General features: G+C 56.1%; 845 protein-coding genes, 16 tRNA genes, 10 rRNA genes, 2 other RNA genes, 4 pseudogenes and 2 riboswitches (1 of these 879 cut by a window edge). Of the genes and pseudogenes, 503 read left to right on the top strand and 374 right to left on the bottom strand.

The features are described 5' to 3' along the window. Together glpK and BFV63_RS21635 are read right to left on the bottom strand one after the other, a co-directional pair. On the bottom strand, nt 1-424 hold the beginning of the coding sequence (glpK, locus tag BFV63_RS21640) for a glycerol kinase GlpK (protein ID WP_003862028.1). The gene continues 1085 nt to the left of window position 1, outside the view; 424 of the gene's 1509 nt are visible here — the first part of the coding sequence; it begins with the start codon at nt 422-424; the stop codon falls past the left edge of the window. Between the two features lie 21 nt (nt 425-445). Next, nucleotides 446-1291: an MIP/aquaporin family protein gene (locus tag BFV63_RS21635; RefSeq protein WP_003862030.1), complete on the bottom strand. Its 846-nt coding sequence runs from the start codon at nt 1289-1291 to the stop codon at nt 446-448. A 399-nt stretch (nt 1292-1690) separates the two neighbouring features. Between BFV63_RS21635 and zapB the strand changes: the two genes are divergently transcribed. After that, nucleotides 1691-1930, top strand: a complete 240-nt coding sequence (gene zapB, locus BFV63_RS21630) for a septal ring assembly protein ZapB (RefSeq protein WP_003862031.1) — start codon at nt 1691-1693, stop codon at nt 1928-1930. 80 nt (nt 1931-2010) lie between these two features. Here zapB and rraA read toward each other — a convergent pair whose 3' ends face one another. From rraA to priA, 7 genes are all read right to left on the bottom strand, one after another. Next, the gene (gene rraA / locus BFV63_RS21625) at nt 2011-2496 is read right to left on the bottom strand and encodes a ribonuclease E activity regulator RraA (protein ID WP_003862032.1); all 486 of its coding nucleotides are present in this window, start codon (nt 2494-2496) and stop codon (nt 2011-2013) included. Between the two features lie 92 nt (nt 2497-2588). Continuing rightward, the gene (gene menA / locus BFV63_RS21620) at nt 2589-3509 is read right to left on the bottom strand and encodes a 1,4-dihydroxy-2-naphthoate polyprenyltransferase (RefSeq protein ID WP_022652060.1); all 921 of its coding nucleotides are present in this window, start codon (nt 3507-3509) and stop codon (nt 2589-2591) included. Nucleotides 3510-3577: 68 nt separating this feature from the next. Next, nucleotides 3578-4909, bottom strand: coding sequence for an ATP-dependent protease ATPase subunit HslU (gene hslU / locus BFV63_RS21615; protein WP_003862035.1), 1332 nt, complete (start codon nt 4907-4909; stop codon nt 3578-3580). A 9-nt stretch (nt 4910-4918) separates the two neighbouring features. Then, complete coding sequence (hslV, locus tag BFV63_RS21610; RefSeq protein WP_003862036.1) at nt 4919-5449, bottom strand: ATP-dependent protease subunit HslV; 531 nt, start codon at nt 5447-5449, stop codon at nt 4919-4921. Nucleotides 5450-5543: 94 nt separating this feature from the next. Beyond that, a complete protein-coding gene (ftsN, locus tag BFV63_RS21605; protein WP_003862037.1) occupies nt 5544-6512 on the bottom strand; it encodes a cell division protein FtsN in 969 nt (322 codons plus the stop codon). A gap of 92 nt (nt 6513-6604) precedes the next feature. Continuing rightward, a complete protein-coding gene (gene cytR / locus BFV63_RS21600; protein WP_003862038.1) occupies nt 6605-7630 on the bottom strand; it encodes a DNA-binding transcriptional regulator CytR in 1026 nt (341 codons plus the stop codon). A gap of 119 nt (nt 7631-7749) precedes the next feature. Then, nucleotides 7750-9945: a primosomal protein N' gene (priA, locus tag BFV63_RS21595; protein WP_023323887.1), complete on the bottom strand. Its 2196-nt coding sequence runs from the start codon at nt 9943-9945 to the stop codon at nt 7750-7752. Nucleotides 9946-10145: 200 nt separating this feature from the next. Between priA and rpmE the strand changes: the two genes are divergently transcribed. Together rpmE and BFV63_RS21585 are read left to right on the top strand one after the other, a co-directional pair. Further along, the gene (gene rpmE, locus BFV63_RS21590; RefSeq protein ID WP_003862040.1) at nt 10146-10358 is read left to right on the top strand and encodes a 50S ribosomal protein L31; all 213 of its coding nucleotides are present in this window, start codon (nt 10146-10148) and stop codon (nt 10356-10358) included. Between the two features lie 321 nt (nt 10359-10679). Beyond that, nucleotides 10680-11360 carry an oligogalacturonate-specific porin KdgM family protein gene (locus BFV63_RS21585; protein WP_022652056.1) on the top strand — a complete coding sequence of 227 codons (681 nt, stop codon included), beginning with the start codon at nt 10680-10682 and terminating at the stop codon, nt 11358-11360. Nucleotides 11361-11402: 42 nt separating this feature from the next. Here the strand turns inward: BFV63_RS21585 and metJ are convergent, their stop codons facing one another. Next, nucleotides 11403-11720, bottom strand: a complete 318-nt coding sequence (metJ, locus tag BFV63_RS21580; protein WP_003862042.1) for a met regulon transcriptional regulator MetJ — start codon at nt 11718-11720, stop codon at nt 11403-11405. 275 nt (nt 11721-11995) lie between these two features. Here metJ and metB point away from each other — a divergent pair, with 275 nt between their 5' ends. The 4 genes from metB (at nt 11996) to katG (ending at nt 19033) form a co-directional block, all read left to right on the top strand. Beyond that, nucleotides 11996-13156, top strand: coding sequence for a cystathionine gamma-synthase (metB, locus tag BFV63_RS21575; RefSeq protein WP_003862043.1), 1161 nt, complete (start codon nt 11996-11998; stop codon nt 13154-13156). Between the two features lie 2 nt (nt 13157-13158). Next, nucleotides 13159-15591 (top strand): bifunctional aspartate kinase/homoserine dehydrogenase II, encoded by a 2433-nt coding sequence (locus BFV63_RS21570; protein ID WP_003862044.1) that lies wholly within the window; start codon nt 13159-13161, stop codon nt 15589-15591. 226 nt (nt 15592-15817) lie between these two features. Then, a complete protein-coding gene (gene metF, locus BFV63_RS21565; protein ID WP_003862045.1) occupies nt 15818-16708 on the top strand; it encodes a methylenetetrahydrofolate reductase in 891 nt (296 codons plus the stop codon). A 144-nt stretch (nt 16709-16852) separates the two neighbouring features. Beyond that, nucleotides 16853-19033, top strand: coding sequence for a catalase/peroxidase HPI (katG, locus tag BFV63_RS21560; RefSeq protein ID WP_003862046.1), 2181 nt, complete (start codon nt 16853-16855; stop codon nt 19031-19033). A 92-nt stretch (nt 19034-19125) separates the two neighbouring features. Here katG and gldA read toward each other — a convergent pair whose 3' ends face one another. From gldA to ptsP (BFV63_RS21545), 3 genes are read right to left on the bottom strand one after another with little or no spacing between them, the layout of a single operon-like run. Continuing rightward, nucleotides 19126-20229, bottom strand: a complete 1104-nt coding sequence (gldA, locus tag BFV63_RS21555; RefSeq protein ID WP_023315034.1) for a bifunctional L-1,2-propanediol dehydrogenase/glycerol dehydrogenase — start codon at nt 20227-20229, stop codon at nt 19126-19128. Between the two features lie 12 nt (nt 20230-20241). Further along, on the bottom strand, nt 20242-20904 hold the full coding sequence (gene fsa, locus BFV63_RS21550) for a fructose-6-phosphate aldolase (RefSeq protein ID WP_048241638.1): 663 nt from the start codon (nt 20902-20904) through the stop codon (nt 20242-20244). Between the two features lie 14 nt (nt 20905-20918). Further along, nucleotides 20919-23420 carry a phosphoenolpyruvate--protein phosphotransferase gene (gene ptsP / locus BFV63_RS21545; protein ID WP_048241639.1) on the bottom strand — a complete coding sequence of 834 codons (2502 nt, stop codon included), beginning with the start codon at nt 23418-23420 and terminating at the stop codon, nt 20919-20921. Nucleotides 23421-23725: 305 nt separating this feature from the next. On the opposite strand from ptsP (BFV63_RS21545), the gene BFV63_RS21540 reads away from it, so the two are divergent. The 5 genes from BFV63_RS21540 to BFV63_RS21520 are packed head-to-tail and all read left to right on the top strand — an operon-like array spanning nt 23726 to nt 28689. Beyond that, nucleotides 23726-24805 (top strand): PTS fructose transporter subunit EIIC, encoded by a 1080-nt coding sequence (locus BFV63_RS21540; RefSeq protein WP_045343481.1) that lies wholly within the window; start codon nt 23726-23728, stop codon nt 24803-24805. Nucleotides 24806-24819: 14 nt separating this feature from the next. Next, nucleotides 24820-25140 carry a PTS fructose-like transporter subunit IIB gene (locus BFV63_RS21535; protein WP_023326311.1) on the top strand — a complete coding sequence of 107 codons (321 nt, stop codon included), beginning with the start codon at nt 24820-24822 and terminating at the stop codon, nt 25138-25140. Between the two features lie 51 nt (nt 25141-25191). Beyond that, the gene (locus BFV63_RS21530) at nt 25192-27489 is read left to right on the top strand and encodes a formate C-acetyltransferase (protein ID WP_048241641.1); all 2298 of its coding nucleotides are present in this window, start codon (nt 25192-25194) and stop codon (nt 27487-27489) included. Continuing rightward, nucleotides 27455-28330, top strand: coding sequence for a [formate-C-acetyltransferase]-activating enzyme (locus BFV63_RS21525; RefSeq protein WP_048241643.1), 876 nt, complete (start codon nt 27455-27457; stop codon nt 28328-28330). Before BFV63_RS21530 ends, BFV63_RS21525 begins: the two co-directional genes overlap by 35 nt. 2 nt (nt 28331-28332) lie before the next feature. Then, nucleotides 28333-28689, top strand: coding sequence for a PTS fructose-like transporter subunit IIB (locus BFV63_RS21520; RefSeq protein ID WP_048241645.1), 357 nt, complete (start codon nt 28333-28335; stop codon nt 28687-28689). On the opposite strand, the gene BFV63_RS21515 is transcribed toward BFV63_RS21520, so the two are convergent. The 3 genes from BFV63_RS21515 to argE all read right to left on the bottom strand — a co-directional run bounded on the left by BFV63_RS21515 (nt 28676) and on the right by argE (nt 33701). Then, nucleotides 28676-29524 (bottom strand): helix-turn-helix transcriptional regulator, encoded by an 849-nt coding sequence (locus BFV63_RS21515; protein WP_023326307.1) that lies wholly within the window; start codon nt 29522-29524, stop codon nt 28676-28678. The two genes, BFV63_RS21520 and BFV63_RS21515, sit on opposite strands and share 14 nt — an antisense overlap. A 102-nt stretch (nt 29525-29626) precedes the next feature. Then, nucleotides 29627-32278, bottom strand: coding sequence for a phosphoenolpyruvate carboxylase (gene ppc, locus BFV63_RS21510; RefSeq protein WP_017383108.1), 2652 nt, complete (start codon nt 32276-32278; stop codon nt 29627-29629). Between the two features lie 271 nt (nt 32279-32549). Continuing rightward, nucleotides 32550-33701 carry an acetylornithine deacetylase gene (gene argE / locus BFV63_RS21505; protein WP_003862050.1) on the bottom strand — a complete coding sequence of 384 codons (1152 nt, stop codon included), beginning with the start codon at nt 33699-33701 and terminating at the stop codon, nt 32550-32552. Between the two features lie 88 nt (nt 33702-33789). On the opposite strand from argE, the gene argC reads away from it, so the two are divergent. The 4 genes from argC (at nt 33790) to oxyR (ending at nt 38279) form a co-directional block, all read left to right on the top strand. Then, nucleotides 33790-34794 carry an N-acetyl-gamma-glutamyl-phosphate reductase gene (gene argC / locus BFV63_RS21500; RefSeq protein WP_048241647.1) on the top strand — a complete coding sequence of 335 codons (1005 nt, stop codon included), beginning with the start codon at nt 33790-33792 and terminating at the stop codon, nt 34792-34794. A gap of 6 nt (nt 34795-34800) precedes the next feature. Beyond that, nucleotides 34801-35577, top strand: coding sequence for an acetylglutamate kinase (gene argB / locus BFV63_RS21495; protein ID WP_086527949.1), 777 nt, complete (start codon nt 34801-34803; stop codon nt 35575-35577). Between the two features lie 105 nt (nt 35578-35682). Continuing rightward, a complete protein-coding gene (argH, locus tag BFV63_RS21490; RefSeq protein ID WP_048241649.1) occupies nt 35683-37056 on the top strand; it encodes an argininosuccinate lyase in 1374 nt (457 codons plus the stop codon). A gap of 305 nt (nt 37057-37361) precedes the next feature. Further along, nucleotides 37362-38279, top strand: coding sequence for a DNA-binding transcriptional regulator OxyR (oxyR, locus tag BFV63_RS21485; protein ID WP_003862055.1), 918 nt, complete (start codon nt 37362-37364; stop codon nt 38277-38279). Here the strand turns inward: oxyR and sthA are convergent. Continuing rightward, entirely contained in the window at nt 38262-39662 is a 1401-nt protein-coding gene (sthA, locus tag BFV63_RS21480; protein ID WP_047653779.1) for a Si-specific NAD(P)(+) transhydrogenase, read from the bottom strand. The two genes, oxyR and sthA, sit on opposite strands and share 18 nt — an antisense overlap. A 191-nt stretch (nt 39663-39853) precedes the next feature. Between sthA and fabR the strand changes: the two genes are divergently transcribed. Together fabR and BFV63_RS21470 are read left to right on the top strand one after the other, a co-directional pair. Next, a complete protein-coding gene (gene fabR, locus BFV63_RS21475) occupies nt 39854-40492 on the top strand; it encodes an HTH-type transcriptional repressor FabR (RefSeq protein WP_003862059.1) in 639 nt (212 codons plus the stop codon). 9 nt (nt 40493-40501) lie between these two features. Further along, nucleotides 40502-40861: a YijD family membrane protein gene (locus BFV63_RS21470; RefSeq protein ID WP_003862061.1), complete on the top strand. Its 360-nt coding sequence runs from the start codon at nt 40502-40504 to the stop codon at nt 40859-40861. Between the two features lie 90 nt (nt 40862-40951). Here BFV63_RS21470 and trmA read toward each other — a convergent pair whose 3' ends face one another. After that, a complete protein-coding gene (gene trmA / locus BFV63_RS21465) occupies nt 40952-42052 on the bottom strand; it encodes a tRNA (uridine(54)-C5)-methyltransferase TrmA (RefSeq protein ID WP_003862063.1) in 1101 nt (366 codons plus the stop codon). A gap of 104 nt (nt 42053-42156) precedes the next feature. Then, nucleotides 42157-42332, top strand: a riboswitch (cobalamin riboswitch). Between the two features lie 66 nt (nt 42333-42398). Here trmA and btuB point away from each other — a divergent pair. The 9 genes from btuB (at nt 42399) to BFV63_RS21420 (ending at nt 50835) form a co-directional block, all read left to right on the top strand. Beyond that, nucleotides 42399-44249, top strand: a complete 1851-nt coding sequence (gene btuB / locus BFV63_RS21460) for a TonB-dependent vitamin B12 receptor BtuB (protein ID WP_048241652.1) — start codon at nt 42399-42401, stop codon at nt 44247-44249. Then, complete coding sequence (murI, locus tag BFV63_RS21455; protein ID WP_003862067.1) at nt 44194-45045, top strand: glutamate racemase; 852 nt, start codon at nt 44194-44196, stop codon at nt 45043-45045. The genes btuB and murI overlap by 56 nt, the downstream gene beginning before the upstream one ends. 387 nt (nt 45046-45432) lie before the next feature. Beyond that, a 16S ribosomal RNA gene (locus tag BFV63_RS21450) occupies nt 45433-46974 on the top strand. A 70-nt stretch (nt 46975-47044) separates the two neighbouring features. Continuing rightward, nucleotides 47045-47121, top strand: a tRNA-Ile gene (locus BFV63_RS21445). A 105-nt stretch (nt 47122-47226) separates the two neighbouring features. Next, nucleotides 47227-47302, top strand: a tRNA-Ala gene (locus BFV63_RS21440). A gap of 180 nt (nt 47303-47482) precedes the next feature. Further along, nucleotides 47483-50387, top strand: a 23S ribosomal RNA gene (locus BFV63_RS21435). A gap of 72 nt (nt 50388-50459) precedes the next feature. Then, a 5S ribosomal RNA gene (rrf, locus tag BFV63_RS21430) occupies nt 50460-50575 on the top strand. The 16S, 23S and 5S rRNA genes sit together here with 4 tRNA genes alongside, the layout of an rRNA operon. A 55-nt stretch (nt 50576-50630) precedes the next feature. Further along, nucleotides 50631-50707: transfer RNA gene (locus BFV63_RS21425), tRNA-Asp, on the top strand. 52 nt (nt 50708-50759) lie between these two features. Then, nucleotides 50760-50835, top strand: a tRNA-Trp gene (locus tag BFV63_RS21420). Nucleotides 50836-50933: 98 nt separating this feature from the next. Here the strand turns inward: BFV63_RS21420 and hdfR are convergent. Next, entirely contained in the window at nt 50934-51755 is an 822-nt protein-coding gene (hdfR, locus tag BFV63_RS21415) for an HTH-type transcriptional regulator HdfR (protein ID WP_003860190.1), read from the bottom strand. A 118-nt stretch (nt 51756-51873) separates the two neighbouring features. On the opposite strand from hdfR, the gene BFV63_RS21410 reads away from it, so the two are divergent. Then, the gene (locus tag BFV63_RS21410) at nt 51874-52212 is read left to right on the top strand and encodes a MaoP family protein (RefSeq protein ID WP_006808641.1); all 339 of its coding nucleotides are present in this window, start codon (nt 51874-51876) and stop codon (nt 52210-52212) included. Between the two features lie 29 nt (nt 52213-52241). Here the strand turns inward: BFV63_RS21410 and BFV63_RS21405 are convergent, their stop codons facing one another. After that, nucleotides 52242-53762 carry a YifB family Mg chelatase-like AAA ATPase gene (locus tag BFV63_RS21405; protein ID WP_045337103.1) on the bottom strand — a complete coding sequence of 507 codons (1521 nt, stop codon included), beginning with the start codon at nt 53760-53762 and terminating at the stop codon, nt 52242-52244. 341 nt (nt 53763-54103) lie between these two features. Here BFV63_RS21405 and ilvL point away from each other — a divergent pair, with 341 nt between their 5' ends. The 7 genes from ilvL (at nt 54104) to ilvA (ending at nt 60654) form a co-directional block, all read left to right on the top strand. Next, nucleotides 54104-54202, top strand: coding sequence for an ilv operon leader peptide (gene ilvL, locus BFV63_RS22895; protein WP_001311244.1), 99 nt, complete (start codon nt 54104-54106; stop codon nt 54200-54202). Nucleotides 54203-54288: 86 nt separating this feature from the next. Beyond that, entirely contained in the window at nt 54289-54339 is a 51-nt protein-coding gene (gene ilvX / locus BFV63_RS23295; RefSeq protein WP_192930497.1) for a peptide IlvX, read from the top strand. 2 nt (nt 54340-54341) lie between these two features. Then, on the top strand, nt 54342-55988 hold the full coding sequence (ilvG, locus tag BFV63_RS21400) for an acetolactate synthase 2 catalytic subunit (RefSeq protein WP_069597592.1): 1647 nt from the start codon (nt 54342-54344) through the stop codon (nt 55986-55988). Continuing rightward, nucleotides 55985-56248: an acetolactate synthase 2 small subunit gene (gene ilvM / locus BFV63_RS21395; protein WP_003860184.1), complete on the top strand. Its 264-nt coding sequence runs from the start codon at nt 55985-55987 to the stop codon at nt 56246-56248. Before ilvG ends, ilvM begins: the two co-directional genes overlap by 4 nt. 18 nt (nt 56249-56266) lie before the next feature. Continuing rightward, a complete protein-coding gene (locus BFV63_RS21390) occupies nt 56267-57196 on the top strand; it encodes a branched-chain amino acid transaminase (protein ID WP_022652051.1) in 930 nt (309 codons plus the stop codon). A 60-nt stretch (nt 57197-57256) separates the two neighbouring features. Next, complete coding sequence (gene ilvD, locus BFV63_RS21385) at nt 57257-59107, top strand: dihydroxy-acid dehydratase (RefSeq protein WP_008501574.1); 1851 nt, start codon at nt 57257-57259, stop codon at nt 59105-59107. Between the two features lie 2 nt (nt 59108-59109). Continuing rightward, on the top strand, nt 59110-60654 hold the full coding sequence (gene ilvA, locus BFV63_RS21380; RefSeq protein WP_085930308.1) for a threonine ammonia-lyase, biosynthetic: 1545 nt from the start codon (nt 59110-59112) through the stop codon (nt 60652-60654). Here the strand turns inward: ilvA and ilvY are convergent. Next, nucleotides 60651-61541, bottom strand: a complete 891-nt coding sequence (ilvY, locus tag BFV63_RS21375) for an HTH-type transcriptional activator IlvY (protein ID WP_017693777.1) — start codon at nt 61539-61541, stop codon at nt 60651-60653. The genes ilvA and ilvY overlap by 4 nt on opposite strands. 281 nt (nt 61542-61822) lie before the next feature. Here ilvY and ilvC point away from each other — a divergent pair, with 281 nt between their 5' ends. Beyond that, nucleotides 61823-63298, top strand: a complete 1476-nt coding sequence (gene ilvC / locus BFV63_RS21370; RefSeq protein ID WP_006808634.1) for a ketol-acid reductoisomerase — start codon at nt 61823-61825, stop codon at nt 63296-63298. Nucleotides 63299-63336: 38 nt separating this feature from the next. Here ilvC and trmL read toward each other — a convergent pair whose 3' ends face one another. The 5 genes from trmL to lldP form a co-directional block, all read right to left on the bottom strand. After that, the gene (gene trmL / locus BFV63_RS21365) at nt 63337-63810 is read right to left on the bottom strand and encodes a tRNA (uridine(34)/cytosine(34)/5-carboxymethylaminomethyluridine(34)-2'-O)-methyltransferase TrmL (RefSeq protein ID WP_048241654.1); all 474 of its coding nucleotides are present in this window, start codon (nt 63808-63810) and stop codon (nt 63337-63339) included. A 45-nt stretch (nt 63811-63855) separates the two neighbouring features. Then, a complete protein-coding gene (locus BFV63_RS21360) occupies nt 63856-65196 on the bottom strand; it encodes an MFS transporter (RefSeq protein ID WP_022652049.1) in 1341 nt (446 codons plus the stop codon). A gap of 180 nt (nt 65197-65376) precedes the next feature. After that, nucleotides 65377-66564: a quinone-dependent L-lactate dehydrogenase gene (gene lldD, locus BFV63_RS21355; protein WP_006808631.1), complete on the bottom strand. Its 1188-nt coding sequence runs from the start codon at nt 66562-66564 to the stop codon at nt 65377-65379. Next, a complete protein-coding gene (gene lldR, locus BFV63_RS21350; RefSeq protein WP_006808630.1) occupies nt 66561-67334 on the bottom strand; it encodes a transcriptional regulator LldR in 774 nt (257 codons plus the stop codon). Before lldR ends, lldD begins: the two co-directional genes overlap by 4 nt. Then, nucleotides 67331-68986 carry an L-lactate permease gene (gene lldP / locus BFV63_RS21345; protein WP_003860175.1) on the bottom strand — a complete coding sequence of 552 codons (1656 nt, stop codon included), beginning with the start codon at nt 68984-68986 and terminating at the stop codon, nt 67331-67333. Before lldP ends, lldR begins: the two co-directional genes overlap by 4 nt. Nucleotides 68987-70085: 1099 nt before the next feature. Here lldP and BFV63_RS21340 point away from each other — a divergent pair. From BFV63_RS21340 to BFV63_RS21325, 4 genes are read left to right on the top strand one after another with little or no spacing between them, the layout of a single operon-like run. After that, the gene (locus BFV63_RS21340; protein ID WP_003860173.1) at nt 70086-70667 is read left to right on the top strand and encodes a fimbrial protein; all 582 of its coding nucleotides are present in this window, start codon (nt 70086-70088) and stop codon (nt 70665-70667) included. A gap of 30 nt (nt 70668-70697) precedes the next feature. Then, entirely contained in the window at nt 70698-71372 is a 675-nt protein-coding gene (locus BFV63_RS21335; RefSeq protein WP_071957449.1) for a fimbrial biogenesis chaperone, read from the top strand. A gap of 4 nt (nt 71373-71376) precedes the next feature. Further along, a complete protein-coding gene (locus BFV63_RS21330; protein WP_053071063.1) occupies nt 71377-73857 on the top strand; it encodes a fimbria/pilus outer membrane usher protein in 2481 nt (826 codons plus the stop codon). A 9-nt stretch (nt 73858-73866) separates the two neighbouring features. Then, on the top strand, nt 73867-74961 hold the full coding sequence (locus BFV63_RS21325; protein WP_048241657.1) for a fimbrial protein: 1095 nt from the start codon (nt 73867-73869) through the stop codon (nt 74959-74961). A gap of 32 nt (nt 74962-74993) precedes the next feature. On the opposite strand, the gene BFV63_RS21320 is transcribed toward BFV63_RS21325, so the two are convergent. The 4 genes from BFV63_RS21320 to BFV63_RS21305 all read right to left on the bottom strand — a co-directional run bounded on the left by BFV63_RS21320 (nt 74994) and on the right by BFV63_RS21305 (nt 79159). Then, nucleotides 74994-75356, bottom strand: a complete 363-nt coding sequence (locus BFV63_RS21320; RefSeq protein WP_022652042.1) for a YibL family ribosome-associated protein — start codon at nt 75354-75356, stop codon at nt 74994-74996. Between the two features lie 58 nt (nt 75357-75414). Continuing rightward, on the bottom strand, nt 75415-76005 hold the full coding sequence (gene mtlR, locus BFV63_RS21315) for a mannitol operon repressor MtlR (protein WP_023315021.1): 591 nt from the start codon (nt 76003-76005) through the stop codon (nt 75415-75417). Further along, a complete protein-coding gene (gene mtlD / locus BFV63_RS21310) occupies nt 76002-77150 on the bottom strand; it encodes a mannitol-1-phosphate 5-dehydrogenase (protein ID WP_017382581.1) in 1149 nt (382 codons plus the stop codon). Before mtlD ends, mtlR begins: the two co-directional genes overlap by 4 nt. Nucleotides 77151-77251: 101 nt before the next feature. Further along, complete coding sequence (locus BFV63_RS21305; RefSeq protein ID WP_023315019.1) at nt 77252-79159, bottom strand: PTS mannitol transporter subunit IICBA; 1908 nt, start codon at nt 79157-79159, stop codon at nt 77252-77254. A 436-nt stretch (nt 79160-79595) separates the two neighbouring features. Between BFV63_RS21305 and BFV63_RS21300 the strand changes: the two genes are divergently transcribed. The 3 genes from BFV63_RS21300 (at nt 79596) to selB (ending at nt 83528) form a co-directional block, all read left to right on the top strand. Next, nucleotides 79596-80204 carry a glutathione S-transferase gene (locus tag BFV63_RS21300; protein WP_015572763.1) on the top strand — a complete coding sequence of 203 codons (609 nt, stop codon included), beginning with the start codon at nt 79596-79598 and terminating at the stop codon, nt 80202-80204. A gap of 103 nt (nt 80205-80307) precedes the next feature. After that, the gene (gene selA, locus BFV63_RS21295; protein ID WP_048241659.1) at nt 80308-81693 is read left to right on the top strand and encodes an L-seryl-tRNA(Sec) selenium transferase; all 1386 of its coding nucleotides are present in this window, start codon (nt 80308-80310) and stop codon (nt 81691-81693) included. Continuing rightward, nucleotides 81690-83528 carry a selenocysteine-specific translation elongation factor gene (selB, locus tag BFV63_RS21290; protein ID WP_023323871.1) on the top strand — a complete coding sequence of 613 codons (1839 nt, stop codon included), beginning with the start codon at nt 81690-81692 and terminating at the stop codon, nt 83526-83528. The genes selA and selB overlap by 4 nt, the downstream gene beginning before the upstream one ends. A gap of 3 nt (nt 83529-83531) precedes the next feature. Here the strand turns inward: selB and BFV63_RS21285 are convergent, their stop codons facing one another. After that, complete coding sequence (locus BFV63_RS21285; RefSeq protein WP_003860164.1) at nt 83532-84416, bottom strand: ROK family protein; 885 nt, start codon at nt 84414-84416, stop codon at nt 83532-83534. A 166-nt stretch (nt 84417-84582) separates the two neighbouring features. On the opposite strand from BFV63_RS21285, the gene aldB reads away from it, so the two are divergent. Continuing rightward, nucleotides 84583-86121: an aldehyde dehydrogenase AldB gene (gene aldB / locus BFV63_RS21280; RefSeq protein ID WP_006808612.1), complete on the top strand. Its 1539-nt coding sequence runs from the start codon at nt 84583-84585 to the stop codon at nt 86119-86121. A 137-nt stretch (nt 86122-86258) separates the two neighbouring features. Here aldB and BFV63_RS21275 read toward each other — a convergent pair whose 3' ends face one another. Further along, a complete protein-coding gene (locus tag BFV63_RS21275; protein ID WP_039269132.1) occupies nt 86259-88208 on the bottom strand; it encodes a glycoside hydrolase family 127 protein in 1950 nt (649 codons plus the stop codon). Between the two features lie 10 nt (nt 88209-88218). Next, on the bottom strand, nt 88219-89619 hold the full coding sequence (locus BFV63_RS21270) for an MFS transporter (protein ID WP_045331993.1): 1401 nt from the start codon (nt 89617-89619) through the stop codon (nt 88219-88221). A 226-nt stretch (nt 89620-89845) separates the two neighbouring features. Here BFV63_RS21270 and BFV63_RS21265 point away from each other — a divergent pair, with 226 nt between their 5' ends. Beyond that, nucleotides 89846-90664, top strand: coding sequence for an AraC family transcriptional regulator (locus BFV63_RS21265; RefSeq protein WP_032649828.1), 819 nt, complete (start codon nt 89846-89848; stop codon nt 90662-90664). Here BFV63_RS21265 and araD read toward each other — a convergent pair whose 3' ends face one another. The 8 genes from araD to yiaK all read right to left on the bottom strand — a co-directional run bounded on the left by araD (nt 90665) and on the right by yiaK (nt 98259). Continuing rightward, nucleotides 90665-91360: an L-ribulose-5-phosphate 4-epimerase gene (araD, locus tag BFV63_RS21260; protein ID WP_017382588.1), complete on the bottom strand. Its 696-nt coding sequence runs from the start codon at nt 91358-91360 to the stop codon at nt 90665-90667. Continuing rightward, on the bottom strand, nt 91354-92214 hold the full coding sequence (locus BFV63_RS21255) for an L-ribulose-5-phosphate 3-epimerase (protein ID WP_048241661.1): 861 nt from the start codon (nt 92212-92214) through the stop codon (nt 91354-91356). Before BFV63_RS21255 ends, araD begins: the two co-directional genes overlap by 7 nt. Nucleotides 92215-92216: 2 nt before the next feature. Further along, nucleotides 92217-92870: a 3-keto-L-gulonate-6-phosphate decarboxylase UlaD gene (gene ulaD / locus BFV63_RS21250; RefSeq protein ID WP_022652033.1), complete on the bottom strand. Its 654-nt coding sequence runs from the start codon at nt 92868-92870 to the stop codon at nt 92217-92219. Continuing rightward, complete coding sequence (locus tag BFV63_RS21245) at nt 92867-94372, bottom strand: FGGY-family carbohydrate kinase (RefSeq protein WP_045895504.1); 1506 nt, start codon at nt 94370-94372, stop codon at nt 92867-92869. Before BFV63_RS21245 ends, ulaD begins: the two co-directional genes overlap by 4 nt. A gap of 92 nt (nt 94373-94464) precedes the next feature. Further along, nucleotides 94465-95784 carry an MFS transporter gene (locus BFV63_RS21240; RefSeq protein WP_022652031.1) on the bottom strand — a complete coding sequence of 440 codons (1320 nt, stop codon included), beginning with the start codon at nt 95782-95784 and terminating at the stop codon, nt 94465-94467. Between the two features lie 45 nt (nt 95785-95829). Then, nucleotides 95830-96756: a DUF4862 family protein gene (locus BFV63_RS21235; protein ID WP_045350932.1), complete on the bottom strand. Its 927-nt coding sequence runs from the start codon at nt 96754-96756 to the stop codon at nt 95830-95832. A 26-nt stretch (nt 96757-96782) separates the two neighbouring features. Beyond that, entirely contained in the window at nt 96783-97250 is a 468-nt protein-coding gene (locus BFV63_RS21230; RefSeq protein ID WP_015572753.1) for a YhcH/YjgK/YiaL family protein, read from the bottom strand. Between the two features lie 10 nt (nt 97251-97260). After that, nucleotides 97261-98259, bottom strand: a complete 999-nt coding sequence (yiaK, locus tag BFV63_RS21225; RefSeq protein WP_045895508.1) for a 3-dehydro-L-gulonate 2-dehydrogenase — start codon at nt 98257-98259, stop codon at nt 97261-97263. Between the two features lie 224 nt (nt 98260-98483). Here yiaK and yiaJ point away from each other — a divergent pair, with 224 nt between their 5' ends. After that, a complete protein-coding gene (gene yiaJ, locus BFV63_RS21220) occupies nt 98484-99302 on the top strand; it encodes an IclR family transcriptional regulator YiaJ (protein WP_015572751.1) in 819 nt (272 codons plus the stop codon). A gap of 3 nt (nt 99303-99305) precedes the next feature. After that, nucleotides 99306-99761: a 4Fe-4S dicluster domain-containing protein gene (locus BFV63_RS21215; RefSeq protein WP_022652027.1), complete on the top strand. Its 456-nt coding sequence runs from the start codon at nt 99306-99308 to the stop codon at nt 99759-99761. Between the two features lie 7 nt (nt 99762-99768). Here BFV63_RS21215 and avtA read toward each other — a convergent pair whose 3' ends face one another. After that, the gene (gene avtA / locus BFV63_RS21210; RefSeq protein ID WP_015572749.1) at nt 99769-101022 is read right to left on the bottom strand and encodes a valine--pyruvate transaminase; all 1254 of its coding nucleotides are present in this window, start codon (nt 101020-101022) and stop codon (nt 99769-99771) included. A gap of 191 nt (nt 101023-101213) precedes the next feature. After that, entirely contained in the window at nt 101214-103244 is a 2031-nt protein-coding gene (locus tag BFV63_RS21205; RefSeq protein ID WP_048241664.1) for an alpha-amylase, read from the bottom strand. Nucleotides 103245-103558: 314 nt separating this feature from the next. Here BFV63_RS21205 and BFV63_RS21200 point away from each other — a divergent pair, with 314 nt between their 5' ends. Beyond that, complete coding sequence (locus tag BFV63_RS21200; RefSeq protein WP_022652025.1) at nt 103559-104383, top strand: protein bax; 825 nt, start codon at nt 103559-103561, stop codon at nt 104381-104383. A gap of 35 nt (nt 104384-104418) precedes the next feature. On the opposite strand, the gene xylR is transcribed toward BFV63_RS21200, so the two are convergent. From xylR to xylF, 4 genes are all read right to left on the bottom strand, one after another. After that, a complete protein-coding gene (gene xylR / locus BFV63_RS21195; RefSeq protein WP_003860152.1) occupies nt 104419-105597 on the bottom strand; it encodes a D-xylose utilization transcriptional activator XylR in 1179 nt (392 codons plus the stop codon). 33 nt (nt 105598-105630) lie between these two features. Beyond that, complete coding sequence (gene xylH / locus BFV63_RS21190) at nt 105631-106812, bottom strand: xylose ABC transporter permease XylH (RefSeq protein WP_003860151.1); 1182 nt, start codon at nt 106810-106812, stop codon at nt 105631-105633. Then, the gene (locus BFV63_RS21185) at nt 106790-108331 is read right to left on the bottom strand and encodes a xylose ABC transporter ATP-binding protein (RefSeq protein ID WP_048241668.1); all 1542 of its coding nucleotides are present in this window, start codon (nt 108329-108331) and stop codon (nt 106790-106792) included. The genes xylH and BFV63_RS21185 overlap by 23 nt, the downstream gene beginning before the upstream one ends. A 72-nt stretch (nt 108332-108403) precedes the next feature. Next, nucleotides 108404-109396: a D-xylose ABC transporter substrate-binding protein gene (gene xylF, locus BFV63_RS21180; RefSeq protein ID WP_006808602.1), complete on the bottom strand. Its 993-nt coding sequence runs from the start codon at nt 109394-109396 to the stop codon at nt 108404-108406. 371 nt (nt 109397-109767) lie between these two features. Here xylF and xylA point away from each other — a divergent pair, with 371 nt between their 5' ends. Together xylA and xylB are read left to right on the top strand one after the other, a co-directional pair. After that, nucleotides 109768-111090 carry a xylose isomerase gene (gene xylA / locus BFV63_RS21175; protein ID WP_026080557.1) on the top strand — a complete coding sequence of 441 codons (1323 nt, stop codon included), beginning with the start codon at nt 109768-109770 and terminating at the stop codon, nt 111088-111090. A 59-nt stretch (nt 111091-111149) separates the two neighbouring features. Further along, complete coding sequence (gene xylB, locus BFV63_RS21170; RefSeq protein WP_048241670.1) at nt 111150-112604, top strand: xylulokinase; 1455 nt, start codon at nt 111150-111152, stop codon at nt 112602-112604. A gap of 52 nt (nt 112605-112656) precedes the next feature. Here the strand turns inward: xylB and BFV63_RS21165 are convergent, their stop codons facing one another. After that, a complete protein-coding gene (locus tag BFV63_RS21165; protein ID WP_045346826.1) occupies nt 112657-113652 on the bottom strand; it encodes an acyltransferase in 996 nt (331 codons plus the stop codon). 184 nt (nt 113653-113836) lie between these two features. Here BFV63_RS21165 and BFV63_RS21160 point away from each other — a divergent pair, with 184 nt between their 5' ends. From BFV63_RS21160 to glyS, 3 genes are all read left to right on the top strand, one after another. Continuing rightward, nucleotides 113837-114142, top strand: a complete 306-nt coding sequence (locus BFV63_RS21160; protein ID WP_017693801.1) for a YsaB family lipoprotein — start codon at nt 113837-113839, stop codon at nt 114140-114142. A gap of 160 nt (nt 114143-114302) precedes the next feature. Beyond that, nucleotides 114303-115214 carry a glycine--tRNA ligase subunit alpha gene (gene glyQ, locus BFV63_RS21155; RefSeq protein ID WP_003860141.1) on the top strand — a complete coding sequence of 304 codons (912 nt, stop codon included), beginning with the start codon at nt 114303-114305 and terminating at the stop codon, nt 115212-115214. 9 nt (nt 115215-115223) lie between these two features. Further along, nucleotides 115224-117293: a glycine--tRNA ligase subunit beta gene (gene glyS / locus BFV63_RS21150; RefSeq protein ID WP_022652021.1), complete on the top strand. Its 2070-nt coding sequence runs from the start codon at nt 115224-115226 to the stop codon at nt 117291-117293. A gap of 202 nt (nt 117294-117495) precedes the next feature. Here the strand turns inward: glyS and fadA are convergent, their stop codons facing one another. Then, the gene (gene fadA / locus BFV63_RS21145; protein ID WP_048241672.1) at nt 117496-118659 is read right to left on the bottom strand and encodes an acetyl-CoA C-acyltransferase FadA; all 1164 of its coding nucleotides are present in this window, start codon (nt 118657-118659) and stop codon (nt 117496-117498) included. Between the two features lie 9 nt (nt 118660-118668). Next, nucleotides 118669-120858: a fatty acid oxidation complex subunit alpha FadB gene (gene fadB / locus BFV63_RS21140; protein ID WP_023315008.1), complete on the bottom strand. Its 2190-nt coding sequence runs from the start codon at nt 120856-120858 to the stop codon at nt 118669-118671. Nucleotides 120859-121048: 190 nt separating this feature from the next. Here fadB and pepQ point away from each other — a divergent pair, with 190 nt between their 5' ends. The 11 genes from pepQ (at nt 121049) to birA (ending at nt 132662) form a co-directional block, all read left to right on the top strand. Then, nucleotides 121049-122380: a Xaa-Pro dipeptidase gene (gene pepQ / locus BFV63_RS21135; RefSeq protein WP_048241674.1), complete on the top strand. Its 1332-nt coding sequence runs from the start codon at nt 121049-121051 to the stop codon at nt 122378-122380. After that, entirely contained in the window at nt 122380-122994 is a 615-nt protein-coding gene (locus BFV63_RS21130) for an IMPACT family protein (RefSeq protein WP_048241676.1), read from the top strand. Before pepQ ends, BFV63_RS21130 begins: the two co-directional genes overlap by 1 nt. A gap of 41 nt (nt 122995-123035) precedes the next feature. Then, nucleotides 123036-124487 carry a Trk system potassium transporter TrkH gene (gene trkH / locus BFV63_RS21125; protein WP_022649737.1) on the top strand — a complete coding sequence of 484 codons (1452 nt, stop codon included), beginning with the start codon at nt 123036-123038 and terminating at the stop codon, nt 124485-124487. Between the two features lie 10 nt (nt 124488-124497). Further along, complete coding sequence (gene hemG / locus BFV63_RS21120; RefSeq protein WP_048241678.1) at nt 124498-125040, top strand: menaquinone-dependent protoporphyrinogen IX dehydrogenase; 543 nt, start codon at nt 124498-124500, stop codon at nt 125038-125040. A gap of 358 nt (nt 125041-125398) precedes the next feature. Next, nucleotides 125399-126940, top strand: a 16S ribosomal RNA gene (locus tag BFV63_RS21115). A gap of 70 nt (nt 126941-127010) precedes the next feature. Then, a tRNA-Ile gene (locus tag BFV63_RS21110) sits at nt 127011-127087 on the top strand. A gap of 105 nt (nt 127088-127192) precedes the next feature. Continuing rightward, nucleotides 127193-127268: transfer RNA gene (locus BFV63_RS21105), tRNA-Ala, on the top strand. A 180-nt stretch (nt 127269-127448) separates the two neighbouring features. Beyond that, nucleotides 127449-130352 (top strand): 23S ribosomal RNA (locus BFV63_RS21100). 72 nt (nt 130353-130424) lie between these two features. Continuing rightward, a 5S ribosomal RNA gene (rrf, locus tag BFV63_RS21095) occupies nt 130425-130540 on the top strand. A 134-nt stretch (nt 130541-130674) separates the two neighbouring features. Continuing rightward, entirely contained in the window at nt 130675-131703 is a 1029-nt protein-coding gene (gene murB / locus BFV63_RS21090; RefSeq protein WP_048241679.1) for a UDP-N-acetylmuramate dehydrogenase, read from the top strand. Further along, nucleotides 131700-132662: a bifunctional biotin--[acetyl-CoA-carboxylase] ligase/biotin operon repressor BirA gene (gene birA / locus BFV63_RS21085; protein ID WP_003861169.1), complete on the top strand. Its 963-nt coding sequence runs from the start codon at nt 131700-131702 to the stop codon at nt 132660-132662. Before murB ends, birA begins: the two co-directional genes overlap by 4 nt. A 35-nt stretch (nt 132663-132697) precedes the next feature. On the opposite strand, the gene bcsG is transcribed toward birA, so the two are convergent. Genes bcsG through bcsE form a run of 3 tightly spaced genes read right to left on the bottom strand, consistent with a single transcriptional unit; the run spans nt 132698 to nt 136123 of the window. Beyond that, on the bottom strand, nt 132698-134377 hold the full coding sequence (bcsG, locus tag BFV63_RS21080) for a cellulose biosynthesis protein BcsG (protein ID WP_023315007.1): 1680 nt from the start codon (nt 134375-134377) through the stop codon (nt 132698-132700). Next, nucleotides 134370-134564 carry a cellulose biosynthesis protein BcsF gene (gene bcsF, locus BFV63_RS21075; protein WP_003861172.1) on the bottom strand — a complete coding sequence of 65 codons (195 nt, stop codon included), beginning with the start codon at nt 134562-134564 and terminating at the stop codon, nt 134370-134372. Before bcsF ends, bcsG begins: the two co-directional genes overlap by 8 nt. After that, the gene (bcsE, locus tag BFV63_RS21070; RefSeq protein ID WP_048241681.1) at nt 134561-136123 is read right to left on the bottom strand and encodes a cellulose biosynthesis c-di-GMP-binding protein BcsE; all 1563 of its coding nucleotides are present in this window, start codon (nt 136121-136123) and stop codon (nt 134561-134563) included. Before bcsE ends, bcsF begins: the two co-directional genes overlap by 4 nt. A 174-nt stretch (nt 136124-136297) precedes the next feature. On the opposite strand from bcsE, the gene bcsR reads away from it, so the two are divergent. The 9 genes from bcsR to BFV63_RS21025 all read left to right on the top strand — a co-directional run bounded on the left by bcsR (nt 136298) and on the right by BFV63_RS21025 (nt 152159). Beyond that, a complete protein-coding gene (gene bcsR, locus BFV63_RS21065) occupies nt 136298-136486 on the top strand; it encodes a cellulose biosynthesis protein BcsR (RefSeq protein WP_003861175.1) in 189 nt (62 codons plus the stop codon). An 11-nt stretch (nt 136487-136497) separates the two neighbouring features. Beyond that, nucleotides 136498-137250: a cellulose biosynthesis protein BcsQ gene (gene bcsQ / locus BFV63_RS21060; protein WP_003861177.1), complete on the top strand. Its 753-nt coding sequence runs from the start codon at nt 136498-136500 to the stop codon at nt 137248-137250. Continuing rightward, nucleotides 137247-139862, top strand: coding sequence for a UDP-forming cellulose synthase catalytic subunit (bcsA, locus tag BFV63_RS21055; protein WP_048241683.1), 2616 nt, complete (start codon nt 137247-137249; stop codon nt 139860-139862). The genes bcsQ and bcsA overlap by 4 nt, the downstream gene beginning before the upstream one ends. Before the next feature lie 10 nt (nt 139863-139872). Continuing rightward, nucleotides 139873-142296 (top strand): cellulose biosynthesis cyclic di-GMP-binding regulatory protein BcsB, encoded by a 2424-nt coding sequence (bcsB, locus tag BFV63_RS21050; RefSeq protein ID WP_057979983.1) that lies wholly within the window; start codon nt 139873-139875, stop codon nt 142294-142296. Between the two features lie 6 nt (nt 142297-142302). Continuing rightward, a complete protein-coding gene (gene bcsZ, locus BFV63_RS21045; protein WP_048241688.1) occupies nt 142303-143409 on the top strand; it encodes a cellulose synthase complex periplasmic endoglucanase BcsZ in 1107 nt (368 codons plus the stop codon). Continuing rightward, nucleotides 143391-146873: a cellulose synthase complex outer membrane protein BcsC gene (bcsC, locus tag BFV63_RS21040; RefSeq protein WP_048241690.1), complete on the top strand. Its 3483-nt coding sequence runs from the start codon at nt 143391-143393 to the stop codon at nt 146871-146873. The genes bcsZ and bcsC overlap by 19 nt, the downstream gene beginning before the upstream one ends. A gap of 120 nt (nt 146874-146993) precedes the next feature. Continuing rightward, the gene (hmsP, locus tag BFV63_RS21035; RefSeq protein WP_003861186.1) at nt 146994-149000 is read left to right on the top strand and encodes a biofilm formation regulator HmsP; all 2007 of its coding nucleotides are present in this window, start codon (nt 146994-146996) and stop codon (nt 148998-149000) included. 159 nt (nt 149001-149159) lie between these two features. Then, nucleotides 149160-150446 carry a C4-dicarboxylate transporter DctC gene (gene dctA, locus BFV63_RS21030; protein WP_015571524.1) on the top strand — a complete coding sequence of 429 codons (1287 nt, stop codon included), beginning with the start codon at nt 149160-149162 and terminating at the stop codon, nt 150444-150446. 222 nt (nt 150447-150668) lie between these two features. Then, the gene (locus BFV63_RS21025; RefSeq protein WP_003861190.1) at nt 150669-152159 is read left to right on the top strand and encodes a M16 family metallopeptidase; all 1491 of its coding nucleotides are present in this window, start codon (nt 150669-150671) and stop codon (nt 152157-152159) included. A 61-nt stretch (nt 152160-152220) separates the two neighbouring features. On the opposite strand, the gene kdgK is transcribed toward BFV63_RS21025, so the two are convergent. After that, on the bottom strand, nt 152221-153150 hold the full coding sequence (kdgK, locus tag BFV63_RS21020; protein ID WP_003861191.1) for a 2-dehydro-3-deoxygluconokinase: 930 nt from the start codon (nt 153148-153150) through the stop codon (nt 152221-152223). A gap of 230 nt (nt 153151-153380) precedes the next feature. Between kdgK and pdeH the strand changes: the two genes are divergently transcribed. Together pdeH and BFV63_RS21010 are read left to right on the top strand one after the other, a co-directional pair. Beyond that, nucleotides 153381-154154 (top strand): cyclic-guanylate-specific phosphodiesterase, encoded by a 774-nt coding sequence (pdeH, locus tag BFV63_RS21015; protein WP_023323857.1) that lies wholly within the window; start codon nt 153381-153383, stop codon nt 154152-154154. A gap of 65 nt (nt 154155-154219) precedes the next feature. After that, entirely contained in the window at nt 154220-156262 is a 2043-nt protein-coding gene (locus BFV63_RS21010; protein WP_045344335.1) for an AsmA family protein, read from the top strand. 250 nt (nt 156263-156512) lie between these two features. Here the strand turns inward: BFV63_RS21010 and BFV63_RS21005 are convergent, their stop codons facing one another. The 3 genes from BFV63_RS21005 to BFV63_RS20995 form a co-directional block, all read right to left on the bottom strand. Continuing rightward, the gene (locus tag BFV63_RS21005) at nt 156513-157835 is read right to left on the bottom strand and encodes an MFS transporter (RefSeq protein ID WP_045336183.1); all 1323 of its coding nucleotides are present in this window, start codon (nt 157833-157835) and stop codon (nt 156513-156515) included. 260 nt (nt 157836-158095) lie between these two features. Next, complete coding sequence (gene yhjD / locus BFV63_RS21000; protein WP_003861199.1) at nt 158096-159121, bottom strand: inner membrane protein YhjD; 1026 nt, start codon at nt 159119-159121, stop codon at nt 158096-158098. 50 nt (nt 159122-159171) lie between these two features. Then, nucleotides 159172-160071 (bottom strand): LysR family transcriptional regulator, encoded by a 900-nt coding sequence (locus tag BFV63_RS20995; RefSeq protein ID WP_048241692.1) that lies wholly within the window; start codon nt 160069-160071, stop codon nt 159172-159174. 119 nt (nt 160072-160190) lie between these two features. Between BFV63_RS20995 and BFV63_RS20990 the strand changes: the two genes are divergently transcribed. Together BFV63_RS20990 and BFV63_RS20985 are read left to right on the top strand one after the other, a co-directional pair. Continuing rightward, nucleotides 160191-160949, top strand: a complete 759-nt coding sequence (locus tag BFV63_RS20990) for an SDR family NAD(P)-dependent oxidoreductase (RefSeq protein WP_048241693.1) — start codon at nt 160191-160193, stop codon at nt 160947-160949. 174 nt (nt 160950-161123) lie between these two features. Further along, entirely contained in the window at nt 161124-161726 is a 603-nt protein-coding gene (locus tag BFV63_RS20985; RefSeq protein WP_003861204.1) for a helix-turn-helix transcriptional regulator, read from the top strand. On the opposite strand, the gene BFV63_RS20980 is transcribed toward BFV63_RS20985, so the two are convergent. Together BFV63_RS20980 and BFV63_RS20975 are read right to left on the bottom strand one after the other, a co-directional pair. Next, a complete protein-coding gene (locus BFV63_RS20980) occupies nt 161705-162043 on the bottom strand; it encodes a lysozyme (protein WP_003861206.1) in 339 nt (112 codons plus the stop codon). The two genes, BFV63_RS20985 and BFV63_RS20980, sit on opposite strands and share 22 nt — an antisense overlap. Before the next feature lie 77 nt (nt 162044-162120). Further along, entirely contained in the window at nt 162121-162654 is a 534-nt protein-coding gene (locus tag BFV63_RS20975; protein WP_048241695.1) for a GNAT family N-acetyltransferase, read from the bottom strand. A 146-nt stretch (nt 162655-162800) separates the two neighbouring features. Between BFV63_RS20975 and BFV63_RS20970 the strand changes: the two genes are divergently transcribed. Continuing rightward, nucleotides 162801-164387 (top strand): STY4199 family HEPN domain-containing protein, encoded by a 1587-nt coding sequence (locus BFV63_RS20970; protein WP_045336178.1) that lies wholly within the window; start codon nt 162801-162803, stop codon nt 164385-164387. 47 nt (nt 164388-164434) lie between these two features. Here the strand turns inward: BFV63_RS20970 and BFV63_RS20965 are convergent, their stop codons facing one another. The 4 genes from BFV63_RS20965 to BFV63_RS20950 all read right to left on the bottom strand — a co-directional run bounded on the left by BFV63_RS20965 (nt 164435) and on the right by BFV63_RS20950 (nt 169050). Further along, nucleotides 164435-166084: an alpha,alpha-trehalase gene (locus tag BFV63_RS20965; protein ID WP_057059317.1), complete on the bottom strand. Its 1650-nt coding sequence runs from the start codon at nt 166082-166084 to the stop codon at nt 164435-164437. Nucleotides 166085-166325: 241 nt separating this feature from the next. Beyond that, nucleotides 166326-166613, bottom strand: a complete 288-nt coding sequence (locus BFV63_RS20960; RefSeq protein WP_003861213.1) for a hypothetical protein — start codon at nt 166611-166613, stop codon at nt 166326-166328. Between the two features lie 171 nt (nt 166614-166784). Continuing rightward, nucleotides 166785-168137, bottom strand: coding sequence for a glutathione-disulfide reductase (gene gorA / locus BFV63_RS20955; RefSeq protein ID WP_003861215.1), 1353 nt, complete (start codon nt 168135-168137; stop codon nt 166785-166787). A 70-nt stretch (nt 168138-168207) separates the two neighbouring features. After that, on the bottom strand, nt 168208-169050 hold the full coding sequence (locus BFV63_RS20950) for a 23S rRNA (adenine(2030)-N(6))-methyltransferase RlmJ (RefSeq protein ID WP_006808562.1): 843 nt from the start codon (nt 169048-169050) through the stop codon (nt 168208-168210). A gap of 206 nt (nt 169051-169256) precedes the next feature. On the opposite strand from BFV63_RS20950, the gene prlC reads away from it, so the two are divergent. Together prlC and rsmJ are read left to right on the top strand one after the other, a co-directional pair. Then, nucleotides 169257-171299, top strand: a complete 2043-nt coding sequence (gene prlC / locus BFV63_RS20945; RefSeq protein ID WP_032608085.1) for an oligopeptidase A — start codon at nt 169257-169259, stop codon at nt 171297-171299. A gap of 7 nt (nt 171300-171306) precedes the next feature. Next, nucleotides 171307-172059: a 16S rRNA (guanine(1516)-N(2))-methyltransferase RsmJ gene (rsmJ, locus tag BFV63_RS20940; RefSeq protein ID WP_003861219.1), complete on the top strand. Its 753-nt coding sequence runs from the start codon at nt 171307-171309 to the stop codon at nt 172057-172059. Between the two features lie 97 nt (nt 172060-172156). Here rsmJ and uspA read toward each other — a convergent pair whose 3' ends face one another. Then, nucleotides 172157-172594: a universal stress protein UspA gene (gene uspA / locus BFV63_RS20935; RefSeq protein WP_003861223.1), complete on the bottom strand. Its 438-nt coding sequence runs from the start codon at nt 172592-172594 to the stop codon at nt 172157-172159. A gap of 283 nt (nt 172595-172877) precedes the next feature. Here uspA and uspB point away from each other — a divergent pair, with 283 nt between their 5' ends. Then, entirely contained in the window at nt 172878-173213 is a 336-nt protein-coding gene (gene uspB / locus BFV63_RS20930; protein ID WP_003861224.1) for a universal stress protein UspB, read from the top strand. 54 nt (nt 173214-173267) lie between these two features. Here uspB and pitA read toward each other — a convergent pair whose 3' ends face one another. Beyond that, on the bottom strand, nt 173268-174767 hold the full coding sequence (pitA, locus tag BFV63_RS20925; RefSeq protein WP_003861225.1) for an inorganic phosphate transporter PitA: 1500 nt from the start codon (nt 174765-174767) through the stop codon (nt 173268-173270). Nucleotides 174768-174995: 228 nt separating this feature from the next. Here pitA and BFV63_RS20920 point away from each other — a divergent pair, with 228 nt between their 5' ends. Next, nucleotides 174996-176195, top strand: coding sequence for a BaiN/RdsA family NAD(P)/FAD-dependent oxidoreductase (locus tag BFV63_RS20920; protein ID WP_003861226.1), 1200 nt, complete (start codon nt 174996-174998; stop codon nt 176193-176195). Nucleotides 176196-176281: 86 nt separating this feature from the next. Further along, nucleotides 176282-177307 (top strand): TerC/Alx family metal homeostasis membrane protein, encoded by a 1026-nt coding sequence (locus BFV63_RS20915; protein WP_015571505.1) that lies wholly within the window; start codon nt 176282-176284, stop codon nt 177305-177307. Nucleotides 177308-177367: 60 nt separating this feature from the next. Here BFV63_RS20915 and BFV63_RS20910 read toward each other — a convergent pair whose 3' ends face one another. From BFV63_RS20910 to BFV63_RS20900, 3 genes are all read right to left on the bottom strand, one after another. Beyond that, complete coding sequence (locus tag BFV63_RS20910; protein WP_003861228.1) at nt 177368-178030, bottom strand: HAD family hydrolase; 663 nt, start codon at nt 178028-178030, stop codon at nt 177368-177370. A gap of 106 nt (nt 178031-178136) precedes the next feature. After that, nucleotides 178137-178931 carry an SDR family NAD(P)-dependent oxidoreductase gene (locus BFV63_RS20905; protein ID WP_022651983.1) on the bottom strand — a complete coding sequence of 265 codons (795 nt, stop codon included), beginning with the start codon at nt 178929-178931 and terminating at the stop codon, nt 178137-178139. Between the two features lie 32 nt (nt 178932-178963). Beyond that, complete coding sequence (locus BFV63_RS20900; protein WP_023314988.1) at nt 178964-179845, bottom strand: LysR family transcriptional regulator; 882 nt, start codon at nt 179843-179845, stop codon at nt 178964-178966. 99 nt (nt 179846-179944) lie between these two features. On the opposite strand from BFV63_RS20900, the gene BFV63_RS20895 reads away from it, so the two are divergent. After that, entirely contained in the window at nt 179945-180451 is a 507-nt protein-coding gene (locus tag BFV63_RS20895; RefSeq protein ID WP_045345669.1) for a phenolic acid decarboxylase, read from the top strand. Between the two features lie 60 nt (nt 180452-180511). On the opposite strand, the gene acpT is transcribed toward BFV63_RS20895, so the two are convergent. The 20 genes from acpT to BFV63_RS20795 form a co-directional block, all read right to left on the bottom strand. Next, on the bottom strand, nt 180512-181105 hold the full coding sequence (gene acpT, locus BFV63_RS20890) for a 4'-phosphopantetheinyl transferase AcpT (RefSeq protein ID WP_003861235.1): 594 nt from the start codon (nt 181103-181105) through the stop codon (nt 180512-180514). A gap of 2 nt (nt 181106-181107) precedes the next feature. Then, nucleotides 181108-182337: a beta-ketoacyl-ACP synthase gene (locus BFV63_RS20885; RefSeq protein WP_045329977.1), complete on the bottom strand. Its 1230-nt coding sequence runs from the start codon at nt 182335-182337 to the stop codon at nt 181108-181110. Then, complete coding sequence (locus BFV63_RS20880) at nt 182334-183065, bottom strand: 3-ketoacyl-ACP reductase FabG2 (protein ID WP_032608074.1); 732 nt, start codon at nt 183063-183065, stop codon at nt 182334-182336. The genes BFV63_RS20885 and BFV63_RS20880 overlap by 4 nt, the downstream gene beginning before the upstream one ends. Beyond that, a complete protein-coding gene (locus BFV63_RS20875) occupies nt 183059-183532 on the bottom strand; it encodes a hotdog family protein (RefSeq protein WP_003861241.1) in 474 nt (157 codons plus the stop codon). Before BFV63_RS20875 ends, BFV63_RS20880 begins: the two co-directional genes overlap by 7 nt. After that, on the bottom strand, nt 183532-184698 hold the full coding sequence (locus BFV63_RS20870; protein WP_023314984.1) for a beta-ketoacyl-[acyl-carrier-protein] synthase family protein: 1167 nt from the start codon (nt 184696-184698) through the stop codon (nt 183532-183534). Before BFV63_RS20870 ends, BFV63_RS20875 begins: the two co-directional genes overlap by 1 nt. 1 nt (nt 184699) lies before the next feature. Continuing rightward, nucleotides 184700-185278: a DUF3261 domain-containing protein gene (locus tag BFV63_RS20865; protein ID WP_003861246.1), complete on the bottom strand. Its 579-nt coding sequence runs from the start codon at nt 185276-185278 to the stop codon at nt 184700-184702. After that, nucleotides 185275-187596 (bottom strand): MMPL family transporter, encoded by a 2322-nt coding sequence (locus tag BFV63_RS20860; RefSeq protein ID WP_023323846.1) that lies wholly within the window; start codon nt 187594-187596, stop codon nt 185275-185277. Before BFV63_RS20860 ends, BFV63_RS20865 begins: the two co-directional genes overlap by 4 nt. Continuing rightward, a complete protein-coding gene (locus BFV63_RS20855; protein WP_023314981.1) occupies nt 187565-188170 on the bottom strand; it encodes an outer membrane lipoprotein carrier protein LolA in 606 nt (201 codons plus the stop codon). The genes BFV63_RS20860 and BFV63_RS20855 overlap by 32 nt, the downstream gene beginning before the upstream one ends. Beyond that, nucleotides 188167-188589: an acyl-CoA thioesterase gene (locus tag BFV63_RS20850; protein ID WP_003861252.1), complete on the bottom strand. Its 423-nt coding sequence runs from the start codon at nt 188587-188589 to the stop codon at nt 188167-188169. Before BFV63_RS20850 ends, BFV63_RS20855 begins: the two co-directional genes overlap by 4 nt. A gap of 3 nt (nt 188590-188592) precedes the next feature. Then, on the bottom strand, nt 188593-190284 hold the full coding sequence (locus BFV63_RS20845) for a glycosyltransferase family 2 protein (RefSeq protein WP_003861255.1): 1692 nt from the start codon (nt 190282-190284) through the stop codon (nt 188593-188595). Then, nucleotides 190275-190625: an ApeI family dehydratase gene (locus BFV63_RS20840; RefSeq protein ID WP_003861256.1), complete on the bottom strand. Its 351-nt coding sequence runs from the start codon at nt 190623-190625 to the stop codon at nt 190275-190277. Before BFV63_RS20840 ends, BFV63_RS20845 begins: the two co-directional genes overlap by 10 nt. Continuing rightward, nucleotides 190612-191958, bottom strand: coding sequence for an AMP-binding protein (locus BFV63_RS20835; protein ID WP_003861258.1), 1347 nt, complete (start codon nt 191956-191958; stop codon nt 190612-190614). The genes BFV63_RS20840 and BFV63_RS20835 overlap by 14 nt, the downstream gene beginning before the upstream one ends. After that, a complete protein-coding gene (locus tag BFV63_RS20830; RefSeq protein WP_003861260.1) occupies nt 191951-192550 on the bottom strand; it encodes a COG4648 family protein in 600 nt (199 codons plus the stop codon). The genes BFV63_RS20835 and BFV63_RS20830 overlap by 8 nt, the downstream gene beginning before the upstream one ends. Continuing rightward, nucleotides 192522-192773, bottom strand: a complete 252-nt coding sequence (locus BFV63_RS20825) for an acyl carrier protein (protein WP_003861262.1) — start codon at nt 192771-192773, stop codon at nt 192522-192524. The genes BFV63_RS20830 and BFV63_RS20825 overlap by 29 nt, the downstream gene beginning before the upstream one ends. An 11-nt stretch (nt 192774-192784) precedes the next feature. Continuing rightward, entirely contained in the window at nt 192785-193042 is a 258-nt protein-coding gene (locus BFV63_RS20820; RefSeq protein WP_003861263.1) for a phosphopantetheine-binding protein, read from the bottom strand. Continuing rightward, on the bottom strand, nt 193023-193838 hold the full coding sequence (locus tag BFV63_RS20815) for a lysophospholipid acyltransferase family protein (protein WP_032660659.1): 816 nt from the start codon (nt 193836-193838) through the stop codon (nt 193023-193025). Before BFV63_RS20815 ends, BFV63_RS20820 begins: the two co-directional genes overlap by 20 nt. Beyond that, a complete protein-coding gene (locus BFV63_RS20810; RefSeq protein WP_017384119.1) occupies nt 193835-194557 on the bottom strand; it encodes a beta-ketoacyl synthase chain length factor in 723 nt (240 codons plus the stop codon). The genes BFV63_RS20815 and BFV63_RS20810 overlap by 4 nt, the downstream gene beginning before the upstream one ends. A gap of 125 nt (nt 194558-194682) precedes the next feature. Next, nucleotides 194683-195732 carry an AI-2E family transporter gene (locus BFV63_RS20805; RefSeq protein ID WP_003861270.1) on the bottom strand — a complete coding sequence of 350 codons (1050 nt, stop codon included), beginning with the start codon at nt 195730-195732 and terminating at the stop codon, nt 194683-194685. 135 nt (nt 195733-195867) lie between these two features. Next, a complete protein-coding gene (locus tag BFV63_RS20800; protein ID WP_003861272.1) occupies nt 195868-196425 on the bottom strand; it encodes a DcrB family lipoprotein in 558 nt (185 codons plus the stop codon). Between the two features lie 72 nt (nt 196426-196497). Continuing rightward, entirely contained in the window at nt 196498-197163 is a 666-nt protein-coding gene (locus BFV63_RS20795) for a 7-cyano-7-deazaguanine/7-aminomethyl-7-deazaguanine transporter (RefSeq protein ID WP_003861274.1), read from the bottom strand. A gap of 169 nt (nt 197164-197332) precedes the next feature. Here BFV63_RS20795 and tusA point away from each other — a divergent pair, with 169 nt between their 5' ends. The 4 genes from tusA (at nt 197333) to BFV63_RS20775 (ending at nt 200600) form a co-directional block, all read left to right on the top strand. After that, entirely contained in the window at nt 197333-197575 is a 243-nt protein-coding gene (gene tusA, locus BFV63_RS20790) for a sulfurtransferase TusA (protein ID WP_000130627.1), read from the top strand. A 234-nt stretch (nt 197576-197809) separates the two neighbouring features. Further along, complete coding sequence (locus BFV63_RS20785) at nt 197810-198781, top strand: TRAP transporter substrate-binding protein (RefSeq protein ID WP_032103649.1); 972 nt, start codon at nt 197810-197812, stop codon at nt 198779-198781. A gap of 12 nt (nt 198782-198793) precedes the next feature. Next, nucleotides 198794-199303 (top strand): TRAP transporter small permease, encoded by a 510-nt coding sequence (locus BFV63_RS20780; RefSeq protein ID WP_003861278.1) that lies wholly within the window; start codon nt 198794-198796, stop codon nt 199301-199303. A gap of 10 nt (nt 199304-199313) precedes the next feature. Then, complete coding sequence (locus tag BFV63_RS20775; RefSeq protein WP_022649674.1) at nt 199314-200600, top strand: TRAP transporter large permease; 1287 nt, start codon at nt 199314-199316, stop codon at nt 200598-200600. A gap of 89 nt (nt 200601-200689) precedes the next feature. Here BFV63_RS20775 and zntA read toward each other — a convergent pair whose 3' ends face one another. Both zntA and BFV63_RS20765 read right to left on the bottom strand, forming a co-directional pair. Then, nucleotides 200690-202861: a Zn(II)/Cd(II)/Pb(II) translocating P-type ATPase ZntA gene (zntA, locus tag BFV63_RS20770; protein ID WP_048241706.1), complete on the bottom strand. Its 2172-nt coding sequence runs from the start codon at nt 202859-202861 to the stop codon at nt 200690-200692. Between the two features lie 76 nt (nt 202862-202937). After that, nucleotides 202938-203564, bottom strand: coding sequence for a lysoplasmalogenase (locus BFV63_RS20765; protein ID WP_048241708.1), 627 nt, complete (start codon nt 203562-203564; stop codon nt 202938-202940). A gap of 129 nt (nt 203565-203693) precedes the next feature. On the opposite strand from BFV63_RS20765, the gene BFV63_RS20760 reads away from it, so the two are divergent. Continuing rightward, entirely contained in the window at nt 203694-204050 is a 357-nt protein-coding gene (locus BFV63_RS20760) for a DUF2500 domain-containing protein (RefSeq protein ID WP_003861518.1), read from the top strand. Between the two features lie 60 nt (nt 204051-204110). Here the strand turns inward: BFV63_RS20760 and BFV63_RS20755 are convergent, their stop codons facing one another. Beyond that, nucleotides 204111-204392, bottom strand: a complete 282-nt coding sequence (locus BFV63_RS20755; RefSeq protein WP_003861520.1) for a DUF1145 family protein — start codon at nt 204390-204392, stop codon at nt 204111-204113. Continuing rightward, a complete protein-coding gene (rsmD, locus tag BFV63_RS20750) occupies nt 204376-204978 on the bottom strand; it encodes a 16S rRNA (guanine(966)-N(2))-methyltransferase (protein ID WP_023314975.1) in 603 nt (200 codons plus the stop codon). Before rsmD ends, BFV63_RS20755 begins: the two co-directional genes overlap by 17 nt. Nucleotides 204979-205105: 127 nt before the next feature. Here rsmD and ftsY point away from each other — a divergent pair, with 127 nt between their 5' ends. The 6 genes from ftsY (at nt 205106) to livJ (ending at nt 212090) form a co-directional block, all read left to right on the top strand. Beyond that, entirely contained in the window at nt 205106-206566 is a 1461-nt protein-coding gene (ftsY, locus tag BFV63_RS20745) for a signal recognition particle-docking protein FtsY (protein WP_023323837.1), read from the top strand. A 2-nt stretch (nt 206567-206568) separates the two neighbouring features. After that, a complete protein-coding gene (gene ftsE / locus BFV63_RS20740; RefSeq protein ID WP_003861525.1) occupies nt 206569-207240 on the top strand; it encodes a cell division ATP-binding protein FtsE in 672 nt (223 codons plus the stop codon). Continuing rightward, nucleotides 207227-208282: a permease-like cell division protein FtsX gene (ftsX, locus tag BFV63_RS20735; protein ID WP_003861527.1), complete on the top strand. Its 1056-nt coding sequence runs from the start codon at nt 207227-207229 to the stop codon at nt 208280-208282. Before ftsE ends, ftsX begins: the two co-directional genes overlap by 14 nt. Nucleotides 208283-208532: 250 nt before the next feature. Next, nucleotides 208533-209390, top strand: coding sequence for an RNA polymerase sigma factor RpoH (rpoH, locus tag BFV63_RS20730; RefSeq protein WP_000159624.1), 858 nt, complete (start codon nt 208533-208535; stop codon nt 209388-209390). Between the two features lie 136 nt (nt 209391-209526). Then, a complete protein-coding gene (locus BFV63_RS20725; protein WP_023323836.1) occupies nt 209527-210792 on the top strand; it encodes a 4-aminobutyrate--2-oxoglutarate transaminase in 1266 nt (421 codons plus the stop codon). 197 nt (nt 210793-210989) lie between these two features. Beyond that, a complete protein-coding gene (gene livJ / locus BFV63_RS20720; protein ID WP_003861530.1) occupies nt 210990-212090 on the top strand; it encodes a branched chain amino acid ABC transporter substrate-binding protein LivJ in 1101 nt (366 codons plus the stop codon). Nucleotides 212091-212207: 117 nt separating this feature from the next. Here livJ and panM read toward each other — a convergent pair whose 3' ends face one another. After that, nucleotides 212208-212591, bottom strand: coding sequence for an aspartate 1-decarboxylase autocleavage activator PanM (gene panM, locus BFV63_RS20715; protein ID WP_023314973.1), 384 nt, complete (start codon nt 212589-212591; stop codon nt 212208-212210). Nucleotides 212592-213015: 424 nt separating this feature from the next. Between panM and livK the strand changes: the two genes are divergently transcribed. From livK to ugpQ, 10 genes are all read left to right on the top strand, one after another. Continuing rightward, nucleotides 213016-214125, top strand: a complete 1110-nt coding sequence (gene livK, locus BFV63_RS20700; RefSeq protein ID WP_048209896.1) for a high-affinity branched-chain amino acid ABC transporter substrate-binding protein LivK — start codon at nt 213016-213018, stop codon at nt 214123-214125. 46 nt (nt 214126-214171) lie between these two features. Then, complete coding sequence (gene livH / locus BFV63_RS20695; protein ID WP_023323835.1) at nt 214172-215098, top strand: high-affinity branched-chain amino acid ABC transporter permease LivH; 927 nt, start codon at nt 214172-214174, stop codon at nt 215096-215098. Then, nucleotides 215095-216372, top strand: a complete 1278-nt coding sequence (locus tag BFV63_RS20690) for a high-affinity branched-chain amino acid ABC transporter permease LivM (RefSeq protein ID WP_003861542.1) — start codon at nt 215095-215097, stop codon at nt 216370-216372. Before livH ends, BFV63_RS20690 begins: the two co-directional genes overlap by 4 nt. Continuing rightward, complete coding sequence (gene livG / locus BFV63_RS20685; RefSeq protein WP_003861544.1) at nt 216369-217133, top strand: high-affinity branched-chain amino acid ABC transporter ATP-binding protein LivG; 765 nt, start codon at nt 216369-216371, stop codon at nt 217131-217133. Before BFV63_RS20690 ends, livG begins: the two co-directional genes overlap by 4 nt. Nucleotide 217134: 1 nt before the next feature. Beyond that, on the top strand, nt 217135-217848 hold the full coding sequence (livF, locus tag BFV63_RS20680; RefSeq protein WP_022651964.1) for a high-affinity branched-chain amino acid ABC transporter ATP-binding protein LivF: 714 nt from the start codon (nt 217135-217137) through the stop codon (nt 217846-217848). Between the two features lie 250 nt (nt 217849-218098). Then, nucleotides 218099-219415: a sn-glycerol-3-phosphate ABC transporter substrate-binding protein UgpB gene (gene ugpB / locus BFV63_RS20675; RefSeq protein WP_022651963.1), complete on the top strand. Its 1317-nt coding sequence runs from the start codon at nt 218099-218101 to the stop codon at nt 219413-219415. Between the two features lie 72 nt (nt 219416-219487). Then, complete coding sequence (gene ugpA, locus BFV63_RS20670; protein WP_003861551.1) at nt 219488-220375, top strand: sn-glycerol-3-phosphate ABC transporter permease UgpA; 888 nt, start codon at nt 219488-219490, stop codon at nt 220373-220375. Beyond that, complete coding sequence (gene ugpE / locus BFV63_RS20665) at nt 220372-221217, top strand: sn-glycerol-3-phosphate ABC transporter permease UgpE (RefSeq protein WP_023314971.1); 846 nt, start codon at nt 220372-220374, stop codon at nt 221215-221217. The genes ugpA and ugpE overlap by 4 nt, the downstream gene beginning before the upstream one ends. Nucleotide 221218: 1 nt before the next feature. Beyond that, the gene (locus BFV63_RS20660) at nt 221219-222289 is read left to right on the top strand and encodes a sn-glycerol-3-phosphate import ATP-binding protein UgpC (RefSeq protein WP_003861554.1); all 1071 of its coding nucleotides are present in this window, start codon (nt 221219-221221) and stop codon (nt 222287-222289) included. Beyond that, nucleotides 222286-223026, top strand: a complete 741-nt coding sequence (ugpQ, locus tag BFV63_RS20655) for a glycerophosphodiester phosphodiesterase (protein WP_022651961.1) — start codon at nt 222286-222288, stop codon at nt 223024-223026. Before BFV63_RS20660 ends, ugpQ begins: the two co-directional genes overlap by 4 nt. Here the strand turns inward: ugpQ and BFV63_RS20650 are convergent. Beyond that, nucleotides 223016-223387 (bottom strand): DUF2756 family protein, encoded by a 372-nt coding sequence (locus BFV63_RS20650; protein ID WP_022651960.1) that lies wholly within the window; start codon nt 223385-223387, stop codon nt 223016-223018. The two genes, ugpQ and BFV63_RS20650, sit on opposite strands and share 11 nt — an antisense overlap. A 122-nt stretch (nt 223388-223509) precedes the next feature. Between BFV63_RS20650 and ggt the strand changes: the two genes are divergently transcribed. After that, nucleotides 223510-225255: a gamma-glutamyltransferase gene (gene ggt, locus BFV63_RS20645; protein WP_057979969.1), complete on the top strand. Its 1746-nt coding sequence runs from the start codon at nt 223510-223512 to the stop codon at nt 225253-225255. 87 nt (nt 225256-225342) lie between these two features. Here the strand turns inward: ggt and yhhY are convergent, their stop codons facing one another. Continuing rightward, entirely contained in the window at nt 225343-225831 is a 489-nt protein-coding gene (yhhY, locus tag BFV63_RS20640; RefSeq protein WP_003861561.1) for an N-acetyltransferase, read from the bottom strand. 258 nt (nt 225832-226089) lie between these two features. Here yhhY and BFV63_RS20635 point away from each other — a divergent pair, with 258 nt between their 5' ends. From BFV63_RS20635 to gntU, 5 genes are all read left to right on the top strand, one after another. Next, nucleotides 226090-227127: an oxidoreductase gene (locus BFV63_RS20635; RefSeq protein WP_003861563.1), complete on the top strand. Its 1038-nt coding sequence runs from the start codon at nt 226090-226092 to the stop codon at nt 227125-227127. A 123-nt stretch (nt 227128-227250) separates the two neighbouring features. Further along, on the top strand, nt 227251-227946 hold the full coding sequence (locus tag BFV63_RS20630; protein ID WP_003861565.1) for a pirin family protein: 696 nt from the start codon (nt 227251-227253) through the stop codon (nt 227944-227946). A gap of 91 nt (nt 227947-228037) precedes the next feature. Next, nucleotides 228038-229033, top strand: coding sequence for a gluconate operon transcriptional repressor GntR (gntR, locus tag BFV63_RS20625; protein ID WP_003861567.1), 996 nt, complete (start codon nt 228038-228040; stop codon nt 229031-229033). A 126-nt stretch (nt 229034-229159) separates the two neighbouring features. Further along, complete coding sequence (gene gntK / locus BFV63_RS20620; RefSeq protein ID WP_003861569.1) at nt 229160-229687, top strand: gluconokinase; 528 nt, start codon at nt 229160-229162, stop codon at nt 229685-229687. A 3-nt stretch (nt 229688-229690) separates the two neighbouring features. Continuing rightward, a complete protein-coding gene (gene gntU, locus BFV63_RS20615) occupies nt 229691-231031 on the top strand; it encodes a gluconate transporter (RefSeq protein WP_003861572.1) in 1341 nt (446 codons plus the stop codon). A 79-nt stretch (nt 231032-231110) separates the two neighbouring features. On the opposite strand, the gene yhgN is transcribed toward gntU, so the two are convergent. Then, nucleotides 231111-231704 (bottom strand): NAAT family transporter YhgN, encoded by a 594-nt coding sequence (gene yhgN, locus BFV63_RS20610; protein ID WP_003861574.1) that lies wholly within the window; start codon nt 231702-231704, stop codon nt 231111-231113. Nucleotides 231705-231882: 178 nt separating this feature from the next. On the opposite strand from yhgN, the gene asd reads away from it, so the two are divergent. From asd to glgP, 6 genes are all read left to right on the top strand, one after another. After that, nucleotides 231883-232986, top strand: a complete 1104-nt coding sequence (gene asd / locus BFV63_RS20600) for an aspartate-semialdehyde dehydrogenase (protein ID WP_069597591.1) — start codon at nt 231883-231885, stop codon at nt 232984-232986. 239 nt (nt 232987-233225) lie between these two features. Further along, nucleotides 233226-235412, top strand: a complete 2187-nt coding sequence (gene glgB / locus BFV63_RS20595) for a 1,4-alpha-glucan branching enzyme (RefSeq protein WP_023314968.1) — start codon at nt 233226-233228, stop codon at nt 235410-235412. After that, nucleotides 235409-237382, top strand: a complete 1974-nt coding sequence (glgX, locus tag BFV63_RS20590; protein WP_003861580.1) for a glycogen debranching protein GlgX — start codon at nt 235409-235411, stop codon at nt 237380-237382. Before glgB ends, glgX begins: the two co-directional genes overlap by 4 nt. Before the next feature lie 17 nt (nt 237383-237399). Next, nucleotides 237400-238695: a glucose-1-phosphate adenylyltransferase gene (gene glgC, locus BFV63_RS20585; protein WP_003861582.1), complete on the top strand. Its 1296-nt coding sequence runs from the start codon at nt 237400-237402 to the stop codon at nt 238693-238695. Further along, nucleotides 238695-240128 carry a glycogen synthase GlgA gene (gene glgA / locus BFV63_RS20580; protein ID WP_003861584.1) on the top strand — a complete coding sequence of 478 codons (1434 nt, stop codon included), beginning with the start codon at nt 238695-238697 and terminating at the stop codon, nt 240126-240128. The genes glgC and glgA overlap by 1 nt, the downstream gene beginning before the upstream one ends. An 18-nt stretch (nt 240129-240146) precedes the next feature. Continuing rightward, nucleotides 240147-242594: a glycogen phosphorylase gene (glgP, locus tag BFV63_RS20575; protein ID WP_023314966.1), complete on the top strand. Its 2448-nt coding sequence runs from the start codon at nt 240147-240149 to the stop codon at nt 242592-242594. Nucleotides 242595-242681: 87 nt separating this feature from the next. On the opposite strand, the gene glpD is transcribed toward glgP, so the two are convergent. Continuing rightward, nucleotides 242682-244190, bottom strand: a complete 1509-nt coding sequence (gene glpD, locus BFV63_RS20570) for a glycerol-3-phosphate dehydrogenase (RefSeq protein WP_023314965.1) — start codon at nt 244188-244190, stop codon at nt 242682-242684. A 265-nt stretch (nt 244191-244455) separates the two neighbouring features. On the opposite strand from glpD, the gene glpE reads away from it, so the two are divergent. The 3 genes from glpE to BFV63_RS20550 are packed head-to-tail and all read left to right on the top strand — an operon-like array spanning nt 244456 to nt 246441. Next, entirely contained in the window at nt 244456-244788 is a 333-nt protein-coding gene (gene glpE / locus BFV63_RS20560) for a thiosulfate sulfurtransferase GlpE (RefSeq protein ID WP_003861590.1), read from the top strand. A gap of 47 nt (nt 244789-244835) precedes the next feature. Beyond that, the gene (gene glpG, locus BFV63_RS20555; RefSeq protein ID WP_069597590.1) at nt 244836-245666 is read left to right on the top strand and encodes a rhomboid family intramembrane serine protease GlpG; all 831 of its coding nucleotides are present in this window, start codon (nt 244836-244838) and stop codon (nt 245664-245666) included. 16 nt (nt 245667-245682) lie between these two features. After that, entirely contained in the window at nt 245683-246441 is a 759-nt protein-coding gene (locus tag BFV63_RS20550) for a DeoR/GlpR family transcriptional regulator (protein WP_003861593.1), read from the top strand. A gap of 62 nt (nt 246442-246503) precedes the next feature. Here the strand turns inward: BFV63_RS20550 and malT are convergent, their stop codons facing one another. Next, nucleotides 246504-249209, bottom strand: coding sequence for an HTH-type transcriptional regulator MalT (gene malT, locus BFV63_RS20545; protein WP_003861595.1), 2706 nt, complete (start codon nt 249207-249209; stop codon nt 246504-246506). Between the two features lie 572 nt (nt 249210-249781). Between malT and malP the strand changes: the two genes are divergently transcribed. Both malP and malQ read left to right on the top strand, forming a co-directional pair. Further along, nucleotides 249782-252175 carry a maltodextrin phosphorylase gene (gene malP, locus BFV63_RS20540; protein ID WP_048241715.1) on the top strand — a complete coding sequence of 798 codons (2394 nt, stop codon included), beginning with the start codon at nt 249782-249784 and terminating at the stop codon, nt 252173-252175. 9 nt (nt 252176-252184) lie between these two features. After that, nucleotides 252185-254266, top strand: a complete 2082-nt coding sequence (malQ, locus tag BFV63_RS20535) for a 4-alpha-glucanotransferase (RefSeq protein WP_045345653.1) — start codon at nt 252185-252187, stop codon at nt 254264-254266. A gap of 85 nt (nt 254267-254351) precedes the next feature. Here malQ and gntT read toward each other — a convergent pair whose 3' ends face one another. From gntT to gntX, 3 genes are all read right to left on the bottom strand, one after another. Continuing rightward, nucleotides 254352-255668: a gluconate transporter gene (gene gntT, locus BFV63_RS20530; protein WP_045349852.1), complete on the bottom strand. Its 1317-nt coding sequence runs from the start codon at nt 255666-255668 to the stop codon at nt 254352-254354. A 305-nt stretch (nt 255669-255973) separates the two neighbouring features. Further along, on the bottom strand, nt 255974-256549 hold the full coding sequence (gene nfuA, locus BFV63_RS20525) for a Fe-S biogenesis protein NfuA (protein ID WP_003861601.1): 576 nt from the start codon (nt 256547-256549) through the stop codon (nt 255974-255976). 61 nt (nt 256550-256610) lie between these two features. Beyond that, the gene (gntX, locus tag BFV63_RS20520) at nt 256611-257291 is read right to left on the bottom strand and encodes a DNA utilization protein GntX (protein ID WP_048241717.1); all 681 of its coding nucleotides are present in this window, start codon (nt 257289-257291) and stop codon (nt 256611-256613) included. Nucleotides 257292-257327: 36 nt separating this feature from the next. Between gntX and bioH the strand changes: the two genes are divergently transcribed. Continuing rightward, entirely contained in the window at nt 257328-258110 is a 783-nt protein-coding gene (gene bioH / locus BFV63_RS20515; protein ID WP_003861604.1) for a pimeloyl-ACP methyl ester esterase BioH, read from the top strand. On the opposite strand, the gene feoC is transcribed toward bioH, so the two are convergent. The 5 genes from feoC to greB form a co-directional block, all read right to left on the bottom strand. Next, a complete protein-coding gene (gene feoC / locus BFV63_RS20510; protein ID WP_017384148.1) occupies nt 258085-258321 on the bottom strand; it encodes a [Fe-S]-dependent transcriptional repressor FeoC in 237 nt (78 codons plus the stop codon). The genes bioH and feoC overlap by 26 nt on opposite strands. A 10-nt stretch (nt 258322-258331) precedes the next feature. After that, nucleotides 258332-260650, bottom strand: a complete 2319-nt coding sequence (gene feoB, locus BFV63_RS20505; RefSeq protein ID WP_069597589.1) for a Fe(2+) transporter permease subunit FeoB — start codon at nt 260648-260650, stop codon at nt 258332-258334. Between the two features lie 30 nt (nt 260651-260680). Continuing rightward, nucleotides 260681-260908: a ferrous iron transporter A gene (feoA, locus tag BFV63_RS20500; protein WP_003861611.1), complete on the bottom strand. Its 228-nt coding sequence runs from the start codon at nt 260906-260908 to the stop codon at nt 260681-260683. A 319-nt stretch (nt 260909-261227) separates the two neighbouring features. Then, nucleotides 261228-263558: a Tex family protein gene (locus BFV63_RS20495; RefSeq protein WP_022651955.1), complete on the bottom strand. Its 2331-nt coding sequence runs from the start codon at nt 263556-263558 to the stop codon at nt 261228-261230. Between the two features lie 87 nt (nt 263559-263645). Further along, the gene (greB, locus tag BFV63_RS20490; protein WP_003861614.1) at nt 263646-264119 is read right to left on the bottom strand and encodes a transcription elongation factor GreB; all 474 of its coding nucleotides are present in this window, start codon (nt 264117-264119) and stop codon (nt 263646-263648) included. A 228-nt stretch (nt 264120-264347) separates the two neighbouring features. Here greB and ompR point away from each other — a divergent pair, with 228 nt between their 5' ends. Then, entirely contained in the window at nt 264348-265067 is a 720-nt protein-coding gene (gene ompR, locus BFV63_RS20485) for an osmolarity response regulator transcription factor OmpR (RefSeq protein ID WP_001157751.1), read from the top strand. Continuing rightward, on the top strand, nt 265064-266410 hold the full coding sequence (envZ, locus tag BFV63_RS20480) for a two-component system sensor histidine kinase EnvZ (RefSeq protein WP_003861615.1): 1347 nt from the start codon (nt 265064-265066) through the stop codon (nt 266408-266410). Before ompR ends, envZ begins: the two co-directional genes overlap by 4 nt. 97 nt (nt 266411-266507) lie before the next feature. Here envZ and pckA read toward each other — a convergent pair whose 3' ends face one another. Further along, the gene (gene pckA / locus BFV63_RS20475) at nt 266508-268127 is read right to left on the bottom strand and encodes a phosphoenolpyruvate carboxykinase (ATP) (RefSeq protein ID WP_003861616.1); all 1620 of its coding nucleotides are present in this window, start codon (nt 268125-268127) and stop codon (nt 266508-266510) included. A gap of 376 nt (nt 268128-268503) precedes the next feature. Between pckA and BFV63_RS20470 the strand changes: the two genes are divergently transcribed. Further along, the gene (locus BFV63_RS20470; protein WP_048241719.1) at nt 268504-270261 is read left to right on the top strand and encodes a DUF4153 domain-containing protein; all 1758 of its coding nucleotides are present in this window, start codon (nt 268504-268506) and stop codon (nt 270259-270261) included. 122 nt (nt 270262-270383) lie between these two features. On the opposite strand, the gene hslO is transcribed toward BFV63_RS20470, so the two are convergent. The 4 genes from hslO to BFV63_RS20450 all read right to left on the bottom strand — a co-directional run bounded on the left by hslO (nt 270384) and on the right by BFV63_RS20450 (nt 274571). After that, the gene (gene hslO / locus BFV63_RS20465; RefSeq protein ID WP_023304550.1) at nt 270384-271262 is read right to left on the bottom strand and encodes an Hsp33 family molecular chaperone HslO; all 879 of its coding nucleotides are present in this window, start codon (nt 271260-271262) and stop codon (nt 270384-270386) included. A gap of 24 nt (nt 271263-271286) precedes the next feature. After that, nucleotides 271287-271688, bottom strand: a complete 402-nt coding sequence (hslR, locus tag BFV63_RS20460; protein WP_003861618.1) for a ribosome-associated heat shock protein Hsp15 — start codon at nt 271686-271688, stop codon at nt 271287-271289. Further along, nucleotides 271685-272368, bottom strand: a complete 684-nt coding sequence (gene yrfG / locus BFV63_RS20455) for a GMP/IMP nucleotidase (protein WP_069597588.1) — start codon at nt 272366-272368, stop codon at nt 271685-271687. Before yrfG ends, hslR begins: the two co-directional genes overlap by 4 nt. Before the next feature lie 64 nt (nt 272369-272432). Continuing rightward, complete coding sequence (locus tag BFV63_RS20450; protein ID WP_048241721.1) at nt 272433-274571, bottom strand: intracellular growth attenuator family protein; 2139 nt, start codon at nt 274569-274571, stop codon at nt 272433-272435. A 327-nt stretch (nt 274572-274898) separates the two neighbouring features. On the opposite strand from BFV63_RS20450, the gene nudE reads away from it, so the two are divergent. Continuing rightward, on the top strand, nt 274899-275459 hold the full coding sequence (gene nudE, locus BFV63_RS20440; protein WP_048209889.1) for an ADP compounds hydrolase NudE: 561 nt from the start codon (nt 274899-274901) through the stop codon (nt 275457-275459). Nucleotides 275460-275553: 94 nt separating this feature from the next. Here nudE and mrcA read toward each other — a convergent pair whose 3' ends face one another. Further along, complete coding sequence (gene mrcA, locus BFV63_RS20435) at nt 275554-278106, bottom strand: peptidoglycan glycosyltransferase/peptidoglycan DD-transpeptidase MrcA (protein WP_023314953.1); 2553 nt, start codon at nt 278104-278106, stop codon at nt 275554-275556. 120 nt (nt 278107-278226) lie between these two features. On the opposite strand from mrcA, the gene BFV63_RS20430 reads away from it, so the two are divergent. The 12 genes from BFV63_RS20430 (at nt 278227) to trpS (ending at nt 288175) form a co-directional block, all read left to right on the top strand. Beyond that, a complete protein-coding gene (locus BFV63_RS20430; RefSeq protein ID WP_048241724.1) occupies nt 278227-279000 on the top strand; it encodes a type IV pilus biogenesis protein PilM in 774 nt (257 codons plus the stop codon). Beyond that, the gene (locus tag BFV63_RS20425; RefSeq protein ID WP_023314951.1) at nt 279000-279491 is read left to right on the top strand and encodes a PilN domain-containing protein; all 492 of its coding nucleotides are present in this window, start codon (nt 279000-279002) and stop codon (nt 279489-279491) included. The genes BFV63_RS20430 and BFV63_RS20425 overlap by 1 nt, the downstream gene beginning before the upstream one ends. Nucleotides 279492-279494: 3 nt before the next feature. Next, nucleotides 279495-279947, top strand: a complete 453-nt coding sequence (locus BFV63_RS23640) for a HofO family protein (RefSeq protein WP_023314950.1) — start codon at nt 279495-279497, stop codon at nt 279945-279947. After that, on the top strand, nt 279937-280341 hold the full coding sequence (locus tag BFV63_RS20415; RefSeq protein WP_003861627.1) for a HofP DNA utilization family protein: 405 nt from the start codon (nt 279937-279939) through the stop codon (nt 280339-280341). Before BFV63_RS23640 ends, BFV63_RS20415 begins: the two co-directional genes overlap by 11 nt. Then, entirely contained in the window at nt 280253-281491 is a 1239-nt protein-coding gene (hofQ, locus tag BFV63_RS20410) for a DNA uptake porin HofQ (RefSeq protein ID WP_003861628.1), read from the top strand. The genes BFV63_RS20415 and hofQ overlap by 89 nt, the downstream gene beginning before the upstream one ends. Nucleotides 281492-281777: 286 nt before the next feature. After that, on the top strand, nt 281778-282299 hold the full coding sequence (gene aroK / locus BFV63_RS20400; RefSeq protein WP_003861630.1) for a shikimate kinase AroK: 522 nt from the start codon (nt 281778-281780) through the stop codon (nt 282297-282299). A 57-nt stretch (nt 282300-282356) separates the two neighbouring features. After that, a complete protein-coding gene (gene aroB, locus BFV63_RS20395; RefSeq protein ID WP_003861631.1) occupies nt 282357-283445 on the top strand; it encodes a 3-dehydroquinate synthase in 1089 nt (362 codons plus the stop codon). Between the two features lie 92 nt (nt 283446-283537). Next, nucleotides 283538-284827, top strand: coding sequence for a cell division protein DamX (gene damX, locus BFV63_RS20390; protein WP_048241726.1), 1290 nt, complete (start codon nt 283538-283540; stop codon nt 284825-284827). 67 nt (nt 284828-284894) lie between these two features. Continuing rightward, nucleotides 284895-285707 carry an adenine-specific DNA-methyltransferase gene (gene dam / locus BFV63_RS20385; protein ID WP_023323825.1) on the top strand — a complete coding sequence of 271 codons (813 nt, stop codon included), beginning with the start codon at nt 284895-284897 and terminating at the stop codon, nt 285705-285707. A 39-nt stretch (nt 285708-285746) separates the two neighbouring features. Beyond that, the gene (gene rpe / locus BFV63_RS20380) at nt 285747-286424 is read left to right on the top strand and encodes a ribulose-phosphate 3-epimerase (protein WP_003861634.1); all 678 of its coding nucleotides are present in this window, start codon (nt 285747-285749) and stop codon (nt 286422-286424) included. Next, nucleotides 286417-287178, top strand: a complete 762-nt coding sequence (gene gph / locus BFV63_RS20375) for a phosphoglycolate phosphatase (protein ID WP_045330082.1) — start codon at nt 286417-286419, stop codon at nt 287176-287178. The genes rpe and gph overlap by 8 nt, the downstream gene beginning before the upstream one ends. Then, nucleotides 287171-288175 (top strand): tryptophan--tRNA ligase, encoded by a 1005-nt coding sequence (gene trpS, locus BFV63_RS20370; RefSeq protein WP_023298773.1) that lies wholly within the window; start codon nt 287171-287173, stop codon nt 288173-288175. Before gph ends, trpS begins: the two co-directional genes overlap by 8 nt. A gap of 72 nt (nt 288176-288247) precedes the next feature. Here trpS and BFV63_RS20365 read toward each other — a convergent pair whose 3' ends face one another. The 5 genes from BFV63_RS20365 to tsgA form a co-directional block, all read right to left on the bottom strand. Beyond that, nucleotides 288248-288418: a YhfL family protein gene (locus tag BFV63_RS20365; protein ID WP_008503029.1), complete on the bottom strand. Its 171-nt coding sequence runs from the start codon at nt 288416-288418 to the stop codon at nt 288248-288250. Nucleotides 288419-288562: 144 nt separating this feature from the next. Then, the gene (gene cysG, locus BFV63_RS20360; protein WP_045345635.1) at nt 288563-289936 is read right to left on the bottom strand and encodes a siroheme synthase CysG; all 1374 of its coding nucleotides are present in this window, start codon (nt 289934-289936) and stop codon (nt 288563-288565) included. Between the two features lie 134 nt (nt 289937-290070). Beyond that, nucleotides 290071-290397, bottom strand: coding sequence for a nitrite reductase small subunit NirD (gene nirD / locus BFV63_RS20355; protein WP_003861642.1), 327 nt, complete (start codon nt 290395-290397; stop codon nt 290071-290073). Then, complete coding sequence (nirB, locus tag BFV63_RS20350) at nt 290394-292937, bottom strand: nitrite reductase large subunit NirB (protein WP_003861645.1); 2544 nt, start codon at nt 292935-292937, stop codon at nt 290394-290396. Before nirB ends, nirD begins: the two co-directional genes overlap by 4 nt. A 260-nt stretch (nt 292938-293197) precedes the next feature. Next, nucleotides 293198-294382 (bottom strand): MFS transporter TsgA, encoded by a 1185-nt coding sequence (gene tsgA, locus BFV63_RS20345; RefSeq protein ID WP_003861648.1) that lies wholly within the window; start codon nt 294380-294382, stop codon nt 293198-293200. Nucleotides 294383-294660: 278 nt separating this feature from the next. Here tsgA and ppiA point away from each other — a divergent pair, with 278 nt between their 5' ends. The 4 genes from ppiA (at nt 294661) to argD (ending at nt 297825) form a co-directional block, all read left to right on the top strand. Continuing rightward, a complete protein-coding gene (gene ppiA, locus BFV63_RS20340; RefSeq protein WP_003861649.1) occupies nt 294661-295233 on the top strand; it encodes a peptidylprolyl isomerase A in 573 nt (190 codons plus the stop codon). Nucleotides 295234-295338: 105 nt separating this feature from the next. After that, on the top strand, nt 295339-295923 hold the full coding sequence (locus tag BFV63_RS20335; protein WP_003861652.1) for a putative adenosine monophosphate-protein transferase Fic: 585 nt from the start codon (nt 295339-295341) through the stop codon (nt 295921-295923). Nucleotides 295924-295953: 30 nt separating this feature from the next. Then, complete coding sequence (gene pabA, locus BFV63_RS20330; RefSeq protein ID WP_003861654.1) at nt 295954-296517, top strand: aminodeoxychorismate synthase component 2; 564 nt, start codon at nt 295954-295956, stop codon at nt 296515-296517. Between the two features lie 87 nt (nt 296518-296604). Then, nucleotides 296605-297825, top strand: a complete 1221-nt coding sequence (gene argD, locus BFV63_RS20325; RefSeq protein WP_172751445.1) for a bifunctional acetylornithine/succinyldiaminopimelate transaminase — start codon at nt 296605-296607, stop codon at nt 297823-297825. Here the strand turns inward: argD and BFV63_RS20320 are convergent. Both BFV63_RS20320 and crp read right to left on the bottom strand, forming a co-directional pair. Beyond that, nucleotides 297822-299909 carry a YccS/YhfK family putative transporter gene (locus BFV63_RS20320; RefSeq protein WP_048241730.1) on the bottom strand — a complete coding sequence of 696 codons (2088 nt, stop codon included), beginning with the start codon at nt 299907-299909 and terminating at the stop codon, nt 297822-297824. The genes argD and BFV63_RS20320 overlap by 4 nt on opposite strands. Before the next feature lie 57 nt (nt 299910-299966). Further along, nucleotides 299967-300599, bottom strand: coding sequence for a cAMP-activated global transcriptional regulator CRP (crp, locus tag BFV63_RS20315; protein WP_000242758.1), 633 nt, complete (start codon nt 300597-300599; stop codon nt 299967-299969). A gap of 310 nt (nt 300600-300909) precedes the next feature. Here crp and BFV63_RS20310 point away from each other — a divergent pair, with 310 nt between their 5' ends. Then, nucleotides 300910-301314: an OsmC family protein gene (locus BFV63_RS20310; protein ID WP_023323819.1), complete on the top strand. Its 405-nt coding sequence runs from the start codon at nt 300910-300912 to the stop codon at nt 301312-301314. Nucleotides 301315-301380: 66 nt separating this feature from the next. Here the strand turns inward: BFV63_RS20310 and BFV63_RS20305 are convergent, their stop codons facing one another. Genes BFV63_RS20305 through BFV63_RS20295 form a run of 3 tightly spaced genes read right to left on the bottom strand, consistent with a single transcriptional unit; the run spans nt 301381 to nt 303518 of the window. Then, nucleotides 301381-302250 (bottom strand): phosphoribulokinase, encoded by an 870-nt coding sequence (locus tag BFV63_RS20305; protein WP_003861663.1) that lies wholly within the window; start codon nt 302248-302250, stop codon nt 301381-301383. Nucleotides 302251-302280: 30 nt separating this feature from the next. Beyond that, nucleotides 302281-302499 carry a YheU family protein gene (locus BFV63_RS20300; RefSeq protein ID WP_014171926.1) on the bottom strand — a complete coding sequence of 73 codons (219 nt, stop codon included), beginning with the start codon at nt 302497-302499 and terminating at the stop codon, nt 302281-302283. Then, nucleotides 302496-303518 (bottom strand): hydrolase, encoded by a 1023-nt coding sequence (locus tag BFV63_RS20295; protein ID WP_045330091.1) that lies wholly within the window; start codon nt 303516-303518, stop codon nt 302496-302498. The genes BFV63_RS20300 and BFV63_RS20295 overlap by 4 nt, the downstream gene beginning before the upstream one ends. Nucleotides 303519-303746: 228 nt before the next feature. Here BFV63_RS20295 and mdcA point away from each other — a divergent pair, with 228 nt between their 5' ends. The 8 genes from mdcA to mdcH all read left to right on the top strand — a co-directional run bounded on the left by mdcA (nt 303747) and on the right by mdcH (nt 310793). Further along, nucleotides 303747-305402, top strand: a complete 1656-nt coding sequence (mdcA, locus tag BFV63_RS20285; RefSeq protein ID WP_003861669.1) for a malonate decarboxylase subunit alpha — start codon at nt 303747-303749, stop codon at nt 305400-305402. After that, the gene (locus BFV63_RS20280; protein WP_045330100.1) at nt 305402-306259 is read left to right on the top strand and encodes a triphosphoribosyl-dephospho-CoA synthase; all 858 of its coding nucleotides are present in this window, start codon (nt 305402-305404) and stop codon (nt 306257-306259) included. The genes mdcA and BFV63_RS20280 overlap by 1 nt, the downstream gene beginning before the upstream one ends. Before the next feature lie 9 nt (nt 306260-306268). After that, the gene (mdcC, locus tag BFV63_RS20275) at nt 306269-306568 is read left to right on the top strand and encodes a malonate decarboxylase acyl carrier protein (protein WP_000411786.1); all 300 of its coding nucleotides are present in this window, start codon (nt 306269-306271) and stop codon (nt 306566-306568) included. Then, nucleotides 306561-307394: a biotin-independent malonate decarboxylase subunit beta gene (locus BFV63_RS20270; protein WP_003861672.1), complete on the top strand. Its 834-nt coding sequence runs from the start codon at nt 306561-306563 to the stop codon at nt 307392-307394. The genes mdcC and BFV63_RS20270 overlap by 8 nt, the downstream gene beginning before the upstream one ends. Then, complete coding sequence (gene mdcE, locus BFV63_RS20265) at nt 307394-308194, top strand: biotin-independent malonate decarboxylase subunit gamma (RefSeq protein ID WP_003861675.1); 801 nt, start codon at nt 307394-307396, stop codon at nt 308192-308194. The genes BFV63_RS20270 and mdcE overlap by 1 nt, the downstream gene beginning before the upstream one ends. A gap of 123 nt (nt 308195-308317) precedes the next feature. Then, complete coding sequence (locus BFV63_RS20260; protein WP_023314938.1) at nt 308318-309277, top strand: AEC family transporter; 960 nt, start codon at nt 308318-308320, stop codon at nt 309275-309277. Between the two features lie 2 nt (nt 309278-309279). Further along, a complete protein-coding gene (locus BFV63_RS20255) occupies nt 309280-309897 on the top strand; it encodes a malonate decarboxylase holo-ACP synthase (protein WP_003861679.1) in 618 nt (205 codons plus the stop codon). Beyond that, the gene (gene mdcH, locus BFV63_RS20250; RefSeq protein ID WP_045330106.1) at nt 309897-310793 is read left to right on the top strand and encodes a malonate decarboxylase subunit epsilon; all 897 of its coding nucleotides are present in this window, start codon (nt 309897-309899) and stop codon (nt 310791-310793) included. The genes BFV63_RS20255 and mdcH overlap by 1 nt, the downstream gene beginning before the upstream one ends. A gap of 39 nt (nt 310794-310832) precedes the next feature. On the opposite strand, the gene BFV63_RS20245 is transcribed toward mdcH, so the two are convergent. Further along, the gene (locus tag BFV63_RS20245; protein WP_023323815.1) at nt 310833-311765 is read right to left on the bottom strand and encodes a LysR substrate-binding domain-containing protein; all 933 of its coding nucleotides are present in this window, start codon (nt 311763-311765) and stop codon (nt 310833-310835) included. A gap of 15 nt (nt 311766-311780) precedes the next feature. Further along, nucleotides 311781-313685, bottom strand: coding sequence for an ABC transporter ATP-binding protein (locus BFV63_RS20240; RefSeq protein WP_048241731.1), 1905 nt, complete (start codon nt 313683-313685; stop codon nt 311781-311783). Between the two features lie 129 nt (nt 313686-313814). On the opposite strand from BFV63_RS20240, the gene kefG reads away from it, so the two are divergent. The 4 genes from kefG (at nt 313815) to slyD (ending at nt 317073) form a co-directional block, all read left to right on the top strand. Then, nucleotides 313815-314369 (top strand): glutathione-regulated potassium-efflux system ancillary protein KefG, encoded by a 555-nt coding sequence (kefG, locus tag BFV63_RS20235; protein ID WP_059288194.1) that lies wholly within the window; start codon nt 313815-313817, stop codon nt 314367-314369. After that, nucleotides 314369-316174, top strand: coding sequence for a glutathione-regulated potassium-efflux system protein KefB (gene kefB, locus BFV63_RS20230; RefSeq protein WP_003861688.1), 1806 nt, complete (start codon nt 314369-314371; stop codon nt 316172-316174). The genes kefG and kefB overlap by 1 nt, the downstream gene beginning before the upstream one ends. 13 nt (nt 316175-316187) lie before the next feature. Next, nucleotides 316188-316388 (top strand): YheV family putative zinc ribbon protein, encoded by a 201-nt coding sequence (locus tag BFV63_RS20225; protein WP_003861689.1) that lies wholly within the window; start codon nt 316188-316190, stop codon nt 316386-316388. Between the two features lie 94 nt (nt 316389-316482). Continuing rightward, nucleotides 316483-317073 (top strand): peptidylprolyl isomerase, encoded by a 591-nt coding sequence (gene slyD, locus BFV63_RS20220; RefSeq protein ID WP_003861691.1) that lies wholly within the window; start codon nt 316483-316485, stop codon nt 317071-317073. A 51-nt stretch (nt 317074-317124) separates the two neighbouring features. On the opposite strand, the gene BFV63_RS20215 is transcribed toward slyD, so the two are convergent. Then, the gene (locus tag BFV63_RS20215) at nt 317125-317343 is read right to left on the bottom strand and encodes a protein SlyX (protein WP_003861693.1); all 219 of its coding nucleotides are present in this window, start codon (nt 317341-317343) and stop codon (nt 317125-317127) included. A 238-nt stretch (nt 317344-317581) separates the two neighbouring features. Between BFV63_RS20215 and fkpA the strand changes: the two genes are divergently transcribed. From fkpA to bfr, 11 genes are all read left to right on the top strand, one after another. After that, nucleotides 317582-318400 (top strand): FKBP-type peptidyl-prolyl cis-trans isomerase, encoded by an 819-nt coding sequence (gene fkpA, locus BFV63_RS20210; RefSeq protein ID WP_048241732.1) that lies wholly within the window; start codon nt 317582-317584, stop codon nt 318398-318400. Nucleotides 318401-318567: 167 nt separating this feature from the next. After that, complete coding sequence (locus tag BFV63_RS20205) at nt 318568-319290, top strand: helix-turn-helix transcriptional regulator (protein ID WP_003861697.1); 723 nt, start codon at nt 318568-318570, stop codon at nt 319288-319290. Further along, nucleotides 319290-319676 carry a sulfurtransferase complex subunit TusD gene (tusD, locus tag BFV63_RS20200; protein ID WP_003861699.1) on the top strand — a complete coding sequence of 129 codons (387 nt, stop codon included), beginning with the start codon at nt 319290-319292 and terminating at the stop codon, nt 319674-319676. The genes BFV63_RS20205 and tusD overlap by 1 nt, the downstream gene beginning before the upstream one ends. After that, nucleotides 319676-320035: a sulfurtransferase complex subunit TusC gene (tusC, locus tag BFV63_RS20195; protein ID WP_003861700.1), complete on the top strand. Its 360-nt coding sequence runs from the start codon at nt 319676-319678 to the stop codon at nt 320033-320035. Before tusD ends, tusC begins: the two co-directional genes overlap by 1 nt. 7 nt (nt 320036-320042) lie before the next feature. Continuing rightward, entirely contained in the window at nt 320043-320330 is a 288-nt protein-coding gene (gene tusB / locus BFV63_RS20190; RefSeq protein WP_047055082.1) for a sulfurtransferase complex subunit TusB, read from the top strand. A gap of 124 nt (nt 320331-320454) precedes the next feature. Next, a complete protein-coding gene (rpsL, locus tag BFV63_RS20185) occupies nt 320455-320829 on the top strand; it encodes a 30S ribosomal protein S12 (RefSeq protein WP_000246815.1) in 375 nt (124 codons plus the stop codon). Nucleotides 320830-320925: 96 nt separating this feature from the next. Next, complete coding sequence (gene rpsG, locus BFV63_RS20180) at nt 320926-321396, top strand: 30S ribosomal protein S7 (protein ID WP_003861706.1); 471 nt, start codon at nt 320926-320928, stop codon at nt 321394-321396. 96 nt (nt 321397-321492) lie between these two features. Continuing rightward, nucleotides 321493-323607 (top strand): elongation factor G, encoded by a 2115-nt coding sequence (fusA, locus tag BFV63_RS20175; RefSeq protein WP_022651946.1) that lies wholly within the window; start codon nt 321493-321495, stop codon nt 323605-323607. 69 nt (nt 323608-323676) lie between these two features. After that, nucleotides 323677-324861, top strand: coding sequence for an elongation factor Tu (gene tuf / locus BFV63_RS20170; protein WP_022651945.1), 1185 nt, complete (start codon nt 323677-323679; stop codon nt 324859-324861). Between the two features lie 178 nt (nt 324862-325039). After that, nucleotides 325040-325234: a bacterioferritin-associated ferredoxin gene (gene bfd, locus BFV63_RS20165; RefSeq protein ID WP_003863268.1), complete on the top strand. Its 195-nt coding sequence runs from the start codon at nt 325040-325042 to the stop codon at nt 325232-325234. A gap of 72 nt (nt 325235-325306) precedes the next feature. Continuing rightward, complete coding sequence (bfr, locus tag BFV63_RS20160) at nt 325307-325783, top strand: bacterioferritin (protein ID WP_003863270.1); 477 nt, start codon at nt 325307-325309, stop codon at nt 325781-325783. On the opposite strand, the gene BFV63_RS20155 is transcribed toward bfr, so the two are convergent. Beyond that, nucleotides 325767-326240: a prepilin peptidase gene (locus tag BFV63_RS20155; RefSeq protein ID WP_023323812.1), complete on the bottom strand. Its 474-nt coding sequence runs from the start codon at nt 326238-326240 to the stop codon at nt 325767-325769. The genes bfr and BFV63_RS20155 overlap by 17 nt on opposite strands. A gap of 380 nt (nt 326241-326620) precedes the next feature. Between BFV63_RS20155 and rpsJ the strand changes: the two genes are divergently transcribed. The 31 genes from rpsJ (at nt 326621) to BFV63_RS20000 (ending at nt 341450) form a co-directional block, all read left to right on the top strand. Beyond that, the gene (gene rpsJ, locus BFV63_RS20150) at nt 326621-326932 is read left to right on the top strand and encodes a 30S ribosomal protein S10 (RefSeq protein WP_001181005.1); all 312 of its coding nucleotides are present in this window, start codon (nt 326621-326623) and stop codon (nt 326930-326932) included. A gap of 32 nt (nt 326933-326964) precedes the next feature. Next, nucleotides 326965-327594 (top strand): 50S ribosomal protein L3, encoded by a 630-nt coding sequence (gene rplC / locus BFV63_RS20145; RefSeq protein ID WP_003863274.1) that lies wholly within the window; start codon nt 326965-326967, stop codon nt 327592-327594. Between the two features lie 10 nt (nt 327595-327604). Next, nucleotides 327605-328210, top strand: coding sequence for a 50S ribosomal protein L4 (gene rplD / locus BFV63_RS20140; RefSeq protein ID WP_000424395.1), 606 nt, complete (start codon nt 327605-327607; stop codon nt 328208-328210). Next, nucleotides 328207-328509, top strand: coding sequence for a 50S ribosomal protein L23 (rplW, locus tag BFV63_RS20135; protein WP_000617546.1), 303 nt, complete (start codon nt 328207-328209; stop codon nt 328507-328509). Before rplD ends, rplW begins: the two co-directional genes overlap by 4 nt. 17 nt (nt 328510-328526) lie before the next feature. Continuing rightward, nucleotides 328527-329348: a 50S ribosomal protein L2 gene (gene rplB / locus BFV63_RS20130; RefSeq protein ID WP_000301859.1), complete on the top strand. Its 822-nt coding sequence runs from the start codon at nt 328527-328529 to the stop codon at nt 329346-329348. Nucleotides 329349-329364: 16 nt separating this feature from the next. Continuing rightward, on the top strand, nt 329365-329643 hold the full coding sequence (gene rpsS, locus BFV63_RS20125; protein ID WP_001138117.1) for a 30S ribosomal protein S19: 279 nt from the start codon (nt 329365-329367) through the stop codon (nt 329641-329643). A gap of 14 nt (nt 329644-329657) precedes the next feature. Further along, nucleotides 329658-329990, top strand: a complete 333-nt coding sequence (rplV, locus tag BFV63_RS20120; RefSeq protein ID WP_002919773.1) for a 50S ribosomal protein L22 — start codon at nt 329658-329660, stop codon at nt 329988-329990. Between the two features lie 17 nt (nt 329991-330007). Continuing rightward, nucleotides 330008-330709, top strand: a complete 702-nt coding sequence (gene rpsC, locus BFV63_RS20115) for a 30S ribosomal protein S3 (protein ID WP_000529945.1) — start codon at nt 330008-330010, stop codon at nt 330707-330709. Nucleotides 330710-330721: 12 nt separating this feature from the next. Further along, nucleotides 330722-331132, top strand: coding sequence for a 50S ribosomal protein L16 (gene rplP, locus BFV63_RS20110; protein WP_002919759.1), 411 nt, complete (start codon nt 330722-330724; stop codon nt 331130-331132). Then, nucleotides 331132-331323 (top strand): 50S ribosomal protein L29, encoded by a 192-nt coding sequence (gene rpmC / locus BFV63_RS20105; RefSeq protein ID WP_003863282.1) that lies wholly within the window; start codon nt 331132-331134, stop codon nt 331321-331323. Before rplP ends, rpmC begins: the two co-directional genes overlap by 1 nt. After that, nucleotides 331323-331577, top strand: coding sequence for a 30S ribosomal protein S17 (gene rpsQ, locus BFV63_RS20100; protein WP_002438707.1), 255 nt, complete (start codon nt 331323-331325; stop codon nt 331575-331577). The genes rpmC and rpsQ overlap by 1 nt, the downstream gene beginning before the upstream one ends. Before the next feature lie 166 nt (nt 331578-331743). After that, entirely contained in the window at nt 331744-332115 is a 372-nt protein-coding gene (rplN, locus tag BFV63_RS20095) for a 50S ribosomal protein L14 (RefSeq protein ID WP_002919748.1), read from the top strand. A 10-nt stretch (nt 332116-332125) separates the two neighbouring features. Further along, on the top strand, nt 332126-332440 hold the full coding sequence (gene rplX / locus BFV63_RS20090; protein ID WP_003863287.1) for a 50S ribosomal protein L24: 315 nt from the start codon (nt 332126-332128) through the stop codon (nt 332438-332440). A gap of 14 nt (nt 332441-332454) precedes the next feature. Beyond that, entirely contained in the window at nt 332455-332994 is a 540-nt protein-coding gene (gene rplE, locus BFV63_RS20085) for a 50S ribosomal protein L5 (protein ID WP_003863290.1), read from the top strand. 14 nt (nt 332995-333008) lie between these two features. Then, nucleotides 333009-333314 carry a 30S ribosomal protein S14 gene (gene rpsN / locus BFV63_RS20080; RefSeq protein WP_003863291.1) on the top strand — a complete coding sequence of 102 codons (306 nt, stop codon included), beginning with the start codon at nt 333009-333011 and terminating at the stop codon, nt 333312-333314. Between the two features lie 30 nt (nt 333315-333344). Further along, nucleotides 333345-333737: a 30S ribosomal protein S8 gene (gene rpsH / locus BFV63_RS20075; RefSeq protein ID WP_006178918.1), complete on the top strand. Its 393-nt coding sequence runs from the start codon at nt 333345-333347 to the stop codon at nt 333735-333737. A 12-nt stretch (nt 333738-333749) separates the two neighbouring features. Then, nucleotides 333750-334283, top strand: coding sequence for a 50S ribosomal protein L6 (gene rplF / locus BFV63_RS20070; RefSeq protein WP_003863296.1), 534 nt, complete (start codon nt 333750-333752; stop codon nt 334281-334283). A gap of 9 nt (nt 334284-334292) precedes the next feature. Then, the gene (gene rplR / locus BFV63_RS20065; RefSeq protein ID WP_003863297.1) at nt 334293-334646 is read left to right on the top strand and encodes a 50S ribosomal protein L18; all 354 of its coding nucleotides are present in this window, start codon (nt 334293-334295) and stop codon (nt 334644-334646) included. Nucleotides 334647-334660: 14 nt separating this feature from the next. Continuing rightward, nucleotides 334661-335161 carry a 30S ribosomal protein S5 gene (gene rpsE, locus BFV63_RS20060; RefSeq protein ID WP_003863299.1) on the top strand — a complete coding sequence of 167 codons (501 nt, stop codon included), beginning with the start codon at nt 334661-334663 and terminating at the stop codon, nt 335159-335161. 6 nt (nt 335162-335167) lie between these two features. After that, on the top strand, nt 335168-335347 hold the full coding sequence (gene rpmD, locus BFV63_RS20055; RefSeq protein ID WP_003863301.1) for a 50S ribosomal protein L30: 180 nt from the start codon (nt 335168-335170) through the stop codon (nt 335345-335347). Nucleotides 335348-335350: 3 nt separating this feature from the next. Next, nucleotides 335351-335785, top strand: coding sequence for a 50S ribosomal protein L15 (gene rplO / locus BFV63_RS20050; RefSeq protein ID WP_003863304.1), 435 nt, complete (start codon nt 335351-335353; stop codon nt 335783-335785). A 7-nt stretch (nt 335786-335792) separates the two neighbouring features. Beyond that, the gene (secY, locus tag BFV63_RS20045) at nt 335793-337124 is read left to right on the top strand and encodes a preprotein translocase subunit SecY (protein WP_003863305.1); all 1332 of its coding nucleotides are present in this window, start codon (nt 335793-335795) and stop codon (nt 337122-337124) included. A gap of 31 nt (nt 337125-337155) precedes the next feature. Further along, nucleotides 337156-337272, top strand: coding sequence for a 50S ribosomal protein L36 (gene rpmJ / locus BFV63_RS20040; protein WP_000868187.1), 117 nt, complete (start codon nt 337156-337158; stop codon nt 337270-337272). A 146-nt stretch (nt 337273-337418) separates the two neighbouring features. Further along, nucleotides 337419-337775: a 30S ribosomal protein S13 gene (gene rpsM / locus BFV63_RS20035; protein WP_003863308.1), complete on the top strand. Its 357-nt coding sequence runs from the start codon at nt 337419-337421 to the stop codon at nt 337773-337775. A 16-nt stretch (nt 337776-337791) separates the two neighbouring features. Beyond that, complete coding sequence (gene rpsK / locus BFV63_RS20030; RefSeq protein WP_003863312.1) at nt 337792-338181, top strand: 30S ribosomal protein S11; 390 nt, start codon at nt 337792-337794, stop codon at nt 338179-338181. Between the two features lie 32 nt (nt 338182-338213). Then, the gene (gene rpsD / locus BFV63_RS20025) at nt 338214-338834 is read left to right on the top strand and encodes a 30S ribosomal protein S4 (RefSeq protein WP_003863314.1); all 621 of its coding nucleotides are present in this window, start codon (nt 338214-338216) and stop codon (nt 338832-338834) included. Between the two features lie 25 nt (nt 338835-338859). After that, nucleotides 338860-339849 carry a DNA-directed RNA polymerase subunit alpha gene (locus BFV63_RS20020; protein WP_002919219.1) on the top strand — a complete coding sequence of 330 codons (990 nt, stop codon included), beginning with the start codon at nt 338860-338862 and terminating at the stop codon, nt 339847-339849. A gap of 40 nt (nt 339850-339889) precedes the next feature. Then, the gene (rplQ, locus tag BFV63_RS20015; RefSeq protein WP_001216368.1) at nt 339890-340273 is read left to right on the top strand and encodes a 50S ribosomal protein L17; all 384 of its coding nucleotides are present in this window, start codon (nt 339890-339892) and stop codon (nt 340271-340273) included. A gap of 107 nt (nt 340274-340380) precedes the next feature. Then, the gene (locus BFV63_RS20010; protein ID WP_023314932.1) at nt 340381-340749 is read left to right on the top strand and encodes a DnaJ family domain-containing protein; all 369 of its coding nucleotides are present in this window, start codon (nt 340381-340383) and stop codon (nt 340747-340749) included. A gap of 2 nt (nt 340750-340751) precedes the next feature. Next, nucleotides 340752-341177 (top strand): Zn(2+)-responsive transcriptional regulator, encoded by a 426-nt coding sequence (zntR, locus tag BFV63_RS20005; protein ID WP_003863328.1) that lies wholly within the window; start codon nt 340752-340754, stop codon nt 341175-341177. 57 nt (nt 341178-341234) lie between these two features. Beyond that, the gene (locus tag BFV63_RS20000; RefSeq protein WP_003863329.1) at nt 341235-341450 is read left to right on the top strand and encodes an alternative ribosome-rescue factor A; all 216 of its coding nucleotides are present in this window, start codon (nt 341235-341237) and stop codon (nt 341448-341450) included. Here BFV63_RS20000 and mscL read toward each other — a convergent pair whose 3' ends face one another. The 5 genes from mscL to def all read right to left on the bottom strand — a co-directional run bounded on the left by mscL (nt 341451) and on the right by def (nt 346229). Beyond that, nucleotides 341451-341864, bottom strand: coding sequence for a large-conductance mechanosensitive channel protein MscL (gene mscL, locus BFV63_RS19995; protein WP_003863335.1), 414 nt, complete (start codon nt 341862-341864; stop codon nt 341451-341453). A 145-nt stretch (nt 341865-342009) separates the two neighbouring features. Continuing rightward, entirely contained in the window at nt 342010-343386 is a 1377-nt protein-coding gene (gene trkA, locus BFV63_RS19990; RefSeq protein WP_003863337.1) for a Trk system potassium transporter TrkA, read from the bottom strand. A 22-nt stretch (nt 343387-343408) separates the two neighbouring features. After that, a complete protein-coding gene (gene rsmB / locus BFV63_RS19985) occupies nt 343409-344695 on the bottom strand; it encodes a 16S rRNA (cytosine(967)-C(5))-methyltransferase RsmB (protein WP_069597608.1) in 1287 nt (428 codons plus the stop codon). Between the two features lie 52 nt (nt 344696-344747). Continuing rightward, entirely contained in the window at nt 344748-345695 is a 948-nt protein-coding gene (gene fmt / locus BFV63_RS19980) for a methionyl-tRNA formyltransferase (RefSeq protein WP_023314929.1), read from the bottom strand. Nucleotides 345696-345719: 24 nt separating this feature from the next. Next, nucleotides 345720-346229 (bottom strand): peptide deformylase, encoded by a 510-nt coding sequence (def, locus tag BFV63_RS19975; protein ID WP_006812188.1) that lies wholly within the window; start codon nt 346227-346229, stop codon nt 345720-345722. A gap of 127 nt (nt 346230-346356) precedes the next feature. Between def and dprA the strand changes: the two genes are divergently transcribed. The 6 genes from dprA to BFV63_RS19945 are packed head-to-tail and all read left to right on the top strand — an operon-like array spanning nt 346357 to nt 350140. After that, the gene (dprA, locus tag BFV63_RS19970) at nt 346357-347481 is read left to right on the top strand and encodes a DNA-protecting protein DprA (RefSeq protein ID WP_003863350.1); all 1125 of its coding nucleotides are present in this window, start codon (nt 346357-346359) and stop codon (nt 347479-347481) included. Beyond that, nucleotides 347453-347926 (top strand): DUF494 family protein Smg, encoded by a 474-nt coding sequence (gene smg, locus BFV63_RS19965; protein ID WP_000460665.1) that lies wholly within the window; start codon nt 347453-347455, stop codon nt 347924-347926. The genes dprA and smg overlap by 29 nt, the downstream gene beginning before the upstream one ends. Nucleotides 347927-347952: 26 nt before the next feature. Then, nucleotides 347953-348507: a DNA topoisomerase family protein gene (locus tag BFV63_RS19960; protein ID WP_022651940.1), complete on the top strand. Its 555-nt coding sequence runs from the start codon at nt 347953-347955 to the stop codon at nt 348505-348507. After that, a complete protein-coding gene (gene tsaC / locus BFV63_RS19955) occupies nt 348500-349072 on the top strand; it encodes an L-threonylcarbamoyladenylate synthase type 1 TsaC (RefSeq protein ID WP_003863353.1) in 573 nt (190 codons plus the stop codon). Before BFV63_RS19960 ends, tsaC begins: the two co-directional genes overlap by 8 nt. A gap of 4 nt (nt 349073-349076) precedes the next feature. Further along, the gene (aroE, locus tag BFV63_RS19950; RefSeq protein ID WP_023314927.1) at nt 349077-349895 is read left to right on the top strand and encodes a shikimate dehydrogenase; all 819 of its coding nucleotides are present in this window, start codon (nt 349077-349079) and stop codon (nt 349893-349895) included. After that, nucleotides 349892-350140 (top strand): DUF1488 family protein, encoded by a 249-nt coding sequence (locus BFV63_RS19945; RefSeq protein WP_003863356.1) that lies wholly within the window; start codon nt 349892-349894, stop codon nt 350138-350140. The genes aroE and BFV63_RS19945 overlap by 4 nt, the downstream gene beginning before the upstream one ends. Here the strand turns inward: BFV63_RS19945 and BFV63_RS19940 are convergent. Beyond that, a complete protein-coding gene (locus tag BFV63_RS19940) occupies nt 350116-350670 on the bottom strand; it encodes a gamma carbonic anhydrase family protein (protein WP_003863357.1) in 555 nt (184 codons plus the stop codon). The genes BFV63_RS19945 and BFV63_RS19940 overlap by 25 nt on opposite strands. Before the next feature lie 477 nt (nt 350671-351147). Between BFV63_RS19940 and BFV63_RS19930 the strand changes: the two genes are divergently transcribed. From BFV63_RS19930 to rrf (BFV63_RS19905), 6 genes are all read left to right on the top strand, one after another. Next, nucleotides 351148-352689: ribosomal RNA gene (locus tag BFV63_RS19930) — 16S ribosomal RNA — on the top strand. An 84-nt stretch (nt 352690-352773) separates the two neighbouring features. Continuing rightward, nucleotides 352774-352849 (top strand) — tRNA-Glu (locus BFV63_RS19925). A 182-nt stretch (nt 352850-353031) separates the two neighbouring features. Beyond that, nucleotides 353032-355935: ribosomal RNA gene (locus tag BFV63_RS19920) — 23S ribosomal RNA — on the top strand. Between the two features lie 69 nt (nt 355936-356004). Beyond that, nucleotides 356005-356120: ribosomal RNA gene (gene rrf, locus BFV63_RS19915) — 5S ribosomal RNA — on the top strand. 14 nt (nt 356121-356134) lie between these two features. Beyond that, nucleotides 356135-356210: transfer RNA gene (locus BFV63_RS19910), tRNA-Thr, on the top strand. A 43-nt stretch (nt 356211-356253) separates the two neighbouring features. After that, nucleotides 356254-356369: ribosomal RNA gene (gene rrf, locus BFV63_RS19905) — 5S ribosomal RNA — on the top strand. Between the two features lie 340 nt (nt 356370-356709). On the opposite strand, the gene BFV63_RS19900 is transcribed toward rrf (BFV63_RS19905), so the two are convergent. From BFV63_RS19900 to BFV63_RS19890, 3 genes are all read right to left on the bottom strand, one after another. Then, on the bottom strand, nt 356710-356931 hold the full coding sequence (locus BFV63_RS19900) for a lipoprotein (RefSeq protein ID WP_003860364.1): 222 nt from the start codon (nt 356929-356931) through the stop codon (nt 356710-356712). A gap of 248 nt (nt 356932-357179) precedes the next feature. Further along, on the bottom strand, nt 357180-360293 hold the full coding sequence (locus BFV63_RS19895) for an efflux RND transporter permease subunit (RefSeq protein ID WP_023314926.1): 3114 nt from the start codon (nt 360291-360293) through the stop codon (nt 357180-357182). A gap of 11 nt (nt 360294-360304) precedes the next feature. After that, complete coding sequence (locus BFV63_RS19890; protein ID WP_032660585.1) at nt 360305-361444, bottom strand: efflux RND transporter periplasmic adaptor subunit; 1140 nt, start codon at nt 361442-361444, stop codon at nt 360305-360307. A gap of 398 nt (nt 361445-361842) precedes the next feature. Between BFV63_RS19890 and envR the strand changes: the two genes are divergently transcribed. Continuing rightward, nucleotides 361843-362490, top strand: a complete 648-nt coding sequence (gene envR / locus BFV63_RS19885) for an acrEF/envCD operon transcriptional regulator (protein WP_023314924.1) — start codon at nt 361843-361845, stop codon at nt 362488-362490. Here the strand turns inward: envR and BFV63_RS19880 are convergent. From BFV63_RS19880 to acuI, 14 genes are all read right to left on the bottom strand, one after another. After that, nucleotides 362485-364569 (bottom strand): putative bifunctional diguanylate cyclase/phosphodiesterase, encoded by a 2085-nt coding sequence (locus BFV63_RS19880; protein ID WP_069597587.1) that lies wholly within the window; start codon nt 364567-364569, stop codon nt 362485-362487. The two genes, envR and BFV63_RS19880, sit on opposite strands and share 6 nt — an antisense overlap. 140 nt (nt 364570-364709) lie before the next feature. Continuing rightward, nucleotides 364710-364874: a DUF2556 family protein gene (locus BFV63_RS19875; protein ID WP_003860373.1), complete on the bottom strand. Its 165-nt coding sequence runs from the start codon at nt 364872-364874 to the stop codon at nt 364710-364712. 178 nt (nt 364875-365052) lie between these two features. Further along, nucleotides 365053-365349, bottom strand: a complete 297-nt coding sequence (gene fis / locus BFV63_RS19870; protein ID WP_000462905.1) for a DNA-binding transcriptional regulator Fis — start codon at nt 365347-365349, stop codon at nt 365053-365055. 23 nt (nt 365350-365372) lie between these two features. Next, complete coding sequence (gene dusB / locus BFV63_RS19865; protein WP_022651936.1) at nt 365373-366338, bottom strand: tRNA dihydrouridine synthase DusB; 966 nt, start codon at nt 366336-366338, stop codon at nt 365373-365375. Between the two features lie 329 nt (nt 366339-366667). Continuing rightward, a complete protein-coding gene (locus BFV63_RS19860) occupies nt 366668-367408 on the bottom strand; it encodes a carbonic anhydrase (RefSeq protein ID WP_003860379.1) in 741 nt (246 codons plus the stop codon). 137 nt (nt 367409-367545) lie between these two features. Next, complete coding sequence (prmA, locus tag BFV63_RS19855) at nt 367546-368427, bottom strand: 50S ribosomal protein L11 methyltransferase (RefSeq protein WP_003860381.1); 882 nt, start codon at nt 368425-368427, stop codon at nt 367546-367548. Between the two features lie 11 nt (nt 368428-368438). Continuing rightward, entirely contained in the window at nt 368439-369890 is a 1452-nt protein-coding gene (panF, locus tag BFV63_RS19850) for a sodium/pantothenate symporter (RefSeq protein ID WP_023323805.1), read from the bottom strand. Then, nucleotides 369880-370122, bottom strand: a complete 243-nt coding sequence (locus tag BFV63_RS19845) for a YhdT family protein (protein ID WP_003860385.1) — start codon at nt 370120-370122, stop codon at nt 369880-369882. The genes panF and BFV63_RS19845 overlap by 11 nt, the downstream gene beginning before the upstream one ends. Nucleotides 370123-370230: 108 nt before the next feature. Further along, nucleotides 370231-371580 (bottom strand): acetyl-CoA carboxylase biotin carboxylase subunit, encoded by a 1350-nt coding sequence (accC, locus tag BFV63_RS19840; protein ID WP_003860388.1) that lies wholly within the window; start codon nt 371578-371580, stop codon nt 370231-370233. A 10-nt stretch (nt 371581-371590) separates the two neighbouring features. After that, complete coding sequence (gene accB / locus BFV63_RS19835) at nt 371591-372055, bottom strand: acetyl-CoA carboxylase biotin carboxyl carrier protein (RefSeq protein ID WP_003860389.1); 465 nt, start codon at nt 372053-372055, stop codon at nt 371591-371593. 21 nt (nt 372056-372076) lie between these two features. Continuing rightward, the gene (aroQ, locus tag BFV63_RS19830) at nt 372077-372529 is read right to left on the bottom strand and encodes a type II 3-dehydroquinate dehydratase (protein ID WP_003860391.1); all 453 of its coding nucleotides are present in this window, start codon (nt 372527-372529) and stop codon (nt 372077-372079) included. A gap of 234 nt (nt 372530-372763) precedes the next feature. Next, nucleotides 372764-373363, bottom strand: a complete 600-nt coding sequence (msrQ, locus tag BFV63_RS19825) for a protein-methionine-sulfoxide reductase heme-binding subunit MsrQ (protein ID WP_003860393.1) — start codon at nt 373361-373363, stop codon at nt 372764-372766. After that, nucleotides 373364-374365 carry a protein-methionine-sulfoxide reductase catalytic subunit MsrP gene (gene msrP, locus BFV63_RS19820; protein ID WP_032626457.1) on the bottom strand — a complete coding sequence of 334 codons (1002 nt, stop codon included), beginning with the start codon at nt 374363-374365 and terminating at the stop codon, nt 373364-373366. It abuts the gene before it with no gap. Nucleotides 374366-374442: 77 nt separating this feature from the next. Continuing rightward, nucleotides 374443-375417 (bottom strand): acrylyl-CoA reductase (NADPH), encoded by a 975-nt coding sequence (gene acuI / locus BFV63_RS19815; RefSeq protein WP_048241735.1) that lies wholly within the window; start codon nt 375415-375417, stop codon nt 374443-374445. Between the two features lie 183 nt (nt 375418-375600). Between acuI and csrD the strand changes: the two genes are divergently transcribed. From csrD to tldD, 8 genes are all read left to right on the top strand, one after another. Continuing rightward, nucleotides 375601-377541 carry an RNase E specificity factor CsrD gene (gene csrD / locus BFV63_RS19810; protein ID WP_048241737.1) on the top strand — a complete coding sequence of 647 codons (1941 nt, stop codon included), beginning with the start codon at nt 375601-375603 and terminating at the stop codon, nt 377539-377541. Between the two features lie 282 nt (nt 377542-377823). Then, entirely contained in the window at nt 377824-378867 is a 1044-nt protein-coding gene (gene mreB / locus BFV63_RS19805) for a rod shape-determining protein MreB (RefSeq protein ID WP_000913396.1), read from the top strand. A 62-nt stretch (nt 378868-378929) separates the two neighbouring features. Then, nucleotides 378930-379946, top strand: a complete 1017-nt coding sequence (gene mreC / locus BFV63_RS19800; RefSeq protein ID WP_003860400.1) for a rod shape-determining protein MreC — start codon at nt 378930-378932, stop codon at nt 379944-379946. After that, nucleotides 379946-380434, top strand: coding sequence for a rod shape-determining protein MreD (mreD, locus tag BFV63_RS19795; protein WP_003860402.1), 489 nt, complete (start codon nt 379946-379948; stop codon nt 380432-380434). The genes mreC and mreD overlap by 1 nt, the downstream gene beginning before the upstream one ends. Before the next feature lie 9 nt (nt 380435-380443). Then, nucleotides 380444-381037 carry a Maf family protein gene (locus tag BFV63_RS19790; RefSeq protein ID WP_003860403.1) on the top strand — a complete coding sequence of 198 codons (594 nt, stop codon included), beginning with the start codon at nt 380444-380446 and terminating at the stop codon, nt 381035-381037. Further along, nucleotides 381027-382496 carry a ribonuclease G gene (gene rng / locus BFV63_RS19785; protein WP_003860405.1) on the top strand — a complete coding sequence of 490 codons (1470 nt, stop codon included), beginning with the start codon at nt 381027-381029 and terminating at the stop codon, nt 382494-382496. The genes BFV63_RS19790 and rng overlap by 11 nt, the downstream gene beginning before the upstream one ends. Before the next feature lie 42 nt (nt 382497-382538). Further along, entirely contained in the window at nt 382539-386345 is a 3807-nt protein-coding gene (gene yhdP / locus BFV63_RS19780; RefSeq protein WP_048241740.1) for an AsmA2 domain-containing protein YhdP, read from the top strand. 83 nt (nt 386346-386428) lie between these two features. After that, nucleotides 386429-387874, top strand: coding sequence for a metalloprotease TldD (tldD, locus tag BFV63_RS19775; RefSeq protein WP_003860414.1), 1446 nt, complete (start codon nt 386429-386431; stop codon nt 387872-387874). 49 nt (nt 387875-387923) lie between these two features. On the opposite strand, the gene aaeR is transcribed toward tldD, so the two are convergent. Further along, nucleotides 387924-388850, bottom strand: coding sequence for an HTH-type transcriptional activator AaeR (aaeR, locus tag BFV63_RS19770; protein ID WP_003860415.1), 927 nt, complete (start codon nt 388848-388850; stop codon nt 387924-387926). A 179-nt stretch (nt 388851-389029) separates the two neighbouring features. Between aaeR and aaeX the strand changes: the two genes are divergently transcribed. The 5 genes from aaeX to BFV63_RS19745 all read left to right on the top strand — a co-directional run bounded on the left by aaeX (nt 389030) and on the right by BFV63_RS19745 (nt 394005). Further along, complete coding sequence (gene aaeX / locus BFV63_RS19765) at nt 389030-389233, top strand: p-hydroxybenzoic acid efflux pump operon protein AaeX (protein ID WP_003860416.1); 204 nt, start codon at nt 389030-389032, stop codon at nt 389231-389233. A 7-nt stretch (nt 389234-389240) separates the two neighbouring features. Further along, the gene (gene aaeA / locus BFV63_RS19760; RefSeq protein WP_048209694.1) at nt 389241-390173 is read left to right on the top strand and encodes a p-hydroxybenzoic acid efflux pump subunit AaeA; all 933 of its coding nucleotides are present in this window, start codon (nt 389241-389243) and stop codon (nt 390171-390173) included. 5 nt (nt 390174-390178) lie between these two features. Beyond that, nucleotides 390179-392146: a p-hydroxybenzoic acid efflux pump subunit AaeB gene (aaeB, locus tag BFV63_RS19755; RefSeq protein WP_003860418.1), complete on the top strand. Its 1968-nt coding sequence runs from the start codon at nt 390179-390181 to the stop codon at nt 392144-392146. Between the two features lie 86 nt (nt 392147-392232). Further along, nucleotides 392233-393687 (top strand): NAD-dependent succinate-semialdehyde dehydrogenase, encoded by a 1455-nt coding sequence (locus BFV63_RS19750; protein ID WP_003860422.1) that lies wholly within the window; start codon nt 392233-392235, stop codon nt 393685-393687. A gap of 45 nt (nt 393688-393732) precedes the next feature. Then, complete coding sequence (locus BFV63_RS19745; protein ID WP_003860424.1) at nt 393733-394005, top strand: barstar family protein; 273 nt, start codon at nt 393733-393735, stop codon at nt 394003-394005. Between the two features lie 59 nt (nt 394006-394064). Here the strand turns inward: BFV63_RS19745 and yhcN are convergent, their stop codons facing one another. Together yhcN and argR are read right to left on the bottom strand one after the other, a co-directional pair. Then, nucleotides 394065-394328 carry a peroxide/acid stress response protein YhcN gene (yhcN, locus tag BFV63_RS19740; protein WP_003860426.1) on the bottom strand — a complete coding sequence of 88 codons (264 nt, stop codon included), beginning with the start codon at nt 394326-394328 and terminating at the stop codon, nt 394065-394067. A gap of 378 nt (nt 394329-394706) precedes the next feature. Next, the gene (gene argR, locus BFV63_RS19735) at nt 394707-395177 is read right to left on the bottom strand and encodes a transcriptional regulator ArgR (RefSeq protein WP_003860428.1); all 471 of its coding nucleotides are present in this window, start codon (nt 395175-395177) and stop codon (nt 394707-394709) included. Nucleotides 395178-395574: 397 nt separating this feature from the next. Here argR and mdh point away from each other — a divergent pair, with 397 nt between their 5' ends. Further along, on the top strand, nt 395575-396513 hold the full coding sequence (mdh, locus tag BFV63_RS19730; RefSeq protein WP_003860429.1) for a malate dehydrogenase: 939 nt from the start codon (nt 395575-395577) through the stop codon (nt 396511-396513). Between the two features lie 51 nt (nt 396514-396564). Here the strand turns inward: mdh and degS are convergent, their stop codons facing one another. The 3 genes from degS to zapG form a co-directional block, all read right to left on the bottom strand. Continuing rightward, nucleotides 396565-397632 carry an outer membrane-stress sensor serine endopeptidase DegS gene (gene degS / locus BFV63_RS19725; RefSeq protein WP_003860430.1) on the bottom strand — a complete coding sequence of 356 codons (1068 nt, stop codon included), beginning with the start codon at nt 397630-397632 and terminating at the stop codon, nt 396565-396567. Between the two features lie 92 nt (nt 397633-397724). Next, complete coding sequence (gene degQ / locus BFV63_RS19720; protein ID WP_003860431.1) at nt 397725-399092, bottom strand: serine endoprotease DegQ; 1368 nt, start codon at nt 399090-399092, stop codon at nt 397725-397727. A gap of 170 nt (nt 399093-399262) precedes the next feature. Continuing rightward, entirely contained in the window at nt 399263-399661 is a 399-nt protein-coding gene (gene zapG / locus BFV63_RS19715) for a Z-ring associated protein ZapG (protein ID WP_003860432.1), read from the bottom strand. A 189-nt stretch (nt 399662-399850) separates the two neighbouring features. On the opposite strand from zapG, the gene zapE reads away from it, so the two are divergent. The 11 genes from zapE (at nt 399851) to BFV63_RS19655 (ending at nt 410191) form a co-directional block, all read left to right on the top strand. Beyond that, nucleotides 399851-400975 (top strand): cell division protein ZapE, encoded by a 1125-nt coding sequence (gene zapE, locus BFV63_RS19710; RefSeq protein ID WP_003860433.1) that lies wholly within the window; start codon nt 399851-399853, stop codon nt 400973-400975. A gap of 349 nt (nt 400976-401324) precedes the next feature. Further along, nucleotides 401325-401753, top strand: coding sequence for a 50S ribosomal protein L13 (gene rplM, locus BFV63_RS19705; protein ID WP_003860434.1), 429 nt, complete (start codon nt 401325-401327; stop codon nt 401751-401753). A 15-nt stretch (nt 401754-401768) separates the two neighbouring features. Further along, nucleotides 401769-402161, top strand: coding sequence for a 30S ribosomal protein S9 (gene rpsI, locus BFV63_RS19700; protein ID WP_003860436.1), 393 nt, complete (start codon nt 401769-401771; stop codon nt 402159-402161). Nucleotides 402162-402468: 307 nt separating this feature from the next. Beyond that, nucleotides 402469-403107 (top strand): stringent starvation protein SspA, encoded by a 639-nt coding sequence (gene sspA / locus BFV63_RS19690; protein WP_003860438.1) that lies wholly within the window; start codon nt 402469-402471, stop codon nt 403105-403107. Nucleotides 403108-403112: 5 nt separating this feature from the next. Continuing rightward, entirely contained in the window at nt 403113-403610 is a 498-nt protein-coding gene (gene sspB, locus BFV63_RS19685; RefSeq protein ID WP_048241925.1) for a ClpXP protease specificity-enhancing factor, read from the top strand. Between the two features lie 371 nt (nt 403611-403981). Then, nucleotides 403982-404659: a DUF1120 domain-containing protein gene (locus tag BFV63_RS19680; protein ID WP_023323800.1), complete on the top strand. Its 678-nt coding sequence runs from the start codon at nt 403982-403984 to the stop codon at nt 404657-404659. 128 nt (nt 404660-404787) lie between these two features. Next, entirely contained in the window at nt 404788-405492 is a 705-nt protein-coding gene (locus tag BFV63_RS19675) for a fimbria/pilus chaperone family protein (protein ID WP_023323799.1), read from the top strand. 14 nt (nt 405493-405506) lie between these two features. After that, complete coding sequence (locus tag BFV63_RS19670) at nt 405507-407924, top strand: fimbrial biogenesis outer membrane usher protein (protein ID WP_048241746.1); 2418 nt, start codon at nt 405507-405509, stop codon at nt 407922-407924. After that, nucleotides 407921-408487, top strand: a complete 567-nt coding sequence (locus BFV63_RS19665; protein ID WP_023323797.1) for a DUF1120 domain-containing protein — start codon at nt 407921-407923, stop codon at nt 408485-408487. Before BFV63_RS19670 ends, BFV63_RS19665 begins: the two co-directional genes overlap by 4 nt. A gap of 168 nt (nt 408488-408655) precedes the next feature. Next, nucleotides 408656-409321: a DUF1120 domain-containing protein gene (locus tag BFV63_RS19660; protein WP_023323796.1), complete on the top strand. Its 666-nt coding sequence runs from the start codon at nt 408656-408658 to the stop codon at nt 409319-409321. Nucleotides 409322-409519: 198 nt separating this feature from the next. Beyond that, complete coding sequence (locus BFV63_RS19655) at nt 409520-410191, top strand: DUF1120 domain-containing protein (RefSeq protein WP_032627961.1); 672 nt, start codon at nt 409520-409522, stop codon at nt 410189-410191. Between the two features lie 56 nt (nt 410192-410247). Here BFV63_RS19655 and gltD read toward each other — a convergent pair whose 3' ends face one another. Beyond that, complete coding sequence (gltD, locus tag BFV63_RS19650; RefSeq protein ID WP_048241747.1) at nt 410248-411666, bottom strand: glutamate synthase subunit GltD; 1419 nt, start codon at nt 411664-411666, stop codon at nt 410248-410250. 9 nt (nt 411667-411675) lie between these two features. Further along, a complete protein-coding gene (gene gltB, locus BFV63_RS19645) occupies nt 411676-416136 on the bottom strand; it encodes a glutamate synthase large subunit (protein ID WP_003860454.1) in 4461 nt (1486 codons plus the stop codon). Between the two features lie 687 nt (nt 416137-416823). Between gltB and mnmL the strand changes: the two genes are divergently transcribed. Then, nucleotides 416824-417765: a tRNA modification radical SAM protein MnmL/YtqA gene (gene mnmL, locus BFV63_RS19640; RefSeq protein ID WP_096904993.1), complete on the top strand. Its 942-nt coding sequence runs from the start codon at nt 416824-416826 to the stop codon at nt 417763-417765. Here mnmL and BFV63_RS19635 read toward each other — a convergent pair. After that, nucleotides 417745-419247: a helicase HerA-like C-terminal domain-containing protein gene (locus BFV63_RS19635; RefSeq protein ID WP_022651918.1), complete on the bottom strand. Its 1503-nt coding sequence runs from the start codon at nt 419245-419247 to the stop codon at nt 417745-417747. The two genes, mnmL and BFV63_RS19635, sit on opposite strands and share 21 nt — an antisense overlap. Nucleotides 419248-419384: 137 nt before the next feature. Between BFV63_RS19635 and BFV63_RS19630 the strand changes: the two genes are divergently transcribed. Continuing rightward, nucleotides 419385-421031 (top strand): dihydroxyacetone kinase subunit DhaK, encoded by a 1647-nt coding sequence (locus BFV63_RS19630; RefSeq protein WP_022651917.1) that lies wholly within the window; start codon nt 419385-419387, stop codon nt 421029-421031. A gap of 147 nt (nt 421032-421178) precedes the next feature. Here BFV63_RS19630 and ahr read toward each other — a convergent pair whose 3' ends face one another. The 5 genes from ahr to pepA form a co-directional block, all read right to left on the bottom strand. After that, nucleotides 421179-422198 (bottom strand): NADPH-dependent aldehyde reductase Ahr, encoded by a 1020-nt coding sequence (gene ahr, locus BFV63_RS19625; RefSeq protein ID WP_003861889.1) that lies wholly within the window; start codon nt 422196-422198, stop codon nt 421179-421181. A gap of 83 nt (nt 422199-422281) precedes the next feature. Continuing rightward, a complete protein-coding gene (locus BFV63_RS19620; protein ID WP_003861887.1) occupies nt 422282-422785 on the bottom strand; it encodes a GNAT family N-acetyltransferase in 504 nt (167 codons plus the stop codon). A 123-nt stretch (nt 422786-422908) separates the two neighbouring features. After that, nucleotides 422909-425764 carry a valine--tRNA ligase gene (locus tag BFV63_RS19615; protein ID WP_017382726.1) on the bottom strand — a complete coding sequence of 952 codons (2856 nt, stop codon included), beginning with the start codon at nt 425762-425764 and terminating at the stop codon, nt 422909-422911. Then, the gene (gene holC, locus BFV63_RS19610) at nt 425764-426207 is read right to left on the bottom strand and encodes a DNA polymerase III subunit chi (protein ID WP_003861884.1); all 444 of its coding nucleotides are present in this window, start codon (nt 426205-426207) and stop codon (nt 425764-425766) included. Before holC ends, BFV63_RS19615 begins: the two co-directional genes overlap by 1 nt. A 68-nt stretch (nt 426208-426275) precedes the next feature. Then, a complete protein-coding gene (pepA, locus tag BFV63_RS19605; protein WP_003861882.1) occupies nt 426276-427787 on the bottom strand; it encodes a leucyl aminopeptidase in 1512 nt (503 codons plus the stop codon). A 265-nt stretch (nt 427788-428052) separates the two neighbouring features. Here pepA and lptF point away from each other — a divergent pair, with 265 nt between their 5' ends. The 5 genes from lptF to mtgA all read left to right on the top strand — a co-directional run bounded on the left by lptF (nt 428053) and on the right by mtgA (nt 434314). Then, nucleotides 428053-429153, top strand: coding sequence for an LPS export ABC transporter permease LptF (gene lptF, locus BFV63_RS19600; protein ID WP_003861881.1), 1101 nt, complete (start codon nt 428053-428055; stop codon nt 429151-429153). Further along, nucleotides 429153-430235, top strand: a complete 1083-nt coding sequence (gene lptG, locus BFV63_RS19595; RefSeq protein WP_001147540.1) for an LPS export ABC transporter permease LptG — start codon at nt 429153-429155, stop codon at nt 430233-430235. Before lptF ends, lptG begins: the two co-directional genes overlap by 1 nt. 137 nt (nt 430236-430372) lie before the next feature. Beyond that, entirely contained in the window at nt 430373-432706 is a 2334-nt protein-coding gene (gene arcB / locus BFV63_RS19590) for an aerobic respiration two-component sensor histidine kinase ArcB (protein ID WP_000809803.1), read from the top strand. 232 nt (nt 432707-432938) lie between these two features. Next, on the top strand, nt 432939-433592 hold the full coding sequence (elbB, locus tag BFV63_RS19585) for an isoprenoid biosynthesis glyoxalase ElbB (RefSeq protein ID WP_003861876.1): 654 nt from the start codon (nt 432939-432941) through the stop codon (nt 433590-433592). Continuing rightward, nucleotides 433589-434314, top strand: a complete 726-nt coding sequence (gene mtgA / locus BFV63_RS19580; RefSeq protein WP_003861874.1) for a monofunctional biosynthetic peptidoglycan transglycosylase — start codon at nt 433589-433591, stop codon at nt 434312-434314. Before elbB ends, mtgA begins: the two co-directional genes overlap by 4 nt. A 39-nt stretch (nt 434315-434353) precedes the next feature. Here the strand turns inward: mtgA and npr are convergent, their stop codons facing one another. From npr to BFV63_RS19525, 11 genes are all read right to left on the bottom strand, one after another. Beyond that, nucleotides 434354-434626 carry a PTS phosphocarrier protein NPr gene (npr, locus tag BFV63_RS19575; protein WP_003861872.1) on the bottom strand — a complete coding sequence of 91 codons (273 nt, stop codon included), beginning with the start codon at nt 434624-434626 and terminating at the stop codon, nt 434354-434356. Further along, nucleotides 434623-435477, bottom strand: a complete 855-nt coding sequence (rapZ, locus tag BFV63_RS19570; protein ID WP_003861870.1) for an RNase adapter RapZ — start codon at nt 435475-435477, stop codon at nt 434623-434625. Before rapZ ends, npr begins: the two co-directional genes overlap by 4 nt. A gap of 45 nt (nt 435478-435522) precedes the next feature. Then, nucleotides 435523-436014 carry a PTS IIA-like nitrogen regulatory protein PtsN gene (gene ptsN, locus BFV63_RS19565; RefSeq protein WP_003861869.1) on the bottom strand — a complete coding sequence of 164 codons (492 nt, stop codon included), beginning with the start codon at nt 436012-436014 and terminating at the stop codon, nt 435523-435525. A gap of 82 nt (nt 436015-436096) precedes the next feature. Further along, nucleotides 436097-436384 carry a ribosome hibernation promoting factor gene (gene hpf, locus BFV63_RS19560; RefSeq protein WP_003861866.1) on the bottom strand — a complete coding sequence of 96 codons (288 nt, stop codon included), beginning with the start codon at nt 436382-436384 and terminating at the stop codon, nt 436097-436099. Nucleotides 436385-436406: 22 nt separating this feature from the next. Further along, nucleotides 436407-437840, bottom strand: a complete 1434-nt coding sequence (rpoN, locus tag BFV63_RS19555; protein ID WP_003861864.1) for an RNA polymerase factor sigma-54 — start codon at nt 437838-437840, stop codon at nt 436407-436409. A gap of 47 nt (nt 437841-437887) precedes the next feature. Beyond that, a complete protein-coding gene (gene lptB, locus BFV63_RS19550) occupies nt 437888-438613 on the bottom strand; it encodes an LPS export ABC transporter ATP-binding protein (protein WP_003861862.1) in 726 nt (241 codons plus the stop codon). Nucleotides 438614-438619: 6 nt separating this feature from the next. Beyond that, nucleotides 438620-439174: a lipopolysaccharide ABC transporter substrate-binding protein LptA gene (gene lptA, locus BFV63_RS19545; RefSeq protein ID WP_003861860.1), complete on the bottom strand. Its 555-nt coding sequence runs from the start codon at nt 439172-439174 to the stop codon at nt 438620-438622. Further along, a complete protein-coding gene (gene lptC / locus BFV63_RS19540; RefSeq protein ID WP_003861858.1) occupies nt 439143-439718 on the bottom strand; it encodes an LPS export ABC transporter periplasmic protein LptC in 576 nt (191 codons plus the stop codon). Before lptC ends, lptA begins: the two co-directional genes overlap by 32 nt. After that, on the bottom strand, nt 439715-440281 hold the full coding sequence (gene kdsC / locus BFV63_RS19535; RefSeq protein WP_003861856.1) for a 3-deoxy-manno-octulosonate-8-phosphatase KdsC: 567 nt from the start codon (nt 440279-440281) through the stop codon (nt 439715-439717). Before kdsC ends, lptC begins: the two co-directional genes overlap by 4 nt. A 14-nt stretch (nt 440282-440295) precedes the next feature. Further along, nucleotides 440296-441282 (bottom strand): arabinose-5-phosphate isomerase KdsD, encoded by a 987-nt coding sequence (gene kdsD, locus BFV63_RS19530; protein WP_003861853.1) that lies wholly within the window; start codon nt 441280-441282, stop codon nt 440296-440298. Between the two features lie 13 nt (nt 441283-441295). Further along, nucleotides 441296-442273 (bottom strand): calcium/sodium antiporter, encoded by a 978-nt coding sequence (locus BFV63_RS19525; RefSeq protein ID WP_022651914.1) that lies wholly within the window; start codon nt 442271-442273, stop codon nt 441296-441298. A gap of 227 nt (nt 442274-442500) precedes the next feature. Between BFV63_RS19525 and mlaF the strand changes: the two genes are divergently transcribed. The 7 genes from mlaF (at nt 442501) to murA (ending at nt 447294) form a co-directional block, all read left to right on the top strand. After that, nucleotides 442501-443313 carry a phospholipid ABC transporter ATP-binding protein MlaF gene (mlaF, locus tag BFV63_RS19520; protein WP_003861850.1) on the top strand — a complete coding sequence of 271 codons (813 nt, stop codon included), beginning with the start codon at nt 442501-442503 and terminating at the stop codon, nt 443311-443313. Nucleotides 443314-443320: 7 nt separating this feature from the next. Further along, nucleotides 443321-444103 (top strand): lipid asymmetry maintenance ABC transporter permease subunit MlaE, encoded by a 783-nt coding sequence (mlaE, locus tag BFV63_RS19515; protein ID WP_003861848.1) that lies wholly within the window; start codon nt 443321-443323, stop codon nt 444101-444103. Nucleotides 444104-444107: 4 nt separating this feature from the next. Next, nucleotides 444108-444656: an outer membrane lipid asymmetry maintenance protein MlaD gene (gene mlaD, locus BFV63_RS19510; protein ID WP_048241926.1), complete on the top strand. Its 549-nt coding sequence runs from the start codon at nt 444108-444110 to the stop codon at nt 444654-444656. Nucleotides 444657-444674: 18 nt separating this feature from the next. Then, a complete protein-coding gene (gene mlaC / locus BFV63_RS19505) occupies nt 444675-445310 on the top strand; it encodes a phospholipid-binding protein MlaC (protein ID WP_003861845.1) in 636 nt (211 codons plus the stop codon). Beyond that, nucleotides 445310-445603 carry a lipid asymmetry maintenance protein MlaB gene (gene mlaB, locus BFV63_RS19500; RefSeq protein WP_003861843.1) on the top strand — a complete coding sequence of 98 codons (294 nt, stop codon included), beginning with the start codon at nt 445310-445312 and terminating at the stop codon, nt 445601-445603. The genes mlaC and mlaB overlap by 1 nt, the downstream gene beginning before the upstream one ends. A 126-nt stretch (nt 445604-445729) precedes the next feature. Continuing rightward, on the top strand, nt 445730-445984 hold the full coding sequence (gene ibaG, locus BFV63_RS19495; RefSeq protein ID WP_003861840.1) for a BolA family iron metabolism protein IbaG: 255 nt from the start codon (nt 445730-445732) through the stop codon (nt 445982-445984). A gap of 50 nt (nt 445985-446034) precedes the next feature. Beyond that, a complete protein-coding gene (murA, locus tag BFV63_RS19490; protein WP_006812128.1) occupies nt 446035-447294 on the top strand; it encodes a UDP-N-acetylglucosamine 1-carboxyvinyltransferase in 1260 nt (419 codons plus the stop codon). 63 nt (nt 447295-447357) lie between these two features. Here murA and sfsB read toward each other — a convergent pair whose 3' ends face one another. Together sfsB and ispB are read right to left on the bottom strand one after the other, a co-directional pair. Then, complete coding sequence (gene sfsB / locus BFV63_RS19485; RefSeq protein WP_017382732.1) at nt 447358-447645, bottom strand: DNA-binding transcriptional regulator SfsB; 288 nt, start codon at nt 447643-447645, stop codon at nt 447358-447360. A 228-nt stretch (nt 447646-447873) separates the two neighbouring features. Beyond that, nucleotides 447874-448845, bottom strand: coding sequence for an octaprenyl diphosphate synthase (gene ispB / locus BFV63_RS19480; RefSeq protein WP_023314908.1), 972 nt, complete (start codon nt 448843-448845; stop codon nt 447874-447876). A gap of 257 nt (nt 448846-449102) precedes the next feature. Here ispB and rplU point away from each other — a divergent pair, with 257 nt between their 5' ends. From rplU to cgtA, 4 genes are all read left to right on the top strand, one after another. Continuing rightward, complete coding sequence (gene rplU, locus BFV63_RS19475) at nt 449103-449414, top strand: 50S ribosomal protein L21 (protein ID WP_003025032.1); 312 nt, start codon at nt 449103-449105, stop codon at nt 449412-449414. Nucleotides 449415-449433: 19 nt separating this feature from the next. Continuing rightward, the gene (gene rpmA, locus BFV63_RS19470) at nt 449434-449691 is read left to right on the top strand and encodes a 50S ribosomal protein L27 (protein ID WP_003861831.1); all 258 of its coding nucleotides are present in this window, start codon (nt 449434-449436) and stop codon (nt 449689-449691) included. 95 nt (nt 449692-449786) lie between these two features. Beyond that, nucleotides 449787-450752, top strand: coding sequence for a DMT family transporter (locus BFV63_RS19465; protein WP_003861826.1), 966 nt, complete (start codon nt 449787-449789; stop codon nt 450750-450752). A gap of 15 nt (nt 450753-450767) precedes the next feature. Then, nucleotides 450768-451943 carry an Obg family GTPase CgtA gene (gene cgtA / locus BFV63_RS19460; RefSeq protein ID WP_003861823.1) on the top strand — a complete coding sequence of 392 codons (1176 nt, stop codon included), beginning with the start codon at nt 450768-450770 and terminating at the stop codon, nt 451941-451943. A gap of 33 nt (nt 451944-451976) precedes the next feature. Here the strand turns inward: cgtA and pmrB are convergent, their stop codons facing one another. From pmrB to dacB, 3 genes are read right to left on the bottom strand one after another with little or no spacing between them, the layout of a single operon-like run. Next, nucleotides 451977-453020 (bottom strand): two-component system sensor histidine kinase PmrB, encoded by a 1044-nt coding sequence (gene pmrB, locus BFV63_RS19455; protein WP_003861821.1) that lies wholly within the window; start codon nt 453018-453020, stop codon nt 451977-451979. Continuing rightward, complete coding sequence (gene pmrA / locus BFV63_RS19450) at nt 453017-453679, bottom strand: two-component system response regulator PmrA (protein ID WP_003861819.1); 663 nt, start codon at nt 453677-453679, stop codon at nt 453017-453019. The genes pmrB and pmrA overlap by 4 nt, the downstream gene beginning before the upstream one ends. A gap of 2 nt (nt 453680-453681) precedes the next feature. Further along, nucleotides 453682-455115 carry a serine-type D-Ala-D-Ala carboxypeptidase gene (gene dacB / locus BFV63_RS19445; protein WP_003861817.1) on the bottom strand — a complete coding sequence of 478 codons (1434 nt, stop codon included), beginning with the start codon at nt 455113-455115 and terminating at the stop codon, nt 453682-453684. A 228-nt stretch (nt 455116-455343) separates the two neighbouring features. On the opposite strand from dacB, the gene greA reads away from it, so the two are divergent. Beyond that, nucleotides 455344-455820: a transcription elongation factor GreA gene (gene greA, locus BFV63_RS19440; protein WP_006812122.1), complete on the top strand. Its 477-nt coding sequence runs from the start codon at nt 455344-455346 to the stop codon at nt 455818-455820. A 151-nt stretch (nt 455821-455971) separates the two neighbouring features. On the opposite strand, the gene yhbY is transcribed toward greA, so the two are convergent. Beyond that, the gene (yhbY, locus tag BFV63_RS19435) at nt 455972-456265 is read right to left on the bottom strand and encodes a ribosome assembly RNA-binding protein YhbY (protein WP_003861814.1); all 294 of its coding nucleotides are present in this window, start codon (nt 456263-456265) and stop codon (nt 455972-455974) included. Between the two features lie 127 nt (nt 456266-456392). Between yhbY and rlmE the strand changes: the two genes are divergently transcribed. The 6 genes from rlmE (at nt 456393) to BFV63_RS19405 (ending at nt 461984) form a co-directional block, all read left to right on the top strand. Then, nucleotides 456393-457019 carry a 23S rRNA (uridine(2552)-2'-O)-methyltransferase RlmE gene (gene rlmE / locus BFV63_RS19430; protein ID WP_003861812.1) on the top strand — a complete coding sequence of 209 codons (627 nt, stop codon included), beginning with the start codon at nt 456393-456395 and terminating at the stop codon, nt 457017-457019. Between the two features lie 102 nt (nt 457020-457121). Then, nucleotides 457122-459056, top strand: a complete 1935-nt coding sequence (gene ftsH / locus BFV63_RS19425) for an ATP-dependent zinc metalloprotease FtsH (protein ID WP_003861810.1) — start codon at nt 457122-457124, stop codon at nt 459054-459056. Nucleotides 459057-459154: 98 nt separating this feature from the next. Further along, nucleotides 459155-460003, top strand: coding sequence for a dihydropteroate synthase (gene folP / locus BFV63_RS19420; RefSeq protein WP_003861807.1), 849 nt, complete (start codon nt 459155-459157; stop codon nt 460001-460003). Then, complete coding sequence (glmM, locus tag BFV63_RS19415; RefSeq protein WP_003861804.1) at nt 459996-461333, top strand: phosphoglucosamine mutase; 1338 nt, start codon at nt 459996-459998, stop codon at nt 461331-461333. Before folP ends, glmM begins: the two co-directional genes overlap by 8 nt. Nucleotides 461334-461555: 222 nt before the next feature. Continuing rightward, the gene (gene secG, locus BFV63_RS19410) at nt 461556-461888 is read left to right on the top strand and encodes a preprotein translocase subunit SecG (RefSeq protein WP_003861803.1); all 333 of its coding nucleotides are present in this window, start codon (nt 461556-461558) and stop codon (nt 461886-461888) included. A gap of 9 nt (nt 461889-461897) precedes the next feature. Next, nucleotides 461898-461984, top strand: a tRNA-Leu gene (locus BFV63_RS19405). Between the two features lie 188 nt (nt 461985-462172). Here BFV63_RS19405 and argG read toward each other — a convergent pair. Then, nucleotides 462173-463519 carry an argininosuccinate synthase gene (gene argG / locus BFV63_RS19400; RefSeq protein ID WP_003861801.1) on the bottom strand — a complete coding sequence of 449 codons (1347 nt, stop codon included), beginning with the start codon at nt 463517-463519 and terminating at the stop codon, nt 462173-462175. 286 nt (nt 463520-463805) lie between these two features. On the opposite strand from argG, the gene BFV63_RS19395 reads away from it, so the two are divergent. From BFV63_RS19395 to mtr, 12 genes are all read left to right on the top strand, one after another. Continuing rightward, a tRNA-Met gene (locus tag BFV63_RS19395) sits at nt 463806-463882 on the top strand. A 207-nt stretch (nt 463883-464089) separates the two neighbouring features. Further along, nucleotides 464090-464542 (top strand): ribosome maturation factor RimP, encoded by a 453-nt coding sequence (gene rimP / locus BFV63_RS19390; RefSeq protein ID WP_014833432.1) that lies wholly within the window; start codon nt 464090-464092, stop codon nt 464540-464542. 28 nt (nt 464543-464570) lie between these two features. Continuing rightward, the gene (gene nusA, locus BFV63_RS19385) at nt 464571-466073 is read left to right on the top strand and encodes a transcription termination factor NusA (protein ID WP_003861798.1); all 1503 of its coding nucleotides are present in this window, start codon (nt 464571-464573) and stop codon (nt 466071-466073) included. Between the two features lie 24 nt (nt 466074-466097). After that, nucleotides 466098-468785 carry a translation initiation factor IF-2 gene (gene infB, locus BFV63_RS19380; protein WP_003861796.1) on the top strand — a complete coding sequence of 896 codons (2688 nt, stop codon included), beginning with the start codon at nt 466098-466100 and terminating at the stop codon, nt 468783-468785. 106 nt (nt 468786-468891) lie between these two features. Continuing rightward, nucleotides 468892-469296: a 30S ribosome-binding factor RbfA gene (gene rbfA, locus BFV63_RS19375; protein ID WP_003861793.1), complete on the top strand. Its 405-nt coding sequence runs from the start codon at nt 468892-468894 to the stop codon at nt 469294-469296. After that, complete coding sequence (gene truB / locus BFV63_RS19370; protein ID WP_003861791.1) at nt 469296-470246, top strand: tRNA pseudouridine(55) synthase TruB; 951 nt, start codon at nt 469296-469298, stop codon at nt 470244-470246. The genes rbfA and truB overlap by 1 nt, the downstream gene beginning before the upstream one ends. A 154-nt stretch (nt 470247-470400) precedes the next feature. After that, complete coding sequence (gene rpsO / locus BFV63_RS19365; protein WP_003861789.1) at nt 470401-470670, top strand: 30S ribosomal protein S15; 270 nt, start codon at nt 470401-470403, stop codon at nt 470668-470670. A gap of 242 nt (nt 470671-470912) precedes the next feature. Then, nucleotides 470913-473051, top strand: coding sequence for a polyribonucleotide nucleotidyltransferase (gene pnp / locus BFV63_RS19360; protein ID WP_003861786.1), 2139 nt, complete (start codon nt 470913-470915; stop codon nt 473049-473051). Nucleotides 473052-473161: 110 nt separating this feature from the next. Then, entirely contained in the window at nt 473162-474046 is an 885-nt protein-coding gene (gene nlpI / locus BFV63_RS19355; RefSeq protein ID WP_003861782.1) for a lipoprotein NlpI, read from the top strand. A 107-nt stretch (nt 474047-474153) separates the two neighbouring features. Then, a complete protein-coding gene (gene yrbN / locus BFV63_RS23155) occupies nt 474154-474234 on the top strand; it encodes a protein YrbN (protein ID WP_097397692.1) in 81 nt (26 codons plus the stop codon). Beyond that, a complete protein-coding gene (locus BFV63_RS19350) occupies nt 474227-476122 on the top strand; it encodes a DEAD/DEAH family ATP-dependent RNA helicase (protein ID WP_003861780.1) in 1896 nt (631 codons plus the stop codon). Before yrbN ends, BFV63_RS19350 begins: the two co-directional genes overlap by 8 nt. A 142-nt stretch (nt 476123-476264) precedes the next feature. Then, complete coding sequence (gene mtr / locus BFV63_RS19345; protein WP_003861779.1) at nt 476265-477509, top strand: tryptophan permease; 1245 nt, start codon at nt 476265-476267, stop codon at nt 477507-477509. Between the two features lie 89 nt (nt 477510-477598). On the opposite strand, the gene BFV63_RS19340 is transcribed toward mtr, so the two are convergent. The 3 genes from BFV63_RS19340 to ubiU all read right to left on the bottom strand — a co-directional run bounded on the left by BFV63_RS19340 (nt 477599) and on the right by ubiU (nt 480566). Next, nucleotides 477599-478606, bottom strand: coding sequence for a luciferase-like monooxygenase (locus BFV63_RS19340; protein WP_003861777.1), 1008 nt, complete (start codon nt 478604-478606; stop codon nt 477599-477601). Nucleotides 478607-478684: 78 nt separating this feature from the next. Next, nucleotides 478685-479563, bottom strand: a complete 879-nt coding sequence (locus BFV63_RS19335; protein ID WP_048241749.1) for a U32 family peptidase — start codon at nt 479561-479563, stop codon at nt 478685-478687. A 7-nt stretch (nt 479564-479570) separates the two neighbouring features. Beyond that, nucleotides 479571-480566, bottom strand: a complete 996-nt coding sequence (gene ubiU / locus BFV63_RS19330; protein WP_003861773.1) for a ubiquinone anaerobic biosynthesis protein UbiU — start codon at nt 480564-480566, stop codon at nt 479571-479573. A gap of 221 nt (nt 480567-480787) precedes the next feature. Between ubiU and ubiT the strand changes: the two genes are divergently transcribed. Both ubiT and BFV63_RS19320 read left to right on the top strand, forming a co-directional pair. Next, complete coding sequence (ubiT, locus tag BFV63_RS19325) at nt 480788-481312, top strand: ubiquinone anaerobic biosynthesis accessory factor UbiT (protein WP_003861771.1); 525 nt, start codon at nt 480788-480790, stop codon at nt 481310-481312. Continuing rightward, nucleotides 481306-481809, top strand: coding sequence for a GNAT family N-acetyltransferase (locus BFV63_RS19320; RefSeq protein ID WP_023323783.1), 504 nt, complete (start codon nt 481306-481308; stop codon nt 481807-481809). Before ubiT ends, BFV63_RS19320 begins: the two co-directional genes overlap by 7 nt. Here BFV63_RS19320 and BFV63_RS19315 read toward each other — a convergent pair. Next, on the bottom strand, nt 481796-482125 hold the full coding sequence (locus BFV63_RS19315) for a GIY-YIG nuclease family protein (protein WP_003861768.1): 330 nt from the start codon (nt 482123-482125) through the stop codon (nt 481796-481798). The two genes, BFV63_RS19320 and BFV63_RS19315, sit on opposite strands and share 14 nt — an antisense overlap. Before the next feature lie 14 nt (nt 482126-482139). Between BFV63_RS19315 and BFV63_RS19310 the strand changes: the two genes are divergently transcribed. After that, nucleotides 482140-482574, top strand: a complete 435-nt coding sequence (locus BFV63_RS19310; RefSeq protein ID WP_023314902.1) for a YhbP family protein — start codon at nt 482140-482142, stop codon at nt 482572-482574. Here BFV63_RS19310 and BFV63_RS19305 read toward each other — a convergent pair. After that, entirely contained in the window at nt 482554-483072 is a 519-nt protein-coding gene (locus BFV63_RS19305; RefSeq protein ID WP_015571965.1) for a type 1 glutamine amidotransferase domain-containing protein, read from the bottom strand. The genes BFV63_RS19310 and BFV63_RS19305 overlap by 21 nt on opposite strands. Before the next feature lie 128 nt (nt 483073-483200). Between BFV63_RS19305 and BFV63_RS19300 the strand changes: the two genes are divergently transcribed. Together BFV63_RS19300 and BFV63_RS19295 are read left to right on the top strand one after the other, a co-directional pair. Next, entirely contained in the window at nt 483201-483845 is a 645-nt protein-coding gene (locus BFV63_RS19300) for an NAD(P)H-binding protein (RefSeq protein WP_023304489.1), read from the top strand. Between the two features lie 40 nt (nt 483846-483885). Next, nucleotides 483886-484923 (top strand): permease, encoded by a 1038-nt coding sequence (locus tag BFV63_RS19295; protein ID WP_003861758.1) that lies wholly within the window; start codon nt 483886-483888, stop codon nt 484921-484923. A 50-nt stretch (nt 484924-484973) separates the two neighbouring features. Here the strand turns inward: BFV63_RS19295 and dolP are convergent, their stop codons facing one another. Genes dolP through BFV63_RS19275 form a run of 4 tightly spaced genes read right to left on the bottom strand, consistent with a single transcriptional unit; the run spans nt 484974 to nt 488662 of the window. Further along, nucleotides 484974-485549 carry a division/outer membrane stress-associated lipid-binding lipoprotein gene (dolP, locus tag BFV63_RS19290; protein ID WP_003861756.1) on the bottom strand — a complete coding sequence of 192 codons (576 nt, stop codon included), beginning with the start codon at nt 485547-485549 and terminating at the stop codon, nt 484974-484976. Nucleotides 485550-485558: 9 nt separating this feature from the next. Continuing rightward, nucleotides 485559-486149 carry a DnaA initiator-associating protein DiaA gene (diaA, locus tag BFV63_RS19285; protein WP_003861754.1) on the bottom strand — a complete coding sequence of 197 codons (591 nt, stop codon included), beginning with the start codon at nt 486147-486149 and terminating at the stop codon, nt 485559-485561. A 21-nt stretch (nt 486150-486170) separates the two neighbouring features. Next, the gene (locus BFV63_RS19280; RefSeq protein ID WP_003861751.1) at nt 486171-486566 is read right to left on the bottom strand and encodes a YraN family protein; all 396 of its coding nucleotides are present in this window, start codon (nt 486564-486566) and stop codon (nt 486171-486173) included. Continuing rightward, nucleotides 486524-488662: a penicillin-binding protein activator gene (locus BFV63_RS19275; protein WP_048241751.1), complete on the bottom strand. Its 2139-nt coding sequence runs from the start codon at nt 488660-488662 to the stop codon at nt 486524-486526. Before BFV63_RS19275 ends, BFV63_RS19280 begins: the two co-directional genes overlap by 43 nt. Nucleotides 488663-488723: 61 nt before the next feature. Between BFV63_RS19275 and rsmI the strand changes: the two genes are divergently transcribed. After that, entirely contained in the window at nt 488724-489587 is an 864-nt protein-coding gene (gene rsmI, locus BFV63_RS19270) for a 16S rRNA (cytidine(1402)-2'-O)-methyltransferase (RefSeq protein WP_032607975.1), read from the top strand. 67 nt (nt 489588-489654) lie between these two features. Here the strand turns inward: rsmI and BFV63_RS19265 are convergent, their stop codons facing one another. The 11 genes and pseudogenes from BFV63_RS19265 to kbaZ form a co-directional block, all read right to left on the bottom strand. Then, nucleotides 489655-491544 carry an alpha-galactosidase gene (locus tag BFV63_RS19265; RefSeq protein ID WP_023323780.1) on the bottom strand — a complete coding sequence of 630 codons (1890 nt, stop codon included), beginning with the start codon at nt 491542-491544 and terminating at the stop codon, nt 489655-489657. A 16-nt stretch (nt 491545-491560) separates the two neighbouring features. Beyond that, nucleotides 491561-492733 carry a MalY/PatB family protein gene (locus BFV63_RS19260; protein ID WP_023314897.1) on the bottom strand — a complete coding sequence of 391 codons (1173 nt, stop codon included), beginning with the start codon at nt 492731-492733 and terminating at the stop codon, nt 491561-491563. Nucleotides 492734-492745: 12 nt separating this feature from the next. Continuing rightward, nucleotides 492746-494317, bottom strand: a complete 1572-nt coding sequence (malX, locus tag BFV63_RS19255; protein ID WP_048241754.1) for a maltose/glucose-specific PTS transporter subunit IIBC — start codon at nt 494315-494317, stop codon at nt 492746-492748. Between the two features lie 117 nt (nt 494318-494434). Then, nucleotides 494435-495307 carry a tagatose-bisphosphate aldolase subunit KbaY gene (gene kbaY, locus BFV63_RS19250; protein ID WP_003861740.1) on the bottom strand — a complete coding sequence of 291 codons (873 nt, stop codon included), beginning with the start codon at nt 495305-495307 and terminating at the stop codon, nt 494435-494437. A gap of 12 nt (nt 495308-495319) precedes the next feature. Next, complete coding sequence (locus BFV63_RS19245; protein ID WP_003861737.1) at nt 495320-496462, bottom strand: SIS domain-containing protein; 1143 nt, start codon at nt 496460-496462, stop codon at nt 495320-495322. Nucleotides 496463-496708: 246 nt separating this feature from the next. Further along, nucleotides 496709-497842: pseudogene (gene nagA / locus BFV63_RS19240) on the bottom strand (N-acetylglucosamine-6-phosphate deacetylase). Further along, on the bottom strand, nt 497839-498273 hold the full coding sequence (agaF, locus tag BFV63_RS19235; RefSeq protein WP_003861734.1) for a PTS galactosamine/N-acetylgalactosamine transporter subunit IIA: 435 nt from the start codon (nt 498271-498273) through the stop codon (nt 497839-497841). The pseudogene nagA and the gene agaF overlap by 4 nt, the downstream one beginning before the upstream one ends. Nucleotides 498274-498290: 17 nt before the next feature. After that, nucleotides 498291-499169: a PTS N-acetylgalactosamine transporter subunit IID gene (gene agaE, locus BFV63_RS19230; RefSeq protein WP_048241756.1), complete on the bottom strand. Its 879-nt coding sequence runs from the start codon at nt 499167-499169 to the stop codon at nt 498291-498293. Then, on the bottom strand, nt 499159-499938 hold the full coding sequence (gene agaW, locus BFV63_RS19225) for a PTS N-acetylgalactosamine transporter subunit IIC (RefSeq protein WP_003861730.1): 780 nt from the start codon (nt 499936-499938) through the stop codon (nt 499159-499161). Before agaW ends, agaE begins: the two co-directional genes overlap by 11 nt. Nucleotides 499939-499948: 10 nt before the next feature. After that, complete coding sequence (agaV, locus tag BFV63_RS19220; protein WP_003861728.1) at nt 499949-500422, bottom strand: PTS N-acetylgalactosamine transporter subunit IIB; 474 nt, start codon at nt 500420-500422, stop codon at nt 499949-499951. 19 nt (nt 500423-500441) lie between these two features. Further along, on the bottom strand, nt 500442-501749 hold the full coding sequence (gene kbaZ / locus BFV63_RS19215; RefSeq protein WP_045350330.1) for a tagatose-bisphosphate aldolase subunit KbaZ: 1308 nt from the start codon (nt 501747-501749) through the stop codon (nt 500442-500444). Nucleotides 501750-501988: 239 nt separating this feature from the next. On the opposite strand from kbaZ, the gene BFV63_RS19210 reads away from it, so the two are divergent. Then, the gene (locus tag BFV63_RS19210) at nt 501989-502792 is read left to right on the top strand and encodes a DeoR family transcriptional regulator (RefSeq protein ID WP_032607968.1); all 804 of its coding nucleotides are present in this window, start codon (nt 501989-501991) and stop codon (nt 502790-502792) included. Between the two features lie 540 nt (nt 502793-503332). Here the strand turns inward: BFV63_RS19210 and garD are convergent. Next, complete coding sequence (gene garD / locus BFV63_RS19205) at nt 503333-504904, bottom strand: galactarate dehydratase (protein WP_003862678.1); 1572 nt, start codon at nt 504902-504904, stop codon at nt 503333-503335. A gap of 367 nt (nt 504905-505271) precedes the next feature. Here garD and garL point away from each other — a divergent pair, with 367 nt between their 5' ends. From garL to BFV63_RS19150, 11 genes are all read left to right on the top strand, one after another. Further along, on the top strand, nt 505272-506042 hold the full coding sequence (gene garL / locus BFV63_RS19200; protein ID WP_003862676.1) for a 2-dehydro-3-deoxyglucarate aldolase: 771 nt from the start codon (nt 505272-505274) through the stop codon (nt 506040-506042). 21 nt (nt 506043-506063) lie between these two features. Next, nucleotides 506064-506954 (top strand): 2-hydroxy-3-oxopropionate reductase, encoded by an 891-nt coding sequence (gene garR / locus BFV63_RS19195; protein WP_017382435.1) that lies wholly within the window; start codon nt 506064-506066, stop codon nt 506952-506954. A 56-nt stretch (nt 506955-507010) separates the two neighbouring features. Next, entirely contained in the window at nt 507011-508156 is a 1146-nt protein-coding gene (garK, locus tag BFV63_RS19190; RefSeq protein WP_032660434.1) for a glycerate 2-kinase, read from the top strand. A gap of 32 nt (nt 508157-508188) precedes the next feature. After that, nucleotides 508189-508565: RNase P RNA component class A (gene rnpB, locus BFV63_RS19185), an RNA gene on the top strand. Nucleotides 508566-509237: 672 nt separating this feature from the next. Further along, nucleotides 509238-510158, top strand: coding sequence for a transcriptional regulator TdcA (gene tdcA, locus BFV63_RS19180; RefSeq protein WP_003862670.1), 921 nt, complete (start codon nt 509238-509240; stop codon nt 510156-510158). 96 nt (nt 510159-510254) lie between these two features. Continuing rightward, nucleotides 510255-511244 carry a bifunctional threonine ammonia-lyase/L-serine ammonia-lyase TdcB gene (tdcB, locus tag BFV63_RS19175; RefSeq protein ID WP_022651901.1) on the top strand — a complete coding sequence of 330 codons (990 nt, stop codon included), beginning with the start codon at nt 510255-510257 and terminating at the stop codon, nt 511242-511244. 10 nt (nt 511245-511254) lie between these two features. Next, entirely contained in the window at nt 511255-512586 is a 1332-nt protein-coding gene (gene tdcC, locus BFV63_RS19170) for a threonine/serine transporter TdcC (protein WP_003862666.1), read from the top strand. Between the two features lie 30 nt (nt 512587-512616). Continuing rightward, the gene (gene tdcD / locus BFV63_RS19165) at nt 512617-513825 is read left to right on the top strand and encodes a propionate kinase (RefSeq protein WP_048241758.1); all 1209 of its coding nucleotides are present in this window, start codon (nt 512617-512619) and stop codon (nt 513823-513825) included. Nucleotides 513826-513840: 15 nt separating this feature from the next. Further along, a complete protein-coding gene (gene pflB / locus BFV63_RS19160; RefSeq protein ID WP_048241762.1) occupies nt 513841-516135 on the top strand; it encodes a formate C-acetyltransferase in 2295 nt (764 codons plus the stop codon). Between the two features lie 274 nt (nt 516136-516409). Continuing rightward, a complete protein-coding gene (locus BFV63_RS19155) occupies nt 516410-517741 on the top strand; it encodes an SLC5/6 family protein (RefSeq protein ID WP_022649483.1) in 1332 nt (443 codons plus the stop codon). A 20-nt stretch (nt 517742-517761) separates the two neighbouring features. Further along, the gene (locus BFV63_RS19150; protein WP_022651889.1) at nt 517762-519066 is read left to right on the top strand and encodes an L-cysteine desulfidase family protein; all 1305 of its coding nucleotides are present in this window, start codon (nt 517762-517764) and stop codon (nt 519064-519066) included. Between the two features lie 79 nt (nt 519067-519145). Here BFV63_RS19150 and BFV63_RS19145 read toward each other — a convergent pair whose 3' ends face one another. Continuing rightward, entirely contained in the window at nt 519146-519847 is a 702-nt protein-coding gene (locus BFV63_RS19145) for a pirin family protein (RefSeq protein ID WP_003862658.1), read from the bottom strand. A 104-nt stretch (nt 519848-519951) separates the two neighbouring features. Between BFV63_RS19145 and yhaJ the strand changes: the two genes are divergently transcribed. Further along, on the top strand, nt 519952-520854 hold the full coding sequence (gene yhaJ / locus BFV63_RS19140) for a DNA-binding transcriptional regulator YhaJ (protein ID WP_003862655.1): 903 nt from the start codon (nt 519952-519954) through the stop codon (nt 520852-520854). A 38-nt stretch (nt 520855-520892) separates the two neighbouring features. On the opposite strand, the gene BFV63_RS19135 is transcribed toward yhaJ, so the two are convergent. The 11 genes from BFV63_RS19135 to BFV63_RS19085 all read right to left on the bottom strand — a co-directional run bounded on the left by BFV63_RS19135 (nt 520893) and on the right by BFV63_RS19085 (nt 528274). Then, on the bottom strand, nt 520893-521258 hold the full coding sequence (locus BFV63_RS19135; RefSeq protein ID WP_000384149.1) for a DUF805 domain-containing protein: 366 nt from the start codon (nt 521256-521258) through the stop codon (nt 520893-520895). 106 nt (nt 521259-521364) lie between these two features. Next, nucleotides 521365-522351: a glutathione S-transferase family protein gene (locus BFV63_RS19130; RefSeq protein ID WP_048241763.1), complete on the bottom strand. Its 987-nt coding sequence runs from the start codon at nt 522349-522351 to the stop codon at nt 521365-521367. A gap of 72 nt (nt 522352-522423) precedes the next feature. Further along, nucleotides 522424-522816 carry a DoxX family protein gene (locus tag BFV63_RS19125; RefSeq protein WP_003862651.1) on the bottom strand — a complete coding sequence of 131 codons (393 nt, stop codon included), beginning with the start codon at nt 522814-522816 and terminating at the stop codon, nt 522424-522426. A gap of 253 nt (nt 522817-523069) precedes the next feature. Further along, nucleotides 523070-523366 carry a YqjK-like family protein gene (locus tag BFV63_RS19120; protein WP_003862649.1) on the bottom strand — a complete coding sequence of 99 codons (297 nt, stop codon included), beginning with the start codon at nt 523364-523366 and terminating at the stop codon, nt 523070-523072. Further along, nucleotides 523363-523761 (bottom strand): phage holin family protein, encoded by a 399-nt coding sequence (locus tag BFV63_RS19115; RefSeq protein WP_003862647.1) that lies wholly within the window; start codon nt 523759-523761, stop codon nt 523363-523365. Before BFV63_RS19115 ends, BFV63_RS19120 begins: the two co-directional genes overlap by 4 nt. A gap of 2 nt (nt 523762-523763) precedes the next feature. Then, entirely contained in the window at nt 523764-524069 is a 306-nt protein-coding gene (locus BFV63_RS19110) for an ElaB/YgaM/YqjD family protein (RefSeq protein ID WP_003862645.1), read from the bottom strand. A 29-nt stretch (nt 524070-524098) separates the two neighbouring features. Continuing rightward, nucleotides 524099-524467, bottom strand: a complete 369-nt coding sequence (locus BFV63_RS19105; RefSeq protein ID WP_003862642.1) for a DUF1090 domain-containing protein — start codon at nt 524465-524467, stop codon at nt 524099-524101. 143 nt (nt 524468-524610) lie between these two features. Further along, nucleotides 524611-524994: an EnvZ/OmpR regulon moderator MzrA gene (gene mzrA, locus BFV63_RS19100; protein WP_003862640.1), complete on the bottom strand. Its 384-nt coding sequence runs from the start codon at nt 524992-524994 to the stop codon at nt 524611-524613. A 2-nt stretch (nt 524995-524996) separates the two neighbouring features. Next, complete coding sequence (yqjA, locus tag BFV63_RS19095; protein ID WP_003862638.1) at nt 524997-525659, bottom strand: DedA family general envelope maintenance protein YqjA; 663 nt, start codon at nt 525657-525659, stop codon at nt 524997-524999. Nucleotides 525660-526001: 342 nt separating this feature from the next. Then, complete coding sequence (gene exuR, locus BFV63_RS19090) at nt 526002-526778, bottom strand: transcriptional regulator ExuR (protein ID WP_003862635.1); 777 nt, start codon at nt 526776-526778, stop codon at nt 526002-526004. A gap of 197 nt (nt 526779-526975) precedes the next feature. Then, a complete protein-coding gene (locus BFV63_RS19085; protein ID WP_003862634.1) occupies nt 526976-528274 on the bottom strand; it encodes an MFS transporter in 1299 nt (432 codons plus the stop codon). A 475-nt stretch (nt 528275-528749) separates the two neighbouring features. Here BFV63_RS19085 and uxaC point away from each other — a divergent pair, with 475 nt between their 5' ends. Together uxaC and BFV63_RS19075 are read left to right on the top strand one after the other, a co-directional pair. Next, complete coding sequence (gene uxaC, locus BFV63_RS19080; protein ID WP_003862632.1) at nt 528750-530162, top strand: glucuronate isomerase; 1413 nt, start codon at nt 528750-528752, stop codon at nt 530160-530162. Nucleotides 530163-530179: 17 nt separating this feature from the next. Continuing rightward, nucleotides 530180-531667: a UxaA family hydrolase gene (locus tag BFV63_RS19075; protein WP_015571940.1), complete on the top strand. Its 1488-nt coding sequence runs from the start codon at nt 530180-530182 to the stop codon at nt 531665-531667. A gap of 139 nt (nt 531668-531806) precedes the next feature. On the opposite strand, the gene sstT is transcribed toward BFV63_RS19075, so the two are convergent. The 4 genes from sstT to BFV63_RS19055 all read right to left on the bottom strand — a co-directional run bounded on the left by sstT (nt 531807) and on the right by BFV63_RS19055 (nt 536112). Continuing rightward, entirely contained in the window at nt 531807-533048 is a 1242-nt protein-coding gene (gene sstT / locus BFV63_RS19070) for a serine/threonine transporter SstT (protein WP_045345572.1), read from the bottom strand. A 274-nt stretch (nt 533049-533322) separates the two neighbouring features. Then, the gene (locus tag BFV63_RS19065) at nt 533323-534288 is read right to left on the bottom strand and encodes a TerC family protein (RefSeq protein WP_003862625.1); all 966 of its coding nucleotides are present in this window, start codon (nt 534286-534288) and stop codon (nt 533323-533325) included. A gap of 251 nt (nt 534289-534539) precedes the next feature. Further along, nucleotides 534540-535538 (bottom strand): Gfo/Idh/MocA family protein, encoded by a 999-nt coding sequence (locus BFV63_RS19060; RefSeq protein WP_003862623.1) that lies wholly within the window; start codon nt 535536-535538, stop codon nt 534540-534542. 70 nt (nt 535539-535608) lie between these two features. Continuing rightward, on the bottom strand, nt 535609-536112 hold the full coding sequence (locus tag BFV63_RS19055) for a YgjP-like metallopeptidase domain-containing protein (RefSeq protein WP_003862622.1): 504 nt from the start codon (nt 536110-536112) through the stop codon (nt 535609-535611). Between the two features lie 83 nt (nt 536113-536195). Here BFV63_RS19055 and rlmG point away from each other — a divergent pair, with 83 nt between their 5' ends. Further along, a complete protein-coding gene (gene rlmG / locus BFV63_RS19050; protein WP_003862620.1) occupies nt 536196-537332 on the top strand; it encodes a 23S rRNA (guanine(1835)-N(2))-methyltransferase RlmG in 1137 nt (378 codons plus the stop codon). On the opposite strand, the gene BFV63_RS19045 is transcribed toward rlmG, so the two are convergent. From BFV63_RS19045 to lsrR, 3 genes are all read right to left on the bottom strand, one after another. Next, nucleotides 537329-539350, bottom strand: coding sequence for an NADPH-dependent 2,4-dienoyl-CoA reductase (locus BFV63_RS19045; protein ID WP_069597586.1), 2022 nt, complete (start codon nt 539348-539350; stop codon nt 537329-537331). The two genes, rlmG and BFV63_RS19045, sit on opposite strands and share 4 nt — an antisense overlap. Before the next feature lie 166 nt (nt 539351-539516). Further along, the gene (gene lsrK / locus BFV63_RS19040) at nt 539517-541112 is read right to left on the bottom strand and encodes an autoinducer-2 kinase (protein ID WP_048241768.1); all 1596 of its coding nucleotides are present in this window, start codon (nt 541110-541112) and stop codon (nt 539517-539519) included. Nucleotides 541113-541144: 32 nt separating this feature from the next. After that, nucleotides 541145-542116, bottom strand: coding sequence for a transcriptional regulator LsrR (gene lsrR / locus BFV63_RS19035; RefSeq protein ID WP_023295481.1), 972 nt, complete (start codon nt 542114-542116; stop codon nt 541145-541147). Nucleotides 542117-542331: 215 nt separating this feature from the next. On the opposite strand from lsrR, the gene lsrA reads away from it, so the two are divergent. The 6 genes from lsrA to lsrG are packed head-to-tail and all read left to right on the top strand — an operon-like array spanning nt 542332 to nt 548017. Continuing rightward, on the top strand, nt 542332-543819 hold the full coding sequence (gene lsrA, locus BFV63_RS19030) for an autoinducer 2 ABC transporter ATP-binding protein LsrA (protein WP_045335766.1): 1488 nt from the start codon (nt 542332-542334) through the stop codon (nt 543817-543819). After that, the gene (gene lsrC / locus BFV63_RS19025; RefSeq protein ID WP_048241770.1) at nt 543816-544847 is read left to right on the top strand and encodes an autoinducer 2 ABC transporter permease LsrC; all 1032 of its coding nucleotides are present in this window, start codon (nt 543816-543818) and stop codon (nt 544845-544847) included. Before lsrA ends, lsrC begins: the two co-directional genes overlap by 4 nt. Beyond that, a complete protein-coding gene (lsrD, locus tag BFV63_RS19020; RefSeq protein ID WP_048241776.1) occupies nt 544848-545825 on the top strand; it encodes an autoinducer 2 ABC transporter permease LsrD in 978 nt (325 codons plus the stop codon). A gap of 1 nt (nt 545826) precedes the next feature. Then, entirely contained in the window at nt 545827-546828 is a 1002-nt protein-coding gene (lsrB, locus tag BFV63_RS19015) for an autoinducer 2 ABC transporter substrate-binding protein LsrB (protein WP_003862610.1), read from the top strand. A gap of 11 nt (nt 546829-546839) precedes the next feature. Continuing rightward, nucleotides 546840-547727, top strand: a complete 888-nt coding sequence (gene lsrF / locus BFV63_RS19010) for a 3-hydroxy-5-phosphonooxypentane-2,4-dione thiolase (RefSeq protein WP_032660401.1) — start codon at nt 546840-546842, stop codon at nt 547725-547727. Further along, nucleotides 547724-548017, top strand: coding sequence for a (4S)-4-hydroxy-5-phosphonooxypentane-2,3-dione isomerase (lsrG, locus tag BFV63_RS19005; protein WP_048241778.1), 294 nt, complete (start codon nt 547724-547726; stop codon nt 548015-548017). Before lsrF ends, lsrG begins: the two co-directional genes overlap by 4 nt. Before the next feature lie 94 nt (nt 548018-548111). On the opposite strand, the gene BFV63_RS19000 is transcribed toward lsrG, so the two are convergent. Further along, nucleotides 548112-548801, bottom strand: a complete 690-nt coding sequence (locus tag BFV63_RS19000) for a B3/B4 domain-containing protein (RefSeq protein ID WP_023314880.1) — start codon at nt 548799-548801, stop codon at nt 548112-548114. Between the two features lie 42 nt (nt 548802-548843). Here BFV63_RS19000 and BFV63_RS18995 point away from each other — a divergent pair, with 42 nt between their 5' ends. Beyond that, a complete protein-coding gene (locus tag BFV63_RS18995; RefSeq protein ID WP_023314879.1) occupies nt 548844-549446 on the top strand; it encodes a helix-turn-helix domain-containing protein in 603 nt (200 codons plus the stop codon). Nucleotides 549447-549531: 85 nt separating this feature from the next. Here BFV63_RS18995 and ygjG read toward each other — a convergent pair whose 3' ends face one another. After that, nucleotides 549532-550911, bottom strand: a complete 1380-nt coding sequence (gene ygjG, locus BFV63_RS18990) for a putrescine aminotransferase (RefSeq protein WP_022651884.1) — start codon at nt 550909-550911, stop codon at nt 549532-549534. A gap of 422 nt (nt 550912-551333) precedes the next feature. On the opposite strand from ygjG, the gene BFV63_RS18985 reads away from it, so the two are divergent. Both BFV63_RS18985 and BFV63_RS18980 read left to right on the top strand, forming a co-directional pair. After that, nucleotides 551334-552854 carry a methyl-accepting chemotaxis protein gene (locus BFV63_RS18985; RefSeq protein ID WP_048241780.1) on the top strand — a complete coding sequence of 507 codons (1521 nt, stop codon included), beginning with the start codon at nt 551334-551336 and terminating at the stop codon, nt 552852-552854. A 239-nt stretch (nt 552855-553093) separates the two neighbouring features. Next, a complete protein-coding gene (locus tag BFV63_RS18980; protein WP_022651882.1) occupies nt 553094-554653 on the top strand; it encodes a methyl-accepting chemotaxis protein in 1560 nt (519 codons plus the stop codon). On the opposite strand, the gene BFV63_RS18975 is transcribed toward BFV63_RS18980, so the two are convergent. Further along, the gene (locus tag BFV63_RS18975) at nt 554650-555144 is read right to left on the bottom strand and encodes a PadR family transcriptional regulator (protein ID WP_045332914.1); all 495 of its coding nucleotides are present in this window, start codon (nt 555142-555144) and stop codon (nt 554650-554652) included. The genes BFV63_RS18980 and BFV63_RS18975 overlap by 4 nt on opposite strands. Before the next feature lie 145 nt (nt 555145-555289). On the opposite strand from BFV63_RS18975, the gene BFV63_RS18970 reads away from it, so the two are divergent. Beyond that, nucleotides 555290-556054: a siderophore-interacting protein gene (locus BFV63_RS18970; RefSeq protein WP_048241782.1), complete on the top strand. Its 765-nt coding sequence runs from the start codon at nt 555290-555292 to the stop codon at nt 556052-556054. Here the strand turns inward: BFV63_RS18970 and BFV63_RS18965 are convergent, their stop codons facing one another. Beyond that, nucleotides 556055-557224 carry a coiled-coil domain-containing protein gene (locus tag BFV63_RS18965; protein ID WP_048241784.1) on the bottom strand — a complete coding sequence of 390 codons (1170 nt, stop codon included), beginning with the start codon at nt 557222-557224 and terminating at the stop codon, nt 556055-556057. A gap of 218 nt (nt 557225-557442) precedes the next feature. Continuing rightward, nucleotides 557443-557518, bottom strand: a tRNA-Ile gene (locus BFV63_RS18960). A gap of 124 nt (nt 557519-557642) precedes the next feature. Between BFV63_RS18960 and mug the strand changes: the two genes are divergently transcribed. After that, a complete protein-coding gene (gene mug, locus BFV63_RS18955) occupies nt 557643-558149 on the top strand; it encodes a G/U mismatch-specific DNA glycosylase (RefSeq protein ID WP_032607936.1) in 507 nt (168 codons plus the stop codon). 101 nt (nt 558150-558250) lie between these two features. Here mug and rpoD read toward each other — a convergent pair whose 3' ends face one another. The 3 genes from rpoD to rpsU all read right to left on the bottom strand — a co-directional run bounded on the left by rpoD (nt 558251) and on the right by rpsU (nt 562324). Next, nucleotides 558251-560095, bottom strand: coding sequence for an RNA polymerase sigma factor RpoD (gene rpoD / locus BFV63_RS18950; protein WP_006812010.1), 1845 nt, complete (start codon nt 560093-560095; stop codon nt 558251-558253). Nucleotides 560096-560247: 152 nt separating this feature from the next. Continuing rightward, a complete protein-coding gene (gene dnaG / locus BFV63_RS18945) occupies nt 560248-561993 on the bottom strand; it encodes a DNA primase (RefSeq protein WP_003862574.1) in 1746 nt (581 codons plus the stop codon). A gap of 115 nt (nt 561994-562108) precedes the next feature. After that, nucleotides 562109-562324, bottom strand: a complete 216-nt coding sequence (gene rpsU / locus BFV63_RS18940) for a 30S ribosomal protein S21 (protein ID WP_001144069.1) — start codon at nt 562322-562324, stop codon at nt 562109-562111. Nucleotides 562325-562560: 236 nt separating this feature from the next. On the opposite strand from rpsU, the gene tsaD reads away from it, so the two are divergent. Continuing rightward, the gene (gene tsaD / locus BFV63_RS18935) at nt 562561-563574 is read left to right on the top strand and encodes a tRNA (adenosine(37)-N6)-threonylcarbamoyltransferase complex transferase subunit TsaD (RefSeq protein WP_048241786.1); all 1014 of its coding nucleotides are present in this window, start codon (nt 562561-562563) and stop codon (nt 563572-563574) included. Nucleotides 563575-563605: 31 nt separating this feature from the next. On the opposite strand, the gene BFV63_RS18930 is transcribed toward tsaD, so the two are convergent. Further along, on the bottom strand, nt 563606-564286 hold the full coding sequence (locus BFV63_RS18930) for a LuxR C-terminal-related transcriptional regulator (protein WP_057058774.1): 681 nt from the start codon (nt 564284-564286) through the stop codon (nt 563606-563608). A 558-nt stretch (nt 564287-564844) separates the two neighbouring features. On the opposite strand from BFV63_RS18930, the gene BFV63_RS18925 reads away from it, so the two are divergent. After that, a complete protein-coding gene (locus BFV63_RS18925; protein ID WP_223866345.1) occupies nt 564845-566620 on the top strand; it encodes a S8 family peptidase in 1776 nt (591 codons plus the stop codon). A gap of 32 nt (nt 566621-566652) precedes the next feature. Here the strand turns inward: BFV63_RS18925 and ureG are convergent, their stop codons facing one another. From ureG to plsY, 10 genes are all read right to left on the bottom strand, one after another. After that, entirely contained in the window at nt 566653-567270 is a 618-nt protein-coding gene (gene ureG / locus BFV63_RS18920; protein WP_003862566.1) for an urease accessory protein UreG, read from the bottom strand. Nucleotides 567271-567279: 9 nt separating this feature from the next. Next, entirely contained in the window at nt 567280-567954 is a 675-nt protein-coding gene (locus tag BFV63_RS18915) for an urease accessory protein UreF (RefSeq protein WP_048241789.1), read from the bottom strand. Further along, a complete protein-coding gene (locus BFV63_RS18910) occupies nt 567954-568493 on the bottom strand; it encodes a HupE/UreJ family protein (RefSeq protein WP_045335748.1) in 540 nt (179 codons plus the stop codon). Before BFV63_RS18910 ends, BFV63_RS18915 begins: the two co-directional genes overlap by 1 nt. A gap of 9 nt (nt 568494-568502) precedes the next feature. Then, on the bottom strand, nt 568503-568967 hold the full coding sequence (ureE, locus tag BFV63_RS18905) for an urease accessory protein UreE (protein ID WP_048244923.1): 465 nt from the start codon (nt 568965-568967) through the stop codon (nt 568503-568505). Nucleotides 568968-568976: 9 nt separating this feature from the next. Further along, the gene (ureC, locus tag BFV63_RS18900) at nt 568977-570680 is read right to left on the bottom strand and encodes an urease subunit alpha (RefSeq protein WP_047053966.1); all 1704 of its coding nucleotides are present in this window, start codon (nt 570678-570680) and stop codon (nt 568977-568979) included. Then, a complete protein-coding gene (locus BFV63_RS18895) occupies nt 570673-570987 on the bottom strand; it encodes an urease subunit beta (RefSeq protein ID WP_003862557.1) in 315 nt (104 codons plus the stop codon). The genes ureC and BFV63_RS18895 overlap by 8 nt, the downstream gene beginning before the upstream one ends. A gap of 10 nt (nt 570988-570997) precedes the next feature. Further along, a complete protein-coding gene (locus BFV63_RS18890) occupies nt 570998-571300 on the bottom strand; it encodes an urease subunit gamma (protein ID WP_003862556.1) in 303 nt (100 codons plus the stop codon). A 10-nt stretch (nt 571301-571310) separates the two neighbouring features. Beyond that, a complete protein-coding gene (locus BFV63_RS18885; RefSeq protein ID WP_003862554.1) occupies nt 571311-572138 on the bottom strand; it encodes an urease accessory protein UreD in 828 nt (275 codons plus the stop codon). A gap of 156 nt (nt 572139-572294) precedes the next feature. Next, nucleotides 572295-573761: an MFS transporter gene (locus BFV63_RS18880; RefSeq protein ID WP_048241793.1), complete on the bottom strand. Its 1467-nt coding sequence runs from the start codon at nt 573759-573761 to the stop codon at nt 572295-572297. A 92-nt stretch (nt 573762-573853) separates the two neighbouring features. Further along, complete coding sequence (gene plsY / locus BFV63_RS18875; RefSeq protein ID WP_003862548.1) at nt 573854-574468, bottom strand: glycerol-3-phosphate 1-O-acyltransferase PlsY; 615 nt, start codon at nt 574466-574468, stop codon at nt 573854-573856. A 107-nt stretch (nt 574469-574575) separates the two neighbouring features. On the opposite strand from plsY, the gene folB reads away from it, so the two are divergent. Beyond that, nucleotides 574576-574944, top strand: coding sequence for a bifunctional dihydroneopterin aldolase/7,8-dihydroneopterin epimerase (gene folB, locus BFV63_RS18870; RefSeq protein WP_003862547.1), 369 nt, complete (start codon nt 574576-574578; stop codon nt 574942-574944). Between the two features lie 105 nt (nt 574945-575049). Continuing rightward, nucleotides 575050-575871, top strand: coding sequence for an undecaprenyl-diphosphate phosphatase (gene bacA / locus BFV63_RS18865; RefSeq protein ID WP_003862545.1), 822 nt, complete (start codon nt 575050-575052; stop codon nt 575869-575871). A gap of 13 nt (nt 575872-575884) precedes the next feature. Here bacA and BFV63_RS18860 read toward each other — a convergent pair whose 3' ends face one another. Next, nucleotides 575885-577126 (bottom strand): multifunctional CCA addition/repair protein, encoded by a 1242-nt coding sequence (locus tag BFV63_RS18860; protein WP_003862543.1) that lies wholly within the window; start codon nt 577124-577126, stop codon nt 575885-575887. 60 nt (nt 577127-577186) lie between these two features. Next, on the bottom strand, nt 577187-577807 hold the full coding sequence (locus tag BFV63_RS18855) for a TIGR04211 family SH3 domain-containing protein (protein ID WP_001303390.1): 621 nt from the start codon (nt 577805-577807) through the stop codon (nt 577187-577189). Nucleotides 577808-578044: 237 nt separating this feature from the next. On the opposite strand from BFV63_RS18855, the gene BFV63_RS18850 reads away from it, so the two are divergent. From BFV63_RS18850 to hldE, 3 genes are read left to right on the top strand one after another with little or no spacing between them, the layout of a single operon-like run. Continuing rightward, complete coding sequence (locus tag BFV63_RS18850) at nt 578045-579346, top strand: CYTH domain-containing protein (RefSeq protein ID WP_045345585.1); 1302 nt, start codon at nt 578045-578047, stop codon at nt 579344-579346. Nucleotides 579347-579367: 21 nt separating this feature from the next. Continuing rightward, entirely contained in the window at nt 579368-582223 is a 2856-nt protein-coding gene (gene glnE / locus BFV63_RS18845; protein ID WP_045345587.1) for a bifunctional [glutamate--ammonia ligase]-adenylyl-L-tyrosine phosphorylase/[glutamate--ammonia-ligase] adenylyltransferase, read from the top strand. 40 nt (nt 582224-582263) lie between these two features. Then, nucleotides 582264-583694 (top strand): bifunctional D-glycero-beta-D-manno-heptose-7-phosphate kinase/D-glycero-beta-D-manno-heptose 1-phosphate adenylyltransferase HldE, encoded by a 1431-nt coding sequence (gene hldE / locus BFV63_RS18840; RefSeq protein WP_003862540.1) that lies wholly within the window; start codon nt 582264-582266, stop codon nt 583692-583694. 77 nt (nt 583695-583771) lie between these two features. Here the strand turns inward: hldE and ubiK are convergent, their stop codons facing one another. Continuing rightward, nucleotides 583772-584068, bottom strand: a complete 297-nt coding sequence (gene ubiK, locus BFV63_RS18835; protein ID WP_003862539.1) for a ubiquinone biosynthesis accessory factor UbiK — start codon at nt 584066-584068, stop codon at nt 583772-583774. A gap of 120 nt (nt 584069-584188) precedes the next feature. After that, nucleotides 584189-584339: riboswitch (FMN riboswitch) on the top strand. 105 nt (nt 584340-584444) lie between these two features. Here ubiK and ribB point away from each other — a divergent pair. Further along, a complete protein-coding gene (gene ribB, locus BFV63_RS18830; protein WP_003862538.1) occupies nt 584445-585098 on the top strand; it encodes a 3,4-dihydroxy-2-butanone-4-phosphate synthase in 654 nt (217 codons plus the stop codon). A gap of 44 nt (nt 585099-585142) precedes the next feature. On the opposite strand, the gene BFV63_RS18825 is transcribed toward ribB, so the two are convergent. From BFV63_RS18825 to zupT, 5 genes are all read right to left on the bottom strand, one after another. Next, nucleotides 585143-586204 carry a fimbrial protein gene (locus BFV63_RS18825; RefSeq protein WP_045345589.1) on the bottom strand — a complete coding sequence of 354 codons (1062 nt, stop codon included), beginning with the start codon at nt 586202-586204 and terminating at the stop codon, nt 585143-585145. Further along, the gene (locus tag BFV63_RS18820; protein WP_022651871.1) at nt 586188-586949 is read right to left on the bottom strand and encodes a fimbrial biogenesis chaperone; all 762 of its coding nucleotides are present in this window, start codon (nt 586947-586949) and stop codon (nt 586188-586190) included. The genes BFV63_RS18825 and BFV63_RS18820 overlap by 17 nt, the downstream gene beginning before the upstream one ends. Before the next feature lie 9 nt (nt 586950-586958). Continuing rightward, nucleotides 586959-589403 carry a fimbria/pilus outer membrane usher protein gene (locus BFV63_RS18815; RefSeq protein ID WP_057058766.1) on the bottom strand — a complete coding sequence of 815 codons (2445 nt, stop codon included), beginning with the start codon at nt 589401-589403 and terminating at the stop codon, nt 586959-586961. 76 nt (nt 589404-589479) lie between these two features. Next, nucleotides 589480-590040 (bottom strand): fimbrial protein, encoded by a 561-nt coding sequence (locus BFV63_RS18810; RefSeq protein ID WP_003862529.1) that lies wholly within the window; start codon nt 590038-590040, stop codon nt 589480-589482. A gap of 267 nt (nt 590041-590307) precedes the next feature. Next, entirely contained in the window at nt 590308-591081 is a 774-nt protein-coding gene (zupT, locus tag BFV63_RS18805) for a zinc transporter ZupT (protein WP_003862527.1), read from the bottom strand. A 130-nt stretch (nt 591082-591211) separates the two neighbouring features. On the opposite strand from zupT, the gene ygiD reads away from it, so the two are divergent. Then, the gene (gene ygiD, locus BFV63_RS18800; protein WP_003862526.1) at nt 591212-592000 is read left to right on the top strand and encodes a 4,5-DOPA-extradiol-dioxygenase; all 789 of its coding nucleotides are present in this window, start codon (nt 591212-591214) and stop codon (nt 591998-592000) included. Between the two features lie 82 nt (nt 592001-592082). On the opposite strand, the gene BFV63_RS18795 is transcribed toward ygiD, so the two are convergent. The 3 genes from BFV63_RS18795 to tolC form a co-directional block, all read right to left on the bottom strand. Continuing rightward, nucleotides 592083-593243: a glutathionylspermidine synthase family protein gene (locus BFV63_RS18795; protein WP_023314866.1), complete on the bottom strand. Its 1161-nt coding sequence runs from the start codon at nt 593241-593243 to the stop codon at nt 592083-592085. Between the two features lie 2 nt (nt 593244-593245). Beyond that, the gene (locus BFV63_RS18790; protein ID WP_003862522.1) at nt 593246-593911 is read right to left on the bottom strand and encodes a DUF1190 family protein; all 666 of its coding nucleotides are present in this window, start codon (nt 593909-593911) and stop codon (nt 593246-593248) included. Between the two features lie 190 nt (nt 593912-594101). Next, nucleotides 594102-595580 (bottom strand): outer membrane channel protein TolC, encoded by a 1479-nt coding sequence (tolC, locus tag BFV63_RS18785; RefSeq protein WP_045343334.1) that lies wholly within the window; start codon nt 595578-595580, stop codon nt 594102-594104. Between the two features lie 203 nt (nt 595581-595783). On the opposite strand from tolC, the gene nudF reads away from it, so the two are divergent. The 5 genes from nudF to parE are packed head-to-tail and all read left to right on the top strand — an operon-like array spanning nt 595784 to nt 600192. Beyond that, nucleotides 595784-596416 (top strand): ADP-ribose diphosphatase, encoded by a 633-nt coding sequence (gene nudF, locus BFV63_RS18780; protein ID WP_003862517.1) that lies wholly within the window; start codon nt 595784-595786, stop codon nt 596414-596416. Next, nucleotides 596413-596835, top strand: a complete 423-nt coding sequence (locus BFV63_RS18775; protein WP_003862516.1) for a DUF1249 family protein — start codon at nt 596413-596415, stop codon at nt 596833-596835. Before nudF ends, BFV63_RS18775 begins: the two co-directional genes overlap by 4 nt. Before the next feature lie 27 nt (nt 596836-596862). Further along, nucleotides 596863-597690: a 3',5'-cyclic-AMP phosphodiesterase gene (gene cpdA, locus BFV63_RS18770; protein WP_048241800.1), complete on the top strand. Its 828-nt coding sequence runs from the start codon at nt 596863-596865 to the stop codon at nt 597688-597690. Next, entirely contained in the window at nt 597690-598271 is a 582-nt protein-coding gene (gene yqiA / locus BFV63_RS18765) for an esterase YqiA (RefSeq protein ID WP_048241802.1), read from the top strand. Before cpdA ends, yqiA begins: the two co-directional genes overlap by 1 nt. Before the next feature lie 28 nt (nt 598272-598299). Beyond that, on the top strand, nt 598300-600192 hold the full coding sequence (gene parE / locus BFV63_RS18760; protein WP_003862513.1) for a DNA topoisomerase IV subunit B: 1893 nt from the start codon (nt 598300-598302) through the stop codon (nt 600190-600192). A gap of 101 nt (nt 600193-600293) precedes the next feature. On the opposite strand, the gene BFV63_RS18755 is transcribed toward parE, so the two are convergent. After that, the gene (locus tag BFV63_RS18755; protein WP_003862512.1) at nt 600294-601130 is read right to left on the bottom strand and encodes an AraC family transcriptional regulator; all 837 of its coding nucleotides are present in this window, start codon (nt 601128-601130) and stop codon (nt 600294-600296) included. A gap of 166 nt (nt 601131-601296) precedes the next feature. On the opposite strand from BFV63_RS18755, the gene BFV63_RS18750 reads away from it, so the two are divergent. Genes BFV63_RS18750 through BFV63_RS18740 form a run of 3 tightly spaced genes read left to right on the top strand, consistent with a single transcriptional unit; the run spans nt 601297 to nt 605624 of the window. Beyond that, entirely contained in the window at nt 601297-603111 is a 1815-nt protein-coding gene (locus tag BFV63_RS18750) for a DUF2264 domain-containing protein (RefSeq protein ID WP_048209615.1), read from the top strand. Between the two features lie 31 nt (nt 603112-603142). Then, nucleotides 603143-604408, top strand: coding sequence for an oligosaccharide MFS transporter (locus BFV63_RS18745; protein WP_045345594.1), 1266 nt, complete (start codon nt 603143-603145; stop codon nt 604406-604408). Nucleotides 604409-604436: 28 nt separating this feature from the next. Further along, the gene (locus BFV63_RS18740) at nt 604437-605624 is read left to right on the top strand and encodes a glycoside hydrolase family 88 protein (RefSeq protein WP_032660336.1); all 1188 of its coding nucleotides are present in this window, start codon (nt 604437-604439) and stop codon (nt 605622-605624) included. A gap of 12 nt (nt 605625-605636) precedes the next feature. Here the strand turns inward: BFV63_RS18740 and BFV63_RS18735 are convergent, their stop codons facing one another. The 6 genes from BFV63_RS18735 to qseB all read right to left on the bottom strand — a co-directional run bounded on the left by BFV63_RS18735 (nt 605637) and on the right by qseB (nt 609832). Beyond that, a complete protein-coding gene (locus BFV63_RS18735) occupies nt 605637-606164 on the bottom strand; it encodes a hypothetical protein (protein ID WP_032607912.1) in 528 nt (175 codons plus the stop codon). Between the two features lie 39 nt (nt 606165-606203). Further along, nucleotides 606204-606644, bottom strand: a complete 441-nt coding sequence (gene lysM / locus BFV63_RS18730) for a peptidoglycan-binding protein LysM (RefSeq protein WP_003862507.1) — start codon at nt 606642-606644, stop codon at nt 606204-606206. 152 nt (nt 606645-606796) lie between these two features. Next, a complete protein-coding gene (locus BFV63_RS18725; RefSeq protein ID WP_003862506.1) occupies nt 606797-607111 on the bottom strand; it encodes a putative quinol monooxygenase in 315 nt (104 codons plus the stop codon). A gap of 30 nt (nt 607112-607141) precedes the next feature. Then, the gene (locus BFV63_RS18720) at nt 607142-607723 is read right to left on the bottom strand and encodes an NAD(P)H-dependent oxidoreductase (RefSeq protein WP_003862505.1); all 582 of its coding nucleotides are present in this window, start codon (nt 607721-607723) and stop codon (nt 607142-607144) included. Between the two features lie 103 nt (nt 607724-607826). Then, nucleotides 607827-609176, bottom strand: a complete 1350-nt coding sequence (qseC, locus tag BFV63_RS18715) for a quorum sensing histidine kinase QseC (protein WP_048241804.1) — start codon at nt 609174-609176, stop codon at nt 607827-607829. After that, complete coding sequence (qseB, locus tag BFV63_RS18710) at nt 609173-609832, bottom strand: quorum sensing response regulator transcription factor QseB (RefSeq protein ID WP_048241808.1); 660 nt, start codon at nt 609830-609832, stop codon at nt 609173-609175. The genes qseC and qseB overlap by 4 nt, the downstream gene beginning before the upstream one ends. 139 nt (nt 609833-609971) lie before the next feature. On the opposite strand from qseB, the gene BFV63_RS18705 reads away from it, so the two are divergent. The 5 genes from BFV63_RS18705 to BFV63_RS18685 all read left to right on the top strand — a co-directional run bounded on the left by BFV63_RS18705 (nt 609972) and on the right by BFV63_RS18685 (nt 617429). Further along, nucleotides 609972-610373 (top strand): YgiW/YdeI family stress tolerance OB fold protein, encoded by a 402-nt coding sequence (locus BFV63_RS18705; RefSeq protein ID WP_003862501.1) that lies wholly within the window; start codon nt 609972-609974, stop codon nt 610371-610373. Between the two features lie 118 nt (nt 610374-610491). Continuing rightward, nucleotides 610492-612750, top strand: coding sequence for a DNA topoisomerase IV subunit A (gene parC, locus BFV63_RS18700; RefSeq protein WP_047654211.1), 2259 nt, complete (start codon nt 610492-610494; stop codon nt 612748-612750). Between the two features lie 162 nt (nt 612751-612912). Next, nucleotides 612913-613650, top strand: coding sequence for a 1-acylglycerol-3-phosphate O-acyltransferase (gene plsC / locus BFV63_RS18695; protein WP_003862497.1), 738 nt, complete (start codon nt 612913-612915; stop codon nt 613648-613650). 61 nt (nt 613651-613711) lie between these two features. Continuing rightward, nucleotides 613712-615124 (top strand): cell division protein FtsP, encoded by a 1413-nt coding sequence (gene ftsP / locus BFV63_RS18690; RefSeq protein ID WP_003862496.1) that lies wholly within the window; start codon nt 613712-613714, stop codon nt 615122-615124. 130 nt (nt 615125-615254) lie between these two features. Beyond that, nucleotides 615255-617429: a YgiQ family radical SAM protein gene (locus tag BFV63_RS18685; protein ID WP_057058738.1), complete on the top strand. Its 2175-nt coding sequence runs from the start codon at nt 615255-615257 to the stop codon at nt 617427-617429. A gap of 86 nt (nt 617430-617515) precedes the next feature. Here the strand turns inward: BFV63_RS18685 and dkgA are convergent, their stop codons facing one another. Together dkgA and yqhD are read right to left on the bottom strand one after the other, a co-directional pair. Beyond that, entirely contained in the window at nt 617516-618343 is an 828-nt protein-coding gene (gene dkgA, locus BFV63_RS18680; protein WP_003862493.1) for a 2,5-didehydrogluconate reductase DkgA, read from the bottom strand. Nucleotides 618344-618448: 105 nt separating this feature from the next. Next, complete coding sequence (yqhD, locus tag BFV63_RS18675; RefSeq protein ID WP_048242088.1) at nt 618449-619612, bottom strand: alcohol dehydrogenase; 1164 nt, start codon at nt 619610-619612, stop codon at nt 618449-618451. Nucleotides 619613-619807: 195 nt separating this feature from the next. On the opposite strand from yqhD, the gene BFV63_RS18670 reads away from it, so the two are divergent. Further along, on the top strand, nt 619808-620707 hold the full coding sequence (locus BFV63_RS18670) for an AraC family transcriptional regulator (RefSeq protein ID WP_032660319.1): 900 nt from the start codon (nt 619808-619810) through the stop codon (nt 620705-620707). A gap of 43 nt (nt 620708-620750) precedes the next feature. Here the strand turns inward: BFV63_RS18670 and yghB are convergent, their stop codons facing one another. Together yghB and metC are read right to left on the bottom strand one after the other, a co-directional pair. Then, entirely contained in the window at nt 620751-621410 is a 660-nt protein-coding gene (yghB, locus tag BFV63_RS18665) for a DedA family general envelope maintenance protein YghB (RefSeq protein ID WP_023323743.1), read from the bottom strand. 142 nt (nt 621411-621552) lie between these two features. Beyond that, nucleotides 621553-622740, bottom strand: coding sequence for a cystathionine beta-lyase (gene metC, locus BFV63_RS18660; protein ID WP_003862484.1), 1188 nt, complete (start codon nt 622738-622740; stop codon nt 621553-621555). A gap of 251 nt (nt 622741-622991) precedes the next feature. Between metC and exbB the strand changes: the two genes are divergently transcribed. Together exbB and exbD are read left to right on the top strand one after the other, a co-directional pair. Next, nucleotides 622992-623723 carry a tol-pal system-associated acyl-CoA thioesterase gene (gene exbB / locus BFV63_RS18655; protein WP_003862482.1) on the top strand — a complete coding sequence of 244 codons (732 nt, stop codon included), beginning with the start codon at nt 622992-622994 and terminating at the stop codon, nt 623721-623723. A 4-nt stretch (nt 623724-623727) separates the two neighbouring features. Continuing rightward, on the top strand, nt 623728-624153 hold the full coding sequence (exbD, locus tag BFV63_RS18650; protein ID WP_001251472.1) for a TonB system transport protein ExbD: 426 nt from the start codon (nt 623728-623730) through the stop codon (nt 624151-624153). A gap of 80 nt (nt 624154-624233) precedes the next feature. Here the strand turns inward: exbD and BFV63_RS18645 are convergent, their stop codons facing one another. Beyond that, entirely contained in the window at nt 624234-624659 is a 426-nt protein-coding gene (locus BFV63_RS18645; RefSeq protein WP_003862479.1) for a hypothetical protein, read from the bottom strand. A gap of 1 nt (nt 624660) precedes the next feature. After that, nucleotides 624661-625065, bottom strand: a complete 405-nt coding sequence (locus BFV63_RS18640) for a hypothetical protein (RefSeq protein WP_003862477.1) — start codon at nt 625063-625065, stop codon at nt 624661-624663. A 102-nt stretch (nt 625066-625167) separates the two neighbouring features. Between BFV63_RS18640 and BFV63_RS18635 the strand changes: the two genes are divergently transcribed. Next, a complete protein-coding gene (locus BFV63_RS18635; RefSeq protein ID WP_003862475.1) occupies nt 625168-625671 on the top strand; it encodes an ESA_00282 family adhesion-associated protein in 504 nt (167 codons plus the stop codon). Between the two features lie 43 nt (nt 625672-625714). After that, complete coding sequence (locus BFV63_RS18630; RefSeq protein ID WP_003862473.1) at nt 625715-626203, top strand: TIGR00645 family protein; 489 nt, start codon at nt 625715-625717, stop codon at nt 626201-626203. 58 nt (nt 626204-626261) lie between these two features. On the opposite strand, the gene BFV63_RS18625 is transcribed toward BFV63_RS18630, so the two are convergent. Continuing rightward, a complete protein-coding gene (locus BFV63_RS18625; protein WP_032610129.1) occupies nt 626262-627302 on the bottom strand; it encodes an aldo/keto reductase in 1041 nt (346 codons plus the stop codon). Nucleotides 627303-627454: 152 nt separating this feature from the next. On the opposite strand from BFV63_RS18625, the gene BFV63_RS18620 reads away from it, so the two are divergent. Continuing rightward, a complete protein-coding gene (locus BFV63_RS18620) occupies nt 627455-629014 on the top strand; it encodes a methyl-accepting chemotaxis protein (RefSeq protein ID WP_069597585.1) in 1560 nt (519 codons plus the stop codon). 2 nt (nt 629015-629016) lie between these two features. Here BFV63_RS18620 and fucR read toward each other — a convergent pair whose 3' ends face one another. Together fucR and yghU are read right to left on the bottom strand one after the other, a co-directional pair. Beyond that, nucleotides 629017-629766, bottom strand: coding sequence for an L-fucose operon activator (fucR, locus tag BFV63_RS18615; RefSeq protein ID WP_023314843.1), 750 nt, complete (start codon nt 629764-629766; stop codon nt 629017-629019). Nucleotides 629767-629842: 76 nt separating this feature from the next. After that, nucleotides 629843-630709, bottom strand: coding sequence for a glutathione-dependent disulfide-bond oxidoreductase (yghU, locus tag BFV63_RS18610; protein ID WP_003862465.1), 867 nt, complete (start codon nt 630707-630709; stop codon nt 629843-629845). Nucleotides 630710-630892: 183 nt separating this feature from the next. On the opposite strand from yghU, the gene gss reads away from it, so the two are divergent. Beyond that, nucleotides 630893-632755, top strand: a complete 1863-nt coding sequence (gene gss / locus BFV63_RS18605; RefSeq protein ID WP_048242085.1) for a bifunctional glutathionylspermidine amidase/synthase — start codon at nt 630893-630895, stop codon at nt 632753-632755. A 52-nt stretch (nt 632756-632807) separates the two neighbouring features. Here the strand turns inward: gss and pgaD are convergent, their stop codons facing one another. Genes pgaD through pgaA form a run of 4 tightly spaced genes read right to left on the bottom strand, consistent with a single transcriptional unit; the run spans nt 632808 to nt 638947 of the window. Beyond that, complete coding sequence (pgaD, locus tag BFV63_RS18600) at nt 632808-633242, bottom strand: poly-beta-1,6-N-acetyl-D-glucosamine biosynthesis protein PgaD (RefSeq protein WP_003862463.1); 435 nt, start codon at nt 633240-633242, stop codon at nt 632808-632810. Continuing rightward, nucleotides 633239-634570, bottom strand: coding sequence for a poly-beta-1,6-N-acetyl-D-glucosamine synthase (gene pgaC, locus BFV63_RS18595; RefSeq protein ID WP_023314840.1), 1332 nt, complete (start codon nt 634568-634570; stop codon nt 633239-633241). Before pgaC ends, pgaD begins: the two co-directional genes overlap by 4 nt. Next, the gene (pgaB, locus tag BFV63_RS18590; RefSeq protein ID WP_048242083.1) at nt 634563-636500 is read right to left on the bottom strand and encodes a poly-beta-1,6-N-acetyl-D-glucosamine N-deacetylase PgaB; all 1938 of its coding nucleotides are present in this window, start codon (nt 636498-636500) and stop codon (nt 634563-634565) included. Before pgaB ends, pgaC begins: the two co-directional genes overlap by 8 nt. A gap of 8 nt (nt 636501-636508) precedes the next feature. Next, complete coding sequence (gene pgaA / locus BFV63_RS18585; protein WP_048242081.1) at nt 636509-638947, bottom strand: poly-beta-1,6 N-acetyl-D-glucosamine export porin PgaA; 2439 nt, start codon at nt 638945-638947, stop codon at nt 636509-636511. Between the two features lie 668 nt (nt 638948-639615). Between pgaA and BFV63_RS18580 the strand changes: the two genes are divergently transcribed. Beyond that, the gene (locus tag BFV63_RS18580) at nt 639616-640143 is read left to right on the top strand and encodes a helix-turn-helix transcriptional regulator (RefSeq protein ID WP_003862459.1); all 528 of its coding nucleotides are present in this window, start codon (nt 639616-639618) and stop codon (nt 640141-640143) included. A gap of 61 nt (nt 640144-640204) precedes the next feature. Here the strand turns inward: BFV63_RS18580 and BFV63_RS18575 are convergent, their stop codons facing one another. Both BFV63_RS18575 and BFV63_RS18570 read right to left on the bottom strand, forming a co-directional pair. Further along, nucleotides 640205-643282, bottom strand: coding sequence for an autotransporter outer membrane beta-barrel domain-containing protein (locus BFV63_RS18575; protein WP_069597584.1), 3078 nt, complete (start codon nt 643280-643282; stop codon nt 640205-640207). A 116-nt stretch (nt 643283-643398) separates the two neighbouring features. Further along, entirely contained in the window at nt 643399-643713 is a 315-nt protein-coding gene (locus tag BFV63_RS18570) for a lipoprotein (RefSeq protein WP_003862457.1), read from the bottom strand. A 175-nt stretch (nt 643714-643888) separates the two neighbouring features. Here BFV63_RS18570 and BFV63_RS18565 point away from each other — a divergent pair, with 175 nt between their 5' ends. Next, entirely contained in the window at nt 643889-644521 is a 633-nt protein-coding gene (locus BFV63_RS18565; protein ID WP_048242078.1) for a response regulator transcription factor, read from the top strand. Beyond that, nucleotides 644518-646302: a hybrid sensor histidine kinase/response regulator gene (locus BFV63_RS18560; RefSeq protein ID WP_003862454.1), complete on the top strand. Its 1785-nt coding sequence runs from the start codon at nt 644518-644520 to the stop codon at nt 646300-646302. Before BFV63_RS18565 ends, BFV63_RS18560 begins: the two co-directional genes overlap by 4 nt. A gap of 77 nt (nt 646303-646379) precedes the next feature. Here the strand turns inward: BFV63_RS18560 and BFV63_RS18555 are convergent. Together BFV63_RS18555 and BFV63_RS18550 are read right to left on the bottom strand one after the other, a co-directional pair. Further along, nucleotides 646380-646455: transfer RNA gene (locus tag BFV63_RS18555), tRNA-Phe, on the bottom strand. A 95-nt stretch (nt 646456-646550) separates the two neighbouring features. After that, on the bottom strand, nt 646551-647264 hold the full coding sequence (locus BFV63_RS18550; RefSeq protein ID WP_003862452.1) for a DUF554 domain-containing protein: 714 nt from the start codon (nt 647262-647264) through the stop codon (nt 646551-646553). A 181-nt stretch (nt 647265-647445) separates the two neighbouring features. Here BFV63_RS18550 and BFV63_RS18545 point away from each other — a divergent pair, with 181 nt between their 5' ends. Next, complete coding sequence (locus BFV63_RS18545) at nt 647446-649581, top strand: ornithine decarboxylase (RefSeq protein WP_003862450.1); 2136 nt, start codon at nt 647446-647448, stop codon at nt 649579-649581. A gap of 93 nt (nt 649582-649674) precedes the next feature. Here BFV63_RS18545 and BFV63_RS18540 read toward each other — a convergent pair. Together BFV63_RS18540 and BFV63_RS18535 are read right to left on the bottom strand one after the other, a co-directional pair. Beyond that, nucleotides 649675-650367: pseudogene (locus BFV63_RS18540) on the bottom strand (response regulator). Beyond that, a complete protein-coding gene (locus BFV63_RS18535; protein WP_003862446.1) occupies nt 650357-651994 on the bottom strand; it encodes an ATP-binding protein in 1638 nt (545 codons plus the stop codon). Before BFV63_RS18535 ends, BFV63_RS18540 begins: the two are co-directional and overlap by 11 nt. A gap of 345 nt (nt 651995-652339) precedes the next feature. Between BFV63_RS18535 and BFV63_RS18530 the strand changes: the two genes are divergently transcribed. The 8 genes from BFV63_RS18530 to citG are packed head-to-tail and all read left to right on the top strand — an operon-like array spanning nt 652340 to nt 659651. Further along, on the top strand, nt 652340-653701 hold the full coding sequence (locus BFV63_RS18530) for a 2-hydroxycarboxylate transporter family protein (protein ID WP_022651841.1): 1362 nt from the start codon (nt 652340-652342) through the stop codon (nt 653699-653701). A 17-nt stretch (nt 653702-653718) separates the two neighbouring features. After that, complete coding sequence (locus tag BFV63_RS18525; protein ID WP_021242089.1) at nt 653719-654582, top strand: fumarylacetoacetate hydrolase family protein; 864 nt, start codon at nt 653719-653721, stop codon at nt 654580-654582. A 13-nt stretch (nt 654583-654595) separates the two neighbouring features. Next, on the top strand, nt 654596-655618 hold the full coding sequence (gene citC / locus BFV63_RS18520; RefSeq protein ID WP_048242073.1) for a [citrate (pro-3S)-lyase] ligase: 1023 nt from the start codon (nt 654596-654598) through the stop codon (nt 655616-655618). 16 nt (nt 655619-655634) lie between these two features. Then, nucleotides 655635-655928 carry a citrate lyase acyl carrier protein gene (gene citD, locus BFV63_RS18515; RefSeq protein ID WP_017382935.1) on the top strand — a complete coding sequence of 98 codons (294 nt, stop codon included), beginning with the start codon at nt 655635-655637 and terminating at the stop codon, nt 655926-655928. Beyond that, nucleotides 655925-656800 (top strand): citrate (pro-3S)-lyase subunit beta, encoded by an 876-nt coding sequence (gene citE, locus BFV63_RS18510; RefSeq protein WP_048242071.1) that lies wholly within the window; start codon nt 655925-655927, stop codon nt 656798-656800. Before citD ends, citE begins: the two co-directional genes overlap by 4 nt. A gap of 10 nt (nt 656801-656810) precedes the next feature. Further along, nucleotides 656811-658334: a citrate lyase subunit alpha gene (gene citF, locus BFV63_RS18505; protein ID WP_047654200.1), complete on the top strand. Its 1524-nt coding sequence runs from the start codon at nt 656811-656813 to the stop codon at nt 658332-658334. Further along, a complete protein-coding gene (citX, locus tag BFV63_RS18500) occupies nt 658331-658870 on the top strand; it encodes a citrate lyase holo-[acyl-carrier protein] synthase (RefSeq protein ID WP_047654199.1) in 540 nt (179 codons plus the stop codon). Before citF ends, citX begins: the two co-directional genes overlap by 4 nt. Further along, complete coding sequence (gene citG, locus BFV63_RS18495; RefSeq protein ID WP_048209591.1) at nt 658848-659651, top strand: triphosphoribosyl-dephospho-CoA synthase CitG; 804 nt, start codon at nt 658848-658850, stop codon at nt 659649-659651. The genes citX and citG overlap by 23 nt, the downstream gene beginning before the upstream one ends. Before the next feature lie 79 nt (nt 659652-659730). Here citG and BFV63_RS18490 read toward each other — a convergent pair whose 3' ends face one another. The 4 genes from BFV63_RS18490 to mutY form a co-directional block, all read right to left on the bottom strand. Further along, nucleotides 659731-660987, bottom strand: a complete 1257-nt coding sequence (locus tag BFV63_RS18490) for a nucleoside permease (protein WP_003862429.1) — start codon at nt 660985-660987, stop codon at nt 659731-659733. A gap of 292 nt (nt 660988-661279) precedes the next feature. Continuing rightward, nucleotides 661280-662356, bottom strand: coding sequence for a membrane-bound lytic murein transglycosylase MltC (mltC, locus tag BFV63_RS18485; protein ID WP_003862427.1), 1077 nt, complete (start codon nt 662354-662356; stop codon nt 661280-661282). 124 nt (nt 662357-662480) lie between these two features. Continuing rightward, nucleotides 662481-662753: an oxidative damage protection protein gene (locus BFV63_RS18480; RefSeq protein WP_003862425.1), complete on the bottom strand. Its 273-nt coding sequence runs from the start codon at nt 662751-662753 to the stop codon at nt 662481-662483. A 26-nt stretch (nt 662754-662779) separates the two neighbouring features. Further along, the gene (gene mutY / locus BFV63_RS18475; RefSeq protein ID WP_168707753.1) at nt 662780-663832 is read right to left on the bottom strand and encodes an A/G-specific adenine glycosylase; all 1053 of its coding nucleotides are present in this window, start codon (nt 663830-663832) and stop codon (nt 662780-662782) included. A 144-nt stretch (nt 663833-663976) separates the two neighbouring features. On the opposite strand from mutY, the gene trmB reads away from it, so the two are divergent. The 3 genes from trmB to BFV63_RS18460 are packed head-to-tail and all read left to right on the top strand — an operon-like array spanning nt 663977 to nt 665796. Further along, nucleotides 663977-664696 carry a tRNA (guanosine(46)-N7)-methyltransferase TrmB gene (gene trmB / locus BFV63_RS18470; protein WP_015571843.1) on the top strand — a complete coding sequence of 240 codons (720 nt, stop codon included), beginning with the start codon at nt 663977-663979 and terminating at the stop codon, nt 664694-664696. After that, nucleotides 664696-665022 carry a YggL family protein gene (locus BFV63_RS18465; RefSeq protein ID WP_003862421.1) on the top strand — a complete coding sequence of 109 codons (327 nt, stop codon included), beginning with the start codon at nt 664696-664698 and terminating at the stop codon, nt 665020-665022. Before trmB ends, BFV63_RS18465 begins: the two co-directional genes overlap by 1 nt. Nucleotides 665023-665079: 57 nt before the next feature. Further along, nucleotides 665080-665796 carry a YggN family protein gene (locus tag BFV63_RS18460; protein ID WP_003862419.1) on the top strand — a complete coding sequence of 239 codons (717 nt, stop codon included), beginning with the start codon at nt 665080-665082 and terminating at the stop codon, nt 665794-665796. A 112-nt stretch (nt 665797-665908) separates the two neighbouring features. Here BFV63_RS18460 and BFV63_RS18455 read toward each other — a convergent pair whose 3' ends face one another. The 6 genes from BFV63_RS18455 to BFV63_RS18430 are packed head-to-tail and all read right to left on the bottom strand — an operon-like array spanning nt 665909 to nt 669648. Continuing rightward, the gene (locus BFV63_RS18455) at nt 665909-666271 is read right to left on the bottom strand and encodes an endonuclease domain-containing protein (RefSeq protein WP_048210608.1); all 363 of its coding nucleotides are present in this window, start codon (nt 666269-666271) and stop codon (nt 665909-665911) included. A gap of 56 nt (nt 666272-666327) precedes the next feature. Continuing rightward, complete coding sequence (gene hemW / locus BFV63_RS18450; RefSeq protein ID WP_048242068.1) at nt 666328-667476, bottom strand: radical SAM family heme chaperone HemW; 1149 nt, start codon at nt 667474-667476, stop codon at nt 666328-666330. Beyond that, entirely contained in the window at nt 667469-668062 is a 594-nt protein-coding gene (locus BFV63_RS18445; RefSeq protein WP_003860021.1) for an XTP/dITP diphosphatase, read from the bottom strand. The genes hemW and BFV63_RS18445 overlap by 8 nt, the downstream gene beginning before the upstream one ends. A gap of 3 nt (nt 668063-668065) precedes the next feature. Next, entirely contained in the window at nt 668066-668362 is a 297-nt protein-coding gene (gene yggU, locus BFV63_RS18440; protein WP_003860023.1) for a DUF167 family protein YggU, read from the bottom strand. Then, a complete protein-coding gene (locus tag BFV63_RS18435) occupies nt 668359-668925 on the bottom strand; it encodes a YggT family protein (protein WP_003860024.1) in 567 nt (188 codons plus the stop codon). The genes yggU and BFV63_RS18435 overlap by 4 nt, the downstream gene beginning before the upstream one ends. Nucleotides 668926-668946: 21 nt before the next feature. Next, nucleotides 668947-669648, bottom strand: a complete 702-nt coding sequence (locus BFV63_RS18430; RefSeq protein WP_003860026.1) for a YggS family pyridoxal phosphate-dependent enzyme — start codon at nt 669646-669648, stop codon at nt 668947-668949. Between the two features lie 17 nt (nt 669649-669665). Here BFV63_RS18430 and BFV63_RS18425 point away from each other — a divergent pair, with 17 nt between their 5' ends. After that, complete coding sequence (locus BFV63_RS18425; RefSeq protein WP_003860028.1) at nt 669666-670646, top strand: type IV pilus twitching motility protein PilT; 981 nt, start codon at nt 669666-669668, stop codon at nt 670644-670646. Nucleotides 670647-670656: 10 nt separating this feature from the next. Here BFV63_RS18425 and ruvX read toward each other — a convergent pair whose 3' ends face one another. From ruvX to metK, 8 genes are all read right to left on the bottom strand, one after another. After that, nucleotides 670657-671073 carry a Holliday junction resolvase RuvX gene (gene ruvX, locus BFV63_RS18420; protein ID WP_003860030.1) on the bottom strand — a complete coding sequence of 139 codons (417 nt, stop codon included), beginning with the start codon at nt 671071-671073 and terminating at the stop codon, nt 670657-670659. Further along, a complete protein-coding gene (locus BFV63_RS18415) occupies nt 671073-671633 on the bottom strand; it encodes a YqgE/AlgH family protein (protein ID WP_022649353.1) in 561 nt (186 codons plus the stop codon). The genes ruvX and BFV63_RS18415 overlap by 1 nt, the downstream gene beginning before the upstream one ends. 74 nt (nt 671634-671707) lie before the next feature. Then, entirely contained in the window at nt 671708-672655 is a 948-nt protein-coding gene (gene gshB / locus BFV63_RS18410) for a glutathione synthase (protein ID WP_003860032.1), read from the bottom strand. Nucleotides 672656-672682: 27 nt separating this feature from the next. Continuing rightward, nucleotides 672683-673414: a 16S rRNA (uracil(1498)-N(3))-methyltransferase gene (gene rsmE / locus BFV63_RS18405; RefSeq protein ID WP_048242066.1), complete on the bottom strand. Its 732-nt coding sequence runs from the start codon at nt 673412-673414 to the stop codon at nt 672683-672685. Between the two features lie 51 nt (nt 673415-673465). Next, entirely contained in the window at nt 673466-674173 is a 708-nt protein-coding gene (gene endA / locus BFV63_RS18400) for a deoxyribonuclease I (RefSeq protein WP_003860034.1), read from the bottom strand. Between the two features lie 94 nt (nt 674174-674267). Next, nucleotides 674268-674765, bottom strand: a complete 498-nt coding sequence (locus BFV63_RS18395) for a SprT family zinc-dependent metalloprotease (RefSeq protein ID WP_003860035.1) — start codon at nt 674763-674765, stop codon at nt 674268-674270. Nucleotides 674766-674823: 58 nt separating this feature from the next. Next, entirely contained in the window at nt 674824-676221 is a 1398-nt protein-coding gene (gene galP, locus BFV63_RS18390; RefSeq protein WP_048242064.1) for a galactose/proton symporter, read from the bottom strand. Between the two features lie 417 nt (nt 676222-676638). Then, entirely contained in the window at nt 676639-677793 is a 1155-nt protein-coding gene (gene metK, locus BFV63_RS18385; RefSeq protein WP_003860037.1) for a methionine adenosyltransferase, read from the bottom strand. Between the two features lie 425 nt (nt 677794-678218). Between metK and BFV63_RS23615 the strand changes: the two genes are divergently transcribed. From BFV63_RS23615 to speB, 4 genes are all read left to right on the top strand, one after another. Continuing rightward, nucleotides 678219-678359 carry a small protein YqgG gene (locus BFV63_RS23615; protein WP_418235904.1) on the top strand — a complete coding sequence of 47 codons (141 nt, stop codon included), beginning with the start codon at nt 678219-678221 and terminating at the stop codon, nt 678357-678359. 94 nt (nt 678360-678453) lie between these two features. Next, nucleotides 678454-678585, top strand: a complete 132-nt coding sequence (gene yqgB, locus BFV63_RS22835) for an acid stress response protein YqgB (RefSeq protein ID WP_057979949.1) — start codon at nt 678454-678456, stop codon at nt 678583-678585. Between the two features lie 8 nt (nt 678586-678593). After that, a complete protein-coding gene (gene speA / locus BFV63_RS18375) occupies nt 678594-680570 on the top strand; it encodes a biosynthetic arginine decarboxylase (protein WP_003860039.1) in 1977 nt (658 codons plus the stop codon). Between the two features lie 209 nt (nt 680571-680779). Beyond that, the gene (gene speB / locus BFV63_RS18370; protein WP_003860040.1) at nt 680780-681700 is read left to right on the top strand and encodes an agmatinase; all 921 of its coding nucleotides are present in this window, start codon (nt 680780-680782) and stop codon (nt 681698-681700) included. Between the two features lie 3 nt (nt 681701-681703). On the opposite strand, the gene BFV63_RS18365 is transcribed toward speB, so the two are convergent. Beyond that, nucleotides 681704-682915 (bottom strand): MFS transporter, encoded by a 1212-nt coding sequence (locus BFV63_RS18365; RefSeq protein ID WP_048209713.1) that lies wholly within the window; start codon nt 682913-682915, stop codon nt 681704-681706. 415 nt (nt 682916-683330) lie between these two features. Here BFV63_RS18365 and BFV63_RS18360 point away from each other — a divergent pair, with 415 nt between their 5' ends. The 14 genes from BFV63_RS18360 (at nt 683331) to BFV63_RS18295 (ending at nt 696025) form a co-directional block, all read left to right on the top strand. Continuing rightward, nucleotides 683331-683654: a Rieske (2Fe-2S) protein gene (locus BFV63_RS18360; RefSeq protein ID WP_003860044.1), complete on the top strand. Its 324-nt coding sequence runs from the start codon at nt 683331-683333 to the stop codon at nt 683652-683654. Beyond that, entirely contained in the window at nt 683651-683959 is a 309-nt protein-coding gene (locus BFV63_RS18355; RefSeq protein WP_022651826.1) for a recombinase-like helix-turn-helix domain-containing protein, read from the top strand. The genes BFV63_RS18360 and BFV63_RS18355 overlap by 4 nt, the downstream gene beginning before the upstream one ends. A gap of 10 nt (nt 683960-683969) precedes the next feature. Further along, nucleotides 683970-684992: a Rieske 2Fe-2S domain-containing protein gene (locus BFV63_RS18350; RefSeq protein ID WP_003860047.1), complete on the top strand. Its 1023-nt coding sequence runs from the start codon at nt 683970-683972 to the stop codon at nt 684990-684992. Beyond that, nucleotides 684992-685741, top strand: coding sequence for an SDR family oxidoreductase (locus BFV63_RS18345; RefSeq protein WP_003860050.1), 750 nt, complete (start codon nt 684992-684994; stop codon nt 685739-685741). The genes BFV63_RS18350 and BFV63_RS18345 overlap by 1 nt, the downstream gene beginning before the upstream one ends. Before the next feature lie 12 nt (nt 685742-685753). Continuing rightward, nucleotides 685754-686542 (top strand): IclR family transcriptional regulator, encoded by a 789-nt coding sequence (locus tag BFV63_RS18340; protein ID WP_003860053.1) that lies wholly within the window; start codon nt 685754-685756, stop codon nt 686540-686542. A gap of 78 nt (nt 686543-686620) precedes the next feature. After that, nucleotides 686621-687547 (top strand): VOC family protein, encoded by a 927-nt coding sequence (locus tag BFV63_RS18335; RefSeq protein WP_003860055.1) that lies wholly within the window; start codon nt 686621-686623, stop codon nt 687545-687547. Beyond that, nucleotides 687544-688731 (top strand): NAD(P)/FAD-dependent oxidoreductase, encoded by a 1188-nt coding sequence (locus tag BFV63_RS18330; RefSeq protein WP_048242058.1) that lies wholly within the window; start codon nt 687544-687546, stop codon nt 688729-688731. Before BFV63_RS18335 ends, BFV63_RS18330 begins: the two co-directional genes overlap by 4 nt. Nucleotides 688732-688756: 25 nt before the next feature. Continuing rightward, nucleotides 688757-690013, top strand: a complete 1257-nt coding sequence (locus BFV63_RS18325) for an MFS transporter (protein ID WP_069597583.1) — start codon at nt 688757-688759, stop codon at nt 690011-690013. A gap of 10 nt (nt 690014-690023) precedes the next feature. Next, entirely contained in the window at nt 690024-690554 is a 531-nt protein-coding gene (locus BFV63_RS18320) for a cupin domain-containing protein (RefSeq protein WP_017382915.1), read from the top strand. A gap of 9 nt (nt 690555-690563) precedes the next feature. Then, nucleotides 690564-691334: an alpha/beta fold hydrolase gene (locus BFV63_RS18315; protein ID WP_032610096.1), complete on the top strand. Its 771-nt coding sequence runs from the start codon at nt 690564-690566 to the stop codon at nt 691332-691334. Then, on the top strand, nt 691318-692112 hold the full coding sequence (locus BFV63_RS18310) for an SDR family oxidoreductase (RefSeq protein ID WP_022651822.1): 795 nt from the start codon (nt 691318-691320) through the stop codon (nt 692110-692112). Before BFV63_RS18315 ends, BFV63_RS18310 begins: the two co-directional genes overlap by 17 nt. Before the next feature lie 9 nt (nt 692113-692121). Next, nucleotides 692122-692892 carry an aspartate dehydrogenase gene (locus tag BFV63_RS18305; protein ID WP_032660273.1) on the top strand — a complete coding sequence of 257 codons (771 nt, stop codon included), beginning with the start codon at nt 692122-692124 and terminating at the stop codon, nt 692890-692892. A gap of 9 nt (nt 692893-692901) precedes the next feature. Continuing rightward, nucleotides 692902-694371 (top strand): aldehyde dehydrogenase, encoded by a 1470-nt coding sequence (locus tag BFV63_RS18300; RefSeq protein WP_069597582.1) that lies wholly within the window; start codon nt 692902-692904, stop codon nt 694369-694371. Between the two features lie 13 nt (nt 694372-694384). Beyond that, entirely contained in the window at nt 694385-696025 is a 1641-nt protein-coding gene (locus tag BFV63_RS18295) for a thiamine pyrophosphate-binding protein (RefSeq protein WP_022651819.1), read from the top strand. 45 nt (nt 696026-696070) lie between these two features. Here the strand turns inward: BFV63_RS18295 and loiP are convergent, their stop codons facing one another. Next, nucleotides 696071-696829 (bottom strand): metalloprotease LoiP, encoded by a 759-nt coding sequence (gene loiP, locus BFV63_RS18290; RefSeq protein ID WP_003860073.1) that lies wholly within the window; start codon nt 696827-696829, stop codon nt 696071-696073. Between the two features lie 272 nt (nt 696830-697101). Here loiP and tkt point away from each other — a divergent pair, with 272 nt between their 5' ends. From tkt to BFV63_RS18225, 13 genes are all read left to right on the top strand, one after another. Beyond that, nucleotides 697102-699093, top strand: a complete 1992-nt coding sequence (gene tkt / locus BFV63_RS18285; RefSeq protein WP_003860074.1) for a transketolase — start codon at nt 697102-697104, stop codon at nt 699091-699093. A gap of 314 nt (nt 699094-699407) precedes the next feature. After that, nucleotides 699408-699851 (top strand): PTS mannitol transporter subunit IIA, encoded by a 444-nt coding sequence (cmtB, locus tag BFV63_RS18280; RefSeq protein WP_045337278.1) that lies wholly within the window; start codon nt 699408-699410, stop codon nt 699849-699851. A gap of 27 nt (nt 699852-699878) precedes the next feature. Continuing rightward, nucleotides 699879-701258 carry a PTS mannitol transporter subunit IIBC gene (locus tag BFV63_RS18275; RefSeq protein ID WP_047654185.1) on the top strand — a complete coding sequence of 460 codons (1380 nt, stop codon included), beginning with the start codon at nt 699879-699881 and terminating at the stop codon, nt 701256-701258. 23 nt (nt 701259-701281) lie between these two features. Then, nucleotides 701282-702559 (top strand): zinc-binding dehydrogenase, encoded by a 1278-nt coding sequence (locus BFV63_RS18270; protein WP_048242053.1) that lies wholly within the window; start codon nt 701282-701284, stop codon nt 702557-702559. After that, complete coding sequence (gene glpX / locus BFV63_RS18265; protein WP_048242052.1) at nt 702556-703527, top strand: class II fructose-bisphosphatase; 972 nt, start codon at nt 702556-702558, stop codon at nt 703525-703527. The genes BFV63_RS18270 and glpX overlap by 4 nt, the downstream gene beginning before the upstream one ends. Before the next feature lie 15 nt (nt 703528-703542). Beyond that, entirely contained in the window at nt 703543-704052 is a 510-nt protein-coding gene (locus BFV63_RS18260) for an MltR family transcriptional regulator (RefSeq protein WP_045337282.1), read from the top strand. Continuing rightward, nucleotides 704049-704759: a nucleoside/nucleotide kinase family protein gene (locus tag BFV63_RS18255; protein WP_048242049.1), complete on the top strand. Its 711-nt coding sequence runs from the start codon at nt 704049-704051 to the stop codon at nt 704757-704759. Before BFV63_RS18260 ends, BFV63_RS18255 begins: the two co-directional genes overlap by 4 nt. 293 nt (nt 704760-705052) lie before the next feature. Continuing rightward, nucleotides 705053-706072: an erythrose-4-phosphate dehydrogenase gene (gene epd / locus BFV63_RS18250; protein ID WP_003860076.1), complete on the top strand. Its 1020-nt coding sequence runs from the start codon at nt 705053-705055 to the stop codon at nt 706070-706072. A gap of 49 nt (nt 706073-706121) precedes the next feature. Then, nucleotides 706122-707285: a phosphoglycerate kinase gene (gene pgk / locus BFV63_RS18245; protein ID WP_003860077.1), complete on the top strand. Its 1164-nt coding sequence runs from the start codon at nt 706122-706124 to the stop codon at nt 707283-707285. A gap of 92 nt (nt 707286-707377) precedes the next feature. Continuing rightward, nucleotides 707378-708457, top strand: coding sequence for a class II fructose-bisphosphate aldolase (gene fbaA / locus BFV63_RS18240; RefSeq protein ID WP_048242047.1), 1080 nt, complete (start codon nt 707378-707380; stop codon nt 708455-708457). A 187-nt stretch (nt 708458-708644) separates the two neighbouring features. Next, nucleotides 708645-709499 (top strand): small-conductance mechanosensitive channel MscS, encoded by an 855-nt coding sequence (gene mscS, locus BFV63_RS18235; protein ID WP_003860082.1) that lies wholly within the window; start codon nt 708645-708647, stop codon nt 709497-709499. Between the two features lie 145 nt (nt 709500-709644). Then, nucleotides 709645-710280 (top strand): arginine exporter ArgO, encoded by a 636-nt coding sequence (gene argO, locus BFV63_RS18230; protein WP_039269094.1) that lies wholly within the window; start codon nt 709645-709647, stop codon nt 710278-710280. Nucleotides 710281-710372: 92 nt separating this feature from the next. Then, entirely contained in the window at nt 710373-711113 is a 741-nt protein-coding gene (locus BFV63_RS18225) for an oxidative stress defense protein (protein ID WP_003860087.1), read from the top strand. Between the two features lie 48 nt (nt 711114-711161). Here the strand turns inward: BFV63_RS18225 and argP are convergent, their stop codons facing one another. Then, a complete protein-coding gene (gene argP, locus BFV63_RS18220; RefSeq protein ID WP_003860089.1) occupies nt 711162-712055 on the bottom strand; it encodes a DNA-binding transcriptional regulator ArgP in 894 nt (297 codons plus the stop codon). 127 nt (nt 712056-712182) lie between these two features. Between argP and rpiA the strand changes: the two genes are divergently transcribed. Together rpiA and serA are read left to right on the top strand one after the other, a co-directional pair. Then, the gene (gene rpiA / locus BFV63_RS18215; protein WP_003860091.1) at nt 712183-712842 is read left to right on the top strand and encodes a ribose-5-phosphate isomerase RpiA; all 660 of its coding nucleotides are present in this window, start codon (nt 712183-712185) and stop codon (nt 712840-712842) included. A 266-nt stretch (nt 712843-713108) separates the two neighbouring features. Then, nucleotides 713109-714341 carry a phosphoglycerate dehydrogenase gene (gene serA, locus BFV63_RS18210; RefSeq protein WP_003860093.1) on the top strand — a complete coding sequence of 411 codons (1233 nt, stop codon included), beginning with the start codon at nt 713109-713111 and terminating at the stop codon, nt 714339-714341. A gap of 102 nt (nt 714342-714443) precedes the next feature. Here serA and BFV63_RS18205 read toward each other — a convergent pair whose 3' ends face one another. The 3 genes from BFV63_RS18205 to zapA all read right to left on the bottom strand — a co-directional run bounded on the left by BFV63_RS18205 (nt 714444) and on the right by zapA (nt 715619). Further along, the gene (locus BFV63_RS18205; RefSeq protein ID WP_048242045.1) at nt 714444-715040 is read right to left on the bottom strand and encodes a 5-formyltetrahydrofolate cyclo-ligase; all 597 of its coding nucleotides are present in this window, start codon (nt 715038-715040) and stop codon (nt 714444-714446) included. Nucleotides 715041-715064: 24 nt separating this feature from the next. Then, nucleotides 715065-715248, bottom strand: a non-coding RNA gene (ssrS, locus tag BFV63_RS18200) — 6S RNA. A gap of 41 nt (nt 715249-715289) precedes the next feature. After that, nucleotides 715290-715619 carry a cell division protein ZapA gene (gene zapA, locus BFV63_RS18195; protein ID WP_003860096.1) on the bottom strand — a complete coding sequence of 110 codons (330 nt, stop codon included), beginning with the start codon at nt 715617-715619 and terminating at the stop codon, nt 715290-715292. 167 nt (nt 715620-715786) lie between these two features. On the opposite strand from zapA, the gene BFV63_RS18190 reads away from it, so the two are divergent. From BFV63_RS18190 to BFV63_RS18155, 8 genes are all read left to right on the top strand, one after another. Next, complete coding sequence (locus tag BFV63_RS18190) at nt 715787-716365, top strand: YecA/YgfB family protein (RefSeq protein ID WP_003860099.1); 579 nt, start codon at nt 715787-715789, stop codon at nt 716363-716365. Nucleotides 716366-716396: 31 nt separating this feature from the next. Next, complete coding sequence (pepP, locus tag BFV63_RS18185) at nt 716397-717710, top strand: Xaa-Pro aminopeptidase (protein ID WP_086527952.1); 1314 nt, start codon at nt 716397-716399, stop codon at nt 717708-717710. Then, nucleotides 717707-718885 carry a 2-octaprenyl-6-methoxyphenyl hydroxylase gene (gene ubiH / locus BFV63_RS18180; protein ID WP_048242043.1) on the top strand — a complete coding sequence of 393 codons (1179 nt, stop codon included), beginning with the start codon at nt 717707-717709 and terminating at the stop codon, nt 718883-718885. The genes pepP and ubiH overlap by 4 nt, the downstream gene beginning before the upstream one ends. A 12-nt stretch (nt 718886-718897) precedes the next feature. Next, a complete protein-coding gene (ubiI, locus tag BFV63_RS18175; protein WP_022651816.1) occupies nt 718898-720100 on the top strand; it encodes an FAD-dependent 2-octaprenylphenol hydroxylase in 1203 nt (400 codons plus the stop codon). A 397-nt stretch (nt 720101-720497) separates the two neighbouring features. Continuing rightward, nucleotides 720498-721592, top strand: coding sequence for a glycine cleavage system aminomethyltransferase GcvT (gene gcvT / locus BFV63_RS18170; protein ID WP_003860107.1), 1095 nt, complete (start codon nt 720498-720500; stop codon nt 721590-721592). A gap of 23 nt (nt 721593-721615) precedes the next feature. Further along, nucleotides 721616-722005, top strand: coding sequence for a glycine cleavage system protein GcvH (gcvH, locus tag BFV63_RS18165; RefSeq protein WP_006811885.1), 390 nt, complete (start codon nt 721616-721618; stop codon nt 722003-722005). 124 nt (nt 722006-722129) lie between these two features. Continuing rightward, entirely contained in the window at nt 722130-725003 is a 2874-nt protein-coding gene (gene gcvP / locus BFV63_RS18160; protein WP_048242041.1) for an aminomethyl-transferring glycine dehydrogenase, read from the top strand. 70 nt (nt 725004-725073) lie between these two features. Further along, on the top strand, nt 725074-725817 hold the full coding sequence (locus BFV63_RS18155; protein WP_022651814.1) for an SDR family oxidoreductase: 744 nt from the start codon (nt 725074-725076) through the stop codon (nt 725815-725817). A 2-nt stretch (nt 725818-725819) separates the two neighbouring features. Here BFV63_RS18155 and BFV63_RS18150 read toward each other — a convergent pair whose 3' ends face one another. The 6 genes from BFV63_RS18150 to BFV63_RS18125 all read right to left on the bottom strand — a co-directional run bounded on the left by BFV63_RS18150 (nt 725820) and on the right by BFV63_RS18125 (nt 731737). Then, entirely contained in the window at nt 725820-726320 is a 501-nt protein-coding gene (locus tag BFV63_RS18150; protein ID WP_032634255.1) for a protein disulfide oxidoreductase, read from the bottom strand. After that, nucleotides 726310-726912 (bottom strand): DsbA family protein, encoded by a 603-nt coding sequence (locus BFV63_RS18145; protein ID WP_045350799.1) that lies wholly within the window; start codon nt 726910-726912, stop codon nt 726310-726312. The genes BFV63_RS18150 and BFV63_RS18145 overlap by 11 nt, the downstream gene beginning before the upstream one ends. Nucleotide 726913: 1 nt before the next feature. Then, nucleotides 726914-728923 carry a protein-disulfide reductase DsbD family protein gene (locus BFV63_RS18140; RefSeq protein ID WP_048242039.1) on the bottom strand — a complete coding sequence of 670 codons (2010 nt, stop codon included), beginning with the start codon at nt 728921-728923 and terminating at the stop codon, nt 726914-726916. A gap of 48 nt (nt 728924-728971) precedes the next feature. Beyond that, the gene (locus BFV63_RS18135; RefSeq protein WP_022649310.1) at nt 728972-729331 is read right to left on the bottom strand and encodes a hypothetical protein; all 360 of its coding nucleotides are present in this window, start codon (nt 729329-729331) and stop codon (nt 728972-728974) included. Between the two features lie 124 nt (nt 729332-729455). Next, nucleotides 729456-730889 (bottom strand): 6-phospho-beta-glucosidase BglA, encoded by a 1434-nt coding sequence (gene bglA, locus BFV63_RS18130; protein WP_003863430.1) that lies wholly within the window; start codon nt 730887-730889, stop codon nt 729456-729458. Between the two features lie 116 nt (nt 730890-731005). Continuing rightward, entirely contained in the window at nt 731006-731737 is a 732-nt protein-coding gene (locus BFV63_RS18125) for a MurR/RpiR family transcriptional regulator (protein ID WP_003863431.1), read from the bottom strand. A 266-nt stretch (nt 731738-732003) separates the two neighbouring features. Here BFV63_RS18125 and trhA point away from each other — a divergent pair, with 266 nt between their 5' ends. Next, on the top strand, nt 732004-732663 hold the full coding sequence (trhA, locus tag BFV63_RS18115; protein WP_003863433.1) for a PAQR family membrane homeostasis protein TrhA: 660 nt from the start codon (nt 732004-732006) through the stop codon (nt 732661-732663). 85 nt (nt 732664-732748) lie between these two features. On the opposite strand, the gene ygfZ is transcribed toward trhA, so the two are convergent. Continuing rightward, nucleotides 732749-733729: a tRNA-modifying protein YgfZ gene (gene ygfZ / locus BFV63_RS18110; RefSeq protein ID WP_003863435.1), complete on the bottom strand. Its 981-nt coding sequence runs from the start codon at nt 733727-733729 to the stop codon at nt 732749-732751. Between the two features lie 294 nt (nt 733730-734023). Here ygfZ and sdhE point away from each other — a divergent pair, with 294 nt between their 5' ends. Then, entirely contained in the window at nt 734024-734290 is a 267-nt protein-coding gene (gene sdhE, locus BFV63_RS18105; protein WP_003863437.1) for an FAD assembly factor SdhE, read from the top strand. Further along, the gene (locus BFV63_RS18100) at nt 734271-734681 is read left to right on the top strand and encodes a protein YgfX (RefSeq protein WP_022649305.1); all 411 of its coding nucleotides are present in this window, start codon (nt 734271-734273) and stop codon (nt 734679-734681) included. Before sdhE ends, BFV63_RS18100 begins: the two co-directional genes overlap by 20 nt. A 1-nt stretch (nt 734682) precedes the next feature. Here BFV63_RS18100 and fldB read toward each other — a convergent pair whose 3' ends face one another. Then, the gene (gene fldB / locus BFV63_RS18095; RefSeq protein WP_003863440.1) at nt 734683-735204 is read right to left on the bottom strand and encodes a flavodoxin FldB; all 522 of its coding nucleotides are present in this window, start codon (nt 735202-735204) and stop codon (nt 734683-734685) included. Between the two features lie 101 nt (nt 735205-735305). Here fldB and xerD point away from each other — a divergent pair, with 101 nt between their 5' ends. The 5 genes from xerD (at nt 735306) to lysS (ending at nt 741399) form a co-directional block, all read left to right on the top strand. Continuing rightward, complete coding sequence (gene xerD, locus BFV63_RS18090) at nt 735306-736202, top strand: site-specific tyrosine recombinase XerD (RefSeq protein WP_003863442.1); 897 nt, start codon at nt 735306-735308, stop codon at nt 736200-736202. Nucleotides 736203-736230: 28 nt separating this feature from the next. Further along, a complete protein-coding gene (dsbC, locus tag BFV63_RS18085; protein WP_048242037.1) occupies nt 736231-736944 on the top strand; it encodes a bifunctional protein-disulfide isomerase/oxidoreductase DsbC in 714 nt (237 codons plus the stop codon). A 5-nt stretch (nt 736945-736949) separates the two neighbouring features. After that, nucleotides 736950-738683 (top strand): single-stranded-DNA-specific exonuclease RecJ, encoded by a 1734-nt coding sequence (gene recJ, locus BFV63_RS18080; protein WP_048242034.1) that lies wholly within the window; start codon nt 736950-736952, stop codon nt 738681-738683. A gap of 90 nt (nt 738684-738773) precedes the next feature. Beyond that, a protein-coding gene (gene prfB, locus BFV63_RS18075) for a peptide chain release factor 2 (RefSeq protein ID WP_096147815.1) occupies nt 738774-739872 on the top strand; the annotation gives its coding sequence in 2 pieces (ribosomal slippage) (nt 738774-738848 and nt 738850-739872; 1098 coding nt in all). Nucleotides 739873-739881: 9 nt separating this feature from the next. Further along, complete coding sequence (gene lysS / locus BFV63_RS18070; RefSeq protein WP_003863452.1) at nt 739882-741399, top strand: lysine--tRNA ligase; 1518 nt, start codon at nt 739882-739884, stop codon at nt 741397-741399. Between the two features lie 48 nt (nt 741400-741447). On the opposite strand, the gene idi is transcribed toward lysS, so the two are convergent. After that, complete coding sequence (idi, locus tag BFV63_RS18065; protein WP_045342392.1) at nt 741448-741990, bottom strand: isopentenyl-diphosphate Delta-isomerase; 543 nt, start codon at nt 741988-741990, stop codon at nt 741448-741450. A gap of 163 nt (nt 741991-742153) precedes the next feature. On the opposite strand from idi, the gene actS reads away from it, so the two are divergent. The 3 genes from actS (at nt 742154) to BFV63_RS18050 (ending at nt 743883) form a co-directional block, all read left to right on the top strand. Next, entirely contained in the window at nt 742154-742894 is a 741-nt protein-coding gene (gene actS, locus BFV63_RS18060) for an amidase activator ActS (protein ID WP_022651807.1), read from the top strand. Between the two features lie 80 nt (nt 742895-742974). Next, nucleotides 742975-743048 (top strand) — tRNA-Gly (locus tag BFV63_RS18055). Between the two features lie 520 nt (nt 743049-743568). Continuing rightward, entirely contained in the window at nt 743569-743883 is a 315-nt protein-coding gene (locus tag BFV63_RS18050) for a hypothetical protein (protein ID WP_003862882.1), read from the top strand. Here the strand turns inward: BFV63_RS18050 and BFV63_RS18045 are convergent. Continuing rightward, the gene (locus BFV63_RS18045) at nt 743880-744689 is read right to left on the bottom strand and encodes a DUF4225 domain-containing protein (protein ID WP_048242032.1); all 810 of its coding nucleotides are present in this window, start codon (nt 744687-744689) and stop codon (nt 743880-743882) included. The two genes, BFV63_RS18050 and BFV63_RS18045, sit on opposite strands and share 4 nt — an antisense overlap. A gap of 412 nt (nt 744690-745101) precedes the next feature. On the opposite strand from BFV63_RS18045, the gene BFV63_RS23260 reads away from it, so the two are divergent. From BFV63_RS23260 to BFV63_RS18020, 5 genes are all read left to right on the top strand, one after another. Then, nucleotides 745102-745245 (top strand): hypothetical protein, encoded by a 144-nt coding sequence (locus BFV63_RS23260; RefSeq protein ID WP_015571788.1) that lies wholly within the window; start codon nt 745102-745104, stop codon nt 745243-745245. A gap of 259 nt (nt 745246-745504) precedes the next feature. Then, nucleotides 745505-746173: an isochorismatase family protein gene (locus BFV63_RS18035; RefSeq protein ID WP_017382881.1), complete on the top strand. Its 669-nt coding sequence runs from the start codon at nt 745505-745507 to the stop codon at nt 746171-746173. A 223-nt stretch (nt 746174-746396) separates the two neighbouring features. Then, on the top strand, nt 746397-747572 hold the full coding sequence (locus BFV63_RS18030) for an OmpP1/FadL family transporter (protein ID WP_048242031.1): 1176 nt from the start codon (nt 746397-746399) through the stop codon (nt 747570-747572). Between the two features lie 63 nt (nt 747573-747635). Further along, nucleotides 747636-748265, top strand: coding sequence for a winged helix-turn-helix transcriptional regulator (locus tag BFV63_RS18025; RefSeq protein ID WP_003862875.1), 630 nt, complete (start codon nt 747636-747638; stop codon nt 748263-748265). 100 nt (nt 748266-748365) lie between these two features. Beyond that, on the top strand, nt 748366-748977 hold the full coding sequence (locus tag BFV63_RS18020) for an outer membrane beta-barrel protein (protein WP_022651803.1): 612 nt from the start codon (nt 748366-748368) through the stop codon (nt 748975-748977). A gap of 59 nt (nt 748978-749036) precedes the next feature. On the opposite strand, the gene BFV63_RS18015 is transcribed toward BFV63_RS18020, so the two are convergent. Further along, nucleotides 749037-749435: a KPN_03583 family lipoprotein gene (locus BFV63_RS18015; RefSeq protein ID WP_023314790.1), complete on the bottom strand. Its 399-nt coding sequence runs from the start codon at nt 749433-749435 to the stop codon at nt 749037-749039. A gap of 171 nt (nt 749436-749606) precedes the next feature. On the opposite strand from BFV63_RS18015, the pseudogene BFV63_RS18010 reads away from it, so the two are divergent. After that, nucleotides 749607-751589 (top strand): annotated as a pseudogene (locus BFV63_RS18010) (alkyl/aryl-sulfatase). A 33-nt stretch (nt 751590-751622) separates the two neighbouring features. Here BFV63_RS18010 and BFV63_RS18005 read toward each other — a convergent pair. Together BFV63_RS18005 and BFV63_RS18000 are read right to left on the bottom strand one after the other, a co-directional pair. Next, nucleotides 751623-752507: an SDR family oxidoreductase gene (locus BFV63_RS18005; RefSeq protein WP_048242029.1), complete on the bottom strand. Its 885-nt coding sequence runs from the start codon at nt 752505-752507 to the stop codon at nt 751623-751625. A 61-nt stretch (nt 752508-752568) separates the two neighbouring features. After that, the gene (locus BFV63_RS18000) at nt 752569-752958 is read right to left on the bottom strand and encodes a YdeI family stress tolerance OB fold protein (RefSeq protein ID WP_003862868.1); all 390 of its coding nucleotides are present in this window, start codon (nt 752956-752958) and stop codon (nt 752569-752571) included. Nucleotides 752959-753097: 139 nt separating this feature from the next. Here BFV63_RS18000 and BFV63_RS17995 point away from each other — a divergent pair, with 139 nt between their 5' ends. From BFV63_RS17995 to BFV63_RS17980, 4 genes are read left to right on the top strand one after another with little or no spacing between them, the layout of a single operon-like run. Further along, nucleotides 753098-753601 carry a hypothetical protein gene (locus BFV63_RS17995; RefSeq protein ID WP_048242027.1) on the top strand — a complete coding sequence of 168 codons (504 nt, stop codon included), beginning with the start codon at nt 753098-753100 and terminating at the stop codon, nt 753599-753601. 9 nt (nt 753602-753610) lie between these two features. Beyond that, entirely contained in the window at nt 753611-754057 is a 447-nt protein-coding gene (locus BFV63_RS17990) for a DUF421 domain-containing protein (RefSeq protein ID WP_003862865.1), read from the top strand. A 10-nt stretch (nt 754058-754067) separates the two neighbouring features. Then, on the top strand, nt 754068-754586 hold the full coding sequence (locus tag BFV63_RS17985) for a 2-oxo-tetronate isomerase (RefSeq protein ID WP_003862863.1): 519 nt from the start codon (nt 754068-754070) through the stop codon (nt 754584-754586). Between the two features lie 16 nt (nt 754587-754602). After that, the gene (locus BFV63_RS17980; RefSeq protein WP_023323702.1) at nt 754603-755589 is read left to right on the top strand and encodes an SDR family oxidoreductase; all 987 of its coding nucleotides are present in this window, start codon (nt 754603-754605) and stop codon (nt 755587-755589) included. On the opposite strand, the gene BFV63_RS17975 is transcribed toward BFV63_RS17980, so the two are convergent. The 7 genes from BFV63_RS17975 to BFV63_RS17945 form a co-directional block, all read right to left on the bottom strand. Continuing rightward, nucleotides 755590-757215: an alpha-amylase family protein gene (locus BFV63_RS17975; protein ID WP_048242026.1), complete on the bottom strand. Its 1626-nt coding sequence runs from the start codon at nt 757213-757215 to the stop codon at nt 755590-755592. It abuts the gene before it with no gap. Nucleotides 757216-757223: 8 nt separating this feature from the next. Further along, a complete protein-coding gene (cydB, locus tag BFV63_RS17970; RefSeq protein ID WP_015571779.1) occupies nt 757224-758234 on the bottom strand; it encodes a cytochrome d ubiquinol oxidase subunit II in 1011 nt (336 codons plus the stop codon). Further along, the gene (locus BFV63_RS17965; protein ID WP_048242024.1) at nt 758234-759637 is read right to left on the bottom strand and encodes a cytochrome ubiquinol oxidase subunit I; all 1404 of its coding nucleotides are present in this window, start codon (nt 759635-759637) and stop codon (nt 758234-758236) included. Before BFV63_RS17965 ends, cydB begins: the two co-directional genes overlap by 1 nt. A 70-nt stretch (nt 759638-759707) precedes the next feature. Beyond that, the gene (locus BFV63_RS17960) at nt 759708-760580 is read right to left on the bottom strand and encodes a manganese catalase family protein (protein WP_032610071.1); all 873 of its coding nucleotides are present in this window, start codon (nt 760578-760580) and stop codon (nt 759708-759710) included. 17 nt (nt 760581-760597) lie between these two features. After that, a complete protein-coding gene (locus BFV63_RS17955; RefSeq protein WP_048242022.1) occupies nt 760598-761104 on the bottom strand; it encodes a ferritin-like domain-containing protein in 507 nt (168 codons plus the stop codon). 62 nt (nt 761105-761166) lie between these two features. Next, nucleotides 761167-761664 (bottom strand): YciE/YciF ferroxidase family protein, encoded by a 498-nt coding sequence (locus tag BFV63_RS17950; protein ID WP_003862851.1) that lies wholly within the window; start codon nt 761662-761664, stop codon nt 761167-761169. Between the two features lie 90 nt (nt 761665-761754). Beyond that, nucleotides 761755-761943: a con-10 family general stress protein gene (locus BFV63_RS17945; RefSeq protein ID WP_022651794.1), complete on the bottom strand. Its 189-nt coding sequence runs from the start codon at nt 761941-761943 to the stop codon at nt 761755-761757. Between the two features lie 453 nt (nt 761944-762396). Here BFV63_RS17945 and yjdI point away from each other — a divergent pair, with 453 nt between their 5' ends. Together yjdI and BFV63_RS17935 are read left to right on the top strand one after the other, a co-directional pair. After that, nucleotides 762397-762627, top strand: a complete 231-nt coding sequence (yjdI, locus tag BFV63_RS17940) for a 4Fe-4S mono-cluster protein YjdI (RefSeq protein ID WP_003862849.1) — start codon at nt 762397-762399, stop codon at nt 762625-762627. 10 nt (nt 762628-762637) lie between these two features. After that, a complete protein-coding gene (locus BFV63_RS17935; RefSeq protein WP_003862848.1) occupies nt 762638-762910 on the top strand; it encodes a GNAT family N-acetyltransferase in 273 nt (90 codons plus the stop codon). A gap of 33 nt (nt 762911-762943) precedes the next feature. Here the strand turns inward: BFV63_RS17935 and BFV63_RS17930 are convergent, their stop codons facing one another. Together BFV63_RS17930 and BFV63_RS17925 are read right to left on the bottom strand one after the other, a co-directional pair. After that, the gene (locus BFV63_RS17930) at nt 762944-764173 is read right to left on the bottom strand and encodes an amino acid permease (protein ID WP_003862847.1); all 1230 of its coding nucleotides are present in this window, start codon (nt 764171-764173) and stop codon (nt 762944-762946) included. Nucleotides 764174-764288: 115 nt separating this feature from the next. Further along, nucleotides 764289-764753: a multidrug/biocide efflux PACE transporter gene (locus BFV63_RS17925; protein ID WP_022651793.1), complete on the bottom strand. Its 465-nt coding sequence runs from the start codon at nt 764751-764753 to the stop codon at nt 764289-764291. 101 nt (nt 764754-764854) lie between these two features. On the opposite strand from BFV63_RS17925, the gene BFV63_RS17920 reads away from it, so the two are divergent. From BFV63_RS17920 to BFV63_RS17910, 3 genes are all read left to right on the top strand, one after another. Beyond that, nucleotides 764855-765721 (top strand): LysR family transcriptional regulator, encoded by an 867-nt coding sequence (locus tag BFV63_RS17920; protein WP_003862845.1) that lies wholly within the window; start codon nt 764855-764857, stop codon nt 765719-765721. Between the two features lie 92 nt (nt 765722-765813). Then, the gene (locus BFV63_RS17915; RefSeq protein ID WP_003862843.1) at nt 765814-766992 is read left to right on the top strand and encodes an acetyl-CoA C-acetyltransferase; all 1179 of its coding nucleotides are present in this window, start codon (nt 765814-765816) and stop codon (nt 766990-766992) included. Nucleotides 766993-767310: 318 nt separating this feature from the next. Then, nucleotides 767311-767994, top strand: a complete 684-nt coding sequence (locus BFV63_RS17910) for an oligogalacturonate-specific porin KdgM family protein (protein WP_003862842.1) — start codon at nt 767311-767313, stop codon at nt 767992-767994. Between the two features lie 187 nt (nt 767995-768181). Here BFV63_RS17910 and BFV63_RS17905 read toward each other — a convergent pair whose 3' ends face one another. Further along, nucleotides 768182-769357: an oligogalacturonate lyase family protein gene (locus BFV63_RS17905; RefSeq protein ID WP_003862840.1), complete on the bottom strand. Its 1176-nt coding sequence runs from the start codon at nt 769355-769357 to the stop codon at nt 768182-768184. 300 nt (nt 769358-769657) lie between these two features. Here BFV63_RS17905 and kduI point away from each other — a divergent pair, with 300 nt between their 5' ends. The 3 genes from kduI to araE all read left to right on the top strand — a co-directional run bounded on the left by kduI (nt 769658) and on the right by araE (nt 773047). Beyond that, on the top strand, nt 769658-770494 hold the full coding sequence (gene kduI, locus BFV63_RS17900; protein ID WP_069597581.1) for a 5-dehydro-4-deoxy-D-glucuronate isomerase: 837 nt from the start codon (nt 769658-769660) through the stop codon (nt 770492-770494). A 63-nt stretch (nt 770495-770557) separates the two neighbouring features. Next, on the top strand, nt 770558-771319 hold the full coding sequence (kduD, locus tag BFV63_RS17895; RefSeq protein WP_003862835.1) for a 2-dehydro-3-deoxy-D-gluconate 5-dehydrogenase KduD: 762 nt from the start codon (nt 770558-770560) through the stop codon (nt 771317-771319). Nucleotides 771320-771631: 312 nt separating this feature from the next. Further along, entirely contained in the window at nt 771632-773047 is a 1416-nt protein-coding gene (gene araE, locus BFV63_RS17890) for an arabinose-proton symporter AraE (protein WP_003862834.1), read from the top strand. Between the two features lie 82 nt (nt 773048-773129). Here araE and BFV63_RS17885 read toward each other — a convergent pair whose 3' ends face one another. The 4 genes from BFV63_RS17885 to BFV63_RS17870 are packed head-to-tail and all read right to left on the bottom strand — an operon-like array spanning nt 773130 to nt 777355. Beyond that, entirely contained in the window at nt 773130-774416 is a 1287-nt protein-coding gene (locus tag BFV63_RS17885; protein ID WP_048242019.1) for an ABC transporter substrate-binding protein, read from the bottom strand. A 13-nt stretch (nt 774417-774429) separates the two neighbouring features. Next, the gene (locus BFV63_RS17880) at nt 774430-775557 is read right to left on the bottom strand and encodes an ABC transporter ATP-binding protein (RefSeq protein WP_003862829.1); all 1128 of its coding nucleotides are present in this window, start codon (nt 775555-775557) and stop codon (nt 774430-774432) included. A 12-nt stretch (nt 775558-775569) separates the two neighbouring features. Next, a complete protein-coding gene (locus tag BFV63_RS17875; RefSeq protein WP_003862827.1) occupies nt 775570-776472 on the bottom strand; it encodes a carbohydrate ABC transporter permease in 903 nt (300 codons plus the stop codon). Beyond that, nucleotides 776465-777355 (bottom strand): carbohydrate ABC transporter permease, encoded by an 891-nt coding sequence (locus tag BFV63_RS17870; protein ID WP_003862825.1) that lies wholly within the window; start codon nt 777353-777355, stop codon nt 776465-776467. The genes BFV63_RS17875 and BFV63_RS17870 overlap by 8 nt, the downstream gene beginning before the upstream one ends. Nucleotides 777356-777899: 544 nt before the next feature. Here BFV63_RS17870 and wzz(fepE) point away from each other — a divergent pair. Next, the gene (wzz(fepE), locus tag BFV63_RS17865; protein ID WP_023314779.1) at nt 777900-779036 is read left to right on the top strand and encodes an LPS O-antigen length regulator Wzz(fepE); all 1137 of its coding nucleotides are present in this window, start codon (nt 777900-777902) and stop codon (nt 779034-779036) included. A 33-nt stretch (nt 779037-779069) separates the two neighbouring features. Here wzz(fepE) and BFV63_RS17860 read toward each other — a convergent pair whose 3' ends face one another. Further along, a complete protein-coding gene (locus BFV63_RS17860; protein WP_003862821.1) occupies nt 779070-779393 on the bottom strand; it encodes a cupin domain-containing protein in 324 nt (107 codons plus the stop codon). 135 nt (nt 779394-779528) lie between these two features. On the opposite strand from BFV63_RS17860, the gene BFV63_RS17855 reads away from it, so the two are divergent. After that, a complete protein-coding gene (locus tag BFV63_RS17855) occupies nt 779529-780221 on the top strand; it encodes an aspartate/glutamate racemase (protein WP_023314778.1) in 693 nt (230 codons plus the stop codon). On the opposite strand, the gene BFV63_RS17850 is transcribed toward BFV63_RS17855, so the two are convergent. Further along, nucleotides 780216-781142 carry a LysR family transcriptional regulator gene (locus BFV63_RS17850; protein ID WP_023314777.1) on the bottom strand — a complete coding sequence of 309 codons (927 nt, stop codon included), beginning with the start codon at nt 781140-781142 and terminating at the stop codon, nt 780216-780218. The two genes, BFV63_RS17855 and BFV63_RS17850, sit on opposite strands and share 6 nt — an antisense overlap. A 120-nt stretch (nt 781143-781262) precedes the next feature. Between BFV63_RS17850 and lysA the strand changes: the two genes are divergently transcribed. After that, entirely contained in the window at nt 781263-782525 is a 1263-nt protein-coding gene (lysA, locus tag BFV63_RS17845) for a diaminopimelate decarboxylase (protein WP_003862815.1), read from the top strand. Here the strand turns inward: lysA and BFV63_RS17840 are convergent. Then, on the bottom strand, nt 782495-783532 hold the full coding sequence (locus BFV63_RS17840; RefSeq protein WP_003862814.1) for a LacI family DNA-binding transcriptional regulator: 1038 nt from the start codon (nt 783530-783532) through the stop codon (nt 782495-782497). The two genes, lysA and BFV63_RS17840, sit on opposite strands and share 31 nt — an antisense overlap. Before the next feature lie 299 nt (nt 783533-783831). Here BFV63_RS17840 and BFV63_RS17835 point away from each other — a divergent pair, with 299 nt between their 5' ends. The 4 genes from BFV63_RS17835 (at nt 783832) to BFV63_RS17820 (ending at nt 787917) form a co-directional block, all read left to right on the top strand. Continuing rightward, complete coding sequence (locus tag BFV63_RS17835) at nt 783832-785157, top strand: PTS sugar transporter subunit IIC (RefSeq protein WP_048210598.1); 1326 nt, start codon at nt 783832-783834, stop codon at nt 785155-785157. Nucleotides 785158-785164: 7 nt separating this feature from the next. Continuing rightward, on the top strand, nt 785165-786592 hold the full coding sequence (locus BFV63_RS17830; RefSeq protein ID WP_003862810.1) for a glycoside hydrolase family 1 protein: 1428 nt from the start codon (nt 785165-785167) through the stop codon (nt 786590-786592). A gap of 78 nt (nt 786593-786670) precedes the next feature. Continuing rightward, complete coding sequence (locus tag BFV63_RS17825; protein ID WP_003862809.1) at nt 786671-787444, top strand: GntR family transcriptional regulator; 774 nt, start codon at nt 786671-786673, stop codon at nt 787442-787444. Beyond that, on the top strand, nt 787441-787917 hold the full coding sequence (locus BFV63_RS17820; RefSeq protein WP_003862808.1) for a GNAT family N-acetyltransferase: 477 nt from the start codon (nt 787441-787443) through the stop codon (nt 787915-787917). The genes BFV63_RS17825 and BFV63_RS17820 overlap by 4 nt, the downstream gene beginning before the upstream one ends. On the opposite strand, the gene galR is transcribed toward BFV63_RS17820, so the two are convergent. Beyond that, nucleotides 787872-788894, bottom strand: coding sequence for an HTH-type transcriptional regulator GalR (galR, locus tag BFV63_RS17815; RefSeq protein ID WP_003862806.1), 1023 nt, complete (start codon nt 788892-788894; stop codon nt 787872-787874). The two genes, BFV63_RS17820 and galR, sit on opposite strands and share 46 nt — an antisense overlap. Nucleotides 788895-789512: 618 nt before the next feature. Between galR and aas the strand changes: the two genes are divergently transcribed. Continuing rightward, nucleotides 789513-791672, top strand: coding sequence for a bifunctional acyl-ACP--phospholipid O-acyltransferase/long-chain-fatty-acid--ACP ligase (gene aas, locus BFV63_RS17810; RefSeq protein ID WP_048242017.1), 2160 nt, complete (start codon nt 789513-789515; stop codon nt 791670-791672). Beyond that, nucleotides 791665-792858 carry a lysophospholipid transporter LplT gene (gene lplT / locus BFV63_RS17805; protein ID WP_003862801.1) on the top strand — a complete coding sequence of 398 codons (1194 nt, stop codon included), beginning with the start codon at nt 791665-791667 and terminating at the stop codon, nt 792856-792858. The genes aas and lplT overlap by 8 nt, the downstream gene beginning before the upstream one ends. A gap of 93 nt (nt 792859-792951) precedes the next feature. Here lplT and BFV63_RS17800 read toward each other — a convergent pair whose 3' ends face one another. The 3 genes from BFV63_RS17800 to mutH all read right to left on the bottom strand — a co-directional run bounded on the left by BFV63_RS17800 (nt 792952) and on the right by mutH (nt 795164). Beyond that, entirely contained in the window at nt 792952-793992 is a 1041-nt protein-coding gene (locus BFV63_RS17800) for an NADP(H)-dependent aldo-keto reductase (protein ID WP_003862795.1), read from the bottom strand. Between the two features lie 132 nt (nt 793993-794124). Then, nucleotides 794125-794343: a YgdI/YgdR family lipoprotein gene (locus BFV63_RS17795; protein ID WP_003862794.1), complete on the bottom strand. Its 219-nt coding sequence runs from the start codon at nt 794341-794343 to the stop codon at nt 794125-794127. 128 nt (nt 794344-794471) lie between these two features. Next, nucleotides 794472-795164, bottom strand: a complete 693-nt coding sequence (mutH, locus tag BFV63_RS17790) for a DNA mismatch repair endonuclease MutH (protein ID WP_003862792.1) — start codon at nt 795162-795164, stop codon at nt 794472-794474. Between the two features lie 683 nt (nt 795165-795847). Here mutH and rppH point away from each other — a divergent pair. From rppH to recD, 12 genes and pseudogenes are all read left to right on the top strand, one after another. Then, complete coding sequence (rppH, locus tag BFV63_RS17785) at nt 795848-796378, top strand: RNA pyrophosphohydrolase (protein WP_003862791.1); 531 nt, start codon at nt 795848-795850, stop codon at nt 796376-796378. A gap of 12 nt (nt 796379-796390) precedes the next feature. Then, nucleotides 796391-798637 carry a phosphoenolpyruvate--protein phosphotransferase gene (gene ptsP / locus BFV63_RS17780; protein ID WP_003862789.1) on the top strand — a complete coding sequence of 749 codons (2247 nt, stop codon included), beginning with the start codon at nt 796391-796393 and terminating at the stop codon, nt 798635-798637. Between the two features lie 227 nt (nt 798638-798864). Beyond that, on the top strand, nt 798865-799740 hold the full coding sequence (lgt, locus tag BFV63_RS17775) for a prolipoprotein diacylglyceryl transferase (RefSeq protein WP_003862787.1): 876 nt from the start codon (nt 798865-798867) through the stop codon (nt 799738-799740). A 6-nt stretch (nt 799741-799746) separates the two neighbouring features. Next, nucleotides 799747-800541: a thymidylate synthase gene (thyA, locus tag BFV63_RS17770; protein WP_003862785.1), complete on the top strand. Its 795-nt coding sequence runs from the start codon at nt 799747-799749 to the stop codon at nt 800539-800541. A gap of 184 nt (nt 800542-800725) precedes the next feature. Further along, nucleotides 800726-801190, top strand: a complete 465-nt coding sequence (locus BFV63_RS17765) for a prepilin peptidase-dependent protein (protein ID WP_003862783.1) — start codon at nt 800726-800728, stop codon at nt 801188-801190. Then, nucleotides 801181-801741: a prepilin peptidase-dependent protein gene (locus BFV63_RS17760; protein WP_003862779.1), complete on the top strand. Its 561-nt coding sequence runs from the start codon at nt 801181-801183 to the stop codon at nt 801739-801741. The genes BFV63_RS17765 and BFV63_RS17760 overlap by 10 nt, the downstream gene beginning before the upstream one ends. Beyond that, nucleotides 801738-802136 (top strand): DUF2509 family protein, encoded by a 399-nt coding sequence (locus BFV63_RS17755; protein ID WP_003862778.1) that lies wholly within the window; start codon nt 801738-801740, stop codon nt 802134-802136. Before BFV63_RS17760 ends, BFV63_RS17755 begins: the two co-directional genes overlap by 4 nt. Continuing rightward, nucleotides 802121-802444: a prepilin-type N-terminal cleavage/methylation domain-containing protein gene (locus BFV63_RS17750; protein ID WP_003862776.1), complete on the top strand. Its 324-nt coding sequence runs from the start codon at nt 802121-802123 to the stop codon at nt 802442-802444. The genes BFV63_RS17755 and BFV63_RS17750 overlap by 16 nt, the downstream gene beginning before the upstream one ends. 12 nt (nt 802445-802456) lie before the next feature. After that, entirely contained in the window at nt 802457-805831 is a 3375-nt protein-coding gene (recC, locus tag BFV63_RS17745; protein ID WP_048242015.1) for an exodeoxyribonuclease V subunit gamma, read from the top strand. 139 nt (nt 805832-805970) lie between these two features. Next, nucleotides 805971-808853 (top strand): pitrilysin, encoded by a 2883-nt coding sequence (gene ptrA, locus BFV63_RS17740; protein WP_032610060.1) that lies wholly within the window; start codon nt 805971-805973, stop codon nt 808851-808853. Then, nucleotides 808850-812393: pseudogene (gene recB / locus BFV63_RS17735) on the top strand (exodeoxyribonuclease V subunit beta). Before ptrA ends, recB begins: the two are co-directional and overlap by 4 nt. Beyond that, nucleotides 812390-814210, top strand: a complete 1821-nt coding sequence (gene recD / locus BFV63_RS17730; protein ID WP_032610058.1) for an exodeoxyribonuclease V subunit alpha — start codon at nt 812390-812392, stop codon at nt 814208-814210. The pseudogene recB and the gene recD overlap by 4 nt, the downstream one beginning before the upstream one ends. A gap of 33 nt (nt 814211-814243) precedes the next feature. Here the strand turns inward: recD and argA are convergent, their stop codons facing one another. Further along, nucleotides 814244-815575 carry an amino-acid N-acetyltransferase gene (gene argA / locus BFV63_RS17725; protein ID WP_003862767.1) on the bottom strand — a complete coding sequence of 444 codons (1332 nt, stop codon included), beginning with the start codon at nt 815573-815575 and terminating at the stop codon, nt 814244-814246. 227 nt (nt 815576-815802) lie between these two features. Here argA and amiC point away from each other — a divergent pair, with 227 nt between their 5' ends. Then, nucleotides 815803-817056 (top strand): N-acetylmuramoyl-L-alanine amidase AmiC, encoded by a 1254-nt coding sequence (amiC, locus tag BFV63_RS17720; protein ID WP_003862766.1) that lies wholly within the window; start codon nt 815803-815805, stop codon nt 817054-817056. An 89-nt stretch (nt 817057-817145) separates the two neighbouring features. On the opposite strand, the gene BFV63_RS17715 is transcribed toward amiC, so the two are convergent. The 3 genes from BFV63_RS17715 to BFV63_RS17705 all read right to left on the bottom strand — a co-directional run bounded on the left by BFV63_RS17715 (nt 817146) and on the right by BFV63_RS17705 (nt 817591). Beyond that, nucleotides 817146-817222: transfer RNA gene (locus BFV63_RS17715), tRNA-Met, on the bottom strand. Nucleotides 817223-817266: 44 nt separating this feature from the next. Beyond that, nucleotides 817267-817343, bottom strand: a tRNA-Met gene (locus tag BFV63_RS17710). Nucleotides 817344-817514: 171 nt separating this feature from the next. Continuing rightward, nucleotides 817515-817591: transfer RNA gene (locus BFV63_RS17705), tRNA-Met, on the bottom strand. 208 nt (nt 817592-817799) lie between these two features. Between BFV63_RS17705 and mltA the strand changes: the two genes are divergently transcribed. Next, nucleotides 817800-818897 carry a murein transglycosylase A gene (mltA, locus tag BFV63_RS17700; protein ID WP_003862765.1) on the top strand — a complete coding sequence of 366 codons (1098 nt, stop codon included), beginning with the start codon at nt 817800-817802 and terminating at the stop codon, nt 818895-818897. A 75-nt stretch (nt 818898-818972) separates the two neighbouring features. Continuing rightward, complete coding sequence (gene tcdA, locus BFV63_RS17695; protein WP_006811804.1) at nt 818973-819779, top strand: tRNA cyclic N6-threonylcarbamoyladenosine(37) synthase TcdA; 807 nt, start codon at nt 818973-818975, stop codon at nt 819777-819779. Here tcdA and csdE read toward each other — a convergent pair. Next, nucleotides 819770-820216: a cysteine desulfurase sulfur acceptor subunit CsdE gene (csdE, locus tag BFV63_RS17690; RefSeq protein ID WP_048242014.1), complete on the bottom strand. Its 447-nt coding sequence runs from the start codon at nt 820214-820216 to the stop codon at nt 819770-819772. The genes tcdA and csdE overlap by 10 nt on opposite strands. Next, nucleotides 820216-821421, bottom strand: a complete 1206-nt coding sequence (gene csdA, locus BFV63_RS17685) for a cysteine desulfurase CsdA (protein ID WP_022651789.1) — start codon at nt 821419-821421, stop codon at nt 820216-820218. The genes csdE and csdA overlap by 1 nt, the downstream gene beginning before the upstream one ends. Before the next feature lie 191 nt (nt 821422-821612). On the opposite strand from csdA, the gene BFV63_RS17680 reads away from it, so the two are divergent. The 4 genes from BFV63_RS17680 (at nt 821613) to rlmM (ending at nt 824636) form a co-directional block, all read left to right on the top strand. Next, the gene (locus BFV63_RS17680) at nt 821613-821840 is read left to right on the top strand and encodes a YgdI/YgdR family lipoprotein (RefSeq protein WP_003862759.1); all 228 of its coding nucleotides are present in this window, start codon (nt 821613-821615) and stop codon (nt 821838-821840) included. Between the two features lie 350 nt (nt 821841-822190). After that, nucleotides 822191-823108 (top strand): glycine cleavage system transcriptional regulator GcvA, encoded by a 918-nt coding sequence (gene gcvA, locus BFV63_RS17675; RefSeq protein ID WP_003862758.1) that lies wholly within the window; start codon nt 822191-822193, stop codon nt 823106-823108. A 39-nt stretch (nt 823109-823147) separates the two neighbouring features. Further along, complete coding sequence (locus BFV63_RS17670; RefSeq protein WP_003862756.1) at nt 823148-823543, top strand: DUF423 domain-containing protein; 396 nt, start codon at nt 823148-823150, stop codon at nt 823541-823543. Continuing rightward, nucleotides 823536-824636 carry a 23S rRNA (cytidine(2498)-2'-O)-methyltransferase RlmM gene (gene rlmM, locus BFV63_RS17665; RefSeq protein WP_003862754.1) on the top strand — a complete coding sequence of 367 codons (1101 nt, stop codon included), beginning with the start codon at nt 823536-823538 and terminating at the stop codon, nt 824634-824636. The genes BFV63_RS17670 and rlmM overlap by 8 nt, the downstream gene beginning before the upstream one ends. A gap of 57 nt (nt 824637-824693) precedes the next feature. Here the strand turns inward: rlmM and xni are convergent, their stop codons facing one another. The 5 genes from xni to queF all read right to left on the bottom strand — a co-directional run bounded on the left by xni (nt 824694) and on the right by queF (nt 831109). Continuing rightward, a complete protein-coding gene (xni, locus tag BFV63_RS17660; protein ID WP_003862753.1) occupies nt 824694-825449 on the bottom strand; it encodes a flap endonuclease Xni in 756 nt (251 codons plus the stop codon). 112 nt (nt 825450-825561) lie between these two features. Continuing rightward, the gene (locus BFV63_RS17655) at nt 825562-826929 is read right to left on the bottom strand and encodes an L-serine ammonia-lyase (RefSeq protein ID WP_003862751.1); all 1368 of its coding nucleotides are present in this window, start codon (nt 826927-826929) and stop codon (nt 825562-825564) included. 62 nt (nt 826930-826991) lie between these two features. After that, nucleotides 826992-828281, bottom strand: a complete 1290-nt coding sequence (locus BFV63_RS17650; protein WP_003862749.1) for an HAAAP family serine/threonine permease — start codon at nt 828279-828281, stop codon at nt 826992-826994. 504 nt (nt 828282-828785) lie between these two features. Beyond that, the gene (gene ppnN, locus BFV63_RS17645) at nt 828786-830150 is read right to left on the bottom strand and encodes a nucleotide 5'-monophosphate nucleosidase PpnN (RefSeq protein WP_003862748.1); all 1365 of its coding nucleotides are present in this window, start codon (nt 830148-830150) and stop codon (nt 828786-828788) included. A gap of 116 nt (nt 830151-830266) precedes the next feature. After that, entirely contained in the window at nt 830267-831109 is an 843-nt protein-coding gene (gene queF, locus BFV63_RS17640; protein WP_048242012.1) for an NADPH-dependent 7-cyano-7-deazaguanine reductase QueF, read from the bottom strand. A 69-nt stretch (nt 831110-831178) separates the two neighbouring features. Here queF and syd point away from each other — a divergent pair, with 69 nt between their 5' ends. The 8 genes from syd (at nt 831179) to BFV63_RS17595 (ending at nt 839512) form a co-directional block, all read left to right on the top strand. After that, nucleotides 831179-831724, top strand: coding sequence for a SecY-interacting protein (syd, locus tag BFV63_RS17635; protein ID WP_003862744.1), 546 nt, complete (start codon nt 831179-831181; stop codon nt 831722-831724). 631 nt (nt 831725-832355) lie between these two features. Then, complete coding sequence (locus BFV63_RS17625) at nt 832356-832685, top strand: YqcC family protein (RefSeq protein WP_003862740.1); 330 nt, start codon at nt 832356-832358, stop codon at nt 832683-832685. Then, nucleotides 832682-833467: a tRNA pseudouridine(65) synthase TruC gene (truC, locus tag BFV63_RS17620; RefSeq protein WP_045337384.1), complete on the top strand. Its 786-nt coding sequence runs from the start codon at nt 832682-832684 to the stop codon at nt 833465-833467. Before BFV63_RS17625 ends, truC begins: the two co-directional genes overlap by 4 nt. Nucleotides 833468-833482: 15 nt before the next feature. Continuing rightward, on the top strand, nt 833483-833932 hold the full coding sequence (locus BFV63_RS17615) for a flavodoxin (RefSeq protein WP_023295346.1): 450 nt from the start codon (nt 833483-833485) through the stop codon (nt 833930-833932). A gap of 308 nt (nt 833933-834240) precedes the next feature. Then, nucleotides 834241-835596, top strand: coding sequence for a galactarate/glucarate/glycerate transporter GudP (gene gudP, locus BFV63_RS17610; protein WP_003862734.1), 1356 nt, complete (start codon nt 834241-834243; stop codon nt 835594-835596). After that, nucleotides 835596-836936: an enolase C-terminal domain-like protein gene (locus BFV63_RS17605; RefSeq protein ID WP_003862733.1), complete on the top strand. Its 1341-nt coding sequence runs from the start codon at nt 835596-835598 to the stop codon at nt 836934-836936. The genes gudP and BFV63_RS17605 overlap by 1 nt, the downstream gene beginning before the upstream one ends. Before the next feature lie 15 nt (nt 836937-836951). Continuing rightward, nucleotides 836952-838289 carry a glucarate dehydratase gene (gene gudD, locus BFV63_RS17600; RefSeq protein WP_003862731.1) on the top strand — a complete coding sequence of 446 codons (1338 nt, stop codon included), beginning with the start codon at nt 836952-836954 and terminating at the stop codon, nt 838287-838289. Nucleotides 838290-838366: 77 nt separating this feature from the next. Continuing rightward, nucleotides 838367-839512: a glycerate kinase gene (locus BFV63_RS17595; protein ID WP_032610054.1), complete on the top strand. Its 1146-nt coding sequence runs from the start codon at nt 838367-838369 to the stop codon at nt 839510-839512. A 50-nt stretch (nt 839513-839562) separates the two neighbouring features. Here the strand turns inward: BFV63_RS17595 and barA are convergent, their stop codons facing one another. Beyond that, nucleotides 839563-842322, bottom strand: a complete 2760-nt coding sequence (gene barA / locus BFV63_RS17590; protein ID WP_003862726.1) for a two-component sensor histidine kinase BarA — start codon at nt 842320-842322, stop codon at nt 839563-839565. Nucleotides 842323-842379: 57 nt separating this feature from the next. Between barA and rlmD the strand changes: the two genes are divergently transcribed. The 5 genes from rlmD (at nt 842380) to eno (ending at nt 850062) form a co-directional block, all read left to right on the top strand. Further along, a complete protein-coding gene (gene rlmD, locus BFV63_RS17585; protein WP_048209536.1) occupies nt 842380-843678 on the top strand; it encodes a 23S rRNA (uracil(1939)-C(5))-methyltransferase RlmD in 1299 nt (432 codons plus the stop codon). Nucleotides 843679-843729: 51 nt separating this feature from the next. Continuing rightward, nucleotides 843730-845961: a GTP diphosphokinase gene (gene relA, locus BFV63_RS17580; RefSeq protein WP_048242010.1), complete on the top strand. Its 2232-nt coding sequence runs from the start codon at nt 843730-843732 to the stop codon at nt 845959-845961. Nucleotides 845962-846028: 67 nt separating this feature from the next. After that, a complete protein-coding gene (gene mazG, locus BFV63_RS17575) occupies nt 846029-846820 on the top strand; it encodes a nucleoside triphosphate pyrophosphohydrolase (protein WP_003862720.1) in 792 nt (263 codons plus the stop codon). Nucleotides 846821-847043: 223 nt separating this feature from the next. Then, on the top strand, nt 847044-848681 hold the full coding sequence (pyrG, locus tag BFV63_RS17570; RefSeq protein WP_003862718.1) for a glutamine hydrolyzing CTP synthase: 1638 nt from the start codon (nt 847044-847046) through the stop codon (nt 848679-848681). 82 nt (nt 848682-848763) lie between these two features. Next, nucleotides 848764-850062 carry a phosphopyruvate hydratase gene (gene eno / locus BFV63_RS17565; RefSeq protein WP_006811784.1) on the top strand — a complete coding sequence of 433 codons (1299 nt, stop codon included), beginning with the start codon at nt 848764-848766 and terminating at the stop codon, nt 850060-850062. A gap of 52 nt (nt 850063-850114) precedes the next feature. On the opposite strand, the gene BFV63_RS17560 is transcribed toward eno, so the two are convergent. Continuing rightward, complete coding sequence (locus tag BFV63_RS17560) at nt 850115-850939, bottom strand: MurR/RpiR family transcriptional regulator (RefSeq protein ID WP_069597580.1); 825 nt, start codon at nt 850937-850939, stop codon at nt 850115-850117. A 165-nt stretch (nt 850940-851104) separates the two neighbouring features. On the opposite strand from BFV63_RS17560, the gene BFV63_RS17555 reads away from it, so the two are divergent. The 3 genes from BFV63_RS17555 to queE are packed head-to-tail and all read left to right on the top strand — an operon-like array spanning nt 851105 to nt 854097. Next, nucleotides 851105-852664 carry a PTS transporter subunit EIIC gene (locus BFV63_RS17555; protein ID WP_045343911.1) on the top strand — a complete coding sequence of 520 codons (1560 nt, stop codon included), beginning with the start codon at nt 851105-851107 and terminating at the stop codon, nt 852662-852664. Further along, a complete protein-coding gene (locus BFV63_RS17550) occupies nt 852664-853371 on the top strand; it encodes an N-acetylmannosamine-6-phosphate 2-epimerase (RefSeq protein ID WP_045337387.1) in 708 nt (235 codons plus the stop codon). The genes BFV63_RS17555 and BFV63_RS17550 overlap by 1 nt, the downstream gene beginning before the upstream one ends. 54 nt (nt 853372-853425) lie before the next feature. Beyond that, nucleotides 853426-854097 carry a 7-carboxy-7-deazaguanine synthase QueE gene (gene queE, locus BFV63_RS17545; RefSeq protein WP_006811780.1) on the top strand — a complete coding sequence of 224 codons (672 nt, stop codon included), beginning with the start codon at nt 853426-853428 and terminating at the stop codon, nt 854095-854097. A gap of 17 nt (nt 854098-854114) precedes the next feature. On the opposite strand, the gene BFV63_RS17540 is transcribed toward queE, so the two are convergent. Together BFV63_RS17540 and BFV63_RS17535 are read right to left on the bottom strand one after the other, a co-directional pair. Beyond that, nucleotides 854115-855512, bottom strand: a complete 1398-nt coding sequence (locus BFV63_RS17540) for an MFS transporter (RefSeq protein ID WP_023323679.1) — start codon at nt 855510-855512, stop codon at nt 854115-854117. A 27-nt stretch (nt 855513-855539) separates the two neighbouring features. Continuing rightward, nucleotides 855540-856709, bottom strand: a complete 1170-nt coding sequence (locus BFV63_RS17535; RefSeq protein WP_069597579.1) for a M20 aminoacylase family protein — start codon at nt 856707-856709, stop codon at nt 855540-855542. A 171-nt stretch (nt 856710-856880) separates the two neighbouring features. Between BFV63_RS17535 and BFV63_RS17530 the strand changes: the two genes are divergently transcribed. Beyond that, nucleotides 856881-859235 carry a helix-turn-helix domain-containing protein gene (locus BFV63_RS17530; protein WP_048242008.1) on the top strand — a complete coding sequence of 785 codons (2355 nt, stop codon included), beginning with the start codon at nt 856881-856883 and terminating at the stop codon, nt 859233-859235. On the opposite strand, the gene queD is transcribed toward BFV63_RS17530, so the two are convergent. Further along, nucleotides 859220-859585: a 6-carboxytetrahydropterin synthase QueD gene (gene queD, locus BFV63_RS17525; protein WP_006811776.1), complete on the bottom strand. Its 366-nt coding sequence runs from the start codon at nt 859583-859585 to the stop codon at nt 859220-859222. The genes BFV63_RS17530 and queD overlap by 16 nt on opposite strands. A gap of 303 nt (nt 859586-859888) precedes the next feature. Between queD and cysJ the strand changes: the two genes are divergently transcribed. From cysJ to cysH, 3 genes are read left to right on the top strand one after another with little or no spacing between them, the layout of a single operon-like run. Continuing rightward, nucleotides 859889-861694 carry an NADPH-dependent assimilatory sulfite reductase flavoprotein subunit gene (gene cysJ / locus BFV63_RS17520; RefSeq protein ID WP_023314744.1) on the top strand — a complete coding sequence of 602 codons (1806 nt, stop codon included), beginning with the start codon at nt 859889-859891 and terminating at the stop codon, nt 861692-861694. Further along, nucleotides 861694-863406: an assimilatory sulfite reductase (NADPH) hemoprotein subunit gene (gene cysI, locus BFV63_RS17515; protein ID WP_003862696.1), complete on the top strand. Its 1713-nt coding sequence runs from the start codon at nt 861694-861696 to the stop codon at nt 863404-863406. Before cysJ ends, cysI begins: the two co-directional genes overlap by 1 nt. Before the next feature lie 15 nt (nt 863407-863421). After that, a complete protein-coding gene (gene cysH / locus BFV63_RS17510; protein WP_003862694.1) occupies nt 863422-864156 on the top strand; it encodes a phosphoadenosine phosphosulfate reductase in 735 nt (244 codons plus the stop codon). Between the two features lie 544 nt (nt 864157-864700). Here the strand turns inward: cysH and BFV63_RS17505 are convergent. Further along, on the bottom strand, nt 864701-865744 hold the full coding sequence (locus BFV63_RS17505; protein ID WP_023314743.1) for an aminopeptidase: 1044 nt from the start codon (nt 865742-865744) through the stop codon (nt 864701-864703). A 237-nt stretch (nt 865745-865981) separates the two neighbouring features. Between BFV63_RS17505 and cysG (BFV63_RS17500) the strand changes: the two genes are divergently transcribed. From cysG (BFV63_RS17500) to BFV63_RS17450, 11 genes are all read left to right on the top strand, one after another. After that, a complete protein-coding gene (cysG, locus tag BFV63_RS17500; RefSeq protein WP_022651777.1) occupies nt 865982-867340 on the top strand; it encodes a siroheme synthase CysG in 1359 nt (452 codons plus the stop codon). Between the two features lie 9 nt (nt 867341-867349). Further along, the gene (gene cysD, locus BFV63_RS17495; RefSeq protein ID WP_006811770.1) at nt 867350-868258 is read left to right on the top strand and encodes a sulfate adenylyltransferase subunit CysD; all 909 of its coding nucleotides are present in this window, start codon (nt 867350-867352) and stop codon (nt 868256-868258) included. Nucleotides 868259-868267: 9 nt separating this feature from the next. Next, nucleotides 868268-869692 (top strand): sulfate adenylyltransferase subunit CysN, encoded by a 1425-nt coding sequence (cysN, locus tag BFV63_RS17490; protein WP_045346842.1) that lies wholly within the window; start codon nt 868268-868270, stop codon nt 869690-869692. Continuing rightward, a complete protein-coding gene (gene cysC, locus BFV63_RS17485) occupies nt 869692-870297 on the top strand; it encodes an adenylyl-sulfate kinase (RefSeq protein ID WP_023314740.1) in 606 nt (201 codons plus the stop codon). The genes cysN and cysC overlap by 1 nt, the downstream gene beginning before the upstream one ends. 58 nt (nt 870298-870355) lie before the next feature. Continuing rightward, nucleotides 870356-870682, top strand: a complete 327-nt coding sequence (locus BFV63_RS17480; protein ID WP_006811767.1) for a DUF3561 family protein — start codon at nt 870356-870358, stop codon at nt 870680-870682. Nucleotides 870683-870761: 79 nt separating this feature from the next. Further along, a complete protein-coding gene (ftsB, locus tag BFV63_RS17475; RefSeq protein WP_003862095.1) occupies nt 870762-871073 on the top strand; it encodes a cell division protein FtsB in 312 nt (103 codons plus the stop codon). A gap of 19 nt (nt 871074-871092) precedes the next feature. Beyond that, a complete protein-coding gene (ispD, locus tag BFV63_RS17470; RefSeq protein ID WP_032610044.1) occupies nt 871093-871803 on the top strand; it encodes a 2-C-methyl-D-erythritol 4-phosphate cytidylyltransferase in 711 nt (236 codons plus the stop codon). Then, nucleotides 871803-872282: a 2-C-methyl-D-erythritol 2,4-cyclodiphosphate synthase gene (gene ispF / locus BFV63_RS17465; RefSeq protein ID WP_003862097.1), complete on the top strand. Its 480-nt coding sequence runs from the start codon at nt 871803-871805 to the stop codon at nt 872280-872282. The genes ispD and ispF overlap by 1 nt, the downstream gene beginning before the upstream one ends. Further along, nucleotides 872279-873328: a tRNA pseudouridine(13) synthase TruD gene (truD, locus tag BFV63_RS17460; protein WP_023323677.1), complete on the top strand. Its 1050-nt coding sequence runs from the start codon at nt 872279-872281 to the stop codon at nt 873326-873328. The genes ispF and truD overlap by 4 nt, the downstream gene beginning before the upstream one ends. Continuing rightward, on the top strand, nt 873309-874070 hold the full coding sequence (gene surE / locus BFV63_RS17455) for a 5'/3'-nucleotidase SurE (protein WP_017382816.1): 762 nt from the start codon (nt 873309-873311) through the stop codon (nt 874068-874070). Before truD ends, surE begins: the two co-directional genes overlap by 20 nt. Continuing rightward, nucleotides 874064-874690, top strand: a complete 627-nt coding sequence (locus BFV63_RS17450) for a protein-L-isoaspartate(D-aspartate) O-methyltransferase (RefSeq protein ID WP_015571709.1) — start codon at nt 874064-874066, stop codon at nt 874688-874690. Before surE ends, BFV63_RS17450 begins: the two co-directional genes overlap by 7 nt. 94 nt (nt 874691-874784) lie before the next feature. Here BFV63_RS17450 and BFV63_RS23460 read toward each other — a convergent pair whose 3' ends face one another. After that, on the bottom strand, nt 874785-874934 hold the full coding sequence (locus BFV63_RS23460; RefSeq protein ID WP_225535843.1) for a peptidase: 150 nt from the start codon (nt 874932-874934) through the stop codon (nt 874785-874787). On the opposite strand from BFV63_RS23460, the gene nlpD reads away from it, so the two are divergent. Together nlpD and rpoS are read left to right on the top strand one after the other, a co-directional pair. Then, nucleotides 874867-875931, top strand: coding sequence for a murein hydrolase activator NlpD (gene nlpD, locus BFV63_RS17445; protein ID WP_225535841.1), 1065 nt, complete (start codon nt 874867-874869; stop codon nt 875929-875931). The two genes, BFV63_RS23460 and nlpD, sit on opposite strands and share 68 nt — an antisense overlap. A gap of 59 nt (nt 875932-875990) precedes the next feature. Continuing rightward, nucleotides 875991-876983 (top strand): RNA polymerase sigma factor RpoS, encoded by a 993-nt coding sequence (gene rpoS, locus BFV63_RS17440; RefSeq protein ID WP_013098493.1) that lies wholly within the window; start codon nt 875991-875993, stop codon nt 876981-876983. 50 nt (nt 876984-877033) lie between these two features. Here the strand turns inward: rpoS and BFV63_RS17435 are convergent, their stop codons facing one another. Then, on the bottom strand, nt 877034-877411 hold the full coding sequence (locus tag BFV63_RS17435; protein WP_022651771.1) for a DUF4440 domain-containing protein: 378 nt from the start codon (nt 877409-877411) through the stop codon (nt 877034-877036). Further along, on the bottom strand, nt 877408-878610 hold the full coding sequence (locus BFV63_RS17430) for an MFS transporter (RefSeq protein WP_039269081.1): 1203 nt from the start codon (nt 878608-878610) through the stop codon (nt 877408-877410). The genes BFV63_RS17435 and BFV63_RS17430 overlap by 4 nt, the downstream gene beginning before the upstream one ends. 109 nt (nt 878611-878719) lie before the next feature. On the opposite strand from BFV63_RS17430, the gene BFV63_RS17425 reads away from it, so the two are divergent. Next, a complete protein-coding gene (locus BFV63_RS17425; RefSeq protein ID WP_048242005.1) occupies nt 878720-879607 on the top strand; it encodes a LysR family transcriptional regulator in 888 nt (295 codons plus the stop codon). On the opposite strand, the gene BFV63_RS17420 is transcribed toward BFV63_RS17425, so the two are convergent. After that, nucleotides 879604-880011, bottom strand: coding sequence for a MarR family winged helix-turn-helix transcriptional regulator (locus BFV63_RS17420; RefSeq protein ID WP_022651767.1), 408 nt, complete (start codon nt 880009-880011; stop codon nt 879604-879606). The genes BFV63_RS17425 and BFV63_RS17420 overlap by 4 nt on opposite strands. A 173-nt stretch (nt 880012-880184) precedes the next feature. Between BFV63_RS17420 and BFV63_RS17415 the strand changes: the two genes are divergently transcribed. From BFV63_RS17415 to BFV63_RS17405, 3 genes are read left to right on the top strand one after another with little or no spacing between them, the layout of a single operon-like run. Beyond that, nucleotides 880185-880787, top strand: coding sequence for a non-oxidative hydroxyarylic acid decarboxylases subunit B (locus BFV63_RS17415; RefSeq protein ID WP_003862111.1), 603 nt, complete (start codon nt 880185-880187; stop codon nt 880785-880787). Beyond that, complete coding sequence (locus BFV63_RS17410) at nt 880777-882204, top strand: non-oxidative hydroxyarylic acid decarboxylases subunit C (protein WP_023314736.1); 1428 nt, start codon at nt 880777-880779, stop codon at nt 882202-882204. The genes BFV63_RS17415 and BFV63_RS17410 overlap by 11 nt, the downstream gene beginning before the upstream one ends. A 10-nt stretch (nt 882205-882214) precedes the next feature. After that, on the top strand, nt 882215-882436 hold the full coding sequence (locus BFV63_RS17405; RefSeq protein ID WP_003862116.1) for a non-oxidative hydroxyarylic acid decarboxylases subunit D: 222 nt from the start codon (nt 882215-882217) through the stop codon (nt 882434-882436). Nucleotides 882437-882526: 90 nt separating this feature from the next. Here BFV63_RS17405 and mutS read toward each other — a convergent pair whose 3' ends face one another. After that, nucleotides 882527-885088 (bottom strand): DNA mismatch repair protein MutS, encoded by a 2562-nt coding sequence (mutS, locus tag BFV63_RS17400; RefSeq protein ID WP_023314735.1) that lies wholly within the window; start codon nt 885086-885088, stop codon nt 882527-882529. A 504-nt stretch (nt 885089-885592) separates the two neighbouring features. Here mutS and BFV63_RS17395 point away from each other — a divergent pair. Continuing rightward, nucleotides 885593-886417 carry a winged helix-turn-helix domain-containing protein gene (locus BFV63_RS17395; RefSeq protein ID WP_032610277.1) on the top strand — a complete coding sequence of 275 codons (825 nt, stop codon included), beginning with the start codon at nt 885593-885595 and terminating at the stop codon, nt 886415-886417. Beyond that, nucleotides 886417-886899, top strand: coding sequence for a YqeJ family protein (locus BFV63_RS17390; RefSeq protein ID WP_023314733.1), 483 nt, complete (start codon nt 886417-886419; stop codon nt 886897-886899). Before BFV63_RS17395 ends, BFV63_RS17390 begins: the two co-directional genes overlap by 1 nt. Here the strand turns inward: BFV63_RS17390 and BFV63_RS17385 are convergent. Further along, the gene (locus BFV63_RS17385; RefSeq protein WP_023314732.1) at nt 886884-887147 is read right to left on the bottom strand and encodes a SymE family type I addiction module toxin; all 264 of its coding nucleotides are present in this window, start codon (nt 887145-887147) and stop codon (nt 886884-886886) included. The genes BFV63_RS17390 and BFV63_RS17385 overlap by 16 nt on opposite strands. A 174-nt stretch (nt 887148-887321) precedes the next feature. Here BFV63_RS17385 and BFV63_RS17380 point away from each other — a divergent pair, with 174 nt between their 5' ends. Then, complete coding sequence (locus tag BFV63_RS17380; protein ID WP_032610039.1) at nt 887322-887666, top strand: nitrous oxide-stimulated promoter family protein; 345 nt, start codon at nt 887322-887324, stop codon at nt 887664-887666. A gap of 5 nt (nt 887667-887671) precedes the next feature. Here the strand turns inward: BFV63_RS17380 and BFV63_RS17375 are convergent, their stop codons facing one another. From BFV63_RS17375 to hypA, 10 genes are all read right to left on the bottom strand, one after another. Further along, complete coding sequence (locus BFV63_RS17375) at nt 887672-888892, bottom strand: MDR family MFS transporter (protein WP_045350951.1); 1221 nt, start codon at nt 888890-888892, stop codon at nt 887672-887674. Between the two features lie 15 nt (nt 888893-888907). Then, complete coding sequence (eitC, locus tag BFV63_RS17370; RefSeq protein WP_032610036.1) at nt 888908-889669, bottom strand: siderophore ABC transporter ATP-binding protein EitC; 762 nt, start codon at nt 889667-889669, stop codon at nt 888908-888910. After that, nucleotides 889669-890706: a FecCD family ABC transporter permease gene (locus BFV63_RS17365; RefSeq protein WP_022651750.1), complete on the bottom strand. Its 1038-nt coding sequence runs from the start codon at nt 890704-890706 to the stop codon at nt 889669-889671. Before BFV63_RS17365 ends, eitC begins: the two co-directional genes overlap by 1 nt. After that, on the bottom strand, nt 890706-891704 hold the full coding sequence (eitA, locus tag BFV63_RS17360; protein ID WP_045350949.1) for a siderophore ABC transporter substrate-binding protein EitA: 999 nt from the start codon (nt 891702-891704) through the stop codon (nt 890706-890708). Before eitA ends, BFV63_RS17365 begins: the two co-directional genes overlap by 1 nt. Nucleotides 891705-891853: 149 nt before the next feature. Next, a complete protein-coding gene (flhA, locus tag BFV63_RS17355; RefSeq protein WP_023323668.1) occupies nt 891854-893926 on the bottom strand; it encodes a formate hydrogenlyase transcriptional activator FlhA in 2073 nt (690 codons plus the stop codon). A gap of 62 nt (nt 893927-893988) precedes the next feature. Further along, entirely contained in the window at nt 893989-894999 is a 1011-nt protein-coding gene (gene hypE, locus BFV63_RS17350) for a hydrogenase expression/formation protein HypE (RefSeq protein WP_048242001.1), read from the bottom strand. Next, nucleotides 894996-896117: a hydrogenase formation protein HypD gene (hypD, locus tag BFV63_RS17345; protein ID WP_045331298.1), complete on the bottom strand. Its 1122-nt coding sequence runs from the start codon at nt 896115-896117 to the stop codon at nt 894996-894998. Before hypD ends, hypE begins: the two co-directional genes overlap by 4 nt. Nucleotides 896118-896120: 3 nt before the next feature. After that, nucleotides 896121-896393: a HypC/HybG/HupF family hydrogenase formation chaperone gene (locus tag BFV63_RS17340; RefSeq protein WP_048241998.1), complete on the bottom strand. Its 273-nt coding sequence runs from the start codon at nt 896391-896393 to the stop codon at nt 896121-896123. Beyond that, nucleotides 896384-897247 carry a hydrogenase nickel incorporation protein HypB gene (hypB, locus tag BFV63_RS17335; RefSeq protein WP_023323665.1) on the bottom strand — a complete coding sequence of 288 codons (864 nt, stop codon included), beginning with the start codon at nt 897245-897247 and terminating at the stop codon, nt 896384-896386. The genes BFV63_RS17340 and hypB overlap by 10 nt, the downstream gene beginning before the upstream one ends. 3 nt (nt 897248-897250) lie before the next feature. Beyond that, on the bottom strand, nt 897251-897601 hold the full coding sequence (gene hypA / locus BFV63_RS17330) for a hydrogenase maturation nickel metallochaperone HypA (RefSeq protein ID WP_022651745.1): 351 nt from the start codon (nt 897599-897601) through the stop codon (nt 897251-897253). A gap of 210 nt (nt 897602-897811) precedes the next feature. On the opposite strand from hypA, the gene hycA reads away from it, so the two are divergent. The 9 genes from hycA (at nt 897812) to hycI (ending at nt 905593) form a co-directional block, all read left to right on the top strand. After that, nucleotides 897812-898276 carry a formate hydrogenlyase regulator HycA gene (gene hycA / locus BFV63_RS17325; RefSeq protein ID WP_022651744.1) on the top strand — a complete coding sequence of 155 codons (465 nt, stop codon included), beginning with the start codon at nt 897812-897814 and terminating at the stop codon, nt 898274-898276. Between the two features lie 73 nt (nt 898277-898349). Then, a complete protein-coding gene (locus BFV63_RS17320) occupies nt 898350-898958 on the top strand; it encodes a 4Fe-4S dicluster domain-containing protein (RefSeq protein ID WP_017692772.1) in 609 nt (202 codons plus the stop codon). Continuing rightward, complete coding sequence (gene hycC / locus BFV63_RS17315; RefSeq protein WP_045350947.1) at nt 898955-900769, top strand: formate hydrogenlyase subunit 3; 1815 nt, start codon at nt 898955-898957, stop codon at nt 900767-900769. Before BFV63_RS17320 ends, hycC begins: the two co-directional genes overlap by 4 nt. A gap of 1 nt (nt 900770) precedes the next feature. Further along, complete coding sequence (locus BFV63_RS17310) at nt 900771-901694, top strand: respiratory chain complex I subunit 1 family protein (RefSeq protein WP_045346945.1); 924 nt, start codon at nt 900771-900773, stop codon at nt 901692-901694. Between the two features lie 15 nt (nt 901695-901709). Continuing rightward, on the top strand, nt 901710-903419 hold the full coding sequence (gene hycE / locus BFV63_RS17305; protein WP_022651741.1) for a formate hydrogenlyase subunit HycE: 1710 nt from the start codon (nt 901710-901712) through the stop codon (nt 903417-903419). Between the two features lie 9 nt (nt 903420-903428). Next, on the top strand, nt 903429-903971 hold the full coding sequence (locus tag BFV63_RS17300) for a formate hydrogenlyase complex iron-sulfur subunit (RefSeq protein WP_003862138.1): 543 nt from the start codon (nt 903429-903431) through the stop codon (nt 903969-903971). Further along, a complete protein-coding gene (locus tag BFV63_RS17295) occupies nt 903971-904738 on the top strand; it encodes an NADH-quinone oxidoreductase subunit B family protein (protein ID WP_003862141.1) in 768 nt (255 codons plus the stop codon). Before BFV63_RS17300 ends, BFV63_RS17295 begins: the two co-directional genes overlap by 1 nt. Further along, nucleotides 904735-905145 carry a formate hydrogenlyase maturation HycH family protein gene (locus BFV63_RS17290; RefSeq protein WP_003862143.1) on the top strand — a complete coding sequence of 137 codons (411 nt, stop codon included), beginning with the start codon at nt 904735-904737 and terminating at the stop codon, nt 905143-905145. Before BFV63_RS17295 ends, BFV63_RS17290 begins: the two co-directional genes overlap by 4 nt. Further along, nucleotides 905138-905593 carry a hydrogenase maturation peptidase HycI gene (gene hycI / locus BFV63_RS17285; protein WP_003862145.1) on the top strand — a complete coding sequence of 152 codons (456 nt, stop codon included), beginning with the start codon at nt 905138-905140 and terminating at the stop codon, nt 905591-905593. The genes BFV63_RS17290 and hycI overlap by 8 nt, the downstream gene beginning before the upstream one ends. Nucleotides 905594-905681: 88 nt before the next feature. Here hycI and BFV63_RS17280 read toward each other — a convergent pair whose 3' ends face one another. Together BFV63_RS17280 and ascF are read right to left on the bottom strand one after the other, a co-directional pair. Further along, nucleotides 905682-907106 carry a 6-phospho-beta-glucosidase gene (locus BFV63_RS17280; RefSeq protein WP_023314720.1) on the bottom strand — a complete coding sequence of 475 codons (1425 nt, stop codon included), beginning with the start codon at nt 907104-907106 and terminating at the stop codon, nt 905682-905684. 18 nt (nt 907107-907124) lie between these two features. Then, nucleotides 907125-908576: a PTS cellobiose/arbutin/salicin transporter subunit IIBC gene (ascF, locus tag BFV63_RS17275; RefSeq protein WP_057059259.1), complete on the bottom strand. Its 1452-nt coding sequence runs from the start codon at nt 908574-908576 to the stop codon at nt 907125-907127. A 214-nt stretch (nt 908577-908790) separates the two neighbouring features. Between ascF and BFV63_RS17270 the strand changes: the two genes are divergently transcribed. The 4 genes from BFV63_RS17270 (at nt 908791) to BFV63_RS17255 (ending at nt 913728) form a co-directional block, all read left to right on the top strand. Then, complete coding sequence (locus BFV63_RS17270; RefSeq protein ID WP_048241991.1) at nt 908791-909804, top strand: LacI family DNA-binding transcriptional regulator; 1014 nt, start codon at nt 908791-908793, stop codon at nt 909802-909804. A 132-nt stretch (nt 909805-909936) separates the two neighbouring features. Beyond that, entirely contained in the window at nt 909937-910482 is a 546-nt protein-coding gene (gene hydN / locus BFV63_RS17265; RefSeq protein WP_017382793.1) for an electron transport protein HydN, read from the top strand. A gap of 5 nt (nt 910483-910487) precedes the next feature. After that, nucleotides 910488-912704, top strand: a complete 2217-nt coding sequence (gene hypF / locus BFV63_RS17260; protein ID WP_057059260.1) for a carbamoyltransferase HypF — start codon at nt 910488-910490, stop codon at nt 912702-912704. 1 nt (nt 912705) lies between these two features. Continuing rightward, nucleotides 912706-913728 carry a HoxN/HupN/NixA family nickel/cobalt transporter gene (locus BFV63_RS17255; RefSeq protein ID WP_023314717.1) on the top strand — a complete coding sequence of 341 codons (1023 nt, stop codon included), beginning with the start codon at nt 912706-912708 and terminating at the stop codon, nt 913726-913728. Nucleotides 913729-913854: 126 nt separating this feature from the next. On the opposite strand, the gene norW is transcribed toward BFV63_RS17255, so the two are convergent. Continuing rightward, complete coding sequence (gene norW / locus BFV63_RS17250; protein ID WP_069597578.1) at nt 913855-914988, bottom strand: NADH:flavorubredoxin reductase NorW; 1134 nt, start codon at nt 914986-914988, stop codon at nt 913855-913857. Next, nucleotides 914985-916433, bottom strand: coding sequence for an anaerobic nitric oxide reductase flavorubredoxin (norV, locus tag BFV63_RS17245; RefSeq protein ID WP_022651734.1), 1449 nt, complete (start codon nt 916431-916433; stop codon nt 914985-914987). The genes norW and norV overlap by 4 nt, the downstream gene beginning before the upstream one ends. A gap of 187 nt (nt 916434-916620) precedes the next feature. Between norV and norR the strand changes: the two genes are divergently transcribed. Then, complete coding sequence (gene norR, locus BFV63_RS17240) at nt 916621-918135, top strand: nitric oxide reductase transcriptional regulator NorR (RefSeq protein ID WP_032610014.1); 1515 nt, start codon at nt 916621-916623, stop codon at nt 918133-918135. Here norR and gutQ read toward each other — a convergent pair. Both gutQ and srlR read right to left on the bottom strand, forming a co-directional pair. Further along, nucleotides 918132-919097, bottom strand: coding sequence for an arabinose-5-phosphate isomerase GutQ (gutQ, locus tag BFV63_RS17235; protein ID WP_015571677.1), 966 nt, complete (start codon nt 919095-919097; stop codon nt 918132-918134). The two genes, norR and gutQ, sit on opposite strands and share 4 nt — an antisense overlap. Beyond that, complete coding sequence (srlR, locus tag BFV63_RS17230) at nt 919090-919863, bottom strand: glucitol operon DNA-binding transcriptional repressor SrlR (RefSeq protein WP_022651731.1); 774 nt, start codon at nt 919861-919863, stop codon at nt 919090-919092. The genes gutQ and srlR overlap by 8 nt, the downstream gene beginning before the upstream one ends. Between the last annotated feature and the right edge of the window lie 48 nt (nt 919864-919911).

Raw genomic sequence — 919911 nt, 5'->3', positions numbered from 1 at the left:
CTTTGGTGCCGGAGAAATAGGGGTCAACCACCAGGCCGGTGGCGCTGCGCACGTACTCTTCCATCCCGTCGCGCTTCAGCTGTTCGCAGATCTCTGACGTACGGCGGCACTGCCAGACGATGGCGTTGTAGATGGGCTTACCGGTTTCGCGCTCCCAGACCACAGTCGTTTCACGCTGGTTGGTGATACCGATAGCGGCAATCTGGTCAGAACTGATGTCGGCTTTCGCCAGCACTTCCACCAGCGTGGAGCTTTGTGACGCCCAGATCTCCATCGGGTCGTGTTCAACCCAGCCTGGACGCGGATAAATTTGCTCAAATTCGCGTTGAGACACGCTGACAATGTTCGCGTCATGATCCATTACGACAGCGCGGGAGCTGGTAGTGCCCTGGTCGAGCGCAACGATATATTTTTTTTCGGTCATGGTATGTGTCCCGTAGTCAGATTACAGCGAAGCTTTTTGTTGTGTGGTGGAAGTTGTCTCTTTTTCCTCTTCCACACAGGTGTCGCACGGTAAGTGGCGACCAATTAATTTGCGATAGCCGAATGCGCCCAGTGCCGCCCCTACAATTGGCCCGAACAGCGGAACCAGGAAGTAAGGAATGTCTTTGCCGCCCGTGAAGGCGACATCGCCCCATCCCGCAAAGAAGGCGAAGGTTTTTGGACCCAGGTCACGCGCCGGATTCATCGCAAAACCGGTCAGCGGACCCATGGATGCGCCAATCACCGCAATCAGAAGGCCAATCAGAAGTGGTGCCAGCGGGCCGCGCGGAATGCCGTTTCCGTCGTCGCCCAGCGCCATAATGACGCCCATCAGAATAGCGGTAATCACCATTTCAACTGCGAACGCCTGCACAAAATTGATATGCGGATTCGGATACGTTGAGAAAATGCCTGCCAGATCCAGACTTTCGACACTGCCACGCACCATATGATGCGTCTGTTCGAAGTCGATGAAAAGATTGTAATAAAGCCCGTAAACTAACGCCGCTGCGCAAAAGGCGCCGGCAAATTGCGAAATGATGAAAGGAACAACTTTGCGTCCGTCAAAGCACGCGAATAGCCACAACGCGATGGTCACCGCCGGGTTAAGATGTGCGCCGGAAACCCCTGCGGTCAGGTAGATGGCCATCGCCACGCCCAGACCCCAGATAATACTGATTTCCCACTGACCAAAACTGGCACCCGCCACTTTCAGTGCAGCGACACAGCCTACTCCGAAGAATATCAACAACCCGGTACCCAGGAACTCGGCAATGCACTGGCCTTTTAAGGTTGATGTCTGACTCATAATCGGAATCCTGCAAAAGAGTAATGTTTATTGTTTGCGTGACCGCCCGTGACAGTCACGATGCCCTGTAGACATAGTGTTAATTTATCGTTAACGAGCACAAACGAGAAATATCGAAATCGAAATGTGTGGTCTGTGTCAATAAAATGAGCGTTTTCGCGCCATAAAGCGCGTTTTTGCATCAGGTAATGATTGTGGGTTGAATCATTTCTTTAACTTATGGGTTAACAACTTAGGGGTATATGCGGCGAACGCACCAGGACGAGGCCGAAAAGTGTTGCAAACCACGATCTGCGTGGCATGCCGCTGGACAGGGGCGACGGCGCTCCATACAATCGGAACATATGTTGTGCGCGTTTACGTTAAAGCGTCGCCTTGCAATTCAGGAGAGGTAGGATCATGTCTTTAGAAGTGTTTGAGAAACTGGAATCGAAAGTACAGCAGGCGATTGACACCATCACGCTGCTGCAAATGGAAATTGAAGAACTGAAAGAGAAGAACAACTCCCTGTCTCAGGAAGTTCAGAACGCTCAGCACAGCCGCGAAGAACTGGAGCGCGAAAACAACCAGCTGCGCGAACAGCAGAACGGCTGGCAGGAACGCTTGCAGGCGCTGCTGGGACGTATGGAAGAAGTCTGATTTCCTTGGGAATGAATTGAACAGGCCGGGTAAGGCGTAGCCGCCACCCGGCTTTTTTATGCATCTCGCTTACCGATTAACTACTCAATATCCAGCGCATCCTCAGAAAGGATAATGCCGGTATTGTCAGCATAAAGGTGGTCACCCGAGAAGAAGGTCACGCCGCCGAAGTTAACGCGCACGTCGCTTTCGCCGATGCCTTCACCCGCTGCGCCAACCGGAATGGCGGCAATGGCCTGAATACCGATATCCAGATCTTCCAGATCGTCCACCTGGCGCACGGAGCCGTAGACCACAATCCCTTCCCACTCGTTTTGCACCGCAAGGCGAGCGAGGTCCGCATCGATCAGTGCACGGCGCACTGAACCGCCACCATCCACCAGCAGAACGCGGCCACGACCGTTCTCTTCGAGCAGATCGTACAGCAACCCGTTGTCCTCGAAACATTTCACCGTGATGATTTGTCCGCCAAACGACGACCGTCCACCAAAGTTGGAGAACAGGGGTTCAACGACGTTGACATCTTCCTGGTAGATGTCACAAAGCTCGGAGGTATCGTATTTCATAGGTTTAACGCTCTGTTGCTGCGAATGTGTTCAGTATATCGTGCGAAATGCGTTGTTGGCAAAATCATCAATTGTTAATTGATATTTGTCAGCTAACTCAGCGTCTGGCTTAAGACAATCCCGATGACGAACAGCAGGTTAGTCAGTAACGCGCCTTTTACCGTACGTTCCAGCATCGGTGGCATGGCGGCCGGGCTGCGTTCACGCATGACATAGCGGGCCTGCTTAATCAGCAGCGGTGCGGCGAGCACAAACAGCCAGCCCCACAGGCTGTGCAGAGAGATCAGATTGAACAGTGCCAGGCAGACCAGCGCGCCGATGAGCAGGAAGGCGTGATAGCGGCGTGCATTTACAGGACCCAGACGCACGGCCAGCGTGTTTTTACCGTTCTCGCGGTCGCTGTCGATGTCGCGCAGGTTATTGATATTCAGCACCGCCGTCGCCAGCAGACCGCAGGCGGTCGCCGGCAGGAACAGGGCAGGTATCACCGTATGCGCCTGCAAGTACCAGCTTCCCATCACGCTCAGCCAGCCGAAGAACACCAGCACGGAGATGTCGCCCAGACCAATATACCCGTAAGGACGCGTCCCGACGGTATAGGTAATGGCTGCAATAATGGCAAGCAAGCCCAGCACCAGGAAGCCAATGAAATCACTGGTGGTTTTCGACGCGACCGTCACCAGCGCCAGCCCGGACAGGCAAATCAATACCACGGTGATAATCAGCGCCCGTTTCATCTGTGCCTGGGTAATCACCCCTTTTTGCATCCCGCGCAGCGGCCCGATACGGTCAGGCTTGTCGCTGCCCTTTACCGCATCGCCGTAATCATTGGCGAGATTAGAGAGGATTTGCAGCAGCCCGGCGGTGACAAGCGCCAGGCCTGCTACCAGCGGATCGAAATGACCCTGCCACCAGGCAAGCGTGGTACCGACAATAATGGCGGCAAAAGCCAGAGGAAGCGTTTTAGGGCGCAGACTTTCGAGCCACGCCTGTGTACGGCTGATATCAGTCATAGTTATTTAGCCAATAAAAATGGGGGCCATAGCCCCCATCAACAGTGATGAAAATGCATTGAACGCGATTATAGAATAAAACGGCTCAGATCTTCATCTGCCACTAACGCATCCAGGTGTTTGCCCACATAGTCTGCGTCAATGGTAATGCTTTGACCGTTAAGGTCGCTCGCATCATAAGAGATGTCTTCCATCAGGCGTTCCAGCACGGTGTGCAGACGACGCGCACCGATGTTCTCGGTGGTTTCGTTGACCTGCCACGCGGCCTGGGCGATGCGCTTGATACCGTCATCGGTAAATTCAATGTTCACGCCTTCGGTCGCCATCAGCGCTTTGTACTGTACGGTCACAGAAGCGTTTGGCTCAGTCAGGATACGTTCGAAATCTTCGGTGGTCAGCGCCTGCAACTCAACGCGGATTGGCAGACGACCCTGGAGTTCCGGGATCAGGTCAGACGGGCTGGCAATCTGGAACGCACCGGAGGCGATAAACAGAATGTGGTCAGTTTTAACCATGCCGTGCTTGGTGGAGACGGTGCATCCTTCCACCAGCGGCAGCAGGTCGCGCTGAACGCCTTCGCGGGAGACATCCGGGCCGGACGCGTTGCCGCGCTTACAGATTTTGTCGATTTCGTCGATAAACACGATACCGTGCTGCTCAACCGCGTCGATAGCGTCCTGTTTCAGCTCCTCCGGGTTAACCAGCTTCGCGGCTTCTTCTTCAATCAGCAGCTTCATCGCGTCTTTGATTTTCAGCTTACGCGCTTTCTGCTTCTGCCCGCCCAGGTTCTGGAACATGGACTGCAACTGGCTGGTCATCTCTTCCATGCCCGGAGGCGCCATAATTTCCACGCCCATTGGCGCGGCAGCGAGATCGATCTCAATCTCTTTATCGTCCAGCTCGCCTTCGCGCAGTTTTTTGCGGAATGCCTGACGCGCAGCAGAAGGTTCAGACTGCTGTTCAGCCTGTCCCCAGTTGTTTTTTGCCGGTGGGATCAGCACGTCGAGAATACGCTCTTCGGCCATCTCTTCGGCGCGATAGCGGTTTTTCTCAATCGCCTGGACGCGCACCATCTTAATCGCCGAATCGGTCAGATCGCGGATGATGGAGTCCACTTCTTTACCCACATAGCCCACTTCGGTGAACTTAGTGGCTTCAACTTTGATGAACGGCGCGTTAGCCAGTTTGGCCAGACGACGGGCGATTTCGGTTTTACCCACACCGGTCGGGCCGATCATCAGAATATTTTTTGGCGTCACTTCGTGGCGAAGCTCTTCGTCGAGCTGCATGCGACGCCAGCGGTTACGCAGTGCGATAGCCACGGAGCGCTTGGCATTGTCCTGGCCGATAATGTGTTTGTTCAGTTCGCTGACAATTTCGCGTGGGGTCATTTCAGACATGGGCGATCCTTACGCTTTAGACGGTAATTCTTCGATGGTGTGATTGTGGTTGGTATAGATGCAGATATCACCTGCAATATCCAACGCTTTCACCGCGATATCGCGCGCGTTCATGTCGGTATTTTCCAACAGCGCACGGGCTGCGGCCTGGGCGTACGGGCCGCCAGAGCCGATGGCAATCAGGTCGTTTTCAGGCTGAACTACGTCGCCGTTACCGGTGATGATCAGCGAGGCGTTTTCGTCAGCCACGGCCAGCAGCGCTTCGAGCTTGCGTAGCATGCGGTCGGTACGCCAGTCTTTTGCCAGCTCAACGGCGGCTTTCACCAGATGACCCTGATGCATTTCCAGTTTGCGTTCAAACAGTTCAAACAGCGTGAAGGCATCAGCCGTGCCGCCTGCGAAACCGGCGATCACTTTGTCGTTATAAAGACGACGTACTTTCTTCACGTTGCCTTTCATGACGGTATTACCCAGCGTGGCCTGGCCATCACCGGCAATTACCACCTGGCCGTTACGGCGTACACTTACTATTGTTGTCACGAGCAGACCCCCTGGTTACAGATTCGGGAAACAGAAGCCCTGAGCCTGTGCTCAGGGCTGAATTAAATGATAGATGGGGGGGATTTTGGGGGTTTCAACCCCCGGAGGCGAGTCGAATGCAGTTTGTGTGGCCAGCCACTTTCAAACGGGAAATGGTGCCGTCTGCGTTTTCTTTGCCTTTGACCGGTCCAATCACTACGCGATTCCAGCCGTTATTGGTGGTAATGCGTGAGTCAAATCCTTCAAATGCCAGCTGAGCACGCACCGTTTCTGCCTGTTCGGCGCCTTTAAACGAACCGCACTGAACCATCCAGCGGCGTTCATCTTTTTTCTCAGCCGTCTGCTTCGGCACCTCGGTCTCTTTGGTGACCGGCGCAGCCTGCTGCGTTTTTGGCTGTTGCGCAGTGGTATGCGCAGGCGTCTGCAACAGATCCTGATACGGCTGTGCCGTTTGCTTCTGCGGCTGCGCCTTCGGTTGCTGCTGGACAGGCTGAGTTTGTACGGTACGCGTCTGCTGCTGCGGTTGTGAACGCGGCTGCTGTACCGGCTGCGTCTGCGTCCACTGCTGCTGTTGCGTTTGCTGCTGAGCCTGACGCTGGCGCTGCAATGTTTGCTGACGCTGCGCCGGGGTTTGTTCGTTCCACGGCACTTCGTTCAACTGCGTAGGCTGCTGGCGCATGTCCGCCTGCATCTGAGCGAGCAATTGACGCTGTTCGTCCGTCAGCTGATCGGCATTCTTCACTTCACCCCCGGCAGAAGGCTCGGTAGGCGCACGTACGCCAGGCTGGCGGCTTTCCAGCTCTTTAATGTAGCGCCAGCGCTCTTCAGGCTTAGGAGGAAGGCCGTTGCCGACGACCTTGTTACCCTGAAGGGCTTCAGACTCTTCTTTTTTATGATGCGTAATGAAGTAGAGGCCGCCAATAAAGGCCACCAGCACGGCCGCAGCAATGGCGACCATGGCTGGGGAGACAGCAGACAGGCTACGTTGCTTGCTTTTTGAACTACTCTTTTTGCGTCGCGAAGGTGCCGGCTGGCCGCGACGTACATAATCTCGTTGTGCCACTATCGTTTCGCTGTATTTATTCGTTCGTCAGCCCGCCATGTTACTTAAGCGACGGGGCTTTGACCAGATAAGGGTGTCGAAAGGTATTTACTTTAAGTTAATGCCTGGGTAGAGCCGCGCACAATTAGCTCACAATCCAGTAGCCGTGACCCACTGCTAACTGTTTGACCGTGCAGCTGATCCAGCAAAAGCAGCATCGCTTCCCGGCCAATGTCATACCGCGGCTGTGCAACGGTCGAAAGCGGCGGATCGCAAAACTCCGAAAGCGAAATATTATCAAAACCGATTATCGACAGGTCCTGCGGCACACGCAGGCCGTGACGTTTGGCGTAGGATAACGCCCCTAGCGCCATCACGTCGCTGTGGCAGAAGACCGCGGTAGGCGGTTCTGGCAAGGCCAGCAATTTTTCCAGCGCCTGCCCGCCCGCTTCAAAGGTGAAATCACCGCGCGCAATGTAGTGCGGATCGACGATAGCCCCGGTACGGCGCAGCGCCTGAACGTAGCCCTGCAAGCGGTAATGACACAGCGGCATCTCTTCTGGTCCGGCGATACAACCGATGCGCTTATGCCCCAGTTCCTGAAGATAGTTCACGGCGTTGAACGCGGCGGTGAGGTTATCGATATGAACGGTTGGCAGCTCCAGCTCCGGCGCGAATTCGTTCGCCATGACCATCGGCGGTAAATTGCGCTGTTCTTCAATGCTGGCATCAAACGGCAGGCGTGAGCCAAGCAGCAGCATGCCATCAATCTGCTTGGTGATGATCAGGTCGATGAACGTTTTTTCCTGCTGGTTCTGGTGGGCACAATCGCCAATCAGCACCAGATAGCCCTGGGCGGCGGCCGTGACTTCAATGCCGCGGATGATTTCGCTGAAGAAGGGATCGCAGATGTCCGGCACGATCACCAGGATGGTGCGGGATTCGTTGCGTTTTACGTTACGCCCCATGGCTTGCGGAAAATAACCGACCTCAAGCGCCGCCTTTTCAACCCGGTTTCGGGTCGCCTGGGAGACTTTGTCAGGGTTCATCAATGCGCGGGACACGGTTGCTGTTGAGACTTGTGCTTTCTCGGCAACGTCTTTCATGGTCGCCGAGGCAACCTCTTTCCTGGACTTCAACGTCTTCTCCTCGCCTGAACACCGAACTGCGGACCGCACCATTTTTACAGATAGTTAATGGAATCGGTTACAGAATTTTCATAAAAAGTGTGAGGCGCATTAAATTTTTCGATCCGTCTTCAGCCTTCAATCGGATCGACGTCCAGAACCCACTTCACTTTTCGCGCTTCCGGCAGGGTATTGATCAGCGCCAGCGTGCCGCTGACGATCTGCTGTAAACGGATACGCGAGGGGTGCTGAAGTAAGAGTTGCCAGCGGAAACGGCCGCCGCGTTTCGGGGCGAGCGCGGGTACCGGGCCTAAAATCCACAGCTGATTATCCACCAGCGGGCTGGCTTGCAGGAGGTTTCTCAGCTGTTGCAGGAACAGCGGCGCCTGCTGGTTATTATGGTCTTCCGCACGGATGATAACGTGGCTGGTCCACGGGGGAAGCTGCATCGTCTGACGTTCGGCCAGCGCCTGGTCCGCGAAGGCGTCATAGCCTTTGTGCAGCAGGGTTTGCAGCAGCGGATGTTCAGGGTGGTGCGTTTGCAGCACCACCTCGCCCTGCTTACCCGCTCGACCAGCGCGACCGGCAACCTGGGTATAAAGCTGGGCGAAACGCTCGGCGGAGCGAAAATCCGCGGAGAACAGCGCGCCGTCGACGTCCAGCAGGGCGACCAGCGTCACGTCCGGGAAGTGGTGCCCTTTCGCCAGCATCTGAGTACCAATCAGGATACGCGCGCCGCCACGATGTACTTCCGCCAGTTGCTGCTCAAGCGCCCCTTTACGGCTGGTGGTATCCCTGTCGATACGGGAGATGGGCACATCCGGGAAGAAGGGCGCGAGCGCCTGTTCAAGCTGTTCCGTTCCCAGACCGACCGGCACGATGTGCGTTGAGCCGCAGGACGGGCACTGACGGGGGACCGGACGCTGGCTGTCGCAGTGGTGGCAGCGCAAATGGCGCTGAGCCTGGTGGAAGGTGTAGTAGTGATCGCAGCGCGGGCACTCCGCGATCCAGCCGCAGTCGTGGCACAGCAGCGCAGGCGCAAAGCCGCGGCGGTTCAGGAACAGGATCACCTGGTTGCCCGCCTGCAAATGCTGACGCATGCGGCTAATCAGCGCAGGCGCTAACCCGGCCTGCACCTGCTGACCTTTCAGATCCAGCACATGCTGAATGGCCGGGCGGGCATTTCCCGCGCGGCGCGTCAGGCGCAGCATGTGGTATTTACGCTGGCGAACGTTGTGCAGCGTTTCAAGCGCGGGGGTGGCAGACCCGAGAATAATGGGGATTTGCTCGCTGTGGGCGCGGTACACGGCTAAGTCGCGGGCGTGATAGCGCCAGCCTTCCTGCTGTTTATAGGAGCTGTCATGCTCTTCATCGATCACGATAACGCCGAGATTTTTAAACGGCGTAAACAGCGATGAACGGGTGCCGATCACAATCGCCGCTTCGCCGTTTTTCGCTTTCAGCCAGGCGCTGAGGCGCTCGCTGTCGTTCAGGCCGGAGTGCAGAACCTCAACGGGCGCATTAAAACGTTCACGGAAACGCGCGATGGTTTGCGGCGTCAGGCCGATTTCCGGCACCATCACCAGCGCCTGTTTGCCCTGCGCGAGCACGTTTTCCAGCACGCTCAGATACACTTCGGTTTTACCGGAGCCGGTGACGCCCGCCAGCAGCCAGGCGGAAAAACGATCGGCAGCGCTGTGAATCGCGCCTACGGCGGTGGCCTGCTCGGTATTCAGACGCAGACGATCGCCCGAGACGGAAAAGCCGTCGCGCCAGTCGTGAAGGGCAGGTGCTTCACTGGCCAGCTCGCTCAGCCCTTTCTTCCTTAATGCCTGCAACGCGGTTTCGCTTACCTCAAGCTCGTCGACCTGATGGCGCCAGATTTTTCCCTGGCGCAGCGCGGCCAACGCCTGCTGCTGTTTTTGCGAGCGCTTCAGGCTGTTAATGTCCACCGCCTGGCCCTGCTCGGTGGCAAACCAGTACCACATTGGCGCGTGGCTGGCGCTCTTACCCTGGCGCAGCATAATGGGCAGGGCATGGAACAGGACGTCGCCAATCGGATGATGATAATAATCTGCCGCCCACAGCAGCAGTCGCCAGGTGCTGGTGGAGTAAACCGGCTCGCTGTCCAGCACCTCAACAACCGATTTCAGCTCGTTAAGCGGCAGTTCGCTTTTGTCGCTGACGGACACCACGATCCCCACGCGCTGCTGTTTGCCAAACGGCACGGTCACGCGACAGCCCGCTTTGGCGCTCATGCTGTCGGGCAGCAGGTAGTCAAAGGTGCGGGGAAGCGGAACGGGCAGGGCAACGTGAGCGACGGGCATCGAATCTTCCTGACTTGAAAAGTGGCGCGTTAGTATACACATTAGTGAAAGCGGCGTGCGGATCAGTTTGCATACGTTGGTCAAATTCTGTATGATTCGCCGCCTTTGGTGTATTTTACGCCAAAGAACTTACATTCAACATCGCGTGGTGTCTGGCGTTAGGGCTGGAAGAGCGACGCGGCCTTAACTGAGGTTCTCCCATGAAAAAAGATATTCACCCGAAATACGAAATGATTACTGCAAACTGCTCTTGCGGTAACTCTATCCAGATCCGCTCTACCGTGGGTCACGATCTGAACCTGGACGTGTGCGGCAAATGCCACCCGTTCTACACTGGTAAGCAGCGTGATGTTGCAACCGGTGGCCGTGTTGACCGCTTCAACAAGCGTTTCAGCATCCCGGGCGCTAAATAAGCATCCAGAAGAAACCGCCTCCGGGCGGTTTTTTTGTGCCTGTAATATCGCTCCTGAATTAATTCTGTATTTATATTTCCTCTTCAAATATATATTTTAATTTTTCCGAAAAATAATCACCGTGTCTTAATATATTCCTATTTATACGGATAGTGAGCTTTATCTCTGTATTCTTGGCCTGTTTGCCATTTTATTGCCGGATATGGCAATAAATAAAAGGTTTCCCTCTGGGTGTAAAATTACACTGCGCTCGACATAAATTCTTATTTGCCATTTCAACAGCGATGGCTTTCAGGGTGTATTTACTTTGAGGGAAAAAGGATGAAACTGAAGCAACTTTTATTCGTGCTTCCATTACTATCGTGCGCGGCGCAGGCGGGATATGTTGATTACCGACACGAGTATTACGACGATGGACGTAACTATGACCGTGTGTACATGTCACACCGTTTCGGGACGGGCTTTGGTGTGGCCGTAGAGGCCGTCTCACGCTCAGACGAAAAGCAATCTAATGATGCGCTCAATAATATGGAGAGTAACAGCAACGAATATACTGCCAGCTACCAGTTTACCTGGCAGGGATTTATCTGGCAGCCGGGTGTCGCGGTTGAAATGGGTGACGACATGGCTATTTATAAACCCTATTTACGCGTACAGTATAATATTAATGAAAGCTGGTGGACGGCGTTCCGTTATCGTACCGAATATACCCGCCGTAATGCAGACGGTAAAGATGACAGACTGGTATATCGCCCGGAAATGTGGCTGGGATATAATATTGATAACTGGATGTTTGAGCTGAACGGAATTTATAAATTCGCCGACAACGAAGATCTGTATAACAACAAAAAAGAGGATTACGAATATAACTTCCGCGTGGCGTATAACATCGATTCGTGGGTGCCATTCGTGGAGGTGGGTAATGTCTCTTCCGGCTATAACACTGCTACCACTGACGACCGACAAACGCGTCTGCGTGTCGGCTTAGGTTACAACTTCTGAGAAACCATCCCGCTGAGCACCCTCAGCGGGACCGCATCGCTGTTAGTATTCCCAGGTCTCCGGGTCGATACCCAGTTCACGCATGATCACCTTCGCCTCTTCCGGGATTTCGTCACTGCGTTCTTTACGCAGATCGTCATCGTTCGGCAACGGTTGGCCGGTAAACGCATGCAGGAACGCTTCGCACAGCAGTTCGCTGTTAGTGGCGTGACGCAGGTTGTTCACCTGACGACGCGTACGTTCATCGGTGAGGATCTTCAACACCTTCAGAGGAATGGACACCGTGATTTTCTTGACTTGCTCACTCTTCTTACCGTGCTCAGCGTATGGGCTGATATATTCGCCGCTCCATTCAGCCATGAGATACCTTTAATCCTCTCAGTCATTAATCTAAAGGTGCAAAACCCGTAACCATCAGTTTTGAACCGTAATCTTGCGTAGTTTACCGTAGAGACGATACCGAGGCACGGATATTGCCGCTGTAGCGTGTCCTAAAGCATATAATTTTAACGGCTATTTGCGCATTGCTCAATCTATACGCAAAGAAGTTTAGATGTCCAGATGTATTGACGTCCATACTTTCAATGTTTACTCTGGTGCCTGACTTTTCACCTCATTCGCCAGGAAGCCTCACCATGACGCGTAAACAGGCCACCATCGCAGTGCGTAGCGGATTGAATGATGACGAGCAGTACGGCTGCGTTGTCCCGCCAATTCATCTCTCCAGCACCTATAATTTCACCGGATTTAATGAACCTCGCGCGCATGACTACTCGCGTCGCGGCAATCCTACGCGCGACGTCACCCAGCGCGCGCTGGCGGAACTGGAAGGCGGCGCAGGGGCGGTATTAACCAATACCGGCATGTCTGCCATTCACCTGGTAACCACAGTGTTCCTGAAACCTGGCGATCTGCTGGTGGCGCCACACGACTGTTACGGCGGCAGCTATCGTCTGTTTGATAGCCTGGCGAAACGTGGCTGCTACCGTGTGCTGTTTGTCGATCAAAACGACGAACAGGCGCTGAAACAGGCGCTTGCCGAGCAGCCGAAGCTGGTTCTGGTGGAAAGTCCAAGCAATCCATTGTTGCGCGTAGTCGATATTGCGAAAATTTGTCAGCTCGCAAGGGATGCGGGAGCGATAAGTGTAGTGGATAATACGTTCCTCAGTCCGGCCCTTCAGAACCCACTGGCACTGGGTGCCGATCTGGTGTTGCATTCATGCACGAAATATCTGAACGGCCATTCTGACGTGGTGGCGGGCGTGGTGATTGCCAAAGATCCCGACGTTGTCACCGAACTGGCATGGTGGGCCAATAACATTGGCGTCACCGCGGGCGCGTTCGACAGCTATTTGCTGCTGCGCGGTATTCGCACGCTATCACCGCGTATGGACGTGGCGCAGCGTAATGCCCAGGCGATCGTGGATTTCCTGAAAAACCAGCCGCTGGTGAAAAAGCTTTATCACCCGTCGCTGCCGGAAAACCAGGGGCACGAGATTGCCGCGCGCCAACAGAAAGGATTTGGCGCGATGTTAAGTTTTGAACTGGACGGTGACGAGCAAACGCTGCGTCGCTTCCTGAGCGGGTTGTCATTGTTTACGCTGGCGGAATCCTTAGGGGGAGTAGAAAGCTTGATCTCCCACGCCGCAACTATGACGCACGCAGGTATGGCACCCGAAGCACGTGCCGCCGCCGGGATTTCCGAGACGCTGCTGCGTATCTCGACCGGTATTGAAGATTCTGAAGATTTAATTGCCGATCTGGAAAATGGCTTCCGGGTCGCAGCCAAGGGGTAATCATGAGTGTGATAGCGCAGGCAGGGGCGAAGGGTCGTCAGCTGCACAAGTTTGGTGGTAGTAGTCTTGCTGATGTGAAATGTTACCTGCGTGTCGCAGGGATCATGACCGAGTATTCACAGCCGGGGGACATGATGGTTGTCTCTGCGGCAGGCAGCACCACCAACCAGTTGATTAGCTGGCTGAAACTGAGCCAGACCGATCGCCTCTCTGCGCATCAGGTGCAACAGTCCTTACGTCGTTACCAGAGCGAACTGATTGCCGGTTTGCTGCCTGCGGACGTGGCGGACGGGCTGATTAGCGCTTTTACGCACGACCTTGAGCGTCTGGCCGCTCTGCTGGACAGCGGCATTACCGATGCGGTGTATGCCGAAGTGGTTGGCCACGGTGAAGTGTGGTCTGCGCGCCTGATGGCCGCCGTGCTGCAACACCTGGGTGTGGAAGCCGCCTGGCTCGACGCGCGTGATTTCCTGCGTGCCGAACGTGCCGCGCAGCCGCAGGTGGACGAAGGGTTGTCCTACCCGCTGCTGCAACAGCTGCTGGTGCAACATCCCGGTAAACGTATTGTCGTCACCGGCTTTATCAGCCGCAGCAATGCCGGCGAAACCGTTCTGCTGGGCCGTAACGGCTCTGACTACTCGGCAACACAGATTGGTGCCCTGGCGGGCGTGTCCCGCGTCACCATCTGGAGCGACGTGGCCGGTGTGTACAGCGCGGACCCGCGCAAAGTGAAAGATGCCTGCCTGCTGCCGCTGCTGCGTCTCGACGAAGCGAGCGAGCTGGCGCGTCTGGCGGCCCCGGTGCTGCACGCGCGCACGCTACAGCCGGTTTCCGGCAGCGACATCGACCTGCAACTACGCTGTAGCTACACGCCGGATCAGGGTTCCACCCGCATCGAGCGCGTGCTGGCATCCGGTACGGGCGCGCGCATTGTCACCAGCCACGATGACATCTGCCTGATTGAGTTCCAGGTGCCTGCGGGCCAGGATTTCAAACTGGCGCACAAAGATATCGACACCATCCTGAAACGTGCTCAGGTGCGTCCGCTGGCCGTTGGCGTGCATAACGATCGCCAGCTGTTGCAGTTCTGCTATACCGCCGAAGTGGTGGACAGCGCCCTGAAAATTCTGGATGAAGCGGGCCTGCCGGGCGAGCTTCGCCTGCGTCAGGGGCTGGCGCTGGTGGCGATGGTAGGCGCGGGCGTCACCCGTAACCCGCTGCACTGCCACCGCTTCTGGCAGCAGCTGAAAGGCCAGCCGGTGGAGTTCACCTGGCAATCAGAAGAGGGCATCAGCCTGGTTGCCGTTCTGCGTAAAGGGCCAACCGAAAGCCTGATTCAGGGCCTGCATACCTCCCTGTTCCGTGCGGAAAAACGCATCGGCCTGGTGCTGTTTGGTAAAGGCAACATCGGTTCCCGCTGGCTGGAGCTGTTCGCCCGCGAACAGGTCACGCTCTCGGCGCGTACCGGGTTCGAATTCATTCTCGCAGGCGTGGTGGACAGCCGCCGCAGCCTGCTGAACTACGAAGGGCTGGATGCCAGCCGCGCGCTGGCCTTCTTTAATGATGAAGCCGTCGAGCAAGATGAAGAGTCGCTGTTCCTGTGGATGCGTGCGCACCCGTATGACGATCTGGTAGTGCTGGATGTGACCGCCAGCGAGCAGCTGGCCGATCAGTATCTGGATTTCGCCAGCCACGGGTTCCACGTCATCAGCGCCAACAAGCTGGCGGGCGCGAGCAGCACTGATAAATATCGCCAGATCCACGACGCGTTCGAAAAAACGGGTCGTCACTGGCTGTATAACGCCACCGTTGGCGCAGGTCTGCCGGTTAACCATACCGTGCGCGATCTGATTGAAAGCGGCGACAGCATTCTGGCGCTGAGCGGGATCTTCTCCGGCACGCTCTCCTGGCTGTTCCTGCAATTTGACGGCACCGTGCCGTTCACCGACCTGGTGGATCAGGCGTGGCAGCAGGGTTTAACCGAGCCGGATCCGCGCGTTGACCTTGCCGGTAAAGACGTGATGCGCAAGCTGGTGATCCTGGCGCGTGAAGCCGGCTACGACATTGAGCCGGGTCAGGTACGCGTTGAGTCGCTGGTGCCTGCGGGCTGCGAGGAAGGGTCCGTCGATCACTTCTTCGAGAACGGCGACGAGCTGAACGAGCAGATGGTGCAACGTCTGGAAGCAGCTAACGAGATGGGGCTGGTGCTGCGTTACGTGGCGCGCTTCGAGGCGAACGGTAAAGCGCGCGTGGGCGTGGAGGCGGTGCGTCCTGAACATCCGCTGGCGGCGCTCCTGCCATGCGACAACGTCTTCGCCATCGAAAGCCGCTGGTACCGCGATAACCCGCTGGTGATCCGTGGCCCGGGCGCGGGACGCGATGTCACCGCCGGAGCCATTCAGTCCGACATTAATCGTCTGGCTAAGCTGCTGTAACGTCTGCATTTCCCTCTCCCTGTGGGAGAGGGACAGGGTGAGGGTATCAGACCGCACTCACCCCCATCATGAATGCCCTTCATCTTCCCTGAACAAACCTCACCGTTAATGTTGATTATTTCTGTTGACGTCATCCCGCTTTTCCGTCATTTTTACATCTGGACGTCTAAACGTATAGAAGTTCACAACACAACAGACAATGACACGCGATTGATAGGGGTAGGGTATGAGCTTTTTTCACGCCAACCAGCGGGAAGCACTGAACCAGAGCCTGGCCGAAGTAAACGGCCAGATTAACGTCTCTTTTGAATTTTTCCCGCCGCGCACCAGTGAAATGGAGCAAACCCTGTGGAGCTCTATCGATCGCCTGAGCAGCCTCAAGCCGAAGTTCGTCTCCGTGACCTACGGCGCCAACTCCGGTGAGCGTGACCGCACGCACAGCATCATTAAGGGCATTAAAGACCGAACCGGTCTGGAAGCGGCGCCGCACCTGACCTGTATCGACGCCACCCGTGATGAACTGCGCGCCATTGCCCAGGACTACTGGAATAACGGCATTCGCCACATTGTGGCCCTGCGCGGCGACCTCCCGCCAGGCAGCGGTAAGCCAGAGATGTTTGCCGCCGATCTGGTCGGCCTGCTGAAAGACGTTGCCGACTTTGATATCTCCGTGGCCGCCTACCCTGAAGTTCACCCGGAAGCCAAAAGTGCCCAGGCGGATCTGCTCAACCTGAAGCGTAAAGTGGAGGCTGGTGCTAACCGTGCGATTACTCAGTTCTTCTTTGACGTTGAAAGCTACCTGCGCTTTCGTGACCGCTGCGTCTCGGCAGGTATTGATGTCGAAATCATCCCTGGTATTCTGCCGGTCTCGAACTTCAAACAGGCGAAGAAATTCGCGGATATGACCAACGTGCGCATTCCGCTGTGGATGTCCAAAATGTATGAAGGGCTGGACGACGACCCGGAAACCCGCAAGCTGGTGGGGGCCAATATCGCGATGGACATGGTGAAGATTTTAAGCCGCGAAGGGGTGAAAGATTTCCATTTCTATACCCTGAATCGCGCGGAAATGAGCTATGCCATTTGCCATACGCTCGGTGTTCGCCCGGCGCTGTAAAGTAAAAAGCCCTCATAAAACGAGGGCTTTTTAATCGAACAGAGAGTTAAAAGGTATTAGCTATCGAATCTGTGGATTAATTCAACTATCTCTTATCGCTAGTGGTGTATATCGTAACGGTAACACTGTAAAGGGAGCATAGCGATGAGCATGTCAGACGAGACCAATAACGCGGCATCCGCCGGCAAATGTCCGTTCCACCAGGGCGGCGTCGATCACAGCGCGGGTGCAGGTACCGGCAGCAAAGATTGGTGGCCTAAACAACTCCGCATCGATCTTCTAAACCAACATTCCAACCGTTCGAACCCGCTGGGTGAAGACTTCGACTACCGCAAAGAATTCAGCAAGCTCGACTATTCCGCCCTTAAGGGCGATCTCAAAGCCCTTTTAACTGACTCACAACCGTGGTGGCCTGCCGACTGGGGAAGCTATGCGGGCCTGTTTATTCGTATGGCCTGGCACGGTGCGGGTACCTATCGCTCCGTTGACGGTCGCGGCGGCGCGGGGCGCGGCCAGCAACGTTTTGCGCCGCTGAACTCCTGGCCTGATAACGTCAGCCTGGATAAGGCTCGCCGTCTGCTGTGGCCAGTTAAGCAAAAATACGGACAAAAAATCTCCTGGGCCGACCTGTTTATCCTCGCGGGTAACGTGGCGCTGGAGAACTCCGGCTTCCGCACTTTTGGTTTCGGTGCCGGGCGTGAAGACGTCTGGGAACCGGATCTGGATGTGAACTGGGGCGATGAAAAAGCCTGGCTGACCCACCGTGACCCGGAAGCGCTGGCGAAGCGCCCGCTTGCGGCCACTGAAATGGGCCTGATTTACGTTAACCCGGAAGGGCCAAACGCCAGCGGTGAACCGCTGTCTGCGGCGGCGGCGATCCGCGCTACCTTTGGCAATATGGGCATGAACGACGAAGAGACCGTCGCGCTGATTGCAGGCGGCCATACGCTCGGTAAAACGCACGGCGCAGGCGAAGCCACGCATGTGGGCACTGACCCGGAAGCGTCGCCGATTGAAGCGCAGGGTCTGGGCTGGGCCAGCACGCACGGCACCGGTATTGGCGCTGACGCCATCACCTCCGGGCTGGAAGTTATCTGGTCTCAAACCCCGACCCAGTGGAGCAACTACTTCTTCGAGAACCTGTTCAAATACGAATGGGTGCAGACGCGTAGCCCGGCGGGCGCCATTCAGTTTGAAGCCGTGGATGCGCCAGAAATTATGCCTGACCCGTTTGACCCGTCGAAAAAACGCAAGCCAACCATGCTGGTCACCGACCTGACGCTGCGTTTTGATCCGGAATTCGAGAAAATTTCCCGTCGCTTCCTGAACGATCCGCAGGCCTTCAACGAAGCCTTTGCGCGCGCGTGGTTCAAGCTGACCCATCGCGATATGGGGCCAAAAGCGCGGTACATTGGCCCGGAAGTGCCGAAAGAAGATTTGATTTGGCAGGATCCGCTGCCTCAGCCGGTGTTCCATCCGACGCAGGAAGATATTGAAAGCCTGAAAGCGGAAATCGCGGCCTCTGGTCTCTCCGTGAGCGAGCTGGTTTCCGTGGCCTGGGCGTCGGCATCGACCTTCCGCGGCGGCGACAAGCGTGGCGGCGCTAACGGCGCGCGTCTGGCGCTGGCGCCTCAGCGCGACTGGGATGTGAACGCCGCGGCGGTACGGGCGTTACCGGCTCTGGAAGCTATTCAGCGCACCACTAATAAAGCCTCACTGGCCGATATCATCGTGCTGGCAGGTGTTGTGGGCGTTGAGCAGGCGGCGAAAGCGGCAGGCGTTTACGTCAACGTACCGTTTACCCCAGGCCGCGTAGATGCGCGTCAGGACCAGACGGACATCGAGATGTTTAACCTGCTCGAACCGGTTGCCGACGGTTTCCGCAACTACCGTGCGCAGGTGGATGTGTCCACCACCGAGTCGCTGCTGATCGACAAAGCCCAGCAGCTGACCCTGACCGCGCCGGAACTGACGGTGCTAATCGGCGGTCTGCGCGTACTGGGTGCAAACTTCGATGGCAGCAAGAATGGCGTGTTTACCAACCGCGAGGGCGTGCTGAGCAACGACTTCTTCGTTAATCTGCTGGATATGAACACCCAGTGGAAAGCGACCGATGACTCAAACGAGCTGTTTGCCGGTAGCGATCGCGCCAGCGGGGAAGTGAAATACACCGCCACCCGCGCCGATCTGGTCTTCGGTTCAAACGCCGTCCTGCGTGCGCTGGCCGAAGTTTACGCCAGCAGTGATGCACACGAGAAGTTCGTCCGTGATTTTGTTGCCGCGTGGGCGCGAGTGATGGATTTGGACCGGTTTGACGTGAAGTAACCCATGTGCCGGGTGGCGGCTACGCCTTACCCGGCCTACAAATTAAAGTGCCATGTAGGCCGGGTAAGCGCAGCGCCACCCGGCTTTTTTCGTTACTCCCACTCCTGCAAGAATCGCTGTCCATACTGGTCGGCCACCAGCAGCGCCGCATAGACCTGATCCGGCGTGACGCCGCCAGGCATGTTGTGAATGGTTTCACCTTCGGCGCAGGACGCTTCCGCGATCAGCCGCATTTTGGCCGGAATATCCTCTTTGATGTTCAGCTGCGCCAGGGTGATCGGCAGCCCAACGCTGTGGCAAAGCGCGGCGACGGTCTCAATTTCTTCAACCGGCGCGTTCTCCAGTACCAGCTGTGTCAGTGTGCCGAACGCGACCTTTTCACCATGGTAAAAATGATGCGCATCCGGCACCGCCGTCATGCCGTTGTGAATGGCGTGCGCCGCCGCCAGCCCGCCGCTTTCAAAGCCCACCCCGCTGAGATAGGTGTTGGCTTCGATAATGCGTTCCAGCGCCGGTGTGACGACATGCTGCTCTGCCGCCAGCATCGCTTTCTCGCCCTCTTCAACCAGCGTGTTGTAGCACAGCTCTGCCAGCGCTAACGCTGCCTGCGTGCACTTGCCACCCGCCATGGTCGTGGCGCCGCTGCGCGAACAGGCGCGCGCTTCAAACCAGGTTGCCAGTGCATCGCCAATCCCGGCGGCCAGCAGGCGCGCAGGTGCGCCTGCCACCACTTTGGTATCGACAATCACCATGTTCGGGTTGTGCGGCAGCATCAGGTAGCGATCGAACTCACCGCTGTCGGTATAAATCACGGAGAGGGCGCTGCACGGCGCATCGGTGGAGGCAATGGTCGGGGCAATAGCCACCGGCACGTCCATAAAGTGCGCCAGCGCTTTGGCGGTATCCAGCGTTTTTCCGCCGCCGATACCCAGCACCGCCAGGCAGTCGGCGCTGTCGGCCAGCTTTTTCAGGCGATCGATTTCATTTTGCGAACATTCGCCACCAAACGGTGCGATTTCGGCATGGAGTCCGGCTTTTTTAAAACTCTGACGCAGGGTTTCTTCAGCAAAACCCAGCACAAATTTATCGCCCACCACCAGCCAGCGATTCGCCAGCGGCTTCAGGTAGTCGCCGAGGCGAGTAAGAACATCTGCACCCTGGATGTATTTCCCCGGCGATTGAATAATACGGTCCATAACAGTTCTCCCTTAGAGGTTGAGGTTACCAAACGCGTTTTTCCAGTCCTGCTCGAACTTCTCTATGGCTGACTCTACCGCTGGTGTGTCGAGCATTTGTTGCGCTACGTCTAAGGGAAGCGTGATTGCCTCACATCCTGCCAACAGGCAATCCAGCGCCTGGCGCGGCGTTTTAAAGCTGGCAGCCAGCACCATGCTTTCCGGCGCATGCAGTTCCAGCAGGGACTGCAGCTCCTGTACCATGCCAATACCGTCGCCGCCCTGTGCGTCGACGCGGTTGACGTACGGCGCAACGTATTTCGCGCCTGCCAGCGCGGCCAGTAAACCCTGAGCGGCGCTGTAAACGGCGGTGCCCAGCGTGGTAATACCCTCTCTTTTCAGCTCTTTAATGGCGATAAGCCCCTGCGCGGTGACCGGAATTTTCACCACAATACCCGGGATGGCGTTACTCAGGCGTTTGGCCTCCGCCACCATGCCTTCGGCGTCGCGGCTCATGGTTTGAGCAAACAGCGTGCCCTCCGGCCCGATGGCTTGTTGCAGCCGCGGCAGCACGTCCCAGATGGATTCACGGCTGGTGGCAATGATGCTCGGGTTGGTGGTAACGCCCGCAATGGGAAAAATGCGCGCCAGGCGTTCAACTTCCGCCACGTTGGCGGTATCCAGGTACAGTTCCATCACTCTTCCTCGTTTTACAGTTCTAATTCGTGTTGTAGCAGGGAAGCAATCGCCTCCCCTGAGCTGGCGTTAACCAGCGCATTGCGGAAATCCTCATGCATGATGCGGCGTGCCAGTCGGGAGAAAATACGCATATGCTGATCGCCCGCGGCGTGTTTATTCAGCGTTAGCATGATGATGAATTGTGCTTCTTCATCTCCCCACATGACGGGGGCTTTCAGGCGTGCAACGCTGATGGTGGATTGCTCAATGTGCTCCGATTTGCTGTGCGGGATAGCAAAGCTAAAGCCGAGCCCGGTGGAGAAGACCGCTTCGCGTGCCCACAGATCGGCCTCCAGCTTGCGTGGATAGCGGCAACGTCCTGCGAGCAGCAGGTTATCGGTCATTCCCTTCATGACCTCTTCTTTGCTGTTCCAGTCATTGTCCAGTGAAATGCAGCGAGGTGTAACCAGAGGTGTGTCCTGCTGATTCATGCGGAACTGCGCCAGCAGGTGCTCCACTTCAAGTGAGGTGCGACACGCCATGGCCTGATTCAGCAACTGGCGGCAGGCGCGGCTATCAAGCTGAGCCAGACGCGCTTTGGTTGCCGGGATAGCGGGCGACCCCATGCTCAGCTCGTCCAAACCCAGACCCACCAGCAATGGCAACACCGAGCCTTTTGCACCCAGTTCGCCGCACAGGCCAATCCATTTCCCCTGGCGATGGACGGCTTGTACCGCGTAATCCAGCGCCCTCAGGAAGGCCGGGTTCAGGCTGTTGTAATGGCGTGTGACTTTGGCGTTATCGCGATCAACAGCCAGCAGATACTGCGTCAGGTCATTGCTACCGATGCTAAAGAAATCAATCTCTTCGCAGCACTTGTCGATGATAAACATCACCGAAGGGACTTCCAGCATGATGCCAAGCGGGATTTTCTCATCAAACGGAATATGCTCAGCGCGGAGCTGTTGTTTCGCTTCGGCAAGTTTCTCTTTCACCCACAGGATCTCTTCCATGGAAGAGATCATCGGGATCATGATCTTCAGGCTGCCGTGAGCAGAGGCGCGCAGGATCGCCCGAAGCTGGGTGGTGAAAAGCACTGCATACTCTTCGTAAATACGTACGGCGCGGTAACCGAGGAACGGGTTATTTTCGGCCGGGATCTTCAGGTACTCTACCGGCTTATCGCCGCCGATATCCATGGTCCGCACGATGATGCTGCGCCCGTTTGCACTTTCCAGTGCCTGACAGAAAATGTTGTAGAGCTCGTTTTCACCGGGCGCGCTGCTGCGGTCCATATAAAGCATTTCGGTGCGAAACAGGCCAACGCCCTCGGCGCCGTTCTCAAAGGCTGCCTGCGCTTCCACCGCATGGGCGATGTTCGCGGCAATCTCAACCCGCAGGCCGTCGGCGGTTCTGGCTTCCCGGTCCAGCCAGATGCCCTGCTGCTCGCGTAGTGCCTGTTGTACCCGTGCTTCCTGTCGGTAGTAGCGCGCCACCGCATCGCTGGCATCGACCACGACGGCACCAGCATTGCCATCGATAAATACGGATTGATTGCGCCACTGCAGCAGGCTTTCATTGTCGACGCCCACCAGCGTCGGAATATTAAAGGAACGTGCAAGAATAACCGTATGCGAGGTTGTTCCACCGCTTTTTAACAGCAGCCCTTTTAGCAAGGTTTTATCCAGTTCCAGGAACTGGCCGGGCGTGAGGTCGTCAGCAAGGCAGACGCTCGGCTGCGTCAGTTGCCCCGGAGACGGGAAACGCGCTTCACCGTAGATATGCTGTAAAAGCTGATAGCAGACGTCGCGTACGTCCAGCACACGTTCCTGCAAATACGTGCTGCTGGAACGAGAGAACGTATCGCAGAAATGGTTCGCCGTGGCGATGATGGCCTGAGCGCAGCTTAAGCCCCGGTTGACCCCTGACAGGAGGTGCTGGCGCAGCGAGGTATCCGTAGCCAGCGAACGATGGGCTTCAAGAATGGCGCTGGCGGTGCTGTCGCTGTCCAGCGCGCGCAGCTCAATGTTTTTCACCAGCAGGGTGAGACCATTATCCAGTGCTAACTGCTCATCTCCTTCGTCTTTCGCTTCGGGTAAATCTGACAGTGCGTTAAGATCCAGCGAGGCCAGCAAGGTCAACACGCCCTGGGCGCTACCGCTGCAAACGGGCAGGGCGCGGAAAAGCGTTGGATTAAGGCGCGCGAGGGATTCTGGCAGCGGATCGCGCTCAATATTAATGGCTTCTGCGAGCGGCGCATCACAGTGTGGGAACTCTTCCCGGAGCCATTGTTCCAGTTGCTGATAGGCGTTCTGCTCATCTTCACCTTGGATCACCAGACGACAGGCATCGCCTGCCAGCGTATCGGTGCCAATGACTGCCAGTGCGCTCTTGGCATTCCCTTTACGGTCTGTGCGCAGGTTGTGCCATTCGATTTGCGAGATAAACGTATTGCACAGCGTTTCCACCTGACTTGCCGGACGCGCGTGAACACCGTTGGGTAATTCACAGGTAAATTCCACTACGAGAGCCATACACACTCCTGAAATCAATCCTCATTCATTGGGCAACAGCATACGAGTGTGTTGATGACGCGCGCCATGTGACAAATCTGCCAAAAGCTGGACAAATGTAATGTCACGTGGAAAGTGAGATTTGACTCACAGGTTGTGGTCCTTTGTCTTATGCGTAACGTCTATCAGAAATGTCGAGGCGGATCGCATTTTTATTTCGATATTACAAAAATCCAGTAAATGGCCTTTTTGTCTCCTGTCCGCCGTCTTCCTGATTGCCTATTGTTTGCCACAACATCTTTATGGTTTTAGGCCAGGAGCGACATATGAAAGAGTTGGTGCATATTCTCAAGAACACGCGGCAGCATCTGATGACTGGGGTGTCGCACATGATCCCGTTTGTGGTCTCGGGCGGCATTCTGCTGGCGGTTTCGGTCATGTTGTATGGCAAAGGCGCGGTGCCCGATGCCGCAACCGATCCCAACCTGAAAAAACTCTTTGATATCGGCGTGGCGGGGTTAACGCTGATGGTGCCATTCCTCGCCGCCTATATCGGCTATTCCATTGCAGAACGCGCCGCGCTGGCTCCCTGTGCAATTGCCGCCTGGGTGGGCAACAGCTTCGGTGCCGGGTTCTTTGGCGCGATTATCGCCGGGATTTTCGGTGGGATTGTCGTTTGGTACCTGAAAAAACTGCCGGTCCCGAAAGTGCTGCGCTCCGTTATGCCAATTTTCATCATCCCGATTATCGGCACGTTTATCACAGCAGGCATCATGATGTGGGGGCTGGGCGAGCCTGTAGGCGCACTGACCACCGGCCTTACCCAGTGGCTGCAAGGAATGCAGCAGGGCAGCATTGTGGTACTCGCCATTATTATCGGTCTCATGCTGGCGTTCGATATGGGCGGCCCGGTCAACAAAGTGGCGTATGCCTTCATGCTGATTTGCGTTGCGCAGGGCGTCTATACCGTCGTTGCAATTGCCGCCGTGGCTATTTGCATACCACCGCTAGGATTAGGCCTGGCGACGCTGATTAATCGCAAGAATTTTACCGGTGAAGAGCGTGAAGCGGGTAAGGCTGCATTAGTGATGGGCTGCGTGGGGGTCACCGAAGGGGCCATTCCGTTCGCTGCTGCTGATCCTCTGCGCGTTATTCCCTCCATCATGCTGGGATCCGCATGTGGCGCAGTGACGGCCGCCGTGATGGGCGCACAATGCTATGCCGGTTGGGGCGGGCTCATCGTTCTCCCTGTGGTGGAGGGCAAGCTGGGCTACATCGTGGCGGTTGCCGTGGGGGCTGTGGTGACGGCCATTAGCGTTAACGTGCTGAAGAGTTTTGCCCGCAAGAATGCAAAACAGGTCGAGGAAAAAGAGGACGACCTGGATCTGGATTTCGAAATTAACTGAGTGAGGAAGAGAACATGGCCCGAATTATCGCAGTAACAGCATGTCCGTCAGGCGTTGCCCATACCTACATGGCGGCCGAAGCGCTGGAAAGTGCCGCCAAAGCTAAAGGTTGGGAAGTGAAGGTTGAAACGCAAGGGTCGATTGGCCTGGAGAACGAACTGACGGCAGAAGACGTTGCCGCCGCAGATATGGTGATCCTGACCAAAGATATCGGCATTAAATTCGAAGAGCGCTTTGCCGGGAAAACCATTGTACGCGTCAATATCAGCGACGCGGTAAAACGCGCCGACGCCATCATGAACAAAATTGATGCCCACCTGGCGCAAACCGCCTGACGCTCTCCCGCCCTTCGGGGCGGGCTCGTTTTCCGTTACAGGAGTTCCCTCATGACAAATCGTACCCAGCGTTTGAAAGACGCACTTTTTGCCAGTCCACGTGAAATCTCGCTTGAGCGTGCTTTGCTCTATACCGCCAGCCATCAGCAGACGGAGGGCGAGCCGGTTATCCTCAGGCGAGCAAAAGCCACGGCGTACATTCTTGACCATGTGAACATCGCGATTCGTGATGAGGAACTGATTGCCGGAAACCGGACCGTTAAACCGCGCGCGGGCATTATGTCCCCTGAGATGGATCCGTACTGGCTGCTTAAGGAGCTGGACCAGTTTTCCACACGTCCGCAGGACCGCTTCGAGATCGGCGAAGCGGATAAGCAGATCTACCGCGACGTGCTGTATCCCTACTGGGAAAAACGGTCGATGAAAGATTTCATCAACAGCCAGATGACGGATGAGGTGAAAGCCGCTGTAGGGACGCAAATTTTCAGCGTCAACCAGACGGACAAAGGGCAGGGGCATATCATTATTGATTATCCGCGCCTGCTGAATAACGGGCTGGGTGCGCTGGTGGCGCAAATGCGAGAATATTGTGCCCGCGATGCGCAGAACACGTTCTATGCCGCCGCGCTGATTCTGCTTGAAGCCTCCCAGCGTCATATTCTGCGCTATGCTGCGCTGGCTGAAACGCTTGCAACCGTCTGTGATGACGCTTCACGGCGTGAAGAGCTACGAAAGATTGCCGAAATCTCGCGTCACAACGCGCAGCATAAGCCGCAAACGTTCTGGCAGGCGTGTCAGCTGTTCTGGTATATGAACGTCATTTTGCAATACGAATCTAACGCCAGCTCGCTTTCTATCGGGCGCTTCGACCAGTATATGCTGCCCTTTTATCAGGCTTCGCTTTCGCAGGGGGACGATCCCGCATTTCTGAAAGAGCTACTGGAATCGCTGTGGGTGAAATGCAATGACGTGGTGCTTTTACGTTCGACGAGTAGCGCACGTTATTTTGCTGGTTTCCCGACGGGTTATACCGCGTTGTTGGGCGGTTTAACGGAGAGCGGTCGTAGCGCAGTGAATGTGCTTTCCTTCCTGTGCCTGGATGCTTACCAAAGCGTTCAGCTTCCTCAACCGAACCTTGGCGTACGGGTTAATGAACTTATCGACCGACCTTTCCTGCTTAAAACGGCAGAGACGATCCGCCTGGGCACTGGTATTCCGCAGATTTTCAATGATGAAGTGGTGGTACCCGCTTTCCTGAATCGGGGTGTGTCGCTGGAGGATGCGCGCGACTACGCGGTGGTAGGCTGTGTAGAACTGTCAATTCCGGGTAAAACCTACGGTCTACACGATATCGCGATGTTTAACCTGCTGAAAGTAATGGAAATCGCGATGCTGGAGAACGAAGGCAATTCAACGCTGAGTTATGAAGGCTTGCTGGACCATATTCGCGCCAAAATTAACCACTACATTGCGCTGATGGTTGAGGGGAGCAACATTTGCGATATCGGCCATCGAGACTGGGCACCGGTGCCGTTGCTCTCTTCATTTATCAGCGATTGTCTTGAATCAGGGAAAGATATTACCGACGGCGGGGCGCGGTATAACTTTTCTGGCGTTCAGGGGATCGGGATAGCCAATCTGAGTGATTCACTGCACGCCCTGAAAGGGCTGGTCTTTGAACAGCAGCGCTTAAGTTTTGATGAGCTCTTAGCCGTGTTAAAAGCGAACTTTGCCACCCCCGAGGGAGAAAAGGTGCGTGCAAGGTTGATCAATCGCTTCGAAAAATACGGCAATGATATCGATGATGTCGACAATATCAGCGCTGAACTGTTGCGCCATTACTGTAAAGAGGTCGAAAAATACCGGAACCCGCGCGGCGGACAGTTCACGCCAGGCTCTTATACCGTATCGGCACACGTGCCGCTGGGGGCAGTGGTGGGAGCTACACCGGATGGCCGCTTTGCCGGAGAGCAACTGGCTGACGGTGGGCTCTCGCCGATGCTTGGGCAAGATATGCAGGGCCCAACGGCGGTACTTAAATCGGTAAGCAAGCTGGATAACTATCTGTTATCTAACGGTACGCTGTTAAACGTTAAATTTACCCCTGCGACGCTGGAAGGCGATGCCGGGCTGCAAAAGCTGGCGGATTTCCTTCGCGCTTTCACCCAGCTTAAGTTGCAGCATATCCAGTTCAACGTGGTGAACGCGGAAACATTGCGTGAAGCGCAACAGCGTCCACAGGATTTTGCCGGGCTGGTGGTGCGCGTTGCCGGCTACAGCGCCTTCTTTGTTGAGTTATCGAAGGAGATCCAGGATGACATTATCCGCCGCACAGCGCATCAGCTGTGACGTGGTTGAAACGCGCGCCGAGGTGGCGCGTATTTTCAATATCCAGCGCTACTCATTGAATGACGGTCGCGGCATCCGTACGGTGGTCTTTTTTAAAGGTTGTCCTCACCGTTGTCCGTGGTGTGCGAATCCGGAGTCGATTTCACCGAAAATCGAGACGGTACGTAGAGAAAGTAAATGTCTTCACTGCGCCCCCTGTTTGCGGGACGTCGATGAGTGCCCCTCCGGCGCATTTGAGCCTATCGGGCGGGATGTTACGCTGGAGGAGCTGATAAACGAGGTCATGAAAGACGATGTCTTCTTTCGTTCCTCGGGAGGCGGGGTGACGCTCTCGGGTGGCGAAGTGTTGCTGCAGGCGCCTTTCGCGACACAATTTCTACAGCGATTACGCCGTTTCGGCGTGCATACGGCCATTGAAACGGCAGGCGATGCCCCTTTGTCCCGACTCATGCCGCTGGCTCGCCAGTGTGATGAAGTGTTGTTTGATTTAAAGATCATGGACGCGGATCTGGCCCAATCGATTGTGGCAATGAATCTTCCCAGAGTGCTGGATAATTTCCGCCAGCTGGTGGCTAACGGGATAAACGTGATTCCTCGTGTGCCGCTTATTCCTGGTTATACGCTTAACGAAACGAACATGGCACGCGTGCTGGCTTTCCTGCTACCTTCAGGAATACGGCAACTGCATTTATTGCCCTTCCATCAGTATGGGGAGCCAAAATACCGTCTGCTGGGACAGGAGTGGGGGATGCGGCAAGCGATCCCTCCGACAGAAGATGAGGTGTCAGCGATGCGTCAACTGGCAGAGCGCGAAGGTTTCAATGTTACCGTGGGAGGCTGAACATGACAGTGATAACGGGACGTCATCTGGTGGCGGTGACCGCGTGCGTCAGTGGCGTTGCACACACCTATATGGCTGCCGAACGGCTGGAAAAGCTCTGCCAGCAGGAGAAGTGGAGCGTTAACATTGAGACGCAGGGAGCGCTGGGCGTTGAGAGCGAGCTTACGGAAGACGACATACGGCGTGCCGATGTCATATTGCTCATTACCGATATCGAACTGGCGGGCAGCGAACGTTTCGAGCATGCGCGCTACGTGAAGTGCGGTATTAGCGCCTTTTTACGCGACCCACAAAAGGTGATGGGGGCGGTGCGTAAAATGTTAGCCGCTCCGCAGCATACTCAGGTCATTCTGGACTAATCGCCTTCCCGGTGAGCTGGCTGTGATACTGGCGACGGTATTCTGACGGCGAACGTTCGGTGTTCTTACGAAACAACCGGCAGAAATAGTTGCTGTCGACAAATCCGCAGGCATGCGCCACCTCTTTCACTTTCAAATCATATCCTTTCAGCAACTGGCGCGCGTGTTCCAGTCGGGTGTGCGTCAGGTACTCATTGAAACCCACTGCGCCCGTTTTCTGGAACAGATGCGACAGGTAGTTTGGGGAGATATAAAACGCCTGCGCGACGGATTCCCGGGTAAGGGGAGTGGCGTAGTGTTCGTCAATATAGACCCGAATTGCTTCAAACAAAGCCTGGCTGCGGGAGGCGGTTTGGATCTGACTACCCAGCAGGTCGACGCAGTGGCTAAGCAGGCTGGCAATAATCAGCCGCGCGGTTTGTTGCTCATGCGGTTGCATCTGCATTTCATGAAGCGTCTGTAAGAGTAGCGATCCAATACGGGGACCGCGGCGGGCAACGTGCTGCTTTGTCAGGTTTCGCACGTCTATACCATTCCAGTGCAAAAGGCTAAACCCAAGCTGCTGTTTGCCAAACAGGATGCTCAGCGTTGTTGCGGGTGCTTGCCATTGTGGATTATTCCAGCCGCCAGCCGGGACGTATAAAACATCACCCTGCTGTAAAACGCAGCCAGCCTGGTCTTTCATCGAACCTTCGATCGCGATCTCCAGACGTGGAAAATCGACCTGCAAGGCAAGTTCGGGGGCGGAGGTAGCGGAGTTTGCAAAATGCACCTGACGCAGCGGCGTTGTGCCGTTGATCAGGTTAGTCAGGATCTGGGTAATGTCGTGGTGCATGGTGTGGATACCAGGGTATTGCCCGGCGGCGCTGGTGCTTGCCGGGCCTACGAAAAGCCTATTTTAGGCCGGGTAAGCGTAAACGCCACCCGGCAAAACCGATTAACCGGTGTTACGCATACCTGCCGCAACGCCCGCAATCGTCACCATCAGCGCCTGTTCAACGCGTGGATCCGGCTCTTTACCTTCCTCTTCCGCCAGACGCGAACGGTGCAGCAGTTCAGCCTGTAAAACGTTCAGCGGGTCGGTGTAGATGTTACGCAGCTGGATAGACTCGGCGATCCACGGCAGGTCTTCCATCAGGTGGGAGTCGTTAGCGATGTCCAGCACCACTTTGATGTCGCCTTCCAGCAGTTCGCGCAGCTCTTTGCCCAGCGCCCACAGCTCCGGCTTCACCAGGCGCTGATCGTAGTATTCCGCCAGCCACAGGTCGGCCTTCGAGAAGACCATCTCCAGCATTCCCAGACGGGTAGAGAAGAATGGCCAGTCGCGGCACATGGTTTCCAGTTCGCTCTGCTTACCGTCTTCCACCACTTTTTGCAGCGCCGCACCGGCACCCAGCCAGGCTGGCAGCATTAAGCGGTTTTGCGTCCAGGCGAAGATCCATGGAATGGCGCGCAGGGATTCAACGCCACCGGTCGGGCGACGCTTTGCAGGACGCGAGCCCAGCGGCAGTTTACCCAGCTCCTGTTCAGGCGTGGCCGAGCGGAAGTAAGGGACAAAATCTTTGTTTTCACGCACGTAGCCGCGGTACAGATCGCAGGAGATGTCAGACAGTTCGTCCATAATCCGGCACCAGGATTCTTTTGGCTCCGGCGGCGGCAGCAGGTTGGCTTCGAGGATCGCGCTGGTATAAAGCGACAGGCTGCTGATGGTCACTTCCGGCAGGCCGTACTTGAAGCGGATCATCTCGCCCTGCTCGGTCACGCGCAGGCCGCCTTTCAGGCTTCCTGGTGGTTGAGAGAGCAGCGCCGCGTGTGCAGGCGCACCGCCACGACCAATTGAGCCACCGCGTCCGTGGAACAGGGTCAGCTCGATACCGGCTTTCTCACAGGTTTTGATCAGTGCATCCTGCGCCTGATACTGCGCCCAGGAGGCTGCCATCACCCCCGCATCTTTCGCGGAGTCGGAATAGCCGATCATCACCATCTGTTTGCCCTGAATAAAGCCGCGATACCAGTCGATGTTCAGCAGCTGGGTCATCACGTCGTTAGCGTTGTTCAGGTCGTCGAGAGTCTCAAACAGCGGTGCTACCGGCAGAGCATAGTCAATGCCCGCTTCTTTCAGTAGAAGGTGAACGCCCAGCACGTCGGACGGGGTCTTCGCCATGGAGATCACGTAGGCGGCCACCGATCCTTTCGGCGCATCTACAATCGCTTTACAGGTGTTGAGCACTTCGCGGGTGTCATTGCTTGGCTCCCAGTTGCGCGGCAGCAGCGGGCGCTTGGAGTTCAGCTCGCGGATCAGGAACGCCTGTTTGTCGGCTTCTGACCAGCTTTCATAGTCGCCGATGCCGAGGTAGCGGGTCAGCTCGCCCAGCGCTTCGGTATGACGGGTACTTTCCTGACGAACGTCGATACGCACCAGCGGCACGCCGAAACACTTCACGCGGCGCAGGGTGTCGAGCAGTTCGCCGTTGGCAATGATGCCCATCCCACAAGCCTGGAGCGATTTATAGCAGGCGTATAGAGGCTCCCAGAGCTGTTCGTTCTGGCTCAGCAGACCTTCCGGCTTCGGCAGGCGCTGGCCTTTCAGGCGCGCTTCCAGCCAGGCCTGAGTGGCCATCAGCTGACCGCGCAGCTTTTTCATCAGGAAGCGGTACGGCTCGCTGGCGCCTTCTTCACCGGCCAGCGCGCGCAGTTCCGGCGTCGCTTCCACCATCGACAGCTCGGAGATCAGTACCTGGATATCTTTCAGGAACAGGTCGGTCGCTTTCCAGCGGCTCAGCAGCAGGACGTGACGGGTGATTTCCGCCGTCACGTTCGGGTTGCCGTCGCGGTCGCCGCCCATCCAGGAGGTGAAGCGAACCGGCACAAAGTCGACCGGCAGGCGATAGCCCAGATTTTCTTCCAGCTGTTCGTTCAGCTCGCGCAGGTAGTTGGGTACCCCTTCCCACAGGCTGTTTTCCACCACCGCAAAGCCCCACTTGGCTTCGTCGACCGGGCTTGGGCGATGCTTACGAATTTCATCGGTGTGCCAGGACTGGGCAATCAGCTGGCGCAGGCGGCGCATAAGCTGGTTACGTTCGTAGTCGGCGATGTCTTTGTTATCCAACTGCTTCAGACAGTTGTTCACTTCCACCATTTTGTGGATCAGAGTACGACGGGTGATTTCGGTTGGGTGTGCGGTCAGCACCAGCTCCAGCGAAAGGGATTCCACCGCTTTTTTGATGGTCGCTTCGTTGAGGTCGGGCTGGTCTTTGAGTTTACGAAGGGTGCGGGCAATGACTTCCGGGTTGCTGGCCGCTTCGCCTTTTGGCGAAATGCTGTGGTATTGCTCAGCGGTGTTGGCCAGGTTCAGGAACTGGCTGAAGGCGCGGGCAACGGGCAGCAGCTCATCGTTGGAGAGGTTCTGCAAGGTGGTAAGCAGCTCCTGACGATTGGCCTCATTACCGGCGCGGGAAGATTTGGACAGCTTGCGGATGGTTTCAACGCGGTCGAGGATGTTCTCCCCCAGTGCGTCTTTGATGGTATCTCCAAGCACTTTGCCGAGCATACTGACATTACTACGCAACGCGGAATATTGTTCGTTCATAAAAACCCAGTCACCCCATCATTTTTGTTTATGCCCAGGCGAAAATCTTCTGGACATTATTTTGTCATCTCCCTTTATAAAGCCACGTAAAACCCCCGTCGTCAATTGCTGCGAAAACGGTTCAGCAGACGAATAAATGCGGACAATTTACGAAATTTAATTCGCATTGCGTCAGATAAGAGATGCTTATGGAAATGTGACGGTGATCATGCGATTTGTTGCCCTCACCCTAACCCTCTCCCACAGGGAGAGGGGACTTTTCGGTGCGGTTTTAATGCCAGCAGAAGTGATGCACAACCTGGGTAATGAGTTCGCGGGTGGGCTTGATGAAGCGGGTTTCGAGATATTCGTCCGGCTGGTGTGCCTGGTTGATGGAGCCAGGGCCCAGAACCAGCGTCGGGCACAGCGTCTGAATAAACGGCGCTTCGGTGCAGTAGTTCACCACGTCGGTTTTCTCGCCAAGCAGTTTTTCCACCACCTGAACCAGCTGGTGGTCAGGCGGGCATTCGTAGCCTGGAATCGGCGGATGCAGTTCGGAGACCGTCAGACGGCCCGGCCAGCGCTCGCTGACCGGTGCCAGCGCTTCGTTCAGTAAGCCATCCAGATCGCTCAGCGTCATACCCGGCAGAGGACGGATATCCATATGCAGTTCGCAGCAGGCGCAGATACGGTTGGACGCATCACCGCCGTGCAGGCTGCCGAGGTTAAGCGTTGGGTAAGGCACGGTGAACGCCTCGTAGTGATAGCGCTCTTTCAGATCGTCGCGCAGGGTCATGATGCGGCCAATCGCGTCATGCATCAGCTCAATGGCGTTCACGCCGCGCGCCGGATCGCTGGAGTGGCCGGACTGGCCCAGTACGCGCACCGCGGTAGAAATATGGCCTTTGTGCGCCCGAATCGGTTGCAGAGAGGTCGGTTCGCCGATGATCGCGCAGTCAGGACGAATCGATGTGTTTTCAGAGAAATAACGTGCGCCCGCCATGCTGGTCTCTTCATCGGCGGTCGCCAGAATGTAGAGCGGTTTTTTCAGCTTCGTCACGTCCACGTCACGCAGCGCGTCGAGGATAAAGGCGAAGAAGCCTTTCATGTCGGCGGTGCCCAGACCATAAAGCTTGTTGTCATGCTCGGTCAGCGTGAACGGATCGCGCGTCCAGCGGCCATCATCAAACGGCACGGTGTCAGTGTGCCCAGCCAGCAGCAGGCCGCCCGCGCCATGTCCGGTACTGGCGAGCAGGTTAAATTTGTGACGTGTTCCGGGGACGGGCTGAACCTCAACGTTAAACCCAAGATCGCTAAACCAACCCGCCAGCAGATTGATTAAAGACTCATTGCTCTGATCCAGGGCTTCTTCCGTCGCGCTGATGGAGGGTGTGGCGATCAGGGCGCGGTAAATCTCGATAAATGGCGGTAAGTTCATTTTCATTGTTGACACACCTTAGGTCGTGATAGTATCAATATTCATGCAATAAATGTGAATAAAAATACATTAACGTTGAGCATAAAGGAACCCGATGTTGAATACGCTGATTGTAGGCGCTAGCGGTTATGCGGGCGCAGAGCTTGTAAGCTACGTAAATCGCCACCCTCATATGACCATAACCGCTTTGACCGTGTCAGCGCAAAGCAATGATGCCGGAAAGTTAATTTCCGATTTGCATCCACAACTTAAGGGCGTGGTTGATTTGCCTTTGCAGCCCATGTCTGACATCAGCGAGTTTACCGACGGCGTTGACGTGGTGTTTTTAGCCACCGCACACGAGGTCAGTCACGACCTGGCGCCGCAGTTCCTGGCAGCCGGATGCGTGGTGTTCGATCTCTCCGGCGCGTTCCGCGTTAACGACGGCGCGTTCTACGAAAAATATTACGGTTTCACCCACCAGCATCCGGATCTGCTTGAAAAAGCGGTGTACGGCCTGGCGGAGTGGAGCGCAGATAAACTGAAAGAAGCGAACCTGATTGCCGTTCCGGGATGCTACCCGACGGCGGCGCAGCTTTCCCTGAAGCCGCTGATCGACGCCGGGTTGCTGGATCTGAACCAGTGGCCGGTGATCAACGCCACCAGTGGCGTGAGCGGCGCCGGGCGCAAAGCGGCAATCTCCAACAGCTTCTGCGAAGTGAGCCTTCAGCCGTATGGCGTGTTTAACCACCGTCATCATCCTGAAATCACGACGCATCTGGGCGCGGACGTCATTTTCACCCCGCATCTGGGCAGCTTCCCGCGCGGGATCCTCGAAACCATTACCTGCCGCCTGAAGCCGGGTGTGACCAAAGAACAGGTGAACGAGGTCTTCACGCAGGCGTATGCGGACAAACCGCTGGTGCGCCCGTACGACAAAGGCGTGCCGGCGCTGAAAAATGTGGTCGGCCTGCCGTTCTGCGATATCGGCTTTGCCGTGCAGGGTGAGCATCTCATCGTGGTGGCAGCAGAAGATAACCTACTCAAAGGCGCTGCCGCACAGGCAATGCAGTGTGCAAATATTCGTTTCGGCTTCCCTGAAACGCAGGCTCTTATTTAAGGTGTGATGATGAACCCATTAATTATCAAACTCGGTGGTGTACTGCTGGACAGCGAAGAAGCGCTGGAGCGCCTGTTTAACGCACTGGTGAACTATCGTGAATCACACCAACGTCCGCTGGTGATTGTGCACGGCGGCGGCTGTGTGGTGGATGAGCTGATGAAAGGGCTCAACCTGCCGGTGAAAAAGAAAAATGGCCTGCGCGTGACGCCTGCCGACCAGATTGACATCATTACCGGCGCGCTGGCGGGCACGGCGAACAAAACGCTGCTGGCGTGGGCGAAGAAACACCATATCGCCTCCGTTGGCCTCTGTCTGGGCGATGGCGATAGCGTGAAAGTGACCCAGCTCGACGAAGAGCTTGGCCATGTTGGACTGGCGCAGCCGGGTTCGCCTAAGCTGATTAACACCCTGCTGGAAGGCGGTTTCCTGCCGGTGGTAAGCTCAATCGGCGTGACCGAAGAGGGCGAGCTGATGAACGTTAACGCTGACCAGGCGGCAACCGCGCTGGCGGCCACGCTGGGCGCAGACCTGATCTTGCTCTCCGACGTGAGCGGCATACTGGACGGCAAAGGCCAGCGTATTGCGGAAATGACCGCCGCAAAAGCCGAGCAGCTGATCGATCAAGGCATTATCACCGACGGCATGATTGTTAAAGTGAATGCGGCGCTGGATGCGGCCCGCACGTTGGGTCGCCCGGTGGATATCGCCTCCTGGCGGCACGCGGAGCAACTCCCGGCGCTGTTTAACGGTACGCCGATTGGTACGCGTATTCTGGCTTAAGTTTCTGTGCCGGATGGCGCTTTGCTTATCCGGCCTACGTGAATTTTGTAGGCCCGGTAAGCGCAGCGCCACCGGGCAAAAATATCATCATTAAGGAAATTCGTTATGGCACTTTGGGGTGGGCGTTTTACACAGGCAGCGGATCAGCGGTTCAAACAGTTCAACGACTCTTTGCGCTTCGACTACCGCCTGGCCGAACAGGATATTGACGGCTCTGTGGCCTGGTCCAAAGCGCTGGTGACCGTTGGCGTGCTGACCGCAGACGAACAGCAGCAGCTGGAAGAGGCGCTGAACAATCTGCTGGAAGAGGTGCGTCTGGATCCGCAGCAAATCCTCCAGAGCGATGCTGAAGATATTCACAGCTGGGTGGAAGGCAAACTGATCGACAAAGTCGGCCAGTTGGGTAAAAAGCTCCATACCGGGCGTAGCCGTAATGACCAGGTGGCGACCGACCTGAAGCTGTGGTGCAAAGAGACCGTCGGCGAACTGCTGGCGGCGAATCGTCAGTTGCAGGGCGCGCTGGTGGACACCGCGCAGAACAATCAGGACGCGGTGATGCCGGGTTATACCCACCTGCAACGCGCGCAGCCGGTGACGTTCGCGCACTGGTGTCTGGCCTATGTTGAGATGCTGGCGCGTGATGAGAGCCGTTTACAGGATACCTTAAAGCGTCTGGACGTGAGCCCGCTGGGCAGCGGCGCGCTTGCCGGCACGGCTTATGAAATTGACCGTGAGCAGCTGGCAGGCTGGCTGGGCTTTGCCTCCGCCACCCGCAATAGTCTGGACAGCGTCTCTGACCGTGACCACGTGCTGGAACTGCTCTCAAATGCGTCTATCGGGATGGTGCACCTGTCGCGCTTTGCCGAAGACCTGATCTTCTTTAACTCTGGCGAAGCCGGGTTTGTGGAGCTGTCCGACCGTGTGACGTCCGGCTCCTCCCTGATGCCGCAGAAGAAAAACCCGGACGCGCTGGAGCTGATCCGCGGGAAATGTGGCCGCGTGCAGGGTGCGCTGACCGGTATGATGATGACCCTGAAAGGGCTGCCGCTGGCGTACAACAAAGACATGCAGGAAGACAAAGAGGGGCTGTTCGACGCGCTCGACACCTGGCTGGACTGTCTGCATATGGGCGCGCTGGTGCTGGACGGCATTCAGGTGAAACGTCCGCGCTGCCAGGAAGCGGCGCAGCAGGGGTATGCTAACTCTACCGAGCTGGCGGACTACCTGGTGGCGAAAGGCGTACCGTTCCGCGAGGCGCACCATATTGTGGGTGAAGCGGTAGTGGAAGCGATTCGTCAGGGTAAAGCCCTTGAAGAGCTGGCGCTTGCCGACCTGCAAAAATTCAGCGCGGTTATCGGGGATGACGTCTACCCGATTCTGGCCCTGCAATCCTGCCTGGATAAGCGTGCAGCGAAAGGCGGCGTGTCACCGAAGCAGGTAGCGCAGGCGATTGCGGATGCGAAAAACCGGTTGGTTTAAACCGTGCGGGCTGGTGCCCTCACCCCGGCCCTCTCCCACTGGGAGAGGGAGAAAAACGGAGCCTGGCTTAGTGCTGGGCTTTCTTTTACGCAAAAAAAAGCGGACCACGGGGTCCGCAAAAGTTCACGTTGGCTTTAGTTTTTCGAGTTTTGAGAGAAACTCGCTGACGGTGCGGGGACGTCAAGGGTCAAACACGTGCCGCCTCGTCTATGTGATGTATTATTCAACAGAATGCTTGATAGGGATAATCGTTCGTTGCTATGCTATCTATCGCCATGAACTATCGTGGCGACGGAGGATGAATAATGAATATTCGTGATCTTGAATACCTGGTAGCGTTAGCTGAGCATCGCCATTTTCGCCGCGCGGCAGACTCCTGCCATGTCAGCCAGCCAACGCTGAGCGGTCAGATCCGCAAGCTGGAAGATGAGCTGGGCGTGATGCTGCTGGAGCGCACCAGTCGTAAGGTACTGTTCACCCAGGCAGGTCTGCTGCTGGTGGATCAGGCGCGCACCGTGTTGCGCGAGGTCAAAGTGCTCAAGGAAATGGCAAGCCAGCAGGGGGAAGCGATGTCCGGCCCGCTGCATATTGGCCTGATCCCAACCGTTGGCCCGTACCTGTTGCCGCAAATCATTCCGATGCTGCACCAGACGTTCCCGAAACTCGAAATGTACCTGCATGAAGCGCAAACCCATCAGCTGCTGGCGCAGTTAGACAGCGGTAAGCTCGACTGTGCGATTCTGGCGCTCGTTAAAGAGAGTGAAGCGTTTATTGAAGTACCGCTGTTCGATGAGCCGATGATGCTGGCGATCTATGAAGATCACCCGTGGGCGAACCGCGATCGCGTACCGATGGCCGATCTGGCCGGTGAAAAACTGCTGATGCTGGAAGACGGCCACTGTCTGCGCGATCAGGCGATGGGCTTCTGCTTCGAAGCGGGTGCCGATGAAGATACCCATTTCCGCGCAACCAGCCTGGAAACGCTGCGTAATATGGTGGCGGCGGGAAGCGGTATTACGCTGTTGCCGGCGCTGGCGGTGCCGCACGAGCGTAAACGTGATGGCGTGGTCTATCTGCCGTGTATTAAGCCGGAGCCGCGTCGCACCATTGGTCTGGTTTATCGTCCGGGGTCACCGCTGCGCAGCCGCTATGAGCAGCTGGCAGAGGCCATCCGCGGTGCGATGGATGGCCATTTTGACAGCGCGTTAAAACAGGCGGTTTAAGCCGTTCAGCGCAGCGACCCGATAAGCTTCCGCCATGGTCGGGTAGTTAAAGGTGGTGTTAACGAAGTACTCAATGGTGTTGCCACCACCTTTTTGCTCCATGATCGCCTGGCCGATATGAATGATTTCCGCCGCGCGTTCACCGAAGCAGTGAATACCGAGGATCTCTTTCGTCTCGCGATGGAAAAGGATCTTCAGTGTACCTACGCTCATTCCCACGATTTGCGCCCGCGCCAGATGTTTAAACTGGGCACGACCCACCTCGTAAGGCACCTTCATGGCCGTCAGCTGCTGCTCGGTTTTGCCGACAGAGCTGATTTCCGGAATGGTGTAGATGCCCGTCGGGATATCTTCAATCAGATGCGCCGTCGCTTCACCTTTCACCAGCGCCTGTGCGGCGATGCGGCCCTGATCGTAAGCGGCGGAGGCCAGGCTTGGGTAACCAATCACGTCGCCCACCGCGTAAACGTGCGGCAGCGCAGTCTGGTACATGCTGTTGACCTTGAGCTGGCCGCGGCTGTCGGTTTCAAGCCCGATATTCTCCAGCTGCAATGAATCCGTGTTGCCGGTACGGCCGTTGGCATACAGCAGGCAGTCGGCTTTCAGCTTCTTACCGGATTTCAGGTGCATGATCACACCGTCATCGCAGCCTTCGATTTTCTCGTACTCTTCGTTGTGGCGAATCACCACGCCACTGTTCCAGAAGTGGTAGGAGAGGGAATCTGACATCTCCTGATCGAGGAACGCCAGCAGCCGGTCGCGGGTGTTGATCAAATCAACTTTGACCTCCATTCCGCGGAAGATCGACGCATATTCACAGCCAATCACCCCCGCACCATAAATGATCACATGGCGTGGCTCGTGCTGCAGGCTGAGGATGGAGTCGCTGTCGTAAATGCGCGGGTGCGAGAAATCCACGTCTGCCGGATGGTAAGGACGGGAGCCGCAGGCGATCACAAATTTTTCAGCGGTGAGCGTCTCAACCGAACCGTCGTGGCACTCCAGCGCCAGGGTGTGTTCATCCACAAAATGCGCGTTCCCTTGCAGAATTTCACAGTGGTTGCGCTCATAGAAACCCTGACGCATGCGCGTCTGCTGGTTAATGACCGTGTCTGCGTGATTCAGGATATCGGCAAAGGAGGAGCGAAGAAGTCGGGAGTGGTCGCTGTAAAGAGGGTTCTGGTTAAATTCGATAATGCGGCTAACGGCGTGGCGGAGGGCTTTCGAAGGGATGGTGCCCCAGTGGGTGCAACCGCCGCCGACATTATGGTAGCGCTCAATAACCGCTACTCTGGCTCCCTGTTTTACCAGACCCATAGCAGCACCTTCGCCGCCGGGGCCGGAACCAATAACTATTGCGTCGTAATCGTAGGAATGTGGCATGGCTTACCTGTTCTTATACATAAAAGCAACAGAATCATAACATCATTGCCAGGGTAACCCAATTATCGTTGTGCTTTTTTCGGGCAGTGGAGCACAAACCGCGCGTAAACAATCATTCACAAAGTCAGGTAAACAGATTAATTTTATTCTCTGGTATAGTGCCAACGGGCCTTTGGAAGGATTCAACTATCGTGATGGGCGTAAGAGCACAACAAAAAGAGAAAACCCGGCGTTCGCTGGTGGAAGCCGCATTCAGTCAACTGAGTGCTGAGCGGAGTTTTGCCAGTTTGAGCCTGCGTGAAGTGGCGCGCGAGGCCGGGATTGCGCCAACGTCCTTCTATCGTCATTTCCGTGATGTGGATGAACTGGGCCTGACCATGGTCGACGAGAGCGGTTTGATGCTGCGCCAGCTTATGCGTCAGGCGCGTCAGCGTATCGCCAAGGGCGGCAGCGTGATCCGCACTTCCGTGTCGACATTTATGGAATTTATCGGCAATAACCCTAACGCGTTTCGCCTGCTGTTGCGTGAGCGTTCCGGAACGTCAGCCGCGTTTCGTGCCGCCGTCGCGCGTGAAATTCAGCATTTCATCGCGGAACTTGCCGACTATCTTGAACTCGAAAACCATATGCCGCGTGCGTTTACTGAAGCACAGGCTGAGGCGATGGTGACGATTGTGTTCAGCGCGGGTGCTGAAGCGCTGGATGTCAGCATTGAACAACGTAAGCAACTCGAAGAGCGACTGGTATTGCAGCTGCGGATGATTTCTAAAGGCGCGTACTACTGGTATCGCCGTGAACAAGAGAAGTTGGCACATCAAAACGATGAGTGAAGGTGAGTAATGAAACAGTCAGGTCAGGATAAAGGAACGCTGTTGCTGGCATTGATCGCTGGCTTATCCATTAATGGTACGTTTGCGGCGGTTTTCAGCTCAATTGTACCGTTCTCGATTTTCCCGATTATCGCGCTGGTGCTGACGGTGTACTGCCTGCATCAACGTTATCTGAACCGCACGATGCCAGTTGGGTTACCGGGACTGGCCGCAGCCTGTTTTATTCTGGGTGTATTGCTTTATAGCACGGTGGTGCGCGCGGAGTATCCGGATATTGGCTCTAACTTCCTGCCTGCGGTACTGTCTGTGGCGCTGGTGTTCTGGATTGGCTCTCGCATGCGTAGCCGCAAGAGCGAGTTGCCGGAGTAGAGAAGGGTTTTGTAGTCGTTGTAGGGCAGGTAAGCGAAGCGCCACCTGCCAAAAAATGCCGGATGGCGCTACGCTTATCCGGCCTAAAGATTATCGTGCAGTAAGCAGTACGCCGCACTCCATATGGTGCGTATACGGGAACTGATCGAACAGCGCCAGACGTTCAACCTTGTGCGTCTGGCTCAATGTTTCCAGATTCTTGCACAGCGTCTCCGGGTTACAGGAGATGTACAAAATACGCGGGTACGCCTGCACCATCTTCTCGGTTTCGCTGTCCAGGCCACTGCGCGGCGGATCGACAAAAATTGTCTCACACTGGTAGCTCTTCAAATCAATCCCTTGCAGGCGGTTAAACTCGCGTACGCCGTTCATCGCCTGGGTAAACTCTTCTGCCGCCATACGAATAATTTGTACGTTATCAATATGGTTAGCGGCGATGTTGTACTGCGCGGCTGCCACCGACGGTTTGGCGATTTCCGTCGCCAGCACGCGTTCGAAGTTACGCGCCAGCGCCAGCGAGAAGTTGCCGTTACCGCAGTAGAGTTCCAGCAGATCGCCCTTAGACCCTTCCGTCGCCTTCAACGCCCACTCCAGCATCTGCACGTTCATGGCGGCATTCGGCTGGGTGAAGCTGTTCTCCACCTGACGGTAAACCATCTCTTTTCCTGCCACCGGCAGACGCTCGTCGATGTAATCCTGGTCCAGCATGATTTTGGTTTTGGTCGCGCGGCCAATCAGGTGCACGTTGATATTCTGCGCGCGCAGCGCATCGCGCAGGGCTTCTGCCTGCTCGCGCCACTCGTCAGTCAGTGCTTTGTGATAGAGCAGAGAAACAATGGCCTGATTGCTTTGGGTGGTCAGGTAGTCAATCTGGAACAGCTTGTTGCGCAGTACCGGATTGTTGCGCACACCGTCGATCATCAGCGTCATCAGCTGGTTGATAAGCTCACTCGCCGCCGGAAAACTGTCTACGCGAATACGGGATTTCGTCTGCTGATCGAAAATGATGTGGTACAGGTCATCGCCATCGTGCCAGATGCGGAACTCAGCGCGCATACGGTAGTGGCTGACCGGAGAACGAAACACCTCGGGAACGGGCGCGTTGAAAGGCGTCATCATACTTTGCAGGCGGACAACTTTTTCTGCCAGCTGTGCGTCGTACTGTTCTGTCGGGAGGTGTTCGGGGGTCATGATGCGTCCTGAGTGATAAAGAATTACGCGGGGATTGTAGGGATTGTGCAGTGGATGTCCAGATTTAATGGCTAATAGCTATCTGGACATCTATACGTGTCTAATTGTAGCATTCTGTTTCCGGTCTCCTGAGAGTGAAAAGGGAATCCAGTGCAAATCTGGAGCTGACGCGCAGCGGTAAAGACTGGCGGGATGAGAGTTGCAGACACTGTGAAAATGGGAAGTCTTCATCCGTATAACGCCACCCAGCCCGAAGACCTGCCGGGATCACGTCGCATTTGGTTTCATCATCGCGTGCTATCGGTGAGGCCTGCGGCATCCTTCTTATATTGTGGATGCTTTAACAATGATTAAAAAAGTATCGCTGTTGACGGTGTTTTCCGTCACGGCATTTTCGGGCTGGGCGCAGGAAAGCGCCGACTCGTTGGTGGTGACAGCAAACCGTTTCGAACAACCAGCAAAAACCGTTCTGGCTCCGACCTCCGTCGTGACGCGTGAGGATATTGAACGCTGGCAGGCAACGAGTGTTGTGGAAATCATGTCACGCCTGCCGGGTGTGGACATCGCACAAAGCGGCGGGATGGGGTCGACCTCTTCAACGTTTATTCGCGGTACGGAATCCCGCCATGTTCTGGTACTGATTGATGGTATCCCTCTGAATAATGCCGGGATCAGCAACGTTCCCGATTTAAGCCAAATTCCGACGTCGCTGATTCAGCGTATTGAGTACATTCGCGGCCCACGTTCGGCGCTGTATGGCTCCGACGCGATTGGCGGTGTGATTAACATCATTAGCGGGCGCGACAAGCCGGGTGCGGAAATTTCTGCGGGTGTCGGTTCAAAGGGGTATCAAAACTATAACGGTGCCTTCCAGCAGGTGTTCGATAAAACCAAAATCACCATGGCCGGTGATTATACCTATACCCGTGGTTTTGATATTGCCGCAAAAGATGCCCCGCGCCAGCCAGACCGCGATGGTTTTATGAGTAAATCGCTGTTTGGCTCGGTGGAGCAGCAGTTTACCGACAGCGTCAGCGGATTCGTCCGTGGCTTTGGCTACGATAACCGCTCCGCGTATGACGGTTACGATCACTATGGCGCGACCGGCATTGATGGGCGGCCGGACACGCGTCAGGTTTACAGCCAGAACTGGGACACCGGGTTGCGCTATAACCAGGGTATTTTCCAGTCACAGCTGGTGGCAGGGTATGGCCGTAGCAAAGATCAGAACTATGATCCGAAAAAAGGCCGCTACGCTGACTCCGCAACCATGGATGACGTGAAGCAGTACACCACCCAGTGGCTTAATACGGTTGAAGTGGGGCACGGCAATATCGGCGCGGGTCTGGACTGGCAGAAGCAGAAAACCCAGGCGGGTACGGGCTATCTGGAAAAAGGTTACGAACAACGTAATACCGGCGTGTTCCTTTCGGCGATGCAGCAGTTCAACAGCGTGACGCTGGAAGCGGCGGCGCGTAATGACGATAACTCTAACTTTGGCAATCATGCCACCTGGCAGACCAGCGCCGCATGGGAGTTCATCGACGGGTATCGCATCATCGGTTCTTACGGCACAGCGTATAAAGCGCCGACCATGAGCCAGATCCACAGTAAGGATTACGGCAATCCGGACCTGAAGCCAGAAGAGAGTAAGCAGTGGGAAGGTGGTTTTGAAGGCCTGACGGGGCCGGTAAACTGGCGCGTGACGGGTTATCGTAATGATATTGATAACCTGATTAACAGCGACCCGCGGACCTACCGTTATTACAACGTGGATGAGGCTCGCATCAAAGGGATTGAGGTGACGGCGCAGTTCGATACCGGACCGGTAGGGCACCAAATTTCCTATGACTACGTTGACCCGCGCAATGCGAAAACCAACGAAGTCCTGGCACGTCGCTCAAAGCAGCAGGTTAAGTATCAGCTTGACTGGCAGGTGTGGGATCTCGACTGGAATCTGGCGTACCGTTATCTGGGCACTCGCTATGACGTTGCCGTTGATCCGAATACCTATGCAACAGAACGCGTGAAAATGGGCGGCGTCAGCCTGTGGGACGTCGCGGTTTCATATCCCGTCACCTCTCATCTCACAGTTCGTGGTAAAATAGCCAACCTGTTCGATAAAGATTACGAGACAGTTTATGGCTACCAAACTGCAGGACGGGAATACACCTTGTCTGGCAGCTACACCTTCTGATCCGCGTCCCACCGTGCTGGTGTTTGATTCCGGCGTCGGTGGGCTTTCGGTCTATGATGAGATTCGGCAGCTCCTGCCGGATCTCCATTACATCTACGCCTTCGATAACGTCGCGTTCCCGTATGGGGAAAAGAGTGAAGACTTTATTGTTGAGCGTGTGGTTGAAATCGTCACCGCGGTACAAAAGCGTTATCCTCTGGCGCTGGCGGTCATTGCCTGTAATACGGCAAGCACGGTCTCTCTTCCTGCCCTGCGCGAAAAATTCCCGTTCCCGGTTGTGGGCGTTGTTCCGGCAATCAAACCTGCGGCGCGTCTGACGGCGAACGGCATTGTGGGGTTGCTGGCTACGCGTGGTACGGTAAAACGTCCTTATACGCGTGAGCTTATTGAGCGCTTTGCCAATGAATGCCAGATCGCCATGCTCGGCTCCGCGGAGCTGGTGGAAATGGCGGAAGCGAAACTGCACGGCGAGACGGTATCGCTTGAAGAGCTGCGTCGTATTCTGCGTCCATGGCTGCGGATGCAGGAACCACCGGATACGGTTGTTCTCGGCTGTACCCATTTCCCGCTATTACAGGAAGAGCTGTTAAAGGTTCTGCCTGAAGGGACCCGGCTGGTGGATTCCGGTGCTGCGATTGCGCGTCGGACGGCCTGGCTGCTGGAACACGAGGCGCCGGATGCGAAATCCGCTGATGCGAACATCGCTTTTTGTATGGCGATAACAAAAGAAACTGAACAACTTTTGCCCGTTTTACGTCGTTATGGCTTTGAAACGCTCGAAAAACTGGCGCTGTAGCACGGTTTTGAGCAAAAAAGAGACGGTTGAACGTTTTTTTTTCAAAGAGGGGTTGTCAACGTCTGAGAACTCCCTATAATGCGCCTCCACTGACACGGAACAACGGCTTGCAAGCCGCCGGGGCAGCGGGGTTCAGAGATGAACGCCAACAGAAAAAAGTGAAAATAATTGCTTGACTCTGAATGAGGAAAACGTAATATACGGGACCTCGCAACGATGTGCTGAAAGCCGCGTTGCAACTGCTCTTTAACAATTTATCAGACAATCTGTGTGGGCACTCAAAGTGACATGGATTCTTAACGTCCTCGGACGATAAATGAATACCAAGTCTCAACGAGTGAACACGTAATTCATTACGAAGTTTAATTCATTGAGCATCAAGCTTTTAAATTGAAGAGTTTGATCATGGCTCAGATTGAACGCTGGCGGCAGGCCTAACACATGCAAGTCGAACGGTAACAGGAAGCAGCTTGCTGCTTTGCTGACGAGTGGCGGACGGGTGAGTAATGTCTGGGAAACTGCCTGATGGAGGGGGATAACTACTGGAAACGGTAGCTAATACCGCATAACGTCGCAAGACCAAAGAGGGGGACCTTCGGGCCTCTTGCCATCGGATGTGCCCAGATGGGATTAGCTAGTAGGTGGGGTAACGGCTCACCTAGGCAACGATCCCTAGCTGGTCTGAGAGGATGACCAGCCACACTGGAACTGAGACACGGTCCAGACTCCTACGGGAGGCAGCAGTGGGGAATATTGCACAATGGGCGCAAGCCTGATGCAGCCATGCCGCGTGTATGAAGAAGGCCTTCGGGTTGTAAAGTACTTTCAGCGGGGAGGAAGGCGATAAGGTTAATAACCTTGTCGATTGACGTTACCCGCAGAAGAAGCACCGGCTAACTCCGTGCCAGCAGCCGCGGTAATACGGAGGGTGCAAGCGTTAATCGGAATTACTGGGCGTAAAGCGCACGCAGGCGGTCTGTCAAGTCGGATGTGAAATCCCCGGGCTCAACCTGGGAACTGCATTCGAAACTGGCAGGCTAGAGTCTTGTAGAGGGGGGTAGAATTCCAGGTGTAGCGGTGAAATGCGTAGAGATCTGGAGGAATACCGGTGGCGAAGGCGGCCCCCTGGACAAAGACTGACGCTCAGGTGCGAAAGCGTGGGGAGCAAACAGGATTAGATACCCTGGTAGTCCACGCCGTAAACGATGTCGACTTGGAGGTTGTGCCCTTGAGGCGTGGCTTCCGGAGCTAACGCGTTAAGTCGACCGCCTGGGGAGTACGGCCGCAAGGTTAAAACTCAAATGAATTGACGGGGGCCCGCACAAGCGGTGGAGCATGTGGTTTAATTCGATGCAACGCGAAGAACCTTACCTACTCTTGACATCCAGAGAACTTAGCAGAGATGCTTTGGTGCCTTCGGGAACTCTGAGACAGGTGCTGCATGGCTGTCGTCAGCTCGTGTTGTGAAATGTTGGGTTAAGTCCCGCAACGAGCGCAACCCTTATCCTTTGTTGCCAGCGGTTAGGCCGGGAACTCAAAGGAGACTGCCAGTGATAAACTGGAGGAAGGTGGGGATGACGTCAAGTCATCATGGCCCTTACGAGTAGGGCTACACACGTGCTACAATGGCGCATACAAAGAGAAGCGACCTCGCGAGAGCAAGCGGACCTCATAAAGTGCGTCGTAGTCCGGATTGGAGTCTGCAACTCGACTCCATGAAGTCGGAATCGCTAGTAATCGTGGATCAGAATGCCACGGTGAATACGTTCCCGGGCCTTGTACACACCGCCCGTCACACCATGGGAGTGGGTTGCAAAAGAAGTAGGTAGCTTAACCTTCGGGAGGGCGCTTACCACTTTGTGATTCATGACTGGGGTGAAGTCGTAACAAGGTAACCGTAGGGGAACCTGCGGTTGGATCACCTCCTTACCTTAAAGAACCTGCCTTTGCAGTGCTCACACAGATTGTCTGATGAAAAACAGCAGTAAAAAACCTCTACAGGCTTGTAGCTCAGGTGGTTAGAGCGCACCCCTGATAAGGGTGAGGTCGGTGGTTCAAGTCCACTCAGGCCTACCAAATTTTTGCTGATGCTGCGTTGCGGCGACACTCACATACCTGAGTATGCTTCGTGTCACCACGCCTTGCCTCAACAAAAATTACCGGTACAGAGGTGACTACGATGGGGCTATAGCTCAGCTGGGAGAGCGCCTGCCTTGCACGCAGGAGGTCTGCGGTTCGATCCCGCATAGCTCCACCATCTTTTACTGCGAACACAAGAAAACTTCAGAGTGAACCTGAAAAGGTGCACTGCGAAGTTTTGCTCTTTAAAAATCTGGATCAAGCTGAAAATTGAAACGACACACAGCTCATGTGTGTTCGAGTCTCTCAAATTTTCGCAAGTCGATGATGAATCGAAAGAAACATCTTCGGGTTGTGAGGTTAAGCGACTAAGCGTACACGGTGGATGCCCTGGCAGTCAGAGGCGATGAAGGACGTGCTAATCTGCGAAAAGCGCCGGCGAGGTGATATGAACCCTTGACCCGGCGATGTCCGAATGGGGAAACCCAGTGTGTTCCGACACACTATCGTTAACTGAATACATAGGTTAACGAGGCGAACCGGGGGAACTGAAACATCTAAGTACCCCGAGGAAAAGAAATCAACCGAGATTCCCCCAGTAGCGGCGAGCGAACGGGGAGCAGCCCGGAGTCTGAATCAGCTTGTGTGTTAGTGGAACGGTCTGGAAAGTCCGACGGTACAGGGTGATAGTCCCGTACACAAAAACACACTTGCTGTGAACTCGAAGAGTAGGGCGGGACACGTGGTATCCTGTCTGAATATGGGGGGACCATCCTCCAAGGCTAAATACTCCTGACTGACCGATAGTGAACCAGTACCGTGAGGGAAAGGCGAAAAGAACCCCGGCGAGGGGAGTGAAAAAGAACCTGAAACCGTGTACGTACAAGCAGTGGGAGCACCTTCGGGTGTGACTGCGTACCTTTTGTATAATGGGTCAGCGACTTATATTCTGTAGCAAGGTTAACCGTATAGGGGAGCCGAAGGGAAACCGAGTCTTAACTGGGCGTTAAGTTGCAGGGTATAGACCCGAAACCCGGTGATCTAGCCATGGGCAGGTTGAAGGTTGGGTAACACTAACTGGAGGACCGAACCGACTAATGTTGAAAAATTAGCGGATGACCTGTGGCTGGGGGTGAAAGGCCAATCAAACCGGGAGATAGCTGGTTCTCCCCGAAAGCTATTTAGGTAGCGCCTCGTGAACTCATCTTCGGGGGTAGAGCACTGTTTCGGCTAGGGGGCCATCCCGGCTTACCAACCCGATGCAAACTACGAATACCGAAGAATGTTATCACGGGAGACACACGGCGGGTGCTAACGTCCGTCGTGAAGAGGGAAACAACCCAGACCGCCAGCTAAGGTCCCAAAGTCATGGTTAAGTGGGAAACGATGTGGGAAGGCACAGACAGCCAGGATGTTGGCTTAGAAGCAGCCATCATTTAAAGAAAGCGTAATAGCTCACTGGTCGAGTCGGCCTGCGCGGAAGATGTAACGGGGCTAAACCATGCACCGAAGCTGCGGCAGCGACGCTTATGCGTTGTTGGGTAGGGGAGCGTTCTGTAAGCCGTTGAAGGTGTGCTGTGAGGCATGCTGGAGGTATCAGAAGTGCGAATGCTGACATAAGTAACGATAAAGCGGGTGAAAAGCCCGCTCGCCGGAAGACCAAGGGTTCCTGTCCAACGTTAATCGGGGCAGGGTGAGTCGACCCCTAAGGCGAGGCCGAAAGGCGTAGTCGATGGGAAACAGGTTAATATTCCTGTACTTGGTGTTACTGCGAAGGGGGGACGGAGAAGGCTATGTCAGCCGGGCGACGGTTGTCCCGGTTTAAGCATGTAGGCGGAGGTTCCAGGTAAATCCGGTACCTTGTTAACGCTGAGGTGTGATGACGAGGCACTACGGTGCTGAAGTGATAAATGCCCTGCTTCCAGGAAAAGCCTCTAAGCATCAGGTAACACGAAATCGTACCCCAAACCGACACAGGTGGTCAGGTAGAGAATACCAAGGCGCTTGAGAGAACTCGGGTGAAGGAACTAGGCAAAATGGTGCCGTAACTTCGGGAGAAGGCACGCTGATATGTAGGTGAAGTCCCTGCGGACGGAGCTGAAATCAGTCGAAGATACCAGCTGGCTGCAACTGTTTATTAAAAACACAGCACTGTGCAAACACGAAAGTGGACGTATACGGTGTGACGCCTGCCCGGTGCCGGAAGGTTAATTGATGGGGTTAGCGGCAACGCGAAGCTCTTGATCGAAGCCCCGGTAAACGGCGGCCGTAACTATAACGGTCCTAAGGTAGCGAAATTCCTTGTCGGGTAAGTTCCGACCTGCACGAATGGCGTAATGATGGCCAGGCTGTCTCCACCCGAGACTCAGTGAAATTGAACTCGCTGTGAAGATGCAGTGTACCCGCGGCAAGACGGAAAGACCCCGTGAACCTTTACTATAGCTTGACACTGAACACTGGTCCTTGATGTGTAGGATAGGTGGGAGGCTTTGAAGCGTGGACGCCAGTCTGCGTGGAGCCGTCCTTGAAATACCACCCTTTAATGGCTGGTGTTCTAACGTAGACCCGTGATCCGGGTTGCGGACAGTGTCTGGTGGGTAGTTTGACTGGGGCGGTCTCCTCCCAAAGAGTAACGGAGGAGCACGAAGGTTGGCTAATCCTGGTCGGACATCAGGAGGTTAGTGCAATGGCATAAGCCAGCTTGACTGCGAGCGTGACGGCGCGAGCAGGTGCGAAAGCAGGTCATAGTGATCCGGTGGTTCTGAATGGAAGGGCCATCGCTCAACGGATAAAAGGTACTCCGGGGATAACAGGCTGATACCGCCCAAGAGTTCATATCGACGGCGGTGTTTGGCACCTCGATGTCGGCTCATCACATCCTGGGGCTGAAGTAGGTCCCAAGGGTATGGCTGTTCGCCATTTAAAGTGGTACGCGAGCTGGGTTTAGAACGTCGTGAGACAGTTCGGTCCCTATCTGCCGTGGGCGCTGGAGAATTGAGGGGGGCTGCTCCTAGTACGAGAGGACCGGAGTGGACGCATCACTGGTGTTCGGGTTGTCATGCCAATGGCACTGCCCGGTAGCTAAATGCGGAAGAGATAAGTGCTGAAAGCATCTAAGCACGAAACTTGCCCCGAGATGAGTTCTCCCTGAGACTTTAAGTCTCCTGAAGGAACGTTGAAGACGACGACGTTGATAGGTCGGGTGTGTAAGCGCAGCGATGCGTTGAGCTAACCGATACTAATGAACCGTGAGGCTTAACCTTACAACGCCGAAGATGTTTTGGCGAACGAGAGACAGACACGATTTTCAGCCTGATACAGATTAACAGAATTTGCCTGGCGGCTTTAGCGCGGTGGTCCCACCTGACCCCATGCCGAACTCAGAAGTGAAACGCCGTAGCGCCGATGGTAGTGTGGGGTCTCCCCATGTGAGAGTAGGGAACTGCCAGGCATCAAATTAAGTAGTAAGCCGGTGCATTAATCCGGTGGTTACAGAAGTATTCGGTGGAGCGGTAGTTCAGTCGGTTAGAATACCTGCCTGTCACGCAGGGGGTCGCGGGTTCGAGTCCCGTCCGTTCCGCCACTTATTAAGACATTAAGCCTGCCCTTTCGGCAGGCTTAATGGCAAAAACTTTAGGGGCGTAGCTCAGTTGGTAGAGCACCGGTCTCCAAAACCGGGTGTCGCGAGTTCGAGTCTCTCCGCCCCTGCCATATAGAATCCTTTGCTTCGGCAAAGGATTTTTTTGCCTGCAAAACAGCTCAACACCTTCCTGAAGAATAAGCAGCCTGCGTTTCCGCAGGCTTTTGCGTTAATCCAGTATGCTGGTTTTTAACAGATCTTTTATCTGCGACTGCTTATCGCTGTTTTGCAGCCAAATGGCATACAGCGGCCTGGAGAGAGTTGTCGAATCGGTGACAACATGGAGTGCGGGTTTATTATCCGCCCAGCGAACAGGTAACCATGTACAGCCTTTCAATGCGGGAAGATGCTGGCATGCGATCTCCGCAGAGCTTGTCGTGAGTTGCGGGATATCATCGCTGGCAATTAACCCCGTCTCGTGCTGCTGAAAATCAGGCCCCCATTCCAGGCGTAAATAATTCAGGTCGGCCTTCATCATTGCAGGCTCGGATGCATAGAGCGCCAGGCTAAACTGTCCAACAATCTGGCTGCTAAATTCGTCCATCTTGGGCGCTTCTGTGGTGATCAGGAGATCAAGCTGCCGCTCGTGGAGTTGCTTAACCAGCGACTGGCGTTGCGCAATCCTCGCCTCAAATTGCAGATGGTTGTGTGAGCGATATAGCCGCATAAGCCACTGGCTGAGCATGCATTCCCATAGTGAAGCGCTGGCACCGATCGAGAATTCATTATGCCGGGAGGTGTGCGCAACCTCCTTCCGCGCTGCCTGCCAGGTATTCATCAGGGTTTCTGCATAAGGCAATAGCTTTTCACCGGCCGGGGTTAAACGAATATTGTTGCGATGGCGGGTAAAAAGGTTCACACCCAATTGATTTTCCAGCTGTCGAATACGAAAACTGACTGCTGACTGCGTCAGGTAGAGGGCTTCAGCTGCTCGCCCAAAGTGTCGCGTTCTGCTCACTTCGAGGAAAGTTTTTAGCAATTCCGTATCCACATCTTTCTCCGCAAAATTATTTGTCGTTATGATTTAAATGTTTTGTTTTACACTCTGTCAAGCGTAACTAATACTCCGCGCCATAAATAGCTCGGCCAAAGAATTAGGAGCGTGTAGGATGGCGGAAAGCTTTACGACGACTAATCGTTTTTTCGACAATAAACATTATCCGCGCGGGTTCTCTCGTCACGGCGATTTCACTATCAAAGAAGCTCAACTTCTTGAGCGCCATGGTTATGCCTTTAACGAGCTGGATCTGGGTAAACGTGAACCGGCAACCGAAGATGAAAAACAGTTTGTCTCTGTTTGCCGTGGTGAGCGTGAGCCGCAATCTGATGCAGAACGTGTATGGATCAAGTATATGGCTCGCATTAAGCGTCCTAAGCGTTTCCATACGCTGTCTGGCGGCAAGCCGCAGATGGAAGGTGCAGAAGACTACACCGAGTCTGACGATTAAGAAGAGAAGGGGCTACGGCCCCTTTTTTTTTACGCCAGCATTTTTTGCAGATGCAACAGCAGCCGATCGATCGCACGGTAACTTAATGCCTCCTGCAAATGCCGCCTCTCTATTCCGGGGCAGCCCTCCACGTCGGCGACCGTGCGCGCAACTTTCAACAAACGCTGCCACGCGCGAATGGATAGCCCAAACCGCGTCAGTGTCTCTTCCAGCCAGCCCGCATCTTCAGCGTTGAGAGAACAAAACTGTCGGATCCCGCTGTTATCCAGCCGGGCATTCAGCCTGTTCTGACGAACATACTGCCGCGCCTGCGCCGCAATAACCCGTTCACGCACAGTTGCTGAGCTTTCGCCCTTAATACCGGTTTGCCTCAGCAGACCGGGCGGTGGCAGGGGGATCTCGAGAGATAAATCAAAACGGTCGAGGAAGGGGCCGGACAGCTTACTTAGATAGCGCAGCGTCTGCTCCGGCGTACAGCGGTTATGATTGCCCTGATAATGACCCGTAGGGCTAGGGTTCATCGCGGCGACCAGCTGAAACTGCGCAGGGTAGCTTATTTTGGCCCGTGTACGAGACAAATGGATTTCGCCGGATTCAATCGGCTCCCGCAATGCATCCAGCACGCGGCGTTCAAACTCTGGCAATTCATCCAGAAACAGAATGCCGTTGTGCGCCAGTGAGATTTCACCCGGCCCGGGGATCGAACCCCCGCCCACCATCGCGGTAAGAGACGCACTGTGGTGTGGAGAGCGGAAGGGACGGCGGCGCCACTGTTTATGCAGCGACGTAGAACTGACCAGGCTAAATATCGCGGCGCTTTCCAGCGCTTCGTGATTATTGAGGGGTGGCAACAGGCCGCTCAATCTGCTCGCCAGCATCGTTTTCCCCGTGCCTGGCGGACCTATCAGTAACAGGTTATGCCCACCCGCGGCCGTTATCTCTAACGCTCGTTTACCCTGTTCCTGACCCATAATATCGCTGAGATCCTCGGGCGAATCTGGCGCCACCTCGTCATTCTCCTGCGGCTCGGCAAGCTCGTGTCGGCCTTCCAGCCAGGCGCAAACCTCCTGCAAATGTCCCGCGACAAGACATCCCTTTTCGGCGATAAGGCTTACTTCAGAGGCATTTTCATTGGCCACAATGATTTGTCTTCCCGCGCGTATGGCTTCAAGCGCACCCGAGATTGCTCCGGGAACGCCTCTTAACGCGCCTGTAAGCGCTAATTCACCCACGAACTCGCACGAGCTTAGCCCTGGCGTATTGAGCTGTTCAGAAGCCGCGAGAAGCGCTATAGCAATAGGTAAATCATATCGCCCTCCCTCCTTTGGCAAATCGGCGGGCGCAAGGTTGATGGTGATCTTCTTCGCCGGAAAAGCATAACCGCTATTAATAATTGCGCTGCGCACGCGATCCCTCGCCTCTTTAACGGTCGTTTCTGGTAAGCCGACCAGCGTCAGTCCGGGCAGTCCATTACTTAAATGAACCTCTACAGAAATAAGCGGTGCCTTCACGCCGATGGCCGCGCGTGTATAAACAACTGACAGTGACATAAGCCCTCCTTGGCGGTGACTATGCCAGCATCATTTTTTCCTGTTTAGCGCTAATTCACTGAATTACGGTGCTCGTTCCAGCCTTTTAGCGCCTAAATGTAATCATTACATGTCGGTGGAATCGGCCTCGCAGAAAAGGAATCATGCGCGCCTTGCCTGATGAAACAGGACAAAAAAAATGAAAAATCTTCATTTCTATTTTTTCCCTATATAAAACAACGATTTTGAAAGAAATAGTTCGCCTGCTACAGAAATAGGTCATAAAAAAATCTTGTGTCAGATGAAATATCTGTGGTAACTCTTTAGGTATTCCTTCGAACTAGATGCAAAAAGAACTGAAAATGACAGCCCTTCTACGAGTGATTAGCCTGGTCGTGATTAGCGTGGTGGTGATTATTATCCCACCGTGCGGGGCTGCACTTGGACGAGGAAAGGCTTAGAAATCAAGCCTTAACGAACTAAGACCCCCGCACCGAAAGGTCCGGGGGTTTTTTTATGACTAAAAAACGTAAATGAGGAGCAGAGAATGACAAGTAGCACAAAATTCTGTTTCTCCCGATTTATGACGGGGAACTAACTATGAATGGGGCACAGTGGGTAGTACATGCGTTGCGCGCGCAGGGAGTCGAGACAGTATTCGGTTATCCGGGTGGCGCAATTATGCCGATTTACGATGCACTGTATGACGGCGGCGTGGAGCACCTGTTGTGCCGACACGAGCAGGGCGCAGCGATGGCCGCCATCGGTTATGCCCGTGCCACCGGTAAAACCGGTGTCTGTATGGCGACCTCAGGTCCGGGCGCAACGAACCTGATCACCGGTCTTGCTGATGCACTGCTGGATTCTGTTCCCATTGTTGCCATCACCGGACAGGTTGCCTCTCCGTTCATCGGCACCGATGCCTTCCAGGAAGTGGATGTGCTCGGTTTATCGCTGGCCTGCACCAAACACAGCTTCCTCGTTCAGTCTCTTGAAGAGCTGCCGCGGGTGATGGCCGAAGCGTTCGAGGTTGCCAGCTCTGGCCGTCCTGGCCCGGTTCTGGTTGATATCCCGAAAGATATCCAGGTTGCACTCGGCGATCTGGAACCGCATTTCTCTACCGTGAAAAGCGATGATGCATTCCCGCATGCAGAGGTGGAAGAGGCGCGTCAGATGATGGTGCAGGCCAAACAACCGATGCTGTACGTTGGTGGTGGCGTAGGTATGGCGCAGGCGGTTCCTGCCCTGCGCGAATTTATCGCGGCAACGCAAATGCCTGCCACCTGCACGCTGAAAGGGTTGGGGGCGGTAGATGCTGATTACCCCTACTATCTGGGCATGCTGGGGATGCATGGTACCAAAGCGGCAAACCTGGCGGTGCAGGAGTGTGACCTGCTCATCGCCGTCGGCGCCCGTTTTGACGACCGCGTCACCGGCAAACTGAACACCTTCGCGCCAAACGCCAAAGTGATCCATATGGACATCGACCCGGCGGAGATGAACAAACTGCGTCAGGCGCATGTCGCGTTGCAGGGCGATCTTAACGCGCTGTTACCGGCCCTGGAGCAGCCGCTGGATATTAACCCATGGCGTCAGCACACCGCCGATATGCGCGCTGAACACGCCTGGCGTTACGACCACCCCGGCGAGGCCATCTACGCGCCGCTGCTATTGAAGCAGTTGTCCGACCGTAAGCCCGCCGACAGCGTGGTGACGACCGATGTCGGCCAGCATCAGATGTGGTCTGCCCAGCACATGACCTACACCCGTCCGGAAAACTTCATCACGTCCAGCGGGTTAGGGACGATGGGCTTCGGTCTGCCAGCCGCCGTTGGTGCACAGGTTGCCCGCCCGAACGATACCGTTATCTGTATCTCCGGTGACGGCTCCTTCATGATGAACGTTCAGGAGCTCGGCACCGTGAAGCGCAAGCAGTTACCGCTGAAGATCGTGTTGCTCGATAACCAGCGTTTAGGGATGGTTCGCCAGTGGCAACAGCTGTTCTTCCAGGAACGTTACAGTGAAACCACCCTGACCGATAACCCCGATTTCCTCACCCTGGCCAGCGCCTTCGGCATTCCTGGCCAGCACATCACCCGTAAAGACCAGGTTGAAGCGGCACTCGACACCATGCTGTCAAGCGAAGGGCCATACCTGCTTCATGTCTCAATCGATGAGCTTGAGAACGTCTGGCCGTTGGTACCGCCCGGTGCCAGTAACTCACAAATGCTGGAGAAATTATCATGATGCAACATCAGGTCGCCGTGCAGGCTCGCTTCAACCCGGAAACGTTAGAACGCGTTTTGCGCGTGGTTCGCCACCGTGGCTTTCAGATTTGCTCTATGAATATGGAAACGGCTACCGACGCACAGAACATCAGTATCGAATTAACCGTTGCCAGCCCGCGGCCGGTCGACTTACTGTTTAGTCAGTTATCAAAACTGGTAGACGTTGCCCATGTTGCCATCTGCCAGAGCACAACCACATCACAACAAATCCGCGCTTAAGCGTGACAGGACGAAAAAATGACGACAAAAAAAGCTGATTACATTTGGTTCAATGGTGAGATGGTTCGCTGGGAAGACGCGAAAGTTCACGTGATGTCCCACGCGCTGCACTACGGCACCTCCGTGTTTGAAGGGATCCGTTGCTACGACTCTCACAAAGGACCAGTGGTGTTCCGCCACCGTGAACACATGCAGCGTCTGCATGACTCAGCCAAAATTTATCGTTTCCCGGTCTCCCAAAGCGTTGATGAGTTGATGGAAGCCTGCCGCGAGGTGATTCGCCAGAACAAACTGACCAGCGCCTATATTCGTCCGCTGGTCTTCGTGGGTGATGTCGGCATGGGCGTCAACCCGCCCGCTGACTATAACACCGATGTGATTATTGCTGCGTTCCCGTGGGGCGCCTACCTGGGCGCGGAAGCACTGGATCAGGGGATCGACGCAATGGTTTCTTCCTGGAACCGCGTGGCGCCAAACACTATCCCGACTGCGGCTAAAGCGGGCGGTAACTACCTGTCCTCACTGCTGGTCGGCAGCGAAGCGCGCCGTCACGGTTACCAGGAAGGTATCGCGCTGGATGTGAATGGCTACATCTCCGAAGGTGCGGGCGAAAACCTGTTTGAAGTAAAAGACGGCATTCTGTTCACCCCGCCGTTTACCTCGTCCGCGCTGCCAGGCATCACCCGTGACGCCATCATCAAGCTGGCAAAAGATCTGGGTATCGAAGTGCGCGAGCAGGTGCTGTCCCGCGAATCCCTGTACCTGGCTGACGAAGTGTTTATGTCCGGTACCGCGGCTGAAATTACGCCGGTGCGTAGCGTCGATGGCATTCAGGTGGGCGAAGGCCGCTGTGGCCCGGTGACCAAACGCATTCAGCAAGCGTTCTTTGGCCTCTTCACCGGCGAGACAGAAGATAAATACGGCTGGTTGGATCAGGTTAATCACTAAATATAAATGTGGGACGGCACGCACCGTCCCATTAAATAGTCAGACGGGAGTAAATAAAGCATGCCTAAGTATCGTTCAGCCACCACCACCCACGGCCGTAATATGGCGGGTGCCCGCGCACTGTGGCGCGCCACCGGAATGACCGACGCCGATTTCGGCAAGCCAATTATCGCCGTGGTGAACTCCTTCACCCAGTTTGTGCCGGGCCACGTGCACCTGCGCGATCTCGGTAAGCTGGTTGCCGAGCAAATCGAAGCCTCCGGCGGCGTGGCGAAAGAGTTCAACACCATTGCGGTGGATGACGGTATCGCAATGGGCCACGGGGGGATGCTCTATTCGCTGCCGTCGCGCGAGCTGATCGCCGACTCGGTGGAGTATATGGTTAACGCCCACTGCGCCGATGCGATGGTCTGTATCTCCAACTGCGACAAAATCACCCCGGGGATGCTGATGGCCTCCCTGCGTCTGAACATTCCGGTGATCTTCGTTTCCGGCGGCCCGATGGAAGCGGGGAAAACCAAGCTTTCCGACAAAATCATCAAGCTCGACCTGGTCGATGCGATGATCCAGGGCGCGGACCCGAAAGTCTCTGACGAGCAGAGCGACCAGGTGGAACGCTCCGCGTGCCCGACCTGCGGCTCCTGTTCCGGGATGTTCACCGCCAACTCCATGAACTGCCTGACCGAAGCGCTGGGCCTGTCTCAGCCGGGCAACGGCTCGCTGCTGGCGACCCACGCCGACCGTAAGCAGCTGTTCCTTAACGCGGGCAAGCGCATCGTTGAGCTGACCAAACGCTACTACGAGCAGGACGACGCCAGCGCGCTGCCGCGTAACATCGCCAGTAAAGCGGCGTTCGAAAACGCCATGACGCTGGATATCGCCATGGGCGGTTCCACCAACACCGTTCTGCACCTGCTGGCCGCCGCGCAGGAAGCTGAAATCGACTTCACCATGAGCGACATCGACAAGCTCTCCCGCAAAGTGCCGCAGCTGTGTAAAGTCGCGCCGAGTACCCAGAAGTACCACATGGAAGATGTCCACCGTGCGGGTGGCGTGATTGGTATTCTCGGCGAGCTGGATCGCGCCGGGCTGCTGAACCGCGACGTGAAAAACGTGCTCGGCCTGACGCTGCCGGAGTCGCTGGAGCAGTACGACGTGATGCTGACCAAAGACGACGCGGTGAAAAACATGTATCGCGCCGGTCCGGCGGGCATCCGTACCACCCAGGCGTTCTCGCAGGATTGCCGCTGGGACACGCTGGATGACGATCGCGCCGAAGGCTGCATTCGCTCGCTGGAACATGCCTACAGCAAAGACGGCGGTTTGGCCGTGCTGTACGGTAACTTCGCAGAAAATGGCTGCATTGTGAAAACCGCAGGCGTGGACGACAGCATCCTGAAATTTACCGGCCCGGCAAAAGTGTATGAAAGCCAGGACGAAGCGGTAGACGCTATCCTCGGCGGCAAAGTGGTGGAAGGCGACGTGGTGGTCATTCGCTACGAAGGGCCGAAAGGCGGTCCGGGCATGCAGGAGATGCTCTACCCGACCACCTTCCTGAAATCGATGGGCCTCGGCAAAGCCTGCGCGCTGATCACCGATGGTCGTTTCTCTGGCGGCACGTCAGGCCTCTCCATTGGCCACGTCTCGCCAGAAGCGGCAAGCGGCGGCAATATCGCGATCATCGAAGATGGCGACCTGATCGAAATCGACATTCCGAACCGCGGCATTCAGCTGAAGCTGAGTGACCAGGAGATTGCGGCCCGTCGTGAGGCGCAGGAAGCCCGCGGCGACAAAGCCTGGACGCCGAAAGATCGTCAGCGTGAAGTCTCCTTCGCCCTGCGCGCTTACGCGAGTCTTGCCACCAGTGCAGATAAAGGCGCGGTGCGCGATAAATCTAAACTGGGGGGCTAATGATGGCCGAGTCACAACCCTTATCCGCCGCCCCGGAGGGGGCGGAATACCTGAGAGCGGTACTACGCGCGCCGGTCTATGAAGCGGTGCAGGTCACGCCCCTGCAAAAAATGGACAAACTCTCTTCGCGTCTCGACAACGTCATTCTGGTGAAGCGTGAAGACAGGCAGCCGGTGCACAGCTTCAAGCTGCGCGGCGCCTACGCGATGATGGCCGGGCTGACGGACGAGCAGAAAGCGCGCGGGGTGATTACCGCCTCGGCGGGCAATCACGCGCAGGGCGTGGCGTTCTCCTCGGCGCGTCTGGGGCTGAAGGCGCTGATCGTGATGCCGGTCGCCACCGCAGATATCAAGGTCGACGCGGTGCGCGGGTTCGGCGGAGAAGTGCTGCTTCACGGTGCTAACTTTGACGAAGCCAAAGCCAAAGCGATTGAGCTGGCGCAGCAGCAGGGCTTCACCTGGGTGCCGCCGTTCGATCACCCGATGGTGATTGCCGGGCAGGGTACGCTGGCGCTGGAACTGTTGCAGCAGGACGCCCATCTCGACCGCGTTTTCGTCCCGGTGGGCGGCGGTGGCTTAGCCGCAGGTGTGGCGGTGCTGATCAAACAGCTGATGCCGCAGATCAAAGTGATTGCGGTTGAAGCGGAAGACTCTGCCTGCCTGAAGGCGGCGCTGGACGCCGGACATCCTGTGGATCTGCCGCGCGTCGGGCTGTTCGCCGAGGGCGTGGCGGTGAAGCGCATTGGCGACGAAACGTTCCGTCTGTGCCAGGAGTATCTCGACGATATCGTCACGGTTGATAGCGACGCTATCTGCGCGGCGATGAAAGATCTCTTCGAGGATGTGCGTGCGGTGGCGGAACCGTCCGGCGCGCTGGCGCTGGCGGGGATGAAGAAATACATCGCCCAGCACAACATTCGCGGCGAACGTCTGGCGCACGTGCTTTCCGGCGCTAATGTGAACTTCCACGGCCTGCGCTACGTGTCCGAACGCTGTGAGCTGGGCGAGCAGCGTGAAGCCCTGCTGGCGGTGACCATTCCGGAAGAGAAGGGCAGCTTCCTGAAGTTCTGCCAGCTGCTGGGCGGCCGTTCGGTAACGGAGTTCAACTACCGCTTTGCCGACGCCAAAGATGCCTGCATTTTTGTCGGCGTGCGTCTGAGCCGTGGCGTGGAGGAGCGCAAAGAGATCCTCAGCCTGCTGCACGACGGCGGCTACAGCGTGGTCGATCTCTCTGACGATGAGATGGCGAAGCTGCACGTGCGTTACATGGTCGGCGGCCGTCCTTCCAAGCCGCTCCAGGAACGCCTGTTCAGCTTCGAGTTCCCGGAATCACCGGGCGCGTTGCTCAAGTTCCTGCACACGCTCGGCACGCACTGGAACATCTCTCTGTTCCACTACCGCAGCCACGGCACCGACTATGGCCGCGTGCTGGCGGCGTTCGAACTGGGCGAGCACGAGCCGGATTTCGAAACGCGCCTGAACGAGCTGGGCTATGAATGTCATGACGAAACCCATAACCCGGCTTTCAGGTTCTTTCTGGCTGGCTAGTGGTTCGGCAATATCGTCCAGAACGCATCAATAAGCGGCTCATGCAGCCGCTTTTTTTGTGCGCACACGCCCAGCTCAAACGGCGTCTTCTCGTCGCTGCGCTCCAGAATCATCACGCGGTTGCGCACCGGTTCCGGGCTGTTTTCCAGCACCACTTCCGGCAGCAGCGCCACGCCGCAGCCAAGCGCCACCATCGACACCATCGCCTCATGGCCGCCGACCGTGGCGTAAATCGACGGGTTACTGATCTTCTGGCGGCGGAACCACAGCTCAATGCGGCGGCGCACCGGCCCCTGATCGGCCATGATAAACGGCACCGTGGACCAGTCCGGTTTCTCCACCGAAACCTGGTTGCGCACCGGGCAGGGCAGCGCCGGGGCAATCAGCACTACCGCCAGATTCTCCAGCATCGAGAACGCCACCGCCCCCGGCAGCGTTTCAGGTTTTCCGGCAATCGCCAGATCCGCTTCGCCCGTTACCACTTTTTCCATCGCGTCGGCGGCATCGCCGGTGGTGAGCTTAATTTCAACCGACGGATGTTCCGCGCGGAAGCGGTCAAGAATGGGGGGAAGATGGCTGTAGGCAGCGGTCACGGAACAGAAAATATGCAGCTCGCCGGAAAGCGACGGCCCCTGCTGGTCGATGGTGTGCCGCAGCTGCTGATACTGCAACAAGGTTTGCTGGGCAAAGATGCGCAGCTCTTCGCCGGCTTCCGTGAGGGTGACGGTGCGGTTATCGCGCACGAACAGCGGCTGGCCGAGGTCTTCCTCAAGGCGCTGGATCTGGCGCGACAGCGTGGAGGGGCTGACGTGCATCGCCCGGGCGCTGCGGCCAAAGTGACGGCTTTCCGCCAGGTGCAGGAACATTTTCAGATCGCGTAAATCCACCGATTCCACTCCCTCTTTTTACATTGCATAAATTGCAATGTGACGTTGTGAATATATCAATTTCCGCAATAAATTTCCTGTTGTAATGTGGGTACATTGTCGCTGAAAGGCGAACCGAACAATAAATTACTCGTCGTCTTTCACGTTGTAGGTGCGTTGTCTGCGTCAACTCACCCCAGTCACTTACTAGAGTAAGCTCCTGGGGGTTCGCAGACTTGACGCCTTCCTAAAACGTGAAATCCATAGAGTAATAAACAACACAACATCACGAGGTATCACCCATGGCTAACTACTTTAATACACTGAACTTGCGCCAGCAGCTGGCGCAGCTGGGCAAATGCCGCTTCATGGCGCGCGATGAATTTGCTGATGGCGCGAGCTACCTTCAGGGTAAAAAAGTGGTCATTGTCGGCTGTGGCGCACAGGGTCTGAACCAGGGCCTGAACATGCGTGACTCCGGGCTGGATATCTCTTACGCCCTGCGTAAAGAAGCGATTGCCGAAAAGCGTGCTTCCTGGCGTAAAGCGACCGAAAACGGCTTCAAAGTGGGTACCTACGAAGAGCTGATCCCGCAGGCGGATCTGGTGGTGAACCTGACGCCGGACAAGCAGCACTCTGACGTTGTGCGTTCCGTACAGCCGCTGATGAAAGACGGCGCCGCGCTGGGTTACTCCCACGGCTTCAACATCGTTGAAGTGGGCGAGCAGATCCGTAAAGACATCACCGTGGTGATGGTGGCGCCGAAGTGCCCGGGCACCGAAGTGCGTGAAGAGTACAAACGTGGCTTCGGCGTACCGACGCTGATCGCCGTTCACCCGGAAAACGATCCGAAAGGCGAAGGCATGGCGATTGCCAAAGCCTGGGCAGCGGCCACCGGCGGCCATCGTGCGGGCGTACTGGAATCTTCCTTCGTTGCGGAAGTGAAATCTGACCTGATGGGCGAGCAGACTATCCTGTGCGGCATGCTCCAGGCTGGCTCTCTGCTGTGCTTCGACAAGCTGGTGGAGGAAGGCACCGATCCGGCATACGCGGAAAAACTGATTCAGTTCGGCTGGGAAACCATCACCGAAGCGCTGAAGCAGGGCGGCATTACGCTGATGATGGACCGTCTGTCCAACCCGGCAAAACTGCGCGCGTTCGCACTCTCTGAACAGCTGAAAACCATCATGGCGCCGCTGTTCCAGAAACATATGGACGACATCATCTCCGGCGAGTTCTCCTCCGGCATGATGGCAGACTGGGCGAACGACGATAAGAAACTGCTGACCTGGCGTGAAGAGACCGGTAAAACCGCGTTCGAAACCGCACCACAGTACGACGGCAAGATCACCGAGCAGGAGTACTTCGATAAAGGCGTCCTGATGATTGCGATGGTGAAAGCAGGCGTTGAGCTGGCGTTCGAAACTATGGTGGATTCCGGCATCATTGAAGAGTCTGCGTACTACGAATCGCTGCACGAGCTGCCGCTGATCGCAAACACCATCGCCCGTAAGCGTCTGTATGAGATGAACGTGGTGATCTCCGATACCGCCGAGTACGGTAACTACCTGTTCTCTTACGCCTGCGTACCGCTGCTGAAAGAGTTCATGACCACCCTGCAAGCGGGCGATCTGGGCCAGGCGATTGCGGAAGGTGCGGTTGATAACGCGCAGCTGCGTGACGTTAACGAAGCGATCCGCAGCCACGAAATCGAGAAAGTGGGCCAGAAACTGCGTGGCTACATGACCGATATGAAACGTATCGCGGTAGCAGGCTAAACACGATGAATCGGGTGGCGCAAGCCACCCGAACTGTTTTAGCTACGCAGTATCGCGCCGGGATAACCCAGCTGGCGCCACGCCTCATACACCACCACCGACACCGCATTCGACAGGTTCATGCTGCGGCTGTCCGGCATCATCGGAATACGAATTTTCTGCTCGGCTGGCAGGGCATCCAGAATGGTGGCCGGCAGGCCGCGGGTTTCCGGACCAAACATCAGATAATCCCCGTCCTGATAGCTTACGGCGCTGTGCGCTGGCGTGCCTTTGGTGGTCAGGGCGAACATGCGCTGTGTTTTTTCGGATCCCAGAAACGCGGCGTAATCGTGATGACGAACGACGGCGGTAAACTCATGGTAGTCCAGCCCCGCGCGGCGCAGACGTTTGTCGTCCCACGTAAAGCCCATCGGCTCAATGATGTGCAGACGAAAACCGGTGTTGGCGCACAGGCGGATAATATTGCCGGTGTTCGGCGGAATTTCTGGTTCGAATAAGACGATGTTAAGCATGCTGCCCCCTTAATTGCGGGGGCAGAATAGCAGAAAAGAGAGGGACTAGGCGACGCCCGGCTCCTGCGCGCGGCTATACAGCATTTTGTAGACGGTTGCCGCCGCGGCCACGAGAGCAGGCACGCTGAGGATCATTAAAATACTGTCTGCCTGCCACTGCATGGAAAGAAGCTGGGCGCTGGTCATGGTGCCCGCCACGCCGCCGAAGCGGCCGATCCCCTGCATCCAGGCGATACCCGTCGCGCGGCACTCGGTAGGGTAAAAGGTGGCGGCCAGGGTCTGCATGCCCGACTGCGCGCCGTTCATCGCGATCCCCATCAGGAAAATTAACCCGCCAAACAGGGCGATATGGTTATGCTCAATGCCGAGTAAAAGAATCAGGCCCATCGTCAGCACGAAACCACACGCGACCACCTTGTGCGCTTCCCAGCGATCCATCATCCAGCCCGCGAGCAAAATGCCAGCGGTGCCGCCGAAGGTGAACAGCGAGGTGAGCCAGGCGGATTCCGCCAGCGCATACCCCATCCCCTGCATCAGCGTCGGCATCCAGCTCAGCAGGACGTAATAAATCACCAGTCCCATAAAGTAGGTGACCCACAGCATCAGGGTGCCGGGCAGCCAGGGCATGGAAAACAGCTGCGACACGCTGCCTTTTTTCGACGCGACTTTCTCCTCTGTCAGGAAAAAGCCCGTGACGCTATCCAGCGTGCTGCGGGCGAACCGGCTGGCGATGCGGCGAACCTGGGCGATGTCTTTCCCGCGCTGCACCAGAAACTTCACCGACTCCGGCAACAGCAGCGCCAGCAGCACCGTTAAAATCAGCGGCGCAATCGCGCCGGTCAGCAGCACGCTTCGCCAGCCATGGTGAGGGATAAGCCAGGACGAGATCGCCCCGCCGCCCGCCGCACCCAGCGGAAAGCCGCAGTACATGGTGTTAATTGCCATGGCGCGGCAGCGCTGGGGGGCAAACTCTGAGATCAGCGTGATGGCGTTAGGCATCGCGGCGCCCAGCCCGAGACCGGTCAGAAATCGCCATAGCGTCAGGGTATTCAGACTTTGCGCCCAGGCCGTGCCCAGGCTCGCCAGGCCGAAGAAGAGACACGAAAAGACCAGCACGCGCTTGCGTCCCATCCGGTCCGATACCGGACCTGCAATCAGGGCTCCCAGCGACAGCCCCAGCAGCGCCGCACTCAGCACCGGCCCCAGATCCTGTTTATGTATTCCCCACTCCGTCGACAGCGTAGGCGCAATGTAACCCATCGCTGCGGTATCAAACCCATCGATCGCCAGCACCAGAAAGCCCAGCACAATAAGAAGCCAGTGAAACCCTGAAAAAGGACTTTCATCGATCACCTGCTGAATATCCACCCGACCTGAATACGTCATACGTTCCCCTCCGATGTGATGTTGTTTTTGTGTTCTTGTATTTGCTTGTCTATACAATTGCGGAGGGGCGGGGTGTGTCAAATTTTCTTATCAAGAATGTTACGCAGGTGTTATTTTCGACAAAAAAAGCGCCCGAGGGGAAAGTCGGGCGCGGAAGAAGGGGAGGCTAACCGGGGAAGATCAGGCCGCGTTTCCTTGGGAAAGAGGGGCCAGCGCCGCAGGCAGCTTACTGAGCTCCTGCACCAGAGAGTCTTTGCTGATTTCGCTAATCGACTTCGCCCCGGTCAGGGTCATCGCTACTTTCATCTCTTTCTCGATCAGGTTCAGCAGATTCGCCACGCCCGCCTGGCCGCTGGTGGCCAGCGCGTACAGGTAAGCACGGCCCAGCAGCACGCTGTCGGCGCCGAGCGCAATCATGCGCACCACGTCCAGCCCGTTACGGATGCCGCTATCGGCCAGGATCGCAATATCGCCTTTCACCGCATCGGCAATGGCCGGCAGGGCGCGGGCGGAGGAGAGCACCCCATCAAGCTGGCGGCCACCATGGTTAGAGACCACGATCCCATCGGCGCCAAAACGCACCGCGTCGCGGGCATCTTCCGGGTCGAGGATCCCTTTGATCACCATCGGGCCGTCCCAGAATTCGCGGATCCACTCCAGGTCTTTCCAGGAGATCGACGGATCGAAATTGTTCGCCAGCCAGCCAATGTAGTCCTCCAGCCCGGTCGGTTTACCCAGGTAGGCCGAAATATTGCCCAGATCGTGCGGACGGCCGTTCAACCCGACATCCCACGCCCACTGCGGGTGCGTCACCGCCTGCCAGTAACGGCGCAGGGCCGCGTTAGGGCCGCTCATGCCGGAGTGGGCGTCGCGGTAGCGCGCGCCGGGGGTCGGCATGTCGACGGTAAAGACCAGGGTTGAGCAGCCCGCCGCTTTGGCGCGCTCCAGCGCGTTGCGCATAAAACCGCGATCGCGCAGGACGTACAGCTGGAACCACATCGGGCGCTTGATGGTCGGGGCGACTTCTTCAATCGGGCAGACGGACACGGTGGAAAGGGTAAACGGAATGCCTTTGGCATCTGCGGCGGCGGCGGCCTGCACTTCACCGCGACGGGCATACATGCCACATAAACCGACGGGCGCAAGCGCTACCGGCATGGAGAGCGTCTCGTTAAACAGCTTCGTCTCAAGGCTCAGGTCAGACATATTTTTCAGCACGCGCTGGCGCAGGGCCACTTCCGACAGGTCCTCCACGTTGCGGCGCAGGGTATATTCGGCGTACGCCCCGCCGTCAATGTAGTGGAACAGGAATGGCGGCAAAATGCGCTGTGCCGCGGCGCGATAGTCACTGGCTGCGGAAATAATCATGCTTTGTTCTCCCTGGAAATATCACTCTCGCCAGGCAGACGGGTAATACGCGCCTGTCGGGCCTGATCTTCATCGAATCGTTTAATGGTGGTATGCACGAAGCCGAGATGCGCCATCATCGCCTTGCGCGCGGCCTCGGCATCACCGGCCAGAATGGCGTTGAGCACCGCCTCGTGCTGTTCGGTCAGCTGGGCAAATACCGGCGGGACCAGATACATGCGCTGGCGACTCTGCTTCACGGAGGATTGCAGCAGGTCGAAGAACCCGCGCATGGTTTGCAGCAGCACCACGTTGTGCGAGGCCTCGGCAATCGCCAGATGGAACCGCACGTCCGCCTGGGAGGCGATGTCCGGGTCGCTGCTTTGCGTGGCTTCAAAACAGGCTTTGAGCTTCTCTTTGTCGGCGTCGGTTGCCCGCATCGCCGCGTGCCACGCGGTGCTGGTTTCGATGGCGTGACGCGCTTCGAGGATGTCGAAGCTGTAGTCCGGGTCGTTTTCCATCAGCGTCTTCAGCGGCTGCACGATGTTTTGTTCGGACCAGTCGTCATGCTGCCAGCGCACGAAGGTGCCGCCGCCGCGACGGCTCAGCAGCACCCCTTCACTAACCAGCGTCGCCAGCGCCTCGCGCAGTGAGTTGCGCGACACGCCAAGCTGAGCGGCAAGCTGACGCTCGGCGGGCAATCTCATGCCCGCTTCCAGCTGTTGTTCTTCTATCAGCGCCCGTACGCGAGTGGCAATCTCGTCGGACAGGCGTCTGGGCATCACTATCATGGAATCATCCAGGTTAAGACATAGGCCTGCAATGTGGTGATCACGCCCACCATGCAGGTAAATATCAGGCTGTGTTTAACGGTAAAGCGGAACAGATCCGACTCTTTGCCTACCAGCCCCACCGCAGCACAGGCAATGGCGATGGACTGCGGTGAGATCATCTTCCCGGTCACGCCGCCGGTGGTGTTCGCGGCGACCAGCAGCACGTCCGAGACGCCAATCTGCTGCGCGGCCGTGGCCTGTAGGGCAGCAAACAGGGCGTTAGATGACGTATCTGAACCGGTCAGGAACACCCCCAGCCAGCCGAGGAACGGCGAGAAGAAGGTAAACGCGTGGCCGGTATGCGCCAGCGCTAACGCCAGCGTCGACGACAGGCCGGAGTAATTCGAAATAAACGCGAACGCCAGCACCATGCCGATGGAGTAAATCGGCAGCATCAGCTCTTTAATCGTCGCCGCAAAGGTCTGTACCGCGGCGGCAGGCTTCATGCGCAGCCACACAACGGAAAGGATAGCGGCAAACAGGATGGCCGTACCGGTGGCTGAGAACCAGTCGAACTTAAACACTGCCGCATACGGCGTGGCGTCGTGCACCACCGGCGGCATACGGGCGACCATTTTGTCGAGGAACGGCACGGAGATATTAATCACCATGTCGTACAGCGCGCCGCCCGGGGCGAACAGGGCTTTAAACGGCGGAATGCTCCACAGCGTCACGGTGGCGGTCAGGAACAGGAACGGTGACCACGCGCGCACAATCTGTCCGGCGGTATAGCCGGTGCGCGCCAGCGTCTGATCCACGTGCGATGCGCCCATGTCAGCAAAGCGGAAGATACGTACCGGCTGCCAGCGTTTCAGGAACAGCGTCAGGCAGACCAGCGACACCAGGGAAGAGATGATGTCCGGCAGTTCCGGGCCGAGGAAGTTGGAGCTGAGATACTGGGCAATGGCGAACGAACCGCCCGCTACCATCACCGCAGGCCAGGTCTCCTTCACGCCGCGCCAGCCGTCCATAATCGCCATGATCCAGAACAGTACGATAATGGTCAGGAACGGCAGCTGGCGGCCCACCATCTGGCCGATCTCGAAGCTGTCCAGCCCGGTCACCTGGCCCGCCACCAGAATCGGAATGCCCATCGCGCCAAACGCCACCGGGGCGGTGTTCACAATCAGGCACAGGCCAGCGGCATACAGCGGATTAAAGCCCAGCCCGACCAGCAGAGCGGCGGTGATCGCCACCGGCGCGCCGAATCCTGCCGCCCCTTCAAGGAACGCCCCGAAGGAGAAACCGACAATCAGCATCTGTAAACGCTGGTCCGGTGTAATAGAGAGAATCGACGAGCGAATAATGTCGAACTGCCCGGTTTTCACCGAGATTTTGTAGACAAAGACAGCGGCGATGATGATCCACGCAATCGGCCACAGGCCGTAGAAGAAACCATACACCACGGAGGCCAGCGCGCGATCGACCGGCATTTTATAGAAGAACAGCGCCACCAGCAGGGCGATGGCAACGGTGTACGTTGCGGCAAGGTAGCCCTTCAGCTTGAGCTTTATCAGCGCAAAGAAGAAGAACAGGATCGGTAGCGATGCGATCAGGCTCGACAGCCAGATATTCCCGGCCGGATCGTAGTTTTGTTGCCAGAGGCTCATGCAGGTCTCCTGAGGACCACACGGGTGTTCGTCGGGTGAGTCTCTGCTCATCTCAGCGTCACACTTAGTGTAAAAGTGGTCCTTCCAATATTGTGATGTAGGGTTAATGGCAATAAATGGTTAACCAAGTGTTGCTATTGAGCAATGCTTTTGTGAAGTGGAGCATCGAAACTGTGAACGATGGATAGCTTTACGCATGATTGGTAGGACCAAAACCGCAAGTTCAACTCACCGCGTGCGTTGGGAGCGGTAGTCAGGTGGAGGGCATTACATTCGCCTTTTGAGCAGATACGGCGCGTAAAAGAGGTTGAATAAAATGGGTATGTGATAATATTGCGTGAATCAAATGAGGTTTGTTTGTTTTATTTATGTTTTTGAAAATCTGTATATGTGTGATCAGAGTGATATATTTCTTATAAATAAAAAAATTTTTTGGTTAAAAATGCGAAATCGAAGCTGTAGCAAAAAATTTTAATTAAGGTAAATTTCACATATAGATTTTAACAGTGTATTACAAACGATCAATTGCTGATCGATAAGGAAATATCCTGTTTAACCGTGATTTTTCAGGATAAAGTGAAATAATTTTTTGCTGAAGTGACATTTTTTGGCTAATAATATTCTGAAATAAATTGATCAAACAATGATCAGTTAACTCTCTTGTAATTTAGTTGCGGTATTAAAAGCAGATTAATAATTATTAGGGCAATGGAAAGGGGTTAAATTTGTTAGCTGAGTGTTAATTTCAGAATGTTTACAAGCGCGGCGTATTACTTTTCAATACGTAGACGTTAAAAGGCATTTGATTTACTATTTATTCAGAAGCAACGTAACAGAAGATTTTAAATTTATTACTAACCACAACGTATTCAGTGTTATTTTCGGCCAGAAGTCATTCCTCAGTTGAAGGATATCTGTGTATGGCCTTCTGAAAATATACGGATTATCACCATGGGATGGACCCTGCTTTATTCTATAAGGTCGCGTCACCCATTCTGCTAAAACCCTTTCGGTGGCGTTTTTAAATCCTTATAGCGGTTATTGTACCTGGTACAACAAGTCTATATCTGTTTAATTTACAGAGGGGAAAGTGTTCCAAATGAAAATCAAAAATGTGGCGCTGGCGATTGCCGCGGCGGGGCTGCTGTTATCTTCTCAATCGGTACTGGCAAGCAGTGATTCTGGCGTTAATGCTTCTCTGGATACCGGTGCGGGTTCGCAAAGTACGGGCGGGGTGATCAATTTTACCGGGAAGATTACCCTTATTTCCTGTGATATTACTCCGGCCTCTAAAAACAAAACGGTAGACCTTGGGGCGTGGGCAAAAAGCTACTTTGACGATCACAACGAAACGACGCCGCGCGAGTTCAAAATCAACGTGGAAAACTGCCCGGAGACGGTTGAATCGGTTGCGGTACTGTTTGACGGAACCAAAGATACGGTGAATGACACACTGCTTCAGGTTACGCCAGGTGAAGGTATGGCGACGGGTGTCGGCGTGAAGCTTTATAACAGCGATCGCAGCACCGCGATTAAACCGGGTACGGTATCTGAAACAACCGCACCGGATGATGAAGGCAATGCTGAATTAACTTTCTATGCCGCACTTGACAAAGATGGCACGGAAATCAACGCCGGCGATGTTAACGCCGTATCCAACTTCCTGATGGTTTATAACTGATTTCACTGTCAGCCACCTCCAGAGATAATAATGATGAAACGTTTATCGTATATTATGCTCACTGCATTAATGGTTAGTTCTGCGTCAGTTTCCGCTGGCGTTGTAATGGGGGGAACACGGATCGTATACCCACAACACAGCAAGGAGGTGGCATTTTCTGTTTCTAATATGGAAAGTGCGGTTCCCTATCTTATTCAGTCGTGGGTTGAAGGGGATGGGCAGGGTAAAAATAACGCTGCGCCATTTATTGTCACGCCACCTCTGTTCAGACTTGATCCGGAGCAGACCAACACGCTGCGTATTCAATATACCGGCGCTCCGCTGCCCACAGATCGTGAATCTGTATTCTGGCTCGATATTAAAGCGATTGCGCCAAAGCCAAAAGAGAGCAGCAACGAATTACAAGTTAACGTTAAATCGAAATTTAAAATTTTCTACCGCCCGGACAATCTGAAAGGGGACGCTGCAACTGCCTGGCAGAAAATAACGTTTTCGCGGACGGGAAAAGGGCTTAAGGCCGCTAACCCGACGCCATACTACGTCTCTTTTTATCGGCTGACCGTTGGCGGGCATAAAATTGAGCAGCCGGGCATGATCGGTCCAGGGGAAACCCGTGAATGGTCTGTGTCCGCCTCCGGGGGCGTAAGCTGGTCGGCCATTAATGATTTTGGTGCCATCACCGCCACCCACACCCAGCCTCTTTAAGATCATGCCTTTTCGCCTGTTTCGTTACGCGCCGCTTTCAGTGTTGCTGCTTAGCTTCAGCCGTGCGGGGATGGCCGAGGATTACTTTGATCCCGCCGCGCTGGAGCTTTCCTCTACCGAACAGAAAACGGCGGATCTGCACTATTTCTCTGAAAAGGGCGGGCAAATGCCAGGCACCTGGCTCGTGACGCTGGAGATTAACGGACGCGAGGAGCGGCATCAGGAGATCACCTTCGTCAATGAGAAAGGCAGCCTGCAACCCGTTTTTAGCGTATCGCTGCTGGAAGCGCTTGGCGTAAATGTAGGGGCCATTCCTGCATTCTCCCGGTTGCAGGAGGGAGAAACGTTCACGCACCTCGAGGATTTTATTCCGGCAGCGCGAACCTCCTATGATTTCAACCAACAGCGTCTCTTTCTCAGCCTGCCGCAGGCGGCGATGAAACACCGCAGCCGTGGCTACGTGCCGCAGTCGCAGTGGGACGATGGTATCCCGGCGGCATTTACTGATTACAGTCTGTCGGGCGGTCAGGCCCGTCATCAGAGCGGGGTCACGACATCCAGCTATCTGAGCCTGCGTAACGGCATCAATCTGGGGGCGTGGCGGTTGCGCAACACTTCGGCCTGGAGCCACAGCGACGCGGGCGGCAACCATTTTCAGTCGCAAAGTAGCTGGCTGAGCCGGGATATTCGCCGTCTTAACAGCCAGCTACGGATCGGCGATGCCTGGACCGCAGGCGACGTCTTCGATAGCGTGGCGTTTCGCGGGGTTCAGCTCTCGTCCAGCGAGAGCATGTTACCCGACAGCCAGCGCGGCTTCGCACCAACCATCCGCGGCGTTGCACACAGCTTCGCTAAAGTCTCCGTTTCGCAAAATGGCTATGTGATCTATGAAACCTGGGTGGCCGCCGGGCCATTTATCATTAACGATCTGTTCCCCGGCGCACAAAGCGGCGATCTACAGGTTACGGTCACGGAAAGTGACGGCTCAACGCGCGTCTTTACCCAACCCTATTCTGCGGTGCCGTTTATGCGACGCCAGGGCAGCCTGATATACAGTCTCAATGCAGGACGGTTTCATTCCGGCTCCAGCGATGCGCGTTCGCCTGAGTTTGTTGAAGGCGCTTTTTTCTACGGTCTGCTCTCCAGGATGACGGTGTATGGCGGCTTTCGTACGGCGAGCAACTACCAGGCCGGTGCAATTGGCATAGGCAGAGGGTTTGGCGCATTTGGCTCGCTGGGCATTGACGATACGCTGGCAAAAAGCCATTTACCCGACGGCAAAAACGCGATAGGGCAGGCGTGGCGCATTCAGTATCAGAAAGATTTCAGCGCTACCGGCACCGCCTTCAACCTGGCGAGTTATCGCTATGCCTCGCGCAATTACTATGAATTTAGTGAACTGAATCAGTCTGACAGCCAACAGCTGCAACTCAATAATCGCCGTAGCCGCTCGCAGGTCACCTTTTCACAGACGCTGGGTCAGTTCGGCAGCCTCAGCGTCTCGGCATGGATGCAGGATTACTGGCATACGTCCGGGCAGGATAAAACCATCCACATTGGCTGGTACACCAGCTGGCGGGGCATTTCCTGGGGCGCGGGATATGACTACACCGACTCAGCGCGTGAGCAGCATCCCGATCGCACCGTGTCGTTTAACGTCAATGTTCCGCTTGGCCACTGGTTACCGGACAGCTCGGTCAGTTACTTCATCAACCACAACAATCGTGGAATGACCACGCAGCAGATGTCTCTCAACGGCAGCGCGCTGGCGAATCGCAACCTTAATTACAGCGTTCAGCAGAGTAAGGCCAGCGAGGGACAAGCCGACAGTACCAGCCTGGCGCTGCAATACAACGGTGGCTACGGCAACGTCAGCCTCGGTTATGACCACAGCCGAAGCGGTAGCAACGCGAGCCTCGGACTCGCCGGAGGCGTTATCGCCACGCAGTATGGCGTCACGCTTAGCGAGCCGCTGGGCGATACCGTCGCCCTGCTGCGCGTGCCCGGTGCGGCGAACGTTGAGCCGGAGGGTTACAACGGGATCCATACCGACAGCCGCGGCTATGCGGTCATGCCAACGCTCTCGGCGTATCGCAAAAATACCGTCAGCCTTGATACGGCGACGCTGGGTGAGAACGTCGACGTTGAGCAGAGCGGTCTGACGCTCATTCCCACCAGCGGCGCGGTGGTGCTGGCCAATTACAAAACCCACATTGGTTATCGCGTTCTGTTTTCCCTGCGCTACCACGGTGAACCGTTGCCGTTTGGCGCGCAGGCTGAAGTGGTGGAGCAGAACCGCCATTCTGCAAACCGAAGCATGGTCGCTGACGGCGGTCAGGCCTACCTGAGCGGAGTACCCGAGCGCGGCACCCTGCGCATCACCTGGTATGAAAACGGGGAGCAGCAGCAATGCCAGACACCTTTCAGACTGGGGAAAGCTCATATGGCCCCCGGTATCGCCACGCTGCCCGTAGAGTGCCATTAGAGGAATATCATGCGTCGTTTTATTCACTGGTTTTTCTATCTGAGCCTTCTTTCGCTTTTTGGCATGCTGAGTTTTCATGCCCATGCCCAGACTTCAACCTGCCGCACCACGCGCGATCAGTGGGTCGTTCAGGTGCCTTATGCCATTGGGTATGCGCCCGGCACGTCTGACTGGACGCCGATATCTGCGCCGATACAGTCTACCGGGGCGGATTTCTACAGCTGTGATGGCGGGAATGAAGCCTGGCGTAGTATCGGCTTTGTCGACATGGATAACCCCGTCGGCACCGTGGTGGGGGAAGACGGCGCGTCACGTCACGTCTATAAAACTCAGATCGACGGCATCGGCTACGCGCTGGGGTTCCGGGAACAGCAGTACTGCGGCGCCGATGCGGTACGCTATATTGACGGCACCAGCCCGGTAGACGGCAACGAGTCCCGGCGTATCTGCGATGCCTCACAGAATCCTGCCTTTGCCAGCGCCCCAACGTATAAATTGCAGTTCTGGGTGGTGTTTTACAAAATCCCGACGACCAGCCCCATGCCTGACGATAACGCCAACTCCCAGGAGCAAAATGTCGGATCGCTGATATTGCAGGCGGGAGAAAATCAAGCCAGCGCCACCAACGTGGCGACACCAGTACAGATTCATCTCGCCAGCTTCACCGTCAGGCGTACCAGCTGTTCAGTGGGCTCTCGCAGCATTCTTGTTCCCATGGGGAGCGTGAGCCAGCGTGAATTTCACGGCATCGGCTCCCGCGCCGGGGGCGGACGCTTCAGCATTCCGGTGACTTGCGAAAATAACACGGCGGTTAAGATGGGTTTCTTTGGCGATACCACGCCGGGCAACGATCGGGCGCTGGCGTTGACGAAGCAGGAGGATAGCGCCAGCGGTGTCGGGATCGAACTGCTTTACGGTGACAATACCGGTTCGGTTCAGGGGCAGGTGGTACCGTGGAACACCCCGCAGGTATCAGCGCTTGGGCAAGTAGGGGATAACCAGACGCAAACCTTCTGGTTTGATGCGCATTACATTCAGACGGAAGCGAACGTGACGGCGGGAAAAGCGGATGCGATGGCCACGTTTAACCTGATTTACAACTGAGTTTCCCCTGCCGCAGCGGCAGGGGAGGACGATCAGAACGCGGTCTTACAAAAACCCGTCATCTCTTTCAGGCCCATTTCGCGACCAAGCTCAGTCATCGGGTGCACCACCACCAGGCCACGGACGCTTTTCTTCAGCTTGCCCATGTCGGCCTGCTCTTTTTTGGTGATCGCGCGGCGATGCGGCATGTTCATCAGCTTCTGCGCTTCTTTACTCAGCTTCTGGCCTTTCACTTCGCGCAGGCGTTCAATTTCCGCCTCCAGCTTCACGGACTCTTTTTCCAGCTCGGCATATTTCTCGGCGGAATCAACAAGGGAGAGGCCGGCCATCTGATGGCGGATCATATCCAGACGGTCGCTCAGGCGTTTAATTTCGTTCTTTTCGACTTCTTTCATGACAAATAACTCTGAAAACGGGGAATTTACAGGGAAGGATACACCAATGTGTGCGGGCTTACTTCTGAAACGCTTTTTTTAAGCTGATTTTAGAAATCAGCTCAGTCAGGGAAAGCACCATGGTGGAGCGGACAACCTGTTGATAACGCAGCTTTTGCATCGCGTACAGCTCTGGGTCGCTGTTATCAAACTGAGGTGCGGGAGGGAGCGCGGATACGCAGTGCAGTTCGCCGAAGGGCCCCAGTATCTCATCATCGGTAAAGGTGTACTCATTGCCGTCATGATTGAGCTCTTCGCGCAGCGCCATTAACAGCTCGGCGTCTTCATACTCCTGACGGTTCAGCACGCCGAGACCGTAAATCAGCTTCAGCCGTACCGACAAATCGCCCAGCGGTCCGTCTCCGTCCAGTAACGGTTCTACAGCATACTTTACCGCGTAGTCGTCTTTGCGAAACACCTGAAGCACCAGAATGTTTACCGCCTCGGTTAACAGCTCGACGGCGGTAATCAGGAAACTTCGTACGGTTTTGCCAGCATTCAGACGCTCAAGCACACGATTTTCAAAGGCCTGGGTTTGTTCCATTATTGCCTGCATATCTGACAATCTGTTATTCGGGCGCAGGCTCACCTGCGCCGGACTCTGCATCATTTGGTTGCGTTGTATGCGCTGACCGCCTCCGCAACTACGTCACTGTTGGCATCCAGACCGGAGATCTGCGCCAGCGCAGCCTGCGCGCCTTTGTCATCAATCAGCTGAGCCAGCTCAATTGCCTGCGGGTCCTGCTCGCTGCGGTAGTGCATTGCGGCAGCGATTCCCTTCACCAGGTTAGCGTGCGGCAGGCCGTATTCCAGCGTGCCCAGCAGCGGTTTAATCAGGCGATCGCCCGCGCTCAGTTTACGCAGCGGCTGACGACCCACGCGCTCAACGTCATCTTTCAGATACGGGTTTTCAAAACGACCGAGGATTTTCTGGATGTATGCTGCGTGTTTATCAGCATCAAAACCGTAGCGTTTGATCAGCACCGCGCCGCTCTCTTCCATTGCCCCTTTGACCACCGCACGGATGTTCTCATCGAGGATCGCGTCACGAATGGTCTGATGACCGGCCAATTTTCCGAGGTACGCGGTTATAGCATGCCCGGTGTTCAGCGTGAAGAGTTTACGTTCGACAAATGCCATCAGGTTATCGGTTAATTCCATTCCCGGAATGGTCGGCAGCGCGCCCTTAAACTGGGTTTTATCAACGATCCACTCGCTGAAGGTTTCCACGGTCACTTCCAGCGGGTCGTTGGTGGCGGATGCTGACGGCGGAACGATGCGATCCACGGCGGAATCAACAAAACCTACGTGCGCTTCAACCCAGGCTTTATCTTCGTCGGCGACGGCCGCAAGAACGTGGCCTTTCAGCTGCGTGGTGCCGCGCACCATGTTTTCACAGGCGATGATGTTCAGCGGCGTTTCAACGCCCTGTGCTTTACGCTTCGCCAGGCCTTTCGCGACCGCCGGGGCGATACGCTCAAGCACTACCGGACCCACGGCTGTGGTGACCAGATCAACGCTGGCAATAAGATCGATAACATCGTCGCCAATGCTGCTTACCGCGTTGACGCCAGAGACCGTTTCAACCTGTTCGTTTTCACCCACCACGTGAACCTGATAGCTATGACGGGCATTCAGGGCATCCAGAACCACCTGATTCACATCGGCGAATGTCAGGGTAATGCCCGCGTCTGCCAGCAGTTTACCGATAAAGCCACGACCAATATTACCTGCGCCAAAATGTAATGCTTTCATAGTGTTAACCTTCATCAATGTTTTTACCCGAGAGGGCTGGGGTGAGGAACGTTTTCCCCTCACCCTAGCCCTCTCCCCGGGGGGGAGAGGGAGGAGTACCGTTATTTGTTAAGCAGGGCCAGAACTTCTTCAACGCTGGTGGTGTTGGCCAGACGCTCAATAACCGTTTCGTCATCCAGCGCGTTGGTCAGGCTGGTAATCACCTGGATATGCTCGTTGTTGCGAGCGGCGATACCAATCACCAGACGGGCGATGTCGTCCTCTTCTTCACCGAAGCGCACGCCATCAGGATACTGACAGAACACCACGCCGGTTTTCAGCACGCGGTCTTTGGCTTCCACCGTACCGTGTGGAACCGCGATGGATTCACCCAGGTAGGTTGGGGTCAGCTTTTCACGCTCCAGCATCGCCTCAACGTATTCCGGCTGAACGTAGCCACCTTTCACCAGCTGCTCACCGGCGAAGCGAATGGCCTCTTCTTTATTGGTCGCCGTGCGGCCAAGGAAGATGTTTTCTGCGCCCAGTTTGAACAGATGCGCGTTGCTCTCGTCGAAGCTGTCTTGCAGGCTGGTACGTACTTTCACTTCGTTATCTTCATGGCGCTGCGCCGCCACCAGACGTTCGGTCAGGCTCGTGTACAGGCCGCTGTCGAGGAAGTTGGTCAGGGAAATGTGCTGCGCCTGCGGTACCTGACGCATAGCGCGTTCGGTCAGATCGCGGTGCGTGATCACCAGGTCAACGTCCGGCGGCAGGCTGTTAATCGCGCTGTTGGTGACGGAGATGTTGGTCAGACCCGCATCCTGCACTTTCTTACGCAGCACGCCCGCACCCATTGCGCTGGAGCCCATACCGGCATCACAGGCCACGATGATTTTACGAACGTGGCTCAGGTCGTTAGAGACATCGCCTGCCGCCAGCGGCGTTGCGCCTTTGGATTCGGCTTTCATGTCATGCATACGACGGGTTGCCGCTTCGATATCGTCGTCTTCTTTCACCTTGCTGGTTTTCAGCAGGATAGCGGAGGCCACGAAGGAGACCGCCATGGCCGCACAGATCGCCGCGATGTTCGCGAAGTAGGCGCCTTTTGGGGTCATCGCCAGCACCGCCAGGATAGAGCCCGGAGAAGCAGGAGAGACCAGACCGCCGCCCAGTACACTCAGGGTGAACACGCCGGTCATACCGCCGAGGATAACGGCCAGGATCAGGCGTGGGTTCATCAGCACGTACGGGAAGTAAATTTCGTGAATACCGCCCAGGAAGTGGATGATTGCCGCGCCGCCAGCAGACTGCTTCGCGCTGCCGCGACCGAAGAACATATATGCCAGCAGAACGCCCATACCCGGACCCGGGTTGGCTTCAATCAGGAAGAAGATGGACTTGCCGAGATCGTGAGACTGCTGAATACCCAGCGGCGAGAAGATACCGTGGTTGATGGCGTTGTTCAGGAACAGGATTTTCGCCGGTTCAACGAAGATTGACGCCAGCGGCAGCATGTCATGCGCCACCATGAAGTTAACGCCCGCCGCCAGCAGCTTGGAGAGCACTTCAACCGCAGGGCCAATGCCGAGGAACGCCAGAATCGCGAGGATCATCCCGATGATGCCCGCAGAGAAGTTGTTCACCAGCATTTCGAAGCCGGATTTGATCTTGCCATCAACCCAGACGTCAAATTTCTTGATTGCCCAGCCGCCCAGAGGACCGGCAATCATCGCACCGAGGAACATCGGCATATCCGCACCGACGATCACCCCCATGGTTGTGATGGCACCCACGACGCCACCACGGTCACCGCCCACCAGACGACCACCGGTATAACCGATGAGCAGCGGCAGCAGGTACGTAATCATTGGGCCAACAAGTTTCGCCAGCGTTTCGTTAGGCAACCACCCTGTCGGAATAAATAATGCGGTGATAATACCCCACGCGATAAACGCGCCGATATTTGGCATCACCATGTTGCTGAGGAAACGACCAAAGCTTTGCACTTTGATCTTGAAATCGGATGACATAAAACACCCCTTCTTATGTTTACGCTTAGGCTTGTGGCCCGAGGTTTATCGTTAATGTGCGGCGGCAGAGGTAGCCGGGCCCTGTTCTGATGCTGTGAAATCTGGCACTGAATCGTTCAACTGTCCAGACAGCGAAATTTTGTGTGATCTGAATCACATGAATGTAGGGGGTGAGGACATTAATGAAGTGATCGCGATCACATAATGAGTGTGTAAAAAAAATACATCGTTCAGAATTACGCCAAAATGGGCGGGTTTTTGTGATTAATATCACAATGTTAAGTTGGCTGTTTGTTTTCAGATTGTGATTTGATTCACAAAATATTTTTATGCAGATTTCTCCCGTATCCCCTCACGACAGGAATGCGATACGCACACCTGCCTTTTACCACGGCTTGATCCATACTGACCTCTTTGTGGGCATTAAGGATAGGCAATGAAACTCATCGGCAGTTATACAAGTCCTTTCGTGCGTAAGATTTCGATTCTCCTGCTGGAGAAAGGGATTGAATTTGAATTCGTAAATGAACAACCCTACAACGCAGAGAACGGCGTTGCGCAGTACAACCCGCTGGGGAAAGTCCCGGCGCTGGTAACGGACGAGGGCGACTACTGGTTTGATTCCCCGATCATTGCGGAGTACATCGAGCTGCTTGGCGTTGCGCCAGCCATGCTGCCGGCGGATCCAAAAGCAGCGCTGGCGATGAAGCAAATTGAAGCCCTGGCGGATGGCATTATGGATGCGGCATTAACGTCCGTACGCGAGCAGGCAAGGCCCGCCGCCCAGCAGTCAGAAAATGAGCTGCTGCGCCAGCGCGAAAAAATCAGCCGCAGCCTGGATATGTGCGAACAGCTGATCCGCGACGGGAAAATTCAGAGCGATAGCCTGAATCTGGCGACGATCGCCATCGCCTGCGCCATCGGCTACCTCAATTTCCGCCGCGTCTCGCCGGGCTGGTGCGTAGATCGTCCGCTGCTGGTCAAACTGGCGGAGACGCTCTTCCAGCGCGAAAGTTTCGCCCGGACTGAACCGCCAAAGGCTTGATGCGGGTTATAACACTTCCTGGCGGGAGGCGGTACAATCCCCCCACATGTTAACTCCCTCTCCCGTCGGGAGGGGGGAAGATATTTACTCGCCAGGCGCATTCATGACTACTCATCATTCCCTCTACAGCCAGATCCCCGCTACCGATCGTCTGCTTCGTGACCCGCGCATCACTGCGGTGCTGGAGCAGTTTGGCCATACTGCAACGGTCGACATGCTACGCCAGCTTCAGGACGATGCGCGTCGCCATATTCAGGCTGAGAACGTGCTACCCGGCTGGTGCGAGGCATGGGCGCAGGAAGTTGAAAGGAGGTTGAGCAAGCACGCGCAAAGCGCGTTGCGCCCGGTTATTAACCTGACAGGCACGGTTCTGCACACCAATCTGGGCCGGGCACAGCAGGCAGAAGAGGCAATAGAGGCCGTCACCCGGGCCATGCGCTCGCCGGTGACGCTGGAGTACGATCTGGACGGCGCCGGGCGCGGACATCGCGATCGCGCGCTGGCGGATCTTCTCTGCCAGATCACCGGCGCGGAAGATGCCTGCATTGTGAATAACAACGCGGCGGCGGTGCTATTAATGCTGGCGGCCACCGCGAGCGGAAAAGAGGTTGTCGTCTCTCGCGGCGAGCTGGTGGAGATCGGCGGTGCGTTTCGTATTCCGGATGTCATGCGCCAGGCGGGCTGCACGCTGCATGAAGTGGGCACAACCAACCGTACCCATGCAAAAGATTATCGCGCGGCGGTGAATGAAAACACCGCCCTGCTGATGAAAGTGCATACCAGCAATTACCACATTGAGGGTTTCACCAAAACGGTGGAAGAGGCTGAACTGGCCGCCATCGGGCGCGAGCTAAACGTGCCGGTGATTGCCGATCTTGGCAGTGGGTCGCTGGTGGATATGCGCCAGTATGGTCTGCCAAAAGAGCCAATGGTGCAGGAAATGGTTGCCGCGGGCGTAAGCCTGGTCAGTTTCTCTGGCGATAAACTGCTGGGCGGGCCGCAGGCGGGTATTATCGTCGGCAGGCGCGAGCTGATTGCGCAGCTACAGCAGCATCCGCTGAAGCGCGCCCTGCGTGCCGATAAAATGACGCTGGCCGCGCTGGAAGCCACGCTGCGGCTCTATCTCCACCCGGAGAAACTGGCTGACCGCCTGCCCACGTTGCGTTTGCTGAGCCGTGATGCGGCCTCTGTTCGCGCGCAGGCGGAAGCGCTACTGCCGCAGGTTGCTCCTCATTACCCTGAGTTTGAAGTTCGTATCGAGCCTTGCCTGTCGCAAATTGGCAGCGGCTCGCTGCCGGTGGACAGGTTACCGAGCGAAGCGCTGACGTTCACCCCGCGCGACGGACGCGGAAGCCAGCTTGAGGCGCTGTCGGCGCGCTGGCGCGCATTACCGACGCCGGTGATTGGCCGGATCGGTGACGGGCGCATGTGGCTGGATTTACGCTGTCTGGAAGATGAAGTGCGGTTTCTGGAGATGATGTTGAAATGATTATTGCCACCGCCGGTCACGTTGACCACGGCAAAACCACGTTATTGCAGGCCATTACGGGCGTGAATGCCGATCGCCTGCCGGAAGAGAAAAAGCGCGGCATGACCATTGACCTGGGTTACGCCTACTGGCCGCAGCCCGACGGTCGCGTGCTGGGCTTTATCGACGTGCCCGGCCACGAGAAGTTTCTTTCCAATATGCTCGCGGGCGTGGGCGGGATCGATCACGCCCTGCTGGTGGTCGCGTGCGATGACGGGGTGATGGCGCAAACGCGCGAGCATCTGGCGATCCTCCAGCTGACGGGAAACCCGCAGTTGACCGTCGCCCTCACCAAAGCGGACCGTGTGGAGGAGGCGCGTATCGACGAGGTGCGTCAAGAGGTGCTGGCGGCGCTGAGTGAATACGGTTTTAAGGATGTCGCACTGTTTGTCACCGTAGCGACAGAAGGCCGCGGTATCGATGCTCTTCGCAACCATTTGCAGCAGATCCCGTCTCGTGAACAGGCCAGCCATCACCGCTTCCGTCTGGCGATCGACAGGGCGTTTACCGTGAAAGGGGCTGGGCTGGTGGTGACCGGTACCGCGCTGAGCGGGGAAGTGAACGTGGGCGATACCCTGTGGCTGACGGGCGTGAACAAACCGATGCGCGTGCGCGGGCTTCATGCGCAAAACCAGCCGGTGGAACAGGCCCACGCCGGGCAGCGTATCGCGCTGAATATTGCCGGTGATGCCGAAAAAGACCAGCTTAACCGCGGCGACTGGCTGCTGGCCGACGCGCCGCCGGAGCCCTCTGAACGGATTATCGTTTCTCTCCAGACCCATACGCCGCTGACCCAGTGGCAGCCGCTGCATATCCACCACGCGGCCAGCCACATCACCGGACGCGTGTCGCTGCTGGAAAACGATCTCGCCGAACTGGTGTTCGACTCCCCGCTCTGGCTGGCGAATAACGACCGCCTGGTTCTGCGCGATATTTCGGCGCGGGAAACGCTGGCGGGCGCGCGCGTGGTCATGCTGGATCCGCCCCGTCGCGGCAAACGTAAGCCCGAGTATTTACAGTGGCTGGCCGCGCTGGCCCAGACCCGCGATGATAAGTCTGCGTTAGATATCCACCTTGAGCGTGGCGCGGTGGATCTGGCGGCGTTCGCCTGGGCGCGCCAGCTCAGCGGCGAAGGATTGCGTCTTCTGACGCAGGAGCCAGGTTTTATTCAGGCCGGGAACAGCCTGCTGAACGCGCCGGTGGCGGCGCGCTGGCAGCGCAAAGTGCTGAGCACGCTGGCGACCTACCATGAACAGCATCAGGATGAGCCCGGCCCGGGCCGTGAACGTCTGCGGCGCATGGCGTTGCCCATGGAAGACGACGCGCTGGTGCTGTTGCTGATTGAAAACATGCGTGAAAGCGGCGTTATTGCAAGTCATCACGGCTGGCTACACCTGCCGGAACACAAGGCCGGTTTTACCGCTGAGCAGGACGCGGTCTGGCAAAAAGTGGCGGCGCTGTTTGGCGATGAACCGTGGTGGGTGCGCGATCTGGCGCGTGAAACCAATACCGATGAGCAGCTGATGCGTCAGGTACTGCGCCATGCGGCACAGCAGGGGATGATTGTGGCGATCGTGAAAGATCGTTATTACCGCAACGATCGGATCGTAGCGTTTGCGAACCTGATCCGGGAGCTGGATCAGGCGCGCGGATCAACCTGCGCCGCAGACTTCCGCGATCGGCTGAATGTGGGACGCAAACTGGCGATTCAGATCCTGGAGTATTTCAACCGCATCGGGTTTACGCGTCGTCGTGGCAATGACCATGTGCTACGCGACGCGCAGTTATTTCCGTAAGCGTTAAGCGCTGCGCGCCTGCTTCTGCTTAGCCAGCCAGACCGCGCCCAGCCTTCCCGCCTGGTTACCCAGCTCGCAGGGAAGGATGGGCACCCGGAGCGCCTCCCACTCCTCGAATCGCTGTAGGTATTTATCCAGCAGGAGATAGATTTTCTCCTGCTCGCTAATGCCGCCGCCAATCAGCACCGCCTGCGGATCAAACATGGAGATCACGCTGTAGATGCCGCGCGAGAGGAAATGCGCCCACTCTTCTATGGCCTCACGCAGATGCACGTCGCTGTCCATGCGTTTAAACAGCTCCTCACCGTCAGGCATCTCATCTTCCGACACGGCCAGCGCGCGGCGGCAGGCTTTCATCAGGCCGCTGGCTGACGCCACTTCGTGCATCGGCTCGCCGTTGTTGCCAACGGGCAGCACGCCAAACTCACCCGCCCGGTAGTGCGACCCACGGTAGAGATCGCCCTCCATGACGATACCGCCGCCGATGCCGGTGCCGATGGTGATGCAGACAAAATGCTCATAGTCCTTGCCGGCGCCCTGCCAGCGTTCGCCCAGCGCCGCGCAGTTGGCGTCATTTTCGGTTGTTACGGGGAGATCGGTCAGCTGTGCGAAAAGCTCGCACAGGTTTTCACCGTCAAGGTAATCCAGCGCCCCGGCCTTGGCCGCTTCGCCGGTATGGTGATTGATGTGGCCCGGAAAACTCACGCCGATGCCGACGATCTCATGCTCCTGGCGGTACTTATCCACCACCGCTTTCCACTTCTGTTTGAAGGTGCTTTCATCGTCAGGCGTATCATATTCATCGGATGTCAGTTCTTCGCCGTTTTCGTTAATCACGCCGTGTTTGATGTGGGTTCCGCCCACGTCAAAGCCGATAAATAGCTGCATTGCATCGTTCCTCATGAGCCCCTGAGCTATTAAGTATGGCTCTGGCGGCAGAAACGAAACGTAAAGTACGGTAATCCGTGATACGGCTCGTAAACCCGTTACCGACTGGCGAGAAAACCACCAGCCGGAACTACCCTTGTTGTACACCTACTGCAAGGAGACGGTCATGACAAACAATCCTCCCTCATCGCGTATCCAGCCAGGCGAGTATGGTTTTCCCCTTAAGCTGAAGCCCCGCTATGACAACTTTATCGGCGGCGACTGGGTGGCGCCCGTCGACGGTGAATACTATTCCAACCTGACGCCCGTTACCGGCCAGCCGCTGTGTGAAATTGCCAGTTCGGGCAAGCGGGATATAGATTTAGCGCTGGATGCGGCGCATAAGGCGAAAGATAAGTGGGGACAAACGTCCGTTCAGGACAGAGCGGCCATTTTGTTCAAAATCGCCGATCGGATGGAGCAGAATCTGGAGCTGCTGGCGACCGCAGAAACGTGGGACAACGGCAAGCCGATCCGGGAAACCATGGCGGCGGACGTGCCGCTGGCGATTGACCATTTCCGCTATTTTGCGTCCTGCATTCGTGCCCAGGAGGGGGGAATAAGTGAAGTTGACAAAGATACCGTGGCGTATCACTTCCACGAGCCGCTCGGCGTGGTGGGGCAAATTATTCCGTGGAACTTCCCGCTGCTGATGGCGAGCTGGAAAATGGCGCCCGCGCTGGCGGCGGGTAACTGCGTTGTGCTGAAACCCGCTCGCTTAACGCCGCTTTCGGTACTGCTGCTGATGGAGGTGATTGGCGACCTGTTGCCGCCGGGGGTCATTAACGTGGTCAACGGGGCCGGGGGAGAGATCGGCGAATATCTGGCTACCTCAAAACGTATCGCCAAAGTGGCGTTCACCGGCTCAACGGAAGTGGGCCAGCAGATCATGCAGTACGCGACCCAGAACATCATTCCGGTCACGCTCGAGCTGGGCGGCAAATCGCCGAACATCTTCTTTGCCGACGTGATGGACGAAGAGGACGCCTTCTTCGACAAAGCGCTGGAAGGGTTTGCGCTGTTCGCGTTTAACCAGGGCGAAGTCTGCACCTGTCCGAGCCGCGCGCTGGTGCAGGAATCCATTTATGAGCGCTTTATGGAGCGGGCGATCCGGCGCGTGGAGTCGATTCGCAGCGGTAATCCGCTGGATAACGTTACCCAGATGGGGGCGCAGGTATCGCATGGCCAGCTGGAAACCATCCTCAACTATATTGATATCGGTAAAAAAGAGGGGGCCGATGTGTTGACCGGCGGTCGTCGTAAGGTGCTGGGCGGCGATTTGCAGGAGGGCTACTACCTTGAGCCGACTATCCTGTTCGGTAAGAACAACATGCGCGTTTTTCAGGAGGAAATTTTTGGACCGGTGCTGGCCGTCACCACGTTTAAAACCATGGACGAGGCGCTGGAGCTCGCCAACGACACGCAGTATGGCCTGGGGGCGGGCGTCTGGAGCCGTAACGGTAATCTGGCCTATAAAATGGGCCGGGGCATTCAGGCCGGACGCGTATGGACAAACTGCTATCACGCCTATCCGGCTCATGCGGCGTTTGGCGGCTACAAGCAGTCGGGCATCGGGCGTGAAACCCATAAGATGATGCTGGAGCACTACCAGCAAACAAAATGTCTGTTGGTCAGCTACTCTGATAAACCGCTGGGGTTGTTTTAATCTCCGGGCTCAGGCCGTCCCGGGTGGGGTGGCCTGAGCCGGGTTAAAGCCGGGTGGCGGCTTCGCCTTACCCGGCCTACTTTTTACTCCCTCTCCCGTGGGAGAGGGCTGGGGTGAGGGCAACAGGCCGCAGTTATTCAGCTTTCATCCACCCATATCCGCATTTCCCCTTCCCCCCGGTTTGCCCAGCTGAACCACGGAATAAAGGTCAGCGTCCGGGGCTGACGTTCTACCGGTGAGTGGTCGTACTGCCACAGGGCATCAGTGTCCTTCGCCTGACACCCGATCCCTTCTGCCTGTATCAGCATCTTGTGCGCGAAAATGCCTTTGCCTTCAAATACCCGAAACGCGCTGTCCTGGGGCAAAGAAAGGTTATGCAGATTTGCGCCGTTATCGGCTTCTTCCAGGCAGTAAATCAGCGGCCCACGCTGCAATGCGACTTTCCCCGCCTGCTGGCGCACCTGCGGGTTGCCGTACACGCGGCGGACCGGCATCGGTAACGTCAGCGTCAGCGTGTCGCCTTCCTGCCAGCTGCGGTTGAGGTATAAGTATCCACGGGAGACCTCGCCTGTAATGGCCTGACCATTGAGCGAAACAGCCGGTTCCGCACACCAGTCCGGCAGCCTCAGGGCCAGCGTGTGAGTCACCGGAACTGGTGAGGTAATCTCGATTTTCACCTGCTCATGCCACGGATAGTTCCCGTTAATCCGCAGCTGGAGGATGTTATCCCCAACCGGAATGGCGACGTCGTTCCCCACGTACAGGTTGATCAACAGCGCGTCCGGGCGAACGGTATAAATGTAGTGCCCCAGCGAGGTCAGCACGCGCGCAATATTCGGCGGGCAACAGGCGCAGCCGAACCAGCGCTGGCGCACCGGTTTGACGTGGTCATAGATATGGTTAAAGGCCAGGGTTTTCGGGTGCACTTCCAGCGGATTCACATAAAAGAAATGCTTACCGTCCAGCGCCATGCCGCCCAGCACCGTGTTGTACAGCGCGCGCTCCATCACGTCGGCGTAGTGGCCGTCCGCCTCCATCTCCAGCATCCGGCGGGCAAACATCATCAGGCCGATGGAGGCGCAGCTTTCGGCGTAGACCGTATCGTTGGGCAGATCGTAATCGCTGCTGAACGCCTCGCCGCTGCTTTGGGAGCCAATCCCGCCGGTGATGTACAGCTGGCGCTGTGCCATGTTGTTCCACAGCCGCAGGCAATCCTGACGTTTCCCCTCGTCGTTGCTCAGGCGCGCCAGATGCGCCATGCCCGCCATCAGATAGACAAAACGCACGGCGTGGCCGATGGCCGTTTGTTGTGCGGCAAGGGGCAGATGCGCCTGGCTGTAGGCTTTGTCCTTGACCATCCACGCCGGGCCATAGGTGTTCCAGTATGACGTTCTGCCGCGCTTCTCGTATTCGATATCGTAGAAGTGAGGCTGCGCGCCGCGTTCCTCAATAAAGTATTTCACCAGATTGAGATAGCGTGGCTCCTGCGTGACGTCGTACAGCCGCATCAGCGCCAGCTCGATTTCCGGGTGGCCCGGATAGCCGTGCAGCTGGTTTTCGCCCGGGCCAAACACGCTGTCGATATGATCCGCCAGCCTGCACACCACGTCCAGCAGGCGGTGCTTTCCGGTTCCCTGGAAATACGCCACACCCGCTTCAATCATATGCCCGGCGCAGTACAGTTCGTGGCATTCGGCCAGATTGGTCCAGCGCTCGGCCGGTGCTTTCACCGTGAAATAGGTATTGAGATAGCCATCTTCACACTGCGCCGCTGCGACCAGCTCGATCACCTCGTCGGCGGTTTTTTCCAGTTCAGCATCCGGCTTCTGGCACAGCGACCACGCCACGGCTTCGAGCCATTTCGCCACGTCGCTGTCCTGAAAGACCATCCCGTAGAACTCCCCCTGTTCCAGACCGGCCGCGATGCGGAAGTTGGCGATGGCGTGGCTGGGTTCGGCCTCTGCCACGCGATCGTTAAGCGCATCCCACTGGTAGGGGATCACCACATCGCGGACCAGCCGTTGGTACTGACCAAGAAACGGGTCGTTGATTTTCAGCTGATGCAGGTCGGCTTCCATTATGGTCATATCGTTCTCCTCAGGACTGTACATGACGCTGGCGCAAATCGGTGGCAATGCGCGACATCACGGGATTGTTAAGCCTGCACCAGCGGATAGCGACCGCCAGCAGCAGGTGGAAAAGGGCAGGGAGCAGCGTCTCCATGGCGGTGATGCCCTGCAATGAGGCGGGCGTCTGGTTACCCGCGCCTGGCTGATAGGCCACGGCAATAAACACCAGGCTGATGATCCCGGCGCTGGATGCCCACGCGAGCTTGATGAAAAACAGATTGAAGGCGAAGTTCATCCCCGAGGAGCGCACGCCGGTTTTCCATTCGCCGTAATCATCGGCAAAGGCCATCAGTGAGAAGTGCAGCGGCAGGGTGAAGCCCAGGATCACGCCGTTACTTAAAATCACGATCAGCCAGAGCGTCTGGTGCGCCGGGCCACCCGGCAGGAACCACATTCCCACCGCAAGCGCAGCAAGTACCAGGTTGGTGTAGTAGTAGAGTTTGACGGTATCAATCCGCCGCGACAGCGGGCTGACGATCACCGCGCCCAGAATGGCAGCAAAGGTCACCATGGTGAAAAACAGCGAGGTGTACGCCGTGCTGCCCTGAAGCACGTAGGTGATGAAATACATGTATCCGCCGCCGCGAATGTTGAAGACGTTGATCAGCAGAAACGACATCACCAGCATCAGCAGCAGCTGATCGTTTTTCCGCAGGCCAGCCAGGTGCTCGCGCAGGGTGAATTTACCCATCAGCGCAAGCGGGACGCGCTCGCGCACCCAGAAGAAGCAGCACAGGAACATCACCACAGCGATGGCGCACAGCACGCCAACGCCCAACTGATAACCCCGGGCGGTATTGCCCTGTCCCAGCTCTGACACCAGCCACGGCAGGCCAACGGAGACCAGAAAGCCCGCCACGCCGCACAGTACGAAGCGCCAGGACTGGCAGGATATAACCTCGTTGTGGCGGGTGGTCATGGTGTTGATCAGCGCGCAATACGGCACGTTGATGGCGGTATAGCCCACTGAAAGCAACAGATAGGTGCCGAACGCCCAGGCGATTTTCACGCCCATGCTGGCGTCCGGGACGGTGAAGGTCAGCACGCCGACGATCCCGATAGGAAGCGCGACCCACAGCTGCCACGGACGAAAACGCCCCCAGCGGCTCTGCGTGCGGTCGGCAATCACGCCCATCACCGGATCGGAAATCGCGTCAAATACCCGAAGGGCAATAAACAGCGTGCCCACCAGCGCGGGCGTCAGGCCAAATACATCGGTATAGAAAAAGGTCAGGAAGTTCATGATCAGGCAGGTAATTACCGTGCCGCCCGCGTCGCCCAGGCCGTAGCCAATTTTCTCGCGGACTGACAGCCGTTCATCGGCTGCCTGTTTTGCAACTTCTGCGTCTGTAATCGGTGTGGAAGTCATGGGGTAACTCCTCGATAAACGATTTTTTTATCGTATTTGTGCAAGGTACCCCATTTATTCTGCATTCAACGGGCAGACCAACAAGGGAAGGGAAAAGTATAAAAAGGTGACAATTCCGACCTGATGATAAAACTGTGAGTTTGATCGAGCCGTTCTGCTGATATTTATTAATAATCAAGGGATAAAGACAATATTAGCCACCATAAAAGCGGAAAAATGAATATCCATGCTTGAATTATCCATAGCACTTCCGATCAGGGTTCAAAATGGCGGGTTATTTATCTCCCGGGGCGTGGGCCGTCATCCCGCACGAAAATTATCTTCATGGGAGATAATTTTTGTCGAAAAAGGGACATTAACGATCCAGGAGGAAAATACGCTGTTTGAGGTAAACGCTGGCGAGAGTTTATTACTTTGGCCGAAGCGGCGGCATGTCGGCGTGGAAGATTTTCCGGGCGATCTCAAATTTTACTGGCTGCATTTTGAGGTGGATGAACGCTTGCCGGTGTTGCCAGGCGCGACGCCGCTGTCGATTGAGCAACACTGTAGCGTGCGGGATCCGCAATATGTTATTGCGTTATTCCGTCAGTTTTTAAGCGAGCAGGAAAAATTACAACGTAGCCAGGCGCTGGAGATAATCTTGCTGTTAATTTTGCAGCAGATATCGCTCTCGCCGGGATATGAAGATAAAGCGGATGATGCGGGCGCAGCAATGGCGTGGAAGGCCAAGCAGCTTATCCGCACGCACTTTCATTTGCCCCTGTCCACTTCACAGCTGGCGAAAGAGCTGCACTGCAACGCCGATTATCTGGGACGAGTATTTCGCCGGACGTTTCATTTAACCCTGACGGAGGCAATTCACCGCCAGCGCGTCAGGGCCGCTGAAAAACTGCTGCTGAACGATGCGGCCTCATTAACTGAAGTGGCCGCCCGGTGCGGTTTTAATGACGTGGGTTATTTCCGGCAAATATTCTCGAAACATACCGGGTTAACGCCCGCCGTCTGGAAACGGCGGTATTGTAAAGAGCATATTAATTCTGGATGATCACTGGCCGTAATAGGCATTTGCGCCATGCTTGCGCAGGTAATGCTTATCCAGCAATTCCTGCTGCATAACCGGAAGCTGTGGTGCAAGCTGGCGTGAGAAAAGCCCCATATAGGCGCACTCTTCCAGCACCACGGCATTGTGTACCGCATCGGCAGCGTCTTTGCCCCAGGCAAACGGGCCGTGAGAATGAACCAGCACCGCCGGGACCTGCATCGGGCTTATGTCGCGCTCCTCGAAGGTTTTGATAATGACTTCCCCCGTCTGGTATTCATATTCACCCGCGATTTCAGCCGGGGTCATCAGCCGCGTGCAGGGGATCGCACCGTAGAAATAGTCCGCGTGCGTTGTGCCCCACGCGGGTAAATCCTGCCCCGCCTGCGACCAGATGGTGGCGTGGCGGGAATGGGTATGCACAATGCCGCCAATTTCCGGGTAACGACGATACAGCGCGAGATGGGTCGGGGTGTCGGAGGAGGGTTTTTTACTCCCCTCGACCACTTTACCCGTGGCGATATTTACCACCACCATATCTTCTGCGGTCATCACGTCGTACTCCACGCCGGATGGTTTGATCACCATCATGCCGCTGTCACGGTCAACAGCGCTGACGTTGCCCCAGGTGAACGTCACCAGCTGGTGGGCGGGCAGGGCGAGATTTGCCGCCAGCACCTCGGCTTTGAGTTGTTCTAACATGTCATGCCTCCTTCCTGCATTCGGGCTTCAATCCAGCGGCGCGCCTGGATGATCTCCAGCACCGGCTCTTTGGCTTTCTCGGTCCACATTTCAATCAGAAATGCGCCGCGATAGTTAAGTTGATTCAGCGTGTTAAACACGCCAACGAAATCGACGCAGCCCTCGCCAAACGGCACGTCGCGGAACTGGCCGGGGCTTTTTTCGGTTACGGGCCGGGTATCTTTCAGGTGGATAGCGGCGATGCGGTCAATGCCCAGCGTCAGCTCGGCGGTGACGTCGTTGCCCCACGCGCTCAGGTTGCCGATGTCCGGGTAAACGCTGAACCACGGCGAGGCGAGCATGTCGTCCCACTTTTTCCACTTGCTGATGGAGTTCATAAACGCGGTGTCCATGATCTCTACCGCCAGCATTACCTGTGCGGCGGCAGCCTGCTCCACGGCCCACGCCAGCCCTTCGGCAAAGCGCTGTTGCGTGCCCTCGTCATGCTCCTCGTAGTACACGTCATAACCCGCAAGCTGGATGGTGCGAATACCCAAATCACGGGCCAGCCGGATGGCTTTGGTCATGATCTCGCGGGCACGTTCGCGCACGATTTCTTCGCGGCTGCCAAACGGGAAGCGACGGTGGGCAGACAAGCACATCGACGGGATCGCCACGCCGGTCTCCAGCATCGCTTCCACCAGAGAGGCGCGCTGCGTGGTACTCCATTCAAGGCGCGATAAACGCTCGTCGGTCTCATCCACCGACATCTCCACAAAATCGAAGCCGCAGCTTTTTGCCAGAACCAGGCGCTCCGGCCAGGAGAGATCTTTTGGCAGCGCTTTTTCGTAAATGCCTAACGGATGCTGACGCATGGTTACTCTCCCCAGATGTCGCGGATTTGCGAATGGAATGCCTGTGCCACCTGCGGCGGATTATCGGCGCCTGCCAGCGCGCGCCCGGCAATGAAGGCTTTGACGTTGATCTGCTTAAACAGCGGCAGGTCAGCGGGGGTGATACCGCCAGTGATGGAAAGCTGTAGCCCGATATCGGACAGCGCCTTCATTTTGCTGAGATCCGCCTCGCCCCACTGCTGGCCGCTGGCCTGTGCGTCGCGCCCGCGGTGGTATATCGCCTGCTTCACCCCGATGCGGTGCCACGCGCGCGCGTCGTCCAGCGTCCAGTTGCCAAACAGCTCCATCTGGATCTCGCCGCCGCCGCGCAGTGCGACCTCGTGGCCACGTTCAACGGTGGCCAGCGGGGCGGCACAGATGATGGTCATCCAGTTTGCGCCTGCGCCAAACGCCTGTTCAGCCAGCGTTTCTCCGGCATCGGCGACTTTCCAGTCCGCCACGATAATTTTATCCGGACACTGCGCACGCAGGGCGCGAACGGCGTTTAGCCCTTCGGTCAGGCACAAAATGGTGCCAGCTTCGACGATGTCGACGTGCTCGGAAAGCGTCGCGACATCGCGCTGCGCGGCCTGAAGCGAGGTGTGGTCGAGCGCCAGCTGCAATAATGGTCGGCTCATAGGTCGTACTCCTTAACACGGGCGTGATAGCCCTGTAATGCTGAAATCAGTAGCTGGTAACGGTGATATTTGCGCTGGTAGGCGGCATGGGCACGCATGTCAGGTTCAATCATCCGGATGTCATGCCTGAGGGCGCGCTGAGCGGCGTAAAAATCAGGATAGAGACCTGTACCGACGAGCGCGGCCAGCGCCGCACCGGAACAGCCGGTCTCTTCCACCTGCGGGAGTTCAATCGCCAGGCCGCTGACGTCCGCGAGCATCTGCATCCACACGTCCGAATGGGTGGGGCCGCCCGTCACGCGCAGGGCCTGCACATGGGGAAAGCGTTCGAGCATACGATTGAGGTGGGTCATGTGGCTGAATACCACCCCTTCATAAACCGCCTGGAGGAGGTGCGCGCGGGTATGCAGCGCCTGCAAGCCATAGAAGCCGCTGGTCATCTCCAGCCCGGCGTTGCTGCCGTAGAGGAAAGGCAGGAAGAACACATCGCTTTCAGCTTTTGGCAGGCTGGCCACGGCGTGGTTAATCTCATCAAATGACATATCGCCCCATTGGGCCGTCAGCCATTCCAGGTTGCCGGACGACGTGGGGCTGGCTTCATGAACGATGAACTGCTGCGGATGGACGTAGCGGCCATAGACGTAGGGGAACGGCTCGTTGTCGCGGATGCCGTGGGCAATCCCACTGGTCACGGCCCAGGTCCCCATTACGGCATTCAGCGTATGTTCGTCATGCAGCCCGGCGCAGATCGCGGTGGAAACCACATCAAACAGTCCACCAACGACGGGAGTACCCGCCGTGAGACCGGTCAGTGCGGCTGCCTGAGCGGTGATTTCCCCGCAAATTTCTGCTGAACCGATAATGGACGGCAGGGCACCGTCAATGTCGCTGATGCCGAGCCAGCGCGTGAGCTGCGGATCGTACTGCCCGGTATTCATGTTGTAGAGATTGGATTCCGAGATGTTGCTCTCTTCGCAGCCTTTGACCCCGGTCAGACACCAGCGCAGGTAATCGTGCGCCATCATCACGCTGCCAATTTGCTGATACCGCTGCGGCTCGTTCTCTTTAACCCAGCGCAGGAGCGAGGCCGGATGCCCCGTCCACAGCGTCTGGCGAGTATGCGGATAGAGCTTTTCGGGTATACCGTCCTGCTGCCAGCGTTGCACGATCTCCAGCGCACGGCGATCGGAGGAGAGTATGGCGTTACCCAAGGGGCGATTCTGTTTATCGAGCAAAAACAGCCCCTTCCCCTGGGCTGAAATGCCAACGCCTTTGATCTGACCGCCGTCAGCGCCTGAATTTTTGAGCAGCAGGGCGACCGTTATGTGGCAGTGCTGCCAGAGCTGGTGCATATCCCGCTCGGCGTAGCCGGCACGTGGGCTGAGCGTGGCCACTGAGCGGCGTTCAATACAGACTTCTTTGCCCTGACTGTTGTATAAACCGGCTTTCAGATAAGTACCGCCACAATCGATACCCAGCCAGAAGGGCTCTTTTTCACTCATCTTCTTCTCGCTTAATTGCCGGGTGCTTCGCTTACCCGGCCTACGGTTCGGTTTTCTCCCTCTCCCCGTGGGAGAGGGCTAGGGTGAGGGCATCAGGCCGCACGTTTATGTGGAGTCACCGTGGGATTAGGCTCTGCTCCGGCATCGCATTTCGCCGGTAACAGCAGGGCCAGCAGCGATGCCAGCGCCAGCGAAACCGCCAGGCAGTAAACGCCTGCGTCTTTGCTGTACAGGGTGATCAGTACGCCTACCGCATAAGGACCGCAGAACCCGCCGAGGTTGCCCAGGGCATTGATCACGCCGCGAGCGCCACCCGCCATCTCAGCGCTGAACAGACGCGCCGGGATAGTCCAGAACACGCCCGCTGCGGATTGCAGGAAGAAGCCACAGCCCACCAGCGCGGCATAGGCCAGCCAGGTGTGCTCTTTCAGCGCCACGGAGAGGAACATGCAGAGCGCAAAGCCAATCAATGGCAGGGAGACAAACAGCTTGCGCTTGCCGGTGCGGTCAGAGAGTGAAGAGAACAGGAACATACCGGCAATGGCGCCGATGTAAGGCAGAATAGCGAGCATTCCCACCTGGCCGATGCTGGTGTGCGTCAGTTCTTTCAGAATGGTGGGCAGCCAGAGGGTGTAACCGTATATGCCAGTCTGGTAGAAGAAGTTGAGGGCGATCAGCTGCCACATGGTTTTGTCAGACAGCACCGCGCTGAGCGAGGCGTTTTTCACCTCTTTACCCGCAATGGCCTGCTGCTCTGCCGCCAGCGTTTGTACCAGGTAGTTTTTCTCGGCCTCAGAGATCCAGCGCGCTTCCTGAGGCCGGTCGTAGACGGTGAACGCCCACAGCACCAGCACAACAACGGACATCAGACCTTCAATAATGAACAGCCAGCGCCAGTCGAGAGCGGTAATAATCCAGCCCGACAGCGGGGCGGTGATGATCCCGGCGATGGGCACGAACATGATCACAATCGCGTTGGCGCGGCCGCGCTCGGCATCCGGGAACCAGTTACTGATCATCGTGAGCACAACGGGCAGCATCCCGCCTTCCGCCACACCGAGTAAGAAGCGCAGCACCAGCAGCTGATACTGGTTGGTCACAAGCCCGGTCAGAACCGAGATCACCGCCCAGGCAACCAGCGACCAGCCGATAAACTTCTTACCGCTGCCGTGCACGGCAATTTTTCCGCCGGGAACTTGCAGGAACAAATAGCCGATAAAAAAGATCCCCCCCGCCAGGCCCGCCATCGTGGCGGAAATGCCCAGCTCTTCATCCATACCGCCGGGCATCGCAAAAGCTATATTTACGCGGTCCATATAGGAAATAATGCAGGCGATAAGAATAGGGGGAATGATCCTTAGCCAGCGTTGACGCGGAATGTCCGCGTGTAGAGCATTAGAAGAAATATTCATAGTTAATATCTCAGTGAAGGTAACCGGAAAATGTATTCTTTATTTTTATTGTGATGCTTTATTCATAGCGCTAATGCCGTCGCGCAAAATAGCGATGCGATGGCTGACGTCAGCATTAGCATTTATTTCCAGTAATTTAATACCGGAGAATTTCAATGTTGCGGCGCTCGCCGCAGTAAACAGCGCTTTTACATGTTCAATGGACATGAGACTGTCGGCGCAGAACGAAGAAAACGGCGCGTGCAGATCCTGCCATTCTCCATACTCACCGTGAGGGGTCGTGCCCGAAAACATCAGCGCCCCCAGTTTCCCGGCAGCGAGTGCCGCCTGAACATGTTCCAGCGGAAGGGCGGTGTTGCGACCTTCAATAGCCGAACGTGCCCAGTTGATACAGACGCTGATATCGGTCTCTTTCACTACCTCCAGCACCTGCTCTAAGGGCAAGAACCCTTTACGCGGCGCCGGGCCATTCATCGCATCACAGTGTTCCAGCACCAGATCGCAGCCCCAGTCCCAGCTCGCGATTTCCCGTACCGAGCGGGAGAATGCTTCTGTCGCTTGCTCGACAGATTCATTACCCGCCTGCGGTGCGGCCTGCATTTCCAGAGCGACCACTTTCCCGGGAAAGCGGGTGTGAACGGCATCAATCTTTTGATGCAGATGGCGGTAATATTCAATGCACGCTTTACGCTGTTCTTCGTCCGCGGACGCCAGGCCAAACGCGCCGTTGCTGCCGCGGCGGCGCATGGTTTCCATAACGGCTGTGACAACGATCTGCCAGTTGCCCGGCGTATGACGAAACAGCCATTCATCACCAAACGGATGGAGATTTTCAAGGCAAGGTTGTTCCAGCCCGCGAATATTTGGCGTGTCGGAAAGTTCCCGCCAGAAGGTGTATTCTTCCTGCTCCCCTTTCTGGTGAAACGAGGGTGCGCAGGGGTACGCACCAATAATAAAACCGGTGTTGGTCATTTCGCATTCCTGTATTTATCAGAAAATTAATCTAATTCGCTGATGGCCACTTTCACCACAATTTTACGAATTGCGGATCCCTTGTTTTTAATACAGGCAGGACGGTGAACATCCTGCGGGAAAAATATGGCGTAGCTGCCAGGTATCATTTCGATAAACGACTCGTGTTCACTGTCGTGATAAAAAATAATATCCCGTTGCTCCAGCAATGATTCGCTGATTTTGTTATTCCCGGTATCAATAGCAATACCGATTTTTTCTTCACCCCAGGCCAGAAACTGGATATCCAGATAGCGGCGATGGACTTCAGGGCGGTTCTCGTGCTGCTCCTTTGTGGTGAGGTCGAGAACCTGGGCAAAAATGTTGCGGCCTTCAATTTCGATCACGCCCGGTGCCAGGGTGGTGAAATCCGTGGTACGCAGAAAATTAAGCGCCTTTTCTATCGCCAGTGGCAGGCGACATGGATTTGGCTGTGCAATATGTCCGAATATCATGACCCACTCCTTACAGAGACTGGATTTTCGCCCACACGCTGTCGTCGATGGTGATGCCGTCCCGGCGGTTTTCTTCCAGCAGGCGAGTAAATTCATGTCCAGGCAGACGGACGGCGACATTTTCATCAGCGCGTTCTGCGGTGGTGATGAAGTCCATGATGCGCTGTAGTTTGGCATCGCGGGTTGGACCGTCGATCAGGCGATCCACTTCGATGGCGATAAAGATCTGCGATACGCCGTATTCGTCGCTGTTGTCCTGGGTCACTTCCGCAACGGACGCGCCGTCAGAGAGCAGGGTGGCGATCATGTCGAGCACAATCGATAAGCCAGAACCTTTCCAGTAGCCCATGGGCAGAATGCGACGGTTTTTCTCAATCACGCCCGGCTCTCTGGTCAGATTGCCTTCATCGTCAAAGCCGCCGTCGACCGGTAATTCGCGTCCGGCCAGGCGATTCACCTCCAGCATGCCGTAGGAGAACATCGACATCGACATATCGACCATGGTGATTGGATTCGACGGGATAGCGACGATCAGCGGGTTTGTGCCGATGCAGCATTCTTTTGATCCCCACGCGGGCATCACGGCAATAGAGTTAGTCCAGCAGATGCCGATATAGCCTTTCTCCGCCGCCTGCCAGCCGTAGCTGCCGCCGCGCATCCAGTGGTTCGCGTTACGCAGCGCCACCAGGCCGATCCCGTGATCGGACGCCAGCTCGGTAGCACGGTCCATCATCTTCTTCGCCGTCAGGTTGCCGATGGAACGCTGCGCATCCCACTGTTCGATGGCGCCTAATGTCGTTACGCGTTTCGGCTGGGCGTCAGGGATGATGTCGCCTGCGTCAAGCTGCTGAATAAATCGCGGGAAGCGGTTGACGCCGTGTGAATAAACGCCGGACTCCGTGGTGCGGGCGAACATCTCGGCGCAGGCGTCAGCGGTATCCGCTTTTACACCGCGATCGAGCAGAACCCGATTGAACGCCGCTTTCAACTCTTGGAAGGTCACTTTCATCCCTGTTCTCCTGTTTTTTTAGGGGCAAGTGCGAGTGCTTTTTTATCACTAAATTTCACTATGCGAAATCTGATTTCAAATATAACGATCAAATTTTGTCAGATCAACGACATTCACGTTTTTCAAAATCGATTAAAATCAAATGGTTGTGTTTTTTCTGTTGAGATCGTGAACTAAACCACACTTTGCGCTACCATCAGGGCGCAATAAACAGGAGCTATTTGATGAGCATAAAAGAGAGCGAAATGACGCAAGAAAAAGAGAGGCCAGCAGGTAGCCAGAGCTTGTTTCGCGGCCTGATGCTGATTGAAATCCTCAGTAACTATCCGAACGGGTGTCCGCTTGCGCATTTATCAGAACTGGCGGGGCTGAATAAAAGTACCGTGCACCGGTTATTGCAGGGGTTGCAGTCGTGCGGGTACGTGACGCCAGCGCCGGCGGCAGGGAGCTATCGTCTGACCACCAAATTTATCGCCGTCGGGCAAAAGGCGCTTTCATCTCTCAATATTATTCACGTGGCGGCGCCGCACCTCGAGGCGCTGAACATTGCCACCGGCGAAACGGTCAACTTCTCCAGCCGTGAAGATGATCACGCGATCCTGATTTATAAGCTTGAGCCGACAACCGGTATGCTGCGCACGCGCGCATATATCGGCCAGCATATGCCGCTCTATTGTTCTGCAATGGGCAAAATCTATATGGCGTTTGGTCATCAGGATTACGTGGCGAGCTACTGGGAAAGCCACCAGGAACAGATCCAACCTTTGACCCGCAACACCATCACCGAACTGAGCGCGATGTATGATGAGCTGGCGGAAATTCGCGATCACAGTATGGCGATGGATAAAGAAGAGAACGAGCTGGGTGTGTCATGTATCGCCGTGCCGGTCTTTGATATTCACGGGCGCGTACCCTATGCCATCTCCATTTCGCTGTCGACGTCGCGCATGAAGCAGGTGGGTGAGAAAAACTTGCTAAAACCGCTGCGTGACACGGCGGAAGCTATCTCGAAAGAACTGGGGTTTAACGTGCGCGAGGCGTAACTGATGAACCAATTTATCCTGGCGGATCCTGAAAAATGTATCGGGTGTCGTACCTGTGAGGTAGCGTGCATGATGTCGCATCAAAGCAGCGCCACGCCAGTAGCGTTTACGTCACGGATCCGCGTGGTTAAGGGGGAAACCTTCACCACGGCAGTGGGCTGCCACCAGTGTGAAGATGCGCCCTGCGCGAATGTCTGCCCGACGGGGGCCATCCACCGCGCTGCGGGAGCCTGGCTCGTTAAGCAATCGCGCTGTATCGGCTGCAAAAGCTGTATGGTGGCGTGCCCGTTCGGGGCAATGCAGGTTCGGGTCGTGGAAGATCGCGTTCAGGCGCTGAAATGTGATTTGTGCGCGCATCGCGAGGGCGGTCCCGCCTGCGTCGAAGCCTGTCCCACCCACGCGCTGCGCTGCATAGACCCCGCCAGCTTACGCGCGGAACGGCTGCGTAATATGGCCTGAGGTTTTATTAACCGGCCTCGCGCCAGGCGTTCTCAATCTCTTCGGCGAGAATTTTCACACCCGCTTCGATTTTTTCCGGGTCCGGGACGTAGTTCATACGCATGCACTGGTGCGTGTGCGGCCACGGCTTATCCAGCCCCGGGAAGAAGTAATCCCCTGGCACCATCAGTACGCCACGTTTTTTCAGACGCTGATAAAGCAGCTCTGTCGTAATGGGCAGATCCTTAAACCACAGCCACAGGAAAATTGCCCCTTCCGGTTTATGGATCAGGCAGCGTTCTTCCGGTAAGTAGCGGCGAAGGATGGCTATAGTTTCCTGAACGCGCTGAGAGTAAAACGGCTTAATCACCTCATTCGACAGGCGCAGCAGGTCGTTACGCCTGATCATCTCGCACATCATCGCCGGGCCGATGCCGCCAGGCGAAAGGCTGATAATGCCGTTCATGTTGGTAATGGCGGTGATGATTTTCTCGTTAGCAATGATAATGCCGCAACGGCTGCCCGGCAGGCCCAGCTTGGAGAGGCTCATGCAGAGGATGATATTCGGGTTCCATAGCGGACGCGCTTCGCTGAAGATGATCCCCGGGAACGGTACGCCATAGGCGTTATCGATCACCAGCGGGATGCCGTGCTGATTCGCCAGCGCATCCAGCTTCATCAGCTCGTCGTCGGTGATCACGTTCCCCGTCGGGTTGGTGGGACGAGATACGCAGATCATGCCCGTCTCTTCACCGATATGCAGATGTTCAAAATCGACGTGATATTTGAACTGGCCCTCTGGCAGCAACTCGATATTCGGACGTGCGGAAACAAACAGGTCTTCTTCGAGGCCGGCATCGGCATAGCCAATATACTCCGGTGCCAGCGGGAACAGCACTTTTTTCGTGGTGCCGTCGGCGCGGCGTCCGGCGAACAGATTGAATAAGTAGAAAAACGCGCTCTGACTGCCGTTTGTCAGTGCAATATTCTGTGGTTCGATATCCCAACCCAGCGCTTCCCGCAGCATTGCCGCCAGAAGCGTCAGTAGTTCTGTTTTACCCTGAGGGCCGTCGTAATTACATAGCGCATCGGTTGCTTTACCGTTTTCCAGCATCTCTGCCAGCAGCGTCTGGAAGTAGGTGTTCATCTCCGGAATTTGAGCCGGGTTTCCGCCGCCAAGCATGATAGCGCCTGGGGTGCGCAGCCCGTCGTTGAGGTCCTCCATCAGGCGGGTAATGCCTGAATGGCGGGTAAATTTGTCGCCGAAAAGTGAAAACGTCATAGCAGGTGATCTGTCGGGCTTAATATGAAAGGCAGTAACCATAACGCCAGCACCGTGTTGGTGCAAATCGGCGGATGTGGTCGGATTTGTTGTTTTATGTGGCGGGTTTGTATTTGTGTGGTGAATTGTTCTGGTGAATGCCCCTCACCCCAGGCCTCTCCCCTTTGGGGAGAGGGTTAGGGTGAGGGGGTCTATTGATTACCCGCCCACACCACCATCACCTTATCGCCCTTGTGCTCGCGCACAAAGCCGTAGCCTTCTTTCATCGACAGCGTTGTTTGCTTGCCTTCACCCACCGCCGGATGACGGGCGCGGAACTGCCCCAGAAGCTGCCAGTGGGCGACAGTTAACGCCTGTTTACCCGTGACGTCCTGCCAGTTCATATCCGAACGGGTTCCCTGTAGCGGATCGGAGCCCGTCGGGCCGAATGGACGCTCTGATTCATCGCCGTAATAGATCTGTACGCTTCCCGGCGCCAGCAACAGTAACTCAGCGGCGCGCTGGCCCCCTTCACGGAACAGACGCGTATCATGGGAGGAGAGATAGCTCAGCACATTAAAACTTTGCAGCTTTTCTGCCATTTGCTGCCAGGTCAAATCCATATCAGCCAGGCAGTCCACCGCTTTTGCCGCCTGCTCCTGATAGTCAAAATTGATCATCGCATCGAAGCCGTGGCGGTAATAATCGCTCTGCATCACGCCGTGGCCCCAGGATTCACCGGTCATCCAGAACGGCGCATCGTCGAGTTTTTTGTCCGGGTTGGCGGCTTTCCACGCGGCCAGCGCCTGGCTGGCCTGGTTTTTCAGTTGCTGCCAGGCTTCAGGCTCAACGTGCTTAGCGGTATCGACCCGGAAACCGTCGATGCCGTAGTCACGTACCCACTGGCTAAGCCAGTGGGTCAGGTAATCTCGCGGCGTGAAATTCGTCATCACTTTCGCGTTGGTATCGGGCTTGTGTTGATAAAAGTTCGGCAAACCTGACGGGATCTTAGATTCCGTTTTCAGATCAGGCAGGAAGGCCAGCGACATGGTCAGATCGTCAAAGCCCGGGTTGTCGTAATCACCGATATCGGTACGGATCCATTTTTTACCCCACCATTTTTCCCATGCGGCTTTGTCACTGAAGTTGATGTAATCGTTGAAGCTGTGCCAGCTTTGCCCCGCTCCTGGCTTCCAGTCAGTCCAGCGCTCGCCGAGGGTTTTTTTCAGCTCATCGCCCTGCAAATAGAGCGCGCCAAACTGATACTCCTGCATATCTGCAAGCGTCGCATAACCCGCGTGGTTCATGACAATGTCAAACAGGACGCGGATACCGCGCCTGTGCGCGTCGTCGACAAGCTGGCGTAAATCATCTTCGTTGCCCATGTTGGCGTCGAGCTTCGTCCAGTCCTGAGTGTAATAGCCGTGATAGGCGTAGTGGGGGAAATCCCCTTTGGTGCCGCCGCCAACCCAGCCGTGGATCTGCTCCAGCGGCGAGCTTATCCAGAGCGCATTCACGCCCAGCTGCTGAAGGTAATCCAGTTTGCTGGTAAGCCCTTTCAGATCGCCGCCGTGGAAAGTACCAATCTCCTGCATACCGTCTTTATGACGGCCATAGCTGTTGTCGTTGGTGGGGTCGCCATTCACGAAGCGATCGGTCAGCACGAAATAGACGGTGGCGTTTTGCCAGCTGAACGGCGCGGGTTTGTCCGTCTCGGCGCGCTCAAGCAGCAGCAGGCCATTGCTGTTGGCGGCTGGCTGAAGAGTCACTTTGCCATTTTGAACGGTCGCGGTCTGTTTAGTGTAAAAATCACGCACCACCGTGCCTTCCGGGAAGGTGTTAACGACGTCGATCGTCAGCGGTTTGCCGTCCCACTTCGGGCACTGGCGGGTGACGTTTGCGACAGGCTGTGGCGCCGCACTTTGCACCGTCAACATCAGCGTCGGCGTTCCCGAGCGCGTATCAATACGCATCTGATAAACGCCGTCACGGAATAACCGCCACTGCGGTGGGGTGCCTTCGCACGGTTTGAGCGACAGCATCTCGTTGAGCTTAATGGCACCTGTCGGCTGCCAGCACGCGTTGTCAAGACTCAACGTCAGCGGGCGGGTACCCTTCGCAAGCGTTGCCTGGCTGGTAAAGACGCCGGTACCTTCAGCGCTAAACGCGTTAAATCCCGGCGATGACCAGTCGGCATGCGCGAATGCGGGTAACATCAGAACAGCTAATGCAGTGCGTTTCATTCCATTTTCCTGTCGCGGCATTTTTGACCAGTGTGCCATTCGGCTCAGGGGAAAAACTCCTCCTCTACGGCTTTTTGCAAGGAGGACGCGAAGGGATGAGTGATCCCGCGCAAAATTAGGCAGTTATCTGCGATATCGCGCACATTTTTCCAGCGTTGATGCTTTAATGAGCATGTTCCGGATGACATAGTTTCGGAATTGGACTATTTATAGACGTGCTCTTGAAGACTATTTTTGGTACGATTTGAGATTCCGCTCTCAAATTTTTGAAGAAAATAAGGTGTTGGAATGTTTATATCCGACCAGGAGACCTAATGATATCGACTCCCATTCGACGATATGGGGCCGCGATACTCATGTTACTCACCATGGCATTTTCAGGTGAGGTGCTTGCAAAGACGCACACGGATACAACGAGTAAGAAAGCCCACGTAATAAAGACGACAAGCAGTAAGGTTAGCAGTAAACAAGAGTATTCTCGCAATAGTGCAAAGAGTAGTTCACTTCCTGATTTGCGAAAATACCCTTCCGGGACACCAAGGAAAAAAGCGTTTCTCCGGACGGTAATGCCTTACATTAAAAGCCAAAATGCCGCGATTACTGCGGATCGTAACTGGCTGATCTCCAAACAGTACGACAGCCGCTGGTCGCCGTCTGAGCGCACTCGCCTGAAAGATATCGCCAAACGCTATAAAGTGAAGTGGAGCGGGAACACGCGTCGCGTGCCTTGGAACTCACTGTTAGAACGTGTGGACATCATTCCAGGCAGTATGGTCGCGACAATGGCCGCCGCCGAAAGCGGTTGGGGCACCTCGAAGCTGGCGCGCAACAACAACAATCTGTTTGGCATGAAATGCGTAAAAGGTCGTTGTACTAACGCGCCCGGCAAGGTGAAGGGCTATTCACAGTTTGAATCGGTGAAAGATTCCGTGAATGCCTACGTGGTGAACCTGAACACCCACCCGGCCTATTCCTCGTTCCGTAAGTCACGCGCTCAGCTGCGTAAGGCGGATCAGGAAGTGACGGCCACGGCGATGATCCATAAGCTGAAAGGTTATTCCACTCAGGGACAGCGTTATAACAATTACCTGTTCTCCATGTACCAGGATAACCAGCGTCTGATTGCCGCACATATGTAATGAAAAACGCCTTCCACTGGAAGGCGTTCTTTTTTCTAGAGCAGGACTTCACTGTACCGTTCCCGGTACTCCTTCGGCGTGGTGTCATACTCTTTCCTGAACACCGAATAGAAATACTGAAGCGACGGATAGCCACACATCTGTGAAATCTCGTTGATCGACAGCGAGGTGGAGATCAGCAGACTGCGCGCTTTCTCCAGCTTTTCCGCATGGATCACGGCGTGGATCGTCTCACCCACTTCCTCTTTAAACCGCTTCTCCAGATTCGAACGTGATATGCCGACCGAATCGAGCACCTGATCGACCTTAATCCCTTTGCAGGCATGATTGCGAATGTAGTGCATCGCCTGAATCACGGCCGGATCGTTTAATGAGCGGTAGTCAGTTGAGCGACGTTCGACCACGCGAACGGGAGGAACCAGCAGACGCTGGAGCGGCAGGGATTCGTTGTCTAACAGTCTGTGCAGCAGCTTTGCGGCCTGATAGCCCATCTGACGGGTACCCTGAGCCACGGATGAGAGCGCCACGCGCGACAGATAGCGCGTAAGCTCTTCGTTATCAATACCAATCACGCACAGCTTTTCAGGCACCGGAATATGCAAATGTTCGCACACCTGTAATACGTGGCGGGCGCGGGCGTCCGTCACGGCGATAATCCCTGTCTGGGGCGGCAGCGTTTGCAGCCAGTCAGCCAGACGATTTTGTGCGTGCTGCCAGTTTTCTGGCGCGGTTTCCAGCCCCTGATAAACGACGCCGCGATACTTCTCCTGGGCAACCAGCTGGCAGAAGGCATACTCACGCTCCATCGCCCAGCGCTTTCCGCTCGTGGCGGGCAATCCGTAAAACGCAAAACGATGGACGCCTTTCTCCTTTAAATGGAGGAAGGCGGTCTCGACCAGAGCATGGTTATCCGTGGCGATGTAGTGAACGGGAGGATAATGTTCCGGTGTATGATAAGAGCCGCCAACGCCCACGATAGGCACGTCAACGCCACTCAGCAACTGTTCAATCACGGGGTCGTCAAAGTCAGCGATGACCCCGTCGCCCAGCCAGTCTTTGATGTTCTCCAGACGGGTACGGAAATCTTCTTCGATGAAAATATCCCATTCGGATTGCGACGCCTGCAAATATTCGCCAACCCCTTCAACCACCTGCCGGTCATAGGCTTTGTTGGCATTGAATAACAACGTAATGCGGTGACGCTTTTCAAACATGGCTTATTTCCCAAATTAGTCACGATACTGTTATCAGGCGCGCCGCTTGGTGGCAGAGTCCATCCAGACTGCCAGCAAAAGAATGGCACCCTTGACGATATACTGCCAAAACGTCGGCACGTCCATCATACTCATCCCGTTATCCAGCGAAGCCATAATAAATGCGCCCATCACCGCCCCCGCCACGCTGCCAATGCCCCCGGCGAGGCTGGTCCCGCCAATCACGCAGGCGGCGATGGCGTCCAGCTCGGCAATATTACCGGCAGAGGGGGAGCCCGCCCCCAAACGTGAGCTGAGGATCAGCCCCGCGATGGCCACCATCAGGCCGTTGATGGCAAAGACGGCGAGTTTGGTGCGTTCTACGTTAATGCCGGACAAACGCGCGGCTTCGAGATTGCCACCGATGGCATAAATACGGCGACCGAATGCGGTACGCGTGGCCATAAACATCCCACCTAACAGCAACAGCGCCAGCAGCAGAACGGGCGTTGGGACGCCGCGATAATCGTTTAACAGCCAGATGGCGCCCAGTACAATCACCGCAGTAAGCGCCTGACGGCCGACAACCGAGGTTGAAGCAGGCGAGGCCAGCCCCAGCGCCTGGCGACGCATGCGTCCTCGCCATTGCCACGCGACAAACGCCATCAGCCCAACCACGCCGATCGTAAAACCGACGCCATCAGAGAGGTAGCTTTGGCCAATCTGGGACATCGAGGCGCTGGTCGGGGAGACGGTAGTGCCGTTGGTGATCCCAATCAGAATGCCGCGGAAGGCCAGCATCCCCGCTAAGGTGACGATAAACGACGGGACCTTACGGTAGGCCACCCACCAGCCATTCCACGCCCCCAGCAGCAGACCCAGTACCAGCGTGACCGCAATCGTCAGCGGCAGCGGCCAGCCGAGCCAGACGTCAAAAATTGCCGCCACGCCGCCGAGCAGACCCATCATCGACCCTACTGACAGGTCAATTTCCGCTGAGATAATCACAAAGACCATCCCCACCGCCAGGATCCCGGTGATGGCGGTCTGACGCAGCAGGTTAGAAACGTTACGTGCGCTCAAATAGGAGCCATCGGTCATCCAGGTAAAGAACAACATGATCACGATAATGGCGGCAATCATTACAAAAACTTGCAGATTCAGCGATTTAAGTCCTGCGAACGCACCGGGCGTCGGAACAGCGACTTTGATATCAGACGGGTTGCTTTTCGACATGGCGTTCGCTCCTTAAGGCAGCTTCCATCACCTGCTCTTGCGTCAGGTTCTGGTTGTTCAGGTTGGCTTTGAGTTTCCCTTCATGCATGACCAGCACGCGGTCGCTCAGCCCCAGCACTTCAGGCAATTCGGACGAGATAACAATGACGGCAATCCCTTGCTGCACAAGCTGGTTGATCAGCTTGTAGATTTCATACTTCGCGCCGATATCGATCCCGCGCGTGGGTTCGTCCAGAATTAAAATGCGCGGATTAAGCAACAGGCAGCGCGCCAGAATCGCTTTCTGCTGGTTGCCGCCGCTCAGGCGACCTATCGCCAGTTCCGGCGAGGAGGTTTTCACCTTGAGCCTGGCAAGTGACTGAAGAATACACTGCTGTTCTGCGGCATCATCCAGGCTGCTCAGCGCGCCGGAAAACTGGCTGAGCGCCGCCAGCGTGATATTTTTTCCCACCGCCATGACCGGCACGATGCCGTCTTTTTTGCGGTCTTCGGGCACCATAGCAATGCCTTTGGCAATGGCCTGCTGGCAGTTGTCGATTTTTACCGGCTGACCGTCGATATAAATTTTGCCTTCCCAGCGCCCCGGCCAGACGCCAAACAGACACTGCACGGCCTCGGTTCTTCCGGCACCCACTAAACCCGCAATACCGAGAATTTCGCCGCGGTGCAGCGAGAAGGAGAGGTTATCCACGCGCTTGATGTGGCGGTTAACGGGATGCCACGCCGTCAGGTTTTCCACGCGCAGGAGTTCTTCGCCTATGGTGTGTGGTTCGTTGGGATACAGTGCGGTGAGTTCGCGACCCACCATCATGGTGATGATGTCATCTTCGCTCATGCCTTCTGCTTCACGCGTGCCAATGTGCTGCCCGTCGCGGATGACGCAGATGGTGTCGGAAATAGCTTTCACCTCATTGAGCTTGTGCGAAATATAGATGCAGGCGATACCGTGGTTTTGCAGGTCGCGGATGATATTGAGCAGAACGGCGGTTTCCTGTTCGGTGAGCGAGGCGGTTGGCTCGTCGAGGATCAGCAGGCGTACCTGCTTGTTCAGCGCCTTGGCGATCTCCACCAGTTGCTGCTGGCCCAAACCTAAGTCGCCCACGCGCGTATCCGGTGAGATAGCCAGGCTCACCTGGGCCAGCAGTTTTTCGCAGCGCAGCGTCATGGTGTCGTAATCCAGTACGCCGTGGCGTGAGAGTTCGGCGCCGAGAAAAATATTTTCCAGCACGGTAAGGTGCTTCACCAGCGCCAGCTCCTGGTGAATAATAGCGATGCCTTTACGTTCGGTATCGCGAATGTGCGTGGCCTGGAGCACCTCGCCGGCAAAGACGATTTCGCCCTCGTAGCTGCCGTGCGGATAGATCCCGCACAACACTTTCATCAGCGTGGATTTTCCCGAGCCATTTTCGCCGCACAGCGACATCACTTCGCCGGCATTCAGCCGCAGGCTTACGTTATCGACTGCTTTCACCGCCCCGAAGGCTTTGGTGATGCTTTTCATTTCAAGTAAATAAGACATAACTGCTCCGCATGGCCCGACAGATGTACAGGGCAGGTCGATGCGCCCCTGCCGGGCAGGGGCTGCGCTGGATTACAGTTCACTCTTCTTATGGAAACCGTCTTTCACCACGGTGGCGTCAATATTCTCTTTGTTGACTTCGATAGGGGTAAGCAGGCGAGCAGGTACGTCTTTCAGGCCGTTATTTAACGTCGCGTCTGCTTTAGGTTGCTGGCCATTGCCCAGCTCAACGGCAATTTCGGCGGCCGTATTGGCAAGCTCGGTAATGGGCTTATACACCGTCATGGTCTGGGTACCCGCGATGATGCGTTTTACACCCGCAAGGTCGGCGTCCTGTCCGGAAATAGCGACTTTCCCGGCCAGACCCTGCGCGCTCAGCGCCTGAATGGCGCCACCCGCAGTGGCATCGTTAGAGGCCACCACCGCATCGATTTTGTTGTTATTTGCAGTCAACGCGTTTTCCATAATTTTCAGCGCGTTTTCCGGTAACCAGCCGTCAGCCCACTGGTCGCCGACGACTTTAATTTTGCCCTCGTCGATATACGGCTTCAGCACTTTCATTTGTCCCTGGCGGAACAGTTTGGCGTTGTTATCCACGGGCGAGCCGCCCATCAGGAAATAATTCCCCTGAGGCACTTTTGCGACCAGGCTTTTAGCCTGTAATTCGCCCACCTTTTCATTGTCGAACGAAATATAATAATCAATGTCGGCATTATTAATCATGCGGTCATAAGCCAGGACTTTTATGCCTTCCTGTTTCGCTTCTTTCACCACGTTGCTTAATACCTGGCCGTTATACGGGATAATGACCAGCACATCGACGCCACGGTTGATCATATTCTCGATTTGCGACATTTGCGTCTCTTCGTTGCCGTTAGCGGACTGAACGAACACCTCCGCGCCGAGAGATTCCGCTTTTTTAACAAAGATATCGCGATCTTTTTGCCAGCGCTCCAGGCGTAAGTCATCAATCGCCATGCCGATTTTGACCTCTTTGGCGTGGCCGGCAAAGCTTGCAAGCAGGAGAGTAGTGCAGAGCGTTAGGGTCAGGTTCTTTATCTTCATAATTATTAGGCCTTTTTGTAGGGGTATGTGTAGCTGAGATAAAAGAAACATTCACTGCTGAGACGCAGCAAATTTTTAACGTGGAAAGGCCTGCTGGCAATTACAGATTTTTATCTTCTCATTACGATATTTGGTTTATTTCTGAATTTATGACCGCGATCGGATTTTAAAAAGCGTAACCTATTAATTACATTTGATTCTGGAATGTGCGCCGAAAAATAGTTTGTCTGCACATTATTTTGCGAGCCAGCGCACAATTGCGCATTCTCTCAATAGCAGTGTGAAATAACGTAATTGAGCAACCTCCAATGTCTATTCACTATTACTCCAGAAGCAAGACCACGCCGCATACCCTGATTATGGAGCTCAATATGCAAGCTTATTTCGACCAACTCGATCGCGTTCGTTTCGAAGGCACGAAAACGACCAATCCTTTAGCATTTCGTCACTACAACCCGGATGAGCTGGTGCTGGGTAAGCGCATGGAAGATCACTTGCGCTTTGCCGCCTGCTACTGGCACACCTTCTGCTGGAACGGTGCCGATATGTTCGGCGTGGGCTCTTTTGACCGTCCATGGCAACAGCCGGGCGAGGCCATTGAGCTGGCGAAGCGTAAAGCCGACGTCGCGTTCGAGTTCTTCCATAAGCTGAACGTGCCGTACTACTGTTTCCACGATGTGGACGTGTCGCCGGAAGGGGCATCGCTGAAAGAGTATCTGAACAACTTCGCGCAGATGGTCGACGTACTGGCTGAAAAACAGCAGCAAAGTGGCGTCAAGCTGCTCTGGGGTACGGCTAACTGCTTTACCAACCCTCGCTATGGCGCGGGCGCGGCAACCAACCCGGATCCGGAAGTCTTCAGCTGGGCGGCAACCCAGGTCGTGACTGCGATGAACGCCACGCATCAGCTGGGCGGTGAGAACTATGTACTCTGGGGCGGTCGTGAAGGATATGAAACGCTGCTGAATACCGACCTGCGTCAGGAGCGTGAGCAGATTGGTCGCTTTATGCAGATGGTGGTGGACCACAAACACAAAATCGGTTTCCGCGGCACGCTGCTGATTGAGCCAAAACCACAGGAGCCAACCAAGCATCAGTATGATTATGATGTCGCCACCGTTTATGGCTTCCTGAAGCAGTTTGGTCTGGAAAAAGAGATCAAAGTGAATATTGAGGCTAACCACGCTACCCTGGCGGGCCACTCGTTCCATCACGAAATTGCCTCTGCGATTGCGCTGGGCATCTTCGGCTCTGTCGATGCTAACCGTGGCGATCCACAGCTGGGCTGGGATACCGACCAGTTCCCGAACAGCGTGGAAGAGAATGCGCTGGTGATGTACGAGATCATCAAAGCGGGCGGTTTCACCACCGGCGGCCTGAACTTCGACGCCAAAGTGCGTCGCCAGAGCACCGACAAATACGATCTGTTCTACGGGCATATTGGCGCGATGGACACCATGGCGCTGGCGCTGAAAGTGGCAGCCCGTATGATTGAAGACGGTGAGCTGGATAAGCGCGTGGCGAAGCGCTACAGCGGCTGGAACAGTGAGCTGGGCCAGCAAATTTTGAAAGGTCAGTTATCGCTTGCGGAGATCGCGAAGTACGCTGAACAGCATCAGCTTGCGCCGCAGCATCAGAGCGGCCATCAGGAGCTGCTGGAAAACCTGGTCAATCACTACCTGTTCGATAAATAACAGCATTCATGCCCGGTAAGCGCTGCGCCACCGGGCATTTCTGTCAAAGGAGTCACCACATGTATATCGGGATCGATCTTGGCACGTCGGGGGTGAAAGCCATCCTGTTAAGCGAGCAGGGCGATGTGTTAGCCACGCAGACTGAAAAGTTGCAGGTTTCACGCCCGCATCCGCTTTGGTCGGAACAAGATCCGGAGCAGTGGTGGCAGGCGACGGACCGCGCGATGACAGCCTTAGGCGAGCAGCACAGCCTGCGCGACGTTAAAGCGCTGGGCATCGCCGGACAAATGCATGGCGCAACGTTGCTGGATAGCCAGCATCGCGTTCTGCGCCCGGCTATTCTCTGGAACGATGGCCGCTGTGCGGAAGAGTGCGCGATCCTTGAGGAACGTGTGCCTGCGTCCCGCGAGATTACGGGCAACCTGATGATGCCCGGTTTTACCGCGCCAAAACTCCTGTGGGTGCAGCGCCATGAGCCTGATATTTTTCGCCAGGTGGCGAAGGTTCTGTTGCCGAAAGACTACCTGCGTTTTCGCATGACGGGGGATTTTGCCAGCGACATGTCTGACGCCGCGGGCACGATGTGGCTCGACGTGGCGAAACGGGACTGGAGCGAGGCGATGCTGGATGCCTGCCAGCTGACGCGCGATCATATGCCTGCGCTGTTTGAAGGCAGCGAAATCACGGGCGCTTTGCAGCCTTCTGTTGCTGAACGCTGGAATATACCAGCCGTACCTGTCGTCGCCGGCGGCGGCGATAATGCGGCGGGGGCGGTCGGCGTGGGGATGGTCGAGGCAGGACAGGCCATGCTCTCGCTCGGCACTTCCGGCGTCTATTTTGCCGTCAGTGACGGGTATCGTAGCAATCCTGGAAGCGCCGTACACAGCTTCTGCCACGCGTTGCCGGGTAAATGGCATTTAATGTCGGTGATGCTGAGCGCGGCTTCCTGCCTCGACTGGGCGGCAAAACTAACCGGAATGGCGGACGTCCCGGCGCTTATCGCAGCGGCACAGCAGGCGGATGATAATGCCGGTGCGGTCTGGTTTTTACCGTACCTTTCCGGCGAGCGGACGCCTCATAACAACCCGGAAGCGAAAGGGGTGTTCTTCGGTCTTACCCATCAGCATGGCCCGGCAGAGCTGGCGCGCGCGGTGCTTGAAGGCGTTGGCTATGCTCTGGCGGACGGAATGGATGTCGTGCATGACTGTGGACTTACGCCATCCAGCATTACGTTAATTGGCGGCGGTGCGCGAAGCAGCTACTGGCGGCAAATGCTTTCCGATATCAGCGGGTTGCAGCTGGACTATCGTACGGGAGGCGATGTCGGCCCGGCGCTCGGTGCGGCACGGCTGGCGCAAATTGCGCTGAACCCGGATAAACCACTGCACCAGCTTTTGCCCCAGCTGCCGCTTGAACAGCAGCATCGTCCTGATGCGAAAAATCATGCTCGCTATGCTGAAAGACGAGACGTGTTCCGCAAAATTTATCGGCAGCTTTTGCCGCTAATGTCATAAACAGGAGCCGGGTGGCGCTAACGCTTACCCGGCCTGCCAGCCTTCAACCGGGTTAGCTCACAAACCGGCGCGTATCGATTCTTTGCAGCAACATTGACAGCAGCAGGCTGACAACCAGCGTAACGGTAAATATCCAGACAATATCCAGCACCGGCCAGCTTTTAAGCTCAACGCCTCGGGTGCGCAGGGCGTGGATCACCAGCGCGTGAAAACCGTAAATGCCCAGCGAGTGGCGAGAGATAAACCCCAGCACAGGAAGCGGGCGGGCATTCAGGGTGTTTTTAACCAGCGTCAGCAGAGAGATTGCGCAGATAAAGACCATCGGGCCGCAGTACAGATACCAGGTATCGGCAAAGTTGCCGCGCCATTGCAGCTCATGCAGCGTCCCGCGAGAGATAATAAACACACCGACGAGAAACGCGGCCGCGCATAGCCAGTTTATTCCTCGCTTTTGCGTCTCCATCATGCCAATGCCGCGCCCCAGCATGCCGTACAGCACGTAATAAAACGTATCCCCGGTGATATAGAGGTTAACGGGCAGCCATTCAAAGCCATCAATTTTCTGTGAGACGGTATTCGGGTTGGCCACGATCCCGATGACCACCATCAGCGCCAGCAGCATTTTACCGTTGACGTTTTTTACCTGAATTAACGGTGAAACAAGATAAATAACGATTATCGCGAAGAAAAACCATAGATGATAGAACACTGGTTTTTGCAACAAGTTGAGCAGGGAACGTTCAGCGTTAATTGAAGTGAACAGGACGATATAGAGCAGCGAAATCGCGCTGTAAAACAGCAGACAGGAGACAATACGGATGAAATGTCTCGGCTGTGCGCTACGCTCGCCAAAAAAGAGAAAACCGGAAATCATAAAGAACAGCGGGACGCTCACGCGGGAGGCCGAGTTCAGAACATTGGCGACATCCCAGTTAACAGGGCTGATACTGTGCGCGTTCGTGACATACCAGGTCGTTGTGTGGATCATCACCACCATCAGACAGGCTATTCCCCGCAGGTTATCAATCCAGTTAATTTTTGACTGCATCAGTTCCTCTGTATTCCTGATAAAGAAAGTGTGACTGCGATTGCGTAAAACTTTTCCCTTGGAAAATTCTGAGTTTAGCCAGGCTAACTTGTAGGGAGCTGGCGAGATTCGCAGAATGACGGACTTTAATCTATAAACGTGTTGCTACTAAAAATAACAGCCACTGACCAGGGCGGTAATAAAAATGATGATGAAGCGTGGGGTGTCACTCTTTCTGCTGCTCTTATTAACAGGATGCAGTGCTTCTGAGGAGATACCTGTCCAAAAAGCGCAGCAGGGGAAAATGAGCCCGGAGCGTTCCCTGAATATGGAACAGCTGTGCAGGGATCAGGCGGCTCATCGCTATAATTCTGAAGCACAGAAAATTCATATAAACGGCTTCGAGCGCTTTCAGGGCAGCTATGAACTGAAAGGCTATACGGCGCGTAAAGAGGGCTTTGTCTGCTCTTTTGATGCAGACGGCCAGTTTTTACATCTCTCAATGCGCTAAATTGCTCGGATAAGCAGCAACCAGAGCCTTCGCAGGTTCTGGCTGTAGGGCTTATTCCCCAATTTTCCCTAAACAACCCCGTTTCGTACTGTATATCTTGCAGCCAGCGGGTATACTGATCCCTTCCATTTAAAACCACACGTATCCAGCACGAAATACTATGCAAAAGTTTGATACCAAGACCTTCCAGGGCCTGATCCTGACCTTACAGGATTACTGGGCTCGTCAGGGCTGCACCATTGTTCAACCTTTGGACATGGAAGTTGGCGCAGGCACCTCACACCCGATGACCAGCCTGCGCGCGTTAGGGCCAGAGCCAATGGCGACCGCCTATGTGCAGCCATCCCGTCGTCCGACCGATGGCCGTTATGGCGAAAACCCGAACCGTTTGCAGCACTACTATCAGTTCCAGGTGGTGATTAAGCCATCACCCGACAACATTCAGGAACTGTACCTCGGGTCACTGAAAGAGCTGGGTATGGATCCAACCATTCACGACATTCGTTTCGTGGAAGATAACTGGGAAAACCCAACGCTGGGTGCCTGGGGTCTGGGTTGGGAAGTGTGGCTGAACGGCATGGAAGTGACCCAGTTCACTTACTTCCAGCAGGTTGGTGGTCTGGAATGTAAACCGATTACCGGCGAAATCACCTATGGTCTGGAACGTCTGGCCATGTACATTCAGGGCGTAGACAGCGTTTACGACCTGGTCTGGAGCGACGGCCCGCTGGGTAAAACCACCTACGGCGACGTGTTCCATCAGAACGAAGTGGAGCAATCCACCTATAACTTCGAATACGCGGACGTGGACTTCCTGTTCACCTGCTTCGAGCAGTACGAGAAAGAAGCCCAGCAGCTGCTGGCGCTGGAGACTCCGCTGCCGCTGCCTGCCTACGAGCGTATTCTGAAGGCTGCCCACAGCTTCAACCTGCTGGATGCCCGCAAAGCGATCTCCGTGACTGAACGTCAGCGCTACATTCTGCGTATTCGTACCCTGACCAAAGCCGTTGCAGAAGCTTACTACGCGTCCCGTGAAGCCCTTGGCTTCCCGATGTGCAACCGAAACAAATAAGAGGCGGCCATGTCTGAGAAAACTTTCCTGGTGGAAATCGGCACTGAAGAGCTGCCACCAAAAGCCCTGCGCAGCCTGGCTGAATCTTTTGCTGCGAACGTCACTGCTGAGCTGGATAACGCTGGCCTGGCGCACGGTAAAATTGAGTGGTTTGCTGCGCCGCGTCGTCTGGCGCTGAAAGTGGCAAACCTGGCGGCGTCCCAGCCGGATCGCGAAGTTGAAAAACGTGGCCCGGCCATTGCTCAGGCGTTCGACGCGGAAGGCAAGCCGAGCAAAGCGGCAGAAGGCTGGGCGCGCGGCTGCGGCATCACCGTTGATCAGGCCGAGCGTCTGACCACCGACAAAGGTGAATGGCTGCTGTATCGTGCCCATGTGAAAGGCGAAAGCGCCGAAGCGCTGCTGCCTGACATGATCGCGACCTCGCTGGCAAAATTGCCAATCCCTAAGCTGATGCGCTGGGGCGCGTCCGACGTTCACTTTGTGCGTCCGGTTCACACCGTGACCCTGCTGCTGGGCGATACCGTTATCCCGGCGACCATTCTGGGCGTGGCGTCCGATCGCGTGATCCGCGGCCATCGCTTTATGGGCGAGCCGGAGTTCACCATCGACAATGCCGACCAGTATCCGCAGATCCTGCTGGAACGCGGTAAAGTGATTGCCGACTACGAACAGCGTAAAGCCAAAATTAAAGCGGACGCAGAAGAAGCGGCGCGCAAGATTGGCGGAAACGCTGACCTGAGCGACAGCCTGCTGGAAGAGGTGACCTCGCTGGTCGAATGGCCGGTTGTACTGACCGCGAAATTCGAAGAGAAATTCCTGGCCGTTCCGGCAGAAGCGCTGGTTTACACCATGAAGGGTGACCAGAAGTACTTCCCGGTTTACGCCAACGACGGCAAGCTGCTGCCAAACTTCATCTTCGTGGCGAACATCGAATCGAAAGATCCGAGCCAGATTATCTCCGGTAACGAGAAAGTGGTGCGTCCGCGTCTGGCGGATGCCGAGTTCTTCTTCAACACAGACCGTAAAAAACGTCTGGAAGATAACCTGCCGCGTCTGCAAACTGTACTGTTCCAGCAGCAACTGGGTACGCTGCGCGACAAAACCGACCGTATCGCGGAGCTGTCCGGCTGGATTGCCCGTGAAATTGGCGCCGACGTTAACCACGCTACCCGTGCGGGCCTGCTCTCCAAGTGCGACCTGATGACCAACATGGTGTTCGAATTTACCGACACCCAGGGCGTGATGGGTATGCACTACGCGCGTCACGATGGCGAAGCGGAAGACGTGGCGGTAGCCCTGAACGAGCAGTATCAGCCGCGCTTTGCCGGTGACGATCTGCCGTCCAATCCGGTTGCCTGCGCCGTGGCGATTGCCGATAAGATGGACACCCTGGCGGGTATCTTCGGTATCGGCCAGCATCCAAAAGGCGACAAAGACCCGTTCGCGCTGCGTCGTGCTGCGCTGGGCGTGCTGCGAATCATCGTTGAGAAGAACCTGAACCTCGATCTGCAAACGCTAACCGAAGAAGCGGTACGTCTGTACGGCGATAAGCTGACCAACGCGAAGGTTGTGGATGATGTTATCGACTTTATGCTCGGTCGTTTCCGCGCGTGGTATCAGGACGAAGGTTACTCCGTTGATACCATTCAGGCGGTGCTGGCGCGTCGTCCGACCCGTCCGGCAGATTTCGATGCGCGTATGAAAGCGGTATCCCACTTCCGTACGCTGGAAGCGGCGTCTGCGCTGGCCGCGGCTAACAAGCGCGTATCCAACATCCTCGCGAAATCCGACGAGACGCTGAACGATCGCGTAAACGCTGCAACCCTGAAAGAGCCGGAAGAGATTTCTCTGGCGATGCAGGTTGTGGTGCTGCGCGACAAGCTGGAGCCGTATTTCGCGGAAGGTCGCTACCAGGAAGCGCTGGTGGAGCTGGCGGAGCTGCGTGACGTCATCGACGCCTTCTTCGAGAAGGTGATGGTGAACGTGGAAGATAAAGAGCTGCGGATTAACCGTCTCTCGATGCTTGAGAAACTGCGTGAGCTGTTCCTGCGCGTGGCGGATATTTCGCTGCTGCAATAACGTAAAAAACCCGCCCCTGACAGGCGGGAAGAACGGCAACTAAACTGTCTCTCTTCGCCAATGGCGCCATAACTGCGTTGGCTGCGCTCGTTCACCCGAATCACTTACTAATGTAAGCTCATCGGGATTCGCTCGCTTGCCGCCTTGTTCTGACGTCATTGGCTTTGAGATACTTTTCCTTATTTACACTCTCTCAATTAATTTACACCCTCTCAAACACTGTCGCGATCCCCTGACCCAACCCGATACACATCGTTGCCAGACCAAACTGGGCATCTTTGCGTTCCATCAGGTTAATCAGCGTGGTACTGATACGCGCCCCGGAACAGCCCAGCGGGTGTCCGAGGGCGATCGCGCCGCCGTTGAGGTTAATCTTCTCGTCGATCTGATCCATCAGCCCCAGATCCTTAATGCACGGCAGGATCTGCGCGGCGAACGCTTCGTTCATCTCAAAGAGGTCGATATCACTTGCGCTCAGCCCCGCTTTTTTCAGCGCCAGTTTTGACGCCGGAACCGGACCGTAGCCCATGATGGATGGATCGCAGCCCACGACCGCCATCGAACGCACGCGGGCGCGTGGCGTCAGGCCTAATTCGCGGGCGCGGCTTTCGCTCATCACCAGCATCGCGGCGGCACCGTCGGACAGGGCAGACGAGGTGCCCGCCGTTACCGTACCGGTGACCGGATCAAACGCCGGACGCAGGGTGGAAAGCGCTTCAACGGTGGTTTCCGGGCGGATGACTTCGTCATAGCTGAACTGCTTCAGTACGCCGTCTGCGTCGTGACCGCCGGTCGGGATGATCTCATTCTTAAAGGCACCAGACTGCGTGGCGGCCCAGGCGCGGGCATGCGAGCGAGCGGCAAAGGCATCCTGCATCTCACGGCTGATGCCGTGCAGACGGGAGAGCATCTCGGCGGTCAGGCCCATCATACCGGCGGCTTTCGCCACGTTGCGGCTCATACCTGGATGGAAATCGACCCCGTGGCTCATCGGCACGTGGCCCATGTGCTCCACGCCGCCCACCAGACAGGCCTGCGCATCGCCGGTCATGATCATCCGCGCCGCGTCGTGCAGCGCCTGCATCGACGAACCGCAAAGACGGTTGACGGTGACCGCCGGAACCGAATGCGGGATCTCCGCCAGCAGAGACGCGTTACGGGCAATGTTGAAGCCCTGCTCCAGCGTCTGCTGGACGCAGCCCCAGTAGATATCGTCCAGCGCAGCAGGGTACAGCGCCGGGTTACGCGCCAGCAGGCTACGCATCAGGTGCGCGGAGAGGTCTTCCGCGCGCACGTTACGGAACGCACCGCCTTTTGAACGGCCCATCGGGGTGCGAATCGCATCAACAATGACAACCTTTTCCATTGTGACTCCTTAAGCCGTTTTCAGCGCGCCAACCGGACGGGCTGGCTCAACTGCTGGGTAGTAGGGTTCGTTATGACGCGCTTTGTTACGCAGACCTTCCGGCACCTCATAAAGCGGGCCGAGGTGCTGGTACTGCTGAGCCATATCGAGATAGCGAGCGCTGCCGAGCGTATCCAGCCAGCGGAACGCGCCGCCGTGGAACGGAGGGAAGCCGAGGCCGTACACCAGCGCCATATCCGCTTCTGCCGGGCTGGCGATAATGCCTTCTTCGAGGCAGCGCACCACTTCGTTGATCATCGGGATCATCATCCGGGCGATGATCTCGTCGTCAGTGAAGTCGCGTTTCGGCTGACTGACGTCGGCCAGCAGGCCATCCACCGCCGCATCTTCTTCTTTTTTCGGTTTGCCTTTGCTGTCTTCTTTATAGCGCCAGAAGCCCAGACCGTTTTTCTGACCAAAGCGGTTGGCGTCGAACAGGGCGTCAATGGCGTCGCGATAGTCTTTCTGCATGCGCTGCGGGAAGCCCGCCGCCATCACCGCCTGAGCGTGATGGGCAGTATCGATGCCGACAACGTCCAGCAGATACGCCGGGCCCATCGGCCAGCCGAACTGTTTTTCCATCACTTTATCGATTTTGCGGAAGTCTGCGCCGTCGCGCAGCAGCTGGCTGAAGCCGGCGAAGTAAGGGAACAACACGCGGTTAACGAAGAAGCCCGGGCAGTCGTTAACGACGATCGGCGTTTTGCCCATCTTGCTCGCCCACGCCACCACTTTGGCGATGGTTTCGTCGGAGGTTTTCTCCCCACGGATCACTTCGACCAGCGGCATGCGGTGCACCGGGTTAAAGAAGTGCATCCCGCAGAAGTTTTCCGGACGCTTCAGCACGCTCGCCAGTTCGCTGATAGGAATGGTGGAGGTGTTAGAGGCCAGCACGGTTTCCGGACGCACCTTGTCTTCGGTTTCGGCCAGCACCGCTTTTTTCACTTTCGGGTTCTCGACGACCGCTTCAACCACCACGTCCACACGGTCGAAACCGCTGTATTCCAGCACTGGCTGGATGGTGGAGATCACGCCTGCAAGCTTCAGACCATCAATTTTGCCGCGCTCAAGCTGTTTATTCAGCAGCTTGGCCGCTTCGGTCATGCCCAGCGTCAGGGATTTCTCGTTGATGTCCTTCATCACCACCGGCACGCCTTTCCAGGCAGACTGGTAGGCGATGCCGCCCCCCATAATGCCCGCGCCGAGTACCGCCGCGTGTTTTGGCGTTTCAACGTTTTTGGTGAGTTGTTTGGCTTTGCCCTTCACAAACTGATCGTTAAGGAAGATACCAACCAGCGCGCGGGCTTCGTTGGTGTGCGCCAGCGGGACAAAGCTCTGGTTTTCCAGCTTCAGGGCGTCATCACGGCCCAGACGGGCTGCCGCTTCAATGGTTTTCACCGCCGTGATCGGCGCCGGGTAGTGTTTACCCGCCGTCTGCATCACCATGCCTTTGGCGATAGTGAAGCTCATGGTGGCTTCAATCTTGCTGAGCTTTAACGGCTCCAGCTTCGGCTGACGTTTGGCTTTCCAGTCGAGGTCGCCGTTAATGGCCTGACGCAGAATGGCGAGTGCGCCTTCAACAAGCTTCTCAGGTTTTACAACGCCGTCGACCAGGCCAATTTTCTGCGCCTGTTCTGCGCCGACGTCTTTACCCGCGGCAATGATCTCCAGCGCGCTGTCGGCGCCCAGCATGCGCGGCATACGGACGGAGCCGCCAAAGCCCGGCATGATGCCCAGCTTGGTTTCCGGCAGGCCGATACGCAGGTCCGGGGTCGCCAGACGGTAATCAGTGGCTAACACGCATTCGCAGCCGCCGCCCAGCGCGTAACCGTTGACGGCAGAAAGGGTCGGGACAGGCAGATCTTCCAGACGATTAAAGACGCTGTTCGCGAAGTGCAGCCACTGGCTCAGCTGTTCTTCTGGCACCAGGAACAGCGACAGGAATTCGGTGATATCCGCGCCAACGATAAAGGCCGCTTTGTTGGAGCGCAGCAGCAGCCCTTTTAAATCTGATTGCTTTTCAAGTACATCCAGCGCCTGGCCAAGACTGGCCACCGTCGCGGTATCAAGCTTATTCACTGAGCCGGGGGCATCGAACACCAGTTCGGCAATGCCATCTTCCAGCCAGTCTACGTACAGGGTGTCGCCTTTGTAGAGCATGTCGGTCTCCTGAATCCAGCAATTGGATCTGGTCATACCAGATGAAACGGAGTGTGGAATTTATGTTAATAAAATGCAAATTAGTCATTAAGAAATTGCTGCGCTGATCACGGTCGGTGGAAATCACGCAGCCGGAGTGAGGTGTGCTAAGATGCGATGACTTGAGGTCAAAAAAACGAAAGGAAGAATGATGGACTCACTGGCTTCGCTTTATAAAAATCATATCGTTACCCTACAGGAACGTACCCGCGATGTACTGGCCCGCTTCAAGCTGGATGCCCTGCTGATCCACTCCGGCGAGCTGATGAATACTTTTCTTGATGACCATGCTTATCCCTTCAAGGTTAACCCGCAGTTTAAAGCCTGGGTGCCTGTCACGCAGGTTCCAAATTGCTGGCTGCTGGTGGATGGCGTGAACAAGCCGAAACTGTGGTTCTACCTGCCGGTCGATTACTGGCACAACGTGGAGCCGCTGCCGACCTCATTCTGGACCGAAGAAATTGACGTGATTGCGCTGCCAAAAGCAGACGGCATAGGCAGCCAGCTGCCAGCGGCGCGCGGCAACATCGGCTACATTGGTCCGGTTCCTGAGCGCGCGCTGGGTCTGGATATTCCGGCAGATAAACTCAACCCGAAAGGCGTGCTGGATTATCTGCACTACTATCGCGCCTACAAGACCGACTACGAACTTTACTGCATGCGTGAAGCGCAAAAAACGGCGGTGAATGGCCACCGTGCGGCGTACGAAGCGTTCCAGTCCGGTATGAGCGAGTTCGATATCAATCAGGCTTACCTGACGGCGACCGGCCACCGCGATACCGACGTGCCGTACAGCAACATCGTGGCGCTGAATGAACATGCCTCGGTTCTGCACTACACCAAACTGGATCATCAGGTTCCGGCTGAGATGCGTAGCTTCCTGCTGGACGCGGGGGCTGAGTACAATGGTTATGCGGCAGACCTGACCCGTACCTGGGCGGCGAATGCGGATACCGATTTTGCGCAATTGATTAAAGACGTGAACGACGAACAGCTGGCGCTGATTGGCACCATGAAGGCCGGAACCAGCTACGTGGATTATCACATCCAGTTCCATCAGCGCATTGCTAAACTGCTGCGTAAGCATCAGATTATCAAAGACATGAGCGAAGAGGCGATGGTTGAGAACGATTTGACCGGGCCATTTATGCCGCATGGTATCGGCCACCCGCTGGGTTTGCAGGTTCATGACGTCGCGGGCTTTATGCAGGATGATACCGGCACGCACCTGGCGGCACCGTCTAAATATCCTTATCTGCGCTGCACCCGCGTTCTGGCGCCGCGTATGGTATTGACCATCGAGCCGGGCATCTACTTTATTGAATCCCTGCTGGCGCCGTGGCGCGTAGGGCAATTCAGCAAGCACTTCAACTGGGAGAAAATTGAAGCGCTGAAGCCTTATGGCGGCATTCGTATCGAGGATAACGTGGTTATTCACGAGAACAGCATTGAGAACATGACGCGAGATTTGAAGCTGGCCTGATGGAAAGCTGGCTGATACCGGCCGAGCCGGTCACCTTTGTTGAGGAAATCAAAAAAAGCCGCTTTATCACGCTGTTGGCGCATACCGACGGCGTGGAGGCGGCGAAGGCGTTCGTCGAGTCCGTCCGCGCGCAGCACCCGGATGCCCGCCATCACTGTGTGGCGTGGGTCGCAGGGCCGCCAGACGACTCACAGCAGCTCGGATTTACTGACGACGGTGAACCGGCGGGTACGGCCGGAAAACCGATGCTCTCCCAGTTGATGGGCAGCGGCGTGGGTGAAATCACCGCCGTCGTGGTCCGCTACTACGGGGGCATTTTGTTAGGCACCGGAGGGCTGGTTAAAGCCTACGGAGGTGGTGTCCAGCAGGCGCTTAATCTTCTGATAACAACCCGCAAAACGCCACTTACGGAATATACTTTGTTATGCGATTACGCCCAGCTATCGGGTATCGAAGCACTGCTTAAACAGTTTAACGGTGTCATCGCACAGAGTGATTATCAGGCAATGGTGCAATTACGCGTGGCGCTTCCTCAGGCGGAACTGGCTGCTTTTTCAGCAAAACTCGCTGATTTTAGTCGCGGTTCATTGCAATTACTGCCGATTGAAGAATAATCCCCACCTCACAATTTTGAATACCTAAGGAAGCGGCAGAGATGCATTTTCGTGCCATTACCCGAATCGTTGGATTGCTGGTCATACTTTTCTCCGGGACAATGATCATTCCCGGACTGGTGGCGCTCATCTACCGGGACGGCGCGGGGCGTGCATTTACGCAAACCTTTTTTGTCGCGCTGACGATTGGCTCCCTGCTGTGGTGGCCAAACCGCCGTGAGAAAGGTGAACTGAAATCCCGGGAGGGGTTTCTGATTGTGGTCCTGTTCTGGACGGTACTGGGAAGCGTGGGTGCGCTGCCGTTTATCTTCTCCGAACAACCGAATCTCACCGTCACGGATGCGTTTTTTGAATCGTTCTCCGGATTAACGACCACCGGGGCCACCACGCTTGTGGGGCTGGATTCGCTCCCGCATGCGATTCTCTTTTACCGGCAGATGCTTCAGTGGTTCGGCGGTATGGGGATCATTGTCCTGGCGGTGGCTATCCTGCCGATTCTGGGCGTCGGGGGGATGCAGCTTTACCGGGCGGAGATGCCCGGCCCGCTGAAAGATAACAAAATGCGCCCGCGTATTGCGGAGACGGCGAAAACCCTGTGGCTTATCTATGTCCTGCTGACGGTGGCCTGCGCGCTGGCGCTGTGGTTTGCCGGGATGCCTGCGTTTGATGCCATCGGGCACAGCTTTGCGACTATTGCTATCGGCGGGTTCTCCACCCACGATGCCAGCGTCGGCTACTTCGACAGCCCGACAATCAATACCATCATTGCCATCTTTTTGCTGATCTCAGGCTGTAACTACGGTCTACACTTCTCGTTGCTTAGCGGACGGAGCCTGAAGGTGTACTGGCGCGACCCGGAATTCCGGATGTTTATTGGCGTCCAGCTGACTCTGGTGATCATCTGTACCCTGGTACTGTGGTTCCACGATGTCTATAACTCGGCGGTCACGACCCTGAACCAGGCCTTCTTCCAGGTGGTATCGATGGCAACAACCGCCGGTTTCACCACGGACAGTATTGCGCGTTGGCCGCTGTTCCTGCCGGTGCTGCTGTTGTGCTCTGCGTTTATCGGCGGCTGTGCCGGGTCAACGGGCGGCGGTCTGAAGGTGATCCGTATTCTGCTGCTGTTCAAGCAGGGGAACCGTGAGCTGAAACGTCTGGTCCACCCGAATGCGGTTTACAGTATTAAGCTGGGGAACCGCGCGCTGCCGGAACGCATCCTCGAAGCGGTGTGGGGATTCTTCTCCGCTTATGCACTGGTCTTTATTGTCAGTATGCTGGCGATTATCGCCACGGGCGTGGATGATTTCTCTGCCTTCGCCTCTGTGGTGGCAACGTTAAACAACCTGGGGCCGGGGCTGGGCGTCGTGGCGGATAACTTCGCCAGTATGAACCCGGTGGCGAAGTGGATCTTAATCGCCAATATGCTGTTTGGGCGTCTTGAGGTCTTTACGCTGCTGGTGCTGTTTACCCCAACATTCTGGCGTGAGTAAGGAGACATTGGTGAAAACGTTAATTCTTTTCTCAACGCGTGACGGACAAACGCGTGAGATTGCTTCATATCTGGCTTCTGAACTCAAAGAGCTGGGCATTTATTCTGATGTGGTGAACCTGAATCGCACAGAGCAGATTGCCTGGCAGGATTACGACCGCGTGGTCATTGGCGCTTCAATTCGTTACGGCCATTTCCATCCGGCGCTGGATCGCTTTGTGAAAAAGCATACGGCGGAACTCGCTCAGCTGCCTGGCGCGTTTTACTCGGTCAACCTGGTTGCCCGTAAAGCAGAGAAGCGTACGCCGCAGACTAACAGCTATACGCGTAAGTTTTTGCTGAGTTCGCCATGGCAGCCCAATATCTGTTCTGTCTTTGCTGGCGCGCTGCGTTACCCGCGTTACCGCTGGTACGACCGCTTTATGATCCGCCTGATCATGAAAATGACGGGCGGGGAAACGGATACGCGTAAAGAAGTGGTTTATACCGACTGGGCTCAGGTCGCCAGTTTTGCCCGTGAAATTGCGCATTTGACGGACGATGCGCGGGTTTAATAAGCGTTGAGTTTGAAAAATGAGCGAACGAAAAGTTTTTTGTATTTAGTGCTTGTCACTTCAGAAGAACTCCCTATAATGCGCCTCCACTGACACGGAACAACGGCACGCAAGCCGCCGGGTCAGCAGAGAAAAGCAAAACAAACGCTTGACTCTGAAGCGGGAAAGCGTAATATGCACACCCCGCGCCGCAGCGAAAACGAAGCGGCACTGCTCTTTAACAATTTATCAGACAATCTGTGTGGGCACTCAAAGTGACATGGATTCTTAACGTCCTCGGACGAAAAATGAATACCAAGTCTCAACGAGTGAACACGTAATTCATTACGAAGTTTAATTCATTGAGCATCAAACTTTTAAATTGAAGAGTTTGATCATGGCTCAGATTGAACGCTGGCGGCAGGCCTAACACATGCAAGTCGAACGGTAACAGGAAGCAGCTTGCTGCTTCGCTGACGAGTGGCGGACGGGTGAGTAATGTCTGGGAAACTGCCTGATGGAGGGGGATAACTACTGGAAACGGTAGCTAATACCGCATAACGTCGCAAGACCAAAGAGGGGGACCTTCGGGCCTCTTGCCATCGGATGTGCCCAGATGGGATTAGCTAGTAGGTGGGGTAACGGCTCACCTAGGCGACGATCCCTAGCTGGTCTGAGAGGATGACCAGCCACACTGGAACTGAGACACGGTCCAGACTCCTACGGGAGGCAGCAGTGGGGAATATTGCACAATGGGCGCAAGCCTGATGCAGCCATGCCGCGTGTATGAAGAAGGCCTTCGGGTTGTAAAGTACTTTCAGCGGGGAGGAAGGCGATAAGGTTAATAACCTTGTCGATTGACGTTACCCGCAGAAGAAGCACCGGCTAACTCCGTGCCAGCAGCCGCGGTAATACGGAGGGTGCAAGCGTTAATCGGAATTACTGGGCGTAAAGCGCACGCAGGCGGTCTGTCAAGTCGGATGTGAAATCCCCGGGCTCAACCTGGGAACTGCATTCGAAACTGGCAGGCTAGAGTCTTGTAGAGGGGGGTAGAATTCCAGGTGTAGCGGTGAAATGCGTAGAGATCTGGAGGAATACCGGTGGCGAAGGCGGCCCCCTGGACAAAGACTGACGCTCAGGTGCGAAAGCGTGGGGAGCAAACAGGATTAGATACCCTGGTAGTCCACGCCGTAAACGATGTCGACTTGGAGGTTGTGCCCTTGAGGCGTGGCTTCCGGAGCTAACGCGTTAAGTCGACCGCCTGGGGAGTACGGCCGCAAGGTTAAAACTCAAATGAATTGACGGGGGCCCGCACAAGCGGTGGAGCATGTGGTTTAATTCGATGCAACGCGAAGAACCTTACCTACTCTTGACATCCAGAGAACTTAGCAGAGATGCTTTGGTGCCTTCGGGAACTCTGAGACAGGTGCTGCATGGCTGTCGTCAGCTCGTGTTGTGAAATGTTGGGTTAAGTCCCGCAACGAGCGCAACCCTTATCCTTTGTTGCCAGCGGTTAGGCCGGGAACTCAAAGGAGACTGCCAGTGATAAACTGGAGGAAGGTGGGGATGACGTCAAGTCATCATGGCCCTTACGAGTAGGGCTACACACGTGCTACAATGGCGCATACAAAGAGAAGCGACCTCGCGAGAGCAAGCGGACCTCATAAAGTGCGTCGTAGTCCGGATTGGAGTCTGCAACTCGACTCCATGAAGTCGGAATCGCTAGTAATCGTGGATCAGAATGCCACGGTGAATACGTTCCCGGGCCTTGTACACACCGCCCGTCACACCATGGGAGTGGGTTGCAAAAGAAGTAGGTAGCTTAACCTTCGGGAGGGCGCTTACCACTTTGTGATTCATGACTGGGGTGAAGTCGTAACAAGGTAACCGTAGGGGAACCTGCGGTTGGATCACCTCCTTACCTTAAAGAACCTGCCTTTGTAGTGTCCACACAGATTGTCTGATGAAAAACAGCAGTAAAAAACCTCTACAGGCTTGTAGCTCAGGTGGTTAGAGCGCACCCCTGATAAGGGTGAGGTCGGTGGTTCAAGTCCACTCAGGCCTACCAAATTTTTGCTGATGCTGCGTTGCGGCGACACTCACATACCTGAGTATGCTTCGTGTCACCACGCCTTGCCTCAACAAAAATTACCGGTACAGAGGTGACTACGATGGGGCTATAGCTCAGCTGGGAGAGCGCCTGCCTTGCACGCAGGAGGTCTGCGGTTCGATCCCGCATAGCTCCACCATCTTTTACTGCGAACACAAGAAAACTTCAGAGTGAACCTGAAAAGGTGCACTGCGAAGTTTTGCTCTTTAAAAATCTGGATCAAGCTGAAAATTGAAACGACACACAGCTCATGTGTGTTCGAGTCTCTCAAATTTTCGCAAGTCGATGATGAATCGAAAGAAACATCTTCGGGTTGTGAGGTTAAGCGACTAAGCGTACACGGTGGATGCCCTGGCAGTCAGAGGCGATGAAGGACGTGCTAATCTGCGAAAAGCGCCGGCGAGGTGATATGAACCCTTGACCCGGCGATGTCCGAATGGGGAAACCCAGTGTGTTTCGACACACTATCGTTAACTGAATACATAGGTTAACGAGGCGAACCGGGGGAACTGAAACATCTAAGTACCCCGAGGAAAAGAAATCAACCGAGATTCCCCCAGTAGCGGCGAGCGAACGGGGAGCAGCCCGGAGTCTGAATCAGCTTGTGTGTTAGTGGAACGGTCTGGAAAGTCCGACGGTACAGGGTGATAGTCCCGTACACGAAAATGCACAGGTTGTGAACTCGAAGAGTAGGGCGGGACACGTGGTATCCTGTCTGAATATGGGGGGACCATCCTCCAAGGCTAAATACTCCTGACTGACCGATAGTGAACCAGTACCGTGAGGGAAAGGCGAAAAGAACCCCGGCGAGGGGAGTGAAAAAGAACCTGAAACCGTGTACGTACAAGCAGTGGGAGCACCTTCGGGTGTGACTGCGTACCTTTTGTATAATGGGTCAGCGACTTATATTCTGTAGCAAGGTTAACCGTATAGGGGAGCCGAAGGGAAACCGAGTCTTAACTGGGCGTTAAGTTGCAGGGTATAGACCCGAAACCCGGTGATCTAGCCATGGGCAGGTTGAAGGTTGGGTAACACTAACTGGAGGACCGAACCGACTAATGTTGAAAAATTAGCGGATGACCTGTGGCTGGGGGTGAAAGGCCAATCAAACCGGGAGATAGCTGGTTCTCCCCGAAAGCTATTTAGGTAGCGCCTCGTGAACTCATCTTCGGGGGTAGAGCACTGTTTCGGCTAGGGGGCCATCCCGGCTTACCAACCCGATGCAAACTACGAATACCGAAGAATGTTATCACGGGAGACACACGGCGGGTGCTAACGTCCGTCGTGAAGAGGGAAACAACCCAGACCGCCAGCTAAGGTCCCAAAGTCATGGTTAAGTGGGAAACGATGTGGGAAGGCACAGACAGCCAGGATGTTGGCTTAGAAGCAGCCATCATTTAAAGAAAGCGTAATAGCTCACTGGTCGAGTCGGCCTGCGCGGAAGATGTAACGGGGCTAAACCATGCACCGAAGCTGCGGCAGCGACGCTTATGCGTTGTTGGGTAGGGGAGCGTTCTGTAAGCCGTTGAAGGTGTGCTGTGAGGCATGCTGGAGGTATCAGAAGTGCGAATGCTGACATAAGTAACGATAAAGCGGGTGAAAAGCCCGCTCGCCGGAAGACCAAGGGTTCCTGTCCAACGTTAATCGGGGCAGGGTGAGTCGACCCCTAAGGCGAGGCCGAAAGGCGTAGTCGATGGGAAACAGGTTAATATTCCTGTACTTGGTGTTACTGCGAAGGGGGGACGGAGAAGGCTATGTCAGCCGGGCGACGGTTGTCCCGGTTTAAGCATGTAGGCGGAGGTTCCAGGTAAATCCGGTACCTTTTAACGCTGAGGTGTGATGACGAGGCACTACGGTGCTGAAGTGATAAATGCCCTGCTTCCAGGAAAAGCCTCTAAGCATCAGGTAACACGAAATCGTACCCCAAACCGACACAGGTGGTCAGGTAGAGAATACCAAGGCGCTTGAGAGAACTCGGGTGAAGGAACTAGGCAAAATGGTGCCGTAACTTCGGGAGAAGGCACGCTGATAGGTAGGTGAAGCCCCTGCGGGCGGAGCTGAAATCAGTCGAAGATACCAGCTGGCTGCAACTGTTTATTAAAAACACAGCACTGTGCAAACACGAAAGTGGACGTATACGGTGTGACGCCTGCCCGGTGCCGGAAGGTTAATTGATGGGGTTAGCGGCAACGCGAAGCTCTTGATCGAAGCCCCGGTAAACGGCGGCCGTAACTATAACGGTCCTAAGGTAGCGAAATTCCTTGTCGGGTAAGTTCCGACCTGCACGAATGGCGTAATGATGGCCAGGCTGTCTCCACCCGAGACTCAGTGAAATTGAACTCGCTGTGAAGATGCAGTGTACCCGCGGCAAGACGGAAAGACCCCGTGAACCTTTACTATAGCTTGACACTGAACACTGGTCCTTGATGTGTAGGATAGGTGGGAGGCTTTGAAGCGTGGACGCCAGTCTGCGTGGAGCCGCCCTTGAAATACCACCCTTTAATGGCTGGTGTTCTAACGTAGACCCGTGATCCGGGTTGCGGACAGTGTCTGGTGGGTAGTTTGACTGGGGCGGTCTCCTCCCAAAGAGTAACGGAGGAGCACGAAGGTTGGCTAATCCTGGTCGGACATCAGGAGGTTAGTGCAATGGCATAAGCCAGCTTGACTGCGAGCGTGACGGCGCGAGCAGGTGCGAAAGCAGGTCATAGTGATCCGGTGGTTCTGAATGGAAGGGCCATCGCTCAACGGATAAAAGGTACTCCGGGGATAACAGGCTGATACCGCCCAAGAGTTCATATCGACGGCGGTGTTTGGCACCTCGATGTCGGCTCATCACATCCTGGGGCTGAAGTAGGTCCCAAGGGTATGGCTGTTCGCCATTTAAAGTGGTACGCGAGCTGGGTTTAGAACGTCGTGAGACAGTTCGGTCCCTATCTGCCGTGGGCGCTGGAGAATTGAGGGGGGCTGCTCCTAGTACGAGAGGACCGGAGTGGACGCATCACTGGTGTTCGGGTTGTCATGCCAATGGCACTGCCCGGTAGCTAAATGCGGAAGAGATAAGTGCTGAAAGCATCTAAGCACGAAACTTGCCCCGAGATGAGTTCTCCCTGAGACCTTGAGTCTCCTGAAGGAACGTTAAAGACGATGACGTTGATAGGTCGGGTGTGTAAGCGCAGCGATGCGTTGAGCTAACCGATACTAATGAACCGTGAGGCTTAACCTTACAACGCCGAAGGTGTTTTGGCGAACGAGAGACAGACACGATTTTCAGCCTGATACAGATTAACAGAATTTGCCTGGCGGCTTTAGCGCGGTGGTCCCACCTGACCCCATGCCGAACTCAGAAGTGAAACGCCGTAGCGCCGATGGTAGTGTGGGGTCTCCCCATGTGAGAGTAGGGAACTGCCAGGCATCAAACAAGTGAAGAGGCCATCCGCAAGGATGGCCTTTTTGCGTTTCTACACCTGCTTCCTTTCCATAAACAAATCACCTATCCCCCCATATATACGGTAAACTATCCCGGTTTTTGCATCAGGATAGCGTCTATGAATCACTCCCTTAAGCCCTGGAATACCTTTGGTATTCAACGGAATGCTAATCAAATTGTACGTGCCGAAAGTGCTCAGCAGTTGCTGAATGCATGGCAAAACGCAACAGGAAACGGTGAACCCGTACTTATTCTGGGCGAAGGAAGTAATGTCCTGTTTCTCGATGATTTTGCGGGGACGGTAATCGTCAATCGCATCATGGGGATTGAGTGTAAAGAGAGCGCTGACAGCTGGCATTTACACGTGGGTGCTGGCGAGAACTGGCACCATCTGGTGCAATATACCCTTGAAAAAGGGATGCCCGGACTGGAAAACCTGGCCCTGATCCCGGGCTGTGCAGGATCATCTCCTATTCAAAACATCGGTGCCTACGGCATCGAACTGAAACACGTCTGCGAATATGTCGATTGCATCGAACTCGCGACCGGAACGGCGAAGCGCCTGACCGCAGAGCAGTGCCGCTTTGGTTATCGCGACAGCATTTTCAAGCACGATTATCAGGATCGTTTCGTCATTGTGGCCGTTGGTCTGCGCCTGGTGAAAGCCTGGAAACCCGTTCTGACTTACGGCGATCTGACCCGTCTTGACCCGGCTACCGTCACACCGCGTGAGGTATTTGATTCCGTATGCCACATGCGCATGACCAAGCTCCCGGACCCGAAAGTCAACGGAAATGCGGGCAGTTTCTTCAAAAACCCGGTGATCAGCAGCGAAAATGCAAAAGCATTTCTCGCTGGCTGGCCAACGGCCCCGCATTATCCTCAGGCGGATGGCAGCGTGAAGCTGGCCGCAGGCTGGCTTATCGATCAGTGTGAATTAAAAGGTACTACTCTTGGTGGCGCTGCTGTTCATCGTCAGCAGGCGCTGGTACTGATCAACCAGTCCAACGCGACAAGTGAGGATGTCGTCAACCTGGCGCACCATGTTCGTCAGCGCGTGGGCGAAAAATTCAACGTCTGGCTGGAGCCTGAAGTTCGCTTTATTGGCCGAACGGGCGAAGTGAATGCCGTGGAGACCATTGCGTGAAGGACAATACTATTCCGTTAACTCTCATCGGTATCCTTGCTGATGGCGAGTTTCATTCTGGCGAGCAGCTGGGCGAACAGCTGGGCATGAGCCGCGCTGCCATCAATAAACATATTCAAACGCTCCGCGACTGGGGCGTGGATGTGTTTACGGTGCCGGGAAAAGGCTACAGCCTGCCGGAACCGATCCAGTTACTGAATGAAGAGATCATCCGCAGCCAGATTGGGCACGGTAACGTCGCGGTATTGCCGGTCATTGATTCGACGAACCAGTATCTGCTGGATCGCCTGAGCGAGCTGAAATCCGGTGATGCCTGCGTTGCCGAGTACCAACAGGCAGGACGTGGCCGCCGGGGGCGTAAGTGGTTCTCACCATTTGGCGCCAACCTCTACCTTTCCATGTACTGGAGGCTTGAACAGGGGCCAGCTGCGGCCATCGGGCTGAGCCTGGTCATCGGCATTGTGATGGCAGAGGTGCTGCACGATCTGGGTGCCGATCAGGTGCGGGTAAAATGGCCCAACGATCTGTATCTCAACGATCGGAAGCTGGCGGGGATCCTGGTCGAACTGACGGGAAAAACAGGCGATGCCGCACAGATCGTTATTGGAGCGGGGCTGAACATGGTGATGCGAAACGTGCAGAACGATGTCGTGAACCAGGCCTGGACCAACCTACAGGAAGCGGGGATCACCATCGATCGCAATACGCTTGCCGTCCGCATGATCAATGAGTTGCGTAGTTCGCTGACGCTCTTTGAACAGGAGGGGTTAGCGCCATTCCTGTCCCGCTGGGAAAAGCTGGATAACTTTATTAACCGACCGGTGAAGCTGCTGATTGGGGATAAAGAGATTTACGGCACATCACGCGGCATTGATGCGCAGGGTGCGTTGCTTCTTGAACAGGATGGTGTGATTAAGCCCTGGGTGGGCGGTGAAATTTCGTTACGAAGTGCAGAGTAACCCTCTCCCCACAGGGGAGAGGGTGTAGCAGCTCATCACTGCGGATACGGCACCCAATCCCCGGCATTCAGTCGGACATAAGGCTTATTCTGATACTGGATCACCACCGCATTGGCGTTTTCCGATACCTCCGCCGTCTGCGGCAGCCCGCTGGTGAGCTGATCCCAGTTCACGCTATCTTCCACAAACAGCTTACCGTCTACTGCGCGAGCGACCAGTTCCGAGATAGCCAGATAGCTGCTTGGCTGGGTGATCTCAACTGGCGCTCCCTGATGCGGCGCCTTCATGCCAAAGAACTTAATCCCGGCCGGAACGTTAGTGATGGACGGGCTTGGGATATCGCGCAGACCAGACACCTGCATCCTGTCGCCTTTCAGCGCTCCCCCATGTTCCGGTACTACCACCACCATCACTTTGCGGCCTGATTTTTCCAGCTCGTTGAAGAACGCGTTCAGCTCGTCAAAGAACTTCTGCGCACGGGCCTTATAATCGGCCGTTTTACTCACGCCGGGATAATGGTTCCCGTCGTGCAGCGGCAGCGTGTTATAGAACGTCGCACTACGTGTCCCTTCCTCTTTGCCGACGGTATCTAACCAGCGCTGAAGCACGGCGGTATCGTCATACACCGGCGAGCCATCAAAGCCCAGCAACGTAACCGGCAGCCCTTTCTGGTCCATCAGCGGGGCCTGCATGCCACCCTGTTCACGTACTTCTTTCAGGAAGTTACCGAACTGACCGTTATGACCCATCATCAGGTGCTGGGTAAAGCCCAGTTTTGCCAGGTTATCAAACAGATAACACTGGTTAGCTGCCGGCTGGTAGAGGTTCTTATGCGAAGGCTGTCCGCAGCTGGCGCGCAGCAGGCGGATAGCCGCCGGGCCGCTGTACGACGTGGCCGAGTTGAAGTCCTTGAACTGAATATCGAAATGCGACCACAGCGGGTGCGACATCAAACCAGCCGCGTCAACGTCAGCCCAGGACAGAGAACAGATGTTAATGACCAGCAGCTCAAACGGCTGAGCATCGGCAGGCAGCGCGTCCGGGAATTTCGTCTGACGCTTATCTTCCGCAGCGTAAAAACTGGAGAGCCACGCGTTCAGGTTCGTGGATGTCGGCGGTGCAGTCTGCGCTGGAATATCCCCAACCACAGGCGTATCCCCTGCTGTCGCGACGGTCGCGGCGGCGGAACCGCCCGTGGTGGTCACGGTTGTCGTCGGCTGACCGGCTGGCCACAGCGAGAAGCTCGGGCCCGTCAGCGTCAGGACGTTAAGCCAGATCATAATCGCGACGACAAACACCGTCACCCGGATCCACTGAGACAGGAACAGCCAGGCGACCAGCAGGACAAATACCGCGCCAATCATCTGCCAGTTAATAAAGCGCTCAACCAGATCGAGCATATAGTCCGCACTGAAACCTGCGACCTGGGAGCCCTGGCTCATGATGCTTTCAGGGCCGGGCAGCCAGGTATCATGCCAGAACAGGGCGAAACCGATGGGGATAGCGACCCAGTGACGTATACGGTGCAGCCTGAGGTTCGGGATTGGCATCAGCAGGAATGCCATAAACACCAGGTTAAGCAGAGGGTGGAAATTAAGATAGCCTGCCCACAGCAGACCAAACTTCACCAGAAAGTAGAAATTCCAGCCGGACAGGCCGCGCCAGTATTGCCAGAGTGGCGATGGCGCCGAAGAGGTATAGGTAGAATTAGTCATGTTTTCGGTTTGCCTTGACGTTCGGAGCGCGACTCAGTGTTCCGGCGGGTTTAATATAGCGAGGTTTGACGAACAGTAATCTGACCGTATCGCGAATACGGCGCAGGGAATGGCGTGCATAGTAGCCAAGCGGCAAAAAAATCAGCGCGCACAGAACAACCAGTTGGATGATATCGCTGATATTCATAATGGCGCGCTCTCCTTGTTCTCATCCAGTAAGCGTAGCGGCTCAGGTACCCGACGCCAGACATGCCCGTCATGTTTCGCGTTCAGAACCGGTTTGGCACCGCTTGTCACAGGCAACGGTTTCGCCCACTTTTCAGGAGCCAGGGCACGCATCTGGACAAGCTCAGCGCTGATCAAATTATCTTCAAACCAGACCATGCGGTTCGAGAAGATATCCCCGGTAGGAAGCGGGAAGATATGGTTAAGCGCCGTATCCAGATCGTTCACCCGGCAGAAGGAGAGGAACAGCACCAGGCGGTTATCGCCAATGGTCATGATATCCCCGATACGGTTAGGGCGGCACAGAGTAAGCGCCTGCTCAACGCGAATACCCGGCACGGGGCGCAGGGCAACCATCACCCCTTTTCCGTCTGCCGGTAACAGCGTATTGCTCATCATGTTGCCCACCGCATCGCAGAAGGTGTCCCATTTCTGGTAGCCGCGCAGTTTCATCGGCTGCGTCATTGAAAGCAGGGTGCTGATATCTTCCGGAACATGTCGATTAAACTGCTGGCCCTGGATGCTTTCGATCAGCGTCAGACAGCGCGACAGGGGAGCATTCCACGGGATGACCATATTCGCGCCGCAGCCCAGTAATAAGCGCTCATCGGTGGCGCGCAGGCTGGTATTATTTTCACGCACCACAATTTTTAACGCGCTGCCGCGCTGGCGACGTAATGTGTGAATGTGCCTTGCCAGCGTTTCGATTTGGTTATTCTGGATCAACGAGAAAATAATGGTCGCCGCCTGCGTGGTGCGCGCCTCATCAAATAAGGCTTCATTGGTATCGAACAGTGACCAGTGCTCAGACAGTGCAGGCGCACCTTCCAGTACCGCAATATGGCTCAGAACGCGTTTTTCATCACTGCGTGGCTGAACTACCGTCTCTTCCTGTTGAGCAAGATGCCACTCATCCCCGACATGTTTGAGGGTAAGTTGTTGTCGGGAGCTCACCCCTTTTTCATTGCACCAGAAAGCCACGTCGTAAAGATGGCTGTCGGTCTGGACACGAATACTGGCCAGGCCATAGAGAGAACGGTATTCACTCATTAAAAGTGAAAAAAGCTTGTCATTATTACTGCCTGGGTTAACAACCAATAAGGTGCAATTTTGATTTTTTGCCCATCTGTTGATTCTTTCCAGCCATTTCAGCAGTTTTTCAGAGGGGATATTTTGCAGGCCGTTATTAGAGCATTTTAGAATCAGTAAATAGTGTTCAGGAACAATAGAACACTGAATATCGCGGGGTAAAAAGTATAGACTGTCAGCCTCCGCAGGCATGGAAAATAATCGTACTGTCTGGGGTCCACGGTCACTGTCGAGCCTGATGATTGACTTTGGCTCATCGCCCATCGTAATTATGGCCACGCGGGAATCCTTCCCCTGCGCCGCTATCGTCTGGTTTACCAGACTGATGGCATCTTCATTACGATCCGTATTAACCCACCAGACTCCTCCGACTGGCATGTGGCGCAATTCGTCCCATAATGACTGGATGCCAATAGAAAATATGGAGTCCACGGTGTCCCTCTTTTCGTCGAATTTCTATGTCTCTCAGTTTACTAGCGAAAGCGTAGAAATAAACCTAACATTGAAATTAAAGAACATCAGATTTAGCATGTAAATGAAATTTAGTGGGCAGGACGCCTCGCTGCATCTGAATCTTATGATTTTACTCAAAGGGATGAAAAAAGAATGCAAAATAACGAACCCGCAACCCCAGTCGACTCAAGTCTGGGTTACACATTCCAGAACGATTTTTTGGCACTCACGCAGGCTTTTTCTTTGCCTGAAATAGATTACACCGATATTTCCCAGCGGGAACAGTTGGCGGCGGCTATTAAACGTTGGCCGTTATTAGCTGAGTTTGCCCAACAACAATAAGGAAGCCATTGATGGCTGTACTAGGATTACAGGGCGTCCGTGGTGGGGTGGGTACAACTTCCGTTACCGCGGCGCTGGCGTGGTCATTGCAGGTATTAGGTGAATCGGTACTGGTCATTGATGCCTGTTCCGATAATTTGCTGCGCATGTCATTCAATGTCGACTTTACGCATGCAAACGGCTGGGGACGTGCGCTTCTGGACGATAAAGACTGGCGGGATGCGGGTTTGCGTTATACCTCCCAGCTCGATTTGCTTCCCTTTGGTCAATTGACCGAAACCGAGCGCGGGAATGAAGCCGCGTACCAGCGCCTGTTCTCTCGCTTCATCACCGCATTGCAGAGCCTGAAAGAGAGCGGGCACTACCAGTGGATCCTGCTGGACCTGCCGCACGGTGCCGCGTCGTTGACCCGCCAGCTGCTGGCGCAGTGCGACCATGTGCTCTCCATCGCGAACGTAGATGCGAATTGTCATATCCGTCTGCATCAGCAGCCGATGCCTGCCAATGCCCATATTCTGATCAACGATCTGCGCATTGGCAGCCAGATCCAGGACGATCTCTACCAGGTCTGGCTCCAGAGTCAGCGCCGCCTGTTGCCGATGGTGATCCATCGTGACGAAGCGATGGCGGAGTGCCTCGCGTCCAAACAACCCCTCGGGGAGTACCGTAGCGATTCACTGGCGGCGGAAGAGATCCTGACGCTGGCCAACTGGTGTCTGCTGCACTTTGCTAAACGGCCGGAGCCTGCCGGGAGTTCAGTATGAGCCGCCTGACTAACTGGCTGCTCATTCCGCCGGTCAGTTCGCGCTTAAGTGAACGCTACCGCCATTACCGTTATCACGGCGCCTCGTCGCTGAGCGCAGCGCTGGGCTGTTTGTGGATGATTCTGGCGTGGATGTTCATCCCCCTCGAGCATCCCCGCTGGCAACGCATTCGCGCGCGCCACGGTGAACTCTATCCGCATATCAACCCTGACAAGCCGCGTCCGCTGGATCCCGCGCGCTACGCTATTCAGTCCATCTGGCTACTGGCGACCTCAACGGGCGCGGAGAAAAAAACGTCCCGCTGGCGCAGCTTCGATCGTGTGCAGAACCTGCGTGAACACTACCACCAGTGGCTTGACCGGCTACCCGACCGGGTGGGCGACAAAACGGGTCATTTAGATAACCAAAAAGAGCTCGGGCACCTACACCCGGGCTTGCGGCGTTTTATTCTCGGCGTGGTTGTGGTGTTTTCGCTGATTCTTGCGCTGGTCTGTATTACCCAGCCTTTCAACCCGCTGGCGCAGTTCACCTTCCTGATCCTGCTGTGGGGCGTGGCGCTGCTGGTGCGGCGCATACCAGGGCGTTTTTCTGCCCTGATGCTGATTGTGCTATCGCTGACCGTTTCCTGCCGCTACATCTGGTGGCGATATACCTCAACGCTGAACTGGGACGATCCGGTCAGCCTGGTGTGCGGCTTAGTCCTGCTGTTTGCTGAGACTTACGCCTGGATCGTGCTGGTGGTGGGTTACTTCCAGGTTATCTGGCCGCTGAATCGACAGCCGGTGCCGCTGCCAAAAGACACGACCCAGTGGCCTACGGTGGACCTCTTCGTGCCGACCTACAACGAAGACCTGTCGGTGGTAAAAAACACCATTTACGCCGCGCTGGGTATCGACTGGCCGAAGGATAAAATCAAAATCTGGATCCTCGATGACGGTGGCCGCGCCGAGTTCCGCCAGTTCGCGGACGAAGTGGGGGTAGAGTACATCGCCCGTACCACGCATGAACACGCGAAAGCCGGTAACATCAACAATGCGCTGAAATATGCCAAAGGGGAGTTCGTCTCTATTTTCGACTGCGACCACGTGCCAACGCGCTCGTTCCTGCAAATGACCATGGGCTGGTTCCTGAAGGAGAAAGAGCTTGCGATGATGCAGACGCCGCACCACTTCTTCTCACCGGACCCGTTTGAACGTAACCTCGGTCGTTTTCGTAAAACCCCGAACGAGGGCACGCTGTTCTATGGCCTGGTGCAGGACGGGAACGACATGTGGGACGCCACGTTCTTCTGCGGCTCCTGTGCGGTGATCCGCCGGAAACCGCTGGATGAAATTGGCGGGATCGCCGTCGAGACGGTCACGGAAGATGCGCACACCTCGCTGCGTCTGCACCGTCTTGGCTATACCTCGGCCTACATGCGTATTCCTCAGGCGGCGGGGTTGGCCACGGAATCCCTGTCGGCGCACATCGGCCAGCGTATTCGCTGGGCCCGCGGCATGGTGCAAATTTTCAGGCTCGATAACCCGCTGATGGGTAAAGGGCTGAAGCTGGCGCAACGGCTGTGCTACGTCAACGCCATGTTCCACTTCCTGTCGGGTATTCCACGGCTTATCTTTCTCACAGCGCCGCTGGCGTTCCTGCTCCTTCACGCTTACATCATCTATGCGCCTGCGCTGATGATTGCCCTGTTCGTTCTGCCGCACATGATCCACGCCAGCCTGACGAACTCGAAGATTCAGGGGAAATATCGGCACTCCTTCTGGAGTGAAATTTACGAAACGGTGCTGGCCTGGTACATCGCGCCGCCAACCATGGTGGCGCTGATTAACCCGCATAAAGGGAAATTCAACGTCACCGCGAAGGGCGGGCTGGTGGAAGAGGAGTATGTCGACTGGGTGATCTCCCGGCCCTATATCTTCCTGGTGCTGCTGAATATTGTGGGCGTGATTGTTGGGATCTGGCGCTACTTCTACGGCCCGGAAAACGAAATTCTGACGGTCTTCGTGAGTATGGCGTGGGTGTTTTATAACCTGATTATCCTCGGTGGCGCGGTGGCGGTATCGGTGGAGAGCAAGCAGGTTCGCCGCGCGCATCGCGTCGAAATCAGCATGCCAGCGGCCATTGCCCGCGACGATGGACATCTCTTCTCCTGTACCGTACATGACTTTTCGGATGGCGGTCTGGGTATCAAGATCAACGGTCAGGCGAAGGTGCTGGAGGGGCAGAAGGTCAACCTACTGCTTAAGCGCGGCCAGCAGGAGTATGTCTTCCCGACGCAGGTGGTGCGTGTGAGAGGAAATGAAGTGGGTCTGCAACTGATGCCGCTGACCAAAAAACAACACATTGATTTTGTGCAGTGTACGTTTGCCCGCGCGGATACGTGGGCTCTCTGGCAGGACAGCTTCCCTGAGGATAAGCCTCTGGAAAGCCTGCTGGATATTCTTAAGCTGGGGTTCCGTGGCTATCGTCACCTTGCAGAATTTGCCCCGTCGTCGGTGAAATTAATTTTCCGGTCACTTACTTCACTGGTTTCCTGGGTCGTGTCGTTCATTCCGCGTCGACCTGAGCGAGATGAAGCGAAGCAGGCGGACCCGGTTATGGCTCAACAATGATGATAACGCGATGAAAACAAAACTTTCCTGGTTATGTGCAGTGGCAATGGGGATGAGTGCGCTCCCTGCAACAGTGGCTAACGCGGCGCCTGATAACGCAGCGACCACGCCCGCGCCAACGGTGCCTGTCGTCGCGCAAGCGACCGATCCGGTTGTGACGGCCGCGCCGGGGCAGACGGAGAACGTTGTCCCGAATCAGCCGACGACGGGGAATACGCTGCCCGGCGACAACCCGGTGGTTGGGCAGGTCATGCCTGGCGTGCCGGGAGCCAGTGCGCCGGTGGTTGCCGAAAATACGCCGTCGCGTGACGTTAAGCTGACGTTTGCCCAGATCGCGCCTCCTCCGGGCAGCATGGTTCTGCGCGGCATCAACCCAAATGGCGGTATCGAATTCGGTATGCGCAGCGATGAAGTTGTGTCAAAAGCGATGCTCAACCTGGAATACACCCCATCGCCGTCGTTGCTGCCGGTGCAGTCCCAGCTTAAGGTCTATCTGAATGACGAGCTGATGGACGTCCTGCCCGTCACCAAAGAGCAACTGGGTAAGAAAACCCTGGCTCAGGTGCCGATTAATCCGCTGTTTATCACCGACTTTAACCGCGTGCGTCTGGAGTTTGTCGGCCACTACCGCGATGTCTGTGAAAACCCGGCCAGCAGCACCCTGTGGCTGGATGTCGGGCGTAACTCTTCGCTTCAGATGACCTATCAGCCGCTGGCGTTGAAAAACGATCTCTCCGCCTTCCCGGTGCCGTTCTTCGACCCGCGTGATAACCGTCCGCTGAATCTGCCGATGGTCTTTGCCGGCTCGCCGGATGTGACCGAACAGCTGGCGGCCTCTATCGTGGCATCCTGGTTTGGTTCCCGCTCCGGCTGGCGTGGTCAAAGTTTCCCGGTCATGTACGACAAAATGCCAGACAAAAACGCGATTGTGTTTGCCACCAACGCCAAACGCCCGGCATTCCTGCGTGACCATCCGGAGGTGAAAGCACCCACCATCGAGATGATCAGCCATCCGGACAATCCGTACGTGAAGCTGCTGGTGATCTTCGGCCGTGATGACAAAGATCTGGTGCAGGCGGCGAAGGGCATTGCGCAGGGAAATATCCTGTTCCGCGGTAACAGCGTTGTGGTGGATGAGGTGAAACCGCTGCTGGCGCGTAAGCCTTATGATGCGCCGAACTGGGTACGTACCGACCGGGCAATCACCTTTGGCGAGCTGAAAACCTATGAAGAGCAATTGCAGTCAACCGGGCTTGAACCTTCTCCTGTCAGCCTGTCGCTGAACCTGCCGCCGGATCTCTATCTGCTGCGCACCAACGGCATTGATATCAACCTGAACTACCGTTACACCGCGCCGGCAACCAAAGACAGCTCGCGCATGGATATCAGCCTCAACAACCAGTTCCTGCAATCGTTCAGCCTGACCAGCAGCCAGGAGACAAACCGGTTGATGCTTCGTCTGCCTGTATTGCAGGGGCTGCTGGATGGCAAAACCGATGTGTCGATCCCGGCGCTGAAGCTCGGTGCGGTGAACCAGCTGCGGTTTAACTTCCAGTATATGAACCCCATGCCGGGTGGATCGGTGGAAAACTGTATTACCTTCCAGCCGGTGCAAAACCACGTGGTGATTGGCGATGATTCCACGATCGACTTCTCGAAGTATTACCACTTTATCGCGATGCCGGATCTGCGTGCCTTTGCTAACGCCAGCTTCCCGTTCAGCCGCATGGCTGATCTCTCTGAATCGATTGTCGTGATGCCAAAAGCGGCCAACGAAGGTCAGGTTGCCACGCTGCTGGACACCATGGGCACCGTTGGGGCGCAAACCGGCTTGCCGGCTATCAACGTGACGGTGACGGATGACGGTAGTCAGATCCAGAACAAAGATGCCGATATCATGGTCATCGGCAACATTCCGGACAAGCTGAAAGACGAGAAGCGCGTCGATCTGCTGGTGCAGGCGGCTCAGTCATGGGTCAACACGCCGCTGCGTCAGACCGAGTTCCCGAGCATCATGCCGGACAGCGGCGATCGTCAGGCCAATATCAGGACGACCGTAAGTTCAACGGGTCCGATGGCCGCGATTGTCGGCTTCCAGTCGCCGTATAACGACCAGCGCAGCGTTATCGCCCTGCTGGCGGACAGCCCACGCGGCTATGAGCTGCTCAACACGGCCATGAACGACAGCGGTAAACGGGCAGCAATGTTCGGTTCCGTCTCGGTGATCCGTGAGTCGGGGGTAAACAGCCTGCGCGTGGGGGATGTCTACTACGTCGGTCATCTGCCGTGGTTCGAACGCCTGTGGTACGCCCTGTCTAACCACCCGGTGCTGCTGGCCGTGCTGGCTGCGCTCAGCGTCGTATTGCTGGCGTGGGTACTGTGGCGTCTGCTGCGAATCATCAGCCGTCGTCGTCTTAACCCGGACCATGAGTAAGCGGTGATGAAAATCTTTCGCGGGTGTGTAGTCGCAGCGTTGATGCTGGCGGCGACGAATCTTCACGCTGCCTGTCGCTGGCCTGCCTGGGAGACGTTCAAGCAGGATTATATGAGCGAAAGTGGGCGGGTCATTGATCCCAGTGACGCGCGCAAAATCACCACCTCCGAAGGGCAAAGCTACGGGCTGTTCTTTGCCCTCGCGGCAAACGATCGCAAGGCGTTCGATCTGCTGCTGGCATGGACGCGCGATAACCTTGCCGAGGGAGATTTAGCCCAACATCTCCCGGCCTGGCTGTGGGGAAAAAAGGACGACGAAACCTGGGCGGTTATCGACCCTAACTCCGCGTCTGATGCCGATATCTGGATTGCCTGGTCGCTGCTGGAAGCCGGGCGGCTGTGGAAAAATCCCGATTACACGCGCACGGGTAAGGCGCTGTTGACGCGCATTGCCAGTGAGGAAGTGGTGAAGGTGCCGGGGCTGGGTTCTATGCTGCTGCCGGGTAAAGTCGGTTTTGCCGAAGAGAGTGTCTGGCGCTTTAACCCCAGCTACCTGCCGCCGCAGCTTGCGAGCTATTTCACCCGTTTTGGCGCGCCGTGGACGACGCTCCGTGAAACTAACCTGCGTCTGCTGCTGGAGACCGCGCCTAAAGGATTTTCCCCGAACTGGGTGAAATACCAAAAAAAGGGCGGCTGGCAGCTGTCGCAGGATGCATCCCTGATCGGCAGCTACGATGCGATTCGCGTCTATCTGTGGGTAGGGATGATGAACGATAACGATCCGCAGAAAGCCCGGCTACTGGCGCGTTTCAAGCCCATGGCGACCACCACAATCAAACAAGGCTTGCCGCCGGAGAAAGTGGATGTAGCAACCGGGAAACGCACCGGAGATGGGCCGGTAGGGTTTTCTGCCTCTCTCCTTCCGTTTTTACAAAACCGGGACGCGCAGGCGGTGCAACGCCAGCACGTCGCCGATCGTTTTCCCGATAACAATGCTTATTACAGCTACGTTCTGACCCTCTTTGGACAAGGGTGGGATCAGCATCGTTTTCGTTTCACCGTGCAAGGTGAATTACTACCGGATTGGGGCCAGGAATGCGCACGTTCACACTGAATCTACTCACCTTATCGCTTGGCCTGGCGCTAATGCCCCTGGCCCAGGCCGCCAACTCCCCGCAGCAGAGACAGCTGCTGGAACAGGTCCGTCTGGGGGAATCCACCCAGCGTGAGGATTTAGTGCGCCAGTCGCTCTATCGCCTTGAGCTGATCGATCCCAACAACCCGGATGTGATTGCCGCGCGCTTCCGCTACCTGTTACGACAGGGCGATACGGCGGGCGCGCAAAAAGAGCTGGATCGCCTGAAAGGAATGGCAGCCGATTCCAGTGCCTACCAGTCCTCCCGTACTACCATGCTGCTCTCCACGCCGGATGGTCGCCAGGCCCTCCAGCAGGCTCGCCTGCTTGCCACCACCGGGCACACGCAGGAAGCCATTGCCGCGTATGACAAACTGTTTGACGGTAAGCCGCCCAGCGGCGACATCGCGACGGAGTACTGGAACGTGGTGGCGAAAGAGCCAGCCCGCCGCAACCTGGCCATTAATCAGCTTAAGAAAATAAACGCCAGCAGTCCGGGCAACGTCCCGCTACAGTCCTCGCTGGCACAGCTTCTGTTCCAGAGCGGACGGCGTGATGAAGGGTTCGCGGTGTTGCAGGAGATGGCCAAATCGAATAATGGCCGCAGTCAGGCGTCGGACATGTGGTACCAGCAGATCAAAGATCAGCCGGTCAGCAGCGCCAGCGTCACCGCGCTGCAACAATACCTGAGCGTATTCAGCGATGGCGATAACGTGACGGCGGCGCGCACCCAGCTTGAAGCACAGCAAAAACAGCTCGCCGATCCGGCGTTCCGCGCCAAAGCCGAAGGGTTAGCCGCAGTGGATGCCGGGCAGGGCAGTAAAGCGGTAACGGAGTTGCAAAAAGCAGTCAGCGCCAACCACGCTGACAGTGAAGCCGTAGGCGCTCTGGGGCAGGCCTATTCTCAGAAAGGCGATCGCGCGCGTGCGGTTGCGCAGTTTGAAAAGGCGATCGCCCTCGATCCGCAGAGCGATAACCGGGGCAAATGGGACAGCCTGCTGAAGGTCAACCGATACTGGCTGCTGATCCAGCAGGGGGATAACGCCCTGAAAGCCAACAATACGGCCCAGGCCGAACGCTATTACCAGCAGGCGCGCAATATCGACAATACTGACAGCTACGCGGTTCTGGGGCTCGGTGATGCGGCGGCGGCGCGCAAAGATAACGACGCGGCCGAGCGCTATTACCGCCAGGCGTTGCGGATGGACAGCGGCAACAGCAACGCGGTGCGCGGTCTCGCCAATATTTATCGCGCGCAGTCTCCGGAGAAGGCGACGCAGTTTATTCAGTCGCTCTCTGCCAGTCAGCGCCGCAGCATTGATGATATTGAACGTAGCCTGACGAACGAGCAGCTGTCAGCCCAGGCTGAACAGCTGGAAAGCGAGGGGAAATATGCGCAGGCCGCAGAAATTCAGCGCCGACGCCTTGCGCTTTCCCCGGGCGACGTGTGGATCACCTACCGACTGTCACGCGATCTGTATAGCGCGGGTCAGCGCAGCCAGGCGGATAACCTGATGCGTCAGCTGGCAAGTCAGAAACCGGGCGATCCGGATCAGGTTTACGCCAGCGGGCTGTACCTGTCCGGTAACGATCAGGACCGGGCGGCGCTGGCGCATCTGAACACGCTGCCGCGCGACAAGTGGAACGGCAACATTCAGGCGCTGGCGGACCGCCTGCAAAGTAACCAGGTGCTGGAAACCGCCAACCGCCTGCGCGACAGTGGAAAAGAGCAGGAGGCGGAAACGTTGCTTCGCCAGCAGCCTCCGTCCACCCGTATCGACCTGACGCTGGCGGACTGGGCTGAACAGCGGGGCGATCATGAGGCCGCGAAAACCGCCTACAACACCATTCTGCAACGCGAACCGCAGAACGAAGACGCGATCCTCGGCCTGACCGAGGTCTCTCTTGCCCAGGGCAACAAGGACTCGGCGCGCGCGGCGCTGGCGAAACTGCCCGCGGCACAGAACGGCGAACCGCTCTCCATCAATATGCAGCGCCGGCTTGCCATGGCGCAGGCCGGACTGGGTGATCCTGCCGCGGCCGAAAAGACCTTCAACGCCATTCTTCCGCAGGCCAAATCGCAGCAGCCTTCGATGGAAAGTGCGCTGGTGATGCGCGATGCCGCCCGTTTCCAGGCACAAAATGGTCAGCCTCAGCAGGCGCTGGACACCTGGAAAGATGCGATGGTCTCATCGGGCATCACAACGACCCGTCCGACCGATAACGACAGCTTTACGCGACTCACGCGTAATGATGAGAAAGATGACTGGCTGAAGCGCGGCGTGCGCAGCGATGCAGGCGATCTTTATCGTCAGCAGGATCTGAACGTCACGCTGCAACACGACTACTGGGGCTCCAGCGGCACGGGAGGCTATTCCGACCTGAAAGCGCACACCACCATGCTCCAGGTTGATGCGCCGCTGTCGGATGGACGTATGTTCTTCCGTAGCGATCTGGTCAATATGAACGCCGGTTCCTTTGACACCGATAACGGAACTTACGATCCGACATGGGGTACCTGTGCCGAAACGCCATGTCACGGCAGCACGAACCAGTCGGCCAACGGCGCCAGCGTGGCCGTCGGCTGGCAGAACAAAACCTGGGCGTGGGATATCGGTACAACGCCGATGGGCTTCGACGTGGTCGATGTGGTGGGCAGCCTGAGCTACAGCAACGATTTAGGGCCGATTGGCTACACCCTGAACGCCCATCGCCGTCCGATTTCCAGCTCGGTGCTGGCCTTCGCCGGGCAAAAAGATCCCAATACCGACACCACCTGGGGCGGCGTGCGTGCCACCGGTGGCGGCGTGAGCATGAGCTACGACAAAGGCGAAGCTAACGGTATCTGGTCAAGCCTGAGTGCCGACAGCCTCACCGGGAAGAATGTCGAAGATAACTGGCGCGTCCGCTGGATGACCGGCTATTACTACAAGCTCATCAATCAGAACAACGAACGCCTGACGGTGGGCGTGTCCAACATGCTCTGGCATTACGATAAGGATTTAAGTGGCTATTCGCTGGGCCAGGGCGGTTACTACAGTCCCCAGGAGTATGTGTCGTTCGCCTTACCGGTGAACTGGCGTAAACGCACAGAGAACTGGTCATGGGAGCTGGGCGGCTCCGTCTCCTGGTCTCATTCAAAAACAAAAGATGTGATGCGTTATCCGTTACAGGGGCTGATCCCGGACAATGAGCCAGGCCGTTATACCGATAAAGGTGTGATGGAAACCGGAAGTAGCTCGTCAGGCACGGGTTATACCGCAAGGGCGATTGTTGAACGCCGCGTGACGTCCAACTGGTTTGTCGGTCTGGGCGTCGATATTCAGGAAGCAAAAGACTATACCCCGAGCCATGCGCTGCTCTACGTTCGGTATTCTGCCGCGGGCTGGCAGGGTGATATGGACTTACCACCGGAACCGCTGGTGCCTTATGCAGACTGGTGATCGGATTTTTACTTAATCTAATTGTAAGTCTCTCTTAAAAGTGCAGCTATCGGGTATACTCGGACGCACCAGGTTTACACCCTGGTGCGCCCTGCGCTTCGAGTTTTGTGGAGAGTCATTTTGCGTGTCAGCCGTTCCTTAACGATCAAACAGATGGCGATGGTGTCTGCCGTCACAATGCTGTTTGTCTTCATCTTCTGCGTCATTTTGCTGTTTCACTCCGTACAGCAGAATCGCTACAACACGGCTTCGCAACTGGAAAGTATTGCCCGCTCGGTGCGGGAACCCCTGTCAGCCTCGATCCTGAAAGGGGATATCCCCGAGGCGGAATCCATCCTGAAGCGCATTCAGCCCGCTGGTATCGTGAGCCGCGCGGATGTTGTACTGCCGAACCAGTTCCAGGCGCTGCGGATGAGCTTTATCCCGGAGCGTTCCGTCCCGATGATGGTGATGCGCCTGTTTGAACTGCCGGTGCAAATTTCCCTGCCTCTCTACTCCCTGGAAAGACCGGCTAACCCGCAACCGCTGGCCTACCTGGTGCTACAGGCCGACTCGTACCGCATGTATAAATTCGTCATGAGTTGGGTTGCTACATTAGTGACCACTTACTTACTTTTGACATTAATGCTGAGCGTGGCGCTGACGTGGTGTATCAACCGGTTAATTGTGCATCCGTTGCGCCGCATAGCCCGGGAGCTGAACGACCTCTCTCCACAGGAGCACATGGGGCATCAGCTTCCGTTGCCGCGCCTGCATCACGACGATGAAATTGGCATGCTGGTCCGCAGTTACAATATCAACCAGCAGCGTGTCCTGCGTCAGCAGGAAGAGCTCAGTAGCAACGCCACCCGTTTTCCGGTATCTGATCTGCCAAACAAAGCGTTTTTAATGGCCTTGCTGGAGCAGACCGTCGCCCGCCAGCAGACCACCGCGCTGATGGTAATTGCCTGCGAAACCTTGCAGGACACGGCGGGCGTGCTGAAAGAGAGCCAGCGCGAAATGCTGTTACTGACGCTGGTGGAAAAGGTGAAATCCGTTCTGGCGCCGCGCATGGTGCTCACCCAGGTCAGCGGCTATGACCTGGTGGTGATCGCGAACGGTGTTAAAGAGCCGTGGCACGCCATTACGCTAGGTCAGCAAGTACTCACTGTCATTAATGAGCGGCTGCCCATTCAGGGTATCCAGCTTCGCCCGAGCGCCAGCATCGGTATTGCGATGTACTCCGGGGGGCTGACCGCCGAGCAGCTTTATCGTCGGGCTTTCTCGGCCGCGTTCACCGCGCGGCGGAAAGGGAAAAACCAGATCCAGTTCTTTGATCCGGAGCAGATGGAAAAAGCCCAGCAGCGCCTGACGGAAGAGAGCGACATTCTGACGGCGATGGACAATCGCCAGTTTGCGCTCTGGCTACAGCCGCAGGTCAATTTGCGCACGGGTGAAGTGACCAGCGCCGAAGCGTTGCTGCGTATGCAACAGCCGGACGGCACGTGGGAGCTGCCTGAAGGGATGATCGAACGTATCGAGTCCTGCGGCCTAATGGTCACCGTCGGCTACTGGGTGCTGGAAGAGTCTTGCCGCCAGCTTGCGGCCTGGCAACAACGGGGCATCACGCTGCCGCTGTCGGTGAATCTCTCTGCGCTACAGCTGATGCACCCGACCATGGTGCCGGAGATGCTTGAGTTGATCCATCGCTACCGCATCCAGCCCCACACGTTGATCCTGGAAGTCACCGAGAGCCGTTGTATCGATAATCCTGACGACGCTGTCGCCATCCTGAAACCGCTGCGTAATGCCGGGATCCGCATTGCGCTGGACGATTTCGGTATGGGGTATTCCGGCCTGCGTCAGCTCCAGCACATGAAAACGTTGCCGGTGGACGTCCTGAAAATCGACAAAACCTTTGTGGAAGGGCTGCCGGAGGATTGCAGCCTGGTGCAGGCCATTATTCAGATGGCGCACAGCCTGAATCTGCACGTCATTGCCGAGGGTATTGAAACCGACGCCCAGCGTGAGTGGCTGGCTGCGGCGGGCGTAGAGAGCGGACAGGGCTTCCTGTTTGATCGCGCCGTACCGACGGATATCTTTGAGCAACGCTATCTCGCCGACGCTGGCAATAACGCAAAAGTGTAATTTTGTTGCTGGCTTGTGCGAGCCAGCTCAAAGTTCTTAACATTTGTGTTTCAAATTTGAACCCCGTTTATTTCTGTCCTGTTATGTGGGTGTTATTTTAAAGCCGCAGGTTAACCATAACCTTACAAAGCCTGTAGTTTTTCTTTCCAGGGACACCCTATGAAAACCTCACTCTTCAAAAGTCTTTACTTCCAGGTCCTGACAGCCATCGCCATCGGTATTCTGCTCGGTCACTACTACCCGGAGCTGGGCGCGCAGATGAAACCGCTTGGCGACGCGTTCGTTAAGCTCATCAAAATGATCATCGCGCCGGTCATTTTCTGTACCGTGGTGACCGGTATCGCTGGCATGGAAAGCATGAAGGCGGTCGGGCGTACGGGGGCGGTTGCCCTGCTGTACTTCGAGATTGTCAGTACCATCGCGCTGATTATCGGCCTGATTATTGTCAACGTGGTACAGCCTGGCGCGGGCATGAACGTTGACCCGGCCACGCTGGATGCGAAAGCGGTGGCGGTTTACGCTGAACAGGCGAAAGATCAGGGGATTGTTGCCTTCCTGCTGGACGTGATCCCGAGCAGCGTGATTGGCGCGTTCGCCAGCGGAAACATCCTCCAGGTACTGCTGTTTGCCGTGCTGTTTGGCTTTGCCCTGCACCGTCTTGGCAGCAAAGGCCAGCTGATTTTTAACGTCATTGAAAGCTTCTCGCAGGTTATCTTCGGCATCATCAACATGATTATGCGTCTGGCCCCGATTGGCGCCTTTGGCGCGATGGCCTTCACCATCGGGAAATACGGCGTCGGCACGCTGGTACAGCTGGGCCAGCTGATCGTCTGCTTCTACATCACCTGTATTCTGTTTGTGGTGGTGGTGCTCGGCTCCATCGCCCGTGCGACCGGCTTCAGCATCTTCAAATTTATCCGTTACATTCGTGAAGAGCTGCTGATTGTCCTCGGCACATCCTCTTCGGAGTCCGCGCTGCCGCGTATGCTCGATAAAATGGAAAAGCTGGGCTGCCGTAAGTCAGTGGTGGGGCTGGTTATTCCTACGGGCTACTCTTTTAACCTGGATGGCACCTCGATATACCTGACGATGGCGGCGGTCTTTATTGCCCAGGCCACTAACAGCCACATGGATATCTTCCATCAGATTACGCTGCTGGTGGTGCTTCTGCTCTCTTCAAAAGGGGCGGCGGGCGTAACGGGCAGCGGATTTATCGTGCTGGCGGCCACCATTTCGGCGGTGGGCCATCTGCCGGTGGCGGGCCTGGCCCTGATCCTCGGTATTGACCGCTTTATGTCTGAAGCCCGTGCGTTAACCAACCTGGTCGGCAATGGCGTGGCGACGATTGTGGTGGCGAAGTGGGTGAAAGAGCTGGATCACAAGAAGCTTAACGATACGCTGAATAACCGCACATCTGAGGACAAAACCCCCGGTTTATCCTCTTAATCCCTCATAAATGCCCGTATTCTCTTGTGGGGATGCGGGCACCTGCGCATAATAACCGTTCATACCTGTCATAATTCGACAAGATTTTTTTTGGGTATATTTCACTTCCGCCCGTGACGTTTAGCTGAACACGCTGTCTAATCGGAAGGTTTTCATCGTCATCTTTGAGTGCTCACGTCGCGAGACACTCTCTTTAACCAGGAATGTTGATCAGGGGTTCACATGCAGGGCACAAAAATTCGACTCTTAACCGGCGGTTTGCTGATGATGGCAGCAGCCAGTTATGTGCAGGCAGATGCGCTCCAGCCAGACCCGGCCTGGCAACAGGGAACACTGGCGAACGGTTTCCAGTGGCAGGTATTATCCACTCCGCAACGTCCGAGCGATCGCATTGAAATCCGTCTTTCTGTGAATACCGGCTCCCTCACTGAAAGCACCCAGCAGACCGGCTTAAGCCACTTTATTCCTCGACTGGCGCTCACCCAGAGCGGCAGTTTGCAGGCGGTTCAGGTGCGTTCTTTATGGCAACAGGCCATCGATCCGAAACGCCCGCTGCCCCCGGCTGTGGTCTCCTATGACTACACCATGTTTAACCTGAGCCTGCCCAACAACCGTAACGATCTGCTTAAAGAAGCGCTTACCTATCTATCCGATGCCACCGGCAAACTGGCGATTACGCCTGAGACCGTAAACTATGCGTTGAGCAACAGCGACATGGTGGCGACCTGGCCGACGGATACCAAAGAAGGCTGGTGGCGCTACCGCCTGAAAGGGTCCACGCTGCTTGGCCACGACCCGGCAGAACCGCTGAAACAGCCGGTGGATGCAGAGCAGGTGAAATCTTTCTACCAGCAGTGGTACACCCCGGATGCCATGACCCTCATTGTAGTGGGCAACGTGGACAGCCGTGCGGTGATAGAGCAGATCAACAAAGCCTTTGGCGATCTGAAAGGGAAGCGTGAAACGCCTGCCCCTGTTCCTACCTTGTCCCCGCTGCGTCCTGAGACGGTCAGCATCATGACGGATACCGTGCGTCAGGATCGTCTTTCAATGATGTGGGATACGGCCTGGCAGCCGATCCGCGAGTCTTCTGCGCTGCTGCGTTACTGGCGTGCGGATCTCGCGCGTGAAGCGCTGTTCTGGCACGTTCAGCAGACGCTCAGCAAGAACAACGTGAAAGATATTGGCCTGGGCTTTGACTGCCGTGTGCTGTTCCAGCGCGCCCAGTGCGCCATTAACGTGGAATCGCCGGGCGATAAGCTCAATGCCAATCTCGGCGTGGTGGCGAAAGAGCTGGCTAAAGTGCGTAAAGAGGGCCTGTCTGAAGAGGAGTTTAACGCGCTGGTGGCGCAGAAATCCCTTGAATTGCAGAAACTGTTCGCCACTTATGCCCGCGCCGATACCGATATCTTAATCAGCCAGCGCATTCGCTCCTTGCAGAATCAGGTGGTGGATATCGCGCCGGAGCAGTATCAGAAACTGCGTCAGGACTTCCTGAACGGTCTGACCGTGGAGATGCTGAATCAGGATCTGCGCCAGCAGTTGTCGCAGGATATGGCGTTGATTCTGTTACAGCCGAAAGGTGAGCCGGAATATGACATGAAAGAGTTGAAGGCCACCTGGAACGCCATCATGGCGACGGCGCCGCAGCCAGCGCAAACGGCAGCCGATGATTTACATCAGGATGCGAGCGATATTCCGCAGGGCCAGTAAGCCCTGCGTCCCCTCTCCCTGTGGGAGAGGGTTAGGGTGAGGGCATCAGCCCGCCCAGTCCTTAAGCAGGCATCGCCTCGCGCGGAATAATCGCTCCGCGATACTGAATCACCGTGCTGGCCGTTAAATGACCGCGCTGCGCCGCCGCTTCCGGCGTACCTCCCGTCAGACGTACCGCCAGATACCCCGCGCTGAAAGAATCTCCCGCCGCAGTGGTATCGATCACTTTCTCTTTCGCCAGCTTCACCGCCGGGACCTCTGTCACGGCTTCACCTGCAACCGCCACCAGGCAAGACTCCGCCCCACGCTTGATCACCACTTCGCTGACCCCGGCAGCCTGCGTCCGGGCGATGACCTCATCAACCGGTTTTTCGCCCCACAGAGCATCTTCATCATCCAGCGTCAGGAAGGCGATATCGGTGCATTCGAGCATCTGCTGGTAGACCTGCTGCGTCTCTTCGCGGCTGGCCCACAAACGTGGACGGTAGTTGTTATCGAAAATCACCTTACCGCCATTGGCACGGCATTCGCGCAGCAGTGACAGCAGCTTTTCACGGCTCTCCTGGCTCAGGATCGCCAGGCTGATCCCGCTCAGGTAGAGATAATCGAAGGTCGCCAGTTCTTCGCAAATGGCAGCGGCGGCCTCGCTTTCCAGCCAGAATTTGGCGGCCGCTTCATTACGCCAGTAATAGAAGGTGCGCTCGCCGGTGCTGTCGGTTTCGATGTAGTACAAACCCGGCAGGCGGTTTTCCATTCGCTGGATCAGCGAGGTCCCAACGTTTTCACCCTGCCAGGCTTCCAGCATCTGCTGGCTGAAGCTGTCCGTTCCCAGCGCGGTAACGTAGCTCACGCTCAGCGCGTCGGGGGAGACCTGACGGGCAATGTAAACGGAGGTGTTCAATGTATCGCCACCAAAACCGCGGCTGACTTCCGCGCCTTTCTGGGACAGCTCAATCATGCATTCGCCAATCACGGCAATTTTTTTAGACATAGTCGTGAACCTGAACAAAGTAATTAAGGGTAGTGTGCGCTGTGTGTTTTTTATGGTCAACTATATTAAAACGACGTTCCATTATTTTTTTTGAGCCAGCGCGTATTCCGGCATATTTCTGTCATCATAATTTCATTTTCCCGGTGAATTGAACATAAAGTTCTCACCTGGCGGGCCGATAACTCAGTGACGAGTCCAGAAAGGCTATCCCATACAACAGGACATCCGAAATGAAGTCAGAGCAGGTTATCCAGCGGCTGAGCACTACGCCTGAGGCAAGTATTGAGAACTTGCAGGAGCATCGCTACTGGCTGCAATGTGAGCGAGCGTACACTTATCAGCCCATCTACCGTACCGACGGTCGGTTAATGGCGATTGAGGTGTTAACGGTCGTCACTCATCCATCGAATCCTTCACAGCGTATTGCACCGGACCGCTATTTTGCGGAGGTTGCCGTGCGTCAGCGTATCGACGTGCTGGAAGAGCAGCTGAGAATGCTGGCGACGAAGCAGGCGTTCTTCAAGCAGCACGGTATTCTGGCGTCGGTGAACGTGGATGGCCCCACCCTGATGGCGTTACGTCAGAATGCGACGTTGCAGGCGCTGATTGCTACCTTGCCATGGATGCGCTTCGAGCTGGTGGAACATGTTCAGCTGCCGCAGGACTCCTCGTTTGCCTCGATGTGTGAGTTTGGCCCGCTGTGGCTGGATGATTTCGGTACCGGTATGGCCAACTTCTCCGCCCTGAGCGAAGTGCGTTATGACTACATCAAAGTGGCCCGCGATCTGTTTATCATGCTGCGCCAGACGCCGGAGGGACGGAACCTGTTTACGATGCTCCTGCAACTGATGAACCGCTATTGCCAGGGCGTCATTGTGGAAGGCGTAGAAACGCTGGAGGAGTGGCGCGACGTGCAAAATTCTCCGGCAGCGGCGGCACAGGGTTATTTCCTCTCTCGTCCTGTCCCCATGGATACCCTGGAAAAGGTGATAACCAGCCTCTGATCTGCCCGCTTCCCTTTGTCTGAACTATAGTTTTAGAGGCAAGTTCATCAGGAAAGGGGACAACAATGACAAAAACAACCAGGGTGATTTCCTGGACAGCAGGGATTTTCTTGTTGCTGATCGTGGTCTTAATCATCATTATCGCCACGTTTGACTGGAACCGCCTCAAACCGACCATCAACCAGAAAGTCTCAACCGAGCTGAACCGCCCCTTCGCAATACGTGGCGATTTGGGCGTCGTGTGGGAGCGCCAGAAAGAGGAAACTGGCTGGCGGAGCTGGGTGCCCTGGCCGCACGTTCATGCCGACGATATTATTCTCGGTAACCCGCCCGACATCCCCGAAGTAACCATGATCCACCTGCCGCGAGTGGAAGCCACGCTGGCGCCGTTAGCCCTGTTAACCAAAACGGTGTATCTGCCGTGGATCAAACTCCAGCAGCCCGACGCGCGGCTGATTCGCCTGTCAGAGAAAAACAACAACTGGACGTTCGATCTCGCCAGCAGCGGCGATAAAGATCAGAATGCGCAGCCCTCTTCGTGGTCTTTCCGCCTCGACAATATTCTGTTCGATCGGGGGCGGATCGCCATTGACGATAAAATGAGTAAGGCTGACGTGGAGATCCTCGTCGATCCGCTGGGCAAGCCGCTGCCGTTTAGCGAAGTAACGGGCAGCAAAGCCAAAGGCGATGACAGCAAAGCGGGCGATTACGTCTTTGGCCTGACGGCGAAAGGGCGCTACAACGGCCAGCCGCTCACCGGTAAAGGCAAAATCGGCGGCATGCTGGCGCTCAGGAGCGAGGGCACGCCGTTCCCGGTGCAGGCGGATTTTCGCTCCGGCAATACCCGCGTGGCGTTCGTGGGCACGGTTAACGACCCGATGAACATGGGCGGCGTCGACCTCCAGCTTAAGTTTGCCGGTGATTCGCTGGGGGAACTGTACGATCTCACCGGCGTACTGCTGCCGGATACTCCGCCGTTTGAAACGGACGGGCACCTGGTTGCCAAAATCAACACCGAAAAATCGTCCGTCTTTGACTACCGTGGATTCAACGGCCGCATCGGCGACAGCGATATCCACGGCACGCTGACCTACACCACCGGTAAACCGCGCCCGAAACTGGAGGGGGACGTTGAATCCCGCCAGCTGCGTCTGGCCGATCTTGGTCCGCTGATTGGCGTAGATTCGGGCAAAGGCACGAAGTCTAAAGAGGTTAAAAAGGACGTTCAGCCTGCGGGTAAAGTGCTGCCCTATGACCGCTTCGAAACCGACAAATGGGACGTGATGGATGCGGATGTGCGCTTCAAAGGACGTAAAATCGAGCATGGCAGCACGCTGCCGCTGAGCAACCTCTCGACCCATATCATCCTGAAAAACGCCGACCTGCGCCTGCAACCGCTGAAGTTTGGCATGGCCGGGGGAACCATTTCATCGAATATCCACCTGGAGGGGGATAAAAAGCCGATGCAGGGAAGGGCGGAGATCCAGGCGCGTCGGCTGAAGCTGAAAGAGCTGATGCCGGACGTGGAGCTGATGCAGAAAACCCTCGGTGAGATGAACGGCGACGCGGATATTCGCGGCACGGGTAACTCCGTAGCGGCGCTGCTGGGCAGCGGAAACGGCAACCTGAAACTGCTGATGAACGACGGGCTGGTGAGCCGTAACCTGATGGAGATCCTGGGGCTGAACGTCGGGAACTTTATCATCGGGCAAATCTTCGGTGACGACGAAGTACGCGTTAACTGCGCGGCGGCAAATCTGGATCTGGTCAACGGCGTGGCGCGTCCGCAGATCTTCGCCTTCGACACGGAAAACGCGGTTATCAACGTCACCGGTACCGCCAGCATGGCGTCCGAGCAGCTCGATTTAACCATCGATCCGGAAAGCAAAGGCATTCGTATCATCACCCTGCGCTCGCCGCTGTACGTTCGCGGAACCTTCAAAGATCCGCAGGCGGGCGTGAAGGCTGGGCCGTTGATTGCGCGTGGTGCGGTCGCCGCCGCGCTCGCTACGCTGGTGACCCCTGCGGCGGCGCTGCTGGCGTTGATTTCGCCGTCAGAAGGCGAAGCGAATCAGTGTCGGACGATTTTGTCGCAGATGAAGAAGTAGTCCCGTTTCTCCCTCTCCCTGTGGGGTGAGGGATCCCCACAAAATAATGCCTGCACAGACGGCCCCCTCTCCCTTGAGGGAGAGGGCTGGGGTGAGGGGGAACATACGGCTCTGGTGGTCATTCCGTTCACGTTATGTTCCTTACTACTCTGTCACAACATAACCGGTGAACGTGCCAGGGTGGCTCAGTCGCCACCACCCTGGCGACCCGCCCTCTCGGCGCATCCCCGCGCCTCGCCCCGGCATTCACTTACAGCGCCTGATGCTTCGTCTCATGCGTCAGCAGCAACGCAATCAGCGTCAGCGCTGCCATTGCCGCCAGATAGACACCCACATAGAACAGGCCATAGTTTGCCTGAAGCCAGGTGGCGATATACGGGGCTACCGAGGCGCCCAGAATCGACGAAACGTTATAGGAGAACGAGGCGCCGGTGTAACGCACTTCAGTCGGGAACAGCTCCGGCAGCAGCGCGCCCATTGGGCCAAAGGTCAGCCCCATCAGGCTCAGGCCAATCAGCAGATACGCCATCACCAGCGCAGGGCTACCTGAACCCAGCAGCGGCGGGAAGACAAACAGCGCGAACAGAATAATCAGGGAGGTGATGACGATCATGCTTGAACGACGGCCAAATTTATCCGCCAGCAGGCCCGCGACAGGCACCATCACACCAAATCCGATGACCGCCATCATCAGCATCCACAACACTTCGTTACGTGGCAGGCCCAGGCCGACCGGCGCGGCGGCAGTACTGAAGGTCATGGAGTAAACGGTCATGATGTAGAACAGCGTGTAGGTCGCCAGCATGATGAACGTGCCCAGCACGGTCACGCGGAGGTGTTTGGTCAGCAGCGTCCCCAGCGGAACTTTAACCTGCTTTTTCGCCGCGGCGACTTTAGCAAAGACCGGCGTCTCGTGCAGCGACACGCGCACGTACAGGCCAATCAGCACCAGCACAGCAGAGAAGACGAACGGAATACGCCAGCCCCAGCTCATGAACTGTTCATCGGTCAGCAGCCAGGAGAGGAGCAGGAAGGTGCCGTTAGCAAAGAAGAACCCAATCGGTGCGCCCAGCTGCGGGAAAGAGCCATACAGGGCACGCTTGCGCGCCGGAGCGTTTTCGGTCGCCAGCAGTGCCGCGCCGCCCCATTCCCCGCCCAGCCCCAGACCCTGACCAAAGCGCGCCAGCGCCAGCAGCACAGGCGCCAGAATGCCGATAGTTTCATAGGTCGGCAGCAGGCCGATGGCGACGGTGGAGATCCCCATCGTCAGCAGCGAGGCAACCAGCGTCACTTTACGGCCAACGCGATCGCCAAAATGCCCAAAGACCGCTGAACCAATCGGACGCGCAACGAAGGCGATAGCAAAGGTGGCTAAAGACTGTAGCGTGGCTGCCGTCGGGTCGCCCTGAGGGAAGAAAATATGCGGAAAGACAATGACCGCAGCGGTGGCGTAAATATAAAAGTCGAAGAACTCAATGGCGGTGCCAATCAGCGATGCGACGACGACTTTATTGCGCGAGTTGACCGGAACGTGTTCCGCCCCTTCGTTAAGTGTGGTGGCTGTTGCTTGCATAATATTTTCTTATTTTTGGACGAACGAAGGGCCATATTAGGCATAGCAAAAGCGACATTTCAATCTGTAACAAAGGCGTGGTGTGGTCATAAAAGCAACAAAAAGCGCATAATTTTCAGACCAGCGAAAACACTTCTATGAAATGCTTCACACTTTTTAAATATCAGTCATTAAAACTGGTTTTGCGTTAAATAAAAGTTACGGACTGGATTTATATGCTGAAATGGCGGATCGGGCTGAAATATCAGCCCGACAGGACATCAGCGGTGGGTTTTACCCGGCATGCGCGGGTCATCTTTATACTCAGCCGTGGCGATCCACGCGGCGCAGAACAGCGTCAGGCGAGCGAAGAAATAGAAGAAAGCCATCAGCCCCAGCACCGAACCAAAGGCCGCGCCGGAGGGCGACTTCACCAGCGACGGCAGCGTATAGGTCATCACAATTTTGATCACTTCAAAGCCAATGGCGGCAATCAACGTCCCACGGATCAGCGCCTTCTTGCGCGGCCGATGGCGGGGCAAACGCCAGAAGATCCAGAAGAACAGCAGGTAGTTAGCAAAGATGGAGATGGCAAGCCCTATACCGCGCCAGGCCGGTTTCAGCCATTCAATGTAATCCAGGTACAGCGCGGAGATAATCATCTGCTGCGCGGAACCGGCGACCGAGGTGATAGAGAGCGTGATGACCAGCGCCACCAGCAGCCCAATCAGCGAAATAAAGTCGCGCAGATACTTCACCCATATCTTCTCCTGATCCTGCGGCCTACGCTCCCAGACGTCACGCGACTGGGCGCGAATAGCCTCACGCAGGTTGCCCATCCAGTTCACCCCGGAATAGAGCGCAATCAGCAACCCGACGATACCCACGGTGGTACGCTGCTGCACGGCGGTGTTGATGGTGCTTTTGAGCGTTGTGGCGAGCGTCTGGTCGCTGACGTTGGTCAGGATCTTATTGAAGATGTCCTGCAACAGCGTCGGGTGAGACGCCAGCACAAAACCGGCGGCGGCAAATGACACCATCAGGATGGGGATCATCGACAGGAACGAGAAATAGGTAATCGCCGCGCCAAACTGATTTCCCATGCGGTCGTTAAAGCGCTCAGCGGCGCGTATCAGGTGAGCAATCGCGGGTATCTGCTGAATTTTTTCGGCTATGCCGGTCACGGTACCCAGCGCTTTGCTGGCCGTTCCAGGCTCTTTCGGCGCTTCAGGCTCGTTATCCATCTTTTTGATGGGTTCATAATCTAAATGTTGAGTCGGTCGTTGCGGGTTATTTTCCGGCGTCACGCGCATTTTCCTTTTCGTTGAGCTGGATGTTACTGAATTATAGCTTGCGACTAGTCCACGTAACCTTTTGTGAGTTCGGTAAGCCACTCCATAAACACATGCACCCGACGGGAGAGGTTACGGCGGTGGGGATAAATGAGGGAGACGGGCATTGGTTCAGCCCGATATTGCGGCAGGATCTCAACGAGTTTTTTCGTGCGCAGGGCATCACGCACCCCGACGCGCGGGACCTGAATAATGCCAAGCCCGGCGACACAGGCAGCCTGGTAGGTTTCCGTGCTATTAACCGTCAATACGCCCCCCGTTTTTACCCACTGGGTCGCGCTGCCGTTGTAATATTCAAAACCCTGCGGACGGGTGCCCAGCGTGGCGGAGTAGTGAATGAGGGCATGCGAAGCCAAATCGTCCAGCGTCTCAGGGTAGCCAAATCGCGTCAGATAATCCGGGCTGGCGCAATTAATCACCGAGAGCTTCCCAAGCGGCCGGGCGATAAGCCCGGAGTCCTTTAAGTTTCCCACGCGAACCACGCAGTCAAATCCTTCGCGGATGACATCGACCAGACGATCGCTGCTACTCAGCTCCAGTTCAATGCCGGGAAACTGTTGTAAAAATGCAGGCAGTTTCGGAATGACGACATTTCGCACAATGGCAACGGGCATATCCACACGTAGCCGACCGCTGATGGTTGAAGGGTCGTGCAGGAACATGCCGTCCAGTTCGTCCAGATTCATCAGCAGATCTTTGGCGCGCTCGTAATAAACCATGCCGTCCTGCGTCAGGCTGACGCGGCGGGTAGTGCGGTGCAGCAGCTGCGTGCCCAGCGCGTTTTCCAGTGCCTGGATCTGTCGCGATACGCTCCCCTTCGGCAGGCTTAACGTCTCCGCCGCGCGGGAAAAACTCTCCAGTTCCGCGACCCGAAGGAAAAGCTGCATTGCGTGTATTTTATCCATAGATGTTGGTCATTGTTGTTAAGAATGAAACAGTGAAGCGCTCACGGCACTATTTATTGATTTTCTACCATCTAATAAGCTCTTTCTCAATCTTCATCACAGCCGAAACGAGGTGAATTATGAGTGAACGTATTGCTTTAGTGACGGGCGGTAGCCGCGGCCTGGGTAAAAATGCCGTTTTGAAGCTGGCCGCGGAAGGGACAGGCATTATCCTCACCTGGAACAACAGCCAGCAGGAGGCGCAGGAAGTTGTGCGCGAAATCGAGGGAAAAGGCGGAAAAGCGGCAACATTGCAGCTCAACGTCGGCGATACGGCAAGCTTTTCGCGCTTTGCTCAAAAGGTGAAAGATACCCTTAAACACGTCTGGCAACGTGACACCTTTGACTATTTAGTGAACAACGCAGGTACAGGGTTATATGCACCCTATACCGAGACGACCGAGGCGCAGTTTGATGATGCGATGAACATTCACTTCAAAGGACCGTTTTTCCTCACGCAACAGCTGCTGCCGCTCATAAAAGACGGAGGGCGGATCCTGAACGTCTCCAGCGGACTGGCCCGTTTTACTCAGCCCGGTTCAGGAACCTACGCGGCAATGAAAGGGGCGATGGAGGTGCTGACCCGCTATCAGGCAAAAGAGCTTGGCGCGCGCGGAATTTCCGTCAATATCATCGCGCCCGGCGCGATTGAAACCGACTTTGGGGGCGGGCGAGTGCGGGATAATGCGGAGCTTAACCAGCTGCTGGCCTCGCAGACAGCGCTGGGACGCGTGGGCCTGCCCGATGATATTGGTGACGCCATTGCGGCGTTGCTCAGTGACAAACTGGGCTGGATGAATGCGCAACGTATTGAAGTTTCAGGCGGTATGTTTCTGTAATGTTCAGTCTTAAGGGGGAAGGAACCCTCTTAAGGAAATCCTTAAAACAGGTATGTCTAAATGCTGGAAGATATAAAGAGAGCTGGGTGATTTGTAACCTCTCCATTCATTGAGTTTTTTCTTAAAAAATGCCTCTGTAGAATCCCCCTTCGCTATTCTCAGAGGAGTAAAACGATGCGAGTAATCATGTTTGACAGGCAGTCATTATTTATTCATGGAGCGATGTATAGTTTGCAGAAGTTAATTCCGAAAATAGATATGACAGGAACTCGTCAGACTGATGAATTATGGGCGCAATTATCCGCGTCACCCTCCGCTATCGTCATGATAGATGGGTATTTAATTCGTGATAATGGTGTGGCTTTACTGGAAGAGATTATGGATCGCTTTCCAACGTCGCGCGTGGTGTTGGTGTTAACGAAAAAAGAGCGGCGTTGGGTTGAGCAAATGTTTCAGCGCAACGTGGTGGCGATAATTCCCCGCAATGCGAATCCCGAACGCTTTTCCGCAGTGCTGGATTCTGTATCGCGAGGAATGGTCTGTTTTCCCGGCGAGTGGCTGAAGCAGCACACCTCTCAGGATGAACTGGCAGTGTTAAGCGAGCGCCAGCGTGAGGTATTGAAGTTACTGGCGGCCGGAGAGTCCAATAAAGAGATTGGACGTAATCTCAATATCAGTGCGGCAACGGTAAAAGCCCATCTTGAGACGCTTTTCCGGCGTCTTGATGTCAAAAACCGGACGCAAGCCGCGATGTACTACACCCGGGCGACGGCCTGAAGGATCTTCTCTGGCAGAGGGGACTCTTCCCCAAAACTGAAGAGGGTTAATATCAGTGCGTCATGCTGCTGTTGGGTTAATGGGCGTTTGTTCATTTCCCGCAGCAGCGCCTCACATAATTGAATATCATTACAAAGCAAATTCTCCGCCTCAGTCGGCGTGATGAGACCGTTAAATTTTTCCCACTGGCGAATTACGTGACCATAACCTATAACCCATATTCCCTTTTCGTCACGGTATTTCTCCAGGGAAAGACCCTGTTGTTTTTTAATTAATGCGATTGCAGCAGAAGATATCTGCATTGCATAACCCGTCATAAGCGTTTCCTCTTAATGACGCGACTATAGAGGAAACGCCGCCGGGGAAATATCCGCCAAATGGCTGTTGATCAGGTTTAACTGAACGGGAATTCCTTTTTCAGTAAACCGAATAGCCAGTCGTTATGCCATTGCCCTGAAAGGAAATAACTCTCGCGCAACTCACCTTCCAGCTGAAAACCTGTTTTTTCCAGCAGTCGCCTGGAGGCGATATTTCCCGCCGTCACGGTCGCGGTGAGCCGACGGATATTGCCCTGAGTCAGCGCAAAATTACACACAGCCCGCAGAGATTCAAAGCCGTAACCTTTCCCCTGCGCAGAAGGCGCAAAGAGAAAACCGACTTCTGCACAATCTGCTTCCCGGTGCACATATCCGGTTACGCCCAGCGGCGTATGGCTGGCCGTCTCACGCACCATAAGGCAGAGCCAGTGCGAACTGCCCGGCGTCCACGGCAACAGACGAGACTCAAAGGCTTCCCGAATGTCCGCCTCGCTACGCGCAGGGGCGACATAACGCATTACCTCAGGATTTTGCTGTAGCGACAGAAAAAAGGGCCAGTCTTGCTCTTGCAGCGGCGAGCAGGTGAGACGCGCGGTGGTTAAGGCGGGCATGACGATCCTCCGGAGACATTGCAAATGATTATAAGGTTGTCACTTTATTTCAACAGAAAGTCAGGTATGTTTAACCTCATATAAATAAAAAGAAAAACGACTTTTAATGCCGCTTTAGCGGTACTCATTGTCTCTCAAGGAAAACAATGATGATTAGCTCATCGCATCATACCCGCGAACAGTTTGAACACTGTCTGGCGGCGATCCGTCAGGCGTCTGTTGAAATTTTACTTCTGTTGAATGTACATGTTTCTGAAGGAAAAGATCCACGCTGGTTTCTGGAGCAACTTGATAGCGCCCGCCTGGGGCTGGGCGGGTGGGGCGCTGTAGCCAGGAAGCTGAACCTGAATGATGCGGAAATGACAGCCTTTACGCTGCAATTACGCTTGCTTCAGCAGCGCGTTCCCCAGTATGAAAGCGGGCAGGATGTCAGCGAAAACCAGCTGATTGCGGCGATGCGCTTCGTCACCTCCCTTGAATATCTGCGTCTGCAACAGCCCCTCCTGACCTACGAAACCGGGAGGATGCCAGAGAAGGAGAGCCAGCTTCAGGCGCAGAAACAGGTGCGTGCCATTGAGCTGATGATTAGAGGGCTGATACAGCAGGCGTGGCCCGATCCGGTGCGGCTGAATAATCATCTTAAGACGTTGTTTAACGCTGAACGCGTGCGTCGCTGGCTGAAAAACGGTGAAATTAATGATGTTCTGAGCGGCATGTTATTCAGCGAACTGGCCCAGCTGCTGGTGGATAAAAAAGAATTTAGCCGCTACTACGCGCCGCTGTTTAACGCCCCGGACATGCTGACGCTGCTGGTAGAGCCCCGCAAAACCCTGCAAACCTTCCTCGAAGATATTCGACAAATCCGCAACAGCATCACCGTGCAGCAACCGTTAAGCGGAGCGCAAATCCAGCTGCTCGACTGCTATTACACGCAGATCACCCGCTCCGTTCAGCGCGCGTTTGAGGAAGGGCGGACACGCGTTAACCCGGCGGCGCTGATGGCGGTGGACGAAAGCGAGCTGCACGCGTTCTGGGAAAAGGCGCAAAAAATGGACCGCACCACAGGCGGCGATCTTTTTGAAGTGCGCGACAGTATAGAAAAACCGACTCAGCGTGCCACGCGTACGCCAGAGCAGCGTGAACAGCTGATTTCCGGCGTGCTGTGGGGAGCGGTTGGCGTGATGGTTATCGCGATTGTCGTGGGGGGATTCTGGCTGGTGAACAGCAGTAAACCGCAGCCGGCTGTGGCCAGTACGGCATCTCCCGCACCGGTGCAGGAGATGCGCGAAACGCCTTCCTCGCGAGAAACGCTGACGCGGATGGGTGTCACCTGGGATGAAAACAACTTCCGTTCAGCGATTAGCCGCAACGATACCCGGGTGGCGCTCCTGTTTTTGCAGGGCGGGATGGACTGGAAAATGTCATGGACGGAGGAGGCGTTGTCGGCAGGCTACGACGATGTGCTGGAAGTAATGTTGCGCTACCGCCTGCAAATGACAGAGCAAAAGCCCTGCCGACGCTTTATTAATACGCTTAGCCATGCGATGGCGAACGGGGAATCGCTGACGCCTATGCGTAAGCAGTACCTGAAAGCATTCTGTACCGTCCCTGCGGTGGTGAAACGCCAGCAGCACGACGCCGATATGGCAACGCGCCGCGCGAAGACGCAGCCCGATGCCAGCACAAAAAAATGGCAGTCCATCCAGACTGCCATTTATGAGGTGATTCGTTAACTTTTCCCTCTCCCCTCAGGGGAGAGGGTCAGGGTGAGGGGCAAGGCTCAAGGTTCACCATATAACCCAATCAACCGCCGCACCACGCCATTCGTCCAGCCGAAGCCATCCTGCAACGGATACTCCCCCCCGCCACCTTCGCGTGGCGTGCTGCTGGCGATGTGGTACTTCTCAATCAGCTTATGATGGGTTTTGTAGTAATGGTTCACCGTGTGCAGCCAGCTCCAGGCGATCTCATCTCCCAGCGAGTCGTTGCCGTACTGCTTGAACCCCTGGATCGCCATCCACTGGAGCGGCGCCCAGCCGTTCGGCTTATCCCACTGCTCCCCGGTTTCATATTCGGTGGCGAGAATACCGCCCGGCGTGAGCAGACGGGCTTTAACGGCATCGGACAGCCGTTCAGCCTGCTCATGCGTCGCCATGCCCACATACAGCGGCACAATGCTGGCCGCAGAGAACAGCGCCAGGGCTTCACGCCGCCAGTCGTAATCACGATAACAGCCGTTCTCTTCGTCCCACAGATAGCGGTTTACCGCCGCGCGCCGGTCGCTGGCTTTCTGGCGGAACAGAGCAGCCGTCTCTTTATCCCCTTTCGACGCGGAGATATTGGCGATAGCGCTCTCCAGTTTGAACAGGAATGCGTTCAAATCGATGGGGATAAATTGTGTTGTGCGGATGCTGGCCAGCCGCGCAGGATCGCGCAGCCAGCGGGATGAGTAATCCCATCCTGAGGCTGCCCCGGCACGCAGGTCACGGTACACCTCGTTCGGCGGACGACCAGAATGACGGGCAGTTTCAACGTCCTCGATCCACGATTCATCCCGCGGCGTATCGCGATCGTCCCAGTAACGGTTGAGCAATGAGCCATCCGGCATACGAACCGCACTGCGATAGGCCTGATTGAGCAGCAGCGATTCCGCCCCGTCCATCCAGAAGGCGTACTCCATCTTGAGGTGCTCAAGATAGCGCTTCGCCCCGCGCACGCCGTCCTCTTCAAACAGCTCCACCATCAGGGCAAAAACGGGCGGCTGGGAGCGGCTGAGATAGTAGGTGCGGTTGCCGTTCGGGATATGGCCGTAGCGCTCAATCAACCAGGCGAAGTTATCGGCCATACATTTCAGCAGATCGTTACGACCGCTTTCTGCCAGCCCCAGCATGGAGAAGTAAGAGTCCCAGTAGTAGGTCTCGCTGAATCGCCCGCCGGGCACAATATAGGCCTGCGGCAGCGCCAGCAGCGACGACCACGGGATGTGATCCTGCGGCTCGCGCGTCAGCACCGGCCACAGATTATCGATATGTTCTTTCAGGGACAGGCCGGGATCAGAGACGTACTCTTTGCTGTAGTCCTCCGGTAGCCAGAAGTGATTCTCTACAAAGCGCGCCAGGTCAAAATCACGGTGGCGACGCACCTTGCGATAGCGGATCAAAATATCCAGCGGATCCATCTTCGGCGCGCAGTCGGGAAAGGTTTTGCTGTCCGCAAACAGCCGCGACGACTGGACGTGTTCAAACAGTTCAAGGTAGCGGTCAGCGGGCGTAAGGGCATCGGACGCCGGCAGCCCTTCAATCATTTCCGGTTCCGGCTCTGCCTCGATCATCTCATCCAGTTTTAACTCACAGGGATCGGTTTCATAGCGCAGCTCTTCTGCAATGTCGAACTCGATATCCTCGGCAGTCTGTAGTTTCTGGTTGAACATGGTGTTCAGGACCTCCGGTTTTTGTCGTAACAAATACGGGTTTTTCCCGGCTATCTTTTAAGCGTAGACATTCGCTTCGGTTAATGCGGTGCGAAGTGTGCGGTAGATCACGCTTTCAAAATGGATTTAAGCACGCTGAAAATCAGATATCCCTTTGATTATGAAACCATTAAATCAGAATCTTTGGAAACAGAGCAGGAATAAAATTCAGAGCATTCGGTATTCTGCATATACGCAGGGATTAATGTGCCTGACGCGCATTGCCTTGAAGGCTGTTGGCGGTTTGATTGGCTTTCTGGCTGGCGCCTTCGCTTTTATCCATCGCCTTGCTGGCCGCTTTTTCTGCATGGGCGGCGCTGTACGCAGCCAGATGGGAAATCACGATGGCGTAAATGCTCATTAACGACACCCACAGAATGCTGTTTTTCCACCACAGCAGGGTAGGAATAGTCAGTATCGCCCATACCAGCGCGAGAACAAGGTGCATTTTGGCCATCAATTTTGCGGTGATCTTTACGTGCATTTTCATATCTCTAATCTTTTTCCGTAGTAACAGGCGAACGCGTAGCGCTTTCTAAGATTAGTTAATTCCACCGCGGGTAGCGGGTTATTTTGTTACCGTTTGTGCACCCGTTAGGTTTACCTGCCCAGGGCATAAAAAAACCGGCCAGTTGGCCGGTTTTGTTGCGGATCAGACCGATCAGCGCATGGTCACAAATTCTTCCGCCGCAGTCGGGTGGATTGCCACGGTGTTATCGAAGTCTTTCTTCGTTGCGCCCATCTTCAGCGCCACCGCGAAGCCTTGCAGGATCTCGTCCATGCCGAAGCCAATGCCGTGGATGCCGACGATCTTCTCTTCCGGGCCCACGCAGACCAGCTTCATGCGGCACGGCTGACGGTGCGAGGTGACCGCGGTATACATCGCGGTAAACGCCGATTTATACACTTTCACCTGATCATCGCCGTACTGCTCACGCGCCTGCGGCTCGGTTAAGCCGACGGTACCGATTGGCGGGTGGCTGAAGACCACGGTCGGAATGTTGCTGTAATCCAGATGTTCGTCCGGCTTGTTGTTAAACAGACGCTCGGAAAGACGACGCCCCGCCGCCACGGCAACCGGCGTCAGCTCTACGGCACCGGTGTTATCACCGACGGCATAAATGCCCGGTACGCTGGTGTTCTGGAATTTATCAACGACAATGTAGCCTTTTTCATTGGTTTTCACCCCGGTTGCGGCCAGGTTGAAGTTGTCGGTGGCCGGTTCACGGCCAATCGCCCAGATCAGGCAGTCAACGGTCTGGCTGCGGCCATCTTCCAGCTCCAGCGTCAGGCTACCGTCCGCATTTTTCACCACCGCTTTTGGCACGGCGTTGGTGTGCAGGGTTGGGCCTTCGGCGTTCATCACCTCGACCAGCGTGTCGACGATCAGCGGGTCAAAGCTGCGCAGCGGCGCGTGTTTACGCACGAACAGGTGCGCTTCCGCCCCCAGGCCGTTAATCACGCCGGCCAGTTCAACCGCGATGTAACCTGCGCCCACAATGGCAACGCGTTCTGGCAGAGCAGGCAGCTCGAAGAACCCGTCGGAGTCGATACCGTATTCCGCGCCCGGAATGTGCGGGTGGCTCGGACGGCCGCCGGTGGCGATCAGGATGTGATCGGCGGTGATCGTCTCGCCGTTCACTTCGATCGTCTTCGCATCCACGAAACGGGCAAAGCCGCGGATCACGTCGACGTTATTCTTGCCCAGCACGTTATCGTACGAGGTGTGAATACGGTCGATGTAGGCGGTACGGCTGGCGATCAGTTTATCCCAGTCGAAGTGGTTGATGGTGGTGTCAAAGCCGTAGTCCGGGCCATACATATGGATAGCTTCACGGATTTGCGCGGCATGCCACATCACTTTCTTCGGTACACAACCCACGTTCACGCAGGTGCCGCCGAGTTCTTTGGCTTCAATCAGCGCACACTTCTGGCCGTACATGGCTGCACGGTTGATGGAGGCGATGCCGCCGCTGCCGCCGCCGATTGCGATGTAGTCATAATGCTTAGTCATAGCGTTGTCCTTAATCGTGAATTGCCGCGATTGTATACCTGAAATCAATAGTTTCCACCGATGGCTGCGATTACTCCGGCACGATCCAGCTCACGGTGGCGTGACCCGTACCGGCTGGCACCAGCGTTTTGTGCAGCCACGGCAGCACGTTGTTCATCTGTGCTTCGAGCTTCCACGGCGGGTTAATGACGATCATGCCGGACGCGGTCATGCCGCGCTGGTCGCTGTCAGGGCGCACCGCCAGCTCAATTTGCAGGATTTTGCGAATGCCCGTCGCTTCGAGGTCTTTGATCATGCGTTTAATTTGCGCGCGCAGCACTACCGGATACCACAGAGCATAGGTGCCGGTCGCAAAGCGTTTGTAACCTTCGTTAATGCCGGTCACCACCGCCTGATAGTCGGTTTTGATTTCGTACGGTGGGTCAATTAGCACCAGGCCGCGACGGGAAACCGGCGGCAGTTTGGCTTTCAGCTGCTGGTAACCATCGGCTTTGTCTACGCGGGCGCGGTTATCTTTCTGAAACTCAGAACGCAGCAGCGGGAAGTCGCTCGGGTGCAGCTCGGTTAACTGGAGGCTGTCCTGCTCGCGCAGCAGCTGGCGGGCAATCAGCGGGGAGCCAGGGTAGTAACGCAACTGGCCGTTGCGGTTGAAGTGATTCACCACGCCAATGTACGGCTCCAGCTCGGCAGGCAGATCGTCCTGCTGCCAGATACGCGCAATCCCTTCCAGATATTCACCGGTACGCTCAGCATGCTCGCCGCTCAGCTGATAACGGCCCGCGCCCGCGTGGGTGTCCAGATAAAGGAACGGTTTATCCTTTTCTTTAAGCGATTCGATGATCAGGCTCTGAACGGTGTGTTTGAGGACGTCGGCGTGGTTGCCTGCGTGGAAGCTGTGGCGATAACTGAGCATGGGTAATGATATTCCGCTGAATTGACGATTTGCCACAGTTTACAGCAGAACGGCACAGATTACCCGCAGGCCCGGTAAGCGCAGCGCCACCGGGCTCTTTTCCGCCACGTCTGGCATTGAAATCCTCTACACTTAACCCCATTACTGAACAATATGCACAGCGCCGGATGCGCGCTTCATTCACCTATTTCAACAGGACAGCGTTTATGACCAATCCATTACTGACGCCTTTTTCGTTGCCACCGTTTTCTAAAATCCTCCCTGAGCATGTGGTTCCAGCGGTTACGCAATCGCTGGACAACTGCCGCGCGGCGGTAGAAAGCGTGGTCGCGCAGGGCGGGCCGTACACCTGGGAAAATCTGTGTCAGCCGCTGGCCGAAGTGGACGACGTGCTGGGGCGCATCTTCTCCCCGGTGAGCCACCTGAATTCGGTAAAAAACAGCCCGGAGCTGCGTGAAGCCTACGAGCAAACCCTGCCGCTGCTCTCTGAGTACAGCACCTGGGTCGGCCAGCATGAGGGGCTCTACAAAGCCTACCGCGACCTGCGCGACGGCGACCACTATGCCGAACTGAACACGGCGCAGAAAAAATCGGTCGATAACGCCCTGCGTGATTTCGAACTGTCCGGGATTGGCCTGCCAAAAGAAAAACAGGTTCGCTACGGTGAAATCGCTGCGCGCCTGTCCGAGCTGGGCAACCAGTACAGCAATAACGTCCTCGACGCCACCATGGGCTGGACGAAGCTGATTACCGATGAATCTGAACTGGCGGGCATGCCGGAAAGCGCGCTGGCGGCGGCAAAAGCCCAGGCCGAAGCGAAAGAGCAGGAAGGCTTCCTGTTAACGCTGGATATCCCAAGCTATCTGCCAGTGATGACCTACTGCGACAACCAGGCCCTGCGCGAAGAGATGTACCGCGCCTACAGCACCCGCGCCTCCGATCAGGGGCCGAATGCGGGCAAATGGGATAACAGCCCGGTGATGGCGGAGATTCTCGCCCTGCGCCACGAGCTGGCACAGCTGCTGGGCTTCGACAGCTACGCGGATAAATCCCTCGCCACCAAAATGGCCGAGAACCCACAGCAGGTGCTCGACTTCCTGACCGATCTGGCGAAACGCGCCCGTCCTCAGGGTGAAAAAGAACTGGCTCAGCTGCGCGCCTTTGCGAAAGCGGAGTTCGGCGTGGACGAGCTTCAGCCGTGGGATATCGCGTACTACAGCGAAAAACAGAAACAGCATCTCTACAGCATCAGCGACGAACAACTGCGTCCGTACTTCCCGGAAAACAAAGCCGTTAACGGCCTGTTCGAGGTGGTGAAACGCATCTACGGCATTACCGCGAAAGAGCGTACCGACATCGACGTCTGGCATCCGGACGTGCGCTTCTTTGAGCTGTATGACGATAAAAACGAACTGCGCGGCAGCTTCTACCTCGATCTCTACGCGCGTGAGAACAAGCGCGGCGGGGCGTGGATGGACGACTGCGTGGGCCAGATGCGTAAAGCGGATGGTTCCCTGCAAAAACCGGTCGCCTACCTGACCTGTAACTTCAACCGTCCGGTGAGCGGCAAACCTGCGCTGTTTACCCACGATGAAGTGATCACCCTGTTCCACGAGTTCGGTCACGGCCTGCACCACATGCTGACCCGCATCGAAACCGCTGGCGTCGCCGGTATCAGCGGTGTGCCATGGGATGCGGTCGAGCTGCCTAGCCAGTTTATGGAAAACTGGTGCTGGGAGCCGGACGCGCTGGCGTTTATCTCCGGTCATTACGAAACGGGTGAACCGCTGCCGAAAGAACTGCTGGATAAAATGCTGGCAGCGAAAAACTACCAGGCGGCGATGTTTATCCTGCGCCAGCTGGAGTTCGGCCTGTTCGACTTCCGCCTGCACGCCGAGTTCAGCCCGGAGCAGGGGGCGAAAATCCTCGAAACCCTGGCTGAGATTAAAAAGCAGGTTGCCGTTATTCCAGGGCCAACCTGGGGACGCTTCCCGCACGCGTTCAGCCATATCTTCGCAGGCGGGTACGCCGCAGGCTACTACAGCTACCTGTGGGCCGACGTGCTGGCGGCGGATGCCTTCTCGCGCTTCGAAGAAGAGGGGATTTTCAACCGCGAAACCGGTCAGTCGTTCCTCGACAACATCCTGACCCGCGGCGGTTCAGAAGAGCCTATGGAATTGTTCAAACGCTTCCGTGGCCGCGAGCCTCAGCTGGATGCGATGCTGGAGCATTACGGAATCAAAGGCTGATTGCTACGTGAAGATCTGCTTAGTAGATGAAACAGGCGCCGGGGACGGCGCCTTATCTGTTCTGGCGGCCCGCTGGGGGCTGGAACATGATGAAGACAACCTGATGGCGCTGGTGATGACGCCGGAACATCTGGAGCTGCGCAAGCGCGATGAGCCAAAGCTTGGCGGGATTTTTGTCGATTTTGTCGGCGGCGCGATGGCGCACCGGCGTAAGTTCGGCGGCGGTCGCGGCGAAGCGGTGGCCAAGGCGGTTGGCATTAAAGGGAGCTATCTTCCGGACGTGGTGGACGCCACGGCGGGGCTGGGGCGCGATGCGTTTGTGCTGGCCTCGGTGGGCTGCCGGGTGCGGATGCTGGAGCGTAATCCGGTTGTCGCCGCGCTGCTCGACGACGGGCTGACGCGGGGCTATGAGGACCCGGAAATCGGCCCGTGGTTACAGGAACGTTTGCAACTTATTCATGCCTCCAGCCTGACGGCGCTCACCGACATCACCCCGCGCCCGCAGGTGGTTTATCTCGACCCCATGTTCCCGCATAAGCAGAAAAGCGCGCTGGTGAAGAAAGAGATGCGGGTGTTTCAGTCGCTGGTGGGGCCGGATTTAGATGCCGATGGCCTGCTGGAACCGGCTCGTCAGCTGGCGACGAAGCGTGTGGTGGTGAAGCGGCCGGACTATGCGCCGCCGCTGGCGGACGTTGCGACCACTAACGCGGTGACCACGAAAGGGCACCGGTTTGATATTTATTCGGGTACGCCGGAATAGAAAAAGCCGGGTGGCGGCTTCGCCTTACCCGGCCTACATCCTCGATCTATTCCCTCTCCCTTTGGGAGAGGGTTAGGGTGAGGGGAATTTAACGCACTTACTCGTCTTCTTCGTCACGCAGTGGAACAATCAGCATATCCACGTGAACGGTGTTAATCAGCTGGCGCGCGGAAGACATCAGTTTGCTCCAGAAGTCCTGATGGTGACCACATACCACCAGGTCCATATCGTATTTCTTAATCGCATCAACCAGCACCTGGCCCAGATCGCCGCTACCGCTTAAGGTTTCAGTGATCGGATAGCCCGCGTTGGTAGAAAGCTCGCTCAGCGCGTGGTGAGTCTCTTCGGAGATGCGTTTCTGCATATCGCCGAGATTCACGTCGATCAGACCGGTGTAGAGGTCGGAGTAATTCACATCAACGTGAATCAGCGAAACTTTCGCGTTGTAGGGACGTGCCATGGATACTGCTTTATCAACCAGCACTTTACTCTCCGGGGAGAGGTCTACCGCGATAAGAATGTGTTTGTAAGCCATAGTGTTACTCCTTCCTTAAGTTATCGATGACTAAATGGGAAAGCCGTCGTCTGATGCTTTCATTACGGCCCAGTTAAACATATTTTTCAAGCTTTGGTGTTGATAACGATTAACCTTGTGGCAAAAAAATTAACGGATCTCCTACACTATTTAATGAGCCGTTCGGATATTAAAACGCGAACCGGATCGACTTTTGGTCATTCTTTCACTGAACTGTCTGTCAGGGCATTGGGGTGCGGTAGCTCAGGAGCCTTGCTTCGTGGGCGGACGCCGGGGAGGATGTATGATTAGCACCGTCGCATTGTTTTGGGCGTTATGCGTGGTTTGCATAGTGAATATGGCGCGCTACTTCTCATCGTTACGTGCGCTGTTAGTGGTACTTCGTGGTTGCGATCCGTTGCTTTATCAGTATGTGGACGGTGGAGGGTTCTTCACCTCGCACGGACAGCCCAGCAAGCAGATGCGTCTGGTGGGGTATATCTACTACCAACGCTACCGCGATCACCACGATGAAGAGTTTATCCGTCGCTGCGAGCGCCTGCGTCGTCAGTTCATTTTGACCAGCGCCCTCTGTGGTCTGGTTGTGGTGAGTATGATTGCGCTGATGATTTGGCACTGAGCATAAAAAAAGCGGGCCAGTTTCCTGACCCGCTTTTTTGTCGCCTTCAGCCGATTAAATCAGCTTCAGCGAAATCCAGTACAGACCGCCAGACAGCAGGATGGACGCCGGGAGGGTGAACACCCAGGCCATCAGGATGTTGGTCACGGTTTTACGCTGCAAACCGCCGCCGTCAACAATCATGGTACCTGCCACGGACGAAGAGAGTACGTGGGTGGTGGAGACTGGCATACCGGTGTAACTCGCCAGACCGATAGATACCGCTGCCGTCATCTGCGCGGACATACCCTGCGCATAGGTCATGCCTTTCTTACCGATCTTCTCGCCGATGGTGGTCGCCACACGACGCCAGCCAATCATCGTACCGATACCCAGCGCCAGCGCGACCGCCATGATGATCCAGATTGGCGCGTACTCAATGGTATTGAGCATATCGCCTTTCAGTTTCTTCAGCAGACGTTGGTCGTCAGCATTAACCTCTGGCAGCTTCGCGACTTTATCGGTCACGTCGGAGATACAGAGCATGATGCGACGCAGCTGACCACGCTGTTCAACAGCCAGTTTGTCATAGCTTTCGATATCGGCCAGCATGCCTTTCGCACGTTCCAGCGCGTTAATCGCGTTTGCCGGATGGCAATGGAACTCGCCCGGTGCCGTCGTTGCGCCTGACTCCGGAGAAGGAATCAGCTGGTCCACGCCGGTCGCTTTCTTCAGCAAATCAGGATGCTGCTGGAAGTAAGTCTCAACGTTGTTTACCGCATCACGGGTACGGGTGATTTCGTAACCGGAGGCGTTCATGTTAACCACGAAGCCCGCCGGTGCGACGCCAATCAGAACCAGCATCACCAGGCCGATACCTTTCTGACCATCGTTCGCGCCATGAGAGAAGGCGACGCCGATAGCGGAAATGATCAGCGCGATACGCGTCCAGAACGGCGGCTTTTTCTTGCCGTCTTTCTTCTCACGCTCTGCTGGCGTCAGGTGGATACGCGCACGTTTTTTCGTGTTGCTCCAGTAGCGACGCAGGATGAAAATCAAGCCACCCGCCACCACCAGACCGACGATAGGGGAGATGATCAGAGAGCCGAAAATGCCGAGAACTTTCGGGATATTCAGCGCATCAACGACGGAGGTCCCGGTCATCAGGGCATTGGTTAACCCGATACCGATAATCGCGCCGATGAGGGTGTGAGAGCTGGATGCCGGCAGGCCGAAATACCAGGTACCGAGGTTCCAGATAATCGCAGCAAGCAGCATAGAGAACACCATGGCCAGGCCATGACCGGAACTCACGTTAAGCAGCAGATCCGTTGGCAGCATATGCACAATGGCATACGCAACGCTCAGTCCGCCCAGGAGGACACCAAAAAAGTTAAATACCGCCGCCATAACAACCGCAAGCTGCGATCGCATTGCGCGAGTGTAGATAACCGTTGCTACTGCGTTTGCAGTGTCGTGGAAGCCGTTGATCGCTTCGTAAAACAGCACAAAAACCAGAGCAAGCAATAATAAAAGCCCGGTATGTAAATCCAGGCCGGCAAACAAATGTAGCATAGGACGTTACGCCATTTTGAGGACATGAACGCGGCGCATTATCCAGGACAAATGCGCAACGGGCAAAGTGAAATATAGACTTTTTTTGACATACCACCTGATTTGAGAAAGGTGCCTGAAAGGATAATCTTTAAATATCAATGAAATGGCTTTGTAATATCTTTTTACGCTGGTGCGACCACTGAGGAAACTTTACAATCCGCGGCAGTTAACGAAGAGGATTTTGACGTGGAAAGGTTTGATGCCGTAGTAATTGGCGCCGGTGCGGCGGGTATGTTTTGTGCGGCGATGGCCGGACAAGCGGGTCGTCGCGTGCTGCTGCTGGATAACGGAAAAAAGCCTGGCCGCAAGATCCTGATGTCTGGCGGCGGGCGCTGCAACTTTACTAATCTTTATGTCGAGCCTGCGGCCTATTTGAGCCAGAACCGCCATTTTTGCAAATCTGCGCTGGCGCGCTATACCCAGTGGGATTTTATCGAACTGGTGGGTAAACACGGTATCGCGTGGCATGAGAAGACGCTGGGACAGCTGTTCTGCGACGACTCCGCGCAACAAATCGTTGATATGCTGGTGGCCGAGTGCGAGAAAGGCGGCGTAGTAATGCGCCTGCGCACCGAAGTGCTGGACGTCGCCCGTGACGAGCAGGGCTACACGCTGCAACTCAACGGTGAGACCGTCAGCGCCGATAACCTGGTGATCGCCAGCGGCGGCCTCTCGATGCCGGGGCTGGGCGCCTCACCGTTCGGCTATAAAATTGCCGAGCAGTTTGGCCTGAAGGTACTGCCCACCCGCGCCGGGCTGGTACCGTTCACGCTGCATAAGCCGCTGCTGGAGCAGCTTCAGACACTCTCCGGCGTGTCTGTACCGTCGGTCATTACGGCCGAAGACGGCACGGTGTTCCGCGAAAACCTGCTCTTTACCCATCGTGGACTCTCGGGGCCGGCGGTATTGCAGATCTCCAGCTACTGGCAGCCGGGGGAGTTTGTCTCCGTAAACCTGGTGCCGGACTGCGATCTGGACGCCTTCCTCAACGAGCAACGCGCCGCGCACCCGAATCAAAGCCTGAAAAATACCCTGGCGATGCAGTTGCCGAAGCGTCTCGTGGAGTGCTTGCAGGTGTTAGGGCAAATTCCGGATGTTGCGCTCAAGCAGCTCAACAGCCGCGAGCAGGAAACGCTGGTGGAGACGCTGACGAACTGGCGCGTACAGCCAAACGGCACCGAAGGCTACCGCACGGCGGAAGTGACGCTGGGCGGCGTGGATACAAACGAACTCTCATCCCGCACGATGGAAGCCCGCAACGTGCCGGGTCTTTATTTCATTGGTGAAGTGATGGACGTGACCGGCTGGCTCGGCGGGTATAACTTCCAGTGGGCGTGGGCCAGTGCCTGGGCATGCGCGCAAGCGCTGGCTGAAAAGAACGGTTAATATTTATTTTTTAGCGTGATGCGTCCTTAACGGGCCCACGCTTTTTATTGTGTGCATGGTGTTTTGTCTTCTTAAAAGGGTTGTCTATGTCTGCTGCTCATCTCGGTTTCCCGACGGAAACCGTTGTTGTCTTCGTGGTGATGGCCGTTGGGGCGATGTTTATCGACCTCTTCATGCACCGTCACGATAAACCGATCTCGTTGAAAAGCGCGGTTATGTGGTCCATCTTCTGGGTCATGATGGCGATGGCCTTCGCCGGATTTTTATACGTGCACCACGGCGCGGAGATGGCCAGTCTGTTCCTGACCGGCTATGCGCTGGAAGAGGTGCTCTCCGTCGACAACCTGTTTGTGATGATGGCGATCTTCGCCTGGTTCGGCGTGCCGGATAGATATCGTCACCGCGTGCTCTACTGGGGCGTGCTCGGGGCGATTGTGTTCCGCGGTATTTTTGTTGCCATCGGCACCAGTCTGTTGAGCCTGGGGCCGTATGTTGAGGTCATTTTTGCGCTGGTCGTCGGCTGGACGGCGGTGATGATGCTGAAACGCAATGAAGAGAGCGATGAAGTAGAAGATTATTCCAACCATCTGGCGTACCGCCTGGTGAAACGCTTCTACCCGGTGTGGCCAAAAATCAGCAGCCATGCGTTTATCCTGACCCAGAAAGAGGTGGATGCCGAACTGGAGAAGCCTGAAAACAAGGATGTAATGGTAGGCCGCGTGAAGAAGGCGAAGCGCTACGCGACGCCGCTGCTGCTCTGTGTTGCGGTGGTGGAGCTGTCCGACGTGATGTTCGCCTTCGATTCCGTACCCGCAATCATTGCCGTCAGCCGTGAGCCGCTGATTATCTACAGCGCAATGATGTTCGCGATCCTCGGCCTGCGTACCCTCTACTTTGTGCTGGAAGCGCTGAAGCAGTATCTGGTGCATCTGGAGAAAGCGGTGGTGTTACTGCTGTTCTTCGTGGCGTTCAAGCTGGGGCTGAATGCGACCGACCACTTCTGGCATCACGGTTATAACATCGGCGCCACGGCAAGCCTGTTTGTGGTGCTGGGGGTACTGGCGCTGGGGATTATTGCGAGCGTGATGTTCCCGGGAAAACGTGAGGCCTGATGTACCGCTTTTCTCCCTCTCCCTGTGGGAGAGGGCCGGGGTGAGGGCACCGGGCCGCACCTAACCCTTAATTGGTGAATTTCGGCGCTTGCTCGGATGATGAAAATGCCGCCAGTGCGGATCCTGCGCCGCCGCCAGCAACTCGTGGTCGCCACGCGTGTCGCCCCAGGCGCGCAGGTGATACGCGTTCAAATCCCCATACACCTTCTCCAGCCTCGCCACCTTCTGGGCACACCGGCAGTTGTGGCCGGTGATCCGCCCGGTCAGCTTGCCGTCTTTCACTTCCAGCTGCGTGCCAATCAGCTTAATGCCGAGCTTATCGGCCCACGGCTGCAATACCAGCGCCGGGGAAGCAGAGCAAATCGTCACTTCCGCACCGGAATTGACCTCGTTGGCGACGGCCAGCACACCTTCCGGGCGCATCAGCTTGTTCCAGTATTTTTCACAGAAGGCTTCCGCCTGCTGACGTAACCAGTGCTCATCCACCCCCGTCAGGAAGGTTTTGATCAACACCTCTTTCAGCTCATCTCGCGTCAGCTTGCGGCGCACACAGTGCAGCGTAGGCAGGGCCATGCGCACCAGTCGGCCAGCAAAGTAGCGCTTGCCAAAGGCAAAGCGCAGGAACGGGATAAAACTGTCGTGGTGCGTCAACGTACCATCAAAGTCAAAGACAGAGAGCACGCTGGACTTCGCCACGGCTTCGTCGGCAATCATATTGGTCATAAATACGTCTTAGCTGAAATACACATTCTGTTCACTAGTTTACCTGCTTTACCTTCATAGTCCTTATATCAGGTCGCATTTTTTCCTGAACCTGTGGCCTGACGGGTCAAACTATGTCATCCACCACGCCACCGTCAACGCGCAGCGCCGCGCCGGAAGTCGCGGAGGCCTGCATGGAACAGACATACACCACCATATTCGCCACTTCTTCTACCGTTGCGGCGCGCTGAATAACCGAGCTGGGACGATTCTCCATCACGAACGCTTTCGCCAGCTGCTCCAGCGATTTACCGGTTCTTTCGATTTCGTCTTTCATCATCGCGGCAAAACCGTCCGACATTGTCGGGCCCGGCAGTACGCTGTTCACCGTCACGCCGCTGCCTGCCACGAACTTCGCCAGACCGCGCGCCAGCGAGAGCTGGGCGGTTTTTGTCACGCCATAGTGGATCATATCCGCAGGAATATTGCAGGCCGATTCTGACGAGATAAACACTACCCGACCCCAGCCCTTTTGTACCATGCCGGGCAACAGGGCACGGGAGAGGCGCACGCCGGACATCACGTTGGTTTGCCAGTAGCGTTCCCAGGTCTCGTCGTCGGTGGAATAAAAATCCTGCTGGCCATAGATCCCGGCGTTATTCACCAGAATATCGACGTGCGTGGCGACCCTGAGCAGTTCGTCAACGCCCTCCTGCGAGCTCAGGTCGGCGATGGCGGCACGGACCTGTACGCCAGGCACCACCTGCTGTAGCGCCTGAATGCCTTTATTCACCGAGTCGACGCTGCGTCCGTTTACGATCACTTCCGCACCGCTCTCCGCCAGCCCGCGGGCGATGGCAAACCCAATACCGCCGGTGGACGCGGTCACCAGCGCTACTTTCCCCGTTAAATCGATTTTCATCGTTCACTCCTTGTCGTTTTATGGTTCAAAACTTAAAGCGTAGCAGTTGACGATGACGGCTCCTGCTTAAAAAGGCGCAACAGCGTCTCAACCTGCTCGTCCAGCGGGCTGAGGGAGCGTTTGACGATGAGGTGCAGCGGCGTGGCGCGACGTACGCCGTGGCTGAGCGGCAGCGTTTTAAGGATGCCCTGCTGGAGCGGGGTCTGAATGCGTTCTTCCGGTAACCAGCCGTATCCAACCTGATACATCACCGCTTCGATCGCGGCATCGATAGTGGAGAATGTCCACGACTCCCCGGTGGGGTGAGTGGTGGGCTGGCTGTCTGCGATCTGAATGCGCGGCCACGGCCGTAGCATCTCGTCATTAAGCGGCGTATCCAGCGAAAACAGCGGGTGCGCGTGATGCGCGACGGCAACAAAATCGATATTCATCAGCCATTCGCCCAGGCCGGTAATGTCCTGGCGGCGGGTTAAGACCATCACGTCGGCTTCATCATTGAGCGCATCTGCGCGGCTGTTTTCCAGAACCTCGGTAAGCCGCACCTGCGTTTGCGGGTACAGCTGCTGAAACTGGCGCAAAATCGCGAACAGCCGGCTACGCGGAAAAATACTGTCTACCATCAGGTCGATACGGGTTCGCATCCCGCTGCGCAGGGTCGCAGCGCGCGTTTCAACATAGGCGAAGGCTTTCAGCAGCGGTTTAACCTGATTCAGCAACAGCTCACCCGCCGGGGTTAGCACGGCACGCCGTCCCTCTGTCATCAGGAGCGCCACGCCCAGCCGCTCCTGCAAAAGCGACAGGTTATAGCTGACCGAGGACTGGCTGCGGTAGGTCTCTTCCGCCGCCTTAGCGAAGCTGCCAGCCTCGATGACTCTCTCCAGCAAGGCCCACTGTTCGAGCGTCGTCTTGTGCATAATTAATCTAAATTTTGGATGAATTTGATTCAAACATAGCGTTATTCATTCATTTTTTGAAGGGGTACGATCGTCTCATCAAAACAAAGGAGACATCGTATGAGCACCTTCGATAAACATGATTTAAGCGGCTTCGTCGGCAAACATCTTGTATATACCTACGATAATGGCTGGAATTACGAAATTTACGTTAAAAACGAAAACACCCTGGACTACCGTATTCACAGTGGTCTGGTTGGCAACCGTTGGGTGAAAGATCAGCAGGCCTACATCGTCCGTGTTGGGGAGAGCATCTATAAAATTTCCTGGACGGAGCCAACCGGTACTGACGTGAGCCTGATCGTGAACCTGGGCGACCGCCTGTTCCACGGCACCATCTTCTTCCCGCGCTGGGTCATGAATAATCCGGAAAAAACCGTCTGCTTCCAGAACGATCACATTCCGCTGATGAATAGCTACCGTGATGCCGGACCAGCGTATCCAACCGAAGTGATTGATGAATTTGCCGCCATCACCTTCGTGCGTGACTGCGGTGCGAATGACGATAGCGTGATCAATTGCGCGGCCAGCGAGCTGCCTGCAAACTTCCCGGAAAATTTAAAATAAGATCGAGAACAACGTGAACGGGACATTGGCCATGTTGGTTTTAACCGGCATGGCCGTTTTTTATGCCGCAGGAATACCGGAGTAAGTAACCGCTTCCGCCGTTAAGGTGAAAGGCGTAGGGGTACAGACCGCCAGGCTCAGCGAGCCGAAGCGTAGCTGACTGACCGGGAGCGACTGGGCGGTGCTGTCAATGCTGACTATCTGCCACGCGCTGCCGCCACGCTGTTTGACGATTGCCTCTTTGCGTGTCCAGATGCGCCAGAATGCGGAAAGCTGCTCTTCCGGCGCTTCACGTTCCAGCTCGTCATGTTCGGTGAGGCTGAAAACGGCATTTGCCAGCGCCTGCCAGTTCTCCCGCGGGCGGATCACTTCGATATCGCAGCCCACTTCACCTTCATCGCTCATCAGCAGGGCAATATCGTCCCCGCTGTGGCTCAGGTTAAACCACAGCGGATGGCCGTTAGCGAAGGCCGGTTTTCCCTGCTCGCCGTAAATTATCTCGGGAAGGGGCGAGGGGGATAAGGTTCTGGCGAGCAGCGTCCGGCCTGCAAGCCAGGAAGCGTGTCGTGCACCCTGAGGTGCCATGTCTGCGAGCGTTGACGCCAGCGGGTCCGCGCTAAGGGTGGAGATCTTTCCCAGTACAAACTGGTACATAGTTACGCCCAGCGTTTAATGATTATCGAGGTATTGATGCCGCCAAAGGCAAAGTTATTGCTCTGAATAAATTCGCAATCAATCGGGCGGGTTTCCCCCATAATATAATCTAAAGCGCCGCATTGCTCATCCGGTTGTCTTAAATTGAGCGTCGGCGTGAACCAGCCCTCCCGCATCATATGCAGACTCAGCAAGGCTTCCAGCGCGCCGCAGGCACCCAGGGTATGACCGAAATAACTCTTTAAGGATGAGATGGGCACGCTGTCGCCGAAAATGGCGGCGGTCGCCTGACTCTCGGCGATATCCCCGCGATCGGTTGCCGTGCCGTGGGCAGAAATGTAGCCAATGTCCTGAGGGCCAAGACCCGCCATCGCCAGCGACTGCTCCATACACACCTGCATGGTTTCACGCTGGGGCTGGGTGATGTGCGCCGCATCGCAGTTGGTGGCAAAGCCCACGATCTCGCCATAAATTGTCGCTCCGCGCGCTCTGGCGTGATCCAGCGCTTCCAGCACCAGCGTACCCGCCCCTTCGCCAATCACCAGGCCATCGCGCTGAACGTCAAACGGCGACGGCGTGGTTTTTGGCGCGTCGTTACGCTGGCTGGTGGCAAACAGGGTATCGAAAACCGCCGCTTCCGACGGGCACAGCTCTTCCGCGCCGCCTGCCACCATCACCGTCTGGTAGCCGTGACGAATCGTTTCCCAGGCGTAGCCAATCGCCTGGCTGCCAGAGGTACAGGCGCTCGAGGTGGGGATCACCCGTCCGCGCAGGCCAAAGAACAGCCCGGTATTCACCGCCGTGGTGTGCGGCATCATCTGCACATAAGTGGTGCCGGTGATGTTGTGGGTGTGCTTTTCGGTGAGCATAGAGGCAAACTCGCTGACCGGCCCGGTGCTGCCGGTCGACGAGCCGTAGGCGATGCCGGTCTGACCGTTGGTCAGCACCGCGTCGTCGATTAGTCCCGCCTGCTCCAGCGCCAGCTCGGTGGCGCGGGTAGAGAGCAGCGACACGCGGCCCATGGCGCGAATGCGCTTACGGGTATAGTGAGCGGGGAGAGTGAAGTCTTCAATCGGCGCGGCGAGCAGGGTTTGCAGGCCGTCATACGCCTGCCACTCCGTCATGGTACGCACCGCATTTTCATACTTGCGCAGACGGCGCGAGATGGTCGGCCAGTCCTCGCCGAACGCGGTGACGCCGCCCATGCCCGTAATCACTACCCGGCGGGTCATAGCATGCCTCCGTTAATCGAAATCACCTGACGCGTCACATAGCCTGCTTTATCCGACATCAGGTAACTCGCCAGCCCCGCGACCTCCTCGGCCTGGCCCATACGCTGCATCGGGATCATCGACATCGCCGCGTGCAGTGCGGCTTCGTCCATCTCGATCATGCCGGTATCGATCAGCCCCGGCGCGATGCAGTTGACGGTGATTTTGCGTTTTGCCAGCTCGGTGGCGAGCGCTTTGGTGGCGCCGATGATCCCGGCTTTCGCCGCGCTGTAGTTCACCTGCCCACGGTTGCCCATAATGCCTGACACCGACGACAGGGTGATGATCCGCCCGCCCTTGCGGGTGCCGATCATCGGCATAATGCAGGGATGAATGACGTTATAAAAACTGTCGAGATTGGTGTGGATCACGCTGTCCCAGTCATCGTCGCTGAGCGCAGGAAATGCGCCGTCGCGGGTAATACCGGCGTTACTGACCACGCCATACCACGCGCCGTGGTCAGCGATCTCCTGTTCCAGCACCGTGCGGCACTGCTCGCGGTTGCCCACGTCGAAGGTGAGTAAACGGCCCGCGCCGCCTGCCTGGATAATCGCTTCCAGCGTCTCCTGCGCGCCCGCTTCATCACGATGGTAATGCACGCCGACGGTGAAACCGTCCGCCGCAAGCTGAAGGGCGATAGCGCGGCCAATGCCTTTGCTGGCGCCAGTGACCAGTACGGATCTCATGATGGTGTTCCCTGGTTGAAAAGTGTGGTTAATTCTTCCTCGCTCGGCTGGAAGGTGTTCACGCGTCCCGTGGCGAGGGGGACACTATCCGCATGAATGGTGCACTCGAAGCTGCCAAAGCGTTCATCCTGCATCAGACGTTCGATGGTGATGGTCAGCGTGCTGCCTGCGGCAAAATGCCCTGCGTCGCACACCAGCTCGCGCGCGCCCAGCACCATGCCCAGCGCACAGTGCGGCAGCCCTTTTTGCATCCGGTGCCATTCAGACCAGACGCCCACGGTCTGGGCCATCAGCTCCAGCGCAAACCAGCCAGGCAGGTTGCCGTCCGCGTCCAGGAACGGGGCCAGAACGCCCCGTTCGTTCACCGTCACGCTGCAAACGGCGCGGTCATCGGTGACGCTTTCCACGCTCTCAAGCAGCAGCATCGGCGTGTCGTGAGGAAGATAATCCCCGGGAGGTAAGTAGTGCATCATACTCTCCCCAGCAGAAGGCTGGCGTTGTTGCCGCCAAACGCGAAGGAGTTTGACAGGATCACCGGTTTATTCAGCGGTGCGCTCTGGTGCAGTAGGCCGAAGGCGGGCAGGGTGTCGTCCGGCGCGTAGCGGGAAAAATCCTGCGGCGGCAGCGGCAGGCTTCGGGTCAGGATCAGCCAGCTCAGGGCGGCCTCGGTGATCCCCGCGGCGCCCAGCGTGTGGCCGGTAAGATGTTTCGTGGAGCTGCACGGCACGCGGTCGCCAAAGAGATCGTGGATAACCTGCGCCTCAATGCGATCGTTCAGCGGCGTGGCGGTGCCGTGCAGGTTGATATAGCCGACGTCCGCCGCCGTTATGCCCGCCTCGTTCAGCGCCTGGTTGATGGCGCGGATCGCCCCTTCGCCCTGCGGATGTGGGGCGGAAATATGGTACGCATCGCTGGATTCCCCCGCGCCCAGGAGCGCAACCTCGCCCGGCTCGCGGGTCAGCACCATCAGTGCCGCCGCTTCGCCAATGGTGATCCCCCGACGGTTGCGGCCAAACGGTTCGCACAGGGTCGGGGAGAAGGACTCCAGGCTGTTGAAGCCGTTGACCGGCATGCGGCTCAGGCTGTCGGCCCCGCCGACGATGGCGACGTCCACCAGCCCGGCGTCGATCAGGCGACGACCGCTGATGATCGCCCGCGCGCTGGAGGAGCAGGCGGTCGAAATGGTATACGCCGGGCCGTCCAGCGCAAGCCAGCTGGCGAGAAAGCGCGACGGATCGCCCAGCTCCTGCTGCGGATATTGCCACTGCGGGCTGCGCTCGCCGTTCTGCGCGCGGCGCACGTACTCATCACCCTCGTCCAGTCCGGAGGTGCTGGTGCCCAGCACAACCGCCACGCGGTCTCGCCCCACGCGCGCAATGGCCGCATCGACGGCGGGCCAGATTTGCGCAAGCGCCGCCAGCAGCAGCTGGTTGTTGCGGCTGCGATGGGCGGAAAAAGACTCGGGGACAGGGGGAAGTTCACCCTCCACGCCTCCCAGCACGGCCTCGGGTAAGCCCTGTAGCCAGCCCGCACGTTGGCGCATCCCGGGGGCCACGCCAGCGATCAGGTTCGCCGCTATTTCATCAGCCGAGTTGCCGAGCGCGTTGACCATGCCAACGGCAGAAAGGTAAATCATCTCAGTCACCCAGATATTGAATGGTGATGTGGTAGTGAAAAGCGTGCTGCACAATGCTAATCGGTTCGCGCCTGCCGTTACGGTTCAGGTAGACAATTTCCGTGACCAGTTTGCCATCGGGGTTGCGCAGTTCGCGTCTGGTGTCAGTATCGTTCAGCGTCCAGCCTTTCGGCAACTGCGGCTGCCAGGCGCTGAGCGGCCAGTGGCTCAGCATCACGTCGGCCAGCACCTGGCTGGCGGGCGGCAGCTGCGGCATCACAACCGACTGCTCGGTGTGGATCCCGGTGTCGTCGTAGGTGGCGAGGAACAGGCGGATCCCGACGGAGGAGAGGCCGGCAAGCGTCACTTTATTTCCGTCGGCGTTCAGCATCACCAGCAGCGACTGGGTCTGGCCTTTAAAACTGCCGGTAAGCAACTGCTGCGCGCGGATGGCAGGCGTGATGCCCGGCGGGGGCAGCGTGACGCGGGTGCCGGGCTGGAGCCAGGCCTGAGGGCGCGCGTCATCGCGGTTCGTCGTATGGCTACACCCCGCCAGCAACAGGGCCATCATCACTGCCGCCAGGCGAATGAAACGGGTCATGGTAAGTTCTCTTTGTTAGACGGCATCGCCAGCGGGGCGAGCAGGAACGCGGTGAAGATACCGCTCACCAGCACAATGCCAAAGCTGCTGATGGCCTGAGTGGTGCTGAATACCAGCATCCCCAGCGTCAGCAGGGTGGTCATCATGGCGAGGGTAATCGCCAGCATGGAGGTCAGCGGCGTGCCGCGCGGGTTGCTGAAAAACAGCGTGTAGTTGATGCCAATGCCGAGGACCAGCACCAGCGCCAGCAGGGAAAACAGGTTCACCGGATGGCCCGTCACGGCCAGCGCCGCCAGCCCGCCGCCCAGCGACAGCACGGACGGCACCAGCGCCACCAGCCCTTTTCGCCAGCCGAGGCGTAGCATCGCGCCGCAGGCAATCACCGCCAGCGCCACGCCCAGCAGCCCCGACAGCAGCGAGCGGTAGAGCGCAAACAGGCTGTCGAAGCTGGCCTTACGGTCAACCCAGACGACCCCGGGATGGCGGGTGGCCAGCTCACCGAGCGCGGCGCTGTTTCTGACGCCATCGACCGGGACCAGCACACCGCTTTTGCCGTCCGGCAACGTCAGCCACAGCAAACGCCAGCCCTCGCTGGCCGGGCTGGCGAGCCACGCTTCCACGCTAACAGGCATGGCGTTCAGATTCGGGGCGACGGCATTCAGCCCCGTGCTTTGCAGCATTTTCGTCACCGTCGGCGCGGCGTTACGCAGAAGTTGCAGATCGCTGTTCTGCCGCGCCAGCGAGTTCAGCGGCAGGGTACGCCAGCGGGTTAATTCACCGGCTTTTTGCGCCTGCGCCAGCGCCGGGGTAAACGCCTCCAGCCGCTCCAGCGTTTCCTGAGCCGACGCGCCGTACACCAAGAACCATTTCTGATCGACATTTTGCCCGGTCAGGGCGGTGATGGTTTTTTCCTGCGCCAGAATGTCCTGCGGCAGCGCCTGAAGCCGGGCGATATCGTCATCCACCCGCAGGCTGGCGATCCCGATGGCGGAGAGCAGCGCCAGTGCTACCGGCAGCCCGACGGAGAGGGCTTTACCGTCGCGCCAGGCGTCCAGCCAGCGCTGCATCATCCCTCTCAGGGGGACCGGGCGGACCGGCATGCCCCGGCACAGCCACGGATGCCAGAACATTACCGTCAGGCACGAGGCGCTCAGTCCTGCGGCGGCGAACACCGCCATCTGACGAATGCCGGGGAAGGGGGCCAGCATCATGAAGAGATACGCCACGACGGTGGTCAGCAGCGCCAGCAGCAGCGCGTTACGCACTTTTGCCAGGCTTTGCCAGGGCGAGTGTTCCGCGCCGTGCACCATCCGCTCCGTGAGGTAGTAAATCGTATAGTCCGCCGAGATGCCGATAATGCTCATGCTCATCACCAGCGTCATCAGGTGCAGCTCACCGAACAGCAGGAGCGTCACGACCGTCCCCGCCAGCGCGCCGATGGCAATGGAGAGCAGGCTCAGCAGCAGCGGACGCACGGAGCGAAACACCGACACAATCAGCAGGATCACCCCGAGCACCGTGGCGACGCCAAGCGTGGAAATATCGTTTTTAGCCTGCTGGCTGGCGTAATCGCTGTAGAACACCGTCCCGCGCGAGAGCAGCTGCGCCTGTGGATACTGGCTTTTCAGCGTCTGCTGCAACGCGTTGAGGGTGGTCACCAGCTGGTGGGTTTGCTGCATGTCAAACGACGAGCCCGCCAGCTCGCCGTGTAGCAGATACCAATAGTTCCCGGCCGCATCTTTTGTCACCAGCCAGCCGTCCATCAGCTGCATCTTCTGGCTGTTCTTCGCCAGCGCGAGCTGCGCGCCGCGCATCAGCATCAGCGGATCGTTTTGCAGCTCCTTGCCGCTCACGCCGGAAAAGGCGGAGTAGAGCTGGGACAGGATCCACTGAGCCTGCGCTTCACCGCCGTTTTGCAGGCGGGCGCGGGTGGCCGGATCGACCAGGCCATTGCGGTGCTGCCAGAAGAAATCTCCCCAGGCCTGTTGCCCGGCGGCATCCAGCGGACCTTTTACGACACTCAGCGCCTGGCTGCGTTGCAGCAGGGTTAACCACTGCTGCGCCACGCGCGGGTCCGGCTGTTTGCCGGGGCTGACCAGCCAGATGAGCTGGCGGTCGAGGCGCTGCATAAATCCGTCGTTAAGAGCGGGAGGGATCGCGCCGAGCGTCTGTTTCGGCAGCATGGCGAGCACGCTGCTGTTCAGCCGCGCGCCAGGCAGCAGCGACAGCAGCACGCCCAGCAGGATCAGGCATACCGCGGCCCACAGCAGCGCCGGGCGCAGGGCGTTACGGTGCGGCAAAGCGCTGGCGTTCTGCATCAGTCAGGCGGGCGGGCGTCAGTTGGTGGCGGGAGAGGGCGATATCCGTCGTGTCGCCCTGCTTATCGTTCAGGCGAATGGATTCCAGATAGATCGCGCCCTTCAAATCAAGGGTGGAGAAAATCTTGTCCAGCGGCGTGGTGACGGGCGTCAGCACCAGCGACCAGCGGCCTTCGCCCAGGTCTTTGAAATCGACGCGGAAGTTCTCTTCCAGTACCTTGCGGTCGGCCTGGAACAGCGCCCGCAGCAGATGGTTGAACTGAAACATCTGCGGGTTAGTGTCGGCGGTAATGGTCTGCGGCGACTGACCGTTGAAGATCTGCACCATCCGTTTGTCATCCAGCAGCAGCGTCATCGGGAACGGCGCTTTTTGATCCCACAGCAGGCCATTGTCACGGGCGATTAGCATCTCCCCCTGCGAGCGCAGGGGCTGAGGCATATCCTTGATCGTGCGGGTCTGTTCGAAGTGTGCGCGCACTACCGGTTGCTCCGCAAACCGCTGTTGCAGTTCATCCAGCGTGACCGCGTTCACCAGCGGGCTTACCAGCAGCGCGAGTAGCGTTATCCATTTCATGGCGCGATCCCCATGCGTTCGAACAGAATGGCCGGGCTGACAAAGCACATCTCCCGGCTTGCTTCTTCCACCGCGACCTGAATGGTGTAGCCGGTGGTGGTGCGTTTCCCGGTTTGCGCGTCGAAGATTTGATAGGCGATGCGCAGACGGTTTTCAACCTCTTCAATGTGGGCGCGGATGCGAATGCGCTGCTCGAAGGTCACCGCGTCGCGGTATTTCACCCGGGTATCCACCACCGGCCAGACGTAGCCGGACGCTTTCATCTGGCGATAGCCGTAATCAAACTGGTTGAGCAGCGCTTCGCGGGCAATCTCAAAGTAGCGGAAGTAGTTGCCGTGCCACACCACGCCCATCATATCGACGTCGTGGAACGGAACGGTGATTTCAACTTCAGCCGTAAAGCGGGGATCGGTCAGCACCCTTTACTCCTTCTCGTTGATCTCTGGAAGCTGCCAGAAATCGAAAAAATTAAACCAGTCGAGCGGCGACAAGAGCGCGTAATGCTCCAGCCGCTCCGCATAGCGGTCGACGGTCTGCTGTAGCGCCTGCTGGCGTTCGCCGCGCGGCAGCAGCAGCGGGTCGGCAAACGGCTCGCAGTGCAGGGTCAGCTTTCCCTGCTGACAGAGGGCAAAAATCAGCACCACCGGGCAGCGCAAAATGGACGCCAGGATAAACGGCCCCTGCGGGAACGGCGCGGGCTGGCCCATAAATTCGCTCCATATCACCCGCCAGCTACCGCCGCGCTGCGGGGTGACGGCAATGCGATCGCCCACGATCGCCACCCATTCGCCGCGATCCAGCTTCTCTTTGATGAGGATGGCGGTCTCCGGGCCAATGTCGGTGACCGGCATCAGGTGAATGCCCGCCTGCGGCGCCATCTCCTCCATCACCTGCTTAAAACGTCTGGCGTTGTCGCTAAAGACCAGCGCGTTGATGGTTTTCGCCCCTTCGCGCTGGGCCAGCGCCCGGCAGGCTTCCACATCGCCAAGATGCGACGCGAGCAGCAGTTTGCCCTGAGGATCGTCGAGCCCCAGCGCCTCCTGCGCGCCTGGCGCAAAGACCAGATCGCGATGGAGTTTCATTTCGCCGCGCCAGCTGGCCACTTTGTTCAGCATGGCATGACCGAAGCGCAGGAAGTGGGAAAAACTGTTAAGCCGCGCGGGTTGCGGCATTTGCCGCTGTGCCATCACCGTTTTAACCCGCGCCAGCCACTGCTGCGACGCCTGACGCGCAGCGCGGGCGGTTAGCCAGTAGACGGCCGTAACCGGCCATAGCAGGGCGGTAAACGCCTTACGCCCCAGCAGTTGCCAGACGCGCAGCATCAGGCGCATGCCCCATAATCCTTTCACCTCCTGCTGCTGCGCCCAGTGCTGCGAGCGGCGACGCATCAGCAGGGAAGGAATGCGCGGCAGCATGCCGAGAAACAGACGGGTATGCATCAACGAGATGCGCACGTTGTCTTTCAGGGCATCGAAATGGGATACCCCGTCCGGCGGATAGGTCACGCGGGTGGGCAGAAAATAGCTGGTGTTGCCCTGCCAGTAGAGGCGCACCATCACTTCGGTATCAAAATCCATTCGCCTGCCGAGCGGCGTGGTTGCTGCAAGGCGCAAAACCGGGGCTATCGGGTAAACGCGAAACCCGCACATGCTGTCTTTCAGTTGCAGGGAGAGGGTTTCAATCCAGACCCAGACGTGCGTTATCCAGCGGCCGTACAGGCGCGAACGGGGGATCGAGTCATCGTAAACGGGCTGCCCGGAAATGAGCGCATCGGGATGGCGTTCGGCCAGCGCCAGCAGTTTGGGGATGTCTTCGATAGCGTGCTGGCCGTCAGCGTCCACCTGAACGGCGTGGGTGAAGCCGCGATCGGCGCAGTCTTTCAGCCCCTGCATCACCGCCGCGCCTTTGCCGCTGTTTTCGGCCAGCCGCAGTAGCGTGACCTGCGGACGATCCGCCGCCAGCGCTTCAAGCGTGCGGCGCGTGGTTTCATCGCTGCCGTCGTCCACCACCAGACAGGGCAGATCGAAAGGCGCCAGGCGCGCCAGCACCGAAGCCATCATCGCCCCGTGGTTATAGCACGGGATCAGCACGCAGGGACGGAAGGTTACTGACATAAGCGAATCTTCCCGCTGCTGGCGGTGTGGCGCTCGTTACCCGCATGGCGCTGGTAGCTAAAGGTCAGCATCTCGCGTTCGGGCTGCCAGGCAAGGAGCAGCGTGACCGTATTCTCCGGCAACAGCGGGGCGGCGAACTTCACGTTCTGAATACTGTGAAAACGGTAGCCCGGCGCCAGCGCGGCAGCGTAATGCATTACCCAGTCGAGCTGGGCCACGCCCGGCAGCAGCGGCTGTACGGCGAAATGTCCCTTAAACCAGAGCAGGTCAGGATCAAGATAAAAGGTTATCTCCAGATGCTGTGGATCGGGCTGGAGGCGCCCGATTTCAGGGATCTTCATGAAACAACTCCTGTAGCTGCGCAGTCACGCGCTTGTTCATGCTGTTGACCGGGATTTCATCAACGATCCGCCAGTAGCGCGGCACGGCAACCGGTTCAAGCCAGGGGCGAAGGGCGCATCGCCAGGCGAGCTCCTGCGCTTTTTTGCCCTGTTCGTGTTGCTGACGCACCGCTTCATTCAGCACCAGCAATACGCCAATGCCCTGACGCCCGCCGCGCGTCACCGTCAGCGCGGCGGCCTCGCGGATGCCGTCCAGCGCCAACAGGCGGCGCTCAATGTCATCGAGTGAAATGCGTTTATCTTCAATTTTGACCACCCGACCGCGGCGCCCGACGAGGCTGAACTGCCCGTCAGCCGTGAAGTGCAGGATATCATCCAGCACGACCCCCTCCACCTCGGGGATCAGCGGCGACATCACGCGATCGCCGTGAAACGTCACGCCGGGGAAAGGCTGCCAGCGGGTGCTTTCCTCCTGACGGTAGCGCCAGGCCATTACGCCTGTTTCCGTGCTGCCGTATATTTCATCCGGCCAGACGTTGAGCCAGGCCTGAACCGCGGCGACCTCCTGCCAGGGCAGCGCGCCGCCAGCGGAGAAGAGCAGGTTGACGGGGGGCGGCGTCAGTGACGCGTCCAGCCGCTTGAGAAACGCCGGACTGCTGATGAAAAGATAGCGTTTATCGTCGGGAAGGGCAGAGAGCTGCTCGGCATAGTTGAGCAGGCTGGCGTGCAGCGGCAGGCCGAGCGCCATGGGTAAGACGACACGAAACGTCAGGCCATACAGGTGGTGCAGCACCACGGAAGCCACAACGTGACAGCCCGCCAGACGCTCGCCAAAATGCGCCGCCAGAAGACGAGCCTCACGATCCAGGCTGACCACCGGCTTACTCACCCGCTGCGGCGTGCCGGTCGAGCCGGAGGTGTAAAGCTCGATCGTGCGCATCTCACCGATGGCAGGCAGCGGTGAAAAGGGATGGCCTGCCCGCTGAGCGGAAGCCACCCGCAGCTGTTGCCCCTGAAAATCGAGCGTGGTGTCGCTCAGGACACCGCTGAACAGCGCCCGCTGTTCGTTAAGCTGCGCCGCCCGGCTGTGCCCGGGGAGGACCGGCGTTTTACCCGCATGCAGCGTCGCCAGCAGCGCGACAATAAACAGATAGCCGTTTTCGATGCACAGCGCCCAGCGCTCGCCATCTTCACGACGCAGCGTGTCGACCAGCTGAGTGACGTCGTGGCGCAGATCGCCAAGCGTCCAGAGATGGTCGTCCTGCCAGGCGACAGGGGTGTCGTCAGGGCGGGGCGCACTGAGCCACTGGCTAAGCGGAAGAGGGTTAAGCATCGTTTTTCTTCACCCGTTGTCGCACCAGCCACTCGCCAGCCATCAGCGTGCCCATCAGGAGATAGGCAATCATCCCGTTCCACAGCGTCCACAGACGGATATCGGCGTGTAATACGGTAAACAGCGCGATCGCCCCGTTGATAATAAAAAAGCCGCACCAGACCTGGGTAACCCGGCGCGTGTAACGTACCCCGACGGGGGAGAGGTCCGGTTCACGCAGGCGCGCCAGCCGCTCGACGACGGGCATTGCCGTCCACAGCGAACCGCCAAACACCACCAGCATCACCAGATTCACCACCACCGGATATAACAGCACCCACTGGTGCGCGTGCAGGACGTAGCTCGCCGCGCAAAGCGCTATGCCGGCCAGCGCCACGCTTACGAACAGATAACGCAGGGGGCCGCCTTGCCGACGGGCCTGGCAGACGCGCATCAGCAGCACCAGCGCCATCACGGGCAGTATCCCGTGCAGGCTATTATTCGCCAGCCCGAAGCCGATCAAAAACGGCCATGCCAGCAGCATCAGCCCCGTCAGGGCGGGAAGAACTGGAATCGAACGCACGTTACGCGTCGCGCTGAAGCTGTTCCACAACGTCCACGACGTCCTGCACCGTGCGCACCGCTTTGAAGGTTTCAGGCTTGATTTTATGGCCCGTTTTCTTTTGCAGGTGCACCACCATATCGACGGCATCAATGCTGTCGAGGTCCAGATCCTCGTAAAGACGTGCCTCAGGGGTAATATCCTCCGGGGCGATTTCAAACAGCGTAATAAGAAGCGCAGAGACTTCCTGATAAATCGTTTGTTGTTCTGTCATAGCGGTCATTCTCAGGCGCGTTGTTGATGGATAAAAGCCGCGAGCGTGGCAACGGAATAAAAGTGCTGACGCATCTCATCACTTTCGGCAGAAAGCACTACGCCGTACTGATTTTTTACCGCCAGCCCCAGCTCAAGGGCGTCGATTGAGTCCAGACCGAGGCCGTCGCCAAAGAGCGCGGCGTCTGTATCAATATCCTCTGGGGTAAGTTCTTCCAGATTCAGTGTAGAGATAATGAGATTCTTAATTTCAAGATAGAGCGCTTGCATCTTTCGTTCCTGACAAAGATTGAAGACCGGTTGTTAACTGATGCTGCATATGCCGGTTTAACTGCCTTGCTGCCAGCGCGGGTTCGTGCTGACTCGCATCATAAAAATCATGAATGTTGATGCGTTCGCGAACATCCACGGTGAAAACAGGTTTGTTGGGGGGCACGTTATACCAGCTGCTCTGTTTATCCAGCATCCGTTCGCTACAGTGGATCACCACCACGCGCACGGCGCTGTTGCAGCGAACGGCGATATTCGCCGCCCCACGTTGCAGGGTCATGGCTTCCCCCACCCGGGTGCGGGTGCCTTCAGGGAAGATAAGCAGGGTGTCGCCCTGGGACAGACGCTGCTGGCTTGCGGCAAGCAGCGTGTCGGCTTCGCTGTTAATCAGATAGTCAGCCGCGCGGATCACGCCGCTGACGAACGGGTTACGCAGCAACGCGCTTTTCACCAGACAGTCGGTTTCGTTCATCACCGACGCCAGCAGAACGTAGTCCAGCAGCGAGGGATGATTCGCAATCACCAGACAGCCCCGCTCGGCGCGTAGAACGTCCAGGTTGTTGAAACGGTAATCCAGTACCCCTACACCGCGTACCACCGCGAGGAACAGGCGAAAACTGGCAGAAATAGTACGGCGTGCCAGGCGGCGACGTTGGGTGCGGTCGCGCTGGAAAATCAGCAGCAGGTTAAACCATACCAGCGACAGCGTCAGTCCGCCGAGGCCGAACAGGGCGAAGCACAATCCGGTCATCAGCATCCGCCATAACCGATCGAGGCGGGAACGTAACCCTCTCATTGGCGCGTCCATTGCCACAGCAGGCGCTCGCCCGGCAGGGTGAACTGGCGCTCGTCCCGCAGGTAATGGCGCAGGAACTGGAGGCTTTGCGGCAGCGCGGGCTCTTCAGGCGTGCGGTTGACGTGCGTTTCACAGCTGAGCGTATTTCCGGCTTCAATCACCAGCGCCAGCGCGTAGGGCCAGACGGGCATCTGCGGTGGCAACCCGGCGTGATAAAAATCAGGCAGCAGACCGTCGAAATCCACCAGCAATACGCGGGAGTAGCCCGCATGCAGCAGGCTCAGCACGTCGCACAAGCTCTGCTGGAAGGTATCCATACCGGCGGAAACCGACGAAGAGACAACAGGCTGACGCGCGGCGATAGTGAGATTGCCGACCGCCGAGTTGTGTACCGACATGGCAAAATCGGTGGGGGAAACGGGCTGTTCTGCCGCCAGGGCCTGGAGAATACGGAAATTGCGCTCCAGCTCCCCATGACGGCTGCTGTAGACGACGGCATCGATGCGGTGTTTGCGCAGCATCATCAGGCCAAGATCGACGGCCAGCCTGCTGCCTGAATTCAGGCGGCGGGCGGTCATCATCGGCAGATCGGTCAGTTTCGCCAGCGGTGCAGCGGGATCGATGGCGTCAGACCGGCGTGACCATGCCTGCCATTCGTCGGCATCGCTGAGTCCTGGCGCTCTTGCCTGCCAGTCGATAAGGGTAAGTGTAAATTTCATCTACGCGCGTCCGCGATAAACCTGTTTCTGTGACTTTTTCTTCGCCAGCGCGATTTACTGCGCACATCGTACAATGTTGTCGTCGCGCTGGCGAATAAACGTCACTTTTGACCCTTTCCACCCGGTTATCCCGGCAAACGGCTTTTTGGCCGACCCGGACCCAGAAGAATGGCGAGTTTACTGCCTCCTTTCGTGGTTTCCATCCAGATTTTACAGACGCTGGTGAGCGGCACGGAGAGCAGCATGCCCACCGGACCCAGCAGCCATCCCCAGATCAGTAACGATAAAAACACCACCATCGTCGACATGCCCAGACGGTGGCCCATCATGCGCGGCTCAAGAATGTTACCCAGCACCATATGCACGACGAGGAACAGCGCCCCTACCAGCATGCACTCATAAAAACCGTTAAACAGGAACGCCTGGATCATCGGCGGAACGGCGGAAAGCACCGCGCCGATATTGGGTACGTAGTTCAGTAAAAACGCCAGCACGCCCCACATCAGCGCGAACTGCACGTCCAGCAGTACCAGCCCCAGCCAGACAATCACGCCGGTCCACAGGCTTAACAATGTTTTCAGCGCCAGATACTTGGATACGCCTTTCAGCGCGCGGTGCAAGCCGGCAATGTGGATCTGCGGATTGTTCAGGGCAAAACGCAGCTTATACGGCACGTGGCGCACTTCGAACAGCATAAACACCACCGTCATCACCAGCAGCAGAATGCTGGCCATTGCCCCTGAAAGCCCGGTCATCAACGTGGTGGCGTAGGTCATCACCTTCTCGGAATCCATCCGGCGCAGCATCCGTTCCGGTGAGATATGCAGATTCACGAACGGCAACATGCGCTGAAGATCGACCAGCTTGCGCGTCAGCTCTTTATTGTACTGCGGCAGCATGGTGGAAAATTCGCTCAGCGAGGCGGCGAGCACGCCGAACAGCGCCGTCAGGACAACCAGCATCACCATCACCACAATGGTAATCGCGACTGGGCGGCTGATGCCCCGGCGTAAAAACCATGTCACCAGCGGGTTGAGCACAATGGCGAAAAACAGCGCCAGCAGAAGCTGAACAATGATATCCGCCGCCGCGTGGATACCCGCAAGGATAACCACCAGGCAGGCAAGTTTTAATAAAATATGAAGTCCGGCTTTGTCGGGCGGGCTGGCAGTCATAAGAATTCCTTTTTCCGGGGGGCGTGTTAATTGTAGTGCGCCGGATGGGCTTCGTCTGGAGCGTTAGTCTGAAAGTCGTGGCAAAAAAATGGCCCCCGGCGCAAGCGACGGAGGCCACGGCATCCCGGTGAACGATTACTGGATCACGAGGGTGTTAATGATGTTTTCAGCGGCGGTCTGCGCTTTCTGCTGATTATCTGCCGGCAGGGTGATCTGCATGGTCAGCAGTTTATTGTCCACCTTGCCGAGCACCACGGAGGAGTACGCGGTCTGGCCTTTGGCAGAGATGATGCTGTCCAGCTGTTGCAGCGTGTGGCCTTTCAGTTCAACAGACTTGTTGGTGACCACTTGAAGCTGCGGGTCGCGGCTGCGCTGCTGATCTTCCAGGCGTTTGGCCAGCACGCCCAGATCTTCGCTGGTATCGTCACCGACGATCACAATCACCGCTTTTTGGCCGGTGGCATCGGAATAGACGTGCATATTGTTCGCCTGGGTACCCAGCTTACCGCTCTGGTCGGTCATGTCCGCGGGCAGAGAGAAACTGAGTTTGCCATCCATCAGGCTCACCGGCTGACCGGTGGCGTTGCTTTCTGCTGACGCGCCCTGAGCAGGCGTTTTGGTGTCGCTGTTATCACAGGCTGCAAGGCCAACAACCAGCAGGCCAATCCCGACATATTTAACCAGATTGCGCATTGACTTCTTCCTTTCGATAAACGGCCATAACGGCTCATTCGTTCATCTTATCACAACTGATAAAGCGAACCCTTAACCTGCCTGCAATGCGGAGATTTCAGATTTATCTGCCAGCCTTTTCAGCAGCATATTCAACAGTACGCCGTACATCGGCAGGAAGAAAACCAGGCTGATAAGCACCTTAAAGGCGTAGTCCACCAGAGCGATTTCCATCCAGTGTTCTGCCATGAAGGCGTCCGGGCTGCGCCAGAAGGCGATGAAGAAGAAGGCCAGCGTATCGCTCACGTTACCGAACAGCGTGGAGGCCGTTGGCGCCATCCACCAGCGATGGTTCTGACGCAGGCGGTTAAACACGTGGACATCGAGGATCTGCCCCAGGGCGTAGGCCATAAAGCTGGCGGTGGCAATACGCGCGACGAACAGGTTGAAGTGCGTCAGCGCTTCGAAGCCCTGCCAGCTTCCCATGTAAAACAGCGAGGAGATGGCGTAGGAGACAAACAGTGCCGGGATCATCACCGCAAAAATAATCCGCCGCGCCAGCGGTGCGCCAAAAATACGCACGGTTAAATCCGTCGCAAGGAAAATAAACGGGAAACTGAACGCGCCCCAGGTGGTATGGAAACCAAAAATGGAGATGGGAAGCTGTACCAGATAGTTACTGGAGATGATCACCAGCAGATGAAATAGCGAAAGCCAGAACAACGCCTTGACGCGCTGCGATTGTGTAAAGGAGTTCATATTGTACCTTTTTGATTAATATTTGGGGTGAGGGAACCCAATAAAGCCGCCGCATGATACTGCTTTGACGACACTTTGCAATGGCTAATTTTCACGCAATCGTTAACCTGGTTTGCATTGGCGATAGCGGGGCGTAAACTACAGCCGTTTTTACCTGAACGAGAAGAAAATGACCGACCTGTTTTCCAGCCCAGACCACACGCTTGATGCTCAGGGCCTCCGTTGCCCGGAGCCGGTAATGATGGTGCGTAAAACCGTCCGTAACATGCAGAGTGGCGAAACGCTGCTGATCGTCGCCGATGACCCGGCTACCACCCGTGATATCCCCGGCTTTTGTACCTTTATGGAACATGAACTGGTGGCGCAGCAAACCGAGACCTTGCCGTACCGGTATTTGATTCGTAAGGGGTAAGTGCGGCCTGACGCCCGGCGGCGCTTCGCTTGCACGGGCCTACGGGTGTAGTAGGTCGGGTAAGGCGCAGCCGCCACCCGACAAGTACTCATCACAATTTCGAACCATCGTTTCAAAATTTCGCGCTTTTTGTGAGGCGCTTCACCCTCCCTTTTCCAGCCGTAGTCTAATTTTTAAGCGTCAAAAACTAAAACATCGTTTTAACGCTTATCTCACTACCCTGGAGTTGACTTAATGAAAACGACCCTCAAGCCGTTACTGGCCGCGCTGTGTCTGTCTGCTTTTGCCTGCACCGTTTCTGCCCAGACCATTAAAGCCGCCGATGTGCATCCCGAAGGCTACCCGAACGTGGTGGCGGTCCAGCACATGGGTGAAAAACTCAAACAACAAACCGATGGCAAGCTGGAGATTAAGGTCTTCCCCGGCGGCGTGCTGGGGGATGAAAAGCAGATGATTGAGCAGGCGCAGATGGGGGCGATCGACATGATCCGCGTCTCCATGGCGCCGGTGGCCGCCATCCTGCCGGATATCGAAGTGTTTACGCTGCCCTACGTATTCCGCGATGAAGACCACATGCACAAGGTGATTGACGGGGATATCGGCAAGCAGATCGGCGACAAACTCACCGCCAACCCGAAATCGCGTCTGGTCTTCCTTGGCTGGATGGATTCCGGCACCCGCAACCTGATCACCAAAGAGCCGATCGTCAAACCGGACGATCTGAAAGGGAAGAAAATCCGCGTGCAGGGCAGCCCGGTGGCGCTGGCCACGCTGAAAGCGATGGGGGCGAACTCGGTGGCGATGGGCGTCAGCGAGGTTTACAGCGGCATGCAGACCGGGGTGATCGACGGCGCGGAGAACAACCCGCCAACCTTTATCGCCCACAACTATATGCCGGTCGCCAAAAACTACACGCTGAGCGGCCACTTCATCACCCCGGAAATGCTGCTCTACTCCAAAGTGAAATGGGACAAGCTCAGCGCTGACGAACAGCAAAAGATCCTGACGCTGGCCCGCGAAGCGCAGTTCGAGCAGCGCAAGCTGTGGAATGCGTATAACGACCAGGCGCTGGCGAAAATGAAGGCCGGCGGCGTGCAGTTCCACGACATCGATAAAACGGTGTTTATCAAGGCGACAGAGCCGGTGCGCGCGCAGTATGGCGATAAGCATCAGGATCTGATGAAAGCCATCGCTGACGTTCAGTAAGCCGGAGTACGTATGTCCGAACTCTACCTGAAGTGGATGGACCGTCTGTACCTGCTCGCCATGGTGGTGGCGGGTCTCTCGCTACTGGTGATGACGATTGTGATCCCCATTGGCATCTTCTCTCGCTATGTGCTCAATCGCGGCGAATCCTGGCCGGAGCCGATCGCCATTATCTGCATGGTGACGTTTACCTTTATCGGCGCGGCGGTGAGCTATCGCGCCGGGTCGCATATCGCGGTCAACATGCTCACCGACCGCCTGCCCGCGTCGCTGCAAAGAGTATGCGCGCGAGTGGTGGATCTGCTGATGCTGCTCATCTCCGGCCTGATGTGCTGGTACAGCTACTGGCTGTGCGTCGAGCTGTGGGAGCAGCCGGTGGCGGAGTTTCCGCTCCTGACCTCCGGCGAAAGCTATCTGCCGCTGCCTGTCGGGTCGGCCATTTTGATCCTGTTTGTGCTTGAACGCCTGCTGTTTGGCTCGCAGGAAAACCGTCCGGTCGTGCTGATCGGCAATCACAGTTAAGGGGTGAACAATGGATGCTTTTGTTTTGTTATTCACCCTCGCCATTTTGCTGGCGCTGGGGATGCCGGTGGCCTTCGCCGTCGGCTTAAGCGCCGTGGCGGGCGCGCTGTGGATTGACCTGCCGCTGGAGGCGCTGATGATCCAGATCACCAGTGGAGTGAATAAATTTACCCTGCTGGCGATCCCGTTCTTCATTCTTGCCGGGGCGATCATGGCGGAAGGGGGTATTGCCCGACGGCTGGTTAACTTCGCGTACGTTTTTGTCGGCTTTATTCGCGGCGGGCTGTCGCTGGTGAACATCGTGGCATCAACGTTCTTCGGCGCGATTTCCGGCTCGTCGGTGGCGGATACGGCGTCTATCGGCAGCGTGATGATCCCGGAGATGGAGAAGAAGGGCTATCCGCGCGAATACGCGGCGGCGGTGACGGCCAGCGGGTCGGTGCAGGCGATCCTGATCCCGCCCAGCCACAACTCGGTGATTTACTCCCTGGCGGCAGGGGGAACGGTTTCCATCGCCACGCTGTTTATCGCGGGCGTGCTGCCGGGCCTGCTGCTGGGCGTGAGCCTGATGGTGCTCTGCCTGTGCTTCGCCCGCAAGCGCGGCTATCCGAAGGGGGACAAAATCCCGTTCAGGCAGGCGCTGAAAATCATGCTCGATGCCCTGTGGGGGCTGATGACGGTGGTGATTATCCTCGGCGGGATCTTGTCCGGGATATTCACGGCGACCGAATCTGCCGCCGTGGCCTGCCTGTGGGCGTTTTTCGTCACCATGTTTATCTACCGCGACTATAAATGGAGCGAACTGCCGAAGCTGATGTGCCGCACGGTGAAAACCGTCACCATCGTGATGATTTTGATTGGCTTTGCCGCGGCGTTTGGCGCGGTAATGACCTACATGCAGCTGCCGATGCGCATCACCGAATTCTTCACGTCGCTCTCCGATAACAAATACGTGATCCTGATGTACCTCAATATCATGCTGCTGCTGATTGGCACGCTGATGGACATGGCGCCGATCATCCTGATCCTGACCCCGGTGCTGCTGCCGGTGACCAATGCACTGGGTATCGACCCGGTGCATTTCGGGATGATCATGATGGTGAACCTGGGGATTGGGCTGATCACGCCGCCGGTCGGATCGGTGCTGTTTGTGGCGAGCGCGGTGAGTAAGCAGAAGATCGAGCACGTGGTGCGGGCGATGCTGCCGTTTTACGGTATGTTGCTGGTGGTGCTGGGGATGGTGACGTACATCCCGGCGATTTCATTGTGGTTGCCGGGGCTGCTAGGGATGCAGTGATGCGTGCGGCCTGATGCCCTCACCCCGGCCCTCTCCCGCGGGGAGAGGGGGCAAACACGAGAAACGGCAACCCGGTTGCCGTTTCACTTTTACCTTTGGCGCAACAGCCGCAACGCGTTCGCCGTAACCAGCACTGTCGCCCCCGTATCCGCCAGCACCGCCAGCCACAGTCCGGTCATGCCGAGCAGCGTGGTGACCAGGAAAATCCCCTTCAGACCCAGCGCAATGCCGATGTTCTGCCGAATATTGGCCCGCGTCGCCCGCGCAAGATCTATCATCTGCGCCAGCCCGGTCAGGCGGTTGTGCGTCAGCGCCGCGTCGGCGGTCTCCAGCGCCACGTCGGTGCCGCTGCCCATCGCAATGCCGATGGTGGAAGCTTTCATTGCCGGGGCATCGTTTATCCCGTCCCCGACCATCGCCAGCGGGGCGTTGCTGTTCAGCTCGGTTACCGCGCTGACTTTATCCGCAGGCAACAATCCGGCCTTAAACTCCATCCCCAGCTCACCGGCAATCGCCGCCGCCGCGCGCGGATTATCGCCGGTCAGGATCACACCCTGTACTCCCAGCCTGTGCAGCGCGTCGACGGCGCCTTTCGCATCGTCGCGCAGGGTGTCGCGCAGCGCCAGCATGCCCATCAGTACACCGTCCTGCATCACGGCAACGACCGTCTGCCCGGCCTGCTCTAATGCCTCAACCTGTGGATTCGGGAACGCGCCTGCCGAGGCGATCAACACTTTTTTGCCTTCGACCACAGCTTCAATCCCTGACCCGACCAGCGCTCGCTGGGCGGTTGCCGGAGGGATGTTCAGCCCGCGCGACTGCGCTTCTCGCACAATCGCCTGCGCCAGCGGGTGAGTGGAGCCCTGCTCCACGGCAGCGGCCAGCGTCAGCAGGGCGTCTTCACTGATGTCCTGCGGATACACGCCGGTCACCTGCGGCTTGCCGACGGTCAGCGTGCCGGTTTTATCGAAGGCGATGTGCTGAACCTGGCTCAGCTGTTCCAGCGCCGCGCCGCCCTTAATCAGCGCCCCGCGACGTGCCGCCGCCGCCAGCCCTGAGGTAATCGCCGCCGGGGTGGAGATCACCAGCGCACACGGACAGCCGATCAGCAGCAGCGTCAGCCCTTTGTAAATCCAGCCCTCCCACGGCGCGCCGAAGCACAGCGGCGGGACGACGGTGACCAGCAGCGCCACCAGCATGATGGCGGGGGTGTAAATCCGGCTGAAGCGATCGATAAAGCGTTCTACCGGCGCGCGGCGCTCCTCGGCCTCTTCAATCAGCCTGAGGATGCGGTCGATGGCGCTGTCGCCCGGTTCGGAAAGGACCGTCAACTGCACCAGTCGGTCGACGCTGGTGGCGCCCGCAGGCACCTTTTCACCCGCCGCGCGCGCTACCGGGATGGATTCTCCGGTCAGGGCACTTTCGTCAAAACTTGCGGTGGCAGTAACGAGGGCCCCATCGGCTGGCAGGCGTCCGCCTGCGGGCACTTCAATCACGTCGCCCGGGCGCAGGGTGTTGATGGCGACCGTTTCACGCTGACCATCAATAACCCGCGTGGCGGTTTCCGGCTTCAGCGCCATCAGCGCGCTCACCCCTTTACGCGCCCGGCTCGCCGCCCAGCCCTCAAGGCGTTCGCCAATTAAGAACAGCAGCAGCACCATCGCCGCTTCCGCCGTCGCGCCAATAAACAGCGCCCCGATAGCCGCCACGCTCATCAGCGTTTCGATGGCAAACCAGCTGCCGCTTCTCATCAGACGCAGCGCCTGACGCGCAATCGGGAACAGGCCAACCAGCGTGGTGGCGATAAACGCCAGGTTGCCGAATGGGTGGTTGATCTGCTCCAGCCCCCAGCTCAGGGCCATCATGATGATGAGGGTGATAAGGGGCAGATTTTCTTTTAGCGGGGACGTTTTTTCTGCGGGCGCCGTTTCGCTGCGCAGGGTATAACCCGCTTTGCTGACGGCGGCTTCAACCTGTCTGCTGACGTCGTTTTCGGCGCTGACCAGCAGCTTTTCGGTAGCGAACAGCACCTGAACGTGATTCACGCCTGGCACCTGCTTCACCGCATTTTCCACTTTGCGGGCGCAGGCCGCGCAGTCCATGCCGTTGACCACCCAACTGTAGCGGTTGCCGCTTTCAGGCAGCGCTTCGGTCTGGGTTTCGCACGCGCCCTCGCAGCAGCAGTCCTCTTTTGGCGGAACCGGGCTGAGCTTAAGTGCCGAGAATTGGGGAACTTTTTTAGGTGTTTCTGGAGTCGACATGGCAGTCTCCGGTAATGATAATTTTCTCATTAACCGCAGCATACACTCTGGAGTCGACTCCAGAGTCAAGCGTTATTTAGATATACAGCGAACGCACAATCAGGAAGTGTCCGGCAAAGTAACAGGCGGCGGAAATCGCATTATCCGCACGGAAGCGGCGACGATAGTGGCTGCCCAGCCAGACGATATTACCCAACAGCAACAGTGCGGCACCGAAGAACGCAGACATTGCAGGCGCCGTCGGACGGAAGAACCACAGCTCGCCCGCCAGCCACACCATCACCAGCGTCATAGCGATAAACGTACAGACCGGCAGACGCATCTCTTCCAGACGCGACCAGATCACCGCGATCAGCAGGGCGCCAATCACCAGCAGCACCAGCGGCAGTGGCCAGAAGAAGGAGAGCGTCATCTGGCTGGCAAAGTAGATGGTATAGAGCAGATGTGACAGGAAGAACGCCCCCACGGCGTACAGCAGGCGCTGACGCGGCAGCAAGGTTAAGGCATCGCCAATCAGGGAAGCACACAGCCCCGCGAGGACAAGATAGATAACGGCGTTAAACATCGGGGCCTGCCAGGCAAGCAACAGCAGGAGTAATAGCGTGACGGGTTTAAATAACCAGCGCTGCCAGGCTGGGCCACGGTAGGACGCATCGACGTAAAGCCATGCGGAAAAACAGACAGCGATAAATGACCAAAGCATATTAACTCCCTGTAACTGTTGAGGCTGAATGATCAGTTCCTGATCCAGTGTAGTGACGCGAGCGGGCGTTTGGCAATGCCGGGGCAGGCGAGGTATCCTGAATTCCGCATAATCTGATGGGATTTTTCAATGAGCAAGATGCCGCTGTTTTTCATTATCGTGGTGGCGATTATCGTCATTGCCGCCTCGTTTCGCTTCGTGCAGCAGCGCCGTGAGAAGGCGGATAACGATGCCGCGCCGCTGATGCAAAAGCGCGTGGTGGTGACGAACAAACGCGAAAAGCCGCTTAACGACCGCCGCTCCCGCCAGCAGCAGGTGACGCCTGCGGGCACAACGATGCGCTATGAAGCGAGCTTTAAGCCGGAAACCGGCGGGCTGGAGATGACCTTCCGCCTGGAGGCGCAGCAGTACCATCAGCTGACGGTGGGAGAGAAAGGCACGTTGAGCTATAAAGGGTCGCGTTTTGTAGGTTTTAGGGCTGAATAATGCGCGATCGGTCCCCTCTCCCAGTGGGAGAGGGTTAGGGTGAGGGCATCACACCGCACCTTACTTCTTAACCTGCGCCTTAAACTTCTTCATCCACACCAGCAGCTCAAATACGCCGAAAATAAACACCCGCAGCTGCTGCCAGCCGGTCATCGGTGGGCTATCTTTCGGCAGTCCGTTTTTCAGCATCACCATCTGTAAGGCATGCATGAACGCGGTAAAAATCAGCGCCACGTTAATGAAGATATTCAGCGGACGCGGGAACGGGTGCACCAGATTCAAAATCAAAAATGCCCAGACGCCCAGCATCAGCACGCGCCCTACGTTAATCAGTACTGGCATCGGATCCTCCTTGTGCCTGACGGTGATACAGACGATAAGCCACCTGGCCGGCGACCTTCTCGCGGTGCAGATCCCAGTGAACGGGAACGGACGGCAGACCATTTTCCACTTCGCTTTCAACGTAAATCAGCGCGTCGTCCGCCAGCCAGCCATTTTGCTCCAGCAGGGATAGCGTCTCTTCCAGCAGCCCTTTACGGAACGGCGGGTCAACAAACACCACGTTGTACGGCGTCCCCTGTTGGGCGAGGAAGCTCAGCGTGTTGGTATTCACCACTTTGGCGTTGGTTGCCTTCAGCGTAGCCAAATTTTGCTGCAACGTCTGCGCGACGCCACGCTCCATCTCCAGCAGCGTGGCGCTGGCAGCATAGCGCGACAGCGCTTCCAGCCCTAATGCACCGCTTCCGGCGAAGCAGTCCAGGCAGTTGGCGTCTACCATAGACGGGGCGAGCCAGTTAAACAGCGTCTCGCGAACGCGGTCCGTGGTGGGGCGTAAACCGGGGCTGTCCGGCACCGGTAATTTCCGGCCTCGCCACTGACCGCCGATAATGCGAATTTGACCGGCCGGGGCGCGGGTGGGTTTCTTCATCTCAGGAAAGCTCTGTTAACCATTGCCCTGCGATTGCGGGCGGTGATGTCAATTAAGTAAAGTGTTAGACTATTTCATCATTTTTTTAGCTTCCCTGTATATAGCGCCGCGAGGAGTGTAGTCGCAGATGGCAAAACAAAAAAAACGTGGCTTCTTTTCCTGGTTGGGTTTCGGTGAAAAAGAGCAAGAAACAGAACAGAAAACCGAAGAACAGCAGGTTGTAGAAGAGCAGTCACAGCCTGAAACGCCTGTCGAAACCGCTGCGGTTGTCGAAGCGGAAGAGCCAGCGCACAGCAAAGAAGAGATTGAATCCTTTGCTGAAGAGGTGGTTGAGGTCACTGAGCAGGTTCAGGAGAGCGAGAAGCCAGAGCCGGTTATCGTTGAAACCCTTACCGAAGCGCCGCAGGCCGCTATCGAACACGAAGCGCTGCCGCTGCCGGAAGAGGTTAAAGCTGAAGAGGTTTCTGCCGAAGAGTGGCAGGCCGAAGCGGAAACCGTTGAAATTGTTGAGGCGGTGGAAGAAGAGGCGGCACTTGAGCCAGAGCTGACCGACGAAGAGCTGGAAGCCCAGGCGCTGGCGGCGGAAGCGGCTGAAGAAGCGGTCATCGTCGTACCGGTGGAAGAGCAGGCCGAAGAAGAGATCGTTCAGGAGCAGGAAAAACCGACAAAAGAAGGTTTCTTCGCGCGCCTGAAACGCAGCCTGCTCAAAACCAAAGAAAACTTAGGTTCCGGATTTATCAGTCTGTTCCGCGGCAAAAAGATCGACGACGATCTGTTTGAGGAGCTGGAAGAGCAGCTGCTTATTGCGGACGTGGGCGTGGAAACCACCCGGAAGATCATCGCTAACCTGACTGAAGGGGCGAGCCGCAAACAGCTGCGTGACGCCGAGGCGCTGTACGGCCTGCTGAAAGACGAGATGGGTGAAATTCTCGCAAAAGTTGACGAACCGCTTAATATTGAAGGCAAAATGCCGTTTGTTATTCTGATGGTTGGCGTCAACGGCGTGGGTAAAACCACCACCATCGGCAAGCTGGCGCGCCAGTTTGAGCAGCAGGGCAAATCGGTGATGCTGGCGGCGGGCGATACCTTCCGTGCGGCAGCGGTGGAACAGCTCCAGGTGTGGGGCCAGCGCAACAATATTCCGGTCATTGCTCAGCACACCGGCGCGGATTCCGCGTCCGTGATTTTCGATGCCATCCAGGCGGCGAAGTCGCGTAACGTGGACGTGCTGATTGCGGATACCGCGGGGCGTTTGCAGAACAAATCGCACCTGATGGAAGAGCTGAAGAAAATCGTTCGCGTCATGAAGAAGCTGGACGAAGATGCACCGCATGAAATTATGCTGACTATCGACGCCAGCACCGGACAGAACGCCATCAGCCAGGCGAAGCTGTTCCATGAAGCGGTAGGACTGACCGGGATCACGCTGACCAAGCTGGACGGCACCGCGAAAGGCGGGGTGATCTTCTCCGTGGCCGACCAGTTCGGCATTCCTATCCGTTACATCGGTGTGGGCGAGCGTATTGAGGATTTACGTCCGTTTAAAGCGGACGACTTTATTGAGGCACTATTTGCCCGAGAGGACTAACAATGATTCGCTTTGAACACGTCAGCAAGGCCTATCTCGGCGGGAGACAAGCGCTACAGGGGGTGACATTCCACCTCCAGCCAGGCGAGATGGCATTCCTGACCGGCCATTCCGGCGCGGGGAAAAGTACCCTGCTCAAGCTGATCTGTGGGATCGAGCGGCCAAGCGCCGGTAAAATCTGGTTCAGCGGCCATGAAATTAGCCGTCTTAAGAACCGTGAAGTGCCGTTCCTGCGTCGTCAGATTGGCATGATTTTTCAGGATCACCACCTGCTGATGGATCGCACGGTTTTCGATAACGTCGCGATCCCGCTGATTATTGCCGGCGCCAGTTACGATGATATCCGCCGTCGCGTTTCGGCGGCGCTGGATAAGGTCGGGCTGCTGGACAAAGCGAAGAACTTCCCGATCCAGCTCTCCGGCGGTGAGCAGCAGCGCGTGGGTATCGCCCGTGCGGTGGTGAACAAGCCTGCCGTTTTGCTGGCGGATGAACCGACCGGTAACCTGGACGATGCCCTCTCTGAAGGGATCCTGCGTCTGTTTGAGGAATTTAACCGCGTGGGGGTCACGGTACTGATGGCGACGCACGACATGGGGCTGATCTCCCGCCGTTCGTACCGTATGCTGACCCTGAGCGATGGGCATTTGCACGGAGGCCACGGTGAACAAGCGTGATGCAATGAACCAGATTCGGCAGTTCAGCAACCGGTTCGACCGTTTCCGCAAGCCTCAGGGCGGTGGTGACGGCAATCGCAATGCGCCTAAGCGTGCCAAAGCGACACCGAAACCGAACTCCCGCAAAACCAACGTCTTTAACGAGCAGGTGCGGTATGCCTTCCAGGGCGCGTTGCAGGATCTGAAAAGCAAACCGCTGGCGACGTTCCTGACGGTGATGGTGATTGCCATCTCCCTGACGCTGCCCAGCGTCTGCTATATGGTTTACAAAAACGTAAACCAGGCGGCGTCCCAGTACTATCCGTCGCCGCAGATTACCGTTTATCTGGATAAAGCCCTCGACGATAACGCGGCGGCTCAGGTAGTGGGGCAGATTCAGGCCGAGCAGGGCGTGGAAAAGGTGAACTATCTCTCCCGCGATGAAGCGCTGGGCGAATTCCGCAACTGGTCCGGATTTGGCGGCGCGCTGGATATGCTTGAAGAGAACCCGCTGCCCGCGGTGGCGGTGGTGATCCCGAAACTCGATTTCCAGGGCACGGATTCGCTCAACACCCTGCGCGACCGCATTACCCGCATTAACGGGATTGATGAAGTGCGCATGGACGACAGCTGGTTTGCCCGTCTTGCCGCCCTGACCGGGCTGGTAGGACGCGTGTCGGCGATGATCGGCGTGCTGATGGTGGCGGCGGTGTTCCTCGTCATCGGTAATAGCGTGCGCCTGAGCATCTTCGCCCGTCGCGATACCATCAACGTGCAGAAACTGATTGGCGCAACGGATGGTTTCATCCTCCGCCCGTTCCTTTACGGCGGCGCGTTATTAGGTTTTTCTGGTGCATTTCTTTCATTGATATTGTCAGAAATTTTGGTGATGCGGCTGTCGTCAGCCGTCACCGAGGTGGCGCAGGTTTTCGGAACTAAGTTTGATATCAGTGGTTTAGGTTTCGATGAGTGCCTGCTGTTACTGCTGGTGTGCTCCATGATCGGCTGGGTGGCGGCATGGCTGGCAACGGTTCAACATTTACGCCACTTTACTCCCGACTAATAAAAGCGTGATATAATCTTTCCCTGCACCGAGATGTTCGCTTGCAGGGAAAGCGTCCCTGTTGTCTCTTCCCCTGTAATCATCTTCATGTCACATTTTGTGCGTAATTTATTCACTGTTGCACCTGGAACTTGTGGATAAAATCACTGTCTGATAAAAGAGTGAATGCTAATCTCGTTGCTCAAACGCTTTGGCATGGTTGTTGCCTGACGGGGACAACCTGGACCAGAAGAAACATTGAGAGGAATGAATGACCAAAGAAATGCAAACTTTAGCTTTAGCCCCTGTTGGTAACCTGGAATCTTACATCCGGGCTGCGAACACCTGGCCGATGTTAACGGCTGAGGAAGAAAAGGAGCTTGCTGAAAAGCTGCATTACCAGGGCGATCTGGAAGCAGCTAAAACGCTGATCCTGTCTCACCTGCGCTTTGTTGTTCACGTTGCTCGTAATTATGCGGGCTACGGCCTGCCGCAGGCGGACCTGATTCAGGAAGGTAATATTGGCCTGATGAAGGCGGTACGTCGCTTCAACCCGGAAGTGGGCGTGCGACTGGTCTCCTTCGCCGTGCACTGGATCAAAGCGGAAATTCACGAATACGTCTTGCGTAACTGGCGTATTGTGAAAGTCGCCACGACGAAAGCGCAGCGCAAACTGTTCTTCAACCTGCGTAAAACCAAGCAGCGTCTGGGCTGGTTCAATCAGGATGAAGTGGAAATGGTGGCGCGCGAGCTGGGCGTTTCCAGCAAAGACGTCCGCGAGATGGAATCCCGTATGGCCGCTCAGGACATGACGTTTGATATGTCTGCCGACGATGACGCGTCCGACAGCCAGCCGATGGCCCCGGTTCTGTATCTACAGGATAAAACCTCTAACTTTGCTGACGGCATTGAAGAGGATAACTGGGAAGACCAGGCGGCGAACAAGCTGACCTTCGCGATGGAAGGCCTAGACGAGCGTAGCCAGGATATCATCCGTGCCCGCTGGCTGGACGAAGATAACAAGTCCACGTTGCAGGAACTGGCCGACCGCTACGGCGTCTCCGCTGAACGTGTGCGTCAGCTTGAAAAGAACGCCATGAAAAAACTTCGCGCCGCTATCGAAGCGTAATTTTCGCGAAGTACACCGAGAACCCCTGGATGAGAGTCTGGGGGTTTTGTTTTTTTAGCGCCCGCTCTGGCGAATTCCCTGCCCCTGGCAAACACTTACTGATGCGCTAAGCAGGCGACTTTCAGAGGGTGACAGGGTGAAAAATAACGAACTGAACGACCGGCGTTTACAGGCGACGCCGCGCGGTATCGGCGTCATGTGTAACTTCTATGCCGATAAAGCCGAAAACGCCACGGTGTGGGACGTGGAAGGTAACGAGTATATTGATTTTGCCGCCGGGATCGCCGTGCTGAATACCGGGCATCGCCATCCTAAAGTTATCGCCGCCGTCGAAAAACAGCTTCACGCCTTTACCCATACCGCTTATCAAATCGTCCCTTATGAAGGCTATGTATCGCTTGCCGAGCGCATCAACCAGCGCGTACCCATAGAGGGGCCAGCCAAAACCGCCTTCTTCTCAACGGGGGCGGAAGCGGTCGAAAACGCGGTGAAAATCGCCCGCGCGTACACCAGACGTTCCGGCCTTATCACCTTCGGCGGCGCGTTCCACGGCCGTACCTTTATGACCATGGCGCTGACCGGCAAAGTGGCGCCCTATAAGCTCGGCTTCGGCCCGTTCCCCGGCTCGGTGTACCACGCGCAATTCCCTAACAGCCTGCACGGCGTCAGTACCGCCGAAGCGTTAAAAAGCCTGGAGCGCATCTTCAAAGCCGATATCGCGCCCGATCAGGTGGCGGCAATCATTATTGAACCGGTTCAGGGCGAGGGCGGATTCAACGTCGCGCCCGCTGATTTTATGCAGGCGCTGCGTGCCCTGTGCGATACCCACGGGATTTTACTGATTGCCGACGAAGTGCAAACCGGCTTCGCCCGTACCGGCAAGCTGTTCTCCATGGAAAACCACTGCGTGAAGCCCGATCTGATCACTATGGCGAAAAGCCTGGCGGGCGGGATGCCGCTCTCTGCCGTCTCTGGCCGGGCGGAGGTAATGGATGCGCCGGCCCCGGGCGGACTTGGCGGAACCTACGCAGGTAACCCGCTGGCGATTGCGGCGGCCCATGCGGTGCTGGATGTGATTGACGAGGACGATCTCTGCACCCGCGCGGCGCATCTCGGGCATCATCTGGTCGAGGTGCTGAATAAAGCGAAGGATGGCTGTCCGTATATCGCCGATATCCGTGGGCAGGGGTCGATGGTGGCGGTGGAATTTACCGATCCGCAAACCGGACAGCCGTCGCCGGAATTTACCCGTCAGGTTCAGGAGCGCGCGTTGAACGAAGGGCTGCTGCTTTTGAGCTGCGGCGTTTACGGCAACGTTATTCGCTTCCTCTACCCGCTCACCATCCCCGAAGCGCAGTTCCGTAAAGCGCTGGATATTATTTCCGCCTCGCTGACACGATAAAGCCAAAAGCCCGGCTGAAATGACGGTTGGGCTTATCATATTTTCATTTCAAATTAGCTATTCCAAAATCATAAAAATGGGGTATGTTTTAGCAGAGTATGCTGAAAAAGCGCGAACAGCACGCCTATAACTGAAATAAAGCGCTACACAACAACATCACAACAATCGTTATAACCATAATAATGGGGAATCTCAGGATGAACATGAAGGGTAAAGCGTTACTGGCAGGATGTATCGCGTTGGCATTCAGCGCCATGGCGCAGGCCGATATTAAAGTGGCCGTGGTGGGCGCGATGTCCGGTCCGGTAGCACAGTACGGCGATCAGGAATTTACGGGCGCGGAACAGGCGGTTGCAGACATTAATGCTAAGGGCGGCATCAAGGGCGAAAAGCTGCAAATCGTAAAATATGACGATGCCTGTGACCCAAAACAGGCGGTCGCGGTGGCGAACAAAGTGGTAAACGACGGGATCAAATACGTTATTGGTCACCTGTGCTCCTCTTCCACCCAGCCCGCATCTGACATCTACGAAGACGAAGGCATTCTGATGATCACGCCGGCCGCGACGGCGCCAGAGCTCACCGCGCGCGGCTATAAGCTGATCCTGCGTACCACCGGTCTGGACTCCGATCAGGGGCCAACCGCCGCGAAATACATCGTGGAAAAAGTGAAGCCGCAGCGCATCGCGATTGTTCATGACAAACAGCAGTACGGCGAAGGCCTGGCCCGTGCGGTGCAGGATAACCTGAAAAAAGCGAACGCCAACGTGGTGTTCTTTGACGGTATCACCGCCGGTGAGAAAGACTTCTCGACCCTGGTCGCGCGTCTGAAGAAGGAAAATATCGATTTCGTTTACTACGGCGGCTACCACCCGGAAATGGGGCAGATCCTGCGTCAGGCGCGTGCGGCGGGTCTGAAGACGCAGTTCATGGGGCCAGAAGGTGTCGCGAACGTTTCCCTGTCTAACATCGCGGGTGAATCCGCTGAAGGTCTGCTGGTGACCAAGCCGAAGAACTACGACCAGGTGCCTGCGAACAAACCTGTTGTCGATGCCATCAAGGCGAAGAAACAGGATCCAAGCGGTGCGTTCGTCTGGACCACTTACGCAGCGTTGCAGTCTCTGCAAGCGGGCCTGAACCAGTCAGCCGATCCGGCGGAGATTGCCACCTGGCTGAAAGCGAACTCGGTGGAAACCGTGATGGGACCGCTGTCCTGGGATGAGAAGGGCGACCTGAAGGGCTTCGAGTTCGGCGTGTTTGACTGGCATGCCAATGGCACTGCTACTGATGCCAAATAATGCTGGTGCGGGTTGATGCCCTCACCCTAACCCTCTCCCACGGGGAGAGGGGATTACCCGGTTTTCTCCCTCTCCCTTAGGGAGAGGGCCGGGGTGAGGGTATCAGGCCGCACAGATCTAGCGCTTCTCCCACCCGTTCGACTGCGCCGTAAACCCTAACGCCTGCATAAACGCTGCCATCACGCCGCGATCCTCCACGCCCACGTCGGCCATCCACCAGGAGGTTACGCTCGGGTTTTCGCGGATCACCTCTTCAATCAAATACTGCCCGACCCCGCGACGACGGGTCACGTCGCGCACGCGCAGGGAGTCCAGCGCCCCTTCCGTGCCGCTCAGCGTTACGCGGACGGCGGCCAGCAGACGTTCATTAAAACGCGCGGCATAGATGCGGTGGTTTTCATCGACGGCCAGCGATGAAGGGGAATATTCCGGCCAGATCTTGCCCAGGTCGATATGATCCTGGTCGCTAAAGGTCACCAGACGCACGATAGTCAGTTTCATTAGCTGCTTGTCCAAATCAAAAAGAGTAGGGCCAGTGTACTCAATTTATTTGCTCAGGCGCTTTCTCTTTTTCTTCCCATTTACCAGGTGATTAGTTTTTTGACAGCGTAATGCGCAGTTTGAAAACACATGGATCGAAAAATAAGCAGAATTTTAACCTGAAGGGTAGTGATTTATTCGGCGCTTTGTACCGTTATTTTATGCTGCCAACTGCGCTTTTATTTGTTTATCTCCGCCTGATTTCAGAATATTATCTTTGCTTAATCGCCTGAAAAATAGAGATTTTAGTCTGGTTTTTGACAAAAAACTGCGCTAAATCATTAAAGGCACTGGTAAAAATAGCGTTGTTCATTAAAAGTACAGAATGCTTTTTAACCATAATAAAACAAAATATAAACACGACATCACGAATGGGGATTCAGAGATGAAAAGGAACGCGAAGACATTAATCGCGGGGATGGTCGCACTGTCGATCTCGCATGCCGCTATGGCAGACGACATTAAAGTTGCGGTAGTGGGGGCGATGTCCGGCCCTGTTGCCCAGTGGGGTGACATGGAGTTCAACGGCGCGCGTCAGGCCATCAAAGATATCAACGCCAAAGGCGGGATCAAAGGCGACAAGCTGGTGGGCGTGGAGTATGACGACGCCTGCGATCCAAAACAGGCCGTCGCGGTCGCCAACAAAATTGTTAACGACGGTATCCAGTACGTCATAGGGCACCTGTGTTCCTCTTCCACGCAGCCTGCGTCTGATATCTACGAAGACGAAGGCATTCTGATGATCACCCCGGGCGCCACCAACCCGGAACTGACCCAGCGCGGCTACCAGCACATCATGCGTACCGCCGGTCTGGACTCCTCTCAGGGGCCAACCGCCGCCAAATACATCCTCGAAACCGTTAAGCCGCAGCGTATCGCCATCATTCACGATAAGCAGCAGTACGGCGAAGGCCTGGCGCGTTCCGTACAGGACGGCCTGAAAAAAGGCGGGGCAAACATCGTCTTCTTCGACGGCATTACCGCCGGTGAGAAAGACTTCTCCGCGCTGATCGCCCGTCTGCAAAAAGAGAATATCGACTTCGTTTACTACGGCGGCTACTACCCGGAAATGGGGCAGATGCTGCGCCAGGCGCGCGCCACCGGTCTGAAAACCCAGTTCATGGGGCCAGAGGGCGTGGGCAATGCCTCCCTGTCCAACATCGCGGGGGATTCTGCCGAAGGCATGCTGGTGACGATGCCAAAACGCTATGACCAGGATCCGGCGAATAAGACTATCGTGGATGCGCTCAAGGCGCAGAAGAAAGATCCGAGTGGTCCGTACGTCTGGATCACCTACGCGGCCGTACAGTCTCTGGCCACCGCGCTGGACCGTACCGGCAGCAAAGAACCGCTGGATCTGGTGAAAGATTTAAAAGCGCACGGGGCGAACACCGTGATTGGGCCGCTGAACTGGGATGAGAAAGGCGATCTGAAGGGATTTGAATTTGGTGTCTTTAAGTGGCACGCCGACGGTTCGTCCTCGGTCGCCAGATAATCATCCCACCGCCCGGCTCACCGGGCGGGTATAAAAAGGTTTGCATATGTCCGAGCAGTTTCTCTACTTTTTGCAGCAGATGTTTAACGGCGTCACGCTGGGAAGCACTTACGCGCTGATCGCCATCGGCTACACGATGGTTTACGGCATTATCGGCATGATTAACTTCGCCCACGGCGAGGTGTACATGATCGGTAGCTACGTCTCCTTTATGATCATCGCCGCGCTGATGATGATGGGCATCGACAGCAGCTGGCTGCTGGTAGCCGCCGGGTTTGTCGGCGCGATTGTGATCGCCAGCGCCTACGGCTGGAGTATCGAACGGGTAGCCTACCGACCGGTGCGCAGCTCCAAGCGCCTGATCGCGCTGATCTCCGCCATAGGGATGTCCATTTTCCTGCAAAACTACGTCAGCCTGACTGAAGGTTCACGCGACGTGGCGCTGCCAAGCCTGTTTAACGGCCAGTGGATTGTGGGGGCCAGCGAAAACTTCTCCGCCTCTGTCACCACCATGCAGCTGGTAATCTGGGTTGTGACATTTATTGCCATGCTGGCCCTGACCCTGTTCATCCGCTACTCCCGCATGGGACGCGCCTGCCGCGCCTGCGCGGAAGATCTGAAGATGGCGAGCCTGCTCGGGATTAACACCGACCGCGTGATTGCCCTGACCTTCGTGATCGGCGCAGCGATGGCGGCGGTGGCTGGCGTGTTGCTCGGCCAGTTCTACGGCGTAATCAACCCGTACATCGGTTTTATGGCCGGGATGAAAGCCTTCACCGCGGCGGTACTGGGCGGAATCGGCAGCATTCCGGGCGCGATGATCGGTGGTCTGATCCTCGGCGTGGCGGAGTCGCTCTCCTCGGCGTACCTGAGTACGGAGTATAAAGATGTGGTGTCGTTTGCCCTGCTGATTCTGGTTCTGCTGGTGATGCCTACCGGTATTCTGGGCCGTCCGGAGGTAGAGAAAGTATGAAACCGATGCATTTTGCGATGGCGCTGCTCTCTGCCGCCATGTTCTTCGTCCTGGCGGGCGTCTTTATGGGCGTCCAGTTAGGGCTGGACGGCACGAAGCTGGTGGTGGATACCGCCCCCGACATCCGCTGGCAGTGGGTGTTTATCGGCACCGCTGTGGTGTTCCTGTTCCAGCTGCTGCGTCCGCTGTTCCAGAAGACGCTGAAAAACGTCTCCGGGCCGAAATTCGTCCTGCCGGCGATCGACGGTACAACCGTGAAACAGAAGCTGTTCCTTGTGGCGCTGCTGGTGGCTGCCGTGGCGTGGCCGTTTATGGTATCGCGCGGGACGGTGGATATTGCCACCCTGACCATGATCTACGTGATTCTGGGGCTGGGTCTGAACGTGGTGGTGGGGCTGTCTGGCCTGCTGGTGCTGGGCTACGGCGGGTTCTACGCCATCGGCGCGTACACCTTCGCGCTGCTGAACCACTATTACGGCCTCGGCTTCTGGACCTGTCTGCCGCTGGCGGGGCTGGTCTCTGCCGCGGCGGGCTTCCTGCTCGGTTTCCCGGTGCTGCGCCTGCGCGGTGACTACCTGGCGATTGTGACCTTAGGCTTCGGCGAAATCGTCCGTATTCTGCTGCTCAACAATACCGAAGTGACCGGCGGTCCGAACGGCATCAGCCAGATCCCGAAACCGACCTTCTTCGGCTTGGAGTTCAGCCGTACCGCCCGCGAAGGCGGCTGGGATACCTTCAGCAACTTCTTTGGCATCAAATACGATCCGTCCGACCGCGTGATCTGGCTCTATCTGGTGGCGCTGCTGCTGGTGGTGATTACGCTGTTTGTGATCAACCGTCTGCTGCGCATGCCGCTGGGTCGCGCGTGGGAAGCGCTGCGCGAAGATGAGATCGCCTGCCGCTCCCTGGGCCTGAACCCGACCCGCATCAAGCTGACCGCATTTACCATCAGCGCCGCGTTTGCCGGTTTCGCCGGAACGCTGTTTGCCGCGCGTCAGGGCTTCGTCAGCCCGGAATCGTTCACCTTTGCCGAATCGGCCTTCGTGCTGGCGATTGTGGTGCTCGGCGGAATGGGCTCGCAGTTCGCCGTGATCCTCGCGGCTATCCTGCTGGTGGTCTCCCGCGAGCTGATGCGCGACTTTAACGAATACAGCATGTTAATGCTGGGTGGTTTGATGGTGCTGATGATGATCTGGCGTCCGCAGGGTCTCCTGCCGATGACCCGTCCACAGCTGAAGCTGAAACGCACACAGGCGAAAGGAGAGCAGGCATGAAGCCTTTATTATCCGTTAACGGCCTGATGATGCGTTTTGGCGGCCTGCTGGCGGTCAACAATGTGAATCTGGATCTGCACAAGAAAGAGATTGTCTCCCTGATTGGCCCGAACGGCGCGGGAAAAACCACGGTCTTCAACTGCCTGACCGGCTTCTACAAGCCGACGGGCGGCACCATCATGCTGCGCGATCAGCATCTTGAAGGGCTGCCGGGCCAGCAGATTGCCCGCATGGGCGTGGTGCGTACCTTCCAGCACGTGCGTCTGTTCCGCGAGATGACGGTGATTGAGAACCTGCTGGTGGCGCAACATCAGCAGCTGAAAACCGGCCTCTTCTCCGGCCTGCTGAAAACCCCGGCCTTCCGCCGCACGCAGGAAGAGGCGCTCGATCGCGCCGCGACCTGGCTCGACCGTATCGGCCTGCTCCAGCACGCCAACCGTCAGGCGAGCAACCTCGCTTACGGGGATCAGCGTCGCCTGGAGATTGTGCGCTGCATGGTGACGCAGCCGGAGATCCTGATGCTCGACGAACCAGCGGCAGGTCTCAATCCGAAAGAGACCAAAGAGCTGGACGAGCTGATTGCCGAGCTGCGCGACCATCACGACACCACCATCCTGCTGATTGAGCATGACATGAAGCTGGTGATGGGCATTTCGGACCGTATCTACGTGGTAAACCAGGGCACGCCGCTGGCAAACGGCACGCCGGAAGAGATCCGCAACAACCCGGACGTGATCCGCGCATACCTTGGTGAGGCATAAGATGGAAAAAGCGATGTTAACGTTCGACAAGGTCAACGCGCACTACGGCAAAATTCAGGCGCTGCACGATGTCAGCCTGCATATTAATCAGGGCGAAATCGTCACCCTGATTGGGGCTAACGGCGCGGGCAAAACCACGCTGCTCGGCACCCTGTGCGGCGACCCGCGCGCCACCAGCGGGCGGATTGTGTTTGACGGCAAAGACATTACCGACTGGCAGACCGCCAGAATCATGCGTGAAGCGGTGGCGATTGTCCCGGAAGGGCGTCGCGTATTCTCCCGCATGACGGTGGAAGAGAATCTGGCGATGGGCGGTTTCTTCGCCCACCGGGATGAATACCAGACCCGCATCAAGTGGGTGTACGAACTCTTCCCGCGCCTGTGGGAGCGTCGTATTCAGCGCGCGGGCACCATGTCCGGCGGCGAGCAACAGATGCTGGCGATTGGCCGCGCGCTGATGAGCCAGCCGCGTCTGCTGTTGCTGGATGAACCGTCGCTCGGTCTTGCGCCCATCATCATCCAGCAGATTTTCGATACCATTGAGCAGCTGCGCAAAGAGGGGATGACCATCTTCCTCGTCGAACAGAACGCCAACCAGGCGCTGAAGCTCGCTGACCGCGGCTATGTGCTGGAGAACGGGCGCGTGGTGCTCTCCGATACCGGCGATGCGCTGCTGGCGAACGAAGCGGTGCGGAGCGCGTACCTGGGCGGATAGGTAAAAGCAAAAAGGCAACGCAAGTTGCCTTTTTAGTGTTTTCTCCCTCTCCCTGTGGGAGAGGGCCGGGGTGAGGGCACTAGACCGCACCCAACATCTAAACCCCTTCACACAACCATCATCCCTCTGACGCCTGGCTGTCACCTGTCTGTAAACAAACAGTTATTTTTCTGTCATTCGAGCATGTCATGTTACCTCGCGAGCATAAAACGCGTGATATCGCGCATCCGGCACAATAAGAGAGATGACAATGACATCGTTACGACACACAGCTTTGGGTCTGGCACTGGGTCTGGCTTTTGCGACGAACGCAATGGCTGTGACGACCATTCCGTTCTGGCATTCCATGGAAGGAGAGTTGGGTAAAGAGGTTGACTCCCTGGCGCAACGTTTCAACGACACCCACCCGGATTACAAAATTGTGCCGGTGTACAAAGGCAACTACGAGCAGAGCCTGAGCGCGGGCATCGCCGCCTTCCGTACCGGTAACGCGCCTGCGCTGTTACAGGTTTATGAAGTGGGCACCGCGACCATGATGGCCTCCAAAGCCATCAAGCCGGTGTACGAGGTGTTCAAAGAGGCGGGCATTAACTTTGACGAGTCCCAGTTCGTGCCAACCGTGGCGGGATACTACACGGATTCCAAAAGCGGGCATCTGCTGTCCCAGCCGTTTAACAGCTCTACGCCAGTGCTGTACTACAACAAAGACGCCTTCAGGAAAGCCGGTTTAGATCCGGAGCAGCCGCCAAAAACCTGGCAGGACCTGGCCGAATACACCGCGAAGCTGAAAGCGGCGGGGATGAAGTGCGGCTACGCCAGCGGCTGGCAGGGCTGGATCCAGATTGAAAACTTCAGCGCCTGGCACGGCCTGCCGGTTGCCACCAAAAACAACGGCTTCGACGGTACCGACGCGGTGCTGGAGTTCAACAAGCCGGAGCAGGTGAAGCACATCGCGCTGCTGGAAGCACTCAATAAGAAGGGCGACTTCAGCTACTTCGGGCGTAAAGACGAATCCACCGAGAAGTTCTACAACGGCGATTGCGCCATTACCACCGCCTCATCTGGCTCGCTGGCAGACATCCGTCACTACGCCAAATTCAATTACGGCGTGGGCATGATGCCGTACGACGCTGACGTCAAAGGCGCGCCGCAGAATGCCATCATCGGCGGGGCGAGCCTGTGGGTGATGCAGGGTAAAGACAACGGCACCTACAAAGGCGTGGCCGAGTTCCTCGACTTCCTGGCGAAGCCGGAAAACGCCGCCGAGTGGCACCAGAAGACCGGCTACCTGCCGATCACCAAAGCCGCGTACGACCTGACCCGCGAGCAGGGCTTCTACAGCAAGAACCCGGGCGCGGATATCGCGACGCGTCAGATGCTGAACAAGCCGCCGTTGCCGTTCACCAAAGGCCTGCGTCTGGGCAACATGCCGCAGATCCGCACCATCGTCGATGAAGAGCTGGAAAGCGTCTGGACCGGGAAGAAAACGCCACAGCAGGCGCTGGATTCCGCGGTAGAGCGCGGGAATCAGCTGCTGCGCCGCTTTGAGCAGTCGACGAAGTCTTAATCTTTTTGCCCTCACTAACCCTCTCCCTTTGGGAGAGGGACGGGGTGAGGGGAAACCAACCTGAGCTAACCTATGTCATCATCCCGTCCGGTGTTCCGTTCCCGCTGGCTGCCGTATCTGCTGGTCGCGCCGCAGCTGGTCATCACCGTCATCTTCTTTATCTGGCCTGCGGGCGAAGCGCTGTGGTACTCGGTACAAAGCGTCGATCCGTTCGGGCTTTCCAGCCAGTTTGTCGGGCTGGACAACTTTACCGCGCTGTTCCACGACAGCTACTACCTGGATTCCTTCTGGACGACGATCAAATTCAGCGCGCTGGTCACCGTCAGCGGCCTTGTCGCCTCGCTGTTCTTCGCTGCGCTGGTGGACTACGTGGTGCGCGGCAGTCGTCTGTACCAGACCCTGATGCTGCTGCCCTACGCCGTGGCTCCCGCCGTGGCCGCCGTGCTGTGGATCTTCCTGTTTAACCCAGGGCGCGGGCTGATTACCCACTTCCTGGGCGAATTTGGCTACGACTGGAACCACGCCCAGAACAGCGGTCAGGCGATGTTCCTGGTGGTGTTCGCCTCGGTGTGGAAGCAGATCAGCTATAACTTCCTGTTTTTCTTTGCCGCGCTACAGTCTATCCCGCGTTCGCTGGTGGAGGCTGCCGCGATTGACGGCGCAGGGCCGGTGCGCCGCTTCTTCAGGCTGTCGCTGCCGCTGATCGCCCCGGTGAGTTTTTTCCTGCTGGTGGTGAACCTGGTGTACGCCTTCTTCGACACCTTCCCGGTGATCGACGCCGCCACCGCGGGCGGCCCGGTGCAGGCAACCACCACGCTGATTTACAAGATCTACCGCGAAGGCTTTGCGGGGTTGGATCTCTCCGCTTCTGCCGCGCAGTCGGTGGTGCTGATGTTCCTCGTCATCATCCTCACGGTGGTGCAGTTCCGCTATGTCGAAAGTAAGGTGCGCTACCAATGATTGAGAACCGTCGCGGGCTGACGATTTTCAGCCATACCCTGCTAATCCTGGGCATCCTCGTCATCCTGTTCCCACTGTACGTGGCCTTTGTCGCCGCCACTTTGGACACCAAAGCGGTGTTCGACACGCCAATGACGCTGATCCCAGGCACGCATCTGTTCGAGAACATGAAGACTATCTGGACGCAGGGCGTGGGCGCTAACAGCGCGCCGTTCTGGCTGATGATGCTCAACAGTTTCATCATGGCGTTCGGTATCACCGTCGGCAAAATCACCGTGTCGATGCTTTCGGCCTTCGCCATCGTCTGGTTCCGCTTTCCGTTGCGTAACCTGTTTTTCTGGATGATTTTCATCACCCTCATGCTGCCGGTGGAGGTGCGTATCTTCCCGACGGTGGAGGTGATCGCCAACCTGAAGATGCTCGACAGCTACGCGGGCTTGACCCTGCCGCTGATGGCCTCGGCGACCGCCACCTTCCTGTTTCGCCAGTTCTTTATGACCCTGCCGGATGAGCTGATTGAAGCCGCGCGCATTGACGGGGCCTCGCCGATGCGCTTCTTCCGCGACATCGTGCTGCCGCTGTCGAAAACCAATCTCGCGGCGCTGTTTGTGATCACCTTTATCTACGGCTGGAACCAGTATCTGTGGCCGCTGCTGATCGTTCAGGACGTCAACCTCGGCACCGCCGTGGCAGGCATCAAAGGCATGATCGCCACCGGCGAAGGCACCACCCTCTGGAACCAGGTGATGGCGGCGATGCTGCTCACCCTTATCCCACCCGTAGTCATTGTTTTAGCCATGCAGCGAGCGTTTGTCCGCGGCCTGGTCGATAGCGAGAAATAAGATGGCAGGTTTAAAATTACAGGCAGTAACCAAAAGCTGGGACGGCAAAACCCAGGTCATTCAGCCGCTGACGCTCGACGTGGCGGACGGGGAATTTATCGTGATGGTCGGCCCGTCCGGCTGCGGAAAATCCACCCTGCTGCGTATGGTGGCCGGGCTGGAGCGTGTGACGTCCGGGGATATCTGGATTGACCGCCAGCGCGTTACCGAGATGGAACCCAAAGATCGCGGCATCGCGATGGTATTCCAGAACTACGCCCTCTATCCGCACATGAGCGTGGAAGAGAACATGGCCTGGGGGCTGAAAATTCGCGGTATGGGCAAAGGCCATATCGAGGAGCGCGTGAAAGAGGCCGCGCGCATTCTGGAGCTGGACGGCCTGCTCAAGCGTCGCCCGCGCGAGCTCTCCGGCGGCCAGCGCCAGCGCGTGGCGATGGGGCGCGCCATCGTGCGCGATCCGGCGGTATTTCTGTTCGACGAACCGCTGTCAAACCTCGACGCCAAACTGCGCGTGCAGATGCGTCTTGAGCTACAGCAGCTGCATCGGCGGCTGGGAACCACGTCCCTCTATGTGACCCACGATCAGGTTGAAGCCATGACCCTCGCCCAGCGCGTGATGGTGATGAACAAAGGCATCGCCGAGCAGATTGGCACCCCAGTGGAAGTCTACGAGAAACCGGCCAGCCGTTTTGTGGCGAGCTTTATCGGCAGCCCGGCGATGAACCTGCTGGACGGGCGGATCAATGCGGCGGGAACCCACTTCGAGCTGGAAAGCGGGATGGCGTTGCCGATCAACTGGTACTATCGTGGCTACGCCGGGCGTAAGATGACGCTTGGTATCCGCCCCGAGCATATTGGTTTGACGTCTCAGGCGGACGGCGGCGTGCCGCTGGTGATGGACACGCTGGAGATGCTGGGCGCAGACAACCTGGCGCACGGACGCTGGGGCGAGCAAAAGCTGGTAGTGCGTCTGCCGCATCAGGAGCGCCCGAAAGCAGGCAGCACGCTGTGGCTGCATATGCCGGAAAATCACCTGCACTTATTTGACGGTGAAACAGGACAACGAGTATGAGCAACTGGCCTTACCCCCACATCGTCGCCCACCGTGGTGGCGGTAAACTGGCGCCGGAAAACACCCTGGCGGCAATTGACGTTGGCGCACGCTACGGCCACACGATGATCGAGTTCGACGCCAAGCTGTCGAAGGACGGCGAAATTTTCCTGCTGCACGACGACAACCTCGAACGCACCAGCAACGGCTGGGGCGTGGCGGGTGAACTGCCGTGGCGTGACCTGCTGAAGGTGGACGCCGGAAGCTGGTTCAGCGGCGAATTCAAAGGCGAACCGCTGCCGCTGCTGGCGGAAGTGGCGGACCGCTGTCGTCAACACGGCATGATGGCCAATATTGAAATCAAACCGACCACCGGCACCGGGCCGCTGACGGGTAAAGTGATTGCCATTGCCGCGCGTGAGCTGTGGGAAGGGATGACCGCGCCGCTGCTGTCGTCGTTTGATATCGACGCGCTGGAAGCCGCACAGGCCGCCGTTCCGGAGTTGCCGCGCGGGCTGCTGCTGGATGCGTGGCGAGAAGACTGGCGCGCGCTGACGACCCGCTTAGGCTGCGTGTCGATCCACCTCAACCATAAGCTGCTGGATGAAGCGCGCGTGACGCTGTTGAAGGAGGCCGGTCTGCATATCCTGGTGTATACCGTCAACAAACCCCAGCGTGCAGCCGAGCTGCTGCGCTGGGGCGTGGACAGCATCTGTACCGATGCGATTGACCAGATCGGGCCGAACTTTATTTATTAAGCATACTGCCGTTCTGCTGGGTCGGCAGCATGTGCTGCTGACCGCTGCTTTGCGATACTCCGCCTCCTAACATCCCACCGTTTGCATTAGGCAGCGGCTGTTCAAGCATCTGGCCCTGCTGTACGCGCTGGGTGTTGGTATTCATCTGGTTTTGCAGGTGCTGCTGCTGCACCTGGGTCTGCGTCTTTAACTGCTGATTGAGCATCCCTTTCTGCTGCTGTTGCTGGCTCATCATCTCCGTCTGCATACGCTGCTGGCTCGGAATGACGTAGCCCGGCTGGTTCGGGTTGTTCAGGGTGTTGATTGGCTGTGCGAGCGCGGCGAACGGAAGCAGCGCGGTCAGGATCAGTAATCGTTTCATGGTTATCTCCTCCTTTGAGGCTTCTCTTAAGTTTATCCTCATTCCTGCATAACGATGATTTTTTAAGAGTTGTGAACCAGGCTTAAGCGGGGAATATGGGCCCCTTCACCTGGAGAACAATAATGATGAAACCAACCTTTTTGCGCTGGGTCGCCATCGCTGCGCTGATGGCAGGCGGCACATTTACCGTGGCGGCCAACCCGCCCGCCGCTCCACCGGTCTCTTACGGCGTGGAGGAGGATGTTTTTCACCCCGTGCGGGCGACGCACGGCATGGTGGCCTCGGTTGACGCGCTGGCAACGCAGGTGGGCGTCGATATTCTTAAACAGGGCGGTAACGCGGTGGATGCGGCGGTCGCGGTGGGATATGCGCTGGCGGTGACGCATCCACAGGCGGGGAACCTGGGCGGCGGCGGGTTTATGATGCTGCGCACGAAAGACGGTAAAACCACAGCCATCGACTTCCGTGAGATGGCGCCGAACCAGGCCTCCCGCGATATGTTCCTCGACGATCAGGGTAATCCGGACAGTAAAAAATCCCTGACCTCGCACCTTGCCTCCGGCACGCCGGGCACCGTTGCGGGCTTCTCGCTGGCGCTGGAAAAATACGGCACGCTGCCGCTGAATAAAGTGGTGCAGCCTGCCATCAGGCTGGCGCGCGACGGCTTCGTCGTCAACGACGCGCTGGCGGACGACCTCAAAACCTACGGCAGCGAAGTTATTCCCAATCATGAGAACAGCAAGGCTATCTTCTGGAAAGACGGCGAGCCGCTGAAGAAGGGCGATAAGCTGGTGCAGAAGAACCTCGCAAAAAGTCTCGAACTGATTGCCGAAAACGGTCCGGATGCCTTCTATAAGGGGCCGATTGCCGATCAGATTGCGGATGAGATGCAGAAGAACGGCGGGCTGATCACCAAAGCGGATCTGGCGGAATATAAGGCGGTGGAGCGCGAGCCGATTAGTGGCACCTATCGCGGCTACGAGGTCTTCTCCATGCCGCCGCCGTCTTCCGGGGGCATTCACATCGTGCAGATCCTCAATATTCTGGAAAACTTCGATATGCACAAGTATGGCTTCGGTAGCGCCGATGCCATGCAGGTGATGGCCGAGGCGGAAAAGCGCGCCTACGCTGACCGCTCGGAATACCTCGGCGACCCGGACTTCGTGAAGGTGCCGTGGCAGGCGCTGACCAACAAGGCCTATGCCAAATCGATTGCCGATCAGATCGACATCAACAAGGCTAAGCCGTCGAGCGAGATCCGCCCGGGCAAGCTGGCGCCGTATGAAAGTAACCAGACCACCCACTTCTCGGTCGTGGACAAAGACGGAAACGCGGTGGCGGTGACCTACACGCTTAACACCACCTTCGGCACCGGGATTGTGGCGGGCAATAGCGGTATTTTGCTGAACAACGAGATGGATGATTTTTCTGCCAAGCCGGGCGTGCCGAATGTCTACGGCCTGGTCGGCGGCGATGCGAATGCGGTAGGGCCGAAGAAGCGCCCGCTATCATCCATGTCGCCCACCATTGTGGTGAAAGACGGCAAAACCTGGCTGGTGACAGGCAGCCCTGGCGGGAGCAGGATTATCACCACCGTACTGCAAATGGTGGTGAACAGCATCGACTTTGGGATGAACGTCGCCGAAGCGACCAATGCGCCGCGTTTCCATCACCAGTGGCTGCCGGACGAGTTGCGCGTGGAGAAGGGCTTTAGCCCGGACACCCTCAAGCTGCTTGAGCAGCGCGGGCAGAAGGTGGCGGTGAAGGAGGCGATGGGCAGCACCCAGAGCATTATGGTCGGACCGGATGGCGCGCTGTTTGGCGCGTCGGACCCGCGTTCGGTGGATGATTTAACGGCGGGGTATTGATTTTGTTGCCCGGTGGCGCTGCGCTTACCGGGCCTACAACGGCACGGACATAGGCCGGGTAAGGCGAAGCCGCCACCCGGCAACTCATTACTTCATCCTCGCCATATAATACGCATCCACATACTCGCCGTTGCGCAGGGCATAGCGCCTGCCGGTGCCTTCAATCTCAAACCCGTGCTTTTTGTACACCGCGATTGCCGGTTCGTTATCCACAAACACCGTTAACTCGATGCGGTCGACGCGCAGCCAGTTGTCGCACATATCGATCATGGTGCGAATCAGCGCGCTGGCCACGCCGCGGTTATGCCACTCTGCGCCAACGCATATACCGAAATCGGCAACGTGGCTGCGGCGTGGTCGCTGGGCGACATCAATGGTGAGGTGGCCGACCACGATATCATCAATGCAGGCAACCAGCTGTTTAATGCCCGGCTGTTCGCCTAGCCGCATTTGCCACATTTCCATTGAAGGATGAGGAACCTGTAGCGTGTTGTGGTACACCTCCGGCTGGGCGTGGATCTGACGAATGGCGTCGTAATCTTTCGGTTCAGCGTGGCGTATCACTATCTCACTCATTCCTTGTTCCTCAGTCAGTTAAAAGTCCCTTCCAACATCAATGACTTTAAAAGTTGAGTCAATCGCTATTTTTTGCAAAAAGTGTTGGACAAGTGCGAATGAGAATGATTATTATTGCTTTGCATTCAGGAAGACCTCCTACGGGAACCTGAAAGCACGACATTGCTCACATTGCTTCCAGTATTACTTTAGCCAGCTTTTAGCTGGCTTTTTTTTTGTTATGGTTAGACTCAGCAACCTTCGAAAAAGGACTGAGCCATGACACTACATTGCGCATTTATTGGATTTGGCAAAAGCACCACGCGTTACCACCTTCCGTATGTTCTCAACCGTAAAGAGACCTGGCACGTCGCTCATATCTACCGCCGCAGCGCGAAGCCGGAAGAACAGTCTCCGCAGTATTCCCATATTCATTTCACCAGCGATCTTGATGAAGTGTTAAATGATCCGCAGGTGAAGCTGGTGGTGGTCTGTACCCACGCCGACAGCCACTTTGACTACGCGAAACGCGCGCTGGAAGCAGGTAAAAACGTGCTGGTGGAAAAGCCGTTCACCCCGACCATCGCCGAAGCGAAGGAACTCTTTGCGCTGGCGAAAAGCAAAGGCCTGACCGTCACGCCGTACCAGAACCGACGCTTTGACAGCTGCTTCCTGACGGCGAAAAAGGCGATTGAGAGCGGCAAACTCGGCGAGATCGTGGAAATCGAAAGCCACTTCGATTACTACCGCCCGGTGGCGGAAACCCAGCCAGGACTGCCGCAGGACGGGTCGTTCTACGGTCTGGGCGTGCACACCATGGACCAGATTATTTCCCTGTTTGGCCGCCCGGACCACGTGGCGTATGACATTCGCAGCCTGCGCAACAAAGCCAACCCGGACGATACCTTTGAAGCCCAGCTGTTCTACGGCGACCTGAAGGCCATCGTCAAAACCAGCCATCTGGTGAAAATCGACTACCCGAAATTTATCGTTCACGGCAAGAAAGGCTCCTTTATCAAGTACGGCATTGACCAGCAGGAGACCAGCCTGAAGGCCAACATCATGCCGGGTGAACCGGGCTTTGCGGCAGATGATTCCGTGGGCGTGCTGGAGTACGTGAACGACGAGGGCGTGACGGTCAGGGAAGAGCTGAAGCCGGAAACGGGCGACTATGGACGCGTCTATGATGCGCTGTTTGAGACCCTCACAAACGGCACGGCGAATTACGTCAAGGAATCTGACGTTCTGACCAACCTGGAAATCCTCGAACGGGCCTTCGAACAGGCTTCTCCTGCCACGGTAACCCTCGCGAAATAAGCAAAAACGGCTCCTCTGCGCTTGTTCACAATTTTTGAACAGAGGAGTCAATTTTCACCCTCTATGATCCCAGGGCGTTTGCGTCCACACTTACTCCATCGAAACGAACTGAGGGTGAAAACAATGATCTACTTACGCAAAGCAAACGAACGTGGTCACGCGAATCATGGCTGGCTGGACTCATGGCATTCATTCTCGTTTGCCGACTACTACGACCCGAACTTCATGGGCTTCTCCGCACTGCGCGTGATTAACGATGACGTGATTGATGCAGGCCAGGGCTTCGGTACCCACCCGCACAAAGACATGGAAATCCTGACCTATGTGCTGGAAGGGGCGGTTGAGCACCAGGACAGCATGGGCAACAAAGAGCAGGTTCCGGCGGGCGAGTTCCAGATTATGAGCGCGGGGACCGGGGTGCGTCACTCTGAGTACAACCCGAGCAAAACGGAAAAACTGCACCTGTATCAAATCTGGATCATTCCAGAAGAGACCGGCATCACGCCACGCTACGAGCAGCGCCGCTTCGACGCGAAACAGGGCAAACAGCTGGTGCTCTCGCCGGATGCGCGTGAAGGTTCCCTGAAAGTGCATCAGGATATGGAGCTGTACCGCTGGGCGCTGGCGAAAGATGAACAGTCTGTGCACCAGATCGCCGCCAACCGCCGCGTGTGGATCCAGGTGGTGAAAGGGGAGGTGTCCATCAATGGCACCAAAGCGACAACCGCCGATGGTCTGGCCGTCTGGGATGAGCAGGCGCTCTCCGTGCATGCCGACAGCGAAAGTGAAATTCTGCTGTTTGACCTGCCGCCGGTCTAAATAATTTCTCAACCTTCCCTTTAAACGGGGAAGGTTGAGCTTTGTCCGTGATAAACTGAGCAAATCTCTCACTTCAAGATTTCTCAGGACGATGAAAAAGAAACGCCCCGTACTTCAGGATGTCGCCGATCGCGTCGGTGTGACCAAAATGACGGTCAGCCGTTTTTTACGTAACCCGGAACAGGTTTCCGTGGCGTTGCGTGGCAAGATTGCCGCCGCCCTTGATGAACTGGGTTATATCCCCAACCGCGCGCCCGATATTCTCTCCAATGCGACCAGCCGTGCGGTGGGCGTCCTGCTTCCTTCCTTAACCAACCAGGTATTCGCCGAAGTGCTGCGTGGCATCGAAAGCGTCACCGATGCGTTTGGCTATCAGACCATGCTCGCCCACTACGGGTACAAGCCGGAACTGGAAGAGGAACGTCTTGAATCGATGCTTTCCTGGAACATCGACGGCCTGATTTTAACGGAACGTACTCACACCCCGCGCACGCTGAAAATGATTGAAGTGGCAGGCATTCCGGTGGTGGAGCTGATGGACAGCCAGTCGCCGTGCCTCGACATCGCCGTGGGGTTCGATAACTTTGAAGCGGCGCGTCAGATGACGGCGGCGATCATCGCCCGCGGTCATCGCCATGTGGCCTATCTGGGTGCGCGTCTGGATGAACGTACTATCATCAAGCAGAAGGGATACGAGCAGGCGATGCTCGACGCCGGTTTAACCCCGTACAGCGTGATGGTGGAGCAATCTTCTTCTTACACGTCGGGTATTGAGCTGATGCGTCAGGCGCGACGCGAGTATCCGCAACTGGACGGTATTTTCTGTACCAACGATGACCTTGCGGTCGGCGCGGCGTTTGAGTGCCAGCGTCTGGGTTTAAAAATCCCGGATGATATGGCGATTGCCGGTTTCCACGGCCACGACATTGGCCAGGTGATGGAGCCGCGTCTGGCGAGCGTCCTGACCCCGCGTGAACGCATGGGCCGCATTGGTGCAGAACGCCTGCTGGCGCGCATTCGTGGTGAGGCAGTTACCCCTAAAATGTTAGATTTAGGTTTCACCTTGTCACCGGGTGGATCTATTTAATCCGACAAATTTGAAGTAGCTCACACTTATTCACTTCGCGCACGTTTGGATATTGCTTCTCTTATGCCCCGGCAGGACAATGTTACCGATAACTGTTACCCGTAACAATTGACTGAGGGACACCCTTTGAGCACGACTAATCACGATCACCACGTTTACGTCCTGATGGGCGTGTCCGGTAGCGGTAAATCTGCCGTGGCGAGCGAAGTGGCGCATCAACTCCAGGCTGCGTTTCTTGATGGTGACTTCCTCCATCCGCGTAGCAACATCATGAAAATGGCTTCCGGCGAGCCGCTGAACGACGACGACCGCAAACCGTGGTTGCAGGCGCTGAATGACGCCGCGTTCGCGATGCAGCGCACCAATAAAGTCTCCCTGATCGTCTGTTCCGCGCTGAAAAAAACCTATCGCGACCTGCTGCGCGACGGCAACCCGAACCTCTCTTTCATCTACCTGAAAGGCGATTTCGGGGTGATTGAAAGCCGCCTGAAGGCGCGTAAAGGCCACTTCTTCAAAACCCAGATGCTGGTAACGCAGTTCGAAGCGTTGCAGGAGCCGGGTGCTGACGAGCAGGATGTCTTAGTGGTTGATATCGATCAGCCGCTGGAAGGTGTTGTTGCCAGCACCATCGAGGTTATTAATAAAAGGCAGTAAGTTTTGAGTACATTAACGCTAGTTTTGACAGCAGTGGGTTCCGTATTGCTGCTGCTGTTTTTAGTGATGAAGGCACGTATGCACGCCTTCGTTGCTTTGATGGTGGTTTCTATTGGTGCTGGTCTCTTTTCCGGCATGCCGCTCGACAAAATCGCGGCGACGATGGAAAAAGGGATGGGCGGCACGCTCGGCTTCCTGGCCATTGTGGTGGCACTGGGCGCGATGTTTGGTAAGATTTTGCACGAGACGGGCGCGGTCGATCAGATTGCGGTCAAGATGCTGAAATCCTTCGGGCACAGCCGTGCGCACTACGCGATTGGTCTGGCAGGGCTGATTTGCGCGCTGCCGCTGTTCTTTGAAGTGGCCGTTGTGCTGCTGATAAGCGTCGCATTCTCCATGGCGCGCCATACCGGTACTAACCTCGTGAAGCTGGTCATTCCGCTGTTTGCGGGCGTGGCGGCGGCGGCGGCGTTCCTGCTGCCGGGGCCTGCGCCGATGCTGCTGGCCTCCCAGATGCATGCTGACTTTGGCTGGATGATCCTGATTGGCCTGTGTGCGGCGATCCCGGGGATGATTATCGCCGGTCCGCTGTGGGGAAACTTTATCAGCCGTTACGTTGAGCTGCACATTCCGGACGACATCACCGAGCCGCACCTGGGCGAGGGTAAAATGCCGTCCTTCGGCTTCAGTCTGTCGCTGATCCTGCTGCCGCTGGTGCTGGTGGGCCTGAAAACCATCGCTGCACGCTTTGTGCCGGTGGGGTCAACCGCTTACGAATGGTTCGAATTTATTGGTCATCCGTTCACTGCGATTCTGGTGGCGTGTCTGGTCGCGATTTACGGCCTGGCAATGCGTCAGGGCATGCCGAAAGACCGCGTGATGGAGATCTGTGGTGCCGCGCTGCAACCGGCGGGGATTATCCTGCTGGTGATCGGGGCGGGCGGCGTGTTCAAGCAGGTGCTGGTGGATTCCGGCGTTGGCCCGGCGCTGGGCGAAGCGCTGACCGGAATGGGCCTGCCGATTGCGGTCACCTGCTTTGTACTGGCCGCGGCGGTGCGTATCATTCAGGGCTCCGCGACCGTGGCGTGCTTAACCGCCGTGGGTCTGGTAATGCCGGTGATTGAACAGCTGAACTACTCCGGCGCGCAGATGGCGGCGCTCTCTATCTGTATCGCGGGTGGTTCGATTGTGGTGTCTCACGTGAACGATGCAGGCTTCTGGCTGTTCGGTAAATTTACCGGCGCAACCGAAGCGCAAACCCTGAAAACCTGGACGCTGATGGAAACCATCCTCGGCACGACGGGTGCGGTTGTCGGGATGATTGCGTTTACGCTGCTGAGCTGATCCCGGTTTTCTCCCTCTCCCACGGGGAGAGGGAGCAAACACTAAAAACGGCAATCAAGGATTGCCGTTTTGCTTTTACCTATCCTTTCATCCACGCCCGTATCCCGTCCAGGAACATCTGCGTTGCCATCATTACCAGAATCAGCCCCATCAGGCGCTCCAGCGCGTTCACCCCTTTCTCACCCAGCAGGCGCAGGAATAGCGACGACTGCAACAGGATAATAAACGTCCCGCCCCAGGCGATCAGCAGGGCAATCACCAGATGGCTCATCTGATTCGGATACTGATGCGACAGCAGCATCAGCGTGGCCAGAATCGTTGGCCCGGCGACCAGCGGAATCGCCAGCGGCACGATAAACGGCTCTTCACCCGCAGGCAGGCCGCTGCTGCTGCCCTCCGCGCTCGGGAAAATCATCTTAATGGCAATCAGGAACAAAATGATCCCGCCGGAAATGGAGACCGTTTCGGCGCGTAAGTTCAGGAAAGCGAGAATTTTTTCACCGGCGAACAGGAAGATAAACATCACCAGCAGGGCGATGAGCAGCTCGCGGATCATGATCGCCCGACGGCGCTTCGGCTCGGTGTGCTTCAGCACCGACATGAAGATCGGCAGATTACCGAGCGGATCCATAATCAGGATCAATAAAACCGCTGCGGAAATGATTTCACTCATCTTAAATTATCCCTGATACTTATTGTGGTCATTGCGGTGATTAGCACTTTTTCTGATTGCCGGGCAATCATCGATTAATTTCGCTTGCGACTTTGGCAGCATTTTGTAATGTGAAGCATATCCCAGTTCAATACTGGCTTGCACAATCAGCACACACCCCTTGCAGGAAAAAAATGCTATGAAAAACGTTGGTTTTATCGGCTGGCGCGGTATGGTCGGCTCTGTACTCATGCAACGCATGGTTGAAGAGCGCGATTTCGACGCCATCCGCCCGGTCTTCTTCTCCACTTCCCAGCTCGGCCAGGCTGCACCGTCCTTTGGGGGTACCACAGGCACGTTGCAGGATGCTTACGACCTGGAGGCGCTGAAGGCACTCGACATTATTGTGACCTGCCAGGGCGGCGATTATACCAACGAAATCTATCCGAAGCTGCGTGAAAGCGGCTGGCAGGGCTACTGGATTGACGCGGCCTCTTCGCTTCGCATGAAAGACGATGCCATCATTATTCTTGACCCGGTTAACCAGGGCGTCATCACCGACGGCCTGAACAACGGCGTGAAAACCTTTGTTGGCGGTAACTGCACCGTCAGCCTGATGCTGATGTCCCTCGGCGGTCTGTTCGCACAGGATCTGGTGGAGTGGGTCTCCGTGGCGACCTACCAGGCGGCGTCCGGCGGTGGCGCGCGTCATATGCGCGAGCTGCTGACCCAGATGGGCCAGCTGCACCAGAGCGTCGCTGCCGAGCTGGCAGACCCGGCGTCCGCGATCCTCGATATCGAGCGTAAAGTCACTCAGCTCACCCGCAGCGGCGAGCTGCCGGTGGATAACTTCGGCGTACCGCTGGCCGGCGGCCTGATCCCGTGGATAGACAAACAGCTGGATAACGGCCAGACCCGCGAAGAGTGGAAGGGCCAGGCTGAGACCAACAAAATCCTCGGCACCGTGAACACCATTCCGGTTGACGGTCTGTGCGTGCGTATCGGCGCGCTGCGCTGCCACAGCCAGGCCTTCACCATTAAACTGAAAAAAGATGTGTCTATTCCGACCGTGGAAGAGCTGCTGGCCGCGCATAACCCGTGGGCGAAAGTGGTGCCAAACGATCGCGATATCACCATGCGCGAACTGACCCCGGCAGCCGTCACCGGCACGCTGACCACCCCGGTTGGCCGCCTGCGCAAGCTGAACATGGGGCCTGAGTACCTCTCCGCGTTCACCGTTGGCGACCAGCTTCTGTGGGGTGCCGCCGAGCCGCTGCGCCGCATGCTGCGCCAGCTGGCGTAATAATTTGTTAAACACGGGGGGTGATTGTCACCCCCTTTTTTTGCGTACTACATGGAGTAAAACGCAGATGTCTTATTTTTTATCAGGAGGACCCACGACGTTGGCTATGCTTTAAGGAAGATTTATTTCTCACCTGAGGGTAGGGCGGAGCAGAGAGGATTAACTGCACCGTTTAGGTCACATTAAAAGTCGTCCCGGAGCGCGTAAAAAGGGCGACATAAAAAAACAGGATGAATACCATGTCCGATCGTATTTCGAGAGACGTGATTAATGCGCTTATTGCGGGTCACTTTGCCGACCCCTTTTCTGTGCTAGGGATGCACCGTACAGAGGCCGGACTGGAAGTTCGTGCGCTGTTACCGGATGCAACAGAAGTGTGGGTTATCGAACCCAAAACCGGCCGCAAGGTGGGTAATCTGGAATGCCTCGACTCGCGTGGCTTCTTCTCGGGCGTCATGCCCCGCCGTAAAAATCCTTTTCGTTATCAGCTTGCCGTTATCTGGCACGGTCAGCAAAACCTGATTGACGATCCCTATAGCTTCGGCCCGCTTTTAAAAGAGATGGACGCCTGGCTGCTGTCCGAAGGGACCCATTTACGCCCTTACGAAACGCTGGGTGCCCATGCGGATACCATGGACGGTATCACCGGCACGCGTTTTGCCGTATGGGCGCCAAACGCCCAGCGCGTCTCCGTTGTCGGGCAGTTCAACTACTGGGACGGTCGTCGTCACCCCATGCGCCTGCGCCGGGAAACCGGCATCTGGGAGCTGTTTATCCCCGGTGCGCACAACGGTCAGCTCTACAAATTCGAGATGATCGATGCCAACGGCAAGCTGCGCATTAAATCTGACCCGTACGCCTTTGAGGCCGAACTGCGCCCGAATACCGCCTCGCTGATTTGCGGCCTGCCGGAGAAGGTTGTCCAGACGGAAGAGCGCAAGCAGGCTAACCGCTTTGATGCGCCGATCTCCGTCTATGAAGTGCATCTCGGCTCGTGGCGTCGCCACACCGATAACAACTTCTGGCTGAGCTATCGCGAGCTGGCGGACCAGCTGGTGCCGTACGCCAAATGGATGGGCTTTACGCACCTGGAACTGCTGCCGATCAACGAGCACCCGTTCGACGGCAGCTGGGGCTATCAGCCAACCGGGCTGTATGCGCCTACGCGCCGCTTTGGCACGCGCGATGACTTCCGCTATTTCATCGATGCCGCGCACGCCGCCGGGCTGAACGTCATCCTCGACTGGGTGCCGGGCCACTTCCCGTCGGATGATTTTGCGCTGGCAGAGTTCGACGGCACAAAGCTTTACGAGCACAGCGACCCGCGCGAAGGCTATCACCAGGACTGGAACACGCTGATCTACAACTACGGTCGCCGTGAAGTATCGAACTACCTGGTCGGGAACGCGCTGTACTGGATCGAGCGTTTCGGCATTGATGCCCTGCGCGTCGATGCGGTGGCGTCGATGATTTACCGCGACTACAGCCGCAAAGAGGGTGAGTGGATCCCGAACGAGTATGGCGGGCGTGAAAACCTCGAAGCGATTGAGTTTCTGCGCAACACCAACCGCATCATCGGGGAGCAGGTGGAAGGTGCCGTGACCATGGCGGAAGAGTCCACCGACTTCCCGGGCGTTTCCCGTCCACCGTCAATGGGCGGACTGGGCTTCTGGTACAAGTGGAACCTCGGCTGGATGCACGACACGCTCGACTACATGAAGCTCGACCCGGTTTATCGTCAGTATCACCACGATAAGCTCACTTTCGGGCTGCTCTACAACTACACCGAAAACTTCATGCTGCCGCTGTCGCACGATGAAGTGGTGCACGGCAAGAAATCCATTCTCGACCGCATGCCGGGGGACGCGTGGCAGAAGTTTGCCAACCTGCGCGCCTACTACGGCTGGATGTTCGCCTTCCCGGGCAAAAAGCTGCTGTTTATGGGCAACGAATTTGCGCAGGGGCGCGAATGGAACCACGATACCAGCCTTGACTGGCATCTGCTGGAAGGCGCGGACAACTGGCACCACGGCGTACAGCGTCTGGTCCGTGACCTGAACCTGACCTATCGCCACCACAAAGCGCTGCACGAGCTGGACTTTGATCCGTACGGCTTTGAGTGGCTGGTGGTGGACGACCACGAGCGCTCGGTGTTTGTCTTTGCGCGCCGCGACAAGGCGGGTAACGAGATCATCGTCGCCAGCAACTTCACGCCAGTGCCGCGTGAACACTACCGCTTCGGCATTAACCAGCCGGGCAAATGGCGCGAAATTCTCAATACCGACTCCATGCACTACCACGGCAGCAATGCGGGTAACGGCGGGCTGGTGCAGAGCGATGCCATTGAAAGCCATGGCCGTCCGAACTCCCTGAGCCTGACGCTGCCGCCGCTTGGCACAATCTGGCTGGTGCGGGAGGGAGAATGACGCAGCTTACGGCAGGTAAACCCGAACCGCTCGGGGCGAGTTTTGACGGAAAGGGGGTGAACTTCACGCTCTTTTCCGCCCATGCGGAGCGGGTGGAACTCTGTGTGTTTGACGGGGAAGGTAACGAGCACCGTTACGATTTACCGGCGCGCACGGGGGATACCTGGCATGGCTACCTGGCCGGAGGACGGCCGGGGATGCACTACGGTTTTCGCGTACACGGCCCCTGGGAGCCCTCTCAGGGGCACTGGTTTAACCCGGCGAAGCTGCTGATTGACCCTTGTGCGCACCGGGTGGACGGTGAGTTTAAAGATGACCCGCTGTTCCACGTTGGCTACGGCGAACCTGACCACCGCGACAGCGCGCCCGTCGCGCCCAAAAGCGTGGTGGTGCACGATCTCTACGACTGGGAAGACGATGCCCCGCCGCGTACGCCTTGGGGCAACACCGTTATTTATGAAGCCCACGTTAAAGGGCTGACGTATCTGCACCCGTCAATTCCCAAAGAGATGCGCGGCACCTACAAAGCGCTTGGGCATCCGACGATGGTCGCGTACCTGAAGCACTTAGGGATCACCGCGCTGGAGCTGTTGCCCGTGGCGCATTTCGCCAGCGAGCCGCGGCTACAGCGTCTCGGGTTAAGCAACTACTGGGGCTACAACCCGCTGGCGTTGTTCGCCCTCGATCCGCGTTATGCGGTGAATCCTGAGAAGGCGCGGGATGAGTTTCGCGATGCGGTGAAGGCGCTTCACGCGGCGGGTATCGAGGTCATTCTGGACGTGGTGTTGAACCACAGTGCGGAAAGCGATCTTGACGGCCCGACGCTCTCACAGCGCGGAATCGATAACCGTAGCTATTATTGGATCAGGGACGACGGCGATTACGAGAACTGGACCGGGTGCGGTAACACCCTCAACCTCAGTCATCCGGCCGTTACGCATTACGCGTACGAGTGCCTGAAATACTGGGTTGAGACGTTCCACGTGGACGGTTTTCGCTTCGACCTGGCGCCAGTGATGGGGCGCACCCCGGCGTTCAGCCAGCAGGCGCCGCTGTTTGAGGCCATCAAAAACTGCCCGGTGCTTTCAAAGGTGAAGCTGATTGCGGAGCCCTGGGACATCGGCGAGGGCGGTTATCAGGTGGGGAACTTCCCGCCGCTGTTTGCCGAGTGGAACGACCACTTTCGCGATGCCGTCCGCCGCTTCTGGCTGACGCGCGATCTGTCGCTGGGGGAGTTTGCCGGTCGCTTTGCCGGCTCCAGCGATCTCTTTAAGCGTGACGGCAAACGTCCGTCGGCCACCATTAACCTGGTGACGGCGCACGACGGTTTTACCCTGCGCGACTGCGTTTGTTTCAATCAGAAACACAATGAGGCAAACGGCGAGGAGAATCGCGATGGGACTAACAATAACCATAGCTTTAACCATGGTATAGAAGGGTTAGGCGGAAGTCTGGATGTGATCGAGCGGCGACGCGCCAGCGTTCATGCGCTGCTGACGACGCTTTTGTTGTCGCAGGGCACGCCGATGCTGCTGGCGGGCGATGAGCACGGCCACAGCCAGCACGGCAACAACAACGCCTATTGCCAGGACAACACCCTGACCTGGCTCGACTGGGGAGAAGCGAACAGCGGGCTGACCCATTTCACCGCGGCGCTGATCCATCTTCGCCAGCGCATCCCCGCCCTCACCGCCGACCGCTGGTGGGAAGAGGGCGACGGCAACGTTCGCTGGCTGAATAAAGACGCGCAACCGTTAAGCGCGCAAGAGTGGCAACACGGCATACCCTGTCTGCAAATCCTGCTTTCGGATGCGTGGCTGGTGACGCTGAACGCGACGGATGACGTCGCAGAGATTGTTTTACCTGACGGGGAGTGGCGAGCCATTCCTCCCTTTGCCGGAGCGGATAATCCGGTTGTTATGGCTGTCTGGCACGGGCCTGCGCACGGAGTGTGCGTATTCCAAAGATGATAAAAAAGGAGTTAGTCATGGTTAGATTAGAGAAGAACGATCCGTTAATGTTGGCGCGCCAGCTACCATTAAAAACAGTTGCCCTGATACTCGCGGGCGGGCGTGGTACCCGTCTGAAAGATTTGACCATCAAGCGCGCTAAACCGGCCGTTCACTTTGGTGGTAAGTTCCGTATTATCGATTTTGCACTGTCAAACTGCCTGAACTCAGGCATTCGCCGTATTGGCGTCATTACCCAATATCAGTCGCACACGCTGGTGCAGCACATTCAGCGCGGCTGGTCATTCTTCAGCGAAGAGATGAACGAGTTTGTCGATCTGCTCCCGGCGCAGCAGCGCGTTCACGGGGAGAACTGGTACCGCGGCACGGCGGATGCCGTGACCCAAAACCTCGACATCATTCGCCGCTACAACGCGGAATACATCGTTATCCTCGCCGGGGACCACATCTACAAGCAAGATTACTCCCACATGCTGATCGACCACGTCGAAAAAGGGGCGCGCTGCACCGTGGCGTGCCTGCCGGTGCCTGTTGCGGAAGCAACCGCGTTTGGCGTGATGCATGTAGATGGCGACGACAAGATTATCGACTTTGTCGAAAAACCGGCGAACCCGCCAACCATGCCGGGAGACGACACCAAATCCCTCGCCAGCATGGGGATCTATGTCTTTGACGCCGATTATCTTTATGAACTGCTGGAAGAGGACGACAAAGACGAGAACTCCAGTCACGACTTCGGCAAAGACATTATCCCGAAAATTACCAAAGCTGGCATGGCGTATGCACATCCCTTCCCGCTGTCCTGCGTGCAGTCCGATCCAAATGCGGAACCTTACTGGCGCGATGTGGGAACGCTGGAAGCGTACTGGAAAGCCAACCTCGATCTTGCGTCCGTCACGCCTGAGCTGGATATGTACGACCAGAACTGGCCGATTCGCACCCATATGGAATCGCTGCCGCCGGCGAAGTTCGTCCAGGACCGCTCCGGCAGCCACGGTATGACGCTCAACTCGCTGGTCTCTGGCGGGTGCATTATCTCCGGTTCGGTGGTGGTGCAGTCCGTGCTGTTCCCGCGCGTGCGTATAAACTCATTCTGTAATATCGATTCGGCAGTCCTGCTGCCGGATGTCTGGGTAGGGCGCTCATGTCGTCTGCGTCGCTGCGTTATCGACCGTGCCTGCGTCATTCCCGAAGGGATGGTGATTGGGGAAAATGCGGAAGAAGATGCGCGTCGTTTCTACCGTTCGGAAGAGGGGATCGTGTTAGTAACACGGGAAATGTTGCGGAAGCTGCAAATCAAACAGGAGCGATGATGCAGGTTTTACACGTATGTTCTGAGATGTTCCCGTTGTTAAAAACGGGCGGACTGGCGGATGTTCTTGGTGCACTACCGGCGGCGCAAATTGCCGGAGGGGTGGATACCCGCGTGTTGTTGCCCGCTTTTCCGGATATCCGGCGTGGTATTCCCGATGCAAAGGTTGTTACCCGTCGCGAGACCTTCGCGGGACGTATCACCCTGCTGTTTGGACATTACAATGGCACAGGGATTTACCTGATTGATGCCCCGCATTTATACGATCGACCCGGCAGCCCGTATCACGATACCAACCTGTACGCCTATACCGATAACGTGCTGCGCTTTGCCCTGCTCGGCTGGGTGGGGGCGGAGATGGCCGTCGGGCTGGATCCGTTCTGGCGTCCGAACGTGGTGCACGCGCACGACTGGCACGCGGGGCTGGCTCCTGCGTATCTGGCGGCGAAGGGGCACCCGGCCAAATCGGTGTTTACGGTGCACAACCTGGCGTATCAGGGCATGTATTACGCGCATCATATGAATGACATCGATCTGCCATGGTCGTTCTTTAACATGCACGGGCTGGAGTTTAACGGACAGATTTCTTTCCTGAAGGCGGGTCTGTACTACGCCGACCATATCACGGCGGTCAGCCCAACCTACGCGCGTGAAATTACCCAGCCGGAGTTCGGTTACGGTATGGAAGGGCTGCTGCAACAGCGCCACCGTGAAGGTCGTCTGTCGGGCATTCTGAACGGCGTAGATGAACAGATCTGGAATCCGGAAACGGACCTCCTGCTGGCGGCGCGCTATGGACGCGACTCCGTGGAGGACAAAGCGGAGAACAAGCGCCAGCTACAGATTGCGATGGGGCTGAAGGTCAACGACAAGGTACCGCTGTTTGCGGTGGTCAGCCGCCTGACCAGCCAGAAAGGGCTGGATCTGGTGCTGGAAGCGCTGCCGGGATTACTGGAGCAAGGTGGGCAACTGGCGCTGCTCGGCGCGGGCGACCCGGTATTGCAGGAAGGTTTCCTTGCGGCCGCGGCGGAACATCCGGGGCAGGTGGGCGTGCAGATTGGCTATCACGAAGCGTTCTCGCACCGCATCATGGGCGGCGCGGACGTGATTCTGGTGCCGAGCCGTTTCGAGCCCTGCGGCCTGACGCAGCTCTATGGTCTGAAATACGGCACGTTGCCGCTGGTACGCCGCACGGGCGGGCTGGCGGATACGGTGTCTGACAGCTCCCTGGAAAACCTGGCGGATGGTATCGCCAGCGGGTTTGTTTTCGAGGACAGTAATGCCTGGTCGCTGCTTCGGGCGATCCGGCGTGCTTTCGTCTTGTGGTCCCGTCCATCCCTGTGGCGTTACGTACAACGTCAGGCGATGTCCATGGACTTTGGCTGGCACGTTGCGGCGCAGTCCTACCGCGACCTTTATCAACGCTTGATGTAACGAGGCGAAGTTACTGATATGAATGCTCCATTTAGCTACTCTTCCCCCACGCTCAGCGTTGAGGCGTTGAAACACTCCATCGCCTATAAGCTGATGTTTACCATTGGGAAAGATCCCGTTATTGCCAACAAACATGAGTGGCTGAACGCCACGCTGTTTGCGGTGCGCGACCGTATGGTCGAACGCTGGCTGCGCTCCAACCGCGCCCAGCTTTCGCAGGAGACGCGACAGGTGTATTACCTGTCGATGGAGTTTCTGATTGGTCGCACCCTCTCCAATGCGCTGTTATCGCTCGGGATTTATGACGACGTCAAAAACGCACTGGAAGAGATGGGGCTGGATTTAGAAGAGCTGATTGACGAAGAGAACGACCCGGGGCTGGGTAACGGTGGTCTCGGGCGTCTTGCCGCCTGCTTCCTCGATTCACTGGCGACGCTGGCGCTGCCCGGGCGCGGCTACGGTATTCGCTACGACTACGGCATGTTCAAGCAGAACATCGTGGATGGCCGTCAGAAAGAGTCCCCGGACTACTGGCTGGAGTACGGTAACCCGTGGGAGTTCAAGCGCCACAACACGCGCTACAAGGTGCGTTTTGGCGGGCGTATTCAGCAGGAAGGTAAAAAATCCCGCTGGGTGGAAACCGAGGAGATCCTGGCCGTGGCCTACGACCAGATCATCCCCGGCTACGACACCGATGCGACCAATACGCTGCGCCTGTGGAACGCGCAGGCCAGTAGCGAGATCAACCTGGGTAAATTCAACCAGGGCGACTACTTCGCGGCGGTGGAAGATAAAAACCACTCTGAGAACGTGTCCCGCGTCCTGTATCCGGATGACTCGACCTACTCAGGCCGCGAGCTGCGCCTGCGTCAGGAGTATTTCCTCGTCTCGGCAACGATTCAGGATATCCTTAGCCGTCACTATCAGCTGCACAAAACCTATGCGAATCTGGCGGAAAAAACCGCTATTCACCTCAACGATACCCATCCGGTGCTGTCGATCCCTGAGCTGATGCGCCTGCTGATTGACGAGCATAAGTTCAGCTGGGATGACGCGTTTGAAGTAACCTGCCAGGTGTTCTCGTACACCAACCATACGCTGATGAGTGAAGCGCTGGAGACGTGGCCGGTGGATATGCTCGGCAAAATTCTGCCGCGCCATCTGCAAATCATCTTCGAGATCAATGACTACTTCCTCAAGACCTTGCAGGAGCAGTACCCGAACGATACCGGTCTGCTGAGCCGCGCCTCGATCATTGATGAATCCAACGGGCGTCGCGTACGCATGGCCTGGCTGGCGGTGGTGATCAGCCACAAGGTCAACGGCGTATCAGAGCTGCATTCGAACCTGATGGTGCAGTCGCTGTTTGCGGACTTCGCGAAGATCTTCCCGACGCGTTTCTGCAACGTGACCAACGGCGTCACCCCGCGCCGCTGGCTGGCGCTGGCGAACCAGCCGCTCTCCGACGTTCTGGATGAGAACATTGGCCGCACCTGGCGCACCGATTTGAGCCAGCTGAGCGAGCTTGAGCAGCACATCGATTTCCCGACGGTGAACAAAGCGGTACGGGAAGCCAAGCTGCTGAACAAGAAGCGTCTGGCGGTCTGGCTGGCGATGCATCTGAACGTGGTGGCGAACCCGAAAGCGCTGTTCGACGTGCAGATCAAACGTATCCACGAGTACAAGCGTCAGCTGATGAATGTCCTGCACGTCATTACCCACTACAACCGCATTAAGGCTGACCCGACGGCGGAGTGGGTGCCGCGTGTGAAAATCTTTGCCGGTAAGGCGGCCTCCGCGTATTACATGGCGAAGCACATCATTCATCTCATCAACGATGTGGCGAAGGTGGTGAACCACGATCCGGACATTGGCGATAAGCTGAAGGTAGTGTTTATCCCGAACTACAGCGTGAGCCTGGCGCAGCTGATCATTCCGGCGGCGGATCTCTCTGAGCAGATTTCCACGGCGGGGACGGAAGCATCCGGCACCAGCAACATGAAGTTTGCCCTGAACGGCGCGCTGACTATCGGCACGCTGGACGGCGCAAATGTCGAAATGCTGGAGCATGTGGGCGCGGAGAATATCTTTATCTTCGGGAATACGGCGGAAGAGGTGGAGGCGCTGCGCAAGCAGGGCTACTCGCCGCGTGAGTATTATGAAGAGGATGAAGAGTTACGCCAGGTGCTGACGCAAATCGCCACCGGAGTGTTTAACCCTGAGGAGCCTGGACGCTATCGTGACCTGGTGGACTCGCTGATTAACTTTGGCGATCACTATCAGGTGCTGGCGGATTACCGCAGCTACGTGGATTGTCAGGATAAGGTGGACGAACTGTACCGTCAGCAGGAGAAGTGGACCAGCACCGCGATGCATAACATCGCCAACATGGGCTACTTCTCGTCAGACAGGACCATCAAAGAGTATGCCGAGAATATCTGGCATATTGATCCGGTGCGGTTGTAAAAACAAAGCCCGGTGGCGCTGCGCTTACCGGGCCTACGGGATCGAGTAGGCCGGGTAAGGCGGAGCCGACACCCGGCTTTTTTTCAATTACGACGCCAGCGACAATTCACGCTTTCCCGCATGTTGCGCCAGCCACTGCGCCACGCGAGACTGCTGCTCGGCATTCAGCCACATCCCTTCTTTAGTACGACGCCAGATGGCATCGTCCAGACGGCGCACCCACTCGTGTTCCACCAGGTAGCGCAGCTCGGCTTCGTATAGCTCATGGCCAAAATGCTCGCCCAGATCGGCAATCTCTTTCGCGTCGCCGAGGAACAGTTCGGTGTTGCTGCCGTAGGTGCGGGCGTAGTGGCGCGCCATGCCTTCGGTAATGAACGGGAAGCGGCGACGCAGCTTCGCGGCGTAATCGTCGCGGTTATCGCCGATATCGCCGCCAGGCAGCACGGCGCCTTTCGTCCACGCCGGGCCGATGCCTTTGTAATACGGCGCCAGTTTCTCCAGCGCGTGCTCCGCCAGTTTACGGTAGGTGGTGAGCTTACCGCCAAACACGGAGAGCAGAGGCGCCTGACCGTCAACGTCGTGAATATCAAGCGTATAGTCACGGGTGATGGCCTGCGGTGAGTCAGACTCGTCATCACACAGCGGACGCACGCCGGAGTAGGTCCAGACCACGTCATCGCGCGCCAGCTGTTTCTTAAAGTGCGCGTTGTACACTTTCAACAGGTAGCTGACTTCACTCTCGTCGATCTCAACGTTTTTCGGATCGCCTTTGTACTCCACGTCGGTGGTGCCGATGATGGAGAACTCGTCCATCCACGGGATCACAAACACAATGCGCTTGTCTTCATTTTGCAGGATATAAGCCTGTTTCTGGGTATGCACGCGCGGCACCACGATGTGGCTGCCCTTAATCAGGCGGATGCCGTACGGTGAAGGCAGGTGCATGCCGTCGTCGAAGAACTGTTTCACCCACGGGCCGGTGGCATTCACCAGGCCGCGCGCTTTCCAGCTAAACTTCTCGCCGGTATCCACGTCTTCCGCTTCCACAATCCACAGGCCGTTTTCGCGGCGTGCGGCGGTGGCGCGGGTGCGGGTTTTCACCTCGCCGCCTTTCTTCTCGACCATCTGCGCGTTAGCCAGTACCAGACGCGCATCGTCCACCCAGCAGTCGGAATATTCGAAACCGCGCACGATTTCAGGCTTAAGGACCGATTCTGAGCCAAAACGCAAACCGGTTGAACCCGGCAGGCTGGTGCGTTTACCCAGATGATCGTACATAAACAGACCGATGCGGATCATCCACGCCGGACGCAGATGCGGGCGATGGGGCAGGCGGAAGCGCATCGGGATCGCCAGATGCGGGGCCATTTTCAGCAGCACTTCGCGTTCGGCCAGCGCTTCGCTGACCAGGCGGAATTCGTAGTGTTCCAGGTAGCGCAGGCCACCGTGGATCAGCTTGGAGCTGGCGGACGACGTCGCGCAGGCGAGATCGTTAGCTTCCAGCATCAGCACGGATAAACCGCGTCCTGCGGCATCAACCGCAATACCGGCACCGTTGATGCCACCGCCTATCACAATCAGATCTTTGGTTTCCATAACACCCTCATGCACTTTCGTTAAAGCTCAAAAATGTTCGATATCGCTCATAATAGCAAAGGAACGCGCTTTTGGTAACATCAAAAAAACAATTTAGAGTGATATGGATAACATAATGGCGTTTACCCGCCGCCAGGACGTACACTACGGGGTAAAATCGTGCGGTCTGATGCCCTCACCCCAGCCCTCACCCTACCCTCTCCCTCCGGGAGAGGGTAGGGTGAGGGGAAAACCGCACCACACCTGAATATAAGATGAGAACACCATGGATCAGTTTGAATGTATTAACGTAGAAGAAGCCCACCAGAAGATGCACCAGGGAAAAGCGGTGCTGGTGGATATCCGCGATCCGCAGAGCTTTGCGATGGGCCACACGCCGGGCGCGTTCCATCTCACCAACGATACGCTGGGCGCGTTTATGCGCGATAACGACTTCGATACCCCGGTGATGGTGATGTGCTATCACGGCAACAGCAGTAAAGGCGCGGCGCAGTATCTGCTCCAGCAGGGTTACGAGGCGGTATACAGCGTCGATGGCGGCTTCGATGCCTGGCATCGTCATTTCCCGGCAGAAGTTGAATACGCGTTTGAGCGCTGATCCCGCTATACTGTCCCCTTTTGTGTGGAAATAAGCGACCGCTGCCCATGTTGATGATCACCTCTTTTAGCAACCCGCGCGTCGCCCAGGCGTTTGTCGACTATATGGCGACGCAGGGCATTATCCTGACTATTCAGCAGCATACACAGACGGATGTCTGGCTGGCAGACGAAAGCCAGGCTGGGCGCGTGAACGCCGAGCTGGCGCGTTTCCTGGAAAACCCGGGCGACCTGCGTTATCTGGCGGCAAGCTGGCAATCCGGCCAGACCGGCAGTGGCCTGCACTATCAACGTTTTCCGTTTCTCGCCACCCTCCGCGAGCGCGCAGGACCGTTTACGCTGCTTTTAATGGTAGCCTGCATCATCGTCTTCATTATTATGAGCGTGGTGGGTGACCAGAGCGTGATGATTGCCCTCGCATGGCCGTACGATCCCTCCCTGCAATTTGACGTCTGGCGCTACTTCACGCATGCGCTGATGCACTTCTCGGTGATGCATATCCTCTTTAACCTGCTGTGGTGGTGGTATCTCGGCGGGGCGGTGGAGAAGCGGCTCGGCAGCGGCAAGCTGATTGTGATCACCCTTATCAGCGCCCTGTTAAGCGGCTACGTGCAGCATAAATTCAGCGGTCCATGGTTTGGCGGGTTATCCGGCGTGGTGTACGCCCTGATGGGTTACGCCTGGCTCAGAGGCGAGCGCGACCCGGATAGCGGCATCTATTTACAACGTGGATTAATAACCTTTGCGTTAATATGGCTTATTGCCGGATGGTTTGATCTGTTTGGTATGTCTATCGCCAATGGTGCGCACGTTACCGGCCTGGCGGTCGGGCTGGCGATGGCGTTGGCCGATACGCTCCATGCGCGAAAGCGAACATAATTCCCAGGGATATTTCATGAAACAAACACAACGTCATGACGCCATTATCGAACTGGTAAAAAAACAGGGATACGTCAGTACTGAAGAGCTGGTGGAGCAGTTTGCCGTTAGCCCGCAAACCATCCGTCGTGACCTCAACGACCTGGCCGATCAGAACCGTATTCTGCGTCACCACGGCGGTGCCGCGCTGCCGTCCAGCTCGGTGAACACCTCATGGCATGACCGTAAGGCGACGCAAACGGCAGAGAAAGAGCGTATCGCCCGTAAAGTGGCGAGCCAGATCCCGAACGGCGCGACGCTGTTTATTGATATCGGCACCACGCCGGAAGCGGTCGCCCATGCGCTGCTGAACCACGAGAACCTCCGCGTGGTGACCAACAACCTGAACGTGGCCAACACGTTGATGCAGAAAGACGATTTCCGCATCATCCTCGCGGGCGGCGAACTGCGCAGCCGCGACGGGGGCATTATCGGCGAAGCGACGCTCGATTTTATCTCTCAGTTTCGCCTCGATTTCGGCATTCTGGGGATCAGCGGCATCGACACCGACGGCTCGCTGCTGGAGTTTGATTACCACGAGGTGCGCACCAAGCGCGCGATCATTGAAAACTCACGTCATGTGATGCTGGTGGTGGATCATTCCAAGTTTGGTCGTAACGCGATGGTGAACATGGGCAGCATCAGCATGGTGGATGCGGTTTATACTGATGTGATGCCACCGGCGGGCGTGATGCAGGTGATTAAAGATAATAATTTGCAGTTAGAGTTATGTTGAGAAGCCATTCTCCCTCTCCCTGTGGGAGAGGGCCGGGGTGAGGGCATCAGACCGCAGAGGATTTACACTCCGTACCCCATCATCTTCAACAGCTGCTGCGCATGCTGCACCGCATCCTGACGGTGCGCCACGCCCAGCTTCTGATACAGATTGCGAATGTGCGTTTTGATGGTGGTCGCCGCCACCGCCAGCTCACCGGCAATCTGCTCGTTGCTGTAGCCTGAATAGATCAGCCCCAGCACCTGCCATTCACGCTGGGTGAGCGGGCTGGTACGGATAAGCTCCGGCACTTCCGGATGGTTCAGCAGACGTTCAACAAAGTTCTCATCGAAGTGCGCAAACTTGTGGCGATGATGCTGGTTAATCTCGCGCAGAATGCGCTGGGCGCGATGCTGATCGAGTTCCGGCAGCGTGTTGAGTTGAATCAGCTGGCGCAGCTGCTGGGCCATCACTTCACCCTCAATTACAAAGTGGCTGATAAACCCGGTGCGGTTCGCCAGCTGCAACGCTTCCAGCAGTACGCGCTGGGCATCGTTTTTACGTCCTGCCTGCCAGTAAAGCTGGTTTAACAGCAGCAGGTTGCGGTTTAAATCGCTCATCAGGCGCAGGCTGCGGGCGTTTTCGTTTAACTCTTCCAGCACGATCTCGGCAGGCTCAAAGTCACCCAGCAGGATCTGCACGCGGGCAATATTGCGCCACTGGCTTTGCAGGAAGTGGTTATTGGCAAATTCCGGTTTAGGCGTGTGACGCAGCCAGTTGGCGGCGGACTTTTTATCGCCGGTCATCTGCCAGTAAATCACCCTGACCTTATCGGCGTTGGAGACCCAGTCGCTATGGTACTGTCCGTTGCCGAGCAGATTTTCCAGGCGGTTAAGGTGGTTACGGGCATTATCCAGGTCGCCGCGTGCCAGCGAGCACTGCACCAGCAGAGCCAGACACTGGAGCTGCTGCTGCGGCTGGAAGCTCGAAAGGACATTCAGACCCTGGCGGGCGCAGCTTTCTGCTTCATCCAGACGCGACCATGCCCACAGCAGCTGAGCGCGAATACGCAACAGGAACTCGTGCATCGGCAGCTGTTCCAGATGTTGTTCACGGATCAGCTGGAACGCTTTCTCCTGGTTTTCCCAGGCTGCTTGCAGAAACCCCTGAGCAAATAAAATCTCGCTTTGCTGGATCAGGCTCCACAGGGCGTAATGCCAGACATCGTGGCGGCGCGCCATCTGTTCGGTTTGCTGCATGAGTGAAAGCGAACGCGTGAGATCGCCCTTACAGTGCAGCACTTCGCCGTGTACCGAGGTGGCCACAATACGGCTGTAAAAATTCGCCAGCGGCAGCTCATCCAGCGCGACCATCGCCAGCCGTTCAGCTTCATCCGGGTCCCCGTCGTTAATCGCCACCTGTGCGCGCAGGGCGTTAAATTCGCCGTGCAGGGTGGTATCCATCTCGCTTTCCATCTCCTGCTCGGCGCGCGCCAGCAGGGTGTTCACTTCGCTGTAGCGATGCTGGCTCTGCATCAGCCAGGCCTGGAGCAGCACCAGACGCGGATTCTCCAGCAGGCTTTCCCACGGCAGCGCTTTTAACGACTCTTCCAGCAGCGTCAGTTCGCTGTGGTTGAACAGTCCCCACGCGTGGTTGAGCAGAATATCGCGCAGCATACCGGCATCCCCGGCGGCCAGCGCATGGTGGATAGCCTCGCTCGGGAAACCTTGCGCCATCCAGCTTTCGGCGGCGGCGCGGTGAATGTCAGGCAGCTCTGCGGCCAGCTCCCACTGGCAACGCTGGCGCAGGAAGCTGCCAAACAGCGGATGGTAGCTAAACCATTCGCCGTGATCGTCCATGCGCGTCAGGAACAGACCCTGACGTTCAATCTCTTCGAGCTGGAGCTGCCCGTTTTCAATACCGGTGACGCGCACAATCAGCGCGTCGTTCATGGAGCGCAGCAGGGAGCTTTTCAGCAGGAAATGGCGGGTGGAGAGGTCAACGCTGTCGAGTACCTCATCCACCAGATAATCCGACAGGTGGCTGGCGTTGATGCCCGCCAGGCGGCGTGCGGACTGATGCGTCGGGCTGTTGTTTTGCCGCGCGGAGAGGGCAATCAGCTGAAGCGCCGTGGCCCAGCCGGCAACGTCATCGCACAGGCGGCTGCTTTCAGACGCCTCAATCGGAGACGTCAGACGGCAGTCAAAGAACTGCTTCGCTTCCTGATGGGTAAAGGCCAGCTGCTGACTGCCGATTTCCAGAAGCTGATCGCGCACCCGCAGGTTGGCAATGCCCAACTGCGGAAGGTTACGCGACAGGACAACCAGCGTCAGGTTTTCCGGCTGATGGCGCAGGAAGAAACGCATGGACTCGTGAATAACCGGGTTGGTGATCAGATGATAATCATCAATTACCACATACAGCGGGCGATGCCATTCGGCCAGCTCGATAAACAGCTGGGAGAAAAGAGAGGACAGGCTGGCGTACTGGCGCTTTTGCACCATCACCTCGCTGGTGACGCAGTGTCCGTTGGTCGCCTGCTGAATCGCGGCAATTAAATAGCTGGCAAAACGCTCCTGCTGGTTATCACCTTCATCCAGGGAGTACCAGCCAAGATCGCTTTTACCTGCCGCCCATTGCGAAATGAGCGTTGTTTTTCCATAACCCGCAGGACTCGTAACCAGCGCCAGTCGGAAATTATGCGCACCGGAAAGTTTAGCCAGCAGGCGCTCGCGGACCACAGTATGGTCAAGACGAACCGGGCGACTTAATTTGGACGGAATCAACATAGTTTTCACTTCACTGTGGGGAACGAGAGAATTTATTTTTTTTGCGCTTCGTAATTAATATCTATAAGTTCGGCCAATAGAGGAACTATTGCAAGTTATGTCTGGGTTTGGAGGCTCTGAATTTGCACTCTGTCACAAAACATTCTCATCACTGATGGAACTTTCCGTAAATGGCTGGATGCCGCGCTGCTTCTGGCTTGTCTGCATGACGCTCGGTTGCGCTGAAACTGGTTTCAGAAAGAGATAATGACGGTGAAGTTAATTAACTTTGGGGAAAGTTGCATGGGCTTAATAGTGGTGCTGAATAATCCCGACGCGCGGAAATATTATTCTACGTAAGTAATCATTTCAGCGATGATTAATTTCTTCCGAAACTGCATTTCATTTCTTTGACGTTCTTCCGGGATCGCTTTTTCCGCGAAGCGCACACTTACACAGTGGCCTCGATCACACTTTTATGCTCATCCCCGCTACTCCTCCCTGCCTAATCCCCGACAGGAGGAGGAAGAGGCGCAATGAGCCAGGCACACTAGCGCCAAATGTGTTTTCTCTCTACAGGATGCCGATTCCCTATGTCACAGCCTACTTTCAACAAAGCTCAATTTCAGGCTGCCCTGACGCGTCAGTGGCAGCGTTTTGGCCTTCATGCTGCAAACGAGATGACGCCTCACCAGTGGTGGCAGGCGGTGAGCGGGGCGCTCGCAGAACAGCTGGACGCTCAGCCTGTGGCGAAGCCTGTGAAAGGCCAGCGTCACGTCAACTACATTTCGATGGAGTTCCTGATTGGCCGTCTGACGGGTAACAATCTGCTGAACCTTGGCTGGTATCAGGAGGTCGGTGACGTGCTGAAAGAACACGACATCAACCTGACCGATCTGCTGGAAGAAGAGGTTGACCCGGCGCTGGGTAACGGCGGTCTGGGACGTCTGGCAGCCTGCTTCCTGGATTCCATGGCAACGGTGGGCCAGTCGGCGATTGGCTATGGCCTGAACTATCAGTACGGCCTGTTCCGTCAGTCATTTGCCGACGGCCATCAGATGGAAGCGCCGGACGACTGGCACCGCAATACCTATCCGTGGTTCCGCCACAACGCGCAGCTGGATGTGCAGGTCGGGATTGGCGGGAAAGTCACGAAGCAGGGACTCTGGGAACCGGCGTTCACCATTACCGGTGAAGCCTGGGACCTGCCGGTACTCGGCTACCGTAACGGCGTGGCGCAGCCGCTGCGTCTGTGGCAGGCGAAGCACGCGCATCCGTTTAACCTGACCAAATTCAACGACGGTGACTTCCTGCGCGCCGAGCAGCAGGGGATCGACGCCGAGAAGCTGACCAAAGTCCTCTATCCGAACGATAATCATCTGGCGGGTAAAAAGCTGCGTCTGATGCAGCAGTACTTCCAGTGCGCCTGCTCCGTGGCGGACATTCTGCGTCGACACCACCTGGCGGGCCGCAAGCTGGCTCAACTGCCGGACTTCGAAGTTATTCAGCTTAACGACACGCATCCGACCATTGCCATCCCGGAACTGCTGCGCGTGCTGATCGACGAGCATCAGCTGAGCTGGGACGACGCCTGGGCCATCACCAGCCGCACCTTCGCCTACACCAACCACACCCTGATGCCGGAAGCGCTGGAGTGCTGGGATGAGAAGCTGGTGAAAACGCTGCTGCCGCGCCATATGCAGATCATCAATAAGATTAACGACCAGTTCAAAACGCTGGTGGAGAAAACCTGGCCGGGTGACAAAGCCGTCTGGGCGAAGCTGGCCGTGGTACACGACAAACAGGTGCGCATGGCGAACATGTGCGTGGTCAGCGGCTTTGCGGTGAACGGCGTGGCGGCGCTGCACTCGGATCTGGTGGTCAAAGATCTCTTCCCGGAATACCACCAGCTGTGGCCGACCAAATTCCATAACGTGACCAACGGCATCACGCCGCGTCGCTGGATCAAGCAGTGCAACCCGCTGCTGGCCGGCCTGCTGGACAAAACCCTGAAGAAAGAGTGGGCCAACGACCTGGACCAGCTCATCAACCTGGAAAAACAGGCCGACAACGCGAAGTTCCGCGAGCAGTACCGCGCTATTAAGCTGGAGAACAAGGTTCGCCTGGCGGCGTTCGTGAAAGCGCGCACCGGGATTGAGATCAACCCAAATGCGATTTTCGATATCCAGATCAAACGCCTGCACGAGTACAAACGTCAGCACCTGAACCTGCTGCACATTCTGGCGCTGTATAAAGAGATCCGCGAGAATCCACAGGCCGACCGCGTTCCGCGCGTGTTCCTGTTCGGTGCGAAAGCGGCGCCGGGCTACTACCTGGCGAAAAACATTATCCTCGCCATTAATAAAGTGGCGGCGGCGATCAACAACGATCCGAAAGTGGGCGACAAGCTGAAGGTGGTGTTCCTGCCGGACTACTGCGTTTCTGCGGCTGAAATGCTGATCCCGGCGGCGGATATTTCCGAGCAGATCTCTACCGCCGGTAAAGAAGCGTCCGGTACCGGCAACATGAAGCTGGCCCTGAACGGTGCGCTGACCGTCGGCACGCTGGACGGTGCGAACGTCGAAATTGCCGAGAAGGTCGGCGAAGAGAACATCTTTATCTTCGGCCATACTGTTGAAGAAGTGAAAGCCATCAAAGCCAAAGGGTACGACCCGGTGAAATGGCGTAAAAAAGACAAAGTGCTGGATGCGGTGCTCAAAGAGCTGGAAAGCGGGAAGTACAGCGACGGCGACAAGCACGCGTTTGACCAGATGCTGCACAGCATGGACAAACAGGGCGGCGACCCGTACCTGGTGATGGCTGACTTCTCGGCTTATGTTGAAGCGCAGAAGCAGGTCGACGTGCTGTATCGCGACCAAGATGCCTGGACCCGCGCGTGTATCCTGAACACCGCGCGCTGCGGTATGTTCAGTTCTGACCGCTCAATCCGTGATTATCAGGCTCGTATCTGGCAGGCAAAACGCTAAGGAAGCGCGATGGAGAGTAAACGTCTGGACAGTGCCGCGCAGGCGGCGGGAATTAGCCTCAGTTACATCAATGCGCACGGCAAACCGCAGTCTATTGGTGCGGACACCAAAAGACGTTTGCTGGATGCCATGCACAAAACCGACGCGAAAGCGTCGGGTGCGCCGGTGCCGAACGTGAAGGTCTTTACCGCGGGCAAAAAGATGCCGCTGGCGGTGGAAGGGCGCGGCGAGTTCAGCTGGCTGCTCACCACCGAAGAGGGGCATCAGCACAAAGGCCATGCCACAGGCGGCAAAACCCTTAACCTTCCGGCGAAGCTGCCGGAGGGCTACCACACGCTTACGCTTACCCGGGACGACCAGCGTTTTCACTGTCGGGTGATCGTGGCGCCAAAGCGTTGCTATGAGCCGCAGGCGCTGCTTGAAGGCAAAAAGCTGTGGGGCGCCTGCGTGCAGCTCTATACCCTGCGTTCGGACAGCAACTGGGGCATTGGCGATTTTGGCGACCTGAAAAAGATGCTGGCATCCGTGGGCGAGCGCGGCGGCGCGTTCATCGGCCTCAACCCGATCCACGCCCTCTATCCGGCCAACCCGGAAAGCGCCAGCCCGTACAGCCCGTCGTCCCGCCGCTGGCTGAACGTGATCTACATCGACGTTAACGCGTTAGACGATTTCAAAAACAGCAAAGAGGCGCAGGCGTGGTGGAAGCTTGAGACCACCCAACAGATGCTGAAACAGGCCCGCGATGCGGACTGGGTCGATTATGCCTCCGTGACCGCGCTGAAAATGGCGGCTCTGCGTCTGGCATGGAAGGGCTTTGCGAAGCGTGACGACGAGCAGATGGCAGCCTTCCGCCAGTTTGTGATGCAGGAAGGCGAGAGCCTTTACTGGCAGGCAGCGTTTGATGCGCTGCATGCGTATCAGGTCCAGGAGGATGAGATGCGCTGGGGCTGGCCGGTGTGGCCGGAAGCGTATCAGTCCGTGGATACCCCGGAAGTGAAGGCGTTCTGTGAGATGCATGCCGACGAGGTGGATTTCTATCTCTGGTTGCAGTGGCTGGCGTACAGCCAGTTTGCCGCCTGCTGGCAGGTGAGCCAGGGCTATAACATGCCGATCGGGCTGTATCGCGATCTGGCCGTCGGCGTGGCGGAAGGCGGGGCGGAAACCTGGTGTGACCGCGAGCTTTACTGTCTGAAAGCCTCCGTCGGTGCGCCGCCGGATATTCTGGGCCCGCTTGGTCAGAACTGGGGCTTACCGCCAATGGATCCGCACGTGATGGCGGCGCGTGCCTACGAGCCGTTTATCGACCTGCTGCGCGCTAACATGCAGAACTGCGGCGCGTTGCGTATCGACCACGTGATGTCCGTGCTGCGCCTGTGGTGGATCCCGTACGGTGAAACGGCTGACCACGGGGCGTACGTGCAATATCCGGTGGACGATTTGCTCTCAATCCTCGCGCTGGAGAGTAAACGTCATCAGTGCATGGTGATTGGCGAAGATCTCGGAACCGTGCCGGTGGAAATTGTCAGTAAGCTCCGCGACAGCGGCGTCTACTCCTACAAAGTGCTGTATTTTGAAAACGACCATGAGAAAACCTTCCGCGCGCCGAAAGCGTACCCTGAACAGTCAATGGCAGTCGCGACGACGCATGATCTTCCTACGCTCAGAGGCTACTGGGAAAGCGGCGACCTGACGCTCGGCAAAACGTTAGGTCTCTACCCGAATGAAGAGGTTCTGCGCGGGCTATATCAGGATCGCGAGCTGGCGAAGCAGGGGCTGCTGGACGCGCTGCATAAACATGGTTGTCTGCCGAAGCGCGCCGGGCATAAGGCGTCGCTGATGTCGATGACGCCAACGCTTAATCGTGGCTTACAGCGCTATATTGCCGACAGCAACAGCGCATTGCTCGGTCTGCAACCGGAAGACTGGATTGATATGGCGGAGCCGGTAAACATCCCCGGCACCAGCTATCAATACAAAAACTGGCGACGCAAACTGTCCACAACGCTTGAAGCGATGTTCGCCGATGACGGGGTGAACAGGTTGATTAAGGATTTGGACAAGCGCAGAAGAGCGGTGGGTAATAAGCGGTAGTTTCACCCTCACCCTAACCCTCTCCCAGAGGGAGAGGGAATAGAATGTAGGCCGGGTAAGCGTCAGCGCTACCCGGCTTTTTACATCAAACCACCATATTCAACAGCAGCACCCCGATCAGACCGCACACCGAAATAATGGTTTCCAGCGCGGACCAGGACTTGATGGTTTCACCGATGGTCAGGTTGAAGTACTCCTTGAACAGCCAGAAGCCCGGATCGTTCACGTGGGAGAAAATCACGCTGCCCGAACCGACCGCGATAACCATCAGTTCAGGGCTGACGCCCGTCGTGGCAATCAGCGGTGCCACGATGCCGCCTGCGGTAATCGCCGCAACGGTCGCAGAGCCCAGCGCAATACGCAGAACGGCGGCGATAGACCACGCCATCAGCAGCGGCGATACGTTGGTTTCATGCATCATGGCAGCGATGTATTTATCCACGCCGCTGTCGACCAGCACCTGCTTGAACGCGCCGCCGCCGCCGATGATCAGCAGCATCATGGCGATGATTTTGATGGAAGAGGTCAGCGTATCGTTGATCTGATCCATGGAGCGACCGCGGTTAAGACCGAAGGTAAACATCGCAATCAATACCGCAATCAGCGTTGCCATTACCGGGTCGCCCAGGAACTCCGCAACGGACAGGAACGCGTGACCTTTCGGCAGAACCATCTCTGCTATGGCACGCATCGCCATCAGGATCACCGGTACCAGTGAGGTCCAGACGCTGACGCCAAAGCCTGGCATCTCTTCTTCAGTAAAGGTTTTGGCGCTGTACAGCCCTTCCGGGATAGGCTTATCGATGCCTTTCAGGAAGCGCGCATACACCGGGCCTGCCAGAATCACCGTCGGGATCGCCAGAATCGTACCGAACAGCAGGGTTTTACCCATATCGGCGTGGAAGATGGTGGCGATAGCCGTTGGACCCGGGTGCGGCGGCAGGAAACCGTGGGTGACGGACAGCGCCGCAGCCATCGGCACGCCCACGAACAGCAGTGGGATGTTGGCGGCAGCGGCGATGGTGAACACCAGCGGCAGCATCAGAACGAAGCCCACTTCATAGAACAGTGCGAAACCGACGGTAAAACCGGTTAACACCACCGCCCACTGGATGTGCTGCTTGCCAAATTTATCGATAAGGGTAGTGGCAATACGCTGCGCGCCACCGCAGTCCGCGAGCATTTTACCGAGCATGGCGCCGAAGCCCATGATCAGCGCCAGGCTGCCGAGCGTACCGCCGACACCGGCTTTAATGGAGCTGATAACTTTAACCAGCGGCATTCCCTGCATCAGACCGACTGCAAGTGCCACCAGAACCAGAGCGATAAATCCGTTCATTTTGAAGCGGATCATCAAGAGCAGTAATAACACAACACCGATAGCGACGATGACTAATGGCATGATTGACCTGGCCTTTGAATTGTTATGGGTAACGTCATTGTTTCAACGACAAATTCCGGTTGTCCCAACTGGGAACAGAGTGTTAACGGCACTCATACTGATGCCTGCGAAAACGTTAAGTTTAGTCGGCTGTTATAAGGGTGTTGAGTGCCCACGAGAATGATACGGGTAACATGACGTGATTGAGAATCACCCAGGGAGGCAAAATTTGAATTATGAGACGCAGGTCAACATATAGAGGGGGAGGCAAGAAAATATAGGCCCGGTAAGCGCAGCGCCACCGGGCAATACAGACGGGCACTGAATCAGTAGTAGGAGTGCTCGCCGCGCTGGTGCTCAGTCAGATCGCGCACGCCTTTCAGTTCCGGGAATTCGTTCAACAGCTGCTTCTCGATCCCTTCTTTCAGGGTGACATCGACCATGGAGCAGCCGTTACAGCCGCCGCCGAATTGCAGGATCGCCAGACCATCTTCGGTGATTTCCATCAGGGAAACACGTCCCCCGTGGCCGGCCAGCTGCGGGTTGATCTGCGATTGCAGCAGATATTCCACACGCTCCATCAGCGGGGCATCGTCAGAGACTTTACGCATTTTCGCGTTCGGCGCCTTCAGCGTCAGCTGAGAACCCAGCTGGTCGGTGACGAAATCAATCTCCGCATCTTCAAGATACGGCGCGCTCAGCTCATCAACGTACGCGGTGAGCTGTTCAAATTTAAGGGCAGTGTCAGTTGCTTCCACGGCATCCGGAGGACAATAAGAGACACCACATTCTGCATTCGGAGTGCCTGGATTGATCACAAACACGCGGATCTGCGTCCCTTCTTCCTGATTTGCCAGCAGTTTGGCAAAGTGCGCTTGTGCAGAATCGGAAATACGGATCATAGCTTTGGCCTAATAGTTGACTAAATTACCTGGGTATAATCATACGCCCATTGAAGAAGGGCTACAAGGTACGGCACAGACACCATACCTGAACTGACGCGGCGCCGCTTTGCAAAAGCAGTCGGGAAAGTTCAGCCACGGTACTGCCCGTGGTGACGACATCATCCACAATCGCGATATGGAGGCCGTTGACCGGCAATTCAAGGCGAAAGGCGTTTTTCAGGTTCCTTTTGCGCGACCGGGCGTTGAGCCGGTGCTGAACGGCAGTGGCATGAGTACGTTTCAGCGCAGAGGCTGGGTACCGGCAACCCAGCCAGTGGGCGAGCGGACGGCACAGCAGGTCGCTCTGATTGTATCCCCGCCGCCAGTGGCGGCGCTGAAACAGTGGCACGTTCACGAGCGTGTCGACCGGCGGTAGCCCACGCGTTCTTCGCGCCTGCAATACCGCCAGTAATAACAGGCGTGCCAGCGGCTGCGCCAGCGCGATCTGGCTGGAAAATTTGAACTGATGAACCAGACGACTCAGCGGCAATACATAATCATCCACCGCCACCAGCGCGCTCCACGGCGGCGCTTTTTTCAGGCATCGGCCGCAGGGAAGCGTCTGGCTGATGGCAGGCAAGCCGCATTGCGGACAGCCCTTCAGGTAACCCAGCGCTCGCGTGCAAACGGAACAGACGCCCCACACGCTCATCGCAAGTGGCATTCGGCATAGCCAGCACAAGCCGGGCACTGTTAGCATACGCAACCTCCATGTGAAAAAAGAGAACGTTAACTGATGAAGACGCTGTGGTGGCAGACCGTTGGGACGGGAAATTGTCATCTTGTGCTGCTGCACGGATGGGGACTGAACGCCGAAGTGTGGCGTTGCATAAGTGAGGAACTGGCCTCGCAATTCACGGTACACCTGGTGGATCTACCGGGCTATGGCCGTAGCCACGGCTATGGCGCGATGACGCTTGACGACATGGCGGAGCAGGTTCTGGAAGCGGCGCCGCAAAAAGCCGTCTGGCTCGGCTGGAGCCTGGGCGGGCTGGTGGTAAGCCAGATTGCGCTGCGCCATCCTGAGCGGGTCCAGGCGCTGATCACCGTTGCCTCATCACCCTGTTTCAGCGCCCGCGAGGCGTGGCCGGGCATTAAACCCGAGGTGCTGGCCGGGTTCCAGCATCAGCTGAGCGAAGACTTCCAGCGGACGGTGGAGCGTTTTCTGGCGCTACAAACCATGGGAACAGAAACCGCCCGTCAGGACGCACGGACGCTGAAGCAGACGGTGCTTTCTCTGCCGATGCCGGAGGTTGAGGTGCTGAACGGTGGACTGGAGATCCTGAAAACGGCCGATCTGCGCGAGCCGCTGGCGTCGTTAACGGTGCCGCATCTGCGTATTTATGGCTATCTGGATGGACTGGTTCCGCGCAAGGTGGTTCCGCTGCTGGATGCGCTGTGGCCGGAGAGTAAATCAATGGTGGTTGCCAAAGCGGCACATGCGCCGTTCATCTCTCATCCTGCTGAGTTTTGTTCGGCGCTGTCCGGTTTTATCAGCGAAGCGTCCACCACTCCCTGAGACAGGCTTTGCCTTCAGGACAACTCTTACAACTGCCGGACAGACAACCGTCCGGCTCTTCCTGAATGCGCACGGCTTTCCCCATCGCCTCCAGCCTTTCCAGCATGGCATCGATCATCGGCTGCGGCGTATGCAGGCTGAGGCTGAGCTGCTTCGCCTCCATTCGTCCCTGTAACGCCAGTAAGTCACGAACCTGAATCAACGATGCCATCTTTTTCCCCTCAGTGACAGTCGCCTGCTGGGCTGTTACAGCAGGTCGTTGGGGTTTTGCGCGTTGCCAGCAGGTTAACGTCAACGCGGCTACGCGCCCGGCGCAGCAGGCCAATCACCATTACGTTAAACAGGATCACCGCGAGGATACAGACCAGGCTGTAGCGCGGATGCTGGCTGTAATTGACGGCCTGATAAAACACGGTCGCCAGCGAGTAGGCAATGTTCAGCCCCCACAGAATGGAGAAGCCCATCCAGCCGCGGCTGGACTCACGGGCAATGGCGCCCATGACCGAGATGCATGGAATATAGAGCAGGACGAAGATCAGGTAGCTGTAGGCCGCCGACGCGCTGCCAAATTTCTGGCCCATCACGCCCATTGCTCCGGTCGCCATTTCGCCGTCGCCTTTGCTGGCTTCAATCGGGTTCGCCAGTACGCTCAGGCTGAAGGTGTCTTTGAGGCTCTGCCAGGTCTCTTCCACCGCGCCAAGCAGTTCATCGCCGAGGTTGAACGCTGCCGGATTAAACTCCTCTTCCTGGATGTTTTCCGCGGTGTAAAGCGTGTTCAGGGTGCCGACAACTACCTCTTTTGCCATCGCGCCGGTGAACAGGCCCACGGTTGCCTGCCAGTTGTCTTCCTGAACGCCAATCGGTTTGAAGACCGGCGTAATGATCCGGCTGACGGAGGCCAGGGCAGAGTCATTAATGTTGTCCGCGGCCTGGCCGCTCAGGGTGAAGCTGTTCAGGGCGCTCAGGAAAATGCTGACCACCACAATCACCTTACCGGCGCGCAGAACGAAGCCCTTCAGGCGCTGCCATGTTTGAATAATCAGGCTTTTCAGATGCGGAACGTGATAAACCGGCAGTTCCATCACGAACGGCGACGCTTCGCCACGCATGATGGTGTGCTTCAGCATCAGGCCGGTGAGAATAGCCATCACGATACCCAGCACATACAGGAAGAAGACGGCCAGCGCCCCTTCCTGACCAAAGAACGCCGCGGCAAAGACCGCGAAGATCGCCAGACGCGCGCCGCAGGACATGAACGGCGCCATCATGATGGTCATCAGGCGTTCGCGCGGGGCATCCAGCGTACGCGCGCCCATGACTGACGGCACGTTACAGCCAAAACCGACAATTAGCGGCACGAACGATTTGCCCGGCAGCCCCAGCGCCTGCATCAGGCGGTCCATTACGAAGGCCGCGCGCGCCATGTAGCCGGAATCCTCAAGGAAGGAGAGGAACAGGTACATCATGCCGATCTGCGGTACTAGTGGCAGGACGGTATTAATCCCGCCGCCGATCCCCTGCGCAAGGAAGATGGTCAACCATTCCGGGAAGTGGAGGGTGTAGCCCAGCCACTGAATACCGTGCACGAAGATAGCGACAGAGCCGCCATCAAAGATAGGTTGTAATGCACCGCCGATGTTAATGGCGAGCAGGAACATCACGTACATCACCAGTAAAAAGATCGGCAAACCGAGGAAGCGGTTGAGCACAATCTTATCCACGGCGGCGGTGAAGCGGCTGGGTTCAGCGGTTAATGCATTGCTGACCACGTCACAGATAGCGGCGATAGCCTGATAGCGCGCATCCGCAATATGCAGAGCGGGATCGTCCAGCTCGTCGCTCAGGCGAGCCTGCGCGACGCCCAGCTTATCAGCCGCATCGCCTGCGTAGGCGCGGCTGTAGATATCGCCTTCCAGCATTTGCAGGCCAAGCCACAGACGTTGTCTGGCGGGCATGCTGTTGTCCATCTCCTGCGCCAGTTGCCCGGCTTCGCGCAGCAGCGGCTGGGCGTAGTGGACCAGTTCGACGTCGGCATTGCCCGTGTGGCGGTCAATCGCCAGCTTCAGGGCGTCAATGCCGCGCGCGCGGGTAGAAACCAGCGGAACCACCGGGCAGCCCAGACGGGCGGAGAGGGCGTCGACGTCGATGCGCAGCTTTTGCTTCTCGGCGATGTCGAGCATGTTAAGCGCTACGATGCAGGGAATACCCAGCTCCAGCAGCTGTAGCGTGAGGTACAGATTTCGTTCGAGATTGGAGGCATCCACCACATTGATGAGCAGATCCGCGTCGCCGCTCAGAATATAGTGGCAGGCAATTTGCTCATCGAGTGAGGTCTGGGATGAAATCGTGGTGAGTGAATAGGTCCCCGGTAAATCAACCAGCGTGACCTGATTATCTGTTGTAGTGAACTGGCCCTCTTTGCGTTCCACCGTCACGCCTGCCCAATTTCCCACACGCTGGCGTGCGCCGGTTAACTGATTAAATAAGGTTGTCTTGCCGGAATTAGGATTGCCAATTAAGCCAATAGTTAATTTTTTCATTGTAATAGACTCACTGAAACCGCTGGCTTGTTAACGGGATAAAGATTCAACTTCAATTAATGCGAGGTCTTTTTTACGCAGAACCAGATTAACGCGTCGGGTTTCGATATGAACAGGATCGCCCAACGGCGCAACGCGCACCACCTGGAACGATGAGCCGGGTAGCATGCCCAGGGACAGCAGCTTCTGCCGATAGGCCGGGCTTATCTCACGGGTAAAACCGATAATTTTCCACGCACTGTCTGGAGTGAATTGCATAGCGCCTGATTCCACGAGAGGTTAAATAATCTACACTGCGATGATAATGAGAATAGTTTTTATCAGCAATAATAAAAATGTGACGGGATGTTGTTAATCGTATTAATTTGCGGTCTGCTTGACCTTGCTCAATATTTGCGAAATTGAGGTGAAAATAAAAAGAAGGCTATTTGTTAATGAGGTGATAATTCGTGGTTTAAATATGGATACAACTTATTTATTTTAATTCCCTGCGGCCTGCTTGCCGGGCGGCACTGCGTTTGCCCGGCCTACAAAACCGTAGGCCCGGTAAGCGTCGCGCCACCGGGCATTTACAGCATTAGCGTTTCTTACCCATCGCCGCTGCCAGCGCATCCATCATCGCGCTGTTGCCTGCTGGCTGTGCGTCACGTCCGCGTGGCTTCGCGGCTTTCGCTGCCGGACGCTGCTGTTCACGGCCACCGCCATTACCGCCACGGCGCGCGTTAGTGTCGCCCGGCTGCTCGTCCAGACGCATGGTCAGGGCAATACGCTTGCGCTGGAGATCCACTTCCAGCACTTTCACCTTCACGATGTCGCCCGCTTTGACCACGGTGTGCGGATCTTCAACGAACTTGTCGGCGAGGGAAGAGATATGCACCAGACCGTCCTGATGCACGCCGATATCCACAAACGCGCCAAAGTTGGTGACGTTGGTTACCGCCCCCTCCAGCACCATGCCCGGCAGCAGGTCGTTCATGGTTTCCACGCCGTCAGCAAAGGTCGCGGTTTTAAACTCAGGACGCGGATCGCGGCCCGGTTTTTCCAGCTCTTTGATGATGTCAGTGACCGTCGGCACACCGAACTGTTCGTCGGTGAAATCCACCGCTTTCAGGTTACGCAGCGCGCTGCTGTCGCCCATCAGGTCTTTAAGCGCCTGCTGAGTCGCGGCCAGGATGCGCTCAACAACAGGGTACGCTTCCGGGTGAACGGTAGAGGCATCCAGCGGGTTATCGCCGTGGTTGATGCGCAGGAAGCCCGCGCACTGCTCAAATGCTTTCGGCCCCAGACGGCTCACCTTCAGCAGCTGCTGGCGGTTCTGGAACTGACCGTTCTCATCACGCCAGGCGACGATATTCTGTGCCATCATACGGGTCAGGCCCGCCACGCGGGTCAGCAGGGGAACGGAAGCGGTGTTCAGGTCCACGCCGACGGCGTTAACACAGTCTTCCACTACCGCATCCAGCTTGCGCGCCAGCTGCGTCTGGCTCACGTCGTGCTGATACTGGCCCACACCGATGGATTTCGGGTCGATCTTCACCAGCTCCGCCAGCGGATCCTGCAAACGACGGGCGATAGAGACCGCGCCGCGCAGGGAAACGTCCAGATCCGGGAACTCCTGCGCTGCCAGCTCAGAGGCGGAGTAGACTGATGCCCCCGCTTCGCTGACGATCACTTTCTGCGCCGTCACTTTCGGGAACTGCTTCTGCACGTCGAGATAGAAACGTTCGGTTTCGCGGGACGCCGTACCGTTACCGATGGCAACCAGCTCAACGTTGTACTTCTCGCACAGCGCGGCGACGACGACAGCCGCTTTCGCTGCCTGACCGGTGTGCGGGTAAATGGTGTCGGTGGCAACGAGCTTGCCGGTGCCGTCAACCACGGCCACCTTCACGCCGGTACGCAGACCCGGATCGAGACCCATGGTGGCGCGCAGGCCAGCTGGCGCAGCCATCAGCAGGTCGTGCAGGTTACGGGCGAAGACGTTGATCGCTTCGTCTTCGGCGCGCTCGCGCACGGTGCCCATCAGCTCGGTTTCGAGGTGCATCAGCACCTTGATGCGCCAGGTCCAGCTCACCACGCCTTTGCGCCAGCTGTCCGCCGGGGCGTTGTTCAGGCGCAGGCCCAGATGATCCATAATGATCTGCTCGCAGTGGCTCTCTTTTGGCGGCTCGTCAAACTGCGGATCGGCATTCAGGGAGAGTTGCAGCACGCCTTCGTTACGGCCGCGGAACATCGCCAGCGCGCGGTGAGACGGCGCGGTAGAAATGGGTTCGTGGTGATCGAAATAGTCGCGGAATTTCGCGCCTTCTTCCTCTTTGCCGGACACCACGGTGGAGACGATATGCGCGTTCTTCCACAGGTAATCACGCACTTTGGCCAGCAGCGCCGCGTCTTCGGCGAAGCGCTCCATCAGAATATAGCGAGCACCGTCCAGCGCGGCTTTGGTGTCTGCTACGCTTTTATCGGCGTCGATAAACTTGGCGGCTTCGGTTTCCGGATCGTGAGACGGCTCGTTCCACAGCAGATCGGCCAGTGGCTCAAGGCCGGCTTCGATCGCAATCTGCCCGCGCGTGCGGCGCTTCGGTTTGTACGGCAGATAGAGGTCTTCGAGTTCGGTTTTACTCAGGGTACCGTTAATGGCTTTTTCCAGGTCACTGGTCAGCTTGCCCTGCTCGCCGATAGATTTGAGGATCGCCTGACGTCGGTCTTCCAGCTCGCGCAGATAGCCCAGACGGGTCTCCAGGTTTCGCAGCTGCGTGTCATCCAGACCGCCGGTGACTTCCTTACGATAACGTGCAATAAACGGCACGGTGTTCCCTTCATCAAGCAGGCGAACGGCAGCTTCTACCTGTTCGGCTCTGGCCTGAAGTTCACCCGCAATAATGCGGCAGAGCGACTCTTTCATCATGGTCAGTTCATCTTGTGGATCGAAAATCAGGGGGATAGTTATACGGGCTGACACCAAAAAATGCCAGCCGGGGAGGGCGCTCTCGGACTATTTAACATACACGATTTCGTTGACGTACCAGCTTGCTTCACCTGCGGGCGTCTGGACAACGGCTAAATCGCCCACCTCTTTTTTCAGCAGGGCGCGGGCCATGGGTGAATCGATAGAAATGTAATCCTTACGACCGAAAATTTCATCATAGCCGACGATACGAAAACGCAGGGTATCGCCGTTGTCGTTTTCAATTTCGACCCACGCGCCGAAGAACACTTTACCTTCCTGCTGCGGGGAGTAATCGACAATTTTGAGATTCTCGAGACACTTCGTCAGGTAGCGTACCCGGCGATCGATTTCGCGCAGTCGCTTTTTATTGTACTGATAGTCCGCATTCTCGCTGCGGTCGCCCAGACTTGCGGCCCAGGTGACTTTTTTGGTCACTTCCGGACGCTCTTCGCGCCACAGGTAATCCATCTCTTTTTTGAGTTTCTCGTACCCTTCGCGGGTGATCAGAGGCGTTTTCATGGTGCAGCCTTTAATGCCGGTTAACTGTCTTTGCGCACAATACGTAGCGCACAGTGTAACAGACAAGATTAATAATGATTTATGTGATGAAATGAACAGATAAGCTGCTGTTAAATATGCTTTGTAACAATTTCGTCTAGAATTTATACCAGAATTTGCTGGTCGAACCCGTGCACTTTTTTAGAATACGCTGTTCCAGGCTTATCCGAACCTTTGGGAGTACACACAATGCAAGAGAACTACAAAATTCTGGTCGTAGATGACGACATGCGCCTGCGTGCGCTGCTGGAACGTTATCTGACCGAGCAGGGCTTCCAGGTTCGTAGCGTCGCGAACGCGGAACAGATGGATCGTCTGCTGACGCGTGAATCTTTCCACCTGATGGTGTTGGACCTGATGCTGCCTGGCGAAGACGGGCTCTCTATTTGCCGCCGTCTGCGCAGCCAGAGCAACCCGATGCCGATCATCATGGTGACGGCGAAGGGTGAAGAAGTCGACCGTATTGTCGGCCTTGAGATTGGCGCTGATGACTACATTCCAAAGCCGTTTAACCCGCGTGAACTGCTGGCGCGTATTCGCGCCGTGCTGCGTCGTCAGGCGAACGAACTGCCGGGCGCGCCATCTCAGGAAGAGGCCGTCATTGCATTCGGTAAGTTTAAGCTGAACCTCGGCACCCGTGAGATGTTCCGTGAAGATGAGCCAATGCCGCTCACCAGCGGTGAGTTCGCGGTGCTGAAAGCGCTGGTCAGCCACCCGCGTGAGCCGCTCTCCCGTGACAAGCTGATGAACCTGGCGCGTGGTCGTGAATACTCCGCGATGGAGCGTTCTATCGACGTGCAAATCTCTCGTCTGCGTCGTATGGTGGAAGAAGATCCGGCGCATCCTCGTTATATTCAGACCGTTTGGGGTCTGGGCTACGTGTTTGTCCCGGACGGCTCTAAAGCATGAGGCGAATGCGCTTCTCGCCGCGAAGTTCGTTTGCCCGCACGCTGTTATTGATCGTCACCCTGCTGTTTGTCAGTCTGGTGACGACCTACCTGGTGGTGCTGAACTTTGCAATCCTGCCGAGCCTCCAGCAGTTTAATAAGGTGCTGGCATACGAAGTGCGTATGCTGATGACCGACAAACTGCAACTGGAGGACGGCACGCAGTTGGTTGTTCCCCCGGCGTTCCGTCGGGAAATCTACCGTGAGCTGGGCATTTCTCTCTACTCGAACGAAGCGGCGGAAGATGCCGGCCTGCGCTGGGCGCAGCACTATGAATTCCTCAGCCAGCAGATGGCGCAGCAGCTTGGCGGCCCGACGGAAGTGCGCGTTGAGGTCAATAAAAGCTCGCCGGTTGTCTGGCTGAAAACCTGGCTGTCACCCAACATCTGGGTGCGTGTTCCGCTCACCGAGATTCATCAGGGCGACTTCTCACCGCTGTTCCGATACACCCTGGCGATCATGCTGCTGGCCATCGGCGGCGCATGGCTGTTTATTCGTATCCAGAACCGACCGCTGGTCGACCTGGAGCATGCGGCATTACAGGTCGGTAAAGGTATTATCCCACCGCCGCTGCGCGAGTATGGCGCATCGGAAGTGCGCTCGGTAACGCGTGCGTTTAACCACATGGCGGCAGGCGTTAAACAGCTGGCGGACGACCGTACGCTGCTGATGGCGGGGGTCAGCCATGACCTTCGCACGCCCCTGACGCGTATCCGGCTGGCGACGGAGATGATGGGCGAGCAGGATGGTTATCTTGCAGAGTCCATCAACAAGGATATCGAAGAGTGTAACGCCATCATCGAGCAGTTTATCGACTACCTGCGCACCGGGCAGGAGATGCCGATGGAGATGGCGGATCTGAATGCGGTTCTGGGCGAAGTGGTTGCTGCCGAAAGCGGCTACGAACGTGAAATTGCGACCGACCTTCAGGCAGGTGAGATTCAGGTACGTATGCACCCGCTCTCCATTAAACGCGCGGTGGCGAATATGGTGGTCAACGCGGCGCGCTACGGCAACGGCTGGATCAAAGTCAGCAGCGGTACGGAACTCAACCGCGCCTGGTTCCAGGTGGAAGACGATGGCCCGGGCATCAAGCCTGAGCAGCGTAAGCACCTGTTCCAGCCATTTGTGCGCGGCGACAGCGCGCGCAGCACCAGCGGAACCGGCTTAGGCCTGGCGATTGTGCAGCGTATTGTGGATAACCATAACGGACTGCTGGAAATTGGCACCAGCGAGCGGGGTGGTTTGAGCATTCGTGCGTGGTTACCGGTGCCGGTTTTACGGGGTCAGGTGAAAGAGAGTTAAAAAAGGGTGGGGCCTGATGCCCTCACCCCGGCCCTCTCCCACGGGGAGAGGGAAAAAACATTAAAAAAGGCAACTTTCGTTGCCTTTTTGCTTTTACCTACAGCTTCGGTCCCGCACTCACCAGCGCAGCACCCGCCGGGGTGTCGGTATACTTCTCGAAGTTTTCGATAAACAGTTTCGCCAGCGATTCAGCCTTCTCACGCCACTGTTCCGGTGAACCGTAGGTGTTACGCGGATCCAGGATACGCGTATCCACGCCCGGCAGCGCTGTTGGGATCGCCAGATCGAACATCGGCAGCGTAAAGGTCTCGGCGTTATCCAGCGAACCATCCAGAATCGCGTCGATGATGGCGCGTGTATCTTTGATGGAGATACGTTTGCCCGTACCGTTCCAGCCGGTGTTTACCAGGTATGCCTGGGCGCCGGATGCCTGCATGCGTTTCACCAGCACTTCCGCGTACTGCGTTGGGTGCAGCGACAGGAACGCCGCGCCGAAGCAGGCGGAGAAGGTTGGGGTTGGCTCGGTCACACCGCGCTCGGTACCCGCCAGTTTAGCGGTAAAGCCGGAGAGGAAATGGTACTGCGTCTGGCTGGCGGTCAGGCGGGAAACCGGTGGCAGCACGCCGAATGCATCTGCGGTCAGGAAAATCACCTTCGTGGCGTGACCCGCCTTCGATACCGGCTTGACGATGTTCTCGATGTGGTAGATCGGGTAAGAGACGCGGGTGTTTTCGGTTTTAGACGCATCGTCGAAGTCGATAGAGCCATCGGCACGCACGGTGACGTTTTCCAGCAGCGCATCGCGGCGAATCGCGTGGTAGATATCCGGCTCTGCCTCTTCCGACAGGCGAATGGTCTTCGCGTAGCAGCCGCCTTCAAAGTTAAACACGCCGTCATCATCCCAGCCGTGTTCATCATCGCCAATCAGACGACGTTTTGGATCGGTGGACAGCGTTGTTTTACCGGTGCCGGAAAGGCCGAAGAACACTGCTACATCGCCTTTTTCCCCGACGTTCGCCGAGCAGTGCATGGAGGCGATACCGCGCAACGGCAGCAGGTAGTTCATGACCGAGAACATCCCTTTCTTCATTTCGCCGCCGTACCAGGTACCGCCTATCAGCTGGATACGCTCGGTCAGGTTGAAGGCGATAAAGTTTTCGGAGTTCAGACCCTGCTCTTTCCACTGCGGGTTGGTGCATTTCGCGCCGTTCATCACGATAAAGTCAGGGGTGAAGTCTTGCAGTTCTTCATCAGTTGGACGAATGAACATGTTCTTCACAAAATGCGCCTGCCAGGCCACTTCGGTGATAAATCGTACGGAGAGACGGGTGTCGGCGTTAGCGCCGCAGAACGCATCAATAATAAACAGACGCTTGCCGGAAAGCTGATGGGTGACAAGTCCTTTCAGATGCTGCCAGGTTTCCGGGGAGAGCGGTTTGTTATCGTTCTTCCCTTTGCCCTTATCAGCCCACCACAGCGTATCGCGGGTGGTGTCGTCTCGGACGATATACTTATCTTTCGGCGAACGACCGGTAAAAATACCCGTATCGACGGCGATAGCACCCAGGTTCGTCAACACACCACGCTCGTATCCTTCCAGTGCCGGATTGAGCTCTTCCTGATACAGCGTATCGTAATCGGGGTTGTAGACCACTTCCTGGACGTCGTGAATACCATAAGCCTTGAGATCTTGCGGGGTTAAACCATTAACACGCATATCACTGCTCCTTAGCCAATATGTACTGCCTGAAATTGTAGGGTTTTTCTGGGGATGTTAACCGCGACGGGGCTCATAGATTTACGTATCTGGTCAAAACCCTTACTAACGGAAAACGCTGCGACTCCAGTCACAGGGCGGGCAGATTATCGCAGGAATCGCTTTTTGGATGGGGAAAATGTTCTTAAAAGGTTAATCTCTGGTGAATTTATCCAGAAGAATGTGAATGTAATCGCATACATGTAAGAAAATTACGTAAGGGTTACACTGGGAAAACGATTCAGGTCTCTTGGGTCAGCTATTTTCAGAGTTTGAGGTGGGGGCCAGAGTTTTGCTTTGATGAGACAATAGATTTTTCATGAACAAGGGATGAGAAATGGAAAACCGTGAGACGTTATCCGCTTTAACGCGCGTAGCCGTCGTGCTGGCGGGGGCTCTACAGGGCGTAATTTGCTATGTAATCATGTGGTATATCGAGTACGCAAAATTGCCATCGGATACGCTGTGGCTGATGTGTGTAGTACCTGCCACCGTGGTAATGACAACCACGTTGTCTCTTGCCATGACGTCATTCAGAAAGCCATTTTTGTGGCTGTCACTCGGGATGATCGGCGCGGCAGTCGCGGGTATGGGCGGCTGGCTTAAGTGGAGCGTTGCAGGACTCGAAAGCTGGAATCTCAGAGATGAGATGCTCGTTTTCGGCTTTCATCTGCTGCTGATGACGCTGTTCGTGTTGCCATGGCTTCAGCGGCGTCTGGATCCCGTCCCGACTACCTCGTTCTACAGCGACTTTTATCAACGAAACTGGCATAACGCTCTGACGCTGCTCATTATTTTTGTTTCGAATGGTCTCTTCTGGCTGGTACTTTTCCTCTGGGCCGAGCTTTTCGAACTTATTGGCATCGGCTTTTTTGATCGGCTTTTCTTTCATTCTGACGGATTTATTTCAGTGGCGATTGGCGTGGTTTCAGCCAGTGCGGCCGTGCTCACGCGCATGCAGGTAAGGTTAATCTTTGCCCTGCAAAATCTGCTGACCCTCATCGCCACCGGTCTGCTTCCCCTGATGGCGGCGCTGGCGCTGCTCTTTATTGGCGCGTTGCCTTTTGTCGGCTTTGAATCCATTTCAGCCAGAATATCCGCCGCGGGCTTGCTGACCACCTTAGCGCTGCTGCTGTTATTCCTGGTGACGATAGTGTGGCATCCACAGCGTCAAACACTGCCTTACTATGCCCCGCTGCGAGGGATGATTCGCCTCGCTGTGGCTATCGTACCCGCGTATCCGGTTCTGGCGGGGTGGGCGCTGTGGCTACGCATTTCGCAATACGGCTGGTCACCCGAGCGTCTGTACGGGGTATTGATAACCATCGTGGCGCTGGTCTGGGCGATCGGTTTTTGCGCCAGCGCTCTGATTCAGCGCCGTGAACCGCAGAAGATCCATGCGTACGTCATCCCGGCGACCGGGCTGCTTTCCCTCATTTTCCTGGCGTTGGTCCATACCCCCGTGCTGGATCCGTGGCGAATAAGTGTTGCAAGCCATATGGCCCGCTATCAGGACGGCAGAATAACTGCGGATCAAGTCAGCCTGTATATGCTCAGTAACGCTGGACGAAAGGGGCGGGAGGCGATGCTCACGCTGCAAAACGATCCGCAGTTTATCTCTAACCCAAAACGCCAGCGTGAAATAAATGGTCTTCTCTCCAGGAATGCTGGCGGAGCAGGTAAGATGACCGCCGCGATGCTGGAAAAACAGGTCCAGCTCGCACCGGGAATGGCTCATCCTGATAAGACATTTTGGCAAGCCATGCTCAGCAATCAGTATCGCTTCGAGAGCTGCGATAGCGCCCAGAGTAACTGTTTACTTATGCCGCTGGATCTTAACAGCGACGGCAAGCCGGAAGCCGTGCTATTTCAATTTACCGATCGCACGATCGTGGCTTACACACAAACTAACACGGGCTGGAGGATCGCCGGGGACGCGTGGAAAATGCCGGAGGCATTGACCAGAGGAGAACTTGACCGCGCATTAAGGCAGAGGAAAGTGAAATCTGTCGTGAAGCCCTGGGCGGATATTGAGATTTTTGGGGAGCGTGTCGATATGAGCTACGACAGTTACAATAATACGCAGTGGCGTTAGTGATTTTTCTTGCCGGGTGGCGCTACGCTTACCCGGCCTACAATTAGCAATCATATCAAAAAATTGCACAATTCATTGTAGGCCCGTGCGAGCATAGCGCCGCCGGGCATCAGGCTCAGAGCTTAGTGAACCTGCGGATCCGCCGGAGAGGCGTTATTGCGGATCTCCGCGATATCCATCGAATTAAACACGTAGTGCGTACCGCAGTAATCACAGTGCATATCGATCTCACCGTCTTCCGCCATGATGCTGTCGATCTCTTCATCCGGCAGCGTTTTCAGGGCGCCGGCACAACGCTCGCGAGAGCAGGTGCACTTAAATTCCACATCCTGCGGATCGTAAACCGTCACTTCTTCTTCGTGGTACAGACGCCACAGCACGTCGGTCGCCGACAGGGTGAACAGCTCTTCCGCTTTGATGGTTTCCGTCAGCGTTGCCAGATGCTCGAAATCATTGGTCTGCGCATCCTGCGCAGGCAGAACCTGAAGCAGCATACCACCGGCAGCAGGCTGACCATCCACTTCACCGGTGCGGATGAACAGACGGGTTGGCAGCTGTTCGGAACGCATGAAGTAATCTTCCAGGCAGGCGGCAAGCGTGTCGCCTTCCAGACCGACAACGCCCTGATAGCGCTCACCCTCTTCAGGCGAAATCGTGATAACCAGGTAGCCATTTCCGACCAGCGTTTTCAGATCCGCATTTTCAGGGATATCGCCCTGAACGCGCGCCACGCCGCGCATTTGCTGCTGGTTATTACCGTTGATCACCGCCAGCGACATCGGGCCATCACCCTGCAACTGAACGGTAATATCGCCAGCGAACTTCAGCGTGGCGGTCAGCAGGCTGGTGGCAACCAGCAGTTCGCCCAACAGGGTTTTCACCGGCAGCGGGTAGTTGTGGTTTTCCAGAATCTGTTTCCAGGTTTCGGATACGGTGACCAGCTCGCCGCGCACGGCGAATTGTTCAAACAGATAGCGGTGTAATTGGTCGTGTTGGGCCATTTTCATCTCTCGTGCAGGTGAGGGTTACTCGCTCTCACCGTGTTTAAATTTCATCAGATCGCGGCGCTCTTTTTTATCCGGTCGCCGGTCCGGGTGAGGCATAGTTAGCGCGTTCATTTTGCGCGCCAGCGCGGTTTTCTCGCGCTTCTCTATGCTTTCGGCCGTCTCTTCATACAGCAAAACGGCTTCGGTTGCGGGCCGCCGTTGTTCGGTAATGGCTTTCACCACCACCGTTTTCTCATCGTTGCCCTGGCGAAGCGTTAACGTGGCATTCAGTTCAACCAGCTTGCTCGGTTTGCTGCGCTGACCGTTGTAATGCACCTTTCCGCCGTCAACCATTTCACGGGCAAGGGCGCGCGTTTTGTAAAAACGGGCGGCCCACAGCCATTTATCCAGTCTTACCCCATCAGAGGGTTTTTCTTTCATGGCGTCTCCTTCACGGTGAGTGAGGGGATCATCCGGCGATAGTCGTTCAGCCCCGGATGTCGCAGATAGCTTTTTTCAGCCAGGCCGGAATCCGGATTGGTCACGCCCAGACAATAGTGAATGCCAAAAGCGGCCGCAGAATCCAGAATCGGCTCGCTGTCGTCAATAAACAGCGTGCGTTCCGGCTGTAAACCGGTTTCTTCTACCACGGCATGCCACAACCGCTGATCCTCTTTCGGATAACCAAATGTGTGGGTGGAAAGCAATAAATCAAGGTGTGAAGCAAGCCCGGTATGCTCCAGCTTCACGGCCAGGTTATGGGGATGCGCATTTGTCAGCAAAATACGGCGCTTACCGCAGGCTTTCAGCGCGTCCAGGAACGGGACCGTATCTTCGCGCAGTACGGCGCGTGCGCCCTGGGCGGTGGTCATGGCACAAATATCCAAACCGAGTCGCTCGCTCCAGTAGTCAAGACAGTACCAGTTTAGCGTATGCTGCACCGCGCTATATTGCGAACGAATGAATTCCTGCGCTTCTGCCGGGGAGATCCCCTGCTGTTCACCGTAAGTTTCCGGGACCAGCTTTTGCCAGAAATAGTTATCAAAGGCGAGATCAAGCAGCGTGCCGTCCATATCAAGCAGGACGGTATCGACCGCCTGCCAGTCGATATCAAGATGCATAAGGGGGAACTCCAGCCAGAAGAAACGTGCGCGACAGGGTAGCACAACTTGTCGCGCAGGGACGTTATCCGATCAGGCTCTCAGAAGAGGAGATCAGTTTCGGGTTAAGGCAATTTTCGTAGTAGGCCTGGATTTCTGCCAGCCGCGTGCGGGAACGCTGATAGCGGCGTACGGCCTGATAACCGTTCCAGACGATGCACGCCAGCATCGCAATCAGCAGCAGGGATGTCCCTATATAGCGCCACAGGCCAGCGCTATCCGGCATACGGTGCAGGCCAATATGACGCGTGCCGTTGGCGTCGGTGAAGAGGGTGGTGACGATCCCTTCCGCGCTGAATGGCGTCTGCATCAGCATCTGCGCCAGACGCTGGAATTCGCTCCACTGCTCCTGGGCAGGATAGTCATACAGCGAAACCTGCGGATAAGGTTGATCCACCAGGTCGCTGCCTTCATCGCTGGCAATCACAAAACCGCCCGGCGCCGGGCTGTTAAGCGCCTGGGCGGCACGGGTGGTTTCACGCATCACGAAGGGGGCGGTAGAGGTCGCCACCAGATTATCCAGCGACTCGGCGCTGACCGGACGCAGAAGCACGTTCACACCGTCCAGGCGTCCCGCTTCGGCGCGTTTCACCAGCGCGTCCCAGTCTTTGCTGTTGCCGAGGTTGACCAGCGCGTTCTTCAGCCGGATACAGTCATCCTGGGCGGAACAGAGATCCTCTGTTTTCAGGACGATTTCGCCAAAGTCATCCAGCAGCACCATACCCGACTTCTGAATAGCCGAACGCAGGGCAGGGCTGACGCGAGAATCATCATCCGGTTTTGGATGGAGCTGGCGATTAATCGTCTGGGTGAGCGCAGTGGCCTTATTGACCACATCCGATTCCGGCAGCGGCAGCGGAGAGGCGTCATTCCAGATGATCTGAGAGCAGTCGAACGGCGCGAACGGCGAGTTCTGGCGCGTGTTCCAGGCACCCGGTGAGTGGATATTACACATCCCGGTGCCTTTGAGGCGCAACGTATCCCCCACGCGTACACCCGCTTCTTCGAGCTGCTGTACGCTGGTGGCTTCCACGGTTTGCGCCCCTTTAATCCATGACAGGGTAAATTTAATTGGCATATCCAGCGGCACGAAAAGCAGCAGCATGAGGAAGATTAACGCGGCGCCACCGGCAATCACCGCGCTGCGAAGCCAGTGCTGAAGCGGGAAGTTTTTTACTTCGTCGTGCAGGGATAAGTAACGTCCCTGGCGTACAACGTGGCGGTCGAGATAGATATCAATATCCGTTTTGTGGCCCAGGTCCTGCGCAATCCACGGCTGCCAGTGGCGTGGATAGATAAGATCGATGATCCCGAGCGAGATATTGTTGATATGTTCCTGATCGTTCTCACCGAACAGTCCCCAGCGTTTTGGGGTTCCGCGCAGGCAGTGAATTTCGCGTAATGACGTTTTTGCCGGCGGGGCAAATATGCCCCACAGCCCGGCGGCCAGAAGCAGTACTGCGCCACCCGCGAGCCACGGAACAAACACGTCCGGCGTCAGCAGGCAGATGAAAAAGAGCAGGAACGAGGCGACAATCAGCACCGCTTCGCGAATGCCATCCGGGCGGCTCAGGACGTACTCTTCATGCGTTTCCTGGCGGATGTTGAGCAGTTCAATCTGCTCTGTCTCTTCACCACGAATAGAGGCCTGCGTTCCGCTCGCGCGTTCCAGCGCAAAGCGTGGCGCTTCCTGAACATATTCGCTCAGAGTATGACCATTGAGGGAGATAACCAGCGGCAGCGTATCGGTATGGATGAGCTCGACGCTGTTTTCGTCGTTAATATACTGTTCCCAGAAGGGAGGCAGGTGTACTTCAACAGAGTCGAGATAGTAACGCCATTTGTTGGGATCGTCGGTTGTGATGCCGTAGCGGGTAATGGAGCGCGTCACGCACAGAACGGTGTCGCTTTGGGCGTTTAGGTTGAGCGATACGGGGGCGGCGCTGGCGCCGGTAGGGCCAGGCGAAAGCCGGGATCGGTTCAGCGTGTCGAGATACTGCTCAACGGTGCTGCGTTCCTCTGGCGAAAGCTTGCGCGTGTTTGCTCCGGCGAACGCGTTTAAAAAGGGCAGCCGATAACGGCGATGTACGCGGCGCCTGAATACCCACACCGCAATCGACGCGCAGGCCAGCACAGCAGCGAGAAAAATCAAAATGGTGCTCATGCTTTCCCCATCTTACTTATCTTCTTACAGGTGTTGTCAGTCGCACCTTTTGTACAATGAATGAGATTCTGTGGTCGGCTATCGGCAAGTATGGAGTCTAACTTGAGCATGTTGACGCGCATCCCAGTGACCGGTAATGATAACAAAGCCTGTTCCGGCGCGATATCAGCAAATTCCTGGAAACATTTCAACCTCTTGACATTTGTTTTGAAATGAGAATCGCATTCAATTACGTTGCATAAATGTAAATAAAGAGCAATTGACATTGCCGAAACCGTGCGGCGTATCGCACAATAAAGCCAGTTCACCCAGCAAAGACCCGTCAAGATGACCAAACCCTTACAAAAGCCCACCATTCTGAATGTTGAAACCGTCGCGAAATCGCGTCTGTTTAATGTCGAAAGCGTGGATCTGGAGTTCAGCAACGGTGTGCGTCGTGTTTATGAGCGTATGCGCCCCTCCTCGCGTGAAGCGGTGATGATAGTGCCTATCGTCGACGAGCACCTGATCCTCATTCGTGAATACGCCGTGGGCACTGAATCCTACGAGCTGGGCTTCTCCAAAGGACTGATCGATCCGGGCGAAACGGTGTTTGAAGCGGCAAACCGGGAGCTGAAAGAAGAGGTCGGTTTTGGCGCGAAAGAGCTGACGTTCCTGAAAAAGCTGAGCATGGCGCCGTCCTATTTCTCCAGCAAAATGAACATCGTTGTCGCGGAAGGTCTCTATCCTGAATCGCTGGAAGGAGACGAGCCGGAACCGCTGCCGCAGGTTCGCTGGCCGCTGGCTCATCTGATGGATTTGCTGGAAGATCCTGACTTTAACGAGGCACGCAACGTGAGCGCACTGTTCCTGGTACGAGAGTGGCTGAAGGGGCAGGGTCGTTTGTAGCGCCACCATTAAAAACGGCAACCGAAGGTTGCCGTTTTGCATTGATGTTGTAGGCCGGGTCAGGCGTAGTCGCCACCCGGCTTTTTAGTTGGCGTCAGAACAGTTCGTGCGTCTCGCCGTTATCAATGATCTCTGTACCCACCTCATGCACCGCCTGCGTGGTTGGCTGCGTACCCTCGATGAAATACTCGGCACGGCTATTACCGCCATTCGCGAGCTGTCCAGTGCTGCGGTCAATATTGATCGTGACAATGCCCGGCGGAGGCGTTAGCGGCTGCTCCGGCACGCCCTCGAGAGCGGCCTTCATGTAAGCATCCCAGGCCGGTTGCGCACTCTTAGCCCCACCCTCGTAACCGGAAATCTGATCTTTAATCGCGCCAGAAGCGGTTGTGCGCCCCAGAGTGCGGCGGTGATCGTCAAAACCAATCCAGACCGAGGTGACAACGCCCGGGCCATAACCTGAGAACCAGGCATCTTTTGAACTGTTGGTTGTCCCGGTTTTGCCGCCGATGTCGTGGCGCTGCAAATCGCGGCCCGCTCGCCAGCCGGTGCCTTGCCAGCCCGGTTCGCCAAAGATGTTGGTGTTCAGTGCGCTCTTAATCAGGAACGACAGCGGCGTGCTGATCACGTGCGGGGCGTACTCCTGCGCGCCACTCTGGGCGACCAGCGCCTGATTGGCCTGTTCCAGCTGAGGCTGCGGCACCGCCAGATTCTGACGTTCCTGAGAGATCGCCACATCTTCCATATCCTTGTTTTCCAGGACATTGGATTTTGGCGTGTCGCCGTAAATCACCGGAATATCGCATTCAGGGCAGGCAATTTTCGGTTTCGCTTCAAACAGTACGCCGCCCTGATCGTTCTCGATTTTGCTGATGAAATACGGATCGACCAGGAATCCCCCGTTCGCCATCACCGAGTAGCCACGCGCGACCTGGAGCGGTGTAAAGGACGCGGAGCCGAGCGCCAGAGATTCGGTATGAACAATGTTTTGCGCCGGGAAGCCGAAGCGTTGCAGATACTCTGCCGCATAATCAACGCCCATCGCACGCATCGCGCGAACCATGACCACGTTCTTCGACTGGCCAAGGCCCTGACGCAGACGGATAGGGCCAGCGTATTGCGCCGGAGAGTTCTTCGGCTGCCAGTCAGAGCCCGCACCGGCATCCCAGCGGGAAATTGGCACGTCGTTGAGAATGCTGGCGAGCGTCAGCCCCTTATCCATCGCCGCGGTATACAGGAACGGTTTGATGTTCGAACCAACCTGACGCAGTGCCTGGGTCGCGCGGTTAAATTTGCTCTGGTTGAAATCGAACCCGCCAACCAGCGCCATCACGGCACCGTTCTGCGGATTGATGGAGACCAGCGCAGAGTTGACGTCCGGCACCTGCGCCAGCCACCAGGCATCACCGACCTGACGGACCCAGATTTGTTGTCCGGTTTGTACCACATCGGTCACTTTACGTGGCGTCGGGCCCTGAAGAGTGTCAGAGCGGTACGGACGCGCCCAGCGGACACCCTCCATGCGCAGCGAAACGGATGTGCCATCGGCCATCATCGCCACCGCTTCCTGTGGATCGGCCTGGGTGACGACCGCCGGACGCAGCGGGCCATAGGTCGGCAGCGCTTTCAGGGAATCAGTGATTTTTTTACTGTCCCATGCGCCTTCCCCCACTTTCCACAGCACGTTGGACGGGCCGCGATAGCCGTGACGCATATCGTAATCCATCACGTTATTACGCACCGCCTGCTGGGCAGCCTGCTGCACTTTGCGGGTCACGGTGGTATAGACGCGATAACCATCTTCATACGCTTTATCACCGTAGCGACTCACCATCTCCTGGCGAACCATTTCAGTGAGATACGGTGCAGAGAAGGCGATTTCCGGCGCATGGTAATTGGCGTCAATAACGTCGCTGCGCGCCTTATCGTACTCAGACTGACTGATGTAGCCTTCGCTCAACATACGCGACAGCACCACGTTACGGCGCGCGGTGGCGCGGTCCTGCGAGTAGAGCGGGTTAAACGTGGATGGCGCTTTTGGCAGGCCGGCAATGGTCGCCATTTCGCTCAGCGTGAGCTGATCGATCGGCTTACCAAAATAGACCTGAGCCGCAGCCCCTACGCCATAGGCGCGGTAGCCCAGATAGATCTTGTTGAGGTAAAGCTCAAGGATCTCGTCTTTGCTCAGCAGTTGCTCAATGCGGATCGCGAGGAACACCTCTTTGATCTTACGCATCAGCGTCTTTTCCGGGCTGAGGAAGAAGTTACGCGCCAGCTGCTGGGTAATGGTACTTGCCCCCTGAGAGGCATGACCGGAGAACAGCGCCACGCTTGCCGCACGGAAAATACCGACCGGATCGACACCGTGGTGCTCGTAAAAACGGCTGTCCTCGGTGGCGATAAAAGCCTTCACCATCACGGGTGGAATTTGATTTAAGGTCAGTGGGATACGACGTTTCTCGCCGTATTGCGCCATCAGTTCACCATCGGCGCTATAGACCTGCATAGGGATCTGAAGCCGCACATCACGAAGCGTGGCGACATCAGGGAGTTGCGGCTCGACATATTTGTACAAACCAATAATCGAGCCTGCTCCCAGCAGAATGCAACAGACTGCAAGGATCAATAAATACTTTACGAACTTCACCGGAGATTTCCCATTTGGTTTAGCCTGGGCAGTTTCTAAACAATCGCGCGGTAGTATAAAGGCAAGCCTGATTCATTGATATAGCCGTCACTCCGACGGGCGATAAGGAGATCGTGAAGCATGGCTTTTAAAACGTGGCAAACAGGTGTTCATATTCAACAGGATAAGGTGGTTGCGTTAGCGCTGACCAGAGAGCGGGCCGGATGGCGTTTACGGCGCTGGTGGGCGGTGCCGCTGTCGGACGGCGTTATCGGGGAAGGCAAAATACTTAAGCCAGAAGAGCTGGTTAACGCATTACGTGGCTGGCGGAAAACATTGCCGCACTCGCATCGGGTATTCCTCTCATTTCCGGCAACGCGCGTTCTGCAACGCGCGTTGCCCCGTCCATCCGTTACCTTGCGTGACAGCGAACAGCTCACCTGGGTAGGCGCCGCATTAGCGCGTGAGCTGGAGATGCCCGCCGATACGCTCTGCTTTGACTACGCGCAGGATACGTTCAGCAACACTTTTCAGGTTACCGCAGCGCAAAACAGAGAGGTCGATACCCTGTTGACGCTGGCGAACGCGCTGCGTTTGCGTCTGGCAGCAATCGCCCCGGATGCCGGCGCGCTGGCTAATCTTCTCTCTGCTGTTGCCCCCGCCCGGTGCGTCGCCTGGAGAGATCAACACCAGTGGCTATGGGCGATGCGTCACCAGTGGGGGCGGCGCTACACCACAGAAGCGGCGACGGTGAATGAACTGGCGGCGCTGCTTGCGCTTTCTTCTTCTGATATCGCCGTGTTTGATGCTGCCCGCGATCCCTGGGAAGCGGTGACGCTGTGCCAGCCGCCGCTGCCGGAATGCGGTGCTGATTACACCGTCGCCCTGGCGCTGGCCATGAGCGAGGCGCCGTAATGAGCATGCCCAATCTTTTACCCTGGCGTCGGCAGCAACGTAATCAGCGCCTGCGTTTCTGGGGGCTGCTGTTTGCCGCCTCATTGCTGGTGATGCTGGCGGGTGGTTTCAGTCTGCGGGCGACGCAGTCTCTCGCGTTACAGGCGTTGCAGAGCGAACTGGCGGGGACTCGGGCGGTGCAGAAAGTATTGAGAGCCCGTCAGCCGCAGTCAGCGGGGCTGAAAACCCCTTCGCCGCCGTCTGATCCGGCCTGGCAACCCGCGCTGGAATCGCTTGCCAGCGCAATGCCCCGGCAGGCGTGGCTGACGGCGCTGCGTTATCAGCCACCCTCGCTGACCCTGACCGGCTATACCACTTCACTGCCAGCGCTCGCAGCCATGACCGATGCGCTGAAAAGGGTGACGGGATTTAACCCCGGACCGGCAGGCGAACTGCAACAGGATAGCCTGGGGCGATGGATGTTCTCTTTTAAACTGCATAGCCGGAGGTAGCCGGTGGGTATCTGGTATCAACGCTGGGCTGATGCACGTCCTTCCCGGCGCGTCCTTTGCTGGTTGATCGCGTCGGGGCTTGTTGCGTGGGCAATTTGGGGACTGCTGCTCAGGCCCGCTGCTCTGCGTTACGCCGATGTTCAGGCGCAGGCCATCAGTGCGAAGCGAATCAACGCCTCGCTGTGGCCAGAGGCCGGACGGCAAGCAGTGTTTACGCAAGTGACGCCCTCGCGGCCCTTTTCTCCCCTGGCATTTCAGCGTGAGGACGCAAGGCTGGTGTACTGGAAGCCGCAGCAGAGTGGGGGAGAGCTGGCGCTGGATGCCTCATGGGGCGCGGTTCCGGCGCTCTTTTCCCGGCTGGCGCTTGAGAACGTGCGGGTGAGTGCGTTTTCCATCATCCCACAGGGCAAACAGTTACGCCTCAGCCTGCAACTGGAGATCGGTCATGCGCAGTAAAGCCCGTTTAGTCATCCTGCTTTCTCCGCTTTTCCTGACCGGGATGCGGGATCCCTTCTCTGTGCCGGAAGAGCGTTGCGCAGCCGGGCAGCTCAGCCAGTGGCGGTATCAGGGGATAGTCAGCGGCAGCAGGGATATCGGCCTTATGCAGGACGGGCAGAAACGCTGGCACCGGGTAAAAACGCAGATGCGGTTACCGACAGGCTGGCGGGTGAGCGCGATAGATAGACAACAACTGACCGTTGATGTCGGCGATATGTGCGAGCCGAAGCGATGGACATGGCAACGAGAAGGAACGAAAAAAAGTGAAGATAAGGATAGGGCTGTTACTGGCGGTACTCAGCCAGCCCCTGTGGGCCGCGACGCCAAAACCGGTCACCCTGCTGGTGGATGATGTCCCGGTGGTGCAAATATTACAGGCGCTGGTAGCGCAGGAGGATCGCAATCTGGTGGTGTCGCCGGATGTCAGCGGTTCGCTTTCGCTGAATTTAACGCGGGTGCCCTGGAGGCAGGCGCTTCAGACGGTAGTGAACAGCGCCGGGCTGGTATTGCGGGAAGAGGGCGGCATTTTTTATGTGCATACGGCGGCCTGGCAACGGGAGCAACAGACGCGTAAAGAGCAGGAGCGGGCCCAGCGTCTGCTCGACGCCCCGCTGCACTCTCACAGCATTCCGTTTGCTTATGCGGATGCGGGCGAATTGCAAAAAGCGGCGGAAAAGCTCTTAAGCCCGAAAGGCAGTCTCTCCGTCGACAAGCGCACCAACCGTTTCCTGGTCAGGGATAACCAGACGGTGGTGGATATGCTCCAGCGCTGGGCTGTGCAGATGGATCTGCCCGTCGAGCAGGTGGAACTGGCGGCGCAGATTGTGACCATCAGTGAAAAAAGCCTGCGTGAACTGGGGGTGAAATGGAACCTCGCTGACGCAACGGAGGCCAGTAAAGTGGGTCAGGTCACGACGCTGGGTGCGGACCTGTCGGTGGCCAGTGCGACCACCCACGCAGGGTTTAACATCGGGCGCATCAACGGCAGGATGCTGGATCTTGAGTTGTCGGCGCTTGAGCAAAAGCAGCAGGTGGATATCATCGCCAGCCCGCGGCTGCTGGCATCGCACATGCAGCCGGCCAGCATCAAGCAGGGCAGCGAAATTCCGTATCAGGTTTCCAGCGGCGAGAGCGGGGCGACATCCGTTGAATTTAAAGAAGCGGTATTAGGCATGGAGGTCACGCCGGTGGTTCTGCCGGGTGGTCGTGTGCGCCTGAAATTGCATATCAGTGAAAATATGCCCGGCCAGGTGCTGCAACAGGCAGACGGCGAAACGCTGGCGATCGATAAGCAGGAGATCGAAACGCAGGTTGAGGTAAAAAGTGGGGAAACGCTCGCGCTGGGCGGGATCTTTTCGCAAAAGAATAAAACCGGACGCGACAGCGTGCCCGTGCTGGGCAACATTCCGTGGCTGGGTCAGCTGTTCCGCCATGACGGAAAAGATAACGAACGGCGCGAGTTAGTGGTGTTTATCACGCCACGTCTGGTCAGTATTCAGTAATGGGTAACGATCCCCGCAATGATTTTGCATTCAGTTTGTTGCAGATGTTTGACGTGGGGCATGAATTAGCATACAAGGAGTACCGATTTGAGTTGGACTTACGTCTTATTTCCTTATGCGCCGGGAACGGTGATTTAATCAGTTGCCAAACAAGCCGGAGTATTGAGATAATTTTTCGTCTGACTCTCGCTCTATTGCAAATGAGGTTTCAGTTCATGTCCTGCTACGCCGGGTGTCTGCGCAGCGGGGATTACCATTAACGAATAGTCTTAGTAGTACCGAAAAAATGGCAGAGAAACGCAATATCTTTCTGGTTGGGCCTATGGGTGCCGGCAAAAGCACTATTGGGCGTCAGTTAGCTCAACAACTCAATATGGAATTTTACGATTCTGATCAAGAGATTGAGAAACGAACCGGAGCGGATGTGGGCTGGGTCTTCGACGTAGAAGGCGAAGAAGGTTTCCGTGACCGAGAAGAAAAAGTGATCAACGAACTCACGGAAAAACAGGGCATTGTGCTGGCAACTGGCGGCGGCTCTGTAAAATCTCGCGAAACCCGCAACCGTCTCTCCGCCCGTGGCGTAGTGGTCTATCTTGAGACGACCATCGAAAAACAGCTGGCACGCACGCAGCGTGATAAAAAGCGCCCGTTGTTGCAGGTTGAAACACCGCCACGTGAAGTTCTGGAAGCTTTGGCCGATGAACGCAATCCTCTGTACGAAGAGATTGCTGATGTGACCATTCGTACTGACGATCAAAGCGCTAAAGTGGTTGCAAACCAGATTATTCATATGCTGGAAAGCAACTGATTCTGGCTTTATATACACTCGCCTGCGGGTAAAAGCATTTAAGGTGGATGTCGCGTCATGGAGAGGATTACAGTTACTCTAGGGGAACGTAGTTACCCTATCACCATCGCGGCTGGTTTGTTTAACGACCCAGCTTCCTTCTTACCACTGAAAGCGGGTGATCAGGCGATGCTGGTCACCAACGAGACGCTGGCTCCGCTTTATCTCGACCGTGTACGTCACCTGCTTGAGCAGGCGGGCGTGAAGGTCGACAGTGTGATTCTGCCCGATGGCGAGCAGTACAAAAGCCTGACGGTACTGGATACCGTCTTTACCGCACTTCTGCAAAAACCGCACGGTCGTGATACAACACTGCTTGCCCTGGGCGGCGGCGTTGTGGGCGATCTGACCGGTTTTGCAGCCGCCAGCTACCAGCGCGGCGTGCGCTTTATTCAAATTCCAACCACGTTGCTCTCACAGGTCGATTCTTCTGTGGGCGGTAAAACGGCGGTTAACCATCCGCTCGGCAAAAATATGATTGGCGCGTTCTACCAGCCTGCCTCGGTGGTGGTGGATCTCGACTGTCTGAAAACCTTGCCAGCGCGCGAACTGGCGTCCGGCCTTGCAGAAGTGATCAAATACGGCATTATTCTTGACGGGGAGTTCTTCACCTGGCTGGAAGAGAATATGGATGCGCTGCTGCGCCTCGACGGGCAGGCAATGGCCTACTGTATTCGCCGTTGTTGTGAGCTGAAAGCAGAAGTCGTTGCCGCAGATGAGCGTGAAACCGGCTTACGTGCTTTACTGAATCTGGGGCATACGTTTGGTCATGCGATCGAAGCCGAAATGGGCTACGGTAACTGGCTTCACGGTGAAGCTGTCGCTGCCGGAATGGTTATGGCGGCGCGTGCCTCTGAACGTCTGGGGCAGTTCAGGCCGGAAGAGACAGCACGTATCATCGCGTTGCTTAAACGTGCTGGCTTGCCGGTAAGTGGTCCGCAGGAAATGTCTGCGCAGGCGTACCTTCCCCACATGATGCGCGATAAAAAAGTATTAGCAGGTGAGATGCGTCTGGTACTCCCGCTTGCAATAGGGAAAAGTGAAGTGCGCGGCGGAGTGCCGCACGAAGTCGTACTTGGCGCTATTGCTGATTGTCAGCAAGCGTAACAACTAGAAAGGTCAGACCGCTGTAACAGGTGGTCGTTTTAGCTTCAGGTTAATGCAGAGTCGTTGGCAGAAGCCTTTGAGTGGGGTGTTAAATGGATGAATTCAAACCAGAAGACGAGCTGAAACCCGATCCCAGCGATCGTCGTACTGGTCGTTCTCGTCAATCTTCAGAACGTGATAACGAGCCGCAGATCAACTTTGACGATGTCGATCTGGATGCAGACGATCGTCGCCCTTCGCGTAGCCGCAACGCGCGCAATGAGCGTGAAGACGAGGAGTTTGAATCCGAAGAAGAGTTAATGGATGAACAGCCTGTTGAACGTCGACCGCGCAAGCGTAAAAAAGCGGTAGCGGCAAAACCGGCCTCCCGTCAGTACATCATGATGGGCCTTGGCGTTCTGGTGCTGGTATTGCTGATTGTCGGCATTGGTTCCGCGCTAAAAGCCCCTTCTACCCATTCTACCGAGCAGACCGCGTCTGCCGAGAAGAGCATCGACCTGTCTGGTAACGATGCGAGCAACCAGGCGAATGGCGCTCAGCCTGCGCCGGGCACCACTTCCGCAGAGCAGACCGCAGGCAACACCAGCGCCGGTCAGGATATCTCTCTGCCGCCTGTCTCTTCTACCCCGACTCAGGGCCAGGCGCCAGCTACGCCTGAAGGCCAGCAGCGTGTTGAGGTTCAGGGCGATCTGAACAACGCGCTGATGCAGCCGCAGAATCAGGAACAGGTTAACGCTGCCGTGGTGAACTCCACGCTGCCAACTGAACCAGCCACCGTTGCGCCAGTTCATGGCAGCAATGCCCAGCAGCAGACGGCGGCAACGGAAACCAAACCGCGCCAGACGCAGACTGCACCACGCCAGGAGCGTAAGCAGGCTGTGATTGAGCCGAAGCGTGAGACGAAACCACAGGCCGTGGCAAAAGCGCCAGAAACGAAAGCGCCAGCGCAGACAAAACCTGCGGTGAGCCAGCCGGTTAAAGCGCCAACGCCAGCAGCAACCGCTGCTCCGAAAGCGACGGCGACCACAGCGGCGCCTGCTGCAACAACACCTGCGGCTCCCGCAGCCAAAACGGGCGCTTCGCCAGGTAAAACGACGGGCAACGTGGGTTCTTTGCAGTCGGCCTCTTCCAGCAACTACACCCTTCAGCTGAGCAGTTCGTCTAACTATGACAACCTCAACGCCTGGGCGAAGAAATCGAATCTGAAAAACTACGTGGTTTATCAGACGACCCGTAACGGTCAACCGTGGTATGTGCTGGTGAGTGGTATTTATGCTTCCAAAGATGAAGCAAAACGTGCCGTTTCCACGCTGCCAGCCGACGTGCAGGCGAAAAACCCGTGGGCGAAGCCGATTCATCAGGTGCAGGCCGATCTGAAGTAATGTTTAAAGCGCAGGATGCTGTCGGAGCTTTCTCCACAGCCGGAGAAGGTGTAATCAGTTAGTCAGCATGAAAAAAAATCGCGCTTTTCTGAAATGGGCAGGGGGGAAATACCCCCTGCTCGACGATATTAAAAAGCACCTGCCGAAAGGCGAGTGTCTTATCGAGCCCTTCGTGGGTGCTGGATCGGTGTTCCTGAATACCGATTTTTCTCGTTATATCCTGGCGGATATCAACAGCGACCTTATTAGCCTCTATAACATCGTCAAACTGCGTACCGATGAGTATGTGGAAGAGGCACGGAAGCTGTTTACGCCAGAGAACAACAACCCGGACGTCTACTATCAGTTCCGCGCTGAGTTTAATCAAAGCCAGGATCCGTTCCGTCGCGCGCTGTTGTTTCTTTATCTCAACCGCCATGGCTACAACGGTCTGTGCCGGTATAATCTGCGTGGCGAGTTTAACGTGCCGTTTGGCCGCTATAAGCGTCCCTATTTCCCGCAGGACGAGCTGTATCACTTTGCTGAAAAAGCGCAGAATGCCGAGTTCTACTGTCTCTCATATGAAAAGTGCATGGAACTGGCGGGCGTAAACTCGGTGGTCTACTGCGACCCGCCTTACGCGCCGCTGTCTGCCACGGCAAATTTCACCGCCTACCACACCAATAGCTTCAGCCCGGCCGAGCAGGCTCGTCTGGCTGAGATGGCGGAAAAGCTGGTCAGCAAAAGAATTCCGGTGTTAATTTCGAATCACGACACGCCTGATACGCGCGAATGGTACAAAGCCGCGAAGCATTTTCAGGTAAAAGTGCGGCGTAGCATTAGCAGCAACGGCGGCACACGTAAAAAGGTGGACGAACTTCTGGCGCTTTATCGACCCTGAGCCTTTGCCCGCCGGTAAACACATTTCAAGGAGATGCGGATGAAACAGTTTTTGATTGCCCCCTCAATTCTGTCGGCCGATTTTGCCCGCCTGGGTGAAGACACTGCCAAAGCTCTCGCGGCTGGCGCGGATGTCGTCCATTTCGACGTTATGGATAACCACTACGTTCCCAACCTGACCATCGGTCCGATGGTGCTTAAAGCGCTGCGTAACTACGGGATCACCGCGCCCATTGACGTGCATCTGATGGTGAAACCGGTTGACCGCATCGTACCCGATTTCGCCGCGGCGGGTGCCAGCATCATCACTTTCCACCCGGAAGCCTCCGAACACGTTGACCGCACGCTACAGCTGATCAAAGAGAACGGCTGTAAGGCGGGGCTGGTCTTTAACCCGGCGACCCCGCTGAGCTATCTCGACTACGTGATGGACAAGCTGGACGTGATCCTGCTGATGTCCGTCAACCCGGGCTTTGGTGGTCAGTCATTTATCCCTCAGACCCTCGACAAACTGCGTGAAGTGCGCCGCCGTATCGATGAGTCTGGCTATGATATTCGTCTGGAAGTGGACGGCGGCGTGAAGGTCAATAACATCGGTGAGATTGCGGCGGCAGGGGCGGATATGTTCGTCGCAGGCTCCGCCATCTTCGATCAACCGGATTACAAAAAAGTCATTGATGAAATGCGCCGTGAACTGGCGAAGGTAAGTCATGGATAAATTGCAGGCTATTCGGGGTGTAGCATTTGACCTCGACGGCACGCTGGTCGACAGCGCGCCAGGATTAACCAGCGCCGTCGATCAGGCGCTGTATGCCCTTGAACTCCCCGTTGCAGGCGAAGAGCGCGTCGTGACGTGGATTGGTAACGGTGCAGACGTGCTGATGGAGCGCGCGCTGACCTGGGCTCGTCAGGAGCGTGCCTCTCAGCGTTCCGCGCAAGGTAAACCGAGTGTTGACCACGCGGATATTCCCCAGGATGAGCAGCAGCGTATTCTGCGCAAACTGTTCGACCGTTTCTACGAAGAGACCGTCGAAGAGGGCAGCTTCCTGTTCCCGGATGTCGCTGAAACGCTGAGCGCGCTACATGCTAAAGGCATCCCGCTGGGGCTGGTGACTAACAAGCCGACACCGTTCGTTGCGCCTCTGCTGGAAGCGCTGAATATCGCGAAATACTTCTCCGTAATTGTGGGCGGCGATGACGTACAGAATAAAAAGCCGCATCCGGAACCGCTATTGCTGGTGGCAGGAAAATTATCCTTAGCACCTGCGGAGCTGCTCTTTGTCGGGGATTCCCGCAATGATATTCTGGCTGCCAGAGCGGCAGGTTGCCCGTCGGTTGGGTTGACCTACGGCTACAACTACGGTGAAGCCATTACGCTGAGTGAGCCGGACGTTGTGTTCGACCACTTCAAAGATTTGTTGCCCGCACTCGGGCTCTCGCACAGTGAACATCAGGAATTGAATAATGACTAAGCCCATCGTTTTTAGTGGCGCACAGCCTTCAGGTGAACTGACCATTGGTAACTACATGGGTGCGTTACGTCAGTGGGTGAGCATGCAGGATGACTACCACTGCATTTACTGCATCGTGGATTTGCATGCTATCACCGCGCGTCAGGATCCCGAGAAGCTGCGCAAGGCGACGCTCGATACGCTGGCGCTGTACCTGGCGTGCGGTATCGATCCAGAGAAGAGCACCATTTTCGTTCAGTCTCACGTACCAGAGCACGCGCAGCTGGGCTGGGCGCTGAACTGCTACACCTATTTCGGCGAGCTGAGCCGCATGACCCAGTTCAAGGATAAGTCTGCGCGCTACTCTGAGAACATCAACGCCGGTCTGTTTGACTATCCGGTGCTGATGGCGGCCGACATTCTGCTGTACCAGACCAACCAGGTGCCGGTGGGTGAAGACCAGAAGCAGCACCTGGAGCTGAGCCGCGATATTGCCCAGCGCTTCAATGCGCTTTACGGCGACGTGTTCAAAGTGCCTGAGCCGTTTATTCCGAAATCCGGCGCGCGCGTGATGTCCCTGCTGGAGCCGACCAAAAAGATGTCCAAGTCTGACGATAACCGCAACAACGTTATCGGCCTGCTGGAAGATCCGAAATCGGTGGTGAAAAAGCTCAAGCGTGCGGTGACCGACTCCGATGAGCCGCCAGTGGTGCGCTACGACGTGCAGAACAAAGCGGGCGTATCCAACCTGCTGGACATTCTCTCCGGTGTGACCGGACAGAGCATCCCTGAGCTGGAAAAACACTTTGAAGGCAAGATGTACGGCCACCTGAAAGGCGAAGTGGCAGACGCCGTTTCCGGCATGCTGACCGAGTTGCAGGAGCGCTATCACCGTTACCGTAACGACGAAGCGTTCCTGCAAAAAGTGATGAAAGAGGGCGCAGAAAAAGCCAGCGCGCGCGCCTCCGAAACCCTGAAAGCGGTGTACGAGGCGATTGGGTTTGTGGCGAAACCTTAAGCCGCCACCCGACAAATACGGACTCAATAAAAAAACCGGGACATCCCCGGTTTTTTTACGCCTGAAAAACGCTTACTGCTGTGCCGCCGGGCCGCAACCGCCGATGATCTTCGAAATGGAGATCGCCGGATGCAGCAGGTAATCGTAGCTGCAATTATTTTTAGTATTTTGAACGTGACCGGTGCAGGCCGTCAGAGTTGATAACAGGCCGACCAGAACGGCAGCTTTTGCCAGTTTGAACATACGCATTCCTTGTCTAAAAATCTAAAATTGGATGTAACACGAGGGAATAAATGGAAAAGTTCCATTACGCGGGCGGTATGTTATCGATTGAGGTAAGAAGGGAGTAGTCCGCTTCAAGACTACTCCCGGGAGAGAGATTGTGCGTTAGTGGCTGGAGAACCAGTTCAGTTTTTCACGCAGTGCTACCACGCGGCCCACCACGATCAGCGCCGGGCTTTCAACCTGCTGCGCCAGCTCACCCAGCTGCGTCAGCACGCCATCGACCACGCGCTGCGTAATGGCGGTACCGTTTTCTACCAGCGCGACCGGCATATCTGCTTCCATGCCGTGCTCCAGCAGTTTCGCCTGAATCGTGGCTGCCTGATTTAGCCCCATGTAGAAGACCAGCGTCTGCTTTTCAGCGGCCAGATTATGCCAGTCCAGCTCGCTGCCGGTTTTCAGGTGGCCCGTCACCAGGCGCACGCTCTGGGCATAGTCGCGATGGGTTAACGGAATGCCGGAATAGGCAGAACAGCCGGATGCCGCCGTAATACCCGGCACCACGGAGAATGGAATGCCCGCGTTGCAGAGAGTTTCCAGCTCCTCGCCGCCGCGACCAAAGATAAAGGGATCGCCCCCTTTCAGACGCACCACACGCTTACCTTTCTGCGCTTCCCGCAGCAGGATCTGGTTGATCTCCTCCTGCGGTACGCAGTGATAACCTGCCCGTTTGCCGACGAACACGCGGTCAGCATCGCGGCGTACCAGATTCATGATGTCATCAGAGACCAGACGGTCATACACCACGATGTCCGCCTGCTGGATCTGCTGGAGACCCTTCAGCGTCAGCAAGCCCGCATCGCCGGGACCTGCGCCCACCAGTACCACTTCACCGCGATGATCCAGCGGCTCGCTCAGGAGCTGTTCGGTCGTCTCTTCAACGGCTTTGGTGTCCTGATTGGCCAGCGACTGCGCCAGCCTGTCATTGACAAAGAACTTTTCCCAGAAGCGACGGCGTTCGCCCACGGTTGCGAAGGTTTGCTTCACGCGGGAACGCAGCAGCCCGGCGTATTGGGCAATCTGGCCAAGATGCTGCGGCAGCACGGCTTCCAGTTTTTCCCGCAGCAGACGAGCAAGAACGGGCGAGCGCCCGCCGGACGACACCGCAATCATCAGCGGTGAACGGTCAATAATCGACGGCATGATAAAGCTCGCCTCTTTCGGCGCATCCACCACGTTACAGAAGATGCGGCGCGCTTCGCAGGCGTCGCTGACGCGCTGGTTAACGTCATCGTTATCCGTTGCGGCGATGGTCAGCCAGCAGGTATCCAGCAGGGATTCATCAAATTCGCCCTGCACCTGGGTGAGCATCCCTTCCTGCGCCCAGACGTCAAACTGTGGGGCGAAGGTGAGGGCGTTAACGGTCAGTCGGGCGCCCGCCTCTAACAGCAGGCGCGCCTTGCGTTCAGCCACATCGCCGCCGCCCACGAGCAGGCAGTCGCGGTTGCGTAATTGACAAAAAATCGGCAGGTGATCCACGACGTTACCTCACAGCATTCATGGCGGGGGAAGAATTGACGTCAGGATAACAGCAGGAATCGTACAGAACATACGGTTTTTCCTGCCGTTACCCATAAGGGGTCATAAGCCTTTCCTATTGAAAAGGCGAGGGGTTACCCTTTCAGCTGCACCTTGCCGTCCTTCACGCGGACGTCGTAGTGTTTGACCGAGAAGCTTTCATCTTCCATGCAGCGCCCGTCGGTTAAGCGGAAGCGCTGCTTTTTCAGCGGGCTGGCAACCCACAGTTCGCCCTGGTGCTCCGCAATCAGACCGCGGGAGAGCACGCTGGCCTCGAAGAACGGGTCGATATTGCTGATGGCATAGACCTGTTCATCGTGGCGAGGACGGAAAATCGCCACCTGCTCGTTGCCCAGCAGGGCACAGACGCCGGTTGCTGGCAGAATGTCGTTAATATTGCAGATGTTTACCCACTGGCTCATGCGTTTTCCTCCACCAGCATCACCGGAATACGTTCATACGGGGTCGCTGGACGATGCTGTTCACGCTCCGGCACCACCTGCACGTTCGGGTCGCGCTGGGTGCTGTTGATAAAGTGTTTGAAGCGCGTCTGCGCCGCTGGCGTGTTCACGGTTTCGGTCCACTCGCAGATCACCGCCTCGCGCAGGCGAGTCATCTCGGATTCCAGCTGTTCATTCAGGCCCAGCTTGTCGTCGATAATGACCGACTTCAGGTAGTCGATGCCGCCCTCGAGGTTATCGAGCCAGGAGGCGGTACGGGTCAGCTTATCGGCGGTACGGATGTAGAACATCATGAAGCGGTCGAGGTATTTGATCAGCGTATCGCGATCGAGATCGGCGGCCAGCAGATCCGCGTGGCGAGGTTTCATCCCGCCGTTGCCGCACACGTACAGGTTCCAGCCTTTCTCGGTGGCAATGATACCCACGTCTTTACCCTGCGCTTCTGCACATTCACGGGTACATCCTGAGACGCCGAACTTCATTTTGTGCGGGGTACGGATGCCTTTGTAGCGGTTTTCCAGCTCAACGCCGAATCCCACGCTGTCGCCTACGCCGTAGCGGCACCAGGTGCTGCCCACGCAGGTTTTCGCCATGCGCAGCGCTTTGGCGTACGCGTGGCCGGTTTCGAAGCCCGCTTCAATCAGCTGACGCCAGATTTCCGGCAGGTCATCTTTCTGCGCGCCGAACAGGCCGATACGCTGGGAACCGGTGATTTTGGTGTACAGGTTAAACTCACGGGCGATACGACCCACGGCGACCAGCCCTTCCGGGGTGATTTCCCCTCCGGCAGAACGCGGGATCACCGAGTAAGTCCCGTCTTTCTGAATATTGGCCAGGAAGTTATCGTTGGTGTCCTGAAGCGGAGTGTGTTCTGGTTTGAGCACATATTCGTTCCAGCAGGACGCAAGCAGCGAACCAACAGTAGGCTTACATACTTCACAGCCATAGCCCTGGCCGTGTTTCTCCAGCAGTTCGTCAAAGGACTTAATGCCCTCCACGCGGATCAGGTGGTACAGCTCCTGGCGAGAGTAAGCGAAGTGCTCGCACAGGTTGTTGTTCACTTCAATGCCCTGTTTTGCCAGCTCGGCGTTCAGCACCTGGGTGACCAGCGGGATACAGCCGCCGCAGCCGGTCCCGGCTTTGGTTTCCGCCTTCAGCGCCGCAACGGTGTGGCAGCCTTTGTTAATGGCGGAGATCAGCATGCCTTTGGTGACGTCGAAGCAGGAACAGATTTGCGCGCTGTCCGGCAGTTTATCCACGCCAATGGACGGCTTACCGCTGGAGGCGTGCGCCGGGAGGATCAGCGCGTCCGGGTTTTCCGGCAGCTCAATGGCGTTCAGCACCAGCTGGAGCAGGTTGCCGAAGTCGCTGGTGTCGCCCACCAGCACCGCCCCGAGCAGGGTTTTGTTGTCCTGGCTGACGATAAGACGTTTGTAGACTTCTTTGCTTTCGTCCAGATAAACATAGCTGCGGGAGTTCGGGGTGCGACCATGCGCATCGCCAATACCGCCCACGTCCACGCCCAGCAGCTTCAGCTTGGCGCTCATGTCTGCGCCGGTGAAGGCGTTTTCGCTGCCGAGGATATGGTCAACGGCGACCTGCGCCATTTTGTACCCAGGCGCGACCAGGCCGAATACGCGGTTGTTCCAGCTGGCGCATTCGCCGATGGCGTAAATATCCGGGTCGGAGGTCTGGCAGGTGTCGTTAATCATGATCCCACCGCGCTGCGCGACGGCCAGACCGCATTGCGTTGCCAGCTTGTCGCGCGGGCGGATACCGGTGGAGAAGACGATGAAGTCCACTTCCAGCTCGCTGCCGTCGGCAAAGCGCATGGTTTTGCGTGCTTCAGTCCCTTCCTGAACGATCTCTTTGGTGTTTTTGCTGGTGTGAACTTTCACGCCCATGCTTTCGATCTTACGGCGCAGCTGATCGCCACCCATGTGGTCGAGCTGTTCGGCCATCAGCATCGGGGCAAATTCGATAACGTGGGTTTCAACGCCGAGGTTTTTCAGCGCGCCTGCCGCTTCCAGACCCAGCAGACCACCGCCGACAACCGCGCCGCGTTTGCTTCGACGTGCGCAGGATTCGATGGCGTTGAGGTCTTCAATGGTACGGTAAACGAAACAATCCTGGGTTTCCGACCCTTTAATAGGCGGGATCCACGGATACGAGCCCGTCGCCATGATCAGCTTATCGTAAAAAACCGTACGTCCGGCGCTGGAGTGGATTACTTTCTCCTGACGGTTGATGGTGATAGCGCGTTCGCCCACCAGCACTTTTACGCCATGCTTCTCGTAGAACCCTTCACGCACCAGAGAGAGCTCTTCGGCGGTATGGTGAGAGAAGTAAGAAGACAAGTGCACACGGTCGTACGCCTTGCGGGGTTCTTCACAGAACACGGTAATATCGAACTGCTCAGCATCGGCTTTATCGAGAAGATCCTCAATAAAGCGGTGGCCGACCATGCCGTTACCGATGATAGCGAGTCTGACTTTGCTCATTTTTGCCTCGATTTCTTTTCTATTACTGCCTACCTTAACGATTCAGCAGGGGCACTTATTGATGCAAATCAAATACGCCTTCACCTACCCCTTAGGGGGTATATCTATGATTTGTCAGGATTTTTATAAGTGACGGATATTGTTTGATTTTTGTGCTTGTTCGTTTTTCGCACAAAATTAATGGGGTTTTTACCCATCGGCGGGCAGGGCGGGTGAGCACAGGGGAAACCCCTTTGCAGTACGCAAAGGGGTTACGGCGATTAGTGGGTAGCTGTTGCCGGGTTGTGTTGACGGTGACGGGTCACAAAGCCCAGCACGAAGCACATGATAAACACTACGGCGTACAGACCGTTAGCGGTATGCAGCGCCGCCAGCGGGCCGCTGTGCGCAACAATCGGGCCCGTGACCACGAAGGTCAGCATGGTGCCGATGGTGCCGCAGGTCAGCACGAAGTTCACCAGCTTTGGCGAGGCCACTTTGGTCTGAAGAGAGCCAAGGGTGATGATCGAGGTATAAATCGCGCTGGAGAAGAAGCCCAGGGTCAGGATGAACCACGGCATATGCTCCGGGGAACCGTTGATGAACAGATACATCAGCACGGTCGCCAGACCCGCCAGAACGGTCAGGATCCGTTGCAGGTCGAAGAAGCGCAGGATAAAGCTAAACGCCCACATGCCGAACATGTAAGACATCCAGAAATCGCTCACCAGTTTACCCGCGTCGTTCAGGCTCATGCCCAGACCTTTCGCATACTCAGGAACCCAGGAGATAAAGCCCAGCTGGCCGAGGATGTAACACAGCGCGGCGATGGAGAGGAACAGTACGCCGATACCCCATTTTTCTTTCGCAACCGGCTCGGATGTAGTCTGCGCTTTTTTGCCCAGCACCGGGAACTCGCAGCCGAAGGTGAGAATGAAGATCGCGACATAGACCAGACCAATGCAGGCATATACCCAGTACCACTCAATGCTGCGCGCCAGAAGATACGCGGCGACCATCGGGAAAATCATCCCGGCCATGCTGAAGAAGGAGTCGGTGAACAGCAGACGCGCGCCGCGCTGGCGGCCTTCATACATGTGCGTAATCAGAAACGTACCGATCGACATGGTGATCCCGCTCACCAGGCCCAGTACGAACATGGCGGCAGAGAAGAGGGCGATGCTGTGGCTCAACATCAGGCCCGCCACGGCGGCAACCATCAGCACGAAGCCAAAACGCAGCTGCGTTTTCAGCGGTACGATTTCCATCAGCCAGGCATTAAGGAAAATAGAGATCAGGATCCCCGCGTTCAGGAAGGTGAAGGTGTTACTCATGCTGGAAACGGGCAGCTGGAAGTAGTCTGCGATATTTCCCATCACCATCCCGGTGACGATCACCAACGCGCCGGTCAGGGCGTAAGAGAAGAAGCTAATCCATGTGAGCTTGATGCGATTGCTGTTAGTCATGTCTGGCCTGTTAAAAGTAAAGAAAAACGCAATGACTGCGTTTGAGCGGGCAGATTTTAGTCGCGAAAGTGATCTAATTAAATCTTTTCAGAAAATTTTGAGCACAATTGCAGGTTTTAACGTGATGCAGATCACATTACGTTGCAGGGTGAACAATCGTTTGCGCGGTAATAATTGTTTCAATTTGGTAAAATTAGGTAAAAGACTGGTCTGGGTTCATACTGCTCTTTAGAATCAAGCCATTCGCTTTTTATACTGCGCTTTGTTAAGGAATTCTCATGCTCAAATCAACACTGGCGGCTGTTGCAGCTGTGTTTGCTCTTTCTGCCGTTTCCCCTGCTGCGCTGGCAGCCAAAGGAGACCCTCACGTCCTGCTGACTACCTCTGCGGGGAATATTGAGCTGGAGCTGGATAGCCAGAAAGCCCCTGTTTCGGTGAAAAACTTCCTCGACTACGTGAACAGTGGTTTTTATAACAACACCACGTTCCACCGCGTGATCCCGGGCTTTATGATTCAGGGTGGCGGTTTTAACGAGCAGATGCAGCAGAAACAGCCCAACCCGCCCATCAAAAATGAAGCTGACAACGGCCTGTTGAACAAGCGCGGCACCATCTCCATGGCGCGTACGGCGGACAAAGACAGCGCCACCAGCCAGTTCTTCCTCAACGTGGCTGATAACGCCTTCCTGGACCACGGTCAGCGCGACTTTGGCTACGCGGTGTTTGGCAAAGTGGTGAAAGGCATGGACGTGGCGGATAAGATCTCTCAGGTTCAGACTCACGATGTCGGTCCATACCAGAATGTGCCGACTAAGCCTGTCGTCATTCTCTCCGCGAAAGTGCTGCCGTAATCGTTCGTCCACACGGGCATATCCTGCCCGTGTCTTTCCGCCCTCCCTGCGAAAGCGCGTTTTGCTGCTTATACTTGTGGCAAACGGACTATTCAGGGAGGCGTAGTGAAAAAACTCACCGACAAGCAAAAATCCCGTCTCTGGGAGCAACAACGTAGTGTCAATTTTCAGGCCAGCTGCCTCCTTGAAAAAGGTAAGGGGCCCGCTGAACCCGATATCGAGACGCTGGAACTGGGGCCTTCCGCACCGGGTTTACCCCATCTGTGTCTTATTCACCGCCATTTATTCCGCAACGAAATGAAAGGCGCGGGCGAGCTGCGCACCGCCGATATTTCCAAGGGCGACATTCCTTTTTGCCATTTCGAGTACATCGAGAAAGTGGGTAATGAGCTGATGGCTTCGCTGGAAAGTGATAAATATCTGGTAGGCCTTCAGAAAGAAGAGTTTACAGACAGAATCAGTCATTACTACTGTGAAATCAACATGCTACATCCGTTTATGAGCGGTAATGGCGTGGCCCAGCGGATCTTCTTTGAACAACTGGCTATTCATGCGGGCTACGTGCTGAACTGGCAGGGGATCGACCCGGACGACTGGGCTGCCGCCAACCAGAGCGGGGCGATGGGGGATTTGACCGCCCTGAACGTCATCTTCGCCAAAGTTGTGAGCGAAGCGCGGGAATCTGCGTAAAATAGGGCGGCCATTTTTTCAGGAGCCGTCATGATTCTGCTGATTGATAACTATGATTCCTTTACCTGGAACCTCTACCAGTATTTTTGCGAGCTGGGGGCAGAGGTGGTTGTCCGCCGTAACGATGAGATCGCGCTGGATGACATTGACGCGCTGGCACCTCAGAAAATCGTGATTTCGCCCGGGCCGTGTACCCCGTCGGAGTCCGGCATCTCGCTGGCGGTAATCCAACACTATGCGGGCAAACTGCCGATTCTGGGCGTCTGCCTGGGTCACCAGGCCATTGCGCAGGTCTTTGGCGCCACCATTGTCCGTGCCGCGAAAGTCATGCATGGCAAAACCTCACCGATCACACACACCGGTACCGGCGCATTCCTGGGGCTAAACAATCCGTTAACCGTGACGCGCTACCATTCTCTGATTATTGATCCGCCGACCCTGCCGGCCTGCTTTGAGGTTACCGCCTGGAGCGAGACGCAGGAGATCATGGGCATTCGCCACCGCGAGTACGATCTGGAAGGTGTGCAGTTCCACCCGGAAAGCATTCTCAGCGAACAGGGGCACGCGCTGCTGGCTAATTTCCTTAATCGCTGAATATCGGTTGCCTTGCTGTGATTTTTTATGCATATTTTGTGATTATATTTTCACAATAACTGTGACATAAAAATGGATGGTCATGACATGGCAACTGAACAACCAGCAATTACCCGCGCGACATTCGATGAAGTGATCCTGCCGATTTATGCACCGGCTGAATTTATCCCGGTGAAAGGGAGAGGCAGCCGCGTCTGGGATCAGCAGGGCAACGAGTATGTTGATTTCGCAGGCGGTATTGCGGTGACGGCACTGGGCCATTGCCATCCTGCGCTGGTGGACGCGCTGAAAACGCAGGGCGAAACGCTGTGGCACACCAGCAACGTGTTCACCAACGAACCGGCGCTGCGTCTGGGGCGTAAGATCATCGATGCCACCTTCGCCGAACGCGTGCTGTTTATGAACTCCGGCACCGAAGCCAACGAAACCGCCTTTAAGCTGGCGCGCTACTACGCAACCACGCGTCATAGTCCGTACAAAACCAAAATCATCGCCTTCCATAACGCCTTCCACGGTCGCTCGTTCTTTACCGTTTCCGTGGGCGGCCAGCCGAAGTATTCCGACGGCTTTGGTCCGAAACCTGCGGATATCATCCACGTGCCGTTTAACGATCTGCACGCCGTTAAAGCGGTGATGGACGATCACACCTGTGCCGTGGTGGTCGAGCCCATTCAGGGGGAAGGCGGCGTCACGGCGGCCACTCCGGAATTTCTGCAAGGGCTGCGCGAACTGTGCGACGAGCACCAGGCGCTGCTGGTGTTTGATGAAGTGCAGTGTGGGATGGGTCGTACCGGGGATCTGTTCGCTTATATGCACTACGGCGTAACGCCGGATATTCTGACCAGCGCGAAAGCGCTCGGCGGCGGTTTCCCGGTCAGTGCGGTACTCACTACCCAGGATATCGCTTCCGCATTTCATATGGGCTCACACGGCTCCACCTACGGCGGTAATCCGCTTGCGTGTGCCGTGGCGGGTGCGGCGTTCGATATCATTAATACGCCGGACGTCCTGAATGGCGTGAATGCGAAACGCGATCTGTTTGTGAAACATCTTCAGCAGATTGACGAACAGTTTGATGTCTTCAGCGAAATCCGCGGAATGGGGCTGCTGATTGGCGCCGAGTTGAAGCCTCAGTATAAAGGCCGCGCGCGCGATTTCCTGCACGCCGCCGCGCACGAAGGCGTCATGGTGCTCAATGCCGGGCCGGACGTGATGCGCTTTGCGCCATCGCTTGTGGTGGAAGACAAAGACATCGAAGACGGATTAACCCGTTTTGCCGCGGCAGTCGCGAAGATCGTCAGCGGCTAATACGCGGTTCGTTTTAACCGGCGCGTTAACCAAATCCCGTGATGCGGGCGCTGACGCCATGCCACCGACGAAATGGTGTGCATGGTGTTCAGGTGGCCGAGAACGCGCTGTAAATGCTGCTCAAGGGTGCTCATCGGCCCGTGGGTCAGCGTCTCCGGCGCTTCCAGAATGTTCGAATCACCTGACTCGCCCGGTGCATCATACTCCAGGCGCTGCTGACAGCGCTGCAACGCAATTTCACACGACTGCAAATAGCGCTGCGCCAGATCCGGCGTCAGCATCGTGTGCTCCCGCGCCAGCGTCGTCATGGCATTGATGTGCTCGACGATAAACTGGCTGTGCGTGACCCACAGCTTCATGTCAGCCAGATAGTGCGCGTTAAAGCCCGGCTCCTGCATGGCCTGGTTAAGGGAGTTGAACAGGGCGTTATGCGCCTGGTTGACCTTCATTCGCTCGTAGGCCAGCGGAGAGGGCTGTGGGTCATCGCTCAGGATCAGACGAATGGCCTGCTGGTCAGCTTCCAGCGCGTCGTGGGCGTTCTGCCTCAACAGCCCGCTCTGCCACTGCGGCCACAGCCAGACCATGCCGCCAAAGGCGATCAGGCAGCCAATCAGCGTATCGACCAGACGGGCAATAATAAACTGTTCCCCGTTAAGCGTGAGCAGTTGAAGGGTATACACCGCCGTCACCGTAAAGCCCACCATCGCCCAGCCGTAGTTTTTGCGGATAATCAGATAGCTCACCAGCGTGATTGCCAGCATACCGGCCAGGGTATAGCCCTCCGGCACGTGGAAGTGCAGCGTCACGCCCGCGATAATCAGCCCCGCCATCGTACCGCCCGCCCGATGCAGAATGCGCACCCGCGTGGCGCCATAGCCGTTCTGGGTAACAAACAGTACGGTCATTAAGATCCAGTAGGGTTTCGGCAGGTGCAGGGCCATCCCCATCAGGCTGGCGATGCTCAGCATCACACTGATCCGCGCGGCATTGCGCAGGGCGGAAGATTTCAGTGAAAGATAGCTTTTGAGCGCGGGCAGCAGCGGCAGCCGTTTTTGCTTATCGGCCATCAGGTCTCGCGCATAAAGCGGGCGCTGGGTACGTAACACCCGGGCGATGCGGCTGAAATGCCAGGCAGCAAATTGCCCGACCGGGTTTTCCGCGTGCTGACGCGCAATCTTTTCCAGCGCGCCGAGCTGTTTGTCCATGTTAAAGCGCGTCGGGTAGCGGTGATAGAGGATATCGTCAGCCAGCACCCGCAGGCGGGCCGCGACGGTCTGCGCGTTCCAGCGGATCACCGCTTCTGCATGGCTGCGCTCCACCAGCTTTTGCACCTCTTCCGGATTATGAAGGCTGACGGAGATATGCTCCTGCAAATCCAGCCCGACCTGGAAGATTCGCAGCAGCCGCTTGTATTCATGATTTTTGTTGGCGGCAAGCATGTGCAGCTGCTGATAGCACTGGCTGATCAGATCCACCACTTTTTGCTGGCGCGCCAGTAGCGGCGGCAGGGATTTTTCCGGGTCGGTATGTTGAGTGAGCAGGGTGTATTTTGCTTCGCAGTATTCAGCAAGCTGCACGTAGAGCAGGCTCAGGGATTCGCGCAGCGGCTGTTCCCGCCACAGCCAGAACCAGAACCAGTTAAACAGCCCGTACCACAGCGTGCCGAGGGCGTAGATTAGCAATGGCTCCCACACCGGCATGTTGCCTGCAAGGCTTAAGGTGAAGATGGCGGCAATCAGCGACGCGGGAAGCAGGCGGGCGTGTAGCGAGCTGATTTCGGCGGTGACGCCGAGCGTCATCGCCAGCACGGTCAGGATCAGAGGCAGAGGAATGTCGCGGGCCAGTAAGAGCTGTACGGCAAGGCTACAGCCGGCAAACAGGCAGCCGCCAATAATCAGACGTTTAAAAAAGCGTTTATGCGGCGTATCCAGACCGGCAATGTTGCAGCAGGCGGGCACGAGGGAAAACAGCAGGCCTTGCTGAAGATGTCCGAGGATCAGGCCCACGGCCACGGGAAGACACAACACCAGCGTTTGTCGCAGTGCGTAGTTAACTTCCGGGTGATAGATCAGCCTGCGCCACATGAGGAGTAGAGACAAAAACGGCGTGCCACCCTGCGGCGGCACGCCGTTTGACCGGAATTAACGGGTCCCGTAAACCACGATGGTTTTACCGTGGGCGGAGATCAGGTTCTGATCTTCCAGCATCTTCAGGATACGGCCCACTGTTTCACGGGAGCAGCCGACGATCTGACCGATTTCCTGGCGGGTAATTTTAATTTGCATACCGTCAGGGTGGGTCATGGCGTCTGGCTGTTTCGCCAGGTTCAACAGCGTCTGCGCGATACGACCGGTTACGTCCAGGAAGGCGAGGTTACCCACCTTCTCAGAGGTCACTTGCAGACGGCGTGCCATCTGGGAAGAGAGACGCATCAGGATGTCAGGGTTGACCTGAATCAGCTGACGGAATTTCTTATAAGAAATTTCAGCCACTTCACATGCTGTTTTTGCACGAACCCAGGCGCTACGTTCCTGGCCTTCTTCAAACAGGCCCAGTTCACCGATAAAATCGCCCTGGTTCAGATAAGAAAGGATCATCTCTTTCCCTTCTTCATCTTTGATCAGCACGGCCACCGAGCCTTTAACGATGTAATACAACGTTTCCGCTTTTTCACCCTGGTGAATCAGCGTGCTCTTTGATGGGTACTTATGAATGTGGCAATGAGACAAGAACCATTCGAGAGTCGGGTCTGTTTGCGGTTTGCCAAGCACCATGCGCTGTTATCCTCTGTTATAAGCTGTCACCAGAGTCATAAGATGCATCCGGACTCTGGGGTTGCAATCGAATTCTTACCCATACCTGGGAAGTCGGCTGTCGTAACGTTTCGCAGCCAGTAAAGTTTGATGTCCTCTGCATACATGTGTAACGTCAATGTATTACTGTAGCATCCAGAGTGTTTTAGCATAGCTTTCGCCGCGTGTCTCCTGGTGTCTCGCTTCAGCATGACGCAGGTCGCCTTCCGTTGCGAGAAATGTAACGTACACGTAATCTGTCATAAAAAATGCAACGTTGGAGTGAGTGAATATGCAAGCGCGTGTGAAATGGGTTGAAGGGTTAACGTTCCTGGGCGAGTCTGCTTCCGGGCACCAGGTTTTGATGGATGGCAACTCCGGCGATAAAGCGCCAAGCCCGATGGAGATGGTGCTGATGGCGGCGGGCGGATGCAGCGCGATCGACGTGGTGTCGATCCTGCAAAAAGGCCGTCATGACGTGACCGATTGTGAAGTGAAGCTGACGTCAGAACGTCGCGAAGAGGCGCCACGCCTGTTCACGCATATTAATCTGCACTTTATCGTCACTGGCAAAGAACTGAAGGATGCGGCGGTCTCGCGTGCGGTTGACCTGTCTGCGGAGAAATACTGCTCTGTGGCGTTAATGCTGGAGAAAGCGGTAAAAATCACCCATTCGTATGAAGTGATAGAGGCTTAATTATTGGGGCATCGTGCGTGTTGATGCCCTCACCCTAACCCTCTCCCACGGGGAGAGGGAACATGTTCACGCGATTTGCTTTCCTTCCATCAGCCGCTGCACCAGCGGTGTCATGATAAGTTCCATTGCCAGCCCCATTTTTCCCCCGGGCACCACTAACGTATTCATGTGCGAAATAAACGAACCCTGTAGCATCGCCAGCAGCCAGGGGTAATCAATGCCTTCCAGGTTGCGGAAGTGGATCACCACAAAGCTCTCGTCCAGCGACGGGATGCTTTTTGCAGCGAACGGGTTAGAGGTGTCCACGGTGGGGACGCGCTGGAAGTTAATGTGGGTTCGGGAGAACTGCGGCGTCAGGAAGTTGATGTAATCTTCCATGGAGCGCACCACCGAGTCCATGACCGCCTCTCGCGAATGGCCGCGCTCGCTCATGTCACGCGTCAGCTTCTGGATCCACTCAAGGTTAACAATCGGCACCACCCCCACCAGCAAATCCACGTGGCGCGCCACGTCGTGCTGAGGCGTCACCACGCCGCCGTGCAATCCTTCGTAAAACAGCACGTCAGTCGGTTCCGGCAGCGGCTGCCAGGGCGTGAACGTGCCGGGGACCTGGTTCCATGGCACGGCTTCATCGTAGGTGTGGAGATACTTGCGGGACTGCCCGGTACCGCTTTGCCCGTATTCACGGAAGGTTTGCTCCAGCAGGCCGAAGTCATTGGCCTCCGGGCCGAAGTAGCTGATGTGTTTACCCAGATCGCGCGCCTTGCGGATGGCCATATCCATCTCCGGGCGCGTGTAGCGGTGAAAGCTGTCGCCTTCTACCTCGGCCGCCCGTAAGTTAAGCTGGGCGAAGATCTTGCGGAAGGCGAGGCTGGTGGTAGTGGTTCCCGCCCCACTCGAACCCGTAACGGCAATAACCGGATGTCTGGCAGACATAGCAACTCCCTGACTGGAAAAGTGTAAAGATCAGCCATGAAACGCGTTGCGGGGCATGATATTGACCGTCTCATGCAGTTCGGACCATACCAGCACCACGTCGCCGCTTTTAAGCTGGCGCTTAACATCGTTGACCTTTTGTTCAAGCGAACGTTCATGTTCACCATAATCGGTGCCTTCGCGCAAGACAAAGCTTTCAATCAGATTATCGAGCGTGTCGGGAGAGAGATCCTGCCAGGGAATAATCATTTTTTACCGTCCAGATAGGCCGTTAACCAGTCGGGAATACGCGTCTCAAGCCACATTTTTGGCCGACGCAGCGTGCCGCCGACAAAACCGACGTGTCCCCCGAATTGGGTGAGCTGATACTCCACGTTGGCCGGCAGATGATCGGGCGCCGGGATCGAGTGATGATCCATAAACGGATCGTCTTTGGCGTGGATAATCAGCGTGGGTTTCGTGATTTGATTCAGTAAAGGCATGGCGCTGCACTGACGGTAATAGTCAATCGCATCGGCAAAACCGTGAATTTTCGAGGTGATCAAATCATCAAACTCGCGCAGGCGCTTCACGCGTTTGAGCTGTTGCAGCGTCACAGGCAGCGTATCCGGATAGGCCTTCAGCTTGCGCGCGGCGTTGGCTTTCAGCAGGTTGAGCAGGTAGCGCTGGTACACTCGCGAAAAGCCCTTTTCCATATGATAGCTGCACTGCTCCAGCATAAACGGCGCAGAGACAATCACCGCCGCATCCAGCGGTACGGCGTCGCTCTCCTTCGCCAGCAGACAGGCCAGCATATTGCCGCCCAGCGAATACCCCACCGCTGCCGTTGGCGCCTCGCCGAAATTGTCTCTTAGCCAGCGCAGGAACCAGGTGCCGTCCTCGGTTTCACCCGAGTGATAAATGCGTTTCTGACGATTAGGCTCGCCGCTGCATCCGCGAAAATGCATCACCACCCCAAGCCAGCCGCGGGCTTTCGCCGCCTCAATGAGTCCGTGTGCGTAAGGGCTGTGCAGGCTGCCTTCCAGACCGTGAAACACTACCAGACGGGGTTTATGTCTGGCCCGATCCGGATCTTCGCTCCAGGCGAGATCCAAAAAGTCGCCATCCGGCAAATCCAGGCGTTGCCAGTGCGGGGTGAACTGTACCTTGCGGCGGATCAGGCGCGGCAGCATGGTTTGCAGGTGAGGGTTAGCCACACCGCGCATGGGCACGAACTCTGCGCTCTCTTCGGCTGCAATGTCGAAGTCTGAGGGAATGATTTGGGTCATAAGGGCGATGCTGATTCTTGTCAGAAATTAACTATACCTTCCGAATTGTACCCCGTTTAGCCCGTTTTTCCGAAACATGAACTGATCCCGATCACAAATATTTACCTTGATTATTACTCTCAGGCTAATGATTTGCCTCTACGCTTAATTGATGCCTTTCTCACCAGAGCGCACACTTTACTCAACGTTAAGCAAATCAGAATGATGTGCTGAATCAGGAGGTTAATAATGTTATCTGGGCAAACACCCACCCGGCAATGGAACACCCGACGCAGTGAGAAAGCGCGTCGTCTGGCGTCCGTACCGGTGCAGGGCAAGGTACTGCCAACCGGCGATCTTGTCGCCATGCTGGAAAAACTGATCGCACCAGGCGACAAAGTCGTTCTGGAAGGCAACAACCAGAAGCAGGCGGATTTCCTTTCCCGTTCACTGGCGGAAGTGAACCCGCAAATCGTGCACGATCTGCATATGATCATGCCGAGCGTGGGCCGCAGCGAACATCTGGACATCTTTGAGAAAGGCATCGCCCGCAAGCTGGACTTCTCCTTCTCCGGTACGCAAAGCCTGCGAATCTCCCAACTGCTGGAGGATGGTCAGCTCGAAATCGGGGCGATTCACACCTACATCGAACTCTACTCACGTTTATACGTCGACCTTTCGCCAAACGTGGCGCTGATTGCCGGTTTTAAAGCGGACCGCAAAGGCAACCTCTATACCGGGGCGAGTACCGAAGATACCCCGGCGCTGGTGGAAGCCGCCGCGTTCCACGACGGCATCGTCATCGCGCAGGTGAACGAGCTGGTGGATGACGAGTGCGACCTTCCGCGTGTGGATATTCCGGGCTCGTGGATTGATTTTGTGGTGGTTGCCGATAAGCCGTTCTTTATCGAACCGCTTTTCACCCGCGACCCGCGCCTGATTAAACAGGAACACATCCTGATGGCGATGATGGCGATTAAAGGCATCTACGCCGAACACCAGGTGCAGTCCCTGAACCACGGGATTGGCTTTAACACCGCAGCGATCGAGCTGCTGCTGCCAACTTACGGCGAACAGCTCGGACTCAAAGGCAAAATCTGTAAACACTGGACTTTGAACCCGCATCCAACGCTGATCCCGGCCATCGAAAGCGGCTGGGTGGAGAGCGTCCACTGCTTCGGCGGCGAGCTGGGGATGGAAGAGTACATCCGCGCCCGTCCGGACGTGTTCTTTACCGGTGCTGACGGCTCCATGCGCTCTAACCGCGCCTTCTGTCAGCTGGCTGGTCAGTACGCGGTCGATATGTTTATCGGCTCCACGCTACAGGTTGATGGTTACGCTAACTCCTCAACCGTGACTCGCGGCCGTCTTTCCGGCTTCGGCGGCGCGCCAAACATGGGCCACGATCCGCACGGTCGTCGCCACGCCACACCGGCCTGGCTGAACATGATCACCGAGCCTGACCCGATGCAGCGCGGTAAAAAGCTGGTTGTGCAGATGGTGGAAACCTTCCAGGCGGGCGTGAAGCCAACCTTCGTGGAAAAACTCGACGCTGTTGACGTCGCGAAAGCCTCCGGTATGCCGCTGGCGCCGGTCATGATTTATGGCGATGACGTCACCCACGTGCTGACGGAAGAGGGGATTGCTTACCTCTACCGGGCGAAAGATCTGGAAGAGCGTCGCGCCATGGTCGCCGCCGTGGCGGGTATCACCGATATCGGTCTGGGCGTTGACGCCAAACGCGTGGCGGAACTGCGCCAGAGCGGCAAGGTTGTGTATCCGGAAGATATGGGCATTCGTCGTACCGATGCCACTCGCTCTCTGCTGGCTGCGGGCAGCGTGGCTGACCTCGTTGAGTGGTCCGGTGGTCTGTATAACCCACCTGCGAAATTCCGGAGCTGGTAATGAAACTTCTGCCCCAGATCCAGGTTGAAGGCGGTGCCGAATGGCTGGCGCGAACCGCCACGCAGTGTCTGATTGACGAAGCACGTTTAAGCCCGAAGCCCGGTCTGGTGGACAGCCGGGGGAACGGCGCGCACCACGATTTATCGCTTGCGCTGATGGAGCGCTCCGCTCACAGCCTGACCCCCACGTTTCAGGCGCTGGCACAGCAGAGCTGGCAGCGTCCGGCGGATATTGCCCTCCGGCAAACCGTTGGCCGCCTGGGTCGCGAAGGTGAACGGCAGATGATGGCCGCTACCGACGGCGTGAACACGCACCGTGGCGCGATCTGGGCGCTGGGATTGCTGGTGAGCGCGGTGGCGATGCTGGGCGGCGATGCCCGTGCGCAAACCGTCGCGAACACCGCCGCTCAGCTGGCGAAGCTGCCGGATGACGTGGCGCCGAAAGTGTTCAGCAAGGGGTTACGCGTCACGCACCGCTACCGTGTACCGGGTGCGCGTGAAGAGGCTCAGCAGGCGTTTCCGCACATCATGCAGCGCGCGCTGCCGCAGCTTCGCCTCAGCCGTCTCAACGGCAGCAGCGAAACGCAGGCCAGACTCGACGCGCTGATGGCGATCATGACCTCGCTCACCGACACCTGCGTGCTGTCGCGCGCCGGCATGGAGGGGCTGGACGCCATGCAGAACGGCGCCCGTGCAGTGCTGAACGCCGGAGGATGCGCAACGCTCGCCGGGCAGCAGGCGCTGGCGCGGTTAGACCGTCAGATGCTGGCGCTTAACGCCTCGCCGGGCGGAGCCGCAGACCTGCTTGCCGCCACGCTGTTTCTTGACCGCGTCGAAACGCCCTATTCAAAGCATTAAGAGGATGTTATGGAAAAAATCACATTGACCGTGCCCGCCAGCCGCGAAGTAAGCGGCAGGGCGCTGGCAGGGGTAGTCGGTTCCGGGGATATGGAGGTGCTTTTCACCGCCGAACCGGGCCAGACCTTAACCATTGATATCACCACCTCCGTCGACAACAGCCGCGGGCGCTGGGAGGCGTTGTTCAACCGCCTGCAAACCGTCAGCAGCCTGCCCGCAGGTAAGCTGACCATCCACGACTTCGGCGCGACGCCGGGCGTGGCACGCATTCGTATCGAACAGGTCTTTGAAGGGGTGAATCATGCGTGATGACAGCAGCTTTATCGAACTAAAAGCGCGCCAGCGTGCACAGGCGCTGCTCGACGACGGCAGCTACCGCGAACTGCTGGATCCGTTCGAAGGCATTATTTCTCCATGGCTTGGGCCACAGGGGATTGTTCCTCAGGCTGATGACGGCATGGTGGTCGCGAAAGGGACCATCAACGGCCAGCCTGCGGTGGTGGTGGCGATTGAAGGCACCTTCCAGGGCGGCAGCATGGGCGAAGTGTCCGGCGCCAAAATGGCGGCGGCGCTGGAGCTGGCGGCGGAAGATAACCGCAACGGCATTCCGACTCAGGCGGTACTGTGCCTCGAAACCGGTGGCGTGCGTTTGCAGGAAGCCAACCTCGGCCTGGCGGCGATTGCCGATATCCACGCCGCGATCGTTGACCTGCGTCGCTATACCCCGGTCGTCGGGATTGTCGCCGGGACCGTAGGCTGCTTCGGCGGGATGTCTATCGCCGCGGCGCTGTGCAGCTATCTGATTGTGACCCGCGAAGCGCGTCTTGGCCTCAACGGCCCGCAGGTTATTGAGCAGGAAGCGGGCATTGAAGAGTACGACTCCCGCGACCGTCCGTTTATCTGGAGCATGACCGGCGGCGAAGTGCGCTATGAAAGCGGGCTGGTGGACGCGCTCGTCGGCGACGGCGTGAACGCGGTGAAAGCCGCGATGAACGAGGCCATCGCCAAAGGCGTACCGGCGAAACATCGCACCGATAACTACGACGATTATCTGAACCGTCTGACGAATTTCGACACCCGCAAACAGGCCGATGCCGAACAGATTAAAGCGCTTTTTGCCCGGGAGGTGAAATGATGACTAACTCAATTAGCCGTGGCGAACTCTGGCTGGAAACTCTGGCCCCGAACGCGAAACGTCTGGAGGGGTTATGCCCGTCCGTGCAGGCCGCAGACGGCGAGCTGAACGGTGAAACGGTGCGTTTTGTCGCCGTGGTGCCGGACGCCAACAACCACTTCCCGCGCGCGGCGCAAGGGGAAGTCGGCCTGCTGGAAGGCTGGACGCTGGCAAAAGTGGTCAGCGAAACCGTTGCCGCTGATGCAGATAAAGCCGTGAAGCGCCCGATTGTGGCGGTGATCGATGTCCCAAGCCAGGCCTATGGCCGTCGCGAAGAGGCGTTTGGCATCCACCAGGCGCTGGCCGGCGCCGCTGCCGCCTACGCTAATGCGCGGCTGGCAGGTCATCCGGTGATTGGTCTTATCGTCGGTAAGGCCATGTCCGGCGCGTTTCTGGCGCACGGCTACCAGGCTAACCGTCTGATTGCCTTCAACGATAAAGGCGTGCTGATCCACGCCATGGGCAAAGAGTCTGCGGCGCGCATTACGCTGCGTACCGTTGAGGCGCTGGAAAAACTGGCGGCAACCATCCCGCCAATGGCGTACGACATCAGCAACTACGCCACGCTGGGGCTGCTTTCCGACCTGCTGGATATCAGCAATCCGGATGCCCCTTCCGAAAGCGATCTGACGCGGGTGAAAACCACCCTGCAACAGGCCATCAGTGACGCTCGTCAGGACACCACGTTGAAAAACCGTCTGGGTGCTGACAACCGCCGCAGCTCAGCGCTCGTACGTGAACGTATGCGAGCCAGCTGGTAAGTAAAAAGAGACCTGCCAGATGCATCACCCCGTGGGCGCGCCCGTTGCGTCCACGGGGGAACCTGCATCCTGAAAATAATAAACATCGCGCCAGTGCTTAAACTTTTTTACTACAGGTGATTTATGACTTACGTAATTGTTCATGCTCTTGCACCGATTTTCGTCATCATGCTGCTGGGATTCTGGGCCGGTAAGGCAAAGATGGTCGATAACAAAAATGTTTCCCTGCTGAATATCTTCGTGATGGATTTTGCACTCCCGGCCGCGCTATTCAGCGCCACCGTGCAAACCCCGTGGACCGGCATCGTGGCGCAGTCGCCGCTGATCCTGGTGCTCACCCTGGCGATGTGGATCACCTATGCGGTCATCTACTTCCTCGCGACAAACGTATTTAAAAAATCCCCGCAAGATGCGGCCGTGCTGACGCTTACCGTCGCCTTGCCAAACTACGCGGCGCTTGGCCTGCCGATTCTGGGCAGCGTGCTGGGCGAAGGCTCTTCAACGTCGCTGTCCGTGGCGGTCTCCATCGCCTGTGGTTCGGTGCTGATGACCCCGTTCTGCCTGCTGATTCTGGAGCGTGAGAAAGCCCGCGCCGAAGGCAATAACTCCGGTTCAACGCTTTCCATGCTGCCGGTGCTGATGTGGCGCTCCATTAAAAAACCGATCGTGATGGGCCCGCTGTTGGGTGTGATCCTGTCCGCTATCGGCATCACAATGCCGGAGCTGGTGCTGGCGGCGATTAAACCGCTGGGACTGTCCGCGACCGCTGCGGCGCTGTTCCTGACCGGCGTGATCCTCTCTGCCCGTAAGCTCCAGATCAACACCATGGTGATCACTTCTACTATCGCCAAGCTGCTGATCCAGCCAGCGATTGCCTGGGGTATCGTTTTAATCTTCGGTCTGCACGGCTCCGTGGCTATCACCGCCATCCTGATGATTGCGCTGTCTGCGGGCTTCTTTGGCGTGGTGTTCGGTAACCGCTTTGGCGTGCAGTCGCCGGATGCTGAAGCCGTGCTGCTGTTGAGCTCCATACTGTGTATCCTGTCGCTGCCGCTGTTTATCTCGCTGACTTCAGGAATGTAATCATGACCACAACATTACGCCCACACGACCTCATCTGGCTTACCGCGCGCGACGCCCTGGAAGGGATTACTGAATCCTGGGTGGACGCGGCCTGGCATACCGGGCTACCGGTAGTGGTACGGCGTGATGTTGATAATGAAGGCCGTATTCCCGTTGGCGTGCGCGGATTGCGCCGCGACCAGCGGGCGGCCGGATGGGTGAAGCCTGAGAACGTGTTGCGCGTGGTGTCGCCCGAAGATTTGAGCGTTGCCGCCGACCTGCTGCGTTCGCCGTTTATCACCCAGCCGCCGGTTCAGGTGGCGCTTCAGCTTGCGCAGCAGTCATGGCCGTGGACGTGGGGGATAACCGGCAGTACGGGTTACGCGCTGGCGACCGGCATTCCGGTGATCCACGCCGACAGCGATCTCGATCTGCTGATCCGCGCCCCGTGTACCGTTTCCCCTGAGGCGTTTACTGACTGGCAGGCTCAGCTCAGTCGTGCGTTGTGCCGGGCGGATACACAGGTGGATACGCCCGAGGGCGGATTCGCGCTGGCGGAATGGTTACGCGACGGCAAAACGCTGCTAAAAACGCAATATGGGCCGCGCCTGGTAGCGGATCCATGGCACAGGGAGGAGTAATGAAAATATTGTTTACCTTTCCGGGGCAGGGCACACAGCACGAAGGTATGCTGCAAAACCTGCCGGGAACGGAGCTGGAGCAGGCCCGTGCTGTGCTGGGGGCGGAAGTCGATACCCTGGACAGCGCATCCTCGTTAACCCACACCCGCGCGGTTCAGCTTTCGCTGTTGATTGCAGGCGTGACCTGGGCGCGCGAGCTGGAACGTCGCGGCGTGTCGCCGGATATTGTCAGCGGTCTGTCCATTGGCGCTTATCCTGCGGCGGTTATCGCCGGTGTGCTGGACTTTACGGACGCGCTGAAGCTGGTGGCGCTGCGCGGCGATCTGATGGAGCAGGCGTATCCCCACGGCTACGGCCTGACGGCGATAATGGGGTTGACCCTGCCCCAGGTGGAAAACCTGATTCAGGGGACAGGAACCTATATCGCTAACCTGAACGCCGAAACGCAGATCGTGATTGCCGGAGCCGATGACGGCATGGCGCAGGTAGCCGAACGCGCGCTGGCGAAGGGCGCGAACAAGGCCAAACGGCTGGCGGTAAGCGTACCGTCGCACTGTGAACTGCTGGCGGAACCGGCGCAGAAGCTGGCCGCAGCGTTTGAATCAGTCACGCTTTCACGCCCCCGCTGCGCGTACCTGAGCGGCAGTACCGGGCGCGTGCTTTGGCAGCCAGAGAAAATTGCCGACGACCTGGCGATGAATATGGCGCGAACCGTGCGCTGGCAGGAGGCGGTGATTTCCGCTAACGAGCGCGAAGCGCGTCTGGCGATTGAGATGCCGCCAGGGGGTATTCTGACCTGTCTGACGCGGCAGGCGGCGTGGGAAGGCGAATCCATTTCGCTGGAGCGCAGCGGAGTGGACGTGGCGGTGCATCTGGCGGGTCGGCTTCAGCGGTGACTTTTTGCCCGGTAAGCGTAGCGCCACCGGGCAATAACATCAGGCACTATCCTGCAAACTTCTGGCATACATCCGCCCTTCCGCGGCCAGCGCCCGCAGGCTCGGATCCTGCTCGCGGTTGCGGGCAAAGACGATCGCAATCAGCTGCTGCATCTGGTACGGCTGCGCCAGCTTCAGTAGCTGCACCGAATTTTCGTACACTTTCTTCATCCTGCCCGGCATCAGCGTAAACCCGACCCCCGCCTGCACCAGGCTCAGCATCGAAAAGATATCGTTCACGCGCGTCACAATCTCCGGCTCAAAACCGGCGATATGAAACGCTTCCTGAAACCCGGCGTAAGTGGCGAACCCTTCCGCGAGGGCGACAAATTTCTGATCTTTATAATCACGCAGATCGGCGGGGCCGCTGGTATTCAGCGTGGCAGAAGCCGGTGCGGCAAGGAAAATATCGTCATGGAACAGAGGAAGCACTTCGAGGCTGTTACGGTCGATATCGCTCTCGGAGATAGAGATTAAAATCGCATCCAGCGATCCCTCATCCAGCATATGGAGCAGGGTTTCGTTCGAGCCCATCGTCAGATCCATCTCCAGATCCGGACGGCGCAGCTTCATGCCCATTATCAGACGCGGCACGGTTTCCAGAGTCAGCGAGTAGAGCGTGCCGACGCGCAACCGTCCCTGGCCGATACCGGCGATCTTGCGCGACTCTTCCAGCCCGCGCTCCATCACCTGCATCACCTCCTGACAATACTCCAGCAGCGTCCATGCGGAGGGGAGGGCAATCAGGTTACGCCCTTTGTGAGCAAAGAGCGGGCAGCGGACGTTCTCTTCGAGGGTATGCAGCGCGCGGTGCACGCTGACACCGCTCAGGCCGAGCGTTTCGGCGGTACGTGCGATATTGCCCTTCTCCATGAACGTCATGAAGATGCTGAGCTTACGGAATGTAATCTCGCTCGTGGTATCGAAGCTCATAACCCTCCCGGCGTGTTAGTCGGCTTGCAGCATCGCTTCCAGCTGTTCCTGCGCGTCCAGCCATGCCATTTCGCACTCTTCGAGGCTGGATTTGGTTTTCGCCTGAGTTTGCAGACAGTCCGTCAGCTCCGCTTTGCGGCTCTGATCGTACAGTTCGCTGTCGCCCAGCTTCTCTTCGACGGCAGCAAGCGTGGCGTTGAGCTTTTCCATCTCTTTTTCGAGGCGGGTAATCTCTTTACGCAGCGGCTGTGTCTGAGTGCGCAGCTCCGCTTCACGGCGCTTCTGGTCTTTACGCGCCTGGGCGCTGTTGGCGTTGTCTTTCGCTGACTCTTCCGGCTGGTTTTCCTGCTTCTGCACGTCCGTCAGCCACTGCTGGTAGTCTTCCAGGTCGCCGTCAAACGGTTCGACTTTGCCGCCGTGTACCAGATAGAGATCGTCGGTGGTGGAGCGGATCAGGTGGCGGTCGTGCGACACGACAACCAGCGCCCCTTCGAACTCAATCAGCGCTTCGGTCAGCGCCTGACGCATGTCGAGATCGAGGTGGTTGGTTGGTTCATCAAGCAGCAGCAGGTTTGGACGCTGCCAGACGATCAGCGCCAGTACCAGACGCGCTTTTTCACCACCGGAGAAACGCGCTGTATTTTCAGTCACCTTATCGCCCTGGAAGCCAAAGCCGCCGAGGTAGTCGCGCAGCTTCTGCTCCATTTCCTGCGGCGCCAGGCGCGCCAGGTGCTGGATCGGCGATTCATCCGCGCGTAAAAATTCCAGCTGATGCTGGGCGAAGTAGCCAAGCTTGATGCCTTTCGCCAGGCCGATTTCGCCGCTGACCGGGTTAAGCTCGCCCGCCAGCAGCTTGATCAGCGTCGATTTACCGGCGCCGTTACGTCCCAGCAGGCCAATGCGTGAACCTGGCACCAGGTTGAGCTTGATAGAGTCGAGGATAATGCGATCGCCATAGCCCGCGCTCACTTTTTCCATTTTCAGCAGCGGGTTCGGCAGGCTCTCCGGCTCGCGGAAACTGAAGTGGAATGGGTTATCCACATGCGCGGGAGCGATCATCTCCATGCGTTCCAGCATCTTGATGCGGCTCTGCGCCTGCTTGGCTTTTGACGCCTTGGCCTTGAAGCGATCCACAAAGCTTTGCAGGTGCGCCACGCGCTGCTGCTGGCTTTCATACATCGCCTGTTGCTGGGCAAGGCGCGTCGCGCGCTGGCGCTCGAAAGAGCTGTAGTTGCCGGTGTATTCGAACATGCTTTGCTGTTCGATATGAATGATTTTATCCACCACCGGATCGAGGAAGTCGCGGTCGTGGGAGATCAGAATCAGAGTGCCCTGATAGCTCTTGAGCCACTTCTCCAGCCAAATAACCGCATCAAGATCGAGGTGGTTGGTGGGTTCATCGAGCAGCAGGAGGTCGGAGCGGCAGATCAGCGCCTGCGCCAGGTTGAGGCGCATACGCCAGCCGCCGGAGAAATCGCTCACCGGGCGTTCAAGCTGTTCGTTGCTGAAACCCAGGCCGTGCAGCAGGCTGGAGGCGCGGGAGCGAATGGTCCAGGCATCGATGGCGTCCAGCTTGCCGTGGACGGTGGCGATGGCGTGGCCGTCGTTGCGTTCGTTGGCGGCGTTGAGCTCTGCTTCGAGCTTGCGGTATTCACGGTCGCCGTCGATAACATAGTCGAGCGCGGGTTCGCTCAGCGCGGGCGTCTCCTGGTTCACCCAGGCGAGCTGCCAGTTGCCCGGGAAGGTAAAGTTACCGCCATCCGCGCTTATCTCGTTTTTCAGCAGTGCCAGCAGGGTGGATTTACCGCAGCCGTTTTTGCCGACCAGCCCCACTTTCTGGCCCGGGTTGATGGTAGCAGTCGCGTTATCCAGCAGGACGCGCACGCCGCGACGAATTTGTAACGAGGAGAAAACAATCATAGAAGCGCCGTATGTTCCGACTATGTTAATTTGTCATTATGATAATGTAAGGTGTGGGCCATTTTCCCCACCGGGCCGCCATGGTAGCCCAAAACGACAACAATACACAAAAACAGAACCGGGAGGGGAATGATGTCTCAGACAGCGAAAGTGCTGCTGCTGTATGCCCATCCGGAATCACAGGACTCGGTGGCGAACCGGGTGCTGCTTAAGCCGGCCACACAGCTCAGTAACGTAACGGTGCACGATCTCTACGCGCACTATCCCGATTTTTTTATCGATATTCCTTACGAGCAGGAACTGCTGCGTCAGCACGACGTGATTGTGTTCCAGCATCCGCTTTATACCTACAGCTGTCCGGCACTGCTGAAAGAGTGGCTGGACCGCGTGCTGAGCCGGGGCTTCTCCAGCGGGGTGGGGGGCAACCAGCTGGCGGGAAAGTACTGGCGGAGTGTCATTACCACCGGTGAGCCGGAAAGCGCTTACCGTCACGACGGGCTGAACCGTTACCCCATGAGCGACATTCTGCGGCCGTTTGAGCTGACGGCGGCGATGTGCCGTATGCACTGGATGAGCCCGATTATTATCTACTGGGCACGGCGGCAGGATCCGAAAGCGCTGGCGAGCCATGCCAGGGCCTATGGCGAATGGCTGGCGTCACCGATTCCGGCGGGAGGACGCTAATGGACGGTTCGAATTTACTCCTTGCCGGGGTGCTGTTTTTGTTCGCCGCCGTCGTCGCGGTCCCGCTTGCCGCGCGTCTCGGCATTGGCGCGGTGCTGGGTTATTTGCTGGCGGGGATAGCCATTGGCCCCTGGGGGCTTGGGTTTATCAGCGATGTGGATGAAATTCTCCACTTCTCTGAACTGGGCGTGGTCTTCCTGATGTTCATCATTGGCCTTGAGCTGAACCCCTCCAAGCTGTGGCAGCTGCGGCAATCTATTTTTGGCGTCGGGGCGGCGCAGGTGTTACTCAGCGCGGCCATTCTCGCGGGACTGCTGATGTTGACGCAGTTTTCCTGGCAGGCCGCGGTGATTGGCGGGATCGGTCTTGCGATGTCGTCGACGGCGATGGCGCTTCAGCTGATGCGCGACAAAGGGATGAACCGCAACGAGGCGGGGCAACTGGGCTTTTCGGTGCTGCTGTTCCAGGATTTAGCGGTGATCCCGGCGCTGGCGCTGGTGCCGCTGCTGGCGGGATCCGGAGACGATCATTTCGACTGGATGAAGATCTCCATGAAGGTGCTGGCCTTCGCGGGGATGCTGATCGGCGGACGGTTTTTACTGCGTCCGGTATTCCGGTTTATTGCAGCATCCGGCGTGCGGGAGGTATTCACCGCCGCAACGCTGCTGCTGGTGCTTGGCTCAGCTCTGTTTATGGATGCGCTGGGGCTGTCGATGGCGCTTGGGACGTTTATCGCCGGGGTGCTGCTTGCGGAAAGCGAGTACCGCCACGAGCTGGAGACCGCCATCGATCCGTTTAAGGGGCTGCTGCTAGGGCTGTTCTTTATCTCGGTGGGTATGGCGCTTAATCTTGGCGTGCTCTATACCCATCTGCTGTGGGTTATTGCGAGTGTCGCCGTGCTGGTGGCGGTCAAAACGCTGGTGCTGTATCTCCTCGCGAGGATTTACGGGCTGCGCAGCTCGGAAAGAATGCAGTTTTCCAGCGTGTTAAGCCAGGGGGGAGAATTTGCGTTTGTGCTGTTTTCCACGGCGTCGTCTCAGAAGCTGTTCAAAGATGACCAGATGGCGCTGCTGCTGGTGACGGTCACGCTGTCGATGATGACCACCCCGCTGCTGATGAAGCTGGTGGACAAACTGCTGTCGCGCCGCCTGAATCCCGCAGACGATGAAGACGAAGCGCCGTGGGTGGAAGATGATAAACCGCAGGTGATCGTCGTGGGCTTTGGCCGCTTCGGGCAGGTGATTGGTCGCCTGTTGATGGCAAATAAAATGCGCATTACGGTGCTGGAGCGCGATATCAGCGCCGTCAACCTGATGCGCAAATATGGTTATAAGGTGTACTACGGCGATGCGACGCAGCTTGAGCTGTTGCGCTCGGCGGGCGCAGAGGCTGCGGAGTCCATCGTCATCACCTGCAACGATCCGGAAGACACGATGAAGCTGGTGGAGCTGTGCCAGCAGCATTTCCCGCATCTGCATATTCTGGCGCGTGCGCGTGGACGTGTGGAGGCTCACGAACTTTTGCAGGCGGGTGTGAAACACTTCTCCCGCGAAACCTTCTCCAGCGCGCTGGAGCTGGGACGCAAGGCGCTGGTTTCGCTGGGTATGCATCCTCATCAGGCGCAACGCGCCCAGATGCATTTCCGCAGGCTGGATATGCGAATGCTGCGTGAACTGATGCCCGTGCACAGCGACACGGCGCAGATCTCCCGCGTGCGGGAAGCGCGTCGCGAACTGGAGGAGATCTTCCAGCGTGAGATGCAACAGGAACGACGCCAGCTCGACGGCTGGGATGAATTTGAATAAAGGGTAACGAAAGATGGCTGTACGTAAACGCTTTATCGCGGGCGCAAAATGCCCATCCTGCCAGGCGCAAGATACGCTGGCCATGTGGCGTGAAAATAATATCGATATCGTTGAATGTGTTAAGTGCGGTCACCAGATGCGTGAGGCCGACAAAGAAGCCCGCGATCATGTTCGCAAAGAAGAGCAAGTGATCGGCATTTTTCATCCAGACTAGCGATATGCTCTGAGTTTTTTTAAGCTTAAGGGTACACGGGTGCAGATTTCCGCTACAATCTGCGCCAGCAATTTTCCCACGCTCAGGAGATATCATGAAAGTAGCAAAAGACCTGGTGGTCAGCCTGGCCTATCAGGTACGTACAGAAGACGGTGTGTTGGTTGATGAGTCTCCGGTGAGTGCGCCGCTGGACTACCTGCATGGTCACGGTTCCCTGATTTCCGGCCTGGAAACGGCGCTGGAAGGCCATGAAGTTGGCGACAAATTCGACGTTGCTGTAGGCGCGAACGACGCTTACGGTCAGTATGACGACAACCTGGTTCAGCGCGTTCCTAAAGACGTATTCATGGGCGTTGACGAGTTGCAGGTTGGCATGCGCTTCCTGGCGGAAACTGACCAGGGTCCGGTTCCGGTTGAAATCACTGAAGTTGAAGACGACCACGTTGTGGTTGACGGCAACCACATGCTGGCGGGTCAGAACCTGAAGTTCAACGTAGAAGTTGTTGCGATCCGTGAAGCGACTGAAGAAGAGCTGGCTCATGGCCACGTTCACGGTGCGCACGGTCACGACCATGACCACGATCACGGCCATGACGGCTGCTGCGGTGGTCACGGCCACGACCATGGTCATGACCACGGCCACGGTAAAGGTGGTTGCGGTAACGGCGGCTGCGGTTGCCACTGATTCCGTACTCCGGAAAATAAAAAAGCGGGATAATCCCGCTTTTTTTACGCCTCAATAATGAGGTGGTGGCGTCTCTTCTGACTGAGAGGCAATGTTTGACGGCTGCGTGGCCTTCAGCTTTTCCGTCAGCAGGCGCATGTGATCGCGCAGTTTTGCCATTTCAAGCTCATGGGCCGTCACGGTCTGGTTCAGTTCTTCGATGGTGATGTCCTGAAAAGCCAGGCGGCTTTCCAGCTCAGCCAGTCTCGCTTCGATCGTTGTATCCTTCATCATTCACCTCGTTTATCTGTCGTTCGCCATAATGGACCAGCGGCGGCGAAGTTTAGCTGACTTTTTCCTTAAGTACAGTATCCATCTCCCTGACAAGAAACTTATTTAAACAAAAATAGTCTGAAAAGAAGCGACATTCGGGGGAGTCTGTCTGTAGATTTCTTCCACAACGTTTTATAGTACGTCACTCATTTACGTTTAACACTGGGGTGAGAGACCTCAGGTCCTGGAGATATGGATGAAATCACTGTTTAAAGTTACGCTGCTGGCGACCACTATGGCTGTAGCGCTCAATGCGCCGCTGTCTTTCGCTGCTGATACTGCTGCGAAGCCTGCTGCGACTACAGACAGCAAAGCGGCATTCAAAAATGACGACCAGAAATCCGCCTACGCACTTGGCGCGTCTCTGGGTCGTTACATGGAAAACTCTCTGAAAGAACAAGAGAAACTGGGCATCAAACTGGACAAAAACCAGCTGATCGCAGGGGTCCAGGATGCGTTCGCAGACAAGAGCAAACTGTCTGACCAGGAAATCGAGCAGACTCTGCAAGCGTTTGAAGCGCGCGTGAAAGGCGCCGCTCAGACCAAGATGGAAGCAGATGCTAAAGATAACGAAGCGAAAGGCAAAGCCTACCGCGACAAGTTCGCTAAAGAGAAAGGCGTTAAAACGTCTTCTACTGGCCTGATCTATAAGATTGAGAAAGAAGGTACTGGCGACGCGCCTAAAGACAGCGACACCGTTGTGGTGAACTACAAAGGTACGCTGATCGACGGTAAAGAGTTCGATAACTCTTATACCCGTGGTGAGCCTCTCTCCTTCCGTCTGGATGGTGTGATCCCGGGCTGGACCGAAGGCCTGAAGAACATCAAGAAAGGCGGTAAAATCAAGCTGGTCATCCCACCGGATCTGGCTTACGGCAAAACCGGCGTTCCGGGTATCCCGGCTAACTCCACGCTGGTATTTGATGTAGAACTGCTGGACATCAAACCGGCGCCGAAAGCGGATGCGAAAACAGACGCACCGGCTGACGACAAAGCCGCAGCAGCTAAGAAGTAATGCTGAAAAAAACCGCCGCCTTTACAGGCGGCGGTTTTTTTATTGTGGGGCAGATATAATTAACACTGGAAAGCGTTATACACGCTGTATTAATTTAGTTGTCCGTGTAGATAATGAGCCTGCCCTGAAAACCTAACGACAGGCTCCTGAAAAGGAGTGTTTTTTTCATGTCCAGGTCGCTTTTAACCAACGAAACCAGTGAACTTGATTTGCTGGATCAACGTCCATTTGACCAGACCGACTTCGATATTCTGAAATCCTACGAAGCGGTAGTGGACGGGTTAGCGATGCTCATTGGTTCCCACTGCGAAATCGTATTGCATTCCCTGCAAGATCTTAAGTGTTCCGCTATCCGCATTGCGAATGGTGAGCACACTGGCCGTAAAATTGGTTCGCCAATCACCGACCTTGCATTGCGTATGTTGCATGACATGACCGGCGCGGACAGCAGCGTCTCAAAATGCTATTTCACCCGCGCCAAAAGCGGCGTGCTGATGAAATCAGAAACGATCGCGATTCGAAACCGCGAACACCGGGTAATCGGTTTGCTGTGCATCAACATGAACCTTGATGTGCCATTCTCGCAAATCATGAGCACCTTCATCCCGCCAGAAACGCCGGACGTGGGCTCATCGGTGAACTTTGCTTCTTCGGTTGAGGATCTCGTGACCCAGACGCTGGAGTTCACCATTGAAGAGGTGAATGCCGATCGCAACGTATCCAACAACGCCAAGAATCGTCAGATCGTCCTGAACCTCTATGAGAAAGGGATTTTTGATATCAAAGATGCCATCAACCAGGTGGCCGATCGCCTGAATATCTCCAAACACACGGTTTACCTCTATATTCGCCAGTTCAAAAGCGGCGACTTTCTGGGACAAGACAAGTAATGCGTTTTGCGTTAATGGTGACGGGCCCGGCGTACGGTACCCAGCAGGCCAGCAGCGCGCTACAGTTTGCCCATGCGCTGCTTGATGCCGGTCATGAACTGGCAAGCGTCTTCTTCTATCGTGAAGGGGTCTATAACGCGAACCAGTTTACGTCCCCGGCGAGCGATGAGTTTGACCTTGTGCGCGCCTGGCAAAAATTAAACGAAACGCAGGGCGTTGACCTGCATATCTGCGTCGCGGCGGCACTGCGTCGCGGCGTGACGGATGCGACCGAAGCCGAACGCCTTGGTCTGGCGGGGGCTAACCTGCAACCAGGCTTTTCCCTCAGTGGTCTAGGTGCCCTGGCACAGGCGGCGTTGACCTGCGACAGAGTGGTGCAATTTTGATGAAGCGTGTAGCGTTTGTTTTTACTTCTGCGCCGCATGGCAGCGCTTCAGGCCGGGAAGGGCTGGATGCATTGCTCGCGACATCGGCATTAACCGAAGATATCGGCGTCTTCTTTTTAGGCGATGGCGTATTCCAGCTTCTTGCAGGCCAACAACCGCAGGCCATTCTTGCGCGCGACTACATTGCGACCTTTAAAGTTCTGCCGCTCTATGACATTGAAACCTTCTATGTGTGCGCCGACTCGCTGGCCGCGCGTGGGTTAAACGAGAAAACACCGTTCGTGCTGGACGTGACGATCCTGACATCTGCTGCGCTGCGCGAACAACTCTCTCACTACGATACCGTTCTGACTTTCTGAGGCTGCCATGCTCCATACCCTGAGCCGTTCACCGTGGCAATGCGATATCGACACGTTACTGAGCATGCTGCGCGAAGGTGATGATCTGCTGCTGATTCAGGATGGCGTGCTCGCGGCGCTTGAAGGCAGCCGTTTTGTTGAAATCCTCGCGAATGCCCCCATAACAGTCTCTGCGCTGAAAGAGGATCTGGATGCGCGGGGTCTTTCTGGTCAAATTTCAGCCAAAATTGACGTGGTTGGCTATACTGAATTCGTCAATCTTACTGTGACGCACGCCAGTCAAATGAACTGGTGATTTGAGATCGCTGTATATTTCTTGACACCTTTTCGACGTAGCCCTAAAATTTCGCGTCCTCATATTGTATGAGGTCGTTTTATTACGTGTTTACGAAGCAAAAGCTAAAACCAGGAGCTATTTAATGGCAACAGTTAACCAGCTGGTACGCAAACCACGTGCACGCAAAGTTGCAAAAAGCAACGTGCCTGCGCTGGAAGCCTGCCCGCAGAAACGTGGCGTATGTACTCGTGTATATACCACCACTCCTAAAAAACCAAACTCCGCACTGCGTAAAGTATGCCGTGTGCGTTTGACTAACGGTTTTGAAGTGACTTCCTACATCGGTGGTGAAGGTCACAACCTTCAGGAGCACTCCGTGATCCTGATCCGTGGCGGTCGTGTTAAAGACCTTCCGGGTGTTCGTTACCACACCGTTCGTGGTGCGCTGGACTGCTCAGGTGTTAAAGACCGTAAGCAGGCTCGCTCCAAGTACGGCGTGAAGCGTCCTAAGGCTTAATGGTTCTCCGTTAAGTAAGGCCAAACTGATTTATCTTAATGTCAAACTAAACTCGTAGAGTTTTGGACAATCCTGAATTAACAACGGAGTAATCCCATGCCACGTCGTCGCGTCATTGGTCAGCGTAAAATTCTTCCAGATCCGAAATTCGGATCAGAACTGCTGGCAAAATTTGTAAATATCCTGATGGTAGATGGTAAAAAATCTACCGCAGAAGCAATCGTATACAGCGCGCTGGAGACCCTGGCTCAGCGTTCTGGTAAAAATGAACTGGAAGCCTTCGAAGTCGCTCTCGACAACGTGCGCCCGACTGTAGAAGTTAAGTCTCGCCGCGTTGGTGGTTCTACTTATCAGGTTCCAGTTGAAGTTCGTCCGGTTCGTCGTAATGCTCTGGCAATGCGTTGGATCGTTGAAGCTGCTCGTAAACGCGGTGATAAATCCATGGCTCTGCGTCTGGCGAACGAACTTTCTGATGCTGCGGAAAACAAAGGTACCGCAGTTAAGAAACGTGAAGACGTTCACCGTATGGCAGAAGCCAACAAGGCGTTCGCACACTACCGTTGGTAATCCCTTCGGAGTCGTAGTCACCAGGCGGGCGCTTCAGAGAAGCCGCCCGCTCTGGGTAACTTAACTGAACGCCTAAAGATATAAACGAGGAATCAAATGGCTCGTACAACACCCATCGCACGCTACCGTAACATCGGTATCAGTGCGCACATCGACGCCGGTAAAACCACTACTACCGAACGTATTCTGTTCTACACCGGTGTAAACCATAAAATCGGTGAAGTTCATGACGGCGCAGCCACCATGGACTGGATGGAACAGGAGCAGGAGCGTGGTATTACTATCACCTCCGCAGCGACTACTGCATTCTGGTCAGGTATGGCTAAGCAGTACGAACCGCATCGCGTAAACATCATCGACACCCCAGGGCACGTTGACTTCACCATCGAAGTAGAACGTTCCATGCGTGTTCTTGACGGCGCGGTAATGGTTTATTGCGCAGTTGGTGGTGTTCAGCCACAGTCTGAAACCGTATGGCGTCAGGCAAACAAATATAAAGTTCCACGCATCGCGTTCGTTAACAAAATGGACCGTATGGGTGCTAACTTCCTGAAAGTTGTTGGCCAGATCAAAACCCGTCTGGGCGCGAACCCTGTTCCGCTTCAGCTGGCAATTGGTGCTGAAGAAGGTTTCACCGGCGTTATCGACCTGGTGAAAATGAAAGCCATCAACTGGAACGAAGCAGATGCGGGCGTTACCTTCGAATACGAAGATATCCCGGCAGAGATGCAGGACCTGGCTGACGAATGGCACCAGAACCTGATCGAATCCGCAGCAGAAGCTTCTGAAGAGCTGATGGAAAAATACCTGGGTGGTGAAGAACTGTCTGAGCAAGAGATCAAATCTGCTCTGCGTCAGCGCGTTCTGAACAACGAAATCATCCTGGTAACCTGTGGTTCTGCGTTCAAGAACAAAGGTGTTCAGGCGATGCTGGATGCGGTAGTTGACTACCTGCCATCCCCGATTGACGTTCCTGCGATCAACGGCATCCTGGACGACGGTAAAGATACTCCGGCTGAGCGTCACGCAAGTGATGAAGAGCCATTCTCTGCACTGGCGTTCAAAATTGCTACCGACCCATTCGTGGGTAACCTGACCTTCTTCCGCGTTTACTCTGGTGTGGTTAACTCCGGTGACACCATCCTGAACTCCGTGAAAGCGGCGCGTGAACGTTTTGGCCGTATCGTACAGATGCACGCTAACAAACGTGAAGAGATCAAAGAAGTTCGTGCGGGCGACATCGCTGCTGCTATCGGTCTGAAAGACGTGACCACTGGTGACACTCTGTGTGACCCGGATCACCCGATCATTCTGGAGCGTATGGAATTCCCTGAGCCGGTAATCTCCATCGCAGTTGAACCAAAAACCAAAGCTGACCAGGAAAAAATGGGTCTGGCTCTGGGCCGTCTGGCGAAAGAAGACCCATCATTCCGTGTATGGACTGATGAAGAATCTAACCAGACCATCATCGCTGGTATGGGTGAACTGCACCTGGACATCATCGTTGACCGTATGAAGCGTGAATTCAACGTTGAAGCGAACGTGGGTAAACCTCAGGTTGCTTACCGCGAAGCGATTCGCGCGAAAGTTACCGACGTTGAAGGTAAACACGCTAAGCAGTCTGGTGGTCGCGGTCAGTACGGTCACGTTGTGATCGACATGTACCCACTGGAGCCGGGCTCTAACCCGAAAGGTTACGAGTTCATCAACGACATCAAAGGTGGTGTAATTCCTGGCGAATACATCCCTGCCGTTGATAAAGGCATCCAGGAGCAGCTGAAAGCTGGTCCTCTGGCTGGTTACCCGGTTGTAGACATGGGTGTTCGTCTGCACTTCGGTTCTTACCACGACGTTGACTCCTCTGAACTGGCGTTTAAACTGGCTGCGTCTATTGCCTTTAAAGAAGGCTTTAAGAAAGCAAAACCAGTTCTGCTTGAGCCGATCATGAAGGTTGAAGTAGAAACTCCTGAAGAGAACACCGGTGACGTTATCGGTGACTTGAGCCGTCGTCGCGGTATGCTGCGTGGTCAGGAATCCGAAGTAACTGGCGTTAAGATCCACGCTGAAGTTCCGCTGTCTGAAATGTTCGGATATGCAACTCAGCTGCGTTCTCTGACCAAAGGTCGTGCATCATACACTATGGAATTCCTGAAGTATGATGATGCGCCGAACAACGTTGCTCAGGCCGTTATCGAAGCCCGTGGTAAGTAATCCACAGGATTAAAACCTAAGTCCCGTGCTCTCTCCGAAGGGGAGAGCACTATAGTAAGGAATATAGCCGTGTCTAAAGAAAAATTTGAACGTACAAAACCGCACGTCAACGTTGGTACTATCGGCCACGTTGACCATGGTAAAACTACCCTGACTGCTGCAATCACTACCGTACTGGCTAAAACCTACGGCGGTGCTGCTCGTGCTTTCGATCAGATCGATAACGCACCAGAAGAAAAAGCTCGTGGTATCACCATCAACACCTCTCACGTTGAGTATGACACCCCGACTCGCCACTACGCACACGTAGACTGCCCAGGCCACGCCGACTATGTTAAAAACATGATCACCGGTGCTGCGCAGATGGACGGCGCGATCCTGGTTGTTGCTGCGACTGACGGCCCTATGCCTCAGACTCGTGAGCACATCCTGCTGGGTCGTCAGGTAGGCGTTCCTTACATCATCGTGTTCCTGAACAAGTGCGACATGGTTGATGACGAAGAGCTGCTGGAACTGGTAGAGATGGAAGTTCGTGAACTGCTGTCTCAGTACGATTTCCCAGGCGACGACACTCCAATCGTTCGTGGTTCCGCGCTGAAAGCGCTGGAAGGCGAAGCAGAGTGGGAAGAGAAAATCATCGAACTGGCTGGCTACCTGGATTCTTACATCCCAGAACCAGAGCGTGCGATTGACAAGCCATTCCTGCTGCCAATCGAAGACGTATTCTCCATCTCCGGTCGTGGTACCGTTGTTACCGGTCGTGTAGAGCGCGGTATCATCAAAGTTGGTGAAGAAGTTGAAATCGTTGGTATCAAAGAGACTGCGAAGTCTACCTGTACTGGCGTTGAAATGTTCCGCAAACTGCTGGATGAAGGCCGTGCTGGTGAGAACGTTGGTGTTCTGCTGCGTGGTATCAAACGTGAAGAAATCGAACGTGGTCAGGTTCTGGCGAAGCCAGGCTCAATCAAGCCACACACCAAGTTCGAATCTGAAGTGTACATTCTGTCCAAAGACGAAGGCGGCCGTCATACTCCGTTCTTCAAAGGCTACCGTCCACAGTTCTACTTCCGTACAACTGACGTGACCGGTACCATCGAACTGCCAGAAGGCGTAGAGATGGTAATGCCAGGCGACAACATCAAGATGGTTGTGACTCTGATCCACCCAATCGCGATGGACGACGGTCTGCGTTTCGCAATCCGTGAAGGCGGCCGTACCGTTGGCGCGGGCGTTGTTGCTAAAGTTCTGGGCTAATTAATTATCCCTGAAATAAAAAGGACGCTTCGGCGTCCTTTTTTGTTTTCTACCGTAAAGTCGCTGTCATAAAAATTCGCATTTTTTGTCTTCTCCCGCCACGTATTCCGGCGCCTGTGCTATTGTAATCATAACCATTCTCACTTACACTTTGCGCATATTTTGAACGGGAGTCTTTATGTACGTTTGTTTATGTAATGGTGTAAGCGACAAAAAAATTCGTCAGGCCGTTCGCCAGTTTCAACCACAATCTTTCCAGCAGCTTCGCAAGTTTGTTCCGGTGGGAAATCAATGCGGTAAATGCGTTCGCGCAGCGCGTGAGATCATGCAGGACGAACTGATGCAGATCCCGGAATTCAAAGAGATCGCGTAAGCCTCTATCTTTTTTTTGACATCCCCGTAGCCCGATCTACGCTTCAATGAGTGGAAGCGGAGGGACTATATAATGAAAGGTGATGTTAAAATCATAAGTTATCTCAATAAATTATTGGGAAATGAGCTTGTCGCAATCAATCAGTATTTTCTCCATGCAAGAATGTTCAAAAACTGGGGACTGACTCGCCTCAACGATGTTGAATACCATGAGTCCATTGATGAAATGAAACACGCCGATAAATACATTGAGCGTATTTTATTCCTCGAAGGCATTCCTAACCTACAGGATCTCGGAAAACTGGGCATCGGAGAAGATGTCGAAGAGATGCTGCGTTCTGATCTCCGGCTGGAGCTGGAGGGTGCAAAAGACCTGCGTGAAGCCATTGCCTATGCGGACAGCGTACATGACTACGTCAGCCGCGATATGATGATCCAGATCCTGGCCGATGAAGAAGGGCACATCGACTGGCTTGAGACCGAACTGGATCTCATTAGCAAAATTGGCCTACAGAACTACCTTCAGTCTCAGATCAAAGTGGAAAGTTAATCAGGCTTTCCCAGCCAACGCATAAACCCGCTGCCGCCAGAAATGGCCCAAAAGGCAGTGGGTTTTTTAATGCCTGCTTATCAGGAGTAAACAACGAGAAAGCAACCAGATACAGCAGAGCCATTAACGCGGCTACGAGTGCCAGTACTGGCAGTACACACCAGCCATGCCATGCCCCCAGCGCCGCCAGATATTTTATGTCGCCATATCCCATACCTTCACGTCGGCAGATGAGCCGATATCCCCAATAGATAACGGCGAATCCGGCGTATCCTGCCAGCGCACCCACCACCGCGCTCGGCAAAAAATCAGGATGGAGGCACAGCTGGTAAAGCAGGCCGGTCCATAGCAGCGGGCAAAGAAATTTGTCGGGAAGAAGCCCCGTGCGAATATCGGTGCGAACAAGCAAGGCCGATAACGCAAAATAGATCACCAGAAAGGGGAGGGACAGTAGCATAGCGAGAGCCTCAAAACGGTTTGAGCGCATACTCGTAATAATCTGCATGTCCGGCAATGTGCAAAAACAGCAATTGCGTAGCGGCTTCAGACAAAGAGTTGAGAAGGGATACTTTGCATAAAAAAATGCGAGGCCTTACGCAGAGTACGTCTTTAGCGCTTAATTTCTAAACGGCACTTGCGTCTTCCCCAGATTTACGTATAATGCGCGGGCTTGTCGTAATTGACGGCGGGTTCAATCTGAACCAGAGTAGCTCACTTTGTTACTCAACAATGCTCCCAATTGGGGAGCTACGTAAGAACGGTTACACTCTCCCATCAATCGTAATGGGTTTGAGGAGTAATCATTTTCGTTTATAAAATAATTGGAGCTCTGGTCTCATGCAGAACCAAAGAATCCGTATCCGCCTTAAAGCGTTTGATCATCGTCTGATCGATCAATCAACCGCGGAAATCGTCGAGACTGCTAAGCGCACTGGTGCGCAAGTCCGTGGTCCGATCCCGCTGCCGACCCGCAAAGAGCGCTTTACCGTTCTGATCTCTCCGCACGTTAACAAAGATGCGCGTGATCAGTACGAAATCCGCACTCACAAGCGTCTGGTTGACATCGTTGAGCCAACTGAGAAAACCGTTGATGCTCTGATGCGTCTGGATCTGGCTGCCGGTGTAGACGTGCAGATCAGCCTGGGTTAATCAGGTCATCGAGCGATTGAGAGGTTGAAACAATGATTGGTTTAGTCGGTAAAAAAGTGGGTATGACCCGCATCTTCACTGAAGATGGCGTTTCTATCCCAGTAACCGTAATCGAAGTTGAAGCAAACCGCGTTACTCAGGTTAAAGATCTGGCTAACGATGGCTACCGCGCTATTCAGGTTACCACTGGTGCTAAAAAAGCTAACCGTGTAACCAAACCAGAAGCGGGTCACTTCGCTAAAGCTGGCGTTGAAGCTGGCCGTGGTCTGTGGGAATTCCGTCTTGCTGAAGGCGAAGAGTTCACCGTAGGTCAGGACATTAGCGTTGAGCTGTTTGCTGACGTTAAAAAAGTTGACGTAACCGGTACCTCTAAAGGTAAAGGTTTTGCTGGTACCGTTAAGCGCTGGAACTTCCGTACCCAGGACGCTACTCACGGTAACTCCTTGTCTCACCGCGTTCCGGGTTCTATCGGTCAGAACCAGACTCCGGGCAAAGTGTTCAAAGGCAAGAAAATGGCAGGTCAGCTGGGCAACGAACGTGTAACCGTTCAGAGCCTGGACGTAGTACGTGTTGACGCTGAGCGCAACCTGCTGCTGGTTAAAGGTGCGGTCCCGGGTGCAACCGGTAGCGACCTGATCGTTAAACCAGCTGTGAAGGCGTAAGGGGATAGCAATGGAATTAGTATTGAAAGACGCGCAGAGCGCGCTGACTGTTTCCGAAACTACCTTCGGTCGTGATTTCAACGAAGCGCTGGTTCACCAGGTTGTTGTTGCTTATGCAGCTGGTGCTCGTCAGGGTACTCGTGCTCAGAAGACTCGTGCTGAAGTAACTGGTTCAGGCAAAAAGCCATGGCGCCAGAAAGGTACCGGCCGTGCGCGTTCAGGTTCTATCAAGAGCCCGATCTGGCGTTCAGGTGGCGTGACCTTCGCTGCGCGTCCACAGGACCACAGTCAAAAAGTTAACAAAAAGATGTACCGCGGCGCGCTGAAAAGCATTCTGTCCGAACTGGTACGTCAGGATCGTCTGATCGTTGTCGAGAAGTTCTCTGTTGAAGCGCCTAAAACTAAGCTGCTGGCACAGAAACTGAAAGACATGGCTCTGGAAGATGTGCTGATCATCACCGGTGAGCTGGACGAGAACCTGTTCCTGGCCGCGCGTAACCTGCACAAGGTTGACGTACGCGACGCGACTGGTATCGACCCGGTTAGCCTGATCGCCTTCGACAAAGTCGTAATGACTGCTGATGCTGTTAAGCAAGTTGAGGAGATGCTGGCATGATTCGTGAAGAACGTCTGCTGAAGGTGCTGCGCGCACCGCACGTTTCTGAAAAAGCGTCTACTGCGATGGAAAAAACAAACACCATCGTTCTCAAAGTTGCTAAAGACGCGACCAAAGCAGAGATCAAAGCTGCTGTGCAGAAACTGTTTGAAGTCGAAGTCGAAGTCGTTAACACCCTGGTAGTTAAAGGGAAAGTTAAACGTCACGGACAGCGTATCGGTCGTCGTAGCGACTGGAAAAAAGCTTACGTCACCCTGAAAGAAGGCCAGAACCTGGACTTCGTTGGCGGCGCTGAGTAAGTCGGAGGAGTAATACAATGGCAGTTGTTAAATGTAAACCGACATCTCCGGGTCGTCGCCACGTAGTTAAAGTGGTTAACCCTGAGCTGCACAAGGGCAAACCTTTTGCTCCGTTGCTGGAAAAAAACAGCAAATCCGGTGGTCGTAACAACAATGGCCGTATCACCACTCGTCACATCGGTGGTGGCCACAAGCAGGCTTATCGTATTGTTGACTTCAAACGCAACAAAGACGGTATCCCAGCAGTTGTTGAGCGTCTTGAGTACGATCCGAACCGTTCCGCGAACATCGCGCTGGTTCTGTACAAAGATGGCGAACGCCGTTACATCCTGGCCCCTAAAGGCCTGAAAGCTGGCGACCAGATTCAGTCTGGCGTTGATGCTGCAATCAAAGCAGGCAACACCCTGCCGATGCGCAATATCCCGGTTGGTTCTACCGTTCATAACGTAGAAATGAAACCAGGTAAAGGCGGTCAGCTGGCGCGTTCCGCGGGTACTTACGTTCAGATCGTTGCGCGTGACGGTGCTTATGTCACCCTGCGTCTGCGTTCTGGTGAAATGCGTAAAGTCGAAGCAGACTGCCGCGCTACTCTGGGCGAAGTTGGCAATGCTGAGCATATGCTGCGCGTTCTGGGTAAAGCTGGTGCTGCACGCTGGCGTGGTGTTCGTCCTACCGTTCGCGGTACTGCGATGAACCCAGTCGACCACCCACATGGTGGTGGTGAAGGTCGTAACTTTGGTAAGCACCCGGTAACTCCGTGGGGCGTTCAGACCAAAGGTAAGAAGACCCGCAGCAACAAGCGTACTGATAAATTTATCGTACGTCGCCGTAGCAAATAATTTTAGAGGATAAGCCATGCCACGTTCTCTCAAGAAAGGTCCTTTTATTGACCTGCACTTGCTGAAGAAGGTAGAGAAAGCGGTGGAAAGCGGAGACAAGAAGCCCCTGCGCACTTGGTCCCGTCGTTCAACGATCTTTCCTAACATGATCGGTTTGACCATCGCTGTCCATAATGGTCGTCAGCACGTTCCAGTCTTTGTTACCGACGAAATGGTTGGTCACAAACTGGGTGAATTCGCACCGACTCGTACTTATCGCGGCCACGCTGCTGATAAAAAAGCGAAGAAGAAATAAGGTAGGAGGAAGAGATGGAAACTTTAGCTCAACATCGCCATGCTCGTTCTTCTGCACAGAAGGTTCGCCTTGTTGCTGACCTGATTCGCGGTAAGAAAGTGTCGCAGGCCCTGGACATCCTGACCTATACCAACAAGAAAGCTGCGGTATTGGTCAAGAAAGTACTGGAATCTGCCATTGCTAACGCTGAACACAACGATGGCGCTGACATCGACGATCTGAAAGTCGCGAAAATTTTCGTAGATGAAGGCCCAAGCATGAAGCGCATTATGCCGCGTGCGAAAGGTCGTGCAGATCGCATCCTGAAGCGCACCAGCCACATTACTGTGGTTGTGTCCGATCGCTGAGACTCTGGAGACTAGCAATGGGTCAGAAAGTACATCCTAATGGTATTCGCCTGGGTATTGTAAAACCATGGAACTCTACCTGGTTTGCGAACACCAAAGAATTCGCTGACAACCTGGACAGCGATTTTAAAGTACGTCAGTACCTGACTAAGGAACTGGCTAAAGCGTCTGTATCTCGTATCGTTATCGAGCGTCCAGCTAAGAGCATCCGTGTGACTATTCACACTGCTCGCCCTGGCATCGTTATCGGTAAGAAAGGCGAAGACGTAGAAAAACTGCGCAAGGTCGTAGCGGATATCGCTGGCGTTCCTGCACAGATCAATATCGCTGAAGTTCGTAAGCCTGAACTGGACGCTAAATTGGTTGCTGACAGCATCACTTCTCAGCTGGAACGTCGTGTTATGTTCCGTCGTGCTATGAAGCGTGCTGTACAGAACGCAATGCGTCTGGGCGCTAAAGGTATCAAAGTTGAAGTTAGCGGCCGTCTGGGCGGCGCGGAAATCGCACGTACCGAATGGTACCGCGAAGGTCGCGTACCGCTGCACACTCTGCGTGCTGACATCGACTACAACACCTCTGAAGCGCACACCACTTACGGTGTAATCGGCGTTAAGGTATGGATCTTCAAAGGTGAGATCCTGGGTGGTATGGCTGCTGTTGAACAACCGGAAAAACCGGCTGCTCAACCTAAAAAGCAGCAGCGTAAAGGCCGTAAATAAGGAGCGTCGCTGATGTTACAACCAAAGCGTACAAAATTCCGTAAAGTGCACAAAGGCCGCAACCGTGGTCTGGCGCAGGGTACGGATGTTAGCTTCGGCACTTTCGGTCTGAAAGCTGTTGGCCGTGGTCGTCTGACTGCACGTCAGATCGAAGCAGCACGTCGTGCAATGACCCGTGCAGTTAAGCGTCAAGGTAAGATCTGGATCCGTGTATTCCCGGACAAACCGATCACCGAGAAGCCACTGGAAGTTCGTATGGGTAAAGGTAAAGGTAACGTGGAGTACTGGGTTGCCTTGATCCAACCGGGCAAAGTCCTTTATGAAATGGACGGTGTTCCGGAAGAGCTGGCCCGTGAAGCCTTCGGCCTGGCAGCAGCGAAACTGCCTATCAAAACCACCTTTGTAACTAAGACGGTGATGTAATGAAAGCAAAAGAGCTGCGTGAAAAAAGCGTTGAAGAGCTGAACGCTGAGCTGCTGAACCTGCTGCGTGAGCAGTTCAACCTGCGTATGCAGGCTGCAAGTGGCCAGCTGCAACAGACTCACCTGCTGAAGCAAGTGCGTCGCAATGTTGCGCGCGTTAAGACTTTACTGACTCAGAAGGCGGGTGCGTAATGACCGATAAAATCCGTACTCTGCAAGGTCGTGTTGTTAGCGATAAAATGGAGAAATCCATTGTTGTAGCTATCGAACGTTTTGTGAAACACCCGATCTACGGTAAATTCATCAAGCGTACGACCAAACTGCACGTACATGACGAGAACAACGAATGTGGTATCGGCGACAAGGTTGAAATCCGTGAATGCCGTCCACTGTCCAAGACTAAGTCCTGGACGCTGGTTCGCGTTGTAGAGAAAGCGGTTCTGTAATAGAGTACGCATTCTCAATACGAATAAACGGCTCAGCGATGAGCCGTTTATTTTTTCTACCCATATTGCAGAAGCGGTGTTATAATGCCGCGCCCTCGATATGGGGCTTTTTAACGGCTCTGATTTTAGAGTCTCAGGTAGTAGTTGACATTAGCGGAGCACTAAAATGATCCAAGAACAGACTATGCTGAACGTCGCCGACAACTCCGGTGCACGTCGCGTAATGTGTATCAAGGTTCTGGGTGGCTCGCACCGTCGCTACGCAGGCGTAGGCGACATCATCAAGATCACCATCAAGGAAGCAATTCCACGTGGTAAGGTCAAAAAAGGTGATGTGCTGAAGGCGGTAGTGGTGCGCACCAAGAAGGGTGTTCGTCGCCCTGACGGTTCTGTCATTCGCTTCGATGGTAATGCATGCGTTATTTTAAACAATAACAGCGAGCAGCCTATCGGCACGCGTATCTTTGGGCCGGTAACTCGTGAACTTCGTACTGAGAAGTTCATGAAAATTATCTCTCTGGCACCAGAAGTACTCTAAGGAGCGAATCATGGCAGCGAAAATCCGTCGTGATGACGAAGTTATCGTGTTAACCGGTAAAGATAAAGGTAAACGCGGTAAAGTAAAAAATGTTCTGTCTTCCGGCAAACTCGTCGTTGAAGGTATCAACCTGGTTAAGAAACATCAGAAGCCGGTTCCGGCCCTGAACCAACCAGGCGGCATCGTTGAAAAAGAAGCTGCTATTCAGGTTTCTAACGTTGCAATCTTCAATGCGGCTACCGGTAAGGCTGACCGTGTAGGCTTTAGATTCGAAGACGGTAAAAAAGTCCGTTTCTTCAAGTCTAACAGCGAAACTATCAAGTAATTTGGAGTAGTACGATGGCGAAACTGCATGATTACTACAAAGACGAAGTAGTTAACAAACTCATGACTGAGTTTAACTACAATTCTGTCATGCAAGTCCCTCGGGTCGAGAAGATCACCCTGAACATGGGTGTTGGTGAAGCGATCGCTGACAAGAAACTGCTGGATAACGCAGCAGCTGACCTGACAGCAATCTCCGGTCAAAAACCGCTGATCACCAAAGCACGCAAATCTGTTGCAGGCTTCAAAATCCGTCAGGGCTATCCGATCGGCTGTAAAGTAACTCTGCGTGGCGAACGCATGTGGGAGTTCCTTGAGCGCCTGATCACTATTGCTGTTCCACGTATCCGTGACTTCCGTGGCTTGTCCGCTAAGTCTTTCGACGGTCGTGGTAACTACAGCATGGGTGTCCGTGAGCAGATCATCTTCCCAGAAATCGACTACGATAAAGTCGACCGCGTGCGTGGTTTGGATATTACCATTACCACTACTGCGAAATCTGATGAAGAAGGCCGTGCTCTGCTGGCTGCCTTTGACTTCCCGTTCCGCAAGTAAGGTAGGGTTACTGAATGGCTAAGCAATCAATGAAAGCACGCGAAGTAAAGCGCGTAGCTTTAGCTGATAAATTCTTCGCTAAACGCGCTGAACTGAAAGCGATCATTTCTGATGTGAACGCTTCCGACGAAGATCGTTGGAATGCGGTTCTCAAGCTGCAGTCTCTGCCGCGTGATTCCAGCCCGTCTCGTCAGCGTAACCGCTGTCGTCAAACAGGTCGTCCACATGGTTATGTGGGCAAGTTTGGGTTGAGCCGTATCAAACTGCGTGAAGCCGCCATGCGCGGTGAAGTACCAGGCTTGAAAAAGGCTAGCTGGTAATTACCAATTGAATCACGGGAGTAAAGACAGATGAGCATGCAAGATCCGATCGCGGATATGCTGACCCGTATCCGTAACGGTCAGGCCGCGAACAAAGTTGCGGTCACCATGCCTTCCGCCAAGCTGAAAGTGGCAATTGCCAACGTGCTGAAGGAAGAAGGTTTTATCGAAGATTTTAAAGTTGAAGGCGACACCAAGCCGGAACTGGAACTTACTCTCAAGTATTTCCAGGGTAAAGCTGTTGTAGAAAGCATTCAGCGTGTCAGCCGCCCAGGCCTGCGCATCTATAAGAAAAAAGATGAGCTGCCAAAAGTAATGGCTGGTCTTGGTATCGCAGTTGTTTCTACCTCTAAAGGTGTTATGACTGATCGTGCAGCGCGCCAGGCTGGTCTTGGTGGCGAAATTATCTGCTACGTAGCCTAATCGGAGGAAAGAATGTCTCGTGTTGCTAAAGCACCGGTCGTTATTCCTGCCGGCGTTGATGTAAAAATCGACGGTCAGGTTATTACGATCAAAGGTAAAAACGGCGAGCTGACTCGTACCCTCAACAAAGCTGTTGAAGTTAAACATGCAGATAACGCTCTGACCTTCGGTCCACGTGATGGTTTCGTGGATGGATGGGCTCAGGCTGGTACCGCGCGTGCCCTGCTGAACTCAATGGTTGTTGGTGTTACCGAAGGCTTCACTAAAAAGCTTCAGCTGGTTGGTGTAGGTTATCGTGCAGCTATCAAAGGGAATGCAGTAGGCCTGTCTCTGGGCTTCTCACACCCTGTTGAGCATCCGCTGCCGGCCGGTATCACTGCAGAATGCCCGACTCAGACTGAAATCGTGCTGAAAGGCGCTGATAAACAGCTGATCGGTCAGGTTGCAGCAGATCTGCGCGCCTACCGTCGTCCTGAGCCTTATAAAGGCAAGGGTGTTCGTTACGCCGACGAAGTCGTGCGTACCAAAGAGGCTAAGAAGAAGTAAGGTAACACTATGGATAAGAAATCTGCTCGTATCCGTCGTGCGACCCGCGCACGCCGCAAGCTCAAAGAGCTGGGTGCAACTCGCCTGGTGGTACATCGTACCCCGCGTCATATTTACGCACAGGTAATTGCACCGAACGGTTCTGAAGTTCTGGTAGCTGCTTCTACTGTAGAAAAAGCTATCTCAGAACAATTGAAGTATACCGGTAACAAAGACGCCGCAGCAGCTGTAGGTAAAGCTGTCGCTGAACGCGCTCTGGAAAAAGGCATCAGCAATGTTTCCTTTGACCGTTCCGGGTTCCAATATCATGGTCGTGTCCAGGCACTGGCAGATGCTGCCCGTGAAGCTGGCCTTCAGTTCTAAGGTAGAGGTGTAAGATGGCTCACATCGAAAAACAGGCTGGCGAACTGCAGGAAAAGCTGATCGCGGTAAACCGCGTATCTAAAACCGTTAAAGGTGGTCGTATTTTCTCCTTCACAGCTCTGACTGTAGTGGGTGATGGCAACGGTCGCGTTGGTTTTGGTTACGGTAAAGCGCGTGAAGTTCCAGCAGCGATCCAGAAAGCGATGGAAAAAGCCCGTCGCAATATGATTAACGTCGCGCTGAACAACGGTACCCTGCAACACCCAGTTAAAGGTGTTCACACGGGTTCTCGTGTATTCATGCAGCCAGCTTCCGAAGGTACCGGTATCATCGCCGGTGGTGCAATGCGCGCCGTTCTGGAAGTTGCTGGAGTTCATAACGTTCTGGCTAAAGCATATGGTTCCACCAACCCGATCAACGTGGTTCGTGCAACTATTGATGGCCTGGAAAATATGAATTCTCCAGAAATGGTCGCTGCCAAGCGTGGTAAATCCGTTGAAGAAATTCTGGGGTAATTGACCATGGCAAAGACTATTAAAATCACTCAAACCCGCAGTGCAATCGGTCGTCTGCCGAAACACAAGGCAACGCTGCTTGGCCTGGGTCTGCGTCGTATTGGTCATACCGTTGAGCGCGAGGATACTCCTGCTGTTCGTGGTATGGTCAACGCGGTTTACTTCATGGTTAAAGTTGAGGAGTAAGAGATGCGTTTAAATACTCTGTCTCCGGCCGAAGGCTCTAAAAAGGCGGGTAAACGCCTGGGTCGTGGTATCGGTTCTGGCCTCGGCAAGACCGGTGGTCGTGGTCACAAAGGTCAGAACTCTCGTTCTGGCGGTGGCGTACGTCGCGGTTTCGAGGGTGGCCAGATGCCACTGTACCGTCGTCTGCCGAAGTTCGGCTTCACCTCTCGCAAAGCAGCGATCACAGCGGAAATCCGTCTGTCTGACCTGGCGAAAGTTGAAGGCGGCGTTGTAGACCTGAACACGCTGAAAGCGGCTAACATTATCGGTATCCAGATCGAGTTCGCGAAAGTGATCCTGGCTGGTGAAGTTTCTACTCCGGTAACTGTTCGTGGCCTGCGTGTTACTAAAGGTGCTCGTGCTGCTATCGAAGCTGCTGGCGGTAAAATTGAGGAATAAGTAGCAGATGGCTAAGCAACCGGGATTAGATTTTCAAAGTGCCAAAGGTGGATTTGGCGAGCTGAAACGCAGACTGCTGTTTGTAATCGGCGCGCTGATTGTGTTCCGTATTGGCTCTTTTATTCCGATCCCTGGTATTGATGCCGCTGTACTTGCCAAACTGCTTGAGCAACAGCGAGGCACCATCATTGAAATGTTCAACATGTTCTCTGGTGGTGCTCTCAGCCGTGCTTCTATTTTCGCACTGGGTATTATGCCGTACATTTCGGCATCAATTATTATCCAGCTGCTGACGGTCGTTCATCCGGCCCTGGCAGAGTTGAAGAAAGAAGGGGAGTCTGGACGTCGTAAGATTAGCCAGTACACCCGTTACGGCACTCTGGTGCTGGCAATATTCCAGTCGATCGGTATTGCTACCGGTCTTCCGAATATGCCTGGTATGCAGGGCCTGGTATTAAACCCAGGCTTTGCATTCTATTTCACCGCTGTTGTAAGTCTGGTCACAGGGACCATGTTCCTGATGTGGCTCGGCGAACAGATTACTGAACGAGGTATCGGTAACGGTATCTCAATCATTATCTTCGCCGGTATCGTTGCGGGTCTCCCGCCGGCCATCGCCCATACTATCGAGCAAGCGCGTCAAGGCGACCTGCACTTCCTCCTGTTGCTGTTGGTTGCAGTATTAGTATTTGCAGTGACGTTCTTTGTTGTCTTCGTTGAACGTGGTCAACGCCGCATTGTGGTGAACTACGCTAAACGTCAGCAGGGTCGTCGTGTCTATGCTGCACAGAGCACACATTTACCGCTGAAAGTGAATATGGCGGGGGTTATCCCGGCTATCTTCGCTTCCAGTATTATTCTGTTCCCGGCAACCATCGCGTCATGGTTCGGGGGCGGTACTGGTTGGAACTGGCTGACAACAATTTCGCTGTATTTGCAGCCTGGGCAACCACTTTATGTGTTACTCTATGCGTCTGCGATCATCTTCTTCTGTTTCTTCTACACGGCGTTGGTCTTCAACCCGCGTGAAACAGCAGATAACCTGAAGAAGTCCGGTGCATTTGTACCAGGAATTCGTCCGGGAGAGCAAACGGCGAAGTATATCGATAAAGTAATGACTCGCCTGACTTTGGTTGGTGCGCTTTATATTACTTTTATCTGCCTGATCCCGGAGTTCATGCGTGATGCAATGAAAGTACCGTTCTACTTCGGTGGGACCTCACTGCTTATCGTTGTTGTCGTGATTATGGACTTTATGGCTCAAGTGCAAACTCTGATGATGTCCAGTCAGTATGAGTCTGCATTAAAGAAGGCGAACCTGAAAGGCTACGGCCGCTAACTGGTCGCCTGAGAAGTTACGGAGAGTAAAAATGAAAGTTCGTGCTTCCGTCAAGAAATTATGCCGTAACTGCAAAATCGTTAAGCGTGATGGTGTCATCCGTGTGATTTGCAGTGCCGAGCCGAAGCATAAACAGCGCCAAGGCTGATTATTTCGCATATTTTTCTTGCAAAGTTGGGTTGAGCTGGCTAGATTAGCCAGCCAATCTTTTGTATGTCTGTACGTTTCCATTTGAGTATCCTGAAAACGGGCTTTTCAGCATGGTGCGTACATATTAAATAGTAGGAGTGCATAGTGGCCCGTATAGCAGGCATTAACATTCCTGATCAGAAACATGCTGTGATCGCATTAACTTCGATCTACGGCGTCGGCAAGACCCGTTCTAAAGCCATTCTGGCTGCAGCGGGTATCGCTGAAGATGTTAAGATCAGTGAGCTGTCTGAAGAACAAATCGACACGCTGCGTGACGAAGTTGCCAAATTTGTCGTTGAAGGTGATCTGCGCCGTGAAATCAGCATGAGCATCAAGCGCCTGATGGATCTTGGTTGCTATCGCGGTTTGCGTCATCGTCGTGGTCTGCCAGTACGCGGTCAGCGTACTAAGACCAACGCACGTACCCGTAAGGGTCCGCGCAAACCGATCAAGAAATAATCGGGGTGATTGAATAATGGCAAAGGCACCAGTTCGTGCACGTAAACGTGTAAGAAAACAAGTCTCTGACGGCGTGGCTCATATCCATGCTTCTTTCAACAACACCATCGTTACTATTACTGATCGTCAGGGTAACGCATTGGGTTGGGCAACAGCCGGTGGTTCCGGTTTCCGTGGTTCTCGCAAATCCACTCCGTTCGCAGCTCAGGTTGCAGCAGAGCGTTGCGCTGAAGCCGTAAAAGAATACGGCATCAAGAATCTGGAAGTTATGGTTAAAGGTCCGGGTCCGGGTCGTGAATCTACTGTTCGCGCTCTGAACGCCGCTGGTTTCCGCATCACGAATATTACTGATGTGACTCCGATCCCTCATAACGGTTGTCGTCCGCCGAAAAAACGTCGCGTATAACGCTCGTTTTTTAGGTTAGTTGGAGATAGAAAATGGCAAGATATTTGGGTCCTAAGCTCAAGCTGAGCCGTCGTGAGGGCACCGACTTATTCCTTAAGTCTGGCGTTCGCGCGATCGATACCAAGTGTAAAATTGAACAAGCTCCTGGCCAGCACGGTGCGCGTAAACCGCGTCTGTCTGACTATGGTGTGCAGTTGCGTGAAAAGCAAAAAGTTCGCCGTATCTACGGTGTGCTGGAGCGTCAGTTCCGTAACTACTATAAAGAAGCAGCACGTCTGAAAGGCAACACAGGTGAAAACCTGCTGGCTCTGCTGGAAGGTCGTCTGGACAACGTTGTATACCGTATGGGCTTCGGCGCGACTCGTGCTGAATCACGCCAGCTGGTTAGCCATAAAGCAATCATGGTAAACGGTCGTGTTGTTAACATCGCTTCTTATCAGGTTAAAGCGAATGACGTTGTTAGCATTCGTGAGAAAGCGAAAAAGCAATCTCGCGTGAAAGCCGCTCTGGAGCTGGCTGAGCAGCGTGAAAAGCCAACCTGGCTGGAAGTTGATGCTGGCAAGATGGAAGGTACGTTCAAGCGTCAGCCGGAACGTTCTGATCTGTCTGCGGACATTAACGAACACCTGATCGTCGAGCTTTACTCCAAGTAAAGCTTAGTACCAAAGAGAGGACACAATGCAGGGTTCTGTGACAGAGTTTCTAAAACCGCGCCTGGTAGATATCGAGCAAGTGAGTTCGACGCACGCCAAGGTGACCCTTGAGCCTTTAGAGCGTGGCTTTGGCCATACTCTGGGTAACGCACTGCGCCGTATTCTGCTCTCATCGATGCCGGGTTGCGCGGTGACCGAGGTTGAGATTGATGGTGTACTTCATGAGTACAGCACCAAAGAAGGCGTTCAGGAAGATATCCTTGAAATCCTGCTCAACCTGAAAGGGCTGGCGGTGAGAGTTCAGGGTAAAGATGAAGTTATTCTTACTCTGAATAAATCTGGCATTGGCCCTGTGACTGCAGCCGACATCACCCACGACGGTGATGTTGAAATCGTCAAGCCGCAGCACGTGATCTGCCACCTGACCGATGAGAACGCAGCTATTAGCATGCGTATCAAAGTTCAGCGCGGTCGTGGTTATGTGCCGGCTTCTGCCCGAATTCATTCGGAAGAAGATGAGCGCCCAATCGGCCGTCTGCTGGTCGACGCATGCTACAGCCCTGTAGAGCGTATTGCCTACAATGTTGAAGCAGCGCGTGTAGAACAGCGTACCGACCTGGACAAGCTGGTCATCGAAATGGAAACCAATGGCACAATCGATCCTGAAGAGGCGATTCGTCGTGCGGCAACCATCCTGGCAGAACAACTGGAAGCTTTCGTTGACTTACGTGATGTACGTCAGCCGGAAGTGAAAGAAGAGAAACCAGAATTCGATCCGATCCTGCTGCGCCCTGTTGACGATCTGGAATTGACTGTCCGCTCTGCTAACTGCCTCAAGGCAGAAGCTATCCACTATATCGGTGATCTGGTACAGCGTACCGAGGTTGAGTTGCTGAAAACGCCGAACCTGGGTAAAAAATCTCTTACCGAGATTAAAGACGTGCTGGCTTCACGTGGTCTGTCTCTGGGCATGCGCCTGGAAAACTGGCCACCGGCAAGCATTGCTGACGAGTAACCGGATCACAGGTTAAGGTTTTACTGAGAAGGATAAGGTCATGCGCCATCGTAAGAGTGGTCGTCAACTGAACCGCAACAGCAGCCATCGCCAGGCTATGTTCCGCAACATGGCAGGTTCACTGGTTCGTCATGAAATCATCAAGACGACCCTGCCTAAAGCGAAAGAGCTGCGTCGCGTAGTTGAGCCGCTGATTACTCTTGCCAAGACTGACAGCGTTGCTAATCGTCGTCTGGCATTCGCCCGTACTCGTGATAACGAGATCGTGGCAAAACTGTTTAACGAACTGGGCCCGCGTTTCGCGAGCCGTGCCGGTGGTTACACTCGCATTCTGAAGTGTGGCTTCCGTGCAGGCGACAACGCGCCGATGGCTTACATCGAGCTGGTTGATCGTTCAGAGAAAGCAGAAGCTGCTGCAGAGTAATCTGTAGTAACGTAAAAAAACCCGCCTCGGCGGGTTTTTTTATATCCGCAGAATCTCCACTTATCTACAATGTCTGTATCTTTTCTGCTCACCCCCTGGAGTTCATTATGTGGTTGCTCGATCAGTGGGCTGAACGCCATATTTGCGATGCCCAAAACAAAGGCGAGTTCGAAAATCTTCCCGGCAGCGGTGAGCCGCTGATTCTGGACGATGATTCACATATTCCCCCTGAATTACGGGCCGGTTATCGCTTACTGAAAAACGCAGGTTGTTTACCGCCTGAGCTTCAGCAACGTAATGAAGCCGTCGAGCTTGCCGATCTGCTTAAAGGCATTCATAAGAATGACCCGCGGTACTCTGAAATCAGTCGTCGGTTGGCGCTCATCGAGCTAAAACTGCGCCAGACGGGAATGAATACTGACTTTTTGCATGGTGAGTACAGTGAAAGGTTAATACAAAAAATAAACAAGGAGTAGCCATGTACCGCATAGGTGAACTTGCGAAGCTTGCTAACGTAACGCCGGATACTATCCGCTACTACGAAAAGCAGCAGATGATCGATCATGAGGTCAGAACGGAAGGTGGATTTCGCCTTTATACGGATAACGACCTGCAACGCCTTCGTTTTATCCGCTATGCACGGCAACTCGGCTTCACGCTGGAGTCGATCCGTGAACTGCTGTCGATCCGTATCGATCCTGAACATCATACGTGTCAGGAATCTAAAAGCATCGTTCAGGCCCGGCTGGATGAAGTTGAAGGACGCATTCAGGAACTGCAAGCCATGCAGCGATCTCTGCAAAGGTTAAATGACGCGTGCTGCGGTACCGCTCACAGCAGTGTTTATTGCTCAATACTGGAAGCACTTGAACAGGGTGCCAGTAGTGAAACTCAGGGTTGTTGATTTTTTATCAGCCAGGGAATAGACTCCCGCCGACATTAACTATGCTCAGGAGAAATGATGAGCCGCTATCAGCATACTAAGGGACACATTAAGGATAACGCCATTGAGGCATTGCTTCACGACCCACTTTTCAGACAGCGAGTTGAGAAGAACAAGAAAGGAAAAGGGAGTTATTTACGTAAAGGTAAACATGCACAACGGGGTAACTGGGAGGCCAGTGGCAAGCAAGCTAATCGCTTTTTTACCACTGGCCTTTCTGTTTCTGTCGCCTGATTAAACGCGGTTATTCTGCTCTTTTAACAGATCGCGAATTTCAGTCAGTAAGACTTCTTCTTTAGTTGGTGCTGGCGGGGCAGCAGCCGGTTCTTCTTTTTTACGGTTAAGTCTGTTGATAAGTTTGATCGCCATGAAAATGGCAAATGCCACGATCACGAAATCAAATACGTTCTGAATGAATACGCCGTAGTGCATTACAACCGCAGGGATATCGCCCTGAGCTTCCCGAAGGGTGAAGGCGAATTGTTTGAAATCAATGCCTCCAATCAACAGTCCTAACGGCGGCATAATAATGTCGGCGACTAATGATGAAACGATCTTACCGAACGCCGCACCAATAATGACACCCACAGCCAAATCCACTACATTCCCGCGCATCGCAAATTCGCGAAACTCTTTAATAAAACTCATTATGTTCTCCTTGTGCCAGCTGACGCCTATAAGTTTAACAAATGATTAGCTAATTGCCATTGGGGATAAATAATCGTTATGAAAATAAAAGGCATGAAAATTAGAAGGTTAATATGTGGGTGCTCTCGTCTGAGCACCCAAATCATTACAGGAAGAATGGACTTGGCTGGAATAAACGCTCGACGTCGGTAATAAATTTTTTATCGGTCAGGAACATAATAACGTGGTCACCCTGCTCGATACGTAAATTATCATTGGCGATCATGACATCGTTACCTCGCACTACGGCGCCGATAATGGTGCCTGGTGGAAGTTTAATTTCGTCGATCGCGCGACCAACAACGCGCGACGTCGTTTCATCCCCGTGAGCGACGGCTTCAATGGCTTCAGCAACACCACGACGCAGAGACGACACGCCGACAATATCCGCTTTACGCACATGGCTTAGCAGGGCAGAGATGGTGGCTTGCTGGGGTGAAATAGCAATATCAATTACGCTACCCTGTACCAGGTCGACATAAGCCTTACGCTGGATAAGCACCATTACTTTTTTCGCCCCCATACGTTTAGCGAGCATGGCGGACATAATATTCGCTTCGTCGTCGTTGGTGACGGCAATAAAAAGATCAACCTGATCGATATGCTCTTCGGCCAGCAATTCCTGATCCGAAGCATCGCCATAAAACACGATAGTATTCTGAAGTTTTTCAGCCAGCTCCGACGCGCGCTGTTGATCTCGTTCGATCAGCTTCACGCTGTAGTCTTTTTCCAGCCGTCTCGCCAGACCTGCGCCAATATTACCGCCGCCAACCAGCATAATACGTTTATACGGTTTTTCGAGACGCTGAAGTTCACTCATCACCGCACGGATATGCTGAGAAGCCGCAATAAAGAAGACTTCATCCCCGGCTTCGACAATGGTGGAACCTTGCGGACGAATAGGTCTGTCGTGACGGAAAATCGCCGCAACACGCGTATCGATATGTGGCATATGCTCGCGCATTGTCGACAGGGCATTACCAATCAGCGGGCCGCCGTAATAAGCCTTCACGACCGCCAGGCTTACTTTCCCTTCAGCAAAGTTCACAACCTGCAACGCGCCCGGGTACTCAATCAGACGATAAATACTGTCGATAACCAACTGCTCAGGGGCAATAAGATGGTCGATAGGTACTGCTTCGGAATTAAACAGCTTTTCCGCATCCCGGACATAGTCCGGGGAGCGAATGCGGGCGATGCGGTTCGGTGTGTTGAACAGCGAGTAGGCCACCTGGCATGCAACCATGTTGGTTTCATCAGAACTGGTTACTGCAACCAGCATGTCGGCATCGTCCGCGCCCGCCTCACGAAGCACTCGAGGATGAGAGCCGTGCCCCTGCACAACACGAAGATCAAACTTGTCCTGCAAAACGCGCAGGCGATCGCCATTGGTATCCACAATGGTGATATCGTTGTTTTCGCCCACGAGATTTTCCGCCAGCGTTCCGCCAACTTGCCCTGCGCCCAGAATGATAATTTTCATCTTTCGTGACCTGTTCTCAACATCACTCTTTGATTAGCTTAGCGTAAAAGAAGCCATCACCCTCTTCTGCGCCCGGCAGGTTTTGCAGACCCGGGTGCTCAGGTGTTCCCGTATCATGCAGCGTCGCGTCCGGGGTGCGCTTCAGGAAAGCCGCAATTTGCTGACTGTTTTCTTCCGGAAGAACAGAGCAGGTTGCATACACCAGGGTTCCGCCGGGTTTGAGATGCGGCCAGATGGCATCCAGAATTTCGGATTGCAACTGGGCAAGCTCCTTGATATCACGATCGCGACGCAGCCATTTGATATCGGGATGACGACGAATTACGCCGGTTGCAGAGCAGGGGGCGTCCAGCAAAATACGATCGAACCGGGTATCACCACACCAGTCTGCGGGTTTACGTCCATCGCCTTGCTTAACCTGTGCTTTCATACCCAGACGCTTGAGGTTGTCATAGACGCGTGAAAGACGCTGCTCATCAACATCCACGGCCATCACGCAGGCCTGCGGCGCCACTTCCAGAATGTGCGTTGTTTTTCCCCCTGGCGCTGCACAAAGATCAAGGATCTGCTCCCCGTCTTTCGGTTCAAGCCAGGCCATGCACCCCTGAGCGGATGCGTCCTGTACCGTTACCCAGCCCTCTTCAAAACCGGGTAATGCATGTACCGGTGCAGGGGAGGCTAAACGAACCGCATCAGGATAAGCCGTGTGTGTGAAGCCGCTCATTCCGGTCTCTTCCAGCAGGGCCAGCCATGCGTCGCGGGTATGATGGTTACGATTGACGCGTAACCACATCGGCGGACGTTGGTTATTGGCATCCACAATGTCTTGCCATTGCTGTGGGTAGGCTTTTTTAAGGCGATTCAGCAGCCATTCTGGATGCAGGAAGCGCGCTTCGCTTTGCGCAAATTCTGCCAGCAGTTCGTCCTGCTGACGCTGGAACTGACGCAGCACGCCGTTAATCAATCCTTTCAGCTGGGGACGTTTAATCGCAACGGCACCTTCCACTGTCTCAGCCAGCGCAGCATGAGGTGGAATGCGGGTATGAAGAAGCTGGTAGAAACCGACCATGATCAAATAATGCACGGTACGTTGCTTGCCGCTCATCGGGCGTGACATCAGCTTATTAATTAACCATTCAAGCTGAGAGAGGGTACGCAGCACGCCAAAGCACAGCTCCTGAAGCAGCGCTTTATCTTTATCGGAAACCTTTTGTTGCAGTGGAGGCAGGACATTACTCAGTGACTGGCCCTGCTCAATAACCTGCTCAACGGCCTGAGCCGCCATAGTGCGTAGATTTTGTCTTTTCATAACCGTAAAAATAAAAATGCCCGGAAACACCGGGCCTTAAGAGTAAATTTGTTCAGGCAAGACGATTGCCAGGGATGAACCATTCACGACGGGAATTTAATAGATCCTGCGCGCTCATTGCCTTTTTACCGGCCGGTTGCAGCGATTCAAGATTCAGGATCCCTTCTCCGGTCGCAACCTGGATACCGTTTTTGCTGGCGTCGATAATCGTACCGGGCTCTGCTGATGTATTGCCGTTAATAACTGAAGCTTTCCAGACTTTCACTGGCTGCTCATCAATCATCAACCAGCTCATCGGCCACGGATTAAAGGCGCGGATGCAGCGTTCGAGTTGAGCTGCTGACAGGGACCAGTCGATCCGGGCTTCTTCTTTACTCAGTTTTTCAGCATAGGTCACCTGTGCCTCATCCTGCACTTCAGGTGTCGCTGTATTGTCAGCAAGCTGTTGCAACGTCTCAATCAGCCCCTGCGGACCGAGAGCCGCCAGCTTGTCATACAGCGTGGCGCTGGTATCTTCTGCGGTAATGGAACACGCCAGTTTATACAGCATGTCGCCCGTGTCTAAACCTACGTCCATCTTCATGATTGTCACGCCAGTTTCAGCATCGCCTGCCCACAGAGCGCGCTGAATAGGGGCTGCACCGCGCCAGCGTGGGAGCAAAGAACCATGAACGTTAACACAGCCCAGGCGGGGCATATCGAGTACCGCTTTTGGCAGAATGAGGCCGTAAGCCACAACTACCATCACGTCAGCGTTCAGGTCTGCCACTAACTGCTGGTTTTCCTCAGGTCGTAATGACGCTGGCTGGAATACCGGTAAACCATGCGTTTCTGCCAGTACTTTAACCGGGCCAGGCATCAGTTTTTTACCGCGGCCAGCCGGTCGATCCGGCTGAGTAAATACGCCAACAATCTGATGACCAGACGATAGCAGCGCGTCGAGATGACGCGCTGCAAAATCAGGGGTACCCGCGAAGATTATACGTAGTGATGTAGACACGTTATTCCTTGTATCCGGGGGGCGTTAAGCGCGAGAACGCAAACGATCCAGTTTCTCAACTTTCTGACGAATACGCTGTTGCTTCAGAGGTGAGAGGTAATCGATAAACAGTTTACCGACCAGGTGATCCATCTCATGCTGAATGCAAATCGCCAGCAGATCGTCGGCTTCCAGCTCAAACGGATTGCCGTCACGATCCAGTGCGCGAATTTTAACTTTTTCGGCACGTGGCACCAAAGCGCGCTGTTCAGGGATAGACAGACAGCCTTCCTCAATGCCTGTTTCGCCGCTTTTTTCAAGCAGTTCAGGGTTGATCAGCACCAGACGCTCATCGCGATTTTCAGAAACGTCGATCACGATAATACGCTTGTGAATGTCTACCTGGGTCGCCGCCAGGCCAATGCCTTCTTCAGCGTACATGGTATCGAACATATCATCGACGATACGCTGAATTTCTGCATTCACTTCTTTAACCGGTTCCGCGACGATGCGAAGACGCTCGTCAGGAATATGTAACACTTGCAAAACTGCCATAAATTTCCAGAGTCGTGTTCAGGAGTTGATAAGAATATTACTTCTATTCTAGACAAATCCCCGGTCGATTGACAGCATCAGTGACCAATCGCAAAGATTGCTGAGGCTGCTTATGGCAGGGAAAAGGATGACGTCCACAGAGATATGGTTACGGCTTATAAACATCGGGTCGTTATACGGTGACGCGATGCTGGAGATTGCGCAGAGGCTGCTTCGCCAGGCAACCGTTGATGCTGAAGCTGTCAACGCGGCAGGGCTTTCGCCCAAACATGCCGTAAAGTTTTTTTCGTTCAGCGAGAGTGAGCTTGAACGTAGTCTGGAATGGCTTGAACACACCGACAACCACCTTCTCACGGCGGATGATCCTCGTTTTCCGCCATTGTTGCGTTCTATACCTGATTTTCCCGGGGCGCTCTTTGTGCGAGGCCGCGTCGACGTGCTTAATAGCATGCAGCTTGCGGTTGTGGGCAGCCGTGCGCCCTCGTGGTACGGCGAGCGTTGGGGGAAAATGCTCAGTGAACAGCTGTCCCAATGTGGCTTTACGATCACCAGTGGCCTGGCTTGCGGCATCGACGGTGTGGCACATCATGCGGCGTTGTCAGCAAAAGGGCGAAGTGTCGCCGTGCTTGGCAATGGTCTTTTTAGTCTCTATCCGCGTCGTCATCACATTCTGGCTGAGCAACTTATCGCTTCTGAGGGGGCGATAGTATCTGAGTTTTCACTTTCGACATCGCCCAGACCGGGTAACTTTCCACGGCGTAACCGGATCATCAGCGGGTTAAGCCAGGGCGTGCTGGTGGTCGAAGCTGCGATTCGAAGTGGATCGCTGGTTACTGCAAGGTGCGCACTGGAGCAGGGGCGTGAAGTTTTTGCGCTGCCCGGCCCGTTGGGGAACCCTGGCTGCGAAGGCCCTCACTGGCTGATAAAACAGGGGGCGACGCTGGTGACCTGTAAAGAGGATATCCTGGAAAATTTGCAGTATGGATTGCATTGGTTGCAGGATGATCTCCAAAAGCGACATATTTCATCGGATCAGGAGGCCGTAGCATTGCCATTTCCCAAGCTCCTGGCTAACGTAGGAGATGAGGTAACACCTGTTGACGTTGTCGCTGAACGTGCCGGCCAACCTGTGCCAGTAACGGTAGCACAGCTACTCGAACTGGAGTTAGCAGGGTGGATCGCAGCTGTACCCGGCGGCTATGTCCGATTAAGGAGGGCATGCCATGTTCGACGTACTGATGTATTTGTTTGAGACTTACATCCACAACGAAGCAGAAATGCAGGTGGATCAGGACAAATTAACACGGGATCTGACCGACGCAGGTTTTGAGCGGGAAGATATTTATAATGCGTTGATGTGGCTGGATAAGTTGGCTGATTATCAGGACGGCCTCGCCGAACCGATGCAGCTTGCTTCTGACCCATTGTCTGTGCGCATCTATACAGCTGAAGAGTGTGAAAGGCTGGATGCCAGCTGCCGGGGATTCATTTTATTCCTCGAGCAGATTCAGGTGCTAAACCTCGAAACGAGAGAGATGGTGATAGAGCGCGTCATGGCGCTGGATACTGCTGAATTTGAACTGGAAGATCTGAAATGGGTGATCCTGATGGTGCTGTTCAACATTCCAGGCTGTGAAAATGCCTATCAGCAAATGGAAGAATTACTCTTTGAAGTGAATGAAGGTATGCTGCATTAATTCTATGTGCAGCAACAAGAGTTGTTATGGCCAAATCAGCACTCTTCACGGTGCATAAAAACGAGCCCTGCCCACAGTGTGGGGCTGAACTTGTTATTCGGTCCGGGAAACACGGTCCGTTTCTCGGTTGTTCACACTATCCGGAATGTGATTATGTCCGTCCCCTGAAGAGCCAGGCGGACGGACATATCGTCAAAATTCTGGAGGGACAGCTTTGTCCGCTCTGCGGCGGCGAACTGGCGCTGCGGCTGGGGCGGTTCGGGATGTTTATCGGATGCAGCCGCTACCCGGAATGTGATCATACGGAACAAATTGATAAACCAGATGAAACGGCAATTGCCTGCCCTCAGTGCCAGCGTGGTCAATTGGTGCAGCGCCGCTCTCGTTATGGCAAGACCTTCCATTCGTGCGATCGCTATCCCGAATGCCAGTTCGTTATCAATTTCAAACCAGTAGCGGGCGTCTGCCCTCATTGCGATTATCCGTTACTTATAGAAAAGAAAACCGCGCAAGGCTTGAAACGCTTTTGCGCCAGTAAACAATGTGGAAAGCCGGTTTCGGCGGATCAAATCAGTGAATAATAACCTGCCATCAGGCTCCATCGCGCAGGCGGTGGAAATCCTGAAAAAAGAAGAAGTCATCGCCTATCCAACAGAAGCCGTTTTCGGGGTCGGGTGCGATCCTGACAGCGAAGTCGCCGTTAACCGTCTGCTGGCGCTAAAACAGCGGCCTGTGGAAAAAGGATTGATTTTGATCGCTGCGAACTACGCGCAGCTTAAGCCTTATATTGATGATTCCATGCTGACGCCTGCACAGCGGGAAACCATTTTCTCTGCGTGGCCTGGTCCCGTGACGTTTGTTTTTCCTGCACAACCGACAACGCCGCGCTGGTTAACCGGGCGTTTCGATTCACTTGCGGTACGCGTTACCGACCATCCGCTGGTGGTGGAGTTATGCCAGGCATTTGGTAAACCTCTGGTTTCAACCAGCGCCAACCTGACCGGGCTTCCCCCCTGTCGGACAACCGAAGAAGTTCTGGCGCAGTTCGGGAGTGATTTCCCGGTAGCCGTCGGTGAAACCGGTGGCCGTCTTAACCCGTCAGAAATTCGCGATGCCTTGACCGGCGAACGTTTTCGCCAGGGATAATGTGATGGAAACCTATGCTGTTTTTGGTAACCCGATCGCGCACAGCAAGTCGCCTCTGATCCATCAGCTGTTTGCAGAGCAATTGCAGATAGATCACCCATATGGTCGGGTTCTTGCGCCTGTTGATGCATTTTTACCGACGCTAAATAGCTTTTTTGTTGCGGGCGGTAAAGGTGCGAACGTTACGGTGCCTTTTAAAGAAGAGGCTTTCGGGCGTGCGGATGAGCTGACCGAGCGTGCGTCGCTCGCTGGTGCCGTCAATACTCTTAAGCGGCTCGAAGATGGTCGCCTTCTGGGCGATAACACCGATGGCATAGGTTTACTCAGCGATCTGGAGCGACTGTCGTTTATTAAACCAGGCTTTCGGATCCTGCTGATCGGTGCGGGTGGCGCGTCGCGCGGCGTATTGCTTCCTCTTCTTTCGCTGGATTGTGCGGTGACAATCACCAACCGTACTTTCTCCAGAGCAGAAGAGCTGGCGGCGTTGTTCGCACACACAGGCAGCGTAGCTGCGGTAGCACTTGAGGATCTCGCGGGTCACGAATTTGATCTTGTGATTAATGCCACCTCAAGCGGTATTAATGGAGAGATCCCGGCGATTCCTGCATCCCTGGTTCATTCCCACATCTACGCCTATGACATGTTTTATCAAAAAGGGAAAACGCCATTTCTGACCTGGTGCGAACAACAGGGGGCAAAACATGTGGCTGATGGTCTGGGCATGCTGGTGGGGCAGGCGGCTCATGCGGTGCTACTCTGGCATGGCGTGTTACCTGCTGTAGAACCGGTGATCGAAAAGCTGAAACAGGAACTGATGGCATGAATCAGGCGATTCATTTTCCCGACAGAGAAATCTGGGATGAAAACAAGCAAGCGGTGTGTTTCCCGGTGCTGGTGCATGGAATGCAGCTCACCTGTGCGATTAAAGGGGAGACGTTGCTTCAGCGCTTTGGTGGTTCAGATCCGTTAGCGGTCTTTTGTGAAAATCGCTGGGATCTGGAAGAGGAAGCCAGCGATTTGATCCGCGTACAGCAGGAAGACGATCAGGGCTGGGTCTGGTTATCCTGATCCAGATAGTCATTCTTCCATTTAACGTAATTGTTCGCTGAGTATTTCAATCCTTCGATCTCCGCCTCCTTTAGGGGGCGGATCTGTTTAACCGGACTGCCTAAATAGAGATAGCCACTTTCCAGGCGTTTGTTTTGCGGAACTAGGCTTCCTGCGCCAATCATTACGTCATCTTCTACTATGACGCCATCCAGCAAAATCGATCCCATCCCAACGAGAACCCTGTTACCGATTGTGCAGCCGTGGAGCATTACTTTATGACCGACGGTAACATCTTCCCCAATGATGAGCGGATTGCCCTCAGGGTTATATGATGACTTATGAGTCACATGCAGCACGCTGCCGTCCTGAATATTGGTGCGTGCACCGATTGCAACATAGTTAACATCGCCCCGGATCGCGACGAGTGGCCAGATGCTGACATCATCGGCCATGCGAACATCACCAATGACCACGCTGCTGGCATCGATCATCACGCGATCGCCTTTTTGGGGGAACAGATCTTTATAAGGACGTAATACTGCAAACATATCTACCTCGATACAGATGAGCGCTATTAAAGAAGACTTTGATCGTATTCCTGGATCGAGGCAAGGCAAAATGCGTCAATTTTTAAGCGGATCGGGTGGGTTTTCAGCGAAAAGCACGGAAAATCATCAGTTGGAAAAAAAGATCTAAAAAATACTTGTGCTAAAAACTGGGATCCCTATAATGCGCCTCCATCGACACGGCGGATGTGAATCACTTCACAAACAACCCGGTCGGTTGAAGAGAAAAAATCCTGAAAATCAGGGTTGACTCTGAAAGAGGAAAGCGTAATATACGCCACCTCGCGACACAGCGCTGAAGCGCGTCGCAACTGCTCTTTAACAATTTATCAGACAATCTGTGTGGGCACTCAAAGTGACATGGATTCTTAACGTCCTCGGACGAAAAATGAATACCAAGTCTCAACGAGTGAACACGTAATTCATTACGAAGTTTAATTCATTGAGCATCAAACTTTTAAATTGAAGAGTTTGATCATGGCTCAGATTGAACGCTGGCGGCAGGCCTAACACATGCAAGTCGAACGGTAACAGGAAGCAGCTTGCTGCTTTGCTGACGAGTGGCGGACGGGTGAGTAATGTCTGGGAAACTGCCTGATGGAGGGGGATAACTACTGGAAACGGTAGCTAATACCGCATAACGTCGCAAGACCAAAGAGGGGGACCTTCGGGCCTCTTGCCATCGGATGTGCCCAGATGGGATTAGCTAGTAGGTGGGGTAACGGCTCACCTAGGCGACGATCCCTAGCTGGTCTGAGAGGATGACCAGCCACACTGGAACTGAGACACGGTCCAGACTCCTACGGGAGGCAGCAGTGGGGAATATTGCACAATGGGCGCAAGCCTGATGCAGCCATGCCGCGTGTATGAAGAAGGCCTTCGGGTTGTAAAGTACTTTCAGCGGGGAGGAAGGTGTTGAGGTTAATAACCTCAGCAATTGACGTTACCCGCAGAAGAAGCACCGGCTAACTCCGTGCCAGCAGCCGCGGTAATACGGAGGGTGCAAGCGTTAATCGGAATTACTGGGCGTAAAGCGCACGCAGGCGGTCTGTCAAGTCGGATGTGAAATCCCCGGGCTCAACCTGGGAACTGCATTCGAAACTGGCAGGCTAGAGTCTTGTAGAGGGGGGTAGAATTCCAGGTGTAGCGGTGAAATGCGTAGAGATCTGGAGGAATACCGGTGGCGAAGGCGGCCCCCTGGACAAAGACTGACGCTCAGGTGCGAAAGCGTGGGGAGCAAACAGGATTAGATACCCTGGTAGTCCACGCCGTAAACGATGTCGACTTGGAGGTTGTGCCCTTGAGGCGTGGCTTCCGGAGCTAACGCGTTAAGTCGACCGCCTGGGGAGTACGGCCGCAAGGTTAAAACTCAAATGAATTGACGGGGGCCCGCACAAGCGGTGGAGCATGTGGTTTAATTCGATGCAACGCGAAGAACCTTACCTACTCTTGACATCCAGAGAACTTAGCAGAGATGCTTTGGTGCCTTCGGGAACTCTGAGACAGGTGCTGCATGGCTGTCGTCAGCTCGTGTTGTGAAATGTTGGGTTAAGTCCCGCAACGAGCGCAACCCTTATCCTTTGTTGCCAGCGGTTAGGCCGGGAACTCAAAGGAGACTGCCAGTGATAAACTGGAGGAAGGTGGGGATGACGTCAAGTCATCATGGCCCTTACGAGTAGGGCTACACACGTGCTACAATGGCGCATACAAAGAGAAGCGACCTCGCGAGAGCAAGCGGACCTCATAAAGTGCGTCGTAGTCCGGATTGGAGTCTGCAACTCGACTCCATGAAGTCGGAATCGCTAGTAATCGTGGATCAGAATGCCACGGTGAATACGTTCCCGGGCCTTGTACACACCGCCCGTCACACCATGGGAGTGGGTTGCAAAAGAAGTAGGTAGCTTAACCTTCGGGAGGGCGCTTACCACTTTGTGATTCATGACTGGGGTGAAGTCGTAACAAGGTAACCGTAGGGGAACCTGCGGTTGGATCACCTCCTTACCTTAAAGAACCTGCCTTTGTAGTGTCCACACAGATTGTCTGATGAAAAGTAAATAGCAAGGCGTCTTGCGATTGAGACTGTACGTCCCCTTCGTCTAGAGGCCCAGGACACCGCCCTTTCACGGCGGTAACAGGGGTTCGAATCCCCTAGGGGACGCCACTTGCTGGTTCGTGAGTGAAAGTCACCTGCCGTCATATCTCAAAACTGACTTGCGAGTCACGTTTGAGATATTTGCTCTTTAAAAATCTGGATCAAGCTGAAAATTGAAACGACACACAGCTCATGTGTGTTCGAGTCTCTCAAATTTTCGCAATCAGAAGTGAAACATCTTCGGGTTGTGAGGTTAAGCGACTAAGCGTACACGGTGGATGCCCTGGCAGTCAGAGGCGATGAAGGACGTGCTAATCTGCGAAAAGCGCCGGCGAGGTGATATGAACCCTTGACCCGGCGATGTCCGAATGGGGAAACCCAGTGTGTTCCGACACACTATCGTTAACTGAATACATAGGTTAACGAGGCGAACCGGGGGAACTGAAACATCTAAGTACCCCGAGGAAAAGAAATCAACCGAGATTCCCCCAGTAGCGGCGAGCGAACGGGGAGCAGCCCGGAGTCTGAATCAGCTTGTGTGTTAGTGGAACGGTCTGGAAAGTCCGACGGTACAGGGTGATAGTCCCGTACACGAAAATGCACAGGTTGTGAACTCGAAGAGTAGGGCGGGACACGTGGTATCCTGTCTGAATATGGGGGGACCATCCTCCAAGGCTAAATACTCCTGACTGACCGATAGTGAACCAGTACCGTGAGGGAAAGGCGAAAAGAACCCCGGCGAGGGGAGTGAAAAAGAACCTGAAACCGTGTACGTACAAGCAGTGGGAGCACCTTCGGGTGTGACTGCGTACCTTTTGTATAATGGGTCAGCGACTTATATTCTGTAGCAAGGTTAACTGTATAGGGGAGCCGAAGGGAAACCGAGTCTTAACTGGGCGTTAAGTTGCAGGGTATAGACCCGAAACCCGGTGATCTAGCCATGGGCAGGTTGAAGGTTGGGTAACACTAACTGGAGGACCGAACCGACTAATGTTGAAAAATTAGCGGATGACCTGTGGCTGGGGGTGAAAGGCCAATCAAACCGGGAGATAGCTGGTTCTCCCCGAAAGCTATTTAGGTAGCGCCTCGTGAACTCATCTTCGGGGGTAGAGCACTGTTTCGGCTAGGGGGCCATCCCGGCTTACCAACCCGATGCAAACTACGAATACCGAAGAATGTTATCACGGGAGACACACGGCGGGTGCTAACGTCCGTCGTGAAGAGGGAAACAACCCAGACCGCCAGCTAAGGTCCCAAAGTCATGGTTAAGTGGGAAACGATGTGGGAAGGCACAGACAGCCAGGATGTTGGCTTAGAAGCAGCCATCATTTAAAGAAAGCGTAATAGCTCACTGGTCGAGTCGGCCTGCGCGGAAGATGTAACGGGGCTAAACCATGCACCGAAGCTGCGGCAGCGACACTATGTGTTGTTGGGTAGGGGAGCGTTCTGTAAGCCGTTGAAGGTGTGCTGTGAGGCATGCTGGAGGTATCAGAAGTGCGAATGCTGACATAAGTAACGATAAAGCGGGTGAAAAGCCCGCTCGCCGGAAGACCAAGGGTTCCTGTCCAACGTTAATCGGGGCAGGGTGAGTCGACCCCTAAGGCGAGGCCGAAAGGCGTAGTCGATGGGAAACAGGTTAATATTCCTGTACTTGGTGTTACTGCGAAGGGGGGACGGAGAAGGCTATGTCAGCCGGGCGACGGTTGTCCCGGTTTAAGCATGTAGGCGGAGGTTCCAGGTAAATCCGGTACCTTGTTAACGCTGAGGTGTGATGACGAGGCACTACGGTGCTGAAGTGATAAATGCCCTGCTTCCAGGAAAAGCCTCTAAGCATCAGGTAACACGAAATCGTACCCCAAACCGACACAGGTGGTCAGGTAGAGAATACCAAGGCGCTTGAGAGAACTCGGGTGAAGGAACTAGGCAAAATGGTGCCGTAACTTCGGGAGAAGGCACGCTGATAGGTAGGTGAAGCCCCTGCGGGCGGAGCTGAAATCAGTCGAAGATACCAGCTGGCTGCAACTGTTTATTAAAAACACAGCACTGTGCAAACACGAAAGTGGACGTATACGGTGTGACGCCTGCCCGGTGCCGGAAGGTTAATTGATGGGGTTAGCGGCAACGCGAAGCTCTTGATCGAAGCCCCGGTAAACGGCGGCCGTAACTATAACGGTCCTAAGGTAGCGAAATTCCTTGTCGGGTAAGTTCCGACCTGCACGAATGGCGTAATGATGGCCAGGCTGTCTCCACCCGAGACTCAGTGAAATTGAACTCGCTGTGAAGATGCAGTGTACCCGCGGCAAGACGGAAAGACCCCGTGAACCTTTACTATAGCTTGACACTGAACACTGGTCCTTGATGTGTAGGATAGGTGGGAGGCTTTGAAGCGTGGACGCCAGTCTGCGTGGAGCCGCCCTTGAAATACCACCCTTTAATGGCTGGTGTTCTAACGTAGACCCGTTATCCGGGTTGCGGACAGTGTCTGGTGGGTAGTTTGACTGGGGCGGTCTCCTCCCAAAGAGTAACGGAGGAGCACGAAGGTTGGCTAATCCTGGTCGGACATCAGGAGGTTAGTGCAATGGCATAAGCCAGCTTGACTGCGAGCGTGACGGCGCGAGCAGGTGCGAAAGCAGGTCATAGTGATCCGGTGGTTCTGAATGGAAGGGCCATCGCTCAACGGATAAAAGGTACTCCGGGGATAACAGGCTGATACCGCCCAAGAGTTCATATCGACGGCGGTGTTTGGCACCTCGATGTCGGCTCATCACATCCTGGGGCTGAAGTAGGTCCCAAGGGTATGGCTGTTCGCCATTTAAAGTGGTACGCGAGCTGGGTTTAGAACGTCGTGAGACAGTTCGGTCCCTATCTGCCGTGGGCGCTGGAGAATTGAGGGGGGCTGCTCCTAGTACGAGAGGACCGGAGTGGACGCATCACTGGTGTTCGGGTTGTCATGCCAATGGCACTGCCCGGTAGCTAAATGCGGAAGAGATAAGTGCTGAAAGCATCTAAGCACGAAACTTGCCCCGAGATGAGTTCTCCCTGAGACCTTGAGTCTCCTGAAGGAACGTTGAAGACGACGACGTTGATAGGTCGGGTGTGTAAGCGCAGCGATGCGTTGAGCTAACCGATACTAATGAACCGTGAGGCTTAACCTTACAACGCCGAAGGTGTTTTGGCGAAGAGACAGACACGATTTTCAGCCTGATACAGATTAACAGAATTTGCCTGGCGGCTTTAGCGCGGTGGTCCCACCTGACCCCATGCCGAACTCAGAAGTGAAACGCCGTAGCGCCGATGGTAGTGTGGGGTCTCCCCATGTGAGAGTAGGGAACTGCCAGGCATCAAATTTAGCGTGCTGATATGGCTCAGTTGGTAGAGCGCACCCTTGGTAAGGGTGAGGTCCCCAGTTCGACTCTGGGTATCAGCACCACTTTATACTTAGGTTAAAGTTCGGCAAGAAGTAAAAGAATTTGTCTGGCGGCTTTAGCGCGGTGGTCCCACCTGACCCCATGCCGAACTCAGAAGTGAAACGCCGTAGCGCCGATGGTAGTGTGGGGTCTCCCCATGTGAGAGTAGGGAACTGCCAGACATCAAACAAGTAGAAAGGCCATCCGAAAGGATGGCCTTTTTGCGTTATCTCTCCAGCTAAACCAATTCCCTCATTCGATGTTTTCACTGGTGCCGTTAATACCTTACGGACGTAGCGCTTTACCCTACTGAAACTGAAGTGGTGAAATGCATCCTGCTGGCTCGCAGTAGCGTTAAATGAATTAAATGTTATGCCAAATACTGTACAGGTAAGGGATATAGCGAGGATTAAGGTAGCGTATTGAATTTAATTAATATCTGATGCTATTCGTGATGGGGAATATACGTTTCTTATATCAGACAAAAATAAAAGCGCGGCCATCGCCGCGCTTTTAGAAGCCTTATTTAGTCAGGGCGACAATACCGAGTGTCAGGCCAGCGATTGCCGCGGCGCCACCAGCAATCGCACCTGCTGTTTCCCAGTTATCCTGGGTAGTGCCCTTCATACAGGTATTGGTGTGAACCAGTCGCCCCTGATCGTCGTATACCGGTACACATGGAGAATCGTGCGCGCAACCAGCAAGCAGCGCAGCGAGAAGTGCAACGGAAAGGAATCTTTTCATGATGTTACCTCAATATGATCGCCTATTCGCTAAAGAGCCGATGCGGCAATTAACGAATCGATGATTATTTTACCACCGCACTAATACCATGCAGCACGTGGAATAATCTCAATTTGTGTGGATTGTAAAAATTATGAAGAAAAAAGCGCAGGCAGTAATTATTAATGGAGGAAATGTGAAGAGGGGATGTGTTTTTACATTTTTTTCAGGAAATAAAAAAGGCACCAGAGGTGCCTTTATGATTTTCATTAATCCTTGTGCTTTGTAAATCGTCTCCGGACAACCACAAAGAAAACAGGAACAAAGAATATGGCCAACAGTGTGGCTGAGAGCATCCCGCCCATCACGCCCGTCCCGACCGCATTTTGTGCACCACTACCTGCACCGCTGCTGATGACCAGAGGCATAACACCAAGGATGAATGCCAGGGAAGTCATCAGGATAGGACGCAGACGCATACGCGAGGCTTCAAGCGTGGCTTCGATAATCCCTTTGCCTTCTTTATCCATAAGATCTTTGGCGAACTCAACGATCAGTATGGCGTTCTTGGCTGATAAACCAATTGTTGTAAGCAGACCAACCTGGAAGTAAACGTCATTGTTCAGCCCTCGCATTGATGCAGCCAGAAGCGCACCGATCACCCCCAGAGGCACAACCAGCATGACCGAGAATGGAATTGACCAGCTTTCATAGAGAGCCGCCAGACACAGGAACACCACAATAAGTGAAATGGCGTACAGCGCCGGAGCCTGATTCCCGGAAAGTCGTTCCTGATAAGACATCCCCGTCCAGTCGTAGCCGATGCCGGACGGCAGTTTTGACGCAAGGTTTTCCATCAGCGCCATTGCCTCACCGGTACTTTTGCCTGGTGCAGACTCACCGAGGATCTCCATTGATGGCATCCCATTGTAACGTTCCAGACGCGGTGAACCGTACACCCAGTGAGAGCTGCTAAAGGCAGAGAAAGGCACCATTTCGCCGTTAGCGCTACGCACATACAGGCCGTTAATGTCTCCGGGTAGCATACGGAAGCGAGCATCAGCCTGGACATAAACTTTTTTCACCCGTCCGTGATCGATAAAGTCGTTCACATAGGTGCCACCCAGGGCTGTTGAAATAGTCTGATTGACGTCAGACACGCTCACACCCAGCGCCTGTGCCTTCTCCTGATCGACGTCCAGCTTGAACTGTGGCGTATCTTCCAGTCCGTTAGGACGCACGCGGACCAGTAAGTCAGGATGTTCTCTCACCATGCCCAGCAGCTGGTTACGCGCCTGCGTTAACTGCGTATGTCCCAGGTTTGCCTGGTCTATCAGTTCAAAGTCAAAGCCTGTTGCGGTACCCAGTTCAATAATGGCAGGCAGGTTAAACGGAAATACAAGGCCGTCTTTGATCTGGCTGAACGCTTTCGTCGCGCGGCTGACAATCGCCTCAACGCCGTTTTCCTTGCCCGGACGCTCTTCCCATGGCTTCAGGCTGACGAAAGCGATACCGGAGTTCTGACCCTGTCCGCTAAAACTAAACCCGTTTACGGTAAAGACCGATTCAACGTTCGCTTTCTCTTTCGTCAGGTAATAATCCTGAACCTGATCGAGTACCTGCTGGGTACGCATCTGCGTCGCCCCTGCCGGCAACTGAACCATCGTCATAAACACACCCTGATCCTCTTCCGGCAGGAAGGAGGAAGGCAGGCGCAGGAACAGAACTGCCATGCCGCCGACGATGATGACGTAAACCAGCAGATAGCGGCCGGTCTTACGTAAAATGCCGCTCACGCTGTTGCTGTAGTGCTCCACACTCTTATCAAAGAGCGCGTTAAACCAGCCGAAGAAACCACCTTTCTTTTCATGATGTTCGCTGGAAACCGGTTTGAGCAGCGTTGCACAAAGAGCAGGCGTTAATATCAACGCCACCAGTACCGACAAGGCCATCGCGGAGACAATGGTCAGCGAGAACTGGCGATAGATAGCCCCGGTTGAACCACCAAAGAATGCCATCGGAATAAATACCGCCGAAAGCACCATGGCAATGCCCACCAGAGCGCCCTGGATTTGCTCCATTGACTTCTGCGTCGCCTCTTTTGGCGGCAGCTTGTCCTCAACCATGACGCGTTCTACGTTCTCGACTACCACGATGGCGTCATCGACGAGAAGACCTATCGCCAATACCATCCCGAACATCGTCAGGGTGTTAATGGAGAACCCGAACGCAGCCAGTACCGCAAAGGTGCCCAGTAACACCACGGGAACGGCGATAGTGGGAATAAGCGTTGCCCGCAGGTTTTGCAGGAACAGGTACATCACCAGGAACACGAGAACAATCGCTTCAAACAGCGTCTTCACCACTTCATGGATGGAGATCTTCACGAAAGGTGTGGTGTCGTACGGATACACGACTTTCAGACCCTGAGGGAAGAAGGGCTGCAACTGCGCCAGTTTACTCTTGATGGCGGCAGCGGTATCCAGCGCGTTTGCGCCAGTCGCCAGCTTGATCCCCAGCCCCGTTGCTGCCTGGCCATTGATTTTGGTGACCATGTTGTAGTTTTCGCCACCCAGCTCAATGCGTGCCACATCTTTCAGGTGGACCATTGAACCGTCCTGGTTCACCTTCAGCGTCACACGACCAAACTCCTCCGGCGATTTCAAGCGTGTTTGAGCAATAATTGAGGCGTTCAGTTGCTGCCCTGGTACGGACGGCGTTCCTCCCAACTGGCCCGCAGCAATCTGGTCGTTCTGTGTTTTCAGCTGGTTAATGATATCCAGCGGCGTGAGCTGATATTTGTTCATCGCGTTGCTGTCCAGCCAAATGCGCATTGCATACTGGGCACCGAACAGTTGCACGTCACCGACGCCGGAAGTACGGCTGATCGCATCTTTTACGTTAGAAGCGACATAGTCGGAGATATCATCCTGCGTGAGATTTTTATTGTCCGACACAAAGCCTGCAACCAGCAGGAAGCTGCTGCTGGATTTCTCCACGCCAATCCCCTGCTGCTGCACTTCTTGCGGCAGCAGCGGCATGGCGAGCTGGAGTTTGTTCTGAACCTGCACCTGCGCGATATCAGGATCCGTACCCGACTCGAACGTCAGCGTAATGGTGACGTTACCGGCGGAATCACTGGTGGACGACATGTACATCAAATTATCGATACCGTTCATGTTCTGTTCGATAACCTGAGTTACGGTGTCCTGTACCGTCTGGGCATCAGCGCCAGGGTAGGTTGCTGTCACCGCCACCGCTGGCGGCGCAATGGTCGGATATTGCGCCACCGGCAGTTTTAAAATGGCCAGCCCGCCCGCAATCATCAGAATGATGGCGAGCACCCAGGCGAAAACAGGCCGTTGAATAAAGAAATTAGCCATGTCGTTATTCCTTAACTGGCTGGAGTCGCGGCGGTATCAGGAATAGCCACGACGGTAACGCCAGGGCGAACTTTTTGCAGGCCGCTGATAATGACGCGGTCGCCGTTTTTCAGGCCTTCCGTGATCAGCCAGCGATCGCCAATCGCCTGCGGTGCAACGACAGTGCGCGATTCCACCTGGTTTTTATCGTTTACCACAAGCACAGTGGCATCCCCGCGCGGTGTACGGGTTACCCCCTGCTGGGGAACAAGAATGGCATCAGGCTGTGTACCTTCGTCAATGCGTGCACGGACAAACATACCCGGTAACAGCATATGCTGAGGGTTAGGGAAGAGGGCGCGAAGGGTGATTGAGCCGGTACTTTCATCTACCGTGACATCAGAGAACTGGAGCGTTCCTTTCAGTGGATAAGGCTGGCCATTTTCCATCAGCAACTCGACGCTGCTGGTGTCTCCCTTTTGCAGGCTCGTCTGCTGCTTCAGACGCATAAAATCGCTGCTGGATTGCGTCACATCGACATAAATGGGATCGAGCTGCTGAACCGTCGCCAGTGCAGTCGACTGACCATTAGTAACCAACGCCCCTTCGGTGACGCTGGATTTACCTATACGCCCGTTGATTGGGGATGTGACTTTGGTATAAGCCAGGTTGATCCGCGCGCTTTCAACGCCAGCCTTCGCGGCAACGACGCTCGCATCCGCCTGCTGGGCGGTTGCCACCGCCTGATCGTACTCCTGCTTGCTCACATATTGCGTACCGACCAGCGGAACGTAACGTTTCACCGTCAGATGAGCGATATTGGCCGCCGCCTGTGCTTTTACCAGTTCACCTTTCGCATTGTCGTAGGCTGCCTGATACGTGGCCGGATCGATCTGATAAAGGGATTCACCCGCTTTGACGTCGCTGCCTTCGGTAAAATTACGGTGCAGAATGATACCACTTACCTGGGGACGAACCTCCGCAACACGATACGCGTCAGTTCTGCCAGGCAATTCTGTCTTTACGGCCAGTGGCGCGCTTTTAACAATATGAACACTGACCTGAGGAGCTTGCGCATGTTGCTGTGGGTTTTCTTGCCCATCGCATCCGGTAAGCAGCGCGGCACAGACAATGAAACCGGATAAGGGTAAGCATCTGAAGTGATTCGTCATTACTGTTCCTTAAACTACCCCTGAACCGATATTTGTCATGAATCGGTGAAAGGGTGTGAGGCAAAAAAAGAAATGTAGCTGCGTATAATAATGAGGGTATTTAATGTTTTTTAATTTATAAGTGCTGATGGAGCTTTTAAAAAGTAAAAATCGGAATCTGACCCAGTGCATTCGACACTCTATTTCTGTCAGGATAATCAACGAAATGCTTTTTGGTGAAAGCTATACATATGTTTTATGTATTTAATATATTCAATTTATTCACGAGGTTTATAAATTAAACGAATTGACTTTTTTTGTGCAAAACTAACACGGATTTTGGTTAATACTTTGTCTGACACGACCACGGCAATATCCTTTGATAACGTATCAATCTTGTAAGTAACGAGTAGCAGGTAATGGCGCGCAAAAAGAAAGAAGAGGCTCAAAAGACCCGCCAGCAGCTGATTGAAGCCGCTATCAGGCTATTCGCGACGCGTGGTGTGGCCAGCACCACGCTTACCGACATTGCCGATGCAGCTCAACTCACTCGCGGGGCGGTTTACTGGCATTTCTCGAGTAAAGCGGAAATATTTAACGCAATATGGGAACAGCAATTGCCGCTGCGTGAAATCATTCGTGACAGGCTAATGCTTTCCGAAAATGACGACCCTTTGTTAATGCTTCGTGAACAATTTATTGTTGCGCTGCAATATATTGCGAGCGAACCCCGACAGTATGCGCTTTTACAAATTCTGTATCATAAGTGTGAATTTCATGACGATGTGATTTCAGAATGTGAAATACGCAAGCGGATCGGTTTAAACGATGATTATCTTCGCAAGACGCTTAAGCGATGCATTGCTCATAACATTATCTCTTCGCAAACTAATATTGAACTGGCGCTGATTGTTTTCCATGCGTTTTTTAGCGGAGTCATTAAAAACTGGTTAATGGATAACACCAGTTTTAATCTGTACAAACAAGCGCCGGCGCTGGTGGATAATATTCTGGCGACACTAAATATCACCCGAGTGGCGCCAGTGGTTTACGATACAGCCTTATGACTGCGCCCGGGGTGGCGACATCTCCCCGTGCTGGCACTGTTCCATAATAGCTTGCGCGGTAATTGGTTTGCCCAGCAGATAACCCTGTAGCGTATTGCATCCCAGTTCTGTCAGGAAGGTCTGCTGCGCTGCGGTTTCGACCCCTTCCGCCACGACCTTCAGATTCAGCGTTTTTGCCAGGGCGACAATCGCCGAGACAATTGTCGCATCTTCGCTCTCTCCACTTAACTCTTTCACAAAAGCGCGATCGATTTTCAACTCGCAGGCGGGAAGCCGCTTAAGATAGAGAAGGCTTGAGTAACCTGTACCAAAATCGTCTATTGAGGCTTTTACTCCCGCATCCGTCAGCGCTGTCAGGACGCGTACGCTTTCGTCCGGATTGCTCATTGCCGTGGTTTCAGTCACCTCCAGGATCAACATGCCGGGCGGCACTCTATGGCGCGTCAGACAATCGAGAACCGTTTTAACCAGCGACGGCTGTTCGAACTGCAACGTAGAAAGATTCACCGCCATTGACCAGTCCGTGTGGCCCTGAAGATGCCATTCACGCAGCTGGCGGCAGGCCTCGTCGATTACCCAGTTTCCAATCGGAATAATCAGCCCTGTTTTCTCTGCCAGCGGTAGAAACAGGTCGGGGGAGAGTAATCCCTGTTTGGGATGCTGCCAGCGTAACAGCGCTTCGAACCCGATGACCGGCCCGGCAGGGGCGTGGAATTTAGGTTGATAAAGCAGGCGTAACTCATCACGGTCGATGGCCTGCCACAGATCATTCATCAGCTGTAGATGCGTCTGCGCCAGCGTATTCATTGACGGCTGGAAGAAGTGATAGCCGTTGCGACCCATATGTTTCGTGTGGTACATCGCAGCATCAGCGTTAAACATTAGTTCACGATCGGTTTTGCCATCGTGTGGATAGAGCGCAATGCCAATGCTCAGGGTGACCATCAGTTCGTAAGGATCGAGATGGAACGGGCTATCAATGACGCGCACCAGTGAATTTGCCAGTGAGGCAGCATCATCCGGGGTGGCGGTTTCGGCCAGCAGCACGAATTCATCCCCACCGATACGCGCCAGCGTGTACTGACCTTTCAACTGCAACAGCAAACGCTGAGTCACCGCTACCAGAAGCTTGTCACCGACATCATGACCATAGGCATCGTTGACGGTTTTAAAGCCGTCAAGATCCATAAACATCAGCGCGAAAGGGCTTCCTTCGCGATCGGCCTTGCTAATGGCCTGATCGAGGCGATCCTCAAGCAGAATACGATTGGGTAATCGCGTCAGCGTATCATGCAACGCCAGCTGTGCGAGTTCACGATTAGCTTCTGCCAGTGATGAGGCCAGCAGCGAGGTACGAGCCTGAAGGCGGGCATCGAACATCGACACCAGCAGCGTAATCCCCAGAATAGCGAGCGCGACCACGCTAACCAATATCGCCAGCCAGCTCCCGTTAATGCCATGATGGTGGACCATCGTCGACATCGGAAATTGTGCTGCTTCCATGCCAGCGTAATGCATGCCAGCGATAGCGATGCCCATGGTGATCGCCGCCCCCAGCCGCATCAACGCCATTCGTGCGGCTTCCTGACGTAAACGGAACGTCAGCCAAAGAGCGGCCAGTGAAGCGGCAAGGGCTATGACCACAGAGATAGCCACCCACGTTTTATCCCAGACAATACCCGGTGTGACCTCCAGGGCAGCCATACCGGTGTAGTGCATGGCAACAATGCCCGTTCCCATCACGACGGCGCCAGGCAGCAGCCGGCGCAAACGTAGCTGCTCGCCGCTAACGAGCCACAGGGCAAACATTGACGAGCTAATGGCGATAACCATCGAAAGCAAGGTCAGGGCCGCGTTGTAACTCATGCTCATGGAAAGATCCATCGCCAGCATACCGATGAAATGCATCGCCCACACGCCAATCCCCATCGAAACACCGCCACCTGCCAGCCAGACGCGTGCAGCGACGCCCTGGCTTCCGGCAACGCGCGCAGCCATATTCAGTGCGGTATAGGCGGCAAGAATGGCAACAACAAAGGAGATGACTACGAGGATTTGGTTGTATTGGCTAACCAGCATGGTCTGTTCACTCGTGTGAGACGTTAAGCAAGAGCGGTTGGAAAGGGGACAGACATTATCATCGTCAGGAAATGACGAAAAGTGATTTAAGCCCCTGTTTTTATTGGGTGTTAACAGGGTTTTATACAGGATGGAAGCGGTTAGTCCAGCTCTGAGCAGTTGACCAGTTTAAGCGGGTTCACGGAATTCATATTGCGACATTTATCGGTTTCAGTGCTCATCAGTTCAATCCACTGCATCAGCAGCGCATCGAAAATGAAAACAGAGACAGCAAAAACGACCAGCCACCAGTATTTACGAATCATGTGTCATTCCGCGAAAAGAGAGCCTGTAAGTTGGTGGAAATATACACGAAAAGCGGGCGTTGAAAAGTGGGGAAAGGGAAGGTTTACAAAGCGTTGACGGTTGCCCGCCCGAACGATAAAAAAGGCGCTTCCCCATGCCGAAGAGCGCCTTTTTAAACAAGCAGTTAGCTAATCGAAATTAGTTCATGCCGTATTTTTTCAGTTTCTTACGCAGGGTACCACGGTTGATGCCCATCATCAGGGCAGCGCGGGTTTGATTACCACGGGTGTATTGCATCACCATGTCCAACAGTGGCTGTTCAACTTCAGCCAGTACCAGCTCATACAGGTCATTAACATCCTGACCGTTCAGTTGAGCAAAATAGTTCTTCAGTGCCTGTTTAACCGAGTCACGCAGGGGCTTTTGAGTCACCTGATCCTGAGAGTTAACGGTAGAAACGGTCAGTACGTCAGAATTTACGCGTTGTTCGAACATAGTTCTGTCAGCTCTTTATTTCATTACGCAAGATTTTCGAAGTATGCCTCCAACGCCTCCAGCTGTTCGCTGGCATCCTCAATGGCGTTGAATGTGCGCCGAAACTGGTCATTTGGAGCGTGCTCCTGGAGATACCAGGAGACGTGTTTACGCGCAATTCGGTACCCTTTTGCCTGGCCGTAGTGGTCATGCAATTCCCGAACATGCGAACAAAGCAAGCGCTTGACCTCTGCCAGAGGCAGCGGGGCAAGCAGCTCCCCAGTGTCCAGATAATGCTGGATTTCCCGAAAGATCCAGGGTCTTCCCTGAGCGGCACGTCCTATCATCAGAGCATCAGCTCCCGTATAGTCGAGCACAGCTCTGGCTTTAAGCGGGTCAGTAATGTCGCCATTCGCGATAACCGGAATGGAAACTTTCTGCTTAACTGCCCGAATGCTGTCGTATTCAGCTTCACCGTTGAACAAACAGGCGCGAGTGCGTCCATGAATGGTCAGGGCCTGAATGCCACAGTCTTCGGCCAGTTGGGCAATCTCTACGCAGTTACGGTGTTCCGGCGACCAACCCGTGCGAATCTTCAACGTAACAGGAACGTCCACTGCGCTGACAACCGCCGTCAGGATTGACTTCACCTGGTCGGGGTATTGCAGAAGGGCTGAACCTGCAAGCTTGCGATTCACCTTTTTGGCCGGGCAACCCATATTGATATCAATAATCTGGGCGCCACTTTCCACGTTAATACGCGCGGCATCTGCCATTTCTTCAGGCACGCTTCCGGCAATTTGCACGGTGCGGATACCTGGTTCATCCACGTGCACCATCCGAAGGCGGGACTTGTCGCTTTCCCAAACCTGCGGGTTAGACGACATCATCTCGGAAACGGTTAATCCTGCTCCCATCTCGTAGCACAGCGTCCTGAACGGCCGGTCGGTAATACCTGCCATTGGGGCTGCGATCAGGCGATTTCTGAGCTGGTGGTGTCCGATGCGCATGAGTTAAGAAATGACCATACTGTGACTGCAAGGCGGCGTATATTACGCATTTTTTGCACGAGATGAAAGGCCAAACTTTGAACAATCCTCTGTTGTAGATCAAGGAATCGCCAGTCATTCTTTTGGGATAAGATTATTCGCTATTTAAATCATTGTGTTATGAATAAATGAACATTTTGTGGGCGCTTACAATTTCCCGTAACTTCTCATCATTTCTGAATAAATGGATCAATTGTTCGGGATAATCTGCTGCTATAAGCAGCAGATTATGGCGCTTCTTTGCGATCTGCGTCGCATTTCAGCACAGGATATCAACGTAAAAAATCGACTTATTCAACAACCAGACGGCCATGAAGCGGCTGAACCGGGCGGCTGTTTTCGTGGTGCAGAGTGTGAGTAAATTTTTGCAGCTGTTCAGCAGAGACGGTCAGCGGATGCTTGAGGACCAGCCACGTTACCCCTTCTGAACACGGTGGGGTGGTCAGAGAGCCGCTAAAACGCCAGTAAGTTTTATCCGCGGGCAGTAATTTATTCATATCAAGGGTTGGCTTAATCGTGACGTTCTGGTCAACCTGTCCCGGCATCACGCCCCAGAGTTTATCCAGTTCAGTGTTTGCAGCGCCCTGATCGAACATAACGGCAACGACCGTCAGTTCGCCGTCAGCGTTTTTATGGACCAGATGCATTTCCATTGCGTATTTTTTACCGTGCACCGTGTTTTCGGATGGTGCATGGAAATGGAACTGCTGTAACGTCCAGCGCTGTTTATCAAGCGTGATGCTGTCGCGTGTATCGGCATTTTCACTCGCCTGGATAGTATGGCCGTTATTTGTCAGAATGACCGGGCCGTCGATATAGTGCGTTTCCAGCGGAGAGATGTGGGCTTTGACCGTGTTATCTATGTTGACCGGCGACTGATACATTCCGCTTTTACACGTCTTGTACGCCTCGTCCAGTTCGCCCCAGTGTTCCGGTGCGCCTTCTCCTTGATAGCTCCAGTGTGATGCGTAAGCCGTAGCCGAAATCATGCTCAGCGCCAGCAGCGCTGCCTTGCCTGAAATGTGTTTCATCATATTCTTCCTGTGAATTTTATTATCCAAATCAATAATTAACATTGTGATTTGTGGGGTTATTTTATCGAAGAAAGGAAGAAGGCGGGAGAAAAAACCGAAGGAAAAAGGCGTGGTCAGACGACCACGCCAAACGCTTATTTTTTATGACCGGTGATGCGACACCACTCTTCTTTCTCGACCACCGGGTCGAGCGCAAAGAGATCGGCGTAGGCTTCACAGACGCTGTCTGCCTGGCTGGCAAGGATACCGGACAGGCCCAGCAGACCGCCTTCAACCGGCAGCACGCTGATTAACGGCGCCAGCTCGCGTAATGGGCCAGCCAGGATATTCGCGACCACCACATCGGCTTTCATCGCCTCTGGCTGTGCATCGGGCAGATACAGTTCAAGGCGATCGGAAACGCCATTACGCTCGGCGTTATCACGGCTGGCCTGAATCGCCTGCGGATCGATGTCGATCCCGATGGCTTTTGCCGCGCCCAGTTTCAGTGCTGCGATAGCAAGGATCCCGGATCCGCAACCGAAGTCGATCACGGTTTTGCCTTCCAGATCCAGGCCATCCAGCCATTGCAGGCACAGGGAGGTTGTCGGGTGGGTACCGGTGCCGAACGCCAGACCCGGATCCAGCATCACGTTGACGGCGTTTTCATCGGGCACTTCACGCCAGCTTGGGCAGATCCACAGACGCTGACCAAACTGCATCGGATGGAAGTTGTCCATCCACTCGCGTTCCCAGTCTTTGTCTTCCAGCTGTTCAATTTTATGCGCGAAACCCGCGCCCAGCAGCGGATGGTTTTCCAGAATCGCCACGACCTCTTTCATATCGGTTTCTGCATCGAACAGGCCGATAACGTCCGTATCACCCCACAGGCGCGTTTCGCCTGGCAGCGGCTCAAAGACCGGCGTGTCATGCGTGTCCTGGAAGGTGATAGAGACCGAACCGGCCTCCATCAGCGCATCACTCAGTTCTTCGGCGTTCGCGCCGGTTGTGTTCAGTTTTAATTGGATCCACGGCATGGCAAAACTCTTTATTTGTCAGTAGAAATCAGGGCAGTTTGTGGCACCGGTCGACCAAAACGGTTTCCCACCACAAACGCCAGTAAACTTAACAGTAACGAAGGCACGATCGGATGGAAGCCCAGATACTGAATTTTAAACGTGGCGAGAACGGCATACAGGACGCCCCCGACAATCATGCCGCTTAATGCACCCGCGGCATTCGCGCGTTCCCAGTACAGCCCCAGCACCAGCGGCCACAGGAAAACGGCCTCCAGCCCGCCAAAGGCGAGCAGGTTTAGCCAGATGATCATCTCCGGTGGACGCCACGCGGCCAGCAACAGTAACGCCCCCAGCACCAGGGTAATCACCGCCGACATACGCTTGAGGCGTCGCTCATTTTCGACCTGTTCAGGGCGCAAATTCAGATAGAGATCTTTAATGATCGTAGCGGAACTTTGCAGCAACTGAGCGTTGATGGTCGACATAATGGCCGCCATGGGTGCGGCGAGGAAAATCCCGGCGGCAAACGGCGGAAGCACTTTCACCATCAGGGTCGGAATGACCAGATCCGGTACGGTAAGGTCAGGGATCACCGCGCGGCCCAGCGCGCCCGCCAGGTGCATACCAAACATCAGGATCGCCACCACAATTGTCCCGATAATGATCCCGCGGTGCACCGCTTTGCTGTCTTTATATGAGATGCAGCGCACGGCAGTATGCGGCAGGCCAATCACGCCAAAGCACACCAGCACCCAGAACGAGGTCATAAAGGTTGGAGAGAGGATATCATCCGCCCCCTGCGGCGAGACCAGTTTCGGATCGATCGCTTCCAGGGTTTCAACCGCATGGCTCAGGCCCCCTGCGGCATGCACGATACCCACCAGCAGAACGAGGGTGCCAATGAGCATCACCATCCCCTGCATCGTGTCGTTGAGTACGCTGGCGCGGAACCCGCCAAACGCGGTATACAGCGCGATACTCACACCGAAAATGACCAGGCCCGTCTCATAGGGGATACCGGCTGCCGTCTCCAGCAGACGTGCGCCGCCGATAAACTGCACCGTCATTGCGCCAATAAACGCCACCAGCAGACTCAGGCTTGCCAGCCATACCAGCAAGCGACTCTGATAGCGAGCAAACAGCATATCGTTCAGCGTTACGGCATTGTAGCGACGGGCCAGAATGGCAAACTTTTTACCCAGTATGCCCAGAGAGAGCCAGATGGCAGGCAGCTGGATCATGGCCAGCAGTACCCAGCCCAGCCCGTACTTATAAGCGGCGCCCGGGCCACCGATAAACGAGCTGGCGCTGATGTAAGTAGCGGTCAGCGTCATGGCCAGCACGACGCCACCCATTGAGCGGCTCCCGAGGAAATACTCGTTCAGAAAGGTGCCGGTCGAACGTTTACGCATCGCATAAACCGACAGGCCAAACACCAGGAACAGGTAAGCGATAAGGGGCAGAATGACTTCAAGCTGCATCATCGTCCTCCAGTGAAATATCGCGATAGATGAATTTCACCATCGCCCAGCACAGCAGGATAAACACCAGCGGCAGCAGCAGGCAGGCCATTTCAAACCAGTGCGGGAGGCCGGTAATGCCAATCGCCGAATCAGGTAAGTAAGCAGTTACTAACCATGCGGCGAGATAGAGAAGGGTCAGCCACAGCGCCCAGCGCGCTTCTTTATGGGCCTGAACAAAACGTTTGTCCATTTTTTGTCCCTTGTGGATGAAGAAAGCGGGGATTGTACATGATGGGGCTTAGCGATCCCCAGAAATAAAAAAGGCCGGATAATCCGGCCTTTTAGCAACACTGATCTCTTACTTCTCGTTCAGACCGAGTTTTTTCTCCAGGTAGTGGATGTTAGTCCCACCATTCTGGAAGTGCTCGTCGCTCATAATGCGCATCTGGAGATCAACGTTGGTTTTGATCCCGTCGATGATCAGCTCCTGAAGGGCGTTCTTCATGCGGGCAATGGCCACGTCACGGTTTTCGCCGTAGCAGATCAGCTTACCAATCATTGAGTCATAGTACGGCGGTACGGTGTAACCGGCGTAGATATGGGACTCCCAGCGCACACCAAAGCCACCCGGCGCGTGGAAACGCGTGATTTTACCCGGGCTTGGCAGGAAGGTGTTCGGGTCTTCGGCGTTGATACGGCACTCTACCGCATGGCCTTTAACCACAACTTCTTCCTGTTTGATGGACAGCGGCTGACCGGCTGCGATACGCAGCTGTTCTTTAATCAGGTCAACGCCGGTGATCATTTCGGTAACCGGGTGTTCAACCTGAATACGGGTGTTCATCTCAATGAAGTAGAACTCGCCGTTTTCGAACAGGAACTCAAAGGTACCCGCCCCGCGATAGCCGATATCGACACACGCTTTGGCGCAACGCTCACCGATGTAGCGACGCAGTTCCGGCGTAATGCCCGGCGCTGGCGCTTCTTCGACGACTTTCTGGTGACGACGCTGCATGGAGCAGTCACGTTCTGCCAGATAGATCGCGTTACCCTGACCGTCAGCCAGCACCTGAATTTCGATGTGGCGTGGGTTTTCCAGGTATTTTTCCATGTACACCATGTCATTGCTGAAAGCCGCTTTCGCTTCCGCTTTGGTCATGGAGATGGACTGCGCCAGTTCAGCATCGCTGCGTACAACGCGCATACCGCGACCGCCGCCGCCGCCGGACGCTTTGATGATCACCGGATAGCCAATGCGTTTAGCATGGGCGCGGTTAGCATCCATATCGTCGGTCAGCGGGCCGTCAGAGCCCGGTACGGTTGGCACGCCAGCTTTTTTCATCGCGGTGATGGCAGACACTTTGTCACCCATCAGGCGAATGGTGTCAGCTTTCGGGCCAATGAAGATAAAGCCAGAGCGTTCAACCTGCTCAGCAAAGTTGGCGTTCTCAGAGAGGAAACCATAACCCGGGTGAATCGCGACCGCGCCAGTGATTTCGGCGGCGCTGATGATCGCCGGGATGTTCAGATAGCTTTTTACGGACGGAGCCGGACCGATACAGACCGTCTCATCCGCCAGCAATACGTGTTTTAAATCGCGATCCGCGCTTGAATGCACGGCCACGGTCTTGATGCCCAGTTCTTTACAGGCACGAAGAATACGCAGTGCAATCTCGCCACGGTTGGCGATAACAATTTTATCCAGCATGTTCGCCTCGTTACTCGATGACGACCAGCGGCTCGTCAAATTCTACCGGCTGACCACTTTCGACCAGGATCGCTTTCACAGTACCTGATTTGTCTGCTTCGATCTGGTTCATCATTTTCATGGCTTCAACGATGCACAGGGTATCGCCTACGTTGACTTTCTGACCCACTTCGATGAACGCCTTCGCGTCCGGGCTCGGGGTGCGGTAGAAAGTACCAACCATTGGGGAACGTACGATGTGACCACTGATTTCTGTTGCAGCCGCAGGTGCCGCTTCTGCTGCCGCTGGCGCAACGGCTGCGGAGAGCGCAGGCTGCTGCACTGGCGCAGCATAAGCTTGCTGCATTACCGGGAAGCTAGCGGCTGGGGCTGCACGGCTGATGCGTACAGACTCTTCGCCTTCAGAAATTTCCAGTTCGGAGATGCCTGATTCTTCAACCAGCTCGATCAGTTTTTTAATCTTACGAATATCCATGAGTGGGTTCCGTACTCTTGTTTAGTGTGATTGTGACAAGCGTTTTACCGCTGTCTGTAAAGCGTATGAATAGCCGTCTGCACCCAGCCCACAAATCACGCCAGCGGCGATATCTGACAGGTAGGAGTGGTGGCGGAACGGCTCTCGGGCGTGCACGTTACTCAGGTGGATCTCGATAAACGGGATACTCACCGCGAGCAGTGCGTCGCGTATAGCAACACTGGTGTGCGTAAACGCGGCCGGATTGATCAGGATATAGTCCACAGTGTCTTTAGCCTGATGAATACGGTCGATGATTGCGTACTCCGCGTTAGACTGAAAATGGTCCAAATCCACATTCAGCGACGCTGCTTCCGTACTCAGACGGTTAACAATTTCGCTCAATGTTAGCGTGCCGTACTTCTCTGGCTCACGGGTGCCGAGCATGTTCAGGTTCGGTCCGTTTAAAACTAAAATTTGGAATTTATCAGCCATTATGCCGCTATCTCCTGCGATTTTCGGGTAAAAAACAACATATACCCTCAAAGCGCAATTGTCACCCTTTCAGAGGCCTAAAACCCCTGTCCGGAAAACCGAAGTCGCACATTATAACGATTTCGTAGCATTTGGCAGCTAAATACTGGTCTTATCAGGGAAGATTATCAACCGCTATCCGAAAAAGATTCGCGGTTGATAAATAATCTGCGGGAAAACGCACAGTTTCGTGAACTATCGCAACCACTGGCGGAACTTCTTGTAACGCCACGCTAAAAGGGCCAGGGCCAGCAGGGCGTAGATGACCGGCTGAGGGGATAAAATCTTCACCGACCACAGGTAATGAATAGGGGCGAGGATCGCGACCAGATAGACGAAGTTATGCAGTAGTTGCCAGCGTCGCCCCAGTTTTCGCTGCGCATACTGCGTGGATGTCAGCGTCAGCGCCAGTAAAACCAGCCAGCTTACGATACCCAGCGTCAGATAGGGACGCGTCACCAGTTCGCTGCCAAGGAGTGCCAGGTTATTAATGCCCAGTTCCAGCAGGGCGTAGCTGGTGAGATGCAGCGTTGCCCAGGCGAAACACCATAGCCCTAAAAGCCGACGGGTGCGTATCAATAATGGCTGTTTAGCGTAGCGCGCCAACGGTGAGACGAGCAAGGTCGCCAGCAAAAATTTCAGAGCCATCCGACCCGTAAAATGCTGAATATCTTTCGCCGGATCGGCACTGAACTGTCCCTGGCTGGCTGCCCAGAAGAGCCAGATAAAGGGGAGCAATCCGGCTAAATGCAGGAGTACCTTCAGCCAGGTTATCTGCTTTGCCGTTAAACGCACTTAGAAGTTCTCCCGTAAGTTCAGACCACGGTAGAGGGATGCCACCTCATCCGCATAGCCGTTAAATAGCAGCGTTGGCTGGCGTTTAACATCCAGCGCGCCGCCGGAACCGATAAAACGTTCTGTTGCCTGCGACCAGCGCGGATGGTCAACGTGTGGGTTAACGTTGGCAAAAAAACCATACTCGTCAGGCGCTGCCAGGTTCCAGGTGGTGGGGGGGCGTTCACGGGTGAGCTTAATGCTGACGATCGATTTGATGCCCTTGAAACCGTATTTCCACGGTACGGTCAGGCGAATGGGTGCCCCGTTTTGCGGCGGCAGCGCTTTGCCATAAACCCCGACGGTGAGCAGCGTAAGCGGATGCATGGCTTCGTCGAGACGTAAACCTTCAACGTAGGGATACTCCAGCCCGCCGCCGATAAACCGATCCTTCTGGCCTGGCATCTCGTCCGGGGCATAGCGCGTCTGGAAAGAAACATACTTCGCGTTGCTGGTGGGCTCAACCAGCGCCAGCAGTTTATGCAAAGGGAAACCTACCCACGGCACCACCATCGACCAGGCTTCCACACAGCGCATACGGTAAATGCGTTCTTCAAGGGGGAAGCGGGTGGTGAGGTCATGATGATCCAGCGTCAGCGGTTTTGCCACCTCGCCATCTATCTTCAGCGTCCAGGGATCGGTTTTCATGCTCCCGGCGTTGGCGGCAGGATCGGCCTTATCAAGACCAAACTCATAGAAGTTGTTATAGCCGGTGACTTTATCTTCCGGCGTCAGCGTCAGTTTATTCTGCCACTGTGCCGGTTTCGTGAAGTTAAGCGGTGCGCCGGAGGGGGCTTTCGGGCGATCGTTGCCCTTAAACCAGTCGAGCAGATCGGCATGGGCCGCAGGGGTGAGCGTCAGGGCAGTGGCGCTGATGCCAAGCATTTTCAGGATCTGGCGGCGCTGTAGCATAAAGACAGATTCAGACGTTACGTCGGCTTCCGTCAGTTTTCGGGTTTTCATGGCATCCTCCGTCAGGCGTTTTTCTAAGCATGACGGAGGAGGAGGGTTAGCGCGAATATGTCACGAAAATTTGAAGATTAGGCGATTTTAACCAGCGCACGACCGTGGAACTGGTTGTCCATGATTTTATTGGCGAACTCTGGCGCCTGGCTCAGGGTAATCTCAGTGGCGCTCTGCTCATAGAATGAGGCTGGCAGATCCTGCACCAGACGTTCCCAGGCCTCAGCCCGCCGCTCGGCTGGGCTCATGACCGAATCGACACCCTGAAGACGCACGTTACGCAGAATAAATGGCATCACCGTCGTCGGCAGGGCAAAACCACCCGCCAGACCACAGGCTGCCACGCAGCCGCCGTAATTCATTTGCGCCAGCACCTTCGCCAGCACGTTGTCGCCGACGGTATCTACTGCGCCAGCCCAGACCTGTTTTTCCAGCGGGCGGGTCTCGGCGAATTCGTCGCGGCTCAGAATACGGCTTGCGCCCAGCTGACGTAGATAATCATGCGTACTTTCGCGGCCAGAGACGGCGGCGACCTGATACCCCAGCTTGTGCAGCAGCGTGACGGCCGTGCTGCCCACGCCGCCGCTGGCGCCGGTGACGACAATTTCGCCCGAGTCAGGACGAATCCCGGCCTCTTCCAGCGCCATCACGCACAGCATGGCGGTGAAGCCTGCCGTGCCGATGATCATCGCCTTACGACCGTCCAGGCCTTTCGGCATCGGGACCAGCCAGTCACCTTTGACGCGCGCCTGTGCTGCCAGTCCGCCCCAGTGGTTTTCACCTACGCCCCAGCCGGTGAGCAGCACCTGCTGTCCGGCGTGAAAACGCGGGTCTTCACTGGTATGCACGCGGCCTGCAAAGTCGATTCCTGGCACCATCGGGAAATTTCGGATGATTTTACCTTTTCCCGTAATCGCCAGTGCATCCTTATAGTTCAGGCTGGACCAGTCGATATCTACGGTCACGTCGCCCTCCGGCAGGTGGTTCTCCTCAATGGATTGCACCGAGGCAACGGTTTTGCCGTCCTGCTGTTCTAAGATCAAAGCCTGCATACAGGGTCCTCACTAGGTTTGATGATGGGAAAATATGTCCTGATGACTATACTCGCTCAATGAAACGCAGTGCCGATTTAACGCAATAAATTGCCAGATACACCAGGTTTGATAGTATGTCGCATTTGAAATGCAAGTTAGTGCTCACTTGCCCCCCCTTCAATCCACGGAGTAATCTCAAGGATGCGATTAACGACGAAGTTCTCAGCTTTTATTACCTTGCTGACGGGGCTGACCATATTTGTCACGCTAATCGGCTGCTCGCTGAGCTTTTACAATGCCATCCAGGATAAGCTGGTTAACCGGGTTGAATCGGTTGCATCGGTTATCGACACTCGCCTGATAACGTCCTCCTTCCCGGCGCTTTCGCGTGAGCTGGATGAGTTAATGGTGCCTGTGGATATAGTGCAGATCGACATTAAACAGGGGAAGCAGACCGTTTTCAGCCATACCCGCCAGGGCAGCTATCGTCCTGCCGGCACGGTAGATCAGTATCGGGACGTCACGGTTAATTCACTTAAACATCCGGGTATGACAATTCATCTGATGTACCAGGATCCGATGAGCAACTATTTACGCTCGCTTATGACCACCGCGCCCTTAACCATCGCCGTTGCCTTTATCGTACTGCTGATTTTCCTCGCCGTTCGCTGGCAGCGTCGTCAACTTTCCGGCCAGGAACTGCTGGAAACACGCTCCGTGCGGATACTGAATGGCGAGCGGGGTCCGCAGGTGCGGGGATCGGTTTATGAATGGCCATCACGCACCAGTAGCGCCCTGGACGTGCTGCTCTCCGAAATCCAGTTTGCCAGCGATCAGCGTAGCCGTATGGACACGTTGATTCGCTCTTACGCCGCGCAGGATAACAAAACGGGCCTCAACAACCGTCTCTTCTTTGATAATCAGCTGGCTACGCTTCTTGATGACCCCGAAAAGGTGGGTACGCATGGCGTGGTAATGATGATTCGCCTGCCCGACTTTGATCTGCTCCGTGATACCTGGGGTCAGCGCGTGGCGGAAGAGAACCTCTTTACGCTGATTAATCTGCTGTCCACCTTTATTATGCGCTACCCCGGCGCGTTACTGGCACGCTACCACCGCAGCGATTTTGCCGTCTTGCTGCCGCATCGCACCTTAAAGGAGTCCGAGAGTATCGCCAGCCAGCTGCTGAAAGCCGTCGATGCGCTGCCCCAGAGCAAAATGCTCGACAGAGACGATATGGTGCATATGGGCATCTGTGCCTGGCGCGGCGGTCAGTCGACGGAGCAGGTGATGGAACATGCGGAAGCGGCCACGCGTAACGCCGTATTGCAGGGGGCGAACGGCTGGGCAGTCTATGATGATACGCTGCCGGAGAAAGGGCGCGGCAACGTGCGCTGGCGAACCCTGATTGAACAGATGCTGAGCCGGGGCGGACCGCGCATCTATCAAAAACCGGCGGTCATGAAGAATGGTCATGTTCATCATCGTGAGCTGATGTGCCGTATTTTTGATGGCACCGAAGAGGTTATCTCTGCGGAATATCTGCCCATGGTGTTGCAATTCGGATTGTCCGAAGAGTATGACCGTCAGCAAATTACCCGCCTCATTCCGTTTTTATCGTACTGGCCTGAAGAAAATCTGGCTTTACAGGTGACCGTCGAATCGCTGATCCGTCCGCGCTTCCAGCGCTGGTTACGTGACACGTTAATGCAATGCGAAAAATCGCAACGCAAACGCATTATTTTTGAACTTGCAGAGGCAGATGTAGGTCAACACATCAGCCGGTTGCGCCCGGTGGTGCGTTTAATCAATGCGCTTGGAGCTCGCGTGGCGGTAACCCAGGCGGGTCTGACGCTGGTGAGCACCAGCTGGATCAAAGAGCTGGATGTTGAATTATTGAAGCTGCATCCGGGTCTGGTAAGGAATATTGAAAAACGCACGGAAAACCAGCTGCTGGTACAAAGCCTGGTGGAAGCGTGCAAAGGAACGCAAACGCAAGTATTTGCCACAGGCGTACGTTCACGAAGTGAATGGCAGATGTTGACAGAGCGCGGCGTGACGGGCGGTCAGGGGGATTTTTTTGCCGCCTCTCAGCCGCTTGACACCAATGTGAAAAAATATTTGCAAAGATACTCTGTTTGACCTGCCGTTTACTTTGTTTTCACGTAGAATATCGCGCCTGTAGCTTTGAGTAAGACGAGCATAAAAGCCAGTGAACGACCTTTAATGGGTTACAAGTGAAAGTGAGGGACGCTGCTGTTTACTCAGCCCTGAGGGATTCAGGGGATGAATTTGTAACAAAGGAAACGTGCTGCACTAATTTTCACCGTAGCAGACGATTTTTGCGCCTTGTCGCTGCTGCGTGTGGTTGGTAAAGTAAGCGGATTTTGTTTTCCGCCCCAGCTTTCAGGATTATCCCTTAGTATGTTGAAAAAATTTCGTGGCATGTTTTCCAATGACCTGTCCATTGACCTGGGTACCGCGAATACCCTTATTTATGTAAAAGGACAAGGCATCGTATTGAATGAGCCTTCCGTTGTGGCCATTCGTCAGGATCGTGCCGGCTCGCCAAAAAGCGTGGCCGCAGTAGGTCATGATGCGAAGCAGATGCTGGGCCGTACGCCGGGCAACATCGCCGCGATCCGCCCAATGAAAGACGGCGTTATTGCTGACTTCTTCGTGACCGAAAAAATGCTTCAGCACTTCATCAAGCAGGTTCACAGCAACAGCTTCATGCGCCCAAGCCCGCGCGTGCTGGTGTGTGTGCCGGTTGGCGCGACCCAGGTTGAACGCCGTGCAATCCGTGAATCTGCTCAGGGTGCCGGTGCGCGTGAAGTCTTCCTGATTGAAGAACCGATGGCTGCGGCAATTGGTGCGGGTCTGCCGGTTTCTGAGGCTACCGGTTCTATGGTGGTGGATATCGGTGGCGGTACCACTGAAGTGGCCGTTATCTCCCTGAACGGCGTGGTGTACTCCTCTTCCGTGCGTATCGGCGGCGACCGTTTCGACGAAGCTATCATCAATTACGTTCGCCGTAACTACGGCTCTCTGATCGGTGAAGCGACCGCAGAGCGCATCAAGCACGAAATCGGTTCTGCCTACCCGGGTGATGAAGTGCGCGAGATCGAAGTTCGCGGTCGTAACCTGGCGGAAGGCGTGCCACGCGGATTCACCTTGAACTCCAACGAAATCCTGGAAGCGTTGCAGGAGCCACTGACTGGTATCGTGAGCGCGGTGATGGTTGCGCTGGAACAGTGCCCGCCAGAGCTAGCCTCCGATATCTCCGAGCGCGGTATGGTGCTGACCGGTGGTGGTGCGCTGCTGCGTAACCTCGACCGCCTGTTAATGGAAGAGACAGGTATTCCTGTCGTAGTTGCAGAAGATCCACTGACTTGCGTCGCCCGTGGTGGTGGCAAGGCGTTGGAAATGATCGACATGCACGGCGGCGACTTGTTTAGCGAAGAGTAGTCGGGTGTGAGAGGGTAGCAATTTGCTACCCTTTCTCTCTGACGCGAGAATACGCATAGCCTATGAAGCCAATTTTTAGCCGTGGCCCGTCGCTACAGTTTCGCCTGATCCTGGCGGTTCTGGTTGCGCTCGGGGTCATTATTGCCGATAGCCGCCTCGGTACGTTCAGCCAGATCCGAACGTACATGGATACCGCCGTCAGTCCTTTCTACTTTATTTCAAATGGTCCCCGTGAACTGCTCGACTCCGTGTCGCAAACGCTCTCATCGCGTGACCAGCTCGAACTCGAAAACCGTGCGTTACGCCAGGAACTGCTGCTGAAAAACAGCGAGCTGCTGATGCTGGGGCAATATAAGCAGGAAAACGCACGCCTGCGTGAACTGCTTGGCTCGCCGCTGCGCCAGGATGAACAGAAAATGGTCACCCAGGTGATCTCCACCGTAAACGATCCGTACAGCGATCAGGTGGTGATTGATAAAGGCAGCGTGAACGGCGTATACGAAGGTCAGCCTGTCATCAGCGATAAAGGCGTCGTGGGCCAGGTTGTGGCGGTTGCCAAACTGACCAGCCGCGTGCTGCTGATTTGCGATGCCACCCATGCACTGCCGATTCAGGTGCTGCGTAACGATATTCGCGTGATTGCCGCCGGTAACGGCTGCACGGACGATCTGCAACTGGAACATCTGCCCGCCAACACGGATATCCGCGTGGGCGACGTGCTAGTGACGTCCGGTCTGGGCGGTCGTTTCCCTGAGGGCTACCCGGTTGCGGTTGTCTCTTCCGTGAAGCTCGACACTCAGCGTGCCTACACCGTGATTCAGGCGCGTCCAACGGCCGGCTTGCAGCGTTTGCGCTACCTGCTGCTGCTATGGGGCGCCGATCGTAACGGAGCTAACCCGATGACCCCGGAAGATGTGCATCGCGTGGCGAATGAACGCCTGATGCAGATGATGCCGCAGGTACTGCCTGCGCCGGATGCGATGGGACCACCTGCACCCGTACCGGCTCCGGCGACGGGGTTAACGCAGCCGCTGCCGGATGCGCCGCCACCGCCGCAAGTCTCGGGTGGAGGGCAGTAGTGGCCAGTTATCGTAGCCAGGGGCGCTGGGTAATCTGGCTCTCATTCCTCGTTGCACTGTTGCTGCAAATTATGCCCTGGCCGGACGACATTCTTGTTTTCCGGCCAAACTGGGTATTGCTCATTTTGCTCTACTGGATCCTTGCCCTGCCGCACCGCGTAAATGTCGGCACAGGTTTTGTGATGGGTGCCATACTGGATCTTATCAGTGGCTCTACGCTTGGCGTCCGCGCCTTATCCATGAGCATTATTGCGTATCTCGTCGCACTCAAATTCCAGCTCTTTCGTAACCTTGCGCTCTGGCAACAGGCGCTGGTGGTGATGTTGTTGTCGCTCGCTGCGGATATCGTTGTTTTCTGGGCAGAGTTTTTAGTGATCAACGTCTCTTTCCGACCGGAAGTGTTCTGGAGTAGTGTAGTAAACGGTGTGCTCTGGCCGTGGCTTTTCCTGCTGATGCGTAAAATTCGCCAGCAGTTTGCTGTGCAATAAAAGGTTTCTATGACGTCTTTGTATCTTGCCTCCGGTTCTCCGCGTCGCCAGGAACTGCTCGCGCAGTTGGGTGTCTCCTTCGAACGCATCGTTACCGGTATTGAAGAAAAACGTGCTGAGGGTGAAAGCGCTCAGCAGTATGTCTCTCGTCTGGCGCGTGAAAAAGCGCAGGCGGGCGTGGCATGCGTGCCGCGTGACTTACCGGTGCTGGGTGCGGATACCATTGTCATTCTCAATGGTGAGGTGCTTGAGAAACCCCGCGACGCAGACCATGCGGCGCGGATGCTGCGTAACATGTCCGGACAAACCCATCAGGTGATGACGGCGGTAGCGCTGGCAGACAGCCAGTACGTTCTGGATTGCCTTGTGGTAACGGAAGTGACGTTCAGAGTCCTCACCGACGAGGAGATCGCCGGCTATATCGCCAGCGGTGAACCTATGGATAAAGCAGGTGCATACGGTATTCAAGGGTTGGGTGGCTGTTTTGTCAGGAAGATAAATGGCAGCTATCACGCCGTAGTCGGCTTACCGCTGGTGGAAACGTATGAGTTGCTGAGCAATTTTAACTCACTGCGTGAGGGAAGGGATAATTATGACGGCTGAATTGTTGGTAAACGTAACGCCATCGGAAACCCGTGTGGCCTACATTGATGGTGGCATTCTTCAGGAAATTCATATTGAGCGTGAAGCGCGACGCGGAATCGTAGGCAATATCTACAAAGGTCGTGTCAGTCGTGTCCTGCCGGGTATGCAGGCGGCTTTTGTAGATATTGGGCTCGATAAGGCGGCGTTTTTACATGCCTCCGATATCATGCCGCACACCGAATGTGTGGCAGGCGAAGAGCAAAAGCAGTTTGCCGTGCGCGACATCTCTGAGCTGGTGCGTCAGGGCCAGGATCTGATGGTGCAGGTGGTAAAAGATCCGCTGGGCACTAAAGGCGCGCGTCTGACCACCGACATCACCCTGCCTTCACGCTACCTGGTGTTTATGCCGGGGGCGTCGCACGTCGGCGTGTCACAGCGTATTGAGAGCGAAAGCGAGCGTGAGCGCCTGAAAAAGGTGGTCAGCGCCTACTGCGACGAGCAGGGCGGGTTTATTATCCGTACCGCGGCGGAAGGGATCAGCGAAGAAGATCTCGCCTCGGATGCGGCCTACCTGAAGCGCGTCTGGACCAAAGTGATGGAGCGTAAAAAACGCAACCAGACCCGCTACCGGCTGTACGGTGAGCTGGCGCTCGCTCAGCGCGTATTACGTGATTTCGCCGACGCCCAGCTTGACCGCATCCGCGTGGACTCCCGTCTGACGTACGAAGCCTTACTGGAGTTCACCGCCGAGTACATCCCGGAAATGCCGGGTCTGCTGGAGCATTACACCGGACGCCAGCCGATATTTGACCTCTATGACGTTGAAAACGAAATCCAGCGTGCGCTGGAGCGTAAGGTTGAGCTGAAATCGGGTGGCTATCTGATCATCGATCAAACCGAAGCGATGACCACCGTCGATATCAACACCGGCGCGTTTGTCGGCCATCGCAACCTCGATGACACCATCTTCAACACCAACATCGAAGCGACGCAGGCCATCGCGCGTCAGCTTCGCCTGCGTAATCTGGGCGGCATTATCATCATCGACTTTATCGATATGAACAATGAAGATCACCGCCGTCGCGTGCTGCACTCTCTGGAGCAGGCGCTGAGTAAGGACCGCGTGAAAACCAGCATCAATGGCTTCTCGCAGCTCGGTCTTGTGGAAATGACCCGGAAACGGACCCGCGAAAGCGTGGAACATGTCCTGTGTAATGAGTGTCCAACCTGCCATGGACGCGGAACGGTAAAGACGGTGGAGACGGTCTGCTACGAGATCATGCGTGAAATTGTCCGTGTCCATCATGCCTACGACTCAGACCGTTTTCTGGTCTATGCTTCCCCTGCGGTGGCGGAGGCCCTGAAAGGGGAAGAGTCGCACGCGCTGGCGGAAGTGGAAATCTTTGTCGGCAAACAGGTAAAAGTGCAAATTGAGCCGCTCTATAACCAGGAGCAGTTTGACGTCGTCATGATGTAAACGCAGTTCGCTGCGAGATTTAAGGCTGACAAGGAGAGACGCGTGAGGCGATTGCCGGGGATTTTACTGCTTACAGGGGCAACGCTGGTCGTGATTGTCGCGTTGCTCGTGAGCGGGCTGCGTCTCGCCTTGCCGCATCTGGACAGCTGGCGTCCGCAGATACTGGCAAAAATCGAATCCGCCACCGGCCTGCCGGTGGACGTGAGTCATATCGAGGCAAGCTGGCAGAACTTTGGTCCGACGCTAGATGCGCGGGATATCCGCGCCAGCCTGAAAGATGGCGGCCACCTCAAAATCAAACGCGTCACCCTGGCGCTGGATGTCTGGCAAAGCCTGCTGCATCTGCGCTGGCAGTTTCGCGATCTCACCTTCTGGCAACTTCAGCTGATGACTAACACGCCGCTGCAAAGCGGCGACAGCGATCGAGGGCTGGAAACCAGCCGTATCAGCGATCTGTTCCTGCGGCAGTTCGATCATTTCGATCTGCGCGACAGCGAAGTGAGCTTTATTACTCTTTCCGGTCAGCGCGCTGAGCTGGCGATCCCTCAGCTGACCTGGTTAAACGGGAAAGATCGCCACCGCGCCGAGGGGCAGGTGAATCTCTCCAGCCTGAACGGGCAGCACGGGGTTATGCAGGTGCGGATGGATCTGCGTGACGACAATGGCCTGCTGAACAACGGCAGGGTCTGGCTACAGGCGGACGACGTGGACGTGAAGCCGTGGCTCGGTGAGTTGCTACAGCAGAACATGCAGCTGGAGACCGCGCGCTTCAGCCTGGAAGGCTGGATGACGCTGACGAACGGGGCGTTCGCCAGCGGCGATATCTGGCTTAAGCAGGGGGGCGCGAGCTGGAAAGGGGAAAACCATCAGCATCAACTTTCCGTCGATAACCTCACCGCACACGTGACGCAGGATAAAGGCGGCTGGCAGTTCGCTATTCCGGATACGCGCATCTCCATGGATAACAAACCCTGGCCGCGCGGCGCGCTGACGCTGGCGTGGATGCCGGAACAGGACGTCGGCGGGATAAACGGTAAACGCAGCGACGAGCTGCGTATCCGCGCCAGTAACCTGGATCTGACGGCGATCGAAGGGCTGCGTTCAATGGCCGCAAAACTTTCACCGGAGCTGGGCGAAATCTGGCTGGCGACGCAGCCGAGCGGGCAGATAAACCGGCTGGCGCTGGATATTCCGCTCCAGGCTACGGAAAAGACGCGTTTTCAGGCGGCATGGAAAAATCTCGCATGGAAACAGTGGAAATTGCTGCCGGGTGCCGAGCACTTCAGCGGTAAACTGGAAGGAAGCGTGGAAAACGGCAGGCTGACGGCAGAAATGCAGGACGCGAAAATGCCGTACGAAACGGTCTTCCGTGCGCCACTGGAGATCGAAAAGGGAAATGCCACTCTCAACTGGCTGAAGAATGACAAAGGTTTTCAGCTCGATGGCCGCGATATTGATGTAAAAGCCAAAGCGGTACATGCCCGTGGTAATTTCCGTTATCTACAGCCTGAAGGCGATGAGCCGTGGCTGGGTATTCTGGCGGGCATCAGCACAGATGACGGTTCGCAGGCGTGGCGCTACTTCCCGGAAAACCTGATGGGGAAAGCGCTGGTGGACTATCTCAGCGGCGCTATTCAGGGCGGCCAGGCGGATAACGCCACGCTGGTCTACGGCGGCAACCCGCACCTGTTCCCGTATAAGCACAACGAAGGCCAGTTCCAGGTTCTGGTGCCGCTACGCAACGCCACCTATGCCTTCCAGCCAGACTGGCCGGCGCTGAAGAATCTGGATATTGAACTCAACTTCCTGAATGACGGCTTGTGGATGAAGACGGACAGCGTCGCGCTGGGCGGCGTAACGGCAAGCAACCTGACGGCAAACATCCCGGATTATTCCAAAGAGAAGCTGCTGATTGATGCGGATATTAAGGGGCCGGGTAAAGCGGTTGGCCCGTACTTTGAAGATACGCCGCTGAATGACTCCCTGGCAGCCACCCTTCAGCAGTTGCAGTTAGATGGCGATGTGAATGCTCGCTTACATCTGGATATCCCGCTGGACGGTGAATTGACCACCGCCAAAGGCGACGTTCGCCTTAATAACAACAGCCTCTATATCAAGCCGCTGGACAGCACCCTGAAAAACCTCAGCGGTCAGTTCAGCTTTGTTAACGGCACGCTGAAAAGTGAGCCGCTTAAAGCGACCTGGTTCAATCAACCCGTTAATATCGATTTCTCCACCACCGAGGGCGATAAAGCCTACCAGGTGGCGGTCAATATGGACGCGAACTGGCAGCCGTCACGCATGGATGTTCTGCCGAAGCCGATTGAGAATGCGGTGGACGGTGCGGTGTCATGGAATGGCAAGGTCGCCATCGACCTGCCTTATCATGCCGGTGCGCGCTATAACGTCGACATTACGGGCGATCTAAAAAACCTCAGCAGCCAGCTTCCCGCGCCGCTGAATAAAAAAAGCGGTGAAGCATTGCCCGTCAACGTTAAGGTTGCGGGCAACCTTAACAGCTTCGATTTAACCGGAAACGCGGGCGGAACAAACCACTTCAACAGCCGCTGGCTGCTTAACCGCAAGCTGACGCTGGACAGGGCGATCTGGACGACGGACAGCCGTACCACGCCGCCGCTGCCGGAGCAGGCGGGCGTTGAACTGAATCTCCCGCCGATGGATGGCGCAGAGTGGCTGGCACTGTTCCAGAAAGGTGTCGGGCAAAACGTCGACCAAACGGCGCAGTTCCCGCAGTCCATTACCTTGCGCACGCCTGCGCTGACGCTGGGCGGGCAGCAGTGGAACAACCTGAGTATTGTCTCCCGGCCGACGGTAAACGGCTCAAAGGTCGAGGCGCAGGGGCGTGAGATCAACGGTTCGTTGATCATGCGCGATCACGCGCCATGGCAGGCGGCTATCCGTTATCTCTATTACAATCCGACCTTTACGGCGTCTAAAGCAGAGTCGACAAGCACTTCTCCTGTCAGTGGCAATGGGACGTCGCGCGTGGATTTCAGCGGCTGGCCCGATCTCCAGCTGCGCTGCGCGGAGTGCTGGCTGTGGGGACAGAAATATGGCCGTATCGACGGTGATTTTGCCATTCAGGGAAATAAGCTGAGCCTCTCTGGTGGGCTGGTGGATACCGGCTTTGGCCGCATGACTGCCGCGGGCGAATGGGTGAACAAACCGGGTGAACAACGCACCTCGCTGAAAGGCGATATTAAAGGCAATAAGCTGGACGCCGCGGCTAACTTCTTCGGCATTAGCACGCCGCTTCGCGGATCGTCCTTCGATGTGAATTACGATCTGCACTGGCGCGCTGCGCCGTGGACACCCGATGAAGCTTCGCTTAACGGCATCCTGAAAACCAACTTCGGTAAGGGTGAGATTGCCGACGTGAGCACGGGGCGCGCCGGGCAGATCCTGCGCCTGCTGAGTTTTGATGCGCTGCTGCGCAAGCTGCGCTTCGATTTCAGCGACACCTTCAGCGAAGGTTTCTACTACGATTCAATTCGCAGTACGGCGTGGATCAAAGACGGCGTTCTGCATACGGACGATACGCTGGTGGATGGCCTGGAAGCGGATATCGCCATGAAAGGCTCGGTCAACCTCGTGCGTCGCGAACTGGATATGGAAGCCGTGGTGGCGCCGGAAATATCCGCAAGCGTGGGCGTTGCGGCGGCCTTTGTGGTGAACCCGATTGTCGGTGCGGCGGTGTTTGCCGCCAGTAAAGTGCTGGGGCCGCTGTGGAGCAAGGTCTCTATTCTGCGCTATCGCATTACCGGTCCGGTCGATAAACCGCAGATTAACGAGGTGCTGCGCCAGCCGCGCAAAGAAGCACCGCAATGATTTGACGTGGGCAGGTAATTGCCTCACTCTCAATAAATACGATCTTTATACCGCCCCGGGCGGCAACGAACGAGTAGCAATAGATGAGTCTGAACCTGGTAAGTGAACATTTGCTCGCAGCGAACGGCCTGAGCCATCAGGACCTGTTCTCCATTCTTGGTCAACTGACCGAACGCCGCCTCGACTACGGCGATCTCTATTTCCAGTCGAGCTATCACGAATCCTGGGTTTTAGAAGACAGCATCATTAAAGATGGCTCTTACAACATCGACCAGGGCGTCGGCGTGCGCGCCGTCAGCGGGGAGAAAACCGGTTTTGCTTATGCCGATCAGATTAGCCTCGCCGCACTTGAGCAGAGCGCGCAGGCCGCGCGCACCATTGTGCGTGATACCGGAGATGGTCGCGTGAAAACGCTGGGTGAAGTGCAGCACGCTGCGCTCTATACCAGCATCGACCCGCTGCAAAGCATGAGCCGCGAAGAGAAGCTCGACATCCTGCGTCGCGTGGACAAAGTGGCTCGCGCGGCGGATAAACGCGTGCAGGAAGTCTCTGCCAGCCTGACCGGTGTTTATGAACTGATCCTGGTGGCGGCGACGGACGGTACCCTGGCGGCGGATGTTCGCCCGCTGGTGCGTCTCTCTATCAGCGTGCAGGTTGAAGACGACGGCAAGCGCGAGCGCGGCTCAAGCGGTGGCGGCGGTCGTTTTGGCTATGACTGGTTCCTCGGCGACGTTGACGGCGAAGCGCGCGCGGATGCGTGGGCAAAAGAAGCCGTGCGCATGGCGCTGGTCAACCTGTCTGCCGTGGCGGCACCTGCCGGTACGCTGCCGGTGGTTTTGGGCGCAGGCTGGCCTGGCGTGCTGCTGCACGAAGCGGTCGGTCACGGCCTTGAGGGTGATTTCAACCGTCGCGGGACGTCCGTATTCAGCGGTCAGATGGGGCAGCTTGTCTCCTCCGAACTGTGTACCGTGGTGGATGATGGCACCATGCTCGACCGTCGCGGCTCGATTTCTATCGACGATGAAGGCACGCCGGGCCAGTACAACGTGCTGATCGAAAACGGCGTACTGAAAGGCTACATGCAGGACAAGCTTAACGCGCGCCTGATGGGCGTAGCGCCAACGGGTAACGGTCGTCGCGAATCCTATGCGCACCTGCCGATGCCGCGCATGACCAACACCTACATGTTGCCGGGCAAATCCACGCCGCAGGAGATTATCGAATCCGTTGATTACGGGATCTTCGCGCCAAACTTTGGCGGCGGTCAGGTGGATATCACCTCCGGCAAATTTGTCTTCTCTACCTCAGAGGCGTATCTGATTGAGAAGGGCAAAGTGACCAAAGCGGTGAAGGGCGCAACCCTGATTGGCTCCGGCATTGAGGCCATGCAGCAGATTTCCATGGTGGGTAACGATCTGAAGCTGGATAACGGCGTGGGCGTTTGCGGCAAAGAGGGCCAGAGCCTGCCTGTGGGCGTCGGTCAGCCTACGCTGAAAGTAGATAATCTGACGGTGGGCGGCACGGCGTAAATTTTCCCCCGCACCCTAACCCTCTCCCCAACGGGGAGAGGGGAAAAGCCTACTCTTTCCTTCTGCCCCGCATGCCCTGAAACAGCTCCGCCACTTCCACAAAATAGTCCGTCAGATAGTTAATACAGACCTGCACCTTCAGCGGCAGCTTGTCCTTTTCCGTATAGAGCGCGTACACCGGACGCGGATCGGACTGGTAGCGCGGGAAGAGGATCTCCAGCACGCCGCTGTTGATCTCGTTGATCACCCACATCAGCGGTACGTAGGCGATCCCGGCCCCGGCCACCAGCCAGCGTGAGATGGTCATCGGATCGTTGGTGACGAAGCGGCCTTCAGGCAGCAGTTTAGTGGAAAGCCCTTCCGGCGCGATCAGTTCAAATTCGTTATCTGGCCGAACGCTGTATTCCAGCCACGAGTGGTTGCTCAGATCGGCAGGTTTCTCCGGCACGCCATACTGTGCCAGGTAGCTTTTCGAAGCGCAGACCACCATCGGCATGCTGCCCAGTCGACGCGAGAACAGGCTAGAGTCCTGCAACGCGCCAACGCGGATCACCACGTCTAACCCATCGGCAATCAGGTCCGGTGCCGGAATGCCCGTAACCAGATTAACGGTTAAACCGGGATACTCTTTCAGCATTTCCGCCGTCATGGCAGCGAGAACATTTTGTGCCATAGTTGAAGAACACCCTATACGCAGCGTGCCGATAGGCGTGTTGTTAAAGGCATAGAGCTGCTCGTGAACGTCCTGCACTTCATGCAGCATTCGACGGCAGCCCTGATAGTAAATTTTACCCGCTTCCGTCAGCCCGATGCTGCGGGTGCTGCGGTTGAGCAGCTTCACCTGAAGCTCATCTTCCAGTTTTGACACTGTCTGGCTAATGGATGAGACGCTCATTTGTAGCTGACGTGCTGCGGCGGTAAAAGAGCCTTGCTCAACCACTTTCGCAAAGACGGACATGCGTTTTAGACGTTCCATTATTCACTCTGGCTTAAAAGTGATTTAGATCACATATGATAGATAACAGCATAACAGTTACGTTAATATATTATTAATTACATAACGGCTGCGCCACTCTCGCCCGGCAATTCTTGCTCTCCTGCGGCGGCGCGAGCTTAAAAATCCAGTAACCTGCACTCTCTTTAATCAAGGTCAACATGAGTCTGTTTCCCGTTATCGTGGTGTTCGGTTTGTCGTTCCCACCGATATTTTTCGAGCTTCTTTTATCACTGGCGATCTTCTGGCTGGTGCGCAAGGTGCTGGTCCCTACCGGGATTTATGATTTCGTCTGGCATCCTGCATTGTTCAATACCGCGCTGTATTGCTGCCTGTTCTATTTAATATCGCGCATGTTTGTCTGAGGTTGATGTGAAAACGCTAACAAGAAAAATCTCCCGCACTGCCATCACTATGGCGCTGGTCATCCTGGCGTTCATCGCTATTTTTCGCGCCTGGGTTTATTACACCGAATCCCCGTGGACGCGCGATGCGCGTTTCAGCGCGGAGGTGGTCGCGATAGCGCCCGATGTCGCCGGTCTCATTACGGCAGTCAACGTCCACGATAACCAACTGGTGAAAAAAGATCAGGTGCTGTTCACCATCGACCAGCCGCGCTATCAAAAAGCGCTGGAAGAAGCGGAAGCAGACGTGGCGTATTACAACGCGCTGGCCTCTGAAAAACGCCGTGAAGCAGGACGCCGTAACAAGCTGGGCATCCAGGCCATGTCCCGGGAAGAGATTGACCAGTCCAATAACGTGCTGCAAACCGTGCTGCATCAGCTGGCAAAAGCGCAGGCGACGCGCGATCTGGCGAAGCTCGATCTGGAACGTACCGTTATCCGCGCCCCGTCCGATGGCTGGGTGACCAACCTCAATGTCTATGCGGGCGAGTTTATTACGCGCGGCTCTACGGCCGTGGCGCTGGTGAAAAAGAACTCTTTCTACGTCCTCGCCTATATGGAAGAGACCAAGCTGGAAGGCGTGCGTCCGGGCTATCGCGCCGAAATCACGCCGCTCGGCAGCAACCGGGTCCTGAAGGGAACCGTGGACAGCGTGGCCGCGGGGGTGACCAACTCCAGCAGTACCAATGATTCAAAAGGGATGGCGACCGTCGATTCTAACCTCGAGTGGGTTCGTCTGGCGCAGCGCGTACCGGTACGCATTCGTCTGGATGAGCAGCAGAGCAACCTCTGGCCCGCAGGCACCACGGCGACGGTGGTGATCACGGGTGAAAAAGACCGTGATGCCAGCCAGGATTCGATCTTCCGTCAAATCGCCCATCGCCTGCGCGAGTTTGGTTGATCGCTATGGGCATTTTTTCCATCGCCAGCCAGCACATCCGCTTCGCCGTGAAGCTGGCATGCGCCATTGTGCTGGCGCTGTTTGTTGGCTTCCATTTCCAGCTTGAAACGCCGCGCTGGGCCGTTCTGACCGCCGCGATCGTCGCCGCCGGTCCTGCCTTCGCGGCGGGTGGCGAACCTTACTCCGGGGCAATTCGCTATCGCGGGATGCTGCGTATTATCGGCACCTTTATCGGCTGTATCGCCGCCCTGACCATTATCATCCTGATGATCCGCACGCCGCTGCTGATGCTGATTGTATGCTGTATCTGGGCGGGTTTTTGCACCTGGGTCTCTTCGCTGGTGAAGGTGGAGAACTCGTACGCCTGGGGTCTGGCGGGATATACCGCGCTGATTATTATCATCACCATTCAGAGTGAACCGCTGCTTGCTCCGCAGTTCGCCGTGGAACGTTGCAGCGAGATTGTCATTGGTATCGTCTGCGCGATTGTCGCAGACCTGCTCTTCTCTCCGCGATCGATCAAGCAGGAAGTCGATCGTGAGCTGGACGCGCTGATTGTTGCTCAGTACCAGCTCATGCAGCTGTGCATTAAGCACGGCGACAGCGAAGAGGTCGACAAGGCCTGGAGTGCGCTGGTGCGCCGCACGCAGGCGCTGGAAGGGATGCGCAGTAACCTCAATATGGAGTCTTCCCGCTGGGAGCGGGCCAACCGTCGTCTGAAAGCGATCAATACCGTCTCGTTAACGCTGATCACCCAGGCGTGTGAAACCTACCTGATTCAGAACACCCGCCCCGAAGTGGTAACGGATACTTTCCGCGAACTGTTTGATGAGCCTGTGGAGACGGTGCAGGACGTGCATCGACAGCTTAAACGCATGCGTCGTGTGATTGCGTGGACAGGAGAACGGGATACGCCAGTCACCATTTATACCTGGGTAGGCGCCGCAACGCGCTACCTGCTCCTGAAACGCGGCGTGATTAGCAACACCAAAATCAGTGCGGCGGAAGAAGAGGTGTTACAGGGCGAAGTGGTGATCAAACCTGAATCCGCCGAGCGCCATCATGCGATGGTTAACTTCTGGCGTACCACCCTGGCCTGTATACTCGGCACGCTGTTCTGGCTGTGGACCGGCTGGACGTCTGGCAGCGGCGCGATGGTGATGATTGCCGTCGTCACCGCGCTGGCGATGCGTCTGCCCAACCCGCGCATGGTCGCGATCGATTTTCTGTACGGCACTATTGCGGCGTTACCTATTGGCGCGCTCTACTTCCTGGTGATTATTCCCTCGACGCAGCAAAGCATGCTTTTGCTCTGCATCAGCCTGGCGGTGATGGCGTTCTTTATCGGGATTGAGGTACAAAAACGCCGTCTGGGATCGTTAGGCGCACTGGCGAGTACGATTAACATCATCGTGCTGGATAACCCGATGACCTTCCATTTCAGTCAGTTCCTGGATAGCGCACTAGGTCAGCTGGTGGGCTGTTTCCTGGCAATGATGGTGATCCTGCTGGTGCGGGATAACTCTCAGGCGCGGACAGGGCGCGTGCTGCTGAATCAGTTTGTATCGGCCGCCGTATCGTCCTTGACCACCAACACCGCGCGGCGCAAGGAGAACCACCTGCCGGCGCTCTATCAGCAGCTGTTCCTGTTGCTAAATAAATTCCCGGGCGATGTCGCCCGCTTCCGCCTGGCGTTAACCATGATTATCGCGCACCAGCGTCTGCGGAACGCGCCAGTGCCGATCAACGACGATTTGTCCGCCTTCCACCGCCAGCTACGGCGCACGGCGGACCATGTGATATCGGCATCCAGTGATGACAAACGTCGCCGCTACTTTAAGCAACTGCTGGAGGAGCTGGATATCTACCAGGAGAAACTGCGGATCTGGGAAGCGCCGCCGCAGGTTACCGAGCCGGTAGAGCGGCTGGTGTTTATGCTGCACCGCTACCAGAATGCGCTGACAGACAGCTAACGAAGAGAAAACCGACGCCAAAAGCGTCGGTTTTTTTGTGGCTATACTTATTCTTGCAGGTTCAAACATTCAGGAAGGGAGGACACATGACAACCCAGGCTCTTCAGGACAGTATTCTTTTTCAGACCGGGTATCTGGTCAACGGTATCTGGAAAACACTCGACACCACGTTTGATGTGCTAAACCCGGCCACGGGCGAGGTCATTGCGAAAGTGGCGAAAGCAGGAAAAGCCGAAACCGAAGAGGCCATTGTGGCCGCGACGAAGGCCTTTCCCGCATGGCGCGCAAAAACGGCAAAAGAGCGTTCCGCGATCCTCTATCGCTGGTATGAACTGATTATCGAGAACAAAAGCTGGCTCGGGCGGCTGATGACTACCGAGCAGGGCAAGCCGCTGAAAGAGGCTGAAGGTGAGGTGGACTACGCTGCCAGCTTCATTCAGTGGTTTGCCGAGCAGGCCAAGCGCGCCAACGGTGAAATCATTCCTCCGGTTAAACCTGGCTCCCGTATTCTGGCCACTCGTGAACCTGTCGGGGTGGTTGCTGCTATCACGCCATGGAATTTCCCGATGGCTATGCTCACCCGTAAGCTCGGCCCGGCGCTGGCAGCAGGATGTACCGGCGTGATCAAACCTGCAAACAACACGCCGCTGAGCGCCTTTGCGCTGCTGACGCTGGCGAAGCAGGCCGGTGTGCCGGATGGTGTGCTGAATGCGGTCGCGGGGAGCACCTCAGAAATTAGCGACGCCATTATGGCCAGCCATGACGTGCGCAAAATCTCGTTTACGGGTTCAACCGCCGTCGGGAAAACGCTGGTTCGCAATTCCGCAGAGACCATGAAAAAGGTATCGATGGAGCTGGGCGGTAATGCGCCGTATATCGTTTTCGAGGACGCGGATATTGATGCCGCCGTCAAAGGCGCGATCGCCAATAAGTTCCGTAACGCCGGGCAGGTCTGCGTCAGCGTAAACCGTTTCTATATTCAGGAGACGGTCTATGACAAGTTCGTCAATCAACTTGCCGATGCGGTGAAGGCGCTGAAGGTGGGTAACGGTCTGGACGAGGGCGTCGTTGTCGGCCCGCTGATTGAGCCTTCGGCTGTCGAGAAAGTGCGTGAGCACGTCGAAGATGCGGTAGCGAAGGGCGCCACGGTGCTGGCTGGGGGTAAACCGCACGAACTTGGCGGCAACTTCTGGATGCCAACCGTACTCGGTGACTGCCATGAAGGCATGAAGCTGGCAGAAGAGGAGACCTTTGGTCCCGTAGCCGCCTGCTTCCGCTTCACGTCGGAAGACGAAGTGGTTATGCGCGCTAACAATACGCCTTACGGGCTGGCGGCCTACTTTTATACCCAGAATCTTTCGCGCGTGTTCCGCGTCTCACAGGCCATTGAGAGCGGCATGATCGGAATTAATGAATGTGCGGTCTCGACCGAACTGGGTCCGTTTGGGGGCGTAAAAGAGTCCGGGCTGGGCCGCGAGGGGTCCGTGCTGGGGCTGGAGGAGTTTCTGGAAGTTAAAACCCTGCATATCGGGGGATTATAATAGACAGGGCGGCATTTGCCGCCCGCCTGTACCGGGTGGCTGGCAATGAAAATTTATACCTTTGATTTTGACGAAATTGAGAGTCAGGAAGACTTCTATCGCGAGTTTATTCGGGCGTTCGACCTGGAGCGGGGCAGCGTAAGCAATCTTGATATGCTGTGGGATGTGGTTACCGGCGACAGGCTGCCGTTACCGCTGGAAATCGAATTTACCCATCTGCCTGAAAAACTGCGCAGACGCTTTGGCGCATTGATTTTATTGTTTGATGAAGCGGAGGAGGAGCTGGAAGGGCAACTGCGTTTCAACGTGCGCCAGTGATAAAAAAGCCCCTGACCGGGAGGTCAGGGGCAAGTCGTATGATGAGATACGACGAGGGTTTATTTGTACAGTTCTGCGGTAGCGTGCCAGTGGTCGCCACTGCGCGCTTCGATGATGCGATAAGATGACGCACCCTGTTCTTCCGCTTTTTTGTTCAGCATTTCGTGCATGTCCATCGGAGACGTACCGATGGCACCAACAGAAACAGTCCCGATAGCCTGACGGGATTGTGCCTGTTCGGCATTAATGGTGTCGGCTGCAAACGCACCGAATGACAGGACTGACAGTACGCTCAGGGTAGCTACAGTGGTTTTAATTTTCATGATTATTTACCTCGTCAATTATTTTACTGGGGTCTTTGTTCTGTGACCCTCATCACAAAATCAAGTATACACTAATCACGCTAAAAATTAATACCAGGCTAATGGTTTCCTCCGTTATTACGTGTTAAAAAAATCATTTTTTATAACGCGAATGCATAAAAAAGGACGCCACAATGCAAGGTTTATGGTTTTTTCTTTCCTAAATCAAAGGGATAGATCAATTTGATTTTTTGTGCGGTTTTGCGGCAGATCATTCACTGAATGAATGTTAACAGGCGGTAAAAAGCACTATTTGCAAAAACAGCAGGCAGAGAAAAGCAGGGTAAAACGCGGAAGCAGCAGAATGATCCCCGCAGTCAGGCGCTACGGGGCAGACAATTACAACTCCTGTTCGAACAGGACCAGAATCGCTTCGTAGAGGTCTTTCACCGAGAAACCATTTGCCGGGGTGGTAAAAATGGTGTCATCACCGGCGATGGTCCCGAGGATCCCCTCTGCTTTACCCAGCGAGTCCAGCAGGCGGGCAATCAGCTGGGCTGCGCCCGGGCTGGTGTGGATCACGACCACGGCATCGTTATAGTCGATGTCCAGAACCAGGTTTTTCAGCGGGCTGGAGGTCGTTGGCACGCCAAGTTCAGCAGGCAGGCAATAAACCATTTCCATTTTGGCGTTGCGCGTACGCACCGCTCCAAACTTGGTTAACATGCGAGAGACCTTCGACTGGTTGATGTTGTCGAAGCCTTGTTCCTGCAACGCCTGAACAATTTCTCCCTGAGAACTGAATTTCTCTTCTTTGAGTAGCGCTTTAAACGCCTTCACTAATTCTTCTTGCTTAGACGAGCTTCGCATAAGTCACCCGGAATATGACGATAGAAACAACATTATTATGCATGTGGATGAATTTTTATGCAAATTATCTACCTGACGCCAGGCTGAAATAATGTTATGAAAGGGAGAGATTTTATCAGATTTCGTTATCGGAAAACATGCCTGGGTCACGCCGCGCAAATAACCTTAAAAGTAAATTAAATGTTATCAAAATGATGTTGTTTTGGTGGCGTGGCAGGGTGTATTGTAACCCCCTCTTAATTCGTTGTTGCCTACAGCCCGATAGTATTCAGGTGAAGGTGAAAGACGTGCGACCTCAAATTCTTTAGCGATGAAAATTGTAATTAATGACGTGCTGAATTATGGTCGCCGCAACGGAGTTACAGATACTTAAGTTAACCATAATAAGGAGTTTAGGATGAAAGTCGCAGTCCTCGGCGCTGCTGGTGGTATCGGCCAGGCGCTTGCCCTACTACTGAAAACCCAACTGCCTTCAGGCTCAGAACTCTCCCTGTACGATATTGCTCCGGTAACCCCAGGTGTGGCGGTTGACCTGAGCCACATCCCGACAGCTGTGAAAATCAAAGGCTTCTCCGGTGAAGATGCGCGTCCTGCGTTGCAGGGTGCCGACGTGGTGCTGATCTCCGCGGGTGTTGCACGTAAACCGGGTATGGATCGTTCAGACCTGTTCAACGTCAACGCGGGCATCGTGAAAAACCTGGTTCAGCAGATCGCTGAAACCTGCCCGAAAGCGTGCATCGGTATCATCACCAACCCGGTGAACACCACCGTTGCCATCGCAGCAGAAGTACTGAAGAAAGCAGGCGTTTACGACAAGAACAAACTGTTCGGCGTAACTACGCTGGATATCATCCGCTCCAACACCTTCGTGGCTGAGCTGAAAGGCAAGCAGCCAACGGAAGTGGAAGTGCCGGTTATCGGCGGTCACTCTGGCGTGACCATCCTGCCTCTGCTGTCGCAGATCCCGGGCGTGAGCTTCACCGAGCAGGAAGTGGCTGACCTGACTAAACGCATTCAGAACGCAGGCACCGAAGTGGTGGAAGCGAAGGCGGGTGGCGGTTCTGCAACCCTGTCTATGGGTCAGGCGGCGGCACGTTTCGGCCTGTCTCTGGTTCGCGCGTTGCAGGGCGAAAAAGGCGTTGTTGAATGCGCCTATGTTGAAGGCGACGGTGAACACGCGCGCTTCTTCTCTCAGCCGCTGCTGCTGGGTAAAAACGGTGTTGAAGAGCGTAAGTCTATCGGCACGCTGAGCGCGTTTGAGCAAAACGCGATGGAAGGCATGCTGGATACGCTGAAGAAAGACATCACGCTGGGCGAAGAGTTCGTTAACAAGTGATCTTGTCCCGGTAAAAAAAACGGAGCGCTAAGCTCCGTTTTTTTATGCCCGTCAGTTAGTGGCCGGGTATTCCTGGATGGTGACCTGGATCGTCAGCTTCTTGTCATTACGCATGACTTCAACAGGGATGATGGAGCCCGGGCGAATCTCAGCCACCTGGTCCATGGTTTCCAGCGCAGAGACCGCTGGCGTACCGTTGACGGAAAGGATAACGTCGTTCACCTGGATACCTGCATTGGCCGCCGGGCCGCCAGGCGCCACTTCGTTGACCACAATCCCCTGGATCTGATCGATACCACCGCCCTGCGTATGCATCGGCGCGATTTCACGCCCACCAATACCGATGTAGCCACGGATCACGCGGCCATCGCGGATCAGCTTGTCCATGATCTTGGTCGCCAGCTGGAATGGAATGGCAAAGCCAATCCCTTCCGGCGTTTCGCCGTCGTTGCTCTTGTCGAAGGAGAGGGTGTTAATGCCCATCAGTTCGCCCAGAGAGTTCACCAGCGCACCGCCGGAGTTACCGTGGTTGATCGAGGCATCGGTTTGCAGGAAGTTCTGCCGCCCTGACGGGTTCAGGCCGATTCGACCGGTCGCGCTGATGATCCCCTGAGTGATGGTCTGGCCCAGGTTGTACGGGTTACCGATCGCCAGTACCACATCGCCGATATGCGGCGTTCGTTTGCGATTAATCGGGATAGTCGGCAGACCGCCGGTGGCGTTGATCTTCAGCACCGCCAGATCGGTCAGGCTGTCCGACCCCACCAGCAGGGCTTCAAACACGCGGCCATCCTGCAAGGCGACGATAATCTGGTCGGCATCGTTAATGACGTGTTTATTGGTGATGATGTAGCCCCGGTCATCCATGATCACACCGGAACCGAGCGTGCGGATCTCCAGCTGGTTATGAGCAGAACTGTTAAGCCCGCGGTTATAGACGTTAACCACGGCGGGGGCGGCACGGCGTACCGCCTGATTGTACGTCGCAGGCGTTTCATCCGTGCTGTCGAACTGAGGAGCCGACAGTTTGTTGAACTGGCGTAAAGATGGCATAGCCACCAGCAGCAGACCGGCAACGATCAAACCAATGACAATTGAACGAAAGAGCTTTAAAAGCATGATGCGTGTGTCGTTAAAAAAGGAACGGTTTGCAGCATAACATGAGTTATCCGGACATCACACGCAGCGGCGATGCCCGGAGTCGCAAATGGTTAACGCAGTAAAATGTAGAGGGTATCGTTGCCACGGATAATTTGCAGGGCAATGACCGCCGGTTTACTCTCCAGCACCTTACGCATTTCGGCAATAGACTGCACGCGAGTGCGGTTCACGCCCACGATTACGTCGTCCTGATGCAAACCTGCCTGCGCGGCCGGGCTGCTCTTCTCAACGGTAGTGACAGAAATGCCTTTCGTGCCGTTTTTAAGCTGACCATCGCTCAGCGTAGCGCCCTGTAGAGCCGGGGAGATCTGTTCTGCGCTGGCGGAAGAGGAGGTGCTCTTGTCCAGCGTCACTTCCACGGTCAGCGGTTTGCCCTCGCGGATCAGGCCCAGCTTCACTTTAGCGCCAGGCTCCGTGGTGGCAATACGCGAACGTAATTCAGCGAAGCTGCTCAGCGGTTTATCGTTCAGGCTGACAATAACGTCACCGGATTTCACGCCCGCTTTCGCAGAGCCTGAGTTGGGCAACACTTCGCTGACAAACGCCCCGCGCTGGACGTTGAGCTTAAAGGCTTTGGCGATATCGGCGCTCATCTCCATGCCTTTGATGCCCAGCAGACCGCGCTTAACCTCGCCAAACTGAATCAGCTGTTGAGACAGAGTTTTCGCCATGTTGCTCGGAATGGCAAAACCAATCCCGATGCTGCCGCCGCCTGGCGCGAGGATAGCGGTGTTGATGCCGATCAGCTCACCGTTCAGATTAAGCAGCGCACCGCCGGAGTTGCCCCGGTTGATGGAGGCATCGGTCTGGATGAAATTTTCCAGCCCTTCGAGATTCAGGCCGCTGCGCCCCAGGGCGGAGACAATTCCGGAGGTGGCGGTCTGGCCTAAGCCGAACGGGTTACCGACCGCGACAGCAAAATCACCGACGCGCAGCTTATCGGAATCAGCAATGGCGATCTGGGTTAGGTTGCTGGGGTTTTGTACCTGTAGCAGGGCGATATCACTCTGATCGTCACCGCCGATCAGTTTGGCGTCAAACTCCCGGCCATCGTTCAGCTGAACGCTGATTTTATCGGCCTGGCTGATCACGTGGTTATTGGTCAGGATATAGCCCTTAGCCGCGTCGATAATTACCCCTGAGCCCAGACCTTCAAACGGCTGAGCCTGCTGATCCGGCGCGTCTTCGCCAAAATATTTCTTCAGCTCTTCGGGAATACGCTGGCTTTGGCGTGCCGTCCCTTCCACCTGAACGCTGACTACCGCAGGCAGGACTTTTTCAAGCATCGGCGCAAGGCTGGGAATGGCTTCTTGTCCAGGCACCTGCGAAGGCAGTGCCGCACTGACGGGGAAGGACGCCGAGAGAGATAACCCGACACTTAACGCTAAGGCGCTCAACAGCTGGTTTTTTTTCTTCATCGATGCTGACTCTCGTATCCTGGAATGAAAAAGAACGGCCCCAAAAACATCTTGATGTTATTGAATTTTCAACCGCTGAACAATGAGGTGTTTGACTAAATAATAGCTGGGGACGGGAAGAAAGGACGGGCGCATAAGGTGCGCCCGTAAAATTTATTCAGGTTGTGCGATTAATCGCGTTTTACGCCACCGCGCAGCAGGCCGGACGCGCCGTCTGAATAGTCGCGTGGCATCTGAACCGGTGCCTGATCGTTACCGGCTTCAGAATCAGCCAGACGATTGCGGAAGGGGTTGGTCTCCGCGGTCATTTCCGGCAGCAGGCTGCTGGAGCTTTTCGCCATGTGCTGGTAGAGCTGGCGATAATCTGTCGCCATGTTGTCCAGCAGCTCAGCGCTACGGGCAAAGTGGCTGACCAGCTCTTCGCGATATTCTTCCAGTTCGGCTTTGTTCTTTTCCAGTTCGTATTGCAGTGACTGCTGCTGACGCAATTTGCGGTTACCGAAACGCATGGCCACAGCACCAATGATGATGCCGACGACTAAACCGATTAGCGCATATTCCCAGGTCATGAACTTCTCCCGTTGTCTTGTTGTTCCGTAGGGTGTTGGCTCGGCTCCTGCCTGTGCCTGATTATGCCACTATAACCGCTATTTCCGCAGAAGTGGAATCCTGACGTATCATCGCGTAGTGTAGAACGGCCTTTTTTTCATCAGCCACGCGCGCTGGTGAGGTTTAACTAAAGGAATAACAACAACATCATGCAAAACCTGTCCCCTTCATCGCGTTACCAACTGGCCCTGAGCGAGGGCACACACCAGCCGGATGATGTCCAGCGTGAAGCGGTTAACCGCCTGGACACGATTTATCAGGAAATTCTGGCGAAACCCGCCGATGCGGTGCAGAGCAGTGGGCTGAAGGCGGCATTCGGCCGTTTACTGGGCAAAAAAGAGCCCACGGTAAACGCACCGGTTCGTGGATTATATATGTGGGGTGGCGTTGGGCGGGGTAAGACCTGGCTGATGGACATGTTCTACCAGAGCCTGCCCGGCACGCGTAAGCAGCGTCTGCACTTTCACCGTTTTATGCTGCGGGTCCATGAAGAGCTGACGGCGCTCCAGGGCGAAACCGACCCGCTGGAGATTGTGGCCGATCGCTTCAAGGCGGAAACGGACGTGCTCTGCTTCGACGAGTTCTTTGTTTCCGATATTACGGATGCCATGTTGCTGGGGGGCCTCATGAAAGCGCTGTTTGCGCGTGGGATTACCCTGGTGGCGACTTCAAATATCCCGCCGGATGAGCTTTATCGCAATGGTCTTCAGCGGGCGCGTTTCCTGCCAGCCATAGATGCCATTAAACAGCACTGCGACATCATGAATGTCGATGCCGGCGTCGATTATCGTCTGCGCACATTAACGCAGGCGCACCTGTGGCTTTCACCGCTGAACGCCGACACAGCCAGCGAGATGGATAAACTCTGGCTGGCGCTGGCAGGGGCGCCGCGGGATAACGCGCCAGCGCTGGAGATTAATCATCGCCCGTTGTCGACGCTTGGCGTAGAGAACCAGACGCTGGCCGTCTCGTTTGGAACGCTCTGCGTGGACGCCCGCAGCCAGCATGACTACATTGCGCTTTCACGTCTGTTCCATACCGTTATGTTGTGGGATGTGCCCGTTATGACCCCACTAATGGAGAGCGAAGCGCGGCGCTTCATCGCGCTGGTAGATGAGTTTTACGAGCGCCACGTTAAGCTGGTGGTCAGCGCCGAGGTGCCTTTATATGAGATCTATCAGGGCGAGCGCCTGAAGTTTGAGTTCCAGCGCTGCCTGTCGCGCCTGCAAGAGATGCAGAGCGAAGAGTACCTCAAGCGTGAGCATATGCCGTAATAAATGCTCCCCTCTCCCCGTGGGAGAGGGGCTGGGGATGAGGGCACCAGACCTTAACAAATGCTCCCCTCTCCCCGTGGGAGAGAGGCTGGGGGTGAGGGCACCAGACCGCACAGTACGCAACCCCGAAAAACCCATTCCAAATCACATTTAAGGGTCGATCTTTGACCTCAACTTCTCTATAATCTTGCGACCCCACGTTACGAGAAGGTTTTTTTCCCGAAACTTTCTATGTGTCGGCATGTGCTATTCGAAGGGGTAGGTTTGCCGGACTTTGTCGTGTGAACCTCAACTGACTAAACGTTTGGGTGTTCACCAACGTGTAACTTATTATTTGGGTAAGCTTTTAATGAAAACTTTTACAGCTAAACCAGAAACCGTACAGCGCGACTGGTATGTTGTTGACGCGACCGGTAAAACTCTGGGCCGTCTGGCTACTGAACTGGCTCGTCGCCTGCGCGGTAAGCATAAAGCGGAATACACTCCGCACGTTGATACCGGTGATTACATCATCGTTCTGAACGCTGACAAAGTTGCTGTTACCGGCAACAAGCGTACTGACAAAATGTACTACCACCACACCGGCCACATCGGTGGTATCAAAGAAGCGACCTTTGAAGAGATGATTGCCCGCCGTCCTGAGCGTGTGATTGAAATCGCGGTTAAAGGCATGCTGCCAAAAGGCCCGCTGGGTCGTGCTATGTTCCGTAAACTGAAAGTTTACGCAGGCAACGAGCACAACCACGCGGCACAGCAACCGCAAGTTCTTGACATCTAATCGGGATTATAGGCAATGGCTGAAAATCAATACTACGGCACTGGTCGCCGCAAAAGTTCCGCAGCTCGCGTTTTCATCAAACCGGGCAGTGGTAAAATCGTAATCAACCAGCGTTCTCTGGAACAGTACTTCGGTCGCGAAACTGCCCGCATGGTAGTTCGCCAGCCGCTGGAACTGGTTGATATGGTAGAAAAACTGGATCTGTACATCACCGTTAAAGGTGGTGGTATCTCCGGTCAGGCAGGTGCGATCCGTCACGGTATCACCCGCGCTCTGATGGAGTACGACGAATCCCTGCGTTCTGAACTGCGTAAAGCTGGCTTCGTTACTCGTGACGCGCGTCAGGTTGAACGTAAGAAAGTGGGTCTGCGTAAAGCACGTCGTCGTCCACAGTTCTCCAAACGTTAATCCATTCTGCTTACGCAGAACGATTGGCGAAAAACCCGCTTCGGCGGGTTTTTTTATGGATAATACGCAGGTTATCCACAGTAACATTTCATATATCTTCTCTTTTTCCACATTTCCGGAATCCCCTCACCACAAAGCCATCAAAATCTGGTAAACTATCATCCAATTTTCTGCCCAAATATCGGTGAATACTCGATTTTTGTTCGATTCTTGAACAATGTGTCTTCTCTGGGATGGGCGATACATCATCTGGCTGGCCCCGTTGGGCTGGTAGCAGTAAAAATTCTGAATATACCTGGAGGTTTTCATGGCTGTCGCTGCCAACAAACGTTCGGTAATGACGCTGTTTTCTGGTCCTACTGACATTTATAGCCATCAGGTTCGTATCGTGCTGGCCGAGAAGGGTGTCAGTTTTGAGATCGAGCATGTGGAAAAGGATAACCCGCCTCAGGATCTGATCGATCTCAACCCGAGCCAAAGCGTACCGACGCTGGTGGATCGCGAGCTGACCCTGTGGGAATCCCGTATCATTATGGAATACCTGGATGAGCGTTTCCCGCATCCGCCGCTGATGCCTGTTTATCCTGTTGCGCGTGGTGAAAGCCGCCTGTACATGCAGCGTATCGAGAAAGACTGGTACTCGCTGATGAACGTTATTGTCAACGGTTCCTCTTCTGAAGCGGATGCTGCACGTAAACAGCTGCGTGAAGAGCTGCTGGCGATTGCGCCGGTATTTGGTCAAAAGCCTTTCTTCCTGAGCGACGAGTTCAGCCTGGTAGATTGCTACCTGGCTCCGCTGCTGTGGCGTCTGCCAACCCTGGGCGTAGAGTTCAGCGGTCCTGGCGCGAAAGAGCTGAAAGGCTACATGACTCGCGTCTTTGAACGCGACTCTTTCCTGGCATCCTTAACTGAACCGGAACGTGAAATGCGTCTCGGCCGAGGCTAATGACTGTGGAAATGTCACAACTTTCACCACGCCGTCCGTATCTGCTGCGCGCCTTCTATGAATGGCTGCTGGATAACCAGCTCACGCCGCACCTGGTTGTGGATGTGACGTTGCCGGGCGTGCTGGTTCCAATGGAATACGCGCGCGACGGACAGATTGTACTGAATATTGCGCCACGCGCAGTGGGTAACCTGGAGCTGGCGAACGCCGAAGTGCGCTTTAATGCGCGCTTCGGCGGCGTGCCGCGTCAGGTTTCCGTGCCGCTGGCAGCTGTGCTGGCTATCTACGCCCGTGAAAACGGTGCGGGCACAATGTTTGAGCCGGAAGCAGCTTATGATGAAGAGGTTGCGAGCCTGAACGATGAAGAGGGCGGCGTTGGGACCGAGAGCGAAACGGTGATGTCTGTGATTGATGGTGATAAGCCCGATCGCGAAGATGATAACGATCCTGATGACGATCCGCCGCCGCGCGGAGGACGTCCGGCATTACGCGTTGTAAAATAACGCTAACTCAATTTTAATCTTAACGGTCAGGTTTATGCCTGGCCGTTTTTTTTGGAGAAAATTATATATTTTTTAAATTGATCGAAAAATAAGAATATGGGACTGCATTTTTCCTTTTTTTTTTATCTCGAGAAGAATGGTTACAATAATAAACGCAATGAATAATTTAAGCGGGTAGCCTTGCGTAATACCCGATTTAATAATTCATGATTATTATATCAGAGAAACTAAAAGTATAAATTAAATTTGCTAAATTGCATATATTTATAAAAATAATATTATAAAGTTCCCCAGTGACAGCTCATATTGCAAAAATAGTTTTGTACCTGATGGAAACCTATTTTTAATTATCATATGTTAAGGATTAACGAATGAAAAAAGTTCTTATTGCCACCGCACTGTCTCTTTGCGTCGCTTCCGCATTTGCTGCTGATACCGCAGTATTGCAGGTAAAAGGTAAGCTGACAAATGCTGCCTGTACTCCAGAATTAAGTAAAGGTGGCGTAGTAGATTACGGTACTATTCACCTTGGTTCATTGTCTGCCAGCGCAGTAAACCAGTTAGGTCAGAATAATATCGATCTAACCATCACTTGTTCTGCTGCGACGAAAGTTTCGTGGACTATGGTTGACGATCGTGCAGAGACGAATGCGGGTTTAACCGTTAATAACGCAATGTTTACCGGTGCAAGCCTATCCAATTCTAGTCAGACCTACGGTGTAGGTAAAACAACGGGCGGCGTGAACATCGGCAGCTATGCAATGTTTGTTAAGGTTGATAGCGTAACCGCTGACGGGGCGACAGTTGATCCTATTTACACTCAGAATGGTGATACCTCCAAGTGGACCACGAGCACGAATGGTTCTAGTCAGGCTCAAAACATCCGTGAGTTTACTGTTGCAAAATCTGGCGAAAAAGTTCCATTGGCATTCCTGAGTGCAACATTCCCGCTGGTGACATCACTGGCTATTCAGGATACTACCACGCTGGCCATTACCGACGATACCACACTTGATGGTCAGCTGACTATCAGCCTGAAATATTTATAATATTTTAAAAGTTATAATATTTTAAAATCGGTATATTAATTAAAATGGGAATAAACATATCTTGTTTATTCCTTTCTAACTACACGTGAACATGGAATGTTATGTTGTGGATTAAAGGAGTGATAATTATGTCTTGTTTAAAGAAAACCTTACTGAAGTCCGTTATTGCTGCCGCTCTGTTTTCAGCTCAATTCTCGACGTATGCAGCAGGAATGGTTCCTGAAACCAGTTTACTGGTAATTGATGAGGCAACGCACAGCGGTACGATCAACGTCAAAAATACGGACAGCTTTCCGGCTCTGTTATATACCAATGTCCTTGATTTACCGGACGATCAGGGTTTAAAACTGATTTCCACCCAACCAGTGGTACGTCTGGAGCCTGGCCAGACCCAGCAGCTTCGTTTTATTTTACAAAATAAAGAACCGCTGGAGGCTGAGCACTATAAACGTGTGACGTTCGAGGGTATTCCGCCGAAAAGCGATAACAAGAACATTAAGATCGGATTTAATCTTCGTCAGGATTTGCCTGTGCTTATCCGTCCGGCGAAACTGGCGGTTGTTACCGATGCATGGAAGTACCTGGAATGGAACGCAACGGGTACAACGCTTACGGTGAAAAACCCCAGCAAATACGTTGTGCGTTTGGCACAAAACGTTATGACTCAGCCATCTGGCACCGCAGGCACGCTGCCTAAAACGTATATTTTACCAGGCCAAAGTATGACCGCAACGCTGAAGAAAACGGTGAGCGGCGATAATAAAGTGAAATTTTTCCCGGCCAGTCGCTACGGTGTGGAAGTACCGAGCTTTGTTTCAGAATTAAATAAATAACACTCAATAGGGATATGACGGTGTGTAAAAAAAGCCGCCTTGCACTTTGTGTCCACGCTATTCTTTGCGGCACATTACCTCTGGTAGTCCTCGCGTCACCCTCTTTGTATGCGAGGGAAGTGACGTTTGATACGGGCATTATTCAGTCACGTGGATTAAGCCCCGATTTAAACCATTACTTTGCACAAGCGCCACGATTCTTACCCGGCACACACTCTGTACAGGTTAAAGTGAATGGGAAAGATCGCGGTACGGCCGCTGCACGTTTTAATGAAGACGGCGAGCTCTGTATTGATAAAGATTTTCTGGATTTTGCCGGGATTATGCCTGTCCCGCTCAAGGCTGGCGAAGCGTGCCATGATATCCGCAGCGATTATGCGCAGGCGGTTGTCAACGCATTACCAAACCAGGACGCGGTAGAGCTTTATTTACCCCAGGAGGCAATTAACAGTTTAACCTCCAATATTAAACACTTTCAGCAAGGTGGCACGGCGGGGTTACTGAACTACTCATTATTCAGTACCCGTAACGAATATGGCGACAGCGATAACAGCCGCTATTCGCAGGCTAGCCTGGAGGCTGGCTTTAATACGATGGACTGGTCTGTGCGCAGCCGTTATATCCTGACGGATGATGATGGCGATAAAAATGCGGAAAGCATTTACACCTACGCGGAGCATGTATTTGTTCCCCAGCGCCTGACCATGCAGGTGGGTGAAATTAACGCCATGTCCGGTGTATTAAGCGGCGTGCCGATTACGGGGGTGCAGCTCATGCCCACCAACGGCCTGGAAAGGGACGGGACTGGCGTAAGCGTATCGGGTATCGCCCGTTCCTCGCAGGCGCGCGTTGAGGTGCGCCAGAGTGGTCGTCTCGTCTACAGTACGTTAGTGCCGGCGGGTCCGTTTACCCTGGACGATGTGCCAGTTGTCAGAAATAACGTCGATCTCGACGTGACTGTCGTGGAATCAGATGGCTCTTCAAGCCACTTCATTGTGCCTGCTTCCGCAGTCAGAACCCGCAAGCTGGGGCGTCCGCAGGGATTGACCATGTCTGTGGGCCAGGTACGGAGTATTGACAGCGATTATAGCGATCCGCTGGTCGTGAACGTCTCTGACGGCTGGCGTATCACACCATGGATGAACGTACTGGCATCCGGCGCAGTGGCAGAAAAGTATCAGGCTGCGGGCGGCAGCGCGGAGTTTATGCTCTCTGATATATGGGGCATCACGACTACCGCTGCGGCAAGTAAAGAGCAGTTTGGCGACAGTAATAGCGGGCTCAAAACCGAGCTGCAAAGCGATTTAACGCTGGGTGAACACGTGAGCCTTTCCGCCAGCGCAACGCATTTTAGCAGCGGTTACCGCGAGCTTGCCGATGCGCTGGATGATGAATTTCAGCCTAATGATAATACTTACAGCGGCAACGTAAGTTTTGCGACAGGAATTGCGGGTACGTTTAGCGCAGGGTTTAACTACAACCAGAGCGCTAACTACGAGGACAGCCGCTACCTGCTGCTGTCGTGGGGTAAAACCTTTAAATATGCCAGTATCACCGTGAACTGGCAGAGCGCCGTCGGAAATACTGATGACGAGCAGGATGACGATATGCTCTACGTCAACCTGAGCATTCCACTCGGCGGCTCGCAAAGCCTGAGCAGCTATATGCGCAAGCAGGGTGACAGAACCACCTATGGTGTCGCGAACAGCGGCGCCATTGGCGATAACACCAATTATTATATCTCTGCGGATCGTGATAACGATGACAATGAGAATAGCTTTAACGGCAATATCAACACTAACCTGCACTATACCCAGTTGAGCGTTGGTGGGGGCAGCAGCGGTAGTAACCAGCGCAACTATAGCGCAACGCTGACGGGCGGTATTGCAATGCATAAAGATGGCGTGACCTTCTCGCCGTACGCTATTAAAGATACGTTCGCCATCGCTAAGCTGAACGAGCCGAAGAGTGGCGTAGAGATTTCAACGCCGCAGGGCACCATCTGGACCGACCATTGGGGACAGGCTGTGGTACCGGGGCTGAATGAGTGGCGTAACTCCCGTATTGAAATTGATGCCAATAAACTTCCGCCAAGCATGACGCTGGCGAACGGCATTAAATACGTTGCGGCAGGGCATGCTTCCGTCAGTGAAGTCAGCTTTAAAATTCTGAATAGCCGTCGCGTGATGCTGCGGGTGAAGAGAGCGGATGGTACACCGCTGGCGAAGGGGTTATCCATTGTTGATGAGAAGGGCAATTATATCGTCACCAGCGTGGATGACGGCCATGTGTTTATCAATGATGCCGATCAGCTGAAAGGGCTGTATGCCATGGATGACAATAACAATCGGCTTTGTCAGATTCACTATACCTTAAGTGATAAAAAAGATGACGAAGCGTTCTATGAGGAAGTAAACGGAGTATGCCAATGAAGACTCAGCGCGTAATCAAAGTAGCGACGTTTCTGGCGTTTTGTTTACCCGGTTTGACGCTTGCCGAAGATTGTCAGATCACGCTTTCTCAGCCCATTGTAGATTATAAACAGCTCAAGCGTGACGATATTGTTACGTCTCAGCAAAGCTGGCATAAATTGCCGGAACGGGAAGTTACCGTGAATGTGTTTTGTCCAGACAAACAGAAGCTGGCAGTGCTTTTACAGGGTAATGCTGGAGAGAAAGGTCGCTTCCGTTTTGGTCAGAATGGCGGTGTCGCAGTTAAAATTGATGATATGAATGTTGATGGCAAAAGCTATACCGTGGGTAAAACGGTTGATCAGCTTAACTTTACGCCGGAAAGCGGGTCGCCTTCGCCATTCTATTTAAGAAATAATGAAGCCGTCGTCGCGGTTGAAAATAACCAGGCCGTTACGGGCCAGCAGATGACATTTACAGCTACGATATTCCCTGTGCTTAATGAAAGTGCATTCAGTAATAATGCCGATCAAACAACGCTGGAAAGCGATTTAAGCTGGAAAATATTGCAAAATAATCCATAGGCAATGTGGTGATGATATCGTAATAACGTTATCTTTAAGCGTTGCAGTATTGTTTTATCACGAATGGTACGCCATTCAATTAGTAAGTGCGGAATATACAACCCATTCTTTACATGAATAAAAGATTGGGTTGGGTTTCCGTGAATCAATAATGTTAAGGATCAACAAATGAAAAAAGTTCTTCTCGCTACCGCGTTGTCTCTTTGTGTCGCTTCCGCATTTGCTGCTGATACCGCAGTATTGCAGGTAAAAGGTAAGCTGACAAATGCCGCTTGTACTCCTCAGTTAAGTAACGGCGGTGTCGTAGATTATGGCACTATCCATTTGGGTGAGCTCTCTGCAACAGCTGTTAACCAGTTAGGTGACAAAGATATTAACCTGACGATTACATGCGGTGCGCCTACTCAGGTTGGTTGGGTTGTGAATGACGATCGCGAGTCAAGTAAGGCTGGTATTAATGTCGATTTCAACGGCACAATGCAAAACATTTCTTACTATCAGTATGGCGTAGGTAAAACCACAGGTGGTGTGAATATTGGTAACTATATGCTTTTCATCAAAAATAAGAAAGTCACCATTGATGGGCAAGAGGGCGACGAAATTTTTTCAAACGTCGACTGGAATGGCTCTAAATGGGAATCAGGCGGTGCGGTTCGCAGCGACGGTATCTCCATTATCAGTGCCGCAACCACAGGCACAACGACCCCTGTTGCATTTACCACTGCGGTTTTCCCACTGGTTACCTCTCTGGCTATTCAGGGGACCGATACGCTGGCGATTACTGACGATACATCTTTAGATGGTCAGGCAACAATTACCCTGAAATACCTTTAAGTTATTTGGGTATTAATATCCCGCTCTGTCGTTGTGTAAGGCTATATTAGCATTTACGCTTACAGCGGATTATTTAGGTTTGAATATGTAGAGGGAGTAACTTCCCTCTTTGTTTAGAAAATTCTGTTTTTAATAGCGAGAGTAGCCCACTTTATTAAAAGCAGAAAGAACATTTACATTAACGTTAAGAATTAACAAATGAAAAAAGTTGTATTGGCTTCTATGCTTGTCATGTTTGTATCTTCTGCCTTTGCCGCAGACACCGCCGTACTGAAAGTCACAGGCGTTCTGACAAATAGCAGTTGCATCCCTGAAATCAGCGGCGGTGGCGTGGTAGATTACGGTACGATCCACCTGTCAGCCCTGAACACCACTGCTATTAACCAGCTGGGCCAGAAAGATTTCTCTCTTTCTATTACCTGCCCTGCGCTGACCAAAGCGGGCTTTAGCGTTTCTGACGACCGTACTGGTACTGCGCCAAACATTATGGTTAAAGATGGTGCGGGTAACGGTAACGATATTATTCAGCCGCTCAATATGTTTGGTCTGAATAAGACCGCAGGAAACGTTAACATCGGTAACTACACCATTTTCGTGAAAAACGACACGATTACTGCTGATGGTGCCACTGTTGGGGCGATCTACAGCGCAGACAACGGCACCAGCTGGTCTGATAACGGCACACTGATGGTTAATGACGGTAGCCAGATTGTATCCGTTGCTACAGTTGGCAGCACCGCGCCAGTTGCGTTTAAAAACCTGGTCATTCCGATGGCGGTTTCTGCTGCGATTCAGGATACCAATACGCTGGCTATTACTGATGATACCAACATGGATGGTCAGGCAACGTTTACCATCAAGTATCTGTAATATTCAGAAACTGGCAGAATATAAAAATAATGCCCGGCATTGCCGGGCATTATTATTTACACTTCGAGGAAGTTCATGATCCCCTCAGCCGCTTTACGGCCTTCGGCAATCGCCGTGACCACCAGGTCAGAGCCACGAACGATGTCGCCACCGGCGAAGATTTTCGGGTTGCTGGTCTGGAACGCGTTGTCGCTGCCTTCTGGCGCAATGATGCGGCCCTGAGAGTCCAGCTCTACGCTGTGCTTCGCCAGCCACTCCATGCTGTGAGGACGGAAACCAAACGCCATCACCACGGCATCAGCCGGGATCACGTGTTCAGAACCGGCCACGATCTCCGCGCGACGACGGCCTTTCGCATCTGGCGCACCCATCTCCGTGCGCGCCATCTTCACGCCGCTCACTTTACCGTTGGCATTCACTTCAATACCCAGAGGCTGGATGTTGAACTGGAACTCGACGCCCTCTTCACGCGCGTTTTTCACTTCGCGTTTAGAACCCGGCATGTTCTCTTCGTCACGACGGTAGGCACAGATGACATGCGCCGCATTCTGACGAATGGAGGTTCGCACGCAGTCCATCGCAGTATCACCGCCGCCCAGCACCACCACGCGTTTGCCTTCCATGCTGACGAACGGCTCATCGGCGGTTTCGCCGTAACCCATAATCTGCTTGGTGTTGGCAATCAGGAACGGCAGCGCGTCATAAACGCCCGGCGCGTCTTCGTTTTCCAGACCACCGCGCATGGACTGATAGGTTCCCACGCCCAGGAACACGGCGTCGTAATCTTTCAGCAGGTCGTCGAGCTGTACGTCGCGGCCCACTTCGGTGTTGAGTTTGAACTCAATGCCCATGCCGGTGAAGATTTCGCGGCGGCGGGTCATGACCTCTTTCTCCAGCTTGAAGGCCGGGATACCGAAGGTCAGCAGGCCGCCAATCTCTGGGTGGCGATCGAAGACCACCGCCTTCACGCCGTTACGGGTCAGCACGTCCGCACAGGCCAGGCCTGCCGGGCCCGCGCCGATAATCGCCACGCGCTTGTCGGTTTGACGCACACCGGTCATATCCGGACGCCAGCCCATCTCGAACGCTTTATCGTTGATATAGCGTTCGATGTTGCCGATGGTCACCGCGCCAAACTCGTCGTTCAGCGTACAGGAGCCTTCACACAGACGATCCTGAGGGCACACGCGGCCGCACACTTCCGGCAGGGTGTTGGTCTGATGAGACAGCTCGGCGGCTTCAAAAATACGCCCTTCGTTGGCCAGCTTCAGCCAGTTCGGGATGTAGTTATGGACCGGACACTTCCATTCGCAGTAAGGGTTACCGCAGGACAGGCAGCGGTCTGCCTGTGCTTTGGCCTGGCCTTCTGAAAACGGCTCATAGATTTCAACAAATTCAATTTTACGGATCTTCAGCGGTTTCTTTGGCGGATCAACACGCTGAAGGTCGATAAACTGGTAAACGTTCTGGCTCATCTGAATTCCTTACTGCGCCTGCACGCGCAGCTCTGCTGCGCTACGACTACGGTGACCCAACAGGGCTTTAACATCGCTGGACTTCGGCTTAACCAGCGCGAATTTCGCAGAGAACGCCGGCCAGTTGGCCAGGATCTCTTCGCCGCGCGAAGAACCGGTATGCTGCACGTGTTCGGTAATTAAGCCGCGCAGGTGTTCTTCGTGGATGGCCAGAGTATCAACGTCCAGCACTTCCACCAGCTCAGGGTTCACGCGTTTGCGGAACTCACCGTCTTCATCCAGGACGTAGGCAAAACCGCCCGTCATGCCCGCGCCAAAGTTCACGCCGGTTTTACCCAGGACGCACACAATTCCGCCCGTCATGTATTCACAGCCGTTATCGCCGATGCCTTCCACCACGGTGATGGCGCCGGAGTTACGCACCGCAAAACGCTCGCCCGCACGGCCCGCGGCAAACAGACGACCGCCGGTTGCACCGTACAGACAGGTATTGCCGATGATGCTTGCTTCATGGCTGCGGAAGGCTGAACCAACCGGAGGACGCACCGCCAGCAGACCGCCCGCCATGCCCTTTCCGACGTAGTCGTTGGCATCACCGGTCAGGTATAACTCAACGCCACCCGCGTTCCACACGCCGAAGCTCTGACCCGCGGTACCGCTGAAATGCGCGGTAATGGGATCCGACGCCAGACCCTGATCACCGTGCGTTTGCGCGATGTAACCGGAGAGAGACGCACCCACGGAACGGTCGGTGTTGCGGATATCAAACCAGAACGTTTTGCTCTGCTTCTCGTCCACGTACGGCTTCGCCTGTTGCAGCAGCTGCGCGTTCAGCACGCCGTTGTCGAACGGCGGGTTGTTCTCGGTACAGTAAACCGCTTTGCCAGGATGCGGCTGAGCGGTTTCCAGCAGCTTGGACAGCTCCAGCTTCTGCTGCTTGGCCGTGAAGCCCTCAAGCTCTTTCAGCAGGTCGGTACGGCCAATCAGATCCACCAGACGCTTCACGCCCAGCTGCGCCATCAGCTCGCGGGTTTCACGGGCGATGAAGTCAAAGTAGTTAGTCACTTTGAACGGCAGGCCGTGATAGTGGTTCTTACGCAGCTTTTCGTCCTGGGTAGCAACGCCCGTTGCACAGTTGTTCAGGTGGCAAATACGCAGGTATTTACAGCCGAGCGCAACCATTGGGCCGGTACCAAAGCCGAAGCTTTCCGCTCCCAGAATCGCCGCTTTGATGATGTCGAGTCCGGTTTTCAGCCCACCGTCCACCTGCAAACGGATCTTGTGACGCAGGCCGTTAGCGACCAGCGCCTGCTGGGTTTCCACCAGGCCGAGCTCCCACGGACAGCCCGCATATTTCACGGAGGAGAGCGGGCTTGCGCCGGTGCCGCCGTCGTAACCGGCGATGGTGATCAGATCCGCATAGGCTTTCGCCACGCCGGTGGCAATGGTGCCAACGCCCGGTTCGGAAACCAGCTTCACGGAGATCATCGCTTTCGGGTTGACCTGTTTCAGGTCGAAAATCAGCTGCGCCAGATCCTCGATAGAGTAAATATCGTGGTGCGGCGGCGGGGAGATCAGCGTCACGCCTGGCACCGAGTAGCGAAGCTTAGCGATGTACGGGGTGACTTTATCACCCGGCAGTTGACCGCCTTCACCCGGTTTTGCCCCCTGAGCGACCTTAATCTGGATCACGTCGGCGTTAACCAGGTACGCAGGCGTTACGCCAAAGCGACCGGACGCCACCTGCTTGATACGGGACACTTTGTTGGTGCCGTAGCGGGCCGGATCTTCACCGCCTTCGCCGGAGTTGGAGTTGCCGCCGATGCTGTTCATGGCTTCCGCCAGCGCTTCGTGGGCTTCCGGGCTCAGCGCGCCGATGGACATCGCCGCGGTATCGAAGCGTTTGAACAGCTCAGACGCGGGTTCAACCTCGTCAATGCTGACCGCTTCCTCACCCGGATTGAGGGCAATGAGATCGCGCAGCGTCGCCGCGGGACGGTTGTTCACCAGCTCAGCATACTGCTGATAATCGCTGTACTCGCCGCTCTGCACCGCCTGTTGCAGCGTGCGCACTACGTCCGGGTTATAAGCGTGATACTCACCCCCGTGGACATATTTCAGCAGGCCGCCCTGTTCCAGCGGCTTACGTGCCAGCCAGGCGCGTTTCGACAGGTTCACCAGATCCTGCTGGAAGTCAGCAAAACCGGCGCCACCGATACGGCTGACCACGCCCTGGAAGCAGAGGTTGGCGACCTCGTTATGCAGGCCGACCGCTTCAAATAGCTTCGAGCAGCGGTAAGAGGCGATGGTCGAGATGCCCATTTTGGACATGATCTTGTACAGACCTTTGTTGATGCCGTTACGGTAGTTCAGCATCACAGCACGGTAGTCTTTATCGATCGCGCGGGTATCTACCAGGCGTGCCAGCGTTTCGTAGGCCAGGTACGGATAAATCGCCGTGGCGCCAAAGCCTAACAGCACCGCAAAGTGGTGCGGGTCGCGCGCGCTCGCGGTTTCAACGATGATGTTGGCATCGCAGCGTAGGCTCTTGTCCACCAGACGCGTCTGGATAGCCCCCACCGCCATGGGGGCAGGCACCGGCAGACGGTTTTTCGCGATGTTGCGGTCAGACAGCACCAGCAGAACGGTGCCGTTACGTACCATCTGCTCGGCTTTGTCGCACAGCGCGTTCACCGTCTCTTCGAGGCTCGTTTCGGTCACGTCGAAGGTGATATCGAGCGTGTCGGCGCGATAGTGCTCCTCGGTCATGGTGGTGAGCTGTTTGAAATCGGAGTACAACAGGATCGGTGATTTAAAGGTCAGACGGTGCGCCTGGCCTTCGGCTTCACAGAATACGTTCATCTCACGGCCGATGCTGGTGGCCAGCGACATGACGTGGGCTTCGCGCAGCGGGTCTATTGGCGGGTTAGTGACCTGCGCAAACTGCTGACGGAAATAGTCGTAAATAATGCGTGGCTGGCTGGAAAGCACGGCAAACGGGGTATCGTCACCCATTGAGCCGACCGCTTCCTGGCCGTTTTCGCCGAGCACGCGAATAACCGAGTCCAGTTCTTCCGCGCTGTAGTTAAACTGCTTCTGGAAGCTCGCGAGGGTGTCATCGTCCAGCTCGCGGCTGCCCACTTCTTCGTCCGACAGATCTTCAAACGGCACCAGACGACGCACGTTTTTCTCCATCCACTCTTTGTACGGATGGCGGCTCTTCAGATCGTTGTCGGTTTCGGCGGAATGCAGAATACGCCCACCGCGGGTGTCGATCACCATCAGCTCGCCCGGACCGACGCGGCCTTTTTCGACCACTTCGTCAGGCTGGTAATCCCAGATCCCGACTTCAGAGGCGCAGGTGATGAGCTTGTCTTTAGTAATAACGTAGCGCGCCGGACGCAGACCGTTACGGTCCAGGTTACAGGCGGCAAAACGACCGTCGGACATCACGATGCCCGCCGGGCCGTCCCACGGCTCCATGTGCATGGAGTTAAAGTCGAAGAACGCGCGCAGCTCAGGGTCCATATCCGGGTTGTTCTGCCAGGCCGGTGGCACGAGCAGACGCATGGCGCGCACGATATCCATCCCGCCCGCCAGCAGCAGCTCTAGCATGTTATCCATGGAGCTGGAGTCCGAGCCGGTTTCGTTGACGAACGGTGCGGCATCGTGCAGGTCCGGGATCAGCGGGGTCTGGAACTTATAGGTACGGGCGCGGGCCCACTGGCGGTTGCCGGTAATGGTGTTGATCTCACCGTTGTGCGCCAGGTAGCGGAACGGCTGAGCCAGCGGCCAGCGTGGAACGGTGTTGGTGGAGAAGCGCTGGTGGAACAGGCAAATGGCCGATTCCAGACGCAGATCCGCCAGGTCCAGATAGAAGCGCGGCAGGTCAGCCGGCATACACAGACCTTTATAGATGTTCACCAGGTTAGAGAGGCTACAGACGTAGAACTCTTTATCGTCCTGGAGACGTTTTTCAATGCGGCGGCGTGCGATAAACAGACGGCGTTCCATATCACGCGGACGCCAGCCCGCAGGCGCGTTGACGAAAATCTGTTCAATACGAGGCAGCGAGGAGAGGGCGATTTCACCGAGCACCCCTTCGTTGGTTGGCACATCGCGCCAGCCGACAATCGACAGGGTTTCACGCTGAAGTTCTTCTTCAACGATGCGGCGTGACGCGGCAGCTTTTTCTGGATCCTGATTCAGGAACAGCATACCGACAGCGTAGTTTTTGGCTAAACGCCAGCCGCGCTCTTCCGCCACGATGCGGAAGAAACGATCCGGTTTTTGCAGCAGCAGGCCGCAACCGTCGCCGGTTTTACCATCGGCAAGGATGGCGCCACGGTGCTGCATACGGGCCAGTGCGTGAATAGCAGTACGCACTACCTTGTGGCTAGGTTCGCCTTCTATGTGGGCGATCAGGCCGAAACCACAGTTATCCTTCTCAAGGGATTTATCGTACAACATATCAGTGAACCTCCCCAGGCTCGTCGGGCTTCCCACTGAACTTTACCGTGGCGCACAGGCGCAGAAAGAGCATGGCGACGGGGTTAGCGTTTCATACGCGGACCTCGCATTCGCCCTCTTTTTCATCCTTTTGCGCAGGTAAACAAGTTTGAGGACTTGCTTCAGAGGGAATCTTAATTACTGCATAAATATGATGAGCAGGCCGCTCATCCAGAAAGCTTCCAGCGGATTTCCAACTTATCGGGAATTGGTACACAGGTCAAATGGCAATCTTATTTATACAAAAATGTGCTAAAGCGTGATTATCTAATTGTTTTTATTGTGTATTTAACTATTTTTACAACCGCTTAAAGCACCGGGCAGGTGCAGGGGAGTGTGATCTGACTCACTATATGAAAGCGGTATTATCGATGCAGCGTGCTGAAATGGAGATTTATAGCAGAATATTAATCTGGTGTTGCATTCAATGCCGCATAAAATCACTGTTTTTCAGTCCTGGCGCTATAAATGAAAAAAACCATCAGAAAATAAGGAAAAGTAATTACGTTCAGGGTGAATGAAATGTCGGTAATCGTGATTATTTATTCAAATAGATAAAAGCCGTCCAGGGCGATTGATCCAGGTCATCGCCGACAGAGGCTAAAAATGGCAGGCTTGTCCCCTTTCTTCGGGACGGTCTATCAGATTATGCAGTTACAGAAATTAGTCAATATGTTTGGTGGGGATCTTTTGCAGCGCTACGGACAAAAGGTTCACAAACTGACGCTGCACGGCGGCTTTAGCTGCCCGAACCGCGATGGCACCATCGGGCGTGGTGGCTGCACCTTCTGTAACGTGGCCTCGTTTGCTGACGAGGCCCAGCAGCATAAATCTATCGCTGAACAGCTCGCCCATCAGGCGAGTCTGGTGAACCGCGCGAAGCAGTATCTGGCCTATTTCCAGGCCTATACCAGCACGTGGGCGGAGGTGCAGGTGCTGCGCTCGATGTATCAGCAGGCGGTTGCTCAAGCGAACATTGTCGGGCTGTGCGTGGGGACGCGTCCGGACTGCGTGCCGGACGCCGTGCTGGATTTACTTAGCGAGTACAAAGAGAAGGGCTACGAGATCTGGCTGGAGCTGGGCTTGCAGACCGCGCATGACAAAACCCTGCACCGTATCAATCGCGGGCATGATTTCGCCTGCTATCAGCGCACCACGCGTCTCGCCCGCCAGCGTGGATTAAAAGTCTGCTCGCATCTGATTGTCGGCTTGCCGGGAGAAGGGCGGCAGCACGGGCTGGAAACGCTGGAAAAAGTCGTTGAGACCGGCGTGGATGGCATTAAGCTGCATCCGCTGCATATCGTGAAGGGCAGCATAATGGCGAAAGCCTGGGAAGCGGGGCGGTTATGTGGTATCGAACTCGACGACTATACGGTGACTGCGGGGGAAATGATTCGCCATACGCCGCCGGAGATTGTTTACCACCGCATCTCGGCAAGCGCCCGCCGTCCAACGCTTCTGGCACCGCTATGGTGTGAGAACCGCTGGACGGGGATGCTGGAAATCAACCGCTATCTACAGGAGAACGGCGTACAGGGGTCGGCGCTTGGCCGCCCGTGGGTTCCCCCGCTACCGGCGACGGCCGCCTAGCAGACTTCCCAGCATGCCGCGTACTATCTGGTTGGTAATCTGACGCGTCGCGCTTTTTGCCATGGTCTGAACCACGCCATCGCGTTTGCCGCCGCGTGGCCCGGTGCTGCCGAACAGAATATCTTTCAGCCCGCCGAGAATGCCGTCGTCCACGGCAACAGATTGCCCTTTTGCGGCAGGCGCATCCTGCGATTCGGCAGTCGCCTGCACCCCTTTTTGCAGCATCTCGAACGCCGATTCGCGATCCACCTCGTCTTCATACTTTCCGTACACCGGGGAGTGGTTAATCAGGCCGTTGCGTTCATCGTCCGTTACCGGACCCATGCGCGAGCAGGGCGCAATCACCATCGCGCGCTCGACAACTGTCGGGCTGCCTTTTGCATCGAGGAACGAAATCAGCGCTTCACCGGTGCCCAGCGCCTGAATGGCGGTTTCGGTATCAAAGGCCGGATTGACACGCATGGTTTGCGCCGCGGCTTTCACCGCTTTCTGATCTTTCGGCGTAAAGGCGCGCAGGGCGTGCTGCACGCGGTTACCCAACTGCCCCAGTACGTTGTCCGGAATATCCGACGGGTTTTGCGACACAAACCAGACCCCGACGCCTTTGGAGCGGATCAGGCGGATAACCTGTTCAATTTTATCCAGCAGCACCTGCGGCGCGTCGTTAAACAACAGGTGCGCTTCGTCAAAGAAGAACACCAGTTTGGGTTTTTCCAGATCGCCTGCTTCCGGCAGTTGTTCGTACAGTTCAGAGAGCATCCACAGCAGGCTGGCGGCGTAAAGCTTCGGCATCTGGTAGAGCTTCTCTGCGCTCAGAATGTTGATGATGCCTTTGCCGCTGCTGTCGGTACGCATCCAGTCTTTGATATCCAGCATTGGCTCGCCGAAGAAGTGTTCGGCGCCCTGTTGCTCCAGCGTCAGGAGCCCGCGCTGAATGGCGCCCACTGAGGCGCTGCTAATATTGCCGTACTGGTTCTGGAAGGATTTGGCGTTATCGCCAATGTACTGGGTGATGGCGCGCAGATCTTTGAAGTCGAGCAGCAGTAGCCCCTGATCGTCGGCGATACGGAAGATAATGTTCAGTACCCCGGACTGCACGTCGTTGAGGTTAAGCAGACGAGCCAGCAGCAGCGGGCCGAGGTCGGAGACGGTGGCACGCACCGGATGCCCTTTTTCGCCGAAGATATCCCAGACCACCACCGGATTACCGTGCGGCGTCCAGTCCGTGATACCGATATTTTTCAGGCGCTCAAGCAGTTTTTCTGACGCTGCACCTTCCTGAGCCACCCCAGTTAAATCGCCCTTCACGTCAGCCATAAAAACCGGCACGCCAGTCTCTGACAACGACTCAGCCAGCTTTTGCAGGGTAACGGTTTTTCCCGTCCCGGTCGCGCCGGTGATCAGGCCATGACGGTTCGCCATCGCGGGCAGTAAAAACAGCTCTTTTTCCAGCGTCCTGGCGATTAGCAATGGTGTACTCATGATGCACGTCCTCTCGTAGTCCTGGGTGGAGTATAGGCAACCTGACGGCAAAATGTCTGCGTAAATTCCTCACTTTGCGGCGCATTATCCAGTGCGGACTATGCTTTTGCATACGGTAAACAAAATTTTGGGAAACTATGTCCAGATTCTTTTTTAACGACCGCAAACAGCTTGTCAACGATGCCATTGAAGGCATACTTCTCTCCGCGCCGCACGGTAATCTCGTCAAACTGGATATCGATCCGGCCATCCGCGTGGTGGCTCGCGGCGACTGGGATAAAAGCCGCGTGGCGGTGATCTCCGGTGGCGGCTCCGGCCATGAACCGGCACATGCCGGGTTCGTCGGCAAAGGCATGCTTACCGCAGCGGTGTGTGGCGATCTGTTCGCCTCCCCAAGCGTGGATGCGGTCCTCAATGCCATTGTGGCGGTGACGGGCGACCGTGGCTGCCTGCTGATTGTGAAAAACTACACCGGCGACCGGCTTAACTTTGGCCTGGCGGCGGAAAAAGCCAAACGCTACGGCCTGAAGGTCGAGATGGTTATCGTGGCGGATGATATCGCCCTGCCGGATAACAAGCAGCCGCGTGGTATCGCGGGAACGGCGCTGGTGCATAAAATTGCGGGATATGCGGCAGAGCAGGGGAAATCGCTAAACGACGTGCGGGATATTGCGCAACAGGCCTGCGATAACCTCTGGAGCCTGGGCGTGGCGATGCAAACGTGCAACCTGCCGGGCAGCGATGATGAAGGGGGGCGCATTAAACAAGGCCATGTCGAGCTGGGCCTGGGCATTCACGGCGAGCCTGGGGCTTCCGTGGTGGATACGCAAAACAGCAAAGCCATTATCGACACGCTGGTGACGCCGTTACGCGCGCAGGCGGGGGAAGGGCGTTTTGCGGTGCTGATTAACAATCTTGGTGGCGTATCGGCGTTGGAGATGGCGCTGCTGACCAAAGAGCTGGCGCACTCGGCGCTGAAAGAGAACATTGCGTATCTGATTGGCCCGGCGCCGCTGGTGAGTGCGCTGGATATGAAAGGCTTTTCGTTAACGCTGCTAAAGCTCAACGATTTCTTCGAGAAGGCGATTCACGCCGAGGTCGAGACGCTGGGCTGGCAGAAGCCCGTGGCGTTCGCGCCCCTGCGTACCGTCCCACATAGCGCCCTTCATGATCGCGTGGAATATGCCCCGTCGGACAATACGGAGGTGAGCGAGGCCGTCGCCTCGGTAACGAAAACATTGATTCAGCTGGAAAACCGCCTTAACGCGCTGGATGCCAAAGTAGGCGATGGCGACACGGGCTCCACTTTTGCGCAAGGGGCGCGGGATATTGCGCAGCGACTTGAGGAGAACAACCTGCCCCTTAACGACGTGCCGACATTACTCCTGCTGGTAGGCGAGCGGCTGGCAACGGTGATGGGCGGATCGAGTGGGGTGTTGATGTCGATCTTCTTCACGGCGGCAGGACAAAAGCTTCACGATGGACAGCCGCTACCTGAAGCCTTGCTGAGCGGACTTGCGCAGATGAAGCAGTATGGCGGCGCGGATCTCGGCGATCGTACGCTGATCGATGCGCTGCAACCGGCGCTGGAGGCGTTACAGAAAGGCAATATTCAGGCGGCAGCGCAGGCCGCGCAGCAGGGCGCCGAAGCAACGGCAAAAATGGCGAAAGCCGGCGCGGGACGCTCGTCGTATGTGAATAAAGAGAATCTGGACGGGGTGATGGATCCGGGGGCAGTCGCGGTGGCGGAAGTGTTTAAGACCATGGTAGATGCAAAACGGTAACAACCGTTACCGTTTTTAGTGTTTGCGCCCTCTCCCTGTGAGCTGAGGGATCCCCACAAAATAATGCCTGCACAGACGGCCCCCTCTCCCTTGAGGGAGAGGGTTGGGGTGAGGGCATCAGGCCGCACATTCCCCGGCAATGTCACATCAAAAATCCGCTTTCAACACCACGCGGTAGCGGGCTTTGCCGTCGCGCACGTGCTGGATCGCTTCGTTGATTTTTGACATCGGGTACAGCTCGGTGGTGGGTGCCACTTTTGTGCGTCCGGCAAACTTCATCAGCTTGCGCAGCTCGTACGGTGTACCGGTCGCGGAGCCTGACACGCTGCGATCCCCGCCGATCAGGGTAAACGCCGGAACCGGCAGCGGCTTCATCACCGCACCCACGGTGTGGAAGTTACCGCCGTAGGCCAGGGCTTCAAAGTACGGCTGCCAGTCGAGATCGACGTTTACCGTGTTGATGATCAGGTCAAACTGGCCTGCCAGGGCGGTGAGTGCCTGAGGATCGCGGCTGTTCACCACTTTATCCGCACCCATCGCCAGCACTTCCTGCTCTTTCGCCGGGTTAGAGCTGAACGCCGTCACTTCACAGCCCATCGCATGCAGCAGTTTGATGGCAATATGCCCCAGACCGCCAATACCGATCACGCCCACGCGGCTGGTGGCGGTGATGTGATGCATCAGCAGGGGCTTAAAGACGGTGATACCGCCACACAGCAGCGGACCTGCGGATTCAATATCAATGCTGTCCGGCAGCGGGATAACCCATTGCCAGTCGGCGCGCAGCTTATCGGCGAAACCGCCCTTGTTAAGGATGGTCGGCGTTGCGCCCTCAAGGCAGTTGATCTGGTTGCCGCTGATACAGGCATCGCAGTGACCGCAGCTGCGTGCCGTCCAGCCGATACCCACGCGCTGGCCCACTTTCAGCCCTTTGTCCTGCGCGGCGCTGCCAAGCGCCACGACGCGGCCAATGACTTCGTGCCCGGCAACCAGCGGATAGCTGGAAAAGCCCCATTCATTGTCGATCATCGAGAGATCCGAGTGGCAGATCCCGCAGTAATCAACCTGTACTTCGACGTCTTCCGCTTTTAGTTCGCCCGCATCGTACTCGTACAGCTCAAGTTCTGCACCCGCCTGCGGTGCGGCGTAGCTTTTTATCTTCGACATCGCGTTTCCCCTGTTTTGGTGTGAACTGTGAGTGTAGAGCATTCAGTTTACAGACGCTTAACAGAAGACGGCAGGAACGAAACTTACAGACTTTTCAGCATCCTGACTTCGCAGTCCACGTGGCCCGTGCAGCCCAGTGGCGCATCGATATGCTCAAAGCCCAGATGCTCATACAGGCCAATGGCCTCTTTAAGGAAAGCGGTGGTTTCGAGGTAGCAACGTTTAAAGCCCTGTGAGCGTGCATGTTCCAGGGCGACCAGCGCCAGCTTTTTCGCCAGGCCTTGTCCGCGTATCGTTGGCAGGAAATACATTTTCTGAAGTTCACAGATATCCGGCTCGCTGCAAAGCAGTGGGGCAATGCCGCCGCCGCCCACGACCTGGCCGTCCTGTTCAATGACCCAGTAGGCATGACCCGGCTGGCTGTACAGCTGAAAAAGTTCGTCCAGATTGGGGTCGGCCACGGTGTAGCCTTTGTCGGCGGTCAGGCCATATTCGGCAGAAACCGTGCGGATAACGGCGGCGATAGCCGGGTTGTCCTGCTCAGTGATCCGACGCATTGTCGTCGCGACGGGGGTAATCACGCTCATAGCATTACTCATGACAAAAATTGACACACAACTGCTGTTAATAGCACCGCAGAAAGGGGAGTGCAAGCGAGGAGTTTTCAGGAAGGATACCCCTTACGCCCTGAAGCGTAAGGGATAAAAGCATTACAGGGCTGCGATAACCGCCTGCTGCTCGATCAGTTTGGTCTTCGCATCGGCGAAGGCAACCAGACGCTCACGCTCTTTGGCGATGACCGCTTCCGGCGCGCGGGCCACAAAGCCCTCGTTCGCCAGTTTGCTTTCGATTTTGCCAATTTCCACGTCGACTTTCGCCACTTCTTTCGCCAGACGCGCCAGCTCCGCGTCTTTGTCGATCAGGCCCGCCATCGGGATCAGCAGCTCCGCGCCGTCGATGATTTTGGTCACGGAAACCGGACCTTTGTCATCGGCAGGCAGCACGGTAATGCTTTCCAGACGCGCCATGGTTTTCAGGAAGGTGTTGTTCTCGGTGACGCGACGAACGGCAGCTTCGCTGCAACCGCGCAGCAGCAGCTCCAGTGGTTTACCCGGAGCGATATTCATTTCCGCGCGGATGTTACGTACCGCAACGATCGCCTGTTTCAGCCACTCGGTATCCGCAGACGCGGCTTCATCCACTTTCGCGGCGTCGAATGCCGGGAACGGCTGGAGCATGATGGTATCGGCATTAATACCGGCAATCACCTTCACGCGCTGCCAGATGGTTTCGGTGATGAATGGAATGATCGGGTGCGCAAGGCGCAGCAGACCTTCCAGAACGGTAATCAACGTATTACGCGTGCCGCGCAGTTCCGCTTCAGAACCACCGTTCATGACCGGCTTCGCCAGCTCCAGGTACCAGTCGCAGAACTGGTTCCAGGTGAATTCGTACAGGATGCCTGCCGCGATGTCGAAGCGGTAGCTGTCCAGCGCGTCGCGGAATGCTTTAACCGTCTGGTTAAATTCCGCCAGGATCCAGCGGTCTGCCAGAGACAGGGTCATTTCGCCGCCGTTAAAGCCGCAATCCTGATCTTCGGTGTTCATCAGCACGAAGCGGCTGGCGTTCCACAGCTTGTTACAGAAGTTACGGTAACCTTCCAGACGCTTCATATCCCAGTTGATGTCACGGCCGGTGGAGGCCAGCGCCGCCAGGGTGAAGCGCAGGGCGTCGGTACCGTGAGATTCGATCCCGTTCGGGAACTGCTTCTCGGTACGCTTGCGGATTTTCTCCGCCAGCTGCGGCTGCATCATATTGCCGGTACGTTTTTCCAGCAGCTCTTCCAGAGAGATACCGTCTACCATATCCAGCGGGTCGATAACGTTACCCTTGGATTTGGACATCTTCTGGCCTTCGTCGTCGCGGATCAGGCCGGTCATGTAAACGGTATGGAACGGAACCTGCGGCTTGCCGTCTTCGTCTTTGATGAAGTGCATGGTCATCATGATCATGCGGGCGATCCAGAAGAAGATGATGTCGAAGCCGGAGACCATCACGCTGGTTGGGTGGAACTGACGCAGCGCGTCGGTGTTTTCCGGCCAGCCGAGGGTAGAGAAGGTCCACAGCGCGGAGGAGAACCAGGTATCCAGCACGTCTTCATCCTGGCGCAGGGCAACGTCAGCGCCCAGGTTGTTTTCCTGACGCACTTCCTCTTCGGTGCGGCCAACGTAGACATTGCCTTCGTTGTCGTACCACGCCGGGATACGGTGACCCCACCACAGCTGACGGGAAATACACCAGTCCTGAATATCGCGCATCCAGGAGAAGTACATGTTTTCGTACTGCTTCGGCACGAACTGAATGCTGCCGTTCTCAACCGCTTCCACAGCCGGTTTCGCCAGCACGTCGGCACGCACGTACCACTGGTCGGTCAGCATTGGCTCGATAACTACGCCGCCACGGTCGCCGTACGGCACGGTCAGATCGTGAGGCTTAATCTCTTCCAGCAGGCCGAGCGCGTCAACGGCGGCTACGATGGCTTTACGCGCGGCAAAGCGCTCCAGCTTCTGGAACTCAGCCGGGATGTCGCTGGAATAAACGTCGGACTCGTTGCCTTTGGTGTCATACACTTCTGCGCTTTCGCGGATATCGCCGTCGAAGGTCAGAATGTTGATCATCGGAAGTTGATGACGACGACCGACTTCATAGTCGTTGAAGTCATGCGCTGGGGTGATTTTCACGCAGCCGGTGCCTTTTTCCATGTCGGCGTGTTCGTCGCCCACAATCGGAATACGGCGGTTCACCAGCGGCAGCACCACGAATTTGCCGATCAAATCTTTATAACGCGGATCTTCCGGGTTAACGGCCACGCCGGTATCGCCCAGCAGGGTTTCCGGACGGGTGGTCGCCACCACCAGGTAATCTTTACCGTCGGCGGTTTTCGCACCGTCTGCCAGCGGATAGCGGATGTGCCACATGGAGCCTTTAGACTCGCGGTTTTCCACTTCCAGGTCAGAGATGGCGGTACGCAGTTTCGGGTCCCAGTTGACCAGGCGTTTGCCGCGGTAAATCAGGTCTTCTTTGTACAGACGGACGAAGACTTCTTTCACGGCGTTGGACAGGCCTTCGTCCATGGTGAAGCGCTCGCGCTCCCAGTCCACGGAGTTGCCGAGGCGGCGCATCTGACGGGTAATGGTGCCGCCGGATTCTGCCTTCCACTGCCAGATTTTGTCGATGAACGCGTCGCGACCGTAGTCGTGGCGGGTTTTACCCTCTTCAGCGGCAATTTTACGCTCAACCACCATCTGGGTCGCGATACCCGCGTGGTCAGTCCCCGCCTGCCACAGGGTGTTTTTACCCTGCATGCGCTGGTAGCGGATCATGGTATCCATGATGGTCTGCTGGAAAGCATGCCCCATATGCAAACTGCCGGTGACGTTCGGCGGCGGGATCATGATGCAGAAGGACTCTTTGCTTTCGTCGCCGTTAGGCTTGAAATAGCCCTGCTGTTCCCAGTGCTCGTAAAGCGGCTGTTCGATATCGCGTGGGTTATATGTCTTTTCCATTATTTCCAGGTTGCCGTATTCAGGTTAAAACCGGCCAGGCGGTACGCTTTGTAGCGTTCGCGCGCCAGTTGTTTCAAAGATTCTTCGTAAGGGACAAAGTCTACCACTTCTGTGAAAGCGGTGGCAAAATCTGCAAAGTCTGTCCGCAGGCTAATGAGAATGTCGCGCGCGCTGCTGTTGCGTTTTTGCGGCCAGGCAATCTCCACCGGTGCCCCGCCGCGTGGACCTTCGCCCGACAGGTTATGCGGAACAAAACTCTCCGGCGGGCGCGCCCATAGCGCTTCATCCAGGCGAATCGCTTGCTGCTCATCTTCACAGGCAATCAGGACGCGTTTACCTGCGCGCCAACGTTCTGCGGCAATTTCACACACCAGTTGTTCAACGGCGCTGAGGCCATCCTGATGGGTGTCATTGTCCAGAAGGTAGAACGTTGCATTCTTCATATATGGGGTTTCTTGTCGTGGATTTAAATGCAAAGCCGGGTAAGCGTAGCGCCACCCGGCGTTTATCATTACTCGTCGCCGTTAAAACCCGCACGATTGAGCAGGAACTGCGACAGCAGCGCCACCGGACGTCCGGTCGCGCCTTTGGCTTTACCGGAGCGCCATGCGGTCCCCGCGATGTCCAGGTGCGCCCAGTTGTACTTGCGGGTAAAGCGCGCCAGGAAGCAGCCCGCGGTAATCGCCCCGCCAGGACGACCGCCGATGTTTGCCATGTCTGCGAAGTTAGACTCCAGTTGTTCCTGGAACTCGTCCCCCAGCGGCAGACGCCACGCGCGGTCGCCGGCCTGTTCGGACGCGCCGATCAGTTCATGCGCCAGCGGGTTGTGGTTCGACATCAGGCCGGTGATGTGATGCCCCAGCGCAATCACGCAGGCGCCGGTCAGTGTAGCCACGTCAATCACCGCTTCAGGTTCGAAACGCTCAACGTAGGTCAGCACGTCGCACAGTACCAGACGACCTTCGGCGTCGGTGTTCAGCACCTCAACGGTCTGGCCGGACATGGTGGTCAGCACATCACCAGGACGATAAGCGCGGCCGCCAGGCATGTTTTCGCAGCCCGCCAGCACGCCGATCACGTTGATGGGCAACTGAAGTTCCGCGACCATGCGCATAACGCCGTAAACCGCCGCCGCGCCGCACATGTCGTACTTCATCTCATCCATGCCTTCTGAAGGCTTGATGGAGATACCGCCTGAGTCGAAGGTCAGCCCTTTACCGACGAGCACGATCGGACGCGCATCTTCAGACGGATTGCCCTTGTACTCAATGACTGACATCAGGGATTCGTTCTGGGAGCCGTTACCGACCGCCAGATAAGAGTGCATCCCCAGCTCTTTCATCTGCTGTTCGCCGATAACGCGGGTGATAACGTTCTTGCTGTAGGCGTCAGCCAGCTGGCGCGCCTGAGACGCCAGGTACGCGGCGTTACAGATGTTTGGCGGCATATTGCCAAGATCTTTTGCCGCTTTGATACCGGCGGCAATGGCCAGACCGTGCTGAATGGCGCGCTCGCCGCTGGTCAGCTCGCGACGGGTTGGCACGTTAAAGACCATTTTACGCAGCGGGCGACGCGGCTCGCTTTTGGTGGTCTTCAGCTGATCAAAGCTGTAGAGGCTCTCTTTTGCGGTTTCGACGGCCTGGCGCACCTTCCAGTACGTGTTGCGGCCCTTAACGTGCAGCTCCGTCAGGAAGCAGACGGCTTCCATCGAACCAGTATCATTCAGTGTATTAATGGTTTTCTGAATAACCTGCTTGTACTGGCGCTCATCAAGCTCACGTTCTTTACCACAGCCAATCAGCAGAATACGCTCGGACAGGACGTTCGGAACATGGTGCAGCAACAAGGTCTGCCCTGGTTTGCCTTCCAGTTCGCCACGGCGCAGCAGGGCGCTGATATAGCCGTCGCTGATTTTATCGAGTTGCTCGGCGATCGGGGAGAGTCGGCGTGGTTCAAAGACGCCCACAACGATGCAGGCACTCCGCTGTTTCTCCGGGCTACCGCTTTTTACACTGAACTCCATGCACTACGCTCCTGAATCTTAAAGACAACGGCGGCGGCTACGGATAGAATTGAAACCTTTCGTAACTCATGTCCGCCGTTGTGGTGACTTCGTGTTAATCTTACGTTACTACGGTTTCGACACGTCAATAAATGTCATGAAGCGCGAATCCGCCGGGTTTTTTAATCTTAGCGATGATTTCGACGACTCAAGAGAATAAATGACGTTTAAGCCATGAAACAAGCTAAATTCCTGCATAAGACGAGTTTTAACGGGCGTATTTAAAGTGATAATCATAAGATATCTGGTTCGGGAGACGCTGAAGAGCCAACTGGCGATCCTCTTTATCCTCCTTCTGATCTTTTTCTGTCAGAAGCTGGTCAGGATCCTCGGCGCGGCGGTTGATGGCGAAATCCCAACGAATCTGGTGCTTTCCCTGCTCGGGCTTGGCGTGCCGGAAATGGCGCAGCTTATCCTGCCGTTAAGCCTGTTCCTTGGTCTGCTGATGACCCTGGGTAAGCTCTATACCGAAAGTGAAATCACCGTGATGCATGCCTGCGGCCTCAGTAAAGCCGTACTGGTAAAAGCAGCCATGGTGCTGGCGCTGTTTACGGGCATTGTTGCCGCGGTTAACGTCATGTGGGCGGGGCCGACCTCCTCTCGTCATCAGGATGAGGTGCTGGCGGAAGCAAAAGCTAACCCGGGGCTGGCGGCGCTGGCGCAGGGGCAGTTCCAGCAGGCGACCGACGGTAACTCCGTGCTGTTTATCGAAAGCGTCGATGGCAACCGCTTCAATGACGTGTTTCTTGCTCAACTGCGCCCGAAAGGTAACGCTCGGCCTTCTGTGGTGGTGGCGGACTCCGGTCAGCTGTCTCAGCGTAAAGACGGCTCTCAGGTTGTCACGCTGAACAAAGGAACGCGTTTCGAAGGCACGGCTATGCTGCGCGACTTCCGTATTACCGATTTCCAGAACTACCAGGCCATCATTGGTCATCAGGCCGTCGCGCTCGATCCAACGGATACTGAGCAGATGGATATGCGCACCTTAATGAATACCGATACCGATCGTGCGCGTGCTGAACTGCACTGGCGTATCACGCTGGTATTCACCGTATTTATGATGGCGCTGATGGTGGTTCCGCTGAGCGTGGTGAACCCGCGCCAGGGCCGCGTGCTGTCGATGCTGCCAGCGATGCTGCTGTATCTGGTGTTCTTCCTGCTGCAAACCTCAATCAAGTCTAACGGCGGGAAAGGAAAAATTGACCCGATGATCTGGACCTGGGTCGTGAATGGTTTGTATCTGCTGCTGGCAGTCGGACTCAACTTGTGGGACACGGTGCCTGTGCGTCGTCTTCGTGCCCGGTTTACGCGTAAAGGAGCCATCTAATGCAGGCGTTTGGCGTACTTGACCGCTATATCGGTAAAACGATTTTCACCACCATCATGATGACCCTGTTCATGCTGGTGTCGCTCTCGGGCATTATCAAATTTGTCGACCAGCTGAAAAAAGCCGGGCAGGGGAGTTACGACGCGTTGGGTGCCGGGATGTACACCCTGCTCAGCGTACCAAAAGATGTGCAGATCTTCTTCCCGATGGCGGCCCTGCTGGGGGCGTTGCTGGGCCTGGGGATGCTGGCTCAGCGTAGCGAGCTGGTGGTGATGCAGGCATCTGGCTTTACCCGTATGCAGGTTGCGCTGTCGGTAATGAAAACCGCGATCCCGCTGGTGCTGTTGACCATGGCGATTGGCGAATGGGTCGCGCCGCAGGGCGAACAGATGGCGCGTAACTACCGTGCTCAGGCTATGTACGGTGGTTCGCTGCTCTCCACGCAGCAGGGGTTATGGGCGAAAGATGGTCAGAACTTCGTCTATATCGAACGCGTGAAAGGGGACGATGAACTGGGCGGCGTGAGCATCTACGCCTTCAACAACGATCGTCGTTTGCAGTCGGTGCGTTATGCCGCCTCCGCTAAATTTGATGCGAACAACAAGCTGTGGCGGTTATCCCAGGTTGATGAATCTGACCTGACGAACCCGAAACAGATCACCGGTTCGCAGACCGTAAGCGGTACCTGGAAAACCAACCTGACGCCGGACAAGCTTGGCGTGGTAGCGCTCGATCCCGATGCGCTCTCCATCAGCGGTCTGCATAACTACGTGAAGTATCTGAAATCGAGCGGACAGGATGCGGGGCGTTACCAGCTCAACATGTGGAGCAAAATCTTCCAGCCACTGTCCGTGGCGGTGATGATGCTAATGGCGCTGTCGTTCATCTTTGGACCGCTACGTAGCGTGCCGATGGGGGTCCGCGTGGTAACTGGTATCAGCTTTGGTTTCGTGTTCTACGTCCTCGATCAGATTTTCGGTCCGCTGACACTGGTGTATGGCATTCCGCCAATTATCGGCGCGCTGTTGCCGAGCGCCAGTTTCTTCCTGATCAGCCTCTGGATGCTGCTAAAACGCTCCTGATAAAACGTCTTCCTCGCTCCCGCTAGCCCGGGGGCGAGGCTAATCTCCTGTTTCACCCCGCACTTTTTCTCACAACCTTCAACGCCTCGCCGTGAATTTGAGTATTATTGAGCGATAAAGTCGTGAAGGGATCCTCTATGAAGCAAATTCGAATGCTGGCCCAGTACTACGTCGACCTGATGATGAAGCTCGGGCTGGTGCGTTTTTCCATGCTGCTGGCGCTGGCGCTGGTCGTTCTGGCCATTGTCGTGCAAATGGCCGTGACCATGGTTCTGCATGGTCAGGTCGAGAGCATCGACGTGATCCGCTCTATTTTCTTTGGCCTGCTGATCACCCCATGGGCGGTCTATTTCCTCTCCGTGGTGGTTGAGCAGCTGGAAGAGTCCCGACAGCGTTTATCGAAACTGGTGGATAAGCTGGAAGAGATGCGCGAGCGCGATCTTAAACTCAACGTTCAGCTCAAGGACAACATTGCCCAGCTGAATCAGGAAATTTCAGACCGTGAGAAGGCGGAAGCCGAGCGTCAGACCACGCTTGAGCAGCTGAAAATTGAGATGAAAGAGCGCGAAGTCACGCAGATCCAGCTTGAACAGCAATCCTCTTTCCTGCGCTCGTTCCTCGATGCGTCGCCGGATCTGGTGTTCTACCGTAATGAAGATAAAGAGTTCTCCGGCTGTAACCGGGCCATGGAACTGTTGACCGGGAAAAGCGAAAAACAGCTGATCCACCTGAAACCTCAGGATGTCTATTCCGAAGAGGCGGCAGCAAAAGTGATGGAGACGGATGAAAAGGTCTTCCGCCATAACGTTTCGCTGACCTATGAGCAGTGGCTGGACTACCCCGACGGGCGCAAAGCCTGCTTTGAGATCCGCAAAGTACCTTATTACGACCGGGTGGGTAAACGTCATGGTCTGATGGGCTTTGGCCGTGATATCACCGAGCGTAAGCGCTATCAGGATGCGCTGGAGCGCGCCAGCCGGGATAAAACAACTTTCATCTCCACCATCAGCCATGAACTGCGCACCCCGCTGAATGGCATTGTGGGGCTGAGCCGCATTCTGCTGGATACCGAGCTGACCAGCGAGCAGGAAAAATACCTCAAAACGATCCACGTCTCGGCGGTCACGCTGGGCAATATCTTCAATGATATTATCGACATGGATAAGATGGAGCGCCGTAAAGTTCAGCTCGACAACCAGCCGGTTGATTTTACAGGCTTCCTTGCGGACCTGGAGAACCTGTCAGGTTTGCAGGCCCAGCAAAAAGGGTTGAGCTTTGTGATGGAGCCGACGCTGCCGCTGCCGCATAAAGTGGTGACGGACGGCACGCGGCTGCGTCAGATCCTGTGGAACCTCATCAGCAATGCCGTGAAGTTTACCCAGAAGGGGCAGGTTGCGGTGCGCATTCGCTATGACGAAGGCGACATGCTGCACTTTGAAGTTGAGGACTCGGGTATCGGCATTCCTCAGGAAGAGCAGGATAAGATCTTCGCCATGTATTATCAGGTTAAAGACAGCCACGGCGGTAAACCGGCGACCGGTACGGGCATTGGCCTGGCGGTGTCGAAACGTCTGGCGAAAAGTATGGGCGGGGATATCACCGTTGCCAGCCAGCCGGGTAAAGGCTCCACCTTTACGCTTACCGTCCACGCGCCTGCCGTGGCGGAAGAGGTGGAAGATACGTTTGAGAACGACGATATGCCGCTGCCAGCCCTGCACGTCCTGCTGGTGGAAGATATTGAGCTGAACGTCATTGTCGCCCGGTCGGTACTGGAAAAACTCGGTAACAGCGTGGATGTGGCGATGACCGGCAAAGCCGCGCTGGAGATGTTCACGCCGGGCGAGTACGACCTGGTGCTGCTCGATATTCAGCTACCGGACATGACCGGACTGGATATCTCCCGCGAGCTGACGCGCAAATATGCTCCTGACGAGCTGCCGCCGCTGGTGGCGTTGACCGCAAACGTGCTGAAAGATAAAAAAGAGTACCTCGAGGCCGGAATGGACGATGTGCTCAGCAAGCCGCTGGCGGTACCTGCCCTGACGGCGATGATCAAGAAGTTCTGGGATACCTGTGATGAAGAGGAGAGCACCATGACGTCTGTTGATAGCGCCAAAGCCCAAACGATACTGGATACCGCCATGCTGGAGCAGTATATCGATCTGGTAGGACCAAAACTGATCACCGATGGCCTGGCCGTGTTCGAAAAAATGATGCCGGGCTATCTGAACGTGCTCGAATCCAACCTGACGGCGCGTGACCAGAAGGGCATCGTCGAAGAGGGACATAAAATCAAAGGCGCGGCAGGATCGGTCGGGTTACGTCATCTCCAGCAACTGGGCCAACAGATTCAGTCGCCTGATTTACCTGCCTGGGAAGATAATGTAGGTGATTGGGTCGAAGAGATGAAACAGGAGTGGCAAAACGATGTGGCAGTGCTGAAAGCTTGGGTAGATGCCAGAAAAAAATGACCCCGGCTATACCGGGGTGCGCGAATACTGCGCCAACACCAGGGAAATCGTGGCTGCGCCTGATTTTTGTGGGTTGTTTTCGCATGGACGCCGCCTGAAAATTGAGGCCGCACGCAGATAAGATAGCAAATCTTAAACAGTTTGTTACATGAATCAGTGAAATGTGTGAAGCATAGCGTTTTAATCAGAATTTTTAATGTGCTTCAGCGAGTTGCTTAGAAGGATCGTCAGAATGAAGAAAGTGGGTGTCGTGCTGAGCGGATGTGGCGTTTACGATGGTTCAGAGATACACGAAACCGTATTAACGCTGCTGGCATTATCGCGGCAGGGGGCAGACGTTCTCTGCTTCGCGCCGGATAAAACTCAAGCAGACGTAATGAATCATCTTACCGGCGAGCCAATGGCGGAAAGCCGTAACGTGCTGATTGAAGCAGCACGTATTGTGCGTGGAGATATTCATCCGCTGGCACAGGCCGATGCCGCTGAACTTGATGCGCTCATCGTGCCGGGCGGCTTTGGCGCGGCAAAAAACCTGAGCACGTTTGCAACAGAAGGCGCGGCGTGCCATGTCGATCCCGATTTGAAAGCGCTATCGCTGGCGATGCATGCAGCAGGTAAGCCGCAGGGCTTTATCTGCATTGCGCCAGCCATGCTGCCGAAAATTTTTGATTTCCCGCTGCGGCTCACGATCGGAACCGACATTGATACCGCTGAAATTATTGAGGATATGGGCGGCGAGCACGTGCCATGCCCGGTCGACGACATTGTGGTGGATGAGGACAACAAAATCATCACCACGCCGGCGTATATGCTGGCGCAGAATATCGCTGAGGCTGCCGCAGGCATTGAAAAGCTGGTGGACAGAGTGCTGGTTCTTACCGAATGAGTCGTAAATTATCCCCTGGCGGGTGGTTAAAACGGATCCTGCTGCGTATTGTGCTGGTCCTGGCCGTTTTTTGGGGCGGAGGCATTGCGCTGTTCAGCATCCTGCCCGTCCCGTTCTCCGCCGTGATGGCAGAGCGGCAGATTAGCGCCTGGCTCTCGGGTGATTTTGGCTATGTTGCCCACTCAGACTGGGTCGGCATGGATGAAATCTCCCCGTGGATGGGGCTGGCGGTCATTGCGGCAGAAGATCAGAAATTCCCGGAGCACTGGGGTTTTGACGTGGCGGCTATTGAGAAGGCGCTGGATCATAATGAACGTCATGAAAACCGCGTCCGCGGCGCGTCAACGCTTTCTCAGCAGACGGTAAAAAATCTGTTCTTATGGGACGGTCGCAGCTGGGTAAGAAAAGGGCTGGAGGCCGGGCTGACGCTGGGGGTCGAGACGGTGTGGAGCAAAAAACGCATTTTGACCGTCTACCTGAATATCGCGGAGTTTGGTGACGGCGTGTTTGGCGTCGAAGCGGCATCGCAGCGCTATTTTGGCAAGCCCGCCAGCAGGTTGACTATGTCCGAAGCGGCACTCCTTGCCGCCGTGCTGCCGAACCCGCTGCGTTTTAAGGCCAGCACCCCGTCAGGCTACGTGCGAAGCCGCCAGGCGTGGATTATGCGCCAGATGCGTCAGTTGGGTGGGGAAGGGTTTATGGAGCGAAATAATCTTATGTAGGGCGGGTAAGCGCAGCGCTACCCGCCGACATGGCGAACGTTAGTCTTCGTCAAACCCGGCGTTAAACAGGGCAATCACTGCCGCCAGCGCTTCTTCTTCCTGCGGGCCGGTGGCTTCAACTTCAATCTGGCGGCCTTTGGCAGAATCCAGCATCAGCAGGGCGATCACGCTATTGGCTTCTGCCTCGGTTCCCTCGTCGTTGCGCAGCAGCACCTCAGCATCAAAACCCTGCATCAGCTCAAACAGCTTCATCGCCGGGCGCGCATGCATGCCCAGCTTATTGGTGATTTCGACGGTCTGTTTTACGGTCATGTTTTGCGTTTTTCCAGCGTGCGATGACGGGACTGAACGTTCTTCCCGCGTGAGCGGAAGTAATCGGCCAGCTGTTCGGCAATGTAGACCGAACGATGTTTACCGCCGGTACAGCCAATCGCCACCGTCAGGTAGCTGCGATTGTTTGTTTCCAGCATAGGTAACCATAGCTCAAGGTAGCTTCGCGTCTGGTAGATAAAATTGTGTACTTCTGTGTGTCGGTCGAGGAACGCCGCCACCGGCTTATCCAGACCGGTCATCGGACGCAGTTTCGGATCCCAGTGCGGGTTCGGCAGGAAACGCACATCAAAAACGTAATCCGCATCGATAGGTATGCCGTGCTTAAAGCCGAAGGATTCAAACACCATCGTCAGTTCACGCTCGCGCTTGCCGAGTAAGCGCGTACGCAGCATTTCCGCCAGCTCGTGGACGGACATTTCAGAGGTGTCGACAATCAGGTCGGCCCGCGAACGCAGCGGCTCAAGCAGATCGCTCTCTTTATCGATGGCGCTTTCCAGCGAAAGATTTTTACTGGAGAGCGGATGCAAACGACGTGTATCGCTGTAACGGCGGATCAGCGTGTTGCGGTCAGCGTCCAGGAACAAGAGCTGAGGCGAGAAGCATTCCGGCAGGCTGTTCATTGCCTGCTCGAAGATTTCCGGCGATTCCGGCATGTTACGCACGTCAATACTGACGGCGGCAGAGATTTGCCTGTCCGCCAGCGTCCGCGCCAGATCGGGTAACAACACTACCGGCAGGTTATCTACACAGTAAAATCCCATGTCTTCCAGCGCGCGCAGGGCCACGGACTTCCCGGACCCCGAACGACCGCTGACGATCATCAGCACCATGTTCCGTTTCTCCTCAGGGCAGCCGTTCTGAAGGCCCTTTCCCGATTATGCCTCATCCTGATTGCCTTCTGCTTCAGTGATAATTTGATAAAGCTCTTCATCACTTTGGGCTGAGCGCAGTCGACGACAAATGGTTTTATCCGCCAGACGTTTGGCAACCAGCGACAGCGTGTGCAGGTGGGTCTTGGTCTGATCGGCAGGAACCAGCAGCGCGAAGAGCAGATCCACAGGCTGGTTATCAATGGCGTCAAAAGCGATAGGCGTTTCCAGTTGCACAAACACCCCCACGGCACGCAGCGTATCTTCTTCCAGCTTGCCATGCGGGATCGCAATGCCATTGCCGATGCCGGTACTGCCCATTTTTTCACGAGTCAGAATGGCTTCAAACACGATCTGCGGCGGCAGACCCAGCTGTTTTGCGGCCAGCTCACTGATGATTTCCAGCGCACGTTTTTTGCTCTGGCAGTGAACGCCACTGCGGGTACAATCCTGGTTAAGGACATTGCTCAGTTGAAGAGCGGAATCGTTGTTTATCATAATTTCACCTAAGCGCTAACTGTACAAATGGCCTGTTGTGTTTCACAACAGGCCGTCCTGCACCCGTTAACTGCCCGGACAATTAGTGTTGTTTCAGTTTATCTTTATGTTTATTGAGCTGTCTCGCAAGCTTATCAATCAAGCCGTCGATAGCCGCGTACATGTCTTGCCCTTCCGCACTGGCATGGAGTTCCCCTCCGTTGACGTGCAGGGTCGCATCCGAGATATGCGTCACTTTCTCCACTTTCAACACAACATAGACCTGGTTGATCCTCTCGAAATACTGCTCGAGTTTCGCAAACTTAGTGTTTACAAAATCGCGTAAAGCCTCAGTAATCTCGACGTTATGTCCGGTGATATTGAGCTGCATAGTGTCTTCCTTATCGGTTGTGTCAAACCAGTTGTTTACGCTGGTTAGACGGCGGAATGGATAAAGACTCTCGATACTTCGCGACAGTACGACGTGCCACCATAATACCCTGATCGGACAGCATGGTGGTTAACTTACTGTCACTGAGTGGCTTCGCGGGGTTCTCCGCGGCGATCAACTTCTTCACCAGTGCGCGAATGGCCGTCGACGAGGCTTCGCCGCCGCCTTCGGTGTTCACGTGGCTGGAGAAGAAATACTTAAGCTCAAAAATACCGCGTGGGCTGTGCAGATACTTCTGCGTGGTCACGCGGGAAATGGTTGATTCATGCATCTCGACGGCCTGGGCTATGTCCGCCAGCACCATCGGTTTCATAAACTCTTCGCCCTGCTCAAAGAATGCCTGCTGCTGTTCGACAATACAGCGGCTGACGCGCAGCAGCGTGTCATTACGGCTCTCCAGACTCTTAATCAACCAGCGTGCTTCCTGAAGGTTGCTGCGAATGTATTGATTATCAGCGTCGTTACGGGCGCTGGTGCACATGGAGGCGTATTGCTGGTTGATTTGCAGGCGAGGAATGCTGTCGGCGTTCAGTTCAACGACCCAGCGGCCATTGTGTTTTCTCACCAGCACATCGGGAATGACATATTCCGGTTCGCTGGTCTGAATCGACTGCCCCGGACGCGGATCGAGTGACTGGATCAGATTCACCGCTTCCTTCAGCACCTCTTCTTTCAGGCGCGTGACGCGCATCAGGGTGCGGAAGTCGTGGTTCGCCAGCAGATCCAGATGATCGCTGATGATGAGCCGGGCTTCGTCAATCCACGGTGTCTCTTTAGCAAACTGCGAAAGCTGGATCAGAAGGCAGTCACGCAGATCTTTCGCGGCGACGCCAATCGGGTCGAAACGCTGAACGCGTTTCAGGACGGCTTCGATCTCTTCCAGTTCAATCTCGTCATCGCCGATGCTTTCAAGAATCTCGTCCAGCGTCACGGTCAAATAGCCCGTGTCGTCAACGGCATCGACAATCGAGGTGGCAATGGCGCGATCGGTATCGGAGAAAGGCGTCAGCTCCACCTGCCACATCAGGTAGTCCTGAAGCGATTGGGTAGTTTCGCCCTGGTAGACCGGGAGTTCATCGTCCTGGTAGTCTGCACGCGTCCCGGAAGGGGTACCCGCGGTGTAGATTTCATCCCAGCTGGCATCCAGCGGCAGTTCGTCCGGCATCTCTTTCTGTTCGAGTGCATCTACGGAGTCGAGCGTTTCTGTGTCCTGCGTCTGCTGGGCGTCTACCTCGTCATGAAGATCGGTCTGCTCCAGCAGCGGATTGCTGTCCAGCGCCTGCTGGAGCTCCTGCTGGAGTTCTAACGTGGACAGCTGCAACAGACGGATTGCCTGCTGGAGCTGCGGCGTCATGGCCAGTTGCTGGCTGAGCCGTAATTGCAAACCTTGCTTCATGTTCAGAGCGTTTTTCTCCGGTTCGGCGTGACTTAACCTCTACCCTATCAGAGTCTGAAGTCTTCCCCAAGGTACACGCGCTTAACATGCTCATCCTCGAGGATTTGCTGCGGCGTACCGTGGGCAATCAGATGGCCCTGGCTCACTATGTAGGCGCGCTCACACACCGCCAGCGTTTCACGAACGTTGTGGTCCGTGATCAGTACGCCAAGCCCGCTGTCGCGCAGGTGTTCAATGATACGTTTGATATCGATAACGGAGATGGGGTCAACGCCCGCAAACGGTTCATCCAGCAGGATAAATTTCGGGTTTGCTGCCAGCGCGCGCGCAATCTCAACGCGGCGGCGTTCACCACCGGACAGCGCCTGACCGAGGCTGTCGCGAAGGTGTTCAATATGAAACTCTTCCATCAGCTCGTTCGCACGGTCAGTGCGCTGCTCGCTGGTCAGATCGTCACGGATCTGGAGCACGGCCATCAGGTTGTCGAACACGCTTAAGCGGCGGAAGATAGACGCTTCCTGCGGCAGATAGCCGATGCCACGACGCGCGCGGGCATGCAGCGGCAGCAGGCTGATATCTTCATCATCGATAATGATGTTGCCGGCGTCACGCGGGACGATGCCCACTACCATGTAGAAGGTCGTAGTTTTACCCGCGCCGTTAGGGCCAAGCAAACCCACGATTTCGCCGGAGTTGACGGTCAGACTGACATCTTCGACGACGCGGCGGCCCTTATACGCTTTCGCGAGGTTTTTTGCAGTTAAAGTTGCCATAACGAATTAGTTACTCTTTTTCTTTGCCGGAGCCTGACCGTTGTTCTTGTCCTGCAACTGCGAAGGCACAAGCACGGTCGTGACGCGTTTGCCTTTTTCGCTGGAGGCCTGCATTTTCTGCTCTTTCACCAGATAAGTGATCTTGTCGCCTTTGATATTGCTGTCCAGCTGTTCCAGGTAAGCATTACCGGTCAGGATGACCAGATCCTTCGCCAGTTCATAGTGCATATGCGAGGCATGGCCTTTCACCGGCTTGCCGTTGTCCTGCATCTGGTAGAAGGTGGCCGGGTTGCCATAACCATCGATAATCTCTTTCCCCTGCTCGCCGCCCGGACGGGTAACGACCACTTTGTCGGCGTTGATTTTGATGGTGCCCTGGGTCACAACGACGTTGCCGGTAAAGGTGACGACGTTACCCTGCATATCCAGAGACTGGGTATCGGATTCAATATGAATCGGCTGTTCGGTGTCGCCAGTCACAGCAAGCGCGGGAAGACTGGCCGCCAGCAGCGCGCTGGCGATAACAACTTTAAGGCTGAGTTTGTTTGTTTTGAATTTCATAGGAGGTTCTAACCTTTTCAATCAGCTCGGCGTTTTTGCTGCGTAAGTTCCCGCGCATTCTTAAACCGCTGGAATTAAATGTTGTGCCATACAGGGTGACTAAATCCTGCGACGTGACATCCTGGGTGACCAGGTTGATCTGGGCGTTATCCGTCGTAATTTTTCGCAGTTGCGCGTCAGCGGTCAGGGCGTTGACTTCAACGTGACCATACAGGTAAAGCATACGGTCATTTGTCAGTTTTGCCCGGTCAGACTTGATTGACCACGTCGGCACTTTGTCCGTATCAAAGGTGGTCAGGACCGGCTGGGTAAACCACGAGGTGCCGTCATCTGAAAAATATTCTACATGCTGAGCAACGAGGCGATAGTTCAGCGCACCTTCCGGGCTATAGACCACGGTGTCGCTGTGATCGCTTTTATAGGTCGGGTCGCTCGTGTTAACCACTTCCGCTTGCGTATCATCGCGGTCAGCGAGATTTACGCCAATCAGTATCAGGGCGACAAGCGCAAGCAGAATGATAACCCAACGTCTGGTTTTACTCATATCGATTGCCCTTTCGCCTCATCAAGCTTGCCCTGCGCCAGCAGAAGCAGATCGCAGACTTCACGGACGGCGCCACGGCCACCGTGAATATGGGTAACGTAATCAGCACGCGGGATCAGCAGCGGGTGCGCGTCAGCCACGGCGATGCTCAGACCCACCTCCGCCATGACTGGCCAGTCGATCAAATCATCCCCGACGTATGCCACATTCTCTGGCGCAATGGCCAGTTTTCCCAGCAAATCCCGGAAGGCTACCATCTTATCAGACTGTCCCTGATAGAGATGCGTAATGCCCAGCGTTTCACACCGATCTTCTACCAGTTTAGCTTTCCGCCCGGTGATGATTGCAACTTCAATACCGGACGTGAGCGCACAGCGGATACCGTAACCGTCGCGAACGTTAAAGGCTTTCAGCTCTTCGCCGTTATTGCCCATATAAATCAGACCGTCGGAGAGCACACCATCCACATCGAGGATCAGCAGGCGGATATTTTCCGCCTTTGACATCATGTGGGCGCTCACCGGGCCATAACAGGTTGCAAGGGATGCACCCGCATTACTCATTGTCTTATCCTTCATTACACTACGCCAGCGCGCAGCAGATCATGCATATGTACCACACCCAGCAGTTGGTCGCCATCGGCAACCATCACTGAGGTAATATGACGGGACTGCATCAGGTTCAGTACATCTACCGCCAGCGTACCCGGACGGACGCGGATCCCTCCTGGTGTCATTACATCAGCGATGCCCAGCGTTCGGACATCCACACCCATATCGAATACCCGGCGCAGGTCGCCGTCGGTGAAAATGCCCTGAATCTTCATCAGATCGTCGCAGATAACCGTCATGCCCAGGTTTTTACGGGTGATCTCCAGTAACGCGTCGCGCAAAGAGGCCTCTTTGCTGACGTGCGGGATCTCATCCCCGGTGTGCATAATATCGTTAACCCGCAGCAGCAGTTTGCGCCCGAGCGCGCCGCCGGGGTGAGACAGGGCGAAATCTTCTGGCGTAAAACCGCGGGCTTCCAGCAGCGCAACGGCAAGGGCATCGCCCATCACCAGCGCGGCGGTTGTGCTGGAGGTCGGCGCCAGCCCCAGCGGGCAGGCTTCTTTAGGCACCTTCACGCACAGGTGAATATCCGCCGCGCGCGCCATGCTGCTTTCCGGGCGGCTGGTCATGCAAATCAGCGGTACGTGCAGACGCTTCAGCACCGGGATCAACGCCAGGATTTCATTCGATTCCCCGGAGTTGGACAGCGCAATAACCACGTCCTGCGGCGTAACCATGCCGAGGTCACCGTGCGCGGCTTCACCGGGATGAACGAAGAATGACGACGTGCCGGTACTGGCAAAGGTCGCCGCCATTTTGCGCCCGATATGGCCGGATTTGCCCATCCCCATCACCACGACTTTACCGGCGCAGTAGAACATCTTCTCACAGGCCAGACTAAAATCCTGATTAATGTACTGATCTAACTGCGCCAGACCTTCACGTTCAATCTCCAGAACGTCTTTGCCTGCTTTCTGAAAGTCAAAACCCGGCTGCAATTCTATTTGCGACATAATGCGTTTCCGTTTACCCAGAGAGAAGTGGCGAGAGCCAGTACAGCATCGCCAGCCATACGATAAATCCACCCGTCAGCAGCGCGCCCGCGCCTTTGCCGATCTGCTCTTTTCGCCGCCAGCAGAGCAGGGCGAAAATCACGCTGACCAGCAGCATCACACCGTAATCGCGCGTGAAAACCATAGGGTTAAACGGTCCCGGCGAAATTAACGCCGGCAGCCCCGTCACGATCACGATATTGAAAATATTCGAGCCAATGATATTGCCGATGGCGATATCATCTTCCCCTTTACGCGCCCCGGCGATGGCGGTAGCCAGCTCTGGCAGGCTGGTGCCGATAGCGATGACCGTCAGACCGATTGTCAGTTCGCTCATCGCAAACGCGTTCGCCAGCACCGTCGCGTTATCGACCACCATCCGCGTGGCCATTGGCATGATAATCAGCGCGACGCCCAGCCACAGCAGGGCGACGGGTAAGGTCCCTTCCCGGGGCAGCTCGGCGAGGTGCTCACGCGTGAGGCTATCGTTACCCTGTTTTTCCGCCAGACGTGCGATCTTCACGCTGTAAAGCAACCAGATCACGGCCAGGGCGAGCAGGAATATACCGTCACCGACGCTCAGCACCCCGTCATAAAGCACATAGCCCGCCAGCAGACTGACGACTAACATTAGCGGCAATTCACGACGCAAAACATCGGAATGTACGCGAAATGGATGCAGTAATGCGGCTAAGCCTAAAATCAGCAAGATATTGACGATGTTAGAGCCAATCGCGGTGCCGATAGCGAGGTCAACCTGGCCATGCAACGAGGCTGAAACAGAAACGATGATTTCAGGAAGCGATGTGCCTACACTGACCACCGTCATGCCGATAATGATGGGCGGCATGCCAATGAGTCGACAGAGAATGGATGCGGCAAAGACCAAACGGTCAGCACTGTAGACCACCAACAGTAAACCAATTATTAACAGTGCTGTTGCTAAAAGCATCAAAAGTCCTTTCTTCAGGTATACTCGCTGGTCCACTGCGCACGAATTTTAGCGCCAGATGAAGTCTGAGACGTGACGAATTCCTAATTTTGACTTTATGCGCCGGAAAAGTAAAACAAATGCCAGCTTTCGCTAACCCCAATAGTGAATATTCTGTAAAAATGCGGGGTTTAGGGCTGATTTACGCTTCATGCCAGCCGTGAAGCAAGGTAAGTAAGGAACCATAAATGAGCCAAACGATGGCGAATATAGTCGATGTCCGGGGCGTCAGTTTTTCTCGCGGCAACCGGTTAATATTTGATGATATTTCGCTGACCGTGCCGCGCGGTAAAATCACCGCCATCATGGGGCCGTCAGGGATCGGTAAAACCACGTTGCTGCGTCTTATCGGCGGGCAAATCCCCCCTGACAGCGGCGAAATTCTCTTCGACGGCGAAAACGTCCCGGCGATGTCTCGCTCGCGCCTCTACACGGTTCGCAAACGGATGAGCATGCTCTTTCAGTCGGGTGCGCTGTTCACCGATATGAACGTTTTTGACAACGTGGCCTATCCGCTGCGTGAGCACACCCATCTTCCTCCTGCGCTGTTGCACAGCACGGTGATGATGAAGCTTGAAGCCGTGGGGCTGCGGGGGGCTGCGAAACTCATGCCGTCCGAACTCTCGGGTGGGATGGCGCGCCGCGCCGCGCTGGCGCGTGCTATTGCCCTGGAACCCGATTTAATCATGTTCGATGAACCGTTCGTCGGGCAGGACCCCATCACCATGGGCGTGCTGGTGAAGTTAATTTCGGAGCTGAACAGCGCCCTTGGCGTCACCTGCGTGGTGGTTTCCCACGACGTGCCGGAAGTGCTGAGCATTGCTGATTACGCCTATATTGTGGCTGACAAAAAGATCGTCGCCCACGGCAGCGCCCAGGCGTTGCAGGAGAATGGCGATCCGCGCGTGCGGCAGTTCCTGGACGGTATCGCAGATGGGCCGGTGCCTTTCCGCTATCCGGCGGGCGACTATCATGACGATTTACTGGGAATAGGGAGTTAAGCCACTCATGCTGTTAAATGCGTTGGCGGGTCTTGGACACCGTGGCCTAAAAACCATCAGTACGTTCGGGCGTGCCGGATTAATGTTGTTCAACGCGCTGGTCGGCAAACCGGAGTTCCGCAAGCATGCGCCGTTACTGGTGCGGCAGCTTTATAACGTCGGCGTGCTGTCGATGCTTATCATCATCGTGTCGGGTCTGTTTATTGGCATGGTGCTGGGGTTGCAGGGGTATCTGGTACTGACAACCTACAGCGCGGAAACCAGCCTTGGCATGCTGGTGGCGCTCTCGCTGCTGCGTGAACTCGGGCCGGTGGTTGCCGCGCTGCTGTTCGCCGGGCGTGCCGGGTCAGCGTTGACGGCGGAAATTGGCCTGATGCGCGCCACCGAGCAGCTCTCCAGTATGGAGATGATGGCAGTCGATCCGCTGCGTCGGGTGATCTCGCCGCGCTTCTGGGCCGGGGTTATCTCCTTGCCGTTACTGACTATCCTCTTTGTGGCGGTAGGTATCTGGGGAGGCGCGCTGGTTGGCGTTAACTGGAAAGGCATTGATGCCGGATTCTTCTGGTCTGCCATGCAGGACGCCATCGATCTGCGGATGGATCTGGTGAACTGTCTGATCAAGAGCGTGGTTTTCGCTGTGACGGTTACCTGGATTGCGTTGTTTAATGGTTACGATGCCATTCCGACGTCGGCGGGCATTAGCCGTGCAACGACGCGTACTGTCGTACATTCGTCGCTGGCCGTTTTAGGTCTGGATTTTGTGCTCACCGCACTGATGTTTGGGAATTGAGTTCATGCAAACGAGAAAAAATGAAATTTGGGTTGGCGTGTTTCTGCTTCTGGCGCTGCTGGCCGCGCTGTTCATCTGCCTGCGAGCGGCGGACATCACCTCTGTTCGCGCCGAGCCGACGTACCGTATCTACGCGACTTTCGATAACATCGGCGGCCTGAAAGCGCGCTCACCGGTGCGTATTGGTGGCGTCGTTATCGGACGTGTCGCCGACATTACGCTTGATGAGAAAACCTATCTGCCGCGCGTCGCGATGGATATCGAAGAGCGCTATAACCACATTCCGGACACCAGCTCGCTTTCTATCCGCACCTCTGGCCTGCTGGGGGAGCAATATCTGGCCCTTAACGTTGGTTTTGAAGATCCTGAGCTGGGAACGACTATCCTTAAAGACGGTAGCGTAATCCAGGATACCAAGTCAGCGATGGTGCTGGAAGATATGATTGGTCAGTTCCTTTACAACAGTAAAGGGGGTGATAAAAAGTCTGACGATGCCCCTGCGCAGAGTGAAGACCACACCAACGTCGAACCGACGCCAGGCGCGACGAATTAATTTCAGGAGAAGTTATTCATGTTTAAACGACTGTTAATGGTTGCCATGCTGGTCATTGCCCCTCTTACCGCGGCGCACGCTGCGGATCAGAGTAACCCGTACAAACTGATGAATGAGGCCGCGAAGAAAACCTTCGACCGTCTTAAAAACGAACAGCCAAAAATCCGTTCTAACCCTGATTATCTACGTGATGTGGTGGATCAGGAGCTGCTGCCGTATGTGCAGATCAAGTACGCGGGCGCACTGGTGCTGGGCCGTTACTACAAAGACGCGACCCCGGCGCAGCGCGAGGCTTACTTTGCGGCGTTCCGTGAATACCTGAAACAGGCTTACGGCCAGGCGCTGGCGATGTATCACGGGCAGACCTATCAGATTGCCCCTGAACAACCGCTGGGCGATGCCACTATCATTCCTATTCGCGTGACGATTATCGATCCAAACGGTCGTCCACCGGTTCGTCTGGACTTCCAGTGGCGTAAAAACAGTCAGACCGGAAACTGGCAGGCGTACGACATGATCGCTGAAGGCGTCAGCATGATCACCACTAAACAGAACGAGTGGAGCGATCTGCTGCGCACTAAAGGCATTGATGGCCTGACGGCTCAGCTTCAGTCCATCTCTCGTCAGAAAATTACCCTGGACGAGAAGAAGTAATGTCACAGCAGCTTAGCTGGGCGCGTGACGGCGAGACGTTGACGCTGACGGGAGAGCTGGATCAGGATCTGCTTAACCCGCTGTGGGACGCTCGCCATAACGCGATGCAGGGCGTGACGCTGATTGATCTCCATGGCGTCACGCGGGTAGATACCGCCGGTATCGCCCTGCTGGCGCACCTGGTGGCCACGGGCAAAAAGCAGGGGAGTAGCGTCACCCTGACGGGGGTAAGCGATAACGTGATTACCCTTGCACAGCTTTACAATTTGCCCGAAGACGTATTACCTCGCTAATTTTTTCAGTACGTTACTTCTGAAAGCCCCGACAGTTTACGCGTCGGGGCTTTTTGCTTGTTTAAGACCGCGCCACTTTGCTCTAAGATGTTGGGCTTGTTTTCACTATCAGATGATGTAGACCCCATGGAAAATAATGAAATCCAGACTGTGCTGATGAATGCACTCTCCCTTCAGGAAGCCCACGTCTCTGGCGATGGCAGTCACTTCCAGGTTATTGCTGTGGGTGAGATGTTCGACGGAATGAGTCGCGTGAAGAAACAGCAGGCTGTGTACGCGCCGCTGATGGAATACATTGCGGATAACCGCATCCACGCCCTGTCGATTAAAGCGTTCACCCCACAGGAGTGGGCACGCGATCGCAAACTAAACGGTTTTTGAGCTGAGGGCGAAACGCCCGCAGCACGGTTGAATTTATAAGAGAGCAAACGATGGATAAATTTCGTGTACAGGGACCTACGCGTCTCCAGGGCGAAGTCACAATTTCTGGCGCTAAAAACGCCGCGCTGCCCATTCTTTTCGCTGCGCTGCTCGCAGAAGAGCCGGTAGAGATCCAGAACGTACCGAAGCTGAAAGATATCGACACGACCATGAAGTTGCTCGGCCAGTTGGGCACCAAAGTGGAGCGTAACGGTTCCGTCTGGATCGATGCCAGCAACGTGAACAACTTCTCAGCGCCGTATGAGCTGGTGAAAACCATGCGTGCGTCCATCTGGGCGCTTGGTCCGCTGGTGGCGCGTTTCGGTCAGGGACAGGTTTCACTGCCTGGCGGATGCGCTATCGGCGCGCGTCCCGTTGACCTGCATATCTTCGGCCTGGAAAAACTCGGCGCGGAGATCAAGCTGGAAGAGGGTTACGTTAAAGCATCCGTCAATGGTCGTCTGAAAGGCGCGCACATTGTCATGGACAAAGTGAGCGTGGGCGCAACGGTCACCATCATGTCGGCTGCTACGCTGGCAGAAGGCACTACCATCATCGAAAACGCCGCCCGTGAGCCGGAGATCGTGGATACTGCAAACTTCCTGGTCGCGCTGGGAGCGAAGATCAGCGGGCAGGGCACAGACCGTATCACCATCGAAGGCGTTGAACGTCTGGGTGGCGGTGTGTATCGCGTACTGCCAGACCGTATCGAAACCGGCACTTTCCTGGTGGCCGCGGCCATTTCTGGCGGTAAGATTGTCTGCCGTAACGCCCAGCCGGATACCCTGGATGCGGTGCTGGCGAAGCTGCGCGATGCGGGTGCGGACATTGAAATCGGTGAAGACTGGATCAGCCTGGATATGCACGGGCAGCGTCCTAAAGCCGTTAACGTGCGTACTGCGCCACATCCGGCATTCCCGACGGATATGCAGGCACAGTTCACGCTGTTGAACCTGGTGGCCGAAGGCACGGGTTTCATCACGGAAACCATCTTCGAAAACCGTTTTATGCACGTACCGGAACTGATCCGTATGGGTGCGCATGCTGAGATTGAAAGCAACACGGTAATTTGCCACGGCGTTGAAAAACTGTCCGGTGCGCAGGTGATGGCGACCGATCTGCGCGCATCTGCGAGCCTCGTACTGGCAGGTTGTATTGCGGAAGGGACTACCGTTGTCGATCGTATCTACCACATCGATCGTGGTTACGAGCGTATTGAGGATAAACTGCGCGCGCTGGGTGCAAATATCGAGCGTGTGAAGGGCGAGTAATCATTCCGGCACCCCCCTGCCAGAACAGGCCGGGGGATTGCTGTTCTTGTCAATTCTGGTGCATCAGTCCTGATGCGCTTTCTTCGTTTTGCTCTGGCGCATCATGCGCGTTCTGTCGATAAATTCATGGGTGATGGGATCGTGGTAGCGTGACGGCCATATCACCCACGGATGCGTATCCAGCGCCGTCGCGATAATCAGTTCCCCCTTCGGCCATGGGCGGGTCAGGGCGTTTGCCAGCGTCGACGAGCTCAGCCCATGACGACGTGATTCGGCAGCCAGCGAAGTTCCTTTTTTACGCAGTGCCGCAATAATGTCAGCAGAATGCCAGTCGATGAATTTTGTATCCATAATGCTGTCCTTGTGTTCGTTATCGTCCACGTCGTTTCGTGTGAAAAGACAGCATTACTATACTCACTTCGAACATCTGTTCTAAAAAGTTCATGTTACGAGAAGCAATATTCAGAATAAGGCACGGCTTTATACATACGGCCTGTAACCCGATGGGCTTACGCGTAAATGTAATTTACTGGAGCGTACTGGAGTCTCCCTGCGTAGGGGCAGGGAGATGATGAGGGATTAACGGTCGCGCTGGACGGCGATGTGCGCGAGGCCGATTAGCGCATCACGCCATGGGCTGTCGGGAATGATCTGAATAGCGGCAATGGCTTTGTCCGCTTCTTCTTCAGCGCGCTGACGCGTCCATTCCAGGGAGCCGCAGATTGCCATTGTTTCCAGTACCGGTTCCAGAAGATGGCGTCCATTTCCCTGCTCGATAGCCTCCCGGATCATTTTCGCCTGCTCTGGTGTACCATTGCGCATCGCGTGGAGCAGCGGCAGCGTTGGCTTGCCTTCGTTCAGGTCATCGCCGACGTTTTTACCGAGCGTTTCGCCATCCGCGCTGTAGTCCAGCAAATCATCAATCAACTGGAACGCGGTGCCGAGGTAACGGCCATAGTCCTGAAGGCCTTTTTCCTCCGCTTCGCTACAGCCAGCCAGAATGCCAGAGCACTGCGCGGCGGCTTCGAACAGACGTGCGGTCTTGCTGTAAATCACCCGCATATAGTTTTCTTCGGTGATGTCCGGGTCGTTGACGTTCATCAGCTGTAGGACTTCACCTTCAGCGATAACGTTCACGGCTTCTGACATCACTTCCAGCACCTTCAGCGAGCCAAGGCTGGTCATCATCTGGAAGGCTCGGGTATAGATAAAATCGCCTACCAGAACGCTTGCCGCATTACCAAACGCGGCGTTGGCGGTGGCTTTGCCACGACGCATGTCTGATTCATCCACAACATCGTCGTGAAGCAGGGTGGCGGTGTGGATAAATTCGATCAGCGCCGCGATCGTGACATGGGCATTTCCCTGATAGCCAACCGCGCGTGCGGCCAGAATGGCAATCATCGGACGAATACGTTTACCGCCGCCGCTGACGATGTAATAGCCCAACTGATTGATCAGCTGAACGTCAGAGTTGAGTTGCTCCAGGATTGCTGCATTCACACCCGCCATATCTTGCGCGGTTAACTCATTGATTTTTTCTAAATTCATCGCAAAAGCCGGGCTTTTTATCCTGTTTATCCCACACGAGATGGGTACACAAAGGGTTTCGGTTTATAAATAGTATTGCTGATTGTACTGAAAAAACGGCTCAGATAAACGTTACCGTACGTGTTGTGTTTTTTTTCTTCATGTATTGATGGTAGCACTTGTCAAAGGCTCGCATTTTGCGTAATATTCGCGCCCTATTGTGAATATTTATAGCGCACTCTGAATCATACGAGGATGTGCGCGGAAGCGGAGTTTATATGTACGCGGTTTTCCAAAGTGGTGGTAAACAACACCGAGTAAGCGAAGGTCAGACCGTTCGCCTGGAAAAGCTGGACATCGCAACTGGCGAATCTGTTGAGTTCGCTGAAGTTCTGATGATCGCAAACGGTGAAGAAGTCAAAATCGGCGTTCCTTTCGTTGATGGCGGCGTTATCAAAGCTGAAGTTGTTGCTCACGGTCGTGGCGAGAAAGTTAAAATCGTTAAGTTTCGTCGTCGTAAACACTATCGTAAGCAGCAGGGCCACCGTCAGTGGTTCACTGATGTGAAAATTACTGGCATCAGCGCCTAAGACCTGAGGAGAGATTTAAATGGCACATAAAAAGGCTGGCGGCTCCACACGTAACGGTCGCGATTCAGAAGCTAAACGCCTGGGCGTTAAGCGTTTCGGTGGCGAATCCGTTCTGGCGGGTAGCATCATCGTTCGTCAGCGTGGCACCAAGTTCCACGCGGGTACCAACGTAGGTTGCGGTCGTGACCACACTCTGTTTGCTAAAGCAGACGGTAAAGTGAAATTTGAAGTTAAAGGCCCGAACAACCGTAAATACATCAGCATCGTTGCTGAGTAAGGTTTTCTCGGTCCGGTAACGGATTAAAGCCCCGCAACGTGTTGCGGGGCTTTTTACATTGGAAACCCGGAAAATTTTCTGTAGGGAAAACGGGCATGAAGCAGCAGGCCGGCATTGGTATTCTTTTGGCGCTCACTACCGCAATGTGCTGGGGTGCGCTGCCAATTGCAATGAAGCAGGTACTGGAAGTCATGGAGCCACCGACGGTGGTGTTTTATCGCTTCCTGATGGCAAGCATAGGCCTGGGCGCCATTCTGGCCGTCAAAGGTAAGCTGCCACCGCTGCGCATCTTTCGAAAACCGCGTTGGCTGGTGTTACTGGCTATCGCGACGGGCGGTCTGTTCGGTAACTTCATTCTGTTCAGCTCTTCCCTGCAATATCTTAGCCCTACAGCGTCGCAGGTGATTGGTCAGCTTTCACCGGTCGGCATGATGGTCGCCAGCGTATTCATCCTCAAGGAGAAGATGCGCGGCACGCAGATCATCGGGGCAAGTATGCTGCTTTGCGGGCTGGTGATGTTCTTTAACACCAGCCTGATTGAGATTTTTACCCGCCTGACGGATTACACCTGGGGTGTCATTTTTGGGGTGGGCGCAGCAACGGTCTGGGTGAGTTATGGCGTCGCGCAAAAGGTGTTATTGCGCCGTCTTGCCTCACAGCAGATCCTCTTTTTGCTGTACACTTTGTGTACACTGGCATTATTGCCTTTAGCGAAGCCGGGTGTAATTACCCAGCTCAGCGACTGGCAACTGGCGTGCCTCATTTTTTGTGGGCTGAATACGCTGGTCGGTTATGGCGCGCTGGCTGAAGCCATGGCGCGCTGGCAGGCAGCACAGGTGAGCGCCTTAATCACGCTTACCCCGCTGTTTACGCTGTTATTTTCAGATTTATTATCAATGGCCTGGCCCGATGTCTTCGTCAAGCCGATGCTCAACCTGTTGGGTTATCTCGGTGCGTTTGTCGTGGTTGCGGGCGCGATGTATTCCGCCATTGGTCATCGTCTCTGGGGGCGTTGGCGCAAAAATGAAGCGGTTGTAATAGTCCCCCGCTCAGGCGAATGAGTTACGGAGAGTAAAATGAAGTTTGTTGATGAAGCGACGATCCTGGTCGTGGCAGGTGATGGCGGTAACGGTTGTGTAAGCTTCCGCCGTGAAAAATATATTCCTCGTGGCGGTCCTGACGGCGGTGACGGTGGGGACGGTGGCGACGTGTGGCTGGAGGCGGATGAAAACCTCAACACGCTGATCGACTACCGTTTCGAAAAATCTTTCCGCGCCGAGCGTGGCCAGAACGGCCAGAGCCGCGACTGTACCGGTAAACGCGGTAAAGACGTGACGATCAAAGTGCCGGTGGGTACGCGTGTCATCGATCAGGGTACGGGCGAAACCATGGGTGATATGACCAAACACGGTCAGCGCCTGATGGTGGCGAAAGGCGGCTGGCACGGTCTGGGTAACAGCCGTTTCAAATCGTCCGTTAACCGTACCCCGCGTCAGAAAACCATGGGTACCCCGGGTGATAAGCGCGACCTGCAACTGGAACTGATGCTGCTGGCGGATGTGGGGATGCTGGGCATGCCAAACGCCGGTAAATCGACGTTTATCCGTGCGGTCTCTGCGGCGAAACCAAAAGTGGCAGATTATCCGTTTACGACGCTGGTACCGAGCCTGGGCGTTGTCCGTATGGATAACGAGAAGAGCTTCGTGGTCGCTGACATCCCGGGTCTGATTGAAGGGGCTGCAGAAGGCGCCGGTCTGGGTATTCGCTTCCTGAAGCACCTTGAGCGTTGCCGCGTACTGTTGCACCTCATCGACATCGATCCAATCGACGGTTCCGATCCGGTTGAAAACGCTCGTATCATTATCGGCGAGCTGGAGAAATACAGTGAAAAACTGGCGCAAAAACCGCGCTGGCTGGTATTCAACAAGATCGACCTGATGGACAAAGCGGAAGCTGAAGCGAAAGCTAAAGCGATTGCCGAAGCGATGGGTTGGGAAGATAAGTACTATCTGATCTCTGCCGCCAGCCAGGTTGGCGTGAAAGATCTCTGCTGGGATGTGATGACCTTTATCATCGAGAATCCGGTTGTTCAGGCAGAAGAGGCGAAACAGCCTGAAAAAGTCGAATTCATGTGGGATGACTACCACCGCCAGCAGCTCGAAGAGCTGGAAGCGGAAGAAGATGATGAAGACTGGGACGATGACTGGGATGAAGACGACGAAGAAGGCGTCGAGTTCATCTACAAGCACTAACCCCTGTATAAAGCCCCTTAACGGGGCTTTTTTTTATCCTATTTTCGTCGGTAACCAACAGCTGGCGATGAGGCCGCCCTCAGCGCCGTTCTCCAGCGTTAAATGACCATGATGGAGCTGTACGATACGCTGTACGATGCTCAGCCCAAGGCCGCTGCCGCCGTAGCGCTGGTCGAGACGTCGGAAAGGTTCGGTGATCGACTGGCGGTGCGCCTCATCAATACCCGGCCCCTGATCGGTAACGCTCACCCGGGTACCCCCCTCCGTCGCTGTTAATGCCACTTCAATGGTTGTGCCTGCCGGGCTGTAACGGGCGGCATTCTCCAGAAGGTTCCTTAGCATCAGACGTAACAGGACGGCGTCCCCCTGTACCGTCAGCGTGCTGTGGGCCGGCCATAATACCGTATGCTCTTTGGCTTCATGCTCCAGGCTAAGCGGAGCAATGATCGACTCAGTCCAGTTCACGGTATCGTAATGGCCGCTGGCCATCGCCTGTCCGGCACGCGCCAGCATCAGCAGCTGTTCCACCGTGTGCATCAGCTGATCGATCCGGTTTATCAGTGGCGTGGCCTGCGGGGAACCGGACTGAGCCATCAGTTCCAGATGGAGCCTAATCCCCGCCAGCGGCGTACGTAACTCGTGTGCCGCATCGGCGGTAAACAGGCGTTCCTGTTGAATAGTGTGGTCCAGCCGGGCGAGGAGTTGGTTGAGGGACGTGGTTACTGCGCCTATCTCTTCCATATCAGAATACATCGGCAGGGGAGTCAGATTATCCGCCGAACGGTTCGCAAGGCTGGCGCGAAGTTTGTTGAGTGGTCGGGTGATCCATGTGACTGCCCAGAATGAGAAGAGCAGGGTAAAACCGACCATCACCAGTGAAGGGACCAGCAGGGAGGCAATGGCTTCGCGGATCTCTTTTTCGACATGGTTGTTGCGTGCTTTAGCGGACAACGTTTCGTTCACCAGAAAACCGATCTGCTCGCGGCTCTCATGCCACAGCCAGACTACGCTAATGAGTTGAAAAAATAGCAGAATAACCGCCAGCAACACCATTAATCGCCGGCGCATACTGTTCATTTCTGGCTCTCCAGACGGTAACCCACGCCGCGTACGGTTTTGATGCGATCTTTACCGAGCTTGCGGCGCAGATTATGAATATGAACTTCAAGCGTGTTTGATCCTGGATCGTCCTGCCAGGAGTAGATGTCCTGTTGCAGCGTTTCACGGTGCACGGTCTGCCCGCTGCGCATGATCAGGCGCGTCAGCAGAGCGAACTCTTTTGGGGTCACTTCCACAGGCTGAGACTGGCGCAGCACCTGCTGAGTTTGCAGATTGAGGGTAATATCCCCGTCCGTCAGCAGGTTGTCGCTGTGGCCCTGATAGCGGCGGATCAACGCCCGTACGCGAGCCTGTAGCTCGGCAAGGGCGAAGGGTTTTACCAGATAATCGTCAGCGCCAGAATCAAGCCCGTTAATTCTGTCTTCAATGGCATCGCGGGCGGTGAGAATCAATACGGGATTCTCCACTCCGCGACGACGCCACTGGCAGAGCAGCGTCGCGCCGTCTTTATCCGGCAGTCCCAAATCCAGGATCACCAGGCTGTATTCACCGCTCTGGATCAGGGCATCTGCTTCAGCGGCCGTGGCGGCACAATCCAGGGCGTAGCCCTCATTGCCCAGCGCCAGCGCTAACCCTTCCTGCAATAACAGATCGTCTTCAACTATCAGTAGTTTCATCGCTAGTTATTCTGGTAGATGTCCTTATAGAGCCTGCTTTCGAAACGTACCAGTGGAATACGGCGATTGCGCTGGTCAGCCGGTTCGACGGCATAGCCGGAAAGATACTGCACAAATGCCATGCGTTGTCCGCTGGCGGTCGTGATGAAACCGGCAAGGTTGTAAACGCCTTGCAGGGAACCCGTTTTGGCTGAAACTTTGCCATCCACGCCCGCAGCGTGAAGGCCCGCGCGGTACTGAAGAGAGCCGTCGTGTCCGGCAAGCGGCAGCATCGTAATAAAGTTTAGCTCAGCGTCATGCTGAGCAATGTACTGCAACACCTGCATCATGGTGGCCGGCGAGATCAGGTTATGACGCGATAAACCGGAACCATCAACGGCGATCGTATTGCCCAGATCGATACCCGCCTGCTGGCGCAGGATCTGACGTACGGCATCAGAACCGGCCCGCCAGGTGCCCGGCACACCAAAGCGCGCGTGCCCGATCATGCGAAATACCGTGTCGGCAATCATGTTATCCGACTTTTTCAGCATAATCTTAAGCAAATCATGCAGTGGCGCGGACTGTTTGCTGGCAATCACCGTGCCTGGCTCATTCACCTGCGTCTGGCGCAGCAGCGTTCCGGTGTAGGTTATGCCCGCCTGCTTCAGTTCATCTTTAAAAATGGCACCGGCATAACCTGCGCCATCCTGAATGGCAAAGGCCAGCGGGAGTGGATCGGCCCGCTGGGTCAGGCAGCCGGTGAGCGTATAGCGGTTGAGATCGCCCGGTACCACGTCCAGCTCGCAATACTGTGCCTCCGGGGAGCCTTTCGCCAGCGTCCGCACCTGGCTGAACATCGTGACCGGGTAGTAAGACGCCACGCGGATAAACGCTAAGTCATTTGGTTTTGGCGCGCTGTAAAGCGATACGGAGAAGCAGTTACGGTCAACGATGGCGGCGGCTGGCGGGGCGCTAAAACACTGCGTCATGTCGTTCCATGGCCAGCCAGGCGCTTTATCGTGGCTGGCGAAAATGGAGGTGTCGATCAGCACGTTGCCATCAATTTTTGTTACGCCGGATTTTTTCAGTACCGCCACCATGTTGCGGACATCCTGGCGCTTAAAGGTGGGATCGCCACCAAAACGGGCGATAAGATCGCCTTTCAGTTCGCCACCCTCAACGTTACCTCTGGTTTCAAGGGTGGTAGTAAAACGGAAGTCAGGCCCGAGCTGGAGCAGAGCGGCGAGGGCGGTGATCACCTTCTGGGTACTGGCAGGCAGCGCCATCTGTTGACTGTGATAGTCAATCTCGGGAGCCTGCGCGCCAACCTTCTGCACCATCAGGGCAAGGTTCGCGCCGGCGGGCAGTTGATTAATGTACTCATCAACATTCGCGGCCTGAACGGTGAACGTTATACTGGTAGTCAATCCGATGATAAAACTGGAAAATCGCATAATCTCGCGCTAACAACCCGAAAACAAACCGTCATACTACGGTGCATGGCACTGTAAAGTAAACGATGACCCATAGTGAACTTCGCTGTAAAATGCGTATCAAATTGAAAAATTGCTGCTGACCTGGGGCGTTGCTCCCGGGTCGGTTTTCTTTTTGCTTCTGGCCTGTTCAGGTGGGCTGGAGCAGGGAACACTGCTCCCAACAGGAATGTTTAAGAGGTATAACAAATGCAAGCTATTCCGATGACCTTACGTGGTGCCGAAAAACTGCGCGAAGAGCTGGATTTTCTGAAATCCGTGCGTCGCCCTGAAATCATCGCCGCTATCGCGGAAGCGCGTGAGCATGGCGACCTGAAAGAGAATGCTGAATACCACGCGGCGCGTGAGCAGCAGGGTTTCTGTGAGGGGCGCATTAAAGATATCGAGGCGAAACTGTCTAACGCGCAGGTTATTGATATCACCAAAATGCCAAATAATGGCCGTGTTATCTTCGGTTCTACCGTCAGCGTCCTGAATCTGGACAACGACGAAGAGCAGACCTATCGCATCGTGGGTGATGATGAAGCGGACTTCAAACAGAACCTGATTTCGGTGAACTCGCCAATTGCTCGTGGCCTGATTGGCAAAGAGCAGGACGATGTGGTCACCATCCGCACCCCTGGTGGTGAAGTGGAATACGAAATTATTAAGGTTGAATATCTGTAATTCGCTTCTCTACTAAGATGTTGATACATTGTAAAGAAAAGAAAAAGGCCGCATAGCGGCCTTTTATCAACTCACGGAGCATGGCATTTTGCTCGCCTGCTGAAAGAAATCCCTCGTTTCACACAGAAAATGTGTTCGATTCAGGATATCCTTAACGTGGCAGCGAGATTTTGCGCTCTTTAGATGGGCGATAGAGCACCAGCGTTTTACCGATGACCTGTACATTACAGGCGCCGGTTTCGCGCACGATGGCTTCCACGATCAGGTTTTTAGTGTCTCTGTCTTCAGAGGCGATTTTCACCTTGATCAGCTCGTGGTGTTCCAGCGCTTGTTCAATCTCGGCAAGCACCCCTTCGGTCAAACCATTGTTGCCAAGCATCACTACAGGCTTGAGCGGATGTGCCAGACCTTTAAGGTGCTGTTTTTGTTTAGTACTCAGATTCATCGTATATTTTTGCTTACGTTGGGATTGAAAACGGTTCATTCTACCGCCATCTCCCTAATATCGCCAAATAGCTGCGTAGAAATTTACGTCACAGGCAAGCAACGATGAACCAGGACGGAAATGTTAAATGACAGGTAAAAAGCGTTCTGCCAGCTCCAGCCGCTGGCTTCAGGAACACTTTAGCGATAAATATGTTCAACAGGCGCAGAAAAAGGGGTTGCGTTCCCGCGCCTGGTTTAAACTTGATGAAATACAGCAAAGTGACAAACTTTTTAAACCGGGAATGACGGTGGTCGACCTCGGTGCGGCACCTGGCGGATGGTCCCAGTATGCGGTTACGCAGATCGGCGGAACGGGCCGAATCATCGCATGCGATCTTTTACCAATGGATCCCATCGTCGGTGTCGACTTCCTTCAGGGCGACTTTCGTGATGAATTAGTGCTGAAAGCATTACTTGATCGTGTAGGTGACAGTAAGGTCCAGGTTGTCATGTCGGATATGGCGCCAAATATGTGTGGAACACCGGCGGTGGATATCCCCCGCGCCATGTATCTGGTGGAACTAGCGTTAGAAATGTGTCGTGATGTACTAGCGCCTGGTGGTAGTTTTGTTGTGAAGGTGTTTCAGGGCGAAGGTTTCGAGGAGTATCTTAAGGAAATTCGCTCCCTGTTTGCGAAGGTCAAAGTTCGTAAGCCGGACTCTTCCCGGGCCCGTTCCCGTGAAGTGTATATTGTAGCGACCGGGCGAAAATGATAACCGGTAGATTTCAGGCGAAAGTTTGAATGAAACTGGATATAGAGTATCCTGACGCTGTTTTTAACACAGTTGTAATATGAGGTTAATCCCTTGAGTGACATGGCGAAAAACCTAATACTCTGGCTGGTCATTGCCGTTGTGCTGATGTCAGTATTCCAGAGCTTTGGGCCCAGCGAGTCGAATGGCCGCAAGGTGGATTATTCTACCTTCCTGCAAGAGGTCAATCAGGACCAGGTTCGCGAAGCGCGTATCAACGGACGTGAGATCAACGTTACCAAGAAAGATAGTAACCGTTACACGACTTACATCCCGGTGAACGATCCTAAGCTGCTTGATAACCTTCTGACCAAAAACGTCAAAGTGGTAGGCGAGCCGCCGGAAGAACCAAGCCTGCTGGCTTCTATCTTCATTTCCTGGTTCCCGATGCTGCTTCTTATCGGCGTCTGGATCTTCTTTATGCGCCAGATGCAGGGCGGTGGTGGCAAAGGTGCCATGTCGTTCGGTAAGAGCAAGGCGCGTATGCTGACGGAAGACCAGATCAAGACCACGTTTGCTGACGTAGCAGGTTGTGACGAAGCAAAAGAAGAGGTGGGTGAACTGGTTGAATACCTACGCGAGCCGAGCCGTTTCCAGAAACTGGGCGGTAAGATCCCGAAAGGCGTCCTGATGGTCGGCCCTCCGGGTACCGGTAAAACCCTGCTGGCAAAAGCCATCGCGGGTGAAGCGAAGGTGCCGTTCTTTACTATTTCAGGTTCTGACTTCGTTGAAATGTTCGTGGGTGTCGGTGCATCTCGTGTGCGTGACATGTTCGAGCAGGCTAAGAAGGCAGCACCGTGCATCATCTTCATCGATGAAATCGACGCCGTAGGCCGCCAGCGTGGCGCAGGCCTGGGTGGTGGTCACGATGAACGTGAGCAGACGCTGAACCAGATGCTGGTTGAGATGGACGGCTTCGAAGGTAACGAAGGTATCATCGTTATCGCGGCAACTAACCGTCCGGACGTACTTGACCCTGCGCTGCTGCGTCCAGGCCGTTTCGACCGCCAGGTTGTGGTTGGTCTGCCGGATGTTCGCGGTCGTGAACAGATTCTGAAAGTGCATATGCGTCGCGTACCGCTGGCGCCAGATATCGACGCGGCAATCATCGCGCGTGGTACTCCAGGCTTCTCCGGTGCGGATCTGGCTAACCTGGTCAACGAAGCAGCCCTGTTTGCCGCTCGCGGTAACAAGCGCGTGGTGTCCATGGTGGAATTTGAAAAAGCGAAAGACAAAATCATGATGGGTGCGGAACGTCGCTCCATGGTGATGACGGAAGCGCAGAAAGAGTCCACGGCATATCACGAAGCGGGCCACGCGATTATCGGTCGTCTGGTGCCGGAACACGATCCGGTACACAAGGTGACGATCATTCCACGCGGTCGTGCGCTGGGTGTGACCTTCTTCCTGCCTGAAGGCGACGCGATCAGCGCCAGCCGTCAGAAGCTGGAAAGCCAGATTTCAACCCTGTACGGCGGTCGTCTGGCTGAAGAGATTATCTACGGTGCGGAACATGTTTCCACCGGTGCGTCGAACGATATTAAAGTGGCGACAAACCTGGCGCGTAACATGGTGACTCAGTGGGGCTTCTCCGACAAACTCGGTCCGCTGCTGTATGCAGAGGAAGAGGGCGAGGTGTTCCTGGGCCGCTCCGTGGCAAAAGCGAAACATATGTCCGATGAAACGGCACGTATCATCGACCAGGAAGTGAAAGCGCTGATTGAACGTAACTACGCTCGCGCCCGTCAGATCCTGAACGACAATATGGACATCCTGCATTCGATGAAAGATGCGCTCATGAAATATGAGACCATCGATGCACCACAGATTGACGACCTGATGGCGCGCCGCGAAGTGCGTCCGCCGGCAGGCTGGGAAGACCCAGGCGCGTCTAACAATTCTGACAACAATGGCACCCCGCGTGCGCCGCGTCCGGTCGATGAACCGCGTACGCCAAACCCGGGCAACACCATGTCAGAGCAGTTAGGCGACAAGTAAGTCACTGCTGTTGAAGCGTTTGTCTGTATCTCAAACCCTGGAGCTTGCTCCGGGGTTTTTCTTATCTGTTTAACCACATTAATCCCAGGGACTTCACCATGAAACTATTCGCCCAGGACTCGCATCTCGACCTTTCACATCCCCATGTGATGGGGATCCTGAATGTCACGCCTGATTCCTTCTCTGACGGCGGCACGCATAATTCGCTTATCGACGCGGTTAAACACGCGAATTTAATGATTAACGCGGGTGCCACCATCATTGACGTTGGAGGGGAGTCAACGCGGCCTGGCGCGGCGGAGGTTTCGGTGGAAGAAGAGCTGGCGCGCGTGGTGCCGGTGGTGGAGGCTATCGCACGGCGCTTTGAAGTGTGGATCTCTGTTGATACCTCCAAACCCGAAGTGATCCGTGAAGTGGCGAGAGTGGGCGCTCACATTATCAATGATATCCGCTCGCTGACCGAGCCGGGCGCGATTGAAGCCGCCGCAGAAACCGGGCTACCGGTGTGTCTGATGCATATGCAGGGCCAGCCTAAGACAATGCAGGAGGCGCCAAAATATGAAGACGTGTTTGCCGACGTCACCCGCTTCTTTATTGAGCATATCGAACGCTGTGAACGTGCGGGTATCGCAAAAGAGAAATTGCTGCTCGACCCGGGCTTCGGTTTCGGTAAAAATCTCTCACACAATTACGCGTTGCTTGCGCGCTTATCAGAGTTTCATCAGTTCGGCCTGCCACTGCTGGTGGGAATGTCGAGAAAATCGATGATTGGTCAGTTGTTGAATGTCGGGCCGAGCGAACGTCTGAGCGGCAGTCTGGCCTGCGCGGTGATTGCCGCGATGCAAGGTGCACACATCATTCGCGTCCATGACGTAAAAGAAACAGTAGAAGCCATGCGTGTGGTGGAAGCCACACTGGCAGCGAAGGAAAACAAACGCTATGAGTAATCGTAAATATTTTGGTACCGATGGCATCCGTGGGCGCGTAGGCGATGCGCCAATTACCCCTGACTTTGTCCTGAAGCTGGGCTGGGCAGCGGGGAAAGTGCTGGCGCGTCATGGCTCCCGTAAGATCATTATTGGTAAAGATACCCGTATTTCGGGTTATATGCTGGAATCCGCGCTGGAAGCCGGGCTGGCGGCGGCGGGGCTTTCAGCTTCCTTTACGGGGCCAATGCCAACTCCTGCTGTTGCCTATCTGACCCGCACCTTCCGTGCGGAAGCGGGCATCGTTATTTCCGCTTCCCATAACCCGTTCTATGACAACGGTATCAAATTCTTCTCCATCGACGGCACCAAACTGCCGGATGACGTGGAAGAGGCGATTGAAGCGGAAATGGAAAAAGAGATCACCTGTGTTGACTCCGCTGAGCTGGGTAAAGCAAACCGTATTGTCGATGCCGCAGGCCGCTACATTGAATTCTGCAAAGGCACTTTCCCGAATGAGCTGAGCCTGGCACACCTCAAAATTGTGGTGGACTGTGCCAACGGTGCGACTTACCACATTGCGCCGAATGTGTTCCGCGAGCTGGGTGCGAAAGTGATCACTATCGGCTGCGAGCCGGACGGTCTGAACATCAACGAAGAAGTTGGCGCGACAGACGTGCGTGCCTTGCAAGCGCGTGTCCTGGCTGAAAAGGCCGATCTGGGTATTGCCCTGGATGGCGATGGTGACCGTGTGATCATGGTTGATCACGAAGGTAACAAGGTCGATGGCGATCAGATCCTCTACATCATTGCGCGTGAAGGCCTGCGTCAGGGGCAACTGCGCGGTGGCGCGGTGGGCACTTTGATGAGCAATATGGGTCTGGAACTGGCGCTGAAACAGCTGGGCATCCCGTTTGTTCGTGCGAAGGTGGGTGACCGCTACGTGCTGGAAAAACTCCAGGAGAAAGGCTGGCGTATTGGCGCGGAAAACTCCGGCCACGTGATCCTGCTCGATAAAACCACCACCGGTGACGGCATTGTGGCGGCGCTTCAGGTTGTTGCCGCGATGGCGCGTAACCATATGAGCCTGCACGATCTGTGCAGCGGCATGAAAATGTTCCCGCAGATCCTGGTCAACGTGCGTTTCACCGCGGGTAAAGGTGACCCGCTGGAAAATGATAACGTGAAAGCGGTGATGGCAGAGGTGGAAGCGACGCTTGGCAGCCGTGGGCGCGTCCTGCTGCGTAAGTCGGGTACCGAGCCGCTGATCCGCGTGATGGTGGAAGGCGAAGACGAAGCGCAGGTGACTGAATTTGCGCACCGCATTGCGGATGCAGTCAAAGCTGCATAATCTTTCAGAATAAGTGTTTAAAAAGGCGGCGTTTGCCGCCTTTGTTTTAAACAATTAATGGCTTTTTGCTGTTTTTTTCCGCAGTTGATACAATGCCTCGAAAATGCCCTTGCGAAGGTGATTCGCTTTGGTTAGTATTCACACCCGCTTCAGTGGGAAACAAAATCCTGCTAATTGGTCGAAGCATTGGTATGCGGCAAATCCGCAAGGAACAGGTTGATTATGTACGAAGCTCTTTTAGTTATTTTCCTTATTGTAGCCATCGCTCTCGTAGCGCTGATTATGCTACAGCAAGGTAAAGGCGCTGATATGGGAGCCTCCTTCGGAGCAGGCGCTTCCGGTACGCTGTTCGGTTCAAGTGGTTCTGCGAACTTCATGACCCGCACGACGGCGATTCTGGCTACGCTGTTCTTCATTATCAGTCTGGTGCTGGGCAATATCAACAGCAACAAGACCAGTAAAGGAAGCGAGTGGGAAAATCTGAGCGCGCCAGCAAAAACTGAGCAAACTCAGCCAGCTGCACCGGCTAAGCCAACCAGCGATATCCCGCAGTAAGTATTCCGTACCGAGGTGGTGGAATTGGTAGACACGCTACCTTGAGGTGGTAGTGCCCTAACGGGCTTGTGGGTTCGAGTCCCATCCTCGGTACCAATATTCCAGAAGAAAGACGTCGCAAGACGTCTTTTTTTTTCGTCTCTATATTCTGTGTTTCCGATCTATTGTAGGGCGGGTAAGCGCAGCGCCACCCGCCGTTTTGCCCGGTGGCGCTGCGCTTACCGGGCCTACGAAGACCACAAAAAAGGCGCCCATTGGGCGCCTTTTGCATGTCTTGCTGTCGATTACTTCTTATCGCTGTGTTCCAGGTTCTCAACCTGCGGCAGACCATTACCGGAATTCGCGGAGAGCAGGCCATTCTCAACATAGTTGAACAGCTTCTCACGGGTATCGGTGATGTCCAGGTTACGCATGGTCAGCTGGCCAATACGATCGTCCGGAGAGAATACTGACTCACCTTTCTCCATGGTCAGACGCTCTGCTTTATAGGTCAGGTTGTCAGACACGGTGTTCAGGATGGAGTAGTCGTTACCGCGACGCAGTTCCAGGGTCACTTCGCCGGTGATGGCGCTTGCCACCCAACGTTGCAGGGCGTCACGCAGCATCAGCGCCTGTGGATCAAACCAGCGACCCTGATACAGCAGTTTGCCCAGCTGACGGCCATGAGCGTGATACTGCTCAATGGTGTCTTCGTTGTGAATACCGGTCAGCAGACGCTCATAAGCGATGTGCAGCAGCGCCATCCCTGGAGCTTCGTAAATGCCGCGGCTTTTTGCTTCGATGATACGGTTTTCGATCTGATCGCTCATACCCAGCCCGTGACGACCGCCGATGCGGTTTGCTTCCAGCATCAGTTCAACATCGTCGGAGAACGTTTTACCGTTCAGGGCAACCGGATGACCACGTTCGAAACGCACGGCCACTTCTTCCGCCGGGATCTTAACGTTCTCATCCCAGAACTTCACGCCCATGATCGGGTTAACAATTTTTACGCTGGAATTCAGGAATTCCAGGTCTTTCGCTTCATGCGTCGCACCCAGCATGTTGGAGTCGGTTGAGTAGGCTTTCTCAACCGACATCTTGTAGTCAAAGCCGCAGGCAATCATAAACTCAGACATTTCATGGCGGCCACCCAGCTCGTCGATGAAGTCGGTATCCAGCCACGGTTTGTAGATCTGCAACTCGGCGTTGGTCAGCAGGCCATAACGATAGAAACGTTCAATATCGTTGCCTTTATAGGTGCTACCGTCCCCCCAGATGTTCACGCCATCTTCTTTCATGGCGGCGACCAGCATAGTGCCGGTGACGGCACGACCCAGCGGGGTGGTATTGAAATAGGTCAGGCCGCCGGTAGTGTTATGGAAAGCACCGCACTGGATCGCGGCAATCCCTTCGGCGACCAGCTGCTTACGGCAGTCGATCAGACGTGCGTTCTCTGCGCCATATTCCATGGCACGACGAGGGATCGCGTCATAATCTTCCTCGTCCGGCTGACCCAGGTTCGCAGTATATGCATAAGGAACCGCTCCCTTCTGGCGCATCCACAGCAGTGCAGCGCTGGTATCCAGGCCGCCAGAAAAAGCGATGCCAATACGTTGTCCTACCGGGAGATGCTTGAGAATCGTCGTCATATAATAAAACCCTGCTTGATTGACTGATTAGAGACCGCTTTCGCTCTCGATGCATGTTTATGCAAAATAAGTGAGTATTCATTTAATCATCTTTTATCGACGACCGAAAGAGACGTGTGCGTTTTTTGTAAAAATTTCCCTTTTATTGCCCTGGCCGAAGTTGGGTTGACAGGTGGGGTCAACTATCAATATACTGAATGCCGATTTTACGTCCCGTCTTCGGTACCAAATCCCAGCATTATTTGCAAATTCTGTCCAAAACGCGTAGAATTTGCCACGTTTCAGGCGCGGGGTGGAGCAGCCTGGTAGCTCGTCGGGCTCATAACCCGAAGGTCGTCGGTTCAAATCCGGCCCCCGCAACCACTTTCCCATAAAGTTCTTTTTCAAATATACTGTGAAGACTTAGAGCCTTCGTAGCTGGATTTGAAAAAATGCTTTCGGAGAGTGCTCCAGGCCACAGTTGTGGCTATAGGGTTCAGTTATCTAAAGCCCCGATTTATCGGGGTTTTTTGTTATCTGACTACAGAATAACTGGGCTTTACGCCCTTTTTTTATGTCTTGGGGGTGGGCTTGTCCACATTAGAGCAAAAATTAACAGAGATGATTACTGCGCCGGTCGAAGCACTGGGCTACGAACTGGTCGGCATCGAATTCGTTCGCGGCCGTACATCCACACTGCGCATCTATATTGATAGTGAAGATGGCATCAATGTTGATGATTGTGCTGATGTCAGCCACCAGGTGAGTGCGGTTCTTGATGTTGAAGATCCGATTACCGTTGCGTACAACCTGGAAGTTTCCTCACCTGGCCTCGATCGTCCGATGTTCACGGCCGAGCACTACGTGCGCTTTACCGGTGAAGAAGTGGCTCTCGTTCTGCGTATGGCCGTACAGAACCGCCGTAAATGGCAGGGAATTATCAAAGCCGTTGATGGTGAAATGATCACGGTGACAGTCGAAGGCAAAGATGAAGTGTTCGCGCTGAGTAATATCCAGAAGGCGAACCTGGTTCCCCACTTTTAACAGTCTGGATTGAGGTGAAAAGCCCGCGATGAACAAAGAAATTTTGGCTGTTGTTGAAGCCGTCTCCAACGAGAAATCACTGCCGCGTGAGAAGATTTTCGAAGCGCTGGAAAGTGCACTGGCTACAGCAACCAAGAAAAAATACGAACAAGAGATCGATGTTCGCGTAGAAATCGATCGTAAAAGCGGTGACTTCGATACATTCCGTCGTTGGGTAATCGTTGAAGAAGTGACCCAACCGACCAAAGAGATCACCCTGGAAGCGGCACGTTTTGAAGACGAAAGTCTGAACGTGGGTGACTACGTTGAAGATCAGATTGAATCTGTTACCTTCGACCGTATCACCACCCAGACCGCGAAGCAGGTTATCGTGCAGAAAGTTCGCGAAGCCGAGCGCGCGCTGGTTGTCGATCAGTTCCGCGATCAGGAAGGCGAAATCATCACTGGCGTGGTGAAGAAAGTGAACCGCGACAACATCTCTCTGGAGATCAAATCCGAAGGACTGCCGGGTAACGCTGAAGCCGTCATCCTGCGCGAAGACATGCTGCCGCGTGAAAACTTCCGCCCAGGCGATCGTATTCGTGGTGTGCTGTATGCCGTACGTCCTGAAGCGCGTGGTGCACAGCTGTTCGTGACGCGTTCTAAACCAGAAATGCTGGTTGAACTGTTCCGTATCGAAGTGCCGGAAATCGGCGAAGAAGTTATCGAAATCAAAGCGGCGGCCCGCGATCCGGGTTCCCGTGCGAAAATTGCGGTGAAAACCAACGACAAGCGTATCGACCCGGTCGGTGCTTGCGTCGGTATGCGTGGCGCACGTGTTCAGGCGGTTTCTACCGAACTGGGCGGCGAGCGCATTGATATCGTTCTGTGGGACGACAACCCGGCGCAGTTCGTGATCAACGCAATGGCACCGGCTGATGTGGCGTCTATCGTTGTTGACGAAGACAAACACACCATGGATATCGCTGTAGAAGCGGGCAATCTGGCGCAGGCGATTGGCCGTAACGGTCAGAACGTACGTCTGGCGTCACAGCTGAGCGGCTGGGAACTCAACGTGATGACCGTTGATGACCTTCAGGCTAAGCATCAGGCTGAAGCCCACGCGGCGATCGATACCTTCACCAAATACCTGGACATTGACGAAGACTTCGCCACTGTGCTGGTTGAAGAAGGTTTCTCTACGCTGGAAGAACTGGCCTACGTGCCAATGAAAGAGCTGCTGGAAATTGACGGTCTGGATGAACCAACCGTTGAAGCCCTGCGTGAACGCGCTAAAAACGCACTGACCACCCTGGCGCTGGCTCAGGAAGAAAGCCTTGGCGATAAGAAGCCGGCTGATGACCTGCTGAATCTGGAAGGTCTTGATCGTGCGATTGCGTTCAAGCTGGCTGCCCGTGGTGTTTGTACGCTGGAAGATCTCGCTGAGCAAGGCGTTGATGACCTGGCCGATATCGAAGGTTTAACCGACGAGAAAGCCGGCGAACTCATCATGGCCGCACGTAATATTTGCTGGTTCGGCGACGAAGCGTAATAAACTGTAGCAGGAAGGAACAGCATGACTGATGTAACTGTAAAATCGCTGGCTGCTGAGATTCAGACCTCCGTGGACCGCCTGGTACAGCAATTTGCTGATGCAGGGATCCCGAAGTCCGCTGATGACTCGGTGACCGCGCAAGAAAAACAAACCTTGTTAGCGCACCTGAACCGTGAACACGGCTCTACGCCTGACAAGTTAACGCTACAGCGTAAAACGCGTAGCACGTTGAACATCCCTGGTACCGGTGGCAAAAGCAAGTCGGTACAAATTGAAGTCCGCAAGACGCGCACCTTTGTAAAACGTGATCCGCAAGAGGCAGAACGCCTTGCCGCGGAAGAGCAGGCACAGCGTGAAGCGGAAGAACAAGCTCAGCGTGAGGCAGAAGCCACTGCCAAACGTGAAGCAGAATTAAAAGCTGAACGTGAGGCCGCAGAAAAAGCGAAACGCGACGCCGGTGAAAAAGCGAAGCGTGACGCTGCGGAAAAAGACAAAGTGAGCAATCAACAGACCGACGAAATGACCAAAACTGCCCAGGCTGAAAAAGCCCGCCGTGAAAATGAAGCTGCCGAGCTGAAGCGTAAAGCGGAAGAAGAAGCCCGCCGCAAGCTTGAAGAAGAAGCTCGCCGCGTCGCCGAAGAAGCGCGTCGCATGGCAGAAGAAAACGAGAAGAATGGTGTGAATACTGCTGAACCAACTGAAGATACCAGCGATTATCACGTCACCACGTCTCAGCATGCGCGTCAGGCAGAAGACGACAACGACCGCGAAGTAGAAGGTGGTCGTGGTCGTACTCGCAGTGCAAAAGCTGCGCGTCCTGCGAAAAAAGGTAACAAACACGCTGAATCAAAAGCTGACCGTGAAGAAGCGCGTGCAGCGGTTCGCGGCGGTAAAGGCGGCAAGCGTAAAGGTTCCGCTCTCCAGCAGGGCTTCCAGAAGCCTGCTCAGGCCGTTAACCGTGACGTTGTGATCGGCGAAACTATCACCGTTGGCGAACTGGCTAACAAAATGGCGGTGAAAGGCTCTCAGGTCATCAAAGCGATGATGAAACTGGGCGCAATGGCCACCATTAACCAGGTCATCGACCAGGAAACCGCACAGCTGGTTGCCGAAGAGATGGGCCACAAAGTTATCCTGCGTCGTGAAAACGAGCTGGAAGAAGCAGTAATGAGCGACCGTGATACGGGCGCAGCGGCTGAACCGCGCGCACCGGTTGTGACCATCATGGGTCACGTTGACCACGGTAAAACCTCTCTGCTTGACTACATTCGTTCTACTAAGGTTGCCTCCGGCGAAGCGGGTGGTATTACCCAGCACATCGGTGCTTACCACGTAGAAACCGAAAACGGCATGATCACCTTCCTGGATACCCCAGGCCACGCAGCGTTTACCTCAATGCGTGCTCGTGGTGCTCAGGCAACGGATATCGTTGTTCTGGTTGTTGCTGCCGACGATGGCGTGATGCCGCAGACCATTGAAGCTATCCAGCACGCGAAAGCGGCGCAGGTGCCTCTGGTTGTTGCAGTCAACAAAATCGATAAGCCAGAAGCCGATATGGATCGCGTGAAGAACGAACTGTCCCAGTACGGCGTTATGCCGGAAGAGTGGGGCGGTGAAGCACAGTTCATCCCTGTATCTGCAAAAGCGGGTACCGGTATCGACGACCTGCTGAACGCCATCCTGCTTCAGGCTGAAGTTCTGGAGCTGAAAGCGGTTCGTAAAGGTATGGCGAGCGGCGCGGTAATCGAATCCTTCCTGGATAAAGGTCGTGGTCCGGTTGCAACCGTTCTGGTTCGCGAAGGTACTCTGCACAAGGGCGACATCGTTCTGTGTGGTTTCGAATACGGTCGCGTTCGCGCGATGCGTAACGAACTGGGTCAGGAAGTGCTGGAAGCGGGTCCGTCCATTCCAGTGGAAATCCTGGGGCTGTCCGGTGTTCCGGCTGCCGGTGACGAAGTAACCGTCGTACGTGACGAGAAGAAAGCGCGTGAAGTCGCTCTGTATCGTCAGGGTAAATTCCGTGAAGTGAAGCTGGCTCGTCAGCAGAAATCTAAACTCGAGAATATGTTCGCCAACATGACCGAAGGCGAAGTTCACGAAGTGAACGTTGTTCTGAAAGCGGACGTTCAGGGTTCTGTGGAAGCGATCTCCGACTCCTTGCTGAAACTGTCTACCGACGAAGTGAAAGTGAAGATCATCGGTTCTGGCGTAGGTGGTATCACCGAAACCGACGCAACTCTGGCAGCAGCGTCCAACGCGATCCTGGTTGGCTTCAACGTTCGTGCTGACGCATCTGCGCGTAAAGTGATTGATGCTGAAAGCCTGGATCTGCGTTACTACTCCGTCATCTATAACCTGATTGACGAAGTGAAAGCAGCGATGAGCGGCATGCTGTCTCCTGAGCTGAAACAGCAGATCATCGGTCTGGCTGAAGTACGTGACGTGTTCAAATCACCGAAATTCGGTGCGATCGCGGGCTGTATGGTTACCGAAGGGACCATCAAGCGTCACAACCCAATCCGCGTACTGCGTGACAACGTGGTTATCTACGAAGGCGAGCTGGAATCCCTGCGCCGCTTTAAAGATGACGTTAACGAAGTCCGTAACGGCATGGAATGTGGTATCGGCGTGAAGAACTACAACGACGTTCGCGTTGGCGATATGATCGAAGTGTTCGAGATCATCGAAATTCAGCGTACCATCGCGTAATCTTCTTCAACAGAAGATTAATGAGCGTAGGCCGGGTAAGCGAAGCGCCACCCGGCAGTAATTTTAAAAAGGGGCTTAAGCCCCTTTTTTGTCTGGAGAATTTATTATGGCGAAAGAATTTGGTCGCCCACAGCGCGTCGCGCAGGAGATGCAGAAAGAGATCGCTCTCATTCTGCAACGTGAAATCAAAGATCCACGCGTGGGTATGATGACCACCGTGTCTGGCGTGGAAATGTCCCGCGACCTGGCGTACGCCAAAGTGTTTGTAACTTTCCTGAATGACCAGGATGAAGACGCTGTGAAGAACGGCATTAAAGCGTTGCAGGAAGCCTCTGGTTTCATTCGCTCTCTGCTTGGCAAAGCGATGCGCCTGCGTATCGTGCCAGAGCTGACCTTCTTCTACGACAACTCGCTGGTTGAAGGTATGCGTATGTCCAACCTGGTGACCAGCGTGGTGAAACATGACGATGAGCGTCGTGTTAACCCGGCGGACGACAGCAAGGAGGACTGATGAGTCGTCCTCGTCGTCGCGGTCGTGACGTGCATGGCGTGCTCTTGCTGGATAAACCACAGGGCGCATCCAGCAACGACGTGCTGCAAAAAGTGAAGCGTATTTATAACGCCAACCGAGCAGGGCACACTGGCGCGCTGGATCCGCTGGCAACCGGCATGCTGCCGATCTGCCTGGGGGAAGCGACAAAGTTTTCCCAGTACCTGCTGGATTCCGATAAGCGCTACCGCGTGATTGCCAAACTGGGCCAGCGCACGGATACCTCCGATGCAGATGGCCAGGTGGTGGAAGAGCGCCCGGTGACCTTCAGCGCAGAGCAACTTGATGCGGCGCTGGACAGCTTCCGTGGTGATACGCTACAGGTGCCGTCGATGTATTCGGCGCTGAAATATCAGGGCAAAAAGCTCTACGAATATGCACGTCAGGGCATTGAGGTTCCGCGCGAAGCTCGTCCGATTACCGTGTATGAGCTGCTGTTCATTCGTCACGAAGGTGATGAACTCGAGCTGGAAGTACACTGTTCGAAAGGGACCTATATCCGCACCATTATTGATGACCTCGGTGAAAAGCTGGGCTGCGGCGCGCATGTGATTTATCTGCGTCGTCTGGCGGTCAGCAAATATCCGGTCGAACGCATGGTGACGCTTGAGCATCTGCACGCCCTGATTGAGCAGGCGCAAGCGCAGGGCGTTGCGCCGGCCGATCTGCTGGACCCCCTGCTGATGCCAATGGACAGTCCGGCAGTGGACTTCCCGGTTGTTAATCTTCCTTTAACATCGTCCGTTTACTTTAAGAACGGAAACCCGGTTCGCACAACGGGGGCACCGCTTGAGGGCCTGGTACGCGTGACGGAAGGTGACGAAGGGAAATTCATCGGTATGGGCGAAATGGACGGCGAAGGGCGTGTGGCGCCGCGTCGTCTGGTCGTCGAATATCCGGTCGAAGCGTGACGGTGATAACGCCTTACCTTGCGATAAGCAGGGGAGACGAGTAGAATATCGCCGCTTAACGCCTGGTAAATTGTTTAACAATCTGCGGGGCGTACATGGGATAGCTGAATTAGAGATCGGCATCCTTACATTCTTTATACTTTGGAGTTTGAAAATGTCTCTAAGCGTTGAAGCTAAAGCTAAAATCGTTTCTGAGTTTGGTCGTGGTACTAACGACAGCGGTTCTACCGAAGTTCAGGTTGCACTGCTGACTGCACAGATTAACCACCTGCAAGGTCACTTTGCAGAGCACAAAAAAGATCACCACAGCCGTCGTGGTCTGCTGCGTATGGTTTCTCAGCGTCGTAAACTGCTCGACTACCTGAAGCGTAAAGATGTTGCACGCTACACCGCGCTGATCGAGCGTCTGGGTCTGCGTCGCTAATTCTTGCGAGTTTCAGAAAAGGGGGCCTGATGGCCCCTTTTTTCAACCAGACGGCAGCAATTCAATGGAAACTATTGTATTGTTGCTATAAATGATCTTCATTGCAGAGGTTCGCGCGGCTAATGAGAGGCTTCACCCATGGGGGTGTCGGTTGTCATTAGTCGCGAGGATGCGAAGAAGGTCGGGTTAAATCGTCAGCACACCTGAGGTGTGCTTTCAAACATTTAAGAAAGGACAGAACTTTGCTGAATCCGATCGTTCGTAAATTCCAGTATGGTCAGCATACCGTCACGCTGGAAACCGGCATGATGGCGCGTCAGGCTACTGCTGCCGTTATGGTAAGCATGGATGACACTGCTGTATTCGTTACCGTAGTTGGCCAGAAAAAAGCTAAACCAGGTCAGGACTTCTTCCCACTGACCGTTAACTACCAGGAGCGTACCTACGCTGCCGGTAAAATCCCAGGTGGCTTCTTCCGTCGTGAAGGCCGTCCAAGCGAAGGCGAAACCCTGATCGCGCGTCTGATTGACCGCCCGGTTCGTCCGTTGTTCCCGGAAGGCTTCGTGAACGAAGTGCAGGTTATCGCAACCGTTGTTTCCGTTAACCCGCAGGTTAACCCGGACATCGTTGCGATGATCGGTGCGTCTGCTGCCCTGTCACTGTCTGGTATTCCATTCAATGGTCCAATCGGTGCTGCGCGCGTGGGTTACATCAATGATCAGTACGTGCTGAACCCAACTCAGGAAGAGCTGAAAGAGAGTAAGCTGGACCTGGTTGTCGCCGGTACTGAAGCCGCGGTGCTGATGGTTGAATCCGAAGCTGAACTGCTGAGCGAAGACCAGATGCTGGGCGCTGTGGTCTTCGGCCACGACCAGCAGCAGGTTGTTATCCAGAACATCAACGACCTGGTGAAAGAAGCCGGTAAACCACGTTGGGACTGGCAGCCAGAAGCGGCCAACGACGCGCTGAACGCACGCGTTGCTGCACTGGCAGAATCTCGTCTGAGCGACGCATACCGCATCACCGACAAACAGGAGCGCTATGCTCAGGTTGATGTGATCAAATCTGAAGTAACCGCGACCCTGGTTGCCGAAGACGAAACGCTGGACGCTAACGAAATTGGTGAAATCCTGCATGCCATCGAGAAAAACGTTGTTCGTAGCCGCGTACTGGCAGGCGAGCCGCGTATTGATGGCCGTGAAAAAGACATGATCCGTGGTCTGGACGTGCGTACTGGCGTACTGCCACGTACTCACGGTTCTGCGCTGTTCACCCGTGGTGAAACGCAGGCGCTGGTAACCGCGACCCTGGGTACTGCACGTGACGCACAGATCATCGACGAACTGATGGGCGAGCGCACTGACAGCTTCCTGTTCCACTACAACTTCCCTCCGTACTCTGTGGGCGAAACCGGTATGGTTGGCTCACCGAAGCGTCGTGAAATTGGTCACGGTCGTCTGGCGAAGCGCGGCGTGCTGGCAGTGATGCCAGAAGCAGACAAATTCCCGTACACCGTACGTGTGGTGTCTGAAATCACTGAATCCAACGGTTCTTCTTCCATGGCTTCCGTGTGTGGCGCTTCTCTGGCGCTGATGGATGCAGGCGTGCCAATTAAAGCCGCCGTTGCGGGTATCGCAATGGGTCTGGTGAAAGAAGGCGACAACTACGTTGTTCTGTCTGACATTCTGGGTGATGAAGACCACCTGGGTGATATGGACTTCAAAGTGGCGGGTTCCCGCGACGGTATCTCTGCCTTGCAGATGGATATCAAAATTGAAGGTATCACCAAAGAGATCATGCAGGTTGCTCTGAACCAGGCTAAAGGTGCGCGTCTGCACATCCTGGGCGTGATGGAACAGGCTATCAACGCGCCACGCGGTGATATCTCTGAATTCGCTCCGCGTATTCACACCATCAAGATCAATCCAGACAAGATCAAAGATGTTATCGGTAAGGGCGGTTCCGTTATCCGTGCACTGACCGAAGAAACGGGCACCACCATCGAAATCGAAGATGACGGTACTGTGAAGATCGCAGCAACCGACGGCGAGAAAGCGAAATACGCTATCCGTCGTATCGAAGAGATCACGGCAGAAATCGAAGTGGGCCGTATCTACAATGGTAAAGTGACCCGTATCGTTGACTTTGGCGCATTCGTTGCCATCGGTGGCGGTAAAGAAGGTCTGGTACACATCTCTCAGATCGCTGACAAGCGCGTTGAGAAAGTGACCGATTACCTGCAAATGGGTCAGGAAGTACCGGTGAAAGTTCTGGAAGTTGACCGCCAGGGCCGTATCCGTCTGAGCATTAAAGAAGCAACCGAGCAGTCTCAGCCTGCTGCGGCGCCGGAAGCTCCGGCTGCTGAACAGCAAGGCGAGTAAGGTTGCCATTTGCCCTCCGCGCAGGCGGAGGGCTTATTATCAGGCAGGACGCCTTGTTAAGCCGCCGGGGGACAGGACGTTCATCCAATAGTTGTCTTCGGGAGTGGGAAATGAAGCCTTTTTTGCGCTGGTGTTTCGTTGCGACAGCTTTAACGCTGGCAGGATGCAGCAACTCTGCCTGGCGTAAGAGCGAAGTCCTCGCAGTGCCATTGCAACCGACTTTGCAGCAGGAAGTCATTCTGGCACGCATGGAACAAATACTTGCCAGTCGGGCTTTAACCGATGACGAACGCGCACAGCTTTTATATGAGCGCGGAGTGTTGTATGATAGTCTCGGTCTGAGGGCACTGGCGCGAAATGATTTTTCACAAGCGCTGGCGATTCGACCTGATATGCCTGAAGTATTCAATTACTTAGGCATTTATTTAACGCAGGCAGGCAATTTTGATGCTGCCTATGAAGCGTTTGATTCTGTACTTGAGCTTGATCCAACTTACAACTACGCGCACTTGAATCGCGGTATCGCATTGTATTACGGCGGACGTGATAAGTTAGCGCAAGATGATCTGCTGGCGTTTTATCAAGACGATCCTAATGATCCTTTCCGCAGCCTGTGGCTTTACATCGTTGAGCAGAAGCTTGATGAGAAGCAGGCCAAAGAAGCACTGAAACAGCGCTTCGAGAAATCGGACAAGGAACAGTGGGGATGGAACATTGTCGAGTTCTACCTGGGCAACATTAGCGAAGCAACGCTGATGGAACGCCTCAAGGCGGACGCAACGGATAACACCTCGCTCGCTGAGCATCTCAGTGAAACCAACTTCTATTTAGGTAAGTACTACCTAAGTCTGGGGGATATGGACAGCGCTACGGCACTGTTCAAATTAGCGGTTGCTAACAACGTACATAACTTCGTTGAGCACCGTTATGCATTGTTGGAATTATCGCTCTTGGGCCAGGAGCAAGACGACCTGGCAGAATCGGACCAGCAATAGCTGACGACATAAACATCAGCCCGTAATCTTTTGATTGCCATCACCTTCACTGGTGAGGGCGTTGTTGTTCGTCAATACACCTAATTTGAGCCGGTTCACACTTTTCAATGAAAATTGCTAATCATTTTCACGATGAGCTAAGTAGACTGGCCGCCATTAATATCGAGGCACTTGTACTACATGGCTGAATTCGAAACCACTTTTGCAGATCTGGGCCTGAAGGCTCCTATCCTTGAAGCCCTTAACGATCTGGGTTACGAAAAACCATCTCCGATCCAGGCTGAGTGTATCCCACACCTGCTTTCTGGTCGTGACGTGCTGGGCATGGCCCAGACTGGTAGCGGTAAAACCGCAGCATTCTCGCTGCCGCTGCTGAACAACATTGATCCGGACCTGCGCGCGCCGCAGATCCTCGTCCTGGCTCCAACCCGTGAACTGGCTGTTCAGGTTGCTGAAGCCATGACGGAATTCTCTAAACATATGCGCGGCGTAAACGTGGTAGCCCTGTACGGCGGCCAGCGTTATGACGTGCAGTTACGCGCCCTGCGCCAGGGCCCACAAATTGTTGTCGGTACGCCGGGCCGTCTGCTGGATCACCTGAAGCGCGGTACCCTGGACCTCTCTAAACTGAGCGGCCTGGTACTGGACGAAGCCGATGAAATGCTGCGTATGGGCTTCATCGAAGACGTAGAAACCATCATGGCGCAGATCCCGGAAGGTCATCAGACCGCTCTGTTCTCTGCAACTATGCCAGAAGCGATCCGTCGCATTACCCGCCGCTTCATGAAAGAGCCGCAGGAAGTGCGCATTCAGTCCAGCGTGACCACTCGCCCGGACATCAGCCAGAGCTACTGGTCTGTATACGGCATGCGCAAAAACGAAGCGCTGGTCCGTTTCCTGGAAGCGGAAGATTTTGATGCGGCGATTATCTTCGTACGTACCAAAAACGCGACCCTGGAAGTGGCTGAAGCCCTGGAGCGTAGCGGCTACAACAGCGCAGCGCTGAACGGCGACATGAACCAGGCCCTGCGTGAGCAGACTCTGGAGCGTCTGAAAGACGGTCGTCTGGATATCCTGATTGCAACCGACGTGGCAGCACGTGGCCTGGACGTTGAGCGTATCAGCCTGGTTGTAAACTACGATATCCCAATGGACTCCGAGTCTTACGTTCACCGTATCGGCCGTACCGGTCGTGCGGGTCGTGCAGGCCGTGCGCTGCTGTTCGTTGAGAACCGCGAGCGTCGTCTGCTGCGTAACATTGAACGCACGATGAAGCTGACCATTCCAGAAGCTGAGCTGCCAAACGCAGAACTGCTGGGCAAACGCCGTCTGGAAAAATTCGCCGCGAAAGTACAGCAGCAGCTGGAAAGCAGCGATCTGGATCAGTACCGTGCGCTGCTGTCCCAGATCCAGCCTGTCGCTGAAGGCGAAGAGCTGGACATGGAAACCCTGGCCGCAGCACTGCTGAAAATGGCGCAGGGCGAACGTAGCCTGATCGTGCCACCTGATGCGCCGATGCGTCCTAAGCGTGAGTTCCGTGACCGTGACGATCGTTTCGAACGTCGTGGCGACCGTAACGACCGTGGTCCACGCGGTGACCGTCCAGAGCGTGGTGGTGAAGACCGTCCACGTCGCGAGCGTCGTGACGCTGGCGAAATGGAACTGTATCGCATTGAAGTGGGCCGTGATGATGGTGTTGAAGTTCGTCACATCGTTGGCGCGATCGCTAACGAAGGCGACATCAGCAGCCGTTACATTGGTAACATCAAGCTGTTCGGTTCCCACTCCACCATCGAGCTGCCAAAAGGCATGCCGGGCGAAGTACTGCAACACTTTACTCGCACCCGCATCCTGAACAAGCCGATGAACATGCAGCTGCTGGGCGATGCACAGCCACGTCCTGACCGTGGCGGCGAACGTCGTGGCGGTGGTCGCGGTTTCGGTGGCGAGCGTCGTGAAGGCGGTCGCAGCGAAGGTCGCGGTGGTGAAGGCCGTCGTTTCTCCGGCGAGCGCCGCGAAAACCGTGGTCCACGCCGTGAAGAAGGTGCCAGCCGTCGTCGTTTCGGTGACGCGTAAGCCTTTCGCTTCTGACGTAAAGTAAAATATACAGCCCCGATAGTCGCTATCGGGGCTTTTTTTATTCCTTTTGTACTCTTGTACTGGTACAGTGCAACACACTAAAATGCAGAACCACATTTTTCACTGGAGATAAGGCCGCATGGCAACACTAACCACCACCCAAACGTCACCTTCGCTGCTTGGCGGCGTGGTGATCATCGGCGGAACCATCATTGGTGCCGGGATGTTTTCCCTGCCTGTGGTCATGTCCGGTGCGTGGTTCTTCTGGTCGCTGGCGGCGCTGGTTTTCACCTGGTTCTGCATGCTCCATTCCGGGCTGATGATCCTTGAAGCAAACCTGAACTACCGCATTGGCTCCAGCTTCGACACCCTCACCCGGGATCTGTTGGGCAAAGGCTGGAACCTGGTGAACGGGCTGTCCATCGCGTTTGTACTCTATATCCTGACCTACGCGTACATTTCAGCGAGCGGGTCGATTCTGCATCACACCTTCTCAGAGATGTCGCTGAACGTTCCGGCGCGTCTGGCGGGTCTCTGCTTCGCGCTGGGCGTGGCGTTTATCGTCTGGATGAGCACCAAAGCGGTCAGCCGCATGACGGCAATCGTGCTGGGCGCAAAGGTCATCACCTTCTTTCTTACCTTCGGCAGCCTGCTGGGGCACGTCACGCCGGCCACGCTGTTTAACGTTGCCGAAACGAACACCTCTTATACGCCGTACCTGCTGATGACCCTGCCGTTCTGTCTGGCGTCGTTTGGCTACCACGGTAACGTACCGAGCCTGATGAAGTACTACGGCAAGGATCCGCGCACCATCGTGAAATGCCTGGTTTACGGCACGCTGCTGGCGCTGGCGCTGTATGTGATCTGGCTGCTGGGGACGATGGGTAACATCCCGCGTCCGGAATTTATCGGCATTGCGCAGAAGGGCGGTAACATTGATGTGCTGGTACAGGCGCTGGGCGGCGTGCTGAACAGCCGCAGCCTGGATCTGCTTCTGGTGGTCTTCTCGAACTTTGCGGTGGCGAGTTCATTCCTCGGCGTGACGCTGGGCCTGTTTGACTACCTGGCGGATCTGTTTGGTTTTGATGACTCTGCGACGGGGCGCTTCAAAACGGCGCTGTTGACCTTCCTGCCGCCGATTGTGGGCGGCCTGCTGTGGCCGAACGGTTTCCTGTACGCCATCGGCTATGCGGGACTGGCGGCCACCATCTGGGCGGCGATTGTACCGGCGCTGCTGGCGCGCAAATCACGTAAGCGCTTCGGCAGCCCGAAATTCCGCGTCTGGGGCGGAAAGCCGATGATTGCGCTGATTCTGGTATTTGGTATCGGCAACGCGGTGGTCCACGTGCTGTCGAGTTTTAACCTGTTGCCGGTATATCAGTAAGTTTTTGTGCCGGATGGCGGCTACGCCTTATCCGGCCTACGCGATCCCGTAGGCCCGGTAAGCGAAGCGCCACCGGGCATAGCAAAAAACTACCCCACCAACTCCTCTTTCACCTGCATTGCCAAATCAAACGAATGCAGACGCGCCTGGTGATCGAAAATCTGGCCGTTAACCATAATCTCATCCGCCTGGGTTTCACGCAGCACCGACTCCAGCCCGTGACGCACTTTCGCCTTATCACCTACCAGCGACATACTCAGAGCCTGCTGCACGCCATACTGCTCGGAGGCCGACCACAGCTGATGCATATTCTCTACTGGCGGCGGCAACTGGCCCGTCTCACCGCGACGCAGCTTCACAAACGCCTGCTGCATGGAGGTGAACAGGAATTCCGCGTCGCGGTTGCTGTCGGCGGCAATGATATTGATACAGACCATCGCGTACGGTTTCTCCAGACGCTCGGACGGTTTGAAGTGCGTGCGGTAGAGATGCAGCGCCTGATGCAGCATATCCGGTGCGAAATGCGAGGCAAACGCAAACGGCAGCCCCAACTGGGCGGCGAGCTGCGCGCTGTACAGACTTGAGCCTAACAGCCATACCGGGATCTTTTCCCCGTACCCCGGCACAGGACGCACGTGCGGGTTCGGATCCCGCGCGTCAAACCAGTCCACCAGCTCCGCCACATCGCGCGGGAAGTTATCGATATCGCCGCTCATATGGCGACGCAGGGCGCGCATGGTCGGCTGGTCGCTGCCCGGCGCGCGGCCAAGCCCTAGATCAATACGGCCCGGATAGAGGGTATTCAGCGTCCCGAACTGCTCAGCAATCACCAGCGGGGCGTGGTTTGGCAGCATCACGCCGCCGGAGCCCAGGTGCAGTGTGGTGGTATTCGCCGCCAGATAGCCAATCAGCACCGAGGTGGCGGCGCTGGCGATGCCCACCATATTGTGGTGCTCCGCCAGCCAGTAGCGATGATAGCCGCGCTTTTCGGCAAGCTGAGCAAGATCGAGAGAGTGCGTGAAGGCTTCTCTGGCCGAGGAGCCTTGTGGGATCGGCGCCAGATCCAGCACCGAAAACGGAATGGTTTTGTCAGTCATAACAGCTCACTTTGTCGACGGTCAATCTTTAATACTGCATTAAAAAATGATAACCGTTGTTAACAAAGTGAGCTTTTTTTACGCCTGCAATTCCAGCCCGGCGAGACGTCGCCAGTAACCGTTGCAGTCGCTGTTTGCGGTCAACGGCAGCGGCGAGGCGCCGTTTTCGTTGGCGCGGAAGGCGTCCAGCATGGCGAATACGCCGGTATCCAGCGGCGAAAGACGCACCATATCCACCAGCCCGTGCATTGACGCCAGTTCGTTGCCGAGGTTATAGACGTAACCGCTCATGGTCTGAATGCCGTTAAGAACAAACACCTGCTGATTCTCCTGCGACAGCATGCTGCGTCCGTTCGGGTACTTAATGCAGCAGGTTTCGCACTCGTCTTTCGGACGATCTTCGGAACGTGCGGTGAAGCAGCGGGCAGAGTAGGCCAGCGGCAGATGCCCATAGCTCAGAACTTCCACTTCAAACTTGTTGCGAATGCCCAGCTCTTCGCACTGTGTAAGCAGGTTGGCCAGCCAGTCGCGGGAGAGTTCAACCGGCATGCACCAGCGGGTCATCCCCTGTTTGAGCAGCAGGCGCAGGGTCACGGCGTTATAGCAGTTCAGGGCATGTCCGGCGACAAACGGCAGCTTACGTTCGGCGCACATGTTCACCACGCCCAGGTCGCTCGCCTCCAGCAGGAACTCACCGTTTTCGACGTAGCGCTTCAGCTCGCCCAGTTCAGAGGACGCCTGCACCAGCGCCAGCGTCGAGAGCACCACCTGCTTGCCGCTGCCGGCCAGGCTTTTCGCCATATCCAGCCAGTCGCCCACTTTGGTGGCGCGGCGCTTGCTGCACACCGCTTCGCCGAGGTAAATCACATCGGCGCTGCTGATAGCGGCCTGCTGGTAAAAATCTTCCAGCGTCTCTTTTGACCAGTAGTAAAGCACCGGCCCTAATGAATATTTCATGATTTTCTCACTGCCATTTACGGTGATACGCGCCGAGCGTGGTTTGGGTGCCTTCGGACATCGCGCCGAGCGTCTCCATCCATGCCGCCTGCGGAGCGTAGTTTTGCGGGTCCGCCATGCAGCGGTCGATGGCCTGACGCCACACCTTTGCCACCTGGCTCACGTAGGCCGGGCTGCGCTGGCGGCCTTCGATTTTCACCGAGGCAATATTGGCGGCCAGCAGCTCTGGCAGCAGTTCCAGCGTGTTGAGGCTGGTGGGCTCCTCCAGCGCGTGGTAGCGCTCGCCGTCCACCAGATATCGGCCTTTGCACAGTGTCGGATACCCCGCGTTTTCACCGTCCTGATAGCGGTCAATTAACACGTCATTCAGGCGTGACTCCAGTCCCTGCGGTGTTTGCTGCCAGCGAACGAAGCGGGCAGGCGAGCAGGCGCCGACGGTATTTGGCGATTCCCCGGTGAGATAGGAAGAAAGATAGCAGCGGCCTTCAGCCATGATGCACAGGCTGCCGAAGGCAAAAACCTCCAGCGGCACTGGCGTGACGCGCGCCAGTTGCTTAACCTGATGAATAGAGAGCACGCGCGGCAGCACCACGCGGGCTACGTCAAAGTGTCGATGATAAAAACGCACGGCCTCTTCATTGGTGGCCGATGCCTGAACAGAGACGTGGCGCTCAATATGCGGATAACGTTCTGCCGCATACTCAAGCATGGCGAGGTCGGCCAGGATCAGCGCATCGGCGCCCAGCTGGGCCGCCATATCCACGGCGCGCTGCCAGCGGGCATAGCCATCAGGATGGGCAAAGGTATTGATGGCGATGTGCAGTTTGCGCCGGTGCTGGTGAACGAAGTTAACGGCTTCCTGAAGCTTTTTCTCCGTAAAGTTAAGACCCGCAAAATGGCGGGCGTTGGTATCATCTTTCAGCCCGATATAGACCGCATCGGCCCCATTTTCGATGGCCGCCTTAAGCGCCGGAAGGTTTCCGGCAGGGCAGAGCAGCTCCATAATTTATCCCGATGTTGTCGATCGCAGGGATCGTAAAAAATGTTAACGAGCTGGGATTTTAATTAACCCATACGCGACAATTTTTGATTTAAGGCAGCTAATGGCGTATTGATGGCACCAATAATGAGGTACACCGGACAACGGTTTGTTGATTTACGCCGCTATCTTCTTGTCGGGATATGGCAAAATAGCAGGACTATAGCTATCAGGGAGTAAAGCTCGTGCTGGATAAACTGCGTTCACGTCTCGTACAATTTGGTCCATCAATGCTGAGCGTGCCGGTAAAACTGGCGCCGTTCGCGCTTAAACGCCAGGTGCTGGAACAGGTACTGAGCTGGCAGTTCCGCCAGGCGCTACAGGACGGTGAGCTGGAGTTTCTGGAAGGCCGCTGGTTAAAGATTGAAGTGCGCGATATCGGGTTGCGCTGGTTTACTTCCGTTGAGAACGATCGGCTTATCGTCCGTGAAACCGCCGAGGCGGATGTCAGCTTTAGCGCGGATGCCAGCGATCTGCTGATGATCGCCGCGCGCAAACAGGATCCGGACACCCTCTTCTTCCAGCGTCGTCTGGTGATTGAAGGCGACACGGAGCTCGGTCTGTACGTCAAAAATTTAATGGATGCCATTGAGCTGGAGCAGATGCCGAAAGCGCTGCGTATGATGTTGATGCAAATGGCAGATTTCGTTGAGGCCGGGCTAAAAACCCCGCCGGACAGTAAACACACTTCAGTAGGTGAACCATGCTGATTCGAGTCGAAATTGGGATTGATGCGCCGGGTATCGATGCGTTGTTACGCCGCTCTTTTGCAGGCGACGCCGAAGCCCAACTGGTTCACGATCTTCGCGAAGATGGCCTGATTACGCTGGGCCTGGTTGCCACTGACGATGAAGGGCAGGTGGTCGGCTACGTGGCCTTCAGCCCGGTGATTGTGCAGGGTGAAGAGTTGCAGTGGGTCGGCATGGCGCCGTTGGCGGTGGATGAAAACTACCGTGGCCAGGGCCTGGCGCGCCAGCTGGTCTATGAAGGACTGGATTCACTGAATGAATTTGGCTATGCCGCTGTCGTCGTTCTGGGCGATCCGGCGTTCTACGAACGTTTAGGTTTTGAGCCAGCGTCCAGATACGATCTGCGCTGCCACTGGCCGGGCACGGAAACATCTTTCCAGGTGCATCATCTGGCAGATGATGCGCTCGACGGCGTTACCGGTCTGGTGGAGTACCACGATCATTTCAATCGTTTTTAAGCAGGCTTTCGCGTAGCGCCTCGAAAGAGCCGTCCCCGTTGACGAGACGCTCTTTCTGGCGCTTTGTCAGCTGCTTGATGCGGTATTCCAGCCTGAGCGCCAGGGATCTGTCGCCCACGGCGGCTGAAAACGCTAACTGAAGTTCACCTTTCCCCCGTAGTGCTTTCGCCCCTTTCCCCGTTTGATGTTGTAAAAAACGCCGTGCCACATCGGTAGTGATCCCGGTGTAGAGTGCGTTATCAGCGGTTCGGACAAGATAGAGAAACCAGCACACAGTAAACAGATTCAGTATGTTAAGGTGAACGCACCATAGCATGAGAGAGAGCGAAAATGGAAACACTGGCCGCCATTAACCGCTGGCTGGCAAAGCAGCATGTCGTGACCTGGTGCGTCTGTAAAGACGAGGAGATGTGGTGCGCAAATGCCTTTTATTACTACGATCCCGAGCGCGTGGCCTTTTACGTAATGAGCGAAGACAAAACGCGGCATGCGCAGATGACGGGCCAGCAGGCAAAAGTGGCAGGTACGGTAAACGGTCAGCCTAAAACTGTTGCGCTGATCCGCGGGGTCCAGTTCAAAGGTGAAATTCGTCGCCTGGAAGGGAAGGAGAGCGACGCGCAACGTAAACGCTATACGCGCCGCTTCCCGGTGGCTGCGGCGCTAAAAGCCCCGGTGTGGGAAATCCGCCTTGATGAGCTGAAATTTACCGACAACACCCTGGGCTTTGGTAAAAAGCTGCACTGGTTACGCGCCGAGCAGGCGTAGCGCTTCACGGTTAAACGCCGGCAGATCGTCCGGTGTACGGCTGGTGATCAGCTGATCGTTATCGTTCACCACTTCCTGATCGTAGAACTCGGCTCCCGCGTTTTTCAGATCGATAACGATCGGCTTCACCGCGGTGAGCTTACGCCCGCGTACCACCTCGGCGCTGATCAGCAGCTGCGGACCGTGGCAAATGGCAAATACCGGTTTACCGGTGCCGACGAAGTCACGGGTAAAGGTGACGAAACGCTCGTCTCCGCGCAGGGAATCCGGTGAATGGCCGCCCGGTAACAGCAGGGCGTCGAAATCCGACGGGCTGACGTTATCAATGGATTCGTCAATGGTCACGCTGGCTTCGCCCTTATGGCCCTTCACGGTTTTACCCGCTTCTTTCTCGATGGTGACCACCTCGTGGCCCGCCTTGCGGAATGCCTCTGCTGGCGACGTAAATTCTGAATCTTCAAACTCGTCGGTAATCAAGACTGCGATTTTTTTACCCATGCTTCCTCCGTTGTTTTCGCTTCAGACTGTTTTTTTCCCGTTTGTGGTAAATACTTACCTGTAACAGACTTTTAAGTGTGGTAGAGCAGGCCCAGAACGCAAACGGACAATTCTGTAAAGGGGATAAGATGAGTCAGGTACTGATTACCGGCGCAACCGGGCTGGTGGGTGGACATCTGCTGCGGCTGCTGATCCAGGATCGGCATATCAATTATATCGCCGCCCCGACGCGTCGCCCGCTGTTGGATATCACCGGCGTCTATAACCCGCACGATCCACAGCTCACCGACGCGCTGGCGCAGGTGCAGGATCCCATTGATATCGCCTTTTGCTGCCTTGGCACCACCCGACGGGAAGCGGGCAGTAAAGAAGCTTTTGTCCATGCGGATTACACGCTGGTGGTGGATACCGCCCTGACGGCGAAAAAGCTGGGCGCAAAACATTTCCTGGTGGTCAGCGCGCACGGCGCGAACGCAGGCTCGCCGTTTTTTTACAACCAGGTGAAGGGCAAAATGGAAGAGGCGTTAATCGCGCAGAAATGGGAGCGCCTGACCATCGCGCGGCCTTCCATGCTGATGGGGCACCGTGACGAACGTCGTTTTAACGAGTCTTTTTTCGCTCCGCTGTTTCGCATTCTGCCGGGTAACTGGAAGTCCATCGAGGCGCGGGATGTCGCGCTGGCGATGCTAAAAGAGGCGCTGGCTCCGTCGCAGGAGGGGGTTAATATTATCCCTTCGGCAAAACTGCGTGAAATCGCGCAGGGCGAGGCGTAAACTTCCCCGGCTTATTAAATAACACCTTCCGGGGAATGGTATGACTGGTCAGTCTTCATCTCAGGCGGCAACACCTGTTCAGTGGTGGAAGCCCGCACTCTTCTTTCTCGTGGTCATCATTGGCCTCTGGTATGTGAAATGGCAGCCGTACTACGGTAAAGCCTTCACCGCCGCCGACACCCACAGCATCGGTAAATCGATTCTCGCGCAGGCCGATTCCAGCCCGCTACGCGCGGCGTGGGATTACGCAATGGTCTATTTTCTTGCCGTCTGGAAAGCGGCGGTATTGGGCGTATTGCTGGGCTCGCTGATTCAGGTACTTATCCCGCGTAACTGGCTGGTGAAAACCCTGGGACAGCCGCGCTTGCAGGGCACGCTGCTGGGGACGATTTTCTCCCTGCCGGGCATGATGTGTTCCTGCTGCGCCGCACCGGTGGCGGCGGGTATGCGCCGACAGCGCGTGTCGATGGGCGGCGCGCTTGCCTTCTGGATGGGTAACCCACTGCTGAATCCGGCAACGCTGGTGTTTATGGGCTTCGTTCTCGGCTGGCATTTCGCGTTTATCCGTCTGGCGGCTGGCCTGCTGACGGTGGTGCTTGTCGCTACGCTGGTGCAGCACCTGGTGAAAGACAACGAGGCCGGGTCTGCTTCCGTTGAGCTGGACGTCAGCGAGCCGCAGGGCAGTTTCTTTGCTCGCTGGGGCAAAGCGCTGTGGCAGCTTTTCTGGAGCACCATTCCGGTCTATATCCTGGCCGTACTGGTGCTGGGGGCCGCGCGCGTCTGGCTGTTCCCGCATGCGGATGGCGCTATCGACAACACGCTGATGTGGGTGATTGCGATGGCGGTGGCCGGTTGCCTGTTCGTGATCCCAACCGCGGCGGAGATCCCGATTATTCAGACCATGATGATGGCCGGTATGGGGACCGCACCAGCGCTGGCGCTGCTCATCACGCTGCCGGCGGTGAGTCTGCCGTCGCTTATCATGCTGCGTAAATCATTCCCGGCGAAAGCGCTGTGGCTGACTGCGGGGCTGGTGGCGTTGAGTGGAGTGATTGTGGGGAGTATGGCGCTTGTGTGAAAAAAAGCCCGGTGGCGCTAGCGCTTACCGGGCCTGTAGCCAGGTGGGAATTACTTAATGTAAGTAAAGGCGGTGGTGACGTGTTTCACGCCGCTCACCCGGCTGGCGATATCCGCTGCCGCTTTCCCTTCACGTTCCGTCACCAGACCCAGCAGGAACACTTCGCCGTTCTCCGTGGTCACTTTCACGTTTGAGGATTTCACCTGGTCGGTACCCAGCAGCTGGGAACGCACTTTGGTGGTGATCCAGGTATCAGATGACGCGGTGCCGAGACCAATCGGCTGGCCCTGGCGGATCTCGTTATACACTTCCGCCGTGCCTTCCACACCCATCGCGATCTGTTTGGCGCGCGAGGCGAGTTCAGGATTTGGCGCCTGGCCTGCCAGCAGCACTTTGCCCTGATAAGCCGTCACGTTGATGCGTGCTTCCTTCTTGATCTGCTCGTCTTTCGACAGTGCGCTGTTTACGCGCAGCTCAAGCGTACCGTCATCCACCTGCGTCCCAACGGTACGCGGATCGGTCGCTGCTTTGGTGCCGACCGCTGCGGTACCGACTACAGCGGCAGCGATGCATCCCTGAAGCAGTAATGCAGACATCACGACTGCAAGGGCCGATAAAACCTTCATGAGAACTCCTTAATCATCCTGGTGAGGGAAAAGCGTGTTATCGATCAGATCGCATAAGCAGTTCACCGTGAGCATATGCATCTCCTGGATGCGGGCGCTACGGTGCGAAGGAATGCGGATCTCCACATCCTGCGGCCCCAGCAGGCCAGCCAGCTCACCGCCGTCGTAACCGGTCAGGGCGACAATCGTCATATCCCGGGTCACTGCCGCTTCAACCGCTTTAACGATATCCCGGCTGTTACCGCGCGTGGAGATCGCCAGCAGCACGTCTCCGGCATGGCCTAAGGCGCGCACCTGCTTGGCGTAGATTTCGTCATGCAGACGATCGTTGGCAATCGCAGTTAAGACCACGTTATCGGTGTTTAGTGCAATGGCAGGTAAGCTTGGGCGCTCGGTTTCGAAGCGATTGATCATGCTGGCAGCAAAATGCTGTGCGTTGGCGGCGGACGTGCCATTGCCACAACAGAGGATTTTGTTGCCGTTGAGCAGCGACTGAACCAGTGTCATCGCTGCACGCGAGATCGCGTCCGGAAGGGCTTCCGCCGCGGCAATCTGCGTTTGAATGCTTTCTGTGAAGCACACTTTAATTCGTTCGAGCACGGTATCCCTTTAAAATCTTATTTATGCGTCTTCGCCAAACGCGTTTTTAAGCCAGTCGATCGCATTTCCGGTGAAGGCTACCACATCGAAACGGCAATCCACAGTATCAAAACTCCCATTATGGCGGGCAAGCCACAAGTGGGCAGTCTGTAATAATTTTTGTTGTTTGGCGAGCGTCACGCTGGCGGCAGCACCGCCAAAACGGGACGACTGTCGGTAGCGAACTTCAACAAACACGATGGTCTGACCGTCTTTCATGATCAGGTCAATCTCGCCGCCGCGCCCGCGAACGTTGGCGGCGACAAAGCGCAGTCCTTTGCCTTCAAGCCAGCGACGCGCCTTTAACTCCCACGCGTCGCCGGTCTGTTTACGGCTTAACTGGCCGGGACAATCTGCCCCTGCTGGTATTTGAGCCATGATAACTTCCTGTTAATCACACAATCCTGATCGGCGGTCAGATCGCCGGTATTCCCGTTAAGCTCGAAGCCCGGTACCTGGCGCATCTGGGTGAAGTGGTTTGCCAGCGCCCAGGCATCGACGCCCATCGCGTACAGACGCGCCAGGGAATAGTCATTGCGCACCGCGCCCAGCGCCTGCTGCATCAACTGCGGGTTGCTGCCTGCCAGCATCGGGATCTCGCTGTATTGCAGTCCTTCCATTTCCAGACGGAAATCCGGGCCTGCGGTACCCTGTGCGCTGCGTGAGCTGGCGTAGAGCGTTGCGCCGCTCTGGCTGCCGTTACGCATGGCGATCATCGGTTTGATAAAGGCGATCTCTTCCGGCGTAGCGACGATGTACGCCGAATCCACTTTACCGCCGCCGCTGATTTGCGCGTCGGTAGGGGGCGCTGGGATCGTCAGACCGCCGATGGTGACGCTCTGCTGCTGCGGCAGGCTGGCGGATACCGGGCTACCGTTGAGGGCAATACCTGCCCCGCCGTTCACGCCCGCTCTCAGTTCGGCAGCTGAGCCAAATTTCTGCTGCAACACCACGCCACCGCCAAGGGTCTGCCACTCTTGCGCAAACGCGTTGGCAACGCGATCGCCCAGCGTGCTGCGTGGGATCAGCAGCAGCGGCGCCTGCTTGCCCTGCTCGTGAATATGACGGGCCGCATCGCGGGCTTCATCCTCCGGAGAGAGGGCGAAGTAACAGATATTGGCGCGGTTCTGAACCTGCTCAGGCTGGTTAAGCGCCAGCACGTTCAGCGTGGTGTCGCTCTTCATCAGCGCTTCCACGTTGTTTTTCAACAGCGGGCCGACAACGATGCTGGCCCCGTCCTGCTGAACCTGCGCCAGCACCTGGTCAAGCGGCTGGGCGCTGGTGTCGTAGATTTTCAACACTGCACCAGGGTTAGCGCTGGTGGTGGCCACAGCCTGCGGCTGGGTTGCTGGCTGCTGTTCCGGCTGCGCGGTTTGCGGCTGAGGTTGTTCTGCCGTCACGGGCGCCGGTGTTTCAGCCGGGGCCTGTGTTGCCGCAGGCGCAGGGGGAGCGGGCTGCGTCGTTGGGGCGGTAACCGGATTCTGCATGGTGCCCTGCGCAGGGGTTTGCGCGGTGGTCAGGTCGCTGGTTTCGGCGGCGGACGGGCTGACAACGTCATTCACATTCGCCGCCTGTGCTGCCTGGGTCGGAACCGCGCTACCGCTGACGGCGGTAGTGCCGTTTTTCGCGGCTTCGAAACCTTGCTGAATGGCGCGACCAAACACCGCTGCCTGACCGTTTAACGGCAGCAGCAGGGCGATTTTGCTGGTGGAGGCGGGCTTAAAGTTTTGCACGTTCACCAGCTGCGTTGGCAGCATTTTCGCTCCCGGGTTTTGCGGGTAACGCTTTTGCCAGTCGGTAATGCCAGCTTTCAGCATGTTCGGATCGCTGCGGTTGTTGAACCACATCTGTTGCAGATCCAGCCAGCCTTGCAGAACATTTTCATCGGCGTTGATTACCAGCGCTTTGGCCTGATCCTGGGTCATGGAGGCGAGCGCCTGCCAGGTTGCATCAATATTTTTCTGCTTGTCCGCACCCGCGAGCAGAGGCTCCTGGGCTATCAGCGCGCGGAGTAGCGTCAGGGAAGGGCGGCCCTGCTCAGCGGTGATACCGGCCTGCCAGAAACGGGCCTGCTGGTTTTTATCCAGCGTGCTGAGATCGATGGTGCCGAGGATCTTCTTCGCGCCGTCGTAATCTTTTTGCGCGACCTTCAGTTCTGCTGACAGCAGCGTCTGCTCATGGCGCTGAGTGTCGTTAAGATCCTGCGGCAGCTGGCTGAACAGCTCGGCGGCCTGCTGGGTTTTCCCTTCTTTCAGCAGTGCACGAATGGCGAGTAATTGCCAGTTGATCCTGGTATCATTTGTACTCTGCGACATTTGTTGCAGATAAAAGCCAGAATCAGCCTGAGCGGATCCCTGCATATGAGCAGTGCTCTGGTCAGGTGCCTGGGTGCCGCAGCCGGTAAAGATCAGGGCTGCCAGCAGGAGGGGCACGCTGTGCGCGGCTTTTTTTTGAAGAAACGTTAACGGTACCATACTGTATCCAGTGATTTTTTTACGCAATGCTCAATATTAAATCGGCAATACGGACGAAACAATGAAACAACACGAAACGGCAGATAATTCTCAAGGCCAGCTTTATATTGTACCTACTCCTATCGGGAATTTGTCTGATATTACCCAACGTGCGCTCACCGTATTGCAAGCTGTTGATTTAATTGCTGCTGAAGACACCCGTCATACCGGTTTACTGCTACAACACTTTGCCATTAACGCCCGTTTGTTTGCCCTGCACGATCACAATGAGCAACAAAAAGCCGAATCGCTGGTGGCGAAGCTTAAAGAAGGGCAGAACATCGCGCTGGTCTCCGATGCGGGAACGCCGCTGATCAACGATCCGGGCTACCATCTGGTACGCACCTGCCGTGAAGCAGGCATCCGCGTTGTGCCGCTGCCCGGGCCGTGCGCGGCGATTGCGGCGTTAAGCGCTGCGGGCCTGCCGTCCGATCGTTTCTGCTACGAAGGCTTCCTGCCTGCTAAATCCAAAGGCCGTCGCGATGTGTTAAAGGATCTGGAAGCTGAACCGCGTACGTTGATCTTCTTCGAATCAACTCACCGTCTGCTGGAAAGCCTGGAAGATATGGTGACCGTCTGGGGCGAAGGGCGCTACGTGGTGCTGGCGCGCGAGTTGACCAAAACGTGGGAAACCATTCACGGTGCGCCGGTTGGCGAACTGCTGGCGTGGGTGAAAGAGGATGAAAACCGCCGCAAGGGCGAAATGGTGCTGATTGTTGAAGGGCACAAAGCGCAGGAAGACGCTCTGCCTGCCGATGCGCTGCGTACGCTGGCTCTGCTACAGGCTGAACTCCCCCTGAAAAAAGCGGCGGCGCTGGCGGCGGAGATCCACGGCGTGAAGAAAAATGCACTGTATAAATATGCGCTGGAGCAGCAGGGGGAGTAAGCCCCTGCCGCCTGTTTTGCCGGGTGGCGGCTTCGCCTTACCCGGCCTACACCGTGTCAGAGCCTCACTATTTCCCCGGCATCGCCTCAAATACCAGCGTTTCCAGCGGTTGCAGCGTAATTACCACAGCGTTTTTATACTCCTCTGGTACGGTCGAATTACTGCCGTACACGGCTTTCAGGGTAAACTGCGAACGCTCTCCTGCCGGGATCTCAAAATCTTTGGTTAAATCCAGGTAGTAACGTTGCGGCTTATCCGACGGGTTGCGTAGGCCAAAAATCGCTTTGTCTTTACTCCATGAGGCCCAGCCGTAAACCTGAAGCGAAGTTGGGTCACCGCCAATCCAGTGAGTATCCACCAGCACGCTGGCATTCTCACGCGACCATTTCGCCGCCTGCGCCAGGGTATCCCACTTCGCCTTATTCAGCATGGACGGCGTGATGTACAGCTCCTGAAGCTGAGTTCCGGTTGCGAAGTAGCTCCAGACCTGATCGGCAAAATCGCTGTCTGTTTGCACTTTCTCGAGTCCATAGTAAGCGTTCTCTGCGCTGACGATCCCGTGGTACATCAGTGAGTTCAGCGGGAACAGAGGACCTTTGCGCACGATGGATCGCCAGGTTTCGGCATCGCGGTAGGTCATCCACTGCTGCACTGGCGTGCCGGGGCCGTACAGGTTGATATCATCGCCCTGACGCCAGATTGAATCAGCATAGAACAGCCAGGACGGGCTGGCGTCGGTGCCGGTGGTCAGGTTGATAAACAGGTTCGGGTTTGCGCTGCGCATGTTGTGCAGCAGGGCAATGGATGCGTCAAAATCCGATGCAAATGGGCTGCCCTTGATATGCGAATTGGCGTTACCCATTCCGTCGAGCTTGAACGAGGTAATGTGCTCGTTTTTGATCAGCTTAATGATCTGATCGTTAAAGTTTTTAAAATAGTTCGGCCCCGACAGCGCCAGCTTGCCGTCTACGGTTTCAAAACCATACTCTTTTGCATGCGAGACGCGAATATCGCGCGGCTTGTTGTATCCGCCCCACGGAGAAAGCCACAGCCCAACCGAGCTGTGCAGGCTGTCGGCTTTTTCCCTGACTTTGCCAAAACCGTTGCTGAATGCCGGGCCAAAAAGCCAGCGTCCGGTGCGATCGTCCCAGCCATCGTCCAGCAGGAACGCGTCCAGCGCCACCCCGCGTCCGGCAATAAATTCTTTATTCCATTCGTCCATCCGCCCAATGACATCCTGCTCGGAGTAAGGGGTAAAGAAACCGATGTCCATCCAGCTGTTGTAGTGCAGATAAGGCTTATAAGGCCGCGGACGCACGGCATCGATAAACTGGTTTACGCTGCGGCGCAGCTGATTAGTTTCCGGGAAAGTGCCGAACCAGGTGGTAAAACTAACCGGTGTCTCAGGCAGAATTGGCGTTTTCAGCTCCACGTTGAGGTTCGTGGTGGCTTCATAAGCGTAAGTATTCACAATCGGTTTGTCTGGCAGGATGAAGAACGAGTCGGCCACGATTGGCGAGCTGTTAATCGCCCCGTCAACGTAAGGTGCCTGAGACTGCTTCTTCGTCGGGAAGAAGGTAATTTTCGCTACGTCCCGCGGCTGCCCGACGGCGGCGATGGTGTAGCCGATGCTGGCGTATTTTCCCTTCACCAGGTTCAGTTTCACCGTTACGTTAAAATCCGGATGCGTAAAGTCGATGACTATCGCATTGTCCTGCTTTTCGACGTGCTTGATTTTGAAATCAGCGGTGTGGATTTTTGTTTCATCCGGCAGCGTCAGAAAGAACAGCTCCTGGGGCGTGAGCGGATGGTTAGATTTGCTGTCCGTTACTACTACCGTTGCATTTGCATCATCAAACGAAAGGGCAATATTGTCGTTACTGAGCGCGTAGTTTGCTGCCGCCGCGCCATGAGAAACGCAGAGAGCCAGCAGCGAGAGAGTGAGCATTTTTTTCATCGGGGTAAGATCCTTATCAGTAATGCTTCAGCATTCGGTTGATGGACTGTTCCAGCCAGTAGCGCTGGGTGCCGAAGTTAATACGCAGGTAGTTTTCGCCGTTTTGTACGTAGTGGCTGCCATCTTCGATGACCACGCCAGCCTGTTTGGCGAAATGTTGGGTTAGCGCCGTCGCACTGCGATCGTCCGCACTGACGTCTATCCAGGCGAGATATGACGACTCCGGGTTCATCATCTTCCATGCAGGGAAGTGGGTCTGGATGGCATCCGCAAGGTAGCGGGCATTGCCGCGCAGATAACCATTCAGCGCGTCGAGCCATGGCAGACCCTGCTGATAGGCCAGAATAATTCCCCACACGCCGAAGATATTGGGCGAGGTAATGGAGTTCTTCTCCAGCTGCTGGCGGAAACGCTGGCGCAGCGAATCGTCTGGAATTATCGAGTAGGATGTTTTTAGCCCGCCAAGGTTGAACGCTTTATTGGGGGAGGTCAGCACAATCAGGTTGTCCTGGGCGGCACAGCCCGAAGTCAGACAGCTGACGAATGTACCGTCCAGAATGTGCTCGGCGTGAACCTCATCAACCACCAGAATCGTGCCGTAGCGCTTACAGAGATCGGACACCTGGCGTATCTCATCCGCGCGCCAGATTCGGCCCGAAGGGTTATGCGGCGAGCAGAAGAACCACAGTTTTGGACGGTGAGTTTTGAGCTGAACTTCAATCAGATTAAAATCCAGGTGATAGCGGTTTTCCTTCACGCTCAGCGGATTTGCAAGCACCCGCACGCCCTGTCGCTGTGTCGCCATCGCAAACGGGTCATACACCGGGGTGTTCATCATCACGCAGTCGCCGGGTTTGCAGAACGCCTGAACCGTATAGTGCAGCGTGGAAACGGTGCCGTAGGTCAGGGTGATCCATGACTTATGCACCTCAACCTGATGACGGGTGCGCTGGAAGGCGATGACCGCATCGTAGAATTCGTCGAAGCACCAGGTGTAACCGAAGGTGCCATGCTCCACGATGCGCTGGAAGCCTTCAATCACGGCGGGTGGCGAGGTGAAATCCATGTCTGCTATCCACAGCGGGATAAATCCCTCCGGGACATCACCGAAACGCGAGCACACAAACGCATGATCCCATTTACGGCATTTATCGCTTTTACGCTCAATGATTCTGTCGAAATCAAACACAACGTCCCCCTGTTAAATTAAGGCTTCAATGCCGGATTTGACGCTCTGCACCTGCGGGCCGATGATCACCTGAACGCTGTGGGCATCAAGCACCACGACTGACAAGGCGCCCGCGGCCTTCAGCGCCTGCTGGTCGATAAGCCCCATATCTTTCACCACCAGACGTAAGCGGGTGATGCAGTTGTCGAGCGACTCAATATTCTCTTTACCGCCAAGCGCGCGAAGAATAAGCCCATGATCGTATTTTGATTTTCCACGTGCCCGGGTATTGGCTTCCACCGCCTGGAGCGCACCCTGCGCGTCAACCTCACGGCCCGGCGTTTTAATATCGTGCCTGAGGATGTACCAGCGGAAGACGAAGAAGTAGATAGCAAACCAGGCCATACCCACCGGGAACAGCAGATACCATTTGGTCGACATCCCCTGCATGACGCCGAAGATCAGCAGATCCAGAATACCGCCGTCGGTGTTGCCGATAGTGACGCCGAGAAGCGCCATCACCATCAGCGCCAGGCCAGACATAACGATATGAAACGCGTAAAGCACAGGGGCAATAAACAGGAACAGGAACTCAATCGGCTCTGAAATACCCGTGACAACTGAAACCAGCATGCCAGAAAGCAGCAGCCCTTTAATCACCGGACGGTTTTCCGGACGCGCGGTGCGGTAGATAGCGTAAGCCACGGCAGGCAGGCCGAAGATAAAGGTCGGCATAAACCCTTGCGATAAAAATGCCGTAACGTGCGGGCTAAACGGCAGGCCGGCTTTCAGCTCGGCGTAGAAAATGTTCAGCGCACCGGCCACTTCCTGGCCGTTAACCATCTCAATGCCGCCCGCCGGGGTGAAGCGCACCATCGCCAGCAGGATGTGGTGCAGGCCAAAAGGTTTGAGCAGCAGTACGCCCACGCCATACAGGAACGGCCCAAAGACGCTGGTGCTCTGGATGATATGACCAATCCCGGCAATGCCCATTGCCACATATTCCCACAGCAGGGGGATGAACAAGCCGACCAGCGACAGGGTGAGGGCGGTAACAATCGGTACAAAACGAATGCCGCTAAAGAAGGCAAACGCGTCGTGCAGCACCGTGTCCTGGAAGCGTTCGTGCAGGAAGTAGGTGATCACCCCTACCACAATGCCGCCGAGCACGCCCATCTCCAGCGTTTGAATACCAAGCACGATGGATTGTCCCACCTGTCTCATGGTGGCGGCATCCGCAAGCTGGTGGGTGGCGGTCAGGTAGTAGTTGATGCTCATGTTCATCAGCATGTAGCCAACGAATCCGGCAAAAGCGCCCACCGCTTTATTACGTCTGGCAAGGCCCATCGGGATCGCCATGGCAAACATCAGCGGCAGATAGGTAAAAGCAAAGCCGCCGACCATGGCGATAAAACCAAAGGTGAGCTGCGTTAACTCGCCGCCCAGAAAGGGAAAACTTTTGATGGTGGAAGGGCTGGTGACAGAACTACCGATACCTAACAACAACCCCATAAAGGCCAACAGCGAGACTGGGAACATAAACGTCTTTCCCAGGCTCTGGAAAAACTCCCACGCTTTCGATTTAAACGACTTTTCCTGTGTCATGTAGGGACTCCTCGGATTTTTAGGATAATGGAAGGCGCTGTCCGGCTTAAGGACGCGCCTTCATATTTGCGAGGCTTATAGTTATTTTTTTAGGTACTAGCGTTATGCGCGATGGGTTCAGGCTTCAGCCGGAAGCAGCAGCCGGTTCGCCGAGCCGCAAACGGTGATTTTGCTTCTGACCACCTCTTTCATGGCATCCATGCCGACGCGCATGTAGAAGCGCGGATCGTTGCCCTGTGGGTTCTCGGCAAACCAGGCTTTGACTGCGTCAGAGAAGGCGATTTTCAGCTCTGTTGCGACGTTAACTTTGCAGACGCCCAGCTCAATGGTGCGGCGCACATCCTCATCCGGCACATCGCTTGCACCATGCAGCACCAGCGGCACTGTCACTACCTCGCGGATCTCGGCCAGCCGCTGGAAGTCGATTTTTGGGCGTTTGGTATAGAGACCGTGCGCGGTACCGATGGCAACGGCGAGGCTGTCCACGCCTGTCAGTTCGACAAAGCGTTTTGCTTCCTGCGGGTCGGTCAGGAACGCGCTTTCGGCGTCGACGCTCATGTCATCTTCCACCCCACCCAGTCGGCCCAGTTCGGCCTCGACGCTACAGTCGTTGAGGTGGCAGAAATCGACGACCGATTTCACCAGCTTGACGTTTTGTTCGAAGGGGTAATGGCTACCGTCGATCATTGCGCTACGTACGCCGGCATGGACTTTGCGGCGAATGTCGTCCAGCGATTCGTGGTGATCGAGGTGTAGCGCCAGCGGCATGTCATAAGTAAGGGAATACGCGCTGCACAAGGCGTAAATCTCTTCCAGCGCAATATGTTTAAACGTCCCCGGCGTACCCGCGAGGATCACCGGCGATCGCATTTCGCTACAGACTTCGAGGATCGCCTGGATCGTCTCGGCGTTATGGATGTTAAAGGCCGGAACGGCATAGCCCTTCGCCTGTGCGTCCTGCAAAAGATATTTGGTAGAAATAATACTCATGAGCCTGTCCTCTTAAGCCTGCCACGGATGAATAACGACGCCCTGGACCACACGGTTAACCGTACCGCTGGCGGATGGCGTATCCGGCGTATTGCCAACGTGCAGAGACTGGGTCAGTGCGAAGACCTGGGCGTACATCAGGAAGCAGAACGCCTGCTCCATATCGTTAAATGAACGGGAAGGCGGCAGCAGGATATGCGGGCCAGCTTCAATGACCGGATCCGTTTCGGCTGCAATGGCTACCACGCGCATAGCCTGACGATCGCGTCGCAGCTCGGCGAGCAGATCCAGATCGTACTGACGCGTGTACGGATGGCTGGAGACAAACACGACGACCAGCGTTTCGTTGTCCACCAGCGACTTAGGCCCGTGACGGAAACCCGTTGGCGAATCGTAGAATGCCGCCAGCTTGCCGGCGGTCAGCTCCAGCACCTTCAACGCTGACTCCCGTGCGGCGCCCTGTAATCCACCGCTGCCCAGATAAACAATGCGTTTCCACGGTTCGTTACCAAAGACGCCGGGGCTGAAATCGCCAAGCGACGTGAGGATCGCCTGACAGCGATCGGACACGTCGCGGAACGTTTTGCTGTTGATCGTTTCCGGTGCGAATACCGCCAGGCAGCTCGCCATCATGGTGGTGATGCTGCTTGTCATCGCGAACCCGCGATCGTGCGTTTCGGCTGGCATGAGCAGAGCGCAGGCGTTATCGCTGTCGACGGCATTCTGATACAGGCTGCCCGCTTCATTACAGGTGATCGACAGGTGGTAGCACTCCGGAACAAACTGATTCGCCAGCTCAACGGCAGCGACGCTCTCCGGGCTATTGCCAGAACGGGCGAAAGAGACCAGCAGCAGCGGGTGCGCAGGGCTGAAGTAATCCATCGGGTTGGTGACCAGATCGGTCGTAGGTATCGCGGTGATATTTTTTCTCGTGTGGCTGGCAAGCCATGGCGCAATGATGTCGCCGATAAAAGCAGACGTACCCGCGCCGGTCAGAACGATCCGCAGATCGGGCTTGCGCAACAGTGGCGTCAGAAAACTGTCGATCGACGCGCGCAGATTATCAATATTGTTGAGCGAGCGAAGCCAGCTGGCTGGCTGCTGGCGGATCTCTTTTTCGGTCCAGGTGCCGGTGGTGGTAGTGGTTTGTGGCATAACTCAGTCCTTAGTCGTGTGAATTCCACATCAGACGCTGGCAAATGTGTCGCTATCTTTCGTTTCGTTTCACTTGTTCACTTTAGCAGTTAAAGAAAATCTATAGAAAAGAAATCGAAAGTTCAATGGCGAAAAAGAAATAAAACGAAAAGTGTGATCGCGAAAGGAAAGGCGAAGATCAAGGAAAGGAAAAGAAAGGCCTTACGATCGTCTTCCGTAAGGCCAACAGAGCACACTGTAAAGGGGCTACAGGGAAAGAGCCTGACCCTGGATCCAGATCTGCCGGAGGTGTAAACCCGCATCGAGCGCAATAATATTGGCGCGTTTGCCTGGTGCTAACGATCCCAGCAGGTGATCCATACCGAGCAGACGGGCGGGATGCAGCGAGGCCATATGGATAGCGTTTTCTGGGGCGACCCCCGTATGCTCCACCATATTTCGCACGGCGGCATCCAGCGCGAGCGTGCTGCCCGCCAGCCCGCCCGAGGCCGTGCGGACAACGCCGCCCTGCATCTCGACATTTTCACCACACAACGTATAGCGCCCATCAGGCATACCCGCCGCCTGCATGGCATCGGTAATCAGCACCGTACGATCCTTCGCGCAGCAACAACATAGCCGCATGGCTCCAGGATGAACGTGATGCCCGTCGGCAATAAGCTCCAGCCACGCGCGTGGGTCCGTAAGCCCGGCGCCAACCATGCCCGGCTCCCGGTGGTGTAATCCCGTCATGCCGTTGTAGCAGTGCACCAGCCCGGCTGCGCCTGCATCAAATGCGGCCAGGGTTTGCGCGTATGTAGCGGCGCTGTGGCCCAGCATGACGCGTATCCCTTTTTGCTTGAGGTGATGGATCGCCTTCAGGGCATCCACTTTTTCCGGAGCAAGCGCCACCACCCGCAGCGTGTTCTGCGAAACCGCAATCAGCTCATCAAGTTCCGCGAGATCCAGCTCGCGAAACAGTTCTGGCGGGTGCGCCCCTTTGTTCTGCGGTGTAAAGTACGGGCCTTCCAGATAGCTGCCCAGGAGCTGCGCGCCGGGGCCACCGGCATGACAGCGCCGGGCAATGCGCCGTAACGCGCCATGGATCGCCTCCAGCGAAGCGGTGACGGTGGTAGGCAGAAACGCCCCTACGCCTTCACGCGCTTTATGTATGGCTAACCGGTCCAGCACGTCGGGGGCATCATCCATCACATCCACACCCGCGCCGCCGTGGACGTGGATATCAATTTATGCCGGGCAAAGCAGGTCTGCCTCGCGGGTGTTAACCCCTGCCGGAATCGGCTCGATGGCGGTGATGACGCCTCTATCCATACGCAGCTGATGGTCATCCAGCCAGCCTTGCCCGGTAAGCAGACGACGCGCGCGCAGCAGCTGGCTCATATCCCTTCCTCGGCGGGCGCTTCCTCGCGACAGCGTGCAAGTTCATCCACCAGGCTGGTCAGGCCGCGATGGCCGCACTCCAGCGCCTGCAAACGAAAGGCTTCACTGCTTAATCCGTCGCGCTCCAGAACCATCTCCAGCAAAAGCTGGAGATTGGTGCCGGTGATCACTTCGCTGCCGGGGCGCTGCATCGCGAGAGTAGAGGCCACACGAAACGGCGTACCGCCGAGAAGATCGGTGAGAAACACGATATCGTGCTCTGCATCCAGTTCATTCACTGCCTGCTCAAGCTGCGCGGTCAGCCGCGCAGTGGTGGAGCTTTCCGGAAAATCGATGGCGATAAACTGCGGCTGTTCGCCGAGGATTTGCTTCATTGCCTGTTGCAGCCCGCTGGCAAAACCGCCGTGACCCGTCAAAATAATGCCTAACATCGCAACCTCTTTGCTTTTTACAGGAAGTGACAGAATTTACCGACAACGCCCAGCACCACGGTGATACCAATCAGGCGCAGTGGGCTCCAGCCACGGCGTACCAGCCAGAACATGGTCAGGGTGTAGACCAGCGGCAGAAAGGCGGGCATCAGTTTGTCGATCACATCGGTTTGCAGTTTGACGACCGCATCCCCGGCTTTAATCTCGAGTGTGGTATTCAGGCGCACATAGGTTGCCACCAGCGCGCCAATCACTGTCATTCCGACAATGGACGCAGCATGACCAACCTTTTTGGTGTTGGCCTTGATCAGCGGGATCGCGGCGACACCCATTCGGTAGGCATAGTGCGCCAGACCAAAACGCAGGCCGAGATGCACCACGTTAAACAGAACGATAAAGACCACGGCGCCAAGAATGGATCCCTGTAGCGCCAGGCTGGCGCCAATCCCCCCGCAAATGGGCAGCAGGGTCAGCCAGAACATGGCGTCACCAATGCCACCGAGCGGTGCGCCAACGGCAATTTTAGTGCTCTGGATGCTGTTCACATCCTGCTTGGAACGCTCCATTGCCAGAATAATGCCGATGACGAAGGTCACCAGAAACGGGTGGGTGTTAAAGAAGCCCATATGGCCTTTCATGGCGCGCGCCAGGTCCCGCTTATTGGTGTGGATCTTTTTCAGCGCGGGCAGTAGCCCATACAGCCAGCCGGAGGCCTGCATACGCTCGTAGTTAAACGAGGCCTGTAGCAGCATGGAACGCCAGGCGACACGGTTAATATCCTTTTTCGTTAGCTCAGCGCCAATACTCTGATCTTCGTAGACGTTTTCATTCACGCCGGTCAGCAGTGCCTCTTCACTTTCAGACACGCCCGGCAGGGTGGTGTGATTAGATGCCATCTTCAAATTCCTCTTTCTGGGCCGCAGGCGCCGTGGGTTCAGGCGATTTGCGCAGCAGGTCGATCAGCGCCATCGCCAGTGCAGCCGCGGCAATCGCCAGCACCGGGAGTTTCAGCCAGGCCGCGGCGACAAAGCCGATAATGAAGTAAGGGATGTAAACGTTTTTCATCATGATCTTCAGTAGCACGGCGAAGCCGATCGCTGGCATGATGCCGCCCGCGACGCCGAGACCGTCGATCAGACGTTCCGGCAGCACGTCAATGGCGGTTTTCGCATGTTCAGCCCCGAAGTAGATGGGCAGAAATGCGCACAGGAAGTAGAAGACGCCGAGCGCCAGCAGTGCCAGATAGTTGACCCGTTCAATACCACGGGTGTCTGCGTTAGCCGCCATGCGATCGCAGCGGGACATCACGCCGGACATCACCGAGAAGAGGAAGGTGATCCCCATCTGAACCGCCACGGCAAACGGCACGGCGACCCCAACGGCGACATCCGGCTTCACGCCTGTAGTAATGGCAAATGTGGTGCCAACGATGGTGCCGATAATCACGTTTGGCGGCTGCGCGCCCGCCAGCGGTGCGAGTCCCATCCAGACCAGTTCTAACGTACCGCCGGTCAGAATTCCGGTGTGCAAATCGCCCAGAATCAGGCCAACCAGTGGCCCGAGCACCACTGGACGGTGCATGTGTGTTAAGCCATTAAACATATCCAGGCCCGCTATAAAGGCGAGAAGCCCCAGCGCGAAAGCCTGCAACAGACTGATTTCCATTGTGAATCCCTCAGAGCAGTTTAAAGAGATCCAAAGCAGTCTCTGTTGGAACGCCCTGAACGAAGCATTCCACTCCGGCCGCCTTCAGGCCGTTAAACGCGGCGATATCGTTCGCGTCTACAGATACCGTTTTGGCAATTTGCTGTTTGCCACTGGCGTAATGCATATTTCCGACGTTAATACGGGTGATGGGCACGCCGCCCTCGACCAGCGTTAAAAAATCAGCCGGTGTTTTACAGACCAGCAGAATTTTCTGCCGGTCGGCGGCGCGATGAATGTTGTCGATCACTTTTTGCAGAGACCAGAAACGCACGGCGATGCCTTCCGCAAGCACCATCTCCATTAGGTTTTGCTGAACCGGATCGTCTGCAACCTCGTCATTTGCCACCAGCACCAGGTTCGCCCCCGCAAACCCCACCCACTGTACGCCCACCTGACCGTGGATCAGGCGTTCATCAATGCGGCATAAGACAATGTTTGGCATAGCGTTTTCCTCTTTTTAATTATGCGTGTTGAGTCGTTACGCCTTCGCAGGCGGCATGGTACTGCTGGAGTATGTCCTGAATGTGGTCGAGGATGAGTTCCCGTGGTGTGGAGCTGAGAGCGCCATCGCGAACTTTGCTGTACTGCAACGGCAGATACTGGCTGATCAGCGGCAGCGGGATCGGTTCATCCGCCAGGTTGCGTACCAGCCGCTCAAAGGCGTCGTCAATCTGGCTGTCTGGCCAGTAATAGCGCACGCGGTCGGAATAGCTGTAACCGCGGGCCAGGCGACGGGCATTGCCGTCGCCGTGATAGTGGCTTTGCCAGTATTCCGGGCGATCGAGCATCACGTTTTCCAGGACGTGACGCAGCCCTGAGCAGGCTTTTGCCGGCAGCAGCTCTTCTTCAATTGCTGCCAGTGAGAACAGCGCTTCGCGCAGCGCGAAGGTTAGCGCAGGGCCGACTTTCAGAATGGCGAAGTGATCTTTCACCAACTGGCGCAGCGCCTGCGGCGTCTGGTAATCGGTAGAGTGTGCTTCAAATACCAGCGTGTCGTAGGCTTCAACCATCTTGCTCAGCGCGATGGCTTTATGCGGTTGATAGTCACAAACGTGCGCATGGTCGAACTCAACGCCAGGCTGAACGACCAGGCCAATAATGCGCGGCCAGATGTCGCTTAACCCTTCCTTCTCGAATGCGTGGCGGTGTGCCTCAAGCGTGGCGCGTGCCGCCTCTGGCGTGGTGACCTCAAGCTCGGTCAGCGTCTCGTGTGCCCCACCGGGAACCGGAACTTCCGTGCCGATAACGTAGACCAGATCGGCTACGCCAAATTGCTCGAGACAGGTGGTTTCGGCAATTTTAGCCAGCCGAGCGGCACGCCCGGCAACGATTGCATCGGTTAAAGGAACCGGGTCGTCTTCGCAGGACATGCTGCAATCGAGGTGAATTTTTTTAAATCCGGCCGCCACGTAGCTTCTGATCAGATCGTCGGCGTTCGCCATCGCCTGCAAAGCTGGCAGGTTTTGCCAGCGGTTTGGACCTAAATGATCGCCGCCAAGGATCAGCTGTGAGGTGGGGAAGCCGAGGGATCCCGCCAGCTTGCAGACAAACCCATAAAAATCGGCGGGCGTCATACCGGTATAGCCGCCAAACTGATCCACCTGGTTTGAGGTGGCTTCAATCAGCAGAGGCGTCTGTTGTGAATGGGCGTAACGTATTGCAGCTTCAAGTACCAGTGGATGTGCGGAACAGACGGCATAAATCCCGTTTGTATTCCCCCGTTTATGTTGTTCCACCATTTCTGTCAGATGTTTCACTTTCCTCTCCATTTCGGATGGTGTTGGCATTCATCTTTCGTTTTGTTTCATTTGATACTGCATTATGGTGATGTAAAAATAAAACGAAAGATAATAGTTTTCCGATCTGTTTCACAAAAGAAACATAATGAAAGGTTTCAGCGGCGATTAAGCTTGCGTCCACCTACCATACAGGGCTTGCATTCCCTCAAAAGAAAGGCGTTAATAAGAAAAACGAAATGAAACGAAAGTTTATTTACTAAGGAGCTCGTATGAGCAGCACCGATTCATCCGCAGAGAAGCGCATCACCGGCACCAGTGAAAGGCGAGAGCAGATCATTCAGCGGTTGCGGGCGCAGGGAAGCGTGCAGGTTAACGATCTTTCTCTTTTATTCGGCGTGTCGACGGTGACGATCCGTAACGATCTGGCCTTTCTGGAAAAGCAGGGGATTGCCGTTCGCGCTTACGGCGGCGCGCTGATTTGCGAAGGCAATGCCCCCGGCGTGGAGCCATCCGTTGAGGACAAAAGTTCCCTTAATACGGCAGTGAAGCGCAGCATCGCGCAGGCGGCGGTTGAACTGGTGAAGCCGGGTCACCGCATTATTCTGGACTCCGGCACCACGACCTTTGAAATTGCCCGCATGCTGCGCCAGCACACCGATGTCATTGCCATGACCAACGGGATGAACGTGGCAAACGCGCTGCTGGAAGCGGAAGGCGTAGAGCTGCTGATGACCGGCGGGCATTTGCGCCGTCAGTCACAGTCCTTCTACGGCGACCAGGCGGAGCAGTCCTTACAGAATTACCATTTTGACCTGCTGTTTCTGGGCGTCGATGCCATCGATCTCGACCGGGGGGTGAGTACGCATAACGAGGATGAAGCCCGTCTGAACCGCAAAATGTGCGAGGTGGCGGAGCGTATTATCGTTGTCACGGACTCCAGCAAGTTTAATCGTTCAAGCCTGCATAAAATTATTGATACCCATCGAATCGACATGATTATCGTTGATGAAGGCATTCCTGCGGAAAGCCTGGAAGGGTTACGCAAAAGCGGGATCGATGTGGTGCTGGTCTAAAGAGGCTTTTCCCCTCACCCTAACCCTCTCCCCATAGGGGAGAGGGTTCCCCAGTAATTTGAAAGCAAAAACTATAACGTTGCCTCAGAATAACTGAGGGCTTTCAGCGATGCCTCGGTCCGGCTGTAAATCGCTGAGGCGTTTCCTGTAGGCCGGGGCGAGGCGCAGGGATGCGCCGAGAGGGCGGGCTTTACAGGGATGTTACCTCCGCCCGTCCCCGATAAGCCGGAAGGAATAAGCCGAAGGCACCGCGAAGCGGCGATTTTCCGCCGGAAGCCCGGGTCGCCAGGGTGGTGGCGACTGAGCCACCCTGGCACGTTCACCGGTCATGTCGTGACAGAGTAGCAAGGAACATAAAGTGAACGGAATGACCACCAGAGCCGTATGTTTCCCCTCACCCCAGCCCTCTCCCTCAAGGGAGAGGGGGCCGTCTGTGCAGGCATTATTTTGTGGGGAACCCTCTCCCCATAGGGGAGAGGGGACTGCTCGGTGCGGTTTTTTACCCTCTCCCCGGTGGGGAGGGGGCAGGGTGAGGGACAATCACGTCACCGGCGCCGGGTTAAACACCGCCAGCGAGTTATGCAATCCCCATTGATCGGAGAAGGTTTTCTTCCGCCCGCTTGCCACATCCAGAATGAAGTGGAACAGCTTCCAGCCCACCTCTTCAATACTCTCTTCCCCGGTGGCGATGGTGCCCGCGTTGATATCCATTAAGTCATACCAGCGGTTTGCCAGCTCGGTGCGGGTCGCCATTTTGATCACCGGTACCGCCATCAGGCCGTACGGCGTGCCGCGCCCGGTGGTAAAGACCTGTACCGTAATGCCGGAAGCCACCTGCTGGGTGCCGCAAACGAAATCACTGGCAGGCGTTGCCGCGTAAATCAGGCCGCGTTTGGTTGGTCGCTGGCCAGGGGAGAGCACTTCCACAATCGCGCTCTGGCCGGATTTGGCAATCGACCCGAGGGCCTTTTCCACCACGTTCGCGAGGCCGCCTTTCTTGTTACCCGGAGACGGGTTGGCGCTGCGGTCAGTTTTGCCCATGTCGAGATAGTTATCGTACCAGGCCATTTCCTCCAGCAGGCGTTTGCCCACCTCTTCGTTGACGGCGCGCGGCGTGAGCAGGTGGATAGCATCACGTACTTCGGTGACTTCGGAGAACATCACCGTGGCGCCGCAGCGCACGAACAGATCGGAGGCATAACCTACCGCCGGGTTAGCGGTGACGCCGGAAAACGCATCGCTGCCGCCACACTGTGTCCCAACGACCAGTTCAGAGGCCGGGCAGGTTTCACGCTGGCGTTTGTTCAACTTCTCCAGATGGCGCTCTGCCACCTGTAAAATGTCGTCGACCATCGATCTGAAGCCGACATGGTGTTCATCCTGAAGACGCACAACACTGGCATCGTCAACCGGAATGGCTTTCACATCCTCAGTACCCTGCAACAGGCGTTCTGGCTGCAATTTTTCACAGCCGAGACCAATCACCATTACCTCACCGCCAAAGTTTGGGTTAAGGGCGATATTGTGAATCGTACGGATCGGCACGACCGCTGCCGGCGCGTTGATCGCCACGCCGCAGCCGTACAGGTGGTTAAGACCCACCACGCCGTCAACGTTGGGGTATTTCGGCAACAGATCGCGCTCAATAATTTTCACAACGTAATCCACTACGCCCGCCACGCAATGCACGCTGGTGGTGATGCCAAGCAGGTTTTTGGTTCCCACGCTGCCATCCGCATTGCGGTAACCTTCGAAGGTATAACCCTCCAGCGGAGGCAACGGCTCAGGGACGCGGGTAGCCAGCGGCAACGTCTCCAGCGGCGGGGCGGTGGGCAGCTCAACCAGCGACTCCTCAATCCAGCTACCCTGCGGGATAGCGCGCACCGCATAGCCGATGACTTCGCCGTAGCGCACGATTTCACCGTGAGCCGGGATATCGACCAGTGCGACTTTATGCCCCTGCGGAATGTGCTCAATCAGCTCCAGGCCATCCGGAAAGCGGGTGCCAGCTTTTAAGCCATTGTCGTTGACAATAATCGCCACGTTATCAGTATCGTGCACTTTTATATAGAACGCCGTCGGCGACGCCTGTCGAATTTCAATATCGGCCATTGTTCACTCTTCTCCAGCAAAATATCTGATACTAAATATAGCCAGATGGTTAATCGTTCCTTATTGAGGAAATAAAGAATGTCAGGAGAGGAAAAGTGAGAATGTGATCGCGATCGCTCCCGAAACACTAATCGTTGATTCTGTGCATCAGCGCCCACTGCATTGGGCAAATGCTCAAAATAGCGTGTTACTCCCGCTGGATAATTGAGCATTGAGACAATGTGCTGCCGGGTGGTGACGATTATACTGAATGACGATTTTATAACGCCAAAATTCAGTCAGGAAAATAAATATAACGCTGACGCTGAGTCGGAATAAATAAGAAAAGTTACTGGCTAAAACTGCGGAATTAAAAAAGGTATAAGTAATGAGTAACGACATCTTCCCGAATAAATTTAAAGCGGCCCTCGCGGCGCACCAGATTCAGATTGGCTGCTGGTCTGCGCTGGCCAACCCCATCAGCACCGAAGTGCTGGGCCTGGCCGGGTTCGACTGGCTGGTGCTGGACGGCGAACATGCGCCAAACGATATCAACACGTTTATTCCGCAGCTGATGGCGCTGAAAGGCAGCCACAGCGCGCCGGTGGTGCGTGTGCCCACCAACGAGCCGGTGATCATCAAGCGTCTGCTGGATATCGGCTTCTACAACTTCCTGATCCCGTTTGTTGAAACGGAAGAAGAAGCGGTGCTGGCCGTGGCGGCGACCCGCTATCCACCGGAAGGGATCCGCGGCGTGTCCGTCTCGCACCGCGCCAACATGTTTGGCACCGTGCCGGACTATTTCGCCCAGTCCAACAAGAACATCACCATTCTGGTTCAGATCGAGAGCCAGCAGGGGGTCGATAACGTCGACGCTATTGCCGCGACGGAGGGCGTCGACGGCATTTTCGTCGGCCCGAGCGATCTGGCGGCCGCCTTTGGTCATCTGGGTAACGCCAGCCATCCGGATGTGCAGCGCGCAATTCAGCACATTTTTGCCCGTGCCAAAGCGCACGGTAAACCGTGCGGCATTCTGGCGCCAGTGGAAGCCGATGCCCGCCGTTACCTGGAATGGGGCGCAACGTTTGTTGCCGTCGGCAGCGACCTCGGCGTATTCCGCGCCGCCACGCAGAAATTAGCGGACGCTTTTAAAAAATAACCATCATTGAGGAAACAGATTATGACGCTGAAAGTGGGTTTTATTGGCCTGGGTATCATGGGCAAACCAATGAGCAAAAACCTCATCAAAGCAGGTTACTCACTGGTGGTTTTAGATCGTAATTCAGACGCGGTGGCAGAGGTGATTGCGGCTGGCGCAGAAACGGCGACAACCGCAAAAGCAATTGCTGAGCAGTGCGACGTGATTATCACCATGCTGCCAAACTCACCGCACGTGAAAGAGGTGGCGCTGGGTGAGAACGGCATTATCGACGGCGCGAAGCCGGGTCTGGTGGTGATCGACATGAGTTCTATCGCACCGCTGGCAAGCCGCGAAATCAGCGAGGCGCTGAAAGCGAAGGGCGTGGAGATGCTGGATGCGCCGGTCAGCGGCGGCGAACCGAAAGCCATCGACGGCACCCTGTCGGTGATGGTGGGGGGCGATAAAGCCGTGTTTGACAAATACTACGACCTGATGAAAGCCATGGCCGGCTCCGTTGTGCACACCGGTGAAATTGGCGCAGGCAACGTCACCAAGCTGGCAAACCAGGTGATTGTGGCGTTGAACATCGCGGCTATGTCGGAGGCGCTAACGCTGGCCACCAAAGCGGGCGTTAATCCGGATCTGGTCTATCAGGCCATTCGCGGTGGTCTGGCGGGCAGTACCGTGCTGGATGCCAAGGCGCCGATGGTGATGGATCGTAACTTCAGGCCGGGCTTCCGCATCGATCTTCACATTAAGGATCTGGCGAATGCGCTGGATACCTCCCACGGCGTGGGGGCGCAGCTGCCGCTGACTGCCGCCGTCATGGAGATGATGCAGGCGCTGCGTGCGGATGGTCTGGGCACCGCCGATCACAGCGCGTTAGCGTGCTATTACGAAAAGCTGGCGAAGGTTGAAATTGCTCGCTAATGACGTCCTGCCCGGTGGCGTTACGCTTACCGGGCCTACGGCTCAGGCATACAACTATGAAAATCGTAATCGCGCCAGACTCTTATAAAGAAAGCCTGTCTGCCACTGAGGTGGCGCAGGCGATAGAAAAAGGATTTCGGGAAATTTTCCCCGACGCTCATTACGTGTCTGTTCCCGTTGCTGACGGCGGAGAAGGTACGGTTGAAGCGATGATCGCTGCGACGCATGGCACCTGGCAGCAGGCTGTCGTCACCGGCCCGTTAGGGGAAAAGGTGAAGGCCTGCTGGGGGATCTCGGGCGATGGTACCACCGCGTTTATCGAGATGGCCGCCGCCAGCGGCCTGGTGCTTGTTCCTCCCGCGCAGCGTAACCCGCTGGTCACGACGTCGCGCGGGACGGGGGAGCTGATCCTCCGCGCGCTGGATAAAGGCGCGCGCAACATCATTATCGGTATCGGCGGGAGCGCAACCAACGATGGGGGCGCAGGCATGATGCAGGCGCTGGGCGCGAAGTTTACGGATGCGAACGGGACGGAGATCGGCTACGGCGGCGGCAGCCTGATGGCGCTTAACCGGATTGATATTTCGGATCTCGATCCGCGTCTTCAGGGGTGCGCAATCCGTGTCGCCTGTGACGTGACGAATCCGCTGGTCGGTGAAAGCGGCGCGTCGCGTATCTTTGGACCGCAAAAAGGCGCCACGGAGGAGATGATCCTCGAACTCGACGCCAGTCTTAGCCACTATGCCGAAGTGATCAAAAAAACGCTGCGCATTGACGTCAACCGGGTTCCAGGGGCTGGCGCCGCGGGCGGCATGGGCGCGGCGCTGATGGCCTTCCTGGGCGCTGAGCTGAAAAGCGGCATTGAGATTGTCACTCAGGCGCTCAATCTTGAAGAACATATTCACGACTGCACGTGGGTGCTGACGGGGGAAGGGCGCATCGACAGCCAGAGCATAAATGGCAAAGTGCCCGTCGGCGTGGCGAGCGTCGCCAAAAAATACCATAAGCCGGTGATCGGGATTGCCGGAAGTCTGACGCAGGATGTGGGTGTGGTGCATCAGTACGGCATCGATGCGGTGTTCAGCGTACTGACCCGCATCGGCTCACTGGAAGAGGCGTTCCAGGGCGCGTATGACAACATTTACCGCGCCTCGCGGAATATCGCGGCCACATTGCAGGTAGGCATGCGTAGCCAGGGGTGACAGCGACGCGCAAACCCTCTATACTGCGCGCCGAAGCTGACCAGACAGTCGCCGCTTCGTCGTCGTCCCTTTCGGGGGAGACGGGCGGAGGGGAGGAAAGTCCGGGCTCCACAGGGCAGGGTGCCAGGTAACGCCTGGGGGGGAAACCCACGACCAGTGCAACAGAGAGCAAACCGCCGATGGCCCGCGCAAGCGGGATCAGGTAAGGGTGAAAGGGTGCGGTAAGAGCGCACCGCGCGGCTGGTAACAGTCCGTGGCACGGTAAACTCCACCCGGAGCAAGGCCAAATAGGGGTTCACATGGTACGGCCCGTACTGAACCCGGGTAGGCTGCTTGAGCCAGTGAGCGATTGCTGGCCTAGATGAATGACTGTCCACGACAGAACCCGGCTTATCGGTCAGCTTCAACTTCTTACGAAACCCCGCTTCGGCGGGGTTTTTGCTTTCTGAAGGTTGCAGGTCGGGTAAGCGAAGCGCCAAACGACATCAATTCTCAATTTTGCGACGCTAAGCACGTTTCACTATTTGTTCGGCTGCGTGTTCCTCTCATCTGCTGCGCATGATCGTAATCACAAAATTTAACGCTATAAAATTAGAAAAATTTAGTGTTGAGCAGATGTTGTAAATGTTTAGTCAGTGATGCCGAATGTTATTCATTTGATAATTTAATATTGAATCTAAAAACATTCTTCAGTTGAATGTGTGATATATCCCACTCTTTAACCGGAAAGTGAATAAATACTCCTGGTAAAGTTGATAAACCACAAAAATGTTTTAAAGGAATAATGGTGTTTTATTAATCTTTAATTGCCTGAAAGATAGCCTTTATTAATATTTTTAAGGCAAAAAAATTCACGCTGGTTATTGCCATAAAATAAATTTATTACCGCGTTTTTTATTGATCAATGTCAGCGTAAATGCGTATTTTTATTGTGATAAATCTTTGATTTATAAAGATATAAATAGTTTTCTGGTGCGACTGAAAACAGAGCGTCCTGGCAAATTGTGAGTAACAGCACATACCCCCTGAAACAATATTGGGTAGAATCCGCTGCGTCATAGGGAAATAAGCGCAGAATATTATGAATACTATTATTCTACCGAAAACTCAGCACCTCGTGGTATTTCAGGAAGTCATCAAAAGTGGCTCCATAGGTTCTGCTGCAAGACAACTGGGGCTGACGCAACCTGCCGTCAGCAAAATCATCAGCGACATCGAATCCTACTTTGGGGTGGAAGTGATGGTGCGTAAGAACACCGGCGTAAAACTCACTGCCGCCGGTCAGGTGCTGCTGTCCTACGCTGAGTCGATCACCCGCGAAATGAAAAACATGGTGAGCGAGATCAACAGCCTCAGTTTCAGTACCGTCATGGACGTCTCCTTCGGCTATCCGTCGCTAATTGGCTTCACCTTCCTGTCCGGGATGATCAAAAAATTCAAGGAAGTGTTCCCGAAAGCGCGTGTCTCAATGTATGAAGCGCAGCTCTCTTCATTCCTGCCCGCCATTCGCGATGGCCGGCTGGATTTCGCCATCGGCACGCTGAGCGACGGGATGCAGCTTCAGGATCTTCACGTTGAGCCACTGTTTGAATCCGAGTTTGTGCTGGTGGCGAGTAAATCACGAACGTGCACCGGCCCGACCAGACTGGCATCGCTCACGCACGAGCAGTGGGTGATGCCGCAAACCGATATGGGCTACTACAACGAACTTCTGACCACCCTGCAAGACAACCACATCAGCATTGAAAACATCGTCCAGACCGATTCCGTCGTCACCATCTATAACCTTGTCCTCAATGCCGATTACCTGACGGTGATCCCCCGTGACATGATTGCGCCATTCGGCTCGGACCAGTTCATTGTCCTGCCGGTGGAAGATGAATTACCCGTGGCGCGTTATGCCGCCGTGTGGTCAAAAAATTACAGTATTAAAAAATCGGCGTCAGTATTAGTTGAACTGGCAAAACAATATTCGTCGATGAATACCGAAAAACGACGATAGAAATAATGATGATTTAAAACACCCGGAGCGACGCTTTTTAACGCTCTGTTACCCTGACTTTGCCTGAAAACAATGAATTATTATAACGAGGATATTATGCACATTACTTACGATCTCCCGGTGACCATTGAAGATATTCAGGACGCCAGAAAAAGACTGGCGGGAAAGATCTATAAAACCGGTATGCCGCGCTCAAATTATCTGAGCGAACGGTGTAAGGGTGAGATATTCCTGAAATTTGAAAATATGCAGCGTACCGGTTCGTTTAAAATACGTGGGGCGTTTAATAAATTAAGCTCGCTGACCGATGCGGAAAAACGCAAGGGCGTGGTGGCCTGTTCCGCAGGGAACCACGCGCAGGGGGTCTCTCTCTCCTGCGCCATGCTCGGCATCGACGGCAAAGTAGTGATGCCGATGGGCGCGCCGAAATCCAAGGTTGCCGCCACGCGCGACTACTCTGCCGAAGTGGTGCTACACGGCGAGAACTTTAACGACACCATCGCCAAAGTGAGCGAAATCGTCGAGATGGAAGGGCGCATTTTTATCCCGCCTTACGACGATCCGAAAGTGATCGCCGGTCAGGGCACCATCGGCCTGGAAATCCTCGAAGATTTATATGACGTGGATAACGTGATTGTCCCCATCGGCGGCGGCGGTTTAATTGCCGGTATTGCGACAGCAATTAAATCCATCAACCCAACTATCAATATTATCGGCGTGCAGTCTGAAAACGTGCACGGAATGGCGGCATCGTATCAGGCCGGTGAAATAACGAACCACCGCATTACCGGCACATTAGCAGACGGTTGCGATGTGTCTCGCCCGGGTAATTTAACCTTCGAAATTGTTCGTGAATTAGTCGATGACATTGTGCTGGTCAGCGAAGACGAGATTCGCAACAGCATGATCGCGCTTATTCAGCGAAATAAAGTGGTCACGGAAGGTGCTGGCGCACTGGCGTGCGCGGCGTTATTAAGCGGCAAGCTGGACCACTATATCCAGGGCCGTAAAACCGTCTGCATTATTTCCGGCGGCAATATCGATCTCTCCCGTGTTTCCCAAATTACCGGCTTCGTTGACGCATAAAGGATGATTTATGAGCAACACAGAAAGCATTATCGTTGGCCAGACAAAAACGTCCTCCTGGCGTAAATCTGATACCACCTGGACGCTCGGCCTGTTTGGTACCGCCATTGGCGCAGGCGTGCTGTTCTTCCCTATCCGTGCAGGCTTTGGCGGCTTGATCCCCATCCTGCTGATGCTGGTACTCGCGTTCCCGATTGCCTTTTACTGCCACCGCGCGCTGGCGCGTCTGTGTTTGTCCGGCAGTAACGTCTCCGGCAACATCACCGAAACGGTGGAGGAGCATTTTGGTAAGACCGGCGGGGTGGTAATCACCTTCCTCTACTTCTTTGCCATTTGCCCGCTGCTGTGGATTTACGGCGTCACCATTACCAACACCTTTATGACCTTCTGGGAAAACCAGCTCCAGATGCCCGCCCTGAACCGCGGCGTGGTGGCGCTGTTCCTGCTGCTGCTGATGGCCTTTGTTATCTGGTTCGGTAAAGACCTGATGGTGAAAGTGATGAGCTACCTGGTGTTCCCGTTCATCGCCAGCCTGGTGTTGATTTCTCTCTCGCTGATCCCGTACTGGAACTCGGCGGTGATCGACCAGGTTAACCTGAGCGATATCGCCTTCACCGGTCATGACGGCATTCTGGTCACGGTGTGGCTGGGGATCTCCATCATGGTCTTCTCCTTCAACTTCTCGCCTATCGTCTCCTCGTTTGTGGTCTCCAAGCGCGAAGAGTACGAACCGGAGTTCGGGAAAGAGTTTACCGAGCAGAAATGTTCCAAAATCATCGGTCGCGCCAGCCTGCTGATGGTGGCGGTGGTGATGTTCTTCGCCTTTAGCTGCTTGTTTACACTCTCTCCGCAGAACATGGCGGACGCCAAAGCGCAGAACATTCCGGTGCTCTCTTACCTGGCGAACCACTTTGCGTCGATGTCAGGCAGTAAATCCACGTTCGCCACCGTGCTGGAGTACGGCGCGTCCATCATCGCGCTGGTCGCTATCTTTAAATCCTTCTTCGGCCACTATCTGGGCACGCTGGAGGGGCTGAACGGCCTGATCATCAAGTTCGGCTACAAGGGCGACAAGAAGAACGTCTCCGTCGGCAAGCTGAACACCATCAGCATGGTCTTCATCATGGGCTCCACCTGGATTGTGGCCTACGCCAACCCGAACATTCTGGACCTCATTGAAGCCATGGGCGCGCCAATTATCGCCTCTCTGCTGTGCCTGCTGCCGATGTACGCCATCCGCAAGGCACCGGCGCTGGCGAAATACAAAGGCCGGACCGAGAACATCTTCGTAACCGTGGTCGGCCTGCTGACCATTCTGAACATCGTGTACAAACTGTTTTAAACCAAAGCTCAGGAAGAGCGGAGCCATACCATGATTGAGTTTCCGGTAGTACTGGTCATTAACTGCGGATCGTCCTCTGTTAAGTTCTCGGTGCTGGACGCCGCAAGCTGCGATGCCCTGATGACGGGCATTGCGGACGGCATCAACACAGAAAAAGCCTTTATTTCCGTGAATGGGGGTGAGCCGGTCAGACTGGCTCACCAGAACTACGAAGGGGCGCTGGCTGCCATCGCCCTGGAGCTGGAGAAACGCAACCTGATGGGCAGCGTGGCTTTGATTGGCCATCGCATTGCCCACGGCGGTGACCTCTTCAGCGAGTCGACCCTGATCACGGAAGAGGTGATGGCGCAGATCCGCCAGGTCTCCCCGCTGGCGCCGCTGCATAACTACGCCAACCTGAGCGGCGTGGAAGCCGCCGAGCGCCTGTTCCCCGGCGTGCAGCAGGTGGCGGTATTTGATACCAGCTTCCACCAGACCATGCCGCCGCAGGCGTATCTGTACGGCTTGCCGTACCGCTATTTTGAAGAGCTGGGCGTGCGCCGCTACGGTTTCCATGGCACCTCTCACCGCTATGTGTCGGCGCAGGCGCACGCGCTTTTCGGGCTCTCTCCCGATGACAGCGGCCTGGTGATTGCCCATCTCGGCAACGGGGCGTCCATCTGCGCGGTGCGTAACGGCGTAAGCGTGGACACGTCCATGGGGATGACGCCGCTTGAAGGACTGGTGATGGGCACGCGCTGCGGAGACGTGGATTTTGGCGCGATGGCGTGGATTGCCCGGCAGACCGGCCAGTCGTTCGAGGATCTGGAGCGCGTGGTCAACAAAGAGTCCGGGCTGCTGGGGATCTCCGGTATCTCCTCCGATTTGCGCGCGCTGGAGAAAGCCTGGCATGACGGCAACGAGCGGGCGCGGCTGGCAATAAAGACCTTTGTCCACCGGATTGCGCGGCATATCGCCGGTCATGCCGCGTCCCTGCACCGTCTGGATGGCGTGGTGTTTACCGGCGGGATCGGTGAGAACTCCGTGCTTATCCGCGCGCTGGTGGCGGAGCATCTGAAGGTGTTTGGCATCATCCTCGACGAGTCCAAAAATGCCCTGCCGGGCAGCGCGGGCGAGCGCGTGATCTCCACCGAGTCGTCCCGCGCGGCCTGCGCGGTGATCCCTACCAATGAAGAAAAAATGGTCGCGCTGGACGCCCTCCGTCTTGGGAAGGTTACTCCGGCTGCGGCTTACGCCTGATAAAGCGAGAATCTGATGAAAGTAACAATCGATACGGGCGTCGCGCCTTACAGCGACGCATGGGCCGGGTTTCGTGGTGAAGAATGGAAAAACGCCATCAACGTGCGCGATTTTATTCAGCATAACTACACCCCTTATGAAGGCGATGAAGCTTTCCTCGCGCAGGCGACGCCAGCAACGACGGCGCTGTGGCAGAAGGTGATGGTCGGCATTCGTCAGGAGAATGCCACCCACGCTCCGGTGGATTTCGACACCAACATCGCCACTACCATTACCGCGCACGGGCCGGGCTATATTGATCAGGAGCTGGAGACGATCGTCGGCCTGCAAACCGACAAGCCGCTCAAGCGCGCCCTGCATCCGTACGGCGGGATCAACATGATCCGCAGCTCGTTCGAAGCCTACGGTCGCGAGATGGATCCGCAGTTTGAATATCTCTTCACAGACCTGCGCAAAACCCACAACCAGGGCGTGTTTGACGTTTACTCCCCGGAGATGATGCGCTGCCGCAAATCGGGGGTACTGACCGGTCTGCCGGACGGCTACGGGCGCGGACGCATCATCGGCGACTACCGCCGCGTGGCGCTGTACGGCATCAGCTATCTGGTGCGCGAGCGTGAACTTCAGTTCGCCGATCTCCAGGGGAAACTGGAGCGCGGAGAAGAACTGGAGGCCACGATCCGCCTGCGCGAGGAGCTGGCGGAGCATAAACGTGCGTTGCTCCAGATCCAGCAGATGGCGGCGAACTATGGCTTTGACATTTCACGTCCGGCGATGAATGCGCAGGAAGCGGTGCAGTGGGTCTACTTTGCCTACCTTGCCGCAGTGAAATCCCAGAACGGCGGGGCGATGTCGCTGGGGCGCACGGCCTCGTTCCTCGATATCTACATTGAACGCGACATGCAGGCAGGAAGGCTGAATGAGGTGCAGGCCCAGGAGCTGATCGACCACTTCATCATGAAGATCCGCATGGTGCGCTTCCTGCGCACGCCGGAGTTCGACACGCTCTTCTCCGGCGATCCGATCTGGGCCACGGAAGTGATTGGCGGCATGGGGCTGGACGGGCGCACGCTGGTGACTAAAAACAGCTTCCGCTACCTGCATACCCTGCACACCATGGGGCCTGCGCCGGAGCCAAACCTGACGATCCTCTGGTCCGAAAAACTGCCGATCGCGTTCAAGAAATACGCCGCACAGGTGTCGATCGTCACCTCCTCGCTGCAATACGAGAACGACGATCTGATGCGCACCGACTTCAACAGCGACGACTACGCCATTGCCTGCTGCGTCAGCCCGATGGTGATCGGCAAGCAGATGCAGTTCTTCGGCGCACGCGCCAACCTTGCGAAAACGCTGCTGTACGCAATCAACGGCGGGGTGGATGAGAAGCTGAAGATCCAGGTCGGTCCGAAAACCGAGCCGCTGCTGGATGAGGTACTGGATTACGACACCGTAATGGCGAGCCTCGATCACTTCATGGACTGGCTGGCGGTACAGTACATCAGCGCGCTGAATCTCATTCACTATATGCATGATAAATACAGCTACGAAGCCTCGCTGATGGCGCTGCACGACCGGGACGTCTACCGCACCATGGCCTGCGGCATTGCCGGGCTGTCGGTGGCGGCGGATTCCCTGTCGGCCATCAAATACGCCACGGTAAAACCGGTACGCGACCACACTGGTCTGGCGGTCGATTTCATCATCGAAGGCGACTATCCGCAGTACGGCAACAACGACGATCGCGTGGACAGTATCGCCTGCGATCTGGTTGAGCGCTTTATGAAGAAAATCCAGGCGCTGCCGACGTACCGCAACGCGGTACCGACGCAGTCGATCCTGACCATCACCTCCAATGTGGTTTACGGCCAGAAGACCGGCAACACGCCGGACGGACGTCGCGGCGGCACGCCGTTTGCGCCTGGCGCCAACCCGATGCACGGGCGCGACAGAAAAGGGGCGGTGGCGTCGTTAACCTCGGTCGCCAAGCTGCCGTTCACCTATGCCAAAGACGGGATTTCCTACACCTTCTCCATCGTGCCGCAGGCACTGGGCAAGGACGAGCCGGTGCGCAAAACCAACCTTGTCGGGCTGCTGGACGGATACTTCCACCACGAAGCGACCATTGAGGGCGGTCAGCACCTGAACGTCAACGTGATGAACAGGGAGATGCTGCTGGATGCCATCGCCCATCCGCAGAACTATCCGAACCTGACGATCCGCGTTTCAGGCTATGCGGTGCGGTTTAATGCTCTGACGCGCGAGCAGCAGCAGGATGTGATTTCGAGGACGTTTACGCAGGCGATGTAATGCAGGCTCCATCTTAAGCCTCCTCTAATGAGGAGGCTTTTAATTTTGTGAACTCGGTCGATTTTAGAAAACTCACTCTCTTTTCTGCTGTTCAGAAGTAATATTTTCCTCGCGCCTTATGAAATCCCTATAAAACTTGTGACTTTTTTCTCCCGCTCTCCGGATATGATCTCCCCATATCAATAACTCACACCTGCACCCTCTGACTCGCAATCGCTGGCGGTCGGAACCTTATAAAAACAACCAGTTACCCTACAAAATAAGCGAGTGCCCAATGAATATGGCAACAAACAGCAGTGTGATTGTGAGTGATTCCCCTGCGGCAAGGCGGGCGGGAATGAGCGAAAGCGAATGGCGAGAGGCGATCAAATTTGACAGCACCGATACGGGCTGGGTCATCATGAGTATCGGGATGGCTATCGGCGCGGGCATCGTTTTTCTTCCGGTGCAGGTCGGGTTAATGGGGCTGTGGGTGTTTTTACTCTCGTCGATAATTGGTTATCCGGCTATGTACCTGTTCCAGCGCCTGTTTATTAATACGCTGGCGGAATCACCGGAATGCAAAGATTACCCGAGCGTCATTAGCGGTTATTTAGGTAAAAACTGGGGCATCTTATTGGGTGCGCTTTATTTCGTGATGCTGGTGATCTGGATGTTTGTCTATTCCACGGCTATCACCAACGACAGCGCCTCCTATTTGCACACCTTCGGCGTAACCGACGGTTTGCTGTCGGAAAATCCGTTCTACGGCTTATTCCTGATCTGCATTCTGGTCGCCATCTCGTCGCGCGGAGAAAAACTGCTGTTTAAAGTCTCCAGCCTGATGGTGCTGACCAAATTATTTGTAGTGGCGGCGCTGGGTCTTTCGATGATTGGCCTCTGGCATTTAGCCAACGTCGGTATGCTGCCGCCGATGGGGCTGCTGATTAAAAACGCCATTATTACGCTGCCTTTCACCTTAACCTCCATTCTGTTTATTCAGACTTTAAGCCCGATGGTGATTTCCTATCGTTCACGGGAAAAATCCGTAGAGGTGGCGCGTCATAAAGCGCTGCGGGCAATGAATATCGCCTTTGGCGTGCTGTTTGTGACGGTCTTTTTCTACGCGGTCTCCTTCACGCTGGCGATGGGGCACGACGAGGCGGTAAAAGCCTACGAGCAGAATATTTCCGCCCTGGCAATCGCAGCACAGTTCATCAGCGGTGACGGTGCGGGCTGGGTCAAAATCGTCAGCGTGATCCTCAACATTTTCGCCGTGATGACCGCGTTCTTTGGCGTCTATCTCGGCTTTCGTGAGGCGACGCAGGGCATCGTGATGAACATCCTGCGCCGCAAAATGCCGGCGGAAAAAATCAATGAAAATGCCGTCCAGCGCGGAATTATGCTGTTCGCCATCCTGCTGGCCTGGAGCGCGATTGTATTAAACGCGCCGGTGCTGAGCTTCACCTCCATCTGTAGCCCTATTTTCGGGATGGTGGGCTGCTTAATTCCGGCGTGGCTGGTCTACAAAGTGCCCGCACTTCATAAATATAAAGGCGTATCGCTGGTAATTATCGTAATTACCGGGCTGCTGCTTTGTGTTTCTCCTTTCCTCGCCTTCTCATGAGGTTAAATAAGGTCGTAACGATGTCTGAGCAAATTAATCCTTTATGGAACCATTTTATTCGCGCCGTGCAGGAAGAGGTAAAGCCTGCGCTGGGCTGTACCGAACCCGTCTCGCTGGCGCTGGCGTGTGCGATGGCTGCCGGACAGCTTTCCGGTGAGGTAACGCGTATCGAGGCGTGGGTATCGCCGAACCTGATGAAAAACGGGCTTGGCGTAACGGTGCCCGGCACCGGTATGGTCGGTTTACCCATCGCGGCCGCGCTGGGGGCGACAGGCGGTAATGCACACGCCGGGCTGGAGGTGTTGAAAGACGCGTCGGCCGAGGCGCTAACGCGCGCCAAAGCATTGCTGAACGCGGGTCTGGTGCAGGTAAAATTGCAGGAGCCGTGCGATGAGATCCTTTATTCACGCGCCTGCGTTTACGCCGGTGAATCCTCGGCGATGGTGACCATCGCTGGCGGGCACACTCGCGTGGTGGAGGTAGTTTGTCAGGGCGAAACGTGCTTCAGGCTTGACGATCGTCAGAGCCAGAACAACGACGATCCGCTGGCGGTACTCTCGACCACCACGCTGTCACAGATCCTTGAGTTTGTGGAGCAGGTGCCGTTCGACGCGATCCGCTTTATCCTCGATGCGGGGCGGCTGAACGATGCGCTCTCCCGCGAAGGTTTGCGTGGCAACTGGGGGCTGCATATTGGCGCGACGCTCAATAAACAGCGCGCACGCGGCTGGATGGCGCAGGATCTGGGTTCAGACATTATTATCCGCACCAGCGCAGCCTCGGATGCCCGCATGGGAGGCGCGACGCTGCCAGCGATGAGCAACTCGGGTTCCGGGAATCAGGGCATCACCGCCACCATGCCGGTAGTGGTGGTGGCTGAGCACGTTCAGGCTGATGACGAACGGCTGGCGCGGGCGCTGATGCTCTCGCATCTGTCGGCTATCTATATCCATTACCAGCTTCCGCGCTTGTCCGCGTTGTGCGCGGCGACAACCGCCGGAATGGGGGCAGCGGCGGGGATGGCGTGGCTGATGGGCGGATCTTACCAGACCATTGCCATGGCGATCGGCAGTATGATCGGCGACGTGAGCGGGATGATCTGCGATGGGGCTTCTAACAGCTGTGCAATGAAGGTCTCGACCAGCGTCACCAGCGCCTGGAAAGCCGTGATGATGGCGCTGGATGATACTGCGGTGACGGGTAACGAGGGGATTGTGGCGCACGACGTGGAACAGTCGATCTCTAACCTGTGCGCCCTGGCGTGCCGCTCAATGCAGGCGACGGACCGGCAGATCATTGAGATTATGGCGAGTAAGGTGTTGTGATTTAATCCAACCCGTTACCCCTCACCCTAACCCTCTCCCATAGGGAGAGGGAACCGATCGAGCGAGGGGCGTGTTGATCTTAAACCGGCAAATCAATCAACAGCGCGCGCAGCGGCGTATCGGCAACCAGAGTGATATTCGCTTCGTCACGAATAAACGCCCCGTCACCGCAGGTGAGCGCTTCTTTCTCTTCCGTATGCGTGACCGCATGCACCGTTCCGTGAATGGACTGCAAATAGGCACGCGGGCCATGAAGCTGGAAGCTCGCCTGTTCACCTTTTTTCAGTTCGATATGATGCAGCCACACCTGCTGGCGCAACTGCAAGCTGCCTTTGCTGCCGTCTGGCGAGGCAATCAGCTGCTGTTGATCGCCCTTCAGATCGATCTTTTGCACCAGCGGATTTTCCCGCTCCGGACAGGCATCCAGCCACAGCTGCATGCGGGTCAGCGTTTTGTCTTTGCTGAGGTTATGCTCACTGTAGCTAATACCTGGCTGAGTAGAAATTAACAGCGCCTCGCCAGCCTTCGCCTGGACATGATTGCCCTCGCTATCGCGGTATTCTGCCTCGCCTTCCAGGATCAGGTTCAGGATATCGACTTTCGGGTACGTGCGCGGCTGGAAGGACGCGCCCGGGGCGAGCACTTCCTGATTCAATACACGCAGTGAAGCGTAACCGAGGAGTTTAGGGTCAAAGTAGTGTCCAAAGGAAAAGGTGTAGCGGGCCTGCAACCAACCGAAATCGGCTTGTCCGCACTGTTTCGCTGTTCTTGTCGTAATCATAAACTTGACCTCTCTTTACACTAAATCAATGGTAAAGGTATGGACGCTGCATTGTTAGCCAGATATTCTGCCTGGTATGTTCAAATTTCCTGAATGAGAACGAGATGGCTAAAGAGAGAGCATTGACGCTTGAGGCGCTTCGCGTCATGGACGCGATTGACAGGCGCGGCAGTTTTGCCGCGGCGGCAGATGAACTGGGGCGCGTTCCGTCTGCGCTGAGCTACACCATGCAAAAGCTGGAAGAGGAGCTGGATGTTGTGCTCTTCGATCGCTCCGGTCATCGAACAAAATTCACCAACGTTGGGCGGATGCTGCTGGAGCGCGGCCGCGTATTGCTGGAAGCGGCGGATAAGCTGACGACCGATGCCGAAGCGCTGGCCCGCGGCTGGGAAACCCATCTGACGTTAGTGACCGAAGCGCTGGTGCCCACCGAAGCGCTGTTTCCGCTGGTGGACAGACTGGCCGCGAAAGCCAATACCCAGCTGTCGATCATCACCGAGGTGCTGGCCGGGGCATGGGAGCGTCTTGAGACGGGCAGGGCGGATATCGTGATTGCGCCAGACATGCATTTCCGCTCATCGTCAGAAATCAATTCGCGCAAGCTCTACAGCGTGATGAACGTCTACGTCGCCGCGCCGGATCACCCTATCCATCAGGAGCCGGAGCCGCTCTCTGAGGTCACGCGCGTGAAATACCGCGGCGTGGCGGTCGCGGATACCGCCCGAGAGCGCCCGGTGTTAACGGTACAGTTGCTGGATAAACAGCCGCGACTGACGGTAACGTCGCTGGAAGATAAGCGACAGGCGCTCCTGGCGGGGCTGGGCGTGGCGACTATGCCGTACCCGTTTGTCGAAAAGGACATTGCAGAAGGGCGGTTGCGCGTCGTCAGCCCGGAATACACCAGCGAAGTGGATATTATTATGGCGTGGCGTCGCGATAGCATGGGCGAAGCCAAATCGTGGTGTTTGCGTGAAATTCCCAAGCTCTTTGCCCACCACAACAAATAAGCGTAGGCCCGGTAAGCGTAAGCGCCACCGGGCAGAATTTACGCGCTTGCCTTAGGATCCGGACCAAAGCGGTTTTCGCCCGGCGTTCCGCTCTGACAGTTGAAAATCAAAATCACGATCCAGCCGATAAGCGGGATCAACAGCAACAGCAGCCACCACGCCGAACGATCGGTGTCGTGGAGACGACGAAACAGTACGGCCCATGAAGGCAGCAGAACTAACACACCATAAATGGTGGTGAGAATGCCTTCACCCCCCTCGCGTTCCCAGCCGAGGATCTTGTCCACAATGCCCAGCACCATAATCAAGACGAAGTTCACCAGAACGAACATCCAGTACTCTTTACGGCGGGCACGGCCACCAAAACCAAAATAGTTGCGCAGTACCTTTAAATACCAGTCCATTTTTCCTTGCCTCATAATCAGTCAATCACTTGTTTTCTAAGCGATCGAGGTAAGGATAGATGTATGCTGTGAATTAAAAAAGGGAATCAATTGATTCCCTAAATAATTATCCGAAACGCACGTCGCGCCCGTGCGGTTCATCCAGGTCCTGCCACGGGCCAATGGAGATAATGCCCGTTGGGTTGATGGTCTTATGACTGCGGAAATAATGGGTGCGAATATGGTCAAAATTGACCGTCTCCGCAATCCCCGGCATCTGATAGATGTCGCGCAGGAAACCGTGCAGGTTCAGATAATCGCTGATGCGATGCTTGTCGCACTTGAAGTGGGTGACATACACCGGATCGAAGCGGATCAGCGTCGTCCACAGGCGGATGTCTGCTTCAGTGAGGCGATCGCCCGTTAAATAACGATGCTGGCCGAGGATCTGCTCCAGGCGCTCCAGGGATCCAAACACGTTGCCGACCGCTTCGTCGTACGCTTCCTGACTGGTGGCAAAGCCCGCTTTATAGACGCCGTTGTTGACGTTGTCGTAGATCCAGCCGTTCAGCTCGTCAATTTTCTCGCGCAGCTCAACCGGGTAGTAATCCCCGGCGCGGGCGCCGTGCGCGTCAAACGCGGTATTGAACATGCGAATGATTTCAGCGGATTCATTGCTGACGATCGTCTGGTTTTTCTTGTCCCACAGCACCGGCACCGTTACGCGTCCGGTGTAGTGCGGATCGGCGCGCAGATAGAGCTGATACAGGAAATCGTGATGATAAAGCTCATCACCCGTCGCGGCAGGGAAGTCACTGTCGAACGTCCAGCCGTTTTCCAGCATCAGCGGGTTGACCACCGAAACCGGAATTAACGATTCGAGGCCTTTAAGCTTGCGTACAATCAGCGTGCGGTGCGCCCACGGACAGGCGAGAGAAACGTACAGATGATAACGATCTTTCTCCGCCGTAAAGCCCCCTTCGCCACTCGGGCCGGGTGCGCCGTCGGCGGTCAGCCAGTTACGGAAGGCCGAAACAGAGCGCTTAAAGCGTCCACCGGTGGATTTGGTGTCATACCAGACATCCTGCCAGACGCCGTCTACGAGTTGTCCCATTTTTTTCTCCTCCGTCAGATAGCAAAAGCGAGGAGATGTCTCCTCGCTTTGAATGTAATCAGTATAGCCTGCTTACCACTTCTTATTCAGAAGACGGTCGATGCTGTAGGCGCCCGGGCCCGTGATAGCCAGCAGCAGGAAGCCACCCGCGATGGTCAGGTTTTTCATGAACATCAGGGAGTTCACGCCTTCCGCAAAGTTGCTGTGGAAGATGAACGCGGTCAGCAGGGTAAAGCCTGCGGTGAACAGCGCCGTGGTGCGGGTCAGGAAACCGAACAGCACTGCCAGGCCGCCGCCGAACTCAAGCAGAATGGTCAGTGGCAGCAGGAACCCCGGCACGCCCATCGCTTCCATATACTGCTGAGTGCCCGCATAGCCGGTAATTTTGCCCCAGCCTGCGGTGATGAACAGAATTGGCATCAGAATACGCGCTACCAGTACACCAACATCTTCTAATTTTTTCATTTTACTCTCCAGGGAACCACATCAGCGGCTAAACGTTATTTGCGTGCAAATTCGGGTAGATACCGCGTCTTTGCTGTCGATGGAGAGGAGTGTAAACGGGGCGGATGGCAATTGTTAGCAAGGAAAACTGTTAATCTTCTTCAAAGATATTGAGTAAGGGAGCGTGCGGGCTGGTGCCCTCACCCCATCCCTCTCCCACAGGGAGAGGGGGCAAAAACAAAAAACGGTAACCAGGGTTACCGTTTTGCTTTTTTCACCGCAACTGCTGCTGTCGCAGCGTGGTTTTCACCAGACGCCAGGCGCTCCAGGCGCCAAAGCCGCGACGTGCCCAGCGGATCAGCATGTTAGGATGCCGAACCGACCAGATCGCCATCACGCTGCTGCCGACCAGCGCCCATGAACGCAGGCTCAGGACCGTGTTCCAGCCGCGGTCAAACCGATGCGTGGCTTCAACCCAGTCGCGACGGCTGGCAGACAGATCCAGTCGCTGCTGCTGGATTTGGCTCAACAGATACGCTTTCCGCTTTTGACGTTCGGCTTTGTCGCTCACGACTTATCATCCTCCAGCAGGGCGCGGTCGTTGGCCAGCTCCTGGCGCGTATGACGCAGGAAGGTCGACGTGCGCGCTTTATGCAGGGTCCAGATACCGCCTATCAGCGCCGCCACCAGCAGAACCACGGTAGTCGCAATCATCGCGTTCAGACGATACTGTGGATCGATAGCCCAGATGATTAACACCATCAGGCTCATCAGACCAAACGCGGCAAAGAGCATCGTAAGCCCAAGCATGAGCAGCATCTGGAAGAGGTTGGCTTTCTCCTCTTCCAGCTCCACTACCGCAAGCCGGACGCGCGTTTCGGCAATCCCGACCAGCGTCGTAAGAATACGCTGGCCAATGCCGAGGACGTTTTTAGCAGGCCCTTGTGCGTGACGTGGATCTTCCATAATCAACGACGCGTCAGCAGGACACCCAGCACCACACCCACTGCGGCGCCAATACCCACACCCGTCCAGGGATTATCACGTACATATTCGTCTGCGCGCGCAGCCGCTTCGCGGGTCTGTTTCGCCAGCGCATCACCGGTTTCACCCAGACGGTAACGGCTCTCTTTCAGTGCCTGCTCCGCTTTGCTGCGCAGTTTGCTGACTTCTTCTTTCGATTTATCGGCAGAAGAGTTCAGCACCTCTTCCAGGGTGTCCGCCAGGGATTTCAGTTCAGCGCGCAGATTTTCTGAAGTTGTATCTTTTGACATGATTCTCTCCTGTTGAGATTTCCGTTAACTCAATAATCGCGAGCTTCCAGCGCTTTCAGTTCGTCCTGCGCCTCTTGCAACTTCCTCTCGCGCTTGGCAATTTTTTCCGCATCACCTTTCTCTTTCGCTTCTTGCAGGTCTTGACGGCGCTCGGCTATCTCGTCCTTCTGTTCAGCGATTTTTTCCTGATGATCGGCACGCAGCTTGCTGTCCGTACAGTTGTCTTTCACTTCGCGCAACGCTTTTTTCAGTCCGTCGATCCGGTGCTGATTGTTATGCTTTTCGGCATAACTGATTTCGCGTTGGATATCCTGTTCTTTCTCCTGACAAAGAGACATAGCGAAGGAAGCTGTGCTTAAAGAAAAAAGGGCCAGAGCCAGGGTGATGCGGTATTTCATTATAGAAACCTTCCATTGTGTTACGGCGTAAGCCGTGTTCCAGAACTAAGCGGAGAACATCTGAGGGGTGCTCCGCGTACTTAAGCATAGTAAGTAAACGGGAGTTTCACCAAAGTAGGTGAAAATATTCGGAATATTAGTCGTTAACCAAATCGATGCGACGTGTCGCGTAACCGTGACATCCAGGAGGCGACGTGGCTGTCATCATCCTGTTGCGCAATGATGTAACCCTGCGGCAGCGTGCGGTCCAGCACGGCTTTCGCCGCGGCGCTTTGCGCACTGGAGTCAAATTTTATCAGCAGCACATCGTCTTGCGGCGTGATGCTCTTAAAGCGAATCCCGTTTGCGTCGAGATGATGCCAGATGGAAAAACCATCCGGCACGCTGGTTCCCTGGCTCACAGGACGGATAGCCAGCGTCGACTCCTGATGCTGTAGCGCAGACCACAGCAGGATAAGAGCGCTGAACATCATCAGCGCGACGATGGCGTAAGAGAAGCGGCGCAGCGCGAGCGGGGAGATAACCATCGTTAACCCCTGGCCCCGTATTTCTTCTTCCACAGTACGACCAGGGACCCGACCAGGCCAAACACCAGCAGAACGACGGGCAGCAGCATCAGGCAAGACATCAGTTGGTCTTCGTATTTCATAAAGACCGGCGTTTTACCCAGCGCGTAGCCGAGCGTGGTCAGGATCAGCACCCACAGCAAGCCGCTCATCCAGTTAAAGAACTGGAAGCGCGTGCTGCTCAGGCCGGACAGGCCCGCAATGGTGGGCAGTAGGGTGCGTACGAATGCGATAAAGCGGCCAATCAGCAAGGCGGAAAGCCCATGCTTATGGAAAAGGTGGTGCGCTCGCTGGTGGTAATGGGCCGGAAGGTGCGAAAGCCAGTTCTGAACGATTCGCGTGTTACCCAGCCATCGCCCCTGAATGTAACTCACCCAGCAGCCCAGGCTGGCGGCAATGGTTAAAAGCAGGACCGTTTGCGGGAAAGCCATCGCCCCTTTTGCACAAAGCACCCCGACCAGCACCAGCAGGCTGTCGCCCGGTAAAAAGGCAGCAGGCAGCAGACCGTTCTCAAGGAACAGGATCATAAATAATACAAAGTAGAGCATGCCAATCATGGACGGGTTGGCCAGCGTTTCGAAATCCTGAGCCCAGAGGGCGTTCAGTAGTTGGGTCAAAAGTTCCATTCAGTGTTCCTGGAAATCGGTTAACGTCACGCCTGTAATTCGGGAAATACAGCACGGCGACATTGTTATGATTTCATTATGGTCGCTCGCGGACACATTGATGTGTGGCCAACACTGTTCCCTGTTAATTGGCTGGTTAGCAAGCACTAACTTACAAAATAACGAAGTGAATCCAATTGTAACAAAGCCCGACGTTCTGCGTCACAGAATTTGAGGGGAAACATGATTTTGGCGTAAGCCACGGAGGGGAGCGAGAAATTTTACAAAGGCTGACACTATAGAGGTTTTCTTACCCTGTCTGGCCGGAAGGCGCGGCGGTGCGCCTGCCAGCAGTTCGGGGCGTTATTTTGCGAGATTGGTCGCGGTATCGAGGTGAACGACCGGATTATCGGCAAAAAGATAGCGGTCAGCGTTAAATTCAAAGTCATCACTTGTTTCATTAAACAGCATCTGTTTGGTGTTCTCCAGATGCTGCCACATTGCCAGTTTCGCCGCATGCGGATCTTTACGAATCAGGGCTTTAAGAATCTGGTCGTGATCGTCACACCAGTTATCTACCGTGCGGGAATCAATGTGATCGTGCAGTTTCTTCCAGTACGGGTTGTGAACGCGCTGAGTCCACATTTTTTCAACGATTGCCGCCAGCGCCGTGTTCTGAGTCGCAAGGGCGACCTGGACGTGGAATTGCAGGTCCCATTCAGAATCGCGGAAACATTTTTCTTTACGCGCGTGATCCTGGATTTCCATCAGCTTCATGATGTCCTGCTTGGTCACCTGCGTCGCAGCAAATTCCGCAATGTTGCTTTCAATCAGCTGGCGAGCCTGGAGAAGCTCAAACGGACCGTAGCTGGCAAATTCCAGACTTTCGTCCGGGGTGGGGGAGTGTTTCGCCTGGCTGGAAATCACATGAATGCCGGAACCTTTGCGTACCTCAACATACCCTTCCACTTCCAGCATGATGATGGCTTCGCGGACCACCGTGCGGCTGACGCTTTTTTCATCCGCAATGAAACGCTCAGCGGGAAGTTTATCACCGACAAGATAGACCCCTTGCTCGATGCGATCTTTCAGCTCGGCGGCAAGTTGTTGATATAAACGACGTGATTCGGTGATTTCCATATGCGCTCCAGGCAGGGTACGGCGAATGATTTGTTATACCACTTTTGCGTGCCAGTCTCCAGATTTCGCCATCAAAAAAGCCGCCCGGAGGCGGCTTTTGCGTCGTTCTTGCCGGGTGGCGCTACGCTTACCCGACCTACTATTTTATTGGATTTTGTAGGCCGGGTAAGGCGGAGCCGCCACCCGGCACAACAACGCTAACTCTGCGTCGCCGGTCCCCCGAGGGACTCTTTCGCAAGTTCATCTGCGGATTTGCTTTTCAGCACCGTCCAGATAACCACCGCACCCAACAGGTCGAAGACAGCCAGTACCGCGAACAGTGGGCTGAAACCAATCGTATCCGCCAGCGCGCCGACCACCAGTGCAAACAGGGTACTTGCGGTCCAGGCGGCCATCCCGGTCAGGCCGTTGGCGGTGGCGACTTCGTTACGACCAAACACGTCGGACGAGAGCGTAATCAGCGCACCGGACAGAGACTGGTGAGCAAAGCCCCCGATACACAGCAGGGCGATAGCCACGTAAGGGCTGGTGAACAGGCCGATCATACCCGGGCCGATCATCAGCAGGGCGCCCATGGTGACCACCATCTTACGGGACACAATCAGGTTCACGCCAAACCAGCGCTGGAACAGCGGTGGCAGGTAGCCGCCGACGATACAGCCCAGGTCTGCAAACAGCATTGGCATCCAGGCGAACATCGCGATCTCTTTCAGGTTAAAGCCGTAAACTTTAAACATGAACAGTGGGATCCAGGCGTTAAACGTACCCCAGGCCGGTTCTGCCAGGAAGCGTGGCAGGGCGATACCCCAGAACTGACGGGTGCCCAGGATCTGCCAGACGGACATCTTTTTGCCGTTGTCGGTCTGATGCTGGGATTCCTGACCATTAATAATGTAGTCACGTTCTTCGTCAGACAGCTTTTTCTGGTCGCGCGGGTGTTTATAGAAAATCAGCCACGCCATGGCCCAGGCAAAGCTCAGCACACCGGAGATGATGAACGCCATCTGCCAGCTGTGCATCACAATCGCCCACACCACCAGTGGCGGAGCAATCATCGCCCCGATGGAGGAGCCCACGTTGAAGTAACCGACAGCGATAGAACGCTCTTTTGCCGGGAACCATTCAGAGCTGGCTTTCAGACCCGCGGGGATCATCGCCGCTTCGGCAGCACCTACCGCACCACGCGCCAGCGCCAGTCCGCCCCAGCTGCCGGCCAGCGCGGTCGCCCCACAGAAGACGGCCCAGGCTACAGCAAAGAAGGCATAACCAATTTTTGTACCCAGAATATCAAGAACATAACCTGCAACAGGCTGCATTACGGTGTAAGCGGCAGAGTAAGCCGCAATGATGTAAGAGTATTGCTGCGTGGAGATATGTAACTCTTCCATCAACGTTGGCGCCGCTGCTGCCACGGTGTTACGTGTCAGGTAGCCCAGCACGGTGCCGAGCGTCACCAGTGCGATCATGTACCAACGTAACCCTTTAATTTTACGCATGTAAAACCTCATCGTTATGTTATTTCCGTGTCGGGACACGGCAACAACTCAACCGTTGCCGGGAGCTGTTCTGTAACGGGAGGGGCGTAACCGGGAACCTGTCCCGGAACGGCCCGAACCTTGCCATAAGTAATCGTGCTAAGTCGGCTTCCGTACCGTTAAATCCGATGTATCAAACACCGGTAATGCATTCCGTCGGCTTATAGTTTGCGACGGCGAAAAGATAACTTGTCATACAACTTTAAAAGGTGAGTGACATCACAAAAGTGTGAATCTTTGTAGGGACATTATGCGGCACGCGCAAAGCCAGAACTGACGCGGCCTGGGAGAGGGTTTACCCCTTTGAGGGTAATTTATTTGTCGACGTTTATTGATCTAACTCACGAAAAAAACGTCGGACTCTGGAAATTGGTGTGATAACTTTGCAGCATCTGAACATAAGCTTTCTGACGCTCCCGTAATGAGGAAGACGATAATGACACCGTTTATGACCGACGATTTTCTGTTAGATACCGAATTTGCTCGCCGCCTGTACCACGACTACGCAAAAGACCAGCCGATTTTCGACTACCACTGCCATTTACCGCCGCAGCAGGTTGCCGAAAATTACCGTTTCAAAAACCTGTATGATATCTGGCTGAAGGGTGACCACTATAAGTGGCGCGCAATGCGCACCAACGGCGTGGCCGAGCGCCTGTGTACCGGCGACGCGACCGATCGCGAGAAGTTTGACGCCTGGGCCGCTACTGTTCCCCACACCATCGGTAACCCGTTATACCACTGGACTCACCTTGAACTGCGTCGTCCGTTTGGTATCACCGGCAAGCTGCTCTCTCCCGCCACGGCGGATGAAATCTGGGATCAGTGCAACGACCTGCTGGCGCAGGATAGCTTCTCGGCGCGCGGCATCATGAAGCAGATGAACGTGAAGATGGTGGGCACCACCGACGATCCGGTCGACACTCTGGAGCACCACGCGGTTGTCGCGAAGGACAGCACGTTTGACATCAAAGTGCTGCCAAGCTGGCGCCCGGATAAAGCCTTCAACATCGAGCTGCCGACCTTTAACGACTATATGGCGAAGCTGGCGGAAGTGTCTGACACCGATATCCGTCGCTTTGGCGATCTGCAAACCGCGCTGACCAAACGTCTGGATCACTTTGCCGCACACGGCTGTAAAGTGTCTGACCACGCGCTGGACGTAGTGCTGTTCGCGGAATCCAGCGAAGCTGAGCTGGACAGCATTCTGGCGCGTCGTCTCTCCGGCGAAGCCCTGAGTGAGCACGAAGTGGCGCAGTTTAAAACGGCGGTACTGGTATTCCTCGGTGCGGAATATGCCCGCCGCGGCTGGGTTCAGCAGTATCACATCGGCGCGCTGCGTAATAACAACCAGCGTCAGTTCAAACTGCTGGGCGCGGACGTGGGCTTTGACTCCATCAACGACCGTCCGATGGCGGAAGAGCTGTCAAAACTGCTGAGCAAACAGAACGAGCAAAACCTGCTGCCAAAAACCATCCTTTACTGCCTGAACCCACGCGATAACGAAGTGCTGGGCACCATGATCGGCAACTTCCAGGGCGAAGGGATGCCGGGCAAGATGCAGTTCGGTTCCGGCTGGTGGTTTAACGATCAGAAAGACGGCATGGAGCGTCAGATGACGCAGCTGGCGCAGCTCGGCCTGTTGAGCCGCTTCGTTGGCATGCTGACCGACAGCCGCAGTTTCCTCTCCTATACCCGCCATGAATATTTCCGCCGCATTCTGTGCCAGATGATTGGCCGCTGGGTGCACGCGGGCGAAGCGCCAGCGGATATCCAGCTGCTGGGCGAAATGGTGAGAAACATCTGCTTTAACAATGCGCGTGACTACTTCGCCATTGAACTGAACTAAGGCCGTTTGAGGTTGATATGCAATACATCAAAATCCATTCGCTGGATAACGTTGCCGTCGCGCTGGCCGATTTAGCCGAAGGGACGGAAGTGACCTTCGACAACCAGTCGGTGACGTTACGCCAGGCCATTGGACGTGGACATAAGTTTGCCCTGATCCCCATCGCGAAAGGGGAGAACGTGGTGAAGTACGGTTTGCCCATCGGTCATGCGCTGGCGGATATTGCGCCGGGTGAATACATTCATTCCCACAATACCCGCACCAATCTCAGCGATCTGGACGAGTACAGCTATCAACCTGACTTCCAGGCAGAAGAAGGACAGGCGGCCGATCGTGAGGTGCAGATCTACCGCCGCGCCAGCGGCGAGGTGGGGATCCGCAATGAACTGTGGATCCTCCCGACCGTCGGCTGCGTGAACGGGATCGCGCGTCAAATTCAGACGCGTTTCCTGAAAGAGACTAACAATGCTGAAGGCACCGACGGCGTGCATCTGTTCAGCCACACCTACGGTTGTTCCCAGCTGGGCGACGACCACATCAATACCCGCACCATGCTGCAAAATATGGTGCGCCACCCGAACGCGGGGGCGGTGCTGGTGATTGGCCTCGGCTGTGAAAACAATCAGGTTGACGCCTTCCGCGATACGCTGGGCGAGTTCGATCCTGAGCGCGTGCACTTTATGGTGTGTCAGCACCAGGACGACGAAGTGGAAGCGGGCGTTGAACAACTGCACCAGCTGTACGAGGTGATGCGTCACGACAAGCGCGAGCCGGGCAAGCTGAGCGAACTGAAGTTTGGCCTGGAGTGCGGCGGGTCTGACGGGCTTTCCGGCATTACCGCTAACCCGATGCTGGGCCGCTTCTCGGATTATGTGATTGCCAACGGCGGCACCACGGTGCTGACCGAAGTGCCGGAGATGTTCGGCGCAGAGCGCATTCTGATGAGCCACTGTCGCGACGAAGAGACGTTTGAGAAGACCGTCACCATGGTGAACGACTTCAAACAGTACTTCATTGCCCACAATCAGCCGATTTACGAGAACCCGTCGCCGGGGAACAAGGCGGGCGGAATCACCACGCTGGAGGAGAAATCCCTCGGCTGCACCCAGAAAGCGGGCGCGAGCCAGGTGGTTGACGTTCTGCGCTACGGCGAGCGCCTGAAAACGCACGGTCTGAACCTGCTGAGCGCGCCCGGTAACGATGCGGTCGCCACCAGCGCGCTGGCGGGAGCCGGCTGCCATATGGTGCTGTTCAGTACCGGACGCGGTACGCCGTACGGCGGATTTGTGCCAACGGTGAAAATCGCCACTAACAGCGAACTGGCGGCGAAGAAAAAGCACTGGATCGACTTTGACGCGGGCCAGCTGATCCACGGCAAAGCGATGCCGCAGCTGCTGAGCGAATTCGTGGACACGATTGTGGAATTTGCCAGCGGCAGGCAGACCTGCAACGAGAAGAACGACTTCCGCGAGCTGGCGATCTTTAAGAGTGGTGTGACGCTATAAGTCGGGTGCGGACTGGTGCCCTCACCCCGGCCCTCTCCCACAGGGAGAGGGTGCAAACACTAAAAACGGCAACACATGTTGCCGTTTTGCATTTACCTTGTAGGCCCGGTAAGGCGTAGCCGCCACCGGGCTTTTCTTTTTAACTGCGCAGGGCGTTCTTCGCTAAACGCGCATCTTCCGCCTGACAGGCTGCGGCGGTAAACAGCACGTCGGTAGAGGAGTTCAGCGCAGTCTCGCAGGAATCCTGCAATACGCCGATAATGAAGCCGACCGCGACAACCTGCATGGCAATCTCGTTCGGGATACCGAACATGTTACAGGCCAGCGGGATCAGCAGCAGCGATCCGCCCGCCACGCCGGATGCGCCACAGGCACACAGTGATGCAACGACGCTCAGCAGCAGCGCGGTTGGCAGATCCACCGGAATACCCAGCGTATGCACTGCCGCCAGGGTCAGCACGGTGATGGTGATCGCCGCACCCGCCATGTTCACGGTCGCACCCAGCGGGATCGACACGGAATAGGTATCGCGATCCAGGTTCAGCTTCTCCGCCAGCGCCATGTTGACCGGAATGTTTGCCGCCGAGCTGCGGGTAAAGAAGGCATACACGCCGCTCTCGCGCAGGCAAGTCAGCACCAGCGGATACGGGTTGCGGCGGATCTGCCAGAACACCAGCAGCGGGTTGATCACCAGCGCCACCAGCAGCATACAGCCGACCAGGACGACCAGCAGCTGCGCGTAGCCCCACAGTGCGTCGAAACCGGTAGTGGCCAGCGTCGAAGAAACCAGACCAAAGATACCGACTGGTGCAAAGCGAATCACCAGCTTCACCATGAAGGTCACGGCATTGGACAAATCGTTGACCAGGTTTTTCGTGGTCTCGTTGCCATGACGCAGCGCGAAGCCCAGACCAATCGCCCAGACCAGGATGCCAATGTAGTTTCCGCTCATCAGTGCGGTGATGGGGTTAGAGACCATGCTCATCAGCAGGCCGCGAAGGACTTCCACAATCCCGGACGGCGGGGTGATATCACCGGCCGCGCTGGTCAGGTGCAGCGTAGACGGGAACAGGAAGCTAAACACAACGGCCGTTAAGGCAGCAGAGAAGGTTCCCAGCAGATACAGGAACAGAATAGGGCGAATGTTGGTTTTTTGTCCGTGCTGGTGGTTGGCAATCGACGCCATCACCAGCATCAGCACCAGTACCGGGGCGACGGCCTTCAGGGCGCCCACAAACAGCGTCCCGAGCAGTCCCGTGGCCTCCGCGGCAGGTTTCGACACCATGGCCAGCAGAATACCCAGTACCAACCCGATCAGAATTTGTTTTACAAGACTGCCCTGCGCCAGGCGCGCGAACAGACCGCGTGATTGTGTGCTCATACGTTATTCCTGAGTGAAATTGCGTTCCATCCTGGATGTGCTCTAAGTCACATTTATTTCCGGATGTAAGTAAATGTTTGCCTGGTCGAGTATAGGGAATACGTGAAAGGAGGGAAGCGTAAAATGCTGGATTTTACGTGTTGCGTCATGTTTTTTAACTATTGGTTAACGAAAGCGCCGGGTAGCGCTACGCTTACCCGGCCTGCATTGCATTTCCCCCTCTCCCTGTGGGAGAGGGTTGGGGTGAGGGCATCAGCCCGCACCGAACGTTGCACTAAACCTGCTGCTTCTTATCGTGCTGGCGGTTAACCCAGGTATTGATAATCAGCGTCACCAGCAGAATGCCAAACACCACGCCGAGCGAAATGGCGATCGGGATATGGTAGAAATCGACGATCAGCATCTTGATACCGATAAACACCAGAATCACCGACAGGCCGTACTTCAGCATTGAGAAGCGCTCTGCCGCGCCCGCCAGCAGGAAGTACATCGCACGCAGGCCGAGGATGGCGAACAGGTTCGAGGTCAGAACGATGAACGGGTCGGTGGTAACTGCGAAGATAGCCGGGATACTGTCCACCGCGAAAATCACGTCGCTCAGCTCGACCAGAATCAGCACCAGCAGCAGCGGGGTGGCGAACAGCAGGCCGTTCTTACGCACGAAGAAATGCTCGCTCTCGATCTTGTCCGTCATGCGCAGATGACCCCGGAACCACTTCACCAGCGGCTTATCACCGATACCGGTATCGTCTTCTTTCGCCAGCGCCATTTTGACCCCGGTGAACAGCAGGAATGCACCAAATACATACAACAGCCATTCGAACTGGGTAATCAGCCAGCTACCGGCGAAGATCATGATGGTACGCAGGACAATAGCGCCCAGAACGCCGTACACCAGCACGCGGCGTTGCAGAGCCGCAGGCACGGCGAAGTAACTGAACAGCATCAGCCAGACGAAGACGTTATCAACCGCCAGTGCTTTTTCAATCAGATAGCCGGTGAGGAAGGCGAGTGCCTGAGGATCGGCCACCGCGCGGCCTTCGGTTGAGGCCAGATACCACCAGAAGGCGGCGCAGAAAAGAAGTGAGAGGGTAACCCATACCAGCGACCAGACGGCGGCTTGCTTGACGCTCATGCCGTGTTCGCCGCGACGACCCTGCAAAAAGAGGTCGATCGCCAGCATGATGAGCACGACAACCGCGAATCCGCCCCACAGCATTGGAGTGCCGACAGAATGCATACTATTTTCCTTACACATAAAAAACAAAAACGGCTATGGTCAGAAGACGATAGCCGTTAGCTTTTTATGCATAGACCTCGCCTTCCGGCAAGGTCTCACTTACAACCTCGAAGGTTGCCCGGCGACCGGATGCGGTTTTGCACGCATCGTAATGACGATCCACCGGCGAAGAAGTTACTCCCCTTTGCAGGTAACAAATTATGTCAGACCATCGGTTTCGTCAATGGTCTGCACGATTTCATTACACAGCTTTACGCGACGGCTTCCACATTCACGCCGTCTGCGGGGAAAATCACGCCAGTCTGTCGGCGGATCTCCGTTTGCAGCTTCGCCGTGGTGCGGCTGATTGCCAGCCCCGGGTGGTTCACTTCGTTGTCTTCTACCAGACGGGCGAAGACCTCTGCCTCATAGAGCATAGTGTTAATATGCTGAGGTTGCGTCAGCTCCTGCGCTTTGCCGCCGCGGGGAACGATGCTTAGCTTCTGGCATTCGGAGATTTTTTCGATCACCAGCGAGCCGTCTTCGCCCTGAATTTCGCTTGGCAGTACGGAGTCACTGACCTTCGAGTGCTGCAACGTCACGCTGAAATCACCGTAGTCCAGCACCACAACGCCATGTGCATCCACGCCGCTCTCCAGCAGGCTGGCGGTGGCCGTTACGCCGTGCGGTTCACCCCACAGGGCGACCGCAGAGGCCAGGCAGTAAAAACCGATATCCATAATCGAGCCATTCGAGAAGGCCGGGTTAAAGGTGTTCGGGTTTTCGCCGTCCAGGTAGCGCTGGTAGCGCGAGGAATACTGACAGTAGTTGATAAAGGCTTTACGCACTTTGCCAATTTTCGGCAGGGACTGCTGCAACAGCAGGAAGTTCGGCAGGCTGGCGGTTTTGAACGCTTCAAACAGCACCACCTGGTTTTCCCGGGCAAGCGCAATGGCGGCTTCCACTTCCTCAATATTCGAGGCCAGCGGCTTCTCGCAAATCACGTGTTTTTTGTGGCTGAGGAACAGCTTCGTTTGCGGGAAATGCAGAGAATTCGGGCTGGCAATATAGACCGCGTCAATGGCGTCGCTTTGCGCCATCTCATCGAGCGAGGTGAACAGATGTTCAACCAGGTAGTCATTCGCAAAACTCTGCGCCTGCTCAAGGCTGCGGGAATAGACTGCGGTGAGCTTATATTTGCCGGTTTCGTGGGCGGCGTCGACGAACTGGCGCGTGATCCAGTTCGTACCGATGACTGCGAAACGTATCATAAACGTTTACGTACTCCGTAGCAGGGAACTTAAAACCACTGTAGCACGTCATCATGACATTTCGCGTGCGCTATTGCGCATTACTCTTTAACGATAAATGCGTCAGCCACAGCCGGGTATCAAACTCCAGCTGGTGGTACTGTGGCTCCATGTGGCAGCACAGGGAATAGAAGGCTTTGTCGTGCTCTTTCTCTTTCAGGTGCGCCAGCTCGTGCACCACGATCATCCGCAGAAAGGCTTCCGGCGCGTTACGGAAAACGGTCGCGACGCGGATCTCCGCTTTAGCCTTCAGCTTGCCGCCCTGCACGCGGGAGATGGCGGTATGCAGGCCGAGCGCGTTTTTCAGCACATGGATCTTATTGTCGTACATCACCTTGTTGATCGGCGGGGCGCTCTTAAGATACTGGTTTTTCAGATCCTGCGTATACTGCCAGAGGGCTTTGTCAGTCGCGAAATCATGCGTGCCCGGGTAGCGTTTTTCCAGCACCGCACCGAGCTTTCCCGCGGCAATCAGGTCACGAACCTGGGAAAGTAAATGCTCCGGATAGCCCTGGAGATAAGTCAGCTGGTTCATCAAAACCCCAAAATAGTGTGAAAACGGGTATACTCACGCACCCTTTTCAGGGATACGCCAAATTTTACCATTCAGGAGGGCCGATGAGCCACTTAGACAACGGTTTCCGTTCACTCAACCTTAAACGTTTCCCGGAAACGGACGACGTGAACCCGCTTCAGGCGTGGGAAGCGGCGGATGAATATCTGCTGCAACAGTTGGATGAGACTGAAATCAGCGGCCCGGTTCTGATCCTGAATGACGCGTTTGGCGCGCTGGCCTGCGCGCTGGCGGAACATGCGCCTTACAGTATCGGCGATTCTTACTTAAGCGAACTGGCGACGCGTGAAAACCTGCGCCATAACGACATCGAAGAGTCCAGCGTGAAGTTCCTCGACAGCACTGCGGACTACCCGCAGGCGCCGGGCGTGGTGCTGATTAAGGTGCCAAAAACCATGGCGCTGCTGGAGCAGCAACTGCGCGCGCTGCGTAAAGTCGTCACGCCAGAAACCCGCATTATCGCGGGTGCCAAAGCGCGTGATATTCACACCTCGACGCTGGAGCTGTTCGAGAAGGTCCTCGGCCCGACCACCACGACGCTTGCCTGGAAAAAAGCACGCCTGATCAACTGCACCTTCAGCGCACCGGCGCTGGCCGACGCGCCAGAAACGCTGAGCTGGAAACTGGAAGGTACCGACTGGACCATCCACAACCACGCGAACGTCTTTTCCCGTACCGGTCTGGATATCGGGGCGCGTTTCTTTATGGAACATCTGCCGGAAAATCTTGAGGGTGAGATTGTCGACCTGGGCTGCGGCAATGGCGTGATTGGCCTGACGCTGCTGGCGAAGAACCCGGAGGCCAGCGTGGTGTTCAGCGACGAATCGCCAATGGCGGTGGCCTCCAGCCGTCTGAACGTGGAAACTAACCTGCCTGAAGCGCTGGATCGCTGCGAGTTTATGATCAATAACGCGCTGTCGGGCGTAGAGCCTTTCCGCTTCAACGCGGTATTCTGTAACCCGCCGTTCCACCAGAAGCACGCCCTGACGGATAACGTCGCGTGGGAGATGTTCCACCACGCGCGCCGCTGCCTGAAAATCAACGGCGAGCTGTATATCGTGGCGAACCGCCACCTGGACTACTTCCACAAGCTGAAGAAGATTTTCGGCAACTGCGTCACCATTGCCACCAATAACAAATTCGTGGTGCTGAAATCGGTGAAGCTGGGGCGTCGTCGCTAAATAACCAGTGCAAGCTGGGTGCCCTGCGCAATCGCCCGCCGCGCATCCAGCTCCATCGCCACGTCGCACCCGCCGATCAAATGCACCGTTTTACCCGCTTCGCGCAGCGGATCGGCCAGATCGCGCTTTGGCTCCTGTCCGGCGCACAAAATCACATGATCCACGCGCAGCAGCTGCGGTTCACCACCGATCAGCACATGCAGCCCGTCGTCGTCGATCTTCTGGTAGCTCACCGCCGGGATCATCTTCACCCCGCGCGAGAGGAGGGTGGCGCGGTGGATCCAGCCAGTAGTTTTGCCCAGCCCTTCACCCGGCTTGCTGGCCTTACGCTGGAGCATCACGATCTGGCGCGGGCTTTTTGGCAGCTGCGGCCCTTCCGGCCGTAATCCGCCGGACTGGCTCAGGCTGGTATCAATGCCCCATTCTACGCAAAACTCGGCGATGTTCTGGCTGGTGGCCTCGCCCGGCTGGCTTAAATACATCGCGGTATCAAAACCGATCCCGCCGCAGCCGATAATCGCCACCTTCTCGCCAACCGGTGCTTTGTCGCGTAGCACGTCCAGATAGCTCAATACCTTCGGATGATCGATACCCTCGATCGCAGGGGTGCGCGGGGCGATCCCACTCGCGAGGATCACCTCGTCGAAACCGTTCAGATCCGCCGCGCTGACAAACTTGTTAAGCCGCAGATCGACACCTGTCACCTCGATCATCCGGCGGTAATAGCGCAGCGTTTCGTAGAACTCCTCTTTGCCGGGGATCTGTCTGGCGATAGTAAATTGCCCGCCGATCTCCGCCAGCGCATCAAACAGCGTCACGCTGTGCCCGCGCGAGGCGGCATTGACCGCAAACGCCAGGCCCGCCGGGCCTGCGCCCACCACGGCCAGGCGTTTTTTATTGACCGCCGGAACGATCGGCATTTTGGTTTCATGGCAGGCGCGGGGGTTAACGAGGCAGGAGGTGACTTTGCCGACGAAGATCTGGTCCAGACACGCCTGGTTACAGCCGATGCAGGTGTTGATCTCATCCGCACGACCGCTTTGCGCTTTGGAGAGCAGTTCGGCATCCGCGAGGAACGGACGCGCCATCGAGACCATATCGGCGTCGCCGCGGGAGATCACATCGTCCGCCACCTGCGGGTCGTTAATGCGGTTCGTTGTTACCAGCGGAACGGAGACTTTGCCTTTCAGCTTGCGCGTTACCCAGCTGAACGCCGCACGCGGCACCGGCGTGGCGATGGTGGGGATGCGCGCTTCGTGCCAGCCAATCCCGGTGTTGATAATGGTGGCACCGGCGGCTTCAATTGCCTGCGCCAGCTGCACGGTTTCGTCGAAGGTGCCGCCGCCTTCCACCAGGTCGAGCATCGACAGGCGGAAGATGATAATAAAATCCGCACCCGCACGTTCACGCACCGCGCGCACCACCTCCACGGCAAAACGCATGCGGCGGGCATAGTCGCCACCCCATTCGTCGTCGCGCTGGTTGGTGCGTGCGGCGAGAAATTCGTTAATCAGATAGCCTTCAGAGCCCATCACCTCCACGCCGTCGTAGCCTGCTTCCCTTGCCAGCGCGGCGCAGCGGGCAAAATCGTCGATCAGCGCCAGGATCTCGTCGTGGCTAAGGGCGTGAGGAGTAAAGCGGTTAATCGGCGCCTGAATAGCCGAGGGGGCAACCAGGTTCGGTTGATAGCTGTAGCGCCCGGTATGCAGAATTTGCAGGGCGATTTTGCCGCCCTCGCGGTGGACCGCGTCGGTCACAATGCGGTGGTGCGACAGTTGTGACGCATCATTCAACACCGCGCCGCCCTCCATCGTCACCCCGGAAGGGGCAGGGGCTACGCCGCCGGTGACAATCAGCGCCACTCCGTGGCGCGCGCGTTCGGCATAGAAGGCTGCCAGACGTTCAGCCCCGTCCGGACGCTCCTCCAGCCCGGTGTGCATTGAGCCCATCAGCACGCGGTTTTTGAGGGTGGTGAACCCCAGATCGAGAGGGGCGAATAACGACGGGTAGCGGCTCATAGTCTCTTCCAGTGTAAAATTATTGTTATGTGGTCGGATGAGTTACTAATTTAGCCAGCGGGGAGTAAAAGGGAAAAGGGGAATGCGGTGAATGTGATGGGATTCAAATATTGGTGTGGCCTGATGCCCTCTCCCTAAGGGAGAGGGGACTTAATCTCCCTCTCCCTTAGGGAGAGGGCCGGGGTGAGGGGGATGCCCGCACCAGCCCCGGCGCCTGCCACATCGACGTGGTCAGCCCGCTGTCCACCAGCCCGAGCTGGTCGGCGTACACCGCCTGCCATTTCTGCATCATGCCGTCGTACAGTTCCCGGTGCTGCGGGTTTGGCGTGAACTCGCGGCTCCACTTCACCAGCCGCTCGCCCGTCGAAGCCATATCCGCAAACAGCCCCGCGCCAGCTCCTGCGGCAATGGCACAGCCGAGCGCCGTTGCCTCTTTAACTTCCGGCACGCGCACCGGCAGGCCGGTAACGTCGCTTAAAATCTGACTCCACAGGGCGCCTTTGGCCCCGCCGCCCGCAAACACCAGACTCTCAAACGTCACGCCGGAGAAGCGCGAAATCTGCGCCAGGTTGCAGGCCGAGACGATCGCCGCGTTCTCCTCCAGAGCGCGGAACAGCGTCGCTTTGTTGCACTTTTCCGGGTCGATGGAGAGGTTAATAAACGACGGCGCGGCGTGATACCACTGCTTAAAATGCATCGCGTCGGAGAAGATTGGCATCACGCCGTGGGAGCCCGCCGGGACGCGGCTCGCCATCTCTTCCAGCAGGGAATAGGTGTCCATCCCCATCCGCTCGGCAATCAGCTTTTCCTCGGCGCAAAAGGCGTCGCGGAACCAGCGCATGGTCAGCCCGGTAAAGAAGCTGATCGACTCCGCCTGCACCATGCCGGGGATGACGTGCGGGTTTACGCGGATGTTCATCTCAGGATCGGTGCGCACCTGCGGCAGGTTAACCACCTGCTGCCAGAAGGTGCCGCCCAGCACCGCCGTTTGTCCGGCGCGGACCACGCCCAGCCCCAGACAGCCCAGCTGCACGTCGCCGCCGCCCATCACCACCGGCGTGCCTTCACGCAGGCCGCACTGCTGCGCGGCTTCTTTCGTGACGGCCCCCAGCACGGTGCCGGTCTCTTTCACCGGGGAAAGGATATCGGCGCGCAGCCCGGCCATGTCGAGCAGCGCCGGACGCCAGTCGCGGGAGAAGAGATCCAGCATACCGGTGGTGCCAGCATTGGACGGGTCCACCGCCAGCTCGCCGGAGAGCTTCGCCGCCAGCCAGTCGCTGATCATGGTGATAGTCGCAGCCTTGCGGTAAATATCCGGACGGTGGTGCGCCAGCCACAGCAGGCGCGGCATGGCGCTCAGCGCCAGCGTCTGGCCGGAGACCTCATACACTTCGGATTCAAACCGGTAGTCGTGGATCTCTTTGAGTTCAGCCACCTCGCGGCTGGCGCGGGCGTCGACGTTGGCGCAGGCCCAGATAGCCTCGCCGTTGCGGTCGTACAGCACAATCCCTTCGCGCATCGAGCAGCAGGCGACGGACTGAATATCCGCCGCGCTAAGCCGTGCGCGCTCCAGCGCCTGCTGAATACACCGGCAGGCCAGCCGCCAGTTGGTGTCGAGGTCGAACTCCATCGAGCCCGGCACGTTCTCCACGCTCAGGTGCTTCCACTCGGCCTGGCCAACGGCAATCTGGTTGCCCTGTAAATCGAAAATCACGGCGCGAACGCTGCCTGTCCCTGCATCTAACGCTAAAAGGTAACTCATGAGCTTGCCTCGCTGTTAGCGCAGGGCTGCTCTTATCCGGCCAGAGCCAGCACCGCGCGGGCTGTCGTCTCTTCCGTCACCAGGCCATTAATACGGCGACCTTTCAGTGCGGCATAAATCGCATCGGCTTTCTCTTCCCCTCCGGCCACGCCGACGATGGTGGGCAGCTGCGCCAGTTCATCGAGCGTGACGCCCAGTAATTCTTTGTGGATCTCCAGCTCCTCGACGCATTCCCCTTCGGCATTGAGGAAATAGCCGAGGATATCGCCCACCGCGCCTTTACGGGCGTACATCAGCTGTTCACCTTCGCTGATATAGCCGGAGCGCAGGATCGTTGCGTCGCGGCGCTGGTTTACCGAGCCAATCCCGACCACCGCCACGTCAGCGGCGGTCGCGGCGAGGATCACGTCCCGCACGCTGGTTTCGCGCTTTAAGATCCCGGCCACTTCCGCAGATGAGACGCGAAGCGGGGCGGGGATCATGCTGACGCTACAGGCCGCATCCAGCTGGCCGATACCGGTCATATACGGCCCCACGCCGCCGGAAAGCGTCACCAGGCGGATCTGTTGCGAGCTGATAAAGCCGCTTAAGTGTTGCAGGCTGCTCATGGTGGTTTCACCGAACCCCACCGCCAGCAGCTGGCCGGGCTCCAGCACGCCCATCAGCGACTGCGCCGCGCCAATGCCCAGCCGCACGTTCATCGGCGGGGTATTCAGGGCAGGCATCACGCGCACCAGCTTCAGGCCAAAGCGCTGCTGTAGCTCGGTTTCCAGCGCCAGGCAGCCCTCGTAGCGGGAGTTGATCTGCACGCGGATCACCCCGGACTGACGGCCCTTCTCCAGCAGGCGGGAGATCTTCAGGCGCGGCAGCCCGAGCCGTTCGCCGATGTCGTTCTGGGTCAGCCCGTCGTGGTAGTAGCACCAGGCCACGCGCGCCACCAGCTCCTCTTCCGCCAGTGCCAGCCCGGCAAACCGTCCTTCTTCCGCAGTGCGTTTATCGCTCATAATTGAACTCTTATAAAAATTTAGATCATATGTTCGTGATGGCGCGACGTGAAAATGTGAGCCACGCGACAAAACAGATTATTTCGATCGATTCCGGTTTATCTAAATCTCAATCGATAAAATTGTGATCCCTGCACGGTTGTAAATATAGTTCATCGTCTACGCTTTTGAACATTATTAAATCTAAAAATCATTTGTTCAATAGCGGAGCGATGATGACACCACTTCTCGACGCGCGTGATATCAGCAAGCAGTTTTCAGGCGTACCGGTCTTAAAAGGCATTGATTTCACGCTGCTTGCGGGGCAGGTGCATGCGCTGATGGGCGGTAACGGCGCGGGAAAATCGACGCTGATGAAGATCATCGCCGGGGTAGAAACCCCGGATAGCGGTGAACTTTTGGTGGCGGGTGAGTCTTTTACACGGCTTACCCCGGCTCAGGCGCACAGGTTAGGCATTTATCTGGTGCCGCAGGAGCCGCTGCTGTTTCCCAACCTGACGGTGCGGGAAAACATCTTGTTTCGTCTGCCGCGAGAGCGCGATCGGGAAAATCGTCTGGCGGAAAAACTCCGGCAATTGCAATGCCAGCTTAACCTCGACGCCACCGCCAGCACCCTCGAGGTGGCTGACCAGCAGATGGTGGAGATCCTGCGCGGGCTGATGCGCAACGCCAGAATTCTGATCCTCGATGAACCCACGGCCTCGCTGACGCCCGGTGAAACCGAACGGCTGTTTCGCCAGATCCGCGCCTTGCAGGATCTTGGCGTCGGGATTGTTTTTATCTCGCATAAGCTGCCGGAGATTCGGCAGCTGGCGAGTCACGTCTCGGTGATGCGCGACGGCACCGTGGTGCTCAGCGGCGAAACCGCGCAGTTTGACGATAACGCGCTGATCGCCGCCATGACGCCGGTAAGCCGGGAGACCTCCCTGAGCGATACGCAAAAGCTGTGGCTGGCGCTGCCGGGCAACCGCCGCACCCAGGCGCAGGATTTTCCCGTGCTGCGGGTGGAGGATCTTACGGGGGAAGGGTTTATCGATCTCAGCCTTGAGATCTACGCCGGGGAGATCGTCGGCCTGGCCGGGCTGGTAGGCTCCGGGCGCACCGAGTTTGCCGAAACGCTCTACGGCCTGCGTCCGGTTCGCGGGGGGCGCGTCTGGCTGGAGAACCAGGAGATCACCGCCGATCCGGTCAGTTCACGCCTGCAAAAAGGGCTGGTCTATCTGCCGGAAGACAGGCAGGTGTCCGGCCTGTTTCTCGACGCGCCGATCCGCTGGAACACCGTGGCGCTGAACGAGCCGTCGCTCTGGCAGCAGCGAAAGCGGGAGTCTGCGGTAGTGGAACGCTATCACCGGGCGCTGGGGATCAAGCTCAACCATGCGGATCAAACCGTGCGCACGCTCTCCGGCGGCAACCAGCAGAAGGTGCTGCTGGCACGCTGTCTGGAAGCCAACCCGTTATTGCTGATCGTCGATGAACCGACGCGCGGCGTGGACGTCTCGGCGCGCGCCGATATTTATCAGCTGCTGAAAAGCGTGGCGGCGCAGAACGTGGCGGTGCTGATGATCTCAAGCGATCTCGATGAGTTTCCCGGCCTCGCGGATCGGGTGCTGGTAATGCATCAGGGCGTGCTCAGCGGCGAGCTGCCGCGCCACGCCGTCAGCCTCGACCGGATGATGGCGCTGGCGTTTGGAGGGCAATCATGAAGATCTTACTGAAAAACCGCGAGCTGAGCGCGTTTCTCGCCATTCTGGCGCTGTTCGCCGTGCTGGTGGCGCTGAACCCGTCGTACCTGAGCTTACAGACGCTGGGGATGATCTTCGCCAGCGCGCAGATCCTGATCCTGCTGGCTATCGGCGCGGCGCTGGTGATGCTGACCCGCAATATTGACGTCTCCGTCGGCTCCACGGTCGGGTTGTCCGCCATTGCCGTCGGCGTGGCGCTTAACAGCGGCTACAGCCTGCCCGTTTCCATTCTCTTCGCGCTGTCGATCGGCGCGCTGGCCGGGGCGTTCAACGGTTTTCTGGTGGTGGGCCTGCGCATTCCGGCGATTGTCGCCACCCTCGGCACGCTGGGGCTTTATCGCGGGGCGATGCTGCTGTGGACCGGCGGGAAGTGGATAGAAGGGCTGCCGCCGGGGCTGAAATCTCTCTCTGAGCCTGCCGCCGTCGGCATTTCGCCGCTCGGCATGCTGGTGTTGATTATCGCGGCCACCGGCGCGTGGACGCTGTCGCGCACCGCGTTCGGGCGGGATTTTTACGCCGTGGGGGATAACCTCGCCGCCGCGCGCCAGCTGGGCGTGGCGGTGAACCGCACCCGCATGATCGCCTTTACCCTCAACGGCATGCTGGCGGCCTGCGCCGGGATTGTGTTTGCCGCGCAGATAGGCTTTGTGCCCAACCAGACCGGCAGCGGGCTGGAGATGAAAGCCATCGCTGCCTGCGTGCTGGGGGGCATCTCGCTGCTGGGCGGCACCGGCACGCTGGTCGGTGCGTTCCTCGGCGCGTTCTTCCTCACTCAAATCGATACCGTGCTGGTGCTGTTCAGGCTCCCGGCGTGGTGGAACGACTTTATCGCCGGGCTGGTGCTGCTGGGCGTGCTGGTGCTCGACGGGCGTCTGCGTCAGGCACTGGCGCGGCATCAGCGGGCGCTGAAATACAGCCGTTTCCAGCCCGGTAACAAAGGGGGAAAGCACGTTACCCCGTTTCCCAAACGCAAAAAAGAGGTGGCGTAAATGAGGCTTAACTGGGAAAGCGCGCTGCTGATTTTACTGGTGCTGGAGATCCTGCTCTTCGGCGCCATCAACCCGCGCATGCTTGATATCAACATGCTGCTGTTCAGCACCAGCGACTTTATCTGCATTGGCATCGTGGCGCTGCCGCTTACGCTGGTGATTATCAGCGGCGGGATCGACATCTCCCTCGGCTCAACCATCGGCCTGTGCGCCATCGCGCTGGGGGTGATGATGCAGGCGGGGTGGCCCATGACGATCGCCGTTCCGCTGACGCTGCTGCTTGGCCTGCTGTGTGGGCTGGTGAATGCGGCGCTGATCCACTACACCGGCATTAGCCCTTTAGTCATTACCCTCGGCACGCTCTACCTCTACGGCGGCGGCGCGCTGCTGCTCTCCGGCATGGCGGGGGCGACGGGCTACGAGGGCATCGGCGGCTTCCCGGACAGCTTTACCGCCTTCGCTAACCTCACGGTGCTGGGGCTGCCGATCCCGCTGGTGCTGTTCGCGGTGATTACCGCCTTCTTCTGGCTGATTACCCATCGCGGGCGCTTTGGCCGCCATCTGTTTTTAATCGGCCAGAATCCGCGCGCGGCGCGCTATGCGGCGCTGTCGGTGAACGGCATGCCCTACGCGCTGTACGGCCTGGTGGGCGTGGCCTCGGCGATTGCCGCGCTGGTGATGGTCTCCTATTTCGGCTCCGCGCGTTCGGATCTGGGGCGCGATCTATTAATGCCTGCGCTCACCGCCGCCGTGCTCGGCGGAGCCAATATCTACGGCGGGTCAGGTTCGGTTGTCGGTACGGCGCTGGCGGCGCTGCTGGTGGGGTATCTGCAACAGGGTTTACAGATGGTCGGCATCCCCAACCAGGTGTCGAGCGCGCTGTCGGGGGCGCTGCTGGTTGTGGTGGTGATGGGGCGTTCGCTGAGTCTGCACCGCGAATGGGTGCGATCTCTCTTCAGAAAACTATCCGGAGCGTAAGATGAAAACAAAACTGCTCGTCCTGGCAATGGCCCTCAGCTTCGCTTCGGCGCAGGCGGCGGACCGCATTGCCTTTATCCCGAAACTGGTAGGCGTGGGATTCTTCACCAGCGGCGGCAACGGTGCGAAAGAGGCGGGGAAAGATCTTGGCGTGGACGTGACCTACGACGGCCCGACCGAGCCGAGCGTCTCCGGTCAGGTGCAGCTCATCAATAACTTCGTCAACCAGGGCTATAACGCCATCATCGTCTCTGCCGTGTCACCGGACGGTCTCTGCCCGGCGCTGAAGCGCGCGATGCAGCGCGGCGTCAAGGTCCTGACCTGGGATTCCGACACCAAACCGGAGTGCCGCAGCATCTACATCAATCAGGGGACGCCGGAACAGCTGGGCGGCCTGCTGGTGGAGATGGCGGGCAAGCAGGTCACCAAACCGAACGCGAAAGTGGCGTTCTTCTACTCCAGCCCGACCGTCACCGACCAGAACCAGTGGGTGAAAGAGGCGAAGGCCAAAATCGAGAAAGATCATCCTCAGTGGCAGGTCGTCACCACCCAGTTTGGCTATAACGACGCCACCAAATCGTTGCAAACCGCCGAAGGGATCTTAAAGGCTTATCCGGATCTGGATGCGATCATCGCCCCGGACGCCAACGCCCTGCCGGCGGCGGCACAGGCGGCAGAAAACCTGAAGCGGGAAGGGGTGGCGATTGTCGGCTTCAGCACGCCGAATGTGATGCGCCCGTACGTTGAGCGCGGCACGGTGAAGGCCTTCGGCCTGTGGGACGTGGTGCAACAGGGCAAAATTGCGGTCAATGTCGCCGATCGTTTGCTGAAAAAAGGCGATCTTAACGTCGGCGACAGCGTAGACGTGAAAAATATCGGGACGCTGAAGGTCGAGCCGAACAGCGTGCAGGGCTACCAGTATGAGGCGAAGGGCAACGGCATCGTGCTGCTGCCGGAGCGCGTGGTGTTCACCAAAGAGAACATCAGCAAATACGATTTCTGACGGGGGAGCAAATGGCTGATTTAGACGACATCAAAGACGGCAAGGATTTTGGCATCGGTACGCCGCAGCAGAATGTGCCGTACACCCTGAAGGGCTGCGGCTCGCTCGACTGGGGCATGCAGTCAAGGCTTTCGCGCATTTTCAACCCGCAGAGCAACCGCACGGTGATGCTGGCCTTTGACCACGGCTACTTTCAGGGACCGACCACCGGCCTTGAGCGTATCGATCTCTCCATCGCGCCGCTGTTTGGCGAAACCGACGTGCTGATGTGCACCCGCGGCATCCTCAGGAGCCAGGTACCTGCCGCGACGAACAAACCGGTGGTGCTGCGCGCCTCCGGCGGTAACTCGATTCTGGGCGAACTGTCGAACGAGTGCGTGGCGGTGGCGATGGAAGACGCGCTGCGCCTGAACGTCTGCGCGGTGGCGGCGCAGGTGTACATCGGAAGCGAGTTTGAGCATCAGTCGATCAACAATATCATCAAGCTGGTCGATGCAGGGGCGCGCTACGGCATGCCGACGCTGGCGGTGACGGGCGTGGGGAAAGAGATGGCGCGTGACGCTCGGTATTTTTCGCTGGCAAGCCGCATCGCCGCCGAAATGGGGGCGCAGTTCGTCAAAACCTACTATGTGGACGAGGGCTTTGAAAAAGTGACCGCCAGCTGCCCGGTGCCGATCGTTATCGCGGGGGGCAAAAAGCTGCCGGAGCACGAGGCGCTGGAGATGTGCTGGCGCGCGATAGACCAGGGCGCGTCCGGCGTGGACATGGGGCGCAACATCTTCCAGTCCAGCGCGCCGCTCGCCATGCTGAAGGCGGTGAAGAAAGTGGTTCACGAGAACATGAGCGCCCGGGAGGCGTTCCAGTTCTGGCAGGAAGAGAAACAGGGAGAAGCAAAATGAACGTGACGCTGGTGGAGATCAACATTAAGCCCGAGCGGGTGGACGAGTTTCTGGAGGTATTTCGCGCCAACCACGAGGGGGCGATCAAGGAGCCGGGCAACCTGCGCTTCGACGTATTGCAGGACCCGCGGGTGAAAACCCGGTTCTTTATCTACGAAGCCTATAAAGACGAAGAGGCGGTGCTGGCGCATAAGCAAACCTCGCACTATCTCGCGTGCGTGGATAAGCTGGAGGAGCTGATGTCGGAGCCGCGCAAAAAACGCAGCTTTGTCGGATTGTTGCCGGAGTAGCGGTTTTGCCTGGTGGCGCTGCGCTTACCGGGCCTACGGGTACGGGGGGTGTTGATTTTGTAGGCCGGGTAAGCGCAGCGCCACCCGGCGTTGTTCACGCCAGCTCCAGCAGCTGAATACGCGCCGTCGCGCCCGGCATCAGCTTTTGCAGATTGCTCACCAGCTCATCGCCAGCTTCCTGTAATGCCGCCAGCGGCATCGACGGCAGGCTTTCGAGAATAAACCACATGGACTGCGCCTGGCTGTCCAGACGCGTGCGTATCCCCTGTCGCCAGTTCCAGCGGCGGCAGGTGATGCCAAGATCGTCACGCCAGATAACTTCGCCTGGCTCCGGATTTTCGACTACCGGCTCACCCTCTTTGACGGTATCAAACGGCTCGCTGCCGTCGGCCAGCGTCAGGCGCGGCGCTCCCGAGTAAGCCGCCAGATTTTCTCCCCCTACCGGAATCGCGTAGCGGATACTGATGGCATTATAGATATCCACCACCGGGTCGAGCGTCGGCAGCGAACCGTCTCTCATCACGCGCTTGCGCAGGGCCGAGGCCGAGCAGGGCGTACGTTTGGGTTTTGCACCAAAGGCTTTAAACACCTCATCCCAGGCGGCGAGATGATTTTCTGCCCAGGGCACATCATCATTGAGCATCTGCTGGCAGGCCTGCGCCAGCGCAGCGGGCGCAACCTCCGGTTGGGTAATCGGGGCAGCTTCAACCAGAATGCTCAGCGCCCGAAAGCCGGGCGCGATCCCGACAAGTCGCGAATCTATTGACGGTGTTACAAGAGACATAAATAATCCTGTATTGACTGTTTTATATCATGGTAGTGACCAATGACTGATAAAGTCAATATAATGACCGATGCGGGTGCCGATGTTGCCCAGGTAAGCCTGGCCGTCGCGAACCGTATCCGCAGCTGGCGGAAAGAGAAAAAACTGTCGCTGGACGAGCTTTCTCGCCGCGCCAGCGTCAGCAAAGGCATGCTGGTAGAGATCGAAAAAGGGGCTGCCAACCCCAGCATTGCCATTCTGTGTAAACTGGCCGCCGCGCTTGGCGTCTCGGTGGCAGATATCGTTAACGTCTCCAGCGAGCCGCAGATACACATTATTCAGGAAGAGGCGATCCCGGTTCTGTGGCAGGGCGCACAGGGCGGTTACGCCAGATTGCTGGCAGGCACCGCAGGCCCGGATATGATTGAGCTGTGGCAGTGGGAGATGCATCCGGGAGAAACGTTCACCTCTCCGGGACATCCGGCGGGAACGTTTGAGCTGCTGCACGTGAACGAAGGCATGTTAACCCTGACGGTGGACGAGACGGTAACGCAGGTAGCTGCCGGGGCGTCGGCGGTGGCGAAAACGGAAGCGGCGCACGGCTATGCCAATGAAAGCGATACCGTGCTTCGCTTCACCATGACGGTGGCAGAGTTTCACCGATAAAAAGCAGCCCGGTGGCGCTACGCTTACCGGGCTTGCATATGCAGTATGTTGTAGGCCGGGAAAGCGTAGCGCCACCCGGCTTTTTTTACGCCTCTTCCACACTCACCCGCAGCGCCGCCAGCGCCTTACGCGCCGCCTTCAGCACCTGCTCACACTGCTCAATGGTGAGCGTCAACGGTGGTTCAATGCGGATGGTTTTCGAGTTGTTAAGCGTTCCCGCCACCAGTACCCGCTGGCGGAACATCTCGCTTGCGAAGCTATAACCGGTTTCGTTATCAACGAACTCAATCGCCATCAGCATCCCTTTCCCGCGCGCATCCTGTACCAGATCCGGGTATTCCCGGCCCAGCTGGCGGAAGCCGTCCAGCAGCATGTCGCCTTTCTGCTCCGCCTGCGCAGGCAGGTTTTGCTCCAGCAGCACGTTGATGGTCGCCAGCGCGGCCGCGCAGGCCAGCGGGTTACCGCCAAAGGTGGTGGTATGCAGGAATGGATTGTCGAACAGCACCGAGAACACCTCTTCAGTGGCGACCGTTGCGCCAATCGGCATCACGCCGCCGCCGAGCGCTTTTGCCAGGCACAGAATATCCGGCTGAACGTTCTCATGCTCACAGGCGAACATCTTGCCGGTGCGCCCCATCCCGGTCTGCACTTCGTCGAGGATCAGCAGCGCGCCAAACTCATCGCACAGCTGACGCACGGCGGGCAGATAGCCCTGCGGCGGGAGGATCACGCCGCCTTCACCCTGAATCGGCTCCAGGATCACCGCCGCCACGTCGTCGCCGGTTTTACGGCATTCGCCGAGCATGGTGCGCATGGCGTTGATGTCGCCGAACGGTACGTGGCGGAAGCCCGGCAGCAGCGGCATAAACGGTTTGCGGAAAGTGGATTTAGCGGTCGCCGACAGCGCGCCCAGGGATTTCCCGTGGAACGCGCCGCTGGTGGCGATAAAGGTAAATTTCCCGCGTGGCGACTGGTACGCTTTGGCGAGTTTAATCGCCGCTTCGACCGATTCGGTGCCGCTGTTGCTGAAGAAGCTGTATTTCAGTTTGCCGGGCGTTAAGGCTGCCAGCGTTTTCGCGAGCATGGCGCGAAGCGGATCGAGCAGTTCCTGGCTATGGAGAGGTTGTTTCGCAAGTTGATTCTGTACGGCGGAAACCACAACTGGATTACGGTGCCCCACGTTGAAAATACCAAAACCACCTAGGCAATCGATAAACTCCTGTCCCTGGGTGTCGACAAGCGTATTCAGACTGCCCGCTTGCCACTCTACGGCTCCGTAATCCCCGCCGGCGGTAACAGATTTGCGATACTCCAGAAAACCAGGATTCACATGCTCTTTAAAGTAATCAATGACCTCACGGTTAAGTTGTTTCATCTCCTCATGATCAAGCGTTCGCTTTTCAATGAGATTCAGTGCGTGCGCGGTACAGGCAAGAGCCGAGGCGCTGGAAGGTAACCTGTTCAAAATATGCTCCCGGGGATCGCGTATCACATGATACTGAGTTAATTATTGCAGGGATTACGCCACCTCAGATGCCTTAACAAAAATCGGGATAAACGCCAGGTGAAATCAAATTTGCACAATATTTAATCATGCCATTGCGCGCCGCACGGGATAAGGGATAACGAGCCGGGGATGGGGTGTCGTCAATTGCACTACTTCAGGGCAGGAAATGCGCCTTAAGTGTGCGCCGGGGGATCATGCTTTGTAGGTAGTTTCGTCTCGAAAGTATTTTAAATCAATTAATTAGAAAAACGCACGAAAAGTGCGGTTTAACCGAGATTTGCGATCTCAATCATATTTAACAACTAAAGATAAATTTTTTATCGCCGAAAAAACATAAGCCACAAAATTAACATTCAAATAACCTGCAAGGGATGCTCACTATGTCCTCTCCTGACTATGTCACCCAGAATGAATATCCGCTGGACGATGACACCACGCTTATGTCGACCACCGACCTCCACAGCTACATGACCCACACTAACGACACCTTTGTGCAAGTGAGCGGCTTTACGCTCCAGGAGCTGCTCGGGCAACCGCACAACATTGTGCGCCATCCGGATATGCCGAAAGCGGCTTTTGCCGACATGTGGTACACGCTGCAAAAGGGCGAACCCTGGAGCGGGATTGTCAAAAACCGACGTAAAAATGGCGATCACTATTGGGTACGCGCCAATGCGGTACCGATGGTGCGTAACGGCCAGATGACGGGCTATATGTCCATTCGTACCCGCGCCACCGAGGACGAGGTCGCCGCAGTGGAGCCGCTTTATAAGGCGCTCAACGAAGGACGTAGCAAAAAACGCATTCATAAAGGGCTGGTGGTGCGCAAAGGCTGGCTCGGCAAATTACCGGCGATGCCGCTGCGCTGGCGCGTGCGCAGCGTAATGGCGGTACTTTTTGCGGTGATGGCCGCAACGCTGGTTGCCAGTGCCGCGGGCTGGGCTTCGCTGGTGGCGGCAGCCGTGGTGATGCTGCTTGGCACCCTGGTGTTTGAGCAACAGATTGTCCGCCCGGTGGAAAACGTCGCACGGCAGGCGCTCAGGGTCGCTACCGGAGAGCGTAACAGCGTGCAGCATCTTGACCGCAGCGATGAACTGGGGCTAACGCTGCGGGCCGTCGGACAGCTGGGGCTGATGTGCCGCTGGTTGATCAACGACGTCTCCAGCCAGGTGATGAGCGTGCGCGACGGTAGCGACAGGCTGGCGCAGGGCAATCAAGATCTCAACGACCGCACGCGCCAGACCGTGGCTAACGTGCAGCAGACCGTGGCAACAATGAACCAGATGGCGGCGTCGGTGCAGAGTAACTCTGAGACCGCAGCCGAAGTCGACAAGCTGTCGATGGCCGCCAGCAGCGCGGCCACGCAGGGGGGCACCGTGATGCAGACCGTGGTGAAAACCATGGATGACATTGCCGACAGTACCCAGCGCATTGGCTCTATTACCTCGCTTATCAATGACATTGCCTTCCAGACCAATATTCTGGCGCTGAACGCCGCGGTTGAGGCGGCACGCGCGGGCGAGCAGGGGAAAGGCTTTGCGGTGGTGGCGGGCGAAGTGCGTCATCTTGCCAGCCGCAGCGCGAATGCAGCTAACGATATTCGTAAGCTGATCGACGCCAGCGCCAGCAAAGTGCAGTCGGGCGCCGATCAGGTCCACGCCGCGGGACGTACCATGGATGATATTGTCGAGCAGGTGAAAAACGTCACGCAGCTTATCGCGCAGATCAGCCACGCCACCTCAGAGCAGGCGACAGGCCTGACAGAGCTGACCCGTGCCGTGGCAGAGCTGGACAGCATTACGCAGAAAAATGCTGACCTGGTCGAAGAGAGCGCGCAGATTTCCGCGATGGTTAAGCACCGGGCCGGACGTCTTGAAGATGCGGTTACCGTGCTGCATTAAGAAATGCATGCTTCGATAAAGCCGTTTATTCCTCCGGGGTAAACGGCTTTTTTGTTTTTCAGAATAAGTTATGTTGTTAATGAAATATTAAGTAACTAAAAAAAGCACCCGTTTTTTAATTGCTACGCCCCGGATTTATTGAAAGTGGGAAATAAAAAAACGATCAAAGTCATAAAGTTAGAGAGTTTCCTGTCGATAACAGCGATCGTCTGAGAAATAATCACATCGATGGGGTAAATATGTTCATACATGACGTAAAGATCGGCACGAAATTATTTCTGGCGTTTGGATTATTTATTGTCCTGATGGTCGTCAGCGCAAGCTTGTCTCTGATGAGCCTGAATCGGGCAAACAATGGAATGCAAACCATCCTTACCAGCGATTATCCAACGACGGTAAAAGCGAACCAGTTAATCGACAACTTCCAGGAATTTATCAGCACGCAGCAGCTCATGCTGCTGGACGAACAGGGGACGTACACGGCGCAATCAGAGCAGCGTCTGAAGGCGATCAGCGAGCGCATCGCCGCAATCCTGAGCGAGCTGGACAACGCTCTCAAGGATAAAAAATCCCAACAGGTGCTGGCCGATATCCACGGCGTGCGCCAGCAATATCTTGACTCGCGCTACCGCATTTTGCAGGCCGTGCAGAATAACGACCGTGCGGGCGCGATAAACGAAATGATGACCAACACCCTGAACCTGCAACAGTCCTATAAAGCGAAAGTGCAGGCGTTGATTGCGATCCAGGACCATGAAATGCAGAGTGCGGGCGAGCAGGTGGAAGGTGATTTCCGCACCAATCGTCTCCTGCTGATCCTGATTACGCTTTTCAGCGTCGCGGCAGCCAGCCTGACTGGCTGGTTCATTGTGCGATCCATTACCCGCCCGCTGAACGACGCGGTGAATTTTGCGGAGGCCATTGCCGATGGCGATCTCACCGGCAGCATTACCTCGCACGGTAAAGATGAAACCGGACTGCTACTCACCGCACTGATGGAGATGAAAACGCGCCTGCTGGAGATTGTGCAGCAGGTGCAAACCGGATCGGAAAACATCTCCAGCGCCGCCGCGCAGATTGTCGCGGGCAACCAGGATCTGGCTGCCCGCACGGAAGAGCAGGCCAGTTCCGTTGAACAGACGGCTGCGTCGATGGAGCAGATCACCGCTACGGTGAAGAATACCGCGTCCCACACCGGAGAAGCGACGAACCTGTCTGCCGATGCGGCTGCTGTGGTCAAAAACAACGGCGAGATGATGAAGCAGGTCACCAGCAAGATGCGCCTGATCAACGAAACATCGAACAGGATGTCCGACATTATCGACCTGATCGACGCCATTGCCTTCCAGACTAATATTCTGGCGCTGAACGCGGCGGTCGAAGCGGCGCGCGCGGGTGAGCATGGTCGTGGCTTTGCGGTGGTGGCGGGCGAGGTACGTCAGCTCGCGCAGAAAAGTGCAACATCCGCAAGTGAGATCCGCCAGCTGATTGAAAGCTCCACAAGCCAGACGCAGGACGGCATGAACCTTGTGGAGAAGGCCAGCGGGCTTATCAACGGCATGGTCGGCAATGTGGAAGAGATGGACGTCATCCTGCGTGAGATTCGCCAGGCCAGCCACGAACAGACGGAAGGCATCTCGCAGATCAACAGCGCGATTGGCCTGATAGACGCCACCACCCAGCAGAACTCCGCGCTGGTGGAGGAGTCCGTTGCGGCGGCGGCATCCCTTAACGAACAGGCGATGCACCTGAAAGAGCTGGTCCGCGTGTTCCGCGTGAGCGACGGCGTGCTGGCTTAATCCAGCTGGGAGATCTCCAGTGCCGCGCGGTCAATCACGCCGATAATCTGTTTTAACTGCGCGTCGCTGAGCTCTCCCTGATTAACCTTCAGATCCAGAACCGCTTTGAAGTTATCCAGCGCCCGCTTCATCTGCGGGTTTTTGCGCAGCTGGAAACCGACGGAGCGCGCCTTGATACGCGTCTGGATCTGCTCCAGCTGTTCCCGGTTATCTTCCAGCCACTGTTCTCCGGCGGCGTTAATCGCAATCCGCTTACGGCCGTTCTCTTCTTCGGTAATGGTGATAAGCGCCTGATCCTGCAAGTAATCCAGAGTCGGATAGATCACGCCAGGGCTTGGCGTGTAATGTCCCTGCGTCAGGTTCTCGATCTCTTTGATCAGCTCATAACCATGGCTCGCGTTGCGGGTCAGGATATCCAGGATCACCAGCCGCAGATCGCCATGACCAAAAAATCGTGGCCGGCGTCCGCCGCCGTCGTGTTCGTATCGCATGTTTCTTCCTCAATTTGATATATCTAAACTATATCTAAGATATATTCAGATGCAATCTAAAAGATCTTGATTTCTGAGTTAATAGCAATCATTATCATTAAAAAATCATTCCGATATATCGTATTCACCTGAGAAGGGCATCAACATGGCATCTACCCGTTACCCTCAACGTGTCCGCAATGACCTGCGTTTTCGTGAGCTGAACGTGATGCGCACTGAGCGAGTCAGTGCAGGATTTCAGCGCATTGTGCTAGGCGGCGAGGCGCTGGAGGGCTTTAGCTCTCGCGGCTTTGACGACCATACCAAAGTCTTTTTCCCGGCACCGGGCACCACTTTCGTGCCGCCTGTGGTGACTGATGAAGGCATCGACTGGGGCGACGGCGTGCGTCCGCAAGCGCGTGACTATACCCCGCTGTACGATGACGAAAAACATGAGCTGGCGCTCGATTTCTTCGTTCATGATGGTGGCATTGCCAGCAACTGGGCGGTAGAGGCGAAGGTGGGCGACAAGCTGACCATCGGTGGTCCGCGTGGTTCGCTGGTGGTGCCGGAAGATTACGCCTGGCAGCTGTACGTGTGCGACGAGTCGGGCATGCCCGCGCTGCGCCGCCGTTTAGAAAGCATCGCAAAACTGCCTGTTCGCCCGGCGATCCACGCCATCGTCACCGTGGGCGATGCGACGTACCAGGACTATCTGGCGCACCTGAGCGGGTTCAACATCACCTGGGTTATCGGCCACAACGAGCAGGCGGTGGCCGACCATCTTGCCGCGCTGGCCGTGCCGGAAGAGGATTACTTTATCTGGCTGACCGGAGAGGGGAAAGTGGTAAAACGCCTGAGCCGTCAGTTTGAAACCGACGCAATTGACCCACAGCTGGTGCGTGCCAGCGCGTACTGGCACGCCAAATAATCAGGCAGCGGGATCCAGCTGCGCTTCGCTCACCTGATGTTCGAGCGAGGCGCATACCTCTTTCAGCGCTTTCTCCTGCTGGGCAAAGTAGGCTTCCATATTGCTGAGCGACGAGACGAGCAGCCAGGACTCTTCTTTCTCCAGCTCTGCCAGCTCGTTCACCAGGGTGTCGATTTGCTCACGCACCTGTGCCATTTTTTTGCGAATACGTTCCAGGTCGTTCAGCCTGTCGCTCGCCATCATCGGTTCAAACCCTTGTTGCAGACGGGCGACCAGCGAGCGAATGGCCTTCACGTCGCCGCGCTGTTTGGCCTGGTTGAGTTGCACCATCATCCTGTTGGCTTCTTCTTTTAAATCATCGGCAACCAGATCCGGGTGGCATAACTTGCTCGCCTGACGCCAGAGCCGCTTCAGCTCGTTCCGATCCTCTTCAGAGAGATCCTTGCCTTTACGCAGGCGAACTTCGGCATCATGATGCTGTTCGCGATACTTCTTGTACTCTTCGTTGGCCTCATCGCGCGCCTGACGTGCCGGCTCTTCTTCGCGCGTTAAACCGGTCTCCAGCTCCATCGCTTCGGCCAGCAGGTTGGCAATCAGATTACTTTGCTGCTGAAGATGCTTGCGCGCCTCTGCCGCCTGAACGGAATCCGCAGGCAGATCTCGCCAGCGCCGGGTGAGCGTTGTCAGAACCTCTACGGCCTGCGCCATATAGCTCTGGCAGCGGCGGTAATCCTCTTCCCGGCGACGCGTCTCCGCCTGCTGACGACGCAGGTTAAGCTCCGCCAGCGTTTTACGCAGGGCGAGGATCTGCTGCATCAACGGCCCGAGGCGGGAGAAATAGAGATCGTTGAACTCATCAAGCTGCTGTACCCGGGCGTTACGACGATCAATCAGATCGCGCAGACGCTCTTCCAGGGCTTTTAGCTCCAGCTTGCTGGCCGCCAGCTGCGGGTCACGCCACGGGGTAACGGCGCGCTGGCTTTGCAGCCAGGCGGTGATAGCGCGAAGGGCTGCGGTATAGTTTTTCTGCTCAAGCGCCGCGACGATGGACAGGAGTTCATCGTCAAAGGCTTCCTCTTTGAGACGTTTCAACTGGCTCCGGATGATGTCGTCATCTTCCAGCTCAATGGCATTTTTAATGATTTCTAGCCGTTTGATCGGTGTGCTCATGATGCCTTTCGCTCTGGCGCTTAAGTATTTGAGTTAAGGTTAGTTGTTGTAAAAGCTACAGGAAATAATACACACGGATGATGATCGGCGCGATGGGGGATTTCTTTAGTTTTTAGGGTTTGTGAGGGGAAGCGGCAGGCCGGGCTACGTGTGGTGGATTACTTACAAAAAAGCCACTCAATCGAGTGGCTTAACTGGATGATTCTAAAGCTAAAATTTGGTGGCCCCTGCTGGACTTGAACCAGCGACCAAGCGATTATGAGTCGCCTGCTCTAACCACTGAGCTAAGGGGCCGTGGCGGTGAATTATAAAGTAACTCCCCTCAGCAATCCAGCCATTCACACCTGCCTGCTGTTTTTATAAACAACGCATAATCAATCCTTTATACTTATCTTAAGATGCATAGACAGGAGTAGAGATGATCAACGATATTCTGGCCCCTGGCCTGCGGGTGGTGTTCTGCGGTATTAATCCGGGCAAGTCATCGGCGCACACCGGTTTTCACTTTGCTCATCCGGGAAATCGCTTCTGGAAGGTGATCCACCAGGCCGGATTTACCGACAAACAGCTTAAGCCGGAAGAAGAGCAGCAGCTGCTGGATACGCGCTGTGGCATCACCATGCTGGTCGAGCGACCCACGGTGCAGGCGAGCGAAGTGAATCTGCATGAGCTGCGCGCTGGCGGGCGTGAGCTGATCGCGAAAATTGAAGACTATCAGCCCGCGGCGCTGGCGATCCTCGGCAAGCAGGCCTACGAGCAGGCGTTCAGCCAGCGCGGTGTGAAGTGGGGTAAGCAGAACATTACCATTGGCGTAACGCAGGTTTGGGTGTTGCCGAACCCCAGCGGGCTGAACAGGGCGACGCTGGACAAGCTGGTGGAGGCGTATCGGGAACTTGATGAGGCGCTTGTGGTGAGGGGGCTTTAGCTCCTCTGCGGCCTGATGCCCTCACCCTGACCCTCTCCCACAGGGAGAGGGAATAAACAAAAAAAAGCTCCCGATTGGGAGCTTTTTCATTTCAGGACCGATTAATCGTCCAGGAAGCTACGCAGCACTTCAGAGCGGCTCGGATGGCGCAGTTTACGCAGCGCCTTCGCTTCGATCTGACGGATACGTTCGCGGGTCACGTCAAACTGTTTACCCACTTCTTCCAGCGTGTGGTCGGTGTTCATGTCGATACCGAAACGCATACGCAGCACTTTGGCTTCACGGGCGGTCAGGCCAGCCAGCACGTCGTGCGTAGCGGCACGCAGGCTCTCGGTGGTGGCAGAGTCCAGCGGCAGCTCGAGGGTGGTATCCTCGATGAAATCACCCAGATGCGAATCTTCATCATCACCGATTGGCGTTTCCATGGAGATTGGCTCTTTAGCGATTTTCAGCACTTTACGGATCTTGTCTTCCGGCATCAGCATGCGTTCAGCCAGCTCTTCCGGCGTCGGCTCGCGGCCCATCTCCTGCAACATCTGGCGAGAGATACGGTTGAGTTTGTTGATGGTCTCAATCATATGCACCGGAATACGGATGGTGCGCGCCTGGTCTGCGATAGAGCGGGTGATCGCCTGACGGATCCACCAGGTAGCATAGGTGGAGAACTTGTAACCACGACGGTATTCAAACTTATCTACCGCTTTCATCAGACCGATGTTGCCTTCCTGAATCAGATCCAGGAATTGCAGGCCACGGTTGGTGTATTTCTTGGCGATAGAGATAACCAGACGTAAGTTTGCTTCAACCATCTCTTTCTTCGCACGGCGGGCTTTCGCTTCACCGATGGACATACGACGGTTGATGTCTTTCACCTGCTCGATGGTCAGGCCGGTCTCTTCTTCAATCTGATGCAGTTTTTGCAGGCCGCGCTGTACGTCTTCTTTCACGTCGTGCAGCTTTTCAGACCACGGCTTGTTCATCGCGATAGCGGCGTTGAACCAGGTTTCGCTGGTTTCGTTGCCGGTGAAGAGGGTGATGAAGTTCTTCTTCGGCATTTTGCACTGTTCAACGCACAGCTTCATGATGATACGTTCCTGGGTACGTACGCGATCCATCATCACGCGCATGCTGTTCACCAGGTAGTCGAACTGTTTTGGCACCAGGCGGAACTGTTTGAACACTTCAGACAGCTTCAGGATCTCTTCCTGAGCGGCGGCATGGCTGCGGCCTTTCGCTTTGATGGTGTCACGCGTCACTTCGTACTGGGTACGCAGCTCGGCAAATTTCTCACGCGCCAGTTCAGGGTCGATGCTGTTGTCGTCATCGCTGCTGTCGTCGTCTTCTTCTTCATCTTCGTCTTCGTCGTCATCCATCTCTTCCTGAGACAGCTCAGAACCGACGTGAGTGGCGGTTGGCGCCATATCTTCTTCAGCGTTCGGGTCGACAAAGCCAGTGATCAGATCGGACAGACGCGCTTCTTCTGCTTCAACGCGATCGTACTGCTCCAGCAGATAGGTGATCGCTTCCGGGTATTCGGCAACAGAGCACTGAACCTGGTTGATCCCGTCTTCGATGCGTTTTGCGATGTCAATTTCGCCTTCGCGGGTCAACAGTTCAACGGTACCCATTTCGCGCATGTACATGCGGACCGGGTCAGTGGTACGCCCGATTTCAGATTCCACGCTGGACAGTACCTGTGCAGCAGCTTCTTCCGCATCTTCGTCAGTGTTGTTGGAGGTTTCAGCCAGCAACAGATCATCGGCATCCGGTGCTTCTTCCATCACCTGAATGCCCATGTCATTGATCATTTGGATGATATCTTCGATCTGATCTGAATCGACGATATCTTCCGGCAGATGGTCATTGACCTCGGCATAGGTCAGATAGCCTTGCTCCTTACCGCGTTGGACAAGAAGTTTCAGCTGTGACTGCGGGTTTTGCTCCATAAGACGGTATCCACACTTAATTCGTTTGATTGGTGTCGGCGATGGGCTGCCAACCTTTAAAGCGAGGGCGTACTTATATTTTTGCCGCTGCCTCTCAGTGCGGCTGCCGGGGGCTTCCCGATCGATATTCGGCACTTAAGCCGTTAAATTTTTTATTTCTTCGCCAGTTCCTGGTTAATCATCCAGAGCTCCCGGCGTTCTTCGCTGCTTAGGCCATGGGTGCGCTCGCGAGCTATCAACTCTTCCTGGCGCAACTCAAGCATCGAATCAAACATATGGTTGAGTGAGTCGGTGAACGTTTTTTCTGCGATATCCTTATCTGCTATATCGTCCCACATCGACAGTTTTTCAAGGGTAGCGGCCTCTTTTGTGCCGCGATAATGCTCTAAAAGTTGTCCGGTGGTCAGACCTGGCTGAGACAAACAAGTGTTGACCAATTCTGAAAATAAGCCAAGCCCGGGCAATTTTTCGTGGTTCAAACCCGCCAGCGACGGCACTTGCGGAGCAAGTTCGGGGTTTTGTACCAGCAACCCTATCAGTATACGCATGGTTGTGCGTTTTAGCTGAGGCGCGGGGCGTACCGTGCCGTTTTCAGCCTGTTTCGGCATTAAACGTTCAAGCTGGCTGTCATCCAGAATGCCGAGCTTGTTGCCTAACTCCTGACGCAGATAGATGCGCAGCGTTTCGCCGGGCACCTGGCTGATTAACGGCAGCGCCAGCGTGCTGAGCTGCGCGCGCCCGTCAGGGGTACTCAAATCAACCTGCGGCATCAGGCTGTTAAACAGAAACGTGGAGAGCGGCTGAGCCTGCTCCATCCGCGCTTCAAACGCCGCTTTGCCCTCTTTACGCACCAGCGTATCCGGGTCTTCACCGTCGGGCAGGAACATAAAGCGTAACTGACGCCCGTCGGTCATATACGGCAACGCGGTTTCCAGCGCTCGCCAGGCGGCGTCGCGTCCTGCGCGGTCACCGTCGTAACAGCAAATCACGTTGTTGGTGACGCGGAACAGCAGCTGGATATGGTCCGCCGTGGTGGACGTTCCCAGCGACGCAACGGCATAGTTAATGTCGTACTGCGCCAGCGCAACAACATCCATATAGCCTTCGACGACCAGAAGACGCGGAGGTTCCGCATTATCCTGCTGTGCCTCATAAAGACCGTAAAGCTGGCGGCCCTTATGGAAAATATCGGTTTCCGGGGAGTTAAGGTATTTCGGCAGGGCATCACCCAGCACGCGACCACCAAAACCTATCACCCGGCCACGCTTGTCGCGGATCGGGAACATCACCCGTTCACGGAAGCGGTCGTAGCTTCGTCCCTGGTCGTTGGTGACCAGCATGCCTGCGTCGATGAGGGATTTACGATCTTCGCTATTGCCGCCAAAACGCTTTAACACGTTGTCCCAGCCGGGCGGGGCGTAACCAATAGCGAAACGCGCAATCACATCGTCACTCAGTCCGCGCTTGTTCAGATACTGACGCGCAGGCTCAGCCGCAGAGTGCTTAAGAGACTGTTGGTAAAACGAATTCAGGCCATCCATCAGTTGGTACAGCGTTTGCCGCTGATGGCGCTCGATCTGACTTGGCCCACTGCCCGCTTCATACGGCACTTCAAGGTTATGCATCGCCGCCAGCTCTTCGACGGTTTCAACGAACTCGAGCTTGTCGTAGTTCATCAAAAAATCGACGGCATTACCGTGTGCGCCACAGCCGAAGCAATGGTAGAACTGCTTTTCACCGTTTACGGTGAAAGAGGGGGTTTTTTCGTTATGGAACGGACAGCACGCATGGTAGTTCTTGCCCTGCTTTTTTAGCTTCACCCGCGCGTCGATGAGATCGACGATGTCGGTTCTGGCAAGCAGGTCATTGATGAAAACGCGTGGGATTCTTCCGGCCATATGCCCCAAAAATTTAAGCGACTTATAAACGAAAACAAGCCGCGCATTCCTTCCGGAAGCACGGCCTTACGACTACAACTCTGTCTGTCAATTGAGGGCTGTGGCCCTCAACAGATTAGTACAGACGAGTACGGCGTGCGTTTTCGCGAGCCAGTTTCTTCGCGTGACGTTTCACAGCGGAAGCTTTAGCGCGCTTACGTTCGGTCGTTGGTTTTTCATAAAACTCACGACGACGAACTTCAGCCAGAACACCTGCTTTCTCGCATGAACGTTTGAAGCGACGCAGTGCTACGTCGAACGGCTCGTTTTCACGTACTTTAATTACCGGCATGTAACTCTCACCTTTAATAAATTCGGTTTGCCGCTGGCATCAACGCCAGCTTATTTCAAAATGGTGCGGAATTTTACTGCAAATGCTGCTGCTTTGTAAAGCACCGATGCGATTTTGAAAGGGACTTTAATAAGGGTGAGGAGTATACACGAGGCTTCTTCCTGGGGCGAACAAAGTTTTACAACAATCCGCCCAGGCTCTACACTGCGCGGTATTGAAACGAGGTAAAACAAGTCATGCGTGTACTGGGTATTGAAACATCCTGCGATGAAACCGGCATCGCGATTTACGACGACGAAAAAGGGCTTCTGGCCAACCAACTGTATAGTCAGGTGAAATTGCACGCTGACTACGGCGGCGTCGTGCCTGAACTGGCCTCTCGTGACCACGTGCGTAAAACGGTTCCCCTGATCCAGGTGGCGCTGAAAGAGGCCGGGTTGAGTGCAAAAGATATTGATGCCGTGGCCTATACCGCAGGACCGGGCCTGGTCGGCGCGCTGCTGGTCGGCGCAACGGTAGGGCGTTCACTGGCCTTCGCGTGGGATGTTCCGGCCATTCCGGTTCACCATATGGAAGGGCACCTTCTGGCGCCGATGCTGGAAGACAATCCGCCAGCGTTCCCGTTTGTGGCGCTGCTGGTTTCCGGTGGTCATACCCAACTGATCAGCGTAACGGGTATTGGCAAGTATGAGCTGCTGGGCGAGTCAATTGACGATGCAGCCGGTGAAGCCTTCGACAAAACCGCCAAGCTGCTGGGGCTGGATTACCCGGGCGGCCCGATGCTCTCGAAAATGGCCGCACAGGGCACGGAAGGGCGCTTTGTCTTCCCACGGCCGATGACTGATCGTCCGGGGCTGGATTTCAGCTTCTCCGGTTTGAAAACCTTCGCGGCGAACACCATCCGCAATAACGACGACAGCGAGCAGACGCGTGCCGACATCGCTCGTGCGTTCGAAGATGCGGTGGTGGATACGCTGATGATCAAGTGCAAACGCGCGCTGGATCAGACCGGCTTTAAGCGCCTGGTGATGGCAGGCGGCGTGAGCGCCAACCGTACGCTGCGCGCGAAGCTTGCAGAGATGATGCAAAAGCGTCGTGGGGAAGTGTTCTACGCGCGTCCTGAATTTTGTACCGATAACGGGGCGATGATCGCCTACGCCGGGATGGTGCGCCTGAACGCTGGCGCAACGGCTGACCTGAGCGTGTCCGTGCGTCCGCGCTGGCCGCTGGCGGAGCTGCCTGAGGCGTGAACGGCTCTCCCGTCATCGCGGCGGGGGAGTTTTATATCCTGATGTCGAAAATCTGGTTCTTGATGATCAGCGAGTAAAGCTGGCAGTCGTTTTGCACATCCAGCTTTTCCATCGCCCGGATCTTATGCGCACTGACTGTTTTGATGCTCAGGTGCATATGTTGTGCAATCTCCTTTAAATTTAATCCGTTACATATCAGACGCAGCACATCGATTTCCCGCGGCGAGAGTTTCTCTATATCTGTCATCTCATGACGAAAAAGCATATTTACCAGCTGGCTTTCGATAAAGATCTCACCTTTAAGAACTGTAGCAATCGCCTGGCTTAATGTTTTCTCGTTGATATCCCGCGACAAATACGATCTGACGCCTTCCTTTAGCGCCTGACGAATAAACATGGCGTTTGCATAGGGCGAGAGCAGGATAATGCTGAGCGCAGGATAAGTCTGATGGAGCCATCTCAACAGCTTCAGACCGTCCATACCCGTGAGAGGAGAGCGATTAAAGCTGGTTGTCAGTGAATAGCTGAGGATAACGATATCGGGGTTATGCTGACCCAGAAGCGACAGAAGTTCTGCGGAAGAGGTTGCTTCACCGGTCAAAACACATCTCTGATTCATGCCTGAGGCGGGTAACGAGAGCGCTTGCATCATTGAGGATAAGCCGCGGCGAATCAACGAGGATTCTTCAGCGATAACGATTTTAATGTCCATAATGATGCGTCGTATTAACCCTTACATGATAATGGCGGGTTTGGAAACCCTCGCAAGATATATCCTTATTAAAATCCAGACTGCGGTAAAATAGCAGTAACAATGAGAGTATTTTTAACGGCGGTGGATGTTGATTATTTCATTATGATTAATCTTTACGGTTTTTGTATCCAGGTGTATCCTCGCGTTGCGAAATATAAAGAAACGAGTTAAAGATTTTTCTTATTCAATTATAGAAAGATCGTTCCCCCAGATTAGGATGCTCTTATTCATCACGGTGCATGTATCACAGATACTGAAAAAGGAGAAATGTCGATTCACAAAGGAACCGTGATTACCATGAAAAAAAGTACCTTGTCCCTTTTTATTTGTGCAGCAATTTCATTTTCCGCTGCGGCAGAAAATCAGGTGCAAAATGAGTTTGCACATGACAATGCGACCTACACAGCAATTGTACTCAAGCTAAAACCCACTACAGGTTTGCTAAAAGCGACAAACAATAAAATTACCCTGAATGATCCTTCCCTTATCACCACAAATATGTTTAGGCCGACTAATTTGCGTAGTTCAAATCAGTCATCCGAGTTAACGGAACTCAATAAACGCTATGGCTTTGACCGTTATCTGCGTATCGCGTTACCGCAAGATAAACGTCAGGATAAAACCTACATTAACCATATTATTACTGAGCTGGAGCAGAATCAGAACGTAGAGTTAGTTTATCCGGAGGCCGAACCGGTGTCGCTGGATGAAAACGCCCTTACGCCGCAGGTTAAATCTTCGGTAAATAATAATTTAACGTCTGCCGCCGTTCCGGATTTTCGCAATAAGCAGGATTATCTCAAAGCACCTGATGTTAAGCGCGCCGGTTATTATATGGGGGGCGTAAACCGCGAAAGCGTAGATCACTATGCAGGCAGTGCGGGTGAAGGGGTGACGATTATTTCAACGGAAATTTATCCCTGGAATACCCAGCACCTCAACTTACCGCCAATGAGCCTCAGCTCTGGAAAGACAACGTATGTTGAAAAGCAAGATCATGACACCGCTTCTGTCGGGATTATGGCAGCGAAAGATATTGGCACCGGTATTCGAGGGATAAGCTGGAAAAGCCGACTGGGGTACGCGGCCTCAGCGCATAATAACCTCTATAATTTAATTCCGTTGCTAAAAGCTGGCGATGTGGTGCAGATCGGGGTACACGTAGCGGGCGGTTATCCAGCGGGTTGCCAAAAGGATTGCTGGGTGGCAATGGAGTCCGAACCCGCCTATTACGATGTGATTAAAGCGCTGACAGATAAAGGCGTTCACGTTATTGAGGCGGCAGGTAACGGGAACGTCAACCTGGATAGCCCAGGCTTCCAGGGGGAGTTTGACGTGAACGTGCGGGACTCCGGGGCTATCCTGGCGGGTGCGTTTTGTGCAAAAGACGGTAAAAAAGCGTCGTTCAGCACCTATGGTTCGCGCGTCACCAGCTCTGCATGGGGCTGCTGGGACGTAGTGAGCACAGGTTATGGCGATCTCTATAAAAATGGCGGCGTTAACGATTCTTATACCGCGACGTTTGCCGGAACTTCTTCCTCGAACCCGATTATTGCGGGTGTGGTAGCCAGCCTGTCAGGCATCGCCAAAGCCAACGGTATTACCGTGACACCGCGTCAGATGCGTCAGATTCTGGCAGAGACCGGAACGCCACTGGCCAACGGAGATTCGGCAAAAGTGGGTACTCAACCTGACATGGAGCGTGCGGTGGCCCGTATTATGGCGCTCAAAGACGGTAGCACGCCTGTCGCGCCGGCTCCAACGGCTGTGGCAGGCGCAGATTACGCTCTGGTTTCTCCGACCACGGGGGTGATCACCTACGCGCTGGACGGCAGTAAGAGCCTGAATGCCAAATCGTATAACTGGCGTGTGACAAAAGGGGCAGAAACCTTCTCGCTGGAGGCGACACTGAACGGCGCGCTGGTGAAGAGCGTGGACAGCGCGCATGCCTATGCCGTCATTCCTGCCAACAGCGAGGGGGAAGCGACCTTTACGCTGACGACGACCGGCGCGGATGGGCGAACCGCGACGGACAGCATGACCATCACCGTCAGTAAGCCAGCGGTACCGGCTAAGGATGACACCCCGGCAAAAGATGACACACCGGTAAATCCTGCGGCACCGGCCTATAACGCCAAAATTGCCTATCCAACCCGATGCACCAAAGTGTCCTACAACGGTAAAGTTTGGCTCAACCAGTGGTATGTCAACCCGGGGCAAGAAACGCCGGGAACCGGCGGCCAGTGGGGCGCATGGCGCGAACAAGGGTCTTCCAATAACAGCTGCAAATAACCATCACGGCCTGGCGTTATGCCAGGCCTTTTTCAGATCCGCAGCATCCCTTTCTCTTCCAGAAACGCAATGATCGTCGCCAGCCCGTCACCCGCTTTCAGGTTGGTAAAGGTCCACGGACGCTCGCCGCGCATGCGGTTAGTGTCGCGTTCCATTACCTCCAGCGACGCCCCCACGTACGGCGCGAGGTCGGTTTTATTGATCACCAGAAAATCGGATTTGGTGATCCCCGGCCCGCCCTTGCGCGGGATTTTTTCCCCTTCGGCCACGTCGATGACGTAGATGGTGAGGTCCGCCAGCTCCGGGCTGAAGGTCGCGCTCAGGTTATCCCCGCCGCTTTCGACGAAGATCAGATCCAGATTGCCGAACTTCTCGCTGAGTGCTTCCACCGCCGCCAGGTTCATTGAGGCATCTTCGCGGATGGCGGTGTGCGGACAGCCGCCCGTTTCCACGCCCACGATGCGCTCTGGCTCCAGCGCACCCGCCTCGGTCAGGATGCGCTGATCCTCTTTGGTGTAGATATCGTTAGTCACCACCGCCAGGTGATAGGTATCGCGCATCGCCTTGCAGAGCGCTTCCAGCAGGGCAGTTTTGCCCGACCCTACCGGGCCGCCCACGCCAACGCGCAGGGGATGTTTGTAATCAGCCATATTGACTCCTCAGGAACGGAATAGTCGTGAATATTGGGTTTCGTGGCGCGCGGAGGCGATGGCGGACAGCGGCGTAGCGGCCCCCAGCGCGTCGTCGCCACGTAAAAATGCCTGTTCAAACCCGGCGGCAAAATGGTCGCTCAGGTCGATAATCAGCTGTTGTGCGGCCTGCTGCCCAAACGGCACCAGCTTGACGCCCGCCATCACCGCGCTCTCAATCCAGCTGTAGCCCAGGCTCAGCGCCAGCTCACGCGCGCTAATGCCCCAGCGCACGCCGAGCCACGCCATGCCGCAGAGCTGGCTCTGCGTCAACAGCGGCAACCATTCTGGCGGGCAGGCGGGTTCCCAGCTTTTAACCAGGCGCGTAAAGGCCGCGCCACGGTTGCGTTCTTCATCGCGCAGCTCGCGCGTTTCCCGGCAGGCGAGCAGGTATGCCGTCCAGCGTTTTGCTGTCGCGACGTCCTGCTTCTCGCAGGCACGATAAAGGCGTATAAACAGCGGCAGGTCGACGCAGAAAAAGCTCTGCTCCATCTGCTGGATCTGCCAGCGCCTGAAGGCCTCAGCGTCCGTGACCCACCCGGCCTCAACGGCCCACTCCAGCCCCTGCGACCAGGTAAACGATCCGACCGGCAGGCTACTGCTGGAGAGCTGTATCAGGCGCAGCCGCTGGCGGGCGTGCTCCATCAGCTCATCAGCGCCAGCAGGGCAGAGACGATCAGCCCGCCACCGAAGGTTTTACGCAGGCCGTCGTGACGGCGCAGCAGCAAGCCTGCGGCGAAACTGGCGCACAGCACCGTGGCGCTGGCGAACATAAACCCGCTGGTGAAGAGCCAGAAGCTGTGGCCGGACATCTCCACGCCGTGCGCCCAGCCGTGGAACATCGCCAGGGCTGGCACCGCCAGCAGCAGGCGATTTTCAGTCTTAAACATCATTACGCCGCAGACCGCCAGCGAGGCGATAATCAGCATCTCCATGCCGCTAAAACCGCCGAGCAGGCTTCCCGCAACGGCGCCAGCAAGCATCATGCCGAGCGTTGCTAACGGCAGCAGCAGCTTGCGGCCGCTCAGGGCGGACAGCACGCCAGCCCCCGTCAGCATCAGCAGGTGATCCAGCCCGGTCAGCGGATGGAGAAATCCGGCCTGGAAGCTGTCGGTCCCGTGGCCCGGATGGGCAAGCGCCGGAACGGAAAAGGCCAGCAGAAACAGCGGTAAATACTTGCGCATGATGAGTCCTTAATGTGAATGAGAGTGGGAGTGGCCATGGCTGTGGGCATCGCTGGTGTAAGCGCCCGCTTCTGGTTCAAAGGGCAGGCTGGCGAAGGTCACCTCCAGCCCGAAATGACGCAGCATGTCGTCAAGAACGTGGTCGTGGTGGTAGCGCAGCTCGCCGGGCATAATTTGCAGCGGCACGTGACGGTTGCCCAGGTGGTAACAGGCGCGGGCGAGCAGGAACGGATCGGCGCAGCGCACCACGGAAACCGACTCCGGGGCCGCGATCACTTCGATCACCTCGCTGCCGTCGTCGGTGGTCAGCAGATCGCCGCCGCGCAGCAGCAAACCGCGCGGCAGCATCAGCCCGGCTTCGCGACCGTCGTTCAGGGCCACGCGGGCGCGGCTTTTCACCCGCACGTCAATCGGCAGCGTGACGCTGGCGGTAGTCGGGTGTGCGTGGTCCAGGCGTTGGGTCAGATAAATCATCATCACTCCTCAAAACAGGAAATAGCGTTGTGCCATCGGCAGAACGTCAGCCGGTTCGCTGGTAATCAGTTCGCCGTCGACGCGCACCTCGTAGGTTTGCGAATCAACGGTGATGTTCGGTTGCAGAGCGTTGTGGATCATGTCCGCCTTTTTCACCGTCCGGCAGCCTTTCACCACCGCCGTGGCGCTCTGCAAGTTGAGCTGCTGCGGGATGCCGTTCGCACTGGCGGCCTGCGAGATAAACGTCAGCCGCGTGGCGTGGCGCGCGGCGCCCAGCGATCCAAACATCGGGCGGTAATGCACCGGCTGCGGCGTGGGGATCGAGGCGTTGATATCGCCCATCGGTGCGCAGGCGATCATCCCACCTTTGACGATGGTGGCGGGCTTGACGCCGAAGAACGCCGGGGACCAGACCACCAGGTCCGCCAGCTTGCCCGCCTCAATCGAGCCCACTTCATGGGCGATGCCGTGGGTCAGCGCCGGGTTAATGGTGTATTTGGCGACATAGCGCTTCACCCGGAAGTTGTCGTTATCGCCGGTCTCTTCCGGCAGCGCGCCGCGCTGAACCTTCATGCGGTGGGCGACCTGCCAGGTGCGAATAATCACTTCCCCCACGCGGCCCATTGCCTGTGAATCTGACGAGGTGAGTGAGAACGCGCCGATATCGTGCAGCACGTCTTCGGCGGCGATGGTCTCCCGGCGAATGCGGGATTCGGCAAACGCCACGTCCTCGGCGATATCCGGGTCGAGGTGATGGCAAACCATCAGCATGTCCAGGTGCTCGTCGATGGTGTTGACCGTGTAGGGCAGCGTCGGGTTGGTGGAGGAGGGCAGAATATTCGGGTGCGCGCAGGCGATGATGATATCTGGCGCATGGCCGCCGCCCGCCCCTTCGGTGTGGAAGGTGTGGATGGTGCGCCCGGCGATGGCGGCCAGAGTATCTTCGACAAAACCGGACTCGTTCAGCGTGTCGCTGTGCAGCGCCACCTGGATATCCATCTCTTCAGCGACCTCCAGCGAGCAGTTGATGGCCGCAGGCGTCGCACCCCAGTCTTCGTGGATCTTAAGCCCGATGGCACCTGCCGCGATCTGCTCGCGCAGCGCGTCCGGGTTTGAACTGTTCCCTTTGCCCAGCAGGCCAATATTCACCGGCAGCGTATCGGCAGCCTGCAACATGCGGGCGATATACCATGGCCCCGGCGTGCAGGTGGTGGCGTTTGTACCTGCCGCGGGCCCGGTGCCGCCGCCGATCATGGTGGTGACGCCAGAGACCAGCGCCTCTTCCGCTTGCTGCGGACAGATCCAGTGGATATGGGTGTCGATCCCGCCAGCGGTGACAATCTTGCCTTCGGCGGCGATCACTTCCGTTGCTGCGCCAATCGGGATCGTCACGCCGGGCTGAATGTCCGGGTTTCCGGCTTTGCCGACGGCGAAGATCCGCCCATTTTTTACGCCGATATCCGCTTTCACGATCCCCCAGTGATCGACGATCAGCGCGTTGGTGAGCACCAGATCCACGCAGTCGTCGGCGGTCATCTGCCCCTGTCCCATGCCGTCGCGGATCACTTTTCCGCCGCCGAATTTAACCTCTTCTCCGTAGATCGTGAGATCGTCTTCTACTTCGATCCACAGTTCGCTGTCGGCCAGCCGCACTTTATCCCCGGTCGTGGGGCCGAACATATCGGCATACGCCTGGCGTGAAATCTCAGCCATGTTTCACCTCGCCCATGATCTCGCCGCGAAAACCGAAAATGCGCTGTGCGCCCGTCACCTGCACCAGCGTCACTTCCCGCTTCTGGCCGGGCTCGAAGCGCACAGCGGTGCCCGCCGGGATGTTCAGCCGGTAGCCTCGGGTGGCCTCGCGATCGAACTTCAGCGCCGGGTTGACCTCGTAAAAGTGATAGTGCGATCCCACCTGGATCGGCCTGTCGCCGTGGTTTTCCACTATCACACTTCGGGTTTCGCGCCCGACGTTGAGAGCAATGTTGCCGGACTGGATCCGGTATTCACCTGGGATCATCACGCGCTCCTTACACGATCGGGTTGTGGACGGTGACGAGCTTGGATCCGTCCGGGAAGGTGGCTTCCACCTGAATATCCGGGATCATCTCCGGTACGCCCTCCATCACCTGATCGCGCGTCAGGACGTGGCGGCCGGCTTCCATCAGCGAGGCGACGGTTTCGCCATCGCGCGCGCCTTCCATAATAAAGGCGCTGATCAGCGCGACCGATTCCGGATAGTTGAGCTTTACCCCGCGCGCGAGGCGGCGTTCGGCAACCAGCGCGGCGGTGAACAGCAACAGCTTGTCTTTTTCTCTGGGAGTCAGTTCCATAGCGTTTCTCTTATGTCTGCCAGATGCGCGGCGAACAGGCGGTTTTGGGGGTTAAAAGCGGGCGAAGCGACTGCCAGATATCGCGCATCACCCGCTGACAAATCAGGTTGTCGTGCGAGAGAAAACGCACCGACAGCAGATCGTCGGTGAGCGTCGCCCCGCCAAAGTTTTCCAGCGGGGCGAGCCGCTCGCGCACCGTGTCGAGATGTGCTTCCCGGGCCGGATAGAACAGCAGCGTGCCGACCCACGGATGGTCCGCGACGGGCGTCAGATCGCCACCGCTGAGATGCAGTCGCTCAATCAGACGCGGCTCGCCATCCACCCACACCTCAAGGCGGCTCTCCAGCGTGCCTTGGCTGAAGGTTTCGTTTATCACCGGACGGCCCAGACAGTACAGCTCCCACGCCAGCAGCGTGCTGGTGGCGTGCAGGTGAAAGACGGAACGCAGCGCGGCGTTAGCGCCGGGGAAAATAATGGTGTCCTGCGGCAGCCACTCCAGCGTGGCCTCTTCGTCGAGGTAAAAATGCTGACTGAGGCAGGCCAGCGGGCCGCTGCTGCGATAGAACTTGCTGGCGCCGGGCATGGTGATGAGGGCATGGCTTTTGGCGTCGAGCCGCACGGAAATATCCAGCGTATCCCCGCCCACAATTCCGCCTGGCGGGTGCAGCAGGTAAAGGTGGCAGGTTTCCCCTTCGGGATAAAACGGACGCTGAACGGTAAGTGGCCCGGTGTGACGCGCGGAATGGAGGAGGGTTTTCTCAGGGGTATGACAAAACTGGAGGGCAAGCGAGGCCTGCCAGCCTTTGTATGAATTATCAGTGACCTGAGTTGCTAACATGGTGCTTCCACTTCCGCACTATCGGGATACGTTTCAGTATGCCCTGGCGGAAATGAAGGCTGTCATATGAGTCGCTTATGGATAAAAAAACCGGCTCATGTGAGCCGGTTTCAGTAATGTAGGCCGGGTAAGCGCAGCGCCACCCGGCAAGAAAGGCTAGCGATAATCCTCTGCATCCACATCATACCCCGACGGCTCCCAGCGGATCGCCAGCAGCGAGGCCAGGCCGATAAACGGCGCCAGCGCAATCACCCAGAACACGGCGGTATCCAGCGAGGCGACCAGCAGCGGGAACAGAAACAGTGATAGCGTTGAACTGCTGCGCATCAGCGTCTGGTTAAGCCCCACACCCACACCGCGCAGCGAGGTCGGGTAGCTCAGAGAGGCAAACGTCATGGTGTGCGCACCCGGACCAAAACCCTGGCCAAACAGGAACAGCGCCAGCATCGCGACGGCGACCACGCCTTCCGTGGACCCGTCAGGGCGGCCAATCAGCGCCAGGCCGAGCAGCGCCGCCAGCTGGCACGCATAACCCGCCAGTGACATCCGCCATGCGCCGAAGCGCGGAACATAGCGCACCGCCAGCAGCCCGCCGACAAACGCGAACAGCAGATTAAGCGCCAGCGAGATCAGAATGGTCGTCAGCATCGACTGCACAAAGAAGCTGGAGATGATCACCGGCAGGCCAAAGGCTACGGCGTTATAGGCGAACGAGGAGACGACCGACAGCAGCGTGGCGAGCGTGGTACGCCGCAGATAGATACCGCGGAACAGGTTCAGGTAGTTCGACCATTTTGCCTTGTTCACAACAGGCGCGGGCTGGTCGAGCGCATCCTGCGGTACGTGGGCATTAATGTTGTAAAACTGCCGCAGGATGGACGCCGCCTCCTTCAGATTGCCCTGATTCGCCGCCCAGACCGGGGATTCGCTCATATAGCGGCTGCGGATGGCGATAATCACCAGCGCGGGCACCGCGCCAAAGCCAAGGATCAGACGCCAGAGCCAGTCGCTGTGGCTTTCCGGCAGTACGGCGTAAAAGAAGAGCACCAGAAGATAAGAGATGCTGATGGCAGCATACCAGGTGGGACACCACATCGCGACGCTGGAGGCTTTATTCCCCGGGCCTTTCAGTCTGGCGAACTCGCTGAGAAACGCCATCGCGACGGGAAGGTCGATCCCAACGCCAAGACCCATCACAAAGCGCGCGCCCGCCAGCACATATTCGTTCGGGGCCAGCGCACAGGCGATAGCGGCAACGACAAAGAATACCATATCGGCCATAAAGACGCGGTAGCGCCCGATTTTATCCGTAAGATAGCCGCCGAGCAGCGCCCCGACAATCGCGCCAAACGTAATGGCTGAAGCCACCATGCCGGTACCGGCGGGCGTCAGGTTAAATTCGCGGGTGATGTCTTTGATGCCGAATGCCAGCGCGCCGAGATCGTAGGCATCGAGAAAAATTCCCCCGAGCGCGATACCGACCACGATGCGGGCATTGGCCCGGCCCTGAGAGCCGTCATTAACGAGACGTGAAACGTCCGATGCGCTGCGTACCCACTTGATGTCGCCATCCGGGGTGTTTGCTGCCGCTGGAAGGGGAGTTGAATCTGTGATTTCTGCCATTTTCTTTTTGTGTGGTTGTGTTGTGTCTCTAACAGTTACCACAGGCAGAAGGTGACAAAAATCACATTTGGTTATAAGGCATAACGAACGGTTTACTGAGCGTCTTTCTTTTTACGTCTGAGCTTCGTCCAGATCTTCGTTTCCTGACGACGCCACAGGCGTTGAATGTTGTCGTGATGGCGCAACAGGATCAGACACGAGAGCATCGACACCGGGAAGGTAAACTGCGGTTTAAACCACCAGACATAGAACGGGGCGATCAGTGCGCTGACGATGGCGCCCAGCGACGAATAACCGCTCAGCAGGATGGTCAGCAGCCAGGTGCCCGCCATCACGCCGGTGAGATCCCAGCCGATCGGCGCAATCGCGCCAAACGCAGTGGCCACGCCTTTACCGCCTTTAAAACCAAAGAAAACAGGCCAGATGTGGCCGACGCAGGCGGCGATGGCTATCAGCCCCAGCCAGAAGGGTGTGACGCCGAGCGCATACGCGCCCCAGACGGGAAGCATTCCTTTCAGAACGTCAAAAATCAAAACCGCTACGGCTGCTCCCTTGCCGCCAATTCGTAGTACATTGGTCGCCCCCGGATTCCCGGAACCACTTTCACGCGGGTCAGGCAACCCGGCGATGCGGCAGACCAGAATGGCGCTGGAGATTGAGCCGCAAAGGTAGGCGAGGATAATCATTCCAGGCGCGATTGCACTCATAACGCTGTTCCGTTTTGAAAATGTATCTGTATTCTCAGCATCTGTGGATAATACGCATAATTCGCCGGAAGTGGTATCCGGTTTAGCCAAAAAGCAGGCAGGTCGTGATGGATATTGTATTTATAGAGCAACTTTCGGTAATCACCACAATTGGTGTTTACGACTGGGAACAGACCATCGAGCAGAAACTGGTGTTCGATATCGAAATGGGCTGGGATAACCGCAAGTCAGCGAAAAGCGATGATGTGAATGATTGTCTGAGCTACGCCGACATCAGTGAAACGGTCATCGGCCATGTGGAAGGGCAACGATTTGCGCTGGTAGAACGCGTGGCGGAAGAGGTGGCAGACCTGCTGCTGAGCAAATTTAACTCCCCGTGGGTGCGCATTAAGCTAAGCAAGCCGGGCGCGGTGGCGCGCGCCGCCAACGTGGGCGTGATTATCGAGCGTGGCACAAATCTGAAAGGAAAGATTTAACGTCATAATAGCTAAACCATTTTAGGTTATATCGGTCTTAGAGCTGTATGTTTCACGGTAGCCGTTGTGGCAACCGTTTTTTTATATCTTTTTAGGGGTTTATAGATGAGCGATATGCACTCGCTGCTGGTGGCGGCAATACTGGGTGTGGTCGAAGGATTGACGGAGTTTTTGCCGGTGTCCAGTACGGGCCATATGATTATCGTTGGCCATCTGTTGGGCTTTGAAGGCGATACCGCAAAGACGTTTGAGGTGGTGATTCAGCTGGGCTCTATCCTGGCGGTGGTTGTGATGTTCTGGCGTCGTCTGTTTGGTCTGATCGGCATCCACTTCGGGCGTTTGCCGCAGCGTGAAGGAGAGGGCAAGGGGCGTCTGACGCTGATTCATATTCTGCTCGGGATGATCCCGGCAGTGGTGCTGGGGCTGGTGTTCCACGACACCATTAAATCGCTCTTCAACCCGATTAACGTGATGTACGCGCTGGTTGTCGGCGGCTTCCTGCTGATTGCCGCCGAAGTGCTGAAGCCAAAAACCCCGCGTGCGGAAGGTCTGGACGATATGACGTATCGTCAGGCGTTTATGATTGGCTGCTTCCAGTGTCTGGCGCTGTGGCCGGGCTTCTCCCGTTCAGGGGCAACCATTTCCGGCGGGATGCTGATGGGCGTGAGCCGTTACGCGGCGTCTGAGTTCTCGTTCCTGCTGGCGGTGCCGATGATGATGGGCGCCACCGCGCTGGATCTCTACAAAAGCATCGGCTTCCTGACCGTGGGTGACATTCCGATGTTCGCCGTGGGCTTTATCACCGCCTTCATTGTGGCGCTGATCGCCATCAAAACCTTCCTGCAACTGATTAAGCGTATTTCGTTTATTCCGTTCGCGATCTACCGCTTTATCGTCGCGGCTGCCGTGTACGTGGTCTTCTTCTGATGACCGACCGCCCTCAGTCTTTCGGCTGAGGGCAACGTTTTTCCTTCCACGCCGCAACCGCATCAATCCGCCGCTTCGTCAGCTCTTCGCGGATCTCCGGGCCTTTAAACCCTGCCTCCACCACCTCTTTCGTTGGCACCGCTTTCGCTACGTCCCACGCCTCACGCAGCAAACGACCCTGCGGATAATCGGACGCTTCAAACCCGGTACGCCCGCGCACGTCAGCCTCGCTGGTGAGCGCGATCTGCTCCACGCGCTGCGGCTTGCGCCAGGCGTCGATGTTATCAAACAGCCTGACGATGGTGGCGGGTTTCAGGATCGGGAAGGTGTGGATCAGGTCGTGGAACTCGGCGACCAGCTTTGCCAGATCGCGAATGTCATTCGGCACGCGCAGGCGCTGGCAAAGCCCTTCAACCAGCTTTACGCCAGCCGGACCGTGCCCGTGATGGCGTGGCCACAATTCCTTTGGCGTTAACCCTTTGCCGAGGTCATGGCAGAGAGTGGAAAAGCGCACGTCCACTTCAGGACTGAGCATAGCGGCCATGCTCAGCGTCATCAGGGTGTGAATGCCGGTATCAATTTCCGGGTGCCATTTCGCCGGGGCGGGCACGCCAAACAGCGCATCTATTTCCGGGAACAGCACTTTCAGCGCCCCGCAGTCGCGCAGAACCTGGAAAAAGATCTGCGGATTACGGGTAGTCAGGGCGTTTTCGGTCTCTTTCCAGACGCGTTCTGGCGTCAGGTGTTCCAGCTCGCCCGCGTCGGTCATGGCCGTCATCAGCGCCATCGTCTCGTCGGCGATGCGGAAGCTGAGATGGGCATAACGGGCGGCAAAACGCGCCACGCGCAGTACGCGTAACGGATCTTCAGAAAAGGCGGGGGAAATATGGCGTAAAAGACGGTCGCGCAGATCGTTCTGGCCGCCGTAGACGTCGATAATATGGCCGTTTTCGTCCTGCGCCAGAGCATTAATGGTGAGATCGCGGCGCAGTAAGTCCTGCTCCAGCGTCACATCCGGCGCGGCATAGCAGGTGAAGCCGGTATAACCGGAACCGGATTTCCGTTCGGTTCGCGCCAGGGCGTACTCTTCCCGGCTTTTCGGATGGAGGAACACAGGAAAATCGCGGCCTACCTGCTGGTAGCCCGCGTCAATCATCGCTTCGGGCGTGGCACCGACCACGACCCAGTCTTTATCTTTGACCGGCAGACCTAATAACGCATCACGTACCGCACCACCGACCAGATAACTCTTCACGCCAACACTCCCGTTTTCTCTTTTCGCAAGATGATACGTAAGTGTGGCAGAGAAGACGAGTTAGTTCATCCAGCGGTCTTTACGTTTACGGCTTGGGATAAGGTGAGGAAGCACCAGACCCAGCACCAGACCGACGCCCAGCACCCCGCCGCCATACATAAACCACTGCATGATGATGGTGCGTTGTTTGTCATCCAGCTGTAGATTCGCGGCGTTCACTTTCTTCTGCGCGACGATCAGCTCATTTTTCAGCTTCTGATTTTCATCTTTCAGACCGGCGATCACGCTGTCGCTTTGCGCCACTTTCTGCTGCATCTCTGCGGTGCGCTGGTTCCAGGTGCCGTCGATGTTGTTCAGCTTGTCAGTCAGGGTTTTCACCTGATTTTCCAGATCCGGCACGCGGGTGCGCAGGCTTGGCACCGTGCTCAGCTCTTTCAGCGGGATCCATGAGGTGCGGCCAGAGCTGTCACGAACCTGACCGTAATTGGTGTCTGCGTTAGTTTGCAGCAGAGTCACTTCCTCGCCGGCATTTACCGTACCCACGAGGCGATAATTGTCTCCAGGGCCGCTGCGTACCCAGGTATTCAGTTCATCAGAAACGTAACGTTTCTCTTCAGCGTGGACCGCGGTTGCGGCGCTAAAAGCGAGTAAAGTAAGTCCAATCAGGCGTAATTTAAGCATATCAGTCGTTATTTTCATAAAAAGTGGAACGATAGTAGTGGTATCAGTGTCGCTACGCAAAGGATTCATCATCAATCGGAATCATCTGTGTCATGATTTCCACCGCTTTAAACTTTTACGCCCGTCAAATTGCTCATTGCGTGGCAATTTGGCGCAAAATACTATGTACTGACAAACAAATGGCGAGTAAGTTCGCCTTCATCGACGCGTCTGTGACGCACGCAAAAGTACAAGGCTATGGCACAAGAGATCGAATTAAAGTTTATCGTCGAAAAAGACAGCGCTGACGCGCTCCGCCAGCATCTGAATACGCTGTCCGGCGAGCACCATGAACCCGTACAGCTGCTCAACATCTATTACGAAACGCCGGACAACTGGCTGCGCAACCATGATATGGGCCTGCGCATCCGGGGTGCGAACGGGCGCTACGAGATGACGATGAAAATCGCCGGTCGCGTGGTGGGCGGTTTACACCAGCGTCCGGAATACAATATCGACATCAGTAAGCCAGAACTTGAGCTGGATCGCTTTCCGGCGGAAGTGTGGCCGGAAGGAACGCTGCCCGCAACGCTGTCGGCAGAGGCGCAACCGCTGTTCAGCACCGATTTCTGGCGCGAGAAATGGCTGGTGACGGAAGGCAAGAGCCGCATTGAGATCGCGTTTGATCGGGGTGAAATTAAGGCTGGTGAAGAGCAGGAGCCGATCTGCGAATTGGAACTCGAACTGCTTGATGGCGACGCGAGCGATGTGCTGAAGCTGGCGCGCAAGCTGGTGAACCAGCCTGGGCTGCGTCAGGGCAGCCTGAGTAAAGCGGCGCGCGGCTATCACCTGGCCGCCGGGAATGCGCCGCGCGTGCTGCGAGAAACCCCGATTCTGCGCGTTGTGCCGAAAGCCTCCGTTGAGCAGGGCATGGAAGCGGCGCTGGAGCTGGCGCTCTCTCAGTGGCAGTACCACGAGGAGCTGTGGGCGCGTAACGTGAAAAATGCCAAAAAACAGGTGCTGGCCGCTATGGGGCTGGTACGTCATACCCTGACGCTCTTTGGCGGCATTGTACCGCGTAAAGCCAGCACTCACTTACGTGATTTGCTCACTCAAACCGAAACGCTGATGCTTTCCGACGTGTCGGCACAAACGGCGATCTACAGCCCGCAAAACGCCAGCGCGAAACTGGCGCTGACCGAGTTTCTGGTGACGCGCGGCTGGCGCACCTTCCTCGATGCGAAAGGGCAGACCAAAATTGCGGAAAACTTCAAACGTTTTGCGGATATCCACCTCTCCCGTCACGCGGCCGAGCTGCGAACCACCTTCGCGCATCCGCTGGGCGACCAGTATGGCGATCAGCTTCCCCGCCTGGCGCGTAACATCGACAGCATGTTGCTGCTGTCGGGTGCGTATGAGGGCGTGAAGGCGCAGGCCTGGCTGGAGAACTGGCAGGGGCTTAAGCATGCCATCGAGACCCGTCAGCAGATTGAGATCGAGCATTTCCGCAACGAGGCCATTTCGCAGGATCCGTACTGGCTGCACAGCGGAAAACGTTAATTCTGGCAAGGAACCCCTGATATGCCGCTTTCTTCGCAGTTACAGCAGCACTGGCAGACCGTTTGTGAACGCCTGCCTGAGTCGTTACCCGCGTCGTCGTTAAGCGAGCAGGCGAAAAGCGTGCTCACGTTCAGTGATTTTGTGCAGGAGAGCGTCAGCGCTAACCCGGACTGGCTGGCAGAGCTGGAAAGCGCGCCGCCGCAGGCTGACGAGTGGCGGCATTATGCTGGCTGGCTGCAAACCGCGCTGGCAGAGGTGGCAGACGAAGCCACGCTGATGCGCGTTCTGCGTCAGTTCCGCCGCCGGGTAATGGTACGCATTGCCTGGGCGCAGGCGCTGGAGCTGGTGAGTGAAGAGAGCACCTTGCAGCAGTTGAGCGAGCTGGCGCAGACGCTGATCGTCGCCGCGCGGGACTGGCTCTACGCCGCCTGCTGTAAAGAGTGGGGCACGCCGTGCAGCGAGGAAGGGGTTCCTCAGCCACTGTTGATCCTGGGGATGGGCAAGCTGGGCGGCTGCGAGCTGAACTTCTCCTCAGACATCGATCTGATTTTTGCCTGGCCCGAGAACGGCTCCACGCGCGGCGGCCGTCGCGAGCTGGACAATGCCCAGTTCTTTACTCGTCTGGGGCAGCGGCTGATTAAGGCGCTGGATCAGCCCACGCAGGATGGTTTTGTTTACCGCGTGGACATGCGCCTGCGTCCGTTTGGCGACAGCGGGCCACTGGTGCTGAGCTTTGCCGCGCTGGAAGATTACTACCAGGAGCAGGGTCGCGACTGGGAGCGTTACGCGATGGTCAAAGCGCGGATCATGGGCGACAGCGACGATGCCTACGCCAACGAGCTGCGCGCCATGCTGCGCCCGTTCGTGTTCCGCCGCTACATCGACTTCAGCGTTATCCAGTCCCTGCGAAATATGAAAGGGATGATTGCCCGCGAGGTGCGTCGCCGTGGCCTGAAAGACAACATCAAGCTCGGTGCTGGCGGTATTCGTGAGATCGAATTTATCGTCCAGGTCTTCCAGCTGATACGCGGCGGGCGTGAACCTTCTCTGCAATCCCGCTCGCTGCTGCCGACGCTAAGCGCTATCGATCAGCTGCATCTGCTGCCGGAAGGCGACGCGCAAACGCTGCGTGACTCTTATCTCTTCCTGCGTCGTCTGGAAAATTTGCTGCAAAGTATCAACGACGAACAGACCCAGACGTTGCCGGGCGATGAGCTGAACCGGGCGCGTCTGGCCTGGGGGATGCGGGTGGATGACTGGGCGGCGCTGACGCAACGGCTGGAAGCGCATATGGCGGGCGTGCGCCGCATCTTTAACGATCTGATCGGCGACGACGAAACTGAATCGCAGGACGATGCGCTCTCCGAGCACTGGCGCGAACTGTGGCAGGACGCGCTTCAGGAAGATGACACCACGCCGGTGCTGGCGCACTTAAGCGACGATGCCCGCTATCGCGTGGTGGCGCTGATTGCCGATTTCCGCCTCGAACTGAACAAACGCGCTATCGGCCCACGCGGTCGTCAGGTGCTGGATCATCTGATGCCGCATCTGCTGAGCGATGTCTGCTCCCGCGACGATGCGCCGGTGCCGCTGTCGCGCATGATGCCGCTGCTGAGTGGGATCGTCACGCGTACCACTTACCTTGAGCTGTTAAGCGAGTTTCCAGGCGCGCTGAAGCACCTGATTTCCCTCTGCGCCGCATCGCCGATGGTGGCGAACAAGCTGGCGCGTTATCCGCTGCTGCTGGACGAACTGCTCGACCCGAATACCCTCTATCAGCCGACGGCGACGGACGCCTACCGCGACGAGCTGCGCCAGTATCTGCTGCGCGTGCCGGAGGAGGACGAAGAGCAACAGCTTGAGGCGCTACGTCAGTTTAAGCAGGCACAGATGCTGCGCGTGGCGGCGGCAGATATCGCCGGTACCCTGCCGGTAATGAAAGTGAGCGATCACTTAACCTGGCTGGCGGAAGCGATCATCGACGCGGTTGTCCACCAGGCGTGGGTGCAAATGGTAGCCCGCTACGGCCAGCCGAAGCACCTTGCTGACCGTGAAGGCCGCGGTTTTGCGGTGGTGGGGTACGGCAAGCTGGGCGGCTGGGAACTGGGCTACAGCTCCGATCTGGATCTGATTTTCCTCCACGACTGTCCGGCAGACGTCATGACCGACGGCGAACGTGAGATTGACGGACGGCAGTTCTACCTGCGCCTGGCCCAGCGCATCATGCACCTGTTCAGCACCCGCACCTCATCCGGCATTCTGTATGAAGTGGATGCGCGTCTGCGCCCGTCCGGCGCGGCAGGCATGCTGGTCACCTCGACGGAGGCTTTCGCCGACTATCAGAAGAACGAAGCCTGGACGTGGGAGCATCAGGCGCTGGTGCGCGCCCGCGTGGTGTATGGCGATCCGCAGCTCAAAACGCAGTTCGATGCGATCCGCAAGGCGGTCATGACGACCCCGCGCGAGGGCAGTACGCTGCAAACCGAAGTGCGGGAAATGCGGGAGAAGATGCGCGCGCACCTTGGCAACAAACATCGCGATCGCTTTGATATCAAAGCCGATGAAGGCGGGATTACCGATATTGAGTTTATCACTCAGTACCTGGTGCTGCTGCACGCGCACGATAAGCCGAAGCTGACCCGCTGGTCGGATAACGTGCGCATACTGGAACTGCTGGCGCAGAACGACATTATGGATGAGCAGGAGGCGCAGGCCTTAACCCGCGCCTACACCACACTGCGTGATGAGTTGCACCATCTGGCATTACAGGAACAGCCGGGCCATGTGGCGCTGGACTGTTTCGCCGACGAACGCGCGCAGGTGACTACAAGCTGGCAGAAGTGGCTAGTGGAACCGTGCGTAACAAAACAAGTGTGATATTATCGCGCGCAAATTGTGAATCTTTCTGGAGTCAGGAATGAAAGTAACACTGCCAGAGTTTGAACGTGCTGGAGTTATGGTTGTCGGTGATGTGATGCTGGATCGCTACTGGTATGGGCCGACCAGCCGCATCTCTCCGGAAGCACCGGTACCGGTGGTAAAGGTCGACACCATTGAAGAGCGTCCCGGTGGCGCGGCAAACGTGGCGATGAACATAGCCTCTCTGGGCGCACATTCGCGTCTGGTTGGCCTGACCGGCATTGACGATGCGGCGCGTGCGCTGAGCAAGTCGCTGGCGGACGTGAATGTGAAGTGTGACTTCGTTTCTGTTCCGACCCACCCAACCATCACCAAGCTTCGCGTGCTGTCGCGTAACCAGCAGCTAATCCGCCTCGACTTTGAAGAAGGGTTCGAAGGCGTTGATCCCGAGCCGCTGCACGAGCGCATTAACCAGGCGTTGGGCAATATTGGCGCGCTGGTGCTGTCTGATTATGCCAAAGGCGCGCTGGCGAGCGTGCAGACCATGATCCAGCTGGCGCGCAAAGCCAGCGTTCCGGTGCTGATCGACCCGAAAGGCACCGATTTTGAGCGCTATCGCGGCGCAACCCTGCTGACGCCAAACCTCTCTGAATTCGAAGCGGTGGCGGGCAAGTGCAAAACTGAAGAAGAGCTGGTTGAGCGCGGCATGAAAATCATCGCTGATTTCGAGCTGTCTGCGCTGCTGGTGACCCGTTCCGAGCAGGGCATGACGCTGCTGCAACCGGGCAAGGCGCCGCTGCATATGCCAACCCAGGCGCAGGAAGTGTACGACGTGACCGGTGCCGGTGATACGGTGATTGGCGTGCTGGCGGCGACGCTGGCGGCGGGTAACTCCCTGGAAGAAGCATGCTACTTCGCGAACGCCGCGGCGGGCGTGGTCGTCGGTAAACTCGGGACCTCCACCGTTTCGCCAATTGAGCTGGAAAACGCGGTGCGTGGGCGTGCGGATACCGGCTTTGGCGTCATGACCGAAGACGAGCTGAAAGTGGCCGTTGCCGCCGCGCGCAAACGCGGTGAAAAAGTGGTGATGACGAACGGCGTGTTCGACATCCTGCATGCGGGCCACGTGTCGTATCTGGCGAATGCGCGCAAGCTGGGCGACCGCCTGATTGTGGCGGTCAACAGCGATGCCTCAACCAAACGTCTGAAGGGTGAAACGCGTCCGGTTAACCCGCTGGAGCAGCGCATGATAGTGCTCGGCGCGCTGGAAGCGGTGGACTGGGTGGTCTCATTTGAAGAAGACACCCCGCAGCGCCTGATTGCCGGAATTTTGCCTGACCTGCTGGTGAAGGGCGGTGATTACAAACCAGAGCAAATCGCAGGTAGCGAAGAGGTCTGGGCGAATGGTGGTGAAGTAATGGTGCTCAACTTTGAGGACGGGTGTTCAACCACCAACATCATTAAGAAGATCCAGAAAGACAGTCAGTAAAAAACGGGCCTGTTGGCCCGTTCGTTTTTCACCCTCTCCCTGTGGGAGAGGGCTGGGGTGAGGGCATCAGGCCGCACTTATGCCTGGTCATCCACCGGTGGAATAGCTGGCGCTGGCTTCACTTCTTCCGGCGCATTGCGGTTTTCCAGCTCGGTCAAACGTTGTTCCAGCAGCGCCAGCTTCTCGCGGGTGCGCAGCAGCACCTGCGTCTGCACGTCAAACTCTTCGCGGCTGACTAAATCAAGGCGAACCAACTGTGCCTGCAACGTCTGGCGGATTTTCTTCTCAACGTCATCACCAAACTCACGAATACCTTTCGGCATGGACTCATGAACCTGACGCGCGATCTGCTCAATTTTCTTTGGGTCAATCATTGTCGTTTCCCTTGATGAAAAGGTGTTAGTGCCTATTGTAGCGTGTCATGCCGCGGGTTAAACAAAATTGTTTGAAGCTTATGCATTGCCCAGGGTAATCAATAGCGTTATAGTTATCTCGCTTATTCTCAGGGCGGGGCGAAATTCCCCACCGGCGGTAAATCAGCTTAACGCTGAAAGCCCGCGAGCGCTTTGGGTGAATTCTCAAAGGTCAGCAGATCCGGTGTAATTCCGGGGCCGACGGTTAGAGTCCGGATGGGAGAGAGTAACGATCCAGTCGGGCAAAGCCCGCTCACGTTATTTTTTTGCCGCTTGTACGGCGCTCCTAAGACTGCCCTGATTCTGGTAACCATAAAGTTAATGAGGTTTTTTTACCATGAATCAGACGCTACTTTCCTCTTTTGGCACTTCAACTCAACGTGTTGAACATGCACTGGATGCCCTGCGCGAAGGCCGCGGTGTGATGGTGCTTGACGATGAAAACCGTGAAAACGAAGGCGACATGATTTTTGCCGCCGAGAACATGACCGTTGAGCAGATGGCGCTGACCATCCGTCACGGTAGCGGCATCGTATGCCTGTGCATCACCGAAGACCGTCGCCAGCAGCTTGATCTGCCGATGATGGTTGAAAACAACACCAGCGCCTTTGGTACTGGCTTCACTGTGACCATTGAAGCGGCGCATGGCGTAACCACCGGTGTGTCGGCGGCTGACCGTCTGACCACCGTGCGTGCAGCGATTGCTGATGGTGCGAAACCTTCCGATCTGCACCGTCCTGGTCACGTCTTCCCGCTGCGCGCGCAGCCGGGCGGCGTGCTGACCCGTGGTGGTCATACCGAAGCGACCATCGATCTGGTGACGCTGGCTGGCTTCAAACCCGCAGGCGTGCTGTGCGAACTGACCAACGATGATGGCACCATGGCGCGTGCGCCGGAGTGCATCACCTTTGCGCGTCTGCACAATATGCCAGTGGTGACGATTGAAGATCTGGTTGAGTACCGCCGCGCGCACGAGCGCAAAGCCAGCTGAACATGCTGATGTATAAAAGCCGGGGAAACCCGGTTTTTTTGTTTCTAGTGGTAGTTAATTTTGAACAGTACCACGGTTTCGAACGGCCCGGACTGAATCGCTTTCCCTTCTTCCCGTGAAAGTTCAGCTGTGTAGTTTTGCTCAATATTCATCTTATCGCCCGTAAAATCGGCGTACTCTTTGTACTGGTTGAAGGTGTAAGGGGCCGTTCCGTTAAGAATACGCAGTTTTAACCCATTCCCTATCAGTACCGCAGTGTCGTCTGCGCTGAGCGTTTCGGTTGTGTAAAACGACGAGTCCATCTTAAATCCATCCGAGCACTGGGCATCCTGCACTTTGGTGGTTCGTATTGAAAACGTGCGCAAACGCGTCTGCTGATTCACGATGTCGCGCGCGCTGAAGGTGCCAAAGTCGATCTCCTGATTCTCAGGGTAAATGGTAAACGTCGCCCCGCAATCAAGCACCGTAATGTTTTGCAGTCCGTTGATGTGATACTTAAGGTTCTTCGCATCGGCCATCTGATTAACGCCGCCCTTACCGTCAAACTGCACAACGATGTAATCGCTGAGCGAGCTGACATAGCCATGTGGCGGCATAGCCTTAATTCTCACGAAAAGTCGTAAACGGGCGACGAACGTGCGCGTAATGTGGATATCATCCGGATTGCCAGAGCAGATGCGATTCTCCCAACCCATCTGGCGGATTTGATCCGGGGTGTAAATGGTGATGTTATCGTTGTCCAGGCACTGGCGGGTATCCACGCCGTTGGGCTGGCCTGTGGCATCGTAATCTATGCCTTCATAGGTGACGCCCAGTTCATAATAGGGATCGGTTGCGGCAGGATAAGGGTTTACCCAGGCAAAAACATCTTCCGGCTTGAAACCGCTTGTGACGTTATTGTCACACGTCACCGGAATTTTAATGTCATCAGACTCCCATATTTTTTGGCCAACCTGAGCGTTGCTGGGTATGGCAAAAGGGGAGATCGTTTTTGTCTCCTCGACGGGGCCGCCAGATCCACCCAGATAGCAGTTGAGCGCCAGCGCTTCTTTCAAAGGCAGCGCTGTAAGCAGCAATGTAAGCAGGAAACTAGTGAGCTTTCGCATCTTTATCGATTTTCCGTTCGTTAAGCTTACATAGAACCGTTCCGGTGCACTGTACGTCGACTTTTTTCAGTGCGCCGTAATCGTCGATGTAGCCGATGCTGTAATAACTACCGTGGTAATCGCCGGTAGAGGCAGTTGCCGTGGCGAAAGGCGCAATCATCAGACTGTCAAAACCCGGCAGCATGGTTTTGGCATTTTTGCTCAGCCACGCCAGCGTGATGTAGTACGGCGTAGGGTTGTGGACCGTGAGCCCTTTCGCGTTGGCGGTAATTTCCATACGCATTTCAGTCAGTTCGCCAGATTTTTTGCGAATCGCTTCCGGACGCCAGAAGAGCTTAATTCGGCTCTGCATGGCAACCTGCATCACGCTGCGCTCCTCGCTGGCGCTGGTGCTTTTAGGCGGTACTTCACGCAGGTTGAAATAAAACAGCGATTCCCTGTCTTTTGGCAACTGGCGGGTAGCGGCTTGTTTAACAATTCTTACCTGCGACGAGGCGCCCGCTTCGATACGTTGAATGGGGGGAAGCGCCATAAAGTGCACATCTTCTTTTTGCCCCTTTTCATCTTCAATCCAGGAGAGCGCCAGATAAGGCAGCGCCTTGCTCTGGTTGTCCACTTTCAGGCTGCTGGCCTTGTCGCTTTCTGGAAAAACAATGCGCGTGCGGTCCAGGTTAATGGCCGCGTGGGCGGTAAATGTTGTGCTGATCAGCATCAGGCACAGGCTTTTAATCGGCGTTAATTTCATGATGATTTCTTACTGGCACGGCAGTATCAACTGCATACTGTTTTCTAAGTGAGAAGGTAACGAGAAGCGACACTGTTGGTTGTCGCCCCATGTCACGCGAAACTGCTGTTCTGGCTCAACGGCGCCGAGCCAGACGCGGCCTTCATCGGCCACCATCCCAACCTGTAAATTGCTTTCATCCAGGCGAACAATCGCCCCGAGTGGTGGTGTTCCTGACGACATCCGCAAAACGCCTGTTACGTCCTGACCTGCGCGCGTGGCAATCTGACGATAACCAATGGCCCCCTCAGTCCAGGTTGAGGTCACGACGCGGTTGTCCACGTCCACGCCATCCGGAAGGTTGTTCATATTGACCTGCACGCTGGAGGGGGAATAGCTGGAGAATGACGGTAAAACGCCGATGCCAAAACGGTTAGTTTCATCGCGCGACATGTTCAGCGGGATATGGCCTACCCCGTCGGTGCTGACCATTACGCGGGGTTCATTACCGTAACTGCGCCGGTGCAGCGCGGCGCCTTTCGCCGTTGAGGTGAAGGAACCGCTCCAGCTCGCGCTGAGGGAGTTATATTCGTTAGCTTTATAGCTGCCGGAGAGATTGAGATCGCCGTACGCAGAATAATGCTGATAATTCCCGCTGACCTGCGCGCCGGAATCTGGCTTCCCGCTCTCCGTACCTGCGGAAACGCCCCAGGTATTATTGCGATCCGACGTGTCATACCACGACACGTTATGGCTCAGCGTGTCGCTGTTACGCAGGTCATAGTTAAGTCGATGATCGGGATCGAGCGGTACGCTGAGCGAGAGATAAAACTGAGTATCGTCATTTTCGTCTTCCTCCTCGTAATGCGTTTTACTCCAGGACAGGGTTACGCCAAGGTTCTTCCAGCGACCTATATCAAAGTTGTAGCCCGCCGTGATGCTGCCGGTCGTGGAGGGTGAATCATTCCACCATGTCTGACGCAGCATATTGACGTACAGGTTCAGGGATAACGCTGAAATGTACTGGCTTGCCGTCACGCTCAGGGTTTGTTTTTCCGACTGGCGGTCACCGTTGTCATAATCCAGGTAGCGGGCGTAGCTCAAAAACTGTGGGTCTGAGTAGCGGTAGCTGGCGAGCGTAAGCTGACTGCCGGTGGTATCGAAACGCTTGCTGTAGTTAATGCGATAGCTGTAACCCGTCTGGCTGCGCTGGTGTGGCAGCTGGCTGGTAGCCTGCGTGACGTCAAAAGAGAGCGCCCCCAGCCAGGCCATATTCTGGCCGATCCCGGCAGCGACGGAACGATAACGGTCGCCATCGGCCAGCGTGCCGCCATACAGAGAGGTGTGCGACAGCATGCCCCAGGAAAATTCGCCGCTCATGAAGGCGTTATCTTCAACATCATGGGAGGCGCCCTGGCGCGCTTTACCCGCCGCGAGCTTATAGCGCACCTGGCCCTTGCGCGTTAAAAACGGCACGGATTCAGCCGAGACCTGGAAGGTGTTGACGCGTCCGTCTTCTTCCGTGACTTTGACGTCCAGCGTGCCCTGAACCGACTGGTTAAGATCCTGAATAACAAAGGGTCCTGGTGGCACTTTACTCTGGTAAATCACGCGATCGGCAAGGCTTACGGTCACGGTGGCGTTGGTTTGTGCTATTCCGGTAATCTGTGGGGCATAGCCGCGCAGCGACCATGGCAGCATACGTTCATCGCTGATTAGCGATGCGCCGGTGTAGGTGAAGGCGTCAAAAATGGAGGACTGGAAATCCGTTTCACCCAGCGTCAGTTTCGCACCGATCGAGGGCAGAGGGCGGAACATATACACGCGTGAAAAACGGCCATCCTGCTCTGAGCCTGCTTCAGTATCGCTTCGCGTGTACTGGTAATCGCTTCGCAGGCGCCACGCGCCCATGTTCGCACCGGCGGTACCATAGGTATTGGCGTTGTCATTGCCGCCGCTGCTATTGGGCTGATAATGGCTGGCAAAAAGATTGTAATCCAGCAGTACGCCTGGCACGCCGTTGTCCCAGGTGGATGGCGGCATCCAGTCAACCGCACGGTATTGCAGCCACGCCTGGGGGATCGTTACTTTCAGGGTCTGGCTGCCTTGCTCAAAAGTAAATTTGATGTCTGGTCTGGCGGCGAAATCAACGCATCCCTCTTTTTCCGGCAAAGCGTGACGAACGTCATCCTGCAATGCGAATGTATCGGCCAGCTCGGGGGGAATACAGACCTGAACTGCGTTATTTATTTCTCGCCAGCGAAGCTGCCAGCCATTTGCCAGCGGAATATCATTAACTGAAACCGTAACGAAATAGCTTCCCGGCGTAACCGATATTTGATCTTTAAAACGTGATAAATCGACGCTGCCGCGCTGATCTTTATCGATGGCGTTTATATTAAATTCAGTGGCAGAGGCAACTATCGTCATTAACAGGGACGCAATGATGATTATCCATTGTACTTTGTATGTCATCATCCTGTTACTCGAATAAATAAAGAGTGCCGACCGGCATGGATTGCCAGTCGGCTGATACCGTGACGTAACGGAATTATTTGTACATCAGGACGTAGTTAGCCGTGGCTTCAACCTGGCCTGCCGTCGCAGTTTTACCTGTTGGGACTTCCATAACCGCTTTGAAATGCAGCGTCTGGGTGGTTGAACCCGCCAGCAGATCAAGCACGTTTGGCTGACCAAGCGTGATGTTGCCTTCCGCGTTATCCAGCAGACGGACGCCCACGTTCTGCGCACCGTTTGCAAAGGTGTTGCTCATCAGGCTGGTATCCGTCGCATCTGTCGCTGCGCTGGTAAAGGTCACTTCCACTTTAGTAATTGGCGTGTCGGTTTCGTCTGCCGGATCGTCAAGCTGGCAGTTTTCCAGATTGATATCGACCGGAACCGGCGTGGATTTTTTGTTGGCGTTGATAACGGCCGTAGTCACTTCACCCAGGTCGACTTCTTTATCAACGCTGTCTGGAGCGATGCTGCATGGTGCGTCAATAACCACGCCTTTGAATTTGATTTTGCCTGAGCCTTGATCATCAGCAAACGCAGAACCCGATACAATGGCAGCCATAGCTGCCGCTAACAGCAATTTTTTACCCATATACATGAAAATATCCTTTTTCAGATTGATTCGTAATGTGAATATTAATTTCAGAATACTCGCAAAGTATACGGATTGGGGCGGGGAGACGCGATTAACGTGACTTAAATATATTTTTAGATGGTTTTAATTAATATTTTCAGGCTATCTGAAGAGGCTTCTTTTTTCGGGGTTTTAATAGATTTATATTTTGTGGGTTATTATATGTAAAATATATAGGATTGTTTTTTTGAATAATATAAAGCCTCCGTATAAAAACGGAGGCATTAATTCTTAGCCAATACCTGCCGTTTGCAGCAGAACCAGGCTCATCCCCATCACTGACATTCCACACAGCACGCCGTAGCTTGGGTTATTGTTGGGATCGATCTCTTTTGCCAGCGGCATCAGCTCATCGACAGAGAGCGCGACCATAATCCCGGCCACGGCAGCCATAATTGCAGCCATTACAACCGGGGATACGAGGCTACCGAGGATCAGCCACGCCAGCACGCCGCCGAGAATTTCAGCCATGCCGGAGATACCTGCCCAAAAGACAGCTGTACGTTTTGAACCCGTGGCGGCATAAACGGGCCCGGCAACGGCAAGTCCTTCAGGAATATTGTGCAAAGCCACGGCCAGCGCCACACCAAAACCTATTTCCAGGTTGCTGCTGGCCGTGACATAGGTGGCGATACCTTCCGGAAAGTTATGCAGGCTGATACCCAGCGTCAGCAGAATGGCCGTGCGTTTGATATTTCCCGGAACGGGGGTAACGCTTTTTTGCATTAAATCCTGCGGGTGCGCGTGAGGAAGAATACGGTCGAGTGCAAAATAACCCAGCAGGCCAATGATAAACATGCCATAGCCCAGAACAGGCGACATCCCTTCGGTGTGAAGCGCGGCGGGCAGCATCTCCATCAGCGAGATAAGCAGCATGATCCCGGCGGCGAAACCCAGCGAGAAGGCCAGCAGGCGATTAGAGGGTTTTTGCCCGAGTACCCCGAGGAACGCACCGATAAAGGTTGCGGCGCCCGCAAGTATGGTCAAAATCAACGGTACTGACATGCATTCTCCTTAAGCGATATCTGGCATTCAAATTTCCTGATGATGATCTTCACGGTTATCTGCGTTCATCTTCACCTGAATGCGCGTAATGTAGGCCTATCACATTGACACCTCCTCTAAGGATATCACCATGTCTTCTTCTCGTATGCCAGCACTGTTTTTAGGCCATGGCAGCCCAATGAACGTCCTGGAAGATAACGTCTATACCCGCGCCTGGCGTCAGTTGGGTGAGACGTTACCGCGTCCGAAGGCAATTGTGGTGGTCTCTGCGCACTGGTTTACCCGGGGTACCGGCGTGACGGCCATGGAAACGCCAAAAACGATTCATGATTTTGGCGGCTTTCCGCAGGCGCTGTATGACACGCATTATCCTGCGCCGGGCTCCCCTGAGCTGGCGCAGCGGCTGGTTGATCTGCTTGCCCCTGTTCCGGTTGCGCTGGACAAAGAAGCCTGGGGCTTTGACCATGGCTCATGGGGGGTGTTGATCAAAATGTATCCGAATGCCGATATTCCGATGGTACAACTGAGTATCGACAGCACCAAACCAGCTGCCTGGCACATGGAGATGGGGCGTAAGCTGGCTTCGCTTCGTGATGAGGGCATCATGCTGATTGCCAGTGGCAACGTGGTACACAATCTGCGTACGGTACGCTGGCACGGTGAAAATACGCCGTACCCCTGGGCAACAGCCTTTAATGACTATGTAAAAGACAACCTGGCCTGGCAAGGGCCGGTCGAACGGCACCCTTTGGTGAACTATCTGGAGCACGATGGCGGTTCGCTCTCTAACCCGACGCCGGAACACTTCTTGCCATTGCTGTATGTATTAGGCGCATGGGACGGTCAGGAGGTTATTACAACCCCGGTCGACGGCATTGAGATGGGGAGCTTGAGTATGCTGTCGGTGCAGGTGGGGTAAACACATGCCCGGTGACGCTGCGCTTACCGGGCCTACGCTCGACATGTAGGCCGGGTAAGGTGAAGCCGCCACCCGGCAAGTCTTACTCGACGAAAATATGCGGGTAGAAACGCGACAGATCCTGCGTAATCAGCGCGCGATCTTCGCGAATGCCAATCCCGGCAGGCTGATCGTTAATAAGCCAGCTGCCGATCAGCGTATAGCTGTCGCCAAACTTCGGCAGTTGATAAAACGCCTGGACGATCATCCCTTCTTCACCGTACGGCCCTTCAACTGCTTCCAGCGTTTTACCGTTTTCGATAATCGAGACGTTTGCCCCTTCACGAGAGAAGATTGGCTTAACGACGTATTTCTCCATCGGTGGGAAATCATCTTCGGCAAAATAAGCAGGCAGCAGGTTCGGGTGATTCGGGAACATCTCCCACAGCATCGGCAGCAGGGCTTTATTGGAGATAATGCTCTTCCAGGCTGGTTCCAGCCAGCGCACGCCAGCGTCTTCCAGTTTGGTAGAGAACATTTCCCGCAGCATGTATTCCCACGGATAGAGCTTGAACAGGTTGCTGATCACCTGATCCTGCATGTCCGTAAACTGACCTTTTTCACCTAAACCGATATCTTCGATATAGAGAAATTCCGTCGCCACTTCCGCTTCGGCTGCGCAGTCCTGCAAATACTGAACCGTACCGCGGTCTTCTTCGGTATCGCGGCAGCAGGCGAGGTGCAACAGGTTGAAACCGTGCTGTTCACGCAGTTCGACGAAACGTTCAATCAGCTTTTCCTGAAGGCTGTTGAACTGATCGCTGCCTTCCGGCAAGTTTCCGGCATTCGCCTGATCTTCCAGCCAGATCCACTGGAAGAACGCGGCTTCGTACAGGGAGGTTGGCGTATCTGCGTTGTTTTCTAAAAGCTTCGGTTCACCCACGCCATCCCATGCCAGATCGAGGCGAGAGTAGAGCGAAGGCTGGTTCGTTTTCCAGGACTGACGAACAAAGCTCCAGGTGTGCTTCGGAATGCGGAATTTGGTCATCAGCTCATCGCTGTCGATGACTTTCTCAACCACCTTCAGGCACATCTGGTGCAGCTCTGCGGTCACTTCTTCAAGCTTTTCGACCTGAGCAAGCGTGAGCTTATAGTAAGCATCTTCACACCAGTACGGCTCGCCGTACATGGTGTGAAAGTTGAAACCGTATTCGGTGGCTTTTTCGCGCCAGTCCGGGCGCTCGGCAATACTGACTCGTTCCATGATCAGCCGCCCATTGAGCGAGTTGAGGAGCCGGTCGCACTACGCTGCATGGTGGTTTGTTTGGCAACAGACTCACCGAAGCCGCCACGGGTAATGGTGCTGGTGGTGGCTGGTTTCGGCGCCATTGCGGTTTTCGGTACGGTCATCGTACGGCCAGGCGTTGCAGCACCGTAACCCTTGCCGGTGGCATCGGTGTATTTCCCGTAGGCCGGGCTGTTCGGATTTTTGGAGCTAAACAGCGGCTGCTGCTGGTAGCCCGCACCGCCGCTCATCAAACGGCCCATCATATAACCCGCCATCAGCGGCATCCAGAAGCTGCCGCTGGACTGTGCCTGCGCCTGGTTTTCCGGTGCCATACCCGCCTGAGCAGGTGCCTGCTGGCACTGGCCTTCACCGAATTCGGCTACACAGTCTTCGCGTGAGGCATATTTCGGCGCGGTACGTTCCGCTTCTTTCAGGGCGTTGTTATACGCCGTCGTACACTCAGCGGCTTTACCGGTTGCGCTCGCGCAGTCGTCGGCGTTTTGATACAGCGAAACCGTTTCGTCGTTTTGCTCACAGCCTGCCAGCATAAAGACGGCGGTGACCGCCAGCGCGACAGGTGTCAGGTGGCGTGCGTTCCAGCTTTTGCGGAACGACGCGTGATTCATCGTTTTTGTCCGTTTCATATTTGTCTTCCAGGACCCAGTGGTAATAACGCTCAGGATAGAGGATGAGTGGTTGAAAATGAAGCGACGAGGGGTGAAATCCGGGGGATCTTTACGTTGGCTTACGTTCGGGGGGGATTAATGTGCTCCCTCTCCCTGTGGGCGAGGGCTGAGGTGAGGGCATCAGGCCGCAGTGGGCCTGATGACACGCTTAATTGCGGAACGGATTCGTGCCGCTGCTGGCAGGTGAGGTGCTACGCGCTGCCGCTGGCTGTGCAACCGGGGTGCTGCTGTTAGCGGTGAAATTATCCACGGCGGCATCCTGCTGTGGATTTTCCGGCGCGACGCTGTCAGGCGACGTGGAAACCGGTTTGCCCAGCGTGCTGTTCAGCATTTGCAGATCCTGCTCGTTCAGCGTACCCAGCGCCTGCTTGATGTTCAGCTGGTTGATCAAGTACTGGTAACGCGCACTGGAGAGCTGCTGTTTCGCGTTGTACAGCGTGGTCGTTGCGTCTAACACATCAACGATAGTACGCGTACCGACGGAGTAACCCGCTTCCATCGCGTCCAGAGAGCTTTGCGCAGATACAACGGCCTGTTTATAGGCGTTGATGCTGCTGATGGACGCGTTCACGTTGTTGAAGGAAGAACGCACGGTCTGGACCACGTTGCGGTGCGCGCTTTCAAGCTGCTCGCTCGCGCCTACGAAGTTGTACTGCGCCTGCTTAACCTGAGAGTTAACCATCCCGCCCTGGTACAGCGGCAGAGAGAAGCTCAGGCCAACTTTGTTCTGGCCCATATTGTTGTCGTCATACTGGGCAGTGTTGGTTTTAGACCCGCTGTAGCTGGTATCCGATACGCCGGTAGAGGCGCTCAGGCTCAGGGTTGGCAGGTGACCATCCTGTGCAAGACGGATCTGCTCGCGCGCCAGGTCCTGGCTCAGGCGTGCCTGCAGCAAGGTCAGGTTGCGGTTTTCCGCCTCTTTCAGCAGGGCGTTAACCGCCTGCGGCTTGTCTGTTTTGAAGCTGTCCACGTTCAGAGAGGCCAGCTCAGGATAGTAGTTACCGGTGACCTGACGCAGTGATTCCAGCGCGTTGTCGAGATTGTTACGTGCGGTCACTTCGTTTGCCAGTACGGTGTCGTACTGTGAACGGGCGTTCTGTACGTCAGTGATGGCGACCAGGCCCACGTTGAAGCGCTGGGTGGTTTGATCTAACTGACGATAAATCGCCTGTTTCTGCGCTTCGGTGTAGGAGAGGGCGTCAATCGCGCTCAGTACGTTGAAGTAGGCGGTCGCGGTATTCAGGATCAGCGTCTGCTGATCTGTCTGATAGGTCACATCCTGGATGCCCGCGCTCTTTTCCTGCAAGCTCAGCTCACGCCATTTGGACATGTCGAACAGGGTTTGCGTTAACTGTAAAGAGGCGCTGGTGGCATTCGAGTTGATGCCGTTATTATCGCGAAAACCGTTAGTGTAGGTATAATCTGCACCTAAGCCTAACTGCGGCAGCAGTGGACTACGTGCTTCGTTAATCTTTTCAAACGCAGCATCACGATCGGCCGCTGATTTACGTAAATCAGGGTTGCCCAGACGTGCCTGCTGGTAGACCTGTAACAGGTTCTCTGCCTGGCTCATTGCACTGAAGCCCGTCAGGCTCAGGCCGATAAGGATGGGGAGCAATTTCTTCATTTGCATTCCTTGTTGTGAAGCAGTATTAGCGCTGATCTAATTAAAAATAATTGCCGATTCTAACAGAATCATCCACACCAAAAGGTTGGCGTAACGTGCCATCTGGCGGTAATTTGCTCCAATCTACCATATAGCCATACAAACGGCAGCCAAACAGCCTTGAAATTCACAATTTCATCACCATTGCTACCAGGACTCGACCGATGCAAAAACCAGAAAACGTGCCTGTCACCTTCGCCAAAAACGATGTAGAAATTATTGCACGAGAAACGCTTTATAGCGGTTTTTTTTCAATGGAACTTTACCGTTTCAGGCATCGTCTGTTTAACGGTGAGATGAGCGGTGAAATCAAACGCGAAATTTTTGAGCGCGGGCATGCGGCTGTGTTGCTACCCTATGACCCAGTGCGTGACGAAGTTGTGCTGGTCGAGCAGGTGCGTATTGCGGCTTATGATACCAGCGAAACGCCGTGGTTGCTGGAGATGGTGGCCGGGATGATCGAAGAAGGTGAGTCTGTCGAAGACGTCGCTCGCCGCGAGGCGCTGGAAGAGGCGGGCCTGGTGGTTGGCCGGACGAAGCCGGTGTTGAGCTACCTGGCAAGCCCGGGTGGGACAACGGAACGTTCATCTATCATGGTGGGCGAAGTGGACGCCACGACAGCGGAAGGGATCCATGGTCTGGCAGATGAAAACGAAGATATTCGGGTTCATGTGGTGAGTCGGGAGCTGGCTTACCAGTGGGTAGAAGAGGGGAAAATCGACAACGCAGCGTCTGTCATCGCTCTGCAATGGCTACAGCTGCATTATCAGACATTACGACACGAGTGGAAAAAATGAAGCGTTATACACCTGACTTCCCAGAAATGATGCGCCTGTGCGAAACCAATTTCGCTCAGCTGCGCCGCCTGCTGCCGCGAAACGACGCGCCCGGCGAAACGGTGAGCTATCAGGTGAGCAACGCGCAGTATCGGTTAACGATCACAGAATCAACGCGCTACACTACGCTGGTGGAGATTGAGCAAACGGCGCCGAGCATCAGCTACTGGAGCCTGCCGTCGATGACGGTACGTCTTTATCATGACGCGATGGTCGCTGAAGTGTGTTCAAGCCAGCAGATCTTTCGCTTTAAAGCGCGGTATGATTATCCGAATAAAAAGTTGCATCAACGCGACGAAAAGCATCAAATTAACCAGTTTTTAGCCGACTGGCTAAGATATTGTTTAGCACATGGAGCAATGGCGATTCCGGTTTGTTAGCGTCATAAACCTACCTAAGGACACCATTTGGAAAGCCTGTTGAACCTGACTGTTGCTGGTGGGGCGCCAGTCAGGATATTACAAATCACCGACACCCACCTTTTTGCCGAAAAGCATGAGACGCTTCTGGGCGTGAACACCTGGGAGAGTTATCAGGCGGTTCTTGACGCGATCCATGCTGAAAAGCGGCCATGCGATCTGATCGTCGCGACGGGCGATCTGGCGCAGGATCAATCCTCCGCAGCCTATCAGCATTTTGCTGAAGGGATTGCGAGCTTTAGCGTGCCTTGCGTCTGGCTGCCGGGCAATCACGATTTTCAGCCCGCGATGTACAGTTCGCTTCAGGATGCGGGGATTTCACCGGCAAAATGTGTCTTTGCGGGGGACCAGTGGCAAATTCTGCTCCTCGACAGTCAGGTGTTTGGCGTTCCGCACGGTGAGTTGAGCGACTATCAGCTTGACTGGCTGGAGACAAAACTGGCCGCCGAACCGAATCGCAATACGCTGCTGTTACTGCATCATCACCCGCTGCCGGCGGGCTGTAGCTGGCTCGATCAGCACAGCTTACGCAACTCTGCGGCGCTGGACGGCGTGCTGGCGAAATTCCTGCGCGTGAAAAATTTGCTGTGCGGGCACATTCACCAGGAACAGGATCTCGACTGGAACGGTCGCCGCCTGCTCGCGACGCCCTCTACCTGCGTGCAGTTTAAGCCGCACTGCGCCAACTTTACGCTGGATACCATCGCACCGGGCTGGCGCTGGCTGGAGCTGCATGCCGATGGCTCGCTGACCACCGAAGTTTGCCGTCTGGCCGGGGCACAATTCCGCCCGGATACCGCTTCGGAAGGCTATTGATGTCGACGCTTCTCTATCTGCATGGGTTTAACAGCTCACCGCGATCGGCGAAAGCGACGCAGCTTCGCCAGTGGCTGAGCGCGAATCATCCCCACGTGGAGATGATTATTCCGCAGTTGCCCCCTTATCCGGCGGATGCGGCAGAGATGCTGGAATCGCTAGTGCTGGAACACGGCGGCGAATCGTTTGGCGTTGTCGGGTCGTCGCTCGGCGGCTACTACGCCACCTGGCTGTCGCAGTGCTTTATGTTGCCCGCTGTCGTCGTCAACCCGGCGGTCCGGCCATTTGAGCTGTTAAGGGACTTTCTTGGCGAAAACGAGAACCCCTACACCGGCCAACAATATGTGCTAGAGTCACGCCATATTTACGATCTCAAAGTTATGCAGGTCGACCCGCTTGAAGCGCCCGATCTTATCTGGCTGCTGCAACAGACGGGAGATGAAGTGCTGGATTACCGCCAGGCAGTGGCGTATTACGCATCCTGCCGCCAGACTGTAGAAGAGGGCGGTAACCATGCTTTCACGGGCTTTGAAGATCATTTCACCCAGATTGTCGATTTTCTTGGACTGCACAGCCACTGACAATCAATGCGAATTGCTAGCTTAAATCATGACGCAAACCTATAACGCTGATGCCATTGAGGTACTCACCGGGCTTGAGCCGGTTCGCCGCCGCCCGGGGATGTACACCGATACGACGCGCCCAAACCACCTGGGCCAGGAAGTAATTGATAACAGTGTGGACGAAGCGCTGGCAGGCCATGCCAAACGCGTGGACGTTATCCTGCACGCCGATCAGTCGCTGGAAGTCATCGACGACGGCCGCGGCATGCCGGTAGATATCCACCCGGAAGAGGGTGTTCCCGCCGTTGAGCTGATCCTCTGTCGTCTGCACGCGGGCGGTAAGTTCTCCAACAAAAATTACCAGTTCTCCGGCGGCTTGCACGGCGTGGGGATCTCCGTGGTTAACGCCCTGTCAAAGCGCGTGGAAGTGAACGTCCGTCGCGACGGCCAGGTGTATAACATCGCGTTTGAAAACGGCGAAAAAGTGCAGGATTTGCAGGTCGTCGGGACGTGCGGTAAACGCAACACCGGCACCAGCGTCCACTTCTGGCCTGACGAAAGCTTCTTCGACAGCCCACGCTTTTCTGTTTCCCGCCTGACGCACCTGCTGAAAGCCAAAGCGGTGCTGTGCCCGGGCGTGGAAATCACCTTTAAAGACCACGTTAATAATACCGAACAAACCTGGTGCTACGCCGATGGTCTGAACGACTACCTGTGCGAAGCGGTTAACGGCCTGCCAACCCTGCCGGAAAAACCGTTCGTCGGGAATTTCGAAGGCGATACTGAAGCGGTGGACTGGGCGCTGCTATGGCTGCCGGAAGGCGGCGAGCTGCTGACCGAAAGCTACGTTAACCTGATCCCCACTATGCTCGGCGGGACCCACGTCAACGGCCTGCGTCAGGGGCTGCTGGATGCGATGCGCGAGTTCTGCGAATACCGCAACATTCTGCCGCGCGGCGTGAAGCTGTCGGCGGAAGATATCTGGGACCGCTGCGCCTACGTGCTCTCCGTGAAGATGCAGGATCCACAGTTTGCCGGTCAGACTAAAGAGCGCCTGTCGTCACGCCAGTGTGCGGCGTTCGTCTCCGGCGTGGTGAAAGATGCATTTACCCTGTGGCTGAACCAGAACGTTCAGGCCGCAGAAATGCTGGCTGAAATGGCGATCTCCAGCGCCCAGCGTCGTCTGCGCGCGGCGAAGAAAGTGGTGCGTAAAAAGCTGACCAGCGGCCCCGCGCTGCCGGGCAAGCTGGCGGACTGTACCGCGCAGGATCTCAACCGCACCGAGCTGTTCCTGGTGGAAGGAGACTCGGCAGGCGGATCGGCCAAGCAGGCGCGCGATCGTGAATATCAGGCGATCATGCCGCTCAAGGGTAAGATCCTCAACACCTGGGAGGTCTCGTCTGATGAAGTGCTGGCCTCGCAGGAAGTACACGATATCTCGGTTGCAATCGGCATCGATCCGGACAGCGACGATCTAAGCCAGCTGCGCTACGGCAAGATCTGCATTCTCGCGGATGCGGACTCCGATGGCCTGCACATCGCCACGCTGCTCTGTGCGCTGTTTGTGAAGCATTTCCGCGCGCTGGTGAAAAACGGTCACGTCCATGTGGCGCTGCCGCCGCTGTACCGAATCGACCTCGGCAAAGAAGTTTACTATGCACTGACGGAAGAAGAGAAAGCGGGCGTGCTGGAACAGCTTAAGCGCAAGAAGGGCAAACCGAACGTTCAGCGCTTTAAGGGGCTGGGTGAGATGAACCCGATGCAGCTGCGTGAAACCACGCTGGATCCGAATACCCGCCGTCTGGTGCAGCTGACCATCAGCGATGAAGATGAACAGCAAACTAACGCCGTGATGGACATGCTGCTGGCCAAGAAACGTTCTGAAGATCGACGTAACTGGCTACAGGAGAAAGGCGACATGGCGGATATAGAGGCCTGATACACGCTGTCTTTTTGCCGGGTGGCGGCTGCGCCTTACCCGGCCTACTTAACCCGTAGGCCCGTGCAAGCGTAGCGCCGCCGGACAAGAAATGCAGCTCATCACGATGAATGGTTTTTCCGGTACTGCAACGGCGTCTCGCCAATCCCCTTTTTAAACGCGCTGATAAACCACGTCACGTCGGAAAATCCCGCCTGTGCGGCAATGTCACGCACGCTCGAATCAGTGTGGAGTAAACACTCGCACGCCTTACGCAACCTTAGCGTGTTCAGGTAGTCGTGAATTTTTTCGCCTGTTTCCGCATGGAATCTTCGCGATACGTAACTACGCGATTTACCCAGCTCTGCGGCCAGCGCATCCAGACGAAATTTCTCCTGATAATGCTCGTCGAGCCAGAACATGACCTGGCTGGCGATCCCCTGGCTGTTGCCCGGCTCGCCGTCGCGATCGTCGGGCAGCATCGCGAACAGGCCGATCAGCAGGCTGGCGATGCTCTCGCCGTTCATCGGCGGTTTATAGCAGCTAAACAGATGGTCGATATGGTGGTGATAGTGGGCTAAATCGGCGACCCACGCTTCGCCGCCACGGCGTGACAGCCGCTCCAGGCGCTGCCGGGTCTGGGGAAAATCCCGCAGGATCTTCAGCACCGCGTGCTGGTCGAGATGAATAATGGTGCGGCGGTAAATTGCCTCCGCCTGTTCGTCCACCATGACCTTGTGCAGCGTAAAAGGCGGGAAGAAAAACAGTCGTCCGGGGCGCATGGTGTAGTGACGATTATCGACAATCGCCACGCCAAAGCCCTCTTCCACATAGAGGATCTCCAGACACTGATGCCAGTGATGGTAGCGCACCGTATTGGCAAACAGGCGGCTGAACGAGGCCACGGTATCGTTCAGGGCGATCAGTTCCAGAAGGTCGGTTGTCGGCGTGTCGTGCATAGTGCAATAAAACTCAACTTTTTCCCGTCTGATCGTCTTTATAAACCACCTTTTTAAATTTTCTCAACTGGAGGTTTATTCATCGTTCATGCCTGTGACACGGCTAACATTTCTGCACCTTGCGGATTCACTATGCTTTGCCGCAGTTGATTACGAGGGCGAACCGATGTGGGCGGCAAACAAAGAAAAATCAAATCCGTTGTCTTCACGCCAGGAGGTAGTGGCGTCGTTGAATGCACTTTTACAGGCGCTGGACACGCAATTTCCGGCGAACCGTTCACGATTCCCGCTGGGCGACACCTGCGCCCATTACACAGCAGATATTGCGCAGATGGAGGGACTTTCCCGCGCGCTGTGGGGGCTGTTTCCGCTGATGGCGTCCGGCGAAAGCACGCCGTTCAGCGAGAAGTACCTTACTGCCATTAAGCTTGGTACCGACCCGCAAAGCAGCGGTTACTGGGGAGAAACCGGCCCGTACGATCAGCGTCTGGTGGAGATGGCGGCCTACGGTCTGGGGCTCGCTCTGCTGGGAGATAAACTCACCGCGCACTTTACCGGTCGCGAGGTGATGAACCTGCACGCGTGGCTCAACCAAATCACCGACGCGCAGATGCCGGACAGCAACTGGAACTATTTTGCCATCATGGTTCAGCTAGGCTTTAAGCGCGCCGGCCTGCCGTACGATCAGGCCGCCATTGACCACCGCTTTGCGCTGATGGACGCCTACTACCTCGGCGACGGCTGGTATTCCGACGGTCCCGGCCGCCCGAAAGATTACTACATCTCCATGGCTTTCCATTTCTACGGCCTGATTTACGCCACCCTGAGTGACGACGAGGCGAGGGCGAATGTTCTGCGCGAGCGCTCGCGTCTGTTCGCGGAAGACTTTATCTACTGGTCCGCCGCCGATGGCGCCTCGGTGCCGTTTGGCCGCAGCCTGACCTACCGCTTTGCCATGGTTGCCTTCTGGAGCGCGGTGGCTTTTTCCCAGCTGGACGTCTTCACCCCGGGCATCGTGAAAGGCATTGTGCTGCGGCATCTGCGCTGGTGGCAGCAGCAGTCGATTGTCGATCGCGACGGCATTCTCACCCTGGGGTTTGCGTATCCGAACCTGGCGATGTGCGAGGATTACAACTCCCCCGGTTCACCGTACTGGGCGCTGAAAACCTATCTGATCCTGGCGCTGCCGGAGGCGCATCCGTTCTGGCAGGCCGACGAGCAGCCGCTGCCCGCGCTTGCTGAAAAACATGTGATTCCGCATGCGCAGCAGATCCTGATGCATTCGAAAGATTCGCAGCACGTCGTCATGCTCACCGCTGGTCAGCTGGAGCTGAACAACTACGTCAACACCGAAGCGAAATACACCAAATTTGCCTACTCCAGCCGCTTCGGATTCACCCTTGAGCGCGGGCGTTTTGGCCTGAAGCATGCCGCCTGCGATTCCATGCTGCTGCTGGCGGACGGAGATGACTATTTCCGCGGTCGTCGCGAGTGCGAAGAGGTTCGGGTGGATGAAAATTACATTTTCTCGCGCTGGTCGCCGTGGCGCGACGTGCAGATTGCGACCTGGCAGATCCCGTTCGGGGAGTGGCACCTGCGCCTGCACCGTATCAACAGCACGCGCACTCTGCAAACCGTCGAGGGCGGCTTTGCGGTGATGAAAACCGCCCACCAGGTGCGCGAACGCGGTTGTTATCTGTTGGCTGAAAACGGCAGCAGCGTCATTGTCGATCTTTCGCCGATCATTCAGCGCAAGCCAGACAGCATCGTCACGCCGCCGAACAGCAGCATTATGTTTGCGGAGTGCGCCTCCATTCCGCTGTTAAAAGCTGACCTCCCGCAAGGGGAAAGCTGGCTCTGTTGCGCCGTCCTGGCTGGCGGAAGACAGCCTGCTGCGGCGACGCCGCAGCTGAATATAACCCATAGCCGGGTCGTCATTAGCGAACCCGGAAGCGAACGTAAGCTGTCGTTCACATTATAAAAATCTGGCCCTACACGTCGGCGAGGATGATATGAAAAGCACATCGACAACTAACAGAACTGAATATTACAAAATCAGTAGCTTTATCTTTCTCTATTTCTTTACCTGGTCTGCCAGTATTGGACTGCTGGCGATCTGGCTTGGCCAGAAAGCCAATCTCAGCGGCTCGGTGATTGGAACCGTTTTTGCGGTGAACGGGATATTCTCCGTAATTCTTAAACCGATCTACGGCTATATTCTCGATAAGATCGGCATGAGCAAATACCTGCTCTATTTTGTGGTGATCATGTCGGCCCTGATGGCGCCGTTCTTTATTTACGTATACCAGCCGCTGTTAATGTCTAATACCCTGCTGGGGATTATTATCGGCGCGCTCTATTTAAGCTTTGCCTGGTACGCGGGCGTGGCGGCGTGCGAATCGTATTCCGACCGCTTTAGCCGCTTAAACGGCATGGAGTTCGGGCAGATCCGTATGTGGGGATCGCTCGGCTGGGCGGTGGCGTCATCCTTCTCCGGCCTGCTGTTCAACCTCTCACCGGCGTATAACTTTATTCTCGGCAGCGTGGCGTCGGTGGTGATGCTGATCGTCCTGCTGAGCCTGAAAGTGAACACTAACTCCATTCACGCGGGCGAGGTGCTGACGAAAGAGAAAATCGCCCCGTCAGACGTTTACGCCCTGCTGCGAAACCGCAAATTCTGGGCCTTCTGCCTGTACGTGGCGGGCGTGGCGTGGATGATGTTTATCGCCGAGCAGCAGTTCTCGCGCTATTTCGTCACCTTCTTCGACGATATTCACCAGGGCAACGCGGTATTCGGTTATCTCGGGACCGTGCAGTCGGGCATGGAGTTCGTCATGTATATGGTGATCCCGCTGTTTGTGAACTTTATTGGCGCCAAACGCGGGCTATTAATTGTCGGGCTGGTGGTCGGGGCGCGTCTGATTATTTCCGGCATGTGTGATTCTCACCTGTTAATTTCAGTGCTTAAGCCGCTGTACGGTCTGGAAATTTGTCTCCTGCTGGTGTCGGTATTTAAATATATCGCCGAGCATTTCGACAAGCGCGTCAATGCCACCATGTATTTACTCGGCTATCAGGCGATGCTCTACGTTGGCAACGTGGTGGTCTCTTCCCCTGCCGGCTATATGTATGACCGTATTGGCTTTGAGCACACCTATATCATCATGGGCGCAACGGCGCTGACCTTTACCCTTATTTCTGCTTTTACGTTATCCGCCTGTCAGAGCAAATGGCGCGGGGCTCGTGCGCTGAACGTAGCAGAAACGTCAACACGATAAATTACGCCGTCAAAGAAGGAACCGAAATATGTTAAGTCGTATCAAAGAAGAACGCCTGCCTGTTATCGCTGCGCCCGTTGACTCCCGCGCATTCAGCGATGAACTGAATTCGGCGCGCAGCCACGTTCTGGACCTGATTAGCCGTCATTTAACGGAGTTCGGCGACAAATTCCCGGCGGAAACCTGCCAGAACGGTTTTTATCCGCTGACTGACAACGTGGAGTGGACCACCAGCTTCTGGACCGGGCAGCTGTGGCTGGCGTGGGAGATGAGCGGCGAGGAAAAATTCCGTGCGATGGCGGAAAAACACGTGCGCTCGTTTGGCCTGCGCATCGCCGGGCGCAACGACACCAATACCCACGATTTAGGCTTCCTTTACACGCTCTCCTGCGTAGCCGCGTGGCGGCTGACCGGAAACCGCGAGGCGCGCGGCTTCTCGCTGCTGGCGGCGGAAGCCCTGCTGGAACGCTTCCACGAGAAGGCGAAGATCATCCAGGCGTGGGGCGATCTCTCCGATCCGGAGCAGGCCGGGCGAATGATCATCGACTGCAACATGAACCTGCCGCTGCTCTACTGGGCAACAGAGCAGACGGGCGATCCGCGCTTTGCCGACGCCGCAAAAGCGCACGTCATGCAGGCGGCGACGTATCTCATTCGTGACGATGCCTCCACCTTCCACACCTACTATATGGATGTAGCAACCGGCGCACCGCGCTACGGCAACACCCAGCAGGGCTACGCCGACGACTCCTGCTGGTCGCGCGGGCAGGCTTGGGGCATTTACGGTTTCCTGCTGAGCTATATCTATACCGGCGACGAAACGATGATCGCTCTGTCAAAACGGCTGGCGAACTACTTCCTCAATCGCCTGCCGGAAGACTACGTCTGCCACTGGGATCTGGCGCTGGTGGGCACCGACGCGCTGCGTGACTCTTCCTCGGCGGCGATTGCGGTATGTGGGCTGCTGGAGCTGGTAAAACACCTGCCGGTCACGGATCCGGATCGCGAACGTTACCTCGAATGGGCGAAAGGGATTATGTCCACGCTGACAAAGCACTATCTGATGGGCAAAGAAGAGAAGGGCAACGGGCTGCTTAAGCACTCGGTGTATCACCTGGCGAGCAATAAAGGCGTGGATGAGTGCGCGAGCTGGGGCGATTACTTCTACGTCGAGGCGCTGGTGCGCTTCACCCAGAGCTGGAAGCTGTACTGGTAACGGGCAGCGGTATCACCACCCAAGCACCTCTTTAATGGCGCGCCGGTAGGGCGTATCAAGCTGGGCAGGCACGCGGCAAATATAGTCCCGCGCATGGCTGCGGGTCTGTCCGCTGAGGCCGTCGAGATAAGCGATGGCCTCGTCCACGGCAGGAACCCTGCCTTCCTGCGACGCGCTTCTCGGCGGAAGCCCGGTCCAGATGATCGCTTCAATACCTTTCTCCCTGGCCCATGTTGTCAGGATACCCGTGTCGCGTCCGGTGATTAGCAACGAGCCAATGCCATCGCAGCGATCCTCGGGAATGGCTTCGCGCTCACGCAAAGCGCGGCAGGCCACGCTCAACGTTGTGGCCTCCAGCCATGCCCAAAGCACCGGCACGGCAGGGGCATTCATACAGATGGCGGTCGCCAGTTCACCGCCATCACTGACCCGACAGAACTCGACGGGCAAAGAAGGCCCGTCGGTTTGCCACTCACCGGCTACCGGTAGCGCGCCGCTTTTCCAGATTAACGAGCCCCAGCCAAGACAAGCGATTTTCATGCTGTTCCTCTGCGCGACGTGAACCAATAGCCTCAGACGTTATGCCTTAGGAATACGCAGCGTCTGGCCGGGATAAATTTTATCCGGGCTGGAGAGCATCGGGCGGTTCGCCTCAAAGATCTTGTTGTACTGATTGGCATCGCCGTACACGGTTTTAGAGATGGCGCTCAGGGTATCGCCGGATTTCACCGTATAGTAGGTTGCTTCATCTTTGGCGTCTGTCGCGGTGATATTGTTCTCCACCTCGCTGACGCCCGCGATGTTGCCGACGGCGACCTGGATTTTTTCTTTCTGCTCCTGCGTTAGCCCGTCGCCCGTTACGCTGGCCTTGCCATCGGTGACGTTAACCTGAACTTTATCGGAACCGGGAATGTTGAGTTTCTTGAGGTGCTCGGTGATTTTGTCGCTCTGACCCTTATGATCGGTCAGGTTGTCCCAAAGCTTTTCGCCTGCTTCTTTCACGAAGTTAAAAAGACCCATTCCATCCTCCTGTTAAACATGAAGTCAGAATAAGCATAGCAGTTGAGCGGTAAGGTGATAAAAAAAGCCCGGTGGCGTTAACGCTTACCGGGCCTGCGGGGGAAAGTTGTAGGCCGGGTAAACGTAGTGCCACCCGGCAAATTTCACAGAACTTAAACCCCTTGCTCCAGAATACGGATGTGGGTTTCCAGAACGTCCCCTTTCACCGCGTCGCTCCACGCTTTCATATGCGCGGTCTGCAAATGGGCTTCAAGGTGCGCGACGGTTTCCCACTGCTCCACCATGATGATGGAGTCTGGCGCGGTCGCCTGGAAGCTTGCGCTGGTGGCGGCGTCTACCATCGGCGCGTAGCCGTGGCAGCCTTCTTCTTTCAGAACGGTCGGGATGATCTTCGCGAACTCATCCAGTACTGCCTGGCGGTGATGTTGGCCAGGACGCGTACGGATTTCAGCAATAACGGTAAGCATAATTAACTCCTTCTAATTCCAGGCTACCAGTTAAGCAAAAATTTCCGCGAGATGCTTGCGATATTCTGCGATATAGCGCGGGACGTCCGGCATTTTAATTACGTCGTTGACGATAAAGGTCGGCAGCGGCTCCATTCCCAGGAACTGATTCGCCTTGTGGAACGGCAGATACGCGCCGTCTACGCCCACGCCTTCGAAGAACTGATCGTTCTCGGTGAAGGCTTCCAGCGGCGCGTTCCAGGTCAGGGAGAGCATATATTTTTTGCCCTGAATCAGACCGCCGGAACCGTATTTTTTAGACGCATCTGAACGGGTACGACCGTCGCTGGCATACAGCGAACCGTGACCTTCGGTAAACACATCGTCCATGTATTTTTTCACGGTCCACGGTGCGCCCATCCACCAGCCCGGCATCTGCCAGATCACCACGTCGGCCCACAGGAAGTTCTGCACTTCGGCCTTCACGTCATAATCGCTGTCCGCGCGCACGACCTTAACATCATGTCCGGCGTCGCGCAGGAAACCATCCGCGACCTCGGTCAGGGTGTCATTGAGCTGGCCTTTAGAGTGCGCAAATTCTTTCGCGCCGTTGATAATCAGAATGTTGCTCATTATTTGTCCTCGATGATGAGAGTATGCCGGGTATTCTACGCGCGAGGACGGAGCGGAAAAATAAGCAAAATGTGCAAAGTCTTTTGCGCTCAGCGCAATAATCTTACCAGCTGACGGTCACCGCAAAACCCCCTTCCGGCGCATTGCCCAGCGAGACGCGCATCCCGTGCAACGCCGCGATACGCATGACGATAGACAACCCCAGACCGCTGCCAGTGGCGTCCTGGCCCGGTGGACGATAAAAGCGCTCGCCGAGACGCGTCAGCGCATCGGTTGAAATGCCCGGGCCGTTGTCGCGCACGGTAAAGCTTTGGGTGTTCAGCGTCACGTCCACCACGCTGCCGCGCGGGCTGTAACGAACGGCGTTGTCCAGCAGGTTTCGCGCCAGCAGACTCAGCAGTAGCGGCTGTCCGTGACGCATCACCTCGGGCGCATTAACGTTGAGCCGAACATCAATGCCCGCCTGCTGCGCCGGATGCCAGATATCCAGCACCGCAGATTGCAGCAAATCGGCCATCATCACGGGTTCGACGTCATCAAGATTATCCAGTGAATCCAGGCGCGACAGAGTGAGAAGCTGGTCCACCAGCCGGGAGGCGCGGTCGATGCCTGCATGCAATTGCCCCAGCGCTTTAGACTGCGCCCCGGGATCGTCAAGGGAAAGCTGCGCCACGTCGGTTTGCACCTTCAGCGCGGCCAGCGGGCTGCGCAACTCATGGGCGGCATCCGAGGTGAAGCGACGCTCGCGGGCCATCATCTCCTGCGTACGGGCGAAAAGATGGTTAAGCGCATCAAGCAGCGGGCGAACCTCCGTCGGCACGCCGTGGGTGGGCAGCGTATCGGTCGCATCCGGGGAGCGCGAGCGCAGGGTCTGCGCCAGCTTTTTCAGCGGTTTCAGCTCCCGGCTCAGCAGAACAATCAGCAACAGCAGCATTATGGGCAGCGCCACCAGCCACGGCGTCAGCTGCGAGCTGACCACGTCCAGCGCCATATCCTGTCGGTACTCCCACTCCTGGCCAACCACCACGCGGTATTTCCCGTCCGGAGAAGTCAGCCACAGGAAACGCCATTCGTCGTTGTCATCCTGCAACCGACCGTCATCAAACCCGTCCCGGCGGTAGAGGTAAGGTATGTCGCGCCCGTTTTCGCCGTCGTTAAGCACCATGCTGCCGTCGGCGGTGAAGATTGCGAAGGCCAGCGCATCGTCGTCAAGATGGCCGTGTTTGGCTTTTTTCGGCACCTCGCGCATGCGTTCCGGGGCGCGAAGTTCGTCCACGTCCATCGTCAGCAGCCGTTTGGCAAACAGCATCTGCTGGGTATCGAACAGCTTATCGAGCTTGTCGGTCGTCTGGTGCCAGGCCACCACGCTTGCGGCAAACCAGGCCGCCAGGGACAGCAGCAAAAAGAGGAGCGTCAGGCGCAGCTTCAGGCTCAGGCGTTGGGTCAGTTTCATACGTCACCCAGGGTATAACCGATGCCGTGCACGGTGCGGATAAAGTCGCTGCCGAGCTTGCGGCGTAAATGATGAACGTGGACTTCGACAGCGTTGCTGGAGACGTCATCATCCCAGTTGTAGAGCTTCTCCTCGATGGCCTTGCGCGGCAGCACGCGGCCCGCGTTGCGCATCAGCAGTTCCAGCAGGGCGAACTCTTTGGGTTTGAGCACCAGCGGTTCGCCCTCCAGCGTGGCGACAAGGCTTGCCGGATCGAGCGTGACCTTGCCGTGACGCAGCTCGCTGCGCGCCTGACCGTGGCTGCGGCGTACCAGCGCTTCGAGGCGGGCCGCCACTTCAATCAGCGCGAACGGCTTACACAGGTAATCATCCGCCCCCAGGCGTAACCCTTCGACGCGCTGATTCAGCGCATCCCGCGCGGTCAGGATCAGCACCGGTTCGCTCTTTCCGCTTTCGCGCCAGGCGCGCAGGATCTCAAGCCCGTCGATTTCCGGCAGCGTCAGATCAAGCACCACGGCATCATACGGCGCGGTGTACAGGGCCGCCTGCCCGGTTTTCCCGTCGGTAAACCAGTCCACGTTAAAGCCCATTTTGCTTAAGCCCGCTTTGATGCCGTCGCCAATGAGCTTGTCGTCTTCTACCAGTAAAATGCGCATATTTCCTCCTTGATGCCGTCAGTAAACCTTCTGCAAGCGCCTGCTGTACAGTAAAAATAAATAAATTTTCCCCTTAAGAAGTTGTTAAGGTTTACCCTGTTTAATGGATTGTGAAACGACATTAAAGGGAGAGATAAAGATGAAAAAATTCGCTGCAATTGCTGCCATCATGATGATGACCACGGCCCCTGTCTTTGCTGCACAGGGTGGCTTCTCTGGCCCATCTGCGACACAGAATCAGACGCAAACCCAGCAGGGTGGCTTTGTCGATAACAACGCCAACCTCACCACCGCGGCTAAAGTGAAAGACCTGAAGGACGATGCCTGGGTGAAGCTGCGCGGGAACATTACCGAGCGCCTGTCCGATGACCGTTACACCTTCCGCGATGAAAGCGGCACGGTGGTGGTGGAGATCGACCACAAGCGCTGGAACGGCGTGACGGTGACGCCGCAGGATAAAGTCGAACTCCAGGGTAAAATCGATAAAGACTGGAACGAGTTTGAAATCGACGTGAAGCAGGTTATCAAGCTGAACAAATAACCCGGAAAGGGCCGCATGAGCGGCCCTTTTTCTTTGTGACTCAACTCGCCAGATGAGGTAGTATCTGCGGCAATATTGCCTGAAACCCATCGGTTTCTGAGTTGAGGAATCACACGTAATGAGCGATATGGCAGAGCGCCTCGCGCTACATGAATTCACGGAAAATGCCTACCTGAACTACTCCATGTACGTCATCATGGACAGGGCGTTGCCGTTTATCGGGGATGGCCTGAAGCCCGTTCAGCGCCGCATCGTCTATGCGATGTCCGAACTGGGGCTGAATGCTACCGCCAAGTTTAAGAAATCCGCCCGTACCGTCGGCGACGTGCTGGGTAAATACCATCCGCACGGCGACAGCGCCTGCTATGAAGCGATGGTGCTGATGGCCCAGCCGTTTTCTTATCGCTATCCGCTGGTGGATGGCCAGGGGAACTGGGGGGCGCCGGACGATCCGAAATCCTTCGCGGCAATGCGTTATACCGAATCTCGCCTGTCTAAATATGCCGAAGTGCTGTTGGGCGAGCTGGGGCAGGGCACGGTCGACTGGGTGCCAAACTTCGACGGTACGATGCAGGAGCCGAAAATGCTGCCTGCGCGTCTGCCGAACATCCTGCTGAACGGCACGACCGGTATCGCCGTGGGCATGGCGACGGACATTCCGCCGCACAACCTGCGTGAAGTGGCAAAAGCGGCCATCACCCTGATTGAGCAGCCAAAAACCTCGCTGGACGATTTGCTGGATATCGTGCAGGGGCCGGACTATCCGACCGAAGCCGAGATCATCACCTCGCGTGCGGAAATCCGCAAAATCTACCAGAACGGTCGCGGCTCCGTGCGCATGCGCGCGGTGTGGAATAAAGAGGATGGTGCCGTGGTGATCACCGCGCTGCCGCACCAGGTGTCGGGTGCCAAAGTGCTGGAACAGATCGCCACCCAGATGCGCAATAAAAAGCTGCCGATGGTGGACGACCTGCGTGATGAATCGGACCACGAAAACCCGACCCGTCTGGTGATTGTGCCGCGTTCTAACCGCGTGGATATGGAGCAGGTGATGAACCACCTGTTCGCCACTACCGATCTGGAAAAAAGCTACCGCATCAACCTGAACATGATTGGTCTGGACGGTCGTCCGGCGGTGAAAAACCTGCTGGAGATCCTTACCGAATGGCTGGCCTTCCGCCGCGATACGGTGCGCCGTCGTCTGAACCATCGCCTGGAAAAAGTGCTTAAGCGCCTGCATATCCTCGAAGGTTTGCTGGTGGCGTTCCTCAACATTGACGAAGTGATCGAGATCATTCGTACCGAGGACGAACCTAAGCCTGCCCTGATGTCGCGCTTTGGCATCAGCGAAACCCAGGCCGAAGCGATCCTCGAACTGAAATTGCGCCATCTCGCCAGACTGGAAGAGATGAAGATCCGCGGCGAGCAGAACGAGCTGGAAAAAGAGCGCGATCAGCTTCAGGCGATTCTGGCGTCCGAGCGCAAGATGAACACTCTGCTGAAGAAAGAGTTGCAGGCCGATGCCGACGCCTTTGGCGACGACCGTCGTTCTCCGCTGCACGAGCGCGAAGAGGCGAAGGCGATGAACGAGCACGACATGCTGCCGTCCGAGCCGGTAACCATCGTGCTTTCCCAGAGCGGCTGGGTGCGTAGCGCCAAAGGCCACGATATCGACGCGCCGGGTCTGAGCTACAAATCCGGTGACAGCTTCAAGGCGGCGGTGAAGGGCAAGAGTAACCAGCCGGTGGCGTTTATCGACTCCACGGGCCGCAGCTACGCCATTGACCCGATCACGCTGCCGTCTGCGCGCGGCCAGGGCGAACCGCTAACCGGTAAGCTGACGCTGCCGCCGGGTGCCACGGTTGAGCATATGCTGATGGAAGCCGACGATCAAAAACTGCTGATGGCGTCTGATGCGGGCTACGGCTTTATCTGTACCTTCAACGATCTGGTGTCGCGTAACCGTGCCGGTAAAGCGCTGATTAGCCTGCCGGATAACGCACACGTCATGCCGCCGCTGATCATCGAGAACGAAAGCGACATGCTGCTGGCGATCACCGCTGCCGGACGTATGCTGATGTTCCCGGTCAGCGATTTGCCGGAGCTGTCGAAAGGCAAGGGCAACAAGATCATCAGTATCCCGTCAGCGGAAGCGGCAAAAGGCGAAGATAGCCTCGCGCATCTCTTCCTGCTGCCGCCGCAGAGCACGCTGACCATTCATGTCGGCAAGCGTAAAATCAAACTGCGTCCGGAAGAGTTGCAGAAGGTGGTGGGTGAGCGCGGACGTCGCGGCTCACTGATGCGCGGCCTCCAGCGAATCGACCGCGTGGAGATTGACTCGCCGGCGCGCAGCAAAGCGGACGACAGCGAAGAGTAACCTGTTTCATCCCCCTCTTTCCGGAGGGGGTATTACCATAAAATTTCCCGTAAAAACGTTGTTAATTCGTGCGTTGCGATTAACAATACGCGCTCGTAATAAAGTCCTTACCTGGCCACAGGTGAAGTATAATTGTCAGCTGTCAGGGCTTCAGAGGTCGCTATGCTATACATTGTTCGTCTCATTCTTACCGTTATTTATTGCATTCTGGTCTGTATTTTCGGATCGATTTATTGCCTGTTCAGCCCGCGTAACCCAAAGCATGTCGCGACGTTTGGCCACATGTTTGGTCGTCTTGCGCCGCTGTTTGGCCTGAAGGTTGAAAAGCGTCTGCCTGAAGGGGCGGAGAATTTCGGTAACGCCATCTATATCGCTAACCATCAGAACAACTACGATATGGTGACGGCCTCAAATATTGTTCTTCCGCCGACCGTAACCGTGGGCAAAAAAAGCCTGCTGTGGATCCCCTTTTTCGGCCAGCTGTACTGGCTCACCGGTAACTTGCTGATTGACCGCAACAACCGCGCCAAAGCGCATGGCACCATTGCGGAAGTGGTGGATCAGTTTAAAAAGCGCCGGATTTCCATCTGGATGTTCCCGGAAGGGACGCGCAGCCGTGGTCGCGGCCTGCTGCCGTTCAAGACCGGCGCGTTTCATGCTGCAATTGCGGCTGGCGTTCCAATTATTCCCGTGTGTGTTTCCAATACATCGAATAAGATTAATCTTAACCGTCTGAATAACGGACTGGTCATTGTCGAAATGCTGCCGCCGGTAGATACCTCTAAATACGGTAAAGACCAGGTGCGCGAGCTGGCCACGCACTGCCGCGAGCTGATGGCTCAGCATATTGCGCAGCTCGATAAAGAAGTTGCAGAGCGAGAAGCCGCCGGTAAGATTTAACCCGGTGTCGTGTAAGGGAAAACGAATTCCCGCGTTGTTAGTCGTTTCAGATGGAGCTTATATGTCACTCAGTCGGCGTCAGTTTATTCAGGCTTCGGGTATCGCCCTTTGTGCGGGTGCGATACCGCGGACAGCCAGCGCCGCCGGGCAGCAACAGCCGCTGCCTATTCCGCCGTTGATTGAATCCCGTCGCGGGCAGCCGCTATTCCTCACGCTTCAGCGTAGCCACTGGTCCTTTACCCAGGGAACGCGCGCGCAGGTATGGGGCATTAACGGACGCTACCTCGGGCCGACCATTCGCGTGTGGAATGGCGATGACGTTAAGCTCATCTACAGTAACCGTACGACGGAAAATGTCGCGATGACCGTCAGTGGTTTGCAGGTGCCGGGGCCGCTGATTGGCGGCGCGGCACGCATGATGTCGCCGAATGCCGACTGGGCGCCCGTCCTCCCGATTCGTCAGAGCGCGGCGACATTGTGGTATCACGCCAACACCCCGAACCGCACCGCCCAGCAGGTCTACAACGGCCTGGCCGGAATGTGGCTGATTGAAGATGAGGTCAGTAAAACGCTGCCGATCCCGAATCACTACGGCGTCGATGATTTCCCGATCATTATTCAGGACAAGCGGCTGGATAACTTCGGCACGCCGGAGTACAGCGAGCCGGGCAGCGGTGGTTTTGTCGGCGATACGCTGCTGGTTAACGGCGCGCAAAGCCCGTATGTTGAAGTGTCTCGTGGCTGGGTGCGCCTGCGTCTGCTGAATGCTTCTAACTCGCGTCGCTATCAGTTGCAGATGAGCGACGGCCGCGCGCTGCACGTGATTTCAGGCGATCAGGGGTTATTACCTGCGCCGGTGTCGGTAAAACAGCTGGCGCTGGCACCGGGCGAACGTCGTGAGATCCTCGTGGATATGACCAACGGGGATGAAGTGTCCGTGACCTGCGGCGAAGCGGCAAGCATTGTTGACCGTATTCGTGGCTTCTTTGAACCGTCGAGCGTTCTGGTCTCCACGCTGGTGCTGACGCTGCGCCCGACCGGCCTGTTGCCGCTGGTGACCGACAGCCTGCCGATGCGCCTGCTGCCGCAGGAGATTGTGACCGGCCCGGCAGTACGCAGTCGCGATATCAGCCTTGGCGACGATCCGGGCATCAACGGTGCGCTGTGGGACGTAAACCGCATTGATATCACCGCCCAACAGGGAACATGGGAGCGCTGGACCGTCCGCTCGGAGATGCCGCAGTCGTTCCATATTGAAGGGGTGTCATTCCTGATCCGCAACGTCAACGGGGCGATGCCGTTCCCGGAAGACAGGGGCTGGAAAGATACCGTCTGGGTGGATGGCCAGGTCGAACTGCTCGTCTACTACGGCCAGCCTTCCTGGCCGCACTTCCCGTTCCTGTTCCACAGCCAGACGCTGGAGATGATGGACAGGGGATCGGTAGGGCAGATGCTGGTGAATCCGGCACCGTAAAACACTTTCTCCCTCTCCCTGTGGGAGAGGGTTGGGGTGAGGCCAACAGCCCGCACAATACCCCTTCATTTCCCCCGGTAAACCAGCGTATAATCCCGCTCCTTTTGTCTATTTTTTCTTCGGAAGCATTATGAGCGCTATTTCCCTGATCCAGCCGGATCGCGACCTCTTCTCCTGGCCCCAGTACTGGGCAGCCTGCTTTGGACCGGCGCCGTTCCTGCCGATGTCCCGGGAAGAGATGAATCAACTGGGCTGGGACAGCTGCGATATCATTCTGGTGACGGGCGATGCGTATGTCGATCACCCGAGCTTTGGCATGGCGATCTGTGGCCGTATGCTTGAAGCCCAGGGCTTCCGCGTGGGGATCATCTCCCAGCCTGACTGGAACAGCAAAGACGACTTTATGCGTCTGGGCAAGCCTAACCTGTTTTTCGGCGTGACCGCGGGCAACATGGACTCGATGATCAACCGCTATACCGCCGACCGTAAGCTGCGCCATGACGACGCTTATACGGCTGACAACGTGGCGGGTAAACGTCCCGACCGCGCAACCCTCGTCTACACCCAGCGATGCAAAGAAGCATGGAAAGACGTGCCGGTGATCCTGGGCGGCATCGAAGCGAGCCTGCGCCGTACCGCACACTATGACTACTGGTCCGACACCGTGCGCCGTTCGGTGCTGGTGGATTCGAAAGCCGACATGCTGATCTTCGGTAACGGTGAGCGTCCGCTGGTAGAGGTGGCACACCGTCTGGCGCAGGGCGAAGCGGTCAGCGAGATCCGCGACGTGCGCAACACCGCGATCATGGTGAAAGAGGCGCTGCCGGGCTGGAGCGGGGTGGATTCCCGCATTATCGATATGCCGGGCAAAATCGATCCTATCCCGCATCCGTACGGTGACGATCTGCCGTGCGCGGATAACAAACCGGTTGAGCCGAAGAAAGCGGAAGCAAAAGCCGTGGTGGTGCAGCCGCCGCGTCCGAAGCCGTGGGAAAAAACCTATGTGCTGCTGCCGTCCTACGAAAAAGTAAAAAGCGATAAAGTACTCTACGCCCACGCGTCGCGCATCTTACACCATGAAACCAACCCCGGCTGCGCGCGAGCGCTGATGCAAAAGCACGGCGAGCGCTATATCTGGGTTAACCCGCCGGCGATCCCGCTCTCTACCGAAGAGATGGACAGCGTGTTTGCTCTGCCGTACAAGCGTGTACCGCATCCGTCATATGGCAGCAGCCGCATTCCGGCGTACGAGATGATTCGTTTCTCGATCAACATCATGCGCGGCTGCTTCGGCGGGTGCTCCTTCTGTTCGATCACCGAACACGAAGGCCGTATTATTCAGAGCCGTTCCGAAGAGTCGATTGTTAACGAGATCGAAGCCATTCGCGACACGGTGCCGGGCTTTACCGGTGTGATCTCCGATCTGGGTGGTCCAACGGCCAACATGTACATGCTGCGCTGTAAATCGCCGCGCGCCGAGCAGACCTGCCGTCGTCTCTCCTGCGTCTATCCGAGCATTTGCGAGCATATGGACACCAACCACGAGCCGACGATCAACCTTTACCGTCGCGCCCGTGACCTGAAAGGCATCAAGAAGATCCTGATCGCCTCTGGCGTGCGTTACGACATCGCTGTGGAAGATCCGCGCTACATTAAAGAGCTGGCGACGCACCACGTGGGCGGGTATCTGAAGATCGCCCCGGAGCACACCGAAGAAGGCCCGCTGTCCAAAATGATGAAGCCGGGCATGGGCAGCTACGACCGCTTTAAACAGCTCTTCGACACCTACTCAAAACAGGCGGGGAAAGAGCAGTATCTGATCCCATACTTCATCTCCGCACACCCCGGCACCCGTGATGAAGACATGGTGAATCTGGCGCTGTGGCTGAAGCAGCGTCGATTCCGTCTGGATCAGGTGCAGAACTTCTACCCGTCGCCGCTCGCCAACTCGACGACCATGTATTACACCGGCAAAAACCCGCTGAGTAAGATTGGTTATAAGAGCGAAGACGTGGTGGTGCCGAAAGGGGATAAACAGCGCCGTCTGCATAAAGCGCTGCTGCGCTATCACGATCCGAAAAACTGGCCGCTGATCCGCCAGGCGCTGGAAGAGATGGGGAAAAAGCACCTGATCGGCTCGCGTCGTGATTGCCTGGTGCCTGCGCCAACGCTGGAAGAGATGCGCGAAGCGCGCCGCCAGAACCGCAACACGCGCCCGGCGCTGACCAAACATACCCCGATTGCGCATCAGCATTCGAATGGTGTTGCGGGAACGAAGAAGAACGTAAAACGTAAGACCGGTTAAACCTGTAACAATACCCGGTGGCGCTGCGCTTACCGGGTCTACAGGTCTAACCCTCTCCCCTCCTGGGAGAGGGCAGGGTGAGGGGATTACCCGCCAAACTGATCCGGGTCCGGCCCAAGCCGCTTGCCCTGATCCAGCTTCGCAATTTCACCCAGCTCGTCTTTATCCAGGCGGAAATCCCAGACGTCGAAGTTCTCGGCGATACGCGATGGCGTGACCGATTTCGGGATCACCACCAGACCGCTATCCAGATGCCAGCGAATGACGATCTGCGCCGGGGTTTTACCGTACTTATCCGCCAGTTCACGGATGATTTTCTGGTCAAACACCCCTTCGCCGCCCTGGGCCAGCGGGCTCCAGGATTCGGTCTGGATCTTGTGCGTGGCGTTCCATGAATGAAGCTGGCGCTGCTGCATCAGCGGATGCAGCTCAATCTGGTTAATCACCGGCGCGACGCCCGTTTCATCAATCAGGCGTTGCAGATGATGAACCTGGAAATTACAGACGCCGATGCTTTTTATCAGCCCCTCTTTTTGCAGTTCAATCATCCCTTTCCAGGCATCAACGTAATGGTCGATAGCCGGTACCGGCCAGTGCATGAGATAAAGATCGACGAAATCGAGCTGGAGTTTCTCCAGACTCTCCTGCAACGCTTCGCGGGGACGCTTTTGATCGTCGTTCCACAGCTTGGTGGTGATGAAAAGCTCATCCCGGGGAACGCCGGCGCTGGCAAGCGCTTTTCCCACGCCGTCCTCGTTTTTATAGGCGGCGGCGGTATCGATGGACCGATAGCCGACTTCCAGGGCTTTATGAATGGCGGAGACGACCTCGTCGTTACCGGCTTTCCATACACCTAGCCCCAGCTGGGGCATCACGTTGCCGTCCTGTAGCTTGATTACGGTTTGGTTTGCCATTTTTCCTCCTTCAGGTGCTCATCGCCGGAGGGAACCTCCGACGATGTGATGTGCATTAAGTCTGGACGAAATGTCAAAAAACGAAAGTCAGGATCCTAAAAACGCTTAGCGTGCCGCTTCGTAAATATGACGGCTGACGTCAAGGGTGATGTCGCCATGCTCGCCGATCTGCGTCATACCGTGTGCTTCCAGTTTCGCCAGCAGGGCAGGGATGGAGCTGCCGTCCAGGCCGTAGCCAGAGAGACGCGTTGGCACGCCCAGGCTTTCAAAGAAGTGACGGGTGGCTTCAATCGCGGCATCGATACGCGCATCGTCGGAACCGTCGGTGATGTTCCACACGCGTTCGGCGTACTGGAGCAGTTTGGCGCGTTTAGCGTCACGTTTTTCGTTCCACAGCGCAGGCAGAACCACCGCCAGCGTCTGGGCGTGATCCAGGCCGTGCATCGCCGTCAGCTCGTGGCCGAGCATGTGGGTAGCCCAGTCCTGCGGCACGCCTGCGCCGATCAGGCCGTTCAGCGCCTGGGTGGCTGCCCACATCACGTTGGCACGCACGTCGTAGTTTTCAGGCTCTTTCAGCGCTTTCGGACCTTCTTCAATCAGCGTCAGCAGAATGCCTTCCGCGAAACGATCCTGAATTTTGGCGTTTACCGGGTAAGTAACGTACTGCTCAACGGTGTGAACAAAGGCGTCGACCACGCCGTTCGCCACCTGACGCGCAGGCAGGGTATAGGTGTAAACCGGATCGAGGATCGCGAACACGGGCTGAACGTGTTCGTTCATAAAGGCCTGCTTGTCACCGGTGGTTTTACGGGAGATGACCGCGCCTTTGTTGGACTCTGATCCGGTGGCCGGCAGCGTCAGCACGGAGCCCATCGGGATCGCACTGCTGATGTCGCTGCCGCCCGTTTCCAGAATATGCCACGGGTCGATGCCGTCAGCGTAATGGGCCGCCGCCGCGATGAATTTGGTGCCGTCCAGCACGGAACCGCCGCCCACCGCCAGCAGGAAGGTGATCTGCTCCTCGCGGGCGATTTTTACCGCGTTCATCAGCGTTTCATAAGACGGGTTAGGCTCGATACCGCCGAACTCGCGCACGTCCAGACCTTCCAGAGCGCTGTACACCTGATCCAGTACGCCGGTTTTTTTCACGCTGCCGCCGCCGTAGGTAATCAGGACGCGGGCGTCCGTCGGGATTTGCGCGCGCAGGTCAGCGATAGCGTTTTTACCAAACAGAATGCGGGTTGGGGTATGAAGATTAAAGTTGTTCATGGCTTGTTCCCTGTAGTGGGTAAAAAATCGTGGTGGCGCAGAAGGCAACCTGATGCTGCTCATTGTGGCGGGCAGGCGCTATCCTCTCAATGCACATTCCTGCCGATGTCTTGCCCATTTCTACAGCGTGCTGGAGAAACGGTAAGAAAATGCGCACACTGTCAGCGTCGGAAACCGTACCCGGAGTAACTGAAAATGAACCGTGATGCCATCTGCCGCCAGCTAACGTCGCAGATTAAAAGACTGATTGATAACGGAAATGATTCGGCTGAGCTGTTGCCGGATATTCGATTGCTGTACGGTACCCAGCCCGGGACGCGCACCCCGGTGATGTATCAGCCCGGCATCGTGTTTCTCTTTTCTGGCCATAAGATTGGCTATATCAATGAGCGCGTGTTCCGTTACGACACCAATGAATATCTGCTTCTGACAGTACCTTTACCCTTCGAATGTGAAACTTTCGCGACAGAGGAGGTGCCGCTGGCCGGGATCCGCGTCAACGTCGACATCCTCCAGTTGCAGGAGCTGCTGATGGATATTGGGGAGGACGAACTTTTCCGGCCGTCGATGGCGGCAAGCGGTATCAACTCCGCGACCCTGTCGGAGGAAATTCTCTGCGCGATTGAACGCCTGTTAGACGTGATGGAAAGGCCTCTGGATGCGCGTATTCTCGGAAAGCAGATTATCCGCGAAATTCTTTACCATGTGCTGCTCGGGCCGGGCGGCGGGGCGCTGCTGGCACTGGTAAGCCGCCAGACGCACTTTAGCCTGATTAGCCGCGTGCTCAAGCGCATTGAGAGCCAGTACACGGAAAACCTCAGTGTTGACCAGCTGGCGGCGGAAGCCAACATGAGCGTCTCGGCGTTTCACCATAACTTTAAATCCGTCACCAGCACGTCGCCGTTGCAGTACCTCAAAACCTACCGTCTACATAAGGCGCGGATGCTGATGATCCACGATGGCATGAAGGCCAGCGCCGCGGCGATGCGGGTTGGGTATGAAAGCGCGTCGCAGTTTAGTCGGGAGTTTAAGCGCTACTTCGGCGTCACGCCGGGGGAGGATGCGTCGCGCATCAGAACGATGCAGGGCGCTTAGGCTTTTGATTCTCTCCCCGCGGGAAGAGAATCAGGATGGGGTATCAGGCGCTGCAATACTTCTTCTTAATCACCACCGCGATTGTGCCGACCAGGCCCGCAACCAGCAGGAAGATCGGCAGCACCATCAGGAACGTCATCACCTGGTCTTCATGGCGCTTAACAAACGGGATCATGTTCAGCGCGTAGCCGAGCGTGGTGACCACGCCCACCCAGAGCAGGGCGCTCAGCCAGTTGAAGAACTGGAAGCGGCGGTTGGACAGGCCCGATATGCCCGCCATGGTAGGCAACAGGGTGCGAACAAACGCCAGAAAACGCCCGGCGAGCAGCGCCAGCAGGCCGTGGCGGTCAAACATGCAGGTGGCGCGCTGGTGATATTTATGCGGCAGCTGCGCCAGCCAGCCTTTCACCACGCGGGTGTTTCCAAGCCAGCGCCCTTGCAGGTAGCTCAGCCAACAGCCGAGACTGGCCGCAGAGGTGAGGATCACCATTGTCGGTGCGAAGTCCATCACGCCCTTGCCGATCAACGCCCCTGCGAGCAGGAGCAGGCTGTCGCCGGGTAAAAATGAGGCTGGAAGTAGTCCATTTTCCAGAAACAGCGTCGCGAACATCACGAAATAGACAATCCCGACGACATGCGGGTCCGCCAGCGCGGCAAAATCGTGTTGCCAGAGCGCCGTGATGATATTTTGAATAACAGCCATGGACTTTCCTGTGGAACAGCAGATATAACGCTATTGTACTCCCAATTTTGCCTGTCGGGGTTGATCGCAGGCGCATCTCATACAGACTTTTCTGCTTGCGGTGTTCAGAATTGCGTCCGGGGAGTACATTTCAGTCAGCACTTTACACGATGCGCTCAAATCCTGCCGATAAATCCGCAATTAAATCGTCCACATTTTCCAGCCCGATATGCAGGCGGATTAAGGTCCCTTCGAAGTCCACCTCGCCGCCCGGGCGCAGGGCCGCAATCTGCTCCGGCTGGTTGGGCAGGATCAGCGATTCAAACCCACCCCATGAATAGGCCATGCTGAAGAGGGTAAAGTTATCCAGATAGCTTGCCAGTTCGGCGTCATTCAGGCGCTTTTTAAGTACAAATGAGAACAACCCGCTGCTGCCCGTAAAGTCACGTTGCCAGTATTCATGGCCTTTGCTGCCCGGCAGCGCCGGATGGTTAACGCGCTCCACCTGCGGATGCAGCGCCAGCCACTGTGCAATTTGCAGGCTGCTTTCGTGATGCTGACGCAGACGCACGCCGAGCGTACGGATGCCCCGGCTGGTCATGTAGGCGGTATCGGCATCCACCATCTGGCCCATCAGGTAGGCGTTTTCACGCAATTGATCCCAGCAGCGGGCGTTAGATACCGCCGTACCGATCATGCCGTCGGAATGGCCAATCAGGTATTTGGTCGCCGCCTGAATGGAGATATCGATGTCAAATTCCAGGGCTTTAAACAGCACACCTGCCGCCCAGGTGTTGTCGATCATGATGATCGCTTCCGGCGCTATGCTGCGCACCGCCTTCACGATGGCCGGGACGTCATGCACTTCCATGGTGATGGAGCCGGGAGATTCCAGGAACACAACGCGCGTGTTGGGCTGAATAAGCCCGGCAATACCGGCCCCAATCAGCGGATCGAACCAGCTGGTGGTGACGCCGAGCTTGCTGAGTATTTTGGTGCAGAAGTCCTGGCTTGGCTCGTAAGCGGTATTGGTCATCAGGACGTGGTCACCCTGTTCCACAAACGCCAGAATGGTATTGGCGACCGCCGCCGCGCCGCACGGGAACAGCGCGCAGCCCGCGCCGCCCTCCAGTTCGCACATGGCTTCCTGCAACGAGAAATGGGTTAACGTGCCACGACGACCGTAAAATAGCCCGCCCTTCGCGCGATTACGCGTAGCGATTTTTTTATCTTCAACGGTATCAAACACCAGCGAGGAGGCGCGCTGGATCACGCTGTTGACCGAGCCCTGAGTGTATTTCTTACTGCGTCCTGCCTGCACCAGCGTGGTCTCAAGCTGCTTTTTAGTCATGTTCGCTAACCCTATTTTTATACGTCTGGACGTCCAGACTACCACGATTGTCAGAATGTGCATCCGGATGCTTATCGAATAAGCAGAAAATATTATCAAAAATTCGCATAAGAAATTTTTACTGCGTAAGCGCAAGGAAAGTGAGCGAAAATTACGGCACTATGTAAATACTAATGAGAACTACTATCAATTCGACGACGTTTTGATATTATTACGTTCAGATTTTGTGATTTGCGTCTTGGAGATACAGAGTGGGTAATAATTTGATGCAGACGGATCTCTCCGTTTGGGGCATGTATCAACATGCTGACATCGTAGTTAAGATTGTGATGATCGGCCTGATTCTGGCGTCCGTGATCACCTGGGCTATCTTCTTCAGCAAGAGCGCCGAACTTCTTTCACAAAAACGCCGCCTCAAGCGTGAGCAGAAGCAGCTGGCGGAAGCCCGTTCTCTGGATCAGGCTTCTGATATCACCTCATCCTTCCATGCGAAAAGCCTGACTACCCTGTTAGTGAACGAAGCGCAGAACGAGCTGGAACTCTCCGCAGGCAGTGAAGATAACGAAGGCATTAAAGAGCGTACCGGCTTCCGTCTGGAGCGTCGCGTTGCGGCCGTGGGTCGTCATATGGGCCGCGGTAACGGCTACCTGGCGACTATCGGCGCTATCTCCCCGTTCGTCGGCCTGTTCGGTACCGTCTGGGGCATCATGAACAGCTTTATCGGTATCGCCCAGACGCAGACCACTAACCTTGCGGTCGTCGCGCCGGGTATCGCAGAAGCGCTGCTGGCAACGGCTATCGGTCTGGTTGCCGCTATCCCGGCGGTTGTTATCTATAACATCTTCGCGCGCATGATTGGCAGTTACAAAGCCACACTGGGTGACGTTGCCGCGCAGGTTCTGCTGCTGCAAAGCCGCGATCTGGACCTGAACGCCAGCGCCGTTAAACCGGTTCATGCGGCGTCCAAACTGCGCGTAGGTTGATTGTATGGCAATGCGTCTTAATGAAAATCTGGACGATAACGGTGAAATGCATGAGATCAACGTGACGCCGTTTATCGACGTCATGCTGGTTCTGCTGATTATCTTTATGGTTGCCGCACCGCTGGCGACGGTGGACGTGAAGGTGAATCTGCCTGCGTCCTCCAGCCAGCCGCAGCCGCGTCCGGAAAAGCCTATCTACCTGTCCGTGAAGGCCGATAAGTCCATGTTCCTGGGCAACGATCCGGTAACGGATGCCTCGGTTATTCCGGCGCTGGACCAGCTCACCGGCGGCAAGAAAGACACCACCGTCTTCTTCCGCGCGGATAAAACCGTCGATTATGAAACCATGATGAAGGTGATGGACACGCTGCATCAGGCGGGCTACCTGAAGATTGGTCTGGTCGGCGAAGAGAAAGCGGCCGCGAAGTAAAACGAAGGCTCTTGCAGCCTTGCCTGCCGGGTGGCGGCGTCGCCTTACCCGGCCTGCATTCCGCAACAATCATTGTTGTCTCACTCTGAAGGCGCCGTCGGCGCCTCTTCATCAAGCGCCACACAGGTCACGTTTGATGTACGGTAATTGCCTTCCGAGAGTTTACGGGTCAGGCGCAGGGTGGCTGTCTCGCGTGCCAGCAAGTACTGATAGTTCGCCTCCAGTCGCCCGAGGATCTTCTCTTTAAGCTCAGGACGCTGTTCAATAATGGCGTTCATCACCGCGCCGTAAATCTCCTCCTTGGCCTGCAAGGCGTAAATCTCCCGACGGTTCTGCCATTTCAGGCGTACCAGCGTGGCCGGAATCGAAACCAAATCCTGCGTAATTCGCGTCATCTCGTCATTTTTTATCTTTTTCAGGGCGTCGAGATTCTGCTTTAAGATAAATTCATCGCTTTTTTTATCATCTAAAGTCAAATAAACGTTATTACCGCTATCATCATTCACGTTAATCTTCCCCCAGGTTATAAAAGATGGGATTGTTTTTTTCACGCGTAATTAAATTAAGCCAAATTTCATTGCCGGCTTCATTTATTTGCTGCGTTTTCTCGACCATTATTTGACTTAGCGTCTGGGCGTCTATTTCCCCTTCGGCCTGTAAATCATTCAGCAGATGAACTAAGGCTTCAATCTTGATCGCGCGAAATAAACGCTCTTTTAAATGGCGATCGTGCTCTTCCAGCACCATATTACGGGATTTGCCGGTGCGTGAAACACCAATTAATATGTCGGCTTCATAGTCGGAGAGTTTTCTTTTTCCTTGAGTGAAATTCGCCTCTTTATCTGCTTCCGTCGAAGGCTGTTCCACAAGCGTAATGTGGTACTTTGCCGGGACAAGATTGTCGGGCAGCATTTTAATTTCCTTTAATTTCAAAAGGGTGGGATTGGAAAAAGGGTGAGATTCGTTGACAATATCATGAGGCAATTTTAAAATCAAAAAAAATGGAGCCTACCCATGAACAGCATTTTCTTCACGGTCATAACGTTACTATTACTGACCGCTGGCGTGCTTTTATTGATGCAAGAGTTCAATAAAACGAAAGTGTCAAAAGACGTCAGTGAACCGCCGCAGCCTGAATTGATGTCGAAAGAGGAGGGGGAAGATCATTTCTCCGTATTGATGAACGCCGTGACGCCGGTCTGGTACTGGCGAGTAAATCACGAATATATCGATTTCCTCCATGCGACAATTAAGCGAATGAAAATGGCCGAAATTAATGATACGCCCGGCCTGTTCGACGCGCAGCGCCGCTGTAGCGACCTTAATTCGGCGGTCTATAAATATTACGACAATATCAAAAAGCGCTGTCTGAATGGCGAGAAGGTGTCGTACTCCGATTTAGATGTATTAAATCTGCGCCAGTGTTTTCGTGAGTTTAGCCTGGAAGCCTACCCGGAACTGGTCGCGCTGGTCTGGCCGGAGTATGCGCGTCCGGATGTAGATCCCAACGAGGTATAGTTGAGATATACTCAGCGCTGGTTTCGTTTGCAGACAGGATTTTATGGAACGCTTCTTTGAAAACGCAATGTATGCCTCTCGCTGGCTGCTCGCACCCGTCTATTTTGGTCTCTCCCTGGCGCTGGTCGCCCTGACGATTAAGTTCTTTCAGGAGATATTCCACGTCCTGCCAAACATTTTCTCCGTGGCAGAAGCCGATTTGATTCTGGTTCTACTGTCGCTGGTAGATATGACGTTGGTGGGAGGATTACTGGTGATGGTGATGTTCTCCGGTTATGAGAATTTCGTCTCTCAGCTTGATATCGCCGAGCACAAAGAAAAGCTCAGCTGGCTGGGGAAAATGGACGCCTCATCGCTGAAGAATAAAGTCGCGGCGTCGATTGTTGCAATTTCGTCTATTCACCTGTTACGCGTCTTTATGGACGCGAAAAACGTCCCGGATAATAAGCTGATGTGGTATGTGATTATCCACCTGACGTTTGTGCTGTCGGCGTTTGTGATGGGGTATCTGGATAAGATCAGTAAGAAATAAATTCACCACGCCCCCTCTCCCTGTGGGAGAGGGGGCGTGGTAAGGGCAGCAGGCCGCACTATTTATCCGACGACGCCTGCCACAAATTCAGCTCACCATCCGCAACGTGCTGGTCAATCCGCATCAGTTCATCTTCGCTAAAGCGCAGGTTATTCAGCGCCTGAACGTTCTCTTCCAGCTGCTCCGGGCGGCTCGCGCCAATCAGTACCGACGTTACACGCTCATCTTTCAACAACCAGCTTAGCGCCATCTGCGCCATCGTCTGCCCGCGCGCGTGCGCCATCTCGTTCAGCAGACGAAGGCTGCTCAGGTTGGCTTCCGTCAGCATTTTCTCCGTCAGGCCGCGCACTTTTTTCCCTTCGCGCTGCATACGTGAACCGTCCGGAATGCCGTTCAGGTATTTTCCGGTGAGCAGGCCCTGTGCCAGCGGGGTAAAGGCGATACAGCCCGTTCCGTTTTTCTCCAGCGCGTCCAGCAGGCCGGTCTTGTCGACCCAGCGGTTAAGCAGGTTGTAAGACGGCTGGTGGATCAAAAGCGGGATCTTCCACTCGCGCAGCAATTTGGTCATCGCCGCCGTGCGTTCCGTGGAGTAAGACGAAATGCCGACATACAGCGCTTTTCCGCTCTGCACCGCGTGTGCCAGCGCGGCGGCGGTCTCTTCCATCGGCGTGTTTTCGTCTACGCGGTGAGAATAGAAAATATCCACATACTCCACACCCATGCGGTTCAGGCTCTGGTCGAGGCTGGCGAGCAGGTACTTACGTGAACCGCCCGAACCATACGGTCCTGGCCACATGTCGTAGCCCGCTTTGGTGGAGATGATCAGCTCGTCACGATACCCGGCAAAATCCTCCCGCAGCAGACGGCCAAAATTCTCTTCAGCGCTGCCCGGAGGGGGGCCGTAGTTGTTGGCAAGATCAAAGTGGGTAATGCCGAGATCGAAGGCCTTACGCAGCAGCGCGCGCTGGGAATCGAGCGGCTGAACGTGACCGAAGCTGTGCCACAGGCCCAGCGACAGTGCCGGTAAGCGCAGGCCGCTTTTGCCGCAGTATCGGTACTGCATGTTTTCGTATCGGCCGGTGTAAGGGTGCCAGGACATGATGTCTCCTTTCTTGTCGGTGAATTTTCGAAACAACGTTTTCATTCTATGCCGACTCGATAACGAAAAAAGTATATTTTCTACAGTATCTGCCGATAACGAGGGGAGTACTCGCCTCTGGGCGAATTCACCCTCACGGCAAGGAATACTCAATGAAGATGCTTCGTAATTTCACCATCCGTTTCGTCATGCTGACGATACTGGGGATCTTTTGTGTCATGTGGGCAGGCGTGGGGCTTTACAGCACCTGGTCTCTGTCTCGTGTTTCTGATGGTAATGACGTTGACCGCCAGCTGGTCCGGCAAATGACGGTGCTGAGCCAGGGCAACGATCAGTATTTCCGTTTCGTCACCCGCCTGAGCCGGGCAATGGAAGTTAAAGCGGCGGGCGGCACGCCGGACCTGGCTCCTGCTCAGCAGGCGCTGGATAACATGAGTAAAAAGCTGGCAGAGATGAAAGCTATCTCCCCGGGCCCGATGGATGAAAAGGTGTCTGCGCAGGTGATTTCCACCTGGCAGGCGCTGCTCGATCAGGGCGTTACACCGCAGATGGCGCAGGCGAAGCAGGCGACGCTCGAAGGCTATCGTCAGCATGCCAACAACGTCACGCCGCCGCTAAGCCGTGCATTCGGGTCAGCGGCTGAGAACTTTAACAATACCGCGGCGAAGGCGCTCGACAGCACGCGCGTGGTGGTCGACGGCCTCACCAGCATGACCCGGACGGTAATTATCACCGCCACGATCGTGGGTCTGCTGATCCTGCTGTTCACCGACCGCTACCTGGTGGCGATACTGGTAAAACCGCTGGATCGTATCCGTCAGCAGTTCCGCCAGATTGCGCAGGGCGACCTCAGCCAGCCGATTGAATCTTTGGGCCGCAACTGCGTGGGGCAACTGGTACCGCTGCTGAGTGCAATGCAGGACAGCCTGCGGGAGGCGGTCAGCACGATTCGTTCCGGCAGCGAGAATATCTGGCGCGGGGCAACGGAGATCTCCAGCGGGAATAACGATCTTTCTTCGCGTACCGAAGAGCAGGCCGCCGCGCTGGAAGAGACCGCGGCCAGCATGGAGCAGCTTACCGCAACGGTGAAGCTGAACGCCGAAAGCGCGCGCCAGGCCAGCCAGCTTGCGGATGTCGCCTCCAGCACGGCCAGCCGCGGCGGGTCGCTGGTGGAAGATGTGGTTACGACCATGAGCGGCATTTCGGACAGCTCGAAAAAAATCGCTGAAATCACCACCGTTATCAACAGCATCGCTTTCCAGACTAATATTCTGGCGCTGAACGCCGCGCTGAACGCCGCGGTGGAAGCCGCCCGGGCCGGGGAGCAGGGGCGAGGCTTTGCGGTCGTGGCGGGTGAGGTACGTAATCTGGCCAGCCGCAGCGCGAATGCGGCCAAAGAGATCGAAGGGCTGATTGCGGATTCCGTTGCCCGCGTGGAGCAGGGGGCGCAGCTGGTGAACGATACCGGCACCACGATGGAAGCAATCCTGCGCGACGTGACGGAAGTGACCGTCATTATGAAGCAGATCGCCACCGCGTCAGAGGAGCAGAGCAAAGGAATTTCTCAGGTCGGCGTTGCCATCACGCAGATGGACGGCGTGACCCAGCAGAACGCCTCGCTGGTGGAGCAGGTTTCCGCCGCCGCCGCCGCACTGGAACGGCAGACCGAAGAACTCCAGCGCTCAGTGCAGAAATTCCGTCTCACCGCGTAACCTCATCGTGTCAGGCCGTCTCTGGCGGCCTGACGTTTATCGCTCTGAATAATCTGTGTTACCTGCGACAGCTGACCAATTTTCACTTCGCTTGCCCGCATAAATTTACTTTTGTCGATCAGCAGCAGCGACTGGCTGGCGCGGTTTAACAGCAGCGCCTTAAAGCCCGCGTTGTGCTCGGACGGATCCCAGAGGACGCCATGCTCATCGACCCCTTCACACGAGAAGATAAACAGATCGATCTCCAGCCCTTTTAGCTGCGTCACCAGCGCCGGATTAACATAGCAGCGATACTTACGCTCAAGCGTTCCGCCGGAGCAGATAAGCGTGATCCGCTCGCGCTTTGCCATCTCGTGGCAGACAGGCAGGCTGTTGGTAAATACGGTGAGGTCGATGTCCGGCAACTGGCGCGCCAGATGAAAGCAGGTTGAGCTGGCGTCGAGGGCGATGGTCATCCCTTCGCTGATCCAGCCCAGCGCGTGGCGGGCAATATCGGCTTTGTCGGCATAATGGCTTTTCAGGCGTGCGCCAAAGGGTTCACCGCTGTCGCGGCTGTCCGGGTGAATCAGACGCGCGCGCCCGTGCTGGCGCAGAAGCTTCCCCTGCTGCTGCAACGACTTCAGATCCCGGCGGATCGTCTCTTTGCTGACGGAGAGCTTTTCAGCCAGCACCTCGGTAGTCAGCCAGTCGCTTTGACTCAGCAGGGTGATAAGGCTCTGCTGTCGGGTCGCTTTTAGCGTCTGGTCTGACATACGAGGCTCCTTGCGCACGCGTGCTGACGCATTTTTCTCATCGCGGAAGAAGGGCGGCGAACCGCCCGGTCAAGGATCAACCCTGACGTTTATCTTCCGTCTGGGTATCGAAGTCGCTTGCTGAATGACGCTCATGCAACTGCTCGTTCAGCTCGCCGTTGGTACGGTTAACAATGCGCCCGCGTTTCACGGCCGGACGATTCGCCACATCTTTTGCCCAGCGCTGCACGTTGGTGTACTTCCCGGCATCCAGGAACTCGGCGGCGTTATAGACGCTGCCCAGCGCCACGCAGCCAAACCATGGCCAGACTGCCATATCCGCAATGGTATATTCCTCACCCGCTACGTAACGACCGCGCGCCAGCTGTTTGTCCAGCACGTCGAACAGGCGTTTAGCTTCCATGGTGAAGCGATCGATAGCGTACTCAATCTTCACTGGCGCGTAGTTATAGAAGTGGCCAAAACCGCCGCCGAGGAACGGGGCCGCGCCCTGTAACCAGAACAGCCAGTTCAGGGTTTCCGTTCGTCCTGCCGGATCTTTTGGCAGGAAGTGACCAAATTTCTCGGCCAGATAGAGCAGGATATTGCCGGATTCAAAGACGCGCGTCGGCGGGGTGGTGGAGTGGTCACGCAGGGCCGGGATCTTCGAGTTCGGGTTCACGTCGACAAAACCGCTGGAGAACTGATCGCCCTCGCCAATGCGGATCAACCATGCGTCGTATTCCGCGCCCGTCACGCCCAGCGCCAGCAGCTCTTCCAGCATGATGGTAACTTTCTGTCCATTCGGCGTACCGAGTGAGTACAGCTGGAGCGGGTGCGCGCCCACAGGTAGCTCTTTCTCGTGCGTCGCGCCCGAGACGGGACGGTTGATATTGGCGAACGCGCCGCCGTTATTCTGTTTCCATTCCCACACTTTCGGTGGCTGATAGGTGTTATCTGACATGTTGGCCTGCCTCTTTGGTGTTGTGTTGAGGCAGTGTAGCAGGAGATGCAGGAACCGTTTAACGATGCGAGCGTAATGGGCAGGGCGGGTGTATGATAACGCCACCTCTGTCAGTTAATTACAACGTGCAGACGACGACAACCCCACAAAAAAATTGCCGCCTGCCTGTTTTAGGTTGGACACATGCGTAAAGGAACGTTAAGCAGTGACGCCCCCTTCGGGACGTTATTAGGTTATGCGCCGGGTGGCGTGGCGATTTACTCTTCAAATTACGGCAGTCTCGATCCGCGTCGCTATCCGGAAGACGCGGAATTCCGCAGCTATATCGGCAACGAGTACATGGGCCATAAATGGCAGTGCGTTGAGTTTGCGCGCCGTTTCCTGTTTCTCAATCACGGGTTTGTCTTTACCGACGTCGGGATGGCGTGGGAGATCTTCTCCCTGCGTTTTTTGCGCCAGGTGGTAAACGACAATATTCTGCCGCTACAGGCCTTTGCCAATGGCTCAAAACGCGCGCCGCAGGCCGGTGCGCTGCTCATCTGGCAAAAGGGCGGTGAGTTTCATGAGACCGGCCACGTCGCCGTCATTACCCAGCTGCTGGATGACAGAGTGCGCATTGCCGAGCAGAACGTTATTCACTCCCCGCTGCCGATGGGGCAGCAGTGGACGCGCGAGCTGCGTCTGAGCGTGGAGGACGGTTGCTATACGCTTCATGACACGTTCAACGATACCGAGATCCTCGGCTGGATGATCCAGACGGAGGAGACGGAACACAGTATTCCTCAGCCGGAGATCGACGGTGAACTGCTGAAAATCAGCGGCGCGAGGTTGAAGAACAACCGCCAGTTCGACGGGAAATGGCTCAATGAAAACGACGCCCTGCAACAGGCTTACATTCGCGCCAACGGCCACGTTATCAACAACGATCCCTGCCAGTACTTCACCATTACCGAAAGCGCCGAGCAGGAGCTGATCAAAGCCACCAACGAACTGCACCTGATGTACCTTCATGCCACCGACAAGGTGCTGAAAGACGACAGCTTACTCGCGCTTTTCGACATCCCGAAAATTCTCTGGCCGCGTCTGCGCCTCTCCTGGCAGTGGCGTCGTCACCATATGATCACCGGTCGTATGGATTTCTGCATGGATGAGCGCGGCATTAAGGTTTACGAGTACAACGCGGATTCCGCCTCCTGCCATACCGAGGGCGGGCTGATTCTTGAAGAGTGGGTGAAAAACGGCTATCGCGGCACCGGCCACAATCCGGCGGAAGGCTTGCTGGAGGAGCTGACCGGCGCATGGAAGCACAGCCACGCGCGGCCGTTCGTCCATATCATGCAGGACAACGATATTGAAGAGGATTACCACGCGCTCTTTATTCAGCGCTCGCTGATCCAGGCCGGGTTTGAAACCAAAATCCTGCATGGACTGGGCGCGCTGAGCTGGGATGCCGCCGGGCAACTGATTGATGATGAAGGCCGTCACGTTAACTGCGTATGGAAAACCTGGGCATGGGAAACGGCGATTGAGCAGATCCGCGAGGTGAGCGAAACCGAGTACGCCGCCGTGCCTATCCGCACCGGTCACCCGCAAGGTGAAGTGCGCCTGATTGACGTCCTGCTGCGCCCGGAAGTGCTGGTCTTTGAACCGCTGTGGACGGTGATCCCAGGTAACAAGGCGATCCTGCCGGTGCTGTGGCAGCTCTTCCCGAACCACCGTTACCTGCTGGATACCGATTTTGAGGTCAACGATCTGCTCAAACGGACCGGTTATGCCGTTAAACCGATCGCCGGACGCTGCGGGAGCAATATCGATCTGATCGGCGCCCAGGACGAACTGCTGGACCAGTCCAGCGGCAAGTTTGTTGACCGCAAGAATATCTACCAGCAGCTATGGTGCCTGCCGAAGGTTGACGGCAGATACATTCAGGTCTGCACCTTTACCGTGGGCGGGAATTATGGCGGAACCTGCCTGCGTGGGGATAACTCGCTGGTGGTGAAGAAAGAGAGCGATATTGAACCGCTGATTGTGGTGAAGGATAACTAATTCATACCCGCGACAAAAAAGCCCCCGCCGGATAACCTGCGGGGGCTTTTTCTTACTCTTCTTTCTCGTCCTGCTGCTCGCTGATCTTCAAATCAATGATCCGGCCAATCTGGTCATGGTAAACCGTCAGCAGGTTGTACTGGCTCATCTCGGACATAATTTGCGGCGTGACGTTAAAACTTTGGGCAAGCTCGTCATGGCGCAACATTTCCGGATGACGCCGCCTCACATGCGCGCGGCGGCGATTGTACTGATACCACAGGATCAGCAGCCAGCCGTTGAACGCGGCAATCAGCAGATAAACCAGCACTGTATTAAACGAGGCGATAATTGCGTTCCAGCGGTGATCGCCCTCCTCGGTTAACTGCATCCACAGCCTGGCGTACAGGAAAAACAGGAATCCTCCCCAGGCTATCAGCGTTAATGCAGCATCGAAAAGACGCGGTGCCAGCCGATGTTCAGTCAAAATTAACGTACTCTCGTTCATTGAATGCTCCCTTTACCCCGGTCCGGACTGATCCAGCGCGCGCGGGCGCGTTTACGTTTAAGCATGACTTTCGGAAATGCCACGAGGGTGGTAAACAGGCCAATCATCCAGTACACCATCGGGAACCAGATTACCCAGAACAGCGAGCCTGCCACTTTCCGCTCGTAGCGCCGCTCGATATACAAACTGACGAGGAATTGCAGCAGGCACATTACGCCCAGCAGCAGCCCGGTAAACGCCGGGGGAAACAGGCTCGCAACGGCCAGGTTCGCGGGAAGAGGGATAATATGGCTGAGAATGAACAACACCACGGTCGCCCCATAGGCAAATGCCCACAGCGTTGATAGGGCGTACTCGAGAAACAGGGGCCACATGCGATGATGCTCCCAGCGGGCCATCTTGCGCAGGTTAACCAGAAACACCTCTGCCCCCCCCTGCGCCCAGCGCAGACGCTGCTTCCACAGTCCCTTTAGCGTCTCCGGCATCAGGATCCAGCACAGTGCCCGCGGCTCGAAAAAGATATCCCAGTGGCGAAGCTGAAGCTTCCAGCTTATGTCGATATCCTCTGTGATCATATCCGGGCTCCAGTACCCGACATCCGCCAGCGCCTGTCGGCGAAAGGCGGCGATGACGCCGGAGACGGTAAAGACCCGGCCATAGATCCGCTGCGTTCGCTTGATGAGGCCAATAATGGAAGAAAACTCGCCCACCTGAATACGACCAATCAGCGTTGAGCGCGTGCGAATACGCGGATTTCCGGTGACGGCCCCAACGTGGGGATACTGAATCAGCGGTGCCACCAGATACGCCGCGGTGTCGCGGTCGAGCAGGGCGTCGCCGTCAATGCAGACCAACAGATCGCCCCGGGCCGCCGCAGCGCCGGCCTTGAGCGCCACGGCTTTCCCCTGGTTCTCTGCGAGATTAATCACCCGCAGGCGCGGCTGCTCCCGCGCCAGCTGTTGCAGTACCTCCGCCGTGTTATCAGAAGAACCGTCGTTGATGGCGATAACTTCTACATTCCAGTACCGCTGATCCAGCGCGGCGCTAATGGTCTCCCGTGCGTTGCGTTCCTCATTGAAGCAGGGAATAAGAATCGAGATTAACGGCTCACCGGCTAAGGCGGGGGCGGGTGTTGCGTTATCCCACGACCAGTGCCGTTCAAGCTGAAACCAGAAATAGAGGCCGCCGGTTACCCAGAGCACGGACATAAACAGCGGCCAGAAAAAGACAAAGTCCAGAATCAGTTCGCCAGTAAACAGCGCGGCTACGCCTAACGGCAACCCGAATACCAGACACAAAATAGAGAAGGCGATAATGCGATCAGTCATTGTCAGGATACCAGTACGAAGAAAATTCAGGCCTGATACGCGAAATATCAGGTTGGTTGTTGAGGAAGTCGTCGGGGTAATAACCGTAATTTTTGATGCCGTTCAGCTGGAGCACCCGCATCCACTCCACCAGACGTCCATCGGCTACGGCACGCTGCGGTTTCTGCGCCCAGTCCCTGGCCTGTAGCTCAAAAATCGTTTTATTCAGCGCGCCGGGGCGTGCGGCGACGGCTTTGACTAAACGCGTCAGCCAGGCATTGCTCTCTCCTGCCGGGACGGACTCCATCAGCGGCATTGCCATCGGCACCGTCCAGTCGTAGGCCGCCAGAAAATCATCCAGATTTTGCGCAAACCATGCCTCGCTTTCCGGCTCGAGAATGGGCAACGCGAACATGTTCCGCGCGGTTTTGATCTGCGGGCCACGGATGTTTTTCACCGCCTGGCTCAGGGTGCGGGTAAAGCCGATAAGCCGCTGGCTCTTCTGCCGGGTCGTATCCTGTCCGGCATCGTCAACGTCCGTCAGCACTGCGTCGTCATGGAACAAGATCCCGTTGAAGCTGGCATAGCGGGCCAGATCTTCATAGATCTCCGTCACCTGCTGGCGAACCTGCGCACTCCAGGGGGAGAGCCGGATATAGGGCTCGGCGGCCACGGTCAACTCTCCCGTTTGACGCTCACGGCGCTGCACGCGCGGCAAGGCTGGACTGAGATCGAAAGAGAGAACCGGCATCCACGCGAAGACTTTCACTCCCGCGCGGGTTTGTAGCTGCCAGGCGACAAAATTAAAGAGATCGGCCCGGACCGGAAGACGACGGTTGGGGAAATAGAGCGCGCTGATCCTGCCGTCGCCCCGCGGATCCGAAAACGCCTGGAGAAACACATGGCTGATTTTCATGTCGTAGACCCGCTGGACGAGTTTGTTGATGTTTTTCGTCTGCTGGGCCGGATCGGGATCGTAGACGTAATCAAGATCAACATGCATGACGCGCACCGGTTCAAACTCCTGAACGCGGCTAACCGTGTTTGCAAAGGTTTTTATCGACGGATTTCCGGCAATCAGCAGGCGCGGGATGTTGCCGAGGTCGCGCACGTTTGCCAGCCCGTCCTCCAGGGTAAAGGCCAGCTGATAGCCCTGTTTCTGGGCGATAGCGAGCGATGTACCGTTAGCAGCCCCATAGGGCCACACCCAGGCACGCGGCGCTTTTCCCGTCACCTGGGTGATTTTATCGGTGACTTTCCGTACGTCTGCGGCGATCCGCTGATTGAAGTGTTCATCGGTTTCGTAATGCCCCGTCGCGTTATCAAAAAAACGGTTAGCGATGGCGGGTTCACGGCTTCCCTGCGGGTTGGCCGGAATGCCGTAATGCGAGGCCCAGGTATGCGAGCCAATCTCAATCAGCGGGGACTGGCTGAGCTCGCGAACCATATCCCAGGTGGCAAAGCGATCGCGGGGCGTCATCAGACCGCCGAAGTTAACTTTTTGATTTGCCGGCGTATCCACCCAGCTGCCCACCGGTGCCCACAGCGCAGGAACGTTCCAGGCCTGAAGCAGGGGCCAGACCCGGGTGTAAAAACTGCTATAACCGTCGTCGAAGCTGAGCAAAACGGCTTTCGGCGGCAGCGCTTTTTTTCCTTCATGCGCATCCAGAATGTCCTGCACGCTAATGGCGTGATAGCCGTTGTGCAAAAGCCAGCTTATCTGCTCGTTTAACGCGCTGGTGCGAACGGAGAGGTAGCGCTGATCGGCGGCATCATCTTCGACGTCGTGGTAGGCCAGGACCAAAAACTGATTCTCCGGCCAGGGTTTGCTGGCCTCCAGCTGCGGCCTCTCTTCAGGGGCCATAAAGGAGAGCGGCTGCGCGCAGAGGCTCGCGCTGAGGCAGAGCCAGCCGATGACGATCAGGCTTACAGAAAAACGTGTGTTCAGCATATTCATCCTTAAAAGCGTAAAGTCGCATCTAACGTGACGGAGAGATTGCTCTCGCGTTTGCCGTCGTAAGGGCGCTTATCCCAGTTCAGCATCACGCCAGTATCGACAACGTTGTTCCACTGGATGCGTTGCCCGTAACCCAGCAGGGTAACGGCGCCAGGTGACTGATTTTTCTGCCAGTAGCTGCCCCCGCCTGCCACGAACTGCTGGCTCCAGAGGGTGTCGTAGTGGCGGTACATCTCATGGTCAACGGACAGGGCAGCCGTCACGGACAGCTCCCGTGCCGGGTTGTAATAGAGCGTATTCCGCAGGCTGTTTTTACTGGCGGCGATCCCCGGTTCGAGCTCCAGCGTCAGGGTCGGGGTCTGCCAGAGACGCTCTTTCCCAGAGAGGGTGTATTCCTGACGGCGGTTGTGGTCTGAGAAGCGGCTGATTGCGGCGTTGAACTGGTATTCACGTCGCTCGTTTTGATACCAGCGCACCCCACCTTCACCCCGGTTGGCGCTAATCCCATTGCGTAATGCCCGTAAGGGTGTGGCGCGTGACAAGCGCTCGAGGTTACCACTGACCTGCCAGTTATCACTCAGGCTGTAAGTTGTTGAGAGCCGTGCGCCCGGCCTGTTTTTGCCGTGATAGTGGTTGCCGGAGAGCTCGGCTTCGAGCGTGAGGTCACGGGGGCGCCACTCAACGCCGCCCAACAGGTGGCGGCTGATGCCTTTACCTTCGTCGAAATTCCCCTGGGCATAGCGGGTGCCGGCAAACAGCCGCCAGTTATCCGCCACGGGCGGGCCATAGAGCGTGGCGTCCCAGTTCATGTCGTGGCTTCCGCTGACGGGGTTATCTGAGTGCAATCCTTTACCCGCCTTCAGACGCAGCTCAGACATATGGTGGACCATTCTGAGTCTGTCCAGGCGACGGGCGCTGCGATCGGCGGGGGCGCGAGCAATTACGTTATCAGCCAGTGAATCCATCTGGCGCCACTCCTGAAGGTCCATTGCGACGTAAGCCTGCTGTTTTTCAAGCTCCAGATTCGTGGGTTCGAGCGTCTCTGCTCGTTTAAGCTTTTGCTCGGCCGCACGCGGCAGGCCTCTGGCCTGAAGCAGGGCGGCATAATCAATCTGTAATCCCTGATTTCCCGGCGCCGTTGACGCCAGACGATACGACAGCTTTTCGGCCTCCGGCAGGGCGTTGGTTGCCAGCAAATAGTTAAATTTGAGTGACTGCCCGGTAAGCCACCGATCGTTTGGCTGGGCGGTGGGGGACCCGAAATCGTAGCGGGTCCAGGGAACGCTGCGGGTCTCGCGCTCAACGTAGCGGCGGGCGGCCTGATATTGCCCCGTATCCAGCCAGGCGTAGAAAAGCGCATGCTCCTCATCCTGCGGATCGGAGGCGTAGTGTGGATAGCGTTGCACAAGCGAGAAGGCGGCAACGGTGTTTTTCTCCTGCAAATATGCAGAGATCACCCAGCCGATGGCCCAGTCCGGCACCGGATGCTGTGCGGCCGTCAGCGACTCATATTCGCTAATGACCTGCCGGTAATTACCCTGCGCATACAGGGCGCCAAGCCGATCGATACGGGCAAGGATGACGTCTTCAGCCGCCTGCGGGTCGTTTTGCCAGCGGGAAAGCAGGGCGTGATAGCGATCTAATGCGTTTTGTGCCAGCCGCAGGCGCTCTTTCTCCGTTCTGCCAGGCACATCCGCCAGGCGTACCCGTTCAGCCGCGGCGTTACGCTCAAGGCGGCGGCGCTCCGCAGGAGAGAGCGCCGCGTTTTGTGACAGCCAGAGTGCGGGCGTGCTTACCCGGTTATCCGTTAGCGCATCGATCGTCTCGCGAAGAAGGGCCTCATTCCCTGGCGCGGCGCTCAGCGCGCGCATGTCAGCCAGCAGCCGATCCCTGTTTTTTCCCTGGCGCATCCAGACATAGGAGAGCGTCTCAAGGTGCGCGGGAGAAGGATTGTCTTTAACCAGCTGCCGGGCTTCCGAAAGCGCGAGGCGATCTTTGCGGGCATCGGCCAGAGTCTTCACATAGCCGATGCGGTAATCGTCGTTATCCGGCGCAAGGCTGAGCGCCTCTTTCCACAGCGATAAGGCGGATGGCCAGGCTTTTTGGTTTCTTCTGGACTGGGCGACGGCAGCGATGGCGCGAGCGGGCAGCGGCATATAAATACCATAACGCTGCCAGACCCGGATAACTTCGTCATCGCGTCCTGCCCAGGAGGCTACCTGTAACCAGTCCGCAACCTGTCCGGGTGTTAAAGCATGTTGTTGCTCATAGCGCTGTAGGTAATCAAGAAACAGAGCGTAATTACCGTTACGTGCCTGTTGTATCTGATGCTCATAAACGGATTCATCAGCCTGAACCAGAACAGGAAAGAGTAAAAGCAGGAACAATAATATTGTGGTGCGATAAAAGAATAACGTAGTGAAGCTAAGCGATCTTTCCATATCTATTTGCCATTTTTTTATTGTGAATCCATTGCATAACACGGCCGCCTTTTAACTCTGCGTTAAAGGGCATAAAGGAGAACATTAAATCTGAATGATGCTACGTTATGGGATACTTACTTAAAGGTAATTATGAGCCCTCGTCTCAGTGGTCTGATTGGGCTTAATGTACACCCGATGTGTTGGGGGATAAATAAGTTGAAAAGCGGCTGGGAGGTTTTGAGATAATTCTGGGAGAAGTAAGTTTTTTAGATAATTCAGTGCAGGGTTGGTGTTTTTAGTTGATTGATATTAAATGATTTTTCTTTCTCTGTTTCCTGTTTTGTTATATTCGAAATGAAGTTCTTCTGAGTTAATTAAAGTACTTTCTGGTGCATGTTTGGGAAGTTTCATGACAAAAATTCTTAATGTTCAGAGAAGTGACTTTTCTGAAATTCTTTTTTATTTATAATTAACGCCAGGCATTGAGTGATAGTCTGCAAAAAGTCTAGCTCACCAATGTCATATTGAGGGATGATCAAAGCCAGAAAACATTTGCCGTTAATGTAAAGCGCTATAAACGAAAGCGTTCTTGTTTCTTAAGAGGCGGGCTTGCTTTAATCTAAAAGGGATGGTTAGTGGCGACTTCAATAGTGTTAGTGACTCAGGACTGTTTCCTTGTCAGGGGGATGCGGCTATTTTTCCCGGATATAATTTGCCTCAGTTCGATAGACAGAAACATATTTGATACCGACGCAAATGAATATACTGTACTGATTGATAGCCGTACGCCGCTCCGTTTATATGATTACCTGATACGCCATCCGGCCAGAACGAGAAAAACGATCTGCTGCGTTATGCTGGATATGCGTCCTCGAGAGGAGGATCTTCTCAGTATGAAGCTGTTTATGAACACGTCGCTTACGGCTCCGGATATGGCGTCGTTATTCAATCTGGTGCTTGATATGAAAGGCAGGCGTCTGACAACCAAATGGCTGCTTAACTTACGGCTGAGTCGACACGAAGCGATAATGATCCGGTTGCTGAAGGCAGGGAGGTCAATGGAAGAGATTGCAGATAAGCTGAATATGTCGGTTAAAAGCCTCTATCGCAAGCGAACGGTGCTGTCGGAGCGGTTAGGGGCAGGGAACTTCAACGAGGCGTGTTTGTTTATCTTTAAAAACAAACTGCTGGACGCGGTTGGGAACGATCCCTAGCCTCGTCAGAAGCCAAAAGCAGAAACCCGCCACGAGGGCGGGTTCTTTTAATGGAAATAATTCAGAACGACCAGCGCAGATTGGCGTTAACCGAGTTGACGCGGGTATCCGCACCATATTGTCCCTGGTAACCCACATCCAGCGTCGCAGCACGCGACAGCTGTACGCTCACGCCGATATCACCGACCATCACATCCTCATCCACGGCCTGTCCCTGAGTAATGAACGCGTCGCTGTCCGCAAACGCCATGCGCGAAGAGGTATTCTTATCGCCATAGGCGTGCTGCCAGCCCAATGAACCGTAGAGGTTAACGTGCTTCGGCAGCTCGGTCACACCGCGCAACCCGAGTGTCGTGTAGAAGGTGTTCATCGTTTCGTTACGGACGCTCAGCGCAGCGGCACCGCCGTCTTCCCTGAAGCTGTCGGTATGTAGCCGGATGTACGATAAATTGACGAACGGCTCAATATTCCTGTCTGGCTGGCCGAAACGGTAGCCCGCTTCGGTGAACGCCAGCAGGGAGTTGGCGTCGTAATCTGACTTCAGCCGATCCGAGAAACCGCTGAAATCAACATTGCGCTCGCCTTCGATCTTGTGCCAGGTATAACCCAGCGCGCCGCGAAGGGAGAACGCATCCTGTTGACCCGCCGCATACAGGCCAAGGTGATAGTTGTCGGTATCCGTTGAGGAGCGACGGCTGTCGACGTCGTAATCACCCCGGCTGTAGCCGAAGTAGCCGCCGACACGCACGTTATGGTCCGCCAGCTTGCGATCTGCCCCCAGCAGGAAGCCGGTGGTGTTGCCGTCCAGCTTGCCCACGTTACCGTCGCCGCTGTTTCGGCTCCAGGAGCTGAAGGTCTGGCCCCAGACGCCATTGTTTTGCGGCTCCGGCTGCTGCACCAGCGACATGGCTAACGGTGGTATCGGCAGGCTGTCGCTATCAAACGCGCGCTGCATGCGCTGGTTTAACACGTTAAACACCTGCGTGCTGCCAGCGATCAGGTTGGACTGCATTGACGGATAAACTTCACCAGAAAGCTGGTTGAACGCCTCGCGCGCTTCCGGTGCGCTCAGCAGAAGCAGCGAGTTATACAGCGCCAGCGACGGGCCGCTTTGCGTCAGCGTGGAGAGCGCGCCAGCGGTATTCCACTGGTTGCTGCTTTGGGCCACGGTCTGGAAAATGCCCGGCTTGCCGCTGCCCGGGTTTTCACCTCCGGGGTTTTCACCACCAGGATTCTCACCGCCAGGATTTTCGCCTCCGGGGTTTTCTCCACCAGGATTCTCACCGCCAGGGTTTTCGCCTCCGGGGTTTTCACCACCAGGATTCTCACCGCCAGGGTTTTCGCCTCCGGGATTTTCTCCTCCAGGATTCTCGCCACCGGTCTCTTTCTGCGCGATGGTCAGATCGACGGCGTTGGTGCTTTGCTTAAGCGCCACGTCGAGGAAGGCGGATTTGGAGATCGCGCCGGCGAACTCACCGTCAATTCCCCCGTCGGAGGTCAAAATGCGGTAGCTTTGGCCCGTTTTATAGCTGGTTTGCGGATCCAGCGCGGTGACCTGTACCTTAGCCTGATTGCTGATGGTGGTTTTGCCCGATACCAGTAGCTGGTCGCTGCGGCCATCTCCTGCGATATCGACGTCATAGAAGGATTCGCCGATAAAGTTCAGATAGCGTTTCAGCGTCAACGTACCGATAGTGCCGTCGCCGGGCGAGATATGTCCGCCGGACAGGATCTCGGTCTGGCCCAGCGTCCCGTTGCCGCCCAGCGTGCCGCCGGACTTGATTGACGCGGCGCTGCTGTAACCCACCCCGTTGCTGACGTCTGAACCCGCCGTCGCATTGAGGATCAGCGTGCCGCCGTTCTCCGCGCTAAGCGTCTGGACGTCAAAAATATCGTCTTCTGGTTGGGTATTAATATTGCTGGCAATAATGACTTTACCGCCCCGCGCGGTGACGTTCGCCTTGAGTGCGGAAAGATCGCCGTTCAGCGTCGTCTGCCCGGAGGTGTTGATCACATCACCTTCACCGCTCATCGTGTTGCTGAAGATGTAATTTCCGTCGGTATGGTTGAAGTAGACATAGCTGCCGAACAGTCCGCCACGCAGGCTTATTGCCGTCTTCGCATCGAGGGTACCTGCGCCGCCCGCCGTGCCAAGCGTTGGCTCAGTTAAACCCGTGCCGGTGTCCATATTGCCGCGGCTGCCGATGATGAGCGCACCCCGGTTCGAGCCGGAACCCGATGTCCCCACGATCAGCGCATTGCTGCCAGCGGAAAATGAACCGCCGTCAATCACAGACAGCACGCCATTGCCGTAATCGCCCACGCTCACGCTGCTGCCGCTGGTAAAGCGTGAGTCCTCGCCCGCAATAACCAGCTCGGCGGTTTTCCCTGCCCCGGAGACGCCTGCCACCTGCACGCCGCCAACGTTAACCGTTCCGCCGTTCAGCACGTCCAGGTCGCCATAAAGCGTCAACGTACGGCCAACGTTCCACTGTGAGCCGCTCCCAGTGACGGTGGCTTTCGGGCTCAGCGTGTCGGTTTCACCCGGTCCGGTACCGTTGCCGATGCGTGCATCGTAAGCGGTATTGAGCGCAGCGCCGTCTTCAATCGCAAGCGTGGAGCGTGCGCCCAGATCGGTGCCTACGCTGAGAAAATTACTGGTCACACGAGAGCCAGCACCCGTGGCGATAAGGTGGCTGTCGTAGCCGCGGGTGGTGCCGACAACAATCTCCTTTGCACTCGCCAGCGCGCCCTCTTCGACTCGCAGGGTGCCGAGGCCAAGATTCAGGTCGCCGCGCAGGACGTACCGATCGTTCACCGCGTTAAGCTCAGCGTCTGGCCCACGGACCGTGACCACGCTTTCATAAATTTTGCCGTCGAACAGCCGACCGATATTGATGTTATAGGCGGTGATTTTGCCATTATCGATCAACAGATTTCCGCGTTGATTACGTCCAACATAAACATCACCGGTGTAACCCAGCGTTTCGGTAATACGCGAGTCGCCATCAAAAAAGGCATCGGCTGCACGCGCGATATCGGCAGGTAAAAACAGTAACAGCGGCGCGGAAAATAGAGCGAGGTAAAGTCTGGAAAGCGGTGTCTTAACCGCTAAAGAATGCGATGTAGAGTTATTCACGGGCTATCTCCGTACACATTAGCATGATGTCAGGAACATCGTTTTTTTATGAAAACTCAGATACGCCAGATAATGTAAAAGGCGTTATTTATGTACGCCTTTTGATGCGGCGTTAATTATTTATGTGTGACAACAGGTGTACAGGTTGGCGCGCTCAGCGTCGGTGCGGATCCTAAAATTCCCGGCATCATCATCGATGAACAATCGAAAATACGCCCTTTTTCTGTCGTGGCGCGATAAGAGAGTTTTTGTCCTCCCAGTGCGTCCGGCTGGGCGCCATTAACGTTGGTCACAGTTATTTCATCCGATGAGCCCAGTCCCAGCATTTTAGCGGTCTCCGCCTGGAGGAGTGGAATAGCCTGATCGGTTTTCAACGTGGAACAACCGGCTAACATCAACGTAACGGTTAAAACGATTAGTGGTTTTTTCATAAATTATCCTTGATATCCAACCAGTTAATTTCACTGATTGTATTTATGTTTTCTTTTACCCAAATCAGCGAATAATATATTTCTCTTTCCTAATCGAAAAAACCCTCCTAAAGTAGGGTGGGTAGATAATAATTCATCTGTACTCTAAGATATGCGAAGGTAAAAGGAGGCTCCTTTGGGACAGAATTATGCGTTAGTCGTTGATGACCATCCATTGGTAGCAAGCGGCATCGCCAATTTTCTGATTACACATTGCCAGTTTAAACAGGCGTGTGTGGTGACGAATGAGGATGATTGCTACCGACAAATTAGAGATCATGGCCCGCCACGTTTGCTGGTAATCGATTTTTGGCTCTCTTCCGGAACGGCCCTGAAATTACTCAAAGAAGTAAAACAACTTTACCCACAGGTACGACTCCTGGTGGTCAGCGGGGATGACAATAATGATATCTGGCGCAAAGTTAATGCCGCCGGGGGACACGGTTTTGTATTGAAAAGCGAGCCACCTGAGATGTTCTCGCGGGCCGTTTTCGCACTCACTGATAATCAGACCTGGTTTCCTGAGGGAAACGAAATTTCCGTTAAGGCCAATAATGAGAAGTTAAGTAAATTTAACTTAACGCCGCGACAAATAGACGTGTTAAATATGATTATGCGCGGCCTGCCGAATAAACGAATCGCCGCACAGCTTTCAATTTCTGAGCCCACGGTCAAAGAACACATCAGCAATATATTGAAAAAGATAGGCGTTAACAGCCGGGTTGAAGCCATCACGCTTCTGCATGGCAAGCAGGATCCGTCGGAATGAGGTTTTTCCAGAGCTTACAAAATGATGGTATCTCTGCTCCGGCGCAGATCCGTTTGCTAAACAACACCTTTCTGCGGCTGGTATTTAGCTTTAGTGCTGTGCCCTTTGTGGGTATTCCTTTCGCCATCTGGATTTATATGCTTGGGGACGACCTCGGCCCAACGATTATCTGGATAATTATTTATCTGCTATGTGCCGTGGCGATACGACTATTGCACCGATGCTATCAGCGTGAAGCGAAAGAAAACGGTGAGAGGGACGTCCTGCGACGCTGGCTTCCGCGTATTAATAATATTGCCTTTATTCACGGGCTGGGAATTTCTTCACTCTATTTAATTACGCCACAGACGCAGAATTTTGACTTTTTCCTGTTACTTAATATTAGCATCGCCGCCATCGTCGCCGCCAATGCGACACATCTGACGCCTGTCATCAGTACCTTCACGCGTTTTTTCTTCGCCTCCTGGGGGGTGCTGAACCTCGGTATTATCTGGCGGCTGGATGAGTTGATGTTCATCGTGCTCATGCTGAATCTGCTTTACGGCTTCGCAATTTACCGCCATGCGTTAACTTCCCATGCGTTCTTTATTCAGCAGGCGCTGCTTGAGGAAAAAAGCTCACGGCTGGCGGAACAGTTTCGTCAGGCCAAAGAGGACGCGGAGCAGGCACTGCTGGATAAAAACCAGTTTCTGACCACCGCCAGCCACGATCTGCGCCAGCCTGTGCATGCTATGGGCTTTCTGATCGAAGCCATCCTCCATCGAAACCGGGACGGCAGCCTGACGCCACAGCTTCTTGACCTTCAGCAGAGCGTTCGCTCGGTACATTTAATGCTCAACTCTCTGCTCGATCTCAGCAAAATAGAATCCGGGAATGTCCTCTCTGCCCCGACCAAAGTGGATATCGGTGCTCTGCTCGACTCGGTCATCACGCTGTTTCGTGAAGAGGCCAACAGCCGCGCGCTTAGGCTGTGCATCCGGCGGCCTAAACGCCATATCTACGTGATGGGCGATCCGCTACTGGTGCGACAGTCCCTGATCAACCTGATTCAAAACGCCCTTCGCTACACGCTCCAGGGCGGGGTGCTGGTCGCCATCCGACCGCGCGGTGACGAGTGTATGGTGGAGGTGTGGGACACGGGAGTCGGTATCGCCGATGAAGAGAAGGGCAAAATCTTCTCACCTTACTACCGCCCCGAGCTGGCATGGAAGATCGACAGCGCCGGACACGGGCTGGGACTGGCCGTCGTTGCCCGTTGCGCCAAGCTGATGAAGGTGAAATACGGGATGCAATCCATTGAAGGGAAAGGCTCACGCTTCTGGATGCGCTTTACCCAATATGCTGGCGAAGATAGCGTGCTGGATACCCCGCCCGCCGCTGATAACACCGCCACGCCGGTACGCTATGCGCCGCTGCACGGTTCCTGCCTGGTTGTCGATGACGACCCGCTGGTGACGTCTGCCTGGGAGAGCCTGATGAGCGTCTGGGGAATCGACGTACGCTGTGCGGCCTCCGCTGAAGAAGCGTTTGCCATAATCGACGACGGCTTTACGCCGTTCGCCGTGCTGTGCGACCAGCGCCTGCGATCCGGCGAAAGCGGCTTCGATATCCTGAAAGCGCTTTTTGAACGTCTGCCGGATATGAGCGGCGCGATAGTTAGCGGCGAATTTAATTCACCGGTTCTGCTGGAGGCGGAGCAGGAGGGGTATCTGGTACTCCGCAAGCCTCTGGAGCCAGCTAAACTGCATGCGCTGCTGACGCAGTGGTTGGGATGTCGTTAAGGGAATGCAGAAGTAATGATTCTGGCGGGCTCAGAATGCAAAAACGGACCTCCGTGGAGGTCCGTTAATAGGAAATTTGGTGCCCGGACTCGGAATCGAACCAAGGACACGGGGATTTTCAATCCCCTGCTCTACCGACTGAGCTATCCGGGCAACGGGGCGCATTAAACCCGATCCTCCCTCCGGCGTCAACGAAATTTGTTGCTTTCGGTGCAGACTGCACACTCTCTCACCATTTCGTCGCAAACTTAAGCGAAAAAGTGCGTCCAGAGCGCGGATAGCGGCATCGCGAGCAGGAGGGCAGGGAGCATGTTCACCACTGCAAACATCTTAATGCCACAGATTCGCAGCCCTGTCGCCAGCAGCAACAGGCCGCCGACGGCGGTAAAGTCTGCCATCATCGCTGGTGTTGTCAGCGGCAGGATCAGCGTGGCGCAGGTGGCCAGCGCCAGTTGAATAAGCAACATCGGCACGCAAATCGCGGCGACGGCGATGCCGAGGGTGGTGGCAAAGATGGTGGCAGTAAAGAAATCCAGAAACGCTTTCGCAATCAATATGCTGGGATCGCCGGTCATCCCTTCCTGCATCGAACCGAATATCCCCGTGCCGCTGGCGCAGAACAGAATAATGATCGCAACGTAGTTTTGAATAAACGACTCGTGCGTGCCGTGCTTCGCCTTGCCCGGTCGGGCAATCAGATTTTTGGCTTTGCCTACCGCGTGATTGATGCCCTTTTCCAGATAGCAAAATTCGCCGATCAGCGCGCCGAGCAGCGTCGCCAGTACCATCACCGGCAGGTTGGCGCATTTCACCACTAAAAGGATACCAATCCCTAACGACGCCAGGCCAAAAATGGAGGGCATGGAGACGCGAATACGCTCCGGCAACCGCTGGCTTAATACTGCCCCAAGTACACCGCCCAGCAATACGGCTCCCGCATTGATAAAGGGTCCAATTACCACGTTTAACTCCTGTTATTTAAGCACTGGCATTGCATCATTATGGCACGTTCGTCCCTGATTACGCTTAGCTTTGGGAGGCGTAACGCATACTGATTCCTTCTTGCACCTGAAAATAAAAGGTGACATGATTGCGCGAATTTTCTCCTTCCTGTCTCACCGCTCGGTGAGGGTATTTGCGCCTATGAAAACCATGAAAATTGCCGTCAGCCGCGAGCTGGTATCCAAAGTTTCTACGCATCGCGAAAAGGTTATGCTGGATAACACTGATTTCACCGATGTGGCGGCAGTCGTCATTACGGTTGTTGAAAGCTACAGCGGCATTCTCGCGTTGCTGAAGCGTACGGGCTTTCAGCTACCGGTATTTATGTTCTCAACAGAGCCAGGAGAGGTGCCAGAGGGTGTCACGGCGATCATCTCGGGCAAAGCACAGGAATTGCTGGAACTGGAATCTGCCGCCTGCCGGTATGAAGAGAACCTGCTGCCACCCTTTTTTGACACCCTGAGCCAGTATGTGGCGATGGGAAACAGCACCTTTGCCTGTCCGGGTCACCAGCACGGCGCCTTTTTCAAAAAACACCCGGCGGGGCGGCAGTTTTACGACTTCTTCGGTGAAAACGTGTTTCGTGCCGATATGTGCAATGCCGACGTGAAGCTCGGTGATTTGCTGATCCACGAAGGTTCTGCCAAGCACGCGCAAAAGTTCGCGGCGAAAGTGTTCAACGCGGATAAAACCTACTTCGTGCTGAACGGCACGTCGGCGGCCAATAAAGTGGTGACCAATGCGCTGCTGACTCGTGGCGATCTGGTGCTGTTCGATCGTAACAACCACAAGTCCAACCATCATGGGGCGCTGATCCAGGCCGGGGCAACGCCTGTCTATCTTGAGGCAGCCCGTAATCCGTTTGGTTTTATCGGCGGGATTGATGAGCACTGCTTTGATGAGGCCTGGCTGCGGGAACTGATCCGTGACGTCGCGCCGCAGAAAGCCGCCGAGGCGCGCCCGTTCCGTCTGGCGATCATTCAGCTCGGCACCTACGATGGCACGATCTACAACGCCCGTCAGGTGATCGACAAGATCGGGCACCTTTGCGACTACATCCTCTTTGACTCCGCCTGGGTCGGCTACGAGCAATTTATCCCGATGATGGCGGAAACGTCTCCGCTTCTGCTGGAACTGAACGAGAACGATCCGGGAATTTTCGTGACCCAGTCGGTCCACAAGCAGCAGGCCGGGTTCTCACAAACGTCGCAGATCCATAAAAAGGATAACCATATTCGCGGTCAGTCGCGCTTCTGCCCGCACAAGCGGCTGAACAACGCGTTCATGCTGCATGCCTCCACCAGCCCGTTTTACCCGCTGTTTGCGGCGCTGGACGTGAACGCCAAGATCCACGAGGGCGAAAGCGGACGCAGGCTGTGGGCGGAGTGTGTCGAGTTGGGCATTGAAGCGCGCAAGGCCATCATCGCTAACTGCCATATGATCAAACCGTTTATCCCACCGGTGGTGGCGGGGCGGCCATGGCAGGATCACCCCACGCAGGCCATCGCCAGCGAACGTCGCTTCTTTAGTTTTGAACCGGGTGCAAAATGGCACGGTTTTGAAGGCTATGCCCGCGAGCAGTATTTCGTCGATCCGTGCAAGCTGCTGCTGACCACGCCGGGCATTGATGCTGAAACAGGGCACTATACCGATTTCGGCATTCCGGCGACCATTCTCGCCCACTACCTGCGCGAGAACGGCATTGTGCCGGAGAAGTGCGATCTCAACTCCATCCTGTTCCTGCTGACGCCAGCCGAGAGCGCGGAGAAGCTGATGCAGCTGGTGGCGATGCTGGGGCAGTTTGAACAGCATATTGAAGACGACACACCGCTCGCGGATGTGCTTCCGACCATCTATCAGAAATACCCGGTGCGTTACCGCGACTATACGATCCGTCAGCTATGCCAGGAGATGCACGATCTCTACGTCAGCTTTAACGTGAAGGATTTACAGAAGGCGATGTTCCGTCAGGAGAGCCTGCCTGCCGTGGTGATGAACCCCCAGGATGCCAACCAGGAGTACATTCGCGGGAACGTCGAACTGGTGCGTATTCGTGACGCCGAAGGACGCATTGCCGCCGAAGGTGCGCTGCCATACCCGCCGGGCGTGCTGTGCGTGGTGCCGGGGGAAGTCTGGGGTGGAGCAGTACAGCGCTACTTCCTGGCACTGGAAGAGGGCATTAATATGCTGCCGGGTTTCTCCCCAGAGTTGCAGGGCGTTTACAGCGAGAAGGATGCGGACGGGATTAAGCGGCTGTATGGGTACGTATTGAAGTAGGGACCCTCACCCTCTCCCCAAAGGGGAGAGGGGATTGCACGGAGCCGTCTTTTCACCCTCGCCCCTTTGGGGAGAGGGCCGGGGTGAGGGGAGTTAAGTCGCACTACGCCTGTACATCCTTCTCGGATGTCCAATCTTACCGTACAGCATCTCCACCGTCAGAAAACCCACCTCCACGCAGTGTTCCAGATAGCGCCGGGTGGTGGTTTTACTCAGGCCCGTCTCGCTCACCACCTCATCCACCGTAAAACAGTGCGCCGCCTTGTTGTTAAACAGCATTTGCACCCGCGCCAGCGTGTTCTCCTCTATCCCTTTGCTGCCGTTGTCCAGACGATAGTTTTTCGCCTGTAACTGATAGAGTGAATCCACGTTCTGCTGGTCGACAATCTTCCAGACGCGCTGCTGTTCGGCAAACTGCACAAAACGCTCCAGCGACTGGCTGAGCCGCTTCCAGGAGACCGGCTTAAGGATATAGTCGAACGCGCCGTTACGAATGGCCTAGCTACAGGTGTCCATATCGCTGGCGGCGGTGATGAAAATCACCGAGCAGTTGGCGCGGGTGAGCATCGGGTTGCTGATAAGGGTGATGCCTTTGCCGTCCGGCAGGTAGTTATCCAGCAGCATCAGCTTCGGCTGTTTGCTCTCCAGTTGTACCTGCGCGTCGGCCAGCGACGCGGCAATCCCCACCAGCCTCAGACGCGGATGTTTACCGATAAGCTCCGCGTGCAGTTGCGCCAGTTCGTTCTCGTCTTCAACAATCAGTACGTCGATAAGTTCATGTTGCATAGTCGGTATCTTCCAGTTCCTGTACGGGGTGCCGGGCCGTTCCCGTGGCGGGAATAAACAGTGAGAAAATGGCACCGCGTGGGGTGTTATCGGCAACTTCAATTGCACCGCCAGCCTGTGTGACATAGCTTTCAATCAGATACAGGCCAATACCATGATCGCCGCGCGTTTTGGTGGTGATGCCGCGCTCAAAGATCCGGTCGCGGATCTCCGGTGTGATGCCGACGCCCTGGTCGGCGACTTCAATAATCAGTTCCTGCTCGTTCAGCTTTATCAGCACGTCCACCGGGGCATGCGGGAGCGGTGCACGCTGGGTCGCTTCAATGGCGTTATCCAGCAAGTTCCCGATGATCGAGATAAGTTCCGATTCGAGCAGCGGCAGGAACGGTTTATCCACCCGGCAGGCCGGATCGAAACTCAGCTCAACGCCTTTTTCACGCGCGCGGGCGGCCTTTCCAAGCAGCAAACCACACAGCGTCGGAGAGCTAAAGCGGGACGAGATAAAGTCCAGCAGCTCCTGAGCGTGTTCCGACTGCGCCTGTATGTAGCGAATTGCCTCGTCATAACGGCCCATATGCAGCAGGCCGGACAGCGTAGTCATGCGGTTCAGCTGTTCATGGCGCATGATGCGCAGGTTATCAACGTAGCGCTTCACCTGGCTGAGCTGGGCGCTGAGCGAGTCGATCTCGTTGCGATCGCGAAAGGTGATCACCCAGCCCTGCAATGCATCTTCCAGCATTATCCGCACCCGGCTGGCAATGACCGTGAGATCGTTAAAGCGACAGATCTCATCGTGGGTGTCTTTCGCAAGCATGGTTTGCGCATTGAAGAACGGGACGGGCGCGATCACCTGGCTGATGAGTTGACCCCGCAGTTCGCGGGCGGGCTGGCGTAAGCCTAATAATTTACGCGCCGCCTGGTTGATCACCTCAATGCGGAGATCGTCATCGATGGCAATCACCCCTTCATAAATGGATTCCATCATCGCCTTTTGCTGGCGCACCAGCAGGCCGATTTCGCGCGGCTCCAGAGAGAATATCTGCTTCTTGATGCTGCGGGTGAAGAACCAGGAGAAAATAAACAGGGCGATAAGCAGCAGCACGGCGGCAATCAGGATATTAACCACCTTGCTGACGGTGATGGTGTCCAGATAGCTTGTGAGATAGCCTACCGAAACAATCCCCACCACCTGCCCGGCATCATTAAAAATGGGCGCTTTGCTGCGCAGTGAAATGCCTAACCCGCCCTTGCGGATGGTGATGGTACTTTTGCCGTGTAATACCTCGTCGTTATCTCCGCCAACCAGCGTTTTGCCTACCCGGTCGGCAAACACGGAGTGGAAAAGATGCAGCCCCTTATTGTCACCAATCACAATAAAACTGGCGTCGCTGCGGGCGGCTATTTTCTGCATAAAGTCATGGATGCCCTGGATATCCTTTTGTTCGACTTCTTTTCGCAGGGTTGGAATAAGCGCAATTTCTTCAGCCTGTATTTTTGCGCGCGCGCTCATTTCCTGATAAAGCTGCCTGCCGACATCGACATAATAATATCCGCCCAGTAATGCGAACAGCACTGAGAAAAAGGCGACCAGCGAAATAAACAGCTTGATCTGAAACGATACTTTCATAACTATCACGCGAGATATCAACAGGTCGGCTGAATATATCATCTTTTAAGGCCAGGATGCCCGCTTTGCCGAAAACTTGTGATCCCTTGCACAGCGCAGCCTGTAAAAGATTTTTCCGAAAGTCTCATCCTCTTAAGGTTAAATGAATAAATGTTATTTCTTTGTTCAGTTAAGAAAAGAAACCATAAAAACCACGGCAATAAATAAGGCATAAATCACATTAAATAAAAGAAACCATTAAAACCATAGTGTCCATTAAAACTTCGCTTTTAATATGCCATCCCTCACATAAAGTAAGCCTTTGTGACTCTAAGCTGAACGCACAAAATAACTAAGGGGCTTATTATGAGCACAACTGACGATTCATTCTCTGTTACCCACGACCCGATTGATATTCAGCGGCCATCGCTCAAAGAGCGCTGGTGGCATATTATGGATACCTGGAAAATCGGCATTATACCTCTGCCGCTGTTCGTTCTGGCGGGCGCGCTGATTGCGATTGATTGCCTGGGCGGAAAACTACCGAGCGACATTGTGGTCATGGTGGCCACGCTGGCCTTCTTCGGCTTTGCCTGCGGTGAGTTCGGCAAACGCCTGCCGATTGTCGGCAAGCTCGGCGCGGCGGCAATTTGCGCCACCTTTATCCCTTCCGCGCTGGTCTATTACGGCCTGCTGCCGGATGTAGTAGTGGAATCCACCACTAAGTTCTATAAATCCACCAACATTCTTTATCTCTATATTTGCTGCATTATCGTCGGCAGCATCATGAGTATGAACCGCACCGTGCTGATCCAGGGCTTCCTGCGCATCTTCTTCCCGATGCTGTGCGGTGAAATCGTCGGCATGATTGTCGGCATGGGTGTTGGGCTGGCGCTGGGCCTCGAGCCGTTCCAGATCTTCTTCTTTATCATTCTGCCGATCATGGCGGGCGGCGTCGGGGAAGGGGCAATCCCGCTTTCCATCGGCTATGCCACCCTGTTGCATATGGATCAGGGCGTGGCGCTCGGCCGCGTACTGCCGATGGTGATGCTCGGCGGCCTGACGGCGATCATTATCTCCGGTTGCCTCAACCAGCTCGGGAAACGCTACCCGCACCTGACCGGTGAAGGCCAGCTGATGCCGAATCGCGCCAATGCCGATGCCACCGTCTCTCAGCCTGCGTTCTCCGGCAAAGCGGACGTGACGACCATCGCCTCCGGCGCGCTGCTGGCGGTGTTGCTGTACATGCTGGGTATGCTCGGTCACAAGCTGATTGGTCTGCCAGCGCCGGTGGGCATGCTGTTTATGGCGGTGCTGGTGAAGCTCTGCAACGGTGCCTCTCCGCGTCTGCTGGAGGGCTCTCAGGTGGTGTACAAATTCTTCCAGACCTCTGTGACCTACCCGATTCTCTTTGCCGTTGGCGTAGCCATCACCCCATGGCATGAACTGGTGGCCGCCTTCACGCTGACCAACCTGCTGGTGATTATCAGCACCGTCTCCGCGCTGGTGGCAACCGGGTTCTTCGTCGGCAAAAAGATTGGCATGCACCCGATTGATGTCGCCATCGTCTCCTGCTGCCAGAGCGGCCAGGGCGGTACCGGCGACGTGGCGATCCTGACCGCAGGCAACCGCATGAGCCTGATGCCGTTCGCCCAGATTGCTACCCGTATCGGCGGGGCGATTAACGTCTCCATCTCTCTGCTGATTCTGGGCAACTTCCTCGTTTAAGTTTTCAGGAAAGAACAATGAAACTCGCAAGCTTTTTATACCAGGGAAAACGCAGCTACGGCATTGTCCAGGCCGACGGCGTGATTGATTTAGGTCGCCGTCTGGGCGACCGCTACAGCGACCTTAAGGCGCTGCTGCAGGGCAACGGGCTGGCGCAGGCTACCCGCTACCTGAACGATGCCGTGGACGTGCCGATGAGCGCCATCACCTTCTTACCGGTGATTGAGCAGCCGGAAAAAATCCTCTGCGTGGGCATGAACTACGCCGACAAGCGCAAGGAGTTTGACCAGCACAACCCGGCCCCGACGCTGTTTGTTCGCTTCCCGGATTCACAGACCGGCCACAACGAGCCGGTGCTGAAGCCGCGCCACTCCAGCGAATTCGACTACGAAGGCGAGCTGGCGGTGATCATCGGTAAAGGCGGGGAGAACATCAGCCGCGACGACGCCCTGCGCCATGTGGCCGGCTACAGCTGCTACATGGACGGCTCCGCCCGCGACTGGCAGCACACCTGGTTTACCGCCGGTAAAAACTGGCGCAAAACCGGCGCGTTTGGCCCGTGGATGGCGACGGCGGACGAGATCCCCGATCCGCACCAACTGGCAATCCGCACCTGGCTGAACGGCCGCATGGTGCAGGAAGACAACACCAGCAGCATGATCCACAAGGTGGCGGAGCTGATCGAGTACATCAGCACCTTCACCCGCTTAAGTCCTGGCGATGTGATCATCACCGGATCCCCAGGTGGGGTGGGTAAAAAGCGTAACCCGCCGCTGTTTATGAAAGAGGGGGATCGCATTGAGGTGGAGATCGAGCATATCGGTCATCTGAGCAACGTGATCGTGGAAGCGCCAGCCGTCGGGCTTGCGGCAGCACATTAAGTAAGGCGGCAGCATGCATTCGCAACCCATCGATTTTCGCCACACGCTGGTGGCGAAACACCCGGAACGCTTGAGTCAGATCCGTTACCTGCTGGCAGACAGCGGCCTTGGCCTGGACAACGACATCACGCTGTTCGTCGAAGCCTGGTCCGGCGCGCAGCTGGTGGGTTGCGCCGGGCTGGCTGCCAACGTCATCAAATGCGTGGCGGTCAACGAGCTGCTTCGTGGGGAAAACCTCAGCGCGCGTCTGCTGGCAGAGGTGGAAAATGCGGCGCTGGAGCGCGGCCATTTTCACCTCTTCCTCTGCACCCGTCCGTGCAATAAGGAACGCTTTGGCCGCAGCGGTTTCTGGCCGATTGCCCAGAGCGGGAACAACGCGGTGCTAATGGAGAACACCCCGCAGGGGATCGCGCGCTACTGCCGTACCTTAAGCCGGATGCGAAGGGGCGGGGAAAAAATTGGTGCCATTGTGATGAATGCCAACCCATTCACCCTCGGCCACCGTCATCTGGTGGAGCAGGCGGCGGCGCAGTGCGATGCCCTGCATCTGTTTGTAGTGCGTGAAGACGCCTCGTTCTTCCCGTTCAGCGCGCGCCTTGAGATGGTGCGCGCGGGCGTGGCGCATCTGCCGAGCGTGGTGGTGCATGAAGGCTCGCAGTACATCATCTCCCGCGCCACGTTTCCGGCCTACTTCCTGAAGGAGACCGGCAAAGTGCAGCAGGCGTGGAGCGAGATCGACGTGCTGATCTTCCGGGACTTCATCGCCCCGGCGCTGGGCATCACGCACCGTTTCATCGGCTCGGAGCCGTTCTGCGATATCACCCGCCAGTACAACCAGACGCTGCACGACCTGCTGGCCTCGCATATTGACGTGGTGGAGATGCCGCGCATCAAGGCCACCGGCAACGCCATTTCGGCCTCGGAAGTGCGCCGTTTACTCAAGACACAGCAGTTTTCCCGGATCCGGGAGATTGTCCCGGACTCCACCTTCGCGCACCTCGAAGCACATTATCGTGCGAGTGCGGAAGTCGCATAACTATCAGGAATTTATCATGAATATTGTAAGGGAGGCGCTGGCCGGAACGCAGGAGTCCAGCGACCTGATGGTGAAAATCGCCCCCGCTCACGGTGAGCTGGAGATCGTCATCCACAGCGAAGTGATTAAGCAGTTTGGCGAGCAGATTCGCCAGGTGGTCAACGACACATTGCGCGCCATGAACGTGCACCAGGGATTAATCATTATTGAAGACAAAGGGGCGCTGGACTGTGTGATCCGCGCTCGCCTGCAAAGCGCGCTTCTGCGTGCCGCCGATGAACAGGCCATCAACTGGGGGGCGCTGAAATGAGCAAACTCCGCCGCAGTATGCTGTTCCTGCCGGGCGCCAATGCCGCCATGCTCTCTACCGCCTTTATCTACCGCCCCGACTCCATCATGTTTGACCTTGAGGACGCCGTGGCCCTGCGCGAGAAAGACACCGCACGCATGCTGGTGTTCCACGCGTTGCAGCACCCGATGTATCAGGATATCGAAACCGTGGTGCGCATTAACCCGCTGAGCACGCCGTTTGGCCTGCTGGATCTGGAGGCCGCCGTGCGCGCGGGCGTGGACGTGATACGCCTGCCGAAAACCGACACCCCGGACTATATTTACGAGCTGGAAGGCCACCTCGAGCGTATCGAGCAGGCGTGCGGCCGCGAGGTGGGTTCCACCCGCGTGATGGCGGCGATTGAATCGGCCATTGGCGTCATCAACGCCGTGGCGATTGCCCGCAGCTCCCCGCGCCTGATCGGCATTGCGCTGGCCGCCTTTGACTACGTGATGGACATGCAGACCGAGCGCGGCGACGGCACCGAGCTGTTCTACGCCCGCTGCGCCGTGCTGCACGCCGCCCGCGCGGCAGGCATCGACGCCTTCGACGTGGTGTGGTCAGACGTTAACGATGAAGCCGGGTTCCTGCGCGAAGTCGATCTGATCCGCAAGATGGGCTTTAACGGCAAATCGCTGATTAACCCGCGCCAGATAGACCTGCTGCACAACGCCTACGCCCCGACACGGGAAGAAGTGGAACACGCGAAACGGGTGATTGAGGCGGCAGAAGAGGGCGAGCGTAACGGCCTGGGCGTGGTGTCGCTCAACGGCAAAATGGTGGATGCACCGATTATTAACCACGCGCAGGTGGTGCTGGAGCGCGCGGCGGCCTCCGGCGTGCGTCGGTAAGGATGACATAATGAATCAGACAGAACTTCTCCATATGAATTTCCCCCATCTGCGGGATCTGAAACCCTTTGATACCGCCCACAGCGCGACGCCGTGGCTGGCGGACAGCGAGGCGAAGCACAGCCGCAAGCTCTGCGCCTCTATTGAAGAGGCGGTTAAGCGCTGCGGCTTGCAGGACGGGATGACCATCTCCTTCCACCACGCCTTTCGCGAAGGCGACCGGGTGATCAACACCGTCGTGGCGCTGCTGGCGCGGATGGGCCTCAAAAATCTGACCCTGGCTTCCAGCTCGCTGATGACCTGCAACGACGCGCTGATCGAGCATATCGAAAGCGGCGTCATCACCCGGATTTACACCTCCGGCATGCGCGGCAGGCTGGCGGATGCCATCTCTCACGGGCTGATGGACGAGCCGGTACAAATTCACTCCCACGGCGGGCGCGTGAAGCTACTCCAGGACGGCGAACTGAACATCGACGTGGCGTTTCTCGGCGTGCCGTGCAGCGATGAGTTTGGCAACGCCAACGGCACGCACGGCAAATCGTGCTGCGGCTCGCTGGGCTACGCGATGGTGGACGCGCAGTTTGCCCGCAAGGTGGTGCTGCTGACCGAAGCGCTGGTGCCGTTCCCCAATATGCCCGCCAGCCTGGTGCAGGATCAGGTGGACTACATCGTGCAGGTGGAGAGCGTGGGCGACCCGGCGAAAATCAGCGTCGGCGCAGCGCGCGTCACCAGCAACCCGCGCGAGCTGATGATTGCCCGCTATGCGGCGGACGTGATTGAACACTCCGGCTACTTCAAACCGGGCTTCTCGATGCAGACCGGCTCCGGCGCGGCGGCCACGGCCTGCACTCGCTTTATGGAAGAGAAGATGGAGCGCAGCGGCGTGAAGGCGCGCTTTGCGCTCGGCGGCATCACCGGCAGCCTGGTGGATCTGCACGAGAAGGGGCTCATCGAAAAGCTGCTCGATACCCAGTGTTTTGACGGTCAGGCGGCGGCCTCGCTGGCGCGTAACCCGAACCACGTGGAGATCTCCACCAACGTCTACGCCAACCCCGGCAGCAAGGCGGCAAGCTGCGACCAGCTCGACGTGGTGATCCTCAGCGCCCTGGAAATCGACGTCGACTTTAACGTCAATGTCATCACCGGCTCCGATGGCGTGATGCGTGGCGCATCCGGCGGACACTGCGACGTGGCGGCGGCAGCCAACCTGACCATTGTGGTCGCGCCGCTGCTGCGAAGCCGCATCCCGACCGTCGTGAAGCGCGTTACCACTCGCCTCACGCCGGGGGAGAGCATTGACGTGCTGGTCACCGACCACGGTATTGCGGTCAACCCGGCGCGCCCGGAGATCCGCGAACGACTCATGGAAGCAGGGATGAAGGTTGTAGATATCAACGCGCTGTATGAGCGAGCGATTTCGTTGACAGGCGTACCGAAACCGATTGAGTTCACCGACAAAATCGTCGGGGTGATCCGCTACCGCGACGGCAGCGTGATCGACACTGTGCGACAGGTGAAGGAGGAAGTATGACTTTTGCGACACCCGTGCGGGCGGGTGTCAGCCTGGAGGAACTGCTGGCGGCGAAAGAGCGCCGCGCAGCCCGTCAGGCTGACTGGCTTACGCACTATCAACAACCGGTGATCTCCCTCACGCTGGTCACGCCCGGGCAAATCAAAGACAGCCTGCGCTATCGCAACACCATGGGCGTGGCGTTACAGATGTGCGACCAGCTGCTGTGGGAAAACCGCTGGCAGGTGCTGGACCGCCAGGTGCTCTGGCTACCCACCGGACCTGAAGCATTGTGGTGCGTCGCGCATCCGGCGGCGGAAATCAAAGCGCACTGTGCGGAACTGGAGCAGACGCACCCGCTCGGCAGACTGTGGGACCTGGATGTGATCTGTCCTCAGCATGGCCACGTCGGACGCCAGTCGCTGGGGGCAAACCTCAGGCGCTGCCTGATCTGCGACGAGCCCGCCCACGCCTGCTCCCGTTCGCGGCGCCATCCCGTTGAGCAGGTAGTTTCCCGCGTGGAGAAGACGATCGATGACTGGTTTGCTCGCGACTAAACCGCGCCCGATTGATGTGCCCGCGCTTGCCGAAGCGGCACTGTGGCAGGAGCTGGAGCTGACGCCCAAGCCGGGGCTGGTGGACAGGCTCAATAACGGCTCGCATCGGGATATGGACCATGCCTTGTTTGTCCGCAGCATTATGGCGATTACGCCGTGGTTTGCCCGGTTTGCGGAACTGGGTGAAGCACATGCGGCCAAACCTGCCGATCGGCAGTTGCGGATTCTCCGCCCAATGGGAATGGCCTGCGAGCAGGCAATGTACGCCGCCACGGGCGGGGTAAATACCCACAAGGGCGGTATTTTTGCTCTTGGTTTGCTCTGCTTCGCCGCCGGTCGTGTGAAAAATATCTCTGCGGATAGCCTCTGTTGTGAGGTAAGTAACATCTGTCGCGGGCTGGTGGCGCGGGAGCTGGCCGGGCGCAGCGGGCAGGCAACGGCGGGGGAGCGGCAGTTTCAGCATTACGGCTTAACCGGGGCGCGAGGCGAGGCGGAGAGCGGCTTTGCGACGGTGCGTAAGGCGCTGGGGCAGTGGAACGGACAGTTGCTTCACGACCTGCTGTTGCGCCTGATGGCGGTCAATCAGGACAGTAATCTCGTGTCACGCGGCGGCATTCAGGGGCTGCGCTATGTTCAGGGCTACGCGCGGGAACTGCTGGCTAACGGCTGGGATCGCGAGGCGTTGCTTAAGATGGATAAGGCACTGATTGAACGAAACCTGAGTCCGGGCGGCAGCGCGGATTTGCTGTCGGTGGGGTGGGTGCTGTCTGCTATAAAATAGCCGGGTGGCGGCTACGCCTTACCCGGCCTACGGTCTGGTTTTGTAGGCCCGGTAAGCGCAGCGCCACCGGGCACAACAATCAATGCGCGATCGGCTGCGCACCATTCGGCACGCGAACATGCTTGTACTTGAACAGCGCGATGAACGCGAAGAACAGCACCAGCGAGTACCCGGCGAAGATCAGCCACACCGGCTGCCAGTCTGTAATGCCGTTGGTGGTGTACATCTCAACCACTTTACCGCTTACCACGCCGCCCAGAATACAACCGAAGCCGTTGGTCATCATCAGGAACATGCCCTGCGCACTGGCGCGGATTTCAGGCTTCACCTCTTTTTCCACAAACACCGAGCCGGAGATGTTGAAGAAGTCGAAGGCACAGCCGTAAACAATCATCGACAGAACCAGCAGCACGGTGCCGAACGCGCTTGGGTCGCCATAGGCGAACAGACCGAAGCGCAACATCCAGGCGGCGATACTGATCAGCATGACGTTCTTGATGCCGTAGCGGCTCAGGAAGAACGGGATGGTCAGGATGAACAGCGTCTCGGAGATCTGCGAGATGGACATCATCACCGACGCGTGTTCGACGATAAAGCTCCCGGCAAACAGCGGATCGTTATCGAAGCTGTGCAGGAAGGTATTACCGAACATGTTGGTGATTTGCAGTTCCGCGCCCAGCAGCATGGAGAAGATAAAGAAGATCGCCATGCGCTTGTTTTTGAACAGTGCGAAAGCGTCCAGGCCAAGCATGGTGCTCCAGCTCTGGTTTTTCTGCTGGTTAGACACCGGAATGGTGGGCAGCGTCAGGGTGAACAGCGCCAGCAGCACGGAGAGCGCGGCACCAATATACAGCTGCATATGGCTCAGCTCGAAGCCCGCGAAGCTCACGCCCCACATCGCCATGATAAAGCCGATGGTGCCCCAGATACGGATAGGCGGGAAGTCGGTGACGATATCCAGTCCGGCAGATTTCAGGCGGTAGTAGGAGATGGTGTTGATCAGGCCAAGCGTTGGCATATACGCCAGCGAGTTAAGCAGGATCACCATAAACATCGCCCCCGGCGTGGTCACTTCGGCCGCCATAAACAGCGTCCCCGCACCCACCAGATGGCAAAGCATGTATAGCCATTTCGCACTTAACCATTTATCCGCCACGATACCGAGCAGCGTTGGCATGAAAACAGCCGCAATGCCCAGCGAGCTGTAAACGGCACCGATCGACGCACCATCGAACTTGAGCGTCACAAACATATAGGAGCCGAGTGTAGTCAGCCAGCTACCCCACAGGCAGAACTGCAGAAACGACAAGATTTTAAGCTGCAGCTTAAGGTTCATGTTACTTTCCTCACAAGTGAGCGGGAGATATGTTGTTATAGGAACATTCAGGGTTGTTATTTGATGCAATTCTATCAGTTGGCAACGTTATGTTTTGTTACCTCCCGCAAAAAAATGCAATCCACATTAATTTGCAGTCTGGATTGTGATGCAAATAGCATTTTCGTATGGGTGGGGTGGAGTGAGTGCGGCCTGATGCCCCCTCACCCTAACCCTCACCCCAAAGGGGAGAGGGAACTTGAACACCCTCTCCCCTTTGGGGTGAGGGCAGGGTGAGGGATGGTGTTGGTTTTTAACGGCGACGATAGTTCTTCTGCGCCGTATTCACCTTATACAGATAGCGGCGGGATTCCGCAGACGGGTGGCGGGTGGTGAGGGTAGCGTACACATCCCCCGGCGCCATGCTGTTGATGATGTTCGCGGCCTGCACTTTGTCATTCGAGAAGACGCGCAGCACGCTGCCCGCCCCGCCGTTGTAGGCGGTGATCACCGCATAGCGACGTGAGGTTGGGTTATCAATCCCGCCGAGATAGACATTGTTCAGCATCGCCAGATAGGCCGTGCCGGTATCAATGTTGCTCTGCGGGTCAAACAGGTAGCTGCGGCTCGGCGTGCCGGATTTCCCCTGCGCGCGGAACACGTCTTTACCGGCGCTGTGCTGCACAACCTGCATCAGCCCCAGCGCGTCGGAACGGCTTACCGCGTAGGGGTTGAACGAGGACTCGGTCTGCATAATCGCCAGGATCAGCGACTCATCCACGCCATACTTACGCGACGCCTGACGCACCATGCCCAGATACTTATGCGCACGCTTGTCGAGGTGGTTTGGCACCAGGTTGATGGTGACGCTGTAGATCACTTTCAGGCCGTTGGTACGGCTTTTCAGGCGCGTTTGCAGCAGATAGTCGGCAAATTTCGTGGCGCGGCCTTCCCAGCGGATCGGCTGACCGGTCTGGTCAACGACCTGGCCATACAGGAACGGCTCTTTGGAGATGGTGATGTCATCGGCATCAGAGTAGAGGTCGATAGACCCCGGATCGTCGCCCATCAGCAGGGTTTTAATGATGGCCTGACGTAAATGCGCCGCAGGTTCAGTCCCCGCGATGGTTTCAACCGTAATCGTACCGTCATCAAAGTTGATGTGGCTACGGGTCTGATAGGCGTCGGTGTACTTAACGTAGTCCTTCGGTCCGGCAATAAGAACTTCGTTAAATCCCCATATGTTCTCGATGTTGTGGGCAAACTGCCCCATCAAAATGTCAAAACCGTTGGTGTCCTTGACCCAGGCTTCGTTGTATTCATCGCCTTTTTTGGAAGAACAAGACACAAGCAACGGCGCAACAAGGGCTAGCGCTAAAAGTTTTTTCATCATTCCGGGAGTGCGTGTTGTGTTTGCTTTGGGGTTGCTGTTGCCGGGTGGCGCTGCGCTTACCCGACCTACAAAACCGTAGGCCCGTGCAAGCGCAGCGCAGCCGGGCAGCAGCTGCGCGTTATTATTTTTCCGGTGGCGTATAGCCTTCGATGTGGACGTCTTTACCCTCGAACAGGAAGTTCACCATCTCCTGCTCCAGCAGTTTGCGGTGTTCCGGGTTCATCATGCTGAGCTTTTTCTCGTTGATCAGCATGGTCTGTTTTTTCTGCCACTGTCCCCAGGCTTCTTTGGAGATCTCGTTGTAAATGCGCTTACCCAGGTCGCCCGGGTAGAGCTGGAAATCCTGGCCTTCAGCGTCGCGCTGTAGGAAAGTACAAAAAATGGTTCTGGCCATACTCATTCCTCTTTGTCTTGCCGATGCTAAACCATTGCACCGACACGTAATTGCTGTAACAGGCGCTCCACGGGAGCCGCCAGCCCGACTGATGGCGGTTGCGCTAAGTTATACCAGAGAGCGGTGCCTTCATCCATGCACGACGTGAATGAGGACACGGGAAGCCACATCGGCACAATGTCCAGATGGAAATGGCTGAAGGTATGACGGAACGCGTTGAGTTGCATCAGGGTTTCGGCCGCAATGCCGCGCTGTTCAAGCCATGCCCGAAGCGAGGCTTCATCCTCAAACTGTGGGAAGCAGTATAGACCACCCCACAGGCCACTCGGCGGGCGCTGAGCGAGAAACACCTCGTCGCCATGCTGCATCAGCAGCATGTACCCGGTGCGTTCAGGCAGCGTCTGCTTCGGTTTTTTCCCCGGATACTGCGCCCAGGTGTGGTTCGCATAGGCCACGCAGAGGTTGTTTACCGGGCAGAGTTCGCACTTCGGTTTTGAACGGGTACAGACCATCGCGCCCAGATCCATCATCGCCTGGTTAAAACGCTCCACCCCTTTCGCCGGAGTGACCGCTTCACTGATCTCCCACAGGTGTTTCTCAACCTCTTTCTTACCCGGCCAGCCATCTACGGCGTAGCAGCGTGCGAGCACGCGCTTGACGTTGCCGTCGAGAATAGGGAAATGTTTGCCTAAAGAGAGGGAGAGGATTGCGCCTGCGGTCGAACGCCCGACGCCGGGCAAATCCGCCACCTCGTCGAAGGTTTCCGGGAATTTACCGTTGTGGCGCGTCGCGACCTGCTGTGCGGCCTTGTGCAGGTTGCGCGCGCGGGCGTAATAGCCAAGCCCGGTCCACAGGTGCAGCACCTCGTCCAACGGGGCGTTCGCCAGATCGGTAACTGTCGGGAAGCGCGCCATAAAACGCTCGAAGTAAGGAATGACCGTCGCGACCTGCGTTTGTTGCAACATCACCTCGGAGAGCCATACTTTGTACGGCGTTTTTTCAATTTGCCAGGGCAGGGTTTTACGCCCGTATTTGTCGTACCAGTCCAGCACCTGGGCTGAAAATTGAGAGGCTTGCATGGTCATCGATTCGCTTAATCAGGGACGCAGATTGCAGCACAGCGTCAATCTGCTGTAAACCGGATCTTTCCCATGCTTGCATAGAAGCCTTAACTTTGGATAATGCCCGTTTCCCGAACATTCTCACAAGCAGACAACTCTTTTATGAAAAACGACGTCATTTCACCGGAATTTGATGAAAACGGTCGCCCGCTGCGCCGTATTCGCAGCTTTGTCCGCCGTCAGGGGCGCCTGACAAAAGGGCAGCAACACGCGCTGGACAACTACTGGCCGGTGATGGGCGTTGAGTTCAGCGAGCAACCGCTCGACTTCACCGACCTGTTTGGCCGCGACGCGCCAGTGACCCTGGAGATCGGCTTTGGTATGGGCACCTCGCTGGTCACTATGGCGAAAGCGCGCCCGGAGCAGAACTTCCTCGGTATTGAAGTACATTCGCCGGGCGTCGGCGCATGCCTAGCAACGGCCCATGAAGAGGGCGTTGAGAACCTGCGCGTCATGTGTCACGACGCGGTGGAAGTGCTGCACAAAATGATTCCTGACAATTCTTTGAACATGGTTCAGCTCTTTTTCCCTGACCCATGGCACAAAGCGCGTCATAATAAACGCCGTATCGTTCAGGCACCGTTTGCCGAGCTGGTGAAAAGTAAGCTCAAGCTGGGCGGCGTTTTCCACATGGCAACCGACTGGGAACCTTATGCGGAACATATGCTGGAAGTGATGTCGTCCCTGGACGGGTATAAAAATCAGTCTGAAAGCAACGACTACGTACCGCGTCCGGATTCACGTCCGGTGACAAAATTTGAACAGCGTGGCCATCGTCTTGGTCACGGCGTATGGGACTTAATGTTCGAGAGGGTGAAATAATGGCAAAGAATCGTAGCCGTCGTCTGCGTAAAAAGATGCACATCGAAGAATTCCAGGAAGTGGGTTTCTCCGTTGCCTGGCGTTTCCCGGAAGGCACCAGCGTTGAGCAGATCGATCAGGACGTTGATGCGTTCATCAACGAGGTGATCGAGCCAAACAAGCTGGCCTTCGACGGTAGCGGCTATCTGGCGTGGGAAGGTCTGATTTGCACCCAGGAAGTGGGGAAATGCACCGAAGAGCATCAGGCGCTGGTACGCAAATGGCTTGAAGACCACAAACTGGAAGATGTCCGCGTTAGCGAACTTTTCGACGTTTGGTGGGACTAATAAAGCAAGAACGGGGCCAGCATTAGCTGGCCCATTTTGTCTGAGGGAGTGTTTAAGATGCGCAAAACGTTGCTGGCTGTTGCTTTACTGGCAATCGGATCCACCGCCCATGCGGAGTATAAATGTAGCGTCACCCCGCGTGATGACGTGGTGCTGAGTCCGCAAACCGTGCAGGTTAAGGGCGAGAATGGCAATCTGGTGATTACGCCGGATGGCAACGTGACCTTTAACGGCAAACCGCAAAACCTGACGGCCGCACAGCGCGAGCAGGCGATGGACTACCAGGCCGAGTTGCGTACCGCGCTGCCCTGGATCAACGATGGCGCGCTGACCCGCGTTGAAAAGAGCCGCGTGGCGCTGGATAAAATCATCACCAAAGAGGTGGGGGAGAGCAGCAATATGCGCACCCGCCTGACGAAGCTGGATAAGCAGCTGAAAGAGCAGATGAACCGTATTATCGAGACGCGCTCTGATGGCCTGACGTTCCATTATAAGGCGATCGATCAGGTGCGTGCCGACGGTCAGCAGCTGGTGAACCAGGCGATGGGCGGCATTCTCCAGGACAGCATCAACGAGATGGGCGCCAAAGCGGTGCTGAAGGGTGGCGGTAATCCTTTGCAGGGTGTACTGGGTAGTCTGGGCGGACTGCAAACCTCGATTCAGAACGAGTGGAAGAATCAGGAAGCCGATTTCCAGCAGTTCGGCAAAGACGTGTGTAAGCGCGTGGTGTCGCTGGAAGACAGCCGGAAGGCGCTGGTGGGGACGCTGAAGTAATTCACTCAGCCCCTCACCCTAACCCTCTCCCCAAAGGGGCGAGGGAATAGTTTGCGCCCTCACATTAACCCTTTTCCTAAAGGGGCGAGGGGATGTTTGCCCCCTCTCCCTTTCAGGGAGAGGGCCGGGGTGAGGGTTGCAGCGCTTGCAGCGTTTCAAGGATCCTTTCTAACACCGCCTCTTCGTTATTCCAGAGTTCGTTGTTCCAGAATCGAATGACGTGCCAGTCCTTATGGTTTAACCACAATGTCCTTTGTCGATCGTATTCCTGATTTTCATCATGTTGTCCGCCATCCAGCTCAACGGCCAGCCGAGCCGCGCAACAGGCGAAATCCAGAATGTAGTGACCTACCGGGTGCTGTCGGCGAAATTTATAATTTTCGAAACGGCGGCTGCGCAGTAAATACCAAAGCCGTCTTTCTTCCTGTGTCAGCTCGCGTCTGAGCTGCTTTGCGTATGAACGTATTGTTTCCATCCCCACACTCTGCCAGCCTTTCCCTCAGCCAGCAGAACGGGATGTAAAATTCTGAATCAGCCTTCAGGATTTTCAGCGAGGAACAACTCAAGAAGGGAGTTCAGGAACAGCTTGCCGTGCTCGGTGATCTGCCAGGACACATCACACTCGGTCAGGTACCCCTGCGCCAGCGCCTCGTCAATCTGCGGGCGAATCACTGACTCCGGCAGCCCGGTATAACGCGTAAATTCCGCGCGCGGAGCGGCTTCCAGCAGACGGAAGCGGTTCATAAAGAACTCAAACGGCTTATCCACCGCCTCGACGTCGTGCTGACGCTCCAGGTAGCGGCCTTCCATATACCCGCGCGGATGACGCGTTTTGGCGGTACGCAGAATGCGTCCGTCCGGGAAGGTCACCTTGCCGTGCGCACCGCAGCCAATTCCGAGATAGTCGCCAAAACGCCAGTAGTTCAGATTGTGCTGACACTGATAGCCCGGCTTCGCATACGCCGACGTTTCGTATTGCTGATATCCCGCCGCGGTCAAAAGCTGGTGGCCCTGCTCGAAGATATCCCACAGCGCGTCGTCGTCCGGCAGCACCGGCGGGCGCGAACCAAACAGGGTGTTCGGTTCAATGGTCAACTGATACCACGACAGATGCGGCGGGTTCAGTTCAATCGCCTGACGCAAATCGTCCAGCGCTTCTTCGAGCGACTGATCCGGCAGGCCGTGCATCAGGTCGAGGTTAAAGCTGCGCAGCCCAAGCCCCGTTGCCAGGTTTGCCGCGCGCTTTGCCTCTTCCGGGCCGTGAATGCGCCCCAGACGCTTCAGCTTTGGCTCGCTAAAGCTCTGCACGCCGATAGAGATACGGTTCACGCCCGCACGCTGGTACTCGACAAAACGGTCGGCCTCAACGGTGCCGGGGTTGGCTTCCATCGTAATTTCAGCATCCGCTGCCAGATTCAGGCGTGCGCGCACACCGTCCAGCAGCGTCTGCATCGCCGGGCCTGAAAGCAGGCTCGGCGTACCGCCACCAATAAAAATGGTCTTCACTTCACGTCCCTGTGCGTACAGTACATCGGCATCCAGATCGGCCAGCAGATGCGCGACGTAATCATCGTGCGGCACTTCACCCTTCAGCGCGTGCGAGTTGAAATCACAGTACGGACATTTCTGCACGCACCATGGGATGTGAATATAAAGACTCAGAGGCGGCAAATTAGCCATTACGCAGTGCTTCCAGTAACAGTTTCAGGGCGCGTCCACGGTGGGAGATCGCGCTTTTCTCTTCGCGGGTGAGTTCCGCAGCGGTTTTGCCCTCGGTCGGGACAAAGAAAATCGGGTCGTAACCAAAGCCGCCGTTGCCCGCCGCTTCACGGGTGATCACGCCCGGCCAGCTGCCGTGACAGACAATCGGAGTGGGATCTTCCGCGTGACGCATGTAGACCAGCACGCAGTGGAACTGCGCGGTACGCTGTTCGTCAGGAACGTCTTTCAGGGCCACAAGCAGCTTTTCCAGGTTCTGCTGGTCGGTGGCGTCCGGCCCGGAATAGCGGGCGGAGTAAATCCCCGGCGCACCGCCCAGAAAATTCACGGCCAGACCGGAATCATCGGCAATCGCGGGCAGTCCGGTTACCTGCGCCGCATGGCGCGCTTTCAGAATGGCGTTTTCGATAAACGTCAGGCCGGTCTCTTCGGCGGAGTCCACGCCCAGCTCGGTCTGAGCCACCACGTCCAGCCCAAAATCATTTAATAGCGAGGCCAGCTCGCGCACTTTACCGGCGTTACCGGTGGCGAGAACAACTTTCTGCATGGTTTAGTCCTGTTCTGTCAGAGCCGCGACTTCCGTCGGGATAGATTGCGGGTTAAGGATTTTTACCTGTTTATGCCGGCCAAGTTCACCTTTCTCAATGATGACCTGGCTTTTAGCGACGCGAAACTGTTTAGCCAGATATTTGGTCAGATGCGCATTCGCCTGGCCGTCAACCGGCGGGGCCGTGATGGCGACTTTTAGCTCGTCGCCATGCAGCCCAACAATACTGTCGCGGCTGGCTTTCGGCTGAATGTACAGCCGTAAAACCAGCCCGTCGGCGCAGGGGCTAACTGCACTCATAACGCCATCCACAGCCCCGGCAGCAGCATATTACCCGTCGCCTGTAACAGTTCCGCGATACCCATATTCAGCACGTACAGCAGCAGAACGAGAAGCATCGGTGAGAAGTCGATTCCGCCCATCGCAGGCAGCAGGCTACGAATTGGACGCAGCAACGGTTCTGTCAGCTGAATCAACGCGTACTCCACCGGGCTACGGCCCCGGCTTACCCAGCTCATGATCGCCATCACCAGCAGGACCCAGAAGATCAGCGAGCCGACGGTTTTAACCAGGATCAGAACGGCTGAAATCCAGATAATCGGCTGGAAAGTGATGACCATAAACAGCACGATCGCTTTGATAACGCTCAGAATAAACGCCATCAGCAGAGATGAACTGTCAATCGGCCCCATTGCCGGAATGATGCGGCGAAGCGGCCCCACAATGGGCTGCGTGATTTTCACGATAAATTGTGAGAATGGATTGTAAAAATCACAACGGGCCCACTGCATCCAGACGCGCAACAGCAGCGCCATCGTATACAGTTCAATGACCGTTGAAAGCAGGAAAGTCAACGTCTTCATGGCGTTCCTCAGGTTTCCTTATTATTGGGGGTAATCGCGCGCACCGAAAATTGCCGTGCCGATGCGCACCATGGTGCTGCCTGCCGCGATGGCGGCTTCCATATCATCCGACATGCCCAGAGAAAGCGTGTCTACCGTGTCATAGCGCGCTTTAAGCGCCTCAAATGCTACAGCCATTTGCTGTGCTACGGCAAACTGCCTTTCATAACTTGACTCTGGCGCCGGGATAGCCATCAGCCCGCGCAGGGTTAAGCGCGGCAGCGCCGCCACGTCCGCCGCCAGCGCATCCAGTTCGCTCAGCGTAATGCCGGACTTGCTGTTTTCATCGCTGATGTTGATTTGAATTAGCACGTTAAGCGCTGGCATCTCAATAGGGCGCTGGTCGCTCAAACGGGTAGCGATACGCAGACGATCGATGGTGTGACACCAGTCGAAGTGCTCTGCTACCAGACGGCTTTTGTTCGACTGTAGCGGACCGATAAAGTGCCATTGCAGGTCTGCATTTCCCCGTTCCCGGAAAGCGAGAATCTTATCTACGCCTTCCTGCACATAGTTTTCACCAAAGGCACGATGACCGGCGGCTATCGCTTCTGCGATGGCGCTCGCAGGCTTGGTTTTGCTGACTGCAAGCAACGTAATTTCTTCTGAAGCACGGCCGCAACGCGTTGCCGCGGCTGAGATTTTGTCCCGGACCTGTGCCAGGTTATGCGCAATGTCGTTCATTTTCCGAGGAGTTGTCTATGGATGTGGAAGAAATTGTGGCCCTTAGTGTAAAGCATAACGTCTCCGATCTACACCTGTGCAGTGATTCACCACCGCGCTGGCGCAGGTCAGGCCGTCTTGAACCTGCGCCGTTTCCGCCCCCGGATGTGGAGGCGTTATTAAAAGCGTGGCTCAATGACGAACAGCAGGGCGCCTGGTGGGCAAACGGGCAGGTGGATTTTGCCGTTACCCTCACAGGCGGTCAGCGGCTGCGCGGCAGTGCGTTTAAGCATATGCACGGCGTTTCGATCGCGCTGCGCCTGTTGCCGCTGACGTGCCCGCAGCTCTCTGCGTTAGGCGTGCCGCGCGCGATCCCGGAGCTTTTGTCCAATGACAATGGCCTGATTCTGGTCACCGGCGCCACCGGCAGCGGGAAATCGACCACTCTGGCCGCGATGGTCGATTTTCTCAATCACCAGACAGACGGGCACATTCTGACCCTGGAAGATCCGGTGGAGTTTATGTACCAGAGTGAACGTTGCCTGATCCAGCAGCGGGAGATAGGCCTGCACAGCCCGTCCTTTGCCGAGGCGCTGCGCAGCGCGCTGCGTGAAGATCCGGATGTAATTCTGCTTGGTGAGCTGCGCGACAGCGAGACGATACGCCTGGCGCTGACGGCGGCGGAAACCGGCCATCTGGTGTTGGCCACGCTGCACACGCGCGGTGCGGCGCAGGCGATCGAGCGCCTGGTCGACACCTTTCCGGCGCAGGAGAAAGATCCGGTGCGTAATCAGCTGGCGGGAAGCCTGCGTGCGGTTCTGGCGCAGAAGCTGCGTCAGGATGTCCAGGGCGGGCGCGTGGCGCTGTATGAGCTGCTGGTGAATACCTCGGCGGCGGCAAACCTGATCCGCGAAGGCAAAACCTGGCAACTGCCGGGCATTATTCAAACGGGGCAGCAGGCGGGAATGCAGAACTTTGAGCAGAGTCTGGCGGAGCGACGGGCGCAGGGGCGGCTGTAGACCCCGGCGCTCAGTAACCCTGGTCGAAATAGCTTTCGAGGATAATGACGGCTGAAGCTGAATCCACGCTGCCTTTGTTCAACGCCCGGAAGCCACCGTGCTCGAACAGGCCAGCGCGTGCCTCGACGGTGCTCAAACGTTCATCGTGCAGCTTAACGGAGACACCAAAGCGGCCATGGATTTTGTTCGCGAACTTGCGCGCGCGGGCGGTAAGCGGCTGCTCGGTGCCGTCCATGTTCAGCGGCAGGCCGACAATCACGTCGTCCGGCTGCCACTCTTTGAGCAAGCGCTCAATAAGGTTCCAGTCCGGCGTGCCGTCGTTAGCTTTCAGCGCCGTGAGCGGGCGGGCGGTGCCGGTGATCCGTTGACCCACAGCGACGCCGATGCTTTTGGTGCCGAAGTCGAAGGCGAGAAGGGTGCCGCTCATTACGCGTGCCCCGCAACGCCAGGCATGGTCAGAATATCAATGCCAATCAGTTTTGCCGCGTCACGCCAGCGATCGGCGATAGGGGTTTTAAACAGGATATTCATATCCGCAGGGGCCGTCAGCCAGGCGTTGTCCAGAATTTCTTGTTCCAGCTGCCCTTTTTCCCAGGAAGCGTAGCCGAGCGCAACCAGCACCTCAGAAGGCTGATTTGCCGTGCCCAGTGTTTCGAGCACATCGCGAGAGGTGGTGACGACGGTGTTATCGGAGATACGAATGCTGGACGAGAAAACCGGCGGGGTATGCAGGATAAAACCACGATCTTCTGCAAGCGGGCCGCCGAGCATCACCGGTTTATCGAGACGGATTTCCGGCAGCCGCGCTTCAGCAGGGATTTTCAGCTTGTCCAGAATCCCTTCAACCTGAAGGTTTTCCAGCGGCTTATTGATGATAATCCCCATCGCGCCGTCTTCGTTGTATTCACAAATATAGACCACGGCGCGGCGGAAAATCGGATCCTGGAGAGCAGGCATGGCAATAAGAAAGTGATGCTGTAAATTCATTGTCAGAGGTACTGTTTCCTGGTTTAAAAAGCGACAGCGCCCAGTATGGGGATAAACACAGGCGCTGTCACAGGTTATTTCTGTAAACGTTTTTCGATAGCGTCCATCAGCATTCCGGTGATCGAGATCGGGAATTCCGCTTCGATTTCACGAATGCAGGTTGGGCTAGTGACGTTCACTTCGGTCAGACGATCGCCGATGATATCGAGGCCAACGAAGATCAGGCCTTTGGCTTTAAGCGTAGGGCCGACGCGGCGGGCAATTTCCCAGTCGCTTTCGCTTAACGGACGCGGTTCGCCACGGCCGCCAGCCGCCAGGTTGCCACGGGTTTCCCCTCCCTGCGGGATACGCGCCAGGCAGTAAGGCACCGGCTCGCCGTCTACGACCAGCACACGCTTGTCGCCGTCTTTAATGGCTGGCAGATAGTTCTGTGCCATACAGTAGCGGGTTCCCAGCTCGGTCAGCGTTTCGGCAATCACGCCAATGTTCGGATCGCCTTCTTTCACCCGGAAGATCGACGCGCCGCCCATGCCGTCCAGCGGTTTCATGATGATGTCGCCGTGCTTCTGCCAGAATTCTTTCAGCTGCGTTTTGCTGCGGGTGACGAGCGTTTCCGGCGTCAGGTCAGAGAACCATGCGGTATAGAGCTTCTCGTTGCAGTCGCGCAGGCTCTGCGGCTTGTTGACGATCAGCGTGCCTTTCTCTTCGGCACGCTCAAGGATATAGGTGGAATAAATGTATTCGGTGTCGAACGGCGGATCTTTACGCATCAGGATGACGTTGAGGTCGGCCAGGGCAATATCCTGCTCGGTACCGAATTCGTACCATTTTTCGTAGTTCTGCTCGACGTTAACGATGCGGGTGCGTGCGCGGGCTTCACCGTTGATCAGGTAAAGATCGTTCATCTCCATGTAGTGGAGTTCATAGCCGCGACGCTGCGCTTCCAGCAGCATAGCGAAGCTGGAGTCTTTCTTGATGTTAATGTTTGCGATGGGGTCCATCACGATGCCGAGCTTAATCATCTTCTTCTCCGGTTATGGGTCTTTGCTTCAACCCAGATCGCCAAATCGCACCTGTAGCGCGGTAATGGCGGTGAGTGCCGTTGTCTCAGTGCGCAGAACGCGAGGTCCCAACAGAATATCAGTAAACTGGTAACGCGCCGTCATGGCAATTTCGTCAGCCGACAGGCCGCCTTCCGGGCCAATCAGCAGGCGTACACGCTCAACGGGCAGCGGCAGCGTATTGATGCTGGCGCTGGCGCGCGGATGAAGATTAAGCTTAAGCCCGCTTTCCTCTTCTGCACACCAGTCCTCCAGATCCATCGCCGGGCGGATCTCCGGGATACGATTGCGGCCGCTCTGTTCGCAGGCCGCAATGGCAATTTTTTGCCACTGCTGGATCTTTTTGTTCAGACGTTCCGCATCCAGTTTAACGCCGCAGCGCTCAGAAAAAAGTGGCGTAATGAGGCTTACACCCAGTTCAATGGATTTCTGAACGGTGAACTCCATCTTTTCCCCACGCGACATCACCTGGCCCAGGTGAATGTGCAGCGGCGATTCCCGGTCATCCACGTCGCCACGCAGCACCTTCACGTGCACGCTTTTTTTATCGGCGCGCGTAATTTCAGCGTCGAAAATCTGATTAGAGCCGTCAAAGAGCTGAATCGCCTGGCCTGCACCCATGCGCAGCACGCGACCAACATGGTTTGCGGCATCATCAGACAGGGCGATTTCGCCGCCTGGGGTAATCAGTTCAGGGTGATAGATGCGAGGGATGCGCATAGTCAGAAATTCCATGTGTCATGCGATATAAGCGAATTGCCGTAGTGTAGGTTAGCTCTTTTGCGCCTGGCAAGCCCGCTGGACGTAAGGGTTGTGATTCCCCTGGACTTTGGCGATACGTTCGTCGCGCTGGCATTCCCAGTCCGTCACCGGGTAGAGCTTGTCCCAGGCATTGAAGAGTTGCGTCTGCTGGCGGGAAAGATTGAGATCGTAGCGGTCGCGCATATAGAAATAAGTGCGGGCGATGCTACCGCGCGCGCGGGCAGGCGGTTCGGCGACTTTCTCTTTGAAATCGACCTTCATGGCGCACTGGCCGTACTGGCCTTCGCCACCGTTCCACTGGCTGTACATGAAGTTTCCGCGGTCGCCATTGACCTCACCCACGGCGGGTTGCAGGTTGTGCATATCGCTTTCCATCTGGCGGTAGACCGGATCTTTTGCGCAATTTTTACGTCCACCGTCCTGCCAGCACTGGCGCTGGTGGCCAAACTGCCAGGCCGGAACGACGTGTTCCCATTCGATTCGGCTGGCGCGGTTCTCGTTCTTGCGCACCTTATAGCCGCAGGATCCCAGATCCACGACCCCTTTCTTACCCTGCCAGTTAATTTTACAGCCGCAGTAGAAATCACCCGGTACGTCGGCGTTAATCTTTACGCCTGCGGTTTTTGCCTGAGAGAAACTGTGAATACCGTCGGCCAGAGCATGGCCGGAGAGCGCTGTCGCCAGAAAAGCGACCGCGAGAGAAACATTACGGGACATCTTACACTCCGTGTCAAAACGAGCCCGCAACGTAACGAATGTTGTTCCCGTATGCAATCAGTCAGATCAGGAAAGTTCCTGAAAGTTCGCGTGATTATTCCGCAACCAGCGGTTCGCCGCATTTAACGCAGCGGTAGGTCGCCTCGCCCCGCACTACGCGGTTATGGCGGCGGACGGTAAGCTGGTGCTGCTGGCACTGGCAGCGGTAGGGGAAGGTATTGCGGCGTACCGATTCCAGCTCGAACTGATGGGTGCGACGGGCCGGAACGCCGAGCACCGCCTCCATCATCCACTTCCACTCTTTGCCGTGCGGCGCGACGCGGCCAAAGTGCTTCCACACCAGCAGATGCGCCAGCTCGTGCGGCACCACTTCTTCGATAAACGCCTGCTGATTTTCCATCATCAACACCGGGTTGAGGCGGATCTCATACGATTCCAGCCAGGCGGTACCTGCCGCGGTGCCACGCTGCTGATAGACCAGCTTCGGTTCAGGATAATTGCGGCCGAGCTTCAGGTTGGCCTGGGCGAGTTTTTCCCGCAGGCTGCGCATAACGGCTTGCTGAATGGCGATGGGGAGACGGGGTGCTTTCATAGGGGCAGAGCATAAAGCGGGAAGCGGGGAGGCGCAAGAGGCGCCTCCCGCAGGAGGATCAGTCGTGTGCGCCGATTTCGCGCAGAGGACGACCTTTCATCAGGTTACGTTCAATGTGTTCCAGTGAAACATGTTTGGTTTCAGGAACCAGCCAGATAGTGAGAACAATAAAGAACAGGTTCAGACCGGCGTACACCCAGAAGGTGTTGGCATTACCCAGAGTATTAAGCATGGTCAGGAACGTTGCGCCGACGATCATGTTGGCAATCCAGTTGGTCGCGGTAGAGCAGGTGATGCCAAAATCACGTCCTTTCAGCGGCTGGATCTCAGAGCACAGCACCCAAATCAGCGGACCGGCGCTCATCGCAAACCCAATAATAAACATCAGCAGCATCGCCACGGCGAAGTACTGTGCCGTTGGGGAGTGAATGCCCATGTGCATCATGGTACCCAGCACGCCCATCCCGACGGCCATCACCAGGAAGCCCAGCGTCAGGGTTGGCTTACGTCCCCAGCAGTCCACCAGACCGATAGCGATAAAGGTCGCCAGCACGTTGGTCAGGCCAACGATCACGGTGCCCCACATCTGCTCGGTGGTGTTGGTGTAGCCCGCCAGTTCGAAGATTTTCGGCGCGTAATACATGATGACGTTCATCCCGGTGAACTGTTGCATGATCTGTAACAGCACGCCGAGGAACACCGCGCGGCGGAAGTTGCTGTTCTCTTTGAACAGCGCCCAGCCGGACTGTTTGACCTTCAGGCTTTCGCGGATCTCTTCCAGCTCGTTTTTGGCTTCGGCGCTGGTATCACGCAGGCGTAAGAGCACGCGTTCGGCATCATGGAAGCGGCGTTTGGCGGCAAACCAGCGCGGACTGTCCGGCAGGAAGAAGACGCCAATCAGCAGCAGGATGGCAGGAATGATGATGACGCCCAGCATCCAGCGCCATGCGCCGCTGTAGCTGAATGCGGTATCGGAGAGATAAGCCCCCAGAATACCGATGGTGATCATCAGCTGATACATGGAAATCATGCTGCCGCGGATTTTTTCCGGAGCGATTTCAGACAGGTACAGCGGGGCAGTATAAGACGCCACGCCCACTGCCAGACCGAGCAGCACGCGGGAGATGATCAGCACTTCAACGTTAGGCGCAGCCGCAGAGAACAGTGAGCCGGCAACGAACAGGATCGCGCCGATCATCAGGCTCTTTTTACGCCCGAGCTTAAAGGAGAGCCAGCCGCTGCCGACCGCGCCGACGGCGGCACCGAACATCATGGAGCTAACCACCCATTCCTGAGTGTGTGCGCTAATCTGGAACTCATCGGTGATGAAAGGTAATGCACCGGCAATTACGCCAATATCCAGGCCAAAGAGTAATCCTGCCAGAGCGGCGAGGAAGCAGACGAAGAACGTCATTGCCTTATTGGACGTACGCCCCTGTTTATTATTGTCAGGCATTATGCCCTCCAGTTGGGTTATCAGTTTTTACGATATAAAGAGTAGGTGAGCGGCTCATAAAAATATGTGAGTCAAATCACAACGGTGTAATCGGTTACACTGGCTTGTAACCGTAAAAATAATTAAAGCTTTGAAAATATAGAGGTAAATTAATTGATGTGCATCGCGTTTGCACAAATTTCAGACTTAACTGAAAGGGAATGTAACAGCAGAAGAAATGCGATCATGCAAAGAGAATATTCTGAAAGCGGGATATAGAGAGTGAGGTGTAAACGGTTCCAAACATTGTCGGGTGGCTACTAGCGCCTTACCCGGCCTACAAAAACTCACTACCCGTAGGTCGGGTAAGGCATAGCCGCCACCCGACATAAAAAAGGCCAGCACAAAGGCTGGCCTTTTTAAGCTGCTGGCAGTCGATTATTTCAGACCGGCAGCATCACGCAGCAGGGCGGCTTTGTCGGTTTTTTCCCATGGGAAATGTTCGCGACCAAAGTGACCGTACGCTGCGGTTTCCTGGTAGATTGGGTGCAGCAGATCCAGCATCTGAATCAGACCGTATGGACGCAGGTCGAAGAACTCACGCACCAGCAGGGTCAGCTGTTCAGAAGGCACTTTTTCAGTACCGAAGGTTTCCACCATGATGGAGGTTGGCTCAGCCACGCCGATGGCGTAGGAAACCTGAATTTCACAGCGGTCAGCCAGACCGGCAGCAACGATGTTTTTCGCCACATAACGTGCAGCGTACGCGGCAGAACGGTCAACTTTAGACGGATCTTTACCGGAGAATGCGCCGCCGCCGTGACGTGCCATGCCGCCGTAGGTATCTACAATGATTTTACGACCGGTCAGACCGCAGTCACCCATTGGGCCGCCGATAACAAAGCGTCCGGTTGGGTTGATGAAGAATTTGGTCGCAGAGCTCAGCCATTCAGTTGGCAGAACCGGCTTGATGATCTCTTCCATCACCGCTTCTTGCAGGGATTTCTGGTCAATCTCTTCAGCATGCTGCGTGGAAAGAACCACGGCATCAATACCGACGATTTTCCCGTCGTCATACTGGAAGGTCACCTGGCTTTTTGCATCCGGACGCAGCCACGGCAGAGTGCCGTTTTTACGCACTTCAGCCTGACGCTGCACCAGACGGTGTGCGTAGGTCACCGGCGCTGGCATCAGTACGTCGGTTTCGTTGGTTGCGTAGCCGAACATCAGGCCCTGGTCGCCCGCGCCCTGTTCCAGCGGATCGGCACGGTCAACGCCCTGGTTGATGTCCGGAGACTGTTTGCCAATCGCGCTCAGTACGGCGCAGGAGTTGGCATCAAAGCCCATATCAGAATGTACATAACCGATCTCACGCACCGTGTTACGGGTGATCTCTTCGATATCAACCCATGCGCTGGTGGTGATCTCACCGCCAACCAGAACCATGCCGGTTTTGACATAGGTTTCACACGCTACGCGCGCCTTTGGATCCTGCGCGAGGATCGCATCCAGCACCGCATCGGAGATTTGGTCAGCAATTTTATCAGGATGTCCTTCTGATACGGACTCGGACGTAAACAGGTGTTTTGCCATGTTTTATTTCACCTAAGAGGAATTTGGTTAGCTCAAGCTGCTGTGTGGAATAGCCATAGGAGATAATTCTACCAAGGCCTACAGGATTTTGACACTGGCAGTCTGAGTGTTAATCGGTATGGATGGATTAACATCTGGACGTCTATTTTAGGTCACTTCTTCACCCGATTTCCAGTTTTTTTTGACTCACCTCTCACTGCGTTGAAAACGCTGCTGGAAATTTTTCCTGACGACGCTGGCAACCTGCGCATTTTTGTTTTGCTTTTTAGCGACCTTCTCGGTATAAAACGCGGCGCGCGGCTCATATAAAATAAGCGCTCGATGAACACATCGTGTCGCCACTTCCAGCCGGGTTAAGCAGTGAACTTTTAGCTTTGGCTTGTGGTCCGTTTCAGCAGAGGCGGCCGTGGAGGTGATACCAGATAATGAACCATCGTTTTCCGCTCATTCAGCGCAGCCGTTCTGGCGCGCATTTGATTCCCACCCGCACTTCTGGTCTAAACACCTGCCGATGTTATACCCATCTCGGTGCTTCTCAGGATTCCAGAGCCGGTCACGCTTTGTGAAAACTGAACAAGGGCGCTCTTGTTAATACAGGAGTTTTCTCGTGGTTTCGCCGAACCTTGTCATACAGAGTTCGGATACGTGTTTTACAATGATATGAATAAGAAACCGGTCGCACGGTCTGGATTTCAGCATACTCTGCTGGGAAATGGAGCCGTTAATGGGTTGTTATCGCCGTATAACGCTGCGATAGTAGTCAACTGTTTTACACTTAATACAAAGAGTTGAGGTTCGCTATGTCTGACGACATGTCTTCTTTTTCGCCTTCGTCAGCGGGCGAACAGGGTGTACTACGTTCTATGCAGGAGGTTGCGATGAGCTCCGAGGAAGCCAGCAAGATGCTGCGCACTTACAATATTGCCTGGTGGGGCAATAACTACTACGACGTTAACGAGCTGGGCCACATCAGTGTCTGCCCGGATCCGGACGTCCCGGAAGCGCGCGTGGATCTCGCTAAACTGGTGAAAACCCGTGAAGCGCAGGGTCAGCGCTTGCCTGCACTGTTCTGCTTCCCGCAGATCCTGCAACATCGCCTGCGTTCTATTAACGCCGCGTTCAAACGCGCGCGGGAATCGTATGGTTATAACGGCGACTATTTCCTCGTTTACCCGATCAAGGTCAACCAGCACCGTCGCGTGATTGAGTCCCTGATCCACTCCGGCGAGCCGCTGGGCCTGGAAGCAGGCTCTAAAGCGGAGCTGATGGCGGTTCTGGCGCACGCGGGCATGACCCGGTCGGTGATCGTCTGTAACGGCTATAAAGATCGCGAATACATTCGTCTGGCGCTGATTGGCGAGAAGATGGGGCACAAGGTCTATCTGGTGATCGAGAAGATGACCGAAATCGCGATCGTGCTGGAAGAGGCCGAGCGTCTGAACGTGATCCCGCGCCTTGGCGTGCGTGCGCGACTGGCGTCGCAGGGTTCCGGTAAATGGCAGTCTTCCGGCGGTGAAAAATCCAAGTTCGGCCTCGCGGCGAACCAGGTGCTTCAGCTGGTGGAAATTCTGCGCGAGCGCGGTCGTCTGGACAGCATTCAGCTGCTGCACTTCCACCTCGGCTCGCAGATGGCCAACATTCGCGACATCGCCACCGGCGTGCGTGAATCGGCACGTTTCTACGTTGAGCTGCATAAGCTCGGCGTGAATATTCAGTGCTTTGACGTGGGCGGCGGCCTGGGCGTGGACTACGAAGGGACCCGCTCGCAGTCTGACTGTTCGGTAAACTATGGCCTGAACGAATATGCCAACAACATCATCTGGGCGATTGGCGATGCCTGCGAAGAGCACGGCCTGCCGCACCCGACGGTGATCACCGAATCCGGCCGCGCGGTCACGGCGCACCATACGGTACTGGTCTCTAACATCATTGGCGTTGAGCGTAGCGAAATCACCGAAGCCACGCCTCCGGCAGACGATGCCCCACGTTCCCTGCAAAGCATGTGGGAAACCTGGCAGGAGATGCACGAGCCGGGCACGCGTCGTTCCCTGCGCGAATGGCTGCACGACAGCCAGATGGACCTGCACGATATTCACGTCGGCTACTCGTCAGGCACATTCAGCCTGCAAGAGCGCGCGTGGGCCGAGCAGCTCTACCTGAATATGTGCCACGAAGTGCAGAAACAGCTCGACCCGAGCAACCGCGCGCACCGTCCGATTATCGACGAGTTGCAGGAGCGTATGGCGGACAAAATGTACGTCAACTTCTCCCTGTTCCAGTCGATGCCGGATGCCTGGGGTATCGACCAGCTGTTCCCGGTTCTGCCGCTGGAAGGGCTGAACCACGCCCCGGAACGCCGCGCCGTGCTGCTGGACATCACCTGTGACTCTGACGGCGCGATTGACCATTACGTTGACGGTGACGGTATCGCAACGACGATGCCAATGCCGGAGTACGATCCGGAGAACCCGCCAATGCTGGGCTTCTTTATGGTGGGGGCGTATCAGGAGATCCTCGGCAACATGCACAACCTGTTCGGTGATACCGAAGCGGTTGACGTGTTTGTCTTCCCTGACGGCAGCGTGGAGGTTGAGCTGTCCGACGAAGGGGACACCGTGGCGGACATGCTCGAATACGTTCAGCTGGATCCGAAAAAACTGCTCACCCAGTTCCGCGATCAGGTGAAAAACACCGGTCTGGACGACGCGTTACAGCAGCAGTTCCTGGAAGAGTTTGAAGCGGGTCTGTACGGGTACACCTACCTGGAAGATGAGTAGGTAAACTCCCTCTCCCGGTGGGAGAGGGGCGGAGTGAGGGCAACAGACCGCACAATGCCCTATACTCACTTGAACCCGTATGAATTAACGGCGATAATTCGCCCCAATTAGCGATTTACGAATCAATCCCTTCCTCGTCGGGTTTAACGACGCGGAGGGGATTTTTTTTCATCTGTTTTTAATGTATCGACTTTATAAGAGGTCAGGACATGAGCACTTTAGGTCATCAGTACGATAACTCTCTGGTATCTAACGCGTTTGGTTTTTTACGCCTTCCGATGAACTTCCAGCCGTACGACAGCGATGCGGACTGGGTGATCACCGGCGTACCGTTCGACATGGCAACGTCCGGTCGCGCGGGTGGTCGTCATGGTCCGGCGGCGATCCGTCAGGTTTCCACTAACCTGGCCTGGGAGCACAACCGCTTCCCGTGGAACTTCGACATGCGCGAGCGCCTGAACGTGGTGGACTGCGGCGATCTGGTGTACGCCTTCGGCGACGCGCGTGAAATGAGCGAAAAATTGCAGGCGCACGCCGAGAAGCTGCTGGCGGCCGGTAAACGCATGCTCTCCTTCGGCGGTGACCACTTCGTGACCCTGCCGCTGCTGCGCGCCCACGCGAAGCACTTCGGTAAAATGGCGCTGGTGCACTTCGATGCGCACACCGACACCTACGCGAACGGCTGCGAGTTCGACCACGGCACCATGTTCTACACCGCGCCGAAGGAAGGCCTGATCGATCCAAACCACTCCGTGCAGATCGGCATCCGCACCGAGTTCGACAAAGACAACGGCTTCACCGTACTTGACGCGGGCCAGGTGAACGATCGCGGCGTGGACGATATTCTGTCTCAGGTTAAGCAGATCGTCGGCGATATGCCTGTCTACCTGACCTTCGACATTGACTGCCTTGATCCGGCATTCGCACCGGGGACCGGTACGCCGGTGATCGGCGGCCTGACGTCAGATCGCGCCATCAAGCTGGTGCGCGGCCTGAAGGATCTGAACATCGTCGGGATGGACGTGGTGGAAGTGGCTCCGGCCTATGACCAGTCCGAGATCACCGCGCTGGCCGCGGCGACCCTGGCGCTGGAAATGCTCTACATCCAGGCGGCGAAAAAAGGCGAATAAGCCTTACGCGCTGATTGCTGCTGCGCGCCGCATGCGCAGCAGCAACATTCCCCCGGCAAGCAGGGTGACAACCTGCGAGACGACCAGCACCGAAAAGCCTGAACTGACCGACCCCACCGATCTCATCACCATCCCCATCAGCAGCGGAATAAACGCCGCGCAGATATTGCCGATCCCATTGATTATGCCGTAAGCGCTGCCCACCGCTTCCCGCGCGGCGTGATGCTGGATCACCGCCGGAATAGCCGCCCCCTGTAGCCCCCAGAAGACATTAGCCGAAAGCATAAACAGCGCCAGCCAGGCAGGCTGATGGCTGAGCATCAGCGCGACCACGGACAGCGCCGTCATCGCCCCGCCCACCACAAACAGCATCGGTGCCTGTTCCGGACGCATTTTGTCGAGCAGCACGCCGCCCAGAAACTTTGACCCCAGGCTGAGCAGGAAGGGGATCGCCGCAAGCCAGCCCGTGGCATGCAGCGAGAAATGATGCTCGTCGCGCAGCCACGCGGGCAGCCAGGCGCTGCTTCCCCAGAGATAGCTCAGGGTGGCGATTTCAACCACCATAATCCAGCCCAGCAGCGGCGTCTGCCAGGCCAGCGTGAAGGTGTGGACAAACCCCGGTTTTTTCGCGGTCGGGAGCTTGCGCGGCGCGGGCAGAAAACGCCAGATTAAGCTGCCCCCGAGGAGAAGGTTGATTGCCGCCAGTGCATAAAACGATCCGGCCCAGCCCAGATGCGACATCAGCCAGGTCACCAGCGGAAAGCCCACGGCCAGCCCGAGCGAGACGCCCAGCGCGGTCACGGCGTTGGGTTTACCGATCTCTTGCGCGCTAAAGTTATCGCTGATAAAGCGCGTTTTCAGCGAAAATAGCGGACCCTCCGCGATCCCCAGAATCACGCGGGCGATGAGCATTCCCGTCAGCGAGCCGAGCAAAGGTGAAGCCGCGCAGACCGCGGCCCAAATCGCAATGCTGCTTAATAATCCCTGCCGATAATGAAGTTTGCTTTCAATAACCGGCGTTAATAATAGAGCGGAAAAACCATAACCCAGAAGAAAGCAGGTCATGAGCAGGCCCTGTAACATTCTGTTTTCATTTAACTGAAAATGTTCGGCAAATTCCGGGTTTAAAATCATTACCGAGATATTTACCCGATCGACGTACGAAATAATAATGAGTAATAAAAGCGCAATCGTGCCTTGCCATCTTGCCGTCATCATGTCCGCCTTACGTTTTTTGTAACTTATATTTTTCATCAATGTGATTGTCACGGATCTAAAATGGTTCACCTGTGAAACTCTTTGTTTAGTAAAGATAAATTAAAAATTAGTTTCACAGGTGAAACGCGAAAGAGGTGACGTTCATTTATTTTTAAAGAGTAAAAAGAAAGGAAGTCAATATCTTTTATTCAAAATAAGAGGCCATTAAAAAAACGTATTTCTCACGCTGCAATAATGAAAATTTCATATCGCTGCATTTTTTCGTGATCCCTTGCACACTTAGTTAATTAATTGCTGGTCGATTAACAAATTCGTCACATTGTCGCTTGACGAAACATTCATCGCTTTTATATTGACCGTATTAAATAAGAAACAGAGTTTCATATATGAAACAAAAGCCTGGAGGATCGTGATGAGCTGGATAGGCGTATGTGACGCAGAGCAAGTACAGGAAGATTTCCCTTTTAGCGGCAACGTCGACGGTAAAGAGATCGGCGTTTACCTGATCGACGGTGAATATTACGCGCTGGAGGACGTATGCCCGCACGCCTATGCCCTGCTGAGTCAGGGCTTCGTGGAAGACGGCAAGGTGGAATGCCCGCTGCACGAGGCGGTATTCGACGTCAAAACCGGTCAGTGCCTGCACGGCCCCGGCGGGCGCAACCTCAACCGCTACCCGGTTCGGGTCTTTGAAAACCAGATTCAGATTACCTTCGTCGAGGAGACCGTGGCATGAGCGACACCCTGAACTTCAACCCGGCGCTGCCGGAAAGCCGCCAGTTTACCCCACCGGCAGAGGGCGGTAATGGCGCCATTCATAAGCCGGGTGATTACACCAACCTGATCTGGCAAACCCGCAGCCGCGAGCCGGAAAGCTGGGAAGTGAAGCTGATTGCGACGCTGGAAGATCTCTTCGAGCAGGGCGTTGAAACCTTGCCGGAGCTGGTAAGCGGGCTGAACGCGGTGCGCATGCACGACCAGCAGGGCGAGCCGTGGAGCGACGCCAGCTTCCAGGCATTCTTACAGGTTAACGGCTACTGAGGGCAACGCGATGACGACGACCGTACAACATTATCTGGATAAAGGCCTGCGTGGCCTCTGGTATCCGGTGCTGGCGAGCTGGGAAGTGCAGTCTGCGCCGGTGGGCATCACCCGCCTGGGCGAGCAGATTGTGGTCTGGCGCAATAAAGATGGCCAGGTGCAGGCGCTGGAGGACCGCTGCCCGCACCGCGGCGCGCGCCTGTCGATGGGCTGGAACCTCGGGGACCGCATTGCCTGCTGGTATCACGGCGTAGAGGTGGCGGGCAACGGCGAAGTGAAAGACGTGCCCGCCGTAGATAAATGTCCGCTGGTCGGCCAGCAGTGCGTACGCAGCTATAACGTGCAGGAGGCGCACGGCGCCATCTTCCTCTGGTTTGGCGTCACCGCGGACCAGCAGCCGGACGAGCTGACCTTCCCGGACGAGCTCGCCGATACGGACAGCTTCAGCAACTTCCTCTGCACCGCCGCGTGGAAATGCAATTACCAGTACGCGCTGGAAAACGTGATGGACCCGATGCACGGCACCTATCTGCACTCCTCGTCGCACTCGATGGCGGAAGGGGATCGCAAGGCCGACATGGTGCTCCAGCCGACCAAAACCGGTTTTATTTTCGAGAAGAAAGGGCAGAGCGGCGTCAATTTTGACTGGGTGGAGCTGGGCAACAGCGGCACCTGCTGGATGCGCCTCTCCATTCCGTACAAGAAGCGCTTCGGGCCGGGCGGCCACTTCTTTATCGTCGGCATGGTGGTGCCGGAAGATAACGACAACTGCCGCGTCTTCTTCTGGCGCATTCGCCGTGTGCAGGGCTGGCAGCGCGATATGTGGCGTTTCATGTACCGCAACCGTCTGGAAAAACTGCACTGGGAAGTGCTGGAGCAGGACCGCGTGGTGCTGGAAAGCCTGGCGCCAAACGCGCGCGATCATGAGTACCTGTATCAGCACGACGTCGGTCTTTCGCGCCTGCGCCGCATGATGCAAAAGGCCGCCAAAGAGCAGCTGGCGATGCGTGAAGCACAGCAGGGAGCCGCCTGATGAACGGGCTGCTGAGCGGCAAGCGCATCGTCATAACCGGCGCCGCGCGCGGGCTGGGCTTTCACTTTGCCAAAGCCTGCGCGGAGCAGGGCGCGGCGGTGGTGATGTGCGACATCCTGAAGGGCGAGCTGGCCGAAAGCGCCCACGCCCTGAGCGAGCGGGGCTATGCGATCGAACCGCACGTTATCGATCTGGCCGATCCACAGTCCATTGAGCAGGTGTTCAGCGCCATTGGCGAGCAGGGTCAGATCGATGGCCTGGTGAACAACGCGGCGATGGCGACGGGCGTCGGCGGCAAAAACATGCTCGATTACGATCCGGATCTCTGGGATCGGGTGATGAGCGTCAATGTCAAAGGCACCTGGCTGGTGACGCGCGCCGCCGTGCCGCTGCTGCGTGAAGGGGCGGGCATTGTGAACGTGGCGTCCGACACCGCGCTGTGGGGCGCGCCGCGCCTGATGGCCTACGTCGCCAGCAAGGGGGCCGTCATTGCCATGACCCGATCAATGGCGCGCGAACTGGGTGAAAAGCGTATACGCATTAATGCCATCGCGCCGGGGTTAACCCGCGTCGAGGCGACGGAATATGTCCCCGCCGAACGGCATCAGCTCTACGAAAACGGACGCGCGTTAACCGGCGCGCAGCAGCCGGAAGATGTCACCGGCAGCGTGGTCTGGCTGCTAAGCGATCTGTCTCGGTTCATCACCGGACAGCTGATCCCGGTCAACGGCGGTTTTGTCTTTAACTAAGGTAGGGCGATGATGGCAAACGATCAGGAAGTGAAGTATCTGGTGCCGGGGCTGGAGCGCGGTTTACAGCTGCTGTTGGCCTTTGGCGAGCAGCATCGCGATCTGACTTTTGCCGAGCTGCACCGGCTGGTGGATATGCCGAAGGCGACCGCCTATCGCGTGGTGCAGACGCTGGAGTACATGGGCTTTCTGGAGCGCAACACGCGCACCAATACCTTTTCGCTGGGCATGAACGTGCTGCGTCTTGGCTTTGAGTACATCGCCTCGCTGGACGTGGCGCAGGTCGGCCAGCCGGTGATCGAGCAACTGCGCGACGTGAGCCAGTGCAGCAGCCATCTGGCGATCCGCGACGGGCGCGACATTATATACATCGCCCGCGTCAGCGCCGCCGGGTCGCGTATCAACCAGGTCAGCATTGGTACCCGTCTGCCGGTGCACTGTACCTCGCTGGGCCGCATGCTGTTGACCGATATTTCCCGCGCTGATTTCGAACAGCTGTTCCCGCATGAGCGTCTGCCGGGCAACACGCCGGGGCAGCTTCACGACCGTGAAGCCCTGTGGCAGATGGTGCAGCAGGACAAAGCCCGCGGGTATGTCATCGGCGAATCCTTCTTCCGCCACGGCATCTCTTCCATCGTCTACCCGGTGTATGACCGAAGCGGCCGCGTGGCGGCGGTAGTCAGCATTCTGGTGCCGTCGGAGGAGATCCCGCAGAGCGACCGCGAGCGCCTGCAAAACGAGGTTCGCCTTGCGGCGGATAAAATTTCTGGCTTCTTAGGGTATCTATCACAGGCCAGTTAAATCAGTGAGTTAACGCCAGGCGCTTGACTGCGTCGGGCATGTTTTACGCCCAATCTGGGCCAGATGAGGCAACGAACGATGAGTGTAACCGGAATTGAAAAGCTGGAATTTGGTGTGGAAGACCTGACGCACTGCGCCAAATTTATGCGTGATTTTGGCCTGACGGGCGATGCCAGCGGCCAGCGTTTCACCACCCTGAGCGGCGCGCGCGTGGAGCTTAACCCGATCGACAGCCCCGACCTGCCGCCCGCGTTTGAAGCGGGCAACACCCTGCGCCGCATGACCTGGGCGGTTGCCGCACAGTCCGATCTCGACGCGCTGCGCCCGAAGCTGGCGCAGCAGCCCGGCTTTCGCGAAGTGGGCGACGCGCTGGAATGCCTCGATCCGAACGGCATGACGCTGCGCGTGCAGGTGACCCAGCAGACCGACGTGGAGCTTAACGTCGAGCCAATAAACCAGTGGGGCGACGCCCGCCGTATCGACACGCCCAGCCCGGTTTACGATCGCGCCCAGCCGATCAACGTGGGGCATGTGGTGTTCTTCGTGGAGGAGCTGGCGGCGGTGGAAAAATTCTACCGCGAGGTGCTCGGCTTCCAGGTCTCGGATCGCTATATCAACCGCGCCGTGTTCCTGCGCTGCGGCGTGCGTGGCGGCCATCACAACCTGTTCCTGCTGCAACTGCCGAACCGCAAGCGCGGCCTTAACCACGTGGCCTTCACCGTGCGCGATATCCACGAGGTGATCGGCGGCGGTATCGCGATGAATAAACATGACTGGAGCACCTTTATCGGGCCGGGACGTCATCCGGTGTCGTCGGCGTACTTCTGGTACGTCAACAGCCCGACCGGCGGCGCGTTTGAGTATTACACCAACGATGATTACCTGACGGAAAACTGGCAGCCGCGCGAGCTGGAGCATTCCCTGGTCTCCTTCACCGAGTGGGCGGTGGAAGGCGGGATTGACCACGACACGCGCCGTCAGCAGAAAAAGCCGGAGGCGGTATGACATCGCGCATTGTCATTATCGGCGGCGGCCAGTCAGGCGGCTGGGCGGCGAAAACCCTGCGTGACGAGGGCTTCGACGGCGAGATTTGCGTGGTAGCGGAAGAGGAATGGGATTTCTACGAGCGGCCGCCGCTGTCAAAAGCGTCTCTGCTGGAACCGGACGCGGCGCTCCCAAGGCTGTTTACCGACGAGGTGCAGCAGGCGCTGGACCTGACCTGGTACCGACCGCTGCGCGCTGAATCTGTCGATCGCGATGAAAAAAAAGTCCTTCTTAGCAACGGCGAGCAGCTTAGTTACAACATCCTTTTAATCGCTACCGGCGGTCGGGCGCGCCTGCCTTCGCAGGCGTGGGCCAGCCATCCGCAGGTCTATACCCTGCGCCACTGGCAGGACGCGCAGCGCCTGAAAAGTCGCCTGTCGGAAAGTCACAAACTGGCGATTATCGGCGGCGGCTGGATTGGCCTTGAGATTGCCGCTTCCGCGCGGAAAAGCTGCGTGGCGGTCACGCTGTTCGAGCAGCAGCCTGCGCTGTGCATGCGCTCGGTGAGCGGCGAGGTGTCGCAGCGCCTGGAGGCCATCCACCGCGAGCAGGGGGTGGAGATCCGTACCGGCTGCGGCGCGCTGGAGCTGGAGGACGACGGCGGCCTGCCGGTCGTCCACTGCGACGGCAACCGTGAAACCTTTGATGCAGTGTTGGTGGGGATCGGCGTCGATCTCAATCTGGAGCTGGCGCGTGACGCGGGGCTGAAAACCGGGCGCGGGATCGTGGTGGATGCCCAGGGACGCACCTCGGATCCGTTCATCTTTGCCGCAGGAGATGTCGCCCAGCACCATCACTACGGCTTGTGCATCCAGTCCTGGGCCTTCGCCCAGAATCAGGCGGTGGCAACGGCGAAAGCGATGCTCAATCCCGATGCGCCAGGTTATGACGACGCGCCGTGGCTGTGGTCGGATCAATACCAGCACAACATTCAGATCCTCGGCATTCCGCAGGCAGGCTGCCGAACGATAGTGCGTGAAGAGGCGCTGTACTTCTCGCTGGACGACAACGGGCGGCTGACGCAGCTGGTGGCGTTCAACGATGCGCGCACCGTCAAGCTGGCGAAGCGCTGGATGGCGGCAGGGCGGGATCTGTCGGACGTACCGCTTGCCGACCCGACATTTTCACTGATGTCACTGCGATAGCTAACCCGCACCCGTAGGGGGAGAAATGACCACACTAGAGACTAACACCGAGCCGGTTGAGGCGAGCGGTGAGGGAACCCGCACGCCCGAAAAAGCGGTGCGCTGGGCCATCCCGCTGTCGCTGCTGGCCTGCGTGCTGCTGGCCTTTTTCGACAAAATCAGCATCGCGGCGCTCTTTTCGGATACCCATTTCCAGCAGGCGATGGGCATTGATTTCGACACCACGCGTCTCGGCATTCTGATGAGCGCTTTCCTGCTGAGCTATGGCTTCTCATCGGTGTTTTTAAGCGGTTTAGGCGACAAAATCGCGCCGCTGCGCCTGCTCACCGGGATGATGGCAGTGTGGTGCGTGCTGATGGTGGCGATGGGCTTTACCCATAACTACACGCTGATGATCGTCCTGCGTATTCTGCTGGGCGTGGCGGAAGGACCGCTGTTCCCGCTGGCCTTCGCCATTGTGCGCCACAACTTCCCGCAGCATTTGCAGGCGCGCGCCACCATGCTGTGGTTGCTGGGCACCCCGGTGGGCGCGGCGATTGGTTTCCCGCTCTCCCTCTGGCTGCTGAACACCTTTGGCTGGCAGAGCACTTTCTTTGTGATGGCCATGCTTACCGTGCCGGTGCTTATCTTTGTGCGCATTGGTCTGCGCGGTATCCGCCTGGAGGCAAAACTCGGCACCTCGCAGGCGTCCCGGGACGAGCGGCGCGCCGCGCGGCGCGAACTGTTTGTCAGCCCGCACTTCTGGATCATCTGCATCTTTAACATCGCTTTCCTGACCTACCTGTGGGGCATCAACGGCTGGTTGCCTGGCTACTTAATTAAGGGCAAAGGCATCCACCTGGAGCATGCGGGCTGGCTGTCGTCGATGCCGTTCATCGCCATGTTGGCAGGGGAAGTGATTGGCGCGTGGCTCTCTGACCGGGTCGATAAGCGCGCGGCGGCCTGCTTTATCTCGATGGCGGGGGCGGCGGTAGGCCTGGCGGCGGTGATGCACCTCGACACCCCGCTTGCCATCATCGCGGCGATGAGCTTCAGCACCTTTATGTGGGGCACCGGCGCACCCAACATTTTCGCCCTGCTGGCGAAGGCCACCCATCCCCGGGTGAGCGCCACGGCGGGCGGTATCTTCAACGGGCTGGGAAACTTTGCGGGCGCGCTGTCGCCGGCGGTGATGGGCGCGCTTATCGCCTTTACCCACAGCATGGATTCCGGGCTGATTTTTCTGGCGGTGATGGCGGCGGTGGGCTGCGTCCTGTTACTGCCGCTGCTGAGACGTTACTGAGGAGAGTGTCATGACTGATTCAACCGTAACCAACAAAACAGGCATCAAACCTGACCATCTGACGATGGAAGAGTGGGTCGAGTCGCGCATCGCGCGCTTCGAAGGCCGTAAATACGACTGGAACGCGCTGAAGTTCCAGGCCGATTTTGATCCGAAATATCGCCGGGCGCAGATGCGCTACATCGGCACCGGCGCAACCGGCGTGGCGAACGACACCAATACCGTGCAGGCGGACCATTTTACCTTCTCCACCATGGTGCTGCCGTCGAAGTGCGAAGGACCGCTGCACCTGCACGACGACGTGGAAGAGGTGTTCTTCATGCTCAAGGGGCAGATCACGCTGATGATCCAGGACGGCGACAACTACACCGAAACCGTGCTGCGCGAGCGTGACCTGATCTCCGTTCCGCCGGGCATCTATCGCGGCCTGTTTAACCACGGCGAAGAAGAAGCGCTGATGTGCGTCATGCTGGGGACCAATAAGCCGGAAATCCCGACCTATCCGTCCGACCATCCGCTTTCCAAAGTGAAGCGGAACTAAGGGGGCATGATGACGGGTTTTCGTGAACAGGGAAGCGGCATTCCGCTGATGCTGCTGCACGGGATCAGCTCCGGCGCCGCCTCCTGGCACAAGCAGATGGCGCTGAACGGTTTTCGCGTGCTGGCGTGGGACATGCCGGGCTATGGCGAAAGCCCGATGCTGGCCGTAGCGCGGGCAAACGCGGGGGATTACGCCGACGCGCTGGCGGCCATGCTGGATCGCGCCGGTGTCTGGCAGACAGTGCTGGTCGGCCATTCCCTGGGGGCGCTGGTGGCCAGCGCCTTTGCGGCAAAGTTCCCGGATCGCGTCATTCATCTGGTGCTGGCCGACGCGGCGCAGGGGTACGGCAATGCCGCGCCGGAGCAGCGGGAGCAGGTCTGGCGCAACCGCGAGCAGCAGATGGCGCTGGGGGGCGAAATCCTCGCCCAGACCCGCGCCCCGAAGCTGCTGCGCCCCGGCGCGCGCGCGGAAGATATCGCCACCGTCGCGGCGGGCATGCGGGTGCTGCGCCCGGAAGGCTACCTTGCCGCCTCGTGGATGCTGGCGCATGACGACATCCACGGCTGGCTGAAGCGTTATTCCGGCAGTTTTGAAGTCTGGTGCGGCGAGCAGGATGCCATCACCCAGCCGGAGCTGGTTCAGGGTCTGGCGCTGCGCTACGGCATGCCGTTTATCGCCATTCCGCAGGCCGGGCACGCCAGCTATCTCGATAACGACGCGTTTTTCAACCAACAGCTTTTACGCATTAACGAAGAGGTGCGCGATGAATGCACAAATTGACGGGCGCGTAGCGGTAGTCACCGGCGGTTCTTCCGGCATTGGCTTTGAAACGCTGCGCCTGCTGCTGGGGGAAGGGGCGAAAGTCGCCTTCTGCGGCCGTGACGAGGACCGGCTCGCCAGCGCCCATGCGACGCTGCAAAACGAATTTCCCCACGGGGAGATTTTCGCTTTCCGCTGCGACGTGCTGAATGCCGACGAAGTTCAGGCCTTCGCGGATGCGGTGCAGGCGCGTTTTGGCGCGGCGGATATGCTGATCAACAACGCCGGGCAGGGCTACGTGGCGCACTTCCATGACACGCCGCGCGAGGCGTGGCTGCACGAAGCCGAACTCAAACTGTTCGGGGTGATTAACCCGGTGCAGGCGTTTCAGCCTCTGCTGGAGCAATCGGACATTGCCTCTGTTACCTGCGTCAACTCCCTGCTGGCGCTACAGCCGGAGGAGCACATGATCGCCACCTCCGCCGCTCGTGCCGCGCTGCTGAACATGACGCTGACGCTCTCGAAAGAGCTGGTGGGCAAGGGCATTCGCGTCAATTCCATACTGCTCGGCATGGTGGAATCCGGTCAGTGGCAGCGCCGCTTTGAACGCCGGGCGGACAAAAGCCAAAGCTGGCCGGAGTGGACGGCGGATATCGCGCGCAAGCGTGGCATTCCAATGGCGCGCCTCGGCAAGCCGCAGGAGCCCGCGCAGGCGCTGCTGTTCCTCGCCTCGCCGCTGGCCTCGTTTACCACCGGCGCGGCGCTGGACGTTTCCGGCGGCTTCTGCCGCCATCTGTAAGGACACATCATGAAAAAGGTAATGTTGATTGGTTTTGGCGCCATGGCGCAGGCGGTGATTGAGCGCCTGCCCGCCGGTGTGGCTATTGGCTGGATCGTGGCGCGCGCGTCTCACCATCCCGCCATTCACGACCAGTTTGGCGATGCGGTTGAGGCGCTGACGTCGCCGATGGCGTGCGCACAAACGCCGGATCTGGTGCTGGAATGCGCCAGCCAGCAGGCGGTGGCCCAGTACGGGGAAGAGATCCTGCGTCGCGGCTGGCATCTGGCCATCATTTCCACCGGCGCGCTGGCGGACAGCGCGCTGGAGCAGCGTCTGCTCGCCGCGGGCGGAAAACTGACCCTGCTTTCCGGTGCGGTGGCTGGTATCGACGGGCTGGCGGCGGCGAAAGAGGGCGGGCTTGAGCGCGTCACCTATCAGTCGCGCAAAAGCCCGGCCAGCTGGCGCGGCAGCTATGCCGAGCAGCTTATCGATCTGAATGCGGTGTCAGAGGCAAAGGTTTTCTTCGAGGGCAGCGCCCGCGAGGCGGCGCGCCTGTTCCCGGCGAACGCCAACGTGGCGGCGACCGTGGCGCTCGGCGGCGTCGGGATGGACGACACCCGCGTGCAACTGATGGTTGACCCGGCAACGAAACGTAACACCCACACGCTGCATGTCGAAGGATTATTCGGCGAGTTCCATCTGGAGCTGAGCGGACTGCCGCTGGCTTCTAATCCTAAAACCTCCACCCTGGCGGCACTGAGCGCGGTGCGCGCCTGCCGCGAGCTGGCCCTGAGCTGAGGAGTGACGATGGACGATCTGAAGATTTTTATCGGCGGCCAGTGGCGACGCGGCGGCGGCAACCCGATGCAGAGCCACTTTCCGGCAGACGGGTCGATCAACGCGACGCTGAATGCCGCCAGTCTGGATGACCTGGAGGAGGCGGTAGCCGCCGGAGAGCGCGCCTGGCGCGATCCCGCATGGCGTAACAGTCTGCCGCACATGCGCGCGAAGATCCTGCATAACGTTGCCGATCTTATTGAATCCCGCGTCGATGCGCTGGCGCAGATGCAGAGCCGTGATAACGGCAAGCCGCTGGCGGAAGCACGCGGGCTGGTGATGAGCGCGGCGGGAACGGCGCGCTACTTTGCCGCCGCCTGCGAGCTGCTGGAAGGGGAACTTCCGACGCCGCGCCAGCCGGATCTGCTGACGCTGAGCTGCTACGAGCCCCTTGGCGTGGTGGCGGCCATCACGCCGTGGAACTCGCCGATTGCCAGCGAAATGCAGAAGGTCGCACCGGCGATTGCCGCCGGGAACGCGGTGATCCTCAAGCCCGCCGAAGCCACGCCGCTGATGGCGCTGGAGCTGGCGCGGATTTTTGAACAGGCCGGGCTGCCCGCCGGGCTGCTGAGCGTCCTGCCGGGCAAAGGCTCGGTGATTGGCGATGCGCTGGCGCGTCATCCTCGCGTGCGGAAAATTTCCTTTACCGGCGGCACCACCACGGGCCGTCATCTGGCGCACGTGGCGGCGGAAAAACTGATCCCGGCCTCGCTGGAACTGGGCGGCAAATCGCCGACCATCGTGCTGGAGGATGCCGATATCGAACAGGCCGCGCGCGGGATCTGCTACGGCATTTTCAGCTCGGCGGGGCAGGCGTGTATCGCCGGGTCGCGGCTGTTTATCCACGAGAGTATTTACGCCCCGCTGATGGCGAGGCTGCTGGAATTAACACGCGGGCTGCGCGTCGGACATCCGTTTACCGACGGCGTCCATGTAGGACCGCTGATCAACGAAAAACATCGCCAGAGCGTGATCCAGTACGTCGAACTGGCGAAGCGTGAAGGGGGCCGCGTGCTGTGCGGCGGCGAGATCCCCGCCGATCCCGCTCTGGTAAACGGCAGCTTCTTTCTGCCAACCATTATCGAAGGGCTGAGCAACAGCGCCCGCGCCTGTCAGGAAGAGATCTTCGGCCCGGTGCTGGTGGCGATGCCGTTTGGCGATGAAGCCACGCTTATCCACGAGGCGAACGACTCGGTGTACGGCCTGGCGGCGGGGATCTGGACGCGCGATACCGGTCGCGCCCTGCCTCTCAGCGAGCAGCTGGAGGCAGGCACGGTGTGGATCAACACCTACAAGGTTTTTGCGATTTCGACCCCGTTCGGGGGCTTTAAAGAGAGCGGTCTGGGCCGCGAGAAGGGTATCCAGGGGCTGAAAGCCTGGATGCAACAAAAGAGCATTTATCTGGCGACGGGTAACAGCGTCAACCACTGGTGCGACTGAGAAAGGGTGAGCAATGAGCGAAATGATAACCGTCGGCGACGCCATCGCCAGAACGCTGGAGCAGTATCAGGTTGAGGCCATCTACGGCGTCATCTCCATTCACAACCTGCCGATCGCGGATGCGGTTGGGCAGCGGGGCAATATCCGCTTTGTGCCCGCGCGCGGTGAAGCCGGTTCCGTCACCATGGCCGATGCTCACGGGCGCTTTTCCGGCCTCGGCGTGGCGCTGACCAGCACCGGCGCGGGGGCCGGGAACGCGGTAGGCGCGCTGGTGGAAGCCATGAATGCCTGCACGCCGCTGCTGCATTTAACCGGGCAGGTTGAGAAAGCCTGGCTGGACGCCGACACCGGGTTTATCCATGAAACCCGTGACCAGCTGACCTTCCTGAAGGCCAGCTCAAAACGGGCGTACCGCATCAGCAATGCGAATCAGGCGATAGCGATTCTGCATAAAGCCATCCAGGACGCGCAGACCCCGCCGTGCGGACCGGTCTCGGTGGAAATCCCGATTGATATTCAGAGCGCCAAAATTCCGCTGTCGCTGGTAACCGCTCCGATCAAACCGGTATCGGCTCCGGCCGTGGATACCGGAATGGTTGACGCGCTGTGGGCGCAGCTCAAACAGGCGAAACAGCCGCTGCTGTGGCTGGGCGGCGGGGCGCTGGGAAGCGCTGAGGCGGTGAAAAAACTGGCGGATGCGGGCATCACCGTGATTTCCAGCACCCACGCGCGCGGCGTGCTGCCGGACAACCACCGCGCCAGCCTGCGGGCGTTCCACAACTCGCCGTCGGTGGAGGCGCTCATTGCGCAGTGTGATTTTACGTTGGTGGCCGGTTCTCGCCTGCGCAGCAACGAAACCCGATCCTGGACGCTTGAGCTGCCTTCCCCGCGGGTGCAGCTCGATATCGACCCGGCGGCAGCAAGCCGTAACTACCTGATGGATAGCACGTTGATAGCCGATTGTTCCGCGCTGCTTGGCGCGCTGGCTGAAAAAGTGCAGGGCCGCGAGTGGGGCAACGCCCAGTGGGATACGCAGGTACAGCAGGCTGTCGGGCAAGCTGAGCAGGGGCTGCGCGAGCAGTGCGGCGCCTATGCGAAGCTTAACGACGCCATTGAGAAAGCCCTGCCGAAAGACGGCCTGCTGGTGCGCGATATCACCGTGTCCGGCAGCCTGTGGGGTAGCCGCCTGTTCAGGGCTAACGGTCCGCTGATGAATATTCACTCCCTCGCCGGGGCGATTGGCATGGGCCTGCCGATGGCTATCGGCACCGCGATTGCCAACCCACAGCGCAAGGTGGTGGGGCTGGTGGGCGACGGCGGCCTGAGCCTCAATTTAGGCGAACTGGCGACGCTGGCGCAGGAGAAAGCCAACGTGACGCTGCTGATCATGAACGACGGGGGCTACGGCGTAATGCGTGGTATTCAGGATAAATATTTTGGCGGGCGTCAGTATTATAACGCGCTGCATACTCCGGATTTTACCCTGCTGGCGCAGGCGATTGGTCTACAGGCCTGGAGCGTTGAGCAGGCCGAGGATTTTGACGCGGTGATGATGGAAGCGTTAGCGATGCCGGGGCCGTCGGTGGTAGAGGTGCGGATGGGGCAGATTGGCGCCCTTAAGTTTGCCGGGCCGCCACAGAAAACGCTGTACTGATTGAGTCTTGTTGCCCGGTAGCGCGGCGCGCACCGGGCCGGAGTATTATTTAATACCGTCTGCCGCCATGCGGTCACGGATATGCTGCGCGCGTTCAACGGAGGCCGGGTGATCGTCAAACATGGAGCTTTGACGGCCTTCCTCCAGTTTCGCCAGTTTTTCGAAGCTGGTGGCTAAACCTGATGGGTTGATGCCGCGCTTGCGCAACAGATCGTAAGAATAGTCATCCGCTTCCGACTCCTGACGCTGGGAGAACTGGGAGTTAACCAGTTTCTCACCCACGTCGCCCAGCTGCGACTGGGACAGGCTGCCGACAATGCCGCCCGCAGAGGCCGCCGCTGCACGCACGGCATTGGTGCCCAGCGCAACCTGCATCCCTTTCTTCACGTGACCCAGAGCAACGTGACCCATTTCATGGCCGATCACCGCTTCCACTTCGTTGTCGGTCATCATGTCCATCAGGCCGCTGTATACGCGGATACAGCCGTTAGCCATCGCGAAGGCGTTCACGTCTTTCGCCATATACACCTTGTAGTTCACCGGCTGACCGTTAATGTTGTCGCCCAGCGCGGAAGCAATCTTGTTCAGACGCTGCGTGTAGGTGCTGTTTGCCGGGGCAAGCGTAGCTTTTCCATCCATATCCTTACAGGCCTCGTCGCTCAGCGCTTTCACCTGCGCATCGCTCAGTGAGTAGGCCTGAAAAGCTTCTGCGCCTGAGGTCATCAGGCCGTTAGAATCCATATTCTGACAGCCGCTTAGCAGGAGCGTTGTTCCCACAGCCAGCCCGATTGCACGCATTTTCATGATGTTGCTTCCGTACTCGTTAATCTGAATTAATTCCGAAAAATGCACCGTCAACGAAGCCGGTGTCGGGCTAAGTATAAGGAATATCTACAGGGGCGGGCGAGCAGATTGCGCAACATGCGAGCATGATCCAGAGATTTCTTAAGCAGCAAAAGAATGCTCCATGTACATGCCCTGCGGCTTGGGTTACATTGTTGGCACTTTTTTCCGGCGTAGCCCAAAACGCGCTGTCGTCAAGGGCATGGCCTTTAACAGTCCGATCTGGAGTTAAAATGTCCTCACGTAAAGAGCTTGCTAATGCTATTCGTGCGCTGAGCATGGACGCAGTACAGAAAGCCAAATCCGGCCACCCGGGCGCCCCTATGGGCATGGCTGACATCGCCGAAGTCCTGTGGCGTGATTTCCTGAACCATAACCCGCAGAACCCGGCATGGGCAGACCGCGACCGTTTCGTGCTGTCTAACGGCCACGGCTCTATGCTGATCTACAGCCTGCTGCACCTCACCGGCTACGATCTGCCAATCGAAGAGCTGAAAAACTTCCGTCAGCTGCACTCCAAAACTCCAGGTCACCCGGAAGTGGGCTACACCGCTGGCGTTGAAACCACTACCGGTCCGCTGGGTCAGGGCATCGCTAACGCCGTAGGTATGGCGATTGCAGAGAAGACCCTGGCGGCGCAGTTTAACCGTCCTGGCCACGACATCGTTGACCACTTCACCTACGCCTTCCTGGGCGACGGCTGCATGATGGAAGGCATTTCTCACGAAGTGTGCTCCCTGGCAGGCACCCTGAAGCTGGGTAAACTGGTTGCGTTCTACGACGACAACGGTATCTCCATCGACGGTCATGTTGAAGGCTGGTTCACTGACGACACCGCAGCACGTTTCGAAGCCTACGGCTGGCACGTTGTGCGCGGCGTTGATGGCCACGATGCTGACTCGATTAAACGTGCCGTAGAAGAAGCGCGCGCCGTGACCGACAAACCGTCCCTGCTGATGTGCAAAACCATCATCGGCTTCGGTTCTCCGAACAAAGCGGGCACTCACGACTCCCACGGCGCACCGCTGGGCGACGCGGAAATTGCACTGACCCGTGAAGCGCTGGGCTGGAAACACCCTGCCTTCGAAATCCCGTCTGAAATCTACGCTCAGTGGGATGCGAAAGAAGTGGGTCAGGCGAAAGAAGCGGCCTGGAACGAGAAGTTCGCGGCTTACGCGAAAGCCTTCCCACAGGAAGCGGCTGAGTTCACCCGTCGTATGAAAGGTGACATGCCGTCTGACTTCGACGCCAAAGCGAACGAGTTCATCGCGAAGTTGCAGGCGAACCCAGCCAAGATCGCCAGCCGTAAAGCATCTCAGAATGCGATCGAAGCGTTTGGCCCTCTGCTTCCAGAATTCCTCGGCGGCTCCGCTGACCTGGCGCCATCAAACCTGACCCTGTGGTCCGGATCTAAGCCAATCAACGAAGATACTGCCGGTAACTACATCCATTACGGTGTACGTGAGTTCGGTATGACTGCGATTGCCAACGGTATCGCTCTGCACGGTGGTTTCCTGCCGTACACTTCTACCTTCCTGATGTTTGTGGAATATGCACGTAACGCCGTGCGTATGGCTGCGCTGATGAAACAGCGTCAGGTGATGGTCTACACCCACGACTCCATCGGTCTGGGCGAAGATGGTCCAACTCACCAGCCAGTAGAGCAGGTGGCTTCCCTGCGCGTGACCCCGAACATGAGCACATGGCGTCCATGTGACCAGGTTGAATCTGCGGTGGCGTGGAAATACGGCGTTGAGCGTCAGGACGGTCCAACCGCGCTGATCCTCTCCCGTCAGAACCTGGCGCAGCAGGAGCGTACTCCAGAGCAGCTGGCGAACATCGCACGCGGTGGTTACGTGCTGAAAGATTGCGCGGGCCAGCCTGAGCTGATCTTCATCGCCACCGGTTCAGAAGTTGAACTGGCTGTAGCAGCATGGGAAAAACTGACTGCCGAAGGCGTGAAGGCGCGTGTGGTTTCCATGCCGTCTACCGATGCGTTCGACAAGCAGGATGCCGCGTACCGCGAATCCGTACTGCCTAAAGCGGTCTCCGCTCGCGTGGCAGTGGAAGCGGGTATCGCAGACTACTGGTTCAAATACGTGGGTCTGAACGGCGCTATCGTCGGGATGACCACGTTTGGTGAGTCTGCGCCAGCTGAACAGCTGTTTGAAGAGTTCGGCTTCACCGTTGAAAACGTTGTCGCTAAGGCGAAAGAACTGCTGTAACTCTCCCAGTGATGCAAAACGGGTCGCTCAGGCGGCCCGTTTTTATTTTGGAGGTATTTTTTTTGGTGTTAACAACATATAATTGGTGATTCCTATCACAAATACGCAAAGTCATAATATGTTTAATTTGCAATGGGTATCACATATATAGACTTGCTTTTTAATTTTTCGTTTTTAACGATCTGTTTTTATTCGTTTTATTAAAATGCACTCTGGCACGCTCGCTATTTTGTCTCCGTTTGATTTCATTTTACCGCAGGCGTATTTTGTTTTTAGCGATACGTTGTACCCTAAAAATAAAATAAGGATGATATATGCGGTTAATTGATTATTTCCCTGAATCCTCAATATCAATAAAATCCGCAGCAAAGGACTGGCAGGAAGCCATTGATTTTTCCATGTCGTCTTTGCTGCAAAATCATTATATTAACGCTGATTATATTGAAGCAATTAAAACCTCGACGCTTACTAATGGCCCTTATTACATTCTCGCTCCGGGTGTGGCAATGCCTCATGCCCGTCCGGAGTGCGGTGCCTTAAAAACAGGTATGTCATTAACGCTTCTTAAACAGGAAGTGCAGTTTGCCGACGACGATGAGCCCGTAAAATTACTCATTGGTTTATCGGCGGCGGATGCGGATTCACATATCGGCGCTATCCAGGCATTAAGCGAATTATTATGTGAAGAAGACAGGCTGTCGGCGTTGTTAACCGCTAAGTCAGAAAAGCAGTTGGCGGATATTATCGCTCACGCATAATTATTCTCTCCTTTACAGGACATTATTATGGAACACAAGTCTGCTCGTGCAAAGGTCCAGGCTTTTGGGGGCTTTTTGACTGCAATGGTCATCCCGAATATTGGCGCTTTTATTGCCTGGGGATTTATTACCGCATTATTTATTCCAACCGGCTGGATGCCAAATGAGCATTTCGCCAAAATTGTTGGTCCGATGATCACCTATTTATTGCCGGTGATGATTGGCTCTACCGGCGGACACCTGGTTGGCGGCAAACGTGGGGCAGTGATGGGGGGGATCGGCACTATCGGCGTGATTATCGGCGCGGATATTCCTATGTTCCTCGGCTCAATGATCATGGGGCCACTCGGCGGTCTGGTAATTAAGCACATCGATCGGCTGCTGGATAAACGCATTCCCGCTGGTTTTGAGATGGTCATCAACAACTTCTCGCTGGGTATTGCGGGTATGCTCCTCTGCCTGCTGGGATTTGAAGTGATCGGTCCTGCGGTGTCGATTGCCAATAACTTTATTAAAGAGTGTATTGAATCACTGGTACATGCAGGCTACCTGCCGCTGCTGTCGTTGATTAACGAACCGGCAAAAATCCTGTTTTTAAATAACGCTATCGATCAGGGTGTTTATTATCCGCTGGGGATGCAGCAGGCTTCCGAGACGGGTAAATCCATCTTCTTTATGGTGGCCTCCAACCCCGGGCCGGGTTTAGGTCTGCTGCTGGCTTTTGCTTTTTTCGGCAAAGGAATGGCGAAGAAGTCAGCCCCCGGCGCGATGATCATTCACTTCCTGGGCGGCATTCATGAGCTCTATTTCCCTTACGTACTGATGAAACCGCTGACGCTGATTGCGATGATTGCTGGCGGCATGAGCGGGACGTGGGTGTTTAACCTGTTAGGCGGTGGTCTGGTGGCTGGCCCAAGTCCGGGTTCGATTTTCGCCTACCTCGCGTTAACGCCTAAAGGCGCATTCCTCGCCACGATTGCTGGCGTAACGACAGGCACGCTGGTCACCTTTGCGGTCGCCTCTTTTATCCTGAAGATGGATAAAAATAACGAAGCTGAAACGGAAGATACTTTCAATGATTCTGCCAACGCCGTAAAAGCCATGAAGCAGGAAGGCAAGTTTACTTACCAGGATGTTAAGCATATCGCTTTTGTCTGCGATGCCGGAATGGGCTCCAGCGCTATGGGCGCGACGACATTCCGGAAGCGTCTGGAAAAAGCCGGACAAAACATCGAAGTAAAACATTATGCCATCGAAAATGTGCCTGACGACGCGGACATTATTGTTACCCATGCCAGCCTGGAGGGGCGCGCTAAACGGGTCAGTGACAAACCGTTAGTGTTGATAAAAAACTATCTCGGCGATCCTAAGCTTGACGAGTTATTTAAGCATCTAACGGCGAATTAATCTATCTGGTTCCTGGAGTCATTATGAAAACGAAAGTGGCTGCCATTTATGGCAAGCAGGATGTTCGTATCCGCGAATTCGAACTGCCCGAAATAAGCGACAATGAACTGCTGGTGAGCGTAATTTCCGACAGCGTTTGTTTATCAACCTGGAAGGCGGCGAAATTAGGTAGTGAACATAAACGTGTGCCGGACGATCTGGAAAATCATCCGGTCATAACCGGACATGAATGTGCCGGGGTGATTGTTGAGGTCGGAAAAAACCTTACCGGGAAATTTAAAAAAGGTCAGCGCTTTGTTTTACAACCGGCAATGGGATTGCCGAGCGCTTATTCTGCTGGCTACAGCTATGAATATTTTGGCGGCAATGCGACGTATATGATTATTCCAGAAGTCGCAATTAATCTGGGCTGCGTTTTACCTTATCACGGCTCCTATTTTGCGGCGGCTTCGCTGGCGGAACCCATGTGCTGCATTATCGGCGCGTATAACGCCAATTATCATACGACACAATATGTCTATGAGCACCGGATGGGCGTGAAACCGGGAGGTAATATTGCGCTTCTGGCCTGCGCCGGGCCGATGGGAATTGGCGCTATTGATTATGCGATTAACGGCGGGATTCAGCCGTCGCGCGTTGTGGTGGTGGATATCGATGAGGCACGCCTTGCGCAGGCGGAAAAACTCCTGCCGGTTGAGCTGGCGGCACAAAAGGGCATTGAGCTTATCTATGTTAATACCTCCGAACTGGAGAACCCTGCCGCTACGTTACGCGCATTAACTGACAATGCAGGCTTTGACGACGTGTTTGTCTATGCCGCGGTTCCGGCGGTCATTGAACTGGCAGACGATCTTCTCGCCGAGGACGGGTGCCTGAATTTCTTCGCCGGACCAACGGACAGCAATTTCAAGGTGCCGTTTAATTTTTACAACGTCCATTACAACAGTACCCACGTGGTGGGCACCTCCGGCGGCTCGACGGAGGACATGAAAGAGGCGATTGCGCTGAGTGCGACAGGCCAGCTCCAGCCGTCGTTTATGGTGACTCACATCGGCGGTCTGGATGCGGTGCCGCATACGGTACTCAATCTGCCGGACATTCCTGGGGGCAAGAAGCTTATCTACAACGGTGTCACCATGCCGTTAACGGCCATTGCCGATTTTGCCGAAAAGGGTAAAACCGATCCGCTTTTCCGGGAGCTGGCAAGGCTTGTGGAAGAGACTCACGGCATCTGGAATGAAAAAGCAGAGCGCTATCTGCTGGCGAAGTTTGGGGTGGATATTGGGGAGGCGGCCGCATGATGTCTCTGGCATGGCCGCTCTTTCGCGTCACGGAACAGGCGGCGCTGGCCGCCTGGCCGCAAACCGGGTGCGGCGATAAAAACCGAATCGACGGGCTGGCGGTAACCGCCATGCGCGAGGCGCTAAACGCGATAGCGATTCGCGGGCGTATCGTCATCGGCGAAGGTGAGATCGACCATGCGCCAATGCTGTGGATTGGCGAGGAGGTCGGAAGCGGCGTCGGCCTGGCGGTGGATATTGCCGTCGATCCCATTGAGGGGACCCGCATGGTGGCGATGGGACAAAGCAATGCGCTGGCAGTGATGGCGTTTGCGCCTGAGGGCAGCCTGTTTCATGCCCCTGATATGTACATGAAAAAACTGGTGGTTAACGCAGCGGCAACCGGGGCAATCAGCCTCGCTCTCCCGCTGGCAGAAAACCTTCGCAACGTTGCCCGGGCGCTGGGCAAGCCGCTGGACCATCTGCGGATGGTAACGCTGGACAAACCGCGCCTGCAAAATGTAATTGCCGAGGCAAGGCAGCTGGGCGTGAAAGTGTTCGCGCTGCCCGATGGCGACGTCGCCGCCAGCGTTCTGACCTGCTTACAGGATAATCCCTATGATCTGATGTACACCACAGGCGGCGCGCCGGAAGGGGTGATCTCTGCCTGCGCGGTGAAAGCGCTGGGTGGCGAAATGCAGGCGGAGCTGATCGATTTTTGTGAAGCGAAAGGGGAGAGTCCTGAGAACCGTCGGGTCGCCGTGCAGGAGCACCGTCGCTGTGCGGAGATGAAGGTGGAAGTCAATCGTATCTATACCCTTAGCGAACTGGTAAAGGGCAATGACATCCTGTTCAGCGCGACGGGCGTGACGGGTGGCGAACTGGTTAAAGGTATTCAACAGGTTGCGGAGGGTGTGCGCACGCAAACTTTATTGATCGGCGGCGCAGATCGAACGTGTAATATAATAGACTCTCTGCATTCACAGTGATTTATCGAGATACAAATGACGACGCTGACAGAAGACGACGTGCTTGAGCAACTGGATGCTCAGAATAACCTCCTCGCATTCATGACGACGGCACAGTCTTTTTTGCTCCAGGGCATTAAATGTTTTCTGCCGTCGCTGTTTGTCGATAACGATGAAGAGATCGTGGAATATGCAGTGAAGCCGTTACTCGCCCGGAGTGGGCCGCTTGATGACATCGACGTGGCGTTACGCCTGATCTATGCGCTGGGGAAAATGGAAAAATGGCTCTACGCCGACATTACGCATTTTTCACAGTTTTATCAGTATCTGAAAGAGCAGGATACCCTCCCTGGCTTTGCCGATGACATCACCTGGGATTTTATCAGCAACGTTAATTGCATCACCCGTAACGCGACGTTATTCAGCGCGCTGGAGTCGATGAAATTTGCTGACTTTGCCGCATGGTCTGAGGTGCGCTTTACCGCAATGATCAAGACGGCGCTCACCCTGGCGGTAACGACAATTTTAAAGGAACTTACGCCGTGAAAATTGGGCTAACGGTTAACGGGCTACATGTAGAAGCACATTATCCTGACGACGAAATTGAAAATGTTCATAAGCCTTTGCTGCGGCAACTGGCGAAACGGCATTTCGCCAGCGCCAGCAGACGTACGATTGTTTTTCTCAGCGCGCCGCCCGGGACGGGCAAATCCACGCTGACCGCCTTCTGGGAATTCCTCTCTCGTCAGATGGAGGGGATGCCGCCGATCCAGACGTTGCCGATGGATGGATTTCATCACTACAACGTCTGGCTGGAAGCGCATAACCTGCGCGCGTACAAAGGCGCCCCGGAAACCTTTGATGTCGACAGGCTGGCGCAACATCTGCGGCAGATAAAAGAGGGCGACAGTACCTGGCCGCAGTATGACCGACAAACGCACGATCCTGTCGAAGAGGCAATCGTGGTAACGGCCCCTGTCGTGATTGTTGAGGGTAACTGGCTGCTGCTTGATGACGAACGATGGCGAACGCTGATGGAATACTGCGATTTTTCATTGTTTATTCGCGCCCCCGCCGAAGCGTTACGTACGCGCCTGGTGGGACGTAAGCTGGCCGGCGGACTCTCTCAGGCCGACGCCGACGCGTTTTATGCGCGCACCGACGGGCCAAACGTGGAGCGTGTTTTGCGTCACAGCCGTCCTGCCAAGGTGGAACTGATGATGTCGGCAAATGGCGAATACCGACTCGTCTGAGCCTCCGCAGCTTTCAGTGGGGACACCGGTCGACCCGCCGCGTTTTTACGTGGCGGGATGGAAAGGGATTATTCCGGAAAAATGTGATGGAGATCAGATAAAATCGCTCTTAATCTGGACAGAGATTCCTTTTATTCCCCGATTCGCTTATTCTTGCTGAAGCGTTTCAGTCGATTAAATGTTCGACAATTGACCAATCAATCGCAGTTTGTGACAGCAAGGATTCCCCTTCGGGCGTCGCTGGATTACTCTTTCAGCCACCTCAAACTCAGGGATAGCTTTGCAGGAGATCTATGACCGTACGCGTAGCGATTAATGGCTTCGGTCGCATCGGGCGCAACGTGGTTCGTGCTTTATATGAATCCGGGCGTCGTGCGGAAATCACCGTGGTGGCAATCAATGAACTGGCGGATGCTGCGGGCATGGCACATTTGTTGAAATATGACACCAGCCACGGTCGCTTTGCCTGGGATGTTCGCCAGGAAAGGGAACAGCTGTTCGTCGGTGACGATGCCATCCGCGTGCTGCATGAGAACAGTATTGAAGGGCTGCCCTGGCGCGAACTGGGTGTGGATGTGGTGCTGGACTGTACCGGCGTGTACGGTAACCGTGAACATGGCGAAGCGCATCTGAATGCTGGCGCGAAAAAAGTGCTGTTCTCCCATCCCGGCAGTAACGACCTCGACGCCACCGTCGTGTTTGGTGTTAACCAGCACGAGCTGCACGCTGAACACCGCATTGTCTCCAACGCCTCCTGCACCACCAACTGCATTATTCCGGTCATTAAACTGTTAGACGATGCTTATGGCATTGAATCCGGCACCGTGACCACGATTCACTCCGCCATGCACGATCAGCAGGTAATCGACGCCTACCATCCGGATTTACGACGCACTCGCGCGGCGAGCCAGTCAATCATTCCGGTGGATACGAAACTGGCTGCCGGGATCACCCGTATTTTCCCGCAGTTTAACGACCGTTTTGAAGCGATTGCCGTGCGCGTTCCGACGATAAACGTCACCGCAATCGATCTTAGCGTGACGGTGAAAAAACCGGTAAAAGCCTGTGAAGTCAACCTGTTGCTGCAAAAAGCGGCACAGGGAGCATTTCATGGTATAGTTGACTATACGGAATTACCGTTGGTCTCAGTAGATTTTAACCACGACCCGCATAGCGCCATCGTGGATGGCACGCAGACGCGAGTCAGTGGTGCGCACCTCATCAAGACGCTGGTCTGGTGTGATAACGAATGGGGCTTTGCTAACCGAATGCTCGACACCACGTTAGCCATGGCCGCGAAAGGTTTCAGGTAGAGCGCACCTTGCGCTTGCAAAACTTTAAGAATCAACGAGAGGATTCACCATGTCTGTAATTAAGATGACCGATCTGGATCTGGCAGGTAAACGCGTTTTCATCCGTGCCGATCTGAACGTACCGGTTAAAGATGGCAAAGTGACCAGCGACGCGCGTATCCGTGCATCTCTGCCAACCATTGAACTGGCTCTGAAGCAGGGCGCTAAAGTGATGGTCACCTCCCACCTGGGCCGTCCAACTGAAGGCGAGTACAACGAAGAGTTCTCTCTGCTGCCGGTTGTTAATTACCTGAAAGACAAACTGTCCAGCCCGGTTCGCCTGGTGAAAGATTACCTGGACGGCGTGGAAGTTGCCGAAGGTGAGCTGGTTGTTCTGGAAAACGTTCGCTTCAACAAAGGCGAAAAGAAAGACGACGAAACCCTGTCCAAAAAATACGCTGCGCTGTGCGACGTATTCGTGATGGATGCATTCGGTACGGCTCACCGTGCGCAGGCATCTACCCACGGTATCGGTAAATTCGCAGACGTCGCCTGTGCAGGTCCGCTGCTGGCTGACGAACTGGAAGCGCTGGGTAAAGCACTGAAAGAACCTGCTCGTCCAATGGTCGCTATCGTTGGTGGTTCTAAAGTTTCTACCAAACTGACCGTACTGGATTCTCTGTCCAAAATCGCTGACCAGCTGATCGTTGGCGGTGGTATCGCGAACACCTTCGTTGCTGCGCAAGGCCACAACGTGGGTAAATCCCTGTACGAAGCGGATCTGGTTGACGAAGCCAAACGTCTGCTGGGTACCTGTGATATCCCGGTTCCAACTGACGTTCGCGTGGCAACCGAGTTCTCTGAAACTGCTACCGCAACCCTGAAATCTGTTAACGACATCAAAGATGAAGAGCAGATTCTGGACCTGGGCGACGTTTCTGCACAGAAACTGGCTGAAATCCTGAAAAACGCAAAAACTATCCTGTGGAACGGTCCTGTCGGCGTGTTCGAATTCCCGAACTTCCGCAAAGGGACTGAGATCGTGGCTAACGCAATCGCAGACAGCGAAGCGTTCTCTATCGCAGGCGGTGGTGACACCCTGGCAGCAATCGACCTGTTCGGTATCGCTGACAAGATCTCCTACATCTCCACTGGTGGCGGCGCATTCCTCGAATTCGTGGAAGGCAAAGTTCTGCCAGCAGTAGCAATGCTCGAAGAGCGCGCTAAGAAGTAAGCCATTCAGGGGCAGGGAAACCTGCCCAATTTTCAGCGCGCTTATCAGAGCTCGCACCATTTCTAACGGCCGAAGATACAGGACTAAGCAACATGTCTAAAATTTTTGATTTCGTAAAACCTGGCGTTATCACTGGTGATGACGTACAGAAAGTGTTCCAGGTAGCTAAAGAAAACAACTTCGCTCTGCCAGCAGTTAACTGCGTGGGTACCGACTCCATCAACGCCGTACTGGAAACTGCTGCTAAAGTTAAAGCTCCAGTTATCGTTCAGTTCTCTAACGGCGGCGCTGCGTTCATCGCAGGTAAAGGCGTGAAAACTGACATTCCTCAGGGTGCTGCAATCCTGGGCGCTATCTCTGGCGCATATCACGTTCACCAGATGGCTGAGCACTACGGTGTTCCGGTTATCCTGCACACTGACCACTGCGCGAAAAAACTGCTGCCATGGATCGACGGTCTGCTGGACGCAGGTGAAAAACACTTCGCAGCAACCGGTAAGCCACTGTTCTCTTCTCACATGATCGACCTGTCCGAAGAGTCTCTGGAAGAAAACATCGAGATCTGCTCTAAGTACCTGGCGCGTATGTCCAAAATGGGCATGACCCTGGAAATCGAACTGGGTTGCACCGGCGGTGAAGAAGACGGTGTGGACAACAGCCACATGGACGCTTCTGCACTGTACACTCAGCCAGAAGACGTTGATTACGCTTACACCGAGCTGAGCAAAATCAGCCCACGCTTCACTATCGCAGCGTCCTTCGGTAACGTACACGGCGTATACAAACCAGGTAACGTGGTTCTGACCCCGACCATCCTGCGTGATTCTCAGGAATACGTGTCCAAAAAACACAACCTGCCGCACAACAGCCTGAACTTCGTCTTCCACGGCGGTTCCGGTTCTTCTGCTCAGGAAATCAAAGATTCCGTAAGCTACGGCGTAGTGAAAATGAATATCGATACCGACACCCAATGGGCAACCTGGGACGGTATCCTGCAATACTACAAAACCAACGAAGCTTACCTGCAAGGTCAGCTGGGCAACCCGAAAGGCGAAGACCAGCCGAACAAGAAATACTACGATCCACGCGTATGGCTGCGCGCTGCCCAGACTTCTATGATTACTCGTCTGGAGCAGGCATTCAAAGAACTGAACGCGGTTGACGTTCTGTAATTTGAGCTGTTCATAGCGTCAAGAAGGTCCGCATATGCGGGCCTTTTTTTATGCTTTTTCAATATCCTGCAATACCTGATTTTGTGATCTGTTTGGCAAAGCCGGTGCTTTTTGTTTACCCTTTACTGACCTGCCTGTCTCCATGGGGGATGGATTTTGTGTTTTGGTTTAACAAAAGGAAGAATAAATGGAACAACTTGATGTTGTAGACAGCATCAATAACGCGGGTAACTGGCTGGTGCGCAACCAGGCGCTACTGCTGAGCTACGCCGTGAATATTGTTGCCGCTATTGCCATCATCATTGTCGGGATGATCGTGGCGCGTATCGTTTCGAACGCTGTCAACCGGGTGATGGTCGCACGACACATTGATGCCACAGTCGCCGATTTCCTCTCCGCGCTGGTCCGTTACGGCATTATCGCCTTTACGCTGATTGCGGCGCTGGGGCGTGTCGGCGTGCAGACGGCATCCGTCATCGCTGTGCTCGGTGCTGCCGGTCTGGCCATTGGTCTGGCATTGCAGGGTTCGCTGTCTAACCTGGCGGCGGGCGTATTGCTGGTGACCTTCCGTCCGTTCCGTTCCGGTGAGTATGTGGATCTGGGCGGTATTGCCGGTACCGTGTTGCAGGTTCAGATTTTCTCCACGACCCTGCGTACCGTGGATGGTCGCATTGTGGTAGTCCCGAACGGGAAAATCATTGCGGGCAATATCATTAACTTCTCCCGCGAGCCGGTGCGTCGTAACGAGCTGATCATCAGCGTGGCGTACGACTCCGATATCGATCAGGTGAAGTCGCTGATCGCCAACATCATTGCCTCTGACGATCGCATTCTGAAGGACCGCGAGCAGACCGTTCGTCTGAATGAGCTGGGCGCGTCATCTATTAATTTTGTGGTGCGCATCTGGAGCAAAAGCAGCGATCTTCAAAACGTTTACTGGGATGTGCTGGAGCGCATCAAGCGTGATTTCGATGCCAACGGCATCAGCTTCCCGTACCCGCAGATGGACGTAAACGTCAAAAAAGTCAAAGAAGCAGAGTAACGTCTCCCGTAGGCCCGGTAAGCGTCAGCGACACCGGGCTTTTCTTTTATTAGCCCAGCTAATCCCCAATTAATATTATCCATTTCCTCTAATGACGTTCCCGCAGTATAGTCTGCCTCCAGGACAACTCTGCGAGAATTACGTCATGTTATCTTATTATTTTCAGGGGCTTGTGTTAGGTGCGGCCATGATCCTTCCCCTTGGTCCACAAAATGCGTTCGTGATGAACCAGGGCATTCGCCGCCAGTATCATCTGATGATTGCCCTGCTGTGTGCGGTGAGCGATCTGCTGCTGATTTGCGCCGGGATTTTTGGCGGCAGCGCCCTGTTGATGCAGTCGCCGTGGCTGCTGGCGCTGGTTACCTGGGGCGGCGTAGCGTTTCTGCTGTGGTACGGGTTTGGTGCCCTGAAAACGGCCATGAGCAGCAATCTTGAGCTGGCGAGCGCCGAAGTGATGAAGCAGGGGCGCTGGAAGATTATCGTCACCATGCTCGCCGTAACGTGGCTTAACCCGCACGTCTACCTTGATACCTTTGTGGTGCTGGGCAGCCTGGGCGGACAGCTGGACGTTGAGCCGAAACGCTGGTTTGCGCTCGGTACGGTCAGCGCCTCCTTCCTCTGGTTCTTTGGTCTTGCGATCCTGGCGGCATGGCTGGCACCACGACTGCGTACCGCCAAAGCGCAGCGCATTATCAATACCCTGGTGGGGCTGGTGATGTGGTTTATTGCCTTCCAGTTGGCGAAAGAGGGCATTCATCACGTACAGGGATTGTTCAACTAAGCGTTGTCTTATGGACATCTGAACAAGACCCGCTAAGCTTGCTGGCATGAGCCCTGTTAACAGGGCACTCTTCGCAACATGGAGGAATGACAGTGAAGTTTAAGGTGATGGCCCTGGCGGCATTAGTAAGTTTAGGTGCGGTGTCGGTGCAGGCGAATGAACTGCCAAACGGCCCGCACATTGTCACTTCAGGCACGGCAAGTGTGGATGCGGTACCCGATGTTGCAACCCTGGCAATTGAAGTGAACGTGGCGGCGAAAGATGCTGCTTCCGCCAAGAAACAGGCAGACGATCGTGTTGCGCAATACCTCTCTTTCCTGGAACAGAACGGTGTCGCGAAAAAAGACATCAGCTCTGCGAACCTGCGTACCCAACCGGATTACGACTACCAGAACGGCAAAAGCATCCTGAAAGGCTATCGCGCCGTGCGTACTGTGGAAGTGACTGTACGCCAGCTTGATAAGCTCAACGGATTGCTGGATGGTGCGCTGAAGGCAGGGCTGAACGAAATTCGTTCCGTCTCGCTGGGCGTTGCGCAACCGGAAAAATATAAAGACGAAGCGCGTAAAGCGGCAATTGATGATGCCATTCATCAGGCGCAGCAGCTGGCATCCGGCTTCAAGAGCAAGCTCGGTCCGGTTTACAGCGTCCGTTACCACGTTTCAAACTACCAGCCAAGCCCGATGGTGCGGATGATGAAGGCGGACGCCGCGCCGGTTTCTGCTCAGGAAACCTACGAGCAGCCAACCATTCAGTTCGACGATCAGGTTGATGTGGTGTTCCAGCTGGAGCCAACTCAAACTCAGCAAACTGAGGCGGCTAAGGCGCAGTAGTTTGCCCTCACCCTAACCCTCTCCCACAGGGAGAGGGAATTCAAGCGATTAATCCTGTCTCAACACCTTATGCCCAAACGCCAGTAGCGCGTCGGTGACGTTGCGCATCATGCGGCTTTCCGGGGCAAAACGGTGCCAGTAGAGCATCCGGCGCTGATACAGCCCCGGGGTTAAATCAATCAGCTCACCACTTTTCAACTCTTTCTCAATCTGCAAATGCGGGATCATGCAGCAGGTCGTGCCCTGACGCGCGAGCTGTACGAAGGCTTCGGACGAGTTAACGATATGACACGGCACGCTGCCCGGCGGCAAATCGAAGTTTTGTTGCAGGAAGGCCTGATGCATATCGTCCAGATGGTCGAACGCGACGGCAGGGGCTTTCAGCAGCGCGGCGCGAGTCACGCCGTTCGGGAAGTAGCGCTCGGCAAAGGCTTTTGAACCGACAAACAGGTAATCCAGCGCGCCCAGCTGATCCACCAGACAGCTTGGCAGCGCCTGCGGCTGAATACTGACCGCCCCAACCACTTCGCCACGGCGCAGGCGTTCCTGAGTGCGGGTCTCGTCTTCAACCTGAAGGTTCAGGCGGATTGGGGAGTCGGCCAGCACCGGCGCAAGGGCCGGCAGCAGCCAGGTTGCCAGACTGTCGGCGTTCACCGCCAGCGACAGCAGCAGCGGCGTGGAGCCGGTTTGTTCATCGCCCAGCCATTCATCTTCCAGCAGTTCAACCTGACGCAGCAGGGCGAGGAGCTTTTGTCCTTGCTCTGTCGGACGCGGCGGTACGGTACGCACCAGCAGCGGCTGCCCGAACATGTTTTCAAGCTGTTTGATACGCTGTGATACGGCGGACTGGGTGATGCACAGCTTTTGCGCCGCGCGCTCAAAACCGCGTTCACGAATAACTGCATCAAGTGCCTGTAGTGTTCTGTAGTCCGGACGTTTCATTGCTCTGGCTGACTCCTTAATTTTGCTTAATCTGCACTATGACACAATTTTCCCTTCGTGGCAGACGAAATCCATTCGACGTGTTCTATAATGCGCCCTGAGTTTTCACACCACAGGCAAAACGATCATGACGCAGGATGAACTGAAAAAAGCAGTAGGATGGGCCGCTCTCCAGTACGTACAGCCGGGTACCATTGTCGGTGTTGGTACGGGGTCGACGGCGGCGCACTTTATCGATGCGCTGGGCACGATGAAGGGGCAGATCGAGGGCGCGGTTTCCAGCTCCGATGCTTCCACGGAAAAGCTGAAAAGCCTCGGCATCACCGTTTTCGACCTCAACGAAGTGGACCGTCTGGGCATTTACGTTGATGGCGCGGATGAAATCAACGGCCACATGCAGATGATCAAAGGCGGTGGCGCGGCGCTGACCCGCGAAAAAATCATCGCTTCCGTGGCGGATAAGTTCATCTGCATCGCGGACGCCTCCAAGCAGGTCGACATTCTGGGGAATTTCCCGCTGCCGGTCGAAGTGATCCCGATGGCGCGCAGCGCGGTTGCCCGTCAACTTGTGAAGCTGGGCGGTCGTCCGGAATACCGTCAGGGTGTGGTGACCGACAACGGCAACGTGATCCTCGACGTTCACGGCCTTGAGATCCTCGATGCCATTGCGCTGGAAAATGCGATCAACGGCATTCCAGGCGTTGTTACCGTAGGGTTATTTGCCAACCGTGGCGCGGATGTGGCGCTGATCGGCACCGCTGACGGCGTGAAAACCATCGTAAAATGATCTGACGGGGGGAGTCCTCCCCCCGCTAAAAAATTTTTGAAACGCTAAATTCGGTGACTTGTGTCACGTTTTTATGTCTCTTTTGCCGATCCTTCCGCGTTTGTAAATTTCCATAGCATTTTCCTCTGCCATTTTGCGCTGTATGACTTTCCTTCAGCGTACTGACGCAAACGTTCATATTGCTGCAATAGTTTTTTTTGATATGTTGGCTACAGCGGATTTATATCCAGCACAACATCAGTTCAGACAAAAACAGGGTCGGGTAAATGGCAAAGGTATCACTGGAGAAAGACAAGATTAAATTCCTGCTGGTCGAGGGCGTGCATCAAAAAGCAATCGATAGCCTTCGTGCGGCAGGTTACACCAACATCGAATTTCACAAAGGCGCGCTCGATACCGAAGAGCTGAAAGCGTCCATCCGTGATGCCCATTTCATTGGCCTGCGATCCCGTACCCAACTGACTGAAGACGTTATTGCTGCGGCGGAAAAGCTGGTGGCGATTGGCTGTTTCTGCATCGGCACCAACCAGGTTGATCTGAATGCCGCCGCAAAACGCGGTATCCCGGTCTTTAACGCGCCGTTCTCTAACACCCGTTCCGTGGCGGAGCTGGTAATTGGCGAGCTGCTGCTGCTGCTTCGCGGCATTCCGGAGGCTAACGCCAAAGCGCACCGCGGCGTGTGGAATAAGCTGGCTGCGGGCTCCTACGAAGCCCGTGGGAAAAAACTGGGTATCATCGGCTATGGCCACATCGGTACCCAGTTGGGGATTCTGGCGGAATCTCTCGGTATGCATGTCTATTTTTACGATATCGAAAGCAAGCTGCCGCTGGGTAACGCGACGCAGGTGCAGCATCTTTCTGACCTGCTGAACATGAGCGACGTGGTAAGCCTGCACGTGCCGGAAAATGCGTCCACCAAAAACATGATGGGCGCAGAAGAGCTGGCGCTGATGAAGCCGGGCTCTCTGCTGATCAACGCCGCGCGCGGTACGGTGGTCGATATTCCTGCACTGTGCGACGCGCTGAAGCGTAAACATCTGGCGGGTGCGGCGATTGACGTGTTCCCGACGGAACCGGCCACTAACAGCGATCCGTTCACCTCTCCGCTGTGCGAGTTCGACAACGTGATCCTGACGCCGCACATCGGCGGTTCTACTCAGGAAGCGCAGGAGAATATCGGCCTGGAAGTGGCGGGTAAGTTGAGCAAATATTCCGACAACGGTTCAACGCTCTCTGCGGTGAACTTCCCGGAGGTGTCTCTGCCGCTGCACGGTGGGCGTCGTCTGCTGCACATCCACGAAAACCGTCCTGGCGTGCTGACCGCCATCAACCAGATCTTTGCCGAGCAGGGCGTTAACATTGCTGCGCAGTATCTGCAAACTAACTCGCAGATGGGTTATGTGGTTATTGATATTGAAGCGGATGAAGACATCGCCGAGAAAGCATTGCAGAGCATGAAGGCCATTCCGGGGACGATTCGCGCGCGTCTGCTGTACTGATGGTGCGGTCTGTGGTGTCGGGTGGCGCTTACGCTTACCCGACCTACAATGTTCGAGGATTTATGTAGGCCGGGTAAGGCGTAGCCGCCACCCGGCTTTATTCTACCAGGTCCAGGTTTTACTGGGCGTCACCACCGCCGGCAACGGCACATCCCATTTCTCTACGGATAATACCTCCACGCCCTGGCAATCATGCGCATACCCCACCGGCTGCAATCCGTACTGCTGCCAGTTTTGCAGCGTCCTGTCATAGAACCCCCCGCCCATGCCTAATCGCTGGCCCTGCTCGTCAAACGCCACCAGCGGCGTAATCAGCACATCCAGTTCAGATAGCGGCAGCACGTCGCGCACGTCGAGTTTGGGTTCGGTGATTTTCAGACGATTTACCACCAGCTCGCTGTGCGGATGGTAGTGCAGAAACAGCAGATTGCCTCGGCTAAAGGGATGTAGCACCGGCAGATAAACTTTTTTCCCGGCGCGCCAGAGCTGGTCGATAAGCGGTTGGGTATCCAGCTCACCATCAAACGAGAGAAACAGGGCGACGGTGTTTGCCATCACCACAGGCGGATAGGCCATCATGCGGGCGGCGGCCTGCTGGGCAAAATGTGCCTGTTGCTCGGCGCTTAAGGCGCGACGACGCTGGCGAATAAGCTGACGGATGTCCTGGCGTGAAGCAGAAACTTCAGGGAATTGAGTCATGGTAGTCGGTAGAAGAAAAGAGAGGGAATCTCCGAGATGCCGCCGCAGGCTGTAACCCTTGAACCCTTGGTTCAAGGTGAATGTGTCGTCATAGTTTTAAGGCTTCTCGGACGGACCGAGCGTGCTCACCAACCATGGAGCGCCACATTCTTGTGGTATGAAATATCGGCTCAGGGGACTGGCCCGCTTGCGAACATCTCAGAGAAATTTTGTCTTCACAGTTACTCTACCATAGTCAACTGAGAAGTGTTATTCAAACTTTGGTCCCGGTCTTTCGGGACTGCGACCTTGATCAAGCAATGCCTGTTCTATGGTCTGCTGGAGCATTTTAATGCGCTGCTCCATGCTTGCCGCGTAATCGCGGGTCTTCGCTTTTTCCTGAGTCAGTTCATAGCTGATGTTCAACGCGGCGATGAAAACCAGCTGCTCAGTATTTGTGACTCTAGTGCGTTCTTTTAGATCTTGCAACCGCTGATTCAAATCGTCCGCAGCCTGATTCAAGGCATCCCTTTGTTCAGGCGGACAATTCACTCGCAGTGAACGGCCAAAAATCTGGAGATCGACGGGTTGTGCAGACATGCCACCTTCCTGCTGATTGACTGCGCTGCCTTCGCTTACTGCCCCGGGGGCTGCGAAGGGGCGACACTATAGCTACCCTGATGTGAAGATACAAGCCCTTTTCTGGTATCACCAGGGTCCAAAGTGGTAGCATATCATGAATATCCTCCCTTTGATGACGAATGCGTATGTCTATACAGAACGAAATGCCTGGTTACAAGGATTTAAACCAGTTACTGAACCAGCAGGGAGTCGGTCTGACCCCTGCCGAAATGCACGGTCTGATCAGCGGCATACTGTGCGGCGGAAACAGCGACAGCTCATGGCAGCCGCTGATCCACGACCTCACCAACGAAGGGCTGGCGTTTGGCCACGAACTGGCGGAAGCGCTGCGTAAAATGCACGCCGCAACCAGCGATTCCCTGGAAGACGATGGCTTTCTTTTTCAGCTTTATCTGCCTGAAGGCGACGATGTCAGCGTCTTCGATCGCGCCGATGCGCTCGCGGGTTGGGTAAACCACTATCTTCTTGGCCTGGGCGTAACCCAGCCTAAACTGGATAAAGTGACCGGCGAAGCGGGTGAAGCGATCGACGATCTGCGTAATATCGCCCAGCTCGGCTACGATGAAGACGAAGACCAGGAAGAGCTGGAAATGTCTCTCGAAGAGATTATCGAGTACGTGCGCGTGGCGTCTCTGCTGTGCCACGACAACTTTACGCGCTCGCAGCCGACCGCGCCGGAAGTTCGCAAGCCAACATTACACTAAGAAAAATAACGCACAGGAGGGTGTCATGGTTATCTCCAGTCAAGAGTATTCTCGCCGTCGTCAGGCGCTGCTGGCAAAAATGCAGCCGGGAAGCGCTGCCCTGATTTTCGCCGCGCCGGAAGTGACGCGCAGCGCCGACAGCGAATACCCCTATCGCCAGAGCAGTGATTTCTGGTACTTCACCGGGTTTAACGAGCCGGAAGCGGTACTGGTGCTGATTAAAAGCAATGACACCCACAACCACAGCGTGATTTTTAACCGCGTGCGCGATCTGACCGCGGAAATCTGGTTTGGCCGCCGCTTAGGGCAGGAGGCGGCGCCGGAAAAACTGGGCGTGGACCGTGCGCTGGCCTACAGCGAAATCAACCAGCAGCTTTACCAACTGCTGAATGGCCTGGACGTGCTCTATCACGCGCAGGGCGAATACGCGTATGCGGATGACATTGTCTTCACCGCGCTGGATAAGCTGCGTAAAGGCTCACGTCAGAATTTGTCTGCACCCGCCACCCTGACGGACTGGCGTCCGATGGTGCATGAGATGCGTCTGTTTAAGTCTGAAGAAGAGCTGAACGTGATGCGCCGCGCGGGCGAAATCAGCGCCCTGGCGCATACCCGCGCCATGGAAAAGTGCCGTCCCGGTATGTTCGAGTACCAGCTTGAAGGCGAAATTCACCATGAATTTAACCGTCACGGCGCGCGCTTCCCGTCCTATAACACCATCGTAGGCGGCGGTGAAAACGGCTGCATTCTGCACTACACCGAAAACGAAAGTGAACTGCGCGACGGCGATCTGGTGCTGATTGACGCGGGCTGTGAATATCAGGGTTACGCGGGCGACATCACCCGTACCTTCCCGGTGAACGGTAAATTCACCACCGCGCAGCGTGAAATCTATGACATCGTGCTTGAGTCTCTGGAGACCGCGCTGACGCTGTTCCGCCCTGGCACCTCCATCCAGGAGGTTACGGGCGAGGTGGTGCGCATCATGATTACCGGGCTGGTAAAGCTCGGCATTTTGAAAGGCGATGTGGACACCCTTATAACCGAAAACGCCCATCGTCCGTACTTTATGCACGGCCTGAGCCACTGGCTGGGGCTGGATGTGCATGACGTCGGGGCATACGGACCGGAACGTTCGCGCGTGCTGGAGCCAGGCATGGTGCTGACCGTCGAGCCTGGGCTGTACATCGCGCCGGATGCCGACGTGCCAGAACAGTACCGCGGGATCGGCATTCGTATTGAAGATGACATCGTCATCACCGAAACCGGTAACGAAAACCTGACCGCGACCGTGGTGAAAAAAGCCGACGACATCGAGGCGCTGATGGCGGCGGCACGCGTATGAGCGTGATCATCGTTGGCGGAGGCATGACCGGCGCTACTCTGGCGCTGGCCATTTCGCAGTTAACCAAAGGCCAGCTTCCGGTGCATCTTGTTGAGGCGGTTACGCCGCAGGCGGCCGATCATCCCGGCTTCGATGCCCGCGCCATCGCGCTGGCCCAGGGAACCTGCCAGCAGCTTGCGCGCATTGGCATCTGGCAGGCGATAGCGGACTGCGCGACGGCAATCGGCACCGTTCACGTCAGCGATCGCGGCCACGCCGGGTTTGTGACGCTGGATGCCCACGATTACCGAATTGAGGCACTGGGGCAGGTCGTCGAGCTGCATGACGTGGGGCTGCGGCTGTTCCGTCTGTTACAGGATGCCCCTGGCGTTACGCTGCACTGTCCGGCGCGCGTCGCCAGCTTCAGCCGCCGTGACGAGGCCGTCAGCGTGACGCTGGACAACGGCACCACGCTGGAGGGGCAACTGCTGGTGGCGGCAGATGGTTCACGCTCCGCGATCGCCACGCAGTGCGGCGTCGAATGGCGCTCTGAACCCTATGGACAGGCGGCGGTCATCGCTAATGTCTCTACGGCTGGCGCGCATAACGGCAGGGCATTTGAGCGCTTCACGGAGCACGGCCCGCTGGCCATGCTGCCGATGTCGAACGGGCGCTGCTCGCTGGTATGGTGCCATGCGCAGGATCGGGCCGATGAGGTTCTCTCCTGGTCCGACGAACGTTTTTGTTCCGAGCTGCAAAAGGCCTTCGGCTGGCGGCTTGGGCGCATCACCCACGCCGGAAAACGCGTGGCCTATCCGCTTGCGCTGACGACCGCATCGCAGACTGTCTCCCATCGCGTCGCCCTGGTCGGCAACGCCGCGCAGACGCTACACCCCATCGCCGGGCAAGGCTTCAACCTTGGCCTCCGTGACGTGATGAGCCTGGCCGAGCTCCTGGCCCGGACGTGGAGCGAACAACAGGATTGTGGCGCATACTCAGTGCTGAGCCATTACCAGAAACGACGCCAGGCGGACAAAGCGGCGACCATTGGCGTCACCGACGGTTTAGTCCACCTGTTTGCCAATCGCTGGGCACCGCTGGTTGCGGGTCGCAACCTTGGGCTTATGGCGATGGAACTGTTCATTCCGGCACGTGACGTGCTGGCGCAGCGGACCCTGGGTTGGGTCGCGCGTTAAGGAGTATTGACCGTGCAAAATGTTGATGTCGCCATTGTGGGCGGCGGAATGGTAGGACTGGCGCTGGCTTGTGGTTTACAGGGCAGCGGCCTGCGCGTGGCCGTGCTTGAGCAAAAAGCGCCGCAGCCTGTGGCGCAGGATGCACCGCCAGAGCTTCGCGTCTCGGCGATCAATGCCGCCAGCGAAAAGCTACTGACGCACCTTGGCGTCTGGTCTGAAATCGTGGCGCTCCGTGCCAGTTGCTATCACGGGATGGAAGTGTGGGACAAAGACAGCTTTGGCCGTATCGCGTTTGACGATGAAAGCATGGGTTACAGCCACCTTGGACATATCGTTGAAAACGCGGTGATCCACCACGCGCTGTGGCAGAAAGCGCAGCAGTGCAGCGACGTCACGCTGATCGCACCGGCGAAACTTCATCAGGTGGCGTGGGGCGAAAACGACGCGTTTATCACTCTTGAAAGTGGCGATATGCTGACTGCGCGTCTGGTAGTGGGTGCCGACGGCGCTAATTCCTGGCTCCGTAACAAAGCGGATATTCCGCTGACTTTCTGGGATTACCGTCATCACGCGTTGGTGGCCACAATCCGCACCGAAGAGCCGCACGGCGGCGTGGCGCGCCAGATTTTCCATAATGACGGCATTCTGGCCTTCCTGCCGCTTGCCGATCCGCATCTCTGCTCCATCGTCTGGTCCTTAGAGCCGGAGAAAGCGCAGCAGATGCAGGAGACGACGCCGGATGCCTTCAGTCAGGCGCTATGCGTGGCGTTTGATAACCGTCTGGGCCTGTGCGGGCTTGAAAGCGAACGCCAGACGTTTCCGTTAACCGGTCGCTACGCGCGTCAGTTTGCCGCGCACCGTCTGGCGCTGGTGGGGGATGCGGCGCATACCATTCATCCGCTGGCCGGGCAGGGAGTGAACCTCGGCTTTATGGACGCGGCTGAGCTGGTTGAAGAGCTGCGTCGCCTGCATCGGGAAGGCAAAGATATTGGTCAGCATCTGTATCTGCGTCGCTACGAGCGCAGCCGCAAACACAGTGCGGCGATGATGCTGGCGGGTATGCAGGGCTTCCGCGAGCTGTTTGCCGGAGCGAACCCGGCGAAAAAACTGCTGCGCGATATTGGCCTCAAACTGGCCGACACCCTTCCCGGCGTAAAACCGCAGCTTCTTCGTCAGGCAATGGGCCTCAACGATCTTCCCGACTGGTTACGTTAGTCTCGATCCCCGTCACACTTTATTTTCCCGGCCTGCGCGCCGGGGAAATTCCCTCGTTTGAAATAATCTAATTTCACGTCATTTTTCGCATTAGAAAATCTAATCTTACTATTTTTATGTTACGGAAATTCGGCCCATTTTTCCGCATGAAATATCAGCATCTGCTAAATCCTGTTAGATCATTGTTAATTTTATGCGGGTTTAATCGCATTTTCCCAGTGAATAACTCTGTAGGCTTTTCAGCGATTTTTGGTCATAAGCTAATGTGATGACCCGTTTTACCTTATGGTTAACCGCCGGTTTAGGTGGTAAGTTCAGGTAAAAGAGAACGTTTGCGTCGGCCCCCGATCGCGAGGCCGACACCGGGTTTCACGGTGAATTTTTCAACGAGGAAAAGATGGCTCAACAGACTCCTTTGTACGAACAGCACGTGTTATGCGGTGCCCGCATGGTGGACTTCCACGGCTGGATGATGCCGCTACACTACGGCTCGCAGATTGATGAGCACCACGCGGTGCGCACCGATGCCGGTATGTTCGACGTGTCTCATATGACGATTGTCGACCTGCGCGGTAGTCGCACCCGGGAGTTTTTGCGTTATCTGCTGGCAAACGACGTCGCCAAACTGAAGACGCCGGGCAAAGCGCTCTATACCGGTATGCTCAATGCCTCTGGCGGCGTGATTGACGACCTCATCGTCTACTACTTCACCGAAGATTTCTTCCGCCTCGTTGTAAACTCCGCCACCCGCGAAAAAGACCTCTCCTGGATTTCCCAACACGCTGAACCTTACGCCATTGACATCACTGTCCGTGACGATCTGTCGCTGATTGCCGTACAGGGGCCAAACGCCCAGGCGAAAGCCGCGTCTCTGTTTAGCGACGAGCAGCGCAAAGCCACCGAAGGCATGAAGCCATTCTTCGGCGTGCAGGCGGGGGATCTGTTTATCGCCACCACCGGCTACACCGGTGAAGCGGGCTATGAAATTGCCATGCCAAACGAGAAGGCCGCTGATTTCTGGCGTGCGCTGGTGGAGGCAGGTGTGAAGCCTGCGGGCCTGGGCGCGCGCGATACGCTGCGTCTGGAAGCGGGGATGAACCTCTACGGTCAGGAGATGGACGAAGGCGTCTCTCCGCTGGCCGCCAACATGGGCTGGACCATCGCATGGGAACCGGCTGACCGTGATTTTATTGGTCGTGAAGCGCTGGAGATGCAGCGCGAGAAGGGCACTGAACAGCTGGTAGGCCTGGTGATGAAAGAAAAAGGCGTGCTGCGCGGCGAGCTGCCGGTGCGCTTCACCGATGCCGATGGCAATCATCGCGAAGGCGTGATCACCAGCGGAACGTTCTCCCCGACGCTCGGCTACAGTATTGCCCTGGCACGCGTGCCGGCGGGGATTGGCGAAACGGCGGTGGTGCAGATCCGCAACCGCGAAATGCCGGTCAACGTGACCAAACCGATTTTTGTTCGCGCCGGTAAGCCGGTCGCCTAACTATTTTTATCAGGAGAACTTCAATGAGCAATGTGCCAGCAGAACTGAAATACAGCAAAGAACACGAGTGGCTGCGCAAAGAGGCGGACGGCACTTACACCGTTGGGATCACCGAGCACGCGCAGGAGCTGCTGGGCGACATGGTGTTTGTTGACCTGCCGGAAGTGGGCGCAACCGTGAGCGCAGGCGATGACTGTGCGGTGGCGGAATCCGTTAAAGCGGCCTCTGACATCTACGCCCCGGTAAGCGGTGAAATTGTTGCCGTGAACGACGCGCTCAGCGACTCCCCGGAGCTGGTGAACAGCGAACCGTATGAAGGCGGCTGGATCTTCAAGATCAAAGCCAGCGACGAAGCGCAGGTTGCCGCGCTGCTGGATGCGACCGCGTACGAAGCACTACTGGAAGACGAATAAGCCATTTCCCTCTCCCCTTGGGGAGAGGGTAGGGTGAGGGGAACAGACGATACCCTCACCCCAGCCCTCTCCCTTAGGGAGAGGGAGAAAACACATTCACTGCACGTTTCAGGAACCATCGCTCATGACACAGACTTTAAGCCAGCTTGAAAACCGTGGCGCCTTCATTGAACGTCACATTGGGCCGGATGCTCAGCAACAGCAGGAGATGCTGAAGACAGTTGGCGCGGATTCATTAAACGCACTGATCGGCCAGATCGTGCCAAAAGACATCCAGCTTGCCACGCCGCCGCAGGTAGGCGAGTCCACGACGGAGTTCGCCGCGCTGGCGGAGCTGAAGGCCATCGCCGGCCTTAACAAGCGCTATAAGTCTTACATTGGCATGGGCTACACCAACGTGCAGTTACCGCCGGTGATCCTGCGTAACATGCTGGAAAACCCGGGCTGGTACACCGCTTATACCCCGTATCAGCCAGAAGTCTCCCAGGGCCGTCTGGAAGCGCTGCTGAACTTCCAGCAGGTGACGCTGGATCTGACCGGTATGGATATCGCCTCTGCCTCGCTGCTGGATGAAGCCACCGCCGCCGCCGAAGCGATGGCGATGGCGAAGCGCGTGAGCAAACTGAAAAACGCCAATCGCTTCTTCGTCGCGGCGGACGTGCATCCCCAGACGCTGGACGTGGTGCGCACCCGTGCGGAAACCTTCGGCTTTGAGGTGATTGTCGACGACGCTGAAAAAGTGCTGGATCACCAGGACGTCTTCGGCGTGCTGTTGCAGCAGGTGGGCACCACCGGGGAAGTACACGACTACGGCGCACTGATCGCCGAGCTGAAATCCCGTAAGATTATTGTTAGCGTCGCCGCTGATTTTATGGCGCTGGTGCTGCTGACGGCGCCAGGTAAACAGGGCGCGGATATTGTCTTCGGCTCAGCCCAGCGTTTCGGCGTGCCGATGGGCTACGGCGGCCCGCACGCGGCGTTCTTTGGCGCGAAAGATGAATTTAAACGCTCCATGCCAGGCCGTATTATCGGCGTATCGAAAGATGCCGCCGGTAACACCGCGCTGCGCATGGCGATGCAGACCCGCGAGCAGCATATCCGCCGCGAGAAAGCGAACTCCAACATCTGTACCTCGCAGGTACTGCTGGCTAACATTGCCAGCCTGTACGCGGTGTTCCACGGTCCGGCTGGCCTGAAGCGCATTGCCAGCCGCATCCACCGTCTGGCCGATATCCTGGCCTGCGGTCTGCAACAGAAAGGTCTCAGACTGCGTCATGAACACTATTTCGACACCCTGTGCGTCGAGGTGGCAGACAAAGCGGCCGTGCTGGCGCGCGCCGAGGCAGCGCAAATCAACCTGCGCAGCGACATTCACAATGCGGTCGGCATTACGCTGGACGAAAGCACCACCCGTGACGATATCCTGACCCTGTTCAACGTATTGCTGGGTGACGCACACGGTCTGGACGTTGATACGCTCGACAAAGAGGTTGCGCTCGACAGCCGCTCCATTCAGGAAAGCATGCTGCGCGACGACGCGATCCTGACTCATCCGGTGTTCAACCGCTATCACAGCGAAACCGAGATGATGCGTTACATGCACTCACTGGAACGTAAAGATCTGGCGCTGAACCAGGCGATGATCCCGCTGGGCTCCTGCACCATGAAGCTGAACGCCGCGGCTGAGATGATCCCAATTACCTGGCCTGAATTCTCTGAGCTGCACCCGTTCTGCCCGGCTGAGCAGGCGGAAGGGTATCACATGATGATCAACCAGCTCTCCGACTGGCTGGTGAAGCTGACCGGGTACGACGCGCTCTGCATGCAGCCGAACTCCGGCGCGCAGGGTGAATACGCCGGTCTGCTGGCAATCCGTCACTATCACGAAAGCCGCAACGAAGGCCATCGCGATATCTGCCTGATCCCAAGCTCCGCCCACGGTACCAACCCGGCTTCTGCCCAGATGGCAGGAATGGAAGTGGTGGTTGTGGCGTGCGACAAAAACGGCAACATCGATCTGGCCGACCTGCGCGCCAAAGCCGAGCAGGCGGGCGACAAACTCTCCTGCATCATGGTGACCTACCCATCCACCCATGGCGTGTACGAAGAAACTATCCGTGAAGTGTGTGAAGTGGTGCATCAGTTCGGCGGCCAGGTTTACCTCGACGGCGCAAACATGAACGCCCAGGTGGGCATCACCTCTCCGGGCTTTATTGGCGCGGATGTGTCGCACCTGAACCTGCACAAAACCTTCTGCATTCCGCACGGCGGTGGCGGCCCGGGGATGGGCCCAATCGGCGTGAAAGCGCACCTGGCACCGTTTGTGCCGGGCCACAGCGTGGTGCAGATTGAAGGCATGCTGACCCGTCAGGGCGCGGTCTCCGCGGCACCGTTCGGCAGCGCCTCTATCCTGCCAATCAGCTGGATGTATATCCGCATGATGGGCGCGGAAGGGCTGAAGCAGGCCAGCCAGGTAGCGATCCTTAACGCCAACTACATCGCAACGCGTCTGAAGGACGCCTATCCGGTGCTCTATACCGGCCGCGACGGTCGCGTGGCGCACGAATGCATCCTCGATATTCGTCCTCTGAAAGAAGAGACGGGCATCAGCGAGCTGGATATTGCCAAGCGCCTGATCGACTACGGATTCCACGCGCCAACCATGTCCTTCCCGGTTGCGGGAACGCTGATGGTTGAGCCGACCGAGTCTGAAAGCAAGGTGGAACTGGATCGCTTTATCAACGCCATGCTGGCGATCCGCAGCGAAATCGACCGCGTGAAAGGCGGGGAGTGGACGCTGGAAGATAACCCGCTGGTTAACGCGCCGCATACCCAGAACGAACTGGTGGCAGAGTGGAACCACGGTTATACCCGCGAACTGGCTGTCTTCCCGGCAGGTGTGGTAAACAAATACTGGCCAACCGTGAAACGTCTTGATGATGTTTACGGCGACCGTAACCTGTTCTGCTCCTGCGTACCGATGAGCGAATACCAGTAACGTTGTTCCTGTAGTAACGTAGGCCGGGTAAAGCGAAGCCGCTACCCGGCTTTTTTATTGGGAGAAAAGAATGGCAATTGCACTGGTCACCGGCGCCAGCCGGGGTATTGGTAAAGCCACCGCGCTACAGCTGGCAAGCGAAGGCTACACCGTTGCGGTGAATTTTCATCACAACATCAAAGCCGCGACAGAGGTCATTAATCAGATCGTGGACGCGGGCGGTAAAGCCTTTGCCGTGCGCGCGGACATCAGCGATGAGGCGCAGGTGATGGCGATGTTCGCCAGCATCGATCGCGAAGGTGAGCCGCTCGCCGCGCTGGTGAACAACGCCGGGATTTTGTTTGAACAATCCACCATCGAACACCTCTCCGCTGAACGTATTAACCGCGTGCTGGCTACCAACGTCACCGGCTATTTTCTCTGCTGCCGTGAAGCGGTTAAGCGCATGTCGCATAAACACGGCGGCAAGGGCGGCGCGATTGTGAATGTCTCCTCGGCGGCGTCACGGCTGGGCGCGCCGGGGGAATATGTGGATTATGCCGCCTCAAAAGGGGCGGTGGATTCCCTGACTACCGGCCTCGCGCTGGAGGTGGCGGCACAGGGCATTCGCGTTAACTGCGTGCGGCCAGGCCTGATTTATACCGATATTCACGCCTCCGGCGGCGAGCCGGGGCGTGTGGATCGGGTGAAGTCGATGTTACCGATGCAGCGTGGCGGTCAGCCGGAGGAGGTCGCCCAGGCCATTGCCTGGCTGCTGAGCGACAAAGCCTCCTATGTTACCGGTAGCTTCCTGGAGCTGGCTGGCGGGAAGTAACGCTACGACGCCAGCCACAGCCGCAGGCGCATTCCCCAGCCGCTGGTCCAGCCGGTGGTGATCGACTTCACCTCACCGTGAGAGATCACCACCAGCGTTGGCGTCACCTTAACGTCCCACTCACGCGCCAGTTCTCCGCTGGCGTCGTTGACCGTGGGCATCATCGCCTTCTTCTTCCTCATCCATGTTTCGAGCGTCGCGTTATCGCCCGAGCGCAGCGCAACCGACATCACGTTACCCCCGTCCGCGGCAAGCGCCGCCACCGACGGCGTGGTGTAGCGGCAAACGCCGCACCATGTCGCCCAGACGTAGACCAGCAGCGGTCGCTCCTTACTCATGGCGATAAGATCGACGGGCTGACCGTCGAGGGTGTGCAGTGCCGTCGCGGAGAAATTCTGCGGCAGCGCGGGCTGGCGGAAATAGTCCACCGCCAGGCTCACGGCTACGCCAATCAGCAGCCACACGCCCAGCTCGCGCAGCAGGCGCGGAAGCTTACTTGCCACGGGCGTTTGCCAGCTGTTCTTTGACCAGCCCCTCCAGGTCGTCATACGGAATGGCGCCCGCCACCATCTGGTCGCCGATAATGGTCGCCGGGGTACCCTGAATATTCAGCACCTGCGCCAGGATGAGGTTCATCTTTAGGCTGTCCAAGGTTTTATCATCCGTTTTAATGCTGTCCGTTCCGGTCTTGACCTTTGCGGCGGCGATGCTGGCGTCATCGTGATAGCCCTTTTTCATCATCAGCCGCTGGTGCAGCGCCCAGAATTTATCCGGCGCCTGCTGCCACGTCGAGAGCGCCGCTTTCGCGGCATTTACCGAGCTTTGTCCCTTAAACGGCAGCAGTTTGACGATGAGCTGCACGTCGGGATTTTCCTGCACGATTTTCTCCAGCATTGGGTCGAACTGCTTGCAATACGGGCAGTTGTAGTCCGTGAAGGAGACGATGGTCAGCTTCGGCGATGCCGCGCCGGTTCGCGGGCTGTTGGGGTCGTTAAACAACAGTTTTGCCAGCTGGTCGCTGGAAGCGTCATCTGACGGTGCGGCGAAACCGAACGTTGATAACGACAGCAGAAGTAAGGCTATTAAGGCTCTCATGTTATTTTCCTTTTGCATCGGATAGGGTGCTCAGCACCGCTTCGCGGCTTAACAACGCAGGCAGCACGTGGCCCTGCGGTAATCCCGGTCCGTAGATCTGGTTAAACGGCACGGCGGCGCTGCCGCGCGTGGTTAAGAACTGGCTGATGGTATCTGAGGGGCGGCTCCAGTCGCCGCGCAGGGCGACAACGTCCGGGGCGGAGAGCGCATCCTGCACGTCGTCGCGCAGCAGCACGTTGTATTTATTGGCTTTACAGGTCACGCACCAGTCGGCGGTCACGTCGACGAACACCCGTTTGTTCTCCGCCAGCGCGCGGGCAATGGCCTGCTCGCTGAGCGGTTGCCAGTGGATACGATCGCGGCGGGAACCCTCGCCGCCGGAGCCGGATACAAACGCGACTGCTCCGGCCACCACTACAGCTAATACCCCGACGCGCAGTGCCGTTTGCCAGCGGTAGCGCCAGGCGGTGACCAGCAGCAGCGTAAGGATCAGGAGCACGCCCAGCGTGATGACGGGCAGGCTGCCAATGTGCACCGTCAGCAGGCTCAGCAGCCACAGCGATGAGCCGAGCATCATTATCCCCAGCACTACGCGTACGACGTTCATCCAGCGTCCCGGACGCGGCAAGCGCTGGGCCAGCCCCGGCCAGGCCGCCACCAGCAGCCACGGCAGGCTCATGCCGATACCCATCGCCAGGAAGATCCCCCACAGCAGGGGAAGCGGCGCCGCCAGCGCGACCGAGACCGCCGTCCCCAGGAACGGCGCGGTGCAGGGCGTTGCCAGCAGCGTGGCAAACGCGCCTTGCCAGAAATGACCCGCAAGCCCGTTACCGCCGCGTGTGGCGAGGAAGGTGCTGGCGCCGGAAGGGAGACGGATTTCAAACAACCCCAGCAGGCTGGCGCTGAAAAGCACCATCACCATCGCCATCGCACCAATAAACCACGGGTTCTGGAACTGGATCCCCCAGCCGAGTGCCTGATTGCCTAAGCGTAAAACCGTCATCATCAGCGCCAGCGCGAGGAACGAGATCACGATCCCGGCTACCGACGCAAGAAACTGTCGGCGTACCTGACCCCGCGCCTGCCGTTCGGTTTGCATCAGCGTGCCCAGCTTCATGGCCAGCACGGGCAGTACGCAGGGCATGACGTTAAGGATCAGACCGCCCGCCAGCGCCATCAGCAGCACCCAGCCTAACGAGAGCGTCGGCGCGGCGTTCCCCGGCTGAATGCTCAGGCTGGACTCCTGCGCCTGCCCGCTATCGGCCAGAACCAGCGACAGGGTTTTGCCGCTGAGGTTGGGCGCGGCCTCGCCCCAGCTGTCCGTCACGGGCACGGTGGCGACCAGCGAATCACCGCGCACGGTGAGGGCCGGTTTGCCGAAATCAACATCATCCATACCGTCGATAAACAGGGACGGCGCCTGCCAGCCTGCGTCACGCTGCGCCGTTACGGTCAGCTTGCCGGGGGCATAGGTGGCGTTAAGCGTTGAGGTCAACCCGCCGCTGAGCGGAAGGGTGCCCATGGCCCGACTGAAATCGTAATCAAAACCGGCGCCTGCGGATGCGGTCATGTTCAGTGAAAACGGGTAGTCGGTAAGAATACAGACGTTGCTACAGGTGGAGAGCGTAAGCACGCCGCTCAGGATCTTCGGGACGTCGCCCCGCAGGGTGATGGGAAAGCTGACATCGCCGTGATAGCCCTGCGTGGTGATACCCGCGACGTCGAAACGCTGCGGCACAGGCCAGCGCCAGATCGCCTCGACGGGCTGATGCCATTTAATCGCGGGTGCGACGCCCCCTTCGCCCGGCGAGCGCCAGTAGGTTTTCCAGCCTTTTTGCAGGGCGACGTCCAGCAGCAGGCGGGTTTCGCCAGTGCTTTCGGGTTGCGCACGCAGCCTGACGCTGGCGTGCTGATTATCGGCGGCGCGCAGCCAGCCGCTGTCGGCAGCCTGGCTGAGGGGCAGCCATAGCCAAAGCAGGCAGACCAGCAGTCGCCTGAATACAGTAAACATAAATTATCTCCGTAAATGATGAATTAACCTGAAGTAACAGGCGAAGACTCATTCACGGAAGACGCATAATCGCAGATGCACCCTTAACCGGGGCGGGGAGATAACGCGGGGAGGCCACTGCCGTTCGCGGCGCGGCGGGCTGGCTGCCAGCAACGCCAGCAGCAGGGTGACGGCAATCAGGGCGCCTTCAAACAAAACAGGCGGGACCGACATCAGCGACTTGGCGCTAAGCTCACACGGGGTTACCGGTGCGTCGGCACTCTCCTGCCCCTGCTGGACAGACTGGCTCGTGGCGGTGACGTTCATGACAAGCGCGTGCATCCCGGCCATCCGCTGGGCGGTGCATATCAGCACCACCAGGCAGGCCAGGGCTACAAGCAGGATAGCGTTGCGTTGTCGCTTGATCATGTTCGCCTCAAATATTCAGGACGCCTATATTATCGGGCGAACATATTTTGGCAACGCAAAAGCTGTAAAGAAGTGTCTGGAAGATAAGCGGTTTGCCCTCTCCGCTTGCAGAGAGGGCGAGCCATTACAGCGTTTCGCCGTTGCTGGCAATGACGGTTTTATACCACTCAAAGCTCTTCTTACGGGAGCGGGACATGTCACCGGTACCGTCGTCGTGCTTGTTGACGTAGATAAAGCCGTAGCGCTTACTGTACTGGCCGGTGGTGAAGGAGACGCAGTCGATGCAGCCCCACGGGGTATAGCCCATCAGATCCACGCCGTCCCAGGTCACGGCCTTCATCATCTCTTCCACGTGGGCGCGCAGGTAGTCGATGCGGTAGTCATCGTTGATGCTGCCGTCCTCTTCCACTTTGTCGTAGGCGCCGAAACCATTTTCGACGATAAACAGCGGCTTCTGATAACGTTCGTACAGTTCACAAAGCGAATAGCGCAGGCCTACCGGATCAATCTGCCAGCCCCAGTCGGACGCCTTGACGTGCGGGTTCGGCACGCTGCCCTCGAAGCCGGAAATGGCGTCACCGGTGCCGCCTTCCGCTTTGACCGCGTTGGTCATGTAGTAGCTGAAACCTAAGTAGTCGCAGGTGCCCTCACGCAGGATCTGCTCGTCGCCCGCTTCCATCCTGATGGAGAACCCACGGCGCTCCCACTCGTTCAGCACGTAAGACGGGTAGTAGCCGCGCAGCTGCACGTCGGTAAAGACGTAGCGCTCGCGCATGGATTCCTGAGCAAACATGACGTCCTCTGGCTTGCAGGAGTAAGGATAGAGCGCCACCATCGCCAGCATGCAGCCGACTTTCATCTCCGGGTTAATGCGGCGTGCGGCTTTCACCGCCAGCGCGCTGGCCACGAACTGGTGGTGCAGCACCTGGTACATGGTCTCTTCCGGGTTGTCGTGCTCGGTATAGACCACGCCAGAGCAGCAGTAGCCGAACAGCGGCGCACGCCAGTTGCGCTGGTTGTTGATTTCGTTGAAGGTCATCCAGTATTTGACCTTATTTTTGTAGCGCTCAAATACCACTTCCGAGAAGCGCACAAAGAAATCGACCACTTTACGGTTGGTCCATCCGCCATATTCCTGAACGAGATGCAGCGGCATTTCAAAGTGGGAGAGGGTGATCACCGGCTCGATGTTGTACTTCAGCAGTTCATCGAACATGTCGTCGTAAAACTTCAGCCCCTCTTCGTTTGGCTGAGTTTCGTCGCCTTTCGGGAAGATGCGCGTCCAGGCGATGGAGGTACGGAAACATTTGAAGCCCATCTCGGCAAACAGCTTAATATCTTCTTTGTAATGGCCATAGAAGTCGACGGCTTCGTGGTTCGGGTAATATTTGCCTTCAATCACTTCCTGCGTGATTTCACGCGGAACGCCGTGTGCGCCGCCGGTGAGCACGTCGCAGATGCTTGGCCCTTTGCCGCCTTTGTTCCAGCCGCCTTCAACCTGGTGCGCCGCCACCGCGCCGCCCCATAAAAAATCTTTCGGTAAGGTGAGTTTTTTCATCTTTGCTATTCTCAATTCAGGACTTATTGATTTCGAGTCTAGCAAAGCGGAATTAAATGTCACGATATAACAATTTGTGGAAATTGTAATTTGTCACATCAAAAAAACAGGATGTTTTATTCTGTTAATTTCTTCGCCAGTTTTCGGCCTAATGATTCCAGAATATAGATGACGGGAATTTGCGTGGTGATATCGTAAACGCCGCCAATACGCGTTTGCGGGACATGCCAGGAGAGGTTAAAGTCCGCCAGCTTTGCGAGACGAGAATGTTCATGGCTGGTGACGGAGAGCACCTTGCAGTGATGCAGGCTGAACTGGCTGGCGAAGCGCAGGATCTCCTCGGTTTCGCCGGAGACGGAGAGTACAATGGCCAGCGCATTTTTAGCCATGTCGTTAGTGACCGGGAAATAAGGATCGTCGATATGGTTACTGAATTTGCCGATATTTGAAAAGAAACGTGCGCCATATTTTGCCAGCGATCCGGAGGTGCCCGCACCGACAAAAATAATTCGTTCAGATGATAAAATAATATCGACGGCTTTATCTAATAGCGCATCAAACTCTTCGTTATTTACGCTTTTAAAGAAGCTGATAATTTCACTGGCACCAAAATTCGCCTGCTGCGGCTCGTTCTGCTCCAGATAGAGTTTAAAGCGCACCCGAAATTCCGAGTAACCATCACAGTTGAGCTTGCGGCAGAAGCGCAGGATAGTGGTAGTGGAAACGCCCACCGCATCCGCCAGCTCGCGGATGGTCATGTACATCACTTTATCGCGGTTCTTAATGACATAGTTGTAGACCATCATTTCCAGATTGTTGAGGCTGGCAATGGCGGAATGGCTGAACATACTCACAATGGCTAAACTCGCTGTCGGACACTATTCCTGAAGCATACCATGATGACGAAGGGCGGGAGACGGATTTATCTCCTTGATTACTCAGATGTTAATAAAATCATTTACACCTGTGCGGTGGATTGCTTTTGCATTGTACTGATTTATAAGGATAAATCTTGATTATGGATTTATTTTAGCTAACAGGTGTTCACTGGAATCATTCTCAGTTAGCATAGACTGGCGATGAATAATCATCTTTTGTTTTCCCGGAGTTAAGTATGGTGAGCAGACCATTAATCGCACAGGGATATTCGCTGGCTGAGGAAGTAGCCAACAGTATAAGCCATGGCATTGGCCTGGTTTTTGGGATTGTCGGCTTAGTGTTATTGCTGGTACAGGCAGTGGATACCAACGCCAGCGCGATGGCCATTACCAGCTACAGCCTGTATGGCGGGAGTATGATCCTGCTTTTCCTTGCCTCAACGCTGTATCACGCGATTCCGCATCAACGGGCGAAGATATGGCTCAAGAAATTTGACCACTGCGCTATCTATCTTCTTATTGCGGGTACCTATACGCCGTTTTTGCTGGTGGGGCTCAACTCACCGCTGTCGCGTGGCCTGATGATTGTGATCTGGAGCCTGGCGCTGCTGGGGATCTTGTTTAAGCTGACCATTGCGCACCGGTTTAAAGTGTTGTCGCTGGTTACCTATCTGACAATGGGCTGGCTGTCGCTGATTGTGGTGTATCAGTTAGCCATTAAGCTGGCGGTGGGGGGCGTGACGCTTCTGGCGGTGGGCGGTGTGGTCTACTCGCTGGGCGTGATTTTCTACGTCTGCAAGCGTATTCCGTACAACCATGCCATCTGGCACGGCTTTGTGCTGGGCGGCAGCGTGTGTCACTTCCTGGCAATTTATCTGTATGTTGGGCAGGTGTAGTTTTTTTGTAAGGTGCGGTCTGATGCCCTCACCCCGACCCTCTCCCACAGGGAGAGGGTGAATATCAACACCGGGCGATACAGCATCAATCTTCCAGTGAATACGGCAGCGGCTCAATGCTGAGCGTGTTTGCATCATCACGCACGCGGAACACGCTGTCGGGCTCCATATCATTATTCATGACAACCTGCACCAGCAGGCGGCCATCATCGAGCTGGACGGCGGCTAACACGGTGCCGGTACGGCGCCAGTTTTCGCCCATCTTCATCTCAAGATCTTCACCCGCTTCCGGCACACGGCTGGCGTGACCAGCCAGCGTCCACAGGGCGCGTTTGTTCGCGCCGCGGAATTTCGCACGCGCCACCATTTCCTGACCGGTGTAGCAGCCCTTCTTAAAGCTGATACCACCCAGCGCCTGGATGTTTGTCGCCTGCGGGATAAACTGCGCGCTGTTTGCCGCGTCAATGACCGGCAGGCCCGCTTCGATGTTCAGCGCCAGCCACTGCTGGCTGTTGTTGAGCTGTGCTTCACCGCGCAGGGCGTCAGTGACGCGTTCCGCCGTTGCTTCGTCGGTTACCAGCAGGAAGCGCTCCGTCGGGTGCTCGAACCACAGAATGGAGGTCGCTCCCTCGCTGACCAGCTGTTTTTCAGCATCCGGTAGCTCGGCAAACAGGTTTTTCAGCGCTGCACGCGCCTGGAAACCCGCGACCCCCAGCAGAACGTGTTCATCGTCCGGGGCGATGGTGACTTTAGAAAAGACCGCGTATTTTTTTAGCTCTTTAAGCTGGGCGTCACGCAGGCTGCGGCGCTCAATAAAGGCGAATCCGTCCTGACGGCGGAACAGACGCAGGTTGCTCCACATTTTGCCTTTTGGATCGCAATGCGCGGCCAGCAGATGCTGGTGCTCAGTCAACTGCGCCACGTCCGCCGTGACCTGGCCTTGCAGGTATTTTTCGCTGTCCGCACCGGTCAGTGTCGCCAGTGCCCAGTCATCAAGAGTAATCAGCGTCAGCGGCAGACGCGCAGAGGCGGCGGGCTGGCGAGGAGAAAATGGTGTAAATGCCATAGTGATGTCCTGAATTGCTTAACGCTTTGATAATACCTAATGGTAAAAGAGACTGTATTCAATGCAAGCGCTTTCAGCAGGCCATTCGTGCCATTACGCGGTTATGCGTGGCGCTACGCAAAATAGTGTAATCCGCTGTCTTTATAAGGATTATTCAGGAAGCCTGCTCGAGGTTCGCAATATTCCAGTAAAGAAACGGTCAAAAACACGTTACACTAGCAGGTGTTCCCGGAGAGCAATAATGAATACCGAACGGGATACCGACTGTGCCAAACGTAATGCAGGAAACAGAACATGGATATTAACAACAAGGCCCGTATTCACTGGGCGTGCCGTCGCGGCATGCGTGAACTTGATATCTCCATCATGCCTTTCTTCGAGTATGAGTACGACAGCTTAAGCGATGACGATAAGCGCCTGTTTGTCCGTCTGCTTGAGTCTGACGATCCGGATTTATTCAACTGGCTGATGAATCACGGCAAGCCCGCCGACACCGAGTTGCAACGGATGGTGCAATTAATTCAAACACGGAATCAGGAACGTGGTCCTGTGGCAATCTGATCTTCGCGTCTCGTGGCGCTCACAGTGGATGTCCTTACTGCTCCACGGTCTGGTCGCGGCAATGGTGTTATTGGTGCCGTGGCCGCTAAGCTATACCCCTCTGTGGCTGCTTTTGCTGTCGTTTGTAGTGTTTGATAGCGTGCGCAGCCAGCGTCGAATCAACGCCCGTCAGGGTGAAATTAAGCTGCTGATGGATTCTCGCCTGCGCTGGCAGGGAAAAGAGTGGGAAATGATAGGGACGCCGTGGATGCTTAATACCGGGATGATGCTACGGCTGCGTCGGGTCGAGGACAACCGTCGCCAGCATCTGTGGCTGGCCGCAGACAGTATGGATCCCGCGGAGTGGCGGGATCTGCGCCGGCTAATCGTGCAACAGCCGACGCAGGAATAAATCAGCTAAACTGCTCGGCCATCTCACCCAGAATTTGTTCGCACCAGGTCTGGAGGCGCTCGTCGCTGAGATCGTACTGGTTGGTTTCATCCAGCGCGAGCCCGACAAACAGCTGGCCGTCGGCAATGACGGGTTTTGGGCTGGTGAACTCATAGCCTTCCGTAGGCCAGTAGCCGATAAACGTCGCGCCCTTTGGCGCCAGTTTGTCATGCAGCATGCCGAGCGCGTCGAGGAACCACTCCCCGTAGCCCAACTGGTCGCCCATGCCGTACATCGCAATGATTTTGCCTTCAAAATTGACTGAATCGAGCTGATCCCAGATGGCTTCCCAGTCTTCCTGAATCTCACCAAAGTCCCAGGTAGGGATACCCAGAATCAGCACATCGTACTGCTCCATCAAGGCAACCGCGTCATCTTTCAGGTTATGCAACGTCACCAGTTCCGGGCCAATGATGTCACGAATTTTCTCCGCCGCCATTTCGGTGTAGCAGGTGCTGGAACCATAGAACAGACCAATATTCATCGCGTAACTATCTCAATTCTTGCTATGACTTTGCGCGTAGTGTACCAGAAACCGATGGCAATCAGGCATAATGGCCAGATTGCAGAACCAAAGGGGCTGATGTGGAAAAGGATCTCGCACTCATCGAACAGTTTCTCGACGCGCTGTGGCTGGAGAAAAACCTCGCTGAAAATACGCTCAGCGCCTATCGTCGGGATCTCACGCTGCTGGTCGAGTGGCTGGCGCATCGGGGGCTGACGCTTGAAAGCGCGCAAAGCGATGACCTGCAAGGGTTGCTGGCTGAGCGGATGGAAGGGGGGTACAAAGCCACCAGCTCCGCGCGTCTGCTGAGCGCCATGCGCCGCCTGTTCCAGCACCTGTACCGCGAGAAGATCCGCGCGGATGACCCCAGCGCACTGCTGGCATCGCCTAAACTGCCTCAGCGGCTGCCAAAAGATCTCAGCGAAGCACAAGTTGAGAGATTATTACAGTCGCCCGCAGTTGACCTTCCGCTGGAGTTACGCGATAAAGCCATGCTTGAACTATTGTATGCCACGGGCTTGCGCGTTTCCGAGCTGGTGGGCCTGACGATGAGCGATATCAGCCTGCGTCAGGGCGTGGTGCGCGTTATCGGTAAAGGGAACAAAGAACGGCTGGTGCCGCTGGGTGAAGAGGCGGTCTACTGGCTGGAGACGTATCTGGAACACGGGCGTCCGTGGCTGCTGAACGGCGTCTCCATAGATGTATTGTTCCCGAGCCAGCGCGCGCAGCAGATGACGCGACAAACGTTCTGGCATCGCATTAAACATTACGCCACACTGGCGGGTATTGACAGTGAGAAGCTGTCGCCGCACGTTTTGCGTCACGCCTTCGCGACGCATCTGTTAAACCACGGCGCTGATTTACGCGTGGTGCAGATGTTGCTTGGACACAGCGATCTTTCAACGACGCAAATATACACCCATGTCGCGACGGAACGCCTGCGGCAGCTACACCAACAGCACCACCCTCGCGCGTGAGTGCCGACGAATTGTTACAGGAACATATATGAAAAAGTCTTTAGCGCTGTTCACCCTGCTGGCAGCTTCGGTTTCCGGTTTTGCCCATGCGGATGATGCCGCCATTAAACAGTCTCTGACGAAACTCGGCGTCGCCAGCAGCGAGATCCAGCCAGCGCCGGTGGCTGGCATGAAAACGGTGCTGACCAACAGCGGCGTGCTGTACGTGACCGAAGACGGTAAGCACATCATTCAGGGACCCATGTACGACGTGAGCGGCGCGCAGCCGGTGAACGTCACCAACCAGCTGCTGATGAAAAACCTGAACGCGCTCGAAAAAGAGATGATTGTCTACAAAGCGGCGCAGGAAAAGCACGTTATTACCGTCTTCACCGACATCACCTGCGGCTACTGCCACAAGCTGCATGAAGAGATGAAAGACTACAACGCGCTGGGCATTACCGTGCGTTACCTGGCTTTCCCACGTGCTGGCGTGCAGAGCCAGCCTGAGCAGGATATGAAAGCGATCTGGTGTGCGAAAGACCGCAACAAGGCCTTTGATGACGCGATGAACGGCAAAGGCGTGAAGCCCGCGTCCTGCGATATCGACATCGCTAACCATTACGCGCTGGGCGTACAGTTTGGCGTGAGCGGTACGCCAGCCATTGTGCTGAGTAACGGCTATGTGGTGCCGGGCTACCAGGGGCCAAAAGAGATGAAAGCGTTCCTCGACGAGCACCAGAAACAGATGGTTGGTAAATAATTCGCGTGAAAGCCCCGATAAAACTGCGCCGCCGCGATGCGGGTGAAACCGCGGATTTACCAGACACGCTTCCGCTGCTGCTAAAGCGGCTGTACGCCAGCCGTGGCGTGCGTACGGCAAGCGATCTTGAGCGCAGCGTCAAAGGCATGCTGCCCTGGCAAGCGCTGAGTGGCATCGAACAAGCGAGTGAAATGCTCTACGACGCGTTCCGGGAAGGCACGCGGATTGTCGTGGTGGGCGATTTCGATGCCGACGGCGCAACCAGTACCGCGCTGAGCGTACTCAGCCTGCGTGCGCTGGGCTGCGATAACGTGGCTTACCTGGTGCCGAACCGGTTTGAAGACGGCTACGGCCTCAGCCCGGAAGTGGTCGATCAGGCCCATGCCCGTGGCGCACAGATGATCATGACCGTGGATAACGGGATCTCTTCTCATGCGGGGGTCGATCATGCCCATGCGCTGGGGATCCCGGTACTGGTCACCGATCACCACCTGCCAGGCGAAACTCTGCCTGCCGCCGAAGCCATCATTAACCCGAACCTGCGCGACTGCGATTTCCCGTCGAAATCGCTGGCCGGAGTAGGGGTGGCGTTTTATCTGATGCTGGCGTTACGCACGTTGCTGCGTGATAAGGGCTGGTTCGAATCGCGCGGGATTGCCGTGCCGAACCTCGCGGAGTATCTCGATCTGGTGGCGCTGGGAACCGTGGCGGACGTGGTGCCGCTTGATACCAATAACCGTATTCTCACCTGGCAGGGCTTGAGCCGCATTCGGGCAGGTAAATGCCGTCCGGGGATTAAGGCGCTGCTGGAAATTGCCAACCGCGATCCGCTGAAGCTCGCGGCAAGCGATTTAGGCTTTGCCCTCGGCCCGCGCCTGAACGCGGCGGGGCGGCTGGACGATATGTCGGTTGGCGTCGCGCTGCTGCTGTGTGACAACATCGGCGAAGCGCGCGTGCTGGCCAGTGAGCTGGACGCACTCAACCAGACCCGTAAAGAGATTGAGCAGGGGATGCAGGCCGAAGCACTGACCCTGTGCGAAAAGCTGGAGCGCAGCGGTGACACCCTGCCGGGCGGGCTGGCGATGTATCACCCCGAATGGCACCAGGGCGTGGTGGGCATTCTGGCGTCGCGTATTAAAGAGCGTTTCCACCGCCCGGTGATCGCGTTCGCCCCCGCCGGGGACGGCACGCTGAAAGGCTCCGGTCGTTCCATTCAGGGGCTGCATATGCGCGATGCGCTGGAGCGTCTGGATACGCTGCATCCGAACCTGATGATTAAGTTCGGCGGTCACGCGATGGCGGCAGGCCTGTCGCTGGAAGAGGCGAAGTTCGACGAGTTCCAGCGTCTGTTTGGCGAACTGGTCACCGAGTGGATCGATCCGGCTCTGTTGCAGGGTGAAGTGGTTTCTGACGGTGAGCTTTCACCGGCTGAAATGACCATGGAGGTGGCGCAGATGCTGCGCGATGCCGGCCCGTGGGGGCAGATGTTTCCGGAGCCGCTTTTCGACGGACGTTTTCGTTTGTTGCAACAGCGCATCGTGGGCGAACGCCATCTCAAAGTGATGGTGGAACCGGTCGGCGGCGGACCGCTGCTCGACGGCATCGCCTTTAACGTTGATACCTCCATCTGGCCGGACAACGGCGTGCGCGAGGTTGAGCTGGCCTATAAGCTGGATATTAACGAGTTCCGTGGTAACCGCTCCCTTCAGCTCATCATCGACAATATCTGGCCAATTTAGCGTCAGTAATCTCTATAAAAAAGGGCGTGGATTCGGTACAATCCCGCTCTTATCACCGCATTTTGACAAGCTCATAAAAGAAAACAGACCATGTTTGAAATTAATCCGGTAAAAAACCGCATTCAGGACCTCACGGAGCGCTCTGACGTTCTTAGGGGGTATCTTTGACTACGATGCCAAGAAAGAGCGTCTCGAAGAAGTAAACGCCGAGCTGGAACAGCCGGACGTCTGGAACGAACCTGAGCGCGCGCAGGCGCTGGGTAAAGAGCGTTCTTCCCTCGAAGCCATCGTAGATACGCTGGATCAAATGGCGCAGGGTCTGGAAGATGTTTCTGGGCTGCTGGAGCTGGCTGTCGAAGCCGACGACGAAGAAACCTTTAACGAAGCCGTGGCAGAGCTCGACGTGCTGGAAGAGAAGCTGGCGCAGCTGGAATTCCGTCGCATGTTCTCCGGCGAATACGATAGCGCTGACTGCTATCTCGATATTCAGGCAGGTTCTGGCGGTACCGAAGCACAGGACTGGGCGAGCATGCTGATGCGCATGTACCTGCGCTGGGCGGAAGCGCGCGGTTTCAAAACCGAGATTATCGAAGAATCCGAAGGTGAAGTGGCGGGTATCAAATCCGTCACTATCAAGATTATTGGCGATTACGCCTACGGCTGGCTACGTACTGAAACCGGCGTTCACCGCCTGGTGCGTAAGAGCCCGTTCGATTCCGGCGGCCGTCGTCACACCTCCTTCAGCTCCGCGTTTGTCTACCCGGAAGTGGATGAAGATATCGATATCGACATCAACCCGGCGGACCTGCGTATCGACGTTTACCGCGCATCCGGTGCGGGTGGTCAGCACGTTAACCGTACGGAATCTGCGGTGCGTATTACCCACATTCCAACCGGGCTGGTAACACAGTGCCAGAACGACCGTTCCCAGCATAAGAACAAAGACCAGGCCATGAAGCAGATGAAAGCGAAGCTTTATGAGCTGGAGATGCAGAAGAAAAATGCTGAGAAGCAGGCGATGGAAGACAACAAGTCCGATATCGGCTGGGGCAGCCAGATCCGTTCTTACGTCCTTGATGACTCCCGCATCAAAGACCTGCGCACCGGGGTTGAAACCCGTAACACGCAGGCGGTGCTGGACGGCAGCCTGGACCAATTTATCGAAGCAAGTTTGAAAGCAGGGTTATGAGGAACCAACATGTCTGAACAACAAGCACAGGGCGCTGACGCGGTAGTCGATCTTAACAACGAACTGAAAACCCGCCGCGAGAAGCTGGCAGCGCTGCGCGAGCAGGGCGTGCCGTTCCCGAACGATTTTCGTCGTGACCACACCTCAGACCAACTGCACGCAGACTTCGACGGTAAAGAGAACGAAGAGCTGGAAGCGCTGAACGTTGAAGTGTCCGTGGCGGGCCGCATGATGACCCGTCGTATCATGGGTAAAGCGTCCTTCGTGACCTTACAGGACGTTGGCGGCCGCATTCAGCTGTACGTCTCTCGTGACGACCTGCCGGAAGGCATCTACAACGAGCAGTTCAAGAAGTGGGACCTGGGCGACATCCTGGGCGCTAAAGGTAAACTGTTCAAAACCAAGACCGGTGAACTGTCTATCCACTGCACCGAGCTGCGTCTGCTGACAAAAGCCCTGCGCCCGCTGCCGGACAAGTTCCACGGTTTGCAGGATCAGGAAGCGCGCTATCGTCAGCGTTACCTGGATCTCATCTCTAACGATGAATCCCGTAAGACCTTCAAAATTCGCTCCCAGATCATGGCCGGCATTCGCCAGTTCATGGTTAACCGCGACTTTATGGAAGTAGAAACCCCGATGATGCAGGTGATCCCAGGTGGAGCCTCCGCTCGTCCGTTCATCACCCATCACAACGCCCTGGACCTGGACATGTACCTGCGTATCGCGCCGGAACTGTACCTGAAGCGTCTGGTGGTCGGCGGTTTTGACCGCGTGTTTGAGATCAACCGTAACTTCCGTAACGAAGGTATCTCCGTACGTCATAACCCAGAGTTCACCATGATGGAACTCTATATGGCCTATGCGGATTACAAAGATCTGATCGAGCTGACCGAATCCCTGTTCCGCACCCTGGCGCAGGACATTCTGGGCACCACCCAGGTACCTTACGGTGAAGAGGTGTTCGACTTCGGCAAGCCGTTCGAAAAACTGACCATGCGCGAAGCGATCAAGAAATACCGTCCTGAAACCAATATGGCGGATCTGGATAACTTCGACTCTGCGAAAGCGATCGCTGAAAGCATCGGTATTAAGGTTGAGAAGAGCTGGGGTCTGGGCCGTATCGTGACCGAGATCTTCGAAGAAGTGGCCGAAGCGCACCTGATTCAGCCTACCTTCATCACCGAATACCCGGCGGAAGTGTCTCCGCTGGCGCGTCGTAATGACGAGAACCCGGAAATCACTGACCGCTTCGAATTCTTCATTGGTGGCCGCGAAATCGGTAACGGCTTTAGCGAGCTGAACGATGCAGAAGATCAGGCGCAGCGCTTCCAGGATCAGGTTAACGCGAAAGCGGCAGGCGATGACGAAGCGATGTTCTTCGACGAAGACTACGTGACCGCGCTGGAGCACGGCCTGCCGCCGACGGCTGGCCTGGGTATTGGTATCGACCGTATGGTGATGCTGTTCACCAACAGCCACACCATCCGCGACGTGATCCTGTTCCCGGCGATGCGTCCGGTGAAATAAGCCGTTAAGACGTAAAAAAAGCCCCGTGCGTTTATCGCCGGGGCTTTTTTATTGCGCCGCGAAGGCGCTGAGTTTTTCACGCGCAGTGTTCGCTTCTTGCACCATCCACGGGCTAAATGCCCACGGTGTGGCGTCCAGCGCGCGGAATAGCGCGTCCAGCTCCACCCACTGATATTCCATCACTTCATCTTCATTGATTGCGAGGGTATTCGTTACGCGGGCGGCATAGACCGGGCAGATTTCGTTTTCAACGATCCCTGACGGGTCGGCTTCACGGTAGCGGAACTCCGGGGCAATGGGGGTGATGTCTGTGATTTCGGCGCCGACTTCAAAGCGGCAGCGGCGGATAATCGCCTGCTCTGTCGCTTCGTCGGCCTGTGGATGACCGCAAACGGAGTTGGTCCATACGCCGGGCCAGGCTTTTTTACTTAAGGCGCGACGGGTGATCAGACATTCTCCGTTAGCGTTAAACAGCCATGAAGAGAAGGCCAGGTGTAGCGGGGTGTGTGACGTGTGCGCGGCGTACTTCTCCTGAGTGCCAATCACTTTTCCCTGGTCATTTACCAAAATAACGTGTTCTTGAATACTCATTGATGCTCCAGTGCCAAAATGCTTAATGGTTCAGCACCATCAGCGGAATTATTATACTGCATTCTTATGCGAACGGTTTGGCCCACAGAGCGGAAAAGGGCATGACCCGCATCAGTTTGGGCTGCTATCATAGTGCGCCATTCACGCTGACCGAGGAGCTGTTTTGTTTGCAGGAAGCCTGACGAGAAACCCGATCATTGCCGTTTTCTGCCTGACGCTGACGCTACTTGTAGCAGGATGCTCGGGGAGTAAATCTTCGGATATGGGCAGTTATTCCGGTGCAGTCTATACCGTTAAGCGCGGGGACACGCTCTACCGTATCTCACGCGCCACGGGAACCAGCGTGAAGGAGCTGGCGCGCCTGAATAATATTTCTCCACCGTATACTATTGAGGTAGGGCAGAAGCTCAAGGTAAACGGCGGTTCTTCCTCAGGGAAAAAGTCCTCAACGCGTAAAACAGCCAAAGTCACGCCATCCTATCAGGTGCCTAAATCATCCTGGCCGCCGGTCGGTCAGCGCTGCTGGATCTGGCCTGCAAGCGGAAAAGTGGTTGCGCCGTACTCGCTCTCGGAAGGTGGCAATAAAGGTATTGATATCGCTGCCGCACGCGGTACACCGGTTTACGCTTCAGGGGCCGGGAAGGTGGTCTATGTCGGTAACCAGCTTCGTGGATACGGTAACCTGATCATGATTAAGCATGGTGAGGACTACATTACGGCGTATGCGCATAACGACACGATGCTGGTCAATAACGGGCAGAACGTGAAGGCGGGGCAGAAGATTGCGACCATGGGCAGTACCGGGACGGATACGGTGAAGCTGCACTTCCAGATCCGCTATAAGGCTACAGCCATCGATCCGCAGCGTTATCTTCCGGCGCAGGGCAGTAAGCCGAAGTGCTAAGTGATTATTTAATCGCCACTTAGTGGGGTAAAGGCTTGTATGAAGAGGCGTAAGGTCTATAATGCCTTACGCACCTCAAAGCGGGCGTAGTTCAATGGTAGAACGAGAGCTTCCCAAGCTCTATACGAGGGTTCGATTCCCTTCGCCCGCTCCAGTCTCCTCATAAATTAACAAGTTATAATTTATCAGTTAGTTACTTTGCTCCGCTTTAGCAGGTACAACTAAAACTACCCAATGTTCTATGCCCGTATCTGGCGTCGCGTGACAGGGTCTGTAGTACAAGGAAACATATCATCCACGCTGGCGGTGGTTCCAGTTTCTTACCGCGACAGCACAACAACGAACTAAAAGCCGCATATCTGGCATAACTCCCGAAAACAGGTTTATGGTGATAACGTACCTACAAACGACATGTAGGATCTATCAGCGTTTCAGCCACGCTCCCGCAAGGGTACACGGTTATCCTGATAAGGTGTGATCCCTCTGACAGTCTGATGTTGTCGCCTAACGGCTCCACTTGTTGCTGTATCACCAACGGGGCTTTATGGCTTCTATTGTCTGAAATCTGATTCATTGGACAAACATCATGTGGATTGCTGTAAAGTTCATCAGTATGATTGCTTGCACAATCAGCGATTGGGAAAACACTTCTGGGAGATAAGGGACGAGACGATATGAAAGTGACTGATGAGGCTTTGTTACGTTCAGGGTTTACGCAGCCCGAATTGCAGAAGATAAAAAGCAACATTGAAAAATATGGAGGAACGCTTGGAGAGGCCATAAATGACCTCGCTAGGCGATTTGTTACCTTGGCGGGAGTGGTGGCTGTGTGTGCCTTAATCCTACTGCTACTTATCGTCTTCAGCTCACCTGATAGAGCAGTTGCATGGGGGCTGGCGATGATCTTTGGGGTTGCCATTATGTCCTTCGCGCAGCCGCCGGTAATTTCCTATAAATCCTGGCGTTACCGAAAAACTATCAAGGATTAACTGGTTCCATTTTCGGTTGTCAATAGATCGAAAATCACTTTTGCTTTAACACCATAACCGACAATCTTCATTGTTAGCTTAGGAGTGCTCATTGTGCTGACTTTGCGATAGTAATCGTGTGGAAGCCAGCGAAATAATCTCCAGGCTCCAGTTTTTCGAGCGAGTCCTACAATGCTGTACACACTGGCACCGAGAGTAACACCATTATAGAGAGCCAAGCCCGTGTTAGGATTAAATCCCATGAACTGGGCCGTATGCATCGCGGAGTCAGCAATGATACCTTGCGAGGGTTTATGTCCTTCTGGCTGATCAAAGTTGAGCACTTCTTTCGTTAATCCGTTCATTCCATCGGCAATCAGGACTGCCCCAGCCAGCATACCAATCGGCCCCATAGTGGATAACATCATAAAGCCACCAAAGAGAACCACGCCTGATAGCACCACGTTTACGGCGGATATAACATAACCGACGATTTTATTATTTTCCTTAACAAACTCGACCTTCGCGTAAAGCTGTGCGGCTCTGGTTCTTAACAGGCGTTCTTGTTCGTGTAGATTATCTGTTTCAGCACGCAGATTTTTGATGCATGCAATGCATTCTTCATCGGTTTTAGCTCGTCGTGCTGTTTCAAATTCTTTATCTACAACCTGTTTTATCTCTTCGACAAACTTGATACGTGTAAGACCATCTTGCAAATAGAATGCTGACAGCCGGTTTGCTGTTTCGACGAGTTTCCGGGCCTCTAGATTCACCATGGTATCTGACCATGTTCTGTTCCAGGCCCTGTTAAGCAACGCAATATCCATTAAAGACTCCTTCCCAAAATGTGTCTGGTCATTTTAGGTGCAATAAGGTCGAAGACCATAGGAAATACTTTCACAACCCACCCCCGTGGGTGTCCCGTCTCTTTATCCTCCCAGTTTACTTCCTCCTGCTTAAAATATCCCCGGCTCTATTATAGATCCGCTGAGTGGAACGATTAACCGCCTAATAATTTCACTGGATCTGCATGAAATATTCTGGTGTTGCCACTGCGTCACACCGCTTTGCTTACGCTGCAATTTGCCTCGCTTTATTGCAACAGGCACAAAGCTCTCTTTTCGTAGTAAAAAGCCTTCTTTTGCTAAACAAGGAATCACCCATGGCATAACACGCTAAGTTGCACATTTCCTGTACCCTGGATACCCTGAGATTAATCCTAATAACTCAAGGGTGAGTATGGCTACCGGGAAGAGAAAGAACCAAAAGGAATCACCTGAAGAAGAGTTAGATCGCTTGCTGGATGAGCTTGAACTCACAGAGGAGCAACGGGAGTTTATCGAATCCATGCGGGAGGATAAGGGCGATCCCAGTAGTGAGTAACGCTTGCCTTCAGCCGAACGAATACGAATGGCCGCATAACGGCATTGTAAAGATTTTTTCTCCTCACGAGGGCTTTCCGTCAGCGTCGATGGCTCAGCGTACCGTGCCAGAAATTGTCCTGAAATGATGCGGTATTCAGACCGGATCGAACTACTATTCATTATGATTTATCAATGCATTATACCCTGACCATGTGCATGTAAAATCGCGGAGCCGGGAGAGTTGACGGCAATGTAAAAGAAATCATGAGGAAAGAAATATGGCTGCTACAAACGGTATGATTGATACTGATGACGCTGTAATTTTACTCATCGACCATCAGAGTGGCTTATTCAACACGGTACGTGATGTGCCTGTACCAGACCTTCGTAATTATGTGACAGCGATAGCCAAAGTTGCCACGCTTTTAAATATCCCGGTGATCACCACGGCCTCTGTTCCTGACGGTCCCAATGGCCCGCTCATCCCGGAAATTCACAAATATGCACCCCATGCCGTGTATGTTCCACGCACCGGGCAGATTAATACCTGGGATAATCCGGCGTTTGTGAAGGAAGTGGAAAAGACGGGCAGAAAGACCCTGATTATTGCCGGCACGCTCACCAGCGTCTGCATGGCGTTCCCTGCGGTTAGCGCTGTCCAGGAGGGGTATAAGGTTTACTGTGTTGTGGATGCCTCGGGGAACTGGTCCAAAATCGCGACCGATACCACCATCGCGCGCGTGGCTCAGGCGGGGGCGATCCCTACCGATACGTTTGCCATTGTCGCTGAATTAATGAGAACCTGGAACCGCGAGGAAGGTTCTCGCTTTGCTGAGATCCTGGCAGAGCATGTCTGTCCGGAATATAAGTGCCTGATTGAAAGTTTCGGCAAAGCTCAGGAAATTGCCAGAACGGGCCCGGAAACCAATCTGGAGCATTATAAGTAAGTCCTAATAAACCTGTATAAAAGTTGCTGGATTTTATCGTCCTGTACCTGAGCGTATTACAGGTGCAGGACGTAGCGGCGTCGTATTCCGGACGTCGCTGAATTGTCAGAGATATTAAGAGGGGCTGAACCGCGCATAATTTAAAATTAAACCCTCTTTCTTTTTACGTAATCAATCGCCCCTGTTATATCTGTCGGCAAATTTTTTATTTCCCGGACCACAGATGAAAACACGACTCCTCCTGTGCGCTGGCGTATTAGCAGCCTCCAGTGCCCATGCCAGCGCCCTCTATTTTTATGAAGCCGGCACCGAAGATACCGCGCTTGCCGGAGCAGGGCAGGCGGCTCGTGCGCAGGATGCCTCGACAATCATGACCAACCCGGCTGGCATGACGCGCTTACCGGATCATATGGTCACTGGTGGGTTACAGGTTATGGATGGCTCCATCGACAACCAGCTGGATAACGATGCCCATCAAAGCCCCGGCGATGTGATGAAAACCATCCCGAATGCCAGCGCCTTTTATAGCCAGAAGGTGAACGATAATCTTTATGCCGGGGTCGGGCTTTACGGTAATTACGGCCTGGGGATCGACTACGGTAGCTGGGCGGGCGACAGGTTGATTAAAAAGAGTACCATGGTAGCCATGACGCTCAGCCCCTCGCTGGCCTATAAGCTTAACGACCGTCTTTCGATTGGCGCGTCCGCCAACGTTAACTACGGTTACTTCTCGCTGACTCGCAGCGTTAACGATGATGACTACCAGCGACGCGATGAAGACCTGGCCATGAGCTATCGGCTTGGGCTGCTGATGCAGCTAACTGACCAGACCCGAGCCGGTATTACCTGGAACAGCGAAACGGACTACAGCTTCAATATTGACGGCAACGCGCGTCTACAGAACGGCACCTACGACCTGCCGTTGTCGGCACAGATCAGCGCGCCGCAGCAAATCATGCTCAGTCTGGTGCATGATATTAACCCGCGGTGGTCGGTTATGGGCGATCTCGGCTGGCAGGACTGGAGCCAGTTCGGCGCGCCGCAAATCGTCGTCGGGGACCAGCAGCTGAACAACGTCAGCCGCCTGAAGGACACGTGGCACGGTGCGGTGGGCGTGCAGTATCGTCCAACGCCTCAGTGGCGACTGAATGCCGGTGTGGCGTTCGACAGCTCGCCGTATGAAAGCCAGAGCGATGTGGCCTTAACCTTACCTACCGGCGATGAGTGGCGATTTGGTACGGGAGCCCAGTATCAGATTACCCCGGCCAGCAATATTGGTATTGCCGTGTCGTATCTTCATATGCAGTCGTCGCATGTGAAATCGCCGGTGGCGTTTGCCGGAAGTTACGACCATCCTTATCTTTGGTTTGCCAGCGTCAACTACAGCTATCAGTTTTGATCGGCTAACCGCTTAAAATATATGGTCTATAATGGCAGATATTGAATGTCTGAAGGTTGTACCATGCATATTTTACCGCCTGTTCGACCCGAAAAATCCATCGAACGACTGACCGCCATCCTTGAGCCGATAGCGGAGAAAGTGCACGTTGTTCCGCGTAAGCGACTCACCTGGTTACGGAAGGGGAAACAGCAGATGTACCTCTTTCTGGAAGGGGAGTTATCCCTGCTGCGGGCTTCGGATGGACTGGTGGTAGTGACCGTTTACGAGCCGCATTTGTTTGGTATTGCAGAGATGATCCAGCCTACGCAGGGGCATCTTCTCCGTGCGGAAAGGGAGTCGACTATTTTACGTCTCGATGCGGACAAGGCGGCTGAGTTGTTTCGCGCCGAGGGCGTCTGGGAGGATGTCGCCGCGCTGCTTTCATACCATACGGCCTATTTAATATTTCGTGATGCACAGGTACTCCAGCAGCGTACCTATTCCGTTATTCGTAACCACCTTCAGGAAATGATTTTGCTCCCGGAAGAGACGCGTCTGCGTACCACGATTCTGGAATATATTCAGGATCGTACGCTGCTCTCTCGCAGCAGTATACTCAATGTATTATCCGCCCTTAAGCAGGGAGAATATATCTCCTTTAAGCGCGGCGGATACCTGCTTGAAGTCAGACATTTACCCGAATCATTCTAGCGGAAGTTTAAAATTAAACAGAAATGGAATTAACGCTGCCGTTAATTTTCTATATCGTTTGCTTTCTCAGATTTAACTTTATCAAGTAAACGGTATTTTTATGAAAAAGACAGTTATCGCATTGATTGTGGCTAATGTATTTACCGCCACTTCCGCCTTCGCCGCCGCGGATGCGGGCACCTGGTATAGCGGGGCGAAATTCGGCTGGTCTCACTATTTTGATACCAATATGGGTTCAAAAGCGTTTGAGAGCACGCATTCCGATCACTTCGATTTTGACCATGATAATGTCGGCGGGGGTGTTTATACGGGTTATCAGATTACCCCATGGCTTGCGGTAGAAGGTGGTTATGATTATTTAGGCAACATGCAGATTAAAGGCCAGCATGGCGCAGGGGCGCAAATGAAAACTCAGGGCCTGCAACTGTCTCTGAAGGCCAGTTATGCCCTGACCAATGACTGGGATATTTACGGCCGTGCCGGCGCAATGGGCTATCGCGCTGAATCCGATGTAAGTGGTCACAATCGTTTTGAAACCGGTGTGCGCCCGCTTGCTGCCGTGGGTACTGAATACGCCTTCAATAAAAACTGGGCGGGCCGTCTGGAGTATCAGTGGGTAAGCAACGTGGGCAATGTTAACCAGATCGGCGTGAGCAGCGACCTGAGTTCCGTCACCGCAGGGCTTAGCTATCGCTTTGGTCAGTACGACTGATGCCCGTGATATGCCCATTAATAAAAACCCGGCTGCTTAAGTTGCCGGGTTTTTTGTTTTCAGCTGGTGAATAACGGTTCAAGAACGATATGAATATTTTGCAGACCCGTGACATTATTATCTTTCAGATATTGCTGATTAACCATATCTAACTGTTCCAGTTTGGTCAGCGAGGCATAGACGCGTTGAACGGCACTGTCCGCAACAAAAATTTCTTTTGCGGTGGTGTCCTGTAGATACTGTGATTTTACGCTGCGCGTTAGGGTCTCGATCTGCTGTTTATTTTCCTGATAAAGAGACGCGATATGCGATATCTGTACCTGCGGCGGTTTTTCCCCCGGCAACACCAGTGGAATTTGCAGATGATTAATTTTTTCAACATTGTCTGGTTGGGGAGAACTACAGGCTGTTAATGTGCTGAGGGTTAATACAGCGAAAAAGAACGGCAGGCTCTTCATCGAATCACTCCGGGGAAATAACTGGACTCAGCATTATCCCTGAAGGCCGCAGCGACGAAAGAATTAACTTATTTATTTATAAACGTTAATTTCATAGGTTAAAGATAAGCCTGGTGATAGCCTCCTTTCCCCCCATGTACCGCCAGCGTGAATATAACTCCTCGAGGAAGTATGAAATTTAAAACTCTCGTTAGTGCGATGGCCGTTGCTGGTCTGCTATTAGTCTCGTTGACCTCATTGCCTGTCCTGGCACAAAAGGAAGGGAAGGGAGCCACTGCCCATACGAAAGAGATGAATGATGCACTTTATGGTCAACTGCCCTTCTTTGATAAGACCGATTTCCGAAATGCGCACAAAGGCTTTATTGCCTCGCTGCCACCCGCGGTGATTAAAGACGAAAAAGGCGCCGTTATCTGGAACCCCCAGAAATACGCTTTTATCAAAGAAGGGCAAAAAGCGCCGGATACCGTCAACCCGAGCCTGTGGCGTCAGGCGCAGCTGAATAATATTGGCGGTCTGTTTGAGGTCACGGAAGGCGTCTACCAGATCCGCAACCTCGATCTGTCGAATATGACGATTATAGAGGGCAAAGAGGGGATCACGGTTATCGATCCGCTGCTGTCTGCGGAAACGGCCAAAGCGGGCATGGATCTTTACGTTCAACATCGTGGCAAACGCCCGGTTGTTGCCGTTATTTATACCCATAGTCATGTCGATCATTATGGCGGCGTGCGTGGCGTGGTCGATGAAGCGGGAGTGATGACCGGCAAAGTGAAAGTCTATGCTCCAGCAGGTTTTATGGAAGAGGCGGTATCGGAAAATATCATGGCCGGAAATGCCATCAGCCGCCGTGCCAGTTATATCTACGGAAACCTGTTAAAGGCCAATGTAAAAGGTCAGATAGGAGCGGGTCTGGGGACGACCACCTCAGCGGGGACGGTCACGCTTATCGCGCCCACTCACGCCATTACCAAAGACGGGCAGAAAGAGATCATCGACGGTCTCACCTATGATTTTATGCTGGCGCCGGGGTCGGAAGCGCCGTCTGAAATGCTCTGGTATGTGGAAGAGAAAAAGCTGATTCAAGCAGCAGAGAACGTCACTCACACCCTGCACAATACCTACTCGCTGCGCGGGGCGAAGATACACGATCCGCTGGCATGGTCAAAGTACATCAATAACGCTCTCGATCGTTGGGGGGATAAAGCGGAAATTATTATCGCGCAGCACCACTGGCCCACATGGGGTAATAAGAAAGTGGTGAAGCTGATGAAAAGCCAGCGTGATATCTACCGCTATATCAACGACCAGACGCTCAGACTGGCGAATAAGGGGCTGACGAGGGATGAAATAGCCGCAAATTTCGCCCTGCCTTACGGACTGGCTAAATCCTGAGCAGGCCGTGGCTATTACGGCTCGGTAAGCAACAACGTCAAAGCCACCTATGTCTACTATCTTGGCTGGTTCGACGGCAATCCGGCGACGCTCGATGAACTGCCTCCGGTCGAGGCGGCGAAAAAGTATGTCGATTACATGGGCGGAGCCCGCGCGATCCTTGAAAAAGCCCGTGTCGATTATGCCCGGGGGAATTATCGCTGGGTGGCTCAGGTGGTCAGTAAAGTCGTTTTTGCCGATCCGAATAATAAGGCGGCGCGCGAACTGGAAGCCGATGCGTTTGAACAGCTGGGATACCATGCGGAGTCAGGGCCGTGGCGTAACGCCTACCTCACCGGTGCGCAAGAGTTGCGTAACGGCGTGAAGATAAAGCCGACGCCCAAAACCGCCAGCCCGGATGCGGTCCGTGCCATGTCGACTGAGATGATTTTTGACTACTTCGGCGTTCACCTTAACGGCGTCAGAGCGGCGAATGCCAGAGGTATTTTTAACGTTGATTTAGGCCGCGAGGGCGGCAGGTATAAGCTGGAGCTGGAGAATGGCGTGCTGAACCATAGTGCCAATATCCAGGCAGAAGATCCGGATGCAACCATTACGCTCAGCCGCGAAACGCTGAACAAAATCATCCTTAAGGAAACCACGCTGAAAAAGGCGCAACAGGCAGGAGAGGTGACGATCGTCGGCAACGCCGCGAAGGTAGACGAAATGCTGCGCTGCATGGAGAGCTTCAGTTTCTGGTTTCCTGTCGTCACCCCTTAAAAGTAAAAAAGGCTGCTTTCGCAGCCTTTTTCGTCAAATGACGCCGTCGCCGCCGTCTGAACACCAGACCTGCCCGGAGGTGTATGAACACTCATCCGAGGCCAGAGTGACATACAGCGGTGCGATCTCCACGGGCTGTCCCGGGCGTCCCAGAGGGGTACTCTCGCCAAAATGTTTCACTTTTTCCTGTGGCTGCCCACCGCTGGGCTGAAGCACGGTCCAGTAAGGTCCGGGCGCTACCGCGTTCACGCGGATCCCTTTCGGACCCAGCTGTTTCGCCAGCGCTTTGGTAAACACCGCGAGACAGGCTTTGGTCTGCGCATAGTCAAGCAGTACGGCGCTCGGTTTAACCGCCTGAACGGAGGAGGTGTTAATAATGGATGCAGGGGCTTTCATGTGGCGCAACGCCGCCTTTGTGATCCAGAAAGGCGCATAGACGTTGGTCTTAAAGGTCGCGTCAAAATCTTCCGTAGTCAGTTCTTCCAGCGACTCACGATACTGCTGGCGGCCTGCGTTATTCACCAGGATATCCAGCCCGCCCAGTTTTGAGACGGCCTGCTCCACCAGGTTCTGACAAAAAGTTTCGTCGCGCACATCGCCCGGAAGCGCGACGGCGTTCCGTCCTTCCGCTTTAATCAGGGTGATGACTTCCGCTGCGTCTTCTTCCTCTTCCGGCAAATAGTTAATGGCGACATCTGCCCCTTCGCGGGCATAGGCAATGGCTACCGCGCGTCCGATGCCGGAATCGCCCCCGGTAATTAGCGCCTTCTTACCGGCAAGACGTCCATGCCCTTTGTAGCTCTTCTCGCCGTGGTCGGGTACGGGTTCCATTTCTGAGGACAGGCCCGGCGGCGTCTGGGGTTGCTTCGGGAAAGGTGGCGTTGGGTAAGCGTTCGTACGTTGTTCATTATCACTCATAGCTAACTCCTTGTTAGGGGTGAGATTTGATGGATAGTTACAGCGTTAACGCTTCGCTGAATTATTTTTGCAAGTGGCTGACCCGGACTACGGGTGGGGATGATTTTTTATCGAGCGAGCCGCTAATACTGATCATGTTGTCAGGTTCCACGGTTCTGTCGTCAAATACGGCTTTCGGGATAATAACGTCGATTTTCCCGGTTTTATCCTGGAATACGTATTTATCGCCATTGCCATCAATAAGATTGCCGCGCAGTGAAATAGAGGCGCCATCATGCATCTCTTTCGCCTGAGTAATGGTCATAATGCGCGCATCATCGGTACCACGATAACCGCTGTCCAGCGCATGCGGCGGTGGTGGCGCGTCACCCTTTTGTAACCCGCCGTTATTATCTGCCCAGGCAGTAGGGATAATTAATATTAACAAGGCTGAAATCACTGATAATTTCATCTGATATCCTTCATTTTGGATGTCTTGACTTATTAAGTATTGTTGCTATTTCTTTATGTGGCAAATGTGATAAGTCTTAAAAGCATTTGCACAGAGAAATCAAAAATTTCGGCAATTAAGCGAAACGGTGACGACTGCCATGGAACCAAAAAATGAAAAAGTGCCTGGGATAAAAGAGAGTTATCGTTTACTGACGTTTGAGTACGCATTTCGTCAGGTGGGTTTTATTGTGCTGTTAGCTATTATCGTGGCGGCAATTGCCGGGCTTTTTTCAAGCGGTGTGGTCAGCGACGTGGAGAAAACAAACGATGCAAAATCCCTGACCCTGAGCTATGAGCGCTTCGGTCGCCGCCAGACCGAATCGCGGATGGCGCTGACGTTTCCGGTGACGTCTGAGGGGAAATATACCATCAGCCTGACCAGCGAAAGCAGCGACGCGTATGAGCCCGGCAGCGTCTGGCCACAACCGGACAGCATGTACAGCCGGGGGAATACCCTGTTTCTCGTCTACGATCGTTTACAACAGACCGATAAATTTACCGTTCTATTATTCATCACGCCGTCAAAAGCAGGGAAGTGGACAAACAGCATCCGCGTAAACAACGAGCCAGATATCCGTTTCTGGCAGTTTATTTACCCCTAGGAGTCGAATATGGACATGGTTTTTCGTGCCCTGGCAATTTACCTGTTTCTGGTCATTGTGTTTAAAGTTGCCGGGCGGCGCGCCCTGCTACAAATGACCAGTTTTGACCTTATTTTGCTCTTAATTATCAGCGAGGCGACACAGCAGGCGCTGCTTGGCGAAGATTTTTCCATCACCGGTGCGATGATTACAATAACAACGCTGGTGGTGGTGGATATTATATTTGGCCTCCTGAAAAAATATTTTTCCACTGTTGAGAATATTCTTGATGGCACGCCGGTGATATTGGTGGAGAACGGTGTCCCCCTTGCCGATAAACTGAAAAAGGTCGATGTATCCTGTGATGATATATTGGTATCAGCCCGCCAGAATCACGGTATTACAGAATTGAAGAAGATAAAATACGCTATTCTTGAGCGTAATGGCCATATTTCTATTATTCCTGACGAAAATTAAGGGCAACGCGATGAGCAATCTTATTCACGACAGTAACAGCACCATCAGCGAGCTGACGAAAAAGCTCGCCACTCAGCTTACGGACAGAGGTTTGCGGTTAACTACCGCAGAGTCCTGTACCGGCGGCAATCTCGCGGTTGCGCTTTGTGCCGAAGAGAACACCGCGGAATTTTATGACGTTGGCATGGTGGTGTTCAGCGATGCGGCGAAGGAGAGGATCCTCGGCGTGCGGCACGAAACCATTGAGCGCTTCACCGCCGTCAGTGAACAAACGGTGACCGAGATGGCCGCTAAAATTCGCGAAATTGCCGAGGCGGATATTGGCCTTGCCATCAGCGGCTATGCGGGACCGGAAGGCGGAGACGATGGCACCGCAGCCGGTACGGTCTGCTTCGGCTGGAATATTCGCGGACAGACGGAAACCCGCACCGTGCTGTTTTCCGGTGAATGTCAGGATGTGGTGGATAAGGCGGTGCGTTATTCCCTGTCTGAACTGATCGAAATACTCTCCGGCTGGGATAACGTCTGAAACAAGGGGAAAGGCTATGGCTGTCATCGTGATTACCGGCGGTACGGCGGGTGTGGGGAAGGCCACGGCGCTGCACTTTGCCAAAGCGGGCTACGATGTGGGCATCATTGCCCGCGATGAGCAGAGCCTGCGCTCCACAGAAGAGGAGTTGCGCCGTTTCGGGATCAACGCCTGTGCCGTTCAGGCCGACGTGGCGGACAGCAAGGCGGTGACCGATGCTGCTAACGAGATTGAATACCGGCTTGGGGCCATCGATGTGTGGGTGAATAACGCCATGGGCGGGATGCTGGCGCCTTTTCGCACCATGTCGCCTGAGGAGTTTCGCCGCGTCACCGAGGTGACCTATCTGGGCTATGTTAACGGTACCCGCGCCGCGCTGGAGTTAATGACTCCTCGTGACCGGGGGACGATTATTCAGGTTGGCTCCGCGCTGGCCTACCGCTCCATTCCCTTGCAGTCAGCCTACTGCGGGGCGAAAGCCGCGATCCGCGGATTTACCGATGCCGTGCGCACCGAACTGATGCATGAAAACAGCCGGGTGCAGATCGCCATGGTACAGATGCCGGGCCTCAACACGCCGCAGTTCGAGTGGGCGAGGAATACATTTGCCTGGGCGATGCGCCCGGTTCCTCCCGTGTTTCAGCCGGAAGTGGCTGCCAGCGCGATTTTCAAGGTAGCGCAAAAACCGGTGCGGGAGCTGTGGGTGGGCAGCAGCACCGTCCAGTCGATTGTCGGGCAATTTCTTTTTCCCGGCTTTCTGGATCGGCTGATGGTTAAAAAGGCCTGGGAAGGGCAGATGACCGATACGCTAAATGCGGATGACCGTCAGGACTATCTGGATCAGCCGGTTAACGATCTGCATAAAATCCACGGGCACTTCACCGACGAAGCAAAAGAGCGCGCCACCAGCGTTACCTCCGGCATGCCGGGGAAAGTGCTGCTCGGCTCCCTCGCCGTCACGGGTGCGATCGTGGCGCGTCTTCTGCTCTCGCGGAGACGATAATCAGCGCAGTGCGGTACGATCGGTCCAGAACCAGCGGTAGCCATAGCCGCTGAGGTTAAGCGCGACGGTTTTGCCGCACACCAGCGCGTCGTTGTAGCGTTTGTCCGCCAGGCAGGCGGTCCAGGTCGCATGCCGGATCCCTCTGGCGGTAAAATTAACGGGCTTATCGCTGAAGTTAACGAAGGTCAGAATGCTGCGCGTGTCGGTTTCGTAATAGATCCCCAGCACCGCATCGCTGTCGATATTAATAAGACGAAACGGCGCGACGCCGATCTCAGGGAACTCCGAGCGCGTATTGGCGATATCGATAATGCAGTGCAGGAGTGAGTTGCGGTGCAACAGCGAATCCGCCACGTTGATTTTTTGATAGCGGTACGGGCCGCGGTCAATCATCGGGGCGATAAAAGTTTCCGGGTCGGCGTCTGAGAAACCGCCGCCTTGCGATCCGGCCCACTGCATTGGGGTGCGTACGGCGTAACGCTCCTCCAGTTCCAAATCATCTCCCATGCCAATCTCATCCCCGTAGCGCATGACCGGTACGCCCGGCAGCGAAAACAAGACCGCATGGCAAAAGGCCAGCCGCTTTCGATCGCCATTAAGCATCGGCGCCAGACGGCGGCGGATACCTCGCTGATACACACTCATTTCTTCGTCAGGGGCAAAGGCATCAATGACGGTCTGCTTCGCTTTTTTTCCTATCCCTTCCAGATCCAGCTCATCATGATTGCGCAGCCAGTTGGCGAAGCAGCAGGAGTCAGGCGGCACAATCATCTTCTTCACCGCGTTGCGCAGCGGTCGTGCGCTTTTCTCCGCAAGGCTGACGTAGAAGTACTTATTGAGCCAGAAATTCAGCACCAGGTTGAGCCGGTCGTTCTGACCAAAATAATCTTTGTAGGCCTCGACCTCCACGTCGACTTCGCCGAGCAGGATCGCATCCGGGTTACGCTGCTCGATAAGACGGCGCAGATGCTCCAGGATCCACAGGCCGCGTTTTTCATCCCCACGTCCGGCCTGTTTTGTCAGGTGCGACGCCGCATCCAGGCGAAAGCCCGACACCCCGAGCTTTAGCCAGAAGATGATGATGTTCTCAACCTCCTTCAGCACCGCAGGGGAGGCCAGATTGAGATCCGGCTCGTGGTGATAAAACATATGCCGATAGTATTGCCCCGCCTCGTCGTCCCATGTCCAGATACTCTTCTCCACGCCGGGGAACATCGGCGGCGTATCGTCGTCGTCCGTGTCGGACCACAGGTAATAGTCACGATAGGGTGAATGAGGGTTGCGGCGGGCCTGTTGAAACCAGGGATGCGCATCCGAGGTATGCTGGATCAGCAGCTCAATAATGACCTGCATCCCCAGCTCCCGCGCCTGTTCAATAAAGGCGATGATATCGTTGAGCTTGCCGAAGCGGGGATCGACCTGCAAATGGTCGCTCACGTCATAGCCTTCATCGAGAAAAGGCGTGAGGTAAAACGGAGTGATCCAGATAACCGTCGCGCCCATCCGGCGGATGTAGCGTAGCTTCGCGGCGATCCCGGCGATGTCGCCACAGCCATCGCCGTTCAGATCGTAAAACAGGGCAGTATCTATCTGGTAAATAATGGCGCGTGTATGCCAGCCTGCCATAGTAATCCTTAGTGATAACCTTCGGTATCAGACACTTTGCCCCGGAAGACGTAATAGCTCCAGGCGGTATAAACCAGGATCACCGGGATGATTAACAGCGTGCCGATCAGCATAAACAGCTGGCTGGCAGGCGGCGCGGCGGCTTCCCACAAGGTGATGTGCGGCGGAATTATGTGTGGCCACAGGCTGATGCCCAGGCCGCTAAAGCCGAGGAAGATCAGGCCCAGCGTTAACAGGAACGGACGGGCATGGCTGTCGGGATTACGCGTCAGCCGCCAGATCCACAGGCTGAATACCGCCACAAGAACCGGAACCGGCAGGAACCAGAAGAAGTTAGGCAGAGTAAACCAGCGTTCGGCGACAAACTGCCAGCCGAGCGGGGTCCAGATACTTACCACCGCAATGACGGCAATCAGCGCCAGCAGAACGTGGCGGGTCAGCTCGCGCATCCGGTTTTGCAGCGCGCCTTCGCTTTTCATGATCAGCCACGTGGTGGCCAGCAGGGTATAGGCGACAATTAAGCCCAGCCCGCAGAACAGGTTAAACGGGGTGAACCAGTCCAGCGAGGAGCCCACAAAGCGACGCCCTTCCACGTCAAAGCCGTTGATCATCGCGCCAACCACGATCCCCTGGCTGAAGGTTGCGAGCAGGGAACCGCCAGCAAAAGAATAGTCCCAGAATTTGCGGTGGGAAGGGGTCGCCTTAAAGCGAAACTCAAATGCCACGCCGCGGAAAATAAGCCCGATCAGCATGGCCGTCAGCGGGATGGTCAGGGCATCGATTATTACCGCGTAGGCCAGCGGAAACGCGCCGAACAACCCTGCGCCGCCGAGAACCAGCCAGGTTTCATTTCCGTCCCAGACCGGGGCAACGCTGTTCACCATCACGTCGCGCTCTTTGGCATCACCCACAAAGCTGAACAGCATGCCGATACCGAGATCGAAACCGTCCATGATGATGTACATCAGCGTGGCGAAGACAATAATGGCAAACCAGATGACCGGGATATCGACGCCCATCAGATCTTCTCCTCTTCCGGAACAGACTCGGCGGCGGACAGCGGACGGGCAGGGGTGCCCGATGTATTAGACGTTAGCGTGCCCACAGGCTGCGGACCTTTTTTAATCAACCGGGCGAGATACACATATCCCACGCCAAATACCGAACAGTAGACCACGATAAAGGCCAGCAGGCTGATGCTCATCTGCAACGTGCTGTGCAGAGACACCGCATCTATCGTGCGCAGATAGCCGTAAACGACCCACGGCTGGCGGCCCACTTCGGTGGTGACCCACCCGGCGAGCAGCGCGAGTAATCCGGCAGGCCCCATACAGAGGGCAAACCAGTGGAATGGCCGTGAGTGATAGAGTCGACGGCGATAGCGCAGCCAGACGCTCAGTACGCCAAGGGTAATCATCAGCAGCCCCATGCCGACCATAATGCGGAAGGACCAGAAGACGATGAGCGAGTTAGGGCGGTCCTCTTTCGGGAAATCCTTCAGCGCCGGGACCTGTTTATCCAGGCTGTGCGTCAGGATCAGGCTGCCGAGCGCGGGAATTTCAAGCCCGTATTTGGTGCGTTCCTCTTCCATATCCGGTACGCCAAACAACAGCAGCGGGGTGGCCTCGCCGGGCGGGTTTTCCCAGTGGCCTTCAATCGCGGCGATTTTGGCAGGCTGGTGCTCAAGCGTATTCAGCCCGTGCATATCACCAACCACGGCCTGAATGGGCGCGACCAGCAGCGCCATCCACATGGCCATGGAGAACATCTTGCGGATCGCGGGCGTATCGTTACCGCGCAGCAGATGCCATGCCCCGGACGCGCCCACAAACAAGGCGCTGCACAGGAAGGCGGCGATGGACATATGGATCAGGCGGTAAGGGAATGAGGGGTTAAAGATAATGGCCAGCCAGTCTTCGGGAATGACCTGACCGTTCTGAATACTGAAGCCCTGCGGGGTGTGCATCCAGCTGTTAGAGGCGAGGATCCAGAAGGTGGACATCAGCGTGCCCAGCGCCACCATGCAGGTGGCAAAGAAGTGCAGGCCGGGGCCAACCTTGTTCCAGCCGAACAGCATCACGCCTAAGAAACCGGCTTCCAGGAAGAAGGCGGTTAAGACTTCATAGGTGAGCAAAGGGCCGGTTATGCTGCCCGCGAACTGGGAAAAGCCGCTCCAGTTAGTCCCAAACTGGTAAGCCATCACCAGCCCGGAAACCACGCCCATACCAAAGTTGACGGCGAAAATTTTTAGCCAGAAATGGTATAGCGAGCGCCAGACATTATTTTTTGTGCGAAGCCACATGCCTTCGAGAACCACCAGATAGCTCGCAAGCCCGATGGTGATCGCCGGGAAGAGAATATGAAAAGAGACGGTAAAGGCGAACTGTATCCTGGCCAGATGAAACGCATCAAGCTCGAACATGCTCCGTACCTCTGGAACTGATAGCGCACAAGGCATTGCCAGACAGCCTCAGGCTGCCTGGCAAAACCGGTTACGGTTTTTTCTTACCTGCGCCAAGCTCGGCACCGGTAAGCGGATCGGCGTTAGGGTCGGATTTCGTACGTGCGCACATCGCTTTGACCAGCGTTTCCTGCTCTGTCGTGAGCGTTACGCTTGCGCCGCCGTCACCGCCATCGACCGCTGGCTGAGGAGATTCCACGTAGTCGAAGTGCTTATCGCTGTTCCAGCTGCCGCGAACTTCTCCCCCCTCAGACATATTGTAGTACTTGTTGGTGTACTCTTCGATTGGTGGCAATTTACCCGGTGGGAAATTGTTACGGATCGACTGGAGCGCCTTCTCAAACGAGAGCTGGTGTGCTGCCTCACGCGTCATTAAAAACGCCAGCGCATCTTTAACACCCGGATCGTCCGTTACGTTAATAAGCCGTTCGTAGATAATTTTGGCGCGCGCCTCGGCCGCAATGTTAGAGCGCAGATCGGCGGTGGGCTCGCCAATAGTATCCACATACGCCGCCGTCCATGGTACGCCCCCGGAGTTGGTCAGTGGAGTACCACCGCCGTAGAGCAGGGAGGTGATATGACTGTCGTTGCCGTTCTCGGTCATGGAGCGGTACAATTCCGCTTCATTTTCAACGCCTTCCGCCAGTTCACCTTTCGCACCCTTATTCAGCATACCCACCAGGGTGCCGATAATTTCCAGGTGACTTAATTCCTCGGTCGCGATATCCATCAGCATATCTTTACGACCGGGATCGTCGTCGCTCAATCCTTGCGTAAAGTAACGACATGCCGCGGCAAGTTCGCCCTGTGGCCCGCCAAACTGCTCAAGCAGAAGATTGGCCAGGCCCGGATTCGGTTCGGCTACGCGTACCGTGTATTGCAGCTGTTTTACGTGTCGAAACATAGTTTCTCCCTCTTTCGTTATTTTTTCGCTTCAACACCGTCCGCATCGGAGCGCAGCAGGAACTGTTCCGTCGTCTGTGGAATATGCTGGAGCAGCCAGTCAGCCATCTGGCGCTCTTCTTCCAGAATGGACTCAATGGCAGGAATGGAGGCGGTATCGCCCGCTTGTTTGGCCGCAGCCAGCAGAGAGGTGTAGCAGGCAATTTCAAACTGCTCAAAAACGTAGCCGCTGATGGAGCCTTTAACAATTTCGTCGGAAGGGAACATGCCGCCAATGGACTGGCCGAGCGCCGCCATTTTGCTCATGGAATCTTTTATGACCGAACGGGAAATATCATTGCGGTCGAGAATTTCTTCCAGCACGGTAATTTGGTGTTTAGTCTCATTAACGTGTTGTTCAATTCGTGCACGTAAGTCGGGATAATTATTAATACGGCTGGCCATAGATTCCAGCATGGATTCGGCTTGCTTTTCCATCGCATGGGCATCGCGTAGCCAATCATGGTAGTGTTCTACATGATTCATAATTAACTCCTGTGATTTATTATCTGGTTAATTTTTGTTGCTGATGCTCATCAAATTAATATTTATCCTTTCTGGGCTTTTTGATTAATATTGCCGACAGCCAGATCGGTTAATTTGAGATCGGTTTCTTTTTCTTCTTCCAGCGTTTCGGCAAGAAGTTTAACGGCTTTTTTATAGCCTAATTGTTCAGCCAGGGTGGCCAGGGTGCCGTAGCTGGCAATCTCGTAATGCTCGACTTTTTGTGCTGCGGCAATTAATGCAGCGTCACGCACTTCATTTTTTTCAGTGCTCTCAATAACTTCGTTGGCTTCTTCAATTAAGCCTTCCATCGCAACGCATTTCATGCGCTTCAGTTTGAGGCCGGATTCCTGCTCAATAATCTGATCGATACGCTCGATTTGTCCCTGAGTCTCTTCGAGGTGGGCCGTGAACGCGGCACTCAACTTCTCGCTGGATGCGGCGCGAGCTAACTTGCTTAGAGCGCGGGTCAGCTGCTTCTCAGCGCTGTAGGTGTCGGATAACAGGTGAATAAATACATCTTCAACAGTTTTCATATTCATATTTTCGCTCCAGTGAAATAAAGGGAAGGTACTGCGAGCCGACGGGCCCGCAGCATGCTCTCGGTATATTTATAAGAGCTTTAAATAAGATCAGGAGTTATCAGATTTACGGCCTCCGCCGTGACTGTTCTGGCCCCCTTTCTTACCCGCTTCAGATGCGCGTTGCGGATCGTTTTTGAAATTACCGCCGCTGTGCTGGCCGCCTTTACGTCCAGCTTCTGATGCCTTTTCACGGTCTTCAGCGAAATTACCGGAACCACCACGATGTTGCTCTGCCATATATCAACCCTCATGTTGCGTTTATGTCAGGAGATACGATAAGTAATTCGTATCAGTTGTCGTTCAGGAATTAACATTAGACGTTATGTGAGAAGAGTCAAATTTCATGTCTGGGTTGTTTTGCGGTAGTTTTGCAGGTGTTCAGGAAATACCGCTTCGTTACGAACTTTAAAAACGGACGGTAAATCCACTGGTTAGGGAGAAATAAATCTGGATGTTGGGAGTTCGCTTAGCTAATAATCCTAATGTGAACGTGGCGTGAATTATTACAAGAGTTGACACAACGCAAAAATATATCGTCGCAACGGGTGCTTCTGTATTCGGAATAATCTTAAGTGTCTGGCGAAATAACGTGTTGAAAAGAGGGTGGCCAAACCTCGTTTTTGACGTGGTCAGGCGGATCGGCTGAGGGTATGCTTCTTTTGTCACCACAATAATTACAGAGGCAATATCATGGATCAGGAGCTACTGGATGCGGGGTACCGGGCCTACACCGGTGAGAAAATTGATGTTTACTTCAATACCGGGATCTGCAAACACTCGGGCAACTGCGTGCGCGGCAGCGCGGCGCTGTTCGACCTGAAGCGTAAACCATGGATCGCGCCGGATGAAGTAGATGCAGAAACGGTTGTGCGCGTAATTGATACCTGCCCGAGCGGTGCGCTGAAGTACCGCCAAAAATAAGTGAGGAACCATGGAAATTCTTGAAGGCCATAACAAGTTTTACGTCAACGACGCCGAAGGCAATCAGGTAGCGGAGATTGTCTTTGTCCCAACCGGCGAGCATCTGAGCATCATTGAGCACACCGATGTAGATCCAAGCCTGAAAGGGCAGGGTGTGGGTAAACAGCTGGTGGCGAAGGTGGTAGAGAAGATGCGCGGGGAGAACCGTAAAATTATCCCGCTGTGTCCGTTTGCGAAGCATGAGTTTGATAATACGCGGGAGTATGACGATATTCGGGCGTAAAACAGATGCCCGGCATTGCGCCGGGCAGCACACTCAACCGACAAACATCACCGACACACACAGCACACCCACAATCAGCGTCAGCAGGTTACCGATGGAGCGGTACGGTTTTAACGACGGGATCAGGTACGTCGACAGCGTCGGCATGATGAACAGGATCATGGCGATAAGCGGACCGCTGATGGCGTAAATCATCGAGATCGCATTCGGGTTGATGCAGCAGACCGCAAAGGTAATCAGCGACACGCCGAGAATCGAAACCGCGCGGTTAAAGGCGCGACTTTTTTTCACACCCACCTGATTCAGAGACGATTTCACAATTTCCGTTGCCCCTTCAATCACGCCAAAATAGGTGCCGAGGAACGATTTCGACATCGCTATAATTGCCACGATAATGCCGGAAATGCCCAGCCATGCCGGGGACGAAGGCATCATCGACAGCGCGGACAGGATCGTCACCCCTTCCTCTTTTGCCGCCACGATATACGACGGTGGAATCGAAAGCAGGCAGCTGAACACAAAGAACAGCACGCTGAGGCAGATGATCAGATACGCCACTTTCATGATTTTTTTGCATTTACCCATCGCCTCTTCACCGTATTTCTCGCGACGGTCCACGGCGAAAGTCGAGATGATCGGAGTATGGCTAAAAGCGAAAACCATCACCGGGATCGAAATCCACACCTGGTGCAACGTATGCTGGTCGAAGGCCATCTGGCTCGTCAGAAGCGACGGCTGCCAGCTGCCCGTCAGATACAGCGAGACAAACAGGAAATAGGCGATCAGCGGAAAAACAAGGAAACCCATCACCTTAATGGTGATGTGCCGCCCCATCAGGAAGATCAGATTCAGAATCAGCACCACGCCAAAACTCACCAGCATCCGCATGCCGGTATCCACCGTCATCCGTTTCGCCAGCTGTTCAGTGAGTGAGTTAGTTATCGCCACCGCGTAAATCAGAACCACCACAAAGAAAGCCACAAAATAGAGCGTGGTAATGAGGTTGCCGATCTTTTTGCCGTAGTAATGGGAAACGGCACCAGTGATCCCTTCGTTGCCTTTCGTCTTCGACGACAGAATAAATTGCGCCAGCGCTTTATGCGGCCAGTAGGTTAAGGGATACGCCACAAGGGCGGTGATCAGCAGGACAATCGCGCCAGCAGAGCCGAGCTGAATGGGCAAGAACAGGGTTCCTGCGCCCACGGCAGTGCCGTAGAGGGCGAAACTCCAGAGAGTCTCTTCTTTTGACCAAATTTTCGACATTAGAGCAACGTATCAACTATAAAACGAACAAAAAGGAGTGCAATTTACCATAATTATGCGTTGAGGTCGCCGTTGCTTCGCAGGGGTGGGCCGGAGCAGGTCTCCGGCCGGAAGGTTATTCGCTTGCCAGGGCGCGGCGTTGCTGGCGGCGCTTGATGATTTTCTCCCGCAGGGTGTCGTACGCCCAGTTGTAGAGCATGGTGTACGGCAGGAAGAACAGGAAGAAACCAATTTCCAGCGTAAAGGCCTGGAGCAGCGTCACGCCCAGCACGGCGGCAACGATGGTTACGCCAATCACAATAAAACCGCATTCAAAACCCAGCGCATGCAGGGCGCGCACTTTCGCCGTGCGCTTCACCCGCTGGACGGGCCAGAAACGGTCGAAGCCAAAGTTATAGATAATGTTCCAGAGCATTGCCGTGGTCGCCAGAATTATGGTGAGACCCCCCATTTCAACCACCGAGCGCTGCATTAGCCACGCGGCCGTCGGGGCGAGGATCGCCGTAGCAATGCCTTCAAAACAGACGGCATGGAAGATCCGCTCCGGCAATTTACGTTGGAGTGCATCCTGATGTTGCATATTTACCTCATATTGACGCCAGTATGGGCGTTGATGCGGTCTATTCTTATCGTTTAAGGTGATATATAAAAGATGGTATCCATCGATAAAGTAGATACATCATGCGTTATTCTCCCGAAGCACTGACCGCGTTTGTTGAAACTGTCGCCGCAGGTTCGTTTTCTGCTGCGGCACGGCGGCTGCGTAAAAGCCAGTCCACCATCAGCACCTCCATCGCCAACCTTGAAGCTGACCTTGGCTTTGAGCTGTTCGATCGCTCGGCGCGTCACCCGGTGTTGACCGCCCAGGGTGAACAGGTGCTGGGCTATGTCCAGTCGATACTCGCCGCCAGCGCGCGCCTGGATGAGCTGGCCGTATCTTTAACCGCGCAAACGGAGGCGCGTTTTACCTTTGTTCTCTCCGATACGCTTAACCCGGCCGTGCTGGAACAGATGATGAGCCAGTTCGACCAGCGTTTTCCGCACACGGAATTTGAGTGCCTGATTGGTGAAGAGGAGGACGTGATCGATCTGCTGCAAAAGGAGCGGGCGCAAATTGGCCTGACGGAAGCGCGCGACAGCTACCCGACCGATATTGGCGCGACCCGTCTGCCTATGCAGACAAGGATGGCTATTTACGTTTCTGCCGGACATCCTCTGGCAGGGCAACATGAGACGCAGGCGGACGAGCTGCATGGCTGGCGCGAGCTGCGGCTGAGTACCTATCTTGAACGGGAAGCGCCCCTTGCGCGCGGGCCGGTCTGGTCTGCGCCGAATTACCTGTTACTGCTGAGTATGGCGGTACAGGGCTTTGGCTGGTGCGCGTTACCCTGCGCGCTGGTCGACGAATTTGCCGCGTCGAAATCGCTGGTGCAGCTGAACGTGCCGGGCTGGCCGAGGTCGATTGCCATCGATCTGGTATGGAACAAACGAACCCCGCCCGGCGTCGCCGGAAGCTGGCTGCGCCAGTACTTGCAGGACGCACGATAATCCTGTGACTAAACTCACTAATTTTAAACATTTGCGTCAATTGTTGATAACAATCCTCTACTATCGTCATGTCATTTTGCACAGAGGTCGTGATGAAAGATGTCGTTATAGTGGGTGCGTTACGTACGGCTATCGGCTGTTTTCAGGGAGCGCTTGCGCGTCACTCTGCGGTTGATCTCGGCAGCGTGGTGGTAAGAGCGCTGGTGGAACGCAGCGGGATTGCCGCACATGAAATTGATGAGGTGATCCTTGGCCAGGTGCTGACCGCTGGCGCGGGACAAAACCCTGCGCGCCAGGCAGCGCTGAAGGGGGGCCTGCCCAATACCGTTTCGGCAATTACCATCAACGACGTCTGTGGTTCAGGTTTGAAAGCGCTCCATCTTGCGACGCAGGCCATCCAGTGCGGTGAAGCGGACGTGGTTATTGCCGGCGGGCAGGAGAATATGAGCCGCGCCCCGCACGTCCTGACCGACAGCCGGACCGGCGCGCAGCTCGGGAACAGTCAGCTGCTTGACAGTCTGGTTCACGACGGGCTGTGGGACGCCTTCAACGACTACCATATGGGCGTAACGGCGGAAAACCTGGCGCGGGAATACGGTATCAGCCGCGAGCTTCAGGATGCATATGCCCTCAGCTCACAGCAAAAAGCGCGTGCAGCGATCGACTCCGGGCGTTTTCGCGATGAAATTGTCCCGGTCAGTACCCAGCGCCAGAACGGCGAAGCGCTCATCGTCGATACCGACGAGCAGCCGCGCACCGATGCCAGCGCAGAAGGGCTGGCAAAACTCGATCCGGCCTTTGAAACGCTCGGTTCTGTAACGGCAGGCAACGCCTCATCCATTAACGACGGTGCGGCGGCGGTGATGATGATGAGTGAAAGCAAAGCCCAGGAGCTGGCGCTGCCGGTGCTGGCGCGCATCAAAGCGTTTGCCAGCGTGGGTGTTGATCCTGCGTTAATGGGGATCGCCCCGGTCTATGCCACGCGCCGCTGCCTGGAGCGGGCGGGCTGGGAGCTGAGCGATGTGGATCTGATTGAGGTCAACGAAGCCTTTGCTGCACAGGCGATCTCGGTCGGGAAAATGCTGGAATGGGATCCGCTGCGGGTCAACGTCAACGGCGGTGCAATTGCGCTGGGTCATCCCATTGGCGCCTCCGGCTGCCGCATTCTGGTGTCGCTGGTCCACGAAATGAAAAAGCGTAACGCCCGAAAAGGGATCGCAACGCTCTGTATTGGCGGAGGGCAGGGGGTGGCCCTGGCTATCGAACGGTAGTTTCCCCTCTCTGTGCACAGAAAACCTCCCACGGGAGGTTTTTTTGTGTCCGCAGAATCCTTTTTTAACACTTCTGCGTTCTTTCTGAAGCCCGCAATAATTATTGCGCGGTTAATTATTTGCTTTGTGAAGTGCTTAATGTGATCTTCCCCCTGAAATTTACGGTTAATGCCCTTTTTTTGTTGATGGGGTTCACGTCGATCTTTGCCAAAAAAAATGAAACAAATAATTTCGATCCTTGTCACTAAAATAACGGTGCATAAAAAATAAACTCAAGTTTCATAAAAACGAAACGTTATTTTAATTGAGGGTTTTTTCATGTTTAAGAAATCTCTGCTCCTTGCTTCCCTTATTAGTGCCTCTTTTGCGGCTAGCGCCGTTACCGTCGATCTGCGTCACGAATATATTGACAGCGGCTCGAATGCCGACCGTGTTGCCGTCTCGCACCGCTTTGATAATGGCTTCGGTTTTTCAGTCGAGGCGAAGTGGAAATCAGGCGGGGACAAGGCAGATCAGCCATTCGCGGATGTAGTGGGGAACGGTCACGAAGATCAGATTAGCTGGCGCTGGAAAGCGACAGACAATATCGCCCTGACCCCTGCGTTTACGATTGAAAGCACAGACAGTCGCACCATTTATAAACCGAATCTGCATGTGCAATATAGCTTCGATAATGGCTTCTACGTGGCTGCGCGTTACCGTTACGAATATACTCGCTACCCGTCAAGCTCAAATAAGGACGATGATAAAGTTAACCGTGGCGATGCGTGGGTCGGTTGGGTATTAGGTGACTGGCGTACCGAGCTGAACTATGTTTACGCGAAAAGTTCTGAAGGCGTGGCCCGAAATAATAATAAAGATTATTCCAACGAATATAACGCCAAGCTGGCCTACAAATGGGATAAAAACTGGGCACCGTATGTGGAGGTGGGGAACGTGGGGGTTAAAGACACGGACGAACGCCAGACCCGTTTCCGTTTAGGTGTGGCGTACTCCTTCTGATAATTCAGTTCCTTCGCTAAAAACCGCCGGGTGGCGCTAACGCTTACCCGGCCTACACATTCTTTCCAATCCATTTTTTCGTAGGCCGGGTAAGCGAAGCGCCACCCGGCAAAAAGCGCCGCGCAATCACCCAAAAAAAAGCCCTCCGAATCGGAGGGCAAGGCCAGTTACAGAAACACTAACTCATTCAGGCATGCAACATTTCAGGTTGCTCGGGGAGTTTCGCGATATAGAGGGCCGGTTTGCCGTCTTTATCGGAACTGTACAGCACCGCTTTTTCGTCCGGCGTGAAGGACGGATGCGGGTGGGTTACCTGGCGGCTGTTCGCCACCGTAGCCCATGAGGTGTCATGACGGGCGATGCGGTAATAAGCTTTCTTCGCCACGTCAAAGGCATACAGATAAGGATCGTTATCAATGGTGTAGCCGCCGGTGTCTTTCACGTCAACAGGCGTACCGGAACCGTCGCCAACCAGCATGCTGCCGTCAACGTTGCTCATCAGATGTGAACAGGCGGGCATGTTCATTACCGCTTCATTCACGCCGGTGTCCGGGTTGAAGCGGGAGATGGTACGCCCTTGCTGACCTTTCAGATAAGAGACGTAGATCAGCGCGGACCCGTCGGGCACCCAAAATTCATGTGTACAGCTTTCACCTTCCGCGTGCGTTTTCACTTTCCGCACGTTGCTGCCATCTTCGTTGACCAGCCACATGCGGGCGTCGACCAGGTCGTGCGGCCCTTCATGACAGAAGGCCACGGTATTGTCATCGAACGGGCGATAAATCGGATGTCCCAGCCAGATCTTCTCGTCATGAATGGTGGTGCTTTCACCCGTTTTCAGATCAACGCGCAGCAGGCGGCAGTGCGGCCCTTTGTGGAAGAAGTCGTGGAAAATTTTCCAGTCGTTGAGTGGCGTCCAGTCACATCTGGCAATCTCAATACCCACCAGTTTGGTGCAGTCGCTGTTCGCGACCCAGGTGCCGTAGCCGACCCACTCTTCCGGAACGCGGTACACTTCGCGCTCTGCCAGCGTCTGTAAATCCACCTCCAGCAGGGTGCGATCGTTCTTCACATAGTAGAGGGATTTATCGTCCGGAGAGAGGAACCCGCCAAAGGTATTATCGCCCGCGCCTTCGGTCAACTGTACCGCTTCGGCGTTTTTCAGATCCAACAGGTAATAGTTCCAGTGACCGTCGAACTCCCCGGCGAACAGCAGGTGGCTGCCATCGTTAAAGAAGCACTTCTGGTAAAAGTAGTTGCGATGACAGGTTACTTCCGGTGGGGTCAGGCGGGTGACTTCCACGCCTGTATCCGGATCGCGGCTGACCTCATAGTTCAGCTTGACCCGCATACCTTTAGCCATAATGCACTCCTTTGAACGCGTAATGTAGGTTGAAAACTAGGTGATAAATTATCAAAACGTTGTTTCATTATTTGTGACTGACAGCGCACTTTCTCATTTTCATTAACCAGATTGAGGGTCTTAAAGATTTATCGTGATCGAAACACCATTTCTGGCATAAACAGGCAGGAAAAATGAAACGTTGTTTTAAATGTAATTGAAAACCCCGTTGTCAGGGGATAATATGTGTTCATCACTAAAACGGAACGTTGTTTCGTTATTTATCTTTGCCTTCGGGCACGATCAATTCTGGAGGTTTACGTGGACGTCAGACAAAGCATCCACAGTGCGCACGCTAAAATGCTGGATACTCAGGGGCTGCGCAGTGAGTTTTTAGTTGAGCAAGTGTTCGAAGCCGACAAGTACACCATGGTCTACAGCCATATTGACCGCATTATTGTGGGCGGGATTATGCCGATGGCGAAAACCGTCTCCGTGGGCGGTGAAGTGGGCAAACAGCTGGGCGTGAGCTACTTCCTCGAACGCCGTGAACTGGGCGTGATTAACATCGGCGGGCCGGGCACCATTACCGTCGATGGCCAGTGCTACGAAATTGGTCACCGCGACGCGCTGTACGTCGGCAAAGGCGCGAAAGAGGTGGTGTTCGCCAGCATTGATGCCAGCAAACCGGCGAAGTTTTACTACAACTGCGCCCCGGCTCATACGACTTACCCAACCAAAAAAGTCACGCCAGCGGACGTTGCCCCGGTGACCCTTGGCGATAACCTCACCAGCAACCGTCGCACCATCAACAAATACTTTGTTCCGGATGTGCTGGAAACCTGCCAGCTCAGCATGGGGCTGACCGAGCTTGCGCCGGGCAACCTGTGGAACACCATGCCGTGCCATACCCACGAGCGCCGCATGGAAGTCTACTTCTATTTCAACATGGATGAAGACGCCTGCGTGTTCCACATGATGGGACAGCCGCAGGAGACGCGCCATATCGTTATGCACAACGAGCAGGCAGTCATTTCGCCGAGCTGGTCCATCCACTCTGGCGTGGGAACGAAAGCCTATACCTTTATCTGGGGGATGGTCGGTGAAAACCAGGTCTTTGATGACATGGACCACGTCGCTGTTAAGGATCTGCGCTAGTCGCAGGCAGTTAAGCATACATCTGCCTGTTGCTGACAGGCGCTGAACGATTAAGGAACAAACATGATTCTGGATGCATTTTCTCTGCAAGGTAAAGTGGCTGTGGTTTCCGGTTGTGACACCGGGCTGGGGCAGGGTATGGCGTTAGGTCTGGCGGAAGCGGGCTGCGATATCGTCGGGATTAACATCGTTGAGCCAACGGAAACCATCGAGCGCGTCACCGCGCTGGGCCGCCGTTTCCTGAGCCTGACCGCGGACCTGCGCAAAATCGATGCGATCCCTGAGCTGCTGGATCGCGCGGTGGCGGAGTTTGGGCATATCGATATTCTGGTCAACAACGCCGGCCTGATCCGTCGTGAAGACGCGATTAACTTCAGCGAAACGGACTGGGACGACGTGATGAATCTGAACATCAAGAGCGTGTTCTTTATGTCCCAGGCGGCTGCGAAGCACTTCATCGCTCAGGGGAAAGGTGGCAAGATCATTAATATTGCCTCCATGCTCTCTTTCCAGGGCGGCATCCGCGTGCCGTCTTACACCGCATCGAAGAGTGCCGTGATGGGCGTGACCCGTCTGCTGGCGAACGAGTGGGCGCAGCACAACATCAACGTCAACGCGATTGCGCCGGGCTACATGGCCACCAACAATACCCAGCAGCTGCGTGCGGATGAAGAGCGCAGCGCGGCAATCCTGGAGCGTATTCCAGCGGGTCGCTGGGGTCTGCCGAGCGATCTGATGGGCCCGGTTGTATTCCTGGCGTCCCCGGCTTCGGACTACATTAACGGCTACACCGTTGCCGTAGACGGCGGCTGGCTGGCACGTTAAGTCAGCCCGAATAAAGAACCTCTGCCCTCGTGTAGAGGTTTTTTTTGCGCCAAAATTGGCTTTATCCATATCCATAAAGATGAAAAATCCATACTGAAAAGGAATGAATGACGGGTGTCACACATTTATTGCTTAAATATTAACTAATTAATCAAAAATAAGGTTAAACCATCCTGATTTGAAATTGTAATGTCCATCACAGATCGGTGTGTCGTAGCGAAATAATCCATATCTTCACCATTTCCGGCCTGACACTTTCTTCCGGTATCTCGTAATTTCACTTAACGAATTTCGCTGTTGAGGCAGGAAACTATGACATCTGTAAATGACTCTACCCTTATGCCCGCTGCGCTGCGCGATACCCGACGCATGAACCAGTTTGTTTCTGTTGCGGCCGCCGTAGCCGGTTTACTGTTTGGTCTGGATATCGGCGTTATCGCGGGCGCACTGCCCTTTATTACCGACCACTTTACGTTAAGCAACCGCCTGCAAGAGTGGGTGGTGAGCAGCATGATGCTGGGTGCGGCCATCGGCGCACTGTTTAACGGCTGGCTGTCGTTCCGTCTCGGGCGCAAATACAGCCTGATGGTCGGGGCGATCCTGTTTGTTGCTGGCTCTCTTGGTTCGGCGTTTGCCACCAACGTTGAAGTGTTGCTGCTTTCCCGCGTGCTGCTGGGCGTGGCGGTAGGTATCGCGTCCTACACCGCGCCGCTTTACCTCTCCGAAATGGCGAGCGAAAACGTGCGCGGGAAGATGATCAGCATGTACCAGCTGATGGTGACGCTCGGTATCGTGCTGGCGTTCCTGTCGGATACGTACTTCAGCTACAGCGGCAACTGGCGGGCAATGCTTGGCGTGCTGGCGCTGCCTGCGGTGCTGCTGATTGTGTTAGTCATTTTCCTGCCGAACAGCCCGCGCTGGCTGGCGCAAAAAGGGCGTCACGTGGAGGCGGAAGAGGTGCTGCGCATGCTGCGCGACACGTCTGAAAAAGCGCGTGAAGAGCTGAACGAAATCCGCGAAAGCCTGAAGCTGAAGCAGGGCGGCTGGTCCCTGTTTAAGGCGAACCGCAACGTGCGCCGCGCGGTGTTCCTCGGCATGCTGTTACAGGCGATGCAGCAGTTCACGGGGATGAACATCATCATGTATTACGCCCCACGCATCTTTAAAATGGCTGGTTTTACCACCACCGAACAGCAGATGATCGCCACGCTGGTGGTGGGGCTGACCTTTATGTTCGCCACCTTTATCGCGGTGTTCACCGTCGATAAGGCTGGACGTAAACCGGCCCTGAAAATTGGCTTTAGCGTAATGGCGCTCGGCACCTTGATCCTTGGTTACTGCCTGATGCAGTTCGATAACGGCACGGCGTCAAGCGGCCTCTCCTGGCTCTCCGTTGGCATGACCATGATGTGCATCGCCGGTTACGCGATGAGCGCCGCACCGGTGGTGTGGATCCTGTGCTCTGAAATTCAGCCGCTGAAATGCCGCGACTTTGGTATCACCTGTTCCACCACCACCAACTGGGTGTCGAATATGATCATTGGCGCGACCTTCCTGACGCTGCTGGATGCGATTGGCGCGGCAGGCACCTTCTGGCTCTATACGGTGCTGAACGTGGCGTTTATCGGCGTGACATTCTGGCTGATCCCGGAAACCAAAGGCGTGACCCTGGAGCATATTGAACGCAAGCTGATGAAAGGGGAGAAACTACGTAATATCGGCGTGTAATGTCATTGCCGGGTGGCGCTTCGCTTACCGGGCCTACGATACCGTGTAGGCCGGGTAAGCGAAGCGCCACCCGGCTTTGTTTTTACCGCATCGCACGTCTCAAAATACGCTCCGCCTGACGCTGGAAGTCAGCGGCCGACTCTTCCACGGTTTTCTGCCCGTAGTCGATATACTGCAAAGAGGTACCGAACTGCGCCACAATCTGTGGGTCGTCAAAGTATGGCGAGACGGTGAGTTTCGCCGGCAGCGACTGCGCCAGGCGCAGGCCTGCCACGGAAGGATCGTCCTCTTTAATGGTGCCGTCTTCGGTCAGATACTGCACCGCTACTTTGCTCAGCGGTACGCCACGCTCAAGACCCAGCGTATCGACCCCTTCTTTGCTGTTGAGCAGGAAATTAATTAGCTTCGCTGCCGCCTCCGGGTTTTTGGTCGTCTTACCAATCGACAGCATCTGCGCCGGTTTGAAGAACAGACCTGCGTCGGTGGCGCCCGGCAGCATTGGGTAGTTGCCCAGCTCCAGTTTCGCCGGTGGCTTCAGGTTGTCGGAATATTTGTTGATGGTGGAGTTCCACATGTAGGTGCCGCCCCATTCACCCTGGATCCACGGCTTCATCTCATACATGTTGCTCTTACCGAAAGAGGCATAGTATTTGGTGTCCGGCATGACGTGGCTGTCGATCAGCTTTTTGTAGGTCTGGAAAAACTCTACCCACTGTTCCTTTGTGTAGCTGAACTTTTTGGTTTTCTCATCCACCGCAGGAATGTTGTACTTCTGGATCATGTACGAATTCAGCAGCGCCAGCGTATCCTGATGCTCCAGTATCACCGGATAGTATTGCTTGCCGAGCTTGCTCTCGAAGGTTTTACCGGCCGCCATCAGCTCGTCCCAGGTTTTCGGGTACGCAATACCCGCTTTTTTCCAGGTTTCGTCATTGAAGTAGAACACGCGCGCCGTCACCGAGATCGGAATGCCGTTCAGCTTGCCGTCCACGGTGGTGGTTTGCAGCTCTTTGGGATCGAACTGCGACAGGTCAATCACGTCCTTCATCTTGTTCAGATCGTAGAAGCCGTCACCGGTTTTCGAGAAGATCGGCAGCCAGTTCCAGTTCGTCTGCATTACGTCCGGCTCGGTGCCGCCCGCAATCTGGGTGGTCAGACGGGAGAGGTGACCATCCCAGCCGGTGTATTCCGCTTTCACGTTGATGTCCGGGTTCTGCTTATGGAACTCTTCCAGCGCTTTCAGGGTGACCTGGTGACGGCCGTTGCCGCCCCACCAGGACATCCGTAAATCCACATTCTGCGCCATCGATGGCAAAGCGGTAAGACCCAGGGTCGCGGAGATTGCTGCGCTTAAAAGCACTTTTTTCATTTTTATCACTCCATCAGAGAGAGAGGTTCTGTTCAGTTTTTGCGTCAAAAATATGACACTTGTTCATCTCAAACGTGAAATACACCTTACGATGAAGCCCCTTATCAATCATTGGCTTAGCTTCATCGGACGGGATTCGGGCGGTCAGTTCGTAGTCCGCGACCTTCAGGTACACAAAGAATTCGTGGCCCATGTTCTCAACGCGCACCATCTCCCCGCTACAGCCGCCGTTCGGGAAGGGCTCATCAGAGAGCGACACAAATTCCGGACGCACGCCGTAGTAAATCTCCTGACCCGCGTAGGCCGCGACTTTCTCCTGCTTCTCCGCGTTCAGCGGCATGGTTTCATCGCCAATGGCGATGTGCAGCTGGCCCGCTTTTTCGACCAGTACGCTTTTGCGTATATTCATCTCCGGCGCGCCGATAAAGCCCGCCACGAACATGTTCCTCGGCCTGTGGTAGAGGTTGTCCGGCGTATCCACCTGCATGATATGGCCGAGCTTCATCACGCAGATGCGGTCGCCCATAGTCATCGCTTCGGTCTGGTCGTGTGTCACGTAAACGGTGGTCGCCGGTTTTCCTGACTTCTTCAGCTGCTTGTGCAGGTCGGAAATACGAATACGCATCGAAGCGCGCAGTTTGGCGTCGAGGTTTGAAAGCGGCTCATCGAACAGGAACACATCCGGTTTTTTCACAATCGCACGGCCTACCGCCACGCGCTGCGCCTGGCCGCCGGAAAGCTGGCGCGGCAGGCGGTCGAGCAGCTCTTCCAGTTCAAGAATTTTGGCAGCTTCATTCACCTGAGACTCAATCTGATCTTTCGGCAGTTTGCTCAGCTTGAGACCAAAGGCCAGATTCTCGCGCACCGTCATGTGCGGATAGAGGGCATAGTTCTGGAACACCATTGCAATACCGCGCTCTTTCGGCGCGAGGTTGTTCACGATCTTGTCGCCAATGCGCACCTCGCCGCCGCTGATGGTTTCGAGCCCCGCCAGCATGCGCAGGGTCGTGGATTTGGCGCAGCCGGATGGGCCGACGATCACCATGAATTCCCCTTCAGCAATTTTAAGATCGATAGCGTGTACCGCTTTAAAGCCGTTGGAGTAGACCTTTTCCAGCTTGTTGAAAATAACTTCAGCCATGGTATTTCCCTCTTAACCTTTAATTCCGCTGCTGGTGACGCCCTGTACGAAGTAGCGCTGTGCCAGGAAGAAGACAATGATGGATGGCAGAATGGAGATGCTCGCCATTGCCAGAATTTCGTTCCACGGCGCGCCTTCGGTGACATCGATGGACATTTTCAGCGCCAGTGCGATGGGGTATTTATCCACGCTGTAGACGTAAATCAGCGGCCCGATAAAGTCGTTCATGGACCACATGAACTGGAACAGGGCGACGGAGATAATGGCCGGTTTCAGGATCGGCACTACCACGTACCACAGCACCTGAATGGAGTTACAGCCGTCAATCTGCGCCGCCTCTTCCATGTCACGCGGGACGCCGCGCAGGAACTGGATCAGCATGAAGACGAAGAACCCCTGAGTGGCGAAGGCCAGCGGCAGGTACAGCGGCATATAGCTGTTGAGCATGCCCATTTCACGGAACATCAGGTACTGCGGGATCAGCAGCACGGTGCTGGGCAGCAGCATGGTGGTGATGAGCGTGGCGAACCAGAACTTCTTCCACGGGATCTCGAAGCGGGCAAAGCCGTACGCCACGATGGTGGAGGAGATAATGGTCAGGATCACTTTCGGGATCACATACTTAAAGGTGTTCAGCATGTAATGGCCGAAGTTGTACTCGGTGCCGGTTTTCCAGCCGTTTACGAAACCATCCCAGGTGGCGTGGGCAGGCCACAGGCTCAGTGTGGTGAAGATCTCGTGGTTCGGTTTGAACGACGCGGAGAACATCCACACCAGCGGGTAAAGCATCAGCAGGCCGACAACCAGCAGAATCACATAGCGAACGGAGGCGTTGATTTTCTCTCTGCGCAGCGTGCGGGCCACTTCGCGTTCGGCGACGCTTCTTGCCGTGGAGAGTTGTTGAATATCAGCCATTTTTGCCTCCTTTATCGGCGGAGTAGAACACCCAGTATTTCGACGACTTAAAGGCGATACCGGCGAAGACGGCCACCACCAGGAACAGGATCCACGCCAGCGCCGCGCCATAGCCCATATCGAAATACTTAAAGGCGGTGTCGTAGATGTAGAGCGAGAACAGATAGGTCGAATAGGTTGGCCCGCCGCCGGTAATCACGTACGGCCCGGTAAATTCCTGGAACGCCTGCGTGGTCTGCATGATGAAGTTGAAGAAGATCACCGGCGTAATCAGTGGCACGGTCACCTTCATGAACATCTGCCATTTCGATGCGCCATCGATCATTGCCGCTTCATACTGGGACTGCGGTACGTTTTGCAGCGCGGCCAGGAAGATGACCATCGCGGAACCGAACTGCCAGACGCGCAGCAGGGTAACGGACATCAGCGCCAGCGACGGCTCGCCCAGCCAGTTCACCGGATCAAAGCCAAAAACGCCGATAAAGCTGTTCAGCAGGCCATCGATGGCAAATAAGGCGCGCCACAATACGGCAATGGCGACGGAGCTGCCGAGGATCGACGGAATATAGTAGGCCGTTCGGAAAAAGCCGATGCCGCGTAATTTAAAGTTCAGGACAAAGGCAATTCCTAATGCAAAGGCGAGCTTTAGCGGGATGGTTAAAAATACATAGGCAAAGGTCACGCCCATGGATTTCCAGAAGAGCGTGTCTTCGGTAAACATGTAGCGATAGTTTTCGATGCCGTTAAACACCGGCGGACTCATCAAATCGTAATCCGTAAAGCTGAGGAAAAACGATGAGACGAAGGGGAATGCCGTAAAGAGTATCAGCCCGATGATATAGGGTGATATCCATGCGAGCCCCAGCAGCTTGTTTTCATTCATACATACCTACCTGGCAATCAATGGTTTAATACGAAATCTGCTTTGTTACATTTTCCCAGGCCTGCGATGCGCGGCATGGGAGCTGAAATTCAGGGTGCAACGTCTGGCAACGGCAAAACCTACGTTTGTTTTTTAACGCTTTTTTGTCTTTCGTCGTGGTGTAAGCGCTTCGGGTTTCAAAAGAGCTGAACCGGTGTTCTTGGATACTAAAACAACGTTTTATTTTATATTATTGCGATTTATTTCTGCGTCATTCGCTTAATGGTGGAAATGTGATCAGCGTCGAAACGCTGTTTCAATATAGTGAGGGAGGTGGCATTTTTGACTTTCCACGGACGTTCGCCGCGGCCCATGAGGAAGAGATAATGAAGCAAAAGGGGAGCAGGAATAACAATAGTCACGCAGCGTGGCTAACTACCAGATCTGATAGCAGGTCTACAGATGTACCAATTCGTCATTCAGATAATTCTTACATTCTTGTATGATTTGTTACACCGGAACCAGTCAGGCAGAATTTCACTGCATCCTTAAAAGAAGAACAGTTATGTCAGCGATGGATTTCAAAAAACATACGGATCTCAATTTTCCTCACTATGCTCCCCCGGCGGTCAGCGCTAAAGAAATAGATCTTCTGGGTCTGCTGGACGTCCTGCTGGCAGCAAAAAAACGCATCATCACCATTGTCTTTGCATTTGCACTGGTCGGCCTGGCAATCGCCTTTCTGATACCGCAAAAATGGACCAGTAAAGCGGTCATTACGCCCGCGGAACAGACGCAGTGGAGTTCGCTGCGCCAGATGATGGTGGCGCTCCAGGTGCTTGATGTCGACGTGAAAATTACCCGTGCGGATGTGTTTAATCTGTTTATCAAAAAGTTTCAGTCCCAGTCTCTGCTTGAAGAGTACATGAAGAGCTCACCTTACGTGATGGCTCAGCTCGATGGCGCTGAGGTTGACCCGCTGGAACTGCACCGCGCGGTGGTCAATATTGCCGAAAAGATGAAGGCTGTTGATAACACGCAGGAAAAAAATGCCGATAAAGCACCATACCTCTCCTGGACGTTAAGCTTCACAGCCCCAACGGCAGAGGATGCGCAGAAAGTGTTGAATGGTTACATTCAGTACATCTCCCGCATCGTCGAGCAGGAGACCATGCAAAACATTCGCGATCAGCTGATCCTGAGAACCAAAACGGTACAGCAGCAGCTGGAGTTGGATCGGGTCCGTCTGACCAATATCCACAATACCAACCTGCAACGCCTGAACTACTCGCTGGAAGTGGCGAACGCGGCTGGGATCAAAAAGCCGGTTTACAGCAATGGACAGGCGGTGAAAGACGATCCGGATTATTCCGTCGCCCTCGGTGCGGACGGGATTGCGCAGAAATTGCAGATTGAAAAAAATCTCAAGGACGTTTCTGAGCTGAACGCCGATTTCCAGAACCGCGAATACTATCTGGCACAGCTGCAAAAACTCTCCTTCGAAGATGTGAGCCTGGAGCCGTTCAAATACCAGCTTTCACCTTCTATGCCGGTGAAAAAAGATGGCCCGGGCAAAGCCCTCATCGTGCTGCTGGCGTGTATTCTGGGTGGACTGTTCGCCTGTGGCAGCGTGCTGCTGCGCGAGGCTATGAGCACCCGCAACCCGCTGCCGGAACAACTTCCTGAGCCGGTAACGGAATAACATCAAAAAAGGCGCTCAACTGAGCGCCTTTTTTTATTTCAGGAAATCTTCGCGTACCGGCGTAAAGGTATCCAGCAGGGTGCCGGGTTTCAGGCAAACGCAGCCGTGCATCACGTGCGGCGCTTTATAGAGGGTGTCGCCCGCGGTCACCACATGCTTCTCCTCGCCAATGGTGAACTCAAATTCCCCCGAGAGAACGTAGGTGAGTTGCTCATGCGGGTGGTTATGCATCGGGCCAATCGCGCCTTCCTCGAAATTCACTTCCACCGCCATCATCCTGCCGTCGTGCGCCAGAATACGACGCGTCACGCCGTTGCCCAGATCCTCAAGCGTGGTCTCTTTATGGAAAATAAACATATTTTCGCCCTGTTATGTAATGAAACATTGTTTCAATTAACTTATCTCACCCGCCGAGAAAAGGAAACGTTTAGCCAAATAACTGGAAAGGCGATCACAAGTTTGCTTCACTGGGTGAAACGCACAGGAGGAAAGATGAAAACGATCGGTCTGTTAGGGGGCATGAGCTGGGAATCAACGATCCCGTACTACCGCCTGATTAATGAAGGCGTTAAACAGCGTCTGGGCGGTCTGCATTCAGCCAGCCTGCTGCTGCACAGCGTGGATTTCCATGAAATAGAAGCCTGCCAGTCGAGCGGGGAGTGGGACAAAGCGGGGCAGATACTGGCGGACGCCGCGCTCGGGCTGGAGCGTGCGGGCGCGCAGGGTATTCTGCTGTGTACCAACACCATGCATAAGGTGGCGTCGCACATTGAAGACCGCTGTTCGCTGCCGTTCTTACATATCGCGGATGCCACCGGGCGTGCCATACGTACCGCCGGCATGACGCGCGTGGCGCTGCTGGGGACGCGCTACACCATGGAACAGGATTTTTACCGCGGGCGGCTGAGCAGCCAGTTCGGGATTGAAAGCCTGATCCCGGAGGAGGCTGACCGGGCGCGCATTAACCAGATTATTTTTGATGAGCTGTGTCTGGGCACCTTCAGCGAAGCTTCGCGCGCCTGGTACGTCAGCGTGATAGAGAAACTGGCGCAGCAGGGAGCGGAAGGGGTCATCTTCGGCTGTACCGAAATCGGTCTGCTGGTGCCGGCAGACCGAAGCCCGATACCGGTCTTCGATACCGCCGCCATCCATGCCGCGGATGCGGTGGAGTTTATGCTGTCATAAAGGTTTTTGCAGGTCAGGTAAGCGAAGCGCCACCTGACGCGCGTGCGCAATCAGATGTTCACAAAAGGCATCAACCAGCGCTGAGGCGGGCCGGTGCAGCGGGCGGATCAGGCTCACGGTAAAGGGAACGGAAACGCTAAAACGGCGCAGAACCACGCCGCTGCTGGCGTAGTCCATGGCCGTGAGCGGGTTCACCACCGAAATACCCACGCCCGCGCGCACCATCGCGCAAATTGACGCCGCACTGTGCGTTTCCATCACCATCCGCCGCTTCACCTGATGTTCGGCAAACAGGCCATCCAGAAGCTGCCGGTAGCTGTCGGTCTGCGACAGGCTGATATAGTTCTCACCGTGAAAATCCGCCGGTGTCAGCACGGTTTTGTGGGCAAGCGGGTGGCTGGCAGGCAGCACGCAGACCTCATCCAGCGACAGCAGCTCCGTGCGTTCCGTTCCCGCTGGCGTGACGAGGGTTTCAGTCAGACCCAGATCGTGGCGCTGGGCCGAAAGCCACTCCTCCAGCAGCGGCGACTCCTGCGGCACGATGGTCAGGCTGACCTCCGGATAGCGGGCCAGAAACGGCTGTAACAGTACCGGCAGGAATGACTGGGAAAAGACCGGCAGGCAGACGATGGACAGTTCGCCCTGGCGGAACTCCCTCAGGCTCTCTGCCGCGCTCACGATCCTGTCCAGCCCGTACCAGGAGCGCTGAACCTCCTCAAACAGACGTAAACCCTGCACCGTTGGATGCAGCCTGCCGCGGGTGCGTTCAAACAGCTTCAGCCCCAGCACTTTCTCAAAACGCGCCAGCTCGCGGCTGACCGTCGGCTGCGAGGTGTGCAGCATGTGCGCGGCTTCAGTGAGATTGCCGGTGGTCATCACCGCATGAAAAATCTCGATATGGCGTAGGTTAACGGCGGGCATAGGGCACCTGATGGCTGAGCGTGTTCCATATCATTTTTGCATAGACTCACGATAAAACGATATTTTTTATTCTCTTCAGGCTATGGCGTAATGATAAAAAACAGATTTCCGGAGACGACCATGCCACGCCCGCTCAACCAGACCGAAACCGATTTAAACGCCGATAACCTGCTGCGCCTGCCTGCCGAATTCGGCTGTCCGGTGTGGGTCTACGATGCGCAGATTGTCCGCGAGAAGATCGCCGCGCTGCATCAGTTTGACGTGGTGCGTTTTGCGCAGAAAGCCTGCTCCAATATTCATATTCTGCGCTTGATGCGCGAGCAGGGCGTGAAGGTTGACTCCGTATCGCTGGGTGAGATCGAACGTGCGCTGGCGGCCGGGTTTGATCCGAAAGCCGACAGCGACGCGATCGTCTTCACCGCTGACCTGATAGACGACGCCACGCTGGCGCGCGTGCACGAGCTGCAAATCCCGGTCAATGCTGGTTCGGTGGATATGCTGGAACAGCTTGGGCAGGTCTCTCCTGGCCATCGCGTCTGGCTGCGCGTCAACCCGGGCTTTGGTCACGGCCACAGTCAGAAAACCAACACTGGGGGCGAAAACAGTAAACACGGGATCTGGTATGCCGATATGCCTGCGGCGCTGGAGGTTTTACAACGCTACAACCTCAAGCTGGTGGGCATTCACATGCATATCGGGTCCGGCGTGGATTATGGCCATCTTGAGCAGGTCTGTGGCGCAATGGTGCGTCAGGTTATCGATTTTGGTCAGGATCTGGAGGCGATCTCCGCAGGGGGAGGGCTTTCGATCCCTTACCGCGAAGGAGAAGAGGCGATCGACACGGATCACTATTACGGCCTGTGGAGCGCCGCGCGTGACAGGATCGCTGCCCATCTGGGCCATGCGGTGAAGCTGGAGATTGAGCCGGGTCGTTTCCTGGTCGCCGAAGCTGGCGTGCTGGTGGCGCAGGTGCGGAGCGTGAAGGAGATGGGAAGCCGTCACTTTGTGCTGATTGATGCTGGCTTCAACGACCTGATGCGCCCGTCCATGTACGGCAGCTATCATCACATTACCGCGCTTGCCGCCGATGGCCGCGATCTGGTCAACGCGCCGCGCATCGAGACCGTTGTTGCCGGCCCGCTGTGTGAATCCGGTGACGTCTTTACTCAGCAGGAAGGCGGGAAAGTCGAAACCCGTTCGCTGCCAGAGGTAAAACCGGGAGATTATCTGGTGCTGCATGATACCGGTGCGTACGGGGCGTCTATGTCTTCCAACTACAATAGCCGCCCGCTGCTGCCGGAAGTGCTGTTTGATAACGGCGTGGCGCGGCTGATTCGCCGTCGCCAGACCATTCAGGAGCTGCTGGCGTTAGAGCTGGTCTGATTAAACCACGGCCCTGTTGTCACCGAATCGCGTAACACCAGCGTGCCGGTGAACGGCGGGATCGCTTCAACCGGCTGGTTTTTTGCCAGCCGGATCGCCTGGTCGATTGCCGTGACGATCATGTTGTCGATCGGCAAATATACCGACGACAGGGCAGGCTCCAGCCACTTTGCGCTGGGGGCATCGTCAAAACCAAACAGCGAAATATCCTGCGGGATCTTCAGCCCGGCCTGGTGTAATGCTTTGGAGGCGCCCAGGGCCATATCATCATTACAGGCAAACAGGGCGCTGAACGATGTCTTTTCCGCAATCAGCTCCTTGCACAGCTCGTAACCCCGCGTCATGCCTGCATCGCCGTATTTAATCCGCCGCTCGTCGAGACGAATACCGTGCTTCTCCAGCGCCTTACGGTAGCCCATCAGCCGCGCTTTACCCGTTGGGGTGTGGATCGGGACGGTGATACAGGCGATCTCCCGATGACCCTGGCTTATCAGGTAATCCACCGCTTTGAAGGCCGCGTCCTGCTGTTCAAAGAAGACGCAGCGATCCGCCGCCTGGCTCACTTCACGGTTAATGATCACCAGCGGCGTCTGCACGCTGTTGATCAGCTTCAGGATCGTCTTTTCGCTCATGTATCGCGTGTACAGCACGATGGCGTCGCACTTGCGGTCGGCGAGCATCTGCACCGCCTGTTCTTCCTGTTCAGGGGCGTCGTGACCGTCGGTAACAATCAGCTGTTTTCCGTGCTTTTCGGTCTGCCGTGACGCCTGCTGTAGCAAACGACCAAAGTAAAAACCGTCGAACGTCGAGACGACAAGACCAATGCTGTTGCTGGTCTGGTTAGCCAGCGAACGCGCGAGAAAGTTCGGACGATAGCCCAGCTCCTCCATCGCGCGAAATACCTGCTGACGCGTGCTCTCTTTAACCTGACCTGTGCCGTTCAGCACGCGCGAAACGGTGGCCTTCGACACGCCCGCACGCAGTGAGACATCCAGCATTGTTGCCATTCGAAATTCCTGTTTCCACGTAATGGTTTGCAGTTTAACACAGACCATCCGGCGCATAAGCGACGTGGGAAGGGCAAAACCCCATAACGATCACGCTTTTCGGTAACGATCCTCGCCAGCGGGATAAATGCCTGTCATTGGCATGCCAAAATGGTGATAAATCGCAATCTGGAATACCTCTTACCTCATTGAGAGCTTAATCACAGAACAAAGCGCCTGTGGGCGCTATTTTTGGCATACCAATAGTATCCGGCTGTCCATCTTATTCAATAAAAGCCCTTTTACTGAGGTATTACCCTATGGCATTTCAGGAAAAACTGATCGACGCTCTGGGCAGTTTTGCCACCACCTTCAACAGCTATCGCTATATCCAGGCGATCAAGTCTGCGTTTATTACCTTAATGCCGGTCATCATTGTGGGGGCGTTCTCGGTACTGATCTCCAATATGGTGCTGGATCCGAAAAACGGCCTGGCGAGCTTTCAGTCGCTGTCGTTTCTTGCGGCGTTAAAGCCGATCACCAGCGCGCTCAACTATGCCACGCTTAACTTTCTCAACATCGGTGCGGTGTTTTTAATCGGCATTGAGCTGGGGCGTATTAACGGCATTAAGTCCCTGTTCCCCGGCCTGCTGGCGGTGATCTGCTTTATCTGCGTGACGCCAACCACGGTGGAAATGCTGGTGGACGGCGAGATGCACGTGGTGAAAGACGTGCTGCTGCGCCAGTTCTCTGATACCCGCAGCCTGTTCCTCGGCATGTTTATCGCCATCCTGTCAGTGGAGATTTACTGCTGGCTGGAAAACCGCAGGGGGCTGAAAATCAGGATGCCGGACACGGTGCCGCCGAACGTCGCTGCGTCGTTCTCTGCGCTGATCCCGGCCATTATCACCACCACCGCCATCGCCACCTTTGGCTTCGTGTTTCATCAGATTACCGGCATGTATCTCTACGACGCGGTTTACCAGGTGGTGCAACAGCCGCTGGAGCGCGTGGTGCAAAGCCTGCCGGGGATCCTGCTGCTGATGTTTGTCGCCCAGCTGTTCTGGGTGATTGGTATTCACGGCAACCAGATGATCAAGCCGATCCGCGAGCCGCTGTTGCTGGGGGCAATCACCGTTAACATGAGCGCGTTCGAGCAGGGCAAAGAGGTGCCAAACATCATCACCATGCCGTTCTGGGACGTCTATATGAGCATCGGCGGCTCCGGCCTGACCATCGGCCTGCTGATCGCCGTCATGATTGCCACCAAACGTAAAGAGATGAAGGAGATCGCTAAGCTCTCCATCGGCCCGGGTATTTTTAATATCAACGAGCCGGTGATCTTCGGGATGCCAATCATGCTCAACCCGATCCTGGCTATCCCGTTCATCATCACGCCGCTGGTGACGGGCTCGATTGGCTACTTTGCCACCGTGACCGGATTTGCCGGGAAAGCCGTGGTGATGGTGCCCTGGACCACGCCGCCGCTGATCAACGCCTGGCTGTCAACCGCGGGCTCCATGGGGGCGGTGATCACCCAGTTTATCTGCATCGTGACCGCGGTGATTATCTATCTGCCGTTTGTGAAAATTGCCTCACGCCGCGCAGAGCAGGCCGCGCTGCAACAAGCCACCGATAACGCATGAGGACCGGATGAGCATAAAACAGATAACTATACCGCAGGATTTTATGCTGGGCGCGGCGGCATCGGCCTGGCAGACCGAGGGCTGGAGCGGCAAAAAGCCAGGGCAGGATTCGTGGATCGATCTCTGGTACAAGAACGATCGTCACGTCTGGCACAACGGCTATGGCCCGGCGGTGGCAACCGACTTTATTAATCGCTTCCGTGAAGACGTGGCGCTGATGAAGCAGGCGGGCCTGACGCACTATCGCACCTCGATCAACTGGTCGCGCTTTTTGACCGACTATGAAAACGCCACCGTAGATGAAGAGTACGCCGCCTATTACGACGCGCTGTTCGATGAAATGCACCGTCAGGGCATTGAGCCGATGATCTGCCTGGAACACTACGAATTGCCGGGCGTGCTGCTGGAAACCTACGGCGGCTGGGCGTCGAAGCACGTCGTCGAGCTGTTCGTTCGCTATGCGGAAAAAGTGTTTGAGCGCTTTCACGGCAAAGTCACCCGCTGGTTTACCTTCAACGAGCCGATTGTGGTCCAGACGCGCGTCTACCTTGACGCACTGCGCTGGCCCTATGAGCAGAACACCAGCACCTGGATGCAGTGGAACCACCATAAAGTGCTGGCGACGGCGAAAGTGGTGAAGCTGTTTCGCGAGAAAGGGTATGACGGCTCAGTGGGTTGTATTCTTAACCCGGAAGTGACCTATCCACGCTCGCGCGCACCGCATGACGTGCGAGCGGCAGAGATGTACGATCTGTTCTACAACCGCGTCTTTCTCGACCCACTGGTGCACGGGCGCTATCCGCAGGCGCTCTTTACCCTGCTGGCGCAGCATCAGGTGCAGTGGGACTACACGGCTGACGAGCTGGCGCTGATTGCCGACAACACCGTCGACGAGCTGGGCATTAACCTCTATTACCCGCATCGCGTCAAAGCCCCGTCCCGCGCCTGGCACCCGGAGACGCCGTTCCACCCGGCGTATTACTACGAGCCGTTCGAGCTGCCGGGGCGGAGGATGAACACCTCCCGCGGCTGGGAGATCTTCCCGCGCATTATTTACGACATGGCGATGCGGATTAAAAACGACTATCGCAACATTGACTGGTTTGTAGCGGAAAGCGGGATGGGTGTGGAGAACGAAGCGCAGTTTCGCAATCGCGACGGCATTATCGATGACACGTACCGCATCGCGTTTATCAGCGAACATCTCTACTACACGCTGCTGGCGCGGGAGGCGGGGGCAAACTGTCACGGTTATATGCTGTGGGCCTTCACCGACAACGTCTCGCCGATGAACGCGTTTAAAAACCGCTACGGGCTGATTGAGATCGACCTTGAAAATCAACGCGCACGGCGGGCAAAGAAATCAGCGTCCTGGTTCCGCCAGCTGCGCGATGAGCGTGTGCTGACGCTCAGGGTAGACGATGAATGGAAGTAAGCCTTCTGGTAAAATAGCGCACAAACTGGCCGGGAGGACGTCCGGCTCGCGCATTAACTGAAAAACACAGGTGAAAACGTGGATAAGGCTGTCATCCTGCCGGAAAAAAAACAGTACCAGGAGATTGGCGAGGATTTACGGGCGCAGATTATCCAGGGGCATTATCCCGTGGGATCGCGTCTGCCGCCGGAGCGCAACATCGCCGAGACGTATGGCGTGAGCCGCACTATCGTGCGCGAGGCGCTGCTGATGCTTGAGCTTCAGGGGACGGTGGATATTCGCCAGGGGTCTGGCGTGTACGTGATGCGCATTCCGGAGGAGCATGAAAACGAGGAAGAGCGTTTTCTGAACAGTGACGTGGGGCCGTTTGAAATTCTCCAGGCGCGTCAGCTGCTTGAAAGCAACATTGCCGCCTTTGCCGCAAAAATGGCGACGCGGGCGGATATCGACAACCTGCGCCGCATCATCGAGCAGGAGCAACGGGCGATTGCCGCCGACGATCGCAGCCAGGACAACAACAAAATGTTCCACCTGGTACTGGCGGGGGCCACACAAAACCAGATGCTGCTGGCGACCGTTGAAAGCGTCTGGCATCACATGGACAGCAGCCCACTGTGGCAGCAATTCAACGGCCACATCGCCAGCCGCGCATGGCGGCTGAAATGGCTCGGCGACAGGCAAACCATTCTCGCTGCGCTCCGCCGCCGCGACGTGATGGGGGCGTGGCAGGCGATGTTCCAGCATCTTGAAAACGTCAAAAAGAGCCTGCTTGAGCTGTCAGACGAAGACGCACCCGATTTCGACGGCTACCTTTTCGAATCGGTCCCTCTTTTCCAGGGGAAGCTGGTGTGAATATACTGCCGCTTCACGCTGCGCCGCAGTTTACACAGCAGGTGATCGACTGGATCTGGTACGCGTTTGGTGAAGGTATGCCGCGTGCCTTTTTCCAGAGCATTGTCGAGCACAGCCTGACGCCGGGCGAGTTACCGCTCACCTTTATTGCCGTTGAGGATGACCAGCTGCTGGGCACCGTTGGGCTGTGGCGTTGCGATTTAATTTCCCGACAGGATCTCCACCCCTGGCTGGCTGCGCTGTATGTCGATGAAGCCGCCCGGGGAAACGGGCTGGCGGGAAAACTTCAGCAGCATGTTATCGGCTACGCGCGACGCGCCGGGTATCACGAGCTTCATCTCTGGTCTGCCTGTCGCGACTTCTACGAACGTTACGGCTGGCACTACATCGGCGATGCGCTGGAATACCCGGATAAAACCGTCCATCTCTATCGCTGTTCGCTCACGGCTTCCGCGGGCGATACCACCGAGTGACGGCGCACTAAGGTTGGGCTGAACAGGTGAGTAATTTCCGGCGGCGGGCGATGCTCGGCCAGCGCTAACGCCAGTTCTGCCGCCTGCGTTGCCATGGTTACAATCGGGTAGCGCACGGTTGTCAGGCGAGGGCGCACGTAGCGCGACACCAGCACATCATCAAAGCCAATCAGCGAAATTTCTGCCGGGACGTCGATCCCGTTATCATTCAGCACGCCCATTGCGCCGGCGGCCATGGAGTCGTTATAGCTGGCCACGGCGGTGAAATTCCGCCCGCGTCCCAGCAGCTCGGTCATCGCCTGCTCGCCGCCACTCTCATCCGGTTCTCCGTACGCCACAAGGCGATCGTTGCAGGGCAGACCGGCTTCGCGCAGCGCGTCGTAATAGCCCTGAAGGCGATCTTCCGCATCGGAAATTGGGTGGTTGGAGCACAGATAACCAATTCGGGTATGGCCCTGCTGGATTAGGTGACGGGTTGCGAGCCATGCGCCGTAACGGTCGTCGAGCGCCACGCAGCGGGTTTCAAAACCGGGAATAATACGGTTGATAATCACCATCCCCGGCATCTGTTTCATCAGATGGATCAGCTCGGCGTCGGGGATCATTTTGGCATGGACCACCAGTGCCGCACAGCGATGACGGATCAGCTGCTCAATGGCCTGGCGCTCTTTCTGTTCATTGTGGTAGCCATTACCAATCAGCAGGAAATTTCCGGTGTGATAAGAGACTTGTTCTACGGCTTTGACCATCGCACCGAAAAACGGATCGGATACATCCCCGACCACCAGCCCGATGGTTTCTGTCGACTGCTGGGCAAGGGCGCGCGCGTTGGCGTTAGGGTGATAATTCAGGTTTTCCATGGCGTCCTGCACGGCCTGGCGCGATGCATCACTCGCTTTAGGGGAGTTGTTGATTACGCGGGAGACGGTCGCGACGGAAACACCGGCCAGACGAGCCACATCCTTAATTGTCGCCATTCAATACCTTCTTATAGGGGTAAGCGTTTACACACTAACTAGTGTTGCGGAAAAGCGGCGCGCATTCAAGGGGAGCGGGTGAGCGTCCTCTGCAAACGTGAAGCAGAACATCCCTCGCGGTGTAATCGTTACACGGCCAGTCATGTCTGAATAATGGTAATCTGAATCTTTAGTTACACTTTGCCTCAGGCTGTTGCGATTGTCCGTTAGCAACGATGCGTTATGAATTGCTAGAGTCGAGATCCCAGAGGTATTGATAGGTGGAATCAACTTCGGTTGATTAACACGATTTACACCAACCTGCGTTTTACGCAGGTTTTTTTTTTGCCTGTAAGTTCAACCTGTAACAGCAAAAGAGAATATTCACACCTGGTTGCACTTCGGCTCATTCCCTTGCGTTTTCCCGCTGGCGAAGCCTGTCGCCGGAGGCCACAATCAAGATCCCAGAGGTATTGATTGGTGAGAATTCCTGGTACGTTTTCGTACTCTTCTCTTGCACCAACCTGCGCGGATGCGCAGGTTTTTTTTCGCCTCTGTTTTTGCTATCGCTCCCTCACTACTTCTCGTGTAATCTGCCACCATTTATACCTTTCACACTGGCTGGCAAAGGGAGTTGAAATGCTTTTTGGGTCCTTCCGCACACTGTTTCGTGTCCTGTTTCGCATCCGCGTGACTGGCGATACGCAGGCACTCTATGGCGAGCGTGTTCTTATCACACCGAATCACGTCTCTTTTCTTGATGGCGTATTGCTGGCGCTGTTTTTGCCCGTGCGGCCCGTCTTCGCGGTGTACAGCTCCATCAGTGAAAAATGGTACATGCGCTGGCTCAAACCGCTGATTGATTTTGTCCCGCTCGATCCAACCAAACCGATGATGATTAAACATCTGGTGCGTCTGATTGGGCAGGGGCGTCCGGTGGTTATCTTCCCGGAAGGGCGGATTTCAGTGACGGGCTCCCTGATGAAAATTTACGATGGGGCCGGTTTTGTCGCGGCGAAGTCTCAGGCCACCGTCGTGCCGCTACGCATCGACGGGGCTGAGCTGACCTTTTTCAGCCGTCTGAAAGGGCTGGTGAAGCAGCGTCTGTTCCCGAAAATTACGCTGCATATATTACCGCCGACGTCACTGCCGATGCCCGAGGCGCCGCGTGCGCGCGACCGCCGTAAAATCGCCGGGGAAATGCTGCACCAGATTATGATGGAAGCGCGCATGGCCGTTCGCCCGCGCGAAACGCTGTATGAATCGTTGCTGTCAGCCCAGTATCGCTACGGTGCGAAGAAAAACTGCATCGAAGACATCAACTTTACGCCGGATACCTACCGTAAGCTGTTGACCAAAACGCTGTTTGTCGGGCGTATCCTGGAAAAATACAGCAAACAGGGTGAAAAGATCGGCCTGATGCTGCCAAACGCGGGTATCAGCGCGGCGGTGATCTTTGGTGCCGTCTCCCGGGGCCGCATTCCGGCGATGATGAACTACACGGCGGGCGTGAAAGGGCTCTCCAGCGCGATTACCGCGGCGCAAATCAACACCGTCTTTACCTCCCGCCAGTTCCTGGATAAAGGCAAGCTGTGGCACCTGCCGGAACAGCTGACGCAGGTGCGCTGGGTGTTCCTGGAAGATCTGAAAGCAGACGTCACGACCGCCGACAAGCTGTGGATTTTCGCGCACCTGCTATTGCCGCGTCTGGCGCAGGTTAAGCAGCAGCCGGAGGATGATGCCATTATCCTCTTTACCTCCGGCTCTGAAGGCAACCCGAAAGGTGTGGTTCACAGTCACAAAAGCATTCTGGCGAACGTCGAACAGATTAAAACCATTGCTGACTTTACCGCCAACGATCGCTTTATGTCGGCGCTGCCGCTGTTCCACTCATTTGGTCTGACCGTGGGGCTCTTTACGCCGCTGCTGACCGGTGCCGAGGTGTTCCTCTACCCAAGCCCGCTGCACTACCGCATTGTGCCGGAACTGGTTTATGACCGTAACTGCACGGTGCTGTTCGGGACGTCCACCTTCCTCGGAAACTACGCGCGCTTCGCCAACCCGTATGATTTCTTCCGCGTGCGCTACGTGGTGGCGGGGGCGGAAAAACTCCAGGACAGCACGCGCCAAATCTGGCAGGACAAGTTTGGCCTGCGCATTCTGGAAGGCTATGGCGTGACGGAGTGCGCGCCGGTGGTCTCCATCAACGTTCCGATGGCGGCAAAACCCGGAACGGTTGGCCGCATTCTGCCGGGGCTGGACGCGCGTCTGCTGGCGGTGCCGGGTATTGAAGACGGCGGACGTCTTCAGCTGAAAGGGCCGAACGTCATGAACGGCTATTTGCGTGTGGAAAACCCGGGGGTGCTTGAGGCGCCGACGGCTGAGAACGTCAATGGCGAGGTTGAAACGGGCTGGTACGACACGGGCGATATCGTGCGCTTCGACGATCAGGGCTTCGTGCAGATCCAGGGACGCGCAAAACGCTTCGCCAAAATCGCCGGGGAAATGGTCTCTCTTGAAATGGTCGAGACGCTGGCGACCGCAGTCTCAGCAGAGAAAATGCATGCGACCGTGGTGAAAAGTGATGCCAGTAAAGGCGAGGCGCTGGTGCTCTTCACAACAGACGGTGAACTGAAGCGTGACGCGCTGCTCAGGTATGCACGCGAACACGGTATCCCCGAGCTGGCGGTCCCCCGCGATATTCGTTACCTCAAACAGTTACCGGTGCTGGGCAGCGGTAAACCCGATTTCGTGACCCTGAAGGGCATGGTTGAAGAGGCGGAACAGCAAAATGCGTGAGTCAGTGCACACTAACACTTCAATCTGGTCGAAAGGCATGATGGCGGTTATCGCCGCCCAGTTTCTTTCCGCGTTCGGCGATAACGCGTTGCTGTTTGCCACGCTGGCGTTGCTGAAAGCTGAGTTTTATCCCGACTGGAGCCAGCCGATCCTACAGATGGTGTTTGTGGGTGCTTACATCGTATTTGCGCCGTTTGTCGGCCAGGTGGCGGACAGCTTCCCGAAAGGTCGGGTCATGATGTTTGCCAACAGCCTTAAGCTTCTGGGCGCGGCAAGTATCTGCTTTGGTATCAATCCTTTCGTCGGCTACACGCTGGTGGGCATTGGTGCGGCAGCCTACTCCCCGGCGAAGTACGGCATTCTGGGTGAGCTCACCACCGGTGATAAGCTGGTGAAGGCCAACGGCCTGATGGAGTCCTCCACCATTGCGGCTATTCTGCTGGGTTCGGTGGCGGGTGGCGTACTGGCAGACTGGCATGTGCTCGCCGCGCTTGGCATCTGCGCCCTGATGTACGGTGGCGCGGTGATCGCCAACCTGTTTATCCCCAAACTGGCCGTGGCGCGTCCGGGGCAATCCTGGCGCTTCGGGCCCATGACCGGCAGCTTCTTCAACGCCTGCCGCGTACTGTGGCGTAACGGTGAAACACGCTTCTCGCTGATGGGCACCAGCATGTTCTGGGGGGCCGGCGTTACGCTGCGTTTCCTGCTGGTGCTATGGGTGCCGGTGGCGCTGGGCATTACTGACAACGCCACGCCGACTTACCTGAATGCCATGGTCGCCGTCGGGATTGTTGTCGGGGCCGGGGCTGCGGCAAAACTGGTGACGCTGGAAACCGTCGCGCGCTGCATGCCTGCGGGGATCCTGATTGGCGTCGGCGTTCTGTTCTTCTCCCTGCAACATGCCCTATTGCCTGCCTATGCCCTGCTGTTGCTGATCGGCATGTTAGGCGGTTTCTTTGTGGTGCCGCTAAACGCGCTGTTGCAGGAGCGCGGCAAGCAGACCGTTGGGGCGGGTAACGCCATTGCGGTGCAAAACCTTGGTGAAAACATGGCGATGTTGCTGATGCTGGGGATTTACTCGCTGGCGGTAAAAGCAGGTGCGCCGGTCGTGGCAATCGGGGTAGGATTCGGCGCGCTGTTCGCGCTGGCGATTAGCGGGCTGTGGGTCTGGCAGCGTCGTCGTTGAATTGTGCTGCCTGATGCCCTCACCCCGGCCCTCTCCCACAGAGAGAGGGTGAAAACCCTAAAAACGGCAACGTGCGTTGCCGTTTTGCTTTTATTACGGTGCCGGGTAGGTATAAACCTGATGCACCGCTTCTATCTCCGCTAATACCTCTTCACTCAGGTTCAGATTGAAACTCTCAATATTGGTTTTCAACTGATCCATCGTCGTTGCGCCGAGCAGGGTACTCGCCACAAATGGCTGACGACGCACGAAGGCCAGCGCCATCTGCGCCGGATCGAGTCCGTGGCGTTTCGCGATATCCACGTAGGCCGCAACGGCTTTTTGCGTCTGCTCGCCGCTATAGCGGGTGAAGCGGCTGAAAAGCGTGTTACGCGCGCCAGCCGGTTTCGCGCCGTTCAGGTATTTGCCCGTCAGGGTACCGAAGCCCAGACAGGAGTAGGCGAGCAGCTCCACCTCTTCGTACTGCGTCACCTCCGCCAGACCCACTTCATAACTGCGGTTCAGCAGGCTGTACGGGTTCTGAATGGTCACGATGCGCGGCAGATCGTGTTTATCGGCCAGATGCAGATAGCGCATCACGCCAAACGCCGTCTCGTTGGAAACGCCGATGTAGCGGATCTTACCCGCCCGCTGGCACTCCGTGAGCGCTTCCAGCGTTTCCAGCAGGGTAACGGCCGGAGCACTTTCGTTCCAGGTGTAGCCAAGCTTACCGAAGCAGTTCGTCGGACGCTGCGGCCAGTGCACCTGATAAAGATCGAGATAGTCGGTTTGCAGGCGCTTGAGGCTTGCATCCAGCGCCGCACGGATATTCTTGCGATCGAGGATCTGATTAGGGCGGATCCCGGCATCGTTATTACGGGAAGGTCCGCTGACTTTGGAGGCGATGACCAGCTTTTCGCGATTGCCGCGTTTCGCCAGCCAGTTGCCGACATACGTTTCAGTAAGACCTTGTGTTTCCGGGCGGGGAGGAACGGGGTACATCTCCGCCACGTCAATCAGGTTAATGCCCTGGCTGACGGCGTAATCGAGTTGTGCATGGGCATCGGCTTCGCTGTTTTGTTCACCAAATGTCATGGTGCCCAACCCCAGTTGGCTGATCTCCAGAGCGCTGTGGGGGATACGATGATAATGCATAGCCGGTTTCCTTTTTTAGACATACAGACTGCGTCAGGAGCCTCCCGACAAAGGAATATAAACATGGCAGAGGGAAGGCAAAAGGGGAAGGAAAAAATCAAAAAGGCCAGCAAGCTACTGACCTTTATCTGTTTAACGCTCGATGATCTGGGAGACTTCGTCGCGATTAATCTGCATTTGATTGCCTTCGCGATCGCGGTAACTCACCAGACCGGTATCGTCGTCGACTTCGGGTTTGCCATCGGTCAGGATCATACGACCATCTTTCGTTGACATGACATAGTCGCTGCTACAACCCGATACCGCAAACGCTAAACCGACTGCTGAGATAATTACTGCCCATTTTTTCATCGTTCTCATCCTCACCTGGCTCGTATCAAATCATAGTGTAGTAATAACCTGATATTACGACAGGTGAAAGGGGGGAAATCTTAAAAAGGAGGAGATTATGTTAGCCGGAGCGCAAAATTAGTAAAAAACTATGTTTTCAACAGGAAGTGGCGTGCCAGCAGTGCCCCGGTGAAATTCTTTTTAAGATAGAAACCGCGCGGCAGCGTCAGGATCGGTTCGCCCTGTGCGCCTACCGCTTCAGTGAGCGCTTTGCTATTGGCGGCTTTAGGACGAAGTTGCAGCACTTCGCCATGCCGGGCGGTGATCCGCTCAACCTGTCCCAGCACAATCATGTCCATCAGCTCTTCCCAGTCCTGGGAAAGCAGTCTCTCCTCTTCATCATTCGGACTCCAGAGCAGCGGGGCGCCAACGCGACGCTCTGCCAGCGGGATCTGCCTGTCGCCCTCAACGGGTACCCACAACACCCGCTTCAGCTTATGCCTGACGTGGCTGGTTTCCCAGGTCACTCCGCTGTTACCCGTGAGCGGCGCAACGCAGACAAAGGTGGTTTCCAGCGGCCGCCCCTGGCTATCGATGGGGATCGTCTTCAGTTCCACCCCCAGCGCCGCAAAATCTTGCTCGGGTTTACTGCCCGCGCTTGCGCCCAGCCAGCGTTCCAGCAACACGCCGATCCAGCCCTTATCACGCTTTAGATCGTTGGGTATCGTCAACCCCGCCATCACGGCCAGCTCGCCCAGTGAATAGCCTGCCAGACGTTGCGCCTGCTGGAGCAACTGGGCTTCACTGACGGGAGGGGAGAGCAGTGGGGCGAGAGAATGCATACTAACAACCTTTTGATTAAAAAATGAGCTGATATTTTATCCCTTGTGGACAGAGTTTACCTTTTTCTGAGTGAATATCCCATGCGTATGATTTATTTCATCTTTTTTAGACTATAGCCCGTCGCGCCGCGGCTAAAAAACAGGTTGTGCAATTCTGGTCACTGACAATAAACAGGATCTTACACCATGTTATCCACAGAAAAATGGGATAACTGGGAATAACTGCCACTACTGTTTCAATTTACAGCCTTGACGTGCGATGAAAATCGAATTTTCACACAAATTGTGCCTAACTTATTGGCACAATCTGTGGATAAAACCGACGCTGTTCGATCTTTCATCAGCAGGAGGATCTTTGATGTGACGATCGTCACGTTAATCGCCTCTGGCACCCTTAATTCCAATATAATATTATGAATTTAAATGATTTATTTTTGGCAGGGTAAAGTGGCGTTTCGTCGGGTTAAAAGGTTGTTCATCGGTAATTCCGCACTTCTTCACAACTATATCCACAGAAAAGGTGAATAAAAATGGTCTCTGTCGCCCGCATCTGTTTATAACTCCTCACTAAATTGTGAGTTATTCAAATGTTATTAGGTTGCAGGCCTGTAAGAGAGTGGTTTACCGCCTCCCTGTAGTGTGAAACAATCATTCATATATCAGATTTAGTTTGGGGTAGTCCGGTGATTGATGACGATGGCTACCGCCCAAACGTAGGAATAGTAATTTGTAATCGTCAGGGCCAGGTGATGTGGGCCCGGCGATATGGTCAGCACTCCTGGCAGTTCCCGCAAGGCGGGATCAATCCTGGAGAGTCCCCAGAACAAGCGATGTACCGGGAGCTGTTTGAAGAGGTTGGTTTAAGCCGAAAAGATGTTCGTATTCTGGCTTCGACCCGCAACTGGTTGCGTTACAAGTTACCGAAACGTTTGGTGCGTTGGGACACAAAGCCGGTTTGTATCGGCCAGAAACAGAAGTGGTTTCTTTTGCAGTTGGTGGGCAACGATTCAGATATCAATATGCAAACCAGCAGCACGCCAGAGTTTGATGGCTGGCGCTGGGTAAGCTACTGGTATCCGGTTCGTCAGGTCGTGTCATTTAAGCGCGATGTATATCGTAGGGTGATGAAAGAGTTCGCAAGTGTCGTGATGCAGCTTCAGGAGACGCCTCCGAAGCCACAGAGCGCACCTGCCTGGCGACGTAAAAGAGGTTAAGCTACGCAAATCATGCTCACCCGCTTGCGAGAAATAGTTGAAAAGGTTGCCAGTGCGCCTCGCCTCAACGAGGCGCTGAATATTCTGGTGACGGACATCTGTCTTGCGATGGAAACCGAGGTCTGTTCGGTCTACCTGGCCGATCATGACCGACGTTGCTACTACCTGATGGCAACCCGCGGTTTAAAAAAACCACGGGGACGCACCGTCACGCTCGCGTTTGATGAAGGTATTGTTGGCCTGGTCGGGCGACTGGCGGAGCCAATCAACCTTGCCGATGCGCAAAAACACCCCAGCTTCAAATATATCCCTTCCGTCAAAGAGGAGCGGTTCCGCGCTTTCCTTGGCGTGCCTATTATTCAGCGCCGCCAACTGCTTGGCGTGCTTGTTGTCCAGCAACGAGAGTTGCGGCAGTACGACGAAAGCGAGGAGTCTTTCCTCGTCACGCTGGCAACGCAGATGGCTGCTATCCTCTCCCAGTCTCAGCTGGCAGCCCTTTTTGGGCAGTATCGTCATACCCGCATCCGCGCGCTTCCGGCCTCGCCGGGCGTCGCGATTGCCGAAGGCTGGATGGATGCCACGCTCCCGCTGATGGAGCAGGTCTACGAAGCCTCGACGCTGGATGAAGCGCTTGAGCGCGAACGGCTTACCGCTGCGCTGGAAGAGGCGGCGAATGAGTTTCGTCGCTACAGCAAACGCTTTGCCGCTGGCGCGCAAAAAGAGACGGCGGCTATTTTCGATCTCTACTCACACCTGCTTTCCGATGCGCGTTTGCGTCGTGAGTTATTTGCCGAGGTCGATAAAGGGTCGGTGGCAGAATGGGCGGTTAAAAAGGTCATTGAAAAATTTGCTGAGCAGTTTGCGGTGCTGACTGACGGTTATCTGAAAGAGCGCGCCGGCGATTTACGCGCGCTTGGGCAACGTCTGCTGTTCCACCTCGATGATACTATTCAGGGGGCGAACGCCTGGCCGAACCGGTTTGTGCTGGTGGCCGATGAACTCTCAGCGACGACGCTGGCTGAATTACCGCAGGACAGGCTGGCGGGCGTGGTGGTGCGCGATGGCGCTGCTAACTCCCATGCCGCCATTATGGTGCGCGCGCTCGGTATTCCGACCGTGATGGGGGCGGATATTCAGCCCTCCGTACTGCATCGCCGTACGCTGGTGGTGGACGGATATCGTGGTGAGTTGCTGGTGGATCCTGAACCGGTTCTCCTTCAGGAGTACCAGCGTCTTATCAGCGAAGAGAATGAATTAAGCAAGCTGGCGGAAGATGACGTCAACCTGCCCGCGCAGCTCAAGAGCGGTGAGCGGGTGAAGGTGATGCTCAACGCTGGCTTAAGCCCCGAGCATGAAGAGAAGCTCGGCAGCCGCATCGATGGCATCGGCCTCTACCGCACTGAAATACCGTTTATGCTGCAAAGCGGCTTCCCGTCAGAAGAGGAGCAGGTGGCGCAGTATCAGGGCATGTTGCAGATGTTTAATGACAAACCCGTCACGTTGCGCACCCTGGACGTCGGCGCGGATAAGCAACTGCCCTATATGCCCATCAGTGAAGAGAATCCCTGCCTCGGCTGGCGTGGGATCCGCATAACCCTCGATCAGCCGGAAATCTTCCTTATCCAGGTTCGTGCCATGCTGCGTGCCAACGCGGCCACGGGGAATCTCAGCATTTTGCTGCCGATGGTCACCAGTATTGACGAGATCGACGAAGCGCGGCGGTTGATAGAACGTGCAGGGCGCGAAGTGGAAGAGATGATCGGCTATGCGATCCCTAAACCCCGTATCGGCGTGATGCTTGAAGTGCCTTCGATGGTCTTTATGTTGCCGCAGCTGGCGACCCGCGTTGATTTTATCTCCGTTGGTACCAACGACTTAACGCAATACATTCTGGCAGTCGATCGCAACAATACGCGTGTTGCCAGCATCTACGATAGCCTGCATCCGGCGATGCTTCGTGCCCTGGCGATGATCGCCCGCGAAGCCGAGCAGCATAATATCGACCTGCGCCTGTGCGGTGAAATGGCCGGCGATCCGATGTGCGTGGCGATCCTGATTGGTCTCGGTTTCCGTCACCTGTCAATGAACGGACGTTCCGTTGCGCGTGTGAAATACCTGTTACGTCACATCGAACAAGATGAGGCGCGCGAACTGGCCGCGCGTAGCCTGGAAGCACAGCTGGCAGCCGAAGTGCGCCATCAGGTGGCTGCGTTTATGGAGCGACGCGGCATGGGCGGTTTGATCCGCGGTGGCCGCTGATCCCCACAAAATAATGACTGCTCGGACGACCCCTCTCCCTTGAGGGAGAGGGATGGGGTGAGGGAGAACTGCGCGCATGAACCCCTATACACATCTTTTACATCTCAGGCGCATCCTCCGCGCCTGCCTTATGCTATGATTCGCAACTTTGGAGCACCTGCCAACGGCGGGAATGCAATTCACCCGCTGTCCACTTTCAGCGGAATAACAACATCTTGTGGTGACAGATGAACAGTGGTTATCTGCATTTTCCGGAATTCGATCCGGTTATTTTCTCAATAGGACCTGTAGCGCTGCACTGGTACGGTCTGATGTACCTGGTGGGCTTCGTTTTTGCCATGTGGCTTGCTGGCCGTCGCGCCAGTCGTCCGGGCAGTGGATGGACGAAGAACGAAGTGGAAAACCTGCTTTATGCCGGCTTCCTCGGCGTATTCCTGGGAGGTCGCATCGGTTATGTCCTGTTCTATAATTTCCCGGTATTCCTGAACGACCCGCTCTATCTGTTCCGCGTCTGGGACGGCGGTATGTCCTTCCACGGCGGACTGATTGGTGTGATCCTCGTGATGGTGATCTTCGCCAGACGCACCAAACGCAACTTCTTCCAGGTGGCTGATTTTATTGCGCCGTTAATCCCGTTTGGGCTGGGCGCAGGGCGTCTGGGCAATTTCATCAACGGTGAGCTGTGGGGGCGTGTCGATCCGAGCGTGCCGTTTACCATGCTGTTCCCGGGCTCCCGCGCAGAGGATATCGCGCTGCTGCCTTCGCATCCTGAGTGGCAGTCCATTTTCGATACCTACGGCGTCCTGCCGCGCCATATGTCACAGCTCTATGAGCTGGCGCTGGAAGGCGTGGTGCTGTTCATCATCCTGAATCTTTATATCCGCAAACCGCGTCCAATGGGGGCTGTCTCCGGTCTGTTCCTGATTGGCTACGGCGCGTTTCGTATCATCGTCGAGTTCTTCCGCCAGCCGGATGCGCAGTTTACCGGTGAATGGGTACAGTACATCAGCATGGGGCAGATCCTCTCCATCCCGATGATTGTCGCGGGTGCCATTATGATGATTTGGGCGTATCGTCGTCGTCCACAGCAACAACTTTCCTGAGGAATCATGAAACAGTATCTTGAATTGATGAAAAAAGTGCTCGACGAGGGCACGCCGAAAAACGACCGCACCGGCACCGGTACGCTCTCCATTTTTGGCCACCAGATGCGCTTCAATCTGCAAGAAGGCTTTCCTCTGGTGACAACGAAGCGCTGCCATCTGCGCTCGATCATTCATGAACTGCTCTGGTTCCTGCAAGGCGATACCAACGTTGCTTATCTACATGAAAACAATGTCTCCATCTGGGACGAGTGGGCAGATGAGAACGGCGACCTGGGTCCGGTCTACGGCAAGCAATGGCGCGCGTGGCCTACCCCGGACGGCCGTCATATCGACCAGATCACGACCGTCATAAACCAGCTGAAAAATGATCCGGACTCGCGCCGTATCATTGTCTCTGCCTGGAACGTGGGTGAACTGGATAAAATGGCGCTGGCGCCTTGCCACGCGTTTTTCCAGTTTTACGTGGCGGACGGCAAGCTCTCCTGCCAGCTCTATCAACGCTCCTGCGACGTGTTCCTCGGCCTGCCGTTTAACATCGCCAGCTACGCGCTGTTGGTGCATATGATGGCGCAGCAGTGCGATCTTGAAGTAGGCGATTTTGTCTGGACGGGCGGTGATACCCACCTCTACAGCAATCATATGGAACAGACGCATCTCCAGCTGACGCGCGAACCGCGTGCATTGCCGAAGCTGGTGATCAAACGTAAACCGGACTCGATCTTCGATTACCGTTTTGATGATTTCGAGATTGAGGGTTACGACCCGCATCCCGGCATTAAAGCTCCTGTCGCCATCTGATACGGCAAATCCTGACACAACCGGTGCTCTTTAGCGCCGGTTTTTTTTCACGCCCGTTTTGTTTTTCGAGCCTGTTTCCAGAGATGATGCAACGCGTTGCAACGGGTGAAAATCTCCTGAAAGCGGCTCGTAAAGTTCTGGTTTGACGCTCGCACCGTTTCTGCTATTCCTCCACACTCCCGCCATGAAAAACGAACAAGGCTTTACGCTTATCGAAACCCTTATCGCCGTTTCGCTGGCAGTGATCCTCAGCGCCACAGGACTCTATGGCTGGGACAGCTGGCAGCAGCGGCAGCGGCTTTGGCAAACCGCCTGCCAGGTGCGGGATTACCTGGTGTTTTTGCGCAATGACGCCAACCGTCACAACAGCGAGCACAGGATCGCGCTGTATAACGACGGTGAAAAGAACTGTCTGGCCAGTTCAGCGGTGACCGGTTGTGACAGCGGCGGACCGTTCGTGATGAAGCCGATGTGGCCAGGGGTCACGATAAGCGACATAACACCTGCGCTGGGATTTTACGGTTTAAGAGATACCGCGTGGGCCGGACATATCCGGGTGCAGAGCCGCGCTGGTGGGTGGTGGGTTATTGTCTCAAATGGCGGACGTATCAGGCTGTGTAATGCCGCAGGAGAAGGTGCATGCCAGTAAATCGAAAAGGGTTTTCCCTGCTGGAAGTGCTGATTGCGATGACGATAAGCAGCATTCTGTTACTCAGCACGTCACGTTTTTTACCGGGGCTACAGCGGGGGGTTTTACTGCAATCCGGGCAGCAGGAGCTGGAGGATGAGGTCTGGCAACGTCTGTTCGCGGTCGGTAAACAGTTTCAGAGAGCAGGATACTGTGCAGGGCATTGCCAGGGACAGGGGATGATCATCGGCAGGCAAGGACGATGTGCGATTGTGCAATGGGATGCGAACAGCAACGGCCAGTGGGATAGCACCGCGTCAGAAAACGACAGTACGGGATTTCGGCTTGAGTCCGGATCGCTTGAAACGCTGCGGGGCGCCACATCCTGTGACGGTAAGGGATGGGATAAGCTCACCGACCCGGATCGGGTCCTGATAGAGCAATTTATGGTCACTAAAACCGATCGTGCTGGCTTTGCGCCGGTCATCAGTATCGAGCTGCGTGCCCGCCGTAAAGGTGAACTGACCGCACCCTTTTCAGCTCGCCATACCGTAACGGGGTTTAATCTGTGAATCGTCAGCGGGGCATGTCATCGCTGGCGCTGGTCCTGCTATTGCTGGTGCTCGGCACGCTGATCCTCACCGGATTAAATCAGCAGTTGCAAACCTTTAGCACGCTGGTAAGTGGCGAGAGTTTGTCTGTTCGCCAGCAGGCTGCCGTGCAATCTGCACTGGAGTGGGGGCGCGTTCAGGAATGGGCTTTACAGCCAGAGGTTCAGTGCAAACAGACACAGCGTTTGCGGGTCTGTGTAAGGCTGTTTGGGGAGCGTGTTTTGCTTATTGCCGGCAATGACGATCTGTTGCTATGGCAAGGCGGGGACATCGCGGAAGGGCAGATACGCTTTTCCGCCCACGGCTGGAGTGATTTCTGCCCCCTTAAGGAAAGTACGCTATGTCAGTTACCCTGAGCAGACAAAAAGGATTTAGCATGGTGGAGGTTTTGCTGGCAATGATGTTGCTGGTTGTGGTTGTGACGGCGTTATCCGGATATCATCGCGCGCTGGCAGCCCGGTATGCGGCGCTTAGCCAGTATCGTCAGCTATGGCATCATGCGTGGAATCAATCGCAGATCTCAACATTAACGCTCCCGCCGGGCTGGCAGGTCAGTCGGGGGCAGACAACACAGTCCGGATGTGTCAGCATCACGGTCACACTTATTTCTCCTATGGGGCGGCAGGGCGCGTTAACGCGTCTGCACTGCCCGGTTAGCCGCTAGTCGGGAGCGTTTATGCTAAGGGTTTACCACTCAAATCGTCTGGATGTGCTGGAAGCACTGATGGAGTATATCGTTGAGCAAGAGCGTCTTGACGATCCGTTTGAGCCAGAAATGGTGCTGGTGCAGAGCACCGGTATGGCGCAGTGGCTGCAAATGTCCCTTTCGCAGAAATTTGGCATTGCGGCGAACATCGATTTTCCGCTGCCCGCGAGCTTTATCTGGGAGATGTTTGTTCGCGTCCTGCCGGACATCCCTGAGCAGAGCGCCTTCAACAAACAAAGCATGGCCTGGAAACTGATGACGCTGCTGCCGGACATGCTGGCGCGTGATGAGTTTGCCATGCTGCGGCACTACCTGAATGACGACACCGACAAGCGTAAACTTTTCCAGCTGGCCTCACGTACTGCCGACCTCTATGACCAGTATCTGGTTTACCGTGCAGACTGGCTGATTCGCTGGGAAGCGGGAGAATTAGTCGATGGGTTACCGGAAGCGCAAATCTGGCAGGCGCCGCTCTGGAAAGCGCTGGTCGAGCATACCGGGAAACTCGGTCAGCCTAAGTGGCACCGTGCTAACTTGTACGATCGCTTTATCTCGATACTTGAGAACAGCGCAGAACGGCCAGCCCGTTTGCCGTCACGCGTGTTCATTTGCGGTATCTCCGCGTTGCCGCCTGTCTACCTGAACGCGCTAAAAGCGCTCGGTAAGCACACTGATATCCATATCCTCTTTACCAACCCGTGTCGGCACTATTGGGGGGATATTCAGGATCCGCGCTGGCTTTCACGGCTGGTCACCCGTCAGAGAAAACGTCTCTTTGAAGAACGCGCGGTGCCGCTGTTTAAAGACAGTGAAAACGCGGCGCAGCTTTTTGATGAAGAGGGGATTCAGAACCTGCCGAACCCGCTGCTTGCCTCGTGGGGCAAGCTCGGACGTGACTATATTTATCTGCTTTCAGATATCACCTCCTCGGGAGAAGGGGATGTGGATGCGTTTGCCGATATTACGCCGGATAGCCTGCTGCACAATATTCAGCTTGATATTCTGGATTTAGAGAACCGTGCCGTTGCCGGGATCACTGCCGAGGAGTTTGCGCGAAGCGATAAGAAGCGAAAACTGGATCCTGACGATCGTAGTATCGCGATCCACGTTTGTCACAGCCCACAGCGTGAAGTTGAAATTCTTCATGACCGCCTGCTGGCCATGTTGCAGGACGACCCAACCCTGACACCGCGCGATATCGTGGTGATGGTGGCGGATATCGACAGCTACAGCCCGTTTATTCAGGCGGTATTTGGCAGCGCAACGGGCGACCGCTATCTGCCCTACGCAATCTCTGACCGTCGCGCTCGTCAGTCACACCCGGCGCTACAGGCCTTTATCAGCCTGCTTTCGCTGCCTGATAGCCGGTTTATCTCTGAGGATGTGCTGGCACTGCTGGATGTGCCAGTTCTGGCCGCACGTTTCAACATTAACGAAGAGGGGTTGCGCTATCTGCGCCAGTGGGTCAACGAATCCGGTGTCCGCTGGGGTATCGACGATGATAACGTCCAGGAGTTCGAACTGCCAGCAACCGGCCAGCATACCTGGCAGTTTGGGCTGACGCGCATGCTGCTGGGGTATGCAATGGAGAGCATCCACGGCGAATGGAATGACGTGCTGCCGTACGATGAATCCAGTGGGTTGATCGCGGAACTGGTTGGTCACTTAGCCACGCTGCTTATGCAGCTCAACCGCTGGCGCCGTGCATTGATGCAGCCCCGCCTGCTCGAAGAGTGGCTGCCAGTTTGCCGCGAAATGCTGAATGATTTCTTCCTGCCGGACAGCGAAACTGAAGCCGCCATGGCGCTTATCGAGAAGCAGTGGCAGGCCATCGTTGATGAAGGGGTTAATTCGCACTATCACGAGGCGGTTCCCCTTTCGCTTCTGCGTGATGAGCTGACGCAACGTCTCGATCAGGAGCGCATCAGCCAGCGCTTCCTTGCGGGGCCGGTGAATATTTGTACCCTGATGCCAATGCGTTCAATCCCGTTCAAAGTGGTCTGTCTGCTTGGCATGAACGACGGTATTTATCCGCGTGCGCTGCCGCCTCTGGGCTTTGATCTTATGAGCGCACAACCGAAGCGGGGTGACCGCAGCCGCCGCGATGATGACCGTTATCTCTTCCTTGAGGCGCTGATGTCTGCGCAAAGCAGGCTGTATATCAGCTATATCGGACGTTCAATTCAGGATAACAGCGAGCGTTTCCCGTCTGTGCTGGTGCAGGAGCTGGTGGACTACATTGGACAGAGCCACTATCTGCCGGGCGATGAAGCCTGCAACTGCGACGAAAGCGAACGTCGGGTGATAGCGCATATCACTTGCCACCATAGCCGTATGCCGTTCGATCCTGTCAACTACGTTCCTGATGAACTGCAAAGCTATGCCCGCGAGTGGCTTCCCGCCGCGAAGAAAGCGGGGACGCCGCAAACCGATTTTATTCAGGCGCTCGAACCGCGCGCTATAGACACCCTCACGTTTGAGCAGCTACAGCGCTTTTGGGCACACCCGGTTCGGGCGTTTTTCCAGCAACGCTTGCAGGTGAATTTCCGCTCTGAAGAGAGCGAAATCCCCGATGCGGAACCGTTTATTCTTGATGGGCTGGAGCGTTTTAAGCTTAATTCCCAGCTTCTGAATGCGCTGGTTGACGAAGAAGACGCCAGTAAACTGTTCCGACGTTACAGGGCGTCGGGATTACTTCCGTATGGTGCATTCGGCGAAATCGTCTGGGATGCCCAGTGCGAGGAGATGCGAGCGCTAGCTGACCGCGTTATCGCGTGTCGGCAGCCGGCGAGCAGCATTGAAATCGATCTCGATTGTAACGGTATGCACCTTAGCGGCTGGCTCACGCACGTGCAGTCTGACGGGCTGCTGCGTTGGCGCCCATCCATGCTCAGCGTTTCACATGGCCTGCAACTCTGGCTCGAACATCTTGTCTACAGTGCGAGTGGTCACGAAGGTGAAAGCCGGTTGTTTGTACGTAAGGACGGCGAATGGCGCTTCCCGCGGATGGAGCCTGAGCAGGCGTTGACGTACCTGTCGCTTTATATTGAAGGTTACCGTCAGGGCATGAACAAACCCCTGCTTTTGCTGCCTGAAAGTGGGGGGGCATGGATAAAAGCCTGTTATGACGCGCAGAATGATGCCATGTTAACGGATGAGGCTTCGCTCCAGAAAGCGCGCAGCAAGTTTTTGCAGGCCTACGAAGGGAACATGATGGTACGTGGCGAAGGTGACGATGTCTGGTATCAACGTTTATGGCGAACGCTGGAGCCAGAATATTTCGACATTATCACCCAGGAGGCGCAACGCTACCTGTTACCGTTATACAAATTTAATCAGTCCTGAGTGCTGTATAAAAATTGCGCAGTATGAGGTGTTCATTTATGATGCACCTCTTATCACGGACTGATGTACCCAAAGAAAGAGATGCTGGCGTGTCCAGCACGCACGTTGTTAATGATGTAGCCGTGATAAAGAGGTCGTAATGCCAGGCAGCACCTTGTTCAAAGCGTTTGTTTTGTTTATCGCCCTTTGGGCTCCCGTCACTCAGGCCGATTCCGGTTGGCAACCTGTCAAGGAAACAATCCGTAAGAGCGATAAGGACACCCGTCAGTATCAGGCGATTCGTCTTGATAACGGGATGACCGTACTGCTGGTTTCCGATCCTCAGGCGGTGAAATCGCTCTCCGCGCTGGTTGTGCCGGTGGGTTCGCTGGAAGATCCTGACGCCCATCCGGGACTGGCGCACTACCTTGAGCACATGACGCTGATGGGATCTAAAAAATACCCACAGCCTGACAGCCTGTCCGAATTTCTGAAAATGCATGGCGGCAGCCACAACGCCAGTACCGCGCCGTATCGCACCGCGTTTTACCTGGAAGTGGAAAATGATGCGCTTGATGGGGCGGTGGACCGTCTGGCGGATGCCATCGCCGCACCGCTGCTGGATAAAAAATACGCTGACCGTGAACGTAATGCCGTGAACGCCGAACTGACGATGGCGCGCACGCGAGACGGTATGCGCATGGCGCAGGTTAGTGCTGAAACCATCAATCCGGCGCACCCGGGTTCGCGCTTCTCAGGCGGCAACCTTGAAACGCTGAGCGACAAGCCAGGTAGCCCGGTGCTCGATGCGCTGCATGCGTTTCGTGAAAAATACTATTCCGCCAATCTGATGAAAGCGGTTATCTACAGCAATAAACCGTTGCCGACGCTGGCAAACATGGCCGCGCAGACCTACGGCAGGGTGCCAAATAAAAATATCGATCTGCCGCAGATTAACGTGCCAGTTGTCACGGACGCGCAAAAAGGCATTGTTATTCACTATGTGCCGGCCTTGCCGCGCAAGGTGTTACGCGTTGAATTCCGTATTGATAACAACACGGCGCAGTTCCGCAGCAAAACCGACGAGCTGGTGACGTATCTTATCGGCAACCGCAGCCCGGGTACGCTCTCCGACTGGCTGCAAAAGCAGGGGCTGGTGGAAGGTATTCGCGCTGACTCCGATCCCGTTGTAAATGGGAATAGCGGCGTGCTGGCCATCTCCGCGACGCTGACCGATAAAGGGCTGGCTCACCGGAACGACGTCGTTGCGGCCATTTTCAGTTATCTCTCTCTGCTGCGCGACAAAGGCGTCGATAAACGCTACTTTGACGAGCTGGCGCACGTGCTGGATCTCGATTTCCGCTATCCCTCTATCACGCGTGATATGGACTACGTTGAGTGGCTGGCAGATACCATGATCCGCGTGCCGGTGGAACATACGCTGGATGCGGTAAATATTGCCGACCAGTTTGACGCCGGAGCGCTCAAAGCGCGTCTGGCGATGATGACTCCGCAGAATGCCCGCGTCTGGTATATCAGCCCGAACGAACCGCATAACAAAATGGCCTACTTCGTTGATGCCCCGTATCAGGTTGAAAAAATCAGCGAACAGACCTTCGCGGGCTGGCAGAAAAAGGCGGGGGAAATTGCGCTGAAGTTACCGGAGCTTAACCCCTACATCCCGGACGATTTCTCGCTGATCAAACCCGCAAAGGCGTATCCGCACCCGGAGCTGATTGTTGATGAGCCGACGCTGCGCGTGGTCTACACCCCAAGCCGCTATTTCGCCGACGAGCCAAAAGCGGATGTCAGCGTGGTGCTGCGTAACCCCAAAGCAATGGACAGCGCCAGAAACCAGGTGCTGTTTGCGCTTAACGATTATCTGGCCGGTATTGCCCTCGATCAGCTCAGCAACCAGGCTGCCGTTGGTGGTATCAGTTTCTCCACCAACGCCAATAACGGCCTGATGGTGAATGCCAACGGCTATACCCAGCGTTTGCCGCAGCTGTTCCAGGCGCTGCTGGACGGTTATTTCAGCTATACGCCTACGGAAGAACAGCTCGAGCAGGCTAAGTCCTGGTATGCCCAGATGATGGATTCTGCCGAGAAGGGTAAAGCCTACGATCAGGCGATTATGCCAGCACAGATGCTGTCGCAAATTCCGTACTTCCAGCGCGAAGATCGCCGCGCGATATTGCCCTCAGTCACCTTAAAAGAGGTGCTGGCTTACCGTGATGCGCTGAAAACCAATACCCGTCCGGAGTTCCTGGTTGTAGGGAATATGAGCGAAGATCAGGCTAAAACGCTGGCGCAAAACGTCCGTGCGCAACTGGGTTCAAAAGGCGATGAGTGGTGCCGTAACCAGGATGTGCTGGTAGAGAAAAAGCAGAACGTGATCTTCGAAAAAGCGGGAAGCAGCACGGATTCCGCGCTGGCCGCGGTGTTTGTCCCTGTCGGTTATGACGAATTTACCAGCTCTGCCCAGAGTGCTGTGCTTGGTCAAATTATTCAGCCGTGGTTTTACAACCAGCTGCGCACCGAAGAGCAGCTGGGCTATGCGGTGTTCGCTTTCTCCATGAATGTGGGCCGTCAGTGGGGGCTGGGCTTCCTTCTGCAAAGCAGTGACAAGCAACCCGCTTACCTGTGGCAGCGTTATCAGGCGTTCTTCCCGCAGGCGGAAGCAAAACTGCGCGCCATGAAGCCGGAAGAGTTTGCCCAAATCCAGCAGGCGGTTATCGCCCAGGTGATGCAACCGCCGCAGACGCTGGGTGAAGAGGCCTCGCAGCTGAGCAAAGATTTTGATCGCGGTAATATGAAATTTGATTCGCGTGATAAAATAGTGGCCGAAATAAAACAGCTGACGCCACAAAAGGTTGCCGATTTCTTCCATCAGGCGGTAGTAAAACCGCAGGGTATGGCCATCCTGTCTCAGGTTTCTGGCAGCCAGAACGGGAAAACGGACTACGTAAAATCAAAAGAGTGGACCGTCTGGAAGAGCGTCAGCGCGCTGCAACAAACAATGCCCTGGAGTAAGAAAGAATGACCCATACCGCTGAGCCGCTTGATCCCCTAAGTTTACCTCTACAGGGTGAGCGACTGATTGAAGCCTCAGCGGGAACGGGAAAAACCTATACCATCGCCGCGCTCTATCTGCGTCTGCTGTTGGGGCTCGGCGGCAACGCCGCTTTTTCGCGCCCGTTAAGCGTGGAAGAGCTGCTGGTGGTAACCTTCACCGAAGCGGCCACTGCCGAGCTGCGTGGCCGTATTCGCAGCAACATTCATGAGCTGCGCATTGCCTGTCTGCGTCAGACGACGGATAACCCCCTCTACGCGAGCCTGCTGGACGAGATTGCGGATAAGCAACAGGCTGCGCAATGGCTGCTGCTGGCCGAACGGCAAATGGATGAAGCGTCCGTCTTCACCATTCACGGTTTTTGTCAGCGCATGCTGAGCCTGAATGCGTTTGAATCCGGCATGCTCTTTGAGCAGCAGCTTATTGAAGATGAATCCGAGCTTCGCTATCAGGCCTGTGCGGATTTCTGGCGTCGACACTGTTATCCGTTGCAGCGCGACATTGCCGAAGCGGTTCACGCCCTGTGGAAAGGTCCGGAAGAGCTTCTTCGCGCCATCGACCGTTACCTGCAAGGCGAGGCGCCGGTCATTAAATCTCCTCCGCCTGCCGATGAAACGCTGGCCTCGCGCCATGAAAAGATCGTCGCCAAAATTGCCGCGCTTAAGCAGAAGTGGAATGAGTCGGTCGGTGAAATTGATGCAATCATCGAAAACTCAGGCATCGACAGACGCAAGTTCAACCGTGGGAACCAGGGGAAGTGGATCGAAAAGATCAGCGCCTGGGCCCAGGAGGAGACGCGGGGCTACCAGCTTCCGGACGCACTGGAAAAATTTTCGCAACGCTTTTTGACCGAGCGAACCAAAGCCGACGGTATTGTGCCTGAGCATCCCCTGTTTGTGGCGATTGAAGCGCTGCTTGCGGAGCCATTAACGCTCAATGACCTGATGATCACCCGCGCCATGACGGAGATCCGCCAGGCCGTCGCGCGCGAAAAAACGTCGCCGGGGCGAGCTGGGGTTTGATGACATGCTGAGCCGCCTGGACGAAGCCCTGTCCAGCGAGAATGGTGAAGCGCTCGCCAGCGCGATCCGTACCCGTTTTCCGGTGGCGATGATTGACGAATTTCAGGACACCGACCCCCAGCAGTACCGCATTTTTCGCCGCATCTGGCGACAGCAGCCCGACACTGCCCTGTTGTTGATTGGCGACCCTAAACAGGCGATTTACGCCTTCCGTGGGGCAGATATCTTCACCTATATGAAAGCCCGTAGTGAAGTTGTCGCGCATTACACGTTAGACACCAACTGGCGTTCCGCTCCGGGGATGGTTGAGAGCTTCAATGCGCTGTTCAGCCGTATGGAGACGGCGTTCATGTTCAAGGAAATCCCTTTTCTGCCGGTGAAATCCGCCCCAAAAAACGCATCCCTGCGCTTCGAAGTCAGTGGCGCGGAGCAGCCCGCCATGACCTTCTGGCTGCTTGAAGAGGAAGGCTATGGCGTTGCTGATTATCAGGCGGCGATGGCCCAGCACTGCGCCGCGCAAATCCGTGACTGGCTGAGCGCAGGCAACCGCGGCGAGGCGCTGCTGTGGAAGGGGGAACAGGCAAATCCTGTTAAAGCCTCTGATATTACCGTGCTGGTGCGCAGTCGTCAGGAAGCGGCGTTAATCCGCGATGCGCTAACATTGCTGGATATTCCGTCAGTGTATCTCTCTAACCGTGACAGCGTGTTCGACACGCTGGAAGCCCAGGAAATGCTCTGGCTGCTTCAGGCGGTACTGGCGCCGGAGCGCGAAAATACGCTTCGAAGCGCGCTGGCCAGCTCTATGCTGGGTTTGAACGCGCGCGATATTGATGAGCTCAACCATGACGAAAACGCATGGGATGCGGTGGTGGAAGAGTTTGTCCATTACCGTGAACGCTGGCAAAAACGCGGCGTCATGGCGATGCTGCGCGAATTGATGACGCGGCGTCAGATTGCCGAAAATATGCTGGCGTCATCCGGCGGTGAAAGGCGTCTTACCGATATTTTACACATTAGCGAACTGTTGCAGGAAGCCGGCACCCAGCTTGAAAGTGAACATGCCCTCGTGCGCTGGCTGGCGCAGCAAATCGCGGATCCAAACAGTAACGCCTCAAGCCAGCAGATGCGTCTTGAGAGCGATAAGCATCTGGTGCAAATCGTCACCATTCACAAATCGAAAGGTCTCGAGTATCCGCTGGTCTGGCTGCCCTTTATCGCCAACTACCGCGTTCAGGATCAGGCCTATTATCATGACCGCGAGACTTTCGATGCGGTGCTCGATCTCAGCAAGGCGGAAACCAGCGTTGAGCTGGCGGAAGCGGAGCGTCTGGCGGAGGATTTGCGCCTGCTTTACGTGGCGCTGACCCGTTCTGTCTGGCATTGCAGCCTGGGCGTCGCGCCGGTTTTCCGCCGTCGCGGGGAGAAAACAGGGGAGAGCGATTTCCATTTAAGCGCCTTAGGGCGGCTTATTCAGCGTGGTGAGCCGAAAGATGCGGCGGGGTTGCGCCTCTGTATCGAGTCGCTTTGCGGAGACGATATCGCCCTGCATATCCCTTCTCTGCCAGACAACAGCCGCTGGGAAATGGCGCAAGAGCCCGTGACCGATCTTAACGCGCGCCAGATCACACGGGTGCTTGCCGACGACTGGCGCGTCACCAGCTACTCTGGCCTGCAACAGCACGGGCAAAGTATTGCGCAGGATCTCATGCCGAAGCTGGACGTGGATGCCGCAGGGGTAGGCGATGTTCCGGTTGAACCGACGTTAACTCCGCATCAGTTCCCACGCGGCGCGTCGCCGGGCACCTTTTTGCACAGCCTTTTTGAAGAGCTTGATTTCACCCAGCCTGTCAGTGAGGAGTGGGTGCTGAAGATGTTGCAGAGCGGAGGCTATGACGCGCACTGGCAGCCCGTTCTCACTGACTGGATCAACGCCATTTTGCAAGCGCCGCTGACGGCGCAGGGCTTCTCTCTTCGCCAGTTAACGGCCAAAAATAAGCAGGTTGAGATGGAGTTTTATCTGCCCGTCGCAGGCCCGCTTAAGGCCGACGCGCTCGATGCGCTTATCCGTCAGTACGATCCGCTGTCAGCCGGTTGCCCGCCGCTGAACTTCCGTCAGGTGCAGGGCATGCTGAAAGGGTTTATCGACCTGGTCTTCCGTCACGAAGGACGGTACTACCTGCTGGATTACAAATCAAACTGGCTGGGCGAGAACAGCGCAGCCTATACCCAGCAGGCGATGGCGGCCGCCATGCAAATGCATCGCTACGATCTGCAATATCAGCTCTATACCCTGGCGCTGCACCGCTATTTGCGCCACCGTATTGCGGATTACCGCTACGACGATCATTTTGGCGGCGTCATCTACCTGTTCCTGCGCGGGGTTGACGCTGCCGATCCGCGCTCCGGGATCTTCAGCACTCGTCCGGATGCGGAATTGATTAATAAAATGGATAACCTGTTTGCAGCAAACACGGAGGAGATGGCATGACGATGCAGGACTTATTGCTGGATGCGGTAGAGCAACGCGTGCTGCGTCAGCTGGACGTGCAGTTTGCCATGATGATTGCCGCTGACCAGCCCGCCGTGATGCTTGCCGCTGCCCTGTTGAGTAAAGATGCCGGAGAGGGGCATGTGTGTCTGCCGCTCTCGCGTCTGGTGGTTGACGAGAAAATGCCGCCTGTCCTCCAGTCCTGCTTTGCGCTGCTGGGAGATAAGGTGGACTGGCAGAAAATCTTGCGGGAATCGTCAGCCGTTGGGCCGGGAGACAACCAGGCACCGCTGATCCTGACGGGGGAGCGCTTATACCTGAACCGCCTGTGGCGAAATGAACTGACGGTAGCGCGTTTCTTTAGTGAGACCAATGCGCCGCTTCCCTGCGACGAAGCACAGCTTCGCCAGACGCTGGACAGGCTGTTTGACTCCGGTGAGGACACAGACTGGCAGAAAGTGGCGGCGGCCGTCGCCCTGACGCGGCGGATCTCGGTGATATCCGGCGGCCCGGGAACGGGGAAAACAACGACCGTCGCAAAGCTGCTGGCAGCCCTGATACAGCTTTCAGGAGAGCAGCGATGCCGTATTCGTCTGGCGGCGCCCACCGGGAAGGCTGCGGCGCGTCTGACCGAATCACTGGGCGGCGCGATGCAACAGCTGCCGCTCACTCAGGAGCAGCTTGCGCTTTTCCCGGGTGAAGCAAGTACTCTGCACCGTCTGCTCGGCGCGCAGCCGGGTAGCCAGCGGCTGCGCTACCATGCGGGTAATCCGCTGCATCTGGACGTGCTGGTGGTGGATGAAGCCTCCATGATCGACCTGACCATGATGTCGCGCCTGATTGATGCTCTGCCACCCCATGCGCGGGTGGTTTTCCTGGGCGATCGCGACCAGCTCGCCTCTGTAGAAGCCGGGGCGGTGCTGGGAGATATCTGTACCTACGCCAGTTACGGTTATACCGCCGCGCGGGCGCAGGAGCTCGCCCGTCTGACCGGCTGCTCGCTTGAACCCGATCACACGCCGATCGCGGGCGCACTGCGTGACAGCCTGTGCCTGCTGCAAAAAAGCTACCGTTTCGGTAGCGACTCCGGCATCGGCCAGCTGGCTGCGGCGGTCAACCGTGGCGACAGGCACGCCACGCGCACGGTGTTTGACGGTACCTTCACTGACATTGAAAAGAAATCGCTGCAAAGCGGGGAAGAGTATCAGGCTATGCTTGAGGAGGCTCTCCAGGGATACCAGCATTTTCTGAGCTGCGTGCAGCAGTGCAGTCAGCCCGGACAGGTCATCGCCGCATTTGGCGAATACCAGCTTCTGTGCGCATTGCGGGAAGGGCCGTTTGGCGTCACGGGCCTGAACGACAGGCTGGAGCAGTTGCTGGTGCAGAAACGCAAAATTAACCGTCAGCTGCATTCGCGATGGTATGAAGGCCGGCCAGTGATGATCTCCCGCAACGACAGTGCGCTGGGGCTGTTCAACGGGGATATCGGCATTGCGCTCGATCGCGGTAACGGTCTGCGCGTCTGGTTCCAGCTACCGGACGGTAGCGTGAAGTCCGTCCAGCCCAGCCGCCTGCCAGAGCATGAAACGGCATGGGCGATGACGGTACATAAATCTCAGGGCTCCGAGTTCAACCATGCGGCGCTGATCCTGCCGACACAGCTGTCGCCGGTAGTGACCCGCGAACTGGTCTACACCGCCATTACCCGTGCGCGCCAGCGCCTGTCGCTGTATGCGGATGAGCGCGTGTTGAGCCAGGCTATTGCCACCCGTACCGAGCGCAGAAGCGGATTAAGCGCGATATTTGAATCTGTCTGAGTGAACGCCCTCTCCAACAGGAGAGGGTGACTGTTATCCCAGGTCCGCCATTAACACCTTCGAGCGGCGCTGGTAGTTGTACATCTCTTTCTTACTTTCCGGCAGGGAATCAATATCCACCGGCGTGAAGCCGCGCTCCTGGAACCAGTGAATGCTGCGCGTGGTGAGCACGAACAGCTTGCTCAGACCCATCTGGCGCGCCTGTGCCGCCACGCGTTCAAGCAGCAGTTCCCCCCGCGAGGAGCTACGGTAATCCGGGTGCACGGCAACGCACGCCATTTCGCCAATCTGCTCTTCCGGGAACGGATAAAGCGCCGCACAGGCAATGGTCAGGTTATCGCGCTGAATGATGGTGAACTTGTCGATCTCCATCTCCAGCTGCTCCCGGGAGCGGCGAACCAGAATGCCCTGTTGTTCCAGCGGACGGATCAGCTCCAGAATGCCGCCGATATCGTTGATGGTGGCACGGCGGATCTGCTCGGCGCTCTCCATGACGATCTGCGTACCGATCCCGTCCCGGGAGAACAGTTCCTGCAACAGCGCACCGTCTTCCTGATAGCTGATCAGGTGGCTGCGGCGCACCCCGCTGCGGCACGCTTTAACGGCGCCGCGCAGAAAACGCACGGTACCGGAATAGTAATCGCCTTCTGCTTCCAGCGCTTCCACGCGCGCCTGGGCTTCATTCGGAAAAAGTTCTGGCACAATCACGCCCTCATCGTTCACGACACCCTGCGAGGAGCAAAAGCCGATCATTTTTTCCGCTTTCAGCTTGATGGCCAGCTGGGTGGCAATCTCTTCTGAGGTCAGATTAAAACTTTCACCCGTTACGGAGACGGCAACGGGCCCCATCAGGACGATCGCGCCATTGTCTAACTGGCGGTGAATGGCGTCTTCATCAATACGGCGGATGCGGCCGCTGTGGCAGTAATCCACGCCATCGTCCACGCCGAGCGGCTGAGCGATGATAAAGTTGCCGCTCACCACGTTAATGTGCGCGCCCTGCAACGGCGTATTATTCAGGCTCATCGACAGGCGGGCGGTGATATCGAGCTGCAACAGACCCGCCGCCTGTTTGACCAGTTCGAGGGTTTTCGCATCCGTCACGCGCGTGTGTTTGTGGTAGATCGGCTCATGGTGATGGGCGGCCAGGTTGGCTTCGATTTGCGGACGTGCGCCATACACCACCACCAGACGGATGCCGAGGCTGTGCAGCAGGCCGATATCATTGACGATGCTGGAAAAGTTTTCATGCTCAATGGCTTCGCCGCCAAGCATGATGACAAACGTTTTTCCCCGATGGGTGTTGATATAGGGAACAGAATGGCGGAATCCCTGGACCAGTTCGGTTCTGCGTTCCTTAACCATGATACAACCCTTAGTGAATGTTTATTCGTAATTTATGTATTTTTATTCGATCGCGGCCGCGTGTGCAAGCCTAAATTTTCTGCGACCCACAGAAAATAATAAGTAATCCGTGCGTTAACGTATGATTGTTTACCCTTTTATAGATGACAGTTTATGCGTCATTCGTTAAAGTTTTCGGTCAATTTGGGCGTTTTGTTCATCAATCAGATTTCTTGCTCGGGAGAAGCATGTCGGGATCCAATTCAGCAATAAGCCGCCGCCGCCTGTTAAAAGGGGCCGGGGCGATGTGGTTGCTTAGCGTCAGCCAGGTGGGTCTTGCCGCCACAAGCCAGGTAGTCGCGGTGCGCGTCTGGCCGTCGTCGACCTATACGCGCGTGACGGTCGAGTCCAATCGCGTGCTGAAATACAAGCAATTTGCCCTCAGCAATCCTGAACGTGTGGTGGTTGATCTCGAAGGTGTGAACCTCAACTCCGTGCTTAAAGGCATGGCAGCACAAATCCGTGGCGACGATCCGTTTATCAAATCGGCGCGCGTCGGGCAGTTCGATCCGCAAACCGTGCGCATGGTGTTTGAGCTGAAGCAGAACGTGAAACCGCAGCTCTTTGCCCTTGCGCCTGTTGCCGCCTTTAAGGAGCGTCTGGTGATGGATCTCTATCCGGCGAATGCGACGGATATTCAGGATCCGCTCCTGGCATTACTTGAGGATTACAACAAAGGCGATCTCGACAGCCAGGTTCCGCCAGCGCAAAGTGGTCCAAAGCCTGGCAAGGCGGGGCGCGATCGCCCGATTGTGATCATGCTCGATCCTGGCCACGGCGGAGAAGATTCCGGCGCCGTCGGGAAATATCGCACCCGCGAAAAAGATGTGGTGCTGCAAATTGCCCGTCGTCTGAAGGCGTTGATCGACAAAGAGGGCAATATGCGCGCCTATATGACGCGCAACGAAGATGTCTTTATTCCGCTGAAGGTCCGCGTGGCAAAAGCGCAAAAGCAGCGCGCGGATCTGTTTGTCTCTATTCATGCGGATGCCTTCACCAGCCGCCAGCCGAGCGGATCCTCAGTGTTTGCCCTGTCAACAAAAGGGGCGACCAGCACCGCGGCGAGATACCTGGCGGACACGCAGAACGCCTCGGATTTAATCGGTGGTGTGAGCAAAAGTGGCGACCGTTACGTCGACCATACGATGTTTGATATGGTGCAGTCGCTGACTATTACCGACAGCCTGAAGTTTGGTAAAGCGGTGCTGGGCAAACTGGGCCGGGTCAACAAGCTGCACAAAAACAGCGTCGAGCAGGCCGGATTTGCGGTACTGAAAGCGCCGGATATTCCTTCCATTCTGGTCGAAACCGCGTTTATCAGTAACGTGGAAGAGGAACGTAAGCTCAAGACGGCTAAATTCCAGCAGGAAGTGGCGGAGTCGATTCTGGCGGGGATCCGGGCCTACTTCTCAGACGGGGAAACGCTGGCGCGGCGGGGGTAGGGCATTAAGCCGGGTATCATGCCCGGCATTTTCACAAACGCCAGATACAAAAAAACACCCTTCAGGGTGTTTATTGTTTTAAGAAGTGTTGGTTGCGGGGGCCGGATTTGAACCGACGACCTTCGGGTTATGAGCCCGACGAGCTACCAGGCTGCTCCACCCCGCGTCCGTCTTTCTACACTTGTAGAAACTTACTTCTTCAAATTTGATTGGTTGCGGGGGCCGGATTTGAACCGACGACCTTCGGGTTATGAGCCCGACGAGCTACCAGGCTGCTCCACCCCGCGTCCGTCTTTTTGCTTCGTATTTCAAACCACATCTGCGTTGACTTTCCTCGTTCACCTCAGTCACTTACTGGAGTAAGCTCCTAAGGATTCACTGCGTCGTCGCCTTGCTGTGATTCGAACTACTTCGCAAAAACTTCTACAGTCGTAGAAGATACTTCATCAAATTTTAATTGGTTGCGGGGGCCGGATTTGAACCGACGACCTTCGGGTTATGAGCCCGACGAGCTACCAGGCTGCTCCACCCCGCGTCCGTGGAAGCGCACTATACTCGGATAGGTTTGTGATGCAACCCCTTTTTCACATAATTCATTATTTTGTATGCAAAATGAACGGCAAAAGCCACTTTGGACTATTTTTTGTGCAGAATTTGCCAAAGGGAAGGCGATTGCATTTCATTAACACGGTGGGTTTGTTATCTTCATCTCGCGGAATTGGGCAACTAAAAGACGAGATATAATGAAAGGACGTTGGGCGAAGTATCTGATGACAGGCGCAATGGTGGCGATTCTTGCGGCCTGCTCTTCCAAACCGACCGATCGCGGTCAACAGTATAAAGACGGGAAATTATCCCAGCCTTTCTCTTTAGTTAACCAGCCCGATGCCGTGGGTGCTCCAATCAATGCCGGGGATTTCTCCGAGCAGGTGTACCAGATCCGCAAAGCGTCGCCGCGCCTGTATGGCGCACAGAACAACGTTTATAGTGCCGTGCAGGACTGGCTGCGTGCAGGCGGTGATACCCGCAATATGCGCCAGTTTGGTATCGATGCCTGGCAGATGGAGGGGGCGGATAACTACGGTAACGTCCAGTTTACCGGTTACTACACCCCGGTTGTCCAGGCGCGACACACGCGCCAGGGCGAGTTCCAGTATCCCATTTACCGTATGCCGCCGAAACGCGGTCGTCTGCCGTCCCGCGCCGAGATCTACGCCGGCGCGCTGAGCGAAAATTATGTTCTGGCCTACAGCAACTCGCTGATGGACAACTTCATTATGGACGTGCAGGGCAGTGGCTATATTGATTTTGGCGACGGCTCGCCGCTGAACTTCTTTAGCTATGCCGGTAAAAATGGCCATGCCTATCGCAGCATCGGTAAGGTGCTGATCGACCGTGGCGAAGTGAAACGAGAAGATATGTCGATGCAGGCTATCCGCGAATGGGGCGAAAAGCACAGCGAAGCGGAAGTGCGTGAGCTGCTTGAGCAGAACCCATCGTTTGTCTTCTTCAAACCGCAGAACTTTGCGCCGGTGAAAGGGGCGAGCGCCGTCCCGCTGATTGGCCGCGCTTCTGTGGCATCGGATCGTTCGATTATTCCGGCGGGTACCACGCTGCTGGCGGAAGTTCCACTCCTCGACAACAACGGCAAATTCAACGGCAAATATGAATTACGCCTGATGGTGGCGCTGGACGTGGGTGGGGCGATCAAAGGCCAGCACTTCGACATTTATCAGGGCATCGGCCCGGATGCCGGCCATCGTGCAGGCTGGTATAACCACTACGGACGCGTGTGGGTGCTGAAGACAGCGCCGGGTACCGGAAACGTATTCAGCGGCTGATTGTGGTATTCTGAGCGCAAGACGGATTACGGTTCAGGGTGAGGAATACCTCACCCTTTTTACATCTGAGGTTTTATGTCTGTGGTAATCAGCGATGCCTGGCGCCAGCGTTTCGGCGGCACGGCACGGTTATATGGTGAAAAAGCCCTGCAACTGTTCGCGGATGCGCATGTCTGCGTGGTGGGCATTGGTGGCGTGGGTTCGTGGGCGGCAGAAGCGCTGGCGAGAACCGGCATTGGCGCAATTACGTTGATTGATATGGATGATGTCTGCGTGACTAACACTAACCGTCAGATCCACGCCCTGCGTGATAACGTCGGTCTGGCGAAGTCCGAGGTGATGGCGGAGCGTATTCGTCTCATCAACCCGGAGTGCCGGGTGACGGTGATCGACGACTTTGTGACGGCAGATAACGTCGCGGAGTACATGAGCAAAGGCTACAGCTATGTGATTGACGCCATCGACAGCGTGCGGCCAAAAGCGGCGCTGATCGCTTACTGTCGTCGTTACAAGGTGCCGCTGGTCACGACCGGCGGCGCGGGCGGGCAAATCGATCCGACGCAGATCCAGGTGGCGGATCTGGCGAAAACCATTCAGGATCCGCTGGCTGCCAAGCTGCGTGAACGCCTGAAGAGCGACTTCAATGTGGTGAAGAACAGCAAGGGCAAGCTGGGCGTCGACTGCGTGTTCTCCACCGAAGCGCTGGTCTACCCGCAGGCGGATGGTTCAGTTTGTGCGATGAAAAGCACGGCGGAAGGGCCAAAGCGGATGGATTGTGCCTCTGGGTTTGGAGCGGCCACCATGGTGACCGCCTCCTTCGGCTTTGTGGCGGTCTCTCACGCCCTGAAGAAGATGATGGCGAAGGCGGAACGTCAGGCCTGAGCCTGACGGGCGGCATCCAGCACCGCGTCGTTTAGCGCAATCAGTCCCTGACCGCGCGAGGCGCTAAGCTGCGTGCGAAGTCCCAGCTCATCAAACAGCGCCAGCGGAGAATGCGCCAGCAGCTCTGCGGCGCTTTTCCCTTCGATTGCGGTCAACAGCACCGCCAGCAGACCGCGAACAATGCGTCCCTCGCTGTCGCCGAAGAAATGCAGTTTCTCACCGGATACGCTAAACCCAAGCCAGACGCGGTTCTCGCAGCCAGCGATCTCCTTCGCCTGTGACTTCAGATCGTCTGACAGGGTGGGCAGCTGTTTGCCCAGCAGGATCAGCTGACGATATTTATCTTCCCACTGCGTGAGCGGGACAAAGGTCTGTTTTAACGTCTCTTCAGTAATAACGGTGCCGAACGGGTGTCCGGCTAAAGCTGAACTTGTCATTAATCCACCAGTAATTCCAGGGCGCGGTCGACGGCGGAAACCAGCGCATCGACGTCACTTTTTGTATTGTACGGTGCAAACGAGGCGCGCAGGGTACCGCTCACGCCAATAGCCGCCAGCAGCGGCTGGGCGCAGTGCTGTCCGGCACGCAGGGCAATGCCGTATCCGGCAAGTAGCGTTACCATGTCGCTATGGTGCACGCCCGCGAAATCAAAGGCGAGCAGGCTGGAGTCCTGGACGCGGAACGAGCGAAAACCCGGACGTTTTTTCAGTTCTTCTTCCGCCAGCGTCGCCAGACCCCGGCTCCAGCTTTCAGCCTGAACCACGTCCGTTTCTGCCAGCCATTCGAGCGCTGCGCTCAGACCGATAACCCCGGCCACGTTTGGGGTACCGGCTTCCAGGCGGTAGGGCACATCCTGCGTTTTAAAACCGTCGAAGGTGACTTCGGTAATCATCTTGCCGCCGCCGAGCCACGGCGTCATCCGGGCCAGCAGTTCAGGTTTGCCGTACAGCGCGCCGATACCTGTTGGCCCGTACAATTTGTGTCCTGAGAAGGCATAGAAGTCGATATCCAGCGCCTGAACGTCAGCCGGAAAATGCACCACACCCTGCGCACCGTCGACCATCACCACCACGCCGCTGGCATGGGCAATCTCAATGGCACGCGCCAGATCCGGGCAGCCGCCGGTGACGTTGGACATCTGCCCCAGCGCCAGAATACGGCTGCGCGGCGTAATCAGCTCAGGCAGACGCGCCACGTCAGGCAGGAAGTCCGCACCCAACGGGAGCTTTACAACCTGTGCCCCGGTTTGTTCGGCCACCATCAGCCAGGGCACCAGGTTGGCGTGGTGTTCCGCCTCGCTGACGATGATCTCATCCCCGGGCTGCAACAGCGGACGCGCGTAACATTGCGCAACCATGTTAATGGCCTCGGTGGTGCCCCGCGTCCAGACGATGTTCTTACCGCTGTCAGCATTGATCAGGCGCGCGACCTGATCCCGTGCGGCTTCGTATTGCGCCGTTAAGCGCTGCGCGTCGGCATACTGGCTGCGGTGCACGTTCCCGGCGCTCAGGCTGTAAAACTGGCGGGTTGCCTCAATCACCGCCTGCGGTTTAAGGGCCGTGGCAGCGCTATCAAGATAAATGCCGGCATCGGCCAGCGCGGGAAACTGTGCGCGAAACTGCGCAGGACTGAAAGCGTTCATGGAATTCCTCATATCGATTCTACGATCGTCGCGCAAATTCATCGGCAGGGCAAGGAAGTTGATATCTATCAGATTTGTCTGCTTATCCTGGCGAGTCTGAAAAAGCAGGTTATGCTAAATAGTGTTAGGCGGATGTTTTAGCCTGTTATAAATCGAGGTTTGAATAGCATTAATTGCTAAAGGAGATAATCATGAAAAAGACAGCTGCAATCATTTCTGCCTGTGCGTTGACCTTTGCCCTGAGCGCCTGTTCTGGAAATAACTACGTAATGCATACCAACGATGGTCGATCTATCGTCTCTGAAGGGAAACCGACAACCGATAATGATACCGGGATGATTTCATACAAAGATGCTAACGGGAACAAACAGCAGATCAATCGCACTGACGTGAAAGAGATGAAGGAAATCGAGCATTAACAGTTAGATAAGCGAAAAAAAAGCACCGCAAGTTGGCGGTGCTACATTAATCACTATGGACAGACAGGGTAAATGTACAGGAAGTGAAAAATTGGTAGCGTTGCTACCGTGGTCTGAATCGCAGACCAATTGCAAACACAACAACACAACATCACAACCGTAAGCCAAAAGCCCTTCAGAACACGCATTCCAAAAAAAGCTTTTCGTTCCGGCTCAGGAAGTGCCGCCACTATAGGTATTTGCTGGTAGTTCCTCAACGGACAAATTATAATGGCTCAGATAAAAAAAACTAATAGGTTAAACGTTGTTTCCTATATGTTAAATCTCGTTAACATCTAAGCCAGATAACCATGTCCAAGCGATTGCCACCCCTTAATGCATTACGTGTTTTTGATGCAGCAGCACGCCACCTCAGCTTCACCCGCGCAGCCGATGAGCTTTTTGTGACACAGGCCGCAGTAAGTCATCAAATCAAGTCTCTGGAGGATTTTCTGGGGCTTAAGCTGTTCCGTCGACGCAACCGTTCGTTGCTGTTGACCGAAGAGGGGCAGAGCTATTTTCAGGATATTAAAGAGATTTTTTCCCAGCTGACGGAAGCCACTCGCAAGCTTCAGGCCCGGAGCGCAAAAGGCGCCCTGACTGTGAGTTTATTGCCCAGTTTTGCCATTCAGTGGCTGGTGCCGCGACTCTCAAGCTTTAACTCAACTTATCCGGGAATCGATGTCCGAATCCAGGCGGTGGACCGTCAGGAAGACAAGCTTGCAGATGATGTGGACGTGGCGATTTTTTACGGTCGCGGTAACTGGCCGGGCTTGCGTGTGGAAAAATTATACGCAGAATATCTGTTGCCGGTCTGTTCACCGCTGCTGCTGACGGGGGATAAAGCGCTCAAAACGCCCGCCGATCTGGCGCAACATACGCTTTTGCACGATGCGTCGCGTCGCGACTGGCAAACTTATACCCGCCAGTTAGGTCTTAATCATATAAACGTGCAGCAGGGGCCCATTTTTAGCCACAGCGCGATGGTGCTACAGGCTGCCATTCACGGGCAGGGCGTGGCGTTGGCAAACAACGTTATGGCGCAGTCCGAAATTGAGGCAGGCCGTCTGGTTTGCCCATTTAACGATGTACTGGTCAGCAAGAATGCATTTTATCTGGTTTGTCATGACAGTCAGGCAGAACTGGGTAAAATAGCCGCTTTCCGGCAGTGGATACTGGCGAAAGCGGCAAGCGAGCAAGAAAAATTCCGCTTCAGGTATGAACAATAACGTTTGTGTGCCGGGCACGCATCAATTCAGGACTTAAACATGACCAGCCGATTCATGCTGATTTTCGCCGCGGTGAGTGGCTTTATTTTTGTAGCTCTGGGCGCGTTTGGCGCGCATGTCTTAAGCAAATCTCTGGGCGTTGTGGAGATGGGGTGGATCCAGACCGGCCTTGAATATCAGGCGTTCCACACGCTGGCAATTTTTGGGCTGGCGGTGGCGATGCAGCGCCGCATCAGCATCTGGTTTTACTGGAGCAGCGTCTTTCTGGCGCTGGGTACCGTACTGTTCAGCGGCAGTCTTTACTGTCTGGCGCTGTCGCATTTACGCCTGTGGGCGTTTGTTACACCTGTCGGCGGCGTCAGCTTCCTGGCGGGTTGGGTGTTAATGTTTATCGGAGCTATCCGTCTGAAACGCAAGGGCGTTGTTCATGAATAAGGTTGTTTTATATTGTCGCCCGGGGTTTGAGAAAGAGTGCGCCGCGGAAATCACCGATAAAGCGGCGAAGCGTGAAGTCTTTGGATTCGCTCGCGTCAAAGAGAACGCGGGCTATGTGGTATTTGAATGCTATCAGCCTGATGATGCCGACAAGCTGGCGCGCGAACTGCCGTTCAGCTCATTGATTTTCGCCCGTCAGATGTTTGTCGCGGGTGAACTGCTGAAAGATCTTCCGCCGGAAGATCGCATCACGCCGATTGTTGGCCTGTTGCAGGGCGTGGTGGAGAAGGGCGGCGATTTGCGCGTGGAAGTGGCCGACACCAACGAAAGCAAAGAGCTGATGAAGTTCTGCCGTAAGTTCACCGTGCCGCTGCGCGCGGCGCTGCGTGATGCGGGTGTGCTGACAAACTACGAAACGCCAAAGCGCCCAGTCGTGCATATCTTCTTTATTGCGCCAGGATGTTGTTACGCAGGCTACTCGTATACCACCAATAACTCGCCGTTCTTTATGGGGATCCCGCGTCTGCGCTTCCCGGCAGATGCGCCGAGCCGTTCAACCCTCAAGCTGGAGGAGGCGTTTCACGTCTTTATCCCGGCGGACGAGTGGGACGAACGGCTGGCAAACGGCATGTATGCCGTCGACCTTGGCGCGTGCCCGGGCGGCTGGACCTATCAGCTGGTGAAACGCAACATGTGGGTATCGTCCGTTGATAACGGCCCAATGGCGCAAAGCCTGATGGACACCGGACAGGTCACCTGGCTGCGTGAAGACGGTTTCCGCTATCGCCCGAACCGCAACAACATCTCCTGGATGGTGTGCGACATGGTTGAGAAACCGGCGAAAGTGGCCGCGCTGATGGCCTCCTGGCTGGTGAACGGCTGGTGTCGCGAGACCATTTTCAACCTCAAGCTGCCGATGAAAAAGCGCTATGAGGAGGTGTCGCAGAACCTGGCCTACATTCAGCAGCAGCTGGATGAACACGGGATTAACGCGGAAATCCAGGCGCGTCAGCTTTATCACGACCGCGAAGAAGTGACGGTGCATATCCGTCGCTGGTGGGCGGCCGTGGGGGGGCGTCGCGACGAGCGATAACGTTTGTAACGCCCGGTGGCGCTGCGCTTACCGGGCCTACAAAATCGTGTAGTTGTTTTAACGCTCTAACCTTAACTGCTGTAAATTCCCGTCCAGTTGTAAATCCGTCTGTAGCGTCGCCACCTCCCGGCAGATAAACGCCATTTCTTTATGCGCCTCCAGCTTTTTGCGCCATTTATCCGGCACCTCGTTCAGCCGGGCGTACATCCCTTCCAGACTCTGAAACTCCGTCAGCAGCTGTGCGGCGCTTTTGGGTCCAATACCGGCGACACCCGGCACTTTAGAGCTGCTGATCCCCGCCAGCCCCCAGTAATCCGGCAGTTGCTCAGGCGATACGCCAAACTCGCTGGCAATGAACGGCGCGTCCAGCCAGCGTTTTTGAAAATAGTCGCGAATACGGATAGTGGGGGAGAGCAGCTGGCAGTAGCCTTTGTCGGTTGAAACGATAGTCGCCTGATGTCCGGCGCTCGCGACTTTAACCGCCAGCGTTGCGGCTAAATCGTCAGCCTCATTACCGTGGGCGCCCCAGCACGGAACGCCGCGCTGCTCAAAGGCCGCGCGGATAGCGGGCATTTCTGCGTGCAGATCGTCCGGCATCGGCGCACGCCCGGCTTTGTAGTCCGGCAGGCGCTGGTGCCGCCAGCCCGTGTTGCGGGCTTCGTCATCAAAAACCGCGACCGCATGGGTGGGTTCACTGTGGCGGATAAGCTGCTCCAGCGCGTGTAAACAGGTGTCCTTGCAGGGTGTGCCCTGTACCGCATGAATACGGCGAATCAGGTTAAGAGCATCGACGATAAGCAAATGAACGGCCACAGATAATCTCCCTTCTGTCTAATGGGTGAAGGGTAACACTGAGCGCAGCATGAAACTATGAATGGTGGGGAAAACAGGAAGAAGCCTCGCAAAACGAGGCTTCCTGAGAGGCTTAATCGCAGGTGACGATCTTCATCGCCAGGCCACCGCGGGAGGTTTCGCGGTATTTGGCGTTCATATCTTTGCCGGTTTCGTACATGGTTTCGATAACCTTGTCGAGGCAGACGCGCGGTTCGCTGGTACGACGCAGCGCCATACGGGCCGCGTTCACTGCTTTCACCGAGGCGATGGCGTTACGTTCGATGCATGGCACCTGGACCTGTCCGCCGACCGGATCGCAGGTCAGCCCCAGGTTATGTTCCATGCCGATTTCCGCCGCGATACAAACCTGCGCAGGGCTTGCGCCCAGCAATTCGGCCAGACCCGCCGCCGCCATAGAGCAGGCTACGCCCACTTCACCCTGACAGCCTACTTCCGCGCCAGAAATTGAGGCGTTCATCTTGTACAGTGAGCCAATCGCACTGGCGACCAGCAGGTAGCGTGCAAGTGAGTTTGCGTTCACTTCACGGATAAACTTGTCGTAATACGCCAGGACCGCCGGAACAATGCCGCACGCCCCGTTGGTTGGTGCGGTGACGACGCGGCCGCCCGCGGCGTTCTCTTCGTTCACCGCCAGCGCGAACATGTTGATCCAGTCGACGACGGCCATCGGATCGGTGGTGGTTTTGTCGGCGCTGACCAGCATGCGGCGCAGCGCAGCCGCACGACGCGGAACACGCAGTTTACCCGGCAGCACGCCTTCGGTGGTGATCCCGCGCTCAATGCCGCTGCGCATCACTTCCCAGACGTTAGCGAAGTGCTGTTCCAGTTCCTCTTTGCTGTGCAGGGCCAGCTCGTTTTTCATCATCAGGCCGGAGAGAGAAAGCCCTGTCTCCTGGCAGTGACGCTGTAAGTCGGCCGCGTTTTTGTAAGGGTACGGCACATCAACAGCAGAATTGGTGCTTTGACCAAAATGGTCCTCGTCGACGATAAACCCGCCGCCGATGGAGTAATACGTCTGGCTGTAAACCGCTTTGTCGCCGGCCAGCGCGGTAATGCGCATGCCATTCTCGTGCAACGACAGGTTATCCGCATGGAAATTCATGCAGTGATCAACCGGGAATTCAACCTCATGCTCGCCGTTCGCCAGCAGCAAACGACCGTGGGTGTTCACGTCCTGGATAAAGCCAGGTATTGCATCAATATCAACGGTATCCGGCAGATTACCCGCCAGCCCCATGATAATGGCAATATCGGTATGGTGGCCTTTACCGGTCAGGGAAAGGGAACCATATACATCGACAACCACGCGGGTGATGTCGTGCAAAATGCCGCGTGCAATCAAGTCATCCGTGAATTGTTTACCGGCTTTCATTGGTCCGACGGTGTGAGAGCTGGAAGGACCAATACCGATTTTGAAGATATCGAATACGCTAATCATGATGCGTCCATTGCTTCAGTCAGAGGGGAGAAGTGCGCCGTCCGCAGACGGCGCAGGAGGTATTAGCTGAACAGCGAGTAGAAAATAGCGGAGATGGCAATCAGGCCCATCACAACAACGAACACGTTGCTGATATGGCCGCTGTATTTGCGCATCGCAGGCACTTTCTGAATCGCGTACATCGGCATCAGGAACAGGATCATCGCGATAATCGGGCCGCCCAAGGTTTCAATCATGCCCAGAATGCTTGGGTTCAGGGTGGCTACCGCCCAGGTGGTCACCAGCATGAACAGTGCAGTGATTTTGTTCAGACGGTTGATTTCAATGGTCTTGCCTTTACCACGCAGAGATTTAATCACCATGCCGTTGAAGCCTTCACGTGCGCCCAGGTAGTGGCCCAGGAAGGATTTGGTGATGGCGATAATCGCGATGATCGGCGCCATCCACGCAATCAGCGGTGCGTTAAAGTGGTTTGCCAGGTAAGACAGAATAGAGATGTTCTGCTCTTTCGCCGCCGCCAGATCCGCCGGGGAGAGGCTCAGCACGCAGCTGAACACGAAGAACATTACGGTCAGTACCATCATGATGTGCGCGCGAGCCAGGATGCTGGAGCACTTCTTCTCTGCGCCATTGCCGTACTCTTCACGCTTCGCTACTGCGAAGGAAGAGATGATTGGCGAGTGGTTGAAGGAGAATACCATCACCGGGATCGCCAGCCACAGGGTCAGCAGCAGACCGTTGCCGGTCGTGGATGCGCTGCTCAGAGACAGGGTTTCCAGCGCAGCGCCGTTCCACTGTGGGATCAGGTACAGAGCCAGCACCATCAGAGCCGCAACAAACGGGAACACCAGCACGCTCATCGCTTTCACAATCATCTGCTCGCCGAAGCGCACGATGGTCATCATACCGACGATCAGGATCAGGGACAGAATCGCACGCGGCGGCGGGGTCATCTGAAGCTGGTGCATCATAAAGCTTTCAACGGTGTTGGTGATAGCAACGCTGTACACCAGCAGAATCGGGTAAATCGCGAAGAAGTAGAGCAGGGTAATCAGCTTACCTGCGCCGACGCCGAAGTGTTCTTCAACGACTTCAGTGATGTCTTCGCCCGGATTTTTACCGGACAGCACGAAGCGGGTCAGGCCGCGGTGTGCAAAGAAGGTCATCGGGAAAGCGATGAGGGCCATGATGATCAGCGGGATCATACCGCCGACACCTGCGTTGATAGGAAGGAACAGTACACCAGCGCCGATTGCTGTGCCGTACAGGCCAAGCATCCACATGGTATCCGTTTTGCGCCAACCGCTTCGGGATTCAATCGAAGCAACGGTGCTGGTTTGAGTGGTTTCCATCTGTATCTCCTGGAGGAAGCAAATTGTCAGGTTTTTAGTCAAATCCGATGAAAAAGTGCCTGACGGTAATATGAAATTCGTTCAGTGACGGTTTTTTAATAATTTTTGCCCGTAACTATTGGCGGGCGGAAAGATACATTCTAGTTATGAATCTATCAGTGATCGCGATCCCAAATGCAATAATCCACTTGTGATGTGGGTATCTTTAGACCATTTATCTGTTAAAAAAACATCAAAGAGAATTTACGGGCGCGAAGGCTACCATTAACGACATGTTTTCGAAAAGGTCGACCCGCGAGATAGGTGTCTTTCGCTGTAAAGAAATGGGATTTTAGGATTTTCTGGCGGGTAATTTCGATTAAGGCTGATTATTTACGGTTTCAAAATCGAGGTAATCGTTTGCGCAGGCGTCAGATTTGTTAATAACATTGAAGATCGCTATGAATTGCATCACTAATAAAAAAGCCGGATGACGATCCGGCTTGAGAGGAGAGAAATGTCGCTTTACTTGATGATTTCGTAACACGGAATATAGGCAGAGCCTGGAAGCTTCATGCGGTGCTGAGCGACAAAGCCCTGCAACATGTCATCCATGCGGCGCATCATCTCCGGGTCACCGTGGATCTTATACGGCCCGAACTCTTCAATTGCGCGGATCCCTACCTCTTTCACGTTCCCCGCCACGATGCCAGAGAAGGCGCGACGCAGGTCGGCAGCCAGCACTTCCACCGGCTGATCCGGATAGAGTTTGAGGTTCGCCATGTTCTCATGCGACGGCTCGAAGGGTATCTGAAGATCCGGTGCGATACGGATGGACCAGTTAAAACTGTAGGCATCCCCGGTATCACGACGATTCTCTTTCACCAGCGGCATCGCTTTTTTCATCTGACGGGCCACTTCTGCGGCATCGTCAATAATAATGCGGTAGTGACGGCGCGCATCTTCGCCCAACGTATGCACGATAAACTCGTCCAGCACGCGGAAGTAGTCGGCGCTCTCTTTCGGGCCGGTCAGGATCAGCGGCAGAACCTGATCTTTGTTAGCCGGGTTCATCAGGATCCCCAGCAGATAAAGCAGCTCTTCCGCCGTGCCTACGCCGCCCGGGAAGATGATGATGCCGTGCGCGATACGGACAAACGCCTCAAGACGTTTTTCGATATCCGGCATAATAATCAGTTCGTTAACCAGCGGGTTAGGCGGCTCAGCGGCGATGATCGATGGCTCGGTCATGCCGATAAAACGGCCTTCTTTATAGCGTTGCTGTGCGTGTCCTACTGCCGCGCCTTTCATCGGCGCTTCCATCGCGCCAGGACCGCAACCGGTACAGATATTCAGTTCGCGCAGGCCGAGCTGCGTCCCTACGCGGCGGGCATACAGGTATTCGGTTTCGTTAATGGAGTGACCGCCCCAGCAGACGACCATGTTCGGCGCTTCGCCCACGTGCAGGGCACGGGCGTTACGCAGAATGGAGAAGACCAGGTTGGTGATATGAACGGAACTTTCCAGGTCAAGATGCTGGAAACGTCCGGCATTGCTAATCTGTCCGTTAACAAACAGAATGTCGCGCAGCACGGCAAACAGGTTGGCCTGAAGTGAGCGAATAATACGCCCGTCGACAAAAGCGTCTTCCGGCGGGTTGATCACTTCGAGCTTCACCCCGCGCTCGCGGCGCAGCACGTTGATATCAAAACTTTCGAAGCGGGACAGCAGCTCTTTACTGTTGTCGGTCAGGCTTCCGGAGTTCAGTACGGCAAGTGAACAGTTACGAAACAGTTGATAAAGGTCGCTACTGGCGGTGCGTTTAAGCATGTCCACTTCCAGTTGCGACAACATATCCATAGAGCCAAGCGGGCTAATATGTGTAATCAAGTGAGCTCCTTATGGGACGATTATCGTCTTTCCCTGTTGATTACAATAGCCCTGGCTTATGACGTTTCACAACACTTCGGGCGGAATACCGCCCGCATATTGTGAAAATATTTATCTTACTGGCGCACAAGTCGTCCGGTGGCAGGCACAAAATCGGTATTGGTGCGCCACGGGTTGATATCCAGACCGCCGCGACGGGTGTAGCGGGCGTAAACGCTCAACTTTTCGGGCTGGCAGAAACGCTGGATGTCGTTGAAGATGCGCTCCACGCACTGCTCGTGGAATTCGTTGTGATGACGGAATGACACCAGGTAACGCAGCAGCTTTTCACGGTCAATCTGCGGGCCGCGGTACTGGATCTGTACCGAGCCCCAGTCCGGCTGATAGGTGATAAGGCAGTTGGATTTCAGCAGATGGCTAACCAGCGTCTCGTTGACCACTTTTCCGCCCGCCGCGTTTTCCAGGTAGTCGCTGCTAAATTCATAGCTTTCCACCTCAATGTCCTGACCGTCGATGCAGGTGCCGTGGAAATGGGCGATGGGCTGACCTTCCAGCTCATGCAGACGGTATAACGAGACGGTTACGTTCCCCTGCGCGCACGCGCTTAAATCACGTTCAAGCGTCTGTTGCACCTCGTCCCAGCTGTTAAATTTGGTCTGGTTAAAGCTGTTGAGATAGAGCTTAAAGCTCTTGGATTCGACCAGGTTTACGCTGGCGTAATCCAGCTCAACGTGGCCCACGGCCACCTGCGGCAGACCGCGCGCATTCAGCCAGGAGAGTTCGTACAGCGTCCAGATGTCGCCGCCGACAAACGGCAGCGCGTCAGCGTGCAGCCCGAGCGGATCGCGGTTCAGACTGCGCGGCACGCCCTGCAACAGGCTTGCATCGTAGGTGTCGCGGTAATCGGTCGATTTTCCCAGCGTTAAGCCCGTTAACGCCTGATGATTTTCGTAAGACATGTTTCATAGCCACTTTACAGGTACACTTATGGGCTGAGTTTATCCTGTCTTACAAGAAGAGAGAAATCGGTGGATATCGAAACTGCAAATGCCCTGACGTCCTTCACGACCCGCTATTGCGATGCCTGGCATGAAAAGCGGGGGACGTGGCCGCAAAGTACTGACTTATATGGCGTGCCGTCACCGTGCATTATCGCTTCGCAGGATGATTACGTTATCTGGCAACCGAAACCGTTCATGGGCGAGCAGAATGTAAATGCTGTTGAACGCGCGATGGACCTTGTGATACAACCTGCGCTTCATGCATTTTATACCACGCAGTTTGCCGGGGATATGACTGCATGTTTTGCAGGACAGCCGCTGACGCTGCTGCAAACCTGGAGCGAAGACGATCTGCAACGCGTTCAGGAAAACCTCATTGGTCACCTGGTCACGCAAAAACGGCTTAAGCTCTCTCCGACTCTCTTTATTGCGACGCTCGACAGTGAACTGGACGTCATTTCTGTCTGCAACCTGTCTGGCGAGGTCATTAAAGAGACGCTCGGCACCCGCAATCGCGACGTTCTCGCGCCTTCACTTGCGGATTTCCTTACCCGAATTGAGCCGCTTCTGTAATCCATGATGCTAGTGGGCGTGTGAGAGATCTCTTACACGCGCTGTGAGACATCGCCGAAACAATTAGCATTGTCTTAGGAATTTCAGATTAATATTAACTTCTCTTTCAATAAGTTAGTGGTTTTCTGAAAGGAAATCCCCCGTTTCGCCTGGCTTACATTGCTCACAAGGTGGGTTGTAAGACGAAGCAGAATAGCGGATTCTATCTGTGTCGACAGGATGCCGACACGAGAAACGAACATCAGGATGATGGCGTTTCTTACCAGGGACACGTCAGGATGACGCCGCAGGAAGGCTTCAGGATGAAGCAAAGTGGATCACGCAGGATGCGTAAGGGACACCTCCAGGAAGGAGAACGAGAGCCGGTCAGGATGGTCGGTGGGTCAGGATGGCCAGGACGTTTCAGGATGAAACCTACACATCAGGACGATGTGAGCAGGAAGCAAAAGGTAAAGGGATGACCAGGCCTTCGGGCATCAGGAAAAGTTGTCACGGATGAGCAGGGAGCACGTATTGTAGCTGGAATGCTGCGAAACGAACCGGGAGCACTGTTTTTACAGTGCTCCCTTTTTTATTTCTGTCTTCCGCAATGCTATGCTTCGCGCCATTCCGTTTTTCAGTTGAGGTATATATGTCGCATCATGACAGCGTTCGTGCGCAGTTGCACGCCATCGAAGCCCTTATGCGCCAGCATCAGCTGTGGCAGGATAACGCGCCGCAGCCAGACGCGTTCGCCAGCACCCAACCGTTTTGTCTGGATACGCTGGACCCGTTCGAGTGGCTCCAGTGGGTCTTAATTCCGCGTATGCACGCGCTGCTGGAAGGTGGCCACGCGTTGCCCGCGTCTTTTGCCGTCTCTCCCTATTACGAAATGGCGCTGGAAGCGACCCACCCGGCGCGTGCCATGATGCTGGTGGAGCTGGAGAAGCTGGATGCGCTTTTCGCCGGTGACGATGCATGACGCTTGAGATCCTTTATCAGGATGAGTGGTTAGTGGCGGTGAATAAACCGTCCGGCTGGCTGGTGCACCGTAGCTGGCTCGATCGCGATGAGAAAGTGGTGGTCATGCAAACCGTGCGCGATCAAATCGGTCAGCACGTTTTTACTGCCCATCGTCTCGATCGGCCAACCTCTGGTGTTCTGCTGATGGGGCTTTCCAGTGAGGCCGGGCGCCTGCTGGCGCAGCAGTTTGAACAGCACCAGATCCAGAAACGCTACCACGCCATCGTGCGTGGCTGGCTGATGGATTCCGCCACGCTTGATTATCCCCTGGTGGAGGAACTGGATAAAATCGCCGATAAATTTGCCCGCGAAGATAAAGGCCCGCAGCCAGCGGTGACCGACTATCGTGGTATGGCGACCACAGAACTGCCGGTGGCGACCAGCAAATTTCCGACCACGCGATACAGTCTGGTGGAGCTTTTGCCCAAAACCGGGCGCAAGCACCAGCTTCGCCGTCACCTTGCACATCTGCGCCACCCCATTATCGGCGACAGCAAGCACGGCGATCTGCGCCAGAACCGCAGCGCGGCCGAGCACTTTGGCTGTAACCGGCTGATGCTGCACGCCAGCGAGCTACGCCTGACGCACCCGTTTACCGGCGAACCGCTGACTATTCGCGCGGGGCTGGACAAGGTCTGGATGCAGGCGCTGTCACAGTTTGGCTGGCTGGGACAACTCCCCGAAAATGAAAGGGTTGAGTTTGCCGCAGGCAACGTTCAGGATGAACAGCAAGCGCAATAATTACGGGAGCAAAGCATGGCTGAAGTAGGCATTTTTGTCGGGACAATGTACGGCAACTCGCTGCTAGTGGCGGAGGAAGCGGAAGCAATCCTCGTAAACCAGGGCCATAAAGCAACGGTCTATGAAGATCCGGAGCTGGCGGACTGGGAAAAGTATAAAGATAAATACATCCTGGTGGTGACCTCCACCACCGGGCAGGGCGATCTACCGGACAGCATCGTCCCGCTTTTCCAGGGCATTAAAGACCAGCTTGGCTATCAGCCAGATGTTCACTATGGCATCATTGCCCTCGGCGATAGCTCTTACGCCAATTTCTGCGGCGGCGGTAAGCAGTTCGACGCGCTGTTGCAGGAACAGAGCGCTCAGCGCGTCGGAGAGATGTTGCTGATTGATGCAGGTGAACACCCTGAGCCAGAAAGCGAGTCAAATCCCTGGGTTGAACACTGGGCCACGCTCCTGAACTAACCCTGTACTAAACGAACGCCAGGCCGGGTAAGGCGAAGCCGCCACCCGGCAACGAAGCCGCACCCTATCCTTAATTCCGTGAAGTATCTTCCACCACTTTGGGCTTATGCCCCAAACCACGTTCCCCACGCCCGTCAATGTTGTGTTCCTGCACGGTGAGAGAACCGGTCACTCCTTCATATACTTTTCCCGTCACTATAAAACGGCTTCTGGCCGTACCAAAACCAAACACAAATCTCTCATTCTGATTACCCTACAGGTGCTGTACAGAATGAACCAGGCGAAAGCTATGTTTCAGGAGTGCAACAATGAGTACATTAAGCCACGCGGCGAGCAGCGCTGAGAAGCGCACCAACGCCCGCTACTGGATAGTGGTGATGCTGTTTATCGTCACCTCTTTCAACTACGGCGACCGTGCCACGTTATCCATTGCCGGCTCTGAGATGGCAAAGGACATCGGACTTGATCCGGTGGGTATGGGGTATGTTTTCTCCGCATTTTCATGGGCCTACGTAATCGGCCAAATCCCTGGCGGCTGGCTGCTGGACCGCTTTGGCTCAAAACGGGTCTATTTCTGGTCCATTTTCATCTGGTCGATGTTTACCCTGTTACAGGGCTTCGTGGATATCTTTAGCGGCTTCGGCATTATCATTGCGCTCTTTACCCTCCGCTTCCTGGTGGGCTTAGCGGAAGCGCCATCATTCCCTGGCAACAGCCGTATTGTGGCCGCCTGGTTCCCGGCGCAGGAGAGGGGAACGGCGGTAGCGATCTTTAACTCGGCGCAATACTTTGCGACGGTTATTTTCGCGCCAATCATGGGCTGGCTGACGCATGAGGTGGGCTGGTCACACGTCTTCTTCTTCATGGGCGGGCTGGGGATCGTCATCAGCTTCATCTGGCTGAAAGTGATCCACGAACCAAACCAGCATCCGGGCGTGAACAAGAAAGAGCTGGACTACATTGCTGAAGGCGGGGCGCTGATCAACATGGATCAGAAAACCCAGAAAGCTAAGGTCCCGTTCAGCCAGAAATGGGGGCAGATCAAACAACTCGTCGGCTCACGAATGATGATCGGTATCTATCTCGGCCAGTATTGCATTAACGCCTTAACCTACTTCTTCATCACCTGGTTCCCGGTTTACCTGGTGCAGGCGCGTGGGATGTCGATTCTGAAGGCGGGGTTTGTCGCCTCCGTGCCGGCCATCTGCGGCTTCGTGGGTGGGGTGCTTGGCGGGGTCATCTCCGACTGGTTGATGCGTCGTACCGGTTCGCTGAATATTGCGCGTAAAACGCCAATCGTGCTCGGCATGCTGCTCTCCATGACCATGGTGTTCTGTAACTACGTCAGCGCGGAGTGGATGATTATCGGCTTTATGGCGATGGCCTTCTTCGGTAAAGGCATTGGCGCACTGGGCTGGGCGGTGATGGCAGATACCGCGCCGAAAGAGATCAGCGGCCTGAGCGGCGGTCTGTTCAACATGTTTGGCAACATTTCCGGCATTGTCACCCCAATCGCTATCGGTTACATCGTCGGCACCACCGGCTCCTTCAATGGTGCGCTGATTTATGTAGGCGTCCATGCGCTGGTGGCGGTACTCAGTTACCTGGTGCTGGTGGGTGACATCAAACGAATCGAACTGAAACCTGTTGGGGAGCGCGGATGATGACAACGCAATCAAGCCCGATCGTGACGGAGATGAAGGTCATCCCGGTGGCGGGGCAGGACAGCATGCTGCTCAACATTGGTGGCGCGCATAACGCCTGGTTCACCCGCAACATTGTGGTGCTGACCGACAGCGCAGGGAACACCGGCGTCGGGGAAGCGCCTGGCGGAGAGGTGATTTACCAGACGCTGGTCGACGCCATCCCGCAGGTGGTTGGGCAGGAGGTCGCCCGTCTCAACAAGGTGGTTCAGCGGGTGCATAAGGGCAACCAGTCGGCGGATTTTGATACCTTCGGCAAAGGTGCCTGGACGTTTGAACTGCGCGTTAACGCGGTGGCGGCGCTGGAGGCGGCTCTCCTCGATTTACTGGGCAAGGCGCTGAACGTGCCGGTCTGCGAACTGCTGGGGCCAGGCAAACAGCGTGATGCGGTCACGGTGCTGGGCTATCTGTTCTACGTTGGCGACCGGACTAAAACCGATCTGCCGTATCTGGAACGCTCGCCGGGTAGCCACGAGTGGTATCACCTGCGTCATCAGGAGGCGCTCTCTGGCGAGGCGGTGGTACGCCTGGCAGAGGCGGCGCAGGATCGCTACGGCTTTAAAGACTTCAAGCTGAAAGGCGGCGTTCTGCCGGGCGAGCAGGAGATTGACAGCGTGCGCGCGTTGAAAAAACGCTTCCCGGAGGCACGCATCACCGTCGATCCGAACGGCGCCTGGCTGCTGGATGAAGCTATCGCGCTGTGCAAAGGGCTGGGCGACGTGCTGACCTACGCGGAAGATCCGTGCGGTGCCGAGCAGGGCTTTTCTGGCCGCGAGGTGATGGCCGAATTCCGCCGCGCTACCGGGCTGCCGGTTGCGACCAACATGATCGCCACCAACTGGCGCGAAATGGGCCATGCGGTGATGCTGAATGCGGTGGACATACCGCTGGCGGACCCGCACTTCTGGACCCTTTCCGGCGCGGTGCGCGTGGCGCAGCTGTGCGATGACTGGGGCCTCACCTGGGGCTGCCACTCCAATAATCATTTCGACATTTCGCTGGCGATGTTTACCCACGTTGGCGCGGCGGCGCCGGGCAACCCGACCGCCATCGATACGCACTGGATCTGGCAGGAAGGCGAAGCGCGCCTGACCAAAAATCCACTTGAAATCAAAAACGGCACAATTGCCGTACCGGATGCGCCGGGGCTGGGCGTGGAGCTTGACTGGGATCAGATCCACAAGGCGCATGAAGCGTATAAAAAACTGCCGGGCGGCGCGCGCAACGACGCAGGCCCGATGCAGTACCTTATCCCCGGCTGGACATTTGACCGTAAGCGCCCTGTATTTGGACGTCACTGATAAAAGGATCGAACGATGAGCACATTTTCTACCCCTGTAGTTACCTCCATGCAGATCATTCCTGTCGCGGGACATGACAGCATGCTGATGAACCTGAGCGGCGCCCATGCGCCGTTCTTCACCCGTAATATTGTGGTGATCAAGGACAACTCAGGGCATACCGGTGTCGGTGAAATCCCGGGCGGGGAGAAGATCCGTAAAACGCTGGAGGACGCCATTCCGCTGGTGGTGGGTAAAACGCTGGGCGAGTACAAAAATGTGCTGACTCGCGTGCGCACGACCTTTGCCGATCGTGATGCGGGTGGCCGTGGTCTGCAAACGTTTGATCTGCGCACCACTATCCATGTGGTCACGGGCATTGAAGCCGCGATGCTGGATCTGCTGGGCCAGCATCTGGGCGTCAATGTCGCCTCCCTGCTGGGCGACGGCCAACAGCGCAGCGAAGTGGAAATGCTCGGCTACCTGTTCTTTATCGGCAACCGCAAACTCACCCCGCTGCCGTACCAGAGCCAGCCGGACGAAAAATGCGACTGGTATCGTGTGCGTCACGATGAAGCGATGACCCCGGACGCGGTGGTGCGCCTGGCGGAAGCCGCGTATGAAAAATATGGCTTTAATGACTTCAAGCTGAAAGGCGGCGTACTGGCGGGTGAAGAAGAAGCAGAGGCGATCGCCGCGCTGGCGAAGCGCTTCCCGCAGGCGCGCGTCACGCTGGATCCGAACGGTGCCTGGTCGCTTGATGAGGCGATCAAAATCGGTAAGCAGCTTAAAGGCGTGCTGGCCTACGCGGAAGATCCGTGCGGCGCCGAGCAGGGGTTCTCCGGACGTGAAGTAATGGCGGAGTTCCGTCGCGCCACCGGGCTGCCAACCGCCACCAACATGATCGCGACCGACTGGCGTCAGATGGGGCACACGCTCTCGCTGCAATCGGTGGACATTCCGCTGGCAGACCCGCACTTCTGGACGATGCAGGGCTCGGTTCGCGTGGCGCAGATGTGCCATGAGTTCGGCCTGACCTGGGGCTCCCACTCCAACAACCACTTCGACATCTCGCTGGCGATGTTCACCCACGTGGCGGCCGCTGCGCCGGGCAACATTACCGCCATCGACACCCACTGGATCTGGCAGGAGGGCAACCAGCGCCTGACCAAACAGCCGTTTGAAATCAAAGGCGGCATGGTGCAAGTTCCAGCTACGCCGGGGCTGGGCGTTGAGCTGGATATGGACCAGGTCATGAAAGCGCATGAGCTTTACCAGAAACACGGCCTGGGCGCGCGTGATGACGCGCTGGCGATGCAATACCTGATCCCAGAGTGGAGATTCGACAATAAACGTCCGTGCATGGTACGATAAGCTCATTGGGACCGCTCCCATGAGTGGTCCCTTACGTGGTGTATGCTTAACGTAACTAACATGCGTAAGGATGGCTTATGAAAATTGTTATCGCTCCGGACTCGTATAAGGAAAGCTTGAGCGCGCTGGAGGTGGCGACAGCGATAGAGGTCGGTTTTCGCGAAATTTTCCCGTCAGCGCACTATGTCAAATTACCGGTTGCCGATGGTGGCGAAGGGACGGTGGAAGCGATGGTGGCAGCCACGCATGGGCGTCTTGTCCATGTTCCTGTTACCGGGCCTTTGGGTGAACGCGTGGAAGGGTTTTTCGGGTTATCCGGAGACGGGAAAAGCGCCTTTATCGAGATGGCGGCAGCGAGCGGTCTGGAGCTTGTTGCTCCTGCAAAGCGTAACCCGTTAATCACCACCTCCTGGGGAACTGGGGAACTGATCCGTCATGCGCTGGATGCGGGCGTTAAGCATATCATTATTGGCATTGGAGGCAGCGCGACCAATGACGGTGGCGCAGGCATGGTGCAGGCGCTGGGCGTAAAACTGCTGGATGCGAAAGCGCAGCCCGTTGGGCCGGGCGGCGGCGAACTGACAAGCCTTGCGCATATCGATCTTAGCGGGCTGGACAAGCGGCTGGCAGACTGTCGAATTGAAGTGGCCTGCGATGTAACCAACCCCCTGATCGGCGAGACTGGCGCTTCTGCGGTATTTGGTCCGCAGAAAGGGGCGACGCCGGAGATGGTCAGGACGCTGGACAACGCGCTTGCGCATTACGCAAAAATTATCGCCCGGGATCTGGATATTGACGTCTTAAACCTGGCGGGCGGCGGTGCGGCTGGCGGAATGGGGGCGGCGCTGTATGCATTTTGCGGCGCACAGCTCCGTCAGGGGATTGAGATTGTCACCGATGCCCTGCATCTCGATGAACAGGTCGCGGACGCCGATCTGGTGATCACGGGCGAAGGGCGTATCGACAGCCAGACGATCCACGGAAAAGTGCCCGTTGGCGTGGCGAGAGTCGCGAAACGCTATAACAAGCCGGTTATTGGCATTGCCGGCAGCCTGACGGCGGATGTTGGCGTGGTGCATGAGCACGGACTGGATGCCGTATTCAGCGTGATTTACACCATCTGCTCGCTGGAGGATGCGCTGGAAAATGCGCAACAGAATGTACAGATGGCCGCAAGGAATATTGCGGCGGTGATAAAGATGGGGCAGGGGATGTCGCGTTAACGTTCGTGCTCCTGTAGGCCCGGTAAGCGAAGCGCCACCGGGCTTTGGTCTTAGCTCCCCAACACCTTCATTGCTTCCCGCGTCACGTTGTCCATCTCGTCCAGCAGCTCCAGGAACTCCGGTTCGAGATCGGATTCTGGCGTACCCGCGCGGAGCTGCTGTTCAAGCAACTGGCAGAGATTTTTCAACCGCGGTACGCCGCTGTAGCCGCAGCTGCCATGCAGTTTATGAATGGCTTCCAGCAGTCCTTCGGGGTTTTCACCCACCAGCTGTTCTTCAACCTTGTTACGGATCTCAGGCAGGAAGTCCACCAGCATTTGCAGCATATCGCGGGCCAGATCGGGTTTGCCTGCCGCCTGGCGCAGCGCCAGTTGCCAGTCAAACGTGGCATTCTGGTTAACGCTGATCTCCGGCGATTCAGCTGTAATGGTGTATGTCCCGCCAATGTGCCCCGGCTTGTAGCGCAGCAGCAGGCTGTGCAGCTTCTCTTCGTCGATCGGTTTCGCCAGATAATCGTTCATGCCCGCACCCAGCAGTTTCTCCTTTTGCCCCGCCATCGCGTGCGCCGTCACGGCAATCACCGGCGTCTGCTGCTGGTGCGGAAGCTGGCGAATCAACTCGCAGGCGCGGATGCCATCCATGCCCGGCATCTGAATATCCATCAGGATCAGGTCGAACTGCATCTGTTTGGCTTGTTCCACGGCTTCGGCGCCGCTGGTACACAGCTCAACGTGCTGAACCTGATCCTCAAGCAGCACGCCAATCAGCTTCAGGTTCGCCGGGTTATCGTCCACGGCCATCACCGTCATCGGCAGCTTATGTTCGTCATTTTCCAGCGGCAGGGACTGATGCGTCAGACGGCAATATTCAGTCAACGCAGGTAACAGCCGTGTGGCGGTGAGGGGTTTCAGCAGACACGCCGCCGCTCCGTCGTTTTTCAGCTCTTCGGCGTTGATTTGGGCGTGGCACGGCAGCGCCAGCAGCAGGTAGTCCGTCATTGAGGCCGCCTTCGCCAGGCGTTCCTGCTGCATGGTCAGTTCTCCGGTAAACGTCACCGGAATCCCCAACAACAGGATATCGTAATGATCGTTCGCCAGCGCGGAGAAGGTCGGGCTGTAGATGACCTCCAGCGGCGTGCTGCTTAATACATCCAGCGTACACTGCGCCGCCGCGGCGTTCGGTTCCACATAGGCCAGACGCATCCCTTTCAGGCAGCCGGTGACCGGGCCGTCGGTCTGCACGTTCGGGTTAAGATCAAGGTTGATATGGAACCAGAAGGTTGAGCCCCGGTTAGGCTGGCTGTGGAAGGAGATATCGCCTCCCATCTCTTTCACCAGCTTTTGGGTGATCACCAGCCCCAGGCCCGTTCCGCCGTGACGACGGGAAATGCTCGCATCGGCCTGGCGGAAAGCCTGGAACAGACGCGTCTGATCGCGCTCCGGAATACCGATGCCGGTATCCCGGATCTGCACTTCAATCTGGACTTTGTTATTACTGAGCGCCCTTTTTTCGACCAGAATGTCGATGTTGCCGCTCTCGGTGAACTTAATCGCGTTGCCCACCAGATTGGTAATGACCTGTTGCAGGCGCAGCGGGTCGCCAATGACGTTATCCGGCACATCATTTTTAATATTGAGCGTCAGTTCCAGACCCTTATCATGCGATGAGTGGGCAAGAAGCGTGACCACGTCATCCAGCGTGCTGCGCAGCGGGAAGGGAATACTCTCCAGAATCAGCTTGCCCGCTTCCAGCTTCGAGAAGTCCAGTACGTCGTTAATAATGGTCAGCAGGTTATTGGCTGAGCGTTCAATGGTATGCAGATGGTCACGCTGGGTTGGGTTAAGCTCGCTTTTGAGCGTCAGACGGGTAAAGCCAATCACCCCGTTCAGCGGCGTGCGCAGCTCGTGCGACATGTTCGCCAGGAATTCAGACTTAATACGCGCCGCCTCCTGAGCACGTTTTTTCGCCAGATCCAGCTCCACGTTCTGGATCTCCATCTGCTCCAGCGTTTCGCGCAGGTCAGAGGTGGCCTGGTCAACGTTGTGCTGCATCTCTTCGTGATAAGCCGCCAGCGACATCGCCATTGAGTTGATGCCGTTTTTCAGCATATCCAGCTCGCCGAGCATAAAGCCTTCCACGCGGCTGTCGAGCTGACCCCGGCGGATCCGGTCAACGGTATTCACCATGTTGCGGATAGGCCCCGTGACGTCGCGCATCAGTCGCCAGCCGAAGATCAGCGCTATGCCGATGCAGAACAGCATCATCACGCCGGAGATGAATATTTCTTTGTACTGCTGGAGCCGTACCGACTTAAGATCCAGCTCCAGCGCCACATATCCCAGCATATTATTGCTGGACTTCGCATCGGACTGGGCGGATTCATCGGGTGAATAGCTTTCGGAGATAATCGGCGTGCGCAGGATCATGATATCGCCTCGCCGCAACACCGTAAGATGACGCGGGAAGGGGGTACCATCCGGGATTTTCAGCGACGTGGGATCCAGATGGAAATTCGAGGTGACGAACAGACGGTTATGCTCATCGTAAACGGAAATGGCGCGCACAATCTCTGAATGACGGCGGTGCAGCACGCTGATTAACTGACCAATGGATTCACGGTTTTGCAGGTTCATACCGTACTCGCTGGAGACGGCCAGCGGTTCGATAATGCTGGCCCCGGCATCTTCAAGCTGTCTCTGCAAATCGTTATAGCGATGCACCACAAAGAAAATGCTCAGCAGCAAACCGATGAGAACGGTAGGAGCGAGGATCAAAATCATCATGCGCGCGCGCAGGCTGTAGTTGGTCATGGAGTTCCGTTATGGGACAATCAGGCTAATTATGTTTATTTGAGAACAATCTCGGCGATGGCGCAATTCTACTCTGCAAAACGACGCGTGACGACGCGTCAGATCATAACTGTTGAAGCCTCTGACCTCGATCCTTTTGGACAGGGGGTGGCGCGTCACAAGGGTAAAACACTGTTTATCACAGGTTTGCTGCCAGGAGAACGTGCAGATATTACGCTGACGGAAGACAAACGTCAGTATGCGCGCGGTCAGGTCAAGCGCCGTCTTAATGATAGCCCGGAGCGCGTGACGCCTCGCTGCCCCCATTTTGGCGTCTGCGGTGGCTGCCAGCAACAGCATGCCAGCACTGAATTACAGCAAAAAAGTAAAAGCAGCGCGCTGGCCCGCCTGGTCGGACACGACGTGAATGACATCATTGCCGATCGGCCCTGGGGCTACCGTCGCCGCGCTCGCCTGAGCCTCAGCTACCAGCCCAAAACCGAGCGGCTGGAGATGGGGTTTCGCAAAGCCGGCTCCAGCGATATCGTCTCTGTCACGCAGTGCCCTGTTTTGGTGCCCCATCTTGAGGCATTGCTCCCGGACGTGCACCACTGTCTTGCATCGCTGGATGGCGTGCGTTCGCTCGGCCATGTCGAACTGGTGCTGGCCAACAGTGGCCCGCTGATGGTGCTGCGCCACACCGCGCCGCTGTCAAAGGCGGATCGCGAAAAACTGGAACGCTTTTCGCATTCTCATGAGCTTGCGCTTTTCCTCGCGCCGCAAAGCGAGATACTTGAGCAGGTCAGCGGAGAAGCGCCCTGGTATGCGTCACACGGGCTACGCTTAACGTTCAGCCCGCGGGATTTTATCCAGGTCAACGACGGCGTGAACCAACAGATGGTGGCGAACGCGCTGGAATGGCTCGACGTACAGCCCACTGACCGGGTGCTCGATCTGTTCTGCGGCATGGGGAACTTTACCCTGCCGCTGGCCCGCAGAGCAGCAAGCGTGGTCGGAGTGGAAGGCGTTGAGGCGCTGGTGGCGAAAGGCCAGGAGAACGCCCAACAGAACGGTTTGCAAAATGTGACATTCTTTCATCAAAATCTTGAGGATGATGTCACTCAGCAACCGTGGGCTAAGCAGGGCTTTGATAAGATCCTGCTCGATCCGGCGCGCGCAGGTGCGCCGGGCGTGATGCAGCATATAATTAAACTCGCGCCTGAACGCGTGGTCTATGTTTCCTGTAACCCGGCGACGCTTGCCCGTGACAGCGAAGCATTATTGAGCGGGGGTTACCAGATTCGGCGTCTGGCAATGCTGGACATGTTCCCGCACACTGGTCATCTGGAATCGATGGTGTTGTTCGAGCACATCTAATGAGTTTGGCTTGTCGACTTCGACAGGCCCTTGTCCCTAAAGGAGAGGACGATGGTTGCGGTAAGAAGTGCACATTTAAATAAAGCTGGTGAGTTTGACCCTCAAAAATGGATCGCAAGTCTGGGGATTTCCAGCCAGCAGTCGTGTGAACGCTTAACCGAAACCTGGGCCTATTGTTTACGCACAACGCAGGGGCATCCGGACGCTGAACTGCTGTTGTGGCGCGGCGTGGAGATGGTTGAAATTCTCTCCATGCTGAACATGGACATCGAAACGCTACAGGCCGCACTGCTGTTCCCCCTGGCGGACGCCGACGTGGTGACGGAAGACGTCCTGCGTGAAAGCGTCGGCCAGTCCGTCGTGGCGCTTATCCACGGCGTACGTGATATGGCAGCCATTCGTCAGCTTAAAGCCGCGCAAACTGACTCTGTCTCTTCCGAGCAGGTGGATAACGTTCGTCGTATGCTGCTGGCGATGGTAGATGATTTCCGCTGCGTGGTGATCAAGCTGGCCGAACGGGTTGCCCATCTGCGTGAAGTAAAGGATGCGCCGGAAGACGAGCGCGTCCTGGCCGCCAAAGAGTGTACGAATATCTATGCGCCGCTGGCGAACCGTCTGGGTATCGGGCAACTGAAGTGGGAGCTGGAAGATTACTGCTTCCGCTACCTGCATCCGGCGGAATACAAACGCATTGCAAAATTGCTGCACGAACGCCGCATTGACCGCGAGCACTATATCGAGGAATTTGTCAGCGGGCTGCGCCAGTCGATGAAAGAGGAGAATGTGCGCGCCGAGGTCTACGGGCGTCCAAAGCACATCTACAGCATCTGGCGCAAAATGCAGAAGAAACACCTCGCCTTTGACGAGCTGTTTGACGTGCGCGCGGTGCGTATCGTGGCGGAGCGTCTTCAGGACTGCTATGCCGCGCTGGGGATAGTGCATACTCATTTCCGCCATCTGCCGGATGAGTTCGATGACTACGTCGCGAACCCGAAACCGAATGGCTATCAGTCTATCCATACCGTGGTGCTCGGCCCTGGCGGCAAAACGGTGGAAATTCAGATCCGTACCAAACAGATGCACGAAGACGCCGAGCTGGGCGTGGCGGCGCACTGGAAATACAAAGAGGGTACCTCCGGTGGAGGTCGCTCCGGTCACGAGGACCGTATCGCCTGGCTGCGTAAGCTGATTGCGTGGCAGGAAGAGATGGCCGACTCCGGCGAAATGCTCGACGAAGTGCGCAGTCAGGTCTTCGACGATCGCGTCTACGTCTTTACCCCGAAAGGGGACGTGGTTGATTTGCCGGCAGGCTCCACGCCGCTCGATTTCGCCTACCACATCCACAGCGATGTGGGGCACCGTTGCATCGGGGCGAAGATCGGCGGACGTATCGTACCGTTTACCTACCAGCTCCAGATGGGCGATCAGATTGAAATCATCACCCAGAAGCAGCCAAACCCAAGCCGCGACTGGCTGAATCCGAACCTCGGTTACGTTACCACCAGCCGTGGGCGCTCTAAAATCCACGCCTGGTTCCGCAAGCAGGATCGTGACAAGAACATCCTTGCCGGTCATCAGATCCTGGACGACGAGCTGGAACATATCGGGATAAGCCTGAAAGAGGCGGAGAAGTTCCTGCTGCCACGCTACAACTTCAACGAGCTCGACGAACTGTTAGCGGCGATTGGTGGCGGCGATATCCGCCTGAACCAGATGGTGAACTTCCTGCAAGCGCAGTTCAACAAGCCAAGCGCAGCGGAGCAGGATGCGGCGGCGCTGAAACAGCTCCAGCAGAAAACCTACGCTCCGCAGCAGCGCAGCAAGGACAATGGCCGCGTGGTGGTTGAAGGGGTGGGTAACCTCATGCACCATATTGCCCGCTGCTGCCAGCCGATCCCGGGAGACGATATTGTCGGCTTTATCACCCAGGGGCGTGGGATCTCGATTCACCGCTCCGACTGCGATCAGCTTGCAGAGCTGCAATCGCATGCGCCGGAACGTATCGTGGAAGCCGTCTGGGGGGAGAGCTACTCGGCGGGTTACTCGCTGGTGGTGCGCGTCACTGCCAACGACCGCAGCGGCCTGCTGCGCGACATCACCACCATTCTCGCCAACGAGAAGGTCAACGTGCTGGGCGTTGCCAGCCGCAGCGATACCCGCGAGCAGCTTGCCACCATCGATATGACTATCGAAATCTATAACCTTCAGGTGCTGGGCCGCGTACTCGGCAAACTGAATCAGGTGCCGGATGTGATTGACGCGCGTCGTCTGCACGGTGGCTAAACATCCTCTTCTGTAGGCCGGGTAAGGCAACGCCGCCACCCGGCTCAGGCATTTAATGGAATCTGTTATGACTCAAATCGACCGCCTGCTTGGCATCATGAAACGCCTGCGCGATCCGGAAAACGGCTGCCCGTGGGATAAAGAGCAGACTTTCGCCACCATTGCGCCTTACACGCTGGAAGAGACCTACGAAGTGCTGGACGCCATTTCACGCGAGGATTTCGACGATCTGCGCGGTGAGCTGGGCGACCTGCTGTTCCAGGTGGTGTTCTACGCGCAGATGGCGCAGGAAGAGGGGCGCTTTAACTTTGACGATATCTGCGCCGCTATCAGCGACAAGCTGGAGCGTCGTCATCCGCATATCTTTGGTGATGCCTCCGCAGGCAACAGTGCGGAAGTGCTGGCGCGCTGGGAGCAGATAAAAAGCGCTGAACGCGCTGAAAAATCCCAGCACTCGGCGCTGGACGACATTCCCCTGAACCTTCCCGCGCTGATGCGCGCGCACAAAATTCAAAAGCGCTGCTCGGCGGTAGGGTTTGACTGGACCTCTCTCGGCCCGGTGCTGGAAAAAGTACACGAAGAGATCGACGAAGTGATGCATGAAGCGCAGCAGGCCGTTGTGGATGAAGCAAAGCTGGAAGAGGAGATGGGCGATCTGCTGTTTGCAACCGTCAACCTTTCACGCCACCTCGGTGTAAAAGCGGAAACCGCCCTGCAAAAAGCGAACATTAAATTCGAACGACGCTTTCGCGAAGTTGAGCGGATTGTGGCCTCGCGCGGCCTGGAAATGAGCGGGATTGACCTCGACGCGATGGAAGAAGTCTGGCAGGAAGTAAAACGCCAGGAACATGATCTCTAACGAGATTTTGCGATCAAGCGCAATTTGTGTGATTTTTTAAATGACAAGCGCTTGATTTGCGTCAAAAACATTTACCCAAAAGGGGCTATTTTCTCACTCCTTATGTTTGTCATGGCCTGGAATGGAGACGGAGAATGAAAGTTTGTGGCGCTCGTCGTGTTCGGGTATACTACTTTCCCGTCCTGGTTATTCCATCGTTTCACCCTAACTTCTCAGGTTCAGCATGACAACGAACTATATTTTTGTGACCGGCGGGGTCGTATCCTCTCTGGGTAAAGGCATTGCCGCAGCCTCCCTCGCAGCCATTCTTGAAGCCCGTGGCCTCAATGTGACCATGATGAAACTGGATCCGTACATCAACGTCGATCCTGGCACCATGAGCCCAACCCAACACGGGGAAGTGTTCGTTACTGAAGACGGCGCTGAAACCGATCTGGATCTTGGCCACTACGAGCGTTTCATCCGTACCAAAATGACCCGTCGTAACAACTTTACGACTGGTCGTATCTACTCTGACGTTCTGCGTAAAGAGCGCCGTGGTGACTACCTGGGCGCGACCGTGCAGGTCATCCCACACATCACTAACGCCATTAAAGAGCGTGTCCTTGCCGGTGGCGAAGGGCATGACGTTGTGCTGGTTGAAATCGGCGGTACCGTGGGGGATATCGAATCCCTGCCATTCCTCGAAGCGATTCGTCAGCTGGCGGTAGATATTGGTCGTGAGCACGCGCTGTTCATGCACCTGACGCTGGTGCCTTACATGGCGGCAGCAGGTGAAGTGAAAACCAAACCGACTCAGCACTCTGTTAAAGAGCTGCTCTCCATCGGTATTCAGCCTGACATCCTGGTTTGCCGTTCCGATCGCGCGATTCCGGCGAACGAACGTGCGAAAATTGCATTGTTCTGTAACGTGCCTGAAAAAGCCGTTATTTCAATGAAAGATGTCGATTCCATTTATAAAATTCCGGGCCTGTTGAAATCACAGGGTCTGGACGATTATATTTGTAAACGATTCAGCTTGAACTGTCCGGAAGCTAACCTGTCTGAATGGGAGCAGGTGATTTACGAAGAAGCCAATCCGGGCGGCGAAGTGACTATCGGTATGGTCGGCAAGTACATCGAACTGCCAGATGCCTATAAGTCAGTTATCGAAGCGCTGAAACACGGTGGTCTGAAGAATCGCGTCTCTGTGAACATCAAGCTGATTGATTCGCAGGATGTGGAGACGCGCGGCGTCGAAATTCTCAAAGATCTGGATGCGATTCTCATCCCTGGCGGCTTCGGCTACCGTGGTGTTGAAGGCAAGATCGCCACTGCACGCTATGCGCGTGAAAACAATATTCCATACCTCGGTATCTGCCTGGGTATGCAGGTTGCGCTGATTGAATTTGCGCGCAACGTAGCGGGAATGGAAAACGCGAACTCTACGGAATTTGTGCCAGACTGTAAGTACCCTGTTGTGGCGCTGATTACGGAATGGCGCGACGAAGACGGTAACGTCGAAGTCCGTACCGAGAAGAGCGATCTGGGTGGCACCATGCGTCTTGGCGCACAGGCCTGCCAGCTGTCCGACGATAGCGTGGTACGCAAGCTGTACGGCGAGCCGGTCATCACCGAGCGCCATCGTCACCGCTATGAAGTCAACAACATGTTGTTGAAACAAATTGAAGCTGCGGGTCTGCGTGTTGCGGGCCGTTCCGGGGATGATCAGTTAGTCGAGATCATCGAAGTGCCTAACCATCCGTGGTTCGTGGCCTGCCAATTCCACCCGGAATTTACTTCAACGCCGCGTGACGGGCATCCGCTGTTTGCAGGCTTCGTGAAAGCCGCCAGCGAGTACCAGAAGCGTCAGGCGAAGTAAAAAAAGTTAGAACGGCAACGCGTACCTTTGGTACGCGTTGTTTGTCTGGAGTTTTAGTTTAACTTGTACTGAGGAAAATCTAATGTCCAAAATCGTTAAAGTCATCGGTCGTGAAATCATCGACTCCCGTGGTAACCCGACCGTTGAAGCTGAAGTTCATCTGGAAGGTGGTTTCGTCGGTATGGCAGCGGCTCCATCAGGTGCTTCTACAGGTTCCCGCGAAGCGCTGGAACTGCGTGATGGCGACAAATCCCGTTTCATGGGCAAAGGCGTACTGAAAGCGGTTGGCGCTGTTAACGGTCCTATTGCTCAGGCTATCGTTGGCAAAGATGCTAAAGATCAGGCTGGCATCGACAAGATCATGATCGATCTGGACGGTACTGAAAACAAATCTAACTTCGGTGCGAACGCAATCCTGGCGGTTTCCCTGGCGAACGCCAAAGCGGCAGCAGCAGCTAAGGGCATGCCACTGTTCGAGCACATCGCTGAACTGAACGGCACCCCAGGCAAATACTCTATGCCTGTACCAATGATGAACATCATCAACGGTGGTGAGCACGCAGACAACAACGTTGATATTCAGGAATTCATGATTCAGCCAGTTGGCGCGAAAACCCTGAAAGAAGCGGTACGTATGGGTTCTGAAGTGTTCCACAACCTGGCTAAAGTTCTGAAAGCTAAAGGTATGAACACGGCTGTTGGTGACGAAGGCGGCTACGCGCCAAACCTGGGTTCTAACGCAGAAGCACTGGCTGTTATCGCTGAAGCGGTTAAAGCAGCAGGCTACGAGCTGGGCAAAGACATCACCCTGGCGATGGACTGCGCAGCATCTGAATTCTACAAAGACGGTAAATACGTTCTGGCTGGCGAAGGCAACAAAGCGTTCACCTCTGAAGAGTTCACCCACTTCCTGGAAGACCTGACCAAACAGTACCCAATCGTTTCTATCGAAGACGGTCTGGACGAGTCTGACTGGGATGGTTTCGCATACCAGACCAAAGTACTGGGCGACAAAATCCAGCTGGTTGGTGACGATCTGTTCGTAACCAACACCAAGATCCTGAAAGAAGGCATCGAGAAAGGTATCGTTAACTCCATCCTGATCAAATTCAACCAGATCGGTTCTCTGACCGAAACGCTGGCTGCGATCAAAATGGCGAAAGACGCTGGCTACACCGCGGTTATCTCTCACCGTTCTGGCGAAACTGAAGATGCTACCATCGCTGACCTGGCTGTTGGTACCGCTGCTGGCCAGATCAAAACCGGTTCTATGAGCCGTTCTGACCGTGTTGCTAAATACAACCAGCTGATTCGTATCGAAGAAGCGCTGGGCGAAAAAGCACCTTACAACGGTCGTAAAGAGATCAAAGGCCAGGCATAAGCCTGAACCTTCGTTCTTATGAAAAAACCCGCTTCGGCGGGTTTTTTGTTTTCTATAGCAGAAGCGGCAACGTGGCGCTTGCCGTTTGCTGGCTAACGTCACCGTAATGGCTGTCTACTGCAATAAGGGAAGTGGTTAGCAGTTCAACCAGCAGCATCACGCCAACCTTGGCATTGAGCGCACCCGCGCTCAGCGGTCCCTCGGGTTTGGCTGCAACCAGCTGTAAATCGCTCAGGGAGGCCAGCGGGCTGCGAGGCGTATTGCTGAGCGCCAGTACCTTAACGCCCCTCTTGCGGGCGAGTTTCACCACGTGAAGCAGATCCCGTGTAGAGCCGGAACTTGAGATGGCCACCACCAGCGTCTTTTTCGAGAGCGTCGTCGCATTCATGGCGGCGCGATGCATATCGCTAAACAGCTGTGCAGGTTTGCCGAGTCGCAGCAGCTTGTAATGCAAATATTCCCCCAGAATCGCGCTGGCCGCCACTCCGTAAATTTGCACTGACTGCGCCTGATGCAGGGCCAGTGTCGCCTGTTCAAGCTGGGCCCGGTCGAGGAGTTTTGCGGTATCTTGCAGCGCCTGGACAGACTCATCCACCACGTTATCTATTGCATCTCCTGCCTGACGCTCAGGCAAACCCTGCTGAATATCCAGCGCAAGCGCCATTTTAAATTCGTTATACCCCTTACAGCCCAGCGTGCGGCAAAGGCGTGTGACGCTGGCCTCGCTGGTGCCGCTTTCACGCGCCAGCTCGGTGATCGTCAGGTAGAGCACCCTGGCAGGATCGTTGAGGACAAACTCCCCCAGTTTTTGTTGCGTTGGGCTGTACCCGGAAGCCTCCTGGCGTAGCTTCAGCAGCAGGTTTTCATGGTCCGACATGCTAGATCCTTAATGCGTTTCTCTGCCAACTAGTGTGGCGGAAAGCGGGGGAGAGATGCCAGTCATTTCGAAAAAGTATGATCGGTGTCCTGGTTTTTGGTGGTAATTTTCACAATTAAAAATATATGTGGTAAAAATTTTCATCAACAACCAGGGGGATAAAAAATGATGCAAATGTTCAGCGGAGCGTCTTCCGGCGGATGGTTTGAAAAAGCGCAGCGCTTTGGCAAATCCTTTATGTTACCCATCGCCATACTGCCCGCAGCAGGTCTGTTGCTGGGGATCGGCGGGGCGCTATCGAATCCGAATACGCTTACCGCGTATCCATTTTTAGACGTTGGCTGGCTACAGGCCATCTTTACCATCATGAGCAGCGCAGGCTCGATTGTGTTTGCAAACCTGTCGGTACTGTTTGCTGTTGGGGTCGCCGTTGGGCTGGCGAAAAATGATAAAGGCACGGCAGGGCTGGCGGCGTTGCTCGCTTATCTGGTGATGAATGCCACTATCAATGCGCTGCTGATCCTGACCGGAAAACTGGCGCATGAGAACCCGGGCGCCGCAGGGCAGGGCATGACGCTGGGTATTCAGACGCTTGAAACGGGCGTGTTTGGTGGGGTAGTTATTGGGCTGGTGACCTGCGCACTGCATCATCGATTTAATAAAATCGCGCTTCCGCAATTCCTGGGCTTTTTTGGCGGCTCACGCTTCGTTCCCATTATCAGCTCGCTGGCGGCGATACTCGTCGGCGCGCTGATGACCGTGGTCTGGCCGCATTTTCAGAAGCTGATCTTTGGCCTCGGCGGGCTGGTGGATGCCACCGGCTATCTGGGGACTTTGCTGTACGGCTTCATCCTGCGCATGCTTGGCCCGTTTGGTTTGCACCACATCTTCTATCTTCCGTTCTGGACCACCGCGCTTGGCGGCAGTGAAATTGTTAACGGTCACCTGGTTGAGGGCACGCAGCGGATCTTCTTCGCCCAGCTCGCCGACCCGAACACGCAGCATTTCTATGAGGGCACGTCGCGCTTCATGTCCGGGCGCTTTATTACCATGATGTTTGGCCTGCTGGGCGCCTGCCTTGCGATGTACCACACGGCCAGGCCGGAGAATAAGAAGCGCGTCGCCGGGCTGCTGCTTTCTGCGGCGTTAACCTCATTCCTGACGGGAATTACCGAGCCCATAGAGTTCTCATTCCTGTTTATTGCCCCGGTGCTGTACGTCATTCATGCGCTGTTTGACGGGCTGGCGTTCATGCTCGCGCACATTCTGCACATCACCATCGGACAAACTTTCTCCGGCGGGTTTATTGATTTCGTGCTGTTCGGCATTTTGCAGGGGGAAGCGAAAACTAACTGGATGTTCGTCCCGCTGGTGGGCGTACCGTGGTTCTTCCTTTACTACTGTACCTTCCGCTATCTGATCAAACGTTTTGATTTTGCCACGCCGGGCCGTGAAAAGGAGGCGTTGGCTGACGAGGCTACCCTGCCGCAAAGCGAGCGCGCCGCGGCGGTGATCGCCGGGCTGGGAGGAAAAGACAATCTGGATGACGTTGACTGCTGCGCCACGCGCCTTCGCGTCACGGTGAAAGACGGTAGCAAAGTCAATGAATCTGCACTGAAAGCGACCGGCGCGCGCGGCGTCATCGTGCGCGGTAACGGGGTTCAGGTCATCTATGGCCCGCACGTCACCATTATCAAAAACGAAGTGGAAGAGATCTTATCGTAATGAAAACTGTACTGGATAACCTGAAAGGAAAACTGGTCGTCTCCTGCCAGGCGCTGGAAAACGAACCGCTGCACAGCCCGTTTATTATGTCGCGAATGGCGCTGGCGGCGGCCCAGGGCGGTGCCGCTGCGATCCGCGCCAATAGCGTGGTGGATATCGAGGCTATCAAAGGGCTGGTCTCACTGCCGGTCATCGGCATCATCAAACGAGACTATCCGGACAGCGAGGTGTTCATCACCGCGACGCTCAAAGAAGTGGATGAGCTGATGGCGGTCGCCCCGGAGATCGTTGCGCTGGATGCGACCGCCCGGAAACGGCCCGGTGGCGTATCGCTGGACATGCTGATCGCGCAGATCCGCACCCGTTACCCGTCGCTGCTGCTGATGGCGGATATTGCCACCGTGCAGGAGGCCGTGACCGCGCAGGCGCTGGGATTTGATTGTGTCGGAACCACCCTTTACGGTTATACGGCGGAGACCGCGGGCCATTCGCTACCGGAAAATGACTGCGCGTTTTTGAAAGAGGTGCTGTCTGCCGTCACGATCCCCGTGATAGCCGAAGGTAACGTGGATACCCCCGATCGCGCGGCCAGGTGTCTGGCGCTGGGGGCGCACACGGTTGTCGTCGGCGGGGCGATCACCCGACCGCAGCAAATTACGGAACGGTTTATGGCGGCAATTGGCGCGCAAAGCACCGATGGAGCATGATCATCTGACGGGGATCTGCGATACTTATCGTTTATCCCCTTAACAGAGTTGACTATGCAGTACCCGATTAACGAGATGTTCCAGACCCTTCAAGGCGAGGGTTACTTTACCGGCGTTCCCGCTATCTTTATTCGTTTACAGGGATGCCCGGTTGGCTGCGCCTGGTGTGATACCAAACATACGTGGGATAAGCTCGCAGATCGGGAAGTGTCGCTGTTCAGCATTCTGGCGAAAACCAAAGAGAGCGATAAATGGGGCGCGGGCAGCGCGGAAGATCTGCTTGCCATTATTGGTCGTCAGGGCTGGACGGCGCGGCACGTGGTGATCACCGGCGGGGAACCCTGCATTCACGATCTGATGCCGCTCACCGAACTGCTCGAGAAGAACGGCTATAGCTGTCAGATTGAAACCAGCGGTACCCATGAAGTGCGCTGCTCCCATTCAACGTGGGTAACGGTTTCACCGAAAGTGAATATGCGCGGCGGGTATGACGTACTATCGCAGGCGCTTGAGCGTGCTGATGAGATCAAACATCCGGTGGGGCGCGTGCGTGACATCGAAGCGCTGGACGAACTGCTGGCGACGCTGACGGACGAAAAGCAGCGCGTGATCGCGCTACAGCCTATCAGCCAGAAAGACGATGCAACCCGTCTGTGCATTGAAACCTGTATCGCCCGCAACTGGCGCCTGTCGATGCAGACGCACAAATATCTGAACATTGCCTGATACTTTTGTGGCCCCGCTTAACGCGGGGCTTTTGTTGTTGGCAGTAAAGCCCAGGTCACGACTGCCGACCCAAGGCAAATCGCACTGTTGAAAAGCAAGGCATACTGCGCGGCACTGGCCGTTCCCATCGGCAGCCATAGCGCGTACAGCGATGCGGTGACCGCGATCCCCATTGCGCCGCCCAGGGAGCTGCCCATCTTATAGATCCCTGAAGCCACCCCCACTTTGTTTTCAGGGGCATTCATTACCGCCGTGTCCGTTGAGGGCGTGGCGTAACATCCGAGCCCCAGCCCGAATAAAATATTGCTCAGAAAGACGGTGACAATGTAGACCTCTTTGCTTAAGAAGGTGCATGAAATCAGCGTAATACCTGTTGCGGTCAGCAGCGGGCCGGTCATCATCGGCAGCCTGGCGCCATAGCGCTGAAGCAGTTTTTCTCCCACCCGGATCATCGCCAGTACGGTAACCAGATACCCCAGCGTCATCATGCCGGTCTGTAGCGGTGACAGATGATGGCCTTGCTGCAACCAGATGCTGGCGATCATCATGGTGCCAATGCAGCCGTTGAGCAGGAAATTTGAGAATACCGAGGCGCTATAGGCCCGGTTTTTAAACAGGGCGAAATCGATCAGTGCCGCATCGCCTTTCCGTCGTCCGGTAACGACAAAACACATCAGTGCAATCACGGCTCCACACAGTACAAGAAGCGATAAACTGCTGCTCCAGCCCCAGCTGTGTCCTTTGCTGATAAACAGATTGAACAGCACCAGCATAAGGACAAAACTCACCAGGCCGCTGATATCCAGTTTGTGTCGACACGCATCAGGGCTGCGGCTTTCCGGGGTGGCGCGGATAAGCAATAGCGCGGCCAGAGCCACCACCATGGAGAAAATAAATATCCAGCGCCAGCCCAGCGTGGTGGCGATGGCGCCTCCCACAAACGAGCTCAGGCCACTGCCGCCCCAGGAGCCGATAACCCAAAAGCTGATGGCGCGCTGGCGTGCTTTACCGTCATACCAGGTCTTAATCAGCGCCAGCGTGGCGGGCATGATGCAGGCCGCTGATAGCCCCTGTATCGCTCTTCCCAACAGAAACAGGACGGGCTCCCATGAAATGAACAGCAGACCACTCCCGATCATGCTCAGGATCAGGCCAATCATGGTCAGTCGCATGCGCCCAAACTTATCGGCAAACCCACCGCAGGCGACGACAAAACAGCCGCTGAACAACGCGCTAAGGCTGACGGCCAGCGTAAGGGTTTCGAGGGCAATATCGAGGCTATTCTGCATGGCCGGAACCACGTTGATAACCGACTGGGCAAACAGCCAGAATGTCAGAACGCTCATGACGATACCCGCCAGCAGCCGATCGTTACCGGCGTAGGCGGATGCGCCTGTCAGGGAAACGGTACTCATAGTGCAGCCCTCCCGGGAAGGTGCGAATCAGCGCAGATAGTGTTCGGTCAGTGCGGCCCACAGCGCCGCGCCGGTGAGGAGAATGTTGTCGTTAAAGTCGTAACCCGTGTTATGTACCATGCAGCGGTCCGGCTCATCGCCGGCGCCAAGGGTGAAATAGCATCCATTGGGATTTTTCTCGAGCATGAAAGCAAAGTCTTCGCTGCCCATAAACGCATTCACCTCCGCGACGGAATCCTGACCGAACAGATCGGTGGCGACGTTGCGCACCATCTCATTGGCTTGCGGATTGTTTTTCAGTACCGGGCTGCCGTTAATGTGTCGAATGGTGGCCGTCGCATTGAAACTTTCCGCCTGTGCAACGGCGATATCATGGATACGCTGTAGCACGGTTTGCCGCACGCGTTCATCCAGCGTGCGCACGGTAAGTTTCATCAATACTTTGTCGTTGATAATGTTGGGGGCGTGCCCGGCCTGAATGCTGCCTACGGTAACGACGGCTGGCTGGAAGGGGGTAATGTTGCGCGAAACAATCGACTGCAACGCGATAGTGATATGACAGGCAACCAGGGTGGCGTCAACGGTATGTTCTGGCACCGCGCCGTGACCACCCACGCCGTTAACCTCAATATGAAGAGTGTCGGAAGAGGCCATCATGGCGCCATCGCGCAGACCAATTTTTCCGAGGGGCTGTGACGGCATATTGTGCAGACCAAAGATGTGGTCGCAGGGGAACAGGTCAAACAAACCGTCCTCTACCATAACGCGTCCGCCATACAGAAGTTCTTCCGCGGGCTGAAAAATAAGGTGCAGCGTGCCGTTAAAATTGCGGGTGCGTGCCAGGTACTCCGCTGCATACAGGAGCGTTGTGGTGTGGCCGTCATGACCGCAGCCGTGAAATTTACCCTCAACGGTACTACTCCACGCCTTGCCGTTGTTTTCCTGCATTGGCAGCGCATCCATATCGGCGCGCAGGCCCAGGCGTTTATGCCCGTTACCCACCTTCAGTGTGCCGACCACACCGGTTTTCGCCAGCCCGCGATGAACCTCATATCCCCATTCCTGAAGCAGCGCTGCAACGCGATCGCTCGTATTGTGCTCCTCAAAACCAATTTCAGGATGCTGATGAAAATAGCGCCGTAATTCAGTGAACCGAGCTTCGTTGCCACGCAGAGCTTCGATAATTGGATGTGTCATTTTTGTTATCCTTTTTCTGCCAAACGATGATAATTTCGAGTCTATGACGATCGTACTGCCTGAAAATGCAATTTTTTGTTGTAAAGCGACGGCTTTGTTTTGATTGTTTTTCATACAATTCAGTTATGACAAAAAAGAGCAGGTCATTATTTGTCTTTGGTGAGGGGTAAGATGGCGCAACGGGGAGATGAGTTTTGGATAGAGATTCAGGACATTCGCCACTGCGTGGAGGATGAAGGCGATACGCTAACGTTGCTCTGGATGCTGGAAGGGCGGGCAGAGCTGAACACCGATGCGGGACGTGACACCCTGGAGGCCAATACCCTTGCCATCATAAACCGTCATCGGCGCTGGCAGTTCACGAGCGAAACGGCAAATGTCACCCTGCGCGTAACCCTTTCCGGGCGCTGGGTCGTCCAGCTCTGCAATGATTTTTTTGCCCATGATTATGCTGTACCGGCAGAAGCCGGAGGCGTCTGGCCCCAATGCGATGCGCTTCGCGATCTGCTGCGCCAGCTTCTTGTGGTCACCCTCATCAACGACCCGCACCGCTACCGGCTGGAGGCGTACCGCTGGCTGAGCGAGATATTGCTGTTGCTGACCAGCCGCTTTCAACAGCCCGCCCGTATGCTGTCCCGGGAACTTTCCTCAGCGCACAGCAAACGCATCGCCCGGGTGATAGAGCGAATCAATGCCAGTTATTCCCGCCGTATTACGCTTGCGGAAATCGCCGCGAGTGAATATGTTTCTGAAGCCTGGCTCTCTCGTCTCTTTCGCAAGGAGGTGGGGATCAGTTTCATGCAGTACATCACCCGCCTGCGGCTGGAAAAGGCGGCCAACGCTCTCCGGCTGACGAACCGACCGCTGCACCAGATTGCGCTTGAGCAGGGTTTCGCCAGCACGCGCATGATGAGCGATCGGTTCAGGCGTGTTCACAATATGTCTCCGGGTGAGTTTCGTAAGGCCCGACGCCAGCACCCGGAGGCGGCACGTGTTCGGGCGGACAGGCGTGAGCAGCGCTATCCGGTCGCCGTGGACAAGCTGTTTAGCCTGCTCAATGAACCGGTGGCGCGCGGTTGGGGTGCCTCGCCGCTCGTCGTTCACCCGCAGCAGGAGCAGAGACTGGATCTTGAGCAGCTCAATCCTCTTTCTGCCTCGCTGCGCCGTATGCGGGTGGTCATTACCCTGCGTGAGCTCGACGATTTGCTCCGTGAGGACGTTCGACAAAATCTGGAGGCGATAAATGAGGCTATTCCCATTGAGGGAATTGATATCGCCGAACCTTTTCTCAGCAGTCGTCTGTTTGCTACCGGGTGGGATGACCCCCAGATGGCAGGCTACGCCTGCTGGTACAATCTGCATCAGCTCTTCACCTGGCTGGCAAAAAAGCAGTGGACGGTGCTACTGCACACCGGCGTAACGACCCGCCGCGATCTTCTCACCCGCTTTTTACAACAGTCGGTTAATCATTTTGCGCCAGAGATCACCGCGGGCTGGCACTTCGTCATGCACTGGTCAACACAGGCGAGTGAGGAGACCCGGGAGCAGGTCTGGCTGGCCCAGCAAAAGGCAATACGAACTTATCTTCCGCAGGCAAAGTTTGGTTTATGGCACCGATTTGCCCCCGTCAGCGCGGGCGTAAGCGACGATACCCTGTTCAGTTCAGCCATCCTGATGCAGGCCGATTTTCTTGCCTGCTCTGCCGATGCCAATGAACTTCTCGATCCCGCGCAGCTGGAGGTAACCCCTCTCTCCTCAACGGAAAATTATCCGATACTGAAGGTCCGCCAGATCCTCGCTGCCCTTCGCCTGCGAAAATGTTCGCTTCCCGTCTGGCTTCTCTCCTGGAATACCCTCACCGGCAACACGCGGGCGACAAACGGCTGGTTTTTTCGTGGGGCGCTGCTGATGCAGAACCTGCTCGGGCTTTCGGAGCAGGTCTGGCTGGCGGGATTCTGGCTCAATTCGGGCCTTCAGGGAGAAGCCCGTGCGAACAACACCATCGATACCTCAAGCCTTGCGCTACAGTATAACCATGGTCTGCCGCGTCCGGTTTATTGGGTACTCTGGCTCTGGCAACGTCTGCGGGGCGAGGTGCTGGTCAATGATAAGCGTGTCCTGCTTACGCGCCATCGCAATGGTTATCAGCTGTTGCTGCGTAATGTGGTGGTTTTTAATCCGCTCCTATCCAGTGAAGAAGCCTTCATCCAGCGTTTTCGCCAGCAGTATCATTTACACCTGAAGGGAATGCGCGGTAAATGGCGAATTAAATGCCATCTGTTTGATCAGCACAACGGCGCGCTCTATCCGTTGCTTGAAGGGGTTGGCAGCGAAAGCGGCCCTGATGAAGAGATGTGGCGCTGGATAGCGCATAAAGCGCGTCCAACGCTTTCCGTACGCGATGAACGCCTTTATGACGGCTGGCAACTGAGTGAATCACTGGAGAGTAATGCGCTGGTGCTCTACGAGTTTACGCCGCTCGTGCCTCGTGAGGCCGCAACGGAGGAGATTCACTCCCCGCGGTAGACGCAGCCTGCCGTGCAGGTCTCTTTGATCATCACCGCACTCAGCAGCGGCACCAGCGGTTTCATCTGATCCCAAATCCATTTCGCCAGCACCTCGCTGGTCGGGTTTTCAAGGCCCGGAATATCATTCAGATAGTAGTGATCGAGACGATCGTAGGTCGGCTTAAACGCGGCCTTCAGCTCGGCAAAGTCCATGATCCAGCCCGTATGGGGATCGACTTCACCGGTGATTTCAAGACGCACCATAAACGAGTGTCCATGCAGGCGGCCACATTTGTGCCCGGCAGGAACGTGTGGAAGGTGGTGTGCGGCTTCGAAGGTGAAATCTTTAAACAGTGTGGTGGACATCATAGCTCTCAGGAATGCGGAAAAAACCGCCGCATAGTACCGGAAAGCACAATTTTTATCATTAACTAAAACGGCTCTGAACTGTCGCCGCCTCGTATTCATGGTGTTTATCGACTTTTTTTGTTTTATTTCAGATAGTTATTTAATCGCTTTTATCGTTAAGAACGATAACTAAAACAGGTTAGTCCATTTGGTTATTTATTATTTCCATCCCTTCTTTAATTGTTATTATCCCCGCCGTTAACCTTATCTTCAGTTTGGATTTATTCGCTTAAAGTCCGCTTTGCTACTGGAACATAACGACGCATGACAACACAGGCCCCACCTTCAAATTTGCTTCCCCTTAACCCGGAGCAACTGGCGCGCCTCCAGGCCGCGACTTCCGATTTTTCACCCACCCAGCTCGCCTGGGTCTCCGGCTATTTCTGGGGAATGCTGAACCAGCAGCCGGGTGCTGTGGCTGGCGTCCCGCCAACGGCCGTTGAAATTCCTGCCATCACGCTTATCTCCGCTTCGCAAACGGGTAATGCCCGTCGTGTGGCCGAAGCGCTGCGTGATGACCTGCTCGCCGCGAAGCTGAACGTTAACCTGGTCAACGCCGGGGATTATAAATTCAAACAGATCGCGTCAGAAAAACTGCTGGTGGTGGTGGCGTCAACGCAGGGCGAAGGCGAGCCTGCGGAAGAAGCCGTCGCGCTGCATAAGTTCCTGTTCTCGAAAAAAGCGCCAAAGCTCGAGGGCACCGCCTTTGCCGTCTTCGGCCTCGGTGACACGTCCTATGAATTTTTCTGCCAGTCCGGTAAAGATTTCGACAGCAAGCTGGCGGAGCTGGGTGCAGAGCGCCTGCTGGATCGCGTAGACGCTGATGTCGAATACCAGGCCGCCGCCGCCGAATGGCGGGCGCGCATCGTTGAGGTGCTGAAGGCCCGCGTCCCGAAAGAGACGCCAGCGCAGGCCGCCGTTACCGCAGCGGGCACCGTCAACGAAATCCACACCAGCCCTTACACGAAAGAGGCGCCGCTGACGGCGAGCCTGTCGGTAAACCAGAAAATCACGGGCCGTGATTCGGAAAAAGACGTGCGCCATATCGAAATCGATCTCGGTGACTCCGGCCTGCGTTATCAGCCTGGCGATGCGCTGGGCGTCTGGTATCAGAACGATCCGGCGCTGGTGAAAGAGCTGGTCGAACTGCTGTGGCTGAAAGGCACGGAGCCGGTCCAGGTGGAGGGTAAAACCTTACCGCTCTCTGAGGCGCTTCAGTGGCATTTCGAGCTGACGGTGAACACCGCCAACATCGTTGAAAACTACGCCACCTTAACCCGCAGCGAATCGCTCCTTCCGCTGGTCGGGGATAAGGCGAAGTTACAGCAATACGCGGCGACAACGCCGATTGTCGATATGGTGCGTTTCTCACCGGCACAGCTGGATGCCGACGCGCTGATCGGCCTGCTGCGTCCACTGACGCCGCGTCTTTACTCCATCGCCTCCTCACAGGCGGAAGTGGAAAACGAAGTCCACATCACCGTTGGCGTGGTGCGTTACGACATCGAAGGCCGCGCGCGGGCGGGCGGGGCCTCGGGCTTCCTGGCCGACCGCGTGGAAGAAGAGGGCGAGGTGCGCGTCTTTATCGAGCACAACGACAACTTCCGTCTGCCGGCGAACCCGGAAACGCCGGTGATCATGATTGGCCCGGGCACCGGCATCGCACCGTTCCGCGCCTTTATGCAGCAGCGTGCAGCGGACGAGGCACCGGGTAAAAACTGGCTGTTCTTCGGCAACCCGCATTTTACCGAGGATTTCCTCTACCAGGTTGAATGGCAGCGCTACGTCAAAGAGGGCGTGCTGACCCGCATCGATCTGGCCTGGTCTCGTGACCAGAAAGAAAAAGTATACGTACAAGACAAACTGCGCGAACAGGGCGCAGAGCTGTGGCGCTGGATCAATGACGGTGCCCACATTTATGTCTGCGGCGACGCCAATCGCATGGCGAAAGACGTTGAGCAGGCACTGCTGGAAGTGATTGCCGAATTCGGCGGTATGGATGCCGAAACGGCGGATGAATTTTTAAGTGAGCTGCGCGTAGAGCGCCGTTATCAGCGAGATGTCTACTAATGAGCGAAAAACATCCTGGCCCACTGGTGGTCGAAGGCAAACTGTCTGATGCCGAGCGCATGAAGGTAGAGAGCAACTACCTGCGCGGTACCATTGCCGAAGATTTAAATGACGGCCTGACCGGCGGTTTCAAAGGCGACAACTTCCTGCTGATCCGTTTCCACGGTATGTACCAGCAGGACGACCGCGATATCCGCGCCGAACGTGCCGAGCAGAAGCTGGAGCCGCGTCACGCGATGCTGCTGCGCTGTCGTCTGCCGGGTGGCATCATCACCACCAAACAGTGGCAGGCGATCGACAAGTTTGCCCATGACAACACGATTTACGGCAGCATTCGTCTGACCAACCGTCAGACCTTCCAGTTCCACGGCATTCTGAAGAAGAACGTCAAGCCGGTTCACCAGATGCTGCACTCCGTGGGTCTGGACGCGCTGGCGACCGCCAACGACATGAACCGTAACGTGCTTTGCACCTCGAATCCGTACGAGTCCGAACTGCACGCCGAAGCGTACGAGTGGGCGAAAAAAATCTCCGAACATCTGCTGCCACGTACCCGCGCCTATGCGGAGATCTGGCTCGATCAGGAGAAAGTCGCCACCACCGATGAAGAGCCGATCCTCGGTCAGACCTACCTGCCGCGTAAGTTCAAAACCACGGTGGTGATCCCGCCGCAGAACGATATCGACCTGCACGCCAACGACATGAACTTCGTGGCGATTGCCGAAAACGGCAAGCTGGTCGGCTTTAACCTGCTGGTGGGCGGCGGTTTGTCCATTGAGCATGGGAACAAGAAAACCTACGCCCGCACCGCGAGCGAGTTCGGCTTCCTGCCGCTGGAGCACACGCTGGCTGTGGCTGAGGCGGTGGTTACTACCCAGCGCGACTGGGGTAACCGTACCGATCGTAAAAACGCGAAAACCAAATACACTCTGGAGCGCGTAGGCGTCGAGACGTTCAAAGAAGAAGTGGAGCGTCGCGCGGGCATCAAGTTTGAGCCGATCCGCCCTTACGAATTTACCGGTCGCGGCGATCGCATCGGCTGGGTTAAAGGTATCGATAATAAATGGCACCTGACGCTGTTTATCGAAAACGGCCGTATTCTTGATTATCCGGGCCGTCCGCTGAAAACCGGCCTGCTGGAAATCGCGAAGATCCACAAAGGCGAGTTCCGTATCACCGCTAACCAGAACCTGATCGTCGCCAGCGTGCCGGAAAGCGAAAAGGCGAGAATTGAAGAGCTGGCCCGCGAGCACGGGTTGATGAATGCGGTGAGCGCGCAGCGTGAAAACTCGATGGCCTGCGTGTCGTTCCCGACCTGTCCGCTGGCGATGGCCGAAGCCGAGCGTTTCCTGCCGTCCTTCACTGATAAAGTGGAAGCGATTCTGGAAAAACATGGTATTCCGGACGAGCATATTGTTATGCGCGTGACGGGCTGCCCGAACGGCTGCGGTCGCGCGATGCTGGCCGAACTCGGTCTGGTAGGGAAAGCGCCGGGTCGCTATAACCTGCACCTGGGCGGTAACCGTATCGGGACGCGTATTCCGCGTATGTTCCGCGAGAACATCACCGAGCCGGAAATTCTCGATTCCCTCGACGTGCTTATCGGACGCTGGGCGAAAGAGCGCGAAGCGGGTGAAGGCTTCGGCGACTTTACGGTACGTGCGGGCATCATTCGCCCGGTGCTCGATCCCGCAAGGGATTTCTGGGAGTAACCACGAGAGGTAATTATGTCCGTACTCGATCTAAACGCGCTTAACGCATTGCCAAAAGTCGAACGCATTCTGGCACTCGCAGAAACTAACGCCCAACTGGAAAAGCTGGACGCCGAAGGGCGCGTGGCGTGGGCGCTGGAAAACCTGCCGGGAGACTATGTGCTTTCGTCGAGCTTTGGCATTCAGGCGGCGGTCAGTCTGCATCTGGTGAATCAGATCCGTCCGGACATTCCGGTGATCCTCACCGATACCGGCTATCTGTTCCCGGAGACCTATCAGTTTATCGACGAGCTGACGGATAAGCTCAGGCTGAACCTGAAAGTCTACCGTGCGACGGAAAGCGCGGCCTGGCAGGAGGCGCGTTACGGCAAGCTGTGGGAGCAGGGCGTTGAGGGCATTGAGAAATACAATGAGATCAACAAGGTCGAGCCGATGAACCGGGCGCTAAAAGAACTGAACGCTCAGACCTGGTTTGCGGGCCTGCGCCGCGAGCAGTCCGGGAGCCGGGCAACGCTGCCGGTGCTGGCGGTGCAGCGCGGCGTGTTCAAAGTGCTGCCGATCATCGACTGGGATAACCGCACGGTGTACCAGTATCTGCAAAAGCACGGGCTGAAGTACCATCCGCTGTGGGATCAAGGCTACCTGTCGGTAGGCGACACCCACACCACGCGTAAATGGGAACCGGGAATGGCGGAAGAAGAGACGCGATTCTTCGGGCTGAAGCGCGAGTGCGGATTGCACGAAGGGTGATAACCTTTTTGCCCGGTGGCGCTGCGCTTACCGGGCCTACAAAGGCTTAATTCTCCCTCTCCCCGTGGGTGGTTCCCCAGTAATTCGAAAGCAAAAGCGATAACGTTGCCTCAGAATAACTGAGGGCTTTCAGCGATGCTTCGGTCCGGCTGTAAATCGCTGAGGCGTTTCCTGTAGGCCGGGGCGAGGCGCAGGGATGCGCCGAGAGGGCGGGCTTTACAGGGATGTTACCTCCGCCCGTCCCCGATAAGCCGGAAGGAATAAGCCGAAGGCACCGCGAAGCGGCGATTTACCGCCGGAAGCCCGGGTCGCCAGGGTGGTGGCGACTGAGCCACCCTGGCACGTTCACCGGTCATGTCGTGACAGAGTAGCAAGGAACATAAAGTGAACGGAATGACCACCAGAGCCGTATGTTCCCCCTCACCCCAGCCCTCTCCCTCAAGGGAGAGGGGGCCGTCTGTGCAGGCATTATTTTGTGGGGAACCCTCAGCCCCGTGGGAGAGGGTTGGGGTGAGGGCATAAGGCCGCACTATGCTTAACGGCCTCAGGCTTTCCCCGCTTTCGCCAGCTCCTTCACCAGCGGCAGCATCACTTTCACGACATCCCGGCTGCGGTGCTCAATCCGCTGCGGCAGCGCTTTATCAATGTGCTGCTGATTATCCAGCCGCACATCATGCCAGCTGGTCCCGTCCGGGAAGGCTTTCGATTTGCTGCGCTGCTGATAGCCATCTTTTTTGCCCAGCGCCCAGTTCGTCGCCTCGACGTACAGCACCGGAATGCCCGCCTTATCAAACACTTCACCGTCATTACAGCAGCCTGTGCCTTTAGGATACTCCGGGTTACCGCCCGGATTTGTCGCGGCATAGACGCCATGCGTGCGGGCAAGCGCCAGCGCGCGGTCGCGGGTGAGTTTACGTACGCTGCTCGGCGTGCTCTGTCCGCTATTAAAATAGAGCTTATCCCCCACGATCAGATTATCGAGGTTAATCACCAGCAACGTATTTTTCTTCTCCTCAGCGCTCATGCGCTTAAGGAGATTCTCAGCGCCGAGTTTTCCTTCTTCTTCGCCGCTGGTCGCAACAAAGCGAATGCTGTATTTCGTCGGAATATTCTTCAGGCGTTCGGCCAGCTCAAGCATCACGCCCAGACCCGCCGCATTATCATCCAGTCCCTGAAGCGTCAGCCCGCCGAGATTATTATCGACATCGGCATCGCTCAACGGCGTGTAGGTATCAAGGTGCGCCATAATAATAATCTGCTCAGCCGCCTTTCCTTCGTGCGCCGCAATAACCGTGCTGCCAGTTACGTTATGCCAGTTTTGCGTTTTATTGCGAGTGGTATAGATGTAGCGGCTGTGGAAAGCGCGAATGTCGCTTTCATAGCCCATATCCGCAAACTGCTGACGAATATAGTCTGCCGAGAGCATCTCGGCTGGGGTTCCGGTCATACGGCCCGGAAAGACCGTCGCAATATGCCGCGCCTGCATACTGGCTATTTCACCGTAAGATGGATTTTTTGCCTGAGCCGGAAGGATAAAGCAAACGCCGAGCGCCAGGGCAACGAATCGGTGGCGCATTGCGGAAAACATAGTGAGTCCTTAAAAACAGAGCAAAATTTTAACCCGCATAGTATGAAACTGTGATCGGGTAGACACAATTTGAATTGCTCTTAAATGCCCGAAATTTCGCGTGTTAAGCACTTTTTGATATTTGCTTTTCCACGGCGTTATTCCATTGAGTAACTACTCATTCCAATTCGTAATTTCATTCGTTCTAAGCCGCCCCCTATAGTCCCTTTATTCGTGGTTGTTAGTGAGTTGTTGCCTGTGGACTATCTCCCCCTTTTTGCTGCCTTAAAAGACCGACCGGTATTGGTTGTCGGGACGGGTGAAATTGCCGATCGCAAAATCGCCTTCCTGCAACGCGCCGGGGCGCAGGTGCAGATCGTTGCAGAGGCGGATTTTGCAGAGTCTCAGATCGACAGCGTGGTACTGGTGATTGCGGCAACCGAAGATCGGGCGCTCAACAGCCGAATCTCCGACGCAGCCCAGGCCCGTCACCGCCTGGTGAACGTGGTAGACGACCAGCCGTTATGTTCATTTATCTTCCCGTCGATTGTCGACCGCTCGCCGCTGCTGGTGGCGATCTCCTCCGGCGGCACCGCCCCGGTGCTGGCGCGCGTGCTGAGAGAAAAAATCGAAGCGCTGCTGCCGACCAGCCTCGGACGCATGGCGGAGAAGGCCAGCTACTGGCGCAACCATCTGAAAACGCGTCTGACCAGCGTGACGGAACGCCGTCGCTTCTGGGAGCGTGTGTTTCGCGGCCGCTTTGCCAGCCTGATGCAGGCCGGTAACGAGACGGCGGCGCAACAAATCCTCGAAGACGAACTGGATAACCCCGGCAGTACGGGCGGGGAGATCATTCTGGTGGGCGCCGGGCCGGGCGATGCCGGGCTGCTCACGCTGCGTGGCCTCCAGGTTCTTCAGGATGCGGATGTCGTGTTCTACGACCACCTGGTCACCGACGGTATTCGCGAGCTGATCCGCCGTGACGCGGAGCAAATCTGCGTCGGCAAACGTGCCGGCGAGCACTCCGTGCCACAGCACGACACCAATCAAATGCTGATTGCCGCTGCGAAAGCGGGCAAAACCGTGGTGCGCCTGAAAGGGGGCGATCCGTTTATCTTCGGTCGTGGTGGCGAGGAGTTGCAGGCGGCAGCCGAAGCGGGCGTCCCGTTCCAGGTGGTTCCCGGCATTACGGCGGCGTCTGCCGTCACGGCCTACGCCGGTATTCCGCTGACCCATCGCGATTACGCCCAGAGCGTGACCTTTGTGACCGGGCACTATAAAGCCGACAGTACGCCGTTTGACTGGTCGCATCTCGCCCAGAGCCGGCAAACGCTGGCGATTTATATGGGCACGATGAAAGCGGCAGACATCAGCGAACAGCTTATTCAGCACGGTCGCGATGCGGCGACGCCGGTAGCGGTGATCTCCCGCGGGACACGCGTCGATCAGCATGTCGCCATCGGCACTTTACAAGACCTTGCAACCCTGGCGAAAGACGCCCCAATGCCCGCCCTGATTGTGGTGGGAGAAGTGGTGCAGCTGCACAGCACGCTCGCCTGGTTCCAACACACAACCGACACAGAAGGCTTTGGCGCTTCTGTTATAAATTTGGCTTAAGGAACGGTTATGGACCAAAAACGACTTACTCACCTGCGGCAGCTCGAAGCGGAAAGTATCCACATTATCCGCGAAGTGGCCGCCGAGTTTTCTAACCCGGTGATGATGTACTCCATCGGTAAAGATTCCAGCGTCATGCTGCACCTGGCGCGTAAAGCGTTTTATCCGGGTACGCTGCCGTTCCCGCTGCTGCACGTGGATACCGGCTGGAAATTCCGCGAGATGTACGAGTTTCGTGACCGTACCGCCAAAGCCTACGGCTGCGAGCTGCTGGTGCACAAAAACCCGGAAGGGGTGGCGATGGGTATCAACCCGTTCGTGCACGGCAGCGCCAAGCATACCGACATCATGAAAACCGAAGGGCTGAAGCAGGCGCTGAATAAATACGGTTTTGATGCGGCCTTCGGCGGCGCGCGCCGTGACGAAGAGAAATCCCGCGCCAAAGAGCGTATCTACTCTTTCCGCGACCGCTTCCACCGCTGGGACCCGAAAAACCAGCGTCCGGAGCTGTGGCACAACTACAACGGCCAGATCAACAAGGGCGAAAGCATTCGCGTCTTCCCGCTCTCCAACTGGACCGAGCTGGATATCTGGCAGTATATCTATCTGGAAAATATTGAGATCGTTCCGCTGTATCTGGCGGCCGAGCGCCCGGTGCTGGAGCGCGACGGCATGCTGATGATGATCGACGACGATCGCATTGATTTACAGCCGGGCGAAGTGATCAAAAAACAGATGGTCCGTTTCCGTACTCTCGGCTGCTGGCCGTTGACCGGCGCGGTGGAATCCAGTGCGCAGACGCTGCCGGAGATCATCGAGGAGATGCTGGTGTCGACTACCAGTGAGCGACAGGGGCGCGTGATTGACCGCGACCAGGCAGGCTCCATGGAGCTGAAGAAACGTCAGGGTTATTTCTAAGGAGCCGCCATGAATACGACTATTGCCCAACAAATTGCCGATGAAGGCGGCGTAGAAGCTTATCTGCACGCCCAGCAGTACAAAAGTCTGCTGCGTTTCCTGACCTGCGGCAGCGTGGATGACGGGAAAAGTACCCTGATAGGACGTCTGCTGCACGACACGCGCCAGATCTACGAAGATCAGCTCTCTTCCCTGCACAATGACAGTAAACGCCACGGCACCCAGGGCGAAAAACTCGACCTGGCGCTGCTGGTAGACGGCTTGCAGGCGGAGCGCGAGCAGGGCATTACCATTGATGTCGCCTATCGCTACTTCTCTACCGAAAAGCGCAAATTTATTATCGCCGACACCCCGGGGCACGAGCAGTACACCCGTAACATGGCGACCGGCGCGTCCACCTGTGATCTGGCGATCCTGCTGATTGACGCCCGTAAAGGTGTGCTGGATCAGACTCGTCGTCACAGCTTTATCTCTACGCTGCTGGGGATCAAACACCTGGTGGTGGCGGTGAACAAAATGGATCTGGTGGACTACAGCGAAGCGCGATTCGACGAGATCCGTCAGAGCTACCTGACCTTTGCTGAACAGCTGCCGGGCAACCTCGATATTCGCTTTGTGCCGCTGTCGGCGCTGGAAGGGGATAATGTCGCCTCTCAGAGCGGGAACATGCCGTGGTACAGCGGCCCGACGCTGCTGGAAGTGCTGGAAACCGTTGAAATTCAGCGCGTGGTTGATACCCAGCCGATGCGCTTCCCGGTGCAGTACGTGAACCGTCCGAACCTCGATTTCCGCGGCTTCTCGGGCACCATTGCGTCCGGCGCGGTGAAGGTGGGCCAGCGCGTGAAGGTGCTGCCGTCCGGTGTGGAATCGGCCATTGCCCGAATCGTCACCTTTGATGGCGATCTAGACGAAGCCGGAGCAGGTGAAGCGGTAACCCTGGTACTGAAAGACGAAATTGATATCAGCCGCGGCGACCTTCTGGTCGACGCGCAGGAAACGCTGGCGGCGGTGCAGGGCGCATCCGTGGACGTGGTGTGGATGGCGGAACAGCCGCTGACCGCAGGCCAGAGCTATGACATTAAAATCGCCGGCAAGAAAACCCGCGCCCGCGTGGACGGCATTCAGTTCCAGGTGGACATCAACAACCTGACCCACCGTGACGTGAGCGAGCTGCCGCTGAACGGCATCGGTCTGGTGGATATGACCTTCGACGAGCCGCTGGTGCTGGATCCGTATCAGCAGAATCCTGTTACGGGCGGGCTCATCTTCATTGACCGCCTGACTAACGTTACCGTCGGTGCCGGCATGGTGCGCGAGCCTGACGCGCAGGCTGCCGTGGCCTCTGAGTTCAGCGCGTTTGAGCTGGAGCTTAACGCGCTGGTGCGTAAGCACTTCCCGCACTGGGGCGCACGCGATCTGCTGGGAGGCAAGTGATGGCCACCCATGATGAGAACGTCGTCTGGCATCCTCATCCGGTCACCGTCGCCCAGCGCGAACAGCTCCATGGTCACCGTGGGGTTGTGCTGTGGTTTACCGGGCTGTCTGGCTCCGGTAAATCCACGGTGGCAGGCGCACTGGAAGAGGCGCTGCATCAGCAGGGGGTGAGCACCTACCTGCTGGACGGCGACAACGTGCGTCACGGCCTGTGCAGCGATTTAGGGTTCAGCGATGAAGATCGTAAAGAGAACATTCGTCGGGTGGGGGAAGTCGCCAGCCTGATGGCGGATGCCGGGCTGGTGGTGCTGACGGCGTTTATCTCACCGCACCGCGCCGAACGTCAGATGGTGCGTGAGCGCGTGGGGCAGAATCGCTTTATTGAAGTGTTTGTGGATACCCCGCTGGCAATCTGCGAAGCGCGCGATCCTAAAGGGCTGTACAAAAAAGCCCGCGCGGGAGAGCTGCGAAACTTCACCGGCATTGACTCCGTTTACGAAGCGCCTGAATCCCCTGAGATTCATCTGGAAGGTCAACAATTGGTAACAAATTTAGTAAGCCAATTATTAGACCTGCTCAGACGGGACGATATTATCAGATCCTGAGACGGTATCGTTCGGGAGCTGTCTTCCCGAGCGATGAGTCACGGTCACAGGATTAGCTATGCGCAACAGTGAAAACTACATGATTACCACCGGGTCGGAACCGTTAACGACCGACGACGAGACGACCTGGTCCTTCCCTGGGGCGATAGTCGGCTTCGTATCGTGGCTACTGGCGCTGGGTATCCCGTTTTTGATCTACGGTGGTAACACCCTCTTTTTCTTCCTCTATACCTGGCCTTTCTTTTTGGCGCTGATGCCCGTTGCGGTGGTTGTGGGCGTGGCGCTGCACTCCCTTTTCAACGGCAAGCTTCTGTATAGTACGCTCATCACTATCGCCACCGTTGTGGTCATCTTTGGCCTGCTGTTTTTATGGCTGATGGGCTAACTTACGGCATAATTAGAACCCCGCAGTAGAGTCCAGCGGAAAGTTATGGGATGATGATGCCGTTTTTTCAGGGGGCAGGATGGGTAAACTAACGCTGCTGTTGCTGGCTTTGCTGGTCTGGCTGCAATATTCGCTGTGGTTCGGCAAAAACGGACTGCACGACTACAGCCGGGTGAGCGATGACGTCGCGGCACAGCAGGCGACAAACGCCAAACTTAAAGCGCGTAACGATCAACTTTTTGCTGAAATTGATGACCTCAATGGCGGCCAGGAGGCGATTGAGGAGCGCGCGCGCAATGAACTCAGTATGACTAAGCCGGGCGAAACGTTTTATCGCCTGGTTCCGGATGCGTCTAAACGCAATCAGGGCTCCGCACAAAACAATCGATAATCAGGCCCAGGATTACGACATGGCAGCAACTTTTTCGGACGTCTGTGCCGTGGTGCCGGCCGCAGGTTTTGGCCGGCGCATGCAGACAGAATGTCCTAAGCAGTACCTCTCAATTGGCGATAAAACGATCCTCGAGCACGCCGTGGCGGCGCTGCTGGCGCATTCTCGGGTGAAACGCGTTGTTATTGCCATCAGCCCCGGCGATGCACGTTTTGCTCAGCTCGCGCTGGCGAATCACCCTCAGATTACCGTCGTTGACGGCGGCGCAGAGCGGGCTGACTCCGTTCTGGCGGGCATTCAGGCTGCCGGGAACGCGCAGTGGGTGCTGGTGCACGATGCCGCGCGTCCCTGTCTGCATCACGACGATCTGTCACGTCTGCTGGCCCTGAGCGAAACCAGTAACGTGGGCGGCATTCTGGCCGCCCCGGTGCGTGACACCATGAAGCGTGCCGAACCGGGTAAACCGGCGATTGCCCACACCGTCGAGCGCGTCGATCTATGGCACGCGCTGACGCCACAATTTTTTCCCCGCGAATTACTCCACGACTGCTTAACGCGTGCGCTTAAAGAAGGTGCGACCATTACGGACGAAGCCTCGGCGCTGGAGTATTGCGGTTTCCACCCCACGCTTGTTGAAGGGCGCGCTGATAATATAAAAGTGACGCGCCCGGAAGACTTACAGCTCGCGGAATTTTATCTTACCCGTACGACCCCTCAGGAGAAGGCATAATGCGTATTGGACACGGTTTTGATGTACACGCCTTTGGCGGCGTTGGCCCAATTATCATTGGCGGCGTGCGCATTCCATACGAAAAAGGTCTGCTGGCGCATTCTGATGGCGACGTGGCGCTGCATGCGCTGACCGACGCGCTGCTGGGTGCCGCCGCGCTGGGCGACATTGGCAAACTGTTCCCGGACACCGATCCTGCTTTTAAAGGCGCAGACAGCCGCGAACTGCTGCGCGAAGCCTGGCGTCGTATTCAGGCCAAAGGCTACACCCTTGGCAACGTTGATGTGACGATCATTGCTCAGGCACCGAAGATGCTGCCGCACATCCCTCAGATGCGCGTGTTTATCGCTGAAGATCTGGGTTGCCATATGGACGACGTCAACGTCAAAGCGACCACCACGGAGAAGCTGGGCTTTACCGGTCGTGGCGAAGGCATTGCCTGTGAAGCCGTGGCGCTGCTGGTGAAGGCGGCCAAATGACGGATTTCGACAACCTGACGTATCTGCACGGTGAACCGCAGGGCAAGGGGCTGCTGAAAGCCAACCCTGAAGATTTCGTGGTAGTGGAAGATCTCGGTTTTGAGCCGGACGGCGAAGGCGAGCACATCCTGGTGCGCATTCTGAAAAACGGCTGCAACACCCGCTTCGTGGCGGACGCGCTGGCAAAATTCCTCAATATTCACGCCCGCGAAGTGAGCTTTGCCGGTCAAAAAGATAAACATGCCGTGACCGAACAGTGGCTTTGCGCCCGCGTGCCCGGCAACGGCATGCCCGATTTAAGCAAATTTGAGCTTGAGGGCTGTAAGGTACTGGAGTACGCCCGCCATAAACGCAAATTGCGTCTGGGAGCGTTAAAAGGCAATGCCTTTACTCTGGTGCTGCGCGAAGTGACCGAACGCGAAGACGTTGAAAAACGCCTGAAGGCCATTAACGAACGCGGCGTGCCAAACTATTTCGGCGCACAGCGCTTTGGCATTGGTGGCAGCAACCTGCTGGGTGCGCTGCGCTGGGCGCAAAGCGGTGCACCGGTGCGCGATCGTAATAAACGCAGTTTTTGGTTGTCGGCGGCCCGCAGTGCGTTGTTTAATCAGATTGTGAGCGAACGGCTGAAAAAACCGGACGCGAATCAAGTTGTTGTCGGCGATGCGCTACAATTAGCGGGACGCGGAAGCTGGTTTGTGGCAACGGCCGATGAGATGGCCGATGTCCAGTCGCGCGTGGACGCTAAAACGCTGATGATTACCGCCGCCTTGCCGGGTTCAGGCGACTGGGGAACCCAGGGCGAGGCGCTGGCCGCTGAGCAGTCAGCGGTGGCGGATGCGCCAGAATTACAATCGTTGCTGGTGCGGGAAAAGGTCGAGGCGGCGCGCCGTGCGATGCTCCTCTACCCGCAACAGCTGAGCTGGAACTGGTGGGATGACGTAACCGTCGAGTTACGCTTCTGGCTGCCGGCAGGTAGCTTTGCCACCAGTGTTGTCAGGGAACTTATCAACACGTCGGGTGATTATGCGAATATTGCTGAGTAACGATGACGGGATCCATGCGCCAGGTATTCAGACGCTGGCGAAACACCTCCGCGAATTTGCGGATGTGCAGGTCGTGGCTCCCGATCGTAACCGCAGTGGCGCGTCTAACTCATTGACGCTGGAGTCTTCACTTCGCACCTTTACCTTTGAGAATGGCGATATTGCCGTCCAGATGGGGACGCCGACCGACTGCGTGTTTCTGGGCGTAAATGCGCTGATGCGCCCTCGGCCGGATGTTGTGGTCTCCGGCATCAATGCCGGGCCAAATCTTGGCGATGATGTGATTTACTCCGGCACCGTGGCCGCGGCGATGGAAGGGCGTCACCTGGGTTTCCCGGCGCTGGCGGTCTCGTTAAACGGCCACACCCACTATGACACTGCCGCCGCGGTGACCTGCTCCATTCTCCGTGCGCTTGGCCGCGAGCCACTGCGTACCGGACGTATCCTTAATATTAACGTGCCGGATCTCCCACTGGACGAGATTAAAGGGATCCGCGTGACGCGCTGCGGCAGTCGCCACCCGGCCGATCAGGTTATTCCCCAGCAGGATCCCCGCGGCAATACCCTGTACTGGATCGGCCCGCCGGGAGATAAATGCGATGCCGGGCCAGACACCGACTTTGCTGCGGTGGATGAGGGTTACGTTTCCGTTACGCCGTTGCACGTAGATTTAACCGCTTATAGCGCGCATGATGTGGTGTCGGACTGGTTAGATCGGGTCGGAGTGAACGCGCAATGGTAAGTAAACGTGTACAAACTCTTCTGGAACAATTACGCGCACAGGGGATTGCCAACGAGCAGGTGCTGGATGCGCTTGCCCAGGTTCCCCGTGAGAAGTTTGTAGATGAGGCGTTTGAACACAAAGCGTGGGAAAACGTGGCGCTGCCCATCGGGCAAGGCCAGACGATTTCGCAGCCCTACATGGTGGCGCGTATGACGGAGCTTCTGGAGTTAACGCCAGACTCCCGGGTGCTGGAAATTGGCACCGGTTCAGGGTATCAGACCGCGATCCTGGCCCACCTTGTGCACCATGTCTGTTCCGTGGAACGGATTAAAGGGTTGCAGTGGCAGGCGCGCCGTCGCCTGAAACAGCTTGATTTACATAATGTATCGACACGCCACGGCGATGGATGGCAGGGTTGGCAGGCTCGCGCCCCGTTTGACGCCATCATTGTCACGGCAGCGCCACCTGAAATCCCCGCTGCACTTCTCTCGCAGCTGGACGAGGGCGGCATTCTTGTTTTGCCCGTCGGCGATGAGCAGCAGCTTTTAAAGCGCGTTCGTCGACGCGGCGGCGAGTTTATTATCGATACCGTGGAAGCCGTACGCTTTGTGCCCCTGGTTAAGGGCGAGCTGGCCTGAGACTCGGATTTTTCCAGGGTTATTAAGGCAAATTCAGCGTATGGTGGGGCGCGATAGGTTCGTGCCATCACGGTTATTTTTAAGTCACTGGTAGTTAACACATTCCTGGGGGATAAATGAGCGCGGGAAGCCCAAAATTCACCATCAGCCGTGTTGCGGCATTATCACTGGTTTCGCTGTGGCTGGCAGGCTGTACAAGTTCAAATAACGCGCCTGCGCCCGTCAGTTCCGTTAATGGAACCAGCGGCTCGGGTAACACGTCCAGCGGAATGTTGATCACCCCTCCGCCTAAAATGGGCACCTCAACGGCGCAGCAAACGCCGCAGATCCAGCCGGTTCAGCGTCCAGTTACGCAGCCTACGCAGATACAGCCAGTGGAACAGCCTGTTCAGACTGAAAATGGCCGCATAGTGTATAACCGTAAGTATGGGAACATTCCGAAAGGTAGCTATACCGGCGGCAGCACCTATACCGTGAAGCGCGGCGATACGCTGTTCTATATTGCCTGGATCACCGGGAACGATTTCCGCGATCTGGCACAGCGAAACAACGTCCAGGCCCCGTATGCTCTGGAAGTCGGGCAAACGCTTCAGGTTGGCAACGCGACGGGGACACCGCTTACGCCAGGCAACACCGTTTCAGCAGCCGACATAACTGCGCAAAATAACAGCGTCACCCCTGCACAAAAAACCACCACGGTGGTTGCTTCACAACCTGTAATTACGTATTCTGAGGATTCAGGTGATCAGAGTGCTAACAAAATGTTGCCGAATAATAAAGGTACTGCGACTGTTGTCACAGCACCGACTACGGCACCTGTGGTTAGCTCTACTGTACCGACTGCAAGCAGTCAGAATGCCAGCTCGTCAATTACCACCTGGCGTTGGCCAACTGACGGCAAGATCATCGAGAACTTCGCTACCTCTGAGGGGGGCAACAAAGGGATCGATATCGCAGGCAGTAAAGGACAGGCAATCATCGCGACCGCAGACGGACGCGTTGTCTATGCCGGTAACGCACTGCGCGGTTACGGTAATCTTATTATCATCAAACATAATGATGATTACCTGAGTGCCTACGCCCATAACGACACAATGCTGGTCCGGGAACAACAAGAAGTTAAGGCGGGGCAAAAAATCGCTACCATGGGTAGCACCGGAACCAGTTCTACACGCTTGCATTTTGAAATTCGTTACAAGGGGAAATCCGTAAACCCGCTGCAATATTTACCGCAGCGATAAATTGACGGGGCATGCCAGCCAGGGTGTCTCGTCCAGGGATCACGGGTAGGAGCCACCTTATGAGTCAGAATACGCTGAAAGTTCATGATTTAAATGAAGACGCGGAATTTGATGAGAACGGAGCAGAGGCTTTTGACGAAAAAGCCTTAGTAGAAGAGGAACCCAGTGATAACGATTTGGCTGAAGAAGAGCTGTTATCGCAGGGTGCCACACAGCGTGTGCTGGACGCGACTCAGCTTTACCTTGGGGAGATTGGTTACTCCCCACTGCTAACGGCCGAAGAAGAAGTCTATTTCGCACGTCGTGCTTTGCGTGGTGATGTTGCCTCGCGTCGTCGCATGATCGAAAGTAACCTGCGACTGGTCGTGAAAATTGCCCGCCGTTACGGCAATCGTGGTCTGGCTCTGCTGGATCTGATTGAAGAGGGCAACTTAGGTCTCATCCGCGCAGTTGAGAAGTTTGACCCGGAACGCGGGTTCCGTTTCTCAACCTACGCGACCTGGTGGATTCGTCAGACCATCGAACGGGCTATTATGAACCAGACCCGTACGATTCGACTGCCGATCCACATCGTCAAAGAGTTGAATGTTTATCTGCGTACCGCGCGCGAGTTGTCCCATAAACTGGACCACGAGCCAAGTGCGGAAGAGATCGCAGAGCAACTCGACAAACCGGTTGATGACGTAAGCCGTATGCTGCGTCTCAACGAGCGCATTACCTCGGTTGACACCCCGCTGGGTGGCGACTCCGAAAAAGCGCTGCTGGACATCCTGGCCGATGAAAAAGACAACGGCCCGGAAGACACCACGCAGGACGATGACATGAAACAGAGCATCGTCAAATGGCTGTTCGAACTGAACGCCAAACAGCGTGAGGTGCTGGCACGTCGTTTCGGTTTACTGGGGTATGAAGCTGCGACACTGGAAGATGTCGGCCGTGAGATTGGCCTGACCCGTGAACGTGTTCGTCAGATTCAGGTTGAAGGCCTACGCCGCCTGCGTGAAATCCTGCAAGGGCAAGGTCTGAATATCGAAGCGCTGTTCCGCGAGTAAGCAACCATTCGTCAGAAAAGGCCCGTCGTGAGACGGGCCTTTTTTATGCCTTACGGCTGCGCCGTTTCGTGCAGCAAACGCCAGGTGATGTTATCCCCTTCCTGATTAAGCACCGCGGTTGACCAGCGCACGTTGACGGGCTGGCCTGGCCGGGTTTGCGTCTCCCGGTAATGGAGCACCGCGCCGTTGTCCCATGTCTGAAGCGTTGTTAACGCGTCAATACCGATCCTGAGCCCGGGTCGGGTTCCCCGCTGCGCATATAAAAATTGGGCAAGCGCGTGATGATCTAACGGGTTGCCACTCGGTGGAACCATCAGAAAATCCGGACGGAAACGGGCGAGCAGGGCGTCCCGATTGCCTTCGCCTGCACCTAACCAGTTTTCAAGGGCGACGTGAATGTCGAGGATCTCTTGTTCGAAATGGGTCATGGTTGCTCCTGTTGCAGTTGCGCAAGTAACTGCGTGTTGTTAAGACGGTAGACGTACAGTACGGGCAGTAGAGTGATGACTGCGGCAAAAACAAACATCCCGTGCCAGGCGGCCAGCGGCGAGAGATAAGCCTGCATGAAGCTCAGCGCCTGCGCCAGCAGCAGGGCACCCGCAAAAAAGCTCAACTGACGATTGAGATTCCATAGCGCGCTGGCATCGGGCATATCTTCCGGTCGCATCGTCAAAAACGCGCTGCTCTGAGCCGTACTGCTGCAAAGGCTTCCCCCCGCGCCCATCAGCGCAAACGCAACGGCAGGTAGCAGCATTGCCGGGCCGACGTTAACTAAAAGCAGAATGCCCGTCGCCTGCAAAAGGCAACCGATGACCACCAGCGGCCGGGGGCCGATACGGTTGAAATAGCGTCCTGTCGCGGTGATAGCCAAAAACGAAGCCACAGACCACGGCAGCATAAGCATGCCCGTTGCGGCGGGTGTCATATTGGCCTCGCTCTGGAGGTAATACATGCCCGTTACGTTCACGCCGATAAAAATGCCGGGTACGCACACATAGATAAGCATGGATAAGCGCAACAGCGGATCCGTCAGCAAAGACAGGTTTACTGTCCTGGTGGGGGTTATCGGCGACGGTTCTGTTTTAAGCCACGCGCAGGCCAAAGCAAAGGTGACAATGACGACGGGCAGGGTGGCAAAAAATATCCAGCGCCAGCTGAATGTCTGAACCAGCATACCGCCCACAGCCGGTGAGCACGCGGGGGCAAGCAGTGCGACCAGCATCACCGCCGAGGAGAGTCTGGCCCGCTCATGAGGCTTAAACTGTTGCCAGGTCAGCGCCTGACCAACCGGGATCAGTAAACCCCCTCCGGCGCCCTGCACGACTCGCCAGGCAATCAGACTTTCCAGCGAAGATGAGAGACCCGCCGCAACGGAGGCCGCGCTAAAGAGAAGCAGTGAGAGCAGGATAACGCGCTTCGGCCCGACGCGGCGCGTCAGGATACTGCTGAAAGGGATGACTAGCGTCAGCCCGGCAATGTATCCGTTACTTACCCAGGCAAGCGCGGAAGGTGTGGTATTGAAAGCGCGAGCCATCGCCGGAAAGGCGACGCTGGCAATAAACATGTTTATCAAATCAAGGAAAAAGCCGAGCAGAAAGACGACGGCGATTTTGCTGCGATACGTCATGGAAGTTCCTCCGGTGAGGTGGCGTATCGTATCGGCCCGCACGTTACGGATAAACGCGACAAAGCACGATATACTGTCAACATTATTTTGACAGTTAACCAGGCAAGCGATGCTTAATTTACAGCGTACGGCAATGTTTATCGCCGTAGCGGAAACCGGCAGTTTCACCGCCGCGGCGGAGGCGATGGGGCTGACAAAAGCGGTGGTCAGCTTTCATATTCGTCAGCTTGAAGAGGAGCTGGGCGTCACCCTGTTGCTGCGAACCACCCGACGCCTGACGCTGACCGAGGCGGGGAAGCTCTTTCATCAACGAAGCGTGATGCTGTTACGGGATGCAGAGCGATTGCAGGATGACGTTCGCGCCAACCACGCCGGGCTGACGGGAGAACTGCGGATCACCACCACGCCCGAATATGGCTCGCAGGTGGTGGTGCCTTTGCTGGCTGAATTTAGCCAGTTGCACCCGGACCTTCGCGTGCGGCATGTCTCGTCCTCTTTGCATGCCGATCTTATCGCCGAGCGCTTCGATGTCGCTATCCGGCTCGGCACGCTTGCAGATTCGCGCTACCACGCCGCGTTGATGACCTCCTTCACCATCCTGCCCGTGGCAACGCAAGGCTGGCTGGCAAACCATCCGGTTGACTCGCTGGAACAACTGGCGGAAGCGGACTGGATCATTCACGAGCGTTTAACGTCGCCGCTGCGCTGGCAGGTGAGAGGTGTTGATGGACATCCGGTTTCCTTTGAGATCAAGAAAGCGCCGCGCCTGTATGCAGACAGCGCCCAGGCGCTGATGGCTTTTGCCCTCGCGGGATGTGGAGTGGCGCTGCTGCCGGAGTGGCTGGTGCGTAACGCACTGGATGCGGGGGAACTGGTCTCGCTGTTACCGGCATACACGTTTGCTCAGCAGGGCATCTATGCCGTTTATCCCGATGCCCGGCATGTGCCCGCGAAAGTGCGAACATTTATTGATTTTATGCGCGTCAGGGTGACTTAACCCTGCATCATTTTTTTAATGAGCGCTGAAAATTGCTCTCGTTCCGCGCCATTAAGGCGCCCCAGAAATGCCTCATCCACCTCATTTCCAATCGGTTTACTGCTCTCAAGCAGGGCCTCTCCTTCGGCAGTCAGAAAGACAAACCGACGGCGTTTGTCTGCCGGATCGTGCTCGCGCCTGACCAGGCCGCGTGCTTCCATGCGGCTCAGCATTTCTGCCAGCGTCGCTTTGGTGCTCACCGCGACTTCAGTCAGGGCAACCTGCTCAATACCAGGATTTTCAGCAATTGACCGCATCACCGCATATTGTGGCTTGGTCAGTTCAGGCAATGCGTGCTGCCACTGGGCGGTATGCTGTTGAAAAAGCTGACGTAGCAGGTGGAAAGCTTCTTGTCTTAACTCCATGGACACTCCGACGGAAAAATACTCCCTCTATGATAGCCGCTCTTGGGCTGAATTTTAACGCGAGAGTTTTTTAGCGATTAGTGTGATCGTATGCGAACGATCTTGTCAGCAGCAGGATCAAGGCGTAGTTTAATTAACATGTTCGTATACGAACAAATTAATTGAGGTGCTGAATGAGATTGATTGTGGGAATGACGGGCGCGACGGGTGCGCCATTAGGCGTGGCGTTGTTACAGGCGCTGCGGGAAATGCCGGAGGTGGAAACGCACCTGGTGATGTCGAAGTGGGCAAAAACCACCATTGAGCTGGAAACGCCCTTCACTGCGCATGACGTTGCTGCACTGGCGGATGTCGTCCATAGCCCGGCCGATCAGGCTGCCACCATCTCCTCCGGCTCGTTTCGCACCGACGGCATGATCGTCATCCCGTGCAGCATGAAAACGCTGGCGGGTATCCGCGCGGGCTACGCCGAAGGGCTGGTAGGGCGTGCGGCAGACGTAGTGTTGAAAGAGGGGCGCAAGCTGGTGCTGGTTCCCCGTGAGACGCCGCTCAGCACCATCCATCTCGAGAACATGCTTGCTCTTTCCCGTATGGGCGTGGCGATGGTGCCGCCTATGCCTGCGTACTACAACCACCCGCAAACCGCCGATGACATTACCCAGCATATCGTGACCCGTGTTCTCGACCAGTTTGGTCTGGAGCATAAAAAAGCCCGACGCTGGGAAGGTTTGCAGGCAGCGAAACATTTTTCACAGGAGAATAAAGATGGCATTTGATGATTTGAGAAGCTTCTTGCAGGCGCTCGATGAGCAAGGGCAACTGCTGAAAATTGAGGAAGAGGTTAACGCCGAGCCGGATCTGGCGGCGGCCGCCAACGCGACCGGACGCATCGGTGACGGTGCGCCTGCGCTGTGGTTCGATAATATTCGCGGCTTCACCGATGCCCGTGTGGTGATGAACACTATCGGCTCGTGGCAAAACCATGCTATTTCGATGGGGCTGCCAGCGAATACCCCGGTGAAAAAACAGATCGACGAGTTTATTCGTCGCTGGGACAAATTCCCCGTCTCGCCAGAGCGTCGTGCAAATCCGGCCTGGGCGCAGAACACGGTGGACGGGGAAGACATCAACCTGTTCGACATTCTGCCGCTGTTCCGCCTGAACGACGGTGACGGAGGCTTTTATCTCGATAAAGCGTGCGTTGTCTCCCGCGATCCGCTCGACCCCGATCACTTCGGCAAACAGAACGTCGGGATCTACCGTATGGAAGTGAAGGGCAAGCGTAAGCTCGGCCTGCAACCGGTGCCGATGCATGATATCGCGCTGCATCTGCATAAGGCAGAAGAGCGCGGCGAAGACCTGCCTATTGCCATTACGCTGGGTAACGATCCGATCATCACCCTGATGGGCGCCACGCCGCTGAAATACGATCAATCCGAGTATGAGATGGCCGGTGCGCTACGCGAAAGCCCGTATCCGATTGCGACGGCTCCGCTGACCGGTTTCGATGTGCCGTGGGGGTCGGAAGTGATCCTCGAAGGGGTGATTGAAGGCCGGAAACGTGAAATTGAAGGGCCATTCGGTGAGTTTACTGGACACTACTCCGGCGGGCGCAACATGACGGTCGTACGCATTGATAAAGTCTCTTACCGCACCAAACCCATTTTCGAATCCCTTTACCTCGGCATGCCGTGGACCGAGATTGATTATCTGATGGGGCCCGCCACCTGCGTACCGCTCTATCAGCAACTAAAGTCGGAATTCCCGGAAGTGCAGGCGGTAAACGCCATGTACACCCACGGTCTGCTGGCGATTATCTCCACTAAAAAGCGTTACGGCGGTTTTGCCCGTGCGGTCGGCCTCCGCGCCATGACCACGCCACACGGTCTGGGTTACGTGAAAATGGTGATTATGGTGGATGAAGACGTCGATCCGTTTAACCTGCCGCAGGTGATGTGGGCGCTGTCATCAAAGGTCAATCCGGCAGGCGATCTGGTGCAGCTACCGAATATGTCTGTGCTCGAGCTTGACCCCGGCTCCAGCCCGGCGGGGATCACTGACAAGCTGATCATTGATGCCACCACCCCGGTTGCCCCGGACAACCGTGGTCACTACAGCCAGCCGGTACAGGATCTCCCTGAAACCAAAGCCTGGGCCGAAAAACTGACCGCGATGCTGGCGGCACGTCAATAAGGAGGAAAAAATGATTTGTCCACGTTGTGCCGATGAACATATTGAAGTGATGGCAACATCACCGGTGAAAGGTGTCTGGACGGTATATCAGTGTCAGCACTGTCTGTATACCTGGCGCGATACCGAACCGCTGCGCCGTACCAGCCGCGAGCATTACCCGGAAGCGTTCCGCATGACCCAGAAGGATATTGATGAAGCACCGCAGGTGCCGACGATCCCGCCGCTGCTGTAAAAAAAGCCCGGTGGCGCTACGCATACCGGGCCTACGGGTTTTGTAGGCCGGGTAAGGCGAAGCCGCCACCGGGCAAAAGACCGCAGAGAACTAAACCAGACTCTTCAACCGATAAATCCACTCCAGCGCCTGACGCGGCGTCAGCGAATCCGGGTCGAGATTTTCCAGCGCTTCCACGGCCGGAGAGGTCTCTTCCGGGACCGCCAGCAGTGACATCTGCGTACCATCTATCTGCGTCGCCGCCGCATTCGGTGACAAACTTTCCAGTTCACGCAATTTCTGACGCGCGCGCTTGATCACCTCTTTTGGCACGCCCGCCAGCGCCGCGACGGCCAGGCCATAGCTCTTGCTTGCCGCGCCGTCCTGCACCGTGTGCATAAAGGCGATGGTGTCGCCGTGCTCAAGCGCATCAAGGTGGACGTTAGCCACGCCTTCCATTTTCTCTGGCAGCTGTGTCAGTTCGAAATAGTGCGTTGCGAACAGCGTCAGCGCTTTGATTTTATTTGCCAGACTTTCCGCGCACGCCCAGGCCAGAGACAGGCCGTCATAGGTGGAGGTACCGCGTCCTACTTCGTCCATCAACACCAGACTGTTCTCTGTCGCGTTATGCAGAATGTTGGCGGTTTCGGTCATCTCGACCATAAAGGTAGAGCGACCGCTCGCCAGATCGTCCGCCGCACCCACACGGGTGAAGATACGGTCGATAGGGCCAATCTCAACCTTCTGCGCTGGAACGTAGCTGCCGATGTAGGCGAGCAGCGCGATAAGGGCTGTCTGGCGCATATAGGTACTTTTACCGCCCATGTTGGGGCCGGTAATGATCAGCATTCTTCGCTGCGGTGACAGGTTCAACGGGTTGGCAATAAACGGCTCGTTCAGCACTTGCTCAACCACCGGGTGGCGGCCTTCGGTAATGCGAATGCCGGGTTTGTCAGTAAAGGTCGGACAGGTGTAATTCAGCGTGTCGGCGCGCTCAGCCAGGTTTACCAGGACATCCAGCTCGGCCAGCGCAGCGGCGCTCAGTTGCAGGTCAGCCAGGTGCGGCATCAGGATGTCGAACAGCTCGTCATACAGCTGTTTCTCCAGCGCCAGCGCTTTACCTTTCGACGTGAGCACTTTGTCTTCGTACTCTTTCAGCTCGGGTATAATGTAGCGCTCGGCATTTTTCAGCGTCTGGCGGCGAACGTAGTGAATCGGGGCCAGGTGGCTCTGCCCACGGCTGATCTGGATATAGTAACCGTGTACCGCGTTGTAGCCGACTTTCAGGGTGTCGAGCCCCAGACGTTCACGCTCGCGGATTTCCAGCTTATCCAGATAATCCGTCGCGCCATCGGCCAGCGCACGCCATTCGTCCAGCTCTTCGTTGTAACCCGGAGCAATAACCCCGCCATCCCGCACCAGAACAGGCGGCGCATCAATGATGGCGCGTTCCAGCAGTTCGCGAAGCTCGGTAAATTCGCCCATGGTTTCGCGCAGCTTTTGCACTGGCGCGCTGTCGATCTCTCCCAGCTGAGCGCGCAGTTCCGGCAACTGCTGGAACGCATGCCGCATACGGGCGAGATCGCGTGGACGCGCGGTGCGCAAGGCCAGGCGCGCCAGGATACGCTCAAGATCACCCACCTGACGCAGCACCGGCTGCAATTCGGTATAACGATCCTGCAATGCGGCAATGGTTTGCTGGCGGCCAATCAGCGTTTCGGTATTGCGGATCGGCATATGCAGCCAGCGTTTGAGCATACGGCTGCCCATGGGGGTAACCGTGCTGTCAAGAACCGACGCCAGCGTATTTTCCATGCCGCCAGCGAGGTTCTGCGTGATCTCCAGGTTGCGGCGCGTGGCGGCATCCATGATGATGCTGTCCTGCTGACGCTCCATGGTGATGGAACGAATATGGGGCAGGGCGGTACGTTGCGTATCCTTAACGTACTGCAACAGGCAGCCTGCGGCACACAGCCCGCGCGGGGCGTTTTCCACGCCAAAGCCAATCAAATCGCGCGTGCCAAATTGCAGGTTCAACTGCTGGCGCGCGGTATCAATTTCGAACTCCCACAGTGGACGACGACGCAGGCCGCGGCGACCTTCAATCAGCGCCATCTCGGCGAAATCCTCTGCATAAAGCAGTTCTGCCGGATTAGTGCGCTGTAGTTCAGCCGCCATGGTTTCACGGTCAGCCGGTTCACTCAGGCGAAAACGACCGGAGCTGATATCCAGCGTGGCGTAGCCAAACCCTTTACCATCCTGCCAGATCGCCGCCAGCAGGTTATCCTGGCGCTCCTGAAGCAGGGCCTCATCGCTGATGGTTCCCGGCGTGACGATGCGTACGACCTTGCGCTCAACAGGGCCTTTCGATGTGGCCGGGTCACCAATTTGTTCGCAGATAGCGACAGACTCGCCCTGGTTCACCAGCTTCGCCAGATAGTTTTCAACCGCGTGATGCGGGATACCCGCCATCGGGATGGGCTCGCCTGCCGACGCGCCACGTTTCGTCAGGGAAATGTCGAGCAGCTGAGACGCACGTTTCGCATCATCATAAAAAAGCTCATAAAAATCGCCCATACGGTAAAAGAGCAGGATTTCCGGATGCTGCGCTTTCAGCTTCAGGTACTGCTGCATCATTGGCGTGTGGGCGTCAAAATTCTCAAGTGTGCTCATAAAATCCTGGTGTCCATGTTCTTAAATTTCAATGAGTTGTATTTTTTTGTTGTCTGGTTACATATCCGCTCATTGGAACTCATGAATCCTGCGTTTCATTCATCGATGTATGGCGACCATGATAACGAAGTCTGTATGGCAGGAAAACAGCAGGAAAGGGCTCTTTCTGTAAAATGCGTACCTCATTCCATCCTTGTAGCTAATCCGGCACTCAAGGTGCTGTCGCGCTGTACAGCGTTAATCCACGCATACATCGCATTTAGCGTCCGTTACTCGTTATTACGTTCATCCCGCGGGTGAATATACTTTAAAAAGAGGCCCGACTATTAAATATTGCGATTGACTGTAAATCTGGTCCTTATCCGCGGCATTAATGTTCTGTCGGAACAGGTAAATGCGGAAGGAAAAAGTGATAACCGCCTGCTTTGACAAGGGTTGACCGCAGAGTATAATTACACTTCACCCCGGCAGTTAACTATTCTGTTTATCGTAAGCGAGCGGCATATGTTCTGGATAATTAACGATAAAATTAAATTTTGTCCAGAGAGGAATTTGCTGATTTCGTTGACCCGTCCTGACTTAAATGTAATTCTGACAACCCCTGCCAGCCGTTGTCTGAACCTTCTTTTAGAATCATTTCCAGAAGTCGTTACGCAGAAATACTTCTTTGATAAAGTCTGGGGCGAGGACGGCATGCTGGTTCCGGCAAATACGCTTTATCAGAATATCTCTATAATTCGACGCGGGCTCCGGACCACAGGAGAGACGGACGATACGCTGGTGGCGACGGTGCCGAGAAAAGGATTCCAGATAGAGAAAAATGTCAGGGTAACCCGCGTTGACACGGACTGTGTTGATGACGGAAAAAAAGCGACAGCGACGGGAGTGGAAACCTCTCCGGTTGAAACAAAGGATAAACCTGTCGAAAATATTCCCGTAATGCCGGGTGGGAGGAAAAAACAGCGTCAATTACGCCAGTATATTTTCCCGACAGCTTTAATGATAATCGCGTTTTGTGCCGGTTTCTTTGCGTTTCAATACCTTTTACATGATAACCCGGAAAAAGATTTTTTCAGGGATTATCCAATTACTCTTACACAGAACGGCTGTCATTTTTCCTCGCAAAACGATGATATTCGTGGCGTCGGCAACTTCAGGCGATTTATAAAAATCATTTTAGACACGGGGCTTGATTGTAAAAAATATCCGTGGGTCTATTTTTCCTCATCCAGCCATGCTCCGGCGCTTTCCGTTCTTGCTTGCAGAGAACCCTTTGAAATAAAAGCAAATGCCGGATGTATTTCGCTCTATTTTAGAGGACATCTCTGATGACCAAAAAGGCAACCGTTCTGTTGTTTCTGGTATTCTTCCTCGCTGGCGCACTGGCCGCATGGCTATACCGTCTACACCAGCAAAACAGTGAAAATACGGAGGCCTGTTCAGCGTCAATCGTCGTCTATCATGAGGATATTCGCGCTAACCTGACGATGGACTTCATGTACACGATGAAGAAGCAGACTGGCGTCATTGCGCTAAGCGGAGCCTATTATAAAAATGATAAACTTGCTGGCGTTATCCGCAGAGATGTCTCCTATGTATGGACAGAAAATAAAGACTCATTCCATTTTACATCGGTAAATATACATGACATTAATGGTCAGCAAACCGCACCAAATGAGATTATGAATGAAATTCTCCCTGACTTCTTTCTGTATCCGAAGAAAAACCTGAATTATTCCATTACGCAGCAGGGGCCCCGTGGGTTTATGTTTTCTGTCGGAAAACGCCCTATTTTTTACTGCTCTCGCTGAACGACATGGCCGGGATGTCCATCATCCGGCTCTTTAATGAGTTCGATAATTATTTTACCCGGCCCGACCTCCACCCGAACCTGCGAATGGGTTAAAAAGCCTGCTTTTTCGAGCCAGTCCCCTTTCAGATTCAGGGCTGCGTGTACGCTGTAACGCGTTGGGATCTTGGTTTTACGATCTTCATGACGCTTTCTGAAATAACCCACTTTTAAGTGACGATACGGTTTGGTGATAGCCATTCCTTGCATAGATCCTCCGGTAACTGTTGGCAACGTGTGTTCAGACTGCCTGTATAAAATAACAGTAAAAACGCGTCAGGAAAGAGCGAAGACTGGAAGGCGCCTTCAGAAAACAGAATGCAACGACTGAAATCCCTTTTTTAAAATGGTATTCTGAATGCGTGTTATTGAGGGGGGATGAAAATGGCGGGGAAACGCATTGCGCGCGAAAAAGAGACGATCGCGAAAATGATCGCCCTGTATGAAAAAAACTGTCCGCAGGCGGTAAAGGATGAGGGCCATTATCAGGCGCTGAATGCCTACGCGGATAAGCGCCTGGATAAATGCATCTTTGGTGAGGAAAAACCCGCCTGCAAACAGTGCCCGGTGCACTGCTATCAGCCCGCCAGACGTGAGGAGATGAAGCAGGTGATGCGCTGGGCGGGGCCACGAATGCTATGGCGTCATCCGATTCTGACTCTTCGCCACCTTATTGACGATCGCCGTCCGGTTCCGGAACTGCCTGAAAAGTATCGACCTAAAAAATAGGCGCTTCAGCGCCGCAGCGGGCGGCAAATCACGCTCAGCGCGACCGCGCTGCACAGTGGAAACACCGCCAGCAGCAGCCACGGGTAAATGGCCTCCGTCGAGGGCACCAGCGCCTTGTCCAGCAGGCTGCCTAAACCTAAATTCCCCACCAGCACCGCGATGCCGCCGGCGGTTGAGAGTGCGCCATAGTGCGCTCCAAGCGTTGACTCCTCGGCAAAGCGCGGGATCAAATCTTTAGCCGACGGCACCAGCAGCATTTGTCCGAGCGTCAGCAGCGTGACAAGGCTTGCAGAGGGCAGCAGGCGCAGCCAGCCCTCCGGCGGCTCCGTCGCGGCAAAGAGCGCCACGCTTGCAAACGAGGCGGAAAGCAGCAAAAAGCCCACCGGTAAGATCCGGACCGCGCCGACGTTTCGGGCGAAACGGGCAAGGGGCAGCTGCAGAACAATAATCAGCACCGAGGCCAGCATAAACAGCGGCCCCAGATCTTTTTCGTTCCCGCCGGCGCGTTGGATCTCCACCGGCAGCGCCAGATAGAGCTGGTTATAGCTTAACAGCCACGAACTGTAGGCGATGATAAAGGCGACGAAACGCGGCTGGCGGAACGTCGTCCACCAGGGCAGAATTTTCAGCGGCTTCGTGCTGCGGTGCGCCGCGGGCAGGCAGAAAAAGAGCACCACGAGCGCAACGATAAATATTCCCGCCCCCGCGAGCGCAACCTGGCGGAAACCCAGCCCCGTCAGCAGCGCACCCATCACCGGGCCAAGAACGGCGCCAAGTTCACCGCACACCGCAAACAGCGCAAACCACTCCGCGCGGCTGCGTTTACCCTTTGCCTCACTTTGCGTTCCCGCTTTTGCCAGCAGGGCCTCTATCGACGGTGAGAACAGCGCGCCGCCAACGCCCGTCAGACAGGCCCCCAGAATGACGGGCCACAGGGATTGCCCAAAGGCCAGCAGCAAATAACCCGCCACACGAACAATGCAGCCGCTGAGGATCACGCTCTTCGCGCCAAACCGATCTGAAAGCGCGCCGCCGACAATAAACATCCCCTGCTGGGAGAAGGTGCGCAGCCCCAGCACCAGCCCAATCAGCCCGCCGGAGAGCAGCATATCGTCACGTAAGAAGATCGCCAGGAAGGGGACGACCGCGTAAAAGCCGATATTAAACACAAACTGGCTGCCCAGCAGAACGGGCGGCCAGAGGGTGTTGGCAGTGCGAAGAGGCATCGTTTTAACTCACCCCTACACGATAAAATGGATGTGTTTTTTGCCGTGGTACGGTGAGATCTCGATTCTGGTTTTCACCCTGAAGACGTCCCAGAGTAGTTCCTCGGATAAGATTTCCTGCGGCGTTCCGGTCGCCACAATCTGCCCTTGCTGCATCACAATCAGCGAATCGCAGAACATGGATGCGTGGTTAAGATCGTGAATGGCGACGATGCTGGTTACCGGCAGCTCACTGATAAGCTGCATGAGCTGCATCTGATGATGAATGTCCAGATGGTTGGTCGGTTCATCCAGCAGGATCTCGGTGGGCGTTTGCGCCAGCGCGCGGGCGATATGTACCCGCTGACGCTCGCCGCCGGATAAGCTCAGCCAGCCCTGTTCGCTGCGATCCAGCATATCCACGCGTTGCAGGGCGGCGGTGACGGTTTCGTCATCCTGCGCGCTCCAGTTTGAGAAGGGAGAATGGTGCGGAATTCGCCCCAGTTTGACGACGTCACGCACGCGCATATTGGCGTCGGTCATTCCGTGCTGTTCAACAAACGCCACGCGCCGCGCCAGCTGCTTTTTGGCAATGCGGGCAATGTCCTGTCCGTCCAGCGTCACGCACCCGGCATCCGGGCGGCGCAGACCTGCCAGTATGCGCAACAGCGAGGATTTACCGCAGCCGTTAGGGCCAAGCAGGCCCACCGTTTCGCCCCGGGAAACCGTCAGCGAAACATTATTCACAATGATCTTTTTACCTACCTTCCAGGTGATTTTCTCGGCGCAGATGCTCATTACTTATTCCTTGAGCGGTAGATAATCACGGCGAAGAACGGTACGCCCACCAGTGCGGTAACGACGCCAACCGGCAGGCTTTGCGGAGCAATCAGCATCCGCGAGGCGATGTCGGCCAGCACCATCAGGATCGCCCCCGCCAGCGCGCTGGCTATCAGCAGCGTGCGGTGCAGCGGCCCGAACAGGAAACGCATAACGTGCGGCACGACCAGCCCGACAAAACCAATAGAGCCCGCCATGCTGACGATGGTCGCGGTGATCAGGGCGGTGGTGGTAAACAAGGCCAGGCGCACCCAGGGCACGGCAATGCCCAACGAGGCGGCGGCATCATCACCGAACGTAAAGGCGTCCAGCGCACGGGAATAATAAAGACAGACGGCCAGCCCCGCCAGTACCACTACCAGCGCCAGCTGGAATTCCGGCCAGCGTACGCCGCTAAAGCTGCCCAGCAGCCAGAACATCACGTCGCGCGCCTGTTGCGCGCTGGCAGAGGTGCTGATGGTATAGGCGGTAATGGCGTTAAACAGCTGAGAGGCCGCTACGCCCGCCAGGATCGTGCGTTCATTGCCGCCGCGCGCGCCGTTGGTCAGGAAGGCGACGAAGGCAAAGGCGGCGAAGGCTCCGGCAAACGCGCCCGCAGAAAGCGACACTGCGCCGGTGCCGAGACCCAATACGACGACTGACACCGCCCCGGTTGACGCTCCCGCCGACACGCCGAGCACGTAAGGTTCCGCCAGCGCATTCTTCAAAAGGCTCTGCAATACGGCCCCGCAGATGGCCAACCCGGCTCCGCAGCAGGCCGCCACCAGCGCGCGGCTGAGGCGAAAGTCCCAGATGACGCTCTCGTAGATGCGGTTGAGCGGAACGTCAGTCAGCCCCAGCTTATTGCTGATGGCGTAGAACACGTTATTGAGCGGGATAGACAACTCACCGATGCTGACGCCAAGGGCGATCACCAGAAACAACAGCACGAAGGCGAGCAGGCATGACGTGGTCAGGAGCACCCCCTGCCGCATCTGAAGTACGGCGGTGGTCATCAGTTCAGTCCCAGTTTTCTGAGCTGTTCGCCGACCTGCTCAGCACCGTAAAGCGTGCGAATCGTCGGGTTCATGGCCTGGCCGTCCATCACCACAATATGACCCTTCTTCACCGCCTCCATCTGGCTGACGGCTGGATCGCTTTTCAGGAATTTGATTTTTTCTTCGGCGTTGTCCAGCGCCCAGCGGTTACGATCCAGGCTGGAGACCACAATCACGTCCGGATTAGCGGCAATAATACTTTCCCAGCCCACGGTCGGCCATTCGGTCTCAGAGGTAATGGCGTTATGGCCGCCCAGCACGTTAGCAATAAAGCCAGAGGCGCTGTTTTTGCCGCCGACATAGGCATCAGCCGAAGGTGAGGAGCTTGAGAACCAGAAAACAAAGGAGAGGTCTTTGTTGTTTTTGCCAAACTCCTGGCGCAGGTCCGCCTCACGCTTTTTAAAGTCGGCGATAACGGCCTGGCCGCGCGCTTCCACGTTGAAAATCTTAGCGAAATCTTCAATCTCTTTATAAAGGTAGGTCATGTCCCACAGCTTCTGGCGGCTGCCGTACATGTCGCCTGCGGCTTTTTTAGTGGCGCACATGCCCGGGGACAAGTAGCTGTTTACCCCAACGGTTGCCAGATCTTCACGCTTTGCGACCTTACTTTCAGGCCCGAGCAGCAGCGGCAGCTGTGCAGGAACAAAATCAGGGTTTTGCGCAAGAATGGATTCAAGCGTCGGAATTTCGACGGTCAGGGTTTTGATTTTTGCATTCTGCTCAGCCAGCTGCGGCAATACTTTGGTCGGCCAGAACGCGCTGGCTTTCACCTTATCTTCCAGACCCAGCAGAAGCAGGATCTCGACGGTATTCTGCCCCAGGGCCACAACGCGTTCCGGCGCTTTGGTGAAGGTTTCTTTATACCCGCAGTTTTCTATCGTGAGCGGGTACGTGGTAGCCAGAGCTGTACTCATTGATGCAACCGCCAGGCCTAACGCGCAGAGAACCTTCTTCATTAAACGCTACCTTCATTAAAATTATTTTGATGCAAATGAAACGCATTATTAAGGCGGAATTTTATACAGAGGAAAATATATTGTGTCAATGTGGGACAATTACGCAGAGTGATGAAAGGCGGCGCCATATACGGCGCCGGAATGACGGGTTAATTCAGGCTCTCTTTATCGATTCCCAGACGCTTCATGCGCGAGAGCAGGGTGGTACGCTTCAGCCCCAGCCGTTGCGCCGCGCCTTTCGGCCCGGCCACCACGCCGTTGGTCTCCCTGAGCACGCGCAAAATGAGCTGATATTCATCCTCTCCATCCTTCGCAACCTCGGTTGCGGCCACGGTCGTTTCCGCAAGAGAAACCTCCGGCAGGGACAGCTGAAGCACGTTCCCGCGCGTCAGCAGCACCGCGCGCTCGATGACGTTTTCCAGCTCGCGCACGTTCCCCGGCCACTCCATCGCCGAGAGTGTGCGTAGCGTTTCGGCAGGAATACTGTCGATATTTCGCCCCATCCGGCGGGCAATCTTCGCGGTAAAGGCTTTCACCAGCAGCGGAATATCTTCCGGGCGCTCGCGCAGCGGCGGCAGGCAGATCGGGAACACGTTCAGGCGATAGTAGAGATCGCTTCTGAACTCACGGTCTGCGACCATTTTTTTCAGATCGCGGTTGGTGGCGGCAATCAGACGCACGTCGGTCTGGATCAGCTTGTTGCTGCCGAGGCGCTCAAACTCCTGCTCCTGCAGCACGCGCAGCAGCTTGGGCTGGAGCTCCAGCGGCATATCGCCCACTTCGTCGAGGAACAAAGAGCTTTTATCCGCCAGCTCAAAACGGCCCAGCCGCTGGCTGCTGGCGCCGGTAAAGGCACCGCGCTCGTGGCCGAACAGGTCGCTTTCCAGTAAGCCAGCAGGCATCGCCGCGCAGTTCATCTTCACCATCCGGCGGCTGTTGCGGTTGCTCAGGTTGTGGATCGCCCGGGCAATCAGCTCTTTCCCGGTACCGGTTTCACCGAGGATCAGCACCGTGCTGTCGCTTTGCGCCACCATCTCCACCTGCTTGAGCACGCTGTACATGGCATCGCTGCGCCCGATGATTTCGCCAAACTCGCTGTCCACGTTGTTGAGCTGCTCGGTCAGCGCCAGGTTTTCGTCCACCAGCCGCTCCTTCAGGCGGTGGATCTCCTGATAGGCGAGGGCGTTATCCAGCGCGATGGAGATGCGCTCGGCGATCTGGCGCAGCAGCTTCAGGTTGGCGGTGGTAAATACGGCTTCATCGCACTGCGCCAGTTTGAGCACGCCGAGCATGGTGTTGCCGGACATCAGCGGCAGCAGGCACAGGGTCTGGATCTTGTTGCCCCAGGTGTTGAAGAGCATCCGCTCGTAGGGGGCTACCGGATCCTGTTCATTGAGATTGAGCAGCAGGATCTCTTTGCTTTTAAATACCCGCTCGGACAGCGTTCCCGCTTCGTCCACTTCGCTCTGCTCGTGCGCCGGGTTAGCTTCATCAAGGTAGTGGGTGGAGTAGATGTTCAGCTTGCCTTTCCGGTTGCCGCGTAGCGCAATGCTGATGGCATCGATTTTAAAATAGTGATGGATCTCTTTTGATACTTCGCTGACCAGCTCATCCATGTCCAGGCGGGAGAGCACGGCGTTGGTGATGGCAACCAGAATGCGGAAGTTATCGCGCTCGCGGCTCAGCAGGTCGTAGTCCACGTTATTGGTGACGCGGCTTTGGATCTGCTCCGCGACAACGGCCACAATCTGGGTAAAGGTGTGCAGGCGTTCGTACTCCGCCTCGCTCCAGGGCTGGTCGGTATCGCGGATAAACTCGCAGCCGCCAAAAATTTGCCCTTCCACCGCCAGCGGCAGCATGCTGTAGTGGCCGAAAGGGTGGTAAAGGTTGCTCTCTGCCAGCTTCGGCCAGGCCTGGCGAAACTGGTCAAAATTGCAGTGCAGAGCTTCCGGGCGGGAGAGAATACGCCGCACCGGGCCGTGGGCAAGAAACGTTTCATCTTCATATTCGAAGATTTTGCCGTTATCACGCGTTGAGAAATAGCTCGCGCGGTGGGTTGCGCTATGCCAGAGCACAATGGCGGCGCTGTCCGCCAGCGCAGATTGCCTGACCAGCCGCGTCAGGGCATCGCTCAGTGCGCCGAGGTCGGGCTGTTGTAAAAGTGTGCGCGTGATGTCAAACAGGCCCTGCTGTCCAAGATCGCTCATCGGTGTATACGGCATTGTTGCTTTCCAATAGAAACTGGCAAAAAGAGACGTTCGGCGCTGACCGCTATTGATGCGGTCTAGCAAATACGGGGTAACGGTTCAGCGTGCGGCAGATCCAGCGTGCGCTTCACGCCGTAAAGCCCGGTCAGGCGCACCCCTTTGCGCTCAACCACGTCGCCGATGATGGCCGCGTCTTTCCCTAATGGATGCGCGCGCAGCTGTGCAAGTACGGCTTCCGCCGCCGTGCGTTCCACGCCGATCACCAGCTTGCCTTCGTTGGCAAAGTTAAGCGGGTCTAGCCCTAATAGCTCGCATAGCCCGCGCACGGCGCCTTTGACAGGCAGGCCGCGCTCGGTCAGCTCAATTCCGCAGCCGCTGCTTGCGGCAAATTCGTGCACCACGGCATTCACGCCGCCTCGCGTGGCGTCGCGCAGGGCTTTTACGCCCGGCATGTCGCGCAGCGTCTGGATCAGCGGCGTGAGTACCGCGCAGTCACTGCGCAGTTCCCCGTCCAGCCCCAGGCCTTCGCGCAGGTTCAGGATGGTTGCCCCGTGGCAGCCCAGCGTGCCGCTGACAATCAGCACGTCGCCTGCGCAAAGCTGTTGAGCGCCCCAGTGAATATCGGCGGGGATCGCCCCCATCCCGGCGGTGTTGATAAAAAGCTTATCCGCCGCGCCGCGCTGCACCACCTTGGTATCCCCGGTGACGATGGCGATCCCCGCCTCGCGGGCGGTGTGCGCCATGCTGTTGACCACCGCCGTGAGCGTTTCCATCGGTAACCCTTCTTCGAGGATAAACCCGCAGGAGAGGTAGCGGGGGATCGCCCCGCTGACGGCGACGTCGTTTGCCGTGCCGCAGACGGCGAGCTTGCCGATATCGCCGCCCGGGAAGAACAGCGGGTCAATCACGTAGCTGTCGGTAGAGAACGCCAGCCTGTCACCGTGTGCGGTGAGGGTTGAGAGCGCAATGCGCGCCTGATCTTCCTGCTCGGCGAGCCAGGGATTGTTAAAGGCGTCAATAAACAGCCGGTTAATCAGCTGCTGCATCGCCTGTCCACCGCTTCCGTGCGCCATTTCCACCGTGTTCATGCTTCACACTCCTGGTTGCGATAGTGATACCACGCGGCGCATGCCCCTTCTGAAGAGACCATCAGCGCGCCAAACGCGGTTTGCGGGTTACAGGCGTTGCCAAATAACGGGCAGTGATGAGGTTTGCATTTTCCGGTGAGTACGTCGCCACAGCGGGCGCGGGGATCGTCGCACACCTGCTGCGGCTGCGGTCGGAAATGCGCTTCGGCGTCGAAGGCGCGATACGCGGGCGTCAGGTGCACGCCGGATTCGGCAATCAGCCCCAGTCCGCGCCATTCGCTGTCGCCTTCGACGCTAAACACGTCGGCTATGGCCTGCTGTGCCCGTCTGTTACCTGCATCGGGCACCACGCGGCGATACTGATTTTCCACCGCACTCAGGGCCGCTATTTTCTGCTCAACCAGCATGGTCACGCCTTGCAGTAGATCAAGTGGCTCGAAACCAGCCACCACTAACGGACGATTGTACTGTTCAGCGATAAAACCGTAGGCTTCTGTGCCGATCACCATGCTGACGTGGCCCGGCGCCAGAAACGCGTCGATACCGTTATCCGGCGCTTCCAGCAGGCTGCGCAGCGTGGGAATAAGCGTGATGTGCTGGCAGAAAAAGTAAAAGTTTGTGACGTTGCGGGCTTTCGCCTGCTGGAGGGTAATGGCGGTGGCGGGCATGGTGGTTTCAAAACCCAGCCCGAAAAAGACGACCTTACGCTCAGGATTAGCCATCGCCAGCGTCAGGGCATCCATCGGTGAGTAGACGATCCGCACGTCCGCGCCGCGCGCCTTCGCCTGGAGCAGCGAGCCATTTTTTCCCGGTACACGCATGGCGTCGCCAAAGGTACAAAAAATCACACCGGGGCGGCTGGCGATGTCGAGACAGCTGTCGATGCGCCCCATCGGCAGCACGCACACCGGGCAGCCGGGGCCGTGGATAAATTCGATGTTCTCCGGCAGCAGCTGGTCGAGGCCAAATTTAAAGATGGCGTGGGTGTGTCCGCCGCACACCTCCATGATCCGCAGCGGTTTTTCTTTCGTGTAGTCCAGCAGCGACGCGCGGGACTTCAGGCGATCGATAAGCTGCAACACCTGCTCAGGCGCGCGATATTCATCAACGTAACGCATGTGTTATCGTTCCTCCCCATACAGCAGGGCGCCCACGTCCGGCTCGACGTCAAACATATTCTGTAGCGCGTCCAGCGTGTCGCGGGCTTCTTCCTCATTAATCATGCTCATGGCAAAACCTACGTGGACCAGCACCCACTGGCCGAGACGCGATGCGCCGGTCTCATCGTGGCTGCCTACCAGCGTCAGGTCGACATCGCGCAGGATGCCGCAGACCTCCACTTTGGCCTGATTGCCGTCGATGGAATGAATTTGTCCGGGGACGCCTATGCACATCGTTCGTTCTCCAGCCAGTTCAGCCAGGCGTCCATCCCGTCGCCGCGCGTGGCGGAAACCAGCAGGATCTCAATGTCCGGATTCACTTCGCGGGCGTAAGCCAGGCACTTATCCACGTCGAAATTCAGGTACGGCAGCAGGTCGACTTTGTTCAGCAGCATGAGGGAGGCGGCGGCAAACATATGCGGATACTTCAGCGGCTTGTCTTCCCCTTCGGTCACGGAGAGTACCGCCACTTTATGCCGCTCGCCGAGGTCGAAGCTTGCCGGGCAGACCAGGTTGCCGACGTTTTCAATGAACAGGATGCCGTTGTTCGCCAGCGGCAGGCGCGGGGCGGCGTCGGCAATCATCTGCGCGTCCAGATGGCACCCTTTCCCGGTGTTGACCTGAATCGCAGGCGTACCGGTTTCGCGGATGCGCGCGGCGTCGTTTACCGTTTGCTGGTCACCTTCGATAACGGCGCAGGAGACACGTTTATTCAGCCGTTTGAGGGTTTCGGTCAGCAGCGTGGTTTTACCGGAGCCGGGGCTGGAGACCAGGTTCAGCACCAGCTGTTCGCGCGCGGCAAAGCGGGCGCGATTGCGGACGGCGAGCTGGTTGTTTTTATCCAGCACATTAATCTCCACCTCCAGCATCTGGCGCTGGCTGATGCCCGGCGCGTGGGTGCCCGCTTCGCCGCGGCCGTAATGCAGGTCACCCGCGTCGGAACGCTGCGGCGCGAAGGTGATGCCGGTCAGTGCCGCCGCGGGACGCGGGGCAGGGGAAAAGGGCGCGGAGCGAAACGCGGAGTGGGGGCGGTGTTCATCCCCTTCGATATACAGGTTGCCTTCAGCGCAACCGCAGGTACTACACATACTTTACTCCTTCTCGATTTCGAGGCGTTGGATCTGCATACCGTCATCCGCCACGATGCGCAGCCCGCTGCTCTGGCACTGCGGACAGCGCTGTACCTTCGATGACAACAGCGTGACGTACTCCTGACACTGTTCGCACCAGCACTCTGCCTGCTGCTCCTCGATATGCAGTGCGCAACCTTCCGCCAGCGTGCCGCGGCACACCAGCTCAAAACAGAAGGTGAGGGCGCTGGTCTCGACGCAGGAAAACGCCCCGACCTTCAGCCAGACGCCGGTCACGCGCTTCGCATGGTTCTGCACAGCCTGCTGTTCGATAAGTTCCAGTGCCCGCTGGCAGAGGGTGATTTCGTGCATGACGCCTCCTTAATGAATTGCCCCTTCAATGCAATAACAGTGCCAGCTTGATTTGCGTTACGGCGTGACGATGTCAACGCTGTCGAAATGACACGTCGACACCGCGGCGGTGACAGTACGTATCTTGTTAAAAGCTATTTAAATCAACAAATTAAAAGCTGGCACGAAAACTGCTTAACAGCCGCTAACTCCATTAACCGGATACCTTTTATGACTATTTGGGAAATTAGCGAAAAAGCGGATTACATCGCGCAACGTCATCAGCAGCTTCAGGATCAGTGGCACCTCTACTGCAACTCTCTGATTCAGGGGATCACCCTGTCAAAAGCCCGTCTGCACCATGCCATGAGCTGCGCGGCGCAGGGGGACATGCGCTTTGTGTTGTTTGGTCACTTCACGATTTTTGTCACCCTGGCGGAGAGCTTCAACAGCCACACCATTGAGTATTACGTTGAGACAAAAGAGGGTGAAAAACAGTGTATTGCGAAAGCTCAACTGATGGCCGACGGCATGGTGGACGGTCACGTCAGCAACCGCGATCGCCAGCAGGTGCTGGAGCACTATCTGGAGAAAATAGCGCCGGTTTATAACGGCCTCTACGCCGCCGTTGAGCACGATCAGCCGATCAACCTGAAACAGCTGATCGACGGAAAATCCTCCGCGAACGTGGCCTGAAAAGCGAGTGTCGAGAAGTGTCGATAAGACAGTTTTTTTTCGTCAAAAATGACCATCACCAGAGGATGACCCGGTGAACCGTTTTGTAATTGCTGACTCGACGGTCTGTATTGGCTGTCGGACCTGTGAGGCGGCGTGCTCGGAAACGCACCGCCTGCACGGGCTACAGTCCATGCCGCGCCTGCGCGTCATGCGTAATGAGAAAGAGTCTGCCCCGCAGCTCTGTCACCACTGTGAAGACGCCCCGTGCGCGGGCGTTTGTCCTGTCAATGCCATCACCCGCGTTGACGGCGCGGTACAGCTGAACGAAAGCCTGTGCGTGAGCTGCAAGCTGTGCGGCATCGCCTGTCCGTTCGGCGCCATTGAGTTTTCCGGCAGCCGTCCGCTGCATATTCCGGCGAATGCCAATACCCCGAAAGCGCCGCCTGCGCCACCGGCTCCGGCACGTGTGAGCACGCTGCTGGACTGGGTGCCGGGCATTCGCGCCGTTGCGGTGAAGTGCGACCTGTGCAGCTTCGATGAGCAGGGTCCGGCCTGCGTGCGGACCTGCCCGACCCGGGCGCTGGTCCTGGTCAACATCCGCGACATCGCTCGCACCAGCAAACGCAAGCGTGAGCTGACCATCAATACCGACGTCGGCGATCTTTCGCTGCTGCGGGCGCTTAACGAGGGGGCGAAATGAACGCGATAGTTATGATGACCAGCGGCGTGGCCTGGTTTGCCGCCGCCGCTGTCCTGGCGCTGCTCCTCGCCTTCCATAAAACGCTGAGCGGCGTGATCGCCGGTATCGGCGGGGCGGTCGGCAGCCTGATGACGCTGGCGGCGGGCGGGGTTGTCCTGATCGACGGGCAATCCGTCGACACCCTCATCCCGCTGATTCACCACGCCGTTGAGCTTACGCCGCTGAACGCCATCTGGCTGATAACCTTTGGCCTGTGCGGGCTGTTTATCAGCCTGTTTAATATCGACTGGCACCGCCATCAGCACACCAAAGCCAACGGCCTGCTGGTTAACCTGTTGATGGCCGCCGCGGTCTGTACCGTTGTCGCCAGCAACCTCGGCGCGCTGGTGGTGATGGCTGAAATCATGGCCCTGTGCGGCGTGTTCCTGACCGGATGCAGCGCCTCCGGCAAGCTGTGGTTTGCGCTCGGACGTCTCGGCACGCTGCTGCTGGCGCTGGCCTGCTGGCTGGTGTGGCAGCGTTTCGGCACGCTGGATTTCGCCGCGCTTAACGGCCAGCCGCTGGGCAACGACGTCTGGCTGTTGAGCGTAGTCGGTTTTGGCCTGCTGGCCGGGATAATCCCGCTGCACGGCTGGGTGCCGCAGGCGCATGCCAATGCCTCAGCCCCGGCCGCTGCGCTGTTCTCCACCGTGGTGATGAAGGTCGGTCTGTTCGGCATCCTGACGATAACCCTGACGGGCGATCGGCCGCCGCTGTGGTGGGGCGTGGCGTTGCTGATTGCGGGGATGATCACCGCGTTCGTCGGTGGCCTCTACGCGCTGATGGAGCACAACATCCAGCGTCTGCTGGCGTACCACACCCTGGAGAACATCGGGATTATCCTGCTCGGCATGGGCGCAGGCGTCACCGGGCTGGCGCTCAACCAGCCGGCGCTGATTGCCGCCGGGTTTATTGGCGGTCTGTATCACCTTATCAACCACAGCCTGTTTAAAAGCACCCTGTTCCTCGGCGCGGGCAGCGTCTGGTTCCGCACCGGGCACCGCGATATTGAGAAGCTCGGCGGGATTGGCAAAAAAATGCCCGTCATTTCGCTGGCGATGCTGGTCGGGCTGATGGCGATGGCTGCGCTGCCGCCGCTGAACGGCTTTGCCGGCGAGTGGGTGATTTATCAATCCTTCTTCGCCCTCGGCCAGAGCGAGGCGTTTATCGGGCGTTTACTCGGCCCGCTGCTGGCGGTGGGCCTGGCGATCACCGGCGCGCTGGCGGTGATGTGTATGGCTAAAGTTTACGGTGTCACCTTCCTGGGCGCGCCGCGCACCCGAGAAGCGGAAAACGCCTGCTGCGCCCCGGTACTGATGACCACCAGCGTGGTCGCGCTGGCGCTGTGCTGCATCGCGGGCGGGGTTGCCGCGCCGTGGCTGCTGCCGCAGCTGGGCCAGGCTATTCCGCTGCCGCTGGTCACGGCGCATACCGTCGTTTCCCAGCCGATGATGGCGCTGCTGCTGATTGCCGCGCCGCTCCTGCCGTTCGTGCTGATGCTGTTCTTCAGACGCGACCGTCTCGCCTCCCGCTCGCGCGGCGCGGCGTGGGCCTGCGGCTACGAACACGAGCAGTCGATGGTCATCACCGCCCACGGTTTCGCCATGCCGGTGAAAGAGAACTTTGCCGCCGTGCTGAAGCTGCGACACTGGCTGAACCCGGTGGGCTGGGTGCCGGGCTGGCAGGGGGCCGCCGTGCCCGTACTGTTCCGCCGCCTGGCGCTGATCGAGCTGGCGGTGCTGGTGGTGATTGTCATTTCACGAGGAGCCTGACATGAGTCTGTTACTGGCAATTCTTCAGGCGCTGGTGCTGTTCGCCGCCGCGCCGCTGCTGTCGGGCATCACGCGCGTGGCGCGCGCCCGGCTGCACAACCGTCGCGGACCTGGCGTGCTCCAGGAGTACCGCGATCTCTTCAAACTGCTCTCCCGTCAGAGCGTCGCGCCGGATGCCGCGGGCTGGGTGTTCCGCCTGACGCCGTTTGTGATGGTGGGCGTGATGCTGACCATCGCCACCGCGCTGCCGGTGGTGACGGTGGCGTCGCCGCTGCCGGTGCTGGGCGATCTGATTACGCTGATCTACCTCTTCGCCATCGCGCGTTTCTTCTTTGCGATTGCGGGCCTGGACACCGGCAGCCCGTTTACGGGTATCGGTGCCAGCCGCGAGGCGATGCTCGGCGTGCTGGTTGAGCCAATTCTGCTGCTGGGGCTGTGGGTCGCCGCGCAGGTTGCAGGCTCGACCCACATCAGTTTCATCACCGACACCGTTTACCACTGGCCGGTTTCACGTTCGCTCCCGCTGGTGCTGGCGCTCTGCGCCTGCGCGTTCGCCACGTTTATCGAGATGGGCAAGCTGCCGTTCGATCTCGCGGAAGCGGAGCAGGAATTACAGGAGGGGCCGCTCACCGAGTACAGCGGCTACGGCTTTGCGGTGCTGAAGTGGGGCATCAGTCTCAAGCAGCTGGTGGTGTTGCAGATGTTCGTCGGCGTTTTCTTCCCGTGGGGGCAGATGACGAACTTCTCTGCGGGCGGCCTGCTGCTGGCCGTGGTGGTGGCTGTGCTCAAGCTGCTTATCGGCGTGCTGGTCATTGCCCTGTTTGAAAACAGCATGGCGCGCCTGCGTTTTGTCGAAACGTCACGCATTACCTGGGCTGGTTTTGGTTTTGCATTTTTAGCGTTCGTCTCCTTGCTGGTGGCGTGATTAAAGAGAGTGTTTATGTCTGAAGAAAAGAAAGGTCAGCAGTATCTCGCCGCGTTGCATCAGGCTTTCCCGGGCGTGGTGCTGGAGGAGTCCTGGCAAACCAAAGACCAGATCACCGTCACCATTAAGGTGAACTATCTGCCGGAAGTGGTGGAGTTTCTCTACTACCAGCAGGGCGGCTGGCTGTCGGTGTTGTTCGGTAACGACGAGCGCCAGCTGTGCGGCAGTTACGCGGTGTACTACGTGATGTCGATGGAGCAGGGCGAGAAGTGCTGGATCACCGTGCGCGTCGAGGTCGACCCGAATAAACCGGAATACCCGTCCGTCACGCCGCGCGTGCCCGCCGCCGTCTGGGGCGAGCGCGAAGTGCGCGACATGTACGGCCTGGTGCCGGTTGGCCTGCCTGACGAGCGTCGCCTGGTGCTGCCGGACGACTGGCCGGATGAACTCTATCCGCTGCGCAAGGACAGCATGGACTACCGCCAGCGCCCAGCCCCAACCACCGACAGCGAAACCTACGAGTTCATCAACGAGCTGGGCAGCAAGAAGAATAACGTGGTGCCGATTGGCCCGCTGCACGTTACCTCTGACGAACCGGGCCACTTCCGCCTGTTCGTCGACGGCGAGAACATTATCGACGCCGACTACCGCCTGTTCTACGTCCACCGCGGCATGGAGAAGCTGGCGGAGACCCGCATGGGCTACAACGAAGTCACGTTTCTTTCTGACCGCGTGTGCGGCATCTGCGGCTTTGCCCACAGCACCGCCTACACCACCTCGGTGGAAAACGGCATGGGGATCGTGGTGCCGGAACGCGCGCAGATGATCCGCGCCATTCTGCTGGAGGTGGAGCGCCTGCACTCGCACCTGCTGAACCTCGGCCTGGCCTGCCATTTCGTCGGATTTGACTCCGGGTTTATGCAGTTCTTCCGCGTGCGCGAGGCGTCGATGAAGATGGCGGAGATCCTTACCGGGGCGCGTAAAACCTACGGCCTGAACCTGATCGGCGGGATCCGCCGCGACCTGCTGAAAGACGACATGATCCAGACCCGCCAGCTGGCGCAGCAGATGCGCCGGGACGTGCAGGAGCTGGTGGATATGCTGCTCAGCACGCCCAACATTGAGCAGCGCACCGTCGGGATTGGTCGTCTTGACCCGGAAATCGCCCGCGACTTCAGTAACGTTGGTCCGATGGTGCGCGCCAGCGGCCACGCCCGCGACACCCGCGCCGATCACCCGTTCGTCGGCTACGGCCTGCTGCCGATGACCGTGCACAGCGAGCAGGGCTGCGACGTCATCTCCCGTCTGAAGGTGCGCATCAACGAGGTGTTCACCGCGCTGAACATGATTGACTACGGACTCGATAACCTGCCGGGCGGCCCGCTGATGGTGGAAGGCTTCACCTACATTCCAAACCGCTTTGCCCTCGGCTTTGCCGAAGCGCCGCGCGGGGACGACATCCACTGGAGCATGACCGGCGACAACCAGAAGCTCTACCGCTGGCGCTGCCGTGCGGCGACCTACGCCAACTGGCCAACCCTGCGCTACATGCTTCGCGGCAACACGGTCTCCGACGCGCCGCTGATCATCGGCAGCCTCGACCCGTGTTACTCCTGCACCGACCGCATGACCGTCGTGGACGTGCGCAAGAAGAAAAGCCAGGTGGTGCCGTACAAAGAGCTTGAGCGCTACAGCATCGAACGTAAGAACTCGCCGCTGAAATAAGGATTCGCCATGTTTACCTTTATCAAAAAAGTGATCAAAACCGGCGCGCAGACCAGCAGTTATCCGCTGGAGCCGATCCCGGTTGATAAAAACTTTCGCGGCAAGCCGGAGCACAACCCGCAGCAGTGCATCGGCTGCGCGGCCTGCGTCAACGCCTGCCCGTCGAATGCCTTAACGGTGGAAACGGACCTGAAAACCGGCGAGCTGGCCTGGCAGTTTAACCTCGGGCGCTGCATCTTCTGCGGCCGCTGCGAGGAGGTCTGCCCGACGGTCGCCATTCGCCTGTCTCAGGAGTACGAGCTGGCGGTGTGGAAAAAAGAGGACTTCCTCCAGCAATCGCGCTTTGCGCTGTGCAACTGCCGCGTCTGCAAGCGTCCGTTCGCCGTGCAAAAAGAGATCGACTACGCCATCGCGCTGCTGAAGCACAACGGCGACGTCCGCGCGGAGCATCACCGTGAAAGCTTCGAAACCTGCCCGGAGTGCAAGCGTCAGAAATGCCTGCTGCCGTCTGACCGCATCGATTTAACCCGCCATATGAGAGAGGCCAGCTGATGGAAAACTTACTCGGCCCGCGCGACGCTAACGGCATTCCGGTGCCGCTGACGGTGGAGGAGTCCATCGCCAGCATGAAGGCGTCGCTGCTGAAAAAAATCAAACGCTCGGCCTACGTCTATCGCGTGGACTGCGGTGGCTGCAACGGCTGCGAGATTGAGATCTTCGCTACGCTGTCGCCGCTGTTTGACGCCGAGCGCTTCGGCATCAAGGTGGTGCCGTCCCCGCGCCACGCGGATATCCTGCTGTTCACCGGCGCGGTCACCCGCGCGATGCGCTCGCCTGCGCTGCGCGCCTGGCAGTCTGCGCCGGATCCGAAAATCTGCATCTCCTACGGCGCCTGCGGCAACAGCGGCGGCATCTTCCACGATCTTTACTGCGTCTGGGGCGGCACCGACAAAATCGTGCCGGTGGACGTCTACATTCCGGGCTGCCCGCCGACGCCCGCCGCCACGCTGTACGGTTTTGCCATGGCGCTCGGCCTGCTGGAGCAGAAGATCCACGCCCGCGAGCCAGGCGAGCTGGACAACCAGCCAGCCACTATCCTGCACCCGGATATGGTGCAACCGCTGCGGGTGAAGATCGACCGCACGGCACGCAGGCTGGCGGGCTACCGCTACGGACGCCAGATTGCCGACGATTATCTGCGTCTGCTCAGCCAGGGCGACCATCAGGTGGCGCGCTGGCTGGAGGCCGAGAACGATCCGCGTCTCAATGAGATCGTGGCGAACCTGAACAACATTGTGGATGAGGCGCGTATCCGATGAGTGAAACGGTGGTGTTCAGCCAGCTGAGCCGTAAGTTTATTGATGAGAACGATGCCACGCCGGATGCGGCGCAGCAGGTGGTCTATTACAGCCTGGCGATTGGGCACCACCTCGGGGTGATCGACTGCCTGGAGGCGGCGTTAACCTGCCCGTGGCCGGAATACCTGGCGTGGATCGCCACGCTGGAGGAGGGCAGTACGGCGCGGCGCAAGATGGAGGGCGTGCCGAAGTATGGCGAGATCGTCATCGACGCCAACCACATTGCGATGCTCGCTAACGCCTTTGACGCGGCGCTGAGCGTACAAACCCCGGCGCAGCAGGCGTGGAGCAAAACGCTGCTCGGCATGCTGCACGATATTCATCAGGAGAGCGCCATCTACCTGATGGTGAGGAGATTACGTGACTGACGTTTTACTGTGTGTCGGCAACAGCATGATGGGCGACGACGGCGCGGGTCCGCTGCTGGCGGAACTGTGCGCCGCAAACCCGCCGGGCAACTGGGTGGTGATTGACGGCGGCAGCGCGCCGGAAAACGACGTGGTCGCCATCCGTGAACTGCATCCGGACAGGCTGTTAATCGTCGATGCCACCGATATGGGGCTTAACCCCGGCGAGATCCGCCTGATTGACCCGGACGACATCGCCGAGATGTTTATGATGACCACCCACAATATGCCGCTGAACTACCTGGTGGATCAGATCAAAGACGACGTGGGCGAGGTGCTGTTTTTGGGCATTCAGCCGGATATTGTCGGGTTTTATTACCCGATGACGCCGCCGGTGAAAGAGGCGGTGGAGGGGGTGTATTCACGGCTTGCAGGGTGGGTTGGGGATGGAGGTTTTTCTCCGCTCTGAGCAGTGCCGGGTGGCGGCTTCGCCTTACCCGGCCTACCAAACCCATCTCCCTCTCCCTGTGGGAGAGGGCTGGGGTGAGGGCAACAGGCTACTCGAGATCCCCCCCGTTACTCGCAATCACCTTCTTATACCATCCGAACGATTTCTTGCGTTTCCGTTCCAGCGTGCCGTTCCCGGCGTCGTCGCGGTCGACGTAGACAAATCCATAGCGCTTGCTCATCTCCCCGGTTGAGGCCGAGACCAGGTCAATGCAGCCCCAGGTGGTGTAGCCCAGCAGCGGAACGCCGTCCTCAATCGCGTCGCCCATCGCGCGGATGTGCTCGCGCAGGTAGCTGATGCGGTAGTCGTCGTTAATCTCACCGTTTTCATCAACGACATCTTTCGCCCCCAGACCGTTTTCCACCAGGAACAGCGGCTTCTGGTAGCGGTCGTACATCATGTTCATAGTGATGCGCAGGCCGAGCGGGTCGATACCCCAGCCCCACTCGCTCACCTGAATGTGCGGGTTGCGCAGGGACTTCACGATGTTCGCCGCGCTGGTGTTGCCCGCGTTCATGTCCGCCGACGCGCAGCGCGAGGCGTAGTAGCTGAACGAGACAAAGTCGACGGTATTTTTCAGCAGTTCGTCATCGCCCGGGTCTTTCACAATCACGACGCCTTTTTCGCGGAACACGCGGGCAGAGTAGGCCGGATAGCTGCCGCGCGCCTGCACGTCGATAAAAAACAGGTTCTCGCGGTCTTTCTCCAGCGCCATCCACACGTCTTCCGGCTTGCAGGAGTAGGGGTAGAAGTTACCGCCCGCCAGCATGCAGCCGACCTGGTTTTCCGGGTTTACCTCGTGGGCAATTTTGGTCGCCAGCGCGCTCGCCACCAGCTCGTGGTGCGCGGCCTGGTATTTCACCTGGTCTTCGTTTTCACCTTCCTCAAACACCAGCCCCGCGCCGGAAAAGGGGCTGTGCAGCATGATGTTGATTTCGTTGAAGGTCAGCCAGTATTTCACCAGCCCGTTAAACTCTTCGAAGCAGGTGCGGGCGTAGCGGGCGAAGAAATCGACCATCTTACGGTTGCGCCAGGAGCCGTACTCCGTCACCAGGTGCATCGGCACGTCGAAGTGGCAGAGGGTCACCAGCGGCTCGATGTTGTACTTTTTGCACTCCTCGAACACCGCGCGGTAGAAGGCAATGCCTTCCTGATTCGGCAGCGGTTCGTCGCCGTTCGGGTAGAGGCGGCTCCAGGCAATCGAGGTGCGGAACACCGTAAAGCCCATCTCCGCCATCAGGGCGATGTCTTCTTTGTAGCGATGGTAAAAATCAATCGCCTCGTGGCTCGGGTAGAATTCGTCGTCCCGCAACGAAAACCGTTTTTCCTTGCCGACTTTTACCGCCAGGCGGTTTGCGCCGTGGGGGATCATATCGACCGTCGTCAGTCCTTTGCCGCCTTCACGGTAAGCCCCTTCACTCTGGTTGGCGGCAAGCGCGCCGCCCCATAAAAATCCTTGTGGAAAAACAGACATTCTTACCTCGCTTTCAGTTTATGCTTCTGCTGCTTTGTTCTGTACCGGTGCGGTTTGCAGGGCGCGTGCTTTTTCGGCTTCGTCTTCTACCGGGATATCCTCAAACCCTAACAGCAGGGTCAGCACAAACGACAGCACCACTGCCAGACCCATCACGCCAAACACCCAGACGATGGTCATCGGGTTGGCCGGGTCGAAGAACTGCACGCTGGTAAACAGCCCCGGCGCCGCCATCGAATGGCTGGCAAGACCGGCTATGCCCGCCACCGCGCCGCAGATAAAGCCGCTGATCAGGCTGGCAATCAGCGGGCGTTTCAGACGGATCGCGACGCCGTACAGGGCCGGTTCAGAGATCCCCGCCATGATGGCGGAGGCCGCCGCCGCCAGCGCCGTCTGGCGCAGCTCCGGGTTTTTCGTTTTCCACGCCACCGCCAGCGACGAACCGCCGAGCGACAGGTTGGCGCCAATTTCCGACGGCATCACCATCCCTTCCTTGCCCGTTTCGGCAATGGTCTGAATGATGGTCGGCGTAAAGACGCGGTGCATCCCGGTCATCACCAGCAGCGGCCACAATGCGCCCATGATCGCCACGGAGAGCCAGCCCAGGTAGCCGTGAATGGTGTAGACCAGCGCGGAGATGGCGCTACCGATCCAGATCCCGAGCGGGCCAATCAGCACGATGGCGAGCGGGGCGGCAATCAGCACGATCAGCATCGGCTTGAGGAAGTTTTTCGTCACCGCCGGGGTAATGCGATCCACCCAGCGTTCGATGTACGACAGGCACCAGGTCATCACCAGCGCCGGGATAACGGTATAGGTGTATTTCACCGCCGTCACCGGAATGAACGCGAACTCAACGTGCTCGCCCTGCGCGGCCTTGGCCATCAGCTCGATAAAGCTCGGGTGAACCAGCACGCCCGCGATGGCGATTGCCAGGGACATGTTGGTTTTGAACTTCACCGCTGCGGAAGCCGCCACCATCAGCGGCAGGAAGAAGAACGCGCCGTCGCCGATAACGGTCAGGATCGTCAGCGTCGGGTCACCTTTGCCCAGCACGCCGGTCATCTCAAGGATCATCGCCAGCAGCTTGACCATCGACCCGCCGATGATCGCCGGGATCAGCGGAGACATAGTGCCGATCAGCGCGTCGAGGATCCCGGCGCCAATCCGGCGCAGCGTGAGCTTCTGTGGACCTTCCGCTACGGCAGGTTGCAGGTTAGCGGGCAGCAGGCTCACCACTTCACGGTATGCCTGGGACACGGTGTTGCCGATGATCACCTGGCACTGGTTGTCGTTGCGCACCACGCCGAGCACGCCGCTGATGCTTTTCAGGCGCGCGGTGTCGGTAAGGCTTTCGTCTTTCAGAACGAAGCGCAGGCGCGTCATGCAGTGGGTGACGGCGACGATGTTCTCTTTACCGCCCAGCGCGCTAACAACGTCGTTTGCCAGCGCAGCGTAATTTTTTGCCATCGGATGTGATCCTGTTATCGTTGTGAGAAGTGTAGGAAACCGGTTTCACATAATCATCATGAGTTTCTTTTAATGAAACAAGATCACTTTTTATTCATTTTTTCGTTTCGTGATGACGATCACTCGTGGCCGTAAAAAGCGTGATAACGTCGCTGCGACAATTTTTCTGCGGTGAAGTACACTGCGGCTCATCGGTTTTGAATGGAATAACACTATGACCACCATGCTGGAAGTGGCGAAGCGGGCAGGCGTGTCGAAAGCGACGGTCTCCCGGGTGCTGTCGGGGAACGGTTACGTCAGCCAGGAGACGAAAGACCGCGTGTTTCAGGCCATCGAAGAAAGCGGGTATCGCCCCAATCTGCTGGCGCGAAACCTGGCGACCAAACGCACCCAGACCCTGGGGCTGGTGGTGACAAACACCCTGTACCATGGGGTCTACTTTAGCGAGCTGCTGTTTAACGCCGCGCGGATGACGGAAGAGAAGGGGCGTCAGCTGATCCTGGCGGACGGCAAGCACAGCGCCGAAGAGGAGCGCGAGGCGATCCAGTATCTGCTCGACATGCGCTGCGACGCGGTGATCATCTACCCGCGTTTTCTGAGCGTGGAAGCGCTGGACGAGATCATTGAGAAATGCGAGCAGCCGATTATGGTGCTCAACCGCCGTTTGCGGAAAAACAGCAGCCACAGCGTCTGGTCCGATCATAAAGCGTCGTGTCAGGACGCGGTATCGCAGCTGATCGCGAAAGGCCACCGGGAGATTGCGTTTATCACCGGTTCGCTGGATTCACCCACCGGGGTGGAGCGTCTTTCCGGTTACAGGGAGGCGCTGGCGCAGCACGGGATTGCAGTTCGTGACGCGCTGGTCGCCGAAGGGAAGTGGAGCCCGGCCAGCGGCGCGGCGGCGGTCTCTCAGCTGCTCACCCGCGGCGAAGCGTTTACCGCGCTGGTGGCGAGTAACGACGATATGGCGATTGGCGCCATCAGGCAGTTGCACGAGAGCGGCGTCGCCACGCCGGGCGCGGTGTCCGTCATCGGCTTTGACGACGTGGCAATCGCGCCCTATATCGTGCCGTCCCTCTCCAGCGTGCGTATTCCGGTAACGGAGATGATCCAGGAGACCATCAGCCGCCTGATTTTCATGCTCGACGGCGGTGAGTTTAAGCTTCAGCAAACCTTCTCCGGCGAGCTTATCCTGCGCGACTCCGTTATTGACGGCCCGCATCGCTGACGTCGACATCTGTCATCGTCACTAATGACGATGACAGAACTACTTCTTTTTATTTCGCTTTAAAATCAACGCATTAAATATTGGCACGGTTTATGAATAGCTTCGCGCATAACAGTTATGCCGGAGAAGCAGATGAACCGTTTTATTATGGCCGATGCCAGCAAATGCATTGGTTGCCGTACCTGTGAAGTGGCGTGCGTGGTGTCCCATCAGGCAGAGCAGGATTGCGCCTCTCTCACCCCTGATACCTTTCTGCCGCGCATCCACGTCATTAAAGGCGTGAATATTTCTACCGCCGCTATCTGTCGCCAGTGTGAAGACGCGCCGTGCGCCAACGTCTGTCCGAACGGGGCGATTAAGCGCGAGAAAGGCTTCGTGCATGTGATGCAGGAGCGCTGCATCGGGTGCAAAACCTGTGTGGTGGCGTGTCCGTATGGCGCGATGGAGGTGGTGGTTCGCCCGGTGGTTCGCAACAGCGGTATCGGGCTGAGCGTGCGCGCGGAGAAAGCCGAAGCCAATAAATGTGACCTCTGCTACCACCGCGACGCCGGTCCGGCGTGTATGGAAGCCTGTCCGACGCATGCGCTGGTCTGCGTCGATCGAGACAAGCTCGAACAGATGAGTGCCGAAAAACGTCGCCGCGCGGCGTTCGACACCTCGTCATCACTGCTGTTCTGAACCGTATGAGCAGCAACGGCGTTCAGCTGCGGGTGCGCGGCAAGGTGCAGGGCGTGGGGTTTCGGCCCTTCGTCTGGCAGCTGGCGCACCGGCTGAAGCTTGTGGGCGATGTCTGCAACGACGGAGAGGGTGTCCTGGTGCGTCTCGCGGGTAATGGGGGGGACTTTACCGCGAGGCTGCGCCAGGACTGCCCACCGCTGGCGCGCATCGATCGCGTTGAAACGCAGCCGTACAGCTGGAATACGCTGCCGGACGAGTTTGTCATCCGCCACAGCGAGAGTGGGGCGATGGACACGCAAATCGTCCCGGATGCCGCCACCTGTCCCGCGTGCCTGGCGGAGATGCGCGATCCCCGCGAACGTCGCTACCGCTACCCCTTTATCAACTGCACCCACTGCGGGCCGCGGTTTACCATTATCCGCGCCATGCCCTATGACCGCCCGGCCACGTCAATGGCGCCATTCCCGCTCTGTATGCCCTGTGAAACGGAGTACCGCAACCCGGCTGACCGGCGTTTTCACGCCCAGCCAGTGGCCTGCCCGGACTGCGGGCCGCAGCTGGAGTGGCGAGCCGGGGAGGCTACCGCCACCCGCGAATCGGCGTTAAGCACGGCGGTGGCGATGCTGGAAGGCGGCGGGATTGTGGCGGTCAAAGGGCTGGGCGGTTTTCACCTGGTCTGCGACGCGCTTAACCCGCAGGCGATTCGGAAATTGCGGGCACGCAAGCAGCGCCCGACCAGGCCGCTGGCGGTGATGATCCCGCATGCGAACGATCTGCCGAAGACCATCCAGACGCTGTTACGTTCACCCGCTGCGCCGATTATGCTGACGCCAAAAGCCTGCCTTCCAGCGTTTCCTGAGGAGATTGCGCCGGGGCTGAATACGGTTGGTGTGATGTTGCCTGCGAACCCGCTCCAGCATTTGCTGATGCTGGACTGTCAGCGTCCGCTGGTGATGACCTCCGCCAACCTCAGTGGCCATCCACCCGCCATAAGCAACCAGCAGGCGCTGGAAGAACTCAGTGACATCGCTGACGGCTTCCTGCTGCACAACCGCGACATCCTGCAACGGATGGATGATTCAGTGATGGACCAGGAGGGCACGATGCTGCGTCGCGCACGCGGTTTTGTGCCGGATGCCATCACATTGCCCGCCGGATTCCGCGACATCCCGCCCATGTTATGCACCGGCGCGGAGATGAAAAATACCTTCTGCCTGGTACGTGGCAACCAGGCGGTGCTGAGCCAGCATTTTGGCGATCTGAGCGACGAGGGCGTAGAGGCGCAGTGGCGCAGTGCGCTCTCGACGATGCAGGAGATCTACGCTTTCCAGCCAGAGCGTGTGGTGTGCGATGCCCATCCGGGATATCACGCCCGACAGTGGGCCCGGACGCAGGCGCTGCCCGTTGAGACCGTGCTGCATCATCATGCGCATGCGGCAGCGTGTCTGGCGGAGAACGGCTGGCCGCTCGACGGCGGGGATGTTATTGCCCTGACGCTGGACGGGATCGGCATGGGCGAGAACGGCGCGCTGTGGGGCGGCGAGTGCCTGCGGGTGAACTATCGCGACTGCGAACGGCTGGGCGGTCTGCCAGCCGTTGCGCTGCCGGGGGGCGATCTGGCGGCAAAACAGCCGTGGCGCAATTTGCTCGCCCACTGTCTGGCGTTCGTACCTGACTGGCAGCAGTACCCGGAAACTGAGGTGGTACAGCGTCAAAACTGGCCGCTGCTGGCAACGGCGGTGTCGCGCGGTATCAATGCGCCGCGGGCCTCCTCCTGTGGTCGTCTGTTCGACGCCGTGGCCTGTGCGCTGGGCATTGAAACGCAACGCTATGAGGGCGAAGCCGCGTGCCGGCTGGAGGCGCTGGCCGAACGCTGTGCAGGGGTTGATCATCCGGTGACGCTCCAGACGGATAACCTTGCGCTGTTCTGGCAGCAGTGGCTGGCCTGGCGGGCGGAGCCCGGCGAGCGCGCCTGGGCCTTTCACGATGCGCTGGCAAAAGGGCTGAGCGAACTGGCGGCAACGCATGCCCGCCGACGGTCGCTCTCTACGGTGTGCTTCAGCGGCGGCGTCCTTCACAACCGCCTGCTGCGCGCGCGCCTTCGTCATTACCTTTCTGATTTCACGCTTCTTTTTCCTTCGCGCCTGCCCGCAGGTGACGGAGCGATCTCCTTCGGGCAGGCGGTGGTTGCTGCCGCCCGATCATGTTTACAAAGGACTTAAAATGTTACGACTGTTACGCAATGAACCTCGTGCAGCGTGCCTGCTGCTGGCTCTCGGGATGGCTAACCTGCTGGCCTGGGGGCTGGCGTGGCACACCTTTAGCGACAGTACGGCGCTGATGGCGGCCAGCCTGCTGGCCTGGTGTTACGGACTGCGTCATGCGGTGGATGCCGACCATATCGCCGCGATTGATACCGTGACGCGTAAGATGATGCAGCAGGGCAAGCGCCCGTCCGGCGTGGGCGCATGGTTTTCCCTCGGACACTCCACCATTGTGGTGCTGGCCTCCATTGCTATCGCCGCTACCGCCACGGCGTTTCAGAAAAACATGGCATGGTTCCACGAAACCGGCAGCCTGATTGGCACCGCCGTCTCCGCCACCTTCCTGCTGGCGATGGCGCTGGTGAATATGGTGATCCTGCGCGGCGTCTGGCGCAGTTTTCAGGCACTGAAACACGGCAGGCCGGCGCAGGGCGACATCACGCTGCCTGCACAGGGTGGCGTCATGAACTGGCTGTTCGGCAAAACCTTCCGCCTCGTCAATAAAAGCTGGCAGATGTACCTGGTCGGTTTCCTGTTTGGCCTCGGCTTTGATACGGCCACCGAAATCGGCGTGCTGGGGATCTCCGCCGCCAGCGCCTCCAGCGGGATGTCGGTGTGGTCGATCATGATCTTCCCGGCGCTCTTCGCCAGCGGCATGGCGCTGGTGGATACGCTCGATAACCTGCTGATGGTGGGTGCCTACGGCTGGGCGTTTAACAAGCCGCAGCGCAAGCTGTACTACAACATGACCATCACCGGCACTTCGGTGGTGGTGGCGCTGTTTATCGGCGGCCTGGAAGCGCTGGGTCTGCTGATGGACAAGTTCTCCCTCAGCGGCGGCGTGTGGGATCTGATTGGCGCGGTGAACGATAACCTGGGCGATGCCGGATTTGTGGTGGTCGGGCTGTTTGTCGCCTGCTGGCTGATCTCGATGGCGAACTACCGCTGGCGCGGTTATGACGCGCTGGTGGTGCGCTCCTGACGCTGAAAGGGTAGCCATAAAAAAAGCCCCGGGACATCGGGGCGGTGGATAATAAAATCCAAAGGTTAAGTAAGCGTGGCAGTACTGTAGGCCGGGTAAGCGGAGCGCCGCCCGGCATGACGAGGGTTAAGCAGGTAACGATTTCAGCAGCGCGAAGGCCTCCTTCATTCTGTCTTCGCTGACCACAAAGGCGCGCATCTGACCGGCAGTATCGGTGCCGCGCGCCACCATGCCCTGAGGCGAAAGGGCAATCTGCCAGTCCAGATCCTGACGCTGCGTTTCACCTGCGAGATGCAGCGGTAGTTCCGGCGTTTTTACCTTCACCAGCATGGCGGGTAATTTCACCGGGGCGTTACCGTCGAGCAGGTTTTTCGCCAGGAACATGGCGCTTAACTGAATCGGTTGCAGGAACGGCAGCACCTGGCCGTTAATTTCCGCGCAGTCGCCCAGGGCATAAATATCCGGCTGGGTGGTTTGCAGGTAGCTGTCCACCTTCACGCCGCGATTGATCTCTGCGCCCGCGCGGTGCGCCAGCGCGGTTTCCGGGCGCAACCCCGTCGCCGCAATTACCACATCCACTTCCACGCTGCGGTTGCGGTCGAGCGTCGCACAAATGCCGGTTTCGGTTTTGCTCAGGCTCTGCAACTGCGATTTCAGCAGCAGATGCACGCCCATGTCGGTCAGACGATGCTGTAAGCGACTGCTTACTTCTGCCGGCATCAGCGCTGACAGAATGCTGGCCGCGTGGTCAACCAGGGTGACGGATTTTCCCGCCCGGCAGAAGTCCATCGCCAGCTCGGTGCCAATCAGCCCGCCGCCGACAATCATCACCCGCGTGGCGTCGCGTAACAGGGTCTCGCTGGCCTGATACTCCTGCTGGCTGTTGAGCGTGACCATTAGTTCGCGGCCCTCAACCGGCGGCACAAACGCCGATGCCCCCGTCGCCAGCACCAGCTTGTCGTAGTGCCAGGTTTTATCTTTCGCGTTCACCACGTGGGCGTCGGCGTCGATATCAGTGACCCAGGTGTACGGAAACAGACGCAGGTTAAACTGTTCTGCAAACTCCCCCGCCGTCTGGCGGGTGAGATCGTCGGCGCGCTGATTCTGGCTAATGACGTGGCTTAAATCAGGCTTGTTGTACTCATCCATGCTGTCGGCGGCGATTAACGTCAACGGCACGTTAGCATCCTGTTTGCGGATATTTTTCACCAGCTGGCGGGCGGCAAAGCCCGAGCCGATAATGACGATGCCGTGGCTCATTTTGCCTCCGTTGCCAGTTCATCAAAGACGTCTTTCCCGAGGGAACATTCCGGGCAGAGGAAGTTGTCCGGCACCTCGCTCCATGGCGTACCCGGCGCGACATCCTGCAACGGCTCGCCCAGCTCAGGATCGTAAATCCACTGGCAGACGCTGCACTGCATGCAAGGGCCGAGGTCGGCAGCGGCAGGAGCGGCTTCTGCTACGGCTTCCGGCGCAACAGCCGCGGCGGGTGCGGTTTCCGGCAGTGGCGCAAGCGCCCACTGGCGGGCAATGTCGCGACCGTGCTGTCGACAGATTTCCAGCGCGTCGAGATCCGGACGCCATTTCGCCTTCAGGCTCAGGGACATCTCAAAACCGGCATCCTGTAAACGGGTGGAGAGACGGTCTACCGCGCCGCCGCTCCAGCCGTGTGAACCAAAGGCGCTGGCGCGTTTGTTACGGAAGCGCAGGCCGGTCATCTCTTCCACCAGTCCGGCAATTTTCGGCATCATCACGTTATTCATGGTGGAGGTACCCACCAGCACGCCTTTGGAGCGGAAGACGTTGGTCAATACCTCATTCTTATCGCTGCGCGCCACGTTGAAGATTTTCACCGCCACGTTCGGGTCAACTTCGTTGATGCCCTGGGCAATGGCGTCCGCCATCATGCGGGTGTTGTTGGACATGGTGTCGTAGAAGATCGTAATGCGGTCTTCCTGATAATCCGCCGCCCATTTCAGGTACAGTTCGACAATCTGGGTTGGATTTTCACGCCATACCACGCCGTGGGAGGTGGCAATCATATCCACCGGCAGGTTGAAGCCGAGGATCTCGGTGATTTTTGGCGTGACCAGACGGCTGAACGGGGTCAGGATGTTGGCGTAGTAGCGTTGGCACTGTTCGAACAGCTCGGTCTGATCCACTTCGTCGTTGAACAGACGTTCGTCGCAGTAGTGCTGGCCGAAGGCGTCGTTACTGAACAGCACCGCGTCACCGGTCATGTAGGTCATCATGCTGTCCGGCCAGTGCAGCATTGGGGTTTCCACGAAGATCAGCTGTTTGCCGTTGCCGATATCCAGCGTGTCGCCGGTTTTCACAGTGTGGAAGTTCCACTCCGGATGGTGGTGGTGGCCGTTGATGGAGTCAATGGCGTTAGTGGTGCAGTAGATCGGGGTATCCGGAATGTGGGACATCAGCTCGGTCAGCGCCCCGGCATGATCCTCTTCCGCGTGGTTGATGATAATGTAGTCGATCTCATTCAGATCGATTTCGCTGCGCAGGTTCTGCACGAACTCGCGGCTGAATTTGTGATCGACGGTATCGATCAGGACGTTTTTACCTTCACGAATGAGATAGCTGTTGTAGCTGCTGCCGCGCAGCGTTTTGTATTCCGTCCCGTGAAAATCACGTACTTCCCAGTCACGTTGACCCACCCAATGAATGTTATTTTTAACCAGAATAGACATAGCAACCTCAACTTAATACGGCGTTTTCAAATAAGATGACTGTCATATATCAAGTTGCGTGCCAACTTTTTAAATTATTGAAAATAATGGATTTATATTTTGATGCTCCCAAATAGGTAGTCATTTTGACTATCTTAAAAATTGTCAATATGACACTATGTATTGTCAAAATGACAGTGAGGCAGAGATGAGCTTTTCCGTAGATGTGCTGGCGAAGATCGCCATAGAACTGCAAACCGGTATTGGTCATCAGGACCGCTTTCAGCGGCTGATCTCCACGTTGCGTCACGTGCTGGATTGCGATGCCTCGGCGCTGCTGCGTTACGAAGGGCGGCAGTTTATTCCGCTGGCTATCGACGGTCTGGCGAAGGACGTACTCGGGCGGCGCTTTACCCTGGAGGGCCACCCGCGTCTGGAAACCATCGCCCGTGCGGGTGACGTGGTGCGTTTCCCGGCGGACAGCGATCTGCCCGACCCTTACGACGGCCTGATCCCCGGGCAGGAGAGCCTGAAGGTGCACGCCTGTATCGGCCTGCCGCTGTTTGCCGGGCAGAACCTGATTGGTGCGTTAACCCTCGACGGCATGTCGCCGGATCAGTTCGATACCTTCAGCGACGAAGAGCTACGGCTGATTGCTGCGCTGGCGGCCGGGGCGCTGAACAACGCCCTGCTGATAGAACAGCTGGAGAGCCAGAATATTCTTCCGGGTAGCCCGACGGCGTTTGAGCAGGTGGCACACACCGAAATGATCGGCCTTTCGCCAGGCATGGCGCAGCTCAAAAAAGAGATTGAGATTGTCGCCGCGTCTGATTTGAACGTGCTGATCTTCGGAGAGACCGGCACCGGTAAAGAGCTGGTGGCGAAAGCGATCCACGAAGCCTCGCCCCGTGCGGTGAATCCGCTGGTCTATCTCAACTGCGCGGCGCTGCCGGAAAGCGTGGCGGAAAGTGAGCTGTTCGGACACGTCAAAGGGGCCTTTACCGGGGCGATCAGCAACCGCAGCGGCAAGTTCGAAATGGCCGATAACGGCACGCTGTTCCTCGATGAAATTGGCGAACTCTCCCTTTCGCTCCAGGCCAAACTGCTGCGGGTGTTGCAGTATGGCGATATTCAACGCGTGGGAGACGATCGCAGCTTACGCGTGGATGTGCGCGTGCTGGCGGCGACGAACCGCGATCTGCGCGAAGAGGTGCTGGCGGGGAATTTCCGCGCCGATCTGTTCCACCGTCTGAGCGTGTTCCCGCTCACGGTGCCGCCGCTGCGCGAGCGGGGCGAGGATGTGGTGCTGCTGGCGGGCTTTTTCTGCGAACAGTGTCGGCTCAAAATGGGGCTTTCCCGCGTGGTGCTAAGCCCCGGTGCGAGGACGCACCTGCTGAGCTACGGCTGGCCAGGTAACGTGCGTGAACTGGAACATGCGATTCACCGCGCGGTGGTGCTGGCGCGGGCTACGCGTTCGGGGGATGAAGTGGTAATTCATGCGCGCCATTTCGCGCTGCATGAGGAAACGACGCCGTCCGTGAAGCCGGTGATACCTGAGAGCGTGAACGAAAACCTGCGCGAGGCGACGAATGCGTTCCAGCGTCAGATGATCACCCGCGCGCTGGAGCAGAATAACCGCAGCTGGGCGGCGTGCGCGCGGGCGCTGGAGATGGACGTCGCCAACCTCCACAGGCTGGCGAAACGTCTGGGGCTGAAGGGTTAAATAATCCCCGCCTGGTAGAAGTCTTGCAGGTTGATCGCGCCGCACAGCCTGCCGTGCTCGTCCACCACCGGCGCGGCGGTGATTTTGCGCTTCATCAGCACCTCTTTGGCTTCAATGGCGCGGCTGTCGGCATTCAGCGTCAGTCCGCCCTGGGTCATTGCTTCGGATACCCGCGCCTCCAGCTTGCCGCCGCCCACCAGCCAGCGGCGCAGGTCGCCGTCGGTGAAGACGCCCTTCACCTGGCGGTCATTGTCGCATACCGCAACCAGCCCCAGCCCGGTGCGGCTCAGCTCCAGCATGGCGTCCATCACGCTGGTGTCGAGTTTGACCTGAGGAATGGCATCGTCGGTGCGCATCAGGTGGTGAACCTTGTTGAGCAGACGTGCCCCAAGCGCGCCCGCAGGATGGGAGCGGGCGAAATCTTCCTCATTAAAACCGCGCGCCTGCATCACCGCCATTGCCAGCGCGTCGCCCATCATCAGGGTGTTGACGGTGCTGGAGGTCGGTGCCAGGTGCATCGGACAGGCTTCGCGCTCAACGGAAATATCCAGCGTTGCTTTCGCGGCCAGCGCCAGCGGCGATCGGGATTTGCCGGTCATCGCTAACAGGGCCACCGATTTTTCTTGCAGGCGAGGGATGATGAGATCCAGCTCTTTGGCTGAACCGGAGTAGGAGATAAACAGCATCACGTCGCGGCTTTCGATCATCCCCAGATCGCCGTGCAGCGCTTCGGCAGGATGCACAAAGAACGCCGGGGTGCCGGTGCTGGCAAGCGTCGCGGCAATCTTCTTGCCGATATGACCGGATTTACCGATACCCGCCACGATCACCTTACCCTCGCAGTGGATAATGGTGTTGGCTGCACGAACAAAATCCTCACCCAGACGCTCCGGCAGGCGGCTGGCTTCCTGTAGCTCCAGCAGCAGGGTCTGACGGCCTGCGTTTAACAGAAAATCACTCATTTTTCTCTCCGGTTACGATCACGTCGATGCCCTTCGCTTCCAGCGCTTTTTTAAATGCCGGATCGATACCTGCGTCGGTAATCAGCTTATCGACGCTTTCAAGGCTACAGACAATGTTGGGGCTTTTACGGCCAAACTTCGACGAGTCCGCCATCAAAATCACTTCCCGTGCGGCGTTGCACATCGCTTTGCTGACGCTGAACACCTCGTTGAAGGTAGTCACGCCCGCGTTGAGGTCGATGCCGTCGGTGCCCATAAACAGCTTATCGAAGCTGAAGTGGTCGAAGGCATTCTCCGCCAGCTGCCCGTGAAACGACGCCGATTTTTTACGGAAAGTGCCACCGGGCATCAGGATGGTCTGCTCGCTATCGAACTCTGACAGGGCATTGACGATGTGCAGGCTGTTGGTCATCACGGTGATGTTATTAAAGCGGCTGAGCAGCGGGATCATCTGTAGGACAGTACTGCCTGCGTCGAGGATAATGGAATCGCCGTCATGGATAAATTTGACGGCGGCTTCGGCAATCAGCGCTTTCTGGTGAGTATTGATCAGCGTTTTGTGGTCGATAGGCGGGTCGGCTTCGTCTTTATTGAGCACCACGCCGCCGTAGGTACGAATGACGGCGCCGGAGTTTTCGAGCAACACCAGGTCCTTGCGTATTGTCGTGCCGGTGGTGTCAAAGTAGTGGGCCAGATCCTCTACCGAGCACTTTCCCTGCTTTTGCAGATGCTCAAGTATGGCCGCCTGCCGCTGACGTGGTTTCATAGGCGCTTCGTTCCTTACGTTGCGAAATGATAATTCCGCAAGTTTATA

This window comes from Enterobacter hormaechei subsp. xiangfangensis (assembly GCF_001729785.1).
Taxonomy (GTDB): domain Bacteria; phylum Pseudomonadota; class Gammaproteobacteria; order Enterobacterales; family Enterobacteriaceae; genus Enterobacter; species Enterobacter hormaechei_C.
The sequence above is the reverse complement of the archived record's forward strand: the minus strand, read 5'-3'. Positions and strand labels throughout refer to the sequence as shown.

What these genes read in the sequence shown, in the direction of transcription:
- BFV63_RS21635 (WP_003862030.1), bottom strand. Translation starts at nt 1,291, where the DNA reads ATGAGTCAGACATCAACCTTAAAAGGCCAGTGCATTGCCGAGTTCCTG.
- zapB (WP_003862031.1), top strand. Translation starts at nt 1,691, where the DNA reads ATGTCTTTAGAAGTGTTTGAGAAACTGGAATCGAAAGTACAGCAGGCG.
- rraA (WP_003862032.1), bottom strand. Translation starts at nt 2,496, where the DNA reads ATGAAATACGATACCTCCGAGCTTTGTGACATCTACCAGGAAGATGTC.
- menA (WP_022652060.1), bottom strand. Translation starts at nt 3,509, where the DNA reads ATGACTGATATCAGCCGTACACAGGCGTGGCTCGAAAGTCTGCGCCCT.
- hslU (WP_003862035.1), bottom strand. Translation starts at nt 4,909, where the DNA reads ATGTCTGAAATGACCCCACGCGAAATTGTCAGCGAACTGAACAAACAC.
- priA (WP_023323887.1), bottom strand. Translation starts at nt 9,945, where the DNA reads ATGCCCGTCGCTCACGTTGCCCTGCCCGTTCCGCTTCCCCGCACCTTT.
- rpmE (WP_003862040.1), top strand. Translation starts at nt 10,146, where the DNA reads ATGAAAAAAGATATTCACCCGAAATACGAAATGATTACTGCAAACTGC.
- BFV63_RS21585 (WP_022652056.1), top strand. Translation starts at nt 10,680, where the DNA reads ATGAAACTGAAGCAACTTTTATTCGTGCTTCCATTACTATCGTGCGCG.
- metJ (WP_003862042.1), bottom strand. Translation starts at nt 11,720, where the DNA reads ATGGCTGAATGGAGCGGCGAATATATCAGCCCATACGCTGAGCACGGT.
- metB (WP_003862043.1), top strand. Translation starts at nt 11,996, where the DNA reads ATGACGCGTAAACAGGCCACCATCGCAGTGCGTAGCGGATTGAATGAT.
- BFV63_RS21570 (WP_003862044.1), top strand. Translation starts at nt 13,159, where the DNA reads ATGAGTGTGATAGCGCAGGCAGGGGCGAAGGGTCGTCAGCTGCACAAG.
- metF (WP_003862045.1), top strand. Translation starts at nt 15,818, where the DNA reads ATGAGCTTTTTTCACGCCAACCAGCGGGAAGCACTGAACCAGAGCCTG.
- katG (WP_003862046.1), top strand. Translation starts at nt 16,853, where the DNA reads ATGAGCATGTCAGACGAGACCAATAACGCGGCATCCGCCGGCAAATGT.
- gldA (WP_023315034.1), bottom strand. Translation starts at nt 20,229, where the DNA reads ATGGACCGTATTATTCAATCGCCGGGGAAATACATCCAGGGTGCAGAT.
- fsa (WP_048241638.1), bottom strand. Translation starts at nt 20,904, where the DNA reads ATGGAACTGTACCTGGATACCGCCAACGTGGCGGAAGTTGAACGCCTG.
- ptsP (WP_048241639.1), bottom strand. Translation starts at nt 23,420, where the DNA reads ATGGCTCTCGTAGTGGAATTTACCTGTGAATTACCCAACGGTGTTCAC.
- BFV63_RS21540 (WP_045343481.1), top strand. Translation starts at nt 23,726, where the DNA reads ATGAAAGAGTTGGTGCATATTCTCAAGAACACGCGGCAGCATCTGATG.
- BFV63_RS21535 (WP_023326311.1), top strand. Translation starts at nt 24,820, where the DNA reads ATGGCCCGAATTATCGCAGTAACAGCATGTCCGTCAGGCGTTGCCCAT.
- BFV63_RS21530 (WP_048241641.1), top strand. Translation starts at nt 25,192, where the DNA reads ATGACAAATCGTACCCAGCGTTTGAAAGACGCACTTTTTGCCAGTCCA.
- BFV63_RS21525 (WP_048241643.1), top strand. Translation starts at nt 27,455, where the DNA reads ATGACATTATCCGCCGCACAGCGCATCAGCTGTGACGTGGTTGAAACG.
- BFV63_RS21520 (WP_048241645.1), top strand. Translation starts at nt 28,333, where the DNA reads ATGACAGTGATAACGGGACGTCATCTGGTGGCGGTGACCGCGTGCGTC.
- BFV63_RS21515 (WP_023326307.1), bottom strand. Translation starts at nt 29,524, where the DNA reads ATGCACCACGACATTACCCAGATCCTGACTAACCTGATCAACGGCACA.
- ppc (WP_017383108.1), bottom strand. Translation starts at nt 32,278, where the DNA reads ATGAACGAACAATATTCCGCGTTGCGTAGTAATGTCAGTATGCTCGGC.
- argE (WP_003862050.1), bottom strand. Translation starts at nt 33,701, where the DNA reads ATGAAAATGAACTTACCGCCATTTATCGAGATTTACCGCGCCCTGATC.
- argC (WP_048241647.1), top strand. Translation starts at nt 33,790, where the DNA reads ATGTTGAATACGCTGATTGTAGGCGCTAGCGGTTATGCGGGCGCAGAG.
- argB (WP_086527949.1), top strand. Translation starts at nt 34,801, where the DNA reads ATGATGAACCCATTAATTATCAAACTCGGTGGTGTACTGCTGGACAGC.
- argH (WP_048241649.1), top strand. Translation starts at nt 35,683, where the DNA reads ATGGCACTTTGGGGTGGGCGTTTTACACAGGCAGCGGATCAGCGGTTC.
- oxyR (WP_003862055.1), top strand. Translation starts at nt 37,362, where the DNA reads ATGAATATTCGTGATCTTGAATACCTGGTAGCGTTAGCTGAGCATCGC.
- sthA (WP_047653779.1), bottom strand. Translation starts at nt 39,662, where the DNA reads ATGCCACATTCCTACGATTACGACGCAATAGTTATTGGTTCCGGCCCC.
- BFV63_RS21470 (WP_003862061.1), top strand. Translation starts at nt 40,502, where the DNA reads ATGAAACAGTCAGGTCAGGATAAAGGAACGCTGTTGCTGGCATTGATC.
- trmA (WP_003862063.1), bottom strand. Translation starts at nt 42,052, where the DNA reads ATGACCCCCGAACACCTCCCGACAGAACAGTACGACGCACAGCTGGCA.
- btuB (WP_048241652.1), top strand. Translation starts at nt 42,399, where the DNA reads ATGATTAAAAAAGTATCGCTGTTGACGGTGTTTTCCGTCACGGCATTT.
- murI (WP_003862067.1), top strand. Translation starts at nt 44,194, where the DNA reads ATGGCTACCAAACTGCAGGACGGGAATACACCTTGTCTGGCAGCTACA.
- BFV63_RS21410 (WP_006808641.1), top strand. Translation starts at nt 51,874, where the DNA reads ATGGCGGAAAGCTTTACGACGACTAATCGTTTTTTCGACAATAAACAT.
- BFV63_RS21405 (WP_045337103.1), bottom strand. Translation starts at nt 53,762, where the DNA reads ATGTCACTGTCAGTTGTTTATACACGCGCGGCCATCGGCGTGAAGGCA.
- ilvL (WP_001311244.1), top strand. Translation starts at nt 54,104, where the DNA reads ATGACAGCCCTTCTACGAGTGATTAGCCTGGTCGTGATTAGCGTGGTG.
- ilvG (WP_069597592.1), top strand. Translation starts at nt 54,342, where the DNA reads ATGAATGGGGCACAGTGGGTAGTACATGCGTTGCGCGCGCAGGGAGTC.
- ilvM (WP_003860184.1), top strand. Translation starts at nt 55,985, where the DNA reads ATGATGCAACATCAGGTCGCCGTGCAGGCTCGCTTCAACCCGGAAACG.
- BFV63_RS21390 (WP_022652051.1), top strand. Translation starts at nt 56,267, where the DNA reads ATGACGACAAAAAAAGCTGATTACATTTGGTTCAATGGTGAGATGGTT.
- ilvD (WP_008501574.1), top strand. Translation starts at nt 57,257, where the DNA reads ATGCCTAAGTATCGTTCAGCCACCACCACCCACGGCCGTAATATGGCG.
- ilvA (WP_085930308.1), top strand. Translation starts at nt 59,110, where the DNA reads ATGGCCGAGTCACAACCCTTATCCGCCGCCCCGGAGGGGGCGGAATAC.
- ilvC (WP_006808634.1), top strand. Translation starts at nt 61,823, where the DNA reads ATGGCTAACTACTTTAATACACTGAACTTGCGCCAGCAGCTGGCGCAG.
- trmL (WP_048241654.1), bottom strand. Translation starts at nt 63,810, where the DNA reads ATGCTTAACATCGTCTTATTCGAACCAGAAATTCCGCCGAACACCGGC.
- BFV63_RS21360 (WP_022652049.1), bottom strand. Translation starts at nt 65,196, where the DNA reads ATGACGTATTCAGGTCGGGTGGATATTCAGCAGGTGATCGATGAAAGT.
- lldD (WP_006808631.1), bottom strand. Translation starts at nt 66,564, where the DNA reads ATGATTATTTCCGCAGCCAGTGACTATCGCGCCGCGGCACAGCGCATT.
- lldR (WP_006808630.1), bottom strand. Translation starts at nt 67,334, where the DNA reads ATGATAGTGATGCCCAGACGCCTGTCCGACGAGATTGCCACTCGCGTA.
- lldP (WP_003860175.1), bottom strand. Translation starts at nt 68,986, where the DNA reads ATGAGCCTCTGGCAACAAAACTACGATCCGGCCGGGAATATCTGGCTG.
- BFV63_RS21340 (WP_003860173.1), top strand. Translation starts at nt 70,086, where the DNA reads ATGAAAATCAAAAATGTGGCGCTGGCGATTGCCGCGGCGGGGCTGCTG.
- BFV63_RS21335 (WP_071957449.1), top strand. Translation starts at nt 70,698, where the DNA reads ATGATGAAACGTTTATCGTATATTATGCTCACTGCATTAATGGTTAGT.
- BFV63_RS21330 (WP_053071063.1), top strand. Translation starts at nt 71,377, where the DNA reads ATGCCTTTTCGCCTGTTTCGTTACGCGCCGCTTTCAGTGTTGCTGCTT.
- BFV63_RS21325 (WP_048241657.1), top strand. Translation starts at nt 73,867, where the DNA reads ATGCGTCGTTTTATTCACTGGTTTTTCTATCTGAGCCTTCTTTCGCTT.
- BFV63_RS21320 (WP_022652042.1), bottom strand. Translation starts at nt 75,356, where the DNA reads ATGAAAGAAGTCGAAAAGAACGAAATTAAACGCCTGAGCGACCGTCTG.
- mtlR (WP_023315021.1), bottom strand. Translation starts at nt 76,005, where the DNA reads ATGATGCAGAGTCCGGCGCAGGTGAGCCTGCGCCCGAATAACAGATTG.
- mtlD (WP_017382581.1), bottom strand. Translation starts at nt 77,150, where the DNA reads ATGAAAGCATTACATTTTGGCGCAGGTAATATTGGTCGTGGCTTTATC.
- BFV63_RS21305 (WP_023315019.1), bottom strand. Translation starts at nt 79,159, where the DNA reads ATGTCATCCGATTTCAAGATCAAAGTGCAAAGCTTTGGTCGTTTCCTC.
- BFV63_RS21300 (WP_015572763.1), top strand. Translation starts at nt 79,596, where the DNA reads ATGAAACTCATCGGCAGTTATACAAGTCCTTTCGTGCGTAAGATTTCG.
- selA (WP_048241659.1), top strand. Translation starts at nt 80,308, where the DNA reads ATGACTACTCATCATTCCCTCTACAGCCAGATCCCCGCTACCGATCGT.
- selB (WP_023323871.1), top strand. Translation starts at nt 81,690, where the DNA reads ATGATTATTGCCACCGCCGGTCACGTTGACCACGGCAAAACCACGTTA.
- BFV63_RS21285 (WP_003860164.1), bottom strand. Translation starts at nt 84,416, where the DNA reads ATGCAGCTATTTATCGGCTTTGACGTGGGCGGAACCCACATCAAACAC.
- aldB (WP_006808612.1), top strand. Translation starts at nt 84,583, where the DNA reads ATGACAAACAATCCTCCCTCATCGCGTATCCAGCCAGGCGAGTATGGT.
- BFV63_RS21275 (WP_039269132.1), bottom strand. Translation starts at nt 88,208, where the DNA reads ATGACCATAATGGAAGCCGACCTGCATCAGCTGAAAATCAACGACCCG.
- BFV63_RS21270 (WP_045331993.1), bottom strand. Translation starts at nt 89,619, where the DNA reads ATGACTTCCACACCGATTACAGACGCAGAAGTTGCAAAACAGGCAGCC.
- BFV63_RS21265 (WP_032649828.1), top strand. Translation starts at nt 89,846, where the DNA reads ATGCTTGAATTATCCATAGCACTTCCGATCAGGGTTCAAAATGGCGGG.
- araD (WP_017382588.1), bottom strand. Translation starts at nt 91,360, where the DNA reads ATGTTAGAACAACTCAAAGCCGAGGTGCTGGCGGCAAATCTCGCCCTG.
- BFV63_RS21255 (WP_048241661.1), bottom strand. Translation starts at nt 92,214, where the DNA reads ATGCGTCAGCATCCGTTAGGCATTTACGAAAAAGCGCTGCCAAAAGAT.
- ulaD (WP_022652033.1), bottom strand. Translation starts at nt 92,870, where the DNA reads ATGAGCCGACCATTATTGCAGCTGGCGCTCGACCACACCTCGCTTCAG.
- BFV63_RS21245 (WP_045895504.1), bottom strand. Translation starts at nt 94,372, where the DNA reads ATGAGTGAAAAAGAGCCCTTCTGGCTGGGTATCGATTGTGGCGGTACT.
- BFV63_RS21240 (WP_022652031.1), bottom strand. Translation starts at nt 95,784, where the DNA reads ATGAATATTTCTTCTAATGCTCTACACGCGGACATTCCGCGTCAACGC.
- BFV63_RS21235 (WP_045350932.1), bottom strand. Translation starts at nt 96,756, where the DNA reads ATGACCAACACCGGTTTTATTATTGGTGCGTACCCCTGCGCACCCTCG.
- BFV63_RS21230 (WP_015572753.1), bottom strand. Translation starts at nt 97,250, where the DNA reads ATGATATTCGGACATATTGCACAGCCAAATCCATGTCGCCTGCCACTG.
- yiaK (WP_045895508.1), bottom strand. Translation starts at nt 98,259, where the DNA reads ATGAAAGTGACCTTCCAAGAGTTGAAAGCGGCGTTCAATCGGGTTCTG.
- yiaJ (WP_015572751.1), top strand. Translation starts at nt 98,484, where the DNA reads ATGAGCATAAAAGAGAGCGAAATGACGCAAGAAAAAGAGAGGCCAGCA.
- BFV63_RS21215 (WP_022652027.1), top strand. Translation starts at nt 99,306, where the DNA reads ATGAACCAATTTATCCTGGCGGATCCTGAAAAATGTATCGGGTGTCGT.
- avtA (WP_015572749.1), bottom strand. Translation starts at nt 101,022, where the DNA reads ATGACGTTTTCACTTTTCGGCGACAAATTTACCCGCCATTCAGGCATT.
- BFV63_RS21205 (WP_048241664.1), bottom strand. Translation starts at nt 103,244, where the DNA reads ATGAAACGCACTGCATTAGCTGTTCTGATGTTACCCGCATTCGCGCAT.
- BFV63_RS21200 (WP_022652025.1), top strand. Translation starts at nt 103,559, where the DNA reads ATGATATCGACTCCCATTCGACGATATGGGGCCGCGATACTCATGTTA.
- xylR (WP_003860152.1), bottom strand. Translation starts at nt 105,597, where the DNA reads ATGTTTGAAAAGCGTCACCGCATTACGTTGTTATTCAATGCCAACAAA.
- xylH (WP_003860151.1), bottom strand. Translation starts at nt 106,812, where the DNA reads ATGTCGAAAAGCAACCCGTCTGATATCAAAGTCGCTGTTCCGACGCCC.
- BFV63_RS21185 (WP_048241668.1), bottom strand. Translation starts at nt 108,331, where the DNA reads ATGTCTTATTTACTTGAAATGAAAAGCATCACCAAAGCCTTCGGGGCG.
- xylF (WP_006808602.1), bottom strand. Translation starts at nt 109,396, where the DNA reads ATGAAGATAAAGAACCTGACCCTAACGCTCTGCACTACTCTCCTGCTT.
- xylA (WP_026080557.1), top strand. Translation starts at nt 109,768, where the DNA reads ATGCAAGCTTATTTCGACCAACTCGATCGCGTTCGTTTCGAAGGCACG.
- xylB (WP_048241670.1), top strand. Translation starts at nt 111,150, where the DNA reads ATGTATATCGGGATCGATCTTGGCACGTCGGGGGTGAAAGCCATCCTG.
- BFV63_RS21165 (WP_045346826.1), bottom strand. Translation starts at nt 113,652, where the DNA reads ATGCAGTCAAAAATTAACTGGATTGATAACCTGCGGGGAATAGCCTGT.
- BFV63_RS21160 (WP_017693801.1), top strand. Translation starts at nt 113,837, where the DNA reads ATGATGATGAAGCGTGGGGTGTCACTCTTTCTGCTGCTCTTATTAACA.
- glyQ (WP_003860141.1), top strand. Translation starts at nt 114,303, where the DNA reads ATGCAAAAGTTTGATACCAAGACCTTCCAGGGCCTGATCCTGACCTTA.
- glyS (WP_022652021.1), top strand. Translation starts at nt 115,224, where the DNA reads ATGTCTGAGAAAACTTTCCTGGTGGAAATCGGCACTGAAGAGCTGCCA.
- fadA (WP_048241672.1), bottom strand. Translation starts at nt 118,659, where the DNA reads ATGGAAAAGGTTGTCATTGTTGATGCGATTCGCACCCCGATGGGCCGT.
- fadB (WP_023315008.1), bottom strand. Translation starts at nt 120,858, where the DNA reads ATGCTCTACAAAGGCGACACCCTGTACGTAGACTGGCTGGAAGATGGC.
- pepQ (WP_048241674.1), top strand. Translation starts at nt 121,049, where the DNA reads ATGGACTCACTGGCTTCGCTTTATAAAAATCATATCGTTACCCTACAG.
- BFV63_RS21130 (WP_048241676.1), top strand. Translation starts at nt 122,380, where the DNA reads ATGGAAAGCTGGCTGATACCGGCCGAGCCGGTCACCTTTGTTGAGGAA.
- trkH (WP_022649737.1), top strand. Translation starts at nt 123,036, where the DNA reads ATGCATTTTCGTGCCATTACCCGAATCGTTGGATTGCTGGTCATACTT.
- murB (WP_048241679.1), top strand. Translation starts at nt 130,675, where the DNA reads ATGAATCACTCCCTTAAGCCCTGGAATACCTTTGGTATTCAACGGAAT.
- bcsG (WP_023315007.1), bottom strand. Translation starts at nt 134,377, where the DNA reads ATGACTAATTCTACCTATACCTCTTCGGCGCCATCGCCACTCTGGCAA.
- bcsF (WP_003861172.1), bottom strand. Translation starts at nt 134,564, where the DNA reads ATGAATATCAGCGATATCATCCAACTGGTTGTTCTGTGCGCGCTGATT.
- bcsR (WP_003861175.1), top strand. Translation starts at nt 136,298, where the DNA reads ATGCAAAATAACGAACCCGCAACCCCAGTCGACTCAAGTCTGGGTTAC.
- bcsQ (WP_003861177.1), top strand. Translation starts at nt 136,498, where the DNA reads ATGGCTGTACTAGGATTACAGGGCGTCCGTGGTGGGGTGGGTACAACT.
- bcsA (WP_048241683.1), top strand. Translation starts at nt 137,247, where the DNA reads ATGAGCCGCCTGACTAACTGGCTGCTCATTCCGCCGGTCAGTTCGCGC.
- bcsB (WP_057979983.1), top strand. Translation starts at nt 139,873, where the DNA reads ATGAAAACAAAACTTTCCTGGTTATGTGCAGTGGCAATGGGGATGAGT.
- bcsZ (WP_048241688.1), top strand. Translation starts at nt 142,303, where the DNA reads ATGAAAATCTTTCGCGGGTGTGTAGTCGCAGCGTTGATGCTGGCGGCG.
- bcsC (WP_048241690.1), top strand. Translation starts at nt 143,391, where the DNA reads ATGCGCACGTTCACACTGAATCTACTCACCTTATCGCTTGGCCTGGCG.
- dctA (WP_015571524.1), top strand. Translation starts at nt 149,160, where the DNA reads ATGAAAACCTCACTCTTCAAAAGTCTTTACTTCCAGGTCCTGACAGCC.
- BFV63_RS21025 (WP_003861190.1), top strand. Translation starts at nt 150,669, where the DNA reads ATGCAGGGCACAAAAATTCGACTCTTAACCGGCGGTTTGCTGATGATG.
- kdgK (WP_003861191.1), bottom strand. Translation starts at nt 153,150, where the DNA reads ATGTCTAAAAAAATTGCCGTGATTGGCGAATGCATGATTGAGCTGTCC.
- pdeH (WP_023323857.1), top strand. Translation starts at nt 153,381, where the DNA reads ATGAAGTCAGAGCAGGTTATCCAGCGGCTGAGCACTACGCCTGAGGCA.
- BFV63_RS21010 (WP_045344335.1), top strand. Translation starts at nt 154,220, where the DNA reads ATGACAAAAACAACCAGGGTGATTTCCTGGACAGCAGGGATTTTCTTG.
- BFV63_RS21005 (WP_045336183.1), bottom strand. Translation starts at nt 157,835, where the DNA reads ATGCAAGCAACAGCCACCACACTTAACGAAGGGGCGGAACACGTTCCG.
- BFV63_RS20995 (WP_048241692.1), bottom strand. Translation starts at nt 160,071, where the DNA reads ATGGATAAAATACACGCAATGCAGCTTTTCCTTCGGGTCGCGGAACTG.
- BFV63_RS20990 (WP_048241693.1), top strand. Translation starts at nt 160,191, where the DNA reads ATGAGTGAACGTATTGCTTTAGTGACGGGCGGTAGCCGCGGCCTGGGT.
- BFV63_RS20985 (WP_003861204.1), top strand. Translation starts at nt 161,124, where the DNA reads ATGCGAGTAATCATGTTTGACAGGCAGTCATTATTTATTCATGGAGCG.
- BFV63_RS20980 (WP_003861206.1), bottom strand. Translation starts at nt 162,043, where the DNA reads ATGACGGGTTATGCAATGCAGATATCTTCTGCTGCAATCGCATTAATT.
- BFV63_RS20975 (WP_048241695.1), bottom strand. Translation starts at nt 162,654, where the DNA reads ATGCCCGCCTTAACCACCGCGCGTCTCACCTGCTCGCCGCTGCAAGAG.
- BFV63_RS20970 (WP_045336178.1), top strand. Translation starts at nt 162,801, where the DNA reads ATGATGATTAGCTCATCGCATCATACCCGCGAACAGTTTGAACACTGT.
- BFV63_RS20965 (WP_057059317.1), bottom strand. Translation starts at nt 166,084, where the DNA reads ATGTTCAACCAGAAACTACAGACTGCCGAGGATATCGAGTTCGACATT.
- BFV63_RS20960 (WP_003861213.1), bottom strand. Translation starts at nt 166,613, where the DNA reads ATGAAAATGCACGTAAAGATCACCGCAAAATTGATGGCCAAAATGCAC.
- gorA (WP_003861215.1), bottom strand. Translation starts at nt 168,137, where the DNA reads ATGACTAAGCATTATGACTACATCGCAATCGGCGGCGGCAGCGGCGGC.
- BFV63_RS20950 (WP_006808562.1), bottom strand. Translation starts at nt 169,050, where the DNA reads ATGCTCAGTTATCGCCACAGCTTCCACGCAGGCAACCACGCCGACGTC.
- prlC (WP_032608085.1), top strand. Translation starts at nt 169,257, where the DNA reads ATGACCAATCCATTACTGACGCCTTTTTCGTTGCCACCGTTTTCTAAA.
- uspA (WP_003861223.1), bottom strand. Translation starts at nt 172,594, where the DNA reads ATGGCTTACAAACACATTCTTATCGCGGTAGACCTCTCCCCGGAGAGT.
- uspB (WP_003861224.1), top strand. Translation starts at nt 172,878, where the DNA reads ATGATTAGCACCGTCGCATTGTTTTGGGCGTTATGCGTGGTTTGCATA.
- pitA (WP_003861225.1), bottom strand. Translation starts at nt 174,767, where the DNA reads ATGCTACATTTGTTTGCCGGCCTGGATTTACATACCGGGCTTTTATTA.
- BFV63_RS20915 (WP_015571505.1), top strand. Translation starts at nt 176,282, where the DNA reads ATGTCTGCTGCTCATCTCGGTTTCCCGACGGAAACCGTTGTTGTCTTC.
- BFV63_RS20910 (WP_003861228.1), bottom strand. Translation starts at nt 178,030, where the DNA reads ATGACCAATATGATTGCCGACGAAGCCGTGGCGAAGTCCAGCGTGCTC.
- BFV63_RS20905 (WP_022651983.1), bottom strand. Translation starts at nt 178,931, where the DNA reads ATGAAAATCGATTTAACGGGGAAAGTAGCGCTGGTGACCGCGTCCACC.
- BFV63_RS20900 (WP_023314988.1), bottom strand. Translation starts at nt 179,845, where the DNA reads ATGCACAAGACGACGCTCGAACAGTGGGCCTTGCTGGAGAGAGTCATC.
- BFV63_RS20895 (WP_045345669.1), top strand. Translation starts at nt 179,945, where the DNA reads ATGAGCACCTTCGATAAACATGATTTAAGCGGCTTCGTCGGCAAACAT.
- acpT (WP_003861235.1), bottom strand. Translation starts at nt 181,105, where the DNA reads ATGTACCAGTTTGTACTGGGAAAGATCTCCACCCTTAGCGCGGACCCG.
- BFV63_RS20885 (WP_045329977.1), bottom strand. Translation starts at nt 182,337, where the DNA reads ATGACCCGCCGGGTAGTGATTACGGGCATGGGCGGCGTCACCGCGTTC.
- BFV63_RS20875 (WP_003861241.1), bottom strand. Translation starts at nt 183,532, where the DNA reads ATGCACTACTTACCTCCCGGGGATTATCTTCCTCACGACACGCCGATG.
- BFV63_RS20870 (WP_023314984.1), bottom strand. Translation starts at nt 184,698, where the DNA reads ATGATTTACCTTTCTGCCGTTGGCATGGTCAACGCGCTCGGCAACTCG.
- BFV63_RS20865 (WP_003861246.1), bottom strand. Translation starts at nt 185,278, where the DNA reads ATGACCCGTTTCATTCGCCTGGCGGCAGTGATGATGGCCCTGTTGCTG.
- BFV63_RS20860 (WP_023323846.1), bottom strand. Translation starts at nt 187,596, where the DNA reads ATGCAGAACGCCAGCGCTTTGCCGCACCGTAACGCCCTGCGCCCGGCG.
- BFV63_RS20855 (WP_023314981.1), bottom strand. Translation starts at nt 188,170, where the DNA reads ATGAAATGGATAACGCTACTCGCGCTGCTGGTAAGCCCGCTGGTGAAC.
- BFV63_RS20845 (WP_003861255.1), bottom strand. Translation starts at nt 190,284, where the DNA reads ATGTCAGTAACCTTCCGTCCCTGCGTGCTGATCCCGTGCTATAACCAC.
- BFV63_RS20840 (WP_003861256.1), bottom strand. Translation starts at nt 190,625, where the DNA reads ATGAAGATCCCTGAAATCGGGCGCCTCCAGCCCGATCCACAGCATCTG.
- BFV63_RS20835 (WP_003861258.1), bottom strand. Translation starts at nt 191,958, where the DNA reads ATGCTTAACCCTCTTCCGCTTAGCCAGTGGCTCAGTGCGCCCCGCCCT.
- BFV63_RS20825 (WP_003861262.1), bottom strand. Translation starts at nt 192,773, where the DNA reads ATGACAGAACAACAAACGATTTATCAGGAAGTCTCTGCGCTTCTTATT.
- BFV63_RS20820 (WP_003861263.1), bottom strand. Translation starts at nt 193,042, where the DNA reads ATGCAAGCGCTCTATCTTGAAATTAAGAATCTCATTATCTCTACACTG.
- BFV63_RS20815 (WP_032660659.1), bottom strand. Translation starts at nt 193,838, where the DNA reads ATGAGAGGGTTACGTTCCCGCCTCGATCGGTTATGGCGGATGCTGATG.
- BFV63_RS20810 (WP_017384119.1), bottom strand. Translation starts at nt 194,557, where the DNA reads ATGAAATTTACACTTACCCTTATCGACTGGCAGGCAAGAGCGCCAGGA.
- BFV63_RS20805 (WP_003861270.1), bottom strand. Translation starts at nt 195,732, where the DNA reads ATGACTGCCAGCCCGCCCGACAAAGCCGGACTTCATATTTTATTAAAA.
- BFV63_RS20800 (WP_003861272.1), bottom strand. Translation starts at nt 196,425, where the DNA reads ATGCGCAATCTGGTTAAATATGTCGGGATTGGCCTGCTGGTTGTTGGC.
- BFV63_RS20795 (WP_003861274.1), bottom strand. Translation starts at nt 197,163, where the DNA reads ATGAACTCCTTTACACAATCGCAGCGCGTCAAGGCGTTGTTCTGGCTT.
- tusA (WP_000130627.1), top strand. Translation starts at nt 197,333, where the DNA reads ATGACCGACCTGTTTTCCAGCCCAGACCACACGCTTGATGCTCAGGGC.
- BFV63_RS20785 (WP_032103649.1), top strand. Translation starts at nt 197,810, where the DNA reads ATGAAAACGACCCTCAAGCCGTTACTGGCCGCGCTGTGTCTGTCTGCT.
- BFV63_RS20780 (WP_003861278.1), top strand. Translation starts at nt 198,794, where the DNA reads ATGTCCGAACTCTACCTGAAGTGGATGGACCGTCTGTACCTGCTCGCC.
- BFV63_RS20775 (WP_022649674.1), top strand. Translation starts at nt 199,314, where the DNA reads ATGGATGCTTTTGTTTTGTTATTCACCCTCGCCATTTTGCTGGCGCTG.
- zntA (WP_048241706.1), bottom strand. Translation starts at nt 202,861, where the DNA reads ATGTCGACTCCAGAAACACCTAAAAAAGTTCCCCAATTCTCGGCACTT.
- BFV63_RS20765 (WP_048241708.1), bottom strand. Translation starts at nt 203,564, where the DNA reads ATGCTTTGGTCATTTATCGCTGTCTGTTTTTCCGCATGGCTTTACGTC.
- BFV63_RS20760 (WP_003861518.1), top strand. Translation starts at nt 203,694, where the DNA reads ATGAGCAAGATGCCGCTGTTTTTCATTATCGTGGTGGCGATTATCGTC.
- BFV63_RS20755 (WP_003861520.1), bottom strand. Translation starts at nt 204,392, where the DNA reads ATGCCAGTACTGATTAACGTAGGGCGCGTGCTGATGCTGGGCGTCTGG.
- rsmD (WP_023314975.1), bottom strand. Translation starts at nt 204,978, where the DNA reads ATGAAGAAACCCACCCGCGCCCCGGCCGGTCAAATTCGCATTATCGGC.
- ftsY (WP_023323837.1), top strand. Translation starts at nt 205,106, where the DNA reads ATGGCAAAACAAAAAAAACGTGGCTTCTTTTCCTGGTTGGGTTTCGGT.
- ftsE (WP_003861525.1), top strand. Translation starts at nt 206,569, where the DNA reads ATGATTCGCTTTGAACACGTCAGCAAGGCCTATCTCGGCGGGAGACAA.
- rpoH (WP_000159624.1), top strand. Translation starts at nt 208,533, where the DNA reads ATGACCAAAGAAATGCAAACTTTAGCTTTAGCCCCTGTTGGTAACCTG.
- livJ (WP_003861530.1), top strand. Translation starts at nt 210,990, where the DNA reads ATGAACATGAAGGGTAAAGCGTTACTGGCAGGATGTATCGCGTTGGCA.
- panM (WP_023314973.1), bottom strand. Translation starts at nt 212,591, where the DNA reads ATGAAACTGACTATCGTGCGTCTGGTGACCTTTAGCGACCAGGATCAT.
- livK (WP_048209896.1), top strand. Translation starts at nt 213,016, where the DNA reads ATGAAAAGGAACGCGAAGACATTAATCGCGGGGATGGTCGCACTGTCG.
- livH (WP_023323835.1), top strand. Translation starts at nt 214,172, where the DNA reads ATGTCCGAGCAGTTTCTCTACTTTTTGCAGCAGATGTTTAACGGCGTC.
- BFV63_RS20690 (WP_003861542.1), top strand. Translation starts at nt 215,095, where the DNA reads ATGAAACCGATGCATTTTGCGATGGCGCTGCTCTCTGCCGCCATGTTC.
- livG (WP_003861544.1), top strand. Translation starts at nt 216,369, where the DNA reads ATGAAGCCTTTATTATCCGTTAACGGCCTGATGATGCGTTTTGGCGGC.
- livF (WP_022651964.1), top strand. Translation starts at nt 217,135, where the DNA reads ATGGAAAAAGCGATGTTAACGTTCGACAAGGTCAACGCGCACTACGGC.
- ugpB (WP_022651963.1), top strand. Translation starts at nt 218,099, where the DNA reads ATGACATCGTTACGACACACAGCTTTGGGTCTGGCACTGGGTCTGGCT.
- ugpA (WP_003861551.1), top strand. Translation starts at nt 219,488, where the DNA reads ATGTCATCATCCCGTCCGGTGTTCCGTTCCCGCTGGCTGCCGTATCTG.
- ugpE (WP_023314971.1), top strand. Translation starts at nt 220,372, where the DNA reads ATGATTGAGAACCGTCGCGGGCTGACGATTTTCAGCCATACCCTGCTA.
- BFV63_RS20660 (WP_003861554.1), top strand. Translation starts at nt 221,219, where the DNA reads ATGGCAGGTTTAAAATTACAGGCAGTAACCAAAAGCTGGGACGGCAAA.
- ugpQ (WP_022651961.1), top strand. Translation starts at nt 222,286, where the DNA reads ATGAGCAACTGGCCTTACCCCCACATCGTCGCCCACCGTGGTGGCGGT.
- BFV63_RS20650 (WP_022651960.1), bottom strand. Translation starts at nt 223,387, where the DNA reads ATGAAACGATTACTGATCCTGACCGCGCTGCTTCCGTTCGCCGCGCTC.
- ggt (WP_057979969.1), top strand. Translation starts at nt 223,510, where the DNA reads ATGATGAAACCAACCTTTTTGCGCTGGGTCGCCATCGCTGCGCTGATG.
- yhhY (WP_003861561.1), bottom strand. Translation starts at nt 225,831, where the DNA reads ATGAGTGAGATAGTGATACGCCACGCTGAACCGAAAGATTACGACGCC.
- BFV63_RS20635 (WP_003861563.1), top strand. Translation starts at nt 226,090, where the DNA reads ATGACACTACATTGCGCATTTATTGGATTTGGCAAAAGCACCACGCGT.
- BFV63_RS20630 (WP_003861565.1), top strand. Translation starts at nt 227,251, where the DNA reads ATGATCTACTTACGCAAAGCAAACGAACGTGGTCACGCGAATCATGGC.
- gntR (WP_003861567.1), top strand. Translation starts at nt 228,038, where the DNA reads ATGAAAAAGAAACGCCCCGTACTTCAGGATGTCGCCGATCGCGTCGGT.
- yhgN (WP_003861574.1), bottom strand. Translation starts at nt 231,704, where the DNA reads ATGAGTGAAATCATTTCCGCAGCGGTTTTATTGATCCTGATTATGGAT.
- asd (WP_069597591.1), top strand. Translation starts at nt 231,883, where the DNA reads ATGAAAAACGTTGGTTTTATCGGCTGGCGCGGTATGGTCGGCTCTGTA.
- glgB (WP_023314968.1), top strand. Translation starts at nt 233,226, where the DNA reads ATGTCCGATCGTATTTCGAGAGACGTGATTAATGCGCTTATTGCGGGT.
- glgX (WP_003861580.1), top strand. Translation starts at nt 235,409, where the DNA reads ATGACGCAGCTTACGGCAGGTAAACCCGAACCGCTCGGGGCGAGTTTT.
- glgC (WP_003861582.1), top strand. Translation starts at nt 237,400, where the DNA reads ATGGTTAGATTAGAGAAGAACGATCCGTTAATGTTGGCGCGCCAGCTA.
- glgA (WP_003861584.1), top strand. Translation starts at nt 238,695, where the DNA reads ATGCAGGTTTTACACGTATGTTCTGAGATGTTCCCGTTGTTAAAAACG.
- glgP (WP_023314966.1), top strand. Translation starts at nt 240,147, where the DNA reads ATGAATGCTCCATTTAGCTACTCTTCCCCCACGCTCAGCGTTGAGGCG.
- glpD (WP_023314965.1), bottom strand. Translation starts at nt 244,190, where the DNA reads ATGGAAACCAAAGATCTGATTGTGATAGGCGGTGGCATCAACGGTGCC.
- glpE (WP_003861590.1), top strand. Translation starts at nt 244,456, where the DNA reads ATGGATCAGTTTGAATGTATTAACGTAGAAGAAGCCCACCAGAAGATG.
- glpG (WP_069597590.1), top strand. Translation starts at nt 244,836, where the DNA reads ATGTTGATGATCACCTCTTTTAGCAACCCGCGCGTCGCCCAGGCGTTT.
- BFV63_RS20550 (WP_003861593.1), top strand. Translation starts at nt 245,683, where the DNA reads ATGAAACAAACACAACGTCATGACGCCATTATCGAACTGGTAAAAAAA.
- malT (WP_003861595.1), bottom strand. Translation starts at nt 249,209, where the DNA reads ATGTTGATTCCGTCCAAATTAAGTCGCCCGGTTCGTCTTGACCATACT.
- malP (WP_048241715.1), top strand. Translation starts at nt 249,782, where the DNA reads ATGTCACAGCCTACTTTCAACAAAGCTCAATTTCAGGCTGCCCTGACG.
- malQ (WP_045345653.1), top strand. Translation starts at nt 252,185, where the DNA reads ATGGAGAGTAAACGTCTGGACAGTGCCGCGCAGGCGGCGGGAATTAGC.
- gntT (WP_045349852.1), bottom strand. Translation starts at nt 255,668, where the DNA reads ATGCCATTAGTCATCGTCGCTATCGGTGTTGTGTTATTACTGCTCTTG.
- nfuA (WP_003861601.1), bottom strand. Translation starts at nt 256,549, where the DNA reads ATGATCCGTATTTCCGATTCTGCACAAGCGCACTTTGCCAAACTGCTG.
- gntX (WP_048241717.1), bottom strand. Translation starts at nt 257,291, where the DNA reads ATGCTAACAGTGCCCGGCTTGTGCTGGCTATGCCGAATGCCACTTGCG.
- bioH (WP_003861604.1), top strand. Translation starts at nt 257,328, where the DNA reads ATGAAGACGCTGTGGTGGCAGACCGTTGGGACGGGAAATTGTCATCTT.
- feoC (WP_017384148.1), bottom strand. Translation starts at nt 258,321, where the DNA reads ATGGCATCGTTGATTCAGGTTCGTGACTTACTGGCGTTACAGGGACGA.
- feoB (WP_069597589.1), bottom strand. Translation starts at nt 260,650, where the DNA reads ATGAAAAAATTAACTATTGGCTTAATTGGCAATCCTAATTCCGGCAAG.
- feoA (WP_003861611.1), bottom strand. Translation starts at nt 260,908, where the DNA reads ATGCAATTCACTCCAGACAGTGCGTGGAAAATTATCGGTTTTACCCGT.
- BFV63_RS20495 (WP_022651955.1), bottom strand. Translation starts at nt 263,558, where the DNA reads ATGATGAAAGAGTCGCTCTGCCGCATTATTGCGGGTGAACTTCAGGCC.
- greB (WP_003861614.1), bottom strand. Translation starts at nt 264,119, where the DNA reads ATGAAAACGCCTCTGATCACCCGCGAAGGGTACGAGAAACTCAAAAAA.
- ompR (WP_001157751.1), top strand. Translation starts at nt 264,348, where the DNA reads ATGCAAGAGAACTACAAAATTCTGGTCGTAGATGACGACATGCGCCTG.
- envZ (WP_003861615.1), top strand. Translation starts at nt 265,064, where the DNA reads ATGAGGCGAATGCGCTTCTCGCCGCGAAGTTCGTTTGCCCGCACGCTG.
- pckA (WP_003861616.1), bottom strand. Translation starts at nt 268,127, where the DNA reads ATGCGTGTTAATGGTTTAACCCCGCAAGATCTCAAGGCTTATGGTATT.
- BFV63_RS20470 (WP_048241719.1), top strand. Translation starts at nt 268,504, where the DNA reads ATGGAAAACCGTGAGACGTTATCCGCTTTAACGCGCGTAGCCGTCGTG.
- hslO (WP_023304550.1), bottom strand. Translation starts at nt 271,262, where the DNA reads ATGGCCCAACACGACCAATTACACCGCTATCTGTTTGAACAATTCGCC.
- hslR (WP_003861618.1), bottom strand. Translation starts at nt 271,688, where the DNA reads ATGAAAGAAAAACCCTCTGATGGGGTAAGACTGGATAAATGGCTGTGG.
- yrfG (WP_069597588.1), bottom strand. Translation starts at nt 272,368, where the DNA reads ATGCATCTTGATATCGACTGGCAGGCGGTCGATACCGTCCTGCTTGAT.
- BFV63_RS20450 (WP_048241721.1), bottom strand. Translation starts at nt 274,571, where the DNA reads ATGAGCACCATTTTGATTTTTCTCGCTGCTGTGCTGGCCTGCGCGTCG.
- nudE (WP_048209889.1), top strand. Translation starts at nt 274,899, where the DNA reads ATGACCAAACCCTTACAAAAGCCCACCATTCTGAATGTTGAAACCGTC.
- BFV63_RS20430 (WP_048241724.1), top strand. Translation starts at nt 278,227, where the DNA reads ATGGCTTTTAAAACGTGGCAAACAGGTGTTCATATTCAACAGGATAAG.
- BFV63_RS20425 (WP_023314951.1), top strand. Translation starts at nt 279,000, where the DNA reads ATGAGCATGCCCAATCTTTTACCCTGGCGTCGGCAGCAACGTAATCAG.
- BFV63_RS20415 (WP_003861627.1), top strand. Translation starts at nt 279,937, where the DNA reads ATGCGCAGTAAAGCCCGTTTAGTCATCCTGCTTTCTCCGCTTTTCCTG.
- aroK (WP_003861630.1), top strand. Translation starts at nt 281,778, where the DNA reads ATGGCAGAGAAACGCAATATCTTTCTGGTTGGGCCTATGGGTGCCGGC.
- aroB (WP_003861631.1), top strand. Translation starts at nt 282,357, where the DNA reads ATGGAGAGGATTACAGTTACTCTAGGGGAACGTAGTTACCCTATCACC.
- damX (WP_048241726.1), top strand. Translation starts at nt 283,538, where the DNA reads ATGGATGAATTCAAACCAGAAGACGAGCTGAAACCCGATCCCAGCGAT.
- dam (WP_023323825.1), top strand. Translation starts at nt 284,895, where the DNA reads ATGAAAAAAAATCGCGCTTTTCTGAAATGGGCAGGGGGGAAATACCCC.
- rpe (WP_003861634.1), top strand. Translation starts at nt 285,747, where the DNA reads ATGAAACAGTTTTTGATTGCCCCCTCAATTCTGTCGGCCGATTTTGCC.
- gph (WP_045330082.1), top strand. Translation starts at nt 286,417, where the DNA reads ATGGATAAATTGCAGGCTATTCGGGGTGTAGCATTTGACCTCGACGGC.
- trpS (WP_023298773.1), top strand. Translation starts at nt 287,171, where the DNA reads ATGACTAAGCCCATCGTTTTTAGTGGCGCACAGCCTTCAGGTGAACTG.
- BFV63_RS20365 (WP_008503029.1), bottom strand. Translation starts at nt 288,418, where the DNA reads ATGTTCAAACTGGCAAAAGCTGCCGTTCTGGTCGGCCTGTTATCAACT.
- nirD (WP_003861642.1), bottom strand. Translation starts at nt 290,397, where the DNA reads ATGAGCCAGTGGGTAAACATCTGCAATATTAACGACATTCTGCCAGCA.
- nirB (WP_003861645.1), bottom strand. Translation starts at nt 292,937, where the DNA reads ATGAGCAAAGTCAGACTCGCTATCATCGGTAACGGCATGGTCGGCCAC.
- tsgA (WP_003861648.1), bottom strand. Translation starts at nt 294,382, where the DNA reads ATGACTAACAGCAATCGCATCAAGCTCACATGGATTAGCTTCTTCTCT.
- ppiA (WP_003861649.1), top strand. Translation starts at nt 294,661, where the DNA reads ATGCTCAAATCAACACTGGCGGCTGTTGCAGCTGTGTTTGCTCTTTCT.
- pabA (WP_003861654.1), top strand. Translation starts at nt 295,954, where the DNA reads ATGATTCTGCTGATTGATAACTATGATTCCTTTACCTGGAACCTCTAC.
- argD (WP_172751445.1), top strand. Translation starts at nt 296,605, where the DNA reads ATGGCAACTGAACAACCAGCAATTACCCGCGCGACATTCGATGAAGTG.
- BFV63_RS20320 (WP_048241730.1), bottom strand. Translation starts at nt 299,909, where the DNA reads ATGTGGCGCAGGCTGATCTATCACCCGGAAGTTAACTACGCACTGCGA.
- crp (WP_000242758.1), bottom strand. Translation starts at nt 300,599, where the DNA reads ATGGTGCTTGGCAAACCGCAAACAGACCCGACTCTCGAATGGTTCTTG.
- BFV63_RS20310 (WP_023323819.1), top strand. Translation starts at nt 300,910, where the DNA reads ATGCAAGCGCGTGTGAAATGGGTTGAAGGGTTAACGTTCCTGGGCGAG.
- BFV63_RS20305 (WP_003861663.1), bottom strand. Translation starts at nt 302,250, where the DNA reads ATGTCTGCCAGACATCCGGTTATTGCCGTTACGGGTTCGAGTGGGGCG.
- BFV63_RS20300 (WP_014171926.1), bottom strand. Translation starts at nt 302,499, where the DNA reads ATGATTATTCCCTGGCAGGATCTCTCTCCCGACACGCTCGATAATCTG.
- BFV63_RS20295 (WP_045330091.1), bottom strand. Translation starts at nt 303,518, where the DNA reads ATGACCCAAATCATTCCCTCAGACTTCGACATTGCAGCCGAAGAGAGC.
- mdcA (WP_003861669.1), top strand. Translation starts at nt 303,747, where the DNA reads ATGTTATCTGGGCAAACACCCACCCGGCAATGGAACACCCGACGCAGT.
- BFV63_RS20280 (WP_045330100.1), top strand. Translation starts at nt 305,402, where the DNA reads ATGAAACTTCTGCCCCAGATCCAGGTTGAAGGCGGTGCCGAATGGCTG.
- mdcC (WP_000411786.1), top strand. Translation starts at nt 306,269, where the DNA reads ATGGAAAAAATCACATTGACCGTGCCCGCCAGCCGCGAAGTAAGCGGC.
- BFV63_RS20270 (WP_003861672.1), top strand. Translation starts at nt 306,561, where the DNA reads ATGCGTGATGACAGCAGCTTTATCGAACTAAAAGCGCGCCAGCGTGCA.
- mdcE (WP_003861675.1), top strand. Translation starts at nt 307,394, where the DNA reads ATGACTAACTCAATTAGCCGTGGCGAACTCTGGCTGGAAACTCTGGCC.
- BFV63_RS20260 (WP_023314938.1), top strand. Translation starts at nt 308,318, where the DNA reads ATGACTTACGTAATTGTTCATGCTCTTGCACCGATTTTCGTCATCATG.
- BFV63_RS20255 (WP_003861679.1), top strand. Translation starts at nt 309,280, where the DNA reads ATGACCACAACATTACGCCCACACGACCTCATCTGGCTTACCGCGCGC.
- mdcH (WP_045330106.1), top strand. Translation starts at nt 309,897, where the DNA reads ATGAAAATATTGTTTACCTTTCCGGGGCAGGGCACACAGCACGAAGGT.
- BFV63_RS20245 (WP_023323815.1), bottom strand. Translation starts at nt 311,765, where the DNA reads ATGAGCTTCGATACCACGAGCGAGATTACATTCCGTAAGCTCAGCATC.
- BFV63_RS20240 (WP_048241731.1), bottom strand. Translation starts at nt 313,685, where the DNA reads ATGATTGTTTTCTCCTCGTTACAAATTCGTCGCGGCGTGCGCGTCCTG.
- kefG (WP_059288194.1), top strand. Translation starts at nt 313,815, where the DNA reads ATGATGTCTCAGACAGCGAAAGTGCTGCTGCTGTATGCCCATCCGGAA.
- kefB (WP_003861688.1), top strand. Translation starts at nt 314,369, where the DNA reads ATGGACGGTTCGAATTTACTCCTTGCCGGGGTGCTGTTTTTGTTCGCC.
- BFV63_RS20225 (WP_003861689.1), top strand. Translation starts at nt 316,188, where the DNA reads ATGGCTGTACGTAAACGCTTTATCGCGGGCGCAAAATGCCCATCCTGC.
- slyD (WP_003861691.1), top strand. Translation starts at nt 316,483, where the DNA reads ATGAAAGTAGCAAAAGACCTGGTGGTCAGCCTGGCCTATCAGGTACGT.
- BFV63_RS20215 (WP_003861693.1), bottom strand. Translation starts at nt 317,343, where the DNA reads ATGAAGGATACAACGATCGAAGCGAGACTGGCTGAGCTGGAAAGCCGC.
- fkpA (WP_048241732.1), top strand. Translation starts at nt 317,582, where the DNA reads ATGAAATCACTGTTTAAAGTTACGCTGCTGGCGACCACTATGGCTGTA.
- BFV63_RS20205 (WP_003861697.1), top strand. Translation starts at nt 318,568, where the DNA reads ATGTCCAGGTCGCTTTTAACCAACGAAACCAGTGAACTTGATTTGCTG.
- tusD (WP_003861699.1), top strand. Translation starts at nt 319,290, where the DNA reads ATGCGTTTTGCGTTAATGGTGACGGGCCCGGCGTACGGTACCCAGCAG.
- tusC (WP_003861700.1), top strand. Translation starts at nt 319,676, where the DNA reads ATGAAGCGTGTAGCGTTTGTTTTTACTTCTGCGCCGCATGGCAGCGCT.
- tusB (WP_047055082.1), top strand. Translation starts at nt 320,043, where the DNA reads ATGCTCCATACCCTGAGCCGTTCACCGTGGCAATGCGATATCGACACG.
- rpsL (WP_000246815.1), top strand. Translation starts at nt 320,455, where the DNA reads ATGGCAACAGTTAACCAGCTGGTACGCAAACCACGTGCACGCAAAGTT.
- rpsG (WP_003861706.1), top strand. Translation starts at nt 320,926, where the DNA reads ATGCCACGTCGTCGCGTCATTGGTCAGCGTAAAATTCTTCCAGATCCG.
- fusA (WP_022651946.1), top strand. Translation starts at nt 321,493, where the DNA reads ATGGCTCGTACAACACCCATCGCACGCTACCGTAACATCGGTATCAGT.
- bfd (WP_003863268.1), top strand. Translation starts at nt 325,040, where the DNA reads ATGTACGTTTGTTTATGTAATGGTGTAAGCGACAAAAAAATTCGTCAG.
- bfr (WP_003863270.1), top strand. Translation starts at nt 325,307, where the DNA reads ATGAAAGGTGATGTTAAAATCATAAGTTATCTCAATAAATTATTGGGA.
- BFV63_RS20155 (WP_023323812.1), bottom strand. Translation starts at nt 326,240, where the DNA reads ATGCTACTGTCCCTCCCCTTTCTGGTGATCTATTTTGCGTTATCGGCC.
- rpsJ (WP_001181005.1), top strand. Translation starts at nt 326,621, where the DNA reads ATGCAGAACCAAAGAATCCGTATCCGCCTTAAAGCGTTTGATCATCGT.
- rplC (WP_003863274.1), top strand. Translation starts at nt 326,965, where the DNA reads ATGATTGGTTTAGTCGGTAAAAAAGTGGGTATGACCCGCATCTTCACT.
- rplD (WP_000424395.1), top strand. Translation starts at nt 327,605, where the DNA reads ATGGAATTAGTATTGAAAGACGCGCAGAGCGCGCTGACTGTTTCCGAA.
- rplW (WP_000617546.1), top strand. Translation starts at nt 328,207, where the DNA reads ATGATTCGTGAAGAACGTCTGCTGAAGGTGCTGCGCGCACCGCACGTT.
- rplB (WP_000301859.1), top strand. Translation starts at nt 328,527, where the DNA reads ATGGCAGTTGTTAAATGTAAACCGACATCTCCGGGTCGTCGCCACGTA.
- rpsS (WP_001138117.1), top strand. Translation starts at nt 329,365, where the DNA reads ATGCCACGTTCTCTCAAGAAAGGTCCTTTTATTGACCTGCACTTGCTG.
- rplV (WP_002919773.1), top strand. Translation starts at nt 329,658, where the DNA reads ATGGAAACTTTAGCTCAACATCGCCATGCTCGTTCTTCTGCACAGAAG.
- rpsC (WP_000529945.1), top strand. Translation starts at nt 330,008, where the DNA reads ATGGGTCAGAAAGTACATCCTAATGGTATTCGCCTGGGTATTGTAAAA.
- rplP (WP_002919759.1), top strand. Translation starts at nt 330,722, where the DNA reads ATGTTACAACCAAAGCGTACAAAATTCCGTAAAGTGCACAAAGGCCGC.
- rpmC (WP_003863282.1), top strand. Translation starts at nt 331,132, where the DNA reads ATGAAAGCAAAAGAGCTGCGTGAAAAAAGCGTTGAAGAGCTGAACGCT.
- rpsQ (WP_002438707.1), top strand. Translation starts at nt 331,323, where the DNA reads ATGACCGATAAAATCCGTACTCTGCAAGGTCGTGTTGTTAGCGATAAA.
- rplN (WP_002919748.1), top strand. Translation starts at nt 331,744, where the DNA reads ATGATCCAAGAACAGACTATGCTGAACGTCGCCGACAACTCCGGTGCA.
- rplX (WP_003863287.1), top strand. Translation starts at nt 332,126, where the DNA reads ATGGCAGCGAAAATCCGTCGTGATGACGAAGTTATCGTGTTAACCGGT.
- rplE (WP_003863290.1), top strand. Translation starts at nt 332,455, where the DNA reads ATGGCGAAACTGCATGATTACTACAAAGACGAAGTAGTTAACAAACTC.
- rpsN (WP_003863291.1), top strand. Translation starts at nt 333,009, where the DNA reads ATGGCTAAGCAATCAATGAAAGCACGCGAAGTAAAGCGCGTAGCTTTA.
- rpsH (WP_006178918.1), top strand. Translation starts at nt 333,345, where the DNA reads ATGAGCATGCAAGATCCGATCGCGGATATGCTGACCCGTATCCGTAAC.
- rplF (WP_003863296.1), top strand. Translation starts at nt 333,750, where the DNA reads ATGTCTCGTGTTGCTAAAGCACCGGTCGTTATTCCTGCCGGCGTTGAT.
- rplR (WP_003863297.1), top strand. Translation starts at nt 334,293, where the DNA reads ATGGATAAGAAATCTGCTCGTATCCGTCGTGCGACCCGCGCACGCCGC.
- rpsE (WP_003863299.1), top strand. Translation starts at nt 334,661, where the DNA reads ATGGCTCACATCGAAAAACAGGCTGGCGAACTGCAGGAAAAGCTGATC.
- rpmD (WP_003863301.1), top strand. Translation starts at nt 335,168, where the DNA reads ATGGCAAAGACTATTAAAATCACTCAAACCCGCAGTGCAATCGGTCGT.
- rplO (WP_003863304.1), top strand. Translation starts at nt 335,351, where the DNA reads ATGCGTTTAAATACTCTGTCTCCGGCCGAAGGCTCTAAAAAGGCGGGT.
- secY (WP_003863305.1), top strand. Translation starts at nt 335,793, where the DNA reads ATGGCTAAGCAACCGGGATTAGATTTTCAAAGTGCCAAAGGTGGATTT.
- rpmJ (WP_000868187.1), top strand. Translation starts at nt 337,156, where the DNA reads ATGAAAGTTCGTGCTTCCGTCAAGAAATTATGCCGTAACTGCAAAATC.
- rpsK (WP_003863312.1), top strand. Translation starts at nt 337,792, where the DNA reads ATGGCAAAGGCACCAGTTCGTGCACGTAAACGTGTAAGAAAACAAGTC.
- rpsD (WP_003863314.1), top strand. Translation starts at nt 338,214, where the DNA reads ATGGCAAGATATTTGGGTCCTAAGCTCAAGCTGAGCCGTCGTGAGGGC.
- BFV63_RS20020 (WP_002919219.1), top strand. Translation starts at nt 338,860, where the DNA reads ATGCAGGGTTCTGTGACAGAGTTTCTAAAACCGCGCCTGGTAGATATC.
- rplQ (WP_001216368.1), top strand. Translation starts at nt 339,890, where the DNA reads ATGCGCCATCGTAAGAGTGGTCGTCAACTGAACCGCAACAGCAGCCAT.
- BFV63_RS20010 (WP_023314932.1), top strand. Translation starts at nt 340,381, where the DNA reads ATGTGGTTGCTCGATCAGTGGGCTGAACGCCATATTTGCGATGCCCAA.
- zntR (WP_003863328.1), top strand. Translation starts at nt 340,752, where the DNA reads ATGTACCGCATAGGTGAACTTGCGAAGCTTGCTAACGTAACGCCGGAT.
- BFV63_RS20000 (WP_003863329.1), top strand. Translation starts at nt 341,235, where the DNA reads ATGAGCCGCTATCAGCATACTAAGGGACACATTAAGGATAACGCCATT.
- mscL (WP_003863335.1), bottom strand. Translation starts at nt 341,864, where the DNA reads ATGAGTTTTATTAAAGAGTTTCGCGAATTTGCGATGCGCGGGAATGTA.
- trkA (WP_003863337.1), bottom strand. Translation starts at nt 343,386, where the DNA reads ATGAAAATTATCATTCTGGGCGCAGGGCAAGTTGGCGGAACGCTGGCG.
- rsmB (WP_069597608.1), bottom strand. Translation starts at nt 344,695, where the DNA reads ATGAAAAGACAAAATCTACGCACTATGGCGGCTCAGGCCGTTGAGCAG.
- def (WP_006812188.1), bottom strand. Translation starts at nt 346,229, where the DNA reads ATGGCAGTTTTGCAAGTGTTACATATTCCTGACGAGCGTCTTCGCATC.
- dprA (WP_003863350.1), top strand. Translation starts at nt 346,357, where the DNA reads ATGACGTCCACAGAGATATGGTTACGGCTTATAAACATCGGGTCGTTA.
- smg (WP_000460665.1), top strand. Translation starts at nt 347,453, where the DNA reads ATGTTCGACGTACTGATGTATTTGTTTGAGACTTACATCCACAACGAA.
- BFV63_RS19960 (WP_022651940.1), top strand. Translation starts at nt 347,953, where the DNA reads ATGGCCAAATCAGCACTCTTCACGGTGCATAAAAACGAGCCCTGCCCA.
- aroE (WP_023314927.1), top strand. Translation starts at nt 349,077, where the DNA reads ATGGAAACCTATGCTGTTTTTGGTAACCCGATCGCGCACAGCAAGTCG.
- BFV63_RS19945 (WP_003863356.1), top strand. Translation starts at nt 349,892, where the DNA reads ATGAATCAGGCGATTCATTTTCCCGACAGAGAAATCTGGGATGAAAAC.
- BFV63_RS19940 (WP_003863357.1), bottom strand. Translation starts at nt 350,670, where the DNA reads ATGTTTGCAGTATTACGTCCTTATAAAGATCTGTTCCCCCAAAAAGGC.
- BFV63_RS19900 (WP_003860364.1), bottom strand. Translation starts at nt 356,931, where the DNA reads ATGAAAAGATTCCTTTCCGTTGCACTTCTCGCTGCGCTGCTTGCTGGT.
- BFV63_RS19895 (WP_023314926.1), bottom strand. Translation starts at nt 360,293, where the DNA reads ATGGCTAATTTCTTTATTCAACGGCCTGTTTTCGCCTGGGTGCTCGCC.
- BFV63_RS19890 (WP_032660585.1), bottom strand. Translation starts at nt 361,444, where the DNA reads ATGACGAATCACTTCAGATGCTTACCCTTATCCGGTTTCATTGTCTGT.
- envR (WP_023314924.1), top strand. Translation starts at nt 361,843, where the DNA reads ATGGCGCGCAAAAAGAAAGAAGAGGCTCAAAAGACCCGCCAGCAGCTG.
- BFV63_RS19880 (WP_069597587.1), bottom strand. Translation starts at nt 364,569, where the DNA reads ATGCTGGTTAGCCAATACAACCAAATCCTCGTAGTCATCTCCTTTGTT.
- BFV63_RS19875 (WP_003860373.1), bottom strand. Translation starts at nt 364,874, where the DNA reads ATGATTCGTAAATACTGGTGGCTGGTCGTTTTTGCTGTCTCTGTTTTC.
- fis (WP_000462905.1), bottom strand. Translation starts at nt 365,349, where the DNA reads ATGTTCGAACAACGCGTAAATTCTGACGTACTGACCGTTTCTACCGTT.
- dusB (WP_022651936.1), bottom strand. Translation starts at nt 366,338, where the DNA reads ATGCGCATCGGACACCACCAGCTCAGAAATCGCCTGATCGCAGCCCCA.
- BFV63_RS19860 (WP_003860379.1), bottom strand. Translation starts at nt 367,408, where the DNA reads ATGAAACACATTTCAGGCAAGGCAGCGCTGCTGGCGCTGAGCATGATT.
- prmA (WP_003860381.1), bottom strand. Translation starts at nt 368,427, where the DNA reads ATGCCGTGGATCCAATTAAAACTGAACACAACCGGCGCGAACGCCGAA.
- panF (WP_023323805.1), bottom strand. Translation starts at nt 369,890, where the DNA reads ATGCAGCTTGAAGTCATTCTGCCCCTTATCGCTTACCTGTTCCTGGTG.
- BFV63_RS19845 (WP_003860385.1), bottom strand. Translation starts at nt 370,122, where the DNA reads ATGGACAAACGTTTTGTTCAGGCCCATAAAGAAGCGCGCTGGGCGCTG.
- accC (WP_003860388.1), bottom strand. Translation starts at nt 371,580, where the DNA reads ATGCTGGATAAAATTGTTATCGCCAACCGTGGCGAGATTGCACTGCGT.
- accB (WP_003860389.1), bottom strand. Translation starts at nt 372,055, where the DNA reads ATGGATATTCGTAAGATTAAAAAACTGATCGAGCTGGTTGAAGAATCA.
- aroQ (WP_003860391.1), bottom strand. Translation starts at nt 372,529, where the DNA reads ATGGCTGATAAATTCCAAATTTTAGTTTTAAACGGACCGAACCTGAAC.
- msrP (WP_032626457.1), bottom strand. Translation starts at nt 374,365, where the DNA reads ATGAAAACCCGAAAACTGACGGAAGCCGACGTAACGTCTGAATCTGTC.
- acuI (WP_048241735.1), bottom strand. Translation starts at nt 375,417, where the DNA reads ATGCAGGCTTTGATCTTAGAACAGCAGGACGGCAAAACCGTTGCCTCG.
- csrD (WP_048241737.1), top strand. Translation starts at nt 375,601, where the DNA reads ATGCGATTAACGACGAAGTTCTCAGCTTTTATTACCTTGCTGACGGGG.
- mreB (WP_000913396.1), top strand. Translation starts at nt 377,824, where the DNA reads ATGTTGAAAAAATTTCGTGGCATGTTTTCCAATGACCTGTCCATTGAC.
- mreC (WP_003860400.1), top strand. Translation starts at nt 378,930, where the DNA reads ATGAAGCCAATTTTTAGCCGTGGCCCGTCGCTACAGTTTCGCCTGATC.
- BFV63_RS19790 (WP_003860403.1), top strand. Translation starts at nt 380,444, where the DNA reads ATGACGTCTTTGTATCTTGCCTCCGGTTCTCCGCGTCGCCAGGAACTG.
- rng (WP_003860405.1), top strand. Translation starts at nt 381,027, where the DNA reads ATGACGGCTGAATTGTTGGTAAACGTAACGCCATCGGAAACCCGTGTG.
- tldD (WP_003860414.1), top strand. Translation starts at nt 386,429, where the DNA reads ATGAGTCTGAACCTGGTAAGTGAACATTTGCTCGCAGCGAACGGCCTG.
- aaeR (WP_003860415.1), bottom strand. Translation starts at nt 388,850, where the DNA reads ATGGAACGTCTAAAACGCATGTCCGTCTTTGCGAAAGTGGTTGAGCAA.
- aaeX (WP_003860416.1), top strand. Translation starts at nt 389,030, where the DNA reads ATGAGTCTGTTTCCCGTTATCGTGGTGTTCGGTTTGTCGTTCCCACCG.
- aaeB (WP_003860418.1), top strand. Translation starts at nt 390,179, where the DNA reads ATGGGCATTTTTTCCATCGCCAGCCAGCACATCCGCTTCGCCGTGAAG.
- BFV63_RS19750 (WP_003860422.1), top strand. Translation starts at nt 392,233, where the DNA reads ATGACAACCCAGGCTCTTCAGGACAGTATTCTTTTTCAGACCGGGTAT.
- BFV63_RS19745 (WP_003860424.1), top strand. Translation starts at nt 393,733, where the DNA reads ATGAAAATTTATACCTTTGATTTTGACGAAATTGAGAGTCAGGAAGAC.
- yhcN (WP_003860426.1), bottom strand. Translation starts at nt 394,328, where the DNA reads ATGAAAATTAAAACCACTGTAGCTACCCTGAGCGTACTGTCAGTCCTG.
- argR (WP_003860428.1), bottom strand. Translation starts at nt 395,177, where the DNA reads ATGCGAAGCTCGTCTAAGCAAGAAGAATTAGTGAAGGCGTTTAAAGCG.
- mdh (WP_003860429.1), top strand. Translation starts at nt 395,575, where the DNA reads ATGAAAGTCGCAGTCCTCGGCGCTGCTGGTGGTATCGGCCAGGCGCTT.
- degS (WP_003860430.1), bottom strand. Translation starts at nt 397,632, where the DNA reads ATGCTTTTAAAGCTCTTTCGTTCAATTGTCATTGGTTTGATCGTTGCC.
- degQ (WP_003860431.1), bottom strand. Translation starts at nt 399,092, where the DNA reads ATGAAGAAAAAAAACCAGCTGTTGAGCGCCTTAGCGTTAAGTGTCGGG.
- zapG (WP_003860432.1), bottom strand. Translation starts at nt 399,661, where the DNA reads ATGACCTGGGAATATGCGCTAATCGGTTTAGTCGTCGGCATCATCATT.
- zapE (WP_003860433.1), top strand. Translation starts at nt 399,851, where the DNA reads ATGCAAAACCTGTCCCCTTCATCGCGTTACCAACTGGCCCTGAGCGAG.
- rplM (WP_003860434.1), top strand. Translation starts at nt 401,325, where the DNA reads ATGAAAACTTTTACAGCTAAACCAGAAACCGTACAGCGCGACTGGTAT.
- rpsI (WP_003860436.1), top strand. Translation starts at nt 401,769, where the DNA reads ATGGCTGAAAATCAATACTACGGCACTGGTCGCCGCAAAAGTTCCGCA.
- sspA (WP_003860438.1), top strand. Translation starts at nt 402,469, where the DNA reads ATGGCTGTCGCTGCCAACAAACGTTCGGTAATGACGCTGTTTTCTGGT.
- BFV63_RS19680 (WP_023323800.1), top strand. Translation starts at nt 403,982, where the DNA reads ATGAAAAAAGTTCTTATTGCCACCGCACTGTCTCTTTGCGTCGCTTCC.
- BFV63_RS19675 (WP_023323799.1), top strand. Translation starts at nt 404,788, where the DNA reads ATGTCTTGTTTAAAGAAAACCTTACTGAAGTCCGTTATTGCTGCCGCT.
- BFV63_RS19670 (WP_048241746.1), top strand. Translation starts at nt 405,507, where the DNA reads ATGACGGTGTGTAAAAAAAGCCGCCTTGCACTTTGTGTCCACGCTATT.
- BFV63_RS19665 (WP_023323797.1), top strand. Translation starts at nt 407,921, where the DNA reads ATGAAGACTCAGCGCGTAATCAAAGTAGCGACGTTTCTGGCGTTTTGT.
- BFV63_RS19660 (WP_023323796.1), top strand. Translation starts at nt 408,656, where the DNA reads ATGAAAAAAGTTCTTCTCGCTACCGCGTTGTCTCTTTGTGTCGCTTCC.
- BFV63_RS19655 (WP_032627961.1), top strand. Translation starts at nt 409,520, where the DNA reads ATGAAAAAAGTTGTATTGGCTTCTATGCTTGTCATGTTTGTATCTTCT.
- gltD (WP_048241747.1), bottom strand. Translation starts at nt 411,666, where the DNA reads ATGAGCCAGAACGTTTACCAGTTTATCGACCTTCAGCGTGTTGATCCG.
- gltB (WP_003860454.1), bottom strand. Translation starts at nt 416,136, where the DNA reads ATGTTGTACGATAAATCCCTTGAGAAGGATAACTGTGGTTTCGGCCTG.
- mnmL (WP_096904993.1), top strand. Translation starts at nt 416,824, where the DNA reads ATGCAGTTACAGAAATTAGTCAATATGTTTGGTGGGGATCTTTTGCAG.
- BFV63_RS19635 (WP_022651918.1), bottom strand. Translation starts at nt 419,247, where the DNA reads ATGAGTACACCATTGCTAATCGCCAGGACGCTGGAAAAAGAGCTGTTT.
- BFV63_RS19630 (WP_022651917.1), top strand. Translation starts at nt 419,385, where the DNA reads ATGTCCAGATTCTTTTTTAACGACCGCAAACAGCTTGTCAACGATGCC.
- ahr (WP_003861889.1), bottom strand. Translation starts at nt 422,198, where the DNA reads ATGTCGAAGATAAAAAGCTACGCCGCACCGCAGGCGGGTGCAGAACTT.
- BFV63_RS19620 (WP_003861887.1), bottom strand. Translation starts at nt 422,785, where the DNA reads ATGAGCGTGATTACCCCCGTCGCGACGACAATGCGTCGGATCACTGAG.
- BFV63_RS19615 (WP_017382726.1), bottom strand. Translation starts at nt 425,764, where the DNA reads ATGGAAAAGACATATAACCCACGCGATATCGAACAGCCGCTTTACGAG.
- holC (WP_003861884.1), bottom strand. Translation starts at nt 426,207, where the DNA reads ATGAAGAATGCAACGTTCTACCTTCTGGACAATGACACCCATCAGGAT.
- pepA (WP_003861882.1), bottom strand. Translation starts at nt 427,787, where the DNA reads ATGGAGTTCAGTGTAAAAAGCGGTAGCCCGGAGAAACAGCGGAGTGCC.
- lptG (WP_001147540.1), top strand. Translation starts at nt 429,153, where the DNA reads ATGCAGGCGTTTGGCGTACTTGACCGCTATATCGGTAAAACGATTTTC.
- arcB (WP_000809803.1), top strand. Translation starts at nt 430,373, where the DNA reads ATGAAGCAAATTCGAATGCTGGCCCAGTACTACGTCGACCTGATGATG.
- elbB (WP_003861876.1), top strand. Translation starts at nt 432,939, where the DNA reads ATGAAGAAAGTGGGTGTCGTGCTGAGCGGATGTGGCGTTTACGATGGT.
- mtgA (WP_003861874.1), top strand. Translation starts at nt 433,589, where the DNA reads ATGAGTCGTAAATTATCCCCTGGCGGGTGGTTAAAACGGATCCTGCTG.
- npr (WP_003861872.1), bottom strand. Translation starts at nt 434,626, where the DNA reads ATGACCGTAAAACAGACCGTCGAAATCACCAATAAGCTGGGCATGCAT.
- rapZ (WP_003861870.1), bottom strand. Translation starts at nt 435,477, where the DNA reads ATGGTGCTGATGATCGTCAGCGGTCGTTCGGGGTCCGGGAAGTCCGTG.
- ptsN (WP_003861869.1), bottom strand. Translation starts at nt 436,014, where the DNA reads ATGATAAACAACGATTCCGCTCTTCAACTGAGCAATGTCCTTAACCAG.
- hpf (WP_003861866.1), bottom strand. Translation starts at nt 436,384, where the DNA reads ATGCAGCTCAATATCACCGGACATAACGTCGAGATTACTGAGGCTTTA.
- rpoN (WP_003861864.1), bottom strand. Translation starts at nt 437,840, where the DNA reads ATGAAGCAAGGTTTGCAATTACGGCTCAGCCAGCAACTGGCCATGACG.
- lptB (WP_003861862.1), bottom strand. Translation starts at nt 438,613, where the DNA reads ATGGCAACTTTAACTGCAAAAAACCTCGCGAAAGCGTATAAGGGCCGC.
- lptA (WP_003861860.1), bottom strand. Translation starts at nt 439,174, where the DNA reads ATGAAATTCAAAACAAACAAACTCAGCCTTAAAGTTGTTATCGCCAGC.
- lptC (WP_003861858.1), bottom strand. Translation starts at nt 439,718, where the DNA reads ATGAGTAAAACCAGACGTTGGGTTATCATTCTGCTTGCGCTTGTCGCC.
- kdsC (WP_003861856.1), bottom strand. Translation starts at nt 440,281, where the DNA reads ATGAGTAATGCGGGTGCATCCCTTGCAACCTGTTATGGCCCGGTGAGC.
- kdsD (WP_003861853.1), bottom strand. Translation starts at nt 441,282, where the DNA reads ATGTCGCAAATAGAATTGCAGCCGGGTTTTGACTTTCAGAAAGCAGGC.
- BFV63_RS19525 (WP_022651914.1), bottom strand. Translation starts at nt 442,273, where the DNA reads ATGCTTTTAGCAACAGCACTGTTAATAATTGGTTTACTGTTGGTGGTC.
- mlaF (WP_003861850.1), top strand. Translation starts at nt 442,501, where the DNA reads ATGAGCCAAACGATGGCGAATATAGTCGATGTCCGGGGCGTCAGTTTT.
- mlaE (WP_003861848.1), top strand. Translation starts at nt 443,321, where the DNA reads ATGCTGTTAAATGCGTTGGCGGGTCTTGGACACCGTGGCCTAAAAACC.
- mlaD (WP_048241926.1), top strand. Translation starts at nt 444,108, where the DNA reads ATGCAAACGAGAAAAAATGAAATTTGGGTTGGCGTGTTTCTGCTTCTG.
- mlaC (WP_003861845.1), top strand. Translation starts at nt 444,675, where the DNA reads ATGTTTAAACGACTGTTAATGGTTGCCATGCTGGTCATTGCCCCTCTT.
- mlaB (WP_003861843.1), top strand. Translation starts at nt 445,310, where the DNA reads ATGTCACAGCAGCTTAGCTGGGCGCGTGACGGCGAGACGTTGACGCTG.
- ibaG (WP_003861840.1), top strand. Translation starts at nt 445,730, where the DNA reads ATGGAAAATAATGAAATCCAGACTGTGCTGATGAATGCACTCTCCCTT.
- murA (WP_006812128.1), top strand. Translation starts at nt 446,035, where the DNA reads ATGGATAAATTTCGTGTACAGGGACCTACGCGTCTCCAGGGCGAAGTC.
- sfsB (WP_017382732.1), bottom strand. Translation starts at nt 447,645, where the DNA reads ATGGATACAAAATTCATCGACTGGCATTCTGCTGACATTATTGCGGCA.
- ispB (WP_023314908.1), bottom strand. Translation starts at nt 448,845, where the DNA reads ATGAATTTAGAAAAAATCAATGAGTTAACCGCGCAAGATATGGCGGGT.
- rplU (WP_003025032.1), top strand. Translation starts at nt 449,103, where the DNA reads ATGTACGCGGTTTTCCAAAGTGGTGGTAAACAACACCGAGTAAGCGAA.
- rpmA (WP_003861831.1), top strand. Translation starts at nt 449,434, where the DNA reads ATGGCACATAAAAAGGCTGGCGGCTCCACACGTAACGGTCGCGATTCA.
- BFV63_RS19465 (WP_003861826.1), top strand. Translation starts at nt 449,787, where the DNA reads ATGAAGCAGCAGGCCGGCATTGGTATTCTTTTGGCGCTCACTACCGCA.
- cgtA (WP_003861823.1), top strand. Translation starts at nt 450,768, where the DNA reads ATGAAGTTTGTTGATGAAGCGACGATCCTGGTCGTGGCAGGTGATGGC.
- pmrB (WP_003861821.1), bottom strand. Translation starts at nt 453,020, where the DNA reads ATGAACAGTATGCGCCGGCGATTAATGGTGTTGCTGGCGGTTATTCTG.
- pmrA (WP_003861819.1), bottom strand. Translation starts at nt 453,679, where the DNA reads ATGAAACTACTGATAGTTGAAGACGATCTGTTATTGCAGGAAGGGTTA.
- dacB (WP_003861817.1), bottom strand. Translation starts at nt 455,115, where the DNA reads ATGCGATTTTCCAGTTTTATCATCGGATTGACTACCAGTATAACGTTC.
- greA (WP_006812122.1), top strand. Translation starts at nt 455,344, where the DNA reads ATGCAAGCTATTCCGATGACCTTACGTGGTGCCGAAAAACTGCGCGAA.
- yhbY (WP_003861814.1), bottom strand. Translation starts at nt 456,265, where the DNA reads ATGAATCTGAGTACTAAACAAAAACAGCACCTTAAAGGTCTGGCACAT.
- rlmE (WP_003861812.1), top strand. Translation starts at nt 456,393, where the DNA reads ATGACAGGTAAAAAGCGTTCTGCCAGCTCCAGCCGCTGGCTTCAGGAA.
- ftsH (WP_003861810.1), top strand. Translation starts at nt 457,122, where the DNA reads ATGGCGAAAAACCTAATACTCTGGCTGGTCATTGCCGTTGTGCTGATG.
- folP (WP_003861807.1), top strand. Translation starts at nt 459,155, where the DNA reads ATGAAACTATTCGCCCAGGACTCGCATCTCGACCTTTCACATCCCCAT.
- glmM (WP_003861804.1), top strand. Translation starts at nt 459,996, where the DNA reads ATGAGTAATCGTAAATATTTTGGTACCGATGGCATCCGTGGGCGCGTA.
- secG (WP_003861803.1), top strand. Translation starts at nt 461,556, where the DNA reads ATGTACGAAGCTCTTTTAGTTATTTTCCTTATTGTAGCCATCGCTCTC.
- argG (WP_003861801.1), bottom strand. Translation starts at nt 463,519, where the DNA reads ATGACGACGATTCTCAAGCATCTCCCGGTAGGACAACGTATTGGCATC.
- nusA (WP_003861798.1), top strand. Translation starts at nt 464,571, where the DNA reads ATGAACAAAGAAATTTTGGCTGTTGTTGAAGCCGTCTCCAACGAGAAA.
- infB (WP_003861796.1), top strand. Translation starts at nt 466,098, where the DNA reads ATGACTGATGTAACTGTAAAATCGCTGGCTGCTGAGATTCAGACCTCC.
- rbfA (WP_003861793.1), top strand. Translation starts at nt 468,892, where the DNA reads ATGGCGAAAGAATTTGGTCGCCCACAGCGCGTCGCGCAGGAGATGCAG.
- truB (WP_003861791.1), top strand. Translation starts at nt 469,296, where the DNA reads ATGAGTCGTCCTCGTCGTCGCGGTCGTGACGTGCATGGCGTGCTCTTG.
- rpsO (WP_003861789.1), top strand. Translation starts at nt 470,401, where the DNA reads ATGTCTCTAAGCGTTGAAGCTAAAGCTAAAATCGTTTCTGAGTTTGGT.
- nlpI (WP_003861782.1), top strand. Translation starts at nt 473,162, where the DNA reads ATGAAGCCTTTTTTGCGCTGGTGTTTCGTTGCGACAGCTTTAACGCTG.
- yrbN (WP_097397692.1), top strand. Translation starts at nt 474,154, where the DNA reads ATGAAAATTGCTAATCATTTTCACGATGAGCTAAGTAGACTGGCCGCC.
- BFV63_RS19350 (WP_003861780.1), top strand. Translation starts at nt 474,227, where the DNA reads ATGGCTGAATTCGAAACCACTTTTGCAGATCTGGGCCTGAAGGCTCCT.
- mtr (WP_003861779.1), top strand. Translation starts at nt 476,265, where the DNA reads ATGGCAACACTAACCACCACCCAAACGTCACCTTCGCTGCTTGGCGGC.
- BFV63_RS19340 (WP_003861777.1), bottom strand. Translation starts at nt 478,606, where the DNA reads ATGACTGACAAAACCATTCCGTTTTCGGTGCTGGATCTGGCGCCGATC.
- BFV63_RS19335 (WP_048241749.1), bottom strand. Translation starts at nt 479,563, where the DNA reads ATGAAATATTCATTAGGGCCGGTGCTTTACTACTGGTCAAAAGAGACG.
- ubiU (WP_003861773.1), bottom strand. Translation starts at nt 480,566, where the DNA reads ATGGAGCTGCTCTGCCCTGCCGGAAACCTTCCGGCGCTTAAGGCGGCC.
- BFV63_RS19320 (WP_023323783.1), top strand. Translation starts at nt 481,306, where the DNA reads ATGCTGATTCGAGTCGAAATTGGGATTGATGCGCCGGGTATCGATGCG.
- BFV63_RS19315 (WP_003861768.1), bottom strand. Translation starts at nt 482,125, where the DNA reads ATGCTATGGTGCGTTCACCTTAACATACTGAATCTGTTTACTGTGTGC.
- BFV63_RS19310 (WP_023314902.1), top strand. Translation starts at nt 482,140, where the DNA reads ATGGAAACACTGGCCGCCATTAACCGCTGGCTGGCAAAGCAGCATGTC.
- BFV63_RS19305 (WP_015571965.1), bottom strand. Translation starts at nt 483,072, where the DNA reads ATGGGTAAAAAAATCGCAGTCTTGATTACCGACGAGTTTGAAGATTCA.
- BFV63_RS19300 (WP_023304489.1), top strand. Translation starts at nt 483,201, where the DNA reads ATGAGTCAGGTACTGATTACCGGCGCAACCGGGCTGGTGGGTGGACAT.
- BFV63_RS19295 (WP_003861758.1), top strand. Translation starts at nt 483,886, where the DNA reads ATGACTGGTCAGTCTTCATCTCAGGCGGCAACACCTGTTCAGTGGTGG.
- dolP (WP_003861756.1), bottom strand. Translation starts at nt 485,549, where the DNA reads ATGAAGGTTTTATCGGCCCTTGCAGTCGTGATGTCTGCATTACTGCTT.
- BFV63_RS19280 (WP_003861751.1), bottom strand. Translation starts at nt 486,566, where the DNA reads ATGGCTCAAATACCAGCAGGGGCAGATTGTCCCGGCCAGTTAAGCCGT.
- BFV63_RS19275 (WP_048241751.1), bottom strand. Translation starts at nt 488,662, where the DNA reads ATGGTACCGTTAACGTTTCTTCAAAAAAAAGCCGCGCACAGCGTGCCC.
- rsmI (WP_032607975.1), top strand. Translation starts at nt 488,724, where the DNA reads ATGAAACAACACGAAACGGCAGATAATTCTCAAGGCCAGCTTTATATT.
- BFV63_RS19265 (WP_023323780.1), bottom strand. Translation starts at nt 491,544, where the DNA reads ATGAAAAAAATGCTCACTCTCTCGCTGCTGGCTCTCTGCGTTTCTCAT.
- malX (WP_048241754.1), bottom strand. Translation starts at nt 494,317, where the DNA reads ATGACACAGGAAAAGTCGTTTAAATCGAAAGCGTGGGAGTTTTTCCAG.
- kbaY (WP_003861740.1), bottom strand. Translation starts at nt 495,307, where the DNA reads ATGAGTATTATTTCTACCAAATATCTTTTGCAGGACGCACAGGCGAAG.
- BFV63_RS19245 (WP_003861737.1), bottom strand. Translation starts at nt 496,462, where the DNA reads ATGCCACAAACCACTACCACCACCGGCACCTGGACCGAAAAAGAGATC.
- agaF (WP_003861734.1), bottom strand. Translation starts at nt 498,273, where the DNA reads ATGTTAGGCATTATTTTGACGGGTCACGGCGGTTTTGCCAGCGGGCTG.
- agaE (WP_048241756.1), bottom strand. Translation starts at nt 499,169, where the DNA reads ATGGCATCTAATCACACCACCCTGCCGGGCGTGTCTGAAAGTGAAGAG.
- agaW (WP_003861730.1), bottom strand. Translation starts at nt 499,938, where the DNA reads ATGGAAATCAGTCTGTTGCAGGCTTTCGCGCTGGGGCTTCTCGCCTTT.
- agaV (WP_003861728.1), bottom strand. Translation starts at nt 500,422, where the DNA reads ATGCCAAACATTGTCTTATGCCGCATTGATGAACGCCTGATCCACGGT.
- kbaZ (WP_045350330.1), bottom strand. Translation starts at nt 501,749, where the DNA reads ATGGAGAGGAAAGTGAAACATCTGACAGAAATGGTGGAACAACATAAA.
- BFV63_RS19210 (WP_032607968.1), top strand. Translation starts at nt 501,989, where the DNA reads ATGAGCAGCACCGATTCATCCGCAGAGAAGCGCATCACCGGCACCAGT.
- garD (WP_003862678.1), bottom strand. Translation starts at nt 504,904, where the DNA reads ATGGCCGATATTGAAATTCGACAGGCGTCGCCGACGGCGTTCTATATA.
- garL (WP_003862676.1), top strand. Translation starts at nt 505,272, where the DNA reads ATGAGTAACGACATCTTCCCGAATAAATTTAAAGCGGCCCTCGCGGCG.
- garR (WP_017382435.1), top strand. Translation starts at nt 506,064, where the DNA reads ATGACGCTGAAAGTGGGTTTTATTGGCCTGGGTATCATGGGCAAACCA.
- garK (WP_032660434.1), top strand. Translation starts at nt 507,011, where the DNA reads ATGAAAATCGTAATCGCGCCAGACTCTTATAAAGAAAGCCTGTCTGCC.
- tdcA (WP_003862670.1), top strand. Translation starts at nt 509,238, where the DNA reads ATGAATACTATTATTCTACCGAAAACTCAGCACCTCGTGGTATTTCAG.
- tdcB (WP_022651901.1), top strand. Translation starts at nt 510,255, where the DNA reads ATGCACATTACTTACGATCTCCCGGTGACCATTGAAGATATTCAGGAC.
- tdcC (WP_003862666.1), top strand. Translation starts at nt 511,255, where the DNA reads ATGAGCAACACAGAAAGCATTATCGTTGGCCAGACAAAAACGTCCTCC.
- tdcD (WP_048241758.1), top strand. Translation starts at nt 512,617, where the DNA reads ATGATTGAGTTTCCGGTAGTACTGGTCATTAACTGCGGATCGTCCTCT.
- pflB (WP_048241762.1), top strand. Translation starts at nt 513,841, where the DNA reads ATGAAAGTAACAATCGATACGGGCGTCGCGCCTTACAGCGACGCATGG.
- BFV63_RS19155 (WP_022649483.1), top strand. Translation starts at nt 516,410, where the DNA reads ATGAATATGGCAACAAACAGCAGTGTGATTGTGAGTGATTCCCCTGCG.
- BFV63_RS19150 (WP_022651889.1), top strand. Translation starts at nt 517,762, where the DNA reads ATGTCTGAGCAAATTAATCCTTTATGGAACCATTTTATTCGCGCCGTG.
- BFV63_RS19145 (WP_003862658.1), bottom strand. Translation starts at nt 519,847, where the DNA reads ATGATTACGACAAGAACAGCGAAACAGTGCGGACAAGCCGATTTCGGT.
- yhaJ (WP_003862655.1), top strand. Translation starts at nt 519,952, where the DNA reads ATGGCTAAAGAGAGAGCATTGACGCTTGAGGCGCTTCGCGTCATGGAC.
- BFV63_RS19135 (WP_000384149.1), bottom strand. Translation starts at nt 521,258, where the DNA reads ATGGACTGGTATTTAAAGGTACTGCGCAACTATTTTGGTTTTGGTGGC.
- BFV63_RS19130 (WP_048241763.1), bottom strand. Translation starts at nt 522,351, where the DNA reads ATGGGACAACTCGTAGACGGCGTCTGGCAGGATGTCTGGTATGACACC.
- BFV63_RS19125 (WP_003862651.1), bottom strand. Translation starts at nt 522,816, where the DNA reads ATGAAAAAATTAGAAGATGTTGGTGTACTGGTAGCGCGTATTCTGATG.
- BFV63_RS19115 (WP_003862647.1), bottom strand. Translation starts at nt 523,761, where the DNA reads ATGGAAGATCCACGTCACGCACAAGGGCCTGCTAAAAACGTCCTCGGC.
- BFV63_RS19110 (WP_003862645.1), bottom strand. Translation starts at nt 524,069, where the DNA reads ATGTCAAAAGATACAACTTCAGAAAATCTGCGCGCTGAACTGAAATCC.
- BFV63_RS19105 (WP_003862642.1), bottom strand. Translation starts at nt 524,467, where the DNA reads ATGAAATACCGCATCACCCTGGCTCTGGCCCTTTTTTCTTTAAGCACA.
- mzrA (WP_003862640.1), bottom strand. Translation starts at nt 524,994, where the DNA reads ATGGTTATCTCCCCGCTCGCGCTGCGCCGCTTCTCTTACGCCATCGTC.
- yqjA (WP_003862638.1), bottom strand. Translation starts at nt 525,659, where the DNA reads ATGGAACTTTTGACCCAACTACTGAACGCCCTCTGGGCTCAGGATTTC.
- exuR (WP_003862635.1), bottom strand. Translation starts at nt 526,778, where the DNA reads ATGGAAATCACCGAATCACGTCGTTTATATCAACAACTTGCCGCCGAG.
- BFV63_RS19085 (WP_003862634.1), bottom strand. Translation starts at nt 528,274, where the DNA reads ATGCGTAAAATTAAAGGGTTACGTTGGTACATGATCGCACTGGTGACG.
- uxaC (WP_003862632.1), top strand. Translation starts at nt 528,750, where the DNA reads ATGACACCGTTTATGACCGACGATTTTCTGTTAGATACCGAATTTGCT.
- BFV63_RS19075 (WP_015571940.1), top strand. Translation starts at nt 530,180, where the DNA reads ATGCAATACATCAAAATCCATTCGCTGGATAACGTTGCCGTCGCGCTG.
- sstT (WP_045345572.1), bottom strand. Translation starts at nt 533,048, where the DNA reads ATGAGCACACAATCACGCGGTCTGTTCGCGCGCCTGGCGCAGGGCAGT.
- BFV63_RS19065 (WP_003862625.1), bottom strand. Translation starts at nt 534,288, where the DNA reads ATGCATTCTGTCGGCACTCCAATGCTGTGGGGCGGATTCGCGGTTGTC.
- BFV63_RS19060 (WP_003862623.1), bottom strand. Translation starts at nt 535,538, where the DNA reads ATGATACGTTTCGCAGTCATCGGTACGAACTGGATCACGCGCCAGTTC.
- BFV63_RS19055 (WP_003862622.1), bottom strand. Translation starts at nt 536,112, where the DNA reads ATGAACCAGCTGACTTATCTCCAGGGCTATCCGGAGCATTTACTTTCC.
- rlmG (WP_003862620.1), top strand. Translation starts at nt 536,196, where the DNA reads ATGAGCCACTTAGACAACGGTTTCCGTTCACTCAACCTTAAACGTTTC.
- BFV63_RS19045 (WP_069597586.1), bottom strand. Translation starts at nt 539,350, where the DNA reads ATGAGCCGCTACCCGTCGTTATTCGCCCCTCTCGATCTGGGGTTCACC.
- lsrK (WP_048241768.1), bottom strand. Translation starts at nt 541,112, where the DNA reads ATGAGTTACCTTTTAGCGTTAGATGCAGGGACAGGCAGCGTTCGCGCC.
- lsrR (WP_023295481.1), bottom strand. Translation starts at nt 542,116, where the DNA reads ATGAGCGATAAACGCACTGCGGAAGAAGGACGGTTTGCCGGGCTGGCA.
- lsrA (WP_045335766.1), top strand. Translation starts at nt 542,332, where the DNA reads ATGACACCACTTCTCGACGCGCGTGATATCAGCAAGCAGTTTTCAGGC.
- lsrC (WP_048241770.1), top strand. Translation starts at nt 543,816, where the DNA reads ATGAAGATCTTACTGAAAAACCGCGAGCTGAGCGCGTTTCTCGCCATT.
- lsrD (WP_048241776.1), top strand. Translation starts at nt 544,848, where the DNA reads ATGAGGCTTAACTGGGAAAGCGCGCTGCTGATTTTACTGGTGCTGGAG.
- lsrB (WP_003862610.1), top strand. Translation starts at nt 545,827, where the DNA reads ATGAAAACAAAACTGCTCGTCCTGGCAATGGCCCTCAGCTTCGCTTCG.
- lsrF (WP_032660401.1), top strand. Translation starts at nt 546,840, where the DNA reads ATGGCTGATTTAGACGACATCAAAGACGGCAAGGATTTTGGCATCGGT.
- lsrG (WP_048241778.1), top strand. Translation starts at nt 547,724, where the DNA reads ATGAACGTGACGCTGGTGGAGATCAACATTAAGCCCGAGCGGGTGGAC.
- BFV63_RS19000 (WP_023314880.1), bottom strand. Translation starts at nt 548,801, where the DNA reads ATGTCTCTTGTAACACCGTCAATAGATTCGCGACTTGTCGGGATCGCG.
- BFV63_RS18995 (WP_023314879.1), top strand. Translation starts at nt 548,844, where the DNA reads ATGACTGATAAAGTCAATATAATGACCGATGCGGGTGCCGATGTTGCC.
- BFV63_RS18985 (WP_048241780.1), top strand. Translation starts at nt 551,334, where the DNA reads ATGTCCTCTCCTGACTATGTCACCCAGAATGAATATCCGCTGGACGAT.
- BFV63_RS18980 (WP_022651882.1), top strand. Translation starts at nt 553,094, where the DNA reads ATGTTCATACATGACGTAAAGATCGGCACGAAATTATTTCTGGCGTTT.
- BFV63_RS18975 (WP_045332914.1), bottom strand. Translation starts at nt 555,144, where the DNA reads ATGCGATACGAACACGACGGCGGCGGACGCCGGCCACGATTTTTTGGT.
- BFV63_RS18970 (WP_048241782.1), top strand. Translation starts at nt 555,290, where the DNA reads ATGGCATCTACCCGTTACCCTCAACGTGTCCGCAATGACCTGCGTTTT.
- BFV63_RS18965 (WP_048241784.1), bottom strand. Translation starts at nt 557,224, where the DNA reads ATGAGCACACCGATCAAACGGCTAGAAATCATTAAAAATGCCATTGAG.
- mug (WP_032607936.1), top strand. Translation starts at nt 557,643, where the DNA reads ATGATCAACGATATTCTGGCCCCTGGCCTGCGGGTGGTGTTCTGCGGT.
- rpoD (WP_006812010.1), bottom strand. Translation starts at nt 560,095, where the DNA reads ATGGAGCAAAACCCGCAGTCACAGCTGAAACTTCTTGTCCAACGCGGT.
- dnaG (WP_003862574.1), bottom strand. Translation starts at nt 561,993, where the DNA reads ATGGCCGGAAGAATCCCACGCGTTTTCATCAATGACCTGCTTGCCAGA.
- rpsU (WP_001144069.1), bottom strand. Translation starts at nt 562,324, where the DNA reads ATGCCGGTAATTAAAGTACGTGAAAACGAGCCGTTCGACGTAGCACTG.
- tsaD (WP_048241786.1), top strand. Translation starts at nt 562,561, where the DNA reads ATGCGTGTACTGGGTATTGAAACATCCTGCGATGAAACCGGCATCGCG.
- BFV63_RS18930 (WP_057058774.1), bottom strand. Translation starts at nt 564,286, where the DNA reads ATGGACATTAAAATCGTTATCGCTGAAGAATCCTCGTTGATTCGCCGC.
- ureG (WP_003862566.1), bottom strand. Translation starts at nt 567,270, where the DNA reads ATGGCTGATTACAAACATCCCCTGCGCGTTGGCGTGGGCGGCCCGGTA.
- BFV63_RS18915 (WP_048241789.1), bottom strand. Translation starts at nt 567,954, where the DNA reads ATGGAGCACGCCCGCCAGCGGCTGCGCCTGATACAGCTCTCCAGCAGT.
- BFV63_RS18910 (WP_045335748.1), bottom strand. Translation starts at nt 568,493, where the DNA reads ATGCGCAAGTATTTACCGCTGTTTCTGCTGGCCTTTTCCGTTCCGGCG.
- ureE (WP_048244923.1), bottom strand. Translation starts at nt 568,967, where the DNA reads ATGATTTATCTGACCCAACGCCTGGACCACGCACACCCGACTACCGCC.
- ureC (WP_047053966.1), bottom strand. Translation starts at nt 570,680, where the DNA reads ATGGCTGAGATTTCACGCCAGGCGTATGCCGATATGTTCGGCCCCACG.
- BFV63_RS18895 (WP_003862557.1), bottom strand. Translation starts at nt 570,987, where the DNA reads ATGATCCCAGGTGAATACCGGATCCAGTCCGGCAACATTGCTCTCAAC.
- BFV63_RS18890 (WP_003862556.1), bottom strand. Translation starts at nt 571,300, where the DNA reads ATGGAACTGACTCCCAGAGAAAAAGACAAGCTGTTGCTGTTCACCGCC.
- BFV63_RS18885 (WP_003862554.1), bottom strand. Translation starts at nt 572,138, where the DNA reads ATGTTAGCAACTCAGGTCACTGATAATTCATACAAAGGCTGGCAGGCC.
- BFV63_RS18880 (WP_048241793.1), bottom strand. Translation starts at nt 573,761, where the DNA reads ATGGCAGAAATCACAGATTCAACTCCCCTTCCAGCGGCAGCAAACACC.
- plsY (WP_003862548.1), bottom strand. Translation starts at nt 574,468, where the DNA reads ATGAGTGCAATCGCGCCTGGAATGATTATCCTCGCCTACCTTTGCGGC.
- folB (WP_003862547.1), top strand. Translation starts at nt 574,576, where the DNA reads ATGGATATTGTATTTATAGAGCAACTTTCGGTAATCACCACAATTGGT.
- bacA (WP_003862545.1), top strand. Translation starts at nt 575,050, where the DNA reads ATGAGCGATATGCACTCGCTGCTGGTGGCGGCAATACTGGGTGTGGTC.
- BFV63_RS18855 (WP_001303390.1), bottom strand. Translation starts at nt 577,807, where the DNA reads ATGCTTAAATTACGCCTGATTGGACTTACTTTACTCGCTTTTAGCGCC.
- BFV63_RS18850 (WP_045345585.1), top strand. Translation starts at nt 578,045, where the DNA reads ATGGCACAAGAGATCGAATTAAAGTTTATCGTCGAAAAAGACAGCGCT.
- glnE (WP_045345587.1), top strand. Translation starts at nt 579,368, where the DNA reads ATGCCGCTTTCTTCGCAGTTACAGCAGCACTGGCAGACCGTTTGTGAA.
- hldE (WP_003862540.1), top strand. Translation starts at nt 582,264, where the DNA reads ATGAAAGTAACACTGCCAGAGTTTGAACGTGCTGGAGTTATGGTTGTC.
- ubiK (WP_003862539.1), bottom strand. Translation starts at nt 584,068, where the DNA reads ATGATTGACCCAAAGAAAATTGAGCAGATCGCGCGTCAGGTTCATGAG.
- ribB (WP_003862538.1), top strand. Translation starts at nt 584,445, where the DNA reads ATGAATCAGACGCTACTTTCCTCTTTTGGCACTTCAACTCAACGTGTT.
- BFV63_RS18825 (WP_045345589.1), bottom strand. Translation starts at nt 586,204, where the DNA reads ATGCGAAAGCTCACTAGTTTCCTGCTTACATTGCTGCTTACAGCGCTG.
- BFV63_RS18820 (WP_022651871.1), bottom strand. Translation starts at nt 586,949, where the DNA reads ATGAAATTAACGCCGATTAAAAGCCTGTGCCTGATGCTGATCAGCACA.
- BFV63_RS18815 (WP_057058766.1), bottom strand. Translation starts at nt 589,403, where the DNA reads ATGACATACAAAGTACAATGGATAATCATCATTGCGTCCCTGTTAATG.
- BFV63_RS18810 (WP_003862529.1), bottom strand. Translation starts at nt 590,040, where the DNA reads ATGTATATGGGTAAAAAATTGCTGTTAGCGGCAGCTATGGCTGCCATT.
- zupT (WP_003862527.1), bottom strand. Translation starts at nt 591,081, where the DNA reads ATGTCAGTACCGTTGATTTTGACCATACTTGCGGGCGCCGCAACCTTT.
- ygiD (WP_003862526.1), top strand. Translation starts at nt 591,212, where the DNA reads ATGTCTTCTTCTCGTATGCCAGCACTGTTTTTAGGCCATGGCAGCCCA.
- BFV63_RS18795 (WP_023314866.1), bottom strand. Translation starts at nt 593,243, where the DNA reads ATGGAACGAGTCAGTATTGCCGAGCGCCCGGACTGGCGCGAAAAAGCC.
- BFV63_RS18790 (WP_003862522.1), bottom strand. Translation starts at nt 593,911, where the DNA reads ATGAAACGGACAAAAACGATGAATCACGCGTCGTTCCGCAAAAGCTGG.
- tolC (WP_045343334.1), bottom strand. Translation starts at nt 595,580, where the DNA reads ATGAAGAAATTGCTCCCCATCCTTATCGGCCTGAGCCTGACGGGCTTC.
- nudF (WP_003862517.1), top strand. Translation starts at nt 595,784, where the DNA reads ATGCAAAAACCAGAAAACGTGCCTGTCACCTTCGCCAAAAACGATGTA.
- BFV63_RS18775 (WP_003862516.1), top strand. Translation starts at nt 596,413, where the DNA reads ATGAAGCGTTATACACCTGACTTCCCAGAAATGATGCGCCTGTGCGAA.
- yqiA (WP_048241802.1), top strand. Translation starts at nt 597,690, where the DNA reads ATGTCGACGCTTCTCTATCTGCATGGGTTTAACAGCTCACCGCGATCG.
- parE (WP_003862513.1), top strand. Translation starts at nt 598,300, where the DNA reads ATGACGCAAACCTATAACGCTGATGCCATTGAGGTACTCACCGGGCTT.
- BFV63_RS18755 (WP_003862512.1), bottom strand. Translation starts at nt 601,130, where the DNA reads ATGCACGACACGCCGACAACCGACCTTCTGGAACTGATCGCCCTGAAC.
- BFV63_RS18750 (WP_048209615.1), top strand. Translation starts at nt 601,297, where the DNA reads ATGTGGGCGGCAAACAAAGAAAAATCAAATCCGTTGTCTTCACGCCAG.
- BFV63_RS18745 (WP_045345594.1), top strand. Translation starts at nt 603,143, where the DNA reads ATGAAAAGCACATCGACAACTAACAGAACTGAATATTACAAAATCAGT.
- BFV63_RS18740 (WP_032660336.1), top strand. Translation starts at nt 604,437, where the DNA reads ATGTTAAGTCGTATCAAAGAAGAACGCCTGCCTGTTATCGCTGCGCCC.
- BFV63_RS18735 (WP_032607912.1), bottom strand. Translation starts at nt 606,164, where the DNA reads ATGAAAATCGCTTGTCTTGGCTGGGGCTCGTTAATCTGGAAAAGCGGC.
- lysM (WP_003862507.1), bottom strand. Translation starts at nt 606,644, where the DNA reads ATGGGTCTTTTTAACTTCGTGAAAGAAGCAGGCGAAAAGCTTTGGGAC.
- BFV63_RS18725 (WP_003862506.1), bottom strand. Translation starts at nt 607,111, where the DNA reads ATGCTTACCGTTATTGCTGAAATCCGTACGCGTCCTGGCCAACATCAC.
- BFV63_RS18720 (WP_003862505.1), bottom strand. Translation starts at nt 607,723, where the DNA reads ATGAGCAACATTCTGATTATCAACGGCGCGAAAGAATTTGCGCACTCT.
- qseC (WP_048241804.1), bottom strand. Translation starts at nt 609,176, where the DNA reads ATGAAACTGACCCAACGCCTGAGCCTGAAGCTGCGCCTGACGCTCCTC.
- qseB (WP_048241808.1), bottom strand. Translation starts at nt 609,832, where the DNA reads ATGCGCATTTTACTGGTAGAAGACGACAAGCTCATTGGCGACGGCATC.
- BFV63_RS18705 (WP_003862501.1), top strand. Translation starts at nt 609,972, where the DNA reads ATGAAAAAATTCGCTGCAATTGCTGCCATCATGATGATGACCACGGCC.
- parC (WP_047654211.1), top strand. Translation starts at nt 610,492, where the DNA reads ATGAGCGATATGGCAGAGCGCCTCGCGCTACATGAATTCACGGAAAAT.
- plsC (WP_003862497.1), top strand. Translation starts at nt 612,913, where the DNA reads ATGCTATACATTGTTCGTCTCATTCTTACCGTTATTTATTGCATTCTG.
- ftsP (WP_003862496.1), top strand. Translation starts at nt 613,712, where the DNA reads ATGTCACTCAGTCGGCGTCAGTTTATTCAGGCTTCGGGTATCGCCCTT.
- BFV63_RS18685 (WP_057058738.1), top strand. Translation starts at nt 615,255, where the DNA reads ATGAGCGCTATTTCCCTGATCCAGCCGGATCGCGACCTCTTCTCCTGG.
- dkgA (WP_003862493.1), bottom strand. Translation starts at nt 618,343, where the DNA reads ATGGCAAACCAAACCGTAATCAAGCTACAGGACGGCAACGTGATGCCC.
- yqhD (WP_048242088.1), bottom strand. Translation starts at nt 619,612, where the DNA reads ATGAACAACTTTAATCTTCATACCCCAACCCGCATTCTGTTTGGTAAA.
- BFV63_RS18670 (WP_032660319.1), top strand. Translation starts at nt 619,808, where the DNA reads ATGAACCGTGATGCCATCTGCCGCCAGCTAACGTCGCAGATTAAAAGA.
- yghB (WP_023323743.1), bottom strand. Translation starts at nt 621,410, where the DNA reads ATGGCTGTTATTCAAAATATCATCACGGCGCTCTGGCAACACGATTTT.
- metC (WP_003862484.1), bottom strand. Translation starts at nt 622,740, where the DNA reads ATGACTAAAAAGCAGCTTGAGACCACGCTGGTGCAGGCAGGACGCAGT.
- exbD (WP_001251472.1), top strand. Translation starts at nt 623,728, where the DNA reads ATGGCAATGCGTCTTAATGAAAATCTGGACGATAACGGTGAAATGCAT.
- BFV63_RS18640 (WP_003862477.1), bottom strand. Translation starts at nt 625,065, where the DNA reads ATGCTGCCCGACAATCTTGTCCCGGCAAAGTACCACATTACGCTTGTG.
- BFV63_RS18635 (WP_003862475.1), top strand. Translation starts at nt 625,168, where the DNA reads ATGAACAGCATTTTCTTCACGGTCATAACGTTACTATTACTGACCGCT.
- BFV63_RS18630 (WP_003862473.1), top strand. Translation starts at nt 625,715, where the DNA reads ATGGAACGCTTCTTTGAAAACGCAATGTATGCCTCTCGCTGGCTGCTC.
- BFV63_RS18625 (WP_032610129.1), bottom strand. Translation starts at nt 627,302, where the DNA reads ATGTCCTGGCACCCTTACACCGGCCGATACGAAAACATGCAGTACCGA.
- BFV63_RS18620 (WP_069597585.1), top strand. Translation starts at nt 627,455, where the DNA reads ATGAAGATGCTTCGTAATTTCACCATCCGTTTCGTCATGCTGACGATA.
- fucR (WP_023314843.1), bottom strand. Translation starts at nt 629,766, where the DNA reads ATGTCAGACCAGACGCTAAAAGCGACCCGACAGCAGAGCCTTATCACC.
- yghU (WP_003862465.1), bottom strand. Translation starts at nt 630,709, where the DNA reads ATGTCAGATAACACCTATCAGCCACCGAAAGTGTGGGAATGGAAACAG.
- gss (WP_048242085.1), top strand. Translation starts at nt 630,893, where the DNA reads ATGCGTAAAGGAACGTTAAGCAGTGACGCCCCCTTCGGGACGTTATTA.
- pgaD (WP_003862463.1), bottom strand. Translation starts at nt 633,242, where the DNA reads ATGAACGAGAGTACGTTAATTTTGACTGAACATCGGCTGGCACCGCGT.
- pgaC (WP_023314840.1), bottom strand. Translation starts at nt 634,570, where the DNA reads ATGACTGATCGCATTATCGCCTTCTCTATTTTGTGTCTGGTATTCGGG.
- pgaB (WP_048242083.1), bottom strand. Translation starts at nt 636,500, where the DNA reads ATGCTGAACACACGTTTTTCTGTAAGCCTGATCGTCATCGGCTGGCTC.
- pgaA (WP_048242081.1), bottom strand. Translation starts at nt 638,947, where the DNA reads ATGGAAAGATCGCTTAGCTTCACTACGTTATTCTTTTATCGCACCACA.
- BFV63_RS18580 (WP_003862459.1), top strand. Translation starts at nt 639,616, where the DNA reads ATGCGGCTATTTTTCCCGGATATAATTTGCCTCAGTTCGATAGACAGA.
- BFV63_RS18570 (WP_003862457.1), bottom strand. Translation starts at nt 643,713, where the DNA reads ATGAAAAAACCACTAATCGTTTTAACCGTTACGTTGATGTTAGCCGGT.
- BFV63_RS18560 (WP_003862454.1), top strand. Translation starts at nt 644,518, where the DNA reads ATGAGGTTTTTCCAGAGCTTACAAAATGATGGTATCTCTGCTCCGGCG.
- BFV63_RS18545 (WP_003862450.1), top strand. Translation starts at nt 647,446, where the DNA reads ATGAAAACCATGAAAATTGCCGTCAGCCGCGAGCTGGTATCCAAAGTT.
- BFV63_RS18535 (WP_003862446.1), bottom strand. Translation starts at nt 651,994, where the DNA reads ATGAAAGTATCGTTTCAGATCAAGCTGTTTATTTCGCTGGTCGCCTTT.
- BFV63_RS18530 (WP_022651841.1), top strand. Translation starts at nt 652,340, where the DNA reads ATGAGCACAACTGACGATTCATTCTCTGTTACCCACGACCCGATTGAT.
- BFV63_RS18525 (WP_021242089.1), top strand. Translation starts at nt 653,719, where the DNA reads ATGAAACTCGCAAGCTTTTTATACCAGGGAAAACGCAGCTACGGCATT.
- citC (WP_048242073.1), top strand. Translation starts at nt 654,596, where the DNA reads ATGCATTCGCAACCCATCGATTTTCGCCACACGCTGGTGGCGAAACAC.
- citD (WP_017382935.1), top strand. Translation starts at nt 655,635, where the DNA reads ATGAATATTGTAAGGGAGGCGCTGGCCGGAACGCAGGAGTCCAGCGAC.
- citE (WP_048242071.1), top strand. Translation starts at nt 655,925, where the DNA reads ATGAGCAAACTCCGCCGCAGTATGCTGTTCCTGCCGGGCGCCAATGCC.
- citF (WP_047654200.1), top strand. Translation starts at nt 656,811, where the DNA reads ATGAATCAGACAGAACTTCTCCATATGAATTTCCCCCATCTGCGGGAT.
- citX (WP_047654199.1), top strand. Translation starts at nt 658,331, where the DNA reads ATGACTTTTGCGACACCCGTGCGGGCGGGTGTCAGCCTGGAGGAACTG.
- citG (WP_048209591.1), top strand. Translation starts at nt 658,848, where the DNA reads ATGACTGGTTTGCTCGCGACTAAACCGCGCCCGATTGATGTGCCCGCG.
- BFV63_RS18490 (WP_003862429.1), bottom strand. Translation starts at nt 660,987, where the DNA reads ATGAACCTTAAGCTGCAGCTTAAAATCTTGTCGTTTCTGCAGTTCTGC.
- mltC (WP_003862427.1), bottom strand. Translation starts at nt 662,356, where the DNA reads ATGAAAAAACTTTTAGCGCTAGCCCTTGTTGCGCCGTTGCTTGTGTCT.
- BFV63_RS18480 (WP_003862425.1), bottom strand. Translation starts at nt 662,753, where the DNA reads ATGGCCAGAACCATTTTTTGTACTTTCCTACAGCGCGACGCTGAAGGC.
- mutY (WP_168707753.1), bottom strand. Translation starts at nt 663,832, where the DNA reads ATGCAAGCCTCTCAATTTTCAGCCCAGGTGCTGGACTGGTACGACAAA.
- trmB (WP_015571843.1), top strand. Translation starts at nt 663,977, where the DNA reads ATGAAAAACGACGTCATTTCACCGGAATTTGATGAAAACGGTCGCCCG.
- BFV63_RS18465 (WP_003862421.1), top strand. Translation starts at nt 664,696, where the DNA reads ATGGCAAAGAATCGTAGCCGTCGTCTGCGTAAAAAGATGCACATCGAA.
- BFV63_RS18460 (WP_003862419.1), top strand. Translation starts at nt 665,080, where the DNA reads ATGCGCAAAACGTTGCTGGCTGTTGCTTTACTGGCAATCGGATCCACC.
- BFV63_RS18455 (WP_048210608.1), bottom strand. Translation starts at nt 666,271, where the DNA reads ATGGAAACAATACGTTCATACGCAAAGCAGCTCAGACGCGAGCTGACA.
- hemW (WP_048242068.1), bottom strand. Translation starts at nt 667,476, where the DNA reads ATGGCTAATTTGCCGCCTCTGAGTCTTTATATTCACATCCCATGGTGC.
- BFV63_RS18445 (WP_003860021.1), bottom strand. Translation starts at nt 668,062, where the DNA reads ATGCAGAAAGTTGTTCTCGCCACCGGTAACGCCGGTAAAGTGCGCGAG.
- yggU (WP_003860023.1), bottom strand. Translation starts at nt 668,362, where the DNA reads ATGAGTGCAGTTAGCCCCTGCGCCGACGGGCTGGTTTTACGGCTGTAC.
- BFV63_RS18435 (WP_003860024.1), bottom strand. Translation starts at nt 668,925, where the DNA reads ATGAAGACGTTGACTTTCCTGCTTTCAACGGTCATTGAACTGTATACG.
- BFV63_RS18430 (WP_003860026.1), bottom strand. Translation starts at nt 669,648, where the DNA reads ATGAACGACATTGCGCATAACCTGGCACAGGTCCGGGACAAAATCTCA.
- BFV63_RS18425 (WP_003860028.1), top strand. Translation starts at nt 669,666, where the DNA reads ATGGATGTGGAAGAAATTGTGGCCCTTAGTGTAAAGCATAACGTCTCC.
- ruvX (WP_003860030.1), bottom strand. Translation starts at nt 671,073, where the DNA reads ATGAGCGGCACCCTTCTCGCCTTCGACTTCGGCACCAAAAGCATCGGC.
- BFV63_RS18415 (WP_022649353.1), bottom strand. Translation starts at nt 671,633, where the DNA reads ATGAATTTACAGCATCACTTTCTTATTGCCATGCCTGCTCTCCAGGAT.
- gshB (WP_003860032.1), bottom strand. Translation starts at nt 672,655, where the DNA reads ATGATTAAGCTCGGCATCGTGATGGACCCCATCGCAAACATTAACATC.
- rsmE (WP_048242066.1), bottom strand. Translation starts at nt 673,414, where the DNA reads ATGCGCATCCCTCGCATCTATCACCCTGAACTGATTACCCCAGGCGGC.
- endA (WP_003860034.1), bottom strand. Translation starts at nt 674,173, where the DNA reads ATGTCCCGTAATGTTTCTCTCGCGGTCGCTTTTCTGGCGACAGCGCTC.
- BFV63_RS18395 (WP_003860035.1), bottom strand. Translation starts at nt 674,765, where the DNA reads ATGAAAGCACCCCGTCTCCCCATCGCCATTCAGCAAGCCGTTATGCGC.
- galP (WP_048242064.1), bottom strand. Translation starts at nt 676,221, where the DNA reads ATGCCTGACAATAATAAACAGGGGCGTACGTCCAATAAGGCAATGACG.
- metK (WP_003860037.1), bottom strand. Translation starts at nt 677,793, where the DNA reads ATGGCAAAACACCTGTTTACGTCCGAGTCCGTATCAGAAGGACATCCT.
- BFV63_RS23615 (WP_418235904.1), top strand. Translation starts at nt 678,219, where the DNA reads ATGAACCATCGTTTTCCGCTCATTCAGCGCAGCCGTTCTGGCGCGCAT.
- yqgB (WP_057979949.1), top strand. Translation starts at nt 678,454, where the DNA reads ATGAATAAGAAACCGGTCGCACGGTCTGGATTTCAGCATACTCTGCTG.
- speA (WP_003860039.1), top strand. Translation starts at nt 678,594, where the DNA reads ATGTCTGACGACATGTCTTCTTTTTCGCCTTCGTCAGCGGGCGAACAG.
- speB (WP_003860040.1), top strand. Translation starts at nt 680,780, where the DNA reads ATGAGCACTTTAGGTCATCAGTACGATAACTCTCTGGTATCTAACGCG.
- BFV63_RS18365 (WP_048209713.1), bottom strand. Translation starts at nt 682,915, where the DNA reads ATGACGGCAAGATGGCAAGGCACGATTGCGCTTTTATTACTCATTATT.
- BFV63_RS18360 (WP_003860044.1), top strand. Translation starts at nt 683,331, where the DNA reads ATGAGCTGGATAGGCGTATGTGACGCAGAGCAAGTACAGGAAGATTTC.
- BFV63_RS18355 (WP_022651826.1), top strand. Translation starts at nt 683,651, where the DNA reads ATGAGCGACACCCTGAACTTCAACCCGGCGCTGCCGGAAAGCCGCCAG.
- BFV63_RS18350 (WP_003860047.1), top strand. Translation starts at nt 683,970, where the DNA reads ATGACGACGACCGTACAACATTATCTGGATAAAGGCCTGCGTGGCCTC.
- BFV63_RS18345 (WP_003860050.1), top strand. Translation starts at nt 684,992, where the DNA reads ATGAACGGGCTGCTGAGCGGCAAGCGCATCGTCATAACCGGCGCCGCG.
- BFV63_RS18340 (WP_003860053.1), top strand. Translation starts at nt 685,754, where the DNA reads ATGGCAAACGATCAGGAAGTGAAGTATCTGGTGCCGGGGCTGGAGCGC.
- BFV63_RS18335 (WP_003860055.1), top strand. Translation starts at nt 686,621, where the DNA reads ATGAGTGTAACCGGAATTGAAAAGCTGGAATTTGGTGTGGAAGACCTG.
- BFV63_RS18330 (WP_048242058.1), top strand. Translation starts at nt 687,544, where the DNA reads ATGACATCGCGCATTGTCATTATCGGCGGCGGCCAGTCAGGCGGCTGG.
- BFV63_RS18325 (WP_069597583.1), top strand. Translation starts at nt 688,757, where the DNA reads ATGACCACACTAGAGACTAACACCGAGCCGGTTGAGGCGAGCGGTGAG.
- BFV63_RS18320 (WP_017382915.1), top strand. Translation starts at nt 690,024, where the DNA reads ATGACTGATTCAACCGTAACCAACAAAACAGGCATCAAACCTGACCAT.
- BFV63_RS18315 (WP_032610096.1), top strand. Translation starts at nt 690,564, where the DNA reads ATGACGGGTTTTCGTGAACAGGGAAGCGGCATTCCGCTGATGCTGCTG.
- BFV63_RS18310 (WP_022651822.1), top strand. Translation starts at nt 691,318, where the DNA reads ATGAATGCACAAATTGACGGGCGCGTAGCGGTAGTCACCGGCGGTTCT.
- BFV63_RS18305 (WP_032660273.1), top strand. Translation starts at nt 692,122, where the DNA reads ATGAAAAAGGTAATGTTGATTGGTTTTGGCGCCATGGCGCAGGCGGTG.
- BFV63_RS18300 (WP_069597582.1), top strand. Translation starts at nt 692,902, where the DNA reads ATGGACGATCTGAAGATTTTTATCGGCGGCCAGTGGCGACGCGGCGGC.
- BFV63_RS18295 (WP_022651819.1), top strand. Translation starts at nt 694,385, where the DNA reads ATGAGCGAAATGATAACCGTCGGCGACGCCATCGCCAGAACGCTGGAG.
- loiP (WP_003860073.1), bottom strand. Translation starts at nt 696,829, where the DNA reads ATGAAAATGCGTGCAATCGGGCTGGCTGTGGGAACAACGCTCCTGCTA.
- tkt (WP_003860074.1), top strand. Translation starts at nt 697,102, where the DNA reads ATGTCCTCACGTAAAGAGCTTGCTAATGCTATTCGTGCGCTGAGCATG.
- cmtB (WP_045337278.1), top strand. Translation starts at nt 699,408, where the DNA reads ATGCGGTTAATTGATTATTTCCCTGAATCCTCAATATCAATAAAATCC.
- BFV63_RS18275 (WP_047654185.1), top strand. Translation starts at nt 699,879, where the DNA reads ATGGAACACAAGTCTGCTCGTGCAAAGGTCCAGGCTTTTGGGGGCTTT.
- BFV63_RS18270 (WP_048242053.1), top strand. Translation starts at nt 701,282, where the DNA reads ATGAAAACGAAAGTGGCTGCCATTTATGGCAAGCAGGATGTTCGTATC.
- glpX (WP_048242052.1), top strand. Translation starts at nt 702,556, where the DNA reads ATGATGTCTCTGGCATGGCCGCTCTTTCGCGTCACGGAACAGGCGGCG.
- BFV63_RS18260 (WP_045337282.1), top strand. Translation starts at nt 703,543, where the DNA reads ATGACGACGCTGACAGAAGACGACGTGCTTGAGCAACTGGATGCTCAG.
- epd (WP_003860076.1), top strand. Translation starts at nt 705,053, where the DNA reads ATGACCGTACGCGTAGCGATTAATGGCTTCGGTCGCATCGGGCGCAAC.
- pgk (WP_003860077.1), top strand. Translation starts at nt 706,122, where the DNA reads ATGTCTGTAATTAAGATGACCGATCTGGATCTGGCAGGTAAACGCGTT.
- fbaA (WP_048242047.1), top strand. Translation starts at nt 707,378, where the DNA reads ATGTCTAAAATTTTTGATTTCGTAAAACCTGGCGTTATCACTGGTGAT.
- mscS (WP_003860082.1), top strand. Translation starts at nt 708,645, where the DNA reads ATGGAACAACTTGATGTTGTAGACAGCATCAATAACGCGGGTAACTGG.
- argO (WP_039269094.1), top strand. Translation starts at nt 709,645, where the DNA reads ATGTTATCTTATTATTTTCAGGGGCTTGTGTTAGGTGCGGCCATGATC.
- argP (WP_003860089.1), bottom strand. Translation starts at nt 712,055, where the DNA reads ATGAAACGTCCGGACTACAGAACACTACAGGCACTTGATGCAGTTATT.
- rpiA (WP_003860091.1), top strand. Translation starts at nt 712,183, where the DNA reads ATGACGCAGGATGAACTGAAAAAAGCAGTAGGATGGGCCGCTCTCCAG.
- serA (WP_003860093.1), top strand. Translation starts at nt 713,109, where the DNA reads ATGGCAAAGGTATCACTGGAGAAAGACAAGATTAAATTCCTGCTGGTC.
- BFV63_RS18205 (WP_048242045.1), bottom strand. Translation starts at nt 715,040, where the DNA reads ATGACTCAATTCCCTGAAGTTTCTGCTTCACGCCAGGACATCCGTCAG.
- zapA (WP_003860096.1), bottom strand. Translation starts at nt 715,619, where the DNA reads ATGTCTGCACAACCCGTCGATCTCCAGATTTTTGGCCGTTCACTGCGA.
- BFV63_RS18190 (WP_003860099.1), top strand. Translation starts at nt 715,787, where the DNA reads ATGTCTATACAGAACGAAATGCCTGGTTACAAGGATTTAAACCAGTTA.
- ubiH (WP_048242043.1), top strand. Translation starts at nt 717,707, where the DNA reads ATGAGCGTGATCATCGTTGGCGGAGGCATGACCGGCGCTACTCTGGCG.
- gcvT (WP_003860107.1), top strand. Translation starts at nt 720,498, where the DNA reads ATGGCTCAACAGACTCCTTTGTACGAACAGCACGTGTTATGCGGTGCC.
- gcvH (WP_006811885.1), top strand. Translation starts at nt 721,616, where the DNA reads ATGAGCAATGTGCCAGCAGAACTGAAATACAGCAAAGAACACGAGTGG.
- gcvP (WP_048242041.1), top strand. Translation starts at nt 722,130, where the DNA reads ATGACACAGACTTTAAGCCAGCTTGAAAACCGTGGCGCCTTCATTGAA.
- BFV63_RS18155 (WP_022651814.1), top strand. Translation starts at nt 725,074, where the DNA reads ATGGCAATTGCACTGGTCACCGGCGCCAGCCGGGGTATTGGTAAAGCC.
- BFV63_RS18145 (WP_045350799.1), bottom strand. Translation starts at nt 726,912, where the DNA reads ATGAGAGCCTTAATAGCCTTACTTCTGCTGTCGTTATCAACGTTCGGT.
- BFV63_RS18140 (WP_048242039.1), bottom strand. Translation starts at nt 728,923, where the DNA reads ATGTTTACTGTATTCAGGCGACTGCTGGTCTGCCTGCTTTGGCTATGG.
- BFV63_RS18135 (WP_022649310.1), bottom strand. Translation starts at nt 729,331, where the DNA reads ATGATCAAGCGACAACGCAACGCTATCCTGCTTGTAGCCCTGGCCTGC.
- bglA (WP_003863430.1), bottom strand. Translation starts at nt 730,889, where the DNA reads ATGAAAAAACTCACCTTACCGAAAGATTTTTTATGGGGCGGCGCGGTG.
- BFV63_RS18125 (WP_003863431.1), bottom strand. Translation starts at nt 731,737, where the DNA reads ATGTTCAGCCATTCCGCCATTGCCAGCCTCAACAATCTGGAAATGATG.
- trhA (WP_003863433.1), top strand. Translation starts at nt 732,004, where the DNA reads ATGGTGAGCAGACCATTAATCGCACAGGGATATTCGCTGGCTGAGGAA.
- ygfZ (WP_003863435.1), bottom strand. Translation starts at nt 733,729, where the DNA reads ATGGCATTTACACCATTTTCTCCTCGCCAGCCCGCCGCCTCTGCGCGT.
- sdhE (WP_003863437.1), top strand. Translation starts at nt 734,024, where the DNA reads ATGGATATTAACAACAAGGCCCGTATTCACTGGGCGTGCCGTCGCGGC.
- fldB (WP_003863440.1), bottom strand. Translation starts at nt 735,204, where the DNA reads ATGAATATTGGTCTGTTCTATGGTTCCAGCACCTGCTACACCGAAATG.
- dsbC (WP_048242037.1), top strand. Translation starts at nt 736,231, where the DNA reads ATGAAAAAGTCTTTAGCGCTGTTCACCCTGCTGGCAGCTTCGGTTTCC.
- lysS (WP_003863452.1), top strand. Translation starts at nt 739,882, where the DNA reads ATGTCTGAACAACAAGCACAGGGCGCTGACGCGGTAGTCGATCTTAAC.
- idi (WP_045342392.1), bottom strand. Translation starts at nt 741,990, where the DNA reads ATGAGTATTCAAGAACACGTTATTTTGGTAAATGACCAGGGAAAAGTG.
- BFV63_RS18050 (WP_003862882.1), top strand. Translation starts at nt 743,569, where the DNA reads ATGAAAGTGACTGATGAGGCTTTGTTACGTTCAGGGTTTACGCAGCCC.
- BFV63_RS18045 (WP_048242032.1), bottom strand. Translation starts at nt 744,689, where the DNA reads ATGGATATTGCGTTGCTTAACAGGGCCTGGAACAGAACATGGTCAGAT.
- BFV63_RS23260 (WP_015571788.1), top strand. Translation starts at nt 745,102, where the DNA reads ATGGCTACCGGGAAGAGAAAGAACCAAAAGGAATCACCTGAAGAAGAG.
- BFV63_RS18035 (WP_017382881.1), top strand. Translation starts at nt 745,505, where the DNA reads ATGGCTGCTACAAACGGTATGATTGATACTGATGACGCTGTAATTTTA.
- BFV63_RS18030 (WP_048242031.1), top strand. Translation starts at nt 746,397, where the DNA reads ATGAAAACACGACTCCTCCTGTGCGCTGGCGTATTAGCAGCCTCCAGT.
- BFV63_RS18025 (WP_003862875.1), top strand. Translation starts at nt 747,636, where the DNA reads ATGCATATTTTACCGCCTGTTCGACCCGAAAAATCCATCGAACGACTG.
- BFV63_RS18020 (WP_022651803.1), top strand. Translation starts at nt 748,366, where the DNA reads ATGAAAAAGACAGTTATCGCATTGATTGTGGCTAATGTATTTACCGCC.
- BFV63_RS18015 (WP_023314790.1), bottom strand. Translation starts at nt 749,435, where the DNA reads ATGAAGAGCCTGCCGTTCTTTTTCGCTGTATTAACCCTCAGCACATTA.
- BFV63_RS18005 (WP_048242029.1), bottom strand. Translation starts at nt 752,507, where the DNA reads ATGAGTGATAATGAACAACGTACGAACGCTTACCCAACGCCACCTTTC.
- BFV63_RS18000 (WP_003862868.1), bottom strand. Translation starts at nt 752,958, where the DNA reads ATGAAATTATCAGTGATTTCAGCCTTGTTAATATTAATTATCCCTACT.
- BFV63_RS17995 (WP_048242027.1), top strand. Translation starts at nt 753,098, where the DNA reads ATGGAACCAAAAAATGAAAAAGTGCCTGGGATAAAAGAGAGTTATCGT.
- BFV63_RS17990 (WP_003862865.1), top strand. Translation starts at nt 753,611, where the DNA reads ATGGACATGGTTTTTCGTGCCCTGGCAATTTACCTGTTTCTGGTCATT.
- BFV63_RS17985 (WP_003862863.1), top strand. Translation starts at nt 754,068, where the DNA reads ATGAGCAATCTTATTCACGACAGTAACAGCACCATCAGCGAGCTGACG.
- BFV63_RS17980 (WP_023323702.1), top strand. Translation starts at nt 754,603, where the DNA reads ATGGCTGTCATCGTGATTACCGGCGGTACGGCGGGTGTGGGGAAGGCC.
- BFV63_RS17975 (WP_048242026.1), bottom strand. Translation starts at nt 757,215, where the DNA reads ATGGCAGGCTGGCATACACGCGCCATTATTTACCAGATAGATACTGCC.
- cydB (WP_015571779.1), bottom strand. Translation starts at nt 758,234, where the DNA reads ATGGGCGTCGATATCCCGGTCATCTGGTTTGCCATTATTGTCTTCGCC.
- BFV63_RS17965 (WP_048242024.1), bottom strand. Translation starts at nt 759,637, where the DNA reads ATGTTCGAGCTTGATGCGTTTCATCTGGCCAGGATACAGTTCGCCTTT.
- BFV63_RS17960 (WP_032610071.1), bottom strand. Translation starts at nt 760,580, where the DNA reads ATGTTTCGACACGTAAAACAGCTGCAATACACGGTACGCGTAGCCGAA.
- BFV63_RS17955 (WP_048242022.1), bottom strand. Translation starts at nt 761,104, where the DNA reads ATGAATCATGTAGAACACTACCATGATTGGCTACGCGATGCCCATGCG.
- BFV63_RS17950 (WP_003862851.1), bottom strand. Translation starts at nt 761,664, where the DNA reads ATGAATATGAAAACTGTTGAAGATGTATTTATTCACCTGTTATCCGAC.
- BFV63_RS17945 (WP_022651794.1), bottom strand. Translation starts at nt 761,943, where the DNA reads ATGGCAGAGCAACATCGTGGTGGTTCCGGTAATTTCGCTGAAGACCGT.
- yjdI (WP_003862849.1), top strand. Translation starts at nt 762,397, where the DNA reads ATGGATCAGGAGCTACTGGATGCGGGGTACCGGGCCTACACCGGTGAG.
- BFV63_RS17935 (WP_003862848.1), top strand. Translation starts at nt 762,638, where the DNA reads ATGGAAATTCTTGAAGGCCATAACAAGTTTTACGTCAACGACGCCGAA.
- BFV63_RS17930 (WP_003862847.1), bottom strand. Translation starts at nt 764,173, where the DNA reads ATGTCGAAAATTTGGTCAAAAGAAGAGACTCTCTGGAGTTTCGCCCTC.
- BFV63_RS17925 (WP_022651793.1), bottom strand. Translation starts at nt 764,753, where the DNA reads ATGCAACATCAGGATGCACTCCAACGTAAATTGCCGGAGCGGATCTTC.
- BFV63_RS17920 (WP_003862845.1), top strand. Translation starts at nt 764,855, where the DNA reads ATGCGTTATTCTCCCGAAGCACTGACCGCGTTTGTTGAAACTGTCGCC.
- BFV63_RS17915 (WP_003862843.1), top strand. Translation starts at nt 765,814, where the DNA reads ATGAAAGATGTCGTTATAGTGGGTGCGTTACGTACGGCTATCGGCTGT.
- BFV63_RS17910 (WP_003862842.1), top strand. Translation starts at nt 767,311, where the DNA reads ATGTTTAAGAAATCTCTGCTCCTTGCTTCCCTTATTAGTGCCTCTTTT.
- BFV63_RS17905 (WP_003862840.1), bottom strand. Translation starts at nt 769,357, where the DNA reads ATGGCTAAAGGTATGCGGGTCAAGCTGAACTATGAGGTCAGCCGCGAT.
- kduD (WP_003862835.1), top strand. Translation starts at nt 770,558, where the DNA reads ATGATTCTGGATGCATTTTCTCTGCAAGGTAAAGTGGCTGTGGTTTCC.
- araE (WP_003862834.1), top strand. Translation starts at nt 771,632, where the DNA reads ATGACATCTGTAAATGACTCTACCCTTATGCCCGCTGCGCTGCGCGAT.
- BFV63_RS17885 (WP_048242019.1), bottom strand. Translation starts at nt 774,416, where the DNA reads ATGAAAAAAGTGCTTTTAAGCGCAGCAATCTCCGCGACCCTGGGTCTT.
- BFV63_RS17880 (WP_003862829.1), bottom strand. Translation starts at nt 775,557, where the DNA reads ATGGCTGAAGTTATTTTCAACAAGCTGGAAAAGGTCTACTCCAACGGC.
- BFV63_RS17875 (WP_003862827.1), bottom strand. Translation starts at nt 776,472, where the DNA reads ATGGCTGATATTCAACAACTCTCCACGGCAAGAAGCGTCGCCGAACGC.
- BFV63_RS17870 (WP_003862825.1), bottom strand. Translation starts at nt 777,355, where the DNA reads ATGAATGAAAACAAGCTGCTGGGGCTCGCATGGATATCACCCTATATC.
- BFV63_RS17860 (WP_003862821.1), bottom strand. Translation starts at nt 779,393, where the DNA reads ATGTTTATTTTCCATAAAGAGACCACGCTTGAGGATCTGGGCAACGGC.
- BFV63_RS17855 (WP_023314778.1), top strand. Translation starts at nt 779,529, where the DNA reads ATGAAAACGATCGGTCTGTTAGGGGGCATGAGCTGGGAATCAACGATC.
- BFV63_RS17850 (WP_023314777.1), bottom strand. Translation starts at nt 781,142, where the DNA reads ATGCCCGCCGTTAACCTACGCCATATCGAGATTTTTCATGCGGTGATG.
- lysA (WP_003862815.1), top strand. Translation starts at nt 781,263, where the DNA reads ATGCCACGCCCGCTCAACCAGACCGAAACCGATTTAAACGCCGATAAC.
- BFV63_RS17840 (WP_003862814.1), bottom strand. Translation starts at nt 783,532, where the DNA reads ATGGCAACAATGCTGGATGTCTCACTGCGTGCGGGCGTGTCGAAGGCC.
- BFV63_RS17835 (WP_048210598.1), top strand. Translation starts at nt 783,832, where the DNA reads ATGGCATTTCAGGAAAAACTGATCGACGCTCTGGGCAGTTTTGCCACC.
- BFV63_RS17830 (WP_003862810.1), top strand. Translation starts at nt 785,165, where the DNA reads ATGAGCATAAAACAGATAACTATACCGCAGGATTTTATGCTGGGCGCG.
- galR (WP_003862806.1), bottom strand. Translation starts at nt 788,894, where the DNA reads ATGGCGACAATTAAGGATGTGGCTCGTCTGGCCGGTGTTTCCGTCGCG.
- aas (WP_048242017.1), top strand. Translation starts at nt 789,513, where the DNA reads ATGCTTTTTGGGTCCTTCCGCACACTGTTTCGTGTCCTGTTTCGCATC.
- lplT (WP_003862801.1), top strand. Translation starts at nt 791,665, where the DNA reads ATGCGTGAGTCAGTGCACACTAACACTTCAATCTGGTCGAAAGGCATG.
- BFV63_RS17800 (WP_003862795.1), bottom strand. Translation starts at nt 793,992, where the DNA reads ATGCATTATCATCGTATCCCCCACAGCGCTCTGGAGATCAGCCAACTG.
- BFV63_RS17795 (WP_003862794.1), bottom strand. Translation starts at nt 794,343, where the DNA reads ATGAAAAAATGGGCAGTAATTATCTCAGCAGTCGGTTTAGCGTTTGCG.
- mutH (WP_003862792.1), bottom strand. Translation starts at nt 795,164, where the DNA reads ATGCATTCTCTCGCCCCACTGCTCTCCCCTCCCGTCAGTGAAGCCCAG.
- ptsP (WP_003862789.1), top strand. Translation starts at nt 796,391, where the DNA reads ATGCTCACCCGCTTGCGAGAAATAGTTGAAAAGGTTGCCAGTGCGCCT.
- lgt (WP_003862787.1), top strand. Translation starts at nt 798,865, where the DNA reads ATGAACAGTGGTTATCTGCATTTTCCGGAATTCGATCCGGTTATTTTC.
- thyA (WP_003862785.1), top strand. Translation starts at nt 799,747, where the DNA reads ATGAAACAGTATCTTGAATTGATGAAAAAAGTGCTCGACGAGGGCACG.
- BFV63_RS17765 (WP_003862783.1), top strand. Translation starts at nt 800,726, where the DNA reads ATGAAAAACGAACAAGGCTTTACGCTTATCGAAACCCTTATCGCCGTT.
- BFV63_RS17760 (WP_003862779.1), top strand. Translation starts at nt 801,181, where the DNA reads ATGCCAGTAAATCGAAAAGGGTTTTCCCTGCTGGAAGTGCTGATTGCG.
- BFV63_RS17750 (WP_003862776.1), top strand. Translation starts at nt 802,121, where the DNA reads ATGTCAGTTACCCTGAGCAGACAAAAAGGATTTAGCATGGTGGAGGTT.
- recC (WP_048242015.1), top strand. Translation starts at nt 802,457, where the DNA reads ATGCTAAGGGTTTACCACTCAAATCGTCTGGATGTGCTGGAAGCACTG.
- ptrA (WP_032610060.1), top strand. Translation starts at nt 805,971, where the DNA reads ATGCCAGGCAGCACCTTGTTCAAAGCGTTTGTTTTGTTTATCGCCCTT.
- recD (WP_032610058.1), top strand. Translation starts at nt 812,390, where the DNA reads ATGACGATGCAGGACTTATTGCTGGATGCGGTAGAGCAACGCGTGCTG.
- argA (WP_003862767.1), bottom strand. Translation starts at nt 815,575, where the DNA reads ATGGTTAAGGAACGCAGAACCGAACTGGTCCAGGGATTCCGCCATTCT.
- amiC (WP_003862766.1), top strand. Translation starts at nt 815,803, where the DNA reads ATGTCGGGATCCAATTCAGCAATAAGCCGCCGCCGCCTGTTAAAAGGG.
- mltA (WP_003862765.1), top strand. Translation starts at nt 817,800, where the DNA reads ATGAAAGGACGTTGGGCGAAGTATCTGATGACAGGCGCAATGGTGGCG.
- tcdA (WP_006811804.1), top strand. Translation starts at nt 818,973, where the DNA reads ATGTCTGTGGTAATCAGCGATGCCTGGCGCCAGCGTTTCGGCGGCACG.
- csdE (WP_048242014.1), bottom strand. Translation starts at nt 820,216, where the DNA reads ATGACAAGTTCAGCTTTAGCCGGACACCCGTTCGGCACCGTTATTACT.
- csdA (WP_022651789.1), bottom strand. Translation starts at nt 821,421, where the DNA reads ATGAACGCTTTCAGTCCTGCGCAGTTTCGCGCACAGTTTCCCGCGCTG.
- BFV63_RS17680 (WP_003862759.1), top strand. Translation starts at nt 821,613, where the DNA reads ATGAAAAAGACAGCTGCAATCATTTCTGCCTGTGCGTTGACCTTTGCC.
- gcvA (WP_003862758.1), top strand. Translation starts at nt 822,191, where the DNA reads ATGTCCAAGCGATTGCCACCCCTTAATGCATTACGTGTTTTTGATGCA.
- BFV63_RS17670 (WP_003862756.1), top strand. Translation starts at nt 823,148, where the DNA reads ATGACCAGCCGATTCATGCTGATTTTCGCCGCGGTGAGTGGCTTTATT.
- rlmM (WP_003862754.1), top strand. Translation starts at nt 823,536, where the DNA reads ATGAATAAGGTTGTTTTATATTGTCGCCCGGGGTTTGAGAAAGAGTGC.
- BFV63_RS17655 (WP_003862751.1), bottom strand. Translation starts at nt 826,929, where the DNA reads ATGATTAGCGTATTCGATATCTTCAAAATCGGTATTGGTCCTTCCAGC.
- BFV63_RS17650 (WP_003862749.1), bottom strand. Translation starts at nt 828,281, where the DNA reads ATGGAAACCACTCAAACCAGCACCGTTGCTTCGATTGAATCCCGAAGC.
- queF (WP_048242012.1), bottom strand. Translation starts at nt 831,109, where the DNA reads ATGTCTTACGAAAATCATCAGGCGTTAACGGGCTTAACGCTGGGAAAA.
- BFV63_RS17625 (WP_003862740.1), top strand. Translation starts at nt 832,356, where the DNA reads ATGTCGCATCATGACAGCGTTCGTGCGCAGTTGCACGCCATCGAAGCC.
- truC (WP_045337384.1), top strand. Translation starts at nt 832,682, where the DNA reads ATGACGCTTGAGATCCTTTATCAGGATGAGTGGTTAGTGGCGGTGAAT.
- BFV63_RS17615 (WP_023295346.1), top strand. Translation starts at nt 833,483, where the DNA reads ATGGCTGAAGTAGGCATTTTTGTCGGGACAATGTACGGCAACTCGCTG.
- gudP (WP_003862734.1), top strand. Translation starts at nt 834,241, where the DNA reads ATGAGTACATTAAGCCACGCGGCGAGCAGCGCTGAGAAGCGCACCAAC.
- BFV63_RS17605 (WP_003862733.1), top strand. Translation starts at nt 835,596, where the DNA reads ATGACAACGCAATCAAGCCCGATCGTGACGGAGATGAAGGTCATCCCG.
- gudD (WP_003862731.1), top strand. Translation starts at nt 836,952, where the DNA reads ATGAGCACATTTTCTACCCCTGTAGTTACCTCCATGCAGATCATTCCT.
- BFV63_RS17595 (WP_032610054.1), top strand. Translation starts at nt 838,367, where the DNA reads ATGAAAATTGTTATCGCTCCGGACTCGTATAAGGAAAGCTTGAGCGCG.
- barA (WP_003862726.1), bottom strand. Translation starts at nt 842,322, where the DNA reads ATGACCAACTACAGCCTGCGCGCGCGCATGATGATTTTGATCCTCGCT.
- rlmD (WP_048209536.1), top strand. Translation starts at nt 842,380, where the DNA reads ATGGCGCAATTCTACTCTGCAAAACGACGCGTGACGACGCGTCAGATC.
- relA (WP_048242010.1), top strand. Translation starts at nt 843,730, where the DNA reads ATGGTTGCGGTAAGAAGTGCACATTTAAATAAAGCTGGTGAGTTTGAC.
- mazG (WP_003862720.1), top strand. Translation starts at nt 846,029, where the DNA reads ATGACTCAAATCGACCGCCTGCTTGGCATCATGAAACGCCTGCGCGAT.
- pyrG (WP_003862718.1), top strand. Translation starts at nt 847,044, where the DNA reads ATGACAACGAACTATATTTTTGTGACCGGCGGGGTCGTATCCTCTCTG.
- eno (WP_006811784.1), top strand. Translation starts at nt 848,764, where the DNA reads ATGTCCAAAATCGTTAAAGTCATCGGTCGTGAAATCATCGACTCCCGT.
- BFV63_RS17560 (WP_069597580.1), bottom strand. Translation starts at nt 850,939, where the DNA reads ATGTCGGACCATGAAAACCTGCTGCTGAAGCTACGCCAGGAGGCTTCC.
- BFV63_RS17555 (WP_045343911.1), top strand. Translation starts at nt 851,105, where the DNA reads ATGATGCAAATGTTCAGCGGAGCGTCTTCCGGCGGATGGTTTGAAAAA.
- BFV63_RS17550 (WP_045337387.1), top strand. Translation starts at nt 852,664, where the DNA reads ATGAAAACTGTACTGGATAACCTGAAAGGAAAACTGGTCGTCTCCTGC.
- queE (WP_006811780.1), top strand. Translation starts at nt 853,426, where the DNA reads ATGCAGTACCCGATTAACGAGATGTTCCAGACCCTTCAAGGCGAGGGT.
- BFV63_RS17540 (WP_023323679.1), bottom strand. Translation starts at nt 855,512, where the DNA reads ATGAGTACCGTTTCCCTGACAGGCGCATCCGCCTACGCCGGTAACGAT.
- BFV63_RS17535 (WP_069597579.1), bottom strand. Translation starts at nt 856,709, where the DNA reads ATGACACATCCAATTATCGAAGCTCTGCGTGGCAACGAAGCTCGGTTC.
- BFV63_RS17530 (WP_048242008.1), top strand. Translation starts at nt 856,881, where the DNA reads ATGGCGCAACGGGGAGATGAGTTTTGGATAGAGATTCAGGACATTCGC.
- queD (WP_006811776.1), bottom strand. Translation starts at nt 859,585, where the DNA reads ATGATGTCCACCACACTGTTTAAAGATTTCACCTTCGAAGCCGCACAC.
- cysJ (WP_023314744.1), top strand. Translation starts at nt 859,889, where the DNA reads ATGACAACACAGGCCCCACCTTCAAATTTGCTTCCCCTTAACCCGGAG.
- cysI (WP_003862696.1), top strand. Translation starts at nt 861,694, where the DNA reads ATGAGCGAAAAACATCCTGGCCCACTGGTGGTCGAAGGCAAACTGTCT.
- cysH (WP_003862694.1), top strand. Translation starts at nt 863,422, where the DNA reads ATGTCCGTACTCGATCTAAACGCGCTTAACGCATTGCCAAAAGTCGAA.
- BFV63_RS17505 (WP_023314743.1), bottom strand. Translation starts at nt 865,744, where the DNA reads ATGTTTTCCGCAATGCGCCACCGATTCGTTGCCCTGGCGCTCGGCGTT.
- cysD (WP_006811770.1), top strand. Translation starts at nt 867,350, where the DNA reads ATGGACCAAAAACGACTTACTCACCTGCGGCAGCTCGAAGCGGAAAGT.
- cysN (WP_045346842.1), top strand. Translation starts at nt 868,268, where the DNA reads ATGAATACGACTATTGCCCAACAAATTGCCGATGAAGGCGGCGTAGAA.
- cysC (WP_023314740.1), top strand. Translation starts at nt 869,692, where the DNA reads ATGGCCACCCATGATGAGAACGTCGTCTGGCATCCTCATCCGGTCACC.
- BFV63_RS17480 (WP_006811767.1), top strand. Translation starts at nt 870,356, where the DNA reads ATGCGCAACAGTGAAAACTACATGATTACCACCGGGTCGGAACCGTTA.
- ftsB (WP_003862095.1), top strand. Translation starts at nt 870,762, where the DNA reads ATGGGTAAACTAACGCTGCTGTTGCTGGCTTTGCTGGTCTGGCTGCAA.
- ispD (WP_032610044.1), top strand. Translation starts at nt 871,093, where the DNA reads ATGGCAGCAACTTTTTCGGACGTCTGTGCCGTGGTGCCGGCCGCAGGT.
- ispF (WP_003862097.1), top strand. Translation starts at nt 871,803, where the DNA reads ATGCGTATTGGACACGGTTTTGATGTACACGCCTTTGGCGGCGTTGGC.
- truD (WP_023323677.1), top strand. Translation starts at nt 872,279, where the DNA reads ATGACGGATTTCGACAACCTGACGTATCTGCACGGTGAACCGCAGGGC.
- surE (WP_017382816.1), top strand. Translation starts at nt 873,309, where the DNA reads ATGCGAATATTGCTGAGTAACGATGACGGGATCCATGCGCCAGGTATT.
- BFV63_RS17450 (WP_015571709.1), top strand. Translation starts at nt 874,064, where the DNA reads ATGGTAAGTAAACGTGTACAAACTCTTCTGGAACAATTACGCGCACAG.
- rpoS (WP_013098493.1), top strand. Translation starts at nt 875,991, where the DNA reads ATGAGTCAGAATACGCTGAAAGTTCATGATTTAAATGAAGACGCGGAA.
- BFV63_RS17435 (WP_022651771.1), bottom strand. Translation starts at nt 877,411, where the DNA reads ATGACCCATTTCGAACAAGAGATCCTCGACATTCACGTCGCCCTTGAA.
- BFV63_RS17430 (WP_039269081.1), bottom strand. Translation starts at nt 878,610, where the DNA reads ATGACGTATCGCAGCAAAATCGCCGTCGTCTTTCTGCTCGGCTTTTTC.
- BFV63_RS17425 (WP_048242005.1), top strand. Translation starts at nt 878,720, where the DNA reads ATGCTTAATTTACAGCGTACGGCAATGTTTATCGCCGTAGCGGAAACC.
- BFV63_RS17420 (WP_022651767.1), bottom strand. Translation starts at nt 880,011, where the DNA reads ATGGAGTTAAGACAAGAAGCTTTCCACCTGCTACGTCAGCTTTTTCAA.
- BFV63_RS17415 (WP_003862111.1), top strand. Translation starts at nt 880,185, where the DNA reads ATGAGATTGATTGTGGGAATGACGGGCGCGACGGGTGCGCCATTAGGC.
- BFV63_RS17410 (WP_023314736.1), top strand. Translation starts at nt 880,777, where the DNA reads ATGGCATTTGATGATTTGAGAAGCTTCTTGCAGGCGCTCGATGAGCAA.
- BFV63_RS17405 (WP_003862116.1), top strand. Translation starts at nt 882,215, where the DNA reads ATGATTTGTCCACGTTGTGCCGATGAACATATTGAAGTGATGGCAACA.
- mutS (WP_023314735.1), bottom strand. Translation starts at nt 885,088, where the DNA reads ATGAGCACACTTGAGAATTTTGACGCCCACACGCCAATGATGCAGCAG.
- BFV63_RS17395 (WP_032610277.1), top strand. Translation starts at nt 885,593, where the DNA reads ATGTTCTGGATAATTAACGATAAAATTAAATTTTGTCCAGAGAGGAAT.
- BFV63_RS17390 (WP_023314733.1), top strand. Translation starts at nt 886,417, where the DNA reads ATGACCAAAAAGGCAACCGTTCTGTTGTTTCTGGTATTCTTCCTCGCT.
- BFV63_RS17385 (WP_023314732.1), bottom strand. Translation starts at nt 887,147, where the DNA reads ATGCAAGGAATGGCTATCACCAAACCGTATCGTCACTTAAAAGTGGGT.
- BFV63_RS17380 (WP_032610039.1), top strand. Translation starts at nt 887,322, where the DNA reads ATGGCGGGGAAACGCATTGCGCGCGAAAAAGAGACGATCGCGAAAATG.
- BFV63_RS17375 (WP_045350951.1), bottom strand. Translation starts at nt 888,892, where the DNA reads ATGCCTCTTCGCACTGCCAACACCCTCTGGCCGCCCGTTCTGCTGGGC.
- eitC (WP_032610036.1), bottom strand. Translation starts at nt 889,669, where the DNA reads ATGAGCATCTGCGCCGAGAAAATCACCTGGAAGGTAGGTAAAAAGATC.
- BFV63_RS17365 (WP_022651750.1), bottom strand. Translation starts at nt 890,706, where the DNA reads ATGACCACCGCCGTACTTCAGATGCGGCAGGGGGTGCTCCTGACCACG.
- eitA (WP_045350949.1), bottom strand. Translation starts at nt 891,704, where the DNA reads ATGAAGAAGGTTCTCTGCGCGTTAGGCCTGGCGGTTGCATCAATGAGT.
- flhA (WP_023323668.1), bottom strand. Translation starts at nt 893,926, where the DNA reads ATGCCGTATACACCGATGAGCGATCTTGGACAGCAGGGCCTGTTTGAC.
- hypE (WP_048242001.1), bottom strand. Translation starts at nt 894,999, where the DNA reads ATGAACACGGTGGAAATGGCGCACGGAAGCGGTGGACAGGCGATGCAG.
- hypD (WP_045331298.1), bottom strand. Translation starts at nt 896,117, where the DNA reads ATGCGTTACGTTGATGAATATCGCGCGCCTGAGCAGGTGTTGCAGCTT.
- BFV63_RS17340 (WP_048241998.1), bottom strand. Translation starts at nt 896,393, where the DNA reads ATGTGCATAGGCGTCCCCGGACAAATTCATTCCATCGACGGCAATCAG.
- hypB (WP_023323665.1), bottom strand. Translation starts at nt 897,247, where the DNA reads ATGTGTAGTACCTGCGGTTGCGCTGAAGGCAACCTGTATATCGAAGGG.
- hypA (WP_022651745.1), bottom strand. Translation starts at nt 897,601, where the DNA reads ATGCACGAAATCACCCTCTGCCAGCGGGCACTGGAACTTATCGAACAG.
- hycA (WP_022651744.1), top strand. Translation starts at nt 897,812, where the DNA reads ATGACTATTTGGGAAATTAGCGAAAAAGCGGATTACATCGCGCAACGT.
- hycC (WP_045350947.1), top strand. Translation starts at nt 898,955, where the DNA reads ATGAACGCGATAGTTATGATGACCAGCGGCGTGGCCTGGTTTGCCGCC.
- BFV63_RS17310 (WP_045346945.1), top strand. Translation starts at nt 900,771, where the DNA reads ATGAGTCTGTTACTGGCAATTCTTCAGGCGCTGGTGCTGTTCGCCGCC.
- hycE (WP_022651741.1), top strand. Translation starts at nt 901,710, where the DNA reads ATGTCTGAAGAAAAGAAAGGTCAGCAGTATCTCGCCGCGTTGCATCAG.
- BFV63_RS17300 (WP_003862138.1), top strand. Translation starts at nt 903,429, where the DNA reads ATGTTTACCTTTATCAAAAAAGTGATCAAAACCGGCGCGCAGACCAGC.
- BFV63_RS17295 (WP_003862141.1), top strand. Translation starts at nt 903,971, where the DNA reads ATGGAAAACTTACTCGGCCCGCGCGACGCTAACGGCATTCCGGTGCCG.
- BFV63_RS17290 (WP_003862143.1), top strand. Translation starts at nt 904,735, where the DNA reads ATGAGTGAAACGGTGGTGTTCAGCCAGCTGAGCCGTAAGTTTATTGAT.
- BFV63_RS17280 (WP_023314720.1), bottom strand. Translation starts at nt 907,106, where the DNA reads ATGTCTGTTTTTCCACAAGGATTTTTATGGGGCGGCGCGCTTGCCGCC.
- ascF (WP_057059259.1), bottom strand. Translation starts at nt 908,576, where the DNA reads ATGGCAAAAAATTACGCTGCGCTGGCAAACGACGTTGTTAGCGCGCTG.
- BFV63_RS17270 (WP_048241991.1), top strand. Translation starts at nt 908,791, where the DNA reads ATGACCACCATGCTGGAAGTGGCGAAGCGGGCAGGCGTGTCGAAAGCG.
- hydN (WP_017382793.1), top strand. Translation starts at nt 909,937, where the DNA reads ATGAACCGTTTTATTATGGCCGATGCCAGCAAATGCATTGGTTGCCGT.
- hypF (WP_057059260.1), top strand. Translation starts at nt 910,488, where the DNA reads ATGAGCAGCAACGGCGTTCAGCTGCGGGTGCGCGGCAAGGTGCAGGGC.
- BFV63_RS17255 (WP_023314717.1), top strand. Translation starts at nt 912,706, where the DNA reads ATGTTACGACTGTTACGCAATGAACCTCGTGCAGCGTGCCTGCTGCTG.
- norW (WP_069597578.1), bottom strand. Translation starts at nt 914,988, where the DNA reads ATGAGCCACGGCATCGTCATTATCGGCTCGGGCTTTGCCGCCCGCCAG.
- norV (WP_022651734.1), bottom strand. Translation starts at nt 916,433, where the DNA reads ATGTCTATTCTGGTTAAAAATAACATTCATTGGGTGGGTCAACGTGAC.
- norR (WP_032610014.1), top strand. Translation starts at nt 916,621, where the DNA reads ATGAGCTTTTCCGTAGATGTGCTGGCGAAGATCGCCATAGAACTGCAA.
- gutQ (WP_015571677.1), bottom strand. Translation starts at nt 919,097, where the DNA reads ATGAGTGATTTTCTGTTAAACGCAGGCCGTCAGACCCTGCTGCTGGAG.
- srlR (WP_022651731.1), bottom strand. Translation starts at nt 919,863, where the DNA reads ATGAAACCACGTCAGCGGCAGGCGGCCATACTTGAGCATCTGCAAAAG.